The sequence below is a fragment of the Pararhizobium sp. IMCC21322 genome, assembly GCF_030758295.1.
In the GTDB taxonomy this organism is placed as follows: Bacteria; Pseudomonadota; Alphaproteobacteria; order Rhizobiales.
Map to the genome: position 1 here is coordinate 2,593,610 of NZ_CP132335.1, position 922,746 is coordinate 3,516,355.

Annotated in this window: 814 protein-coding genes, 14 tRNA genes, 10 pseudogenes and 2 riboswitches (2 of these 840 only partly in view); of the genes and pseudogenes, 433 read left to right on the forward strand and 405 right to left on the reverse strand. The window is 52.5% G+C overall.

Annotated features, from left to right (window positions below; all coding sequences use genetic code 11):
* The 7 genes from RAL91_RS12310 to RAL91_RS12340 form a co-directional block, all read left to right on the forward strand.
* Positions 1-346, forward strand: partial view of an ATP-binding cassette domain-containing protein gene (locus RAL91_RS12310; RefSeq protein ID WP_371932541.1) — the end only. Its footprint begins 506 nt before the window's first position; only the last 346 of its 852 coding nucleotides appear in the window; its start codon lies off the left edge, out of view; its stop codon occupies positions 344-346.
* A complete protein-coding gene (locus tag RAL91_RS12315) occupies positions 339-1,166 on the forward strand; it encodes a metal ABC transporter permease (protein ID WP_306262672.1) in 828 nt (275 codons plus the stop codon). Before RAL91_RS12310 ends, RAL91_RS12315 begins: the two co-directional genes overlap by 8 nt.
* The gene (locus tag RAL91_RS12320; RefSeq protein ID WP_306262673.1) at positions 1,163-1,588 is read left to right on the forward strand and encodes a Fur family transcriptional regulator; all 426 of its coding nucleotides are present in this window, start codon (positions 1,163-1,165) and stop codon (positions 1,586-1,588) included. The genes RAL91_RS12315 and RAL91_RS12320 overlap by 4 nt, the downstream gene beginning before the upstream one ends.
* 42 nt (positions 1,589-1,630) lie before the next feature.
* Entirely contained in the window at positions 1,631-2,611 is a 981-nt protein-coding gene (denD, locus tag RAL91_RS12325) for a D-erythronate dehydrogenase (RefSeq protein WP_306262674.1), read from the forward strand.
* Between the two features lie 295 nt (positions 2,612-2,906).
* Positions 2,907-4,418 carry a UxaA family hydrolase gene (locus tag RAL91_RS12330; RefSeq protein ID WP_306262675.1) on the forward strand — a complete coding sequence of 504 codons (1,512 nt, stop codon included), beginning with the start codon at positions 2,907-2,909 and terminating at the stop codon, positions 4,416-4,418.
* 122 nt (positions 4,419-4,540) lie between these two features.
* Positions 4,541-5,440: an NAD(P)-dependent oxidoreductase gene (locus RAL91_RS12335; RefSeq protein ID WP_306262676.1), complete on the forward strand. Its 900-nt coding sequence runs from the start codon at positions 4,541-4,543 to the stop codon at positions 5,438-5,440.
* 21 nt (positions 5,441-5,461) lie between these two features.
* The gene (locus tag RAL91_RS12340; RefSeq protein WP_306262677.1) at positions 5,462-6,364 is read left to right on the forward strand and encodes a DMT family transporter; all 903 of its coding nucleotides are present in this window, start codon (positions 5,462-5,464) and stop codon (positions 6,362-6,364) included.
* A 12-nt stretch (positions 6,365-6,376) separates the two neighbouring features.
* Here the strand turns inward: RAL91_RS12340 and RAL91_RS12345 are convergent, their stop codons facing one another.
* From RAL91_RS12345 to nagB, 8 genes are all read right to left on the reverse strand, one after another.
* On the reverse strand, positions 6,377-6,499 hold the full coding sequence (locus RAL91_RS12345; protein WP_306262678.1) for a hypothetical protein: 123 nt from the start codon (positions 6,497-6,499) through the stop codon (positions 6,377-6,379).
* A 143-nt stretch (positions 6,500-6,642) separates the two neighbouring features.
* Positions 6,643-7,083: a type II 3-dehydroquinate dehydratase gene (gene aroQ, locus RAL91_RS12350; RefSeq protein ID WP_306262679.1), complete on the reverse strand. Its 441-nt coding sequence runs from the start codon at positions 7,081-7,083 to the stop codon at positions 6,643-6,645.
* Positions 7,084-7,240: 157 nt separating this feature from the next.
* A complete protein-coding gene (locus RAL91_RS12355; protein ID WP_306262680.1) occupies positions 7,241-8,047 on the reverse strand; it encodes an IclR family transcriptional regulator in 807 nt (268 codons plus the stop codon).
* Positions 8,048-8,193: 146 nt separating this feature from the next.
* A complete protein-coding gene (locus RAL91_RS12360; protein ID WP_306262681.1) occupies positions 8,194-9,162 on the reverse strand; it encodes a substrate-binding domain-containing protein in 969 nt (322 codons plus the stop codon).
* Between the two features lie 83 nt (positions 9,163-9,245).
* A complete protein-coding gene (locus tag RAL91_RS12365) occupies positions 9,246-10,535 on the reverse strand; it encodes an ABC transporter permease (RefSeq protein WP_306262682.1) in 1,290 nt (429 codons plus the stop codon).
* Between the two features lie 37 nt (positions 10,536-10,572).
* On the reverse strand, positions 10,573-12,135 hold the full coding sequence (locus tag RAL91_RS12370) for a sugar ABC transporter ATP-binding protein (protein ID WP_306262683.1): 1,563 nt from the start codon (positions 12,133-12,135) through the stop codon (positions 10,573-10,575).
* 570 nt (positions 12,136-12,705) lie between these two features.
* Positions 12,706-12,918 (reverse strand): hypothetical protein, encoded by a 213-nt coding sequence (locus RAL91_RS12375; RefSeq protein WP_306262685.1) that lies wholly within the window; start codon positions 12,916-12,918, stop codon positions 12,706-12,708.
* Between the two features lie 157 nt (positions 12,919-13,075).
* Positions 13,076-13,855 carry a glucosamine-6-phosphate deaminase gene (gene nagB / locus RAL91_RS12380; protein ID WP_306262687.1) on the reverse strand — a complete coding sequence of 260 codons (780 nt, stop codon included), beginning with the start codon at positions 13,853-13,855 and terminating at the stop codon, positions 13,076-13,078.
* Positions 13,856-14,316: 461 nt separating this feature from the next.
* Here nagB and RAL91_RS12385 point away from each other — a divergent pair, with 461 nt between their 5' ends.
* Both RAL91_RS12385 and RAL91_RS12390 read left to right on the forward strand, forming a co-directional pair.
* The gene (locus RAL91_RS12385) at positions 14,317-16,560 is read left to right on the forward strand and encodes a S8 family serine peptidase (RefSeq protein WP_306262689.1); all 2,244 of its coding nucleotides are present in this window, start codon (positions 14,317-14,319) and stop codon (positions 16,558-16,560) included.
* Between the two features lie 11 nt (positions 16,561-16,571).
* Positions 16,572-17,732, forward strand: coding sequence for an MBL fold metallo-hydrolase (locus tag RAL91_RS12390; protein ID WP_306262690.1), 1,161 nt, complete (start codon positions 16,572-16,574; stop codon positions 17,730-17,732).
* Positions 17,733-17,818: 86 nt separating this feature from the next.
* On the opposite strand, the gene RAL91_RS12395 is transcribed toward RAL91_RS12390, so the two are convergent.
* The 9 genes from RAL91_RS12395 to RAL91_RS12435 all read right to left on the reverse strand — a co-directional run bounded on the left by RAL91_RS12395 (position 17,819) and on the right by RAL91_RS12435 (position 25,957).
* Positions 17,819-18,157: a hypothetical protein gene (locus RAL91_RS12395; protein ID WP_306262692.1), complete on the reverse strand. Its 339-nt coding sequence runs from the start codon at positions 18,155-18,157 to the stop codon at positions 17,819-17,821.
* Between the two features lie 4 nt (positions 18,158-18,161).
* Positions 18,162-18,872 (reverse strand): orotate phosphoribosyltransferase, encoded by a 711-nt coding sequence (locus RAL91_RS12400; protein WP_306262694.1) that lies wholly within the window; start codon positions 18,870-18,872, stop codon positions 18,162-18,164.
* A 29-nt stretch (positions 18,873-18,901) separates the two neighbouring features.
* Positions 18,902-19,900, reverse strand: coding sequence for a dihydroorotase (gene pyrC / locus RAL91_RS12405; RefSeq protein WP_371932542.1), 999 nt, complete (start codon positions 19,898-19,900; stop codon positions 18,902-18,904).
* Between the two features lie 62 nt (positions 19,901-19,962).
* A complete protein-coding gene (locus RAL91_RS12410) occupies positions 19,963-21,243 on the reverse strand; it encodes a Zn-dependent hydrolase (protein WP_306262698.1) in 1,281 nt (426 codons plus the stop codon).
* Positions 21,240-22,184 (reverse strand): dihydroorotate dehydrogenase, encoded by a 945-nt coding sequence (locus tag RAL91_RS12415; RefSeq protein ID WP_306262700.1) that lies wholly within the window; start codon positions 22,182-22,184, stop codon positions 21,240-21,242. Before RAL91_RS12415 ends, RAL91_RS12410 begins: the two co-directional genes overlap by 4 nt.
* Entirely contained in the window at positions 22,178-23,020 is an 843-nt protein-coding gene (locus RAL91_RS12420; RefSeq protein WP_306262702.1) for a dihydroorotate dehydrogenase electron transfer subunit, read from the reverse strand. The genes RAL91_RS12415 and RAL91_RS12420 overlap by 7 nt, the downstream gene beginning before the upstream one ends.
* Positions 23,021-23,031: 11 nt before the next feature.
* Complete coding sequence (locus RAL91_RS12425; protein WP_306262704.1) at positions 23,032-24,315, reverse strand: TRAP transporter large permease; 1,284 nt, start codon at positions 24,313-24,315, stop codon at positions 23,032-23,034.
* Positions 24,315-24,833 carry a TRAP transporter small permease gene (locus tag RAL91_RS12430; protein ID WP_306262705.1) on the reverse strand — a complete coding sequence of 173 codons (519 nt, stop codon included), beginning with the start codon at positions 24,831-24,833 and terminating at the stop codon, positions 24,315-24,317. Before RAL91_RS12430 ends, RAL91_RS12425 begins: the two co-directional genes overlap by 1 nt.
* Before the next feature lie 95 nt (positions 24,834-24,928).
* Positions 24,929-25,957 (reverse strand): TRAP transporter substrate-binding protein, encoded by a 1,029-nt coding sequence (locus RAL91_RS12435; RefSeq protein ID WP_306262706.1) that lies wholly within the window; start codon positions 25,955-25,957, stop codon positions 24,929-24,931.
* Positions 25,958-26,169: 212 nt separating this feature from the next.
* Between RAL91_RS12435 and RAL91_RS12440 the strand changes: the two genes are divergently transcribed.
* Together RAL91_RS12440 and RAL91_RS12445 are read left to right on the forward strand one after the other, a co-directional pair.
* A complete protein-coding gene (locus RAL91_RS12440) occupies positions 26,170-27,051 on the forward strand; it encodes a helix-turn-helix domain-containing protein (RefSeq protein WP_306262707.1) in 882 nt (293 codons plus the stop codon).
* A 110-nt stretch (positions 27,052-27,161) separates the two neighbouring features.
* The gene (locus RAL91_RS12445) at positions 27,162-28,070 is read left to right on the forward strand and encodes a LysR family transcriptional regulator (RefSeq protein ID WP_306262708.1); all 909 of its coding nucleotides are present in this window, start codon (positions 27,162-27,164) and stop codon (positions 28,068-28,070) included.
* 169 nt (positions 28,071-28,239) lie between these two features.
* Here RAL91_RS12445 and RAL91_RS12450 read toward each other — a convergent pair whose 3' ends face one another.
* Together RAL91_RS12450 and RAL91_RS12455 are read right to left on the reverse strand one after the other, a co-directional pair.
* Positions 28,240-28,902, reverse strand: a complete 663-nt coding sequence (locus RAL91_RS12450) for a TetR/AcrR family transcriptional regulator (protein WP_306262710.1) — start codon at positions 28,900-28,902, stop codon at positions 28,240-28,242.
* A gap of 117 nt (positions 28,903-29,019) precedes the next feature.
* Complete coding sequence (locus RAL91_RS12455) at positions 29,020-29,526, reverse strand: Ldh family oxidoreductase (RefSeq protein ID WP_306262712.1); 507 nt, start codon at positions 29,524-29,526, stop codon at positions 29,020-29,022.
* Between the two features lie 378 nt (positions 29,527-29,904).
* On the opposite strand from RAL91_RS12455, the gene RAL91_RS12460 reads away from it, so the two are divergent.
* From RAL91_RS12460 to RAL91_RS12490, 7 genes are all read left to right on the forward strand, one after another.
* On the forward strand, positions 29,905-30,993 hold the full coding sequence (locus RAL91_RS12460; RefSeq protein ID WP_306262714.1) for a LacI family DNA-binding transcriptional regulator: 1,089 nt from the start codon (positions 29,905-29,907) through the stop codon (positions 30,991-30,993).
* A gap of 13 nt (positions 30,994-31,006) precedes the next feature.
* Positions 31,007-32,005, forward strand: coding sequence for an ABC transporter substrate-binding protein (locus tag RAL91_RS12465; protein WP_306262715.1), 999 nt, complete (start codon positions 31,007-31,009; stop codon positions 32,003-32,005).
* Positions 32,006-32,072: 67 nt separating this feature from the next.
* Entirely contained in the window at positions 32,073-32,876 is an 804-nt protein-coding gene (locus RAL91_RS12470; RefSeq protein WP_306262717.1) for an ABC transporter permease, read from the forward strand.
* Positions 32,877-32,879: 3 nt separating this feature from the next.
* Positions 32,880-33,680 carry an ABC transporter permease gene (locus RAL91_RS12475; RefSeq protein WP_306256527.1) on the forward strand — a complete coding sequence of 267 codons (801 nt, stop codon included), beginning with the start codon at positions 32,880-32,882 and terminating at the stop codon, positions 33,678-33,680.
* Positions 33,677-34,708, forward strand: a complete 1,032-nt coding sequence (locus RAL91_RS12480; protein ID WP_306256528.1) for an ABC transporter ATP-binding protein — start codon at positions 33,677-33,679, stop codon at positions 34,706-34,708. The genes RAL91_RS12475 and RAL91_RS12480 overlap by 4 nt, the downstream gene beginning before the upstream one ends.
* An 8-nt stretch (positions 34,709-34,716) precedes the next feature.
* Entirely contained in the window at positions 34,717-35,529 is an 813-nt protein-coding gene (locus tag RAL91_RS12485; RefSeq protein WP_306256529.1) for a phosphodiesterase, read from the forward strand.
* 130 nt (positions 35,530-35,659) lie between these two features.
* On the forward strand, positions 35,660-36,634 hold the full coding sequence (locus RAL91_RS12490; RefSeq protein WP_306256530.1) for a sugar-binding transcriptional regulator: 975 nt from the start codon (positions 35,660-35,662) through the stop codon (positions 36,632-36,634).
* On the opposite strand, the gene mtnA is transcribed toward RAL91_RS12490, so the two are convergent.
* Positions 36,623-37,726, reverse strand: a complete 1,104-nt coding sequence (gene mtnA / locus RAL91_RS12495; protein ID WP_306256531.1) for an S-methyl-5-thioribose-1-phosphate isomerase — start codon at positions 37,724-37,726, stop codon at positions 36,623-36,625. The two genes, RAL91_RS12490 and mtnA, sit on opposite strands and share 12 nt — an antisense overlap.
* Positions 37,723-38,991, reverse strand: coding sequence for an S-methyl-5-thioribose kinase (mtnK, locus tag RAL91_RS12500; protein WP_306256532.1), 1,269 nt, complete (start codon positions 38,989-38,991; stop codon positions 37,723-37,725). The genes mtnA and mtnK overlap by 4 nt, the downstream gene beginning before the upstream one ends.
* Positions 38,992-39,136: 145 nt before the next feature.
* Between mtnK and RAL91_RS12505 the strand changes: the two genes are divergently transcribed.
* Genes RAL91_RS12505 through RAL91_RS12515 form a run of 3 tightly spaced genes read left to right on the forward strand, consistent with a single transcriptional unit; the run spans position 39,137 to position 42,799 of the window.
* Positions 39,137-40,657: a sugar ABC transporter ATP-binding protein gene (locus RAL91_RS12505; RefSeq protein ID WP_306256533.1), complete on the forward strand. Its 1,521-nt coding sequence runs from the start codon at positions 39,137-39,139 to the stop codon at positions 40,655-40,657.
* Positions 40,654-41,721, forward strand: coding sequence for an ABC transporter permease (locus tag RAL91_RS12510; protein WP_306256534.1), 1,068 nt, complete (start codon positions 40,654-40,656; stop codon positions 41,719-41,721). Before RAL91_RS12505 ends, RAL91_RS12510 begins: the two co-directional genes overlap by 4 nt.
* Positions 41,722-41,749: 28 nt before the next feature.
* On the forward strand, positions 41,750-42,799 hold the full coding sequence (locus RAL91_RS12515) for a substrate-binding domain-containing protein (protein WP_306256535.1): 1,050 nt from the start codon (positions 41,750-41,752) through the stop codon (positions 42,797-42,799).
* 338 nt (positions 42,800-43,137) lie between these two features.
* Here the strand turns inward: RAL91_RS12515 and RAL91_RS12520 are convergent, their stop codons facing one another.
* From RAL91_RS12520 to RAL91_RS12530, 3 genes are read right to left on the reverse strand one after another with little or no spacing between them, the layout of a single operon-like run.
* Positions 43,138-44,262 (reverse strand): RuBisCO large subunit C-terminal-like domain-containing protein, encoded by a 1,125-nt coding sequence (locus RAL91_RS12520; RefSeq protein WP_306256536.1) that lies wholly within the window; start codon positions 44,260-44,262, stop codon positions 43,138-43,140.
* A gap of 3 nt (positions 44,263-44,265) precedes the next feature.
* Entirely contained in the window at positions 44,266-45,270 is a 1,005-nt protein-coding gene (locus tag RAL91_RS12525; protein ID WP_306256537.1) for a transketolase family protein, read from the reverse strand.
* A 1-nt stretch (position 45,271) separates the two neighbouring features.
* The gene (locus tag RAL91_RS12530; RefSeq protein WP_306256538.1) at positions 45,272-46,207 is read right to left on the reverse strand and encodes a transketolase; all 936 of its coding nucleotides are present in this window, start codon (positions 46,205-46,207) and stop codon (positions 45,272-45,274) included.
* A 308-nt stretch (positions 46,208-46,515) separates the two neighbouring features.
* On the opposite strand from RAL91_RS12530, the gene RAL91_RS12535 reads away from it, so the two are divergent.
* From RAL91_RS12535 to RAL91_RS12565, 7 genes are all read left to right on the forward strand, one after another.
* The gene (locus RAL91_RS12535) at positions 46,516-47,526 is read left to right on the forward strand and encodes a tripartite tricarboxylate transporter substrate binding protein (protein WP_306256539.1); all 1,011 of its coding nucleotides are present in this window, start codon (positions 46,516-46,518) and stop codon (positions 47,524-47,526) included.
* Between the two features lie 85 nt (positions 47,527-47,611).
* Complete coding sequence (locus tag RAL91_RS12540) at positions 47,612-48,106, forward strand: tripartite tricarboxylate transporter TctB family protein (RefSeq protein WP_306256540.1); 495 nt, start codon at positions 47,612-47,614, stop codon at positions 48,104-48,106.
* Positions 48,106-49,644 (forward strand): tripartite tricarboxylate transporter permease, encoded by a 1,539-nt coding sequence (locus RAL91_RS12545; protein ID WP_306256541.1) that lies wholly within the window; start codon positions 48,106-48,108, stop codon positions 49,642-49,644. The genes RAL91_RS12540 and RAL91_RS12545 overlap by 1 nt, the downstream gene beginning before the upstream one ends.
* Complete coding sequence (locus RAL91_RS12550) at positions 49,641-50,303, forward strand: TetR family transcriptional regulator (RefSeq protein WP_306256542.1); 663 nt, start codon at positions 49,641-49,643, stop codon at positions 50,301-50,303. The genes RAL91_RS12545 and RAL91_RS12550 overlap by 4 nt, the downstream gene beginning before the upstream one ends.
* Before the next feature lie 106 nt (positions 50,304-50,409).
* A complete protein-coding gene (locus RAL91_RS12555; RefSeq protein ID WP_306256543.1) occupies positions 50,410-51,561 on the forward strand; it encodes a Gfo/Idh/MocA family protein in 1,152 nt (383 codons plus the stop codon).
* A 2-nt stretch (positions 51,562-51,563) separates the two neighbouring features.
* On the forward strand, positions 51,564-52,706 hold the full coding sequence (locus tag RAL91_RS12560; protein WP_306256544.1) for a dihydrodipicolinate synthase family protein: 1,143 nt from the start codon (positions 51,564-51,566) through the stop codon (positions 52,704-52,706).
* Between the two features lie 4 nt (positions 52,707-52,710).
* Positions 52,711-53,529, forward strand: a complete 819-nt coding sequence (locus RAL91_RS12565) for a sugar phosphate isomerase/epimerase (protein WP_306262916.1) — start codon at positions 52,711-52,713, stop codon at positions 53,527-53,529.
* Between the two features lie 478 nt (positions 53,530-54,007).
* Here the strand turns inward: RAL91_RS12565 and RAL91_RS12570 are convergent, their stop codons facing one another.
* Complete coding sequence (locus RAL91_RS12570; RefSeq protein WP_306256545.1) at positions 54,008-54,217, reverse strand: cold-shock protein; 210 nt, start codon at positions 54,215-54,217, stop codon at positions 54,008-54,010.
* A 754-nt stretch (positions 54,218-54,971) separates the two neighbouring features.
* Between RAL91_RS12570 and RAL91_RS12575 the strand changes: the two genes are divergently transcribed.
* Together RAL91_RS12575 and RAL91_RS12580 are read left to right on the forward strand one after the other, a co-directional pair.
* Complete coding sequence (locus tag RAL91_RS12575; RefSeq protein WP_306256546.1) at positions 54,972-55,238, forward strand: hypothetical protein; 267 nt, start codon at positions 54,972-54,974, stop codon at positions 55,236-55,238.
* Between the two features lie 474 nt (positions 55,239-55,712).
* Positions 55,713-56,489 carry a metallophosphoesterase family protein gene (locus RAL91_RS12580; protein ID WP_306256547.1) on the forward strand — a complete coding sequence of 259 codons (777 nt, stop codon included), beginning with the start codon at positions 55,713-55,715 and terminating at the stop codon, positions 56,487-56,489.
* 34 nt (positions 56,490-56,523) lie between these two features.
* Here RAL91_RS12580 and RAL91_RS12585 read toward each other — a convergent pair whose 3' ends face one another.
* From RAL91_RS12585 to RAL91_RS12620, 8 genes are all read right to left on the reverse strand, one after another.
* Positions 56,524-58,902 carry a polysaccharide biosynthesis tyrosine autokinase gene (locus RAL91_RS12585; protein WP_306256548.1) on the reverse strand — a complete coding sequence of 793 codons (2,379 nt, stop codon included), beginning with the start codon at positions 58,900-58,902 and terminating at the stop codon, positions 56,524-56,526.
* 30 nt (positions 58,903-58,932) lie between these two features.
* Positions 58,933-59,817: a UTP--glucose-1-phosphate uridylyltransferase GalU gene (gene galU, locus RAL91_RS12590; protein ID WP_306256549.1), complete on the reverse strand. Its 885-nt coding sequence runs from the start codon at positions 59,815-59,817 to the stop codon at positions 58,933-58,935.
* A 44-nt stretch (positions 59,818-59,861) separates the two neighbouring features.
* Complete coding sequence (locus RAL91_RS12595) at positions 59,862-60,794, reverse strand: glycosyltransferase family 2 protein (RefSeq protein WP_306256550.1); 933 nt, start codon at positions 60,792-60,794, stop codon at positions 59,862-59,864.
* Positions 60,781-61,731 (reverse strand): glycosyltransferase family 2 protein, encoded by a 951-nt coding sequence (locus RAL91_RS12600; RefSeq protein WP_306256551.1) that lies wholly within the window; start codon positions 61,729-61,731, stop codon positions 60,781-60,783. Before RAL91_RS12600 ends, RAL91_RS12595 begins: the two co-directional genes overlap by 14 nt.
* Before the next feature lie 4 nt (positions 61,732-61,735).
* A complete protein-coding gene (locus tag RAL91_RS12605; protein ID WP_306256552.1) occupies positions 61,736-62,725 on the reverse strand; it encodes a glycosyltransferase family 2 protein in 990 nt (329 codons plus the stop codon).
* 1 nt (position 62,726) lies between these two features.
* Complete coding sequence (locus RAL91_RS12610) at positions 62,727-63,968, reverse strand: glycosyl transferase family 1 (protein ID WP_306256553.1); 1,242 nt, start codon at positions 63,966-63,968, stop codon at positions 62,727-62,729.
* Position 63,969: 1 nt separating this feature from the next.
* Complete coding sequence (locus RAL91_RS12615; RefSeq protein WP_306256554.1) at positions 63,970-65,025, reverse strand: family 16 glycosylhydrolase; 1,056 nt, start codon at positions 65,023-65,025, stop codon at positions 63,970-63,972.
* Between the two features lie 285 nt (positions 65,026-65,310).
* Positions 65,311-67,542, reverse strand: coding sequence for a glycosyltransferase (locus RAL91_RS12620; protein WP_306256555.1), 2,232 nt, complete (start codon positions 67,540-67,542; stop codon positions 65,311-65,313).
* A gap of 486 nt (positions 67,543-68,028) precedes the next feature.
* On the opposite strand from RAL91_RS12620, the gene RAL91_RS12625 reads away from it, so the two are divergent.
* From RAL91_RS12625 to RAL91_RS12650, 6 genes are all read left to right on the forward strand, one after another.
* Complete coding sequence (locus RAL91_RS12625) at positions 68,029-68,187, forward strand: putative RiPP precursor (RefSeq protein WP_306256556.1); 159 nt, start codon at positions 68,029-68,031, stop codon at positions 68,185-68,187.
* A gap of 68 nt (positions 68,188-68,255) precedes the next feature.
* Entirely contained in the window at positions 68,256-68,645 is a 390-nt protein-coding gene (locus RAL91_RS12630) for a PqqD family protein (protein WP_306256557.1), read from the forward strand.
* Positions 68,646-68,653: 8 nt separating this feature from the next.
* Entirely contained in the window at positions 68,654-69,061 is a 408-nt protein-coding gene (locus tag RAL91_RS12635) for a lasso peptide biosynthesis B2 protein (protein WP_306256558.1), read from the forward strand.
* Between the two features lie 11 nt (positions 69,062-69,072).
* Entirely contained in the window at positions 69,073-70,998 is a 1,926-nt protein-coding gene (locus RAL91_RS12640) for an asparagine synthase-related protein (protein WP_306256559.1), read from the forward strand.
* Positions 70,988-71,944, forward strand: coding sequence for an HPr kinase/phosphorylase (locus RAL91_RS12645; protein WP_306256560.1), 957 nt, complete (start codon positions 70,988-70,990; stop codon positions 71,942-71,944). Before RAL91_RS12640 ends, RAL91_RS12645 begins: the two co-directional genes overlap by 11 nt.
* Positions 71,944-73,785 (forward strand): ABC transporter ATP-binding protein, encoded by a 1,842-nt coding sequence (locus RAL91_RS12650; RefSeq protein ID WP_306256561.1) that lies wholly within the window; start codon positions 71,944-71,946, stop codon positions 73,783-73,785. Before RAL91_RS12645 ends, RAL91_RS12650 begins: the two co-directional genes overlap by 1 nt.
* 25 nt (positions 73,786-73,810) lie before the next feature.
* Here RAL91_RS12650 and RAL91_RS12655 read toward each other — a convergent pair whose 3' ends face one another.
* Positions 73,811-74,065 (reverse strand): hypothetical protein, encoded by a 255-nt coding sequence (locus RAL91_RS12655; protein WP_306256562.1) that lies wholly within the window; start codon positions 74,063-74,065, stop codon positions 73,811-73,813.
* A gap of 287 nt (positions 74,066-74,352) precedes the next feature.
* On the opposite strand from RAL91_RS12655, the gene RAL91_RS12660 reads away from it, so the two are divergent.
* The 9 genes from RAL91_RS12660 to opgC all read left to right on the forward strand — a co-directional run bounded on the left by RAL91_RS12660 (position 74,353) and on the right by opgC (position 84,298).
* Positions 74,353-75,048 carry a sugar transferase gene (locus RAL91_RS12660; RefSeq protein WP_306256563.1) on the forward strand — a complete coding sequence of 232 codons (696 nt, stop codon included), beginning with the start codon at positions 74,353-74,355 and terminating at the stop codon, positions 75,046-75,048.
* A 100-nt stretch (positions 75,049-75,148) separates the two neighbouring features.
* On the forward strand, positions 75,149-76,399 hold the full coding sequence (locus tag RAL91_RS12665) for a polysaccharide biosynthesis/export family protein (protein WP_306256564.1): 1,251 nt from the start codon (positions 75,149-75,151) through the stop codon (positions 76,397-76,399).
* 44 nt (positions 76,400-76,443) lie between these two features.
* Positions 76,444-77,721, forward strand: a complete 1,278-nt coding sequence (locus RAL91_RS12670) for an O-antigen ligase (protein WP_306256565.1) — start codon at positions 76,444-76,446, stop codon at positions 77,719-77,721.
* 10 nt (positions 77,722-77,731) lie between these two features.
* On the forward strand, positions 77,732-79,234 hold the full coding sequence (locus tag RAL91_RS12675) for a lipopolysaccharide biosynthesis protein (RefSeq protein WP_306256566.1): 1,503 nt from the start codon (positions 77,732-77,734) through the stop codon (positions 79,232-79,234).
* Entirely contained in the window at positions 79,234-80,124 is an 891-nt protein-coding gene (locus tag RAL91_RS12680; RefSeq protein ID WP_306256567.1) for a polysaccharide pyruvyl transferase family protein, read from the forward strand. Before RAL91_RS12675 ends, RAL91_RS12680 begins: the two co-directional genes overlap by 1 nt.
* A 27-nt stretch (positions 80,125-80,151) precedes the next feature.
* Positions 80,152-81,174: a glycosyltransferase family A protein gene (locus RAL91_RS12685; protein WP_306256568.1), complete on the forward strand. Its 1,023-nt coding sequence runs from the start codon at positions 80,152-80,154 to the stop codon at positions 81,172-81,174.
* A gap of 43 nt (positions 81,175-81,217) precedes the next feature.
* The gene (locus RAL91_RS12690; protein WP_306256570.1) at positions 81,218-82,045 is read left to right on the forward strand and encodes a galactosyl transferase; all 828 of its coding nucleotides are present in this window, start codon (positions 81,218-81,220) and stop codon (positions 82,043-82,045) included.
* A gap of 110 nt (positions 82,046-82,155) precedes the next feature.
* The gene (locus RAL91_RS12695; RefSeq protein ID WP_306256571.1) at positions 82,156-82,953 is read left to right on the forward strand and encodes a Stf0 family sulfotransferase; all 798 of its coding nucleotides are present in this window, start codon (positions 82,156-82,158) and stop codon (positions 82,951-82,953) included.
* A 124-nt stretch (positions 82,954-83,077) separates the two neighbouring features.
* Positions 83,078-84,298, forward strand: a complete 1,221-nt coding sequence (gene opgC, locus RAL91_RS12700) for an OpgC domain-containing protein (RefSeq protein ID WP_306256572.1) — start codon at positions 83,078-83,080, stop codon at positions 84,296-84,298.
* A 41-nt stretch (positions 84,299-84,339) separates the two neighbouring features.
* Here the strand turns inward: opgC and RAL91_RS12705 are convergent, their stop codons facing one another.
* A complete protein-coding gene (locus RAL91_RS12705; RefSeq protein ID WP_306256573.1) occupies positions 84,340-85,176 on the reverse strand; it encodes a LysR family transcriptional regulator in 837 nt (278 codons plus the stop codon).
* A gap of 91 nt (positions 85,177-85,267) precedes the next feature.
* Here RAL91_RS12705 and RAL91_RS12710 point away from each other — a divergent pair, with 91 nt between their 5' ends.
* The 4 genes from RAL91_RS12710 to RAL91_RS12725 all read left to right on the forward strand — a co-directional run bounded on the left by RAL91_RS12710 (position 85,268) and on the right by RAL91_RS12725 (position 89,771).
* Positions 85,268-86,173, forward strand: a complete 906-nt coding sequence (locus RAL91_RS12710) for an MBL fold metallo-hydrolase (protein ID WP_306256574.1) — start codon at positions 85,268-85,270, stop codon at positions 86,171-86,173.
* A gap of 373 nt (positions 86,174-86,546) precedes the next feature.
* On the forward strand, positions 86,547-87,887 hold the full coding sequence (gene hisD / locus RAL91_RS12715; protein ID WP_306256575.1) for a histidinol dehydrogenase: 1,341 nt from the start codon (positions 86,547-86,549) through the stop codon (positions 87,885-87,887).
* Positions 87,888-87,987: 100 nt separating this feature from the next.
* The gene (locus RAL91_RS12720; RefSeq protein ID WP_306256576.1) at positions 87,988-88,752 is read left to right on the forward strand and encodes an SDR family NAD(P)-dependent oxidoreductase; all 765 of its coding nucleotides are present in this window, start codon (positions 87,988-87,990) and stop codon (positions 88,750-88,752) included.
* Positions 88,752-89,771, forward strand: a complete 1,020-nt coding sequence (locus RAL91_RS12725) for a LacI family DNA-binding transcriptional regulator (protein WP_306256577.1) — start codon at positions 88,752-88,754, stop codon at positions 89,769-89,771. The genes RAL91_RS12720 and RAL91_RS12725 overlap by 1 nt, the downstream gene beginning before the upstream one ends.
* A 96-nt stretch (positions 89,772-89,867) precedes the next feature.
* Here the strand turns inward: RAL91_RS12725 and RAL91_RS12730 are convergent, their stop codons facing one another.
* The 3 genes from RAL91_RS12730 to RAL91_RS12740 all read right to left on the reverse strand — a co-directional run bounded on the left by RAL91_RS12730 (position 89,868) and on the right by RAL91_RS12740 (position 94,092).
* Positions 89,868-91,337, reverse strand: a complete 1,470-nt coding sequence (locus RAL91_RS12730) for a sulfatase (RefSeq protein ID WP_306256579.1) — start codon at positions 91,335-91,337, stop codon at positions 89,868-89,870.
* Positions 91,338-91,667: 330 nt separating this feature from the next.
* Positions 91,668-93,140: a sulfatase gene (locus RAL91_RS12735; protein WP_306256580.1), complete on the reverse strand. Its 1,473-nt coding sequence runs from the start codon at positions 93,138-93,140 to the stop codon at positions 91,668-91,670.
* Between the two features lie 154 nt (positions 93,141-93,294).
* Positions 93,295-94,092: a GntR family transcriptional regulator gene (locus RAL91_RS12740; protein ID WP_306256581.1), complete on the reverse strand. Its 798-nt coding sequence runs from the start codon at positions 94,090-94,092 to the stop codon at positions 93,295-93,297.
* Between the two features lie 199 nt (positions 94,093-94,291).
* Between RAL91_RS12740 and RAL91_RS12745 the strand changes: the two genes are divergently transcribed.
* The 5 genes from RAL91_RS12745 to RAL91_RS12765 all read left to right on the forward strand — a co-directional run bounded on the left by RAL91_RS12745 (position 94,292) and on the right by RAL91_RS12765 (position 99,469).
* On the forward strand, positions 94,292-95,029 hold the full coding sequence (locus RAL91_RS12745; protein ID WP_306256582.1) for an SDR family NAD(P)-dependent oxidoreductase: 738 nt from the start codon (positions 94,292-94,294) through the stop codon (positions 95,027-95,029).
* A 511-nt stretch (positions 95,030-95,540) separates the two neighbouring features.
* Entirely contained in the window at positions 95,541-96,482 is a 942-nt protein-coding gene (locus RAL91_RS12750; protein WP_306256583.1) for a tripartite tricarboxylate transporter substrate binding protein, read from the forward strand.
* A 73-nt stretch (positions 96,483-96,555) separates the two neighbouring features.
* Entirely contained in the window at positions 96,556-97,050 is a 495-nt protein-coding gene (locus RAL91_RS12755) for a hypothetical protein (RefSeq protein ID WP_306256584.1), read from the forward strand.
* Complete coding sequence (locus RAL91_RS12760) at positions 97,050-98,552, forward strand: tripartite tricarboxylate transporter permease (protein WP_306256585.1); 1,503 nt, start codon at positions 97,050-97,052, stop codon at positions 98,550-98,552. Before RAL91_RS12755 ends, RAL91_RS12760 begins: the two co-directional genes overlap by 1 nt.
* A 38-nt stretch (positions 98,553-98,590) precedes the next feature.
* Positions 98,591-99,469: an SMP-30/gluconolactonase/LRE family protein gene (locus RAL91_RS12765; RefSeq protein WP_306256586.1), complete on the forward strand. Its 879-nt coding sequence runs from the start codon at positions 98,591-98,593 to the stop codon at positions 99,467-99,469.
* Between the two features lie 499 nt (positions 99,470-99,968).
* Here the strand turns inward: RAL91_RS12765 and RAL91_RS12770 are convergent, their stop codons facing one another.
* Genes RAL91_RS12770 through RAL91_RS12780 form a run of 3 tightly spaced genes read right to left on the reverse strand, consistent with a single transcriptional unit; the run spans position 99,969 to position 103,727 of the window.
* Entirely contained in the window at positions 99,969-100,961 is a 993-nt protein-coding gene (locus RAL91_RS12770) for an ABC transporter permease (protein WP_306256587.1), read from the reverse strand.
* 31 nt (positions 100,962-100,992) lie between these two features.
* A complete protein-coding gene (locus tag RAL91_RS12775) occupies positions 100,993-102,606 on the reverse strand; it encodes a sugar ABC transporter ATP-binding protein (protein ID WP_306256588.1) in 1,614 nt (537 codons plus the stop codon).
* A 2-nt stretch (positions 102,607-102,608) separates the two neighbouring features.
* Complete coding sequence (locus RAL91_RS12780; protein WP_306256589.1) at positions 102,609-103,727, reverse strand: sugar ABC transporter substrate-binding protein; 1,119 nt, start codon at positions 103,725-103,727, stop codon at positions 102,609-102,611.
* A 148-nt stretch (positions 103,728-103,875) separates the two neighbouring features.
* Here RAL91_RS12780 and RAL91_RS12785 point away from each other — a divergent pair, with 148 nt between their 5' ends.
* Complete coding sequence (locus RAL91_RS12785) at positions 103,876-104,925, forward strand: LacI family DNA-binding transcriptional regulator (protein WP_306256590.1); 1,050 nt, start codon at positions 103,876-103,878, stop codon at positions 104,923-104,925.
* A gap of 34 nt (positions 104,926-104,959) precedes the next feature.
* Here RAL91_RS12785 and RAL91_RS12790 read toward each other — a convergent pair whose 3' ends face one another.
* The gene (locus RAL91_RS12790; RefSeq protein WP_306256591.1) at positions 104,960-106,738 is read right to left on the reverse strand and encodes a hydantoinase B/oxoprolinase family protein; all 1,779 of its coding nucleotides are present in this window, start codon (positions 106,736-106,738) and stop codon (positions 104,960-104,962) included.
* A 2-nt stretch (positions 106,739-106,740) separates the two neighbouring features.
* Entirely contained in the window at positions 106,741-108,798 is a 2,058-nt protein-coding gene (locus RAL91_RS12795) for a hydantoinase/oxoprolinase family protein (RefSeq protein ID WP_306256592.1), read from the reverse strand.
* Between the two features lie 174 nt (positions 108,799-108,972).
* Here RAL91_RS12795 and leuC point away from each other — a divergent pair, with 174 nt between their 5' ends.
* The 5 genes from leuC to RAL91_RS12820 are packed head-to-tail and all read left to right on the forward strand — an operon-like array spanning position 108,973 to position 113,499.
* Complete coding sequence (gene leuC / locus RAL91_RS12800) at positions 108,973-110,376, forward strand: 3-isopropylmalate dehydratase large subunit (RefSeq protein WP_306256593.1); 1,404 nt, start codon at positions 108,973-108,975, stop codon at positions 110,374-110,376.
* A 5-nt stretch (positions 110,377-110,381) separates the two neighbouring features.
* Positions 110,382-111,008: a 3-isopropylmalate dehydratase small subunit gene (gene leuD, locus RAL91_RS12805; RefSeq protein ID WP_306256594.1), complete on the forward strand. Its 627-nt coding sequence runs from the start codon at positions 110,382-110,384 to the stop codon at positions 111,006-111,008.
* 13 nt (positions 111,009-111,021) lie between these two features.
* On the forward strand, positions 111,022-111,663 hold the full coding sequence (locus RAL91_RS12810; protein ID WP_306256595.1) for an isochorismatase family protein: 642 nt from the start codon (positions 111,022-111,024) through the stop codon (positions 111,661-111,663).
* Positions 111,660-112,526, forward strand: a complete 867-nt coding sequence (locus tag RAL91_RS12815; protein ID WP_306256596.1) for an oxaloacetate decarboxylase — start codon at positions 111,660-111,662, stop codon at positions 112,524-112,526. The genes RAL91_RS12810 and RAL91_RS12815 overlap by 4 nt, the downstream gene beginning before the upstream one ends.
* 37 nt (positions 112,527-112,563) lie before the next feature.
* Positions 112,564-113,499: a 3-hydroxyacyl-CoA dehydrogenase NAD-binding domain-containing protein gene (locus RAL91_RS12820; protein ID WP_306256597.1), complete on the forward strand. Its 936-nt coding sequence runs from the start codon at positions 112,564-112,566 to the stop codon at positions 113,497-113,499.
* A gap of 156 nt (positions 113,500-113,655) precedes the next feature.
* On the opposite strand, the gene RAL91_RS12825 is transcribed toward RAL91_RS12820, so the two are convergent.
* Entirely contained in the window at positions 113,656-114,354 is a 699-nt protein-coding gene (locus RAL91_RS12825) for a cyclic nucleotide-binding domain-containing protein (RefSeq protein ID WP_306256598.1), read from the reverse strand.
* Positions 114,355-114,666: 312 nt separating this feature from the next.
* On the opposite strand from RAL91_RS12825, the gene RAL91_RS12830 reads away from it, so the two are divergent.
* The 15 genes from RAL91_RS12830 to dusA all read left to right on the forward strand — a co-directional run bounded on the left by RAL91_RS12830 (position 114,667) and on the right by dusA (position 131,997).
* Complete coding sequence (locus RAL91_RS12830) at positions 114,667-116,073, forward strand: MFS transporter (RefSeq protein ID WP_306256599.1); 1,407 nt, start codon at positions 114,667-114,669, stop codon at positions 116,071-116,073.
* 79 nt (positions 116,074-116,152) lie between these two features.
* Complete coding sequence (locus RAL91_RS12835; RefSeq protein WP_306256600.1) at positions 116,153-117,760, forward strand: antiporter; 1,608 nt, start codon at positions 116,153-116,155, stop codon at positions 117,758-117,760.
* Between the two features lie 79 nt (positions 117,761-117,839).
* Entirely contained in the window at positions 117,840-121,622 is a 3,783-nt protein-coding gene (locus RAL91_RS12840) for a nitrate reductase subunit alpha (protein ID WP_306256601.1), read from the forward strand.
* Entirely contained in the window at positions 121,619-123,157 is a 1,539-nt protein-coding gene (gene narH, locus RAL91_RS12845) for a nitrate reductase subunit beta (RefSeq protein ID WP_306256602.1), read from the forward strand. The genes RAL91_RS12840 and narH overlap by 4 nt, the downstream gene beginning before the upstream one ends.
* Complete coding sequence (narJ, locus tag RAL91_RS12850; RefSeq protein WP_306256603.1) at positions 123,157-123,891, forward strand: nitrate reductase molybdenum cofactor assembly chaperone; 735 nt, start codon at positions 123,157-123,159, stop codon at positions 123,889-123,891. Before narH ends, narJ begins: the two co-directional genes overlap by 1 nt.
* 2 nt (positions 123,892-123,893) lie before the next feature.
* On the forward strand, positions 123,894-124,610 hold the full coding sequence (gene narI, locus RAL91_RS12855) for a respiratory nitrate reductase subunit gamma (protein WP_306256604.1): 717 nt from the start codon (positions 123,894-123,896) through the stop codon (positions 124,608-124,610).
* Positions 124,611-124,614: 4 nt separating this feature from the next.
* Positions 124,615-125,556 carry a peptidylprolyl isomerase gene (locus tag RAL91_RS12860; protein ID WP_306256605.1) on the forward strand — a complete coding sequence of 314 codons (942 nt, stop codon included), beginning with the start codon at positions 124,615-124,617 and terminating at the stop codon, positions 125,554-125,556.
* 29 nt (positions 125,557-125,585) lie between these two features.
* Entirely contained in the window at positions 125,586-126,152 is a 567-nt protein-coding gene (locus RAL91_RS12865) for a hemerythrin domain-containing protein (protein ID WP_306256606.1), read from the forward strand.
* Entirely contained in the window at positions 126,145-126,756 is a 612-nt protein-coding gene (can, locus tag RAL91_RS12870; protein ID WP_306256607.1) for a carbonate dehydratase, read from the forward strand. Before RAL91_RS12865 ends, can begins: the two co-directional genes overlap by 8 nt.
* On the forward strand, positions 126,753-128,030 hold the full coding sequence (gene glp / locus RAL91_RS12875; RefSeq protein WP_306256608.1) for a gephyrin-like molybdotransferase Glp: 1,278 nt from the start codon (positions 126,753-126,755) through the stop codon (positions 128,028-128,030). Before can ends, glp (RAL91_RS12875) begins: the two co-directional genes overlap by 4 nt.
* Positions 128,031-128,040: 10 nt before the next feature.
* The gene (locus RAL91_RS12880) at positions 128,041-128,616 is read left to right on the forward strand and encodes a DUF2478 domain-containing protein (protein WP_306256609.1); all 576 of its coding nucleotides are present in this window, start codon (positions 128,041-128,043) and stop codon (positions 128,614-128,616) included.
* Complete coding sequence (locus RAL91_RS12885) at positions 128,613-128,798, forward strand: hypothetical protein (RefSeq protein WP_306256610.1); 186 nt, start codon at positions 128,613-128,615, stop codon at positions 128,796-128,798. Before RAL91_RS12880 ends, RAL91_RS12885 begins: the two co-directional genes overlap by 4 nt.
* 1 nt (position 128,799) lies before the next feature.
* Positions 128,800-130,008 (forward strand): NnrS family protein, encoded by a 1,209-nt coding sequence (locus RAL91_RS12890; RefSeq protein ID WP_306256611.1) that lies wholly within the window; start codon positions 128,800-128,802, stop codon positions 130,006-130,008.
* Entirely contained in the window at positions 130,005-130,676 is a 672-nt protein-coding gene (locus tag RAL91_RS12895; protein WP_306256612.1) for an NnrU family protein, read from the forward strand. Before RAL91_RS12890 ends, RAL91_RS12895 begins: the two co-directional genes overlap by 4 nt.
* Positions 130,677-130,965: 289 nt before the next feature.
* Positions 130,966-131,997 carry a tRNA dihydrouridine(20/20a) synthase DusA gene (gene dusA / locus RAL91_RS12900; protein ID WP_306256613.1) on the forward strand — a complete coding sequence of 344 codons (1,032 nt, stop codon included), beginning with the start codon at positions 130,966-130,968 and terminating at the stop codon, positions 131,995-131,997.
* Between the two features lie 63 nt (positions 131,998-132,060).
* On the opposite strand, the gene RAL91_RS12905 is transcribed toward dusA, so the two are convergent.
* From RAL91_RS12905 to cobS, 8 genes are all read right to left on the reverse strand, one after another.
* Complete coding sequence (locus RAL91_RS12905; protein ID WP_306256614.1) at positions 132,061-133,257, reverse strand: cytochrome P450; 1,197 nt, start codon at positions 133,255-133,257, stop codon at positions 132,061-132,063.
* A 29-nt stretch (positions 133,258-133,286) separates the two neighbouring features.
* The gene (locus RAL91_RS12910) at positions 133,287-133,682 is read right to left on the reverse strand and encodes an OsmC family protein (protein WP_306256615.1); all 396 of its coding nucleotides are present in this window, start codon (positions 133,680-133,682) and stop codon (positions 133,287-133,289) included.
* A gap of 22 nt (positions 133,683-133,704) precedes the next feature.
* A complete protein-coding gene (locus tag RAL91_RS12915) occupies positions 133,705-134,994 on the reverse strand; it encodes a TRAP transporter large permease (protein WP_306256616.1) in 1,290 nt (429 codons plus the stop codon).
* Positions 134,994-135,545 (reverse strand): TRAP transporter small permease, encoded by a 552-nt coding sequence (locus tag RAL91_RS12920; RefSeq protein WP_306256617.1) that lies wholly within the window; start codon positions 135,543-135,545, stop codon positions 134,994-134,996. Before RAL91_RS12920 ends, RAL91_RS12915 begins: the two co-directional genes overlap by 1 nt.
* Positions 135,546-135,558: 13 nt before the next feature.
* Complete coding sequence (gene dctP, locus RAL91_RS12925) at positions 135,559-136,569, reverse strand: TRAP transporter substrate-binding protein DctP (protein ID WP_306256618.1); 1,011 nt, start codon at positions 136,567-136,569, stop codon at positions 135,559-135,561.
* Positions 136,570-136,681: 112 nt separating this feature from the next.
* Positions 136,682-137,371 (reverse strand): TIGR02281 family clan AA aspartic protease, encoded by a 690-nt coding sequence (locus RAL91_RS12930; RefSeq protein WP_306256619.1) that lies wholly within the window; start codon positions 137,369-137,371, stop codon positions 136,682-136,684.
* Positions 137,368-137,544, reverse strand: coding sequence for a DUF1289 domain-containing protein (locus tag RAL91_RS12935; protein WP_306256620.1), 177 nt, complete (start codon positions 137,542-137,544; stop codon positions 137,368-137,370). Before RAL91_RS12935 ends, RAL91_RS12930 begins: the two co-directional genes overlap by 4 nt.
* Positions 137,541-138,386 carry an adenosylcobinamide-GDP ribazoletransferase gene (gene cobS / locus RAL91_RS12940; RefSeq protein ID WP_306256621.1) on the reverse strand — a complete coding sequence of 282 codons (846 nt, stop codon included), beginning with the start codon at positions 138,384-138,386 and terminating at the stop codon, positions 137,541-137,543. Before cobS ends, RAL91_RS12935 begins: the two co-directional genes overlap by 4 nt.
* Before the next feature lie 131 nt (positions 138,387-138,517).
* Here cobS and cobT point away from each other — a divergent pair, with 131 nt between their 5' ends.
* The 6 genes and pseudogenes from cobT to RAL91_RS12970 all read left to right on the forward strand — a co-directional run.
* A complete protein-coding gene (gene cobT / locus RAL91_RS12945; protein ID WP_306256622.1) occupies positions 138,518-139,549 on the forward strand; it encodes a nicotinate-nucleotide--dimethylbenzimidazole phosphoribosyltransferase in 1,032 nt (343 codons plus the stop codon).
* Between the two features lie 24 nt (positions 139,550-139,573).
* On the forward strand, positions 139,574-140,110 hold the full coding sequence (locus tag RAL91_RS12950; protein ID WP_306256623.1) for a thermonuclease family protein: 537 nt from the start codon (positions 139,574-139,576) through the stop codon (positions 140,108-140,110).
* Between the two features lie 2 nt (positions 140,111-140,112).
* Entirely contained in the window at positions 140,113-140,778 is a 666-nt protein-coding gene (locus RAL91_RS12955) for a uracil-DNA glycosylase family protein (protein ID WP_306256624.1), read from the forward strand.
* Between the two features lie 66 nt (positions 140,779-140,844).
* A complete protein-coding gene (locus tag RAL91_RS12960) occupies positions 140,845-141,324 on the forward strand; it encodes an Lrp/AsnC family transcriptional regulator (RefSeq protein ID WP_306256626.1) in 480 nt (159 codons plus the stop codon).
* 2 nt (positions 141,325-141,326) lie between these two features.
* Positions 141,327-141,524 (forward strand): hypothetical protein, encoded by a 198-nt coding sequence (locus tag RAL91_RS12965; protein WP_306256627.1) that lies wholly within the window; start codon positions 141,327-141,329, stop codon positions 141,522-141,524.
* An 18-nt stretch (positions 141,525-141,542) separates the two neighbouring features.
* Positions 141,543-141,821: pseudogene (locus RAL91_RS12970) on the forward strand (GNAT family N-acetyltransferase); the annotation flags it as partial.
* 58 nt (positions 141,822-141,879) lie between these two features.
* On the opposite strand, the gene lexA reads toward RAL91_RS12970, so the two are convergent.
* From lexA to trpD, 5 genes are all read right to left on the reverse strand, one after another.
* Positions 141,880-142,605 (reverse strand): transcriptional repressor LexA, encoded by a 726-nt coding sequence (lexA, locus tag RAL91_RS12975; protein ID WP_306256628.1) that lies wholly within the window; start codon positions 142,603-142,605, stop codon positions 141,880-141,882.
* A gap of 153 nt (positions 142,606-142,758) precedes the next feature.
* Positions 142,759-143,976, reverse strand: a complete 1,218-nt coding sequence (glp, locus tag RAL91_RS12980) for a gephyrin-like molybdotransferase Glp (protein ID WP_306256629.1) — start codon at positions 143,974-143,976, stop codon at positions 142,759-142,761.
* Positions 143,977-143,990: 14 nt separating this feature from the next.
* Positions 143,991-144,470, reverse strand: coding sequence for a cyclic pyranopterin monophosphate synthase MoaC (gene moaC / locus RAL91_RS12985; RefSeq protein ID WP_306256630.1), 480 nt, complete (start codon positions 144,468-144,470; stop codon positions 143,991-143,993).
* A 1-nt stretch (position 144,471) separates the two neighbouring features.
* Positions 144,472-145,269 carry an indole-3-glycerol phosphate synthase TrpC gene (gene trpC / locus RAL91_RS12990; RefSeq protein WP_306256631.1) on the reverse strand — a complete coding sequence of 266 codons (798 nt, stop codon included), beginning with the start codon at positions 145,267-145,269 and terminating at the stop codon, positions 144,472-144,474.
* On the reverse strand, positions 145,270-146,295 hold the full coding sequence (gene trpD, locus RAL91_RS12995) for an anthranilate phosphoribosyltransferase (RefSeq protein WP_306256632.1): 1,026 nt from the start codon (positions 146,293-146,295) through the stop codon (positions 145,270-145,272).
* A gap of 450 nt (positions 146,296-146,745) precedes the next feature.
* On the opposite strand from trpD, the gene RAL91_RS13000 reads away from it, so the two are divergent.
* Both RAL91_RS13000 and RAL91_RS13005 read left to right on the forward strand, forming a co-directional pair.
* Positions 146,746-147,462, forward strand: a complete 717-nt coding sequence (locus RAL91_RS13000) for a LuxR family transcriptional regulator (protein WP_306262918.1) — start codon at positions 146,746-146,748, stop codon at positions 147,460-147,462.
* A 261-nt stretch (positions 147,463-147,723) separates the two neighbouring features.
* Positions 147,724-148,116, forward strand: coding sequence for a helix-turn-helix domain-containing protein (locus RAL91_RS13005; RefSeq protein WP_306256633.1), 393 nt, complete (start codon positions 147,724-147,726; stop codon positions 148,114-148,116).
* A gap of 117 nt (positions 148,117-148,233) precedes the next feature.
* On the opposite strand, the gene RAL91_RS13010 is transcribed toward RAL91_RS13005, so the two are convergent.
* Genes RAL91_RS13010 through RAL91_RS13020 form a run of 3 tightly spaced genes read right to left on the reverse strand, consistent with a single transcriptional unit; the run spans position 148,234 to position 152,337 of the window.
* Complete coding sequence (locus tag RAL91_RS13010) at positions 148,234-148,839, reverse strand: aminodeoxychorismate/anthranilate synthase component II (RefSeq protein ID WP_306256635.1); 606 nt, start codon at positions 148,837-148,839, stop codon at positions 148,234-148,236.
* Positions 148,840-148,881: 42 nt separating this feature from the next.
* On the reverse strand, positions 148,882-150,396 hold the full coding sequence (gene trpE / locus RAL91_RS13015; RefSeq protein ID WP_306256637.1) for an anthranilate synthase component I: 1,515 nt from the start codon (positions 150,394-150,396) through the stop codon (positions 148,882-148,884).
* A gap of 36 nt (positions 150,397-150,432) precedes the next feature.
* Positions 150,433-152,337, reverse strand: coding sequence for a SurA N-terminal domain-containing protein (locus tag RAL91_RS13020; protein ID WP_306256638.1), 1,905 nt, complete (start codon positions 152,335-152,337; stop codon positions 150,433-150,435).
* 201 nt (positions 152,338-152,538) lie between these two features.
* Here RAL91_RS13020 and tpiA point away from each other — a divergent pair, with 201 nt between their 5' ends.
* On the forward strand, positions 152,539-153,297 hold the full coding sequence (gene tpiA / locus RAL91_RS13025; RefSeq protein ID WP_306256639.1) for a triose-phosphate isomerase: 759 nt from the start codon (positions 152,539-152,541) through the stop codon (positions 153,295-153,297).
* Positions 153,298-153,437: 140 nt separating this feature from the next.
* Here the strand turns inward: tpiA and RAL91_RS13030 are convergent, their stop codons facing one another.
* Positions 153,438-154,724 carry a DEAD/DEAH box helicase gene (locus RAL91_RS13030; RefSeq protein ID WP_306256640.1) on the reverse strand — a complete coding sequence of 429 codons (1,287 nt, stop codon included), beginning with the start codon at positions 154,722-154,724 and terminating at the stop codon, positions 153,438-153,440.
* A 410-nt stretch (positions 154,725-155,134) separates the two neighbouring features.
* On the opposite strand from RAL91_RS13030, the gene secG reads away from it, so the two are divergent.
* The 8 genes from secG (at position 155,135) to RAL91_RS13070 (ending at position 162,116) form a co-directional block, all read left to right on the forward strand.
* Positions 155,135-155,512 carry a preprotein translocase subunit SecG gene (gene secG, locus RAL91_RS13035; protein WP_306256641.1) on the forward strand — a complete coding sequence of 126 codons (378 nt, stop codon included), beginning with the start codon at positions 155,135-155,137 and terminating at the stop codon, positions 155,510-155,512.
* A 97-nt stretch (positions 155,513-155,609) separates the two neighbouring features.
* Positions 155,610-157,238: a CTP synthase gene (locus tag RAL91_RS13040; RefSeq protein ID WP_306256642.1), complete on the forward strand. Its 1,629-nt coding sequence runs from the start codon at positions 155,610-155,612 to the stop codon at positions 157,236-157,238.
* Between the two features lie 38 nt (positions 157,239-157,276).
* On the forward strand, positions 157,277-158,164 hold the full coding sequence (locus RAL91_RS13045; RefSeq protein WP_306256643.1) for a VOC family protein: 888 nt from the start codon (positions 157,277-157,279) through the stop codon (positions 158,162-158,164).
* Positions 158,161-159,003, forward strand: a complete 843-nt coding sequence (gene kdsA, locus RAL91_RS13050) for a 3-deoxy-8-phosphooctulonate synthase (RefSeq protein WP_306256645.1) — start codon at positions 158,161-158,163, stop codon at positions 159,001-159,003. Before RAL91_RS13045 ends, kdsA begins: the two co-directional genes overlap by 4 nt.
* 28 nt (positions 159,004-159,031) lie before the next feature.
* A complete protein-coding gene (gene rpiA / locus RAL91_RS13055; protein ID WP_306256646.1) occupies positions 159,032-159,736 on the forward strand; it encodes a ribose-5-phosphate isomerase RpiA in 705 nt (234 codons plus the stop codon).
* Positions 159,737-159,787: 51 nt separating this feature from the next.
* Positions 159,788-160,330 (forward strand): DUF2059 domain-containing protein, encoded by a 543-nt coding sequence (locus tag RAL91_RS13060; RefSeq protein ID WP_306256647.1) that lies wholly within the window; start codon positions 159,788-159,790, stop codon positions 160,328-160,330.
* A 76-nt stretch (positions 160,331-160,406) separates the two neighbouring features.
* Positions 160,407-161,786 (forward strand): glutathione-disulfide reductase, encoded by a 1,380-nt coding sequence (gor, locus tag RAL91_RS13065; protein ID WP_306256648.1) that lies wholly within the window; start codon positions 160,407-160,409, stop codon positions 161,784-161,786.
* A gap of 96 nt (positions 161,787-161,882) precedes the next feature.
* Entirely contained in the window at positions 161,883-162,116 is a 234-nt protein-coding gene (locus RAL91_RS13070; protein ID WP_306256649.1) for a hypothetical protein, read from the forward strand.
* Positions 162,117-162,130: 14 nt separating this feature from the next.
* Here RAL91_RS13070 and RAL91_RS13075 read toward each other — a convergent pair whose 3' ends face one another.
* Complete coding sequence (locus tag RAL91_RS13075; protein WP_306256650.1) at positions 162,131-163,276, reverse strand: carboxylate-amine ligase; 1,146 nt, start codon at positions 163,274-163,276, stop codon at positions 162,131-162,133.
* Between the two features lie 208 nt (positions 163,277-163,484).
* Between RAL91_RS13075 and RAL91_RS13080 the strand changes: the two genes are divergently transcribed.
* From RAL91_RS13080 to gltX (RAL91_RS13110), 7 genes are all read left to right on the forward strand, one after another.
* On the forward strand, positions 163,485-164,867 hold the full coding sequence (locus tag RAL91_RS13080) for a class II 3-deoxy-7-phosphoheptulonate synthase (protein ID WP_306256651.1): 1,383 nt from the start codon (positions 163,485-163,487) through the stop codon (positions 164,865-164,867).
* 328 nt (positions 164,868-165,195) lie between these two features.
* Positions 165,196-166,068 (forward strand): hypothetical protein, encoded by an 873-nt coding sequence (locus RAL91_RS13085; protein ID WP_306256652.1) that lies wholly within the window; start codon positions 165,196-165,198, stop codon positions 166,066-166,068.
* 210 nt (positions 166,069-166,278) lie between these two features.
* Complete coding sequence (locus tag RAL91_RS13090) at positions 166,279-166,641, forward strand: GFA family protein (RefSeq protein ID WP_306256653.1); 363 nt, start codon at positions 166,279-166,281, stop codon at positions 166,639-166,641.
* 115 nt (positions 166,642-166,756) lie between these two features.
* Entirely contained in the window at positions 166,757-167,590 is an 834-nt protein-coding gene (locus RAL91_RS13095; protein WP_306256654.1) for a class III extradiol ring-cleavage dioxygenase, read from the forward strand.
* 43 nt (positions 167,591-167,633) lie between these two features.
* Positions 167,634-169,322: an NAD+ synthase gene (locus RAL91_RS13100; RefSeq protein WP_306256655.1), complete on the forward strand. Its 1,689-nt coding sequence runs from the start codon at positions 167,634-167,636 to the stop codon at positions 169,320-169,322.
* Positions 169,323-169,384: 62 nt separating this feature from the next.
* Positions 169,385-170,629, forward strand: a complete 1,245-nt coding sequence (locus RAL91_RS13105; RefSeq protein WP_306256656.1) for an MFS transporter — start codon at positions 169,385-169,387, stop codon at positions 170,627-170,629.
* On the forward strand, positions 170,626-171,990 hold the full coding sequence (gene gltX / locus RAL91_RS13110) for a glutamate--tRNA ligase (protein WP_306256657.1): 1,365 nt from the start codon (positions 170,626-170,628) through the stop codon (positions 171,988-171,990). The genes RAL91_RS13105 and gltX (RAL91_RS13110) overlap by 4 nt, the downstream gene beginning before the upstream one ends.
* On the opposite strand, the gene RAL91_RS13115 is transcribed toward gltX (RAL91_RS13110), so the two are convergent.
* Complete coding sequence (locus RAL91_RS13115; RefSeq protein WP_306256658.1) at positions 171,908-172,960, reverse strand: DUF2865 domain-containing protein; 1,053 nt, start codon at positions 172,958-172,960, stop codon at positions 171,908-171,910. The genes gltX (RAL91_RS13110) and RAL91_RS13115 overlap by 83 nt on opposite strands.
* A gap of 670 nt (positions 172,961-173,630) precedes the next feature.
* Here RAL91_RS13115 and cysS point away from each other — a divergent pair.
* Genes cysS through cimA form a run of 3 tightly spaced genes read left to right on the forward strand, consistent with a single transcriptional unit; the run spans position 173,631 to position 177,279 of the window.
* Entirely contained in the window at positions 173,631-175,145 is a 1,515-nt protein-coding gene (gene cysS / locus RAL91_RS13120) for a cysteine--tRNA ligase (RefSeq protein WP_306256659.1), read from the forward strand.
* Positions 175,142-175,621, forward strand: a complete 480-nt coding sequence (locus tag RAL91_RS13125) for a GFA family protein (RefSeq protein ID WP_306256660.1) — start codon at positions 175,142-175,144, stop codon at positions 175,619-175,621. Before cysS ends, RAL91_RS13125 begins: the two co-directional genes overlap by 4 nt.
* A gap of 59 nt (positions 175,622-175,680) precedes the next feature.
* A complete protein-coding gene (gene cimA / locus RAL91_RS13130; protein ID WP_306256661.1) occupies positions 175,681-177,279 on the forward strand; it encodes a citramalate synthase in 1,599 nt (532 codons plus the stop codon).
* Between the two features lie 178 nt (positions 177,280-177,457).
* Here the strand turns inward: cimA and RAL91_RS13135 are convergent, their stop codons facing one another.
* Positions 177,458-178,066: a TIGR00730 family Rossman fold protein gene (locus RAL91_RS13135; RefSeq protein ID WP_306256662.1), complete on the reverse strand. Its 609-nt coding sequence runs from the start codon at positions 178,064-178,066 to the stop codon at positions 177,458-177,460.
* Between the two features lie 192 nt (positions 178,067-178,258).
* On the opposite strand from RAL91_RS13135, the gene RAL91_RS13140 reads away from it, so the two are divergent.
* From RAL91_RS13140 to pssA, 5 genes are all read left to right on the forward strand, one after another.
* A complete protein-coding gene (locus RAL91_RS13140; RefSeq protein ID WP_306256663.1) occupies positions 178,259-179,671 on the forward strand; it encodes a LysM peptidoglycan-binding domain-containing protein in 1,413 nt (470 codons plus the stop codon).
* Positions 179,672-179,813: 142 nt separating this feature from the next.
* Complete coding sequence (locus RAL91_RS13145; RefSeq protein ID WP_306256664.1) at positions 179,814-180,191, forward strand: helix-turn-helix transcriptional regulator; 378 nt, start codon at positions 179,814-179,816, stop codon at positions 180,189-180,191.
* A 67-nt stretch (positions 180,192-180,258) separates the two neighbouring features.
* Complete coding sequence (locus tag RAL91_RS13150; protein ID WP_306256665.1) at positions 180,259-182,190, forward strand: ABC transporter ATP-binding protein/permease; 1,932 nt, start codon at positions 180,259-180,261, stop codon at positions 182,188-182,190.
* Positions 182,191-182,301: 111 nt separating this feature from the next.
* Complete coding sequence (locus tag RAL91_RS13155; protein ID WP_306256666.1) at positions 182,302-183,006, forward strand: phosphatidylserine decarboxylase; 705 nt, start codon at positions 182,302-182,304, stop codon at positions 183,004-183,006.
* A 5-nt stretch (positions 183,007-183,011) separates the two neighbouring features.
* Positions 183,012-183,857, forward strand: a complete 846-nt coding sequence (pssA, locus tag RAL91_RS13160) for a CDP-diacylglycerol--serine O-phosphatidyltransferase (protein ID WP_306256667.1) — start codon at positions 183,012-183,014, stop codon at positions 183,855-183,857.
* Between the two features lie 20 nt (positions 183,858-183,877).
* On the opposite strand, the gene RAL91_RS13165 is transcribed toward pssA, so the two are convergent.
* The 4 genes from RAL91_RS13165 to RAL91_RS13180 all read right to left on the reverse strand — a co-directional run bounded on the left by RAL91_RS13165 (position 183,878) and on the right by RAL91_RS13180 (position 189,253).
* Positions 183,878-187,156 (reverse strand): efflux RND transporter permease subunit, encoded by a 3,279-nt coding sequence (locus tag RAL91_RS13165; protein WP_306256669.1) that lies wholly within the window; start codon positions 187,154-187,156, stop codon positions 183,878-183,880.
* On the reverse strand, positions 187,153-188,256 hold the full coding sequence (locus tag RAL91_RS13170; RefSeq protein WP_306256670.1) for an efflux RND transporter periplasmic adaptor subunit: 1,104 nt from the start codon (positions 188,254-188,256) through the stop codon (positions 187,153-187,155). The genes RAL91_RS13165 and RAL91_RS13170 overlap by 4 nt, the downstream gene beginning before the upstream one ends.
* Complete coding sequence (locus tag RAL91_RS13175; RefSeq protein WP_306256671.1) at positions 188,256-188,894, reverse strand: PadR family transcriptional regulator; 639 nt, start codon at positions 188,892-188,894, stop codon at positions 188,256-188,258. Before RAL91_RS13175 ends, RAL91_RS13170 begins: the two co-directional genes overlap by 1 nt.
* Before the next feature lie 149 nt (positions 188,895-189,043).
* Positions 189,044-189,253: a hypothetical protein gene (locus tag RAL91_RS13180; RefSeq protein ID WP_306256672.1), complete on the reverse strand. Its 210-nt coding sequence runs from the start codon at positions 189,251-189,253 to the stop codon at positions 189,044-189,046.
* Positions 189,254-189,457: 204 nt separating this feature from the next.
* Here RAL91_RS13180 and RAL91_RS13185 point away from each other — a divergent pair, with 204 nt between their 5' ends.
* From RAL91_RS13185 to tgt, 6 genes are all read left to right on the forward strand, one after another.
* Positions 189,458-190,081, forward strand: a complete 624-nt coding sequence (locus RAL91_RS13185; RefSeq protein WP_306256673.1) for a LysE family translocator — start codon at positions 189,458-189,460, stop codon at positions 190,079-190,081.
* Between the two features lie 50 nt (positions 190,082-190,131).
* Positions 190,132-190,632, forward strand: a complete 501-nt coding sequence (gene coaD / locus RAL91_RS13190; protein WP_306256674.1) for a pantetheine-phosphate adenylyltransferase — start codon at positions 190,132-190,134, stop codon at positions 190,630-190,632.
* A gap of 197 nt (positions 190,633-190,829) precedes the next feature.
* Positions 190,830-195,650, forward strand: coding sequence for a peptidylprolyl isomerase (locus RAL91_RS13195; RefSeq protein ID WP_306256675.1), 4,821 nt, complete (start codon positions 190,830-190,832; stop codon positions 195,648-195,650).
* 21 nt (positions 195,651-195,671) lie between these two features.
* The gene (locus RAL91_RS13200; protein ID WP_306256677.1) at positions 195,672-196,142 is read left to right on the forward strand and encodes a peptidylprolyl isomerase; all 471 of its coding nucleotides are present in this window, start codon (positions 195,672-195,674) and stop codon (positions 196,140-196,142) included.
* A 72-nt stretch (positions 196,143-196,214) separates the two neighbouring features.
* Positions 196,215-197,288, forward strand: a complete 1,074-nt coding sequence (gene queA / locus RAL91_RS13205) for a tRNA preQ1(34) S-adenosylmethionine ribosyltransferase-isomerase QueA (protein ID WP_306256678.1) — start codon at positions 196,215-196,217, stop codon at positions 197,286-197,288.
* Positions 197,285-198,433 carry a tRNA guanosine(34) transglycosylase Tgt gene (gene tgt, locus RAL91_RS13210; protein WP_306256679.1) on the forward strand — a complete coding sequence of 383 codons (1,149 nt, stop codon included), beginning with the start codon at positions 197,285-197,287 and terminating at the stop codon, positions 198,431-198,433. Before queA ends, tgt begins: the two co-directional genes overlap by 4 nt.
* Positions 198,434-198,465: 32 nt before the next feature.
* On the opposite strand, the gene RAL91_RS13215 is transcribed toward tgt, so the two are convergent.
* Entirely contained in the window at positions 198,466-199,167 is a 702-nt protein-coding gene (locus tag RAL91_RS13215) for a PleD family two-component system response regulator (RefSeq protein ID WP_306256680.1), read from the reverse strand.
* A 1,096-nt stretch (positions 199,168-200,263) separates the two neighbouring features.
* Here RAL91_RS13215 and RAL91_RS13220 point away from each other — a divergent pair.
* Complete coding sequence (locus RAL91_RS13220; RefSeq protein ID WP_306256681.1) at positions 200,264-203,956, forward strand: vitamin B12-dependent ribonucleotide reductase; 3,693 nt, start codon at positions 200,264-200,266, stop codon at positions 203,954-203,956.
* 761 nt (positions 203,957-204,717) lie between these two features.
* On the opposite strand, the gene RAL91_RS13225 is transcribed toward RAL91_RS13220, so the two are convergent.
* Entirely contained in the window at positions 204,718-205,062 is a 345-nt protein-coding gene (locus RAL91_RS13225; RefSeq protein ID WP_306256682.1) for an SHOCT domain-containing protein, read from the reverse strand.
* 530 nt (positions 205,063-205,592) lie between these two features.
* A complete protein-coding gene (locus tag RAL91_RS13230; protein ID WP_306256683.1) occupies positions 205,593-206,243 on the reverse strand; it encodes a hypothetical protein in 651 nt (216 codons plus the stop codon).
* Between the two features lie 136 nt (positions 206,244-206,379).
* Here RAL91_RS13230 and RAL91_RS13235 point away from each other — a divergent pair, with 136 nt between their 5' ends.
* The gene (locus tag RAL91_RS13235) at positions 206,380-207,195 is read left to right on the forward strand and encodes a phosphodiester glycosidase family protein (RefSeq protein ID WP_306256684.1); all 816 of its coding nucleotides are present in this window, start codon (positions 206,380-206,382) and stop codon (positions 207,193-207,195) included.
* Between the two features lie 3 nt (positions 207,196-207,198).
* Here RAL91_RS13235 and abc-f read toward each other — a convergent pair whose 3' ends face one another.
* Positions 207,199-209,112: a ribosomal protection-like ABC-F family protein gene (abc-f, locus tag RAL91_RS13240; protein WP_306262920.1), complete on the reverse strand. Its 1,914-nt coding sequence runs from the start codon at positions 209,110-209,112 to the stop codon at positions 207,199-207,201.
* A gap of 209 nt (positions 209,113-209,321) precedes the next feature.
* On the opposite strand from abc-f, the gene RAL91_RS13245 reads away from it, so the two are divergent.
* Positions 209,322-209,975, forward strand: a complete 654-nt coding sequence (locus RAL91_RS13245; RefSeq protein ID WP_306256685.1) for a glutathione S-transferase family protein — start codon at positions 209,322-209,324, stop codon at positions 209,973-209,975.
* Positions 209,976-210,111: 136 nt separating this feature from the next.
* A complete protein-coding gene (ndk, locus tag RAL91_RS13250) occupies positions 210,112-210,534 on the forward strand; it encodes a nucleoside-diphosphate kinase (protein ID WP_306256686.1) in 423 nt (140 codons plus the stop codon).
* 81 nt (positions 210,535-210,615) lie between these two features.
* Here the strand turns inward: ndk and RAL91_RS13255 are convergent, their stop codons facing one another.
* On the reverse strand, positions 210,616-211,047 hold the full coding sequence (locus tag RAL91_RS13255) for a VOC family protein (RefSeq protein WP_306256687.1): 432 nt from the start codon (positions 211,045-211,047) through the stop codon (positions 210,616-210,618).
* Between the two features lie 100 nt (positions 211,048-211,147).
* Here RAL91_RS13255 and RAL91_RS13260 point away from each other — a divergent pair, with 100 nt between their 5' ends.
* Entirely contained in the window at positions 211,148-211,870 is a 723-nt protein-coding gene (locus RAL91_RS13260; RefSeq protein WP_306256688.1) for a YafY family protein, read from the forward strand.
* On the opposite strand, the gene purN is transcribed toward RAL91_RS13260, so the two are convergent.
* On the reverse strand, positions 211,849-212,493 hold the full coding sequence (purN, locus tag RAL91_RS13265; protein WP_306256689.1) for a phosphoribosylglycinamide formyltransferase: 645 nt from the start codon (positions 212,491-212,493) through the stop codon (positions 211,849-211,851). The genes RAL91_RS13260 and purN overlap by 22 nt on opposite strands.
* A complete protein-coding gene (gene purM, locus RAL91_RS13270; RefSeq protein ID WP_306256690.1) occupies positions 212,490-213,581 on the reverse strand; it encodes a phosphoribosylformylglycinamidine cyclo-ligase in 1,092 nt (363 codons plus the stop codon). Before purM ends, purN begins: the two co-directional genes overlap by 4 nt.
* Positions 213,582-214,020: 439 nt before the next feature.
* Between purM and RAL91_RS13275 the strand changes: the two genes are divergently transcribed.
* The 5 genes from RAL91_RS13275 (at position 214,021) to RAL91_RS13295 (ending at position 220,432) form a co-directional block, all read left to right on the forward strand.
* Positions 214,021-214,566 carry a CDP-alcohol phosphatidyltransferase family protein gene (locus tag RAL91_RS13275; RefSeq protein WP_306256691.1) on the forward strand — a complete coding sequence of 182 codons (546 nt, stop codon included), beginning with the start codon at positions 214,021-214,023 and terminating at the stop codon, positions 214,564-214,566.
* Between the two features lie 118 nt (positions 214,567-214,684).
* Positions 214,685-215,749: an AI-2E family transporter gene (locus RAL91_RS13280; RefSeq protein ID WP_306256692.1), complete on the forward strand. Its 1,065-nt coding sequence runs from the start codon at positions 214,685-214,687 to the stop codon at positions 215,747-215,749.
* 2 nt (positions 215,750-215,751) lie between these two features.
* Positions 215,752-216,414, forward strand: coding sequence for a hypothetical protein (locus RAL91_RS13285; protein ID WP_306256693.1), 663 nt, complete (start codon positions 215,752-215,754; stop codon positions 216,412-216,414).
* A gap of 178 nt (positions 216,415-216,592) precedes the next feature.
* Complete coding sequence (locus RAL91_RS13290; RefSeq protein WP_371932543.1) at positions 216,593-218,818, forward strand: RNA degradosome polyphosphate kinase; 2,226 nt, start codon at positions 216,593-216,595, stop codon at positions 218,816-218,818.
* Between the two features lie 69 nt (positions 218,819-218,887).
* On the forward strand, positions 218,888-220,432 hold the full coding sequence (locus RAL91_RS13295; protein ID WP_306256694.1) for a Ppx/GppA family phosphatase: 1,545 nt from the start codon (positions 218,888-218,890) through the stop codon (positions 220,430-220,432).
* Between the two features lie 24 nt (positions 220,433-220,456).
* On the opposite strand, the gene RAL91_RS13300 is transcribed toward RAL91_RS13295, so the two are convergent.
* Together RAL91_RS13300 and RAL91_RS13305 are read right to left on the reverse strand one after the other, a co-directional pair.
* Positions 220,457-222,424, reverse strand: coding sequence for a tripartite tricarboxylate transporter permease (locus RAL91_RS13300; protein WP_306256695.1), 1,968 nt, complete (start codon positions 222,422-222,424; stop codon positions 220,457-220,459).
* Between the two features lie 73 nt (positions 222,425-222,497).
* A complete protein-coding gene (locus RAL91_RS13305; RefSeq protein WP_306256696.1) occupies positions 222,498-223,451 on the reverse strand; it encodes a tripartite tricarboxylate transporter substrate binding protein in 954 nt (317 codons plus the stop codon).
* Between the two features lie 245 nt (positions 223,452-223,696).
* Here RAL91_RS13305 and RAL91_RS13310 point away from each other — a divergent pair, with 245 nt between their 5' ends.
* From RAL91_RS13310 to RAL91_RS13325, 4 genes are all read left to right on the forward strand, one after another.
* On the forward strand, positions 223,697-224,407 hold the full coding sequence (locus RAL91_RS13310) for a hypothetical protein (RefSeq protein ID WP_306256697.1): 711 nt from the start codon (positions 223,697-223,699) through the stop codon (positions 224,405-224,407).
* 13 nt (positions 224,408-224,420) lie between these two features.
* On the forward strand, positions 224,421-225,437 hold the full coding sequence (locus RAL91_RS13315) for a hypothetical protein (protein ID WP_306256698.1): 1,017 nt from the start codon (positions 224,421-224,423) through the stop codon (positions 225,435-225,437).
* A 132-nt stretch (positions 225,438-225,569) separates the two neighbouring features.
* The gene (apbC, locus tag RAL91_RS13320; protein ID WP_306256699.1) at positions 225,570-226,778 is read left to right on the forward strand and encodes an iron-sulfur cluster carrier protein ApbC; all 1,209 of its coding nucleotides are present in this window, start codon (positions 225,570-225,572) and stop codon (positions 226,776-226,778) included.
* Positions 226,762-227,697, forward strand: coding sequence for a rhodanese-related sulfurtransferase (locus RAL91_RS13325; RefSeq protein WP_306256700.1), 936 nt, complete (start codon positions 226,762-226,764; stop codon positions 227,695-227,697). Before apbC ends, RAL91_RS13325 begins: the two co-directional genes overlap by 17 nt.
* Before the next feature lie 28 nt (positions 227,698-227,725).
* Here the strand turns inward: RAL91_RS13325 and RAL91_RS13330 are convergent, their stop codons facing one another.
* Together RAL91_RS13330 and moaA are read right to left on the reverse strand one after the other, a co-directional pair.
* Complete coding sequence (locus tag RAL91_RS13330; protein WP_306256701.1) at positions 227,726-228,952, reverse strand: multidrug effflux MFS transporter; 1,227 nt, start codon at positions 228,950-228,952, stop codon at positions 227,726-227,728.
* Between the two features lie 109 nt (positions 228,953-229,061).
* Positions 229,062-230,090 carry a GTP 3',8-cyclase MoaA gene (gene moaA, locus RAL91_RS13335; protein WP_306256702.1) on the reverse strand — a complete coding sequence of 343 codons (1,029 nt, stop codon included), beginning with the start codon at positions 230,088-230,090 and terminating at the stop codon, positions 229,062-229,064.
* 149 nt (positions 230,091-230,239) lie between these two features.
* On the opposite strand from moaA, the gene RAL91_RS13340 reads away from it, so the two are divergent.
* The gene (locus RAL91_RS13340) at positions 230,240-230,605 is read left to right on the forward strand and encodes a DUF971 domain-containing protein (RefSeq protein ID WP_306256703.1); all 366 of its coding nucleotides are present in this window, start codon (positions 230,240-230,242) and stop codon (positions 230,603-230,605) included.
* Between the two features lie 83 nt (positions 230,606-230,688).
* Here the strand turns inward: RAL91_RS13340 and RAL91_RS13345 are convergent, their stop codons facing one another.
* On the reverse strand, positions 230,689-231,285 hold the full coding sequence (locus RAL91_RS13345) for a L,D-transpeptidase (protein WP_306256704.1): 597 nt from the start codon (positions 231,283-231,285) through the stop codon (positions 230,689-230,691).
* A gap of 268 nt (positions 231,286-231,553) precedes the next feature.
* On the opposite strand from RAL91_RS13345, the gene RAL91_RS13350 reads away from it, so the two are divergent.
* Together RAL91_RS13350 and galE are read left to right on the forward strand one after the other, a co-directional pair.
* Entirely contained in the window at positions 231,554-232,732 is a 1,179-nt protein-coding gene (locus RAL91_RS13350) for a glycosyltransferase (protein WP_306256706.1), read from the forward strand.
* Positions 232,733-232,752: 20 nt separating this feature from the next.
* On the forward strand, positions 232,753-233,769 hold the full coding sequence (gene galE, locus RAL91_RS13355; protein WP_306262924.1) for a UDP-glucose 4-epimerase GalE: 1,017 nt from the start codon (positions 232,753-232,755) through the stop codon (positions 233,767-233,769).
* 6 nt (positions 233,770-233,775) lie between these two features.
* Here the strand turns inward: galE and gph are convergent, their stop codons facing one another.
* The gene (gene gph, locus RAL91_RS13360; protein WP_306256707.1) at positions 233,776-234,447 is read right to left on the reverse strand and encodes a phosphoglycolate phosphatase; all 672 of its coding nucleotides are present in this window, start codon (positions 234,445-234,447) and stop codon (positions 233,776-233,778) included.
* 43 nt (positions 234,448-234,490) lie between these two features.
* Positions 234,491-235,663 carry an FAD-dependent monooxygenase gene (locus RAL91_RS13365; RefSeq protein WP_306256708.1) on the reverse strand — a complete coding sequence of 391 codons (1,173 nt, stop codon included), beginning with the start codon at positions 235,661-235,663 and terminating at the stop codon, positions 234,491-234,493.
* Positions 235,664-235,880: 217 nt separating this feature from the next.
* Here RAL91_RS13365 and RAL91_RS13370 point away from each other — a divergent pair, with 217 nt between their 5' ends.
* From RAL91_RS13370 to RAL91_RS13420, 11 genes are all read left to right on the forward strand, one after another.
* Positions 235,881-237,038 (forward strand): MFS transporter, encoded by a 1,158-nt coding sequence (locus RAL91_RS13370; RefSeq protein WP_306256709.1) that lies wholly within the window; start codon positions 235,881-235,883, stop codon positions 237,036-237,038.
* Positions 237,039-237,054: 16 nt separating this feature from the next.
* Entirely contained in the window at positions 237,055-238,032 is a 978-nt protein-coding gene (locus RAL91_RS13375) for a quinone oxidoreductase (RefSeq protein WP_306256711.1), read from the forward strand.
* A 60-nt stretch (positions 238,033-238,092) separates the two neighbouring features.
* On the forward strand, positions 238,093-238,431 hold the full coding sequence (gene uraH / locus RAL91_RS13380; RefSeq protein ID WP_306256712.1) for a hydroxyisourate hydrolase: 339 nt from the start codon (positions 238,093-238,095) through the stop codon (positions 238,429-238,431).
* Position 238,432: 1 nt separating this feature from the next.
* Positions 238,433-239,902 (forward strand): xanthine dehydrogenase small subunit, encoded by a 1,470-nt coding sequence (gene xdhA, locus RAL91_RS13385; protein WP_306256714.1) that lies wholly within the window; start codon positions 238,433-238,435, stop codon positions 239,900-239,902.
* Complete coding sequence (xdhB, locus tag RAL91_RS13390; protein WP_306256715.1) at positions 239,899-242,202, forward strand: xanthine dehydrogenase molybdopterin binding subunit; 2,304 nt, start codon at positions 239,899-239,901, stop codon at positions 242,200-242,202. The genes xdhA and xdhB overlap by 4 nt, the downstream gene beginning before the upstream one ends.
* A 19-nt stretch (positions 242,203-242,221) precedes the next feature.
* Positions 242,222-243,142 (forward strand): xanthine dehydrogenase accessory protein XdhC, encoded by a 921-nt coding sequence (gene xdhC / locus RAL91_RS13395; protein WP_306256716.1) that lies wholly within the window; start codon positions 242,222-242,224, stop codon positions 243,140-243,142.
* Between the two features lie 44 nt (positions 243,143-243,186).
* Positions 243,187-244,791, forward strand: coding sequence for an ABC transporter ATP-binding protein (locus RAL91_RS13400; protein ID WP_306256717.1), 1,605 nt, complete (start codon positions 243,187-243,189; stop codon positions 244,789-244,791).
* A complete protein-coding gene (locus tag RAL91_RS13405) occupies positions 244,781-245,857 on the forward strand; it encodes an ABC transporter permease (protein ID WP_306256718.1) in 1,077 nt (358 codons plus the stop codon). Before RAL91_RS13400 ends, RAL91_RS13405 begins: the two co-directional genes overlap by 11 nt.
* The gene (locus RAL91_RS13410; protein WP_306256719.1) at positions 245,857-246,777 is read left to right on the forward strand and encodes an ABC transporter permease; all 921 of its coding nucleotides are present in this window, start codon (positions 245,857-245,859) and stop codon (positions 246,775-246,777) included. The genes RAL91_RS13405 and RAL91_RS13410 overlap by 1 nt, the downstream gene beginning before the upstream one ends.
* 48 nt (positions 246,778-246,825) lie before the next feature.
* Complete coding sequence (locus RAL91_RS13415) at positions 246,826-247,908, forward strand: BMP family ABC transporter substrate-binding protein (RefSeq protein WP_306256720.1); 1,083 nt, start codon at positions 246,826-246,828, stop codon at positions 247,906-247,908.
* A 146-nt stretch (positions 247,909-248,054) separates the two neighbouring features.
* Positions 248,055-248,837 (forward strand): suppressor of fused domain protein, encoded by a 783-nt coding sequence (locus RAL91_RS13420; protein ID WP_306256721.1) that lies wholly within the window; start codon positions 248,055-248,057, stop codon positions 248,835-248,837.
* 51 nt (positions 248,838-248,888) lie between these two features.
* On the opposite strand, the gene purU is transcribed toward RAL91_RS13420, so the two are convergent.
* The gene (gene purU / locus RAL91_RS13425; protein WP_306256722.1) at positions 248,889-249,761 is read right to left on the reverse strand and encodes a formyltetrahydrofolate deformylase; all 873 of its coding nucleotides are present in this window, start codon (positions 249,759-249,761) and stop codon (positions 248,889-248,891) included.
* 160 nt (positions 249,762-249,921) lie between these two features.
* Positions 249,922-251,430 carry an FGGY-family carbohydrate kinase gene (locus tag RAL91_RS13430; RefSeq protein ID WP_306256723.1) on the reverse strand — a complete coding sequence of 503 codons (1,509 nt, stop codon included), beginning with the start codon at positions 251,428-251,430 and terminating at the stop codon, positions 249,922-249,924.
* Positions 251,431-251,673: 243 nt separating this feature from the next.
* Between RAL91_RS13430 and RAL91_RS13435 the strand changes: the two genes are divergently transcribed.
* From RAL91_RS13435 to RAL91_RS13445, 3 genes are all read left to right on the forward strand, one after another.
* Positions 251,674-252,294, forward strand: a complete 621-nt coding sequence (locus tag RAL91_RS13435) for a glucose-6-phosphate isomerase (protein WP_306256724.1) — start codon at positions 251,674-251,676, stop codon at positions 252,292-252,294.
* A 105-nt stretch (positions 252,295-252,399) separates the two neighbouring features.
* On the forward strand, positions 252,400-253,350 hold the full coding sequence (locus RAL91_RS13440) for a shikimate dehydrogenase (RefSeq protein WP_306256725.1): 951 nt from the start codon (positions 252,400-252,402) through the stop codon (positions 253,348-253,350).
* Between the two features lie 86 nt (positions 253,351-253,436).
* On the forward strand, positions 253,437-254,309 hold the full coding sequence (locus RAL91_RS13445; protein ID WP_306256726.1) for an MBL fold metallo-hydrolase: 873 nt from the start codon (positions 253,437-253,439) through the stop codon (positions 254,307-254,309).
* 20 nt (positions 254,310-254,329) lie between these two features.
* Here the strand turns inward: RAL91_RS13445 and RAL91_RS13450 are convergent, their stop codons facing one another.
* The 8 genes from RAL91_RS13450 to RAL91_RS13485 form a co-directional block, all read right to left on the reverse strand.
* The gene (locus RAL91_RS13450) at positions 254,330-255,193 is read right to left on the reverse strand and encodes an SIS domain-containing protein (protein ID WP_306256727.1); all 864 of its coding nucleotides are present in this window, start codon (positions 255,191-255,193) and stop codon (positions 254,330-254,332) included.
* Between the two features lie 228 nt (positions 255,194-255,421).
* Entirely contained in the window at positions 255,422-256,225 is an 804-nt protein-coding gene (locus RAL91_RS13455) for an inositol monophosphatase family protein (RefSeq protein WP_306256728.1), read from the reverse strand.
* Positions 256,222-257,001, reverse strand: coding sequence for a metallophosphoesterase (locus tag RAL91_RS13460; RefSeq protein WP_306256729.1), 780 nt, complete (start codon positions 256,999-257,001; stop codon positions 256,222-256,224). The genes RAL91_RS13455 and RAL91_RS13460 overlap by 4 nt, the downstream gene beginning before the upstream one ends.
* Positions 257,002-257,053: 52 nt before the next feature.
* A complete protein-coding gene (locus RAL91_RS13465; RefSeq protein WP_306256730.1) occupies positions 257,054-257,866 on the reverse strand; it encodes a carbohydrate ABC transporter permease in 813 nt (270 codons plus the stop codon).
* On the reverse strand, positions 257,863-258,738 hold the full coding sequence (locus RAL91_RS13470; protein WP_306256731.1) for a carbohydrate ABC transporter permease: 876 nt from the start codon (positions 258,736-258,738) through the stop codon (positions 257,863-257,865). Before RAL91_RS13470 ends, RAL91_RS13465 begins: the two co-directional genes overlap by 4 nt.
* 156 nt (positions 258,739-258,894) lie before the next feature.
* Entirely contained in the window at positions 258,895-260,181 is a 1,287-nt protein-coding gene (locus RAL91_RS13475; protein WP_306256732.1) for an ABC transporter substrate-binding protein, read from the reverse strand.
* A gap of 51 nt (positions 260,182-260,232) precedes the next feature.
* Positions 260,233-261,297 (reverse strand): ABC transporter ATP-binding protein, encoded by a 1,065-nt coding sequence (locus RAL91_RS13480; RefSeq protein WP_306256734.1) that lies wholly within the window; start codon positions 261,295-261,297, stop codon positions 260,233-260,235.
* Positions 261,294-262,073: a DeoR/GlpR family DNA-binding transcription regulator gene (locus tag RAL91_RS13485; RefSeq protein WP_306262925.1), complete on the reverse strand. Its 780-nt coding sequence runs from the start codon at positions 262,071-262,073 to the stop codon at positions 261,294-261,296. The genes RAL91_RS13480 and RAL91_RS13485 overlap by 4 nt, the downstream gene beginning before the upstream one ends.
* A gap of 641 nt (positions 262,074-262,714) precedes the next feature.
* On the opposite strand from RAL91_RS13485, the gene RAL91_RS13490 reads away from it, so the two are divergent.
* The 14 genes from RAL91_RS13490 to RAL91_RS13555 all read left to right on the forward strand — a co-directional run bounded on the left by RAL91_RS13490 (position 262,715) and on the right by RAL91_RS13555 (position 277,153).
* Entirely contained in the window at positions 262,715-263,602 is an 888-nt protein-coding gene (locus RAL91_RS13490) for a substrate-binding domain-containing protein (protein ID WP_371932544.1), read from the forward strand.
* Positions 263,603-263,717: 115 nt separating this feature from the next.
* Entirely contained in the window at positions 263,718-264,698 is a 981-nt protein-coding gene (locus tag RAL91_RS13495) for an ABC transporter permease (RefSeq protein ID WP_306256735.1), read from the forward strand.
* 5 nt (positions 264,699-264,703) lie between these two features.
* Positions 264,704-265,453: an ATP-binding cassette domain-containing protein gene (locus tag RAL91_RS13500; RefSeq protein ID WP_306256736.1), complete on the forward strand. Its 750-nt coding sequence runs from the start codon at positions 264,704-264,706 to the stop codon at positions 265,451-265,453.
* A 9-nt stretch (positions 265,454-265,462) separates the two neighbouring features.
* Positions 265,463-266,491 (forward strand): hydroxyacid dehydrogenase, encoded by a 1,029-nt coding sequence (locus RAL91_RS13505; protein WP_306256737.1) that lies wholly within the window; start codon positions 265,463-265,465, stop codon positions 266,489-266,491.
* A 90-nt stretch (positions 266,492-266,581) separates the two neighbouring features.
* Positions 266,582-267,652: a Gfo/Idh/MocA family protein gene (locus tag RAL91_RS13510; protein WP_306256738.1), complete on the forward strand. Its 1,071-nt coding sequence runs from the start codon at positions 266,582-266,584 to the stop codon at positions 267,650-267,652.
* 66 nt (positions 267,653-267,718) lie between these two features.
* Positions 267,719-268,504, forward strand: a complete 786-nt coding sequence (locus RAL91_RS13515) for an SDR family oxidoreductase (RefSeq protein WP_306256739.1) — start codon at positions 267,719-267,721, stop codon at positions 268,502-268,504.
* Positions 268,505-268,605: 101 nt separating this feature from the next.
* Positions 268,606-269,481 (forward strand): MurR/RpiR family transcriptional regulator, encoded by an 876-nt coding sequence (locus tag RAL91_RS13520; protein WP_306256740.1) that lies wholly within the window; start codon positions 268,606-268,608, stop codon positions 269,479-269,481.
* Between the two features lie 120 nt (positions 269,482-269,601).
* Positions 269,602-270,330, forward strand: coding sequence for an SDR family NAD(P)-dependent oxidoreductase (locus tag RAL91_RS13525; protein ID WP_306256741.1), 729 nt, complete (start codon positions 269,602-269,604; stop codon positions 270,328-270,330).
* Between the two features lie 35 nt (positions 270,331-270,365).
* The gene (locus RAL91_RS13530; RefSeq protein ID WP_306256742.1) at positions 270,366-271,532 is read left to right on the forward strand and encodes a Gfo/Idh/MocA family protein; all 1,167 of its coding nucleotides are present in this window, start codon (positions 270,366-270,368) and stop codon (positions 271,530-271,532) included.
* Positions 271,533-271,548: 16 nt separating this feature from the next.
* Complete coding sequence (locus RAL91_RS13535; protein WP_306256743.1) at positions 271,549-272,463, forward strand: sugar phosphate isomerase/epimerase; 915 nt, start codon at positions 271,549-271,551, stop codon at positions 272,461-272,463.
* 110 nt (positions 272,464-272,573) lie between these two features.
* The gene (locus RAL91_RS13540; RefSeq protein ID WP_306256744.1) at positions 272,574-273,602 is read left to right on the forward strand and encodes an ABC transporter substrate-binding protein; all 1,029 of its coding nucleotides are present in this window, start codon (positions 272,574-272,576) and stop codon (positions 273,600-273,602) included.
* Between the two features lie 79 nt (positions 273,603-273,681).
* On the forward strand, positions 273,682-275,202 hold the full coding sequence (locus tag RAL91_RS13545) for a sugar ABC transporter ATP-binding protein (RefSeq protein ID WP_306256745.1): 1,521 nt from the start codon (positions 273,682-273,684) through the stop codon (positions 275,200-275,202).
* Complete coding sequence (locus RAL91_RS13550; protein WP_306256746.1) at positions 275,202-276,176, forward strand: ABC transporter permease; 975 nt, start codon at positions 275,202-275,204, stop codon at positions 276,174-276,176. The genes RAL91_RS13545 and RAL91_RS13550 overlap by 1 nt, the downstream gene beginning before the upstream one ends.
* Positions 276,173-277,153: an ABC transporter permease gene (locus RAL91_RS13555; protein ID WP_306256747.1), complete on the forward strand. Its 981-nt coding sequence runs from the start codon at positions 276,173-276,175 to the stop codon at positions 277,151-277,153. The genes RAL91_RS13550 and RAL91_RS13555 overlap by 4 nt, the downstream gene beginning before the upstream one ends.
* Here the strand turns inward: RAL91_RS13555 and RAL91_RS13560 are convergent, their stop codons facing one another.
* Both RAL91_RS13560 and RAL91_RS13565 read right to left on the reverse strand, forming a co-directional pair.
* Complete coding sequence (locus RAL91_RS13560; RefSeq protein ID WP_306256748.1) at positions 277,154-278,263, reverse strand: hypothetical protein; 1,110 nt, start codon at positions 278,261-278,263, stop codon at positions 277,154-277,156. It abuts the gene before it with no gap.
* The gene (locus RAL91_RS13565; RefSeq protein WP_306256749.1) at positions 278,260-279,288 is read right to left on the reverse strand and encodes a LacI family DNA-binding transcriptional regulator; all 1,029 of its coding nucleotides are present in this window, start codon (positions 279,286-279,288) and stop codon (positions 278,260-278,262) included. The genes RAL91_RS13560 and RAL91_RS13565 overlap by 4 nt, the downstream gene beginning before the upstream one ends.
* A 166-nt stretch (positions 279,289-279,454) precedes the next feature.
* On the opposite strand from RAL91_RS13565, the gene RAL91_RS13570 reads away from it, so the two are divergent.
* From RAL91_RS13570 to RAL91_RS13595, 6 genes are all read left to right on the forward strand, one after another.
* Complete coding sequence (locus tag RAL91_RS13570) at positions 279,455-280,534, forward strand: fatty acid desaturase family protein (RefSeq protein ID WP_306256750.1); 1,080 nt, start codon at positions 279,455-279,457, stop codon at positions 280,532-280,534.
* Positions 280,535-280,552: 18 nt separating this feature from the next.
* Entirely contained in the window at positions 280,553-280,867 is a 315-nt protein-coding gene (locus RAL91_RS13575; protein ID WP_306256751.1) for a MocE family 2Fe-2S type ferredoxin, read from the forward strand.
* A 62-nt stretch (positions 280,868-280,929) separates the two neighbouring features.
* The gene (locus RAL91_RS13580) at positions 280,930-281,730 is read left to right on the forward strand and encodes a 3-methyl-2-oxobutanoate hydroxymethyltransferase (protein WP_306256752.1); all 801 of its coding nucleotides are present in this window, start codon (positions 280,930-280,932) and stop codon (positions 281,728-281,730) included.
* Between the two features lie 36 nt (positions 281,731-281,766).
* A complete protein-coding gene (locus RAL91_RS13585) occupies positions 281,767-282,843 on the forward strand; it encodes a Gfo/Idh/MocA family protein (protein ID WP_306256753.1) in 1,077 nt (358 codons plus the stop codon).
* Positions 282,840-283,952, forward strand: coding sequence for a Gfo/Idh/MocA family protein (locus RAL91_RS13590; RefSeq protein ID WP_306256754.1), 1,113 nt, complete (start codon positions 282,840-282,842; stop codon positions 283,950-283,952). The genes RAL91_RS13585 and RAL91_RS13590 overlap by 4 nt, the downstream gene beginning before the upstream one ends.
* A 350-nt stretch (positions 283,953-284,302) precedes the next feature.
* Positions 284,303-285,058 carry an SDR family NAD(P)-dependent oxidoreductase gene (locus RAL91_RS13595; RefSeq protein ID WP_306256755.1) on the forward strand — a complete coding sequence of 252 codons (756 nt, stop codon included), beginning with the start codon at positions 284,303-284,305 and terminating at the stop codon, positions 285,056-285,058.
* Between the two features lie 162 nt (positions 285,059-285,220).
* Here the strand turns inward: RAL91_RS13595 and RAL91_RS13600 are convergent, their stop codons facing one another.
* From RAL91_RS13600 to RAL91_RS13635, 8 genes are all read right to left on the reverse strand, one after another.
* Positions 285,221-285,550: an L-rhamnose mutarotase gene (locus tag RAL91_RS13600; protein WP_306256756.1), complete on the reverse strand. Its 330-nt coding sequence runs from the start codon at positions 285,548-285,550 to the stop codon at positions 285,221-285,223.
* A 35-nt stretch (positions 285,551-285,585) separates the two neighbouring features.
* Positions 285,586-286,638: an ABC transporter ATP-binding protein gene (locus RAL91_RS13605; protein ID WP_306256757.1), complete on the reverse strand. Its 1,053-nt coding sequence runs from the start codon at positions 286,636-286,638 to the stop codon at positions 285,586-285,588.
* Positions 286,581-287,636, reverse strand: coding sequence for an ABC transporter ATP-binding protein (locus RAL91_RS13610; RefSeq protein WP_306256758.1), 1,056 nt, complete (start codon positions 287,634-287,636; stop codon positions 286,581-286,583). The genes RAL91_RS13605 and RAL91_RS13610 overlap by 58 nt, the downstream gene beginning before the upstream one ends.
* A complete protein-coding gene (locus RAL91_RS13615; RefSeq protein WP_306256759.1) occupies positions 287,633-288,451 on the reverse strand; it encodes an ABC transporter permease in 819 nt (272 codons plus the stop codon). Before RAL91_RS13615 ends, RAL91_RS13610 begins: the two co-directional genes overlap by 4 nt.
* Positions 288,452-288,492: 41 nt before the next feature.
* Positions 288,493-289,440 carry an ABC transporter permease gene (locus RAL91_RS13620; protein ID WP_306256760.1) on the reverse strand — a complete coding sequence of 316 codons (948 nt, stop codon included), beginning with the start codon at positions 289,438-289,440 and terminating at the stop codon, positions 288,493-288,495.
* Positions 289,441-289,548: 108 nt separating this feature from the next.
* Positions 289,549-291,144, reverse strand: a complete 1,596-nt coding sequence (locus RAL91_RS13625; RefSeq protein WP_306256762.1) for an ABC transporter substrate-binding protein — start codon at positions 291,142-291,144, stop codon at positions 289,549-289,551.
* Between the two features lie 129 nt (positions 291,145-291,273).
* Positions 291,274-292,317, reverse strand: a complete 1,044-nt coding sequence (locus RAL91_RS13630; RefSeq protein ID WP_306256763.1) for a mandelate racemase/muconate lactonizing enzyme family protein — start codon at positions 292,315-292,317, stop codon at positions 291,274-291,276.
* Positions 292,314-293,426: a LacI family DNA-binding transcriptional regulator gene (locus RAL91_RS13635; RefSeq protein WP_306256764.1), complete on the reverse strand. Its 1,113-nt coding sequence runs from the start codon at positions 293,424-293,426 to the stop codon at positions 292,314-292,316. Before RAL91_RS13635 ends, RAL91_RS13630 begins: the two co-directional genes overlap by 4 nt.
* A gap of 124 nt (positions 293,427-293,550) precedes the next feature.
* Between RAL91_RS13635 and RAL91_RS13640 the strand changes: the two genes are divergently transcribed.
* Together RAL91_RS13640 and RAL91_RS13645 are read left to right on the forward strand one after the other, a co-directional pair.
* Positions 293,551-294,753 carry a mandelate racemase/muconate lactonizing enzyme family protein gene (locus RAL91_RS13640; RefSeq protein ID WP_306256765.1) on the forward strand — a complete coding sequence of 401 codons (1,203 nt, stop codon included), beginning with the start codon at positions 293,551-293,553 and terminating at the stop codon, positions 294,751-294,753.
* Between the two features lie 287 nt (positions 294,754-295,040).
* Positions 295,041-295,556 carry a cupin domain-containing protein gene (locus RAL91_RS13645; RefSeq protein WP_306256766.1) on the forward strand — a complete coding sequence of 172 codons (516 nt, stop codon included), beginning with the start codon at positions 295,041-295,043 and terminating at the stop codon, positions 295,554-295,556.
* 209 nt (positions 295,557-295,765) lie between these two features.
* On the opposite strand, the gene RAL91_RS13650 is transcribed toward RAL91_RS13645, so the two are convergent.
* The 7 genes from RAL91_RS13650 to RAL91_RS13680 all read right to left on the reverse strand — a co-directional run bounded on the left by RAL91_RS13650 (position 295,766) and on the right by RAL91_RS13680 (position 302,539).
* Positions 295,766-296,881, reverse strand: a complete 1,116-nt coding sequence (locus RAL91_RS13650) for an ABC transporter ATP-binding protein (protein ID WP_306256767.1) — start codon at positions 296,879-296,881, stop codon at positions 295,766-295,768.
* Positions 296,874-297,674: an HAD-IIA family hydrolase gene (locus RAL91_RS13655; protein ID WP_306256769.1), complete on the reverse strand. Its 801-nt coding sequence runs from the start codon at positions 297,672-297,674 to the stop codon at positions 296,874-296,876. Before RAL91_RS13655 ends, RAL91_RS13650 begins: the two co-directional genes overlap by 8 nt.
* Before the next feature lie 7 nt (positions 297,675-297,681).
* Complete coding sequence (locus RAL91_RS13660; protein WP_306256770.1) at positions 297,682-298,440, reverse strand: SDR family NAD(P)-dependent oxidoreductase; 759 nt, start codon at positions 298,438-298,440, stop codon at positions 297,682-297,684.
* A gap of 1 nt (position 298,441) precedes the next feature.
* Positions 298,442-299,365 carry a ribokinase gene (locus tag RAL91_RS13665; RefSeq protein ID WP_306256771.1) on the reverse strand — a complete coding sequence of 308 codons (924 nt, stop codon included), beginning with the start codon at positions 299,363-299,365 and terminating at the stop codon, positions 298,442-298,444.
* Positions 299,362-300,213, reverse strand: coding sequence for a carbohydrate ABC transporter permease (locus RAL91_RS13670; RefSeq protein WP_306256772.1), 852 nt, complete (start codon positions 300,211-300,213; stop codon positions 299,362-299,364). Before RAL91_RS13670 ends, RAL91_RS13665 begins: the two co-directional genes overlap by 4 nt.
* 2 nt (positions 300,214-300,215) lie before the next feature.
* The gene (locus RAL91_RS13675) at positions 300,216-301,109 is read right to left on the reverse strand and encodes a carbohydrate ABC transporter permease (RefSeq protein WP_306256773.1); all 894 of its coding nucleotides are present in this window, start codon (positions 301,107-301,109) and stop codon (positions 300,216-300,218) included.
* An 80-nt stretch (positions 301,110-301,189) separates the two neighbouring features.
* Positions 301,190-302,539 (reverse strand): ABC transporter substrate-binding protein, encoded by a 1,350-nt coding sequence (locus RAL91_RS13680; protein WP_306256774.1) that lies wholly within the window; start codon positions 302,537-302,539, stop codon positions 301,190-301,192.
* A gap of 150 nt (positions 302,540-302,689) precedes the next feature.
* Between RAL91_RS13680 and RAL91_RS13685 the strand changes: the two genes are divergently transcribed.
* Positions 302,690-304,405: a phosphoenolpyruvate hydrolase family protein gene (locus tag RAL91_RS13685; RefSeq protein ID WP_306256775.1), complete on the forward strand. Its 1,716-nt coding sequence runs from the start codon at positions 302,690-302,692 to the stop codon at positions 304,403-304,405.
* A gap of 12 nt (positions 304,406-304,417) precedes the next feature.
* Here RAL91_RS13685 and RAL91_RS13690 read toward each other — a convergent pair whose 3' ends face one another.
* Genes RAL91_RS13690 through RAL91_RS13700 form a run of 3 tightly spaced genes read right to left on the reverse strand, consistent with a single transcriptional unit; the run spans position 304,418 to position 308,144 of the window.
* Complete coding sequence (locus RAL91_RS13690; protein WP_306256776.1) at positions 304,418-306,106, reverse strand: FAD-dependent oxidoreductase; 1,689 nt, start codon at positions 306,104-306,106, stop codon at positions 304,418-304,420.
* Positions 306,103-306,939, reverse strand: coding sequence for a phosphoenolpyruvate hydrolase family protein (locus RAL91_RS13695; RefSeq protein ID WP_306256777.1), 837 nt, complete (start codon positions 306,937-306,939; stop codon positions 306,103-306,105). The genes RAL91_RS13690 and RAL91_RS13695 overlap by 4 nt, the downstream gene beginning before the upstream one ends.
* A complete protein-coding gene (locus tag RAL91_RS13700; RefSeq protein WP_306256778.1) occupies positions 306,936-308,144 on the reverse strand; it encodes a Tm-1-like ATP-binding domain-containing protein in 1,209 nt (402 codons plus the stop codon). The genes RAL91_RS13695 and RAL91_RS13700 overlap by 4 nt, the downstream gene beginning before the upstream one ends.
* 104 nt (positions 308,145-308,248) lie before the next feature.
* On the opposite strand from RAL91_RS13700, the gene RAL91_RS13705 reads away from it, so the two are divergent.
* On the forward strand, positions 308,249-308,764 hold the full coding sequence (locus RAL91_RS13705; RefSeq protein WP_306256779.1) for a phosphoenolpyruvate hydrolase family protein: 516 nt from the start codon (positions 308,249-308,251) through the stop codon (positions 308,762-308,764).
* Between the two features lie 30 nt (positions 308,765-308,794).
* Here RAL91_RS13705 and RAL91_RS13710 read toward each other — a convergent pair whose 3' ends face one another.
* The 12 genes from RAL91_RS13710 to RAL91_RS13765 all read right to left on the reverse strand — a co-directional run bounded on the left by RAL91_RS13710 (position 308,795) and on the right by RAL91_RS13765 (position 319,549).
* Positions 308,795-309,004, reverse strand: a complete 210-nt coding sequence (locus RAL91_RS13710) for a hypothetical protein (RefSeq protein WP_306256780.1) — start codon at positions 309,002-309,004, stop codon at positions 308,795-308,797.
* Positions 309,005-309,045: 41 nt separating this feature from the next.
* Positions 309,046-309,366, reverse strand: coding sequence for a sulfotransferase (locus RAL91_RS25095; protein ID WP_371932545.1), 321 nt, complete (start codon positions 309,364-309,366; stop codon positions 309,046-309,048).
* A gap of 155 nt (positions 309,367-309,521) precedes the next feature.
* Positions 309,522-309,597 (reverse strand) — tRNA-Thr (locus tag RAL91_RS13720).
* An 85-nt stretch (positions 309,598-309,682) separates the two neighbouring features.
* Positions 309,683-311,083, reverse strand: coding sequence for a mandelate racemase (locus tag RAL91_RS13725; protein ID WP_306256783.1), 1,401 nt, complete (start codon positions 311,081-311,083; stop codon positions 309,683-309,685).
* A 68-nt stretch (positions 311,084-311,151) separates the two neighbouring features.
* Complete coding sequence (locus RAL91_RS13730; protein WP_306256785.1) at positions 311,152-312,132, reverse strand: ABC transporter substrate-binding protein; 981 nt, start codon at positions 312,130-312,132, stop codon at positions 311,152-311,154.
* A 38-nt stretch (positions 312,133-312,170) separates the two neighbouring features.
* Positions 312,171-312,947 carry an ABC transporter ATP-binding protein gene (locus tag RAL91_RS13735; protein ID WP_306256786.1) on the reverse strand — a complete coding sequence of 259 codons (777 nt, stop codon included), beginning with the start codon at positions 312,945-312,947 and terminating at the stop codon, positions 312,171-312,173.
* Positions 312,944-313,699, reverse strand: coding sequence for an ABC transporter permease (locus RAL91_RS13740; protein ID WP_306256787.1), 756 nt, complete (start codon positions 313,697-313,699; stop codon positions 312,944-312,946). The genes RAL91_RS13735 and RAL91_RS13740 overlap by 4 nt, the downstream gene beginning before the upstream one ends.
* Positions 313,700-313,702: 3 nt before the next feature.
* Positions 313,703-314,749, reverse strand: coding sequence for an NAD(P)-dependent oxidoreductase (locus RAL91_RS13745; protein WP_306256788.1), 1,047 nt, complete (start codon positions 314,747-314,749; stop codon positions 313,703-313,705).
* A 36-nt stretch (positions 314,750-314,785) separates the two neighbouring features.
* The gene (locus tag RAL91_RS13750) at positions 314,786-315,847 is read right to left on the reverse strand and encodes a dihydrodipicolinate synthase family protein (RefSeq protein WP_306256789.1); all 1,062 of its coding nucleotides are present in this window, start codon (positions 315,845-315,847) and stop codon (positions 314,786-314,788) included.
* The gene (locus tag RAL91_RS13755; protein WP_306256790.1) at positions 315,844-317,460 is read right to left on the reverse strand and encodes an acyl CoA:acetate/3-ketoacid CoA transferase; all 1,617 of its coding nucleotides are present in this window, start codon (positions 317,458-317,460) and stop codon (positions 315,844-315,846) included. Before RAL91_RS13755 ends, RAL91_RS13750 begins: the two co-directional genes overlap by 4 nt.
* Entirely contained in the window at positions 317,457-318,209 is a 753-nt protein-coding gene (locus RAL91_RS13760) for an enoyl-CoA hydratase/isomerase family protein (protein WP_306256791.1), read from the reverse strand. The genes RAL91_RS13755 and RAL91_RS13760 overlap by 4 nt, the downstream gene beginning before the upstream one ends.
* A complete protein-coding gene (locus RAL91_RS13765) occupies positions 318,206-319,549 on the reverse strand; it encodes an FAD-dependent oxidoreductase (protein ID WP_306256792.1) in 1,344 nt (447 codons plus the stop codon). Before RAL91_RS13765 ends, RAL91_RS13760 begins: the two co-directional genes overlap by 4 nt.
* A gap of 107 nt (positions 319,550-319,656) precedes the next feature.
* Here RAL91_RS13765 and RAL91_RS13770 point away from each other — a divergent pair, with 107 nt between their 5' ends.
* Positions 319,657-320,352, forward strand: a complete 696-nt coding sequence (locus tag RAL91_RS13770) for a GntR family transcriptional regulator (protein WP_306256793.1) — start codon at positions 319,657-319,659, stop codon at positions 320,350-320,352.
* A 336-nt stretch (positions 320,353-320,688) separates the two neighbouring features.
* Here the strand turns inward: RAL91_RS13770 and RAL91_RS13775 are convergent.
* A tRNA-Ser gene (locus RAL91_RS13775) sits at positions 320,689-320,778 on the reverse strand.
* A 157-nt stretch (positions 320,779-320,935) separates the two neighbouring features.
* On the opposite strand from RAL91_RS13775, the gene RAL91_RS13780 reads away from it, so the two are divergent.
* The 4 genes from RAL91_RS13780 to tmk all read left to right on the forward strand — a co-directional run bounded on the left by RAL91_RS13780 (position 320,936) and on the right by tmk (position 324,171).
* Entirely contained in the window at positions 320,936-321,346 is a 411-nt protein-coding gene (locus RAL91_RS13780; RefSeq protein WP_306256794.1) for a hypothetical protein, read from the forward strand.
* Positions 321,347-321,509: 163 nt separating this feature from the next.
* The gene (locus RAL91_RS13785) at positions 321,510-322,235 is read left to right on the forward strand and encodes a septal ring lytic transglycosylase RlpA family protein (protein WP_371932412.1); all 726 of its coding nucleotides are present in this window, start codon (positions 321,510-321,512) and stop codon (positions 322,233-322,235) included.
* Between the two features lie 36 nt (positions 322,236-322,271).
* Positions 322,272-323,504, forward strand: coding sequence for a D-alanyl-D-alanine carboxypeptidase family protein (locus RAL91_RS13790; protein ID WP_306256795.1), 1,233 nt, complete (start codon positions 322,272-322,274; stop codon positions 323,502-323,504).
* Positions 323,479-324,171: a dTMP kinase gene (tmk, locus tag RAL91_RS13795; protein WP_306256796.1), complete on the forward strand. Its 693-nt coding sequence runs from the start codon at positions 323,479-323,481 to the stop codon at positions 324,169-324,171. The genes RAL91_RS13790 and tmk overlap by 26 nt, the downstream gene beginning before the upstream one ends.
* Positions 324,172-324,192: 21 nt before the next feature.
* Here tmk and RAL91_RS13800 read toward each other — a convergent pair whose 3' ends face one another.
* Positions 324,193-324,600: a GFA family protein gene (locus tag RAL91_RS13800; protein ID WP_306256797.1), complete on the reverse strand. Its 408-nt coding sequence runs from the start codon at positions 324,598-324,600 to the stop codon at positions 324,193-324,195.
* A gap of 204 nt (positions 324,601-324,804) precedes the next feature.
* Between RAL91_RS13800 and RAL91_RS13805 the strand changes: the two genes are divergently transcribed.
* Positions 324,805-326,739, forward strand: a complete 1,935-nt coding sequence (locus tag RAL91_RS13805; RefSeq protein ID WP_306256799.1) for an acyl CoA:acetate/3-ketoacid CoA transferase — start codon at positions 324,805-324,807, stop codon at positions 326,737-326,739.
* Between the two features lie 11 nt (positions 326,740-326,750).
* Here the strand turns inward: RAL91_RS13805 and RAL91_RS13810 are convergent, their stop codons facing one another.
* A complete protein-coding gene (locus RAL91_RS13810; protein ID WP_306256800.1) occupies positions 326,751-327,545 on the reverse strand; it encodes an SDR family NAD(P)-dependent oxidoreductase in 795 nt (264 codons plus the stop codon).
* Between the two features lie 529 nt (positions 327,546-328,074).
* Here RAL91_RS13810 and RAL91_RS13815 point away from each other — a divergent pair.
* From RAL91_RS13815 to RAL91_RS13850, 8 genes are all read left to right on the forward strand, one after another.
* Positions 328,075-328,725: an ATP-dependent Clp protease proteolytic subunit gene (locus RAL91_RS13815; protein ID WP_306256801.1), complete on the forward strand. Its 651-nt coding sequence runs from the start codon at positions 328,075-328,077 to the stop codon at positions 328,723-328,725.
* 222 nt (positions 328,726-328,947) lie between these two features.
* On the forward strand, positions 328,948-330,243 hold the full coding sequence (gene clpX, locus RAL91_RS13820; protein ID WP_306256802.1) for an ATP-dependent Clp protease ATP-binding subunit ClpX: 1,296 nt from the start codon (positions 328,948-328,950) through the stop codon (positions 330,241-330,243).
* A 314-nt stretch (positions 330,244-330,557) separates the two neighbouring features.
* Positions 330,558-332,987: an endopeptidase La gene (gene lon / locus RAL91_RS13825; protein ID WP_306256803.1), complete on the forward strand. Its 2,430-nt coding sequence runs from the start codon at positions 330,558-330,560 to the stop codon at positions 332,985-332,987.
* A 207-nt stretch (positions 332,988-333,194) separates the two neighbouring features.
* On the forward strand, positions 333,195-333,470 hold the full coding sequence (locus tag RAL91_RS13830; RefSeq protein WP_306256804.1) for an HU family DNA-binding protein: 276 nt from the start codon (positions 333,195-333,197) through the stop codon (positions 333,468-333,470).
* Between the two features lie 214 nt (positions 333,471-333,684).
* Positions 333,685-333,760: transfer RNA gene (locus RAL91_RS13835), tRNA-Val, on the forward strand.
* Positions 333,761-333,880: 120 nt separating this feature from the next.
* Positions 333,881-333,957: transfer RNA gene (locus RAL91_RS13840), tRNA-Asp, on the forward strand.
* Between the two features lie 141 nt (positions 333,958-334,098).
* Positions 334,099-334,644 carry a sigma-70 family RNA polymerase sigma factor gene (locus tag RAL91_RS13845; RefSeq protein WP_306256805.1) on the forward strand — a complete coding sequence of 182 codons (546 nt, stop codon included), beginning with the start codon at positions 334,099-334,101 and terminating at the stop codon, positions 334,642-334,644.
* Positions 334,641-335,402 carry a hypothetical protein gene (locus tag RAL91_RS13850; protein ID WP_306256806.1) on the forward strand — a complete coding sequence of 254 codons (762 nt, stop codon included), beginning with the start codon at positions 334,641-334,643 and terminating at the stop codon, positions 335,400-335,402. Before RAL91_RS13845 ends, RAL91_RS13850 begins: the two co-directional genes overlap by 4 nt.
* Positions 335,403-335,525: 123 nt before the next feature.
* Here RAL91_RS13850 and RAL91_RS13855 read toward each other — a convergent pair whose 3' ends face one another.
* Positions 335,526-335,843 carry a cupredoxin family copper-binding protein gene (locus tag RAL91_RS13855; RefSeq protein ID WP_306256807.1) on the reverse strand — a complete coding sequence of 106 codons (318 nt, stop codon included), beginning with the start codon at positions 335,841-335,843 and terminating at the stop codon, positions 335,526-335,528.
* A 395-nt stretch (positions 335,844-336,238) separates the two neighbouring features.
* Between RAL91_RS13855 and RAL91_RS13860 the strand changes: the two genes are divergently transcribed.
* The 37 genes from RAL91_RS13860 (at position 336,239) to lpxB (ending at position 377,463) form a co-directional block, all read left to right on the forward strand.
* Positions 336,239-336,604, forward strand: coding sequence for an NADH-quinone oxidoreductase subunit A (locus RAL91_RS13860; RefSeq protein WP_306256808.1), 366 nt, complete (start codon positions 336,239-336,241; stop codon positions 336,602-336,604).
* 19 nt (positions 336,605-336,623) lie between these two features.
* Complete coding sequence (locus tag RAL91_RS13865; protein ID WP_306256809.1) at positions 336,624-337,205, forward strand: NADH-quinone oxidoreductase subunit B family protein; 582 nt, start codon at positions 336,624-336,626, stop codon at positions 337,203-337,205.
* A gap of 57 nt (positions 337,206-337,262) precedes the next feature.
* Positions 337,263-337,883 (forward strand): NADH-quinone oxidoreductase subunit C, encoded by a 621-nt coding sequence (locus tag RAL91_RS13870; RefSeq protein WP_306256810.1) that lies wholly within the window; start codon positions 337,263-337,265, stop codon positions 337,881-337,883.
* A gap of 11 nt (positions 337,884-337,894) precedes the next feature.
* Positions 337,895-339,085 (forward strand): NADH-quinone oxidoreductase subunit D, encoded by a 1,191-nt coding sequence (locus RAL91_RS13875; protein ID WP_306256811.1) that lies wholly within the window; start codon positions 337,895-337,897, stop codon positions 339,083-339,085.
* Positions 339,085-340,317: an NADH-quinone oxidoreductase subunit NuoE gene (gene nuoE / locus RAL91_RS13880; RefSeq protein ID WP_306256812.1), complete on the forward strand. Its 1,233-nt coding sequence runs from the start codon at positions 339,085-339,087 to the stop codon at positions 340,315-340,317. The genes RAL91_RS13875 and nuoE overlap by 1 nt, the downstream gene beginning before the upstream one ends.
* 5 nt (positions 340,318-340,322) lie before the next feature.
* Positions 340,323-341,624 (forward strand): NADH-quinone oxidoreductase subunit NuoF, encoded by a 1,302-nt coding sequence (gene nuoF / locus RAL91_RS13885; protein ID WP_306256813.1) that lies wholly within the window; start codon positions 340,323-340,325, stop codon positions 341,622-341,624.
* Positions 341,625-341,628: 4 nt separating this feature from the next.
* Complete coding sequence (locus RAL91_RS13890; protein ID WP_306256814.1) at positions 341,629-341,937, forward strand: pentapeptide repeat-containing protein; 309 nt, start codon at positions 341,629-341,631, stop codon at positions 341,935-341,937.
* A gap of 9 nt (positions 341,938-341,946) precedes the next feature.
* A complete protein-coding gene (gene nuoG, locus RAL91_RS13895; protein WP_306256815.1) occupies positions 341,947-344,043 on the forward strand; it encodes an NADH-quinone oxidoreductase subunit NuoG in 2,097 nt (698 codons plus the stop codon).
* 12 nt (positions 344,044-344,055) lie between these two features.
* A complete protein-coding gene (nuoH, locus tag RAL91_RS13900) occupies positions 344,056-345,105 on the forward strand; it encodes an NADH-quinone oxidoreductase subunit NuoH (protein ID WP_306256816.1) in 1,050 nt (349 codons plus the stop codon).
* Between the two features lie 39 nt (positions 345,106-345,144).
* Complete coding sequence (nuoI, locus tag RAL91_RS13905) at positions 345,145-345,633, forward strand: NADH-quinone oxidoreductase subunit NuoI (RefSeq protein ID WP_306256817.1); 489 nt, start codon at positions 345,145-345,147, stop codon at positions 345,631-345,633.
* A gap of 54 nt (positions 345,634-345,687) precedes the next feature.
* On the forward strand, positions 345,688-346,302 hold the full coding sequence (locus tag RAL91_RS13910; protein ID WP_306256818.1) for an NADH-quinone oxidoreductase subunit J: 615 nt from the start codon (positions 345,688-345,690) through the stop codon (positions 346,300-346,302).
* Between the two features lie 43 nt (positions 346,303-346,345).
* Positions 346,346-346,654, forward strand: coding sequence for an NADH-quinone oxidoreductase subunit NuoK (gene nuoK / locus RAL91_RS13915; RefSeq protein WP_306256819.1), 309 nt, complete (start codon positions 346,346-346,348; stop codon positions 346,652-346,654).
* 6 nt (positions 346,655-346,660) lie between these two features.
* Positions 346,661-348,598: an NADH-quinone oxidoreductase subunit L gene (nuoL, locus tag RAL91_RS13920; protein ID WP_306256820.1), complete on the forward strand. Its 1,938-nt coding sequence runs from the start codon at positions 346,661-346,663 to the stop codon at positions 348,596-348,598.
* The gene (locus RAL91_RS13925; RefSeq protein ID WP_306256821.1) at positions 348,598-350,115 is read left to right on the forward strand and encodes an NADH-quinone oxidoreductase subunit M; all 1,518 of its coding nucleotides are present in this window, start codon (positions 348,598-348,600) and stop codon (positions 350,113-350,115) included. Before nuoL ends, RAL91_RS13925 begins: the two co-directional genes overlap by 1 nt.
* A gap of 24 nt (positions 350,116-350,139) precedes the next feature.
* The gene (gene nuoN, locus RAL91_RS13930) at positions 350,140-351,582 is read left to right on the forward strand and encodes an NADH-quinone oxidoreductase subunit NuoN (protein WP_306256822.1); all 1,443 of its coding nucleotides are present in this window, start codon (positions 350,140-350,142) and stop codon (positions 351,580-351,582) included.
* A 6-nt stretch (positions 351,583-351,588) separates the two neighbouring features.
* Entirely contained in the window at positions 351,589-352,362 is a 774-nt protein-coding gene (locus tag RAL91_RS13935) for a biotin--[acetyl-CoA-carboxylase] ligase (RefSeq protein WP_306256823.1), read from the forward strand.
* Positions 352,363-354,030 carry a ribonuclease J gene (locus tag RAL91_RS13940; protein ID WP_306256824.1) on the forward strand — a complete coding sequence of 556 codons (1,668 nt, stop codon included), beginning with the start codon at positions 352,363-352,365 and terminating at the stop codon, positions 354,028-354,030.
* A 19-nt stretch (positions 354,031-354,049) separates the two neighbouring features.
* A complete protein-coding gene (mce, locus tag RAL91_RS13945; protein WP_306256825.1) occupies positions 354,050-354,454 on the forward strand; it encodes a methylmalonyl-CoA epimerase in 405 nt (134 codons plus the stop codon).
* Positions 354,455-354,457: 3 nt separating this feature from the next.
* Entirely contained in the window at positions 354,458-354,721 is a 264-nt protein-coding gene (locus RAL91_RS13950) for a DUF1467 family protein (RefSeq protein ID WP_306256826.1), read from the forward strand.
* Positions 354,722-355,164: 443 nt separating this feature from the next.
* Positions 355,165-356,493, forward strand: coding sequence for a proline--tRNA ligase (proS, locus tag RAL91_RS13955; RefSeq protein ID WP_306256827.1), 1,329 nt, complete (start codon positions 355,165-355,167; stop codon positions 356,491-356,493).
* Between the two features lie 20 nt (positions 356,494-356,513).
* Positions 356,514-357,806: a lipoprotein-releasing ABC transporter permease subunit gene (locus tag RAL91_RS13960; protein ID WP_306256828.1), complete on the forward strand. Its 1,293-nt coding sequence runs from the start codon at positions 356,514-356,516 to the stop codon at positions 357,804-357,806.
* A complete protein-coding gene (locus RAL91_RS13965; RefSeq protein WP_306256829.1) occupies positions 357,799-358,494 on the forward strand; it encodes an ABC transporter ATP-binding protein in 696 nt (231 codons plus the stop codon). Before RAL91_RS13960 ends, RAL91_RS13965 begins: the two co-directional genes overlap by 8 nt.
* A 343-nt stretch (positions 358,495-358,837) precedes the next feature.
* On the forward strand, positions 358,838-362,365 hold the full coding sequence (dnaE, locus tag RAL91_RS13970) for a DNA polymerase III subunit alpha (protein ID WP_306256830.1): 3,528 nt from the start codon (positions 358,838-358,840) through the stop codon (positions 362,363-362,365).
* 208 nt (positions 362,366-362,573) lie between these two features.
* Entirely contained in the window at positions 362,574-363,701 is a 1,128-nt protein-coding gene (locus tag RAL91_RS13975; RefSeq protein ID WP_306256831.1) for a 30S ribosomal protein S2, read from the forward strand.
* A 140-nt stretch (positions 363,702-363,841) separates the two neighbouring features.
* Positions 363,842-364,765 (forward strand): translation elongation factor Ts, encoded by a 924-nt coding sequence (gene tsf, locus RAL91_RS13980; RefSeq protein WP_306256832.1) that lies wholly within the window; start codon positions 363,842-363,844, stop codon positions 364,763-364,765.
* Positions 364,766-364,879: 114 nt separating this feature from the next.
* The gene (gene pyrH, locus RAL91_RS13985) at positions 364,880-365,590 is read left to right on the forward strand and encodes a UMP kinase (protein WP_306256833.1); all 711 of its coding nucleotides are present in this window, start codon (positions 364,880-364,882) and stop codon (positions 365,588-365,590) included.
* 69 nt (positions 365,591-365,659) lie between these two features.
* Positions 365,660-366,226, forward strand: coding sequence for a ribosome recycling factor (gene frr, locus RAL91_RS13990; RefSeq protein WP_306256834.1), 567 nt, complete (start codon positions 365,660-365,662; stop codon positions 366,224-366,226).
* A 43-nt stretch (positions 366,227-366,269) separates the two neighbouring features.
* A complete protein-coding gene (locus RAL91_RS13995; protein WP_306256836.1) occupies positions 366,270-367,037 on the forward strand; it encodes an isoprenyl transferase in 768 nt (255 codons plus the stop codon).
* Positions 367,037-367,894, forward strand: coding sequence for a phosphatidate cytidylyltransferase (locus RAL91_RS14000; RefSeq protein WP_306256838.1), 858 nt, complete (start codon positions 367,037-367,039; stop codon positions 367,892-367,894). The genes RAL91_RS13995 and RAL91_RS14000 overlap by 1 nt, the downstream gene beginning before the upstream one ends.
* Positions 367,895-369,082: a 1-deoxy-D-xylulose-5-phosphate reductoisomerase gene (gene dxr, locus RAL91_RS14005; protein ID WP_306256839.1), complete on the forward strand. Its 1,188-nt coding sequence runs from the start codon at positions 367,895-367,897 to the stop codon at positions 369,080-369,082. It begins immediately after the preceding gene.
* Positions 369,083-369,156: 74 nt separating this feature from the next.
* Positions 369,157-370,302 (forward strand): RIP metalloprotease RseP, encoded by a 1,146-nt coding sequence (gene rseP, locus RAL91_RS14010; protein WP_306256841.1) that lies wholly within the window; start codon positions 369,157-369,159, stop codon positions 370,300-370,302.
* Between the two features lie 204 nt (positions 370,303-370,506).
* Positions 370,507-372,822, forward strand: a complete 2,316-nt coding sequence (gene bamA, locus RAL91_RS14015) for an outer membrane protein assembly factor BamA (RefSeq protein WP_306256842.1) — start codon at positions 370,507-370,509, stop codon at positions 372,820-372,822.
* Positions 372,823-372,991: 169 nt separating this feature from the next.
* Entirely contained in the window at positions 372,992-374,077 is a 1,086-nt protein-coding gene (lpxD, locus tag RAL91_RS14020) for a UDP-3-O-(3-hydroxymyristoyl)glucosamine N-acyltransferase (RefSeq protein WP_306256844.1), read from the forward strand.
* Positions 374,078-374,143: 66 nt separating this feature from the next.
* Entirely contained in the window at positions 374,144-374,608 is a 465-nt protein-coding gene (fabZ, locus tag RAL91_RS14025) for a 3-hydroxyacyl-ACP dehydratase FabZ (protein WP_306256845.1), read from the forward strand.
* Between the two features lie 8 nt (positions 374,609-374,616).
* Entirely contained in the window at positions 374,617-375,411 is a 795-nt protein-coding gene (gene lpxA / locus RAL91_RS14030; protein ID WP_306256846.1) for an acyl-ACP--UDP-N-acetylglucosamine O-acyltransferase, read from the forward strand.
* Positions 375,412-375,436: 25 nt separating this feature from the next.
* A complete protein-coding gene (locus RAL91_RS14035; RefSeq protein WP_306256847.1) occupies positions 375,437-376,297 on the forward strand; it encodes an LpxI family protein in 861 nt (286 codons plus the stop codon).
* Positions 376,294-377,463 (forward strand): lipid-A-disaccharide synthase, encoded by a 1,170-nt coding sequence (gene lpxB, locus RAL91_RS14040; protein WP_306256848.1) that lies wholly within the window; start codon positions 376,294-376,296, stop codon positions 377,461-377,463. The genes RAL91_RS14035 and lpxB overlap by 4 nt, the downstream gene beginning before the upstream one ends.
* 16 nt (positions 377,464-377,479) lie before the next feature.
* Here the strand turns inward: lpxB and RAL91_RS14045 are convergent, their stop codons facing one another.
* The 3 genes from RAL91_RS14045 to gltX (RAL91_RS14055) all read right to left on the reverse strand — a co-directional run bounded on the left by RAL91_RS14045 (position 377,480) and on the right by gltX (RAL91_RS14055) (position 381,320).
* Positions 377,480-378,094 (reverse strand): glutathione S-transferase family protein, encoded by a 615-nt coding sequence (locus RAL91_RS14045; RefSeq protein WP_306256849.1) that lies wholly within the window; start codon positions 378,092-378,094, stop codon positions 377,480-377,482.
* Between the two features lie 67 nt (positions 378,095-378,161).
* Complete coding sequence (gene gltA / locus RAL91_RS14050) at positions 378,162-379,451, reverse strand: citrate synthase (protein WP_306256850.1); 1,290 nt, start codon at positions 379,449-379,451, stop codon at positions 378,162-378,164.
* A 450-nt stretch (positions 379,452-379,901) separates the two neighbouring features.
* Positions 379,902-381,320 (reverse strand): glutamate--tRNA ligase, encoded by a 1,419-nt coding sequence (gene gltX / locus RAL91_RS14055; RefSeq protein ID WP_306256851.1) that lies wholly within the window; start codon positions 381,318-381,320, stop codon positions 379,902-379,904.
* Between the two features lie 77 nt (positions 381,321-381,397).
* Between gltX (RAL91_RS14055) and RAL91_RS14060 the strand changes: the two genes are divergently transcribed.
* Positions 381,398-383,719: a ComEC/Rec2 family competence protein gene (locus tag RAL91_RS14060; RefSeq protein ID WP_306256852.1), complete on the forward strand. Its 2,322-nt coding sequence runs from the start codon at positions 381,398-381,400 to the stop codon at positions 383,717-383,719.
* Positions 383,720-383,818: 99 nt separating this feature from the next.
* Positions 383,819-384,556, forward strand: coding sequence for a cytochrome c biogenesis CcdA family protein (locus tag RAL91_RS14065; protein ID WP_306256853.1), 738 nt, complete (start codon positions 383,819-383,821; stop codon positions 384,554-384,556).
* Here the strand turns inward: RAL91_RS14065 and RAL91_RS14070 are convergent.
* Together RAL91_RS14070 and RAL91_RS14075 are read right to left on the reverse strand one after the other, a co-directional pair.
* Positions 384,553-385,497: a DMT family transporter gene (locus RAL91_RS14070; RefSeq protein ID WP_306256854.1), complete on the reverse strand. Its 945-nt coding sequence runs from the start codon at positions 385,495-385,497 to the stop codon at positions 384,553-384,555. The two genes, RAL91_RS14065 and RAL91_RS14070, sit on opposite strands and share 4 nt — an antisense overlap.
* A gap of 97 nt (positions 385,498-385,594) precedes the next feature.
* Positions 385,595-386,104 carry a hypothetical protein gene (locus RAL91_RS14075; RefSeq protein WP_306256855.1) on the reverse strand — a complete coding sequence of 170 codons (510 nt, stop codon included), beginning with the start codon at positions 386,102-386,104 and terminating at the stop codon, positions 385,595-385,597.
* A 156-nt stretch (positions 386,105-386,260) separates the two neighbouring features.
* On the opposite strand from RAL91_RS14075, the gene glmU reads away from it, so the two are divergent.
* A complete protein-coding gene (glmU, locus tag RAL91_RS14080) occupies positions 386,261-387,619 on the forward strand; it encodes a bifunctional UDP-N-acetylglucosamine diphosphorylase/glucosamine-1-phosphate N-acetyltransferase GlmU (protein ID WP_306256856.1) in 1,359 nt (452 codons plus the stop codon).
* Positions 387,620-387,626: 7 nt separating this feature from the next.
* Here glmU and RAL91_RS14085 read toward each other — a convergent pair whose 3' ends face one another.
* The 4 genes from RAL91_RS14085 to RAL91_RS14100 are packed head-to-tail and all read right to left on the reverse strand — an operon-like array spanning position 387,627 to position 392,740.
* The gene (locus RAL91_RS14085; protein WP_306256857.1) at positions 387,627-388,232 is read right to left on the reverse strand and encodes a sarcosine oxidase subunit gamma; all 606 of its coding nucleotides are present in this window, start codon (positions 388,230-388,232) and stop codon (positions 387,627-387,629) included.
* Positions 388,225-391,197 (reverse strand): sarcosine oxidase subunit alpha family protein, encoded by a 2,973-nt coding sequence (locus tag RAL91_RS14090; RefSeq protein ID WP_306256858.1) that lies wholly within the window; start codon positions 391,195-391,197, stop codon positions 388,225-388,227. The genes RAL91_RS14085 and RAL91_RS14090 overlap by 8 nt, the downstream gene beginning before the upstream one ends.
* Positions 391,194-391,469, reverse strand: a complete 276-nt coding sequence (locus RAL91_RS14095; RefSeq protein WP_306256859.1) for a sarcosine oxidase subunit delta — start codon at positions 391,467-391,469, stop codon at positions 391,194-391,196. The genes RAL91_RS14090 and RAL91_RS14095 overlap by 4 nt, the downstream gene beginning before the upstream one ends.
* An 11-nt stretch (positions 391,470-391,480) precedes the next feature.
* The gene (locus RAL91_RS14100) at positions 391,481-392,740 is read right to left on the reverse strand and encodes a sarcosine oxidase subunit beta family protein (RefSeq protein WP_306256860.1); all 1,260 of its coding nucleotides are present in this window, start codon (positions 392,738-392,740) and stop codon (positions 391,481-391,483) included.
* Positions 392,741-392,978: 238 nt separating this feature from the next.
* On the opposite strand from RAL91_RS14100, the gene RAL91_RS14105 reads away from it, so the two are divergent.
* Together RAL91_RS14105 and RAL91_RS14110 are read left to right on the forward strand one after the other, a co-directional pair.
* Positions 392,979-395,486, forward strand: coding sequence for an FAD-dependent oxidoreductase (locus RAL91_RS14105; RefSeq protein WP_306256861.1), 2,508 nt, complete (start codon positions 392,979-392,981; stop codon positions 395,484-395,486).
* Between the two features lie 190 nt (positions 395,487-395,676).
* The gene (locus tag RAL91_RS14110) at positions 395,677-396,165 is read left to right on the forward strand and encodes a peptidylprolyl isomerase (RefSeq protein WP_306262929.1); all 489 of its coding nucleotides are present in this window, start codon (positions 395,677-395,679) and stop codon (positions 396,163-396,165) included.
* Between the two features lie 113 nt (positions 396,166-396,278).
* Here RAL91_RS14110 and RAL91_RS14115 read toward each other — a convergent pair whose 3' ends face one another.
* From RAL91_RS14115 to RAL91_RS14135, 5 genes are all read right to left on the reverse strand, one after another.
* Positions 396,279-397,175, reverse strand: coding sequence for a phytanoyl-CoA dioxygenase family protein (locus RAL91_RS14115; protein WP_306256862.1), 897 nt, complete (start codon positions 397,173-397,175; stop codon positions 396,279-396,281).
* Positions 397,165-397,347, reverse strand: a complete 183-nt coding sequence (locus tag RAL91_RS14120) for a hypothetical protein (protein WP_306256863.1) — start codon at positions 397,345-397,347, stop codon at positions 397,165-397,167. The genes RAL91_RS14115 and RAL91_RS14120 overlap by 11 nt, the downstream gene beginning before the upstream one ends.
* Positions 397,348-397,587: 240 nt before the next feature.
* A complete protein-coding gene (locus RAL91_RS14125) occupies positions 397,588-397,791 on the reverse strand; it encodes a dodecin family protein (protein WP_306256864.1) in 204 nt (67 codons plus the stop codon).
* 135 nt (positions 397,792-397,926) lie between these two features.
* A complete protein-coding gene (locus RAL91_RS14130; RefSeq protein ID WP_306256865.1) occupies positions 397,927-398,670 on the reverse strand; it encodes a metallophosphoesterase in 744 nt (247 codons plus the stop codon).
* A 233-nt stretch (positions 398,671-398,903) separates the two neighbouring features.
* Positions 398,904-399,779 (reverse strand): lysophospholipid acyltransferase family protein, encoded by an 876-nt coding sequence (locus RAL91_RS14135; protein ID WP_306256867.1) that lies wholly within the window; start codon positions 399,777-399,779, stop codon positions 398,904-398,906.
* A gap of 118 nt (positions 399,780-399,897) precedes the next feature.
* Between RAL91_RS14135 and RAL91_RS14140 the strand changes: the two genes are divergently transcribed.
* Complete coding sequence (locus RAL91_RS14140) at positions 399,898-400,869, forward strand: AEC family transporter (RefSeq protein ID WP_306256868.1); 972 nt, start codon at positions 399,898-399,900, stop codon at positions 400,867-400,869.
* Between the two features lie 31 nt (positions 400,870-400,900).
* On the opposite strand, the gene RAL91_RS14145 is transcribed toward RAL91_RS14140, so the two are convergent.
* Entirely contained in the window at positions 400,901-401,347 is a 447-nt protein-coding gene (locus RAL91_RS14145) for a DUF4864 domain-containing protein (RefSeq protein ID WP_306256869.1), read from the reverse strand.
* A gap of 82 nt (positions 401,348-401,429) precedes the next feature.
* Positions 401,430-402,248, reverse strand: coding sequence for an alpha/beta hydrolase (locus RAL91_RS14150; RefSeq protein WP_306256870.1), 819 nt, complete (start codon positions 402,246-402,248; stop codon positions 401,430-401,432).
* 58 nt (positions 402,249-402,306) lie between these two features.
* Here RAL91_RS14150 and RAL91_RS14155 point away from each other — a divergent pair, with 58 nt between their 5' ends.
* The 4 genes from RAL91_RS14155 to RAL91_RS14170 all read left to right on the forward strand — a co-directional run bounded on the left by RAL91_RS14155 (position 402,307) and on the right by RAL91_RS14170 (position 404,915).
* A complete protein-coding gene (locus RAL91_RS14155; protein ID WP_306256871.1) occupies positions 402,307-402,543 on the forward strand; it encodes an Lrp/AsnC family transcriptional regulator in 237 nt (78 codons plus the stop codon).
* A 123-nt stretch (positions 402,544-402,666) separates the two neighbouring features.
* Positions 402,667-402,742 (forward strand) — tRNA-Lys (locus RAL91_RS14160).
* A 771-nt stretch (positions 402,743-403,513) separates the two neighbouring features.
* The gene (locus RAL91_RS14165; protein ID WP_306256872.1) at positions 403,514-404,206 is read left to right on the forward strand and encodes a hypothetical protein; all 693 of its coding nucleotides are present in this window, start codon (positions 403,514-403,516) and stop codon (positions 404,204-404,206) included.
* Between the two features lie 633 nt (positions 404,207-404,839).
* Positions 404,840-404,915, forward strand: a tRNA-Lys gene (locus RAL91_RS14170).
* A gap of 109 nt (positions 404,916-405,024) precedes the next feature.
* Here the strand turns inward: RAL91_RS14170 and RAL91_RS14175 are convergent.
* Positions 405,025-405,708: a fumarylacetoacetate hydrolase family protein gene (locus tag RAL91_RS14175; protein WP_306256873.1), complete on the reverse strand. Its 684-nt coding sequence runs from the start codon at positions 405,706-405,708 to the stop codon at positions 405,025-405,027.
* A gap of 167 nt (positions 405,709-405,875) precedes the next feature.
* On the opposite strand from RAL91_RS14175, the gene RAL91_RS14180 reads away from it, so the two are divergent.
* The 5 genes from RAL91_RS14180 (at position 405,876) to RAL91_RS14200 (ending at position 410,027) form a co-directional block, all read left to right on the forward strand.
* Complete coding sequence (locus RAL91_RS14180) at positions 405,876-406,571, forward strand: FadR/GntR family transcriptional regulator (protein WP_306256874.1); 696 nt, start codon at positions 405,876-405,878, stop codon at positions 406,569-406,571.
* Between the two features lie 103 nt (positions 406,572-406,674).
* Positions 406,675-407,652: an ABC transporter substrate-binding protein gene (locus tag RAL91_RS14185; RefSeq protein ID WP_306256875.1), complete on the forward strand. Its 978-nt coding sequence runs from the start codon at positions 406,675-406,677 to the stop codon at positions 407,650-407,652.
* 67 nt (positions 407,653-407,719) lie between these two features.
* Positions 407,720-408,481 (forward strand): ABC transporter permease, encoded by a 762-nt coding sequence (locus RAL91_RS14190; RefSeq protein WP_306256876.1) that lies wholly within the window; start codon positions 407,720-407,722, stop codon positions 408,479-408,481.
* Positions 408,468-409,268, forward strand: coding sequence for an ABC transporter ATP-binding protein (locus tag RAL91_RS14195; RefSeq protein ID WP_306256878.1), 801 nt, complete (start codon positions 408,468-408,470; stop codon positions 409,266-409,268). Before RAL91_RS14190 ends, RAL91_RS14195 begins: the two co-directional genes overlap by 14 nt.
* A 6-nt stretch (positions 409,269-409,274) precedes the next feature.
* On the forward strand, positions 409,275-410,027 hold the full coding sequence (locus RAL91_RS14200; protein ID WP_306256879.1) for an ABC transporter permease: 753 nt from the start codon (positions 409,275-409,277) through the stop codon (positions 410,025-410,027).
* 144 nt (positions 410,028-410,171) lie between these two features.
* On the opposite strand, the gene RAL91_RS14205 is transcribed toward RAL91_RS14200, so the two are convergent.
* The 8 genes from RAL91_RS14205 to RAL91_RS14240 all read right to left on the reverse strand — a co-directional run bounded on the left by RAL91_RS14205 (position 410,172) and on the right by RAL91_RS14240 (position 419,611).
* Positions 410,172-411,425 (reverse strand): hypothetical protein, encoded by a 1,254-nt coding sequence (locus RAL91_RS14205; RefSeq protein ID WP_306256880.1) that lies wholly within the window; start codon positions 411,423-411,425, stop codon positions 410,172-410,174.
* Between the two features lie 113 nt (positions 411,426-411,538).
* Positions 411,539-412,408: an NAD(P)-dependent oxidoreductase gene (locus RAL91_RS14210; RefSeq protein ID WP_306256881.1), complete on the reverse strand. Its 870-nt coding sequence runs from the start codon at positions 412,406-412,408 to the stop codon at positions 411,539-411,541.
* Positions 412,409-412,519: 111 nt separating this feature from the next.
* A complete protein-coding gene (gene glp / locus RAL91_RS14215; protein ID WP_306256882.1) occupies positions 412,520-413,812 on the reverse strand; it encodes a gephyrin-like molybdotransferase Glp in 1,293 nt (430 codons plus the stop codon).
* Positions 413,809-414,351 (reverse strand): molybdopterin-guanine dinucleotide biosynthesis protein B, encoded by a 543-nt coding sequence (gene mobB / locus RAL91_RS14220; protein WP_306256883.1) that lies wholly within the window; start codon positions 414,349-414,351, stop codon positions 413,809-413,811. The genes glp (RAL91_RS14215) and mobB overlap by 4 nt, the downstream gene beginning before the upstream one ends.
* Positions 414,344-414,973, reverse strand: coding sequence for a molybdenum cofactor guanylyltransferase MobA (mobA, locus tag RAL91_RS14225; protein ID WP_306256884.1), 630 nt, complete (start codon positions 414,971-414,973; stop codon positions 414,344-414,346). The genes mobB and mobA overlap by 8 nt, the downstream gene beginning before the upstream one ends.
* Positions 414,963-415,805 carry a formate dehydrogenase accessory sulfurtransferase FdhD gene (fdhD, locus tag RAL91_RS14230; protein WP_306256885.1) on the reverse strand — a complete coding sequence of 281 codons (843 nt, stop codon included), beginning with the start codon at positions 415,803-415,805 and terminating at the stop codon, positions 414,963-414,965. Before fdhD ends, mobA begins: the two co-directional genes overlap by 11 nt.
* A gap of 148 nt (positions 415,806-415,953) precedes the next feature.
* Positions 415,954-417,015: an MBL fold metallo-hydrolase gene (locus RAL91_RS14235; RefSeq protein ID WP_306256886.1), complete on the reverse strand. Its 1,062-nt coding sequence runs from the start codon at positions 417,013-417,015 to the stop codon at positions 415,954-415,956.
* 301 nt (positions 417,016-417,316) lie between these two features.
* A complete protein-coding gene (locus tag RAL91_RS14240) occupies positions 417,317-419,611 on the reverse strand; it encodes an autotransporter outer membrane beta-barrel domain-containing protein (protein ID WP_306256887.1) in 2,295 nt (764 codons plus the stop codon).
* A gap of 265 nt (positions 419,612-419,876) precedes the next feature.
* Here RAL91_RS14240 and RAL91_RS14245 point away from each other — a divergent pair, with 265 nt between their 5' ends.
* Positions 419,877-420,323, forward strand: coding sequence for a MarR family transcriptional regulator (locus tag RAL91_RS14245; protein ID WP_306256888.1), 447 nt, complete (start codon positions 419,877-419,879; stop codon positions 420,321-420,323).
* 3 nt (positions 420,324-420,326) lie between these two features.
* Here RAL91_RS14245 and rnd read toward each other — a convergent pair whose 3' ends face one another.
* Both rnd and RAL91_RS14255 read right to left on the reverse strand, forming a co-directional pair.
* A complete protein-coding gene (gene rnd, locus RAL91_RS14250) occupies positions 420,327-421,487 on the reverse strand; it encodes a ribonuclease D (RefSeq protein ID WP_306262931.1) in 1,161 nt (386 codons plus the stop codon).
* A 12-nt stretch (positions 421,488-421,499) separates the two neighbouring features.
* The gene (locus tag RAL91_RS14255) at positions 421,500-423,323 is read right to left on the reverse strand and encodes an alpha/beta hydrolase (RefSeq protein WP_306256889.1); all 1,824 of its coding nucleotides are present in this window, start codon (positions 423,321-423,323) and stop codon (positions 421,500-421,502) included.
* A 190-nt stretch (positions 423,324-423,513) separates the two neighbouring features.
* On the opposite strand from RAL91_RS14255, the gene RAL91_RS14260 reads away from it, so the two are divergent.
* From RAL91_RS14260 to RAL91_RS14280, 5 genes are all read left to right on the forward strand, one after another.
* Positions 423,514-424,725 (forward strand): LL-diaminopimelate aminotransferase, encoded by a 1,212-nt coding sequence (locus RAL91_RS14260; protein WP_306262933.1) that lies wholly within the window; start codon positions 423,514-423,516, stop codon positions 424,723-424,725.
* Positions 424,726-424,760: 35 nt separating this feature from the next.
* A complete protein-coding gene (locus RAL91_RS14265; protein WP_306256890.1) occupies positions 424,761-426,074 on the forward strand; it encodes a homoserine dehydrogenase in 1,314 nt (437 codons plus the stop codon).
* Positions 426,075-426,134: 60 nt separating this feature from the next.
* Positions 426,135-427,124, forward strand: coding sequence for a class II fructose-bisphosphatase (gene glpX / locus RAL91_RS14270; RefSeq protein WP_306256891.1), 990 nt, complete (start codon positions 426,135-426,137; stop codon positions 427,122-427,124).
* A 36-nt stretch (positions 427,125-427,160) separates the two neighbouring features.
* Positions 427,161-428,954: a single-stranded-DNA-specific exonuclease RecJ gene (recJ, locus tag RAL91_RS14275; protein ID WP_306256892.1), complete on the forward strand. Its 1,794-nt coding sequence runs from the start codon at positions 427,161-427,163 to the stop codon at positions 428,952-428,954.
* A 164-nt stretch (positions 428,955-429,118) separates the two neighbouring features.
* Entirely contained in the window at positions 429,119-429,913 is a 795-nt protein-coding gene (locus tag RAL91_RS14280) for a hypothetical protein (RefSeq protein ID WP_306256893.1), read from the forward strand.
* A gap of 60 nt (positions 429,914-429,973) precedes the next feature.
* Here RAL91_RS14280 and RAL91_RS14285 read toward each other — a convergent pair whose 3' ends face one another.
* A complete protein-coding gene (locus RAL91_RS14285; RefSeq protein WP_306256894.1) occupies positions 429,974-430,309 on the reverse strand; it encodes a hypothetical protein in 336 nt (111 codons plus the stop codon).
* 94 nt (positions 430,310-430,403) lie between these two features.
* Between RAL91_RS14285 and RAL91_RS25100 the strand changes: the two are divergent.
* A pseudogene (locus tag RAL91_RS25100) lies at positions 430,404-430,829 on the forward strand (N-acetyltransferase family protein); the annotation flags it as partial.
* Positions 430,830-430,938: 109 nt separating this feature from the next.
* On the opposite strand, the gene RAL91_RS14290 reads toward RAL91_RS25100, so the two are convergent.
* From RAL91_RS14290 to RAL91_RS14300, 3 genes are all read right to left on the reverse strand, one after another.
* Positions 430,939-431,328 (reverse strand): hypothetical protein, encoded by a 390-nt coding sequence (locus tag RAL91_RS14290; RefSeq protein WP_306256895.1) that lies wholly within the window; start codon positions 431,326-431,328, stop codon positions 430,939-430,941.
* A 249-nt stretch (positions 431,329-431,577) separates the two neighbouring features.
* A tRNA-Glu gene (locus RAL91_RS14295) sits at positions 431,578-431,653 on the reverse strand.
* Positions 431,654-431,844: 191 nt separating this feature from the next.
* Positions 431,845-432,264 (reverse strand): VOC family protein, encoded by a 420-nt coding sequence (locus RAL91_RS14300; protein ID WP_306256896.1) that lies wholly within the window; start codon positions 432,262-432,264, stop codon positions 431,845-431,847.
* 449 nt (positions 432,265-432,713) lie between these two features.
* Between RAL91_RS14300 and RAL91_RS14305 the strand changes: the two genes are divergently transcribed.
* From RAL91_RS14305 to RAL91_RS14325, 5 genes are all read left to right on the forward strand, one after another.
* Complete coding sequence (locus tag RAL91_RS14305) at positions 432,714-433,349, forward strand: cold-shock protein (RefSeq protein ID WP_306256897.1); 636 nt, start codon at positions 432,714-432,716, stop codon at positions 433,347-433,349.
* A 96-nt stretch (positions 433,350-433,445) separates the two neighbouring features.
* A complete protein-coding gene (locus RAL91_RS14310; protein ID WP_306256898.1) occupies positions 433,446-433,964 on the forward strand; it encodes a DUF192 domain-containing protein in 519 nt (172 codons plus the stop codon).
* A gap of 142 nt (positions 433,965-434,106) precedes the next feature.
* Positions 434,107-434,183 (forward strand) — tRNA-Pro (locus tag RAL91_RS14315).
* Positions 434,184-434,208: 25 nt separating this feature from the next.
* A complete protein-coding gene (locus RAL91_RS14320) occupies positions 434,209-434,703 on the forward strand; it encodes an ETC complex I subunit (RefSeq protein WP_306256899.1) in 495 nt (164 codons plus the stop codon).
* Positions 434,704-434,719: 16 nt separating this feature from the next.
* Positions 434,720-434,796, forward strand: a tRNA-Arg gene (locus RAL91_RS14325).
* Positions 434,797-434,967: 171 nt separating this feature from the next.
* Here the strand turns inward: RAL91_RS14325 and RAL91_RS14330 are convergent.
* From RAL91_RS14330 to RAL91_RS14355, 6 genes are all read right to left on the reverse strand, one after another.
* Positions 434,968-436,359, reverse strand: a complete 1,392-nt coding sequence (locus RAL91_RS14330; protein WP_306256900.1) for a hypothetical protein — start codon at positions 436,357-436,359, stop codon at positions 434,968-434,970.
* Positions 436,360-436,418: 59 nt separating this feature from the next.
* On the reverse strand, positions 436,419-437,216 hold the full coding sequence (locus RAL91_RS14335; protein ID WP_306256901.1) for an ATP-binding cassette domain-containing protein: 798 nt from the start codon (positions 437,214-437,216) through the stop codon (positions 436,419-436,421).
* Between the two features lie 78 nt (positions 437,217-437,294).
* On the reverse strand, positions 437,295-438,275 hold the full coding sequence (locus tag RAL91_RS14340) for a substrate-binding domain-containing protein (RefSeq protein ID WP_306256902.1): 981 nt from the start codon (positions 438,273-438,275) through the stop codon (positions 437,295-437,297).
* Between the two features lie 43 nt (positions 438,276-438,318).
* On the reverse strand, positions 438,319-439,314 hold the full coding sequence (locus RAL91_RS14345) for an ABC transporter permease (protein WP_306256903.1): 996 nt from the start codon (positions 439,312-439,314) through the stop codon (positions 438,319-438,321).
* A 40-nt stretch (positions 439,315-439,354) separates the two neighbouring features.
* A complete protein-coding gene (locus tag RAL91_RS14350; RefSeq protein WP_306256904.1) occupies positions 439,355-440,053 on the reverse strand; it encodes an RraA family protein in 699 nt (232 codons plus the stop codon).
* A gap of 1 nt (position 440,054) precedes the next feature.
* Positions 440,055-440,309: a helix-turn-helix domain-containing protein gene (locus tag RAL91_RS14355; protein ID WP_306256905.1), complete on the reverse strand. Its 255-nt coding sequence runs from the start codon at positions 440,307-440,309 to the stop codon at positions 440,055-440,057.
* Between the two features lie 165 nt (positions 440,310-440,474).
* Here RAL91_RS14355 and RAL91_RS14360 point away from each other — a divergent pair, with 165 nt between their 5' ends.
* Entirely contained in the window at positions 440,475-441,089 is a 615-nt protein-coding gene (locus RAL91_RS14360) for a pyridoxamine 5'-phosphate oxidase family protein (RefSeq protein ID WP_306256906.1), read from the forward strand.
* A gap of 65 nt (positions 441,090-441,154) precedes the next feature.
* On the opposite strand, the gene sseA is transcribed toward RAL91_RS14360, so the two are convergent.
* Genes sseA through RAL91_RS14375 form a run of 3 tightly spaced genes read right to left on the reverse strand, consistent with a single transcriptional unit; the run spans position 441,155 to position 443,773 of the window.
* Positions 441,155-442,003, reverse strand: coding sequence for a 3-mercaptopyruvate sulfurtransferase (gene sseA / locus RAL91_RS14365; RefSeq protein ID WP_306256907.1), 849 nt, complete (start codon positions 442,001-442,003; stop codon positions 441,155-441,157).
* Between the two features lie 4 nt (positions 442,004-442,007).
* Complete coding sequence (locus RAL91_RS14370) at positions 442,008-442,739, reverse strand: alanyl-tRNA editing protein (RefSeq protein WP_306256908.1); 732 nt, start codon at positions 442,737-442,739, stop codon at positions 442,008-442,010.
* A complete protein-coding gene (locus RAL91_RS14375) occupies positions 442,736-443,773 on the reverse strand; it encodes a cysteine synthase A (protein WP_306256909.1) in 1,038 nt (345 codons plus the stop codon). The genes RAL91_RS14370 and RAL91_RS14375 overlap by 4 nt, the downstream gene beginning before the upstream one ends.
* A gap of 258 nt (positions 443,774-444,031) precedes the next feature.
* Here RAL91_RS14375 and RAL91_RS14380 point away from each other — a divergent pair, with 258 nt between their 5' ends.
* Both RAL91_RS14380 and RAL91_RS14385 read left to right on the forward strand, forming a co-directional pair.
* Entirely contained in the window at positions 444,032-444,676 is a 645-nt protein-coding gene (locus RAL91_RS14380; protein WP_306262935.1) for a ChrR family anti-sigma-E factor, read from the forward strand.
* A 47-nt stretch (positions 444,677-444,723) separates the two neighbouring features.
* Positions 444,724-445,515 (forward strand): SDR family NAD(P)-dependent oxidoreductase, encoded by a 792-nt coding sequence (locus RAL91_RS14385; protein WP_306256910.1) that lies wholly within the window; start codon positions 444,724-444,726, stop codon positions 445,513-445,515.
* 49 nt (positions 445,516-445,564) lie between these two features.
* On the opposite strand, the gene RAL91_RS14390 is transcribed toward RAL91_RS14385, so the two are convergent.
* The 11 genes from RAL91_RS14390 to RAL91_RS14440 all read right to left on the reverse strand — a co-directional run bounded on the left by RAL91_RS14390 (position 445,565) and on the right by RAL91_RS14440 (position 459,131).
* A complete protein-coding gene (locus tag RAL91_RS14390) occupies positions 445,565-446,866 on the reverse strand; it encodes an MFS transporter (protein ID WP_306256911.1) in 1,302 nt (433 codons plus the stop codon).
* Between the two features lie 21 nt (positions 446,867-446,887).
* Positions 446,888-448,132 (reverse strand): cyclopropane-fatty-acyl-phospholipid synthase family protein, encoded by a 1,245-nt coding sequence (locus RAL91_RS14395; RefSeq protein WP_306256912.1) that lies wholly within the window; start codon positions 448,130-448,132, stop codon positions 446,888-446,890.
* 84 nt (positions 448,133-448,216) lie between these two features.
* A complete protein-coding gene (locus RAL91_RS14400) occupies positions 448,217-449,020 on the reverse strand; it encodes a DUF1365 domain-containing protein (protein WP_306256913.1) in 804 nt (267 codons plus the stop codon).
* Positions 449,020-450,318 carry an NAD(P)/FAD-dependent oxidoreductase gene (locus RAL91_RS14405; protein WP_306256914.1) on the reverse strand — a complete coding sequence of 433 codons (1,299 nt, stop codon included), beginning with the start codon at positions 450,316-450,318 and terminating at the stop codon, positions 449,020-449,022. The genes RAL91_RS14400 and RAL91_RS14405 overlap by 1 nt, the downstream gene beginning before the upstream one ends.
* A gap of 29 nt (positions 450,319-450,347) precedes the next feature.
* Positions 450,348-451,838, reverse strand: coding sequence for a deoxyribodipyrimidine photo-lyase (locus RAL91_RS14410; RefSeq protein WP_306256915.1), 1,491 nt, complete (start codon positions 451,836-451,838; stop codon positions 450,348-450,350).
* 95 nt (positions 451,839-451,933) lie between these two features.
* On the reverse strand, positions 451,934-452,560 hold the full coding sequence (locus RAL91_RS14415; RefSeq protein WP_306256916.1) for a 2-dehydro-3-deoxy-6-phosphogalactonate aldolase: 627 nt from the start codon (positions 452,558-452,560) through the stop codon (positions 451,934-451,936).
* A gap of 17 nt (positions 452,561-452,577) precedes the next feature.
* A complete protein-coding gene (locus RAL91_RS14420; RefSeq protein WP_306256917.1) occupies positions 452,578-453,525 on the reverse strand; it encodes a 2-dehydro-3-deoxygalactonokinase in 948 nt (315 codons plus the stop codon).
* Complete coding sequence (locus RAL91_RS14425) at positions 453,522-455,684, reverse strand: alpha-galactosidase (RefSeq protein ID WP_306256919.1); 2,163 nt, start codon at positions 455,682-455,684, stop codon at positions 453,522-453,524. The genes RAL91_RS14420 and RAL91_RS14425 overlap by 4 nt, the downstream gene beginning before the upstream one ends.
* 16 nt (positions 455,685-455,700) lie before the next feature.
* Positions 455,701-456,552, reverse strand: a complete 852-nt coding sequence (locus tag RAL91_RS14430; protein WP_306256921.1) for a carbohydrate ABC transporter permease — start codon at positions 456,550-456,552, stop codon at positions 455,701-455,703.
* Positions 456,552-457,739 (reverse strand): carbohydrate ABC transporter permease, encoded by a 1,188-nt coding sequence (locus RAL91_RS14435; protein WP_306256922.1) that lies wholly within the window; start codon positions 457,737-457,739, stop codon positions 456,552-456,554. The genes RAL91_RS14430 and RAL91_RS14435 overlap by 1 nt, the downstream gene beginning before the upstream one ends.
* A gap of 153 nt (positions 457,740-457,892) precedes the next feature.
* On the reverse strand, positions 457,893-459,131 hold the full coding sequence (locus RAL91_RS14440) for an ABC transporter substrate-binding protein (protein WP_306256923.1): 1,239 nt from the start codon (positions 459,129-459,131) through the stop codon (positions 457,893-457,895).
* Between the two features lie 434 nt (positions 459,132-459,565).
* On the opposite strand from RAL91_RS14440, the gene RAL91_RS14445 reads away from it, so the two are divergent.
* The 3 genes from RAL91_RS14445 to RAL91_RS14455 all read left to right on the forward strand — a co-directional run bounded on the left by RAL91_RS14445 (position 459,566) and on the right by RAL91_RS14455 (position 463,592).
* Positions 459,566-460,435 (forward strand): IclR family transcriptional regulator, encoded by an 870-nt coding sequence (locus tag RAL91_RS14445; RefSeq protein WP_306256924.1) that lies wholly within the window; start codon positions 459,566-459,568, stop codon positions 460,433-460,435.
* Between the two features lie 20 nt (positions 460,436-460,455).
* On the forward strand, positions 460,456-461,541 hold the full coding sequence (locus tag RAL91_RS14450) for an ABC transporter ATP-binding protein (RefSeq protein ID WP_306256925.1): 1,086 nt from the start codon (positions 460,456-460,458) through the stop codon (positions 461,539-461,541).
* A 68-nt stretch (positions 461,542-461,609) separates the two neighbouring features.
* Entirely contained in the window at positions 461,610-463,592 is a 1,983-nt protein-coding gene (locus RAL91_RS14455) for a beta-galactosidase (protein ID WP_306256926.1), read from the forward strand.
* 40 nt (positions 463,593-463,632) lie between these two features.
* Here the strand turns inward: RAL91_RS14455 and RAL91_RS14460 are convergent.
* Positions 463,633-463,708 (reverse strand) — tRNA-Asn (locus tag RAL91_RS14460).
* A 157-nt stretch (positions 463,709-463,865) separates the two neighbouring features.
* Between RAL91_RS14460 and RAL91_RS14465 the strand changes: the two genes are divergently transcribed.
* The 6 genes from RAL91_RS14465 (at position 463,866) to RAL91_RS14490 (ending at position 471,998) form a co-directional block, all read left to right on the forward strand.
* On the forward strand, positions 463,866-464,111 hold the full coding sequence (locus RAL91_RS14465) for a hypothetical protein (RefSeq protein ID WP_306256927.1): 246 nt from the start codon (positions 463,866-463,868) through the stop codon (positions 464,109-464,111).
* A gap of 40 nt (positions 464,112-464,151) precedes the next feature.
* A riboswitch (cobalamin riboswitch) is annotated at positions 464,152-464,375 on the forward strand.
* A 198-nt stretch (positions 464,376-464,573) separates the two neighbouring features.
* Positions 464,574-465,122 (forward strand): bifunctional adenosylcobinamide kinase/adenosylcobinamide-phosphate guanylyltransferase, encoded by a 549-nt coding sequence (cobU, locus tag RAL91_RS14470; RefSeq protein WP_306256928.1) that lies wholly within the window; start codon positions 464,574-464,576, stop codon positions 465,120-465,122.
* Positions 465,123-465,124: 2 nt separating this feature from the next.
* Entirely contained in the window at positions 465,125-466,168 is a 1,044-nt protein-coding gene (gene cobW / locus RAL91_RS14475; RefSeq protein ID WP_306262937.1) for a cobalamin biosynthesis protein CobW, read from the forward strand.
* Between the two features lie 3 nt (positions 466,169-466,171).
* Complete coding sequence (gene cobN / locus RAL91_RS14480; RefSeq protein WP_306256929.1) at positions 466,172-469,903, forward strand: cobaltochelatase subunit CobN; 3,732 nt, start codon at positions 466,172-466,174, stop codon at positions 469,901-469,903.
* Complete coding sequence (cobO, locus tag RAL91_RS14485; RefSeq protein ID WP_306256930.1) at positions 469,900-470,526, forward strand: cob(I)yrinic acid a,c-diamide adenosyltransferase; 627 nt, start codon at positions 469,900-469,902, stop codon at positions 470,524-470,526. Before cobN ends, cobO begins: the two co-directional genes overlap by 4 nt.
* 5 nt (positions 470,527-470,531) lie before the next feature.
* Entirely contained in the window at positions 470,532-471,998 is a 1,467-nt protein-coding gene (locus RAL91_RS14490) for a cobyric acid synthase (RefSeq protein WP_306256931.1), read from the forward strand.
* On the opposite strand, the gene cbiB is transcribed toward RAL91_RS14490, so the two are convergent.
* The 3 genes from cbiB to RAL91_RS14505 form a co-directional block, all read right to left on the reverse strand.
* The gene (gene cbiB, locus RAL91_RS14495) at positions 471,980-472,966 is read right to left on the reverse strand and encodes an adenosylcobinamide-phosphate synthase CbiB (RefSeq protein WP_306256932.1); all 987 of its coding nucleotides are present in this window, start codon (positions 472,964-472,966) and stop codon (positions 471,980-471,982) included. The genes RAL91_RS14490 and cbiB overlap by 19 nt on opposite strands.
* 3 nt (positions 472,967-472,969) lie before the next feature.
* Positions 472,970-474,058, reverse strand: coding sequence for a threonine-phosphate decarboxylase CobD (gene cobD / locus RAL91_RS14500; RefSeq protein ID WP_306256933.1), 1,089 nt, complete (start codon positions 474,056-474,058; stop codon positions 472,970-472,972).
* Positions 474,025-474,098: transfer RNA gene (locus RAL91_RS14505), tRNA-Cys, on the reverse strand. Before RAL91_RS14505 ends, cobD begins: the two co-directional genes overlap by 34 nt.
* Positions 474,099-474,364: 266 nt before the next feature.
* Between RAL91_RS14505 and RAL91_RS14510 the strand changes: the two genes are divergently transcribed.
* The 3 genes from RAL91_RS14510 (at position 474,365) to RAL91_RS14520 (ending at position 477,653) form a co-directional block, all read left to right on the forward strand.
* A complete protein-coding gene (locus RAL91_RS14510) occupies positions 474,365-475,033 on the forward strand; it encodes a protein-L-isoaspartate O-methyltransferase (RefSeq protein ID WP_306256934.1) in 669 nt (222 codons plus the stop codon).
* Between the two features lie 234 nt (positions 475,034-475,267).
* Positions 475,268-476,668, forward strand: coding sequence for a TolC family outer membrane protein (locus tag RAL91_RS14515; RefSeq protein WP_306256935.1), 1,401 nt, complete (start codon positions 475,268-475,270; stop codon positions 476,666-476,668).
* Between the two features lie 211 nt (positions 476,669-476,879).
* Positions 476,880-477,653 carry a PopZ family protein gene (locus RAL91_RS14520; protein ID WP_306256937.1) on the forward strand — a complete coding sequence of 258 codons (774 nt, stop codon included), beginning with the start codon at positions 476,880-476,882 and terminating at the stop codon, positions 477,651-477,653.
* Between the two features lie 49 nt (positions 477,654-477,702).
* On the opposite strand, the gene RAL91_RS14525 is transcribed toward RAL91_RS14520, so the two are convergent.
* Positions 477,703-480,528, reverse strand: coding sequence for an EAL domain-containing protein (locus RAL91_RS14525; RefSeq protein ID WP_306256938.1), 2,826 nt, complete (start codon positions 480,526-480,528; stop codon positions 477,703-477,705).
* Positions 480,529-480,549: 21 nt separating this feature from the next.
* Positions 480,550-481,395, reverse strand: coding sequence for a FecR family protein (locus RAL91_RS14530; protein ID WP_306256939.1), 846 nt, complete (start codon positions 481,393-481,395; stop codon positions 480,550-480,552).
* A 412-nt stretch (positions 481,396-481,807) separates the two neighbouring features.
* Here RAL91_RS14530 and RAL91_RS14535 point away from each other — a divergent pair, with 412 nt between their 5' ends.
* The 3 genes from RAL91_RS14535 (at position 481,808) to RAL91_RS14545 (ending at position 487,590) form a co-directional block, all read left to right on the forward strand.
* Entirely contained in the window at positions 481,808-484,522 is a 2,715-nt protein-coding gene (locus RAL91_RS14535; RefSeq protein WP_306256940.1) for a valine--tRNA ligase, read from the forward strand.
* Between the two features lie 355 nt (positions 484,523-484,877).
* Positions 484,878-486,602, forward strand: coding sequence for a dihydroxy-acid dehydratase (gene ilvD, locus RAL91_RS14540; RefSeq protein WP_306256941.1), 1,725 nt, complete (start codon positions 484,878-484,880; stop codon positions 486,600-486,602).
* On the forward strand, positions 486,589-487,590 hold the full coding sequence (locus tag RAL91_RS14545) for a tetratricopeptide repeat protein (protein WP_306256942.1): 1,002 nt from the start codon (positions 486,589-486,591) through the stop codon (positions 487,588-487,590). Before ilvD ends, RAL91_RS14545 begins: the two co-directional genes overlap by 14 nt.
* Positions 487,591-487,749: 159 nt before the next feature.
* Here the strand turns inward: RAL91_RS14545 and RAL91_RS14550 are convergent, their stop codons facing one another.
* The 6 genes from RAL91_RS14550 to RAL91_RS14575 all read right to left on the reverse strand — a co-directional run bounded on the left by RAL91_RS14550 (position 487,750) and on the right by RAL91_RS14575 (position 493,485).
* Complete coding sequence (locus tag RAL91_RS14550; RefSeq protein WP_306262939.1) at positions 487,750-489,744, reverse strand: ASKHA domain-containing protein; 1,995 nt, start codon at positions 489,742-489,744, stop codon at positions 487,750-487,752.
* Between the two features lie 84 nt (positions 489,745-489,828).
* Complete coding sequence (locus tag RAL91_RS14555; protein WP_306256943.1) at positions 489,829-490,773, reverse strand: methyltetrahydrofolate cobalamin methyltransferase; 945 nt, start codon at positions 490,771-490,773, stop codon at positions 489,829-489,831.
* Positions 490,774-490,808: 35 nt separating this feature from the next.
* Positions 490,809-491,693 carry a methylenetetrahydrofolate reductase gene (locus tag RAL91_RS14560; RefSeq protein WP_306256944.1) on the reverse strand — a complete coding sequence of 295 codons (885 nt, stop codon included), beginning with the start codon at positions 491,691-491,693 and terminating at the stop codon, positions 490,809-490,811.
* A complete protein-coding gene (locus RAL91_RS14565) occupies positions 491,674-491,988 on the reverse strand; it encodes a virulence factor (protein ID WP_306256945.1) in 315 nt (104 codons plus the stop codon). The genes RAL91_RS14560 and RAL91_RS14565 overlap by 20 nt, the downstream gene beginning before the upstream one ends.
* Positions 491,989-492,080: 92 nt before the next feature.
* Positions 492,081-492,740, reverse strand: a complete 660-nt coding sequence (locus RAL91_RS14570) for a DUF1638 domain-containing protein (protein WP_306256946.1) — start codon at positions 492,738-492,740, stop codon at positions 492,081-492,083.
* A gap of 43 nt (positions 492,741-492,783) precedes the next feature.
* Positions 492,784-493,485, reverse strand: coding sequence for a B12-binding domain-containing protein (locus RAL91_RS14575; RefSeq protein WP_306256947.1), 702 nt, complete (start codon positions 493,483-493,485; stop codon positions 492,784-492,786).
* Between the two features lie 265 nt (positions 493,486-493,750).
* Between RAL91_RS14575 and RAL91_RS14580 the strand changes: the two genes are divergently transcribed.
* Positions 493,751-495,415, forward strand: a complete 1,665-nt coding sequence (locus tag RAL91_RS14580; protein ID WP_306256949.1) for a trimethylamine methyltransferase family protein — start codon at positions 493,751-493,753, stop codon at positions 495,413-495,415.
* A gap of 6 nt (positions 495,416-495,421) precedes the next feature.
* Here RAL91_RS14580 and bmt read toward each other — a convergent pair whose 3' ends face one another.
* Complete coding sequence (bmt, locus tag RAL91_RS14585; protein ID WP_306256950.1) at positions 495,422-496,429, reverse strand: betaine--homocysteine S-methyltransferase; 1,008 nt, start codon at positions 496,427-496,429, stop codon at positions 495,422-495,424.
* A 384-nt stretch (positions 496,430-496,813) separates the two neighbouring features.
* Between bmt and glmS the strand changes: the two genes are divergently transcribed.
* Together glmS and RAL91_RS14595 are read left to right on the forward strand one after the other, a co-directional pair.
* Entirely contained in the window at positions 496,814-498,640 is a 1,827-nt protein-coding gene (gene glmS / locus RAL91_RS14590; RefSeq protein WP_306256951.1) for a glutamine--fructose-6-phosphate transaminase (isomerizing), read from the forward strand.
* A gap of 112 nt (positions 498,641-498,752) precedes the next feature.
* A complete protein-coding gene (locus tag RAL91_RS14595; RefSeq protein ID WP_306256952.1) occupies positions 498,753-499,535 on the forward strand; it encodes a DUF502 domain-containing protein in 783 nt (260 codons plus the stop codon).
* 5 nt (positions 499,536-499,540) lie between these two features.
* On the opposite strand, the gene recG is transcribed toward RAL91_RS14595, so the two are convergent.
* On the reverse strand, positions 499,541-501,646 hold the full coding sequence (gene recG / locus RAL91_RS14600; RefSeq protein WP_371932546.1) for an ATP-dependent DNA helicase RecG: 2,106 nt from the start codon (positions 501,644-501,646) through the stop codon (positions 499,541-499,543).
* A gap of 138 nt (positions 501,647-501,784) precedes the next feature.
* Between recG and RAL91_RS14605 the strand changes: the two genes are divergently transcribed.
* On the forward strand, positions 501,785-502,099 hold the full coding sequence (locus tag RAL91_RS14605) for a succinate dehydrogenase assembly factor 2 (protein ID WP_306256954.1): 315 nt from the start codon (positions 501,785-501,787) through the stop codon (positions 502,097-502,099).
* A gap of 29 nt (positions 502,100-502,128) precedes the next feature.
* Positions 502,129-505,629 (forward strand): transcription-repair coupling factor, encoded by a 3,501-nt coding sequence (gene mfd / locus RAL91_RS14610; protein ID WP_306256955.1) that lies wholly within the window; start codon positions 502,129-502,131, stop codon positions 505,627-505,629.
* Here mfd and RAL91_RS14615 read toward each other — a convergent pair.
* Entirely contained in the window at positions 505,614-506,267 is a 654-nt protein-coding gene (locus RAL91_RS14615) for a DsbA family oxidoreductase (protein WP_306256956.1), read from the reverse strand. The two genes, mfd and RAL91_RS14615, sit on opposite strands and share 16 nt — an antisense overlap.
* Positions 506,268-506,309: 42 nt before the next feature.
* Positions 506,310-508,208 (reverse strand): extracellular solute-binding protein, encoded by a 1,899-nt coding sequence (locus RAL91_RS14620; RefSeq protein ID WP_306256957.1) that lies wholly within the window; start codon positions 508,206-508,208, stop codon positions 506,310-506,312.
* A gap of 340 nt (positions 508,209-508,548) precedes the next feature.
* Here RAL91_RS14620 and RAL91_RS14625 point away from each other — a divergent pair, with 340 nt between their 5' ends.
* Both RAL91_RS14625 and RAL91_RS14630 read left to right on the forward strand, forming a co-directional pair.
* Complete coding sequence (locus RAL91_RS14625; RefSeq protein ID WP_306256958.1) at positions 508,549-509,169, forward strand: invasion associated locus B family protein; 621 nt, start codon at positions 508,549-508,551, stop codon at positions 509,167-509,169.
* Positions 509,170-509,214: 45 nt separating this feature from the next.
* Positions 509,215-509,838 (forward strand): invasion associated locus B family protein, encoded by a 624-nt coding sequence (locus RAL91_RS14630; RefSeq protein WP_306256959.1) that lies wholly within the window; start codon positions 509,215-509,217, stop codon positions 509,836-509,838.
* A gap of 155 nt (positions 509,839-509,993) precedes the next feature.
* Here RAL91_RS14630 and hspQ read toward each other — a convergent pair whose 3' ends face one another.
* Positions 509,994-510,368 carry a heat shock protein HspQ gene (gene hspQ / locus RAL91_RS14635; RefSeq protein ID WP_306256960.1) on the reverse strand — a complete coding sequence of 125 codons (375 nt, stop codon included), beginning with the start codon at positions 510,366-510,368 and terminating at the stop codon, positions 509,994-509,996.
* A 212-nt stretch (positions 510,369-510,580) separates the two neighbouring features.
* Between hspQ and eno the strand changes: the two genes are divergently transcribed.
* From eno to RAL91_RS14680, 9 genes are all read left to right on the forward strand, one after another.
* On the forward strand, positions 510,581-511,855 hold the full coding sequence (eno, locus tag RAL91_RS14640; protein WP_306256961.1) for a phosphopyruvate hydratase: 1,275 nt from the start codon (positions 510,581-510,583) through the stop codon (positions 511,853-511,855).
* A gap of 181 nt (positions 511,856-512,036) precedes the next feature.
* Positions 512,037-512,351 (forward strand): septum formation initiator family protein, encoded by a 315-nt coding sequence (locus tag RAL91_RS14645; RefSeq protein WP_306256962.1) that lies wholly within the window; start codon positions 512,037-512,039, stop codon positions 512,349-512,351.
* Positions 512,352-512,513: 162 nt separating this feature from the next.
* On the forward strand, positions 512,514-513,599 hold the full coding sequence (pdhA, locus tag RAL91_RS14650; RefSeq protein ID WP_306256963.1) for a pyruvate dehydrogenase (acetyl-transferring) E1 component subunit alpha: 1,086 nt from the start codon (positions 512,514-512,516) through the stop codon (positions 513,597-513,599).
* Between the two features lie 53 nt (positions 513,600-513,652).
* A complete protein-coding gene (locus RAL91_RS14655; protein WP_371932547.1) occupies positions 513,653-515,020 on the forward strand; it encodes a pyruvate dehydrogenase complex E1 component subunit beta in 1,368 nt (455 codons plus the stop codon).
* A 13-nt stretch (positions 515,021-515,033) separates the two neighbouring features.
* On the forward strand, positions 515,034-516,377 hold the full coding sequence (locus RAL91_RS14660; protein WP_306256965.1) for a pyruvate dehydrogenase complex dihydrolipoamide acetyltransferase: 1,344 nt from the start codon (positions 515,034-515,036) through the stop codon (positions 516,375-516,377).
* A 106-nt stretch (positions 516,378-516,483) separates the two neighbouring features.
* Positions 516,484-516,720: a YdcH family protein gene (locus RAL91_RS14665; protein ID WP_306256966.1), complete on the forward strand. Its 237-nt coding sequence runs from the start codon at positions 516,484-516,486 to the stop codon at positions 516,718-516,720.
* A 57-nt stretch (positions 516,721-516,777) separates the two neighbouring features.
* Complete coding sequence (gene lpdA, locus RAL91_RS14670; RefSeq protein ID WP_306256967.1) at positions 516,778-518,217, forward strand: dihydrolipoyl dehydrogenase; 1,440 nt, start codon at positions 516,778-516,780, stop codon at positions 518,215-518,217.
* Between the two features lie 36 nt (positions 518,218-518,253).
* Positions 518,254-519,264 (forward strand): lipoyl synthase, encoded by a 1,011-nt coding sequence (gene lipA, locus RAL91_RS14675; protein ID WP_306256968.1) that lies wholly within the window; start codon positions 518,254-518,256, stop codon positions 519,262-519,264.
* Positions 519,265-519,275: 11 nt separating this feature from the next.
* A complete protein-coding gene (locus RAL91_RS14680) occupies positions 519,276-519,758 on the forward strand; it encodes a type II toxin-antitoxin system RatA family toxin (protein WP_306256969.1) in 483 nt (160 codons plus the stop codon).
* Here the strand turns inward: RAL91_RS14680 and RAL91_RS14685 are convergent.
* A complete protein-coding gene (locus RAL91_RS14685; protein WP_306256970.1) occupies positions 519,728-520,231 on the reverse strand; it encodes a CinA family protein in 504 nt (167 codons plus the stop codon). The genes RAL91_RS14680 and RAL91_RS14685 overlap by 31 nt on opposite strands.
* Before the next feature lie 3 nt (positions 520,232-520,234).
* The gene (locus RAL91_RS14690) at positions 520,235-521,479 is read right to left on the reverse strand and encodes a bifunctional 2-C-methyl-D-erythritol 4-phosphate cytidylyltransferase/2-C-methyl-D-erythritol 2,4-cyclodiphosphate synthase (RefSeq protein WP_306256971.1); all 1,245 of its coding nucleotides are present in this window, start codon (positions 521,477-521,479) and stop codon (positions 520,235-520,237) included.
* Positions 521,480-521,608: 129 nt separating this feature from the next.
* Between RAL91_RS14690 and dusB the strand changes: the two genes are divergently transcribed.
* From dusB to RAL91_RS14745, 11 genes are all read left to right on the forward strand, one after another.
* Positions 521,609-522,619, forward strand: coding sequence for a tRNA dihydrouridine synthase DusB (dusB, locus tag RAL91_RS14695; RefSeq protein ID WP_306256972.1), 1,011 nt, complete (start codon positions 521,609-521,611; stop codon positions 522,617-522,619).
* On the forward strand, positions 522,616-523,746 hold the full coding sequence (locus tag RAL91_RS14700; protein WP_306256973.1) for a nitrogen regulation protein NR(II): 1,131 nt from the start codon (positions 522,616-522,618) through the stop codon (positions 523,744-523,746). The genes dusB and RAL91_RS14700 overlap by 4 nt, the downstream gene beginning before the upstream one ends.
* A gap of 17 nt (positions 523,747-523,763) precedes the next feature.
* On the forward strand, positions 523,764-525,203 hold the full coding sequence (gene ntrC / locus RAL91_RS14705) for a nitrogen regulation protein NR(I) (RefSeq protein WP_306256974.1): 1,440 nt from the start codon (positions 523,764-523,766) through the stop codon (positions 525,201-525,203).
* 142 nt (positions 525,204-525,345) lie between these two features.
* Entirely contained in the window at positions 525,346-527,601 is a 2,256-nt protein-coding gene (locus tag RAL91_RS14710; protein ID WP_306256975.1) for a PAS domain-containing sensor histidine kinase, read from the forward strand.
* Positions 527,601-528,971, forward strand: a complete 1,371-nt coding sequence (locus tag RAL91_RS14715) for a sigma-54 dependent transcriptional regulator (RefSeq protein WP_306256976.1) — start codon at positions 527,601-527,603, stop codon at positions 528,969-528,971. Before RAL91_RS14710 ends, RAL91_RS14715 begins: the two co-directional genes overlap by 1 nt.
* A gap of 77 nt (positions 528,972-529,048) precedes the next feature.
* Entirely contained in the window at positions 529,049-530,425 is a 1,377-nt protein-coding gene (trkA, locus tag RAL91_RS14720; protein WP_306256977.1) for a Trk system potassium transporter TrkA, read from the forward strand.
* A gap of 2 nt (positions 530,426-530,427) precedes the next feature.
* Entirely contained in the window at positions 530,428-531,894 is a 1,467-nt protein-coding gene (locus RAL91_RS14725) for a TrkH family potassium uptake protein (RefSeq protein WP_306256979.1), read from the forward strand.
* A 9-nt stretch (positions 531,895-531,903) separates the two neighbouring features.
* The gene (locus RAL91_RS14730) at positions 531,904-532,767 is read left to right on the forward strand and encodes a D-amino-acid transaminase (RefSeq protein WP_306256980.1); all 864 of its coding nucleotides are present in this window, start codon (positions 531,904-531,906) and stop codon (positions 532,765-532,767) included.
* A 24-nt stretch (positions 532,768-532,791) separates the two neighbouring features.
* Positions 532,792-533,043: an RNA chaperone Hfq gene (gene hfq, locus RAL91_RS14735; protein ID WP_306256981.1), complete on the forward strand. Its 252-nt coding sequence runs from the start codon at positions 532,792-532,794 to the stop codon at positions 533,041-533,043.
* Between the two features lie 77 nt (positions 533,044-533,120).
* Positions 533,121-534,443 carry a GTPase HflX gene (gene hflX, locus RAL91_RS14740; protein WP_371932548.1) on the forward strand — a complete coding sequence of 441 codons (1,323 nt, stop codon included), beginning with the start codon at positions 533,121-533,123 and terminating at the stop codon, positions 534,441-534,443.
* An 84-nt stretch (positions 534,444-534,527) separates the two neighbouring features.
* Positions 534,528-535,157, forward strand: coding sequence for a LysE family translocator (locus RAL91_RS14745; protein ID WP_306256982.1), 630 nt, complete (start codon positions 534,528-534,530; stop codon positions 535,155-535,157).
* 93 nt (positions 535,158-535,250) lie between these two features.
* Here the strand turns inward: RAL91_RS14745 and mazG are convergent, their stop codons facing one another.
* From mazG to RAL91_RS14760, 3 genes are all read right to left on the reverse strand, one after another.
* Positions 535,251-536,081, reverse strand: coding sequence for a nucleoside triphosphate pyrophosphohydrolase (mazG, locus tag RAL91_RS14750; protein WP_306256983.1), 831 nt, complete (start codon positions 536,079-536,081; stop codon positions 535,251-535,253).
* 141 nt (positions 536,082-536,222) lie between these two features.
* A complete protein-coding gene (locus RAL91_RS14755) occupies positions 536,223-536,930 on the reverse strand; it encodes a DNA helicase (RefSeq protein ID WP_306256984.1) in 708 nt (235 codons plus the stop codon).
* A 211-nt stretch (positions 536,931-537,141) separates the two neighbouring features.
* Positions 537,142-537,627: a MarR family winged helix-turn-helix transcriptional regulator gene (locus RAL91_RS14760; RefSeq protein WP_306256985.1), complete on the reverse strand. Its 486-nt coding sequence runs from the start codon at positions 537,625-537,627 to the stop codon at positions 537,142-537,144.
* Positions 537,628-537,709: 82 nt separating this feature from the next.
* On the opposite strand from RAL91_RS14760, the gene RAL91_RS14765 reads away from it, so the two are divergent.
* Entirely contained in the window at positions 537,710-538,585 is an 876-nt protein-coding gene (locus tag RAL91_RS14765; protein ID WP_306256986.1) for an EamA family transporter, read from the forward strand.
* Positions 538,586-538,599: 14 nt separating this feature from the next.
* On the opposite strand, the gene RAL91_RS14770 is transcribed toward RAL91_RS14765, so the two are convergent.
* On the reverse strand, positions 538,600-539,031 hold the full coding sequence (locus RAL91_RS14770) for a hypothetical protein (RefSeq protein WP_306256987.1): 432 nt from the start codon (positions 539,029-539,031) through the stop codon (positions 538,600-538,602).
* Between the two features lie 106 nt (positions 539,032-539,137).
* Here RAL91_RS14770 and RAL91_RS14775 point away from each other — a divergent pair, with 106 nt between their 5' ends.
* Positions 539,138-539,887, forward strand: coding sequence for a helix-turn-helix domain-containing protein (locus RAL91_RS14775; protein ID WP_306256988.1), 750 nt, complete (start codon positions 539,138-539,140; stop codon positions 539,885-539,887).
* Positions 539,888-540,114: 227 nt separating this feature from the next.
* Positions 540,115-541,011 carry a hypothetical protein gene (locus RAL91_RS14780; protein ID WP_306256989.1) on the forward strand — a complete coding sequence of 299 codons (897 nt, stop codon included), beginning with the start codon at positions 540,115-540,117 and terminating at the stop codon, positions 541,009-541,011.
* Between the two features lie 148 nt (positions 541,012-541,159).
* Here RAL91_RS14780 and rsgA read toward each other — a convergent pair whose 3' ends face one another.
* From rsgA to RAL91_RS14800, 4 genes are all read right to left on the reverse strand, one after another.
* Entirely contained in the window at positions 541,160-542,236 is a 1,077-nt protein-coding gene (gene rsgA / locus RAL91_RS14785; protein ID WP_306256991.1) for a ribosome small subunit-dependent GTPase A, read from the reverse strand.
* Positions 542,237-542,522: 286 nt separating this feature from the next.
* A complete protein-coding gene (locus tag RAL91_RS14790; RefSeq protein WP_306256992.1) occupies positions 542,523-544,217 on the reverse strand; it encodes a GMC family oxidoreductase in 1,695 nt (564 codons plus the stop codon).
* A gap of 3 nt (positions 544,218-544,220) precedes the next feature.
* On the reverse strand, positions 544,221-544,949 hold the full coding sequence (locus RAL91_RS14795; protein WP_306256993.1) for an SDR family oxidoreductase: 729 nt from the start codon (positions 544,947-544,949) through the stop codon (positions 544,221-544,223).
* A 232-nt stretch (positions 544,950-545,181) separates the two neighbouring features.
* Positions 545,182-545,922 (reverse strand): FadR/GntR family transcriptional regulator, encoded by a 741-nt coding sequence (locus RAL91_RS14800; RefSeq protein WP_306256994.1) that lies wholly within the window; start codon positions 545,920-545,922, stop codon positions 545,182-545,184.
* A 131-nt stretch (positions 545,923-546,053) separates the two neighbouring features.
* Here RAL91_RS14800 and RAL91_RS14805 point away from each other — a divergent pair, with 131 nt between their 5' ends.
* The 5 genes from RAL91_RS14805 to RAL91_RS14825 all read left to right on the forward strand — a co-directional run bounded on the left by RAL91_RS14805 (position 546,054) and on the right by RAL91_RS14825 (position 550,216).
* Positions 546,054-546,962: an NAD(P)-dependent oxidoreductase gene (locus RAL91_RS14805; protein ID WP_306256995.1), complete on the forward strand. Its 909-nt coding sequence runs from the start codon at positions 546,054-546,056 to the stop codon at positions 546,960-546,962.
* Positions 546,963-547,020: 58 nt separating this feature from the next.
* Positions 547,021-547,992 carry a TRAP transporter substrate-binding protein gene (locus RAL91_RS14810; protein ID WP_306256996.1) on the forward strand — a complete coding sequence of 324 codons (972 nt, stop codon included), beginning with the start codon at positions 547,021-547,023 and terminating at the stop codon, positions 547,990-547,992.
* A gap of 121 nt (positions 547,993-548,113) precedes the next feature.
* Positions 548,114-549,400, forward strand: a complete 1,287-nt coding sequence (locus RAL91_RS14815; RefSeq protein ID WP_306256997.1) for a TRAP transporter large permease — start codon at positions 548,114-548,116, stop codon at positions 549,398-549,400.
* On the forward strand, positions 549,397-549,885 hold the full coding sequence (locus tag RAL91_RS14820; protein ID WP_306256998.1) for a TRAP transporter small permease: 489 nt from the start codon (positions 549,397-549,399) through the stop codon (positions 549,883-549,885). Before RAL91_RS14815 ends, RAL91_RS14820 begins: the two co-directional genes overlap by 4 nt.
* Positions 549,886-549,889: 4 nt before the next feature.
* On the forward strand, positions 549,890-550,216 hold the full coding sequence (locus tag RAL91_RS14825; protein WP_306256999.1) for an NIPSNAP family protein: 327 nt from the start codon (positions 549,890-549,892) through the stop codon (positions 550,214-550,216).
* A gap of 508 nt (positions 550,217-550,724) precedes the next feature.
* On the opposite strand, the gene RAL91_RS14830 is transcribed toward RAL91_RS14825, so the two are convergent.
* The 6 genes from RAL91_RS14830 to gyrA form a co-directional block, all read right to left on the reverse strand.
* Entirely contained in the window at positions 550,725-551,234 is a 510-nt protein-coding gene (locus tag RAL91_RS14830) for a GNAT family N-acetyltransferase (RefSeq protein ID WP_306257000.1), read from the reverse strand.
* Between the two features lie 271 nt (positions 551,235-551,505).
* A complete protein-coding gene (locus tag RAL91_RS14835; RefSeq protein WP_306257001.1) occupies positions 551,506-552,300 on the reverse strand; it encodes an MBL fold metallo-hydrolase in 795 nt (264 codons plus the stop codon).
* Entirely contained in the window at positions 552,297-553,079 is a 783-nt protein-coding gene (locus RAL91_RS14840) for a TatD family hydrolase (protein ID WP_306257002.1), read from the reverse strand. The genes RAL91_RS14835 and RAL91_RS14840 overlap by 4 nt, the downstream gene beginning before the upstream one ends.
* 8 nt (positions 553,080-553,087) lie before the next feature.
* The gene (gene metG / locus RAL91_RS14845) at positions 553,088-554,638 is read right to left on the reverse strand and encodes a methionine--tRNA ligase (protein WP_306257003.1); all 1,551 of its coding nucleotides are present in this window, start codon (positions 554,636-554,638) and stop codon (positions 553,088-553,090) included.
* 29 nt (positions 554,639-554,667) lie between these two features.
* The gene (locus RAL91_RS14850; RefSeq protein WP_306257005.1) at positions 554,668-555,714 is read right to left on the reverse strand and encodes a DNA polymerase III subunit delta'; all 1,047 of its coding nucleotides are present in this window, start codon (positions 555,712-555,714) and stop codon (positions 554,668-554,670) included.
* Positions 555,715-555,810: 96 nt separating this feature from the next.
* On the reverse strand, positions 555,811-558,606 hold the full coding sequence (gene gyrA / locus RAL91_RS14855; RefSeq protein ID WP_371932549.1) for a DNA gyrase subunit A: 2,796 nt from the start codon (positions 558,604-558,606) through the stop codon (positions 555,811-555,813).
* A 326-nt stretch (positions 558,607-558,932) separates the two neighbouring features.
* Between gyrA and RAL91_RS14860 the strand changes: the two genes are divergently transcribed.
* Positions 558,933-559,571: a MarC family protein gene (locus tag RAL91_RS14860; protein WP_306257008.1), complete on the forward strand. Its 639-nt coding sequence runs from the start codon at positions 558,933-558,935 to the stop codon at positions 559,569-559,571.
* A 5-nt stretch (positions 559,572-559,576) separates the two neighbouring features.
* Here the strand turns inward: RAL91_RS14860 and RAL91_RS14865 are convergent, their stop codons facing one another.
* Both RAL91_RS14865 and ssb read right to left on the reverse strand, forming a co-directional pair.
* Positions 559,577-559,975: a hypothetical protein gene (locus tag RAL91_RS14865; RefSeq protein WP_306257010.1), complete on the reverse strand. Its 399-nt coding sequence runs from the start codon at positions 559,973-559,975 to the stop codon at positions 559,577-559,579.
* On the reverse strand, positions 559,959-560,492 hold the full coding sequence (gene ssb / locus RAL91_RS14870; protein ID WP_306257012.1) for a single-stranded DNA-binding protein: 534 nt from the start codon (positions 560,490-560,492) through the stop codon (positions 559,959-559,961). The genes RAL91_RS14865 and ssb overlap by 17 nt, the downstream gene beginning before the upstream one ends.
* Positions 560,493-561,076: 584 nt before the next feature.
* On the opposite strand from ssb, the gene uvrA reads away from it, so the two are divergent.
* Positions 561,077-563,950 (forward strand): excinuclease ABC subunit UvrA, encoded by a 2,874-nt coding sequence (gene uvrA, locus RAL91_RS14875; protein WP_306257013.1) that lies wholly within the window; start codon positions 561,077-561,079, stop codon positions 563,948-563,950.
* Between the two features lie 282 nt (positions 563,951-564,232).
* Positions 564,233-564,388: a DUF1127 domain-containing protein gene (locus RAL91_RS14880; protein ID WP_306257014.1), complete on the forward strand. Its 156-nt coding sequence runs from the start codon at positions 564,233-564,235 to the stop codon at positions 564,386-564,388.
* Positions 564,389-564,498: 110 nt separating this feature from the next.
* On the opposite strand, the pseudogene RAL91_RS14885 reads toward RAL91_RS14880, so the two are convergent.
* The 3 genes and pseudogenes from RAL91_RS14885 to RAL91_RS14895 form a co-directional block, all read right to left on the reverse strand.
* Positions 564,499-564,831 (reverse strand): annotated as a pseudogene (locus RAL91_RS14885) (esterase-like activity of phytase family protein); the annotation flags it as partial.
* Entirely contained in the window at positions 564,818-565,024 is a 207-nt protein-coding gene (locus RAL91_RS14890) for a hypothetical protein (RefSeq protein WP_306257016.1), read from the reverse strand. The gene RAL91_RS14890 and the pseudogene RAL91_RS14885, both read right to left, overlap by 14 nt.
* 95 nt (positions 565,025-565,119) lie before the next feature.
* Positions 565,120-565,740: a hypothetical protein gene (locus tag RAL91_RS14895; protein ID WP_306257018.1), complete on the reverse strand. Its 621-nt coding sequence runs from the start codon at positions 565,738-565,740 to the stop codon at positions 565,120-565,122.
* Between the two features lie 108 nt (positions 565,741-565,848).
* Between RAL91_RS14895 and trmFO the strand changes: the two genes are divergently transcribed.
* Entirely contained in the window at positions 565,849-567,258 is a 1,410-nt protein-coding gene (gene trmFO / locus RAL91_RS14900) for a methylenetetrahydrofolate--tRNA-(uracil(54)-C(5))-methyltransferase (FADH(2)-oxidizing) TrmFO (protein WP_306257019.1), read from the forward strand.
* Here trmFO and RAL91_RS14905 read toward each other — a convergent pair.
* From RAL91_RS14905 to yajC, 4 genes and pseudogenes are all read right to left on the reverse strand, one after another.
* Positions 567,255-568,130 carry a squalene/phytoene synthase family protein gene (locus RAL91_RS14905; protein ID WP_306257021.1) on the reverse strand — a complete coding sequence of 292 codons (876 nt, stop codon included), beginning with the start codon at positions 568,128-568,130 and terminating at the stop codon, positions 567,255-567,257. The genes trmFO and RAL91_RS14905 overlap by 4 nt on opposite strands.
* Positions 568,127-568,606, reverse strand: a complete 480-nt coding sequence (locus tag RAL91_RS14910) for an Mth938-like domain-containing protein (RefSeq protein WP_306257022.1) — start codon at positions 568,604-568,606, stop codon at positions 568,127-568,129. Before RAL91_RS14910 ends, RAL91_RS14905 begins: the two co-directional genes overlap by 4 nt.
* Positions 568,603-571,170, reverse strand: a pseudogene (gene secD / locus RAL91_RS25105) (protein translocase subunit SecD). The gene RAL91_RS14910 and the pseudogene secD overlap by 4 nt, the downstream one beginning before the upstream one ends.
* A gap of 69 nt (positions 571,171-571,239) precedes the next feature.
* Positions 571,240-571,572 carry a preprotein translocase subunit YajC gene (gene yajC / locus RAL91_RS14925; protein WP_306257025.1) on the reverse strand — a complete coding sequence of 111 codons (333 nt, stop codon included), beginning with the start codon at positions 571,570-571,572 and terminating at the stop codon, positions 571,240-571,242.
* A gap of 221 nt (positions 571,573-571,793) precedes the next feature.
* Between yajC and RAL91_RS14930 the strand changes: the two genes are divergently transcribed.
* On the forward strand, positions 571,794-572,684 hold the full coding sequence (locus RAL91_RS14930; protein ID WP_306257026.1) for an ATP-binding protein: 891 nt from the start codon (positions 571,794-571,796) through the stop codon (positions 572,682-572,684).
* 40 nt (positions 572,685-572,724) lie between these two features.
* On the opposite strand, the gene RAL91_RS14935 is transcribed toward RAL91_RS14930, so the two are convergent.
* The 14 genes from RAL91_RS14935 to RAL91_RS15000 form a co-directional block, all read right to left on the reverse strand.
* Positions 572,725-574,263, reverse strand: a complete 1,539-nt coding sequence (locus RAL91_RS14935) for a peptidoglycan DD-metalloendopeptidase family protein (protein ID WP_306257027.1) — start codon at positions 574,261-574,263, stop codon at positions 572,725-572,727.
* Between the two features lie 110 nt (positions 574,264-574,373).
* On the reverse strand, positions 574,374-575,030 hold the full coding sequence (locus tag RAL91_RS14940) for a protein-L-isoaspartate(D-aspartate) O-methyltransferase (RefSeq protein ID WP_306257028.1): 657 nt from the start codon (positions 575,028-575,030) through the stop codon (positions 574,374-574,376).
* A 9-nt stretch (positions 575,031-575,039) separates the two neighbouring features.
* Positions 575,040-575,795 (reverse strand): 5'/3'-nucleotidase SurE, encoded by a 756-nt coding sequence (gene surE, locus RAL91_RS14945; protein ID WP_306257029.1) that lies wholly within the window; start codon positions 575,793-575,795, stop codon positions 575,040-575,042.
* 5 nt (positions 575,796-575,800) lie between these two features.
* Positions 575,801-577,087: a serine--tRNA ligase gene (serS, locus tag RAL91_RS14950; protein ID WP_306257030.1), complete on the reverse strand. Its 1,287-nt coding sequence runs from the start codon at positions 577,085-577,087 to the stop codon at positions 575,801-575,803.
* Between the two features lie 59 nt (positions 577,088-577,146).
* Positions 577,147-577,950, reverse strand: coding sequence for a twin-arginine translocase subunit TatC (gene tatC / locus RAL91_RS14955; RefSeq protein ID WP_306257031.1), 804 nt, complete (start codon positions 577,948-577,950; stop codon positions 577,147-577,149).
* Positions 577,947-578,678: a Sec-independent protein translocase protein TatB gene (gene tatB, locus RAL91_RS14960; RefSeq protein WP_306257032.1), complete on the reverse strand. Its 732-nt coding sequence runs from the start codon at positions 578,676-578,678 to the stop codon at positions 577,947-577,949. Before tatB ends, tatC begins: the two co-directional genes overlap by 4 nt.
* A gap of 69 nt (positions 578,679-578,747) precedes the next feature.
* Positions 578,748-578,963, reverse strand: a complete 216-nt coding sequence (locus RAL91_RS14965; protein WP_306257033.1) for a twin-arginine translocase TatA/TatE family subunit — start codon at positions 578,961-578,963, stop codon at positions 578,748-578,750.
* Between the two features lie 288 nt (positions 578,964-579,251).
* Positions 579,252-580,388 carry an ABC transporter ATP-binding protein gene (locus RAL91_RS14970; RefSeq protein WP_306257034.1) on the reverse strand — a complete coding sequence of 379 codons (1,137 nt, stop codon included), beginning with the start codon at positions 580,386-580,388 and terminating at the stop codon, positions 579,252-579,254.
* A gap of 34 nt (positions 580,389-580,422) precedes the next feature.
* Positions 580,423-581,073: an SMC-Scp complex subunit ScpB gene (gene scpB / locus RAL91_RS14975; protein ID WP_306257036.1), complete on the reverse strand. Its 651-nt coding sequence runs from the start codon at positions 581,071-581,073 to the stop codon at positions 580,423-580,425.
* Positions 581,066-581,923, reverse strand: coding sequence for a ScpA family protein (locus RAL91_RS14980; RefSeq protein WP_371932416.1), 858 nt, complete (start codon positions 581,921-581,923; stop codon positions 581,066-581,068). The genes scpB and RAL91_RS14980 overlap by 8 nt, the downstream gene beginning before the upstream one ends.
* Entirely contained in the window at positions 581,920-582,945 is a 1,026-nt protein-coding gene (nagZ, locus tag RAL91_RS14985; protein ID WP_306257037.1) for a beta-N-acetylhexosaminidase, read from the reverse strand. The genes RAL91_RS14980 and nagZ overlap by 4 nt, the downstream gene beginning before the upstream one ends.
* A 106-nt stretch (positions 582,946-583,051) precedes the next feature.
* On the reverse strand, positions 583,052-585,355 hold the full coding sequence (locus RAL91_RS14990) for an SPOR domain-containing protein (RefSeq protein WP_306257038.1): 2,304 nt from the start codon (positions 585,353-585,355) through the stop codon (positions 583,052-583,054).
* Positions 585,356-585,429: 74 nt separating this feature from the next.
* Positions 585,430-587,205, reverse strand: coding sequence for an arginine--tRNA ligase (argS, locus tag RAL91_RS14995; protein WP_306257039.1), 1,776 nt, complete (start codon positions 587,203-587,205; stop codon positions 585,430-585,432).
* A 96-nt stretch (positions 587,206-587,301) separates the two neighbouring features.
* Positions 587,302-588,540, reverse strand: a complete 1,239-nt coding sequence (locus tag RAL91_RS15000; RefSeq protein ID WP_306257040.1) for a deoxyguanosinetriphosphate triphosphohydrolase — start codon at positions 588,538-588,540, stop codon at positions 587,302-587,304.
* A gap of 115 nt (positions 588,541-588,655) precedes the next feature.
* Here RAL91_RS15000 and erpA point away from each other — a divergent pair, with 115 nt between their 5' ends.
* Both erpA and xth read left to right on the forward strand, forming a co-directional pair.
* On the forward strand, positions 588,656-589,036 hold the full coding sequence (gene erpA, locus RAL91_RS15005; RefSeq protein ID WP_306257041.1) for an iron-sulfur cluster insertion protein ErpA: 381 nt from the start codon (positions 588,656-588,658) through the stop codon (positions 589,034-589,036).
* Positions 589,037-589,040: 4 nt separating this feature from the next.
* Positions 589,041-589,814, forward strand: a complete 774-nt coding sequence (gene xth, locus RAL91_RS15010; RefSeq protein WP_306257042.1) for an exodeoxyribonuclease III — start codon at positions 589,041-589,043, stop codon at positions 589,812-589,814.
* 7 nt (positions 589,815-589,821) lie between these two features.
* Here xth and RAL91_RS15015 read toward each other — a convergent pair whose 3' ends face one another.
* The 6 genes from RAL91_RS15015 to RAL91_RS15040 all read right to left on the reverse strand — a co-directional run bounded on the left by RAL91_RS15015 (position 589,822) and on the right by RAL91_RS15040 (position 599,566).
* Positions 589,822-592,233, reverse strand: coding sequence for an EAL domain-containing protein (locus tag RAL91_RS15015; protein ID WP_306257043.1), 2,412 nt, complete (start codon positions 592,231-592,233; stop codon positions 589,822-589,824).
* A 187-nt stretch (positions 592,234-592,420) separates the two neighbouring features.
* The gene (locus RAL91_RS15020; protein ID WP_306257044.1) at positions 592,421-593,086 is read right to left on the reverse strand and encodes a sarcosine oxidase subunit gamma; all 666 of its coding nucleotides are present in this window, start codon (positions 593,084-593,086) and stop codon (positions 592,421-592,423) included.
* Positions 593,073-596,126 carry a sarcosine oxidase subunit alpha family protein gene (locus tag RAL91_RS15025; protein WP_306257045.1) on the reverse strand — a complete coding sequence of 1,018 codons (3,054 nt, stop codon included), beginning with the start codon at positions 596,124-596,126 and terminating at the stop codon, positions 593,073-593,075. The genes RAL91_RS15020 and RAL91_RS15025 overlap by 14 nt, the downstream gene beginning before the upstream one ends.
* A complete protein-coding gene (locus RAL91_RS15030) occupies positions 596,126-596,491 on the reverse strand; it encodes a sarcosine oxidase subunit delta (RefSeq protein WP_306257046.1) in 366 nt (121 codons plus the stop codon). Before RAL91_RS15030 ends, RAL91_RS15025 begins: the two co-directional genes overlap by 1 nt.
* A 9-nt stretch (positions 596,492-596,500) precedes the next feature.
* Positions 596,501-597,754, reverse strand: a complete 1,254-nt coding sequence (locus RAL91_RS15035; RefSeq protein ID WP_306257047.1) for a sarcosine oxidase subunit beta family protein — start codon at positions 597,752-597,754, stop codon at positions 596,501-596,503.
* 132 nt (positions 597,755-597,886) lie between these two features.
* Complete coding sequence (locus RAL91_RS15040; protein ID WP_306257048.1) at positions 597,887-599,566, reverse strand: formate--tetrahydrofolate ligase; 1,680 nt, start codon at positions 599,564-599,566, stop codon at positions 597,887-597,889.
* A gap of 261 nt (positions 599,567-599,827) precedes the next feature.
* On the opposite strand from RAL91_RS15040, the gene RAL91_RS15045 reads away from it, so the two are divergent.
* From RAL91_RS15045 to RAL91_RS15055, 3 genes are all read left to right on the forward strand, one after another.
* Positions 599,828-600,823 (forward strand): GlxA family transcriptional regulator, encoded by a 996-nt coding sequence (locus RAL91_RS15045; protein ID WP_371932550.1) that lies wholly within the window; start codon positions 599,828-599,830, stop codon positions 600,821-600,823.
* Between the two features lie 77 nt (positions 600,824-600,900).
* On the forward strand, positions 600,901-601,281 hold the full coding sequence (locus tag RAL91_RS15050; RefSeq protein WP_306257050.1) for an NADH:ubiquinone oxidoreductase subunit NDUFA12: 381 nt from the start codon (positions 600,901-600,903) through the stop codon (positions 601,279-601,281).
* A gap of 83 nt (positions 601,282-601,364) precedes the next feature.
* On the forward strand, positions 601,365-601,814 hold the full coding sequence (locus tag RAL91_RS15055; protein WP_371932417.1) for a DUF2155 domain-containing protein: 450 nt from the start codon (positions 601,365-601,367) through the stop codon (positions 601,812-601,814).
* Here the strand turns inward: RAL91_RS15055 and aat are convergent.
* The 4 genes from aat to RAL91_RS15075 all read right to left on the reverse strand — a co-directional run bounded on the left by aat (position 601,811) and on the right by RAL91_RS15075 (position 605,628).
* Positions 601,811-602,467, reverse strand: coding sequence for a leucyl/phenylalanyl-tRNA--protein transferase (gene aat, locus RAL91_RS15060; protein ID WP_306257052.1), 657 nt, complete (start codon positions 602,465-602,467; stop codon positions 601,811-601,813). The genes RAL91_RS15055 and aat overlap by 4 nt on opposite strands.
* 21 nt (positions 602,468-602,488) lie before the next feature.
* Positions 602,489-603,826: an acetyl-CoA carboxylase biotin carboxylase subunit gene (gene accC / locus RAL91_RS15065; RefSeq protein ID WP_306257053.1), complete on the reverse strand. Its 1,338-nt coding sequence runs from the start codon at positions 603,824-603,826 to the stop codon at positions 602,489-602,491.
* Between the two features lie 7 nt (positions 603,827-603,833).
* Positions 603,834-604,298 carry an acetyl-CoA carboxylase biotin carboxyl carrier protein gene (accB, locus tag RAL91_RS15070; RefSeq protein ID WP_306257055.1) on the reverse strand — a complete coding sequence of 155 codons (465 nt, stop codon included), beginning with the start codon at positions 604,296-604,298 and terminating at the stop codon, positions 603,834-603,836.
* Between the two features lie 445 nt (positions 604,299-604,743).
* A complete protein-coding gene (locus RAL91_RS15075) occupies positions 604,744-605,628 on the reverse strand; it encodes a LysR family transcriptional regulator (protein WP_306257056.1) in 885 nt (294 codons plus the stop codon).
* 237 nt (positions 605,629-605,865) lie between these two features.
* On the opposite strand from RAL91_RS15075, the gene RAL91_RS15080 reads away from it, so the two are divergent.
* From RAL91_RS15080 to RAL91_RS15095, 4 genes are all read left to right on the forward strand, one after another.
* The gene (locus RAL91_RS15080; protein WP_306257057.1) at positions 605,866-606,660 is read left to right on the forward strand and encodes an alpha/beta fold hydrolase; all 795 of its coding nucleotides are present in this window, start codon (positions 605,866-605,868) and stop codon (positions 606,658-606,660) included.
* Positions 606,661-606,709: 49 nt separating this feature from the next.
* Positions 606,710-607,669 carry a glycine betaine ABC transporter substrate-binding protein gene (locus RAL91_RS15085; RefSeq protein WP_306257058.1) on the forward strand — a complete coding sequence of 320 codons (960 nt, stop codon included), beginning with the start codon at positions 606,710-606,712 and terminating at the stop codon, positions 607,667-607,669.
* Positions 607,670-607,738: 69 nt separating this feature from the next.
* Positions 607,739-608,812: a glycine betaine/L-proline ABC transporter ATP-binding protein gene (locus RAL91_RS15090; protein ID WP_306257059.1), complete on the forward strand. Its 1,074-nt coding sequence runs from the start codon at positions 607,739-607,741 to the stop codon at positions 608,810-608,812.
* Positions 608,809-610,350 (forward strand): proline/glycine betaine ABC transporter permease, encoded by a 1,542-nt coding sequence (locus RAL91_RS15095; RefSeq protein WP_306257060.1) that lies wholly within the window; start codon positions 608,809-608,811, stop codon positions 610,348-610,350. Before RAL91_RS15090 ends, RAL91_RS15095 begins: the two co-directional genes overlap by 4 nt.
* A gap of 125 nt (positions 610,351-610,475) precedes the next feature.
* On the opposite strand, the gene RAL91_RS15100 is transcribed toward RAL91_RS15095, so the two are convergent.
* Complete coding sequence (locus RAL91_RS15100; RefSeq protein WP_306257061.1) at positions 610,476-610,754, reverse strand: hypothetical protein; 279 nt, start codon at positions 610,752-610,754, stop codon at positions 610,476-610,478.
* Between the two features lie 106 nt (positions 610,755-610,860).
* Here RAL91_RS15100 and RAL91_RS15105 point away from each other — a divergent pair, with 106 nt between their 5' ends.
* Together RAL91_RS15105 and RAL91_RS15110 are read left to right on the forward strand one after the other, a co-directional pair.
* On the forward strand, positions 610,861-611,247 hold the full coding sequence (locus RAL91_RS15105; RefSeq protein ID WP_306257062.1) for a CidA/LrgA family protein: 387 nt from the start codon (positions 610,861-610,863) through the stop codon (positions 611,245-611,247).
* Position 611,248: 1 nt separating this feature from the next.
* Positions 611,249-611,977 (forward strand): LrgB family protein, encoded by a 729-nt coding sequence (locus RAL91_RS15110; protein WP_306257063.1) that lies wholly within the window; start codon positions 611,249-611,251, stop codon positions 611,975-611,977.
* 19 nt (positions 611,978-611,996) lie between these two features.
* Here the strand turns inward: RAL91_RS15110 and pdxH are convergent, their stop codons facing one another.
* The gene (gene pdxH / locus RAL91_RS15115) at positions 611,997-612,614 is read right to left on the reverse strand and encodes a pyridoxamine 5'-phosphate oxidase (RefSeq protein ID WP_306257064.1); all 618 of its coding nucleotides are present in this window, start codon (positions 612,612-612,614) and stop codon (positions 611,997-611,999) included.
* 98 nt (positions 612,615-612,712) lie between these two features.
* Between pdxH and RAL91_RS15120 the strand changes: the two genes are divergently transcribed.
* Positions 612,713-613,132 carry an RT0821/Lpp0805 family surface protein gene (locus RAL91_RS15120; protein ID WP_306257065.1) on the forward strand — a complete coding sequence of 140 codons (420 nt, stop codon included), beginning with the start codon at positions 612,713-612,715 and terminating at the stop codon, positions 613,130-613,132.
* A gap of 114 nt (positions 613,133-613,246) precedes the next feature.
* Here the strand turns inward: RAL91_RS15120 and RAL91_RS15125 are convergent, their stop codons facing one another.
* The 4 genes from RAL91_RS15125 to RAL91_RS15140 form a co-directional block, all read right to left on the reverse strand.
* On the reverse strand, positions 613,247-614,521 hold the full coding sequence (locus tag RAL91_RS15125) for a sodium:proton antiporter (protein ID WP_306257067.1): 1,275 nt from the start codon (positions 614,519-614,521) through the stop codon (positions 613,247-613,249).
* Positions 614,522-614,641: 120 nt separating this feature from the next.
* The gene (locus RAL91_RS15130; RefSeq protein WP_306257068.1) at positions 614,642-614,842 is read right to left on the reverse strand and encodes a hypothetical protein; all 201 of its coding nucleotides are present in this window, start codon (positions 614,840-614,842) and stop codon (positions 614,642-614,644) included.
* Between the two features lies 1 nt (position 614,843).
* The gene (locus RAL91_RS15135; protein WP_306257069.1) at positions 614,844-616,139 is read right to left on the reverse strand and encodes a cytochrome P450; all 1,296 of its coding nucleotides are present in this window, start codon (positions 616,137-616,139) and stop codon (positions 614,844-614,846) included.
* Complete coding sequence (locus tag RAL91_RS15140; protein WP_306257071.1) at positions 616,099-616,773, reverse strand: acyl-homoserine-lactone synthase; 675 nt, start codon at positions 616,771-616,773, stop codon at positions 616,099-616,101. Before RAL91_RS15140 ends, RAL91_RS15135 begins: the two co-directional genes overlap by 41 nt.
* Positions 616,774-616,855: 82 nt before the next feature.
* On the opposite strand from RAL91_RS15140, the gene RAL91_RS15145 reads away from it, so the two are divergent.
* From RAL91_RS15145 to rlmD, 11 genes are all read left to right on the forward strand, one after another.
* The gene (locus RAL91_RS15145) at positions 616,856-617,635 is read left to right on the forward strand and encodes a LuxR C-terminal-related transcriptional regulator (RefSeq protein ID WP_306257072.1); all 780 of its coding nucleotides are present in this window, start codon (positions 616,856-616,858) and stop codon (positions 617,633-617,635) included.
* Positions 617,636-617,687: 52 nt separating this feature from the next.
* Positions 617,688-618,704 (forward strand): DnaJ C-terminal domain-containing protein, encoded by a 1,017-nt coding sequence (locus RAL91_RS15150; protein ID WP_306257073.1) that lies wholly within the window; start codon positions 617,688-617,690, stop codon positions 618,702-618,704.
* Between the two features lie 2 nt (positions 618,705-618,706).
* Positions 618,707-619,744, forward strand: a complete 1,038-nt coding sequence (locus RAL91_RS15155) for an L-threonylcarbamoyladenylate synthase (RefSeq protein WP_306262945.1) — start codon at positions 618,707-618,709, stop codon at positions 619,742-619,744.
* Between the two features lie 36 nt (positions 619,745-619,780).
* Positions 619,781-620,716, forward strand: a complete 936-nt coding sequence (locus RAL91_RS15160) for a histone deacetylase family protein (RefSeq protein ID WP_306257074.1) — start codon at positions 619,781-619,783, stop codon at positions 620,714-620,716.
* Between the two features lie 9 nt (positions 620,717-620,725).
* Positions 620,726-620,968 carry an exodeoxyribonuclease VII small subunit gene (locus RAL91_RS15165; RefSeq protein ID WP_306257075.1) on the forward strand — a complete coding sequence of 81 codons (243 nt, stop codon included), beginning with the start codon at positions 620,726-620,728 and terminating at the stop codon, positions 620,966-620,968.
* Between the two features lie 102 nt (positions 620,969-621,070).
* Positions 621,071-621,988: a pirin family protein gene (locus RAL91_RS15170; RefSeq protein WP_306257076.1), complete on the forward strand. Its 918-nt coding sequence runs from the start codon at positions 621,071-621,073 to the stop codon at positions 621,986-621,988.
* Positions 621,989-622,083: 95 nt separating this feature from the next.
* Entirely contained in the window at positions 622,084-624,009 is a 1,926-nt protein-coding gene (dxs, locus tag RAL91_RS15175) for a 1-deoxy-D-xylulose-5-phosphate synthase (RefSeq protein WP_371932418.1), read from the forward strand.
* A gap of 93 nt (positions 624,010-624,102) precedes the next feature.
* Positions 624,103-625,479 (forward strand): MFS transporter, encoded by a 1,377-nt coding sequence (locus RAL91_RS15180; protein ID WP_306257078.1) that lies wholly within the window; start codon positions 624,103-624,105, stop codon positions 625,477-625,479.
* Positions 625,480-625,568: 89 nt separating this feature from the next.
* Positions 625,569-626,165, forward strand: coding sequence for an SCO family protein (locus tag RAL91_RS15185; RefSeq protein WP_306257079.1), 597 nt, complete (start codon positions 625,569-625,571; stop codon positions 626,163-626,165).
* A complete protein-coding gene (locus RAL91_RS15190; RefSeq protein WP_306257080.1) occupies positions 626,162-626,914 on the forward strand; it encodes a TlyA family RNA methyltransferase in 753 nt (250 codons plus the stop codon). Before RAL91_RS15185 ends, RAL91_RS15190 begins: the two co-directional genes overlap by 4 nt.
* Positions 626,911-628,167 (forward strand): 23S rRNA (uracil(1939)-C(5))-methyltransferase RlmD, encoded by a 1,257-nt coding sequence (rlmD, locus tag RAL91_RS15195; protein WP_306257081.1) that lies wholly within the window; start codon positions 626,911-626,913, stop codon positions 628,165-628,167. Before RAL91_RS15190 ends, rlmD begins: the two co-directional genes overlap by 4 nt.
* A 176-nt stretch (positions 628,168-628,343) precedes the next feature.
* Here the strand turns inward: rlmD and RAL91_RS15200 are convergent, their stop codons facing one another.
* From RAL91_RS15200 to mbfA, 6 genes are all read right to left on the reverse strand, one after another.
* A complete protein-coding gene (locus tag RAL91_RS15200; protein ID WP_306257083.1) occupies positions 628,344-629,636 on the reverse strand; it encodes an RsmB/NOP family class I SAM-dependent RNA methyltransferase in 1,293 nt (430 codons plus the stop codon).
* Positions 629,637-629,700: 64 nt separating this feature from the next.
* The gene (gene guaB / locus RAL91_RS15205; RefSeq protein ID WP_306257085.1) at positions 629,701-631,203 is read right to left on the reverse strand and encodes an IMP dehydrogenase; all 1,503 of its coding nucleotides are present in this window, start codon (positions 631,201-631,203) and stop codon (positions 629,701-629,703) included.
* 89 nt (positions 631,204-631,292) lie between these two features.
* Complete coding sequence (locus RAL91_RS15210) at positions 631,293-632,033, reverse strand: RlmE family RNA methyltransferase (protein WP_306257086.1); 741 nt, start codon at positions 632,031-632,033, stop codon at positions 631,293-631,295.
* On the reverse strand, positions 632,026-633,558 hold the full coding sequence (locus tag RAL91_RS15215; protein ID WP_306257088.1) for a Ppx/GppA phosphatase family protein: 1,533 nt from the start codon (positions 633,556-633,558) through the stop codon (positions 632,026-632,028). Before RAL91_RS15215 ends, RAL91_RS15210 begins: the two co-directional genes overlap by 8 nt.
* Positions 633,559-633,699: 141 nt before the next feature.
* Positions 633,700-634,704: an MDR family oxidoreductase gene (locus RAL91_RS15220; protein ID WP_306257089.1), complete on the reverse strand. Its 1,005-nt coding sequence runs from the start codon at positions 634,702-634,704 to the stop codon at positions 633,700-633,702.
* A 78-nt stretch (positions 634,705-634,782) separates the two neighbouring features.
* Entirely contained in the window at positions 634,783-635,760 is a 978-nt protein-coding gene (gene mbfA, locus RAL91_RS15225) for an iron exporter MbfA (protein WP_306257090.1), read from the reverse strand.
* Between the two features lie 137 nt (positions 635,761-635,897).
* Between mbfA and mmsB the strand changes: the two genes are divergently transcribed.
* Positions 635,898-636,854 carry a 3-hydroxyisobutyrate dehydrogenase gene (gene mmsB, locus RAL91_RS15230; protein WP_306262948.1) on the forward strand — a complete coding sequence of 319 codons (957 nt, stop codon included), beginning with the start codon at positions 635,898-635,900 and terminating at the stop codon, positions 636,852-636,854.
* Positions 636,851-637,621, forward strand: coding sequence for an enoyl-CoA hydratase (locus tag RAL91_RS15235; RefSeq protein WP_306257091.1), 771 nt, complete (start codon positions 636,851-636,853; stop codon positions 637,619-637,621). The genes mmsB and RAL91_RS15235 overlap by 4 nt, the downstream gene beginning before the upstream one ends.
* Before the next feature lie 36 nt (positions 637,622-637,657).
* On the opposite strand, the gene RAL91_RS15240 is transcribed toward RAL91_RS15235, so the two are convergent.
* A complete protein-coding gene (locus tag RAL91_RS15240; RefSeq protein WP_306257092.1) occupies positions 637,658-640,105 on the reverse strand; it encodes an FAD-dependent oxidoreductase in 2,448 nt (815 codons plus the stop codon).
* A 132-nt stretch (positions 640,106-640,237) separates the two neighbouring features.
* On the opposite strand from RAL91_RS15240, the gene RAL91_RS15245 reads away from it, so the two are divergent.
* On the forward strand, positions 640,238-641,104 hold the full coding sequence (locus tag RAL91_RS15245; RefSeq protein ID WP_306257093.1) for a LysR family transcriptional regulator: 867 nt from the start codon (positions 640,238-640,240) through the stop codon (positions 641,102-641,104).
* On the opposite strand, the gene RAL91_RS15250 is transcribed toward RAL91_RS15245, so the two are convergent.
* The 4 genes from RAL91_RS15250 to RAL91_RS15265 form a co-directional block, all read right to left on the reverse strand.
* A complete protein-coding gene (locus RAL91_RS15250; protein WP_306257094.1) occupies positions 641,101-641,967 on the reverse strand; it encodes an ABC transporter permease in 867 nt (288 codons plus the stop codon). The genes RAL91_RS15245 and RAL91_RS15250 overlap by 4 nt on opposite strands.
* An 11-nt stretch (positions 641,968-641,978) precedes the next feature.
* Entirely contained in the window at positions 641,979-642,752 is a 774-nt protein-coding gene (locus RAL91_RS15255) for a taurine ABC transporter ATP-binding protein (protein WP_306262950.1), read from the reverse strand.
* Between the two features lie 91 nt (positions 642,753-642,843).
* On the reverse strand, positions 642,844-643,830 hold the full coding sequence (locus RAL91_RS15260) for an ABC transporter substrate-binding protein (RefSeq protein WP_306257095.1): 987 nt from the start codon (positions 643,828-643,830) through the stop codon (positions 642,844-642,846).
* A 321-nt stretch (positions 643,831-644,151) separates the two neighbouring features.
* Positions 644,152-645,624 (reverse strand): PLP-dependent aminotransferase family protein, encoded by a 1,473-nt coding sequence (locus tag RAL91_RS15265; protein WP_306257096.1) that lies wholly within the window; start codon positions 645,622-645,624, stop codon positions 644,152-644,154.
* A 144-nt stretch (positions 645,625-645,768) separates the two neighbouring features.
* Between RAL91_RS15265 and RAL91_RS15270 the strand changes: the two genes are divergently transcribed.
* From RAL91_RS15270 to RAL91_RS15280, 3 genes are all read left to right on the forward strand, one after another.
* Positions 645,769-647,130, forward strand: a complete 1,362-nt coding sequence (locus RAL91_RS15270; protein WP_371932421.1) for an aspartate aminotransferase family protein — start codon at positions 645,769-645,771, stop codon at positions 647,128-647,130.
* Between the two features lie 150 nt (positions 647,131-647,280).
* Positions 647,281-647,934: a helix-turn-helix domain-containing protein gene (locus tag RAL91_RS15275; protein ID WP_306257097.1), complete on the forward strand. Its 654-nt coding sequence runs from the start codon at positions 647,281-647,283 to the stop codon at positions 647,932-647,934.
* Positions 647,935-647,954: 20 nt separating this feature from the next.
* Positions 647,955-650,399: an FAD-dependent oxidoreductase gene (locus RAL91_RS15280; RefSeq protein ID WP_306257098.1), complete on the forward strand. Its 2,445-nt coding sequence runs from the start codon at positions 647,955-647,957 to the stop codon at positions 650,397-650,399.
* A 9-nt stretch (positions 650,400-650,408) separates the two neighbouring features.
* On the opposite strand, the pseudogene RAL91_RS15285 reads toward RAL91_RS15280, so the two are convergent.
* Positions 650,409-651,117: pseudogene (locus RAL91_RS15285) on the reverse strand (IS5 family transposase).
* A 471-nt stretch (positions 651,118-651,588) separates the two neighbouring features.
* Here RAL91_RS15285 and RAL91_RS15290 point away from each other — a divergent pair.
* The gene (locus RAL91_RS15290; RefSeq protein WP_306257099.1) at positions 651,589-652,524 is read left to right on the forward strand and encodes an ankyrin repeat domain-containing protein; all 936 of its coding nucleotides are present in this window, start codon (positions 651,589-651,591) and stop codon (positions 652,522-652,524) included.
* Positions 652,525-652,641: 117 nt separating this feature from the next.
* Here the strand turns inward: RAL91_RS15290 and RAL91_RS15295 are convergent, their stop codons facing one another.
* The 4 genes from RAL91_RS15295 to RAL91_RS15310 form a co-directional block, all read right to left on the reverse strand.
* Positions 652,642-653,412, reverse strand: a complete 771-nt coding sequence (locus RAL91_RS15295) for an IclR family transcriptional regulator (RefSeq protein ID WP_306257100.1) — start codon at positions 653,410-653,412, stop codon at positions 652,642-652,644.
* A gap of 27 nt (positions 653,413-653,439) precedes the next feature.
* Positions 653,440-654,801 (reverse strand): TRAP transporter large permease, encoded by a 1,362-nt coding sequence (locus RAL91_RS15300; RefSeq protein ID WP_306257101.1) that lies wholly within the window; start codon positions 654,799-654,801, stop codon positions 653,440-653,442.
* Positions 654,802-654,811: 10 nt separating this feature from the next.
* Positions 654,812-655,480 (reverse strand): TRAP transporter small permease, encoded by a 669-nt coding sequence (locus RAL91_RS15305; RefSeq protein ID WP_306257102.1) that lies wholly within the window; start codon positions 655,478-655,480, stop codon positions 654,812-654,814.
* Between the two features lie 151 nt (positions 655,481-655,631).
* On the reverse strand, positions 655,632-656,864 hold the full coding sequence (locus RAL91_RS15310; protein ID WP_306257103.1) for a TRAP transporter substrate-binding protein: 1,233 nt from the start codon (positions 656,862-656,864) through the stop codon (positions 655,632-655,634).
* A 136-nt stretch (positions 656,865-657,000) separates the two neighbouring features.
* Between RAL91_RS15310 and RAL91_RS15315 the strand changes: the two genes are divergently transcribed.
* The 3 genes from RAL91_RS15315 (at position 657,001) to pta (ending at position 661,583) form a co-directional block, all read left to right on the forward strand.
* The gene (locus RAL91_RS15315; protein WP_306257104.1) at positions 657,001-658,608 is read left to right on the forward strand and encodes a GMC family oxidoreductase; all 1,608 of its coding nucleotides are present in this window, start codon (positions 657,001-657,003) and stop codon (positions 658,606-658,608) included.
* 71 nt (positions 658,609-658,679) lie between these two features.
* Positions 658,680-660,458, forward strand: coding sequence for a sulfoacetaldehyde acetyltransferase (gene xsc, locus RAL91_RS15320; RefSeq protein WP_306257105.1), 1,779 nt, complete (start codon positions 658,680-658,682; stop codon positions 660,456-660,458).
* A 123-nt stretch (positions 660,459-660,581) separates the two neighbouring features.
* Positions 660,582-661,583, forward strand: a complete 1,002-nt coding sequence (gene pta / locus RAL91_RS15325; protein ID WP_306257106.1) for a phosphate acetyltransferase — start codon at positions 660,582-660,584, stop codon at positions 661,581-661,583.
* A gap of 16 nt (positions 661,584-661,599) precedes the next feature.
* Here the strand turns inward: pta and RAL91_RS15330 are convergent, their stop codons facing one another.
* A complete protein-coding gene (locus RAL91_RS15330) occupies positions 661,600-662,106 on the reverse strand; it encodes a DUF4864 domain-containing protein (protein WP_306257107.1) in 507 nt (168 codons plus the stop codon).
* Between the two features lie 179 nt (positions 662,107-662,285).
* Positions 662,286-662,744, reverse strand: coding sequence for an Lrp/AsnC family transcriptional regulator (locus tag RAL91_RS15335; protein WP_306257108.1), 459 nt, complete (start codon positions 662,742-662,744; stop codon positions 662,286-662,288).
* 146 nt (positions 662,745-662,890) lie between these two features.
* On the opposite strand from RAL91_RS15335, the gene ald reads away from it, so the two are divergent.
* From ald to RAL91_RS15365, 6 genes are all read left to right on the forward strand, one after another.
* Positions 662,891-664,006: an alanine dehydrogenase gene (gene ald, locus RAL91_RS15340; RefSeq protein ID WP_306257109.1), complete on the forward strand. Its 1,116-nt coding sequence runs from the start codon at positions 662,891-662,893 to the stop codon at positions 664,004-664,006.
* 233 nt (positions 664,007-664,239) lie between these two features.
* On the forward strand, positions 664,240-665,070 hold the full coding sequence (gene dapF / locus RAL91_RS15345; RefSeq protein ID WP_306262954.1) for a diaminopimelate epimerase: 831 nt from the start codon (positions 664,240-664,242) through the stop codon (positions 665,068-665,070).
* The gene (locus RAL91_RS15350) at positions 665,067-665,819 is read left to right on the forward strand and encodes an amino acid ABC transporter ATP-binding protein (protein ID WP_306257110.1); all 753 of its coding nucleotides are present in this window, start codon (positions 665,067-665,069) and stop codon (positions 665,817-665,819) included. Before dapF ends, RAL91_RS15350 begins: the two co-directional genes overlap by 4 nt.
* 125 nt (positions 665,820-665,944) lie before the next feature.
* On the forward strand, positions 665,945-666,742 hold the full coding sequence (locus RAL91_RS15355; protein WP_306257111.1) for an ABC transporter substrate-binding protein: 798 nt from the start codon (positions 665,945-665,947) through the stop codon (positions 666,740-666,742).
* 88 nt (positions 666,743-666,830) lie between these two features.
* Positions 666,831-667,529 carry an amino acid ABC transporter permease gene (locus RAL91_RS15360; protein ID WP_306257113.1) on the forward strand — a complete coding sequence of 233 codons (699 nt, stop codon included), beginning with the start codon at positions 666,831-666,833 and terminating at the stop codon, positions 667,527-667,529.
* A gap of 17 nt (positions 667,530-667,546) precedes the next feature.
* Positions 667,547-668,227, forward strand: coding sequence for an amino acid ABC transporter permease (locus RAL91_RS15365; RefSeq protein WP_306257114.1), 681 nt, complete (start codon positions 667,547-667,549; stop codon positions 668,225-668,227).
* A gap of 262 nt (positions 668,228-668,489) precedes the next feature.
* Here the strand turns inward: RAL91_RS15365 and RAL91_RS15370 are convergent, their stop codons facing one another.
* Entirely contained in the window at positions 668,490-668,813 is a 324-nt protein-coding gene (locus tag RAL91_RS15370; RefSeq protein ID WP_306257115.1) for a hypothetical protein, read from the reverse strand.
* A gap of 321 nt (positions 668,814-669,134) precedes the next feature.
* Here RAL91_RS15370 and RAL91_RS15375 point away from each other — a divergent pair, with 321 nt between their 5' ends.
* The 5 genes from RAL91_RS15375 to RAL91_RS15395 all read left to right on the forward strand — a co-directional run bounded on the left by RAL91_RS15375 (position 669,135) and on the right by RAL91_RS15395 (position 674,659).
* Positions 669,135-670,655: a sulfatase gene (locus tag RAL91_RS15375; RefSeq protein WP_306257116.1), complete on the forward strand. Its 1,521-nt coding sequence runs from the start codon at positions 669,135-669,137 to the stop codon at positions 670,653-670,655.
* A 27-nt stretch (positions 670,656-670,682) separates the two neighbouring features.
* A complete protein-coding gene (locus RAL91_RS15380; RefSeq protein WP_306257117.1) occupies positions 670,683-671,630 on the forward strand; it encodes a tripartite tricarboxylate transporter substrate binding protein in 948 nt (315 codons plus the stop codon).
* A gap of 90 nt (positions 671,631-671,720) precedes the next feature.
* Complete coding sequence (locus RAL91_RS15385) at positions 671,721-672,206, forward strand: tripartite tricarboxylate transporter TctB family protein (protein ID WP_306257118.1); 486 nt, start codon at positions 671,721-671,723, stop codon at positions 672,204-672,206.
* Positions 672,207-672,209: 3 nt separating this feature from the next.
* Positions 672,210-673,694 (forward strand): tripartite tricarboxylate transporter permease, encoded by a 1,485-nt coding sequence (locus RAL91_RS15390; RefSeq protein ID WP_306257119.1) that lies wholly within the window; start codon positions 672,210-672,212, stop codon positions 673,692-673,694.
* Between the two features lie 8 nt (positions 673,695-673,702).
* On the forward strand, positions 673,703-674,659 hold the full coding sequence (locus tag RAL91_RS15395; protein WP_306257121.1) for a phosphoglycerate dehydrogenase: 957 nt from the start codon (positions 673,703-673,705) through the stop codon (positions 674,657-674,659).
* A gap of 14 nt (positions 674,660-674,673) precedes the next feature.
* Here RAL91_RS15395 and RAL91_RS15400 read toward each other — a convergent pair whose 3' ends face one another.
* From RAL91_RS15400 to RAL91_RS15535, 28 genes are all read right to left on the reverse strand, one after another.
* Complete coding sequence (locus RAL91_RS15400; protein WP_306257122.1) at positions 674,674-675,531, reverse strand: MurR/RpiR family transcriptional regulator; 858 nt, start codon at positions 675,529-675,531, stop codon at positions 674,674-674,676.
* Positions 675,532-675,812: 281 nt separating this feature from the next.
* On the reverse strand, positions 675,813-677,420 hold the full coding sequence (locus tag RAL91_RS15405; RefSeq protein WP_306257123.1) for an isochorismatase family protein: 1,608 nt from the start codon (positions 677,418-677,420) through the stop codon (positions 675,813-675,815).
* Between the two features lie 20 nt (positions 677,421-677,440).
* Positions 677,441-678,289: an N-acyl homoserine lactonase family protein gene (locus tag RAL91_RS15410; RefSeq protein WP_306257124.1), complete on the reverse strand. Its 849-nt coding sequence runs from the start codon at positions 678,287-678,289 to the stop codon at positions 677,441-677,443.
* Between the two features lie 58 nt (positions 678,290-678,347).
* The gene (locus RAL91_RS15415) at positions 678,348-679,223 is read right to left on the reverse strand and encodes an amidohydrolase (RefSeq protein ID WP_306257125.1); all 876 of its coding nucleotides are present in this window, start codon (positions 679,221-679,223) and stop codon (positions 678,348-678,350) included.
* Entirely contained in the window at positions 679,220-680,320 is a 1,101-nt protein-coding gene (locus tag RAL91_RS15420) for a VWA domain-containing protein (RefSeq protein ID WP_306257126.1), read from the reverse strand. Before RAL91_RS15420 ends, RAL91_RS15415 begins: the two co-directional genes overlap by 4 nt.
* On the reverse strand, positions 680,320-681,201 hold the full coding sequence (locus RAL91_RS15425; RefSeq protein WP_306257127.1) for a MoxR family ATPase: 882 nt from the start codon (positions 681,199-681,201) through the stop codon (positions 680,320-680,322). The genes RAL91_RS15420 and RAL91_RS15425 overlap by 1 nt, the downstream gene beginning before the upstream one ends.
* 3 nt (positions 681,202-681,204) lie before the next feature.
* Positions 681,205-682,227, reverse strand: coding sequence for a xanthine dehydrogenase family protein molybdopterin-binding subunit (locus RAL91_RS15430; protein ID WP_371932422.1), 1,023 nt, complete (start codon positions 682,225-682,227; stop codon positions 681,205-681,207).
* Position 682,228: 1 nt separating this feature from the next.
* Positions 682,229-684,079, reverse strand: coding sequence for a xanthine dehydrogenase family protein molybdopterin-binding subunit (locus RAL91_RS15435; protein ID WP_306257128.1), 1,851 nt, complete (start codon positions 684,077-684,079; stop codon positions 682,229-682,231).
* Entirely contained in the window at positions 684,079-684,561 is a 483-nt protein-coding gene (locus RAL91_RS15440) for a (2Fe-2S)-binding protein (protein ID WP_306257129.1), read from the reverse strand. Before RAL91_RS15440 ends, RAL91_RS15435 begins: the two co-directional genes overlap by 1 nt.
* The gene (locus RAL91_RS15445) at positions 684,561-685,361 is read right to left on the reverse strand and encodes a xanthine dehydrogenase family protein subunit M (protein ID WP_306257130.1); all 801 of its coding nucleotides are present in this window, start codon (positions 685,359-685,361) and stop codon (positions 684,561-684,563) included. Before RAL91_RS15445 ends, RAL91_RS15440 begins: the two co-directional genes overlap by 1 nt.
* Positions 685,362-685,364: 3 nt before the next feature.
* The gene (locus tag RAL91_RS15450; protein ID WP_306257131.1) at positions 685,365-685,808 is read right to left on the reverse strand and encodes an SRPBCC family protein; all 444 of its coding nucleotides are present in this window, start codon (positions 685,806-685,808) and stop codon (positions 685,365-685,367) included.
* Positions 685,809-685,829: 21 nt separating this feature from the next.
* Positions 685,830-686,300 carry a nuclear transport factor 2 family protein gene (locus tag RAL91_RS15455; RefSeq protein ID WP_306257133.1) on the reverse strand — a complete coding sequence of 157 codons (471 nt, stop codon included), beginning with the start codon at positions 686,298-686,300 and terminating at the stop codon, positions 685,830-685,832.
* 46 nt (positions 686,301-686,346) lie between these two features.
* Complete coding sequence (locus RAL91_RS15460) at positions 686,347-686,784, reverse strand: SRPBCC family protein (RefSeq protein WP_306257135.1); 438 nt, start codon at positions 686,782-686,784, stop codon at positions 686,347-686,349.
* Entirely contained in the window at positions 686,784-690,275 is a 3,492-nt protein-coding gene (locus RAL91_RS15465) for a flotillin family protein (RefSeq protein WP_306257136.1), read from the reverse strand. Before RAL91_RS15465 ends, RAL91_RS15460 begins: the two co-directional genes overlap by 1 nt.
* Positions 690,276-690,296: 21 nt before the next feature.
* Positions 690,297-691,124: a phosphoenolpyruvate hydrolase family protein gene (locus tag RAL91_RS15470; protein ID WP_306257138.1), complete on the reverse strand. Its 828-nt coding sequence runs from the start codon at positions 691,122-691,124 to the stop codon at positions 690,297-690,299.
* Between the two features lie 3 nt (positions 691,125-691,127).
* On the reverse strand, positions 691,128-693,299 hold the full coding sequence (locus RAL91_RS15475) for an ABC transporter permease (protein ID WP_306257139.1): 2,172 nt from the start codon (positions 693,297-693,299) through the stop codon (positions 691,128-691,130).
* Positions 693,292-694,083: an ABC transporter ATP-binding protein gene (locus RAL91_RS15480; protein WP_306257140.1), complete on the reverse strand. Its 792-nt coding sequence runs from the start codon at positions 694,081-694,083 to the stop codon at positions 693,292-693,294. Before RAL91_RS15480 ends, RAL91_RS15475 begins: the two co-directional genes overlap by 8 nt.
* Positions 694,080-695,144, reverse strand: coding sequence for a branched-chain amino acid ABC transporter permease (locus tag RAL91_RS15485; RefSeq protein ID WP_306257141.1), 1,065 nt, complete (start codon positions 695,142-695,144; stop codon positions 694,080-694,082). Before RAL91_RS15485 ends, RAL91_RS15480 begins: the two co-directional genes overlap by 4 nt.
* Positions 695,145-695,147: 3 nt before the next feature.
* A complete protein-coding gene (locus RAL91_RS15490) occupies positions 695,148-696,158 on the reverse strand; it encodes a branched-chain amino acid ABC transporter permease (protein WP_306257142.1) in 1,011 nt (336 codons plus the stop codon).
* 421 nt (positions 696,159-696,579) lie between these two features.
* Entirely contained in the window at positions 696,580-697,407 is an 828-nt protein-coding gene (locus RAL91_RS15495; RefSeq protein WP_306257144.1) for an AraC family transcriptional regulator, read from the reverse strand.
* A 196-nt stretch (positions 697,408-697,603) separates the two neighbouring features.
* Positions 697,604-699,034 (reverse strand): aldehyde dehydrogenase family protein, encoded by a 1,431-nt coding sequence (locus tag RAL91_RS15500; RefSeq protein ID WP_306257146.1) that lies wholly within the window; start codon positions 699,032-699,034, stop codon positions 697,604-697,606.
* An 11-nt stretch (positions 699,035-699,045) separates the two neighbouring features.
* The gene (locus RAL91_RS15505) at positions 699,046-700,176 is read right to left on the reverse strand and encodes an iron-containing alcohol dehydrogenase (RefSeq protein WP_306257147.1); all 1,131 of its coding nucleotides are present in this window, start codon (positions 700,174-700,176) and stop codon (positions 699,046-699,048) included.
* Positions 700,177-700,284: 108 nt separating this feature from the next.
* Positions 700,285-701,547, reverse strand: coding sequence for an ABC transporter substrate-binding protein (locus RAL91_RS15510; protein WP_306257148.1), 1,263 nt, complete (start codon positions 701,545-701,547; stop codon positions 700,285-700,287).
* A gap of 213 nt (positions 701,548-701,760) precedes the next feature.
* Positions 701,761-704,211 (reverse strand): FAD-dependent oxidoreductase, encoded by a 2,451-nt coding sequence (locus RAL91_RS15515; protein ID WP_306257149.1) that lies wholly within the window; start codon positions 704,209-704,211, stop codon positions 701,761-701,763.
* 12 nt (positions 704,212-704,223) lie between these two features.
* Positions 704,224-705,102 (reverse strand): phosphotransferase, encoded by an 879-nt coding sequence (locus tag RAL91_RS15520; protein ID WP_306257150.1) that lies wholly within the window; start codon positions 705,100-705,102, stop codon positions 704,224-704,226.
* 19 nt (positions 705,103-705,121) lie between these two features.
* Positions 705,122-707,128: a proline/glycine betaine ABC transporter permease gene (locus RAL91_RS15525; RefSeq protein ID WP_306257151.1), complete on the reverse strand. Its 2,007-nt coding sequence runs from the start codon at positions 707,126-707,128 to the stop codon at positions 705,122-705,124.
* Positions 707,125-708,150 carry a glycine betaine/L-proline ABC transporter ATP-binding protein gene (locus tag RAL91_RS15530; RefSeq protein WP_306257152.1) on the reverse strand — a complete coding sequence of 342 codons (1,026 nt, stop codon included), beginning with the start codon at positions 708,148-708,150 and terminating at the stop codon, positions 707,125-707,127. Before RAL91_RS15530 ends, RAL91_RS15525 begins: the two co-directional genes overlap by 4 nt.
* A 121-nt stretch (positions 708,151-708,271) precedes the next feature.
* Entirely contained in the window at positions 708,272-709,213 is a 942-nt protein-coding gene (locus RAL91_RS15535; RefSeq protein ID WP_306257154.1) for an ABC transporter substrate-binding protein, read from the reverse strand.
* A gap of 211 nt (positions 709,214-709,424) precedes the next feature.
* On the opposite strand from RAL91_RS15535, the gene RAL91_RS15540 reads away from it, so the two are divergent.
* Together RAL91_RS15540 and RAL91_RS15545 are read left to right on the forward strand one after the other, a co-directional pair.
* Positions 709,425-710,249, forward strand: a complete 825-nt coding sequence (locus RAL91_RS15540) for a DeoR/GlpR family DNA-binding transcription regulator (RefSeq protein ID WP_306257155.1) — start codon at positions 709,425-709,427, stop codon at positions 710,247-710,249.
* A 3-nt stretch (positions 710,250-710,252) separates the two neighbouring features.
* Positions 710,253-711,020, forward strand: a complete 768-nt coding sequence (locus RAL91_RS15545) for an inositol monophosphatase family protein (RefSeq protein ID WP_306257157.1) — start codon at positions 710,253-710,255, stop codon at positions 711,018-711,020.
* Positions 711,021-711,167: 147 nt separating this feature from the next.
* Here the strand turns inward: RAL91_RS15545 and RAL91_RS15550 are convergent, their stop codons facing one another.
* Both RAL91_RS15550 and RAL91_RS15555 read right to left on the reverse strand, forming a co-directional pair.
* Positions 711,168-712,097: a choline/ethanolamine kinase family protein gene (locus RAL91_RS15550; RefSeq protein WP_306257158.1), complete on the reverse strand. Its 930-nt coding sequence runs from the start codon at positions 712,095-712,097 to the stop codon at positions 711,168-711,170.
* A gap of 15 nt (positions 712,098-712,112) precedes the next feature.
* Positions 712,113-714,542 carry an FAD-dependent oxidoreductase gene (locus tag RAL91_RS15555; protein ID WP_306257159.1) on the reverse strand — a complete coding sequence of 810 codons (2,430 nt, stop codon included), beginning with the start codon at positions 714,540-714,542 and terminating at the stop codon, positions 712,113-712,115.
* A 113-nt stretch (positions 714,543-714,655) separates the two neighbouring features.
* Between RAL91_RS15555 and RAL91_RS15560 the strand changes: the two genes are divergently transcribed.
* The 7 genes from RAL91_RS15560 to RAL91_RS15590 all read left to right on the forward strand — a co-directional run bounded on the left by RAL91_RS15560 (position 714,656) and on the right by RAL91_RS15590 (position 722,318).
* Positions 714,656-715,429, forward strand: coding sequence for a DeoR/GlpR family DNA-binding transcription regulator (locus tag RAL91_RS15560; protein ID WP_306257160.1), 774 nt, complete (start codon positions 714,656-714,658; stop codon positions 715,427-715,429).
* A gap of 182 nt (positions 715,430-715,611) precedes the next feature.
* On the forward strand, positions 715,612-716,391 hold the full coding sequence (locus RAL91_RS15565; RefSeq protein WP_306257162.1) for a GntR family transcriptional regulator: 780 nt from the start codon (positions 715,612-715,614) through the stop codon (positions 716,389-716,391).
* Between the two features lie 103 nt (positions 716,392-716,494).
* Entirely contained in the window at positions 716,495-717,547 is a 1,053-nt protein-coding gene (locus tag RAL91_RS15570; RefSeq protein WP_306257164.1) for a TRAP transporter substrate-binding protein, read from the forward strand.
* Positions 717,548-717,576: 29 nt separating this feature from the next.
* Positions 717,577-718,077 (forward strand): TRAP transporter small permease, encoded by a 501-nt coding sequence (locus tag RAL91_RS15575; RefSeq protein WP_306257165.1) that lies wholly within the window; start codon positions 717,577-717,579, stop codon positions 718,075-718,077.
* A 21-nt stretch (positions 718,078-718,098) separates the two neighbouring features.
* A complete protein-coding gene (locus RAL91_RS15580; RefSeq protein ID WP_306257166.1) occupies positions 718,099-719,370 on the forward strand; it encodes a TRAP transporter large permease in 1,272 nt (423 codons plus the stop codon).
* Positions 719,371-719,436: 66 nt separating this feature from the next.
* Entirely contained in the window at positions 719,437-721,767 is a 2,331-nt protein-coding gene (locus RAL91_RS15585; protein ID WP_306257168.1) for a DUF3604 domain-containing protein, read from the forward strand.
* 143 nt (positions 721,768-721,910) lie between these two features.
* Positions 721,911-722,318 (forward strand): hypothetical protein, encoded by a 408-nt coding sequence (locus tag RAL91_RS15590; protein WP_306257170.1) that lies wholly within the window; start codon positions 721,911-721,913, stop codon positions 722,316-722,318.
* A 143-nt stretch (positions 722,319-722,461) separates the two neighbouring features.
* Here the strand turns inward: RAL91_RS15590 and RAL91_RS15595 are convergent, their stop codons facing one another.
* Positions 722,462-723,172 carry a response regulator gene (locus RAL91_RS15595; RefSeq protein ID WP_306257171.1) on the reverse strand — a complete coding sequence of 237 codons (711 nt, stop codon included), beginning with the start codon at positions 723,170-723,172 and terminating at the stop codon, positions 722,462-722,464.
* Complete coding sequence (locus RAL91_RS15600; protein WP_306257172.1) at positions 723,172-726,600, reverse strand: PAS-domain containing protein; 3,429 nt, start codon at positions 726,598-726,600, stop codon at positions 723,172-723,174. Before RAL91_RS15600 ends, RAL91_RS15595 begins: the two co-directional genes overlap by 1 nt.
* A gap of 276 nt (positions 726,601-726,876) precedes the next feature.
* Here RAL91_RS15600 and RAL91_RS15605 point away from each other — a divergent pair, with 276 nt between their 5' ends.
* Together RAL91_RS15605 and RAL91_RS15610 are read left to right on the forward strand one after the other, a co-directional pair.
* The gene (locus RAL91_RS15605) at positions 726,877-727,251 is read left to right on the forward strand and encodes a hypothetical protein (RefSeq protein WP_306257173.1); all 375 of its coding nucleotides are present in this window, start codon (positions 726,877-726,879) and stop codon (positions 727,249-727,251) included.
* 757 nt (positions 727,252-728,008) lie between these two features.
* Entirely contained in the window at positions 728,009-728,722 is a 714-nt protein-coding gene (locus tag RAL91_RS15610) for a VIT family protein (protein WP_306257174.1), read from the forward strand.
* A 52-nt stretch (positions 728,723-728,774) separates the two neighbouring features.
* On the opposite strand, the gene RAL91_RS15615 is transcribed toward RAL91_RS15610, so the two are convergent.
* Positions 728,775-729,116, reverse strand: coding sequence for a YnfA family protein (locus tag RAL91_RS15615; protein ID WP_306257175.1), 342 nt, complete (start codon positions 729,114-729,116; stop codon positions 728,775-728,777).
* 351 nt (positions 729,117-729,467) lie between these two features.
* On the opposite strand from RAL91_RS15615, the gene RAL91_RS15620 reads away from it, so the two are divergent.
* Positions 729,468-730,307, forward strand: a complete 840-nt coding sequence (locus tag RAL91_RS15620; RefSeq protein ID WP_306257176.1) for an SDR family NAD(P)-dependent oxidoreductase — start codon at positions 729,468-729,470, stop codon at positions 730,305-730,307.
* A 105-nt stretch (positions 730,308-730,412) separates the two neighbouring features.
* Here RAL91_RS15620 and RAL91_RS15625 read toward each other — a convergent pair whose 3' ends face one another.
* On the reverse strand, positions 730,413-731,081 hold the full coding sequence (locus tag RAL91_RS15625; RefSeq protein WP_306257177.1) for a hypothetical protein: 669 nt from the start codon (positions 731,079-731,081) through the stop codon (positions 730,413-730,415).
* A gap of 52 nt (positions 731,082-731,133) precedes the next feature.
* Positions 731,134-731,916 (reverse strand): SDR family oxidoreductase, encoded by a 783-nt coding sequence (locus RAL91_RS15630; protein WP_306257179.1) that lies wholly within the window; start codon positions 731,914-731,916, stop codon positions 731,134-731,136.
* Between the two features lie 253 nt (positions 731,917-732,169).
* Here RAL91_RS15630 and RAL91_RS15635 point away from each other — a divergent pair, with 253 nt between their 5' ends.
* The 5 genes from RAL91_RS15635 (at position 732,170) to RAL91_RS15655 (ending at position 736,414) form a co-directional block, all read left to right on the forward strand.
* Positions 732,170-733,150, forward strand: a complete 981-nt coding sequence (locus RAL91_RS15635; protein ID WP_306257180.1) for a tripartite tricarboxylate transporter substrate binding protein — start codon at positions 732,170-732,172, stop codon at positions 733,148-733,150.
* Positions 733,151-733,213: 63 nt separating this feature from the next.
* A complete protein-coding gene (locus tag RAL91_RS15640) occupies positions 733,214-733,756 on the forward strand; it encodes a tripartite tricarboxylate transporter TctB family protein (RefSeq protein WP_306257181.1) in 543 nt (180 codons plus the stop codon).
* Between the two features lie 15 nt (positions 733,757-733,771).
* Positions 733,772-735,256 carry a tripartite tricarboxylate transporter permease gene (locus tag RAL91_RS15645; RefSeq protein WP_306257182.1) on the forward strand — a complete coding sequence of 495 codons (1,485 nt, stop codon included), beginning with the start codon at positions 733,772-733,774 and terminating at the stop codon, positions 735,254-735,256.
* 13 nt (positions 735,257-735,269) lie between these two features.
* Positions 735,270-735,941: a GntR family transcriptional regulator gene (locus RAL91_RS15650; protein WP_306257184.1), complete on the forward strand. Its 672-nt coding sequence runs from the start codon at positions 735,270-735,272 to the stop codon at positions 735,939-735,941.
* Between the two features lie 182 nt (positions 735,942-736,123).
* Positions 736,124-736,414, forward strand: coding sequence for a hypothetical protein (locus RAL91_RS15655; RefSeq protein WP_306257186.1), 291 nt, complete (start codon positions 736,124-736,126; stop codon positions 736,412-736,414).
* Between the two features lie 77 nt (positions 736,415-736,491).
* On the opposite strand, the gene RAL91_RS15660 is transcribed toward RAL91_RS15655, so the two are convergent.
* From RAL91_RS15660 to RAL91_RS15700, 9 genes are all read right to left on the reverse strand, one after another.
* Complete coding sequence (locus RAL91_RS15660; protein ID WP_306257188.1) at positions 736,492-737,016, reverse strand: phage tail protein; 525 nt, start codon at positions 737,014-737,016, stop codon at positions 736,492-736,494.
* Between the two features lie 14 nt (positions 737,017-737,030).
* The gene (locus RAL91_RS15665; RefSeq protein ID WP_306262958.1) at positions 737,031-737,969 is read right to left on the reverse strand and encodes a phage tail protein; all 939 of its coding nucleotides are present in this window, start codon (positions 737,967-737,969) and stop codon (positions 737,031-737,033) included.
* Between the two features lie 428 nt (positions 737,970-738,397).
* Positions 738,398-739,444 carry a hypothetical protein gene (locus tag RAL91_RS15670; protein WP_306257190.1) on the reverse strand — a complete coding sequence of 349 codons (1,047 nt, stop codon included), beginning with the start codon at positions 739,442-739,444 and terminating at the stop codon, positions 738,398-738,400.
* 6 nt (positions 739,445-739,450) lie between these two features.
* Positions 739,451-740,113 (reverse strand): RraA family protein, encoded by a 663-nt coding sequence (locus RAL91_RS15675; RefSeq protein ID WP_306257192.1) that lies wholly within the window; start codon positions 740,111-740,113, stop codon positions 739,451-739,453.
* Between the two features lie 12 nt (positions 740,114-740,125).
* Complete coding sequence (locus RAL91_RS15680) at positions 740,126-741,016, reverse strand: SMP-30/gluconolactonase/LRE family protein (protein ID WP_306257194.1); 891 nt, start codon at positions 741,014-741,016, stop codon at positions 740,126-740,128.
* A gap of 27 nt (positions 741,017-741,043) precedes the next feature.
* Positions 741,044-742,003 (reverse strand): ABC transporter permease, encoded by a 960-nt coding sequence (locus tag RAL91_RS15685; RefSeq protein WP_306257195.1) that lies wholly within the window; start codon positions 742,001-742,003, stop codon positions 741,044-741,046.
* The gene (locus tag RAL91_RS15690; protein WP_306257197.1) at positions 742,003-743,505 is read right to left on the reverse strand and encodes a sugar ABC transporter ATP-binding protein; all 1,503 of its coding nucleotides are present in this window, start codon (positions 743,503-743,505) and stop codon (positions 742,003-742,005) included. Before RAL91_RS15690 ends, RAL91_RS15685 begins: the two co-directional genes overlap by 1 nt.
* Positions 743,506-743,593: 88 nt before the next feature.
* Positions 743,594-744,565, reverse strand: a complete 972-nt coding sequence (locus RAL91_RS15695; RefSeq protein WP_306257198.1) for a substrate-binding domain-containing protein — start codon at positions 744,563-744,565, stop codon at positions 743,594-743,596.
* Between the two features lie 94 nt (positions 744,566-744,659).
* A complete protein-coding gene (locus RAL91_RS15700) occupies positions 744,660-745,421 on the reverse strand; it encodes a FadR/GntR family transcriptional regulator (protein WP_306262960.1) in 762 nt (253 codons plus the stop codon).
* A 238-nt stretch (positions 745,422-745,659) separates the two neighbouring features.
* Here RAL91_RS15700 and uxuA point away from each other — a divergent pair, with 238 nt between their 5' ends.
* The 3 genes from uxuA to RAL91_RS15715 all read left to right on the forward strand — a co-directional run bounded on the left by uxuA (position 745,660) and on the right by RAL91_RS15715 (position 748,907).
* Entirely contained in the window at positions 745,660-746,928 is a 1,269-nt protein-coding gene (gene uxuA, locus RAL91_RS15705; RefSeq protein ID WP_306257199.1) for a mannonate dehydratase, read from the forward strand.
* Positions 746,929-747,046: 118 nt separating this feature from the next.
* Entirely contained in the window at positions 747,047-748,117 is a 1,071-nt protein-coding gene (locus RAL91_RS15710) for a mannonate dehydratase (protein WP_306257200.1), read from the forward strand.
* A gap of 10 nt (positions 748,118-748,127) precedes the next feature.
* The gene (locus tag RAL91_RS15715) at positions 748,128-748,907 is read left to right on the forward strand and encodes an SDR family NAD(P)-dependent oxidoreductase (protein ID WP_306257202.1); all 780 of its coding nucleotides are present in this window, start codon (positions 748,128-748,130) and stop codon (positions 748,905-748,907) included.
* A gap of 92 nt (positions 748,908-748,999) precedes the next feature.
* Here the strand turns inward: RAL91_RS15715 and RAL91_RS15720 are convergent, their stop codons facing one another.
* The 7 genes from RAL91_RS15720 to RAL91_RS15750 form a co-directional block, all read right to left on the reverse strand.
* Positions 749,000-749,296, reverse strand: a complete 297-nt coding sequence (locus RAL91_RS15720) for a hypothetical protein (protein WP_306257203.1) — start codon at positions 749,294-749,296, stop codon at positions 749,000-749,002.
* Between the two features lie 511 nt (positions 749,297-749,807).
* Positions 749,808-749,881: transfer RNA gene (locus RAL91_RS15725), tRNA-Gln, on the reverse strand.
* 70 nt (positions 749,882-749,951) lie between these two features.
* Entirely contained in the window at positions 749,952-751,292 is a 1,341-nt protein-coding gene (locus RAL91_RS15730) for an aspartate aminotransferase family protein (protein ID WP_306257204.1), read from the reverse strand.
* A 24-nt stretch (positions 751,293-751,316) separates the two neighbouring features.
* On the reverse strand, positions 751,317-751,745 hold the full coding sequence (locus RAL91_RS15735; RefSeq protein WP_306257205.1) for a universal stress protein: 429 nt from the start codon (positions 751,743-751,745) through the stop codon (positions 751,317-751,319).
* A gap of 14 nt (positions 751,746-751,759) precedes the next feature.
* Positions 751,760-754,447: a TRAP transporter permease gene (locus tag RAL91_RS15740; protein WP_306257207.1), complete on the reverse strand. Its 2,688-nt coding sequence runs from the start codon at positions 754,445-754,447 to the stop codon at positions 751,760-751,762.
* A 101-nt stretch (positions 754,448-754,548) separates the two neighbouring features.
* Complete coding sequence (locus RAL91_RS15745) at positions 754,549-755,523, reverse strand: TAXI family TRAP transporter solute-binding subunit (RefSeq protein ID WP_371932424.1); 975 nt, start codon at positions 755,521-755,523, stop codon at positions 754,549-754,551.
* A 409-nt stretch (positions 755,524-755,932) separates the two neighbouring features.
* Positions 755,933-758,188 (reverse strand): bifunctional diguanylate cyclase/phosphodiesterase, encoded by a 2,256-nt coding sequence (locus RAL91_RS15750; protein ID WP_306257209.1) that lies wholly within the window; start codon positions 758,186-758,188, stop codon positions 755,933-755,935.
* Positions 758,189-758,339: 151 nt separating this feature from the next.
* Between RAL91_RS15750 and RAL91_RS15755 the strand changes: the two genes are divergently transcribed.
* On the forward strand, positions 758,340-758,795 hold the full coding sequence (locus tag RAL91_RS15755; RefSeq protein ID WP_306257211.1) for a YaiI/YqxD family protein: 456 nt from the start codon (positions 758,340-758,342) through the stop codon (positions 758,793-758,795).
* Between the two features lie 36 nt (positions 758,796-758,831).
* Here the strand turns inward: RAL91_RS15755 and RAL91_RS15760 are convergent, their stop codons facing one another.
* Genes RAL91_RS15760 through gcvT form a run of 4 tightly spaced genes read right to left on the reverse strand, consistent with a single transcriptional unit; the run spans position 758,832 to position 763,950 of the window.
* Positions 758,832-759,584: a sulfite exporter TauE/SafE family protein gene (locus RAL91_RS15760; protein ID WP_306257212.1), complete on the reverse strand. Its 753-nt coding sequence runs from the start codon at positions 759,582-759,584 to the stop codon at positions 758,832-758,834.
* 42 nt (positions 759,585-759,626) lie between these two features.
* Positions 759,627-762,425, reverse strand: coding sequence for an aminomethyl-transferring glycine dehydrogenase (gcvP, locus tag RAL91_RS15765; protein ID WP_306257213.1), 2,799 nt, complete (start codon positions 762,423-762,425; stop codon positions 759,627-759,629).
* 37 nt (positions 762,426-762,462) lie between these two features.
* Positions 762,463-762,831 (reverse strand): glycine cleavage system protein GcvH, encoded by a 369-nt coding sequence (gcvH, locus tag RAL91_RS15770; RefSeq protein WP_306257215.1) that lies wholly within the window; start codon positions 762,829-762,831, stop codon positions 762,463-762,465.
* A 27-nt stretch (positions 762,832-762,858) separates the two neighbouring features.
* The gene (gcvT, locus tag RAL91_RS15775; RefSeq protein WP_371932425.1) at positions 762,859-763,950 is read right to left on the reverse strand and encodes a glycine cleavage system aminomethyltransferase GcvT; all 1,092 of its coding nucleotides are present in this window, start codon (positions 763,948-763,950) and stop codon (positions 762,859-762,861) included.
* Between the two features lie 158 nt (positions 763,951-764,108).
* Positions 764,109-764,225: riboswitch (glycine riboswitch) on the reverse strand.
* Positions 764,226-764,351: 126 nt separating this feature from the next.
* On the opposite strand from gcvT, the gene RAL91_RS15780 reads away from it, so the two are divergent.
* Positions 764,352-764,606, forward strand: a complete 255-nt coding sequence (locus RAL91_RS15780; protein WP_306257217.1) for a hypothetical protein — start codon at positions 764,352-764,354, stop codon at positions 764,604-764,606.
* Here the strand turns inward: RAL91_RS15780 and RAL91_RS15785 are convergent.
* The 3 genes from RAL91_RS15785 to RAL91_RS15795 form a co-directional block, all read right to left on the reverse strand.
* Complete coding sequence (locus RAL91_RS15785; protein ID WP_306257218.1) at positions 764,603-764,965, reverse strand: cytochrome c; 363 nt, start codon at positions 764,963-764,965, stop codon at positions 764,603-764,605. The genes RAL91_RS15780 and RAL91_RS15785 overlap by 4 nt on opposite strands.
* A gap of 147 nt (positions 764,966-765,112) precedes the next feature.
* Positions 765,113-766,492, reverse strand: a complete 1,380-nt coding sequence (tig, locus tag RAL91_RS15790) for a trigger factor (RefSeq protein ID WP_306257219.1) — start codon at positions 766,490-766,492, stop codon at positions 765,113-765,115.
* A 140-nt stretch (positions 766,493-766,632) separates the two neighbouring features.
* A tRNA-Leu gene (locus tag RAL91_RS15795) sits at positions 766,633-766,717 on the reverse strand.
* A 456-nt stretch (positions 766,718-767,173) separates the two neighbouring features.
* On the opposite strand from RAL91_RS15795, the gene RAL91_RS15800 reads away from it, so the two are divergent.
* From RAL91_RS15800 to RAL91_RS15825, 6 genes and pseudogenes are all read left to right on the forward strand, one after another.
* Positions 767,174-767,512: a P-II family nitrogen regulator gene (locus RAL91_RS15800; RefSeq protein ID WP_306257220.1), complete on the forward strand. Its 339-nt coding sequence runs from the start codon at positions 767,174-767,176 to the stop codon at positions 767,510-767,512.
* 81 nt (positions 767,513-767,593) lie between these two features.
* Positions 767,594-769,013 (forward strand): annotated as a pseudogene (gene glnA / locus RAL91_RS15805) (type I glutamate--ammonia ligase).
* Between the two features lie 679 nt (positions 769,014-769,692).
* Positions 769,693-771,753 (forward strand): DNA topoisomerase IV subunit B, encoded by a 2,061-nt coding sequence (gene parE, locus RAL91_RS15810; protein WP_306257221.1) that lies wholly within the window; start codon positions 769,693-769,695, stop codon positions 771,751-771,753.
* Between the two features lie 73 nt (positions 771,754-771,826).
* Complete coding sequence (locus tag RAL91_RS15815) at positions 771,827-772,294, forward strand: hypothetical protein (RefSeq protein ID WP_306257222.1); 468 nt, start codon at positions 771,827-771,829, stop codon at positions 772,292-772,294.
* 115 nt (positions 772,295-772,409) lie between these two features.
* A pseudogene (locus RAL91_RS15820) lies at positions 772,410-773,505 on the forward strand (DEAD/DEAH box helicase); the annotation flags it as partial.
* Between the two features lie 460 nt (positions 773,506-773,965).
* The gene (locus RAL91_RS15825; protein WP_306257224.1) at positions 773,966-775,021 is read left to right on the forward strand and encodes a GGDEF domain-containing protein; all 1,056 of its coding nucleotides are present in this window, start codon (positions 773,966-773,968) and stop codon (positions 775,019-775,021) included.
* 23 nt (positions 775,022-775,044) lie between these two features.
* On the opposite strand, the gene RAL91_RS15830 is transcribed toward RAL91_RS15825, so the two are convergent.
* From RAL91_RS15830 to RAL91_RS15865, 8 genes are all read right to left on the reverse strand, one after another.
* A complete protein-coding gene (locus tag RAL91_RS15830) occupies positions 775,045-775,719 on the reverse strand; it encodes a TenA family protein (RefSeq protein ID WP_306257225.1) in 675 nt (224 codons plus the stop codon).
* Between the two features lie 10 nt (positions 775,720-775,729).
* Entirely contained in the window at positions 775,730-776,086 is a 357-nt protein-coding gene (sufA, locus tag RAL91_RS15835) for a Fe-S cluster assembly scaffold SufA (protein WP_306257226.1), read from the reverse strand.
* Between the two features lie 11 nt (positions 776,087-776,097).
* Positions 776,098-776,457: an SUF system Fe-S cluster assembly protein gene (locus RAL91_RS15840; protein WP_306262965.1), complete on the reverse strand. Its 360-nt coding sequence runs from the start codon at positions 776,455-776,457 to the stop codon at positions 776,098-776,100.
* Positions 776,458-776,568: 111 nt separating this feature from the next.
* Positions 776,569-777,816: an aminotransferase class V-fold PLP-dependent enzyme gene (locus tag RAL91_RS15845; RefSeq protein ID WP_306257227.1), complete on the reverse strand. Its 1,248-nt coding sequence runs from the start codon at positions 777,814-777,816 to the stop codon at positions 776,569-776,571.
* A gap of 48 nt (positions 777,817-777,864) precedes the next feature.
* Complete coding sequence (gene sufD, locus RAL91_RS15850) at positions 777,865-779,130, reverse strand: Fe-S cluster assembly protein SufD (protein ID WP_306257228.1); 1,266 nt, start codon at positions 779,128-779,130, stop codon at positions 777,865-777,867.
* Positions 779,131-779,147: 17 nt separating this feature from the next.
* A complete protein-coding gene (sufC, locus tag RAL91_RS15855; RefSeq protein ID WP_306257229.1) occupies positions 779,148-779,894 on the reverse strand; it encodes a Fe-S cluster assembly ATPase SufC in 747 nt (248 codons plus the stop codon).
* Positions 779,895-779,959: 65 nt separating this feature from the next.
* The gene (gene sufB / locus RAL91_RS15860) at positions 779,960-781,429 is read right to left on the reverse strand and encodes a Fe-S cluster assembly protein SufB (RefSeq protein WP_306257230.1); all 1,470 of its coding nucleotides are present in this window, start codon (positions 781,427-781,429) and stop codon (positions 779,960-779,962) included.
* Between the two features lie 57 nt (positions 781,430-781,486).
* Positions 781,487-782,641: a cysteine desulfurase family protein gene (locus RAL91_RS15865; RefSeq protein ID WP_306257231.1), complete on the reverse strand. Its 1,155-nt coding sequence runs from the start codon at positions 782,639-782,641 to the stop codon at positions 781,487-781,489.
* Positions 782,642-782,882: 241 nt separating this feature from the next.
* Here RAL91_RS15865 and RAL91_RS15870 point away from each other — a divergent pair, with 241 nt between their 5' ends.
* Positions 782,883-783,542: an alpha/beta hydrolase gene (locus RAL91_RS15870; RefSeq protein ID WP_306257232.1), complete on the forward strand. Its 660-nt coding sequence runs from the start codon at positions 782,883-782,885 to the stop codon at positions 783,540-783,542.
* 341 nt (positions 783,543-783,883) lie between these two features.
* On the opposite strand, the pseudogene RAL91_RS15875 reads toward RAL91_RS15870, so the two are convergent.
* Positions 783,884-785,875, reverse strand: a pseudogene (locus tag RAL91_RS15875) (DEAD/DEAH box helicase); the annotation flags it as partial.
* A gap of 170 nt (positions 785,876-786,045) precedes the next feature.
* Positions 786,046-787,161: an anhydro-N-acetylmuramic acid kinase gene (locus RAL91_RS15880; protein WP_306257233.1), complete on the reverse strand. Its 1,116-nt coding sequence runs from the start codon at positions 787,159-787,161 to the stop codon at positions 786,046-786,048.
* A 102-nt stretch (positions 787,162-787,263) separates the two neighbouring features.
* On the opposite strand from RAL91_RS15880, the gene tyrS reads away from it, so the two are divergent.
* Positions 787,264-788,526 carry a tyrosine--tRNA ligase gene (gene tyrS, locus RAL91_RS15885; RefSeq protein WP_306257234.1) on the forward strand — a complete coding sequence of 421 codons (1,263 nt, stop codon included), beginning with the start codon at positions 787,264-787,266 and terminating at the stop codon, positions 788,524-788,526.
* A 12-nt stretch (positions 788,527-788,538) separates the two neighbouring features.
* Here the strand turns inward: tyrS and RAL91_RS15890 are convergent, their stop codons facing one another.
* Positions 788,539-792,030 carry an AsmA-like C-terminal domain-containing protein gene (locus RAL91_RS15890; RefSeq protein WP_306257235.1) on the reverse strand — a complete coding sequence of 1,164 codons (3,492 nt, stop codon included), beginning with the start codon at positions 792,028-792,030 and terminating at the stop codon, positions 788,539-788,541.
* 259 nt (positions 792,031-792,289) lie between these two features.
* Between RAL91_RS15890 and RAL91_RS15895 the strand changes: the two genes are divergently transcribed.
* Complete coding sequence (locus RAL91_RS15895; RefSeq protein WP_306257236.1) at positions 792,290-792,754, forward strand: peroxiredoxin; 465 nt, start codon at positions 792,290-792,292, stop codon at positions 792,752-792,754.
* Positions 792,755-793,092: 338 nt separating this feature from the next.
* The gene (locus RAL91_RS15900; protein ID WP_306257237.1) at positions 793,093-794,403 is read left to right on the forward strand and encodes a M23 family metallopeptidase; all 1,311 of its coding nucleotides are present in this window, start codon (positions 793,093-793,095) and stop codon (positions 794,401-794,403) included.
* Positions 794,404-794,432: 29 nt separating this feature from the next.
* On the opposite strand, the gene prfB is transcribed toward RAL91_RS15900, so the two are convergent.
* From prfB to RAL91_RS15915, 3 genes are all read right to left on the reverse strand, one after another.
* Positions 794,433-795,564, reverse strand: a protein-coding gene (gene prfB, locus RAL91_RS15905; RefSeq protein WP_306257238.1) for a peptide chain release factor 2 whose coding sequence is annotated in 2 segments (ribosomal slippage) — positions 794,433-795,494 and positions 795,496-795,564 — 1,131 coding nt in all. Because the reading frame shifts where the segments join, the coding sequence is not laid out codon by codon here.
* Between the two features lie 104 nt (positions 795,565-795,668).
* Complete coding sequence (locus tag RAL91_RS15910) at positions 795,669-798,128, reverse strand: penicillin-binding protein 1A (RefSeq protein ID WP_306257239.1); 2,460 nt, start codon at positions 798,126-798,128, stop codon at positions 795,669-795,671.
* Between the two features lie 290 nt (positions 798,129-798,418).
* Complete coding sequence (locus RAL91_RS15915) at positions 798,419-799,630, reverse strand: N-acetylmuramoyl-L-alanine amidase (RefSeq protein ID WP_306257240.1); 1,212 nt, start codon at positions 799,628-799,630, stop codon at positions 798,419-798,421.
* Positions 799,631-800,291: 661 nt separating this feature from the next.
* Here RAL91_RS15915 and RAL91_RS15920 point away from each other — a divergent pair.
* Positions 800,292-802,952, forward strand: a complete 2,661-nt coding sequence (locus RAL91_RS15920) for a ribonuclease E/G (RefSeq protein WP_306257241.1) — start codon at positions 800,292-800,294, stop codon at positions 802,950-802,952.
* A gap of 66 nt (positions 802,953-803,018) precedes the next feature.
* Here the strand turns inward: RAL91_RS15920 and RAL91_RS15925 are convergent, their stop codons facing one another.
* The 4 genes from RAL91_RS15925 to RAL91_RS15940 all read right to left on the reverse strand — a co-directional run bounded on the left by RAL91_RS15925 (position 803,019) and on the right by RAL91_RS15940 (position 810,509).
* The gene (locus RAL91_RS15925; protein WP_371932426.1) at positions 803,019-804,521 is read right to left on the reverse strand and encodes an AMP nucleosidase; all 1,503 of its coding nucleotides are present in this window, start codon (positions 804,519-804,521) and stop codon (positions 803,019-803,021) included.
* A 43-nt stretch (positions 804,522-804,564) separates the two neighbouring features.
* On the reverse strand, positions 804,565-806,874 hold the full coding sequence (locus RAL91_RS15930; protein ID WP_306257242.1) for an NADP-dependent malic enzyme: 2,310 nt from the start codon (positions 806,872-806,874) through the stop codon (positions 804,565-804,567).
* A gap of 155 nt (positions 806,875-807,029) precedes the next feature.
* On the reverse strand, positions 807,030-808,760 hold the full coding sequence (locus RAL91_RS15935) for an EAL domain-containing protein (protein WP_306257243.1): 1,731 nt from the start codon (positions 808,758-808,760) through the stop codon (positions 807,030-807,032).
* A gap of 153 nt (positions 808,761-808,913) precedes the next feature.
* Entirely contained in the window at positions 808,914-810,509 is a 1,596-nt protein-coding gene (locus RAL91_RS15940; protein WP_306257244.1) for an EAL domain-containing protein, read from the reverse strand.
* A 371-nt stretch (positions 810,510-810,880) separates the two neighbouring features.
* Between RAL91_RS15940 and RAL91_RS15945 the strand changes: the two genes are divergently transcribed.
* From RAL91_RS15945 to RAL91_RS15955, 3 genes are all read left to right on the forward strand, one after another.
* Positions 810,881-812,020 carry a hypothetical protein gene (locus RAL91_RS15945; RefSeq protein WP_306257245.1) on the forward strand — a complete coding sequence of 380 codons (1,140 nt, stop codon included), beginning with the start codon at positions 810,881-810,883 and terminating at the stop codon, positions 812,018-812,020.
* A gap of 246 nt (positions 812,021-812,266) precedes the next feature.
* The gene (locus tag RAL91_RS15950; protein WP_306257246.1) at positions 812,267-813,445 is read left to right on the forward strand and encodes a hypothetical protein; all 1,179 of its coding nucleotides are present in this window, start codon (positions 812,267-812,269) and stop codon (positions 813,443-813,445) included.
* Between the two features lie 29 nt (positions 813,446-813,474).
* Positions 813,475-815,520: a hypothetical protein gene (locus RAL91_RS15955; RefSeq protein WP_306257247.1), complete on the forward strand. Its 2,046-nt coding sequence runs from the start codon at positions 813,475-813,477 to the stop codon at positions 815,518-815,520.
* 52 nt (positions 815,521-815,572) lie between these two features.
* On the opposite strand, the gene aspS is transcribed toward RAL91_RS15955, so the two are convergent.
* Positions 815,573-817,360 (reverse strand): aspartate--tRNA ligase, encoded by a 1,788-nt coding sequence (aspS, locus tag RAL91_RS15960; protein ID WP_306257248.1) that lies wholly within the window; start codon positions 817,358-817,360, stop codon positions 815,573-815,575.
* A 112-nt stretch (positions 817,361-817,472) separates the two neighbouring features.
* On the reverse strand, positions 817,473-818,528 hold the full coding sequence (argC, locus tag RAL91_RS15965; RefSeq protein ID WP_306257249.1) for an N-acetyl-gamma-glutamyl-phosphate reductase: 1,056 nt from the start codon (positions 818,526-818,528) through the stop codon (positions 817,473-817,475).
* Positions 818,529-818,742: 214 nt separating this feature from the next.
* On the opposite strand from argC, the gene RAL91_RS15970 reads away from it, so the two are divergent.
* Positions 818,743-819,471 (forward strand): pirin family protein, encoded by a 729-nt coding sequence (locus RAL91_RS15970; protein WP_306257250.1) that lies wholly within the window; start codon positions 818,743-818,745, stop codon positions 819,469-819,471.
* A gap of 70 nt (positions 819,472-819,541) precedes the next feature.
* Here RAL91_RS15970 and rpsI read toward each other — a convergent pair whose 3' ends face one another.
* Together rpsI and rplM are read right to left on the reverse strand one after the other, a co-directional pair.
* Entirely contained in the window at positions 819,542-820,030 is a 489-nt protein-coding gene (gene rpsI, locus RAL91_RS15975; RefSeq protein ID WP_306257251.1) for a 30S ribosomal protein S9, read from the reverse strand.
* Positions 820,031-820,032: 2 nt separating this feature from the next.
* A complete protein-coding gene (gene rplM, locus RAL91_RS15980; protein WP_306257252.1) occupies positions 820,033-820,497 on the reverse strand; it encodes a 50S ribosomal protein L13 in 465 nt (154 codons plus the stop codon).
* A gap of 282 nt (positions 820,498-820,779) precedes the next feature.
* Between rplM and RAL91_RS15985 the strand changes: the two genes are divergently transcribed.
* Positions 820,780-821,049, forward strand: a complete 270-nt coding sequence (locus tag RAL91_RS15985) for a CRISPR-associated protein Cas2 (protein WP_306257253.1) — start codon at positions 820,780-820,782, stop codon at positions 821,047-821,049.
* A 152-nt stretch (positions 821,050-821,201) separates the two neighbouring features.
* On the opposite strand, the gene RAL91_RS15990 is transcribed toward RAL91_RS15985, so the two are convergent.
* Positions 821,202-821,363 (reverse strand): hypothetical protein, encoded by a 162-nt coding sequence (locus tag RAL91_RS15990; protein ID WP_306257254.1) that lies wholly within the window; start codon positions 821,361-821,363, stop codon positions 821,202-821,204.
* Between RAL91_RS15990 and RAL91_RS15995 the strand changes: the two genes are divergently transcribed.
* Positions 821,363-822,019, forward strand: a complete 657-nt coding sequence (locus tag RAL91_RS15995; protein ID WP_306257255.1) for a DUF3800 domain-containing protein — start codon at positions 821,363-821,365, stop codon at positions 822,017-822,019. The two genes, RAL91_RS15990 and RAL91_RS15995, sit on opposite strands and share 1 nt — an antisense overlap.
* A 145-nt stretch (positions 822,020-822,164) precedes the next feature.
* On the opposite strand, the gene RAL91_RS16000 is transcribed toward RAL91_RS15995, so the two are convergent.
* The 4 genes from RAL91_RS16000 to RAL91_RS16015 form a co-directional block, all read right to left on the reverse strand.
* A complete protein-coding gene (locus tag RAL91_RS16000; protein ID WP_306257256.1) occupies positions 822,165-823,124 on the reverse strand; it encodes an IS1595 family transposase in 960 nt (319 codons plus the stop codon).
* A gap of 69 nt (positions 823,125-823,193) precedes the next feature.
* Positions 823,194-824,606 carry an L-serine ammonia-lyase gene (locus tag RAL91_RS16005; protein WP_306257257.1) on the reverse strand — a complete coding sequence of 471 codons (1,413 nt, stop codon included), beginning with the start codon at positions 824,604-824,606 and terminating at the stop codon, positions 823,194-823,196.
* 119 nt (positions 824,607-824,725) lie between these two features.
* The gene (locus RAL91_RS16010; RefSeq protein ID WP_306257258.1) at positions 824,726-825,175 is read right to left on the reverse strand and encodes a DNA polymerase III subunit chi; all 450 of its coding nucleotides are present in this window, start codon (positions 825,173-825,175) and stop codon (positions 824,726-824,728) included.
* Between the two features lie 61 nt (positions 825,176-825,236).
* Positions 825,237-826,715 carry a leucyl aminopeptidase gene (locus tag RAL91_RS16015; protein WP_306257259.1) on the reverse strand — a complete coding sequence of 493 codons (1,479 nt, stop codon included), beginning with the start codon at positions 826,713-826,715 and terminating at the stop codon, positions 825,237-825,239.
* Between the two features lie 240 nt (positions 826,716-826,955).
* Here RAL91_RS16015 and lptF point away from each other — a divergent pair, with 240 nt between their 5' ends.
* The 6 genes from lptF (at position 826,956) to rsmA (ending at position 834,666) form a co-directional block, all read left to right on the forward strand.
* Positions 826,956-828,161, forward strand: coding sequence for an LPS export ABC transporter permease LptF (lptF, locus tag RAL91_RS16020; RefSeq protein ID WP_306257260.1), 1,206 nt, complete (start codon positions 826,956-826,958; stop codon positions 828,159-828,161).
* Positions 828,158-829,252: an LPS export ABC transporter permease LptG gene (gene lptG, locus RAL91_RS16025; RefSeq protein ID WP_306257261.1), complete on the forward strand. Its 1,095-nt coding sequence runs from the start codon at positions 828,158-828,160 to the stop codon at positions 829,250-829,252. Before lptF ends, lptG begins: the two co-directional genes overlap by 4 nt.
* On the forward strand, positions 829,249-831,741 hold the full coding sequence (locus RAL91_RS16030; RefSeq protein ID WP_306257262.1) for an LPS-assembly protein LptD: 2,493 nt from the start codon (positions 829,249-829,251) through the stop codon (positions 831,739-831,741). Before lptG ends, RAL91_RS16030 begins: the two co-directional genes overlap by 4 nt.
* 120 nt (positions 831,742-831,861) lie before the next feature.
* Positions 831,862-832,785, forward strand: a complete 924-nt coding sequence (locus RAL91_RS16035; RefSeq protein ID WP_306257263.1) for a SurA N-terminal domain-containing protein — start codon at positions 831,862-831,864, stop codon at positions 832,783-832,785.
* Between the two features lie 25 nt (positions 832,786-832,810).
* Positions 832,811-833,818 carry a 4-hydroxythreonine-4-phosphate dehydrogenase PdxA gene (pdxA, locus tag RAL91_RS16040; RefSeq protein WP_306257264.1) on the forward strand — a complete coding sequence of 336 codons (1,008 nt, stop codon included), beginning with the start codon at positions 832,811-832,813 and terminating at the stop codon, positions 833,816-833,818.
* Entirely contained in the window at positions 833,815-834,666 is an 852-nt protein-coding gene (rsmA, locus tag RAL91_RS16045; RefSeq protein WP_306257265.1) for a 16S rRNA (adenine(1518)-N(6)/adenine(1519)-N(6))-dimethyltransferase RsmA, read from the forward strand. The genes pdxA and rsmA overlap by 4 nt, the downstream gene beginning before the upstream one ends.
* Here rsmA and gmk read toward each other — a convergent pair.
* The 7 genes from gmk to fabD all read right to left on the reverse strand — a co-directional run bounded on the left by gmk (position 834,663) and on the right by fabD (position 841,205).
* Positions 834,663-835,310 (reverse strand): guanylate kinase, encoded by a 648-nt coding sequence (gene gmk / locus RAL91_RS16050; protein ID WP_306257266.1) that lies wholly within the window; start codon positions 835,308-835,310, stop codon positions 834,663-834,665. The genes rsmA and gmk overlap by 4 nt on opposite strands.
* An 8-nt stretch (positions 835,311-835,318) precedes the next feature.
* Positions 835,319-836,206, reverse strand: coding sequence for a YicC/YloC family endoribonuclease (locus tag RAL91_RS16055; RefSeq protein WP_306257267.1), 888 nt, complete (start codon positions 836,204-836,206; stop codon positions 835,319-835,321).
* A gap of 56 nt (positions 836,207-836,262) precedes the next feature.
* Positions 836,263-837,438, reverse strand: coding sequence for an endolytic transglycosylase MltG (mltG, locus tag RAL91_RS16060; protein ID WP_306257268.1), 1,176 nt, complete (start codon positions 837,436-837,438; stop codon positions 836,263-836,265).
* Between the two features lie 45 nt (positions 837,439-837,483).
* The gene (gene fabF, locus RAL91_RS16065; RefSeq protein ID WP_306257269.1) at positions 837,484-838,746 is read right to left on the reverse strand and encodes a beta-ketoacyl-ACP synthase II; all 1,263 of its coding nucleotides are present in this window, start codon (positions 838,744-838,746) and stop codon (positions 837,484-837,486) included.
* A 100-nt stretch (positions 838,747-838,846) separates the two neighbouring features.
* Positions 838,847-839,086: an acyl carrier protein gene (locus tag RAL91_RS16070; RefSeq protein ID WP_306257270.1), complete on the reverse strand. Its 240-nt coding sequence runs from the start codon at positions 839,084-839,086 to the stop codon at positions 838,847-838,849.
* A 419-nt stretch (positions 839,087-839,505) separates the two neighbouring features.
* Positions 839,506-840,243, reverse strand: a complete 738-nt coding sequence (gene fabG / locus RAL91_RS16075; RefSeq protein ID WP_306257271.1) for a 3-oxoacyl-[acyl-carrier-protein] reductase — start codon at positions 840,241-840,243, stop codon at positions 839,506-839,508.
* A gap of 32 nt (positions 840,244-840,275) precedes the next feature.
* Entirely contained in the window at positions 840,276-841,205 is a 930-nt protein-coding gene (gene fabD, locus RAL91_RS16080; RefSeq protein ID WP_306257272.1) for an ACP S-malonyltransferase, read from the reverse strand.
* Between the two features lie 386 nt (positions 841,206-841,591).
* Here fabD and rpsF point away from each other — a divergent pair, with 386 nt between their 5' ends.
* From rpsF to rplI, 4 genes are all read left to right on the forward strand, one after another.
* Positions 841,592-841,963, forward strand: coding sequence for a 30S ribosomal protein S6 (gene rpsF, locus RAL91_RS16085; RefSeq protein ID WP_306257273.1), 372 nt, complete (start codon positions 841,592-841,594; stop codon positions 841,961-841,963).
* Positions 841,964-841,980: 17 nt separating this feature from the next.
* Complete coding sequence (gene rpsR, locus RAL91_RS16090) at positions 841,981-842,229, forward strand: 30S ribosomal protein S18 (protein ID WP_306257274.1); 249 nt, start codon at positions 841,981-841,983, stop codon at positions 842,227-842,229.
* 116 nt (positions 842,230-842,345) lie between these two features.
* Positions 842,346-843,290, forward strand: a complete 945-nt coding sequence (locus tag RAL91_RS16095; RefSeq protein ID WP_306257275.1) for a DUF2232 domain-containing protein — start codon at positions 842,346-842,348, stop codon at positions 843,288-843,290.
* A gap of 23 nt (positions 843,291-843,313) precedes the next feature.
* A complete protein-coding gene (gene rplI, locus RAL91_RS16100) occupies positions 843,314-843,949 on the forward strand; it encodes a 50S ribosomal protein L9 (protein WP_306257276.1) in 636 nt (211 codons plus the stop codon).
* 130 nt (positions 843,950-844,079) lie between these two features.
* On the opposite strand, the gene RAL91_RS16105 is transcribed toward rplI, so the two are convergent.
* From RAL91_RS16105 to RAL91_RS16135, 7 genes are all read right to left on the reverse strand, one after another.
* Positions 844,080-845,078 (reverse strand): Gfo/Idh/MocA family protein, encoded by a 999-nt coding sequence (locus RAL91_RS16105; RefSeq protein WP_306257277.1) that lies wholly within the window; start codon positions 845,076-845,078, stop codon positions 844,080-844,082.
* A complete protein-coding gene (locus tag RAL91_RS16110) occupies positions 845,075-845,962 on the reverse strand; it encodes a sugar phosphate isomerase/epimerase (RefSeq protein WP_306257278.1) in 888 nt (295 codons plus the stop codon). The genes RAL91_RS16105 and RAL91_RS16110 overlap by 4 nt, the downstream gene beginning before the upstream one ends.
* A 28-nt stretch (positions 845,963-845,990) precedes the next feature.
* Positions 845,991-846,824 carry a carbohydrate ABC transporter permease gene (locus RAL91_RS16115; RefSeq protein ID WP_306257279.1) on the reverse strand — a complete coding sequence of 278 codons (834 nt, stop codon included), beginning with the start codon at positions 846,822-846,824 and terminating at the stop codon, positions 845,991-845,993.
* Positions 846,824-847,759: a carbohydrate ABC transporter permease gene (locus RAL91_RS16120; RefSeq protein ID WP_306257280.1), complete on the reverse strand. Its 936-nt coding sequence runs from the start codon at positions 847,757-847,759 to the stop codon at positions 846,824-846,826. The genes RAL91_RS16115 and RAL91_RS16120 overlap by 1 nt, the downstream gene beginning before the upstream one ends.
* 90 nt (positions 847,760-847,849) lie before the next feature.
* Positions 847,850-849,010 (reverse strand): sugar ABC transporter substrate-binding protein, encoded by a 1,161-nt coding sequence (locus RAL91_RS16125; protein ID WP_306257281.1) that lies wholly within the window; start codon positions 849,008-849,010, stop codon positions 847,850-847,852.
* Positions 849,011-849,079: 69 nt separating this feature from the next.
* Positions 849,080-850,006 (reverse strand): alpha/beta hydrolase, encoded by a 927-nt coding sequence (locus RAL91_RS16130; protein WP_306257282.1) that lies wholly within the window; start codon positions 850,004-850,006, stop codon positions 849,080-849,082.
* A complete protein-coding gene (locus tag RAL91_RS16135; protein WP_306257283.1) occupies positions 850,003-850,701 on the reverse strand; it encodes a GntR family transcriptional regulator in 699 nt (232 codons plus the stop codon). Before RAL91_RS16135 ends, RAL91_RS16130 begins: the two co-directional genes overlap by 4 nt.
* A 145-nt stretch (positions 850,702-850,846) precedes the next feature.
* On the opposite strand from RAL91_RS16135, the gene RAL91_RS16140 reads away from it, so the two are divergent.
* The 7 genes from RAL91_RS16140 (at position 850,847) to RAL91_RS16170 (ending at position 859,254) form a co-directional block, all read left to right on the forward strand.
* Positions 850,847-851,926, forward strand: a complete 1,080-nt coding sequence (locus RAL91_RS16140) for an ABC transporter ATP-binding protein (RefSeq protein WP_306257284.1) — start codon at positions 850,847-850,849, stop codon at positions 851,924-851,926.
* A 159-nt stretch (positions 851,927-852,085) separates the two neighbouring features.
* Positions 852,086-853,594 carry a replicative DNA helicase gene (locus tag RAL91_RS16145; protein WP_306257285.1) on the forward strand — a complete coding sequence of 503 codons (1,509 nt, stop codon included), beginning with the start codon at positions 852,086-852,088 and terminating at the stop codon, positions 853,592-853,594.
* Entirely contained in the window at positions 853,587-854,744 is a 1,158-nt protein-coding gene (alr, locus tag RAL91_RS16150; protein ID WP_306257286.1) for an alanine racemase, read from the forward strand. The genes RAL91_RS16145 and alr overlap by 8 nt, the downstream gene beginning before the upstream one ends.
* 11 nt (positions 854,745-854,755) lie before the next feature.
* Entirely contained in the window at positions 854,756-856,147 is a 1,392-nt protein-coding gene (gene radA, locus RAL91_RS16155; RefSeq protein ID WP_306257287.1) for a DNA repair protein RadA, read from the forward strand.
* A gap of 97 nt (positions 856,148-856,244) precedes the next feature.
* Positions 856,245-857,024, forward strand: coding sequence for a CvpA family protein (locus tag RAL91_RS16160; RefSeq protein ID WP_306257288.1), 780 nt, complete (start codon positions 856,245-856,247; stop codon positions 857,022-857,024).
* Positions 857,025-857,026: 2 nt separating this feature from the next.
* The gene (purF, locus tag RAL91_RS16165; RefSeq protein ID WP_306257289.1) at positions 857,027-858,469 is read left to right on the forward strand and encodes an amidophosphoribosyltransferase; all 1,443 of its coding nucleotides are present in this window, start codon (positions 857,027-857,029) and stop codon (positions 858,467-858,469) included.
* Positions 858,469-859,254 (forward strand): SDR family NAD(P)-dependent oxidoreductase, encoded by a 786-nt coding sequence (locus RAL91_RS16170; RefSeq protein ID WP_306257290.1) that lies wholly within the window; start codon positions 858,469-858,471, stop codon positions 859,252-859,254. Before purF ends, RAL91_RS16170 begins: the two co-directional genes overlap by 1 nt.
* Before the next feature lie 184 nt (positions 859,255-859,438).
* Here the strand turns inward: RAL91_RS16170 and RAL91_RS16175 are convergent, their stop codons facing one another.
* Positions 859,439-862,168 (reverse strand): LuxR C-terminal-related transcriptional regulator, encoded by a 2,730-nt coding sequence (locus RAL91_RS16175; RefSeq protein ID WP_306257291.1) that lies wholly within the window; start codon positions 862,166-862,168, stop codon positions 859,439-859,441.
* A gap of 173 nt (positions 862,169-862,341) precedes the next feature.
* On the opposite strand from RAL91_RS16175, the gene RAL91_RS16180 reads away from it, so the two are divergent.
* Both RAL91_RS16180 and RAL91_RS16185 read left to right on the forward strand, forming a co-directional pair.
* The gene (locus tag RAL91_RS16180) at positions 862,342-862,755 is read left to right on the forward strand and encodes an ester cyclase (protein WP_306257292.1); all 414 of its coding nucleotides are present in this window, start codon (positions 862,342-862,344) and stop codon (positions 862,753-862,755) included.
* Positions 862,756-862,818: 63 nt separating this feature from the next.
* Positions 862,819-863,214 (forward strand): annotated as a pseudogene (locus tag RAL91_RS16185) (glycerol-3-phosphate acyltransferase); the annotation flags it as partial.
* Between the two features lie 124 nt (positions 863,215-863,338).
* Here RAL91_RS16185 and RAL91_RS16190 read toward each other — a convergent pair.
* Positions 863,339-863,764 (reverse strand): GFA family protein, encoded by a 426-nt coding sequence (locus tag RAL91_RS16190; RefSeq protein WP_306257293.1) that lies wholly within the window; start codon positions 863,762-863,764, stop codon positions 863,339-863,341.
* Between the two features lie 466 nt (positions 863,765-864,230).
* Between RAL91_RS16190 and RAL91_RS25110 the strand changes: the two genes are divergently transcribed.
* A complete protein-coding gene (locus RAL91_RS25110) occupies positions 864,231-864,356 on the forward strand; it encodes an SH3 domain-containing protein (RefSeq protein WP_371932551.1) in 126 nt (41 codons plus the stop codon).
* A gap of 129 nt (positions 864,357-864,485) precedes the next feature.
* Here RAL91_RS25110 and der read toward each other — a convergent pair whose 3' ends face one another.
* The 4 genes from der to RAL91_RS16210 form a co-directional block, all read right to left on the reverse strand.
* Positions 864,486-865,901: a ribosome biogenesis GTPase Der gene (der, locus tag RAL91_RS16195; RefSeq protein ID WP_306257294.1), complete on the reverse strand. Its 1,416-nt coding sequence runs from the start codon at positions 865,899-865,901 to the stop codon at positions 864,486-864,488.
* Positions 865,902-865,947: 46 nt separating this feature from the next.
* Positions 865,948-867,345: a PQQ-binding-like beta-propeller repeat protein gene (locus RAL91_RS16200; RefSeq protein WP_306257295.1), complete on the reverse strand. Its 1,398-nt coding sequence runs from the start codon at positions 867,343-867,345 to the stop codon at positions 865,948-865,950.
* A 33-nt stretch (positions 867,346-867,378) separates the two neighbouring features.
* Complete coding sequence (locus RAL91_RS16205) at positions 867,379-868,035, reverse strand: tetratricopeptide repeat protein (protein ID WP_306257296.1); 657 nt, start codon at positions 868,033-868,035, stop codon at positions 867,379-867,381.
* Between the two features lie 122 nt (positions 868,036-868,157).
* Positions 868,158-868,736, reverse strand: a complete 579-nt coding sequence (locus RAL91_RS16210) for an NnrU family protein (protein ID WP_306257297.1) — start codon at positions 868,734-868,736, stop codon at positions 868,158-868,160.
* A gap of 239 nt (positions 868,737-868,975) precedes the next feature.
* Between RAL91_RS16210 and RAL91_RS16215 the strand changes: the two genes are divergently transcribed.
* Both RAL91_RS16215 and RAL91_RS16220 read left to right on the forward strand, forming a co-directional pair.
* Positions 868,976-869,362 (forward strand): TraR/DksA family transcriptional regulator, encoded by a 387-nt coding sequence (locus tag RAL91_RS16215; protein WP_306257298.1) that lies wholly within the window; start codon positions 868,976-868,978, stop codon positions 869,360-869,362.
* A gap of 125 nt (positions 869,363-869,487) precedes the next feature.
* On the forward strand, positions 869,488-869,907 hold the full coding sequence (locus RAL91_RS16220; RefSeq protein WP_306257299.1) for a L,D-transpeptidase: 420 nt from the start codon (positions 869,488-869,490) through the stop codon (positions 869,905-869,907).
* A 5-nt stretch (positions 869,908-869,912) separates the two neighbouring features.
* On the opposite strand, the gene RAL91_RS16225 is transcribed toward RAL91_RS16220, so the two are convergent.
* On the reverse strand, positions 869,913-870,584 hold the full coding sequence (locus RAL91_RS16225) for a DUF3047 domain-containing protein (RefSeq protein WP_306257300.1): 672 nt from the start codon (positions 870,582-870,584) through the stop codon (positions 869,913-869,915).
* Positions 870,585-870,820: 236 nt separating this feature from the next.
* Here RAL91_RS16225 and RAL91_RS16230 point away from each other — a divergent pair, with 236 nt between their 5' ends.
* The 5 genes from RAL91_RS16230 to RAL91_RS16250 all read left to right on the forward strand — a co-directional run bounded on the left by RAL91_RS16230 (position 870,821) and on the right by RAL91_RS16250 (position 874,434).
* The gene (locus tag RAL91_RS16230; protein WP_306257301.1) at positions 870,821-871,159 is read left to right on the forward strand and encodes a helix-turn-helix transcriptional regulator; all 339 of its coding nucleotides are present in this window, start codon (positions 870,821-870,823) and stop codon (positions 871,157-871,159) included.
* Between the two features lie 167 nt (positions 871,160-871,326).
* On the forward strand, positions 871,327-871,638 hold the full coding sequence (locus RAL91_RS16235; protein ID WP_306257302.1) for a hypothetical protein: 312 nt from the start codon (positions 871,327-871,329) through the stop codon (positions 871,636-871,638).
* Between the two features lie 30 nt (positions 871,639-871,668).
* Entirely contained in the window at positions 871,669-872,982 is a 1,314-nt protein-coding gene (locus RAL91_RS16240) for a hypothetical protein (RefSeq protein WP_306257303.1), read from the forward strand.
* A gap of 58 nt (positions 872,983-873,040) precedes the next feature.
* Positions 873,041-874,108 (forward strand): hypothetical protein, encoded by a 1,068-nt coding sequence (locus RAL91_RS16245; protein ID WP_306257304.1) that lies wholly within the window; start codon positions 873,041-873,043, stop codon positions 874,106-874,108.
* A 59-nt stretch (positions 874,109-874,167) separates the two neighbouring features.
* The gene (locus tag RAL91_RS16250; protein WP_306257305.1) at positions 874,168-874,434 is read left to right on the forward strand and encodes a hypothetical protein; all 267 of its coding nucleotides are present in this window, start codon (positions 874,168-874,170) and stop codon (positions 874,432-874,434) included.
* 52 nt (positions 874,435-874,486) lie between these two features.
* On the opposite strand, the gene RAL91_RS16255 is transcribed toward RAL91_RS16250, so the two are convergent.
* The 5 genes from RAL91_RS16255 to hutI form a co-directional block, all read right to left on the reverse strand.
* Positions 874,487-874,861, reverse strand: a complete 375-nt coding sequence (locus tag RAL91_RS16255; protein ID WP_306257306.1) for a glyoxalase/bleomycin resistance/extradiol dioxygenase family protein — start codon at positions 874,859-874,861, stop codon at positions 874,487-874,489.
* Positions 874,862-874,932: 71 nt separating this feature from the next.
* Positions 874,933-876,603: a urocanate hydratase gene (gene hutU, locus RAL91_RS16260; RefSeq protein WP_306257307.1), complete on the reverse strand. Its 1,671-nt coding sequence runs from the start codon at positions 876,601-876,603 to the stop codon at positions 874,933-874,935.
* Positions 876,600-877,397, reverse strand: coding sequence for an N-formylglutamate deformylase (gene hutG, locus RAL91_RS16265; RefSeq protein ID WP_306257308.1), 798 nt, complete (start codon positions 877,395-877,397; stop codon positions 876,600-876,602). The genes hutU and hutG overlap by 4 nt, the downstream gene beginning before the upstream one ends.
* Positions 877,394-878,932, reverse strand: coding sequence for a histidine ammonia-lyase (hutH, locus tag RAL91_RS16270; RefSeq protein WP_306257309.1), 1,539 nt, complete (start codon positions 878,930-878,932; stop codon positions 877,394-877,396). The genes hutG and hutH overlap by 4 nt, the downstream gene beginning before the upstream one ends.
* Positions 878,925-880,142: an imidazolonepropionase gene (gene hutI / locus RAL91_RS16275; RefSeq protein WP_306257310.1), complete on the reverse strand. Its 1,218-nt coding sequence runs from the start codon at positions 880,140-880,142 to the stop codon at positions 878,925-878,927. The genes hutH and hutI overlap by 8 nt, the downstream gene beginning before the upstream one ends.
* Positions 880,143-880,218: 76 nt before the next feature.
* On the opposite strand from hutI, the gene RAL91_RS16280 reads away from it, so the two are divergent.
* Positions 880,219-881,589 carry a formimidoylglutamate deiminase gene (locus tag RAL91_RS16280; RefSeq protein WP_306257311.1) on the forward strand — a complete coding sequence of 457 codons (1,371 nt, stop codon included), beginning with the start codon at positions 880,219-880,221 and terminating at the stop codon, positions 881,587-881,589.
* Between the two features lie 74 nt (positions 881,590-881,663).
* Positions 881,664-882,425: a histidine utilization repressor gene (hutC, locus tag RAL91_RS16285; protein ID WP_306257312.1), complete on the forward strand. Its 762-nt coding sequence runs from the start codon at positions 881,664-881,666 to the stop codon at positions 882,423-882,425.
* On the opposite strand, the gene RAL91_RS16290 is transcribed toward hutC, so the two are convergent.
* From RAL91_RS16290 to RAL91_RS16330, 9 genes are all read right to left on the reverse strand, one after another.
* Positions 882,409-883,551 carry an alpha-hydroxy acid oxidase gene (locus RAL91_RS16290; protein WP_306262969.1) on the reverse strand — a complete coding sequence of 381 codons (1,143 nt, stop codon included), beginning with the start codon at positions 883,549-883,551 and terminating at the stop codon, positions 882,409-882,411. The two genes, hutC and RAL91_RS16290, sit on opposite strands and share 17 nt — an antisense overlap.
* A 16-nt stretch (positions 883,552-883,567) precedes the next feature.
* The gene (locus RAL91_RS16295; protein WP_306257313.1) at positions 883,568-884,863 is read right to left on the reverse strand and encodes a hypothetical protein; all 1,296 of its coding nucleotides are present in this window, start codon (positions 884,861-884,863) and stop codon (positions 883,568-883,570) included.
* The gene (locus tag RAL91_RS16300; protein ID WP_306257314.1) at positions 884,856-885,869 is read right to left on the reverse strand and encodes a zinc-binding dehydrogenase; all 1,014 of its coding nucleotides are present in this window, start codon (positions 885,867-885,869) and stop codon (positions 884,856-884,858) included. The genes RAL91_RS16295 and RAL91_RS16300 overlap by 8 nt, the downstream gene beginning before the upstream one ends.
* 1 nt (position 885,870) lies before the next feature.
* Positions 885,871-887,199, reverse strand: a complete 1,329-nt coding sequence (hisD, locus tag RAL91_RS16305) for a histidinol dehydrogenase (RefSeq protein WP_306257315.1) — start codon at positions 887,197-887,199, stop codon at positions 885,871-885,873.
* 36 nt (positions 887,200-887,235) lie between these two features.
* Positions 887,236-888,036 (reverse strand): ABC transporter permease, encoded by an 801-nt coding sequence (locus tag RAL91_RS16310; protein ID WP_306257316.1) that lies wholly within the window; start codon positions 888,034-888,036, stop codon positions 887,236-887,238.
* Positions 888,033-888,977 (reverse strand): ABC transporter permease, encoded by a 945-nt coding sequence (locus RAL91_RS16315; protein WP_306257317.1) that lies wholly within the window; start codon positions 888,975-888,977, stop codon positions 888,033-888,035. The genes RAL91_RS16310 and RAL91_RS16315 overlap by 4 nt, the downstream gene beginning before the upstream one ends.
* 73 nt (positions 888,978-889,050) lie before the next feature.
* Entirely contained in the window at positions 889,051-890,154 is a 1,104-nt protein-coding gene (locus RAL91_RS16320; RefSeq protein ID WP_306257318.1) for an extracellular solute-binding protein, read from the reverse strand.
* Between the two features lie 48 nt (positions 890,155-890,202).
* The gene (locus RAL91_RS16325; RefSeq protein WP_306257319.1) at positions 890,203-891,270 is read right to left on the reverse strand and encodes an ABC transporter ATP-binding protein; all 1,068 of its coding nucleotides are present in this window, start codon (positions 891,268-891,270) and stop codon (positions 890,203-890,205) included.
* 206 nt (positions 891,271-891,476) lie between these two features.
* Positions 891,477-892,250, reverse strand: a complete 774-nt coding sequence (locus tag RAL91_RS16330; RefSeq protein WP_306257320.1) for an SDR family NAD(P)-dependent oxidoreductase — start codon at positions 892,248-892,250, stop codon at positions 891,477-891,479.
* A gap of 87 nt (positions 892,251-892,337) precedes the next feature.
* Here RAL91_RS16330 and hisC point away from each other — a divergent pair, with 87 nt between their 5' ends.
* A complete protein-coding gene (gene hisC, locus RAL91_RS16335) occupies positions 892,338-893,471 on the forward strand; it encodes a histidinol-phosphate transaminase (protein WP_306257321.1) in 1,134 nt (377 codons plus the stop codon).
* Here hisC and RAL91_RS16340 read toward each other — a convergent pair.
* Complete coding sequence (locus RAL91_RS16340; protein ID WP_306257322.1) at positions 893,431-893,991, reverse strand: TetR/AcrR family transcriptional regulator; 561 nt, start codon at positions 893,989-893,991, stop codon at positions 893,431-893,433. The genes hisC and RAL91_RS16340 overlap by 41 nt on opposite strands.
* A gap of 123 nt (positions 893,992-894,114) precedes the next feature.
* Here RAL91_RS16340 and RAL91_RS16345 point away from each other — a divergent pair, with 123 nt between their 5' ends.
* Genes RAL91_RS16345 through RAL91_RS16355 form a run of 3 tightly spaced genes read left to right on the forward strand, consistent with a single transcriptional unit; the run spans position 894,115 to position 896,541 of the window.
* The gene (locus RAL91_RS16345) at positions 894,115-894,810 is read left to right on the forward strand and encodes a cupin domain-containing protein (RefSeq protein ID WP_306257323.1); all 696 of its coding nucleotides are present in this window, start codon (positions 894,115-894,117) and stop codon (positions 894,808-894,810) included.
* Position 894,811: 1 nt separating this feature from the next.
* Positions 894,812-895,495, forward strand: a complete 684-nt coding sequence (locus RAL91_RS16350; RefSeq protein WP_306257324.1) for an SDR family NAD(P)-dependent oxidoreductase — start codon at positions 894,812-894,814, stop codon at positions 895,493-895,495.
* On the forward strand, positions 895,495-896,541 hold the full coding sequence (locus tag RAL91_RS16355) for an NAD(P)/FAD-dependent oxidoreductase (RefSeq protein ID WP_306257325.1): 1,047 nt from the start codon (positions 895,495-895,497) through the stop codon (positions 896,539-896,541). The genes RAL91_RS16350 and RAL91_RS16355 overlap by 1 nt, the downstream gene beginning before the upstream one ends.
* 18 nt (positions 896,542-896,559) lie before the next feature.
* Here RAL91_RS16355 and RAL91_RS16360 read toward each other — a convergent pair whose 3' ends face one another.
* Positions 896,560-896,847: a hypothetical protein gene (locus tag RAL91_RS16360; protein ID WP_306257326.1), complete on the reverse strand. Its 288-nt coding sequence runs from the start codon at positions 896,845-896,847 to the stop codon at positions 896,560-896,562.
* 241 nt (positions 896,848-897,088) lie between these two features.
* Here RAL91_RS16360 and RAL91_RS16365 point away from each other — a divergent pair, with 241 nt between their 5' ends.
* The 6 genes from RAL91_RS16365 to RAL91_RS16390 all read left to right on the forward strand — a co-directional run bounded on the left by RAL91_RS16365 (position 897,089) and on the right by RAL91_RS16390 (position 902,640).
* On the forward strand, positions 897,089-897,367 hold the full coding sequence (locus tag RAL91_RS16365) for a hypothetical protein (protein WP_306257327.1): 279 nt from the start codon (positions 897,089-897,091) through the stop codon (positions 897,365-897,367).
* Positions 897,364-897,858: a RimK/LysX family protein gene (locus RAL91_RS16370; protein ID WP_306257328.1), complete on the forward strand. Its 495-nt coding sequence runs from the start codon at positions 897,364-897,366 to the stop codon at positions 897,856-897,858. Before RAL91_RS16365 ends, RAL91_RS16370 begins: the two co-directional genes overlap by 4 nt.
* Positions 897,859-897,912: 54 nt before the next feature.
* Entirely contained in the window at positions 897,913-898,818 is a 906-nt protein-coding gene (gene rimK, locus RAL91_RS16375; protein WP_306257329.1) for a 30S ribosomal protein S6--L-glutamate ligase, read from the forward strand.
* Entirely contained in the window at positions 898,818-899,864 is a 1,047-nt protein-coding gene (locus RAL91_RS16380) for a succinylglutamate desuccinylase/aspartoacylase family protein (RefSeq protein ID WP_306257330.1), read from the forward strand. The genes rimK and RAL91_RS16380 overlap by 1 nt, the downstream gene beginning before the upstream one ends.
* Positions 899,865-900,110: 246 nt before the next feature.
* Complete coding sequence (locus RAL91_RS16385; RefSeq protein ID WP_306257331.1) at positions 900,111-901,118, forward strand: zinc transporter ZntB; 1,008 nt, start codon at positions 900,111-900,113, stop codon at positions 901,116-901,118.
* Positions 901,119-901,155: 37 nt separating this feature from the next.
* Positions 901,156-902,640 (forward strand): mechanosensitive ion channel family protein, encoded by a 1,485-nt coding sequence (locus tag RAL91_RS16390; protein WP_306257332.1) that lies wholly within the window; start codon positions 901,156-901,158, stop codon positions 902,638-902,640.
* A gap of 35 nt (positions 902,641-902,675) precedes the next feature.
* Here RAL91_RS16390 and RAL91_RS16395 read toward each other — a convergent pair whose 3' ends face one another.
* Entirely contained in the window at positions 902,676-903,698 is a 1,023-nt protein-coding gene (locus RAL91_RS16395; protein ID WP_306257333.1) for a LacI family DNA-binding transcriptional regulator, read from the reverse strand.
* Positions 903,699-903,976: 278 nt separating this feature from the next.
* Between RAL91_RS16395 and RAL91_RS16400 the strand changes: the two genes are divergently transcribed.
* The 4 genes and pseudogenes from RAL91_RS16400 (at position 903,977) to RAL91_RS16415 (ending at position 908,143) form a co-directional block, all read left to right on the forward strand.
* Positions 903,977-904,999 (forward strand): TRAP transporter substrate-binding protein, encoded by a 1,023-nt coding sequence (locus RAL91_RS16400; protein ID WP_306257334.1) that lies wholly within the window; start codon positions 903,977-903,979, stop codon positions 904,997-904,999.
* Between the two features lie 75 nt (positions 905,000-905,074).
* Complete coding sequence (locus tag RAL91_RS16405) at positions 905,075-905,626, forward strand: TRAP transporter small permease subunit (protein ID WP_306257335.1); 552 nt, start codon at positions 905,075-905,077, stop codon at positions 905,624-905,626.
* A gap of 53 nt (positions 905,627-905,679) precedes the next feature.
* Entirely contained in the window at positions 905,680-906,945 is a 1,266-nt protein-coding gene (locus tag RAL91_RS16410) for a TRAP transporter large permease subunit (protein WP_371932552.1), read from the forward strand.
* Positions 906,946-906,948: 3 nt separating this feature from the next.
* Positions 906,949-908,143: pseudogene (locus RAL91_RS16415) on the forward strand (mandelate racemase/muconate lactonizing enzyme family protein).
* A 26-nt stretch (positions 908,144-908,169) separates the two neighbouring features.
* Here the strand turns inward: RAL91_RS16415 and guaA are convergent.
* The 7 genes from guaA to RAL91_RS16450 form a co-directional block, all read right to left on the reverse strand.
* Entirely contained in the window at positions 908,170-909,726 is a 1,557-nt protein-coding gene (guaA, locus tag RAL91_RS16420) for a glutamine-hydrolyzing GMP synthase (protein ID WP_306257337.1), read from the reverse strand.
* Between the two features lie 98 nt (positions 909,727-909,824).
* A complete protein-coding gene (locus RAL91_RS16425; RefSeq protein WP_306262971.1) occupies positions 909,825-910,592 on the reverse strand; it encodes an IclR family transcriptional regulator in 768 nt (255 codons plus the stop codon).
* A gap of 81 nt (positions 910,593-910,673) precedes the next feature.
* Positions 910,674-911,738, reverse strand: a complete 1,065-nt coding sequence (locus RAL91_RS16430) for an arylsulfotransferase family protein (protein ID WP_306257338.1) — start codon at positions 911,736-911,738, stop codon at positions 910,674-910,676.
* 13 nt (positions 911,739-911,751) lie between these two features.
* Positions 911,752-913,356, reverse strand: a complete 1,605-nt coding sequence (locus tag RAL91_RS16435; RefSeq protein ID WP_306257339.1) for a sulfatase — start codon at positions 913,354-913,356, stop codon at positions 911,752-911,754.
* Positions 913,357-913,392: 36 nt separating this feature from the next.
* Positions 913,393-914,895 carry a tripartite tricarboxylate transporter permease gene (locus RAL91_RS16440; RefSeq protein WP_306257340.1) on the reverse strand — a complete coding sequence of 501 codons (1,503 nt, stop codon included), beginning with the start codon at positions 914,893-914,895 and terminating at the stop codon, positions 913,393-913,395.
* A gap of 9 nt (positions 914,896-914,904) precedes the next feature.
* On the reverse strand, positions 914,905-915,372 hold the full coding sequence (locus RAL91_RS16445) for a tripartite tricarboxylate transporter TctB family protein (protein ID WP_306257341.1): 468 nt from the start codon (positions 915,370-915,372) through the stop codon (positions 914,905-914,907).
* Positions 915,373-915,560: 188 nt separating this feature from the next.
* Positions 915,561-916,436, reverse strand: coding sequence for a tripartite tricarboxylate transporter substrate binding protein (locus RAL91_RS16450; protein ID WP_306262972.1), 876 nt, complete (start codon positions 916,434-916,436; stop codon positions 915,561-915,563).
* 300 nt (positions 916,437-916,736) lie between these two features.
* Here RAL91_RS16450 and RAL91_RS16455 point away from each other — a divergent pair, with 300 nt between their 5' ends.
* A complete protein-coding gene (locus tag RAL91_RS16455) occupies positions 916,737-917,159 on the forward strand; it encodes an MAPEG family protein (protein WP_306257342.1) in 423 nt (140 codons plus the stop codon).
* 178 nt (positions 917,160-917,337) lie between these two features.
* Positions 917,338-918,615, forward strand: a complete 1,278-nt coding sequence (locus tag RAL91_RS16460; RefSeq protein ID WP_306257343.1) for an O-acetylhomoserine aminocarboxypropyltransferase — start codon at positions 917,338-917,340, stop codon at positions 918,613-918,615.
* Positions 918,616-918,712: 97 nt separating this feature from the next.
* Here RAL91_RS16460 and RAL91_RS16465 read toward each other — a convergent pair whose 3' ends face one another.
* Positions 918,713-919,306 carry a M48 family metallopeptidase gene (locus RAL91_RS16465; RefSeq protein WP_306257344.1) on the reverse strand — a complete coding sequence of 198 codons (594 nt, stop codon included), beginning with the start codon at positions 919,304-919,306 and terminating at the stop codon, positions 918,713-918,715.
* A gap of 239 nt (positions 919,307-919,545) precedes the next feature.
* On the opposite strand from RAL91_RS16465, the gene RAL91_RS16470 reads away from it, so the two are divergent.
* Positions 919,546-919,635 (forward strand) — tRNA-Ser (locus tag RAL91_RS16470).
* A gap of 175 nt (positions 919,636-919,810) precedes the next feature.
* Here RAL91_RS16470 and RAL91_RS16475 read toward each other — a convergent pair.
* The 4 genes from RAL91_RS16475 to RAL91_RS16490 form a co-directional block, all read right to left on the reverse strand.
* Positions 919,811-921,445 (reverse strand): recombinase family protein, encoded by a 1,635-nt coding sequence (locus RAL91_RS16475; RefSeq protein ID WP_306257345.1) that lies wholly within the window; start codon positions 921,443-921,445, stop codon positions 919,811-919,813.
* Complete coding sequence (locus tag RAL91_RS16480) at positions 921,442-921,813, reverse strand: hypothetical protein (protein WP_306257346.1); 372 nt, start codon at positions 921,811-921,813, stop codon at positions 921,442-921,444. The genes RAL91_RS16475 and RAL91_RS16480 overlap by 4 nt, the downstream gene beginning before the upstream one ends.
* Before the next feature lie 160 nt (positions 921,814-921,973).
* Positions 921,974-922,309, reverse strand: coding sequence for a hypothetical protein (locus RAL91_RS16485; RefSeq protein WP_306257347.1), 336 nt, complete (start codon positions 922,307-922,309; stop codon positions 921,974-921,976).
* Positions 922,310-922,321: 12 nt separating this feature from the next.
* On the reverse strand, positions 922,322-922,746 hold the 3' portion of the coding sequence (locus tag RAL91_RS16490) for a hypothetical protein (protein WP_306257348.1). Its footprint extends 193 nt past the window's final position; the window shows 425 of its 618 coding nt (coding positions 194-618); its start codon lies off the right edge, out of view; its stop codon occupies positions 922,322-922,324.

Below are 922,746 nucleotides of genomic sequence, written 5' to 3' on the forward strand. Positions count from 1 at the left end.
GATTTCGAGCATCCGCAACGAACTGGGATGTGGCATCCTGCTGATTTCCCATGATCTTCACGTGGTGATGGCCGCCACCGACCAGGTGATCTGCCTGAACGGCCACGTGTGTTGCAAGGGCACACCAGGCGCAGTTGCGGAAAGCCCTGAATATCTAAAGCTGTTCGGTGCGCGCGCATCATCAGGTCTTGCGGTCTATCAGCATCATCACGACCATACCCATCTGCCCGATGGCACCGTGCGGCATGCAGATGGAACAGTGACGGAGCACTGCCACCCGGATGATGGTCATCACGACCATGAGGCCGACGAACCCAAGACAAGGGATGATTCGTCACATGCTTGATGATTTTTTTGTGCGCGCTTTGATCGCTGGCATTGGGGTGGCTTTGATTGCCGGTCCGCTGGGTTGCTTTATCGTGTGGCGGCGTCTGGCCTATTTTGGCGACACGCTGGCCCATGCGGCTTTGTTAGGGGTCGCATTGGCGTTTTTGCTTGAGGTGAATATCACCGCGACCGTGTTTTTCGTGTCAGCTTCGGTCGCGATATTGCTGTTGCTGCTCCAGAAAAAAGCAAGCCTGTCATCAGATGCGTTGCTGGGGCTGCTGTCGCATTCCTCATTGGCACTTGGCCTGGTTGTACTCGCTTTTATGGGCTCGGTGCGCTTTGATTTGATGGGGTTGTTGTTTGGTGACATTCTCTCGGTTTCCAAGGGAGATATCGCCCTGATTTATGGCGGTGGATTGGCCGTTCTTTTGGTGTTGGCGGCGGTTTGGCGACGTCTGTTTGCCGCAACTGTCAGCCCCGAACTTGCGGAAGCTGAGGGCATGCGCCCTGACATTGCCAATATTGTTTTCATGCTCCTGATGGCCATGGTCATTGCCATCGCGATGAAAATTGTTGGCGTATTGCTGATTACAGCTTTGCTGATTGTACCTGCAGCAACAGCGCGCAGATTTGCAGCAGGCCCTGAACAAATGGCAGTCCTGTCTGCATTGATCGGAGCGGTTGCCGTGATTGGCGGTCTGTCAGGATCTTTGCGGTGGGACACGCCATCGGGGCCCTCTATTGTTGTTGCCGCTTCGCTACTGTTTATTCTCAGCCTGTCATCTGGTATCCGCAGGTTCACAAACCGCTCAGAAACAAGGGAAGGGCCGCTGAAATGAATCAAACCGGATCAACTGAAAAGCCCCTGACCAAGAATCAGGAACTGGTATTCGGAGCTCTGACGCGAACAGAAGAGCCCCAAAGCGCCTATACATTGCTGGACAGGCTGCGCGCCGACGGATTGCGCGCGCCTTTGCAGATTTATCGGGCTCTGGAGAAATTGATCGATCTGGGATTGGTCCATCGTCTGGAATCGCTCAACGCGTTTGTCGCCTGCAGTCATCCCACATGCTCTGACCACACCACAGTTGCGTTTGCGATCTGTGATGATTGTGGGCTGGTTGATGAAGTTGCAGATGAACGGCTTACCTCGAATCTTAAAGAGGTGGCGGATGATTATCGCTTTGCCTTGAAACAGTCCATTGTTGAACTGCGTGGAACATGTAAGGACTGCGCCACAAGACCGGTAAATCCGCAGTAATCTGGCCGGAAGCAATGCAACATCACAGGGAGAATTGGTAGTTTGAGAGTTTTGATATTGGGCGGCGCCGGAATGGTCGGTCAGAAACTTGTCGGCCGGTTGGTCGCGGATGGTTTGGTCGCTGGCACAATCAGCGAGCTGATTCTTCATGATGTTGTCGCGGCAGCAAAACCCGAAGCGTCTTTCCCGGTGACAGCACTGGTTGGCAATCTTGCCGATCCCGATGAAGCCAGGAAACTGGCCGGGTTGAAACCGGACATCATTTTTCACCTGGCGGCCATTGTGTCTGGCGAAGCAGAGCAGAATTTCGTCAAGGGCTGGGACATCAATGCACGTGGCACTTGGTGGTTACTGGAAGCGTTGCGCGAAGAAACCGAGGCCAGTGAACAGGCCTATTGTCCCAAACTTGTTTTCACCTCCTCAATCGCCGTCTTCGGCGCACCTTTTCCAGACAAGATCACTGATGAATTTCTGACGGCACCGCAAACTTCCTATGGTGCTCAAAAGGCTATGACGGAATTGCTGATCAATGATTACAGCCGCAAAGGCTTGATTGACGGTATTTCAATCCGCCTGCCGACCATTTGTGTGCGTCCGGGCAAGCCGAATCTGGCGGCGTCTTCCTTCTTTTCCGGTATCATTCGCGAGCCCTTGAATGGGCAGGAAGCTATTTTACCGGTGCCGGACACTGTGCGTCACTGGCATGCCTCTCCACGCTCTGCAGTTGGTTTTCTGGTTCATGCAGTCAATATGGATACAACATCATTGGGCGCACGACGTGCATTGAACATGCCCGGCGTATCCTGCACCGTGGCGGAACAAATTGACGCACTTCGCGTCATAGCCGGTTCTGATGCAACCAAGCTGATCCGCCGGGAACCCAACGATACCATTATGAACATTGTGAAAACCTGGGCTCAGGACTTCGCGCCGGAGCGCGCCCTGGCGCTTGGTTTCACAGCAGAAACCAGTTTTGATGAAATCATCAAAATCTACATCTCTGAAGAACAGCCGGGGACATAAGTAAGAGACAGTAACTTTGAGCGGATAGCGCCGTTCTCGGAGTTCATAATTTTCTTACCAGGAGATCTCATCTTTACGATGGTCATTTGCCGCCCAGTGCAATAAAACTGGTATGCTAGTCTGTTGGCGGACACATCTTTTCTCGCTGTCAGCCATTATGGCCCGCGGGAAATCGGATCGCTGTCAGCAGATTGGTTAAGTCAGGAAACATGCCTGCGGATCATCAACGCAGCAACTCTAAACACACCTAAACACGGGGCGTCTGAAGCGCTCCGGTGCGCCTAAGGAATTTACTATGTCGGATTTCATCCGCCTTGACGCCGCAGATAATGTGGTCACCGTCACCAAGCCAACAGAGGCTGGTCAACAGATCGAAAACACCGAAACCGGGTCTTTGGTGCCGCGCGGGCACAAGGTTGCTACGGTTCACATAAAGTCAGGTGAAGCGGTTCGCAAATACAATCAGATCATTGGCTATGCGTCAGAGGATATTCCGCCGGGGACGCATGTGCACACCCAGAATATCGAGTTCCGCAATACACAGGCCGATTATGAATTTTCGACGGACCTGCGCCCAGTTGAGCCGGTAGCAGAGAGTGCGCGTGATACCTTTATGGGATATCGCCGCAGCAACGGAAAAGTCGGCACCCGAAACTATATTGCCATTCTGACCTCCGTGAATTGCTCGGCTACTGCAGCACGCAGAATCGCTCAGGCATTTGGCCCCGAAGAATTGGCAGACTATCCGAATGTCGATGGTGTCGTGGCCTTCGTCCACGGAACCGGATGCGGCATGGCGGGCGATGGCGAAGGCTTTGATGCATTGCAGCGGGTCATGTGGGGCTATGCGCGCCACCCGAACCACGCTGGTGTTCTGATGGTCGGCCTTGGCTGCGAGATGAACCAGATCGAGTGGCTCCTGGAAGCCATGGGTATTCAGAGCGGACCATTGTTCCATGCCATGAACATTCAGGATGTCGCCGGCCTGCAGAAAACCGTCGACATTGGCATTGAAAAAGTCCGCGCCATGTTGCCGGAAGCCAACAAATTTCAGCGGGAGCCTTGCCCGGTCTCTGAATTGTGTGTGGCCTTGCAATGTGGCGGATCAGATGCCTGGTCGGGCATTACTGCAAATCCAGCTTTGGGTTATGCCTGTGATCTTCTGGTAGCGCAGGGCGGGACAGGTGTTCTGGCTGAAACGCCGGAAATTTATGGTGCCGAACACCTTTTGACCCGCCGTGCGGTCGACGAGAAAACAGGAAAGAAACTGGTCAATCTCGTGCGCTGGTGGGAAGATTACACGGCGCGCAACAAGGGCTCCATGGACAACAATCCAAGCCCGGGAAACAAAAAGGGCGGTTTGACCACCATCCTGGAAAAATCACTGGGAGCTGCCGCAAAGGGCGGTACGACGCCGCTGATGGGTGTCTATCGCTATGGCGAACCGGTTACGGCCAAGGGGTTCACCTTTATGGATTCACCCGGCTATGATCCGGCTTCCGTAACCGGCCAGATAGCGTCCGGTTGCAATCTGGTTGCGTTCACGACGGGCAGGGGATCTGCCTTTGGTTCCAAACCATCCCCATGCATCAAAATTGCCACCAATTCTCAAATGTACGAACGCATGACCGGGGATATGGACGTCAATGCCGGTGAAATGCTGCTGGATGGGGTTAGCCTGGAACAGAAGGGCCGCGAAATTTACGAACTCCTCATTCGCGTTGCTTCTGGCGAGCAATCGAAATCAGAAGCGCAGGGCCTGGGCGATTACGAATTTGTGCCGTGGCAAATTGGCGCGACCATGTAGCGCAACGACAAAATTTCAATCCGGAACCTGTTGAACGACAGCAGATCGATCACATCAGGCGGATTTCGCACCAGAATCATTCTATCAACGCAATCAAATAAGCATTTGATAAAAGGAAGAAAATGTCAAAACCCTCAATCGGATTTCTCGGCCTCGGACTTATGGGTTCGGCCATGTGCCAACGTTTGCTGGATTTGTCCTATCCGCTGACCGTCATCGCAAATCGATCACGCGAGAATGTGGACAAAGCGGTTGCACGTGGTGCGGTTGAAGTGAAAACGGCACGCGAAGTTGCTGAGCGCAGCGACATTGTCATGCTGTGCATGGACACATCGGCCTCTGTCGAATCTCGTATGTATGGCGATGAAGGGGTCATTGCAGGGCTCAGCCCTCAGGCGGTCGCGATTGACTTTGGAACCTCTTTGCCAAACTCCACACGGGCAATTGGCGAAGCCGTTTCAGTCAAAGATGCGACCTATCTGGATGCACCATTGGGACGGACACCTGCTCATGCCCTGGACGGTGCCCTGAACATCATGTGCTCTGGTGATCGGGCTGCATATGATCGTGTTGAGCCGGTGCTGAAGGATCTGGGCGAGAATGTGTTCCATCTGGGTGTGCTCGGATCGGGCCACACGATCAAGCTGATCAACAACTTTTTTGCAATGACAACGGCGAACGCCATGGCTGAAGCATTTGCCATCGCAGACAAGATGGGCGTTGCACGTGAGCAGGTCTATGCAGTTATGTCCGCTGGACCCAACCATTCCGGCATGATGGATTTCGTCAAGGCCTATGCGGTTGACGGGAACCCGAATGCGCTTGAGTTCGCGATTAAGAACGCGAACAAGGATGTTGGTTATTACGGCCAGATGGCATCTGACGCGCATGTGGATTCCATCATGTCCAAATCTGCTCGTGAGGCGTTGTCCAGTGCCGTGGATGCTGGATTTGGTGACAAGATGGTCAGCGAGATGGTGGATTTTCTGGCGGAGAAATACGCAAAGCCGGGCTCCAGTTAGACAGTCAGGGACAAGAGCCCAATGTCGGGACTGACCGCAAAGGCAAATGAAGACAGGGTCATGAGCGGCATCCTTTTGATGCTGGGCGCATATCTGTTTTTCGCCTTTGTTGATGTCAGTGCCAAATGGCTGGCTATTGCCGGGTTGTCTGCCTTGCAACTGTCATTCATGCGCTATTTGGGACATTTTCTGATCTCCCTGTTCCTCATTGGCAAGGGCGGCTTCAGCTTCAACCGGTTTTCAAGCGAAAGGATGGTGCTCGTCGTTTTACGCGCGGCCTTGTTGATGGCGTCCACCATATTGAATTTCAGTGCGGTGGCCTATCTGCCGCTCACTCTGACATCGACGATCCTGTTTTCCACGCCGATTATCATCTGCGCGCTGTCGTGGCCCCTTTTGGGCGAGCGTGTCGGGTTCTGGCGCTGGAGCGCAATCATGATCGGGTTTGTCGGAATTCTGATTGCTATTCGGCCATTTGATTCCAGCTTTCACTGGGCCGTGACATTGTCTCTGTCCGCTGCATTCTGTTTTGCGCTCTACTCGATCCTAACCCGGAAACTGGCCGGCGTTGTGGCGGTGGACACGCTGCAATTCTATTCAGGATTCGTTGGAACAGTAGCATTGCTGCCATTTGCAATTTTTACCTGGCAGACTCCGACAAATGGACTGGACTGGACCATTATGCTTGTGATTGGCGTGTTTGGATGGCTAGGGCATCAATTGTTGACCAACGCCCACCGTTTTGCACCCGCGAGCACTTTGACGCCCTTCGGTTACACCTTCATTCTGTATCTAGCCGTGGCCAGTTTTCTGATATTCGATCATCTGCCCGACCGCTGGACCTTGATAGGCGGCGCAATCATTATTGTTGCGGGACTGTTGATCTGGTTTCGCGAAAAACAGCTCAGCCCAACTGCCAACTAGTCAGCCAATTATCTAGGGTGCGGACCCTTTATGGGTGATGAAATAGCAGAACAAATGGCAAAGAGATGCAAGGAAATGCGCGCAGAGCGGGCTTTCTGCCCGGTCAAGTGCTTTGACGCCGCAGGTAGCAGCCATTTTTCTGTCCATCAAGGATCGGGCCTGTTTGCCCGCAACCCGCGTCGCAAAGACTTGAAAGTCTTCAGACTTCCTGCTTCTTTGCTCCTAGTCTGCAAACAAACCGATCCCGACTATTTCACCACCCATAAAGGGTCCGCACCCTAGTCAGCCTGCACTTGGGCAACGGCTCGGCGAATTGCCAATTGGTAGCCCTGTGTGCCCATGCCGGCAATGACGCCATCAGCGCGCATGGAAACGTAGGAGTGGTGACGAAACGCTTCGCGTTGGTGCACATTGGAAATGTGCACCTCCATCACCGGTCCCTCAAATGTATTCAGGGCATCCAGAATAGCAACACTGGTATGCGTAAACGCGGCGGGATTGATAACAATCGCTGCGCCGATTTCCCGAGCCTCATGTATCCAGTCAATCAGTTCATACTCACGATTCGACTGGTGAAAACGAATGTCAAAACCCAGTTCCGATGCCAGAGAGCGGCAATCCACTTCAACATCGGCAAGGGTTTCATGCCCATAAATGTCAGGCTGGCGTTTTCCCAGCAAATTGAGGTTTGGTCCATTCAGGACAAAGATAAGTGACAAATTAGAACTCCAAGAATTGCCAGACCGAACCTGCGCGTTTGGACTGAAAGCATCCAACCAGTTTAAAACGGATGTCTGAACAATATCCTATAGCAAGTTTTTGGTCTGAATTCAGTGCAGATTTCGCAGTTCAATGGCTCAGGGCATCCATGAAATGTCAGGATGTCGGAGCAATCGCAGGAAGAACCAGATTTGGCATCGTAATGCTGATTTTGTCGCGCAACAGCTGTGTTGCCGCCAAAAGATCGTCCGCAATTCCCTGACGAATACCTTTCGATTTGCTGGTATCCATATAGGGGATGGTCACGACCGCAACCGTTCCCTTATGCGTGGTGTGCAGAACGGGCGCCGACAATTCACAGATTGAATCAGATTCCAGGCTCGGCATGGACACCAGATGGTCCTGTTCGCATTTTTCAATTTCCTCAGCAAATTCAGTGTGATTGCGATGATCCGGGTCACCAAAGTAGGACATGAATTCAAGGCGTTTCCGGTCTGGCAGGAACGCCAGAAAACAAGCGCCAGCTGACGTGTTCATGACCGGCGATGTGTGGCCTATCTGCACGGACAAGCCATAGCTTTTTGCAAGGGTTGCATGCGCTACAACAATGAAATTTTTGCCATGTAAAACAGACAGGTGGCACGAATATCGTGTCTTGTCTGACAGCTCCAGAAGGATGGGTGTAGCAAGGTCTGCAAGTTTGTTGTTGAGCGGGCGTTCCGCACCCAGAATGCCAAGACGGTCTGTCAGAACAAACTGGTCACCTTGTGCCCGCCTGATATAGCCCCGTTCTTCGAGCACAATCATCATCCGAAAAATCTCGCTCTTGGAGCGGCCAATACCAGCCGCAAGCTGCGAGAGGGAGGGAGCGGAATCCGTGAGGGACAGAAACTCGATAATATCCAGGCCCTTTTCCAGCGCGGGGGCTGAATATTTCTGCAGTTTGGATTGCGGGTCAGACACTGTGACTGTTGCCCTTTGGCTGGAACAGAATTCCTCTTCGAAGAACCCCCGAACAGATTTTGAAAAAGGCGCGGGGGCGGCTGGGCCGCCTCCACGCCATTGGAGAAGATAGGATAGACACTATTCTGTTTTCATCCGGTTACTTCTTACATCAGTCCATTGCGTTTGAGGATTTCCTCGGCATTTTCCGAAGTAATGGCTTCAGTATCCAGAACGACGGATTTTTCAACTTCTTCGCCGGCCAGATGTTTCAGCGCCTGACGCAGGCCTTCGGCACCTGGAGTTGGGTACAGGAAGGTTGCTGACAATTCACCCTTGTGAACCCACATCACGCCTTCATCGGGAAGACCATCAACACCTATAAAGATGATGTCTTTCTCACGTCCGGCATCTTTAGCAGCCAGATATGCGCCATAGGCCATTGGATCATTGTGACCATAGACCATGGTGATATCTTCGAAGTTGCGCAGGGCTGTGGACATGATGTCGTAGGCCTGGTCCTGTTTCCAGTCGCCGGATTGCTGATCCAGCAGGAATTCAACACCTTCTTCACCTTCAAACGCATCATGAAAGCCTTCAGACCGTTCGAATGTCGCAGTGATGCCAAGACCACCCCAGATTTCCACAATCTTGCCTTTTGCGTTGCCTTTGCCGCCCAATGCATCCAGCGCAAACTTGCCAGCAGCTACACCGATCAAAGCGTTGTTGCCGCCAACCCACTGAATGAATTTGTCAGTCTCGACATTACGGTCAAGCACAAACACCGGTATTCCGGCATCTGTTGCCTGCTCAACCACACCGGTGAGGCCAGCAGCTTCTTTTGGTGAAATCAGAAGAGCATCGACTTCCTGACGGATGAAGTTTTCAACATCAGCAACCTGCTTTTCCGTGCGGTCATTGGCATCGGAAATGAGCAGCTCAACATTGTCATGCAAGGCAGCTTCTGCCCGCAAATCCTTGTTGAACTGAACCCGCCATGGCTCAACTGTCGTGACCTGTGAAAAGCCGATGACATATTTGTCCGCAGCCTGCAGCGCACCTGTGCCACCGGCGGTTACCAGAAGCGTGGTCGAGGCAACAGCCATAAACCACTTGCTAAAAGACCTTCTGTTCATAATATTCTCCCTTGTCATGAGGAGGCACACAATGTGCCCCTTTGCGATGTCTCTAACCCTGTGATCCTCCAAGATTTGCGGGGTTAGAGATTTCTTTTTGGCCTAAGCATTTGCCTGATGACCAAAGAGACCTGTTCCAGCCGTCCTTCCTGAATCAGCACCGCAACGATGATGATCATGCCTTTCAGGATGAGCTGTGAATTGCTGTCGATGTTATTGAGTTGCAGAATGTTGCTGAGGAAGCCGAAAATCAGCACGCCGACCAGCGTGCCGATTATCGAGCCTCGTCCGCCCATGAGACTGGTTCCGCCGATAACGACGGCGGCAATGGCATCCAGTTCCAGGCCAAGACCCGCATCCGGCTTGCCCTGACGAAATTGTGCGACATAAAGAATGCCGGCAAAGGCCGACAACGCGCCCGCAATAGCGTAGGTGGTGATCTTGGCGCGATTGACATTGATACCGGCCAGACGCGCAGCCTCTTCATTCCCGCCAATGGCCAGCAAATAGCTGCCATAGGTGGTAAAACGCGCTGCCAGATAGGCAATCACAAACACGCCGAGGAAAAACAGGCCCGGCACCGGAATGACACCCAGAAACAGGCTGCGCAAAACCTCAAATGATTCAGCGGCATTGCTTCCGGTGTAAACCGGATAAACCGCCGTATCCTGACCGGCGATAACGCGGGCCAGCCCAAGGGCACCAACCATCATGGCCAATGTGACGATGAATGGTTGCAAACGGCCATGTACGATCAGCGAACCGTTCAAGGTGCCCATGACTGCCCCGATACAGGGCACTGCCAGAAGAACCGCCAGAACGCCAAACTTGGTCTGGACCTGACTGGCAAGCCAAACCATTGCTGCGGTCGCAATGACAACGGCAATGATCAGTGGCACGATGTTGTTGCGCAATCCCTTGTTCTGACTTGCCGTTTGATCCCGGCTAACCAGATTTTTTCGCAAAAAGGCAGCAGCACCAAAGACAATGACAAACAACACCGCGCCGGTTGCGGGAATGCCAAAATAGCTCGCTGCTGTCCAGCCTTCCTGGGTCAGAAGCATGGCGCAGATCACTGTTCCCAGAGCCAGGATAGATCCAACAGACAGATCAATGCCGGCGATGAAAATCACCAGCGTCATGCCAACTGCAACAATTCCGGTGACCGAGACCTGCCTCAGAACATCGGTCAAATTGCCGACGGACATGAATATGTTGTTGCCTTTTGATGACAGGGGCGATGTGAAGATGCCGAAGACAATCAGCGCTGCCAGACCCCAATAGAGCTTTGTTTTGGCAACGAGCGACAAAAGAATTGCCGTAGCAGGCTTTCCGCTCACACCTTGCGGCTTTGATAGGGACGTCGCTTTCATTTTGGTCTTCCTGTGTGATCTATCAAAGTCGAGGGGTTCATAAGAACTGCATCGCCAGGTGTTTGATGCCGTCATAGGACATCTCATCGCTTTCCAGCGTTCCGGTAACCCTGCCTTCACAAAGCACCATGACCCGATCACAGACGGCGAGAAATTCCGGAATTTCCGAACTGGCCAGTATGATCGAGATACCTTCGTCAGCAAGCTTGCCGATCAGAGTGTAAATTTCATCTTTTGCACCGATATCGATGCCTCTTGTCGGTTCATCCAGCAGCAAGATGCGGGGCGACGTGGCCAGCCATTTGCCAAGAACGATTTTCTGTTGATTGCCGCCGCTCAACTGGCCAACCAGATGGTCCGGCCCGCGTGCCGTAACACTGAGTTTTTCAATGACCGCCAGAGCCTCTTCCCGCTTGTGCTTTTCAGAGCGCAAGCCAAATCGTGTGGTTCGGGGCAGGAGGGGCAGAATAACATTATCGGCTATGCTGTGATTGAGGATGAGGCCGGTTGCCTTGCGATCCTCAGTGATGAGCGCAAGACCGCGGTCAACTGCGTCCACGGGGCTGCGCAGATTCACGGCTTCACCTTCAACAACCAGACGACCTGAATGATTGCCATTTCTGGCACCAAACAATGTTTCCAGAAGTTCTGTCCGTCCCGCGCCCAGCAGGCCACCGACGCCCAGAATTTCTCCCTTGTGAAGTGAGAACGACACATCCTGAAGGACCGGTCGCCCACCAGAAGAAATGCCGGATGAGACAGTCAGATTCTCGACTTCCAACACTTTTTCACTGGAAGGTTTGGTCTTGCGGTCAATACGAACCACTTCAATCCGGCGCCCAACCATGAGTTCAATGACATCCGTGGGCGTTGTGTCACTGGCCAGTACGGTGCCCAGATAGTCCCCGTCTCGCAGAACCGTAATTCTGTCGGATATCTCGAACACCTCATCCATGCGATGCGAGATATAAAGTACCGCAACGCCATTCAGAGCCAGATCACGGATTACCTCCATCAGAATGTCTGCCTCGGTCTGCGAGAGGGCAGACGTTGGCTCATCCATGATCAGCAGACGCGCATCCATCAGCAGGGCGCGTGCAATTTCAATCAACTGCTGCTCGCCCACGCGCAATTGTTTGACCGGTGTATCAATGTCGATTGTAAAGCCAAACCGCGCGAGGGCTTCCTTGGCCTTTTCCCGCATGCGGGTGCGATCCACAAAGAGACCACCAATCAGCGGTTCATGACCCAGCATCACGTTCTCCGCGACGGTCATTTCCGGGATAAGGCTGAGTTCCTGATGCATGATGGCAATGCCCTGATATTCCGCATCACGCGGCGTCTCAAAGCGCACAGGAACACCATCAATTGTCATGGAACCGGCGCTGGGCGTGTTCACACCACTGATGATTTTTACAAGGGTGGACTTTCCGGCGCCGTTCTCTCCCATCAAAGTGTGGATTTCTCCACCATTGATGATCAGGTCAACGTCGCGCAGAACCGATATGTCGGCAAAGGACTTTCCAATGCCTTTCAGTTCCAATGCAATTTTGCTCTCGCCCAACGAAATGCCGCTGAGCCGTTCCTCCTGGATCTGCATAGCTGCAGCCCTTTCCCCAAAGGCTTCATTTAAACCGAAGCTCTGTGTGTTTCATATATGAAACGATTTCACTTGTAAATCCAATATGAGATCAGGGCACCAGTCTCGAATACATGTATTTCATCGATGTTCTCGAAGAGGCGGCCTTCAAACAGGCCATGATGTGAATAATTGTGGCTCAAGGGGCCATCTACTGTTGGGTAATCACAGCTGCCAATTCAATCTCCCAATTGGGTTCAAACCTTAATAAAAGCCATGGCGGAAGGGAACAAATGAGCCGTGCGCATCCGTGCCACGTCATCTCACACGGGCTTGGAAGCTATCTGCGTCCTCTCCTGCAGCCAATGTGACAAGCACAATACTGTTTGAAACCGGAACGTGATCGCCAATCCCTAGGTCATCACCCACATCTTCTGACCGGACGATGGGTGCATTATTCATATTTAATGGAACAAATCGGTGAGATTTGGTTCTTGAATACACCCGATTTTATAGATCATACAGGGTTTCTCAAACCGGTGAGACGTTAGCTTCGTTCAATCCCAAGTTTGGACGGACAAGCAGTAACTATTAGTCAGTAAAAACCAAGAGACGTCCGTCCTCAACATCAACGCCAGAATTTCTCCCACCGTCACCAACTATAACCATTACACATGGCTTATCATAGGATTCACCACAACTTGTATCGGCATTCGCATTTGTGACAAATTGATTGAACGTCAAAGCCACCAGTGTTCCTGCAATGATGGTCAAGATAAATTTTGTGTAAGAGTCGATTAACATCAGAATCTCCAATAGAAATAGATAGTATGAAACTAAAAGTAAGTTAATTTGAAATATCATTCAATTTTAAGTTTATCAATTTTTGGATTGAAAATAAATGATAAATCCAAATATAGAAACGTGCATTAGATCGCGCTCATGTCGAGCTGTCGTCATCTCACAAAGGAGGGGCGTGTCCGCATGGATGGACCGATTTGTAATAATCCAGCAATTCAAGACGGGATGCAGCTTCGGAGTCCAGATAAATTTCGGCGTGCTGATGAAGCTGCAGGGCGCTGGCCGGGCACATGGCGGCCAACGGTCCTTCAATCATATTGCGGACTGCCTCGGACTTGCGTTTGCCAACTGCAAGAAGTGCAATTTCGGCCGCTCTCAGAATAGTCGCTATACCCATTGTGATACACAGGCGCGGAACGTCTTCCGGGGTCTCAAAATACCGACTATTTGCTTCTACTGTACTGGGGGCCAGTGTCTTTACGCGGGTGAGGGAAGCCAGGCTGGACGTAGGTTCGTTGAAACCAATATGGCCGTTTTCACCAATGCCAAGAAACTGACAGTCTATACCGCCACAATTCGTTATGGCATTCTCATATCGCCTTGCTTCCTTTGCCAGATCAGGTGCATTTCCGTTCGGAATATGAGTGTTTTCCGTTTGAAAGTCGCAGGGCTCAAACAAATGTTCAGCCATATAGGTATGGTAGGAAAGTGGATGCGCAATCGGCAGCGCCACATACTCATCAAGGTTGAAGGTGCGGACACCCTTGAAGCTGATGTCTCCGGCCAGATGAGTGCGGACCAGTTTGTCATACACAGGGTTTGCCGTGCCGCCGGTCGCCAAACCAAGTGTGCAGGTCGGATGCGACAAAACCTGTTTGATCAGCTTATCGGCGAGCGCATCAGCAGCCTGTTGTGCGGTGTCAAAAATCAGGACTTTCATAACACTCCTTTGTCGGTCATCCTGGAATGGCTTTCCTGTGTCCAGCCAGACTGACTACATCATAGCAGGGTCGCTATTCTCCCAGCCAGTTTGTATGTCGAGACACCACTCGGCAACCTGTTTCAGATATTTGGATTGCATTGTCGACGAGCCGAATGCAGCAAGTTCGAAGTCAGTGGTGCCGGGCTAAAATAATGGCCAAGATTTTTGTGGTTTCATCTTATGGCGGACGAAAATTGGGATCCCGGGCCATCAATGAAAATCATCATCAAATGATAGATGTCCAGCACACCACATGTATTCTCATGTTCGTTGCTTAGGCAATTTCTGCTTGTCTATTTGGCATGTGCTACCGGGTGAAGTAAATGATGTAGTTTTCTAACCTAGATTGACTTTTTCTGATTTTACAACATTTAATATGGGCGCATTTTCAGATTGTTGCTGAATTCAGTGGAGGGGACATGGAAGAGGGAGCCAGACGCAGATTGGTATTTACCAATAGTCTGCTTTTCGAAACGCCGGGGGGGCTTCGCTTTACCCAGGACAGTCCAATTCTTCCCAATGTCTGGTTGGCCTTTGCGGCCGAACCACATCGTCAGCATGAATTGATCCTGACCAACAATGAAAACGGCGGAACAGGGCGATCTGCCCATTTGATCCGGGAGATGCTGAACAATTACCGGATAAAGAAAGGGGAGGCTGGCAAGGACCTGGGAAAACGACCGCGCATTTCATATATTCCCGGCCAGATTGCCGCGCGTCTCTACTTTGATGAATTGATGCGAGTTGTGCTGCCGCTGACCCGTTGGTGGCATGAAACCTATGATCAACTCCGAGTGCTTCAGCACACAATGCCAGAGGATGTGGACGTTGCCGACTGGTTTCATTTTCCACAACCCGATCCGGAGCAGCGCCGTGAGCAGGACCTGTTTGATGCCTTGATGATGATGCGCCGTGATATCGACCCAAGTCATGCCAATGGGCGAGTTGCTCAAGACAATAAAAAGCGTCAGGAATACATTCGCAACATTCCCTCCGATTTATCCTGGTTCGTCCGCATCGGAGGCCTGATCGCAAATTGTTTTCAAAATGGTCATCTTCTGCTTGACGACCGGGACACACTGGGAAAGCTCTTTGAAAAAGAGTTCTCTTACCGGCGACGGGAGAGAATGGATCCCGATCTGATTGAAAATTCGACCGAGATGCTGGAGCGCGAAAAGCGGTCGGCAGTATCGCTCCAAGAGGCGCAGAATGCGCGTCGGCAGGTCGTTGCTGCGCTTACCAATCTTTATTGGGACTGGAACAAATCAGACGACTACCCAAGCGAAAAACTGATCTGGAGAGTCACCAAAAACCGGCCTATTCGTCTGGCGGTCAACAAATCTGTGCTTACAGTCAAGGCTGATGCAGCAATCCGGCTGTTTGATATCTCTTGCAAGACTATCACCTGGGCGGTGGTCGACAGCGGAATAGACTCCACCCACCAAGCCTTCAAAACAGTCACGCCTGAATATGAGAAAGAAGTTCGTGGCAGACTGGAATTGGAAAGACAAAAGGCTGAGGAAGCGGGCGCGCAACCAGCAAGGGAAGCCGGTGAGTTGCGTTTGGCGGATTTGAAGAAGAGCCGTGTTGTCAAAACACTTGATTTCACACGCCTGCGCGAGTTGCTGGATTGCGATATCGAGATCGATGAAAATGATGCTGTGGCAGATGAGCAGCGCCGCCGGGTGCTGGATGAAATGGTACGCAGAATGCCCGGCAAGGATCATGACGACAAAGTCCGTGCTGGCAAAAATCTGCTTGAAGAACTGAAACGCAGGATCAAGGACGGAAAGGATATCAGTTGGCAGGACCTTGAAGACGCCATTGTGGATCATCAGCCTGAGGTGCCCATGAATGACCATGGCACACATGTTGCCGGAATTCTGGGGGCCGACTGGATTGACGACCTCGAACATGAGCGCAAGGAGCCACTACATTCGCGCACGCGCCGGATGCAGGGTGTGTGCCCTGATATCAACCTGATAGACGTTCGGGTGTTCCGCGATGACGGGTTGACGGATGAGTTTGAACTGCTGGCGGCCATTCAGTATCTGCGCTGGATGAATTCCCGTGCGGGGACAATGCAGGTTCATGGTGCCAATTTAAGCTTGTCCCTGATTCACGAGGTTCGCCGTTTTGCCTGTGGCCGCACCCCCATTTGCGACGAATGCAACGAAGCTGTTGCGGCAGGAATGGTCGTTGTCGCCGCTGCTGGAAACCGGGGTTTCGAAATGTCGGATGTCGAGGAGGTCAGCTCAACGGATAATTATCGCTCGGTCTCAATCACAGACCCGGGCAATGCGACAGGTGTGATTACAGTCGGTGCGACACATCGAAAACGGCCACACGAATACGGCGTGAGTTATTTCTCCAGCCGGGGCCCGACGGGCGATGGGCGGTTGAAGCCCGATATTGTTGCGCCCGGCGAGAAAGTACGCGGTCCCACGCCAAACAATCGGGCCGAGTACAAGGATGGAACAAGCATGGCAGCGCCGCATGTGAGCGGAGCTTCCGCCCTGCTGATGGCGCGCCATACTGAGTTGATCGCCCAGCCCGAGCGGATCAAACGCATCTTGTGTGAAACCGCAACCGACCTGGAGCGGGAGCGGTATTTTCAAGGACACGGCCTGGTTGATATCCTGCGCGCGCTGCAATCGGTTTAGGAGATATTCAAATGACCGCTCTGACATTACGCGTCATAAAAGCAAAACACGGCGACAGTCTTTTGCTTTTTGCAGATGACAATACGATTCTGATCGATGGCGGTCCCTCTGGCGTTTACGATCGGTATTTGCGTCACCAACTGCAGGCTCTTCCCAAAAGCGGAGAGGAGCCGCCGGTCATTGACCTGGTGATGGTCAGCCATATCGATGCAGATCATATTGATGGCATTCTCGACCTGACAGCTGAATTGATAGAGGCACGCGATGAGGAGCGCGACCCGATCGTTCATGTTCGCCGCGCCTGGCATAACAGCTTCGCCGATACCATTGCAAAATCCGTCGGCGTCAGTCCAGCAGCAACCCGTAGCCAGGCCGCATCACTTGCCGGGGCGTTTGACGAGATGTCCCTCGGTGGTTTTGATCCGCACGAATCCAAACTTGTTCTGGCCAGCGTCGGTCAGGGGCGTCAATTGCGGCTTGACCTGAAGGCCCTCAATATTGACGTCAACCAGCGCTTCAAGGATCGGCTCGCATTGCTGGACAATGCGCAAACACCGTGGAAAAGCGGCGCGCTAAGCCTCGATGTGATCGGCCCCGGCCAAGAACAGGTGGACCGCTTGAGGAAGGAATGGGCCAAAAAGCTCAAGAAAATCCTGGAAAAAGAGGCCGACGCAGAGACCGCAGCCCACAGCATGGATACGTCTGTTTCCAATCTTGCCTCAATCGTCGTTGTCGCCGAAGCATATGGCAAGACAGTTTTGCTGACCGGAGATGCGCGCGGAAAGATGATAATGGAATGGCTTGAGAAGACCGGGCGTCTTCAATCAGGCGGAACGGTACATTTTGATATTTTAAAGCTGCCGCATCATGGCAGCGACCGAAACGTTACAAAAGAGTTTTTCCAGCGGGTTACCGCCGATCACTACGTGGTTTGTGGTGATGGCAAACATGGAAATCCGGAGCCAAATACACTCGACATGCTGTTCGAAGCACGGCCGGAGCTAAATTACACGGTTCATATGACTTACAGCCCTGCGGAGATCAAAACCCATAAGGATTTCAAGAAGGATGGTCTTGATGCCAAGTTGGACCAGATCCTCTCAGATCCAGGGCGTGTGGCGGCCCTGAATTTCCCCGGCGATGGTGCCACTCACATTGATATTTCCATTTGAGCTCGCGCTTGGTGGAGAATGAGCACAAAACGCTTGATCAAGACGCGTATAACGCCTGATTTAAACTCACCTCAGTGTTGCAATCACTATTCTGCGGACTTCAAAAATCGGTCATCAGCAATTTCGGTCGCAACGCGATTGAGCGTTTGGAGCTTTTTCGCTGGATCATTTTCCTGCTCTGTTTCGGCCAATCGCTCAACATAGCTCTTGAAGTTCAGATACGCATCCTCGGCACTCTGGCTGAGCAGGGGCTGATCATCATAAGTTTCCACAAACCTGTCTGCAGCAATGCTGAGCAGGTAATAGGCAGTCGCTTGGTCTGAATGGGTTTTGATACACTCGCGTGCCGCCCGGCCACATTCCGAATAGGCTCGGACGCCTTTGCCATTGTCTTCAATAATCTTCAAAAGCTCAGTCATACGCATGAAATCATTCCTTTTTACTCAAACCTGAAATCTCGGTGGCGCCGCCATTTGCACTGGACCATGCCAGGGGATCATCCAGAAAACTTTCAACCTGCTTCAGGGTTTCCGGATCAAAATAGTTTTGTGTTTTGCAGACATCCAGAACGTCGCGCCATGTGGCAAGGTAGTGAAGATTAAGACCAATCTTTTCCAGGTTTTCCCGGGCTTCGGGGAAAATGTCGTAGTAGAACACCACCACAGTGTCGGATATTTCTCCGCCAGCATGTCGGATGGCTTCGCAGAATTTAATCTTGCTGCCGCCATCTGTTGTCAGGTCCTCAACCAGCAGGACACGCTTACCCTCAATCGAGTTGCCTTCGATTTGCGCATCACGGCCAAATCCTTTTGGCTTCTTGCGGACATAGTGCATGGGCAGATTCAGCTTTTCGGCCAACCAGGCGGCAAAGGGAATGCCAGCAGTTTCGCCGCCCGTCACACTGTCGATCTGCTCAAATCCGATATCCCGCATTACCAATCCGGCTGTAAAGTCCATCAGCGTGTTGCGGATGCGGGGATAGGAAATGAGTTTCCGGCAATCGATATAGACAGGACTTGCAAGACCGGATGTGAACATGAACGGTTTGTCTGTCCGGAAATGGACAGCGTCGATCTCCAGCAACATTTTGGCTGTCATTTCGGCCATCAGTTTGCGGTCGGGGAAAGTGCTGGTGCTCATGGTGCTATCCTTTGGAAGATCAAATCAGGTCAAATCTCCCCACCGTTAATAGCTTCGTGGCTCCAAAACAATGGAAAGCCCGGATCAAATACAGTTATGTGGTCGTTTTGAACCGGAATCTGCTTTGGAAAGGCAATTGGCGCGTCCTGTTTTGTGAATTTCAGCTTTTTGTCATTTGGCTTCAGGCGGTAGAAGGCAGGGCCATTCAATGATGTAAAAGCTTCCATCTGGTCCAGCGCACCATCGTCCTCAAACACATGTGCCAGACAGTTCAGCGTGTTGATGGAGGTGTAAATGCCTGCACATCCGCAGGCCGTTTCCTTTGCGCCATCAAAATGTGGTGCCGAATCGGTGCCCAGAAAGAATTTGGGATTGCCGGATGTGGCAGCCGCACGCAGTGCCAGTCGATGGCTTTCGCGTTTCGCAACAGGCAGGCAGTAATAATGTGGCCTGATGCCACCAGCCAGATAGGCATTTCGGTTGATGATCAAATGGTGCGTCGTGATCGTCGCCGCGATGTTATCTCCACCGGCAGACACGTAGTCTATGCCATCGGATGTGGTGACATGCTCCATCACCACACGAAGTTCCGGAATGCGTTTGCGGATTGGATCCAGCACGCGCTCGATGAATACGGCTTCGCGGTCAAAGATGTCGATATCCGCATCGGTTACCTCGCCATGGACAAGCAGCGGCAGATTGATTTTTGCCATATGCTCCAGAATGGGCATGATTTTTTCAAAGCTGCTAACGCCGCTTTCGGAATTGGTGGTCGCACCCGCTGGATAGAGTTTCACTGCCTGAATGAGACCAGAGTCAGCGCCTGCCTGCAGGTCATCAATGTCGGTTTGCTCTGTCAGATAGAGCGTCATCAAAGGTGTGAAATCATCGCCGGAGGGCAGGGCGGCTTCAATCTGGTCTTTATAGGCTTGCGCCTGGCTGGTTGTAACAACTGGCGGAACCAGGTTTGGCATAATGATGGCCCGCGCCGACCAGGCGCTTGAATGGCCGATAACAGCCTTGAGCATTTCGCCATCACGCAGATGCAAATGCCAGTCATCCGGTTGCCGAATGATGAATTGTGAAGATGTCACTGAACGACCTCTGTGAGATAATTGAAGATGATATCCGTTCCGGCAATGAGATCAGGAATTTCCATGGCCTCATCCGGATTGTGGGATCCATTTCTGTTGCGTACAAAAACCATTGCCGAAGGAATGCCGGCATTGGCGAAGACGGCGGCATCATGCCCGCCACCCGACGGCATTGTGAAAGGTTCTTGCCTTATATGCGCCATAGACGCGGACAGGCCCTCCACCATCTGCTTATCGCAAAGAGCCGGTGCAGTGTGAAGCTCTTTATCCAGTTGAAACGTAACGCCGCGCTCCCGCTCGACAGACCTGATTTCCTGCTTCAGCAAAGACCGCACATCATTTAACGCCTCAGCACTTTGACTGCGAAGATCGAGGCTGAAATCCACAAGATCAGGTATGCGTGTCAAAGCGTGTCGCCCCGGGTCGGTTCCCACCATGCCTGCGGTCAGAACCAGATCCTCACCCTTTTGCAAAATGGTCAGCCAACTCTCATCCAGCCGTGTCAGAAGGTCTGCCATGGCCAGCACCGGGTCTTTTCGGTAGGCCCGTGGGACGGCGCCGGAATGCCCGGCCTCGCCGACGCATCTAATCCGTTTATGCCTGATATTACCGCGAATGCCGGAGACGACAGCTGCAGGCATATTCTTCTCGACAAGCAAGGGGCCTTGTTCAATGTGGAGCTCAATATAGGATTCGATACTGTCCGGATCGATGAGAGGTCGATGTTGATGCACCTGATTCATATTAATTCCAATATCCGACATATGGGCGCTCAGGCTGCGCCCATCTCCTTTGTGGACTGACTGCAGCTCGTCTTCATCCAGCTTTCCAAGCAGCGCCTTTGAGGCAATGTAGCAGGGGCCAAACCAGGCGCTTTCCTCCGCCCGCATGGCAATCACCTTAACCGGCTTTGCAAACCGAATTCCTAGATGCTTGGCACGGGCCAAACATAGCAGCCCGGCAATAACGCCAGCCAAGCCATCAAAGTTGCCGCCATTAGGCACGCTGTCAACGTGAGAGCCGACAAGCATATATTTGCTGGCGTCTGCGTCGTCCGGCAACGAAAACACCGCGTTCTGACCCGCATCATACTGGACCGACAAGCCCTGTGCGTGTGCGTAATCTTCCAGATATTTCAGTGTCTTGGTCTCAATGGCTGAAAAAGCAGGACGGCTGATCCCGGCTGTATCCGGAGAAAAGGCTGCGACCTCTTCAAACAGCTGTGCCGCAACGGTTTCGGCATCAAATGATTGCTCTAAATGGCTTGATCTGCTCATGGCGCGGCTTCCATAAACACCAGCCCGTCTGAGGCTTCTTCATCTTCAACCGAGCCCACAAGCTGGCCGACGTTCTGGAACCCTTGTGATGTCAGATAGGTTTCCAGCCCGTCGATCATGCGGACCATGATGTGCGGTTCAATGAAGGTAGCAGTCCCGATTTGAATAGCGACCGCACCGGCAATCAGATATTCAATCACATCGTCAACGGTCGATATACCGCCGCAGCCAATTACCGGAATGTCGACCGATTTGGCACATTGGTATGCCATGCGCAGCGCAATCGGCTTGAAAGCCGGGCCGGACAGGCCACCCATCAGATTGCCCAGTTTCGGACGCCTTGTATGAATATCAATAGCCATGGCAAGCAGGGTATTTGAAACCACCAGCGCATCGGCACCGGCTTCTTCCGCAGCTTTTGCAACTTCTGTGGTTTCGCCCGTATTGGGGGTCAATTTGGCCCATAAGGGCAGATCGGTCGCCTGACGCAATTTGGTCATGACCGCATGGGTCGTGGAAGGCCGCATGGCGAAGGCTTTGCCGTCTTCCTCAATATTCGGGCACGAGATGTTCACTTCAATCGCGGCCACGCCAGGAATGCTTATATCCTCGCACAGCGAGGCAAATTCATCAGCGCTGCCCGCTGAAATGCTGACAATCAGAGGCGCATCATACCGGTCATAGAACGGGATGACGTTGGCCTTGAACGCGTCCAGCCCCTTGCTCGGAATGCCAATGGAGTTGAGCATGGAGCCACGCACTTCGCAGACCCGAGGAGTGGGGTTGCCGCTGCGTTTTTCGCGGGTGATTGTTTTGGTGACATGGGCGCCCAGAACATCCAGATCGAACAATTGAGCAAGTTCTTCCGAGAACGTACCAGAAGCTGGCATAATCGGGTTTTTCAGCGTTAGCGAACCAATTCGGGTGGTCAGATCTAGCATCCGATGGCCTCCTGCAAATCGAAAACGGGGCCTTCGCGACACACACGCTCATTGACTGTTTTGCCATTCCGGTGGAAGGCACGGACACAGCATTGGCACATGCCGATACCGCAGGCCATTTGCTGCTCAAGGGCAATCTGTCCGGGAATATCGTGAGTTTTCCCAAGCGATTGAAGCAACTTCAGAATCCGGTTGGAGCCACACGTATACATGGCATCAATACCCGTATCGGCAATTTTGGCCTCAATGATGCGGCGCATATTGGCAACATCAGACGAACCTGTATCATCGGTGAGCGGAATGACATCGGCGCCCAATTCCCGAAAGTAATCCAACGACATAAGCGTGTCTTCAGAGCGCGCGCTGCAAATTGCGGTAAGGTTCCGGCCAAGCTTGTGGGCCTGCAAGGCGAGGGGGGCAAGCGTCGCCAATCCGACTCCGCGCGCCACCAGCAACAGGTTCTGCCAGTCGGGAAGAATGTCAAATCCGCGCCCAAGCGGACCGAGTACATTCAGCGATTGACCGGTCGTCAGTGTTGCCAGCGCTGAGGTGCCCTCGCCGGTGACCTTGTAGAGAAAATGCAATTCGCCCTGATCCGGGTAGTAGCCATAAATGCTCATGGGGCGGCGAAGATAGGGCTGCAGCTTTTCCGTGACCGGACACAGAATATGGAAAAACTGGCCCGGCGCACATTGAAGAATGGATTGCGGCGCATCCAGCACCAGCAGACGATATTCACCATTGACCGGCTCGTTGCGTTTGACGGAGCAAGAGACTTCAAACACAGGCATCATCTCAGGCGAAGCGGGCGATGTGGGTAATGGTATAATGTTCACAGTCTGCCCTCCTATGGACCAAAAATCAGATTGGGGATGAACAGCGAAATTGATGGCACATAGGTGATGATCATCAGCACGATGATGTTGGCAATCACGAACGGCCAGACCCCTTTGATGATGCTCATGACAGGCTTGTTGAGCGTCGAGGAGGCCACGAAAATATCCAGCCCAAAGGGCGGAGTAATCATACCCATACCGATGTTCAAAGTGACGATCATTCCGAAATGGATCGGGTCGATGCCAAGCGCCATGGCAACCGGGAACAGAGGCGGCACCAGGATCAACAGAGCGGAATTGGGATCAATAAACATTCCCGCGATCAGAAAGCAGACATTGACCGCCAGCAGGAACGTAATCACCCCGGCATCAATCGACGTCAGAAAATCGCTGATATGAGTTGGAACCTGCGCCAATGTTATGAAGAAGGACAGCACGCCGCCCATGGCAAGAAGAATAAAAATCGTGGCGGTGGAAATGGCACTGCGCTCGGTGATTTCCACAAGCTTGGCAAAGCCAAGATTCTTGTAAATGAAGGCTTCAATCAGGATGGCATAGACAACACTGACAGCTGCAGCTTCGGTGGGGGTGAAAATGCCACCATAAATGCCGCCCAGAATGATAACCGGCATACCCAAAGACCATCCGGCATCCTTGAAGGCCTTCAGCTTCTCGCCGGATGTGGTTCTCTGAAACGATTTGACGCCGTTTCGTTTAGCTTCCAGTTTGACAAGAATGGCAAAGGCAAGCCCAAGCACCAGCCCGACGGCAAGGCCACCGGCAAACAAACGGCCTATGGAGGACCCTGTCATCCAGCCATAGATGATTAAGGTGATGGAAGGCGGTATCAGAATGGCGGTCTCGGCGCTGGCCACCAGCAGGCCCAGACTGAATTTCTCTGAAAAGCCGACCGAGCGCATTTCCGGATAAACCATCCGCCCCATGGCAGCGACCGTGGCGGGAGCAGACCCGGATACAGACCCAAATGCCATAGAACCACCAATAACCGTATATCCCATGCCGCCGCGGGCATGGCCCACCAGTGCCCGGACAAGCCCAGTCAGGCGACCGGCTATCTGCCCAGAGCCCATAAGATGTGCTGCAAAAATGAAGAACGGTATGGCCAGCAATGTTGTGTGATTGATGCCGCCCAGAGTTTTCTGGATAAAGGCCAGATCGGGCATTGATCCGTAAAAAATCATCTTGGTTGCCAAGGCAGGTATGCCCAGCACCAGAAGCATTTCAAAGCCTGCAATCAGCAGGATAACGGCTAGAATAATAACAATAAAAAGCATCAGCGTGCCCCCGGCGCTGGCTGGGCATCGCTCAAATCATCGTCATCTTTCGTGAAGCGATCAATAATTGAGAAGAAGCTGAGCGCATAGCGCAATGCCAGAAGGCCGAAGCCGATAATCGGTGCGGTGTAAATCCAGCCGATCTGGATATTGAGCGTCGGGCTTTTCTGGCCCGTACCCAGTACAAAGACCACCAACTGCCAAGCCAGATACGCCATATAGAGTGAGAAGAGACAGCCTGCAGCATCGATAATGCGGCGTATAGTGGCCCGTGCAGCGTGGGGCAGGGCCTCTCTCAACGTATCGATGCCCACATGTTTACCGCGCTCCAGTGCCAGCCCCAGAGCTCCGAACACCAGAAACACATTCATCAGCCGAACAGCTTCTTCCACCCAGGCAAACTGGCTTGCAAAAGTGCCGCCAATCTCGCGCGCAAGAACGTTCAGTGAGAACAGTGCAACCATTGAAAGAAAAAGTGTGACGAGGAAAACCCGCTCCACACGCCGTAAATAATGCATGATCTTCAGTTGCTTCCGGTGTTCTGGTTGAGGCTTTTAAGCGAAGGGAAGGCAGCGCGTTCGGCCGCCTTCCGATTTTATCGAACTGTGTTTGCTCAGTTCAGTTCTGAATATGCTTTTTCATAGGCACCGATCAGCTCGGTAGCAGCATCGCCAGCGCGGTCCATGTAGGCGGCCTTGGCCTTTTCGTACATCGCTTCCCTGAGGGCAGCTTTTTCTTCACTGGACGCAATGCGCACATTGATATCGCTCTCTTTAATCGCTTCAAGAGCAGCTTCAACAGCCTTGGCTTTGTGGGCACGCAGGCCTGGTACAACTTCGTTGAAGGCATCGGTGATGATTGTGCGATACTCTTCTGGAAGGCTGTTCCACCAGGTCGGATTGAACAGAACCACATCTTCCATCGCACCATGTTCAGATACGACGAGATATTTTTGCACTTCATAGAACTTCATGCGCTGAATGGTATCGAGCGGGTTTTCCTGCCCATCCACAACGCCTGTTTGAAGTGAGGTGTACAATTCGCCAAATGGCAGGGCGATGGCAGACGCGCCCAGCGCATCAAATTGCTCAATCAGAATATTGGAATCCATCACCCGGAATTTTTGGCCACCAAAGGACGACAGATCATCCAGTGGTTTGTTGGATGTAAAATTCTTCAGCCCGTTTGGCCACAAGGCCACACCGACAACGCCTTTTGACGAAAAGGATTCAAGCAAGGCCTGGCCAAATTCACCTTCGCGCAGTTTCTGCGCCTTATCAGCATCTTCTGGCAGCAGGAATGGAATGTCCAGAATGGAGATCGCGGGGTTGAAACCGCCAATGAAAGCGGCAGGGGAAACAGTTGCTTCCAGCGTACCCAGTTGAACGCCTTCTGTCATTTCGCGCTGATTGCCAAGCTGCCCGGATGGGAAAATTTGAAATTCGACAGCACCATTTGTCCGCTCTTTGACCAGTTCTCCAACCTTGGCGATATATATGTGCCGAGACTGTTGGTCTGATTCCAGATGGCCAATCTTGGCTGTGAAATCAGCTGCCCACGCCGTTGGCGCTGCAAGCATGGTTATGCCAAGAATGGGAAGTGTTCGGAGTGTGAATTTCGAGAGTTTAGATAACGCTTTCATGTGCGGCTCCTGTTGCGCTGTATCAGAAGTAAGTTAAGGTAAAAGCCTGCCGTCGCAGTGTCAAGAATATTCTCAAAAATGAGAATTTATCGGTATTGCTTTGCTTTTTGCGACGATTGTGCGATAGATTCTTTCTGGTCTCGAATACAAATCTCCAACTAATTCGGATCCTGACTGCCGGAAGAAAATTTTGAACAATTGAAGGCAAACGCGTGAATCACGGGATTTCTGGGGAGGAAATTGGCGAGCGGATGAAAGCCTTTCGTCTTGGGGCAGGCTTGACCCCCGAGCAATTGGCCCAGCGCACGGGCGTTTCAAGAGCCGCAATTTATCGCTACGAATCCGGTCAGCCAGCGAAGATTGATACGCTGGTGAAAATCGCCGATCTGCTGGACGTTTCGTTGCCAACGCTGCTTGGGGCAGGGGTGGAATACATCGCATCTGCCATAAGCTTCTTTGAGCGCATGCGGCAATTGGAGGAAAATGTTGACCAGATCACCGTGTTGTTTGGTCCCATATCCTACCTTTTGACAACAGATACATATGATGATTTTCTGCCGGATGTGTTGAAAGAGAGCATTCCCGGGAATGTAGAGAGTTACAATCAGGCAGTGCGAGAGGTGGACACGCTTCTGGATATATTGCGTGTTCGCAAGGCGACTTACCGAAACCGCACGCCTAACATCATAAGCCTCACATCCGCTGCTGAACTCACACAGTTTCTGAGATTGGGATTCGTCGGGGCGTACAATCCGCAAGGCGTTGACGTAGGAAAACGGCGTGACGTCGCCCGTATTGAAATCGAAAACATCGTTCAGCTTCTGCGGAACCAGCCGATTGGCGTTCAACTGGGCGTGGTGGTCGATTCCATGCCCGGCTCCAGCCTGCAGATATTCAAACAGGCCACACGCAAATCAGTCGCTGTCAGTCCCTATAGGCTGGGTGCGTTTGCAAACATCCGCCTGGGCGTCGCGACCATCAGCTCAGCCCCTGATGCAACGGAACTCTATCAGTCCGTGACAACGCAGCTTTGGACGCGTGCTTTGAAGGGCGAGCAAGCTGCTGACTTCATTGAGAAAAATGTCCTGAGTTGAAGCATTAAGCGATTGATTTGGCATCAAGACACTGAGTCAAACTTGCTCAAAATGCAGTGGTGTTAAATTATGTTTTGCAATGTAATTCACACTTATCATATATTTTTCTGATGAGACCCGATCCGCGAGATATCCGCTTTTTGCTGGCTGTTGCCGAGCATGGAACATTCATGTCTGCCGCAAAGGCAGAGAACATTTCGCAGCCAGCGCTTTCGAGCAGGATCGCCCGGTTGGAGCGGCAATTGGGTGTCAGACTGGTTGATCGTGGCCGTCACGGCGCGGTGCTGAACAAATATGGTGAGCTGGTTTTGCGGCATGCGCGTGCCGTGGATACGATTCTCGACAGGATCGTCGAGGAAGTGGAGCTGGAACAGCACGGCATTGTCGGTCCACTCGTGATCGGATGCACACCCGTTGCCGCCACGCAGCTTGTTCCCAAAGCGATTTCCCAAATGGGTAAATCCGGCGAACAGATAATGATTTCCATTCATGAGGAAGAGGACGAACCACTCCTGGAAAAATTACTGGGAGGCGAAATTGAATTGGCTCTTGGGGGCATTGGCAGCCGTGCCCGGCATGCGAACATCGTGCAGGAAAAACTGACAGATTTTCAAATTGAAGCGGTTGTCGGGAAAAGCAGTCCCATGTGGAATGAGAAATCTGTCACGCTTGCAAAATTGACGGACCAGCAATGGGCGTTACCGGCGACAGGCGGAATTTTCCGTGAACAGATAGAGGCGGCTTTCCTCAATTCAGGCACGCCTTTTCCAAGGACATTCTGGTCCTGTTCCGGCATCATTTCGCTAAAAGGGCTGATTCAGAACACCGATTGCGTCAGTCTGATGCCATCTCATGCTTTTGCGTTGGAAGCCAGCGCTGGTGTAATCCGTGGCATCAAACTTCAGGGATTACACATCGACAGAAGCGTCGCCATAATGCGGCTCCGCCACGCAGACACGTCGCCACTCGCCAAGCGATTTATCGGAGCGCTCCACAATGTCGCTCAGCGCTTGCAATAGGCTGTTTACGAACCGCGTGAGATCAGAAATGTCGGCTTGTCAGCCCGAACATTGTCTGCATCCCGACAGGTCGGATGACGCACTTGCGTAATGCTTTTTTCAGGCAGCCATTTTTGCAGCCTGAGGGCTCCGGAAGGCCAGGGTCGATCTCAAAAATGGAAGATTGGAGCTAAAGCTCTTCGTCGCGGGCAACGACACCTTTAAGGGCGATCTGGAAAAGCGGAACAACCATCGCCAGACCGTTCTGAACGTCTTTTCCATCTTTCATAACCCATCTGCGAAGGGCTGATCGGTAGATGTCAAACAGCAGGATTGTCAGCAGTTTTACATCGGTATCAAGTGCGATACGGCCCGCTTCCTGATTGCGTTTCAGCAAATGCGTCAGCTGATGCTCTGCCGCGTGCCGGGTCCGCCAGTAACGCTCCATCTGCAGACCAGAATCATAAAGGGCGGTTTCGCGCAGAATGTCGCGAGCCAGTTCTGGCTGGGTGGCAAAGAACTCAATCAGATGGCCGAAGAATTGCTCAAGCTGGGCAATCAGGGAGATGTCGCTTGGGATGTCGTCAACGCTTTGAGACCTGAAGTCGGCCCGCATGTCATTGTAAATGAAAAACAGCAAATCGCGCTTGTTGGCGGCGTAGCGAAAAATGGTTCCAATGCCCACATCCGCCCGTTTGGTGATCTGACGTATTGTCGCGTTCTCATACCCTTTTTCGATGAAAAGCGCGCGGGCCGCTTCCTTGATCCGGCGTTCTTTCTCAAGCTTTTTGACCTGCCGCAAACCGATTTTTTTAGCGGGGCGGTTCTTTACTGAGGTATCGTCGTCGATCATCAAGTTGGGCCTCACGCTGTTACGGTTTGTTATTTAGGGTCCGGACCCCTGTTTACCAGTGGTAATGATCGGTAGCCGATGGCGCAACCAATCTCGCGGGTGAGGTTGTAGCACCTGTCAGCACACCGTCTTCAAATTCGGTGTGAAGACGCCCTTGGTGCCGCCAAACGGTGCAACCTGTGTCCCGGACGGGGAAGAGGAGGCGACCGAGACCATCAGGCCCTGATCGGTTGCATCCGGCAAATAAGCCGCCAGGCAGCCGATATGATGACACTCGGCAATGGCAATTGTGCAGGTGCCATGTTGGATGGCGCGTTCTGAGGCGAGCGCCACGGCTTTGGATGTGAGCCACGCGCCTGGAAGACGCCCTCCATTCCAGGCAATTGCTGCGGCACGATCAGATATGATTTCGATCTGACCGGAATTTGCCATGTCGCCCGTCGTCAGCATCTGTAAATACCAGGCGGTTAGGGCCAGCCCATGGGTCGAGCGACCCATTTCATCGGCAAGTACAAGATAATGCGCAACCGCGCTTGCTTTCTTTGTCTCAAGACCGCCTTCCACAAACAGCTCTTTCGCCATGGTGCGAAGGGATTCCGGCACATAGCGGGCCGAGTTGTTCATGGGTATGGCTCCTGCATCAAGATCTGTCTATTCATTGGGAAAATCAGCAAGGCGATATTGCGTTGACGCTCATGAGGTCAACGCTATTGCTGCGTTCAAACGGGAAATCTCACTGTTGGTTCATCGACAATATAATGCGCAAAATTTGGTTTGGCGAAAAGCGCCAGTCAAAGCCCTTGGGTGCAAAGAAGTGTAACAATCATAGTCTGCAATCAAAAATACAAGCACTGATTTTCGCGAGGTCAGTTGGCCCGGCAATTTGGGCAGATTGCAGGGTGTGGTGCGATGCCGGAATTATGAATACACTGGACTGTCACACCGCTGTAATGTAGATATGGTGAAAGTGGAAACGTTTCCACAGGGTGGGTGTCTCAATTGGTGTTACCTAACAAACCAACCATAAAAGACGTTGCGGAACGCGCTGGCTGCGGCATTGCGACTGTCAGCCGTGTCCTGAATAACTCCGGTCCGGCAAGCCTTGCCAGTCGCGTACGTGTGTTAGCCGCCGCCGAGGAATTGGGCTTCAAGTTCAATGAATTTGGGCGCTCTCTGAAAAGCCGGCGCAGCAAGACAATTGGCGTGTTGGTTCCCACTTTGAGCAATCCGGTTTTTGCTGATGCTGTGCAAGGCATTCAGCAGGCCGCGGCGGTCCATGGTTATGACGTGATTCTGACATGCGCCAATTACGACCAGAAGACAGAACAGAAGGCCCTGGCCACATTGCTGGCAAAACAGGTCGATGGTGTCGTGCTCACGGTCTCTTCTTCGGAAAACAGCAATGCTTTGCAGGTGCTGAACGATAACAACATTCCGCATTGCCTGATATTCAACCAGCCAGCAGATTCAGGTGTTTCAGCTGTCGGCGTCGACAATGTGGAAGCCGCGCGGATAGTTGGTCAAAAATTATTTGAGTTTGGGCATTTGAATGCCGCATTCGTTGCGGTTCAATTTGCCAAATCAGATCGGTCAGCTGATCGCTACAAAGGTTTTGCAGAGATCTACGCAAAGCATGGCTTGAATCAGCCTGCACTCCTTGAGGTCGATTATGCGCCAGGTGATCTTGAACTTGCCTTGATTGATCTGTTTGAAAAATCACCGTCCACGACGGCCCTGTTTGCCTCCAACGACATGTTGGCATTGGCTTGTATCCGCGCGTTGAGAAGCCTTGGTAAATCTGTCCCGGAGGATATCAGTGTCGTCGGATTTGACGGCATTGCGGTGGCTGATCTTGTGCACCCAAAACTGGCGACGATTGCCACGCCCTGTCACGATATGGGCTCTAAGGCTGCACAATTGCTGGTCAAGGCTTTGCAGAAAAACGAGAAGCCGCCAGCAGGCGTTATCTCTCTTCCATTCGAATTTCGATGCGGCGAAAGCCTATCCCTTGCCGCAAAGAAAAAATTCGACGGCCAGGCTGCAACCCGGCCGTCGAATTTGTCAGCCACCCAAATGCAACCAAACAAATAAAGTGAGAAGACCTATGAGATATATCCTTGGTGCTGTCGTTTCAGCAACTCTTCTTTCCGCCTTACCGGCCCAGGCAGAAGATGCCATCTGCTACAATTGCCCGCCGCAATGGGCCGATTGGGCTTCCATGCTCAAAGCTATTGAAGCCGAAATTGGCGTGAAAATGCCACATGACAACAAGAATTCCGGCCAAACAATCAGCCAGCTTATTGCTGAAAAGGCATCCCCTGTTGCCGATGTGGCCTATTACGGCGTGACCACCGGCATCAAGGCCGCTAATGAGGGCGTTGCTACTGCATATAAACCAAAAGGCTTTGACGATATTGCGGAAGGTCTCAAAGATCCTGATGGCCGTTGGTTCACAATTCACTACGGCACACTGGGCCTTTTTGTGAACAAGGATGCTCTGGGCGGCGCGCCGGTACCTGCTTGCTGGGCTGATCTGATGAAGCCGGAATATGAAGGCATGGTCGGCTATCTTGACCCATCCAGTGCCTTTGTCGGCTATGCTGGCGCGGTGGCCGTGAACCGGGCGTTTGGTGGTGATCTGGACAATTTCGATCCTGCGATTGCCTTTTTCAATGAACTTGCAGAAAACGATCCAATCGTTCCAAAACAGACCTCATATGCCCGCGTTGTCTCAGGGGAAATTCCCATCCTGTTTGATTACGATTTTAACGCATATCGCGGCAAATACACTGAAGATGGAAACTTTGAATTCGTCCTGCCATGCGAAGGTTCTGTTGTCGTGCCGTATGTCATGAGCCTTGTGGCCAATGGCCCCAAGCCGGAAGTTGGCAAAAAAGTGCTGGATTTCATTCTGTCCGACAAAGGTCAGGCGATCTGGACAAATGCATTCCTGAAACCGGCACGTCCGGTTGAGTTGCCAGCAGATGTGGCTGCCAAATTCCTGCCGGACAGCGACTACGAGCGCGCGACACCGGTTGATTATGCCAAGATGGAACAAGTCCAAAAAGCATTTGGTGATCGCTATCTTGCGGAAGTGAAGTAGCTAAACCGGGCTGCGAGATCTGAAGGTTTCGCAGCCCATTTTCCATAACTGCTTTCGGTACCTTAAATTGTTTGTATTTCTTTGCTTCTTGCCATTGCTGATTTTCAGTCTTGCGTTTTTGGCGCTGCCTCTGGTCCGGTTGTTTTCTGCCTCCATCGAGGGGGAGCAGGGCTGGTTGATCTATGCCGAAATTGTTTCAAATCCCCGCTACATGCAAAGCCTGCTTGATACAGTCCTGGTGTCGCTCGCGGTTACCATTGCAGCCGTCTTGATTGCGACAACTGCGGCTTTGTTTCTGACCCATAATCGCTTCCCGGGCAGAAGCGTGCTGATTGCAAGCCTGACTTTTCCGCTGGCCTTTCCGGGTGTCGTCATCGGCTTCTTGATCATTCTGCTGGGCGGGCGGCAAGGGCTGGTCAACACCATCAGCTCAAACATTTTCGATACGCGAATTGTGTTTGCCTACTCCATGATTGGCCTGTTCTTTGGCTATCTTTATTTCTCGATTCCCCGTGTGTTGTTGACGGTTATGGCCACCGCAGAAAAACTTGATCCGGCGCTGGTGGAAGCCGCCCGGTCTCTTGGGGCGGCCCCGTTACAGGTCCTGCGCGACGTTACGCTGCCAGGCCTTGCGCCAGCACTGATTGCGTCTGGCGCAATTGCCTTTGCAACCGCCATGGGTGCGTTCGGGACTGCCTTCACGCTTGCCACAAACATCGATGTACTTCCGATGGTCATCTACACCGAATTCACTCTGTCCGCGAACATCGCCATGGCATCTGCGCTCTCGGTCCTTCTGGGTCTCGTGACCTGGGTATTGCTCATGTTTGCCCGGTCACTCACCGGCACCAGTGTCGCGGCGTCGGGGTAGATTATGTCACGTAGAACAGCCTTCATGATCCAGTTTGCCGTCACGCTTCTTGCCTGCGCATTCCTGCTTGTCCCTGCCATCCTGTCCATTCTGGCCGGAATCACGGTCAATTATTTCCAGGGCATCGTTGCCAGTGGCGTGACCCTGAAGTGGGTTGGTCAGGTCTGGGAGCTTTATTCGGACACCATTTGGCGCTCCATGGGCATCGCGTTTGGCTGCCTCATCATCACGGTAATCATCGGTATTCCGGCAGCCTATGGTTTGAACCGGTTTCCCGGACGGCTGTCCCGGATTGTGGAAGAATTTGTGTCCTTGCCATTGTCAATTCCCGGCTTGGCTCTGGCGCTGGCCTTGCTGCAACTCTATGGCACCATAAAGGGATTTCGGCTGTCTTTCTGGTTCATTCTGACCGGGCACGTTCTCTATACATTGCCGTTCATGATCCGCTCCGTCCTTGCTGTTTTTTCCACGATTGATTTGCAGTCGCTGGAGGAGGGGGCTGCCTCACTGGGCGCTTCATCCTGGCAACGATTTAAAGACATCGCTCTGCCAAATGCCTGGCCCGGAATCCTCGCTGGCGCATTGACGGTGGTAACGCTGTCGATTGGCGAGTTCAATCTGACATGGATGCTCCATACGCCATTGACCAAGACGTTGCCGGTGGGGCTTGCTGACAGCTACGCCTCAATGCGGCTTGAAATCGCATCGGCTTACACCCTGGTGTTTTTTGTCATGATCGTCCCGCTTCTCGCCGCCATGCTTTGGGCATCAAACAGAGCGCAATCCATTGGAAAAACCTCATGAGTGGAACCGAATTACAGCTTTTGGGATGCGCCAAAACCTTTGCAGGAAACACAAAAGCCCTTCTGCCAACGGATCTGGTGGTGAAACCGGGAGAAATCCTTGGCCTGCTCGGCCCATCCGGCTGCGGCAAGACAACCATGCTGCGCATTATGGCGGGGTTGGAAACACCGGACAGCGGCGGAAAAATCCTGTTTGACGACGAAGATGTCACAAAGGTTCCCATCGAGCACCGTTCGATTGGCATGGTGTTTCAATCCTACGCCCTGTTCCCAAATATGAGTGTACGGCAAAACGTTGGCTATGGCCTGAAGGTGCGCGGCATCAGCGGCAGCGAACGTGATGACCGTGTGAATGAAGTCATGTCTTTTTGCCGACTTGACGGGTTGGCGGACCGTGCCATCAATCAACTTTCAGGTGGCCAGCGTCAAAGGGTTGCACTGGCCCGCGCCGTTGCGCCAAGGCCCCGTGTTCTTTTGCTGGATGAGCCATTATCGGCCCTTGATGCCGCCCTTCGGGATACTTTGAGGGACGAATTGGCCGTTATTCTCCGTGGCCTGTCGATGACAGCGGTGTTTGTGACCCATGATCAGTCCGAAGCCATGGCCATCGCAGATACGATTGCGGTTATGAGGGCAGGGCGAATTGAACAAAGAGCTGAACCGGAAGTTCTTTATCGGGACCCGCAAACGGACTTCGTCGCAAGTTTTGTCGGTGGCGCAAACCGGCTGTCAGGTCGCTTTGAAAACGGCCAATTGCATCTGGAAGGCGGCACGTTGAAAACGGGCATTGAGGGCCGAGAACCAGACCACATTTTCATTCGTCAGGAAGATATTCGCGTCATAAATCCTGATGATGCACCATTGAGGGGAACTGTCATCGGGCGGGTTTACCTTGGTACACATACCAAACTCACAATCTCGGGTGTGTGTGAAGCGCCCCTGATGGTGAGTTTGCAAGGCGTAAATGCTCCAAAAATTGGAGATCTGGTTGGTCTTGATATCCCTGCCAGTTCGCTGATTCACTTTTGAGGACCTGTATGACCCGCATCATTCAATTGTCTGATATTCACATGGTCGAGCAGAGGATGCTGGCCTATAACGTTGTGGATACAGCGGAATATCTGGCTCACGCAGTCTCATACATCGTGGATTTACTGCCCAAAATCGGGCCAGTCGATGGCATCGTAATAACCGGTGATCTGACAGATCATGGCCGACAGGCGCAATATGACCGCCTCAAGGAATTATTGTCGCCACTCAGACTTCCACTATGCGTTTTGCCTGGCAATCATGATGATCGGGATGTCATGCGCGCCGCATTTTCCGAACAACCCTGGCAACCCAAAAACGGTGGATTGAACAGCCATATTCAACTGGGCAATGTCCACGTTCTTGCGCTTGATTGCCTGGTTTCTGGCAAAGCACATGGTTTTCTGACAGCAGAAACACTGGCTTGGCTGGAGAATGAACTGGCGCTGCTAACCGACGAGCCGGTGATTTTTGCCCTGCATCATCCTCCCTTTGAGACCGGGATTGGGCATATGGACGCACAACCGCTTCATAATGCCGAAACACTTTTGAAATTGGTCTCAGGTCACATGGGCCCGAAGATTACAATCTGCGGCCATATCCACCGCTACATGACCAGCCATCAACCCTGTGGCCCAATCATGATCGGCCCATCAGTCGCCCATGCCGTTTGCCCGGATCTGACAGAAGGCGGGGCATCACAATTCTCTTTGGAACCCGGCGGGTTTCTGCTTCATTCCTATGACAGTGCAACCAGGGTTTTCTTATCACACTACCTGCCGGTTGGGCCTCATTCCGGGCCATTCCCGTTCAAACCCTAGCGCTCTTATTTCGCCAATTATCTATAGAAACTCCCTGTCGGAAAACAGGAGGAGGCTGTTGGGCCTTTGCGTTGAAATTTGACAAAAGTCACGTGCTGTTGTCAAATGTTATCGCGATAAGGGGACCTGCATGCCGATACAATCTTTGCGCCGCTCGGCAAGCCAGATTGGCGGGCATGATATCGTCATCGAAGCTGCTTGGTTGTACTATCAGGACGGACTGAACCAGAACGAAATCGCTGCACGGTTCAAGGTCTCAAGGGCGACCGTCGTGAATTATCTGCAAGAAGCCCGCGAACGCGGCTATGTGCAGATCACGCTTTCCCCGGAAGCATTCAAGGGCCATGAGGCCGCACTGCAATTACGCGAAAAATACAGCCTTCGTGAAGCCTATGTCGTTCCGGACGGCAATGGAGAACAGCGCGTGACAGAAATTCGCGTGGCCCGTGGTGCTGCACAATGGCTGCCGCGCCTGGTTTCACCCGGTGACAGGCTTGGCGTTGCCTGGGGCAAAACCATCTACGATGTGGCAGAGTTCCTTGAGACAATTGCAGTGGATGATCTGACGGTTTTGCAACTGGTTGGTTCGATGGCGACACCTTACGGCTTTTCAGCAGATGTCTGTTCGTCTTATGTGGCGCGCAAATTCTCGGCACGATGCGTCAATCTGCATGTGCCGGCCATGCTTTCAAGCCCGGAAGTTGCCAGAGCATTGCGTGCTGAAAATCTGATTGCCAGCCAGCTTGACGAGATAAGCCATTTTAACAAAACTCTTTTTGCAGTGGGCTCATGCACGCCGGACAGTCACGTGGTCTCATCGGGTGTCGCAACGATTGAAGAGTTGAACTGGTATATCGATCATGGTGCCGTTGGTGTGCTGTGCGGACGCTTCATCAATGAACAGGGCGATGGCATTGAAGGACCGCTGGACGAACGCATGATGGGCATTGCCCTTAATCGGATGCGTAATCCGGAGACAGGAATCCTGGTATCTGTCGGCAGTGACCGCGTGCCGGCCGCAATTGCAGCGTTGCGCGGCGGCTACGCCACCCACATTGTGACCAATCAATCCAGCGCCGAAGCAATTTTATCGTTAGGCGGCTGATCGCCGTTCTGGAAACAACGCCAGCAGCCCTTCGGCACTGGCTTCGGCCACGCCGCGTTCGGTAATCAACCCGGTCACCATTCGGGCAGGGGTTACATCAAATGCCGGATTGCCTCCGGGTGTCCCATCTGGCGAGATTTGAGCAAAACCGGTGCTGCCATCTTCAAGGCGGCCATAGATATGGGTTACTTCGCGCCCATCACGTTCTTCAATCGGAATTTCCTTGACGCCGTCATGCACGGTCCAATCAACCGTTGACGAGGGCAGAGCGACATAAAACGGAACGTTGTTGTCCGCCGCTGCAAGTGCTTTCAGATAGGTGCCGATTTTATTGCAGACATCGCCTTGCGCTGTCGTGCGGTCAGTTCCCACAATCACCATATCGACCTGGCCGTGTTGCATGAGATGACCACCGGCATTGTCTACAATCAGATGGTGTGGAATTGAATTGCCCACCATTTCCCATGCGGTCAATTGGGCACCCTGATTACGTGGACGCGTCTCATCAACCCAGACATGGATTGGAATGCCGGCCTCCATGGCGTGATACATGGGAGAGGTTGCTGTGCCCCAATCCACGGTTGCCAGCCAGCCTGCATTGCAATGGGTCAGTATGTTGACGGCTTCTCCAGGTTTCTTGGTTGTCGCAATTTTCTTTATGATTTCAAGTCCGTGGACGCCAATTAACCGATTTGTTTCCACATCATCATCGGCAATTTGTGCCGCTTTTGCTATCGCCGCCGCTTTGCGTTGATCTGCTGGCAAGGCGGTTAATGTGGCCCGCAATTCATCCAGCGCCCAGCGCAGATTAATGGCTGTCGGTCTGGTGGCATGAAGCACATCATAGGCTTCATTCAAGGCCTTATCGGATGGGTCCCGCGCCATTTGCAGCGCAACACCATAGGCAGCCGTCGCGCCGATGAGCGGCGCGCCTCGGACCCACATGTCACGAATGGCGGTTGCGAATTCGTCTAATGTCTCAAGTGTGACAACGCGAAATTCATGCGGCAACCAGCGCTGGTCAATGATGCGGATTTCACCTGTCGCAGTGTCCTGCCATATTGAGCGGTAATGGGTATCGCCAACTTTCATGATGTGCCGGTTCCTGTTTGTGATTGTCTTGCCATTGCAATGACCCGATCGATGCCATGCAGCCGTTTGCGGTTCATGACCAACGCCTGACCGAATTTCAGAGATCGCGTTTCAAGCGGCGCGCGTATGTCTTCGTCTTCAATTGTTTCAAATTCAGCTATGTGAGCAAGGCCAAGTATGCGGCGGTGCATCTCAATGCCGGCAAATCCCAGAAGGTCTTCAAAAATCTCGCCCAGAAGCTGCTCAAGTGCCAATTCGCTGGCCATCAGGTGGCCCTGATCCTCGTACAAACTACGCGGATAAAGAATGCCGGTGCGTTCGGTACGCCACAGTTTTGAGAACTCATCACAAAACGCTGTCCACGTTTCGTCAATCGTCTCCAACACCCATTCCTGATAGGCGGCACAAGCAGTATCGTCGGCAATGTGAGCGCTTATTGCGTGATAGGCCATCAGATAATTGCCGATCAGCATGCCGATGTCGAAGCCCATTGGCCCGTAAAACGCAAATTCCGGATCAATGACCCGGGATTCATCATCTGTAACCATGATGGAGCCGGCATGCAGATCACCGTGGCACAGCGTCTCCGCCTTTGCCGAAAATGCGCGTTTCATGTGCTGAACTTCTACTTTCAGCATTTGGTCATTTCGCAATTCAGCCACGATGCCATCAAGCTGAGGCGTGGTGTAGCGGTTCATCTCGGCGTCGAAATAGGGATCGGTGAACACCAGATTTTCAGTGATGTCGCAGAGCTCTACATTGTCGCTGAACAAGGCCAGATCAGCTTTCTTCTTGGCGGTCTCCATAGACAGATCAGAGCCACGGAAAGCATTGCGGGCACAAAACCGCCCAATGGTTTCTCCAAGGCCTGCAACTTTTCGGCCAGCAATCATTTGCTGGCGCAATATGATGTGCGGCTGCAGACGCTCCATTATGATCAGTGCCTGGGTCTCGTCAAAATGCAGGATCTCCGGCACGCTGCCAGGATCACGCTCCGCCTGACGGATCAGCGCATGATATTCGAAGTAAGCACGTTTGAGTGGAAGCGGCCAGGAATCGCCAACGAGGCGCACATAGGGCAGGGCCTGTTTCACAATGACGGAACCTGCAGTGCCTTCGACGATAAATACCAAATTCAGATTGCCATCGCCAACTTCGCGCACCTGCCAGTCGGTGCTGCTACCGCCGAGCGAATTTGTCATCGCATCCAGAGTGCCCAGACGGGCTGGAAGTGTTTCTGGCGTCAACGCCTTATAATCGCTCAATTCGTCCTCCCCGAACAGAAAATATGGTCGACAACCAGCTACACGAGATGCGCAAGTGAGTACATGGTAGGTGGCGTAAAAAGCATTTGTCAATACCTCTTGACTTTTGTCAGGTTGGCTGTTGAGGTATTTTAGGGAGGAACGAATGACAGACTGTCTATGCCAGATTTCCGGTCTGCAAAAAGCATTTGGTGATAACCTTGTTTTGCGGGGGCTTAGCCTGGATTTGCCTGCGGGAAGCGTGACAGCTTTGATGGGGGCCAATGGTGCTGGCAAGTCGACACTGGTCAAAATCCTGTCCGGTGTACATGCAAGCGATGCAGGCAATGTGAGTCTTGCAGGTCAGAACTTTGTTCCGTCCAGCCCTTCAGATGCGATACGAAAAGGCGTTGTGACCGTCCATCAGGCCATTAATGATGGTGTCATTCCGGATCTGGATGTCGCATCGAACCTCATGATTGACAGACTTGCGGAACCCAATTTCGGTTTTTTCCTGAAACGAAAACAGCTTTTCAAAGATGCGCAGGAAATAGCGGATCGCATGGGCATCGATGTTGATGTGCGTCAGCCTGTTGCGCAGTTGGGCGTGGCTGACAGACAGTTGATCGCCATTGCACGCGCCATGTCACACCAGCCGTCACTTCTGATATTGGATGAGCCGACGTCCTCACTGTCCGCGGTTGAGGCAGAGCGTCTGTTTGAACTCATCGAAACCTTCAAAGAGCGGGGTGTTGCCGTTCTCTATATTTCGCACCGCATGTCGGACATAAGACGCATTGCAGATCGCATTGTCTCCATGCGTGATGGTGAAATTTCTGGCCTCTTTGAAGATACACCACTGGACTATGAGGGCGCAGTCAACGCCATGCTTGGTCATCACATGACCGATGTGAATATTGAAATTCCGCCGCAAGGTGACGCCATTGCCGAATTGACGCAAATGCGGTTGAAGCCGGATAGCAAGCCGTTTGATCTGACACTGCATGACAATGAGATTGTTGCCATCACAGGTCTTTTGGGCAGCGGCAAAACTGATCTTGCGCAGGCGCTGTTTGGGCTCAGGGCACCCAGCTCCGGTTCCATAAAACTGGATGGCAGGGCCTACGCTCCCACCAGCCCCGGAAATGCAATCGCGAGCGGCGTGTTCATGTCAACAAAAGACCGGGCGACAAATGCCGTCGTCGCCGACTTCAACATCACGCGAAACATTTCAGTTCCCTTTCTGCAGCAATTTTCCAGCTTTTCTTTCCTGTCGCGCAATGCGGAACGGGATACAGCGCGTGACATGATTGAAGCGCTCTCAATTGTCTGCCAGTCAGAAACGGACGGTATCAACACTCTGTCTGGTGGCAATCAGCAAAAGGTCATGTTGGCGCGCTGGCTCATCGATAAATGTCGCCTGCTATTGCTGGATGAACCGTTTCAGGGCGTCGACATCCGTTCCCGGCACGATATTGGCGAGAAGGTGCGGCAAACCGCAAAAGGGCGGGCGACACTTGTCTTTGTGTCCGAACTCGACGAAGCGCTGGAAATTGCTGACCGCATCATTGTCATGCATGAACACTCAATCATCGCCGAGTTTGTAAATCGTGATGTCGATCTCAATGAAATACTGACCGCTGTTACGGGAACAGCGCAAAAGCAGCCGGAGCATGAAGCAGCATGAGCACTGATGTGCAGGACAGCGGGATCACCGCTCAGCCAAAGGCATCTGCCAAAAAAGGGCAATCGAGCGCGCTTGATCTGGCAATCCGGTATGGATTTCTGGCACTGCTGGTCGGGCTGGCCATATTCTTTTCCATTTTCGCCAGCGGGTTTGCCGGACCACGTTCAGCCGTGTTCATTTTCCAGTCCGTTGCCATGACCGGCATATTGGCGCTTGGAGTGACCTGCACTTTGGTTGTTGGCGGCTTTGATCTGTCCATCGGCTCGGTTGCAACATCTGCAATGATGCTGGCGGCCTATGTGATGGTGGTGCTGGAGCAACCCGCAGCCGTTGCGATTGTTGCATGCCTTTTCTTGGGTGCCTTTATCGGGCTGGTGAACGGTATTCTGATTGTCCGGTTCAAAGTCCCGGATTTATTGGCAACTCTGGGTATGATGTTCCTGCTGGTAGGGCTGCAGCGCATTCCCACCGCCGGACGATCAATCTCAACCGGAATGGTTTTGCCGGATGGCGAGACAGCCAACGGCACATTCGATCCGCTGTTTCTTGCCATGGGCCGTCACCGCTTTGATTTCTTTCTTGAAAAACTGCTCCCGATCCCCGTGGTCTTCCTTATTGTCATTGCCATATTGATCTGGATTTTTCTGGAAACAACGCGGCACGGCCGCCTGATGTATGCCATCGGCTCTAATGAGCGCGCAGCCGCCCTGACGGGCACAAATGTCAAACGCTACAAGATCACTGCCTATATGATTTCCGGTGTGCTGGCCTCAATCGCTGGCATGTTGCTCGCGGCCCGCTTGGGGCGCGGTGATATCGCATCGGGCACCAATCTGCTGCTGGATGCCGTTGCAGCATCCCTGATCGGTTTCGCAGTACTGGGGGCGGCGAAACCCAATGCCTTTGGCACCGCAATGGGCGCGCTGTTTGTCGGCATCCTTTTGCAGGGTCTGACCATGATGAACGCGCCTTACTACACGCAGGATTTCATCAAGGGTGCGGTTCTTGTCATCGCACTTGTATTCACTTTTTCATTATCGGCCCGCAAAGCGGCCGGTCATTGACGACCAACTCAACAGGGAGAGAAACCAAATGAAAATTCTAAGAAGATCTGTTTTAGGACTGTTTGCCAGCGTGGCCGTGGGGGCTGCAACAATTGGCACCGGATTTGCTCAATCCATGCCGGCACCACTGGATAATCCAGGTGATGTCAAAATTGCGCTGGTTCGTTATTTGTCTACGGGCGATTTCTTCCAGGCCTATTTGTCTGGCGTTGAAAAGCAGGCCGAGGCAATTGGTCTGGACCTGCGTATCTTTGACAGCCGTCAGGACGCTGCCTTGCAGGCCGATATGGTCGATCAGGCTATCGCGCTTGGTGTCGATGGCATCATCATCCAGCATGGCCTGACCGAATCCATGCAGGAAGCGGCGCAACGGGCCGTGGATGCGGGCATCAAGGTTGTTGCCTTTGACGTGAATGTTGAAAATGACGCAATCCCGCAGATCGAACAGTCTGATTATCTCCTAGGCAAATTGGCTCTGGAGCAAGCGATCAAGGACAATGGCACTGAATGGAATGCAGGATACGTCTACGTTCCCGGCATTGCACCGCTCGACCGACGCCATGTTGCATGGGAAGAAGTCAAAGCAGCTAATCCGGGTATTGTTGAAAAAGCCCAGATGGGAACGCTCGACAACCCGATTGCCAACTCTAATGCAAATCAGGCGCGTTCTGTCCTGCAGGCGAACCAGGATATCACTGTGTTCTTTGCCCCTTACGATGAATTTGCCAAGGGCATAAAGATTGCGGTCGACGAAGCTGGCCTCACATCTGATGTCAGCATCTATTCCGCAGACGTATCAACGGCTGATATTTCCGCCATGCGGGAGCCAGACAGTGCCTGGAAGGCAACAGTTGCCACAAACCCGGCAGTGGTTGGTGAAGTGTCCGTGCGTGCGCTTGCAATCATGCTGACCGGCGAAAATCCCGGCGCGCAGGTTATTGTGCCACCAACTTTGATCACTCAGGCATTCCTGAATGAAAACGACATTAAGAACATGGAAGATCTGTCGGCCAATATGCCACAATTCGCACATGCTGATGTTGCGATGACCGAGTGGATGCCTCTGCCAGGCCGCTAAGATACCTGCACTCATACGAAAGCCGCCTGTTCATGACAGGCGGCTTTTTTTGTGGGAATAGAATGTAAAAAACTTCGGTGCTTTAAATTGGCTCACTTCGCCGAAATCGAACCGCTTCTGTCCATCTTCGACGAACCATGGGGACTCGGAATAAATCCGAGTACGACGGCAGCGGTGGTATGAGATGTGAGCGTTTAATAAGCCTCGCTGACACGCTCCTATCGTCATCCTCGGATTTATTCCGTGAATCCAGGCAACAGTCCCGCAAGCTCTATGGCCAAACCAAACGCCGCCGAATTCAAAACTCAGAACACTCTTGTGCACGACTGTGACCGGCTCTAAAAGCTGTCGATAGCGTCCCGCATGGCTTTGACCGTATCTCCGATCTTGTCGCGCTGACGCAGAAGACTGCCGCCAAGCAGAAAGACGACATCTTCTCCATACATGGAAACCATATCCTGAGCGCGATCCACACTCATCCCGCCGCCGGGGGATGGCATCATGGGCGCACCGATCCCGTTAGGCTGACGGCAGGCATCGGCAATTGACAGGCACTCTTCGCGCGTAAAGCCAAATCGTCCGCCGACATTCGGGAAAACCGAAATGTCTGATCCGGCCAGTCTCTGAATTGTGCCATACATAATGGCATGGTCGATGCCTGTTGTCGGCGTCAGCACAAACGGACCGGTAAATGCGGGATGCGTCATGACAGGAAGTCCGAACTCCGCATTGGCTGCCAGGTGCTGCGCGGTGCCAAACCCTATGAGACCGGGCATGATAAGCACGCCGCCCGCACCAGCTTCTTTTGCCCGAAATGCCTCTTCGACAACATTGCCGGTATGGCCGGTAATGTTGACGAAATAGAGCGCTTTAGTGCCGTGTTTGGCATTGGCTTCAGCGACTGCATCGCTTACCGCTTTCAACCTGTCTTCAAAGGGGGCCATTGTCTGATTGGCCAGCCCATGGTCATCTTTGATGATGTCAGCCCCGCCGGCAACGCAACGAGACGCAATCAGCGCCAATTGGGCCGGGGAGGAGCCTTGCGGCTTGATAACAGGAGAAATCAATCCACCGCTTTTTCTGCCCGTGAGGGCGCGCAGGCCCTCAATGCCAAATCGCGCACCGGTAAATCGGCGCTCAATTTCCGGACCTGCATCAAAGCCCACAACACGCACATTTTGCTGAATTGACGTATTGCCGAAGATGACATTGATCAATTGCACCACTTCATGCCCGGCGCTGTCCGGTGCGTAGGAAATGATGGCTTCATACGCGCCGCCATTCTGCGCCTCAACAGCTTCAACATGCCCGACGATTTCATCGCGTATGAAGCCATCCGGAACCACATCGTCCGGAATTTCAACAGTTTGTTCCAGCGCTATGTCTTTGGCACGCGTATTTGCTTCGCTCTCGTCTCCGGCAAAAATGCGGTAGGTGACGCGAAAACGATTATCATCAGCCATCTGTCAAAGCGCCTCTGCTTTCACGGCAGAATGGACGGCATCAATACGTGTGCTGGTGAGCTGTTCTTCGGTAATTCCCGTTTTGCTGCCGAGCAGTTTTTCAATGCCGGCAACAAGGGCCGCAGCATCAAGTCCGTAATGGCTCATCAGATAGGCGCGCGATCCACCGTGAGCAAACGTATCTCGCAGGCCCAGACGGACAAGCTTTTTACCGACACCATGATCCGCCATGATTTCCGCAACCAGCGATCCGACACCGCCCTCTGTCAGATGGTTTTCAAGAACGACAACGCCTTTGCTGACAGACCCGATGTGATCCAGCAGCGCTTCTTCACCAAATGGCTTGATCGTATTGATATGCAGATGGCGAATTGAAACACCGGATTGTTCCAGCGCACCACGTGCCCGCAAGGCTTCTTCGGTCGCTATGCCTGAGGTGATGACGAGAATGTCTTCCCCCAGCGCCAATTCACGCATTTGTCCGACCTTGATTGGCGTGTCGAAAAGACGGGGTATGGAACCACGCAAGACGCGGCAATAGACCGGCCCGTCAATGGAGTCGGCAGCTTCACAGATGCTTTCCACCTCTGTCGCATCGCCCGTTTCCAAAATTGTCATGTTGGGGATCGACCGCATCACGGCGACATCCTCAATGGATTGGTGGGTCATGCCGCCGGGCGTTGTAATGCCGGGCAAAAAGCCCATCAATCGTACTTTGCGCCGTGGATATGCCACAGAAGCTATGAGCTGATCATAGGGGCGACGATACAGAAAAACGCCAAAGGAATGCAGGAAGGGTCGATACCCGGCCAGGCCAAGCCCGCCAGCAAAACTCATCATGTTTTGCTCAGCCATTCCCAGAGATATGAACTGGTCTGGATGCCTGTCACGAAACCCGTCAATTTCACAGGAGGATGTCAGATCCGCTGACAGACACAGCACGTCAGGATTTGCCGTTGCATAGGTTTCAAATGCGCTTGCATAGGGTCGACTGACCATCTCCACCATATCAATGCCCTCCATCGGTCAAATCGACCGGATCAATGCCTAGTTCAGCTGCGATAGAAATATTCATTTCTGCGCGCTCCTCCTGAGATTTAAAACGCACATAATGAAGACGCGGGAAGCGCCGCCGCAAAAATTCCATCCCTTGTGTGGGCGAAGATCGCGCAAGAATGATAAGCGGTTTGCCTTCATGCGGCGTTTTTCTGGCTTCTCGCAATGCGTTGAGGTCGTGCGCATCCACTTCAACGCAGACTGCGCCGAAATTGCGAAATTTGGCGGCGATATCACCGACTTCCATGACACTGTCCATCGCGCCGTCACATTGTTGGTCATTGACGTCCATCAAGGCCCAAAGATTGTCTATCCGATGGTGTGCCGCCGCTTGTACCGCCTCCCAGGTTTGACCTTCCTGCACTTCGCCATCCGACATGAAGACGCAGACATCACCTGTTTCGCCACGGCGTTTGCGACCAAATGCCAGACCGGCTCCCGTTGAAAATCCAATGCCCAATGTACCGTTGTGAACTTCCATCCCGGGGGAATGCTCTGCGCCAATCATTTCGACGGAGGAACCATCCTGGTTGAACATTTCAAGGCCCTTGGGGTCCATGCGGCCAACCTCGATCAACGTTGCATATGCAACCAGCGCATAATGCGCAGGCGCTATGAACAGGCGGTCATATTGGGGCTCAAACGGCCCATTATAACCAGCGCCGGAGTGATATTCGGGGTTGTTTGCTGACGGCACACCACCAAACGGCTTGGGGATTGCGGGCAGGGTGGGGTCCCCAAGGGTCAGGGCTTCATTATAGAGAAAAGCCAATTGCTCGGCAGCCGAACAGGCCTGACTGAGATAGCCGCCATTGTTGCGCATGGCATGCTCAAATACACGTTTCCGTATGCCTGCTGCAACGGCATCTGTTGTCTTGCTATTCTGCACGAAGGTCTCCTCTTTCCAGTGAAAGTGAAGCGCGCCCTTACAAATGTCAAGAACTGTTGTCTTTTGACTAAAGTGTGATTTCAGAGCAGGGATTGAGGTGGCTGGATTGCCACGTTTGTCGCTGGTTTCCGCGCAAAATCAGCTTTGACCATTCGCGGGTCTGGATCGGAATTTTCGACCGTTTCAGGACGTGATGGGCCGTGAGAATGCTGCAACCGCTTTGTGCTTTTTACTCTGATTTGAGCGGTTGACAAACGCGGGGTGCTAATATTACTTACTAGTTGGTAACAAAGAAGGAGGAGTAAAATATGTCAAAGTTAAAAATGATTGGTCTGCTCGGTGCAGCGGCAATGATGGCGCTGAGTGCGCCGGCAAACGCTGAATGGAAACCGGACAAGCCGATCAACATTATTGTGCCATGGTCAGCCGGTGGATCGACCGATCAGGTCACACGGGTCGTGGCACCAATTCTTGCAGAAGCACTGGGCACGCCCGTAGTTGTCGTGAACCAGCCGGGCGCATCAGGGTCTATTGGAACCAAGGCGGCTCTCGATGCGCCGCGTGATGGTTACACATGGACCGCAAACGCAATTGCAAACAACGCCACATATTCAGTGACAGGCCTTGTCGAGAACACCTCGATCAATGATTATCGTGTTTATCTGCATGTTGCGAATGTACCGGTTGTCTCGGTGAATGCGAATTCTCCTTACCAGAATTTTGGTGAGCTGCTTGAAGCGATGAGAGAAGCAGAGACCGTTAAAGTTGGCACTGCCGGTGTTAATTCATCCGGTGGAATGGCTCTTGCAGCCATTGGTGAAGCTGCCGGCGGTGAGTTTGGTGCCCGTATGGTCACATATGATGGCGGCAATCCCGCTGTTCTTGCTGCTGCATCCGGTGAAGTCACTGCAACCACGCAGTTGGCTGTTGAACAGACTGAAATGATCAAAGCTGGCAAATTGCGCGCACTGGCCGTCTTGTCAGACAAGCCATTGATTGTTGAGGGAATTGATCCGGTTCCACCAATTACTGATTTCCTTCCGAACATGCATGTTGCGCCCGATTACTTCGGCGTGTTCATCCCTGTTGGAGCTCCTCAGGAAGTCTATGACACTGTGGACAAAATCTGGCAGGAAAAGGTCATGAATTCTGAAGCGTTGAGCAGCTATGCGACGGAACGCGGTGCGGTTTTCGATCCAAGCTATGGTGACGCAGCCATGGAGCGGGCGATGCCTGTTGTTATTGCGGAAGCATGTGCCCGTGTAACGCGCGGTGAAGCAATTGTTGACCCGTCTGAAATCGGAATTGATTGCCCATAAGGGCATCCAACCGTTTGGCGCGCAGTGTCATACACTGCGCGCCAAATTGGGACACCGTTCCTGCGAATTCTAAACAGGTACACTCATGAATTCTGAATCTCCCATGGCTGACCGGATAACTGCCGCCGTCCTGCTGCTGCTTGGTGGTGCGATGTTCTGGGGCGGTTTCGTAATGGACCGGCTTGAAATCCGTCAAATCCATCCCGCCAGCATACCGGGCCTGCTACCAATTTTTCTCGGCATTATCCTGATGATCTGCGCGGTCTTTCTGGGCCTCAGCACACGCGGTAAAGCAAGCCCTACAGTTTCAGAAACGCCGAAGGATTCTGAAAACTGGAGCGACTTTGGTTTCGCGGCTGTCTGGAGCTGCCTGTTCGCAATCGTCATGGTCAACCGAATTCCCTTCGTTGTCGCATCTGCGATCTACATTGCAGTCTTTACCGGCTGGTATTTGTGGCGGCCGTCGGGAGAGGGCGGAAATCGATTTAAAATGATGCTGCTCGTTGTTCTTTACGCCGTTCTGGTTGCGGTCGGTATATCAGCCTTGTTCCGCTACGGCTTTCTCGTGAGGCTCCCCTGATGGAAGCGCTCACCCAATTTTTCGCGGCGATTGCCCATTTCACAACACCGCTGTTTCTGTTCCACATTGCGTGGGCCACTTTGCTTGGAATTCTGGTCGGAAGTCTACCCGGATTGACGGCCACAATGGGCGTCGCCCTGTTGACCACGCTCACTTACACTTTGGACAAAGATGCAGCCATCCTGGTGTTGATCTGCATGTATGTCGGCGCAATTTATGGCGGTTCCAGATCGGCAATTCTTCTGAATATTCCTGGCACGCCAGCGTCTGCTGCGACTTCGCTGGATGGGTTTCCGTTAGCGCAAAGAGGGCAGGCGGGCTACGCCATGGCACTTGCGACTGCCGGGTCCGCCATGGGCACCATTGTTGGCATCGCGTTGCTGGTTTTGCTGGCACCGGCTTTGGCTGCCATCGCACTTGATTTCGGATCGTTTGAGTTCTTCTGGCTGGCAGTCTTCGGGATTGTCATTTCAGGCCAGCTCACTGGCGGTGTCAGCCCGTTAAAAGGATACATCGCGGGCATCCTCGGCCTGATGGTCGCAATGATCGGCAGCGAAGGCATACATGCCCATATTCGTTTCAATCTCGGCTTTTCGGAATTGAATGGTGGCATTGCGCTTATCCCCGCCATGGTCGGAGCATTTGGTTTTGCCGAAGTGCTGACCGTGATGTTGCGTAAAAAGCCGGTTATGAGCGCAAAGGAGCTGAAGGAAGACCGCATCCTTCCCAGGCTGGCAGATCTTTGGAAATACAAACGAACAATCGGGCGGTCGGGAATTATCGGAACTCTGGTCGGCATTATACCCGGCGTTGGCGAAGATATTGGTGCCTGGGCGTCTTACGCTGCCTCAAAACGAAGCAGCAAAGAGCGCAAAGAATACGGCAATGGCTCCAAGGAAGGTCTGATCGCTGCTGAAACGGGCAACAGTGCGGTGGTTCCCGGCGCACTCATTCCTGCCCTGACCCTTGCTGTTCCAGGCTCTGCGCCTGCGGCCGTTCTTATCGCGGCCCTGTTCATTCATGGTGTTCGGCCAGGTCCAATGATCATGATCGAGCAGCCTGACTTCATCTATTCTGTCGCTGCCATGCTGTTCTTCGCGACCCTTGCGATTACGATCTATGGTTTGTCATTGACGCGGCTGTTCATACTGGTCTTGCGCATTCCAAGAGAGTATCTCATGCCGGTTGTCTTCACGCTGTGCGTGATCGGGCCCTTTGCGTTGACGCAGCGCATATTCGACATTTGGGTCATGGTCGGGTTTGGCCTGGTTGGGTTTGTTTTGCGAAAAATGAACTATCCGATGGCACCACTCGTTCTTGGAATTATTCTGGGAAGTCTGCTCGACAAATCGCTGCGGCGGGGCCTGACGCTGTCCAATGGATCGCTGGAACCGTTTTTCCTGCGCCCGATTTCGGCAATGTTTGTAGCTGTAATTGTTCTGAGTATTATCCTGAGCCTCCCAGCCGTGCAAAAGGCTATGTCACGTTGGATTGACCGTCTGATGCCTTCTGGCAAGCGTGCGGAGGAAGATCAGTGAGCTCCAATCTGAAAGTCGTCAGGAAAGGCCCGAAGAGAGATGCCGCCGCTTCCAAGCGCCGCATTCTTGAGGCCGCGCTTCATGAATTTTCTCGGTATGGGCACGCAGGTGCACGTATGGATTCAATCGCGGAAGCTGCTGATGTATCCAAGCCGATGATCTACACCTATTACGGCGACAAGGAAGAGCTTTACAAGGCAGCCCTGCGAGAGAGCTACGTGCAAATCCGGCGAGGTGAATTGAACCTTCAACTGGGCGATCTTGATCCTGAAGCAGGTATACGCGAGCTGGTAAGCTTCACGATGAACCACTTCGTGTCAAAGCCATGGTTCATATCCATGTTAAACACAGAGAACCTTCTGGGCGGCGATGCTATCCGCCAGATTGGCGACGCCGATGCAATTCAATCTCCCCTGATCGATGGGATCGGCAAACTGCTTCAAAGAGGCGCAAGCACCGGGCTGTTTCGCGATGATATCGACCCGGTGGAACTTTACATCACAATCGCCTCGCTTTGCTATTTTCCAGTTTCGAACCAGCACACTCTGCGCTCGGTTTTTAAAGTCCCCATTGATGCTCCGTGGTTGGCGCAAAGGTCCGAAATGATCTCAGACATGGTTGTGCAATACCTCAGATCCGAGAAAGCGACCGAGCAATGAAATTGGCTCTGTTCCAAACATCTATAGACCTAGGTGCCAGCTACCCACATCAAGGCTGAAACCAATAAACGATTGATCAAAAATACTTCTGAAAGGGATCTCCACCATGCGACAAACACGAATAGGTATCATCATGCACGGCGTTACCGGCCGCATGGGTATGAACCAGCATTTGATCCGCTCTGTTCTTGCGATCAGGGAACAGGGTGGCGTTGCCCTGAAAGATGGCTCATTTCTCGTCCCCGACATCATTATTGTCGGGCGCAATGCTGAAAAGGTTGAAGCACTGGCAAAGCGTCATGGCATCGAGCGCTGGACAGATGATCTGGACACAGCACTGGCCAATCCGGATGACACGCTGTTTTTTGATGCAGCTTCAACCAAATTGCGGCCAGCCTTGCTGCGCAAAGCCATTGACGCAGGCAAGGACGTCTATTGCGAAAAACCGGTTTCTGAAAGTCTGGAAGAGGCGGTAGAGATTGCAAAATACGCCAAAGAGAAGGGCGTCAAGAACGGAATCGTTCACGACAAGCTGGATCTTCCGGGCCTTGCCAAGCTGAAACGTCTGCGTGACAGCGGTTTCTTTGGACGCATCCTCAATGTCAAAGGTGACTTTGGATACTGGGTGTTCGAAGGCGACTGGATGCCGGCCCAGCGACCGTCCTGGAACTACCGTGCTGCGGATGGTGGCGGTATCATTTCCGATATGCTGTGCCATTGGCGCTATGTACTCGACAATATCGTTGCGCCTGTGAAATCAGTGAGTTGCCTTGGCGCAACCCATATTCCCGAACGCTGGGACGAAAATGATCAAGCCTATGAAGCAACGGCGGATGATGCAGCCTATGCCACATTCCAGTTGGAAGGCGGTATCGTCGCTCAAATCAATTCCAGTTGGTGTACCCGTGTGCGGCGCGATGATCTGGTGACATTCCAGATTGACGGCACCCACGGCTCCGCCGTGGCCGGTTTGCATAAATGCTGGAGCCAGCACCGCGTCAACACGCCAAAACCTGTCTGGAACCCGGATCAGCCCCAGACGATGAACTTCTTCGAAGATTGGGAAGAAGTGCCTGACAATCAGGTATTCGACAATGGCTTCAAGGTGCAGTGGGAGCAATTCCTGCGCCATGTCGCGGAAGATGGCCCGTGGAATTACACGCTGGTCGAGGGCGCCAAGGGTGTTCAGCTTGCTGAAGCAGGTTGCCAAAGCTGGGAAGAACGCCGCTGGATCGATCTACCGGAACTGGAGATATAGAAATGCCGAAACTCAATCTCCCAGGAGGCGCGGTGGACTTGACGGCTGGTGCCTTGCCTAAAAAAAGTGATGGTTGGAATCGCATTGCCTATGCTGCGGCTCATGTGGTCGCCGATCCGCTGGTTGAAGCGGATCCATGGCTGGACTGTCCCATTGATTGGGATCGAACGCTCGCCTTTCGCGAACACCTTTGGTCCCTGGGGTTTGGTGTTGCCGAGGCCATGGATACGGCCCAGCGCGGTATGGGGCTGGATTGGCCGACTTCCCTTGAATTGATCGAGCGTAGTGTTGCGCTGGCAAAACCAGGCGGGCATCTGATCGCCTGTGGTGCAGGCACAGATCATCTGCAGCCAGGCCCTGATGTCACGGTTGATGATGTCATCGCCGCATATGAGTTGCAGTGTGAGGCTGTTGAAGCAACCGGTAGCCGCGTAATTTTGATGGCGTCGCGTGCTTTGGCAAAAGCTGCAAAGGGGCCGAATGACTATGCAAGAGTGTATGACCGCATTCTGTCAGGGCTTGCGCAACCGGCCATTCTGCATTGGCTGGGTGAGATGTTTGATCCGGGCCTGGAAGCCTATTGGGGTGATGCCGACCATATGCGCGCCATGGACACCTGTCTCAAGGTGATCGCCAATAATGCCGACAAAGTAGACGGGATCAAAATCTCGCTTTTGTCCGCCGAGAAAGAAATCGCAATGCGCCGCCGTCTGCCTGATGGCGTCAAAATGTATACCGGCGATGATTTTAACTATCCTGAACTGATTGCTGGCGATGAACAGGGCTATTCCCACGCCCTTCTTGGAATATTCGATCCAATTGCCGGCGCTGCTGCAAATGCGTTGTCAGCACTCGGCAATGGAGACGAGGCCACTTACAGGAAAGTCTTTGAACCAACCGTTCCGCTGTCGCGGCATATTTTCAAGACACCAACGAGATTTTACAAAACCGGTGTGGTTTTCCTGGCCTATCTGAATGGTCATCAGGATCATTTTACCATGATTGGCGGTCAGGAAAGCACACGATCAACACTGCACCTGGCCGACATAGTGCGGCTTGCCAATGTGGCTGGCCTGTTCACCGACCCTGACGCGGTGGCAGCTCGTGCGCGCCCGGTCTTTGCTGCACGTGGGGTGGAGATTTGAGATGATCACACCTGATAAATTATCGCTCAACACGGCGACGGTTCGTGAAAAATGGGATCTTGCCAGCTGCATTGAGGGCTGTGCACGCCATGGCATTGGTGGCATTGCTCCTTGGCGTGACAAACTGCAGGAAATGGGGACTGAAAAAGCGGCGCGCGCGATTCAGGATGCCGGATTGCGCGTCAGTGGCCTGTGCCGGGGAGGTTGGTTTACAGCTTCCGGGGCCATTACGCAGGACGTAATTGATGACAATCGCCGGGCCGTTGATGAAGCTGCAACGATCAAGGCGGACTGTCTTGTCATGGTCGTGGGCGGACTTGCAGATGGATCTCGTGATTTGCCCCACGCACATGAATTGGTCGAGGAGGGCCTTGCCCGGACATTGGAATATGCCCGCACTGTTGGCGTCAAAATCGCCATAGAACCGTTACATCCAATGTACGCAGCTGATCGCTGCTGCGTGAACACAACGCGCCAGGCGCTGGATATCTGCGACCGGCTGGGCGATGGAATTGGCTGCGCAATTGATGTCTATCATGTCTGGTGGGACCATGAATTGCGATCCCAGTTAAAACGGGCAGGTCGCGACCGGATCATGGCGTTTCACATCTGCGACTGGCTGATGCCAACGGCCGATATGTTGACCGACCGCGGCATGATGGGCGACGGCGTTATCGACATTCCTCTGCTACGTTCATATGCGGAAGCAGAAGGTTTTGACGGCCTGTATGAAGTGGAAATATTCTCGGCTGAAAACTGGTGGAAGCGCGACCCCGACGAGGTTCTGGAAACCATCATCAAGCGCGGGCGCACAGTCTGCTAGCGGCAAAACACCAATTTTTGCTGGTGCCTGCTGGTTGGCTGATCAACAAATGAGCAGCGATCCGGACACAACACGGTAATCCTTCAACAACTGGGAACGGATGCCAAATCGTTGTTCAAGTTCGGGATTTCGCGACATGTTTACGGGCTCATTCAGGACGACATCCATTCGATGATCATGCCCTGAATGAGCAAGCGGCGTTATGAAGCTGCGGTCTTGGCAGCTCGTTTCCGTGGGCTTGGTTTTTTTGCAGGTTTTTCCGCCAAATCCTCAGCTTCCTTTGCAAGACGCAGGGCTTTCAAACGTGCGGTGTTTTTGCTGATCGCCGAAGCTCTGGCCTCTCGTTCGTTGAGAGTCTCCTTTTGGATTTTGCTAATTGCCGCCAAACGATCTTCTGCGCGGGTTCTGGAAGTGCTCACTATGATTTGGTCCTTCATGTCGGGGTGGGGCCACATAAATGCGTGGTCCGGTTCGCGTGTTAGTCGGCCAACTGCAAATTCGTTGCCGAAACCTTGCCGTCGCGGCCACTTTCCAGGTCATAGGAAACTTTCTGGCCATCGGAGAGACCAGTAAGGCCGGCATTTTCGACAGCAGAAATATGAACGAATGCGTCCTTGCCACCATCATCGGGTGCAATGAAGCCGAAGCCTTTTGAGGCATTGAAGAATTTTACGGTGCCAATTGTCATGGCTGAAACCTTTAAAAATGCCCGAAGCCTGAGGCGAGCGAGCGATGTTCCGATGCGTTATTCACACAAGGGTTGAAACGTTTTCAAAATCAGGGGAAGCAAAGCAATCGGGCAAACCGTTGGTTTAAATAGCCAATGATGGCTTGAAACGCACGCAATACATAGGTGTTTTCGCGCAGAAATCAAGATCAGCCGTAAACCAGGCAGACTATTCGAATGAGAATGCCCGCCGATGATTGCAGCACACGATCCCCATTGCCTGTAACGGCCTCTGGCTTTCTCAATTGGTGGGGGGAGTTTTCGGTCTGAACACGAGGCGGCTGTAAAGGGGCACTGGTTCTTATAGCTTGCAGAAGCGCAGGAAACATCGGAGAATTAACGAAGAAACTATAACAAATTTGGGGCCATTGATTGCAGAACCCCGACAGAATTTATGAAATTGGATTACGCATCCGGTCCGTCCTCGCGACGAAGCCAGAAATCTCTACTTCATGGCAGGGCAAGAAGGGTTGCGGTTCAAATCCGGAAGAGAGTTGACACGTAATTGGGTGAAACCGGGAGAGCAGGTCACTGATTGTAATTGACAATGAGTAATAACACACATTTGCTGCATAAACTGGCGGTTTCTCGTACCTCGACAAGGCAGCGCTCATCCGCGAGCGTGAACTTGAAACCGAGGGCCATAGGGCGCTTGCTAGGCAGAATTCTGATGCATTGCATCACCAAGCCTGCAATCTAACAAAGGAATGATTTCATGAAATATACAACCCTTCTGACGTCCGCTTTAATACTGGTCTGGTCTGCAAGCGCTTCCTATGCGGACCAGTTCACAGGCAGCGTTGTTGCTTTCGACCGCAAGGCCAATGTCATTGTCCTCGACGATAAATCCGTTTTCCTTTTCGAAGGACAAGAAGCCCAGATACCAGATGACCTGAAAGCCGGCGACAAGATTGAAATCGAAGGCGAGGGAGAAGGGGAAGACGGTTACGGAAACCTTACATCCATTAAAATCGTCGAGTAGCGCAAGCAGACCCCGTCAGTGGTGTACGACTGCCTGGCGGGAGATGAACTGAAGAAATTTTGGGTCTGGACTCAATCTCCAAATTGGGTTCAGACCCAGCAATAGGCGGGAAACGTGCCTTTACGATAGGCCTGGTTCACGCCGGAGCGGGAAATGTCGATGGTGTCCATTATCAGCTCTTATGCCTCGTCATGGCAGGTTTGCATCTGGACTGCCAGGCGAATGGCTCTGTGAAGTCCAAAATTTTGCTGAATTCAGCGGCCTGAATGACGCTTTCCAGTGTCAACGGAGGTCAAAAATTGGATGCTCCAGGCCCTATAACTGCTGACATTCAAATCGACCGGTCGAGCTAAGCCCAAATCAATGTCATTCCGGTATATTTTTCTGACAACGACGATCTATGAATTTATGATCACCCGAATAGGACGGGAATCAAAACGTTGACATTAATATGCTCAACCAGAACAGGTTCAAATGCTGCGTATAAACGATTTGTCACGCATTTTGCGAAAGGATCGTGTCTCCGGCAGGGAGAGACTTGATCTGACTCTTGCGTACGAAAATGTCTATGTGATTGGCGACATTCACGGGTGTTTTGATCAGCTCATGTCTCTGGAGCAAAAAATTTACGCTGAAAAAAAATCAAGCGAGCAGGATGATCTGATTATCACCCTGGGTGATTACGTGGACAGGGGCCCCAGATCAGCAGACGTGATCGAGCATTTGCTCGCACCGCCAGAGGCAAATTTCAAACGAATTTGTCTGCTCGGAAATCATGAACTGGCAATGCTTAATTATCTGGAAGGTCAATTACCGCTTCAATCATGGATGAATTTGGGGGGCACGCAAACGCTGCTTTCCTACGGGATAGATATCGACCGTCTGGAGACGATCTATAGCAAAAGCAAGCAGGTTGATGAGAAAATCCGGGAACTTGTACCCAATTCCCACAAACAGTTTTTAAAAAAACTGCCGATTTTGATCCAGACCCAAAGGTTTCTGTTTGTGCATGCCGGCATTCGCCCGAATGTAAAAATTGAAGATCAGAAGGATCATGATCTCATCACTATCCGCGATGAATTTTACAAGAATGCAGATATGTCAGACTACATCGTGATTCACGGCCACACGCCGGTAAAATCTCCCCAGCTCAAAACAAATCGGCTGAACATTGATACCGGTGCTTATCGTAGTGGCGTGCTTAGCGCCGTGAAACTGAATCAGGATGGGATAAAATACCTGTCATCATAGGTGTTAGGCTGCGAGTTGGAACATCACGTCCTTATCAAACAGTTTGCGCTCCGGTGCCGTAATACTGATTATATTCCTTGAGAAATTTTTCAGACGTGCCGTCGGTGCTGTATTTGGGCAGGGATTTGAGGTCGACCTTATTGAGGATCACACCCAACAGCTTGTCCGAAATCGCAGCCTCGGCATTCAGCTGTGACGCAACCAACAGGCGAGGGGTCTTTCCCCACTCGGTAACCATGATGTAAGCGTCGACTATCTGCGACACGGCTTTGGCATCAACCACAGGTCCTATCGGCGGCAGATCGAGAATGATGTAGTCAAACGTCTCTTTGGCTTCAGCAACAAATTGCTGCATCCCCTCCGAGGAGAGCAATTCGCTCGTATGTGAAAATTGTCCGCTTAGATTGTTGCCCACAAAACATAAGTTGGTGCCCTCAATGATCTTTGCGACATCCCGCCAGGTTTTGTTTTCAATCACCGCTTTCAACAATCCATCGGTGGGTTCCGACAACATGGCCCGGCTAAGGCCGGGATTGCGGATATCTCCATCAATGATGAGAACTCTGGAATCATTGGAGGCCAGAAGGGCCGCGAAGTTTGCCGCAATTGTCGACTTTCCCTCACCGGGCAGGATCGACACAAAACCGATCACTTTGTGCTGTTTCGCCTGCAACACCACATCGGCTGCAATGCGGGCATTGCGCAAGGTTTCTGTGAACATGGATGTCGGATTTGCAAGAGCGGCCAGCATCCTGGATTTCTCAAGTCTGGTGGTTGGCGTAACACGAAGGTCCGCGAGTTCCGCTTTCATATTTCTCCGGCCATGATCTTTGGCAAGACTGGCAGTTTTGCCGTCGATTTTTGGTGCATAGCCTAGAAATTTGAGCTTCAGGACATCTCTCACTTCGCTGCCTGTGCGGAAGAAGCGTTCATTGTACTCGCGGAAAATACCAATCATGCCGCCAATCAATCCCCCAAGCACAATCATCAGGCCCAAAGTCGGTATGGTTCTGGGGCTGCTCTTGGCGCGTGGTACCGTAGCCTCGGAAATAATTCTGACCGCTGATACTGGGAAAGACTGTTGCTGCGACACCTCTTCATAACGGGACAAAAACGTTTGATAGAGGCTGTTTACCGCTTCTGATCTTTGCTCCAATCCACGCAGGGCAATTTGCGCCTGAGACGCCTCACTGTTTCGGCCAGTGGCCAAAGATACGCTTTCCTCAAGCGCATCTTCTCTAGCTTTGGAAATTTCAAATTCGCTCCTGAGGCTGGCTGACAGATTGTTGAGTTCAGTTGTTATCTGCCGGACAATCTCTCTCTGCTCAGCTTGCAGCAATACGGCCTGTGGATGGTCCTCACCGAAATTCAACCGGATTTCCTGTTCCCGCTGATCAATGGCATCCAGTCTGGTTTTCAATTCGACCAGAGCGGCATTGCCATATTCCTCTGAAGAAATCAGAGAAAAACTGGAAAGCCCTTGCGTGTCTGTATCAAGCACCTGTCTGAACTGTTGGAACCGTGCTTCGGCTCTGGCAGTCTCGGCTCTGGCCAAAGCTAGTTGTGAGTTCAGTTCAGACAATTGTTGTTCGGTTATCAGCAGTCCGCGTGTGGATGAAAGGCCATTGCGGGACCGAAAATCTTCCGTCTGCTGCGAGGCCAACTGGGAGCTTACCTGAAGTTCCTGGAGTCGGGTTTGCATCCACTCGGTTGCTTGCTGTGTCGCGTCAAAATTGGCCTCAAGTTGATCGGCTATATAGGCCTCAGCGTAAGCATTTGTAATCTCGGCGGCCAATTGGCTGTCATGGGACCTGAAGGCAATTGAAATTACATAACTTCTCCCGGCGCGCTCAACCCTGACATTACTCTGGAGAATGGCTCGGACGTATTCTTTCAGGGCAGCATTCCTTGCCACCGCAAGTTCAGCATCACTTGCGTCGGAACTGTTCTCACCGGACGTTGACGTGCCCGGGAGCAGTGAGCGGATAGAGCCTCTAATTGTGCCAATTATCTGCCCGAGCATTGAAGATGGCGGGCTCAGGAACACCTGATTTTCTTGCAGATTGAGAGCCCGGCCAACAGCGTCAGCAATTCGAGCGGAACGGATTACCTCGATTTCGCTCAGCAGGGCCGCATCATTTCTGACACGTTGAGGTGCTGGAGACGCTTCTTCAACGATTTGACTCAAGCGATCATCAATCAGAACTTTTGCGACTGCGGTATATTGGGGCGGCGTTGTTGCCAAAATCGCCAGCCCCAATACGAACCACACGATCACAAAGCCTGTCACGAGCAAAAACTGCCGTCTGGCCATCGCAATCAAACGATTCAGGTCAATGAACTCGCTTTGTTTTTCGTCGGAAAACGGCTGATGTTCAGCAAGGTTTCTGATCGGGTATTCAAAAGTGTTCATGATGATCGTTTCTGGTTCAGACGGCCGAAATTATCGAAGGCCAGTGTATTCTGACATTTTGCTGATTTTGGATTTTGAAGCGCTGGCGTAGTCGGCGCGCTTCAACGCGAAGGCCACATTGGCCTCAACGAAGCCTTCTCGTCGTCCGCAATCGAACATTCGGCCAGTGAAGGGCTGAGCATAGAAATTGTCTGTCTTCATCAGACTCAGCATCGCATCGGTGAGTTGTATTTCACCGCCAGCACCTTGCTTCTGCGTTTCAAGTATCTCAAATATTTCGGGTTGAAGGATGTAACGGCCATTGATGAAATAGTTGGACAGGGCATCTTCGGGCTTTGGTTTTTCAACCATTCCGTTGATCGAGAACCCTTTGCCAAATGTCGTGCCGGGCGAGACAATACCGTAGCTGCCGGTTTCACTGGGATGACATTCTTCGACAGAAATCACATTCTCACCGGTCTGATTGTACAGCTCGATGGCCTCTGCCATGCAGCCGGTATCACCGAAGGAGACCATATCTGGAAGCATGATTGCGAAAGGTTCGTGACCGATCAGGTTGCGTGCACACCAAATGGCGTGGCCAAGCCCCTTTGGTGATTGCTGGCGTGTGAAACTCACCATACCGGCATCTGGCAGAATGTCATCGAGCATGGCAAGGCTGTCTGCTTTTTGGCCGTTCTGCAGTGAAGAGTAGAGTTCAGGTGCCTGATCAAAGTAGTCCTCAATGGCCGATTTATTTCGCCCGGTAACAAAGACAATATGTTCGATCCCGGCCTCAATGGCCTCGTCAATGCAATACTGAATGACAGGCCTGTCGACGATCGTCAGCATCTCCTTCGGGATGGATTTTGTTGCCGGAAGCATCCGGGTTCCAAGTCCAGCAACTGGAACAACTACTTTTCGTACTTTCTGCATCTTGTCCATATTTCCTCAAAAGTTACGGTTCAGATTCATGTGATTCAGTTTGCCACCCAGCGCTGCCATCGCGCTGCAATTGGCATGCGCAAATGCCGTGCAGCCATAGGGTCGCTCAACACGGCTCTCAACGCCTTGACGGGAGAGCGTGACTTAAGGTGCTCAATCAACTCCAAAAAGCTGATAGCCTCGTCTATGCTTTTGGAGCGCTTCTTGAGGGCGTGCATTTCAGCACCATTCAAGACAGCCTGTTGCTGGAACACTGTGTCGGCTGTTTTCATGTCATGCAGGTGATGAAGTTTCAGAACCCGTGAAATGGACCCGTCTCGAACATGGTAGTTATAACCGGCGATTGGATGAACGCTGCATTTGACACCCATGGAAAGGGCCGTCGCTGCAAACAGATAATCTTCGCCAATGCGCAGCATTTCATCATAAGACAGAGAATGATCGACGATGAAATCGCGTCGGATAACCGGCTTCAGATAACCCAGATTGAATGTGCTGGCGAAGAGAGTGTTGCCCAGAATGTAATCTGCCAAACTGATGCTGCTTAATTGCGCCCAATTTTCCGGAGGAAACATGCGGGAGATGCTGCGATCATCGCCGTGATTGATGTTCAGATTATCCACCACAATCTGCGCGCCATTCGTGCTGGCAAGGCCGATCATGTTGTAAAGGCGGTCGCTTGCCAAAGTGTCATCTGAGTCCAGCATTGCCAGCCATGTGCCAGTCGCGTTTTTAATGGCTGTGTTTCGTGCAGCGCCCGGTCCGCGGTTTTCAGTATGCTGGAAGAGTTTGACGGTGTGATCCGGGAAACTGTTCGCGATGGCTGCTGAATTGTCCTGCGAACAATCATCGACAACAATCACTTCCACGGAAACGCCAGTCTGCCGCGTCGCGCTTTTTATAGCGGCGCCCAGGCTTTCTGCTGAATTGAAGCTGGGAATTATAACCGAGACATCAGGTGGGCTCATTGCTGACCCCTGTGCGCGCGGGCATGCCGTATTGCTCTAACTCATTGAAACCAAGTATGCCGCTGATCGTTCCAATATGCAGACCACCGCGCAAAAGCGCTGTGTTTCGCCGTGTGCGACTGGTGATGTGCAGGCAACTGCAAAAAGCGCTATAGATGACTTTTGAAAGCGCACGGGCGGTTTCGAACATCTTTGCGGCTGCACCAAGGGGTTCTGCAAGGAGTTTGCCGTGGGTTTGACCCGCGCGAAACCGTCTCCTCATCAGCCAGTCGAATGTGGCGCGCTTTTCAGGGACGGTTTCGGTGACGACTGCGTCTTCGCTATAGGAAAACTGGCCACCGCTCTCGAACATTTTTTTGAAGAATTCAGTGTCCTCGCCGCCGGTTTGACCACGCAACAGGTTGAACCGCCTTCCCGAAAGACTGGGTGCGGTCATATTCATCAAAACATTGCAGGTATAGCCTGTCCTGATCTGTCCCTTGACCCAAACAGGGTAGGTGGAATGAAAATCGCCAACTCTGAGCCATTTCGGCGCAGCATCCAGATAGCTGGCAATGACCGGTCCTAAAACCACGTCAGCGCCGGAATTCCGCATTTCCTCTGTCAGACTTTTCAACCAGTTTTCCGTCACGATCTCATCATCATCGACAAAGGCGATAAGCCTGGCTGAGCTGGCTTCCAGACATTTGTTTCTGGCAATGGAAATATTGCCCGCAGGACCGTGCAGATAGGTAATCGGGTGTTTGGATCTAGTTGCGAAATCATCAACCAGCGCTTTTGCGGTAGGCTTCCAATCATTGTCGACAACAATGATCCGAACCTCATGGCCCTCTATCATCTCCAATCTGTTGAGAGATTCCAGAGTGTGAATGAGTTCAGTGCGTTGAAACGTGCACACACAAATATCGATTGAAATTGGTTCGCTCGGATGCCTCATAAGCTCAATCGCCCGGTTTCGTTGCGGCGACAACCATCTGTCGCCAGAATCCGATCGACCAGGCCAGATGCATGGTCATGGCTGAGAGACCGGCCAGTGAGATTGACCAATCGCGGTGTTGATACGCCAGATAAAACCCGTAAGAGAGACAGACAGCCATCCATACCATGAGCGGGATAATGGCGGCCCAATGAAAGACCGCCAAGGTCGACAGCAGGACGATTGGCAGAATGGTAACCGGAAGCATTTGCCTGGCTTTGGGAACCACACAGTGTTTGATCAGGTTCTGGGCCCTGCCGAACCCATAATTCTGATATTGCCGGAACAGGCTGGTTACTGTCTGACGCGGGTAATATGTGCATCTGGTTTTGCTGGTGAGCCAAATCCGGTATCCGGCAGCGGACAAGCGGTAGTCCAGTTCGGCATCTTCATTGGCCTTAAAGGCGACATCGTAGCCGCCAACATCACAAAATGCCGAAATGGTCATCAGGGCATGATGACCATGATCAACCCATTGACCTGACACGATTGATCGGTGTTTGGCACCGCCATTGCCAAGTTTTGAATTTTGCGCCGCAGCGTTGGATTTCTGAAAAGTCCTGAGCCCGACAGTATCCATTGAAACGGCAACGGAATCAGCATTGGTTGCTTTGGCTTCCTGAATCAATTGCGCGCAATAATCATCCGGGTATTCGCAGTGTGCGTCGATCCGAATGAGATAATCCGCCTCGTCACCAAACTCGCTGACACACAGATTCACGGCCCAGCTTTGGATCTTGTAAGGGTTGTCAAACAGGACAATGTTTGGATGTTCGGAACTGAATTTCTCGACAATTTTTCTTGTTCTGTCCTGGCTGCCGCCATCGGCGACAATGATCTTGAATTTTTCAGGGTCGGTTTTGACTGCCAGCTGAGCCAGCAGGGAACCAATGTGAGCCTCTTCATTCAGACAGGGAATGATGATCAGGGCGGTGTATCGATTTGAACTCGCCATACTAGGTTCTCTCCAGGGAAACTGAGGCGGGAATTTCTCGGGCGCTGGACTGGCTGGTTACAACCGAGCCGGCAATTTTTGAAACCAGCGCTTCACAATCTTTCAGGTCGTAGACCCACAGTTTTTTGGGAAGCGCTGTCACCGCGTTTCGGTGCGCGTAATATTGCTCGCTGGTAAGCGTGCTCAAGACCCTCATGAGCTCAGAGACGGACAGATCCTCCATCGCAATGCCGATGAGCCTGGAGGACAGGAATTCTGCGGTTTCGGTGTTCTTTACGGCAATCGGAACTGCTGCGAAACGACATCCCTCATACAGCCGGTTTGGCAAAAGCCACGCGGAGTTTTGGCCTGCCTCAAACAGATCGATCACCCAGGAAAAGTGAACGTCCTCATATATGGCCGATAAGTCTTCGGGGTTTTTGTAACGCCCCTCGAAAGACATGTAGGGCTGGGCTTTGACGAAGCCATGAAAATCCGGGAAGACATCCAGCGAAGGAATGCCGCGCAAGACAATTTGGAAGCGTCCCCGTTGCTCCTGCGTAAATTCCGAAAGCACTTCCAAAGAGCGTTTACATCTGAGCGCTCCAAACCACCCGATTTTCCAGGGGGAGTGCGCGCGCGCGCCTGCATCATCTCCATCTGTTGCAGAACTATTGACCAGTTCAAGGTGCTTGTTTTCAACGATTTCTATTGGCTGAGTGATGTCGGCGAGGGGCCTGAAATAGTTCCGCACAAACGCCGGTGAACTCGTGATGATGATCGAGACATGTCTGAGCAGCCGCTTTTCCAGCCCTCTTAAGGCGCTGCCAGTCCGGTCCTTGCGCAACATCAGACGATGGATATCAAGGCACTCATAGGCAATCTTGATCTCCGGCGAACCAAAAAATGACTTCAGCCGAACAGCGACCACCAGCATCTCAAGGTTTCTAGCAATGATCACCTCAGGTTTCGCCAGATGCCCAAACTTGCTGCGGATGGACAATGTGGATCTCGCAACGGCAACAGCGCGCTGCATGAAATTGCCATTCTCGGTCTGCCCGAGCTCAATGGGGGCAACATCTTCGATAAGTGCCGCAGGTTCCTGTGATCTCCTGAACCCGGCTATTGCAACGTCTGCACCGCCAGCCTGGAACATCATGAGGCGTCTGCGAACAGCCGGGTCAGCAAGGTCGTGCACAAGATACAGAAAGTGGGGCGGCGCCCTACCAGTCCTGTCGGGTTCGCCGAGGTCCTGCGGGCGCATATCAGTTTCCCGCTGGTTCAAAGTTGCAGGCGACGGATCCGTCGAACTGACAAGGTTCATCAAAGCCGGTGAAAGCGACCCGATCAACGAACATCAAAACCGGCTCATCCGGCGCTGAGAAGGGCCCCATCCAATCGACAAATGTGTCTGATCCCCACAGGCTGAAATAAATCTTCTGAAGATTGCTCGGCAGCACATCTGTGTCACTGGTCTGGTGAACCAGATTGCCGTTGACATACCAATGCATCTGCCCTGGTTCCCAGACAAATGCGTAATTATTGAAGCCACTGTCCGACGTGTCTTCAAGGGGGATGAAGGCTTCATTGCCACCACTGCCACCCACATAATAGTTGAGTTGAACTTTGCTTGTGTCCTTCAGGAGGAATTCAAAATCGATCTCATCGTGGGGTTTTTTATGCACTGGTCCGATATAGGTGAAAAATGCAGCATTGAGGCCAGAGCCACTGCCGGTTTTTATCCGAGCTTCATAGACGCCGTATCCAAACCGTGCGTAGGTCTGCACCTCGCCACATGCATAGTTTCGATCAGCGGTCGTCTGCTGTTTGAATTGCAGCACAAGCATGTCATCTGAAATGCCGGTTGCGCCCTTTGACCAGGTGCAGTTTTGGTGGTCGCCATTGGCCCATCCGTCAGAGATGTACCAGCGGATTGAATCCAGAGAGTTGAAGTTATCGACAAATGATACGCCGCTGTCCAAATCGTCCGCGTAGGATGGTTCAGACGAAAGTGTTGTCAGAGCAGTTGCGGTGACTGACGCAATCAAAAAGGCCGCCAGAACCTGCTTGACCTTCTTGTTCTCCGGAATTGGCTTTGGATTTTGGCCTGAAGCATTGGGAGCCGCAGGTGCCGGCTCGCTGACCACAGCAGCCTCACTTGAGGTGACATCAGCGACCATCTTCAGGGCCAGTTTCTCAAGCTCAACAATTCCTTTGTGCTGCTCCGCAAGCGTCAAAATCCTGGATTGACAAGCCAGCAATGTCTCTGTCAGTTCGTCCGATCGTTTGTTGGAATTTTCAGGAGCATCGCCACTATCCATTGTGTCCTGCAGGAAGGCTGCCGATGTTGCTGCGTTCCTGGAACGGGATTGCAACCCAGAAAGCTCTGTTTGAATGGCTTTGCTGCAGTTACGAATATTGTGGACCAAATGCTCAAATCTTTTGGAATCCGTTGCTGCATCCCGCGCGCTGGACCGAACATAAAATTCGTTGTGATCCGGATTGGTTCGATTTTTGATGTAATTGAAAACCATCTTACGCCGCCACCTGCGCTAGCCCGTTGCACAATATCGGCATAGCTACGCCACTGGATTTGAGGGTGAACCTCATTGATTGGCTCCAATTCCATTGACCGGAAACAAAACCTGTTGGTCTCGATAAATATTCGCCGGTGGTTTTTGGCTTTTTGTCAGGCCAATTTTACCAATCTTGTCAAACGCAATACCGCTAAACACAGCGAGAAAAATAGACGGGTTTGAACAGGCAAATTTCAGGGCTTGCCACGCCGTTTTGTCTTTCTTCAAATCGAGAAATTCGCGAAGTGCGAATTTGCTGTGGATATGCCGTTCGTGGCGCATCAACATTGAGCGGTTGGCAGCAGAGAGAGCATGGTCATCCAGCATGGAACGGTCGGCTTTCACCAATGCTTCCAGATCCGAAGTCTGATGTTTTGCGCTGAGTGAATTGGAACGGATTATTGCGGCATATCCCAAAGATGGTGAGATTTTGAAGCGCGCCTGTTTCAGGAGCGCTCTTGAATACAGCTCATAATCCTCACCCAGGCGAAGATTGCGCTGGTATCGGATGCCATGCGCCTGGAGAAATCCCCGTTTCATGACGGGTTTGAGAAATCCCAGTTCGCCGCGCATCAGGCCGCGTTTGGAAATATTCCCGGCAATAAATTCAGCGAAACTCAGCGTCGTTTGTTTGGGGCTGTTGCCCAATAATTCCGTGGTTTCAAACGTGCCAATCGCCTCTTCGTCCAGAAACACGATGTTATCGCCGATAAAATCCCAATCATCGTCTTCAATCAGCGGTTTGAAACGATCCTTCAGGAAAAAATCATCTGCATCCAGGACGGCAATCAGTGGAGCATGTGAATTGTCTATGGCGATGTTTCTGGCTTCGGCAGGACCAACATTTTGCGACAATTCAATCAATTTCAGGCGATTGGTTCCGTCTTCTGCAAGCCGCGCTGTGACGACTGTTTGGTCCGTCGAAGCATCATCAACAACGATGACTTCTGACACCTCCGCCTGATTGAGTGCTGAGGTCACAGCCCGAGCAATTGAATCTTCAGCATTGAAGGCAGCAATTATCACGCAAACAGATTTTGCATTGCGACTATGCTGCTGGCCCTCAGCCAGGGTTTCGACTGGGTTTTCATGCCCATGGGAGTTTGCCATATTCTGAACCTCAGCCGACTGTCGTGGTTTTGCTGTGCGTTTTTCCTGAGTGATGCGACGGCTGACATCTGCCGATATCGCCCATAAAGATTCACTGGCGAATCTGGCCGGAGAGCGTTCGCAGAGTTCCCACAACACCTGTCGGCGCTTGGGCCAGTTTGACGCGTTTTTTTCGGGCAGAAGCAGAAGGTTTTTAAGAGATGCATCACTGACCGAAGCCAGGATTTCTGGTTCGGGCGTTTTTGTCATTGGATGATCAACATTCAGGACAGCTTTTGCAGAACGAAGGCCGAGCGAGAGAATGGCTGACAAACCCTGCTGCTTGCTGAAAGCCTGTATGGCCGTGATATCCTGTGTCCGCAAATTACAAAGGCTCGCATGGACATCAGCAATATGGCCTCCGCACGGCTCACGATTGAACATCGCTTTGGCAATGCTGATCGACGACATAAGCAAAAAGTCATCCGGGTGCATGAACGGCACCTTGATCCCGGCAACATCGACAAACTGTTTCCGCTTTATAAATTCACCGGTATCAGTTGGTTGCGGTGAACCGGGTTGCTGAATCCTGTAGTGAAGATCAATTGCCGGGGACCCTGGCAGGTGGGGCTCAAAATGTTGCTCGCCTAGAAAATTGACCCACCAACTTGAATCCGTTCTGTCGACCACGGCAAACCCGGCCGTTCCCAGCACGTCTCTGGCCCGCTTAAAGTCATTGCCGTGTACGAGCAAATCAACATCACCGGCGGGTTTTACAAAATAGCTGCCATAGAGGATTTTCTGCTGAATTACGCCCTTGAAGACAATGAACTCAACATCAGCCTTCACCAGCGCATTCGAAATTTTCGAGATATGGGCAAGACAGGCCGCATTCAGAAGTGCTGTCCGTTTGCGATAGATATTCAACCATAGATCGAATTTCTGATCGTCCGAACGTCTATGTTCACGCGAAGATCCCAAGAAATTTGCGACCTTGTTGGTGCGCAGAAATTTCTGAAATGCATCATGTCTCGTAATGTCATGCAGCCGATCCTGAGGGTCCGTCATTCCCGCAAATACATATTTGCCGAGGGAATTTGCGACCGTATGGAAAGTGTCTGTAACGTTTGCGAGTGGACCGAATTGGGTAGGGGGTTCGGCAATCTGTATCATAAACAAGCCCTGTTGCTTTCGCTATCAGTCTTGGTAGCCGTTGCCTCCCTCTTAAAGTAAATATCAAAATTCAGCGCTCGTCAAACATCATTTGATGACGTTTTTACTGCGAAAAACGATCAAAATTGTGACTGAATATTGTTCTGAATTGAAATGCGGGATCAGCGGAAAAATATAAATGCCTGTAATCATTCAATAAAAATAATCGGGCAATGAGAACACAATTTAGGCAATATTCAAAAATGCATAAAAAATAGGCATAATATAACAGGAATTTTTCTGCATAAGTAAACATGATGAAAATTTAAGCGGTATAGAGAAAAATCAATGAAATTAGAGGTCTGTGGAATTTTTAATTTAATGTGATAAGTATTCGGTCATTTTTTCTTGACATGCAATATGACGCTGGTCTTACTCAGCGAGTGCGGGATGGTTCTGCACGACCAAAAACCGTAAAGTTCCGACGTGGAGTAAAGGGAGATTTTGATGAAAACAGCTTCGAAAAGTTTGAGCCCGAAATACGAGGCGCCGTGTCTCACGGTTCACGGTTCAATCGAACAGATAACCCAGGGTGCTTCTACCGGATCGGCACTTGATGCTGCGTTTCCGGTTGGAACGACATTTGGCGATCTGACCTTCTCTTAAGAAGGCGGACGTTCAAAGAAAGGCTGCGCGGCACATTGCTGGGCAGCTTTGGGGCAGAGTTGGTTTGTATGACCAGCCTGTTCGTGTTTTGTCAGGCGACAAAATTCGTGGGCAATTGCCGGGTTGGGCGGAAATTGTCAGGTGTGTCAGCAATGAATGGTTCTTCACCCATGACAGAAGATCGTGACCCAATATCCCAACGTCTAAAAGCGTCCTCGGAAGTTGTCGCTTGCGAGTTTGGCGAAGGCATAGCGCTGCTTCATTTGAAAAGTAATGTCTATTATAGCCTCAATTCTGTTGGCGCAGACATCTGGGATTTTATACAAAAGCCTTCATCAAGGGACGATATTTATAAGTATATAGAGGAAAAATTTCAGATTCAGAAAGAAGTATGTCGTGCAGACGTAGAAAAAATTCTGTCAGAATTTAAGAAGTACAATTTGTTGTCTCCATCATGACAAAGGTAATGCGATTTTTTCGCCTAAGTATTTCAGAGAAAATCTTCCTCGCCCATTGCATTATTGTGTTGTGCGTCATTCGTCTTGCTCTGTCACTGAAGTCAGCTTCTTTCATCATGCGGAAGATATCGGCAATTCATGTCACTGAAGACGGCGATCAAAAGTCGTCAAGCATGGTCGCATGGGGGGTCGGTGCGTGCTCCAATTATGTGCCCGGTGCAACGTGCCTGACACAGGCTCTGGCCGGGCAGTATTTGATGGCCAGACACAACTACCGTTCAATCGTGAGAATTGGGATAGAGCGGGATGACCACAAAAACATAAAGGCGCATGCGTGGCTGCTAAGCGGCGGGTTTGTTGTGTTGGGTGGAAAGGCATCTGACATGCCACTTTATGCAACCATGGTAGATTTGTAGGCGATGATACCATGAGCGCTATTGCAGGCATATTCAGCAGAGCAATGAGCGGAGAGCCTACCGAGGCCTGTCTGCACAAAATGCTATCGGCGATGCAAGCCAGATTTTCTGATGGCCAGAAGGTTTTGACGATTGGTCCGGTGACGCTCGGGCTCGGTTGGACGAATACTTCAGGTGAGCGTAAAGGCGGGCCGTTTTCATCTCATGGTAAAGCCCTTTCGATCGTCGGCGATATCAGATTGGACAATCGTGAAGCACTCATGTCCATCTTGGGAAATTGCGCTGGCGGAATAACCGACAGCGAGTTGGTGCTGAAGGCCTATCGAAGATGGGGTGAAGGCATGCCGAGCCATCTGGAGGGCGATTTCGCTTTCGTGATATGGGACGATTCCAGACAAGCGGTCTTCTGCGCACGGGATCGTTTTGGTATCAAGCCGTTCTATTTTCGCCTGACCGAAATACAATTCTCAGTTGCATCCAGTATTTCGGCACTTGTTGAAATGCAGGGCAGTGGATTGGATGTCGACGAGGATCGCATTGCCGACTTTCTGGTTGGCCTTCCCAGCGAGACCGGCAAGACGGCATTTCAACAGATCAGACGTTTGCCGCCCGGGGAATATATGACGGTCACCCGTGACGATGTTCGCACCGCCGGATATTGGGTGATCGAACCAAAGCAGCCCGTTGCACAGGCCGAATTGCCAGACGCATTCGCGGAGCTTTTCACGCGGTCTGTAGCGAACAGGATGCGCGGAACCGATCAAGTGGGAGTTATGCTCTCGGGAGGACTGGACTCATCATCCATTGCCTGTGTTGCTCGTAATCTGAGGTCAATGCAAGGGCAAGGCGCACTTGACACCTACTCACTTGTATTCGAGCGGGGAAGCGGTGCCGACGAAATCCATTCTATCCAGTCTGTGCTGAATACAGGTGGCTTTAAGCCCCATTTTCTGGGCCCGGAACTGCCGGAGCCTTTTGCTCAACATGAGAGTGTGCTTCGGGAACAATCAGAACTGTTTCTGGCGCCCGGGCTGTCAAACATCCGTTCAATTTATGCACAGGCCAAGGCCAACGGGCAACGCGTGCTTCTGGATGGTCACGGCGGTGATGAAGTTGTGTCCCACGGTTATGGACGGCTTCGGGAATTGACTGATCAGGGCAACTGGCTGAGATTGTGGCGGGAGGCCTGTGGTGCAGCAAAAACCCTGAATGTCAGCCCTGCTACGATATGTCTGCAATTGCTGACAAGCCGGTTTGCCGCCTCAGGCAATCTCTTCAACTCGTTCAGCACATTTTCTCAATCCAGACTGCCTTATCGCGTGAGAGCAAAACTCTCCAGAAAACGGACCGAATGGCGTCAACTCGTGAATGAGGATCTGGTACATCGTAGCAATCTGATCGCCAGATATTCAGCAGCGCGAGACACCAAAGCTGGAGATGCCAGTGAGCAGGATGAGCATATGCACATTCTCGCCAATCCTCTCATTCCTCACGCATTTGAGGTGTTGGACCGCGCAGCGGGTGCCAATTGTATCGAACCGCGATATCCCTTCTGGGACAAGGAATTGTTGTTGTTTTGTCTTGGGCTTCCGGCCAGTCAAAAACTGGGCAATGGCTGGACCCGATTAATCCTCCGACAGGCGATGGAAGACATCCTGCCGACTGCAGTGCAATGGCGCCGCGACAAGGCTGATTTCACATCAAACACTGCGGTCAGCATGCTGAGCCATAATCAAGCGCTGATGAGCAGCATTATGGGCGCCGAAGCCGATAGATTAGCGCCCTACGTGAACATGGATTTCCTGCGAAAGGCTTTTCAACGCCTGTCGCAACAAGGTGACCGTGCCCAGCTGGAGGACATCCTGCATGTATGGCGATCTGTATGGCTGTCACTCTGGTTGAAGCAGATGGAACGGGGCACAAGCATTGAGTATTGATAGACACCTCTCCCATGCGACGGCTACGCAGGATCACGCGGCAGGAACCGCCCGGTTTTACACAGCCTATGGTCTGGTTTTTGCCTCCGCCCTTGTTCTGCCTGAGTTGATCGAAGTTGAGCCTTGTGCCGCTGATGTATGGATCAACATAGGGAACCCCGAAGAACAGGAAGCCCCAGGTGGAGACACGACCTGGTATCGGTTTGAAGAGGATAGTGCAGTCCTTCACTGGGATGCTGTCGGCACATTCAAGGTCCGTTACGGAAATGAAATCGTCGTTGAACAGGCAGAGAATGTGGCAGACGATCTTGTCGCCTTTCCGCTGCTAGGGCCGGTTCTGGCTGTGCTGCTGCATCAGCGTGGACTGCTTATCCTGCACGCCAGTTCCATTAGCATCAAAGGCCGTGGCCTGTGCCTTTTGGGAGACAAGGGCGCGGGCAAGTCGACAACTGCGGCGTCATTGGTCGCGGCGGGACATATGTTGTTGACTGATGATATCGTTGCAATCGAGTGCGATGCAGACGGCGATTTTTACGTTCTCGCCGGCTTTCCCCAAATCAAGTTAGCCGCAGATGCCGGTGCCCGAATAGGTCTGGCAGATGCCAGAATTCTTGCGCAAGCACATCCTTCCATTGACAAAAACCGACACCGCCTGATGTCAGGGTTTTCCGACCACCGCGTAAAACTGGAAAAGCTGTTTATTCTGGTCCGCGGCAACGAGATAGGTGTCACGAGCCTATCCGACAAGCAAAGTCTCGATGCGCTGATCCGCTACTCATACATGTCCAGGTTCGGGACTTCCGCAATGGCCGGAGCCTCTGTTGCGGTCCATTTGATGCAATGCGCGAAAATTGCCGGGGCCTTGAAAGTCAATGTCTTGACCGTCCCTGACAATCTGGGCCGGCTCGGTGAGTTGGTGGACGTTCTTGAAAGGCAGGCGGCCTGATGAACATTGCGCCATCAAACCTTCCGGAGTCAGCGGCCTCTCTGGGTATGGGCAGAAAGCAAATAGCGACACAAATTCGGCTTCTGATGGCGCATATAGGGCGCATTTCAGGAGGCCGGTTTTGGATGGCGCTTATTCTGCTGCTTTTTGGCAGCCTGACCGAGGGCATTTCCATATTTCTGTTGATCCCGCTGCTTCATATTATGAATCAGACCGATGGCGCATTCGTGATGCAACTCGGCCAGATAGACGCATTGTCCCGTTGGTTACCCGACATCGCTGTTTCGCTTCCGGTAATACTCGCATTGCTCATCGGGCTGGTGTCCCTTCAAGCCTTCTTTGTCAGGTGGAAGTCGATTTATCTGGCCCGGATGCTCATCGATTTTCTCAATCAGACGCGTATCGAATTGTTCGACGCGATTGCGCGCGCACGCTGGGAGAAAGTGGCGCAGAGCCGAAAATCGGAACTTGAGCATGCTCTGACCGCAGATATTGAAAAAATCCAGGCATGTGGTTTTTTCCTGCTCAATATATGCCAAACCCTTGTTATTATGTCGGTTTACGCCGGTCTATGCTTCCTGATTTCAGTTCCTACCACCTTGATCGTGCTGGCTGTGGGCGCAATCCTCTATGCTGGTTTGTCGCCTTTTCGCGTGAATGCCGCAAAGTTTGGCGTGCTGACCACACGAAACAGAAAGGAACAATATCGCACCATTTCGGATTTCCTGTCCGGCATCAAAATGGCAAAAATGTTGAACGGCGAGCGGTTCTATTTTGACCTTCTGGATCGAAATTTGGCCCGGATAACAAAAGACAACACATCCTATGTAAATCAAAGCACCATTGGCACCGCCGCTTTCCAGGTTGCCAGTGCAATCGGGTTAGCTGCTTTCGCTTATATCTCTCTGGTGGTGTTCAGGGTTTCCATGGTGGAGTTTCTGGTTCTTCTGGTGATTTTCGTCCGTGTCACCCCCAGATTGTTAAGCCTTCACACCCAGGTGCAGCAATTTCTTGTCAGCCTGCCGGCCTATGGTTCGGTTTTGAAATTGACCGGAGAGTTTGCAGCGGAACGCGAACTTGCAAAGGAAACCCGTGTGCCAGTTTCGTTCAAGCTGGAAAAAGGGATCACCCTGAAGCATGTCAGCTATTGCCATGAGATGGCCGGGCGTAATTTTGCCCTGCGTGACATCTCACTGGAAATACCAGCTGGCAAAGTGACGGCGCTTATCGGGCCATCGGGGGCGGGAAAAAGCACCTTGGCGGATATCATTGCCGGTTTGATTGAAGTGACGTCAGGAGCAATGTCCGTAGATGGCATGTTGATTGGCTCGGACAATCAAAGGGCATGGCGCTCTCACGTCGCCATCGTTCATCAGGACGTCTTTCTGCTGCATGACACCATCAGAGCCAATTTACTCTTTTCCAAGCCTGATGCGAATGACGCTGAAATTTCAAAGGCCCTTGATATCGCGCAAGCGCTGGAATTTACAAAACATCTGCCTCTCGGCCTGGACACAATTGTTGGAGAAAGAGGTGGGCTGCTGTCCGGGGGAGAACGCCAAAGGATCGCCATAGCTTGTGCTGTTTTGAGAAAACCCAAACTGCTCGTGCTTGATGAAGCGACCAGCGCACTGGATTGGGTCAATCAGGCGCTGATTGCTGAAACCATCGAAAAATTACGCGGTGAAACCACCATTCTGACAATCGACCACGGGGACGCGATGATTGCTCATGCCGATCAAGTCATTGCGATGGAGGAGGGCAGGCTTGTCGATTCTGGAAAATATTCAAAATTGCGAACAAAGCGTGAGCCTCGTTTATCAAAAGTGATTGCAGGTTAAGGACGATGAGTGTCCCAACAGGAATTCAAGACACTCTTTTTTTCAACGGTTCGGTCTTGCTGTATGTTTTGGCGTCAGTAGGCGCTTTTTCATCCACTTTTTGTTTCTGTTGTGCGCGTACCTTCATAAGGATGAAACAAAAATATCCTATCTGGAGGATGACGAGCACAATGACTGCTCTGATCGCCACGGTCACAAAATCTGCGCCATCATATAATGACCACATTGTCACGATGATGGTGGTGCAAACCAGACCCAATAAGAATTTTGGCAAAGTCATTGCTACCTCAAGTTGCTGATATAAATTACCACAAACCGGCCACAAATGATAGAGGTCAGGGTTTAAGAATTGGCGAATGCTGAACGTGTCTGAATTGGGCATTTAGTTGAGTATAAAAATTGTGCAATCTCGCAAAAATAAGATAAAAAATAGGCAATATTGTCATATTTTGTAAGCGGAAACATAAGTGTTTGATGAATTTTCAAATTTCCTGTAATCGCACTTGTGATTGATAATTTTATATGTATTCTACTTTTGGGAGGCTGTGATAAACCAAGGAGCCAATGATGGCTGTTTTCGAAAAATCCTCCCCTTGGCGCATACAAGCTCGCCAGGTTCGACAAACACAAAACGAAAATCTGCCCCGAATATCCAGAAGTTCCTTGAAGCGTATTTTTGATGTTGTCGGCGCCTCAATCGGGTTGGTCGTCCTGTCTCCATTGATGCTCATGTTAGCCGCGCTCGTTAAGTTCACTGATGGCGGTTCTGTATTTTACGGGCATCGTCGTATCGGGCGAAACGGTTCAACATTCAAATGCCTGAAATTTAGGACAATGGCTGCGAACAGCGAAGAATTGTTGGAAATTTACCTGTCTGAAAACGAATCTGCTCGCGTTGAGTGGGACCGCGACAGAAAACTCAAAAGTGACCCCCGGATCACATCGATTGGCGTGGTTCTCAGAAACCTGAGTCTGGACGAACTTCCGCAACTCTTCAACATCCTACTCGGCGAAATGAGCATGGTGGGTCCAAGGCCGGTGGTCAGCGACGAGCTGGAAAAATATGGGGCTGCAGCACAGTATTATCTCAGCACCCGGCCAGGACTCACAGGACTTTGGCAAATCAGCGGTCGCAACGATGTCAGTTATGGGCGTCGTGTGGAGCTCGATCAGATTTACGTGAAAAATTGGTCATTCCAGTCAGATCTCGTGATCATTATCAAAACGATCCCTGTCGTATGTCTGGCTAAGGGCAGCTACTGACCAAATTCCGTACTGACGACCTGATCTGATCTGCTTTTCTAACTCAGGTCGATGACGTTTGACGTCTTTGCACGGTCGCGTAACCTTCGGGAGTAAGCATGTGAACACCAGATATGACGTAACGAATCTGAATATTTTTTCCATTGCCGCGTTGGTGTTGGTCTGGTTCTCATCACTCAGTTATGCCCAGGCTGAGTACCAGCTGGGTGTTGAAGACAAGCTGATGATCCGGGTCTATGAGTGGCGCAGCGTTGAAGGCGAAGTTCGCGAGTGGCCAGCCCTGACGGGCGAATATGTCGTTGGCGCGTCCGGCAAATTAACATTGCCGTTTGTGGGCTCTGTCCCTGCCATTGGCAAGACCACCGAGGAAGTTGCCGGCACAATTGGCAGCAAGCTGAAAAATGTACTGGGTCTGGTTGATAAGGCGGAGGCTTCGGTTGAAGTCATCGAACACCGACCCTTCTTCATATCGGGCGAGGTGAAAGCATCCGGGCGATATCCCTATTCGCCCGGCCTTACGGTACAGCGTGCAATAGCGATTGCCGGGGGTGGTTCCCAACTGGCCACAACGGGATCCCGCGCTTCCCGCGATGCCATAAGTGCGACCGGAAACATTGGTATCCTGCGCGATCAGCTGGTGCGCCTGCTTGTTCAGCGCGCCCGCGTCAATGCCGAAACCAACAAGACAGATATTGTTGTGCCGGTGATCAGAGGCGCTCCTTCAAATTTCATCTCATCCCTGGTGGAGGATGAAACGGTGATCATGGTCTCGCGCCAACGCAAGATTGATCAGGAACTCTCCGCGCTGGACTCGCTGCAATCCCTGCTCGAACGGGAAATCGATACGCTTCGACAAAAGATGGTGTCGATTGAATCTCAGATGGAGAGCGTCAGCAAGGAACGGAAAGGCATGGAGGAACTTGCCAAAAAGGGGTTGGTAAACAACACCAGATTATTCCAGGCGGAAAGAAACAGTGTTGATGTCGAGGGCAAGGCGCTTGATCTGACCACCGCAATTCTGCGTGCCCAGCAGGAAATTGGCAAAGCCAATCAATCAAGAATTTCATTCCTCTCCGGAAGAGAAGCTGAATTGGCGCTTGAGCGCCAGAAGCTTGATTCTCAGATCGGCGAGATCGAACGCAAGATCGATATGCAGCAAGGTTTGCTGGCGGAAGCCGCGGCGTTTTCATCGACGACCGATGCAGCGCTTGGAGATGAGGGTCTGGTTCTGACCTACAAAATCACAAGAGATATGGAGGGCGGGTTGAAGGAACTGACTGTGGACAAAAACGCGCCAGTCCAACCCGGCGATGTTGTGGTGGTCGAACTGTCAATTCCCGTCGGCAACTAGGGTCTGCCACCTCAAAGTTCTTTAGCGAGAATTGTACGAACACCATGAAAATCAGAAGATCACTGTTTGTCGATCAGGAATGCAATTCGCTTTACGCTGCAACTGCGATTGCCGTGTCGATATTCGTGTTCGCCTATTCATCCCGCTTTGGTCAGGTATCTGTCCTGCTTTATTACGGGCTTTGGCTGCCGCTGATTATGGTCGACCACAGGCGAGTTCTCAGCACAGTTCAGACGTTTCCAATCATCTACCTGTTTGCTGCATTGGCCGTGTTGTCTGTGTTCTGGTCACAGGCCCCCGGGGTCACTTTGCGGGGCGGCATACAAATGCTGTCCCATGTCATATGCGCGACATTTGCCGCCAGCGTGGTGAGCAATCGCTCACTTTCAATTGGTGTGCTTTGGGGCACGACGCTGGTGTTGTTGTACTCGCTCTTTTTTGGCCGCTACAGCTATAATCCCATTGATGGTTCATACACATTTGTCGGGTTGTTCTCGTCAAAAAACCAACTCGGATTTTTCGCTTCTCTGGGCCTGGTTTTCGGGTTTTTCAATCTGTTTTATGTCGTAACAGGCAATGCGCAGAAACTATTGTGTTTGGGTATAATTCTTCTCAGCGCTTATATACTTGCGATTTCTTCATCTGCGACTTCCATTGTCTCTGTATTCATCACTCTTAGTTTCCTGTTCGGGTTGATGAGTCTGTCAGTTTTCACACCAAACACCCAAAAAGTTATATTTTTTTCCAGTCTGGTTTTGGCTGTTTGTGGATTTTATTTGGCTGTTGAACTGAATGTTTTCGAATTTATCCTGGCTTTGTTTGGAAAAGATACAACCTTAACGGGTCGTACCTATCTCTGGTCAGAGGGCTTTGCAGCCGCGACAGAAGCACCCTGGTTTGGGTGGGGTTATCTCGCCTATTGGGTGCAGGGATTTTCTGAAGCGGAGCGTCTATGGGCCGAATTCTACATTGAATCCCGCACAGGCTTTCATTTCCACAACACCTATATCGAAGCGCTGGTCGAGCTTGGTTATGTGGGGGCCGTTCTCTTGATCTGGCTTTTGATTTCCACGCTTGTGATGGCCTTTTCCAAACTGATGAAAGGCCATTTCCAGCCAGAAGCTATGCTCACATGCAGCCTGTTGGTGCTGTTGACCATACGCTCCGTGTCTGAAGTCGACATTCTGACGCCCTACACCGTCGGCTCCTTCATTTTCTATTTTCTGGCAACGAAGTCGCGCGTGGCGCAGCGCCGCAATGCAGGGTCTTATCTGGTAAAGCCGCGCTATGCCGGACCGAAGGTGAGGGCGCTGGGTGGATAATTCGGCAAAAATGTCTTCTGCGGCTCTCAGTGCCGCTACCAAGGGTCCCGCTGTTTCCTTGGCTCACCTCAGGTCTGGCCGGGGGATCGCGGCACTCAAAGGCGTGTTCTGGTCGTCCATAAACACGCTGGTTCCAGCCATTTTGGGATTGGCGGTTTTCATTGTGAGTTCCCGATTTCTCACACCCACTGATTTTGGTCTTGTGGGACTGGCCGCCAGCATTGGCATGTTTGCCAGCGCGATTGCGCCAGGCGCATTCGCAGAAGCCCTGATCCAAAGATCAAAGCTTACAAACGATCATGTCGATACGGTTTTCTGGTTATGCGCGGCCTCTGGCCTTGCCCTGTTTTGCCTGTTGCTCGTATTCGCCTCTCCCATTGCCAGCCTTGTAGGGCAACCATCGATAGCTCTGCTCATTCAGGTCTTCGCATTGCGGTTTCTGTTTGATCTGTTGGCCAGTGTTCCAAATGCCCTGATCGCAAGATCAATGCTGTTCAACCTGATCGCATTGCGAACCACAATTGCCTCGACAATTGCTGCGGTCTGCTGCTTTGCGCTGCTCTATCTGGGGTATGGGCTTTGGGCATTGGTCGTATCCCAGGTCGCGGCATCATTCATAAGCTTCGTCGTTGCTTTCTGGGCCGCAAAACACATTCCAGCGTTTCGTTTCGATTTGCCAAGTCTCAGGGACGTTGCGAGCTACGGCATTTTTGCCTCGGGCACGAGATTTGTCGGAACAATGAAACTGGATCAGATTCTTCTGGGCTCATTGGCAGGCCCAGCGGTTCTGGGTATCTACAATTTTGCCAGGCGATTGCTGACCATTTTGAACAGTGTCATGGCTGGCACGCTGGCCTCGGTTTCCCATTCGCTTTTTTCGTCTCTGCAGGAGAGTCAGGCGAAGGTCAGAGAAGCGTTCCTGTTGGCGACATTTGCGTCTCTTACAGTTTCATTTCCGGTTTTTGCCGGTTTGGCGCTGATTGCAAATGAACTCATTCCCCTGGTGTTTGGCGAAAAATGGCTGAGTGCAATTGTGCCTGTTCAGGCCCTTTGCGCTGTCGGTCTTATCGCCAGCGTTGGCATCGTCCAATCCTCTCTGATTGCCAGTCAGGGCAAAACAAACTGGTGGTTCTATTATCAGGCGATGCAACAAGGGATTACCCTTGGAATAGTCCTGACATTCCACTCTTATGGTGTTGAGGTTTTGACCATTGCAATTGCAATCAAAACCTATCTCCTTTGGCCGATATCATTCCTCATGTCTGCCGCTCTGGTGAAAGTGAGCGTCTGGAAATACCTCCAGCAAATGATACCAGCGGCGGTCTCCGTATTTGCCATGGGTTTCGTCCTGATCGTGACCCGAGACAGCCTGTCAGCTTTCGATCCGTATTTCAGATTGTCACTTCAGGTTCTGATCGGCGGCACTGTCTACGTCTCTCTCGTCTCAATCTTATCTTTTCACCGGATCAAACATCTCGTGAAGGTGTTCCAATCTCGCAGAAAGCAGCATTGATGAAACTTTTCTATTATGACCATGCGCGAAATTTTGGCGATGATCTGAACCTCTATTTGTGGCCCAGATTGCTACCCAAAAACTTTCTGGATGAGGATGAAAGCGAGCTTTTTGTCGGTATCGGCTCAATTCTTTGGGATTTTTTGCCGAAAGAACCCATGAAATATGTCGTTGGATCAGGGTATGGCGCATATACCGCTCCGCCCAATGTGAATGACGGCTCCTGGGACGTGCGCTTTGTCAGGGGGCCGAAAACAGCGTCCGCATTGGGTATCCGTGCTGACAAATCGATCTGTGATGCGGCAGTGTTGCTTCGTGGAGTGGAACTGCCGGAAGTCGCTTCCCAATCGTTCGAGATTTCCTTCATGCCGCATTTTGACAGCATCGATCGCGGAAACTGGAAAGAAGCTTGCCGTTTGGCAGGCGTTCATCTGTTGGATCCCACTTTGCCCTGCGCGCAAATCCTGTCCGAAATACGGGCGACAAAGCTCCTCATCACCGAAGCCATGCATGGTGCAATTGTTGCAGATGCATTGAGAGTGCCGTGGATTGCTGTGGAACCCCTCCATCATCCGCACCGGTTCAAATGGTATGATTGGGCGGCGTCCCTTGATATCGACTATCAGCCACAAAAATTGTGGCCTTCCAGCATGCGCGAGCTTTGGACCAGAACAACCGGCGGGCAGGGGAAAGGCAAAGTCACCAGATTTCTGGCCGGAAAAGCGGCCTATCCGGCAAATATGGTTATGGCAAGAATTGCTGCGCAGGGGCTTCAGAGTCTAAGTCGTCGGCCACCGCAACTGAGTTCAGACGCAGCCATTGAGCGGGCTTCTGATCGGTCATTATCAACGGTTGATTTGTTCGTTCGCCAGAGAAAATCAGCAGCTTAGTTCATAAAATTACCAGGAGTGACAAGCATGTCTGACCGGGTTGTTGCCGTCATTATTCCTTTTTTTCAAAGAGAGAAGGGCATCTTGCTGCGTGCTTTGAACTCCGTTGTTGGCCAAAAACTACCCGCCGGGACAATGGTGAGAATTCTGGTAATTGATGACAGCTCGCCGGTTTCCTCGGCCAGCGAAATCAACGGGCTGGCCCTGCCGGACAATTTCAATCTGGAGCTTGTTGAACAACCCAATTCCGGACCGGGCGGTGCAAGGAATAGGGGTCTGGATATGTTGAATCCGGACGAAACCACATTTGTTGCCTTTCTTGATTCAGACGATGTGTGGACAGATGATCATCTGGCGCTTGCCATCGCAGGGCTTGGCAGCGAGTGCGACTTCTTTTTCAGTGATCATACCAGGTTCAACATCGATATTACCTGGTTCGAGGATCTTGAAACCACTCGGGATTGGAAGCGGAATCCAGACACATATATGACCGTGGTTTCGGGCCAGAACCAGATCTATCGAATTGACACCGATCTTCTGTTTACCGGTTTGCTGAATGAATATTTGAGCCAAACGTCGACAATCGTTTTTCGATTTTCGCGCCATAGTCAACTGAGATTTGACATTGAACAACGTAGTGCAGGGGAGGACCATTTGTTCTGGCTTTGCCTGGCAAAAAACAGCCGTGCCTCGGTGATTTGCATGAAGGAAAATGTGTTCTGTGGCAGGGGCGTCAACATTTATTACGAGGCGCTTGAATGGACCTCCGCAAAGGTGGCTGATCGCTACGGCTATCTGGTTCTGTTTCTGGTCAAAGCCAAAGAGCAGTTTGAGTTAAGCCGGCAACAAAATGCAATCATTGACCGGCGATTGCAACGCTACACACGGGCCTATGGTTATCTCTTCATCCGGTTTTTGACCAAACGCCAGTTCCCATCGCTTCCCCTTGCCCAAAAGATTTTTGCGCGCGATCCACTGCGGATCGTCCTCATTCCCTATTACTTCCTATCGGTCCTGCCCAACCGAGCTGCCGAGGCAAAAACATGGTGAGCAATCTGTTTGTACTTGTGCCCAGCACTCGGGCGGTTTTCCCATGAGTGCCGACGCTGCGCCAAAATTGGTATTTGTCATTCCTGTCCGGCATCCGGGCTCGGTTTCCAATTGGAATCTGGTCCATCGCAATTTAAGCGAAACTGCCCAGTCAATTGCAAATCAGAATGACCCGAATTGGCGGTGTGTTGTTGTAGCAAATGAAGGCGCTGATTTGCCCAGTTTACCGAGCGGTTTTGTGGTTCGCTATGTTGATTTTCCTCTGCCTGACCTACCCGCAAGAGCAGACGATGAAGAGGCATTCTATGATGCGGTGCGATTGGACAAGGGACGACGCATTTTACACGGAATTGCTGATGCAAATGACCACGATTACATTATGGTTGTTGACTATGATGACTGGGTCAGCGCGCGGCTTACATCCTGGGTTCAACGAAACATTGGCGATCCCGGTTGGCATTTTCGCAAGGGCTACGTTCACGATGGCTCTCAGTACATTTTGCTACACAGAGATTTCTCCGAACTCTGCGGGACCTCGCATATTGTGCGCAAGGATTTGCTTTGTATTTCTGAAACCTGGACGGCAACATCTGAAACCGTGATCAAGCGCAATTTGGGCAGTCATATTTTCTTGCGTCATGATCTGGCCGGGACAGAAAATGCGTTGGCAGAATTGCCGTTTCCCGGTGCCATCTACCGTGTTGACTATGGCAGTTCAAACAGCAGCAGCGAAGGTGTTTTGCAAACCTATGTTCCCAAATGGAAGCTGAGAAAGAGGCCGTTTGAGTTCGTGTCCAATGCGATCGGGCTGCGCATTATGACGCGCAAAATTCGCTCGGAATTCAATCTGCAATCTCCAGATAGCCGCTGAAGCGTTATTGCGCAGGAAGATTTTGCACCGAAAAAATCCCGTCAAAACGCATCACAGAAACAGACTTAATCGGCATACGAATTTTCATACGCAGCCTGAAGGTAAAAATTATGGAACTTGCGCAGAAACTCAGAAAGCTCGACGTTTTTAAAATTCTGCCGGAGAAAAAGTCGAATTTTAAAGTCTGGATGGGGCAGTTCAGTCCAGAGCTGGATTTCCCGACAGAGACTGTCCCGACACGAAAATATGTCGTCACGTCGACCCCACGTTCCGGCAGCCACTTTCTGGGCCATCTTCTTTATTCCACCGGCGCTGCGGGGTACCCCATCGAGTATTTCAACAAGCGAAATGTGCCCCATTGGAAGGAAAGGTTTCCCGGACCACATTACTTTCGTGACGTTCAGAAAAAGCGCACGTCTGCAAATGGTGTGTTCGGAATGAAACTGCATTCCGAGCAATTGTCACCTTTCCGGGACTATTGCGCTGATGATCTTCAGGAGTCTCTTTCAGATTACAAATTCATCTTCCTGACCAGGAAAGACAAAGTCGCCCAGGCCGTTTCCTACAGCCGCGCGTTGCAGACCGGCTCCTTTATTTCCGACGTGAGTGAAAAACAGACCTTTGATTATGACGAAACCCAGATTGAGCAATGCCTTGGCGAGATCATGTATGGAGAAATGGCATGGCGAAAGTTTCTGTCGATAGTGCCCGGACGAACCATCGAGATAGGGTTTGAGGATTTACGAAATAATCCTGAAAACACGATGAACCAGATTTTTGAATTCCTGGGCATCTCGCATGGGGCTGCGGATTTGGATATTTCTTTCCTCAAACAAAGACAGAGTGATGCGTTGAATGCGCAATACCGGGATCGATTCATCGAAGCGCAACAAAAAGAACTGTGTTGAGAAGCGCAAGACTGAGGCTGCGTTTCAACGAAGGTGCCTGCTTACGGTATCGGAGTTGCTAATCGTGTTCTGAAGTCAATCCGGGGGGATGTCCGATTAAGCGTTGTAAAATTGGAAAAAACCCTTGCTAAAAACATCACGCCAGAAGCGTATCACCGGAATTGATATCTGCCGCTCAGTGGCCATTTTGCTGGCGATGTTCAGTCATTCCTTGATCGAGTTCAACTTCTACCAGTTTCGTGATTTTGACACTTATGCGCCCTTCCGCTTTGCGATTCAGATGGCCCCTCCCATTTTCATCTGCCTGTTCGGCGCGATGCTGGAAATCATCTACAAGCCGCAATTCGAACGGGGGGATAAAGAAGCCGTTTTTCAAAAACTGTTTAACCGCGCCATTCAGTGCTACGTGCTCTATGTCGTGACGCTGCTCGCTCAGCTTGCACTGGGTCAGATATCTCTTGGGTATATGTTGCGATGCGCACTGATGATCGGTGTTTCGCCTTATGCTGACATTCTGAAATTCTACGCGGTCGCTTTGGCGCTTTCACCCTGGCTGATCAGTCTGAGAGTATCCTATGGGCCGGTGTATCTGCTTGGTGCGGCACTGACTGTTCATCTGCTTTTCCCGGTTCTGCAAATGATCCCAAAACCACCGCTTGTTTTTGGCAAAGACTATCTGGGGATGCCAGCAGGCTTTCTCTACGGTGGCGGGGAGGGCGTCGGCGGACCGTCCATTCTTCATGGCATGACATTTGTGGTGATCGGGATGATCATCGGTCGTGCAGTTCTTCTAAGCTTTGACGAGCAATCCGCCATGCGGCGCAAAGGGGCTGCCATTTTGGGTGCGCTGTTCGTTTGCTCGCTTGCCGTATCTGCCCTGCTTTGGGACTTTCAAACACCCTTTCAGACGGTGCGCAACATTGCCAACATGTCGCTGCGCAACCTGAACCACCCGATTTATTTCTCGCTCGGAATAGGCGCGACTATTTTTTGTGTCGTGATTTGTATCTGGTTGTTCGATGTCCAAAAATACTCATGGGCGCGATGGATCAGCTTTTTGGGAAAGGCCAGCCTGTTTACGTTTTCCTTTGGTAATATTCTGCTCTATGCCGCGCCGGATGTGGGCGTCGACAAAACTTCGTCTCTGGTCTTCTCACTCATCGCATTATTCCTGATATGCCTGCAGACATATGTGTTCATAAAACTCGTGGTGCCGGGAAAAACAGGCCGTATGTCGGTTTTGGGAGGGCTGCAAACCGCGTTCCAGAAATTTGTTCGAGTGCTGCAGTTGCCGCTCCTAAATCTGTCTGAATTGTTGGCTTCAAAATTGGCGAATGAGCGCTGATGAAGTGCAAAACGGAGCAGTCTTAATACTGTCCGAGCAGTTCAGCTGTCGCTTGTGCCATTGGCAAGTTGCTGGATCAGGAAGTCCTTGAACAGCTGAATCCGCTTCGGCAGGTGGTTTTTGTCGTGATACACAAGGTACAGCGGGAGCGGATCGTGCAGACCATCCGGGCCATCAGCTTCTTCCAATTGCTCAGTTGCCAAAGCGTCTTTGCAAATCTGCCTTGGAAGATAGGCACAAGCCTGTCCGGTGATCACAAACGCGAGTGACAATTGTAAAGACCGGGTTGTGAGGCCTTCCAATCTGTCCCGAACGCTGGTGCGTCTTGCCAGGGGCCGCAATACGGGAAGGCTTGTATCCCCAGAACATCCCGGTGGGCCAACAAATATGACTTCAGTATCTGTCAAACGGCGGGCGATCAGACCGTCTCCGCCAGGTGCACCGCCACGCAATGCCAAATCAACCCCGTCTTCTATGAACGACGCTGGTCGGTCATCAACATACACCCTGATCGAGATGTCCGGATAGCTGGAGCGGAACCGACCAACGAGTCCGGCAAATTGATCCATAGGAAACGCAGTAGGAATTGATATGCGGATCTGTCCTGACGACTGATGGGCTGCGCCGACTGCTTCACGGGCTAGCGTCAGTTCATGTAATGCCCTCTGACAATGCACCAAAAAAAGCTCCCCTTCTGCAGTTATCGCAACCGATCGCGTCGATCGGTCCAACAGACGCACGCCCAGTTGAGATTCCAGTGACTTGACTCTTGTCGTCACGGTGGATGCCGGCAAGCCAAGACGTCGTCCTGCATCTGCAAAGCTAAGGCCATCTGCCACTTCCATGAAGGTTTCCAGAGCCCTGAGGTCCGTGATCATTCGATATTTCCGTTTAATGAGTTCAGCACTTCGCTGGTAATTTGAATTTAAAATTCGGGTTACGTCAACGGGGCAACTCATGGAGGTACAAATGTACAGACGAGATCTACTCAAACTTGGCGGCGCTGTTGCGGCAAACGCTGTATTTTCGCCGCTTCAGTCCGCAGCGGGAATTTCTGCATCAGACATCTCGGTCCGCTGGCTTGGTGGTGCCATGCTCGAACTCGCCATCGGCGACATACGCATCCTCACCGATCCATGCCTTGGCGAGGGGAAGCAGGCGTTTGAGATGGGCGATCCAAATGAAATGTTTGATCTGTCAAAGGGACCCAACATCAAGACGCACGAACGGCTTACATCATTTCCGGGCATGGTTATGCCGGAATATGACGTGGTGCTGCTGAGCCACGCACACGAAGATCACTTTGACCAGAAAGCACAAGCATGGCTTCGCGGTAAAGACTCCATTCTTTGTGCCGCTCACGATATGGATTCGCTTGTCAAAAAGGAATTTGCAGCTCAGGCGTTGGATCACGGTAAACAACGCACATTCACAGGTGGCGACACGGAAATTTCCATCATGTCGGTTCCTGCCGTCCACTCTCTCAATCAGGGCATTTCAGACGTCCTTGGCCTAGGCAATGGCTACTGGCTGAAAGCGACAATTCAAGGCAGGACATACAATATCTACTGGGGTGGCGACACTTTCATGGTTGATCCGGTTTGGCAGGCCATTCAACATCTTCCCACACCTGACTTGTTCATTCCGCATATCGGAAATGTGGGCATCACTGGCGCACTCGGTCAATTATCGATGAACGGGAGGCAGGCAGTTGAGTTTGCGGCCCGTATCAAGGCTGGCATAGTCTTGCCCATCCACCACTCGACATACGCGCTTTACCAGGAGCCGGTATCCAAAATGATTGAAGCACATGAAGCTTCAGGCAATCTGTCGGCATTGCGTGTGCTTGGGGAGGGCGCTGCGATCGCGCTCTAACCTATGCCTCTGTTTGCCTTGCTATCTGGATTTGTCATGTCTGCACTGGCCAATCGCGCACCTTGGGATCGAAGGGCCGCTCTGATAAAGAGACATGAATGTTCATGCTTTGCATACGTAATGCTCTTATTTAGCTTGAAAAAATCCAGCAGAAATCTATAATTTTGCAATCGCATGCAAATCGGATTTTCAGGGTTGAATAAAGTGAGCGGAAATTGAATAGCGCAGCCTCTTCAAATTTAGGGCGTGTCCCGTGGGGTGCCAATTTTGGCCGGGCAAATATGTACAGAACGTATCTTGTCGTTTCTCCACCCTTCACCGTCTTGCAAGGCCACATCGGATCACGAAATTCACAGATAAAGAGGATGAACCAATGACGATTGAATATCTCAAGAGAGGCAGGGCGGAAGCCGACAAAGCCGCCGACGACGCCAACACACGCCAGATTGTGGAAACCACTCTTGCCGATATCGAAGCACGTGGTGATGTTGCCGTTCGTGAATTATCGGCAAAATTCGATGGCTATGAGCCCGCTTCGTTCCGCCTGTCATCCGGAGAGATAGAGGCGCTTATGAACCAGGTGTCGGACCGCGACATGGAAGATATCAAGTTCGCCCAGGCTCAGGTGCGGAACTTCGCTCAGGCGCAGCGCGACAGCATGCTGGATATCGAGCTGGAGCCAATTCCCGGCATTATTCTCGGTCACAAGAATATCCCGGTTCAGTCGGTGGGCTGTTACGTTCCTGGTGGCAAGTTCCCGATGGTCGCCAGCGCGCATATGTCTGTGGCCACAGCTTCTGTGGCAAAGGTGCCACGCATCATCGCATGTACGCCGCCGTTCAAAGGCGCTCCCAATCCAGCGGTGATCGCCGCAATGCACCTTGGCGGGGCGCATGATATCTACGTGCTGGGCGGCATCCAGGCGGTTGGAGCTATGGCTTTGGGCACCGAGACCATCGATCCGGTTCACATGTTGGTTGGTCCGGGCAATGCTTTCGTAGCGGAGGCCAAACGCCAATTATTTGGGCGTGTCGGTATCGATCTATTCGCCGGTCCAACAGAAACCATGGTGATTGCAGACGACACGGTGGACGGCGAGTTGTGCGCGACAGACCTGCTGGGGCAGGCGGAACACGGTTACAACTCACCTGCAGTGCTGTTGACGAATTCGCGCAAACTGGCAGAGGACACATTGGCTGAGATTGACCGTATTCTGGAAATTCTCCCGACAAAGGAGACCGCCATGGTGTCTTGGCGTGATTATGGTGAAGTCATCCTTTGCGATACGTATGACGAAATGCTGGAAGTCGCCGATGATATTGCGTCCGAGCACGTGCAGGTGATGACCGATCGGGACGACTGGTTCCTTGAAAAAATGACCTGCTATGGTGCGCTGTTCCTGGGTGCCCGCACCAATGTTGCCAATGGTGACAAGGTTATTGGCACCAACCACACCTTGCCCACCAACAAGGCCGGGCGCTATACTGGCGGCTTGTGGGTTGGCAAGTATCTCAAGACCCATAGCTACCAGAAAGTGATGACGGACGAGGCGGCGACGATGATCGGTGAATATGGGTCACGCTTGTGTATGCTCGAAGGGTTTGTGGGCCATGCGGAACAATGCAACATCCGCGTCCGACGCTATGGCGGCCAGAACATCCCATACGGCGCAGCGGCCCCATTCCGTGAAGCTTCCGAAGAGCCAGTAAAATGACCGATGGTGATGTGAAAACGCTTTGCATGTGCACGGTCGATAGGAAATTCGAAATGGGCCATCCCTCTGGTGACATCATTCCATCGGCAGGCGCTTTCTCATGACGCTTCCGGTGACGCCCAGTTTCCGGCTTGATGGCAAACGGGCGCTTGTTGTTGGTGCGTCTTCCGGCATTGGCGAGGCTTGCGCTGTTGCCATGGCCGAAGCTGGAGCACATGTCACGCTTGCGGCGCGGCGCGCTGATAAGCTTGCTGAGCTTGCCGGAGACATAACCGCTCGTGGTTGGGCCGCGGAGACGATGCCGCTGGATGTTGCAAACGTAGCGGCGACCGAAGACGCGGTTGCGGCACACGGCCCCTTCGACATCCTCGTCAACTCTGCCGGTCTGGCCCGTCATAGCCCGTCATTGGATACACAGGAATCCGATTTCGATGCTGTCTCTGATCTGAACGTCAAAGGCGCATATTTTCTTACCCGGGCGGTTGCCAAAGGCCTTATCGAGGCCGGAAAGCCTGGCAGTCTTATCAATATCTCGTCACAAATGGCGCATGTCGGCGGCGTTGATCGAGCTGTTTATTGCGCTACCAAACACGCAGTGGAAGGTTTTACCAAGTCTTTTGCCATTGAATGGGGCGGTCACAACATTCGGGTCAATACGGTCTGCCCAACCTTCATACGCACGGCGTTGACAGCTGCCACGTTTGACAATCCTGAACGCAGCAAGTGGATCAAAGACAAGATCAAACTGGGGCGGATTGGCGAAGTTGAGGATATCATGGGTCCGGTCATCTTCTTGGCTTCCGACGCTTCGGACATGGTGACCGGCTCATCGCTTCTGGTGGACGGGGGCTGGACAGCGGACTGATGGGCAAAAGCAAAGTTACATCGCTTGAAGTTGCGCGCCGCGCTGGTGTCAGTCAGTCGGCGGTAAGCCGCGTTTTCACGTCGGGTGCCTCTGTCAGCGACAAGATGGACAAAAAGGTCAGGATGGCTGCCGACGATCTCGGCTATCGGCCCAATCCCATCGCACGCGCGATGATTACGGGGAAAAGCCGTATCATCGGCCTCGTTTTTTCGTATCTGGACAATCAATTCTATCCGCTTGCGCTGGAACGCATTATCCGAGCGCTCAAGACTCACGGCTATCACACCCTCGTTTTCATGGCAGAAAACTCGACCAAGGATGTGGATGATGTGGTCAAGGAACTGGTGGCCTATCAGGTCGAGGGGATTGTCGCTGCCTCAGTGGACATGACGAACGACCTTGCCACTCTATGCGAGGCAACCGGAATCCCTGTTGTGTTGTTCAATCGAGGTCAGGATGATTCACGTCTGAGCGAGGTAACTTCGGACAATATCGCTGGTGGCCGAATGGTCGCCAATTTCCTTGTTGGCGGTGGTCACAAGCGCATTGCGCATATCTCGGGCTGGCAAGGATCATCGACCGGACAGGACAGAGCAAACGGATTTCTCGAAGGCCTTTCCAAAAAGGGCGTTGATCCCGTTGCAGTTGAAGACGGCGCTTACGACCAGAAACGCGCAGGCGAGATCACACGAACTTTATTCTGTGGCTCAGACTACCCTGATGCAATCTTCGTGGGAAATGACCATATGGCGTTTGCCGTTATGGACGTATTGCGGTTTGAGTTCGGCCTATCAGTTCCAGACGATGTTTCGGTGGTTGGTTACGACGACGTGCCAATTGCAAGTTGGCCAGCCTATGATCTGACCACAATCCAGCAACCTATAGATCAGATGGTTTCATCAACGGTCGACACGATTATGGCGCGCATCGAGGGTGAACCAAACCCCAAACGCATACTCATTCCAGGTCCGCTTATACTCAGAGGCTCAGCCAGAAAACCCAAGGGTTTTACCGCCTGACCTAAGCAGAATTAAGTGGTTTCAGCATAAGTCAGCCAAAACTGGCCCCGAACGCAGCCCTTGGATCAAGCCACCGCATTTCAAAGGCCGGCATTCTTAATACTTTTCAATTCTCTCCGGACCTGGAGAAATAGACGCCATCATTGCATCGAAGTGCAAATGCATTAACCGATCTCGATTTTCTTTGTTCGCGGGGTTGTCCCAAAGATCGTCAAATTCGTCTGGATCCGACGCCAGATCATACAACTCCCCGATCCCCAGGCCGTGATAGACAATTATCTTGTAGCGACCATCAAAGTACATGCTCCCGTTGGACGCATTCGGCATCGCGACAGAATCTCTATATTCACAGATCACATGGTCACGAATGATCGAGGCATCTGCCTGACCGGTTAGAACTGGCATGAGGCTGTTGCCTTGGAAGCAACTGGGGATATCCAACCCTGCGGCGTCCAAAAGGGTGGGCGCAACATCGACGAGTTCGACCAAGCCTTCACTTTTCAGGTTTTCACTGAATTTCTGAGGCCAGCTGATGATGAGGGGCACATGTACCAACCCTTCGAAAAATCGGCAGCCCTTGTAGATTAATCCATGATCGCCCAACATTTCGCCATGATCACTCATGAACACTATGATGGTATTGTCGAGCTGTCCCGTTTCTTCCAGGCTCCTTACAATCCGCCCGAACTGGTGATCTATCAGTTCGATCATGGCATAGTAAGCGGCCTTGACTTCACGCCCGTTAAATTCGAGCGGAGGCTCGTAAGCGCGTGCTTTGCGATCCGCAAGGGGAATGTCGTCCTGGCTCGAATGGCAATTGATCGGATCTATCGCTATTTTGGATTGCTGATCGACTTTTTCAAACTTGGCGTTCCGCGGAATGTCTTCTGGCCGGAATGCTGGATGAGGTAGGTCTTCTGCCCTGTAACGGTCCAGATAGTTTGCCGGCGGATCAAAAGGCGGATGCGGGTCGAAGCAATTGACGCTTAGTAGCCAGGGCTGGTCCGGGTCTCGCTCTTCGGAAATAAAGTCGATTGCTCGCTCCGCGCACCAGGTTGTCTGGTGATGTTCTTCCGGAACGCCTGCGCCACAGAAATTGGTAATGCCTGAATATACGGATTCCGGGGACACTCCTTTTTCGTCTTCCAGCCAATGAGCATAGTCGTGCCCTGCGGGATAATCGGGCGTTGGGTGATGGCTCCAGTGGAAAACGCGATAGCCGTCGTCGGGCCGAACTTCCAACTTGCTCGCTGCCGATAAATGCAATTTTCCAATGAGCCCACAATCGTAACCTGCATCGGCAAATAATTTGGTAACCAGAGTTTCGCCCGAAGGAAAACGTTTGTTCCCATTTCGGTAAACATGGGTGCTGGACGGGTACTTTCCGGTTAGGAACGACGCGCGGCTGGGTGTGCAGATTGGGCTCTGGCAATAGGCATTTGTGAAGGCAACGCCACGTGCGACCAATGCGTCGATATTGGGCGTGGTGATGTGCTCATTGCCCAGAGCTGCAATTGTATCAAACCGCTGCTGGTCGGTGCAGAACCACAAGATGTTTGGTTTCACTGATATATCCTAACTTGATGCATATATTTTTGAACATGAAAATTCAGGTGTGAGCCAAAGACTTCGATCTGCAATCGATGTCGAGCAAGGGGCGAATTGCTTTCGTAAGGTAACGCGTTGGAGTGCGCGAATTCTCAGTATATATATCGATATATCAGTTATTAAGAGACGTCAAGATCGCCTTTGAGGACCATCTTCCAGTTTCCACAACACAGATGAATCCAGTGCCGCGCTGGTGCTTTCAATGTCTGATTTGAGAGGGGTCGAGGCAGCAACCTTTCACAAGCAGATCGCCTGAACCCAGATCGCCTGAACCCAGAATGCCAGAACTCAGTTCGCCTGGGTTCGGGGAAGTCCGGCATCGCTGGTCGAAAGCCATCGCTGCAAATGCCGCTCCAAAAGGTCCGACTTCAACTCTGGCTCGATACCACTCAGCACCAGATTGTTGAATTCCCCCGGGTCCTCTTTCAGATTGTAGACTTCCAGCAATCCATGGTTCTCATAAACACAGGTCTTGTAAGTTCCGTCAAAGACCATGCTGCCGTGTTCGGGTTCGAAATGTGCAAGGGTGTCGTTGTATTCTGCGGTAACCGAGGGACGAAACTCATGTGGATCGCCATTGCCCTGAATCAGCGGCCAGAAAGATCTTCCCTGCATTCTCGGCGGGGCCTGGACATCAGCGCAATCCAGAATTGTAGCTGCGATATCAATGCTTTCAACCAATGCATCGCTTGTTGTTCCAGCCACGACACTTCCCGGCTTGCGGATGATCAGGGGGACCCGAACCAGCTGATCATAAAACCGGCAACCCTTGTATAGCAGTCCGTGGTCGCCCAGCATCTCGCCATGGTCTGATGTGAAAATAACAAGCGTTTCGCCATCCTGTCCCAAGTGTTCCAGGTGTTTCAGCAGCGAGCCAAAGACATCGTCGATGAGTTCGATCATCGCATAATATGCGGCCTTGACTGCGCGGCCGTCGAAGCTTTGCGGTGGTTTGGCGGCAACTTGGCCCGGACGGCTGGGGTCAGCGCCGGAACCGTTGCGGTCTGGCGTCGGGCCAAATACATCCAGAGGTTTCCGAGTCTGGAAAGGCGTGTTCGAAAGGAATTCCTGATTGGCCTGATCGCTGTCCCGGTAGGCTGGCGGCCTGAGGTTCTGGGGGTTATAACGGTTCAGATATTCCGCTGGCGGGTCAAATGGTGGATGCGGGTCAAACACATTTACCATCAGGAACCAGGGCTTGTCTGAATCCTCCGCGATGAATTCCTTGGCCCTTTCGCCGGCCCAGGTTGTTTGGTGATGTTCAGCGGGCACGCCGGCACCGCAGAATGTCGTACGGTCAGCAAAGAGTTCCGCGTGATCAATACCTTTTTCCTCAAGCCAGTCGGTATACCCGTTCGGACCGCCCTGATAAGCAGGTTGCGGGTTCCAATCAAAATAGCTGAATCCATCATTCTGCGGGCGTTTTTCGCCTTTCGATTGAGCAGAAAGATGTAACTTCCCCACCAATCCACAGCGGTATCCCGCATCGGCAAGAACTCCCGAAACCAACTCCTCGGACGCTGGGAATTCCGAGGCCCCGTTCCGCATGACGTGGTGACTGGCTGGGTAGCGTCCGGTTAACATGCTGGCGCGGGATGGTGTGCAGATGGGCGACTGGACATAAGCAGAGGTAAAGGCCCAACCCTGCGTACAAAATGCATCGAGGTTGGGAGTGTTGATTTCAGAATTGCCGAGTGCAGAAATCGTATCGAACCGCTGCTGATCCGTGCAGAACCATAGGATATTTGGGGGCTTTGGCATCAATCTCTCCTGAGGCGTTTCATGGCAGCGCGCCTGGTCAATGGATGAAGGCCGCATGGCGGGGACAAGGATTGCCGTGCCGCTCGATTTTGTACGTTAATTTGATCAGTCAAATTGATCTTACCATGGAGGCCAGATCCTCAGTCCAATTGCTCTATTCGTTGCGCTCTATACTCAGGTGTTGCGCAAGCAATTCCTCCGCACCATGGGAGAACAGTTCCTTGCGCTCGTTCATCACGAATTGGAGCGAGTTGAAAAAGTTCCCCAAATGACTGTGCATCGCTTCGCGGGCCAAGCCAGGGTCCCGAGATTTCAGCGCGGTCACAATTGCAGCATGTTCTTCCAGAATCTGATCCAGCCTGTTCTCACGGGGATATGCCAGATGCCTGACTCGGTCTACGTGTGCCTTTGCGGACTTTATGATCCGCCAGGTACGGCTGCTTGCTCCGATAGAGGCTATGAGTTCGTGAAATTCCTCGTCCAATCTGAAAGACAAATGCAGGTCGGGAATGGCAGCTGCCTGATGTTGTTGATACATGCTGAGATCCAGGGCCCGCTCGTGTGCCGGTGTCATTCGCATCGCGGCGAGCCTGACCAGCTTAACCTCGAGTGATTGGCGGATGAGTTGACCTTCCAGCATGGTTTCCAGGTCGATCTTCGCGACGGTCGTGCGTTGGTTTGGGACAATCTTCACAAGGGCTTCGTCGTTCAATTTTAACAACGCCTCCCTCAAGGGCGTTCGGGAAATGTGCAGTTCTTCGCATATCTTTTTTTCATTCACAGGACTCCCCGGGGGCAGGACCATTTCGATAATCGCCCGGCGCATCGCTGAATAGGTTTGAGATGTTAGTGGCGTTGCTGGTTTGATTTCGCTGAAAATCCAACTGGGAAAAATTGGAATATCGGCTTCTGACTGTCGTGCTTCCAGTTCCTTCTTTGTCGGCCTTGGCATGATTGTTGTTTCTTTCCAGAAATTTGTCGATCAGGGCGGCGAAACGTTCATTTCCGCATGGCAAATCTAAGACACTGTGTGCAAAAAGTCAGTTGTTGCAAAAATAATATACCGATATATGGATAAATGTCACGCCCCACCAGCCCTTAGTAGCAAGTGGGGCAAACAGAACTCAGTTTTATATTAGGAGAGACCAATTTTGCTATCAAGTAAGAACGCAATGGTAACAGGAGCTGCAGGAGCCATTGGTCGCGCGGCAGTAAAAGCCCTTGTTGATATGGGGGCACATGTCGTGCTGGTCGATATCGACGTCGGCAAGCTGGGTGAGATGGCTTCAGATTTTGGCGATATGGTATCCGCTGAGCCATGTGATGTGGGGGATATGGCCGCAGTACAATCGGTTGCGGATAATGCACTGAAACGGTTGGGGCATGTCGATGTTCTCGTGAACGCTGCGGGTATTCTGTCGAACAACAAACTTGAGACAACCGAGATTGATGAATGGCGACGGGTGTTTCAGATCAATGTGGAATCAGCGTTTTTGCTGTCCAGGGCCTTGGTGCCCAGCATGGCGAATAACGGCTTTGGTCGTGTGATCAATATCTCGTCCTATGCAGCTAAATGCGGTGGCCTGACCGCTGGTACAGCCTATACGGCTTCAAAGAGCGCAATGACCGGCTTGACCTTCTCGATCGCACGCGAGTATGCGGCCAGAGGGGTCACGGCAAACGCAATTTCGCCAGCTTACGTGATGTCGCCGATGGTATCCGAGCAACTAAGCGCTGAACAGCGGGACGATCTGCTTTCAAAGATACCTGTTGAACGGTTTTGCACGCCGGATGAGGTAGCGCATTCGATTGCCTATCTGGCGTCCCCGCTGTCTGGCTTCATCACAGGTGAGGTGATCGACATGAATGGCGGACTGCAGTTTGACTGATCAGATGGCCCGGACATTGTCCTGAATGACGCTTCGAAAGCTGCCGGTCGCCGGCGCCGGTCGGGTGTAGACCTGCGGCTGTGCCCAATCCGCACTGGCATTGGGCATCTGGGAGTTGGAAATTTTCACTGCATATCTAACCGATTGCATCGATGTTACCCTTCAACCGGGAGAACTGGGTTTTGCAATCAGCGGAATGTTGTTCGCAAGCTCTCCCGTTCGGCCTCAGATGCAGGCCGGCAAGCTTGGCTCTAATCCCTCTTTTGCCGCCGACGCGACACAGCCAGAAAATTTCTGGTGAGTCACATAAGTCATATCCAGGAAGACGATTGGAGCGCTGCTCTTCAGGGCGTATTGGAGATTCAGCATAAGAAATCGGTGTAAAACGAGCTCTCGAAAAAAACCGATATATCGATACTTGATTTAATTGGGGCAGGGAAATATAACCGATATATCGGCGCAAGCATGTTCGCGAACCGCTCGGTCAATCCAACAAACTGGGAGGAAGACAATGTCGAAAAAGTTAGTACTGGCCACAGCAATCCTATTTGGTGTCACTGGCGCAGCCCTCGCTGAATTTCCTGAAAAGCCAATCACAATCGTCGTGCCAAATGGCGCGGGCAGCACCCTGAACGCTGTCGCCCGGGTTTATGAACCTTATCTGGAAGCTGAACTTGGCGTTCCGGTGAATGTCGAGGTAATGCCGGGTGCGGGGACGACTTTGGGTTCGCGCCACGTGATTGAATCCGAACCCGATGGCTACACTATTTTGATGTCGAACGAAAATCTTCTGGGTGTATTCGGTCAGAACAAACTGGATCCCTATCAACTGGATTCATTGACTCCAATCGTCAAAGCGGGAGGGATTCCAACTGTTCTTGTGGGGCGTCCCGGAATGGACGGGGACCCGCTTGAATTGCTCAAGGCCAGTTCAAGTGAAGCACCTATGATCGCGGCGGTTCAGATTGGCGCGCTAAGCCATCTTGTGATGCTGGATCTGGCAGCAAAATCAGGCGCAACTTTCCGACTGATCCATCAAGGCGGTGGTGAACAGGTTAAAGCGGCATTGGCTGGCAAAGTTGATGTGACCGTCCTGACAGTCGTCGCTGCAAAGCAGCATCACGAGGCTGGTACGCTGAAAGTCATGGCTATTGGAACCCAGGAACGGCTGGACATCATGCCGGACGTGCCGACCTTTGCTGAACTTGGCCTGGACGTGAACTTCAAGATCAGTTGGCTGTTTTTCGTACCGAAGGGCACTCCGGCTGATCGCGTCGAAAAGCTGGAAGCGGCCTTTACAGGAGCCTTCAACAACCCTGAAGTCGAGGCAAAGTATGCCGAGATGACAATGGTTGATCGTACACTCCTGACGGATGAGGCCCTGACTGAGTATGTTGAAAAGCAGGCAAACCTCATGAAGCATCTTGCCGAGACGTCCGGTCTTCGCAAGTAACTGAAGATACACGAATGGCGCGGGTCATGATGAGTCATGTCGCCGCGCCATCCATCTGCAGGGAGCCAGTCATATGGGACGTCAAAAAAAGGACATCATGGAATTTCTGTTCATGACGTCAGTCGTTTTTGGGGCAATCTATCTATTTGCTGAGTCCAGAAAAATTGCGCCTCCCGAATACGAAATCCTTGGTCCGGCATTCATGCCGAGAATTCTGGTTATTGCAGTAGGCGGGTTCGCTGCGTTTCTGGCCGCGCAAAAACTGATCTCATGGATCAGATCGGAGGCCCCAAATTCCGAACCGATCGACGCAGAAGCCCGTATCGCACTCACTCTGTCGCAGATACGTTTCGGCGCAATCCTGATCTTACTTGCCGTGTTCATTACCACATTCGCGTTGCAGGCCCTGCCATATTGGGCATGTGCCACCCTGTTTCTGATCCTGTCCCATTTGGTGCTGTCGTCCGGTACGCCCAAACAAATCATTCTTTCGGTGGTTGTCGCAGTAGTTTCCGTGTCCGCGATTTATGTGCTGGCCACGAGCTTCTTTGACAAGGTGCTGAACTAATGGACCTTCTGTTACAGTCTTTCGTAGATTTGGTGGCTTTCTGGCCATTGTTTTACGTAACCATTGGCGTGGGTGCGGGAATCATATTTGGTGCAATTCCCGGATTGAATGGCGGCATCCTTCTGGCGTTGGTTTTGCCCCTGACCTTCAATATGGATACCACTCATTCAATCGTACTATTGGTCAGCATTTACACCGGCGGTGTAAGTGGAGGGCTGATCTCAGGTACACTGATTGGTGTTCCTGGATCGCCCGCAGCGTTAATGACGACCTTCGATGCCTTCCCCATGGCTCGCAAAGGCCATCCTGCACGCGCGCTGTCGCTGGGGATTGTTGCATCATTTGTGGGGGGGCTCATTTCCTGGTTGTTTCTTGCCTTTCTATCGCCTCCGCTCACGCGGATTGCATTGAAGTTCTCGGAATTCGAGATTTTCTCGATGGTGATGATGGGAATTGTTCTGATCGGATCCGTTAGCGCGGGGTCCTTGGCGAAAGGATTGTTTTCAGGGGCTTTGGGTATGCTCATTGCAACAGTCGGATGGGACGAGGTCACAGGAGAAAGCCGGATGACCATGGGCTTTCAAGATCTGGCAGTCGGTTTTGAACTGCTTCCAGTGTTCCTTGGTCTGTTCGCCGTTACGCAGATGCTTTCTGACGTGCAAGATGTCGATAAACCCCGTGATCTTATTCACACGACATTCGCCGAAGTCATGAAGTCCATAGGAGGCATGAAGACCCATATCGGCAATTATATTCGCTCTGCAATTATTGGGACCTGGATTGGCATTTTGCCGGGAATTGGAGCGTCAGCGGGCTCGATCATCGCATATACAGCTGCAAAGAAGGCATCGAAGAAGCCTGAGGATTTCGGCCAGGGATCAGAAGAAGGTATCGTGGCTTCGGAAACAGCAAACAACGCCACTATAGGCGGGGCACTGATACCGATGATCACTCTGGGCATTCCAGGAAGCGTGGCCGATGTCATCCTTCTGGCCGCCCTTATTTTGCACAGTGTGGTTCCTGGCCCGCTGTTGATGCTCAATAATCCGGACGTTTTCTACGGAATCATTTCGTCCGCTCTGCTGGCAAACATCATTATGTTCGTCATCATGATTTCAACCGCCGCATATATCGGTCGGATTATAGATATCCATCAAATGTTCCTGATACCGATCGTATTGTTCCTGTGCGTCATGGGGATCTTCCTGGTATCCAGCAACCCGTTTAACCTGTTTGTGCTGTTGGGCTTTGGAGTATTGGGCCTGGTGCTGAAGTTTTTTGGTATCCCGACTGCTCCCTTCGTCATTGGCTATATCCTTGAACCGGTTGCCGAGGAATCCCTGCGAATTGGTCTCATGTTGTCAGATGGAAGCTTTGCACCGCTCTTCACCCGCCCACTATCGGCTGTTTTCCTGGCTATTGCGTTTGGCTTTCTTGTGTGGTCGCCTCTCAAGAACAGCCTTCGTGCTCACAAGTTGAGACGCGAGAGCGTTGGGTCGTAGATGCGCGCACTTTTTTCCTTGACGGTCCGGGAAGCCACATGAGCGACGTATCACTTGCGGTGGAGATCAAGGCCAAGACAGGCGAAAGCCCGGTATGGTCCAAATCAAAAAACGCCTTGTATTTTGTCGATATTGTTGGGGGAACAATTCACTGTTTCTCGCCATCTGAAAATCGATTGTCGCGTTGGGACTTCGGTCAATATGTCGGATGCCTGGCGGAAAAGCGCAGCGGTGGGCTTGTTGTCGCTGCGCAGCATGGCATCTACAGCTTTGATATTGAAACCGGCGGAAAAGACCTGGTTTCGGACATCGAAGCGCACTTGCCGGACAACCGCTTTAATGATGGCGCTGTTGATAGCCACGGCCGCCTGTGGGCCGGCACAATGAAAATCCCCCAGATCGGTTCCGGGCCAGTTGGAAGGATCTATAGTATTGATGGGGCCTATCGCGTTCGCGAACACCTCAGCGGGTTGTCTATAGTCAATGGTATCGCCTTTTCGCCGGACAACAGAACATTCTACGCGGGTGACACATTCGCAGAAAAAGTATGGGCCTTTGATTTCGATGCGGATGCCGGAATCATCGAAAACAGACGACTTTTTGTCGACTTTTCCGCGCTGCCCGGGCGTCCGGATGGCGCAGCCGTCGATGAAGACGGTTTTTACTGGATTGCTACGCCCGGGGGATGGGAAATTTGCCGTTTTGCACCCAACGGAAAGCTGGATCGCCGTGTCCCGATGCCAGTTGAAATGCCAACCAGTCTAGCATTCGGAGGAGAGAAGAACGACAAGCTGTTCATTACCTCGCTAAGCGGTAAAATCTCGACAGGTACCGAAGACCGGCAGCCTCTCGCGGGATCGGTTTTCGTCTACGAGCCTGGCGTCTGCGGGGCACCGGTCTATAATTTCGCCGGCTGAATGATGCTTTTTAAAAGCCGTGTCTGTCGCTACGGATTTTCGGTTTGACCGCCTGCCGATTTGATCCCACGTCGAAGACTTCAAGGAACGGCTAACCTAAGTTCAGAGTGCGCAGAAAACAGCGTGAAATTGGATATGCAGGGAATTATATCGCCGAAGGTCACTGTTATTGATGCGTTCGATATAGAGTTCCATGCGGGCTCTCAAACGACTGCATGAAGTAAGGCCAGGATATTGACGCGCTCGACAGTTCTGAATTCCACTACATGAGCCCATCAAATTTCTCCAAGACCTTGTACAAATGGCGCCATAAGGTGGAAAATATGTTTGGAAGACCCAGGTTTGGCGGCATATCGCAACGCGCTATGTCAGATGCGCTGATATCTTCATGGCAGCGAACCCCAGACGTCGTGGCCAAGGTGACTAAGGCCTAGGCATGCGGAATTGCTAGCGGGTGTAAAGCCCGCTAGCGCCAAATAGGTTTCCGCGATTGTGGTCGTTAGCCAATGTCGGTTGCTTCGCGGCCACGCGTTAGCTGGGAAATGGTTACAGCGATAATCAGCGCACCGCCATTGAAGACGTTAGTAACCCACAACGGAATGCCCAACATTGTAAGGCCGGTAATACCTGTTCCCAAAAAATAGACCGCGGCAACAGCGCCGAGCGGATTGAACCGGCCGGGCAAAATCGTTGTCGAGCCCAGAAATGCAGCGGCGAATGCCGGGAGCAGGAAATTGAGCCCGGAGTAGGGATCAGCCGAGCCAAGAACACCTGCATACATGACGCCGGCAATGGAGGCCAAAACCGCCGAAACGACCAACGCGCCGACACGCATACGGCTGACCGAAATACCATTCAACCGTGCGACTTCGCGCCCCCGTCCAACGAATAGGAGCCTACGGCCCAGCGGAGTGAACTCAAACACATACCACATCACCACCATGGCAGTCAGAGCGTAGTAAAAGACGTAAGGCACACCCAAAAAGCGGCCTCCGACCACAGCCATCACCAACGCATTATCAATGCCACCGATAGTGGATGAGTTTGTCATCAACTGCACGATGCCAGTCATAAGTGAGGTCGATCCCAATGTGACCACAAGTGAGGGTATCCGGAAGTAAACGATAAACAGGGAATGGAACAGGCCGATCAACACGCCAGCCCCGATGGCAATCAAAATGGCGATGCCTATCGGAAAGTCCATCCAAACGTTGAGCACCCCAATTGTGCAGGAGGACAGGGTGAGGGTGGCTCCGACCGACAAATCATAATCCCCAGCCGTTAGCGGGACGATGATTGCCAATGCCAGCAATGCAGCAGGGGCATAGGAGGCGAAGAGAATGGAGAAATTGCCCCAGTTTAAAAAGATGTTGGGCATCGCGAAGTGAAACCCGGCGATCAACAGCACCCAGACCAGCAACAAGGCGACACGCTCAAAAAGGCGCATGAAGTTGATCTGCGTAGTCGCAGTTTCAGGTGCGGCGTCACTCATAGTCCATGCCTCAATCTTTGGAATAGTCTGGTCATTGGTTCGCTCGTTCTGCTGCCGTTATCGATCCGTAACAGGCTTCGGCAATGGCATCTTTTTTAACTGCGTCACCGCGAAGTTCCTGTACTAACCGACCACGTGCGAACACCAGGACGCGGTCACAAATAGCTGCCAGTTGTTCAGCGTCAGAACTTGCGCACACAATGGACATTCCGCCATCAGCTGCAGCAGTCAGCGCTTTAAAAATTGTATCTCGGGTGCCCACATCAACACCCTGGGTCGGTTCATCCAGCAAGAGCAGCTTTGGATTGCGATGCATCCAGCGGGCAATCAGTACCTTTTGGGCGTTTCCACCTGAGAGCGCTGACAAGGGCAGGTCAGGATCGTTGGGTCTAACTTCATATTGTGCGCCCAGCGTTTTTGCTTGTCGCCGCATGGCGCGGGCATTCAAAAACCCGCCCTTGAAATATTCTTCGATATCGGGCAGCAGCATATTTTCAAATATAGACAGTGTGTCGACGCCACTTTGGGTGTGTCTGTCGCCCGGCAATAGCGCAAAATTCTCAGCTATCGCCCTTTTGGGTGACATCTCACTGAGAGGGATTTCTGCCCCATCCGCAATCTTCAGGGAGCCGGTCTCAGCTTTCGTGGCTCCGAACAAAAGATAGGGGACTTTGTCATAACCAGAACCAATAAGCCCGGTCATACCCAGTATTTCTCCCGCACCGATTTCAATGTCGCAGGATTTGAGGCCGTTGCCAGATAGGCCACGCGCATGGGCATAGATCGGTTTTTGAACCTTTTTATGCGAAACTGTTTTTTCTGTCTGGATAAGCTTCCGCCCGATGATCATTTCAACCATCTGATCGTGGGTGGCGTCTGCTGTGTTCACTTTCCCCGAGACCTTGCCGTCCCGCAAAATGGTCACCTTGTCGGTAATCTCCATCACTTCTTCGATGTCGTGAGAGATGAAAATGACGCTTGAGCCATGACCGACAATCTGACGGACCAGGCCAAATAGCTTATCAACGCCTTCCTTGGGCAAAAACGGCGTTGGTTCGTCGAGGAGAACCAATCCCGGCTTGCCGGTGATTTCGCATCCCTCGCGAATTTCTTCAAACGCTCGCACAATGGCCAGCAGGGCATGATTGACGGCACTGATTTCATCGACCCGTCGCCAGGGTTCAATATCAACTCCGTAGCGTTCGAGGGTCTCGCGGGCGGCTTTCTTTTGTGCCGGCCAATTGATCATCGCGCCGCCTGATAATGCGATCTGCGACAATCTTAGATTTTCAAGAACAGTCAACGAGGGGACAAGACCGAGGTTTTGATGCGCAAAACTCATGCCCAGGCGGCGGAAGTCTTGCGGCTTCAGCGGCAGGCTTACCGGTTCGCCATTAAAATGCATAAGCCCGCCGGGTTCCGGTGCATGGAATCCGGCGAGAACTTTGATAAGTGTCGACTTGCCAGATCCGTTGGTTCCGAGCAGGCCGTGGACTTCTCCCGGCATCACATCAAATGAAACGTCGTCAAGGGCACGCGTGGCGTGGAAGAACTTGGAAATGTTTTTAAGACTAAGCGTAGGCGGCGTCGAAGACGCCGCCTCGTTTGAGCCATCTGAAACCAAAGTTTCCGCAGCCATTGTCATTCTTATTCCAGACCCCACAAAGTACGGAAGCCTGTCACGTATGCATCGCCATAGCCAGTATCAAACTGCGCCGGCGTGCCGGCATCAGCAACATTGCCATCATCGAAGATATAGAATGGTACGTTGAGCTTGTCGGGCACCGGCAAGTCACAAAGGTCGCGCATATGACCGTCGATTGTCGCATAGGCAATCCAGTCAAGACTTTCACCGATGTTCATGTCGACATAGCCCTGTTGAATAAAGTCGAGCACGAAAGGTGTACCGTTGAAGGTCGCAACTTTCACATCGCCAAGCTTGCCGGCCAGCCGCAGGGCGGGAATCACGAACTGGGACATGGAGTCATAAATCGGGATCACCAGGTTGATCTCTGGATGAGCCTGCAGAGCAGACTGTACCGATGGCTGGATTTTGGTACCCCATTCGGCAACGCCGACATTGATCTCGCGGACGATTTCGCAATTCGGGCAATTCTCGGCCAATTCGCTCATGATGCCATCAACCAGAGGAATGGTTGGCGGCACATCGCGTGAGACCACAAGCGCTATTTTGGCTTCACCGTCTGTATTGACCGTGGCCCAGTTCGCCAGAATTTTACCGATTTCGTTAAAGCCGATAGGCAGCGCGCTCGAAATCAGCGGATTTGGTTCAAACGATGGATCGTAGAAATGCGATGTCATCGTTTTGAGACCGGCTTCATTTGCGGCACGAATTTGCGGTTCAACTGTATCAGGTGAAATGCCTGAGATCAGGTTGATGACGTGAAATTCATTGCGTACAGCAAAGTCAAAACCTTGAACCCACTGATTGGGCTGGCCCTGATTTTCCCATTCCACAACTTCCAGCCCGATGTCTTCACCGACAGCTTTCATACGGTCGATGATGCCCTTCAGGAAGGGATTAGCGCTGCTGTTGGGAATTGAGAGCATTTTCTTGTCTGCGGCGCAGGCGCGAATATCAAACGGATCACCGGGCGCCGTAAACTCCGGCACGTTTGAATAAGCGGCGAGGCGTTCGGTTGCTCGTGCAATCCCTTCATCTGCGCTTTGCGCGAAGGCGCTGGGTACTGCAAGTGCAACCGCCAACGCTGTGGCGATTCCAGATGCTTTTGAAATTTTATTCATCAAACTCTCCCGTGTTGTGTGGCGCATTCGAGCTAATCGACCATGCCACTTTGAATTTTGAATACGTATTCATATATTTCCGCATTTGTGTGCTAGGTGTCAATCGTTTACTTAAAAACAATTGAAGGCGTCAAAAAGCGGACATGAAATGAAGCGCAAGCCAAATCGGGTCACCTCACATGTAGTCGCTAAGCTGGCGGGTGTTTCTCAGCCCACGGTGTCTCGCGCCTTTACGCCCTCTGCGAGTATCGCAAAAGACAAACGTGATCGCGTTTTGGCCGCAGCAAAACATCTGAATTATCTACCAAACTCCATCGCGAGTAGTCTGTCGAAGGCCCACAGCAATATTGTAGCTGTCATTGTGGGGGACATGAATAATCCCTTTTATGCCGAGAGCTTAGAGGTATTTATTAATCGTCTGCAAGCGACAGGTCGGCAGGTTTTGGTGTTCTCGATCGCAGATGGGCGTGATTGTGATGACGTGTTGATGCGGGCACTGCGATATCACGTCGACGGTGTGGTGGTAACCTCTGCGCATCTATCTTCAGATCTCGTCAGCCTCAGCCAGGGCGTGGGTATTCCCATCACGCTGTTTAACCGCAGCACAGCCGATCACGCGCTGAACTCGGTGCTGTGCAACAGTATAACTGGCAGTGAAATTTTAGCCCAGGCGATGCACGATGCGGGCGCTCGTCGCTATTTGATTGTTCGTGGCGATCCTCAGGGTTCGACGAGTCGTAACCGTGTGAAGGGGTTCAGAGACAAGCTGGAGAGTCTGGCAGTATTGCCCGAAGCCATTGAGGAGATTGATGGTGGTTCCAGTTACAGCGGCGCATTTGACACGATCAGCCAAAAATTTGCGGGCGAGGGGATTCAACGTCCGGATGCAATATTTGCGGTCAATGATATCATGGCAATGGGGTGTGCGGATGCGCTACGCGACGTTTTCAAGCTGCGCATTCCGGAGGATGTCATGTTGGCAGGTTTTGATGGCATTCGCCCGGCCCAGCTGGCTGCCTATCAACTCACCACCATCCGACAACCGATTGAAGAGATGGTCGAAAAGACCCTGGAACTTCTGGATCAAACCAGCACGACGGACGATGACGATGACGAAAAGGATCAGATCACGCAGACTGATCATCTGTTGACCGGGACATTTGTGCCGGGAAAAACTGTTCCCGGCACAAATGTTTGAGTCTTCAGATCGTTCGTAGGGGAGAGAACGGCAATCACTCAGCCGCTTCATGCACTCCAGGAATAAAGCCGAAATCAAAGGGTTCAATTTCACCTCGGTCTGACTTCATTTTTGAACGCAAAGCCTCCGTGGCCGTTTCGTCAACCTCATTATCTGTTGTGATAACAACACCATAGTCGGTTTTAGCCCGTTCAGTTGATACCAGATCCGCCAACACATCCTTGCGAACCTTTTTAGTATCCCGGTCAAGTGGGTCACCCCAACCGCCGGACCCGGCAGTGATGAATATCACCTTGTCGCCAGGTTCTACCGGCAAATTGTCGAGCTTTGACTTGATGCGTTCAGGTGTATCACTGCCTGCTTTTTGCAGCCACTTGCTCGATGTGCCGCCATGTAACCCGCCATTGATACCCCATGGTGGTACGGTTTCACGGTCATCGTGAATTGAGATCGTTCCGGCCTCCAGAAGACGATAGACTTTCTCAATGCCTGCTCCACCGCGGTGCAGACCTGCGCCACCTGCGTCTTTGACCGGACGATAACTTTCGACCAGAACCGGATAATAGTTCTCGATATACTCGATTGGCGTAGCGCTGAACAAAGGCCACCACGCATGTCCATCAAAGCCGTCTCCAAGCGGTCGGCCTGGTACGCCGCCAAACAGCAATTCCATCAACTGGAAATATTTGCCGTTCTTGTCATGCCCGGTGAAGATAAAGTGAGGGCTGGTGCCGTAACCCGCTGCCATCGACAGATGGGGGGCTTTCTGACCCAGTGCACCGGCCTGGCAATCGAAAAACCGCGTATGGGTGTTAAGACGGTTGGACAGCGCGGCCGGAAATCTTGGATTTAACAGGCTGCCTTCGGGCAGAATCACTTCAAACAGGTCATAGAATCCCTCATTGAACATGATCTTTGGATCAAAGGCCATGATCATGTAAACGCCGAAGAACAGTTTGCAGAGGCCTTCATGGATATGGAAATTGATCGGGCCTTCAGCCTGATCGTCGGTTCCCGTCCAGTCAAACACTGCTATGTCACCACGCCGATAGATCGACAGATGCATTTTGAATGGCCCGTTCCCCAAACCATCATCATCAACATAATCTGTGAACGAAACAGGTTCCTTGGAAATATACTTGTCGATCAGAACCTTCATCGCTTCACGCGTCCGGTCAAGCAGCATGTCGCACGCCGCCATATAGGTATCGCGGCCAAAACGGTCGCAAATTTCATTAACGCGCTTCGCGGCCGTCCGGCACCCGGCGATCAAGGCCATCAAATCGGCCCGGTTCATATCCGGCGTGCGGGTGTTGTTGAGCATGATGTCCAGCACACCCTGGTTGACCTCGCCCTTGGCGTAGATTTTTACCGGCGGAATACGCAGGCCTTCCTCCCAGATGGTGCGCGCATCCGCTGGCATGGATCCTGGAACAGTGCCACCAACATCGACCATATGCCCGAAGATCGAGCTGAAACCGACATGGATGTCCTTGTGGAAGATGGGCATCATCACGCACCAGTCATTGTTGTGCGAAATCGAGCCCTTGCAGGCATAAGGATCGTTCCACACGAAGATATCGCCTTCGTGAATGTCGTCCCCATACTGTTCGACGATGCCTGGAATGTAAGATCCGAACTGTCCGACGACCATCTGACCGCGCTCGTTGCAGATCATCGGGAATTCGTCGTGCTGCTCACGGATTACCGGAGAAAGCGCCACGCGGACGACCACGCTGTCCATCTCAAATCGGGCATTCAAGAGCGCGTTTTCAATCAGGTCGAGGGTGATGGGATCAATCTTGATTGTCATTTCTATTCTCCCTTCGCATTTGGCCAGATCAGCATATTGCTTTGATCGTCAACAATTGCGTGGTGATCCGGTAAGAGCACGGTTGTTGTGTCATACTGCCGAATAATGGCAGGGCCTTCGATCCGCGCGCCAGTGGCAAGCTTGTCACGATCAATATGCGGGGTGTCATGCCAACTGCCGCCAAAATAGGCCTTGCCCATTTCCATTGTGGCCGCGCCAATGTCCGTTGTGCCGCCTTCCGGCAGAACTGTGTTCACCGGTGGGGTAGAGCCAGTAGCCACTGCACGCAGCGCGACAAGCTCAATCGGCAGGTCAAAGCGAACGCCATAAAGCTGCTCGTGGGTCTCATGGAAATCATCCAGAACGGATTCCAGACCATCTTTGTTTTCAACAAGTTCCTCTGGCACCTTGATGCTGACTTCAAAGCCCTGTTGTTCATAACGCAGATCGACCGCATAGCTTATTCCGCGATCAGCCTCCTCCACTTCCTGTTCAACCAGCCAGGCAAGGGCGCTGTCACTCAGTGTGCCAAAGCTTTGCCAGATTTGTGCCTCATCAATACCGCTGCCAGAGCGGATGAGGGTCCGGACAAATTCGTTTTTGAACTCTGCTTCCAGGAAGCCAAGAGCTGAAAGCACGCCGGGGTTGGATGGCACAACGACCGGATAGCAACCCAGCAATTGCGCCATGGCATTGGCGTGCAATGGTCCGGCGCCGCCAAATGCGACGATGCCGAAGTCCCGCGGGTCCAGTCCGCGCTGCACGGTTATAACCCGCAAGGCACCCAGCATGACTTCGTTTGCAATTTGCAAAATGCCTTCTGCCGCATCTTCCGGCGAGAGGTCAATTTCTGCACCAATATCAGCGACGGCCTTGCGTGCATCTTCAACGTTCAATTCCATCTCACCGCCAAGAAGTTTTGACGGCAAATAGCCTAGAACCACATTGGCATCACTGACCGTGGGTTCCGTGCCACCGCGATTGTAGGCGACAGGTCCCGGCATGGCGCCAGCACTGCGCGGGCCAACGCGTAAAGACTTGGTGAGTTCGGCCAGTTCCGCAATTGAGCCACCACCAGCGCCGACACTGCGCACATCAAGGGTAGGGACCTTCGCGGGGAATGAGCCAATCTCGGTTGACCGCGAAATCAGGGTTTCCCCGTCAATAATGACAGATACGTCGGTTGAGGTGCCTCCCATATCAAAAGCCAGAAGTTTTTTAAGTCCGGTGCGCCGCGCGGTCACTGCGGTGGCGGTTACGCCGCCTGCCGGGCCGGACAATACAGTGTGTACAGGGCGGTCTGCTGCAGCGGATGCACTCATCAATCCACCGTCTGAACGCACGATATGCAGCTTGCATGTCACGCCTTCTGCCGCCAGTCGCTCTTCAATGCGAGATAGATAGCGGGTCATGATCGGGCGCACATAGTCATTCATTACAGTGGTAATGGCCCGGTCATATTCCCGAAATTCCGGCAAAATCTCTGATGAAAGCGAAACCTGAATATCGGGATTGGATTCATGCACCATATCGCGCAACGCGCGTTCATGCTCATCATTGGCATAGGAATGTATGAGTGAAATCGTCAGGGCCTCGATGCCCGAATTACACAAATCTTTGATCAAAGCTTTTGATTTTTTGACATCCAGTTCGCGGACAATGTTGCCGCGCGCGTCCATGCGCTGAGGAATGCCACGTGTATCCTGAAGACTGGCCAGGGGCTCGGGTTTCTCCATCACAATCCAGCCGAACAAGGGGCCGGGCGTCCATGACTTTGCCAAGTGCAAGGTGTATTCAAATCCCTCGGTTACCAGCAATCCAACCCGTGCGCCCTTGCCCTCAAGCACTGCGTTGGTCGCAACTGTCGTCCCATGCAAGACCAGGGAAATATCAGCGGGGGCAATACCTGCCTTCTCGCAGATCAACTTGATGCCGGTCGCCACGCCGATTGATTGATCCTCGGGTGTCGAGGGCGTCTTAGCGCGATAAGTTTTCCCGGAAATATCATCCTGCAAAAGCAGGTCGGTGAACGTCCCGCCAACATCGACACCTAGCCTCATAATATTTTCTCCCGCCGTTTCATTGCTCTTGGAATATGGAGAGCGTTTAACTCTTGAATACGTATTCATTAAACAGTATCATGTTCGAAAGTTCAATCGAAATTTCCACCCGATATGTATTTGACGCCGCTCCGGGTAGGCAAAGCGGACCGCACAAAGAAAGATGTAGATTCGATGGCAGGGCAGACCTTGTACGATAAAATCTGGGCATCGCACGTGGTGAAAACCTATCCGGGTGGCGATGCGCTTATCTATGTTGATCGTCATCTGGTGCAAGAAGTTTCCAGCCCACAGGCCTTCGCGATTTTGGAGGAAAAGGGCTGGAAAGTGCGACGCCCCGAAGCGCATATTGCGGTTGCTGACCATGCAATTCCCACCAAACACCGCGATAACATGTTGGCGGAGAGCCTGGCAGCCAGGCAGATCGAACGATTGAAAAAAAATACGACCCACCATGACATGCCCTATATTCCGGTGGATGATGATCGACACGGGATTGTGCATGTCATCGGCCCGGAATTGGGTTTCACGCTGCCGGGAACGATCCTGGTTTGTGGTGATAGCCACACCTGCACACATGGCGCTTTCGGATCTATCGCCTTCGGCATAGGAGCCAGTGAATGCGCCATGGTTTTTGCGACCCAGACGCTTCGGCAGCGCAAACAAAAGAGCATGCGCGTAACTCTTGACGGCAAGATGGGCAAAGGCATTGCCGTCAAGGATGTTCTTCTCGCGCTGATTGCGCAGATCGGCGCTGGCGGCGGCATTGGTTACGCGCTGGAGTTCGCGGGGTCAGCGGTTGATGCGATGTCGATGGAAGCTCGGATGACATTGTGCAACATGGCCATCGAAGCGGGGAGTCGCGTTGGACTGGTCGCTGTTGATGACAAGACCGTTGACTATTTAAAGGGTCGTGCGCTTGCACCCAAAGGCGCTGATTGGCAGGCAGCGATTGCTGACTGGGCTAATTTGAAAAGTGATAGCGATGCGGTTTTTGCTCAGGAAGTGAGCCTTAATGTGTCAGAACTGGCACCGCAAATTTCCTGGGGCACGAGCCCGGATCAGACGTTGCCGGTCACTGGCAGAATTCCTGATCCAGAAGACGAGCCGGATCGGTTGCAACGCGAACGACTGACAAAAAGCCTCTCCTATATGGCGCTGACCCCTGGCACAGCGCTGGAAGACGTAAAAATTGAGCGGGTCTTTATCGGCTCGTGTACGAATGGACGGTTAGAAGACCTGCGGTCTGCAGCCTCGGTGGTGAAAGATCGGTCCGTCGCGCAGGGTGTATCAGCCATTGTTGTGCCCGGTTCTGCAACAACCCGGATCGCAGCGGAGGCGGAGGGGTTGGACATTATCTTTCGTGACGCCGGTTTTGAATGGCGCGATGCAGGATGTTCCATGTGCGTCGGCATGAATGATGATCGACTGTCCGAAGGCGAGCGCTGCGCATCAACATCAAACCGCAATTTTGAAGGACGGCAGGGCCTTGGCGGGCGCACGCATTTAATGAGTCCGCAAATGGCTGCGGCAGCGGCCATAACCGGTCGTCTGACAGATGTCAGAGAGCTGATTTAAGCATAATGGAAAAACTGACACCATTCTCCAGCGTTGCGGCACCTCTCTTGTCGAACAATGTCGATACCGACATTATTTTCCCCGCGCGTTTTCTACTAATTCTGGAAAAAAAGGGCCTGGGAAAATACGCCTTCAGTGAAAAGCGCGGCGGGCTGAAATCTGATTTCGTTCTTGATCAAGCGCCTTTCGACACGGCAAAAATTCTTGTGGCGGGGCGGAATTTCGGCATTGGATCAAGTCGGGAACAAGCCGTTTGGGCCTTGGCTGATCTTGGTATCCGATGCGTGATTGCGCGTAGCTTTGGTGAAATATTCTTCTCCAATTGCTTTAAAAACGGTGTGCTTCCCATTCAGTTGGATGGCGACGAGATGTCGGCAGTCGAGGCTGCTTCACTTGCCGAGGAAGAGGTTTTTGTCGACCTCTCCGCCCAGCATCTTCGCCTCCAGTCCGGCGCGGAAATTGATTTTTCCACTGATCCTCATGGAAAGCGCGCGCTGCTTCTGGGACTTGATGAAATAGAAATGGTTCTTGCTGAAGACAGTGATGCAATCGAGGCTTTCGAAGCACAGCGCGAAGCTGAAACACCATGGATCGTCGGCCGTGCCGACCAGTTAGCTAACCTTAAGAAATGAGGCCTTATCTGAGATGAATGACACAGCAGAGCTAGAAGAAAACTATCGGCGCGCCTATGGCAACCGCATTGGGTTTGGCACAAGGCCTGCACTGATCATGATTGACTTTGTGCAGGCCTATTTTGATCCCGAATGTGAACTCTATGCCGGGGTGGAAGACGCACTAAGCTCTGCATTGCGCATTCGAGAGGTCGCCCGTGCCAACAAGGTTCCAGTGATCTATACCAATGTCACTTATCAGCATGATGGTCTTGACGGGGGGCGGTTTTTCCAAAAAGCCAAACCACTCCGTAATTTCGTGAGTGGCAATCCCATGGGCAACTGGCCGGAAGGTCTTGCCGTTGGTGACGATGAGCTTGTTATCTCCAAGCAATATCCCAGCGCTTTTTTCGGAACCTCACTCGCTTCGACCTTGACGACATGGGGCATTGATACCTTGATTCATACGGGTCTGAGCACCAGCGGATGCGTACGCGCCACATGCGTGGACTGCAGCTCTTACGGCTTCATTCCCATTATCGCCCGGGAAGGTGTCGGTGATCGGCACAGCGCCCCGCATGAGGCCAATCTGTTTGATATGGACGCAAAATATGGTGACGTCGAAAGTGAAGGTACTATTATGGACTATTTGAACAAAATTGGAGCGTCGAAATGACCCGGCCCAGTCTGAGAAAGGCGCTCAACGCCGGAACATTTGTTGCAGCACCAGGTATCCATGACATGATTACAGCCGTTGTGGCCAACAAGGTTGGTTTTGACTTTGTCTATTCGTCCGGCTTCTGGGGTACCGCATCCGGGCAGGGCCTGCCTGATGCCGGAATTACAACATACACCGAGATGCGCGAGCGGGTCGCAACACTTTGCCGTACGGTCAATGCAAGTGTTATCGCCGATGCTGACACCGGTTATGGTGGGCTTTTAAACGTGGATCACACAATACGTGGATACGAGCAGGCAGGTGCCATCGCGATCCAGATTGAAGATCAGGAGTTTCCGAAAAAATGTGGTCACACGCCCAATAAGCGCGTTATCCCGCTGCAGGATATGCTTGATAAAATCAAGGTTGCATGCGCTGCGCGTGCCAACCCCGAAGAAACACTGATTATCGCGCGCACCGACGCGCGGCAAGTTGAGGGCTATGAGGGTGCGGTTGCACGCGGGCTGGCTTTTCAGGACGCAGGGGCAGATATCGTTTTTGTCGAAGCGTTGGAGAGCGAGACAGAAATGCGTGATGCTTGTGCCCGTATTGAAAAGCCCATGATGGCCAACATGGCAGATGGCGGCAAAACACCTATCCGCTCTGCCAGCCAACTTGAAGAAATCGGCTATCAGATGGCCATCTTTCCCTCAATTACAGGACTGGCAGCCGCAGCCGCAGCCGAGCACGCTCTGACGGTTCTCAAAACTGAGGGCACCTCGAATTCGCCCAATCTGGAGCTGTTTGACTTTGCTGAGTTTAATCAGTTGATCGGCTTCCAGGAAGTCTGGGACTTCGAGAAAAAATGGGCGCGTGACTAACCGGGCCCGTGACTAACTGGGCGAAGGGAGATTTGTAATGGCCAAAATCGCATGTATTGGGGCTGGAACAGTTGGCCAGGCATGGGCTGCCGTGTTCGCACGGGCAGGGCACGACGTCATGCTTTACGATGCACAGCCTGATGTTGTCAGCAATGTTGCGCTACCCCGTGCGCGTCAGATCATCGCCGATCTGGAAGCCAGCATGCCGACCAGCACCAGCGCCGATGAAGCTGCGGATCGAATCACCGACGCGGCTTCAATTGCTGCAGCCGTTGAAGGCGCGATTTATGTGCAGGAAAGCGTGCGGGAAGATGTCGATATAAAGCGCAAGGTCTTTGCTGAGATCGCTCAAAGTGCGTCTCCCGATGCAATTCTGGCCTCATCCACCTCCGCGCTCCCAGGTTCGACTTTTTTGACCGAAATTGCACACCCTGAACGAGCCTTGGTGGCACATCCGGTCAACCCACCATCACACATCCCGCTTGTTGAGCTGTGCGGTTCAGGTATCACCAGCCAAACGACTATCGATACCGCTCACGAATTGCTCACGGCTGCCGGAATGGCGCCGGTCGTCGTCAAGAAGGAAATCGAGGGTTTCCTGCTTAATCGTTTGCAATACACCCTTGTTGCCGAAGCCATGCACTTGATCGGCGAGGGGTATTGTACCGCTGAGGATATTGACCGTGTCATGACCGATGGGTTGGCACTAAGGTGGGCCTCAATTGGTCCGTTCATGACAGCCCATCTCAATGCAAAAGGTGGCTTTCAGGGTTTCGTTGATCAACTGGGTCCCATGATGCGACGGATGGGTGCAGAGGCGAAGACGGACTATGATTGGGCACCACAGCAAGCAACGGAGATCCATGAATGGTTGTGCACGCATACGCCAGTGCAGGACATTCCCAAAAAACAAGCTCTACGCGACCGCAAGATCCTGGCAACACGGAAAATGCAAGCGGATGATGCCGGCTGAATTTCGATAGTACATGCATGTTTGCGTCTATGACGCTTGTCCGCAGACTGAGAATATTTGTTGATGCGCAGATGTCGCATCGGATGGGCGCGCGACGATGAATTTGTCGACTATCGCCGTCTTACTCGTGGCCCTGCATACAAGTCCCGTTTCCACTCAAGTATGGCGGTCGTCAATCAGCGGGTTCACCTTTGCGAGTTTTTCAAGGCTCTCCATGTCTTCCATATGAATGCGTGATCCTTCCACTTTCACGCCATACGGTTTGAGCGTTTTGAAAGCCCGGGAAAGATTTTCCGGGGTCATTCCCATGAGAGACGCGAGTGTGCGTTTATCATAAGGAAGCTCAATACTGCCAGTGGAGTTCTGATCACTGCGATACCTGATCAGGCGGTTGGCGAGGCGCTCCACACCGCTGCGAAGTTTGAGGCTCTTGTGATCCTTCACAATTGCCCGATAGCAAGAAGCCAGTTCAAGCACGATGGCTCTGGCAAAAGTATCGTCCTGCTTGAATATGGTGCGGATGTTTTCGGAAGGGATCATCAGGACGCGTGATTTTTTTGTTGTCCGTGCCGACATGAGATAAACCGCGTCTTTCAAAACTGCTGCGAGAATGAAGGTTCCCACAGGCTTGACGATGGCCATCGAGGCTTCACGTCCATTCGATTTTGCAAAGAGTTCAACTGCGCCCTCTACAACAATATACAAAAAATCAGCAGGATCGCCTTCATGGATGAGTTCGACCTGCGGAGGGAAATGCTGCAGATAAGCAGCGTTTGTCAGCCCCTCAAAGCTTTCCTGCCCCATGCTTCGAAAGAGTGGCAGTTCACGTATACGCAGCAGATCATCAGGACGCATGAGATTCTTTCCGATCAGTTCGGGATAAATTGAATTGATAATTATCAATTCAACATTTGACAAATCTGGCAAGCGTCAAGCGGATACGCAAATGTCTTACCGGTAAATGACAAGCCACCTTTCCAAGTCTGCACCAAGTGTTCTTGTATTTGACGTGTTCGGTAAGTGGCTTGATCTGGATCAAATGAATTCACGCCCTGATGGCAAATCTCTCCCCAACGAAGCCCGCAATGCACCTCTGAGGTAACACGGAAGACGCGCAGGGTTTCTGGTCAAATTCCCTTTGTGGGAATTCTTGAGAGGGATTTTTCGATGGAACTGCAAAACAAAGCCACCAGTCTTTGGGGAAACTTCTTCAAGATATCCATGGTTCAAATCAGAACCTTCCATATGACCTGGTTTTCATTCTTCCTGTGTTTTTTCGCATGGTTTGGCATCGCCCCATTGATGCTGATTGTACGTGACGAGCTTAATCTGACAAAGGAACAGGTTGGTTGGACAATCATCGCATCTGTCACCGTTACGATTTTCGCGCGCCTGCTGATCGGATGGTTGTGTGACCGGATCGGGCCGCGGCTGACCTACACAGGATTGCTGACCCTTGGTGCGCTGCCCGTTATGGGTATTGGACTGGCGCAGGACTTTCAATCATTCCTGATATTCCGCTTGGCTATCGGCGCTATTGGTGCGTCCTTCGTGATTACGCAATATCATACATCTGTCATGTTCGCGCCGAATGTTGTCGGCCAGGCAAACGCGACATCAGCAGGCTGGGGCAATTTGGGTGGCGGCGTTACCCAATTCGCAATGCCGATGATCTTTTCGATCTTCGTCGTTGGCTTTGGTTTTTCAGAAGCTGCTGGATGGCGTCTGTCTATGGTTGTGGTCGGTATCGCAATTTTCCTGACCGGTATTGCTTACTACAAACTGACCCAGGATGCGCCCGATGGTAATTATGCTGACTTGCGCGCCAAAGGCATGTTGCCGCCTAAAAAGAGCGTAACGGCTGATTATTTTGAAGCGCTTAAAGACAGCCGTGTATGGCTCTTGTTCGTTATCTACGGTGCATGCTTTGGCATCGAACTAACCGTCAACAACGTTGCAGCACTCTATTTCGCAGACTATTTCGACCTCGGTCTTGTCGCCGCTGGCGGTGTTGCAGCCTCTTTCGGACTAATGAACATCTTTGCCAGAACGCTTGGTGGGATATTCGGCGATAATTACGGTGCCTTATGGGGACTGAAAGGCCGCGCATTTTGGCTCTTCATCTGCCTGTTCTGTGAAGGGCTGGCGCTGATGTTGTTCAGCCAGATGCAGGTCCTGTTCCTCGCAATCCCAACGCTTATTTTGTTCTCTTTGTTCACACAGATGGCTGAAGGCGCAACCTACTCAGTTGTTCCTTTCATCAACAAAAAAGCGTTGGGCGCTGTCGCCGGTGTGGTCGGCGCAGGCGGTAACGCTGGGGCAGTCGCCGCAGGCTTTCTCTTCAAGGGTTCAATCGACTGGTCAGAAGCGTTTTTGATCATCGGTATGGTCGTAACAGTCGCATCCTTCCTCGCTTTTTTCGTCCGCTTCTCAACGCGGCAGGAAGATGAGGAACGGGCAAACTTCGCTGCTGCCAACATCGAAACCATCAAATTGAAAGCGGCGAAAGCAAATGCCGATCTGGAACTCGCCCTGGAGGCGATCAAATCCAAACAGGCAGCTCTCCAAAGCTAAAAATATGCAGATGAGCCTGCAGGGGGTGGGCTCATCAAACAGGTTGCCAGGATTGGCGATCAAAACCAGGAGAAAGAATGTGGGAAAAGACCTACGCAATTGGAATCCGGAAGACGAAGCCTTTTGGCAAAGCGAAGGCAAAAAAATTGCCAATCGCAACCTCTGGATTTCCATTCCCAGCCTGCTCTGCGGCTTCGCCGTTTGGCTTTACTGGGGGATTATCACCGTTCAGATGATTAATCTAGATTTCCCGTTCGAGAAATCACAACTCTTCACTCTTGCTGCGATTGCAGGCCTGACCGGGGCAACACTGCGCATACCAAGTACGTTCTTTATCCGTATTGCCGGAGGCAGAAACACGATCGTGTTCACAACGGCACTGCTGATCATTCCCGCAATTGGCGCGGGTATGGCATTGCAAAACCCCGACACACCGCTATGGCAGTTCCAGTTATTGGCGTTCCTGTCCGGTATCGGTGGCGGTAATTTCTCATCGTCAATGTCTAACATCAGCTTCTACTTTCCCAAAAAGATGCAAGGCTACTCGTTGGGTATGAATGCCGGACTTGGCAATTTCGGTGTGACCACAATGCAAATTGTCATACCGCTTGTGATGACCTTTGGTCTGTTTGGTGGCGAAAGCCGTACCCTGGTGAACACATCAGGCACACTGATCGGTAAAATTCCCGCCGGTACTGAAACCTTCATTCAAAATGCTGGTTTGGTGTGGTTGTTGGCGCTGGTTCCGCTCGCTTTTATCGGTTGGTGGGGGATGAACAACATCCGCGACGAACATGTATCACCCGACATTCCAAATCCCATCGGTGCATTTTCAACCATTTCGGGAATGCTGCTGGTCGGGTTTGTCACCGCAGGCTTTGGCCTTTGGCTTCTCTTGCCAGCGGGTGTCGGTGGTTCAGGCTTTATGGTCTCAAAGTGGTTTGTATTGCCAATCGTGATCGCGCTGACGGTTTTCCTGTTGAAGATGATCCCGGGATCTGTTGGCCAGAACCTGACTCGTCAGTACAAGATTTTTGGCAACAAACACACGTGGGCAATGACTGTCATTTATACGATGACATTCGGTTCCTTCATTGGCTATTCAGCTGCCTTGGCGTTGACCATCAAAGTGGTTTTCGGGTTCCAGCACCTGATGGTTGATGGTGTGATGACTCACAGCACTGCCAACCCCGAGGGACCAAGCGCGCTGATGTATGCGTGGATGGGGCCATTTATTGGTGCTCTCATTCGTCCATTCGGCGGCATGATGGCCGACAAATTGGGTGGCGCCCGCGTCACACAATGGATCTCCATTGCAATGGTCGCTTCTGCACTTGGCGTCGCCTATTTCATTCAAGCGGCCTACGCCTCTGCAACGCCTCAGGATTTCTTCTGGCCATTCCTTGGTCTGTTCCTGATCCTGTTCGCAGCGACCGGAATTGGTAATGGCTCGACCTTTCGCACCATCGCGGTTGCCTTCAACAAAGAACAGGCTGGTCCGGTTCTTGGTTGGACAGCTGCTGTGGCTGCTTACGGCGCGTTCATCATACCCAAAGTGTTCGGCGAACAGCTGAGCGCTGGGACACCTGAATACGCGCTTTACGGTTTTGCGATTTTCTACGCGGTCTGCATCGCCATCAACTGGTGGTTCTACCTGCGTCCGAACGCATACATCAAAAATCCGTAACGCACAGAAAACCAAAAGGCGAGGCCGCGCTTGTGCGGCCCGGCCCCGCTAAACAAACAAGATTAGGGAAGTACCGAACATGTCTCATCTCCTTGACCGCCTTACTTTTTTCGCGAAGAAAAATGTCGACACCTATTCAGATGGCCACGGCGTTGTAACGAATGAAAACCGCGATTGGGAGGAGGCCTATCGCAAACGGTGGCAGCACGACAAGATTGTGCGCTCTACGCATGGGGTAAACTGCACCGGGTCCTGCTCATGGAAAATCTATGTGAAGGGCGGCATCGTTACTTGGGAAACCCAACAAACCGATTATCCGCGCACAAGACCTGATCTTCCAAACCATGAACCTCGGGGCTGTTCACGCGGGGCCAGTTATTCTTGGTACATGTATTCGGCAAACCGGGTAAAATACCCGTTGATCCGTGCGCGCTTGCTCAAGCAGTGGCGCAAGGAACGCGTGATGAAAGAGCCCGTAGCTGCGTGGGCTGCCATTCAGGAAGACCCTGAGAAGCGCCAGGATTATATCAAAGTTCGCGGTCATGGCGGTCTCGTTCGTGCCACCTGGGACGAAGTCAACGAAATTATCGCAGCGGCAAATGCCTACACTGCGAAGAAATGGGGGCCGGACAGGGTCATCGGGTTCTCACCGATCCCCGCAATGTCCATGGTGTCGTATGCCGCGGGGTCGCGTTATCTTTCGCTGATGGGCGGCACCTGCATGTCGTTCTATGACTGGTATTGCGATTTGCCGCCGGCTTCTCCGATGACTTGGGGGGAGCAGACAGATGTGCCGGAATCGGCAGATTGGTATAATGCCGGCTTCCTGATGCTGTGGGGCTCCAACGTGCCGCAGACCCGCACACCAGATGCACACTTCTACACAGAGGCCCGCTACAAGGGTGCCAAGTCGGTCGTTGTGTCACCGGATTACTCTGAAGCAGCAAAATTTTCTGATATGTGGCTGCACCCGAAAGCGGGCACCGATGCGGCGCTCGCCATGGCAATGGGCCATGTCATCCTGCGTGAATTCCATCTTGATCGTCAGGCAGAATATTTTGATGATTATTGCCGCCAATACACGGACATGCCGATGCTGGTTCGTCTGGTGAAACAGGATGGAAATTACGTTCCGGAACGCCAGCTACGAGCCTCCGATTTCCCGGGAGATCTTGGCGAAAAAAACAACCCTGATTGGAAAACAGTCGCTGTCGATGCGCAAACCGGAAAAGTCATTGTGCCTCACGGTTCCATCGGCTTCCGTTGGGGCGAACAGGGCAAATGGAACCTTGAAGGCAATGATGACAAAGGCAAGGAAACGGATCTCGAAATGACCCTGATCCTTGATAGCGATCATGATGAAGTTGCCAGCGTTGCCTTTCCCTATTTCGGTAATCGTGAACACGACCATTTTGAGGGGACCGACCATGATAGTGTTTTAGTTCGCTCGGTTCCTGCCAAGAAAGTGAAACTCGCCGACGGTGATGCACTCGTTGCCACAGTCTTTGATTTGTTCATGGCGAATTATGGGCTCGACCGGGGGCTTGATGATGCGAACAGCGCCAAATCCTATGATGAGGATCTACCTTATACTCCGGCCTGGGCCGAAAAAATCACGGGCGTTTCCAAAGAACAGATTATCACGGTCGCCCGTGAATTTGCATCAAATGCCGAAAAAACAAACGGCCGTTCAATGGTTATCCTCGGGGCCGGCCTGAACCACTGGTACCACATGGATATGAACTATCGCGGCATCATCAATTTATTGGTCATGTGCGGTTGTATCGGCCAATCCGGCGGCGGCTGGAGCCACTATGTCGGGCAGGAAAAACTGCGCCCGCAAACCGGTTGGCTGCCGCTTGCATTTGGCCTCGACTGGAGCCGCCCGCCACGCCAGATGAACTCCACGTCATTTTTCTATGCGCACACCGACCAATGGCGCTACGAAACACTCAAGGTCGACGAAATCATTTCCCCGACAGCGCCTGCGGGAGATTGGGATGCGACGTTGATCGACTACAATATTCGATCAGAACGCATGGGCTGGTTGCCATCTGCCCCTCAATTGGAAACCAATTCACTGGAGATCGCCAAGGCTGCGGCCAAAGCCAAGAAAGAACCTAAGGATTATGTTGCCGCGCAGTTGAAATCCGGCAAGCTGAAAATGTCTTGCGAAGATCCCGATAAGGAAGAGAACTGGCCGAGAAACCTGTTCGTCTGGCGCTCTAATCTTCTGGGCTCATCCGGTAAGGGGCATGAGTATTTTCTCAAGCATCTGCTTGGCACCTCCCATGGTGTTTTGGGCAAGGATCTGGGCGAAGAAGGGCGTCAACGCGCGAAAGAAGCAGTCTGGCATGATGAAGCACCTGAGGGGAAACTTGACCTTCTGGTGACACTTGACTTCCGGATGTCTACGACGTGCGTTTATTCCGACATCGTTCTTCCAACTGCGACTTGGTATGAGAAAAACGATCTCAACACCTCAGATATGCATCCATTCATTCATCCGCTCACCAGCGCTGCAGATCCGGCTTGGGAAGCACGCAGCGACTGGGATATTTTCAAGGGCATTGCCAAGAAATTCTCCGAAGTTGCGCCTGAAGTTCTGGGTAAGGAGAAGGATGTGGTGCTCGTTCCAATCCTCCATGACAGCGCTAATGAGCTGGCCCAACCATTTGATGTGAAAGACTGGAAGAAGGGCGAAACGGACATGATACCGGGAAAAACCATGCCGAATGTGGTCGTGGTGGAACGGGATTATCCGAACCTTTACAAACAGTTCACGTCCGTTGGTCCGCTTCTGGAAAAACTGGGCAATGGCGGGAAGGGGATTTCCTGGAATACCGATCATGAAGTTGAGTTGCTTGGCAAGCTCAATGGCATCGTAACCGATGAGGGTATTTCAAAGGGACGACCAAAAATTGAAACCGATATAGATGCATCCGAGATGATCTTATCGCTTGCCCCAGAAACCAACGGTGAAGTTGCGGTCAAAGCGTGGGCCGCACTTGAAAAGCAGACCGGCCTTGAACATCAGCATCTGGCATTGCCGAAAGAGGATGAGAAAATTCGCTTCCGCGATGTTGTGGCTCAGCCGCGCAAGATCATCTCATCTCCCACTTGGTCAGGCCTTGAATCCGAGAAGGTTTGCTACAATGCGGGCTACACCAATGTTCACGAATTTATCCCCTGGCGGACGCTCTCGGGCCGGCAACAGCTCTATCAGGATCACCTGTGGATGCGTGCCTTCGGCGAAGGCTTCTGCGTCTACCGCCCTCCGATTGATACAAAAGCCGTGAACCCCGTCATCGATGCCAAATCGAACGGCGAGCCGCAGCTGGTTCTAAACTTCATCACACCGCACCAAAAATGGGGCATTCACTCCACATATTCAGACAATTTGCTGATGCTCACGCTGAACCGTGGCGGCCCGGTCGTATGGATCTCCGAGGTGGACGCTAAAAAGGCTGGTCTCGTCGATAATGACTGGGTCGAAGTTTATAACATCAACGGTGCCATTGTGGCCCGTGTGGTCGTCTCGCAGCGCATGAAAGAAGGTACGGTCTACATGTACCATGCGCAGGAAAAAATCGTGAATACACCGGGTTCACAGATCACCGGACACCGTGGCGGTATTCATAACTCCGTCACAAGAGCGATAACCAAGCCGACCCATATGATTGGCGGATATGCGCAGCTTTCCTACGGCTTCAACTACTACGGAACCGTCGGATCAAACCGCGATGAGTTCGTGATTGTTCAAAAGATGACAAAGGTCGACTGGATGGAAGGCCCGTATCGCGAGGGACAGCCCAAATCTGTTGATGCCCTTTCCACAGTATCCAAGGAGGCAGCAGAATGAAAATTCGCGCTCAAATCGGCATGGTCTTGAATCTCGATAAATGTATCGGGTGCCACACTTGCTCCGTGACCTGTAAACAGGTCTGGACGAACCGCGAAGGCGTTGAATACGCCTGGTTCAACAATGTCGAGACAAAACCCGGTATTGGCTATCCGAAAGACTGGGAAAACCAAAAAGCCTGGAATGGCGGATGGGTCCGCAAAGCCAGTGGTAAAATCGAACCCAAGATGGGTGCCAAGTGGCGCATTCTTGCCAAGATTTTCGCCAATCCGGATCTGCCTGAAATTGACGATTACTACGAGCCATTCAACTTTGATTATGGCCATTTGCAAACAGCGGGGGAAGTAGAAACGACCCCTACCGCACGGCCACGCTCAGCAATAACCGGTGAGCGAATGGAGAAGATTGAATGGGGTCCGAACTGGGAAGAAATCCTGGGCGGCGAATTCTCCAAACGATCCAAAGACTACAATTTCGAAGGGATCCAAAAAGAGATTTACGGAGAATTCGAAAACACCTTCATGATGTACCTGCCTCGTTTGTGTGAGCATTGCCTCAACCCAACTTGCGTTGCGGCCTGTCCTTCGGGCGCAATCTACAAACGCGAAGATGATGGCATTGTTCTGATTGACCAGGAAAAATGCCGTGGATGGCGCATGTGTGTCTCCGGATGCCCCTACAAAAAAATCTACTACAACTGGCAGTCTGGCAAATCCGAAAAATGTACATTCTGTTACCCACGCATTGAAGCCGGTCAGCCGACGGTCTGCTCCGAAACCTGCGTGGGACGCATCCGTTATCTTGGTGTGCTCCTTTATGATGCTGATAAAATCTCAGAGGCAGCATCTACCGCCAATGAGCAGGATTTATATGAAGAGCAGTTGAAGGTGTTCCTTGATCCACACGATCCTGCGGTCATCGAGCAGGCGCGAAAGGACGGCATTCCTGAAGCATGGCTTGAGTCTGCAAAGATATCGCCCGTCTATAAGATGGCGATGGATTGGAAAGTCGCGTTCCCGCTGCACCCTGAATACCGAACGCTCCCAATGGTTTGGTACATACCGCCATTGTCACCGATCCAGAATGCGGCAGCAGCCGGAAAAATCGGTATTGAAGGCGATATGCCGGATGTCAGAAATCTGCGGATCCCGGTTAGGTATCTTGCCAACCTTCTGACCGCCGGGAAGGAAGCACCAGTGATATCCGCCCTTGAGCGCATGCTCGCGATGCGAAGCTATATGCGGTCGAAAACAGTCGATGGCGTTATCGATGAAGCTATCGCCAAGAAAGTCGGGCTTACCAGCCAGATGATCGAAGACATGTATCACATCATGGCGATCGCGAATTACGAAGATCGTTTCGTCATTCCAACATCCCATCGCGAAATCACCGAAGACGCATACGATCTGAGAGGTTCATGCGGATTTTCGTTTGGCAATGGGTGTTCATCGGGGGGCGATGACAGCGACATGTTCGGTGGCAAAAAACCGCGCACAACTCAAACCCCGACTGACCTGTTCAAGGAGTTATTTTGATGATCACAGTATTGAAAACGGCATCAATCCTGCTGTCCTACCCAACCTTGGAAATTCATGCAGCATTGCCTGAACTTGTGGAGATTCTCGAAGGAGGGAACCAAAACAAAAAGCGCGAAGTAAAGCTGCTTGTTGATTTGGCGCGAAACATTGCCGAAGGCGACTTGTACGATATTCAGGAACGCTACGTGTTCCTGTTTGATCGGACGCGCGCGCTGTCGCTTCATCTGTTTGAACATGTTCATGGCGAAAGCCGTGACCGTGGTCAGGCGATGGTCGACTTGATGGCAGTGTATGAGGAAAACGGACTTTCTATTGATGAGAAAGAACTGCCTGACTTCTTACCGCTGTTTCTGGAGTATCTTGCCACCCGCAACGAGAGCGAAGCGCAGGAAATGCTTACGCAGACTCTGCATATCATATCAGCAATCGGGGAACGCCTGAAGAAGCGCAAATCCATCTACGCCAGTGTGTTCCGTGCTTTGGAACTGTTTGTAAAATCGAAGCCAGATCAAGCGCTTGTCGACACAATTCTTGCCCGGCCTGAAGATGATCCTGACGATCTGGAGGCTTTGGATGCGATCTGGGAAGAGGAAGTCGTCAAATTTGGCGGCAATTCAGGAGAAGGCGACTGTGGTCCTGACCGTTTGCAACGGCAGATGCGAGCTTCGCAGCGCAAAGCAAACCATGAAGTCAGTCCTGCGGCAACATCAGCATCAGGGGAGGCGCGCTAGCCATGGCCAACTATATTCATCATCTTTTATTCGGCGTGTATCCTTACATCGCCTTGGCAGTCATGATTATTGGCAGCGTCTTGCGTTACAATCGAGAACCTTATTCCTGGCGATCCGGGTCCAGCCAATTGCTCCGTCGTAAACAACTGATGTGGGGCTCAGTCCTATTTCATGTCGGCGTGATTTTCCTCTTTTTTGGTCACGCCGTTGGCCTCCTGACACCGCACTTTATATATGAAAATTTCATCTCCGCGCAGCAAAAACAGCTGCTTGCGATCATCGCTGGCTCGATCGCCGGTACTGTTTGTTTCATCGGCATTTCGATGTTGGCACACCGCCGTTTATTTGATGCCCGCATACGGGCAACTTCTACCTTCTCTGACACGGCAATACTGTTGATTTTGTGGGTGCAGTTGATGCTTGGTTTGTTGACCGTCCCATTTTCGCTTCAGCACAGTGACGGTTCCGTTATGCTTCGATTGTCTGAATGGGCTCAGCGCATTTTGACGTTCCGCACCGACGGGACAGCGGATCTCATCTCTGGTTTAGCCTTTTCATATCAGGCGCACATAATCCTTGGATTGACTATTTTCCTGCTCTTCCCGTTTTCGCGATTGGTGCACATGTTGAGTGTTCCCGTCCGCTATCTGTGGCGGCCAGGTTACCAGATTACGCGTCAAAAAAATGTGCGCCCTGCGCCAAAAATTCCTGCGGAGTGATACCATGGTTACCCTAGTTAAAGACCCTTTTGTAAAGCCTGAATCCGGATGTGGGGACGGCTGTTCCTGCAACGATCAACCGGCAACCGACCTTCCAAAAAGCTATGACGGATATGTCGAGCCGGACACAAAAGTTCCGCCTAAGGCAAAACCCGTTCTGGCGGAGGTTTCGGTCAACGGCGTTGCTATTTCGGAAGCAGAGATAATGGCTGAAGCGCAACAGCACCCTGCAAAAAACCCCGGTGAAGCCCTGATTAGCGCGGCTAAGGCGTTGGTCATCCGGGAATTGATGTTGCAGGAAGCGCGCGCGCTCGACATAGATCCTGTTCAAGAGCGCCACAGTGAAGACAGAACTGAAACAGTGGAGGATGCGTTGGTACGACTGCTGATTGAGCAAGAGGTTCAAACACCGGTCACCTCGGAAGACGAGCGTCGGCGTTATTATCAGGTCAATAGCAAAGCCTTCCATTCGGAAACGATCTATGAAGCTCGGCACATTCTGGTTTCGAGCAAAGATGATATGCAAACCGCCGCCAACATGCAGCTTGCGAAAACTCTGATCGAAAAACTGGAAGGTAAAATCTCAGATTTTTCCCGCATGGCCCAAGAATTTTCATCCTGTTCATCTGCCAAAGAAGGCGGAAACCTTGGCCAACTCACAAGGGGGGCAACTGTTCCTGAGTTTGAGGCTGTTCTGGAAAAAATGGAGCCCGGTCAGGTTTGGCCAGAACCGGTTGGGAGCCGCTTTGGATTTCACATAATTTATTTGGTCAACAAGGTTCCGGGCGAACTGTTGCCGTTTGAATATGTCGAAGACAAGATTGGGGCTTGGCTGGAAGCTTCGTCCTGGTCGAAGGCCGCATCTCAATATATCGGCATTCTTGCGGGGAAGGCCAAAATAACCGGAATAAATCTTGAGGGGGCTTCGTCGCCTCTGGTGCAGTGAAACTCGGTTAATTAATCAGGGAGGGCGGAATGGAAAAAAGCAAAGAATCCAGTTTATCAGCACTTGAAACGCTGCGTGCTCCGCTCCCCGATGACCTCTTTAACGAGCCGATTGAATACATTTTTGCAGACCATTTTCGCCAGCGCGCTTTGTGCGCTTTGCTTGATGAAATTGCGAGTGGAAGCAGCCCCGATGTTCAAATGGTGATGGCTGTCTTGGGGTATCTTAAATCGGAATTTCAACCGCACCTTCTGGATGAGGAAAAGGGCTTGTTCCCTATGTTGTGCAGGCGCGCAAAACCCGAGGATGAAATCGATGAGGTGCTTCGGCAATTGACCGAAGAACATGCGAGCGATGGGGAAGATGCCAAAGATATTATATTGGTTCTGGAACAAATTACCAAAGCCGGTGGGAGCAACGCTCTCAGTGAGAAAGCTGCGGACTTACTTAAGCGTTTCGCGGCCAATGAGCGTCAGCATCTCATTGTCGAAAATTCCATAGTGCTGCCGCTGGCACGGGCAAGATTGACTGAAGAGGACTGCAGAGATTTCGGCCAACGAATGGCTGCGCGCAGAGGTGTGGTTTTAAATGATTGACCGTCTCTTAGAGCATAATGCGTCTTGGGCTGCCGAGAGGCGGCGCATAGACCCCGAATACTTTGAACGCCTGGCCGCATTGCAAAAACCCGAATTTCTGTGGATTGGCTGTTCTGACAGCCGCGTTCCTGCAAACGTAATCACCGGACTGGAACCGGGTGAGGTCTTTGTTCATCGTAACGTAGCAAATCTTGTTCATCGGGCAGACCTCAATCTTCTTTCGGTTCTGGAATTCGCCGTTGAGACCCTTGAAGTAAAGCACATCATTGTCTGCGGTCATTATGGATGTGGCGGGGTGAAAGCAGCCATGGATGGTCATCGCCACGGTATTATCGATCACTGGCTGCAGCCTGTTCGAGATGTGGCCGATAAGTTTGAGGATCATTTGGCTGACATCAAGGATGAGCAGGCCATGCTGGATGATCTGTGTGAATTGAGTATTGAATCCCAAGTGCGCAATCTGTCCCGTACACCCATTATCAAGTCAGCTTGGAAGCGAGGGAAGGACCTCAAAATCCACGGTTGGGTTTACGGATTACACGACGGATTGCTGCGCGATCTTGATTGCAATTACCAATTTGGAGCGAAAGGCGACATGAGATGAAAACGCTTGATCTGCAGGATTGCGAATGTGGTTCAATCAGCGCGGACCGGGACATTTTAGATGTTGAAGCCGCGAGAACCGTGGCACTCGACCTGGTAACGCCCCTCGTTGGGACGGAACTCGTTTCACTCGGCGGTGCACTCAACCGGGTTGCCGCCAAGGATCTTCACGCACCTGCGGCAATGCCGTTCTTCAACAATTCGGCGATGGATGGTTATGCGGTTTCAACGTTCAAACTCTCAGGAAATGGTCCCTGGAAACTGTTGTTGACCGAAACGGTTGCTGCCGGCACGCAGCCTTCAGAAACAATCGCTGAATTAATAGTAAACCAGACTGTGCGTATCTTTACAGGTGCACCGGTGCCGCCCGGTTTTGACGCCGTCATAGCGCAGGAAAATTGCCGGTTGGAGAACGGGTCATTATCATTTGATTTCAAACCTGAATCAGGTGCAAACATTCGTCACGCGGGCAGCGAAACAGGACGTGGCGCATTGTTATTGGCAAAAGGTTCGCGGATCAGATCCCATCACATTGGGCTGCTTGCAGCCAATGGATATGGCGCAATCAATGTTCGAAGTTTGCCAAAAGTAGCCGTGTTTTCGACAGGCGATGAATTGATCGAGCCCGGTGAGAAGGCTAAACCCGGTCAGATATATGACTGCAACAAACCGATGCTGTTGGCACTTTTTACAGAATTTGGAATACAGGCTGTCGATCTTGGCGCGTTGCCGGATGATCGCAGGGCAACCCAGGAACTATTGGAACGATGTCGCGACGACTTCGACCTCATTGTTTCAACAGGATCAGCATCCGTCGGTGAGCGTGATTTCCTCAAGGAAGCATTTTTGGCATCAGGCGGCTTTGTGAAAAACTGGAAAGTGGCCATCAAACCTGGAAAACCTGTCATGTTCGGGAAGCTTAATAATGCCGTATTTACGGCGCTTCCCGGCAATCCTTTCGCATCATTTGTCGGATTTCACCTATTCGTGAAACCGCAGGTTTTGAAACTGTGTGGAGAAATGGATCAACGGGTGCGCACGCAGGCAGCCATTGCGAACTTCTCATGGCGTAGAAAGCCCGGTCGAGCCGAGTATTTTCCAGTCAGGGTTTGCCAGGGCAGAGCAAGTGAACTTCCGAAATTGGAACGTCTTGGCAATTCTGTATCTGCAACCCTTTTTCCATTGGCCTTCGCTGATGGACTTGGGCGTGTCGGTCCCGATTGCAATGTTGTTGAGCCAGGTGACCATCTGCTGTGGCAACCATTTTGTAAGTGAGGAGAAGAACGTGGCCGGTTCGATGTTGGCGGCAATCCACTTTGGTGATGATCAGGATATCGACAAGCTTTTGGAGGCATTCGTATCAACCAGGCTGGCTTCCGGTCTTCGGATATGTGGTGTGCTGCAATCACGCAGCGGCGCCAAGGGCGAATGCTATTGCTCGGACATGGACCTGAAAGCCATCGGTACAGGTAAAGTTTTCAGAATTTCCCAGCCCCTTGGTTCAGGTTCAAGCGGTTGTCGCTTGCATCCGGGCGCAATGGCAGAGTGCTCAGCTTATCTCGATCAGCATATACAGGAGGGATGCGATCTGCTGGTGTTGAACCGTTTTGGAAAAGGCGAGTCCCAGGGACAAGGGTTCCGGGATTTGATCAGTACCGCCCTGATGGCCGGTATTCCGGTTTTGACAGCCACGCGTGAGAATTATCGTAAAGACTGGCAGATATTTGCCGGTGATCTGGGCATTGAGTTGCCGTTTGATCAAACATCTGTTTCGTCGTGGTTCGCCGGATTGGAGCACGAAGACGCTGCCAGTACACTCGCCCCGCAAAAAAATCTGTCGATCAATTCGGCAACTCTGTGACCTTCGCTGCACCTGTTGCAAAGATGGGAGAACCGGATGAGATCACGCTCACAACCAATGCGGCTCAATTGGCGCGAAACGTCGGCACACCGCAATTTCTTGGCATGATACGGAAACGTGCTTCTTTAAATGCGCTCGATCCCAAGCGGTGCGGGCAGGATCATGATGAAATGGGGTGCTAAGGTGGCGCAGACTTCCGCAGAGCAGATACGTGAATGGAGCGGACCGGCAATACTGTCTTTCGGGTTTCGCCCCTTCTTTTTATTTGGTGCGCTTTGGGCCGCCTTGGCGATGGTATTGTGGGTATCAATGCTTTCAGGTGGTCTCACCTTGCCGACGCGTTTCGACGTGGTGTCATGGCATGCTCATGAGTTTTTCTTTGGATACTTGAGTGCGATTATTGCCGGATTTTTGTTGACGGCAGTTCCAAACTGGACTGGACGTTTGCCGATAGTGGGCTGGCGTCTTGGTTGGTTGGTTGCGCTTTGGATTGCGGGTCGTCTTGTATTGGCGGTCTCTGATTTGATTCCGGCGGTCTTGGTTGCGTTGATTGATCTGGCTTTTCCAGTTGCCTTGGGTGTCATGATCGCAAGGGAAATAGTCGCAGGCAAAAACTGGCGCAATCTTCTTGTATTGGCAATGCTTGCAATGTTCACCTTGGCCAATTTGCTGTTTCACCTGGAGGCAGGGCAGGGCATGTACGCGGCACAGGGCTTCGGCCTGCGTCTGGGACTGGCATCGGCGCTCATGATGATTTCGGTTATTGGAGGGCGAATTATTCCCTCCTTTACACGTAACTGGCTGGTGAAAGCCGGTCGTCTCTCTCTCCCGGTTCCACCAATGCAACCCTTCGATAAGGTCGCCCTGCTGGTAACCCTGGCGGGGTTGGCGTTGTGGGTCATATGGCCAGAGCGAACCATCACCGGTCTCATGCTGTTGCTGTTGTCAGTGGTCCAGGCCATTCGGCTTTTAAGATGGAAAGGCTTGAGCACCTTGGCAGAACCCTTGGTTTGGGTGTTGCACTTTGGCTATGCCCTTGTTCCGCTTGGGGCCTTGTTTGTTGGAATAAATATTCTGTTCCCTGAAGTTTTGGGTATGGCTTCCTCCCAACATGTCTGGATGGCGGGGGCGACGGGCCTGATGACGCTGGCGGTTATGACGCGCGCAACACTTGGGCATACCGGCCGCGATCTTCGCGCTGGTTTGGCGACACTTGCGATTTACATTGCGCTCATTGCGTCGGTTTCAGTCCGTCTGGTTGCCGGGGCATTCCCTGATATTGCAATGACACTCTACAGCCTCTCAGCACTGTTGTGGATTGGCGCATTTGGCGGTTTTGTGATTGCCTATGGCGGATTGTTGCTGCGGCCAAAGCCGGGAATATCTCAGTGAACTGGCTGCCCTTCGCGGCAGCATTTGGCGTCTTTTTCCTGACCCATTCCCTTCCGGTACGGCCAAAGGTCAAATCCTGGCTTGTAAGCATGCTTGGACCGCGTGGTTTTACTATTGTCTATTCGATATTATCTCTTGGAATGATTATCTGGCTTATTGCGGCAGCAGGAAATGCGCCGTTCGTGCTGCTTTGGGATCAAGCCCCATGGCAAAGATATACGATTTTTGTCGGCATGCTTTTGGTGTGTCTTCTGTTCGCATTGACAATAACTCGCCCCAATCCGTTTTCCTTTGGCGGGTTTCATAATGAGCGGTTCGATCCACATCGTCCGGGGTTGATCCGCTGGATACGCCATCCGATGTTGCTGGCGCTGGCCGGATGGTCCGCATTGCATATTTTGCCAAACGGCGATCTGGCGCACACCATCCTGTTCGGTGTTTTTGCGGTCTTTGCATTGGCAGGCATGGCAATCGTTGATCGCAGGAAACAACGCTTGCTGGGTAAATTGGAATGGGTGTCGTTACTCCAAACCGTTGATTCCGCGCCGTTGATTTCAATGCAGGGTTCGTGGGCGGGATATTGGCTTCGGATTACCGCAGGCGTTTTGGGGTTCACATTGCTCCTTATCCTGCACCCTGTTGTTCTAGGAGTGTTGCCGTTGCCTTAATTGAACAAAACAGTGGTTTTGCTCATTGGTTGCATGCGTGACAACCCAACTCCCATTTGCCAAAACGCGCTAGAATTGGAGGTTTGGAACGCGGAAGTGGATTACCAGCTTCTTGTAAGTCCGCAATGTGTAGGCTAATCAAACCTGTAATTGTGTTTGCTTGTTTGCGGCAGGATTTGAAAGGCTCGATCCCCATGTCGATCATACGCTCGGTTTCCATGCAACATTCACCTGCCAGGAACTTGTTCCTGAAGTCCGATCAAATTTGTTCTCGATTTAGATATCTGTAATGTATCATAAAGTATTGAAAAATAACAAAAAAATACTCTCCGTCGCGCCGATGATGGATTGGACGGACCGCTGGTGCCGGTCATTTCATCGCATCCTGTCGCAGGAAGCTTTGTTGTATACTGAAATGGTTGTGGCCGACGCTATCCTGCATGGTGATCGTGATCGGCATCTGAGCATTCCTGTTGGTCAGCAACCGGTGGCTCTGCAACTTGGTGGATCTGACCCTGTGAAGCTTGCAGAAGCGGCAAAAATCGCGGCTGATTATGGCTATGACGAGATAAACCTGAATGTCGGTTGCCCCTCTGACCGGGTGCAATCCGGAATATTCGGAGCTTGCCTCATGAAGTCTCCAAAACTCGTTGCACAGTGTGTTGACGCCATGAAACAAGTGGTGGACATGCCAGTCACGGTGAAATGTCGTCTTGGGGTCGATGATCAGGACATTGAGATCGCTTTGGATGCGCTGGCTGACGCCTGTCTTGATCAGGGTGTGGATGCGATTTGGGTCCACGCTCGCAAAGCCTGGCTCGACGGTCTGTCTCCGAAAGAAAACCGGGACATCCCGCCTTTGGATTATGATCGTGTCTACCGATTGAAACAGCGGCTGGGCGATGTCTTCATTGGCATCAATGGGGGCATTGGCAATCTGGCTGAGGCGGATACTCATTTAAAGCATGTAGATGGCGTGATGATGGGCCGGGTCGCTTACCATCAACCTGCGGTCCTGTGCCAGGTGGATCACCAAATCTACGGTGCCCCCGCAATGCCGGAAGACCTGCATGGAGCCGTTCGTAAAATGTATCCAATCATTGAGCAGCATCTGGAGGCCGGTGGTCGGTTGCATCAGATCACACGGCATATGATCGGCCTGTTTCATGGAGCGCCGGGCGCCCGCCGCTATCGGCAAATCCTCAGCACCGAAGCTGTCAAACCAAATGCAGGCATAGAAGTGGTTGAGGCCGCTCTGGCCGTCATGATTGCGGAGCAACAGAGAATTCACGATAAAGCTGAGCTGTTTGTCCCTGCTTGATACCGGCTCAACAGTTTGGAAAAGGTTCAACCAGACAATTTTTGGGCCGTTTCGGGAGTGCAATTATCCAAGTTGAACGCTGCAGGATTTCGGACCACGAAAAGCAAAGCCGTGGAAGGTAATGTCTGTCGGCTTTTCCAGCGAAATCTGAGGGAAACGCTCAAACAGTTTGGGCAAAACCACATCCGCAATCAACATTTTGTAAAGATCGGAGCCGAGGCATTTATGGGGCCCGTTTCCAAATGTCTGATTGGGTTTGATGGTGCGGCGTGCATCAAATTGGTCCGGCTTCTCCCAAATATCTTCATCATGGTTCGCCGAAGCCTGCAGCACCATGACTGTCTCACCTTTGGGAATGCAAAATCCGCGTATTACGGTTGATTTCAGCACCACTCGGGCATTGGCCTGAATGGGCGCGATCCATCTCAGCCCTTCCTCGCAGGCAGCACGCCAGGCATTTGTCTCAACACAAAACTGTTTCTGCTTCGGATCGCCCAAAATGCCAATCAACGTAGAGAGAAAGCCATCCCGGCTTTCCACGAGCGAGCCGGCAATACAGACCCGCATATTGGTTCCAATCTGACTGAATGGCAGCGGCTCATCCCCATTCACCATTTCTGAAAGGGCAGATTTGTTGGGTGTTTGCCGGTACCTGTGTGCCATCTCGTTGAAACACGCATCCATGTCATCATTCGCTGTATCGCAGCGCGCGAATACATCAGCGTTAAACTGCGCATTCATTGCGCCCTGGATCAGAGTTGGTGCCCAATCAAGAAGCTGCGCTTCCGTTGCGCTTTCAAGCCCAAGAACCAGCTTTACATAGTGGGCAGCAAGTGGACTGGCGAATGCGGTGAACAAGTCGACTGAACCGCTCTGTGGTAATCCGTCCAGAAGCTCATCAACAATGCTCTCAATCTCTGGTCGCCAGTGGCTTGTGATGGTGTCAGCGGTAAACGCGCCAGCCATTGCGCGGCGTTCCCTCAAATGCTCCGGCCCATCCTTCCGCATTAATGTGTGACCACGGAACGCACGCTGCATAGGCGTGGTCGTATCGTAGCAACCAAAATGTTCGGTATCCGACTTTATCCGATGCGTATCATCGGCTTTGCTGAAGACAATGCGCCCCAGCGCTTCAAGGCGTACAATTGGTGATTCGCGTCGAAGACGGCGATAGACCGAGGCTGGATCACTTTCCAGCATTGCCAGTGTGGTCGCGGTATCCGTCGGGACCTCCCGGCCTGTAAGCTCAATATCTTTCAATGCGTTATCCTAAAGGTGCCGAAGCAAGCTCAATCCGTTTGCGACACGGTCACGTCACAGTTCAGACTGTTGCTGACGGTGCAGATTGCCTTGGCCTGTTTCAAAATGCGCTCACCGAGCCCAGCATCGTCAACAAAAGGCCCAATCACAGCCACGTCAATCTTTTGAAGACGACCGGGTTCATCAAGCGCCTTGGTTCCAAGTACTTCAACTTTAAAGGGCTTCAGATCCACTTTCCGCTGCGCCGCAGCCCATTGCACTGACATGACAATGCAATGCCCCAGTGACGCCAGAAGCGTGTCTACTGGCGAGTTTTTGGCAAATGACATCTCTGGCCCAGACTGTTTGGAATGGCTGAATTTGATCGTGTCGCTTCCATCGTATTCCGCCCAGATGGGCCCAAACAATTTTGGTTTCAATTCCACAAAGCTCACTCCTTCGATGATCTCAGAAAAGCAGTCCGGGTAGATAAAGCGCAATCATCGGAAACAGCGTCAGCAGAAAAATTGCGAACAGATGAATGAGCCAATAGGGAATGGTTGCAACTGCAACCCGGCCAAGACTGATCTCATTGTTGGTCAAAGCTGTCAGTACCGAAAGGTTCAGTCCGACCGGCGGTGTGATCTGTCCGATTTCGATGACAATCGTAATGATGACGCCGATCCAGATAGGATCAAAGCCAAGACCCGTTAATAGCGGAAACACAACCGGCAAGGTCATGATCATCAAGGACAGACCATCGAAGAAACAGCCCAGTATCAGATAGATGATAATGACCGTGAACAGCACGCTATGGGTGCCAAGACCGCTTTCGCCGACGACTTCCAGAATTTGCTGCGGAATACCCAAAACGCTGACGGATTGGGCCAGAATGGTGGCTCCAAGCACCAGAAACCCGATAGCAGAAAACAGCAACACCGAATTGTAGAGGGCTTCGATCAGCTTGCGAAAAGTCAGATCACCCCAGATAGAGGAAATAATCGCGGCAAGAACAACGCCCACGCCTGCAGCTTCCGTTGGTGTGGCCAGGCCAATGACAATCGTGCCAATGACAAGAAAGATCAGCGCCAGCAAAGGCCATATCTGACCGAACCCTTTCACTGTTTGCAGGATTGAAACCGGAACAGGACTGCGCGGCGCCAAATGAGGGGCGTGCAGGCACCGCACTAGAATATACAGCATGAACAGACCGCCAACCATCAGGCCGGGGAGCAGACCTGCGGCAAACAATCGCCCGATGGATGTTTCAGTCAGCGCGCCAAAAATCAGAAAGGACAGGCTGGGAGGTATTAACAGCCCCAAAGTGCCGCCACCGGCCAGACTACCAACGACGGTATCCTTGTCATAGCCACGTTTCGACATTTCGGGATAGGCGACAGACCCGACCGCAGCTGCGGTTGACAGGCTGGAACCGCTCACAGCGCCAAACAGTGTGCACACAGCGATATTGGTATGCAGCAAGCCGCCGGGAATTTTCCGAAACAGTGGTGTAAAAGCAGAATAGGCTTTTTCGCTGATGCCGCTCCGCAACAGGATTTCCCCAAGCAGAATGAACATGGGAACGGCGCTGAGCGTGAACGAATTGAAGACGCTCCAAATGGCATCAATGGCCAGAGACGTCGCGCCATTGGAGAAAAAGTAGAGAATAACCATGCCGGTCAGGCCGAGCGCAGCGCCAAGGGCCATGCCGGTGCCAGCGCTGGCAACCAGCACGCCGATAAGAGTGGTCCAAAACATCAGGGCGCGGTCTCTTCATGACGCACAAACCCGGTTTTGATTTCAGCTTCGGTCTCTTCAACCCGGTCAATGACCCCCAGCAGTCTTGCTAGCAAAATGGCGCAGGTGACAGAGAGCGAGAGCGGCAACATGGCCATCCAAGGATACAGCAAAATGCGGGTGGTTTCGGTCTTCAGATTAAGCCGATGGCCGAATTCAAACCAGGGAATGGCTTTGTAGATCAACCAGGAAAAGAAACCAATTGCGACAATCAAAGCAATGGTTTGAAGGTGAGTTTGCAGTTTTCTGTTCAACATGTTGGCAAGCAGTGCAACGCGTACATGTTTTGCCTTCAGCGTTACCATTGGTAACCCCAGGAACAAAGACACGCTCAACAGCAATCCAACCACTTCTTCAGTGATGTGAAGCGGTGAATTGGCAAACTTACGCATGATGACGCTGGTGATTATGATGGCAACAATGCTGACCATCCCAAGAACAGCAATGGAGGCAAGGGCAAGGGCCAGTTTTTCCAGCCCTTGCCGTATAAGGTTTCTTATAGTGTGGTGCATGATCGCTCTAGGATCAGCGACCCAGTGCGTCCAATACACGTTGGCGATAGGCAGGTGCATTGCCACCTGCATCTTCAGCAAGAATGCCCCAGGTTTCGGACACGGCTTCTAGAAAGACAGCACGGTCTTCTTCCGGGAAATCTTCGCCCCATTCGATGCCTGCTGCGACCATATCTTCACGTGCAGCCAATTCACGTTCGAAATCATCATCATACTGGTTGGTGCGATCCCACAGATCTTTGGCAGAACTTGTAATCGCTTCTTTCACAGCATCATCTGTTTCGGCCCAGCGATCAGTCGATACACCAATCACATAGGGACCGGATGCCATTGGATAAAGGAACGACGCGTATTTTGAGACTTCCTGCAGGGATACAGTGCTTGCGTAAAGTGCAGGATAGAGCGCGCAATCCACCACACCTGTTTTCATTGCCACATACATTTCTTCCTGTGGAATGATCTGTGCTGACACCCCAAGGCGGGTGAATGTCTCGACCTGATCACGTGCCCAGACGCGCAGTTTTTTGGTTTTCAAAGCCTCAATTGTGCGCACAGGCTCATCGCGGCAGAACACTGAAACCGAGAGCATGGGAATGGCCACATAACCAACCGAGGAGACGCCCCAGTTCGAAAACTCCTCTTCGTAAATGTCGCGCACTGTCGGAAGTGCTTTTTCCAACTCGTCCACCGTTCCGATTGATCCCTGAATAAACACCGAGCTGAGAGCCGGGGCGTCGCGGCCGAGATAATTTGCCCATAACAGGCTCATTTCGACAGCTCCAGACGGCAAAAAGCGCAGGGCATCTGTGTTTTTCAGCCCAAGAGAGCCACCGCCAAATATCTTGACTTCGAGTGCATCGCCAAGCTTCGCATTGACCTCGTCGGTGAATTTATTCAGCTCCGCTGATTCAGGACGAGTCTCGGGAAGAAAGTTGTTGAAACGCCACTCTTCCGCCATTGATTGCGAGACCGTTGCACCGGCGCACATCAATCCGATTGCCAGATTACGAACAAGATTTTTCATTTTCAGCTCTCCTTTTTGATAAAAAGTAGCACATAAATATGGAAATAAAACACGGAAATGTATCTGGTGTCAGACATTTCGGGGGTGCGCCAAAATGCGGGCACAGCTCTCTTTATGGGCGCAATACCAATTGTGAGCCCGTAAATTCATATGAGGACAGGCGGTCGAGAAAACTGTTCCCCAAAAGGCTCTGTTTCAAATTTCCCTGTTGGGCAATGGCAGCACGAACCGTGTCCAGTTCGATGTTTTCCACTTTGATGTTGTCCAGCACAATACGCGCAAAAAAGGTCATGCCGTTGGCCGTCTCGACCGGTGACTGAAAACTCAGTGAACTAACGTCAATTCCGACTTTTTGAGCATCCTCATAGGTCAGCACCACTGTGCTTGCACCCGTATCAACCAGCATATCGACGGGCGTTCCTTCAATCTCGACACTCAGGGAGAAATGCCCGTTGCGCCCTCGGCTGACCATAATTGAATTGCCATCGACACTGGTCAAAGCCATGCCGGGAATAAGCTCACCGGTGACGCGGCTCGCAACCATCTGTAGTTCAGTCTTGAAGGAATAGATCGTGACGAGCGCCAGCGCGATCAGAACCCAGATCAGCGCATTTTTGAGAACATCTGATGCACGCAGCCCACGGAATACGCCGACGCTGACAAATGCCAGAAGGGCAAGCAACACACCCATTCGCCCGAAGCTGCCAATGTCGAGGCCCAGAACTGTGCCGGAATCATGCCTGACGACCAGCACAATCAAAAGGGCTGCAAGGCCGATCAAAAGTGCCCAGAAGTAGCTCAACTGGGCACCTGTGACAGATGCACCATGCGTTGCGGCAATGTTTCCATGACGGCATCCCGCTCAGCGTCATTCATCTGGCCCCAGCCACCGATTTCGCGCAGCGTGCGGCCACAGCCAAGGCACTGTCGGGTGGGCTCATCAATCAGGCAGACTTTGACACAGGGTGATTTCATAGCAATTCCTTAGCGATGCCTAGAGAAATAAGAATGCCTGTCATGAAAGCAAGGTCACAAAGTTGCTGGGTGGCACCGATTGTGTCTCCGGTCTGTCCGCCAATCTGACCTCGGCACAGCACGATCATCAAATAGCTGACAAGCCCGCTGAGCGCAGTTGCAAACAGAATGGCGATAATGTTCAGGTTTGGCAGCAACAGGCATAGAAGGGCGACGGAGGTTGTTACCAACGCCATTACAAGCGCTCGGCGTTGAGGTTGTCCCGCCTGTTTGGATAGACCATTGCTACGTGCAGGCGGAAGACCTGCCCAAAGAAACATGCTGTACCCGCGTGAGATCATCTGTGCTGCAAGCAGAACGGTGATTGCAAGGTCGAGGCCCCTTGGCAATAGAGACGCAAGCAAAATCACCCGCATGACTTGAGACAGGAGCAGGGCCAGAACCCCATAGGTGCCAATATGGCTGTCCTTCATGATTTCCAGCTTGCGCTCGCGGTCATGACCACCGCCGAAACCGTCGATCATGTCTGCCAGCCCATCTTCATGCAGGGCACCGGTAGCGATGATCATCGCTGTAATCGTCAGAACAGAGATTAAATAATAAGGCAGTTGCAACATGGTCCCGAAAGACAGAACCAGAGCACCGATTATGCCGATGACCAGGCCAATGGCCGGGAACATTTGGGCGGCTCTGGACATGGGCCGTGTGTGGTCAACTGACAAAAAGGCGGGCAGCCGCGTGAAGAATGTCAGACAGACCAGAAAATCGCCGGGAACCGCGCGCAGCAACGCGAGAATGCCTTTTGCCGGACCCTGTTCATCTTCATTTTGGCGCAGTTTCATGCTGTTTGCCACCTTGCGTCTTCTCATAGGCGCTTTATAGATCGAATGAGATTGTTGGCAATGAGCATGAATCAGATATCAATGTCACCCAAGGCCTGACAGCCCCCATCATTCGATAGGCTTAAAGACACATGAGTGCATCCGTAACAGCGCTTCCATTTGAAGACATAAGGGATTTGATCCGTTCTCTTCCAGGTCCCGTGACCGAGGCCGTTGACGCCGTGCGTGCGCGCGACGCGACATTGACCAAACCTGCGGGCTCTCTGGGTCGACTGGAAGAGATTGTGGAATGGCTGGCTGCCTGGCAGGGCAAGGCACCGCCGGCAGTGAACCGTCCTCTGGTTGCCATCTTTGCTGGAAACCACGGGATTGCGGAGCAGGGAGTTTCAGCCTTTCCTGCCAGTGTGACACAACAAATGGTCGAGAATTTTTCTGCCGGGGGAGCGGCCATAAACCAGCTTTGCACGGCTAATAATCTGGGTCTCAAGGTTTTTGATCTGGCGTTGGATTTGCCAACTCCGGACATAACCTCGAAAGACGCCTTTGATGAAAAGACCTGCGCAGCAACCATGGCGTTCGGCATGGAGGCCATCGCTGGCGGAACAGATTTGTTGTGTATCGGCGAAATGGGTATTGCAAACACGACGGTCGCGGCGGCCATTTTCTACGCGCTCTACGGCGGTCGTCCTGAAGACTGGGTTGGCATTGGCACTGGCGTTGACGCTGCAGGCCTGCAACGCAAGACGGATGCTGTGCGCCGCGCTGTCGGTCGGGCCAGTGTCAGCAAGTCAAACGGGCTGGAAGTTCTGCGACGGCTTGGCGGGCGTGAAATTGCTGCCATGTGTGGCGCCATGCTGGCAGCGCGCGTAGAGCGCATACCAGTCATTGTCGACGGTTTCGTGGCCACCGCGTCAGCCGCCATTTTGCATTCGGTCAGTCCGGCATCGATCGATCATTGTCTGTTTTCCCATATTTCGGACGAACAGGCTCATGCCGCTGTCCTTGAGCGCCTTGGAAAAAAAGCGTTGCTGGATCTCAATATGCGTTTGGGCGAGGGCAGTGGCGCTGCCATTGCAGCAAGTATTGTCAAATCAGCGGCCGCTGTCCATTCGGGAATGGCAACCTTCGATCAGGCGGGTGTGTCCGACAAGAACGACAATTAAGAAGACCGAAACAGGGCTCGTCTTTTGAAAATTTGGGATCTGGTCAAAGCGGCAGGTTTTATCCTGATTATTGCGATGCTGGTCCTCTGGTTTGAGGATGACAGCTATGAGCCTTTTGGCTCATCCCTGAGAGTGGTCGATGGCGATTCTCTGGCAATCGGCGAAACCCGCCTGCGGCTGGTTGGCATCGACGCGCCGGAACTGCAGCAGACATGTCTGCGCGATGGAAGAGCCGTACAATGTGGAGTGCTGGCTAAACAGCATCTGGCTCGATTGGTGGCTGCTGCATCCGTGTCCTGTGCCGATCATGGCACTGACAAGCATGGGCGTCAGCTTGCCGTCTGTCGCGGCAACACCAATAATGATCCGGTCAGGGGTGCCCTGGTAACAGCTGGAGAACAGGCAACGCTTAATGCGCAAATGGTTCATGATGGCTGGGCTGTTTCCTATGGTGACTACAAAGCCCTTGAAGTTCTGGCGGCACTCGCAGGCCGAGGACTCTGGGCGTTGGACTTTGAGCAACCTGAAGACTGGCGGCGGTTTCACGGAACGGACTATTGAGTATGAATGCCCTGGACCAACTCACGAACGACATTCGCGCTTGCCGCATTTGTGTTGAACAACCCTTGCGCAAACCTTTGCCGCATGCGCCAAGGCCGGTTTTACAGGTATCGTCTACGGCTCGTATTTGCATCTGTGGTCAGGCACCGGGCACGCGCGTGCATGAATCCGGGCGACCATTCACAGATCGGTCAGGTGATCGTTTGCGGGAATGGCTCGGACTGGACAACGAAACATTCTATGACCCTGCGCAAATTGCAATCGTTCCCATGGGGTTTTGCTTTCCCGGACAGAATGAAAAAGGATCGGATTTGCCGCCAAGGCCTGAATGCCGGGCCAGATGGCACGATGAGTTGTTTGCCAGCCTGCCACAGGTCGAGCTGCTCTTGACGATCGGTCAATACGCCATTGCCTACCATCTGGGGCCGGACAGGAAAAAAACGCTGACAGAGACGGTCGGTGCCTGGCGGGATTATTGGTATGATCGCGAGCATCCAGCAGGCACGCCCCGCATTATGCCGCTGCCGCACCCATCATGGCGCAACAATGCCTGGCTTAAGAAGAACCTGTGGTTTGAACAGGAACAACTTCCGGTCCTGCGCCAGCAGATCACCCGAATTCTGGATGAGAGCCGCTCTGATCTCCCAATTGAGTCCGGCCCGCAGTAATGCCGCTGGCAGTAGAACCAAGGTTCCTGTAAGAGGGGCTCACTTTGACGTCTCAACGAGGTTGATATGGACAGAATTGATCGCGGTATTCTGGCAATCCTGCAAAAAGACAGCACTGTGCCGGTCGCAGAAATCGGCAAACGCGTTGGCCTTTCCACAACACCTTGTTGGCGGCGTATTCAGAAGATGGAGGAAGACGGTGTCATCAAACAGCGTGTTGCTGTTTTGGATCCAGCTCTTGTCGGGGCAGGGGTTTCCGTTTTTATCTCCATCAGCACCAATCAGCACAGCAAGGAATGGCTGACTCGCTTTGCAGAAGTCATTAGCGAATTTCCGGAAGTCGTCTCTTTTTACCGCATGAGCGGCCAGGTCGATTATCTTCTGAAAGTGGTCGTGCCGGACATTGCCGCCTACGATAAATTCTACAAGAAGCTGATTGCCAAAATTGACATATCTGATGTCAGTTCAAGTTTTGCCATGGAAGAAATCAAGAACACGAGCACACTTCCTCTGGACTACATGGAACTGGCCAAGTCTCAGAGCTGAAGATGGTGCAGAGACTATCAATTCGACAGTTTCAGGACCGGGATGCCCCGGCTGCCGCCAATCTGTTCTTTGAAGCGGTCCAGACAGGCGCAAAGGCTGTTTACACGCAAGAACAAAGAAATGCATGGGCGCCCGCCATTCCTGATGTAGCCAAATGGCGTGACCGAATGGCTGCGCAATACAGCGTTATGGCTTATTAGGAGTGCGAGCTTCTTGGCTTTATGACACTCACGGAAGAGGGCGTCATTGATCTGGCCTTTGTCCATCCCAAGGCAATGGGGTCCGGTGTGGCCGGAAAACTTTACGATGTGATCATGAAAGAAGCCCGGACCAGACAATTAACGGCCCTCCAAACACGCGCCAGCCATATGGCGCGGCGCTTTTTTGAAAAGCGTGACTGGTCTGTCGTTCAACAGCAAACGGTTGTTAGAGGCGATGTTGAACTGATAAATTTCCGGATGGAATTTAATATAAAGTCAGAAGACACCACGGCCTGAATTGGGATTCAAAATCGATGGTTCAACTGAGTTCAAACTCCAAACAAATGCTCTAATTTCAGTAAGTCCGCAAAAGACCGATCAACTTGCCCTGGACGGACACCTGATCCGGGCCAAAAATACGGGTCTCATAGGCCGGATTGGCGGCTTCCAGAGCGATGGATCCACCCTTTCGGCGCAGCCGTTTCAAGGTGGCTTCCTCATCATCAATCAGAGCCACGACAATATCGCCTGTATCAGCTGTTGAGCCCTTTTTGATGACAACCGTATCCCCATCCAGAATGCCGGCTTCGATCATGGAATCTCCACGCACTTCCAGCGCAAAATGCTCTCCCGACGACAGCATATCCGCCGGAACCGGAATGGTATGACTGTGGGTCTGAATTGCGGAGATGGGCGTTCCAGCAGCAATCCTTCCCATTACGGGAATGGTTACAGAATATGCATCTTCCTGTTCTGAACCGGTATCATTCGCCGGGGCGACAGTTTCACGTTTCTTGCCAAGGCTGCCTTCAATGACACTCGGTGAAAACCCTGTGCTACGAGGCGCAGCCAAGCTTGGTGACACAGATTCCGGTAGCTTGATAATTTCCATTGCGCGCGCCCGATTGGGCATGCGGCGCAAAAAGCCACGTTCTTCAAGGGCCACGATAAGCCTGTGAATACCTGATTTCGATTTCAAATCGAGCGCCATCTTCATTTCATCAAAAGAGGGCGGAATGCCTGTTTCTTTCAGGCGCTCGTGAATGAACATCAAAAGCTCGTGTTGTTTGCGCGTTAGCATGTCAATCAATCCTGGGTTCTGAGGGTCCACAGAAGGCCAAAGGCGTCTTCAATATAGGAATCAGATGTGTACAAAGCATGAACACGTTAGCTGTTCTTGTCTTGTTCCACAAGGGCGCAAGCGAAACATATATGGAACATCGGTCTTGTCAGGTCAGTCCGAACGCAGCATTAGAACATCCACTATCGTGCCCTGATCCGCCTCAGTGGCGAATGGCGCACGTCTGATCAGACAGTTCGCTTTTGCAAAGCTGGCCAGCATGGAGCTGTCCTGGCGGCTCAAAGGATGGACCGTTGGAAGCTGTCCTAAGCCTTCAGCTGGTTTCAATATGGCGCGCAGATAGTCTTCGCGTTGGTCATTGGCTGACAGTTTGTCTCCCAGCGCAGCTTGTCTGAGCGGTATATCGGACGGCTGGCCCAGCCATGTTTTGATCAGTGGCGCCATGAACAACTCGCCGCAGACCATGCTGGAAACCGGGTTGCCGGGAAAGCCGAGAAACAACATCCCGCCGACTGTTCCAAACATAAGCGGTTTGCCAGGGCGCATCGCAATTTTCCAGAAGGAGAGCGACAGACCTGCACTGTGAAACGCCTGCTGGACCAGATCATGGGTGCCAACAGAAGCGCCGCCAAGGGTTATGATAGCATCACATTGATTGGCCTCTGCCGTCTTCAATGCCTGCAACAGATCTTCTTCGGTGTCTTTTGCAATGCCCAAATCAACAGGTTGGCCCCCCAATTCGGCGATGCGGGCCGCAACGCCGAAATTATTCGAAGCGACAATCTGATCCACACCGATATGAGCTCCAGGCATTGCCAACTCATCGCCAGTGGCAAGAACGCCAATACGCGGTTTGCGAACAACGGGCACCTCAGCGTAATTCATACTGGCCAGCAGTGCCAGATCCGCCGCCCGTAAAGTGCTGCCAGCTTCGATGAGAACTGCGCCCTGTTTGAAGTCCAGTCCGGCGGGCCGTACAAAAGCAGACTTTTGCGGAATGTCGAGCGGTCGGATTTTGCCGTTTTCCCGAACAGTCGCATCTTCCTGAATGAGGATCGTATCTGCCCCTTCAGGCAATGGCGCACCGGTGAATATGCGCACCGTCTGGCCTGCCAGAAGGGCGTGCTTGAATCTGTGACCAGCCGGTGCTTCTCCAACCAGCTCCAAGTCCTGGTCCAGCGCCAAATCGGCATGGCGGACCGCATACCCGTCCATGGCAGTGGTTGCAAATGGGGGCTGTGTGCGCCGCGCCGAAAGCGGTGCTGCGCTGACACGCAAATGTGCGTCTACCAGCGGAACTATCTCCTCCGGCAGAACTGAAACATTACTCAGAATTGATTGTCTTGCATCAGCGACAGGTAAGAGAGCCATAGTAAAATCAGGTCCTAGGAATCCGCTCGGTATGTGCCGGATTTACCACCGCTTTTTTCAAGCACGCGAATGCCTTCAATCCGCATGCCGCGATCGACGGCCTTTGCCATATCATAGATCGTCAGACAGGTGACCGATACGGCGGTGAGAGCCTCCATTTCAACCCCGGTCTGACCGTTCACTTTAACACTGGCCACAACATGCAACGCCGAGGCATCATGATCGGCCTCGATTGATACCTCGATTTTGCTGATGAGCAATTGATGACACAGCGGAATCAATTCATGTGTACGTTTTGCAGCCATGATGCCAGCAAGACGCGCCGTGCCCAGAACATCACCCTTCTTGGCGTTGCCGGACAGGATCATTTCCAGTGTTTCGGGCAGCATTTCTACACGGCCTTCTGCCTGGGCAAGCCGGCTTGTGACGGCCTTGTTGCCCACATCCACCATATTGGCTTCACCGGTGTCACTGAGATGTGTCAGTTTCGACATCTCACACTCCGGTCAGCAGTTTTTGGGTGGCTGCCGTCACATCGTCCTGACGCATCAGACTTTCGCCAACCAGAAAAGTGTTGATCCCGCATTTTTTGAGACGCTGTAAATCCGCATAGGTGTTGATGCCGCTTTCACCGACTAAAAGCTTGTCGTCAGGAATCAGCCTGACCAGTTTTTCGCTGGTTGTCAGGCTGGTTTCAAACGTATCAAGATTACGGTTGTTGACGCCGATCAGATCGGATGACAAATGGGCCAGGGCCCGTTCTGTCTCAGCTTCATCATGAACCTCGACCAAAACATCCATTCCGAGCAGAAATGCAGTCTCTTCCAATGCCTTCGCCTGATCATCTTCGGTACAGGCCATGATAATCAAGATACAATCCGCATTCCACGCACGTGCTTCGTAAACCTGATAGGGTTCCAGCATAAAATCCTTGCGAAGGGCAGGCAGCTTCGTCGCAGCGCGGGCCGCCATCAGAAAGTCCGGATGACCCTGGAAAGAGGGTGTGTCTGTTAAAACCGACAAACAGGTAGCACCACCATTTTCGTAGGCGGTTGCCAGAGCAGGGGGATCAAAATCTGGCCGGATAAGGCCTTTGGAAGGACTTGCTTTTTTAACCTCGGCAATCAGGCCGAACCGACCATCGTCCACAGCGCCTTGCAACGCAGCTTTGAAGCCTCTGACTGGTTCTGCATCCTGCGCCTTGTGTTTCACATCAGCAAGGCTCAGCTGTGCTTTTGCTGCCGCGACCTCGTCAAGCTTGTAGCGGCAGATTTTTTCAAGAACGCCCTGCATCTAGTTCGCTCCAAAAGAGTTGGAGACGCTCACAAGCGCGTCCATGGCAGCACGCGCCTTACCGTCGTCAATACTGGCGCGAGCCATATCAAGGCCATCGCCGATTGTATCAGCACGTCCAGCGACGACGGCCGTTGCGGCTGAGTTTATCAACACAATGTCCCTATGCGCGGATTGTTCTCCGTCCAAAACACGCTTGAGCGCAGTCGCATTATGGTCTGCGTCGCCGCCCACAAGATCTGCTGGAGCTGCCTGTTTAAGGCCCAAAGCCACCGGTTCAATGACAAACCGCTTCACATCACCATTTTCAAGAGCGGCGCAATAGGACGGTCCGGTCGTCGTAATCTCATCCAGCCCGTCCGAGCCATGTACGATCCAGGCTTTGTCTGATCCAAGGCGCGCCAGGGTGTGTGCTAAAGGCTCAAGCCACTTTTCATCGAAAACGCCAACCATTTGCCGTTTGACTGACGCGGGATTCGACAGGGGCCCCAACAGATTGAAAATTGTCCGTGTGCCCAATTCGACCCGGGCAGGGCCGACATGCTTCATGGCGCTGTGGTGGGCAGGTGCAAACATGAAACCAAGCCCGGCTTTATCTATGCATGTGCTGATTTGGTCTGGCTTTAGGTCCAGATTGACACCAAGTGCCATCAGCGTATCTGCCGCGCCCGATTTGGATGAAAGGGCTCTGTTGCCATGCTTGGCCACAGGAATGCCCATGCCAGCAACAACAAAACTTGCGCATGTGGAGATATTATACGTGCCTGATGCGTCGCCGCCGGTGCCGACCAGATCCACTGCACCGTCGGGCGCAGCGACACGAACCATCTTGGATCGCATAACTTTTACAGCACCTGCAATCTCATCAATTGTTTCTCCGCGGACCCGCAAACCCATAAGGAGTGCGCCGATTTGGACCGGCGTTGCATCGCCTGACATAATAATGTCGAACGTCTGCTCTGCTGTTTTCTGGTCCAGTGCTTCGCCGCTGGCAACCTGAGCAAGCGTGGATTTCATATCAAACATAAGTCACTCGTCTGGATTTTCTGCAAACCCTAAAAGTTGATCCTGCAGCCCCTGCAATCCCCGTGCAGTCGATGTCACAGTGCATCTGGCAGGCCTAGTGCGCTTGCTTTGCATATAATGGCACCAATTTCCACCAAAACAGCAAGCCACTGGGCGCTCATTGTGCAAGATCAAACGTGGCGGCGAACGAAATGCTTTGGTGAAAGATAGAAAATTCTTGAAGCCACAATCAGAGAATGTGATCTTTGACCCTGAAAAATAAGGAGAAATTTCTCAAGAAGAAATAGATTAATTGGATGGTTTTCTAATTAAATTGTATTAATCAGCAAAAATAAATACTATTCATCAATTGGTTGCATAATTTATCCTCGCCAAGACATGAAGAATGCTTTAGTTAAGGCTTAACAGCGCATATCATCATAAAATAAAAAGGATGGTCCTTTGGACGGCGTGGAACTTCGTCAGTATCTGCAACAAAGTGTGCAAAAACTGAAGGCCTGCACAACGCTCGATGAGCTGCGCGGGTCATTTGTGGGTGTTATTTTCCCGCTGGGATTACAACAGTTCGCCTATACAAGATTCTCGGAAAACGACATTTCGTTCGACAAATCCGTACATACCTATGCCGAAGGGTGGATTGAGCTCTATCGCCGCGAAGGTTTTGCGCAGATTGATCCTGTGCTCGCTCTGGCCAAGAGGGAAACGGATCCTTTTTTCTGGTCGGCAGATCAACTCACAGAGAATGGTGATTTCATTGAGTTCTTCCAGCAAGCCGGCAAATATGGTTTGGCCTGGGGCGTAACAACGCGTCTGAAAACATCTGCGAGAACCGGTACATTGGTCACATGCACGGCTGCCTATAGCTCGCAGCCAGCCGCAGGCTTATCCGTCGACCAATTAGTTGCTTGCTGTCGCATGTTATCCGAGGCGTTTCATCAATCAGCATTGGTGATTGGCTCGCAAAAAGGCATCACGCTGCGACCAAGGGAGAAAGAAGTCCTGGAGCTGAGTGCACTGGGCATGTCCGGCACTGAAATTGCCTTGATTATTGGCGTTTCGCCCATATATGTTGCTGAGATATCGCGAAATCTGATCCAGAAATTTGGCGTCAGAAACAAGCTGGCCGCCCTATGGCGAGCCAGTGAGCTTCAACTGATAGATCATTAAGACCCATAAAAATATGAAGATCACGGTTAATTGCGCAGATGTGATGACTCCAAATATAGATATCGTTAATGATGATAATTACATAAGAAATCGGCTGATTTATAAGCATAAAAGCCGGCCTAATAAGCTTCTTAGGCAAATTGGCGCCGCATATTTTTGACCGAAATGACACACCCTTATAATTATGGGTTGATCATTGGTTAAAAAAGAGCTAATGCTGCAACCTCAAGCAGAGTTCGTGGGAAGGTTATGATGTTATCAATGGAAAAGGACGCTTCACAAAAAGCCGTTATGCATAATGCCCGTTCGGCACTGGATGCAGATTTACATGTCGGCCTGAAAGTGCGCAAAGCGCGCAAGGCGATGGACATGAGTCAGACTGAACTCGGAAATCAACTGGGTGTCAGCTTCCAGCAAATTCAAAAGTATGAAAAGGGAAGCAACCGTATTGGTTCTGGCAGGCTCTGGGAGATTTCTCGAGTACTACAGGTTCCGATTGACTATTTCTTCGACGGAATAGACGAGAGCGTTTCCTCAGAAAATGCAGTGCCTTGGTGGCTTCTGGATTTGGCCAAGCAGATTGAGTCCATTAAGGACGAAAAGCTGCAAAAGCAGATTATCAGCCTCATCGAAGCTTGCTCTGAGAAAGAGTAGGTTGACGCACAACCTCAAGAAGCGGTGCTGAATCTGGCGACCAATATGGTTGCAGGATAAAACGCACTGCTTATGCGTTGCGCCTCCAAACTTACATTCATTGTTGTTTGCGTGACGCTATGCCGCGATTTTGAGACGGTTTGCCTTGTTGAAGGTCCGTGCAATTCCAATGAAGTTGCGTAACAGCGTGTCGCCATGTTCGGACGCTATGCTCTCCGGGTGAAACTGGACCCCGTGAACAGGATGGGTCTTGTGCGACAGTCCCATTAGGCTGCCATCATCCGTTTTGGCCGTTGCCACCAGACTATCAGGAAATGACGAATCTTCGACCACAAGCGAGTGATAGCGTGTGGCTTGAAAGGGTGTTGGTATGTCTTCAAACATGCCGGTTGCATCATGCACGATGGCACTCATCTTCCCATGCATGAGCCTGCTGGCACGAATAACAGTTCCGCCATAAGCCTGACCAATGGCTTGCATCCCCAGGCAAACTCCGAAGATCGGCATCTTTCCGCCCGCTTCACGAATAAGTTCCAGACAAATACCAGCCTCATTGGGAGTGCAGGGGCCAGGTGACAGGATGATCCCTTCCGGGTTCATGGCCAAAGCCTTCGAGGCCGCAATCTTGTCGTTGCGCACAACTTCCATATTTACACCCAATTGGCCAATCAGGTGAACCAGATTGTAGGTGAAACTGTCGTAATTATCGATCACCAGAAACATTGCGACCCCCAAAGGCTGCTGCGCTAAATTTCGTGAGTTCCATCATTGGCCACGTGATGTGCTTGAGGCAAATCGCACGGCTTCTTCTGCCGCACGAAACAGCGCTTTCGCCTTGTTGATGCATTCCTGTTGTTCCATTTCGGGAACGGAATCCGCCACAATGCCAGCACCCGCCTGAACGTACATTTTGCCATCTTTCACAACAGATGTGCGCAACACAATGCACGTGTCCATGTTGCCGTCCGCAGTAAAGTACCCAACTGCGCCGCCATAGGGACCGCGCTTGTCACCCTCAAGCTCGTCGATAATCTCCATTGCCCGAACCTTCGGCGCGCCGGATACGGTGCCAGCAGGAAACCCTGCTGACAGCGCATCAATTGCATCGCAATTGTCAGATAAATCGCCAATTACATTGGAGACGATGTGCATCACCTGGCTGTAATATTCCAGGAAGAACTGATCGGTCACCTCAACTGTGCCGATCTTTGACACGCGGCCGACATCATTGCGGCCAAGGTCGAGAAGCATCAGATGCTCGGCCAGTTCCTTTGGATCAGCCAGCAATTCTTTGGCATAGGCTGCATCTTTTTCAGGCGTGTCCCCACGCGGACGTGTGCCGGCGATTGGCCGAATTGTGACTTTACCGTCCCGGGCCCGCACCAGAATTTCCGGGCTTGATCCGATGATCGAGAAATCGCCAAATTTCAGGAAATAGAGAAACGGGGAGGGGTTAACTCTGCGCAATGCTCGATAAAGTGCAAATGGCGGAAGCGTGAATTCGGTCTCAAAGCGTTGCGACAGAACCACCTGAAAAATATCGCCGGCCGAGATATAATCCTTGGCCTTGCGGACCATCGCGTAATATTCGTCCGGCGTGGTGTTGGATTGCATGTTGATGGTGAGATCAACTTCGTCTGCATTCAAACCGTGATCCAGCGGTGCATCCAGCCGGTCAATTACAGTCGTCAAACGATCAATTGCTCGGGCGTAAATTGTCTCGCCGGACATGTTTTCCACTGGGCGTAGTGGCGTAATGAGCGTTATTTCATCTTTGATATTGTCAAAGATCAGGATAATCTGCGGACGAATAAGCAGTGTGTCACAAAGGTCCAGTGGATCAGGGCCAGGTTCGGCCAGCTTTTCCATAAGACGCACATTGTCGTAGCCGAAATAACCGAACATGCCGGCTGCCATAGGTGGCAACTCAGGCGGCAAATCAATTTTTGAACTTTCCAGAATGTCGCGCAGGGCCTGAAGGGACGGCTGTTCCCATTGGGTCAGCCGGTCCTCTGTCAGTTGATCAACCGTTCCTGACCAGGCTGTATCTCCATCTGTCTTGAACACAAGATCAGGGTTCAAGCCAATAATCGAGTAACGACCCCGAACAGCGCCACCTTCGACCGATTCAAGCAGGAAGCAATAGTCTTCGACTGCCGACAGCTTCAACATTGCTGATACAGGGGTTTCCAGATCAGCAACCAAAGTCGTCCACACGACCTGGGCCTTGCCGTCGGCATAAGTTGCAAGAACGGCTTCCTTTTGCGGCTCAATCAACATGCTAAACAATCTGTCCTTTTTGACCGAGCGAAGGCCTTACTGGTACGGTTGATCTGCAGTTCCGGCCAGCATCTGGGTCAGCAATGGCTGGTTCAGCGAAACACCCAGATTGCTCTGCAACTCGGAGACATATTGGGTCAGCAACTCGTTTTCAAGCGCGGGCCTTGCGGCCTGAGCAATTTGCTGAGTGGTCTGCTCTTCACGAAAAAACGCTGGAACCGATGCTTCAGTCAGCTGGAACACGAATCGCTGCGTCGGATCTGCAGGCGTAAAGAAGCCAAAGGCATCCGGCTTGGCTTCAAACACTGTTGCAATGTTTTCTGCTGAAAGACCTTCTTTGCCGCTCAGTCGTGTGATCTTGTCAAGGGTCTGAATAGGTTTGGAGCGCGCCTGAGCAAGTGACGTAAACTCGGTATCGGAAGACAGGTTTTCGACCAGATCGGAAGCCAGCTTATCCAATGCTTTCGCAGTCTCATCACGCACCCAGTCGGCACGCACCCGGGCAGGGACCTCATCAAGCGTTCGATCACGGTCAGGCGTAACGTCAGTCACTTCATACCAGATAAATTCATTGTCGCCTTCAAGCGGCGGATTTTCCACGCCAATCTCAGACTCATAAACGCCCCGCAACAATTCGCTGCTTAGGGGAAGATCAGAAATAATCGTATCACTTTCATCAAGACCATTCTGACTGACGGCAGCAACTTCCCGCAACGTCAGATCATTTGCGGCAGCAACTTCCCTAAGGCTTGCGCCGCCGGCTATGGAGTCTTCAACCCCATCCCGAACGGAGAAAATCTGGTCAATTGCCTGGTCTCGTGCGATCTCCTGTTTGATCTGGGAGGCAACCTCTTCAAATGGCTGTGTGGCAGCGGCCTGAATGTCGGTAACGCGCGCCAGAACAGGTCCAAAGCGACCTTCGATAACATCGCTGATGTCAGCATTAGAGAGTGAAAACACTGCATCGGCAATGGCCGTATCAATCATGTCTTCCCGAGCGACAAGACCTAAATCAATATCTGCAGCTGTTACATTACGTTGTTCCAGAAGCGCTTCCCAAGTGGTGCCCGCGTCCAGCAAAGCCTTGCCTGCATCCGCTTCTTCCTTCGACGGAAAAACCAATTGCTCAACCCGGCGTTTTTCAGGCTCTGAAAAGCTGTCTGCCCGTTCGTCGTAAATACGTCTTGCATCATCGTCAGATACTGCATCGGCATCCATCACGTCTTCCAGAGTGAGGTGTATCAGCGAAATTGAACGATATTCCGGCGCCCGATAGTCCGCTTTGTTTTCTTCAAAGTAGGTGTTGAGATCTTCATCCGACGGACTTGGGATAGCGGGTAGATCTGACGGTTCCAGAGTGATCGCACGAATGGTGCGCACTTCATTGCGGTACGCGTGAACGGCCTTCAAAAGTGTTTCAGGAACACTGATGCCGCCCGCAACACTTTCTGCAAGCTGCCGCCGTTCTGAAAACGCGCGCTGATCTGAAACAAATTCAGACTCGGTCATATTATTCGACTGCAGAATTTGCTGCAGGAAAGTTCGGTCAAATTGCCCGTCCGGACCACGAAATGACGGATTGTTGCCAATATCATCCCGCAACTTGTCATCCGAAACGCCAAGGTTGAGCTTGGTCGATACATCATCGAGGGCAGCTTCGGTTACCAATTGCGAGATAACCTGATTGGGAATGCCAAAGGCGGTTGCCTGTGTCAGGCTCACTGGCTGCTGAATTTGCCGCTGCAAGCGGGAAATCTCGATAGAGAGCGCGCGGTCAAACCGCTCCGCACTGACGGTGGTATCCCCGACAGTTGCAATTGTAGTTCGGTTTATGCCGCCGACAAAGTCGTTGACGCCCCATATTGCAAAGCTGAGTACCAAAAGACCGATCAGAACTTTGGCCACCCATGTGCTGGCCGATTTCCGCAACGCGTTGAGCATGGTTTCCCCTGAATTTCTTGAACAGGCCCCAACACTGTGAGGTCCAGAAAGGATTTGCCGTGTGATAGTCAATTTGTGGAAACAAGGGAAGGCAATTTTGGGGCAAGGTCCCAACTCAGGTCAGAAAGCTGGTCACATGCTTACCGCTGGCCTTTCCTGCTGACCTTTGTTATCCAGCTTTCCAGTGTATTTTGGAGGATCATGATGAGTTCGATTAAGCCGTTGATTGCAGGCAATTGGAAAATGAATGGCTTGCGTTCAGATATGGACGAGTTTGCTGCAATGGCACAAGGTTACTCATCGGAACTAGCCGGAAAGGCGGATGCCATGATCTGCCCGCCTTTCACATTGATTGCGGCTTTGGCAAATCATCCTGATCGCGGAGCGTTGGCTGTGGGTGCGCAAGACTGCCACACAGCATCATCCGGTGCCCACACCGGCGATATATCAGGAGGCATGATCGCTGATTGCGGTGCAAAAGCTGTCATTGTCGGTCATTCTGAACGGCGCCAAGACCACGGCGAGACTGATGCATTGGTTGCTGAAAAGGCAAAAGCTGTTTGGGACGCCGGTTTGACGGCAATCATCTGCGTTGGTGAAACGGAAGCGGAAAGACGCGGTGGCACGACGCTTGCTGCTGTCGAACAACAATTATCTGGTTCCGTACCGCAAGGTGCAACCGCTCAGAATTCAGTCATAGCTTACGAGCCGGTCTGGGCCATTGGCACTGGCCTGACACCGGGAATAGACGATGTTGCAGAAGTTCACGGCTTCATGCGTTCCTTTTTGGCAAATAATCTCGGAGGCGAGGGCACTGCAATGCGGCTTCTCTACGGTGGATCTGTCAAACCCGGAAACGCCGCGGAATTAATGGCGGTACCTCATGTCAACGGTGCGCTCGTGGGTGGCGCCAGCCTGAAAGCAACAGATTTTCTGGGCATCATTCGCGCTGTTTCCTGACAAGCTGACCTGCCGGCGATACCGATATATGGTTGAGCAGGCGGTGGGGCGATTAATACTTCGCTGGCGCGTGATACATCTAATCCGGCACAAAAAGGGCTGCACATGGCAGCCCCTTATTAATTCACATGCAGGTCCGATCAGCCGGTGGCTGATGCCTGTCGCTGTCCGGAACGCGACCGCGATTTTGCCGCAGGGCGGCGACCAAAATTCTGCTTTGGTCGCTTGTTGCGATTTGGCTTGTTAGGCCGTCCGGTCTTGCGTTCGGTCGCAGGCGGCTCATTCATATCAACCGCTGCAACGCCTTCCGGAGCTGCAATCACCTGGATTTCCTGATTGGTCAGACGCTCGACCGCACGCAACAATTTGCGTTCTTCCGGTGCGCAGAGTGCAATCGCCTGTCCAGCAGCACCGGCTCGAGCGGTACGACCGATACGATGAACATAAACTTCAGCCACTTCCGGCAGATCAAAATTCACGATCAGATTGACGCCGGGCACATCAATGCCCCGAGCTGCAATATCTGTTGCAATGAGAACCGGCAGCCTGCCTGTGCGGAAGGCAGCCAGCGCTTTTTCACGCTGGTTCTGGGATTTGTTGCCATGAATGGCAGCAGCATCAATTCCATCTGCAACCAGACGTTTGGCGACTTTGTCGGCACCGCGTTTTGTACGGGTGAAAACGATAGTCTGTTCGCCCACACGTTCTTTAAGCATCTTGCTTGTGACAAACATCTTTGATGGTTGCTGGACATGCATGACGCGTTGATCAATGCGCTCAGCCGTTGTGGCAACAGGCGTAACGGAAATCTCGACTGGATCCTTGAGATGTTGTTTGCTCAACGCCCGAATTTCTTTTGGCATTGTTGCAGAGAACAACAGCATCTGCCGGTCTTTTGGGACCATGGCGATGACTTTGCGGATAGCGGGAAGGAACCCGATATCAAGCATCTGATCCGCTTCGTCCAGAACCAGCGTCTCAACCCGCTTCAGATCAAGCGCTTTTTGATCAATGAGATCCAGCAAGCGACCAGGTGTTGCAACTAGAATGTCCACACCTTGAGCAAGTTTCTGTCGTTGTGGGCGCATGGAAACGCCGCCCATAACTGTCGCACTTTTAAGCGGCAGTTTGGCACCGTAGCTGCGCACAGCTTTTTCAATCTGTGACGCAAGTTCACGCGTTGGCGATAAAACCAGTACGCGGACACTGTTCGGTTGCACCTTGATTTTGTTTTTCATCAAGCGGTGCAGCAAGGGCAGCGTAAACGCCGCTGTTTTGCCGGTGCCGGTCTGAGCAATGCCGACCACGTCGCGGCCTTGCATAATCACAGGGATGGCTTTGGCTTGAATAGGAGTTGGTTGCGTGTAGCCTTCATCGGCAAGCGCATTCAGTATCGGCCGATCAAGGCCGAGGGATTCAAATGTCACGTAATATCTTTCTGTTGGCCCTGTCGTCCGCTGTTTGCGGATAGATGTGGCGCATGGACTAGGTCAAAAATTGTCCCAGTCTGCGCGAGCGATCAAACACTCATACCTCAGGGACTATTGGGGGGTGTCGGGGTGTGCTTTAACAGCAGTTGTCCGGCAAAAAGCCGAAATGGCCCCGTTCCAATGGCGCGCTTATGCGCTTCGAATTGCAGGAAAGTCAAGGTCTTGTTTCAAATGGTTTTGAAAGTGATATCCGTATGCAGGTGCGTATCTTGCCCGTCGCTGGCCTTGGAGCTTGCAATTTCACCGCACAACTCCCAATTAAATGATGCAACACAACACCACTGGCGTCTCACGTCAGGATCGTGTAGAAGCGCGCGCAACAGTCTTCTTTGTGACACAGGTTTCAAATGTCCGCAGTTATAATCGTTATCCATCTGATGGTCGTTCTTTCAATGATCGCCGTAATACTCCTTCAGCGTTCCGAAGGCGGTGCACTTGGCATCGGCGGCGGTGGCGGCGGAGGTGGCGGTAATTTCATGACCGGCCGAGGCGCAGCGAATGCGCTCAGCCGCGCAACCACATTTCTAGCTATCGGTTTCTTTGCCACATCAATTGCGTTGTCGATTATCGCAAATGTGGAAAATACCTCCGGCTCTATTCTCGACACCATTCCAGGTTCCGAGGAATTGGGCGGTACTGGCAACGGTATTCTGGATGCACTTCCCGGTGCATTGCCAGAGACACCTGCTGAGTCAGCGGTTCCATCTGCTCCTATCTCGGAATAGACTGGGCCATAAATTATCTGGAAAACGCCCGTTTTTTCAAACGGGCGTTTTCTTTTGGCTTTCCGAATCATTTTCACAGGCTTAAAGCTTTGATCCCATGGCGCGATATATTTTCATAACCGGCGGCGTGGTGTCCTCCCTTGGTAAAGGTTTAGGTTCCGCAGCTCTTGGTGCCTTGTTGCAGGCCCGTGGCTTTAAAGTGCGGCTGCGCAAGCTCGACCCCTATCTCAATGTAGATCCGGGAACGATGAGTCCTTACCAGCATGGTGAGGTGTTCGTAACCGATGATGGTGCGGAAACCGATCTGGATCTGGGACATTATGAGCGTTTCACACAGCGCCCAGGCAACAAACAAGACAACATCACCACCGGTCGGATTTATCAGGAAATCATAGCCAAGGAACGGCGCGGCGATTATCTGGGCGCAACGGTCCAAGTGATTCCCCATGTCACAGATGCTATCAAAAGCTTCGTGATGGACAGCAATGAAGACTACGATTTCGTTCTGTGTGAAATTGGCGGCACAGTTGGCGATATTGAAGCGCTGCCGTTTTTCGAGGCAATTCGCCAGTTGGGCAATGATCTGCCGCGCGGCGACGCGATCTATATTCACCTGACATTGATGCCTTTCATTCCAACAGCGGGTGAGCTGAAAACCAAGCCGACTCAGCACTCGGTCAAGGAACTGCGATCCATCGGCATTCAACCGGACATTCTATTAGTTCGGGCAGACCGTGAAATTCCATCGGAAGAGCGTCGCAAACTGTCGCTATTCTGTAACGTCCGGCCGTCAGCCGTAATTCAGGCTCTGGATGTAAAATCCATCTACGATGTTCCATTGTCCTATCACGCAGAAGGACTGGACGCAGAAGTGTTGGCAGCCTTCGGCATCGACGATGCGCCGGAACCGGATTTGGCGGCTTGGGAAGATATTTCCAGGACTGTGAAGAACCCTGAGGGTGAAGTGACGATCGCAATCGTCGGCAAATACACCGGTCTCAAGGACGCTTACAAATCACTGATGGAAGCGCTCGCGCATGGCGGCATCGCCAATGCAGCGAAGGTCAATCTGGAATGGATTGAATCCGAAGTCTTTGAAAAGGAAGATCCTGCGCCTTTCCTGGAGCACGTCCACGGCATTCTGGTGCCAGGTGGTTTTGGAGAACGCGGAACAGAAGGCAAGATAGCCGCCGCCACCTTTGCCAGAGAACGCAAAATTCCCTATTTCGGAATCTGTCTTGGTATGCAGATGGCCGTCATTGAGGCGGCACGCAATCTGGCCGGTATTAAAGACGCCGCGTCTTCGGAATTCGGACCAACAGGCGCACCCGTTGTTGGGTTGATGACTGAATGGACCATTGGAAATTCTCTTATTCGCCGCAGTGCGGATGGAGATCTGGGCGGTACAATGCGGCTGGGCGCGTATGATGCAACATTGACCAAAGGGTCGAAGATTGCTGAAATTTACGGAACCACATCCATTTCAGAGCGCCACCGGCATCGCTACGAAGTCAATATTGACTATCGCGAACAACTGGAAGAAGCCGGGCTGGATTTTGCCGGATTATCTCCCGATGGCATATTGCCGGAAACGGTCGAATTGCCGGACCATCCCTGGTTCATCGGTGTGCAGTACCATCCCGAACTGAAGTCCCGTCCGCTTGATCCGCATCCCTTGTTTGCGTCTTTCATAGCCGCTGCTATAGAACAAAGCCGTCTCGTATAAGACCGGGGATAAAACTCCGACAACATCTGGAGCCGCCCATGGACCCCGCGCCAACCTCTATTGACCATCTTGTGTTGCCTGTGCGCGATCTTGATTTGGCACGTGCCAGATATGAGGCACTTGGGTTTCATGTTGCTGCTGACGCCCAACATCCTTTTGGCACCGAAAATGCCTGCATTTTCCTGCAAGACGGCACCTATCTGGAGCCTTTGGGCGTTGCGGACCGGACATTGGCAGAAATCGAGGCCCGAAAGGGCAATCCGTTTTTACGGCGTGATCAGGCCTACCGGTTCCGTGTTGACGATGAAGGACTGTCCATGGTGGCGATGCGGTCCAGGAACGCAGCCGCCGATCTGAAGACTTTTTCAGAGCTTGGTTTCGCGTTTGGTGAACTGTTTCCGTTTTCACGGACCGCTGAAACCCTCGATGGTCCCATCAAAATTGGCGTGGAGCTTGCGTTTGCCGCCGATGATCGCGCGCCGGATGCGACTTTCTTTGCTTGTGAACGTATGAACATGGATGCTCTTTGGTCGCCAGAGCGAACAGCTCACGAAAATGGCGTCATCGGCCTGTCAGCGGTTCTGATGTCCGAAGAAAACCCCACTGATTTCCAGTATCTCCTGCAGGCGGCAACCGGGATGCGCGATTTTGCATCTTCCTCAAACGGCCTGTCTTTCCACATGGAAGGTGCGGACATTTTCTGTTTCACACCAACTGCAATGCAACAACTGTTTGCCATTCCATGCGCAAGATCGGAGCGCGGCGCACGCTTTGAAGGGGCTGTTTTCATATGCAGGTCTGTTCGGGAACTCAAGGCGCACCTGGAAGCTGGCGGCATTGAGTGCTTTGATCATCTGGGTCGCCTCATAGTTCCCGCAGCTCCCGGGCAGGGCGTGCCATTCATTTTTGAAGAGAGTTCGCAATGACTGAAAAAATCACACCTAACGCCACTGTAAGTGTTCGCGGTGTTAACTTTGACAACAACGCTCCCTTTTCGTTGATTGCCGGTCCGTGCCAGATGGAAAGCCGTGACCATGCTTTCGACATGGCGGGTGCATTGAAGGAAATGACCGATAAACTGGGCATTGGCTTTGTTTACAAGAGCTCGTTTGACAAAGCCAACCGCACCAGTCTTGGCGCCAAGCGCGGAGTCGGCCTGGACAGCGCCATGGCCATATTCTCTGATATCGGCAAAGAGCTTGGGCTGCCGGTCATTACCGACATTCACGAGAGCGAACAATGTGCTGAAGTTGCTGAAACGGTGGACATTCTTCAAATTCCCGCTCTTTTGTGCAAGCAGACAGATTTGCTTCTGGCCGCTGCTGCAACCGGTAAAGCCATCAATGTGAAAAAGGGCCAATTTCTAGCGCCTTGGGAAATGGCCAATGTTGTAAACAAGGTCATCAGCGGCGGAAACCGGAATGTCCTGTTGACCGAGCGCGGCACCAGCTTTGGCTACAATACGCTTGTGAGTGACTTCCGGGCATTGCCGCAAATGGCTCAAACCGGCGCACCAGTCATTTTTGACGCGACGCATTCGGTCGCGCAACCAGGTGGTCTGGGCGGCGCTTCGGGCGGGCAAAGGGAATTTGCACCAGTTTTGGCGCGTGCCGCTGTTGCTGTTGGGGTCGCGGGCTTGTTCATCGAAACTCATCAGGATCCGGACAATGCGCCGTCAGATGGGCCCAACATGATTAGACTGGACGATATGCCTGCGGTGCTGGAGCAGTTGAAAGCTCTGGACCAGGTATCCAAGGGATTGTGACTACAATTACGCCAACAGGTGAACCAGGATGACAAGGCAGTTCAAGATTGACGCGGCGAATGCGGCTTTGTCACTTGTGGAAGATGGCATGAAGATTGGGCTGGGATCCGGCTCGACCGCAGAAGAGTTTGTGCGGGTTCTTGCGCCAAAGGTGGCCGAAGGTCTGTCAATCATCGGAGTGCCGACGTCAGAGCGTACGGGCGCATTGGCAAGAGAGCTTGGCATACAGATTTCTACTCTGGACAGCTATCCCCATCTCGATCTGACAATCGACGGCGCAGACGAGATTGACGGGCGTCTACAGCTTATCAAAGGCGGCGGAGCCGCTCATCTGCGTGAGAAAATCGTTGCATTTGCATCGGATAAGGTTGCGGTGGTTGCCGATCATACCAAGAAAGTTGATATGCTCGGTGCTTTTCCTCTGCCGCTTGAGGTCATTTCTTTTGGCCTCGTTGCAACGAAAGCCGCAATTGAGAAATTGTGCAAAAACGAATTTGGGTTGACGGCAAAATTAACGCTGCGTGAAAATGCAGGAGCACCGGTTGTAACCGACAACGGGAACCTTGTTTTGGATGCATCTTTTGGCCGTATTCCCGACACAAAAGGACTTGCAACAGGGCTCTCGCAGATACCGGGTCTTGTAGAGCATGGTTTGTTTATCGATATAGCAGATGTTGCCTTTATTGCGGGGCCAGGTGGTGTGGAAACCATATCACGAGCGGCCTCAGCCTGATCAGAATCGGCAATTGATTTGCCGGGAGACAAAATGAATAGGGAACCAAGAATGACATACTTCTTCAAAATGCGCAGCGCATTGCTCGCACTGGTGCTTATGGGGGCTGGCACAGTGTTGCCACAGACAGCGGTCGCACAAACCCCGACAGACCCTGAAGTCATCAAGATGATGAATGATCCAGCCGCGCTCAAGATTGCCAATGAGATTTTGGAAGTTTCGCGCGTCACGTCCGGTTACAATAATATTCTTCCCGAAATGGCAGAACGCACCAAGCAAACCTTCACACGAACCGCTCCGCAATTGGCAACTCTGATTTCTGAAGTGACTGATACGGTGGCTGTTGGCTTGATTTCCAAACGTGTGGAACTTCAGCAGGAAGCCGCAAAGCTTTGGACCATGCGTTTCAGCAAGGAAGAACTTGAAGAAATTCTGGAATTCTACAATTCACCGGTCGGCGTCAAATTTGCCCTGAACTACCCGCCTATTTTGCGGGATTCAGTTGAATTGACCAATGATTGGGGCAATGAACTGGCTCAGGAACTGGCCGCCAAAGTGCGAGTTGAAATGGGTTTGCGCGGTCACAAGCTCTGATACGCTTTTCACGATACTGACTTTGGCAATTGAAGAGCGTTTGCTGGTTTGAGCGAAACGCGTGGGGAACTGTTTCATGCAGGAATTTGACTACGATCTGTTCGTGATCGGAGCAGGGTCGGGCGGTGTTCGCGCGGCCCGGATCGCGTCACAATATGGCGCGAGAGTGGCCATTGCCGAAGAGTATCGGGTTGGCGGTACCTGTGTGATCAGGGGCTGTGTGCCCAAGAAACTGTTTACCTATGCAGCGCATTATTCAGAAGATTTTGAAGATGCTGCCGGCTATGGCTGGACGGTTGGTGAGACCAGCTTTGACTGGGAGACACTGATCGCCAACAAGGACCGCGAAATCGACCGCCTTAATGGCATCTACATCACCAATCTTGAAAAAGCCGGTGTTGAGGTTTTTAAAACACGTGCAACCATGCGGGATCGCCATTCGGTCTATCTGGTGAAGGAAGAACGCCACGTTACTGCAAAGACGATTTTGATCGCGACCGGCGGAACGCCAAACTTTGATCCAACCATTGATGGTATTGAGCACACCATCAGCTCCAATGAAGCATTCCATTTGGAAGAGCTGCCAAAATCGATCGTGATTGCCGGCGGCGGCTATATCGCCCTGGAGTTTGCCTGTATTTTCAACGGTCTGGGAGTGGACACCACAGTTATTTATCGCGGAGAAAAGGTGCTGCGCGGATTTGACGATGATGTTCGGGATCTGGTTCAGCAATCCATGATCGACAATGGCATTACAATTGATCTCGGCGACATCTTCACCAAAATCGAGAAGACGGAAGTGGGATTGATCGGCCATACCCAAAAAGGGAAAGCGCTGAAAGCGGATCAGATCATGTTCGCGATTGGCCGTTCACCGAACACTGACGGGCTTGGACTTGCCAATATCGGAATTGAGTTGAATGGTAAGGATGCCATCAAGGTTGATGAGTATTCACGCACATCCATCGACAATATTTTCGCGGTTGGCGATGTCACTGACAGGGTCAATTTGACGCCCGTTGCCATTCGCGAAGGACACGCTGTCGCAGATAATGAATTTGGTGGCAAAGACGTGATCGTGGATCATACCGAGATTGCGACAGCAGTATTCACAACACCGGAAATCGGCACCGTTGGGATATCGGAAGAGGAGGCCGTGGCCACCTTCGCGTCTGTGGATGTTTACAAATCCAGCTTCCGCCCGATGAAATCCATCCTTCCGGGACGCAATGACAAGATGCTGATGAAGCTGATTGTGGACGCCGACACGGACCGTGTTGTCGGTTGTCACATTGTTGGTCCGGCTGCAGGCGAAATGTCGCAATTGGTCGGGATCGCCGTCAAAATGAAGGCAACCAAAGCCGATTTTGACGCCACAATGGCGGTCCATCCAACTGCGGCAGAGGAATTGGTGACCATGCGCGAGCCAACGACACGGCATCGGCGGGACGGTTAAATTTTCGCGCAGGCTTGTTTCATAGTGTCAGGCGCACGATATGTTGTGTAGGAAATTGATACGAGCGCAATTGATGCAAGCCCAAGGGAACCGGAAATGAATTTCATCAAACAAATCTTGCAGTTCGCGATCAGAGTGGTGACCTCGATCATCTCGCTGGTGGTGTTGCTCGGTGTTGGAACTCTGGCTCTGGGCGCGTTGGTCGTGGCAACACTCGCCGTGGTTCTTCGTGTTAAATGGTTGCAGCGCAAGTTCTCAAAACAAACTGATCCTCGCATGGTGAATGCTGAAAAAACCGAAGATGGCCATTACACGGTTTCCGGTCTTTAGCAGCAGGCTAAACCCTAACTGCATCCTTCCAGTGTTTCCGTGATCAGATGGTCGACCACGTCTTTGAATGCGCGTTTATCATTATGACCCGCATTTTTTGCCTTTTCATACACTGCTAGCTGTCGTTCAGCACTGGTTCCATGCTGCACTATTTTGCGGCAATGTTGAACTTCATCCACACAATCCAGAGCTTCTGCATCTTCGGCCACCAGCTCAATCAGCTCTTCAATGAGTTCGGAGTAGGCAATGGCTGTTCCTGCACCAAAATCGATCAATTTACCCTCAACACCATGGCGTTGCGCCAACCAGCGGTTTTCATTGATGAGAAAGTGCGAGTAGGTGCGCCAGCGCTGGTTTGCCACACGCAGACGGTACAGCATTCGGGCCAAACAGCGATACATTGAGGCGACGGCAAGCGCATCTTCAACGTGCGTACACATATCAGTTATGCGCATCTCCAGGGTTGGATAACGGTTTGATGGCCTTAGATCCCACCACACCTTGGTGGCATCCTCAATGACGCCGGCCTTCACCAGCGTATCAATTGTCCGGTGATACTCGTCGGCGCTGTCAAAGCCATAGGGCAGGCCAGTCCTTGGCATTTCGTCAAAGACTGACAGACGATAGGACTTCAAACCGGATTTGCGCCCCTGCCAGAATGGAGAGCTTGTCGAGAGTGCCAGCAAATGCGGAAGAAAATACGTCAGCTGATTGAACAGATCGTTGCGCACAGCCCGGTCTTCGATGCCGATATGGACATGCATGCCGCAGATCACCATGCGCCTGGCCACAACCTGTAAATCCTGGGCCAGCTCGTTGTAGCGTTCCTTATCGGTATTCTGCTGACGATCCCATTTCGCAAATGGATGGGTGGAACAGGCAATGGGTGCAAGACCATAAGCATCGGCAGCACTCGCGACCGTTGCGCGGAAATGCTGCAACTGTGTTCGCGCTTCATCTATCGTCGCACAGACCGGGGTGCCGACTTCAACCTGGCAACGCAGGAACTCCGGCATGACATGGTCGCCCAACAGGCGTTTGCAATCCTCCATGAAGTCCGCTGGCGGATCCACAGCAAGGTCGCGCGTGTCCTTGTCGACGAGAAGATATTCCTCCTCGATGCCCATTGTCAGTTCCGGCTCTTGCGGCTTGTCTGTCATAGTTTGGCGTTCCTCCAGTTCTGCTGGTCAGCCTGCCACAAAGCCCTGCAATAAGACAACTTTTCGGGTCGCCAGATAAGCATCATGAAAAATCAAAGGTAAGCCTTTGAATCCTGACGCAATCATGTGTATATACCGCCACCCAAAAAAGGGTGGCGAATGTTCCGATTTATACGGAAACGCCTCAACAAGTTAAGGAGTTGATGACATGACCACCTGGAGCCCACAAAGCTGGCGCGGCTTCCCTGTAAAACAGGTCCCGAATTATCCGGATCAGGCAGCCCTGGAAGCGGCTGAAAAGCGTCTGTCATCGTATCCACCCTTGGTTTTTTCAGGCGAAGCACGTCGTCTTAAATCACAGTTGGCCGATGTATCCCGCGGACAGGGTTTTCTGCTGCAGGGCGGTGATTGCGCCGAATCTTTTGCCGAGCATAATGCGGACAATATCCGCGATTTCTTCCGGGTCTTTCTGCAAATGTCGGTCGTTCTGACATACGCAGCTGCCGTTCCAGTTGTGAAAGTTGGCCGCATTGCCGGTCAGTTTGCCAAGCCGCGTTCCGCAGACACGGAAACCATCGGATCCGAGGAACTGCCAAGCTACCGTGGTGATATCATCAATGATATTGATTTCACGCCGGAGGGTCGCTATCCGGACCCTGCGCGCCTGGAAATGGCCTATCGCCAATCTGCTGCTACGCTCAATCTGCTGCGCGCATTTGCACAAGGTGGCTATGCCAATCTCGAGCATGTCCACAATTGGACACTCGATTTCCTGAAAGACAGCCCGCAATCTGACCGTTACGAAGAACTATCCGGGCAGATTTCAAATGCGCTGGACTTCATGCGTGCCTGTGGCATTGATCCTGAAACCACAGCCCGTATGCGCACCACCGACTTCTTCACCAGCCATGAAGCATTGTTGCTGGGCTATGAAGAGGCTCTGACACGGCTCGACTCAACATCTGGTGACTACTACGCCACCTCAGGCCACATGATCTGGATTGGCGACCGTACGCGTCAGCCGGACCACGCTCATGTAGAGTTCTTCCGTGGCATTGAGAACCCGGTCGGCATCAAATGCGGTCCATCCCTTGATGAAGATGAACTGATCAAACTGCTGGATATCGTAAACCCGGATGATGAAGCAGGTCGGGTTACACTGATCGCCCGTTTTGGCCATGACAAAGTGTTCGAAAACCTGCCAAGGCTTGTTCGCGCTGTGCAGCGGGAAGGACGTTCTGTCGTTTGGTCATGTGATCCAATGCATGGCAACACCATCAAAGCGGCCAGCGGTTACAAAACACGCCCATTCGACCGTATCCTTGGCGAGGTGAACGGCTTCTTCGATGTGCATGAAGCAGAGGGTACATATCCCGGCGGCATTCACATCGAGATGACCGGCAAGAACGTCACTGAATGTACTGGCGGCGCACGGGCCATCACGGATGATGATCTGTCTGATCGCTATCACACCCATTGCGATCCGCGTTTGAACGCGGATCAGGCGTTGGAACTGGCATTCCTGCTGGCAGATCGCCTGAAACGCAAGCGCAACGGCACAGCTGTGGCGACCAGCGACGCTGCTGAATAGCGGCTTCCGGCACATCCACCAAATTCTGCAAAAGCCCCGGTCATTGGCCGGGGCTTTTTGTTGATCCGGATCGATGCCAGTGATGATCCCTGTATTGAACAGGAGTTTTAAGAAACCCACCCATGGCAAAGCGTATCCGCTATCTTTTAGGTTTAAGCCCCCACTTCCCATGCAGGTCACACTTGTCGGCTGTCGGCCGTTTTAATTTATTGGAGTTTAGTTCCGTCAAGCGTGCGATTCCATAATATACAATTTATACGGTACGTTTTAAGCTTGCCGATGTCATGTTGGGATGACTCGCCTTCGAACAACACAGAAGAGAACGATAATGGGCTACAGAATTTTTGTAATTTGCCTGAAGCAACTGTTTGTAAAGTGGAAAATTGCACTGCGACTCAGCTGGTTTTGGACGTTGGTGACAGTCTCCGTTTGGGTGGTGGTTTTTACTGCATTGTTCAACTCGTTAGAAGACGGCGGTGACAACCAAATAAGTGGTTTAAGTGGTTTTCTGTTTACTCTGTCTTGGTTTGGAATTTTTTTCACCACTATGGCTGGCCTTGCGTCAATTGCGATAGGCTGGCACCGTTATGTGTTACAGGGTGAAATGCCGCGGAGCCCTTATGTTTTCCCAGCCCCAAAGACCTTCTGGCCTTATGTCGGGCGTGGGTTCAAGAGTGGTTTGAAAGTGGGTATCGTAATGATCCCCATAATGATGATTATTGGGTCTGTCATGGCGTTTGTTATGGTGTCGCTTTGGCGAGGTGTTGATCCTATGCAGATATCAAGTGCAGTTTCAGGTTCATTGTTCGTTGCTTCGGTGATTACCTCTCTTTTGCTCGTGACACTTTATACTTGGTTTACTATGCGATTGGGGCTTGGTTTGCCGGGAACTGCCATTGGCCAGGACATCAGATCAAGTGCATCTTGGAAAATGACCGGCCCGATTTCTGGCGCACTGTTTACTGCTTCACTTCTGGTTTCGGCGCTGATGATCATACCATCATTACTGGCAGCCTTGATCGCGGTCATTTTTCTAATACAAACCGGCGATTTGGTCGAAAGAATGCTCTCCGGATCTGATCTTTTCTGGAACTTGTTGCCAGTCCCTATATATCTCGGATTCTACATTATCAGCTTTTTCGTTGGCTTTGGTATTCTGACAGTCATCTACGGTCATCTACAGGAGGACAAGCCCATTTAGTGCGCTGGGTTTGGGTTGTAAACGCTGGTTTTCGGATTTGTGGGTCAGCCAAGGACAGGTCCGTTTGTACCAAAAAAATCCTCCGGGATCCTGCTGAAAAGTGTCTGATCAATTTGATGTCTGACTTAAAACTTCGGTCGCTCGGCCTGTGATTTTCAATTGATCCCGGAAAAAACTTGTGATGATCTCCAGTGCTGAACAGGAGTGCTCATGCCCAAATCTCTTTCTGCAAAATGCGCTTGCGGCGCTGTAACTGCGAACCTGATCGGACCTTTCCGTGATGCGATGGGCTGTCATTGTGAGACCTGTCGGCGTCAATCCGGGCATTACGTGGCTGCAACGCAGATAGATGCGGATGGTCTTCAATTATTGACATCTGACCGGCTGAAATGGTGGAACGCCAGCGAAACCGCAAAGCGCGGATTTTGTAATGAATGTGGCTCGCTGATGTTCTGGCGGGAAGACGGTTCCGATAGAGTTTCGGTTTTCATGGGATGCATTGATGCGCCTACAGGCATCAAGTTGACGACACACATTTTCCTTGAGGAAAAGGGTGATTATTATGATGTATAGGAAATCCATTTCGCGTGAATTGTTCGGCATTTTGAAACAGTAGGTTTCTCAAACAAGTGTGGATTAGCCTTGGTGTTGGGCATAAGTGTAAGAACAACATACGAAAGCAGATGCCATGACTATTGTTGATCAACCATCTTTGTTTGTCTCGCACGGCGCCCCTGATCTGGTGCTGCAGGAAACTGAGGCCCACAGGTTTCTCAAACAATGGGGCCAGTCAGCCAATCCGCCCAAAGCCATTTTGATCATCTCAGCTCACTTTGAAACGGAACAGCCAACACTGTCACTCGGTGATGCACCGGATATGATTTATGATTTCGGTGGCTTTGATCCGAAATTGCAAACGCTTGTCTATTCTGCCCCAGGCAGTGATTCCCTAGCATATCGGGCAGGTGAATTGCTCGGGCAGGCCGGTTTTCATCCCGCCTATGAGATGCGGGGTTTCGATCATGGTACCTGGGTTCCACTGATGTTGCTCTACCCGGACGCCAATATTCCTGTTGTGCAATTATCCGTTCAGCCGAATGAAAACCCCGAACATCACTTCCGGATGGGGCAGGCACTGCAACCATTGCGCAAGGAAGGTGTCCTGATCATCGGATCTGGCTCATTCACTCATAATTTGTCTGCAGTTTTTGGCAGGAATGGACTGGCTGATCGCAAAGCCAGTGCGCCCCTCTGGGTAACCGAGTTTGCAGACTGGATGGATAAGCGTCTTACGGGAGGCGAAATCAATGATTTGCTGAGCTACCGGACAATGGCACCCCATGCGAAAGAAAATCATCCGACGGATGAACATCTCTTGCCGCTATACGTCGCAATGGGGGCCGCAGGTGACGATATGGCTGGCGAGAGGGTACACCGGTCTCATGAATTCGGAGCGCTCATGATGGACGCCTATGCCTTTGGAAACAGCAGTGCCGCGCAGGTTCAAGCCAAGAGTACCTGAACTGGGATAGACGCCGTGCAATTCCCACGCTAAATGACTGTTTATGAACAATGATACACCCTCTGAACTTAAAATAGCCGTCGCACAGCTGAACCCGGTCCTGGGCGATATTTCCGGTAATCTGGCGCTGGCCAGGGAGGCGCGGAAACGCGCAGTTGAACAGGGCGCAGATTTGCTGCTGCTGACAGAGCTGTTCATCTGCGGTTATCCGCCGGAAGACCTCGTCAAGAAACCCACCTTCATAAAAGCCTGCAAGCTGGCAATAGAAGAATTTGCTGAAGACACGAAGGATGGCGGGCCGGGCGTGGTTATCGGCACGCCTTGGCAGGAAAATGGCGAGCTTTATAATGCGATTGCGCTGTTGGATGACGGCGAAGTCAAGGGTCTTCGCTACAAGGTAGACCTACCGAATTACGGTACATTTGACGAAAAACGCTTGTTTTCGACCGGCCCGATGCCGGGTCCAATTTCATTCCGGGGTGTCAGGCTTGGCATTCCAATTTGTGAAGATGCCTGGAATGACGAGGTCTGCGAATGCCTGATGGAAACAGGGGCAGAGATGTTGCTGGTTCCAAACGGATCGCCCTATTGGGAAAACAAGGCCGAGCTGCGTCTGCAAGTGCTGGTTCAAAGGATCGTTGAGACGGATCTTCCGGTTATCTATTCCAATCAAATGGGCGGACAGGACGAACTGGTCTTTGATGGTGGATCATTTGTATTGGCAGCGGACCGCACGCTGGCCTTGCAGATGCCTCAGTTTGAAGAAGCCATCACGACAGTCACCATGGACGCGGCGGAAGATGAAACCGGCCAGCGTATCTGGAAACCTCAAAGGGGCGAACTTGCAGCTTTGCCAGATTTGCAGGAAGCCCATTGGCAAGCCTGTGTTCTGGGGCTGAAGGACTATGTCAACAAAAACGGATTCAAAAGCGTGGTTCTGGGCTTGTCGGGCGGCGTTGATTCGGCAGCTTGCGCAGCAATAGCTGTGGATGCCCTTGGAGCGGACCGTGTGCATTGTCTGATGCTGCCTTACCGCTTTACCTCTGAGGAAAGTCTGGCCGATGCCAAAGCCTGCGCAGATGCATTGGGCGTCCGCTACGATATCGTATCAATTTTTGAACCGGTCGAGGGGTTCCACTCGGCTCTAGAAACCTTGTTTGAAGGCACGGAACCAGGTGTTGCCGAGGAAAATATCCAATCGCGTGTGCGTGGTGCGCTGCTAATGGCGGTCTCCAACAAATTTGGTCCCATGCTGGTGACAACCGGCAATAAATCCGAAGTGTCTGTTGGCTATGCCACGCTTTATGGCGATATGAATGGCGGTTTCAACCCGATCAAGGATTTGTACAAAATTCAGGTCTATGATTTGTGCGCCTGGCGTAACGAGCACCAGCCCAAGAATGTTCTCGGCCCCAAGGGCGAAGTTGTCCCCGTCAATATCCTGACAAAAGCACCCACCGCAGAACTGCGCGACAACCAGACGGATCAGGATTCACTGCCGCCATATGAAGTTCTGGATGACATTCTGGAATGTCTCGTTGAGGAAGAAATGAGCATTGCGGAAATTGTTGAACGGGGGCATGATCGCAAGACGGTCGAACGGATCGAACACCTGCTTTACATTGCCGAGTATAAGCGCCGCCAGGCAGCGCCGGGCGTGAAACTCACCAGAAAGAATTTTGGGCGCGATCGCCGTTATCCCATCACAAATCGCTTTAGAGACCGTAGCTAAGCGATTCATCAGACTCACGAATTAGGGCCAGCCCCTGTCAAAGGTCATTCGAGGTAGCCTGCATGCTCGCCTTTTTGCGACAGAATGCGCCCTGGCTTGTGGCCGGTATGCTACTGACGTTTTCATCCAGTTTTGGCCAGACCTTCTTCATCGCACTCTTTGGCGGTCAGATTCGCGAAGAGTTTGGATTGAGCAATGGTGAATTCGGAGGGCTGTATCTGCTTGGAACTCTCGGCAGTGCGGCGGTGATGGTTTTCGTTGGCAAGGTTGTGGATTTTTATTCTCCTCGGCAGGTTGGCGCTGTAGCTCTTCTTGGGCTTGGGGTCGCCAGCGCAGCGATGGCAATTGCAGACTCTCTGACGATGCTGGTCTTCACCATCTTCCTGATTCGGTTTTTCGGACAGGGAATGATGAGCCACACGGCGTTGACGGCCATGGGGCGCTGGTTCGATGCGACTCGCGGAAAGGCCGTCAGCATTACCAACACAGGTCACCAGATTGGCGAAGCGGTGCTGCCTTTGACCGTCGTATTGCTGATTGCGGTTCTGGACTGGCGTCAGACCTGGTTGATTTTCGCCGGTGTCATCATCCTGCTTGCCATTCCGGCCCTCTGGTTGCTGTTGGGGCGCGACCGGGTTCCGCAAAACACAGCTTCCACCAGGGATGTGGCGCCCATCAGGCAATGGACGCGCAGTGAAATGGTCCATGATCCTTTGTTCTGGATCGCGTCTTTCGGCTATCTGTCACCACCCTTTATCGGAACGGCAATTTTCTTCCATCAGGTCTATATGGTTGAACTGAAGGGGTGGGAGCTTTCCTGGTTTGCGAGCGGTTTCTCCATCTACGCCTTGGTCACATTTATTTTTGGTCTGATTACCGGATATTGCGTCGACCGCTTCAGCGCCCGTGCGCTTCTGCCATACTTTCTGTTTCCTCTGGCTGCCGCTTTGTTGGTTCTCAGCCTGTTTGACAGCCCGTGGAGTATTCCGCTGGTGTTTGTGCTTCTTGGCCTCAATGGGGGCGGGTTTTCCACGCTGTTCGGGGCTTTGTGGCCCGAAATATACGGCGTGAAACATCTGGGGGAAATCCGCTCACTCATTGTGGCGTTGATGGTCTTTGCCAGCGCATTAGGTCCTGGCGTCATTGGCTGGCTGATTGACTATGGCGTTGCCCTGGAAACCCAGTTTCTTGCCATGTCTGCCTATTGCATTGTGATCTCGGGAATGCTTTTTGGCGTTTCAAAAGCCTTTATCGCCAGACAGGCAAGAGAAACTGATTTGGCCAAACAGGAAACAAGCACCGTATGACCAGCCCTATTGTTCGTTTTGCGCCGTCCCCGACCGGTCGCATTCATATCGGCAATGCCCGAACCGCGCTCTATAACTGGTTATTTGCCCGGCAACATGGGGGCGAGTTCATTCTGCGCTTTGACGATACGGACAAAGCCCGTTCCAAACAGGAATTCGCTGATGGTATTCTAACCGATCTGGCATGGCTGGGGATTGAACCCGACCGCATTGAACGCCAGTCAGCTCGTTTTGCTGACTATGAAGTGGTCACAGCAGACCTGAAGGCCAAAGGCCTTTTGTATCCTTGCTATGAGAGCGGGGACGAGTTGGAACGCAAGCGGTCGCGCAGCCGCGCACGAGGCTTGCCGCCGGTCTATGATCGTTCGGCGCTCAAACTAAGCCAGGAAGACAAGGATGCGCTTGAGGCAGAGGGGCGCAAACCCCATTGGCGCTTTTTGCTGCCGAATTACAAGGATGATTTGTTTGCCATTGAGCGGACAGAAATCCATTGGGATGATTTGTTTATCGGGCCGCAGACGGTGGATCTGGGGTCCATGTCTGATCCTGTTCTGGTTCGCGAGGACGGGTCGTGGCTTTATACGCTGCCATCCATCATCGATGATGCCGCTTTCGGCGTGACCCATGTCATTCGTGGCGGAGATCACATAACCAACACGGGTGCCCAGATTGCCATCTTCAAGGCACTCGGCTTCAAGTCGCCAGAATTTGGTCACCATAATCTGCTGACAGGTTCGGAAGGCGAGGGGCTGTCAAAACGTCTTGGTTCACTTTCTCTGGAAGGGCTGCGGACGGCCGGTATGGAAGCCATGGCTGTTGCCTCATTGGCCAGCCTCATCGGGACGTCTTATGCCGTTGAACCCATAGCCGAAATGCAGGGTCTTGCGAAAATGTTTGACCCACACAAGGTTTCAAAATCGCCCGCGAGATTTGATGTGGCAGAACTTGAAGGGCTGAATGCAAAACTGCTCCATGCGCTGCCCTATGAAACGGTTTCCGATCGATTGTCAGCGCCGGAAGGCGTGGATGGCGCTCTTTTTTGGGATGCAGTGCAGGGCAACCTTGAGAAACTGACCGACGCAGACCGTTGGGCGCAAATCATTGTGTCTGGTGCAGATCCTCTGATTGATGATGAAGATCGCGAAATGGTAAGCTTGGCCATCACGTTACTGCCACAGGAACCATGGTCTCATGCAACCTGGATGGAATGGGCAAATGCGGTGAAGGCGGAAACCGGGCGGAAAGGCAAGGGGCTGTTCATGCCCTTGCGCAAAGCCGTTACTGGATCCGCGTCAGGCCCGGAGATGTCAAAACTTCTGCCGTTGATGGACCGAGATACTGTTGTGGCCCGACTGTCCTGACACGCTGACCATCGCGAATTTTCGGGTCGATCACCAGCTCTGGGGCCAGTGGCAACCCACTGGGGCGGAAGTTTCCGGCCATGTTCATCTGGGTTTCCGGATCTAGACCAAGCGCAGGTCGGGGCGTCGGAACGGGACCGTTCTGACCAAATCTGACCTCACCCGCTCTTGGATTGCGAGCTGTGAACGCGACGGCAGTTCCGTTGCCAAGGGTGGCTTGCTGTAATGCGCTGCGGTTGAATTTGCATGAAGGATCATACGTTTCGCGATAGCGAAACGCGTATGGCATGCTGGTATAAGTGCGTCCGTCGACACCTCGCGCTCGTTCCATCGCATTATCTGCGCCGCGTGGATGATAAAACAAAGACATGTCGCTACCGGGAAACTGACCTTTGCAGACCGCTTCATCCTTGCCGAAATTGCGCGATGTGGTGGAAGTGCTGATTGGAAAAAAGAAACCATCACAAGTGCGCACACAAACCGTCCGGTAGGTGTTTGAACGTGGCTGTTCAAAGCCATCCAGCACATTTCGTCTCCCGCATCGGTTACGGCGAAGGGCAACGAGGAGTTCCTGCTGCTGGCGGCGTGAATTTCTCGGGCTGCGTCCATAACGTGAGCGCTGGGACTCGACTCTCCGCAATTCCCGCTGGAGCTTCCGGATTTGTCCCGTTGCATTAGCGCATTCACGTTTTTGGAAAAGTCGAATACCGCCAGTCCGACAGCCTGCTCTGCGCGCCTTTTTCTGAGCTGAAGCTATACGGTTCCGCATTTCCTTCGCGGCCTGATTATACCTGCGATATTGACGGCTTTGCGAGCCAGAGCCGCCATTTTGCAGATTGGCCAGCCGACTCTGCAGATCATAGCAGATTGCAGATTGCGCATAGGCGGGTGCGGCAATGCCAGCACCGAGCAACAATACCAGACCAAATAGACCGCTGGATCGGCCACACAAACGCGGAAACTTAAGCATTAGCTCTGTCAATCGAGTAAAAATTTGCATCAAATATATATATGGTTGACGTTGTAAAACCATAAGCTCCCAACACTTTAGCGTAAATGTTCACGCTTTCATAGATTTCCGCAAAAATCGCGTGTCTGCATGCATGTTTCTAGGGATGCGTGCGTATTGTTGGTGCTGGAAGCGCCTGTGATATCGTCAAATTGAGCGACCACAAGGACGCCACTTGCGACAATCAGCATGCACGAAAATAAAAACACGAAACGGGCCATTTGGTTCCCTCCTAAATTGTTAAGGCACAATGGCAGGTGCAAATTGAACGCTGCCTGAGAGCTGTGTTCAGATTCAGTTCAGAAAACTTCGCTTCAATTTCGAAAAATGCAGGACTGTTGCAGGCCTGTCGCCGGACTGTCGCCGGACTGTCGTTGACCCGTCCCGGTGTTTTCATCTTGACGCCCTGCAGGAATCCGCCTTAAGTGCGCACCATAATCACGGTGGACGATAAAATGGCGCATCAGCCAATTTGTATTTGCGGACTTATTATCAGGGGTTAACAACCCGCTGGTTCGCGAACCGTGCCTTCTTTCCGACATTTGAAGCTGCATCGCGAGGCCCGCAGCAACCATTTATTCAGGTCTGTGGACGCATGTGTCTGCAGATCAAATAATTCGGGACGAAGTAAATGAACAAACTGCCGGATCTTTGGCTTTATAACACGCTGACACGGAAGAAAGAGCGGTTTCAACCGCTGGACCCAGCCAATGTGCGGCTCTATGTCTGCGGCCCGACTGTTTATGACTATGCTCATATCGGCAATGCGCGCCCAATCATCGTCTTTGATGTCTTATTTCGGTTGCTGCGCCATCTCTATGGCCCGGAGCACGTCACCTATGCCCGCAATATCACGGATGTCGATGACAAGATAAACGCACGTGCTGCAAAAGAGGGCGTATCGATTGAAGATGTTACGCGGCGCACGACCGTGCAGTTTCACAAGGATATTGCGGCCCTTGGTGTTCTGGAGCCAACGGTCGAGCCGCGCGCCACAGACCATATTGAAGAAATGAAGGCGTTGATTGAACAGCTGATTGAACGCGGCCACGCCTATGTCGCAGATGATCATGTGTTGTTTGATGTCAGCTCAATGGTGGATTACGGCCAATTGTCCAAGCGACCGCTCGACGAAATGATTGCGGGTGCCCGCGTTGAAGTAGCTTCCTACAAGAAAAACCCGACGGATTTTGTGCTTTGGAAACCATCGAAAACCGGTGAGCCATCATGGGTTTCTCCTGCCGATATAAGTGTGCCTGGTCGCCCAGGTTGGCATATTGAATGCTCGGCAATGTCCGCAAAACATCTGGGTGAGGTGTTTGATATCCATGGCGGAGGGATCGATCTGGCATTTCCGCACCATGAAAACGAAGTTGCCCAGTCGCGTTGCGCTTACGGCACCGACACCATGGCCAATTTCTGGATGCACAACGGCTTCGTGCAGGTCGAGGGCGAGAAGATGTCCAAGTCTCTGGGCAATTTCATAACCATCAATGATTTGCTCGAAACCGAGAAATTTGGCGGGCGCAAATGGCATGGGCGAATATTGCGTTTAGCCATGTTGAAGACCCATTATGAGCAGCCCATTGATTGGACAGTGTCCCGTCTGCTGCAAGCAGATAGACAATTAAAAAAGTGGACCGGTATCCTTGCAAAATGGGGCCGTGAAGTTGAAGGCCAATTATCTGACGAATCTCTCGCTGCTCTGGCCGATAACCTTAATATGAATGAGTTTTTTCGGCTGATAGCAAGATACGCAGAACGTGCAAGTTTTGATCGACTTGTCGGGGTTGAAAATATTGCCTTTCTCAAAGGAGGTTTAGAGTTTTTAGGGTTCAATTTACTGGCAGGCCTTGTGGTAATAAAAGTAGATAGTGGCCACGTGAGAGTGCAAGGCCATGAAGTGTCGATCAGTCATCAAATAAACCCGCAATATGCAGGCGACACAGTTACAAAAGCTGATCTCTCGGATGCACCAAGGAACTTGAACAAACGTATTGAAGATCGGCTTCGGTTATTAGGTGAAAAAAACTGGGCGGAGGCAGACCGCATTCGTGATGCTTTGCTTGGCGAAGGCATTCAGCTGAAAGACGGCAAGAACCCAGATACAGGCGCACGCGAGACAAAATGGGAGATCAAGCGATGACAACGAAACCCATTTCTGGTGGCTGTCAGTGCGGTGCTGTCAGGTTTCGCATTGCAAAGCTTGGCGAGCCCTCGATTTGCCATTGCCGCATGTGCCAAAAAGCCTTTGGCAGCTTTTATGCACCACTCGTGACAGCCCATGAGCTGACATGGACACGCGGCGCACCAAAGCTGTTCCAAAGCTCTAACAGGGTGAAACGCGGCTTTTGTGCCGAGTGTGGCACCCCGCTAACCTATGATTATGGTGCAGAGCCGGGCATAGCGATCGGCGCTTTGGATCATCCGGAACTTGCAGCTCCTGCTGTCCAGGTGTGCGTCGCAGATAAACAGCCATTTGTTGATGTGCTTGCTGATCTGCCGGCGCACCCAAATGGTGTAGGGAGCGATGAGGCCCGATTTCTGGCGACGATTAAAACCTACCAACATCCGGATACAGATACAGAGGTCTGGCCACCGGCAAACGCTCAAACCGACTGACAACGTCTCAAATTTTAAAGAGTGCCAAGTCTGAATGGCACTCAATGGCAGAAAGAAACATGACAAAAGAACGCCTATATCTGTTCGACACCACTTTGCGCGACGGCCAGCAAACGCCTGGCATCGATTTTTCGCTGGAAGATAAAATTCAGATTGCGAACATGCTTGATGAACTGGGCGTGGATTTCGTCGAAGGCGGTTATCCGGGTGCAAATCCTACAGATACTGCGTTCTTTAGCGAAAAGCGTACCCGCAAAGCCGCCTTTACTGCATTCGGCATGACTAAACGGGCAGGCCGTTCGGTCGAAAATGATCCGGGTGTTCAGGCGTTGCTGGGCGCAAGCGCGGATGCCATTTGCTACGTTGCCAAGGCTTGGGATTACCATGTGCGCGTCGCGTTGGCATGTACCAATAAGGAAAACCTGGAAGGCATTGACGCGTCGGTGAAAGCTGCCAAAGCTGCCGGAAAACTGCCTCTGGTCGATTGCGAGCATTTTTTCGATGGGTACAAGGCCAATCCGGAATATGCGCTGGCTTGCGCCAAAACTGCCTTTGACGCGGGCGCGCGCTGGGTGGTTTTGTGTGACACCAATGGCGGTACATTACCGATGGAAATCAAATCGATCATTGCCGAGGTCATCAAGCACGTTCCCGGAGATCATCTTGGCATTCATGCCCATGATGACACTGAACAGGCGGTTGCCAATTCGCTGGCCGCTGTTGAAGCCGGCGTGCGACAGATTCAAGGAACACTGAACGGTATCGGAGAGCGCTGCGGCAACGCCAATTTGATTTCCATCATTCCCACTTTGAAGCTGAAGCCAGCTTTTTCTGACCGGTTTGACGTGGGTGTGTCAGACAAAACTCTGGCGAAACTCACATCGTTTTCAAAGGCTTTCGAGGAATTGTTGAATCGATCTGGCAACACGCAAGCCGCTTATGTCGGCAGCAGTGCTTTCGCCACAAAAGCCGGAATTCACGCATCAGCACTGCTTAAAGAGCCCGAAACATATGAGCATGTGCCGCCAGAAAGTGTTGGCAATAAACGGCATGTGATGGTGTCTGATCAGGCCGGAAAATCAAATCTGATTTCAGAATTGAACCGGTTTGGTCTGAATATCAGAAAATCTGACAAAAGGCTTGATGGCCTCCTGGCAGATATCAAGGAACGCGAAGCTCTGGGCTATGCCTATGAAGCAGCTGATGCATCGCTCGAACTGCTGGCACGCCGCCGACTGGACTCGGTCCCCGAGTTTTTCTCGGTCGACAGTTTTCGGGTAATGATTGAACGGCGGATCAATGCGCGAAACGAGTTGGTGACCGTGTCGGAAGCCATCGTCAAGGTCACTGTGGACGGAGAAGAGTTCATGTCGGTCGCAGAAGGCAACGGGCCGGTCAATGCGCTTGATCAGGCACTTCGAAAAGATTTGGGCAGCTATAACGCCCATATCAATGATCTGGAACTCGTGGATTTCAAAGTGCGCATCCTGAACGGCGGAACGGAAGCGATCACGCGTGTTCTCATCGAAAGCAGGGATGGGCAGGGCAACCGATGGTTTACCGTGGGGGTCTCCTCAAACATCATCGATGCTTCATTCGCGGCGCTTCTTGATAGTATCAACTACAAGCTGATGCGGGTACTAGCAGACGAAATCTAACGACGGTTATTTGTCCGTGGATACTCGGAATAAATCCGAGTATGACGGCATTGAATGTGAGTGCATCGCTGGGCATCGATATTGCAACAACTCAATCGCAATATCGGGCGCTGATTCTCGGCTTCGAACCATTGTCATACTCGGAATTATTCCGAGTATCCACACTGTGCCCATGCCTCTATAGCCGCCCGATTGCCTCCAGCGCACTATCAGCCTCAACGGTTTCACGCGCCGTTTTTCGCAGCAGCGGCACTATTTGTTCCACATCATCTGAGTTGAGAAAGTTCACTTCAAAGCCTTCCCGGATATAGGCTTCTTCCTGCATGTGAGAGATCAGTTCAATCAGTGGCTGCCAGAAATTGTTGATATTGGCGAGCAGTACCGGCTTTTTGTGCCTGCCGAGCTGTGCCCAGGTCAGTTGCTCAACCAGTTCTTCCAATGTGCCAATTCCACCGGGCAGGGCAATGAAAGCGTCTGCCTTGTCAAACATGGTGCGTTTGCGCTCATGCATGTCTTCCGTCAGAATCAATTCATCAAGACGTTCCAGCTCTTCATGAGAGGCTTCCATATCCAGAAGAAATCTTGGGATGATCCCTGTCACCTGTCCGCCGTTTTCAAGAACAGCCTTTGACACGGCACCCATCATTCCAATCGTGCCGCCGCCATAAATCAACCGGATTTTCTCTTCCGCAAGAATACGGCCAAGCGCTGTTGCGGCGGCCATATGAGCCGGATCTGTGCCGCTTCCGGCTCCGCAATAAACACAAATGGAAGAAATGGTGCCCATAAAATTGATAACCTTTCAAATGATACTCGCGTTAAGATCTGCGTCGAATCCGAACCTTCAAGCTGTTATGGTGATACAAGCATTTTAGGAACGGTTAACGGGATAACGTTACACGAAACATTGGTATTTGTGCAGACATCTCGCATGATGCGCATGTTGTGAACCCAATAGGTTCAATACCAGACGAAAGCCTTGGAAAATCGGACTGCTCTGACCATGACGCTACATTCCAGAATTACCGATAGTTTGCACGCAATGAGGGCGCTTGGTGCTAACAAAACGGCTTTGACAGTTGCTGCTGTTTGCTGTGCCGCCGGGCTGGTGACAGCCGGTGTTCTGATAATGAGCGGCTCAGTCTCTCTAGAGAATATACGTCAGTCAGCAGCCAATGTTGGCAGGGCCAAGACCGTCGGGACGCAGATCCGGACCGCGTCTGAAATTGGGGAACCAGAGAACGAGCCAGAAATTGCGCAATCAGACGACAAGTCAGAAATTGTACAATCAGACGACAAGACTGAGCCCCAGCAAGCGGTTGCCCCGCCGACATTTGATATTGTCAGGGTCGAGCCTGACGGCAATGCAGTTCTGGCCGGCTTGTCAGCGCCTGGCAGCAAGATTGAAATAATGTCAGGCAATAAAGTGCTTGCCAGAGCGACCGCCAACTCCGCCGGAGAGTGGGCACTTGTGCTGGATGAACCATTGTCAGAGGGCGGACATCAGATTGCAGTTCGCAGTATCTCCAATGATACCGGAGAACCGTTGGTCTCGGTTCAAAATGTGACGGTTGCCGTGCCGGAGCAGGCTTTGGAATCCGCAATTGTCATGCTGGATCAACCGGGCGAACCCAGCGCAATCTGGCAGAGTCCGGCGACAACGATCAGGCCGGAAGCTTCAGAGCAGCCAGCGGACTTACCTGATGCGAGTTCATCGGCGAAGACCGTGCCTTCGGATTCAACCAATGAGGCGGGCGATGGTACGGATGCCTCTGCAACGGCTTCAGTGGAGCCTGTTCCTGAGCCAAAAGTGCCGGAGCAAGTGCAGGACGAGCCATTGGTGACGATTGAGGCGGTCGAAACCGAAGGAGAAGATGATTTACTGGTAGCAGGCGCATCACGGCCAAAAGCAAGCGTAAGGCTTTTTCTGGACAATAAGCTCATTGGAGAAACCGTTGCTGGCCCCGTGGGGCGTTGGCATTTCCACACAACCCAATCTGTGCCCAAGGGGCGATTGGTTCTGCGTGCAGAGCAGGTCGAGCGATCCAGCGGCGCTGTTCTGGCGCGCCGTGAAGTTCCCTTTGAACGAGACCCGAAGATTGTGGGGTCTCTGGCCGCAACCTTCGACCCGGATAACGCGATTGATGATGATATTCGCGGTGACACCGCAACGGGTCGGGACAACGCCAAAATCTCTCGTGAGATGATCAGACTTCAGCGGGTTGTGGTCGGCAGAGGAGATAATTTGTGGACGATTGCGCGGCGAATCTATGGAAGTGGTGTGCGATACACCATCCTTTACAGTGCAAATGAAGATCAGATTCGTGATCCGGCCACCATATTTCCAAATCAGGTGTTGGTTGTGCCGGAAGACAATTCTTTGGCAAACTGATTATTCATAGGGTCAGGCAGTAGGCAGGAATACCGGATTTATTGACGTTTTCTGTGTGATTGACCGGACTTCTGGCTTATGCACTTGATTGCTGCTGTGCGTATGCCATATTCATCGGTAACTAACGATGAAAGGGTGTTACGTGAAGCAGACTGCTCCATCAGCAGAAGTCTCACATGGGGAGAATGCCGCTGGCGGCGTCGCCGGGGATTGCGATATGGCCGTAGTCCTGCGTGCGCTGGGTCATCCTGCACGCCTTGAAATCATTCGCGCTTTGGCCTCCAAAGGCCGTTGTTTCTGTGGTGAGATCGTAGAGATGCTGCCACTGGTCCAATCCACTGTCTCTCAGCATCTGAAGGTGCTGAAAGACGCGGGATTGATTGTTGGTACGATCGACGGACCACGATCCTGTTACTGCCTCAACACGCAGAAACTCAAACATGCCAGTTCCTTGATCGCAGATTTGACTGCATCTGGTGAGGCCGTTGCGCCGAAAGAAGACAACAAAGAATTAGCCTAGGGTAAGGACCCGGTCCTCGCGCCGCATTTTCGGCGCTCATATATTTACAATCAGGAATTCTAACTACATGACTGCAATTGATGCGTCTGGCAAAGCCGACGATGCGGCCAAAAAAAACAAACAATCGGCCACGCAGATATCCACTGAAGACGGTGATCTGGTATCCACAATCCGGAATCTGTGGCCTTATATGTGGCCGTCAGATCGACCAGAGCTGAAGCAACGCGTCTGGTTGGCGTTTGCTGCGCTGGTTGTCGCTAAAATCGTTACCGTATTTGTGCCATTTCTCTACAAATATGCCACCGATGCACTGGCCGGGAATGATGAGGAAATTGCCTTTTTGCCTGCGTTTTTGCTGGTTCCGGTCATGCTGGTCATTGCCTATGGCGTTGGCCGTATTCTGATGATTGGCTTTACCCAGCTCCGTGATGGGCTGTTTGCTAGGGTCAGCCAACATGCCGTCCGCAGTCTTGCGCGCAAGACGTTTGTTCACATGCATGACTTATCCTTAAGGTTCCATCTGCAACGCCGCACAGGCGGCTTGTCGCGGATCATCGAACGCGGCACCAAGGGAATTGAAACGGTCGTCCGCTTTACAATTCTTGCCTCGTTCCCAACCGCACTGGAATTTATTTTCATGGCCGGTGTGGTTGGCTACCATTTCAACATGACTTATCTGGCCGTGATTGTGGTCATGATCGTTGTCTATGTCGTCTTTACCATCTTGGCTTCGAACTGGCGCATCGCAATCCGCCGCGAAATGAACAATGCCGATACGGAGGCCAACAGCAAGTCTGTCGACAGTCTGCTCAATTATGAAACGGTCAAATATTTCAGCAATGAGCAGATGGAAGCCGGACGGTTCGATGAATCCATGGAAGGTTATGAGGGCGCTGCAGTCAAGACAGCCACATCTCTGGCCTGGCTGAATTTCGGCCAGACCCTCATTTTTTCAATCGGAATGGTTGTGTGCATGGCCATGTCGGCGAATGCCGTAGTGGCGGGTACACAGACGCTGGGCGACTTTGTGCTGATCAACGCGCTTTTGATCCAGCTCTACATTCCCCTGAATTTCATCGGTTCGATCTATCGGGAAATCAAACAGGGATTTGTGGATATTGAGGCGATGTTCAATCTTCTTGGGGTCGCGCCCGAAGTGGAAGACAAGCCCGATGCGCCAGATGTGATCATCAATAATGCGACCATCCGATTTGAGGATGTGCGGTTTCACTATGATGAAAACAGGGCAATCCTGAAAGGCGTGGATTTTGAAGTACCCGCTGGTCAGACGGTTGCGATTGTTGGGCCCTCCGGTGCAGGTAAATCCACTATTTCTCGTTTGTTGTTCCGGTTTTATGATGTGACAGGTGGTCGGATTCTTATTGATGGCCAGGATGTGCGCGACGTAAGCCAGACCTCTGTCAGACAGCAAATCGGCATGGTTCCGCAGGATACGGTTCTGTTCAATGAATCGATTGCTTACAACGTACGCTATGGTCGCCCTGATGCCACCGATGATGAAGTCAGGCAGGCAGCTGAAATGGCGCAAATCTCTGATTTCATCAAAAGCCTGCCCGATGGTTTTGATACAGAAGTCGGCGAGCGCGGGTTAAAATTATCCGGTGGCGAAAAGCAACGTGTTGCCATCGCCAGAACCATACTGAAAGCCCCGCCAATCCTGATTTTGGATGAAGCGACATCTGCTCTCGACAGCCACACTGAACAGGAAATTCAAAGTGCACTTGATCAGGTGTCGAAAGGTCGCACGACGCTTGTGATTGCTCACCGCCTGTCGACGGTGGTCAGCGCGCATGAAATCATAGTTCTGGATAGCGGCATGATCGCTGAGCGTGGAACCCATCAGGAATTGCTGTCGCAGGACGGCATTTACGCGTCCATGTGGAACCGTCAACGGGAAGTGAATGAAGCCGCCGAACGTCTGCGTAAGGCTCGCGAATCCGATGACCGTGGTTTTGTCGGATCGCTTGTAGCCGAGTAGTTGGAAATTTACTCTTCTCCCACATCTGATTTGCAACTGGATATTGAATGTGCATGTCTGGTAAAGGGTGACAAGGCCACACCCGGTCGGAACAGGTAACGCAGTATCATCATGAGCACTATCGTAGACAGTATCCGCAACTCATTTGTTCCCATTCACAAAGAGGGATACCTATTTATTGCCATTGCCGCGTTTCTGGCGCTGGTGCTTGGATGGCTTTGGTCGCCCTTGTTCTGGATTTTTGGGATACTGACCGCCTGGGTTGCATATTTCTTTCGGGACCCGTCCCGGGTGACACCCATTGACGAGCGTTTTGTCATTAGCCCGGCCGATGGACGCGTTTCCGCGATTGGCCAGTTCGTGCCGCCGCCGGAACTGGAATTGGGCACACAGGCACTGGACCGTATTTCGATTTTCATGAATGTATTCAATTGCCACGTAAATCGCTTGCCGATGAGTGGCCAGATTACGCGTATTGCCTATACGCCCGGAAAATTCCTGAATGCGGAGTTGGATAAGGCCAGCGAGCACAATGAGCGTAACAGCCTGGTTGTGAATACACGCTACGGCAAAGTTGGTGTTGTGCAGATTGCAGGTCTGATTGCACGCCGTATTGTCTGCTGGTCCAGGGAAGGGCAGGACATGACCGCCGGAGAGCGGTTTGGTCTGATCCGGTTTGGATCACGACTGGACGTTTATTTGCCACGTGGAACCTCAACCCGTGTTGCCATGGGCCAGACTGCAATAGCAGGCGAAACGGTTCTTGCGGTATTTGAGGACGGTGGCGCACATGAATTACAGTCTCGCGTGGATTGATTGACATGAGCGGACCATTTCAGCCTCTGGACCCGGATGACAAGGATGGATTGGGCCGTAATCTGGTCGATCCAGTAAAGAAGCGACCCATTTCCCTGCGTGCCATATTGCCAAATATGGTGACACTACTGGCACTATGCGCCGGATTGACCTCAATCCGTCTGGCGATGGAGGGGCGTTTTGAATTTGCCATTTTCGCCATGGTGCTCGCAGCTGTACTGGATGGACTGGATGGCCGTGTTGCGCGGCTTTTGAAGTCCAGCTCCAAATTGGGGGCCGAGCTGGATTCCCTTACAGATTTTGTGAATTTTGGCGTTGCGCCGGGCATGATCCTGTATCTTTGGCTGCTGCATGATTTGCGGTCGCTTGGGTGGATTGCTGCGCTGGTGTTCGCCATTTGCATGGCGCTGCGTCTGGCGCGATTCAACGTAGCCAATGCCTCAAAAAGCAAGCGCAACAAATCTGATGAGTGGCAGGATAATTATTTTACAGGTGTTCCCGCTCCGGCAGGTGCCATGTGTGCTTTGCTGCCCTTGTCGCTTCAGAAAATCGGTGTGCCCATCGATGCGGACTGGTCCTTTGTCATTCTGATCTACGTTCTGTGCATCGGTTTTCTGGTCGTAAGCACTGTCCCGACATTCTCGGGTAAGAAATTGGGCTCTGGCATTCCCCGTGATTTTGCGCTTCCCCTGATGGTGGGGCTGGTCTTGTGGGCTGCATTGCTGGCAAGCTACCCGTTTACTGTCGTCACCATCATGACCTTCATCTATCTGGGGCTGCTGCCTGTTGGAATTCGCAGTTTCCGTAAAAAAATGGCGGCTGAACAACAGCCGCCATCGTCGCAAGAGTAGGGATTTCAGGAATTGAGCTTTTACTCCGCCGCTTGTGGGAGGGGGCGCTCTTGAGGCGTAGTTTCGTCCCGCATTGGGAAGGGACGAATGTCCGCCGTTTCTCGCCTTCCGGTCTCCCGCGTGTCGCTGTTTTTGTCTCTCAGGCGATGGTACAATTCAACGAAATTGGTTGGCATGGACAGCAGCACCGGCACCAGCAATAGCGTCAGTAGTGTTGAGAATGCCAGACCGGCAATGATTGCCGTGGATAGCTGGACCCACCAGATCGACGTAATTCCGCCAACCGATACGACGCGATTGAAGAAGTCGAAATTCACCTGAGTGGCCATCGGGATCAGGCCGGCAATTGTTGTGATTGTGGTCAGCAAAATAGGTCGCAACCGCTGAGCACTGGTCTTCAGGACAGCTTCCTTCGGTGGCGCGCCCTCCTGGCGCAATCGATTATAAGTATCGATCAGAACAATAGCGTTGTTCACCACAATACCGGCAAGCGCCACCACGCCGGTACCTGTCATGATGATTGAGAACTTCTGGCCCGTTACCATCAGGCCAATCAAAACGCCAACCACAGCCAATATCACAGTCATCAACGTGATGGCCGTCTGATAGAAGGAGTTGTACTGGGTTACCAAAATGATGAACATCAGGAACAGAGAGACAAGCGCCGCTTTTTGCAGAAAGGCACCAGCTTCCTTTTGTTCTTCATCGGCCCCCCGGAAGCGCATCTGAACTGTGTCGGGCCAGCTCTGCTCATCGAGCCATTGCTGTAACTCGGTAACCTTTGCATCAGGTAAGACGCCACTATTGGGCGCAATATTAGCCTTGATATCCATGGCATACAGCCCGTCACGACGGGTGATGGTAGATACTTTCGGCACGGCTTCGCGAGTGACGAAGTTTGAAATTGGGACCTGACCGTTTGTCGTCCGTAGTTTCAACTTGTCCAATTCATCGAAGCTGCGCTGGTTTTCTGGCAAGCGGACGCGGATGTCGATTTCATCTTCGGAATCATCGGGTCGATAAGTCCCGATCATCACGCCATTGGTTACCAACTGAACCATTGCACCCACAGAACCGATCCCCGCATTGAACCGACCAGCCTCTTCCCGATCAATATCAAGCTGCCACTCGATGCCGGGAAGGGGACGACCATCCTCAATCTCAATGAGATCGCTCATCGTCTCCACTTGACTGCGAACCTGTGCAACCGCAGTGACCAGCTGGTCATAATCTGTGGATTTGATTTCCAGACGTAAATCCTTGCCGGTAGGTGGGCCACCCTCGACTTTACGGATTTCGACCGAAATTCCGGCCATGTCAGCTGTTCTGGATCGGATTTCATCAAAGATATCGATCGCCTTGCGGCGGCAGCAATAATCTTCCAACTCAATGTTGATCTCACCGATCACATCAGCAGGTTTATCCTGAACGCCGCCAATGGCATCTCCGCCACCACCGCCGCTGCCGGCGGTTGCAGATGCAACCGCATTACGGACGCCAACAGTCTGGAGAATCTCACCTTCAACTTCACGCACCAGATCATCAATTTCAAGAATTGACATGTTGCCGCGGCCGGTAACCAGAACAATGGCCTGATCCGGCTCTTCCTCGACGAAAAATTCCTCACCGGCATTGTTGGATCCAAATGCAACAAAGACGCCCACAACGATTGCCACTGCCACTGTGAGGGTAATCAGATTACCGGTCACAGAGCCGGAAATCCGGTTCAGGAAACGCAGGTAAATTCCTGTGATACCTTTCATCTCCGCAATGTTCAGATCGGCATTTGCATTCATCTGTGCTGCTTGCTTCGCTTCCTCCTGCGAGGCTTTGTTTCGACCAATCAGACCACCAGTAACAGGCAGGAAGATCATCGCCGTGACAAGCGCCGCTGACAGAACGATCACCACCATAATCGGCAGATAGCTCATGAATTCACCGGATACGCCGGGCCAGAGCAACAGCGGCAGGAATGCCGCCAGTGTCGTCCCGGTGGAGGATACAATCGGCCAAAGCATGAGTTTTGCCGCGCGAATATAGGCTTCACGCCGATGCATGCCTTCCGATATTTTTCGGTCGGCATATTCCACAATCACAATGGCGCCATCCACAAGCATACCAACGGTCAGCACAAGGCCGAACATGACCATCATATTTACAGTCATGCCAAGGCCCCCAAGAATGAGAAAGCCTGTCATGAAGCTGGTTGGAATCGCCAGACCGACCAGGATGGCGGAGCGCACGCCCAAGGCTGCCAAAACAACAATCATCACCAATACGATGGCGGTCATGATTGAGGATTGCAAAGAGCCCTGAACTTCCTTGATGAAGTTGGATTGATCGAGCATGAAATCAATCTGAATGGCATCGGGCCACTCAGATGTAAATTCAACCACCTTTTCTCGTACAGCGACATTGTTTTCGATGATGTTCGTGCCCAGGCGCTTCACAACGCTGATCGCAATGGCTTGTTTGCCATTGATGCGGGTAAAGCCACTGGGGTCTTTGAACGTGCGACGGATTTCCGCCACATCAGACAGCGTTACAACACCTTCACCATTCTGTTTGATTGGGAGCGAGTAGACATCTTGAGCGGTCTCAATGAGGCCTGGCACCTTGACGTTAAACCGTCCTCTGCCGCTATCCAGAAACCCGGCTGCCACCAACTGGTTGTTGTTGGACAGGGACGTCAGTAATTCCTGCTGAGTGATATCATAGGATTCAAGCCGCATCATATCGATGATGACTTCAAGCTGCTCTTCTCTGTGACCGTTCAGATTTGCTTCCAGGACAGTGGGAATGGATTCCAATTCATCCTGCAGCAAGCGGGCATGACGGAACAGGGTCCGCTCCGGAACATTACCGGAAAGCGCGACAAATATGGTTGGTTGTAGCGAGAAATTAGTCTCGAATATCTGCGGTTCATTGGCATCATCCGGCAATTCCGCCTGAGCCTGGTCCACCTTGTCGCGGATATCAGCAAGTGCCTTTTCCTTGTTGAAGTCTATGTTGAATTCAAGAACGATGCCCGCATGGCCCTCAGAGGCCACAGCTGTCAATTCTTTCAACCCATCAAGGCCACGCAACGATGTCTCCATAGGACGGACCAGAAGACGTTCTGAATCTTCAGGGGAAATGCCTTGCTGCCCGATGGAAACATAGAAGACCGGTACATCAATGTCCGGATTGGCTTCCTTGGGGATAGCAATATAGGTGAACGCACCAGCCAGGATCATCACCAGCATCAGTGTGAGAACGGTCCGTGGACGGCGTAAAATGCTATCAAGTGCTGATATCATTGTGCGGCCTCCGCAAATACAGGTTCAACGGGTTGGCCATCGACGACATATTCCTGACCAACGGCAATAACCGTTATGCGCTCCGGCAGGCCGCCAGCCCATACACCGTCCATGCTTTCGCCAAGGATGGCGATTTTTTGAAAGTAGTTCGTTCCCTGATCAAGATCGACCAGTCGAATGCCTACATCGCCGGCATCGCTCAGTGTCAGCATGCTGGGTGCCAGCAAATGGGCAGAGACTGCTTTCAAGGGAATATTTGCGGTTGCGGTCACACCATCGCGGATGGCGTTGTCACTATTCGGCATTGTAATATCGACTCGAAAAGTCCGCGTGGCCGCATCCGCTGCTGCAGAAATGTAGCTGACCGTTCCGGTTCTCGTTTCCCCGGTGATCAAACTGATGTCCGCTTGCTGCCCAATTGATAGATTCCCGATGTCTCTTTCAGAAACCTGCCCGGTTACCAGCATTGGGTCGGTGTCAATCAAAGTTGCACACACGCCGCCAACCGAGAGCAGATCGCCATTTTCTACCAACGGCTCCTGAACGATGCCCGCAACGGTCGCTCTAATTTCAATACGATCCAGTTCCTGTTCCGCCTCTTGCAGGGCGGCTTTGGCCGAATCAAGGGTCGCTTTCAGTGCCGCCACCTGATTGGTTGCGGCAAACCCGCGCTCTTGCAGTTTTGCGTTTGCAGAATAGTCTGCCTGGGTCTGTTCCAACGTCGCTTTCGCCTGAAGAACACGCGCTTCTCTTGCGCCTGTGTTCAGTCGGCACAAAAGATCGCCCGGCATGACGTGATCTCCAAGAATCACCAGGCGCTCGGCAACGATTGCATTGGTTTCCGCGCGCACAGAAATAGTGGCGTCAGCTTCCGTCCGGCCTCGGATCTCCAATTGACGTTGCCGTTCAGCGGCCTCCAATGTGACGACCCGTACCGAAACCTTCTGCAACGCGCTTTCCTGACGTTCGGCAATGCTGACCGCATCAGCACTTGCGGTAGCCTGACCGCCTATATTGAATCTGCCTGTGCCCATCCAAACGCCAATTCCGACGAGCACAAGTGTCGCTGTCAGATATGATTTGTTGATTCGAAAAGCCATCACTGGGCTCCTGTCAGATGCGCCGATTTTGGGAGAGTGTCGGCATCGTGTTTATCATTTGACGGTTCTGATCCGGGGTTTCTTCTGGTGCCTGCACAGGCTTCCAGTTCTGCGCGGGTGTCTTCCAAAAATTTCAGGGATTGAGACATGCAATGCATGCCGTAACGGGCAGCCCAAAGGAAACTTGGATGAACACTGTTGGCCTCGATCTGCTCGATCATGCTCAATTCCTGCTGCAGTTGTTTCTTATGTGTATCTATGGCTCTGGTGACGGCCTCATGCGGCAACATTTCCGCAGAAATAGCGATCATCAAAAATTCGGACCTGAAAACATCGGGTGAGGGTGGTTCCTGAAGGGATTTGATCAACTCTTCCCGGCCAGCGGCGTTGATTGAATAAATCTTGCGTGCTGGCTTGCCTTGCTGCGTTTCTTCACGGCATGACACCATTCCTTCACTCTCCAGCTTGTTAAGCGCTGGATAGATGGAGCCATAGCTCGCGTCGACGAAATGACTGTATTTGCCATCAATCGACATTTTCCGGATTTCATATCCGGTTGCATCTTCAAAGTTGAGAATACCAAGGCAAAGCGTTCTGACGTTCATGACAAGCCGTTCAAAAAGGGGGCTCGCCAGCACGATCATATGCTTGGCGAGTATATATCATTTCGATATACTTTCGACAGACATATTCCTAACAGACATATACGTCAAGTTTTGTCAGCATGAACTTGCCAGCTGACAAAATGCAGACGGGTCAGGCAAAAATTGGAAAACAGTGTGGTCGCTCAGCGTTTGCGGCGTAGCTCGATGACGTTGCTGGAGACCGGAGGGCGCTGATGCGTGTCATCTTCAGAGGTGGGAGATGTCTGAGGTTCTGGAACCTGATATTTTTCAGTGGTCATTCTCAGGAATGCCCGCAAAGTCGCGATACGTTCATCCATCATCCGTTCGAAAAACGGGTCCTTGGTGGAAAGTCCATTTGGCGAACGGTTCATCTGAAATGCCTGTGTAGAAGCCAGTCTGAACGTCATTAGCCGGTTTATGGTTAGTTTTATCTTAAGATCGTGGACCGGTAGATTCTGGATGCGGACACTGACCGTGGAAAAATCGGGTTCAAATGTTGCGCAGGTCATGTCCATTTGGTTCAGTATTTGTTAGAAACTTTGCCGAGGCGATAATTTGGCAGTTTTGGCGGGCGTATGATTGACGGAAATCTTTATCTCACTTTCGTGGTAGCTTGTATTGCCGTTGTGATTGTTCCTGGACCAACCGTAACTGTTGTCATTGCCAACAGTATGAGAAGTGGTGCCGGGGCAGGCCTTGCAAATGTGGCGGGGACGCAATTCGGCCTGGCACTGACAATACTCGTCCTGGCTTTTGGCCTGTCTGCAGTCATAGCGTTTGTTGGTGAGGCGTTTGTCTTTATAAAGCTCATTGGTGCCGCTTACCTCATCTGGCTTGGTATTACCCTCTGGCGTAATAAGAAGAGCTTTGGACAGGTTGAATCAGCACGTGAGAAGACGACATTCAAACGCATGTTCTTGCAGGGTTTTCTGGTTATTCTGACCAACCCCAAAAGCCTCTTTTTCGTCGGTGTTTTCATCCCGCAATTCATCGATCCAACGCGAGATGCGGTTATGCAGACATTGATTTTGGGTGGTACGTTCATGGTTGTCGCAACCCTGCTGGATGGCAGCTACGCAGTTTTGGCTGGCCGCGCTGGACGGTTGTTAACGGCAACTCGCATTCGCCTTCTGGAACGTATAAGTGGAACATTGTTGATTTCAGGTGGCGTCTGGATGGCGCTCCAGAAACGTGCCTGACATCGCAAATTTTGCGTCTCGATTGATGCCAGCCTGATCGGAAAACTGAAATGAGTAGAACAGTTCTTTATCCAGGGTCTTTTGATCCTGTCACAAATGGACATCTGGATGTTTTGAGGCAGGCATTGAATCTGGCCGACCGTGTGGTTGTCGCTATTGGAATTCATGCCGGTAAGAAACCACTCTTTTCTTACGAAGAGCGGCAGTCGCTGATTGCAGGAGCAATTGAGCAGTCCGAGTTCTCGGCCGAACAGTCGCGGGTGTCTGTCGTCGGGTTTTCTGGTCTTAGCGTTGATGCCGCTATAGAGAGCGACGCACAATTCATGGTTCGGGGACTGCGCGACGGCACTGATCTCGACTATGAGATGCAGCTATGTGGCATGAATGGTGCGATGATGCCCCAGATCGGAACTGTTTTCCTGCCTGCCAGTCCTGCTGTTCGCCCAATTACTGCCACGCTTGTCCGCCAGATCGCGGGCATGAAGGGCGATGTATCAAGCTTTGTGCCGAAACATGTCGCCGATGCTCTATCTCGGAAATTTCAGAGTTGATGCCAAAGAATATGAAAAGTCCTTGGTTGAGAATATGTTGCGGGCTGTTGCTCGCGTTTGTGTTGGCGGTTCCCGGTGTCGCGCAGGAGGTGGCGCCCAAGCTTCCGCCTGTGCCGCGGCCACTTCCGCCGCTACCGAAGGTCGGAGCACCTCAGCCAGATTTCATAAATCCGACAAGACCCGCAAACAATCTTGATTTGCCTGAACGAACAGAGCCTGTCGCAACTGTTGCAACTGCCGATCTGAAAAACCGCATTGTTATCGAGCTGGAAGGAAATCTGGTAACCATTGATTTGCGGCCAGACCTTGCACCGGAGCATATTGAGCGCATCAAGCAACTTATTCGTCAGGACTTTTACGATGGGCTGTCCTTTCACCGCGTCATCAGTGGTTTCGTGGCGCAAACAGGAGACCCGACAGGTTCTGGTATGGGGAGCTCGGACTTGCCCGATTTGGACGCTGAGTTCAGTGATGAACGATTCCTCCGCGGTACGGTCGGTATGGCGCGTGGTGAAGACCCGGACAGCGCCAATTCACAGTTTTTCATCCTGCTTGGTGATGCGCCATGGCTCGAGGGCGAGCACACAATTATCGGACGAGTGACCAGCGGTCTGGACCAGATTGACCGTTTGAAAACCGGTACAAAGCCAGACAATGGACTGGTTCGAAACCCCGACAGGATGGTCGCCCTGCGCATTGCGGGGGATGTCGACGATCGACGATTGTTTGCGATTGCAACCAATGCAGCGGCCAACGCTGCGGCAAATTTAGCACAGGACAGGGCAGCAGCTGCCGTTATTGCTGCGCAAAAAGCCGAAACGGCTTCCCACTATTCTGACGAAACCCGTCTGACGGCAGAACTGGCCGATGACGAGGTAGCGATTAAGACTGCAGCAGAAGAAGAAGCCCTATTCGCCGTTCAGGATACTCAAACCACACTGAGCAGGGCACAGGCAGCGCTTGGGCTTACGCGTGATCGGCTGCTGCGTGCGCGAAACAGACTTGTCGTGGCAGAAACCCAATTGGCAGAACTGTCGAACGGCGCGGTGCTGACTGCCGCCGGACAGACAACTGCAGAAGCAAATCTGGAGGCTGCGCGAGCCGTTGCTGAAGCAGCAGAAAACGCTTTCCTGGAGGCAACACAGATATCGGATGCGGCGACTAGCCAATCTGAACAGGCGTCTGCTGCTTTGGAAACGGCGAGGGCAGCCGTCACCTCTGCGCGGCAAGTCCTGGATAATATTAAGCTGAAAGAGGCCCGACAGGCCCTTCAAACAGCAAGCGCTGAACGTGCGGCCATTGCTGTCAGGTTGCAGGAAGCAGAGACAAAGGTAGCGCAAGACGTGCAAATCGTTGCTGATGCTGCGCGGATATTCGCGACAGCGCAGGATGCATTGCAAGCTGATCTTTCCGATGCCAGCGCCGTCAAAGGCCCGGCTGAGCAGGCAACTGCGGTGGCCGGTGACGCCAAGCGTGCTCTGGCGGATGCTGAACAGCAATTGGCCTCTGCTCAATTGGCTCTGGCCGAGGCCATTGCGGCTAAAAACCAGGCCGTTGCCGAACAGAATGAAGCTGATAGTGGGGTTCTGAGCGCACAGGCAGATGTCGTGGCTGCGCGGGAGGCTGAGCAGGTGGCAACCCAGGCGGAAGCTGATGCTTCACAGCGCGCAGCCTCTGCTGCGGAGACGCTCTTATCTGCCCAGGAAACTGCCCGTAATGCACAAGAGCAATTTGATGCGGCTACGGCTCTGTTTGAAGCTGCAGAAAACAAAGTTGAAGAGAAGGAGCAGCAGTTTGAGGTTGCGCAGACGACGCTTGCGCAATCGCAAGCAGGCCTTAGCATCAGCGAAGACCGGGTATCAGATGCACTTGCAGCTGAAGATGCTGCCGCCAGGACATTGTCGGATGCTGAGAACAGTCTGAATGCTGCAAAGGCACAATTGACAAGCGCCTCAGATGAGTTGATGGCGTCTACATCGATCGAAAACATAATCAGTATTCAGGTTGAATCCAAACAGGCATCCCTGGCAGCAGCGCAAAGAACGGCAGATGCGGCGCAGCAAACGCTTGAACAAATCCGTTCTCAGCTATCTGAAAAAGATCGCCAGGCTGCAGATGCTGCCCAACTTGTTACGGTTGCGGAAAGTGCACTTGCCGATGCCGAGATCAATTTGACAAATGCACAGGAAGCTTCACTAGCGGCGACCGGCGAGCGGGAAGCCGCCGTGAATGGTAGTCAGGCGGCTCGTGAGGCATCAGGTCGGGCTGAGGCTGTTTTAGCCGAAGCTGAACAGTTGGTAGCAACCACTTCGAGCGCCGAGCAGGCAGCTATCCTGCGAAGCAGTCGCGATGCTGAAGAGCTGGCACTGATAAAACAGAATGCCGAACAGGCTCAGTCGGCCTATGAAGCTGCCCTTGCGGCGGTTGAGGCCAATCAGGAAGCGATTAAACAAAATACCGAGCGGGTAGAAACCGCAAATGCTGATCTCATCGATGCTGAATCCGCACTGGACGCAACGCGCGCGTTTGCTCGGGAGGCGGAGGCAGAGAATGCGGCGGCTCAGGAAACGGTTCGGCAATTTGAGGCTCAACGAGCCGCAGCACAGGCAGAATTAACCCGAGGCTCTGACGCGTTTGCAACTGCGTCGGCTGCAAAAGCCGAGATACAGCTTCAACTTGAAACTGCCATGACAGCTTCTGAAGAAGCGCGTGCAATTGTCGAACAGACCAGCGCAGCAATGAACGCTGCAACAGCTGCGAACGAGGCAGCTAACGAGGTTGTGGCAGCGGCAGAAGGGACTTTGAATTCCGCCCGGACGAACTTTGACGCCGCCGTTTTGAACCCAGCCAATAATGAAGACCTGTTGGCTCCCTACATCGCAGCGGTCGAGTTTTCAACGGATGCACTGGAAACCGCAAAAACAGCTGCAGAAACCGCCCAGCAGAGCGCCTTGGATGCAATCAGCGCCAATGATCAGGCCGTTGCAAGGCTTGGAGCTGCACAAAGTGTCGCGGAAGCAGCCACGTCTGATATGGAAGCTGTGGACGATTTGTTGGAGGAGGCGTCTGCGGCCCAAAGAACAGAAGAGCTTGCCGTTGCTCAGATTGAGGCCGAGCTATCCAATGCGGTGAAGACGGCAGCAGCGACGCAGGCAGCGCTTGAGGACGCCACAAATCAAGTATCGTCTGACGAGGCTGCCTTGTCTGCAGCGCGTACCGAGGTCAATGAGTCCCAGGGCGCGCTGGATGCCAGTGATGCCGCTCTCATTGCCGGGAACGAAGCTTTGATCAATGCGTCATCCAGAGCTGAGACCGCCATTTTGCGGGTCGCGGAAGCAGAAGCAACATTACAGGCTGCGCGTGATGGAGAGACGGTGGCGACAGCCGCCAAGGAGGAGGCACTGCAGGCAGAAAAAGCAGCGAGACAAGGTTTTGAGGCGGCAAATGACGATTTGCGAGAAGCCCTGGCCTTGGCATCTACTGCAACATCGAATGAAACGCTGGCGTCTGAAGCGCTGAACAAAGCCACGCTGTTGCTTGAAGAAGCTCAGAACGATCTGCAAAACGCCAAAGCCACCCTTGAAGCCTCGCTGGCTGACCCGAACCAGATCAGGAGCACTTCCATTGACGTTGCTGCAAGCACAGATGATGCCAAAAATGTAGTAAATGGTTTGCAGGCAGAACTTGAGGCGCTGCAGTTGGATTTGGCAGATGCTGCCGTCACCAGGGATACGGCGGAGAAATTGCGCGATGCAGCAATTGCCAATGAGGCCGCAAAGCAAGGATCTCTTGCAACAGCAATCGAGCTGTCCGAGCAGGCAAAAGCTGCGAAGGCGGAAGCGCTGCTGCAACGTGACGCTGATCGGGCGCTGGTGTCTGGTTTCACTGCGGACTTGCAAGCCGCAGAAACAGAGTTGAGCCGTGCCAATTCGGAGTTTCTCAACGTTGAAGAAGCTCTTGCTCAACAAACTGACGGGCTTGATGCTGCAAGACTTTCAGTGGTGCGCGCTGAATCTGACCTGCTGTTGGCCACCCAACAGGCAGAGAACGCTATCACGGTTTTAGAGGAAGCAGGAGAAGCTGTGATTGAGGCGCAACAGGCGCTCGACGTTGCGATTTTGAGGGCTGAAACAGCTGCCGAAAATGTAACAGAGGCGCTGTCCCTGGAAGATGCTGTTCTGCAACAAGTAGCACAGGCCACCCAAATTGTTGTCGATGCGAATGATACACTGAGAGTGGCGGAACGCAGCCTTACGCAGGCGCTTGCCGAAACCGATGAAAAGGACCGCGCAGCCGCGTCCGCAGCGGAGGTCGCCGAGAATGCGAATGTTTCGCTGGAACGGGCAGAAGCGGCCTTGAACGCTTCAGAATTGGCTCTGGCAGAAATGCAGCAGGCGGATGCAGATGCTGATAATCGCGAGGAGCAGGCTGAAGCAATTGCTGTGGCGACACAGGAAGCTCATGATCTGGCCTCCTCAAATCTGGCATCAGCGATGCGGGTTGAAGAACAGGCTCGTGAGACCGCAAGTGAGGCTTCCGCAAATGCAGAAGCTGCACTGGCCGCCAAGCAGGTTGCACAACGGGCCCTGAACTCCGCAATGCAGCAAGTGGAAGTACGCCAACAAAGGTTGGTGGCCTCATCGCAGAGCAATCAAAATGCAAGCCAGGCTGCAGACCGCGCGATTGCAGAGTTGGCCCTGGCGCAACAGGAGGTCGCGAATTTGGAAGATCTTGCGGCAGCTGATGAGGTAACCTTGCAAAATGCCTCACAAGCCCTTGCTGCCGCTCAGGAACGCTTGATAATCGCGCAGCTTGATAAGCGGGAAGCCTTGAGTGTACAGACTGTCGCGAGATCGCAAGCGTCTGCCGCAGAACTTGCTCATGCAAACGCATTGGCGGCTCTCAGCGCTGCAAACCTTGCCAGTGCGCGTGCTGCCAATGATTCATCGGAAAAGCGCGCAAAAGCCAATGCTGCAGCGGCAGCCTCCGCCGCTGACATACCTCTCTTTCAACGATAAATTTAACCAAGGAAAGCCTTCATGACTGACATTAACGACCCTGCAAACACAATCATCCTGGACACAACCAAGGGCGAAGTGATTATTGAAATGCGTCCAGACCTTGCGCCGCACCACTGCGCGCGCATCAAGGAGCTTGTGAATGACGGGTTTTATGATGGGACGCCATTCCACCGGGTCATTGACAACTTCATGGCTCAGGGTGGCGACCCCACAGGCACTGGCACAGGTGGCTCGGGCAAACATCTGGATGCTGAATTCAACGATGAGTCTCATGTGCGCGGCGTCTGCTCAATGGCGCGTGCCCAAAATCCAAATTCAGCTGACAGCCAGTTCTTCATCTGTTTTGCAGATGCGACATTCCTGGATGGTCAATATACAGCTTGGGGCAAGGTTATCTCGGGCATGGACAATGTGGATTCGTTTGCACGCGGCGAGCCAGTCCGCAATCCAGACCAGATCACCACTGCCAAAATGGCTGATGCGGCCTAACACACTCAAACGAAATGATTTGGATCACGGCCCGCGCATTGCAAATGCGCGGGCTTTCTGTCGGGATGGACTATGCGTGTAGATGAATTTGATTTTGAACTGCCTCAGGATTGCATAGCCTTGCGGCCTGCAAATCCTCGCGATTCTGCGCGTTTATTGGTTATCAGACCGGACGAACCACTAACCGATGATCGCGTGTCCAGTCTTGCCTCGTGCTTGAAACCCGGCGATGTATTGGTTTTGAATGACACAAAGGTCATCCCCGCCCAATTGGAAGGTTTGCGCCTTCCACGCTCGCCCGAATTTCCGCCAGCGAAAATCTCGGCAACTTTGCATATGCGCATCAGTGGCGGCGTTTGGGATGCCTTTATCCGGCCCGCAAAAAAAATTCAGGTCGGTGACCAATTGGTGTTCGAAAAAGACGGTGTATCACTGCACGCGGAGGTCTCCAGGAAAGGAGACGCCGGAGAAGTTCAACTTGTCTTTCTTCTGAATGCCGCAGAGTTGGATGCAGCGTTGTTTGCTGTCGGGCACATTCCCTTACCGCCTTACATTGCCTCCAAACGTGCTGAAGACAATCATGACAAGGCAGATTACCAGACAATCTATGCCCGAGAAGACGGCGCTGTTGCAGCCCCCACCGCAGGTCTTCACTTTACCGAGGACCTGTTTGCCAGTCTCTCAGCCAAGGGAATCACAACACAATTCGTCACTTTGCATGTAGGGGCCGGAACGTTTCTACCCGTAAAGGCCGACGACACCACTGACCACAAAATGCACTTTGAAACCGGCACGGTGTCGCAGAAGGTGGCCGATAACTTGAATAGGGCCCGCGCCAATGGTGGCCGTGTCGTATCTGTGGGAACAACCAGCCTGCGGCTGCTCGAAAGCGCTGCCGGTGAGGACGGGACCCTGTCTGCCTTTCATGGTGCGACCGATATTTTCATTACGCCCGGCTACAAATTCAGGATTGTTGATATTCTGATGACAAATTTTCATCTGCCACGGTCAACTCTGATGATGCTGGTGTCTGCGTTTTCAGGTCTTGAGACCATGCGCGCTGCTTATCGCCATGCGATTGCAACCGGCTATCGCTTTTATTCCTATGGCGATGCGTCGCTTTTGTTCAGACAGGACCAGACATGACGGCTGATAAGACCGTAACGAATTTCAGTTTTGAACTTCACAACACCGATGGCACGGCCAGACGCGGGACGGTGCGCACACCGCGAGGCGACATTCGCACGCCGGCCTTCATGCCCGTTGGAACGGCGGCGACCGTAAAGACCATGTACCCACAGCAGGTTAGGGACCTTGGCGCTGATATTGTGCTTGGCAACACATATCACCTGATGCTGCGCCCGGGTGCCGAGCGCATTGCGCGGTTGGGCGGGTTGCACGAGTTCATGCGATGGCCATACCCAATTTTGACTGATTCCGGCGGTTTTCAGGTCATGTCTTTGGCCAATTTGCGCAAAATGAGCGAACAGGGGGTGACATTTCAGTCCCATATTGACGGCTCAAAACACGAATTATCCCCGGAACGGTCAATTGAGATTCAGGGTCTTCTGGGCTCGGATATCCAAATGCAACTGGATGAATGTGTCGCGCTTCCCTCAACCGAGCAAGACATTGAGCGGGCTATGGAATTGTCTCTGCGCTGGGCAGAGCGCAGCAACACCGCATTCGGCGATCAACCGGGGAAAGCCATGTTTGGCATCGTTCAGGGCGGCGACATACCACATCTGCGTGAACGTTCTGCCAAAGCGCTGACGGCCATGGACCTGAAGGGCTATTCGATCGGAGGGCTTGCCGTCGGTGAACCGCAGGAAGTCATGCTTGAAATGCTGTCTGTCACCTGTCCGCTGTTGCCGGTTACCAAACCGCGCTATTTGATGGGCGTCGGCACACCAGATGATTTGCTGCAGTCGGTCGGTCGGGGCGTTGATATGTTCGATTGTGTCATGCCGACCCGCGCTGGGCGCCATGGTTTGGCCTATACGCGCCGTGGAAAGGTCAATCTGAAAAATGCACGCCATGCTGACGATTCAAGGCCTTTGGATGAAGAAAGTTCATGCCCGGCAACGCGTGATTACAGCCGCGCCTACCTTCATCATCTCATCAAATGCAATGAAGCGCTGGGCGCCATGCTGCTCAGCTGGAATAATCTGCATTATTATCAAAGTCTGATGCAGGGCATGCGCGATTCTATTGAACAAAATCAGTTCGCTGATTTTACAGATGTTACAAAACACGCCTGGGACGCAGGGGATGTCGCGCCGATATCATAGTTCTGCCTGTATCATAGTCCTGCTTGTCAAATTCAGCTGCGGCCAATACGGGCAAAGGCCCCGGCTTTCTTGCGCTTTTTTGGTGGCATAGGGGTTTCTTGCTTCGACGCTTTCTCGTCCTTTTTGTTGTCCAAAACAGGACGTTCCTCTTTTGCGGTTTCGTCGATTTTGATGTCTTCGGAATGCTTCAACGCTGCGCTGCGTCGCTTTTCGTCATGATAGGCACGGGCACGGCTGAGGCTCTCAGCCTTGTGCTGGTGCATCTCAAGTTTATCTTCAACGCCTTCAATCACATAGCGATCGTTTTCAAGAATCAGATCGCGTTCGTCACTTGCAACCCATTGCAGTCGTTTGATCAAACTGTCAGGCGAGATTGGTTTCAGTAAAAATCCGTTAGCACCCAGACGATAGGCCAATTCCACAATGCTTTTGGTGCCATAGGCGCTGACAACAATCACCGGCAAGAAACAAAGCGGGTCCATCTGTTTAAGCCGCAGCGTACGCAACAGCTTTGCGCCACTGGTGGCTTCCATCCGCCAGTCCAGTAACAACACATTGGGCGGTTCGTTAAGCATGGCATTCATAGCGCGCTCAGGATCACCATATACCCTGGCACGTTTTGTTCTCAACGTGCTGAATATGGACCTGTAAATGCCCTGCATGGCTTTGGAATCATCGATCGCCACAAGGTCAAGCTCCTCAAGGGGCAACCCGTAAGCGGTGTGAAGCGGCATAGTTTCCCATACTTTCTAACGTGAAAGGGAATATATGCTGATATGTTACAGATGAATCGTTTAAGCACTCGTAAAGATAGTATGCGTCTTCCGATGCTTCATATTTTTATGGTTTGGCTCAAGGGAATCAATTTGCACAGCTTCGGCAATGATTCTCGTCCAATGCCTTAAAACTGACAAAAACTTTTCCCCGACATCCACAGTTTTGCCTGCAAGAAAACCGGGAATCGGATTCACGTCAGGTTGCTCGAAATTCAAGTGATTTTTTTATCTTTTTTACATTTGCGGCGCTTCTAAAACGGGCTGTAGGAAATTGTTGTTGTTCCCCAAGCAGATGGATGCACTCTCTCCGACAGGTCTTTCGAGTAAACCTTCATACAATATATCGACGGTGCAATTTCTTCAGACACAAGCAGTTGACGAAAGCCCCTGTCCGGTGCATTTTTTATCACGTCATCGACGCTCAATGTTTTGTCTGTTTGCGTCGGTTCCAAGTTCTGTTGCGTTCAGTGTTTTCAGCCTTGTTGGTTCAGAGTTTCGCAGGTTCAAGGCTGTTGGCTGTCATTTTCGATCATTAGTCTGGCACATCGGTATGTTAGTCCGATCCGCCAGCGCGTAACGGGAATGGGGCATCTCTCACTTGTGGGAGAAAATTCCTGTGGATTCAATGACGTGATCGAAGAACATACGACGGAAAATTTGGCTTGAATTAAAAACGACAATCTTGTGTTGATTTCGAAAAATTGGCATTGTGAACACAAGATGTAGTGGTTAAAGGGTTTGTTAATACAATATCCGGAAACTCAACACCGTCAGTTAATGCGAGTCGGACTGTCCCGATGGGACGGTTTTCAGCAGGTGTAACCGCAAGGTAACGATCTGCTGGTGTGAGAGTTCGACCCTATTGAAAGTGGTTGATGGAGTCGTGCCGGATTAACCGGGGCAGTCAGTGAGTGGCTGCGTCAGAGAAACAAGTGTGGCGACACACAAGTAGTCAATGTGTGGCAACACACGAGCAGTCACAGAATGCCATTGGCATTCTCAATATATATTCGGTGCCGCTGGCATCAGACATGAAAAGAGATTTGAGGGCACAATGAAAATAGAACGTCGTTACACGAAAGAAGGCCAGTCTCCCTACGCCGAGATCGCGTTTCGCAAGGCAACCAGCGAGATTCGCAATCCCGATGGTTCGATCGTCTTTCGTCTTGAAAATATCGACGTTCCTGCTCAGTTCAGCCAGGTCGCCAGCGATATTCTGGCGCAGAAATATTTCCGCAAAGCCGGTGTGCCTTCCCGGCTGAAGAAGGTGGAAGAAAATTCCGTTCCGTCGTTCCTGTGGCGGTCCGAGGGTGATGAAGCCGCTTTGGCCGATCTACCTGTAGATGAACAATTCGGTTCTGAGATGGATGCAAAGCAGGTTTTTGACCGCTTGGCTGGTACCTGGGCCTATTGGGGCTGGAAAGGTGGCTATTTCGACACCGAGAAAGATGCGTCCGCATTTTATGATGAATTGCGGTTCATGCTGGCGACCCAGAAAGTCGCGCCTAACTCTCCGCAGTGGTTCAACACCGGCCTGCATTGGGCCTATGGCATAGATGGCCCGTCACAGGGACATCATTACGTCGACTATCAGACCGGCAAGCTGGTCAAATCCAAAACGGCTTACGAGCATCCTCAGCCCCATGCCTGTTTCATCCAGTCTGTCGAAGATGATCTGGTCAATGAAAATGGCATTATGGATTTGTGGGTCCGTGAAGCGCGCCTGTTTAAATACGGCTCCGGCACCGGCTCCAACTTTTCCCTTCTGCGCGGATCAGGAGAGAATCTCTCCGGCGGTGGCAGATCATCCGGTCTGATGTCATTCCTGAAAATCGGTGACCGCGCAGCTGGCGCCATCAAATCCGGTGGCACAACACGTCGTGCAGCCAAGATGGTTGTGGTTGATATCGATCACCCGGATATTGAGGACTACATCAATTGGAAGGTGAAAGAAGAGCAGAAAGTTGCTGCACTTGTGACCGGTTCCAAAGTGGTTTCCAAACATCTGAAGGCCATCATGAAGGCTTGCGTCAATTGCGAAGGCCCGGAAGGCGATTGCTTTGATGTAAACATGAACCCGGCATTGAAGCGCGAAGTGCGTGCTGCGAAAAAAGCTTTGGTTCCAGAGAATTACGTCCAACGGGTGATTCAGTTTGCAAGGCAGGGCTATACCGATCTGGAATTCCCGATCTACGATACAGACTGGGATTCAGAAGCCTATCTCACCGTATCCGGTCAGAACTCCAATAACTCCGTCAGAGTAACGGATGGCTTTCTCAATGCTGTTGAAGATGATGGTGATTGGGATTTGATTGGCCGTATTCGTGGCGATGTCACCAAAACCCTCAAGGCGCGCGATTTATGGGAAAAGGTCGGCTACGCTGCCTGGGCTTCAGCTGATCCCGGCATCCAATACCATACCACCATCAATGATTGGCACACTTGCCCCGCCGCTGGTGACATCCGCGCTTCCAATCCTTGCTCGGAATACATGTTCCTGGACGATACGGCCTGTAATCTTGCTTCGCTGAACCTCATGCAGTTCCGCAGCGAGGACCGCAGCTTTGATGTGGAAAATTTCGAGCACGCCACACGCTTGTGGACAATTGTTCTGGAAGTCTCTGTTCTCATGGCGCAATTCCCGTCAAAACAGATCGCAAAACTGTCCTATGAATACCGCACCCTTGGTCTGGGTTACGCCAATATTGGTGGCTATCTCATGACCTCCGGCATCCCTTATGACAGTGATGAAGGCCGCGCCATCTGCGGTGCCATTACAGCCATCATGACTGGCGTGTGTTACGCAACTTCGGCTGAAATGGCTCAAGAGCAGGGGCCTTTCCCCAGCTATGCACCAAATGCTGACAGCATGCTGCGCGTCATTCGCAACCATCGCTTGGCTGCCCATGGCGAAGCTGCCGGTTATGAAGGCTTGAGCACATTGCCGGTTCCGCTGGATCATGCATCCTGCGAAGACAAGAACCTGATCAAACATGCCGAGATGGCGTGGGACAAGGCTCTGAAGCTTGGTGAGAAACACGGCTACCGCAATGCGCAGGTCTCGGTGATTGCCCCGACCGGTACCATTGGTCTGGTGATGGATTGTGACACAACCGGTATTGAGCCTGATTTTGCTCTGGTGAAGTTCAAGAAATTGGCCGGTGGTGGTTATTTCAAAATCATCAACTGCGCTGTCCCGGAAGCTCTGCGCCACATCGGCTACGGTGAAGCGGACATTGCTGAAATTGAAGCCTATGCAGTTGGTCACGGTTCGCTGGCACAGGCACCGGGCATCAACCACAGCACGTTGAAAGCCAAAGGCTTCACCGATGAAAAGATCAGCGCAATTGAAGCGGGTCTTGGATCAGCCTTCGACATCAAATTCGTGTTCAATAAATGGTCGCTGGGCGAGGAGTTCTGCACGGGTGTGTTGAACCTGTCCAACGAACAGCTGGATGACATGTCATTCGACCTACTGGCAGCCATCGGGTTTAACAAGGCCGATATTGAAGCTGCCAATATCCACGTCTGTGGTGCCATGACCCTTGAAGGTGCACCACATTTGAAGGACGAGCATCTGCCGATCTTCGATTGTGCCAATCCGTGCGGCAAGATCGGCAAGCGCTATCTCTCCGTGGAAAGTCACATCCGCATGATGGCTTCAGCACAGCCCTTTATTTCCGGGGCCATTTCCAAGACCATCAATATGCCAAATGGCGCAACGGTTGAGGACTGCAAGGAAAGCTACATGCTGTCCTGGCGTCTGGCACTCAAAGCCAATGCGCTGTATCGCGATGGCTCCAAATTGTCTCAGCCGCTGAATGCACAGCTTCTGGAAGATGATGATGAGGATTTTGATGCAGTGGAAGAACTGGTGGCAGCCCCCTTGGCGGCCCGCGCCACACAAGCTGCTGAGAAAATTGTTGAGAAAATCATCGAGCGTGAGATTGAAGTGCGCTCGCGGGAAAAACTCCCACATCGCCGCAAGGGCTACACCCAGAAGGCAATTGTGGGTGGCCACAAGGTCTATCTGCGGACCGGCGAATATGAAGATGGCCGCCTGGGCGAAATGTTCATCGACATGCATAAGGAAGGTGCTGCCTTCCGCGCCATGATGAACAATTTTGCCATTGGTATTTCCCTTGGCCTGCAATATGGCGTGCCGCTGGAAGAATATGTTGAAGCCTTCACCTTCACCCGGTTTGAACCAGCCGGCATGGTGATCGGCAATGACGCCATCAAGAACGCCACATCCATTCTGGATTATATTTTCCGGGAACTGGCTGTGTCCTATCTTGGTCGCAACGATATGGCCCATGTTCAGCCCGAAGATATGACTTCAACGACAGTTGGCCGTGGCGTGGAAGGCGATAAGCAGGTCACCCAAGTGTCTCACGGTCTGGTGCGTGGTCAAACGGAGCGTTTTCATGTGGTTGGCTCAGAACCGGCAGGCTCTGACAAATCCGCACCGGCGCAAGCTGCAAGCATTGCCCGTGTGACACAGGCTTTTGCCGGCAACACAGGTGGCGTGGCCGTCGCGTTCAAGCGCGACATTGAAGTGGCTGTTTCCGAAGAAGTTTCGGTTGGTATAACCAAGCCGAAGGAAAACAAGGCCCAACAAATCGCCGTGGCTCGCATGAAAGGCTATGAGGGTGAAAATTGCTCCGAATGCGGCAATTTCACCATGGTCCGCAACGGGACATGCCTGAAATGCGATACCTGCGGCAGCACGAGTGGCTGTAGCTAGACGACAAAAGAATGTCTGTAATTGTGCAACTGCCCCCGAAGTTGGATACCGACTTTGGGGGCAGTTTTATTTCCGGGCTTTTCCTGACCGGTCGGTAGATCGGACTTTGTACAATAAAGATCAGGCCACGGAACAAGCCTAACAGCGAGGGTGTCCGGGAGAGGGCTGAATCTAATCGCATCTGTTTATTCCGGTCCTTCTCAGACTTGTTCCGGGTTCTCTTATATGCTGGTTTTGGATGTTTGCTGCGTGTCTGTTGCAGAAGGTTCATGCATGCATCAAAACACAAACGGGGAGTAACCTACCGATTGGGTGATTTTTCACTTTCTGTATGGCATGAATTTTCCAAAGCAGTTCCTGCATTGAAGAACCGGAATAACAACGAAAATCAAGTCTTGGTGGGCTTCGGCGTCAGGCGGGCAAAGTCCTGTAAACATCAAAGTCTTGCCAACATGATGAAGGGCAAATTCTTCAGAAAGGGACGTTTGATTGCGACCTGTTCAATCCGGTAATCTGATGGAGAAAATCGCGAAAGCCCGGCGGCCGGCGATTACGTTGTCTTCAACCGGCATCATCTGGCCTATCTCAACGGCCCGGAAAAGCTCAATTGCAGCTATTGCTCTTGTGCAAACGGATTTATTGCCCATAAAGCACGCAACGCGCGTTATATTCGTCCCTCGGCGGTATGCCATCTTTCCAGATTACGGAAATACAAGCGCATGCCGCAGCCGGAAAAATTCGAAACCCGACAAGAAAACGAATTAGCTTTCAAGTAACTTTTTGCGGGCCTCATAATCCTCTGGGTCAATCTCGCCCTTGGCCAGTCTGACTTTCAGGGTTTCCAGGGCTGACGAGGCCTTTTCGGTGCCGACAGCAAACCGGGCATCGTCATTCTTTGTCATCCAGCGCACTGCAAACACCGCCAGAGCAATCAGCCCGCCCCAGAACAGGATCATCAATCCGGAACCGAAAAATCCAAGGCCCATGCCGTAGCCATCTGTCCACATATGGCCATGGGGAACCAGTGAACCGCTCCCCGTATCTGCAAAAGCTGGAACCATGGTTGCAATAGCAAGTATCGGGCCTGCCAAAAATATCTTTTTCATAATGCTGTCCTTTCAAAGGTAATCCAAAATAACCCATGACACAGACAAGGCATTGATCGTGATCAAGCCACGTTTGATATATTGACGAGATTGTCCAATGATCCGACATTCATATGATGTGTTTTAGCCTCAGTGAGGCGGGGTGATCTGTATTTCATGTCCACTGCTCTGAAAATGGAGTTTGTCTCCGTTTTCACGGGCAGTTCCGGCTTCCCAACACTTCGGCCAACGCCCATTTTGCCAGTAGGGAAATCAATCGGCTCAAGATCAGTGTGCTTCCGGATCAGATCGCGGGAAAGAGTTTATGGCCTGCCACCAAGCCTGCGGTGCGCATGCTGAAAGCCAACGATGTTTGGATTGTCTCGAGCACGCGAGTAGAGGCGCAGCTCCGGTCCAGACTAATGCGTTTGCGGATATTGTAGTTCGCAAACCGTATGTCAGCGCTATCTGGCTCGATTTTCGTCATTAACGACAGATAGGTATTCGGTCATATGATTTGATATTCAGAAATAATGCTCATAAAATTAGTGTCACCGCCGGTCATCATGCAGGCGCTTGAATTTGCGGTACAAACGGCGATTGAGTTGAACAAAATCGTCGATGGTGCACGCCAACCCGCCAAATTCCTGTCCTTTCAGATAAAAAAACCCCGCAGCAGACCCGATACTTGCTCCAACACAATCGATGATGAGGTCTTCCATCGTATCAATCAGACCCTCCTGCTGCATGTTCAGCCCGAAAACCCGATCCATTGCGTATTCAAATATCTCCCACAAGACGCCGATGGTCAGTGCGAAATTAAACGCGATGAGGCTGATCACAATGGGTGGTACCGCATGCCGGTCCCCTTCAAAAAGCATAAAGGCAATCAGGAAACCGATAAGTCCAAATCCAACCGCGGAAAGCCCGTGCAACGGAATATCCCACCACCAATACCGATTGTAAAAATCAAAGGCGTCGCCAAGGAAAATTGTCGCATATATAAACAGTGTGATAGCGATCAGAAAGCTTGATGGCAGCTCCAGATCATACCATCTTGCAAATGCAAAGGGCAGGATGGAAAGTGACAGCGATAAGAAACCCAGAAATGCCAGCGTCCATAATTGCGCGACAAGGGCAGATCCGAACGCCAGAGCAAGTGCCAGCCACACGGCGACAACAATGGGAGGTGCAATGCGCATGGGACACTCCTGCAAGTTTTAATGAGGTAACAAACACCTTTTCGGTCCGGCGCACTTTGATCCAGATCAGCCTGCCCGCGTAATCCGGCAACATGGGCTGAATAACACTTCACACACCTGAAGAGCTAAGTCCGTAATGATCCGGTTTCGAAATATTATAATATCTGCCATGCTGGTGCTATGGGGCGCGGCGCGAGCCTCGGCGGCGGAGAGTGCTCTGCAGTCACTGCCGAACGGCAAGTGCGAGACAGTGCGTTTTGAATCGGTGCGACATACGCTCTGCGCCTTCAATCTGGAAACCTCTGATATAAAACTGTTTCACAGCGATCCAGAGGGCACCGTATACCGACACTTCGATGCGCTTGCGGCATCTTTGGAGACAAACGGGCAAGACCTCGTCTTTGCCATGAATGCCGGCATGTATCATATCAACAGAGACGCGGTTGGCCTCTTCATCGAGGATGGCGTTGAGCGTTATAAAATCAACCGGAACAAGGGGCCGGGGAACTTCCATCTGCTGCCGAACGGTATTTTCTATCTTGAGGGAAACAAAGCCGGTGTCGCTGCGACAGAAACCTATGTGGCATCGGCAGTTCAGCCCGACTTTGCCACCCAGTCCGGGCCAATGCTGGTCATAGACGGCAAATTACATCCACGCTTTATCAAGGATGGGACATCGCGAAAAATCAGAAATGGTGTTGGCGTGTCCGATGACGGCAAAACCGTCACGTTTGCGCTCAGCGAGGAGCGGGTCAATTTCTATGATTTTGGGCGGCTGTTCCGTGACCAATTGAACATAGACAATGCTCTGTTTCTGGATGGCTCCATATCAAGAATTTATGTGCGCGATCTTCAGCGGAATGATTCTGGTCGTGCAATGGGGCCGATGGTTGGTGTTGTTGAAACAATACCAATCCCGGATGTGCCGAAAATAGAAGAAGCGACAGAGTAAGGTTTAGGCGTCTTCGCCCATCGCTTCTTCAAACTTCGATGACAGGGACAGCCATTCTTCTTCCGTGCTTGCCAGTAATTTTTCCGCATCAGCTCGAAATTTCGAAAGCGCAGTCACCCGCTCCGGGTCTGTGGTGTAAAGCTCAGGGTCTGCCAGCGCTTTTTCCGCGCGCGCAATCTCCTGAATCAATTTGGCAATTTGCGCATCCAACTCCTTGATTTTCTTACGCATTGGCGCCAGCGTCTCGCGCTTTTGTGCCGCTTCCCGGCGTCGCTCCTGCGCGGAAACTTCTTTCACCGGTGGCGCTGCAACGACTTCTTCTTTCAAATGCTCGCTGGGCGCATTTGCACGTTTGCCGCTTAAAATCAGGCGGCGATATTCGTCCATATTGCCTTCAAAGGGTGCGATTGTGCCATCGCCAACAAGCCATAGCCGGTCAACACTGGCGTCCAGCAGCGATCTGTCATGGCTGACAATGACCACAGCCCCAGGATACTCGTTCAGCGCATGTACAAGTGCCTGACGGCTGTCGATATCCAGATGGTTGGTCGGCTCATCCAAAATCAGCAAATGGGGGCCATGGAATGTCGCCAGCCCAAGCATAAGCCTTGCTTTTTCTCCGCCTGAAAGCTTCGCAACCGTGGTGTCCATTTTGTCAGCGCCAAGGCCCATCTGGGCCACGCGGGCGCGAACTTTGGATTCGTGGGCTTGCGGCATCAAGGGACGCACATGCTCAAACGCAGTCTGTTCCGGCTTCAACTCATCCAATTGGTGTTGCGCGAAATAGGCGACCTTCAGCTTGGAAGGCTTGGTGATTTTGCCGGTCTCAGCGCCAAGGCGTTCGGCCAACAATTTGGCAAAAGTGGATTTGCCATTGCCGTTTTGCCCCAACAGGCCAATGCGATCATCCTCATCAATCCGTAGATTGATGTTCTTCAACACTGGTGATCCAGGCGTATAGCCAACCGATACGGCTTCAAAATGCATGATTGGAGGTGCAAGCACCTTTTCCGGTGGTGGAAACCGGATCGGCAGGCTTGTCTCATCGATCAGCGTGGTCGCAGTCCCCATTTTCTCAAGTGCTTTTATCCGAGACTGGGCCTGTTTTGCCTTTGACGCCTTGTAGCGGAAGCGCTCCACAAAGGCTTCCATGTGCTTGCGGGCGGCGTCATGCTTGACCTTGCCTTTTTCAAGCAGCACCTGTTTCTCACGGCGCGTCTTTTCAAAAGTGTCATAGCCACCGCGATAAGCGGTAATGTTGCGGTGCTCCAGATGGGCAATCATTTCGACCGATTCATTCAGCAATTCCCGATCATGGCTGATAATGATGATCGTATGTGGGTATTTCTTCAGATAGGCCTGAAGCCACAAAGTGCCTTCCAGATCGAGATAGTTGGTCGGCTCATCAAGCAGCAGCAGGTCGGGCTCTGAAAACAGCACGGCAGCAAGTGCCACACGCATACGCCAACCGCCGGAAAAATCCGAGCAGGGCCTTTGTTGTGCTTCGGCATCAAAACCAAGACCGGACAGAATGGTGCCAGCTCTGGATTCTGCGGAATAGGCATCAATATCGCCAAGACGGGTATAAATCTCGGAAATGCGATCCGGATCTATTGCTGTCTCTGCTTCTTCCAGCAAGGCTGTGCGTTCCTTGTCGGCGCGCAGCACGAATTCCAGCAGGCTGTCCGGCCCGCCAGGTGCTTCCTGTGCCACCTGTCCAACGCGAGCATTACGCACCAGACTGATGGTGCCGCTTTCCGGCGCAAGGTCTCGGGTGATGAGCTTGAACAGAGTGGTTTTGCCGGTACCGTTCTTGCCGACAAGACCGATCTTGGTGCCGGACGGAACAGACAGGGACGCATTCTCCAAAAGAAGACGGCCAGCCATGCGATAGGTGAGGGAGTTAATGGTCAACATAGTGGCGAGCTTGTGCAGTGCAACCAACGGAAAATCAAGGGTCTGAATGCCGTTAGACGGCGAAACAGCCATTGTTTATGCATTTATCCCCTCTGCGTGTCAGAGGCGCAACATGTCGAAGCACTTCATTGGCACTGAGCCTAAGGGATAGTTGATCAGACGCTAAGAGACTGGCATCAACACATAATTGAACGCGTGGGAGACAATTGGTGAGCATTAAACTCTATGATTTATGCGGCAAAGACAAAGACCGCAGGTTCAGCCCTTATTGCTGGCGAATAAAAAAAGCGCTGGAACATAAGGGGCTGGCCTATGAAACCATAGCGGTTCCTTTCACCGGTATTGCCCAGATCGAAGGAAATGGCCAAAAAACAGTGCCCATGCTGTGTGACGGCGATACCATCGTAACCGATTCATTCGGCATTGCTGAATATCTGGATGCCACCTATCCGGACCGGCCTGCATTGTTCGGGTGCGAAAGCACGGTGGCCCTTAGCCGGTTTGTAGAGGCCTGGACCTATTCCGCGCTGCACCCGGGCATAATTCGCATGGTCGCAAAGGATATCCACGATATTCTCGATGATAAGGACAAAGCCTATTTTCGTGCCTCTCGCGAAAACAGCCTGAAGACAACTCTTGAAGAGATGCATGCTGACCGGGACGCCTACCGGGCTGACTTTCAAGGCAAGCTTCTGGCTCTGGATATGATGTTGCGGCAGCAAAGTTTCATTGGCGGTGATGTACCAAATTATGCAGATTTCATTGTCTATGGTTCCCTGAAGTGGCCAGCGGAGTGCAGTGACTATGAGGTGTTGCCGCAAAAACCGCGCATTTTGGACTGGTATGCCCGTTTGGACCAATAAGACCGTCAAACGCATTGCCAAAGCCTGCATTTCCGCGAAAGGGCTTGCAGCACGCCTCTGGCAAAGCTAAGAGAGCGCAACTCTGCGCTTCTTGCGCATATCGACCTTCAATCAACACAGCAAACAGAGTTTTCACATGGCTATTGAACGCACATTCTCAATCATCAAACCAGATGCAACAAAGCGCAACCTGACTGGTAAAGTCATTGCCAAATTCGAAGATGCCGGTCTGCGCGTCATCGCTTCCAAACGCATTCACATGAGCAAGGCGCAGGCCGAAGGCTTTTATGCTGTCCATAAAGACCGTCCATTCTTCGGTGAGCTGGTTGAATTCATGATTTCCGAGCCTGTTGTTGTTCAGGTGCTGGAAGGTGAAAATGCCATTGCCAAGAACCGCGAAGTTATGGGCGCAACCAATCCAGCCGATGCTGATGAAGGCACAATCCGCAAGGAATTTGCGCTCTCAATCGGCGAGAATTCAGTACATGGCTCAGATGCGCCGGAAACAGCTGCGGAAGAAATCAAATACTTCTTCAACGATGACGAGATCGTTGGCTGAATTCAGCACCCGGATAAATAAGAAAGGGGCGCAACCGATGAAGGTTGCGCCCCTTTTTTGTTAAGGGGAAAACTTGTTCATTCAGGCTTGTTCTGCCAGCTTTTGCATCAATTCAACATCCCAATATGTTGCCTCAATTTTGTGGCCATCAAGGTCCCGTACAAAACACCCATAATAGGGTTCGCCGTAATGGGGGCGTGGTCCCGGGTCGCCATCCGGTTTGGCACCATTGGCAATAGCTGCGTCCCAAAAGGCGTGGACTTCGTCTTTGGATCGGGCGCCAAAAGCAAAATGGGTTCCGTTACCGACTGCGGCCGGCGCGCCGTTTTCCGGCAGATGAACCCAGAATTCCGGATATTCCCGGCCATAGGCCACGGCACTTTCAAAATCCATAACCTTGCGAACACCCATCGCGCCTAAAACCGCGTCATAAAACGCAATCGCCTTGTCGTAATCGGCAACGCCGATGGAGACATGGGATATGATGCTGGGATTCTCTGGTAACTCGGCCATTGTGTTCTCCTAAGGATCTATTTTCAGATCGTTTGATCAAACCGTCTTACTGACATGCTGCTGACAACATGCTGTCAGGATAGTGTGTTATAGCGCTTCCATGAGACGAGCTGACCGACTGTTGCAAATCATCCAGATACTCCGCCGAGCGCGCAGGCCCTATCCGGCCAGCGCGATTGCAGAGGAGTTGGAGGTGTCCTTGCGAACCATCTATCGCGACATTGCGGACCTGATGGGAAATCGTGTGCCCATCCGCGGCGAAGCGGGGGTCGGATATGTATTGGAGGACGGGTATGACGTTCCCCCGCTTATGTTCACCGCAGCGGAGTTGGAAGCCATTATGCTTGGCATGCGCATGGTGCAGGAGCGCGGCGACGATGAATTGAAGCTGGGCGCCCGTGATGCCATTGCGAAAATCGCTGCCGTGATACCGGAAAACCTGAAGCAGACTTTTATTGACGCGCCACTTTATGCGGCGGATTTCGGTCTGAAGAGTGAGGACAAGGTTGATGTGGCTCAAATTCGCTATGCCATGCGTGAACAGCGTAAGTTGAAACTCAGTTACAGCGATGAAAGCGGCGCCGCCAGTGAACGCATCATCTGGCCGATTTCAATTGGTTATTTTCGGTCCGCACGGGTGGTTGTGGCGTGGTGCGAATTACGCGTCGATTTCCGTCATTTCCGCACAGATAGAATCCACAATATGGATGTGCTCGATGAACGTTACCGCCCAAGACGTGCGACGCTTTATGCTGATTGGTGGAAAATACACATGAAGCCTTACGTCGATCATCCGGCGGCTCACAAATCCAGGCACCCGTGAAGCGAAGTATCGAGCTGTTCTGACACCGTCGCCCGTTCCCCATTATCCCAGGAAACCTGGCCTTTGCAGACTGCAGACAAGGCTGGCCAGTATGTCTGATGCTCAGCCCTCAAAATGCGGCCGCTGATTGTGTCTTCCGTGTCATCTTTCAGGACAGGAACCACCGTCTGGGCGATAATCGGGCCCGCATCCATGATTTCACTGACAAAATGCACAGTGCAACCGGACAGCCGAACTCCGGCATCCAAGGCCCTTTGCTGAGGCGTCAGCCCTGCAAAGCTGGGCAGCAGGGAAGGATGGATGTTCAAAAGCCGTCCGCGCCAGGACTGCACGAACTCAGCAGATAAGAGTCTCATAAACCCTGCAAGACATACATACTCAGCCCCGCACGCAATCAATTCGGCATGAAGCTTTTCTTCAAATGATGCCTTGTTGGGGAACTGTTTGTGATCGACGGCAAGGCTTTCAAACCCATTCGTGTTGGCCCAGTTCAGGCCTTCCGCTTCAGGGCGGTTGGATATAACGCGGCAGACATGATAGGCGGCATCCGGCGCGCGTGATGCGCGGCACAGGGCCTCCATATTGCTGCCGCGCGCGGAAATCAGGATGGCAACCTGTTTCATGACCCGTAGCCTGACAGGTGATTGTGGTAGAGCACCTGTGCGTCCTCGGTCTTTCGCTCCTGAAGCAATCCCATTTCCACAGGTGCTTCTCCCTCTGCCTGCAGGGCGGCCATCACAGCGTCTTTGTCATCCGGTGAAACAATGATCACCATACCGATCCCGCAGTTGAAGGTGCGCAGCATTTCCAGTTCCGCGATGCCGCCGGTTTGCGAAAGCCATTTGAAGACTGGCGCGTGTGGAATTTGGCCAAGATCAATATTTACCGACAGATCCTCAGGCAAGACGCGCGGAATATTCTCTGTGAACCCGCCGCCGGTGATGTGGGCCAGAGCTTTTAAACCATTGGTGTTGCGCAAGGCTGCCAAAATCGGTTTCACATAAATCCGGGTCGGCTCCATCAGAATTTCACCCAGAGACTGTTCGGGCGCAAAGGCAGCTGGTTCGGTCAGCGCAGCACCGCTTAACGCAAGAACTTTGCGCACGAGAGAAAACCCGTTGGAGTGGATTCCGGAAGAGGGCAGGCCAATCAGCACATCGCCTGCTTTCACGTCCTGGCGTGGTAAGGTTTGGCCCCGTTCGACGGCACCAACACAGAAACCCGCCAGATCATAATCGCCTTCGCGGTAAAGTCCGGGCATTTCGGCGGTTTCACCACCGATCAGCGCCGCGCCGGCCATTTTACAGCCTTCTGCAATGCCGGAAACGACATGTGCAGCGACTGTCCGGTCAAGTTTGCCGCAGGCGTAATAATCCAGAAAGAACAAAGGCTCTGCGCCCTGTACAATCAAATCATTCACGCACATTGCAACCAGATCAATTCCGATTGTCTCGTGCCGACCGGATTCAACGGCCAACGCCAGTTTGGTGCCAACTCCATCATTCGCCGCCACCAGAATTGGATCCTGAAATCCTGCGGCCTTCAGGTCGAAGAGGCCACCAAAACCACCCAGCTCAGAATCGGCACCCGGCCGACTGGTCGCTTTGACCATTGGCTTTATGTCGTCGATCAGAGCATTGCCCGCGTCAATGTCGACACCGGCATCACGGTAGGACAGGCCATTGGATTTGGAGTTTTCGGAGTCACCCATTATGCGTATCCCGGCAATTGTGGAGCTTATCAGTTGTATGTAGCCGGTTTGCCCGCTGAAACCCACTAATTCAAGCCCAAAACTGCCATAATGGCCAAGTCTTTCCACGGGTCACAGAAAAAACAAGACGCCTATGATTGAAACTTCAAAGAACGGCATCTATCTCGATTGAGTGATTGAGAAAGGCCGGACTTTGACGATTGCCGAGCTTTGGCTGCCAGCGTCTCATTCATTCGCGATCTTGGCAGTGGCACCGGGGAATTGGCTGATATGGAGATACTTTCTCCACCCGGAAAAAATGGGTTCGCAGTGGATGAAGGATGCAAATTTAGGTTGAAGTTTACTTCATTGCGAGTACCAATTGTTTTCTTGTAGCAGTAGACATGTGGCGCGTTTCAAAATCCTGAAATTATTTTAGAACCCAGACCAGATAATTGTCATGACAATTCCAAACATGATTTCGGTATTCCGGCTGTTCGCGGCACCTTTGGTCGTGTGGCTAATCAGCACTCAGCAGCTTTCACTGGCTTTCTGGTTGTTCCTGCTTGCTGGTGTCTCCGATGGCATTGACGGTTTTATTGCCAAGCGGTTCAACCAGGCTTCCGAACTGGGAGCGCATCTGGATCCCATTGCAGATAAGGTCATGCTGGTTGCGGTGTTCCTGGCCCTTGGCATCCAGGGGATGCTTCCGCTGTGGCTGGTGATTCTTGTAATCAGTCGTGATTTGTTGATTTTAGGCGCCGTGATCCTGTCCTGGGTGTTGCATCAACCGATTCCAATGAAACCGCTACTGGTGAGTAAAGCGAACACTCTGGCCCAAATCGTTCTGGTTTGTCTCGTCATGGCAGCCATGGCGTTCGATCTCCAATTGGACATCTTCATCAATATATCGGTGTTTTTGGTGGCTGTGCTGACCCTCTTGTCAACTTTGGCCTATCTGCTCGACTGGTTTCGTCATATGGCTGGGATTGAACATAAACCGTGATGCTGGCCATCGAATTTAACGTGCTGTTTCCCGATTTTGAGACCCAGCCACATATGCTATGACTCATGTGACTGTTGTGTCATGATTTTAGAAAACCACGAATTCAGGAAATGTCGCTTTGAAACTTCGAACTCACGTTTATTTCTGGCTCACCGCTTTGGCGGTTCTCATCGTATTTCTGTATTTGTTTCGCGGTATCCTGTTACCCTTCGTCGCGGGTATGGGCCTTGCCTTTTGTCTTGACCCGCTGGCTGACTGGTTTGAACGTCGCGGTTTCAGCCGGATGATGGCAACCATCATCATACTTGTCCTGTTTCTCATCGTGTTTGTGCTTTCGCTGGTGATAATCATTCCTTTGCTTGGCGCGCAAACAGCAAGCTTTATCGAGCGGTTGCCCGGGCTTATATCGCAACTGCAGATGAGACTTTCGGAATTCAACGCAGGCTGGCTTGAACGCTTTGTTGGCGAGGATAGAACGTCTGTTCAGCAATCATTCTCCGAACTGCTGACAGAAGGTGCCGGATGGCTCACCGGCTTGCTGCGCTCTGTTTGGAGTGGCGGGCAGGCAGTTCTGGATATTGCAAGCCTGTTTGTCGTGACACCCGTCGTCGCGTTTTATCTGCTGTATGATTGGGATCGCATGGTTGCCAAAGTGAATTCGTGGCTGCCCCGTGACCATGCGGACATCATTCGTAGCCTGGCAAGGGACATTAACGCAGCTCTGGCTGGGTTCGTGCGCGGGCAGGGGCTTGTCTGTGTGTTGCTCGGTGCCTTCTATGCAATTGGGCTGAGTCTTGCCGGGCTGAACTTCGGGTTGTTGATTGGCTTGCTGGCAGGCGTGTTGAGCTTCATTCCCTATGTCGGCTCGATCACAGGCTTCCTGTTGGCCATTGGTGTGGCGCTTGTGCAGTTCTGGCCTGATTACATTAATATTGCGCTGATTGCTGTAATTTTCGGGGCAGGGCAGTTCCTGGAAGGCAACATCCTGCAGCCAAGGCTGGTGGGGCGTTCGGTGGGCCTGCATCCTGTCTGGCTGATGTTTGCTTTGTTTGCATTCGGATCATTGTTTGGCTTCGTCGGACTACTGGTCGCAGTGCCGCTGGCTGCCGCGGTTGGTGTTCTGGTAAGGTTTGCACTCAAGCAGTATCTCCAAAGCAATTTCTACAAAGGGCAGGACGCATAGTGATGTCTCACACGGCAGGCCAAATGTCGTTTGATCTGCCAATCGCTTCAGCAATGACGCGTGAGGATTTTATATTGGATGACGCCAATCAAAAGGCTTTTGACATGATTGTCTCTTGGCCAGATTGGCCATCAGACGTGATTGTTCTGGCTGGACCTGTCGGATCGGGAAAGTCGCATCTGGCTGCAATTCACGGCCAACAATCCGGCGCAACGCATCTGAATAATAACGATTTGCCAAAACCGGAAGATTTGCCCGTCCTTGGCAGCACACCTGTTATTGTCGAGGACGCTTATGCAGTGCAACTGGATGAAACGAGGATGTTTCATCTTCTCAACCATATTCGTGAGCGTGCTTCAACATTGTTGATAACCAGCCGGTCATGGCCGGATTCGTGGCCGCTTACGCTGCCAGATTTGCGTTCCCGGTTACGGGCGGCTCATCCGCTGGAACTGAATGAGCCGGGCGATCAACTGTTGCGCCAGGTCATGGTCAAATTGTTTGCGGATCGCCAATTGACGATCGAACCCCGTGTTCTGGAATACATTCTGGTCCGAATGGAGCGCTCACTTTCGGCCGTCGGTCGCCTTGTGAATGATCTCGATCGACTGTCGCTGGAACAGGGCCGCCCGATCACTCGTCAATTGGCTGCTGCTGTGTTGTGACGCGCCATCTGGCGAAAGAATGGGTTTGCTAACCCTGTTACCCACATTATTCCCATTTGAACCATCTTTGTCATATTATTGAACTATGTTCAGCCTATACACCGGGTTTGGCTACGATTGGCTTCAGCAAAGATTGGTAAAAGCTTCGATGGAAGAAAAGTTTGAGAGCGTTGATGCACTGGATATCCAGACGGCACCTCAGCCACCCGAACCCTCTGCCGGAAGCACGCCACTGAAACTTGATTCCAAGCTGATGAAAGATCCGGCCCGATTCATAAACCGGGAATTGTCATGGCTTGGCTTCAACAGCCGGGTTCTTGAAGAGGCTGAAAACGCGGCACATCCATTGTTGGAACGACTGCGTTTTCTCTCGATTTCGGGCGATAATCTGAGTGAATTTTTCATGGTCCGTGTTGCCGGATTGAAAGGTCAGCAGCGTGAGGGCATCAAAACACTCAGCGCTGATGGTCTGACCCCCACACAGCAACTGGACCAATTGGCAACTGCCGCTGAAAAACTGGTTCTCAACCAACAGACAGCGTTCAACAATCTGCGCAAGGAACTTGAGAAAAACGGCATATTCCTGCTGTCTGGCGATGCTCTGCCGGGTGCAGATCAGAAGTGGTTGGACGACTATTTCACCGAAAACATATTTCCGGTTCTAACGCCGCTTGCAATTGATCCGGCGCATCCGTTTCCCTTTATTCCCAACCTTGGTTTTTCGCTTGTCCTGCAATTGCAGGCGACCGCCAAACAGAACAGCCGAAACAAGGCAATGACAGGGTTGTTGCGTGTTCCCGGGGCCATCAATCGTTTTGTGCAACTGCCTGCGAATGAGAATTCTGTGGCGCGTTTCATAGCGCTTGAAGACGTTATTGCTCTCTTCATATCGCGTCTGTTCCCGGGTTATGAAGTCATTGCAAAAGGGACTTTCCGTGTCATCCGCGACTCTGAAATGGAGATTGAGGAAGAAGCAGAAGATCTTGTCAGACTATTTGAAACGGCCCTCAAGCGGCGCAGGCGCGGCTCTGTCATTCGGCTGGAACTGAGCGGCGCATTTCCGCCGAATCTCAGGAAATTTGTGTCCGATGCATTGCATGTAAGCTCCGATGATGTCGTGGTCACCGAAGGCCTGATGGCACTCAGTGATCTGTCTCAACTGGTCAAATTGGATCTGCCCAAACTGCTGTTCCCAAAACCAGCGGCGCGGTTCCCCGAACGCATCCGAGAACATGGCGGAGATTGTTTTGGTGCCATTCGTGAAAAAGATCTGGTGGTACATCATCCCTATGAAAGCTTTGATGTTGTCCTGCAGTTTTTGAAACAGGCCGCAAACGATCCCGATGTTGTGGCAATCAAGCAAACTCTTTATCGCACCTCAAATAACAGCCCGATTGTAAGTGCACTTGTCGAGGCCGCCGAAGCTGGAAAATCAGTGACAGCGCTGGTGGAATTGCGAGCCCGGTTTGATGAGGAAGCCAACATACGCTGGGCGCGGGATCTGGAGCGGGCCGGTGTTCAGGTCGTTTACGGTTTTCTTGAACTGAAGACCCACGCCAAAATGTCGCTGGTGATCCGACGCGAGAATGGGCAGATGCGCACATATTGTCACTTCGGAACCGGCAATTACCATCCGATTACGGCAAAGATCTATACTGATTTGTCCTATTTCACCGATGATCCGATTTTGGCACGCGATGCTGCACGGGTCTTCAACTTCATTACAGGATACGCACGGCCACAGGATGTGGAACGCCTGGCTATCTCGCCATATACGCTGCGTGATCAGATGTTGTCTCATATTGAGCGGGAAATTGACCACGCGAAGGCTGGAAAGCCAGCCCAGATTTGGGCCAAGATGAATTCACTGGTTGATCCAATGCTGATCGATGCCATGTACAAAGCCAGTCAGGCTGGCGTGAAAATTGATCTGGTAATTCGTGGCATCTGCTGTTTGCGTCCGCAAATGGCCGGTATTTCGGAAAATATTCGCGTAAAATCCATCGTGGGTCGTTTTCTGGAACACAGCCGCATAGTCTGTTTTGGCAATGGCAAGGGGCTGCCCTCGGATGATGCGATTGTCTACATAGGGTCCGCCGATTTCATGCCGCGCAATCTGGATCGCCGGGTGGAAACCATGGTGCCGATTAACAATCCAACTGTGCATGATCAGATTATTGATCAGATTATGGTTGCCAATCTGCGTGATAATCAGCAAAGCTGGGAAATACTGTCCGACGGGTCATCCCGAAGGATGGTGCCGGAAGATGGCGAAGAGCCATTTAACCTGCATAATCATTTCCTGACGAATCCAAGCCTTTCGGGCCGGGGCAAGTCGCTTAAAAAGAACCCGCCGAAATCACTTGCCAAACGTAGTAAATCCAAAGCAAAGTCCAAATCCTAGTTAGCCTTACCGGGCTGAACAATGAAGCGTTGAACCGGCTGAGGGGGCGGGGATATGAAGGCTGACGTCATGCCTGACATTTCTGTGACCAAAGCACAGGGTCTGCTCGCCGGGTTTGGACCGGTTGCGGTCATCGATATTGGATCGAACTCTGTCCGGCTTGTGGTCTATGAGCGGTTGACCCGATCCCCTTCCGTATTCTTCAACGAAAAGGTTCTGTGTGGTCTGGGTCGCAGCGTGGCCGAGACCGGGCTTCTGGACGAAGACAGTGTCAATCTGGCGCTGACAGCGATGCGCCGTTTCCGCATTCTGTGTGACCAGATTGGTGTGAAGCAGCTTGAGATTATTGCGACCGCGGCGGCTCGTGAAGCCAAGAACGGTGCTGAGTTTCTGGAAAAGGTCCGCGAGGCGCTTGGAAGTGATGTGGAAGTCCTGACCGGTCGCCAGGAAGCGCATCGATCAGCACTCGCTGTCATTTCCGGCTTCCACAATGCTGACGGCATCATGGGTGATATGGGTGGTGGCAGCCTGGAATTCGTCGATGTAAAAGGCACCAGTATTGGCTCGGGTATTACATTACCTTTGGGCGGGTTGCGGCTGCAGTCCGATGCCAATGACGATGTGGCTGAGGCGGCAAAGCTGGCCAAACAGCGATTGTCAGAGGCAAGTCTGTTGGCCCAAGGCGTTGATCGTACCTTCTATGCTGTTGGCGGAACATGGCGCGCCATAGGGCGCCTCTATATGCATCACACCAATTATCCATTGCTGGTGATGCATGATTTTCGGGTGGCCTCGGCAGATATGATCGCCTTCTGTGAGGAAATCCTGAAGACTGATACTCAGGATCTGGACGGGATCAGTTTTGTATCGCGGGCACGCCGCCCTCTGCTTCCTTATGGTGCCATACTGCTGGCACAGACCCTGAAACAGACCAAAGCGCGCGAAGTGGCGTTTTCCGCCATCGGGGTCAGAGAAGGCCATCTGTTTCAAATGCTGGACGCTGCCGAGCAGAGCCGCGATCCACTGCTGTGCGCCTCTGAAGAACTTGCCATCTTGCGAGCGCGCTCACCTGAGCACGCCGAAGAACTTTGCACCTGGTCAGAAACCGTTTTTGAAATGCTTGGCCTGGATGAAACCGCTGATGAGGCGCGGCTGCGTGTTGCCGCTTGCCTGCTGGCTGATATTGGCTGGCGCGCCCATCCCGATTACCGCGGAGAGCAAAGCCTCAACATTGTTGCGCATGCAGCGTTTGTTGGCATCGACCATCCGGGCAGGGCCTATCTGGCACTTTCCAACTTTTATCGGCATTCCGGCAGCGGCAATGAAGAACTCAGCCCGAAGCTGAAAAAAATGGCGGGTGAACGTCATGAATTGCGCGCCCGTGCGCTGGCTCTTGCCATCCGTGTCGGCATGCTTGTCTCGGCAGGAATGCCCGGTGTCATAGACCGGGTGAAATTGACAAAAGAAGAAGATGGACTGTTGCTGACACTCCCGACCGATCTCCAGGATCTGATGGGACAGCGCCTGTCGAACCGGGTCCGTCAATTGGCAAAACTGGGAAGCCTCGACTACGCCGTTGAGGTCGAAGGCGATGGCGACTTCGATTTCGACTGAGGGTTCTCAGACAGACCGCTCAATTCAGAACATACCGCTTGGCAATGGCACCCCGAGAATGTCTTTGAAGCCGAAGCTGAACAGAAAAATCACTACCACCACGCTCGCGGCAAGAATGATCATGGGCTTGGCACTCAGGCGCTCATATTGTGCCGCAGCAATGAGGGCCAGGCCCATAAGCGCACCTGCCAGCCCAAATCCCAGAACCGGTATCAGCAGAACTGCACCAAGCATGACCACCGGCACCGAAATGCGGCGCGGGGTTGAACCGGGGCTTGAGACTTCCTTGACACTTCGCGTTACCAGAAGTCGCACAAATGCGATGGCAATAAACACAGCCATGCCTATGGCGATAGTCCGGGGAAACACGGCTGCCTCAGCGTTGAGGGAGCCGGTCTGCACAATGGCAATTGCCGCCAGAACCCCGAAGAATGCAAAGGAAACAACATCTCTGGCAACAGCTCCGCCCGAGGCACGTACTTTTTCAGGATCTGGAACCGTAGCGGATTTTGAAAACAGCTCTTTGAGCTTTGGCATGAATGGATAGACAAACGTCAATAGGGTCATTGCGATAATGATAAGAGACAGGGGACGACCGAAAAACTGGCCCCATAGATCTCCAAGCGCATCGCCAATGGTCCAGCTTTGCACAAATCCCTGTTCCGCAATCCGGCCCAGAATGAGCCCAAGCACGATAGGAGATACGGAGAAACCACGCTTTGAGGCAACCCAGCCAACGATGCCCAGAACAATCATGATGATGACATCGGACAGGTTATTGCGAATGGAGAATGCACCGATCACTGTCATGAAGGCCACAATTGGAACCAAGGCAGATTTTGGTGCTTTTACAATCGCGCCATAGGCGAAACGGCCGATCAGAAGGCCAACCGGCAGCATCAGAATAGTTGCCAGCAGCAACCCGAAAATGAATGTGTAGACAATATTGGCGCCGTCTGAAAACAAGGTCGGTCCAGTGCGCACGCCCTGTACCAACAGCGCGCCAAGGATCACCGCATCCGGCGGCGTTCCGGGAATTCCCAGAACCAGCGTTGGTATGAACCCGCCACCAACGGTCGCATTATTGGCAGATTCAGTTGCGATCACACCGCCCGGTTCACCCTTGCCGTAATTCGCCTGGTTTTTTGAAGACCTGCGCGCTTCCGAATAGGCGACGAGCCCGGCGATTGACCCACCAGCGCCCGGCAATGCTCCGACAAAAGTGCCGATAAGTGAACTTCGCAAGACGTTCCACTTATTCTTCAAAACCGTTGCGACCGCTTCCACCAGACGAAATCCGCGTTGTGTCTCAGCCGGATTCAAATGTCGGTCAGGTGTCGCGACAAGGTCGATAAGGACAGGGATGCAATAAAGCCCGATCAGTGCGGAAACCACTTCAATGCCGCCCAACAAGGTATTTGAGCCAAAGGTAAAACGTACTTCAGCACTCGTCTCGGAAATGCCGATCATGGCCAGCAGCAATCCAAAACAAGCCGCAATGACTCCCTTTAGAAACTCGCCCTCAGACAGGGCCGCAATCAGTGACAGGCCAAAAACGGCAAGCCAGAAATACTCAACAGGTCCAAAGGCCAGGGCAGCATCCGCAAGGGGAGGCGCCAGAAGCAGCAACGCCAAGGCACCAATCAGACCACCAACCACACTGGCAAGACAGGCAATAGTGATCGCCAGATCACCATCGCCGCGCTTTGCCATGGGATAACCATCAAAGGTCGTGGCAATGGCAGAAGGTGTTCCTGGTGTATTCAGCAAAATAGCTGCGTAAGCTCCGCCGTAAATGGCTCCGGTGTAAATTGCGCCCATCAGGATGAGCGCGGAATCCGGTTGCATGGAAAATGTGATGGGTACGAGAACAGCAACGGCCATGGTTGCTGTCAGTCCAGGAATGGACCCGATAATCGTACCGGCAGCCACGCCCAGAAGCGCCAGAAAGATGTTCAGGGGCGAAAACGCCGACATCAAGTGCTCAAGCATTGCATCTCTCTGGAAAAATTTAAGATTGGAATAGCGGCATGCGTGCGGCCTTTATGGCCGCACGCATAGTGTCTTAGTCTATAACGCCGGCGCTTTTGGCGGCAGCAAGATATTCTTCGGATTTTGATGCCATGAACGCATCCATGTCTGCACCATATCCAATTTCAGACAGAGCAAAACCACCATCCAGCATCTGCTTCTGAAACGCGGGATCAGCATTGATATCGCGGATCATGTCTGAAAGCTTCATACGCACATCTTCCGGTGTAGACTTTGGTACAGCTATGCCACGATAGGCACCGGACACCATGTCAAAGCCCAGTTCCCGGAATGTTGGCACGTTCGGAAAGGCCGGGTGGCGTTCTTCCATGGCAACGGCCAGCATGCGCACTTTGTCACCCTGTTTGGCGCCGACAGTCGTATAGCCCCATTCAGCAACAACCTGTTTGCCGAGCAGTGCAGTAACTGCAGCGCCCGTGCCCTTGAACGAAACATAAGTGGTCTCAACGCCTGCCAGGTCGTCAAAAATGACCTGTGCAATATGGTTTGCAGTTCCCTTGCCGGAGCCGGAGAAAGTCGTTTTCTTCGGATTGGCTTTTGCGTAGTCAATCAAATCCTGAAGCGACTGAAAATCACTGTCGGCATGCACCACAATAGCATCAGGTGTGTAATGGAACATGTAGATTGCAGTGATATTGTCCGTCTGGAAACCAACGTCACCCTGCTTTGGCTTTACAATAATATGCGGCAGGTTGATGCCCATAATCGTATGGCCATCGCCTGCCATGCCGTTGAGCTGAGACCAGCCTACAGCACCACCGCCACCAGGTTTGTAGGACACCACGAGGTCCTGACCGAATTTGTCCTTGAAGAAGGGTTGCTGAAAACGTGCGGTCACATCTGACTCACCACCTGGTCCGAACGGAATGATATAGTCGACCGATTTGGAGGGGAAGTCCTGAGCGGTTGCGAGCGTCGTCGCTAGTGCAGTTGCCAAAATGGCACCGATAATTGTCTTATTTGTCATATGTCTCTCCCATGATCTGTTTTTTGATCCCACACAGTCTTGTATAAGACGGGCGGCAATTCAAGTCTTGTATAAGAATAAACTTGCTGGCGGTTATCCGATCGATATGCTGAGCGGCCAAACTGCGGAAAATCGATTGCTTCTCCTGGATTACAATGCGTATAGGCTTTGCCTGCGATTGGTTTGGCCTACAATGCCTGCTCTTTCTGCGCGCAGTTAATAGTAAATATGAATCGGCACCGGGTTTGAATAAAATCGACAATGGCCAAGCGAAACAATCGGAGGAAAAACGGCAGGGCCGCAACTTCTCTCCGGTCCGGCTATTGATTCAATTCCTGTGTATCGGGCTGCTGCTGGTCATCGGTAATCTGGTGTCCGGTTGGGTGACCGGAGCGGTGGAAATCAAGGTTCCCGCTGGCGAGCCGAGTTTGCTGAGGCCTGAAGTGCTTCTCAGCGCATTGCTATATGCGTTTTTGCTTGCCGTGCCATTTGTACCGGGAGCTGAAATCGGCATTGCCATGATGATGATGGCGGGGTCCAAAATTGCTGCCATTGTCTATCTGTCAACCGTTTGCGGGTTGAGCATCAGCTTCCTGATCGGTCGGTTTTTACCGCTCCAAATCCTTACGAACTGCCTGAAATGGCTTGGCTTTACCCGCATGCAGAGAATGCTTGATCTGGTTGAACCGCTCACGCCACCGCAAAGGCTGGAATTCCTGATATCGAAAGCACCAAACCGCTTCGTGCCGTTTTTGCTGAGGAACCGTCACCTGGCGCTGGCCATAGCTCTGAACATTCCCGGCAACTCTTTGATTGGCGGCGGCGGGGGGATTGTGCTGTTGGCGGGCATCAGCAGATTGTACTCCGTACCGGCATTTTTTGTGACAATCCTGGTTGCTGTTGCCCCAATTCCAGTGATTGTTCTGTTTTTTGGAATTGATTTCTTTACTGGCTAAGAACTTATGCTAGATGATGCGCAAGCAGGCAGAGGCTGAAATCGAAACAGTCCAGCGACTGGCTGCTGAGTTGTGTTGGGGAGCCATGAAATTTAGTTTTACCCGGTTCAAAGACCGCACGGCAGATAAATTATACGCAGCCTCAGGCTGGCTTTCACGACAATCCACTCCTGTACAGAATGTAGGATATGGTGTCCTGCGGGCTTTGTTTTGGCTCATCTACTATGTTCCGGCCAGTCACATGCGTAAAACCGCGATCGCACTTCATTCTGCCGTCGGACACAGTTCACCAAGGCAAATCTATCGGGACTTTGTCGGGGGCGTGTTACTATTTGCAAAGCGCATTGAGATGCTGAGCAATGGAGACACCGAGCCGCTCGATAAATTGCTCAAAATTCCCGAACAGGATCGTCTGGACGATATCATCAAAGAGCATGGCGGCGCTTTACTGGCGTTGCCTCATTGCCATGGAGCGCTTTTGATGGTGCGCGGATTGGCCTCACGCTATGACACATTGATGTTGATCCGGGAGCCGAGAAAAGACACCCGCGCAGAGGCGCAAAGGCGATACTTTGTCAATCTGGGATGTGAGGTGCTTGATGTGCGCCGAAACAATGAGGCCGTCGTTGCCCGAACCGTGTTGAAAGCACTGCGGAATGGCAAGCTGGTGATTGGGACGGTGGATCGCATCAAACAACCGCCACCAGAAGCAGAACCTGTCTCGAAAGAACGCGACAATGTTCGGGCCAACGCATTTGGCCAACCTGTTGGTGTCCCGGGCTGGCCGGCGCGGTTTGCCGCAAAATGTAAAGTGCCCATTCTGCCAGTAATGGTTGAGCAGACGGAAGCTGATATTGTGTTGCATTTGGGTGAGCCAATTGTCGCGACTGATGTGCTGTCAACGACCCAAAAATGGCTGAGCGCGCTGGAAAAATTCTTCATTCGCTTTCCCGGCCAATGGATATTTGTTTATGATAAACACTGGTCCCGGTTGCTGAGAAACCGCTTCAACAGCTCGGTTGAAAAATGATCGCTGCTGGCTGTTGGCGGGTTAGCGGGCATCCGGTCTGACAAAAGCAATGTTGACCGTCTTACAACTTCGCCGCATAAGGTCTTAAAGCACGGCATTCTGCCGCTTCATCATCACAGACAAAGCACAACAATGACCGTTACAAAAGAACAGATTTTAGAAAAGCTTAGCCGTGTAAAAGGCCCCGAACTGGAAGGCGATATCGTCACCCTTGGGCTGGTTTCGGATATTTTCATCGGTGAGGAGAAGATCATATTCTCAATCACCGTACCAGCCGAGCGTGCGCAAGAGTTGGAACCACTTCGTCAGGCCGCAGAGCAGGTGGTTAAAAACATTGAAGGCGTTAATGATGTTCTGGTCGCGCTGACAGCTGAGAAAAAGGCCAGTCAAAGCCTTGAAACAGCACCGCCAAAGATGCCGGCATCCAAGACTGAGGCGAAAGCACCGCCGCAAGCAGAGCGCCCAACTGCCTCTGCGCAACCGCCTGCAAAGCCGCCGGGTATTCCAGGCATTAGATTTATTATTGCAGTGGCATCCGGCAAGGGCGGCGTTGGCAAATCAACGACATCTGTCAATCTGGCTTTGGGCCTGCAGGATCTGGGCCTGAAAGTCGGCATTCTGGACGCTGACATTTATGGTCCTTCAATGCCGCGCCTTTTGGGAATCAAAGGTAAGCCAAGTCCCGCAGACGCTGATGGCAAGATTCTTCTGCCAATGGATGGTTATGGTCTGAAAGTCATGTCCATCGGCTTTCTGGTTGAAGAAGAAACGCCGATGATCTGGCGTGGTCCAATGGTGATTTCTGCACTCAATCAGATGATGAAAGAAGTGGCCTGGGGCGAACTGGACGTTCTGGTGGTGGATATGCCACCGGGCACTGGTGACGCCCAATTGACCATGGCGCAACAGGTTCCGCTGGCCGGTGCTGTTATTGTTTCAACACCCCAGGATCTGGCGCTTATTGATGCCCGCAAGGGGCTGAATATGTTCAAGAAAACCAGCGTTCCTATCTTGGGAATTGTGGAAAATATGAGCTATCACATGTGCCCGAAATGTGGTCATCGGACTGACATTTTCGGCCATGGCGGTGCTGAAAAAGAAGCCACAAAATTGGGCGTACGTTTTCTTGGTGCGGTGCCACTGCACATGACGATCCGCGAGAAGTCCGATGCGGGCGAGCCAGTTGTGATGAGCGAACCTGATGGTGTTCATGCCAAGCTGTACAAGCGGATGGCAGAAACTGTTTGGCAGCGTCTCGATGGGGGCCAAGCCAAAAACACCAAACAAGCACCCAAAATCATATTTGAATCCGATGACGAAGAAAATGAATCAAACGACTGATAATAAGGACTTTTTGGTTGCAGCCCTGTATCGCTTTACACCGGTTGAAAATCCGGAGGCGTTGCAGGAGCCAATCAAACAGCTTTGCGACAGATTGCGCGTCAAAGGATCATTGCTGCTTGCGACAGAGGGCATCAACGGGACCATTGCCGGTGTCGAGCAGGATATTCGTGAGTGCCTTCAGGGCCTGAAGCAGTTTCCCGAATTTGCGGAGTTGGAGCACAAGGAAAGCTTTGCAACGGAAATGCCTTTTTACCGCATGAAAGTGCGGTTGAAAAAGGAAATTGTCACCATGGGTGTCGAAGGCATTGATCCATTGGAAAGCGTCGGCACCTATGTGCCGCCTCAGGACTGGAACGACCTGATTTCTGACCCCGATACCATCGTCATTGATACACGCAATGATTACGAGGTTGCTATCGGGACGTTTGATGGCGCCATCGATCCAAAGACAAAATCATTTCGTGACTTTCCAGCCTGGGTGGAAGCAAACAAGCGGTCCATCGACAAGCCGAAGGTAGCTATGTTCTGCACCGGTGGCATACGGTGTGAAAAAGCGACCGCATTCATGAAGCAGCAGGGCTTTGATGAGGTCTACCATCTGCAGGGCGGAATTTTGAAGTATCTGGAGGAGGTGCCCCAGGATCAAAGCCTGTGGCACGGTGATTGCTTTGTATTTGACCAGCGTGTCTCGGTTCAGCATGGTCTTGTCGAGGGCCCTCACGTGCTTTGTTTTGGGTGCCGCATGCCTTTGTCAGAGGCTGATCTGGAGCGTTCGGAATACCGGGCAGGTGTGCATTGCCATCATTGCAGGGACAGCCGCACCGCATCAGAACATAAGCGCGCGGAAGAGCGGCATAAGCAGGTTCTTCTGGCTCAAATGCGCAATGAACAGCACATTGGTGACAACGTCGGATAAGCGCAGCTGGGCTTGATCGAAGTGCTGGTTAAGCTTTTGTGTTTTGAAGCATAATTCCAAAAACCAGAGAGCAACAAAGCGTGAAGAACATGGCTGCAATAAGTGGCCAGACCGTTGGTGTAACGGTCAATGGCAACACCAGTCCCACCAGATAGCTCAAGAACGCTCCCACGAGCATTTGAATGCTGCCCATCAGGCCCGATGCCGACCCGGCCAGCTCCGGTTTAACGCTGACGGCACCAGCCACAGAACTTGGCAGCACAAGCCCGTTAGACAGGCTCATAAACAACATAGGTCCAAATAAAAGCGGTGCGCTCGCATCGAAAGTGAGAAACAGCAAAATCATGACACTGATGGATGCTATTCCAAGCAGATTACCAGCCATGATCATGCGAAAAACGCCGATTCTGCCAGCAAATCGACCGGACAGGAAGTTACCAAGGCTGTATCCCAATGCCACCAGGACGAAGTACAGTCCATACACATCAGGTGTCAGCCCCAGAACCTTCTCGCTGACAAAGGGCGCGCCGCCGAGGAATGAGAAAAACATGCCAGCGGTGCAGCTTGAAAGCCCTGTGTATAGCCAGAAGACCCTGATATTCAGCAATTCACGATAGGAACGATAAAGGCTTTTGAAGTCGATTGAGGGGATTGGATTTTTGTTGGTCTCACTGACCTTCAGATAGGATGCAACCAGGACACCGATGGCAAATACCAACAGCAGCCAAAAACTGCTTTGCCAGCCGAAAAACTTGTCCAGATAGCCGGCAACTGCAGGACCGATCATCGGCGCAACTGCCATGCCCATGGTCACATAACCGATCATGCTGGCTGCCTGATCGCGATCATACAAATCGCGCAGAATGGCTCGACCAAGAATCAATCCGGCGGAGCCGCCAAACCCTTGTATCACGCGCCCCATCAGGAAGACTTCAATTGCAGGGGCAAAGAGGCAGGTCAAAGTGCCGAGCAGAAATAGCCAGGTCCCCACAAGCAGTACGGGTCTTCTGCCAAATCTGTCAGACAAAGTGCCCAACACCAATTGGGCCAGCGCCAGAGAGACGAGAAACAGCGACAGACCAAGCTGGACCGCCGAAAAGCTGGTCGAGAAATGAGCCTGAATGCCCAGCATTGAAGGCAGGAAAATGTTCAATGCCAGGGGGCCCAGCATCGCGATCACCACCAGAATAATCAGTGGAGGTTTTCGGTCGAGTTGGCGGGTGGGGAGCGTCCCGCTTCCTGCTTGGATGTCCATTTTAACTAAACGGCTTCTTTTGTGCGCCAGATCAGCGCAGGTGAGTCAGATGCAGCGTATGGAGCACAGATTGTTGACCGTTGCAAATTCAGCTTCTGGCTGTAATGCCCTATCCGCCGGTTACACTCATATGTCGCGCAACTGACGGTTTGCTGCTTTGTCGTTCAATCACAAAATCATGCCCTTTTGGCTTTCTTGTGATGGCCTCGTCAATCGCTGTGTTCAACAAATCATCACTTTCAGAGGCCCTGAGAGGTGCGCGAAGGTCTGCGGCATCGTCCTGTCCAAGACACATATATAGCGTACCGGTGCAAGTCACACGGACGCGGTTGCAGCTTTCGCAGAAATTATGGGTAAGTGGTGTGATGAAGCCAAGACGTCCACCGGTTTCTGCCACTTCCACATAGCGCGCCGGACCGCCGGTTTTGTAGGGAATGTCGCTCAGCGTGAACCGCTCCTGCAGCCGTTGTCGCACAAGAGAGAGAGGCAGATATTGATCCGTCCGGTCTTCACTGATTTCGCCAAGGGGCATGGTTTCGATGAAGGTAATATCCATGCCTTCGCCATGTGCCCATGTCATCATGGTTTCAATTTCATGCTCATTGACGCCCTTCAGCGCAACCGCATTTATTTTAACCGCAAGCCCGGCCTTTTGTGCCGCGCGCAGGCCTTCCATGACCCGGCCCAGATCGCCCCATCTGGTGATCTTCTTGAATTTGTCATGGTCTAGCGTATCGATTGACACATTGATGCGTTTTACGCCGCAATCAGCCAGTTCGGCCGCGTGGCGCGCCAATTGTGATCCGTTGGTTGTAACGGTTAATTCTTCCAGAGCGCCGCTTTCAAGATGCCGACCCAGCGAACGGAACAATTGCATGATGTTCTTTCGCACCAGAGGCTCGCCACCGGTCAAACGCAGTTTCCGAACACCTTTTGCCACAAAGGCCGAGCACAGCCGGTCCAGTTCCTCCAGTGACAGGACATCCCGCTTTGGCAGAAATGTCATGTCTTCCGCCATGCAGTAGACGCACCGAAAGTCACAGCGATCAGTCACCGAAACCCGCAGATACGACACTGTCCGTCCAAACGGATCGATCATTTGCGCGCACGTTGCGACTGACTGATCTGGCTCGTTCATGATGTTCTCCCGGTATCTGCGCTGTTGCGCTTGTCTTTGACGACTTTACACACATACCTATGTGTAGCGAAAGTGGGTGTATGACAACCACCATGGTGCCATTACACGTTTTTGTTCCCGGCGGACAGATCAGAAAAAGGATGCTCCAAATGACTGAAGAGGTTACCTGGCCTAAGGAAATTCGGGTCAGCCCCGACAAAAAAACTCTGACGCTGGTATTTGACGAGGAAAAACCGGTGTCATTCTCAGCGGAGTTTTTGCGCGTTCATTCGCCAAGTGCAGAGGTGCAAGGCCATTCGCGTGAGCAGAAGCAAACAGTCGCTGGCAAACAGTCGGTGGAGATCATGAAAATTGATCCGGTTGGCAATTATGCAGTGCGTATCAGCTTTGACGACATGCACAATACCGGCCTGTTTTCCTGGGCTTACTTCAACGAGATGGCCGAACAGAAAGATGAGTTGTGGGAGATCTATCTTGCTGAGCTTGAAGATAAGAGCCTGAAACGCGAGCCATAAACCGGTTACAGGCGAAAAAGAGACAGGGGTATAAAAAAACCGGCCACATGGGCCGGTTTTTCAATCAGTCATTTGGCTGAAAATCAGCGAACGACAATCACTTTCGCGCCAACTCTCACACGCTCATAGAGATGCTCAACATCCTTGTTGGTCATTCTGATGCAGCCGGAAGACACAGCCTGACCGATTGACCAAGGCTCATTGGAGCCGTGAATACGGTAGATGGTGCTGCCGATGTAAAGCGCGCGGGCGCCCAGCGGATTGTTAAGACCGCCTGGCATGTAAGCAGGCAGGCCTGGTTGACGCTTGCGCATCGCAGCAGGTGGTGTCCAGCCCGGCCATTCAGCCTTGCGGGATACGCGGTGCGTACCTGACCACTGGAAACCATCACGACCGACACCAATGCCATAGCGCATGGCTTTGCCATTGCCCTGAACATGATAGAGACGACGCTCTTTTGTGTTTACGATGATTGTGCCGGGCTTCTGTTTGGTTTCATAGCGGACCATTTTCCGCTTGATTTTGGACTTGCCATACCGTGCGGTTGGCCCAATTTCACGCCACGTGCGCGAAGAGGGGTCAAATACTTGCCGCGCTTCCGCGCCGCCATCACCAAAGGGGGCAACTGCACTGCCGGTCAGGACAAGTGCAACAGCCAAAAATAGCCGTTTCAACAACATATGTGTGCTCCAAATTTATCCGCCGCAGCCGCTAGTCGACCACGAATCCCTGAAAACATAATGCTGACCTGTAAAAAAACAGGCAATGGTATTTTGGCCACATAGTGTTCAAAAAACAGCAGTAAAACGGCTTTTCTGCGCCAAAACAGGCGAATTTGTTCACAAAGCAAAAAGATGATCAGAATAACCTGTCAATTCCGGGCTGTGGTTTTAAGACATTCTTAGACAGAAATAGCTTATTCGTTCTCCATCAAAATGGGGTTCAGAAATGGGTGAAATCAATTCACGTCCGCGTGTCATGATCAGTATTGCGCGCGCCGATACCGGTGGCGTTCCGGAACATGTTTTTCAACTCGTCAAGGCTTTGGATGGTCAGGTTGAATTTCACATCGCCTGTCCGACGGATCGCCCATACTACCAGCGTTTCATCACGCTCTTGGGTCAGGATCGGATTGTGGAGATCCCGCATCGTCGTCTGACTGTGTCCGCGTTAAAGGCTATGGCCCGCGCGGTCCGTGAGAAGAACATTGATCTTATACACGGACATGGCAAGGGTGGTGGTGTTTATGGGCGGCTTGTGGCCCTGGCGACGGGTCGAAATGTCATCTACACGCAACATGGCATGAGCCCGGACGCCAAATTCAAATACTGGTTTCTGGACTACAATGTCTGGCTGGACCTTATTCTGGGCAAATTCACCGATGCAAGTATCTGTGTGTCCGAAGGGGAAAAGATTGAAACCGTTGCCCAGTATGTTGCCAAGGCGCATGAACTGAATGTCATTCCAAACGGCGTGCCGAACGGTCTGCAGCGACACCACGTCAATACCGCCGGCCAGCCACTCAGCCTTGTGTCGGTTTCCAGATTTGACGCACAAAAAAACCCCGATGAATTACTCGAGATCGTCGACCTTTTGTCGCGCCGCAATATTCCTGGCGGATTCCATATGACGGTCCTGGGTGTCGGCGATGGCAAGGCAAAATTTGAACAGGAACTTGCGAACAGGTCGCTTGAAGGTTTCGTAACCATGGCTGGTGCCGTATCAGATGTGAGACGGGTCTTCCGACGTTCCGACACGCTCGTCTCCACTGCAACCTGGGAAGGCATGCCTCTGGCATTGCTGGAAGCCATGTCGGAAGGATTGCCGATCGTCGCCAGTAAAGTGGTCGGTAACCGGGACGTCGTTGATGATCGCGAAAGCGGATTTCTCTATCCCCTCGGGGACCCTGAAAGCGCGGTAGATGCTATTGTCAAATTGACTGATGCATCCATCCGGCAGAGCTTTGGCGAAGCTGGCCGAAAAATTATCGACACACGCCACAGTATTGGACATATGTCAGACCAGACATTGCAGCTTTATCGGAAGGTCCTGGGAACACAATCAGTCAGCAAACCAAGGACTGAAGAAGCCGAGAACGAACCGGTTGCTCCCAAAGAGGCAGCTTAAAGACTATGGCAGTTGACGCTTTGAAAATTCTGGTCACAGGCGGCGCGGGCTATATTGGGTCCCATACCTGCGTAGCGCTCATTCAGGCTGGCTTTACGCCCGTCATTGCGGATAATTTCAGCAACAGTCATCCGCTCGCAATCAGTAGAATAGAAGCCATTACCGGCACACGGCCTGAGTCTCATAATTGTGATATTGCAGACCCTGATGCCATGCGCGAGATTTTGCAGAGCCATAAATTTGCAGCCGCAATTCATTTTGCCGGGGTCAAAGCCGTTGGCAGATCCGTTTCAGAACCTCTGGAGACTTACCGCGAAAATGTCGCCGGTAGTTTGTCCTTGCTGCAGTCATTGAAGGCAGGCGGGATTACGCGCCTGATTTTCTCCTCGTCAGCAACAGTGTATGGCGGCGCGGAGCAAATGCCGATCCCGGAAAATGCACAGGTACAACCAACCAATCCCTATGGTCATTCAAAAGCAATGGTTGAGCAGATCCTTCAGGATTTAGCGGCCGCAGAACCCGATTGGGGCATTGGTGTATTGCGTTACTTTAACCCTGTAGGGGCGCACAAAAGCGGCGAGATCGGTGAAGACCCCCAAGGGATTCCGGATAATCTGTTTCCATATGTGTCGCAAGTCGCCGTAGGGCGCCGTGAAAAGCTGCAGGTGTTTGGCGATGATTATGAGACGCCCGATGGTACCGGTGTCCGGGATTACATCCATGTGATGGATTTGGCGGAAGGACATGTCGCGGCTTTGAAGACCTGTTTACAGTCAGACGGTCTTTTTGCGGTAAATCTGGGAACCGGGCAGGGCAGTAGTGTTCTGGAAATCATCAAGGCGTTTGAAGCAACCTCCGGGCGGTCCGTGCCTTATGAAATAACTGATCGCCGTCCCGGTGATGTGGGGACAAGCTACGCTGATCCTGCAAAGGCCCGCGAGATGATTGGCTTTGAAGCCAAGCGTGATCTCACCCAGATGTGTCGGGACGCCTGGAACTGGCAACAACGCAACCCAACAGGTTATTCCAATCAATAGGCCTTTCTAACGGCCAGTTATGGTCTTGATGGCATCGTGAATCTGATCGAAATGTGAAATGATCAAATCAGGGCCAAGCTCACTTACAGGCACCGGCGTATAACCAAAATCAACAGCGATGACAGGAATGGATGCAGCTTTCGCCGCATCAATGTCGCTGCGACTGTCACCAACCATAATGGACTGCTCTGCCTTCGCGCCAGCAAGCTCCACCGTTTTCAACAAATGCTCCGGATGTGGTTTTTTATGCTCGAAAGTATCACCACCGGTAATAGCAACAAACCGTTCCGTAAGGTTCAGCTCTCCCAACAGCAACCGCGCCAGCCGCTCATGTTTGTTTGTGCAAACAGCAAGGTCCCATCCTTCCTGATGCAATCGATCCAGTGCATCGACTAGTCCGGGAAATGGATGAGTTTCCCGGGCGATCCTGGCCTCATACTTCTGCAAAAAAGAAACCATAAGACCATCGAGTCTCTCTGCTGAAACGGCTTCATTATTGGCCGCAAATCCGTTTTCAATCATCATCTTTGCGCCCTGACCAATATAGGTCTTGGCAGTGGAGAGCGGAATTGGCGTTAGCCCTTGCTCGGTCAGGATTTCATTGAGCGTACCAACAAGGTCTGGCGCTGTTTCCAAAAGGGTACCGTCGAGATCGAAGACAAGCAGAGGTTTGGTCATGAGGAACTTTCAAGGAGGATGTGACAGGAGGTTGGTATCAGAGTCAGGTGGAATAGGCACCCAGCCCCTGACGCATCAAAGTGCGACGCAACGGGGCAAATGATTTTGCAGCATAAAGACCAAGGCCTCTGGCAAATTGAACCGGCAGGAACCCGGTCAGCAATGAGCGATTCAGCATATCGACACCAAAGGTGCGGCTTTTAACGTCCAATTGCCGTTTCTGATTGTATCTGACCGCAATGTCGGAAATCGACGCGTGGGGCAGGTGTAACATCTGATAAGCCAGTTCCTCCACATCCCGAATGCCAAGGTTCAACCCCTGAGCACCGATAGGCGGAAAGGCATGACCGCTTTCGCCAACAAGAAAGGCCCGGTTATCAGCCATTTTATCAGCGATTTGTGAAGACATTGGGAAGCTTTGTCGCGGACCCAGATCGCTTACCCGGCCAACCAGGTGACGACCACGTTGCTCGATGTAGCGCGACAGCTCTGCATCGCTGACCGCCATCAATCGCTCTGCTTCATCAGGCGTCACGACACAGACCAGACTGGATCTTTTTCCCTGAAGCGGCACCAGCGTAAATGGTCCGGTTTCAGTGTGAAACTCTGTTGAAATGTTCTGATGTGACTTTTCGTGATGAAAGTGAGTCACCAGCGCGGTTTGTGGATAGTCCCATTGCCGCACCGCTATGCCAGCGGCTTGCCGAACTCTCGACTGCCGTCCATCGGCACCGACAACAAAGTCAGCCTGGATGGTTTCGCCACTTTCCAGTGTGACAGTCACCTTATCGTCAAAGGAAATGTCCTGAGCGAGACCCGGTTTATACACAAAGTTAGAGTGGGTTGAGGCAACATCCTGAATCTGTTTGACAAGATTGCCAACTGGAATGTTGAGCGCGAAGAATGAATGCCCGATTTCGCCAGCTTGGAAGCTGACCTCCGGTGCACGTATCAGGCGCGATGTCCCGTCAATCAGCCGCATTGTCTCCAGGGGTGTGGCATCACTGATCAATGACGCATCAACGCCAACTTCGTCCAAAAGTGCCAGTGAGCCCTGCATCAGGGCGATTGTCCGCTGATCTTGCAGCGGGTTATCGCCCGCGACCAGAACCGTGTCCAAACCGGTCCGGGCCAGAGCCAGCGCAGACAACCAGCCGACAGGACCGCCGCCTATGATGATGGCACGTGTTTGATTGTTGATTTCCGGCTGATCCATATTACCCTATTGATCCCGACACACATGCGAAGATACGGTCCCGCGCACTACCTTTGTTTACATATAGGGTAATAGGTGATGTCTGGCGATATGTCTGCGACAGGTGTCTGGAAATTTCACTCTGGCTGTGTTGGTACAGCGTTCTTAACTCTGGATTCTGAACCAAACGGTCAAAAATGGCTTCTTTCAATTTATCTCTTGGTTTAAAGCATTGGGCATGACCACCGTACTTGCACCTTCCGCAAAATCTGCATCAGTTTGGAACATAAGGGCTTTGTTTTTGTGCGAAGCCGTTGTTCTGACATCAATCTTTCCGCGATTCCCCGATCTGAAAGAAATGCTCGCTCTGGACCATGCCCAACTGGGCTTAAGCCTTCTGGGCCTGCCCTTGGGGACACTCCTGTCACTTGTTTTGGCCGGCGGTCTGGTGGATCGGTTGGGAACACGGAAGGCATCGTTGATTGGCATTAGCCTGGTGGCAATATCCATGATTCTGCCTACGTTGGCAGTTTCCATGATGGCTCTGTTCGTCGCATTGTTTGTGGTTGGACTGTCCCTGGCCCTCATCGAGATTGGTATGAATGTAGATGCCGACCGCGTTGAGAAATGGGCGTCGAAACCCATTATGAGTTCCTGTCACGGTTTTTGGAGCGTTGGCGCACTCATTGGAACCGGTCTGGGCGCTTTGTGTGCCGGCATTGGGATTTCGCCGCTGCAGCAAATCCTGATTATTTCTCCGATCTTCGGAATTGCGGGAATTCTGATTATCCAATTGCGCACGCCCATCCCGGTCCCTCCGCCCTCGGCCCAATTGGCACCGACATTTGCCTTGCCAACCAGAGCATTGCTGGGTGTTGCCGTATTTGCAGTCGGTTTGCAGATGTCAGAAGGAGCTGCTTTTGACTGGAGTGGTATCTATATGAAGGAAGTTGTGGGTGCCAACGCCACTTTCATCGGCATGGCCTATTTTTCTTTCACACTCCCTATGGCCATTGGGCGGTTCTTCGGTGACCATTTCCGCACGGTTTTGGGGCCAGTCAGGCTTGCGCGGATCACAACACTGATCGGCTGTTTGGGCTTGCTTATACTGGGGCTTACGGAAACAGCCATTGGTTCGATTGTGGCATGGGGGCTGGTGGGGCTTGGTGCCTCCATGGCTTTTCCTCTGGCTGTAACAGCGGCAGCAGAGCGTGATGATCGACCCGCAGCTGTGAATGTAGCCAGCGTGTTTCTGGTCGCTTTCACGGCATTTGTCATAGGCCCACCGCTTATCGGTTTCGTTTCCAAGTTGGTTGGTCTGCAAAATGGACTGATGGCGCTGCTTCCATTTTGCATTCTTGGGTATTTTTTGGCACCATCCCTAAAACCAAAATGATTTTGAAGGAGACTTGATGACAAAGGCAATTGTGGTCCGCGAAACCGGAGGCCCCGAGGTTCTGAACTATGAGACCATCGAATTGGCAGATCCGAAGGATGGCGAAGCGCTTGTTCGCCATGCCGCAATTGGTGTCAATTTCATTGATGTCTATTTCCGCTCCGGCCTTTATCCCTCGCCAACCGGAATGCCATTCATTCCGGGCAATGAAGGCGCAGGAATTGTGGAAGCGGTCGGGGCCGGCGTCTCGCATGTGAAAGCCGGAGATCGCGTCGCTTATGTAGGCCCCATCGGTTCTTATGCGGAAAGCCGAATTGTTCCGGCAGATCGGCTTGTGGCATTGCCCGACGATATTTCAGACAAGACCGCTGCAGCCATGATGCTGAAAGGCATTACCGCGCAGTTCCTTCTATGCCGCACATTCAAGGTTGCTGAAGGGCACACCATTCTCTTCCATGCCGCGTCCGGAGGGGTTGGTCTGATCGCCTGTCAGTGGGCCAAAGCACTTGGCGCAACAATTATTGGAACTGTTGGGTCGGCTGAAAAAGCTGAACTGGCAAAAGCACATGGTGCGCATCACACAATCAACTATCGAACCGAGGATTTTGTGGCCCGTGTTCAGGAAATCACAGGTGGCAAGGGTGTTGATGTTGTTTATGATTCCATTGGGCAGGATACATATCCCGGATCGCTCGATAGTTTGAAGCCGCTCGGCATGTGGGTCTCATTTGGCCAGGCATCAGGCCCGATCACCAATTTCAACCTGGCCGATCTGGCCTTGAAAGGATCGTTATTCGCAACGCGCCCCACCATATTCAATTACATTGCGGAGCGGTCAGACCTGGAGCAAAGTGCGAATGATCTGTTCAACGTCGTATCATCTGGCCGTGTCAAAATTCCAATTCATCAGGAGTATGCACTGGCAGATGCGAGAGCGGCTCATGAAGCACTCGAAAGTCGTCGGACCACAGGTGCCAGCATTCTGACCGTTTGAAATGACTTAGCGACAAATGGACCTGATGCAGCTTGCACGGGCCAAATCTGAAAGAGAAGCATGGCAGGATTGACAACACATGTGCTTGATACGGCCACAGGTCTTCCTGTGTCTGGTCTCAAGATCGAATTATGGTCAGCAGACGGACAAAACCGTTTGGCCGAGCGGGTCACAAACTCCGATGGCCGCACGGACAAGCCATTGGTTGCAGCAGACGACGCAGAGGATGGATTTTACGAAATTCGGTTCTTCGTCGAGGATTATTTGAAGAGCTTTCCCAAAGAGTCGCCATTCTTTGATCTCATAAGCATCCGCTTCCGCTACAGCGCCGGGCGTCCACACCACCATGTGCCGTTGCTGCTCTCACCTTTCGGCTATTCCACCTATCGCGGGAGTTGATATGCTGCACGAACTTTGCTTTCGGCTGAATGATGAAGCCATCACGCTAAGCAATTTTGGTTCTACCGATACGCTGCTCGACTTTATCCGCGAGCAGAAGAATCTGGCCGGTACAAAAGAAGGCTGCAATGAAGGCGATTGCGGCGCCTGTACAATCGCCATGGGCGAATTGGAAAATGGCGAACTGGTGTATCGCCCGGTCAATGCCTGTATCCAATTGCTCGGCATGGCCCATGGCAAACACGTGATTACCGTGGATCATCTTTCAAAAGAGGGCGAGGCTTTGCATCCGGTGCAGGATGCCATGGCCAGTCATCATGGCTCGCAATGCGGCTTCTGCACGCCAGGCATTGTGATGTCTTTGTACTGTCTGCATGAGGACCGCAAGGACCCGCCAACACGAGAAACTGTCAACACCTGGCTGGCAGGCAATCTGTGTCGGTGTACCGGTTACCGGCCGATTGTTGATGCCGCAATGGAAAGCTGTTTTGGACCTACTGTTCCTTCAAGCCATCCCACTGATGAGATGAGTGCAATTGACCCATCACAATCCCTGTTTGTTGGTAATGATGACGCGTTTTTCGCAGCACCAGCCACATTGAAGGAAGCACTCGACTTATACGCAAAACATCCTGACGCAACGCCCGTTGCTGGCGCAACCGATGTCGGGCTATGGGTCACCAAACGATTGGATGAGCTTCCGAAAATCCTCTTTCTGGGCCGCATTCAGGGCTTTTCAGACATCGCGGTCGACACCGACGGGTTAACAATGGGCGCTGGTGTGACCTATGAGGCGGCTCTGTCTCATCTGGCAGAAATAGATCCGGATATTGCTGAGCTGATTTTACGTATCGGCTCTCGTCAGGTCCGGGCAAGTGGCACCATTGGTGGCAACGTAGCGAACGGATCGCCCATCGGTGATACGCCGCCCTTGTTGATTGTGCTGGAGGCTGAAGTCGAATTGCAGAGTGCGGACAAAAAACGCTCCATGCCCATCGAAGAGTTTTTCATTGAGTATGGCAAGCAGGACCGCAAAGCCAGCGAACTGCTGACCTCAATCCAGGTTCCCGCACTGAAGCCAGGCGAGCATTTGCGGTGCAGTAAAATCACCAAGCGTTTCGATCAGGATATTTCGGCCGTCATGGCTGCATTCAAGATCACATTGAAGGGCGACCGAATTGCTGCTGCACGGATAGCCTATGGTGGCATGGCCGGCACGCCAAAACGTGCAAACAGCGCGGAACAATTGCTGCAAGGCATTTCCATATCAGATGAGGCTGCGTGGTCGCCTGCAATTGCAGCTTTGAGTGATGATTTTGCGCCCATGAGTGATATGCGTGCAAGTGCGTCCTACAGAATGACAGCAGCGCAAAATCTGCTGCGCAAAGCTTTGCTGGAAATTGGTGGAACATCCAGCGATGCAACACGGGTAACGATGACACGACCTGATGATCTGGAGGCTGCCGAATGACCAGCACCACAGCCACAGTTCATAAAGCCAAAAAACATGACAGCGGCATCAAACATGTCAGCGGCCGCGCCCGCTACATTGATGATGTACCGGAACCTGCAGGAACCTTGCATGTGGTTCCCGGTCTTGCCGCCATCGCAAGCGGTCAAATTAAAAGCATTGATTTGGATCCCGTGAAGCAGGCACCTGGCGTCATTGCCGTTTTAACGGTGGACCATATACGCGGTGTCAATGACACCAGCCCGGGAGGAATTGGCGATGACCCTGTTTTTGCCGAAAAAACCGTCACCTTCCACGGTCAGGCTTTGTTTGCAGTTGTCGCAACCAATCGTCTGGCTGCGCGTAAAGCGGCGCGTCTTGCAAAGGTGGTCTATGAGGCTGATGAAGCACCAATTGTCTCGGTTGCTGATGCCCGCAAAGTCGGCTCAGAGATGCTGGAAACCTACCAATTTTTGCGTGGAGAGCCGGTCGAAGCCATCAAGAATGCGCCGCATCGCCTGAAATCAGATATGAAAATCGGGGGTCAGGAACATTTCTATCTGGAAGGCCAGATTGCCATGGCTATTCCCGGAGAGGATGGCGATATGACCGTCTTGTCCTCCACCCAGCACCCGACAGAAGTTCAGCATGTTGTGGCTCATGTACTGCACGTGCCTCAGCACGCGGTGACGGTTGAAACGAGACGGATGGGCGGCGGTTTTGGCGGCAAGGAAAGTCAAGCCTCGCAATGGGCAGCTATTTCTGCACTCGCGGCACAGGTGACGGGTAAAGCCTGCAAGCTCCGGCTTGATCGCGATGATGATATGATCATGACCGGCAAACGCCATGATTTTGAAGTCAGCTTTGAAGCCGGGTTTGAAGAAAACGGTCGGTTGACTGCCGTTGATACGGATCTGGCGAGCCGCTGCGGCCATTCGGCAGATTTGTCGCTAGGCGTCAACGACCGCGCCATGTTCCATTCCGACAACGCCTATTTCTATCCTGATGTGCGCATCAAGTCACACCGGCTGCGCACCAATACCGTGTCTGCCACCGCCTTCCGCGGCTTTGGTGGACCCCAAGGGGTTTTGTTTGCCGAGCGTATGATGGATGAAATTGCCATCGAAACGGGTTTGGACCCGCTGGATGTGCGAAAGGCCAATTTCTATGGTCATGACAGCCGCAACGTCACACCTTTCGGCATGGTCATTGAAGACAATATTATCGATGATCTGGTCACTCAGTTGGAAAAGAGCAGCCACTATCGGCACAGACGTACGGAAATCGACGCTTTCAACCAAACCAGTCGCTTCCTGAAAAAGGGAATAGCGCTGACGCCGGTAAAATTCGGCATTGCCTTTACTTTGAACCATCTCAATCAGGCCGGGGCGCTGGTGCATGTCTATACGGACGGTTCGGTATACCTCACCCATGCCGGGACCGAAATGGGGCAAGGGCTCTACATTAAAGTAGCGCAAGTCGTCGCCGAGGAATTCGGCATTGGTCTCGATCAGGTCAAAATTGGTGCCACAGTCACAGACAAGGTGCCAAATACGGGGCCGACCGCCGCCTCTTCCGGGTCAGATTTGAACGGCATGGCGGCAAAGGTGGCTGCAGATCAGATAAAAGCGCGCATGCGTGCTTTTATGGCCGAACGCTTTCAAGCCCAGCCTGACGACGTGGTCTTTGCCGAAAACATGGTATCCGTCGGCGATGGCAGTATGAAGTTCAGCGACCTTGCACAGGAAATGAATCTCGAGCGGATTTCGCTGTCTGCCTCCGGGTTTTATCGCACCCCAAAAGTCTCCTGGAATCGGGATGAGATCAAAGGCCGTCCGTTTTTCTATTTTGCCTATGGGGCGGCCTGCTCGGAAGTGCAGATCGATACCATGACCGGCGAGATGAAGGTCACGGCAGTTGATATTCTGCATGATGTGGGGAAATCGCTCAATCCTGCTGTTGATATCGGCCAGATTGAGGGCGGTTTCGTGCAGGGGATGGGCTGGCTGACTACAGAAGAACTGGTGTGGGATGAGAAGGGTCGACTGCGTACGCACGCGCCATCAACCTACAAGATCCCTTGCGCGTCTGATGTGCCGGAGCATTTTGTAACCAATCTCTATGACAGTTCCGGCAATCAGGAAGACACAATCTATCGTTCCAAGGCGGTTGGTGAACCACCCCTGATGCTGGGCATATCTGTGTTCAGCGCCGTCTATCATGCGATTGCCAGTATAAAGCCCGGTGCCAAACCGCAATTGGACGCTCCGGCGACGCCTGAGGCCATTTTGTCGGCAATTGCATCTTTGGAACCGTCGTAACGGTCATGGATTGTCACCCATGAAGCTGTGGCAACCTCTCGCAAAATGCCTATCTGAAAATCAGCCAGTTGTTCTTGTGCTGGTTCAGGAGGCCCGAGGTTCGGTGCCCCGTGGTGTTGGCGCGGGGCTGGTCGTGCTTCCCAATGGCGAATTCTATGGAACGATTGGCGGCGGCGCACTTGAATGGAAGGCGCTGAGCCATGCGACAACATTTACCGAATCGGGCAAAATGTTTGAACAACTGAATGTGCCTCTTGGTCCAAATCTGGGCCAGTGTTGCGGAGGGCATGTTTCTCTCACATACGAAGCATGGAATCCGGAACGCCTCGAGGAAGCAGGAGTTCTGGCACAGGCAGAATGCGCCGGACGCTTTGAAACTACACAATCACATACGAACACCGATCTCATTCACCGCACAATTGTGGAATCTGAAGGTACCGAACGCTTCGGCATCAACTCCGTTCCCGTTGCCATATTCGGGGCAGGGCACGTTGGAAAGGCGTTGATGAGGTCGCTGTCACTGCTGCCTGTGCGCATTGTCTGGGTCGACAGCCGTGCCGACATGTTTCCCGGCCTTGCGCCCGACAATGTCAGCATGCATGCGCTTTCTGATCCGCGCACCATTCTCGCTGATCTGAGTTCTGAAACATCCATCATCATCCTGACACACAGCCACGCGCAGGACCTGGCCATATTGGAGGCAGCGTTGAAAGTAGGCTTTTCCTTCGTTGGCGTAATTGGCAGCAAGACCAAACGGGCAAGGTTCGAATCAATGCTGCTCAAAGCCGGGCTCAATGAGAATCTAGCCAGAAGCTTTCATTGCCCAATCGGTATTCCCGGCCTTGAAAACAAGGAACCAAGCGTAATCGCTGCCTCCGTTTCTGCGCAGCTTTTTATGGGAAAACCCGCCAAAACCAAAAACGGAACTTGTTTTTTGTAAGGCAACGCGCCCTAATACATCTCTGGATAGTGGGGTGAACGAACTTGACAGACGAACAATCGCATAGTGCAACACCGTTGTTGCAGGCCAGAGGTATCGTAAAACGCTTCGGATCCCTGACGGCAAATGATTATATCGACCTTTCTCTTTTTCCCGGCGAAATTCATGCCCTTTTGGGGGAAAACGGTGCCGGTAAATCCACATTCGTAAAAATGCTGTACGGCAGTCTGCGACCGGATGAAGGCACTCTGAGCTGGAAGGGGGCTGAGGTTTCCATCAAAAATCCGGCTATGGCCCGGCAATTGGGCATTGGGATGGTGTTCCAGCATTTCTCCCTGTTTGAAGCGCTCACCGTGGAAGAGAACATTCTGTTGGCGCTGCCGCCGCAACAGGCGAAAAATCTGCGACAACGTATTAAAACCGTATCGGCTGATTATGGCCTTCCGCTTGATCCAACAGCAACAATTGCGGACCTTTCGGTTGGTGAAAGGCAGCGGGTCGAGATCGTGAGATGCCTGCTTCAGGAGCCGGATCTCATTATCATGGATGAGCCGACATCAGTTTTGACTCCACAAGAAGCAGACGAGTTGTTTCTGGTTCTGGAAAAGCTGGCGTCCGAGCGTAAAAGCATTCTGTATATCAGCCACAGGCTGGATGAAGTGAAGCGGCTGTGCCACCGCGCCACCATTTTGCGTCATGGCAAACTCATTTCCGAATGCGATCCACAGCACGAGAACGCAAAAACGCTGGCTGCAATGATGGTTGGCAGTGAAGTTGCAGACGTCAAACGTGTCCCGCAGGATTTGCATGACGCTAAAAAGTGCCTGGTGGTCAGAGCGCTGAATTTGGAACCTGAACTGAACACCGGAACCAGCCTGGTTGATGTGTCCTTCGACGTTGCAAAGGGCGAAATCCTCTGCATTGCCGGCATTGCCGGTAACGGCCAAGCCGAATTATTTGGCGCATTGTCGGGCGAAACGCCTGTCTCGGATGTTGGTGCGATTGTCTTTGAAGGATGGCCCTGTGGCGCTGATGGCATTGCGGAACGTCGCAGGCGCGGCGCGGCATTTGTGCCTGAAGAGCGCAATGGTCACGGCGCGCTGGCCAGTCTGAAGCTCAGCAAGAATATTCTTCTGTCGTGGAACAATGCCAATGATGGCACCACCAGAAAGGGCATTATTGACCGTATGGCGCTGGCACGCCTGGAAGGGGCAATCACCGAGGCATTTGATGTGCGTATGGCGCATGCAGATGTGGAGGCCGGGGCTCTGTCCGGTGGCAATCTGCAAAAGTTTGTCATGGGCCGCGAAGTCAAGCGCAGACCGAAATTGCTGATTGTTTCCCAGCCGACATGGGGTGTGGATGCGGGAGCGGCCAGTCTGATCCGGCAAAAACTGGTGGATTTGTCTCGAAGTGGCACGACAATTGTCGTCATCAGCCAGGATCTGGATGAAATTTTTGAAATTGCCGATAACGTCGCCGTTATCTCTGAAGGTCACATGTCGAACATGTATCCGATTGATGAAGTGACACGGGAACAGATCGGACTATTGATGGGCGGCATGGACCCTAATGGTCCACCCGAAGTAACGGCGGAAGCCATGGCGCAGTCGCTGATGCGTGACAGGGAGGCGGAAGATGCCGTTTAAACTACAACGCAGAGACGAGCATTCAGCGTGGATGGCGCTGTTTTCACCTTTGATCGCTGTCGCATTGATGCTGGCGACTGGTGCTGTGCTTTTTGCAAGTCTGGGCATTGATCCAGTCAAAGGACTGAGTGTCTACTTTCTGGAACCGCTGCAAAGCGCCTGGTCGCTTCAGGAACTTGTGGTCAAGGCAACGCCTTTGATCCTGATCGGTATCGGCCTGTCGATCTGTTATCGCGCCAATATCTGGAACATCGGAGCTGAAGGTCAATTTGTTGCCGGTGCTCTGGCTGGCTCCTATTTTCCTATCATGATGGTTGGTTGGGAAGGCCCATTTGTCTTCCCCGCAATGATAGCAGCCGGCATGGCGGGTGGCGCTTTGTTCGCGCTTATTCCGGCAGCTTTAAAAATTCGTTTCGGCGCCAATGAAATCCTGACCAGCCTTTTGCTGGTTTATGTGGCCCAGTTTTTACTGGATTGGCTGGTACGCGGTCCGTGGCGGGATCCGGAAGGGTTCAATTTTCCGGAAAGCCGTCTGTTTCCCAGTGACGCGGTAACGCCGCTGATCGTCGAAGGCGGCCGGATGCATATCGGTTTTCCGATTGCGCTCATAATAGCTCTGTTGGCGGCCTTCTATCTGGCCCGTACCATTCACGGCTTTCAGATACAGGTCATTGGTGAATCGCCTCGTGCCGCTCGATTTGCCGGTTTCAGCCAGAGCAAAATGATCGTTTTTGCCTTTGCTGTTTCCGGTGCTTTGGCTGGTTTAGCCGGTATTCTTGAGGTGGCTGGTCCCATCGGGCAATTGCGACCGGTTATTTCACCGGGCTATGGCTTTACCGCCATCATCGTAGCCTTTCTGGGCCGGTTGAACCCGATCGGAATCGTTATTGCTGGCTTTGTTCTGGCTCTGTCATATCTGGGCGGCGAGGCGGCACAGGTTACGCTTGGAATTTCGGACAAGATCGCGCGGGTTTTCCAGGGGCTGCTGCTGTTTTACGTGCTGGCGTGTGACACATTCATTGTCTACACCTTCCGCCGCATTGGCGTTGCCAGGGAGGCAAGCTGATGGAAATGTATGAAGCCATAATCCTGACCATCATCACCGCTGCAACGCCATTGCTGTTGGCAGCATGCGGGGAATTGGTTGCAGAGCGCGCCGGTATCCTGAATCTGGGTGTTGAAGGTATGATGATCATGGGTGCCGTGGGTGCCTTTGCCGTCGCGTTCACAACCGGGTCTCCCTATTTGGGAATAGCTGCGGGCATTGCAGCAGGTGCTGCTGCATCGCTCCCCTTTGCTTTCCTCACCATATCCATGGTCACCAATCAGGTGGCAACAGGACTTGCGCTTACAATTTTGGGCCTTGGCCTGTCTGGGATGATCGGTGATGCCTATATCGGGCAACCCGGCGTCAAGCTGCCTCCAATCAGCGTTGAGGGGTTATCTGATCTTCCCTATGTTGGGAAAATCCTGTTTTCCCAGGACGTGATTGTCTATGCTTCGATCTTCCTGTTGCTGTTTGTTTGGATTTTTCTCTTTAAAACCCGTGCGGGATTGTCGCTGAGAGCGGTTGGCGACAGCCATTCCTCCGCTCACGCATTAGGTGTCTCCGTGCGCAAAGTGCGCTATCTGGCCGTCATCTTTGGCGGAGCCTGTGCCGGACTGGCCGGGGCCTATCTGTCGCTGGTCTATACGCCGCAATGGACAGAGGGCATGACCGCTGGTCGTGGCTGGATCGCGGTGGTTCTGGTTGTCTTTGCAACATGGATGCCAGGACGGCTTTTGGCCGGTGCCTATCTGTTTGGGGCTGTGGCGATCCTTCAACTGCACGCACAGGCTGCAGGGGTCAATATTCCATCGCAGTTCCTGTCCAGCTTGCCGTATCTTGCCACGATAATTGTGCTTGTTTTGATTTCCAGGAATCGTACTCTTGTGAAAAAGAATTCACCCGCATGCCTTGGCAAACCCTTCGTGCCTGATGTCTAATGTCAGGTGGGCGGAGCCAATTACTCATTTAATCAGGGAAATTTCTCTATGAATCGTATTGCAAAAATACTTGCAGGGGTCATTACGCTCTCTGCGCTTGCACTGGCCGGACCGGTCCTTGCGGCAAGCCACGGAAAAACCAAGATCGGCTTTATCTATGTCGGACCCGTAGGCGATCATGGTTGGTCCTACCAGCACAATCAGGGACGCCTCGCCATTGAAGAAGCCTTTGGCGACAAGGTCGAAACCACATATGTGGAAAATGTATCGGAAGGTCCCGACGCGGAGCGCGCCATTGAACGTCTCGCCCGTGAAGGGTTCAACATGATTTTCACCACGTCATTCGGGTACATGAACCCGACTGTGAAAGTGGCCGCAAAGTTCCCGGACATCTATTTCGAACACGCCACTGGTTATAAGCGTGCCGACAATGTTTCCACCTATTCGTCCCGTTTCTATGAAGGCCGCTACATCATCGGCCAGATTGCTGCGAAGGTCTCTGAAACCGGAACAGCCGGTTACATCGCCTCATTCCCGATTCCCGAAGTTGTGCGTGGCATCAACGCATTCATGCTGGGTGCGCAATCTGTTAATCCGGATTTCAAATTGAAAGTGGTTTGGGTCAACACATGGTTTGATCCGGGCAAGGAAGCTGATGCTGCCAAGGCTCTGATCGATCAGGGCGTTGACGTAATTTCCCAGCACACTGATTCACCAGCGCCCCTGCAAGTAGCTGCAGAGCGTGGCGTCAAGGGATTTGGTCAGGCATCTGACATGATCAGATTTGCACCGGAAGCCCAGTTGACGTCCATCGTGGATGTTTGGGATGCCTATTACGTATCCCGCGTGCAGGCAGCCATGGATGGCACATGGGAATCAACTGACACCTGGGGTGGCCTGGATGCCGATATGGTTGAAATGGCAGCTTACACAAACCTTCCAGACGACGTTGCTGCTGAGGCTGCTGTCACGCAGGAATCCATCCGCAGTGGCCAGTTTCATCCCTTCACCGGGCCGATCTACAAACAGGACGGTTCCTTGCTGGTAGGCGAGGGAGAGATTGTTGATGATGGCACGCTGCTTGGTATGAACTTCTACGTAAAAGGCGTTGATGGGGATCTCCCGCAATAAGCGCCTGACCTATTCGAAACTCTGGAAGCCGGCCACTTGGCCGGCTTCTTGCGATTTAGCGATAAGCTGACACAAAGCGGTGACAATTCTTACGAAACGCTCTAAGAACTCATTGTGACAAAGCATCTTTGGGGGGGGTGAATTTAATGAGTCTTTGGAAGCGAATGATGGGACGGCGGCCTGAAATAGAGCCGGTTGTGCCCGCCAAACGTAGTGGCTCGAGAAGGCGTGTTCGCGAAGCTGATGACATAACCGACATTGCCGCAGAAGAAGCTTTTGACGGTGCTCTCACCGAAAGCATTCGCGCCCGCTGGACCTATTGGAACAAGCTTGGCGATCTCGCTCCTGATTTGATCGCCCCCCAGGTTAATTCCATATACAAAAATGTCCCCGCATGGCCCTCGGATCGGCTTGCATTCCTGACCATCGAACGGGAAGCCTCAACAATAATGGCCACGGATGGGTTGTCCGACCCGTTTGAGGATCAGAACCGCAGTAATCAGGGCTTCCGTGTCGAGTTCTTTATGGACATCACGGAACGACCCTTATCTGAACAGTCGCGCCATATCGCAGTCGAAACACTAATGACCATTGCCTACAACACGGTTGCGCGGGGCGGTATCGAAGACCTCCTGGATGAACATGGTCTGATTTCCATGGAGATTCCTGAAAGTGATTTACCGGCAACGCATCTCACATCCGATGGCAGCGCCGGGATACTGCTTGGAGGCCCAAAGGCTGACTTTGAAACGCTGTATGTTGATGGCCCTTTGGGGGACATTGAACTCGTATCACTCACACTTTTGACGGGCCGCGAGACAGACCTGATCCGCAAAAAAGGTGCCGGTGCAAGGGCTGACATTGCCCAAAACCTGCTGGAATCAGGTATTGGACACCGAACAATCATCGGTCGACCATCGATTATCTAACGCGTCGTTGTAGAATTTCCGTGGCTCCGGATGGCAGCCTGCATCACCAGTCTAGCGTTCGAACACAACGGTGCGATGCTCATTTATGAAGACGCGGCGCTCCGCATGTAACTGAATTGCTGTCGACAGGACGCGTGCTTCAATTGCACGGCCTCTTGCCACCAGATCATCGGCATTCAGGGCGTGTGTTACACGCTCCGCATCCTGTTCGATGATGGGTCCTTCATCCAGATCTGGCGTTACATAATGTGCCGTTGCACCAATCATTTTCACACCTCGGTCATAGGCCCGGTGATAGGGTTTTGCGCCTTTGAAAGCGGGCAAAAACGAGTGGTGAATATTGATTATTTTGCCAAAATGTTTGGAACTGAAACTATCGGACAGGACTTGCATATATCGCGCAAGAACCACCAGTTCGGCCCCGGAGCGGGTCACAATGTCATCCAGCCGCATTTCCTGCTCGGTCTTGGTTTCCGGTGTGACTTTCAGCAAATGAAACGGAATTCCAAGACGTTCGACATCCGCCCGCGTTACGTCATGATTGGAGACAACTGCAACAATCTCGATAGGCAGGACGCCGGTCTTTGTCCGGTAAAAGATATCCTGAAGGCAATGATCGAATTTGGACACCATGACGATACATTTGATTGGCGTCCCGTCCGTAAACAGATGTGTTTCAGCATCAAATTTGTTAGCGAAACCAACGACCGCTTTTTGCAGATCTTCTAAAGAAACAGTGGCCGGTGCAGAAAATTCGACACGCAAAAAGAACTGTCCATTTCCATCTGCCCGTGTGGTTCCGGGGGCTGGTTGAAAGAACTGCGAGCTTTGGAGAATGTTGCATTCCCTGGCCGCCAGAATTTCAGACAAGCCAGCCACGATTCCAGGCCTGTCCGGACATGTCAGCGTCAATACGACGGTCATAAGGTCTCTCTTTTGATCAGGAAATATGTGTTGGTCTTAATGGAAAGCTCAGAAGAGTGCAAAAAATATCAACGGAAGAGTCCGCCCATTCTGTCTTTCTTTTCAAGACGATGCTGCAAAGGCCAAAACTGATTTCAATTGAAATTCAACTGCGATCCGCTCAAGGTTTTCTGGTGAGGGGCAGTGCATCAATTCTGTCATAGAATTGTTGTGAGGATTCATAGAGATCGGCGTAGACAGGCATCATTTCGTTGTAAAGTTCGGCCCATGCCGGTATCGGATTAAATTGCTGTCCGTAACGCACCATTCCACGCGTTGCGTCCTGGATGTCGGACTTGTTCCCGGATGCGACTGCCATCAGTATTGCCGCTCCAACAACGCCACATTCCAGCTCTTCGGGAACCAGATATGGTACGCCATACATACTGGCCTTTATGCTGAGCCAAAGCTCGGATTTTGCGCCGCCTGACGCGGCGACAATGCGATCCGGCCGTCCTGCGCCGCCTTCAACAGCCGGGAGCTTCTGCCGGACCGAAAAGGCAACACCTTCCAGAACAGCTCTATGTAAATCCGGCAGGTCGTGTGCCGCGGTCAATCCAAAAAACTGGGCGCGCGAATTGCTATGATTTCCAAACCGTTCTCCCGACAGGTAAGGCAGAAAGAAGAGGCCGTTAGAGCCTGCTTCTGCATGCGTGGCCAATTCTGCGACCTCTGCATAGTCTCTGCGATTGCCATGAAAGGCGCGTCTGGCCCAGCGCACAGCATCGCCGCCCGCATCAAGAAGCGTGAGGCTGCCCCAATTTCCCTCAACCGTTGCCACGTTTGACACTTCATCATTGAGCACGGGTGCGTCATGGACAAAGGTAATAATCGACGATGTGCCTGTGACATCAGAACCAAGGCCGGGCTTTGAGACACCTGACCCCAGTAAGGCCATCGGATAATCCCCGGCACCCACCAAAACGGGAATTCCAGCCGGTAAACCCAAGAGCAGTGCGGTGTTTTGGTACAGCGTTCCAAGTACGTCTCCCGGGCTTTTGATCTCTGGAAGCAGCCGTTTTGGAATGCCTGTCAATTTGATGAGTTGCTCTGACCAGGTCTTTGTTTTGCTGTCCATGAGATAACTCATGGAGGCTTCGGTAAAATCCTGCGCTCTTTCACCTGTCAATTTGAAATTAATCCAGTCTTTTGGCATTAAAACTGTGCTGGCCGATTCAATGGCCGCTGGGTCATTCTCCTGCAGCCAGAGCAGTTTGAACGCTGGCCAGGAGGTGGCTGGCATATTTGCTGTGATTGGGAGCAGATCAGCGGGGTGGACCCGAGCTGCAAATGCATCGACTTGGGGCTGTGTTCGTTTGTCATTCCAAAGCAGTGCTTCTGCCCGGGCCAGATTGCCATCATCGTCAATCAGAACTGAACCGTGCATTTGCCCACATGTACATATGCATGCAACTCGGTCTGCAGCATTCTCAACTTTTGTCAGGACATCCTGAACACTCGCAATTGTGCCATCCCACCAATCCTGAGGACGTTGTTCGGACCAGCCATGTTGAGGTACGATTTGCTCATGTTCCTTATGGCAAATCGCAACAATCTTGCCGGTCAGATCCACCAATGCTGCACGAATGCTTCCGGTGCCGACATCAATTGCAAGATACAGATCACGCATCACTCAAAGCCTTTTTTGGTACGGCATCAAAGACACGAGTAAAAACTTTCTGATCATCTGTTTGTCCCGGAAACGCGGCCATTGTCATGGCATTCTCCCTCACGTTTGAAGGCGACCATGACTCAAGGTTTCAGACAAATCAATCCGGATATGTAGTTCAACTACTCTCACGTGCCTGAATAGGACACACATTGAATATTTCTGAAAATAAATGTAGTAAAACTACGGATAATTGGAGGCGCTATGTACATTGAACCAACCACTCACACCGTCGACAGCATGACGGGGAGCCTGTCCAATTCAACAGGGCGATATCAAAAGAAAATATCTGATCTCAAAGGGATATATGCGGACAATGTTACGTTCTCACGCATGTGTGCCGATGATCCGGACAGGATTGTTTATGAGGTTTGCGAAGTGCGCCCGCAAGCTGAGTCAGGCGATCTGATTTTCGGAACGACCCACATGGAGCCCGGAATAGTTGGCAATGAGTTCTTCGTCACAAGAGGACACATCCACGCGCGCGCAAATCGGCCAGAAACCTATTACGGTGAAAGTGGGAATGGGCTCATGCTGTTGGAATCGCCACACGGCGACATTCGGATTATGGAAGTCAAACCAAAGACCCTCATTTATGTTCCACCCATGTGGATTCATCGCTCAGTCAATGTTTGCAATACGCCATTGGTCATGAGCTTTTGTTACCCGGTTGATTCTGGGCAGGATTACGAAATTATCGCGCAGTCCGGAGGCATGGCTGTCCGTATCGTCGCGGATGGAAGCGGATGGAAGGCGATTGACAACACAGACTACAAGCCGCGCACTGAAGAACAAATTGAGACAATCCACGCGACCCGGGACTGACAAATGATCGCTTTTGATGCGCTGCCAAACCATGATGTCGTTCCAGTCACTAGAAACCATTACCAAGGCGGCTTCTGATCTGATCGCTAAGCTTCGAGGCACCCTATGAGCTACACACCCGCAGAGATCCCAACTTTCTATTTTATCGGAGTCACAACGCAGTTCTCATCAATCATGAAGGTCTTTCCGAAATGGGCTGCCCATCTGGGTCTGGGTGAAGTGGAAATCAAAGGCATCGATTTCCCACCTCATGACAAACCACAAAACTACAGAGATGCAGTCGCGTTCATTAAATCCGACCCGCTCTCTTTGGGAGCGCTTGTGACAACTCACAAACTTGATCTGTATGCTGCGTGCAAGGACATGTTCGACAATGTCGATAATCATGCTGATCTGATGGCAGAAACAAGCTGTCTTTCAAAATTGAATGACAAGTTGATCTGTCACGCGAAAGATCCCATTTCGTCCGGCCTGTCTCTTGATGGCTTCCTTGCCGAAAATCATTTTTCCAAAACGGGCGCAGAGGTTTTTTCGATGGGGGCAGGCGGCTCTACCATCGCTTTGACATGGCATCTTACGCAGCCTTCCAGAGGAGCTGACCGGCCGTCCCGGATTGTGATTTCAAACAGGTCGCAACCGAGAGTGGATCACGTTCGTAGTATTCATGAACAACTGGGACACGGCATTCCTGTTGAATATGTTTTGGCGACAAGTCCGGACCATAATGATGAAATTCTGCACGGTTTAAAGCCTGGAAGTCTGGTGATCAATGCGACAGGCCTTGGGAAAGACGCCCCCGGCTCACCTTTATCCAATGCTGCTCGGTTTCCCGAAAACTCCATTGTTTGGGATCTCAACTACCGTGGCGAATTGGTGTTTCTGGATCAGGCACGAGCCCAAGCATCCGCAAATCAAATATCAATTGAAGATGGGTGGTCGTATTTCATTCACGGGTGGACACAGGTCATTGGTGAAGTTTTTCATATTTCGATACCGACGTCAGGGCCTGAGTTTGATAAAATCGCTGAAATTGCCTCTGCAGCCAGTGGACGGTAGTCACGATCTTTTACTCCTGAAGTAATCGATGGTGAACATCTGAAACAAACCCTCTGGCCAAAACGCGCTCAAAGGACTGAAAGCCAATGCGGATTGAGGAGAATATCTGCTGGCCAAGTCCCGGCTCTGCCGGGCTTGTCTGGCTTGGCCAGGCAGGATTCTGGATTGAAACAGGTCAGCACAGAATCCTGGTCGATCCCTATTTATCCGACAGCCTGGCACAAAAATACAAAGGGGAGCCAAATGAGCATCAACGGATGATGCCACCCCCGTGCAGAATTGAGGACGTACCGCGCCCGGATATCATCCTGATTACACATGCACATACAGATCACATGGATCCCGACACGCTGGCACCCCTATGCACACGATACCCTGACGTCCCATTTGTTGTGCCGATATCCAGGTTTGAAGAAGCACAAAGTCGGATCGGGAAGAGCGCGAAACTTATTGGCGTTGATGCAGATGAAACGATCACACCCATTGACGGACTGACCCTAACTGTCTTTCCCGCAGCCCACGAAGAACGCACATATGACGATAACGGGCGCGATGTCTTTTTGGGTTTCGGGATTGAATCAGATGGTCTCAAGATACTTCATCCAGGCGATACCATTCCATTTCCGGGACTTTTCGAACGGATCAGCAAGTTTGCGCCAGATATCGCCCTGCTTCCTGTCAATGGCCGGGACAAGACAAGGTTGGCGCAAGGAATTCCCGGCAATATGAGCCTTGCGGAAGCAATTGAGCTTGGTCGGAACATAGCGGTCATCATCCCACACCACTGGGGTATGTTTTCCTTCAACACCATTGATCCGGAATTGATCGTAGTGGCAGCAAATGAATGCACAACGTTACAGATTGTGCTTCCGGTTTGTGGCAAGTTGCTGCGCATACACCCGGCAGATGCAGAGAACCGGCTCAGGGTCTCCATGGAGGTTTCCAGGAGCAAGACGTGAGCAATGGATCCGCTGCGGTTTTACAAAGTGTCGGTTGATCGGACATCAGCGAGAAACCGCTTCATGTCGGCTATGCGCAGCCTGTGATCGGGCGACTTCTTGAGCGCAACAATCGTTGATAGAATATCGACAATGACCAAGGCAGCCACGCGCGAAATTTGCGGTGTGTACTGATCTGTGTTTTCGAGTGTTTCGACAAGTAATCCGACATTACAAAATCGCAGCAATGGGCTGTTCGATCCGGTAATTCCAATTGTCTTTGCACCGTGTGCGCTGGCCGCCCGCATGGTTTGAGCGACCTCTTTGGTTGAGCCAGAGTTTGATATGGCAACCAAAACATCGCCGTCCCTCATCATGGAAGCGGCTATCAGCATCTGATGTGCATCGACTATTGCACTGCACGGAACGCCAAAAAGAGGGAATTTCTGCTGGGCATCCATAGCGACGATGGAGGACGCGCCCAAACCTATAAAGTGTATGTTTTTTGCATTGTGGAGAATGTCCACAGCTGCATCCAACGCCTTCAGATCCAGCCTGCTGCGCACCCAATCCAAACTCGTGAGATTGAAATCAAAGATCTTTCCCACGACCGTTTCAACATCGTCATCATCAGAGATCTCAGCTTGTGACGTGGACAAACCAAAAGCCAGAGATCGCGCCAGCTTGATTTTCATATCCTGAAATCCATCACATCCGATGGCATTGCAGAACCGTATCACGGTGGGCTCGCTGACGTCAGCCAATTTCGCCAGATCAGCGAGTTTCAACTCAGTCGCGCTGTTCGGATCTTCCAGAATTTTTGCCGCAACTTTCCGGTCCGATTTGCGAAGTCTATCCAATGAGCGGGAGATGTGTTCCAGAAGGTTTGGCGAACCACTAATCAAAATCGGCTCCCTTCATGGTTTCGTATATACACCGAAACAATCACCATATTGGTCTGGAACTGTCAAAACAAAACAGGGTGCAATTTATGACGTTTCTTTTCCAATAGTCCAAAGTTCCAACGTACTCAAAACCAGCTTGCCTGATTTTGTATGCGCATTTCTATGGACTGAGGCGTTGAGCCCGATGCCAACAGTTTTATCATGGTAAATGTGGTGCGGTAATCAGGGTTATTCGAGAGTTGTTCCATATGGCACGATAGTGGAAACGGACTGAAGAAATTCGGGCGTGCCACAGGCAAAACGAAGCTTGGATGTCAGATCTGTCTTGGTCCAGTCAACAGTGCTGTGAATGCCAATTTGCTCAAGAATCGGCAAAGCCGCCATCAAATCCCAGGTCGACTCGCCAATGCCGAGATACCCGTCGACCTGCCCAAGCGCCACCTCAATCAACGACACAGTGGCCGAGCCACAGCAACGGAACGACATGCGCGCGTCTTCCAGCACATAACGGAGTGTTTGCAGCCGTTGTTCAACTGCAATCGTCGGATGAAAGCCAACGCCACATGCAGCGCGGTGTTCGTTCAGCCCGGCTCGCTGCTCCATCACGGCACCGTTGAGCGTGCTGGGGTATCCAACGCCGCCAATCAATGTCTGAGACCGAACAGGCACGTGTATGACGCCGAAGGTGGGGCAATAATTCTCATAAAGACCAATAGAAACGGCCCACTGATCGCCTCCGCGAACAAAGTTGAATGTGCCATCAATGGGATCTACCACCCAGACGCGGCCCGTTGTGCCCTGACGCGCGGCTCCCTCTTCGCCGAATATGCCATCGTCGGGGAAAGCCTGCCCAAGACGCTCGGTCAAAAAGCGTTCTACCTCCTGGTCTGCAGCGGTTACCAGGTCGAGATGGCCCTTGGATTCAACGGGTACCGTTGCCAGTGTCTCGAAATGGGACATTGCAATGGCCCCCGCCTCGCGAGCCAGAGTTTCAACGATCGTGGCGTTATCTTGCACAGAAGTTTGGGTCAAAGTTCAACATACCTTGTGTGAATGGAAACGTTTTTTTCATCCGATATCCGATGAATGAAGTAGGCGTAGGGCTCGTTTACTGTTGTGGGCTCGGGCTCGGCAGGATCAAGCGTCAACGCGTGCTGGAAAGCAGGGCCACCACTAACCGCGCAGAAAATGCCATTCCACAGCGTTTGAAACGGTCGATGAATATGCCCTGAAAGGATGCGAATTGGCCCTTGATGGGCCACGACCATGCGTTCAAACGCGTCGCGCCCGTCCTGCAAGGCCATGTGATCAAGCGGAACCATGGTTGAAGGAAATGCGGGGTGGTGCATCAAAATCAGAGTCAGTTCACTAGAGGGTGCAGCCAGTCTTCCCTCAAGCCAGGAAAGCTGTGTCGGACTGAGCGCGCCCTGGACCTGGCCGTCCAACAGCGTATCGAGGGCGAGGATACGAATGTCTTTGAAGCGGGCTTCGTAGTTCAGAAAGGGGCCCGGTTCAAAGGGCAGCTTGTCCTTGAACATGGCGCGAAGGCCAGCGCGTTTGTCGTGGTTGCCAGGAACAACGAACATCGGAACATCGATCGGCGCCAGAATGTCGGCCAAAAGCGCATAATCTTCACTGGACCCGCCATCAGTCAGGTCGCCCGTGAACATGATTGCCTCGATCTTCGGCGTGAACGCAGCAATATCAGCGATGACCTTGCGCGCGGCATCAGCCGCATCCGCGCGAACGACTGTTGTTTCCGCAGCATTCGCGAAGACATGGAAATCCGAGATATGTGCGATGAGCATACCGTGATCCTGATTGTTTGTTTATGCGCGCCACAAGCGGTGCATAGGACGCCTATTTGATGCCTGCACGCATGAAATTAGCCACGAATTGGCGTTGGAAGATTATGAACGCAATGATCAATGGCGCGGTCGTCATAAGCGTGGCCGCATTGACCAGTGACCATTCGACACCACTATCCACGGTCGCGAAAACGCTCAGTCCGACCGTCAGAGGCCGCACTTCGGGCGAATTCGTGACAATCAGCGGCCAGAGAAAATTGTTCCAGTGAAAACTGATCGAAACCAGAGAATAGGCAAGATAAATTGGCCAGGCCAAGGGAACGTAGATATTCCACAGCACTCGCCAGGCTCCAGCGCCTTCGATCTGGGCAGCTTCGTCCAGAGATTTCGGCACGGTGAGAAACGTTTGTCGCAGCAGAAATATGCCGAACGCTGACGTCAAGTAGGGCAGGGCGATACCGATGATTGTGTCGGTCAGTCCGACGCGCGACAATGTCAGATAGTTTTCGACGATCAGGATTTCAGGTGAGATCAGCAGCTGAACCATGATCAGGGCAAACAGAAAGCCAGCCCATCTGAATTTATAGCGCACGAAGGCGTACGCGACGAGCGTACACAGAACCAGATTGGCGATAAGAATGATGGTGATCAGGATCAGCGTATTGAAGAAATATACTGAAAAAGGTGCTGCCTGCCAGGCCTCCAGGAAATTCGCGATGGTCCATGGCGCATCCCACTGAAAATTAGCTGAGTATTTTTCATCATGAAACGCTGTCCAGACAGAATAAATGAAAGGCAGCGCCCAGAGCGCAGCGATGACTGCCGCAAATGTCGACAGCAGGATTTTGTTCAAACCATTGCTCATTGATAATGCGCCTTCCTGTTCAAAACCCAGAATTGGAAGATAGCTAGAATTCCAAGCATGATGACCATCAACACCGTCAAAGTGGCGCCATAAGCAAAGTCTCTTTGGCGGAATGTGACTTCGTAAATGTAGTAGAGCAGCAGCGCGCTTGAGTTGTTGGGGCCGCCCTCTGTCATGACAATGACGTGGTCGACAAGACGGAAGGCATTGATGAGCGCATTGACCGCTACGAAAATCGTTGTAGGGCGGAGCAGAGGCAGGACAACATCTATGAAAATCCGGACGGAACCAGCGCCTTCAAGTTTTGCCGCGTCCTTCAGGTTTGTGGGTACTGACTGCAAAGCTGCCAGATAGAATATCATGAACAGGCCTGCCTCTTTCCAGACAGCCACAAACATCATCGAGGCCAAAGACGTTTCGGTGCTGCCGAGAAAATTGATAGACGGCAATCCGAAGATACCCAGTATCTGGGATGCAAGCCCGATACCCGGCGCGTAGAAGAACAGCCAGATGTTTGCGACAGCAATCATTGGCAACATGGTTGGCATGAAGAATGACAAGCGCATCAGTGTTGTACCGGGGAGCCTTGAATTTACCAGCAACGCCATCCCGATCGCCAAGCCAATTGCCAGCGGTATCGTTCCCAGCGCATAGATCGTGCTGTTCACAAGCACTTGTGCAAGCCTGTCGTCTTCAAAAAGTGCCTGATAGTTCTCAGCCCCGACGAAACGCGACGGACGGCGCGAACTGGCGTTGTTCCAAAATGAATTGATCAGGGCCTGAATGGCGGGATAATGCGTGAACGCCACCAGCAGGGAGCACGGAACGCCCAGCATGATGATTGCCAGCCCTATGGGCAGTCGTTTATTCATGATGCGCCGCCTGGTGCAGATTTCATGATTGTTGAGTCATTCTCAAATGGTTCAATAATCATAAAACATGCCCCGGATTCCTAATAAGTTACATGATGAAAGAAATGCTCCGCGCACGCTTCATATGCGCGGAGCCTGTTTCGTCAGATGTCAGCCTTACTGATATTCGCCAAGCACCTTGTCGGCGCCCTCTTGAGCCTCTGCCAGAGCGGCCGCTGGTTCAGCGTTGCCAGTGACGGCACTCTCGATTGCGTCGACCAGATATTGCGTCACCTTGGCGCGCTGGAAGGTTGCGAACTCACGTTCGGCATATGCAAGTTGGTCCAACGCGACCAGCGCCTGTGGCAAGCGTTCGGTGTATGCCTTCATCGCTGGCGTTTCCCAAGTGTCAGGACGCGGGGCTACATAGCCAGTTGCGATGCTCCAGCGAGCTGCACTTTCGGGCGATGTCATGAAACGGATAAAGTCCATTGCCGCTTCGCGCTCCTCATCTGTTGTTTCCTTGAAGATGTAAAAATTACCGCCGCCGATTGGTGCGCCGGGCCCATCTCCACCTGGAAGAAAGCCAACACCCCAGTCAAACTCAGCGTTTTCCTCAATGAAGGCCAAATTACCGGTCGACGTCCACATGGAGGCCGTCTGCCCTTCGAGGAACGCTTTTGGTGTGTCACCCCAGGTGATGCCGCCCGGTGCCATGACTTCCTGCTTCGCCAACTCCAGCAGGAATTCCAGCGAAGCGACTGTTGCAGGTGTGTTGATGCGGGCTTCTGTTCCTGTCTCTGTCGTCAGAACATCACCTTTGGATACTACCAAACCGCCAAAGAGCCATGCGCCACCAAGACCCAACGTTGGAATGCGTGTGCCCCAGCGGGTCACGTTTCCGTTGTCGTCCTTGACTGTCAGTGCCTTGCCAGCCTCAATCATCTCATCCCATGTGGCAGGCGGTGCCTCGGGGTCCAGACCGGCTTCGCGGAACGCATCTTTATTATAGTAAAACACGGGTGTTGAGCGCTGAAACGGGATTGCGTAGGTCTTGCCCTCGAACTGGGCATCCTTCATGAAACCCGGGTAGAAACCGGCCATCCATTCCTTGTCTGCGTCCGACGTCGCAACATCGGAAATTGGAAGGATCACATCCTCTTCGATCAGCGTGAAAAGATCGATGGAAAGCAATACGGCAACCTGTGGCGGTTGTCCTGCATTTGCGGCGGTCAATGCTTTGGTCGTCGTCTCTTCATAATTGCCCGCGTAAACCGCCTTCACTGTGTGCTGGGGATTCTTCGCTGCCCATTCGTCGGTCAATTCCTGAATGGTTGCAACCGCAGGCGCGTTTACGCCAACTGGAAAGTAGAATTCAAGATCGGCTGCAAAAAGAGCTGTAGAGCTAACCCCCATAAGGCCAGCGATGCCGAACGTTATTGCATGGGAATTCCGGAGTTTCATTGTTGTTTCCTCTTCTTTTTCTGAATCGTCGGCGGTTTGTCCACCGATCTTTTATGTTTCGAACGGGACACGTCTCCCGGTAGATTTTGAAAACAGATGCGTTGCCGATCTGTCCCAACCCACAACGATTTCTGTGCCCTGTGCCGGCACGTCTTCGCCTGTATGTGATAAAATGAACTTTGACCCGGATGGTGAAACCAGATGGACAAGGAACACGCTGCCTTCATATTCAACGCTTGCGACCCGGCAGGTGGCAGAAAAGTCCAGGTCCTGTCCCGGAAAAATCAGGCTCTCCGGCCGCACACCGATAAGAAAGTCGGATGGATTTGCAGAGGTTGTTGTCACAAATTCTGGGGGCATAGTGACGTCTGGCGCCTTTAACAGGTTCATCGGCGGCGTTCCGATGAAACCGGCGGCAAAAACCGAGGCAGGATTGTCATAAAGCTCTTTTGGCGTGCCAATTTGTTCCGCCCGTCCTGAATTCATCAAGACCACGGTATCGGACATCGACAATGCTTCGCTTTGATCGTGGGTCACATAGACAATTGTGATCCCCAGTTCCTTGTTCAGCGCCCTGATCTCGCTACGAATTTCCGTACGCAGCTTTGCATCCAGGTTCGAAAGTGGCTCGTCCATGAGCACCAGGGGGCGTTCTGAAACCAGAACGCGCGCAAGCGCAACTCGCTGCTGTTGGCCTCCAGAGAGCTGTGCCGGCTTGCGGTCCAGAAGCGGGCCAAGCGCCATAAGGTCGGCCACGCGATCAACCGACTTTTCTCGGACCTGCTTCGCGACCTTTCGAACTTTGAGACCGTAGGCGATGTTATCGGCCACGGTCATATGCGGAAATAACGCGTAGTTCTGAAAGACCATTCCGATGTTTCGTTGATCTGCCGGAAGGCGCGATACGTCTTTCCCGTCGATCAGGATTTTGCCATCGCTCATCTCATCAAGACCGGAAATCAATCGCAATGCTGTGCTTTTGCCGCACCCTGACGGGCCGAGGAGAGTCAGGAACCCACCTGGTGCAATCTGAAAATCGATGCCCGTAAGAACTTCGATGTGGCCCCAGTGCTTCCGCAAATTCTGGACATTCAATGAAACGCCGGTGTTTGTCATACTAACAGGAGCTCCAGATTTGCCTGCGTTACCTGGGCAGCCGTAGCCTCATCCAGTTCGACGTTGGTGATGATGCCGGAAATTTCATCGAACCGCGCCGTGCGCATGAAAGCATTGGATTTGAATTTGCTGCTGTCAGCCACCACAAAACGCCTTCGGCTGTTCAGGATGACTTCTTTCTGAACCTGAGAATAGGCTTCGCTGGCGACGCTGATCGAGCTCTTATGTACGTCGACCGCTGAACAGCACAAAAAGGCTATGTCGAATGAAAGGCCTCTCAGTGCAGAGATTGCGAGCGTACCGGTAAAGGAGTCGTTCACCGGCTGGTACGCCCCTCCGATCATGTAAAAATTGGAAATCCCTTGCGCTTGTAACTGATTGGCAACGCCAAGAGAGGTGGTGACATAATTGCATCCTGGCTTCTTGTGGGCATGGGCTGCAACCGCATGAGCAGTCGTTCCGGCATCCAGAAAGACCACCTCGTCGCCAGAAAGCATTTCTATGGCGGCTGCGCCGATACGACGCTTTTCTTCGGCGCCGACCGACTTTCGCTCTTCGTTTGGAAGATCGACCATGACGTTTGAGTTGACCAAAACGCCGCCATGGGTTCGGACAACGACACCTCCGTCGTCGAGCGCCTTAAGATCGCGCCGAATCGTGGCCTCGGAGACTCCAAACTGATCACTGAGATCCCGAATGCCCATTGATCCACGAGCGCGGACAACTACGGCAATTTTCTGCCTCCGGACCGCTGCTAAATCTAGATGTTCAGACATTTTCACCTCACCGGGTACTCCTCTGAGGCGAGGAGAATTTCGTCAATTTTTTGCAAGTTTAAGCAGATATAAACATAAGTGATCATAATAGTGCATCTTCAATCACGCAAGACAAATCTCGCCGAACTGTTGTTGTGGTGCCAGGGCGCGGCATTCAGGGCGGGGTAATCTGGCTCACTCTCACCACACGCCACGCACCAAAAGCCGCACAGGGCTTCGCGTGTCGGAACATTGAAAAAATCATGATGTGTGCTTGCAAAGCGAACTTGAAGAGATTGAGTTCCCGGCGCAGTGCTTTAGTTGTGGTGACATCTTCTGCTCACTAATGGTTGAGCTTAGGCAAGCATTCAGGTGCCGATATACAATCGACATTCCCACATAAAAACGCTGAGGTAGTCTGCTTGGGATTCATCCACCTGAGGTGGTCACAGACGCTGATGGCGATGAATGGTTAGCAATTTCCAAGATTGCATTTTTGATTTTTCTTTTCCATAGTCGGTGAGGCAGTGAGTGTGTTCGCAGATCGAAAGACGTAGGTTTTGAGAAACAGACACTCTGCCATTGCCGCTTTCACATGGGAGAAAACTATGATGTTAAATAAACTGAAAATTCTGGCCGCAACGGCTTTGTTGGCGGTTGCCATGCCCGTTGGTGCAGCCCAGGCCGAGAAAACCTTTTTCTGGGTTTCGCATGGCTCACCGGCTGATCCGGTATGGACTTATTTTCTGGATGGCGCCAAGCAATGGGGCGAGGACACTGGCAACAATGTTAATACGTCGTTCCACAGTGGCGATGTGCCATCTCACCAGGAAGCAATCCGTGCCGCCATCGCAAGTGGCGCAGATGGCATTGTGACCTCAAGTCCTGATCCAGGCAGTCTGGTAGAAGTGGCAAAAGAAGCCAACGATGCCGGTATCCCGATCATCAACATGAATACACCTGACCCATCAGCCAGCTTTGACGCCTATGTAGGCGGCGATCTGGTGGTTTACGGACGCAGCTGGGCTCAATACCTCGTTGACAATGATTTGGTCAAAGAAGGCGACTTTGTCTGGATGCCTGTTGAAGTACCTGGTGCGACATATGGTGTTCAGGAAGAAGAGGGCATTGCCAGCGTCTTTGAGCCAATGAACATCACTTGGGAAGTCACCGATGCGACGCTTGACCAAGGTGAAATCATCACACGCATGACTGACTACATGACAGCCAATGGCGATAAGATTGATGCGATCATCGGTCTTGGCGATTTGGTGACCGGATCAGTGCGCCGGGTCTTTGACCAGGTTGGCGTCAAAGCCGGCGACATTCCAGTTGTGGGTTGGGGCAATTCGCTTGATACCACGCAGTCTGTGCTTGCTGGATATGTGAATGCTGCGCAATGGCAGGATCCTCAGGCAACAAGTTATGTGGCCCTTTCATTGGCAGCCATGGCCGCCAGTGGCATTCCTCCTGGCTTTGATATCATCACAGGTGCGCTGTACGAGAAAGACACAGCACAGGTCTATGATGACGTCCTGAGCGGGAACTAAAACAGAATGCCAGCGCCCAAAAAAATGGGCGCTGGCATTTGCATTTTTGGCGAAGTACCCAGCGCCACCTGTCCTGAATGCCTTAAAGTCTCTTTTTGAAAGTAGTCATGAGCTCATGGGAAAGTTGTCTAAGCTTCTGAGTGTCAGACCAGAGGTGGGGCCAGCCGTATTGCTGGTTTTGCTGGTCGTTATATTTACCTCCATCAATCCAAAATTCCTGTCTATTTTGAATATCAGCAACACACTCGCGTTCACCGTTGAACTTGGTTTGATCGCGTTGGCCATGACCCTCCTGATGACATCAGGCGAGTTTGATTTGTCCGTGGGGTCTGTATTCGGTCTGACGCCCGTTATCATGTGGGCGCTTTTCAACGGCACAGATATTCCGCTGGCGTTTGCCTTTCTGTTCGCGATGGCAATTGCGATTTGCATTGGTCTGATCAATGGATGGTTTGTCACATATCTTAAAATCCCGTCCTTTCTGGTTACGCTCGGTATGTTGCTTGTGGCGCGCGGCACCGCGCTTTACATCACGGATGGTTTTCCTCAACGGACCTGGAATGCAAGCGACGAGTGGTTGTCAGCAGTTTTAGTTGGCGATATCCAGATTGGCGCGCTGCGGCTCTATATGTCGCTTTTCTGGTTCGTTTTGGCCGCTGTCCTGCTGCACTACACGCTGCAAAAGACAAAATTTGGCAACTGGATTCAAGCGTCCGGCGGCAACGCCCATGCGGCCCGCGCACGTGGCGTGAGGGTGGATGCGACAAAGATCAAACTTTTCGTCTTAAGCTCTGCTTTGGCCGGTTTTGCCGGTATCATCAGCTCCATACGTACGTCCGCCGCTAACCCGAACAGCGGTACAGGCTATGAATTGGAAGTGATTGCTATGGTCGTCATCGGCGGCACAGCTCTTATGGGCGGGCGCGGCACGATTGTTGGCACAGTCATAGGTATCTTTATCCTGCGCCTGATGCGCAATGGCATCGTGATGATTGGAGTGCCGGGCCTGGCTTATAACATTTTTATCGGTGCAATTATTCTGGCAATGATGGCCCTTCATTCATGGCTTGATCGCCGCAATCATTCGGGAGGCTAAGTCAGATGTCGGAATTACTTGTGCAGATGGACAATGTGTCCAAAAGCTACGGACCGATAAATGCCCTCGGCGGCGTTAATCTGTCGGTCTATCGCGGCGAAGTGGTTGGCTTGTTGGGTGACAATGGTGCGGGAAAATCCACTTTGATCAAGGTGCTTTCCGGCGCTGTCAGGGCAACAGGTGGAACCATCTCGATCAAGGGCAAACAGGTGGAAATGAACAGCACCACCGATGCGATCGACAATGGCATTGAGACCATTTATCAGGACTCCGCGCTGGTAACCCAGCTTTCGATTGCGCGAAATCTTTTTCTCGGTCGCGAGCCGATCAAAGGCTCAAAACTTTTTGGCCGGATGGATGAGGAGAAGATGGAGGCAGTCGCCTCTGAGCTTCTAAAAGAAGTTGGTATTTCGAAAAATATTCCACCAACAACCCCAATCAGTGCTTTGTCGGGCGGTGAACGACAGGCGGTGGCGATCGCCCGCGCCATGCACTTTGAAAGTGATTTGATTATCCTGGATGAGCCGACCAACAATCTTGGCGTTGCTGAAACGCAGGGTGTTTTGCAATTTGTTCGCAATGCCAAAGCGTCCGGCCATTCCTGCATTTTCATCGCTCACAACATCCATCACGTTTTCCAGGTGGTCGACCGCATTGTTGTCATGCGGCGCGGCGAGATTGTTGCCGATGACATTGATCCCAAAACGACAACGGTGGATGCGGTTGAACGCATCATCACCGGAATGGACAGTTAAGAGGCCTGAATGAACGACCTACGCCCCCTTGTCATCAGTGCGCCGGACCCGCGCGATCTTGATTTGATCTTCACGAAAGACGCACGCCAAGCCTTGTTCGACACCTACCGTATTGTGGAGTGCGAAGCGGATGAGCTGAACCAGCTTGATCCAGCCATTTTGAGCGAAGCAAGTTACGTGTTGGGTCAGCCGCCAATTTCGGACGAACTGCTCGGCAAGCTGACATCCTTGCGCGCGGTGCTCAATGTCGAGGGCAATCTGTTTGACAACATGCCCTATGACACTTTGTTTGCACGCGGCATTCATGTGCTGACCACCATGGCGGTGTTTGCAGAACCCGTCGCGGAACTTGGTCTTGCTATGGCTTTGAATTTGGCGCGCCGCATTATTGATGCAGATCAGGCGTTTAATACTGGGGATGAAAAATGGGGACTGGAAGGCAACCATAATACAAAATTATTGTCGGGCGCCGATGTGGGCTTTGTCGGCTTTGGCGAGTTGGGCAAGGCCATCAATAAACTGCTGACCGGTTTTCAACCCAATGTCATTGCCTATGATCCCTGGCTCCCTGCGTCTGTGTTAAAGCAGCAGGGCGTGAGACCTGCCAGCCTGGAAGCTGTGCTGAAAGACAGTGACTTTGTGTTTGTGGTCGCGTCCGTCACAAGCGAGAATGAAGGTTTTCTGAGCGCGAAAGAGTTTGCGTCAATGCGCGCCGGTGCGGCGCTCATTTTGGTCAGCCGTGCCGCTGTGGTCAATTTCGATGATTTAATTGACGCTGTGGAATCTGGCCATATTGGTGCGGCCAGTGATGTGTTTCCCGAAGAGCCATTGTCGCAAAATCATAGAGTGCGCAAGACCAAAAATTTCATTCGCTCGGCGCACCGGGCGGGCGCCATGGACGTCGCTTTCAAGCGCATGGGTTATATGGTTCTTGAAGATATGGCATTGATGGATCGCGGCTTACCGCCGATGCGGTGCAAGCGCGCTGAACGTGAGACAGTTGGCATGATGCGGTCAAAACCGGTGGACAAAAGCTGACATGTCTATGTAGCGGATGGTTCGCTGCGAAATTTGGCGCATTCCGGCGGCACTGCGTACCAAGTGATAGCAAGCGAAGGAGGGTGCCTTGTGACTGATCAGGCGAGAACAGTGCGGGTATTGGTAGTGGGGCTTGGCACCATGGGGGAAAGCCATGCGCTAGCCTATCACACAAATCCAGGCTTTGAGATTGTCGGCTTGGTCAATCGCAGTGGTCGAGCACCGTCGACAGTGTTAGCAAATTATCCGCTTTTCACTGATTTCGACAAAGCATTGTCTGCCGTAGAGCCTGATCTTGTGGCTATCGCGACCTATCCGGATACCCATGCGTCCTATGCAATATCTGCCATGGAGGCGGGGGCTCATGTCTTCCTGGAAAAACCCATTGCCACCACTGCGCGTGACGCAAACCGAGTTGTCGAGGCTGCTGAGCAACATAATCGGAAATTGGTTGTGGGATATATCCTGCGGCATCATCCCTCATGGATGCGGCTGATTGATGAGGCAAGGGCACTTGGCGGTCCTTATGTGTTTCGTCTGAACCTCAATCAGCAGTCTTTTGCAGAGACATGGGAGGCGCACAAGAATCTCATGCGCTCTTTGTCACCCATCGTTGATTGCGGTGTGCATTATGTGGATGTGATGTGCCAGATTACCGATGCCAAACCCGTTAGCGTGCGCGGTATGGGCGTGCGTTTATCCGAGGAAATCGCGGCGGACATGTATAATTACGGTCATTTTCAGGTGGTCTTCGACGATGGGTCCGTGGGCTGGTACGAGGCGGGCTGGGGGCCAATGATGTCTGAAACCGCACACTTCGTGAAAGACATTGTGTCGCCGAACGGCGCTGTATCCATCGTGCCAGATCCCGCCGCCGATTCTCAATCCATCGATAATCATACCAAGGCAAGCCACATCCAGCTCCACCGCGCCGCTTTGGACAAGGACGGGAATTTCGTTCAAGCGGATCATGTCATGGAGATGGAAAGCGAACCAGGCCACCAGGGATTGTGTGACCGGGAGCAGGCTTTCATGCTCAAGGCAATTAAAGATGATCTGGATTTGTCGCGTCATATGAACGATGCTGTGCAGTCGCTCAAAATATGTCTTGCAGCGGACGAAAGCATCCGCATGGGGCACGAGGTGATTTTAGCGGAATAGAGCGGCTAGGGACAAGAAGTCCGGGCTTGATGCTGATATGAATTGCGCCAATGAAAAGGGACGACAATGGACATAAATGTGAATGGCAAAGTGGTCCTGGTAACAGGGTCAACGCAAGGGATTGGCCAAGCGGTTGCCATGGAATGCGCGCGGAGCGGCGCTGCAGGTATTATCATCACCGGGCGTAGAGCTGATGCTGGTAAAGCGGTCGTTGAAGAGATCGAGAAGCTTGGCGTGAAGGCAAGTATGGTGGCTGCAGACTTGCTGGCTGAGCAGGCAGGCGAACGCATTTTTGATCACGCTTTATCCGCATTCGGACGGGTGGACGCGTTGGTTAACTGTGCAGGTCTGACGACCCGAGCCGGGGCAGAAGATGCGGATCGCGCCACATGGCAGGCCCTGTTCAAAGTAAACACCGAAGAAGCATTTTTTCTGATGCAGCGGATGATTCAGCACTTGAAAGCTGAAAAGCGCAGCGGATCCATCGTCAATATATTATCCATCAACATGCATGGGGGCAGAAAGGACCTGACTGTCTATTCAGCCACCAAAGCGGCGCTGGCCCTGATCACCAAGAATGTCGCGCAGCATCACAGATGGGATCGCATTCGTGCAAATGGGATAAATGTGGGCTGGGCAGATACGCCGGGAGAACGGATCATGCAGGCGCAAACTCTGGGTCATGGCGATGGATGGTTAGAGGAGGCGGAGGCAAAGCAGCCCTTCGGCAAATTGCTTCATGCGGACGATATCGCCCGGTTGGCGGTCTACCTCATCAGCGAAACCTCATCGCCCATGACCGGTGCAATTATCGATCAGGAACAATCGGTCGCAGGGGGGCTTGATGCATAATTTGGAACTTGTTCTGCAATCAGCCCAATATCGTGTTAAAAGTGTGTTGCTGATCGGCGAAACACCTTCCGCATCAAATCACAACAAGGTGCTCAACTGATATGTCTTCCAAAAGGCCCGACATTGAGGCCGCAGAACTTGCCATAGATTTTGCCAAGCTGGTGGATATTCTGGTGGAGCGTCAATCGAGTCTGCCCAAACGGCTTCGTGAGTTCGCTCAATTTTGTCTGAACAATCCTGAAGATATTGCGATGTACAATATTGTGAGCCTGTCACAATTGGCAGGTGTGCCCGCCGCGACCATAACCCGCTTTGCCAAGGAAATGGGGTTTGCCGGCTTTACCGAGTTGCAGGCTGTGTTTCGCCAGCGCCTGATCGGACCACGCATGACCTATGCTGACCGTATCAAAGCCCTGGGTGATGCAAGTGCACAGCGGGACGGGGTCAATGTTGATCTTGAGCATCCACGAGCAATTTTGGATACGTTTTTTCAAACCGGAGTGGACTCGCTTTTGCGGCTGCGCGACGATGTTCAAGAACAGCCTCTGGAAGCTTTTATTGATTGTTTGGCCGGTGCTGCAGCCGTTCATATTGCCGCAGCGCGTGGTGCCTACGGGGTAGGTGCCTATTGCTTTTACGGGTTTTCCAAAACCGGAAAACGCGCGCATATGATTGATAATCTGGGCGCAATGCGCGAGCAGCAGGTTGGTGCCATCCGCAATGATGAAGTGGTATTGGTGCTGACCTTTGATGACTACTCGGCAGAAACTGTCGATGTTGCCACGATGGCGGTCCAGCAAAACAAGACCGTCATCGCCATTACCGACAATGAGCTAAGTCCGGTGGTCAAGCTGGCCAAACATGTCCTTTATGTCAAAGAGGCACGTCTGGGCCATTTCAGATCACAGGTGCCAGCGCTTGTACTTTGCCAGTCGATCATTGTCAGTGTTGGCCAGCGTCAGGATGGGGTTAATTGAGCATTCTGCCGATTACTTCATAACCATTTTGAACAGATATTTCTAAAATTCAAATAATGAAAATCGCCTTGCGTTTTGCCAAACCCCATGGAAGACTGTGTCCGCCGGGGAGCAAATTATATGGAACCATCAGGGTTTTTTGACTTTTCAAATCAAAGAGTTCTTGTCGTTGGCGCAAGTCGTGGCGGCATCGGATCGGCCATCGCCGCTGCGTTCAAGGCTGCCTCTGCCGACGTGACTATAACTGGCGTAGAGCCGGAGCCCGCACCGGCAGACCGAGGCGTCTATTCATACAGGCAATTTGATGTCACCGATGGTGCGTCGATCGATAAGATCGCAGGCGAAATCGATGCCCTGGACATTCTGGTGAATTGTGCCTCCATCACCTCGCGGGGCGAGGAGATGAACCCTGACTTTTTTTCCAAGGTCATAGAGGTTAATCTGGAGGGTACGTTTCGCGTGAGCGCCGCGCTGCTGGATCAGTTGAAAAGATCGAAGGGCAAGGTGATCAATATCTCCTCGATGTATGGTTCGTTTGGCAGTCCGATGAACCCCGCTTATGGCGCTTCCAAAGCCGCCGTCAAACAGCTCACGAAATCGCTGGCAATCGCCTGGGCTGAGCACGATATTCGTGTCAACTGCATTGCACCCGGTTTTATTATCACGGAACAATCAGCCAAAAGTCGAGCAAATCCAGCGCATGTCGAAGCGGTCAATGCGCGCACACCTATGAAGCGTTGGGGACAGCCTCAGGATTTGGCGGGTCCCACCCTGTTTCTTGCTTCACCCGCATCAGCATTCATGACAGGCACATGTTTGAACGTCGATGGAGGTTACTCAGTTGTTTAGAGATCGATATGCCATTGGCAAAATGGAGCATGTGAATGGTTAGCCCTGGGTCAATTGGTGCTGCGGTTATTGGCACAGGTTTCATCGGCACGGTCCACGTTCAGGCGCTTCGGCGGCTGGGCGTCCATGTCCTGGGCGTGTTGGGCTCAAGTGCTGCGCGGGGCGCAGAGGCTGCACAAACGATAGGTGTCCCAAAAGCATATGCTTCTCTGGAAGAATTGCTCGCGGACGCCGACGTGAAAGTTGTACATGTTACTTCGCCCAATCAGTTCCATTTCTCGCAGGTTAAGCAGATTTTGGCTGCTGGACGGCATGTAGTGTGTGAAAAACCGCTGACGATGACCTCGGCTGAGGCTATTGAACTGGTCGCACTTGCGAAAGCCAGCAATCTCATCACGGCCGTGAATTACAACATTCGTTACTATCCGTTGAACCAGCACAGTCGCGCCATGGTGGCGGCTGGCGACTTGGGTGATGTGCGTTTGATTACCGGCCACTACATGCAGGACTGGTTGTTATTCGACACAGACTGGAACTGGCGGCTGGAAGCTGACAAGGGCGGCCTTCTGCGTGCCTTTGGCGACATCGGCACCCATTGGATTGACCTCACCAGTTTTATCAGCGGCCTTAAAATCACATCTGTTATGGCAGAATTATCGACCTTCGTGAAAACCCGCCAACAGCCCGTTGGTCCAGTTGAAACATTCTCGCAAGATCGTTCGGGCGAAACCGTTGCCAGAAACATTACAACCGAAGACAGTGCGCTATTGCTGCTGCGGTATGAAAATGGTGCGCGCGGCTCTGTGGTCGTCAGCCAGGTAAGCCCGGGCAAGAAAAACTCTTTGTGCTGGCAAATCGACGGTTCAAAATCGTCAGCAGCCTGGGATTCTGAAAAACCGGATCACTTGCCCATTGGTCATCGTGACAAGCCAAATCAAACATTGCAACGTGATGCGGCTTTGATGAACGCGGCGGGTGCTGCCGCAGCCGCTTTGCCGGGTGGTCACGTCGAGGGTTTCGCAGATTCCTTTTTCGCGCTGTTTCGTGAGATCTATGGGGCGATTGAGGCAGGTCAGCCGCCAGAAAACCCCGGTTATGCCAGCTTTGCAGATGGTTGTTACGAAATGTATGTATGTGATGCCGTTTTGGAAAGCGCGCGGCTTGGGCGTTGGGTAGACCTCAAATCAGAAGCAAGTTCTTGAAACAAAGAGAGGTGACATGCAGCTTGGAATATTGACCGCACCGTTCCCCGAAACGGATTTGATGGATGTGGCAGATTGGGCCGCTTCATCAGGCTTTACGGCGCTCGAAGTGGCGTGTTGGCCTGTGGCCGATGGGCCTGTCAGGCGTTATGCGGGAACCACGCATATTGATGTGGCCAACATCACTGCGGTGCAGGGCTCTGACATTGTGGCTGAATTATCGGGCAAGGGTGTCTCTATATCGGGGCTTGGCTACTATCCAAATCCCTTGCACCCGGACGCGGCGCATCGTGACGTGGTGTTGGCGCATTTGAAGTCGGTGATTGATGGTGCGTCCAAGATGGGCGTTCAGGTGGTCAACACATTTTGCGGTGGGGATGCATCGGTTAATATTGATGAAAACTGGGCACGCGCACAGACCATTTGGCCAGATATTATCAGTTATGCCCGCGACAAGGGCGTGAAGATTGCATTTGAAAACTGTCCCATGATCTTTAGCCACGATGAATGGCCAGGCGGACACAATATTGCCTATTCACCCTATATCTGGCGGCGCATCCTGGAAGCTTGGGGTGGCGATGTCGGCATGAATTTCGATCCAAGCCATTTGGTTTGGCAAATGATAGACCAACGTCGTTTTGTGCGTGAATTTGGTGCACATATGCTTCATGTTCATGCCAAGGATTTAATGATTGACCATGATGGACTTTATGAACGCGGCATCATGTCTGGTGGAATGGGCTGGCAGGTGCCTCGGATGCCAGGTCTTGGCGATGTGAACTGGGGTCATTTTTTCGCCGATCTGTACCGTGCAGGCTATGATGGCCCTGTCATCATTGAGCATGAGGATCGTGATTTTGAAGGTGACGACGCTGGCATAAAGCGTGGCTTTTTGCTGGCCCGTGATACATTGCAGCCATACATTCATTGATGCGGTGTCTGCAATGCAATGACTGAAATACGATGACTGGAATTTGAATTCGGGGCTAACCGCCCGGAGTGGACTGGAAATGAGGAGAAATCAAAATGGGAGAAATGAATATGAGCAACAGATTATTTAAAGGCGCACTTTTGGGTGCATTCACGCTTGGCTTGATGTCAACCGCGATGGCAGCTGATTATACCATCGGCATATCCAATACAGTGCAAGGCAATGGCTGGCGTGAAGAGATGGTTTGCGCCATGAAAGCGGAAGCTCTGGCTTCCGGTAAAGTTAAATCGCTCAACATCGCGCACCGCAATACCGACGCAGCCGGACAAATTGAGGACATCAACAACCTCATTCAAGCTGGCGTGGACGCGATTGTGGTCAATCCTTCCAACCCTGATGGCATCAAATCTGCCGTGAAAGCTGCGACCGATCGTGGCATCGTGGTGGTGGCCGTTGACCAAGCGGTGAATGAAGATTCCGCGTACGTGCTGTCGAACAACCAGGAGCAATATGCCTATTTGGGCGCAAAATGGTTGTTCGAGCAAATCGACGGAAAGGGAACTGTTGTCTATATGCGCGGCGCTGCTGGCGCATCTGCTGATGATGACCGCGATAAGGGCTTCAAAAAAGCATTGGCGGAATTTCCCGATGTCAGCGTTGCGTTGGAAGTTTTCACCGGTTGGCAACAGGATCAGGGAAAACAGCAAATTCTGGATTACATCGCGACTGGAATTCCGTTTGATGGAGTTTGGACTTCGGGCATCGATAATGTGATTGTCGACGCGTTTGTTGAATCCGATACACCGCTCGTACCAATCGTCGGTGCGGATAATGCCGGTTTTGTTGGCCAGCTTAACTCCGTGGACGGACTGGTCGGTGCTGCCGTCACCAACCCAGGTTCTGTCGGTGGTGCAGGTGTAGCCCTCGCTATCCGGTTGCTGGAAGGTGAAAAACCAGCAGACCGCGTGGTCCTGGTTGATCCTGAATTGTGGGAAAATGCCACCGATGCAGGAAAAGCCAAGTTGCAAGCTGCAGCTGATCCATCGCTGGATCCGGAATGGCCCGTCTCCATCATGATCCCCGAATGGACAAACTACACCAAAGCGCAGATCATCGCTTGTAAAGGTCCTGGCGAGTAACCTTCGCCCGGCTGCGGGTCGCTGGCGTTTGTCGCCAGCGACCCGCACGCTTGTTTATGGTCTGAGGGGACTTTGACATATGGCGCTAAGCCCAATTTTGAGCGCGCGGCACGTGGCCAAAAACTATGGTGCGGTTGCTGCGCTCAAGGATGCGTCACTCGATGTCGCACCCGGTGAAGTCATTGCGCTTATGGGTGCAAATGGTGCGGGAAAATCCACTCTCGTTAAAATTCTGACCGGCGCAATCAGTCCAAGCGCCGGGGAAATCACCATCCGCGGGAACCGTTTCAAAGTCAGCTCTCCAGCGGATGCACGCCGTGCAGGACTGGTACCGGTCTACCAGGAGCCGTCCCTCATTCCTGATTTGAACATTCTGGACAATTTGAAACTTGGCGCTACGCCGGTTGAACCTTTTCGTCATTGGCTTGGCGAATTGGGTGTGCCTGATGTGGATTTGATGGAGCTGGCGCGGCATCAGCCATTGGCGGTGCAGCGCGTGATTGACCTGGCCCGCGCGCTTGCCAGCGAGCCAGCCATTTTATTGCTGGATGAAATGACAGCTGCGCTGCCAGCAAATCTTGTCGACCGCGTGCTTGATGTCGTGAAGCAGCAAAAGCCATTGGAACGCTCGGTTATATATATTTCCCACCGGTTTCCCGAAATTGCAGCGGTTTGCGACCGCGCTATGGTGCTGCGTGATGGTAAGACTGTGGGCGACCTGCCCATCACTGAGGGGGTTGAAGAGGAAATCGTGGAGTTGATGCTGGGCGATGCCATCAAAGCCCAGAAGAGGGCCTATGCAACAGCATCTGTAAGCGAAGCATTGAAACCGCGACTGGAAGTATCGCAATTAGCCGCTGGTTCAAAACTGACCGATGTCTCATTTGATCTACGTGCTGGCGAGGTGCTCGGCGTCGTCGCCCTTGAAGGACAGGGGCAAGATGAGCTGTTTGAAGTTTTAGCAGGTATGGCCCAGCCCGACGGCGGCGGGTTTTCAATCGATGGCACGCCATGCCGATTTAAACATCCGGCCGATGCAATTGCAGCAGGCCATGTCTATGTGCCGGGCGACCGCGCCGAGGCATTGCTGATGCAGCGCTCGGTGCGCGAGAATATAGCCATTCCATTCCACACCAGGCCCTCACAATGGGGCTTGATTGATATGGCAGCGGAAAAGGCAAAAGTGGACGCTGCGATTGAGCGACTGCAGATAGATACCCGGGCGCAGGGCGAAGTGCAGCGGTTGTCTGGTGGTAACCAGCAAAAAGTGACGATTGCCCGCTGGTTAGCCATGGGGTTTCAGACGATCCTGTGTTTTGACCCCACCCGCGGGATTGATGTGCGAACAAAACATCAGATTTACCCGCTGTTGCGCGAACTTGCCGAGCAAGGCTCATCGGTTTTGTTTTACACATCTGAATTGGCCGAAGTGCAGCAGGCCTGTGACCGTGTCGTTGTCATTTTCAATGGCCGGGTGGTGGACCAGATGGACGCCGAGCACGCAGATGAACCAACTTTGATGCGCGCAGCCTACGGATTAACCGCAGATGATACTCTGCCTGAGGCTGCACAGACTGCTGCGCCGGGGCCGGTTATTTGATGTTCCGTTTTTTGCGCAAACACTATTGGACTTTCGGCCTGCTGCTGATTCTGATCGCGCTGCTGATTTTCACCCGCGTGATCCAACCCAATTTTGGCACGTTCGGATTGGAAGCCCTGACACGGGCCGCATTGCCGTTTGCTTTTGCAACGGCAGCACAGGCGATTGTCGTGATTGCAGGCGGTATTGATCTGTCAATTGCATCCATGATGGCCGTTTCCAGCGTCACCGCTGCTGTCCTGATGGATGGCGCGAGCGAGCAATTCGCATTTCTTGTGATCCCCATCGTACTGCTGGTCGGCGCGACCATGGGGGCTATTAACGGGTTTTTGATCGTCATCACCCGTGTCCCGGACATTGTGGTGACGCTTGCCATGTTGTTTGTGTGGGAAGGGGTTGCCTTGATAATTTTGAATTCACCCGGTGGTGGTTCTGCCCAGTGGGTTCAAGGCATGCTGATTGGCCCGATTGTATTGGGGTTTATTCCCGATGTCGTGACGCAATGGGTTCCCAAAGCGTTCATCGTGATGGTGATATGTTTGTGTATTGTGTGGATACCGCTGCGCAGGTCGAATTTCGGCCTGTCGGTTTATGCGATCGGTTCATCTGACATGGCGGCCTTCCGGTCCGGCGTCAATGTCAACCGAACCAAGATTTCTGCCTATGCAATTTGCGGATTGTTTGCAGCGATGGGCGGTTTGGTGCTGACGGCCAGCACAGGCATCGGAGCGCCCATTCCCGGTCCTTATCTGTTGGCCAGCGTTGCAGCTGTCGTGCTGGGCGGTGTAACTTTGGGCGGCGGCGTGGGCGGTCTGCTCGGACCCATTATTGCAGTATTGATATTGCGTTTGATCCGAACGGACCTCACGCTCTTGTCGGTCGATCCCAACATTACAACCATTGTTGAAGGGACCATCATGGTGATTGTGGTGATGGCAGGCGGATTTATGGCATCCAGGCGGCAGATAAAATGACTTCTGTATCCAGCAGTTCAAATAATTGGTTGAAATCCCTGCGTACCTTTGTGCGGGACTATCCCATTATTCCGTTGATCATCCTGTTGCTAGGTCTTGTGGTTGCCCTTGAGGTGATGCGGCCCGGCATCATCAACGAACGCTGGATGGCAAACACAATCAAGTTTGCAATTCCGCTCGCCATGCTTGCCGCCTGCCAAACCTTGACGATGCTCACAGGCGGCATTGATCTGTCCGTCGGAGTGGCAGCGACTGTTAGTGCTTTTGTTGCTGCAAGCCAATTAACGGTTCTTGGGCCAACGGGGGCCATTCTTGTCGCGCTTGTTCCACCGCTGCTCATTGGCCTGGTCAATGGGGTAGGGGTTGCACTGTTTCGGGTGCATCCGTTGATCATGACCTTGGGGACAGGCCTGATAGGTACGGGTTGCTTGCTGGTTTACCAGCGCACAGTTATTGCATCCGGCTCATCAGTTCCCGATATCCTGTCCTGGCTGGGAACCGGGTTGAGTTACGGGGTTCCAAACTCGTTGATCATCTTCGTGCCTCTGGCGGTTATCATCATTGTAGGGCTACGCCGCACCGGGTTTGGACGGTTGCTTTACGCTGTGGGTGAAAACGAAGACGCAGCCCGTTTGGCCGGTGTGCGCACATGGCAAGTGCTTATCACGCTGTATGTCATTTCAGGCTTTATCGCCGGTATCACTGGCCTGCTTTATCTTGGGTTGATCAAAGCGCCATCGCTGTCGCTTGTTGAACCGCGGGTTTTGCCCTCGGTCGCTGCTGCTGTTATCGGCGGGACATCGATTTTCGGTGGCCGTGGCGGCTATTCAGGTACAATTGTCGGCGCGTTGATCCTCACCGTTTTGGCCACCATGCTCACGGTCATGCAGATACCTGAAGGCACACGTCGCATTTTCTTCGGCCTCATCATTTTGGGTGTTACCGCGATCTATGTGCGTCTGACTCAGGACCGATGATCACAGCCCAAAATGGGCGCCATGAAATGTCACAGACCGCGTATCGCCACTGACGTCCAGAAGAACAAGATGATCGGCATTGATCTGGATATCACTGATTTTCGTCCATCCACTTGGCGGCGCAATCGCACCAAATGCATAATTGATGGTGGCCACACGATCCGTTGATAATGCAAGACCCTGTGGCAGCCCATAGGGCGACCGCTCAACTGCGCTGGCGAAGACACCGTTGTTATGGCAACTGGTGGCAACTTCCTCGATGCCAAGCACATGCTTGTGCCTGCTCAGCCAAGGCGCATAGTTGCGCCCGCCATTGCTCATCCATAGCAATGTTTCCGGCAATGCCGTGGCATCCTTGATTGCAAAAAACAGAAAACCGTCCCGCTGGGCCAGGGCCGCTGTCCAGCCAAGTCGCGCAGAGGGGCGTTCTGCCATGATGACCAGATCTTCATGGTTTTCAGCAAATGGGTAATTGCAAAAGTCGACCCGTTCGCCAGATTGCATTTCCAACGGTCCAGGGCCGTCGATCTTCTGCGGGTACTTTAACAGGGACGTGCCCCTCGACGCATCAGGCTCGGGTGCCTGCGCCGGAGTTGCTGCAAACTGCTTTTCCGAAAAACTCAAACTTGCGCCGCCAGGCACACAAATCATGGCATGGTGGCCAACGGGCAAATGGCCTTCTCCGCCGCTAAACTGATGGCGTTGATAGAGCAGTGGATCGCCGGGATGAAGTTCAAATTGCTTTGTAACAACAGCGCCCTTCACCTTTTTACGCAGTTGATAGGCGGCAGATATCGCATTATCGGGCGCGCTATCAGGTGCCGGGGGCAGTGGGCTCCAATGTCCGTTGGCAGTGTTGCCATGGATCGGTTCTGCTCCACCGCCACCAAATGGCGCGCAGAAAAAATCGCCTGAAAGCTTTTGTTCGACCAAAGAGATATCGTCAAAAATCTCAACCGGGTCCAACGCCCATGGCGCCGTATGCAGCGGTTTTATCGCAGCACCTGTTGGGGATGTCATAGTGAAGTTTCTAATCATGCCGCCGTGACGGTCAAATTCAAAAGAAACAGGCGTGTTTGTCATTGCTTCATTGCTGATTGTGTCGGTCATAGCGGTATGTTTTCCGGAAAGATTGCCTGAATGGCAATGGATGGCGGTGCTGGTTGCGTGTGGCCGCGTGCCGCGGCAACCAAATGATCAACGGCGGAGCGCGCCTCCTCTTCGGCATCCTCGTTAATAATCGCATCCATGGCACCATCAATGAGATATTGCCGCGTATCATCGGTAAGGCCATGACCGATGACGGTTATGCTCTGAGCTTTATCAGTGATGTTCAGTGCATCAATGATGCCGGTTTGACCGGCCCCGATGCAATAGATGCCGTTAAGATCCGGATGGATTTTGAGCAGTTCAAGCAAAGTGTCACGCGCACAGATGTTGTCTTCAGCCACCTCATGTTCTGCCACGATTTTTACGTGCGGAAATTGATCGCGCAGAACGCTTCTGAAACCCATCTCACGCTCCTCATGGCCCAAATAGGCGCGAAGCCCCAAAATGATAGCCGTTTTGGCGCGCGGCGCGACGATCAGCTTGCCCATCAAATAGCCGGCAAGGCGGCCAGCCGCATAATTGTCTATGCCGATATAGGCGCGGCGGTTTATCTGGCGGATATCAGAGGCAAGCGTCACGACTGGGATGTTGCGTGCGTCGAGGCCGCGAAGCGCATGGCGCACTTTGGCCGTGTCCACGCCAATAATACCGACACCGTCGGACGCATCGCTTATCTTGTTTATCGCTTGTAGCACGGCCGCTTCGGTGGCGCTGGTCAGGTGGTGAGTTGTCACCGACACACCTTCAATTGAACGGCAGTAGCTCTCAATATGATGCGCCTGATCGGCCAAAAATGGGTTGCGATAATCGGGGAAAACAAAGTCGAGTTCTACAGTTTCATGAAGACCTGTCGGCGTGGTCGGATCATCGCCGTTTAGTTGACGCACAGTAGACAAAACGTGCTGCCTTGTGTGCAGCTGGACGCCGTCCCGGCCGTTGAGCACCCGGTCCACGGTAGCTTTGGACACACCGGCGCGCTTGGCGATCTCTGCGACTGTGGTTTTGGTTTGGCGGGGCCTTGTCAACATTGCTTCCTTCATACAACGTAATAAAACCTCATTTTGAGGTCTTATCAAGAAAAATTGTCAGAAAGCCTGCGATTTGGTCGAAATTTGCGCGAAAAACCCTTGACCAAGTCGTTATCTGCGCTGACGATGAGCGCAAGACACATCAATTTGATGGATTATTGTCATGACACCAACCCCACGCGATTACAGCCTTGTAGGCCGCGATTCCGAACTCGCCGAACAAAACGGCCTTGTGGCTGCCGATTGGTATTCAGTGGATATTGATCGCAAGCAAATCAAACGTCTCATGCGGAGATCGGATGGTCCGGCCATTCGTGACACCCTTATCTGGCTTGGGCTCTTGCTGGCCTCCGGTGCAGGCGGCGTGTACTTTTGGGGTACGTGGTGGTGCGTCCCGTTTTTTCTGGTCTATGGTGTTCTGTACGGCTCTTCATCAGACAGTCGCTGGCATGAATCCGGCCACGGAACCGCGTTTAAAACCCGATGGATGAACAGCGCCCTGTATTATTTTTCCAGCTTTATGATTTTGCGCGAGCCTACCATCTGGCTCTGGAGCCATACGCGCCATCATACCGATACAATCATTGTCGGGCGTGATCCTGAGATTGCAACTCCGCGACCGCCTGATATCAAGGCGCTGCTGCTGAATATCTTTGCTCTCGTCAGCACATGGAAAACCATGAAATCACTCTTCCTGCATGCGGGCGGGAAACTCACGCCCAACGAGGCGACATTTGTGCCGGAGGGCGAGCGGTCCAAAGTCTATTTGTTTGCTCGTATATATATCGCAATTTTGCTTGGTGTTGTCGTGGCGTGCATCGCTACCGGGTCAATTTTACCAGCTATGCTGGTCGGTCTGCCTACCATCTATGGCGGGTTCATGACAATTTATTTTGGTCTGACACAGCATGCTGGTCTGGCAGAGGATGTGCTCGACCACCGATTGAATTCCCGCACGGTTTATATGAACCCGGTCTTCCGCTTTTTATATTGGAACATGAACTATCATATCGAGCATCACATGTTTCCGATGGTGCCGTTTCATGCGCTGCCGCAATTGCATGAGGCCATCAAGCATGATTGTCCTGAACCTTATCCAAGTACGATCGCCGCTTACCATGAGATAATTCCGACGCTCCTGCGGCAGTTAAAAGAACCGGGTTATTTTGTGCGCCGCAGTTTGCCCAGTGGCGTTGAGGCAGTTCCACACAACCCGGGCGCTGTCTTTCAAACTTCTGCCTAACAAACGAGGACGACAGGAATGAGTGATTGGATCGATGCATGCGCGCTGGACGATATCGACGAGGAAGACGCGATTACGTTCAAGCATGATGGTGGGTATTATGCGCTTTACCGAACTGAAGATGACCAATATTTTGTGACGGACGGTCTGTGTACGCATGAGCGGGTGCCGCTTGCCAATGGTCTTGTCATGGGCAAAATTATTGAATGCCCCAAACACAATGGCCGTTTTGATTTTACCACAGGCGAAGCAAAGGGCGCACCGGTGTGCGTCAATTTGAAAACCTATGAGACCGACATTCGGGGCGACCGTTTGTTTTTCAAACTGGGTTGATGCCGACATGCGTCCAAACCAATGTTTGACGTCACTTTATCTTCTAAGCTGAAGGAATTCATATGGCCAATCTGCCCCTGAGTGTTGCAGAAATTCTAGCGTTAAATGGCGTTCGGCAACTGACCAAATTGCGCGTGGAGACAATGGACGATGCAGCGGCGGCCCAAGCCGCAGGCATTGACATGTTGTCGGTACCGCCAGAGCTTTTGCTCCTGCCTGAATTCCGGCAGATTTGCCCCAGCCCATTTGTGGTTGGTGGCCTGGAGCCCGGCCTGTTTGTGACTGAGGAAGACTATCTGCGCATTGCCTTCAAGCTGCTGAATGCGGGGGCAAATGCGGTCTATTGCGGAGCAAGTCTTCCCATTGTTCGGCGGCTGCGCGATGAGGGGATTCCGGTTGTCGGCCATGTTGGTCTCATCCCGTCACGCCGAACATGGACTGGCGGGTTCAAGGCTGTGGGCAAAACTCCTGAAAGCGCCGTTTGGATATTAGAGGAGACAAAAGCGCTGGAAGAAGCAGGCGCTTTTGCGGCCGAGATAGAAGTCGTGCCGCCAGCGGTCGCCAAAGCCATTTCAGCTCAAACCGCGATGTTGATGATTTCAATGGGGGCGGGCAGTGGATGCAATGCGCAATATCTGTTCGCATGTGATGTGCTCGGGGAACATGATGGGCATTATCCACGCCATGCCAGGCGATACGCCGATTTACAATCGGAATATCAGAAGCTTCAAGCCATGCGCATCAAGGCTTTCCAAGACTTCTCCGCTGACGTGTCTTCAGGCGCTTTTCCGGTCGCGGACGAGCTTGTTCCACTGGCCGATGATGCCCAGAAAGCAGTTTTAGAGGCGCTTGAAAAGAAATAAGATCGAAAAAAAACGGCATAAAAGGGGGAGAGTTCTATGACCAGGTTTCGGGTAACTGGTATAAATTTTGATCACATGCATATGGGTGACCTGTTGCGTTTGGTGGATGATCATCCCAACGCTGAAATTGTTGGTATCTACGATAAATCGCCGGATAAAATGGCACAGGCTATCGCCGATTTTGCCATTCCCGAAGATGCCGTATTCACGGATCTTGATGCGTGCTTAGCACAAACGAAACCGGATCTGGCGATCCTGTGTGCGGCCACCGCCGAACATGCAGATCATGTCGAAGCTCTGGCAAAGCATAATGTTCACATCCATGTGGAAAAACCCTTTGCCGCTTCTGCAGCGGAAGCAAAGCGCATGATGGCGGCAATGGCACCGACCGGAAAGCTGATGGCGATCAATTGGCCTTTGGCATGGTACCCAAGTCACAACACATGCAAGCGGTTGATCGATGATGGCGTTATTGGCGATTTGATTGAAGTTCATCACTATGGCGGCAATCGCGGACCGCTCTATCATCTGGCCGACAAGGTGGAAGTATCGGCAGAGCAAGTTGAGCAGCAAAAGTCTGATTCATGGTGGTACAAGAAAGCGTCGGGGGGCGGCAGCCTGTTGGACTACCTTGGTTATGGCGCCACACTTGGCACATGGTTCATGGACGGTCGTGCGCCGCTCGAAGTCACTTGTGTGGTGGACCAGACGGCTGGTATTGAGGTCGACCAACATTCCATCACGATCTGCCGATATGAGCAGGGTCTTTCCAAGATGGAAACACGCTGGGGCACGTTCACCGACCCCTGGGTAACGCAGCCACAGCCGCAATGCGGCTTTGTTGTTGTGGGCACTGGCGGCACAATTTCCAGCTATGATTATGATGACTTTGTAACAGTGCAGACAGAAGCCGAACCGGACCACAAGAAAGTACCGGTTGATGTGCTGAAGCCCGGACGCACAAATCCCATCGAATATATGTTGAATTGTATTGAGAACGGCACGCCCATTGAGGGACCATTGGCGCCGGATCTGTGCCTCACTGCGCAGCGCATTGTGGATACCGCCTACTTGTCTGCCCAGCAGAAAAAAACTCTGGCGCTTGTTTCATGAGTGGCGAAACACCGGATGCAGATACCTATGCGCTACGCGTTGCTGATGCGCCAATTATCGACGCGCCGTCACTAAATTACACGCCGCCCATGCCGCAATCCTATCGGCCGCGCATTGCTCTTGTTGGCGCAGGCGGAATTGCTTCCGCGCATCTTGATGCCTACCGCAAAGCGGGCTTTGATATTGCCGCCATATGCAACCGCACGCTTTCAAAAGCAGAGGCTTTGCGCGCAGAATTTTTCCCCAACGCAGCTGTCACAGACAAATATGACGACCTGCTCACCGACCCGTCCATTGCCGTCTTTGACATCACGCCGCACCCTGAAGTGCGCTTTGGTATGATGGAAAAAGCGTTGGCTGCAGGCAAGCATGTGCTGTCGCAAAAACCCTTTGTGACGGACCTTGATGCAGGAGAGGCGTTGGTGAAATTGGCCCATGACAATGGTGTGCGGCTTGCCGTCAATCAAAATGGGCGCTGGGCACCCCATATGGCCTATATGCGTGAAGCGGTTCGTACGGGACTGATCGGTGAAGTGACAAGCAGCCATGCGCACATGCACTGGGATCACAGTTGGATCGCACACACGCCCTTTAACGATATTCATGATCTGATTTTATACGATTTTGGGGTCCACTGGTTCGATTTCATGTCCAGCCTTCTGGGTGACCGGATGCAAACTGTATTTGCAACGCAGGCCCGCGCCAAAGATCAAAGCGCCAAGCCACCGCTTCTAAGCCAGGCCCTGATTCAGTTTGAAGGTGGGCAGTCGTCTCTGGTCTTTGACGGCAGTGTCAAACATGGCGCGCTGGACAGCTCTTTCATCGGTGGCACAAAAGGCAGCCTTTACAGCGTTGGAAAAGATCTGAACGCGCAGAGTGTGACCCTGACGACCGAGCGTGGCCAAGCGCACCCCGACCTTGTGGGAACATGGTTCAATGATGGGTTTGCCGGCACTATGGGCGAGCTTTTGAGCGCTATCGAACAAGACCGGGAACCAGAAAATGACGCAAAAGGAAATCTGCGAAGCCTCGCGCTCACATTCGCAGCCATGAAATCAGCTCACACTGGAACACCGATTGAGATTGGAACAGTTCGCGCCTTACCGTGATTATCGCAGATCCCAAATTTCAAGCTCCAGACCCGAGGAGTTTTTGCGATAATCAAGGCACAAGAAGCCGGGCAAAAGCGTGGCTTGGAATATAAGGCGGTATTTCTACTCTGGGTCTGGATATGGTCGGCGCGATCAATCGTGGAACGAAACTGCCGCCGCCGAAGCAATCGCGCGGCACTTCGATTAGGCGATCCTGTGGATCTTGAACCATGAGGCTGGCGATGAAATCTGACACTCATTTCTGAGGCTTCTCGCTTAGAGTAGTCAGGTGGTTCAGTCAGTCACCGATACTTGGCAATGGTGGGAACGCGCCGCTAAGGTATCAACTCAATTGGAGAGACATTGAAATGAACGAACTGGGTTGCCTGAGCAAAAAGCACGCTGTTGTCACCGGTGGCGGGACTGGACTTGGGCTTGGTGTTGCGAAAGCGATGGTCGAGGCCGGGGCGCTCGTCACCATCGTCGGCCGCCGCCGTGATGTCCTGGAGAGTGCAATCGAAGAGATCGGCGACGATGCCGGCTTTGAGGTCGCAGACATCGCGGAGCTTGCGGGTATCCAGGATCTGGTTCGACGGCTGGAATCCCGTGCGCCAATTGATATCCTGGTCAACAATGCAGGCACACATCACAAGGCGCCAACGCTGGACACCGACGACGCAGACTTCGCGCGCGTGATCGAGACCAACCTCTTCGGATCCTTTGCCCTGACGCGGGACATCGCGCGCTGTATGGCAGAGCGTGGAGAGGGCAGTATGGTGATGATCACGTCCATGGCGGCCATCCTCGGATTGCCGCAGGTTGCCTCCTACACCGCCTCAAAATCCGCCTTGCAGGGATTGACGCGGCAACTTGCGGTCGAGTTCGGTCCCCTCGGTATCCGCGTCAACGCGGTCGCACCCGGCTTTATCGAAACGGATATGAATCGGGGCATCTTCGAAAAAGACCCGGAGCGACTTCAGCGAATCCTCGCCCGAACTCCGCTCGGCGGCCTTGGCTCGTCTTCCGATGTGGCAGGGGCGGTAGTCTATCTTTCCTCGCCCACAGCACGTTTTGTCACAGGGGTTTGCCTGCCGGTGGATGGCGGACTCTCGATTGGATTCTGAGGGGCAGCATCGGCTCGCCCGTATATGCGGGGCCACCTATGCGCTTCTGTACCTGGTGGACTGATTAAAGTCCGGCCGGGAAGGTCGTTCGAACCAATTTGACGAGAGATCGCCCTGGGATGGGTTCCGGATGTGATTCTACGCGTTGATTGCCAACATCATTCAATCCATATGAAATACGGAAGGCATCATTGCCCACCATTCCCCCGGTTCTCGATGAGCCATGGGTTCCTGGCAGGGGTCGGTGACTGCGAGCCACTCTCTTGTTTTGGGGCATTCCGAAATTCTTTGCGCGGCCTCCGAATAGTTCTGGCCGTGGTACTCAAAATACCCGAACAACAGATTTTCGGGTTCCTTCAGGAAGATCGAGAAGTTTTGAACACCGTTGCGCGACAAAGTCGCCAGAACATCTGGCCAAACCGCAGCGTGCAAACGTTTATACTCGTCAATTTTGTCGGGCTTTACCCCAATGACCATTCCATAGCGTTTCATAGCATCCTCATTTGAAGTCTTGACTGCCCATCGCATCAGCCATTTTGCGAAGGTGCAACCCCCAATTCCTCTGCGCGGTGGCAAGCCACCAGATGACCTTGATCAATTGGCGCCAGGGGTGGTTGGCTTTGCGCGCACACTTCGGCAGCATGCGGACAGCGATTGCGAAACTTACACCCGGTCGTAGGCTCGTCCACGCCCACTTCGCCCTCAATCACGGCCATATCGTCACGGCGGCCAGGTTTCGGTTGCGGGGCCGAAGCGATGAGAGCACGGGAATATGGATGCCGGGGGGAAGCAAAGAATTTTTCAGCGCTGGCCTGCTCGATGATCCGGCCAAGATACATGACGCAAACATGATCGCTGATCCGGTCGACAAGACCCAAATCGTGCGAAATAAAGAAATATGCAAGGCCGAGATCGCGCTGAAGCTGCATCAAAAGGTTGATGATCTGAGCGCGAACGGACACGTCGAGAGCTGAGACTGGCTCGTCGCAAATAATGACCCGCGGACGCGTTGCGATGGCCCGGGCGATGCTAACACGCTGGCGCTGACCACCTGACAATTCATGGGGAAATCTGTCGGCCAGCGCGGATTCGAGTCCGACGCTTTCCAACAGTTCGGCGACTCGCTTCTTGATTTCCTCGCCAGATACAATCCGGTGTATACGCAATGGTTCGGCGACCAGTGTTTCGACACGGAAATGCGGCGTCAAGGACCCGTAGGGATCCTGGAAAACCATCTGGACATTACGCCGATAGACAAGAAGATCTTTGCGCCCGATCTTTTCAATGACTTTTCCATCGAACGAAACCTTGCCCGACTCAAGCGGTTCGAGCTGCATGAGGATCTTGGCGAGGGTGGATTTCCCGCAGCCTGACTCCCCGACGATGGCGATAGTTTCCCCAGCGTTCACATCAAGCGAGACATTGTCGACCGCAGTGATCTTGCGGGTCGCACCGGTGACGGTGCGCAGGCTGTAGCTTTTGACAAGGTTTTGAACCCGAAGAAGAGGAGCTTGAGCAGTATTCATGGAACCAGTACCTGTTGCTTCACCTGTCCGGCAAGCTCGCTCCAGCGATGGCACCTCACGGAGCGCCCTGCAGAGGCTTGTTCCAGCAGGGGCTGGACAGTCTGGCATTGATCGTTGTCGCCAAAGGCGCAGCGGGCAGCGAAAGCGCATCCACGACGCACATCAAAGGGCGATGGCACAGAGCCCTCAATCGACGGAAAATCCGATTTTCGGGGTGCGTTTCCTATCTCGGGCAGGGACGCCAGAAGGCCTTTTGTGTAGGGATGAAGTGGCTCTTCGAACAAATCCACAACCGGGGCCACCTCCACAATCTCTCCGGCATACATGACTGCCACCCGATGGGCCGTCTGCGCAACGACGCCCAGATCATGTGTGATCAGCAGCATCGACATTTTCTGTTTTTTCTGAAGTTTGACGAACAGATCAAGGATCTGCGCCTGAATCGTCACATCAAGGGCGGTGGTAGGTTCGTCAGCGATCAGCAGTTCGACCCTTTGGCAAATCAGGGCCATTGCAATGGCGACACGCTGTCTCAGACCGCCCGAAAGTTGGTGCGGATACTGTGCAAGCCTCTCTCGTGCGTATCGGATGCCGACGAGATCCAGCATCTCGGTTGCAAAGTCGACTTTCTCTTTGCGTCCCAGATCAGGCCTGTGGACATCAAGGACCTCTGTCAGTTGACGTCCAATGCGGATTCCCGGATTGAGGCTGGTCATCGGTTCCTGAGGTACGAAAGCTATCCGGTTACCCCGCAGCCTGCGCAGTTCGCGCGGCGAGAGCGCCTGAAGATCCTGGTTTGCAAATGTGACCCGGCCGCTGATAATGGCAGCCGTTGGCGGCAATATTCCAAGAATTGCGCGGGCCAGTATTGACTTGCCGCTGCCGGATTCCCCGACAAGCCCAACCACTTCGCTCGGCCGAATTGCAAGGTCTGCGCCGCGCACCACCCGCACGTCATCGGTGCCACCCTTGAAGGCCACGGTAAGATCTTCAACGTCTAACAGATTGTCTGCCTTCTGCTGTGAGACTGCAGGGTGTTCAACATTGCTCATCGGTCTGCTGACCTTCGTGTCCGTGGATCGAACATGTCCCGCAACCCGTCGCCAATCAGGTTAAGGCCAAGCACGGTAACTGTAATCAGAACGCCCGGCGCAATCATCAACCAGGGTGCAGATCTGATAAATTCCCGGGCGTTAGAGATCATGTTGCCCCATGTTGGGGCAGGGGGCGGCGCCCCTAATCCCAGGAAGCTGAGGCCCGCCTCGACAAGAATGGCCGAGGAAAAGCCAAGCGAAAGCTGCACCATGATTGGTCCTATTGCCCGTGGAAAAATGTGCAATGCAAGGATACGCGGGGTGCTTGCTCCGATTGAGCGCGCAGCGGCTACGAAATCTGCGTCTCTGTATTCCAACACCGACGCCCGCACAGTGCGGATAACCCTAGGCACATAAAGTACGAAAACGGCGAGAATGACATTCGCCTGGGATGGGCCGAGGGCAGCCAAAATCATGATTGCGAGAACAACTCCGGGGAAAATCAACAGAGCGTCCGAGAATTGACTGATAATGATGTCGAGTTTTGGAAATTGGCCCGCGATCATTCCCAGACCGATGCCAAATATAGCCGTCAGTAATGTTGCGGAGATCGCTATGCTGAGCGAGATATGTGTGCCGACGACCAGTCGAGACAACGCGTCACGGCCAAGAGCATCGGTGCCCATTGGATGCATGAAACTGGGCGGCTGCAATTTCTCGGTAGCGGATATCGAATAGGGATCGAGCGACATGAAGGTCGGCACCAACACTGCGAATGCAGCGACCAAAAACAAGATCACAATTCCAGAACCGAGCATTGGATTCTGGAGCATCCAACGCCAAAATCTGCCAACGACCGTGCCGCGATCCGTTTTCATCGCAGGGTCACTCGGGGATTGAAGTATGCATAAGAGATGTCCACCAAAAGGTTCACCAAAAGCGCCGCCAGCGTGAGATAGAGTATTCCGCCTTCCAGCATTGGATAGTCGCGCCTGATCGCCGCGGTTGTGATGAGTTCGCCCAATCCAGGCAGAGCGAACACCTGCTCAATGATCACAGAACCACCAAGTCCCAGCGCAAATAGCAATCCGATAGCGGTGATGATCTGAACCATGGCATTGCGCAACGCATGGCGTATAATTACGATGTATTCAGGCATGCCCTTGGCGCGCGCCATGCCGACATATTCTGCTTCTAGAACTTCGAGCATGGTCGAGCGAGTCATGCGCACGAGAAGCCCGATCTGCGACAGGCTGAGGGCAATTGTCGGCAGGATCAACCGGCTGAACCACTGCCATAACCCCATTTCAGGCGGCCGATAGCCCGAAGACGGGAGCCACTTCATCTCGACTGCGAAGATGAGGATCAACATGAAACCAAGCCAGAAGGGCGGGACTGCCATTCCAATACTGGACAGGACATTGCCGAGATAATCGAGGAAACTCCCTCGCTTGATCGCGGACAGGACGCCCAGGGGCACACCTATCAAAATTGTCAAAATCAGAGCGAAAAGCGTCAGAGACAATGTCACCGGGAAACGCTGTAGAAGAACTTCGGAAACCGACTTCTTGAAAAACATCGACTGGCCAAGGTCGCCAGTCAGGATGTTGGGCAGCCACTCAATATACTGGACAAGTATCGGCCGATCATAACCCAGTTGCCGACTGATTTCGTCCAGCGTTGCCGAATTGACGGATTGTCCGCCCAGAAGCGTAGAAACCGGGCTACCGGGAAGGGTTCTTGTAATTATGAAAATCAGGGTCAGCGTTATGAACAATGCCGGGATAAAAGCCAGGATCCGGCGCAGCGAGTAATACAGCATAAGGCCCTCTTGGTATTAGGGCCTGAATTCAACTTACGAATTGAGTTCAGACCCCAGGCATCCGCACCGTTGCTCTGACGCGGATGCAGTCGTCGTAAGAGCTCTGGATTATTCGGCCAAACCGACACCGTTGAGCGTCAGATTGCCGAGCGCGAGGTTCCCGTACGGGTCGAGGACATTCTTGCGCTTTGCCACCAGCCGATACGTGTAACCGAGATTAATCATAGCGACCTGTTCAAAGAAAGACCTTTGTAGATCGTCTCCGAGTTTCTTGCGCTCGTCGAATTCGGTTGCACCGGCAAGGCCTGCAAAAATGGTTTCAGTCTCATCGCTGATGAAGCCGACTTCCGGTGATGGAAATGTTCCATTGAACTCAGCATGCCACAACGACGGATCGACCCAGTAACCGCCAGAGGTATAGATATTTAGCGCATCCGGATCACGGCGCCGCGCAACCCAGGTGTTGAGGTCATAGGACGCAATCTCGAGGACCAACCCGGCCCGCGCCGCTTGTTCGACCAGCACGACAGCCACATTCTCTTGCAATCCATTGCCGGAGATAACCTGAATACTGATCGGCTCGCCCGCATAACCCGCTTCTTCCAGATATTTTTTCGCGGCCTCAATATCGCCGGGCGTAAAGAGGTCAGAGCCAGAATCGGTGTTGTAAGCGCTCTCAGGCGCATAAATACTTGTGTTGGCCGCCGCAAAAGCCTGGTCGGCCACTGCGATAGACGCAATTTCGATCGGATCAATGATCGATTGAAGCGCCTTTCGGATCAACTTGTTGGAAGTCGGGCCCTTCTTGTGATTGAACATCATATACATCAGGACGCCCGGACCATTCTTGATGGCGTCAACATCAGGGCTTGCATCCAGCCGCTGAAATTCTGTGTCGGGCACATCCGTAATGATATCGAATTCGCCTGATTCAAGACCAGCAATACGCGTGGTCGCTTCGGTCACGATCCAGAAGTACATTTCATCGACGTTGGCGACTTTTTTGCCGGCCTGATAGTTGGGCGCGTCGTCTCTCGCCACGTAGTCATCGAATTTTTCGAGCTTCACATACTGGTCTTCGTTGTATTCAACGAATTTGTAAGGTCCAGTGCCTACGACCTCGGTCAGTTGCCCTGGCGTGGTTGAGGCCTCAGCAATTTCCTTGGGCATAATCACGGCCTTGTTTTCGTCCGAGCCGATTAACAAAAGCAGAAAACGCCCCATTGGCGCGTTGAAATTCATGACAACGGTGTTGGCGTCTGGTGCCTCGACTGAAGTCAGCGACGAAAGGCCCTGTCCCTTTGGGCCCACCGCGCGCCAGCGTTCGAGCGACGCTTTGACATCGCCGGAATCCATCGTGTCACCATTGTGAAAAAGCACGCCTTCGCGCAGCTTAAATGTCCACTTCATGCCGTCTGGCGTGGCTTCAGCGCTTGACGCCAGTTCCGGTGCTGCGTTGAAATCTGCGCCAAATCCGAAAAGTCCCTCGAACACCGGGCCCATTACATGCGGCAGAGGGTGTGAAACGGTCGATTGCCAGTCCAATGTGCTTAAAGGGACATGCAGTCCGATGTTAAGCACGCCTCCCATTTTCGGTGCATCCTGCGCATGGGCCGCACCCATTGAACCAACATTTCCGATTAAGAGGGAAGACAACGCTGCCGCCCCTGCAAGACCACTTATAATTTGACGACGATTGAACATTCGGACCTCCTAAGTATAACGTTATACCTAAACCATAACTCCAAAATCGGTGGTGCGCAAGCTGCGATAATTGCGCGATCCGGTAAAAGCCGCCAATTTTTCGATGCAGCACGGAAATTCGATATCTGTTTATTTTAAGGGGCGGAAACTCTGGGCAAAATCGTCGTCCAGCGTCAGGCCCAGACCGACTGCTTGCCTAAGCGTGGCGACTCCGGCGGTGATATCAATGCCAGATGCGATCCCCTTTTCTGGATGAATTGGAAATTGATCCAGGCATATGGGAAAGCAATCATGTTGTGCCGAAGCCAGATGAACCACGGCAGCTGCGCCAATCATCGTGCGCGAGAATCCGCCAGCCATAGCTCCGATTGCAGCGGATTCGGCAATCGAGAGGACGCGCATCGCCTCTCGCAGCCCGCCGATACGGTCAATATTTACAATCACGCGATCCGCCGCGCGCGCCCGCACGATCTGCGCCATATGCCGGGCCGACTGCACGGATGCATCCAGGATAATTGGAATTGGCAAGCTTGAGCGCAGCGCTGTATGACCAATGAAATCGAATTCGCTCAGGGGCTGAACAAGTGCGATGTTTGATCGGAATTTTTCGGATAAAAGCCCCTCAATAAATGTCCGCGCGAGCGACGAATTGTCAAATCCACCTGAAACATCGATGTCGATTTGCATGTCAGGTGGAAGCTCATCCAGCACCATATTGAGTTCGTTTGTGCCAGCATTGCGTTCCTGCAGGTGAGTCAGCCTAATTGACGTGAAGGACTTCAGCGAGGCGGCGTCCACATCCTTGCTATCCACAGTCTGGCTCAGGCTGACAGTATCGCGATAATTACCGCCCAAGATCATGTGCACCGGTACGCCGCGCCGCTTACCGATTAAGTCATGCAGCGCAACATCAAAAGCACTTTGGACGGCGGACCCGTAAGTGGGATTGCCATCGGTCACCTGCGACACGGCGTCGAGAGTTGCGTTCAGATTTTGCACGTCCAATTGTTGCAAAATTGCTTCGCAGCCAACGAGCAAATCCAGAATATCCTGCCCGGATGTTGCGGAGGCAATCTCGCCCACTCCATACATCTCCGACTGATCCGCAATCATCAAAATGGTGGCCTGACTGCCATCCACGCCTTCGTCCGCAGTTCTCCAAAGCAGTTTCATGACCCATACCTCGGCGGCACCAAATCTGCAGTTTCTGGTTTTGATGCCGTTGGAACCACATTTCTTATCGTCAAGCCAGAGACGCGCGGCGGCGCGCAAGAGGCCCGAACGACAAGCTGTGTGCGCAGCGCAATCGGGGCAGGTGCGCGCGACATCTGCGTCTGCTCAACCGTGGTCAAAAGTGCATCGCAGGCCAGTTTGCCCATATAGTAGCGCTCTTCACGAAGTGTTGTGATTGCGGGCATATAGAAACTTGCCCAATCAGGATCATCGAATCCGACCAGGCTCATATCATCTGGTATCTTGATTGAATGTTCATGCATGCACTGCAAAACGGCCCCGGTCATTGATTCATTGCAAACCAGAAGTGCTGTCGGAGGGGCATCCCTTTTAATGAGGTCACTGGCTGCGGCATAAGCCTCATCGTGCCGATAGTTGCCATAGGTTATGAGGGACTCGTCAATCGCAAGTCCGTTTTCCCTCAACCCAAGTTTGTAGCTTTCAAGCCGAACCCGACCACTTTCGATTGCTTGATCGCCCGCGACCAGTCCAATGCGCCGATGTCCCAGTGAATGTAGATAAGCGACCGCATCTGCGCCTGCGCGCCGGTCGTCAGAGCGAACAACTGTCCCCTTTGTACTTTGGGTGTTCACGTTCACAGTGACCAGGGGGAAGCCCGAATCTGCGACTTGTTTGAAAGATTTGATGTTCGGGTCGAGCGGAGATGCAATGATGCCATCCATGCCACGCTCGCGCAGATCCTGCAAATAGGTCAGCTCACGTTTCGCGTCATCGCCGGTGTTCGCCAGGATTACACCGTAACCTGCCTGTCGCGCCGATTCCTCCACGCCCTGAACGAAAGTCGTCCAGTGATAGCTGCTTATCTGACTGACAAGCACGCCGATGGTTTTGGTGCGTTGCAACCGCAACGACCGAGCGACCCCGTTCGTGCGATAGTTCAGCTTGGCCGCTGCTGCAACTACAGCGATTTGCGACTTCTCGCTGTACGAGCCGTAATTAGCCAGCACGCGACTCGCAATGGCAACAGAAACACCGGCCTCGTTTGCCACGTGTTTCAATGTAACCCTTTGCCTGCCTTGTTGGTCCATATGGGTCCTCGTAGCCCGTCTTTGCTTTTCTGTTTCTCTAGTCACGGGATAGTCCGAGGCGGGCTCGACAGTCAATGTATATCGTTATATTAAGTTGCGTGAGCAAACAGGATTTGTCGAAAATATGAAAATTGCTGCCGTTGATTTCTTCCCGATGTACCTAGAGGCTCCATCCGATGCGGGCACCGATGGGCCACGACAATCTCAGCTCGACTTCACGCCTGAAAAGCTTGCCGCACGACGGTATAAACCGCCCGAGAGCGTGTTTGTCCGGTTGATTTCTGATGACGGGATTGAAGGCTACGGTGATGGCGCCACGCTGCCTCATTACCTGGGACATGGAATCGGCAGCATGCTTGACTGGCTCGGCCGTTTCCGTGAGGTCCTCATCGGCGAGGAACCTCGCAATATCGCGTCAATACACCAACGGATGGAGTTGGTCGCCAGCATTGGCGTGCCCGGTTGTCGACCAGCGCAGGCGGCAATCGACATGGCTGTTCATGATCTGGCCGCGAAGTCGTTTGGATGCCCTGTCTACGAACTGCTTGGTGGCAGCTATCGAGACACGCTTGAGTTGCAAACCCAGATGCATGGCCACACAGTGGAACAACTGCTTGGTGTTTGCCAACATTATATCGGGCAAGGGTTTACAGGACTTAAGCTGAAGATCGGCGCTGAACTGCGCCAACATGGATTCTCCAAGGGTCGGTTCGATGAGGACGCAGATAAGGTCGCGGGCGTCATTGCTTCCTTACCTGATCATATTCAGGTCGATGTTGATGCAAATCAGGGCATCATGAACCCAAAAATGGCGATCGCGATGTTTGAACGAATTCGACGTGAGGCGTTCCATCCGAACATGGCGATTGAACAACCACTGCACCATCTCGACCTTGAGGGACACGCCCTGATCCGAAAGATGTTGCCGTTTCCAGTGGTTCTCGATGAGGCCGTGACCTCGCCTGTTGCCGTGCTTCAGATTGCGCGCATGGGGGCTGCAGACCGTGTGGTTTTAAAACCAAACCGCGTGGGAGGGCTTTGGCCCGCCAGAAAAATAGTAGATATCTGTGAAGCCAACGGCATAGGTGTAAGCTTGGATACAATGCCGTTTTCTCTGCTAGGAGACACGATGCTCTGTCACTTGGGCGCTTCAATCAAGCGGCACTACCCGCTGGATGCGCAAGGCCACACTTTCTTCGCCGGATCGCCATTCGAAGGCGGGATTACACTTTCAGATGGTCTGGCAAGGTTAAGTGATGCACCTGGATTTGGTGTTTCCGTTAGCTCCAGTTTTATTGCCGAAGGCCTTAAATCTGTCCCCAACTAGAACAAACCGGGTGTCGTAAACAGGCCCATGATATCGGCAGGTCGCAAGAGAACCTGCGGTTCGCGCGCTATCTTGACCGGATCTACTCGAAATTCAGCTGAACGATGGTTCCCAGCGGGCGCATACACGCTACGGCCGTGCGTTGGAACCGGAAGGAAGGCGCCTCGGTTTTGCATCAATTTCAAACAACCATTCTGGACTTCAAAGTCAGCCGCACTTAACGTCTGGAAGATGATTGTTGTTCAAGTTTTACTTCGAACTTTCCAGTATCAGAATCGAGGAGATGTATGATGGAAATTGACCAATTCAAACTTGATGACGATGGCAAAGTGCCCAATCATTCCAAGTTCCCTCTGCTCATCTATCACGGGCCGTTTCTGCAGTCAGGTTCGGTTTTGTCGAGTTCGAAGGTGATCGATACCTTCACCGCGAATGGCTGGCGCGGGACGTGGGAAAACGGTATTTTCCCGTATCATCATTATCACGCGCGGTCACACGAAGTTCTTGCCAATGTCGGCGGGCCTGTCGAGGTGCAGTTTGGCGGTAGCTCCGGCCCGGTCCTGACATTTCATCCAGGTGCAGTTGTCATCATCCCAGCCGGCGTTGGCCACTGCCGCATATCTAACGATGGCGCTCTGGCTATTGTTGGCGCCTATCCAGCAGGACAGGAAAATTGCGATATCAAGAGTGCTGACAATCCTGCGCATTATGAGTTGGCAAAACAGGAAATCTTGCAGGTTGCGCTCCCTGACCAGGATCCAGTGACCGGCAAAAAAGGGCCACTGCTGGACCATTGGATTTGAGGTTTTGGTCGACCGCAACAGAACGTCTTCTTTGCCCAAGCTTTTACCATTTGCGAAAGACTGAGATTTTCCACGATTCCGATCAAATTCTCAGTATTATCATCCTCTACCCAATATCATTTTTTAGCTGCTTCACATTCAATCTATGTCTGGCCAGGCATTTCCGTCACCAAAGCTGAGGCTTTTGATCTGCTTGTCGACGACGGAAATTACCATTGTGGCAGATCAACATTTCGAATGAGTGCTTTTCCGGTAGAATCAAACAAGTGGCACTCGTTCGCCGGTATCCAGATCGGTACAGTGCATTCTTCGTTCAAGGACGCATGGGAGACGCCTGACGCGGTAACTTCCATCTCCTTCTGAGCGCCGACCGCCACACTTCCATACACATTGGTCAATGCGCCCAAATGCTCCACCAAATCCGTTTTCAGGTTTAGTTCCAGTGCATCAAAATCGGGTTTTGAAAAGGACACATTCTCCGGGCGAAATCCCAGATTCAGTTCGCCTTCGGGCGCGTCTCCAATTGGCAATGTCACCTCGAAGCCTTCCCCGACGCTAATCCGAGTGGTTGTCTTTTCGCCCGATAGAGACCGACAGGGCAGAATGTTCATCTGTGGCGCCCCGATGAAGCTGGCCACAAATTGGTTTGCGGGCCGGTAGTACAGTTCGTGAGGTGTGCCGACCTGTTCGATCCGCCCATCGCGTAACACCACGATGCGGTCAGCCATGGTCATGGCTTCGACCTGATCGTGCGTCACATAGATGATAGTATTGAGCAGCTTGCGATGCAGTTTGACGATCTCAACCCGCATCTTGATGCGCAATTCGGCGTCGAGATTTGACAGGGGCTCGTCAAACAGGAAAACTTTGGGTTCCTTCACGATCGCGCGCCCGATTGCAACCCGCTGTCTCTGTCCGCCGGATAATTCGGAAGGTTTGCGGTCAAGCAGTTCTTCGATGTGCAGTAGCTGCCCCGCTTTGGCAACACGCTGGTTGATATCTTCCATTGTCTGGCCCGCAATTTTCAATGGAAATTCAAGGTTCGCGCGACAGGACATGTGCGGAAAGAGCGCGTAATTCTGAAACACCATTGAAAGGTCACGATCCGCCGGATCGATGTTCGTCACATCCTCGCCGCCGATACACACCTTTCCGCCCGCAATCGGTTCTAACCCGGCAATGCTGCGCAGCAAGGTCGATTTGCCCGAACCAGAGGGCCCGACGAATACGATGAACTCTCTGTCCTTGATGTCCAGATTAATGCCGTGCAGGGCCGTCCAGCCACCGTATTTCTTGACCAGATCGGAAACGATGACGTCAGCCATTTAACACTCCTAAAGTCGTTTTTGCTGGCACTGGAATGGCCCCGAGATCATCAATGTCGAAATCTGGTTCAACAGAGAATGGCCCGGATTCCTGAACACCTGTTCTTACAAGTATGGTCGGCAATCCTGCGGCATGACCTGCCGCAATATCGGTCATGACCTGGTCACCGACCATAAATGTTGTTCGTGCCGGGGTTCCCAGCAAGTCCAGCGCCATAGTCACCAGATCGGGCTGTGGTTTGCCAATAATGATCGGTGGCACGCCGGAAGCCGTCTCGATTGCTTTCAGGATCGAGCCCGCACCCGGCTCAAACCCAGTGCCATGGGGAAGCATGTGATCCGGGTTCGTTCCGATGAAGATCGCGCCAGACATCAGCGCGGCCTGTGCCTTGGCAAGCTTTTCGTACGTAAAGTGCCGATCAAGACCGGCCACCACAGCGGACACGTCGCTATCGGCCAGTTCAAACCCTTGAGCGACAACTGCGTCCGACAAGGCACTGGCGCCGATCACCATAACTCGCGCGCCAGCAGGCAGAAGTTCCTTTACGCGCATCGCTGCAACGGCACAGGTCGTCACAATCCGGTCCGGCGTGGTCGGGATGCCAAAACCATTCAGTTTTTCACTGAATTCTCGAGCTGTTTTTGTGGAATTATTAGTGACAAAAGCATAGGGCAGTCCTGCCACATTCCACGCTTGGAAAGCCTTTACCGCACTTGGAATCGGATCGTCACCGCGGTAGGTGACACCATCCAGGTCACTGATGATACCTGATATTTCTGGCCAGTTTTTCATAATGTTCTCAATCGCTCATGACCATGCCGCCATTCACGTGCAAGACCTGACCGGTAATGTACGCTGCGGCATCGGATGCCAGAAAAATCGTGGCGCCAACTATATCGTCAGGTAGGCCAATCCGACCCAGTGGAATGCGGCCAGCATGACGGGCCGCGGTCTCTTCGGCCGGGCGGCCATGCATCGGCGTATGAATGATACCAGGTGCTATGGCGTTCACAGTCACGTTCTGCGGCGCGGCCTCATAGGCCAACAATTGCGTGAGATCGTGCACGATCGCCTTTGAATAACAGTAATCGGCGCCACCGGCTTGATAGTTTAACACCGCACCTCGCGAGGAAATTGATGAGCCAATATTGAGGATGCGGCCACCATGATCTTTCAGGGAGTCGGCATAGACTGCACGTGTCAGGTTCAACACGGCATCAGTGTTGACGGCCAAGGTGCGTGTAATCTTGGACCTGTCACCATCGAACAGTCGTTCCGCGGATTTGATACCAGCATTATTGACCAAAACCTCCACCGGTCCGAACCGCTCCCGGGTGGCTTTGAGCATATCTTCAATGCCCGCCTCATCGGTGACGTCAAGCGCAATACAAAGAACATTGTTTCGCGCCTCCATTGCTGCATCAACCCGCGACGGATCCAGATCTGCGGCGACGACATTTGCGCCGGCATCTGCAAAGCCCTTGACCAATGCCATACCGATGCCACCCGACGCACCCGTAATCACAACTATTTTTCCTTTGATATTAAAGATACTCACTTCAGGCGGCTCCTTCTTTTGCCAGGAATGCCCTGACCTCTTTTTCGGTTGGCATGGATTGTTGTGCGCCCTTTCGGGTTACGCTGACGCTCGCTGTTGCGACGGCAAAACTCAGTGCGTCCTCGATAGGCATGTTCCGTGTGATGGCCACCGCAAGCCCGCTGTTGAAGGCGTCCCCGGCGGCGGTCGTATCAACAACGTCCACCTGATAAGCAGATTGGTGGATGGACTTTTCTGCATCAAGATAGACGACACCCTCTCCACCAAGGGTGATTGCCACAGCCTTGATGCCGCGATCATGGAGAAGTTTCGCAGCCTCAAATGCCGTGGTGGGCGAATCGATGGTGATACCCGTCAGCTCTTCCGCTTCGGTTTCATTCGGTGTCAGGATATCTATGGCTTTGCAATCCGCGTCGGTCAGTTGCGCCCGCACCGGGGCGGGATTGAAGATCAGGAAGCGATCAGCCTTCATTTCAAATGCCGCGCGACAGGCTGCGACCGGCAAGCCCATTTCAACAACCATCACCGCAGTTTGAGGAATTCCATCCAGAGCCTTTTTAACGTCGTCCGGGCCGAAAAATTCGTTCGCCCCCGCGTCTATGCCAATCATGTTGGAGCCCTCGGAGCTAACAAATATGATTGACCGGCCGGAGGCCACACCCGGTTTGCGACCGAATTTGCCGGTTTGCACACCACTTGAAGCCATAAACTTGATAAGGGTTTCGGCGGCGTCATCCTCTCCCAAAAGCGTTGCGAAGTGCGGTGCCGCACCAAGACGGGCAGCTGCAACAGCCTGGTTTGCACCCTTACCGCCACCAAACTCCTCGATGGTGCCCATCAGGCTTTGGCCTACTGTTGGCAACGAATGGGAATAGAACACGATGTCCAGATTGGTCGTGCCGAGAAAGATCAATGGACGGTTCATTTCAACGCTCCAAAGGTGAGGCCACGTTCAAGGTGACGCTGCCCAAGCAGAATGAGAACGATCGGTACGATCATTGAAATCACGAGACCAGCGGACACGACAGGATAGAAGTTAACGCCGGGATTGAGCAGTTTCAGAAGCGCCACTGTGACCGGCGCGTTTTTTGCGCTGAGCATCAGACCAAGCGCGAAATTATGCCAGGCCAGCAGGAAGACCAACAACGACGCGCCCACAAGTCCAGGCTTCAGAAGCGGTATGACCACCTTGAAGATGATCTGCGGTTTTGATGCCCCGCAGATGGCTGCGGCTTCTTCAATCTCGTAAGGGATATCCTCGACATAGGACCGAGACAGCCAGATCATCATCGGCAGTGTAATCAGCTGATAGACCCATATCATGCCGATATAACTGTCGTAGAGACCTATTAACTGGAAGACCTGAAAGAGCGGTATGACCACAAGAAGCACAGGAGCGAACCGGAAGCCCAGGATGAAGAAGGCCAGATCCTCTTTTGCCCGGAATTCAAAGCGGGCCAGCGCATAGCCGGCTGGAACCCCGGCGATCAACGACAGGATAACCGCGCCAAAAGCGATGATGACGCTGTTCAGTACCGGCTTGAAGAATTCGACCTTGAGCGTGCCGTAATTCGTTGCATCCGCATCTGCGAGATCGAACAGAACCTTGTAGTTTTCCATTGTTGGGTCGAACAGAAACACCGGCGGGTATGCATTTACATCGGCAGCGACTTTGAAGGAATTCATCACGATCCAGATGATCGGGAAGGCGAGAACGGCTACGGTGACAAGCACAAGTGCGTTGAGAACCAATTTGACAACCAGCTTGTTCATGGTCAACTCACCCGTTTTCTGGTGTATTGCCACAGGCGCACGACTATGATGGCACTGATCAATACCATCAGCCAATTGACGATCATCATTGCAGCACCGCGCCCGAAATAGAGGTTCTGGAACGCGGTAAAGTAGGCCGAGACCGACAGCACGTCAGTGGCGTTGCCAGGTCCGCCTTGCGTTGTCCCGAAGATGATATCGAACTGATTGAGTGAATCGATCAGCCGAAACAGCGAGGCCAGAATGATGTAGGGCAGCACCATTGGCAGCTCGATACGCCAGAAAATATCCCACGCCTTTGCGCCATTCATACGTGCGCCTTCGATGATTTCCGGTGAGATGCCCCTGAGCCCAGCAAAGATAATGAGCGCAAAAAACGGCGTAAAGGTCCACACATCGATGAAGATGACCGCAAACATTGCTGTCTCGGCCTTTGATGTCCACGGGAAGTTTTCTATCCCGATGAAGCTGAGAAAATAGTTCAGAACGCCCGTCTCGGGGTTCATCATAGTCGACCACATTAACGCAACTGACAAGGGCGGTAGAACAAGCGGTAACAGCATCGCCGGGCGACACCATTTGGCGAGAAAGACGCCAGAATTGAAGAGTTTGGCTATGGCCAGACCGAGCAGGGCCTCGCAAGCAACTGCGGTGAGAGCGAAGGTAGCTGTCGCCTGAATGGAGTCCCAGAAGCGACCACGCTTGAACAAGTAGATGTAGTTTTTGAAGCCCTCGAAATCGACCCTGGCGCGGCCAAAGCGAAAATCCGTCAGGGACTGATAAAAGCCCCAGAAAAATAGCAACATAAATCCGCCAAGAATCAGGATTGCCGGCAATAGAGACACCATCAGAAAGAATTTGGTGTTCCGCGCCTTTTGCTTTGCGTGAGTAGACATGTCGGCACAAAACTCCTGGGAGAAAGACCGACGGCCCTAGAGCCGTCGGTAAGTTGCGGAAATCCGCGTCTGGGAGGATCTCAGTTGAGGTCTTCGCGAATTTCTTCCGCAAGCTCGGCTAGGCGCTCTTCAATATCAGCACCACCGACCATTTCCTGCATAGCGACAGCCCAGGCATTCATTGCCGTGCCAAAACCATAGCGTGGAGTGAACAGGAGTGACGTTTTTTCCTGCACCAGGTTGAAATTGTCATAGAAGTTGTTGAACTCCGGCTGGTTTGCGTAGTCGATCCACTCCTGGGCTTTCCAGGTTGATGAACGCGGTGGGTTGACCAACTTGCCGTCCGTGGCACCACGGATGTTCATCTCCTTGGATGTTGCCCACTGGATGAAGTACCATGCGGCATCTTTTTTCTCGGAGGCATTGTTAATTGCCAACGACCAAATCCAGATGTTGGACGCAAATTCCGAGTTGTCTGGAGCTGTTGGCGGTGGTGCAAAAGCAATTTTGCCCGATGCGTCCGATGCGCCTTTTATGTTGTTCCAGAAGCCGAACATGTTGGCGTCAACGGCCATTGCGGTCTTGCCGGTCGAAAGGCCGTCGACCACTTGATACCAGTTGTCGTTTGCCCAGCTGTCCGGTGCACAATTCTGGATCATGTCCACATAGTCATTGTGGAAACGGATCGATTCGGCAGAATCAAGCGCCGTGTCGAAATCATCGCCTGAACCAGTGAAATCACTGACCCCGTAAGACTGCGCGATCGAAATTGGAGCCGTATGGATCGATGACCAGAAGCGGACACCGCGGACCGCCATCGGGGTGATGTCCGGGTCCGCTGCGCGGATGACCTTACAGGCTTCTGTCAATTCGGGAAGCGTGCCGGGCACTTCAACGCCCAGTCGTTCCAGGATGTCCGTCCGGTACATCATCTGCATGTTTTCGAAAGCATGCGGAATACCCCAAACCTCGCCATTCGGGTCGGCAATTATCTTTTCTTCGCTGACATTCCAAGTCCAGGCCTCACGCAATGCCGGGAAGAAGTCTTCGTAGTCATATTCAGGGTTTGTCATCGTCGGGTCGGCGATCATGCCCTTCAGGGGCGCAAGTTGGCCGCCGGGAGTCACGTCCCAGGCGGGCTGAATGCCGGTGCCGACGACATCCCAATCCGGCGAGCCGGTGGACAACTGGATGTTCAGTTTGCCCCAGTAGGTGTCGTCAGGATAAAGCTCTGCATTCACCTTGATTCCGGTCAACTCTTCGAACTCGGGCAGATACGCCACGACAGCATCGGCATAAGGATGGATATCGTATGCCCATGTGATTTCTGTGCCTTCGAACTTGCGCCAATCAAAGTCTGCGGCGTTTGCCGTCGTACTCATCAGCGCAGCGGTTAGTAGCGCGATTGTGAGTGTTTTTTGATGTTTCACGGTTTTCTCCCTTTTCAAAATCTAATCTATTGGATTCCTCCATGTAAAATCGTGACACAGCTTGCCCTTGAATTGTGAGGCTTGTGCGCTAGAATTGGGTAATTTTGGGAAACTAGGAAGGGCCACCCCCATCCAGATTGCAGAGAAACAATGAAAACATTTCGTTTTCGCGTCGGAGCGGCCGTTGGCTCCGGCATGGCGGCACGCGCTGCCGAGAGCGCGGGTGCGGATTTTATTCTCGCTCTCGGGGCTAGCAAAATGCGATCCATGGGCGTGGCTTCGCCTGCGTCGCTGCTGCCCATCTATGATGCGGTCGACTTCACAATTGATTTTGCAATCTCTGAAATTCTGCCGAGAGTGGATTTGCCAACATATGTAGGGCTGCCACTTTTTGATCCGCGTCTTCAATGCGATGAATTGGTCTTGCGCCTGAAATCGCTGGGGATACAGGGCCTCACAAATTTTCCGGCTGTGTTTCACTTCGGCGAACGTGCGCAGATACTGGAACAGCATGGCCTGGGACGCGACCGCGAAATTGAATTCCTCCTGGCCGCTTCAAATGCGGGGCTGAACACGATTGGCTACGTGCGTAACCGCGCTGAAGCCAATGCTATGGTGGCGGCAGGAATCTCGACGATTTGCATCAATTTCAGCCTCAACCCGCCAAAACCCGAAGACACCGAAGACATTGACAAGGCCAGTCAACTTGTTCTGGCCGCCAAGGACATCGTGGAGAGCGTCCGAAGACCGAACAGAAACCTGACAATCTATCTGGGCGGCGGCCCTATTTTAGGCGGCGCCAGCATGGACAATTTTTGCCGCAATGCGGGCATAGACGGGTTCATCGGGGGGTCGGCGTTGGACCGGGCACCGCTTGAAAAATCGCTTTTAAAAAGCGTGGCATCGTTTCGGGAAATCCAGGTGCTGCGAAATCAGGTCGAACAGCTTGAACGCGAACTGAACCGCGTCAACAAACAATATGGTCTGGTCTGTCAGTCAATAGCCATGGATACGATGCTGGATCAGGTGGAGACTGCTATCGAATTGGGCACCCACATTGCGATTAGAGGTGAAGCGGAAACCGGACGCATGGATGTGGCAGACATGATTGCTCATCGCCTGCGACAAGGATCACGCCGCGAGGTGTGGAAAATTAGCGTCATTGAAGGCGCCGGCACCTTAAAGCAGCTCTATGGCAGCGCCCGCGAAAAGGGCAATCGTCGGTTGGTCGGGGTCCTCGAACTCTCGGGTCCACAAACTCCGATCATCCTGAAGGACGTTGAACAATTATCTCAAAACGAACAGGAAGATCTCGCGCGATTCCTGGTGCACGGTCAATATTGCCCTGTTGGCGACGAAACAGCCAAGCACAGCAACGCGAGATTGATCATTCTGCTTGATCCCGAAATAGGCACAGCGCGCGGCAAGCGACCACTTGCACCCTGTCTTTCCGATGCCTTGGCAGGGCACGAGATTTCGGTTCCGCCACTGCGCGACCGCATCGAGGATATTCCCTTGCTCGCGCAGCAATACGCAGCAAAATTTGGCGTTAAGAACGAGGACTTTCCATCGCTGGTAATCCGGACACTGGTTCGGCACAACTGGCCGGGCAATCTCAAGGAGTTTGAAGCGGCAATTCGCTGGCTTGCCGGAGACAAGGCATTATCTGCATCAGAAGATGAACTGATCGCGCACATTGGTGGCAATCAGACAACCATCGTGAACAACGGAACCATTTCCCGGCGAGACCGGATCATTCAGGCGCTTTTACTGAACAATCTCAGCCGAACCAAGACTGCGGAATATTTGGGCATTTCACGCAAGACGCTCTACAATCAAATCAGGAAGCACGACATTCTAAACTGATTGCGCATTGGCCTATGTGGGAGTTTTTGTGGCGTGTTCCACTGCCAGATAGGCCGCTACAATGGCCGGACCAATTGTAATTCCCGCACCTGGATAGACTCCAGCCATCATGGATGTCGCATCACTGCCGCAGGCATATAGTCCAGGAACTGCTTGTCCATCCTCTTTAAGAACCCGCGCCTGCGCGTCAGTTGAAATACCAACCGAAGTGCCCAGCGTACCCGGGACAATCTGCAACGCAATGAAGGGGCCGTTCTTGATCGGGCCGAGGGTGGGGTTCTTCAGCCCAAGGCTGGCATCGCCCAACGTCCGGTTAAACACCGATTCGCCCCGATTAAATTCAGGATCGCGGCCAATCTTTACGTTCTGATTGTGCTGTGCAACCGTGTCGGTAAGCGCCTGCGAATCGATGTCGATCTCGCGGGCCAGATCACCAAGCGTCTGTCCTTTTCGGATATATCCGCGCCGAATATGGCTGTCGAGGCTGGGCGTCCATGGCCAAGGCAGGATATCGCCCATGCCGCGCTTTTTCACAAAAGCTTCCTCACAGATGAAGAAGAACCGTTTGTCCTCGGGATAACCGTTCTCAAAAAGACCGATACAGATATCATGATAGGGGTTTGATTCATTGACAAATCTTTTACCATCGGGCGCCACGGCGATAACGCCCGGACGTCCCCGATCCAGCCAACCATAAGGAACGATCGCTGTGCTGCCATCCTTGTTTTTAAGGCGCGACACCGGCGTCCAGAATCCAGGGCTCGCGACATCCGCGTCCACCGAAGCACCAATCGATCGCGCTGCATTGATACCATCGCCCTGGACCTCAGGGGCGCAGAGCGTGACATCATGCGAATGCTTGCCACCGATCTCTTTGCGCAGCGCTGCATTTGCGGCAAAGCCGCCTGTTGCAAGAATAACGGCATCCTTTGCCGTGACCCGCAGCTCTTCGCCATTGTGGGACATCAGCGCGCCGGTTACCCGGCCATCTTCGACGACCAGGGCGGCCATTGGACATTCGGTTACAAGCTCTACGCCGAGTTTCCGCAGAGAAATAAGCGCTGCTGCCAAAAACGCGTTCCCGCCGCTGAGTTCAGTCCCGCGTGCATATTTCAACCGGTCCATGGCAAACCGTCCGACGCGCTTGATCACATGTCTGATCGCGGTCATGGACTTAAACGGATTTAGGAAGTGCTTGATCTCGCTTGACGTGATCATCATGCCACCTAGCACGACCCGAATTGGATCGCCGATCAAATCGAAATCTTTGCCAAGAAGCCGCCCGTCATAGGGCAGGGGGCTTAACGAACGGCCCTTCTCGACACCACCTTCGCGACTGGAGTGGTAGTCTGGCGTGCCTGCCAACACGAATTTGATCTCTGAATTCTGCTCGATCTCGCGCACGGCTTCCGGGCCGCGCTCAAGAAAGGTGTCGATTTTCTTCTCGTCATAATAATTGCCAAGCTCGCCACGCAGATATGTACGGGCTTTTTCCAGACTGTCCGCGATTCCAGCCGCTTTCGCCTGGTGCGAACAGGGCACCCAGATCATCGCGTTTGACAACGCTGTCGTGCCGCCAATCTTGGCAGCCTTTTCGCATAGCATCACGGACTTGCCTGCGGATGCTCCATAAATTGCAGCGCTTACCCCGGCAGCCCCGGAGCCGATGACGAGAATATCCACGTTCCTGGTATTGGTCACGTTTCTTTTCCTCTTGGAAATGGGATGGCTTTGAATTCTTCGGCAATCGATTTTACGGCGCGCTCAATCGGAATACGCTCGATTGACGAGGCTCCCACAAAGCCCACGCATCGGGTTTCCTCGTAGACCCGACGTGTGTCTTGGGGTTCGGCTATCTTGCCGCCATGACACAGAAAAAGAGGTGAATAACCTGCGTCTGCCACAGCATCGGTCATATCCGCAATCTTGCGGATCTCTTCATCCAATTTGGTGCTGGTCTCATGTCCGACCAGCCCGCCACCGGTTGCGCCGATATGAGGGACAAGGCAGTCGACGCCTTTTCCCGACATGTCCAGCGCGTCCTGTACGGTGGCGACATAAGCCATGGTAAAGAGGTCGCGTTCACGGGCGCGCTCGATCAGTTCCACTTCGCGGTTCCAGCCAAGTCCCACCTTGCCGCGGCGCTCTCGCCACGTCTCACCCATAGTCGAGATTGTAGGGTAGTTGATAATGCCCGAGAAGCCTGCGGCTTCGAAATCGTCAAGCACTTGTTCAAGGTCCATCCGTGTCGGATCCCAGGCCTCAACTCCGCCGATGACGGGCGTATCTGAGACTACATTGCGGATTTCCGAGGCCATTTCGATCGTGTTGGCATTGGAATCGCCGATCCGGCTGGTTGGCAACCCCATCAGGCGTGACCGGCCCGTGCTATATACAATCAGCACATCAGCACCGCCCAAGGCAGCACATTTGGCGACCAGGCCACAACTCGTGCCAGCACACAGAATGGGACGGCGAGCATCGATTTCGGTCTTCAGACGTTCGAGCACTTCGTGTCGTGAGAAGTTTTTCATGTTGCTACTTTTAATTGGTCGATCATCCAGTCGGCGCAAAGGTCCGCGAATGCCGGATCATTGATGTGGTAGTCGGTTTCTGTGAATGCGATATCGTGGTGGAGCGTTGCTTTCATTTCGTCCCGCCATGCGATGTTGGCAACGGGATCATGGAACGGATTGCCCGGCTTGTCGTAATCAGACACGCCCAGTCCCGGCCAGAACACAGCGACGGGTCCTGAGGCCTTGTTCAAACGCGCGGCAGTCATACGTCCGATCTCCGCAGTGTCTTTTGGGGTGGTGCGCACCAGCGTTGTCATGGGTGTGTGGCGATAGGTAACACGATCCGCAAATCGGTCAGGGACGGTTTCAGGCGCTCCGAAGTTTGCCATGTCGGTTGCACCCGGAGCAATCGCCTGCGGAATGCCCAGCCGCCCCGCTGCCGTGAGCCGTGCCTCGCCAGCGCTGGAGGTGCCACCCAACAGATGATCCGCCAGTTCTGTTGTTGTCAGGTCAATGACACCGTCAAAGGAACCCTTCTCGATCAGCGACTCCATCGTCCGACCACCAGCGCCATTTGCCGGAAAAACGATAGCTGTGATCCCGGCTTTTTCCAGTCGCGTCTTGACCGACTGAACTGCAGATGTAGTGACACCGAAGGCCGTAATTGCAACCATTGGTCCATCTTTTTCTGCAACGGGTGTCCAGTTCAGACCCGAGGCCGCTGCAATAGCGTTGTCCAATACGGCTCGGGTAAATTGATTGAGGCCGAAGAGATCGACCAGCGTCGGCATCAGGATCGTGTCTGACGTGGTCGCAATTTCAGCCAGCAAGGGTGGCCGGCCGCTCGTCACCAGAACTTTTGGAAAACCGAAAGGCAAGTCGCGCGTGATTTGATTGAAAACGCCGGCCCCTTTGCCGCCGGCAACGCCGACAATGGCGCTGATTTCATCGTTTGATACCAGTTCAGTGATAATGCCCCTTGCGCTTTCAGCCATAGCTGAAAGCGCTTCAGCCGGCCCCTGCAGCAGGGCGTCGCTGCACACCCGTGCGGCGATCTGATCGCGGCTTATTTCGCCTGCAAAGTCTGGCTCGCCTGCTGTTCCAACATCAATCACACAAACCTCGCGACCGCGGTCTTGAAGGCCGTCCCTAAGATAGCTCGCCTCGGGTCCTTTGGAATCCAGGGTCGCAACGATTGCAATCTTTCGGGCGTCAGTTTTCATATGGCTGCTTTGATTCCATTGTTTTGACCAATATCTCAGGTTGCTGGTCCACAATCTACGCAGGATCGTTGCGTCAATGTGTAACTTTGGGTAAGGATCAGCCTATGGACGGTTTTTTTGCATGCATAACCAAAGACCCGTTTGCGGAGGTGACGCAGCAGAACGCGATTTCAATTTATGCTCCGGCCTTGCAAGGCTACTCGCGTGAAATTGCACTTGCAGCTGCAATGCTTCCTCTGGGTAATCTGAACGCGGTCACATCAGAACGGATTGCATCGCTTGCCGATCAGGCCCCAAAGTCAGCTTATTGCGGAATCTTTGCACTGGACCCTTTCGTGCAATGGAAGGACTTTTTGGCACGGATAAAATTGGCCGGATTTCGAGGTGTCTGCAATTTCCCAACGCTGCCGGAATTTGGGCCAGAAGAAGAACAGGCGCTGGCAGCTTCCGGATTTTCCTTCGAGCACGAACTGGAAGTGCTTGCCAGATTTGCCGAAGAAGGAATGGATATCGCTGTGGTTTGCCCGACCCAAGAGGCCTTTGGTCTTGCGCGAGTAAAATTTCAAGGACGGGAGGTGCCACTTTGCTTATCAAAGAATGTAAATTTCAATGGCGTCTGAGCATTACGTGCCAGCCTCAGGATGCCGCCACTAGCCGATACGATGTGTTTCGAGATGGGTAATGAATTTGGCCATTCCCTCGGCCCGGAATGAGATGTGCTCTAACCGAAGGCTCTCACTGTCCTCATGCACCATGGGAGCCGGATCTGCCTCAATCAAATGAAGAACACGGACTTCACCCAGGGTAAAGCCAAGCTCCGCGGACCGGAAATTCTGGGCGCGAGCCGGATCGCAGCCCAAGAACCTCTTCGTACCAAGTGACCATATCGTCCAAATGGACCTTACGGATATTGACGTGATCCAAGGCGAAGAGGGGCATTGTTTTGTCTCCTCAGATACATGCATTGCTGCGGTGGAAGCTGGTGGCAGAATCCGCTGTGGCGAAAATCGGCCACCGGAACTGGCGCACCACAAAACCGGCAAAGTGGCTCCCATCCGTCGCTGGGACTGAAGATCAGCAGCTTGTCCGCCGGGATCGTTTTACGGACCTTGGCGTTGTTTGCTCGGTATGCGGCAATCGCGGTTTCTCGATCCAAGCCAGTATCGCCGCCCTGACCAGGGATCCTGTCGAAAAAGATAGAAGAAATTATGCAGACAATCACGAGGATCGTGATCCGCAACGCGCCACCCTCAGCACTTCAAATCATGGCGTTTTCAGCGGGCAGGTCACTATCGACAACCTGTTCGGCACAAGGGTGTAACCTATGTCTTAGGTACAATCCGTTACCTATGTCTCCGGGTCGGACAATGGGAAAAATGGTGCCGATTATGGGATTCGAACCGGCGACCCCATCATTACGAATGAAGTGCCCTACCAACTGAGCTAAAGCGGCTCTTTATAAAAAGTCATTTTTTCCCGTCCTCTGTTGTTAACAAAAAGCCCCGCATTTCAACTCAATTATGCTGGGTCACTTAATGCTAACAACCTGTCGTAGGCAGGTTTGAATACGAGCTGGTTTGCTCCAATGAGTGCAGATCTATAACACCGGCATTGATGGCCAACTGCAATCGTTCCTGCTCTTGTCGGTACAAGCCGGGTTGGTTGTTCTGATAAAAACTGCGGTGGACATCATCAATGCCGGTTTTGCCATCACCATAAAAATGGCCGTTGCGTTCCACGTGGGTGCATCCGATCAGGGAGGCTAGAGCCAGATCCTGCTGCAAAGCCAATCCCGGTTGTGTGGACAGGTCTTCAGCGGACATGAAATAGCGCTCAGCGCCTTCCTCTGCGTTCCATTTGGTCACACGCGCACGGTTCAAAAGAGCGCGGTAGACCCCTTTGCAGGACTTTGAAGAAATACCGCGATAGCCAAGGGCACGCGCTTGTACGAAGGCGTCGATGCTGTTGTCTGACTCATCAATCTCGATGGGTACGCGTGCGCCAAGTTCTCCGAGTGGTCTGGAAAGGGCTTCGCTTCTTGCGATGGGCTGCTCGATCATGTGGGTGGAAGCGACCAGCCGCGAAAGCCGCTTGTCGGCCAGCATGGCCGAGTGAAACGTGGCAAAGGCCTCGCCATCTTGATATTGCTCATTGCCATCAAGGGTGCATAGATAGGGCTCTTCGCCTCGGTCGAGCAAACTGGCAATGCGCACCAATTGCTCAAGATCCTTTGTTTGATCGCCGCCAACCTTGATCTTGAACGCTTTCAGGCCCCAGGCCTTTATGGCCGCTTCCAGGCTTTCCGGAAGGCCATCATCAACCCGTGTTGCAGAATCGATATCGCTTTCAAAGATCGCATCAACCAGACCAACCGTGTGCCTGGCGATGATTGAGGCTTGTGGGGCGAGGCGCGCCAGGAATGCGCCAAAATCAAATGCTGCAAGATCAGGAGCCGTCGCCGAGGTCAAGCCGACAGCATTGGACCGCACAAGCTTGGAGAACGAGGTATCCAGTGCAATACACAATGCGCCGATGATCGCCTTGTCAAGGATCGCATTGCCAAAACCTGCCACCAAGCCGTTGAGGTTTTCCTGAGCACAAGCCTTATGGTGCCCTGGATCGTGCCGGGCGTGCAGACCAAAGGCTGTGAGAGGGGTATCGGTGGACAGGTAAGCCTGCCTGGCAAGTTCAACAGCACGCAAAAGCTGCTCGACATTATCTTCGTTCGAAAGTTCAGGCGACTTGTCGAACCATTTTGGGGCAAGCAGTTCTGCTGCGTGACCGGTTGCCTGCCGTCCATCTTCCAACTGTATGAGCACACTCACACGCGCTTCGCGTGCCTCGCGCAGTGTCACTACGCCGTAGCGAAACGGCAGTCGCAATCCGACAGGGCGGGTGGTCACGCGAACATCCATCACACGCAGCTTGGGAGTCATCATTGCCTCATATAAAAAGTCCCCGGCGCCACAGTGAGCGCCGGGGACGGGTAAGGTTCAGGATTGCTGGCTTACATGCCGGGGTAAGCAATGCTCTCGTCAATGAAGTCATTGGTGAATTTCGTTGTCGCGTCGAATTCACCAAGATCATAGGCTTCACGCACTACGGTATAATCGGCTTTGATGCGGTCCATATTCCAGGATCCAAGCGGCAGATCATTGCCGACGCCGGGCATGACACGGGCTGCATATTCCAGCTGACGGGCCGCATCGCTCTGGCGCATGGAGACTGCTGAAGACAGTGCCTGGGAACAGGGATCGGGGGTTTCCAGGCAGAAAGCGAACGCCCGCTGCGTGGTTTGTACAAAATTGCGCACGGCTTCCTCTTTCCCTTTGATCACGCTGTCAGCCACATAGTATGCCAGCGAATAGGTGTTCATGCCGTGATCGCGTAGCAGTGCAAAACCCAGATCATCTCCGAAAATGTCTTCATAAATGAAGTGTACCGAGTAAAAATGCGTTGTCACATCCACAGCGCCGGACTGAAGAGCTGCCACTTTGCCGGTTGGTTGAAGGTTCACCCAGTTCACACTTTCGGGATCAACACCCAGCGCACGGGCAGCAGGCACCCACATCTGGCGGGTGGCGTCAAAGGCAGGCGCGCCGATGGAACGGCCGGCAATGTCTTTGATGGTTTCGATACCCGAAGAACGGCGCCAGTAAAGGCCCGCAGCGTTGTCATTGTAAGCAACCATGACCCCGGTAAACTTAGAACCGCGTGCAAGGAACTGTAGCGCTGTTGGCGTATCAATGATCGCAATCTCTGTCTGGCCGACATCCAGCGCGGTGGCGGCAGCGCCTGAGCCCGAGCCTTGGCGCACTGTCAGTTCAACACCGGCTTCATCATACCAACCTTCCTGCAAGGCGTAGTAGATTGGGGCATGGTCGCCGCCTGCCGTCCAGTTCAGTTGCAAGTTCAGCTCTTCAGCTGATGCCAGACCGGTGGAGCCAATCAGGGCTGCACCTATCACACTAAGCATAGTCTTTTTCATCGTTTTCTCCCTAGAGAATGGGCGCCGCCCGTCATGCGTTATTGCATGCCAAGCAGTTGGTAGATGCGCCGCGTGTATTCGCCGAATTTTTCGGTCGTTTTGACATCAAGCGTGCGAGGTTCAGGCAGCTCAATGTCCATATGTGCAGCCATTCGGGCCGGACTTGAGGTCATCACAGCCACTTGCGATCCAAGGAAAACCGCTTCCTGGATGCCGTGGGTGACGAAGAGGATGGTCTTGCGGCTTTCTTTCCAGATCCGCAGCAGTTCAAGGTTCATACGTTCGCGCGTCAGGGCGTCAAGCGCACCGAACGGCTCGTCCATCAAGATAAGCTTGGGATCGTGGATAAGAGCGCGGGCAATGGAGGCGCGTTGCTGCATGCCACCGGAGAGGTGTTGCGGATAGGCATTAGCGAAATCACCAATTCCAACCATGTCGAGCAGATATTTAGCCCGCTCTCGGCTTTCCTTACGGGGCAGGCCGAGTATCTCAGCTGGCAGCAACACATTGTCTGTGATCGTGCGCCATTTCAGCAGCAGCGCCTTTTGAAAAACCATGCCGATGTCGCGGCCTGGCGTGAAGGGCGAGTCTGTATTGCCAATCTCAACCGTTCCTCCGCTTGCTTCATGCAGTTCGGCCAGAATGGACAGCACGGTGGACTTGCCGCAACCAGATGGTCCAACGATGGAAACAAGTTCGCCCTCGCGCACGTTCAGCGTCACATCGCTGACTGCCAGAAAGTCCTGCTTGCCAACGGTGTAGGTCTTGCTCACGCCATCAAGACGCACGAATGGGGCTTCAGTTGTGTCGCTCATGTCGTGATCCCCTTGCGGGTGATAAAGAAATATTCCAGCAGCAGGACCATGCCGTAAAGCGCCACGCCGATGAGCGTGATGAAGACGAGGGCCATCATCATGGCAGACGTGTTAAGCGCGTTCTGCTGGGCAAGCAGGAAGTAGCCAAGGCCACGTTCCGAAGCGATGAACTCACCCACAATGGCACCGGCCACAGCCAGAACCGCAGCTACTTTCATGCCGGAAAACAGGTAGGGCAGCGAGCCGGGCAGAAGGATCTTGATGAAGATCTGCCAGCGGTTAGCCTTGATGGATTTCACCAGGTTCAAGAGCTCGGGCTCCACCTCGATGAGGCCGCGATGGGTGGTGAGGACAATGGGGAAGAAACAGATGGTGAATGCGATGATCATATTGGGCACCAGACCGAAGCCGAGCCATACAATGAATAATGGAGCCATCGCCACCTTGGGCACCATGTTGATGGTGACCAGCAGCGGCATCACGCCGGAGTTGAGCGCCGGAACCCAGACAAACAGCACGGCAAGCGTGACGCCAACGATGACAGCGAGAAAGTAGCCGCCAAAAATCTCAAGCGTTGTCGCCCAGATGTGCGTTCCCCAATTGTAGGACGGCTCCCACAATTCACGTATGGTCTCCAGTGGCGAGGGTAGAATATAGCTCGGCAGGTCGGTGACCATGGTGGCAAACTGCCAGAGCGCGATGAACGCGATATGGGCACCGATGGCGTAACCGTAGTTTTTCCAGGAGCTCAATGGTCAGAACTCCCCTGAGCGTACATTGAATTTGGATGGCTTGCCGTGGATCGGATTGTCGTTTTTGACCCAGTCCGCAACCCACTTGATCATGGCATCCATTGGCACGACGGGGTTGCCGAACATGCCATTGGCCTTGTCGCAGTTCACCATCAGACAGGTGTCCTGTTCCTGCTCCTCAAAGACAGGTTCAACGCCGAAAGCCTCGCCAAAACGATGCGCCAGATAGCGGATGGACACTGTCTCCGGCCCACCGACATTGATCGGGCTGGCAGGCGTCTCACAATGATTCAGCATGCGCAGGAACTGTGCATTCGCATCGCCCTGCCACATGATGTCTGCATGGCTGGTGGCCACGGGTACCGGCTGGCCAGCTTTCACCCAGGCCGCCACCTCCTGCATCACGCCGTAACGGGGATCGATGGCATAAACGAAGCGCATGATCCGCCCTGGTGTGTTGTGAAGTCTGGAGAAATATTGAAAGGTGCGCTCGCGCCCGACCACAGAGTTGGCGTATTCACCAGGACGTGCCAGTGGCGGGCTGCTTTCAGTGACACCGCCATGTAGTGGGTTCGACCATGGATAGACGTGGATGGTGGAAAAGGAGACGATACGTGAATCTTTGAACGCCTCTGCAGTGATCTGCGGGGCAAGTGTGTTCATCGCCCACAGAAAGTCTTCCCGACCGCTGGAGTCGAATTTCAGGCCCGCCATGTAGATGACGTTCTTCACCTTTGGCAGCGCGTTGACGGCATCCCGGTCCAGCAGGTCGCAGGCAATCGTCTCAATGCCCCAAGCATTGAGACGCTCCTGCACGCCGGCCTCGGAAAATCTGGAAACACCGATCACACGCTTGTCGGGTGCGGCCTTCTTGGCCATGCGTGCCATGGTTACGCCGATCTTACCGCCCACGCCAAGAATGATAATATCACCATCCAATGCATTCAGATCGTCGATGACGCCTTGGGTCGGGATCGACATAAAGTCTTCCAGATGGTCCACATCACGAAAGGCTTCGGGGAAGATGGCGGGTGTAAGAATTTCAGTCATTACATGTCCTTGAAAAATTGCATCCTTAAGCGTTGCTTAGCTCAGCCAGCGTTCGAGATTGGCGGCGACAAATGCATTGTCGTTCATTTCGGGATAATGTCGGATCACCCGGTCGATTTGCTCGGCTTGGCCGGGGCTCATTATTTCGTTGGAATCAAGACACCAAGTGCCTTCCACCAGCCCCTGACGGCGCAACACTTCAAGGCAGCCAGGGATACAGCCTTTCAGTTCATTGAGTGCATCGTAGATTGCAAGGTTACAGTCGGTAACCATGGAATCCAGCGCTAGCAAATCTTCTGGAATATCGGCTCCGTCGGGCAGGGCATGAATGCGTTCCAGCATTTCAACCGCAGGCTTTACCCACACACTCCAGTGACCAAGCAAACCGCCGCGGATGCGAACACGTTTTTCACGCGAACCGTCTGCATTGCGAACCACGAAGGGTTGCAGCAGGTCGAGCACGATGTGGTCATCATTACCGGTGTAAAGCGTGACCCGATCACCTGCACCTGCATCCTCCACCGCGCGGACGATTTCCAGGGTTCGGTAGCGATCAAACGGCGCCATCTTTATGGCAATGATATTCTCGATTTGTGCGAATGCGAGCCAGAAATCGTAGGAAAGGTGAAAGCCGCCAACTTCTGGAAGGAGGGCGAATCCTATCACTGGCATTTCGCTTGCGATGGTGCGGCAATGCTCCAGAATATCGTCCTCGGACACGCCTTTCAGAAAGGCAAGATTGAGCAGGACTGCGTGGTAGCCAAGAGAGCGGGCTGTACGTGTCTCTTGCAGCGCCTGCGCCGTTTTGCCGGTGACGCCAGCCACCAGTACCCTGTCCTCGCCACCCCAGTTTTTTGTGGTTTCGGCAGCCAGCTCAAGCACGGGCGCATAAAGGCCAACATTGCGAATGGCAAATTGCGTGGTGTGCACGCCAACGGCTATGCCACCGGCGCCTGCGTCCATGTAGTAGCGCGTGACGGCACGCTGGCGCACCCGGTCCAATTGCCGATCAGAGTTCAACACCAACGGGTGAGCAGGCAGACAGGCGCCTTTGCGCAGGGTCGCCATGACAGGTGATGGAATGTCCGTGGCGTTCATGCGTTGGCCTGCTTCCTGGTTTGTGCTTCAAGCGGAATAAAGTGTGCGCCGTCCATTAATGGCAGTGGGTTGGCGATACGCACCGGCGCAAAGTCCATCAGATCGAGCACATCTTTTTGCAGATCGATGCCCGGTGCAATTTCCATCAACTCCAGACCATCCGGGGCAATACGGAAAACCGCCCGTTCTGTTATGATCATGGCGTTCTGGCCGCGCTGCACAACACCCTCCTGCGCCCGATAGGTGATGGAGGTGGCTTTTTGCACAAACTTTTTTACCTTGCCCTCGGCAAGGATAACCAGGCGGCCATCGACCACATCGCAGCGCAAGCCACCGGTGGTAAAAGTACCAGCAAAGATAAGCCGTTCTGCATTTTGGGCTATGTCGATGAAGCCACCTGCGCCGGGATTGGCTGACCCGAACTTTGAAACATTCACAATGCCCTGCGCGTCGAATTCTGCGAAAGACAATGCAGTGAAAGGGCAAAGCCCGCCATCAATGGCATCAAACTGAGTTACGCCATCCAAAATCGCATCAGGGTTCAGATTTGCCGAAAATTGCCAGCCGGGCATGACGATGCCGCCATAAGCACCATGTTCAGTGGTGCCAGGGTAATCCGCCAATTGTCCATTTTCGAAAAGACCCTGTTCAGCCATGACCAGCGGCACATCTGTAGCCGCGCCAAAGCCGAAGATGCCAAGTTCGTGTTTGCGCACTTCAGGGGCAATGCGGTTGGCTATGATCCTGTCCGTGGAAAAGGGGGGTGCTTTCAGCGTGCTAATATCCACACGGTGACCGGAGAAATAGGCCGGCTCGTAAGGCACATCTGTGGTCATCATCATGTCCGGATCGACAACGACCTCATCGACATAAACGCCGGGAAGGCGGACCTGGGTTGCTGTGCGATCAGCGTTGCCTACCACGCGGCGAACCTGTGCGATCACCTTGCCACCCGAAGCTTTGGCTGCGAGCGCAAGCGCGATGTTGGCGGTCAGCAACGGCTCGTCTTCCCAGGAAAGATTGCCATGCTCATCTGCCGAAGAGGCGCGCAGGATCGCCACATCAACCGGCCAAGTGGGGTAGTAGAGCAGTTCTTCCTCATCAATGGAGATGATTCGGATCAAATCATCCTGTGCCCTGGCCGTGAACTTGCCACCGCCATGGCGCGGGTCAGCATAAGTGCCCAGCCCTACGCGGGTAATATAGCCGGGGCTTTTGCGGGCCACCTCACGCAGCCAGTGCATGCTGGCACCGATGGGCCAGGAATAGGCTTCGATCTTGTTTTCCCTGATCAACCGCATCAGTTCCGGGCGCTTGCCTGTCTTCGGATCAACCGGGTTGATGTAAGAGCCGGACACGATGCGTTTCATCAAGCCCTCTTGGGCCACATGATCCATGCCTTTGATACCCATGGCATCGCCCGTGCCGCAGGGGAAATAGAAGGTTAGATCCCGTGGGCTTTGGGTTTGCCGATAACGCTGCCCGAGCGCGCCAAGTACGCTGTCGGGCGTGACCCAGCCGATAACGCCAGCGCTGGCAACCGTGCTGCCGGGCATGATGCTGGATACGGCCTGGCTGGCAGAGACGATCTTGCGAGGGGCGGATCTGGTCATGATGGCACCGCGAATCTGGCAAGCATCGCTTTGGCTTCCTCGCCTTCGCAATCACTGGCAAACAGGCGCGAGGCTTCTGTGTCCAACTGCTCTGACGATCCGGCGATTGCTGCCTCGAAAAAACGTTTGGTTGAGCGAACAGCGACAGTGGGCAGGGCGGCGAACCTCTGGGCCATGGAACAGGCCTTTTCCAGCACCTCGCCATCGGCGGCGATGGCGTCAGCTACGCCAAGGCGCAATGCTTCTGTGCCATCCATATTTTCGGTGCCCCAAGTGATCAGGCGAGCTTTGACCGGGCCTGTACGTGCAATCAATGTCTGCAAACCCCATGGCGGTAACCAGCCATTATTCACCTCTGGCATTGCCCATTTGGTGCCGGTGCCGGTGACCACGACATCGCAGGAGGTGGCCAGAATGAATCCGCCACCCAGCGCATAGCCTTCGACAGCAGCAATAATCGGTACCGGCAGGTAAGCCATCTGACGGGCAATACGCGCGGTCAGGTCTTCATGGGCGCACATATCAGCAATGCTCAAGCCACCAAGCTCTTTCAGGTCGCTGCCGGCACAGAAAGCAGGTGGCGCGCCAGTCAGAACGATAGCGCGACAATCCTCATCTACCGCCAAATCGTGCAGCGCGGCCTGAAGCTCAGTGATGCTTTGTGTACCCAGTGCGTTGCGGCGCTGTGGCTTGTTCATAGTGACAATAGCAAAGCCATCGGGTCGTTCGATCAGGATTTGTTCGCTCATCCGTTCAGCCTCGCGCCGTCGCGGTTGAGTACATCGCGCAAATCTGCCCCGTTGATCTCTCGCGGTGCAAGATTCTCGCGCACGGCAATGCTGGCGGCATGACCGATAGCCTGTCCGTAGCTGAAGCATTGGGCCGTCACGCGGGCCGAGGCCACCGCTTCATGTTCAGCGGACAGGCACCGCCCAGCTGCCAACAATCCTTCTCCTCGCTCGGGCACGAAACAGCCATAAGGAATTTCGTAAACATCATTCAGCAGCCACTCGACCTTGGGACGCTCTCCAGAATGCAGCTCAATCGGCCAAGGCGAGCGGGCAATGCCACCGGAAAATTTTTGTCCTGCCAGAATATCGGCATTGCGAAGGGTTTGCACGCCATCAATCTGACGCGTCTGCCGCACGCCAACCTGCACGGCCATATCATTGAGGAAGGAGTTCTCACAACCAGTGAGGGTGTCGGCGAAGAAACGGGCATACTCGCGTGCCTGCTTTCGGCCCTCGATCTCTGCCTCGGCAAAGTCGCGCCAGTTCAGCGGGTTCAATTCGCGACCATCTGCGCCAATGATGCGGGTGCAGTTGCACAGTAATTCGCCTGGACGTGTTGTCGGGAATAACCAGATTTTGGCACGCGGCAAACAGTAGGTTCCGGCTTTATTGGCCGCCACTATCTTTTCAGAAACCGAAGGCGGCATGATCGTATCATCGCCATAAGTGGCCAGAAACGCTGGAACGTCTACGCCCATCAGGCGGAAGATCATGGTGGGGTTTTGCACCCGGCCATTATCACCAATGGTGTTGGGTAGGCCTGCCATTGCAATCAGATCAGCATCGCCGGATGCGTCTACCGTCAGCTTGGCGCGCACGCGTAAGGGGCCCTGCTTGGTCCAAAGCTCCACACCCTCTATTCGTTCACCGCCCTCGTTGAGAACGCGTGTTGCGACGGCATGATAGATCGTCGTGATATTGGAATCGGCCAGAAACGCATCTGCGGTTTCCCGCCAAACGATCGGATCATGTACGCGGGTAAAGGTTTTTCCATAACGTACCGGATCAGCCAGTCCGCCACGCGCTTCAAGCGCTTTGGTGAACTCGTCGGTGAAACCGAACACTGCCTGAACAGGACCGCTGCTGGGATCGTCAGAAGCTTCGTACAAGCCGCATACGGTGCCGGAGTGCCCTGCAACAGCGCCGCCGCCGCAAAATCCGTGGCGCTCTACCAGTACAACTTTCATGCCGTTGCGCGCCGCAGCCACTGCTGTCGCGACGCCTGCCGCGCCACCACCAACAATGACGATATCACAATACAGATCCGGTTGCGTGCGGGCATCTGTGGCAATGATCATGAAATATTCCTCTGATATGCGCCTGATATATCAGGTCTTGTTCTCATGCATATCTGTTGATTATCTGAGAGTCAATCAGTAAAGCTGCACGCCAAGGAGTGTGCGAAATGACTATGGTGCTGGATACGACAGGTGAGGGTGCTGCTTCATCTTCTGAGGAAGCGTATGCGAAAATTCAAAACCTGATCGTGGTCGGCGAGTTGCAAGCCTACTCGCTGATTTCGGAGTCCGATCTGACTCGGAGGACGGGATGCGGACGCACGCCGGTGCGTGATGCACTGCAGCGCCTGAAGTTTGAAGGCTTTGTGGATGTGTTGCCCCGACGGGGCATTCTGGTCACACCCATCGATATTAATCATCAACTGGAGCTGCTGGAAACGCGCCGTCCGCTCGAAGAACTGATGGTGTCACTAGCTGCGGAGCGGGCCACCGATGATCAGCGCGCGCGAATGTGCCAGTTGGCCGATAAACTTGAGGCGGCGATTTCGCATAAGGACCGTCAAGCCTATTTGGCTATCAACCGGGCGATCCATGTTCTGGAAGCCGAGGCGGCACATAATCGTTATCTGTTGCGACAGATGGAAACCATCCATTCGCTCTCGCGACGCTTCTGGTATTCGTTCATTGCCGACACCGACAGTTTTTCCAACGCCGCTGAACACCACGCCGCGACCCTGCGTTCGATTGCAGATGGTGATCCGGAAGCGGCCAGGAGCGCCTGTCACGCCTTATTGAATTTGCTGGAGACAGTTTCACGGCGTGCGATAGAGGTGCGTGTACACGGGGCCATCGAGAAAATCTAACTTGAGCCTTTCGTGTGGTGTTTAAATGTTCTTTTTTTATCGATGTTAAGAACAATAAATACCGTCTGACGCCATACCCCTAAAGCTCAGTCATTTAAGTTTCGCATCACAGAGTATCGTGTGGGTTTGAAGCCACCCTACTGTCCATGACAATTGGTATGAAACCTGATCATCAATCTTGGCACATTGCTGTTGATTTGGGCAAAAGTACAAATTTGACGTGCTTCAAAGGCCGAATTAGTGCGGCCCAGTGCAATGCTTTATGTGGGGTAATTTGTGGGGTGATCGCTAGATCTGTTGAAAGAACTATATAAAGCAGATGTATAGCGAGAAAAATGGCGGATGGGGTGGGATTCGAACCCACGGTACGCTTTCACGCACGCCGGTTTTCAAGACCGGTGCCTTCAACCGCTCGGCCACCCATCCGGCTCGTTTGCGGTACGAGGACCCCTATCTCGCAATCTGCAATGAAATGCAAGAAGAAGTGTAGGTCTTCGGCAAATGATGTGATGAAAAAACAAATCCGACCGGAAATGTGCTGCGTATTCCGTGCAGTTCAGTTCGACAAAGGGATTTGATAAACATGGTTCGGGAATTCTTCATTCGCTTCTTCATGATGACAGCTCTGGCGGTTACCGCCGTATCATTTCCGGCGCATGAGGCTGAGGCGCGACAGGAATTATCGGGGAGCCAGATCAAATCCATGATCACGGGAAAACGTATTTTTTTGAAAGTTCCTTTTGGCGGTGAATTTCCACTGCGTTATGCGTCGAACGGAACGGTGTTTGGCGATGGTACAGCTCTGGGGCTAGGGAAGCGCATGGCACCCAAAGAGGCAGGGCGCTGGTGGGTGAGGAACGGCCAGCTCTGCCAGCAGTGGAAAACATGGTATAAAGGGCAGGTCGCCTGCTTTCGGCTTTTTCAGCTTGATGGCAACGAGCTTTACTGGCAGCGCAATGATGGTCGCTCGGGCAATGCGCGCATTTCAAACTGATGCCAATTGTCATGTGAGGACAGCGACTTAGTGGGTGGGGATATTCACCCTTCGTTAACCAGGTTGGATTCAATTTAACGAAAATTTTGCTTCAATTTGAATGTTCGCTCGCATTGCGGCAAATTTTCATGCTTAAAGAATGTTACCAATGAGAGGGCATTTTTTGCAAACTTCACGGATCATGATGTGTGTAACGCGCTACAGCAAATTTGCTGCAGCAGGAGCGCTTGCCTTGGCTTTGGCCGCTTGCAGCAGCAGCAACAGCCGCATTGATCCCAAATATGGTGTGGCTGCCAGCCCGCGTGTCTCAAAAGCAGCCTACATCCCTTCCGGCGGCGGACGTTATCAGGTTGGCAAACCCTACAAAATTGCCGGCAAATGGTACAAGCCGAAAGAAGTCAAACGTTACGAGAGAACAGGTGTGGCCTCCTGGTATGGCGATGCATTTCACGGTCGCAAAACCGCGAATGGTGAAATCTACAATATGAACGCCTATAGCGCGGCGCATCCCACGCTGCCATTGCCAAGCTATGTGCGTGTTACGAATCTGGCCAACCGCAACTCAGTTGTGGTGCGTGTAAATGACCGTGGTCCGTTTGCACGTAATCGTCTCATCGACCTGTCCAAACGTGCTGCCGGCGCACTGGATTTCAGGCGGCAGGGCGTTGCCAAGGTTCATGTAAGTTACCTTGGCAGGGCACCTGTAGATGGTGGCGACGCCAAGTTCCTGGAAGCATCTGTCCACATAAAAGGTCGTGGACGTCCCGGTATTCAACGCATCGCGGGTGATTTGCCTGCGGACACAACGCCTTTGGCTTACGGCGCTGCCGCACAAATATATTCTGGCCCGTTCAACGATCTGAAAAACCCAACCGCTTCTGGCGAATAGTTCTGCATTTATCATCTTCGTGTTTTGCACCGAAGATTGCAGATTTTTGACCTGTTGAGCGTCATCGCTCTTGTCATGATTCACCAGCCGATGCATCTTGGCGCCATGCATCAGATTTCAAGCCTTTCCAAATCCATTCTGGCAGCCATTTTCTGGCTCACATTGTTGAGTGTGCCAGCTTCAGCTCAACTATATCAAAGCCGCGCACAGCAGGCCATTTTGATCGACATGGAAACGGGCAGCATTCTGTTTCAACAGGACGCTGAGCGCGCAGCACCGCCCGCCTCACTTACCAAGACAATGACAACCGCCATCGTATTCGATGCCCTGAAGAGGGGCGAAGTTACAATGGAAACAGAATTTGAGGTCAGCGAGCATGCCTGGCGAACCGGCGGCGCACCAGCGCGTGGCTCCACAATGTTTGCAGCTCTTGGGTCCAATATATCCGTGGCAGACCTGCTGCGCGGCCTGATCATTCAGTCGGGAAATGATTCAGCGATCATTCTTGCCGAAGGCCTGTCCGGATCAGAAGACGATTTTGCAAAGCGCATGAATGAGTTTGGCAAGACATTGGGCTTGCAGGATTCCAATTTTGCAAACCCAAGCGGATTGCCACATCCAGACCAGCGTGTTTCGCCGCGCGATTTTGTTCGCATTGCGCGATATATTATCGAGGAACACCCTGAATATTACAAAATCTTTGCCGAACGGGATTTTCTGTGGAACGGCATTCGCCAAAGCAACCGCAACCCGTTGCTCTCGGCCCCCATTGGTGCAGACGGCTTGAAGACCGGCTTCAGTCAGGAAGCGGGTTATGGCCTGATCGGATCGGCAGTTCAGGATGGCCGGCGCCTGATCGCTGTGCTCATGGGCTTGAGAAAAGAATCTGACAGGGCGCTTGATGGCAGGCGATTGCTTGAGTGGGGCTTCACGGCCTTTGACGCTGTGGAAGTGTTTCCAGCTGGCATGGAAGTTGGACGTGTTCGTGTCTATGGCGGCAGCGAGGGGCGTGTGGGCGCACAGACAAAGGAACCGGTTGTTGCCTTGATGCCAAAACAAAGCCGCGACGCACTGGAAGGTCGCATCGTTTATACCGGACCGATCTCTGTCCCGATCACGCAAGGTGACAAGATCGCTGATTTGCATGTCTATAGCGGTAATCGGCTGGTTGTTGTGTCGCCACTATATGCCGCCGAAACGATGGAAGCTGCAGGCGTTGTGGGGCGTGCTATTGGCGGCGTCGGTGAATTCCTCTTCGGATGGCTTTGATATGAAAAACCGTGTGCCCAAGGAACCTGGACATTTCATCACTTTTGAGGGTGGTGAAGGCAGCGGGAAATCGACGCAAATCAAGCTGCTGGCGGATCATCTGCGCAAAGCGGATTTTGATGTGTTGGAGACACGAGAGCCGGGCGGCTCTCCAAATGCCGAGGCCATCCGTCAATATCTGCTCAGCGGAATGGCAGAGGGCAAAGGTCCACGCGCGGAAGCGATGCTGTTCACAGCGGCCCGCATGGACCATGTGGAAAACACCATCAAACCCGCTTTGAACGCCGGGACCTGGGTTCTGTGTGATCGGTTTATGGATTCTACCCGAGTCTATCAGGGCATGGATCTGGATACTGAGACCGTTGATCTTCTGGAAAAGATTGCGGTTGAGAAGACCCGTCCGGATATGACAATCCTTCTGGACCTTCCAGCGAAGCAGGGACTGCAACGCGCGTTGTCTCGTGACCCTGATGGCATAAAGGATCGTTTTGAGAAAGAGGACGAGGCGCTGCATGAAGAGCGCCGTCAGGCTTTTCTGCGACTGGCACAATCTGAGCCGAAACGGATAGCGATCATAGACGCCTCCAAACCAGAGCATATCGTCGATTCACAGGTTTGGAAGGCATGCCGGAGACGGTTCGGCATCAGAACGCCAATGGGCGTTTAGCACCCGTATTTCATATCAAATTCAGCCGGGTAATTTTGCATATAGCGGCAAATCAGGGTCCATCCTTGTTGATGGAATGGCACTGTCATTGAATAAATTGGCGCCTGGCTTCACAACATCAGTCTGATCGACATGTCCTGCACGAACACCAATCCCGCCAGGACGTACAGAGTTCTTTGTGAACATCTGAGATCCGCATGTGCCGCAAAACAGTTTGGTCAGGTCACTGCCGCGATCCGATTTGTGATGATAGCTCTGCAAATCCCCGGTAATTGTCAGTTCATCTTCCATCATGAACAGCAAAGTCCCATAGGCAGCGCCGGTGATCTTGCGGCAGTCGGTGCAATGGCAATTCATCGTCATCTTAACGGTGACGTCACCAGAGTAGGAAACGGATCCGCACAGGCATGAGCCACTGATTTTTGTCATGGAATTTTCCTCGTGAACTTCAATTCTGCTCGGAAATAGTCAGACTCCACCAAACCCTGTCAACCCAATTGGGTAAACATCACGCAATCTTGTCTTCCATCGCCCGTTAATAATTCCGCCGTGCAGGGGTTTTGACCTGTGCCATGATCCCTGCGACATTGCGACAAAGCAAGACTGTCCAACATCTGCATTATGGAGACGCCCTTGGCAAATAAGATTGTGTCTGTTGAGGCGGCTACCAGCCTGATTGCAAACGGCGACACCATAACCACCTCCGGCTTTGTGGGTATTGGCGTACCCGAATATCTTCTGAAGGGCGTTGAAGAGAGATTTCTGCAAAGTGCTGAACCCAAAGATCTGACCCTGTTCTTTGCCGCAGGGCAGGGTGATGGCAAGGAACGTGGGCTGAATCATCTTGGCCATGATGGCCTGTTGCGTCGGGTTGTCGGTGGCCATTGGGGTCTCATTCCCAAAGTAGCCAAGCTGGCGGTTGAAGGTAAAATCGAGGCCTATAATCTGCCTCAGGGTGTCATCAGCCATCTTTTCAGGGACATTGCTGCCGGAAAGCCCGGAACCGTGTCTCGTGTCGGTCTTGAAACCTTTGTTGATCCACGTTCACAGGGCGGCAAAATCAACGCTGAAACAACAGAGGATCTCGTCACGACGATTGAGATCGGCGGAGAGGATTATCTGTTTTACAAGGCGTTCCCGATAAATGTGGCCCTGCTGCGCGGAACAACGGCCGATCCTGCTGGCAATATTACGATGGAACGCGAAGCGCTCGTCATCGACAATCTGGCGCAAGCCATGGCAGTCAAAAACTCCAATGGCATCGTCATTGTGCAGGTGGAACGAACAGTCGCGTACGGCTCGCTCAGTCCCAGAGACGTCGAGATACCGGGTGCACTGGTCGATGCTGTTGTGCTCGCACCTGCAGCCGATCACATGCAGACCTTTGCGACTGCTTACTCACATGCTTATGCAGGCAGGTTTCGTGTCGAGGCGGATGCAATCCCGCCGATGCCCCTTAAAGCGCGCAAGATTATTGCAAGACGTGCGGCTTTCGAATTGCCGGTCAACGGGGTTGTGAACCTTGGGATTGGCATGCCGGAAGGCGTCGCTTCTGTCGCTTCGGAGGAAAAACTGCTCAGCCATGTGACCCTGACTGCGGAGCCGGGAGTGGTCGGTGGCCAGCCGGCATCGGGGCTTGATTTTGGGGCCGCCATCAACACCGATTCCATCATCAATCAGGCCCAGCAATTTGACTTTTATGATGGTGGCGGGCTCGACCTTGCTGTTCTGGGCATGGCAGAAATCGACGCGACCGGTTCTGTCAATGTCTCGCGTTTCGGACCAAGGCTTGCCGGCGCAGGTGGCTTTATCAATATCAGCCAGAATGCGCGGTCCGTTGTTTACACCGGAACCTTCACCTCCGGCGGTGCCCGGATGTCGGTTGAAGATGGAACGCTGACCATCCAGTCAGAAGGCCACATTCGCAAATTTGTAAAGCACGTTGAACAGGTCACATTTGCCGGGCCGCGGGCGGCTCGTATGCAACAACCGGTCCTTTATGTAACCGAACGCTGCGTATTCCAACTGACACGCGATGGACTGGAACTGATGGAAATCGCGCCTGGCATTGATGTGCACCGCGATATTCTTGCGCTGATGGATTTTGAGCCAATTATGACAGAGGTCACGAAAATGGATGAGCGCATTTTCAGGTCCGCGCCAATGGACCTGCGGGTCGATCTGTTGCATCTGGATTTGAAGGATCGCATGGCGCTTGATGCAACCAAGGGGCAGCTATTCATCAATTTGGAAAAAATGCGCATCCGCAATTTGCATGATGTAACGCTGATTCGCGAGCGGGTGGAAGAAATCTGCGCCGGCTTGGGCGCGCGCGTAGACGCAATCGTGAACTATGATGGAACGTTCATAGAACCCGACATTGAAAACGACTATGCTGCAATGGTGAAGGAGTTGGAGGATCGGTTTTACAGCACGGTGACGCGCTATTCAGGATCGGCATTCATGCGCCTTAAACTTGGCACGGTCTTCCAGCGGGATACGGCACCTCACATTTTTGAAACCGCAGATGAAGCAAGGCGATTTCTGGCGCAGATGAAAGACAGCTGAGGCGTCCTTCACTACGCGGGGACAGGCGTGCCGTCCCACGCAAAGACCTGCCCACTGTGCTCTGCAGTCAGTCTGGACAAGGTTTGAACCAGATAGTTCGCTGACTGTTCGGCTGAAAATAATTTGCCATCCGGGACATTGGCTTGAAACGGTTTTGACAGCTTTGTGTCCACGGTACCTGGATGCAGTCCCACACAAATCGCTTCTGGCCGGGTTCTCGAAAGCTCGATTGATGCGGTTTTCAGGATCTGGTTCAAGGCAGATTTGGAAGCGCGGTAGCTGTACCAGCCTCCCAGTTGATTGTCGGAAATGCTCCCGACACGGGCAGATAATGCGGCAAAAATGGTGCGCCCGGATTTTGGCAAGAGCGGCAGAAAATGCTTTGCAGCGAGGGCTGGAGCAACCGTATTTGCAGCGAAAATTTCCTGCATGGAGTGGGCAGTTACGCTGCGCAAGGATTTCTCAGGTCCCGTGCCTTGCGACGTATGCAAGGACCCAACGGCGACGAGAATCAGGCGGATGGGAGCGAACTTATTTTGCTGCAGACTACCTTTGATGGTCGCAACGGTTTCAGCCAACTGTTCTTCATTCAATGCATCTGCAGTTAATGAGGTAACAGCTGGGTATTCGGATGGCTGTTTCTTACGATTGATCGCAAAGACATGCCCTGATGCATCCACTGTGTTCGCGGCGACCGCTTTGATGGCTTCTTCAAGAAGCGCATTGCCGATGCCCCCACTTGTTCCCACAAGAATTGCGCTGAAGGGCGCGTCAAAGCCGAACATTTGCGAATCCATATCAACCATTCTGACGGCTCCGTCTTCAATCTGCGTTTCGTTTTGTCGTTCGCCAAAGAATTAGAGCAGTCAGGCCGGAAAACCAGCGTGCTTGCACGCGAATTCGATACATTCGAAGAGCAGGCCACACATGTGGGGTTCAAAGACATAAAAAAAAGAGGCCACCGAAGTGACCTCTTTTCGTGAGATACAGGCAGGCTACAAGAGCCTTGACTGTGTTCTAGCGCGCTGCCAGAGGTTGCTCCGACACCATTCCGTTCAACACGGGACTCTTGGCCTGCATAAGATCTTCACTCAACATCAGATCACCTCCTTTCAATTGTTAATGATGATGGGAAGCTAGCACAGCTTCCAAAATTCCAAAGGATTTTTTCAATCAACAGCCAAAATTCTTGAAAATTTACCTCATTCGGTAAGGCTCATTGGTAATGCCTCTTTAATTCGCCGGGTGCATACCGTACATACGGCTCAACAACGAACAACAGCGCCTCGCGAATCCCATCTTGAAGGCGGCTCATGAAAAATTATAGGAATTGCAATGTACGATCCGGTTAGCCAGGCGCAGAACATGCTGATCCCCATGGTGGTCGAGCAGACCAATCGTGGAGAGCGCTCTTACGATATTTTCTCTCGCTTGCTGAAAGAGCGCATCATCTTCATCACCGGTCCGGTTGAAGATGGCATGTCGACCTTGGCCTGTGCCCAGCTTCTTTATCTGGAAGCGGACAATCCGAAAAAAGAAATTGCGCTCTACATCAACTCACCTGGTGGTGTGGTGACGTCAGGCCTGGCCATTTATGATACGATCCAGTTCATCAAACCGGCTGTATCTACCCTGTGCATCGGGCAGGCAGCATCCATGGGCTCGTTGCTTCTGGCAGCCGGCGAGAAAGGCATGCGTTTCTCCCTGCCGAACGCTCGCATCATGGTGCATCAGCCCTCTGGCGGATTTCAGGGACAGGCATCCGACATCGCCCGCCATGCAGATGACATCGTCAAACTGAAGCGGCGTTTGAATGACATCTACGTCAAGCATACCGGTCAGGATTATGACATGGTCGAGAAAACACTGGACCGCGATCATTTCATGACTGCTGAAGAAGCCAAAACCTTTGGTCTGATTGACAGTGTGGTAGAAAACCGCTCTGAGCCCGATGACGGCAAGGGTAAAGGTAAAAAATCTGATTAAGATCGAAAATGCAGCAAAAATAAACAGAATCCAACGGCGAAACCGGGATCAATATCAATCCTTTGTATCTTCGTGGTTGGATTCGTTAGTGTTTTTGTGGCAAAAACTTTCGTCAATGGCTCTGATGAGGCATTTGGTGGTTTTCAGCGCTTTACTATCGCTCCGACCATCGTATGCTTGGAAAACTGCGGGGCCAAACCTATGAGTGTGAAGGTAGACTAAATGAGCAAGATTTCCGGCGGAACTGGTAGCAGCAGTGGCAGCGGTTCGGACGCAAAGAATACGCTCTATTGTTCGTTCTGTGGCAAAAGCCAGCACGAAGTCCGCAAACTGATTGCCGGGCCGACCGTGTTCATTTGCGATGAATGCGTAGAATTGTGCATGGACATCATCCGCGAGGAAAGCAAGACATCGCTTGTAAAATCCAGCGATGGCGTGCCGTCACCTCAGGAAATTTGCACAGTCCTTGATGATTATGTGATCGGTCAGTTCCACGCCAAAAAAGTATTGTCGGTTGCTGTCCACAATCACTACAAGCGCCTGCATCACGCAGCCAAGAATGCTGATGTTGAACTGGCGAAGTCGAACATATTGCTGATTGGTCCAACGGGCTGTGGTAAAACACTCCTGGCGCAGACTCTGGCGCGCATTCTGGATGTGCCCTTTACCATGGCTGACGCGACAACCCTGACTGAAGCGGGTTATGTCGGTGAAGATGTGGAAAACATCATCCTGAAACTTCTTCAGTCGGCAGACTATAATGTGGAACGCGCACAGCGCGGCATCGTCTATATCGATGAGGTCGACAAGATTACCCGCAAGTCTGACAATCCTTCTATCACCCGGGACGTATCGGGCGAGGGCGTACAACAGGCGTTGCTGAAGATTATGGAAGGCACGGTTGCAAGTGTGCCGCCCCAGGGTGGCCGCAAGCATCCGCAGCAGGAATTCCTGCAAGTCGATACAACCAATATCCTGTTTATTTGCGGTGGCGCATTTGCTGGCCTGGACAAGATTATTGCGGATCGTGGTGACACCACATCCATCGGTTTCAGTGCAGCTGTCGCTGGCCCGGATGAACGCACCGCGGGTGAACTGTTCCAAAGTGTCGAGCCGGAAGATCTTTTGAAGTTTGGACTTATTCCTGAGTTTGTAGGTCGTTTGCCGGTACTGGCAACATTGACCGATCTCGATGAGGAAGCTCTGGTCCGGATTCTTTCTGAGCCGAAGAACGCGCTTGTGAAGCAATATCAGCGCTTGTTTGATATGGAAGAAGTCAATCTGACCTTCCATGAAGAAGCACTGAAGTCGATTTCACGCAGGGCGATCGATCGCAAGACCGGTGCGCGTGGTTTGCGCTCAATTCTTGAGTCCATTCTGCTTGAGACGATGTTCGATCTGCCGGGGCTGGAAGGCGTCGAGGAAGTCGTGATTTCCGCAGACGTTGTGGATGGTGATGCCCGTCCGCTCTATATTTATGCCGAACGCAAACAGGAAGATGCTGGAGCCTCTGCCTGATCAAAGGCGGCTTTTTCCGGGAAGCTGATGCGACGCAGGCCATCTGCCTGCGCGCAACAGATCATATGTTTGATCCGTTCCACCAGTGAATAACACACATTCACACCTTGAATTGGCTGTGCGAACACGCCATTTCTTTAACTATCCGTGCTATTCTTTTCTCTAATACGATTCTGAAATGGCATAAGGTTGTGGGTGCTTTGCCCAGACCAAAACCATATCTGGTCCGTTGCAGCGAGCGAAAGCCGGCATGATCAGTTCCTATCTGCCTCTTTGAGGGGACTGGAGCTGAGGCTAACAAAAAGGAAAATACTATGAGTGCAGATATAAGCACCACCTCAAATGACGCGGTCTACCCGGTCCTTCCGTTGAGAGATATTGTGGTTTTCCCGCATATGATTGTGCCGCTCTTTGTGGGTCGCGAAAAGTCAATCAGCGCTCTGGAAGAAGTCATGAAGAATGACAAGCAGATCATGCTTGTCACGCAAAAAGACTCCAATGACAGCGATCCCAAGCCCGAAGACATCTATGAAATCGGTACGCTCGCGACTGTGCTGCAGCTGCTGAAACTTCCAGATGGAACTGTGAAGGTTTTGGTGGAAGGTGCCAGCCGCGCCCGCGTGACCCAATTTACAGATCGCGATGATTATTTTGAGGCTCATGCCGAGATGATTCCCGAGGAATTTGGCAATGAGGTTGAAGTTGAAGCGCTCTCACGCTCGGTTGTGTCCGAGTTTGAGAACTATGTGAAGCTGAACAAGAAAATCTCGCCCGAAGTTCTGGCAGCTGTTGCCAATATCGAAGATTTTTCAAAGCTCGCTGATACAATTGCATCCCATCTGGTTATCAAGATACCTGAAAAGCAATCACTGCTTGGTGTCGTATCGGTCGGAGAGCGGATTGAAGCCATTCTGGCTCTGATGGAAAGCGAAGTTTCGGTTCTTCAGGTCGAGAAGCGCATTCGCTCGCGCGTCAAGCGGCAGATGGAAAAGACCCAGCGCGAATATTACCTGAATGAGCAAATGAAGGCGATTCAGAAGGAACTGGGTGATTCTGAAGACGGTAAGGACGAGCTTGCCGAGCTGGAAGCAAAGATTGCCAAGACCAAATTCTCCAAGGAAGCCCGTGAAAAGGCTGAAGCGGAAATGAAAAAACTGCGTCAGATGAGCCCGATGTCTGCCGAGGCGACCGTCGTGCGCAACTATCTCGACTGGCTGCTTGGTATTCCATGGGGCAAGAAATCCAAGGTCAAGATCGACCTGCAGAAAGCGCAGGAGGTTTTGGACAAGGATCATTTCGGCCTTGAGAAAGTCAAAGAGCGGATCATCGAATATCTTGCGGTGCAAAGCCGGTCCAACAAGCTGAAAGGTCCGATCCTTTGCCTTGTGGGTCCTCCCGGCGTTGGCAAGACTTCACTTGGCAAATCCATAGCCAAATCCACCGGCCGTGAGTTTGTTCGCATGTCTCTGGGTGGTGTCCGCGATGAAGCCGAGATTCGCGGCCATCGAAGGACCTATATCGGGTCAATGCCCGGCAAAGTGATTCAGTCGATGAAGAAAGCAAAGAGATCCAACCCGCTGTTCTTGCTCGATGAGATCGACAAGATGGGCATGGATTTCCGTGGCGATCCGTCATCAGCGCTGTTGGAAGTTCTGGATCCGGAGCAAAACAACAGTTTTGCGGATCACTATCTGGAAGTGGATTATGATCTTTCCAACGTGATGTTTGTGACGACATCCAATACTTTGAATATTCCTGGCCCCCTGATGGACAGGATGGAGATCATCCGCCTTGCAGGTTACACGGAAGACGAAAAACTGGAGATCGCCAAACGACATCTTTTGGGTAAGGCGGTCAAGAATCACGGTCTGCGCGACGGTGAATTCGAGATAAAGGACGATGCCCTTCTGGACGTCGTGCGTTTGTACACGAAGGAAGCCGGAGTTCGTAATCTGGAACGTGAATTGTCAAAACTGGCCCGGAAAGCTGTCACGCGACTGCTGACCGATTCCAGTCAGACCAAGATCGTGGTTACGCTGGAAAACCTTGAAGACTTCCTGGGCGTCCAGAAGTACCGCTTTGGCCAGGCAGAAGGTGAAGACCAGGTTGGTGTTGTCACCGGTTTGGCATGGACTGAAGTGGGCGGAGAATTGCTGACCATTGAAGGTGTCATGATGCCGGGTAAAGGCAAAATGACAGTGACAGGAAATCTGCGGGATGTGATGAAAGAATCCATCTCTGCCGCAGCGTCCTATGTTCGGTCACGGTCAGTGGATTTCGGCTTTAAGCCTCCGATGTTTGATAAACGGGATATTCACGTTCACGTACCTGAAGGTGCCACGCCTAAGGATGGTCCTTCTGCCGGTATCGCCATGGCAACAGCGATTGTTTCCATCATCACAGGAATTCCTGTGCGCAAGGACATCGCCATGACGGGTGAGGTGACCCTTCGTGGGCGTGCATTGCCGATTGGCGGACTTAAGGAGAAACTGCTGGCAGCGTTGCGCGGTGGTATCAAGACGGTCTTGATCCCTGAAGAGAATGCCAAAGATCTGGCCGAAATTCCGAGCAATGTGACCGACGGCATGGAGATCATTCCGGTCTCTCACATGGATGAAGTGCTCAAACATGCGCTTGTAGAAGCTCCTGTGGCGATTGAATGGTCGCCGGAAGAGTTCGATAAAGCACCTTCTGCACCCACCTCAAGTGAGTCGGAATCAAGTAGCGTTATGGTTGCACACTGACATAATAGTAACAATTCAGGCGTGTTTTCGCCCCCAACATCAACCCGGTCGGCCTTGCTGACCGGGTTTTTTTCATTTTTGCGCGGAAAAACCCCGTTTCCTGCCGTTTTGCCCTTGCCTTTCAGGTCAAGAATGAAGACTTTCTGCGAACGGAGACCAAGGGAGAATCAATGATCTCTCTGCTCCTGACATCAAAAGGAGTTCATGATGAACAAGAACGAACTTATTGCTGCTGTTGCAGAAAAATCCGGCCAGACAAAAGCAGATGCCGGAACTGCGGTAGAAGCAACATTCGAAGCAATCAGCGATGCTCTGTCCGGTGGTGACGAAGTGCGCCTGATTGGATTTGGTAATTTCTCCGTAGCGCACCGTGCTGCCACAGATGGCCGCAACCCGCGCACCGGTGAGACAATCAAAATTCCAGCATCCAAGTCACCAAAATTCAAGGCCGGCAAGGGCCTTAAGGATGCTGTAAACAAGTAATTGCTTGTTTCAATATCGTAACAAATTGAACCGCCGTGGCATGGTGACATGCCAGGCGGTTTTTTTGTATGTCGTGTGATTTGGCCTCAGGAATCCGGTTTCGGTCTTCCACAAATTCAAGTCTCAGCATGAAGCTTGATAAATTACCCGAAAATTACGCAAATTCATCTTGTCATGCGCGTTGTTTCGGGCTACCACCCGCACGCTAAGCGGCGGGCGATTAGCTCAGTTGGTAGAGCGCTTCGTTTACACCGAAGATGTCGGGAGTTCGAGTCTCTCATCGCCCACCATCGCTTGGCAAACAGACAGGTGGCTACCTGTTGTTGGAAACCGCATTCGGCTCTTGACGAAAATGGTTCACCAGCGTAAGTCAGCCACCACTCATGCAGGAGAGTTGTCCTGCCACCCGCGGGGGTGTAGCTCAGTTGGTTAGAGTGCCGGCCTGTCACGCCGGAGGTCGCGAGTTCGAGTCTCGTCACTCCCGCCATTTTCATTAGTCCAACCAGATTGGATGCTATGAAAATTGGATTTAAGATTTTTCCCTATTGTAGTTATGCGCAACGTGCACGAAGACTTGCACGCAGATACTGTTAAGGTCGGGAGTGAAGTTTCGAGTGTGGAAAATCCTGTGTCCGAATCAACATTGACGCCTGAAGCCTGCCTTAAGCGCATCGCTCAACAAGACCGCGCTGCGTTCGAAACCCTTTATAACCTGATCTCCTCGAAACTTTTGGGCGTTGTATTGCGTATCATACCCCAGAGAAGTTTGGCGGAGGATGTCTTGCACGACACATTTCTGAAAATCTGGCGAGCAGCGCATCAATTCGACCCGGGTCGCGCATCTGCGATGAGTTGGGCAGCTACGATTGCCAGAAACGCAGCCATCGACCATAAGCGACGGCGCAAGGAAGTCGATCTGCCTGATGATGTGTTGAATTTCCAAATGGAAAAAGACGCGCACAGCAATCAACCACGTGGCGATGAGGCCACAAGTCTGACTTTGCAGCACTGCCTGAAAGAATTGGAAGAGACACAGCGCCAATGCGTTGTTCTGGCTTATTGTCAGGGCCTGTCACGTGAAGAGCTTTCAGAACAACTGGATGCTCCGGTTAACACCGTCAAGACATGGATACGTCGGGGCCTTTTGTCATTGCGGGAGTGCATTTCGCAATGACCGACAACACCACAGAAGAGTTTCACGAAGATTTGCGGGCTGTCGCAGGTGAATATGTGCTGGACACACTGTCAGTGCGCGAGAGAACAGCCTTTGAGGCACTGCTGGCAAAAGATGTATCTCTGATGTCACTGGTGGAGGAGTGGAAGCACATCCTGGCACCTGTTCTGGAATCAGCACCGGAGGAACAACCTGATCAGTCGGTCTGGTTGCGGGTCAATGAAAGCCTTGAGCAGACCACATCTCAGCAAAAATCTGATTCAGATCAGACTGTCGTGAGTCTGGATAAGTTTCGCAGATCACGTAATCGCTGGCGCGGCCTGAGTGCGGGACTGGTGTCCCTGGCTGCTGGACTGGCGGCTTTTGTTGTGATTGATGGCTCGCTTTTGCAACCACCATCAGTGGTGCCTGATCGCCTGGCTGTTTTGACCACGGACACTGCTGGAATGCAGTTCATCGCTACTGTCGACCCGGCGCGTCAGGGCATTCATATCCGTCCCCTGAATCAGAGCGGGCAGAGGAATCCTTTTGCTGAAGGTCCACTGGAGCTTTGGGTACAGGCGGGAGATGCGCTTAATTACCTTGGCAATGTTACATCCGCTTCCTGGCAATGGCTCAATTATGCCGATATCCTGAAGACTGAAGATTTTGATCAGGCCGTGCTTTTGCTGACACGCTCACTGGAGCCAGGCACCATAGCTCCATCTGCGCCGGGTGAGATCGTATTTCAGGGACAAATCAGCAGCCGAGCAAAATAAGGTGTGATCTCACATTTCGGCGGTCCTTCGGATGCGGTCCATCGGATTCGATCCTTCGGATTCAGCCACAAAAAAAAGGCTGCCTGTAAACAAGGCAGCCTTTTTCGGACTGTTGGTCAATTGTTACTGGACGACAATCGTCCCCTTCATACCCCGATGAATTTTACAGAAAAAAGCAAATGTACCAGCACTGTCAAACGCAATGGTCTCAGATTTGCCCTTGCGCAAGGTCGCTGTTGTAAAAGACCCGTCTGCGGCCGTTGCTGTGTGCGGCGCACCATCGCGATTGGTGAATGTGATGGTATCTCCGACCGAGACAGTGATGGTAGCAGGGCTGAAGGCCATTCCTTTAATATCGGCTTTGATGTCGGCAGCCTGAGCTATACCGGCAAGACAGATAGCGGCGCCTGCAGTGAGGAATGTTTTGAAGAACTTGGTCATATTGTTTGATCCTGTTTGTATGGGTGAAAGCCAGACGGTAGCCGTTGCGCTTTCTGGGAGGTGATACGCCACCACGCTTTAAAAAGTTTCAGACGCATGAAAACTATTTACGACAAGGCCCATTTTCGTCGTTGTTTTTGCGAATTTGGTGAGATTTAGGCACTCTGATGCGGTTTGGGGCTTGCACGAAAACATGGCCTTGGGTAAGCCTCGGACCTGAAATGGCTGCCAGAGTTTTTTGTGCGTCCTGCACAATGGAAAAGCATGTGAACTGATGCTAGCGTTGAGCGTATTCAATCAACTTGTCGCGGTCGGCAAGCGATTTGCCGCAGTGCAGCGCACTACGGCACATGTAAAGTGTGCTAAGTAATACGAAACTGAACGGATTTTGATCAATGGAACCCTTATTGAGCCAGTATCTTCCGATTGTTATTTTTATCGGAATCGCACTGTTCATAGGCTTGGCTCTGCTCGTTGCGCCGTTCATTGTCGCTTACAAGGCACCTGACAGCGAAAAACTGTCCGCCTATGAATGTGGTTTCAACGCCTTTGATGACGCCCGGATGAAGTTTGATGTCCGGTTCTATCTGGTGGCAATCCTGTTCATCATCTTTGATCTGGAAGTGGCATTCCTGTTTCCATGGGCTGTCGCCTTTGGTGAGATCGGTCTCTATGGCTATGTCTCGATGATGATTTTCCTCGGAATTTTGACCATTGGCTTCATTTATGAGTGGAAAAAAGGGGCGCTGGAATGGGATTAATGAAAGCGGGATCTGACAGATGAGCGTGAATGAGCAACATTCGACACTGATTGCACCTGCTCCCAAGGGTATCATTGACCCCAATACCGGTGAGCCTATTGGCAGCCAGGATGCATTCTTTACCGATATAAACGCGGAACTCGCTGACAAGGGTTTCATTGTCGCGGCCACTGATGATCTGATCACCTGGGCGCGCACCGGCTCGCTGATGTGGATGACATTCGGTTTGGCTTGTTGCGCTGTGGAAATGATGCAGATGTCTATGCCGCGCTATGATGCGGAACGCTTTGGCGTTGCACCGCGCGCGTCTCCGCGTCAGTCGGATGTGATGATTGTGGCTGGCACGCTGACCAACAAAATGGCACCGGCGCTGCGCAAGGTTTACGATCAGATGCCCGAGCCGAGATATGTGATTTCCATGGGCTCCTGTGCCAATGGCGGCGGCTATTACCATTATTCCTATTCAGTTGTGCGGGGATGCGACCGTGTGGTGCCTGTGGATATTTATGTCCCAGGATGTCCACCAACCGCAGAAGCGCTTCTGTACGGAATATTGCTGCTACAAAAGAAAATACGCCGCACTGGCACCATAGAACGTTGATGATTCCATTCAGTCCGGACTATTACGACCGGGTTGGAGCAGATAGAGCTTGAATATATGGGCTTAGACATAGCAGAAAACGAAGCCACCCTTAAAGATTTGGCAGAGCATATTGCTGACAATTTGGGTGCCTCTGTGCTCGAAAGTACGCAGTCGTTTGGCGAATTGACGCTGACAGTTGTCCGCGCTGACATTGAAAGTGTCTTGCGGTTCCTGCGCGATAATACATCAACCAAATTTCTCAGTTTTGTTGATCTGTGCGGTGCTGACTACCCAGCACGTGAAGAGCGTTTTGAAGTCGTCTACCATCTGCTCAGCCCTCAGCATAACACCCGAATCCGCGTGAAGCTCAGCACAACAGAAGACGATCCGGTGCCGAGTGTTGTCAGCATTTTTCCAGCTGCCGACTGGTGCGAGCGCGAAGCTTATGATCTTTACGGTATCCTGTTTTCCGGCCATCCGGATCTGCGCCGCCTGTTGACAGATTATGGCTTTGAAGGACATCCGCTGCGCAAGGATTTCCCACTCACCGGCTTTGTGGAAGTACGTTACGACGATGAGCGCAAACGCGTTGTCTACGAGCCTGTTGAACTACCACAGGAATTCCGCAACTTTGATTTCCTCTCGCCATGGGAAGGCACTGAATATGTGCTGCCCGGCGATGAAAAAGCGAATTAAGGGGCAGACCGATGAGTGAAGCACAAGTTCGCAATTTCAACATCAATTTCGGCCCACAGCATCCGGCGGCTCACGGCGTTTTGCGCCTTGTTCTGGAACTGGATGGCGAAGTCGTGGAGCGGGTAGATCCGCATATCGGACTGCTGCATCGCGGCACTGAAAAGCTGATTGAGCACAAGACATATCTCCAGGCCATTCCGTATTTCGATCGGCTGGATTACGTGGCTCCGATGAATCAGGAGCACGCCTTTGCGCTGGCTATTGAACGGCTGGCTGGAATTGAAGTGCCAAAACGTGGTCAGTTGATTCGCGTTCTGTATTCGGAAATCGGCAGAATTCTGTCTCATTTGCTGAATGTGACGACGCAGGCCATGGATGTTGGTGCGCTGACGCCGCCTCTTTGGGGCTTTGAAGAACGCGAAAAGCTGATGGTCTTTTATGAGCGTGCCTGTGGCGCAAGGCTGCATGCTGCTTACTTCCGGCCCGGCGGTGTTCATCAGGATCTCCCGGAAGATCTGATCGATGATATTGCGGATTTCTGCGACCCGTTCCTGCATGTCTGTGATGACATCGATCAGCTACTGACAAACAACCGTATTTTCAAGCAGCGCAATGTGGATATCGCAGTCGTCGATCTTGACGATGCCTGGCGCTGGGGCTTTTCCGGCGTCATGGTGCGCGGTTCCGGTGCTGCCTGGGATTTGCGCAAATCCCAACCTTATGAATGCTACGACGAGATGGAATTTGATATTCCCATCGGGAAAAATGGTGATTGTTATGATCGCTATCTCATCCGGATGGAAGAAATGCGCCAATCTGTCAGCATCATGAAACAGTGCATTCAGAAGCTGAAATCTGCGGAAGGGCGCGGGCCCATCTCCTCGCTGGATGGTAAAATGGTGCCGCCGAAACGCAGTGAAATGAAACGCTCAATGGAAGCGCTCATTCATCATTTCAAGCTGTACACCGAAGGCTACAAAGTGCCTGCCGGTGAGGTTTATGCCGCTGTGGAAGCTCCGAAAGGCGAGTTTGGCGTCTATCTGGTTTCAGATGGCTCCAACAAACCGTATCGTTGCAAGATTAAAGCACCGGGCTTTGCCCATTTGCAGGCAATGGATGACATCTGCAGAGGCCACATGCTGGCTGATGTGTCTGCCGTCATCGGATCCCTGGATATCGTATTTGGTGAGGTAGACCGGTAATGTCAGTCCGTCGTCTTCATTCAGAACAACCTGATACCTTTGTCTTTACACAAGACAATCAGGATTGGGCTGAAGGTCAGATTTCTAAGTTTCCGGAAGGCCGGGAAGCATCTGCGGTCATTCCATTGTTGTGGCGTGCTCAGGAACAGCATGAAGGCTGGTTGACAGAACCTGCCATTCGTAAGGTCGGCGAAATGCTGGATATGCCTTATATCCGCGTTCTTGAAGTTGCGACATTCTACACAATGTTTCAGCTTCAGCCTGTTGGAAAGAAAGCGCATATTCAGGTTTGCGGGACAACACCCTGCATGTTGCGCGGAGCTGGAGACATCAAGGCGGTGTGTCAGAAACGCATAGCCGCGCACGCTCATGAAATTTCCGAAGACGGTAATTTTTCCTGGGAAGAAGTTGAATGCCTTGGGGCCTGCGTAAATGCGCCCATGGTTCAGATCTGGAAAGATACTTACGAAGACCTGACCGTCGAAACGTTTGAAGCCATGCTGGATGCCATTTCAGATGGTAAGGAAATTACTCCTGGACCGCAAAACGGCAGGCATTTCTCGGTGCCATTCAGCGGTCGCACCAGTCTTGACGAATCCTCTCAGGAATATGGGCCGGAGGGCGGCGTACCGTTCGCCCATCTCGTCGATGGCGCAACAGTGGCCTCTTATACGGACGCCGGCGTCTCGATAAATGGCGGTCCGCAACCGGATGCGGCTTCAACCAAAGCAAAATCCGCTGCTGCCTCAAAGCCGAAATCTACTAAAAAGGCTGCGACAAAAAAAGCATCGGCCAAGAAATCGACCGGGACAGAGGATGAGCCAAAGGCGGAAGCGACAGCCGTTCCCAAGGACACCACCATTCGTCCGACCGACGTCAAAGACGGCGCAGACGCTGAAAAAACAACCGCTAAAAAAACCACAACTGCCAAAAAAGCCACACCCGCCAAGAAGCCAGACGCGCCGGAAACATCTGTCTCCGCAGTCAAGAAGCCTGCCGCTCTGGACAAAGCACGCAGCGGTGGCGCTGATGATCTGAAACGCATCAAGGGTGTTGGTCCAAAGATTGAGGGCATCCTGAACAGTCTGGGCATCTTCCATTTTGACCAGATTGCGGCCTGGGATCAGGCCAACAAGGACTGGGTGGACGATCATCTCAGTTTCAAAGGACGCGTCGACCGTGAAGACTGGATTCCACAGGCCGAAGCTCTTGCCAATGAAAGTAAAGGATAAGCGGTATGCTGCAGGATAAAGACCGCATATTCACCAATATATATGGCTTCCATGATTGGGGCCTGAAGGGCGCTCTCGCGCGCGGCCAATGGGATGGCACCAAGGGTTTCATCGACAAAGGTCGTGACTGGGTTATTGAGCAGGTCAAAGCCTCGGGCCTGCGTGGTCGAGGTGGCGCTGGTTTTCCGACCGGTCTGAAATGGTCTTTCATGCCAAAGGAAAGCGACGGTCGCCCGTCCTATCTGGTCATTAACGCTGACGAATCAGAGCCGGGCACATGCAAAGACCGCGAGATCATGCGGCATGACCCGCATCATTTGATTGAAGGCTGTCTGATTGCCGGTTTCGCCATGAACGCCAATGCCTGTTACATCTATATTCGCGGCGAATATATTCGCGAACGCGAGCGGCTGCAGGCAGCGATTGATCAGGCCTATGACGCCAATCTCATTGGAAAAAACAATGTTCATGGCTGGGATTATGATATTTATCTGTCTCATGGTGCCGGCGCATATATTTGCGGTGAAGAAACAGCATTACTGGAAAGCCTGGAGGGCAAAAAAGGCCAGCCGCGCCTGAAACCGCCATTTCCGGCCAATGTGGGTCTCTATGGATGCCCGACCACTGTGAACAATGTGGAATCAGTGGCCGTTGTTCCTGAAATTCTGCGCCGTGGCGCGGGTTGGTTCTCTGCTCTGGGCAAGCCGAACAACACGGGTACGAAACTGTTTTGCATTTCCGGCCACGTTGAACAGCCTTGTACAGTTGAAGAGGAAATGGGCGTTCCATTCCGTGAACTGATCGAAAAACATTGCGGCGGCGTTCGCGGTGGATGGGACAATCTTTTGGCAGTGATTCCCGGCGGATCATCCGTGCCTTGCCTGACAGCCGAAATGTGTACTGACTTGTCGATGGATTTTGACAGTTTGAAAGAACTTCGGTCCGGTCTGGGAACTGCGGCTGTGATCGTTATGGATAAATCGACCGATATTATCCGAGCCATTGCCCGTATCTCATACTTCTATAAACACGAGAGTTGTGGTCAGTGTACACCTTGCCGCGAAGGCACAGGTTGGATGTGGCGCGTACTGGAACGTATGGCTCGTGGCGAAGCGCAAAAACGCGAAATTGACATGTTGTTTGAAGTCACAAAGCAGGTCGAAGGCCACACAATTTGTGCCTTGGGTGATGCTGCCGCCTGGCCGGTTCAGGGACTGATTCGCAATTTCCGACACGTGATCGAGGAGCGGATCGATCAATATTCGGCCAAACCCAATGACGCGCCAATTATGGAAGCTGCGGAGTAAGATAATGGCTCACAAAATGCATCAGGTGACGGGTAAATTGAGTGTCAGCCAGTCTGTCATTTCAAAGTCGACTTTTGATGATGTGAACATGTCCAAAACAAGCTTCCGAAATGCGAATTTGTCAAAAGCGCTGATCGAAGGCGTGAACATGGCAAATACGGCGTTTAGCGACGTGAACCTGTCCGGGGTTCAATTTAAAAATGTGAATATGAGCAATGTTGCAATCAAAAATGCAAACCTTGCTGGAATGAAGATTAACGGCGTGGCCGTTAGCGATCTTTTTGCGGCTTATACAGCCGCGCAGAATGCTTAGGTGAATCAGATGACGAAGATCATCGTTGACGGAACCGAAATTGAAGTGCCAGCAGGATACACGCTGCTTCAGGCTGCAGAAGAAGCTGGTGCTGAAGTGCCGCGCTTTTGCTACCATGATCGGTTATCGGTAGCAGGCAATTGCCGCATGTGCCTTGTGGAAGTGAAGGGCGGACCGCCCAAACCTGCCGCGTCTTGTGCCATGTCTGTGCGTGATTTGCGCCCGGGTCCCAATGGTGAACCGCCTGAAATATTTACAAAAACGCCAATGGTCAAAAAGGCCCGTGAAGGCGTTATGGAATTTTTGCTGATCAACCATCCGCTCGATTGCCCGATCTGCGATCAGGGCGGCGAATGTGATCTTCAGGATCAGGCTATGGCCTATGGCGTGGACAGTTCACGGTTTTCCGAGAATAAGCGCGCGGTTGAAGACAAATATATCGGGCCTCTGGTCAAAACCATCATGACCCGATGCATTCACTGTACCCGCTGCGTTCGTTTCTCCACGGAGGTTGCTGGTGTCACAGATTTGGGCATGACCGGACGCGGCGAAGATGCCGAGATTACAACATACCTTGAAAGCGCGATGACATCGGAATTGCAGGGCAACGTCATTGATCTGTGTCCTGTTGGTGCGCTGACTTCCAAGCCTTACGCCTTCAAGGCACGTCCCTGGGAATTGACCAAGACCGAAGGCGTGGATGTCATGGATGCCGTGGGCTCGGCCATTCGCATTGACACACGCGGTCGCGAAGTCATGCGCATCATGCCGCGCCTCAATGAAGCGGTGAATGAAGAATGGATTTCCGACAAGACCAGGTTCATCTGGGATGGTCTCGGTTCCCAGCGCCTGGATCGCCCTTATATTCGCGAATCAGGAAAATTACGCGCTTCATCCTGGCAGGAGGCTTTTGATCTGATTGCTGAACGCGTCAAAGCCAATACGCCCGAACATGTCGGGGCAATTGGCGGAGATCTGGCCAGTGTGGAAGATCTTTATGCGTTGAAAACGCTGATGAAATCCATCGGATCGCCCAATTATGACTGCCGACAAGATGGCACAGTGCTGGACCCGAAGGACGGGCGTGCAAGCTATCTGTTCAATACCAGCATAGAGGGCATCGAGGATGCCGATGCGCTGCTGATTATTGGTTCCAATCCACGCCATGAGGCTGCCGTGCTGAACGCACGTATTCGCAAACGCTGGCGCATGAGCGAGTTCCCGATTGCACTCATCGGTGAGCAGAATGATCTGACCTATGATTACGAATATCTGGGGGCCGGTCCGGACAGCCTGAAAAGCCTTTCAGACAGCAAGTCTGGCTTTGGAAAAATATTGCGTGAAGCCGAGCGACCAATGATCCTCATTGGTCAGGGTGCTTTGACACGCAAGGACAGTGCCGGAATTTTGGGCGCCATCGCGAAACTGGCCGTTGATACCGGCGTTGTTACCGAGGGCTGGAACGGCTTTAGCGTCTTGCACACTGCAGCTGCGCGGGTTGGCGGTCTGGATATTGGGTTTGTTCCGGAAGATGGCGGTCTGAAAACGGCTGAAATGCTGTCGGCTGCAGGAAAAGGTGATTTGCTGACCCTGTTCCTTGCAGGCGCGGATGAGATTGATCTGGACGCATTGGGGTCCGCCTTTGTGGTATATGTGGGCACACATGGTGACAAGGCAGCGCATCGCGCCGACGTTATCCTGCCTGCTGCGACCTATACGGAAAAGTCTGGAACCTATGTGAATACCGAGGGACGGGTGCAATATACACCGCGCGCAGCTTTCCCGCCGGGTGATGCCCGCGAGGACTGGGCTATTTATCGCGCTTTGTCTGATGTGCTTGGCTCACCGATTGCCTTCAACTCCCTTGACCAGCTTCGTGCGCAGCTTTACAGCGAATTCAGCCATTTGGCCGCAATTGATCAAGTGGCACTTCAGGAAAGTGGGCAGATAGAAAAGCTCACAAAGAAAACCGGCTCGATCAAATCAGATGCATTTGTCAGTCCGGTTACAGATTTCTACCTGACAAACCCGATTGCGCGTGCATCAAAGGTCATGGCGGAATGTTCACAACTGGCCCTCGGTCAGCATGTTGAAGCGGCAGAATAGGGCAGGCGGCTGATGAATTCCTTCTTCGACACATATGTAGTGCCAACGGCGATCATGGTTGGCCAAAGCCTGCTTTTGCTGGTCTCGCTGCTGCTGGTTATTGCGTATCTGCTCTATGCTGACCGTAAGATCTGGGCAGCGGTTCAGCTTCGTCGCGGGCCCAATGTGGTTGGGCCATGGGGACTTCTGCAATCCTTTGCCGATCTTTTGAAGTTTGTTCTCAAAGAACCGGTTATTCCAGCTAGTGCCAATAAGGCCGTGTTCCTGCTGGCGCCTTTGGTAGCCGTTACCCTGGCGCTGACCTCATGGGCTGTTGTGCCAGTGAATGCCGGATGGGTGATCGCAAACATCAATGTTGGCATCCTGTTTGTATTCGCCATCTCCTCGCTGGAGGTTTATGGCGTGATCATGGGTGGTTGGGCCTCGAACTCCAAATATGCATTTTTGGGCGCTTTGCGATCCGCCGCACAGATGATTTCCTATGAGGTTTCAATCGGCTTCGTCATCATTACCGTATTGCTCTGTGTCGGATCATTGAACCTGACCGATGTGGTTGAAGCGCAGAGAACCGGGCTTGCCACCATGCTGGGGGTCGACTCACTTCTGATCCTGAACTGGTTCTGGTTGCCGCTGTTCCCGATGTTTGTGATCTTCTTCATCTCGGCTTTGGCGGAAACCAACCGACCACCATTTGATCTGCCTGAGGCTGAGTCTGAACTTGTGGCCGGCTTTATGGTGGAATACGGCTCCACCCCATACATGATGTTTATGCTTGGCGAATATGCAGCCATCACATTGATGTGCGCCATGGGCACGATCCTGTTTATGGGCGGATGGCTGCCACCGTTTGACTTTGCTCCGTTTACCTGGGTCCCGGGCATTGTCTGGTTCATGCTGAAGCTGTGCTTCATGTTCTTCATGTTTGCCATGGTCAAAGCCTTTGTGCCGCGCTATCGCTACGATCAGTTGATGCGTCTTGGCTGGAAGGTATTCTTGCCAATCTCGTTAGCGTCTGTGGCCATAGTGGCTGGCGTATTGCAGGTGATGGGATGGGCACCATGATTGTATTGAAATTGCGGATGAAAAAGCGAGGAATTCCTCATGCGGCTTGATCAGGCAGCAAAATCCCTGTTGTTGAAGGAATTCGTCTCGGCGTTTTTCCTGTCGGTGCGCTATATGTTCAAACCGCGCCCGACCATCAACTATCCATTTGAAAAAGGTCCTGTCAGCCCACGTTTTCGCGGGGAGCACGCCTTGCGACGCTATCCCAATGGCGAAGAGCGCTGCATTGCCTGCAAACTGTGCGAAGCCATCTGTCCGGCACAGGCCATTACCATTGAGGCCGGTCCGCGGCGCAATGACGGCACACGCCGAACCACACGCTATGACATCGATATGGTCAAATGTATCTATTGCGGCATGTGCCAGGAGGCCTGTCCCGTGGATGCCATCGTGGAAGGGCCGAATTTCGAATTTGCGACGGAAACGCGTGAAGAACTGTATTACGACAAGAACAAACTTCTGGAAAACGGATCACGCTGGGAACGCGAAATCGCTGACAATATTGCAGCCGATGCCGCCTATCGCTAAACAGCGCATAACGACTATGAACCTTGGTGCCAAAGGCGCCGCTCGGGGCTAAATATGATACTGACGAGCCTTTTCTTTTATCTCTTCGCTGGCGTCACGGTGGCGTCTGCCTTTATGGTGATTTCTTCGCGCAATCCGGTGCATTCCGTATTGTTCCTAATTCTGGCGTTCGTCAATTCTGCGGCCTTGTTTTTGATGCTTGGCGCAGAATTCCTCGCGATGATTTTGATCGTGGTTTATGTGGGCGCGGTCGCGGTCTTGTTCCTCTTCGTTGTGATGATGCTGGATGTGGACTTTGCCGAGTTGCGTCAGGGCTTTCTGCAATATCTTCCGGTCGGCGCAATCATTGGCCTGATCTTGTTGGTTGAACTGATTCTGGTTGTTGGTACCTATGTTATCGCGCCGGAAATGACGGCAAGCCCGATTGTTCCCATTCCAGACCCACTGGTCATTTCGAACACCGAGGCTCTGGGGCTGCTGATCTATACAAAATACATCTATTTCTTCCAGGCCGCAGGCATGCTGCTTCTGGTTGCCATGATTGGCGCCATTGTGCTGACGCTGCGCCACAAGGAAGGCGTTAAGCGACAAAACATTTCGGAACAGGTTGCCCGGCGACCTGAAACGTCAATCGAAGTGCGTAAAGTGGAATCAGGAAAAGGGATCTAGGGCGGCAGCCTTTGGTCTCACACGGAAAGTATTAGGTTCTCTAATGGAAATCGGCCTTTCACATTATCTGACAGTGGCAGCCATACTGTTCACTATCGGCGTATTGGGAATCTTCCTCAACAGGAAGAATGTCATCGTTATTCTAATGTCGGTGGAATTGATCCTGCTGGCCGTCAATCTCAACTTTGTAGCTTTCTCGTCTTTTCTGGGAGACATGGTAGGGCAGGTCTTTGCCTTGTTTGTGCTGACCGTTGCCGCTGCTGAGGCAGCCATCGGTCTGGCCATTCTGGTCGTCTTCTTCCGCAACCGCGGCTCCATCGCCGTGGAAGACGTCAACATGATGAAAGGCTGATCAGACATGTATTCAGCCATCGTATTCCTTCCGCTGATCGGCTTCCTCATCGCGGGGCTGTTTGGTAACAGGCTCGGCGCACGCAATGTGGAATATCTCACATCCGGCCTGGTTGTCATTTCCGCCTTGCTCTCCTGGATTGCTTTTTTCTATGTGGGCATTGGCCAGGGCGAGACGCAGACCGTGCAGATCATGTCATGGATTGAGTCCGGAACGCTCTCGGCAAACTGGGCCCTGCGTATTGATACGCTCACAGTGGTCATGCTGGTCGTTGTCAATTCGGTCTCGGCGCTCGTGCATATTTATTCCATAGGATACATGCATGAAGATCCGCATCGCGCGCGGTTCTTTGGGTATTTGTCGCTGTTTACCTTTGCCATGTTGTCACTGGTGACCGCTGACAATCTTCTGCAGATGTTCTTCGGCTGGGAAGGTGTTGGTCTGGCGTCCTATCTGCTGATTGGCTTCTGGTACCAAAAACCGGCTGCCAATGCGGCTGCTATGAAAGCGTTCATCGTCAACCGCGTTGGTGATTTTGGTTTCCTGCTCGGCATCTTTGCCCTGTTCTGGATGACCGGAACCATCAATCTGGATGCTATCTTCGCCAACGCCGCCTCACTGGAAGGACAAACCATCCAGTTTGCTGGTATGGAACTGGACGCACTGACAACCATTTGTCTGCTGCTGTTCATGGGCGCGATGGGCAAGTCGGCGCAATTCCTGCTGCACACCTGGCTGCCAGATGCGATGGAAGGTCCGACACCTGTGTCAGCCCTCATTCACGCTGCAACCATGGTAACAGCAGGGGTGTTCCTGGTGGCGCGCATGTCACCGGTGTTTGAATACGCGCCAGACGCCTTGTTGGTTGTCACCTATGTTGGTGCGATAACCGCCTTCTTTGCAGCCACTGTCGGGCTGGTTCAGACCGATATCAAACGCGTCATCGCCTATTCAACATGTTCCCAATTGGGCTACATGTTTGTGGCCTTGGGGGTTGGTGCATATTCAGCTGGCATGTTCCATCTGTTTACCCACGCCTTCTTCAAAGCGCTGCTGTTCCTCGGCGCAGGTTCGGTCATCCACGCTGTCCACCACGAGCAGGACATGCGCAAAATGGGTGGGCTGCGGAAACACATTCCGCTGACTTATGGCATGATGATCATTGGCACGATTGCGCTTACAGGGTTCCCGTTCACGGCTGGATATTATTCCAAGGATGCGATTATTGAATCAGCCTACGCCTTTGGCGGACAGGCTGGCGGCTTCGCCTACATCATGACCGTTGTGGCAGCCATCTTCACGAGCTTCTATTCGTGGCGGCTGATCTTCCTGACCTTCCACGGCAAGGCCCGCGCCTCCGCCGATGTCATGGCACATGTCCATGAGTCACCAAAGATCATGACCGTACCGTTGATTTTACTGGCCATCGGTGCCCTGTTTGCCGGCGTCTTCTTCTCGGGATCGTTCATCGGACATAACTTCGATGAGTTCTGGCGTGAATCGCTGTTCTTCGGCGAAGGCAACACCATCATGGAAGACTTCCACAATGTGCCCGGCTGGGTTGTCTGGTCGCCATTCTTTGCAATGGTGCTTGGATTTGTGGTGTCGTTCTACTTCTACATTCTGTCCCCGGATACGCCACGGCGTCTTGCTGAGGAACACGGCATTTTATACCGGTTCCTTTTGAACAAATGGTATTTCGACGAAATCTACAATGTGATTTTTGTCCGTCCTGCCAAATGGATCGGTTACTTCCTTTGGAAAAAAGGCGATGGCTGGTTCATCGATGGGCTGGGTCCAAACGGGATTGCTGCCCGCGTGTCCGACGTAACTCAAAGAGTTGTTAAATTGCAAAGTGGCTATCTGTATCACTACGCGTTCGCAATGATGATTGGCGTGGCCGCGCTCATCACCTGGATGACCTTTAGCGGAGGGGCAAACTGATGAGCAGTTGGCCAATTCTTTCAACCGTCACCTTCCTGCCACTGGTTGGTGCATTGTTGATCCTGCTGGTTCGTGGTGATGATGATATTGCCCGACGCAATATCCGCAATGTTGCCCTTTGGACCACCATTGTAACGTTTGTCGTATCGCTGTTCATCTGGATCGGGTTTGACACACAAGTTGCCGGTTTCCAGATGGTGGAAGATGCAGCACTGGCTGACGGCATCTTCAATTACAAAATGGGCGTTGACGGCATTTCCATGCTGTTTGTCATTTTGACCACATTGCTGATGCCGCTCTGTATTCTGGCAAGCTGGACTTCAATCGACAAGCGGTTGAAGGAATACATGATCGCGTTTCTGGTGTTGGAAACACTGATGATCGGCGTGTTCTGCGCGCTGGATCTGGTGTTGTTCTACATCTTCTTTGAAGCTGGTCTCATCCCGATGTTCCTGATCATCGGCGTATGGGGCGGCGCTCGCAGGGTTTATGCGTCGTTCAAATTCTTCCTCTACACTCTGCTTGGCTCAGTTCTGATGCTGATCGCCATTATGGCCATGTACTGGGAAGCCGGAACAACCGATATTCCCACATTGCTGGCCTTCCAGTTCCCCGCCGGTATGCAAACCTGGCTGTGGCTGGCCTTCTTTGCCAGTTTCGCTGTGAAAATGCCCATGTGGCCCGTTCACACCTGGTTGCCTGATGCGCATGTGGAGGCACCGACGGCAGGGTCTGTCATTTTGGCAGGTATTCTGCTGAAAATGGGTGGTTACGGGTTCTTGCGGTTCTCACTGCCCATGTTCCCATTGGCCTCGGATGATTTTGCGCCGTTGGTTTATGCACTGTCCGTTATTGCCATTATCTACACCTCGCTTGTGGCGCTGATGCAGGAAGACATAAAGAAGCTGATTGCCTATTCATCCGTTGCGCATATGGGCTTTGTAACCATCGGTATTTTCACCATGACCACACAGGGCGTGCAGGGGGGTATCTTCCAGATGCTGTCTCACGGCTTGATATCGGGCGCGCTGTTTCTGTGTGTTGGCGTAATTTATGACCGCATGCACACCCGTGAAATTGCGGCCTATGGTGGGTTGGTCAACCGTATGCCATTTTATGCCGTTGTCTTTTTGATCTTCACTATGGCCAATGTCGGCTTGCCAGGCACCAGCGGCTTCGTCGGCGAATTTCTTGTGCTGATGGGCATCTTCAAGGTGAACACCTGGGTGGCGATCTTCGCTGCAACGGGCGTCATATTGTCGGCTGCCTACGCGCTCTGGCTGTTCCGTCGGGTCGTCTTCGGGCAACTCAACAAGGAAAGCCTGAAGTCTATTCTGGACATGAGCATGCGCGAGAAAATCATTGTGGTGCCATTGTTGCTGCTCACCATCCTGTTTGGTTTCTATCCGATGCCGATACTCGATGTGACGGCAGCATCAGTAGACAACCTCATTGCCAATTATCAGGCCGCATTGGCCGCAGCCGGTGATTTGGCTGAAACCGCAACTGCCCATTAGAATTGTAAGGTTGGACGAACGAGCATGATACAGGACTTGACCTACATTTCAGATCTTGGGCCCGCATTGCCTGAAATCCTTCTGGCCATTTCAGCAATGGTTCTGTTGATGATGGGGGCGTTTGGCGGCAATCGCATGACGCCTATTATCACCGGAATTTCCGTTGCTGTTTTGATTGTTGCGGCAGTCATGCTGGTTTGGGTCGTTCCAATGGGTGAAACGTTTGGTGGCGCATTTGTGCTGGATCCGTTTGCGCGCTTCATGAAGGTGGTGACGCTGTTTGGCTCTGCGGTGGCAATTGCCATGTCCGTTGGTTTTGCCCGAGCCGAGCGCTTCGAGACTTTCGAATATCCCATTTTGATCCTGCTCGCGACGCTGGGCATGCTGATGATGATTTCAGCGACTGATATGTTGGCGCTGTATCTGGGCCTCGAATTGCAGTCTCTGGCGCTTTATGTAATCGCAGCCATCAACAGGGATTCCGTCCGCTCAACGGAAGCAGGGCTCAAATATTTTGTGCTGGGTGCTCTGTCCTCCGGCATGCTGCTATACGGCATCTCGCTGGTTTACGGCTTTACCGGACACACCGATTTTGCAGGCATAGCGGCTGTCATCGGTGAAGGTGAGCGCAACATTGGCTTCATCTTCGGAATGGTGTTCGTGTTGTCGGGCCTCGCGTTCAAGATCTCCGCAGTGCCGTTTCATATGTGGACGCCGGACGTTTACGAGGGCGCACCAACGCCCGTAACCGCCTTCTTCGCTGCAGCGCCCAAAATTGCGGCCATGGCGATGTTTATTCGCGTAACCTATGGCGCGTTCCAAACAGCCACATTCGACTGGCAACAAGTGGTTGTGTTCATTTCCATTGCCTCCATGGCTCTTGGCGCGTTCGCCGCCATTGGACAACGCAACATCAAACGGCTGATGGCCTATTCCTCCATTGGCCATATGGGCTTTGCATTGGTAGGAGTTGCTGCCGGAACTGAGGCAGGCGTCAAAGGCGTGATCATCTATCTCGCTATCTATCTGATCACGACATTGGGCGCCTTTGCCTGCATTTTGGCCATGCGTCGCAAGGACGGCATGGTGGAAGACATTGACGAACTGTCCGGCCTTTCAAAAACTAACCCGATGATGGCGTTCCTTCTGGCAATGATCATGTTCTCGCTGGCCGGTATTCCGCCTCTGGCTGGTTTCTTTGCAAAATATTATGTGTTCGTCGCTGCCGTTGAATCAGGTCTGTATGCCCTGGCAATTTTGGGCGTTCTGGCCAGTGTGGTCGGCGCTTACTATTATCTGCGCATCGTCAAGATCATGTATTTCGACGACGCAGTGGACGCCTTTGAACCAATGCCAACGGAATTGCGTTTGGTTCTGGGTGGGTCTGGTATCTTTGTCCTGGTCTTTATTGTTTTCAACGGTTTGTTGGCGGGGGCCGCTACTACGGCTGCCCAGACATTCTTTTAAAATTCAATGACGCTGTCCGCGGTCATAGAGCGTCAACATTTTTCAAGCGTCGGGTCGACCAATGACCTGGCGCTTGATGCGTTTCGTGACGGTCGCATTGATCCGCTTTGGATAACGGCTGACGAACAATTGGATGGCAAAGGACGACGAGGCCGCAATTGGGTGTCTCCACCCGGTAATTTCTATGGCTCTCTCTTGCTGGTAGATCCAGCACCCTCTGAAGCGTTGCCGCAACTGGCTTTTGTGATATCGCTGGCATTGCACAAGGCGTTGTCTCGCGCGCTTCCACCAGACGTGCAAAGGCAGCTAACGGTCAAGTGGCCGAATGATCTGTTGTATGATCGCAAGAAAATCGCCGGCATATTGATGGAAGCCACCCATTTGGCAGGACGTACCGGCATTGTCATCGGCTGCGGTATCAATTGCACCACCAGCCCCGTAAAGGCACCGTATCCGGTAACCAATTTTATTGCCGAAGGGCAGGTGATCTCTGCTGAGGCAGTTTTTGACCTGTTTAGCGCACAGGTTGCAACCGTGCTGTCTGACTGGCAGGCGGGTCATAATTTTTCCTCCATCCGGGAAGCCTGGCTTCAACGCGCCAGCGGCGTTGGCGAAGATATTACAGTTCGCTTGAACGATCGTGAACTCGAAGGACGTTTTACCGGGCTTGATGCAAAAGGCCGCCTCTTGCTTTCGCACCCCGAAAACGGCACAAGCGTCATCTCTGCGGGGGACGTATTCATGTTGCCGCTGTCAGATCAGGCGCCAGAAGGACACTAAATGAGCGAACAAAACCAATTCGTATTCCTGCCACTGGGTGGGGTTGGCGAAATCGGCATGAATCTGGGCATGTATGGCTTCGGACCGGTTGATAAGAAATCCTGGATTGTTGTCGATTTCGGACTTGGATTTGCAAGGGAAACACAACCTGGCGTCGATCTGATATTTCCGGACATACGTTTTCTGGAGTCCGAGAAAAACAACGTCCTTGGTATAATTCTGACCCATGCCCATGAAGACCATTATGGTGGGCTTGTGGATTTGTGGGAACGTGTTGGCGCGCCCGTATATGCAACGCCCTTCACGGCAGCCATGCTGGAAGCAAAGCTTGATGGAGCGCCGTGGGCCGGAAAAATTCCGATCAACACAATCAGCCAGACCGAACGTTGGAACCTGGGGCCATTTGATCTGGAAATGGTGCCTGTTTCCCATTCCATACCTGAACCAAATGCTCTTGCAATTCGCACTCCGCTCGGACTAGCCCTTCACACAGGTGACTGGAAAATCGATCCGACGCCTGTCGTTGGAGAAGCAATGGACGTGGATCGTCTGAAAGAGATTGGTGAAGAGGGTGTTCTCGCGCTCATCTGCGATTCGACCAACGCCGTGCGTGATGGGATCAGCCCCAGCGAGGCAGACATTGCAGCCGGCCTTTACGACTTCATCAAGGATGCGCCGAACCGGGTTGCTGTAACCTCTTTTGCGTCAAATGTGGCGCGCATGCGGACCGTTGCCGAAGTTGCCGAAAAAGCCGGACGTGATGTCATTCTGGTCGGACGCGCCATGCAACGCGTGTCAATCATCGCCAGAGAGCTGGGTTTTTTTGATGGGATCAAACCGTTTTTATCTGAAGATGATTTTGGTTATCTGCCCCGGAACAAGGTGCTGGTGATGTGCACAGGCAGCCAGGGTGAAGATCGCGCAGCACTTGCGCGCATTGCCAATGGCAGCCACCGCAACATCAAGCTGGTGTCCGGAGACCGTGTCATCTTCTCGTCCCGCACGATTCCAGGAAACGAAGTCCCCGTAAATACGGTCATTAACAGCCTGTGCGATCAGGGTATGGAAGTCATCACCGATCGTGATGGCCTTGTTCATGTTTCCGGCCATCCACGCCGGGGTGAGCTGGTTCAGATGTATGATTGGATGAAGCCCGAGATTGCAGTGCCTGTTCACGGAGAACCGCTTCATCTGTCCGCCCATGCCAAGTTGGCATCAGAGCAGGGCGTCAAGAATGTCGTGCAAATTCGAAATGGCGCATTGGTCAAACTGGCACCGGGCAAACCGGGCATCATTGATAATATGCAGGCTGGCCGACTCCACAAGGATGGCAAGCTCATAACCGAGCCGGAAACCGGCGGTGTGGGTGAACGTCGCAAGCTTTCTTTTGCCGGTGTGGTATCAGTGTCTCTGGTGATGTCTCGTCAGGGTGAAATTCTGGATGAACCAGCAGCCGATTTGTATGGTCTCCCGGATTTCGATAGTAAGGGCGCGGATTTTGAAGATATTATTCTGGATGCCATTGATGGTGTGCTCGACAGCATGCCTGCGAAACGCCGCAAAAACTCTGGTCAACTTGAGGAATCTGTACGCCGGGCCATTCGTGGTGAAGTGCAGCATGTCTGGGGCAAAAAGCCCGTTTGCCAGGTTCGCGTACATATCGTTTGACTCTTGAGGAGCAGACCCGATGCTGGACCGCTTGAACCATGTCGCCATTGCTGTACCCGATCTGCAAAGTGCCTCGCACCAGTACAAAACGACACTGGGAGCGACCATCTCTGAGCCCATCGAAATCCCCGACCAGGGGGTAACGGTGGTTTTCATAGAACTGCCAAACACCAAGATTGAACTGCTCGAACCATTGGGTGAGAAATCCCCAATCGCCGGGTTCCTGGAGAAAAATCCATCGGGTGGCATTCACCACCTCTGCTACGAGGTGGATGATATTCTGAAGGCCCGCGACAAATTGCAGGCAGACGGCGTGCGTGTTCTGGGTGATGGTGAGCCGAAAATTGGAGCTCATGGAAAACCGGTGCTGTTTCTGCACCCGAAGGATTTTCAGGGTACGCTCATTGAATTGGAAGAGGTTTAGAACATGTCTTTTGCAAGTGGTCTTGCAATCTATTTCATCATCTGGTGGCTGGTGCTGTTTGTGACGCTTCCATTTGGTGTTCGCTCCCAACATGAGGGCGAGGATATGGCGCTTGGAACGGATCGGGGAGCCCCGATAAAAGCGAGCATTGGCAAAAAGGCCATCGCCACCACGCTTATTTCTTTGGCCGTGTTTGGCGCGTTTTACTATGCCCGTGTTGTTGTTGGCTTTGGATTGGACGACATTCCTTTTCTGCCAACCTTTTAGCTACCTCCACCACGACAGGCCAAATGTAGAGTGTGTGTTGAAAACACTATCTCACTGTTCTTAATATCAATTTTTGAAAAAAACATAAAAAAAGAGCGGAGGATAAACCTCCGCTCTTTCCAGTTCCGCGTTCCTGTTTCCAATCCGAATTGAATAGACTTCGTTTCGAATATGCGCTGGAAAAACCGCGCAACGGAAACACTCCCTCCCAAGACTAAGACCGCGAAAGAAGGCAGCTATGCGCCGCCTTCTGAGATAAACTAGCGTCGAAAATTCGGTTTGTCACCATATTGTGACCGCTGAAGTGCTTTTTTTTGCCGGAGCAGGTTGAAGAGACCGCGATAAAGATCATGCAGGTTGTTTCCAACAAAAGGCTTGTGTTTTTCCCTGCCATACGGTTTCTCTCTCGTTGATAACAAACGATAGTTACAAACGGATTCTCGATGCGTCTTTCCCGTTACTTCCTGCCGATTCTAAAAGAAACGCCGAAAGAGGCGGAAATCGTCTCACACCGTCTGATGTTGCGCGCCGGAATGATCCGACAGCAATCCGCCGGGATTTATTCATGGCTGCCATTTGGGCATGCCGTTTTGAAAAAAGTCGATCAGATTGTACGTGAAGAACAGAATCGTGCCGGCGCGGTTGAATTGTTGATGCCAACTATTCAGCCCGCAGATTTATGGCGTGAAAGCGGGCGCTATGATGATTACGGCAAGGAAATGCTGCGCATCACAGATCGACATGGCAGGGACATGTTGTTTGGCCCGACCAATGAAGAAATGATCGCCGACATTTTTCGCGGGTCTGTAAAGTCCTACAAGGACCTGCCTTTGAATCTCTACCACATTCAATGGAAATTCCGAGACGAGGTGCGTCCCCGCTTTGGCGTGATGCGCGGTCGGGAATTTCTGATGAAGGACGCCTATTCGTTTGACCTGACCAAGGAAGATGCGCGCAAATCCTACAACCGCATGTTTGTGGCCTATCTGCGAACCTATCAGCGCCTTGGTCTGACTGCGATCCCGATGAAAGCGGACTCTGGGCCAATTGGCGGCGACATGACCCATGAATTCATTGTTTTGGCTGATACTGGCGAAAGCGAAGTGTATTGCCATCGTGATTTCCTGGACTTGCCTGTGCCGGGTGAAGATGTCGATTTCGATGGCGACTTGTCCCCATGGGTGGACAAATACACCGCTCAATATGCCGCCACCGAAGAAATGCACGATGAGGCAGCTTTTGCACAAATTCCGGAACAGGACCGGGTTTCGGCAAGGGGTATTGAAGTTGGTCATATTTTCTATTTCGGCACCAAATATTCAGACCCCATGAATGCCCGTGTTGCCGGACCGGACGGTGTAGATGTACCTGTCCATATGGGATCTTATGGCATTGGCGTGTCTCGCCTTGTGGGCGCGATTATCGAAGCAAGCCATGATGAAAACGGAATTATCTGGCCTGAAGCGGTCGCGCCTTTCCAGATTGGTTTGATCAGTTTGAAAGCTGGACACGAAGCCACAGACGCTGCTTGCGATGAGCTGTATGCGCGCCTTACTAAGGCCGGAATGTCCGTGCTTTACGATGATCGTGATATGCGCGCTGGCGGCAAGTTTGCGTCCATGGATTTGATCGGATTGCCTTGGCAATTGATCATTGGACCCAAGGGTGTCGAAAGTGGAGAAATTGAATTGAAGAATCGTCGTACCGGAGAGCGGGAAAGCCTGACACCGGATGCAGCCTTCAACAAGCTACAGGCCACGTTGGCTTCGTAACAGCCCCATCAAGAGATTCTATGACTGAACTGGCTCCAGATTTTGCAGATGCGCCTAACGGCACAAAACCATTCTCGCGGTTTGAGTGGATGTTGGCGGGTCGTTACTTGCGGGCGCGGCGCAAGGAAGCGTCCATTTCTGCAATCGCAGGCTTTTCATTTGCCGGCATCATGCTGGGGGTGGCGGCGCTTATTATCGTGATGGCCGTGATGAACGGATTTCGCACCGAACTGCTCGGCAAGATTTTGGGCATTAATGGGCACATGATTATTGAACCGATCGACGGCCCGTTAAATGATTTTGATGATGTCACGGCACGCTTGTCGAAGCTGGAATCTGTACGGGCTGCCATTCCAATCGTCGAAGGGCAGGTACTTGCCTCAGCGCGGGAAAACAGCAGGGGCGTCCTTGTACGCGGGATTCAGGAAGCAGACTTTCAAAAATTGCCAGCCGTTCTCAACAATGTGCTTCAGGGGACTTTGACAGGATTTGATGATGGCGGTGGCCTGGCCGTCGGGTCACGACTTGCAGCCAATCTGGGTCTTCAGTTGGGGGACCGGATGACGCTTGTCTCTCCCAGAGGCGCCGTGACGCCAATGGGCGTCGCGCCTCGGGTGAAGGCCTATCCGATCACAGCCATTTTCCAACTTGGCATGTCGGAATATGATTCAACCTATGTGTTCATGCAGCAGGCCGAAGCACAGCTCTATTTCAACAAGAATGACACAGTGTCCTTTATAGAGGTCTATCTGCAGGATCCGGATAATGTGGGCATTATGCGCGGCCCCATAACGGAAGCCGCTGAACGGCCTGTCTTCATCACCGATTGGCAACAACGCAACGCTACGTTCTTTTCGGCTCTTCAGGTGGAACGGAATGTGATGTTCATCATTCTTACTCTGATCGTTTTGGTCGCGGCACTGAACATCATTTCCGGGTTGATTATGCTGGTAAAGGACAAGGGCCGGGACATTGCTGTCCTGCGCACAATGGGCGCCACCCGTGGTGCGATCATGCGAATCTTTTTCATCACCGGCGCTGCCATCGGTATGTTCGGAACATTGGCCGGTTTTGTGCTGGGAACAGTGGTTTGCCTCAACATCGAAAACATCCGGCAGTTCTTGTCACGCCTGACGGAAACCGAATTGTTTTCACCGGAACTGTATTTCCTGAGCCGCTTGCCTGCGGACATGGATCCATCGGAGGTTGCTACAGTGGTCTTAATGGCACTGGTATTGTCATTTCTGGCAACATTGTATCCGGCATGGCGTGCTGCACGCCTCGACCCGGTGGACGCGCTTCGTTATGAATAATGGCGTCGCAGTACAACCAGCCATGAAACTGACTGGTATTGAGAAAACCTACGGGCATGGCGATGCAACCCTCACCGTATTGAAGGATGCAAACCTCGACCTTGCTGCCGGTGAAATGGTTGCATTGGTGGCGCCCTCAGGCACCGGTAAATCAACCTTGCTCCACATCGCAGGGCTTCTTGAAAAGCCAACAAGCGGCGAAGTTTACGTGGGAGGCGCTGCCTGTCACAAGCTTGATGACAAGGCTCTGACGCGTATGAGGCGCACCGAGATTGGGATCGTCTATCAGTTTCATCATCTGCTGCCCGAATTCACGGCAGTTGAGAATATTGCAATGCCGATGATGATTCGTGGCTTGGACAGGGCAGAAGCGCAAAAAAGGGCATTCACGCTGCTTCAGTACCTTCATATTGACCATCGAAGCAAACACCGGCCCGCAGAGTTGTCGGGCGGTGAGCAGCAGCGTGTTGCCATTGCCAGGGCTGTTGCCAACAGCCCACGCATATTGCTTGCAGATGAGCCGACTGGAAATCTCGACCCGAAAACCTCTGACTATGTATTTGACGCTCTGTCGCAGCTTGTTAAAGAGTCCGGGTTATCCGCTTTGGTAGCCACGCACAATCTGGATCTGGCCGCCCGCATGGACAGAAAGATTACCATTCAAGATCAACGGATCGTTGCCCATTAAAGCAATTTTAACTGTAAATATTCCCTGTTTGTTCTTTTTCTTGAAAAGAGAACAAAAGTAGAACAATGTAAGGCTCAAGCCACACAGGAGCCTACAATGTTCTATCAATTTCGTGACATAACCGCATTCGTAACACTGATCATGTTCTCCTTTTTTGTCGCCTTTCTGGGCGACTGGGCTGTGATTTCCGGATTTTAGGATCCTCCATTTGATCCAGACAATCCGGCTAATCCAGACAATAATGGGTGCAGCAGAGATGTGGAAACAACAGCTTCCCGCTGGACCACAATACCTGCATGAGCGACAATAGCAGAAGAACAGGTTTCAAACTGCGAGTCGCTTCATGGCAGATCCGGGCTTTATCCACCTTCGTGTACATTCGGCCTATTCGCTGCTTGAGGGCGCATTGCAAATTGGAAAGTTGCTGGAGCTTACCAAAGCTGATGCTATGCCGGCTGTTGCTATAACGGACACCGGCAATCTGTTCGGCGCGCTAGAGTTTTCCGACAAAGCCCAATCCAAGGGCATCCAGCCAATCATCGGCTGTCAGATGGCAATCGATTTTGCGGACATTGAAATTGATCCGCGATCAAGAGATGGTCGGAACCGGCCGGATGTTGCCTATGGCAATGTCGTGTTGCTTGCAATGAACGAAACCGGTTTCCTCAACCTTTCAAAGCTTGTCAGCCGCAGCTTTCTGGAAACGGATGCGTCGACCCGTTCCCACACCTCACTTGAACTTCTGACTGAATTGAATGACGGACTGATTTGCCTGTCCGGTGGGCTGGAAGGGGCAATTGATCAATTGATCGCGGATCGGGACGACGTCCGCGCCGCATCAAGATTGAACACATTAGCCAAAATGTTCGGTGACCGATTCTATATTGAAATACAGCGTCATGAACATCCTGCTGAAAGGTACACTGAGCGTTTTCTGGTGAACTACGCCTATGAGCATGACATTGCACTGGTTGCCACCAATGAGGTCTTCTTTCCTGATCAGAGCGACTTTGAAGCTCATGATGCGCTGATTTCCATCGCGCAGGGGCGCATGGTTGCAGAAGATGATCGACGGAAGCTGACAGCACACCATTACTTCAAGAGCCGCGCGGAAATGCGGGATCTGTTTGCAGACATTCCCGAGGCTTTGGAAAACACGGTCGAGATTGCCCAAAGATGTCAATTTCGTCCGGACAAGCATGATCCGATCCTGCCGAATTTCACAGGTGAGGGGAGCGAACCAACAGCTGAGAGCGAAGACACGGCGCAACTGCTTGAGCGGGAAGCAGCGGAGTTGCGGCAGCAGGCTCTGGATGGACTGGAGCAACGGCTTGGCCAGTTGGGGCTGGCACCGGGCGTTGATCGGGAAACCTACGATAAGCGTCTGGCCTTCGAGTTGGATGTGATCGTTGGTATGAAGTATCCCGGCTATTTTCTCATCGTTGCCGACTTCATCAAATGGGCCAAGTTGAATGATGTGCCAGTTGGCCCAGGCCGTGGCTCTGGTGCCGGGTCTTTGGTGGCCTGGTCACTGACCATTACGGACATTGATCCGCTTCGCTTTTCCCTTCTGTTCGAACGGTTTCTGAACCCCGATCGCGTATCCATGCCCGATTTCGATATCGATTTCTGTCAGGAGAAGCGCGACAAGGTTATCCGCTATGTCCAGCGCCGCTACGGTGCGGCGCAGGTGGCTCAAATCATCACATTTGGAACTCTGCAGGCCAGAGCCGTTCTGCGGGACGTGGGCCGTGTTCTGCAAATGCCATATGGGCAGGTGGATCGTCTCTGCAAAATGGTGCCCTCGACACCAGCCAATCCTATGACGCTGCAAGAGGCGATTGATACTGAGCCTCGCCTCAAGGAAGCCGGTGAAGAGGAGGAGGTGGTCGCACGTCTGTTTTCCATGGCGACGCGCCTGGAAGGGCTCTACCGCCACGCTTCAACACATGCTGCTGGCATTGTCATTGGTGACCGTCCGCTGGAACAGCTGGTGCCCCTGTATCGCGATCCGCGATCTGACATGCCGGTTACTCAATACAATATGAAGTGGGTGGAGCAGGCGGGCCTGGTCAAATTCGATTTTCTGGGGCTCAAAACGCTGACGATCCTGGAGCGCGCCATCGGTCTTATCGCTCGACGTGGAATTGATGTTGATCTGAGCACTGTTCCATTGGAAGACAAAAAAACATACGAGATGCTGGCACGCGGCGAAACGGCTGGCGTCTTTCAATTGGAAAGTCAGGGCATGCGCCGTGCTTTGGCGGGCATGAAGCCGGATAGATTTGAAGACATCATTGCGCTTGTGGCTCTCTACCGTCCGGGCCCCATGGACAACATTCCAACCTATAACCGGCGCAAACACGGGCTGGAAGAACCCGACTACATGCATCCATGCCTGGAGGAAATCCTGAAAGAAACCCATGGGGTTATCATCTATCAGGAACAGGTAATGCAGATTGCTCAGGAATTGTCTGGCTATTCCCTGGGCGAAGCGGATTTGCTGCGCCGTGCCATGGGTAAGAAAATCAAATCCGAGATGGATGTCCAGCGCGAGCGTTTCGTGGATGGCGCCGTTGAGCGCAAGATTGCGAAAGCCCAGGCCAATACAATTTTCGACCTGGTAGCCCGCTTTGCAGATTATGGATTCAACAAATCCCACGCTGCAGCCTATGCACTGGTCGCCTATCACACGGCCTATTTGAAAGCGAATTATCCAGTTGAGTTTCTGGCCGCTACCATGACACTCGATATGGGCAATACGGACAAATTGTCTGACTTTCGGCAGGAAGCCGTTCGTATGGGAGTTAATGTGCTGCCGCCGAGCGTCGCCAAATCCTGCTACGAGTTTGAAGTTGAGGATGGTCAGATTGTCTATGCTTTGGGGGCACTGAAAGGTGTTGGTCACAATGTCATCGACGAGATTGTAAAGACCCGCAGTGAAAATCCGTTTGACGATCTGTCGGATTTCGCAGAGCGGGTTGATGCCAAAGTGCTCAACAAAAGGACGCTGGATGCGCTGGTCTGCTCAGGCGCTTTTGACGTCTTTGCTGATAATCGTGCTCAATTGGACGCCGGGCTGGACCGCGTCATGGCACACGCACAACGCATTAGTGAAAACGCGCGTAGTGGGCAGGATGAACTGTTTGGCGGTGCGGGAATCCAGAAAGAAAAGATCATTCTGCCGGACGCACAACCCTGGAAGACATCCGTCCGTTTGTCCAAAGAGCACAAGGCCATTGGATTATATCTGACGGCCCATCCATTGGACGAATACAAGACGGTGCTGGAGAAATTGGAAATTCCGCGCTGGGAAGATTTTCAGGCACAGGTGCGAAAAGGCAAAAGCGCTGGCAAGCTGGCTGCAACAATCATCGGCAAGCAGGAACGAAAAACGCGCACCGGGAACCGAATGGGCATTCTGGTGCTTTCTGATCCGTCAGGACAGTACGAAGCAACGCTTTATGCAGAAAGACTGACTGAATACCGCGAGCGCCTGGAAGTGGGGCATTCTTTCATATTCACCGTGGGCGCCGATACAGATGACGACACAGATGAGGTGCGCATTCGCATTCAGTCATTGGCCCCGCTTGAAGAAATAGCAGAACACGGCTTTTCCAAACTTCAGATTTTTGCCGAACAAAGCGAACCTTTTGGCGCGATTGCGCAGCAGATGACCAAATTGATGGTGCAGGATAGCGGCAATTCCCGCGGGCGTGGACGTAAAGGTGGCAAAATCTCTTTGATATTGCTGTTGGAAGACGGGCGCCGCGAAACGGAAATCGAATTGCCGGGCAGCTACAAGCTATCTTCCGACATTGCCGGCTCCATAAAATCCATCAATGGCGTGGTTCACGTCGCTCTGAATTGAGGGAACCGGCACGTCATATACCCTTACCTTGTAAAAGCCGGTTGCATTGCAGCGTGCTTGGCGCTATGTACCGCGCCATCACACACGGAAAGCTGGGTTGGTGTACGCCAAACCGTCCGGTCGCGCTGAATTTGCCTTTATCACATGATTAGACAAACCATCGTGGACTGCTTTCCGGAGGACAAACCGGTAAAGGAGAAACAGAGTCATGGCTCTGCCCGATTTTTCTATGCGTCAATTGCTTGAAGCAGGCGTTCACTTTGGTCACCAAACACACCGCTGGAATCCCAAGATGGATAAACACATCTTCGGTGCCCGCAACAATGTTCACATCCTCGATCTGGCCCAGACTGTGCCGATGCTGTATCAGGCCCTTCAGGCTGTCAGCGACACGGTCGCAAAGGGCGGTCGCGTTCTGATCGTTGGAACAAAGCGTCAGGCTGCTGATTACGTAGCTGATTCCGCACGCCGTTCAGCGCAGTATTATGTGAATGCACGTTGGCTCGGCGGCATGCTCACAAACTGGCAGACAATGTCAAAGTCAATCAAACGCTTGCGTGCGGTTGATGAGACATTGAATGAAGGCGCACAAGGCCTGACCAAGAAAGAGCGCCTGTCCCTGACACGTGAGCGCGACAAGCTTGAACGCGCACTTGGTGGCATCAAGGACATGGGCGGCATTCCAAACCTCCTGTTCGTGATTGATACCAACAAGGAATCAATTGCCCTTCAGGAAGCACGTCGTCTCAACATTCCAATCGCGGCAATTGTTGACAGTAACAGCGATCCAGACGGAATTGATTTCCCGGTGCCTGGCAATGATGATGCTGGCCGGGCTATTAGCCTGTACTGCGATTTGATTGCGCGCGCTGCCATTGATGGGCTGTCCCGCGGACAGACCGATATGGGCATTGATCTGGGCGCGTCTGAGGAAGTTCCAGTGGAACTGGCTCTTGCAGAGCCTGCTGAAGCACCCGTCGCTGAAGCACCAGTCGCTGAAGCAGCAGTTGCCGAAGCAGCACCAGCAGCTGAAGAAGCTGTTGCGGTTGAAGAAGCGCCTGCGGTCGAAGAAGCACCAGCTGCTGAAGCCGATGCGGATGCTGCTCCAGCAGCATTGTTTGATGCGCCGGAAGGTGAGCCGGATGATCTGAAACAGATCTCTGGCGTTGGCCCCGTGCTTGAAACCAAATTGCACACGCTTGGTATCAAGAAGTTTTCTCAAGTAGCAAACTTCACGGCTGACGACATTACACGTGTCGACGATGCGCTGTCTTTCAAAGGTCGCATCGATCGTGATAACTGGGTTGAGCAGGCAACAGCTCTGGCAGCCAAGTAAATCTCACGCCTGCAAAGATTGCACGGGTGCTATGCATTGAAATAGCGCCCGTTACACACAATTTGATGAACTGAAAAGACAAGTCGTGCAGCGCCGTCGGACCCACCGGCGGCGTTTCGACGAACAAAGGGGTATGTAAGATGGCTGTAACAGCTGCAATGGTCAAGGAACTGCGCCAATCCACTGGCGCCGGCATGATGGATTGTAAGAACGCGCTTCAGGAAAATGACGGCAATATAGATGCTGCTATTGACTGGCTGCGTAAAAAGGGTCTTTCGAAGGCCGCCAAGAAATCCTCACGCGTGGCTGCTGAAGGCCTGGTTGCCGTATCGGTCGCTGGAACAGATTCTGCAATCATCGAGATGAACTCTGAAACTGACTTCGTTGGTCGCAACGAACAGTTCCAGGATCTTGTCCGCGATGTGGCGTCAATTGCGCTGAAATCTGATGGCACAGTCGCCGACATACTGGCCGCTAACTCCAGCGTCAGCGGCAAATCCGTCGAAGCAACAATCACAGACGCGGTTGCCACGATCGGTGAGAACATGACATTGCGCCGTGCGGCAAAGCTGTCTGTCTCTCAGGGTGTCGTTGCCAGCTATGTGCACAATTCAGTTGCACCAAATCTCGGCAAGATCGGTGTTCTGGTCGGCATGGAATCTTCTGGTGATGCTGAAAAATTGGCAGCACTTGGAAAACAGATTGCAATGCATATCGCTGCATCAAGCCCATTGGCTCTAGGTCCTGATGACCTTGATCCATCGGTTGTTGAGCGTGAGCGCAATGTGCTGATCGAACAGGCGAAAGCCTCCGGAAAGCCAGACGGTGTTGTGGAAAAAATGGTCGAAGGCCGTATTCGCAAGTTCTACGAAGAAGTGACCTTGTTGAAGCAGACTTTTGTTATTGATCCTGACGTGACTGTTGAAGGTGCTTTGGAGCGTCTCGCCAAGGAAATTGGTGTTGATGTGAAACTCTCATCCTTCGTTTTGTTCAAAGTCGGTGAAGGCGTTGAGAAAGAAGAATCAGATTTCGCAGCCGAAGTTGCGGCTGCCGTTAAAGGCTGATTGCTGAATTCAGCGTCTATACACGTCAAAAATGAAGGGCGTCCGTGACAAGCGGGCGCCCTTCGTGTATCCGACCCTACAGCGTGATTCACTGTGTGTTTAAAGGTCTGTACCATGTCGCTACCGTATCGCAGAATTCTCCTGAAACTTTCTGGTGAAGCTCTGATGGGAGACTTGGCCTTTGGTATAGACAATGCGGTGGTCAAGCGCATCGCCGACGAAATTGCACAAGTTGTTGCTCTGGGAGTTGAAATTGGTGTGGTCGTGGGCGGCGGAAACATTTTCCGCGGCGTCTCTCTTGCGGCCAAGGGTGCCGACCGTGTTACTGGCGATCAGATGGGCATGCTGGCTACAGTCATGAACGCTCTTGCCCTGGAAGGCGCTATCAACAACACGGGCTGCAACGCACGCGTTATGTCAGCAGTTGGCATGCCGACAATCTGCGAAACCTTTACCCACAGAAAAGCCCTGAAGCATCTTGAAAATCATCGCGTTCTGATTTTTGCAGGCGGAACCGGAAATCCATTTTTTACCACCGATAGTGGTGCCGCGCTGCGCGCAGTGGAAATGCAGTGCGATGCGTTGTTGAAGGCAACACAAGTGGATGGTATCTATACGGCTGATCCGAACAAGGACCCGGATGCCGTACGCTTCGACAGAATCAGCCATCAGGAAGTCCTGTCACGCGGATTGCAGGTCATGGACACGGCAGCGGTATCCCTTGCAAAGGACAACAACATACCGGTCGTCGTGTTTTCAATTCATGAGCCGGGCGGACTTGTAGAAGTTGCACAGGGCAGGGGCACAGCGACAATCGTGTCTTGAAGCGACAGAAAATGTTAGACGACAGAACAACAGCGATGTTGGCAGAATTACACACTGGGAGTAGCCAAAATGGATGATGAAGCACCTATCGATTTCGATGATGTGACACGTCGAATGGATAGAGCGATTGCGGCACTGTCATCCGATTTGGGTGGCCTGCGGACCGGAAGGGCTTCAGCCAGCTTGTTGGATCCAATTCATGTTGAAGCATATGGGTCGCGTATGCCGCTCAATCAGGTGGCAACAGTGTCCGTACCGGAAGCGCGGATGATCAGCGTGCAGGTCTGGGACGGAAGCATGTCGCGAGCCGTTGAAAAAGCCATTCGCGAATCTGAACTTGGCCTCAATCCTGTGGTTGAAGGAAATCTGTTCCGCATTCCAATCCCCGAATTGAACGAAGAGCGCCGCCAGGAAATGGTAAAAGTGGCTCATAAATATGCTGAGCGGACGAAAGTTTCTGTGCGCCATGTTCGCCGCGATGTCATGGACCAACTGAAAAAGATCGAAAAATCAGGTGACATCAGTCAGGATGACGCCAGGGTATTTTCAGATCAGGTTCAGAAAATGACCGATGAGGCCATTAAAAACATTGACGAGACGTTGAGTGGAAAAGAAGCGGAGATCATGCAGGTATAAGGGACTTTAAGTCCGTTGACCCTGTTCTCTTGAAGGATCAGCTATGCATGATGCGATGTCCTCTTCGCTGACACAAACGGATGAAGAGCGGCGAATCCTGCCGCGTCATGTCGCATTCATTATGGACGGCAATGGCCGCTGGGCGCAGCAACGGGGTTTGCCCCGCATCGCTGGCCATCGGGCCGGTGTGGAATCCTTGCGTAAGACAATTGGCCACGCCCTGAAACTCAAACTGGAATACCTGACACTGTTCAGCTTCAGCTCGGAGAACTGGTCGCGGCCAGCCAGCGAAGTTGACGCGATCATGGGGCTTCTGCGTCGGTTCGTCAGAAGCGATCTGGCGGAACTGAATGCAAAGAATGTGCGCATCAAAATCATCGGTTCCAGAGACAATTTGCCCGCCGACATTTTGAATTATCTGATTGAGGCTGAAAATACCACAGAAGCAAATACAGGCATGACGCTCATTGTCGCCTTTAATTATGGCGCTCGGGATGAAATCTGCCGCGCGACTCAAACAATTGCGCATAAAGTGGCCAACGGTGAGTTGAGCCCGGACGAAATTGATGAGGCATTGCTGGGCAGTGAACTTGACACAGCGGGCTTGCCGGACCCGGATCTGCTGATACGCACATCAGGTGAAAGTCGGTTGAGCAACTTTCTGTTGTGGCAAAGTGCGTATACTGAATTTGTGTTTCTGGATGTTTTCTGGCCGGATTTTGCGGAAGGTGATTTTGATCAGGCGCTGGAACATTTTGCCAAGCGAGATCGTCGCTATGGCAATGTCTGTTCCACCCAAAGTGTGGTTTAATGACAAGTCAGCAGTCGTCGCAGAAAAGCTTCTTCAACAGCAATCTCTTTACCCGAATTTGTTCCGCACTCGTGTTGGCTCCAATCGTTATCGCGGCTGAGTGGTGGGGCGGGTGGCCGTTTCTGGCTGTGGTTCTGATTATTTCACTGGCTGTCTGCTTTGAGTGGCTTCGAATTATCTCACCTCAGATGCGTTCAGTACCCATAGCGCTGGTTCTGGTCCTCATGCTCGCCAGTCTCTATTTTGTCGCAACCGAATCGATGGTGACGGCGTTCTGGCCAATATTCCTTTTATTTTGTGGCATGATGATCGCGGGTTACGCATTGGGCCAGAAATTCTGGCTGGGAGCAGGTTTCGCATATGCGTTTCTACTTGGCGCAGCGCTGCTGCTTATTCGCAATGACCCCGAACTTGGTATGGAGGCGATTGCCTTGATCGTTGCCGTGGTGTGGGCAACTGATATTTTCGCCTATGTGGTTGGCCGTACATTTGGTGGCCCCAAGCTTTGGCCCGCGATATCACCGGGAAAGACCTGGTCGGGCGCAATTGGCGGCTTGTGCGCGGGCATGCTGGCCAGTGTTGCTTTCATTGGTCTGCTCGACAATGTTTCTTTGATACGCCTCGTTGTAACGGGTCTGCTGCTCTCCATTGCCTCCCAATGCGGGGATTTGTTTGAAAGCTGGATCAAAAGACGTTTCAAGGTGAAGGACTCAAGTCATCTTATCCCGGGGCATGGCGGTGTGATGGATCGTGTGGACGGGCTTGTGTTTGCCGTCATTTTTGCCGTTTTTCTGGCTTGGGTGTTCGACGGCAGTCTGGACAGACCGGCCCAGGCTTTGTTCTTTGGCTCAGCATAAATGACCGGCAGCGAAACACCGAAAACAATCACGCTGTTGGGTGCGACAGGATCTGTGGGCGATAGTGTACTAAGCGTCATCGCTTCCCAGCCCGCCCGATTCAAGCTGCATGCCGTTGTGGCCAGAAATTCTGCCACCAAACTGGCAAGAATTGCGATTTCGGCAGGCGCAAAATCTGCGGTACTGGCGGAAGAGGGCGAATTGTCATCCCTGCGCGATGCTTTGGCCGGTACAGGCATTCAATGCGCCGCAGGACCAGAAGCGGTTGAAGCAGTGGCAACTGAGCCGGTAGATCTGGTGGTGGCAGCAATTGTGGGCGCCGCAGGCATTCGTCCCACATGGGCAGCCCTGAAAGCCGGGAACCAGATTGCGCTGGCAAATAAGGAATGCATGGTGTCTGCCGGAAACCTGTTCATGAGCGAGGCGCGCCGACAGAACAAACCGATATTGCCTGTGGACTCTGAGCACAATGCCATTTGGCAGGTGTTTGACGAAGACAACAAAACCGCAATTGAAGCGGTCACCATAACTGCATCGGGTGGGCCGTTTCGAACCTGGTCACAAAAGCAGATTGCCTCTGCCACGCCACAGCAGGCTCTGAATCACCCCATTTGGGAAATGGGGTCCAAGATCACAATCGACTCAGCCTCCCTTATGAACAAGGGACTGGAACTGATTGAAGCCAAGCATTTATTTGGCCTGGAGGTGGAGCAATTGCGTGTGCTCGTTCATCCACAATCAATCATCCACGGACTGGTTCACTACAGTGATGGCTCCGTTTTGGCCCAATTGGGATGTGCTGATATGCGCGTGCCAGTCAGCTACTGCCTGAACTGGCCGAGCCGGGGAAAGTCTCCAGCGTCAAAACTGGACTTTTCTACAATTGCTACTTTGACATTTGAACCACCGGATCTGGAGCGATTTCCCTGCCTCCAACTGGCCTATGAGGCCATGTCGGCTGGTGGTGCAGCGACATGCGCGCTGAACGCAGCTAACGAAATTGCAGTTGCAGCCTTTCTCGATGAAAAAATTCCGTTTGGCGGGATTGCGCATATTGTTGACACGGTTTTGCAACAAACAGTCAAAGAGACCGGCTCGACGGAATTTGAGAATATAGATCAGGCAATTGAGAGTGATCGCATTGCGCGGGGCCGCGCGAGCAAATATCTTCAGCAGAAGCAGTGGTAGGATTCGCAATCCTGTGACGTCATTTTAGCCCGTGGTTAGTTTGGGGCTTCACGCATTTTTGGAAAATATAATAAATGGATTTTTTGACTAGCCTTCCCAGCATGGGGTCCGGTTTCCTCGGATATGCCTTGCCCGCGTTGTTCGTTTTCACGGTTGTGGTGTTCTTTCACGAACTTGGCCATTATTGGGTCGGGCGTCTGTGTAATGTTGGCATTGAAGCATTTTCTATCGGGTTTGGCGGAGAGATGCTGGGTTATACCGACAAGCGCGGTACACGCTGGAAGCTTTGTTGGATACCACTTGGCGGCTATGTGAAATTTAGCGGCGACGAAAATGCTGCAAGTGTTCCGGATAATGCCGCGCTTGATGCAATGGCAGAAGAAGAGCGACGCCAGACATTGGCTGGTAAGCCGGTTGGGCAACGTGCAGCCGTTGTCGCTGCCGGGCCATTGGCAAGTTTCCTGCTTTCGGTGGTTATTTTTGCCGGCATGTTCGTTTTCCTGGGCAAACCCATCATCCCACCCATCGTCAGTGAAGTGATTGAAGGCAGTGCTGCTGAGGAAGCTGGACTGATGATCGATGATCGCATCCTGTCAGTTGACGGCGCGGAAGTTGAATCCTTTACCGACCTGCAGCGTATCGTGACGGCCAGTGCCGATCGCCAGATTGCTTTGCTGGTGGATCGCGATGGCAATGAGGTTGTGCTGGATGCAGTTCCAAAACGTCAGGAACTTACGGACCGCTTTGGAAACACCCAACGCGTGGGTGTTCTGGGCATACGGCAAAGCGCACAACGTGAAGACATTGTCATCAAAAGCTTCAACCCGGTAACCGGTGTCGTTGAGGGCGTGAAGGAAACAACCTTCATTGTAACTCGTACGCTCGATTATCTCTGGGGCGTCGTGACCGGCCGCGAATCTGCAGATCAGCTCGGTGGTCCGATCCGCGTTGTAAACATGTCCAGTCAGGTTGCTGCGATCAGTTTTGTGGCATTGCTCAATCTGACAGCAGTTCTGTCAGCGAGTATTGGCCTGATTAACCTGTTTCCCATCCCGATGCTGGATGGCGGGCATCTGGCCTTTTACGCTGTTGAGGCCGTCCGGGGGAAGCCATTGAGTGACCGCGCCCAAGAATATGGCTTCAGAGCAGGGCTGGCTTTGATTCTTTTACTATTCCTGTTTGTGAACTGGAATGATATCAACTTCTTAATGGGGTCTTAACTATGACGCCAAATGGTTTGAACAATGTTGCGAATGCGTGACCTGTTTGCAACGGAGTTTACAAAACAGCAAACCAATTCGCTCTATGGCTTGAACACAGACTAAAACCCTGTAAAACAAGTCACCTATGTGAAATTGAGTCCGATGGACGTGCCTCTGTGTTTTCAGGGAACCGAAAATCGGCAAAGTCAGGCAAGTGGCCGTATGTATTTTATGTTTTCGTCTCTCCGTAAAGTCGCAGTTCTTGCGGTCCTTTCGCTTTCTTTAGTCACCATTGGTGCAAGTCTTCCTGTTTTGGGAGGCGGCGGGTCTGCCTATGCGCAAACCGCGAGCCGAGTGTTGGTTGAGGGGAATCAGCGTGTCGATGACGATACAATCCTTGCTTATCTCTCGGTGCAGCCTGGTCAGCGCTACACCGAATTCGATATCAACGAGTCGTTAAAGGCTTTGTTTGCAACTGGCTTGTTTGCTGATGTTGAAATTGAACGCCGCCGTACCGTTCTTGTGGTGATTGTTGAAGAGAACCCGGTTTTGAACCGCGTCGTTTTTGAAGGCAATGATCGGTTGAAGGATGATGCGCTGGAAGCAGTTGTGCGGAGTAAGCCGCGTGGCGTCTTTACTCGCGCCAAGGTCCAGACTGATACGCAGCGTGTTTTGGAAATGTACCGCCGGTCCGGCCGCTTCGATGCGCGTGTGACACCGAAGGTGATTGACCTTCCTCAAAACCGGGTTGATCTGGTTTTCGAAATTGACGAATCTGCCAAAACATCAATCTCCCGTGTAAGCTTTATTGGTAATTACGCTTACAGCGACGGTAAGCTCCGGGAAGTTGTTGACACCAGCCAGAAGAACTTTCTGAGCTTTCTGAGCGGCAACGATATCTACGATCCAGACAAGCTGCGCGGCGATGAAGAGCGCCTGCGCAGTTTCTACTATCGTAAGGGCTATGCTGATTTCAGAATCATTTCCGCAGTGGCTGACCTTGATCGTGAGCGCAACAAATTCTTTGTGACTTTTACAATTGATGAGGGTGAGCGTTACGAATTTGGCGATATCGAAATCGACTCAGGCATTATCGGTCTGGACGGTGAATCACTGCGTCACGTGCTTCGGACCAAAAGCGGTAAAACCTATAACGCTGAATTGATTGAAAAAACTCTCGAAGACTTGACGCTTGAAACCGCGCGGATGGGCTTTCCATTCACGCAGATTCGTCCTCGCGGTGATCGTGACTACGATCAGCAGATCATCCACCTGACTTATGTTATCGACGAAGGTCCTCGTGTTTATGTTGAGCGTATCAACATCCGCGGCAACACCCGGACGCGTGACTACGTCATTCGTCGTGAGTTCGAGCTGGCCGAAGGTGATGCTTATAACAAGGTGCTGGTCGACCGTGCGGAGCGCAGATTGCGCAGGCTCGGTTACTTTAAGACCATTGATATTAGTCGCGTACCCGGCTCGTCTCCGGATCGCATGATCCTGAATGTAACAGTTGAAGATCAGCCAACCGGTGAACTGTCATTTGGTGCAGGTATCTCAACCGGCGATGGCCTGGTTGGTGACGTATCTCTGACAGAATCGAACTTCATGGGGCGCGGCTACAAGGTTAAAGCGTCCATAAGTGCCGGTGCTAGTAAACAGAATTATGATTTTGGATTTACCGACCCGTACTTCCTTGGACGCCGCATGTCGGCTGGCTTCGATGTGTATAGCCGCTTCAAGGAAAACGATGATTATGACGTCGAGAGAATTGGTGGTGGCCTGCGTTTCGGACTGCCGATCAAGGAAAATCTTGGCTTGGTCCTGCGTTACGGACTTGAGCAATCAGAATCGACGTTAACCGGTGCACTTGTAGATGTGCCGACTGGTGTGCAGGCAGATATTGCCGCTGGTGCAACCATCACGTCATCCGTTGGCTATACTTTGACCTACAACACAGTCGACAGCCAGGTGTTGCCTCGAGATGGTAAGTTCATTCGCATTACCCAGGACTTTGCCGGTGTTGGTGGTGACGTTCATTACATCCGGACCTTGGCTGATGCGCGCATCTATCGCCAACTTCATACAGACTGGGATTGGGTCGGCATGGTTGGCGTTAAAGCCGGTAACATTACCGGCCTTGGTGAAGGCGTGCGATCTTCGGATGCTTTCTTTAAAGGCGGAGAATCCATTCGTGGCTTCGAGTCATACGGCCCTTACGACAACACAACGACCGGATCGATTGGTGGTAACAATTTCTGGAACGCGACCGCCGAGGTAAACTTCCCGATCTGGGGACTACCGGAATCATTCGGAATTCGTGGTGCGGTCTTTGCTGACGCTGGCTCCCTCTGGGGTGTTGATATGCGTAAGACAGCTAGCTTCGAAGACGACTCGTCTATCCGCTCTTCTGTTGGTGCCAGTATCTTGTGGCAGAGCCCGTTTGGTCCGCTGCGTGCTGACATTGCGCAGACAGTTACCAAAGAAGACTATGACGAAGAGCAGTTCTTCCGCTTCGGTGGTGGAGCCAAGTTCTAGTCAAAATTTGCTCATCAGGGCCGCCCTGTCGGAAGACAGTGGCGGCCCTTTTTATTAGAGCGCATCTATGCGTAATAAGCGTGCCTGTTGGAACCATGTCTGGTCAGGCGGCACATAGTTCAGCCAGATAATTCAAAAGTTTATGCGTTGCCGTGAAGGGATCAGTGACTTGTCTGATACAAGGTTTTTTGCAGTACCAGCCCCGATATCACTGAAGGAGATTGCAGACCTTTTGGGAGAATCTATTCCTGAAGGCGCGGATGAATCTGTGACTATCCACAACACAAAAGCTTTGGACGATGCTGAACAGGGAGACGCCACATTTCTGGATAACGCCAAGTATGTCGACTTGCTGGCTGAGTGTGGGGCCTCATTGATCTTTTGCAAAAAACGATATGCGGACAAGGTTCCATCTACTGCCGTTGCCTGGGTAACTGCAGCTCCATATCACGCTTATGCCAAGCTCGTTTCTGCCCTCTATCCAAATGCGGCTGGCTCAGCGCCTATGGTCGCAACCGGACCAAATGATACAAAAATCATACGCGGGCGCGTGCATCAGACGGCGAAGTTGGAGTCAGATGTGGTGATTGAGCCAAATGCGACGGTCGGAGAAGAAGCAGAAATTGGAAGCGGTACCATTGTCGCCGCTGGCGCTGTCGTCGGGCGCGGTGTTAAAATTGGTCGGAATTGTTTCATTGGAGCAAATACGGTCGTGCAACATGCTTTGCTTGGCAATCGTGTTGTACTGCACTCTGGAACCTGTGTTGGCCAGGATGGTTTCGGCTATGCAATGGGGCCAACCGGCCACCTGAAGGTTCCACAGATCGGACGCGTGATCATTCAGGATGATGTGGAGATTGGTGCAAATACCTGTGTTGATAGGGGAACCAATCGCGACACAACTATAGGTGAAGGAACCAAAATCGACAATCAGGTCCAGATTGGGCACAACGTGACAATTGGACGTCATTGTGTGCTGGTTGGCCAGGTTGGGATCGCGGGGAGCGCCTCGCTTGGTGATTTTGTTGTAATTGGCGGACAAACCGGTGTCATAGGACATGTAAGAATTGGCGACGGCGCCCAGATTGCCGGTGTCAGTGCTGTTCACGGTGATGTTCCGGCGGGCGCGCGTTGGGGTGGCGTTCCGGCCAAACCGCTGCGCGAATGGTTTAAAGAAATCACGTTATTGAACCAATTGGCGAATAAAGAGATTGTCGTCGTCGAAAAGACGGGTTCAAACTCCGGAAAAGAGTGATCGTGGATATCTGCGATAGTAGGAACTGTGATGCCGGAAACTGTAATAAAGGGGGCAAAATAGCTAATGAGTGAAACCGCTACGACCGAATTGGGGTCGGCAGATATTCTCGATCTGCTGAAAGCCCTTCCGCATCGATATCCTTTCCTTCTTGTTGACAAACTCAAGGACATTGATGGAGACAATGCGTGTATTGGCGTTAAAAATGTTTCGGCAAATGAACCCCAATTCATGGGACATTTCCCCGGACAACCAGTTATGCCTGGAGTTCTTATGCTTGAGGGTATGGCCCAGACAGCCGGCGCGCTGTGCATTCTTGCCCAATCCGTAGATTCGCCACCAAGCCTGGTCTATTTGATGAGCATCGACAGGGCGAAATTTCGCAAGCCTGTGGTGCCCGGTGATCAGATCGAATATCACGTCAAGAAGATACAAAGCCGAGGCAGCGTATGGAAATTCGGCTGCATAGCAATGGTTGATGGCAAGAAGGCCTGTGAGGCCGAAATTTCTGCCATGCTGATCGATAAATAGGAAAAAAAGTGACCATTCATCCAACCGCAATCATCCATCCTGATGCCAAACTGGGAAAGGGTGTATCAATCGGCGCTTATAGCGTTATCGAACAGCACGTTGCATTGGGCGATGGTGTTATCATCCGTCCCCATGTTGTTGTTGAGGGGCGGACGACAATTGGAGACAAGACCGAAATATTTCAGTTCTCCAGTATTGGTGCTCAACCACAGGATCTGAAGTATGGTGGTGAACCCAGTCGCCTTGAAATCGGGGCGAACTGCACCATTCGGGAAAGCGTCACCATCAATACAGGCACTGAAGGTGGCGGTATGCTCACCAAAGTCGGGGATCAATGTTTGATCATGGCCGGTGCTCATATTGCGCATGATTGTATGGTTGGAAACCATGTCATATTCGTCAACAACGCGACTGTGGCAGGGCATGCGAATATCGGAGATCACGCGATCCTTGGAGGCCTCTCCGCTGTTCATCAGTTTGCTCGTATCGGCGAACATGCTTTTGTCGGGGGTATGACAGGCGTCGAGCACGATGTAATTCCTTACGGGTCGGTTATTGGAAATCGAGCGCGACTTGGGGGATTGAACCTGGTTGGGCTGCGGCGCCGCAACATTGATAAGGCCGAAATTCATGTCCTGCGCAATGCCTATGCGCAACTGTTTATTGAAGAAGGGTCTTTTCAGGAACGCGTGGATCAGGTTTCAGAAGCCTATCCGGACAGTTTACTGGTCAAGAATATGATTGATTTCATCCGCGCCGGTAACGGGCGTCGCATTTGCATGCCGCGCGAACAATCGGGCTAAACGGGCCGGTTCCAAAGGTTTGCCAATGAAGATCGTGCTTATTTGTGGTGGTGGTGTTCTGCCAAAGGACGTTGCACAGGCGTTGTTGAAGAAGCAGGCGGATTTTGCGGTTATTCGGCTGGCAGGTGAAGCTGACACTGATCTCCAATTACCCGCCTCCATTCCGCAGCTAACGGTTGCCTGGGGGCAGATCGGTCGCTTCTTCCATTATCTGGAAGAACAGAATTGCACCCATGTTATTGCTGTTGGCGGGGTTACAAAACGCCCTGATTTTTCATCACTGAAACTGGACTTTGGCGGGATAAAAGCGCTTCCAGAGGCCATTGCGACAGTCATTGGCGGTGATGACAAGGTGTTGAGCAATGTGGCAGGCATCTTTGAAAAACGTGGCTACGAGGTCATCGGGGTATTGGAAGCAACTCCTGAAATGTCTTGCCCTCACGGCCAGGTCTCCCGAAATGGGCCAAGCGAACAAGCTTTGCCTGACATTGAGCTGGCAACAAGGGCGGCTCATGCCGCAGGTTCTCTGGATATGGGGCAGGGCGCGGTTGCCGCAGACAACAGAGTGATCGCCATGGAAGGTCCAGAAGGGACCCGCGAGATGCTGCTGCGGGTCGCGACAATTCGCAAACAAAAACGCGCGCGTTGGAAGGCCGGACAGGGTGTACTGGTAAAACGCGCAAAGCCTGCGCAGGACATTCGTTTTGATGTTCCGGTCATTGGTCCGGACACTGTGCATCAGATCAAAGCAGCTGGCCTTGCGGGAATTGCAGTTGAAGCAGGCCGTGTCCTTTTGTTGGATCGCGAAGAGCTTTTGCGCGTTGCGCAGCAGGAAAATATATTCATTCACGGAATTTCACTGGACCAACCAGAGAAGTTCAAATGAGGCCGCTACGCATAGCCATCGTCGCAGGGGAAGAATCAGGCGACCAATTGGGCGCAGAGCTTCTGGCCGCTCTGCGCGCCCAATATGATGGCGAGTTGGAGATTGCCGGTGTGGGCGGCGCGCTGATGCGCAATGAAGGTTTAAACAGCCTGTTTCCACTGTCGGACATCGCAGTGATGGGTTTTAGCGCCGTTCTGGCTCAATTGCCGAAAATTATCCGACTGGCGTATCGGTTGATTGATCATATTGTGGCGTTCAAGCCTGACATTCTGGTCATCATCGACAGTCCGGATTTCACCCATCCCGTGGCCAGGCGTGTGCGCCGCAAACTCCCGAAATTGCCGGTGATTGACTATGTTTCACCTAGTGTATGGGCGTGGCGTTCCGGTCGAGCACGCAAGATGACACGCTATATCGATCATGTTCTTGGCATTCTCCCTTTTGAACCGGACGCCTATAAAAGATTAGCCGGACCGGCATGTACTTATGTGGGGCATCCGCTGGTCGACAAGATTGCCGCGATCAAAGCCCAGATAATACAGGCAGCACCGCAGAAAACGGCCTGCGCCAAGCGTCTGCTTGTCATGCCGGGTAGTCGCACTAGTGAAGTCACGCGTTTGCTGGGCCCGTTTGGGGAGGCTGTTTCTGCTTTGAAAGACACACTGCCCGACTTGCAGGTGGAAATCCCGGCTGTCGCCCATTTGAAGCAACATATTCAGCAGGAAACCTCCAATTGGGTCATTCAGCCGCAAATCGTGTCTGGAGAGGAAGCGAAGTTTGAAGCATTTGCCAAAGCGGATGCCGCACTCGTCGCGTCAGGAACTGCCACGCTGGAACTGGCCCTGTGGGGCATTCCCATGGCTGTTGGCTATAAACTGGACCCGATTGCCAAACGTCTCAAATGGCTGGGTAACGTGTCTTCAATCGTGTTGCCAAATCTCATTCTGGAAGAAAACATAGTGCCGGAATTTATTGACGAAGACTGCAGTGGGCTTGCAATGAGCGACGCCATTTTGCCATTGCTTCAGCAAAACCAGGACTACACTGCCCAGATTGAGGCATTCAAAAAATTGCAGAATCTATGCTCAGTTGCGCCGCACAGTCCTGCAGACCGCGCCGCCCAACTCGTTCTGGAATATGCTCCACCCCAATCTAATGGTGTGTAATGGTTCCTGATGGTGGCTAATGGTGAGCCAGAATTGCTTTCACCGCCGGCCGTGCCTCAACACGTGCCATATGATCCTGAATCTTTGGGAAACTGGCGACATCAACCCGATCAGACTTTAGCCAGCGCGCAATCGTATAAAGATACGGATCGCAAATGGAATAGCTCTCACCCATGACCCAGGGACCTTCAAACATGGTGTCCTCAATCATTTGCATAAGCGCGCTCATGTTTTCCGGGACTTTCTTGTTCATGTCTTCAAGCGATGACGGCTCGTCTGCCCAACGGTGGCCGCGCAGTTTGTGGGCATGAGCCACATGAACGGTTGAAGACAAATAGTTGTTGAACGCCTGAATTCTGGCGAATTCAAAAGGAATATCCAATGTTGCAAGCCCTGCATCTGGGTAGGTTTGCGCAATAAACGCCAAAATAGCCGGGGTCTCGGTTAAAGCGCCGGCATCCGATACCAGAACCGGCACCCGAGCTTTACCATTGATTGCCAGAAACTCCGGTGATTGCTGCTGCTTTTTGGAAAAATCCAGAGCAATGCCTTCATAATCAGCCCCAGCTTCTTCAAGTGCAATATGGGCAGCCATCGCACAGGTTCCAGGCGCATAATAGAGCTTTAGCATGGACAATAATCCTCATAAAAAAGCCGCCCAACATTCAGGGCGGCTCTTTGTTTGATTAAACTACAAATTAGCGTTGCGAGATCGGAACGAAATCCCGATGCGTGGCACCGGTATAGAGCTGACGAGGTCGGCCGATACGTTGACCTGGATCTTCAATCATCTCATTCCACTGACCAATCCAGCCAACCGTACGCGCCAGTGCAAACAGCACTGTGAACATGGAAGGCGGGAAGCCGAGCGCACGCAGGGTAATGCCCGAGTAGAAGTCAATATTCGGATAGAGCTTCTTCTCAATGAAATAATCGTCGGTCAGAGCTATTTGCTCCAGTTCCAGCGCAACTTCCAGCATTGGATCATCAGAGATACCCAATTCATTGAGAACCTCATGGCATGTCTTCTGCATGATTTTGGCTCTCGGATCGTAGTTCTTGTAGACCCGGTGTCCAAAGCCCATCAGACGGAATGGATCGTTCTTGTCTTTGGCCCGGGCAACATATTCTGGAATTTTGTCGACACTTCCAATCTCCGCCAGCATGTTAAGCGCTGCTTCATTGGCACCGCCATGAGCAGGGCCCCACAGGCAGGCAATGCCCGCTGCGATGCAGGCAAATGGATTTGCTCCCGAGGAACCAGCCAAACGTACTGTAGACGTGGATGCATTCTGTTCATGATCTGCATGAAGAATGAAAATCCGGTCCATCGCGCGCGCCAGAACAGGATTGGCTGTATACTCTTCACAAGGCACCGCAAAACACATCTGCAGGAAATTGGATGCATAATCCAGATCATTGCTCGGATACACCAATGGCTGGCCAATATGGTATTTATAGGCCATCGCCGCGATGGTTGGCATTTTGGCAATCATGCGCAGCGAAGCGACCATGCGCTGATGGGGATCAGAAATATCCGTTGAATCATGATAGAAGGCTGACAATGCACCAACAACGCCGCACATGATGGCCATTGGATGTGCGTCACGGCGGAAGCCGGTGAAGAAACGCGACATTTGCTCGTGCAGCATAGTGTGATAGGTGACGCGGCTGTCGAAGTCCTTCTTCTGTGCAGCCGTTGGCAGCTCACCATAAAGCAGCAGATAGCAGGTCTCCAGGAAGTCACCTTGTTCGGCCAATTGGTCGATTGGATATCCCCTGTGAAGCAGAATGCCTTCATCGCCATCAATATAGGTGATTTTGGATTCACAAGACGCTGTGGAGGTGAAACCAGGATCAAATGTGAAACGATCTGTCTGTTTATAAAGCGATGATATGTCGATAACTTCCGGACCAACAGTTCCCGGGTGAATCGGGAATTCGTAGGTCTGGTCTCCAATGGTCAGCTTTGCTGTCTTCTCGCTCATAAAAGTCCCTTTCATATTTGCCCACATCGGAGGGCACATCCGTTAGGGGGCGGCAATAAATCGCCGTCCCTGAAGAAGTTAATCTGCCAATGGGTTGAAAAACCTCAGCCTGATTGCTTCTGAGTTTTTGCCGGGGTCTGAACTCAATTAGGAAGTTGTATTGGCGCTACAGAGAAAGGCCGGATTGCTAAGAATCCAGCGGCAAACCTGCCGGTTGCCGTTCCATCTTTTGTCCAGATAGATGAGCGCTATTTCCGCTTTTCCAGAATGGCAAAAACGATGAGAACCGTTGGTTTTCTGCGCTTTCGGACCAAATTCTGAGCGTGAACACGTTCATCAATACAACCTCCCAATTGAGTTCAGCCCCAAAGTTCAGTTACCAAGTACCCGATTTGCTGCAGCGCCGCAAGAAATTGATAATTGTCTTTTGTCGTAGTCAGGCCGAGGCCGTCAGGAGATAGCCGCTGACATACGTTTCAAAGACTCCTCACGTCCCAGCACAAGCAGGACGTCATATATGCCGGGAGACATATGGCTTCCAGTCAGTGCTGCCCTGAGTGGCTGAGCAACCTTGCCAAGCTTGAGTTCACTTTCTTCAGCAAACGTCTTGACGCTGTTTTCCAGACCGTCCGCATCCCATTCTGCCTTCTCAATCCGCGGAATCAGATCGGCAATGATTTTCCGACCATCTTCGTTAAGCAGTCCAAGCGCCTTCTCGGTATAATTCAGTGGCACACTGGCTGCGATGAACTCTGCGCTTTCAATAAGCTGCACAACCGTCTTGGCGCGCTCTTTGAGGCCCGGCATTGCCAAAAGCAGCTTCTTGCGATGGTCATCTGACAATTTCTCTCCGAAAAGACTTGGTTTGGCCAGTTCGGGCAAGACCACTTCAACAGCCTCAATCAGCTTTTGATCTTCGGCAGCCCGCATGTAGATGCCATTCAGGTTCTCAAGCTTTGCAAAATCAAAACGTGAAGGAGATTTGCCAATGGCGTCCAGCGAGAACCATTCTATCATCTGTTCGATGGAAATCACTTCCTCATCGCCATGGGCCCAGCCCAGACGAACCAGATAATTGCACAAAGCTTCCGGCAGATATCCCATGGCACGATAGGCTTCTGCACCAAGAGCGCCGTGTCTCTTGGAAAGTTTGGCACCATCAGGGCCATGAATCAGGGGCACATGAGCCATGTCAGGCACCGGCCAGTCCAGGGCTTTGTATATCTGTATTTGCCGTGCTGCATTTGTCAGATGATCATCACCACGCACAATATGCGTAATACCCATATCGTGATCATCCACTACGACTGCCAGCATATAGGTGGGTGTGCCATCGCTGCGCATCAGGATGAAATCATCCAGATCGGTATTTGGAAATTCCACCACACCCTGAACATGGTCGGTCACAATTGTCGTGCCTGACTGCTCGGCTTTAATGCGAATAACCGGATCAACACCTTTCGGCGCTTCGCTTGGATCTTTGCTGCGCCAGGTCCCGTCATATTTGGGAGCCTTGTTTTCTGCGCGCGCCTTTTCTCGCATTGCATTCAGCTCTTCTGGAGAGGTGTAGCAGTAATAGGCCTTGCCTTCGCTGACCAATTGTTCAGCTATTTCAGCATGACGCTTTTGCCGGGAGAACTGCGAAATCGGTTCGCCCTGCCAGTCAATTCCCAGCCATTGCAGGCCATCCATCAGCGCTGTTACAGCCTCTGGTGATGAACGCGATCTGTCTGTGTCCTCAATTCTCAGCAACATTTTGCCGCCATTTGCTTTGGCAAACAACCAATTGAACAAAGCAGTGCGGGCTCCGCCAATATGAAGGAAACCGGTTGGTGAGGGGGCAAAACGAGTGACTATGGGAGGGGACATCAGCAGCCTGTCAAAATTTGGAATTTGTGGCGCATCGTGTAGCATGGAGACTGACAAGATCAAAACCCTGATGTGACATGACCCAAAGAGGTTCAAAACAAGATCCCAAGCCGGAACTTGGCCAACAAACGGCAGATCTGGAAGCTGAGAGTAAACTGCTATCTCAGGTGGGTTTTTTGGCGTCTGGCGGCAGCAGGGTCCCAAAAACAGCCAAAGCTCTTCGCCTGCTCGGCACAAAGTCTCGCAATGGCAGGGATGCGTTTGCTCAAATGGTCCAGAATGAGGCACGCAGCCCTGATGTCTTTTGTTGGGTACCTGTCTTCATGTCTCTGGGTATCCTTGGTTATTTCTCAATGGCACGAGAGCCGAGCGGTCTTGCTCTGGTGCTTCTTCTGACTGTTTTGATGGTCACAACCTGGTGTCTGCGCCGCACCGACTATGCACTCAGGATTGCGCTGGCCGCCACTTTACTGATTGCCGGGGTTACCCTTGCTAAATGGCAAACAGAGCGGACGGCCACGCCGCTCCTGAGTGCTGCTGGAACGTTTCAACTGAGTGGGCGGGTCGCTGACATCGTGCCGGGGGAGCAAAGAAGTCGCCTGGTCCTGCGGGACGCGACAGACTTGTCATCAGACCCGATCGCGCTTGCCGGTGTTCAACTCAGTGCATTCAATCAACACATTACCGACCTGCAAATTGGAGACCAGGTGTGGGCCCGTGCCCGACTTGAACCACTCAGCGGGCCCTTAATTCCAAACGGCTATGACTTTCGTCGGATCGGTTACTTTAACGGGCTTTCAGCACGCGGCTTCCTGCTGGGTGAAGCAATTCCCGAACTCAATTTCAACGCAGATCACAGGAAATCTGCGGCTGACTGGCTGACCGGGTTTCGTAAATCCATTTCCGAGCGCCTGAAAGACGCCTTACCCGGAGAGGCCGGCGCGCTTGCCTCGGCGCTTCTGGTCGGAATGCGCAGCGGCATAAGTGACACAACCGAGCAGGCGCTGCGTCATTCGGGTCTGGCGCATATTCTGGCCATCTCGGGATTGCACATGGCGCTTGTAACAGCGCTTTTATTCGGAACCATCAGACTGGCGGCTTCTTTCGCGCGCACGGTCTCGGCAAGATATCAGGTCAAAAAATGGGCCGCCGCTGCAGCTTTATTAGGGGCTCTTGGCTATCTGGCGTTGTCAGGTGCAGGTATTTCAGCGCAAAGAGCATTTCTGATGGCTGCTGTTTTCCTGGTGGCCATCATGTTCAACCGTGCCGCATTGACCATGCGGAACGTCGCTTTGGAGGCAATTTTCATCCTTGTTTTCCAGCCCTCAGCAGTTCTGACACCGGGCTTTCAAATGTCATTCATGGCGGTCATTGCATTGGTTGCGGTCTACCGCCGTGATGGCGTGTTTTCACGGATACAGGACAGGGCAGGAGGCATGGGCATGGTGAAATCCATGGCGACGGGAACCGCAGGTTTAGCTTTGACCTCAATTGTTGCCGGCTTTGCAACAGCACCTTTTGCAGTTCATCATTTCTACCAGTTCGCGGTCTATGGGCTCGCTGGCAATCTGGCAGCCATGCCACTGGTCGGGTTCCTGGTCATGCCGTCCGGTATTCTGGCGTTGCTGCTGTTGCCATTCGGACTGGAATGGATGCCTCTTGGCCTGATGGAACTGGGTCTTGATGGGGTTAGAACTGTCGCGCAGCATGTTTCGAGCTGGGAAGGCGCCGTCAGTATTCCGGGCCAACAACCAGCACTAAGGGCGATTCTGCTGGGCCTGGCATTGATTTGCCTGTGCCTGTTGCGCACCAAGTTGCGTTTCGTGGCTGCAGTAATGCTGGCGTTCTCAGCATTTGCGGTCAATGCAGGGACGCATCAGAGCCCGGTCCTGCTTGTTTCGCAAGATGGAAAGATGATGGCAGAAGTCACACCAGATGGACTCGAATTCCGCGGAACATCCCGCAATTCCTTTGTCGCAGGCATCTGGATGCGGGCGTTAGGAGATGGGCGGGACGTTGAAATGGTCTTGAAACAGGACCATAACGGTCAGGCATGCGACCGGACAGGATGCCTTTTCGAAATTGAAACCCATGCAGAAGAGCGGCTGCAGGTTGCTACCATCAACCGGGTTGAAGCCATGTTTGAGGCTTGCATGGGAAATGCCAGTCTGATCATCAGTTCGCTGTACACGACACCGCCATGTCCGCTTCAGCCAACGACCCAAAAAGTTATTATCGACAAATCTTTCCTGGCAGCGCGCGGTTCGGTGGTTTTGTCAGCTGTTAACCGGGCATCTGCCACCAATTACCCCATCCAGGATAGCGTTTCAAAGGGCCTGTATGAACTGGGTTTGAAAATCGAAACGAGCCTGCCAGTCAGGAAAAGGCACTGGAATTAGACAGCTTTCTGCCCTTGGAACACAACACCTCGCGAAGTCGTGACTGTTTGCAATGAGAATCATTGCTATATGTAGCTTACTCGTATTTCGGAGACTTGCATGGTTGCTGAACTGACACTTTTGACTGTCCTGCTGGCTGGATTTGTATCCTTCATCTCGCCCTGCGTTTTGCCATTGGTTCCGCCCTATCTGTGCTATCTGGCCGGTGTTTCGCTGGACCAATTGACGTCTGAGGAACTAAGTCGCGCACGCAGTCGTCAGGTGGTTTTGTCAGCTTTCAGTTTTGTTATGGGCTTCACCACGGTGTTTGTCTTGCTGGGCGCGGCCGCATCGGTTGCCGGACAATTCATAGCCCGAAATTCAGGCACTCTCAGCATTGTAGCTGGAGTTGTCATTATCATTATGGGGCTCCACTTCCTGGGTGTGTTTCGAATTGGCTTTTTGTACCGGGAGGCGCGCATCCAAATAGAGCGCAAGCAGCCTGGCTATCTGGGCGGCTATGTTATGGGGCTGGCGTTCGCCTTTGGCTGGACGCCCTGTATTGGCCCTGTGCTGGCGGCAATTCTTGCAGTTGCTGGCACCGAAGATACAGTGGCCAAGGGCGCCGGATTGCTGGCAGTCTACTCAATGGGCCTCGGTATTCCTTTCGTCCTGGCAGCTCTGTTTGCCCGACCATTTATGGGATGGATGTCAAGATTCAAGCGCCATTTGCAGACGGTTGAACGTGTTATGGGCGGATTGTTGGTGGTAACGGGCGTGTTGTTTCTGACCAACCAGATGTCTGTGTTTTCGTTTTGGATGCTGGAAATGTTCCCGGCCCTGGGCACAATTGGCTAGGGGCTGAACCTGTCCAGAAGACGCTTGGGCAGGGTTGCCAGAATGACCCCACCCAAAATCAGCGCAAGACCGGCAAAATGAAACGGTCTGAGTGTTTCTCCAAGCAACAGAACCGACAAGCCAACACCATATGGCGGCAGAAGGTAAAGGAACACGCCTGTGATGGATGGACCCACTATTTTCACGCCATACTGGTAGGCGGTGAAGGAAAACAATGAAGAAATAAACACCAGACTGGCAATCCCGATCCAGTTTGCCCCGGTCGTTGGAAAGTGGCCTGTCCAGAACACTTCAAACACTGCAAATGGCAGCAACGTAATGGCACCCGCCATACTAACAACACCAATCAGTGGCAGTGTTGGCAGGCTCGGAAATGGCTTGTTGCGCAGCAAAACTGAATAAATTGCCCAGCAAAACGATGTCAGAACAAACAGGGCATCGCCCGGATTGAACTGCAGCGACAAAAGACCCGCAAGATTTCCCTTGAAGACAATCACTACAACGCCGGCGATGGCAAGTGGCACGCCAAGAATTTCACGCCAGCCTATTTTGCGCCCTCGGAACATCCATTCCAGCAAAATGATCAGAACCGAGGAGGAGGTATAGATGAGCGTGCCATTGGAGGCGGTCGTGTGTTTCAGCGCCAGGTAAACCAGCGCGCCGCAAATCCACATGCCAAGAAAACCAATGACAAAAATCCGGCGCCAATTCTGGCGAAAAACCGGCCAATGCGCTTTCACGGCTGGAAAACTCACAGCCAGCAGAATCAGGGATGTGATAAACCACCGCAAAAACGCCAGAATAAAAGGTTCAGTGCCATCAATAATGGCGCGCCCGATTATGATGTTGGAACCGAAGAACAAAGGCATGAAGACAAGAACCAGATAGGCTTTTTTCCTGTCGTTGCTGTCAGTCTCGATTATCGGGGAATTAGCGGTCATCTAGGCTTGCTAACGGAGATATGCCGCACTGGCAATTGCAAAAAATCTGATTTTACGTTCCAGACCCTAACGACATCGCGTTCACAAACGCTCAGGATTACTGCCCCTTCAGAGCCTCGGAAATTTCAGCATCCGTAGGTGCGCGGCCCGTACCTTGCATCTTCAGCGGATATGGATCAGTCCTTGTGAGGACTCGACTTTCCGATTGAATTTCTTTCTTTTGTATCAATGTGTTACTCAAAGGCGCTGGCATTCGTTGTGAGCTTTGCACGCCAACCATTCGTCTTTGTTGGCCGGGACTGCTTGGTATCGCTGCAGTAAATTCGCCGGATTCATCTTCAACGGATTCAAGCCGAGACATCAAAATCCGGTTTTGCCTGTCGAGGCGTGTCACAGCCTCTCTCAGCACTAACAGCTCTTCCTGAAGCAGAGCGGCCTCTATCGGGTTTTCCAAGGCAGATTGTTGAGCGCGCACTGCATTTGCATCGGCCCTGTACGCCTGAACCCAATCTGCGCGCGCCAGCCAAAACGAGCCGGACAACGCAGCCACAGCGGATACGCCCCATATTGCGAGGAGGGAAATTTGAAACCAGTTGGCTTTCGACACGCGTTCGTCCTTGGGCACTAATCTTCTTCAGACCGATACTGTACTGAAACAATTCTTTAGATTTTGTTAAGTATACGGACTGGCTGATTTCTCGCTTTCTGATGAATTCAATGCTAACCACCGCTGGAAAATCAGGCTGGGGAATCGGAGAAAAGCGTGTCGAACGTAGATATTATTGTACTCGCTGCTGGCGAAGGCACGCGGATGAAATCGGCAACACCAAAAGTGCTGCATTCAGTTGGTGGCTTGCCAATGCTGGAACACGTTTTGAGATCTGCAAAGGCATTTGGTGCTGTACGCACAGCCGTCGTCATCGGTCCGAATGTTCCAGCAGTAGAAGGCTTTCTGAAAGAACATCCAGCACCCATAGATATCTTTGTGCAGACAGAGCGTCTCGGCACAGGACATGCCACCATGTCAGCCGCCAAATTTTTCGAGGACGACAAAAATGCGAACATTGTGCTGTTTGGAGATACGCCACTCATCCGACCGCAGACACTCGACCAGATCAAATCGCTTCTGGACGGCGACGCGGATTTGGTGGTTCAGGGGTTTGAGCCAGACAGCCCAACTGGTTACGGGCGGTTGCTGGTTAAAGGTGGCCAATTAACGGCCATTCGCGAGGAAAAAGACGCCACAGATACAGAGCGCAAGATTGGCTTGTGTAATGCCGGGGCCATGGGATTTGCTCCCGGTATCCTGAACAAGCTGCTGAAATTACTGACAAACGAGAACGCGCAAAGTGAGTATTATCTTACCGATTGTGTTGAACTGGCGCACGCTCAAGGTCTCTCCGTTCAGGTGGTCAAGGGTGATGCAGCGGATGCCGCAGGCATCAACAGCCGCGGGCAACTGGCGGCAGTGGAAGCCATATTTCAACAACGCATGCGCCAGCAGGCCATGGCGAACGGCGTCACCCTGTTAGCGCCGGAAACCGTACATTTTTGCTATGATACGGAGCTGGAAGCCGATGTGACAATCGAGCCAAATGTTGTGTTCGGACCAAAGGTCATTGTCAGAAGCGGAGCGATTATCAAGGCATTCTCGCATCTGGAAGGAGCGGTGATTGGCGAGGGTGCCCTCATTGGGCCTTTTGCCCGGTTGCGCCCCGGTACCGAATTGGGCGAAAAAACCAAAGTTGGCAATTTTGTTGAAATCAAAGGTGCGACCATCGAAAAGGGCAGTAAAATCAATCACCTGAGCTATATTGGTGATGCCCATATTGCACCAGGGGTGAATGTCGGGGCAGGCACAGTGACCTGCAACTACGATGGATTTGGCAAGCACCGAACCACAATTGGCGCGGACAGCTTTATCGGATCTGGCAGCCTGTTGGTGGCGCCGCTGGAGATCGGCTCAAATGCTTATGTGGCAACAGGGTCTGTGATCACTGAGAATGTTCCCTCCGACGCTTTGGCCTTTGGAAGGGCGCGGCAGACCAACAAGGATGGCAGAGGTGCCAAATTGAAAGCCGAACTGCGTGCGGCCAAGGAAAAGGCTTCAAAAGCCAAATAGGCCGAGCCTAAATGCGCTGAAAGCCGTGATTCCGGCAAGCGTTTTCCAGCCAGTGCAGGGTACTTTCCGCATAAGTGCTGAAGGCAAAAAGCCGAAATTGGTTGGTTTCCAACCTGACCAGCATCACAGGCATATGGTGAACATTCGTCTGCGCGACTTTCCCCACCAGAAAGTTTTGCGTATGCAAGTCTACCGCAATCCCTTTTGCCAGCACGGTCGTCACATCAGAGCCACTGACAGTTAGAGCCGTCAGCGCGCTGGATAAATCCGTCACCGAGCCTGTTTCGGCAGGAATTGCGCTTGCCAGACTGCTGTGTAAATCCGTTGCTGCGCTTTCCAGCCAATAGCGGCCCGCGCCAAGTGAATAGATCGACAGTTTGGTCGCCAGGTCAGCATGTCCGGATTCGGGAAACGCTTGAATGCCTTGCTTCTTCAAAGCGGTCAGCGCCTTCTTTTCCTGCCCCGGAAACAGCGAAAGCTGAACCAAAGATGTTGGTGTGGTTCGTTCAAGCGTGATCCCGGATTTCTCTGTCGTAAGCGCAGCACCATAATGTCCCGGCACCCAGACACGGTCCAGAGGGCAGGCCTGCAGGTCTTTCAAGATATCATCCATGCATACGCTCCCCATCCTTGTCGAAGAAGCAGGGGGCGACAATTTCCACAGCAACATGCAGTCCTTTTAACGGGAAAGTCGCATAAAGCTCTTTGCCGATCAGCTCACGGCCATTTTCCAGCAGCGCCAAAGCCACATATTTTTCAAGAGCAGGGCTGTAAGTGGCGGAGGTCACATTCCCCAGACTTAAACATGGTGTTTTCAATTCAGGATTTCGCACCAGATGGCTGCCTGTAAGGACGCTTTCATCTGATTTGGAAACAAGGCCGACAAGCTGGTGTCGACGTTTATCCATGAAGGCGGGCCGATCAATCATGGCGGACCCGACATAAGGTTTTTTCTTCGATGTCATGCCACCCAGACCCACCATTTCGGCTGTCGTGAGACCATTTAATTCGGAACTGACAACGTGACCCTTTTCAATGCGCAACGTACCCAGTGCTTCCATGCCGTAGCTCACAAGATCCATCGCTTTGCCAGCCGACTGCAACTCTTCCCAAACGGCAAGTCCAAAGCGGGCTGGCGTGAAAACCTCATAGGCCAGTTCCCCGGAAAACGACAGACGACACATCATGACGGGAATGCCGCGTGAGGTTTTTCCATGGCGAATGGCCATGAATGGAAAAGCCTCATTGTCGAAATCTGTTTCAGGCATAATAATTTGCAATAGCTCACGAACCTTTGGACCGGCAACGGCTGCAGCTGCCCATTGGTCCGTAACCGATGTCACATGGACTTTCAGATCAGGCCAGTGAACAGACAAATACAGCTCCAGATGTTCCAGCACGGCCGCGGCCTGAGCTGTGGTGGTAGTCATCAGAAAGTCCGTGTCACCCAAACGCCAGGTCGTACCGTCATCATAGACAATGCCGTCTTCACGCAGCATCAAGCCATATCGGGCTTTACCGGTGGGAAGCTTTGCGAAACCATTGCTGTAAACACGGTCAAGAAATTCGGCCGCATCAGGGCCCTGAACGGCGATCTTTCCGAGCGTTGAGACATCGACAATGCCGATGGATTGCCGGGTCATACGGGCTTCACGGATATAGGCCTGTTCCAGATCTTCGGTGCCACGACGATAGACCCTAGGGCGTTTCCAAAGATCGGCATCAATCATCTCCGCGCCGGCATCCAGATGCCAGTAATGCATTGCCGTGCGCCGCGTTGGTTGCAAATGACTTCCACGCGCATCTGCGGCCAATGCGCCGAAGGAGACAGGTGTGTAGGGCGGGCGAAAACGCGTGGTGCCAACAGCCGGTATACCCAAACCCCGCGCCTCAGCCATCAACGCCAGGCCATTGATATTGGATAGTTTTCCCTGATCAGTTCCCATGCCCAAAGTCGTGTAGCGTTTCAGATGCTCGACACTGAGAAACCCTTCCTGATGGGCCAGTGTAATATCGTCTGCTGTCACATCATGCTGAAAATCCACAAAGGCTTTCCCGCTGCTGCCTTTGATGCTCCACACAGGCTCCACATTCAGAACATCCAGTCGTTCGGGCAGGGTCACGGCCTTTCGCGCACGACTGAGTGACAGTTTCCGCAGCACCTGTTCGGCAGTCGTTTCCGCACTGGCTATCGTATCATCCCGGTCGAAATAGCCCGCGACTGAACCGCATACGCTCCAGGTCCCGTTGGATGTGCCGGGAAGTACGGTGTGCAGAGTGTCATCCCATTGCGGTGCGCCGCCCATCTGGCTGGTCAAATGGATGCTCGGCGTCCAGCCACCGGACATGCCGAGGCAATCACACTCAATGGAGCGCTCTTTGCCATTCATCTGGCTGGTGTAAGGGTCAAACGGGGCGATGCTGACGCGTTTGATACCGTGGTAACCGTGAACCCGTGTCACCGTATGGCCGGTAATCAGCTGCATGCCAGTCGCGGCTACTTGCGCCATCGCAATGTCAGATATGGTTGTTCTGGTATCCACGATGGCACTAATCGGCACGCCCATATCCTGCAGGGCACTCAGTTGCCTGTAGGCACCATCATGACTGGTGAAGAGCACGATGTTTTTGCCAGCCGAAACGCCAAATCTCAACGCATAGGCCCGAATTGCATCGGCGAGCATAACACCCGGACTATCGTTTCCGGGAAACACAAGTGGCCGTTCAATCGCACCGGTTGCCAAAATGGCATGGCGTACCCGCAACACGTGATAACGCTCGCAAGGCGCAAACTTTGAATCGGCGGGACTATGGCTCGTTACCCTCTCAACCAGGCCAAAGGTGCCGCCATCATACTGCCCGAAACACGTTGTGCGTGGTAAGATTGTAGCATTATCAAAGGCCTGAATGCGTTCCAGAAGTGAGGTGATAGTCTCCTGTTCTCTGGGGTCACCTCGATGATAGCCGCCGAACCCGGCATGTTCATCGACCAGGATAACCCGCGCACCTTTTTCTGCAGCCTTCAGCGCAGCCGTCAGCCCCGCAAGCCCACCACCAACAACCAGCAAATCCGCATAACTGTTGGTCTTTTCATATCTGTCCGGATCAGGTTTCAGTGCCGCTTTTCCAAGTCCAGCTGCGCGCCGGATGAACCGTTCATAAAAACGCCATGCCTTACGCGTCGGTCCCATGAAGGTTTTGTAGTAAAAGCCGGCTTGCAACATCGGCCCGGCTATCTGATTGGCCGACAACAAATCAACAGCAAGACTGGGCCAGCGGTTCTGACTGCTGGCATTCAATCCTTCAAAAACCTCCACCATTGTGGCTCGTGCATTGGGTTCATGAGTGTCCGCTCCCGTCAGTGTGACAAGTGCGTTTGGCTCTTCGCTGCCAACGCTCATCACACCTCTGGGCCGGTGATATTTGAAACTCCGTCCAAACAGGCTCCGACCATTTGCAAGTAGGGCAGAGGCGAGCGTATCTCCGGCAAAACCAGTAAGTTTCCGTCCATCAAACGTAAAGGTTTGCGTCCGGTTACGATCAATTTGCCCGCCAGAATCGAGACGAAAGCCGCTCATTTGCCAAGCCCGGTCTTATGTGGCCCGGTGGCCTTCATATCAAGGATTTCATGGGACAGAGTATCTCTAGTAATCTCCACAATCAGCCGACAGCCCCCATTGTGCTGCCACAACTCTTTATGGGGACCACGCGGATTTTGCCGGCTGTAGACAAATTTCTCCCAATTGTGAGGTTTGGCTTTCTCGGGATTGGGGCGCTTTACCGTCGCATCGCCCAGATAGGAATATTCCGACACATCACGATCACCACAATGAGGGCAGGGTATCAGCATAATTATCCGCCCTAATGCAGCTTGGCGAAGGGGCCAGCGCCACCTTCGTTAATTGTGTAACCGGAATTGAAGCGTTCCAGTGTGAAGGGCGCGTTGAGCGCGTGGGGCGCGTCATTTGCAATTGTGTGGGCGAAACACCAGCCGGAAGCTGGCGTTGCCTTGAACCCGCCATAGCACCACCCAGCGTTAAGATAGAGCCCCGGAAGCGGCCCTTTGGTAATGATTGGGCTGCCATCCAGCGACATATCCATGATGCCACCCCAATGACGCAGCATCCGCAGTTTTGCAAATTGCGGATACAGTGCCAGCATCAACGTGTGGACATCTTCAATAACTGGCAGATTGCCGCGTTGAGCATAGGAATTGTATTTGTCGATATTGCCACCGTAAACTAGGCCGCCCTTGTCGGATTGTGACATGTAGAAATGCCCGCCGCCGCCGGTGACCACGGTGTTGACCGCAGGTTTCAGGGATTCTGATACAAATGCCTGCAGCACATGGCTTTCTATAGGCAGGTTCTCGACGCCAGCCTTGCGCATCACGTCTGATGTGCTTCCAGCCACCGCCACACCAATCTTTGCAGATTTTATGTCACCGCGTGTGGTCTGCACGCCAATGACTGCATCCCCGTCTTTCAGAAACCCGGTAACTTCGCAATTCTCCAGAATATCTATGCCCAAATGATCTGCCGCACGTGCATAGCCCCATGCAATAGCATCATGACGCGCTGTGCCTGCGCGTGGCTGCAACAGTCCGCCAACAATAGGGAACCGTGTTTCCGCACTCATATCAAGCTGCGGAACAAACCGCGCCACTTCATTTCGGTCCAGAAGTTCAGCATCAATGCCATGAAGACGCAGGGCATTGCCTCTTGTTGCAAAAGCATCCAATTCTCCGGGAGAATGAGCCAGATTGAGAACGCCGCGCTGTGAGAACATCACATTGTAGTTCAGGACCTGCGACAGACCTTCCCACAGTTTCAGGCTGTGTTCGTAAAACAAAGCATTGGGGCGACGCTCATAATTGGAGCGCACGATGGTTGTGTTGCGGCCTACATTTCCGCTGCCAATCCAGCCTTTTTCAACAACAGCCACATTGTGGATGCCGTGTTCCTTCGCCAGATAGAAAGCTGTCGCCAGGCCGTGGCCTCCGCCGCCAACAATGATGACATCATAAGCGGGCTTCGGCTCCGGTTTACGCCACTGACTGTCCCAGTGCTGGTTCCCTTTCAGTGCGTTCTTTGCCAGTGCCCACGCAGAAAATCGAGCCACAGAATTCTCCCCAATAAGGGCGCGAACGAACAAAAAGCGCGCACCCAGAATTTATAGTGCAGTTCTATGCGCGGCCTGCGCAAGTGACAAAACGCCCGGTTCTGGGATATTTAGTCAATCGCGCTCGGCAAGACATATGTCGCAGGGTAAAGGTTGGCTGTCGCATTGAAGCTGGAAGCGTTTGACACCTGCAAATAGGTTGGTGGGAGTGCGTTTTATGTATGCAAAGGATCAGAGCATGGAATCTCGGGCAAAGGTGGTGGTTATTGGCGGCGGTGCGGTTGGTGTCTCGACCCTCTATCATCTGGCAAAAAAGGGCTGGTCCGACGTGGTTCTGCTGGAACGCAAGGAGCTGACATCCGGCTCCACATGGCATGCGGCCGGTCTGCTGCCATTGTTTAATCTCAGCTATTCTGTTGGCCAGATTCACAAATACTCAGTCAAGCTCTACGGCGAACTGGAAGCTGAGACCGGATTGAATGCCGGCCTCTCGCGCGTTTCCAATATCAGGCTGGCACGTAGCAAGGACCGTTGGGACGAGTATTTGTATTATGCCGGTGTTGCCAAAACCATCGGCATTGATGTCAAGCTGCTGACCCCCGAAGAGTTGAAGGAAATCTGGCCGCTCTGTGAAACCGACGGCATTCTGGGTGCCATTCAGCATCCGGAAGATGGCTACATCCAGCCCGCCGATCTGACACAGGCTTTGGCAAAGGGCGCCCGGGACAATGGCGCAAAAATCTATCGAAACACCAATGTCACCGGCGCGACCCGCAGTGAACAGGACACATGGATCGTCGAAACCGACAAAGGCAATATTGAATGCGAGCACATTGTCTGCTGTTCCGGCAATTTTGCGCGCAAGACCGGCGAGATGTTTGGCCTCGATATCCCGGTCATCCCGGTTGAGCATCAATACATCGTCACAGAAGCCCATCCTGCCATTCTGGAGCGCCGAGCCCAGGGGCTCCCCGAAATGGGTGTCCTTCGGGAAAGCGATTCCTCCTGGTATATGCGTGAAGAGGCAGGCGGCTTGCTGCTTGGGCCTTACGAAAAAGGTGCGCCTTGCTGTTATGTCGACGGCCCGGATGCGGAGAGCGAATACGAGTTGTTCCAGGAAGATCTGGACCGGTTGATGCCTCACATAGAAAGTGCCATTGAGCGCGTTCCAGCCTTTGGTGAAGTCGGCATCAAGAAGGTCTATAATGGGGCCATTGCCTACACACCTGATGGCTCGCCAATTATCGGCCCCGCCTGGGATGTTCCAAATGTCTGGCTGAATGAAGGGCATTCCTTCGGTATTACGGCAGCGGGCGGTGCCGGATGGCAGCTTGCTGAATGGATCGTCGACGGAGAACCCACCATTGACATGATGGGCGTCGATCCGCGCCGCTTTGGCCCTTATGCGACCAAGGGTTATTTGAAAGAAAAGAATGAAGAAGCCTACTCAAATGTCTTCACCATGCATTATCCCGATGAGGAGCGTGTCGCAGCGCGCCCTCTGAAGAAAACCCCGATCTATGATCGCCTGAAAGCCCGTGGCGCAGTGTTTGGGTCGGTTTATGGATGGGAGCGCGCCAACTGGTTTGCACCGCTGGATTATTCTGTGCCTGCCGAGGAACTGGAATATCCCGATCTGTTGCTGAACCACAATCACGCGCCGGCAACGGAAGATGGCCGTATTGTCGAAAAATGGTCATTCCGTCGCTCCAACTATTTTGAGTTTGTTGGGCAGGAAGTTAAAAATGTCACCGAAAATGTTGGCGTTCTCGACATGTCTGCCTTTGCCAAATTGGAAGTCACAGGGCCGGGCGCTCGTGACTGGCTGAACAGCCTGTTCGCAAACAGCATTCCAAAGAAGCAGGGCCGCATCGCGCTCTGCCATCTGCTGACGCGCTCTGGCGGTGTCTTGTCGGAATTCACTGTTTATGAATGGCATCCCGGTCGGTTTTATCTTGTGTCGGCTGGTGCTTATGAGCGTCATGATCATGACGTATTGAAAAAAGCACTGCCCAAGGATGGCTCCGTGCATCTGTCACCAATCACTGCGCAGCACGGCGTGCTGGTGCTGGCAGGACCGAAATCACGCGATGTATTGGCAAAGCTCACGGATACAGACTTGTCCAATGCAGGGTTTCCATGGCTCTCTGGCAAACCGATCAGCGTTGGCAAAGCCACCGCCCATGCATTACGGGTAAACTTTGTTGGTGAGTTGGGATGGGAATTTCATCATCCAATTGAAATGCAGTTGGAAATTTTTGATGCGCTGATGGAAGCCGGTGCCGAATTTGGCATTCAACCATTTGGCATTCGCGCCATGGATGCCATGCGGCTGGAAAAATCCTATCGATTGATCCCGCGTGAATTGTCCATTGAATACTCGGCCTATGAATCCGGCCTTGATCGCTTCATCAAGCCAGCCAAGGAATTTGTGGGGAAAGAAGCTCTCCTGAAACGCCATGAAGCGGGTGATAACTGGGCTTTTGTGACGCTGGAAGTCCATGGGATCAAAGATGCTGACGTCAGAGGATCAGAAGCCATTTTTGACGGAGAGAAGCTGATCGGACGCGCAACATCCGGCGGGTATGGTTGGCGTATCCAGAAGTCCTTGGCATTGGCCATGGTTCCACCAGCTTACGCTGAGTTGGGTTCAAAAATGCAAGTTCACATTCTGGGAGAGCCTTATGACGCAACCGTTATTGAGGAAAGCCCGTTTGATACGGAAAACCTGGTTCTACGCGCTTGATAGGGTGAAGCATATGGGATTCATTGACCGCCATTGAGGCTCATTGCTATTACAGCTTCAAAAGCGACCCTAAAAATGCCCAACTGTTCGTGGCTTGGTTGCCACGAACAACAGGGAATCAAACCGGAGTTTTCGAATGAACCTGATTAAATCCATCACCGCTGCAATTGCGATATTCGCCCTTACAGCCATGAGTCACGCCGCAAATGACGCAGATACACTGATCCTGGAGACCAAAACGGGCCAGGTAAAAATTGAGTTGATGCCAGACGCGGCTCCAAACCATGTCGAACGCATGAAATCCCTCGCCAATAGCGGCTTTTATGATGGTTTGAAATTCCATCGCGTGATTGACGGGTTCATGGCACAGACCGGCGATCCATTGGGAAATGGAACCGGTGGATCTGATCTGCCTGATTTGAAAGCTGAATTTTCAGACGTTCCATTTGAACGTGGCACACTTGGCATGGCCCGCTCCCGGAGCCCAAACAGCGCTAATTCCCAGTTTTTCATCATGTTCGATGCAGCAACTCATCTGAATGGCCAGTACACCGTATTCGGTAAGGTCACAGAGGGCATGGATCATGTTGACCAGATCAAAAAGGGCTCAAGTTCCCAAAATGGTTCTGTCAGCGATCCGGATACCATCATCAAAATGCGGACAGCAGATCAGTTCTAGACCAGGTAATTTGATACCGAAGCGTTTTTAACGCTGTTAAAATGGGTTGCACGTAAGCATGGTCAGATTGACAAGACCAGCCTGGCGCTGATCGCTAGGCGCCCGGCAAATTTTCAGCGAAGATGAACCGCAGCTGTCATCGGCTTAGAAGCGGACAGGCAGGCGTATCCCAGCCCCTCATGCGCCGGAGGGTTTGGACCTGAGAAACGTTCATCCATTGCATCAGCAGCAGGCTGAAAACGTGTGTCGCACGAGATCCGCACTTTGCCCGTCGATGTGTTGTTGTCGAATGATGCATGCGCTGTAAACATCCCGAAGACAAGACAATCGCCCGGCGCAAATGCCGTCGTGAGCAGGCGCGTTCCGTGTTCTGCCGCCATGTCGGCCGGATGATCCGACATATGGCCGGGTCTGGACGAATCACGATCCACGTCGAGACCTTCGAACCGGTCTCTCAATTCAGGCCATTTGTGCGATCCTTCAATGATGTACAATGGTCCTTCGTCCTGCGCGACGGCACCAATCGGTGTCCAGCTGGTTACCAGACGGTCGCTGCCTCGGTTCATGTATGGGTGGTCGATGTGCAGCGGACTTGCCCGACCGGCAGGCATCGCGCGTAGCCAGGCAAAAGAAAAATGCGCAGATGGCTCGCCAAACAGCCGCTCCATGACCGACGAAATTCGTGATCCGTTGATCACTTTGCGCAGTGCCTGTCCTTCGCTTACTGAACGCCAGAAAGCACCTAAATCATCATGCTGTTCAGCACGGGTCGACCGACCGCTGGCGATTCCGGCACGGGCTGGCTGTGCGATCTCATCAACCTCGGCGAGGCGGTTCAGCACCTCATTTCTGGCGGCTGATACGGCATCAGGGTCGTGCACTGCGCGCAGCAATAGATAGCCATCCTGCTCAAGTTGCGCGGAAAGATCACCGTTCATGTCGGCATCCTTAAGTGAACCGATCAGGTTTGCTGGTATTATTTTGCCATGTATTGTCATTTTATCGGTCATGAGTGTCCTCAAGTTTCAGGATCTTTTCACCGGTGCTGTAAAGCTGTTGCACCTGCGCTGGATCAAGTGGTGGAATGCAGTCATACGCAACGCCATTGTCGTTGATGCCGATCAATATTGTGGGACAAAAATTGGCCGGATCTGAAATCGATCCCTGGGCACTCAGCTTCATACGGTCTGCCAGCAATCGCTCATCACCGATCAGGATGACAAAGTCCGTACAATCTGCGCCAAAGGCACATCAAAGCGGAGTGAATTCTCAAATTGGTTATCCGGATCCTCATACAAATGTCACTGGATAATTTGCAGCACGTGTCTCCAGGCCTTCATTAGAACAAGGCCTGAATGCCGCACCCAAATTGCGGATTCAAATTATTAGCAACAGGGTCTAAAACCCTGTTGCTAAATGTTTTTAGTCGTTCAGAACGAATGTCACCTTCATGACGACCCGGTATTCGGTGATCTTGCCATTGGAGACAACGACCTTTTGATCTTTAACCCAGGCGCCTTCGACATTCTTGAGTGTCTCTGAGGCACGTTGGATTCCCTTTTCCAAGGCATCTTCAAAGCTTTTGGACGAGGAGGAGATGATTTCCGTAACGCGTGCTACTGACATGTGAACTCCATTAATTCTGTGAATGCCACAATTCATGTGGCGGGACCAAAAGCCTAACCCGCAGGTTAAGCTCAAAGCAAATGAGGGTTTGTCGCATTACAATGGCGATGATGTGTCGTCGCCGGGCGAAGTGGTTCAGGAAATCCAGCCGCCTGCTAAAGCGCTCGCCCAATCCTGCATGCCCTTGGACTGGGCCAATCTGGCCATCGTCATATGGTCATAGGACACGTGACGAAACGTAAAATCCCAACCTTGATTGCGTCTTACAACAATCGCATAGGCTGCACTGGGACTGCCGGTATGCATAACATAAGGGGTCGCTCTGGTGTCTTTGAAGCCCGGACATCCGACACTTCCTGGATTGAGCACACAACGTCCGTCAGACAGGCGCACGAGGCGCGAAACGTGTGAATGTCCACAAAGCATGACTGGAAAGTCAAAACCGAGAGCGTCGCGTTCAATATCCGCTAACGGTCGCAAATTCATCCCAATTTTTTCGTTAGGCGTATCGAGCCAATGCGAATTGTCTGACGTCGGAATGCCATGGCACAGAAACACGTCATCTTCAAAAACTGCTGTGCCGGGAAGGGTCGCGACCCACTGCAAATGGGTTTTGCTGAGTTGGGCAAATGCCGGGCCATCCCACGCACCCAACTCTGCGCGAGGAAGCTCCAGAAGAAACCGGTCGTGATTGCCTTTGATAGACAACATAGTCTTCTGCTTAGTCAGAATATCAGCGGTTTTTCCGGCTTCCAGCGGCCCACCAAAATGGTCTCCAAGATTAAGTATCTGATCGATGCCTTGCCTTGAAATGTCATCCAGAACGGCTTCAAGGGCCAGACAATTACCGTGGATGTCTGAGATGACCGCAAAACGCATAAATACCTCTTTAGATGATCAGGGCCTCGACCTTGGTTGTCTCTCCATGGTTCAGGCCCGAAAAACCGATTCAGTTTGTGCTTCACAATAGATTCGGCGATCAATATGAACTGTAAGACAATGACCTGATAAATAGGGCAAAAATCTGGGATGCTGCCAGCCCGGTCTTGCGGAAAAGCCAATGGATTCGATCTATCATTGATACCAGTGTTCATCAAATGGCCTGAACAAGGCTATCGTCGGCGATGGCCCCACATCCATTGTTCCGGTGTCTCGCGTATCCAGTCTTCAAATTGTTTGTGAAGCCGGGTCGTGGCGTCAGCAATGCGTTCATCGACAGAGGCACCCGTTCCACTGCTGATTTCGACGACCTCAATCGTGAAATGACATCCTGTTGTGCGGCGACAACAGGCAGCAATCAAAGGCACATCCAGTTTTTCGGCAATCATGGCCGGGAAGGGCGTTGACGGGGCCATATGCCCGAAAAAGGGAACCTCAATACCACGTCTTTGTCTCAGATCTCCCATCATACAAACGGTTTCGCCACCACGAACCCATTTGATAAGCGCGTTTACAGATGTATTGCGTTTGGAATGCAGCCCGCCGGGGTACAATGGTTGGCGCACCAGCCTGATATAGCGGTCGACCAAAGGGTTCGAAGCGCGCTGATAGATGCCTGCCATCGACAGGCCATTCTCCAGTGCCGGAACGGCCAATAATTCCCAATTGCCCATATGCAGCGATACAAAAACAGCACCCTTTGTGCTTTGTGCCAATTGGTCGATGAGGTCCTGTGATTCAAGGGTAATTCTATGTCTCTGCTTCAGCAGCTTGCCGATGCAAAGACCTTCGGCCATCGTCCGTCCCAGATTGTTCCAATGACGGGATGTGGTCTGTTGTATCCATGCCTCATTCTTTTCAGGAAACGCTTCCTGAAGATGTTTCTGGACCGTGGCATGGCGATGGTTAAACCGGGCCAACCTCTTCCAGACAAAACCCATAATCGCGGAAGCCGCGCCAAGCGGCAGCGCATTCATGATGCCTGCAACAGCACGAAATCCGACATATTCCAAACGATGTTGAAGCGTTGGGGTGATGGGTTTGGGCAAGGAAGCGTCACTCGATCTGTTTTGCTGCTACGCAATAACTGCATTTTGCTTTACAACGCAATCGGCCTTTGACCAAATCTTGAGCCAACAACCCACGCCTCTGGAACGTACCTAACCCATGCTGCAGGTCGCTACACTCGCTTTCCCGTTTTTCGGGCTTATCTTTCTGGGGTTTTTCGCCGGGAGAATTTTCAAGGTTCCGGCGGAAGGGCTGGCGTGGCTCAATATTTTCATCATCTATTTTGCACTGCCGGCTCTGTTCTTTCAGCTCATTTCCAAAACGCCAATTGAGGAGCTTGCGAACTGGACTTATGTTTTTTCCACAAGCTTTTCCACATATTGTGCATTCGCGCTCGCGTTCTGTATCGGGATTTACATTACCAGGGGCAATGTCGCCGTGGCGACGATTCAAGGCATGGTGGGCGGCTATGCAAATGTCGGCTATATGGGCCCGGGCCTGACACTCGCAGTTCTGGGGCCGGAGGCTGCTGTGCCGGCAGCTCTGATCTTCTGCTTTGACGTGGCTCTGGTCTTTACGTTGGCCCCATTGCTGATGGCCTTTGCCGGCACTGAAAAGCTACCACCATTTAAGCTGGCATTGCAGATATCGAGGAAGGTCTTTTTGCACCCCTTCATTATTGCAACCATTGCTGGCGTTCTGGGTGCTGCATTTCACTTTGAGCCGCCTCAGGCAGTGGATACAATTCTTACATTTCTGAGCTCTGCAGCTGCGCCTTCAGCGTTGTTTGCAATGGGGGTGACAGTGGCACTGCGCCCGTTGAAGCGGTTCCCTGTCGAACTTCCGGGTCTGCTGGCTGTAAAGCTGATTGCCCACCCACTGATCGCTTACCTCATGCTTGGCGTTGTCGGGGATTTCGATCCGGTCTGGGTGGCAACAGGCGTGCTGATGGCCTCACTGCCGCCAGCCGCCACCATCTATGTCATCGCACAGCAATACAATGTGTATATTGAACGCGCATCCACAGCGGTTTTGGTCGGCACAGGCATGTCTGTCGCGACGGTCACATTGGTGTTGTATCTGATCGCCAGCGGAGCTCTGGGATCGGACCTGGTACGTCCAATCCCCTGACAAGCCTCAAATATTTTCGAAAAAAGTCCGTTTAAACCTTTGCGCCATTGTCGGGCACAATATAGCAGCCGCTGATCTTCCAGCTCCCATCCGCCTGTTGCTCAAGCGTGTAAACCGCAAGCCAGTCCTTGCCTGCCGGACCGGTAATATAAGCTTCCTGCACGGGGCCGGTGGGGCTGCTTTTCAGCCTGCCGAATTCGAAGGATTGTGGCCGGAAAACCTGTGGGTATTGCTGGCGCACCATGCTCATAAACCGTTCGTCACTGCCAAACATGTTTTTGATTGAAGGCGCAGCGAATGAGAATGCGGTTGATGAATTGTCAGCCATGAATGCATCGACCTGCATGCGAATAATGGACTGGATTTCACTCTGATCCGCCGGCGCAACCGATTGCGCCGAGGTGACCCCGATAGTTGCACCTGTAAGTGCCATAGCACCGGCCAAAAGTCCGATCATATGTCTGGTGAGTATTGTCATGCTTGCCTCCTTCAGTTTTGATGCCCTTAGTCGATTTACGCAAAGCGGCCTTATTTGGATCGCGGGTGCCTAAATTTGAAGTCTAACTGGCCAATGCCGCGATCCGTTTTACAAGAAGACTGTCGGCATCAGTCAGTGGCTCGATCGCGGTGAAATGATTGGCTCCCGCCATCTCGATATAAGTCGTGAGTGCCGAGTTTTCGCGCCACTTCATGGCAAAACCCTCACTTTGCCTGCGAAACTCTCCCGACTCATCTGACCCAACCCAGGCATCAAAATAAATGCCCGGCTCAGGCGTTGCAAAATGCGGGCTGGATTCCAGCGCCGACTTCAAATCGAGTTTCAAATCGTCATTCATCGACAGATGAAGCATCGGTGTCAGGTCATACACGCCTGAAATGCCAAGTCCGGCGACAACCGGCACGCGAATCTGCTCCACCTTGTCTTTCTGACACATCAACGCCGCCAGATGGCCGCCAGCAGAATGACCGGTGATCATTAAAGGGCGTTTTTCAACCTGGCCAAGATACCGGCAACAGGCTTCCATTTCCGCACCAATCCCGGCAATCGTGATGTTTGGGCACAGGGTATAGCCGGGTATGGCGACATCAAAGCCCTGTGCCAAAAGTCCCTGGGCCATTTGGCTGAACATGTCTTTATCGAGCGCACGCCAATAGCCGCCATGGATAAACAGAATCAGTGGCTTTTCACTCGGTTGCAATTCGTTGCAGCGAAACACATCGACGACATTGCGCTCTGCAAATCCGTATCGCATGGTTTCAAATCTGGAGGCCGCCCGAAAGTCGGCTGCCTCTCGTGCCCAGCGCGGCAGAATTTCAACATGCTCCGGCACCAATGCCCGATTGTCATACTCTGCTTCCAGTTCTAACTCGCTTTCCATATTGCGGCTTTTCCCCTAGGGTCTGAGCACCTTGGATATAAGTGCTTTGAGAGGGATCATGCAGGCCGTTTTCGTACAAATCAAATGCCATTTGGGAAAAGCCTATGAAGTGGCAAATCAGATTGCTGATGCGGAGATTGCGTCTGAAATCTACTCAACCGCGGGCGACTTTGACCTTCTGGTCAAATTTTACGTGGGAGAGGGCGAAGACATAGGGCATTTTGTCACGCAGAAGATCCAGCACTTCACCGGAATCAAGGACACGCGCACCATCCCAACCTTCAAGGCTTTTTAACGTTTTTGCGTTATAAATGGGCCTTCGAAACATCGGTATTAACCGGTATTGGACAAAACGCATTTTAAATAAATGCGCTATTGACCCGACCGATTGCCTTGCCTATGTTCCGCCGGAATTTGGGAGCCCTTAGCTCAGTCGGTAGAGCAACTGACTTTTAATCAGTAGGTCCACGGTTCGAACCCGTGAGGGCTCACCAAATTTCCTTTTTGTTGTACGTAGTTACAAATATTCCCCCAAAAAGCGTTTGCACTCAATTCGGTTCGTTTGCGGCAATCGTTTGCAATGAATTCATGGATTGTTCTCGTTTCTGATGCGCTTTTGGGCCCGCGTAGACACTTCTAATTTGTGAATGCCATACGGTGCCGTTTCGGCAGTCAGCGCGCGTTAGGCATCAATGATTGTTCTATGCTTTTTTCGGTATGACCCGTGATTGAATAGATTTTTCTCCTAGTTGCGCTTGCCTGACCGAGTTTAGCGACCACAGTCCTGTGAAGGACGCGGCTCTGGAGGCGAGCAAAGACACCGATTGAATTGGCAATCCTGTGCCACCTGGAAGAAAAACATCGACCTTTGAGCAGCGCCCTGTTGTTGTCATAAACAATGGTAGTGGTTGGCGATAGCCAACTGTCTGAACGCTATGAAGACGCGACATGCCGGAAGCGAAACAGGACGTCATCAATCGATGTTGTTTGTAGATATCGTAGGGCCGTAAGACAGCAGCGTGGGCTGCAGGGCCATGATTTGCGCAGTCAAAGCCGCACCCTAGTGTATACGCGTCCTTGCAAACCGAAGACTTTCTTGAAAAAGAACGCCCCGAAATAATCTCGATTGGTCGTGTTTCGCACAACGTGTATGCCCCTAAAACACAACAAAGCCAGTTTAAAGTGAATACATCACGAAAACACTTGGAGATTGTATCTGGCTATAATTATCATCGTGCAAATGAAATTGCACGGAGAAGTCGGTAATGATGCCAATCAAACACATATTCTCGATGATGTTGATCTGCTTCACGCAATTTGCATCAGCCTCAGAGGGGGTTGAGATTGCAGAGGGTATATTTGTCAGCGTCAAGACGTACGATGTACCTGAAAATGAAGCACCATTCTTCAATTTTGCAGAAAAAACACCAGAAAGTTCTGCGGCTGATAAATTGTTCTTAAAAAACTTTACGACAAGTGACGAGATTCAATCTGGCTTCGACGGCGCTATAAAAAGAGGGTGGAACTATTTCTTCGAGGGAGACTATTCCACGTCAGCCAGACGATTTAACCAAGCTCACCTATTAAAGCCCGGCCATGCAGCCGTTCTGCATGGCTTTGGTGTGCTCGCGATTGTTCGGTTTAAGGACCCGGACTACGGGGAAGAACTGCTGTCGCTTGCAATTCAACAGCCGGATACGCCGGATATGGCCTATTTCGACATGGGCCTACTGCTGATGAATAATTCCCGTCCGGCCGATGCGATGCCTTTCTTTAGAACCGCAACTGAAAAAATCCCGGACTACCCTGCGGCCTGGTTTAATCTATCAGTTTCTTTGATGGAAAGCTCCGGTGACCGAGATGCCGCTTGTGAAGTCCTTAGACAAGCTCAGGTTTGGATCAAGGATAATACTTCCAAGCGATCCGCAGCTGACCTAAATCGTGCGATAGGCTGTTAAACATCACTGTGAACATGTGCCCTTGCAACTGCAAGAATTACGCCTCTCAGGTCACGTTGCAAAACCCTCCTTTATCAAAACAATCACATTGGGCGAAAACGCTTTTACCAATCTATTGGCGCAAGCTTGAGAATTGGATCACTGCTGATTGAATCGGAGACGCACCAGATCGTTTTTCCTATGTGTCAGCTGGTGTTAAATAATGTCATACGTTCAATTTTTGGTTGCTGGCAGAATACAAAAATATGTTCTTTGTTTGTTCTCATGGCATCAAAGAGAACATTTGCACACATCAAAACCATTCAGGACGTAATTGATTTGCGGCTGTGGTTGCGCGCCAGTTGCATCAATTGCGGTCGATCAACTGAAGTTCCGCATGGCATTTTGCCTGATTTGGTATCAGGTCATCTGTCCCTGTCGGCGGCCGCATCCAAATTCAAATGCGGTGGGTGCGGTGAAACGCAGGCAAAGCTGTCCGCTACTGACCCGATGGACAATTGGTAATCCTCGAAGTCATATAACCGAGCCAAATTTTGGCCCAGTTACACAGATTAACAAGTCCGTCTCTGGAAAATGATAAAAGGAATGCTATTTACAGCGACTGATCGCGTCTATATAGCACGCAATCTTGGAGCGCCCTTAGCTCAGTTGGTAGAGCAGCTGACTCTTAATCAGCGGGTCGTAGGTTCGAACCCTACAGGGCGCACCAAATTTTCTTACATTTCGCACAGAAAATTCTGGCCAACCGTCTAAACTTTGTCTGTTGCTCCAGTCACACCTCGGATCAAATTCACCGAGGTGTGTGGATGAACTGTTGATCAGGTAACTTTGACGGTGAGCGAATTCAGACCGGCAATGTTAACAACCATCACGTCGCCTTTCTGGATCGGGCCGACACCGGACGGTGTTCCGGACATGATGACGTCGCCCGGTTCCAGTTCAAAAAAGTCGGAGAGGTATGAAATCATCTCCGGTACTTTCCAGATCATCTGATTGAGATCGCCTTCCTGCTGGACTTCGTTGTTTACCAGGAGTTCGACACGACCATTATCGGGATGGCCGACCTCGGAGACCGGTTGCAATGGTCCAATTGGTCCAGAGCGCTCAAAAGCCTTGCCAATCTCCCAGGGACGCCCCTTTTTCTTTGCCTCGCTCTGAAGATCGCGACGTGTCATGTCCAGACAAGCCGCATACCCATACACATGATCGAGCGCGTCAGCCGTTGCAATATTGGTTCCACCCGTTTTAAGGGCCACGGCCATTTCGACTTCATAATGCACATCGGATGTTTGGCCCGGATAAGGAAAATCGCCGGAAGCATCTAGATTATTTGGGTTTTTTTGAAAAAAGAATGGCGGATCACGGTCCGGATCATCGCCCATTTCAATGGAATGTGCCGCATAATTGCGTCCAATGCAGTAAACACGCCTCACTGGAAATTCGCCACCTCCCTCGACAGGAATCGTTGGAATTTTTGGAGCCGGTATTACATAATCTGACATTGGAATATCCCATAAATTTCATGTTGTTCTTTTGACATATGGCAAGAACTTCAGAAAATCAATCGTGACCAATACAATATTTTAGTTGCATTTTGTGAACCAATTCATATTCTGGGATACGATTGGTTGTAAAATTTGTATATTGGTCAACCAATTTGGAGGAATGAATGCTCGCATCTGATAATATTGTAGTGACGGGTGATGCCCTGAGTGGATTGCGTCAATACATCCTGTCCAGTGGGTTGAAGCCCGGACAGCGGCTGCCCTCCGAGCGCAAATTAACCACAGAGCTTGGATATAGCCGCAATACGTTGCGCAAAGCACTGGATGCTTTGGAACGCGAGGGCACGATCTGGCGGCATGTCGGCAAGGGTACATTCGTCGCTGCGACTGTTGAAGATCTTGACAGCATGACTGCATCGCCAATTGAACTTGGCAAACAACTTACGCCGTTTCGAATGATGCGCGCCCGTCTTGCTGTGGAACCTGCAATTGCGCGCGAGGCTGCAATCAACGCCTCAGGGGAAGCACTGAGCCGGATGCGTGTTGCCATGGAGCGTGCACGCGCTGCTGAGAATTGGAAAATGTATGAAGTGCAGGATGACCACTTCCATCGCGCCATTGCCGAGGCAAGTGACAATCTTTTGCTGCTGTCAATTTTCGATCAGTTGAATCTTGTACACCGCGCCGTAGCGTGGGGCAGCGTCACACGCCAATCCATAAAGCCGCCGTCACACCACACCAGCTTCAAGGAACATGCAGATATCGCTTCTGCGATCTCCAATCGAGAACCGGCTGCCGCCTATGATGCCATGCGGGTGCATTTGAAATCGGTCTCAGGCCGATTGTTTGGAGATATTTGACACTGAGATTTTAGCTGTTGGAGGGCGGCCAAAGAAATGGGCAATAGAGGTTCAAAAATCTCAATTGTCATAAACAGGAAACAGTATTCTCTGGGAGGAAACAATGAGAAAACTACTGAAGAAAATCGCTACTTTTGCGGTTGCTGTGCCGCTTGCCGCAGGCTTGATGTTGTCCACGTCCTACGCGGAAAAGCTGAAAATTGCTCTGGCTGAGACGCCGTCTGATGAATTGGCTGCGTTCTTTGTTGCGCTTGATCGCGCCAAAGCAGCTGGACTTGACTACGAATGGACAGCTTTTTCTGATGAAGAGCTGGCAATTCAGGCCGTTCTGAGCGGCCAGATGAATATTGGATTTGGCACGCCTTACTCTGCCATGCAGCGTTCAAAAGCGCCGATCCGCATTATATTCCAACTGTCAAAACTCAAGTTTTTCCCAGTCACAAGCAAGAAATATGATGATCTGAAAGATCTTGATGGCGAGCCAATTCTGCTTCACTCCCGTGGGGGTGGTACAGACTCTATCGCCAACGTGATTGAAGATAAGATCGGCATCAAGTTCGGCAAACGGTCCTACGTCCCGGGCTCCTCAAACCGCGTGGTGGCTTTGGTCGGTGGGCAGACCGATGCAACAATCATCGATCTTTCCAATAAGAACAAGGTCGTGAAGCAGTTCCCGGATAAGTTCAACGTTTTGCCGATGTTTGAAGTTGATTCAAGCGATGAAGCACTCTTTGCCAATCTTGACTGGATCAAGGAAAACGAAGAGCAGGTCGACATCTTTGTAAAAGCACTCGCAAGTGTTTGGCAGGATATGCACAAAGATCCAACGATTATCAGCAGAGAGACAGATCCGAACGGCCCTATTGGCCAATTGCCAAAGGAACTTCTCGCCGAGTTGGATGGATTTTATACCGATGCGGTTGCAGGCGGTCTTTACGACCCCAATGGCGGCGGACGCAACGCAGCCCAGGCCGACATGGAATGGTATTCATCTGCTGGTCAGCTGGATGGTGATCCATCAACTCTGAATATCGAGGACTTTTGGTACCTCGCACCGCTTGACGCGGCAATGGCGAAATAACTTCGTCACCTGCCACCCGTTATCAATCTGACGGGTGGCGCTTTTCCAATGCCTCAGGAGAGCTAAGTTGATCCATCGTCCTCTTGCACTAAAGTTGCTCTCTGCATTTATTGTGTTCGGGGCATGGGAAATCGCCGGCCGCGTACCGGTCAGTTTTGCATTTCCCACATTCATTGAATCGATGCAGGCGCTTTTCAGACTAACCATCGAAGGCACAATTTTCACAGCCTATGCTGAAACCCTGAAGCCACTGGTGGTGGGTGTTTCAATTTCTGCGTTTTTTGGAATTGGCATCGGATTGTGGGTTGGATTGAGCCAACGGTTTGAATGGCTGTTTTCTCCCATATTCATTGTCATGCAGGCCGCGCCGCTTGCCGCGCTGATACCAATTCTGGTCATGGCCTATGGTATTGGCCTCACGTCAAAAGTATTTGTGGTCTGCATTATGGCGATGCCGGTTATCGTGCTCAATACGGCCAGCGCCGTGCGCAATACGCCAGCCTCCATCAAGGATATGGGGAAATCGTTCCTGGCAACGGATCGGGATATTGTCCTGAAAATTGTCATTCCGGCGGCTTCACCGGTCATCTTCTCCGGGTTGCGGCTTGGTATCTCTGCCGGGTTCATCGGTGCTATCCTGTCAGAGTTGAAAATTACTCCCACAGGTGTCGGGGATATTATCACCTACAGTCGTTCGATTGCTGACTACCCCTCAATGTATGCAGCCATTTTTTCCATAATCGTTTTGGCAGTGCTCTTCCTGAACCTGCTGGAGCGAATTGAAAACTTCCTATTTGAAGGGAACAATCGTGGTTATGTCTCAGACTAGCGACGCTTTAGAAAAGCCAGCAACTGTCGAAATGGAATCCGCAGTCTCAGTTCGCAATGTCTCGAAGAACTATGGAGCTGTCGAGGCTCTGCGAGATTTGTCGCTGGAGTTCCCGCGTGGCCAACTGACCTCGCTGCTGGGGCCTTCTGGCTGCGGAAAAACTACATTGCTCAAGATCATCGCGGGATTGTTGGAACCAACATCTGGCGAAATTGAAATTGAAGGCAAGAAGATCACCAGCCCCGGTCCCGATCGCGCGTTTGTTTTCCAGGATTTCGCGCTGTTGCCTTGGGCCAGCGTTATCCGCAACGTCGCATTCGGGCTGGAGCTACGCGGTGTAGCGAAGTCCGAACGCGAGGCCATTGCTGAAAAATACATCAATGATGTCGGTCTTTCAGGTTTTGAAAAGGCCTATCCACATGAGCTGTCAGGCGGCATGCGGCAGCGTGTTGGCCTGGCGCGGGCGCTTTCGGTGGATGCGCAGGTACTTTTGCTCGATGAGCCATTTTCGGCGGTGGATGAGCAAAACAGGCGTAAGTTTCAGGAAGATATGCTGGAACTGGTTCGCAATGAAAACAAGACGTTCATTTTTGTAACGCATTCGATCGAAGAAGCGGTCTACGTCTCGGATCAAATTGCAATTCTGTTGCCGCGGCCAAGCCGTGTGTCAGAGATTATTCGTCCAACAAGCTTCCGCGGCGCCGATGTTGAAAACATCCGTCGTTCTCCAGAGTATCTCGATATCGTTGATCAAATTTGGGCGTCCTTGCGCAATTATGTGGAGTAGGGTGACATGATAGTATTCGGACGCAGATTACCGGCCATGTCTTCGCTGCTGTTGTGGGCTCTTGTCTGGGAAATTGTCGGGCAAACAGGCTGGACGTTTTTTATCCCGCCTCTGTCTGAGGTCCTGGTGACATTGTACAATGTGATCGGCACACCGGCATTTTTGAAAGCCATGTATGAAACAGCTTACGCCTTTGTCAGTGGCGTTTTCTTTGCTGTTGTCATCGGCATACCGGTCGGGATTTTGATCGGCAAAAGCAGGCTGCTTGATGAGCTGATTTTGCCGTGGGTCAATATTTTCCTTAGTGCTCCACTGACAGCGCTTGTTCCTGTTCTGATGGTCCTGTTTGGTTTCGGCATGAAATCGATCATCATCACCACAACGCTTTTCGCAATCTGGATTATCATTCTGAACTCGCGGGCTGGCGTCAAGCAGATCAACAGATCACTTGTAGAAATGGCGCGCAGTTTTGGCGCATCGCCCCTTGATGCATTTTTTAAAATCTATTTCTGGGCTGCACTGCCAGAGATTTTGGGGGGAGTGCGCATTGGTGTTATCCGGGCGGTAAAGGGTGTAATTATCGGTCAGTTGTTGATCTCGATTGTCGGGTTTGGAGCGCTTTTTGAGCTGTACTCCAACAACTTCATGATGTCCCATTTCTGGGCTGTACTCATTGTTCTGTTTGCTCTTGCGTTCTCACTGTCGGAATTTTTGGCCTATCTTGAGCGCAGGGTGGCGTACTACGCCTCTTCCAGATAAGCGGATAAACCTGTCACCAGTGGATCCGCACGCTTATCTGGCGCAGCGGAATCTGCTGTTTAGGCGGCCATGAGAGACCACCTGATTTCCGTACATGGACATTTGGATTTCCTGCGCGACGCCGGAGAAAAGTGGGGCGTCAGGTCAGCCGAGCCGTGCAGATAATTGCTGCTGCAGCAGTTCCGCTTCGGCATTGTAGCGCTTTGCCAGAATAAGGTCTGTATCCAAACTATCCGTGTTGAGCGCCAGCAGTTCTGCTGCCGTCAGTTTGGCCATAGCCAGGTCGCGAAGTGACTTCAGCTCCCGCGCCTCCATACCAATATCTGCAAACTGTTTTGCAGCGGCTTCAAAATATCCAAATGATTTACGCAGCGTAACAATCTTGCCATCTATGTCTGCCTGTTTGGCCAGGCACGACCCCAATGCGTATCTAGCCTGCCCACGGGTCTCGGTTGTAACCATCGTGTCAGGCAAATCCACAATATCGCGAAGCCGGTTGGAGATTGATGACAATTCAGACGTGTCGCCCATCAAGCTGGCCAACCCGACCTCAGCGTCCAGTTGCTCCAGGACCATGTCGTAGCTGTTTTGAATTTTTCCGCTCTTCCGCAATATTTGAGCCGCCCGTGTCAACAAGTCCGAGGCCCCGCGCAGCAATTCGGTGCGTTCGTGCCTTTGTCCAAACAGGCGCATCATGTTTGCGTTGGTCCAGATAGCATCAGGTTGATCGTTCACGTCATCCAGGCCTGCCAGGTCACAATGCAGCGTCTCCGCTGCCTGCAAGGCAGTGTTCAGTTTCTCGTCATCACCAAACTCAAGAGCAAGGTCGAAATAGAATGCCATTCTGGCGCGCAAAACCTGCTGCCGGCGCTCATCACTGCCGGAAAGGTCTGCAAGGCCCAACGCGGCCTCAAATATGTCCTCGGCAATGTGATTATCCAAATCATCACCGCGGGCATCCATCAGCTTGTCCAACAGTCCGCTTGCTTCGCCGGGCTGGCCAGACATTCCCAAAAGCACGGCCCGGTCCAGCGCCAGAGTTGTCAATTGACGTTCCCGGCTTTGCACGATGGCAGGAATATTGGGGCCGGTAACCTGGCGACGCTTGAAAAGACGGCTCAGAAAGCGGGCAGGTGGCTCTGCAGGGATTTGCTCATCATCCTGTTCTGTCCCCTCGGCCGCGCCTTCTGCAGCGCTGTGCGCATTGCCAATTTCCAGCAGTAATTGATGATTGATATCAAAAGCCTGCTCAAACTGGCCAGACGAAGCCAATTGATACAATTGGTCGCGCAGCACGTTTTGTTCCTGCGACAGACTCGCATTCTCGCTGAGGCGACGCAAAAGCAGCCCAAACGCTCTTTTCTGGCGCTCTGTCGCGTTTGGTCTCATGTCAGACATATTTTTGCCTCGTCGGCTCGTTCCCCAACGTGCTGAAATCAATGATTCGCAGCACGTCGAAAGGTTAGTAGAGCAGAGCCGTTGCGGCAATACGTGTCAGATCAGTCCAAAACCTAGTTTTTCAGCCGCGCCAGCAAAGCAGATGTGTCCCAACGATTGCCACCCATCGCCTGCACTTGCGCGTAAAACTGGTCAACAAGCGCTGTGACGGGAAGGTTGGAACCATTCTCTCGCGCTTCGGCCAGAACAATGTCCAGATCCTTGCGCATCCAATCGACAGCAAATCCGTGTTCATACTCGCCCGCAATCATGGTTTTGTGACGGTTTTCCATCTGCCACGAACCGGCTGCGCCTTTGGAAATAACACCGATGACGGCCTCCATATCAAGTCCGGCATTCTGCCCAAACTGGATGCCTTCTGACAGGCCTTGCACCAAGCCTGCGATGCAAATCTGATTGACCATTTTTGTCAATTGTCCGGCCCCGGTTGGCCCCATAAGGCCAACCATCCGCGCGTAGGATTTAATCACCGGCTCGGCGCGCTCAAAAATAGCCTCGTCACCACCAACCATAACTGTCAGAACACCATTTTCCGCGCCTGCCTGGCCACCAGAGACCGGTGCATCGAGAAACCCGAAACCCTTGGCGTCAGCAGCGTCCCGTAATTCCCGGGCAACTTCAGCGGAAGCTGTGGTGTTGTCGACGAAAATAGCCCCCGATTTCATATCGGAAAAGGCCCCGTCTGTGCCGGTAGTGACTGAGCGCAAATCATCATCATTACCCACGCAGCAAAATACAAAATCACAATCTGCGGCGGCTTCACGAGGTGTTGCGGCAGACGCTCCACCGAACTCTGCTGCCCATTTCTCAGCTTTGGCAGATGTGCGGTTATAAACAGTGACGTCATGCCCGCCTTTCGTCTTCAGATGTCCGGCCATAGGGTATCCCATGACGCCAAGGCCGATAAACGCAACTTTTGCCATTGTTCAAGTCTCCAGTCTCATGAATTGAAATATCAGTGCTAAATCTAGCCCTTTCGAACCCTTGTCAAGTTCGGGTAAGGAGCTGGTTAGTTCCACAGCCAGAAATTGCACTTAGCGTGGCGTGAGCCCAAATTCTGAAAACGGAATGAAGTTGACCATTTCCCCCGGCTGCAAGCTGGTCGCGGTCTCAGCTATTTCAATGAGGCCATCTGCTTCTCGCAAGCCTGTGATAAGGCCGGAACCATCACGATCAAATTTCTTCACACCGAGCGCACCAGTTTCGGTTTGCCCCAGAATTCCGCGCAAAAACTCCCGCCGATCCGGCTTCTTCTTATCGATCCCGAAATTCGCAGAGACAGCAAAACGCACGGGCAACCGCCACGCGCTGCCCTGAAGCCGCAGAATTATCTGGCGAACATAGAGCAGAAAGCAGACAAACGCCGCAACAGGGTTTCCGGGCAGGCCAACAAAGATACAATCGCCAATTTGCCCCATGGTCATGGGACGCCCCGGCTTGATGGCAAGTTGCCAGAGATGTCGCTGCCCCAATTCATCAAGCGCCGCAATCACATGATCTTCATCGCCGCGGCTCGCACCACCTGATGTCAGGATGATATCAAAGTCAGCTGCTGCTTTTGATAGAGTGTCACGTATCAGCTCAGCGTCGTCCGCAAGCACACCGAAATCGGTTACATCCACGGGCACAGTTGCTAATAATCCTTTCAACATGAAGGAATTGGAATCAAACACCTGGCCCGGTTGAGGCAACGTACCCAGCGCGGGCCGAAGCAATTCGTCACCTGTGGAAATGAGAGCCACTTTGAGTTTTTCAAAAACCACAACCTGAGCAATACCCAAAGATGCAATGGCTGCCATATCCTGAGGGCGCAGTCTTTCTCCAGGCACCAAAACTGTTGTACCTTCCAGAACATCCTCTCCGGATTTGCGACAATTGGCCCCCGGCTTCAAACCTGGCGGAATAGCCACATAGGGGCGGTCATGTTGAATATGGGGTTCACAATCCTCCTGCATGGCAATTGTATCAACGCCTGAAGGCATGGCAGCGCCCGTGAATATGCGGGCAGCGGTTTGATTTGGCATGGGAGTGGTGCGCGCATGGCCTGCTGCAATTCTGTCAGCAACTTCAAACCAGCCGCCAACATCATCAAAATCGGCGTGTCGGAACGCATAACCATCAACAGCGGCGTTGTCTGACAAGGGCACGTTGCGCGGCGCGACAACCGGCTCTGCCAGAATACGGCCATTGGCTGCCGCCAGGGGAACCGTTTCAGAGGCGACAATCGTACCGATGCGCTTTTGAATGAGAGTGAGAACATCATCATGACGCAACCGGTCCTTGTCGTGCAAAAAGCAATCATTCAGGAGCTTGCGGGATTGGCTCATGAAACCGCGCGGTCGCTTGATTTCCGCATCGGTAAGCCGCTCTGCTTCAACGCGAAATCCGCGATACTGGTGATGTTATCGATGTCAAAAACGGGCAGGGCCTCGCCAACCAGGCTTGTATCGCAGGCAATGGCGACAATACTTGGATCATCTGGCGCGAGCGGCCGGTCTGATTTGGAACCCACACGCCGCGCTTCGATCTTGGGATGCGTCTCTCGCTTATAGCCCTCGACTATAACAAGATCGCAAGGCGAGAGCTTTGCAAGGACCTCGTCAAGCGAAGGTTCCTCATCTCCGCGCAATTCATGCATCAAGGCCCATCGACGGCCAGAGACAAGCGCCACTTCCTGTGCACCGGCCTCCCGATGGGCGTAAGAGTCACGGCCCTTTTGATCAATATCGAAATTATGGTGTGCGTGTTTCACAGTTGATACAAAGAAACCACGAGTTGTAATTTCAGCGACAAGCCTGCTGACCAATGTTGTCTTCCCGGAGTTCTTCCAACCGGTTACCCCAAAGACCGGATTCTGTTCAGGCATGTTCGGTCTCACCATTACTCAAATATTGCTCAGCCAGTTTCATATCGTCCGGCGTATTTACGTTGAAGAAGGGGTCTGCCCCATCACTTTCGTTTATGTCAAATTCCACAAGGCTCCATTGGTGCTTTTGAACAAAACGCATGATTTTACGCTCTTCGCCCTGTGTCAGAAACTCACGTAACTGAGCCAACAGCCCGACGGACCAAAGACCGAATGTCGGCTGGCGAAACCCGCCAGATCCCGCCAGCACAATATCCTGTTTCCCGACATCCGTCAGCTTTGTCACAAAGTCGGTTGGAAAGAACGGCGTATCTGCCGCCACACTGCAGACATGCTGAAAACCATTTTGTTCAGCATATTCCATGGCAGTCAGAATGCCAGCCAATGGTCCTGCATAACCCGTAACCGTATCGCTAAGCACTGGAACGCCAAGGTGGCTGAACTGGCTCATTTCCGCATTGGTGTTGACAATGGTGGCATTGACCTGTGGGCGCAATCTGTCGAGAACACGTTTCACCATGGGCACACCACAAAGCGGCATCAGTGTTTTGTCGATCGATCCCATGCGCCGGGACTGCCCGCCAGCAAGCACGACGCCAAGTATCAGCGCTTCATTTGTCATCTGTTGGTTCTTCTGACTGATCATTGTCAAAGATAACCCGGTCCTGGCCCGCCAAAACCATGAACCGCGCGCCGCGCGCCCGTCCAACCAGGGTCAGTCCTGCGCTCTTGGCCAGATCCACGCCCCAGGCAGTGAAGCCGGAGCGTGACACCAGAATGGGTATTCCCATCATCACGCATTTAATAACCATTTCTGAAGTCAGACGTCCGGTTGTGTAGAAAATCTTGTCTGTCGGATCACAGTTGTTCAGCCGCATCCAGCCGGCAATTTTATCCACAGCATTGTGGCGCCCGACATCTTCCATATAAACCAAAGGCTGATCACCCTTGGCCAGAACGCAGCCATGGATCGCGCCTGCGGTCAGATAGAGCGACGGCATTGTGTTTATTCGTTTCAGGAGCTTTTGGAGGGAAGCCGTTGAAAGCATGGCAGTATCAGAAAGCGCAGTTCCATCAAAACTATCCATGACATCACCAAACACAGTTCCCTGAGCACAACCTGATGTGCGAATTTTTTTCTTCAGCTTTTCCTCATAGTTCGTTTCCCGTTCGGTGCGCACCACGACGACGCCCAGATCATCATCATAATCGACTGTTGTAATCGGGTTGTCATCTTCCAGCATGTTCTGGTTTTCCAGATAGCCCACCGCCAATAGGTCCGGATGGTCACCAATAGTCATCATGGTGACGATTTCCTGACGGTTCAGATACAGTGTCAGCGCCCGCTCGGTGACCACACGTGTTTCGACCAAAGCGCCGGTCTGGTCATAACCGGTTACGGCGGCCGATAGTCTGGGGTCATCCGGCTGTGGAGATAGAATAAGATCGTTCATGGTTCTGATAATTGTCCGCATAGCCGGTTTTCAGGTCCCTAACATATAGGGGACAGGACCGGATGCGGGAAGAGATGGAAAAGGCTGAGGCACGCAATCTGCGTGTCCTCAGCCTGATTTTTGCGTCCTGACGGCGTGTATGAAGGGTCTATTTCGTCAATGTGACAGAGGCCAGGTCAGTTCCAACAACCACATTTCCCTCATAACCACTATCCGTGACAGACTGGGTGTATGATGCCTCGGTCAAAGGCCCGCCGGGAATTGGGTAAGGGCCTTGTCTTAGAGCCCCCATAGGCGGGATAAGATGTGTCAGCATTAAATGCGACGCGCCTGTACGCTTTGCCATGGCGCCAAGATCTGTTGCCGTGCTCTGGCGAAAGTAAATGGGCGGCGGGAAGCCGCTGTCCTTGTCTGGACCCATTGCAGGATGAATGGTGGAATGGACCACGATATCGGCGCCCATAGCCAGTTTTTCCACCTGCGCAGACGTGGAGGTGTCGCGCGGTGGCTTTGGCGTGTCATTGCCAGCATCGCCGCCAATCACCACGCTGCCGGCAGGCGTATCCACACGGTAGGATGCATGGCCTGGAACGTGGCGGGAGTTGATGGCTGATACTTTGACATCGCCGGACGACCAAACCTCAACCGGTTCGCCTTTTGCAGAAAAATTGACCACATTGATCAGATCAGCCGGTCCGCCTGGCAGCCGTTTCTTGTTCTCCGCCAATCGCTGTGCCATTTCTCCGGACTGGATAAAGGCGTCACCGATATGAGTCGCAAGTTTTCCGCAACTCAGGATGTGACCTAGTGGTGATTTTGCATCTTCGCTGCAAACCAGATCCACTTTTGGCCCGCCAGAATTGAAATGCCAGCGCAACTGCATCATGTCCGCAAGGCCTTCCGTATGGTCGGAATGGATGTGGGTCAGAAAGATCGCATTCAGCTTGCCGACAGGCAGGGATAATTTGGAGAGCTGCTGAGTGGTGCCACGACCGGTATCAAACTGCAGATTCACCGCCGAACACTTGTTCTCCTCATCGCCGAACTGAACCAGAGTGCCAGCGCCTGCCTGTCCGTTGAAAACGGGAGGGCCACCCTGCGTTCCAGTCAGCGTTACCTTCATGCAGGCTGCGGCCTGCGCCTCTGTTCCGGACATGCCGAACAGTGCACAGCCTGCAAAAAGCGTTGTTACAAATGCAATATGCTTCATCTGATCCTCCCTAAAACCGATTTATTTCGGCTTTTCGTAATAAAATCGAGATTAACGGAACCAGACAAAACGGCAAGTGATACTATCGAGATTGCTGTTATGGATTATTCAAATTGTACAATTCGCTCTCAACGCCCAGATAACGGTCCCGGGCAAACGACAATGCCGTGGGGTCCCACCAGCGCAGTTTCTGTCATCTCCCATGAACCACCAAGGCCACTGATGCCTGTTTCAATGTTTGCATCAGAAGCCGCGTGGCGAGAAATTGAAATCAGCTGCTAAATGGAACAGTGCATGGCCTTTAAAACAAAACACCCAGCGCCGCTGCACCCTGAACATTTGTCATATCATTGCCATGGGTGGTGGCGGTGGACAGATCGAGATTGAGCCTGTCGCCGATGGCGAAGCTGGCATCCAGTCCGGCAAAGATTGCGAAACTGTCTTCATAAAAGTCAGATATGTCCTGCGTTACACCCAGCATGGTAATGGTGGCATCTTCTCCCAATGAAGCACGTCCAAGTGCGCCACCCCTGGCGGTAATGAGGGCACGAGCAGTCTTGCCAAACGTCACATGTCGAGAGGCGGCAAGCTCAAGCCGGGCTTCTCCAATCGCAATCATTCGATCATCAACAGTGGCATTTGCATCGGCAGACGGGCCGGTTTCAGTGTAACCGCCAAACCATTCAGCCGCGTAACGCAGTTTTGCTGATGGCGAGAAGGTCCAGTTGGACATTGTTTTGATTTGAGTGCCGATTGCAAATTCGGGGCTGATCCAGAAACTGGTTCCAGGATCATCCGTGGAATAGCTTTCACCCAGAGCCGCCAGATTGTCATTCACAAAGCGCTTGGTTTCATTGTCCGTGCCAATACCGGCGCTCAGGCCCAGATCGACAAATATCTGGCCAAAGCTTTTGCGCCGGTAACCGGCAGCAAAGAAGCCTGAACTATCACTTTCAAATGATTTGGACCAACGGCTCGCCGCCTCTGAACTGCCATCAATATAGCCTGCCATCACGCCAAAGCGTGTGGCTTTGCCCATATTGGCATCATAGCCGACGGCCAATCCGCCAAGGGCAATATCCCGGTCCAGTGTAGCAGCGCCGCCGCCATTTTTGCTCTGGCTGGCCATGACTTGCACCCAAGCCCCGGATTTGTCGAAGTTGCCAGCCTCCGTTTCAGAGCCAGAGCCATCAGGCTTACCGCTTTGAACACCATTGATCACCAACTCCGCTGCCTCCAGCCGGCGCTGTATGGTCGCTGATACCAACGCAGTTCGGTCAGTCAGCGCTTCTACTGACGCAGTCAGAATGGAGGGATCAAATGTCGCGATCTGTTTGGTGGTGCTGTTGTAAAACCATGGCACCGTCCCATCAATAGTCGGGTCATCACCAAGCAAGTCTCCGGTACTGAAATCCCACAGGATCGAATGTGATGCGCCGGTGGAAATGTTTACAGCAGTATCAGTACCAAAACCGGTACCCAGTTCAATTTCTCCACCAATGAAGGAGGGCGCAAACAGGTTCAGTGTGTTTGCGCCAAGACCAGCACCAGAAACACGAAAATCGAAAGAGAAAGATTTGGCGGAAATGACCCGCCCGGAATTGTTGATGATATTGTTGCTGCGAATGGCTATGGCCTCGGTTCCTGTTCCGAATGCCAGAACAGAACCGCTATTCGTGATGATGTTGTCATCAACAGAATCAATGGCTTCCCCGCCATCACCTGTTAATTGAATCAAACCGGTATTGATGATTGTGTTTTCATCGCTCGTATCGATTGCTCTGCCGGATCCATTGACGATGAGTGACCCATGATTTTCCACCAGATGGCGTGCAATTGCGACGATTCCTCTTCCCTCGCTGAAGAGGTATCCGTTGTTGATGACAGACCCGTCATTGGAACTGTAGATGGCGCTTCCGGAACTATAGCTCCTGATGGACCCGTTATTTATGAAGGTATTGAAATCAGATCCGGATATTCCCTCGCTGTTGTCCCCATCTGTCGTAATCGTACCTTCATTCACGACCGTGCTGTTGTTTTGGACATCAATGCCAAAGCTCCGTATTCCTGCGGTCGATATTGTACCGATGTTGATGATTGTGTTGTTGTCATTGGCTTCAATGCCGGAACTCTGATCATTCGTGGTGGAAATTGAGCCGGTATTGAGAATGTTGTTATTATCACGGACTTCTATGCCACCGCCGTTTTGACCACTGGTGAAAATGGCACCGTGATTGTTAATCGAATTGCCGTCTCGCCCATAGATGCCGTAGCCATATTCACCTGTGGTCGTGATCGTTCCGCTGCGGCTGTTCGTTACAGTGTTGAAATCATTCTGCGCATTGATGCCAATAAAGGTATCGCCGTCGACCTCAATGTTTCCGAAATTGGTAATTCTGTTTTCATCACCGCTGGCGTTCACGCCATCAACACCGTTGACGATGATTTCACCGCTGCTGGTGATGGTCAGACTATCGTTTCCATCCAGAATATGGGCCGCAGAACCGTTCTGCACGATTGTCGGGGTATCGACGACAAAGTCCGCTGCGTGGGTGCGAGAATAGCCTGCGGACAATCCTATTGTTGCTACGCTCAAAATCAGGTGCCGCATTCTGTTTTTTTGGCCTGTAGTCGACCCAGAGGCCTTCACTGACGTGACTGTAATTTCGGGAGATCCTGATTCTATCGTCATAGTTGATCACTCCAATCAGCTCTCTGACCGCCAGGTTGCCCACAGATTGTTTATTGAATTCGGGGGCTTAATCACTATTGTGAACATGCAGGTTCTGTGAAATTGGACTCGCAGATTATATTTAGATTGTCTAGTTAGTTGTAAAACTAGATAACTTGGAGACATCACAGTGTCAATTGGTTCACAGCTGAGTCCGCAAGATTTGGTCAACTCAATTCGGGGTCTTTATGCAGAAGTCGGTCGCTTTGATGAGTATGTTGCTGACAGCATAGGGATTGATCGAACCGCATTGCGTGCCATCGACGCGCTAAAAGAGACGGAACTTCATCCAAAAGACTTTGCAGTGAAGCTGGGTATAACCACGGCTTCAGTCACTGCAATGCTGGACCGACTGGAAAAGGGTGGGCACATAAACCGGACACACTCTCCGACAGACAGACGGAGCTGGGTCATCAGTCTGACAGATGAAACCCGGAAAGAGGCTGGAAAGCGTTACAGCAATCTTGGCCTGGCTCTCAGGGATTTGTTCGCCGAGCGGACGAATGAGGAACTGTCAAACACACTTAAGGCCATTGAAGAATTGACAATGGCCTTTGAGGCGGCACGCAACAAATAGTGCTTATTCAGGCTCGATAGGCACAAGGATGACTTTCTTGCGCTGGGACAGTGCAAAGCCAAGTTTTCCTTCTTTCACCTGCAACGCCGCTTCACCGAACAACTCCCGCCGCCAACCTTTCAGCGCAGCAACGTCGGCTGTGTCACTGTTCGCGATTTTTTCCAGATCATCCACATTGGCGATGATTTTTGATGCGACACCATGTTGCTCACAGACAAGCTTCAGCAACACTTTCAGCAATTCAACCACGGCACTTGCGCCTTCAGGTCGACGAGGCGGGCGCGGCACATTTGGCAATTCGTCTTTCGGAATGGATTTTGCCAGCTTAACCGCGGCAATCACAGCATCGGCAAACTTTGACCGGTCAAAACCTTTTGGCAAAGCGCGCATACGCGCCAGCGCCTGAACATTTTCCGGTTGTTGGGAAGCCAATTCGTAGATTGCGTCATCCTTGATGATGCGGCCACGCGGTTGGTTGCGAGATTTTGCTTCTGCTTCGCGCCAGGCTGCCAGTTCCTTGGTGACAGCCAGCTCGATAGGTTTGCGAGCCCGCATTTTCAACCGCTTCCAGGCGTCTTGTGGTTCCACGATATAGGTTCCGCGACTCTCCAGTATGGCCATTTCCTCAGACAGCCATTCCGTGCGGTTTTGCTGCTCAAGGTTGGCTTCCAGAGATTTGTAGATATCGCGCAGATGGGTCACATCAGCCAGCGCGTAAGTCTGCTGCTTGGCGGTGAGTGGCCGCTGACTCCAGTCAGTAAATCGTGACGATTTGTCGATCTGGACATTGCAGATTTTTTGCACCAGATGATCGTAACTGATGCTGTCACCAAAACCGCAAACCATGGCTGCAATCTGGGTGTCGAACAGGGGCGCGGGTATCAAATCCCCAAGCTTGAGAATAATCTCAAGATCCTGACGCGCAGAGTGAAATACTTTCACCACACTGCGATCAGCCATGAGCTCAAAGAACGGCGCAAGATCCAGGCCGTCGGCCATCGGGTCAATCAGAGCCGCTTCATCATCGCTGGCAACCTGAATCAGGCACAGGATCGGCCAGTATGTGCTCTCACGTAGAAATTCTGTATCAACGGTCACGAAGGAATGTTGAGCCAGACGCGCGCACATATCAGCGAGCGTCTTCGTATCAGTTACAGTAATAATATCAGACAAGTTTCAAGCCTTGGTTTTTACGTAGGAGCCCGGTGCGTCCTCGAGGATTTTAATGCCATTCTCGCCGGGCTGTCGCGCAGAGACCTGGGTTTTGTTCAGTCCTTCAATCCAGGCGTGCCAATGCGGCCACCACGATCCGGGATGTTCTTCAGCTTTTGAGACCCATTCGTCAAAATCACCTTTTGGCTCAGGGCCGGTCCAATGTTGATATTTGTTTCTGTGAGGCGGATTGACCACACCAGCAATGTGACCTGATCCCGACATTACAAATTGCACCGGACCACCAAAACACGACGATCCCGTGAATACGGACAGGGCAGGCGCGATGTGGTCATCCTTGGTTGCCAGATTGTAAATTGGAACCTTGACCTTCGACAAATCAAGGGTCTCATCGCCTATGACCATTTTTCCACGGGACAGATTATTTTCAAGATAACAGTTCCGCATATAGAATGAATGGTTGGCGGCGGGCATGCGCGTGCTGTCGGAATTCCAGTACAAAAGATCAAACGGGAAGGGGTCCTTGCCGCGCATGTAATTGTTCACGAAATACGGCCAGACCAGATCATTGGAGCGCAGCATGTTGAATGCCTTCGACATTTTTGAGCCTTCCAGATAGCCGCGCTTTTCCATGTGTTTTTCAAGCGCGCTGATCTGCGCTTCGTCGACGAATATTTTCAGCTCGCCCGCATGGGTGAAATCCACCTGAGTGGTAAACAGGGTTGCAGAAGCAATGCGGGTATCTTTCTTTGCAGCCATATAGGCCATTGTGACAGAGAGCAACGTGCCGCCAACACAATAGCCAATGGCATTCACCTTCTTTTCGCCGGTCGCATTCTCCACCTGGCTCAAGGCTTCCAGAATGCCTTCCTTCATATAATGTTCAAAACTCTTTCCCGACTGGCGTTCGTCGGGATTGATCCATGAAATCACAAACACCGTGTGACCGCGCTCGACAGCCCAGCGAATAAAGGATTTCTCGGGATTGAGATCCAGCACATAGAATTTGTTGATCCATGGCGGAACAATCAACAATGGCCGCTTCAGAACCTTGTTTGTTATTGGCGTATATTGCAGCAACTGACAGATATCATTTTGAAAAATGACTTTGCCCGGCGTCACGGCCATGTTCTCGCCAACCTTGAATTTCTTGGTGTCAGACTGGCGCATTTTCAACTCGCCATCACCGGCAATCATGTCCTCTGCCAGCATACGCATGCCGCGCACCAGGTTTTCTCCGTCGCTTTGTACCGTCTCCTTCAGCAATTCCGGATTGGTCAGCAAGAAGTTGGAGGGAGACACCGCATTTGACAATTGCTGCACATAAAAGTCCGCTTTACTCTTGGTATGGTCATCCAGATCATCCGCGTCTTCCACCATCTGCTGCGCCCAATTCGACGTAATCAGATAGAATTGCTTCAGAAAATCGAAAAACTGGTTCTGCTCCCAGTCGTCAGCTGAAAACCTTTTGTCACCTTGAGTGGGTTTAATGGCGGGTTGAGCTTCCTGACCCTGCATGCGCTGCAGCGACGAGCTCCACAAATTCATGTAATTTGTCCACAGGGCTGTCTGGGCCTGTATCGCCCGTTCCGGATCCGACATCCAGTACTCGCCAACCTTCGACAGGGTTGTCACGATTTCGGAAATCTCGTCATTTACATCCTCTCCGTCCCGGCGACCTTCCTCTCGCGGTTTCAAGAAAGCAGCCACAGCACGGCCAGCCTCCTCAGCAGCACGCGCCAAATTGTTGGCAAATGCTTCCGGATTCTGCACGATATACTCTAGAAGATGATTGTCCCGACCGGGGTCTTTGGGTGTTTCCGTCATGGTCCCTGAAAGATGTTTTTTGTGTTTCTCCTGACTGTGTATCATCGACGCAACAGGAGCGAAAGCGCGACAATTGCCGAAGCGTTCGAATGTTTGAGCACTTTTTAGCGATTTGGGGCCTTTTCATGGCCGCACTATCGTGAAACAAATCAATTTCCCAAGTCCATGCCATCCCAAAGCGAGAGATACGATGGAAGAGTTCCACAAGGTCAAACGGCTGCCAGTCTATGTTTTTGAACACGTCAACAAAATCAAGGCGAAGGCGCGGGCGGGTGGAGCAGATATCATTGATTTGGGGATGGGCAATCCGGATTTGCCGACACCTCAGCACATTGTCGACAAGCTGGTGGAGACGGTCGCCAATCCACGAACACACCGTTACTCGACATCGCGCGGCATCCCCGGACTGCGCAAGGCCCAGGCAGGCTATTACGAGCGTCGTTTTGGCGTAAAACTCAATCCGGACACACAGATTGTCGCCACACTTGGTTCCAAGGAAGGCTTTGCCAATATGGCACAGGCCATTACCGCACCGGGCGATGTCATTTTGGTTCCAAACCCAACCTATCCAATTCACTCATTCGGCTTCATCATGTCTGGCGGTGTTATTCGCTCGATTCCCGCAGAACCCGGCCCTGAGTTTTTTCGTACGGCAGAACGTGCCATTCGGCATTCGATTCCCAAACCGCTTGCGCTCATCCTCAACTATCCGTCAAATCCGACTGCCTATCTGGCAAATCTGGACTTCTATAAAGATGTTGTCGCTTTTGCGAAAAAGCATGATTTGCTGATCCTTTCGGATCTGGCCTATTCGGAAATCTTTTTTGAGGGCACACCACCGCCATCGATTCTTGAGGTCGAAGGTGCAATGGACATCGCCGTCGAGTTTACCAGCATGTCCAAAACCTTTTCCATGCCGGGCTGGCGCATGGGTTTTGCAGTTGGAAATGAGCGATTGATTGCCGCATTGGCGCGGGTCAAATCCTATCTCGATTATGGTGCTTTTACGCCAATCCAGGTGGCAGCAGCAGCTGCATTGAATGGCAGTGAAGACTGTATTGATGAAGCGCGCAAAATTTACAAAGGTCGACGCGATGTCATGGTCGATTCGTTTGCACGCGCCGGTTGGGCTGTACCATCACCTGGCGCAACCATGTTTGCCTGGGCACCACTGCCTGAGAATTTCAAACATATGGGCTCGTTTGAGTTTTCTCGCCTTTTGATTGAAGAGGCCGATGTTGCTGTTGCTCCCGGAATTGGGTTTGGTGAGCATGGCGATGAGCATGTCCGCATCGCTCTGGTGGAAAATGAACAACGAATTCGTCAGGCTGCGCGAAACTTGCGTCGCTTCCTTGCATCTGCCCAGCAATCCATGCCAAACGTCGTGCCAATCAGCGCATAGACGCTGTGTCCTGAGCAAATTCGGAAAGATCATCGATGACAGATGCGTTGCGACTCGGCGTAGCCGGGCTTGGAACCGTTGGCTGCGCCCTGATTCAGCTTTTGGCGAAACAGAACGAAATTTTGGAGATCCGCTCCGGCAGGACACTTTCCGTAACCGGTGTAAGTGCAAGGACACGAGGGCGCGATCGGGGAATTTCGATTGATCATCTGTACTGGCATGATGATCCCGTCACCCTTGCAACTGCCGATAACATTGATGTCTTTGTCGAATTGATCGGTGGTGACAGCGGTCCAGCCGACCTGGCTGTACGCGCGGCCCTTGAAAGCGGCAAACATGTTGTGACCGCCAACAAGGCCTTGCTTGCAAAACATGGTGGAGATCTTGCCAGGCTTGCTGAAGCAAACGGCGTTTCGCTGAATTTCGAAGCAGCTGTTGCTGGCGGTATTCCCGTCATTAAAGCCATGCGGGAAAGCCTTGCGGGCAATCAGGTCAGCCGTGTCTCTGGTATCCTGAACGGAACCTGCAACTACATCCTCACACGCATGGAAGAGGACAATATATCCTTTTCTGCTTGTCTGGAGCAGGCCCAGAAGCTTGGATACGCCGAAGCTGACCCGACATTCGATGTTGAAGGATATGACACAGCGCACAAACTGTCGCTGTTGACGAGCCTGGCATTTGGAACCGAGGTCAACAGCGACGAAATCTACATTGAAGGAATTTCCTCGATAACGCCGCAGGACATTCAGGCAGCAACTGAATTGGGTTATCGAATCAGGCTTTTGGGCGTCGCCCAGAAGCTGGCAACGGGCATTGAACAACGCGTACATCCCACAATGGTGCCGTTGGAAGGCCCTTTGGCTCAGATAACCGATGTCACAAACGCAGTGTCCATTGATGCTGATGCCGTAGGAAATATCACTATGTCCGGGCCGGGCGCCGGCGGAGATGCAACAGCATCTGCTGTACTGGGTGATATTGTCGACATTGCGCGTGGCGTGATCGTCCCGACACTCGGCATCAAGGTTGCCGATCAAAAGCCCTATGTTAAAGCCAGAATGCGGGCCCATGAAGGTGGCTACTACATCAGATTGACTGTCAGCGACCGCCTGGGGGCATTTGCTTCCATCGCCGGACGTATGGCAGAGGCAGGTATTTCACTTGCCAGCATTGTGCAGAAAAACCGCGATGGTCAGCCGGAATTATCAAATGGACCTGAAACAAAGACAGTTTTGCTGATTACCCACAAGACAACTGAAAGCGCTATTCGTGAGGCGCTGGTACACATACGTTCAGATGGCCATATTGTTGGCGATCCACAACTGATACGGCTTGAAAAAGCCTGAGTTTCAACCTTAGGGTACAGGCCCTGCAATTATTTCCGCAACGCAGCCTTGGAGAGCAAGATGAACACCGAGACACTAGAAGATGTTGTGCTTGACCGTATTCTCACGCTGGAACTGGCAAGGGTAACAGAACGTGCAGCCGTTGCTGCGGCCCGCTTACGTGGACGGGGCGATGAAAAAGCCGCAGATCAGGTGGCCGTCGACGCTATGCGCAAAGAATTGAACGCGTTGCCAATTGAAGGAACAGTTGTCATTGGCGAAGGCGAGCGTGACGAAGCGCCGATGCTTTATATTGGTGAAAAAGTCGGTCGCAAGGGTGGTGGACCCAAGGTCGATATTGCCCTTGATCCCCTGGAAGGCACCACAATTTGCGCCAAGAACCTGCCGAATTCTCTGGCTGTGGTCGCCATTGCAAATGAGGGCAACCTTCTGAATGCGCCGGATGTCTATATGGAAAAAATTGCCATTGGACCTGGCTATGAGGCGGGAACCGTCGATCTGGATTTATCGCCTGCAGAAAACATGGCACGAGTGGCTGCGGCCAAGGGTGTGTCCATTGATCAGGTTACTGCCTGTATTCTCGATCGTCCGCGCCATGCCAAGATTATTGAAGAAGTTCGTCAGACCGGCGCAGCCATCCGGTTGATTGGTGATGGCGATGTGGCCGGTGTTATTCACACAACCGATCCCGAAGAGACCGGAATCGACATCTACATGGGAATTGGCGGAGCGCCTGAGGGTGTACTTGCAGCTGCCGCGTTACGTTGTATCGGCGGTCAGATGCAGGGTCGATTGGTCATCAACACCCAGCAGCAACGCGACCGCGCTATCAAAATGGGCATTGAAGACGTGAACAAGAAGTTCGACATGCTGGAAATGGCCAAAGGTGATGTTCTGTTTGCGGCAACGGGCGTAACCGACGGCAATATGTTGGCCGGCGTTCGCTTCGGGCAGGACAGCATTACAACCCATACGGTTGTTATGCGATCCTCCAGCCACACGGTCAGATGGATCAAGGCCAGACACCGCCAGACCGACCGTTTTTCATAGGCTCTGAAACGCCTTTCAGCATTGGGAGAGTTGCTTTTGCAGCCACGCCACTTTCTTGGAGTTGAAAAGTCCCTGACCGGCAAGGCATGGGTCGAGAGCCTCGATACAAAAACGCAACCCATTGCGACCGCCATCTCGCAACGCCATCAATTGCCTGAGCTACTCGGCCGTGTGCTTGCTGCACGCGGCGTTGACATTGACAGTGCAGCTCAATTCCTGACGCCATCTCTCCGCGATATGATGCCGGATCCCAAAGCTCTCACCGACATGGAGAAAGCGGCAGAACGGCTGACAAAAGCAATCGTCGACAAACAGAAAGTTGCTATATTTGGGGATTATGATGTTGACGGCGCAACCAGTTCAGCCTTGCTGTTTCGGTTCCTGCAGCATTTCGGCATTCCCGCCGAAATCTACATCCCGGATCGAATTTTCGAAGGCTATGGACCAAATGGACCGGCCATTGACGGACTGATTGATGATGGCGCCGAATTGATTGTCACAGTCGATTGCGGGTCCACAAGCTTCGAAGCCTTGGAACACGCTGCCCGCCGGGAATGCGATGTCGTTATTCTGGATCACCATCAGCTTGGAGAACAACTGCCGCATGCTGTGGCACTGGTCAATCCAAACAGACAGGATGATCTGTCAGGGCAGGGGCACCTGGCTGCAGTCGGTGTGGTGTTTCTGACACTGGTTGCCACTTTGGCCGTTCTTAAAGCGGCCAATCACCCGCACGCCAAAAGCTGCGATCTTTTAGCATGGCTGGACCTTGTGGCGCTTGGCACTGTCTGTGATGTGGTGCCGCTAAAAGGGTTGAACCGCGCTTACATCACCAAGGGTCTGGTCGCTATACGTCACGGACGTAATGCCGGTCTGAACGCCCTGATGAAGACCGCCAGACTGACCGGACCTGCAAATGCCTACCATTTGGGGTTTCTGGTTGGCCCACGCATCAATGCGGGAGGGCGCATTGGTGATGCGTCACTCGGGGCAAAGCTGCTGACAATGGATGATCCTATAGCGGCTGAAACCATTGCGGTGCAGCTGGATGATCTGAACAAGCAGCGTCAGGCCATCGAAACAGACATGTTGGCGGAGGCCATTGCCGAGGCTGAAAGAGACATTGGTGATGGACCGGGCCCCTCGGTTCTCATCACCGGCCAGGATGGCTGGCATCCAGGCATTGTCGGTTTGCTTGCCGCCCGGTTAAAAGAGCGGTTTCAAAGACCCGCTTTCGCAATCTCCTATAATCCCAACGGGATTGGCACCGGGTCGGCACGGTCAGTTCCCGGTGTAGATGTCGGGGCGGCAGTCAGGGGCGCAGTCGATGCGGGCATTCTGACCAAGGGAGGCGGCCACGCAATGGCCGCAGGCCTTACAATTGAGCGCGCTCAGCTTGGGCGGTTTCGCGAATATCTTGAAGAACATTTGTCCCGTGCGGTTGATGCCGCGCGCGGGCAAAATCAATTGCGGATTGATGGCGCGATTACCGCCAATGGCGCAACAATTGAGTTCATGGACCTTGTCGAGCGGGCTGGTCCATACGGTGCCGGGCACTCACAGCCTGTGTTTGCATTGCCCGCGCATTTCATTGGTCCTGCAAAAATAGTTGGCTCCGGGCATGTACGCGCAAGTGTTTCCTCCGGTCAGGGCACGCGGATAAATGCCATTGCTTTTCGGGCCGCTGACAATCCCATTGGCCAGACAATGTTGAAAAACCGGGAAGGGACGTTCCATCTTGCAGGCACATTTTCGCTTGATCATTGGGGTGGTCGCCCCAGTGTTCAGTTCAGAATTCTGGACTTGGCTAAGCCATCAATCAGGCGATAAATTTAAATATGAGGCTGGTGGCGGACATTTGATATTCGCTGATACTTAACTATTAGTAGAAAATCAGTCATTCTGACTCCCCAAAATTTTCCGGTGGCTATATATGGGTTGCAAGAAGATACTCTTACTCCATTAAATTTGAAATCGTGCGGATATTGGTTGCAATGAAGTTAATTCGTTTGTCCTGTGCTGGCCTGCTTTTGGCCGGATTATGCCTTGGCATTACCGAGAATGCACTGGCGCTGGAAATTGGTTCACGCCGCGCGCCATTGGTTACAGATTTTACCAGGATGCGCGTGGAGCTGAAGGGCGCTCTGCTTGCCAAGCAGGTCGACAGTCATCTGAAACAGAACGATCTTGCATTGCTCGCTGTTGGCGACTTCCTGAGTGCTAATCCGGGCGTTTCCTCGCCGATAGCCCATTCGCGCATGAAACGCTATCAGCGCGCTGCTGCCGGGTTGCGTTCAATTCTGGCGATATCCGCTGATGGCGTTCTGTTACATGACAGCTACAATTTGCCTGCGCCCGACATAAATCTCGGGGATCGGTTGTATGTCCGGGAGGCAGTTCGTCAGGGCAGTGGTGATTTGCGAATTAATCCGCCCGTTGTTGGTCGACAGAGCGGCCTTCCGTTCATTCCCATAACGCGCGGTTTGTTTAATGTGGAAGGCGTCGCAACAGGAGTTGTCGTGGGCATTATGGGTCCGGAAACACTTTTGCCTGAGGACAGCAACTGCGCGCTTTGTATATCGGTGGTGCTGACAAGCGACATGGATGTCATGGTAAGCCGCCCATCAGGACTGCAACTTTCCAAAGACCTGGTCAGTCACATCAAAGAGTCGGTGTCTTTTACCGGCATTGAATTGATTGACATAAACGGTGGACTTACGCTTTTTACCTGGACGAAAAACAATTATGCAGGCGTCATCACAGTCGTTGGCGAACTACTACCGGATTAGAATTGATCTGACTATTTAGTGCCGCGCATACCAAACACGCCAGGATGCTGCGCGTGAAATTCAGTTTGCAAGTTTTGTATTGCGGACCAGATACTGAAAAGCTTGCAGTGTGTCCTTTTCAGAAAACTCCGAAATAGGTTTCCCGATTTCCGCCTCTACGGCCTTCAGAGTAGCTGCAGAATCAAGATTCTTGCTCTCCGCCGCCAAAACCACCATCAAACTCAACTCGGCTTGGTAACTCTCAACATTGGCCTGATTGAATACATATGCGGCAGTCAGACCCATCACCAGGCCAATCAACATTGAAACCACAATCAGAGTAAACCGTTTGCGGTTATCCTCACTGAGGTCGACCTTATGATGTTTCAGTTTTTCCTGTAGCTCAAAGTCGAGCATATTTCCCGCCAAGATAGAATTTGTTACAATAAAACCACCAAAAAGATAATTTACGAGTCGTTTGCCGATTCCTCAGATGAAGACCGGGAAGCAGATGAAAACCATTCAGGTCATTCCTGCCACCATACATGATGTTACGGAAATTGCCCGCATACATGTGGATTGTTGGCATAATTGTTATGGTTTTTTACCTTCCGAACTTGTCAGCCGGCGAAATAAAGCATTCCGCCTTGCCCAATGGAGCCAATGGATCAAAAATCCCGGTCTGGCTGAACGTCTCTACGTCATTCGTAGTGGACAGTCCGGAATCGGTTTCTGCTTTGCCAGGCCCTGTGGCGACAAAGACGCCCCATATGGGGCAGGTGAACTCCATGCAGGATATGTCCTACCAAAATGGAGAGGAACATCAGCTGGTCCCAAACTTATGCTCACCATGGCTCAATTCCTCGAAAAGCACCATAAGATTCCGCTCATAATTTGGGTGTTTCGCCAAAATCCCATGCGACTTTGGTATGCTCAATTGGGATGGAAGAAATTCATCGAGCGCTCACGCACGATTGATGGGATACAGATTGCCGAATACGGATACATAAGTCCGCCACTTCAGCAACTTTATCATCGCTTGAATGTTATGATTGAGAACTGCGACGGGCGCGGCGTTGTGCCTCGAAGGAAACGATCTTGTCGATTGGCGCATCGTCCTGATCTTGCAGATAGTGGCATAACTCCAGAAACAGATCAGCGAATTCCTTGGGATCGCCTTCCTTAATCTGCTTGTCCTTAATAATGTGAAACGCCACGTTGTAGACGACCCTGGATGAGATCCCGTTTCCGCCACTGCTGCCGCCATAAGGCATTTCCAGATAGTTCCGGATTATCTCTTCATCTTCGACAGCCAGGCGGCGTTTCCCCGACAGAATTTTACTGACAACAGACACATCGCGGCCAAGTGCCTTTGCAAGACCAATGCGAGTCTTGTCCGGTTTGTCCAGACCATCAAAAATCCAAGTCAAATCCATGAGCAGCTACCTTCCGTGAAATCAAGCCAACCGTTAACTGATATACTAATGCTTGGGCTCAAAACCGCAAGCGCGAACGGAAGTATCGAATGACATGGGAATGAAACGTGGGGTATTTGACCGTGGGATAATCAAAATGAGCGAGAACAACCAGCTTGCTGCAAGCAACTGAAGTTCTTCAGTTATGAAGTCAAACAAACGGAAGAAATAATTGCCCTATCACATCGGCATGCGTGCCACACAAGAAGGTGGCACGCCCTACGGGACTCGAACCCGTGTTTCCGCCGTGAAAGGGCGGCGTCCTAGACCGCTAGACGAAGGGCGCTTCGGGAGTGGCTTATAGAGAGGATTCTTAGGGGTAGCAACCCTCATAATCCGTCGCAGACAGTTTTTTTGAAGCCGAGCTATGCATTTCCAGAATTCCCAATTGGGGAGAGCCGGAAATCCCAAACGGAGAGGGGCTGTTTCTCCATTTGGGAACTAGGGAAAGGTGGCCGTAGAACTGGCAGGCCAAGCTTACCAGTGACCGGTATTCGGCATCGATGCCCAAGGCTCCTGAGATGGCAAAGCGTCACCTTCTTGCAACAGTTCGAACGAAATATTATCGGGAGAGCGTACGAAAGCCATATGGCCATCCCGCGGTGGGCGGTTGATGACCACGCCCATATCCATGAGCTTTTGGCACAGCGCATAGATGTCTGCGACCCGGTAGGCCAGATGCCCGAAATTGCGTCCTTCACCATAGGGTTCCGGATCCCAATTGTGGGTCAACTCAACCTGCGCAGATTCGTCGCCTGGTGCAGATAGAAAAATCAGGGTGAAGCGTCCCTTTTCATTGTCAATGCGGCGTGTTTCCTGCAATCCGAGACCATCACAGTAAAATTTTAAAGACGCGTCGACATCGGTCACACGGACCATTGTGTGTAGATATTTCATATAAAGCTCCAAATGATGCAGGCCTAAATCCTTACCCACAATATGTTTCGTTTCGCCGGGCATTCCTCGGTAATTGTCCGCTGATTATACTACCCCGCAGCTTCCACAACTACATAGGCATTGCTCCGGCAATGTGAAGAAATGATCGTCCCATAGGTCAAATCATCTTTTAAATGAGCTCGAAATTTTCATCGGCTGCCAGCAAGCTGCTTGATGAATGGGGCTGTCACAGTGTTTAATCAAGAACAGAATCAGATGATGCGCGTCGGGGCGGATTGGTCCGGGCTTTTTGATCTTATTGCATAAGCAAAAACCGCGTGGCATTTGAAGTTGTGGGGCAGTTGGTGATTCTGACAAATCACTGACGTTTGCTGGTCTTCGTAGCGCTGCATTTTTGTGCGCAAAACAGAGGCATGCAGACAAATGCTTGGTCGTAGAGGGCAGTCTAAATGGGCGCAAAACAGCCAGAAGATGCAAGTTCTGCTCAGACCGGCGCTGATAAGGCATCGGCGACCAAAACTGAGTCCAGGGCCGGTTTGGACAGCCACATCGGCACCGAAATTCCCGTTGATATTGAAGTCGTCGCCGGGTCGATCAAATGGTTCGACGTCTCCAAGGGATACGGATTTATTGTTCCCGATGATGGAACCAACGATATTCTACTCCACGTCACGACGTTGCGCCGGGACGGCTTTCTGACCGCCATGGAAGGCGCACGGATAGTCTGTGAGGTCACTCAGCAGAGCAAGGGCTTGCAGGCCTTCCGCGTCCTGTCCATGGATTACAGCACAGCCGTGCAGCCCTCGGCCTCGGAGCCAACGCGAACGCACACACAGGTTGAGCCTGAAAGCGACATGACGCTGGTTACCGTCAAATGGTTCAACCGCACCAAGGGCTTCGGCTTTGTCACCGAAAGCGAAGAGGCCCCCGATATCTTCATCCATATGGAGACCTTGCGCCAGTTTGGTTTGACCGAGTTGCGGCCCGGCCAAAAGGTGCTGGTTCGGTATGGCAAAGGCCCCAAGGGATTGATGTGCGCTGAAGTTCGCCCGGCCGATGGCCCTGGCCAGCCTGTATCACACTAAATTCTGCCAATATGATGTGACAAAGATTGCCTGCAGCTTTGCGGTGTGGTGATGCTGTCATCTCCCTTTCATAAAAAACCAAGGGCATATCGGTTCATGAGTAAAAATTTCGACCCAGCCAGATTCCGCCGCGGGCTCAGCACGATAGTCGTCGCAGTCGCTCTGCTTTTTGGAAGCGCGCACTTTCCGCTGGCCGCGCAGCAGCCCCAATCCATCGCTCCAAATCCGGTGTTTTTATCAATCGAGACGAGAACGGGCGTTCAGCGTTTCATTGTTGAGATTGCTGATGAACAAAAGGAGCGGGAAGTTGGCCTGATGTTCAGGGAAGAACTACCGCAGGACCAGGGTATGCTGTTTGATTTCGGCATAGACCGGCTGGTCTCAATGTGGATGCGCAACACGCCATTGTCACTGGATATGGTATTTATCAATCGCGCAGGGACGGTTGTTCGGGTCGCAGAAAACACCACACCATTCTCGACAAACATTATCTCATCGGGAGAGCCCATACGCTATGTATTGGAACTCAATGCCGGCGTTGCGTCAGATAATGGAATTCGATCTGGAGATAAGGTGATGCATCCATTGCTCGTCAAGAATCTCAGTTCCGACTGAGTCCGACAGCTTGCCCAAAAAGCGGATTTTCAGCTGGTCGATTCAACCTTTTTGTAATTTCCCCAAAACGGCTCTTGTCGTGGCTCAATAGTCCGTGTAAGAGGCGTGTCTCTGGCGCAGGAAACTGTTTCAGATATTGGTACGGGGTATAGCTCAGCCTGGTAGAGCACTGGTTTTGGGAACCAGGGGTCGAGAGTTCGAATCTTTCTGCCCCGACCATTTTTCACAAAAAAATCGATTGTCTTTGGCGCGTCATTCGGGCGCCCCCAAAGCACTCTGGCTGCCGCCGCGTGGTGCCGCGCAGGCGACCAGAGTGCTTTGGGGGCATTCGATAGTTGTCAGCTCGGTAAAAACCCAATTCGCTTCTTGCCACATCATGGATGGTGGCTGTATCTATGGTCACACCACTCTGCTGCAAACCCAAGAGTTCAAAATGGTCGCACGTATCTACCAGCCAACAAAAAATCCGATGCAATCAGGACGGGGTAAAACCGATAACTGGATTCTCGAATATGTTCGGGAAACGCCACGAAAGATTGAGCCTTTGATGGGATACACCTCCTCATCGGACATGAAGCAGCAGATCAAGTTGAATTTTGACAGCCAGGAAGACGCCGTTGCCTATGCTGAGAGGAATGGCATTGCCTATCAACTTGCCAATCAGAAACAGCGCAAAATCCGGCTGACATCCTACTCCGAAAATTTCAAGTTTGACCGCAAACAATCGTGGACACACTAGCTTTCACCAAAATTCAGGCCCCGTAGCTCAGCTGGATAGAGCAGCGGACTTCTAATCCGCAGGTCGTAGGTTCGAGTCCTACCGGGGTCACCATTTTTCAATAAAATGCATTATATTCCAATACGTTAATCGTCCTTGCGCCATTTTTAGTCCATGTAACGCGCATTCTGGCGGTCCTGCTCGGTCACATTATGAGCGCGTCATATTCCCAAGGTCCTTTTGGGATCGGCTTTTGCCATAGCCAGTATGAAGAAACCGCAGCACCTAGTCGCCTGTCATAGAGGCGATCATCTCGGCGGCCTTATCCCGTGCTCGTTCCATACTTCCGGCGGCAAATAATGAAATGCGAACTGGATAGGAGTTCAATTCAAAATCTTCCTGTCTTGGCAGGTAATTCAAAAATCCATTGCACACATCCAAGACGAGCACTGTGAAGTCTGGAAATTTTTCACGAAGAGAAGTCTGGACGTCACTGTAAAATTCAACTGGCGCACCGACAAGAAATGATTTTCCCAACTTCCAGACATAAATAGGCAGATCGAATTCTGCCACATCTCCAACCTTTTCGCGTAAGGCCAATCTACGCTGCGCTCTTTCTTTTTCGAATCCCTCGGGTGCGCTTTCATATTCTGCGCGGCATTCATCGATTGAAGGTAATTGGCCGACTTCAAGCTTCACGCTGCCCTTTTTAGCTTCCGCAGAATGATCAGGTTTTTGTTTTTCAAATCGCCAAAGCCCCAAAGTCGCGCCAGATTCCAGACGTTTGTCGAACACCATTCTTTCGCCGGGGCGAAAAAGCCCGGCGAGAACGGACAGCGCAGCGTATCCAAGCTCGCGCCCGTTTTGATCTGCAGCTTCAGCGTCGGCTTCAAAGCTGCGGCGCGGAGTCAATTCACCATCAGCACCGTGCAGAAACACGCAAACGGCACCGTCGGTTTCGCGTTCCACCAATTCGCGCATCGCCCCGATGTAATCCGGTGAGGTCAATCGGTTTTCGCCACCCAATGAGGTCGGATGCGCAGCATAGTGAACCAGCGTCGCCTGGATGGTTCCTGACGTATCGGAAATGCGCCCGGCGACAAGCGTGTCCTCGGCCTTGGTCAATGGATTGACACCACAGACAATTTCACCCGTCTCAGGCAAAACCAGATCGCGATTATACGCAAGCCCGCATTTGCCGGTGCCCCAGCTTAGAATTGATGGCTTCATTGAAGCCTTGGCCGAGTTGGCAATTTTTATGCAGGCTTCAACGATTTCAGAACGATATTGCGGAATGAGATCACCACCTGGCGCAGCGATCAGGGCAGGGTCCGTGAAGGGGGCAGCATGACTGTGGGACAGCTGCAATATCAGCCTCCCAGGTGAAATACCCAAGGCGGTTTCGATGGGGTTCCTTATGCTTTCTTCGTCCTCTTTTGACATCCAGACCATAAGGTCGAGAGTCATGAAGAAAAGAGGTTCGTCGTTTTCGGGCGCAGCGAATGCAAGACAAGTTGCGCGCAGGGGACGATGGAGACCCTCTGATAAATCATGTTTGGCGCTGCCCCATGTGCGGGCATACATGCCCTTGGGCGGGTTTATTTCGGTGAATGCCACGCCAATCAGACCGTCAAATTCGTTTTGTGCTAAAGCGGGAATTGAGTTTTGGTCAGGCATTGGCTGATTTCCGGTTTATGGCCAGCTGATGGAATGTCCTGCTGGCGTTGAATGCGACATCAGGATGCAATTTTCGCATCTTGATCATCTCTGAAATGGAGGTCACGCAGGAACTCGGTAAGCTCGGTGTAGGTCATGGATTTGGCTTCGCAATCCAGAACAAGTTGCCCCCGATCCAGGACAATCAGCCGATCGCAAACAGCGTGTACGTGGTGGATATTATGTTCAATATAGATGCAGGACCGGCCGTTTTCCTTGATTGAACGAATAAAATTCAGAACTTTTTCAACTTCTGAAAGCGCCAGTGCCACTGTTGGTTCATCAAGAACGATCAAATCGCTGTCAAAATGCATTGCGCGGCCAATGGCAACGCCTTGTCGTTCACCGCCGGACAATCGCCCCACCGGTGTATCGACATCTATGCCCGCGCTGCGGAAACCAATGGTCTCACGCATTATTTGTTCTGAAATGCGTTTTTGTTCGCGCACTTTTATGAAACCGAAAGCATTCGTCAAAGGGCGTCCGACAAAAAAGTTCCGCCATAACGGCTGTTTGGTGCCTAGAGAAGAGGTTTGATAAACGGTCTCAATGCGAAGCTCGTGCGCGCGCTGGACTGAATAATTTGAAAAATCGACGCGCTCGCCACGAATGAAGACCTCACCGGTGGTTGGTGTTTCGACGCCGGTCATTATCTTGATCAGTGTCGACTTTCCCGCCCCATTGTCGCCAATCAAGCCAACAATTTCGTTGCTTCCAATCTCCAGCGAAACATCCTGAAGGCTGACAACCGGCCCGTAAGCCTTGCCGACATTATTCAGGCGTACGATGGGTTGATCGGCATTGGCTTGATCTGCCATCTGGGAGGTCCAATCTGTCGTCTTGAAAGGCTGTGGATTGGCAGGGGCGATGTTGATTTTCGCCCCTGCATGCAAAGCTTATCGGAGTCCTTGGGCAACCAGGCTCTCGATCATTTCAACATTATCCTTCGTGACAACACCACCGCCGGTGTTCAAAAACAGGCCTCCAAGCCCGTATTTGACTTCCAGCACGGCTGCGACCACAGGCATGAAACCTTGAAGGTAAGGCTGCTGGTCAAGCACGAGTGTCAGATACCCACGCTTTACTTCGTCGATTGCTGCAGGCGAAATGTCGAAGCCAGCGGTAACAATTTCACCGGCTTCTTTTCCGGCATCGCGAACGACTTTTCCAAGGAATGCAGTGATGCCACCATGTCCCGGTACAATGATGCCCCGGGTGTCGGGATTGCTTTCCAGATAGCTGACAAGAACCGGCACAGCGAGTGACGCATCCTGAACAGCTTCATTGGACCACTGCAATTTGTCATAGGCAATGCCTGCTTCATCCAGAGCCGCAAGCGACCCTTCAGCAACATTGGCGCCTGGTGCGCCTTCAATAAAGGCGCCGTAGACGACAACTTTATCACCGGCAGTCAATCCGCCTTCCTGGGCAGCCAGGCGCGCGAGATTGACGCCGGCGTCGTAATTATTGAGACCGAAGTAACTGGCACCAGAACCCGGAAGGTTGTTATTGCCAACAACGACCGTTACGCCGTCGCTCTTTGCACGATTGAGGAATGCCGTCATAGCATCTGTACCCGGATGCCCCATGACGATGATTGCGTCTGGTGCTCCCGCCAGAGCCTCGTTTGCCTGCTGTAGCATCCGCTGCGGGTTCCATTGCGAGTGCTGTTCAATCAGGTTCACGTCAAGAACGCGCGCTGCATCGCGCGCGCCAAGTTCCCGCGCAAGTGTGGCGGGACCGCCAGGATTTCCACCCAGCTGCATATAGATTGTCAGGCCGCCATCAACCGGATCCCGGTCCTGGGCGGGCACTTCGCTTGTGCCTATCGTGAAGGCAGCGAGGCCAATTAGGACTGTACCTATTAAGCTTTTCATTTCTGGTGTTCCTCCTGTTTCAATTTGATTTTTTACAAGTCGTTCAGCGACTTGGCATTTTGGTCCGCAACATGCGCACCAGCGGAACCTTGTCCGGATCTTCAATGATCGCGTTGGCGGTCACTGACAGAATGAAGACAAAGCCAATAAAGAAGCGGGTCCAAAACCCCTGAATTCCTGACGCAACCAATCCAGCTTCGATAACGGTGACAATGAAAGCCGCGAAGACTGTGCCGACAACCTTGCCGGACCCGCCAAAAATGGATGTGCCGCCAATAAAAACAGCAGCAATGACCGTCAACAAATAGCCCATGCCCTGACTGGAGAAATAGGCCGTCGTTTCAAGCGTCAGCAAAACGCCACCGACAGCTGCCAGCGCACCGGACAATGTGAAGAGTTTTATTTTTTCACGCGTTGCGTTGATGCCGACCACCCGGGCGACTTCAAGATTGTCGCCGATGAACAGAAGGCTTTCACCAAACCGGTGCCGATTGAGAAGCATCCAGATAAACGCTGAAATTAACAGCGCCCAAATCATCTGAGCTGGAAAAACACCGCCAATCCGCCCAACAAACAAGCTGTGCATCGCGGTTCCGTAAATGTCGGGAATCGCGAGTTGAATACCGCCGGACAACACGGTTACCAACCCACCCCAAAGGAACAGCATGGCCAGGGTCGCGATAAGGGAAGGGATGCCAAGAAGCGTAACAACAAGGCCGTTAACAAGGCCCATGCCAGCGCCGACTGCAACGGCGCAGGCAAATGCAAACCAGGTAACATCCCATTGTTTGAACATGATGCCAAACACGAAGCTTGCAGCTGCGACCACCGACGGAAATGATAAATCCATTTCGCCAGCGACAGCCACCAGAGTCACACCAAGGGCGATTATCAACGGCGGCGGAACAGTAGCCATGAAGCTCATGTAAACCCGATAACCCAGAAACGCCCTGGGCGCTGTGATCATGAAGATCAAAATCAGAAGCACAAATACGAGCGCAATCGATGCGCCGTCTAGTTGAAAAAATCGGCGGATCAAGCCAGGTTCGGTCTTAGTGGGGGAGGGCTTACCCTGCATATTACAGCACGCCGAATTCGTTGTAGACGTCGATCAGTTTTTTGCCGGCTTTCAGCGCATTTAGCGTGTTTTTCTCAGCCATCAGTTTCTTGCGGCCGGCTTCCAGAACGTCCATTTCCAGAGCTTTTGGGATGACAATGCAGCCATCAGCATCGCCAAAAATGATATCGCCCGAGTGAACCAGCACGCCTGCACACTCGACCGGAACATCGGTTTCAACGACTTTACCTCTGCCATTGCTATCTAACGGCGCAATTCCGCCGGAATAGACCGGCAGCTTCAACTCCCGCACATGCCGGATGTCCCGCACATATCCGTCCATCACGGCACCTGTCGCGCCCCGAATGGTTGCTGCAGTGCTTAGCAGTCCGCCCCAGGGCGCGATGCGCCCGGATTTTCCGCACGCTGCAACAACGACGTCACCTGGTTTAAGGTCGTCGACGAGAGCTATCTCAAGTGCGTAATGGTTCTCGTCCGGGCCAGGTCGCGCATAAACATCCATGTAAAGCATTGTTCTGGCGCGGCCGACCAACACAAGCGTGTCATCAAGTGGCCGGATGCGTGGTTCCATCGCTTGGGACATGTGCCCCAGCTCGTCGAGCGCATCTGAGACCAGGGCACAGAAGAATGTGTCGCGCATTTCGTCGACGACAGGATCAATTGATGGCCCGGAACTGACTTCGGGAAAAATGTTAGTCATCTTATGAGTATCCCTTTATCGTTAAAGTCAGTAGACCCAGAGAGAACACATCTGTCAAGCCCGTGGAAATTTTAACCTGATATTGAACTTTGATGGTCGTTAGGCGGATTGGCCGGTAGCCAAGTTCGTCAACTGCCGCAAGAATCCGTTTTCGGGTCTCCGAGCCGCCTTCGCCTTCATGATCGTTGAGAATATTCAAGACGGTCATGGCCGTAACCCCACAGGCCTTTGCCAAATCTTTCAGCGTGGGTTGCACACTAATATCGCCGTTACAATTTTACCGAACGGTTTTTGAACATTAGCAGAGCATATTCTGTTCTGTCCTTTAATACACGATCAGTCCAACCTGCCAGGGCCTCAGGTCGGGCAGAGCCACCTGAGGCCTTTGCAGTTGAATTGGATGTACCCGGGAGACCGAGAAATGCCGAACGATGACACTGCAGATTACTACAATGATCTGGAGAACACCCTGAGCCATGCGCACGGTCTGCTACGCGGTGCTGTCGACCAGCCGGCTTCACCGCTTCGAACACCCGTTTTTGCATCGATCAAAAGGGATGCACAGGGCACGCTGTCAGCCAGCTCGCGTATGGTCGTCATGCGCGAATTTAACTCAGAGGACCGTCACTTTTCATTCTACACAGATTCGCGATCTTCAAAGGTTCAGGAGATTGAAAACCATCCGGCAGTCAGTGCAGTGTTCTATGATCCGGAAAACCGCATTCAGCTCCGCTTGTCCGGTCATTGCTCCATTCATTGCAATGATAATGAAACAGCAAAAACCTGGAGAACCCTGCCTTCACACAACAAAGCTCTCTATGGCACCAACCCGGGTCCGGGAACGCATTTGGCAGCCGGCGACGATTACGAAACAGGCAGCATCGATGCCTCGCAGCACAGTGAGTTTCACTTCTGCATTCTCAAAGTATTCTATCACCAACTGGAATGGCTCTATCTGGCGTCCCAAGGGCATCGTCGGGCACAGTATGACTGGCAAACAAACGGAACCCTGACCTCACAATGGGTAGCACCATAGGTGAATGAAACAGAGGACCTGTTATCAACTGAAAAAGCAGATATTCATCGGCTTTACGTGAGAACTTATCCTATAATTTTATCAAAGGTTTCAGGATGAGAGCCCCATTCAGCCCATGATCCATCATACAGCTTATTGTCCTCATGCCCGAGTTCTTCAAGACCAAGGGTCAAAATAGCTGCAGTGACGCCAGACCCACATGTCGTGACAATGGGGCGAGAGAGATCAAGGCCGGTGTCTTCAAAGGCCCGCCGCAATTCTGATCCTGATCCAAAAAATCCGCTTTCTCCAATAAGCTTTTGAAAGGGAAGGTTTTTCGCCCGGGGCATATGTCCGCTTTTCAGGCCTTCTCGTGGCTCTGGTGCGCGACCGCTAAACCGGTCGGCACTGCGTGCGTCAACGATTTGCCGATCGCCATTTTGAACAAAAGTTAAAATGTCTTCTCTGCTGGCGATGTATTTTTCATTCAGCCGGGCCTGATAGCTAGTGGTCATGACATCGGTTTGCTGATCTTCGATCGGACCATCGGCGCGTTTCCAGGCTGGCATTCCACCGTTCAGGACAGACACTTTCTCATGGCCGAATGCCTTGAACATCCACCAGATACGTGGCGCAGACATGAAGCCCAGCCCGTCATAAACGACGATGTGGTCCGAATTTGAGATACCCAACCCGCTCACGGCCGCAGCAAACGCATCAGCAGATGGCATCATATGTGGAAGGTCACTGCTCTTGTCGGAATGCCCATCAAGGTCAAAATAGACAGCACCGGGAATATGTCCCGCCTTGTATTCGGCAACAGCATTGCGGCCCTGTTGTGGCAAATACCACGATCCATCAATGACCTTTACGTCAGCGTCATCCAAATGTTGCAGCAGCCATTGGGCTGACACCAGATTGGTCGAATCCGACATGATATCAGTCCTCTAGAAGACGAACACGAACCCGCCGGTTCTGCTTACCCTTGTTTTCCACCTTGTAGATTTCCAGTTTGCCGATCTCTGCAGTGGATTTCACATGAGACCCTCCACAAGGCTGAAGATCCACAGCATCATCAACACCGATGGAAACAAGACGCACCTTACCGCTGCCCATGGGAGGCTTTACCGACATGGTGCGTATCAGGTCCGGCTGTGCTTCCAGAGCGCTGTCCTCAATCCACCGGTCGGAGACCGCGTGATCTTCTTCCACCAGTGCATTCAAATGTACGGTAAGCGCTTCACGATCCGGGTTATCCGGCATATTGAAATCCAGCCGGCTCTCTGTCTCGCCGATTTGCCCACCGGTAACGGGAAAGGGGATGGATGCACACATCAAATGCAGCGCCGTATGCATGCGCATCAATTTATGCCGCCGGTCCCAATCAATCTGCACAGCAACCGTATCGCCAATTTGAGGTAGTTGGTCTGCAGACGCGGGGACAAGGATTAGCTCATCCTTGTCAGTTCCACAGACTGTCGTTGCTATCTGGATGGTTGAGCCATCCTTCAGTATCATTGTTCCGGTGTCGCCCGGTTGCCCGCCACTCGTGCCGTAAAACACAGTTTGATCGAGAATGATGCCTCCGCGATCATTCACATCTACAACTGTGGCAGAACATCCCGTCAGATAGGCATCATCAAGAAACAGTTTTTTGACAGAGTGGCTCATGTTGGAACATCGGCAAACGGAGGAACTATTTCGGATTGTGGTTCAAGCCAGGCTGGAACGGGCAACTCCTTGGAACGGAGAAATTCAGCGTTGAATAATTTGGATTGATAGCGATTGCCGTAGTCACACAGGATCGTAACGATCGTATGGCCCGGTCCCAGTTCTTTGGCCAGCCGAACCGCCCCCTCAACATTGATTCCAGAGGAGCCACCAAGCACCAGCCCTTCATGTTCCAGAAGGTGGAAGACATGGTTCAACGCATCCGTATCAGATATCTGGTAGGCGACATCAATCGGCGCATCCACAAGATTAGCGGTTTCCCGACCCTGGCCAATTCCTTCGGTAATGGAGGAGCCTGTTGCTCCGAATTCACCTTGCGTATAATATTTGAAGAGAGCCGAGCCGTGCGGATCCGCGAGGCCAATTTTCACATTTGGATTTTTTGCCTTCAACGCCATTCCGACACCGGCCAGCGTGCCGCCGGACCCAACAGAGCAAATAAAGCCATCGACTTTTCCATCGGTCTGACGCCAAATTTCCGGACCTGTTGTCTCAATATGGGCCTGGCGATTGGCCACATTGTCAAACTGGTTGGCCCACACAGCCCCGTTTGGGTCAGTCGCTGCGATTTGTTCAGCCAAACGCGCAGACAGTTTTACGTAATTATTCGGGTTTTTATACGGCACTGCTGGGACTTCAACCAATTGCGCTCCCATGAGTCGCAGGGCATCTTTCTTTTCCTGCGACTGGGTTTCAGGAATGACGATTACCGATTTGAAACCCATGGCGTTGGCCACCATGGAAATCCCGATACCGGTGTTACCGGCCGTGCCTTCTACAACAGTTCCACCCGGTTTTAACGCACCGCTTGCAACGGCATCCCTGATGATAAACAGAGCCGCTCTATCTTTCACAGATTGGCCAGGGTTTAGAAACTCAGCCTTTCCAAGGATTTCACACCCTGTTTCGTCTGATACCTTGTTGAGGCGAATAAGGGGCGTATTGCCGATGGCTTCCAGAATATCTTTAAACACGAGCGAATTCTTCTATAATGAGTTGGTCATCTTTATATCGCTCTTTTGCCGTAGCGGGACAATGGCGAGAACAGGAAGCATGTGCTGTTTTTTCGAAAATTATTGGAATACAAATTTCTTCATTCATAATGAGCTTCTGCCAGTGTGATCCACTCTTGCAAAAGCATCGTAACACAATTGAGAAAAGTATATGTGCGTGGTCTAATTGGCAGTAGAATTGATTACCACCACCACAGGTAGATTTGGGATTGACTAGTGATGCTTGAACAAGCCGACGCCATTGACGCATTGATGGCGGAATTCGTTTCCGGAACATTGCCAACGCCGCTTCAGGTGTTGCTTGCGTCGCATTTGGAGATGAGCAGATCAAACAGCGAATGGGTTTCTAACCTCGAAGCTTTGGCGGGCCTCGAGCTGGCTGACATTGAGCCGGTTGCTTTGTCTGATCGAGACGCAATGCTGGCGCGTATTTTGTCCTCAAATAGCGGGTCGGAAAGCACTAGTGAAGTCACGACAGAAGATGAAACACCGGAATCATTGCGTCATTTTATTGGATCAACCGTTTCGGACATCCCCTGGAAGCGAAACCGCTTTGCCAGCATTGATGAGGTAAAGCTGGGCGAGTTTGACGGCTGCAAGGCAACCTTGTTTCGGCTACCGGCCGGGCAGGGCGTTCCGCACCATACACATGAAGGCACTGAAATAACCCTGGTGTTGAAGGGAGCGTTTAGTGATGGCACTGGCCACTACAAAAAAGGTGAGATTTCCATCGCTGATGGAACAGTAGATCACAGGCCAGTTGCCGATCAGGACGAGGATTGCATTTGCTTTGCGGTCACAGACGCGCCGCTTCGACTGACAGGGCCATTGGGACGCTTCATAGCGCCTTTCATACGCATCTAGCCCATTTCAAGCCCAACTCTACTGCACCTCTCGCTACAAAGGGCATCATGCCGCAATATATCGCTAAACCATCTGATGGTATCGCCTGGATTACCGGAGCCAGCAGTGGTCTTGGATACCATGTCGCAAAAAATCTGGCCGCTGCCGGATGGACGGTTGCAGCCACCGCACGGGGTGCTGATGATCTCGAGGCGTTGGCTTCTGAGTGCGCGTCACTGTCGGGGCAGGTGGTTCCAATGCCCGGAGATGTGACTGATCAGGAGGCAATGTCGAAGATTGCTTCTGAGCTCATCTCCAACCATGGCGGCATTGCATTGCTCATTCTCAACGCAGGCATTTATCTGCCATTGAGAGCCAGTGAGTTGAAATTGTCTGACTTCGACAAAACAATCGCCGTAAATCTGAATGGTGTCACCAATTGTCTTGTTCCATGTCTTGATCACATGCGTCAGGCGAAGCGTGGCCAGATTGCCATTGTGTCATCGGTTGCCGGTTATGGCGGATTGCCCACATCAGCGGCCTATGGGGCGACCAAGGCAGGCCTGACAAACATGGCCGAAAGCCTGAAGTTTGACCTTGATCTGTTGAACATCCACATCCAGGTCGTACATCCCGGATTTATCGATACTCCCGCGACGGAAACAAACCCGTTCCCGATGCCATTTTTAATGGAGGTGGAGGACGCGGCAGACCGGCTTGTCGATGGATTGGGGTCGAAAGGGTTTGAAATCACATTTCCCAGACGCTTTACCTGGGGTCTCAAACTGATCAATCTTTTGCCATACCCAGTGTATTTCTGGTTGGTAAACCGGGCCACTGGCTGGGGAAAAAAGGGCTGAAGCCACAATGGCCTAAGCCCAGCAAATGGAGCTGTTCCACCGCAACAATTCATCTGGCCTCGATTTTCCGCCTCAGTTCAAACTGACGCGCTTCATCCAGCGGGAAATTCCACATCAGGCCTATTGCCAGTGCCTTCAGTAGCACAGGCAGGCCGCCATAGAGCAAAGCCAGCGTTAACAATGCAGAAGATGTATTGTCCGACTGCGCATCAAAGCCGACCCATGACAGCAACGGAAAGGCCAACCCGACACCCAGGGCGAGGGAGGCCTTCGTCGCCAGACCCCAGAATGCGAAGTAGAAACCGCTGCGTTGTTCCCCGGTCTCTGCTGTATCTATGTCAATCACGTCGGCCTGTATGGACGCAGGCAAGGTCAGATCTGCCCCAAGGGTCAGCCCGGTGAGAACGCAGATGATCGCGAACCACCATACATCGCCATCCCCCAGCAGCAGCACCAGCAGAAACACCGGGAGGGCCAGAATCATTGCGATACACCAGGTTCGGTGTTTCCCCAATTTTTTCGAAACCTTCAACCAGATCGGCACACCGGCAATACCGCACAGAAAATACAGGATGAGCAGTGGTCCTTGCACAGCTGACGCATTCAGGACGTTTCCGACAAATAGCAAAAAAAGCGTTGCTGGAAGTCCATTCGCCAAGCCATTGACAAAAAAAGATAAAAGCAACCGCATGAAGACTGTATTTGTGCGCAGAAACCGCATCCCCTCGACAAAACCGATGCTCTGGCGCGTGTGCTCCTTTGGCTCAGGAACCCGCCAGACAGTCAAAGCGGCAGCAAGGGGCAGACCCAGGCAAACGAAAACGGCAAGAGAGAACAGGCCGCTTGCGTCTATGTCCTGAGAGCCTGAAGCCAGTATTGGCAGACTGATGGCAATCAGCGTTCCGAAGACAACCAGCCCCTCACGCATACCGCTCAATCGTGAGCGCATCTGATAATCACCGCTCAATTCCGCACCCCAGGCAGCATAGGGCAACTGGACCATACTCCAGCCAATTGAAAGAAGAAGGCCCCACATCGCAAGATAGAAGATTGATGGGCTATCGCCTGGAACAAAAATCATCCAGGTGCCAAGAATGGTCAGTGGCACACCTGCAAGAAACCAGCTTCGCCGTCGTCCGAATGAAGGCCGGATACGGTCACTCATCCAGCCGATCAAGGGGTCATTAACGGCATCGAAAAGTCTGATTGCGGACAGCACAATGCCAACAAGGGCCAGATCAAGCCCCAGAGCCTTGGTGTAATAGGTCGGAACGAAAATGAAAAAGGGAAGCGTCAGGACGGAAATCGGAATCGCCGGAAGCCCGTAGACAAGAATCTGGCTCCAACGCAAGCCCTGCGTGCCTGACACCCGTTACTTGCGTGCAAAAACGAGTTGACGGACATCTATGTTTTCGGACCGAAAACCTGCTTCACAATAATGCAGATAATAACGCCACAATTGCTTGAAACGGTGATCAAAGCCAAGCGGCATGATGGTAGGCCATGCATCGTCAAACCGCTGACGCCAAATCTGCAAAGTCTTCGCATAATCATGACCGAACACGCGCTCGGAAATCATTTGCAAATCTGCCTCATCGCCCAGTGATTTCAAAATGAGAGGAGAGGGAAGCATGCCGCCGGGGAAGATATACCGACGGATAAAATCCATCTCGTTCCGATAGGACTCAAAGAAACGATCCTGAATAGTGATGATCTGTAATCCGGCTGTTCCACCCGGCTTGAGGCACGTTTTCATACGTTCAAAAAACACAGGCCAATATTCCTCACCAACAGCTTCGAACATTTCAATCGAAGCAATACGGTCATATTGGCCTTTTTCGTCCCGATAATCCTGAAATTTGATATTTACCTTATCGTTCAAGCCAGCTTTGAAAACCCGCTCTTTCGCAAACTCAAACTGCTCTTTCGAAATGGTCAACGCGGTGACATTGCAACCGATTTCCCTGGCTGCAAATTCTGCAAAACCACCCCATCCGCAGCCTATTTCAAGGACGTCGTCAGAAGGCTGAAAACCAGCTTCTGTGGCGAGCGCACGGTATTTCTGGGTCTGGGCTGTCGATAAATCTTCCTGCCCATTTTCAAAAACGGCGGATGAATACGTCATCGTAGGATCAAGCCATTGTTGATAAAATGCATTTCCCAGATCGTAATGCGCTGAAATGTTCTTGCGTGATCCGCGGCGGGTGTTGCGGTTCAGCCAACCGCGGAACTTCATAAAGAGCTTCACCCCCCGACGGTTCTCAATCGCTTGTGAAATGAGACCCTGATTAACGCAAAAAAGTTCCAGGAACTTTGTGACGTCCGGGCTGCTCCACTCCTCAGCCATAAACCCCTCTGCAACGCCGATGTCGCCCCGCTTGAAAAGGCGAGAGGCAAAATTGTAATCGTGGATGATCAGTTCTGCAGCGGGGCCGGGCTCACTTCCAACTATCTTGTAAACTTCGCCATTCGGCAATTCAAGGACCAGTGAACCAGCCTCCAATCGGGTGGCGAAACGAACAACTGCGCGCATGATACGCGGCAGCGAGCCGGTTGCTTCTTTGACATTGTCATGCGTGACCAGAATGGCTTGGCGGTCAGGTGCGGATAAGGTCATAGGGTCGTTAGTTCCTGCTGCAAATTCGCACGAAAGCTTAGCATCAAGACTGCTATAATCTCAAGCTTGCCATGATAAATGGCATCAAACATCAATCGGTTCAACATTATCGCCGTAGGAAACTGGTTGCGGACGCTTGGGGCGACGATGGAATTTCGCCCCCTTTTTCCACAATTTCAGCGCTTCCCAATGGATACCGCCGACGATTTTCAACGTTTGAAACGGGACCTGAAAGAAAGCGCGTAAAAGCATTCCACTTGTGAGCGGAAAGCGATCGCCGCTGAAGGTGGCCGACAATAATGGACCCTCATGGTCGCATTCAAGAATACGCAGGGTGAGCCTTTCATCTGGCCGGTTCAACCGAAATCGATAGCGCATTTCCATTTTGATAAAAGGCGAGACATAGAATCGCTTGTCCCGTTCCTGACGAACATGGCCATCGTGCATCTCTCCCGCCCGGATGGGAGCGACATAGGTATGGGTCTCGCCGAACGTATTGCGAACCTCATAGATAATGGCGGTCAAGACATCCACAGCATCATAGCAATAGTAAACCGACAGGGGGTTGAAGACCCAGCCCAGAATACGGGGATAACAAAGCAGCTTTATTCTGTGAGGGCGCGTTTCGCCAGCCTTTAATAGCAAACTGTCAATATGAGCCCGCAGCGACGAGCCATCTCGCGAGCCATGATCCTTGTCGAAAAAGCTCAACAAATTGAAACGGTTATGCGAAAAAACAGGGCTTTTTACCGCAGTGGCAAGATTATCGAGGTCCAACAGCATCGCGTAGACACTATACTGAAATCGGTGACCCATTGGCTTCAACCGCGCATGCATGACGGTCCCTTTGTAAAGGGCGCTGTCAGAAACTGGTGAAGCATTCAACATTATTCTGCAGCTTCAACAAAAGCATGTTCGTCATTTGCAGCAACCGGACGCCATGGGATTATCCCGCCAAGCTTTTCTGCAACACGCAATCCAGAGGACAAGCCGTCCTCATGGAAGCCGTAGCCCGTCCACGCGCCGCAGAACCATGTACGGTTAACGCCTTGAATGCGTTCCAGTTCCTTCTGTGCGGCTAAAGCGGAACTGTCATATTGTGGATGATCATATTGAAATACTTCAAAAACCAGATGCTCGGCAGGTTTTCTGACAGGGTTGAGGCTGACGAAGAGCGGTTTTTCCAAGGCAATGCCCTGCAGCTTGTTCATCCAGTAAGTCACGGAGACATCGGGATCATCAGGCTCGCCATCGCTCAGATAGTTCCAGGCAGCCCAAGCCCCTTTACGACGTGGCATAAGAGACGGGTCACGATGTAAATACACAGAATTGGGCTTGAAACGTACCCGCGACAGGATATCGGTCTCATCTGCTGAGGCGTCACCAAGGCTTTTCAGGGTCTGATCACTGTGCCCGGCCATGATCACCTGATCGTAGGTCTCGGTTGCGCCCTGACTGTCTGTAATGGCCACTCCATCGCTGTTGCGCACCACTGAGACAACTTCACAATCCAGCTTGATGTTGGATTGCAGTGGGGCAAGCAGTTTTTCGACATAGTTTCTGCTGCCACCTGTGACCGTACGCCAATTTGGCCGCTCAAAGTGCAAAAGACGATGATTGTTGAAAAAGTTTGCAAAACTCTCCACTGGAAAGGCCAGCATTTCCGCAGCTGGCGTAGACCAGATCGCAGAGCCCATAGGCACAAGATATTCATTGCGAAATCGTTGTGAGAATTTCCGTTTATCCAGATAGGACCCAAGGGACAGGCCTGATAATTTGTTCGTCGCCAGATCATCAAGGCACTGCCGGTTGAAGCGGAAAATTTCCTTCAGCATCCACAAAAAGCTTGGCGAAAACAGGTTACGCTTTTGGGCAAAGATGCCGCGAGGAATGCTTCCGCTCCATTCGGAGCCACCGCGCCTGCTGAATGAAAAGCTCATATCGCTGGCTTCAGTCGCAACGCCAAGGTGGTCGAACAATGCTGTCAGATTTGGGTAGTTCAGACCGTTGTAAACAATAAAACCGGTATCAACACTAATAGTCTCGCCATCATAGTCCACGTCAACGGTCGCACTATGGCCACCCGGCCGGCTGCGTTTCTCGTAAAGTGTCACCTGATGTTTCCGGTGGAGGGCCCAGGCGGCGGAATTGCCGGAAATCCCAGAGCCAATAACAGCGATTTTCATAGAGTTGTCCCAATCTTTCGGCATGTTGCCTATGCGTCTTCTTTTGTTTTTTTAAATGCCGAGAGGGCTTTCTCACGCGCGACTGAATGATCAACAATCGGTTTTGGATACGTTTCCCCCAACTCAACCCCAGCCCTTTTCAAAACATCTTCCGGCGCGTCCCAAGGCGCGTTCAGATACTTGTCTGGAAGGTCCTTCAACTCATTTACATATTTGCGAATATACGCGCCTTCCTGATCAAATTTGGCACCCTGTGTCATGGGGTTGAATATTCGGAAATAGGGTGCTGCGTCCGCGCCGGATCCTGCAATCCATTGCCAGCTTGCAGCATTATTTGCCGGATCCGCATCCACAAGCGTATCCCAAAACCATTCCTCACCATGCCGCCAGTCCAGAAGCAGGTGCTTCACCAGGAACGAGCCTACAATCATCCGTACCCGATTGTGCATCCAGCCAGTCTGCCATAATTGTCGCATGCCAGCATCCACCATGGGATACCCGGTTTGCCCTTTTTGCCAAGCCGGCAACAGCTCCAGGCGTTCACTCCACGGAAACGCATCAAACCTTGGCTGAAAATTCCGCTTTCGCAGGTCAGGATTGAAGTACAGCAACGTATATGAGAACTCACGCCACAGCACTTCTGACAGGAACTTCTCCTGGTCGTTCGAAGGCACATCCAAATCAGGCGCGGAGGCTGCTGCCCATATCTGATAGGGGCTTATTTCGCCAAAAGCCAGGTGAGGCGAAAGACAAGAAGTCCCGCCTTCTTTGGCGGGCAAATCCCTGTCCTTGTGGTAGTCAATTATACCACCATCGTGAAGAAAAGCGTTCAGACGGTCCCTGGCTCCGTCTTCACCGACATTCCAGGAAGCCGCTATAGGTTCCGACCAGTCAGGAGATGTTGGATGCAAACCCCAGTCCGACAACGCGTCCGAAGGTATTTGAGATTCACTTCCCCGAATGCTTTTTGGCGCGGGGTAGGGTGACCTGTCGACACCCAGAGACAGACAGGCGCGTTTGAACGGAGTATAGACTTTGTAATATCCGCCGGTTTTTTTTTCAATTTCCCAAGGCTCGAACAACACATTTGCCTTGAAGCTCTTGGCATCTAGGCCCTGTTCTTTCAGCTGCTGCTTGACGGCTTTGTCAGCCTCCACGCCCGCCTTGTCGTACCGCCGGTTCCAGAAGACGGCGCGCGCGCCTGTGTGCTCAATGATGTCTCTAAGAACGGAAAGCGGCTCACCTGTGCGCAAAACAAGCGTTCCACCAAGCTCATGTATGGATTTTGAGAGGGTCGTGAGGCTCTGGTTCAACCACCATTTGGAGGCGTCACCAATATCACGCTTGCCAGATTCAAGTATGTATACACAGATCACTGGCCCGCCACGCTCTGCTGCGGCCAGCAGGGCAGGATTGTCGGCAACGCGCAGATCGTTGCGAAACCAGACTAAGCTGGGTGCATCCGACTTTTTTGGTTTTGTTTCCACCGATTCTACGACGGTGTTTTCAGCGTTTTTCATGTGAACTGCTAACCTGGTTCTCTAAACAACTATACGCTGTTCACCATGCAACGGATCATCATCATTTTGCTGAAGTTTTGTATCACCCAATAAGACTATGTTGCTGAATCAAATGCAACTACCAGCCTTCTCGCGATCTGTCCGATTTCATCAACGTTTCGGCCAGGTTTGTAAAGGGTTCCGCCGATACCAAAATTGTGAATACCCTTGGCGCGATAAGCTGCAAATGAGTTTTCATCAACCCCGCCTACCGCAGCAATTTCAGTGTCTGTGGGAAGAACTGCTTTGACGCCGGCAATTCCGGAGGCCCCGAGCATGTCAGCTGGAAAGAACTTGAGCACCTGGGCGCCCGCGTCCAATGCAACAAAAGCTTCAGTTGCCGTAAACACACCCGGCATTGAGAACATGCCTAATGCGCGGGTGCGGCGAATGACTTCGGTGCTTGTATTTGGTGAAATCACGAGTTGTGACCCCAATTCCGAAAGGCGCTCAACAGCTTCAACCGTCAAAACCGTACCCGCTCCCACAAGTGCTCTGCCACCAGCAAGCTTGACCAGGCGGGCAATGCTGTCAAACGGATCAGGTGAATTGAGAGGCACTTCTATCAAGGTGATGCCCGATGCGATGAGTTCTTCTGCAATTGCCTCGACTTCGTCAGGTCGTATGCCGCGCAAGATCGCTACAATACCGCGATGGTTTTTCAGTTCGTTCAGCCAATTCATGAATTATTCCCTCGCGGTCAGTCCGCAGTGATCTTCTGCCTGTGTGCAAGATACCAAAGCCCCTTAGTGCTCGCATCCAGCCCAAACACGGATTTGGATTTAAGGCCGACCAGCTCGCAGGCCTTGGCATAAAGCGGCGTTAGTCCACGACCGCCAATGATGAAGCTGTCTTGTGTAACATCATCCAGCCAGCCGCCAGATATTGCTGCCGCAAACTCTGCCCCAATCATCAAGCCTGACAAGCGGGCTGCGCTATCGTCTTTCTGCGCACCGTTGAGCACATCCTGAGTCCTGATCTGAAACAGACCGGATACCAGCGGAACCCGGCCACTGGTCACATCCAGAAAACCTCCCAGAAATGCAGGGTGATCTGCCGGAATGTCAGCCTCATGGGCAGAAACGGAGTGACGTAAAATCGAAGCAGTCGCCAAAAGTGAATAAAGCTCGCCGGTCAGGAATGTCTGAAACCGCTTCACCATACCGTCTTGAATTTCCACCCATTTGCAATGGGTTCCTGGCAATATGGCAAGACCGGAAAAATCTTCCTGTCTGGCCAGCAATCCGGCAATCTGGGTTTCCTCGCCCCGCATAATATCGCTATTGTTTCTCATATCCCGATATAAAAGCCCGGGGACAATGCGCACCGATCGCCCGGAAGCTGTAGTGATTCTGGTAATCTGGCATCCAAGATCTGACAGTTTGGCCGGGCAGGAGAGATAGGGTGCTTCACGCCAGCCTTGTCTTGAACCGGCCATGCCGCAAATCCAGACCGGCAGATTGGGCCAGCCATCTACCAATCGTTCGAACACAGCTTCAAATTCAGACGATTGCAGGCCACCAGCACCTTCAGGAGCACGCCTGGTATCAAGTTCCTGGCCATCAGCTGCCAAAAGGGACGCCCTGCAATTGGTGGTACCCCAATCAATTGCAATCATGTCAGCTCGTGATTGGTCTGGCTCGCTCACATTGACTCCGACTTGTTGATTGTAAGATAGAGCCCGGTCTGTGCGTACAGAACAGGAAGCTGCAAGCCTACCTGTGTCAACACAGCCCCGGACATAACCAGATTGCCACTTGCCAACTGATTGCTGAACCCTCGATTTGCCCGATCCAGAAGATCATCAGGATCATCCATGACAACATGATACTGAACATCGGGATCAAGGCCGGGTATACGAACCAATGCTGGAACTGTGGAACGTGGTCGGTCGATTTGCACGACACAGGCCCGTGCCTGATTTTTGTCCTTCGATACAGAAGCAAAGCCGATCAATGCTGGATCAATGCTCGGCAAGCGATAGAAATTGCCGCCGTGCCAAATGTGCCGATCCGCCTTGTAGCGCTCGACGGCATGACGCAGATCAGGAAACTCGCGTTCCGTGGTGTCACCTAAATCCAACTCCAGTCCCAGATGACCAACGCCGGCAACAAGCCCACGAAACCCGGGCAGAAATCCGCGTCCTGATGTGTGGCTCCATGCCGGCCCGATATGTGCGCCCATGACTTCCGGCGGGAAGAAAAAGGAAAACCCGGACTGAATGCGCGCACGCTCCACAGGATCATTTGAATCGGACGTCCAGAAGCGATGGGTCCGCTTCAGAATTTCCATATCAATACGGCCGCCACCGGACGCACAGCTCTCTATCTCAACATGAGGAAAGGCTGCTCTGATGCGATCCAGCAGGGCGTAAAGCGCCAAAGTCTGCTTATGAGCTGCAGCACGGCCCTCGCGGTTCCCCGGCATCACAAGATCCCGGTTCATATCCCATTTCAAATAGCCAATTGCATGATCGGTAAGAAGCTTCTCCAGACAATCATACAAATACTGCGTGACATCATCATTTGTGAGGTCCAGCACCAATTGATTGCGGCTTAGTGGATTTGGATAGTCTGCCAGACCAAGCACCCAATCGGGATGTGTTCTGTAAAGATCAGAATCCGGATTGACCATTTCAGGTTCCACCCACAGCCCGAATTCCAGGCCTTTGTTCGTCACATAATCTACGAGCGGGTCCAGACCCTCGGGATATTTTTCCTCATCGGCAAACCAGTCGCCAAGTCCAGCACGATCGCTGTCCCTGTTTTTGAACCAGCCATCATCGAGAACAAATCGCTCGGCGCCAACATCAACAGCACTGTCCACAAGTTGGGTCATCTTGTCCCAATCATGATCAAAATAAAGCGCTTCCCAGGTGTTCACGGTCACCGGTCGTGGTTTTTGCGGATCGGGGAATTTCAGAATTTTGCGTCTGATTTCCTCGTGAAAGGCCTGGCTCATGGCCGACAAACCATCACTGGATGCAGTTACATAAAGCTCAGGCGTTTTAAGACTGTCGCCGGGCCTCAATAACAACTCGCCGGCGAAATGCAGCGCGCCCATTTGCAATTGCATTTCCCCGCTTGGCAGCCGTTCCAGCACCATGCGGTGATTGCCACTCCAGCCAAGGTGAGATGCCAGACACGGCCCGCTATCCTCGCTGGTGTTTTCCCCCAGAAGGACAATGCCCGGAAATCCCTCATGCGAGGTGCGTCCACGCCGGTTTTCCTTCTTTGTCAAACCAACCGGAACTGTCATCCGCTCCAACGCAAACTCGGCGCACCAGCGCCCGTGAAATGACAGATATTCAGTCAGCCGGGACGGAACCGGAACAACGGGCGCCGCAAACCAATCCACCAGCAGCGAGCGATCGCTTGAGTTCACCAATTCGTTCTGGAATGTCAGCACATTCGTTTGGGGATCCAGAGAACAAGTGGTGCATAAATCAAGGCCACGATACGGATCACGGCAATAAAAGAGAATGCCCGTATCCGTTGTGTCATAGCGGGTGAAAGTGAAACGCCCGGCCCAGGCGGACGGCGCATCTTCAGCGCGGTGAGCTATCAGACCCGGATGCCCCATAAATCCGCGCGAGAACTCGGGAAGCAAGCTGATCGGTGCTGTCTCATCAAGCGAGGCCTGCGGTGTCGGACGCATCAGAGCTGAGACCAGAATGTCCAGATCAACATCATCTGGAAGCTTTGCCCCAAGATGAACAATTACGGGAATTCCATCCGTCCAGTGAAACACCACTGTTGTGGTGCCACTGTCCAGACGAGCTGTCCCGGTCGTTCTGCTGATCGACACCGATGCATCCATACAGTCAGCCTTTCGTGGCACCAAGTGTGAGGCCCGCGATGAAGTGCTTCTGCATCAGAAAGAACATCGCAACCGGTGGAACTGCCGCCAGAAGAGACGCGGCTGAAATCAGATGCCATTGCTGCACGAATTCGCCGTTCAGAGACCGGATACCAACGGTGATCGGCAGGCGTGCATCGTCCTGAAGCATGACTGTGGCCCAGAAGAAATCATTCCAGATGAATGTGAAGATCAGGACCGCCAAAGCGGCCACAGCAGGCTTCACCAACGGCAGCACCAAGTGCCAGAAAATGCGGAATTCACCAACACCTTCAATGCGGGCGGATTCAATCAGCTCGCGGGGCAGGGCCTTGATGAAGTTGCGCATGAACAGCGTACAGAACCCGGTCTGGAAAGCTGCATGAAACATGACGAGACCTGGCACCGTGTTGTAGATCTCCATCTTGTTGGACAAATCAATGACCGGCAGCATTAGAATCTGGAATGGTACGAAATTACCGGCCACGAACAGGAAGAACATCGGCAGCGCCCATTTGAACTGATAGACCGCAAGCGCGTAGCCAGTGAGACACGCAAGTGCAATGGAGACAGCAACCGTTGGCAATGTGATCACCATCGTGTTGATGAAGTACTGCCAGGCATCAGTCTGAGCGAAGACTTGCGAATAGTTTTCTACCATTGCGAAATCGCTTGGAATGCCAAATACATTGCCGGTGTTGATGTCCGACAGCGGACGGATTGACGTCATGAAGATTGCCAGAAGCGGCAACAGCCACAGGAGCAATGCGACAGGCAGCGCCAGTTTATAAGCTAGCTGGACGCCAGCGGATGATTTTTCAACAGGAGCGGGAAACATCAGTTGCCCTCCTTCTCGTCTTGGTACATCCGCCACAGGAAGTAGCTGATGTAGATGAGCATGATAGCGAACAGAACCGTGGCGATGGCTGAGCCGTAGCCATAGCGGCCAACGCCTTCGCCAACCGCTTGGTCGAACATGTAGTAAGCCAGCACATTGGTAGAGCCGAATGGCCCGCCCTGGGTCATCGTGGCCACCATATCAAACGAGCGCAGCGCACCGATCACCGTCACCACCACAGCAATGAAGGTCGCAGGCTTCAACTGCGGCAGGATGATGTGCCACAGCATTTTCCAACCCTTGGCATTATCAAGACGGCCGGCTTCGATCTGGTCTGGCGATACATTGTTGAGACCCGTGAGATACAGGATCATGCAATAAGCGATCTGCGGCCAAAGACCGGCAGCGATAATGCCGTAAGTGGCATAATCCGGATCACCCAGAATGGAGGGCGGGTCGATTGTGCATGTCGTGGTCAGATTATCCATAATGTTGGTTGTCTGCTCACAGAAGAAGAAGCCCCAGACTTCGCTCAGCAGGCCAAATTCCGGATTATAAGTCCAGGCGAAAATCAGACCGACAACGACCTGTGAAATCACGAAGGGGAAGAAGAACAGGGATTTATAAATCCGAATGCCACCAACGGTCTGGTTCAAAAACAGCGCGATGCCAAGACCTGCGGGCACTGCCAGCATATAGAGGACCAGCCAAAGAATGTTGTTCCACAGCGATGTGTAGAAGTTTGGATCATCAAGCAACAGGGCATAGTTGCGAAGCCCCACCCACTCACCGGTCCAAATGCCATTGATGTCGTAAAGGCCATCCCACTTTGTGAAGGAGTAGGAGATGGACTGAAAAATGGGAATGATTACGTAGATCAAAAAGAACGCTGTGCCAATGAACAGGAAAATCCAAGGCGCGTAAGTCAATTTGTTACGTTTGTAGAGCGATGTGTTGGTGAAGCCGATGAAGGCTGCTCCAAGTGCGATAATGAGACACGAAAATCTCGCAAAAAAACTTGGTACGCGTGCGTCCACACGCTTTGTAAAGCCAAGATTGTCGACCATCCAACTCACATCAAATGTGAACATGCCGATCAGCGCTGCAATCAGAACAATTGCTGATAACGCGACGGTGGTGCTGGCGGTCTGGTATCTGTTTGCACGCAGGCTAGCGGTGCTCGCCATCGTATCTTCCTCCCCAGAAGCAGTCTCAGATCAAAAGCCCAAAAAAAGCTTTGAGAAACTGGTTTTCAATTCCGCAGCCGCACATGGGCGCGACGGGGCATTTTTTAAATACGCCGGTTGCGAGATCGCAACCGGCGTAATGTGTCAGTCGCCTTAGTAAACTTCAGCTTGGACTTTATCGAGATTTTCCAAAATCTCATCCAATGACTCTGGCTCCAGCATGAATTTCTGGAAGCCTTCCATGCCAGCTTTCGCCATCGCTGCGGGTGCATCCCGGTCAAAGAACTGTGCAAGACCTGACGCAGTGGACACAGTCGCAAAACCTTCAACAATGAATTTGTCATCTTCATTGATGGCAGCCGCGGAGTTAGGTGGCAGCTGGCCAATGGTTTTGTTCCACTGTGACTGGGTGTCAGCCTGTGCAACAAAAGACAGGAAGAGACGTGCGTCTTCCTTGTTCTTCGCTTTCGCAGGGATGAAGAGCGCATCAGCAGGTGCTTCTTCAGCGCGGGCCAGACCAGGTGTGATTTCCGGGAACTGGAAGAAATCGATCTGATCTTCGGTCAAATCGGCATTCTTGAAGCCATCTACTGCGAAGTTGCCCATGACATACATGGCCGCATCACCATTTGCGAATGGTGCAATGGCTTCCTGCCAGGACATAGTGGCGTGGTTCTTCACAAAGGAACAACGTTCCAGCATGGTTCCCCAATTGGCGAAAGTCGCACGGATACGATCGTCAGTGTATTTGATTTCGCCGGCGGTCAGTCCGTTGTGAACATCATAGCCGTTGGTGCGAAGGTTGAGATAATCGAATACGCCAGCAGCTGTCCATAGGAACTTGGTGCCGATGGAGAACGGTGTCACACCGTTTTCTTTCATGACATCGCAGGCACTCAGCAACTCGTCCCAGGTCTTCGGTTCATCAAGGCTCAACTTGTCAAAAATGTCTTTCCGATAGTACACGCCCCACTGGTAATAGGAGTAAGGCACGCCCCACTGCTTACCATCGCGAGTCATGGTTGGCTTGATTGCTTCAAAGTTGGTAGACAGATTTTCATCAGATGCCCACAGATCAGAAATGTCTGTGAAAAGACCTGCATCAACAAATGGTGCCATGCGGTTTCCAGGATACCAGGATGTCACATCAGGTGCATCATTGGTCAGGAAGTTACGGATAGCAGTTTTGTGCGCTTCCCGGTCCGTGTTGTTAACAATGACATTGATGTCTGGATAAGCGGCCTTAAAAGCCTCAACAGCGTCGTCAAAGCCCTTTTTGGGGCCAGGGTTCAAATCATCAAAATTGATGACAAGGTCGCGCGCGGTGGCGACAGATGTAATGAGCGCGAGTGCGCCAGCTAAACTTGCAAGCTTAGCAATAGGTTTCAACATGAAATTCCTCCCAAGAGTTTCATTTTCCGCCGACGTGGCGGGATGGTTTGTGAGGCAAAACTTCGATTCTTCGATGCTTTGCCTTCAAAATAGAATACGAGCATATGCCTGTATCCGATTATTTATGCGTTCGATCTCCTCCCGATAACCCAGTGTTTGCCCCAACAAATTGAAGCTGTGCACCTTAAAAAGGGCGTACCGGAGGAAGTCAAACCTTACTCAGCCCAAGTTCTGTTATTTGGAACAGTGTTTGACTATTTAGAATTAATTCGCTATTCCTGCCATTCTGTCAAGCTTAAAACCAATCACGATATATGGCTTGCACAGTGTTAGAGTGGCGCATTCTCTGGCGTTGGAGTTAATGTGTGCACCGCTTCAGCAGCGGATAGAATCGCCGCGCTGACTTTGAATTCTCGTTGGGAGGCGGGGCGTCTATGTCTGGCACAAATGCCGCACAAAGTACTGAAGCGAAGTTTGACGTTGATGACAACGTCGAAACCAGCGCGTCCAAACGGCCTCCTGAAGTTTCTTCCAGGAGCGGGACAGGTACGCTGGGCAAAGCGATTGATGTGGTTGCTGCAATAGCAGATTCAAAATCACCGCTCAGGTTCACCGACCTTTTGAAGCTGGTCGGCCAACCACGCGGCACCCTGCACAGAAACATTTCAAATCTGCTTGAAGAGGGTTTGATTGCAATGAACCCGGACACTTATATTTACTCTCTTGGCCCAAGACTTTTGCAATTGGCCTCACAAGCCTGGAACGAGAACGAGTTGCGCGGCATTGCAGAACCACATCTGCGCGCACTCAACGATCTCGCTGGCGAAACAGTTCACCTGGCCATATTGCAGGGTGACCAGGTTGTTTATCTCGACAAGTTCGAGGCTCAGAACAGCTTGCGCATGCATTCACAGATTGGACGATCCGCCCCCGTCTACTGCACTGGCGTTGGAAAAGCGATTCTATCAGGACTGCCGGATGAAGAATTTGAAATTCTGGCAAAAAACATTAATTTTCAAAAGTTTACTGAAAATACCATAATCAATTTTGAAGATCTTCAGCGGGACAGGCAGACAAATATCGCCCGCGGCTTCGCTGTAGACGCTGAAGAACATGAAACTGGAATACGCTGTGCAGCCGCTGCCATCAAAGATGGTTCGGGAACACTGCTCGGCGGCGTATCCGTCACGGCGCCAGCCTATCGGATCACAGAAGAAATTTACGAACAATGGACCCATTGGGTTCAAACAACTGCGAGCGATATCGGTTCGGATGCAGATATCAGAATGGGACCCCGCAGATAGGGGCAAACGGGAGGAAAACTATGGCTGGACTTGAATTACGGGGCATCGAAAAATCTTTCGGCGAGGTGAAGGTTATTCATGGTGTCGATCTGGATATCGAAGATGGCGAGTTTGTTGTTTTTGTTGGACCGTCCGGTTGTGGCAAGTCTACGCTTCTACGCCTGGTCTCCGGCCTTGAGGACACCTCTGGCGGCGTTCTGAAAATCGGTGACCGCGATGTCACACGAATGGACCCGGCTGATCGTGGCGTCGCAATGGTGTTCCAGTCATATGCCCTCTACCCACACATGACTGTAGAAGAGAATATGGGTTTCGGCCTGAAAATGACCGGGCACAGCAAGCAGGAAGTTGACGAACGTGTTGCCAAAGCCGCTGCTATCCTGAAGCTGGATCATATGTTGGACCGTAAGCCTAAAGCGATGTCCGGCGGGCAACGTCAACGTGTTGCCATCGGTCGTGCCATTGTTCGCGAGCCGGAAGTGTTCCTGTTTGATGAACCGCTTTCAAACCTTGACGCTGAACTGCGTGTCGAAATGCGTCTGGAAATTGCCAAGCTTCATCAGGATCTTGGCAATACCATGATTTACGTGACGCATGATCAGACGGAAGCAATGACGCTTGCAGACAAGATTGTTGTGCTGCGGGCCGGAATCATTGAACAGGTTGGCTCGCCAATCCACCTGTACACAGATCCGGACAATTTGTTTGTGGCTGGCTTTATTGGCTCGCCTCGCATGAATTTCTTTGAAGTTCAGGTCGATTCTGTCTCTGGCAAAGATGTTGTGGTGACGGGCGGCCCCTTCGGAACACAGAAGCTTACCGTTCAGGCGCGCGACAATGCGCCAAAAGCGGGTGATACAGTCAGCTTTGGTGTGCGTCCTGAGCATTTTGTCCCGCTTGAACAATCCGGTGGCTACATTGAAGGCAAGGTCAGTGTTGTCGAGCAGCTTGGTGGCTCGTCCTTCCTTTATGTCGACATTGGCGGCACCGGACCGCTGACGGTTGAGCAAAAGGGTATTACGAACGAGAAGGCGGGTCATGTGTCCAAAATGGGCGTTGATCCATCGACTTGCATGCTGTTCGACAAAAATGAGCGTCGGCTTTGATTCGTGTGCTGTGCATATGCAGATCGGTGCCGCTTGACTGATGAATTTTTTGTTTTTGGAGTAGGCGAATGTCAAATGGCGCCGCTGAAATTACCACCAGACGCCCGCAATTGGGCGTCTGTTACTATCCTGAACACTGGCCCGAGAGCGAGTGGACGGATCACGCACGGCAAATGGTCGAAATCGGCCTGTCCTATGTCCGCATAGGTGAGTTTGCCTGGTCCAGACTGGAACCAAATCCCGGACAATATGAGTTTGACTGGCTGGCCCGCGCAATTGATGTGCTGGGACAGGCCGGCTTGAAAGTCGTATTGGGAACGCCAACGGCAACGCCGCCCAAATGGCTGGTCGATACCATGCCGGATATGATTGCCATCGGCCCGGACGGTCACAAGCGTGGCTTCGGCTCTCGCCGCCATTATGATTTCAGCCATCATGGATATCGTGTTGAATGCGCCCGCATCATTACAAAACTTGCGGAAAAGTTTGGCGAACATCCTGCCGTTACTGTCTGGCAAACGGACAATGAATATGGCTGTCATGATACAACCTATTCCTATTCAAACGCTGCACTGACAGGCTTCAGAAGCTGGCTGAAAGATAAATACGGCACCATTGGCAATATGAACGAGGCTTGGGGCAATGTGTTCTGGTCGATGGAGTATCGCGACTTTTCAGAAATCGATTTGCCCAATCTCACTGTCACTGAAGCCAATCCATCGCATCACCTTGCGTTTCGTCGATACTCTTCAGATCAGGTTGTTACCTTTAACCGGGAGCAGGTCGAGATCCTGCGAAAACTCAGCCCTGGTCGCGACATCATCCACAATTTCATGGGCATGTTTACAGAATTTGACCATTTTGACGTCGCTGAAGATTTGGATATTTCGTCATGGGATTCCTATCCACTTGGCTTTCTGGAGCGACGAACGGATCTCAGCGACGCGCATAAGGAAAAATACCTGAATCAGGGCGATCCCGATTTCACGGCTTTCCACCATGATCTTTATCGCGGAACCGGCAATGGACGCTGGTGGGTCATGGAGCAACAGCCAGGCACGGTGAACTGGGCGGACTGGAATCCTGCACCGTTGCCCGGCATGGTCCGGCTGTGGACCTGGGAAGCCATTGCGCACGGCGCAGAAGTGGTTTCGTATTTTCGCTGGCGTCAGGCACCTTTTGCGCAGGAGCAGATGCATGCCGGGTTAAACAAACCTGATGGCACGGCAGATATCGCTGCGCATGAAGCCGCGCAAGTTGCAAGCGAACTCGATCAGCTGGACCTGACGGTCGACACGTCACAGGCAGACGTCGCACTGATTTTGGACTATCCAAGCATCTGGATGACGCAAATCCAGCCCCAGGGTAAAGATTACGATCCCATTGCGCTTCATTTCGCTTTTTACTGCGCTGCCCGAAAACTCGGACTGTCTGTGGACATAGTTGCCTCCGGCGCAGACCTGTCCGGCTATGAGCTGGTTATGGTGCCCAACCTTCTTCAGGTAACCGAGCATGCTGCAGCAGCCTTTGAAGCGACAAACGCCCAAATTGTATTTGGTCCAAGAACTGGTTCCAAAACACACGACCTCGCAATCCCGGCAAACCTGGCTCCCGGTCCTCTGGCGCAACTGCTTCAGCTCAGGGTCGATTGTGTTGAAAGTCTGCGTCCAGGAATTGTTCATCAGGCTGGCGGCGGCTCAATATCCAAATGGCGCGAGCATCTCACATTGCTGGCCACGCCGGATGATTGCTACCAAATGCCGGATGGTCACCCGGCCTATGTCCAATTCGGCAGGATTTCCTACTTGGCGGGTTGGCCAGATGAAAACCTGTTGCAGGATGTTTTAGTCAAATCCGCTGAGCGAGCAGGACTACAAGTTCAAATCATGCCGGATGGCGTCAGGGTTCGCACGATGGGTCCGCACAAGGTCTACACAAACTACGGCAGGACACCTGCAAACATCGAGAAGATCATCGGTTCCGAATCTATTGTGCAGGGCGAGGGAGGCTGTATCCAGTCTGCCAGCGTTGTTATCACCCGCATATCCTGAAAGAAAAACCCGCCGAGCGAAACGCTTCGGCGGGTTGAAATGGCTCCCCGAGTCGGACTCGAACCAACGACAAGGTGATTAACAGTCACCTGCTCTACCAACTGAGCTATCGGGGATCAGTGGTGAGCGTCTATACAAAAGGAATGGGGCGTTGCCAAGACCCGATTGCTCGTAAAAACACCTTTTCTGCTCTCTTTGTTTGATTTGGCCTTACTGTGCGCCGGTTTGATCCTTATCTGCGGGCAGGTTGCAACCAAAGCAAGATGGTCCAAAGTGCCTTCGATAAAATTTGCCGGTAAATCATTCAATCTTCCGCAATCGCAACTGGCACGCATCAGCCTGGGCGTCGTGTTTGTGCTGTTCGGCTTCGTCGGATTTTTGCCGATCGTCGGCTTCTGGATGATACCGGTTGGACTGATCATTCTGTCCTACGATGTTCCGTCTATAAGGCGCGGAACAAGACGGATTGCTGTTTGGTGGGGCAGGAAGCGCCAGGAGAGGCAGCAGAAAAGAAAATAGGCGCAATCACAACTGCGCTTGCAATACCGCGCTCGAAAAGCTTATGTGAACTCGTGTTGGTTTTGGTTCATCGTGGATGCGATGCACCGAATGAAAAGGGAACACGGATGCAGATGACCCAATCCGGGGTCTGCAAACCGGGACTGCCCCCGCAACTGTGAGCGGTGAGCCACTGTTTCAAATGCCACTGGATATGTCCGGGAAGGCGAAACAAATGGCTGCGAACCGCGAGTCAGGAGACCTGCCAGCACATTGGAATCAAACTGCCGTCGGGTCGGACGGATAGGAGATAATTATGCCTTACTGTGCTTTGGGCGGCAGAGATTCTGCCGCAACCATTCATTTCCCCCAATTGAATACCTGTCCGGAAACGGGACTATCAGCTGACAAACTGCGTCGCTGACGGCCATTTGAGGACAAATCCATGCTTTCCAATTTTTTACTCAGCACCAGGCCGCTGGCATGAGTGCCACACTCCAACCAGAACAGAACTCCGCTCTCATTTTAGGTGGTGCGCGCTCCGGTAAGAGCGCCTATGCCGAGCAGATGGTACTGGCCTGCGGTAACACCCCTCACTACGTGGCGACGTCACAAATTTTCGACGATGAAATGAAACAGCGTGTGCAACAGCATCAACACCGTCGCGGTACTCATTGGAGTGTCACGGAAGAGCCCCTGAACCTGCGTGAAGCGATAGAAGATGCACCAACCGGTAGTTCGGCCATTCTGGTCGATTGCCTGACCCTGTGGCTCTCTAACCTCATGCATCATGAGCGCAATGTAGACAATGAAACCAGTCAATTGCTTGATCTCATACCCGGCCTAAGTCGGCCAATTGTATTTGTATCCAATGAAGTCGGCATGGGCATCGTGCCGGAAAATGCATTGGCCCGCTCGTTTCGTGACCATCAGGGTCGCTTGAACCAGAAGCTGGCCGTAACCGTTGACCGTGTGGATTTCATTGCCGCCGGTCTTCCTCTTAATCTGAAACCCCAAAGGACAATTCAATGAGCATGGCGACAAAAATACCTGCAACTATTATTACCGGTTTTCTGGGTGCGGGAAAAACCACGCTCATTCGTCATTTGTTGCAAAATGCTGGGGGACGTCGCATCGCGCTCATCATCAATGAATTTGGTGATATGGGATTTGACGCGGACCTTCTGAAAGGCTGCAATTCAGATGCTTGTAGCGCGGACGACATTGTAGAACTGACCAATGGCTGTATCTGCTGCACCGTCGCTGATGATTTCCTGCCCACCATGGAAACACTTCTGTCGCGCAGCGAGCAACCCGACCACATCATCATCGAAACATCCGGCCTGGCACTTCCACAACCTCTGGTCCGCGCATTTTCATGGCCGAGTGTGAAATCCAAAGTCACCGTTGATGGCGTGATCACTGTTGTGGATGCAGCCGCATTGTCTGAAGGCAAAATGGTACATGATGAAGCGGCGCTTCAGGAACAGCGGACCGCTGATGAAGCATTGGACCACGAAAGTCCGATTGAAGAACTGTTTGAAGATCAGTTGAAATGCGCAGATCTCGTCATTCTGTCAAAAGCGGATCTGGTGAGCGCTGAAGGCTTGGCTAAAGCACGCGAAATTGCATCCCGTGACACGCGCGATGCTGTTCAGTTTCTGGAAGCTTCAAACGGCATCGTTTCTCCCTCAGTAGTGCTGGGTCTGACTGCACAGGCCGAAGAAGACATGGAGAACCGCAAAAGTCATCATGACGATCATGACCACGAGCATGATCATGATGATTTTGAGACATTTATTGTGGAGACCAGCAGCCATGAGAGCGTGGATACGGCAAGGGCCGCCGTTCTGGCTGCCATGAACAGTCATGGGGTTCTGCGCATAAAGGGCGCCATTTCCATACACGGGAAAAATGCGCCTTTGGCAGTGCAAGCTGTCGGTCCGCGCGTTGAAACCTGGTTTGCCACGCCAAGCGGCGGAACGCCAAAACTTGTGGTAATCGGTGAAAAGGGACTCGATCAGACTGCAATTCGCGCCACATTATCGGATGTGATTGCCGCTAAAAAGGCCAGTTGACTAGTGCATGTCCTTCAGGCCCAGACACGACGCATAGATGATGGAGAGGAAGCCGTTGACCTCGGTCAGTCGCCCGGCGACATTGTAGTTCTGACGGCAGCTGACACCGAAATTTCTGGCTTCTCCTACGCAGCACAATCATTGGAAACCGAATTCCCAAGCCTGCGCGTTGCAAGCCTGCTCGCATTGTCCCACCCATATTCCGTGGACATGTATCTGGAACAGACGTTGGCCCAGGCAAAGCTTGTTGTTGTGCGCCTGTTGGGAGGCCGTAATTACTGGCCCTATGGCCTGGAGCGTCTGGCGGAATTGGCGCGGGCCAATAATACCAAGATCATAGTCGTCCCGGGAGATGCAAATTGGGATGTCGATCTTGAGACCGCCACAACTCTCGATCCGAACCACGCAAGAACCTTCTGGCGTTACTGCGTTGAAGGCGGCGTTGAAAACCTGAAAAATGCCCTCCGGTTTCTGGCTTCACAGATAGGCTACGAAACCACTTTTGAGCCACCCAAACCGCTGCCAAAGGCGGGGCTGTATTGGCCGGGAACAGCGCAGCCCGATATTAACCTGATGCAGGATAGCCAGCACAAAAACGGTTTGGCCGCCATTGTGTTCTATCGCTCGACAGTACAGGCAAATGCGACCGCACCCATTGATGGTCTGATCAAAGCACTCAATTGCAAAGGCATGAATGTTCTGCCGATTTATGTGTCCAGCCTGAAAGATCCAGAATCGATTGCTGTGCTGGACGCCGTTTTCAAACAGGCCACGCCAGCCATTATCCTGAACGGCACCGCATTTGCGGTGTCCAAACCCGGCGGTGCCCACAAAGTCACGCCACTGGATCAGACCGGATGCATGGTGCTGCAATTTGTCATGTCCGGTACATCTCAAGAAGGATGGCAGGACAGCGACCGGGGCTTGTCAGCCAAAGATCTAACCATGCATGTTGTTCTTCCCGAGATCGATGGTCGTGTCCTGACCCAAATTATCTCGTTTAAGGAAGAGGGGGCCTTTGATCCCAAAACGGAATGCAGCCCAACCCAATTCATACCCATCGAGGATCGGATTGCACGGCTCGCCGTTCAGGCAGCCAGTTGGGCTCAATTGCGGAAGATTTCGGCAGCCGACAAGCGCGTGGCCATAATCCTCTCCAACTATCCGAACAAGGATGGGCGCATGGCAAATGGTGTTGGACTCGACACACCGGCCAGTACGATTGCCCTGCTGCAAGCATTGAAACTTGACGGCTACACAATTGAGAATGCGCCGGAAAACGGCAAAGTTCTGATGGACCGCTTTATGGCGGGCCCGACGAACGCTTTTGACCTGACACGTTTGATGCAAGCTGAGTTCAGCATATCCATCGAGAAATATCTTCAATATTACAGCACCTTATCTCAATTTCTGCAAAATCAAATCGAAGCGCGATGGGGCAACCCGGAAGACGACCCGACCTGCATCGATGGTCTGTTTCGTCTGGCAATCCACAAATTTGGCAATGTCATCATTGGTGTGCAGCCTGCACGGGGATACAACATCGATCCCAAGGACACCTATCATGATCCGGCGCTTGTGCCACCGCACAACTACCTCGCATTTTACGCCTGGCTGCGTCTGGAATTTGGTGCCGATGCGCTTGTCCATATGGGCAAGCATGGCAACACGGAATGGCTGCCCGGCAAGGCATTGGCTCTGTCGGCCAATTGCTGGCCTGACGCAATCATGCAGGGCCTCCCAATTATTTATCCCTTCATCGTCAATGATCCGGGTGAGGGAGCGCAGGCAAAGCGCCGGATGAGTTCGGTGATCATAGATCATCTGATGCCAGCCATGACCCGCGCAGAGACTTATGGACCCTTGTCGGAAATCGAAGCACTGATCGATGAGTATTTCCTCGCCTCCGGTGTGGATCAAAAAAGAGTAAGGCTCCTTGATGACCAGATTTTTGAGGCCATTGATCGCCATTCATTGGGAACAGAGTTGGGCCTGAAGCCAGGTTTCGACAAGCAGGATGCATTGCAGCGCCTTGATGGATACATCTGTGAGCTGAAAGAGTTGCAGATACGAGACGGGCTGCATATTCTGGGGCACTCACCGCAAGGCGAACAGCGGGATGACACGCTGACAGCACTGGCAAGAGTGCCGGGACCGACCGGGATGTCGCTGCACCGGGCGATTGCTGCTGATTTAAACCTGTCCAATTTTGATCCTTTGGCGTGCGATATGTCGGAACACTGGACAGGCCCAAAACCACAGTCACTTGCAGGCGTCTCCAACGATGCGTGGCGCACGAATGCCGACACGGTAGAGCGCTTGGAAGCCCTGGCAAAAGCTTTGATCAATGGCGCGACACAATGCCAAACAGATTGGACACAAACAGCAGATGTCCTGCAGAATCTTGAAACTGAGATTGCCGTCAATCTGGACGAGAGCGGTTCAAAGGAAATACATGCCTGCTTGTCAGCGCTGAATGGCAGCTTTGTGAATCCGGGACCTTCGGGGGCACCAACACGCGGGCGTCTGGACTGCCTGCCAACGGGCCGCAATTTCTACTCAGTCGATGTCCGGTCAGTGCCAACGAAAGCTGCATGGAAACTTGGGCTCCAATCTGCGGATTTGGTGGCCGAGCGGTATTTTCAGGAACAGGGTGAATGGCCACAAGCTATTGCTCTAACCGCATGGGGCACCTCAAACATGCGCACGGGCGGCGATGATATTGCGCAGGCCATGGCGCTCATCGGTGCAGAGCCGGTTTGGGAGGATTTGTCGGGCCGTGTAACCGGTTTTAAAATCATCCCGCTGGCAGAGTTGAAACGCCCCCGCATTGACGTCACGCTTCGCATATCAGGCTTCTTTCGCGATGCATTTCCGTTACAAATTGACCTGTTTGATAGCGCAGTGCGCGGCGTCGCAGCGCTGGATGAGCCAGATGATGCCAACCCGATTGCGGCACGGTTCAAGTCCGAGACCAAAACACTGATCGCGAAAGGTCTGTCAGATCAAGAGGCGGAAAAGCGCGCCGGATATCGGATCTTTGGGTCCATGCCCGGTGCCTACGGTGCAGGTCTGCAGGCCCTGATTGACGAGAACCTGTGGGAAGACCGCGCTGATTTTTCCGAAAGTTTTCTCACCTGGGGTGGTTTCGCCTATGGATCGGGTGCGGAGGGTGAGGGTGCGCGTCAACTGCTGGAGACGCGGTTGGAGCAAACACAGTTGGTGCTGCAAAATCAGGACAACAGAGAACATGATATTCTGGACAGTGATGATTATTACCAGTTTCAGGGCGGATTGACCGCAGCTGTCGCAACCTTGTCGGGCAACGAACCCGCCGTCTATCATGGCGACCATTCTCGCCCGGAAACACCAAAAATAAGGTCCCTGGAAGAAGAGCTGTCGCGCGTTGTGCGTGGCAGGGCTGCCAACCCGAAATGGATCGCCGGTGTCATGCGTCATGGCTACAAAGGCGCTTTTGAAATGGCGGCAACTCTGGATTACCTGTTTGCCTACGCAGCCACAACACGGGCAGTCAAAAGCCATCAGTTCGATCTGCTCTATGACGCCTATTTCGACGATGACACGGTTCGGGAGTTCATTGAGACACATAATCCGGCTGCCTTGGCAGAAATGGCGGACCGTTTTCTACAGGCTATCGATAAGGATTTATGGCAACCCAGACGCAACAGCATCTTTGCCAAGTTGAAAAACCTCAAAGGGGAGACCACCGCATGACCAAAAAAGACGAGATGACAGAAGAAGAGCTGAATGCCCGTCATGCGGAAAAAATGAAGAAGAAAAAGGCCGCACGGGATAAAATTATTGCGACCAAAACCATCGAGAAAGGCCTTGTCATAGTCCATACCGGTAAGGGCAAAGGCAAATCAACGGCCGCCTTCGGCCTTGTTTTCCGGTCTATTGGACATGGCCACAAAATCGGCATCGTCCAATTTGTCAAAGGCAAATGGGAAACCGGTGAGCGCACGGTCTTGGAGCGTTTCCCGGAATTGGTTTCTCACCACACAATGGGCGAGGGCTTTACCTGGGAGACGCAGGACCGCCAGCGTGACATCACCGCCGCCCGTCAGGCCTGGGAGAAAGCAAAAGAGCTGATCATGGATGATGAGCACAAGTTGGTTCTGTTGGATGAGCTGAACATTGTGCTGCGTTATGATTATATCGATGTCGAGGAAGTCGTCGAGTTTCTGAAGCAGAAACCCCATGACAAGCACGTTGTCATTACCGGACGCAATGCCAAGGAACCACTGATTGAGTTCGCCGATCTGGTCACGGAAATGACCATGATCAAGCACCCGTTCAGATCCGGCGTGAAAGCCCAAATCGGCATCGAGTTCTAAAAACTATGGCGCGCAAGCCCGCACTTATGTTGCAGGGAACCGGGTCCAATGTGGGGAAATCCGTATTGGTGGCCGGGCTAGCGCGCGCCATGAAGCACCGGGGGATAAAAGTTGCACCCTTCAAGCCGCAGAACATGTCTAACAATGCGGGCGTGGCCAATGGAGGCGAGATTGGCCGGGCACAAATGCTGCAGGCACGTGCAGCCGGTCTGGCCCCTGACATCCATATGAATCCGGTTCTGTTGAAACCGGAAAGCGAGTTGGGCGCGCAGATTATCGTGCAGGGCCGGTTTGTCGGCACAATGCGTGCCAAAGACTACGGCAAACATAAGACCACCCTCATGCCCAAAGTCATGGAAAGCTTTGAAACCCTTGAAAATCAATATGATTTGATACTGGTGGAAGGGGCTGGAAGCCCTGCGGAGATCAATTTGCGGGCAGGCGATATCGCCAATATGGGATTTGCTGAAGCTGCGGATGTGCCGGTTGTTCTGATTGGCGACATTGATCGCGGCGGTGTGATTGCCAGCCTTGTAGGTACGTATGCGGTTTTGCCAGCGGCGGAGCAAACCCGGATAAAGGGTTTTCTCATCAACAAATTTCGCGGAGATGTATCGCTGTTTGCAGATGGTGTGACAGAGATTGCCACAAGGACAGAGTGGGCACCTTTGGGCATTTTGCCGTTTTTCCAGAAGGCGCAATTGTTACCAGCCGAAGATATTCTGGATTTGAAGAATGAGACGAACCGCACTGAAAACTTTACAATTGTCGTGCCAAAGCTGCCGCGTATCGCGAATTTTGATGATCTCGATCCACTCGCGGCAGAGCCAAATGTCTCGGTAAAAATCATCGAATTGGGTCAGCCATTATCTCAAAATGCAGATTTGATTCTGCTGCCGGGGTCCAAATCCACAATCGCCGATTTGGCTGTCTTGAAATCCGAAGGATGGGATTTGGACATTGCTGCGCATCTGCGCCATGGCAAACCAATTATGGGGCTTTGTGGCGGCTATCAAATGCTGGGCAAGCAGATCTCCGATCCGCATGGCGTTGAGGGGTCCACCGAAACTGTCGACGGTCTGGGTTATCTGGATGTGGAGACGGTTCTGGACCCTTTAAAAACCACCAGACCTGCCAAGGGCACTCATTGTGAAAGCGGACTGACTGTCGAAGGCTACGAAATTCACCTCGGGCAGACCACGGGTTCCGACTGCCAACGTCCATTTGTCGAAATTGACGGCCAGTCCGATGGAGCTCAAAGCGAAGATGGCCTTGTGACAGGAACCTATATGCACGGCATTTTCTCTTCAGATGAATTCCGCAGCTACTTTCTTGAAAATCTGGGCATCACAGCTTCTGGCAACAGCTACAATCAGTCCATTGATCAGGTGTTGGATGATCTGTCCGAGCATCTGGAAGCGCATCTCGACATCAATCAAATGCTGGAAATTGCCTACGCCAGAGAAGCATAAAGGCCGAGATAGATCAGCCAGTGCAAAACCAGAGCCGCAATCATCAACCGTAATGCGCGTCGCACATCTCGCCTATCACAATCATTGCGTCCCGATGCATTGAAGAAGGGCGCATCAACCGTCTCGCTGCCATATTGCCTGGGTCCTGCCAGCGAAACACCCAGCGCATAGGCTGTTGCGGCCTCGGGCCATCCTGCATTCGGAGATTTGTGCCAATTTGCCTCACGAACAGCTCCGATCAATGACTTCAGCGGTGATCCACCAACAATCGGGGCACACAGAGCAAGCAATAATGCTGTCAGGCGCGCCGGAACAAGATTGAGCAGATCATCCAGCCGCGCCGTTGCCCACCCGAAAGCGCCATAGGTCTCATTGTGGTGCCCGATCATGGAATCAGCTGTATTGACGGTTTTGTAGACCAGCAGGCCGGGGAAACCCGCAACGGCAAACCAGAATGCCGGAGCGATTACACCATCGGAGAGATTTTCCGCTGTGGATTCAACAGCGGCGCGTGAGATAGCGTAGCGATCAAGATCATCAGGATTGCGGCCAACGATCATGGCAATCGCACGTCGTGGTGTCTGAATATCGGAATCACCAAGAGCCAGCACTACGCGCGACACATGCACATAGAGGCTTTTCTGGGCCAGCAGAATGGCCGCAAGGACAATCATGATAATTGACCCGCCCAATGATTGTGCAGACACCCAGCGCATCCCCAATCCTGCTATTCCGGCGAGTCCCGCCAGCACCAAGATTGCAAATGTTCCAGACAGGTAATTGACGATACCATTGCCCCTGAAATTCAACAGTTTGTCGGCACCGGATATGAGCGCGCCGATCCAGGAAACAGGGTGGGGCAGACGCCGCCAGATCCAGTCAGGATCGCCAAAGACGGCGTCCAGCAGCAAAGCCACTAGAAGACTTGCCAGCGTGCCAGACAGAAAAAGCGTGTAATCAAGCAACATCTCTCAGGACCCGCCGACCGGTTCATCGAATGCGGACAGGTACTGCGCAAGCCGCACAAGGTTCTCTTCGGTCTTGGGCAGGCCAAAACGCAACCAATCAGGTTCATATGAAAAGCTGCGGGTCCAGATTTTATGATCTGCCAAAAATCGGTGGAGGCCCTGCGCATTCCGATGTCGACATGTCAGAAATAAATCTGTTTTACCGACCAACTGATGCCGGTGAGATAACATATCAGCCAATTTGGCCATGTCTTTGCCAAGCCGCGTGCGCATGGCGGACTGCCACTGACTGTCATTGAATGCCGCCGCCCCGATTTTCAGGGCAGGGCCGCTAATGCACCATTCGCCAAAGCGGTCGGAGAACTTTTTCAGCAAAGCTGGATTGCCGATCACGAAGCCAAGCCGCAACCCGGCAAGGCCAAAAAACTTTCCAAATGATTTCAGCACAATGACCGGCAAGTCTGGCTGCATATGTGGGACAATACTCATCTGGGGGGTGCAATCCATGAAAGCCTCATCCACAATCAAAAACCGGTCAGATGCTAGGCTGCGGGCAGTTGCAAGCAATTCCTCCGGTGCCAGCAAATCTCCTGTCGGATTGTTTGGATTAACAACCACAAGATGGTTCTCGGCAGGCTTGGCAGGCAACGCGCCGAGCGAAGTTGCTGTTCGACCATCCGCCGCCCAGGCGGTGCGATGGCTGGAATAGGTTGGCTCAATGATATCAACCGAGCCTGGACAAAAATCTGGAAACTGGCTGATGGCCGCCTCGGTTCCCGGAACAGCTATAATTCCGATTGCATCCGGCACCTGATAGTAACGCCTTGCGGCAGACAACAGTTCATCTAGGCCGAACTGACTTGGAAGCGTTTGCCAGTCAGAAGCAGATAAGTCTGGAAGGGAATAGGGATGCGGGTTGATACCCGTGGACAGGTCAAGCCAATCCCCACGATCCGCCTTGCTGTTGTAGGGAAGATCACCGCCATGTTTCATGTCAGGCTTCGACTGGTCATATGCTGATGCCCAAATCTTGGCGCGAAAACGGCTTTGTTGGAAACTGGAGGCCTCGCCCGGAATCGAACCGGGGTTCACGGATTTGCAATCCGCTGCGTAACCACTCCGCCACGAGGCCTTCATCTGGTCGGTGTCGCTTTAGCAAACGGGATTCATTCGGACAACACAAAAACGTGAATAGACGCAAAAATCCGTGGATGACTCCGCGCAGTGTTAATCGAACCTGAATTCAACGATCCGTCAGCCGACATAAAAACGCCACATGGAAATATGTAATCAATTGTCTCAGGACCGCATTCCAGTCTTGCGTGTGTCATTCAGCAACGGTAAGGACTTAAGAAAGGAATAACAACCTTGTGGCGACCAGACGAAAGTAGTTGAACGATGATGGATTTTGCGGATTTGAGGAAGAATATGGTGGAGCACCAGATTCGCACCAATGATGTAACCTCACATGAAATTCTTGACCGTTTTGAAGAATTGCCGCGAGAGACATTTGTTCCCGCCGACAAAAAGGCTTTTGCCTACACCGACAGCGACATACGCGTCTGGAATAATGGGGCAGGCGACGAACGTTTCCTGATGGAGGCCTATCCGTTTGCACGGCTTGTGCAAGCCGCACAGATACGCCCCACTGATCTGGTTTTGGATATTGGCTGCGGAACGGGGTATTCCACGTCCATTCTTGCCGGCTTTTGCGAATCTGTGGTGGCAATTGAAAGCGCCGCGGAGCTGGTTGAAACCGCGACTGGTAATCTGCTTGATCTCAAAATCGACAATGCCGTCGTCCTGCAAAGCGATCTGCATGACGGATATGCAAAGGAAGGTCCTTACGATCTGATTGTGATCAACGGCGCGGTCGATGAAGTGCCAGCAGCCCTGTTTGATCAATTGCGTGCAGATGGTCGACTTCTGACATTTGTTGGGCATGGCCTTTCTGGCAATCTGACGATGTTCAGGAAAACCAGCATTGGAACGACCTCAGTTCCAATCATGAATGCCTGCGTACCATCACTTCCAAGCTTTGAACGCGCTGAAAGCTTCGTATTTTAGTAGCGGAACTTGTTTGGAACCGTGGTTCGACGTGACAAAACTGTTGGCGAAAAGGCGCAATCTGAGTTGCGTGCCTGTTTGGTCACACCACTGACCTTTTTTGGTAATTAGCAAATGACCTGTGGGTAAGTGCTGAGTCGGTTGTTGGAGGTCATAGGGCATAAAGGTAAGTGTTTAAGGCCCGGAAGCGTTAACTATACTGTTTGCGATCAGGGTCTGATTGTTTTGAAGGGAATGGTTGTGAGCAGAAAACGACAGGGATTTTTGACAGGAATAACCTCTGCTTTGTTACTGACCGCCATGGTTGTCAGTCCATCTGGGCCTGCATCGGCAGAAACTCTTCTCCAGGCATTGTCTGCTGCGTACAGCAATAATCCGGAACTGAATGCCGAGCGCGCAGCAACCCGTGCTGTCGACGAAGGCGTACCTCAGGCATTGTCAGGATACCGGCCAAACGTCAGCGCGTCCGGCAGCGTTACCCAGACATGGACAGACAATGACATCCGCAACGGCGGCGACACATCTTCTGATAGCGCAAGCGCTACACTGGGCCTGAATGTGACGCAAAATCTGTTTCGCGGATTCCGGACGGCGAACGGCACCAAAAAAGCTGAAGCCGCTGTTCTGGCAAGTCGTGCGGGTTTGATGAACACCGAGCAGAACATATTGTTCGATGCGGCAGAAGCGTTCATGAACGTTCTGCGTGATCAGGCACTGGTTCAACTGCGATCGCAAAATGTCAGTTTTTTGGGCGAGCAGGGACGTGCAACGCGAGATCGGTTTGAAGTTGGTGAAACCACCCGAACAGATGTTGCCCAAGCGGACGCACGTGTCAGTCTTGCATCGTCTGAGCTCAACCTTGCTCAGGCAAATCTGAACTCAAGTCGGGCTGTATATCAGCAGATCATCGGTAATGAACCGTCAAATCTGCAGCAGAATTTTTCTGCCGAACGGCTGATCCCAAACAATATGGATGCGGCTTTGGATGTTGCCCTAAGCTATCATCCAGCCATTCTGGCTGCGACCTACAATGCAGATGCCTCCTCATTCGATACCAAGGTCATAGAAGGCGAATTGTTACCAACAGTAACGATAGAGGGTGATCTGACAAGGACGTATAATTTCGACGGAGCAACCCGTTCAACTGACAGTGCCTCCATTACAGGCCGGGTCAACATTCCAATTTATCAGGGCGGCGGGGTATCTTCACGCGTCCGCCAGGCGAAGCAAAAAGAAGGTGAAGCGTTGCTTCGGCTGGATCTTGCGCGCCATCAGGTGCGCGCAGCTGTCATTTCTGCCTGGGGTCAGTTGACAGCCAGCCGTGCGGTTATCATCGCCGCAGAAGCGCAACGTAATGCAAGTCAGATTGCTCTGAGCGGCGTCATTGAAGAACAGCGTGTGGGTCAGCGTACAACACTTGATGTTCTGAACGCGCAACAGGAATTGCAGGATGCGCGTGTCAATCTCGTATCAGCCAGACGTGACCAGGTGGTGGCTGCATTTGCGCTGGCATCCGCCGTCGGCAAGTTGAACGCAGAACGACTTGGATTGGGCGTTCAAATTTACCAGGCTGAAGAGCATTACGAAAAAGTCCGCGACAAATGGTTTGGGCTGCGCACGCCCGATGGTCGTTAAACTGATCCAAAAAATCAAATTGAAGCGTTGGGTCTGACGGATAATATCTCAGCAAATCATACTTATGCACCTAAAGTTGTTTGGTGCGTTTTCATGCAGGGTTACCTTTCCGGCAACTCGTCGGATATACTGAGGTTTAGCGAATCGGCGCACACTCAACTCTTGGTGACGCCAGGCTGTTGTTCGTTGGCTTAATTTTTGGGGAAAGCACATGTCGAACTCTGCTGCAGCGCAAGAGCCTTCCATGGAGGAAATACTGGCCTCCATTCGTCGGATTATTACTGATGAAGAAGGCAACCCGACTTCCGAGCAGACATCTCAGGAAGACAGCGACTCAGCTAAAGAAATGCTCGGAAACGGCAACGCTGAAACGGAGGATAGTCTTTTGGATTCCAGCCAGCCGATGTCACCGGACGATCTTGATGCCCTGTTTGCCCCCGATGAGGACGACAGTGCAGTTGCTGCGAAAGCCGAGACTGCGAAACCTGATGCTGGTGGATCCTCAACAGAAGAAGCAGAGCCAGACGCATCGTCTGAAGATGATGATGAAGTGATGGAACTCACTGCAGCTGAAATAGAAGAAGATGAAACCGCTACTGACGATGGCGAAATGGAACTCATCGAAGGCATGGATATTATCTTCGATGAGATTGACGATGAGGCGGCGGTCCAGGAACCTGCAGTCCAGGCGGATCCGGCACCTGATCTGATGGCGGAGCCAACAGCTATAATTGAACCGAATCCAGCGCCAGTCAAGCATCCGTCGAGCCTTGAAAATCTGATCAGTCAGCAAGCCGCGACATCGGTGTCGGAATCCTTCTCGAACCTGTCCGGCCTCCTTGTTTCAAGTCAGGCCAAGACGATGGAAGATCTACTCAAGGAAATGTTGCGACCAATGTTGCAATCCTGGCTTGATGAGAACCTGCCGTCCTTGGTGGAAAAGATGGTGGCTGCCGAAATCAGACGGCTGTCCGGCTCTAAATAGCGCTCGCAAGCATCGCGTCTACCGTACGTGTATAATGAGTTTCTGAAGCTCAGGTCCCGGAATTTGACGCGAGTCGTAAGCTCACTTCATCGCTCCCAAGCCCGCCAATCATTTCGCGGATCGCGTTGGCAGGTTGTGCTCGACCGAATAGAAAACCCTGAGCCTGGTCACACCCGACAAGGCGCAGGAAATTCATCTGCTGTTCGGTCTCCACCCCCTCACACAACATTGTCAGGTCCAAGACATCGGACAGGGTTTTGGTAAATTGAACAATGGATTGACTTGCCAAGTCAGTCGTCAATGTTCGAATGAACGATTGATCTACCTTGATCATGTCAATGGAAAAACGGGAGATAAAGCCGAGTGATGCATATCCGGTCCCAAAATCATCCAGTGCAAGTGAGACGCCCAGTGACTGGATATCTCTGAGGGTGTTCATGATTTCTCCATCCCCCTCAAGGAATGACGATTCGGTAATTTCCAGCTGCAAACGACCGGGAGGCAGTCCAGATTCTTCAAGAGCAGCCTGAACGTCCTCAATTATGTCTCCTCTTGCCAGCTGTACCGGCGATACGTTTACGCTTAATTTGATGGGAGAGGACCAGCTGGCCGCTTCATGGCAAGCCGTTTTTAATATCCATTTACCGAGTGGCACAATTGTACCACTGGCTTCCGCGATGGTAATGAACTCTAAAGGTGAAATCGCTCCCAGAACCGGATGAGTCCAACGCGCCAGTGCTTCGACACCAACCAAATGACGACCGTTAACGTCGACTTGGGGCTGGTAGTGAACTTCAAAGTTTTCCCTCTCCAATGCCGGCCTCAGATCACGTTCGATTTCTCGAGCGCGTCTGTGCTTTGCGGTCGATACCGGATCGAAACCTTTAATGGCACGCGTCCCGGAGTTTCTGCATTCATCCAATGCCAGTTCCGCACAATGAAGCATTGCTTCGGCAGACTGAATAGAGTCCTCCGACCAGACATAGCTAATTCGGGCATCAATGGAGACTGAGACACCATCAAGAGAATAGGTCCCTTCGAGAAGCCTGGCGGTTTCCTCGCCTTTGGCTTTGAGCAAATACTTCTGATCTGTCGATTTCAGCAGAATAGCAAACGTGTCGCCCAGCAGCCGTGCAACACATTCAAAATCTAGATCGGAAGCTTCCAAACGGGCCACAATCGCACACAACAATTGATTTCCCACATCCCGACCAAGCGTCGCGTTGATTGTCTTGAAACGGTTTAAGTTCAGAACCAGAATCTGACAGGATTGGTCATCAGACAGCTGGGACAGTTTTTGATCGAGAACATCAGCAAAGGCGTGTCGGCGATACGCTCCAGTCAGTTCATCCCGTTTTGAGAGAAAACTCAGCGCTTCCGCCTGTTTCCTCTTGTCGGAAATGTCCCGAGCCATCACACAAGCCACAAATCTACCATCACCTTTCAAGAGGGCACGATTATCAGTATCTCTCAATTGAGAGGGTGTAATGGAGTATTCGATGACCCTGTAATCATCATCAGTACCCGTCTGCAACTCGCCCTCGCAAACTGGAATAGGTAAACTGGATTTGAGACTGGCAATCGCAATCCTGGCCTTTTTCAGAACTTCCGGGGGCAAATGGTTGGAAGACGTTTCCAAATCTACCCGGCCAAAAATCTGCCGCGATTTTGGACTTGCTTCCAGAATGTCACCATTCTCGCCGAGGATTATAATGGCTTCAGTGCTATCATCGAATACCTGCCGGAGCAGGCTGGCGGCATTGGTAGCACGTGCGTCCGCAACCAGTGTCATATAGCGCCGTATATCCATTTCCCTAATAGCCAAAAGGACGAGCATGGCGGCAGTCATGCCATGAACTGCAGCAGTTGGAAGAACAAGGGCATGTTGGGAAAACAGAACAAACCCTGCTGTTTCCGCACAAATCGAAATTGCGCCCAATGCGATCACTCGTAACGTCATCCGCCGCCGATGTAACGTTTGCAGGAAAACCACTTGCAGCACAGCGGCTAGCAGAAGTGGCCAAATTGGTAGTATCCACACCAGATCCACATCCTGGCGAAGGGTTTCGGTCGCAATAATTTGCAGCATGGATCCAGACAGTGTGCCATGAATTGGAACGGCCAGTGAATCCCGCAATTCCATAGCGTGTGCCCCCACAACTACGGTCTTTTGCGCGAATGCCGATCTGGGAAGTTCGTCATTCAGCAAGTCGATAAGCGAATAGGTCGGAACTGTGGCCGGATCAATTGCAAAATTGATATCAAAATAGGTGTCGGGAGGCCCGGTCTTGCCTGAAAGAACTGCAGGAACGGAAGGGAGCGGTTCACCACCGATGAGATGCCCGTAAGGGAATTTCCGGACAATGCCGTCGGGTTCCGGCATTACATTAACTGTCGCTATCCAGGAGTATTCCTGAAACATTGGTAGCGGGAGACTGTCTGCCATATCGTCAGCGTCAGAGGTGACAGACTCGCTTTGCGAAAATGCGGCAAGGATGACCGTCCCATCGGCCTTCCGCAACACTTCAGAAAGAATTTCATCTTCCTTTGGGATGGAGGGTGCACTGAAATCGATATCAAGAAATATCTCAAGAGCTTCATGCTCAACCAGTTGATCAACGGCTTTTGCAATAATGCTTCTTGGCCAGGGCCAGACACCGACATCGTTAAGTGTCTTTCGATCTATGGCCAAAAATACGATTTCCTGCTCGGCCGGACGATCTGAAAACCTCATTCGATTTTCGACAAACCAGTTATCAGCCGATTGCCACAAACCGGCAGACTGATAGAGCACAGCGCATAGCAACAAGGCGACGGGAACCAGACCAGTCAACAACCAGCTCGGCAGCAATAATTTGAAACGCGGGAGTTTCATAGGAAGTCCTAGTACAGCGCTCTAGGACTTGCCATTACCATTACCATTACCATTACCATTACCATTCCCGTTACCATTGCTATTTCCGTTACCGTTACCGTTACCATTTCCGTTGCTATTGCCATTCCCGTTAGATGAGTTGTTCCCATTTCCCTTGGAGGCATTGTTACCATTCCCGTTGGAGGCACCTTTTCCGTTATTTCCCGTTGCACCGGGCGCATTCCCCTTGGGAATTGCGCCTCGGCCGCGATTGCTCGCAGAAACAACCGGTTTACCGGTGCGGGCGTTTAAGATGGGGGCTTTTTTTCCTCGGCCACGCAATTGCATTTGGCTATTTTTTCTAGGGTCCAATGAAACGTTCTGTCCCTGTGCAACGTCAACCCGCTCCCCGCGTTTTGGGTCAGTGACCTCAACGAGACCACGCCGCACATTCACGCTTGACCTGCCACTTCCGACAAAAACTTCGAAGCGAGTACCTTTAACAACCACAGCAATATATGGCGTCGTGACCTTTGTGTGTTTGTATTTGCGGGTCTCCACATCCAACAGTAGCCGTCCGGATGTCTGCAGCAATTCGGTTTTTCGACCGGACCGGTTGCTCTGGATCAATCTTGCTTGTGTATTGGCACGATAGAGGATGGTTTCCTTGTTCCTGCGAAGCATTGCGCGGCCGCGCATGCCGGTTTTGATCCATGCCTTTTGATCAATGATCATGCCTCTCTTCAAAGGTTCCCAATTACTTCCATTTCCAGAAATTTCGGCAGGCTGTGTAACACGCACCACATGCCACTCCTCTGCAAATGCGGGATAAGAAACGCCAATCAACAGAATTGAAAATACTATCAGTGAATAGATTTTTTTCGCCATGAGTCACCTTTAGACATGTTTAGCGGAAATCTGCATTCGCAACCTTAAGATTTACTGAAAGGTTGCATTTGTAATTTTTTTTATTGGAAACTTGATTATTACAAGGTTTACCGTTGATGAATATTCAATTTTTTCGGGAATATTTTGTTTTTTAATCGCGAAGCCTTCACATGAGTGAGCGTCGCCACCGAATGTAAAATATACACTATAAAAAGAACGCTGAAGAATTTCAGGCGCTACTGAATCAAACGAAAGGCATTTATGAAGGAAAACAGATTTAAAAAGTGGAGGCCGAATATAGGGAGGCACCCGGTTGCCATGACAGAGTGCATTGACCGTCAGATGGTTGACACTCACCCATGCAGGGCATAACCCACCAGACAAATTCGCATACTGGATATCCGAGAGCTCAATGTTAGAAAAAACCTATCAGCCCAACGAAGTTGAACCGCGTATTTATTCCGGTTGGGAATCCGCGAATGCATTTGCCGCCGGGTCCGGCGCGAAACAGGGAGAAGACAGCTTTTGCATTGTCATCCCGCCGCCCAACGTCACCGGCTCACTGCATATGGGACATGCACTGAATAACACGTTGCAGGATATTCTGGTCCGCTGGAACCGCATGCTCGGACAAAACGTCTTGTGGCAACCAGGCATGGACCATGCTGGTATCGCGACACAAATGGTCGTTGAACGCCAGTTGATGGAAAAGAAATTGCCTGGTCGGCGTGACATGGGCCGTGAGAAATTCATTGAACGTGTCTGGGATTGGAAAGCTGAGTCCGGTGGTACAATTCTAGGCCAGCTTAAACGACTGGGTGCCTCCTGTGACTGGTCCCGCGAACGATTTACCATGGATGAGGGCCTCTCAGCGGCTGTTCTTGAAGTGTTTGTCCGCCTCTATGATGAAGGGCTGATCTACAAGGATAAGCGTCTGGTTAATTGGGACCCGAACCTTCTGACCGCAATTTCAGATCTTGAAGTTGAGCAGCGTGAGACCAATGGCAATCTGTGGCACTTCAAGTACCCAGTGGTTGGCGAAAAGGACGTGTTCATCACGGTTGCCACCACACGGCCGGAAACGATGCTTGGCGATACAGCTATCGCGGTTCATCCTGACGATGAACGATATGCGCATCTGATCGGCAAGTCCGTCGAACTCCCGTTGGTTGGACGGCATATTCCTATTGTCGCGGACGAATATGCCGACCCAGAAGCCGGTTCCGGTGCTGTTAAAATCACGCCAGCGCATGATTTCAACGATTTTGAAGTTGGCAAACGCAATGACCTTCCTGCCATCAATATTATGGCGGTCGACGCGTCCATTGCCCTCAAGGACAATGAAGATTTTCCAATTGGCGTTCCTGATGAGAACAGCGCCATGATGAAGGCTGCAATTGACGCCTATCACGGTCTAGACCGTTTCGTGGCGCGCAAGAAAATTGTTGCTGCTTTTGATGAAATGGGCCTGCTCGATAAAATTGAGGAGCACACTCACGTGGTTCCCCATGGTGATCGTGGCGGCGTTCCCATAGAACCATTCCTGACCGACCAATGGTATGTCGACGCGAAAACGCTTGCAGAACCCGCTATCGCATCTGTTCGCGAAGGGCGCACTGAATTCGTCCCCAAAAACTGGGACAAAACCTATTACGACTGGATGGAGAACATTCAGCCCTGGTGTATCTCGCGTCAGCTTTGGTGGGGGCATCAAATTCCCGCATGGTACGGGCCTGATGAAAAGGTCTTTGTCGCAAAGTCAGAAGCCGAGGCAGCTGAGAAAGCCAAAAGCCACTATGGTGAGGTTGTGGAGCTGACGCGGGACGAAGACGTACTCGATACCTGGTTCTCGTCCGCGCTATGGCCATTCTCAACTCTGGGCTGGCCAGAGACGACAGAAGAGCTGAAAACCTATTATCAGACAGACGTTTTGATCACTGGGTTTGATATCATTTTCTTCTGGGTTGCCCGGATGATGATGATGGGTCTTCACTTCATGGATGAAGAGCCGTTTCACACGGTCTACATCCATGCCCTTGTTCGCGATGAGCACGGTGCAAAAATGTCCAAGTCCAAGGGCAATGTCGTCAATCCACTGGATTTGATTGAAGAGTATGGTGCTGATGCTTTGCGCTTTACGCTTTGTGCTATGGCTGCAGCAGGCAGAGACATAAAACTGGCCACCAACCGCGTTGAAGGTTATCGGAATTTTGCCACCAAACTTTGGAATGTCGCGCGTTTCGCCGAAATGAACGAATGTTCAATACCGGCTGATTTCTCGCCTGATTCCGTCAAAAATCCGCTCAATCGGTGGATCATTACAGAATGTGGTCAAACCATTGAAGCTATCAATTCGGCCTTGAAGAGCTATCGGTTTAATGATGCAGCCAGCGTCGCTTATCAGTTTGTCTGGCATAAATTCGCTGACTGGTTCATAGAGCTTTCAAAGCCCGCATTGATGGGTGAGGACGATGCGGATAAAGCAGAAGCTAGGGCTGTTGTTGCCTGGACGCGCGACGAAATCCTGAAAATGCTTCACCCCTTCATGCCTTTCATCACGGAAGAACTCTGGGACGTGACCGGAGATGGTGCGAGAGCCGAGATGTTGGTCACAACAAACTGGCCGTCTCCCGCTTTGGCAGACCAGCAGGCAGCTGGAGATATCAACTGGCTGATTGAGGCGATTTCTTCCATTCGCTCCGTTCGTACCGAGATGAATGTACCGGCGGGTGCCAAGGCCGATATCGTCATGGTTGGTGCCAATGCCGAAACCCAGCGCAGAACCGAGGAAAACCTGTCGGCACTGATGCGCATGGCACGGTTGAACGTCGTAAGCTTTGACAAAGCCACGCCTGAAGGCAGTGCTCAGATTATCATTGGTGAAGCTGTTGCCTGCATGCCTTTGAAAGGCGTCATTGATATTGATGCGGAGAAGCAACGCCTGACCAAAGATATTGGTAAGGTCGAACAGGATATCGCAAAAATCAACGGCAAGCTTGGCAACGAAAAATTCGTTGCCCGTGCGCCAGAAGAAGTTGTGACACAAGAGCGGGCGCGCCTTCAGGAAGCCAATGAGAAACGCGACATGCTCCAGAGCGCAATAGAACGCCTGGAAGCTGCAAACTAAGACACCTCTACTTACCGTTGAATACACCGCAGGGTTGGACCAATTGAAACCGGTCCGACCCCGTACTGCAGAGTTGCATGTGCCATTCTGTGGCGTTTTGGCAACAGCCACGATGTAACATCTAGGCTACAACCAATTCAGAACCTTTTGCCCCGATACTGCCACAAAAGCTGTATCGAACAGCACTCTGCCTATTGCGTCCGACGTTGGGGTCGTAGCATTGGCAAAGACGATCGGGGGGGAAGGGTGCGGTGGAGTTGTCATCAAAAAATCGTGTCAGGTAGACACTCGGTGTGACAGCCAAATCAGCACAATCGACAAAATTGAGGCAAACAGGGAAATTGGGTTCTTAAGCATGAGCACACGCGTAATCGACAAATCAAAACTGCCAAGTCGGCATGTCACCGAAGGCCCGGCGCGAGCGCCGCATCGGTCATATTACTATGCAATGGGTTTGTCGGATACCGAGATTCACCAGCCATTCGTCGGCGTGGCAACATGCTGGAATGAGGCTGCACCCTGCAACATTTCCCTTATGCGGCAGGCGCAGGTCGTTAAGAAAGGCGTTGCCGCCAACCACGGAACGCCACGCGAATTCACAACAATCACCGTGACTGATGGCATTGCCATGGGTCATCAGGGCATGAAGGCTTCTCTGGTGTCGCGAGACGTGATTGCTGATTCCGTCGAACTGACCATGCGCGGCCATTGCTATGATGCGATCGTTGGCCTTGCCGGTTGCGATAAATCTCTTCCAGGCATGATGATGGCTATGGTGCGCCTGAATGTACCATCCGTTTTCATCTATGGCGGATCAATCCTGCCCGGTACCTTCCGTGGCAAGCCCGTTACGGTTCAGGATGTGTTTGAGGCCGTTGGTCAACATTCTGTAGGCAACATGTCCGATGCGGATTTGACTGAGCTGGAGCAGGTGGCCTGTCCGTCTGCGGGCGCTTGTGGTGCTCAGTTCACCGCAAACACAATGGCGACCGTGTCAGAGGCCATTGGCCTTGCGCTGCCATATTCTGCTGGCGCACCTGCACCCTATGAAATGCGTGATCGTTTCTGTTTTGCCGCCGGCGAAAAAGTTATGGAACTCATTCGCGACAATATCCGCCCGCGTGACATCGTCACCAGGAAAGCCTTGGAAAACGCAGCAACCGTGGTTGCAGCTTCTGGCGGGTCAACCAACGCAGCGCTGCATCTGCCTGCTATTGCCCATGAATGCGGCATTAAGTTTGATCTGTTCGACGTCGCCGAAATATTCAAGCGCACACCGTACATTGCCGATCTGAAGCCAGGCGGCAAATATGTAGCCAAAGATATGTTCGAAGCTGGCGGCATTCCACTGCTGATGAAAACCCTTCTGGATCAAGGCTTTCTGCACGGCGAATGTCTGACTGTAAGCGGACGTACAATTGCCGAGAACATGGAAAAAGTATCGTGGAACCCTGATCAGGATGTGGTGCGTCCTGCCAATGATCCGATCACTGTAACCGGTGGTGTGGTTGGCCTGAAAGGCAATCTTGCTCCGGACGGAGCCATTGTAAAAGTGGCTGGCATGGTCAATCAGAAGTTTACAGGCCCAGCCCGTTGTTTTGACTCCGAAGAAGCCTGTTTTGAAGCGGTGAAGAACAAGACCTACAAAGAAGGTGATGTTTTGGTGATCCGTTACGAAGGACCAAAAGGCGGACCCGGCATGCGGGAAATGCTTTCAACCACATCTTTGCTCTATGGGCAGGGCATGGGCGACAAGGTTGCTTTGATCACTGATGGTCGTTTTTCAGGCGCAACCCGCGGCTTTTGCATCGGCCATGTTGGCCCGGAAGCGGCCGTTGGTGGGCCAATCGGACTGCTCCAGGATGGCGACATCATTGAAATTGACGCCGTGGAAGGCTTGCTAGCCGCTCATCTGAGTGACCAGGAACTAGCCGACAGAAAAGCAAAATGGCAGCCCCGTGAAACGGATTCGACAAGTGGTGCCATATGGAAATATGCACAGACCGTCGGATCAGCCCGGTATGGTGCGATTACGCATCCAGGCGGAGAAGCTGAGAAGAACACCTATGCGGATATTTGACGGAAATTTCCAGGTCCGATTTGTTGCATGTGTGTTGCTGGGCGCTGGCCTGACAACAATGCAAACGTTGCCGGTTTCCGCATTTGACGGAGCAAAGCCGCTCATTGAGGAACAGGCATCGCCAATGGAGGCGTTTCGCTTTGGGTTCAAGGCTTACCGCGCTGGAGATAAGGAAACAGCTGTCAACGCACTGCAATTTGCAGCAAGCCAGGGCAGTGCCATGGCCCAATGGAAACTCGCGCGCATGTACGCATCGGGTGACGGCGTTGAAACCAGCCCGCTGCGCGCATTTGAATATTTCCGCGATATAGCCAATGCCCATGCAGAAGACAGTCCAAACAGCCCCGAAGCGCCTTTTGTAGCGAATGCATTTGTCGAGCTGGGCGGATTTTTCATGACCGGCATAAGCGGAACCCATGTCGGCAAAAACCCGTATCAGGCGCGCCAGATATATGGTTACGCAGCCTCATATTTTGGCGATCCGAACGCACAATACCTGCTTGCCAAAATGTATCTGGAAGGCGAGGGCGGCGACAAAAACACACGTCAGGCCGCACGTTGGCTGAAGCTTGCCGCCGAAAAGGGCCATGTGCTTGGGCAGGCAGAACTCGGGCACATGCTGTTTCATGGTGAAGGCGTTCCTCAGCGACGGGTACGTGGACTTAAATGGATCACAATCGCACTTAAGCGCGCCAGCGACTACGATGCAGAGACAGTGCGTAGTGAACATGAAACGGCTTTCATTCTGGCGTCGGAAAAAGAGCGACGCAATGCTGTGCGCCTGGCCGAGAAGTGGCTCAAGAAAAATGCACCGACAGAAATCAGTGTGTCAGCAGCGCCTGTTGTCATCAGCTCCGATACTCCGCCAGCACAGCTGGTCAATGATACGAAAACGGTGATTGTTGCGCCTTTGGAGCCACTTCAACCGATAAGTGCTGCTGCAACTTCAGGCACTGATTCAGGCATCGCCACCGCCAGCGGTAATTAAATCCCAACGCTTCAGTTCTATCTCTGACGTCCACAGCCAAACAACGCGCGGCGATGGCTGCATATATTGTATGTGTGCGGTTCCCGGCAATGGAATGCGTTCCGGAACTCAGTGAACTCCCGAGTAACCTGTTGAACAAATAAAGTTCACGAACTTACGTCAGCTACGAGATCGGCGACGCCGCCGACCACCAGCATTCCCAGCTCCGGATGTACCCTGCTTGCGTTCGGGAAGCTGCACCTTCTCAGACAGATTGGGGAAGGCATCAACTTTGTTGGGAAACGCCATGGCATTGACAAAGTGCTCCTGAAATTTCGGCTCAAGTGCAGTTTCAATCTTCTCAATACGACGAACCAGCGCCTCAATTTCGGTACGGTGCCCTCGATTGAGCAATGCCATGCGGGCGCCGGTTCCGGCGGCATTGCCAACACCTGTAACCTTGCTAAGATCACAATCTGGAATCAGGCCAATGACAATGGCATATTTCGGATCAATATAGCTGCCAAACGCACCCGCCAGTTTAACCTTGCGGATTTCGCTGATACCCAGCTTATCCATCAACAGTTTCACGCCAGCATACAAAGCGGCTTTTGCCAATTGAATGGAGCGAACGTCAGTCTGTGTAATTTTCAATTCCACAGCACCACGCCACAATATGTAGCTGAATGTGCGTCCGTCAGCGATAACGCGATCAGATTTTTCGGCCATAGCCCCCTGAATGACACCGTCTTCATCAATCAGGCCGGCAAGAAACATTTCGCCCAGAACTTCGATAATGCCGGAGCCGCATACGCCCGTAACGCCAACAGCTTCAACTTGCTCAGCAAAGCTGGGATCATCCGACCATTCATCAATACCGACGACCTTGATGCGTGATTCCAGTGTTTCAGGATCAATCCTGACCCGTTCAATCGCTCCTGGCGCTGCGCGCTGGCCACAGGAAATCTCGGCACCTTCAAAGGCAGGTCCTGTTGGAGAGGACGCCGCGACAATGCGGTCTTTGTTACCAAGAACAATCTCCGCATTGGTGCCCACATCCACAAGCAAGGTATATTCTTCTTCCTTGTGCGGAGCTTCTGCAAGTGTTGCAGCGGCTGCATCCGCGCCCACATGTCCCGCAATACAGGGAAGAATATACGTCCGCGCGCCTGGATGCAGATCCAGCTCAAGTTCACGCGCCGGAAAGTCCAACGCGCCCGAGACGGCCAGCGCAAACGGCGCACCACCAAGCTCAGTTGGGTCAATGCCTAGAAACAAATGATGCATGACCGGATTGCCGACGAATACGGAATCAAGGATGGCATGCCTGTCTATTCCAGCTTCTGAACAGACTTTTTGAATCAGACTGCGGACGGCGTCGCGCACTGATTTAGTTAATTGTTCCTCGCCACCGGGATTCATCATTACAAACGATACGCGGGACATCAGGTCCTCGCCAAACCGGATTTGCGGGTTGGAGGTGCCGGAGGAAGCAATCGTGCGTCCGCTCATCATATCAGACAGATGGCAGGCAATGGTGGTTGAGCCAATGTCAAAGGCCACCCCATAGAACTTGTCATGAAAACCGGGCCATAAACCAATCAGGGTTGAAATGCCATCAGCCGTATGTACGGCTGCGGTAACTTCCCATTTTCCCTTGCGCAGGATCGACTGAACCTTTGAATAAAGCCAGGATTCAATCTGGAGATGTTCAAGATGCCACTCCGTCTTCAATGATGTCAGCAAACGATCCAGATCGCCCAATGGCTGTTCCATGTCGGGCTCTTCCACCTGCACAAAATGCAGACGGATCGCAGGATCGCGTTCAATACGTTTATATTCTGCGCGTTTGCGCACGACCTGACGCTGCATCTGCGCATCTTGTGGAATGTCGATGACAATATCGCCGGTAACCTTGGCAGAGCAGGAAAGACGCCGGTCATCTGCCAGACTGCGCTTTGAGCGATAGCGTGCTTCTGTATCTGTAAAAGCCGCCAGATGATCTGCTGAACTGGTAATTCCGTGCTTGGCAAACTGCCCTTCAGCGACGGTTACCTGGCACCGGCCGCATATGCCGCGCCCGCCACAAACAGACTCGATGTAAACACCCAATGAGCGGGCAGCATCAAGCACCGGTGTGCCGACGGGGAAATTTCCACGTCGACCCGACGGCATAAACAATACCAACGCCTCATCTACGGCGCTGAAATCATGATTTGCATCAGTACTGGCTGGATCGCTCAAGGAAGTCGCTCCGATTTAGGCTTTAGCGAGGCGTGCGCCCCGTCCACCACGGCGACGTCCGCCGCTACCAGCTTCGACAGTTGGCGCAACCGCATTGCCGGGAACATGGTCCCGATAGGTAGAAATCCATGTCTGGCAATTCGGGTCTGTGCCCATCAGCACATTTGCAGCATGAACTGCTTCCATCTCCGCAGGGCGGCAAGGGTTCATGATCGCCGATGTCATGCCAGAAGCAATCGCCATCGGCAAAAACGCTGCATTAATGCCATGACGGTGTGGTATTCCAAACGAAACATTCGAAGCGCCGCAACTTGTATTGACCTTCAGTTCTTCACGCAAACGACGCACCAGCGCGAACACCTGCAGTCCAGCCGTACCCATGGCGCCAATGGGCATAACCAGTGGATCAACTACAATATCGTGTGGCTTGATGCCGTAATCCATTGCGTGTTCGACAATTTTCTTGGCAACAGCAAACCGGACATCCGGGTCTTCTGAAATTCCGGTTTCGTCATTCGAGATTGCAATAACCGGCACATCGTATTTTTTGCAAAGCGGCAGCACGATTTCCAGCCGGTCCTCTTCTCCGGTGACCGAATTCACCAAAGGACGGCCCTTGCAGACTGCCAGGCCAGCGGCCAAGGCGGCAGGGACGGATGAATCAATGCAAAGCGGCACATCCACAAGCGATTGAACCAGCTCTATTGTGGCCGCAAGCAGTGGAGGTTCGCTTTGATTCGGATCAATGCTCGTCACGCCAGCATTGACATCCAGCATGGTGGCACCGGCTGCAACCTGAGCCAGGGCATCTGCTTTGACAGTTTCAAAATTACCTTCAAGCATTTCTGCTGCCAGTTTTTTGCGGCCTGTCGGATTAATACGCTCACCAATCACGCAGAAAGGTTGGTCGAAGCCAATAATGGCCGTGCGCGTTTCAGACGCAACAACAGTCTGTGTCATGGGGTAATTCCAATTTGTTAGCGGTTCTGAAGTGCTTAAATCACACTTGCATCAAGATATAAAGATTTCTTTATGTCCCAACTGCCTCTGTCGTCAAGCCAATTCGCAGTTTTTTTAAGCCCGCCAAAGGGAAATACATGCACAGCTTTGATGGGGGTGAACGGATTTGAAGCCATATGATCCTCCATCGCCAACAAAATCGGGTCAGGATCAAAGCCCATTGCAAGCGCGGCAAGGGCAGATCCCCGCTTTTTCAAAAAGCTCATGGATGCACCAACGCCGCATATAGCGGCATATTTGATGAGGGTGGTCATCTTGGCTGGTCCAGCCATGCCAATGTGAACAGGCAGGCTGATACCCTGCTCAGGAAGACTGTCTGCCCAGCTGATGAAGCGCTCGGCGTCAAACCCGAATTGAGTCACAATGCGCATCTCTGCGTCTGTGTTAGCAGCATAGGCTGCTTTTTCGAGCAGACTTGATAGAACAATTCCAGCCGGAATGGTCGTGTTGCCCTCCGGATGGCCAGCCACTCCGATTTTACGGATGCCGTGCTTGCTCAGAACATCGCTGCGCAAAATGTCAATTGAAGCGGAATAGGGGCCTGCTTGCCGGTCCGCTTCACCAGCAATGACCAGCACATTGTCCACGCCCGCTTCGCTTACGAGGCGATTGATCCGTAATTCCAGAGCATCGCGGCTTGCTATGCGGCGGGCAGGAATGTGGGGCACTGGAACATAGCCGCAGGCACTCACTTTAGCCGCAGCAGCAACCATGGTCTCCAGTGGATCAACACCAACATCGGTCAGATAGACCCATGTCCCTACCGGAAACAGTCCGCTCAGCCCATCGGTCGACAACACCTGTTTGGCCGAAGCCTCAATGGACGCAGTCAATCGTCGTTTAGCTATCGCCAGTTCCATGGTCAACGCCTCCAGCATCAATCAAAGCCTTGAGCCGCGTTTTGGGATAAGCTGCAATCATGGCTTCCAATGCCTGATCCGCTTCAGCTTCCAGATCGCCTGATACCTCTTCCGGCGAACCGCGTCGCCATTCTTCCAGATAGGCATCGCTGTCTTTGGCCCCAAGCCGCATGGCACATTGGTCCACCGATTGAATGAAATATTCCGGCAATTCCCGTTTGGCAGCCTTACGTCCGGCCTTAACGATGATCTGCGTTGGGATATCTTTCCAATAGACGATGGTCTTCTGTGCCATTTCCTGCTCCTAGGGTGAGAATGTGGGTCATACCGACTTTGCGCTGCATTCCCAGCGACATGACATGGTGGGAATGCGACTGCGAACGCGATTTAGGGGCTCAAAGGATCAACAGCAAGGCTTTTCATGGAAATTTCCAAATCACCATAGCCTGTTGAACGTCGCTCATAGACAAGCCCAAGCCGCTCTGCGCAAAGGGCTGCCTTTGCATCAAGCTCGGGATTATTCGTTTGAGCCAGATAAATCAGCTTCTCATAATTGCCAAAATACATATCTCTTAATTCGGGATGCCTATCCAGCCCCATTGGCCGCCAGACAAAGGCGTCAAACTGTTTCACCAGAAAGTCGGTCAGGTAAAATGACCGCATTTCGTCATCGGCCCGTTCAGCAAATGCTTCATTTCCGTCAAAGAAGGAATAGCAATGTGGCCCTGCAATGCGTTCCACACCTTCTTCAGCACACAGAGAATCCAGATGGCCCCCGGTGCCGCAATCAGCATACAGGATGTAGATGGTTGCAAACCCATCCTCACGTCCTTTGTGAATCGCTTCGCGAACAGCAGGTGTAATCTTTTCCGGGTAAAGATGCAGCTTTGCAGGCAGACAACGCAGAACCATATGATTCCAGGAGTTTGCCGCTTTGAGTGCCAGAATTTCACGCGCCAAGGCGCCGCAACCGATCAAAAGAACGGATCCGTTCTGGCTTTCACCAAATCCTTGTTCAGTTAGAACATGATCACTTGGAAGAGACATGTTTTGGCTCCCATTGCGGGAGACAAATCACTCCCGGGCAAGTTTAGGCGCTGGCCATCTGATTGTGCTTGCGTGCCATCCACTCTTTCGCAGTCTCAACAGCAACAGCTGCGTCGCGACAATAGGCATCAGCACCGATGGCCAAACCGAATTCCTCATTCAGCGGCGCACCACCAACAAGGACGATGTGCTTATCGCGAATGCCCATTTCTTTCATCGTATCAATCACGACCTTCATATAGGGCATTGTTGTGGTCAGCAGAGCAGACATGCCGAGAATGTCCGGCTTATGCTCTTCGATCGCCGCCAGATAATCCTCTACAGGATTGTTGATGCCCAGATCGAAAACTTCAAAACCGGCACCTTCCATCATCATGCCAACAAGATTCTTGCCAATATCGTGAATGTCGCCCTTTACGGTGCCAATCACCATAGTGCCGACCTTGGGTGCGCCCGTTTCCGTCAGCAGGGGGCGCAATATACCCATGCCTTGCTTCATGGCATTGGCAGCCAGAAGAACTTCGGGAACAAACAGAATTCCATCGCGGAAATCGATACCGACGATGCGCATACCTTCAACCAGGGCTTTGGTGAGAACGTCGTAAGGTGTCCACTTCCGCTCCAGCAGAATGTTCACACCTTCAGCAATTTCTTCTTTCAGCCCGTCATACAAATCGTCATGCATTTGAAGAACGAGTTCGTCGTCATTCAACTCAGATAGAATGATGTCATCATCATCGGACATAACCAGCTCACTCTCGGACGTTGCCGCATTTAATATTCCACTGCGATACCACGCACGGAATTGCAAGAGTATTCCGCAATTGTTTAATGTTTCGTGCAACTGAAAACGACCTCCAGCGAGATAGAAACGACGAAACTTCGCCCGCAGAACAGGGTCGGGACTGGTTGACTGTCGCGAAAACCACTACTGTATGACGCAATAGGAACGCATCATCCCCGTGCCATACGGCATCTTTGCCTATGGGCAATTCTTGAGGGCAATCAACATGGCCGACAGTCATCAAAGCAGCGCAGAACCAACAAAGTCTCCACGCCGCAGGCGCAGCGGAGGTATGGATGGCCGCAGGGCTCTGCGTGCCAATCGTCGCGATCCTCAGATGCCTGCGATTTTGCGTAAAATTTCGACCGTCGAAATTCTGGACGAAGAAGGTCTGGCTTTGATTGAAGCCAATGCAGATACCATTCTGCAGGAAATAGGCATTGAATTCCGCGAAGATCCGGAAGCATTGCAGATGTGGCGCGACGCTGGCGCGGATGTCCAGGGCGAGCGTGTGCGTTTCCCAAAAGGGCTTTGTCGCAAGCTGATTGAAACAGCCCCAAGCGAATTCACACAATTTGCAAGAAATCCGGAACGCTCGGTCCAAATTGGCGGCAAAACAACCGTATTCGCACCTGTCTATGGGCCTCCATTCGTCCGAGATCTGGATGGCGGTCGTCGTTATGCGACGCTGGAGGATTTCCATAATTTTGTGAAGCTGGCCTATATGGCACCCGCGATACATCATTCCGGAGGCACTGTGTGTGAGCCGGTCGATGTACCTGTTAACAAACGCCATCTTGATATGGTGATGGCCCACATCAAATATTCGGACAAACCCTTCATGGGGTCAGTCACCGATCCAGACCGCGCCGAAGATTCAGTTGCCATGGTAAAACTGCTCTTCGGCAATGAGTTTGTTGATGAGAATTGCGTGCTGATCAACCTGATCAATGCAAATTCACCCATGGTGTTTGATTCAACAATGCTGGGCGCACTCAAAGTTTACGCAAAGGCCGGGCAGGCGACGGTCGTGTCGCCTTTCATTCTTGCCGGCGCCATGTCACCGGTCACGGTCGCCGGTACTTTGACCCAGATACTGGCCGAAGTCCTGGCCGGTGCCGCATTCTCTCAACTTTGTCGTCCCGGTGCGCCGGTTGTATTTGGAACCTTTGCAAGTTCCATCTCCATGCAATCGGGAGCGCCTACCTTTGGGACACCCGAGCCTACGTTGGTTCTCTATGGCGCTGGCCAATTGGCCAGAAGACTCGGCATTCCTTTCCGCTCTGGCGGCTCATTGTGCGGCTCCAAGGTCTGCGATGCCCAATCTGCTTATGAAAGCGCGCAAACCTTGATGCCGACCCTCATGGGCGGCGTGAATTTTGCATTACATTCGGCTGGGTGGCTCGAGGGCGGTCTGGCATCTTCCTACGAAAAATTCGTCATGGATTGCGATCAGCTCGCCATGATGCAGCGTTTCGCGGAAGGCATTGACCTGTCAGAAACCGGTCAGGCTATGAGTGCAATCCGCGAGGTTGGACCTGGAAGCCACTATCTTGGCTGCGAGCACACGCAGGAGAATTTTGAATCAGCCTTTTATCGCTCAACCATTGCGGACAATAACTCCTACGAGCAGTGGCTGGCCGATGGCGAACAAACAGCGGAACAACGGGCAAATAAGCTTTGGAAAAAAATGCTGCAGGAATATGAAGCACCTGCGCTTGATCAAGGCATCGAAGACAGCCTGAATGACTTCATTGCACGCAAGAAAGACGGAATGGAAGATGCGTTCGCGCCCAAGGACCCCAAAAAGGATGCCATGGCACGATCAATGAAAATCCGCAGCACCGCCATGCAGCAATCATTCGGTTTGAAAGACGGAAAACCCGACTAGAGTGCCTTAACGGTCGCGGCGGCGTGAGCGGCGCTGCGGTTTGTTGGCACCAGATGAAATCGGATTAACGATTGCGCCGATGGTCTCGACGATCTTGGCTTCATCCGGACGCTCACCTTTTTGATGGGCGTCCAGTGCGGCGCGCATGGCGGCCAAATGAATGGCCGAAGTGCCGCAACACCCGCCAATAATGCGTGCCCCGGCATCAATCGCAAGACGGATGTAGTCCGCCATCAAATCCGGCGTTCCGGTGTATTCCACCTGATCGCCCTTTATCTGCGGAATGCCACAATTGGCTTTGGCAACAATTACCACGTCGCCGGGCTGCTCGGACATTGACAGAACCGACATCAAAAGATCAGAGGCACCAACTCCACAATTGGCGCCAACAGCCATTGGGGGTGTTTCCAACCCATCCAGCAGGTGTGGCATGTCTGACGGCGGGAGCCCCATCATGGTCATTCCGGCTGTGTCGAAGCTGGCCGTCACCACATAGGGGAGGCCGCAAATATTGGCTGCATCAGCTGCAGCCTGCATTTCTTCCTTGGCGGACATGGTTTCAATCCATGCGACATCAGCACCGCCATCTTTCAAGCCCTTCATCTGATCCACAAATGCTTTGACTGCGCCATCATATGTCATTTCGCCAAGGGGCGCGAATAGCTCGCCAGTCGGACCGACAGATCCGGCAACCACAACCGGCCGGTCTGCATTGTCAGCCACAGCTCGGGCCAGCTTTGCCCCGGCGTAATTATACTCAAACACCCGATCCTGGACTTTATGCAGCTTCAGGCGAGGAGCGTTTGAGCCAAACGTATTGGTAAGAATGATGTCAGACCCGGCATCAACAAAAGCCTGATGAAGCTCTGTTACCTTGTCCGGTTCATCCAGATTCCAGAATTCCGGCGGATCACCTGGTCCAAGACCCAGATCGAAAAAGTTTGTTCCCGTGGCCCCATCGGCCAGTAGAACAGGTTTTTGATCCAGCAGGCTGGCAAGCGTTGTGGCGGTCATGATCAAATTCCGATGGATGTTTTCAATGCAATCGCGCCATGGAAGCAAAATGTCAATAAATGAATTGAAGACATAAAGATTTCTTTATACCAGTAATCGCTCTCAGGCCGGACCGGCATGGCCTTCGGATTCATGTAGGATTGGTTTCAGATTTAGACTTTATGAAGCATCTAAAGGAGCGGCAGTCGGACTTTAACGCGTTCTTAGAATGTTTGACTACAAGACAAACACAGATCGCATTGCAGAATTATGCTCTGAATTCAGGCCTCAACAGCAATATTTCGACATATGACTTGATTTGGCTATGGCAGAGCTTTTTGGCACATCACCAGAAATGGCAACAGGTCATTTGTTTACTCGTGTTCGTTGGGGAGCATCAGAATTATGTGTGGTATCGTAGGTATTTTGGGGACCAGGCCGGTCGCCCCGCTTCTGGTTGATGCGCTTAAGAGGCTTGAGTATCGCGGCTACGATTCAGCAGGCATTGCCACAGTTCATGACGGCATACTCGACAGACGTCGCGCCGAAGGCAAATTAGTCAATCTTGAGCAGCACGTGGCTGAAATGCCACTCGATGGCCTGTCAGGAATTGGTCATACACGATGGGCGACACACGGTGTTCCCTCTGTCCGGAATGCTCATCCACATGCCACCAGCGACGTTTCCGTTGTCCATAATGGAATTATCGAAAACTTCAGCGCCTTACGGGAAAAACTGCTGGAAGAGGGCTCTGCCTTTGAATCTGAAACCGATACGGAAGTCATCGCGCATTTGATCTCGCACGAAGTGGCAAATGGACGGTCCCCAAAGGAAGCGGTCTTTAATACGCTTAACAAGCTTCAGGGCGCATTTGCTCTGGCTGTCCTGTTCAAAAGTGATGCAGACCTTCTGATCGCAGCACGTCGCGGCAGCCCCATAGCAATCGGGCATGGCGATGGCGAAATGTATATCGGCTCCGACGCTATTGCCCTGTCTCCATTTACAGATCGCATCACCTATCTCGATGATGGCGATTGGGCCACCATCACCCGTAACAGCCTGGAGATACTCGACAGCGAAGGCAAACCTGTCGAGCGCCCCATGCAGCGCTCAAGCTCCAGCGCTTTGATGGTGGACAAGGGCAACTACAAGCATTTCATGCTGAAAGAGATTTATGAGCAGCCGGAAGTGATCAGCCACACGCTGAGCCACTATCTGGACTTTGCAGCCGGCAAGGCCAGCCAGCAGCCGGAGTTGCCATTTGACTTTGCAAAACTGTCGCGCATCAGCATGACAGCCTGCGGAACCGCATACATCGCTGGTCAGATCGCAAAGTACTGGTTTGAAAAATTGGCCCGCCTGCCAGTCGATATCGATGTTGCATCGGAGTTTCGTTATCGCGAAGCACCGCTCGATAAAAACGGTCTGTCACTGTTTATTTCCCAGTCCGGTGAAACAGCCGACACGCTGGCTTCCCTGCGTTACTGCAAGCAAAACGGCCAAACCATCGCCAGCATTGTCAACGTACCTGAAAGCACAATCGCGCGGGAATCAGATGTTGTGTTTCCTACATTGGCCGGACCGGAAATTGGTGTTGCCTCAACCAAAGCCTTTACCTGTCAATTGTCGGTCTTGGCTTCTCTTGCCGTACGGGCGGGAGTTGCACGCGGTTTCATTGATCCAGCCGCTGAGAAAGAAATCGTTGCAGCGCTTTCTGCTGCCCCCAGATTGACCTCGATGGCGCTGTCTCAGGAAGATGATGTCGAAAGTCTGGCGCGCGATCTGTCGAAAGCCAGCCACGCCCTTTATCTGGGCCGGGGAACGAACTTTCCACTGGCTCAGGAAGGTGCCCTGAAACTCAAGGAAATCTCATATATTCATGCAGAGGGATACGCAGCCGGCGAGTTGAAGCACGGTCCCATCGCGCTGGTTGACGAAGACATGCCGGTGGTGGTTATCGCCCCATATGACAATGTTTTTGAAAAAACCGTCTCCAACATGCAGGAAGTCGCAGCCAGAGGTGGGCAGATCATCCTGTTTACCAATGCAGCAGGCGCAGCAAAGGCAGAAGTTGAAACACTGAAAACCATAGTTTTACCGGATGTACACCCGGATATTGCGCCATTGGTCTACTCTATTCCGATCCAGCTTCTGGCCTATCACACAGCCGTTTTCATGGGGACCGACGTCGATCAACCGCGGAATCTCGCTAAATCTGTCACAGTGGAGTGATATTAATCGTAATTTGTCGATAGAAAGCACGCCGTGCCATTGCGCTTTCACATTTGAGAATTATGTTGTCGGAAAGCCACAGTCGTTTTTCGTGGCCAGTTGATGGAAAAAAATGGCCCCTAAACACCCTAAAACAGGCAGAAACGCACGCAAACGGCTCAGCCCGGGCCTGCGTTTGCGCAACTATTTTCTTACCGGCCTTGTTATTGCCGCGCCCGTCAGCATCACGATTTATCTCACCTGGACATTTATCCAGTGGATTGATGGCTGGGTAAAGCCGCTCATACCGTCGGTCTATAATCCGGACACGTATCTGCCATTCTCGGTGCCAGGTGGCGGCCTGCTGTTTGCATTCCTTGCGATCACACTGCTGGGCTTTTTCACCGCCGGTATCGTCGGCAAAACGATTATCCGATATGGTGAGACGCTTTTAGGCCGCATGCCACTGGTCAGGAATCTGTATCAGGGCTTGAAGCAGATTTTTGAAACCGTCCTGTCTGATAGCTCCAAATCCTTTCAGACAGCAGCACTTCTTGAATATCCTCGCCGCGGCCTCTGGGCAATTGTGTTTATCTCGACCGAAACAAAAGGCGAGGTGAAGGTCAAACTTGGCGAGTTTGTGGACGACAGCATGGTGTCGATATTTTTACCGACCACACCCAATCCAACTTCCGGATTTTTGCTGTTTGTGCCCAGCAAAGACCTGACCCCACTCGACATGTCGGTTGAACAAGCCGCCAAATTGGTCATTTCGGCTGGTCTGGTAAATCCGGATAAGTCTGGCGGTAAGGTCGTTACCAATCCCGACAATGTTGTCAGCGTTAAGGGCGATGATCCGAAAATTGCCAAGGAAATGCTTGAAAAAGCTGCCCGTGAAGTCGAGCCCGTCGAATAACCGATCTATCCCGATTTCAGATAGCGGATAGCTTCATCCAATCCGAACAGATACAACAACACCCGAAGCTTTTGGCCGCGTTCGCTTTGCATGTCCGCATCCCGTTCCAGGATAAGGCGTGATTCCTTTCTGGCCAATTCAAGCAGATCCGCATGCGCCTGCAGATCGGCAATTCGGAAGGTTGGAGCGCCACTTTGGCGAATGCCCAGAACTTCGCCTTCGCCGCGCAGCTTCAGATCTTCCTCGGCAATGCGAAATCCGTCTTCCGTATCCCTGAGAATATTCAACCGCGCTTTTGCAGTCTCGCCCAAGGGCCCTTTATACATCAGAATACAGGATGATTTTTCTGCGCCGCGGCCAACGCGTCCACGCAGCTGATGGAGCTGTGACAGGCCAAAACGCTCTGCATGTTCAATCACCATAATAGTGGCGTCAGGAACATCCACGCCGACCTCAATAACAGTTGTTGCGACCAGAATTCTGGTTTCACCTGATTTGAAGGAAGACATGGCGGCATCTTTTTCGGCAGGTGTCATGCGCCCGTGAACCAGACCGACCTGATTACCGAATACGGATTGCAGTGTCGCAAACCGTTCCTCGGCAGATGTGAGATCAAGCACCTCTGCATCTTCAACCAGAGGACAGACCCAATAGGCTTTCGTGCCAGTGCTCACGGCACGCTGCAGCCCTGAAATCACATCATCCAGCCGATCCTGTGAAACCGACCGTGTGTCAATGGGTTGGCGGCCCGCAGGCTTCTCGGTCAATTTCGAAACATCCATGTCACCAAAATAGGTCAGCACCAATGTGCGCGGAATCGGCGTTGCCGTCATGACCAGAACGTCAACCGCGACACCTTTGGCAGACAAGGCCAACCGCTGATGCACGCCAAATCTGTGCTGCTCATCGACAATGATAAGACCAAGGTCACGAAAGGCGACGCTTTCCTGAAACAAGGCATGCGTACCGACCAGAATATCGATCAATCCGGCTTCCAGATCGGCCAGGACTGCCTTGCGATGGGATTGCCGGTCCTTACCAGTCAAAATGGCAATACGCAGCCCAGCGGCTTCACAAAGCGGTTCCATGGTCTGAAAATGCTGCCGGGCAAGCAATTCCGTGGGCGCCATAAATCCCGCCTGCGACCCTGCTTCCACCCCATCAGCCATGGCAATCAGGCCGACCAGTGTTTTGCCGGACCCGACATCGCCTTGCAGCAAACGCAACATGCGCTCCGGCTTGCGCAAATCAATTTCAATCTGGCTGATGGCGGTCTGCTGCGAACCTGTGAGGGAGAAAGGCAGCGCGGACTTGATCGTTTCGCTTTTGCCTCCCGAAAAGTCTCTTGAGACGCCCTTTTGTTTTCTCATCTTTTGACGCGTAATCGACAGGGCAAGCTGTGTAGCCAGTAATTCATCATAGGCGAGGCGGTTTTGGTGTGGGCTTTCCGGTTCCAGATCGGATGGTGTTTTAGGTGCGTGCAGTTTAAACAGCGCCTGCTGAAAATCCGGCCAGTTTCTTGGTCCCATAATTGTCGGATCATGCCATTCAGGCAGGTCCGGCACCAGTTCAACAGCTGCATTCACAGCGCGCCCAAAAACCTTGCGCGACAGGCCACCAGTCATTGTGTACACCGGTTCAATCAGCGGCATGGTGGCAAAATCTTCAGCGCTCACAATGTGATCCGGGTGCACCATCTGCGGCACATTGCGGAACCATTCTACAGTCCCGCTAACATACCGAATTTCACCCTCTGGAAGTGCTTTTTCCAGATAGGATGCATGAGCGTGAAAGAACACAAGATCCAACTCACCACTGTCATCATGTCCGGTAACCCGGTAGGGCAAACGCTTGTTTCCGCGCGGTGGCGGCACATGTTGATCAATATGCAGCTTTATTGTCGCTATTTCGCCATCTCTTGCATGCGCCGCACCCGGTTGCTGCTGCCGATCAATAAGACTGTAAGGTCTGTGGAACAGCAAATCGATGACACGCGCGTCTTCATTCTCGGCACCACGGGTCAGTTTCCCCAACAAAACAGCCAGTTTTGGCCCGATTTTGGGAAGCACTTGAACAGATTGGTAAAGAGGTGTCAGAATCTCTGGGCGCATGATCATTAAATGCCGTTTTTCCAGCGCCCCCGCAAGCGACCTCTGCTCACGAATTTCAACAAGCTTATTCCAGTTGCATGGGCTGACAAACTCAAGTGGCTTGGGTATAGCAAGCCGGAAACCTTCCAGAGGCGCGTTATGACCAATACCAGTACCAGACCGGATCACAGTGGCCTGGGTTCTCGCAAAAGGCAGGCCATTTTCCGCGCCACCCATCGCGGCACCCGGGAAATGGACATTTTGCTGGGCAGCTTCGTAGAATATGAAGTCCACTCATTCTCTGATGCCGAAATGGATGATCTTGAGCATCTGATGGAAGCTCCGGATTGGGACATCTACAAATGGGTCACTGGAACGTTGTCTGTCCCAGACAATTACAACACACCGCTGTTTCAGCGCTGGGTTGCCTACCAGGCTGAAAAATCAAAAAAACAGTACCAACACATTTTGTAACAGGCGAAAGCTGACACCAGACCATGTCCATGCGACTCAAACTCAAAAATCTGTTTCAAATCACAGAACGCGTTACCTTGAGCAGTGTTGCGGACGGGGCTGAAGGCTATGTTCTGGCTGAAATGCTGGCAAACAATCCCGGCATTAAAGAATGGTGTTACGTGGCTCGCGACAGCCGGCGCGCGGAATTACTGCGGCAGTCGCTAGAGTTTTTTGCGCCATTGTCAGAAATTGTCTTTGTTCCAGCCTGGGATTGCCTGCCATACGATCGCGTTTCGCCAACCGCGCAAACCAGCGCGCAGCGCATGATGGCGCTGGCGCAGTTGCAGACAGCAACGGCCAAGGGAAAACAGCGCATCATTCTGATGACGGCGAATGCGGCCCTGCAAAAATCGCTTCCGCCATCAATTATTCCAAAACGGGTGTGGCAGGCAAAGCCGGGCAGTGTCGTATCCATGTCCGATCTTGTTGCATGGCTGGAAAGCAATGGCTTTTTACGCGTGCCAACTGTACGCGAGACCAGCGAATATGCTGTGCGTGGTGGCATCCTGGATTTATTTGCGCCAGGTGATGAAGAACCGATACGCCTCGATTTTTTTGGCGACACTTTGGAAACACTCCGGCGTTTTGACCCGGAGACGCAACGCACCACCAATGCGCTTCAGGAACTCGATCTGGTGCCCGCCAGTGAAGCCATTCTGGATGAAGACCGCATTCAGCGCTTCCGGCAGAATTATCGCGCATCGAACGGAACCGTTACAAAAGACGATCCGCTATATGAAGCCGTCAGCGAAGGTCGCCGCTATCCCGGTCTGGAGCATTGGCTTGGGTATCTGGAGCCAGAACTGGTGCCGGTCTTAAGCTTTGCGCCTGAAGCGCCGGTCATTCTGGATCATTTGCTTGAAGATGCCTTGGATGATCGCGCCACCCAGATTGAGGATCACTATCAGACCCGACTGGAACACAGCGGCGAGGGGGCGATCTACCGGCCCTCAGAACCCGATCTGCTTTATTTGAACATCGACAGCTGGAACGAATTGTTGCAGCAGCGCCGGACTGTTTCTCTGACACCATTTGATGTCATTCAGGAAACCCACGCAGGCAAGGTCATCCTGATGGGCGGTCGCCAGAGCAAAACATTTGCCGCTGAGCGCGCAGCCAATGACCAGAATGTTTTCGATGCGCTGATTGCCCATGTCGGCAATTTGGTTGCCGAAAAAAATCGGGTGCTGATTGCTGCATGGAGTGAAGGCGCACGGGATCGTTTGGCGCAAGTCCTTCAGGATCATGGGCTGGTCAAGCAAAGGTTGATCAATTCATGGACTGATGCCAAAGGTCTGCAGAATGGAACGGTCGGACTGTCTGTTCTTGAACTGGAAAACGGATTTTCCTTTGAAGGGTTCGCCCTGATCGGCGAACAGGATGTGCTGGGTGACCGCCTGGTACGCAAGGGCAAACGCAAGCGCCGCGATGCAGATGTTCTGACCGAGGCTGCAAGTCTGAACGAGGGAGACTTTGTTGTCCACGTCGAGCACGGCATCGCGCAATTTGCCGGACTGAGCACCATTATGGCGGCCGGTGCCCCCCATGATTGTCTGGAACTCGTCTATGCCGGTGGCGACAAGCTGTTTCTGCCCGTCGAAAACATTGAACTGCTCACCCGTTACGGCTCTGAAGGCAGCGAAACGTCCTTGGACAAGTTGGGTGGTGTTGCCTGGCAGGCCCGCAAATCAAGACTGAAAAAACGCATCCGCGATATGGCGGAAGCGCTTATCAAAGTTGCAGCCGCAAGAGCTTTGAAAACGGCTGCACCGCTGACCCTCGATGAAGGCATCTACGACGAGTTTGCCGCACGTTTCCCTTACGAGGAGACTGAAGATCAATTGGGCGCAATAGATGCTGTCACCGATGATCTGGCGTCAGGACGTCCTATGGACCGGCTGGTTTGCGGTGATGTCGGCTTTGGCAAAACGGAGGTAGCACTGCGCGCAGCCTTTGTGGCGTCAATGTCAGGCAGGCAAGTGGCCGTAGTGGTGCCAACCACATTGTTGGCGCGGCAACATTACAAAACTTTTGCAGACCGGTTTGCAGGACTGCCGATCAAGGTACGCCATGCATCCAGACTGGTGCCCGCAAAGGCACTGTCAGAAACCAAGTCTGGTCTTGAAACCGGCGAAGTCGACATTGTGATCGGCACCCATGCCTTGCTTGGAAAAGCCATAAAATTCCGCGATCTCGGACTACTGGTTATCGATGAAGAACAGCGGTTTGGCGTTCGGCACAAAGAGCGGCTGAAGGAACTGAAATCCGATGTTCATGTTCTGACGCTGACGGCAACGCCCATACCGCGCACACTGCAATTGGCGCTGACTGGCGTGCGCGAATTGTCACTCATCAGCACGCCACCGGTAGACCGTCTGGCCGTGCGTACCTTTGTCTCACCGGTAGATCCGGTGACAATCCGGGAAGCACTGCTGCGCGAGCATTTCCGAGGTGGCCAGAGCTTTTATGTCTGTCCAAGGGTCTCTGATCTGGCGGAAAGAAAAGCTTTTCTTGAGCAGCATGTCCCTGAAATCAAAGCCGTGGTCGCACATGGGCAAATGCCCCCCAGTGAACTCGACGATGTCATGAACGCCTTTTATGACGGGCAGTTTGACGTGCTTCTATCGACTACAATTGTGGAATCCGGTCTGGATATTCCGACAGCCAATACGCTGATCATTCACCGTGCGCACATGTTTGGTCTGGCGCAAATGTACCAGCTGCGTGGCCGTGTCGGGCGCTCCAAAACACGTGCCTACGCGCTGTTCACTGTCCCCACAAACATGAAACTTACAGCCACAGCGGATCGTCGTTTACGTGTCCTTCAATCGTTGAACAGTCTGGGTGCCGGCTTTGAATTGGCCAGCCATGACATGGATATTCGTGGTGCCGGAAACCTGTTGGGTGAAGAACAATCCGGGCAAGTGCGCGAAGTCGGGTTTGAGCTTTATCAGCAAATGCTGGAAGAAGCGGTTGCCAGCATGAAAGCGGGTGATCTGGACGCTGAAATGGAAGACCAATGGTCGCCGCAAATCACGCTTGGCCTGGCTGTGATGATACCGGAAAGCTATGTGCCGGACCTGCAATTGCGTCTGTCCCTTTACAAACGCCTGTCATCGCTGGAGTCAGCGCAGGAAATCGACGATTTTGGCGCAGAACTGATCGACCGGTTCGGGTCGCTTCCAGAAGAGGTCGACCACTTGCTGAAGTTGGTTTTCGTCAAACAATTATGCCGCCAATGCAATATCGAAAAGGTCGATGCCGGCCCCAAAGGCATGGTTTTCTCGCTGCGCAAGGGTGTCTTTCCAAACCCGACAGGCTTGATTGAATACATTTCACAACAAGGGACACTTGCGAAAATCAGACCGGACCAGAAGATCGTGCTGATCCGGGATTGGCCGAAGCCGGTTCAACGCCTCAAAGGGGCCGCGGTTGCATTGGCCCAACTGGCAAAAATCGCCAGCGAGGGCGATCAGGAAGCGTCCTGATCGGCTTCTGCCGCTGTGCGGGTAATCGCTTCGGCAAGTGTTTCAGGCTCCTGAGCCCCCATAATTGCGTATTTCTGCCCCAGAATGAAACAGGGAACGCCTGTCACGCCAATCTTTTGGGCTTCTGCGATCTGTTGCTTCACAACATCTTTCGCCAGATCGGTGTGAAGCTTGTCGAGAATTTCATCGTCATCCATGCCAATATCGCCCGACAGAGCCGCCAACACCTCATCGTCGCCAATGTTCTGGCCTTCCAGAAAATAGGCCTGAAACAAGCGCTCAGCCATCTGGTTCTGAAGGTCTTCCTGCTCCGCCCAATGGATCAAACGATGGGCATCAAGCGTATTGGACGAATATTCAATCAGATCAAACGCAAAGGGAATATCCAGCGCGGCCCCGGTTTCTTCAATCTGGGTATAAGCTGTCTGCGCCCGTTCCTTTCCGCCAAATTTTTCTGACAGATACTCAGCCCTGGGTTTGCCGCTTTTTGGCAGTGTTCCATCAAGCTGGAAGGGGAGCCAATGGACATCCAACTCGATACCATCAAGCAGATTATGCGCCATCTCGAGGCGTTTTTTGCCGATGTAACACCACGGGCACATGACATCGGAAACAATTTCAACGCGGATAGATTGCATGAATTAGTCTTTCGTTATGACTGAAATCTGTAAGCCAATTTCCTACTGGGTAGCCCACCATGTGGCAGGTTGATAGCCGTAAACAGATGTTTTCTCCGGAACAGAAATACGCGTTCTCCGCGCCAGCCATTGCCCCGGTGTATGAAACAGCGGAATAAAATAAATGCCGGACATAATCATGCGATCAAATGCACGTACTGCGGTGACAAAATCCTCACGGTCACGGGCAGCAACCAGCTTGTCTATTATGGCGTCAATTGCTGGATTGCTTGCGCCCGAAAGGTTGAGACTGCCTTCTGTTGTGGCTGCAACCTGTCCCCAGCGACCATATTGCTCCGAGCCGGGAGACAGGGATGCCGTAAAAATATATTGCAGCATATCATAGTCGAACCGTTTCCAGCGCTCCCAATACTGGGCGGAATCAACCGTGCGGATGATCATTTCAACGCCAATCCGTTCCACATTGCGCTGCAACGCCAGTGCAAGTCGTTCCTGTGGCTGTGAATCGGCCATAAACTCAAATGAAAATTGCTCTCCGGTTTCGCCATCCACCATTTTTCCGTCCTTGAGGACGTAACCAGCATCGCGGAACAACTCGACAGCTTTGCGCAGGTTTTTACGATCACGTCCGGTGCCGTCACTTATTGGCGGCGTATACGTGCCATCCAGAACCTCGGGTAAGATCTGATCTATGGAACTGCCCAGCAATGCTTTTTCAGCGTCATCCACCGGACGTTGAAATGCTGACAATTCGGAATTATGGAACAGACTCGCAGTCCGTTGATAAGCACCTGAAAACAGGTTCTCGTTGACCCATTGGAAATCAAACAAATACGTGAATGCTTCCCGTATGCGTTTGTCGGCAAATTTTTCCTGTCGCGTGTTAAAAATCATGCCGCGCATGCCTGTTGGCGTGCCGGTTTCATAAGTATCCAGCACGATCTCCCCATTGCGAACCGCTGGAAAGTCATAATCACTGGCCCAGCGTGTGGGACTGTCTTCCGGGTTTGTGTCAAACAGGCCTTTGCGGAATGCTTCAAATCTGGAGCTTTCCTCGCGATAATAATCAATGTGGATCGCTTCAAAATTGTCAAACCCTGCCCGAACAGGAAGGTCACTACCCCAATAGTCCGGGTTTTTTTTCAACACGACCCGCGTGCCCGCATTAACATCAGCAACAACATAGGGGCCGGAGCCAAGGATGGGCGTTAAGCTGGAGCGGTCAAATGTATCAAAATCAATGGCATGTTTGGGCAGGATCGGAATGATACCCAGCAACAGCGGCAATTCGCGGTTTTTCCCTTCGCCCAGATTCATCCGCACACCGCGCTCACCAATCCGCTCAACGCTTTCAATGGCCTGCATCCAGCGACTATAGGGAGGGCGGCCTTTTTCGCGGAATAAATCAATGGTGAACAAAACGTCGTCGACCTTGATTGGCTCACCATCGGAAAATTTGGCTTCCGGGTGAATGGTGATCTCAAGGAATGTGCGTTCCGGGTCTGTTTTGATGGTATCCGCAATGAGGCCATACATGGTAAAGGCCTCATCCCGATTGCGCTGCATCAGGCCCTCATAGACATTTGCACCCAATACCCCGTCAAACAGGCCACGCGGCGCCACACCCCGAACGATAAACTGGTTCAGACTGTCAAATGACCCATTGAACCCATAGGTGATAAGGCCGCCTTGGGGCGCATCAGGGTTCGCATAGGGAAAGCCGGTAAAGTCAGGGGGCAGGGCCGGTTGTCCATGCATGGCCAATCCGTGAGGCGGGTTGGCGATTTCCCTTGTATATTCCACACCAACCGGTGCGTCCTGAGCCCGCTCAGCAGCAAACGAACCGCCGCCAGAGAGGGAAAACAACAAACAGGCGAGCAGACCAAATGAGGTAGGCAGGCGCTTCTTGATTGAACAAACAACCGTCTTAGGGGAAACCACAACATCCTCCAGAAATACAAAATCGCCGAAACGCGAATCATCCATTGCGTTAGGCGAAGAGTATGGCGCATCCAAGAAGTAGCATGCAATGCGGGTCAAAAATGATCGTTCTCGGCGCTTCCAACTGTGCTCGGGCCTATTTATCGCCTTATTTGTTGCCCAACCACTGTCTAACCCACTTCCGAACTCACTGTTTGTGTAACATGACAAAATTACAATTTGCGACCTTGCCGCAAATTTGCGAAACACAACACAACACTTGTCGGTGTCGACCGTCTGAACTGTTCGAACACTGACACACGGAACAACCAAGAGCCCTGACAAGCGAAGAGCAATCAACATGATCCCTCTGAAACAAAATATCCTAGCCGCCACGACAATCGCGACAGCGATGCTGGTCGGCACAATCGGAAACATCCAAGCACAGCAAGCTGCCCCGGCGCAGGCTGCATGGGTAAAAGTCTGTAATCAGGACCCGACTTCCAAAAAAGATGTCTGCCTGACCACTCAGGAGATCAGGGCAGATTCGGGCCAGTTCCTGGCGTCAGTTGCTGTGCGCGAGATCGGTGGCGAAGAAAAGCAAAGTCTGGTTATCGCCGTTCCAACGGGAATGCTGGTTCAACCCGGCCTCAGGCTTCAGGTCGACAAGAATGCGCAAAAGGAAATCAAATACGGCATTTGTTTCCCAAACGCCTGCTATGCTGAATTGCCGATAGACCCATCTGTTGTTGCCGAGATGAAACGTGGAAACGCATTGGTGCTGACCACGCTTAACCAACAGGCAAAGGCGATCAATTTCAAGCTGACCCTCGTTGGTTTTACAGCCAGCTACGATGGCGAGGCAATTGACCCGGCGCAACTGAAAGTACAACAGGAAACACTGCGCGACGAATTGCAGCAAAAGGCCGAAGCAGCACGCAAACGCCTGATTGAACAACAGCAAAACGCAACCGGCAACTAGGCCGTGGGTGATTTGACGAAACAAAATAGGAAGTCTGAGGTTCTAATGGCTTTTTCGAAGAAGCAGACACTCACTCGTTTGTTACCAGTTCTGGCACCACTTATTCTGGTGACATCACCGGACGTATCAAGCGCACAGGAAGCAGCCGAGGGTCCCAAGCCCTGGACAAAGATCTGCACGCAAAACAAACAAACCAAAAAAGAAATTTGTCTGGTTTCACAGGAAATCAGGTCTGCAAATGGTCAGTTTCTGGCGTCTGTGGCTGTTCGGGAAATTGATGGTGATGAAAATCAATCAATCCTGATTTCGGTTCCACCAGGCATGCTTTTACAGCCCGGCATCCAATTCAAGGTTGACGAGAACGAGCCACGCGCTGTCAAATACGGCATCTGCTTCCAAAAATATTGCTATTCGGAATTACCGATCAAAAAAGACGCGATCGACGAAATGAAGGGGGGCAACAATCTGACTGTCACAACCTTCAGCCAGCAAGGCAAGGCGATTGGCTTTGAGCTGACATTAACAGGTTTCACAGCCACCTATGATGGCGACCCGATTGATCCCGCCATCGTTCAGGCACAGCGCGAAAAAGCGCGGCAGGAAATGGCAGACAAAGCCCAACAGGCCAGAGATAACCTGATTAAAATGCAGCAAGAGGCCACTCAATAACAGGCTTGTACAGCGTAATTTCAGACCAGAGCGTCTGAAATTACGCTGTGTTCCGGCGGCAGTGACTGCCGGAACACAATACCAATGTAAGCGCAACGGCTAGAGCGGCACCTCCTCGGCACCACCCAATTGGGCAGGTCAGAAATGTGGACCGATCAGTGCTTTAAAATATCAAATGGCTGATAGCGCCCGTCTTTGATGTTTTCAAAGACCTCAGCAACTTGCGGATGGCGTACAGGATCGCCGCTGGTGTCGGGCAGCAGATTTTGCTCCGACACATAAGCGACGTACTCGGTTTCGTCATTCTCGGCAAAGAGATGATAGAAAGGTTGATCTTTCTTGGGGCGCACGTCTTCCGGGATTGAATCCCACCATTCATCAGTGTTGGAAAATTCCGGATCCACATCGAAAATTACGCCGCGAAACGCATAGATCCGATGTTTTACAACATCACCAATGCTGAATTTTGCGGCCCGTCCGGTCGGTGCATATCTCTTGGGCGAGTTGTCTTGTGTCTCAGTGTGGGCCATTTTTCCCGACCTTTCTTTTCCGCTACTATATAACCCCTGCGCCTCGCATTGCAATTTTGCAGTTACATTGAAGCGCTATTTTCTGAATGGAATCAGAACATCAACCGCAATTTCAGCAAAACCAGCACCCGCTAGCTTGGCATTCTCACCAGACTTGCCTACAACACCGGCTGATTTGCAGAAAATAAGTTAATCCTGAAGGGACAAACACAATGACAGCCATTGTCGATATAGTTGCGCGTGAAATTTTGGACAGCCGTGGAAATCCAACGGTCGAGGTCGATGTCATGCTGGAAGACGGATCAATGGGTCGTGCAGCTGTTCCTTCCGGCGCTTCCACAGGCGCTCATGAAGCGGTTGAATTGCGTGATGGCGGGTCTCGTTATCTCGGCAAAGGTGTGATGAAGGCAGTTGAGGCAGTCACCACTGAAATTTTCGATGCTATTGGCGGATTTGAAGTTGAGAACCAGATTCACATCGATCGCACCATGATTGCGCTGGATGGCACGCCGAATAAAGCACGACTTGGCGCAAACGCCATTCTCGGCGTATCCCTTGCTTGCGCAAAAGCTGCAGCAGATGCGAGCGGTTTGCCGCTTTACCGGTATGTCGGCGGCGCCAATGCGCGTGACCTTCCGGTGCCAATGATGAATATCATCAACGGCGGTGAACACGCTGACAATCCCATTGATGTTCAGGAATTCATGGTCATGCCAGTCGGCGCTGAGACCTTCAGCGAAGCGTTGCGCATGGGATCTGAGATCTTTCACACCCTGAAAAAGGGCTTGAGCGCTGCTGGCCACAACACCAATGTGGGCGATGAGGGTGGTTTTGCGCCTAATCTGGCATCAACTGAGGATGCACTTGGCTTTATCATGAAGTCGGTCGAAGCAGCCGGATATAAGCCAGGCGAGGATGTCTATCTGGCGCTGGATTGTGCCTCTACCGAATTCTTTGCAGGCGGCACCTACAATCTCAAAGGTGAAGACAAGAAGCTATCCTCTGATGAAATGGCCGCTTATCTGGCAGATCTGGTCGCGCGCTATCCGATTATCTCCATTGAAGACGGAATGGCCGAAGATGACTGGGCCGGTTGGAGCGCTCTGACAAAGGCTGTTGGAGACAAGTGCCAATTAGTGGGCGACGATTTGTTTGTAACCAACACAAAACGGCTGATCCGCGGTATCGAGGAACAATCGGCAAATTCCATTCTGGTGAAAGTCAACCAGATCGGCACACTGACCGAAACGCTTGAAGCCGTTGAGATGGCTCACAAGGCAGGCTTCACTGCCGTTATGTCACACCGCTCAGGAGAAACCGAAGACAGCACCATTGCAGATCTCGCGGTTGCCTTGAATTGCGGTCAGATCAAAACCGGCTCACTTGCACGGTCTGACAGGCTGGCAAAATACAATCAGCTCCTCAGGATTGAGGAAGAACTGGGTACCCAGGGTCGCTTTGCCGGGCGTGGTATTCTGAAGAACTAGTGCGGTAACAGGAATGCAAAGAGGCCCGATGATTATGTCGGGCCTTTTTTTAATCTTTTTTCGCTTGCCAGGCAGCGAAATGGATTCCCGAAAGTTTTTTTTAACCCTCAGCGCATAGTGTCGTTTTCGAGGGCGGCTTCAAGTTCCGCGTACCGCTCGATAGTTTAGGCGCGTATTGCCAATGTCTACTCGTTACAAAAAACAAAGCCTTTACGGTCGATTGTTTCTGCCTGTTTTAACAGTGCTAGTGTTGACCTATTTCACCTTCCATGCAGTCAATGGCCGCTATGGCTATCGCGCTTTGCAAACAGAGCAAATTCGTATTGTAGAGCTTCTGGAGCAACGAACAAAGTTGCTTGACGAGCGTAAAGCGATGCGCGACCGTGCAAATCTGTTGAAGCTCGCGGCAATCGATGCAGACCTGCTTGATGAGCGGGCGCGACAGCTTCTGGGTTATGTTCGTTCAGATGAAATGCTGATCTATTTCGATCGGTGAATTGCTGCTTTGCAGCAATTAACTGAAGTTCAGTTAAGACATTTTTTCCGTAATAAATCAATCGCTTGGCGCGTAGGGTAGTATCAAATTCATCTTTGATTTTCCCGGTATTGTCCTATATGTATGTAACTTACCAATCATTCTAAGGGGAGGTTCATACGTATGGCTGCCGCAAAGCAGTCGACGACGCGCGCGAAGACATCCGCTGCCAAGGCATCGGGGTCACGTGGTGCTGCGACATCTACGTCGCGCAAGACCAGAAGCAAATCCACCAAACCCGCTGTGGCGGAGTTCACCAAAGAGCAAGAACTCAAAGCCTTCCGGGACATGCTTCTTATCCGTCGGTTCGAGGAGAAAGCCGGTCAACTTTACGGAATGGGCCTCATCGGCGGTTTTTGCCATTTGTATATTGGTCAGGAAGCGGTCGTCATCGGCATGCAAATGGCCATCGACGAAGGTGATCAGGTCATCACCGGCTATCGTGACCATGGCCATATGCTGGCCTGCGGGATGGACCCAAAAGGCGTGATGGCAGAGTTGACAGGTCGCATTGGCGGCTACTCTCGCGGCAAGGGTGGTTCAATGCACATGTTCTCCAAGGAGAAGAATTTTTACGGCGGTCACGGCATTGTTGCAGGTCAGGTTTCATTGGGAACCGGGCTGGCCTTTTCAAACCACTACCGCAAAAATGACCGCGTAACGCTGACATATTTTGGCGATGGCGCTGCCAATCAGGGTCAGGTCTATGAAAGTCTGAACATGGCCGAACTCTGGAAGCTGCCGTGCATCTACATCATCGAAAACAATCGCTATGCTATGGGAACATCCGTGGCGCGGTCTTCATCACAGCCTGATTTTTACCGTCGCGGCGAAAGCTTTGGCGTCCCCGGCAAGCAGGTTGACGGCATGGATGTACGCTCCGTTAAGGCTCTGGGCGATGAAGCCGTCACCTGGTGTCGTGGCGGCAAGGGCCCGATGATCCTGGAGATGCTGACTTATCGTTACCGTGGCCATTCCATGTCCGACCCGGCAAAGTATCGGTCCAAGGAAGAAGTACAGAAAATGCGCGACGAGCAGGACCCGATTGAACAGGTCCGGAAGAGATTGCTGGAAAAAGACTGGGCCAAAGAGGACGAATTGAAGGACATCGATAAGGAAGTCCGGTCAATTGTTGCTGAGTCTGCTGAATTTGCTCAAGCCAATCCGGAACCGGATGCATCTGAGCTTTGGACCGACATTTACCGCTAAGGGGAGCGAGACATATGCCTATTGATATTTTAATGCCCGCGCTTTCCCCGACGATGGAAGAAGGCACACTTTCAAAATGGCTCAAGAAGGAAGGCGACGCCGTGTCATCCGGCGATGTCATTGCCGAGATTGAGACCGACAAGGCGACCATGGAAGTTGAATCCATTGATGAAGGTACCATTGGTAAGATCTTCGTCGCAGAAGGCACCGAGAATGTGAAGGTCAATGCGCGGATAGCGGTCATTCTGGAAGACGGCGAAAGCGCTGATTCAATTTCTGAATCGGGATCCTCCAGTTCTGGCGATTCCAGTGATTCAGCCGAGAGTGAAGAAAAGTCCGAGGAACCGGAGCAGCAAATGGAAACGGGCGCGCCCGTTCCCGCTGAGCCCAAAGCATCGAAAGTGCCATCTGATCCGGACATTCCGGACGGAACGCCTATGGTTTCAACCACAGTGCGTGAAGCCCTGCGTGATGCCATGGCCGAAGAAATGCGGCGGGATGAAGATGTCTTTGTGATGGGCGAGGAAGTCGCCGAATATCAGGGCGCTTACAAGATTACGCAGGGTCTGCTGCAGGAATTCGGTGCAGACCGCGTCATTGATACGCCCATTACCGAGCATGGCTTTGCCGGCCTCGGCGTCGGCGCTGCCATGGCTGGCTTGCGTCCGGTTGTTGAGTTCATGACCTTCAACTTTGCCATGCAAGCCATTGATCACATTATCAATTCTGCCGCCAAGACACTTTACATGTCGGGTGGTCAGATGGGTGCACCTATCGTGTTTCGTGGTCCAAATGGCGCGGCTGCGCGTGTTGGTGCTCAACACAGTCATGATTATGCGGCCTGGTATTCCAATGTCCCGGGCCTCAAAGTTGTAATGCCCTATTCAGCGGCAGACGCAAAAGGGTTGTTGAAAGCGGCCATTCGAGATCCAAACCCGATTGTCTTTTTGGAAAACGAAATCCTTTACGGGCAGTCCTTCGATGTCCCGGACATAGAAGACCTGGTGCTGCCAATCGGTAAGGCCCGCATTGCACGTACGGGAACTGACGTCACCATCGTATCCTTTGGGATTGGCATGACTTATGCGCTTAAGGCGGCGGAAGAGCTGTCAGCCATGGGCGTGGAAGCCGAGATCATTGACTTGCGCACAATTCGCCCGATGGATGTCGATACGATTATTGAATCGGTGAAGAAGACGGGTCGTTGCGTGGCGGTGGAAGAGGGCTTCCCACAATCGGGTGTCGGGTCTGAAATCGTCGCTCAATTGATGGAAAAGGCATTTGATTTCCTTGATGCACCGGTTCTGCGGATCTGTGGCAAGGATGTGCCAATGCCCTATGCAGCCAATCTGGAAAAACTCGCTTTGCCCAATGTTGGCGAAGTGATTGATGCAGTCAAAGCTGTCACCTACACCGACTGATTGGAGAAAAAAGATGCCAATTGATATTTTGATGCCGGCGCTGTCTCCAACCATGGAGGAGGGCAATCTGGTAAAATGGCTCGTTAAGGAAGGCGACAGCGTTGCTTCCGGCGATGTCCTTGCGGAAATTGAAACAGACAAAGCCACGATGGAGGTCGAGTCCATTGATGAAGGTGTCATCGGCAAGATATTCGTCGAGGCAGGCACTGAAGGCGTGAAAGTGAATGCCCGCATTGCGGTCATTCTGGAAGAGGGTGAGGACGAATCTGCGATTTCGTCCGAAGCTCCGGAGGCCAAGGCCCCAGCTGAAGCGGAAAAAGAAAAAGAAAAAGAAAAACCGGCACCAGCCAAGTCTGAAGCGGCACCGGCAAGCGCGCCTGCGCAGTCAAAGTCAGGGTCCGAAAGTAGTGGGCGCCGTGTGTTCTCCTCGCCTCTGGCACGTCGACTGGCAAAAGAAGGCGGCATCGACATTGCAGCCATAAAAGGATCAGGCCCCAGAAACCGTGTCATCAAACGTGACGTGGAAGAAGCCATTGCCAATGGCGGAACGACAGCTGCCGCGCAGACAGAACCAGCGGCAAAAACTGCCGCAGCGTCGTCTTCTGCACCATCAGGCATGTCGGATGATGCAATTTTGAAACTGTACGCAGACGATTCCTATGAGTTGGTTCCGCACGATGGCATGCGCAAAACGATTGCGGCGCGTTTGACGGAAGCCAAGCAAACGATTCCGCATTTCTACCTGACAATTGATTGCGATCTGGATGCATTGCTTGCAATGCGCAGTCAGCTGAATGCGGCTGCACCGAAGGATGCTGACGGCAAGCCTGCCTACAAGATTTCGGTCAATGATATGGTCATCAAGGCACATGCTCTGTCTCTGCGTGCCGTTCCCGAAGCGAATGTCTCGTGGAGCGCAGGCGGCATGCTGAAGCACAAGCATTCCGACATTGGAGTCGCCGTCTCTATTCCAGGCGGCCTGATCACACCCATTATTACCCGTGCAGAAGAAAAAACCCTGTCCACCATTTCCAGCGAAATGAAGGATCTGGCGAAACGGGCCAGGGACCGCAAGCTTCAGCCGCAGGAATATCAGGGCGGAACATCGGCGGTGTCAAACCTTGGCATGTTCGGCGTGAAGGACTTTGCCGCGATTGTAAATCCACCGCATGGATCAATCCTTGCTGTCGGCGCGGGCACACAGCGAGCCGTCATAAAAGATGGTGCTGTTGCTGCGGCAACAATCATGTCCGTCACGCTCTCTACCGATCACAGAGCAGTGGATGGCGCATTGGGTGCAGAACTGATGCAGGCGTTCAAGGGCTTCATTGAAAATCCAATGAGCATGCTGGTCTGACCCGGCATGTTTTGCGATATGAGAAGCCACAATTGACGCAGATCAAGGAGAGCTGAATAGGCGGTGAATAGAGTTTAGGGGACGTCATCAGGAGAAGGGACACCCCATGAGCAACACACCGCATGAACTGGCAGAAGAATTTCCGGAACACGTTAAGAAAATTCATGATCTGAAGATGAATGACGGGCATTTCTCACGCCTGTTTGATGAATATCACGATGTAAACAAATCCATTCATCGTGCAGAGACGAATATTGAACCAACCGACGACGTCCATATGGAAGATATGCGCAAAAAACGCATGCGGTTGAAAGATGAAATTTATGGGATGCTGAGCGCCTAAGAAGCCCAGCCATCCCGACGCTGCAAAAATAGCAGCGTTTATGAAGGAGATGGCGAAGTGGCAAATTCCTATGATCTAATCGTGATTGGCGGCGGGCCGGGAGGCTATGTCGCCGCCATTCGCGCAAGCCAACTGGGTTTGAAAACAGCCGTTGTGGAGCGAGAGCATCTGGGCGGCATTTGCCTGAACTGGGGCTGTATTCCAACCAAAGCGCTTCTGCGATCAGCCGAAGTCTACCACTACATGGAGCATGCCAAGGATTATGGTCTGACGGCTGACAAATTCGGTTTCGATATCGCGGCCGTAGTCAAACGATCCCGTGGCGTATCTGGCCAGCTCAATGGCGGCGTTGGGTTTTTGCTGAAGAAAAACAAAGTGGACGTAATCTGGGGCGAAGCTGAAATTACCAAACCCGGTGAAGTGAAAGTTGGAAAGCCCAAGAAGAAGGCTGTCGAGCCACAGCATCCTGCGCCAAAGGGCACCTTGGGCGAGGGCACCTATTCAGCAAAGCACATCATTGTCTCTACAGGGGCTCGCCCGCGTGCGTTGCCAGGCATAGAACCGGATGGCGATCTGATTTGGACGTATTTCGAGGCCATGGTTCCGCCGTCCATGCCCAAATCCCTCGTCGTTATGGGGTCTGGTGCAATCGGCATAGAATTCGCATCCTTCTACCGCACCATGGGTGCAGACGTGACAGTCGTGGAATTGATGCCGCAGGTCATGCCTGTGGAAGACGCGGAAATATCGGCTCTTGCCAGAAAGCGTTTCGAAAAACAGGGTATGAAAATACTCACCGAAGCCAAAGTCACGAAGGTGGCAAAGGGCAAGGGTTCGGTGACGGCCACCGTTGAAACCAAAGATGGCAAGACGCAGGAAATCACAGCTGAAAAGCTGATTTCAGCTGTCGGTGTACAGGGTAATATCGAAGGGCTTGGCCTGGAAAAACTTGGCATCAAGACCGATAGAGGCTGCGTCGTCATTGATGGCTTTGGAAACACCAATGTCCCGGGCATTTACGCCATTGGCGACGTTGCCGGACCACCCATGCTCGCCCACAAGGCCGAGCATGAAGGGGTTATCTGTGTAGAAGCCATTGCCGGCAAGAAGCCACATCCAATGGACAAGGCCATGATTCCCGGCTGTACTTATTGCAACCCGCAGGTCGCATCTGTCGGATTGACCGAAGCCAAAGCCAAAGAAGCTGGTTACAAGGTCAAAGTCGGCCGCTTCCCATTTGTGGGCAACGGCAAGGCGATAGCTCTTGGCGAACCTGATGGGCTGGTAAAAACTGTATTCGATGAGAAAACCGGCCAATTGCTGGGTGCCCATATGGTGGGAGCCGAAGTGACGGAACTCATTCAGGGCTATGTGGTCGCCATGAATCTGGAAACAACTGAAGAAGAGCTGATGCATACCGTCTTCCCGCACCCTACATTGTCAGAAATGATGCATGAAAGTGTGTTGGATGCATACGGGCGTGTGATCCACAGCTAGAGCGATTCAGATCGGAACTCAAAAGGCCGGAACAACATGGTTACTCTCATAGATAATTCCGCAGAGCGGCTTTCTGACAAGCTGGCACCGACGAACCAGGTGACAAAACAACGCCACCCGGAGAAGGCGCATAAACCGGATTCCGACATTCTGAGAAAACCTGACTGGATTCGGGTGAAAGCGCCGGGAACAGGTCGTGGCTCAGAGGTTTACAAGGAAACCAAGGCGATCGTGACTGCCAATAATCTGGTCACAGTCTGTCAGGAGGCAGGCTGTCCGAATATTGGTGAATGCTGGTCCAAAAAACACGCCACCATGATGATCATGGGCGATACCTGCACACGCGCCTGCGCTTTCTGCAATGTGCGCACGGGTATTCCGCTGCCGCTGGATCCTAATGAACCTGCCAATGTTGCCGAAGCCGTTGAAAAGCTTGGGCTGAACCATGTTGTGATCACCTCGGTTGATCGCGACGATCTGGATGATGGCGGCGCTCAGCATTTTGCTGACGTCATTCGTGCAATCCGGCAGCAAAGCCCAGACACCACAATCGAAATTCTGACACCTGACTTTCTGCGCAAAGAGGGCGCATTGGAAATTGTGGTGGAAGCAAAACCTGACGTTTTCAATCATAATCTGGAAACGGTCGCCTCCAACTATCTGACTGTGCGCCCTGGCGCGCGCTATTTCCATTCCATCCGGTTGTTGCAACGGGTCAAGGAATTGGACCCCACGATTTTCACCAAATCCGGCATCATGGTTGGCCTTGGGGAAGAGCGTAATGAGGTGTTGCAACTGATGGACGACTTGCGCTCTGCAGAAGTCGATTTTATCACCATCGGCCAGTATTTGCAGCCAACCCGCAAACACCATCGGATCGTGAAGTTTGTGACGCCAGAGGAATTTGAAGCCTTTGAGACAGTTGCCTATTCAAAAGGCTTTCTGATGGTTTCCTCCAGCCCACTGACGCGCTCGTCACATCATGCAGGCGAGGATTTTGCGCGCCTTAAAACGGCCCGGGCTTCCAAATTGAATAATGCTGCCTAGAGACCTGGTCGTTGCCAAAGTTTGAGACCACACGGATTGTCGGCCACACGGCAGAGCAGATGTTTGCACTCGTTGCTGATATTGAACGCTATCCAGAGTTTGTACCTTTGTGTCAGCGCTTGTCCGTTCGTGGGCGTGAGAAACAATCTGACGGCACGGAAATCATGATTGCGGACATGTCGGTCGCCTATGGGCCCGTCAACGAGACGTTCGTGACGCGTGTCATCCTGGATTTTCCAAACATGTTGATAAATGCCACATATCTGGACGGACCGTTTTCCCATCTGGATAATCTTTGGCAATTTGAAAACCAGCAAACCGGAGAGGCTAATATCGCCTCGGCAGTCAATTTCAAAATCGACTATGAATTCAAATCACGCACATTAGGCATGCTGATGGGTTCCATGTTTGATCGGGCTTTTCGCAAATTTGCTGAAGCATTTGAAGCCAGAGCTGACAAGATTTACGATACGTCTTCGGATAAACACGTCTGAACCAGCATAAGCGCATCGAGAACCGTCTGAATTCTGATCTCGGACCGCCCAGTATCCGGATAGCTTTGCAAAACATGTCGGGTCTTTCCGCCCCGAACGGAACACGCCATATGGACGGTACCAACTGGCTTGTCATCCGACCCGCCAGCAGGACCGGCAACTCCGGTCACAGACACCACAATATCTGCAGCACAATGCCACAAGCCGCCTTCGGCCATCGCAATCGCAACCTCTTTGCTGACCGCACCATGTGCCTGAACCAGGCTTGATGGCACACCGACCAGTTGCGACTTTGCACCGTTGGAATAGGTCACAAACCCAGCTTCTACGACAGCTGAAGACCCAGCGATTTCGGTCAGACTGGCGGCGATCAGCCCCCCGGTGCAGGATTCAACAGTTGCAAGCATTTTTCCGGCAGTTTTGCAGGCTTCCAGTGTAGCGGTTGCAGCTTCATTGAGGCGCTTTTCGGTCATCGGTTAGGACCCCTGAAACACAAGTGTTGCGGTTGCAAAGGCAGAAATACCTTCCTTGCGACCCGTGAAGCCCAGCCTCTCAGAGGTTGTGGCCTTGACGCTGATGCGCTCACGTTCCAATTCCGTAATTTCGGCAATGCGATCACGCATGATTTCCCGATGCGGACCAATTTTGGGCGTCTCACACACAAGTGTCACATCCAGATGGGTTATGGTGGCCTGCCGTTGTCCAGCCAGAGCAATTGCGTAGGCCAGAAATTGATCCGAAGACGCAGCTTTCCATTTTGGATCACTGGGCGGAAAATGCGAACCGATATCGCCATCAGCCAGCGCACCCAAAACGGCATCTGTCAGAGCGTGCAAACCGACGTCAGCGTCTGAATGGCCTTTCAAGGCGCGCTCATGGGGCAGGGTGACGCCGCACAGAATCACCTTGTCCCCGGCTTCAAAAGCGTGAACATCATAGCCATGACCAACCCGAATATCAGGCACAGAAAAGGACTTCTGTCTTGCATCCATCAATAATCTCGCAGTTTCGAAATCATCCGGCTCAGTGACTTTCCAGTTGTTACGGTCACCAGCGGCGATAACCACAGCCCCGCAATAGGTCTCGAAGATCACAGAATCATCTGAACAATCCCGGTGTCCATCATCCAAAGCCCTGCCATGGGCATCAAGGAGTTTTTTGAAGTCGAACCCCTGAGGGGTCTGAGCCTGATAAATGCCGTCGCGACGAATTGAGCCGGAAATACAGACAATGTTCTCATCCCAGTTCGAACCGCTATCGCCTTGCTTCAGGCTGTCGACAACGGGAACTGCGGCAATACACCCGCCATGGCGGGTGGCCAGATTGATAACACTTTTGATAATCCGGGTTGATACGAAAGGCCGCGCCGCATCATGCACAAGCACCACATCCCATTGCTCAGGGTATGCGGCCAGGTGATGCAGCCCGTTCAACACAGACAATTGTCGGGATGGGCCACCGATAACAGTGGAAAAACCTGTGGAATCAGTGTCGGGAGCCAGTTTTGGCAGCCAGGCACTCTCTGTGTGTTCGGGCACAACACAGGCAATATGATCGACTTCTGGCACCGCACCAAACGCATCAACCGTCCACTGAAACAAAGGTTTCCCGGCGATTGGGAAAAATTGTTTTGGGATTCCCTCGGTTTCCTCAGAAGCACGACTTCCCTTGCCCGCCCCAACAATCAAAACAGCAACCCGAACCGGTTGTTCATCACTCATATCTGCACAGTCCTGTTAACCTTGGAGAACGCGAATGAAACCATTTTTCTCCGTTTGGGCAAATTACGTTTGCCTAAATTCCATGCAGTGCTATAAACTGCTTAAAATATAGTCAGGGTCTTTCTGTTCATGATACCGCCCATTTGCATTGGACGCCATAAAATAGAGTGCCCTGTGTATCTCGCCCCCATGTCTGGTGTGTCAGATTTGCCATTTCGCCGTCTTGCGTGGCGGTACGGGGCTGGTCTGGTTGTCTCCGAAATGGTGGCCTGTGAAGCGCTGGCCAATAAAAGTCGCGAAATGGCCACCCGAGCTCGTGGTGAGGGCGTGGGCATTCACGTCGTGCAATTGGCAGGCCGCGAAGAAAAATGGATGGCTGAGGGCGCAAAAATTGCTGCTGACAATGGCGCCGACATATTGGATATCAATATGGGCTGTCCGGCACGCAAAGTAACCCATGGTTACTCAGGCTCAGCGCTCATGCAGGACCCTGATCATGCGCTCCGTCTGATTGAAGCAACTGTCAACGCAACAGAATTGCCGGTCTGTCTTAAAATGCGTTTGGGCTGGGATGAAAACAGCCTGAATGCCGATGAGATCGCACGGCGAGCCGAAAGTGCCGGAATTCAACTGGTGACAATCCACGGACGTACCAGAAATCAATTCTACAAGGGCAAGGCAGACTGGCCTGCGATTCGCCGGGTTTCGGACAGTGTGCGTATTCCTGTCATTGCCAATGGCGATATTGTTGCGTTGGATCAAATTGAAACCGTGCTGAACCTTTCTGGCGCGGACGGGATCATGATTGGTCGCGGAGCATATGGCAGACCATGGTTCCCTGGCTATGTAACGAGCCGCCTGTCCACCAACCCAAAACCGTTGCCGGAACCATCACGGGATGAAAAACACGCGCTGGCCTCCGAGCATTACGAAGCAATTCTGTCTCACTACGGCATCAAGGTTGGCATTCGCGCGGCACGCAAGCACCTTGGCTGGTATCTGGACGATGCCGGCATAGGCAATTCGGGCCTTCGCAAGGACATCCTGACAGGCACAGATCCTCAAACCGTTCTGAAGGCACTTGATGGCGCTTTCTCATCGGCACCCGAAACCGACGAGAAACTGGAAATCGCAGCATGAGCGGACTTGCAAGATCACTGCTGAATGCCGCCATTGGCAGCGATGCTCCGTCAGCAAATGCAATTTTGAACGCATTGCCGCATCCCGTGTTGTTTCTCAACCGGGCGTTGGAAATAAAGTCGATGAATCAGGAAGCTGAGACTTTTTTTCAAAGCAGCTCCACAGTTCTGAAGGGGCGGACACTGTCGTCTCTTCTGCCGTTTGGCAGCCCGATTATAGATGTTGCGCAACAAGCCATCCACAGGAACGTGCCGGTTTTTGAATACCGGGTGGCGATCGCGTTTCAGGGCAGAGCCGATGAAAGGCGAATCGACGTCAATGCCGTTCCGATATCGGAAGACGTGGAAGGTCTGGTGCTGATGTTCCTGGAGCGCACCATGACGGAAAAACTTGATCGCCAACTGACCCATCGGGGCGCAGCCAGAACTGTCACAGGCCTGGCTGCCATGCTGGCCCATGAGATCAAAAACCCACTGTTTGGCATTCGCGGTGCCGCCCAGCTTCTGGAAACCTCTGCCGATGAAAATGATCGGACGCTGACCCGTCTCATCTGCGATGAAACGGACCGCATTGTCCGGTTGGTGGACCGGATGGAGGTCTTTTCCGATGAACGGCCAGTAGAACGCGCCCCGGTGAATATTCACGTTGTTCTGGAGCGGGTTAAGTCCGTTTGCCGAACCAGTTTTGGACGCGATGTCAGGATGATTGAACACTATGATCCCTCATTGCCATTTGTCTATGCCAATCATGATCAGCTGATCCAGATCTTTCTGAACCTTGTCAAGAATGCCGCCGAAGCGCTGAAAGATGAACCTGAACCGGAAATCACTCTACGCACAGCCTTTCGGCCCGGCATTCGCTTGTCGCTGCCGGGAACCAGCGACCGGATGAGCCTTCCGCTTGAATTCAGTGTTGAAGACAATGGCCCTGGCATCCCGGAAGACCTGTTGCCGCATCTGTTTGACCCGTTCATCACAACAAAAACCAATGGCACAGGCCTTGGCCTTGCATTGGTCGCAAAGATCGTGCGTGACCATGGTGGCGTTATTGATTGCGAGAGCCGAAAAGGCAGCACAGTTTTTAAAATTTTGCTTCCCGCTTTCAAGGAAGAGAAAATCAATGAGTAAAGAAAGGGCCCCCGCTGATGGCCGGTGAAACGATCCTTGTTGCCGATGATGATGCCGCAATCCGGACAATTCTGGATCAGGCTCTCACACGTGCAGGATATCAGGTCCGCCTCACAGGAACAGCTGGAACGCTGTGGCGTTGGGCGAGCCAGAATGAGGGCGATCTGATCATCACCGATGTGGTGATGCCTGATGATAACGCCTTTAACCTGTTGCCGCGCATCAAGAATTTGCGGCCCGGATTGCCGATCCTGGTCATGAGTGCCCAGAATACGTTCATGACAGCCATTACGGCGTCTGAACGCGGTGCCTATGACTATCTGCCAAAACCATTTGATCTGCGCGAACTGGTGTCCATCGTTGAACGTGCTTTGTCAGAACGTGACGTTGGCAAGGTGGCCGATGTTTCCCACCGTGACGGCGATGATATTCCGCTGGTTGGTCGATCGTCCGCCATGCAGGAGATTTACCGGGTTCTTGCAAGGTTGATGCAGAATGACCTGACTGTGCTTATTGAAGGAGAGTCAGGCACCGGCAAGGAATTGGTTGCACGGGCACTCCATGACTACGGCAAGCGCAAGAATGGACCTTTTGTTGCCATCAACATGGCTGCGATTCCGCGCGATTTGATTGAAGCTGAGTTGTTTGGCTACGAGAAGGGCGCCTTTACCGGCGCCCATAACCGAGGAAGCGGACGCTTTGAGCAAGCTGAAGGCGGCACTCTGTTCCTCGACGAAATTGGCGATATGCCAATGGACGCCCAGACGCGATTGCTGCGTGTGCTGCAGCAGGGCGAATACATGACCGTCGGTGGCAGGAAATCCATCAAGACAGACGTCCGCATTGTGGCCGCCACAAACAAGGATTTGCATCACCTTATAGGCGAGGGACGTTTCCGTGAGGATCTGTACTACCGCCTGAATGTGATTCCCATCCGACTGCCATCACTCAGGGACCGGCTGGAAGACATTGATGATCTGGTCCGACATTTTTTTAACCAGGCGGCAAAAGAAGGGTTGGGCGCAAAACAGATAGACGGCAACGCTCTGTCGCGCATGCGAAAGCACAGTTGGCCTGGCAATGTGCGGGAGTTGGAAAATGTCGTGAGACGATTGGCAGCATTGTATCCTCAGGATGTAATCACCCATTCGATTGTCGATCATGAGCTTGGCAAGGTGAACACCATTGCCGGAGATGAGCCGGCCAACTCGCAACCTCAGGACATATCGCTGCTGATTGAATCGCTGGTGAAATCGGCTTTCTCGGAAGCGCCATCCGGTGCTCCGGAACATCTGTATCAGACCGTTCTTCATCGGATGGAAAGGCCACTTATCAGCACAACACTTGCGCATACGGGCGGGAATCAAATCAAAGCGGCCGACATTCTGGGTTTGAACCGCAACACATTGCGCAAAAAAATCAAAGAACTAGATATAAAAATTATGAAAGCGGTTTAAAGGGATACTGCAAAGCAGGAAACAGTGCTGATTCACATTCGGCTGTGCAGTCTCCACAATTAAGCCACACTATCCGTGTTTTCCATGGTATGCATTTGTTGTATATTTGCATCACATCATATGCGGACCCAAACAGCTTTCTATGACCCAACTGGATATCACCTCTAGCGGGACGACCGACGTGTCCTCAAAACGCATGTCAGATCGACCGCGTCTAATCCGGCTTATCGGGTTTGTTGCCGCCATCCTTGCGCTGATTTCCGCCAGCATTTCTTTCATGGTTCTGATGGGTTTCACATCCATCGAGCCAGATCAGGACACAGTCCAGGTTGCCGTTATCGTAAACGGCATGCTCGTCAGCGTGCTGGTTGGGGCAATCGTCTGGGAACTGGTCGGCATCTGGCTTGCACGCAAGAATCGCAGAGCAGCTGCTCGACTTCACGTTCGGGTCGTCGCCCTTTTCAGCGTGGTTGCTGCCGCACCTGCCATTCTTGTCGCCATTGTAGCGGGTGTGACGCTAGACCGGGGGCTTGATCGTTGGTTTGACACACGGACCAAGGAAATCGTCAATACATCCCGTTCCGTGGCTCAGGCCTACGTTCAGGAACACACCCGCGTTCTGGCAAATGACGTCATCACTATTGCAACAAGCCTCAATAACGCGGGCGCAAACCTGTCTTCAGATCAGAACCGGCTTCTGGGGTATCTCACCACACAGGCACGCTTGAGACGACTCACGGCCATTCTGATTCTGGACGCGGATGCCAATGTCGTTGCCCGCAGCAGCGGTGGCGCCGAGACGGAAAAACTCCCGATACCAAGCCCCAACGCACTGCGCGGTCTTACGGCAGATGAGGTAGCCCTCCAGAACAGAGGCCTGTCGAATGTAGCTGGCGCAGCAATGAAGCTTTCGTCCTTTGACCAGGACACATATTTGTATCTTGTCCGCGCGCTAAACCCTGAAGTGCTGGAATACGTCCTTTTGGTGAATGAGCGGGCCGCTGAATATCAGGAGCTTGAGAGAACGCAATTCAGCGTCCAGATTGCCTTCGGACTGCTCTATATCGGGATTGCACTCATCGTTCTCCTGTCAGCCATCTGGATGGGCATCAATTTTGCCAATCGCCTGGTATCGCCCATTCGGCGCCTTATGACCGCTGCAACCGAAATTTCATCAGGCAACCTTAGTGTCCGTGTTCCATGGGACAAAAAAGAGGGGGATCTGGGAACACTCTCGCAAACCTTCAACACCATGACAGAGCAGCTCCAAAGCCAAAGAGATGACCTCATTCTTGCCAAAGATCAGGTCGATGAACGACGCCGCTTTAGTGAAGCGGTTCTGGCCGGGGTCACAGCCGGTGTTATCGGGATTGAAGCTAATGGAACGATCAGCCTTGTCAATCGCTCGGCCTTGCGCATTCTGGAAGTCGACAAAAGCAAACTGCTGTCTGAAAACGTTGCTGACGCTATACCCGAACTTGCATCCACCGTTGCAGCTGCAGTCGCAAATCAGCGCCCGTTACATCAGGATCAGATCAGCATTCGCAGAAAGGGTGACGAGCGAACCCTGAATGTACGCATCACCATGGAACAGTCAGACGACGCAGACCACCGCTTCGTCATCACTCTGGATGAAATTACCGATCTGATTGCCGCACAAAGACGGTCCGCCTGGGCCGATGTAGCGCGTCGCATTGCGCACGAAATCAAAAATCCGCTAACGCCAATCCAACTGTCAGCGGAACGGCTCCAACGCCGCTATGGGCGCAAGCTTGAAACGGACCGGGAGGTCTTCGACCAGTGTACCGCCACAATCATCCGTCAGGTTGGCGATATCGGGCGAATGGTGGATGAATTTTCCTCCTTTGCGCGAATGCCTCAGCCTGTGATGGTAGAGCGGAACTTGTCAGACGCCATTAAGGAAGCTGTCTTTCTTCAAGAAGTCGCGCACCCGGAGATCTCATTCACAATGGATCTGCCCGAAGCGGAATTGATCGGGCGGTTCGATCACCGGCTGATCTCACAGGCACTCACCAACATCGTCAAAAACGCGACCGAAGGAATTTCCGCGGTTCCCTCCGAGTTGCAGCGGCGGGGTAAGATTATTGTAACGGCCATTCAGAACGACGACACCTTCACCATCAATGTGACAGATAATGGTGTTGGTTTGCCGAAACAAAACAGAAGTAAATTGCTGGAACCCTACATGACCACAAGGGAAAAGGGCACTGGCCTTGGTCTCGCCATAGTTAGGAAGATTTTTGAAGAGCATGGTGGAGGAATCGAACTTCTGGATGCTCCCGTAACTGCAGATGGGGAACAATTTGGAGCCATGGTCCGGCTGACCTTGCCTGTAACTGCCGTTGACATTGATGCGCAAGAAAAAGAAGTAGGCTAATGGCGTCAGACATACTGATTGTAGACGATGAAGCAGATATTCGGGACCTGGTCGCGGGAATTCTGGAAGATGATGGTTACGATGTGCGCACAGCACAGGACAGTGACAGCGCGCTGGCTGCGATAAATGACCGGCGGCCCAGTCTGGTGTTTCTTGACATATGGTTGCAAGGCAGTCGCCTGGATGGTTTGGCATTGCTGGATGTCATCAAGGAACAGCACCCGGATCTGGCAGTGGTGATCATATCTGGCCATGGCAACATTGAGACAGCTGTTTCCGCCATCAGACGCGGCGCTTATGACTACATTGAAAAGCCCTTCAAGGCTGACCGGCTGGTATTGATCGCCGAGCGTGCCCTTGAAAACGTCAAGTTGAAAAAGGAAGTCACCGAGTTGCGGCAGCGCAGCGTTGATGCTGCCGAACTGATTGGCGATTCTGCTGCAATGACACAATTGCGCAGTTCAATCGAGAAAATCGCTCCCACCAATAGCCGCGTCATGATTTTTGGTCCGTCCGGGTGCGGCAAGGAACTGGTAGCCCGAACACTGCACAAAAACTCCGCGCGGGAGGAAGGGCCCTTCATCTGTTTGAATGCAGCTGCTTTGACGCATGAAATGACCGAAATTGCATTGTTCGGAACAGAATCAGAAAATGGCGGTGGTCGTTCCGTCGGAGCCCTTGAAGAGGCTCATGGCGGCACCCTCTATCTGGACGAAGTTGCGGAAATGCCCCGCGAGACCCAGAACAAAATCCTGCGTGTTCTGGTCGAGCAGGGCTTTCAACGTGTGGGCGGCACGAAAAAAGTGAATGTTGATGTCAGGATATTGTCATCGACAGCACGCAATCTGGAAGAAGAAATTTCAAACGGGAACTTCCGCGAGGATTTGTATCACCGGCTTGCTGTCGTTCCTTTGAAAGTTCCATCTCTTGCAGAGCGCCGTGACGACATTCCCCTGCTGGTCGAACATTTCATTGAACAGATTGCTTCCACGGTGGGAATACCCGTCAGAACGCTGGAATCTGATGCCTTGGCCGTTTTGCAGGCTCATCCATGGCCCGGAAATATTCGGCAGTTGCGCAACAATCTGGAACGTCTTTTGATCCTGACACGCGGAGATCAGGAAGCCGCGTTATCGGCTGATCTGTTGCCAAAGGAAATTGGCGAATTGCTTCCTTCCACATCTGATGGAGGACGTGAATCCGAGCACTTGATGTCCATGCCCCTTCGCGAAGCCCGGGAAGTGTTCGAGCGTGAATACCTGTCAGCCCAGATTGCCCGGTTTGGCGGCAACATCTCCAAAACATCGGAATTTGTGGGCATGGAGCGCTCGGCACTGCATCGCAAGCTGAAATCGCTCAACATAGGCTAACGGGCTTTAAAAGATTTGGATTTGACGGTCTAACACTGTATGCCTGAGAACCGGACAAAAGCTAAGGCCAGTCGAATATGAAAGTTGTCATTTGCGGTGCAGGCCAGGTGGGCTACGGTATCGCAGAACGGTTGTCTTCGGAACAAAATGATGTGTCCGTCATAGACAGTTCGCCAAGGCTTGTTCAAGCCGTTCGAGATCATCTGGATGTACGTGGCATCGTCGGCCACGGAGCACACCCTGATATACTTGCTCAGGCCGGGGTTGATGAGGCGGATATGATCATCGCCGTGACCTTGTATGATGAGGTCAATATGGTGGCCTGTCAGGTGGCGCATTCCCTGTTCAATGTGCCGACCAAAGTGGCGCGCGTGCGGGCACAGAGCTACCTTAAATCCTATTATGCCGATCTGTTTTCGCGCGATCACATGCCAATCGATGTGATCATTTCGCCTGAAATCGAAGTTGGCGAAATGGTGTTACGCCGCCTCGCGCTGCCAGGTGCTTTTGACGCGGCAGAGTTTGCCAATGGTGAAGTCACCACCCTGGGCATTATCTGCGAGGATGATTGTCCAGTCATCGACACACCGTTAAAGCAACTCAGCGAATTGTTTCCAGACCTCAGCGCCGTTGTGGTGGGGATCAACAGAAACGGAACGCTGTTCGTGCCGCGTTCCCATGATTCCATGCTTCAGGGCGATCAGGTCTATGTGATTACCCAGACCAAGCGGGTCAAACGCACGCTCTCCATCTTTGGCCATGAAGAACAGGAAGCAGGCCGCATCGTTCTGGCAGGCGGCGGAAATATTGGCCTTTATGTGGCTCAAAATCTGGAGGCACGTCACTCCAAGTCCAAAGTCAAGATCATCGAAAGGTCTCGGGAACGCGCCATTGATATCGCCGATGATCTGAAGCGAGCCGTCGTTCTGCATGGTGACGCGCTGGATCAGGAAATTCTGCGCGAAGCTGAAATTCAGGATGTTGATACCATGGTCACGCTGACCAATAATGATGAGGTGAATGTACTTGCCTGCGTCATGGCCAAGCGTATGGGGTGCCGCCGCACGCTGAGCCTTTTGAACAACACCAGCTATCCGACATTCACCCAATCCCTTGGAATTGATGCCCATATCAATCCTCGCGTTGTTACCCTGTCCAAGATTCTGCAACATGTCAGGCGCGGTCGGGTGCGTGGCGTATATCCGGTGCAGGACGGGAAGGCTGAGGTCATTGAGGCTGAGGCCCTGGAAACGTCTCCGCTTGTGGGCAAGGCGTTGCGTGATCTGGATCTGCCGGATGGCGTTCGCATTGGCGCAATCATCCATGATGGTGTTTATGCACGGCCGGATGGCGATTTCAAAATTCGCGCTCATGACCGTGTCATCATTTTCGCACTGGCTGAATATGTGCGCAAAGTTGAGCAGATGTTCCGCGTCAGCCTCGACTTCTTTTAAAGATGGCAGCGGGACTGATCGTACTGGCTGCCATTTTAGGCAGTGTGGCAGCGGCTTTGGCTGCTCCCTTTCTGATTGCCCTTTACATGGACGAGTTTCAGGCTGCGCAATTGTTCGGTGCAACCGCGGCTGCCTACGCTTTCTTTGCATCCGCCATTTTTATCACGCTGCGCGGCAAGGAGCGCGGTCTGAAGCGGGTCGAAACATTCGGGCTCCTGTTGCTCGCCTGGGTACTGCTTCTGGCAAGCGGAGCGCTGCCATTGGCGCTCACAACGCAAATGTCCAGTATCGATGTAATTTTTGAAACCATGTCTGCCATCACCACCTCTAACGCGTCAGTCATCACAAGCGTTGAGGATTTGCCGCGCTCCGTGCTGTTCTGGCGCGTTCAGCTCCAATGGATGGGTGGTCTGTTGACTCTTTTGTCGATTGTTATCGTTCTGGCGCCAGCCGGGGTAGGTGGATTGCCCCGACGACAGATTGCATTGTTGGAAAGAGTGGGCATCGGCGGCGGCGGCAGGATTTTGAAAACCTGCATGAATGTCGGCGGGATATATACGCTGTTAACATTGATTTGCACTGCCGGAATTGCCTTGTCCGGCGTGTCCTTGTTTGACAGCCTTTGTCTTGCGGCTGGGACAGTGTCCACCGGTGGTTTTATGCCAACCGAAGGCGACCTGGCTTCTTACGATGCGCCACTGATGTATCCGGTTGTGTTTGTCTTTATGATTATAGGTGCAACCAGCATCCTGTGGCACCGAATGCTGTTTACCCGACGCGGCCAATTGCTGCGAGAACACCGCGAAAGCTATATGATTATAGCTGGCATTGCCGTGCTTGGTGTATTGCTGACCTTGGTGTTCTCCCAGATCCCAAGATTGCCCGAACAGTCAACATCTGCCTTCACGCCCTTCCTGGATGGTTTTTTTCTGGCTGCATCGCTGATCACGACAACCGGGTTTGAATGGAGTGGTGCGCAGCTCAAGTATGTTCAACCAATCGCAATCGGTAGTATTGTGATTGTCGGCGGCGGTGCGTTTTCAACGGCCGGCGGGCTGAAGTTTTACCGCATTGGTGGCATGTTGCTGCAGTCATTTCACGAATTGAACCGACTGGTCTTTCCGCACAGCGTTCAATCAGACAGGTTTGGCGGAAGCCAGGTGGAAATTGGCCTGCTGAAAGCTATTTGGAGCTTTCTTATTGTTGCGGTCCTTCTTGTGTGGGGATGTGCCGCCGTATTGACCCTTGATGGCATCCCGTTCGAGGCTTCCATTATTGCATCTCTGGCGGCTTTTTCGAGTATGGGCAGCGCCTACAGCCCCGAATGGAATGATCTTGGCCTGTGGCCGGAATATGTTGGTATGCCAGTATTGTCCAAATCCGCACTTGGTGTCACGATGCTGCTTGGCCGAATTGAGATTTTAGCTTTCTTCGGAGTGTTTAACCTGACTTACTGGAACTCTCGGTAAAGGCTCTTTATGTCGCGAATTGCCTATGTAAACGGACAATATCTTCCCCATCAGCATGCATCAGTTCACGTTGAAGACCGAGGCTATCAGTTTGCGGATGGTGTCTATGAGGTATGCGAGGTTTTGGGTGGCCGCCTGATAGACGAAAAACGACATATGGAAAGACTGTCCAGGTCACTCCGGGAACTCAGAATTCCGCACCCCATGACGGACAGGGCGCTTGGTGTTGTTCTGCGTGAAGTTGTCGTCCGCAACAAGGTGCGTGACGGCCTGATCTATCTGCAGGTAACCCGGGGTGTAGCACCACGAAATCACTACTTTCCACCAGACCACACCGCACCCGCTATTGTGGTCACGGCGCGCAACGCATCAGTTGCCAAATCCTCAGCTATGGCGGAACAGGGTGTGGCAGTAATCTCCTTACCGGATAATCGTTGGGACCGCGTTGATATCAAAAGCATTTCGCTTTTGCCCAACGTGTTGGCCAAACAAACAGCCAGAGAGCAGGGCGCCTTTGAGGCATGGTTTGTGGATGACGAGGGATATGTTACTGAAGGCTCGTCTACCAATGCATGGATTGTCACGAAAGACGGAACCATAGTCACGCGACCGGCCGAAGAAGGTATCTTGAAAGGCATAACCCGAGCTATTGTTCTGGAGTTAGCAGAACGCGAGGGAATGCAGTTCGAGGAGCGTTCGTTTACGATAGAAGAAGCCCAACAGGCGAGAGAGGCATTTATTACAGCAGCAACAACTCTTGTAATGCCAGTCGTCAGTGTTGATGATGTGACTGTGGCCAATGGAACTCCCGGACACATTGCCACAACACTGCGTTCACTATTTCATTCTCAGGCAGAGATAGCTGACACATAATTGAGCCACCAGACCACAGGATAAATGATGGCCGAACGAACACAAAACCTCCAAGACGCGTTTTTGAACAATGTACGCAAAAACAAAACCACCTTGACTATTTTTCTCGTAAATGGCGTCAAACTCCAGGGCATTGTTACCTGGTTCGACAATTTCTGTCTTCTCTTGAGGCGCGATGGGCATTCCCAGCTTGTCTATAAACATGCCATTTCAACAATTATGCCGGCACAGCCAATCCAGCTGTTTGAACCGGACAGTGAGGATGAATCCGATTGAGTTCTTCTACGGAAACAGACGATCATAAAAAGTCCGACTTCCATACCACGGAACGGCAAAAGACAAAATGTGCAGTCATTGTTCCGATTATATCGGCCTATGGCGCTGCTGCAGGGCAAAGGACTAATCCGCGCACTGCAGAGGCCCGACTTGAAGAAGCGGTAGGTCTTGCCAATGCCATCAGTGATCTGGAAGTCGTCTATTCCAATCACTTCAACCTGCGAAAATATCGCCCGGCAACGCTCATTGGGCAAGGCGCCTTGGATGAAGTGAAGCAGCATATAACCGAGAAGGGTATCAAACTCCTGATCGTTGATCATGCCCTCACACCCATCCAACAGCGTAATCTGGAAAAGGCACTTGAAATCAAAGTGCTGGACCGAACCGGCATCATTCTGGAGATATTTGGCGAGCGCGCCCAGACCAAAGAGGGTCGGTTGCAGGTTGAACTGGCTCATTTGAACTACCAGAAAGGGCGACTGGTCCGCAGCTGGACCCATCTGGAACGTCAACGCGGCGGTGGCGGCTTTATGGGCGGACCTGGTGAAACCCAGATCGAATCTGATCGCCGTATGTTGCAACAACGAATCAAATCTCTCGAAGCGGCGTTAGCGGATGTCAGGAAAACCCGAGATTTGCATCGCAAAAACCGCAAGCGCAAGCCACACCCGATCATCGCACTGGTTGGCTATACAAATGCCGGCAAGTCAACGCTCTTCAATCGCATTACCAATGCAAATGTGATGGCGGAGGATTTGCTGTTCGCGACGCTTGACCCAACACTGCGTGAGGTCCAGTTGCCGCACGGGGATACGGTCATTCTATCGGACACAGTGGGCTTTGTGTCCGAACTGCCTCATGATCTCGTGGCCGCATTTCGCGCCACTCTGGAAGAGGTGATTGATGCTGATCTGATCGTTCATGTGCGTGACATCGCGCATGATGACAGCGACGCACAGGCAGAAGATGTAAAACAAATTCTGTTGGACCTTAAGGTCAATACAGGCGATTCCAGCCGCGTTCTGGAGGTCTGGAACAAGATTGATCTCTTGCCGGCAGGTGACCCACGCAGAGAAAGCGGCCCCAACTTCACCGGCGATGGCGCCGGTTTCCCTGTATCGGCACAGACAGGCAAGGGTATTGCCGAACTGATTGAGCATATCGAGCGGAAAATATCGGAGAAGCGCACAGTCTTGTCAGTTCATCTGCCGATGGAAGAACTCGGCAGACTCTATTGGCTTTATGAACATGCAGAGGTTCTGAACCGAGTTGAAAACGAAACGGATGGCTCAGTTCTTCTGACGGTACGGGTTGATCCAAAAAACGGACCGGAATTCCGCAACAAATTCGGCAGTTTTGTGAAAACCGATTCAGAAGATGTGGCCAGCACAGCTGCCTGACGCGGCTTGACAACTCGGCATCCATTTTAGCCGTGTCAATTCGATGGTTTCGCAACATTGTGCGTCTGAAAACAGGACAGAATTTTGATAGACCAACCAACACTCATCACCTATGTCGCCATCGTGCTTGGTTTCGTATTTATTCCCGGTCCCGCGACTCTCCTGACAGCAGCCCGTGCGACAACATCAGGAACCAGAGTGGGAATTGCAACGGGGGCCGGCATTACCGTTGGAGACATAGTTCACACCCTTCTGGCAATCGTCGGGGTTTCCGCGATTATCGCAACGTCTGCAGTGCTTTTTAGCATCATCAAATATATGGGGGCTGCGTATCTCGTTTACCTTGGAATCAAGGCGATTATAGAAAAATCTCCAACGTCCCTTGGTGGAAAAGGGCAACTTCCCATAACCGCACCACAAGCCTTCAGACAGGCTGTTCTGGCAGAATTGCTGAACCCTAAAACAGCACTTTTCTTTCTGGCCTTCCTGCCGCAGTTTGTGAAACCCGAGAATGGCGCGGTTGTTGTTCAACTGAGTATTCTGGGTGTTCTGTTTGCTTTAATCGGGCTTTTCAGCACGATCGTTTTTGCAGTCAGCGCTGGCAGTCTCGGAAACTTCCTTCGACGCAATCCCAGGATTTTGAAATGGCAGGGCAAGATCGTTGGAAGCATCTATTGCACTTTGGGAATACGGTTAGCTTTACAGGAACGATAAGCGCCATAATTAGACATTTGCCGCTTTACCAAATCTGTTCACAATGATTATGGAATGGCGGATATCCTGATTGGTTTATGCGCGAGCACAAAATCAGCCGACCACACCTTTTGCACTTTGCCAAATCTCTTCCATTTCTTCCAACGAGGCTGTTTCAATGTCGCGCTTTTCCGCGCTCAATGTTTCCTCAATATGTTGGAAACGTCTGACAAATTTAGCGTTTGTTTGCCGCAGGGCATGTTCGGGATTAATTCCAAGATGCCGACCGAGATTCACCACTGAAAACAGGAAGTCACCAAACTCTTCCGCAATTCTTGCTGCATTGCTGGTGTCCTGTTTTTCAATTTCCGCGCCCAGTTCGTCCCATTCTTCCTCGATCTTGTCCATAACCGGCTGCAAATCCGGCCAGTCAAAGCCAACCTTGGCAGCTTTGGTCTGAAGCTTTTCAGCGCGTGTCAGCGCTGGAAGAACCCCCGGTACATTGTCCAGCATGCTCGCTGATCTTACCTCTTGACCCAGAGCCTTTCGTTCCGCAGCTTTCTCGGCCGCTTCCTCGGCTTTGATCCGTTCCCAGACATGTTTGGCTGATTTTGCTTTGCGGGCGTCTTCATCTCCGAAGACATGGGGATGGCGTCGCAACAGTTTTTGCGTAATACCCAAGACCACATCGTCGAAATCAAAAAGCCCGGCTTCTGCGGCCAATTGTGCGTGATAGACAGGTTGAAGCAGCAAATCTCCAAGTTCCTCTTTCAAATCGATCATGTCGTCGCGCTCAATGGCATCCGCCACTTCATAAGCTTCTTCAATCGTGTAGGGCGCAATAGAGGAAAAATCCTGCTCCACGTCCCAGGGACACCCGGTTTCAGGATCCCTGAGGCGTGCCATGATCTCGATCAGCCGCGAGATATCACGTGATGCTTCCATTCTATCAAATCCTTTTCAGGGGGGCTTCAAACCGACTCGTACAAGGCCATGATACTTGAAGAAACACCGGTTTGCAGCCGCCGAAACTGCCAAAGCCAGAATGGCGCGCGATGAGTGACTGAACGGCTAAAACCGGTCGATTCAACTCGCTTTGTCAAATTGAATTTCGCCATCATGCACGAAACAAGTCTTGTCAAACAGATCAAGATCAAGCGGATTTGGCATGCGCACATCTGCCATATCCGGAAGTGCCCTGGCAGACGCCTCGAAGACACGATCTATCTGCGAAATGAAGATGATGATAACGCCCGCCGTACGGGCAAATGCCTGTAACTGCGAGAGTTGCGCAGCAACGTCCGGCTTGGAGCGATCCTGATCCAGAAGCTGCAGATAATCAATGACAAGCAGAGTTCCGGCTGGAACTGCCTTTGCATCCTGCAGAATATAATCAGCACTGATTGCATCGGACGTATCAATAGAGCCTTTGAACAATTCGGGGTCTGCCCCCAGTGCCGCAATGTGGTTCATGATCTGGGTTTCTGTGTAGTCCAGACTGTAGAAAAAGCATTGTCCGCCCCCCTTGACGGTTTCCACCATCATTTCCAGTGCCATCAGCGTCTTGCCGTGTCTTGGACGCGCGCCAAGCAGCAACATCTCGCCCGGCAACAGATCGTCCAATATGCGCTGTGTGGGGCACCTGAATGTTGCGCTGCGGGCCAACAGACTCCAGCTTTCAAAACCTTCGCTTGCGGCCAGTTTGTCCAACGCTGCATGCAGCGGGATCTTGTTCTTTCGTGACAGCAGCCTTGCTTCACGCTTCAGTCGATAAATGGGAGCCGATAATTTCATGTCAAAACCTCCTGATACCGAGCAATCATCACAATCCCTCCTTATGTGAACGCTCGAACAGTCGGTTAAATCATCAGTATGGCAACCCTACATGAAGTATGCTTTCCCAAATGGAGGGGGGAGGCGCGGGCTGAGCCTGTGCCAGAAGATTAGGCGGACATTTGGAGTATTTCAAGCGTCAGGCCCCAATCATGGAGAGGTCAATTGCTGATCAATCCGATATCTGCGCAAGATATTTTCGGAGCAATTGATCCAAATCCTCTCGCTCCTTGTCGGGCAGGGAAGAAACCAGCCGTGTTTGCGTGGCAACATGCGCTGTGACAGCTTCGTCAATCACTGCTCGTCCCTTTTCCGTAAGCGCAATTTGCACACTTCGCCGATCTTCCATGCTTTTGATCCTTCTCACCAGTTGCTGTTTTTCCAGTTGATCAATCCGGTTCGTCATTGTGCCAGATGTAATCATCATCGTGGACAGCAGTTGATTGGGAGACAGCGCGTGGGGTGGCCCGGACCTGAGGAGTGTCGCCAATACGTCAAAGCTGGCGCCTGTCAGATCAAACCTGGCGAAGGTTTCAGCCATTTCCTGAGAGAGATGCTGGGTGAGGCGCATCAACCGACCGATCAACGCCATCGGATCGGTATCCAGGTCAGGCCTTTGCTGTGCCCATTGGGCCTTGATCGTATCGATTTCATCCATGGAATAATGGAAGACTGTTTTTATCTTGACGTCAACATTAATTAATCTATCTTGATATCAAGATACTTTACAGGATTCGATTATGAACCGCCTTTCTGATCTTTTGCTCACGTCTCTCGTGCCCATCATCTGGGGCAGCAGCTACATCGTCACGACCCAGCTGTTACCGAACATGGACCCTCTGTCGATTTCGCTCTTGCGCGCATTGCCAGCAGGGCTCTTGTTGCTGCTATTGGTTCGACGTCTGCCAAAAGGCATCTGGATCCCCAGAATGTTTGTGTTGGGCGCGCTCAATTTCTCAATCTTCTGGGCGTTCCTGTTCTTTTCCGCTTACCGATTGCCCGGAGGAGTTGCCGCCATACTGGGGGCGCTTCAACCGTTGATAGTGATTTTTTCAGCAAGGGCATTTCTTGGCCATCCGATAAGGCCATTGTCTCTGGTCGCAATTCTCACAGGCACCTTTGGCATTGCTCTGTTAATTCTGACGCCAGAGGCAAAACTGGATTTGCTGGGCGTCACCGCAGGGCTCCTGGGCGCAGCGTCAATGGCAATGGGGATCGTCCTCAGCCGAAAATGGCAGCCACCGGTTTCCGCGCTTACATTTACCGCGTGGCAGCTCACGGCAGGAGGCTTGCTCATTCTGCCATTCATGCCATTTGCTTCCACTGATTGGACGACCCTCAACACCACAAATGTAATTGGCCTGGCCTATCTCGGCCTGATCGGTGCAGCGCTGACCTACGTTATCTGGTTGCGCGGCATAGCAAGATTACAGCCATCATCTGTGTCCGTTCTAGGGTTTCTCAGTCCCGTCAGCGCAACCCTTCTGGGCTGGCTGATACTGAACGAAACACTTGATTGGCTGCAATTATTGGGCGCCATGATTGCCCTTGCCAGCGTCTTTGCAGCGCAATATGCACTGCGCCCCAAAACCGCCGCCAAAACCGTGGGCGTATGAGACAGGGCGTCAAGTCAAACAACTTGCTGAGTTCTAGCTGGTCTCCACAAAGGCCCGACTGCCAGCAAAAGCACCAGAGTATTAAAAAATACATTTGATGAATTGCCTGATGTGATGGACCCGAGCCCATCCAGAACAAACCAACACAGGATGCCAGCCAAAACAGTTCTGCGCACAGCTTCCGGGGCCAGATCATAGACCCAACTCGAAAGAAACCAAATCGTCACTCCCCATCCCAATAGAAAGCCGCCAGCCAAGGCGGAAAGAAAACGCGTATCTGGCGACGTGTAGGTTTGAAGCCCATCCAAAGGCCAACTTATAATGTCGAGTGTAAGACGGGCAGGCTCCGCGGTGGGCATCATGGTGCCCAGAAAGAAAACCGGACCAAAGGACCCGATGACAATAGCTGTCACCTTCAGCCAGAATTTGTGAAAAGTGTGGGACATAGTTTGCGCTCCTGTATGTTTGACAGGACATAGAACCGCTTCGGGCACAAAAACAATTACCTTGCAGGTAACAGACAAACTGCAACAAACGCCGTATATTACGGCCATGAATGACTTCTCAAGAACCGTGCAATCCTGGCGCAGAGCCAGACGGTTTAGCCAGTTGTCACTTGCCGTCGAGGCCGATGTCTCCACCCGCCATATCTCTTTTCTGGAGACGGGCAGGGCGCGCCCGAGCGTGGATATGATCAAGCGACTGGGTGACGCGCTTCAACTGCCACTGGCTGCGCGCAATCAAATGCTCACATTTGCCGGCTTTGCAGTGCAACACCACGCTCGCAGTTGGAGCGCAGAGGAAATGGCTCCTATACGCGCAGCCGTCGACTATACGCTCAACCAACACGCGCCTTATCCCGCATTGGCGATTGATCGTCTTTGGACCATTGTACAGATGAACGGTCCTGCCAGAGCGCTTTTCGGCCCAATCAACTTAAACGAGGGAGACAGCCTGCTTGATCTGATGTTGTCAGATACACTACCACCTTTGATCGAAAACTGGCCTGAAGTCGCGCATCATGCGGCCCAACGCCTGCGTACAGAAAGCACGGCTCAAGGCGGTATCATCGTGCTTGACAAGGCTGCGGAAAAGCTGGCCGAGGTGCCCAAAGGTTTCTCGCACAGCAATGGTCCGGTCATACCCACAATCTTCAGGGCAGGGTCGGTTCGCCTGTCTCTCTTCACAACCATTGCCCAATTTGGCACGCCCGAAGATCTAACGCTCGACGATTTGAGGATCGAATTATACTTTCCTGCTGACCTGGAAACAGAAGAAGCGTTGCGCGCTTTGGCTGCCTGACATCTACGCATTTGTATCAGCCACAGCTACGGTTGATACAATTGAAACACCGCACAAGCTTCAACTGAAACGTTCCAGTTCTATTGGCATTCCCACACGGGTATTCGATCACATCAGCTACGATGTTCCGGAACTCCCGTTATCGAATTCAAATGAGCCGACCAGCAATCGTAGCCAAATATGGTTCACGTTAAACGGCTTAGGTGAAAATGGAGAGGAAAAGTCCAATGAAATACCAACTTAAGCACGGCACATTTGCCCTGATCATGTTGTCTTCGCTAACCGCATTCACAGGCAGTTCGCAGGCCAAAAACAATCCGTATCTGAATTTTGATATTCACTCCAACCAGTTTTCCAAGGCCGTCATGCAATTTGACTATACAGGCGGAAAATACAAGTGGAACGGCAAGACCATTACAATGCGTTTCAGTGTCTCCGGGGATGCAGGTCGGCATAATTCCTGGCTACCAGGCCTGACACTTAGACCAATAACCATGTCTCCCAAACAGGACATGAGCGGTAAAATTCCACGTAAAAAGCGCAAATTGTCTCACGCAGACAACATCACATTCAAGACATCATTCCTGAACAGTTTCGCCCCGGGATTTGCAGATTATTGCAAACGCAACGGTGGCTCTCAGAAGCGTGTGAAAGACGGTTTTTTCATAAAATTTGATGCACTTGCAGCGAATAACAAGGGAAAATTTCTGAAAGACACAGTGCAATTGCCAATGCGGATTGTCTGCATGCCAAAGCCAAACAATCCCTCGAGAACACCTGTCGCTCTAAAGGCCACCAAGGTAAAACTCTACACAATTCCAGCAAAGCCGGTTTGCGGAAAACCGGTCAAGTTGATCACTGAAATCTGGACCAATAAACCGGGTAAGGTGGAGTTCTTTCTGACCAGAAACGATGGTGAGAAACAAAAGGCATCCGTCACGACGGGTAAGGTTGCAAATGGCAATGTCAAGCGCTGGGCAAAGACATATGAATTCAATCAATCTGTTCACAGGCGCTATCAGATCGTTCTTGCCAAACAGGCAATGACCAGCAAGTGGGCTGAAATCAAATTGAATTGCGGTGCCGGAAACGACATCAAACGCCCCAAGGCAGTGACAAACTAATCCGTTTGCCTGTCAGGCTTGCCAAGCCTTTACGGCTAGCTGATTGACCACTGCGACAAGGAAAGGGACCCGAATCCGGGTCCTTTTTTGATGATGATGCAGGCGAGGAGTATCAACACCTATCCAACTCATTGCCCACGGTCGGCATTCACTTCTTGTTTTGCTTTTTTATGGTGCGGATCATTTTTCCAAACGCCTTATCCTTCGATCTTCGTTGCACCAGACTGGAGGTGTTAAAGCGTTCTTCTGCCATCAGTTTCCTCCATCGACCCAGCCTCGCTTCATCAATATCTCCAGCTTCGACTGCCGCCAGTACTGCGCATCCCGGTTCGCTCACATGCTGACAGTCTGCAAAGCGGCATTGATTTGTAAGCGCATCAATATCTGAAAAGAGATGTGCAAGCCCGGTTTCAACGTCAGCAAGCTGAAGTTCCCGCATTCCCGGCGTGTCCAGCACTGCGCAAGCATCTGGAAGAATATGAAGCCTGCGGCTTGTCGTGGTATGGCGTCCCTTCGCGTCGTCCTCACGAATAGCCTGAGTCTGGATGGAATGGCTTTGCAACAATGCATTGGTAAGCGTTGATTTCCCCACACCGGAAGACCCCAAAAACGCAATTGTCTGCCCCGGCTTGCACCAATCCGCCAGTTTTTGCCTTGGTTCATCACCTCGTGCATCCAGAACCACAACGGGAACCAGATCAGATATGCCACTGGCCTTTGCAACATAATTATCAGGCGTTTCGCAAAGATCGCTCTTTGTCAGGACAATGACAGGAGATACGCCAGCCTCAAAAGCGACTGCGATGTAGCGTTCAAGCCGCGCAACGTTAAAATCCTGATTACAGGAGGAGACGATGAACGCGGTGTCAATATTGGCAGCGATCAATTGCACATGCCGGTCACTGCCGGGCGCACGCCGTTTGATAAGGCTTTTCCGTTCCAGAACCTCGCTGGAACCGGGGCGGGCTTCATCAAGCAACAGCCAGTCACCCACAGTTGCTTCCGGGTTTGGTGGAACAATGGTATCAATCCCGTCACCCAGGACGCGAAAACCGTTTCGTTGCACCTCAACTATGCGGACCGGCGGTGTCCTGCCCATGTCCTCGGTGCTGATTTGTTGTGCAAAAAACGGCTTCCAGCCGAGTGTTTCAAGTTTTGAAGGTATGCGTTTGGGGCTTCCATCCGTTGCAGGAGGCCGCAGGAATTTTGAATAATCCCGTTTCATTGAGGTGAACTCTCATGTTCAAACCACGAGCAAAGCTCGGGTCGCAGTGTCAGATTTTCTGAAATTACAAAGCTTCGTTCCACCAACCGCTTGTCGGTCAGTGGGTCTGGTCGCTTCTGCTTTGTACCGGGAGGACGCTTTGCCTCCCCACATGATCAGGACATGAAATCTCCGTGTTATTTTCCCATAATAACATGAATTTCCGCTGGTTCAAAGGCCACGCTGTCCAAAGGTGATGCGGAATGGCCCAAGCCTTTGTCCGGACTGAACAGGCCGCGTCCTGAAACTATTCCATCTCGCCGCGGCGGTTTCCCTTGATCAGATCAGCCGCTTTTTCAGCCAGACAATATGTGGCGGCAACCGTGTTGCCGGACACAATTTGGGGCATCACAGAGGCATCAACAACACGCAGACCAGATGTGCCATGCACGCGCATTGAGCCCGGATCAACAACCGCCATCGGGCCGGTTCCCATTGCACAGGTTCCAACCGGATGGAACAACGTCCCGACAGTTTGGCGAATGAAGCTATCAATGGCGTCGTCATCTTCTGCATCTGGCCCCGGAGACAGCTCCACATCCAGATGCGGCGCAAAGGGTGGCTGCCCCATAATTTTACGGACAATGCGCACCCCTTCGCGCAACGCCCGGGTCGTGCTTTTTCCTTGAAAAAAATTGTATTTAATCAGCGGCTTATCCAGAGGATCTGAACTCTTCAGTTTAAGGTTCCCAATGCTGTCGGGCCGCAATTGGCAAACATGCATGATAAAGCCATGTGTGCTGAAACCCTTTGCGTTCTGTGTGTTGGCCATGGCTGTGCAGAAAAACAACTGTATATCCGGGCGTTCAGAGCCCGTCGTGGACAGGAATGCACCGCCATCCGCAGTGGTCGAGGCAAACAACCCACGGCGTCTGAAAATCCAGTTCAGGACATGAAGCACATTCCTTGGAAAAGCCCGCCATGAACCACCATAAGGAACGCTGGTCTTGGCGCGGTATTCAACACTTATATCCAGATGATCCTGAAGGTTTTCACCAACACCTGGAAGGTCGTGCACCAGCGGAATTCCATGCTCTGACAATTGAGTCTTGTCACCAATGCCGGACAGCATCAAAAGGTGAGGGGACACAAAGCTGCCAGCGGACAAGATGATCTCGGAACCGCGTGTTTCTCCGCTCGCACCACTGTCGTCCTGCCAGGCAACACCTTCAGCCCGCTTCCCATCCATGATCACTTTCGTGACCCTGCGACCAGACAGAATGGTCAGGTTCGACCGATCGCGAATTGGATTGATGTAGGCGCTTTCGGCCGTTACCCGTTCGCCATTGGACTGTGTAAATGTGTAAAAACCATACCCATCCTGACGCGGGCCGTTGAAATCAGAGTTGAACCGGTGACCGGCAAGGTCCATCGCTTTCAAAAATGCATGGGTCAACGGATTGACGGTTCGGATATGCGCCAGATTTACGGCACCCGAAACACCGTGATAGTCGGGATCAATTGGCTGCGCATCACGTTCCGCACGAGCTGGTAGATGTGCATCTGAGCCACTGTCCACCAAGGGCTCAAACCGCTCCATTTTCCGGAAATAGGGCAGCAAATCATCAAAACCCCAACCGAATGCGCCAAGGTCACGCCATTCGTCATAATCTTCCCGCTGACCACGAATGAGAATTTGGCCATTTACCAGTGTACTGCCACCGGTTCCACGGCCACGGGGCAGGTCGATCCTGCGATCATCCACGCCTTCTTCGGGTTCGGTCTTGAACCATTGCATGAATTTGGGACCGCCCAAAAAGGCGAGAGCCGGTGCCATAAAGGTCACCATTGCCAAGGGCATGCGAACGATCGTCTTGCGAGAATTTCGGTCCGGTCCGCTTTCAATCAGTGCCACGCGCACATCAGGGTCTTCGGAAAGGCGATTGGCCAGCACACAGCCAGCAGCGCCGGCACCAACGATAACATAGTCAAACTTGGTCACGGATCAGATGTCCTGATTTTGCGGAAGAAGAACCAGATCGCGGACGGTCACATGGGGTGGCCGGGTCAACATGAACATCACAGCCTCCGCAACGTCTTCAGAGCGCATTCCCTCATGCGCCGCGACTTTTTCGTCAATGGCGTCAGCGTCGGCAAAACCCCAAAGCGGATTAAGCACAACGCCAGGTGCAATGGCACCAACCCGCACATTGTGGGGCGCAACCTGGCGGCGCAAACCGTGGGTGAAAGACTGGATCGCGTGTTTGGATGCGGAGTAAATTGGTTCCCAATGGATAGCCTGATGCCCTGAGACAGAGCTTGTGATGATTATTTCCCCGGATCGGCGCGCAGTCATTTGCGGCAATACCCGGTTTACTAGCCGGAAAACACTGTTCACATTGACATTGAGCAACTCATCCCATGCATCCGGATCTCCATCGACCACGTCGCCTGGAACATAAAGCCCGGCATTTGCCAGCAAGATGTCGATTTGCCCGAAATGCGCGATGGCATCAGCAGCAACGCGGTCCACTTCTGCAGGAACGGTAAGATCAGCCGATAAAACCAAAGCGTCACCGCCAAGTTCCTGATTGACCGCATCAAGCCGCTCCTCAGACCGACCAACAATGGCAACTTTTGCGCCAGCCTTGGCAACTGCGATCGCAAGCGCGCGACCAATGCCCGAACTTGCACCTGTCACCAACGCGACTTTTCCCGACACATCCCAATTCATACAATAACTCCCTGGTTTTCTGCATGTTACATGCAACCAACCCGGTGGTACAAACCAGAAATAAGGGACGCAGTGTTGATTTGTTTGGGAAAAGTCGTCCCACTTGGGCATCTTCCCGCAAATCAACCCCGCAAATAAGTCTTCTTTTGCGGTTGAGGATTTGGAGTTTCAGCTCTTCAAAGATCAGTGGGCGAGGGGAGCCACTTTATCACCTCAACCAAACTCTACGCGCCTATGCAAAGTCCTCGCGGGCGACGAGCCTTTGTGCAGCTTGTTCAAATCTGTGGCGTGTGGCGCGGCGCGCAACTTCCACATCCTGGGCTTGAATGCTCTGGAGCACGGCAAAATGCTCCGCCAGAATATCAGGACCAAATTCTGACGCGGCAGCATTTTTCAAAAATGCCGACCGCAGATTTGATTGAATATTGGATTCAATCATTCCCACCACGTCTTCATAATAACTATTGGCAGACGCTTGTGTGATCAGTCGGTAAAACAGAAGCTCTGAATCCACCCGTTTTTCCAAGGCCTGTTCTGCACCCTGTTTGTCAGCCTCGACCATTAATTGGTAAGCTTTTTCAATTGCTTCCAACTGCTCAGCTGTTCGCATTTCTGCCGCCAACGCAGATGCACCTGCCTGCACGCCGGTGCGCAGTTGCAGTAACTGGACAATTTGTTTGCGAATTTCAAAACAGGCGGGGCTGATGCGAAAGGCAGAGCGATTTTCTGTTTTGGCAATAAAAGCACCGATACCACGGCGCGAATCCAACACACCGTCGTATTTCAGCAAGGAGATCGCTTCCCTGATCACAGTTCTGGCGACACCAAACCGCTCGGACAACTCGTTTTCAGACGGTAATTTATCACCTGGCTTCAGCTGTTTGCTGTCTATCGCCTTGGAAATTGTAGCCGCCACTTCATCCGGCAGCCGACGCGGCCGTGCGATACGATCAAATTGAAGTGGACTGTTCACGGGCTTGGAACTCCTAATGTGCTGCCAGATATATAGGCGGTCATAGCACGTATGAAAATATTTGTTATGAATATATGAAAAGCAGTTGTCAGACAACTGACGTTATGTTTAATGACTTACCGAACAGAGGAATGTTTATGTCATCGACTCAAATTGGTTTCATCGGCCTTGGCGGCATGGGAATGGGCGTCGTAAAGAATATGGCGCAAAAGGGTCTATCCGTTACCGTGTCAGATTTGGACAGTGACAAAGTGGATCAAGCGGTCAGCCTTGGCGCCCATAAGGGTGGCGACATTGTTGAAATCGCAGCACAAAGCGATGTGTTTGCAGTCTGTATCACAACAGCCGAGGCCGTACAGAAACTGTCCCTGGGCCCTAATGGTGCATTGGCAAAAATGAAGCCCGGAAGCGTGTTTCTGGATCACACCACCGTATCAGCTGACCACGTCGATGCCATGTATGAAGCATGTCAGGCGCATGGAATTCTCTATGCAGAGGCGCCGATGACACGCACGCCCATTCATGCTGACCGGGGTGAAGTAAATATTCTTTTCGGAGGTGAGGAGGCTTTGCTCGAGCGTCTGCGCCCGATTTTCGACACCTATGCGGAAAACATATTCCATGTGGGCCCGGCCGGTCATGCCATCCGCCTGAAACTCATTCACAACTATATCGCATTTGCCAATGTTGCGGCCTGGTGTGAGGGCTTCGCACTCGCGGCTCATGAAGGGCTGGATATGTCCAAAGTGATCGGCATCATTTCCGCTGCAGGCGGCAAATCAGGCATGATGGATTTGTACGGAGAGGCCACATTGAAGCGTGACTTCACCCCGCTGATGTCACTCGCAAATGCTCAAAAAGACGTGCGTTATTACGCCGAATGGCTTGAGCGCGCAGGGCTGCCCGGTTTCATGGCTCAATCAGTCCACCAGACCTATGCGCTGGCTTCCATCATGGGGCACGCGGATGAAAGCTGCACGGCAGTGATCAAAGCCTACGAAGACCTGACGGGTGTTGAAGCCCGACTGGAAGAGGATTAAGTCCCGCCACCAAATGGCGGCACTCAATTAATGCAACAACATCTTGGGAGGAAAACAGATGTTTCTAAAAGCAATTATCAGCGGTGTAGCTCTGGCTGCGCTCACAACCGGCGCCATGGGAGCAGATGTCACACTACGACTCGCGCATTTTGCGGCGGAAACCCATCCCGGTCACATAGCGGCACTGCAATTTGCAAAGAATGTCGATGAGCGGACAAATGGCAGCGTAACCATAGAGCTGTTTCCCGCGAACCAACTTGGCTCGCCTCCCGAGCAATTGGAACAAACCATTCTGGGGGCGGTGGATATGAACCTGCCAACCCATGGCGGTTTGGATAAATATGAGCGTGCCTTCGGGACGGTCATGACCCCCTTCGCCTTTTCCAGCTACGAAAACGCCCACGAAATACTGGACGGCCCGTTCACAGACTGGACGGCACCATTGCTGGAAGCTCAGGGCCTCGTCATGCTGTCCCATTGGGAATACGGCTTCCGCAACATCACCAATTCACAACGGCCTATCAACTCACCTGATGATGTGAAGGGTCTGAAACTGCGCACACCGCCTGAGCTGCAGATTGTTGCCGCCATGGAAGGGCTAGGGGCATCCACCACGCAGATTGCTTTTCCTGAATTGCCCAATGCGTTGAACCAGAGCGTCGTTGACGGACAGGAAAATCCCATTGGTGTCATCTATCATTACAAACTCAACGAGTTTCAGGAGCATCTTGCTCTGACCCGCCACGTCTACAATTCCATGATCCATGTTGTGAACAAAGACGTCTGGGACGGCCTGACCGAGGAACAACAGACCATCCTGCGCGAAGAAAGCGCCAATGCCGCAAAGACCATGCGCGAGGCCGTTCAAAAGCAGGAAGCAGAAGAACTGGCCGGGTTGAAAGAGCGCGGTATGAAAATCACCGAGCCGGATCTGGCGCCATTTGCAGCATTGATGGAACCTGCCCGCAAACGGGTGGCGGAATATAGCGGTGCTGATAATATGGAGAAGTTTTTAGGCTTCTTGAAGTAACAATTCTCGGTGCCAGCAAAGTGTTTATTCAACAACAGCTGGCACCGCTGTTGACGTCTCAACCACTCCTGCCTCTCTCTGGGCAAGACCCTGTTGTCCAGCATTCAGAGCCCAATCCGCCATGACCACATTTCTTATTCTCGGTGTTTTGATCCTGTTGATCGTCATAGGCGTGCCGGTTTCGGCAGCCCTCGGTCTGACAGCGGTTGGATTTTACATATTTCTGGGTGATTTCAACATTCTGGCGATGTTGCCTCAGCGAATGTATTCAGCAACGACCGGCTTCACCTTGTTAGCCATTCCGTTTTTCATTCTGGCTGGCAATCTCATGAACACCGGCGGTATTACCCACCGCATTTTCAACTTCGCTGACGCAGTGGTGGGCCATATTCGCGGTGGCCTGGGCCAGGTCAACGTCCTTGCTTCACTGTTCTTTTCCGGCATGTCCGGCGCAGCCGTTGCCGACGCTGCAGGGCTGGGGCAGGTGGAGCTGAAAGCCATGAAAGATCGTGGCTATGACCCAGATTTTTCAGCCGCGATCACCGCTGCATCATCGACCATCGGTCCCGTGTTCCCTCCCTCCATTCCGTTTGTGCTGTACTCGTCGATAACGGGCGTTTCGGTTTCAAAACTGTTTCTTGCTGGCGTCGTCCCGGGCCTGCTGATGGCTGTTGCCTTGATGGGCTCTGTTTATGTGGTCGCGCTGAGGCATAAAATGCCGCGACGTGATCATATTGACTGGCCTGCAATCTGGCGCACTTTTCTGGATGCCGGACTGTCCATGGTCACGCCTTTGATCATCATTGCTGGTATTTTTGGCGGAATTTTCACCCCGACCGAAGCAGGGGTTGCGGCATCTGCCTATGCGCTTTTCCTGTCGATGGTCGTCTATCGCGAAGTAAAGCTAGGCGATCTGCCAAAAGTGCTCTGGGATACTTTGCTGCATACCATTCGGGTCATGTTTGTGATCGCCGCCGCCGGTTTCTTCGGCTGGCTTCTGGTGCATCAGCGGGTGCCAAATCAACTCGTTGAAGCCATGCTCACATTTTCGGACAATCCAGCAATCATCATGGCCATCATTGTATTGATTCTGTTGATACTGGGCATGTTTCTGGAGGGGATCGCCGTCATCGTCCTCACCGTCCCATTGTTCCTGCCGGTGGTCACACACATCGGTGTCGATCCGGTTCAGTTTGGCGTTATCATGATCATGTGTTCTATGGTTGGCCTTCTGACACCGCCTGTCGGCATGGTGCTTTTTGCAGTATCCTCAATTGCCAATTTAACAGTCGGACGATTGTCAAAGGCACTCATGCCATACCTTCTGGGAATTGTGCTTGTTCTGCTGGTCGTCATCGTCTTTCCGCCCGTTTCAACCTGGTTGCCGGAATTGGTGATGGGTCGATGAATTTACAGCGCTTTGATGCATTCTTAGGCAAGCTCCTACGCGGTATTTCCATAGCCTGCTTTATTGCACTGTTCTTTCTGCTGTTTATCAATGTCATTGCGCGTACATTTCAGCTGGCTGGCTTTGCTTGGTTCGACGAAATCGTGCAGGGGCTGTTTGCATGGATGGTTTTTTCGGGTGCTGCAGCACTTTGGCGCGAACGGGAACACTTCGCTGTGGACTGGCTGGAAGTCACATTGGGCCAATCTCAATACGCAATAATGCTGCGCGGACTGATCAGCCTGTTGTGCCTTTGCTTTCTGCTTGCCATGACCGTTTACGGCTATGATTTATTCCTAAGGAGCAGGGCGCTGACTCCCATTTTACAACTGCCAACGTCACTGTTTTACAGTGTCATCCCGCTCTCAGGCCTTGTAATGGTCCTCTACACTTTGCGCGATATCAACGTCGCGTTCACTGACCTGCTGTCCCACAAAAGGAAATAAGACCATGATCTATGATATGCGCACCTATGTCTGTCGCCCCGGCACAATCAAAAAGCACATGAAGCTGTATGAAGATCATGGCTGGGAAGCGCAAAGTCGCCATTTGGGATATCCCGCGATCTATGGCGCTGTCGAAACCGGCGACGTCAATTCTTACGTCCATATCTGGGTTTATGAGGATGCCGCAGACCGCACCGCCAAACGCGCTGCAATGGCCACTGATCCGGATTGGCTGAACTATCTGAAACTCAGTGCAGAGGCTGGAAATCTGGTGAGCCAGAGCAACACCATTTTGACACCCGCAGCCTTCTTCGATCCAAGCAAACGCTGATACTGAATTTTGGTGATGGATGTGGGGTCTAAATACGCCCCACATCAAATCTGAAGTCCTGTCAGAACGCACTATACAAAGCATCTGACAGCACAACGTTCCAAACAGATCAAAGAGCAGGCGCTGTTCTATCTGCCGCGGATGCGGAGCTCTTGGTCGTATTTCGACCCTGAAAAACTCACCATTTCCGGCTCTACCGACACATATATGCGGGGTGACAAAAATAATTGAGTTTCATCGGTGCAAGACCTGTGGTGTCCTCACACATTGGAACCACACAGGCGAGGGCCCAAGCGGGGGCACATGCGAAGGCAGAGGGAACATCGGTGTGAACATGCAGAATATGGAGCTATCCCAGCTCGCAGGCATTCCGGAACATGATGGGCATGCAGACGCAACAGATCGTTGAGGAAAGATAGCATCGGACATGTCTCGAATTTCTTCAAACACAGGCCTTTTTTATGATGGCAATACGGACGCTGCTGCCGTCAGCTCCAACCCAAAATGATCACGCAAAGCGGTAGGAATAAACGTTGTTCAAGTAGGCCTGATCTTCGATGCGAAAGTGGGTCTCTCCGACATGTTCAAAACCTTGCGCGAGATAAAACGCAATTGCTGGCGTGTTCTCAGCGTTGGTCGCAAGCCAAACAGACTCATCCCCGTTTGTACGGCAATGCTGGAGCGCTGCATTTAACAATCGCTTTCCAACCCCTTTGCCATGATGACGCGGCTGCACATAGAAGGTAGATATTTCGACGTTTGAACACCCCGGGACGGGCGCCGGGTTCCCGCAAGACAAGCGTATAAAGCCGTCAATACCTTCGTCATTTTCAGACACAAGAATGAACTCATTGGGATCAGATATCAGCGCCTCAGCCTTGGATGCGGTGAATTCCTCCAACACATAGTCCGCAAACAAAGCGTTGATGCCGCGCTTTAGATAGGTGCCTATCCAAACCTCAATCGACAGGGCGGCAATGCTTGAGGCATCTGATTTGTGAGCGGTTCTAAGTGTCATAGCTGTAAGGTTTTCTTTCTCAGATGAGAGTCGCATAGCATGAGTGACGGCAAATTGGATGCGAACCAGTCACATGTCCCAGCGAAGTAGCATCACTCCGAAAATGACCAAGCCGCCGGATCATTCGATGGCTGCTTTCTGGAGGAGGGGAAAGCAGTGCACCAAGCTCCATCCGTTATGAGCAATGCATATGTAGGCGCATGTAGGGGGTGCCACCATAACACAGTGGGACACCACACCCAATTATCGCATAAGATATATTATGGAATAATTATATGTCACAAAACCAGCCATCATAGGCGGGTTCCACGTATTCCGGGGTTTCCTGACGCACTGTCTCATAATCGAGATCGATGTGCATATGGGTCAATACAGCCTGCTTGGGGCCAATCTGTTCGATAGCCTCAAGCGCCTCGCGCAGTGAGAAATGACTGGGATGCGGATCGTAGCGCAGCGCGTCGACAATCCAGTGAGACAGTCCGGATAGCAGCGCGGCGCTCTCTGACGGCAATGCGCTGATGTCAGATGAATAAGCCAAGTCACCAATTCGAAAACCGAATGAGAGAATGTCACCATGTATCTGTTTAAACGGTAGAATGTCGATGATGCCGCCAGGACCATCAATGGACAGCGTCTCGCCATGTGCAATTTCATGCGCCACAAGAATGGGTGGATAAGACGAGCCTGTCGGCGTATTGAAGCAATAGTCAAATCCAGCATGCAGCCGATCCAGCGTCACGCGATCAGCATAGATATGGACGCGCTGGCGTCGGTTGATTACGAATGCGCGCAAATCATCAATGCCGTGGACGTGATCGGCATGCGCGTGCGTGTACAGCACCGCATCAGCCCAATCGATATTTTGCGACAGGCATTGTTCGCGAAAATCCGGACCCGTGTCGATGATGATGCGCGTCACGCCATCTTTGCTGCGTTTCTCCACAAGCAGACTACAGCGCCGCCGGCGGTTCTTTGGATTGTCCGGATCACATGCACCCCATTCATTTCCAATGCGTGGCACGCCGGGCGATGATCCGCTGCCCAGAATGGTAAAGCGCAGGCTCATAAGACCTTCGGCAGTTTTTTGAACAGCCGGAATGCATTGGCTCCAGTCTGCTCAATAAATTCTGACACATCCAGATTAAGCGTCTCCGCCAGTGACGCAGCTGTATCGGCCACATAGGACGGCTCATTCGTGCGGCCACGATGCGGCACCGGCGCCAGATATGGCGCATCTGTCTCAACCAGAATGCGATCAGACGGCACATCGCGTGCAATATCGCGGATATCCTGAGCGTTTTTGAAGGTCGCAATGCCCGAAAACGATACATAAAGACCCAGTTCAACGCCAATCTTGGCCAGGCCTGCGCCTGATGAAAAGCAATGCAGAACAGCCGGAAACGAACCGATTTCCGTCTCTTTCTTCAAAATGTCTATCATGTCGGCATCCGCTGACCGCGCGTGGATAACCAGAGGCAATTCGGTGATACGTGCAGCGGCAATATGCGCGATAAAGCTCTGTTTTTGAGCTTCACGGGCACTCTTGTCGTAATGGTAGTCGAGCCCCGCCTCCCCGATTGCCACCACCTTTGGATGCGCGGACAATTCAACCAGACGATCTGTGGTGATATGCAATTCTTCATCCGCATTATGCGGATGGGTCCCGACGGAACAGAACACATCGTCAAATTTCTCTGCAACAGCAAGCACTTGTTCGAATTTTTCGACACGCGTGCAGATCGTGATAATGCGCTGAACACCACGGTCCCGCGCGCGCGCGACCACATCCTCCAATTGATCTGCGAAATCGGGAAAGTCCAGGTGGCAATGACTGTCAATCAGCATTGGCTCTCTCAGCTCTCGGATGCCGCTTCAACAAATCGTGGAAACACACCTTCCGGCTTGTCGATCTGCGTACCGCTGGCCAGAATTTGATCCGGTGCCAAGGCTGCAAAGTCGCGTCCATCTTCGGGCACACACAAGACATCCAGCAGCTTGGCCGAGGATTCAGGCATAAAGGGCTGCGCCAGAATGGCAACGCGTCGCACAATCTCGGCAGTTACAAACAAAACCGTCGCCATACGTTGCGGATCGGTCTTTTTCAGTGCCCAGGGTTCCTGAGCCGCGAAATATCGGTTGGCCTCACTCACCACAGCCCAAATGGCATTGAGCGCATTGTGCGGCGCCTGCACGTCCATGGCATCCCGACACAGCGGCAGGAGAGCCCTCGCCTGCTCCAGAATGGCCGTGTCTTCGTCAGAGTATTGTGCTGGTGCTTCCAGCAACCCGTCCAAATTCTTGAACACCATGGACAAGGAGCGCTGAGCCAGATTGCCCAGATCATTGGCCAGATCAGCGTTCATCCGCGCAACAATTGCGTCATGGCTATAGCTGCCATCACGCCCGAATGGGACTTCACGCAGCAGAAAATAGCGCAAGGCATCAAGACCATAAGCTTCGACCAGAGAAATGGGATCAACCACATTGCCAACCGATTTCGACATTTTCTCCCCGCGATTAAACAGGAAGCCATGTGCATAAACCCGTTTCGGCAATGGCAGACCGGCAGACATCAGGAATGCTGGCCAGTACACCGCGTGAAAGCGAATGATATCTTTCCCAATCACATGCACATCGGCCGGCCAGAACCTGGCTCTTTCCGCGTTCTCATCCGGAAACCCGGTTGCTGTCAGATAATTGGTCAGCGCATCAACCCAGACATACATGACATGTTCAGGATCATCCGGAACCTTTACACCCCAGTCAAACGTTGTCCGTGAAATCGACAAATCCCGCAGGCCCGATTTAACAAAGCTGATGATTTCGTTGCGGCGCTCATCCGGTCCGATAAAATCCGGATTGGCCTCAAAATAGGCCAGCAGGCGGTCCTGATAGGCGGATAGTTTGAAGAAATAACTGTCTTCCTCCACCCACTCCACCGGCGTGCCCTGCCCGCCCAGCTTGACGCCGTCTTCATTTGTGGTGATTTCATCTTCACCATAATAGGCTTCATCACGAACGGAGTACCAACCGGAATAGGTGTTTTTGTAGATGTCACCAGCTGCGGCCATGCGCTTCCAAATTTCAACACTGGCCGCATGGTGCCGAGGTTCAGACGTGCGCAGATAATCGTCATTGGACGCATTCAACGCCACCGCCATCTCCTGAAAACGGGCTGTATTGCGGTCGGCAAGCTCCTGTGTGGAGATGCCCAGATCTCGCGCCGTTTTCAGCATTTTCAACCCGTGCTCATCAACGCCGGTCAGAAAAAACGTGTCGTAGCCATCAAGGCGCTTGAAGCGCGCCATGGCATCGGTCGCAATCAACTCATAGGCATGCCCGATATGGGGCGCGCCATTGGGATAGGAAATTGCTGTCGTGATGTAGAACGTCTTTTGACTCATAACTGGAACTGACCTGTCTAAGCGGGCCCTTAAGCTGGCAAAAGGGCCGCAGCATGTTTGGCTTTGTTTAGTAGCGCAAACAGGTTCAGGATCAACTGTTTCTTGTCCAGATTATAGGTCTCAGTCTCACGCTGTTGCCGATCCAGCACGTCCCAAACATCAATCCACGGGTTTGCAGCGCCCTGCCCGGCCATGGCTTTGGCACGATTATGCACAAAAAGCCGGGCGCGTTCCAAAAACTCCGCGAACAACGCATCACGCCCCCGCAGGCACAGAGCATCCGCCAGCGCATGCAGATTTTTCAGATCACCCGGAGGCTCATCAAGACGCGCTTGCATGTCGTGCCGCAGATCACCATGGTCTGTTGCCATAAGATCCATCGCATAGCGCACACGTCCATCTGCCAGCCCTTCAACCAGCGCAAATTCAGCCGCGTCGAATTCCTCCATTTGCGCTTTCACGATAGTCGCCATCTCAGTGTCGGTTGGCCGCGAGAGCATGGATTTTCGGCATCTGGACCTAATTGTTGGAAGCAGCCGTTGAATATTATCAGAAATCAATAGAAACAGACAATTAGAGGGTGGTTCCTCAAGTGATTTCAAAAGCGCATTTGCAGCAGCAGGTGCCATGTCATCCACCTTGTCGACAATGACAATGCGCCAGCCACCCTCACCTGCTGTTGACCCCAGAAACTGGGTTAACCGGCGCACATCATTCACCGGTATACCGGCTGTCATACGCTTGTTATCCGCATCCCATCGACGCGACAAAAGGAGCAGATCAGAGTGCGATCCGGCGCTGATTTTAGCCGCAGCCCGACTGTCTGGAGAAACCGATAAATCCTGAACTTTTGGCGCCGCGTCCCAGACGGCAAATTGATGGTCCAGCAAAAACTTGGCAACCTGATAGGCAAAGGTCGCCTTGCCGCAACTGTCCGGGCCGCCAATCAACCAGGCATGGTGCAATCTGCCGTGACCGAGCGCGTCCAGAAACACGCTTTGCAGCTTTTCTGCCCCGACAAGACCCTGCGTCGCGCGTGGCTGCAATATTCGATCATAATCTTCAACAACGGACATGTGCATTCCAGCGGAGAAAATCTGACCCTATTCCAGGATCATCATGGGATCAAAGTCATTCCGGGATTTTAATCGAAAACCCCGGAATGAAGTAGCTTATGTGTCTGAAGTGTCTGTATCTGAAGAACCGGCCTCTGATGTGTCAGAATCCGCAGCCTCAGCGTCAGCGCCATCGGAAGAAGCTTGTGCATCACCTGGCTCTATCACTTCAGAACCATTGCCCTCAGCATCTTCGCCATCGTCCTCATCATCGCCTTCAATCTCGCTAATACGCTCAACAGAAACAACAATTTCGTCCTTTGCGGTGTTGAACACCGTGACACCCTGAGTTGATCGGCCCGCGAGACGGATACCATCAATCGGGCAGCGAATGAGCTGACCGCCATTGGTGACGAGCATGATTTCATCACCCGCATCCACCCGGAAAGACGCAGCGAGTGCCCCGTTTCGGTCAGACATGCTCATCGCAGCAATGCCCTTACCACCGCGACCGGAAACCCGGTATTCAAAGGAAGAACTGCGCTTGCCATAGCCATTTTCAGATATGGCCAGAATAACCTGCTCAGCTTCAAGCATGGCTTCAAACTTGGCGTCGTCCAGAACCGTCTCGTCCGGACCTGTAACCGCTTCGGCCTCATCATCAGGCACTTCTGTCGAAGCCCCTTCCTCTTCAATCCCGCGCAACATACGACTTTTCTTGATAAAGGCCGTGCGTTCTGCTGGTGTTGCCTCGAAATGACGCAGGATCGACATCGCGATCACAGTATCGCCAGACGCCATGTTGATACCGCGCACCCCGACCGAGTTTCGGCCGGTAAAGACGCGCACATCTTGCACTCTAAAGCGAATACACTGCCCTTTCAGGCTGGTCAGCAGCACATCATCATCGGCAGAACAGGTTTCAACGCCGACAATGGCGTCTCCCTCATCCAGCTTCATGGCGATTTTGCCATTTCGGTTGACCTGAACAAAGTCCGACAGCTTGTTGCGACGAATTGTGCCGCGCGACGTGGCAAACATCACATCCAACTGTGCCCAGCTCTCTTCATCTTCCGGCAAAGGCATGATTGTGGTGATGGTTTCATCCTGCTGCAACGGCAGAATATTGATCAGCGCCTTACCGCGAGACTGCGGGCTGCCTATAGGCAAACGCCAGGCTTTCAGCTTGTAGACAATACCGCGTGAGGAGAAGAACAGCAGCGGTGTGTGGGTGTTGGCCACAAACAGCCGTGTCACGAAATCCTCATCTTTGGTCGACATGCCGGAACGACCCTTGCCGCCCCGTCGCTGCGCCCGATAAGTCGCCAATGGCACACGCTTGATATAGCCCGTGTGGGATACGGTGATGACCATATCCTCACGTTGGATCAGGTCTTCATCCTCAAGCTCGGCACCACCGTCCAGAATTTCTGTCCGGCGCGGCGTGGCAAACAGCTCGTGCGATTCCTGCAATTCATCCTTGATGATGGTCATGATGCGCAGGCGCGAACCGAGAATTTCAAGATATTCCTTGATCTCGTCGCCAAGCTTGTTCAGCTCGTCAGAAATCTCTTCCTGACCGATCCCTGTCAGACGCTGCAGACGCAGCTCCAGAATGGCGCGTGCCTGTTCTTCCGACAATGTATAGGTGCCATCTTCCTGAACACGGTGTCGGGGATCATCAATCAGGCGGATCAGCGGCTCAATGTCTCGTGCAGGCCAGCTTTTCTCAAGCAATTGAGCCCGCGCAGTCGCGGGATCCGGGGCAGCACGGATAAGCGCGATGACCATATCGATATTGGCAACAGCAATGGCCAGACCCACCAGAACATGAGCCCGATCGCGCGCCTTGTTCAGCAGAAACTTGGTTCTGCGGCTAACAACGACTTCGCGGAATGCCACAAATGCGCGCAACATATCCAGAAGCGTCATCTGCTCCGGCTTGCCGCCATTCAGCGCCACCATGTTACAGCCAAATGAGCCCTGCAAAGGCGAGAAACGGTAGATCTGGTTCAACACCACATCAGCAACCGCATCACGTTTCAGTTCAACAACAACCCGCATACCGTCACGATCAGATTCATCGCGTATGTCAGAAATGCCCTCGACACGCTTTTCGCGCACCAGATCAGCGATCTTTTCGATCATGGTGGCTTTGTTCACCTGATAAGGAATTTCGGTGATGATCAGCGCTTCACGGTCCTTGCGCACCATTTCGGTGGCCACCTTGCCACGCATGATGACACTGCCGCGACCGGTTTCAAATGCGGAGCGGATGCCAGCACGGCCAAGGATCATGCCGCCGGTTGGAAAATCAGGGCCCGGCATATGCTCCATAATGCCAGACAGCGTGATCTCCGGATCATCGATCAGCGCAATACAGGAATTGATCACCTCACCCAGATTATGCGGAGGGATATTGGTGGCCATGCCAACTGCAATGCCGCCGGCTCCGTTGGCCAGCAGGTTGGGGAAGCGGGACGGCATGACAACCGGTTCTCGCTCACGCCCATCATAGTTTTCCTGGAAATCAACCGTGTCTTTTTCAATGTCCGCAAGCAGATACTGGGCCGCCTTTTCCATTCGGCATTCCGTATAACGCATGGCAGCAGGTGGATCGCCATCGACAGAGCCAAAATTGCCCTGCCCGTCCACAAGTGGCAGACGCATGGAGAATTCCTGGGCCATACGCACCAGCGCGTCATAAATCGCGCTGTCACCATGGGGGTGATACTTACCCATCACCTCACCCACAACACCGGCAGATTTACGATACGGTTTGTTGTGTTCAAGACCCATTCCATGCATGGCATACAGGATGCGCCGATGCACAGGCTTCAAACCGTCACGCACATCTGGCAAGGCGCGGCTGACGATCACGCTCATTGCGTAATCGAGATAGGACCGCTTCATTTCTTCAACAATACCGATGCGTTCAATATCGGACGGCAGATCGCCGGATGGCTCGTTTCCCTGAGGGGTATTCTCGTTATCGGACAAATCTGTACTCACGGGTTAAAGGCGACGAATCGTCGCCCTGAATTGAGGTGATTCAGTATAGACTGCCAGTACCGCAAAGACCAATTTGACCATGTGAAAATGCCTGCATTTTTTTCAAACAAAACAGATAGTTACAGTTATTCTTGCCAAATTCACGATAGGCTCTGTTTTTTCTGGCGTATCAGCGCTTTGAAATTGCGCCTTGACACCCATAGGCCATCGCTGCACGGCTTGTTGTCATGGAATTTGATACGCTCATAAATGCCACTGTCACATTGCTGGTAACCATTGATCCAATTGGGCTTGCACCGTTGTTTCTGGCGCTCACGGCAGGCATGGACCGCGCCACGCGGACCCAGATTGCCCTGAGAGGCATCCTGATCAGCACAGGCCTTCTGGTGATGTTTGCTCTGGCAGGTATGACCATCCTTGATCTATTCGGCATCACCATGCCGGCGTTTCGCATTGCAGGCGGTCTGCTTCTCTTCTGGCTGGCTTTTGAAATGGTTTATGAAAAACGTCAGGAGCGAAAGCAGGAGACCACGGATCGCGCTGTCGTCAGCCATGAAGAGGCAAAGCACATCGCCGTGTTTCCTCTGGCCATACCGCTGATCGCGGGACCGGGTGCCATCTCGGCAACCGTCCTTTTGTCCACTGAAATGTCATCACCAATAGAGCGTAGTGCCCTGATTGGCGTCATTCTGGCGTTGATGGTTTTGTGTATGGTGGTCTTCATGCTTGCCGAAAGGCTGGATCACATCCTCGGCGATACAGGCCGCATGGTGCTCACTCGGCTGCTGGGCGTCATTCTTGCCGCCTTGTCAGTCCAATTCGTAGCAGATGGCATTTTGGCTTTTATGGCCGCACCAACGGCTTGAGCCCGCTATTGCGCGGGCAAGTCAATTCTAAATTCCGCGCCACCATATTCGTGAACCGAATCCTTGGCCCTGATCATTATGAAAGCCGTTTCCGGTGGAATGGCAACACCACCTAGAGAACGCGTGAACGGCTGTTCATTCACATGCGGATGCAGCAATTCCCGAACAGCAAGCACTTTGCCCTGTGGATCAAGCACCTCAAAGGCATTGGCATAATGGTCCCAGCCCTCATCGGCATGGCGGACGGTTGCCTCAACCCGCCATGTATCCCCGCCGGTAGGGGTTGCCGTGGCATTCACCACATCAGCTTCGCCGGCCAACGCCACCGTTGGCAACATCATGAACGACAAGACAAATGCCGATAAAGAAGCGAAAGATTTCAGGTTTCTAGAACGGAATCTCATCATCCATATCGTCGGCGAAATTGCTACCGCCGCCCTTCTGCATCGGGTCTGATTGCCCGAAATTATTACCGCCGCCCTGATTGCCGCCAGCCTGGTTGCCACCGGACTGATTGCTCACAGCACCACGATCATAACCGCCGCCGGCAGAATCCTGCCCGCCCTGACCGCGCGAGTCGAGCATCTGCAATTCACCGCGATAGCGTTGCAGCACGATCTCAGTCGTATAACGCTTTTGACCGGATTGATCTTCCCACTGCCGCGTTTGAAGCTGGCCCTCAAGATAGACTTTCGCGCCCTTCTTCAGATAGTTCTCAGCAACTTTGGCCAGATTATCATTGAAAATGACGACCTGGTGCCATTCGGTTTTTTCACGACGCTCACCGGAGTTTTTATCACGCCAGCTCTCACTGGTGGCAATCCGAAGATTGACGACAGGATCGCCGGAGTTCAAACGACGGATTTCCGGGTCTGCACCCAGATTTCCCACCAAGATTACTTTGTTGACACTGCCAGCCATGGCATACTCCTGACGTAAAGGTCAGCCAGCAAATGCTGGCTCTGTTGGTAAATTGCTGTTTTCGAGCCGCAATTGCAGCTATCGACGAGATAATTGTCGGTTCTTTTAACACACATCGTCGTTTTCCACGGCCTCTTCCACCATTAATGACACACTGCTGACAGTTTTCCACACATGCTGTTGCTATCACGGTCAAAAGCTGAGGTCTGAATTCAATTTAATCTCCCAATTGAGTCCAGACTCTAGGCTCATCAACGGATTCAGAGGTTTTGTTCTTTTTATGTTCCAATTGTGGGGAACATGCATTAGCCTTAAAAAAAATGCAAGATGTCTGTTGATTCCAGTTCAACTACGCCATGAATACCGGTCTGGACCTTGATTAACGACATCAAAGTGCCAAATCGAAATTGTACCGGAATAAGAATCATATTCCGTGCAGCACTATTCAGCAGCTAACACCCGGTTTAATCAGTCTCCATTCAATCTGTTTCCATCCCTATTCAGACGGTCAGTTAAGTTCTATGCCCAGCAAATCCAATTTTGGAACCAGCAGTAAATCCAAGGCTGCAAAGAATCTCACTCCGATGATTTCGGTACGCGGAGCCCGCGAACATAATCTGAAAGGCGTGGACATTGATCTGCCCCGGGACAAGCTGATTGTCATGACCGGCTTGTCCGGATCGGGCAAATCCTCACTGGCGTTTGACACTATTTATGCCGAAGGCCAGCGACGCTATGTCGAATCGCTGTCAGCCTATGCACGGCAGTTTCTGGAAATGATGCAGAAGCCTGATGTCGACCAGATTGATGGCCTGTCGCCCGCAATTTCAATTGAGCAGAAAACCACGTCACGCAACCCGCGCTCCACCGTGGGAACTGTCACCGAAATTTACGACTATATGCGGCTTCTGTTTGCCCGGGTCGGTATCCCCTACTCGCCGGCAACCGGATTACCAATTGAAAGCCAGACAATTTCCCAGATGGTGGATCGCATTCTGGATCTGCCAGAGGGAACACGGCTGTTTCTGCTGGCCCCCATTGTACGCGGCCGCAAGGGAGAATACCGCAAGGAACTGGCTGAGTTGCAGAAGAAGGGGTTTCTGCGCATCAAGATAGACGGCACCTATTACGAAATTGCAGATGCACCTGTCTTGGACAAGAAATTCAAACACGACATTGATGTGGTGGTAGACCGCATCGTCGTACGATCAGACATCGCCTCCCGTCTGGCGGATTCACTGGCAACTGCGTTGGGACTGGCAGATGGCATTGCGGTTGCCGAATATGCTGACACAGCAGAAGGTGCAGACACACCAGAACGTCTGATTTTCTCGGAGAAATTTGCCTGCCCGGTCTCCGGCTTTACCATTGCGGAAATCGAGCCACGCCTGTTTTCGTTCAACAATCCGTTTGGGGCCTGCCCGACGTGTGATGGGCTCGGGTCTGAAAAACGTGTCAGCGAAGACATGGTCATTCCCGATGCCGAACTCTCCATTGCCAAAGGCGCGGTTGCGCCTTGGTCGCGCTCAACCTCGCCCTATTACCAACAGACGCTGGCGGCAGTGGGCAAGATTTATGGCTTCGGTCTGCGAGACAAATGGTCAAAACTGTCTGCCGAGGCCCAGACTGCAGTTCTGTTTGGCACCGGGAAGAAAGAAATCACCTTCACTTATGATGATGGACTGCGCTCCTACAAAACGAAAAAACCATTTGAGGGCGTTATTCCCAATCTGGAGCGCCGCTGGCGGGAAACGGATTCCTCATGGTCCCGTGAGGAAATCGAAAAATACATGTCTTCAGCTCCCTGCCAGACATGCGACGGCTACCGGCTGAAACCCGAAGCACTTGCGGTTAAAATCGCCAGCAAGCACATTGCTCAGATCAGCGAACTCTCAATCCGCAACGCTATGGACTGGTTCCAGACACTGCCGGAAGATCTGAGCGATAAGCAGAATGAGATTGCCGGACGTATCCTGAAGGAAATTTGCGAGCGACTGGCATTTTTGAATGATGTCGGCCTGGAATATCTGACCCTGGCGCGGAATTCGGGAACCCTGTCCGGTGGTGAAAGCCAGCGCATCCGCCTGGCCTCGCAAATCGGTTCTGGCCTGACTGGCGTTCTCTATGTTTTGGATGAGCCCTCCATCGGCCTGCACCAAAGAGACAATGACCGGCTTTTGACGACGCTCAGACATCTGCGCGATCTTGGCAATACAGTGATCGTTGTGGAACATGATGAGGAAGCCATTTTGACCGCTGACCACGTGGTCGATGTCGGCCCGATGGCGGGCATTCATGGCGGTGAAATCGTTGTGGCCGGAACACCGCAGCAAGTCATGAAATGCAAGGAGTCTCTGACCGGGCAATATCTGTCCGGACGGCGATCCATTCCTCTGCCAAAAACGCGGCGCAAACCAACAAAGAACCGGAAAATTACGATCAAAGGCGCAACAGGTAACAATCTGAAAGACGTCACCACATCGATTCCGCTGGGTACATTTTGTTGCATCACCGGCGTGTCAGGTGGCGGCAAGTCGACCTTGCTGCTCGATACGCTGTACCGGGCCGTTGCCAGACATCTGAATGGTGCAAAAGCCCTGCCGTCGCCACACAAAGCCATTACCGGACTGGAGCATCTGGACAAGGTCATTGATATCGATCAATCCCCCATTGGCCGCACACCACGTTCCAACCCCGCGACCTATACCGGTGCCTTTACACCAATTCGAGAATGGTTTTCCGGCCTTCCCGAAGCAAAAATCAGAGGCTACGCACCTGGCAGGTTCTCATTCAACGTCAAAGGCGGACGGTGCGAAGCCTGTCAGGGTGATGGTGTCATCAAAATCGAGATGCACTTCCTGCCGGATGTCTATGTCACCTGCGATGTCTGCAAGGGAAAGCGCTATAATCGAGAGACCCTGGAAGTGCAGTTCAAAGGCAAATCCATTGCTGATGTGTTGAACATGACTGTTGATGAAGGCGCTGTGTTTTTCGCCGCAGTGCCTGCCGTCCGCGACAAGATGCTGACACTGCAACGGGTTGGGCTTGGCTATATCAAGGTTGGACAGCAAGCCACAACACTCTCTGGCGGTGAAGCGCAGCGGGTAAAACTGGCAAAGGAGCTGTCAAAACGCTCCACCGGCCGCACACTTTATATTCTGGATGAGCCCACAACCGGCCTGCATTTTCATGACGTCGCCAAATTATTGGAAGTTCTTCATGAACTTGTGGATCAGGGAAATTCAGTCGCCGTCATTGAACACAATCTGGAGGTCATCAAAACCGCAGATTGGGTGATCGACATCGGCCCGGAAGGCGGCGATGGCGGCGGAGAAATTGTGGCGGAAGGTACCCCTGAGCAAATCATAAAGGAAGAGCGGTCTTACACAGGAAAATTCCTGAAAGATTTGCTGGAGCGACGCCCGGAAAATGGCGACGTTATGATGGCTGCTGAATAGCCCAACAAGAGCCCACTAAAGCAGCGATTCCCGGTTAATCTGGCAGAATTCTGCCAGATTAATGCTGTCGACCTCATTTTCTGAAGACAGCTTTGTGACCAGCTTTTGGAAAATCGGGACAAATCCTTGATTCTTAAGAAAGTTTTGCACGAGACCTGCGTTTTTTGCAGGACAGATATTCCGTTTTGTCACTCCACAAATGTTGCAACGCACCCTAAATAGCAATCATCAGAGAAACGAAACAAACTCTGAATTTAAAACAAACCCAAACCGGAGACTAAAATGCAATTCTCTTCTTTCACAGAATCCTACCGCAACTGGCGCCAGTACCGCAAAACCGTTGGCGAATTGTCCCGCCTGTCCCGTCGTGAACTCGACGATCTCGGAATTGCTCCTTACGACATCCCACACGTTGCACGTCGGTCCACACGTGGCTAATATGTCATATGTTCGACCATCCAAAGAAAAGGCCCACAACATATCAATGTGTGGGCCTTTTTAGTATCAAGCGCCTGTTTGTTGGCAGGCGCTTAAATGGTGCCAGACGCTTACATCGGGTTTGACCCGTTTACATTTTTTCCGGTTGAGAAGAACAATGTCTCACCGTTGCTGTCGTCAACGCCATCATTGTCGGACACAGCATAGCCAACACCATCAACATCAATTGCAAATCCTTCAAGCTTGTCGACAACGTAGCCGCCTGTCGCTTTCAGGTCGGGCAGGAAGTCTCTTACAAGTTCCTTGCTGACAAGCGGCAATGCACTGCCCAGCTTGGCAGGTACCATGTCCGACAGGGCCACACGGTAAAGCCGCTTGACCTTTGCATTTGCACCAATCTCATTGTCACGTTCCGCGATATACGCGTTGTCACCAAAGATAGATCGGCATATTACCACCTTCTGTTGCGGAAATAATTTCGGAAGATGTTTCCGATTTTTGATCCATGTCGGATGGAATATTCTCGTTGACCGGAAAGCTCGCGATCCGGTTAAACATCATGTCTGCCATTGCTCTGGTAGAAGACAGCGCAACCAGCAAGACGGCAAGCGATGCGAATTTAGATGTCTGATTCATGGGAGCCCCCATTTGTGTTAACAACACGGGAAGCTTGGCAGGATCACATTACAGGATAGTGACATCAACGGTCTGGACCGGTGGACCTTACGATTTTAGGACTGCAGGCCTTGTGGACGTTGTTTGAACCAGACACCCAGCGGCATGATTTCAGGTGGCTCCCCATTATCGCGGGTCCAGGAATCAATTGCATAGGATTCGCTGTTGCTGATCTGAACGACAACAGCTGTTGCGTGCGGATAGCGGCCATCCAGAAAGAAGCCTCGCGCCTTTGGTCGTCCAACACGATGGTGTTTCAGGTAATTATTGTCTGCAGCCAATTTCAAAACGCTGGTTGTGTTTGTGGCTTCGTCAATGCAATCGAGTTGTCCGGGCTTGTTGACGGTTGAAAGGTCGAACCCACCGACATCATTGCCTGAGCCAACTTGCGGCGCGACGCGTTTTTCAAACCACTGCACCGCCCGTCCCATGGCACTGCGCTCTTTTTCCGGAGAGCCGGCACCTGACGCCAGAATGGATCGCAGCCGCCCCATATCAGCAGCTGAAAAGTCGACGCGCTCTTTTCTGGCGCAGCCTGTGCCATGGCAAACATAAACCGAGGTGCCTTTTGGCGCACGGCCATCCTGGCTGGCATACCAACTCATAGGGTCGCCCTCGCCGGATTGGATACAGCCGGTTAATGTCACCGCAATCAACAACACCAGAATCTGTCGCATAAACGCCCCCTCGTCAGAACTGTTCGGATAAAGCAAATTGACGGGAAAAGCCACATGCAATCAAGGACGGATGTGCTATATGCCCGACTACAGACAAAGGAGACGTTGATGACGAAGAAGGCGGTTCATATTATTGGCGGCGGGCTGGCAGGCTCTGAAGCTGCATGGCAACTGGCACGGCGCAATGTTCCGGCAGTCATCCATGAAATGCGCCCTGTCCGTGGAACCGATGCCCATAAGACCGATCACCTGGCCGAACTGGTCTGCTCCAACTCCTTCCGGTCAGACGATGCACAGAACAATGCAGTCGGCCTTCTGCACGCGGAGTTGCGGCTGGCAGATTCTCTGATCATGTCCTGTGGCGATGCAAATCAGGTTCCCGCCGGTGGTGCACTGGCAGTGGACCGTGACGGATTTTCAGCCGCCGTAACACAGAAGCTGGAAAACGAACCGCTCATCACAATTTACCGGGATGAAGTCGCAGGCCTTCCGCCGGAAGACTGGGACAATGTCATCATTGCCACCGGCCCCCTCACATCGCCAGCATTGTCTGAAGCAATTGCTACACTGACAGACACTTCCGCTTTGGCATTTTTCGATGCAATTGCACCTATCGCCTATTTTGAAAGCATCGACATGTCAGTGGCGTGGTTCCAGTCCCGCTACGACAAGGTCGGTCCCGGCGGCACGGGTGCGGACTATATCAATTGCCCAATGGACAAAGAACAATACTACAATTTCATCAATGCGTTGAATGAGGGCGAAAAAACCGAATTCAAGCAATGGGAAGGCACACCTTACTTCGAAGGCTGCATGCCGATTGAAGTCATGGCCGAACGCGGACCAGAGACCCCGCGACATGGTCCAATGAAGCCAATGGGCCTCACCAATGCCCATAATCCCGACGTAAAAGCCTATGCAGTTGTGCAACTCCGACAGGATAACGCTTTGGGAACGCTGTATAATATGGTCGGCTTCCAGACAAAGCTGAAATACGGCGCTCAGAAAGACATTTTTCGGCTCATTCCGGGCCTTGAAAACGCTGAATTCGCTCGCCTCGGTGGCCTTCATCGCAATACATTTCTCAACTCGCCTGTCCTTCTGGACGGTACATTGAGATTGAAAGCCGACACACGCCTGCGGTTTGCAGGTCAGATCACCGGCTGCGAAGGCTATGTGGAATCCGCATCAATGGGTCTTTTGGCAGGTCGTTTTGCTGCTGAAGAATGGCATGGGCTGGAGAAGTCCATCCCGCCGGTCACAACCGCATTCGGCGCCTTGTTGTCACATATTACCGGTGGACATCTGGCAACGGAAGAAGTCCCCGGCAAGCGGTCATTTCAGCCAATGAACGTCAATTTCGGCCTGTTTCCGCCTGTCCCGGCAGTCACCGAAATCGACGGTCGCAGATTGCGCGGCAAGGAAAAAACAATCGCCAAGCGTCAGTCGATCTGCAAACGTGCCCTTGTCGACTTTGAACAATGGCTCGAAGATTCCAAACCAAAAATGGCAGCTTAAAAGCAAGGCCAGCGCTTTGAGCTTCGCCAAAGCTGCCAGATAAGACGTTCGGATCCGGCCTTTCTCAATGGCAATTCCAATTGAGAAAGCTGGCAGATCTTCGCTATCTGAGATGCCATTGGGGTCGCATGCAAGAATGCCGGTCGCAATGTTGGCGGCACGGCGTCAGCGGCAGCTCGCGCCTTTTCAAGGTAGCTTTCAGCAACAATGCAAATCTCAGACATGGCGCGCTCGATATCAACCGTTTCGGACTCCAGATAAGGATTTGCCACCAAACCTGATGGGTCCCGAAATTCTGGTGGAAGGTATCGCGAGATTTTGCTGACATATTGCGATGTTAAAGGCTGATCTGAATAAAGAATTGGCTGCAAGACACGGTCCCACAGGCAAAGCACGCAAGCCAGATAGCCGGAAACCTGTGCAGCCGATGTGGACTGTCCACGGTCAAGAATAAGACAGGCAAGCTGAAGAACCGTTCCTTCCGTCTGGCCTGCATAAGCCTCAAACGCGGCGCGATCTTCAACCGCGTCATCATATAAATCGAATATTCGCCCATCGAGGTAATTTTTCCAGATCTGCGGACCTATGGAATGGCGTTGTGTGAGATCCAGCATGAGGTGCGCCAAAGGGCTGGCAGCAGCTTCTGCATCCCGCGCGCCCTGAAAAACCTCCCGCCACCATTGCAGGCGAATCTCACCAGCCACAGGTTCACGAATGGTACGGACGATCTTACGGATTTCCAGATCAAACGCATGCAATGCAAAGACATCATCACGGTGCATCGCTGGAATGAACTGACTGGCAAAGTAGCGCGCCGGGTCGGCAGATCGGACAAGGTTGTAGAGATCTATCTCAGCCGAAAGCGGCTTCATCGAACCGTCTCAACCGGCAGCAGAGCCGCCGCAACCGGCCGCCTTTCCCCCAGAATGACATTGAAGGTTCGAATGGCGGCCCCGGTCGACATGATTTCGAATCGAATGCCAGCATCCCGCAACGCCACACGGGTTTCCTTGGACGGAAAAGTGCCTGTATCGCCCATACCAAGGAACAGGAGTTCAATGGCATCAGCTTCCGCCACAACCCTGTCGAGGCGCTCAAAAGTTACATCTTCAGGAACGGATGCAGACCATCCATAAACACCCGAGGGCAAAGCCAGTAAGCCGCCGCGATGGGACATTTCGGCAAAGCGAAAGCCGCCATTGCCATAGGCATCAATGGGTGCGCGGCCCGGAAAATGTGATTCTGTTATTATAGTTCCGGGCGAACGGAGGAAATCATGCGCGTCATTGGCCGGGCCAGTCTCCGGTGTCCCGGGTGTCTCGGGCTTTGACGTCCGATCCTTCGTCATGCAGCGCTTGAGCTTTCCAGTTCCTCTTTACCCTTGGCAGCATCCGTATTGCGCAACTTCAGGAACATCAGCAAAGGAGCCGCAATGAAAATCGACGAATAGGTACCAATCACCACCCCCCAGATCATCGCAAATGTGAACGAGGCAATCACTTCACCGCCGAAAACGTACAAAGCGCCAAGTGCCAAAAGGGTTGTGATAGACGTCAGTGCAGTTCTGGACAGGGTCTTGTTAATGGCCAGATCAAGAAGTTCGACAATTGGCAGACGCTTAAATTTGCGCAGCTTCTCGCGCACCCTGTCATAAACAACCACCGTATCGTTCAGTGAATACCCCACAATCGTCAGCACAGCCGCAATACTCGCCAGATTGAACTCCAGCTGCAGCAGCGCAAACATCCCGATTGTCAAAAGCACATCGTGTAACGTGGCAACAACAGCACCAACTGCAAATTGCCACTCAAACCGTAGCCAGATGTAAATCAGAACCGCACCGAGGGATGCAACCACGGCCAGTATGCCGGTCTGTGTCAATTCACCGGAAACGGCAGGTCCGACAACTTCAACCCGTTCAAAAGATACCGTTCCAGACAAGATGCCCCGAACAAGTTCCACGACGGCCTGTTGAGCCTGTTCTCCGCCATCCTGCTGCTGAATTCGAATGAGCACATCTTGAGGAGAGCCAAACTCCTGAACCTGCACATCGCCCAAATCCAGATCGGAGAGAACATTTCTGATTTCTCCAATATTGGCCGGGCCTTCAATAGTCTTAATCTGCATCAGCGTTCCACCCCGGAAATCGATGCCGAGATTAAGGCCGTTTACGGCAAACAGAACCATACTGAGGACAATCAGCGCCGCAGACAGCGGAAACGCCCATTTGCGGTGCCGCATGAAGGCAATTTTTGTATCGTCCGGGACAAGTTTCAAAGTGCGCATAACGTTGCTCCAGCCTTAAATCGGCACAGTTGAGGGGCGTGTGCGACGCACCCAGAATGCCACAATCAGGCGGTTTACGGTGAAGGCGGAAAAGACGGTTGTAACGATACCAATCGCCAGAGTAATGGCAAAACCACGGATTGGACCTGACCCAAGCGAGAACAGAATAATCGCTGCAATCAGGGTCGTGATGTTGGCATCCAAAATGGTTCCAAGCGCACGTTTGTAACCCGCATCAATGGCCGCAATGGCATTTCTGCCGGCACGCGCTTCTTCCCGAATTCGCTCGTAAATCAGAACGTTCGCATCAACCGCCATACCAATGGTCAGGATAATTCCGGCGATACCTGGCAAGGTCAATGTCGCCTGTAACATGGACAGAACGCCCATGATCATGATGATGTTTATGGCCAATGCAATATTGGCAAAGACGCCGAACAAACCATAAGACAGCACCATAAAGACAAGCACTGCGATCGCAGCGATAATCCCGGCAATCTCGCCAGCTTCAATCGAATCCTGCCCCAAGCCGGGCCCAACCGTACGTTCTTCAACAATCGTCAGATCGGCAGGTAAGGCTCCAGCGCGCAACAGGATCGCAAGATCATTGGCGCTCTCAACCGTGAAGTTACCGCTGATCTGCCCGCTACCGCCCAAAATCGGCTCCCGAATAACAGGCGCGGAAATCACGACATCATCCAGAATAATCGCAAACGGTCGACCGACATTATCTGTAGAGGCGCGGCCAAAATCACGCGCACCTGAATTATTGAAACGGAACGTCACAAGCGGTTCATTGGTCTGTTGGTCAAAACCGGGTTGAGAATCAACCAGGTCTTCGCCGCTGACAATCTCGCGTCGTTCGATCACGTAAGGGATTGGCGGATCATCGGAGGAAAACATCACTTCAGCGCCAGATGGTGGTCGCCCTTGCAAAGCCTGCTCACCCGACATTTCCTGACTTACCAGATGAAAGCTCAAACGTGCGGTCTGCTTCAAAAGGTCTTTCAGGCGCTGTGGGTCACCCAGACCCGGCACCTGAACCAGCACACGGTCTTCGCCCTGCCGCTGAATGTTGGGCTCGGTGGTTCCCAGTTCATCGACACGACGACGAATAACTTCAATAGACTGATCGACAGCTGAGCTGACCCGGCGGGCAATGCCTTCAGGCGTGAAGGTCAACTGGATAAGACCGTCACCATCAACATCAAGCGTCACTTCCGTAACTGGCAAACCACCAGACAGGAGGCCTCCGGGAATCGGTTCAACGATCGGCTGCAATGCGGCACTGGCCGCATCACTTTGAGAAGCGTCACGCAAACGTGCCTGAACTGTCTCACCAACCGTGGTCAGGCCCGTATAGCCAATGCGTTCATTTCGCAAAGAGGTGCGCAAACTGTCCCGAATATCATCCAGACGGGTTTGAATCAGATCATCGCGCTCCACCTGCAACAGCAAATGCGCTCCGCCCTGCAAATCCAGCCCCAGAACCAACTGGCCGCCAGGAATCCATCCCGGCCACCTGTCTGCAACATCCTTCGGCATCAAATTGGGAAGTGCGGCGATCAGGCCGATCAAAACGGCCAGGACAATTGCAACTGTCTTGATCGGAGAAAAATAAAGCATTCAGGCACCTGTGAGAGATTTGGCCAACCATTTTCTGCTTTGGGCACCGCCCAAAGCCGCATGGGACGTTTAGCTGTCGTCTTTGGCCGGCTCGCCCTTGGCGCGCACATCGGAAACCATTGAGCGAACGATGCGGACACGCACGCCTTCGGCCAGCTCGACTTGTAACTCACCGCCATCTTCAATCACTTTGATGACTTTACCAATCAGACCACCACTGGTGACGATGGTATCCCCACGACGCACGGCGCCAATCATTTCTTCGTGCTTTTTCATCCGCTGGCGCTGTGGCCGGATAATCAAAAAATACATCACCGCGAAGATCAGTACGAATGGAAGAAGGCTGGTTATCATTCCAGCACCGCCACCGGCGGCCTGCGCATATGCGGGCGTTACGAACATCGTTCAATCCTGTCTAGTTACACCGCCGCACGCCATATCGGCATGGGCAGTTTTGCTGGTTTTTCTGTCGAAAAAGTCTCGCGGACTATACTCACGGCGCTTTGCTTTGCAAGCCTCATCCACGGGATCGCTTATAACAGCTTTGCAAATGGGGCATCTGCCCATAAATTGCCAGCGAAAACAAAGGCACATTGCCTCAAAAACATAAACTTGGACGCTTTATGACCCAGATTCCGGCCGAAGAACTCCAACTTGACCTGAAACCCGCCCTGACACGCATCGCGGATGCTTTGGAGCGTATGGCGCCAAATGCTGTGGAACCAGTGGACTTTAATGCGGCGGACGCCTTTGTATGGAATGCACGCAGTGGCGTTTTAAAGCCGGTTCCCAGGGTCAACAGGGTCGAGTTGAACCTGTTGAAGGGAATTGAACAGGTCCGCGATATCCTTCTGCAGAACACGCAACAATTTGCATCAGGCTATCCTGCAAACAACGCCCTGTTGTGGGGCGCAAGGGGCATGGGCAAAAGCTCCGTCGTCAAAGCGATCCATGCTCATGTCAACGAAACGGCCGCATCCGAGACTGAAAAGCTGAAATTTGTTGAGATTCACCGCGAGGATATTGAGTCCCTCCCCGATCTCATGGTCTTATTGGCGCAACAAGAACTTCGCTTTCTGCTGTTTTGTGATGATCTGTCCTTCGACACCGATGATACATCCTACAAAGCGCTGAAAGCTGCGCTTGATGGCGGCATTGAAGGTCGCCCGTCAAATCTGCTGCTCTATGCCACGTCAAACCGCAGGCACCTCATGCCACGCGACATGATCGAAAATGAGCGCTCGACTGCCATCAATCCAAGTGAAGCCGTTGAGGAAAAAGTATCGCTGTCAGACCGATTCGGTCTGTGGTTGGGCTTCCATAAATGCAGCCAGGATGAATATCTGCGCATGGTGTCCGGCTATATGGAGCATTTTGAACTCAATATAGACGAATCGGAGTGGCGACCTGCCGCTCTGGAATGGGCCACAACGAGGGGATACCGATCCGGCAGAACCGCATGGCAGTTCATTCAGGATATGGCGGGCAAAAAGAAAGTGGCGCTGAAGCCTTAAGCTTCAGCGCCACAACTATTGGGCGGTTATTGGTGTCTGGTCAAACGCCGCCCAAATGGTCCAAAGGATTGACCGGGGTCGATCCTTTGCGAAGTTCAAAGCGCAGTTGTGGAGAACTCACAGAGCCTGTGGCACCTGCCTGAGCAATTTCCTGACCGCGACGAACCTGATCGCCTCTGTTAACGCTCAAGGCCCGGTTGTGAGCGTAAGCCGTCACCCAACCACCCGAGTGCCGTACAAGCACAAGATTACCGTAACTTTTCAACTCGTTCCCGGAGTAAATTACAACACCGTCTTCGGCTGCTTTAACGGGTGTTCCGTCGGGTACAGCCAAGTTGATACCATCATTTCTTTCGCCATTGGTTTTGTCACCAAACGTAGAGATGACGCGCCCACGAACCGGCCAGCGAAATGACAGGCTGCCTGCACCGGCCTGTTTGGCTTGCTCCTGCTGCTCGGCCTTAGGCGGTGTGTACACAACCGGCTGAACCTGCTTCACCGGCTGAACGGCAACTGTTTTTGGCGGCTGGATTGAGCCTGTTGTCTGCACATTCCGAGGTGCCAGCTGAGCTGCTCTGTTGGGAGCAACTGTTTGCGTCGCGACCGTTGTTGTTTGGCCACGGCCAGGAATAACAAGGGTTTGGCCAATCTTGATATTGGTCGACTGACCCATATTATTCGCCGCAGAAAGCGTACCAATATTTACGTTATGGCGGCGCGCAATGCTGTAAAGCGTGTCGCCGGAAGCAACCCGATAACGGCCGCCGGCAACTGCCGCTGGTCTGGTCAAGACAGCCTGAGTTGCAGGTTTGGAAGAAGGTTGTGGCGCGCTGCCAACGGATCGAACTGCATTAACCACGGCTGCACGCGCAGCCACCCGGGGCGCAGCTTGCTGCGCAGGCCTTGAAACCTGCTGAGGGAATGCTTGCAATCGCGGTTGAGCGGTTCTGGCAGCGGCTTGTTGCGTCTGAGCCCGCACAAAGGTTGGAATTGTGAGATAACGGCCGGCGACAATATCACGTGGGCCAGACAATCCATTTGCATTGAGAATGGCTTGCTCAGGCACATTGTGACGCCGCGAAATTGCATACAGCGTGTCGCCAGGCTTGATGGTCACGGTTGCGCCACCATTGCGCGTCCAACCGGATTCATCCTGCCCCACAGCAGCGGTCGTTATCGGATCAGCTTGCCTTAGCGCAGCTTGCTGGTACTCGCCCTTTGCCATATTGGACGGCGTGGGCCTGTACGCTGGATCGGCAGCAGGTCTGGTATAGTCAACCGTCGGCTGAACAGAAGCATATGTCTGTTGAGCGGGATAAGGCTGAACAGGCCGCAGATTTTGCCGCGCAACAACATTATTGGAAGAAGATCCAGCAATGGGAACCGCAGGCATTGGTTGCCGTGTCGGCTTACCCAAAAAGTCTCGCTGGGCAGACACAGCTGCCGTATAGTCCTGATCTGAGACTCTGGAAAAATCATTACTGCAGGCCACAAGTGTGCCCGATAGAAATGAAACAAATAGGGCCTTGGAAATTACGCGGCCAGCCCGGCTCCGCGAAAACTCTATACTTTTACACATCCGGCATACTCACGCCTGTACTCAAAACACAGACGAAGTATTAACCGTGACACCCTTTATAAATGCTTAAATTGATTCAGTTTCTGCCGTAGCACACTTTGACAGTAAACTTAGTCGTCACTCACCCGCCCCGGAACGAGTGGCGGAAATTCGCCCCTGCCGATGGATTTAGAGCTGATTTCTGTACCGTTTTTACTGAACAGTGTGATGGCTTCCTCACCATGCCCCTCATCCATCGGCGCAACCAGCCTGCCGCCATCTGCCAATTGATCGAACAAGACAGGCGGCACGGTCTCACAGGCTGCGGTAAGAACGATCGCATTAAATGGGGCCTGCATTGGCCAGCCTATATGACCGTCTCCACTGTAAAGAGTGGCGTTCAGAATACCGTCTTTTTCAAGATTTTTTTCAGCTTGTCGGGTTAAGGGCCGCACCCGTTCCACGCCATAGACCCGGCGAGACAGTCTGGCCAGTAAAGCAGTCTGGTAGCCGCATCCAACACCAATGTCCAAAACCTTGTCCTGTCGCTGCAATTTCAGCGCCCCCACAACAATGGCAACCAGGCTCAGAACCCCGGCGCTTTGGCCGTAACCAATGGAATGGTCACGATCTTCCCACATCTCTTCCTTGGCAAGATCAGGGATGTAAAGTCGCCGGTCTGTCTTCTCCAACGCCTTCAACAATTGAACATCGGTCACGCCCATCTCGCGAAGACGCAACAGGAAGGCTGGTAAATGATGGCTATGCGGATCTGAAAACCCGGCCACGCGACACCTCTATTCCGCTAGATCTGAATAACGCTTCATTGCCTCATCGGCTGTCAGATCCAGCTTCAGCGGTGTAATCGAGATATAGTTCTGCTGCAGAGCATCCATATCTGTTCCGGCAATCACATTTTGCGGTTGCCTGCGATAGGTCAGCCAATAATAGGGGTTCATGCGCCCATCATCGCGCTTGTCGAGAAACAGTCCGTGGGTCAAGGCACCCTGACGCGTAATTTGCACGCCGGCAACATCGTCTGCAGCACAGCTGGGAAAGTTGATATTGATCAAAATGCCCGGCTCAATTCCTTTGTCAATCACTTTACGTACAAGGTCCGGCGCGTGAACACGTGCCACATTCCAGGGAATCTCGGCTCCCGAATCCCAGTCATAGCCCTGGCTGAGCGCAATGCTGGGTACACGCAGCATGGTGCCTTCCATGGCTGCGGCAATGGTACCGGAATACGTCACATCATCTGAAATATTGTGACCCGAATTGACGCCTGACAAAATAAGGTCTGGCGCTTCTTTCATAACTTCGCGCACACCCATGATCACGCAATCGGTTGGCGTGCCGCGCAAGGCAAAAACCCGCTCTTCAACCCGGCGCAGACGCAATGGATCATTGAGTGTCAGAGAATGGGACAATCCACTTTGATCCGTCTCGGGCGCCACGACCCAAACTTCAGAGGACAAAGCCTCTGCAATTTCCCGCAACACCACAAGACCTGGTGCGTTGATCCCGTCATCATTGGTTACCAGTATGCGCATTCGGTTTACTCCGTGGGACCCGCAATGTGACTGATCCCAGCCATATACGGTTTCAATATGTCTGGAATATCAATGCCGCCATCTTCGCGCTGATAATTTTCCATAATTGCAATCAAGGCACGACCTGTGGCCACACCGGATCCATTCAATGTGTGAACGAAGCCAAGCGACTTGTCATCGTCCATGCGGTAGCGCGCTGACATCCGCCGCGCCTGAAATTCACCGCATACCGAACAGCTTGAAATCTCGCGATAGGCATTCTGACCGGGCAACCACACTTCGATATCGTAGGTCTTGCGTGCGCCAAAGCCCATATCGCCGCTGCTCAGGGTCATGACCCGATAGGCCAATCCCAGTTTCTTCAGCACGGCCTCGGCGCATTCAAGCATACGCTCCAGTTCCGCGAGCGATTCTTCTGGCCTGGTTACACTCACCATTTCGACTTTTGAGAACTGGTGTTGGCGCAACATGCCCCTTGTATCACGACCAGCCGACCCGGCTTCCGAGCGGAAACAAGGCGTCAGCGCTGAAAAGCGCAGAGGCAGTTGATCGCCATCAAGTATGCTTTCACGCACCAGATTGGTCAAAGGCACTTCTGCAGTTGGAATAAGCCAGAAACCATCATCTGTGTGGAACAAATCTTCCTTGAATTTCGGCAATTGCGACGTGCCAAAGACAGCGTCATCCTTCACCAGCAAAGGAGGCATGATTTCCTGATAGCCGTGTTCCTGCGTGTGCAAATCCAGCATGAACTGCCCTAAAGCGCGCTCCAGTCTGGCAATCTGCGCCCGTAACACAACAAAGCGCGAGCCTGATATTTTTCCGGCAATGGAAAAATCCATCATGCCCAGTGCTTCACCCAACTCGAAGTGTTCTTTCGGCTCGAAATTGATTCGCGGCTTCTCACCCACCTCACGAAGCAGAACATTTTCCTCTTCGCCAGGCCCGATCGGAACATCTTCAAGTGGGATATTGGGGATTTCAGCAAGCCTGTCGGTCAAGGACGTGGTGAGCTTCCGCTCAACATCCTCGCCACTTTGGATAAAGGCTTTCAACTCCGAAACAGCTGCAATAGCTGCCTGAGCTGCGGCCTCATCACCGGAAGCCTTGGCTTTCCCGATTTCCTTGGATGCTGAGTTTCTGCGTTCCTGGGCTTCTTGAAGTTTCGTCACGTGAGTGCGGCGTTCATCGTCCAGCGCAATCAGATCAGCGGCGCGGTAATCGGCAAACCGCGCTTTCATCGCTGCATCAAAAGCGGCTGAGTTCTCTCTTATCCATCGGATATCATGCATGGGACAGCTCAATTATCAGGTTGTCGTTGAGTGAGATGAGCGTGGCAGTAGCGCTAATGTCAGACAGTATCAACCGCATCATCTGCCTTTTCCTGCTCCGCACGACGACGCTCTATAAACCGCACGGAGAGAATAGAGAGCTCGTAAAGCACAATAGTCGGCAAGGCCAAGCCAATTTGGCTGATGGGATCTGGCGGAGTCAGAATAGCCGCCATCGCAAAGGCGGCAACCACCGCATAACGCCGCTTGGATTTAAGACCAACCGAACTCACAACGCCGATGCGGCCCAGAAGGGTCAGCACAACAGGGAGTTGGAACACAAGACCAAACGCAAAAATCAGCGTCATGATCAGGCCAAGATATTCGCTGACCTTCGCAACCAGTTGAATGGAAGCCTGACCGTCTCCTCCAGCCTGCTCCATGCTCAGGAAGAAGCCCATAGCGAGGGGCATAATCAGGTAGTAGACAAGCGAAGCACCGATCACGAAAAGGATTGGCGTCGCGACAAGGTATGGCACGAAGGCCGATCTCTCGTTCTTGTAAAGGCCCGGAGCCACAAACATATAGATTTGCGAGGCAATAATCGGAAATGCCAAAAACAGTGCGCCAAAGAATGCCAGTTTCAATTGGGTGAAGAAATACTCCTGAGGCGCGGTGTAGATAAATTCGATATCCCGCAGATCCCCCGCCGCTTTTTCATACGGAACGGTCAGAATATTAAATATATCTGTCGCGAAAATAAAACTCACGATGAACATCAGCACCAGTCCGATAACGGCTTTAAACAGCCGTTGCCGTAACTCGATAAGATGCTCGATCAGCGGAGCGCGACTGCTGTCGACTTCGTCTTCGCTCTCGCTCACGCGTCAGTATCCTTTTTGGAAGTACCCGCATTTTTTGCGGTGGTCTTTTTAGCGGCAGGTTTTCTGGCTGCTGTGGTTTTGGCTGCTGTGGTTTTGGCTGCTGTGGTTTTGGCAGTTGTCGCTTTCGTGGCAGCGGCTTCGGCCGGTGCTGCTTTAGTAGCCGTTGCCTTGGCGGCAGATGTTTTTGCGGCAGCGGCCTTGGCTGTTGTCGCCTTTGTAGCGGCAGTTTTTACAGCAGCCGGTTTTTCCGCTGCTTTGGATTTTGCGGCGGCTCCCGGCTTTGCCGCAGTCTTGGGCTTTGCAGCAGTCTTGGGCTTTGCCGCGACCTTTGGTTTCGCAGCAGTTTTGGGTTTTGCAGCAGCAACCGCATCAGATGAGGATGTCGATTGCGTGCCCGCTTTTGACTTGGCGCCCTCGCCCGCGTTCAACAGACCCTTGTTGATATCCCTTTGGACATCCTCAGCGGCTTGCTTCACAGGATTGAGGCTGTTTTTAAGCTGCGAAACCGGATTGATGCTGTTGACGCTTTCAATGCCGGATTTGATGCCATCAAGATCGGCCTCTTTCAGCGCGTCATTCATCTGACGCTGAAAGTCACCCGCCATCCGCCGCATACTTCCAATTGTTTTGCCAATTGTGCGCAGCATTCCGGGCAGTTCCTTAGGACCCACCACAAGAATAGCCACAACAGCCACAACAATGAATTCGGTCCATCCAAGATCGAACATTCAGATCTGCCGGTTTCTCAAAAAAGGGCGCGGCACGATAAGCGTACAGCCACCATTAGAATTTATGGATTAGCTGGCTTGCTTGTCTTCAGTTTTGACAGTGGCCGCAACTTCATCAGATGACTGGTCTATCGTCTTTGTCTTGTCATCATCCTCGGCGAGCCCGGATTTGAAGCTCTTGATCCCTTTGGCGACATCGCCCATGAGATCTGAAATTTTGCCGCGACCGAACAACAGCACGACCAAAACCACAACAATGGCAATTTGCCAGAAACTTATACCCATTATGTACTCCTAAAATCTTCTTGAACCGCAAAGGCAAACCAATTGTTCGCTATCGATACAGCCCGTAAAATCGCTTGCTAATCATAGTATTACACCGCCCAACGGTGAAAAGACACCAATAATTAGTACTAGGGCGCGGACTCTTTGTGGGTGATGAAATGGCGGTTTTTTGACCGCTCGAACAGTTCGGCATCGCGAAAGATCCGCCAAACCGGCTTTTCCCTGCGTCCTTTGCCCGTCAGAACAGTCACTTCGTCACCCTTACTGAGCCACATGTTAGATGTGGGGCTATATGTGTTCTTTTTCAAACACCAAAATGTCGCGCAGATCAAAGCTGACAAAAACTTCTGTCCCGGGTATCAGTTTATCAGCATTTCTGATGCGCGCCTGCAACGGATCGTCCAGTCCCTCCACAGCCACGTCGACCAAATCCACCTCACCCAGAAAGCGCCGCCGCAAAACCCTGCCATGTTTCGCACCGGAGGGGATGCTGGTTTCCGTTTTAGGTGTTATTGCAACACCCTGGAAGCGGATGCAGATATCGGCTGTTCCATTTTGTTTACCGGTCGCGGGAAATGTGCCTACAGGGGTGATGACCAGGCCGTCAACGATCTCACCCTCCATCATATTGACCTCGGAAAAGAATGTTGCAGACGCCAGATCGACCGGTTGGAAATACAGCTCGCGTGCCGTGCCATCCTGAACGATCTGGCCGTGTTTCATCAGCAAAATGCGGTCTGCCACGCGCATTGCTTCCTCAGGATCATGGGTCACCATCAGGCAGGTCGCCCGCATTTCCCGCAAAATGGTTATGGTTTCATCGCGCACACTGTCGCGCAGCCTTTGATCAAGGCCCGAAAACGGCTCATCCATCAACAGGATACCTGGACGTGGTGCAATTGAACGGGCAAGTGCCACACGTTGCTGCTCACCACCAGAAAGATGGTGAGGATACAAATTGGCATGATCTGCAAGCCCGACACGTTCCAAAGCCAGCATAGCCTCGCTGCGCGCATTGGAGCCAGACAAGGCCGTCAGGCCAAACATGACGTTTTTCAGAACTGTCAAATGTGGAAACAGCGCAAAGTCCTGAAACATCAAGCCTATGCCGCGCTTTTCCGGCGGCACCAGACCGTCTGGCCCACCAAATTCCTTGCCATCGACCAAAAAACGCCCGGCCTGAGGTGTTTCAACACCCGCAGCAATACGCAGCAGCGTTGACTTGCCGGACCCGGACTGGCCAAGCAAACACACAATTTCTCCCGAAGCGATTGTCAGATCGATATTCCGAAGGGCCTTTGTGTCACCATAACTATGAAAGACACTCTCAAACCGCATCTCTCTGGCAATCGTGGCGCCCGTCGTGCCACGACGGCCCCAGGTCAAGGCGGTTTTCAAACCGGAAGGGCGTGTTGTTTGGTTCATGAATGTGCCATCAGGAGAATGTCAGGGTCCGCTCTCAATCGTCTTCAAGCACCACATCGGGTGCAAACAGATCATCTTCAAGGGGGTCCTCATCATGACCAAGATCCGGATCATCATTCGGCATCGGCATAGGTGCCCCCGGCGGCAGAGTGCTGTTTAGCAGGCCAGCACCTTTCAGTTCGTCCAATCCTGGCAGATCGACAATGGATTCCAGATTGAAGTGCTCCAGAAACTCTGGTGTGGTTCCGTATGTCACTGGTTGTCCGGGTGTTCTGCGCCGTCCGCGCAACCGTATCCAACCTGTTTCAAGCAAGACATCCAGAGTGCCTCTGCTCGTTGAAACGCCACGTATCTGCTCAATTTCTGCTCGCGTTGCAGGCTGATGGTAAGCCACAATCGACAGAGTTTCCAATGCCGCCCGTGACAGCCGGCGTTGCTCTGCTGTTTCTGCTTGTAGCAAAAAAGCAAGATCATCGGCGGTCCGAAAGGCCCAACCATCCGCCACTTTTTTCAAAACCACACCGCGGCCTTCATAAAGGCCTGCCAAATCCGCCAGTAACTGCTCAAAATTCGCCGTTGCCGGAAGGCGTTCTTTCAGGATTGAATCTTCCAGTGGCCGGTCAGAGGCAAACAGCATGGCTTCCAGCATTCTTAAATGCAGAGTTTCGGTATCCCTCTCACTCATGAGTGCCCCCTCCATCCTGCCTTGCCGCACGGCGAACGAACAGTGGCGTAAATGGTCCGCTCTGACGAACTTCCAGAACACCCTCGCGCACCATCTCAAGACTTGCTGTAAAGGAACTGGCGATGACGGTCGCGCGCTGATCGGGCGTTGAGAAATATTCTACCAGAAAATCATCAATCGGCGTCCAGTCCGAAACATTCCCCAGCATTCGGACCAATAAATCCTTGGCTTCCTGGAGCGACCAAACAGTTCGCTTAAGCACCCGAACCGATGTAACAGAATTGCGCTGCCGTTGACTGGCATACGCCGTCAGCAAATCATAAAGGTTGGCCACATAGCTGCTGTGCTTGATGGTGACCACGGGCTCCGGATCGCCGCGCGCAAAGATATCCTGCCCAAGGCGTGGCCGCGCCATCAACCGCGCTGCCGCATCACGCATGGCCTCCAGACGGCGTAATCGGAACGCAAGTGCTGCGGCCAGTTCTTCGCCAGTCAATTCATCCTCATCGTCCTTGATGTCCGGCAGCAGAAGGCGCGATTTCAGATAGGCAAGCCATGCCGCCATCACAAGATAGTCCGCTGCCAACTCCAGGCGCATGCGCCGGGCTTCCTGAATGAAAGAGAGATATTGCTCTGCCAATGCCAAAATCGAAATTTTCGCCAAATCCACCTTTTGTGACCGGGCCAGAGCCAGCAACAGATCAAGTGGACCTTCAAACCCGTCAACATCCACAACGAGTGATGGTTCCGAGGCATCAGGTTCGCTGGCTCGCTCTTTCTGGTTTTCCCATAAAAGCGCCTGTGTCAGCGGATCATTGGCAATCTGGTCAGATTCATCGGACAATTTCAAGCCTCCCAGTCAACCAATGAAAGCAAGGCAGAGAACTCTTTGCGCAGCTCATCTAGATCAATACCATCAGGCTCGGGTTTAGCATTCAGTGCCTTATTCGCCCGTTCCAATGCCACGCCGTCGAGCTTTGGCACATTCGCAGCAACGCTTTGCATTTCATCCATAAGGCCGTTGCAATGCAAAACCATATCACAGCCAGCGCGAATAGCGCTTGAGGTCCGGTCTGCCATATCTGTCTGTAAAGCGCCCATGGAAATGTCGTCAGACATGAGAAGGCCGTGAAAACCGATTTCGTCCCGAATGATCGTTGAGATGACGGTTGATGACAAGGTTGCCGGATTGTCAGGATCTATCGCTTCAAACACCACATGTGCGGTCATCCCAAGGGGAAAGTCTGCCAACGGTTTGAACGCCGCAAAATCGTGCGCCAATAGATCAACAAGCGAGCTGCTGACCCTTGGTAGCTCAAAATGGCTGTCGACAACCGCTCGACCGTGACCGGGGATGTGCTTGATAACCGGCAGCACGCCGCCAGACAGCATGCTATCTGCTACAGCCCGCCCCAGCGCTGCGACGCCATCAGGCGTGGTACCATAGGCTCTGTCACCAATGGCCTTTGTCGTGTTCTCTACAGGCACGTCCAAGACCGGCAGGCAATCGACTGTAATGCCAAGCGCTAGCAGATCACAGGCCATAAGACGGGCACCAATACGAGCAACCTTACGCCCCTCACCTGCACTTTGCTCTTCAAGTTGTCCGTAATAAGCTGCGGCGGGATAGGACGCCCAATGGGGTGGCCTCAAGCGTTGGACCCGTCCACCTTCCTGATCAATCAGAACCGGAGCATCTTCACGCCCCACGCAATCGCGCATGGCAGACACCAGTGCACGCACCTGATCCGGAGAATCGATATTGCGACCAAACAGAATGAACCCCCAGGGGTCAGAATCCCTGAGGAACTGTCTTTCATTGGCAGACAGAACAAGGCCTTGGCAGCCAGTGATAAAAGCAGATTGTGTCATAGAACGTGGTTAGAGTGACGTTCCGCCTTCGTCAAGCCAACACAACGGCCTCAAAACCAAGGCCAGGTGTGTCGGTGTGTGTGTCAGTGCGTCTAAGTTTAAGAGATCAACGGCGTGCAACGATGCAATCACCGCCTGCATTTTTCAGAGATTGGCAAAAATCAGCCGCCGCTACACGGGTTTCCATCGGGCCAACCCGGACCCGATAAAACACGCCTCTGGAGCCCAAGTCAGCCCGTGCAATATCCGGAGACTGGTTGCCAAGGACCGATGGGAAGCGACGTTGCAGCCCACTAAATGCTGACCGCGCGGCATCTTCGGAGCGCTGTGAAGATACCTGCACTACAAAATCACCCACTGCGGCGGGTGCTGCTGGCTGTGCGGCGGGTTGAGCCGCCGGTGCAGCTAGCGTAACATCGGTCGATGGAACACGTGCCGCCACCGAATTAGTCGATGGCTGTACTGTTGGTGCATTTTGATTGAACGCCGGCGCATTTGTTCCCACGGAAACACGGGGAGGAACGGGCAAGTCTGCCCGGCCACTGGTGCCAGTGTTGTTGGTTGCAGTGTTGTTGTTTGCAACAATACGCGGCTGGATACCGGTGGAACCGCCGGCATTGTTCGATGTTGAGGTGGAGACATCTGGCCGCGCGCGCGGCAGGGGTGTACCACCGTCAGATTCAGCAGGCGCCGCAACAACTTCACCATTTCCGGAAATTTGTTGCGTGGTAACCGTGCGCGGCTGAATGGCGTTTGAATTATTGTCAACCCTGGCCGCTGGCTCAGCAACAATACTGCCATCCGGATTTACCTTGAAAGTGCGAACACTTCTGGGAGCAATTGCGTCCGTTCCGCTGTTATTGCCATTCGCGCCAATCTGCCGGACGGTTCTGTCCGGATCAATATTCGGGTTGATCCGCGCAATCGGTGTTTCAGCTCCCGGTTGAATGACACCATTCGACAAATCGCTCTCGTTCGTCAGGGGTATATCACCTGAAGCCGCAGGATCGGCAGCCTGACCATCTGGCAGCATGCGAACAGCGTTTTTATCAGCCAGAACCAGCGGTGGAGGACTGCCATCATCACTGGAGAAAATGGCTTGATAGGCCAACAACGCCCCGCCACCAAGCAGAACAAACGCCATGACACCGGCAGCGACCATCATTCCACGGCTTGCGAACAGGCCACCGCCTTCGTCCTCATCATACTCATCATAAAGGACATCGGCATCCTCGGCCTGAGGCGCCTCAGATCGTGTGTTATCCGCAAAGGAATCAGTCGGTTCAGCGGATTGTTCGCTCTCTGAAACCCGCGCCGGAACACGCAAATCTTCGACTTCCCGCAAATACGAAAAGTCCGGCTGAGGCGTCGGTGCACTTGCCATTTCAGACGCAGCTTGCACAGCAGCAGACGCGGCCAGAGGTGCTGCGGACGCAGTCTGTGGTGCCACAGGTGCAGGAGCCGCAGGGGGCGCAGTCTGTCGCGGCGCACTTTCGCTCAATTGCCGTGGTGCATGCGTTGGTCGCGCGTCAGCAGCATTTGATCTAACGGGCTCCCGTGCCTCATTTGCGTCTACATAACGCAGAAGTTCAGCAGCGATGGGATCAGGCTGTGGCGCAATCGGTTCACTTGGAGACGTCGCCGGATTCCGGGGCGCGTCCTGCGCCCGCTGTGCTGCCACTGGCTCAGGACGCGATTCGGGTTCCGCTTGATCAGGGCTTGCGCTTCCATGCAGTCCCCCCATCTGCGAGTGATCAACCGACGCGGCTGGTCTAATTGCTCTGGGAATTCTGGATACGTCAAAATCTCTGTCGGGCAAGGGCTGGGAAGAGCCACCTGGCGCAAAGGGATCATATTGCTCATCATCTGCATGCTCGTCGTAAGACGGTGGCCTTGCTGGCGCAGGTGCATCTGCCACGAGAGTCCCGGATGACGCGTAAGGGTCATCTCTTGGCACGGATGGCTCGTCGGCAGGCATATATCCCGGATCCTGTGGCGCATGTTGATAGATTGGCTCTGGAGACTGCGCAGACTCAGCAACACTTGGTTCTGGATGATAGGCTTGGGGCGCCGGATCCTGCGACACAGAAACAGTTTCAGGTGAATAGGTATCCTGAGGGGCCGCTGCAACACTATCATTTGAGCGCTGGGCAGCAGCCTCAAAATTTCGTTCATTCTGCTCCATAAGTCGAGCAAGCTTGATCAACGGATCATCGTCATCGGAACCAGATGACGATCGCATCGACCAGTCATCGTTTTCCCATGCGCTATCAGACCCTGAACTGCGATTTTGCCCCGCAGCAGATCCTCCAGGTGAATTCATTCCGGAACCAGCGTCGCCCGAAACCGGATCGTTTCCAGCGCCGGCTCTCTGACCGGGCTTGTTTTTGTCATACTCATACTCGGACATAACAAGTCGTCTCTTTCGTTAACCAAGTTTGCTAAAGCAACAATCAAAATCGCGCTTGCAAACCATCATCAATGCTAACGCAATTCTTCCCGCGCATCCACTCCCAGCAATCCAAGACCGGAGCGCAGAACAATTTGCACCGCCAAAACAAGAGCTAAGCGCGCTCTAGTCAATTTTTCATTATCATCTTTAATAAATCGTAATTGGGGCAAATCTTTGCCTTTGTTCCAATGGCCGTGAAACGCACTTGCTAAATCATTTAGATAAAATGCAATGCGATGCGGCTCGTAGAAATTTGCCGCCGCTTCGACGATGCGCGGATACTCTGCAAGCTTGCGCATGAGAGCCAGTTCGCTGGCATCGTCCAGGATCGAAATATCCACTTTTTCCAGACCGTCTACGATTTTTTCATCAAATACTTCAATTGCTTGCGCAAATGTCGAATGTGTACGCGCATGCGCATACTGCACGTAAAATACAGGATTGTCCTTCGACTGCTCGAGCACTTTTGTGAAGTCGAAATCCAACGTGGCGTCGTTCTTACGATACAACATAATGAACCGCGTGACGTCCCTGCCAACCTCGTCAACCACATCTGCAAGTGTGACAAGATTACCCGAACGTTTTGACATTTTAACCGGTTGACCATCACGAAACAGGTTCACTAACTGACAAAAACGGATGTCCAGCGATGCATTTTCCGATGATATTGCCGTCACAGCAGCCGTCATTCGCTTCAGATAGCCCTGATGATCCGCTCCAAGAACATCTACCATGCGGTTGAATCCGCGCTTATATTTGTCGAAATGATAGGCGATGTCGGACGCGAAATAGGTATAGCTGCCATCTGATTTCAATAGCGCCCGGTCCACATCGTCACCATAGCGTGTCGATCTGAAAAGTGTCTGTTCGCGGTCTTCCCAATCATCGGGAAGCTTGCCCTTTGGTGGCGGCAATGTTCCCAGATATATCAAGTCCCGTTCGCGCAGATCGGCAATCATTTCTGCAACCCGGTCATCACCATCCGCTGTCAGGGATCGTTCTGAAAAGAAAACGTCATGCACGACACCAAGCTTGTCCAGATCTGACCGGATCAGCTCGAGCATAGCCGAAATAGCAGCTTCTTTTACAATTGGAAGCCATTCGGCTTCATCCATCTCAAGCAGAGATGATCCATGCTGGTCTTTAAGTTGTGCGCCCAGTGCCATCAGGTATTCGCCCGGGTAAAGACCCTCGGGAATAGCACCGATAACCTCACCCAGCGCCTCGCGATATCTCAGATATGCGGATTGAGCTAACACATCCACCTGAGCGCCTGCATCATTGATGTAGTATTCCCGCGTCACATCATAGCCCACATAGGACAGCAATGTTGCCAAAGCGTCTCCGAAAACCGCACCCCGGCAATGTCCTACATGCATTGGGCCGGTCGGATTGGCCGAGACGTATTCAACGTTGATCTTCTCGCCCTGCCCCAGATCGGTCCGACCGAAGTTCATTCCATTCCGCAGAACATCCTGAACAATCGATTGCCACACAACCGGCTGCAACGTGATATTGATAAAGCCCGGCCCGGCAATGCTGACCGATTGCACTTGCAGGGCATCAGAATGCTCCGTGAGCAGTTCGGTAATGGCTTCCGCTATATCGCGTGGTTTACGGCGCAGCCCTTTGGCAAGAAGCAGCGCGGCGTTCGTCGCCAGGTCACCATGGGTGGCATCTCTCGGCGGTTCCACAACGATACGGTCCAACGGGAGTGCTGCTTGTGCGTCAGCATCAAGGTCTGAAAGCAAATCAGAACCCTTGATCAAAGGAAGCATTTTTTCGGCAAAGTCTGCGTAAATGTTCATAGCTATCTGTTTTGAATGAATGCAGTTGCAAGCCGGTTTTTCATCGGCAAAACGGTCGGAAATGTGCGCTGCACCTAACGGTTTTTGGCTTTGTGGTCAAACTCCGCGCGTCGCATGGTCACCGAAAAGACGTTCATGTTCCTGATCTGCGAACAGATCTGTCATTCCGGCAATATAGTCAGCGACCAATCTGGCTGCCTTTGGCTTATTCAGTGTCGCCACCCCTTCGGTGGCTTGTTCCCGCCACCGCAGCGGGATTTCCTCGATATTTTGCAGGTAGGTCACAAACAGGTCCTTCACAACTGCTTCCGCGCTGGTCATTCTCTCCATCAATGAGGGATGGCGGTAAAGATGTTTGAACAAAAACGCTTTGACCTCCCCTTCCTGACGGCTGAACGGCTCTGAAAAACTCAAAACCGAAGCCCCCGCATTCCTGACATCATCTGCTGAGGCAGGCCGCAGCTTTGACAATCTTCGCTGTGTTTCGCCAATGACATCTTCCACCATGATGGTGATCAGCCGACGCGATAACTCATGGCGCGTCCGCTCTTCATCAAGGCCGGGAAATTCATCAGCAATGTCATCCAGCAATCCGAACAGCAAAGGCACGGTTCTCAATTGCGCCAGATTCAGCAGACCGGAGCGCAAACCGTCATCTATATCGTGTGTGTCATATGCAATGTCATCGGACAGTGCGGCAGCCTGCGCCTCAAGACTTGCATAACCATCAAGCCGCAATTGAAGTGTTGGCAACAAAGCCCGAATGCGCCCGGCTAGCGGCTCGGCAACCGGGCCATTATGTTTTGCCAGCCCCTCCAGCGTTTCCCAACTCAGATTAAGTCCATCAAAACGCGGATAACGGCGTTCCATTTTGCTGACGATCCGAAGGCTCTGCAGATTGTGATCGAACCCGCCGAATTCTGACATTGCTGAATCGAGCGCGCGTTCACCTGCATGACCAAACGGCGTGTGCCCGAAATCATGAGCCAGAGCCAATGCTTCCGTCAGATCCTCATCAAGACGGAATGCCCGGGCAATGGACCGGGCAATCTGAGCCACTTCAATGGAATGGGTCAGACGTGTGCGGTAATGATCCCCTTCATCGGAAATAAACACCTGTGTCTTGTGTTTGAGACGCCGAAACGCATTGGAATGGATGATTCTGTCCCGGTCGCGCTGGAAAGCTGTCCGGGTTGGACTTTCAGGCTCGTCGAAGACGCGACCGCGCGTGTTTTGCGGGTCTACGGCATAGGTTGCTCTATTGGTAAATCCAAATCCGATATCGGAAACGTCTAAAGCCTCGGGCAATGGTTCTGGCAAATCAACTGGGTTCATAATTTCTGCCACTGGCTCAAATCCGCTACAAAAGGGACGATGGCGTTTGACTTGCGCTGGTCGCACGCCTACCTCTTGGTTCTATAGCAGATGTGCCGCAAAAGGGTGGATCAACATGGCCAGTGCAACACAACAAACAAATTCTTCAGACGCGACGCCTCCAATCGCACAAAATTCTGTCACTGTTACAGAACGGGCTGCATTGCGAGTTGCAAAGATTCTAGCCGGTGAAGCGGATGGTAAATCACTCCGCATCAGTGTGGATGGCGGCGGATGTTCCGGCTTTTCATACAAATATGATCTGGTCGAGGACATGACCGAAGATGATCTGGTGCTCAAACGAAATGGCGCCACCATATTGATCGATCAGGTATCTTTGCCCTTCCTGGAAGGATCAGAGATCGATTTCGTCGACGATTTGATGGGGCAGTCCTTCCAGATCAACAATCCCAATGCCACAGCATCCTGCGGTTGCGGCACCTCCTTTTCGATCTGATTTCATGAAAATTGCGACCTGGAATATAAATGGCATCAAGGCGCGTCTTGAAACCCTACAGGCTTGGCTGAAAGAAGCTGAGCCTGATCTGGTCGCCTTGCAAGAAGTCAAATCGATCGATGAAAACTTCCCACGCGCTATTTTCGAAGACCTTGGCTACGAGGTTCATACACATGGTCAAAAGGGCTTCAATGGCGTTGCCCTGTTTTCCAAAACACCGATGGAAGATGTGCAACGTGGATTGCCAGGTGATGATGACGATGTGCAGGCCCGATTTATTTCGGCGCTGATATCCGTCGATGGGAAGATGGTCCGGGTGGCATCGCTCTATCTGCCAAATGGCAATCCGGTTGATACCGAGAAATTTCCCTACAAGCTGGGCTGGATGGATCGGCTGCATGCCTGGACCGAAGAACATCTGAAGAGCGAAGAAGATTTTATTCTCGCCGGGGACTACAATGTCATCCCGCAACCGATCGATTGTCACAACCCTGCAGCATGGGAAGGTGATGCGTTGTTTCGCCCGGAAACGCGATCAGCGTTTTTCAAATTGCAGAATTTGGGCATGACAGATGCCTTACGCCAGACAAATCAGGATCAGGCTTATACATTCTGGGATTATCAGGCTGGTGCCTGGCAGAAGAACAACGGTATTCGCATTGACCACTTGATGTTGTCACCGGGTGTTGCCGACAGATTGCGTCAATGCCAGGTGGACAAGCATGTCAGGGCCTGGGAAAAACCTTCAGATCACGTGCCGGTATGGGTGGAAATCTAACCGAAATTCATGCGGCGTGGCTGGTTTGACGATCAAAGGCACCTGCAGCAACAGCCTGACTGTGTTCACGAGACCACGCCAGAAGCTGTGAAACTGACAAACCCTTCGAGAAATAGAAGCCTTGCAGGATATCAATCTTGTGACGCGCAAGAAAATCAACCTCGCTCTGGGTTTCAACCCCTTCGGCAACAGTTTTGCAGCCAAGCGTTTTTGCCATGAGAACAATGCAATCCATCATTGAGGCAACACGCTCATCATCATGAGCCTGAGAGATAACCGAGCGATCAATCTTCAAAAAATCCACCCGCATCTGGCTCAGCCTGGCAATATTTGAGTAACCGGTGCCAAAGTCATCAATGGAAACCCGGAACCCTTCGGCCCGAAGACTTTCAAGCACGTCGTTGGCATGCACAAGAGAGGAGAACAATGTGTCCTCCGTGATTTCAATTTCCATATTGTTGCAGTCAAAGTTTCTCGAACGCGCCATTCGTGTAATGGAGTTCGTAAACCCCGGGCTCGAAAAGTGTCCCGCACTTATGTTCACAGCAACCGATAGATTGAGCCCTGCCCGCGTCCACTCCGCGTGATCGTCAATCGCCCGTGCAATCAACCATTCGCCAAGCTTTTCCATGACGGGAGAATGAGAAATAATCGGTATCCAGTTATCTGGAAGCAGACGTCCCAGAACCGGATGGTTCCATCTTACCAGTGCCTCAACGCCCCGAGGTTCTTTGGTTCTGGCACAGACTTTTGGTTGATATTCCAGGACAAGCTGATTGTCGTCGATTGCCTGGTCGACAGCCACACAAAGTTCCGCTGCTGTCATCATGCCCATCTGGGAGGAATACATTTCAAAGCGGTTCTTACCGGCCTTCTTGGCATGATACATCGCGATGTCAGCGCATTTGAGCAACCCATCGAGATTTGTGCTGTCTTCGGGGTAACGTGCACAGCCAATGCTGGCCGCACAAAACGGAACCTCTGACAGAACAGTCGATGGCGTGGAAAGCACTTTACGAACCTGCACCAGAAACTGTCTGATGTCATCTTCCCGGCTCAACCCGGGAAATACGATAACAAATTCATCTCCGCCAACACGTGCTGCGATGGGCGGATGTTCAACAATCTCATCTCCAAAAAAAGTTTGTTCGGCTGCTTGAACCAATTCTGTCAATTTCGCTGCGCGTTCGCGCAAGAAACGGTCACCATAGCTGTGACCATGAACGTCATTTATCTGTTTGAAATCATCAAGATCGATAAAAGCAACGATGCCCCGCGCCGCCTCCGTTTCGCAGCCCGCAAGCAATCCTCTGGTGACCTCTTCAAATCGCTTCCGATTGGCCAATCCGGTAACATCATCAGAAAATGCCATAGCTGATACTTTTTCATTTGCCTGAGCAACCCGTCCGACCATGGCATTGTAGCCCAGCTTTAACTGCCAGACCTCACGCAATGGAACCAGCCCAAGGCGGACACGCACCGGGTTGAGCTTCTTCTCTCTTGCGTTTTCCTTGATGGATTGCAGAAGCTGTTCCAACGGCCTGATCAGAGAATTGACGAACAGCAGTACAAAAACGGCCGCCATGCTCCAGCCAATTGCCAACGCCAGAACAATTGAGATGCTGTTCTCACGCACCTTCTCGTATATCTCTTCCACGGGTTGGGGAATCATGACCCCCCAGCCGGGGCCCTCCACCGACGTAAGGCCAGCAATCATATCTCCCTTAAATGCAGGAGAATAGAATTGGTCTATGCCCGTCTCTCCACTCATCATTCTGGCGACAGCGGAAATTTGAGACAGATTTCGGCGGGACTCAACCCAGTCCGGAACGGGGTGGGACAAAACGTTACCAGCATTGTCGACAATGGCTGCATGGCCATTTTTGCCAAATGAAATCTGCTCGCCAAGTTGCTTGAAATACTGCGTGGAAACAAATGCAATGGTCAAATTATCCGCATTGCTTCTGACCCCAAGCAGCACGTTTCCGTGTGTTTGTGTGCCAACAACGTGGGAGAATTTCGTCTCGCCGGGTTGAGCAATCCTCTTTGCCAATGCCAAATGCTCTTCCGTAAGCAGTTCAATGTCAGAGCCGTTTCCGGCATCCATTTGCGCGATTACTGTAACTGAGGGTTGGTCAACCAGAAACACATTGACGATATCAAGCTCCGACATCAAAGGCTGCAAGTCCGTCGTCTGGTCAGACAGCAAAGCGGAGGAAACTGTTTTCAAAGTGCCTACCAAATCAGTGTGGTAGCGCGTCAGTGCAGCACTCAAATTCTGTGCAAGCAGCAAATGACGATCTTCAACTTCCGCAAACTCCCGCTTTACAGCGTGGCTGTAGGACCACCAGCCAAAAATGGCCGTAGGGAAAATGGTAACGGTCAAAAATGCAATCAACAGAATCGTGCGAATGCGCATGTAAGAAACCCTTTGAGTTCAGGATTTCTAGCATGACCACACTGGCGTGAACTTAACGCTCGAAATATGTTGCACTAATGGTAAACGCAACCCTTACGAGAGTTATCAATTGCAGCTTATCCTGCCGGAAAAATTCTCGTCGCGGTAAAACAACATCTCTTTAACCGTCACCGGCAAAGTAACAAATCTATGAAATCACCAGCTTTTCGCCTGAACTGGGAGTATCCTCCGGCATCCCGAACAAGCGCGCTGATCGGCTGATCAGACACCATAGATAGTCGGCCATTGATGAACGCACGATCAGCCGAAAAGTCTCACTCGCCCCAGGGTCTGTGTGCAATTGCCAGACATATGCATTGGCATGACCAAATATGGAGCCCTTTATCTGACCCGCAGAAAACGAGCGTTTATGCATGTCGAGCGTGCTCAAATTCATGAGAATCTCGCGATTCTGATCACCTGCAATATCAATGCATGTGTAATAGTCCGTCACATTGGAAAGTTGAAAATGCCGTCCACTCACATCTGATTGCAGTCTGGTCTGTAAAGCCTGCTCTGTGCCCGCCTGGCTGACGATCATCCACTCATCTGGGCCAAGCCACAACACGGAAACTGTACCTGTGTCAGATACGCTGGAGTTGCAGGGCTGTGTTGGCAGAGCGGCACCTTCCAGCGCATCAAATTCCACAGTTTCTGCTTCGGTCGCGGCAAGTCGCAAAACCAGTTTCCCCAGATGGGTGGCTTCCCGCATGATGAGTCCGTCATCACCGGTCAGCGGTGATCGATGCGACAGGGCGCTCTGTCGGTCTGGTCGATCAACCTGCGTTTCCGACTTTGGATCAGATGGTGCCATCTTCACGCTCCTTCAGAAAATCCGTTCCAACCACACGGACGGCCATCGCGCTATCACCGTTGCGCGAGGCATAAAGTGTTTGGCCAACACGGCTGCGCCCGCCCTCCAGCATCGCCATTGCGATTGAACGATCCAAATTCGGGCTTAGGTAACTGGACGTAACATGCCCCAGCATGGGGACTGGAGCGGCCCCTTCCTCCTGCGTTGCGATAATCTGCGTGCCCTCCATAAGCACCCAATCCGGCTGTTCAGTCACAAGGCCAACCAATTGTTTGCGGTCATCTCTGGACGTATCCGATCGGGTAAGTGAACGCCTTCCAACAAAATCTCCGGATTTCTTCACGATCCAGTTCATGCCCAGATCAATCGGCGTGGCCGTGCCGTCAGTTTCCTGCCCGACAATGATGAAACCTTTTTCAGCACGCAGAACATGCATGGCCTCAGTGCCGTAAGGCGTGATGTCGTATCCGCCACCTTCACTTTTGGCCTGCGCAAAAATCTTTTTCCAAAGCCACAAGCCGTATGAAGCATCAATGTTGATTTCGTAAGACAACTCACCGGTAAACGATATCCGAAAAACCCGGACGGGAATGCCCTGAATATGTGCATCCCGCCAATCCATAAACTTGAAGGTCTCAGGATCAGGGTCCAGATCATCCAGCAATTCGGCCATCAGACTGTCACAACCCGGCCCGCAAATTGACGCAACAGCTGTCTGTTCCGTCGTGGTGGTCAGATAGACGTTCAGATCAGGCCATTCTGTCTGCAAATAATCTTCCAGATGCCCCAGGACATTGGCAGCTCCCCCGGTAGTCGTGGTCATATGAAAATGATCGTCAGCCAAGCAGGCTGTCACGCCATCATCCATCACCATGCCGTCTTCTTTCAGCATCAGCCCATAGCGGCATTTGCCCGGTGCCAGCTTGCTCCAGGCATTGGTGTAGATGCGGTTGAGAAATTCCCGGGCATCCGGGCCGCGAACGTCAATCTTGCCAAGGGTCGAGGCATCCAGCACACCAATGCCGGTTCGTGCCGCCTTTGTTTCACGCTGTACCGCTTGATGAAAATCCTCACCCTCTCGCAGGAACGCGCGTGGTCGCAACCAGTCGCCAACCGGTTCGAAAATCACATCCTTTTGCGCTCTGTGCCAGGGATGCATTGCTGTGGTTCGCCGCGGCATGAAATGCGCGCCCACATGCTGTCCCGCCAATGCGCCCATGGTCACGGGTTTATAGGGTTGCCGGAACGTGGTCACACCAACGTCGGGAACAGACTTTCCCAAATGGTCAGCAATGAAAGCAAACGCATTCAGATTGGCGATTTTGCCCTGATCCGTTCCCATGCCGGTCGTGGTGTAGCGCTTGATATGTTCAACCGAGTGCAACCCCTCCTGAATAGCAATCTTGATGTCCTTCGTCGTGACATCATCCTGCAAGTCAATGAAAGCACGTACTTTTTTGGCCGCTTTCGGCGAAGGTATTTGCGGCAAAATCTGCAGATCGGTCTGCAACAGTATGCTGTGAGAGGCTTTCAGCACCTTTGGAATGCGTTTTTTGAACCCTGTATCCGCCGCTGCAGCAGCACCGGCCTTTCGTCCCTCGTCAAGACAGTTCTGCAAATCATAAGATCCGTTGGCAGCCCCCACAGAACGTTCTTTTTGCCAGGAGGTACCGGGACGAAAAGCCTGCAAATCATCATCGTAATACAGTTTGCCACGAGACTGTGAAAACAGCGCCACATTCGGGGCCCAACCACAAGAACTCGCGATCAGATCACAATCAATCCAGTTGGATTTTGACGAGATGGCGCCAGCCTCTTCAATAAGGCGAATATCCGCCGCTGCAACACGGCTGCGCCCCTTCGTGCCAACAATTGCTGAACCGGCAAAAATCGGGATGCCTCGTTCTGCCGCCATTTGCAGCAACTCGCCGGAGATTTTTCGGCGAATATCAACAATGGCTGCAATCTGTGAACCAGCCTTTTGCAGATCGAAGGCGGTCGCCCAGGCCGAATCATTATTGGCAAAGATCAATGCCTTGTGACCACACAAGACGCCGTATCTGTTCAAAAAGGTGCGTACAGCCCCGGCCAGCATGATGCCAGGTCGGTCATTGCCATCAAACACCATGGGCCGCTCAAGGCTGCCAGTTGCCAAAATGACCTGTTTTGCACGCACACGCCAAATCTTCTGCCTTGGCACATGTGTGATCCGGTCCGATGGTGCCAGATGATCCGTTACACGCTCCCAAAGACCAACGAAATTATCGCCATAATACCCAAATCCCGTTGTTCTGGTCAGAACGGTCACATCAGGATTGGCTTCCAGATCAGCCGCCATCTTTTCAATGACAGCATCGCTCGGCTTTCCGCCAAGCGATACACAGCCCTCCGGTTCAGAAAGAAGCGCGCCTCCAAGAGCGTTGGTTTCTTCCGCCAGAATAACCCGTGCACCGGCATCGGCTGCAGCTTTTGCAGCGGCCAGCCCCGCTGGCCCTGCCCCGACAACCAGTACATCGGCATGCCGGTTGGTGCTGTCATACTGATCGGGGTCACGATCAGCTGGCGCAACACCAAGACCGGCAGCCTTTCGAATGATCGGTTCAAACCGCATCCAGGAGAGTGGCGGACCCATAAAGGTCTTGTAGTAGAAGCCCGCCGGAAAGAAATCCGACAAGACATCATTGGCAATACCAATATCAAAGTTCAGGCTCGGCCAGCAGTTCTGAGCCGAGGCCACAAGACCTTCATAAATTTCCTGCTCGGTAACCCGGGTGTTTGGATCAGTCTCCACAGCGTCAGGCCCAATTTGAACGATGGCCGCCGGGTCTTCAGAGCCAGCAGCAACAATCCCTCTTGGGCGATGATATTTGAAACTCCGCGCCACCATGTGCTGGCCATTTGCCAGAAGCGCTGAGGCAAGTGTATCGCCCTCAAAACCCTGATAAGCCTTGCCATCAAAGGTAAAATGGATCGGTTTGTCCCGATTGATGCGGCCACCCTGCTCGGTGCGCAATCCGGTCTTCTGTCGAGATGTCGCCATTATAATGCCTCGCCCGGCTTCATGAGCTTAACGGCATCATTCCCGGAGCCAATCGGTGCTTCGCCACTTGGTGTCACCGGTTCTTCTGTTGAAACATTGGGTGCTGTCTCACCCATCTTATAGACAGCCAAAATCTGATCCGTGGCCGTGTTGCGTAACATGTTAAACCAGCGTCGGCAGCCGGCAGCGTGGTTCCAGCGTTCCGCGTAGCGGCCCTTGGAATTTTTTCGAATGAACACAAACTGTGCCCATTCTTCATCAGTCATCTGTTCCGATCCCTCCGGGCGCGCAATATGCGCTTCACCGCCACAGCTGAATTCGGACATATCCCGTTCACCGCACCAGGGACAATCGATCACAAACATATGGCTCTCCTAATGCGCGACAGCTGCTGCGCCATGCTCGGCAACAAGATTACCGGTGACAAAACGTTCCAGACCAAAGGGTGCCGCAATCGCATTCGGTGTATCATTCGCAACCAGATCGGCAAACACGTGACCGGACCCCGGCGTCGCTTTCCAGCCGCCCGTGCCCCAGCCTGCATTGATGTAAAACCCTTTGACCTTGGTCTTTGATAAAATCGGGCTTGCGTCCGGGCTCACATCAACAATGCCGCCCCATTGCCGCATCATGCGCAATCTGGAAAAGATCGGAAACAATTCCATGAGCGACGCCATCTGATGCTCGATAATGTCAAAGCTGCCTCGCTGCGTGTAGGAGACGTAAGGGTCAATCCCGGCCCCGATTACCAACTCACCCTTGTCAGATTGACTGACATAGACGTGCACTGCATTTGACATCACCACACAAGGAATAAGCGGCTTCAATGGCTCTGACACAAGCGCCTGAAGCGGATGGCTTTCAATTGGCAGGCGCACATCCACCATATCCGCGATGATTGTCGAATGCCCGGCAGCCACTGACCCGATTTTTGGCGTCTTGATGCTGCCCTTTGTGGTCTCAAGCCCGGTAACTTCACCGGCTTTTGTGCGAATACTCGTGACTTCGCATTGCTGAATAATATCGACGCCCAGAGCATCTGCAGCGCGTGCCAGCCCCCAGACGACTGCATCATGGCGGTTGACGCCGCCCGAACGTTGCAGTGTGCCACCAATCACCGGATAACGCATATCCTCATCGATGCTGATCGGAGGACAGAATTCCTTGACTTGCTTGGCATCCAGCCATTCGGAATCCACACCGTTCAGACGGTTGGCTTCAACCCTGCGCTTCAGCGTGCGGGCCTCACCTTCATCATGTGCCAGATTGAGCACACCACGATGGCTCATCATGATGTTGTAGTTGAGATCGCGTCCAAGTGTGGTCCACAGATTCAGCGCGTGATTATAAATCGCAGCACTGGCATCATAAAGATAGTTCGACCGAATAATGGTGGTATTCCGACCCGAATTGCCGCCGCCAATCCAGCCTTTTTCCAACACCGCAATGTTCGTCATGCCGTGGTTTTTGGCAAGATAATAAGCCGTAGCAAGTCCGTGAGCACCACCGCCAATGATGACGGCATCATAGGCAGGTTTCAGCTCTGGTTCACGCCATTGCGCTTCCCAGCCCGTATGCCCTTGCAAGCCCTGACGGATCAGATTGAATACATTGTATTTCGAAGACATCGCGCAGACATCCTCCAGTTAGAGCAGCGCCACAGAAAATTTGGCCAAGCCTATTGGTTTTCATGTCTTATGCCTATCGTCAATACGCAGGCAAATTTATCTCATTGCGACATTGAAATCCGGCTGCCCCTCTTAGAAAAGTCCTTCAATCTCGCCATTGTCATTCAGAAAAATCTTTTCAGATGACGGAATTCTGGGCAGGCCTGGCATGGTCATGACCGCTCCGGTAACAACCACAACGAAACCGGCACCTGCGGATAACCGAACTTCCCGAATTGGCACCACATGTCCTGTCGGCGCACCGCGCAAATTCGGATCCGTCGAAAACGAATATTGCGTCTTGGCCATACAGACCGGAAGATCGCCATAACCCTTTGCTTCCCAGTCCCGCAATTGATCACGAACCGATTTGTCGGCAATGACTTCTTCTGCGCGGTAAATCCGCTTGGCAATGGTTTCGATCTTGTCAAAAAGCGGCATGTCGTCGGCATAAAGAGGCGCAAATTGAGACGCTCCGGATTCAGCCAATTCGACAACAGCATGCGCCAGTTCTTCAATACCTTTGGACCCGTGCGCCCAGTGTTTGCAAAGGATGGCCTTGGCGCCAAGCGAGATCACATAATCCTGAATGGCTGCAACTTCAGCATCTTTGTCAGACACGAAATGGTTGATGGCAACCACGGCTGGTACACCGAACTGCTTCACATTCTCAATATGCCGCCCCAGATTGGCGCAACCTTTTTTGACAGACTTAACATCTTCAATGCCCAGATCATCCTTGCCCACACCACCATTCATTTTCAACGCACGTACTGTGGCAACAATAACCGCCGCTGATGGTTTCAGGCCTGCCTTGCGGCACTTGATGTTGAAAAACTTCTCTGCGCCCAGATCCGCCCCGAATCCGGCTTCGGTGACGACGTAATCGGCAATCTTCAGCGCAGTTGTGGTGGCCACAACCGAATTGCAGCCATGCGCAATATTTGCAAACGGACCACCGTGGACAAAGGCAGGATTGTTCTCAAGCGTCTGCACGATGTTTGGCTGCATTGCATCCTTCAACAGCACAGCCATGGCCCCATCAGCTTTCAGGTCGCGGGCATATACTGCGCTTTTGTCGCGCCGATACCCGACAATGATAGCACCGAGGCGCTTTTCCAAATCCTTCAAATCCGTCGACAGGCACAAAATTGCCATCACTTCAGACGCGACTGTTATGTCAAATCCGGCTTCACGCGGAAAACCATTGGCAACACCGCCCAGCGAACAGACGATCTCCCGCAGCGCCCGGTCATTCATATCCATCACACGGCGCCATGCGACACGGCGCTGATCAATTTCCAGTGCATTGCCCCAGTAAATATGATTGTCGATCATCGCCGACAGCAGATTATGTGCAGATGTGATGGCGTGAAAATCACCCGTGAAGTGAAGGTTCATATCCTCCATGGGAACGACTTGGGCATATCCACCACCGGCCGCACCGCCCTTGATGCCGAAGCACGGGCCCAGTGATGCTTCCCGAATACAAATGGCGGCCTTCTTGCCGATACGATTAAGGCCGTCTCCAAGTCCCACGGTTGTGGTGGTCTTCCCTTCACCTGCTGGCGTCGGGTTGATAGCTGTTACAAGGATCAATTTACCATCTGGATTGCCCTTCACTGATTGAATGAAGTCAGCAGACACCTTTGCCTTATCGTGGCCGTAGGGCAGCAGATGCTCGGTTGGGATACCCAATTTGGCGCCGATTTCCTGAATGGGTTGTTTGGATGCGGCCCGTGCGATTTCGATGTCGGATTTATGAGCACTCATGCTGGATTCCATTCTGCCAGATTGGTGTGAGAAAGACGTTTCGGACCTGGGCCCATACTTAATTAGACTTTGCGGATTGCCTGCCTATCGCAATTCCATTGACTAACCTTAGCTTTCGACTTAACTCGATAATGCAGCAATTGCGACATTGCCTGGTCAGAAATCAGCCAAAATCAATGGTGCCAGTTTGAAAATCAGGCCACAATTGGGAGCAAGTAGTCTTTGAGACGGTTTGTGTTTTTAGCCCTGCCGAATTTTTCCATGATTGCCTTCACGACGGCAATTGAGCCACTTCGTCTTGCCAACCGCTTTCTGCTGGAAGACACATATTCCTGGCAAATCATTTCCACAGATGGCCAGCCGGTGCGTGCCAGCAACGGGCTGCAGATATCGGTTGATGGTTCGCTGGATGACATCACGGCGCAATCCAACATGGATGAACGGCCGGATATGGTTGTGGTCTGTTCCGGCATAGATGTCGATCAGCTTGAAACCAAACACACCAAAGCCATGATCAGGCGCCTGTACAGGACAGGCATCGCCATTGGCGGCCTGTGCACGGCGTCCTGGATATTGGCCGACGCCGGCCTTCTGGAAGACAAGCAATGCGCCATACACTGGGAAAACATGCCCGGCTTTATGGAAAAGTTTCCCAATGCGCATGTTCATGCAGATTTGTTTGAAGTCGATGGTCGGCTTTACACCTGTGCCGGTGGCACCGCAGCACTTGATATGATGCTTTACATCATAGCCCAGGATCATGACGAACCAATCATCAACCGGATTTGCGAGCAGTGTCTGACAGATCGGGTTCGCAGTTCGTCCGACAGGCAACGTCTGCCGCTGCGGGCAAGGCTGGGCGTCCAGAACGCGCGTCTTCTGAGCATTATCGAGATGATGGAAGCCAACATTTCCGAACCATTGCCACTGACGGAAATTGCCGGGATTTCCAATCTTTCACGCCGTCAGATCGAACGCTTGTTCCGGCAAAATCTTGGCCGGTCGCCTGCCCGTTATTATTCTGAACTGCGCCTTGATCGGGCACGTCATCTGTTGTTGCAGTCCAATCTGCCTATTGTCGATGTGGCAATCGCCAGTGGTTTCGTATCAGCGTCTCATTTTTCCAAATGCTATCGAGATCAGTTTGGCCGCTCGCCACAAGTGGAACGCCGCGAAAGGGAACGGGCTCAACGCGCAGCAACTATGGATTTGGCCTCAGAGTTCCACAGTGAAGAAAGTCTGGTTGAACCACTCTGAACGCTGGACAGGCAACCGGCAAATTGTCATAGTCCGGCGCACATCAAACGGTTCGCCGGTCACAGGATAATTGACGCATGAAAAACTTCTTCCTCCGCTTCTTCACCTGGTGGAATGGCCATACGGTTGGAACCAATTTTTATCTTTGGCGCAAAGGTGAGCGGGTCGGTGAAGACGAGTTGGGCAATGTTTACTACAGAGCCGAAAACGACAAGCGCCGCATGGTCATGTATAATGGCGAAGCAGATGCCTCAAAAATTCCTGCTGGCTGGCATGCCTGGATGCACCACCGCACAGACACGGCCCCGGTAGATCAGAATTATGTTGCCAAAGATTGGCAATTGCCGCATCAGGCCAATATGACAGGCAGCGCTCTGGCTTATCGTCCGCCGGGCTCCATCATGACAAAAGAAACCCGTCCGCAGGTCGCAGGCGATTACGAGCCCTGGACGCCCTGAAGACACCCTGAGCTTCCAGACTTTCGCCGCATTTACCCGCAATGGACACTTGGCCCTGTAAAAGGTGATTCCAAGAGCTGATGATGAAAACCGGAATGCTAGATAAACCTAAATTCTGTCGATTGATCGGGATCGCGTTGTGCGGCCTGATTGGCATTGGTGCTTTTTTTGCGTCGGCGCAAAACGCTGTTGCAGAACGCCTGAACAATCCTGTTGCGGTGTTTGCCGGTCTCGACAAGATCACCGGCCGCATCATCGCCTTCGACGTCTATATTGATGAAACCGTCCAATTCGGAGCGCTGCAGGTAACACCGCGCGTATGTTACTCACGCCCTCCTACAGAGCCACCCAACACCACATCCTTTGTGGAAGTTGATGAGGTCACACTTCACAATGAGATTCGCCGTTTGTTTGGTGGCTGGATGTTTGCATCAAGTCCCGGTCTGAAAGGTGTGGAGCACGCCGTTTATGACGTGTGGCTGACCGGCTGCAAGCAGGAGACCGACGTCGCACCGCCTGCAGATGCCGGTTAACCCCCAGAATCTACAGAATTTCCAGTCTCCTGATCATAGCGATAGAAGTCACTGTCGACCTGCAAGGCATCCTGCAAAAGCTCATTATACTCGGCGCGCGGCACTTCATGGGCACCGAATTTCCTCAGATGATCGGTCACGAACTGCGTATCCAGCAGTGTAAAGCCGCCAGAATTGAGGCGGTTTCGCAAATGAACCAGCGCGACTTTTGACGCATCCGGAATACGCGAAAACATGCTCTCGCCAAAAAAAGCGCCGCCGATGTGAATGCCATAAAGCCCCCCCATCAAAGCACCCTCTTTCCAGCATTCGACCGTGTGACAGAACCCCATATGGAACAATTCGCCATACAAATCGCGAATGGGTTGGTTTATCCAGGTTTCACGCCGCTCGGAAGTCAGTTCCGCACAGCCTGAAATGACGCCATCAAAATCCGTGTCGACACGGACCTCGAAAACACCCTTCCGAATAATTTTTGAAAGACTGCGCGGTACATGGAATGTATCAAGGGGAATGACGCCGCGCTGATCCGGTTCGATCCAATAGAGCGTCGGATCATCCGCAGATTCCGCCATCGGAAACAGACCACAGGCATAGGCTTTCAGCAGCACCTGCGGCGTAATCTTCATTTGGTCGGCGTCATACTCACTCATGTGATAAGCGGAATCCCGTTTCTAGAGATCCAGATGCTTCTCCAGCCAATGAATATCATACATGCCATTGGCAATATCCGGATTGTCGACCAGTTCTTCAAACAGCGGAATGGTTGTTTTGATTCCATCCACCACATACTCACCAAGAGCACGGCGCAAGCGCATCATGCATTCAACGCGGCTTCTGCCATGCACAATCAGCTTGCCAATCAGACTGTCATAATGCGGCGGCACCAGATAGCCCTGATAGACAGCAGAATCGACGCGTGTTCCAAGGCCACCCGGCGGGTGATAATGAGTAATGCGACCCGGTGACGGTGCAAACGTGGCCGGGTCTTCCGCGTTGATGCGGCATTCAATGGCATGACCGGAAAATTCCACATCTTCCTGTGTCATCGTCAATTTTCCGCCAGCAGCAATGCGAATTTGTTCATGCACAAGATCAATGCCGGTAATAGCTTCCGTAACCGGGTGCTCCACCTGCAGACGTGTGTTCATTTCAATGAAGTAAAATTCGCCGTCTTCATATAGAAATTCTATTGTTCCGACGCCGGAATATCCAAGATCAGCCATCGCCTTGGCAACAACGTTGCCAATTCGGTTACGTTGCTCGTCATTCAGTGCCGGTGAAGGGGCTTCTTCCCAAACCTTCTGATGCCGACGCTGAAGCGAACAATCGCGCTCTCCCAGATGGATGGCTTTGCCCTGCCCGTCTCCCAGCACCTGAATTTCGATGTGGCGTGGTTTTTCCAGATATTTTTCAAGATAGACAGTATCATCACCAAATGCCGATTTGGCTTCTGAGCGCGCGCCCTGAAGCGCGCCTTTCAGGTCGCTTGCTGTCTTCGCCAGCTTCATGCCGCGACCACCACCACCGGCAGACGCTTTTACAAGAACCGGATACCCAATGTCTTCCGCAATCTTGGCCGCTTCAGCAAAATCAGTGACACCGCCATCAGAGCCGGGAACCACGGGAATTCCGAGTTTCTTGACTGTTTCCTTGGCCGCGATCTTGTCGCCCATAACCCTGATATGCTCGGACTTTGGTCCGATAAAGGTTAGATTGTGCGCTTCCAGAATCTCGGCAAACCGTGCATTTTCGGACAAGAATCCGTAGCCGGGATGAACCGCTTCAGCGCCAGTGATTTCACAGGCAGCCAGAATTTCAGGAATATTGAGATAGCTTTGTGCCGCCGGTGGCGGGCCAATGCAAACACTCTCATCTGCAAGACGCACATGCATGGCATCCTGATCTGCTGTTGAATGAACAGCCACAGTCTGGATGCCCAATTCGCGGGCGGCGCGCAATATGCGCAGTGCAATCTCGCCGCGATTGGCGATCAGAATCTTATTGAACATGTCTTGCCTATTCGAGGGTAAGGAGAGGTTCGCCATATTCAACAGGTTGACCGCTTTCGACGAAAATTTCGGTTACCTTGCCAGCCCTGTCCGCTGAAATCTGATTCATATGTTTCATGGCCTCGACGATCAGGATCGTCTGGCCAGCAGTCACCGTATCGCCCACCTTGACAAATTCGTCTGCCCCGGGCTCTGGAGCCAGATAAGCTGTACCAACCATCGGTGACTTCACGACATGACCCTTTGATTCTGCAGCTTGAGGGGCCTCTGCAACGGCGGTTGGCGCTGCCTGCATTGCTGGCGCAGCCATGGCCGGTTGAGCCACAGGAGCTGCCACTGACATGGTGATGTTGCGGGCAACCCTGATATGCAAATCGCCCTGCTCTACCTCAATTTCAGTCAGATCCGTTTCATTCAGGATGACTGCCAACTGGCGCACGAGTTCCTGATCGATTTTGTTGTCTTTAGACATAACGCCTCATTTCAAACTACCCCGCAGGGAACAATGTGTCCCATATAACATTAATCACGCAAAGTGCGAGCAAATAGCCCTTGATAATTTCCCCGACAAGACACCTCGCGAAACGCGCAAAGGTCACCTCTCCTGCCGACCAGCGCTATAGAGCGGAGAAACCGCTCAACACCAATTGGCATATTGATATAACCTTATAGAAATAACCAATGGATAAGGAAAGATGGCGAGAAACAACGATCCCCAGATAATTGTCGAACCGATGCAGGGGATTTAGTGCAGACCACACAAATGCCATCTGATTGGCAACGCCATTTTTGATCCGCGTTTAAAGTGCCTATGCGGAACAGGAAATCGGCCCTCACCTGTTTCCCATTCGGACACGAATGAACCCGAAAAATTTCTTGCTGCACCGGTCTGATTCAATGACGGCCCTGGGCACACTCTAAAAACGCTCCCAGACTTCAAACCCGGTCTCGTCCAGCTTTGACGGTGAGCAATAGAGGGAAAGTGTCAGAACTGCCTCAAATTTGGGGGGACCTAATTGAATAAGTTCGCCCGATCTCAATTCGCTTTCGATTGAAAACTCTGGCAGCCAGGCAACGCCACCGCCCGCCAAAGCGCGGCGTTTCAATGCTTCCACCAAACCGTCAATGTAACGAATGTCGAGTGAAAGCTTGGTGTAATTGATGGTGTGATCGACGACAGTGCCCAAAAATGTGCTGGGATCATATGATAGATAAGGCACCGGTTGATCTTGAATACCCGTTAAAGCCCAACCGTTCCTGGCAGCCGCATCCCGCTCGGCAACAGGGATCAGGCGTTCTTTTGCAATATCCTTTCGCGCGAAAAGCTTCTCATCGATTTGCGGCTCTACATCCTTGTGCCGGTAAACCAACAGGAACTCGCATGCCCCTTCAGACAGCAATTGGCAGCACGACCCCAGACTGTCAGAAATCGTCCGAGCCCGCAGGTTCGTCATTGTTTTCTCAAATTCGGCAATCCTGTGAACCAGGTAATTGACAGAGATGGTGTGCAAAACTGCAAAGCGTTGAAAAGACGTTCGGCTGCTCTCCTGTTGCCGGATATATTGTCGCATCTCAGTGAGCTGAGCCACATTCTCTTTTGCTGCCTGCAGAAACTGCTCCCCCGCTTCTGAAAGCCTGACTGGATAAGTCGCCCGATCAATAAGCGGAACACCCAGCCAGTTCTCCAGAGATTTTATCCTCCGGCTGAAGGCGGATTGAGTGATGTTGCGTTCCTGCGCAGCCTTTGTGAAATTCAGCGTCCTACCAAGACAAATAAAGTCGCGAAGCCAATTCAGATCCATTCCCAGCCTCCCATTAAACTATGCAAATTCGGAATAGTTTAATGCAATGTTTGCGTTGGGCAACCTGAATTTTCAGCATTACGGTTTGAAAACAGCCATTCGGGAGTTTTCAGAAATGCATCTATCGCGATTTCCAAAACTTGAAGGCCTGATCCAACCTGTAGTGTTCCTGAATACCGTTGGATTGGCAGCGCTTAGCGCTTTTCAACCCCTGTTTTCCAGACCGCCAGGCGCACAATGACCGCATTGCGCTACAAGCAGGAAGGCAAAGGTCCAAAGCTCGTACTCGTCCACGGCTACCTTGGCGGCTCGGATATGTGGCTGGACCAGATAGAATATTTCCAATCGCTTTATGAAGTTATCGCAGTTGATCTGCCTGGGTTTGGGAATAGCAACGATATTCACGCGCGCAAGTCCATCAAAGACATAGCCTCAGACGTCCTTGGTCTTTTGACCACATTGGGAATTGACCAATTCGCTTTGCTTGGTCACTCAATGGGAGGAATGGTCGTTCAACAGATGGTGGCAATGGCCCCGACACGGATCACCAGGCTGGTCTGTTATGGCACCGGCCCTGTTGGCATACTTCCCGGCCGTTTTGAGACAATCGAGCAGTCACGCACGCGAATGCTGACTGACGGCGTGGAAAAAACTGGTCGTCAGATTGCGGCAACCTGGTTTGTCGAAGGTGAACGACATCCAAGGTTTGAGCTCTGCAAAGATCTCATCCGGCGTGTGTCCATGGAAACCGCACTCAGCAGTTTGCAAGCATGGGAAGACTGGGACGGCCGCAAAACTCTCAGCGGCATTGCCTGTGACACTTTGATCATTTGGGGTGACAGGGATCAGTCTTACGATTGGTCGCAGCCAGAAGCGCTCTGGAAATCGATTGAGAACAGCCAATTATCGGTTTTACCTGGATGCGCGCACAATGCGCATCTTGAAAAACCCGACATATTCAATGCAGTGCTCGCTGATTTTCTAAGCGCGAAAACCGGGCAGCAGACCATCCGGCTGAAAGAAAAAGCATGAATTGGAATCGATCACATCATTTTGGTGTGAGCATACAAGGAGAAGTGAAATGAAAAAGATCACAGCGACAACTCTCTTCGCGCTGGCGCTAGGCGTTTCAACGTCGGCGCTCAGTGCAGAAGAAGTTAAAATTGGTGCTCCGGCGTGGACCGGTGCACAAGCCATCGCACATCTTATCCAGGAAGTTGTTGTGTCGCGTATTGGCGGTACAGCGGAATTGGTTCCAGGTGATAATGCAGCGATTTTTGCAGCCATGGATGCCGGCAAGGGTGACATTGATGTCCATCCTGATGTGTGGTTGCCAAACCAGCAGAGTTTTACAAAAAAATACGTAGATGGCACAGGCAATGTGGCCCTGTCTGACAAGCCCTATGAAGGCAAGCAGAGTTTTTGCGTAACCAAGCAGTTTTCAGAAGCCAATGGCGTCACATCCATCTTCGATCTGGCGCGTCCGGAAATTGCATCGCTGATGGACGGCGATGGCAACGGCAAAGGCGAAATCTGGGTTGGTGCACCTGGCTGGGCGTCAGCGAATGTCAATCAGGTGAAAGTCCGAGACTATGGCCTGCTGCCGTTCATGGAACCGATCCGGGCAGATCAATCCGTTATGACAGCGACTGTCGGTGATTCCATCAAGAAGGAAATCGGTTACGCATTCTACTGCTATTCACCGCACGCCATCTGGTTCCAGCATGATATTGTGCGGCTGGAAGAGCCTGAGTTCGATCCTGCGAAATACAAGGCGCTTCAGCCTGATCAGGACCCCAACTGGTATGAAAACTCCAAAGTCATGACGGAAGACGCTCTGAAAAATGTTCAGGTTGCCTACTCCAAATCACTCGGAGAGCGCTCCCCTGCAATTACGGAATTCTTGAAAAACATGCAGCTTACGGGCGAAGATGTGTCAAATTTTGCGTTCCAGATCGAAGGTGGAAAACCGGCTGACCAGGTTGCAAAAGAGTGGGTTGCTGAAAATTCAGACCGCGTTGACGGATGGCTCGGTCTCTAATTGGACTGAACAGAAGAGTGTGGTGCCCAGACTTTCAAGGCACCACACTGATCACCTTGGAGAACCCTGATGGCTGATTCAAATCCAGACCATGAATATGCGGTTGAGATTTCCGACGTATGGAAAATATTTGGCGGGCATGCAGCTGAAGCATTGGCTGATATCAAATCGACTGGATTGGGTAAAAAGGCCGCCCTTGAAAAGTACGGATGTGTTGTTGGTGTCGCAGACGCCTCCATGAAAATTCGGCCCGGCGAGATATTTTGCATAATGGGCCTTTCGGGCAGCGGAAAATCCACGCTGGTGCGCCACATCAACCGGCTGCTGGAACCGACAGCTGGACAAATTATCGTAAACGGCGAAGACATCATGGCGATGCCGTCCGACGTGCTGCGCCGATACCGCAATGAACATATTGCGATGGTGTTTCAAAACTTTGCGCTCATGCCTCACCGCTCTGTCGTCGATAATGTTGCCATGCCGCTTGAAATTCGCGGTGTCAGCAAGAATGAACGCATTGAGACCGCGGAACGCACAATCGATATGGTTGAGCTGACCGGATGGGGTCATAAGTTTGCGCATGAGCTTTCCGGAGGCATGCAGCAACGCGTCGGCCTGGCGCGGGCGCTTGCAGCTGATCCTGAAATTTTGCTTATGGACGAACCGTTCAGCGCATTGGACCCTTTGATCCGAAGACAATTGCAAAACGAGTTCATGAAGCTTGCCTCGCAGATGAACAAGACAACGGTGTTCATCACACATGATCTGGATGAAGCGGTCCGAATTGGCGATCGCATTGCCATCATGCGTGATGGGCGGGTCGTGCAAATAGGCACGCCCGAAGACATCGTAATGAAGCCCGCTGACGACTATGTCGCCGACTTTGTTGCCGGTATTTCACGGTTGAAGGTGGTGCGGGCCCATGCGGTGATGGCATCAATTTCCCAGTTTGAGGAAAAGCATGGCGGGCTGACCGATTTCAGCAACACCGTGAGTGAAGATGCGGATCTGTCCAGCCTTATCGAACATGCCATCGAACACGAAGCGCCGATCGCTGTTGCTGACGCAACGGGTAAGCGCGTTGGTGTGATCACAAGAGCGGATCTTTTGCGGACTGTCATCGAAGGAACGGAAACGTCATGAGCCAGACAGATACAGTCCTGAATGCGGAAAGCATGAGCGATTTGGCCGATACGCGCGCCGAAAGCCGCGCAGAATTGACTGCAGAGTTTGTTGAGACAAATCCAGACTATTATCAGCGGCAATTCGCAAACATCGGTTCGACATCTCAGTTCACCTGGACCTTCAATCTGATGGCCGCGCTGCTCGGTCCTATTTGGTATGGTATGCGCAGCATATGGAAGTGGGGCCTTCCCTTTGTCATCCTGGAGACATTTGCGCTCATACAAATTGCGCGCGGCCTTTTTGGCGATCTTGGTGCTGGTGTCCGCGAACGCATAACTCAGATCGAGGGAACCTTGTCATTCCGACGCGAGCAGCTTGAGGCCGCGATCAGCAAAAACGCAGACAATGTTGATGTGTTCAAGCGGGCAATTGCATCTCTTGAACAAGCCGTAGAAGATTTCAACGCAGAGGCAGTCGCCGCGCAGGAAGGGGCTGTTTGGATCGCGCTATTTGGTTTCATCGCGCTTCTGATCATAAAACTGGCTGAGGGCGTGATAGCCAACTCGGCTCTTGAAAGCCGATTTTCAGAGTGGCTTTCTGACCGCTCCATAAACTCAGGCCTGACGATACAAAGAACCTGTGTAAGCGTCGGATTTGTGCTCATCATATTCGCCGTCAGCATCATGCACTTCACCTTTCCCGGCGCTGTGCAAGGCCTTGCGGAATTCCCCACCGATGGTTCAATTCGCTTGACTGCCATTGGTTGGGTTGAAGCATTATTCGAATTTATCCGCTCTGCGGGACAAGGTATTTTTGACTTCATCAGCTACGGTATTCGCGTGGTACTTGATGGCCTGGAAGTCATATTTGTTGCCACGCCATGGCCGGTGATTGCCAGTTTCATCATATTGCTGACCTTTCTAACCGCAGGCAAAGGTGCTGCTGTGGCGGCCGCCTGTTTCCTGGCCTATATGGGTTTTTTCGGATTTTGGGAAAAAGCAATGACCACGCTTGCACTGCTTGGCACAGCAGCGTGTATCTCAATTCTCCTTGGCATACCGCTTGGATTGTTCTGCGCACGTCGGCCCAGGGTTTATGCGGTCATTCGTCCCATCATGGATTTCATGCAGACAATGCCCTCATTCGTCTTCATGATTCCCGTCATCGCCTTTTTCAGTGTCGGCAAGCCCGCAGCTGTCATCACAACCATGATTTTTGGCGGAACACCGGTCGTGCGGCTTACAGTCCTGGGCATGCGCGGCGTACCGGAAACCATCCGTGAGGCGGCAATCGCGTATGGTGCATCCAAGTGGTATCTGCTCACAAAGGTCGATTTGCCGTTGGCCGCGCCATCAATTCTGGCGGGTGTAAATCAGACCATCATGCTGAGTCTGGCAATGGTCGTTGTGGCATCGTTGATTGGGGCAAAAGGGCTTGGCGAGGATGTTCTGGAGGCGTTGCAATATTCCTCGGTTGGCCAAGGCATTCTGGCGGGTTTCGCCATATTGTTCTGTGCCATGATCCTCAATCAGATTGTCCAGGGCAAACGCGATTAGCGAAATCGGTTCATGCTCATAGTCGCATGCGCAATCGGTGATAAGCGAAATGGCTGTGAGTTTGCCCTCGGCAACCCTGGCAGACCAGGCCACAAAGAAGCGGCCTGGTCTGAGACAGAAGTCGATCAGCAGTAAGCTGGACGACGTTGGAACAGATTGAACTGACATTCGTTTGTAACAGCTCCAGTTACTGCACCGGCAGCAGCACCAATTGCTGCACCACCCGCAATTGAACCACCGGTTGCTGCCGCCAGGCCAGCGCCTGCTGCGGCACCGGCGCCGCCACCGGTCAAGGCACGTTCACCGGGCGTCGAGCCACAGGCTGCCAAAGCCAGAGTGCTTCCGATCATGATCGCCATGCCGAAATGACGGGCGACAGAGTGTTTTCTTATGCGTATGGTCATGAGAAATTTCCTTCCTTGTGCGACACATCACATGCCGTAACCTTTGCCAGATTTTACGCTGGTTGTGAAATATGAACATAAAAACAACCGTTGCCAAGGCTATAGAATGCTTCATGCCCTTACTTTGTTCCTGATTTGTCAATTGTTTGGTGAATTTTTGGTTCGTGTCACTTTTATACAATTGCCCGGACCGCTGGTCGGCATGATCCTGCTCCTGCTGGTTCTTTTCGTCTGGAGCAGATGGAAAAGCACATCTGCCACGCTAAAAAGCAAGGCTATGGATGGAACTGCCGTTGATCGCGCTGCAGATGTGATACTGGGAAATCTGTCGCTACTTTTTGTGCCGGCAGCCGTCGGCATCATCCAGCATCTCCCTTTGATTGCAGATCACACAATCTCTCTGACCCTGACGATTTTGGGGTCAACACTTCTGACACTGCTTGTCTCAGTCGGCATTTTCCGCTTGCTGAGCACAGATCGACAAGATTCCTGATATGGAAGAGATCGACAACAGCAGCCTGTTTGAAGTTTGGGTCTATCTGTCACAAACGCCATTGCTCTGGCTCACAACAACGCTCGTGGCTTACATAGTGGCAGATAGCATCTCCAAAAAGCTGGACCGTCATCCCCTCGCCAATCCGGTGATTATCGCAGCTGGCGTTCTCATCATCATCCTTGAAATCAGCGGCACAACTTTTCAGACTTACTTTGAGGGCGCTCAATTCGTTCACTTTCTGTTGGGTCCGGCCACTGTCGCGCTCGCTGTTCCTCTTTTCAAAAACCTGCCAAAGGTTACATCCCGGCTTGTGCCTGTGCTCGCAGCCCTTATTGGCGGGTCCATAACCGCAATCCTGAGTGCGCTTGCCATTGGCTGGGCTTTGAACCTGCCCTCCGACATTCTGGTATCACTCGCGCCCAAATCAGTCACAACACCAATTGCGATGGGTATTTCAGAGCAACTGGGCGGAATTCCAACACTGACGGCAGTGCTTGTCATAGCGACCGGGATCACAGGGGCTGTCATGGTCACACCGCTGATGAATGTTCTGAAAATTCAGGATTATGCAGCCAGAGGATTTGCGGTGGGCATTGCCTCCCACGGCATCGGAACGGCCAGAGCTTTTCAGATAAACCCCTTGGCCGGAACCTTTGCAGGCATTGCCATGGCACTGAATGGTGCCTTGACGGCTTTGCTGGTCCCCTTGCTTGTCAAATTATTCTGACACGCTTTGCTTCAGGCGATCAGGGATTCAGCCTTTGCTTGGTCCAGGACTGTCCGTCACCGGCCTCGCGGGAAAACACAATCCGGTCGTGTAACCGGTATGGGCGATCATGCCAGAATTCAATCTCAACCGGTTTTACCCGAAAGCCGGACCAATGCTGTGGTCGTGGAATATCCTTGCACGCATAGCGTTTGGTATAGTCTTCAACAGCACGCTCAAGATCGTCGCGGGATTGCAGGGGGCGCGACTGCTGGCTAGCCCAGGCGCCAATACGACTGCCTTCCGATCGGCTGTTATAATAGATATCAGCCTCATCATTCGACACCTGCTCAATCGGCCCACGAATGCGAACCTGTCGCCTCAGGGATTTCCAATGGAAGCAGAGCGCAGCGTGCCGATGCGCCAACAATTCCCGACCCTTGTTACTTTCAAAATTCGTGTAGAAAACAAAACCGCGTTCATCAAACCCTTTCAGAAGCAGAATACGCACATTTGGCACACCTTGCCCGTCAACAGTTGCGACCGACATGGCATTGGGATCATTCGGTTCACTCTGCTCTGCATCACCCATCCATGCTGCGAATAACTCAAACGGCGCAGACGCTGTGGGCTCTATTTCTGTGAAGTCACGGCTCATTAACCTAGATTGTGTAGTTTTATCGTCACTAGTCATGGAATTGATGACCCGCTGTATGAATGATGAAGATACTTCCACCCAGATATAGGCATGTAAGCATGAGCCGCCAATTGCGAAAATGCATTTTTGCCGCCCTATGTCTGGTTCCCATAGCGGGCTGTTCCATATCGCCAGGTCTTTTGGACGACGGTGCAGACGACATCATAACCGGCTCAATCAGCACCTCTCCCAAGCCAAACAATGTGGAAATCTCGGACTGGCTGGAGATGCGAACAGCGCTGAATGAAGCAGCCAATCAAAAAGCCGCAGGATCGCTCATTCCCTGGGAAAACGACCGCACCGGTTCCAGCGGCAGTCTCATGGCGTTTGCAGCGCCCAGTGATGAAATTGGTCGCTGCCGGAATTTTGCTGCCACATTGCAAAATATCGACGGCATCCATCGCTATAAGGGTGAAGCCTGTATTGCCGGGCAGAAAAATTGGCAGATCAACCGCTTCGAATTGGTCGATCGCAGCTGAGCAAGCATTGCTTCAGTACCTGCACAGCTCATAACCAAACTCAAATCACGTTCCCGATTGCGTTGCGGCTTCGTCTCGATAGCGGGAGGCACAACAAGAGTTCCACATTTCAGGTCAGTCAGGGATGCTTTTTTTCGACCATTTCTCTGGTTCTTGTAACTGGTCCATTGCCCAACCAACTGTAAAACCGTGCAAAATAGTCGATAGGAGAATTACCAGGCCAACCAACGACCACAATTGCGCTTCGTTGACAAACTCCATATGACTGCCAGCATAACAAAGATAATAGATTGAGCCGATCCCTCGCACGCCATAAACCGAGACCACAGCTCGGTCTCTGTGAGCCATGTTGGAACCAATCAACGCTATCCAACCCGAGAGTGGCCGGATAACCACCAGGAGCAAAATGGCCACAGCAATATGGCTCCACGACAGATACAGAAACAGAGCGGGCAAAACAGTACCCAGTGCCACCAGCAACAGCGCAGTCAATGCATGTTCTATGGATTCTGAAAAGTCATGAAGACGTCTGTGAAAATGGTGTCGGTTTTCAATACGCCTGAGTTTAAGTCCCATTATCGCCACAGCGATGAAACCATACCCTTCAACCAACTCGGTTGAGCCGTAACACAGGAACACACCTGCAAGAGCGACCACACCCGATCCGGTATTGGCCAAAAGCGCATCCTTTGGGATAACAAACAGAATTTGCCCAAGCGCCCATGCGCCGGCCCACCCCATGGCAACACCAACGACAATGCGGTAAACGACATCGCGCAAAAGCCACTCAAGCCCCCACTCGCCGGGATTGAGACCCTGGACCGCCACGATCAGCCCAAGATAAACGAAGGGAAAGGCCAGACCGTCATTAAGTCCCGCTTCGGTCGTAAGTGTAAAGCGAACCGGATGCTCCGCCCCTTCTTGCGGCGGACCAACCTGAACATCCGCTGCAAGAACCGGATCTGTGGGCGCCAGCACAGCGCCGAGCAGAATGGCACCGGCAGCGGTCAACCCGACTAAACTTGAGCCCACCAATGCCACCGCCAGAATGGTCAAAGGCATTGCAATACACAACATGCGGGCTGTGGGGGTCCATTTTCTCCACGGCCGCAGGCTATCAATACGCATGCCCGCCCCGAACAAGGCAATAATGACAGTCATCTCGCTAACGAGCTCCCAGGGCAAAGGTGACTCCCGGGGGTCGGGCATATCTGGAAAACCCGGAATAAGGAGCGCCGCGCCTGCGCCGAACAGGATCATGAGCGGAGCAGACGCCGGCTCACGCGTCGAAATTAGCCTGGGCAGCCAACGCGCCAGAATGACGACGATACCAATGACCGATAAAAGGACATGATAGGAATTGAATGAGAAGAAAGGTTCGCCGGACAAAACTGCTCCTGCTGCTGCCATAACAATCGTAATGCCTTATACGATTCGCAAACAATGTCAGAACACGCAAGTCGCAGTTTGTCGAGACGTCACAGCACTCCTTCGATAGGCTTCGGTGCTTCAGTGCTTCATTACCAGCTCTGATGTAATTTTAGAGGCAATCATCAGCTTTGCGGTTTCCAGATGTCGCGCCGCATCTGGCTCCAGCTCGGATGCTTCCGAAATCGCATATTCCAGAATAGCCATCAGAGCTTGCCGTTGCTTGTATTCATCGCTGTAACGATCAATGAAATCACGCAGATCATGGTTGGCTTCCCGCATATCAGGCCACCGCCATACGGTCTTTGAATTTGCGTTCATCCCGGACGGTAAAACTAAGTTCATGATCTGGTGCCAACAGCGTAATGGAGGGAATGGGTACCATGTCAGCCGCGGTAAATGTGCCAGACATGTTGAAGGCAGATGCAAATTGCAGCGCCACCAATTGCAGCTCGAATAAAGCAATGGCCATGCCAATGCACGCTCTGCCACCCACGCCAAATGGCATGTAGGATGGATGTGAGTAATCACGATCAAGCCTGAACTCGTCCGGCTGTTCCCAGTTGCGGGGGTCTTTATGCAAGGTCCACGGGCTGATCATCACCATATCGCCCCGACGGAAGCGCTTGCCCTCCACTTCGGCCGGTTGCAAAAACTCTCGTGAGGTCCACCATCCGGCAGGGTAAACCCGCAGGGTTTCCTTGACAAAGGACTCGCTCAAAGGCGCGCGGCGCAAAGCGCTGGAATCGCCTTTTTCCAATGCTGCCATGACACCATCTGCCTCATAGGCCAGAATATCCGCAAGCGCAGGATCACGTGCCAGTTGGTAAAGCATCCAGGCAATTGATGCGCCAGTTGTGTGATGCCCGGCGATCAGCAATCCAAGCAATTCCGCATTCACCTGATCATCACTCAAACCTGCCTCTTCCAACGCGTTCAATAAAGGCGATTTGTTGTTATTGGCACGCGCCCTGTTGATAACGGCGCCAACGATTTCCCGAGCGCCATCAATACGTTTGGACCTTTCTGCAGCTTTTCTGGGTCCGTTTGGCAAGACGCGAAACATATCATCTGCAAGCTCGGCTTCAACTGTCTGAACAGCTTCAATCAGCGCCATGCGATCTGCAGCACTCAGCACATCATGTCCAAACAAGGCAGTCGCCCCCATCTGCAGCGCAAGCGGTGCAGAAATCGAGGCCGGCCGGAAGCTTTTGTCAGATGACAGTCCTGCAATATAGCCATTTACGACAGCAATCATCTTGTCGATGTTGCCAGAAATGGCATTGCGTTGAAGATGCCTGTGAATGGCAGCTTTCGAAGCCTTGTGCGCCTCACCATTATTGGTCAGCAAGCTCTCGCCCATAATGGGACGCAAGCGCTGTACCAGGGACCCCTTATCCAGTTCCGCTGTCGGCCATTTCAAGATTGAGCGGGCCGTCATCGGTCCATTGCACAAATAGATCGGGCGCACACCGAGCGCCAGAGGCACAAAACCCTGTTCCGCTGCCTGAGCCTTGCTGTTTAACAGCGTCAGCGGGTCACGCCGAAATGCTGCGACGTCGCGGTAAGGAATATACATCGGACTCCTCCAAAGGATTGGCGTGAGACAAAAGCTGTAAAAACCGGGACCCGATTTGAGCAGCCATGGGTATTTCCCCCGAGACCACCTTGACCGGTCTGCCCGCAGCATCAATTCCGATCTGAAATGGCGGGCCATAACGTTCGGTCACAATCCCTATGCGTGATAGCAGACGCTCGTGAGACAGGTCTGAAAAGGCCACAAGACGATCAGCATTCACTGCAAAAGCAAAGCGAAACATAGAGGCATAGGTGGTCAGGGCATATGAAAAACGCCGCTCGCCCATGGCGACCACAAAACGGCTGATTTCCCAACTGCTTTCGTCTTCCGGATAGGATTTGAGAGTGGCGAGGTGACGGAATTTTTCTGCTGCAAGATAAGTCCTGTCAGCTCTGATAGCCCGGAAAGATCCAACCAGAATGTCCTTATGCCGAACCGCACAATGCACGGTGTCAGCCCGGTCGAACTCATCCCGTTCCAAACCTTGGGTAACCGTAAGATCCCAGCCAAGTGAATCAACCAGAATGCGCTTGCGAAACGCCATCACATCAAGCACATCCTGGCAGGCGTCTTCAGCAGTTCCGATGACAATTTTTATGTCTGAATCTGAATTTGAAGTACCTGTTAAAAGCAAGGTCGCCTCCCGCCAGCAGCTATGGTGAGACATAACGATTTATGCTAGCAAATAACCATCCCGATAAATGGTGAGTTTTGAAATGAAACTTGAGAAGGCAATATCTGACATCGAAAGATGTTCTTCTCAGGACCAGTTGGTGTCTGTCCTCAACACCATTGTGAATGATTTCGGATTTGCCGCATTCTGCTTTCTTGATGGTGGAATGCCCGGCGAAATTGACCCCTTCTACGTCGGAACAACGGGCAGCGGATGGGAGATCGACTACGCCTCAAACGACTTTATCCTAATTGATGAATGTCTCAAAACCGCTCGCAGAACGAATGTGCCCTTCCTGTGGGCCAGTGTGCCGCTTCCACAAAGAACCGGAAAAAGAAAACCTGGTGCCCACAGGCTCATGGAAGCCGCCATGGATTATGGATTTCAGGAAGGCCTCGTCATACCGTTCCATTTTGTCGATGACATTGGGCGCATGCGCTCCTGCGTCTGCACCTTGTTCTGGCATGAAAAGCCAGCGCGCCTGTATCAGCACATCGAAGATATGCGCCATTTCCTCCATGTCATCCTGATCTACTGGATGCAGGAGCTCATGCGCATTCGGGAGACAGGAAAAAGCAACGGCGACGTAATACCCTTCAGCCGGCGGGAACAGGCATTTCAAACAACGCGCCTTACGGATCGTGAACGCGAAGTGCTGTCATGGGCAAGCAGGGGCAAAACGGCAGCGGAAACCGCACGTATTTTATCTATTTCAACAGAGACAATTGATACCCATATAAAGAATGCTATGGAGAAGCTTCAGGCCGGTAATAAGACGCATGCTGTTGCCAGAAGCATCTTTCTTGGTTTAATCGACGTTTAGGCTGCGAATATACGGCCTGTTAAGAGAAACAACACAAATCTGGAAAATCCCAATGTCAGATCCCTACAAGATTCTGGGGGTGACGAAGGGCGCGAGTGCTGCTGATATAAAGTCTGCATTCCGCAATCTCGCCAAAAAGAACCACCCGGACCAGAACCCGGACGACCCAAAAGCAAAAGAACGCTTTTCGAGGCTCAACAATGCCTATGATGTCATAGGTGACAGTGAAAAACGTGCGCAGTTTGATCGCGGTGAGATCGACGGCGACGGTAATCCCGTTCACCCTGGTTTTGGTGGCGGCGGTGCCGGCGGCGGCGGTTTTGGCGGTTTTGGCCAAGGCGGCGGTCCACGTCCAGGCGGCGCATCGGGGCAGACATTTTCTGGCGGTGGCGCAGAAGAAATCCTCAGCGAGATATTTGGCGGACGCGGCGGCTTCGGACGTCCCGGGTCTGGGCAAAGTGGACCCGGACAAGGCGGGTTTGGACAAGGCGGATTTGGCCAGGCTGGCGCTGGACAACAGGGATTTGGTGGCGCCCGCAGAGCACAAAAAGGCGCTGATGTCGAAGGCAGGCTGGCCATCACTCTGGAAGATTTTGCGTCAGGAAAAAAAGCGTCTGTAACGCTCGGCGACGGCAGAACTGTTGCCGTAGCGGTGCCAATAGGCACAAAGGACGGCCAGACCATAAGACTGAAGGGCCAGGGCGCACCAAGCCCTACGGGTGGCGCGCCTGGAGATGCCAGGATTACAGTAAGATTTGTGCCCCACCCGCTGTTCAAAGTGGATGGTACGAATCTGCGGTACGACGCCCCCATCCATTTGCATGAAGCCTATCTTGGTGGCAAAATTCAGGTCCCGACCCTGGCTGGTCGAATTAACCTGACAGTCCCGCCAAAAAGCAACTCCGGCAGCACAATGCGAATTCCCGGCAAAGGTCTGCCGGGAAAATCAAAGTCTGGCGATCTGTTGGTGAGTCTGCAAATACAATTTCCAGATCAGCCGGAACCTGAACTGGAAGCCCTCATGAAACGCTGGGCGCAAGAAGGCCGTCCTCCACTGAAACAAAAGTGACGATGTCTCAAACAAGCAGTCACGAACACCAAGGCCTGATGCCGCAAGGTCCTGAAGCTGCAGTTGCAGCTTTAGCCCTTCTTGCGGAGGGGCAACTGGTTGGCCTGCCAACAGAAACAGTCTATGGGCTGGCAGCCGATGCCACGAGCGACCGGACCGTTGCACAAATATATGCCGCCAAAGGTCGCCCCAGCTTCAACCCGCTGATCTGCCACGTGGATGGGGTCGATATGGCTCACTCATTCGCCCATATCGATGAACGTGCGCATCAACTCATCAAAAAATTCTGGCCCGGCGGTCTTACGCTGGTATTGCCTCGCAAAGCCGGGGCGTCAGTCAGCGAGCTGGCAATTGCTGGCCTTGAAACTATAGCCCTGCGCTGCCCGGACAGCGCCTTCACCAGATCAATCATCAGCCAACTGCAACGCCCCCTCGCCGCTCCCAGCGCCAATCCCTCTGGCCTCCTGAGCCCCACACGGGCCAGTGATGTCCGGTTGGCCTTCCCGATTGACACAGTTCCGCTGGTGGTTGACGGCGGACCCTGTCCGGTGGGACTGGAATCCACAATTGTTGCCTGCTGTCCCGGAGCTCCATTGACACTCCTGCGACCTGGTGCCGTCACCCGGGAGCAATTAGAGGCTGCGTTGCACGGAGAGGTCCTTGAAGATCACCGGGCAACTGCAGATGATCAACTCTCACCATCTGCGCCAGGCATGCTCACATCCCACTACGCGCCAAGGGCAAAAGTTTGCTTGAGTTCCGGGGCCGCGTCACACGTGGGACACAATGACGCAGTCCTGACATTTGCCGGACACAGCCTTCCCGGCCAAACAGACGCAAACACCTGTCTGGACCTCAGCAGATCCGGAGACTGCGTGGAAGCAGCCGCAAATCTGTTTTCCATGCTGCGCAGATTGGATGCACTCCACCCAGACACAATTCACGTTGTAGCGCCCCCCAGGAAGGGTCTTGGCGTAGCAATTTACGACCGCTTGCAGCGTGCATCCGCGCCGCGTAACAATGACAAACACGATTTGTGATTTTTGTGATTCATTTGTGATTTAGAGGCACGGAATTTGGCTACCCAGCTATATCAGCATGACAGCTTCCTCAATCACGAGACACCGGTGGGGCATCCAGAACGACCCGACCGGATACGTGCACTGAAAGATGTCCTCGCCGATCCGCATTTTGACGCACTGGTCAAGGTGGACGCGCCGATGGGCGATATAGAGACAGTTCTGCTGGCTCACCCGGAGAGCTATCTGAACATGATACGGGATGCCATTCCCGATGCAGGCATTTCACGGATCGACAATGACACAGTGGCGTCTCCCGGTTCATGGGAAGCAGCGCTACGTGGCTTTGGCGCGGCCAATGCAGCTGTCGATGCCGTGATGACCGGCGAGGCACACAATGCCTTCTGCGCCATTCGTCCGCCCGGCCATCACGCCGAGCGAACCACAGCAATGGGATTTTGCCTTTTTAACAATGTGGTTATTGCAACACGTCACGCCCAAAAGGCCCATGGCGCGGAGCGCGTCGCAATTGTGGATTTTGATGTTCACCACGGCAATGGATGCCAGGATATCCTTTGGAATGATCCGACAGCACTATATTGCTCGACCCATCAAATGCCGCTTTACCCCGGCACCGGTTCACTGAATGAGACCGGAGACCATGACAACATTGTCAATGCGCCCTTGACCGCAGGTGATGGCGGCGCCGAGTTTCGTGAAGCCATGGAAACACGTATATTTCCGGCAATCAGCAATTTCCAACCGGACCTTATAATGATTTCAGCAGGTTTTGATGCGCATCATCGCGACCCGCTTGCGCAAATCAACCTGCAGGGTGAGGATTTCAAATGGGTCACGGAGAAACTGCTTGAACTGGCCGATACGCATGCATCCGGCCGGGTGGTTTCACTGCTGGAAGGTGGTTATGATCTGATGGGACTGGCCGAATCAGCTGCCCGTCATATAGATGAACTGATGAATGCGAGCACCTGAGGAGCAATGATGAGCGACGACAAAGCAGATCTGAAATCCATGAGTTTTGAAACTGCGCTCGCAGAATTGGAAACAATTGTCGCCCGCCTGGAAAAAGGCGACGTGCCTTTGGAAGAATCCATTTCCATCTATGAGCGTGGCGAAGCACTAAAAGCCAGATGCGACACTCTGTTGAAATCAGCGGAAGAAAAAGTCGAGAAAATCAGAACCAATGCTGATGGACAAGCAGCATCGACCGAGCCGCTCGACTGATCAATTGTTTCACAGATATTGACGGTTATTCTACAGCGTCAACCATTGGTGTGATTTCTCGACTGTGATCTAAATCTGTAATAACAGATGAGGAGATCAGACATGACCTGGCACCCCGCAGAAGACCCCGTCCCGGGTGATAAAAAAGCCTGCGACGCGATCGAGACAATCATTGTGCCCCGTGCCCGTGATCTTGGCGGGTTTGAGGTTCGCCGCGCTCTGCCATCTGCCCGGAAACAGATGATTGGGCCCTTCATATTCTTTGACCAGATGGGCCCTGCAGAATTCCTCACCGATCAGGGCATTGATGTGCGGCCCCATCCGCATATTGGTCTGTCGACGGTGACCTATCTGTTTTCCGGTGAAATCTACCATCGCGACAGCCTGGGCACTGAACTGCCAATTGCGCCAGGTGCCGTCAACTGGATGACCGCGGGCAAAGGTATCGTCCATTCCGAACGCACTTCAGATGAAACACGCAAGAAAGGTCAGAACCTGTTTGGCATTCAGACCTGGGTGGCCATGCCCAGGCAGTTTGAGGAAATCGATCCTGATTTTGAGCATCAATCAGCCAATGCCCTGCCAGTCCTCAATGATGGCGGCGCGAACACGCGGATCATCATAGGTGACATGTATGGTCAGAAATCGCCGGTAAAAACCTATTCCGACATGTTCTATGCCTCTGCGGAATTACAGGCAGGCGGCGTTTTACCGCTGGATGCGGATTACGAGGAACGCGGCGTTTACATTGTATCGGGCGAAATTGACATTGCCGGGGACCGTTTTGAAGGCGGGCGGCTTCTGGTATTCCGCCCCGGCGACCGGATCACAATCCGCGCCAACAAACCATCGCGGCTGATGTTGCTGGGCGGTGAGCCGATGGATGGACCACGTCACATCTGGTGGAACTTCGTATCATCCAGCAAAGAACGGATTGATCAGGCCAAAGAGGACTGGCGTCAGGCGCGCTTTGATACCGTTCCCGGTGATGAAGAAGAGTTTATTCCCTTGCCCGGATAGGCAACAAGGGACATATATGTGTCACAATCAATGCATAAATCGCACTGTCCAACGGCCAGATGGTCAAAGGGCCCAACCGCGAAAATCAAGAAAGCATGGCCGTGAGCACAAGACCGGAGACCCCGCTGCTGGATCAGGTGAATACTCCTGACGATTTGAAAAAAATCGCGGAGTCCGACCTGCCAAGGCTCGCCGAAGAATTGCGGGCCGAAATGCTGGATGCCGTCTCGGTAACCGGTGGCCATCTTGGAGCCGGTCTTGGTGTGGTAGAGCTGACAATAGCCCTGCATTATCTGTTTAATACGCCTGACGATCGCATTATCTGGGACGTCGGCCACCAATGCTATCCGCACAAGATCCTGACCGGCAGGCGCGACCGCATCCGCACGGTTCGTCAGGGCGGTGGCCTCTCCGGTTTCACCAAACGCAATGAGAGCATCTACGATCCATTTGGGGCCGCGCACTCCTCCACATCAATCTCAGCCGGGCTGGGAATGGCTGCTGCCCGGGATCTGGATGGCAAATCCCATAAGGTCATTTCTGTCATTGGCGATGGATCAATGTCTGCCGGCATGGCCTATGAAGCCATGAACAATGCTGGTGCCGTGGATGCCAGACAGATCGTCATTCTGAACGACAATGACATGTCTATCGCACCGCCTGTTGGGGCCATGAGTGCGTATTTGGCGCGCCTTGTATCAGGACGCACCTATATCGGCATCCGCGAAGCGGCAAAGGCCCTGACCAGTCATCTGCCGAAATTCATTCAGCGTAATGCCCGCAAAACGGAAGAATTTACGCGCAGCTTCTTTACCGGCGGAACGCTGTTCGAGGAACTCGGTTTCTTCTATGTGGGGCCTGTTGACGGGCATAATTTTGACCATTTGCTGCCGGTTCTGAAAAACATCAAAGAGGCCGAAAAAGGCCCGATTTTGCTGCATATCGTCACAAAAAAGGGTAAGGGCTACGCGCCTGCAGAGGCCTCCACTGACAAATATCATGGCGTGTCCAAATTCAACGTCATTACCGGTGAACAGGCCAAATCCATTCCCAATGCGCCATCCTACACCAGGGTCTTTGGCAGCAGCCTGGTCGATGAGGCACAGCGCGATAATAAGATTGTTGGTATCACCGCCGCCATGCCATCGGGCACCGGCATAGACCTGTTTGAAGAATCATTCCCCGAGCGAACGTTCGATGTGGGCATCGCCGAGCAACATGCCGTTACCTTTGCCGCAGGAATGGCATCGGATGGCTACAAACCATTTGTGGCCATCTATTCCACCTTCCTGCAGCGCGCCTATGATCAGGTCGTGCATGATGTGTCTATCCAGCAGCTCCCGGTCCGCTTTCCGATCGACCGTGCAGGACTTGTGGGCGCTGACGGCCCCACACATGCTGGCTCGTTCGACATTGCCTATCTCGCCTGTCTGCCAAAATTTGTTGTCATGGCTGCTGGCGACGAGGCTGAATTGCGCCACATGGTAGCCACCGCTGTAGCCTATGATGAAGGTCCGATTTCCTTCCGCTATCCGCGAGGAGAAGGTTTGGGAGTTGAATTGCCGGAGCGGGGCCAAATTCTGGAAATCGGCAAAGGCCGAATTCTGCAGGAAGGCACCAAAATCGCGCTTCTGTCCTTTGGTGGGCGATTGGGGGAAAGCCTCCAGGCCGCCGAAAGGCTCAATGCTTTGGGCCTGTCGACCACGGTTGCCGATGCTCGTTTCGCCAAACCTCTGGATACAGACATGATCGCTGATCTGGCCCGCAATCATGAAGTGCTGATTACCGTCGAAGAGGGCTCTGTTGGCGGGTTTGGCAGCCATGTGGCAAACTTCCTGACCTTGAACGGATTTTTGGACGGAGTGGTGAAATTCCGCCCCATGACTTTACCTGATATGTACATTGATCAGGATAAGCCAGACGTCATGTATGCAGCCGCTCTGCTGGATGCAGGTGCGATTGTCGACACCGCAACAAAAGCACTCGGATTGCAGAAAAGCGAACTGATACGTCGCGCCTGATACAGTGTCAGGTCAAAACCTTCACTAAGTAGAAATTTCAACGGCCATATTTTTTGTGATTGGCCTGTTTTTTTCGAGTGACTGGCATCCCAAATGTTTAAAACAATAAGCTCTATCGGCATAATTTTAGTCGCGGTAGCCATGATCCTCTTCGGTCACGGGCTACAGAGCGCTTTGGTGCCTTTGCGCGCCCAGATTGAAGGCTTCGGGACGCTTGCAATCGGCATTAGCATCTCTTCCTATTTTGGCGGATTCGTCGTTGGCTGTCTGGTAGGGCCTTTTCTCATCTTGCGGGGCGGACATATACGCGCCTATGCCGCCATGGTCTCACTGGCCTCGGCAGTGGCACTCCTGCATCCTTTGTTGATCAATGAAGTCGCATGGTCTGTCTTCCGCTTCATAACAGGCTTTTGTATCGCCGCCTTTTACGTCGTGATCGAAAGCTGGCTCAATGAACGCGCCACCAACGAAAACCGCGGCTTCATCATGTCCACTTACATCGTGATTGCACTTGCAGCCACTATGGCAGGTCAGCTCGCCACGGCCTTTACAACGGTGGAAGGGTTTACATTGTTCATTGTGGCTTCAATTGTGGTGTCAGTAGCGGTCATTCCAATTACCATGACAACCGCAACACAGCCGGCACCCATTACGCTGGTTCGGTTTCGACCCAAACAACTCTACGACACCTCCCCCGCAGCCTTTGTCTCTGCTCTGTTGATTGGCGTATCAGCAGGAACCACCTGGATGCTGGCACCGGTGTTTGCCACCGGACGCGGCTTTGACACCAGCTTTGCGGCCATTTTTTCTGCCATCATGATTGGCGGTGGCGCAGTGGCCCAATGGCCTATAGGACGGGCTTCCGATAAATTCGACCGACGTTTGGTCATTGTATTCCTTGGTATCGGATCTGCAATTTTCTGCACCCTTTTGGGGCTGATCGAAGGTGACTCCCGTTGGAGCTTTCTGGCACTTGTCTTCATGGTTGGGGTGTTCACCCACTCAACCTATGCGATTGCTGTAGCCCATGCCTTCGATCACAGCGAGCCTGATACCTATGTCGAAACCTCATCAGGCCTGCTTTTGGCATTTGGAATTGGGTCCACAATAGGCCCATTAGTCGCCTCATACCTGATGGCACAAACCGGCCCTGGCGCTTTGTTCCTGTCAGTCGCAGTGGTGCAGGTCGTGATGGTTGGTTATCTGATCTGGCGCGTTTGGGCGAACAAGGCCGCGAAACACAAAAACAGAGAAGACTTCGATCTGGCATCAACGGCGCCTGTTATTGCCATGACCTATGATGAGGCCGTAGACCTCAATACCGACCTTCTCATCCCGGATGGGATTGCCGAAGCTAACGAGTTTGAGGAAGCGCAGACAGCGGTTCAGTACAATGATTTCGGGTATTCCATGGACGAAACCGCTGAGGCAGATCAAAGCGTTGAATTTCAATCGGAAACCCGTATATAGAGGCAACAATTTCAGCTTGGTATCTGCTCTTCACAGGCGGTCGATTTGAGACGCGCCGTTAATTGTTCCATAGACCAATTGGATGTGTAATGAAGACTTTCAGAATTATCACATGGGTGTTGGTTGCCATTGTTCTCGTTGGCGTCGGTTACATGACCTGGCAGGAACAAAAACCCGGTTCAGATTCCATAACATTCGCCCAGATTGGCGGACCGTTTGCGCTTGTTGATCACAATGGTCAGCAGGTTGATCAAACCATGTTTGATAACAAGCCCTACGCCCTGTTTTTCGGCTTCACCCATTGCCCTGAAATCTGTCCGACCAGCCTTTATGAAATGGCCGGCTGGATTGAAGGATTGGGCGCAGAAGCCGACAAAATGAGATTTGCATTTGTAACAGTTGATCCAGAGCGTGACACGCCAGAAATGCTCAAGGATTATATAACGGTATTCTCCGACAAGATCACAGGCCTGACCGGCTCGGAAGAGCAGGTTCAGGCAACAGTTAAATCCTACGGCGTTGTTGCCGAGCGTGTTGCGCTTGAAGACGACGATTATACGATGAACCACACAGCAAGCGTCTTCTTGATGAACGCTGATGGCACCTTCCGGGGCACCATTGCCTATGGTGAAGATGCAGATGTCGCCCAGAAGAAACTCTCAAACCTTATCGCAGTTGGTTCTTGAGCAAAGCACGACTTGATCTTGAACTTGTGAACCGTGGCCTGCTGCCCAGCCGTGCCAGAGCACGGGATGCAATACTGCGTGGCGCGGTCACGCTCAATGGGGCAATAAGCAAAAAAGCCTCGCAAAATGTAACCGCCTCGGACACCATCGAACTCCGTGACCCGGCCAGCCAATACGTATCCCGCGCGGCGCTGAAACTGAAACACGGCCTGGCAAATTTTGAACTGTCACCTGCAGGTGAAAACTGTATTGACGTTGGTGCCAGCACGGGCGGATTCACTCAAATCTTGTTGGAAGAAGGCGCAAACGCAGTCTTTGCCTTTGACGTTGGCCATGGACAACTCCATCCCACAATTGAGGCAAATCATCGTGTCACCAGTGTCGAAGGTTTGAATGCGCGCAATCTGACTTCGGAAGATCTGCCATTCCCAGTGTCGTTTATCGTTAGTGATGTCAGCTTCATTTCTCTGACCCTTGCCCTGCCACCGATCCTGTCCCTGGCTGATCCAGGCTCTGTTGGTCTCTTCCTCATCAAACCCCAGTTTGAAGTCGGCAAAGGTCAATTGGGAAAAGGTGGAATTGTATCAGATCCGGCTGTGGCCCTTGCCAGCGCGGAAAAAATCGCCCATTGGCTGGAAGCAGACCAGCAATGCCAAATCATCGGCCTCACCGAATCCCCAATTTCAGGCGGTGACGGAAATCAGGAGTTCCTGATTGCGATCAGGACACCCGGATACAACGAAACATGATCAAGACCCTTACAATCGACCATCTGGGACGCGAAGGCGACGGCGTTGCGCGTACAGAAGACGGACCGATTTTTATCCCCTACACCCTGCCCGGCGAAACCGTGCGCGCCTATGTCGACAAGGGCCGCGGCGAAATCATAGATATTCTGGAGCCAAGCGCAGACAGGGTTGAGCCAGCCTGCCGTCACTTTGGAACCTGCGGCGGCTGCGCGTTGCAGCACATGAAGCCGGAGAGCTATCTGGAATGGAAACGCCAGCAGGTTGAAAACGTGCTGCGTAAGAATGGAATCGCGTTCACGGTGCCGGGTCCGATACCTGTCGCTCCGGGCACAAGGCGTCGCGCCGCCTTTTCATTCAAAGCTGCAAAAGACGGTGTGCATCTTGGTTTTCATGCCAGAAAATCAAACGAGATCGTGTCACCCCAGGAATGCCCAATCCTGCATCCGCTTCTGGAACAGCAGCTGGTTCCCAAACCCGGCAGCAAGAAGAGCACCGGCAATCTTGGCCGTCTGGCCGCTTTGGCCATACGTGCCAAACACGAAGACCGAATGATTGCAACGCTCGGTCAGAACGGCATTACAATCGAGTCGACAGGCCGTTCACCCGGCAACAATCGGCATCAGCTTGAAGAAATGTGGAACGCAACGTCACCATTCTGGAAAGTCACACTGAATGATGAATTGGCCAGCATGGATCAGGGCGATGATGTCATCGAAAGTGATGGCTTTGAGCTGTCATTTCCACCAGGAGCCTTCCTGCAGGCAACATCCGAGGCTGAGGCGGCACTCATCGATCACGCAGTGTCCTTTTTGAACGGCTGTAAATCCTGCGCAGATTTATTTTGTGGTATTGGAACCTTTACTCTGCCAATGGCCAGATTTGCCACGGTGTTGGCCGTCGAGACAGAACAGAGCGCTCTTGATGCGTTGAATAAAACCGCATCCAGAACAAGAAAAATCAAAAAAATCAAAACCCTGCGGCGTGATCTGTTCAAACACCCGATGTCTCATATAGAATTGAAAAAGATCGATGGCGTGTTGTTTGATCCACCGCGTGCCGGTGCCAGCGCGCAGTGTGAGCAGTTGGTGAAATCAGGCGTGGGCCGCATTGCCGCCATTTCCTGCAATCCTGTGAGTTTTGCACGAGATGCCCGAATTCTGATCGATGGGGGCTTTGAAATGAAGTCCCTGCAGCCGGTCGACCAGTTCCTCTGGTCCCCGCATATCGAATTGGCAGCCACTTTCGAGCGTTAGGAAATCGGCTGGACGGATGACAACGGTGGATACTCGGAACAAGTCCGAGTATGACGAGGCTGGGTTACGCCGACCAAGCCGAATGCCATCTGCAATGCCTAAATGCTAATTTCTGACGTTAATTGCGAAGTGCCGTCATACTCGGACTTGTTCCGAGTATCCATCAGCACCCACCTTCAAGACACCTTCTGCATCACCGCAAAATAGAACCCGTCCGTTGCCGTTGAGGCAGGTGTCAGAGTGATTGACATCATGTCCGCAGACCATGGCTGCGGCTTGTCAAAGCCGAAGACGTCCTGCCAGACCTCACCAGCTGAAACCAGCTCAAAGGCCGGGTTCTCATTCAGAAAACCAGCAACACTGTCTTCGTTCTCAGCAGCCAAAACGCTGCAGGTCATGTAAACGAGAAAGCCTTCATTGCGCACAAAGGGTGCCGCTTCTTCCAGCACAACCTGTTGCTCTTCCTGTCGCGCCAGCAATTGCTTGTCAGTCAACCGCCACTTGGCATCAGGTTTGCGCCGCCATGTACCTGACCCGGTGCATGGCGCGTCCACCACAACACGGTCGCAAGCGCCAAGCAGGCCAGCCAGGCGGCCATCATCCGGTTTCAGAACAATGGTCTGGCTTGCCCCTGCCCGTTCCAGACGCTCAAAGATACCGGCTTGCCGGTTTCGGTCATTGTCATAAGCGTAGAGCTTGCCCGTGTTCTTCATGGCAGCAGCCAATGCCAGGGTTTTGCCGCCCGCTCCGGCACAAAAGTCCAAAATAGTTTCATCAGGTTGGGCAAAGATGAGTTCAGAAGCAATCTGGCTGGCCTCATCCTGTATCTCGATCCTGCCTAATTGATAGGATTCCTCGACCTGAACATTGGGATGCCGGCGCGCCCCATCCGATGGCTGTATGCGTAATCCTGTGGAGGAAATGTCCGTCAACTCGGCACCCAGAGACTGCAAGGCGGTCAATTCCGTCCCGCGATCCGATTTCAGTGTGTTGACCCGCAAATCCAATGGCGGTCTGCCAGAAAGGGCCTGAGCTTCGGCAATCCATTCATCGGAAAAGTTGGATTGAAAATGCGGCACAAGCCATTTGGGAAGGTCGGCCTGTATCCACTCTGGCGCATCGGACAGGCGTCTGGCATCTGCCGCCTCCCGCTTCGATTTTCCAGGAAGTGGCGGTGCAAACTTGTCGCCGTCAAAAGTCGTCTCCAACTCCTGCCAGCTTTGATTCCACCGATAGACCACGGTTCCAAAGATCAGAGAGGATGCTTTATCGCTGTCCATGATCCAGCGTGTCGATGCGCGCCAACGCAGAGCATCATAGGCCAGATTGCCGATGAAGGCTCGATCACCAGATCCGGCAAACCGATGGGCTAATCCCCAATCTTTCAAAGCCTCCGAAATAGGCCGCCGCCGGTTCTGGACATCCTCCATCACCTCAATTGCTGCCTGAATGCGTCCGCCAAGTCTCATTGAAAATACTATCCACAAATTTGCTGATGACAGACGTCGCCAGCTTTAACTATCGTCAGGTGCCCTAGAGGCCGCCTGCGTAATTCGGGCTTTCCCGGGTAATCGTTACATCATGAGGGTGGCTTTCGGCGAGGCCGGCATTGGTGATACGCACAAATTTGGCCTTTTCCTCAAACGCCGGCAGATCCGGAGCGCCCACATAGCCCATGGCAGCACGCAATCCACCAGCCAATTGGTGCAGCACTGCCGATGTCGGCCCTTTATGTGGAACCTGACCTTCAATACCTTCCGGAACCAGCTTCAACTCATCGCGCACTTCGGCCTGAAAATACCGGTCCGCAGATCCGCGCGCCATGGCCCCGACGGAGCCCATTCCGCGATAAGCCTTATAGCTCCGCCCCTTATAGAGATAAACTTCGCCCGGGCTTTCATCGGTGCCCGCCAGAAGCGAGCCAATCATGGCACAGGACGCGCCTGCAGCCAGTGCTTTTGCCAGATCACCGGAATATTTGATGCCACCATCAGCAATAACCGGCACATCATGTTTTTTAGCCTCAGCAACACAATCCATGATCGCTGTCAGTTGCGGCATGCCAACACCTGCGACAATACGGGTGGTACAGATGGAGCCGGGTCCAATACCGACTTTGATGGAATCAGCGCCGGCATCGATCAGCGCTCGTGTGCCTTCGGCAGTGGCCACATTACCGGCGACAATCTGTACCCCGGTGGACAGCTTTTTGACATTGCGAACAGTCTGCAAAACCCGCTCTGAATGGCCATGGGCTGTATCCACCACAATCAGGTCAACACCAGCTGCGGCCAATGCTTCGGCGCGCGCCAGACCGTCATCTCCGGTGCTTGTGGCAGCGGCAACCCTCAAACGACCATGATCATCCTTCGTGGCGTGCGGGTTGAGCTGCGACTTCTCAATATCCTTCACCGTAATCAGACCGATACACATGTTTTCGTCATCGACAACAAGTAGCTTTTCGAGGCGGTGCTGATGCAGCAGGCGTTTGGCGTCTTCCTGCGTCGCGTTATCCTTGACCGTGACCAGATTCTTCTCGGTCATCAATTCAGAGACTTTTTGCGCCGGATCAGATGCGAAGCGCACATCACGGTTTGTCAGAATGCCAACAAGCCGCCCGATTGCGAGCCCGCCAGACCCACCATTTTGAACAACAGGAATCCCGGAAATGCCATTATCGCTCATCAACAGCAGAGCGTCGGCTAGAGTAGCGTCTGGTCCAATCACAACGGGATTGACCACCATGCCGGATTCAAACTTCTTTACCTGACGCACTGCTTCGGCCTGCTCAGTGATCGACAGGTTACGATGAACCACACCAATGCCACCGGCCTGCGCCATCGCGATCGCCATTTTGGCTTCTGTCACAGTATCCATGGCAGAGGAGAGGATGGGTAGATTAATCCAGATATCGCGTGTGATCCGACTGGCAATGTTAACTTCGGCGGGCAGCACCTCGGAATGGCCGGGCTGCAGCAGGACATCATCGAATGTAAGGGCTTCGCGTATGCTAGCGGTTTCCACAATCGTGGCCATGCCAACTCCTATCGGTAAAAATGAATCATGGGTGAGTTGGCAATGCCAGATATCACGCATCGTCTATGTTGCAAATGCGAAAAGCGTCTTTATTCCGCTTCTGTGTCGACTTTCGAGTCACGACCCCGGTAATCTCTGGCAATCAGATAGGTTTCAGCGGAGTCTTTTCGGCTGGCCGGCGGCTTGTAATGCCCCACCTTTTTGAAATCACGCTTCAATTCATTCAGCAAAGTGTGTTCCGTGCCACCCTGAAACACCTTGGCCACAAAGGCACCGCCGGGCTTGAGCACTTCACGCGCAAATTCAACAGCGACTTCGCAGAGTTGAATGATGCGCATATGGTCCGTCTGCTTGTGTCCGGTGGTTGGTGCAGCCATGTCAGACAGAACCAGATCAGCCATATGACCACCCAGCGCCTCGCGCAACTGATCGGGTGCATCATCATCCAGAAAGTCTTTCTCCAGAAGCGTCACGCCCGGCAAAGGTTCCATGGATAGATAATCAATCCCAACCACCCGAATGTCATCAATGTGACTGCCGACCCGCTCCGCTGCCACCTGAGACCAGCCACCGGGGGCCGCTCCCAGATCAACAATGCGATGTCCCTTGCGCAACAAATTATATTTCTCGTCAATTTCCAAAATCTTATAGGCGGCTCTGGAGCGCAGGCCATCAATCTTGGAGCGCTGCACATAAGGATCATTGAGATGGCGCTGCAGCCATTTGGTTGAAGAAATTTTGCGCCCACGTGCGGATTTCACACGCACCGAAAGGCCACGATAGCCGCCTGTGCCACGTTTTCCGCCAGACCCTCTGGAGTTACTATTCATCAGATGTGCCGTCCGTATTTGCGTTTGCATGTGCGTTTTGTTTGGCTTTTGATCTCGGGCGCTTGCGGCGCCATGGCGTGCTGCGATGGCCGCGTCGGGACAGACCATGCCCATCCTTGCTCATGAGTTCAACCAGTATGCCTTCCCGCAACCCGCGATCTGCTACGCGCAACTGGTCGCAGGAGAATTCCCGTCTGATGGCTTCAAAAATCGCGCAGCCCGGCAACACCAGATCAGCCCGATCGTGCCCGATGCAGGGATGCCCGATCCGCTGTTCATAGCTCAATGTCAGCAATTTATCGATCATGGATGCCGCATCATTGTTGCTCATCCACATACCATCAACACGGCGCCTGTCATAGCGACGCAACCCCAGATGCACACCTGCAAGGGTTGTTACCGTGCCTGATGTACCCAGCAGATGGTGGCGCCCACGGGACAGGGCCTGCTGCAATTCGCGGCGTTTTGGAAATGCAACCAGCATGTCCCGCACTTCATTGACCATGACCTCGAAGCTGTCGCGGGTAACATTCTTTCCATCATGACGCTCAGACAGGGTCACAACGCCGACCGGCAGAGAATCCCACGCCCGCAGCGTTCCGCCAAGGCGATTGCGCTTTCTGCGTCCACGCCGATCCAGCCAGACGACTTCTGATGAACCACCGCCAATATCAAACAGCACCACACCATCAGAGCGTGGTTCCACAAGTGAGGAGCAACCGGTTACCGCCAGACGTGCCTCTGTCTCGCGATCAATGATCTCCAGTTCAAGGCCGATTTCCTGAAAGACCCGCTGCAGAAATTCAGCGCCGTTTTCAGCAGATCGGCAGGCCTCGGTCGCAATCAGGCGCACCTTCTCGACCTTGTGGTACTTCAGTTTGTTCCAGCATACCCGCAGCGCTGAAATGGCGCGTGTCGACGCTTCGTCGCTCAGGCGATTATTCATTGATATGCCTTCACCCAAACGCACAATACGCGAAAAGGAATCGATGACGCGAAACCCTTCATCGCGCGGTTCGGCAATCAGCAATCGGCAATTATTGGTTCCAAGATCCAAAGCAGCATATTTGGCAACTTTGCCCTCGGTCGATTTCGCGATCCCGTAATTCTTGTGATGCCTGGCGCTGTTATGCCGTTTTGGCGCAGCATTTTCGAAGGCTATCTTTGCGTCAGGATTGTTATTGGTGGCGCCATCAATGCGCGCCATTCCCTGGCCGGATGCCGCGTTGTTAACGCCATCACCCTTCAGATGCTTCGCATCACGCTCAGCTTTTCCGGCATTTTGTGCCGGTTCATCCAACACGGAAACAGAATCGACCTGCTTCGATGCAACCCCGATGACTGCAAAAGCCGAGACTGACTCGGCGGATTCACGGTCGTCAAACGGTTTCGCGGAGACGTTATGCTGCTGCAAAACAGATATGGGTTCGACACCTGTGGCGTCGTCTGACATATCCCTGCGCGCAAGTTCTACGTCCTGCGAGGATGAGCCCGAATTGCCGGGAACCCCATCCTTGTTCGTCACTATACTTTCCTCGCGCCTTACGCTGGCGGATTGCCAGTGGCGCTTTTACGTTGCAGCCAGTTTAGGCACGGAAAGCACAGTTCGCAAGCATGCGCGTGATTAATGATATCTTTAGGCAAATTGCAACTTGGGGTGCGGACCCTAGCTGGCAGCCGATTTTATGTTGATCAGCGCACGCCCCTTCACCTGTCCTTTGAGGATGGCAGGCCCAAGCGCCGGTAAATCGGATAATGCATGCTCCTCAATCATCGGCTCCAGTCTGTCGAGGGGCATTTCAGTCACAAGGCGCTTCCAAGCAGCGACACGGCGCTCATAAGGGCAAGTCACGGAATCGATCCCAAGCAGGTTCACACCACGCAACAAAAACGGCACGACAGTAAAGGAAGGCACGGCAGCGCCGCCCGCAAGCCCGATTGCCGCGACCGAGCCACTGGTTTTTGTTTGTTTCAGAACGCGGGCAAGCATTTCACCGCCTACTGCATCCACAGTGCCGGCCCAGCGCTCAGACTCCAGCGGACGCTTGTTTTCCTCTGTCAGTTCCTCGCGCGGAATAATTGTGCTTGCGCCGAGACCTTTCAGATAATCTGCCGTTTCCGGGCGACCGGTCACGGCTGCAACCTCGTAACCGAGATGAGACAAAATCGAAACGGCAACAGACCCAACACCACCAGCGGCACCAGTCACCAGAACCTCACCCTTTTCAGGTGTCAAACCGTGATCTTCCAGCGCCATGATCGCGATCATGGATGTCAGACCCGCAGTACCGATTGCCATTGCATGCTGCGCTGTCATGCCATCCGGCATTGGCACTAGCCAATCCGCCTTGACGCAGGCCTTCGTCGCGTAGCCACCCCACCAAGCCTCTCCAACACGCCATCCTGTCAGGATGACTGGATCACCGGCCTTGTAGCGGCTGTCTGAGGATTGCGACACAACACCTGCAAAATCGATGCCCGGTACATGCGGAAACGTTCTCACCAGCCCCCCTTTGCCGGTAATGCAAAGGCCATCCTTGTAGTTGAGCGTGGAATAAGCCACATCGACGACCACGTCTCCATCAGGCAAACGACTGTCATCCATGGTTTGGATGGTTTGCGTGACGGTTCCCGCCTCGTCCTTATCAACAACCAAAGCTGTAAAACTCATTTGCGTCCCCATTTCCCGGAAGTAATTTATGATTTGGCGCCAAATTGACAGGAATTGACGCATACAAAAAGAGATACTTTAGGCGTTGCCAATCAGGATACCGGTTGCGAACACCAGTGCCCCACCCAGAACAACCTGAAAAGCCGCCCGAAAAAAGGGCGTATCCATATATTTTTTCTGAATCCACGCAATGGCCCACAACTCGATGAACACAATGGCAAATGCGATGTTGGTTGCTATCCAGAAATCTGGAATGAGATAGGGCAAAGCATGTCCCAAACCGCCAAGCGTGGTCATGATTCCCGATGCAAACCCGCGTTTGATTGGTGAGCCCCTGCCCGATATCTGGCCATCATCAGAGGCCGCTTCTGTGAACCCCATGGAAATCCCGGCACCAATGGATGCTGCAAGCCCTACGAGAAATGTGGTCCAGGTATCCTGCGTCGCAAAGGCGGTCGCAAAAATTGGCGCCAATGTGGAGACCGAGCCATCCATCAGTCCGGCAAGGCCCGGCTGCACCCATGTCAGCACAAATTTGCGATAGGATTCCTTGTCTTCCTGCTCCAAAGCCTCTGCATCCAGATGCTCATCCTGAAGTTCGCCGGCTTTCACCAAATGACCCGCCTCAGCCTGCGCCAGATCGCCCAGCAGCTTTCTGGTGTTGGCATCGGTTACCCGCTTTGCGGCACGCAGATAAAAATCCCGAGCGGTGTCTTCCATATTGGCAACTTCATTGCGAATCCGGTCAATGCCAAGGTTTTCAATCAGCCAGACGGGTTTGCGTGCGTAATAGCCTGCAACATGTTCCCGTCGTATCAAGGGAATCTGATTGCCAAACCGCTCTTTATGCAAATCGATCAGCTGTTGCCGGTGCAAATTTTCTTCTTCCGCCATACCGTCCAGTAGCGCAGCACTGGCAGGAAAGGTCTCACGGACCGAATGTGCATAAGTCTCATAAATCCGCGCATCATCTTCTTCTGCAGAAATGGCAAGCGCCAGTATTTCCTGTTCCGACAAATCCAGAAAACGCCGCGCATTTGAAAAACGACTGAGCATTACGGTCACCTTTTGCTGTTGGGCCAAAAGCCTGCAGAAAGCAGCGCTTTCCAACTGAAGATACAACATGCATTGCAGAAACGCCCTGACAATTACACGGCAGAATCAAGTGCGCAGCAAAGCCAGAATGTATTGACCTGCTACCAACCTCGACTGAAGATCAATTTCCTGGGCAGAATGCAACACAGAAAGAACACCAAATGGCATCAATCGGCTTTATTGGTCTTGGCAATATGGGACTGCCCATGGCATCAAATCTTCAAAAGGCAGAATACAAGGTCTCCGGTTATGATGTCTTTGACACAGCTCAACAGGCGGCGCGTTCAAGCGGCCTTGCTCTGGCAAACAGCAACACAGATGCAGCCTTGAACGCAGACGCCGTCGTTATAATGCTGCCCAATGGGGCAATAGCCATTCAAGTTGCAAAAGAAATCCTGCCCAAAATGACCCCGAGCAGCCTGCTGATCGACTGCTCGACAATTGATGTCGCTTCGGCGCATGAAGTACACAGGCTGGCGACAGTGGCAGGCATCCTGTGTCTGGACGCACCGGTTTCCGGCGGTGTGGGTGGTGCCACCGCAGGAAGTCTGACCTTCATGGTTGGTGGCACAAACGAAGCCTTTGCAACAGGTGAGCCATTGTTTGCCGTCATGGGTCAGAAAGCCGTTCATTGTGGCGATGGCGGCACCGGACAGGCCGCAAAAATCTGCAACAATATGTTGCTTGGCATCTCTATGATCGGCACCTGCGAAGCTTTTGCACTGGCGGAAAAGCTGGGCCTGTCGCAATCGGCTTTGTTTGATGTTGTATCCACCTCGTCCGGTTCATGCTGGTCCGTCAACACCTATTGCCCGGTGCCCGGCATCGGTCCGAAGAGCCCGGCTGACAACGCTTACAAGTCTGGATTTTCAGCAACCCTGATGCTGAAGGACCTCGGCCTTGCGCAACAGTCCGCCAATGACACGGATGCTGTAACACCACTTGGAAGCCACGCAAAAAACCTCTATCAGCAGATGGTGGATGCCGGATTTGGAGAGACCGATTTTTCCGGCATGATTGAGTTTCTGACAGATGCGAAGGACGGCAAAATATGAGCGATCTTGTTTTAGTGGACATACAGGACCGGATTGCAATCCTGACCCTCAACCGGCCTGAGGCTCTTAACGCGCTCAACACTGATCTGTTGGCTCAACTCAACGCGCATGCCGAAGAATTGTCACGCAATCCGGACATCGGCTGCTTGATCATCACCGGGTCGGAAAAAGCCTTTGCCGCCGGTGCAGACGTCAAGGAAATGGCCGACAAATCACAAATCGACATGCTGATGAGCGACTTTTTCGGGCGCTATAATTCCCTGTCGGGCACACGCCTGCCCGTCATTGCTGCAGTCAATGGATTTTCGCTGGGCGGTGGCTGCGAACTGGCAATGATGTGCGACATGATATTTGCCGCAGATACGGCCAAATTCGGTCAGCCGGAAATCAAGCTGGGCATCATGCCCGGCATGGGCGGTACGCAGCGCATGGCGCATGCGGTCGGCAAGGCCAAGGCGATGGATATGATTCTCACCGGGCGCATGATGGATGCCGAAGAAGCAGAACGTTGCGGCCTCGTGGCGCGGATCATTCCGGCAGCAGATCTGATGAGCGAAACCATCAAAGCTGCCAAAACCATCGCCAGCTATTCCAGGCCATCCGTCGTTACAGCCAAAGAAGCGGTCAACCGCGCCTTCGAAACAACACTGACCGAAGGATTGCACTACGAACAACGCGTGTTTTATGCCCTGTTCGCAACAGAAGACCAGAAAGAAGGCATGGCCGCCTTTGCCGAAAAGCGGAAGCCCAACTTCAAGCACAAATAGGAAAGCCCGCCAGTATCCGAATCGTGGAAAACCGCGTTAGCTGCGCAGTCTTTTGTTTTCCGGGTCCCATAAGGGCTGGTCTTCCTGAACAACGGCCTTGAAGCGCCTGCCGAAAATCTCCGCCTCAATTTCACGGCCCGCCGCGGCAAGGTCCGCGCGCAACATGCCAAGGGCAATGGATTTATCGATCCGGTGTCCCCAGCCACCTGATGTGATCTCGCCAACGACCTCATCTCCCAGCCAAAGCGTTGACATATAGGGCGCATCGCAATCATCGGCTTCAATGATCAAGGTCACAAAGCATTTGGATACGCCCTTTTGCCTTTGTGCCTCCAAAGCCGCCTTGCCAACAAAATCCGGTTTGTCCCATTTGATAAACCGCGCCATGCCGCCTTCCAGCAAGGTGTAATCAGTCGACAGATCGGTCTTCCAGGCGCGGTATCCCTTTTCCAGCCGCAATGAATTGAGCGCAAACATGCCAAATGGTTTGAGACCATGAGAGTGACCTGCGATCATGAGCGCGTCGAAAATCGCAGCTGTATCATCAATCTTGCTGTGAATTTCCCATCCCAGTTCACCAGCAAATGAGACGCGCACCAACTGGCAGTGCCGGTCAGCAATCTGCGTGGTCTGATGAGACAACCAGGAGAGCTGCAGATCCGCATCGCACAAATCCTTCAAGATGGCCCGCGCATTTGGACCCGTCAGCAGCTGACACGAAAACGCGTCGCTCACATCCTGTATCGCAATGTCCGTTCCATCAGGAAGATGGCGCTGAAGCCACTCAAAATCATGGCTCTGGGCAGGTGCCGCAGTCGTCAGGAAGAAGACATCCTGATCCAGCGCCATGATCGACATTTCCGTCAGAATGCGTCCATCCCGGTCGGAGAAATAAGCCAGTCCCATACGCCCCGGCTTCGGTGCACGACTGGTGATGAGACTGTTCAGCCAATCTCGCGCGCCTGCTCCGCTGAGCCGATATCGGGAAAAGCCCGGCAAATCCAGAATGCCCGCATGATCGCGAACCGCCAGACACTCCTCCCGCACACGCGCAAACCATGGGCCGTTACGATCCCAGCGCTGTGTGCCGGCTTCCGACACATCATCGCCATCGTGAGCAAACCAGTCAGCGCGTTCCCAGCCATTATAAGGACCGAACCGGGCCCCCATATCAGCGATTTCCTGATGTACCGGAGACAGTTTCTTGCCGCGTCCCGCAGGCCATTGGTGGTGGGGAAAATGCATTGCATATTCATGGCCGTAGACTTCCATACCTTTGGCAATGCAATAGTCCTGATCAGCAAAAGCGGTGAAGCGGCGTGGATCAACCGCCCACATATCCCATTCTGTCTGCCCTTCGGTAATCCACTCAGCCAGAACCTTGCCCGCACCGCCCGCCTGACAGATGCCAAATGTAAACACACAGGCCTCAAATGCATTGGGAACGCCTGGCATCGGACCAATCAGGGGATTGCCATCAGGGGTGTAAGGAATGGGTCCATTGATGACTTTGGAAAGGCCCGCCGTCTGCAGTATGGGCACTCGTTTTGCCGCGTCTTCCAGATACCATTCCAGCCTATCCAGATCATCCGGGAAAAGTTGAAACGAGAAATCTTCGGGCATTGGATCATCCGAACTGATCCAGTGCGCCTTGCAATTGCGTTCATACGGACCAAGGTTCAGCCCATATTTTTCCTGTCTCAGATAGTAGGAACTGTCTACATCGCGCAGCAGCGGCAGTTTCGCACCGGCTTCGCGGGACCAGGCCTCAATTTCGGGAACATCATCAAACAGCAGATACTGATGGCTCATCACCATCATCGGCACATCACGACCGAAGAATTTTCCAACTTCGCGGGCATAATACCCGGCGGCATTGACCACATAATCACAGCGAATCTCGCCCTGATCCGTCTCGACAATCCACTCATCCTTGTCGCGGCGCGCACCAGTAACTGAACAGAAGCGGATAATTTTGGCACCCATATCGCGTGCGCCCTTTGCCAGCGCCTGGGTCAGTTGCGCCGGATCGATATCACCATCAAATGGGTCGTAAAGACCGCCCTGCAAATCATGGGTTTCAATAAACGGATATTTCGCCTTGATGTCGTCGACACTCATCATGTCGATATCCATGCCCTGATACCGCCCCATACCGGCAACACGCTCAAACTCCTGCATACGTTCTGCAGAATGGCCAAGACGGACAGATCCGGAGACATGGTAATTCATCGGATAGTCCACTTCGGCACCTAAACGCCGATATAACTCCGTGGAATACCTCTGCATATTCATGATTGCCCATGAGGGCGAAAACGTAGGGATATTGCCCGCTGCGTGCCATGTAGACCCTGCTGTCAGCTCGTTTTTTTCCAGCAACACACAATCGGTCCAGCCAAGTTTTGCCAAATGATAGAGTGCAGACGCGCCAACCACGCCGCCGCCAATGATCACGACACGTGCATTTGTAGGCAATTCAGCCATTTCGACCTCCTGGAAAGCTGGGAATTCAGTGTTGTTTCGATAGGATCGGAATGCAATTCCAACGAAACGGGTTTATTAATCGAAAAAATCGATTAGGCTGAAATCTGCCATTCTTGCGCCGGGAACAATCGCTTGGACATTCAGCTACTCGAGACTTTTACCGATCTGATGGAGACCAAAAGCTTCAATCAGACCGCAGAGCGGCTGGGCATCACGCAATCCACAGTCTCGCACCGCGTTCGCACGCTGGAAACAATGTTGGGCAAGCGTCTGTTCAACCGCAGCCGGGCTGGCACACATCCCACCATTGCCGGCAACCGGTTTCTGGAACACGCAAGAGCGCTCAATCTGGAATGGCGCGAGGCTGTGCGTCATGTCTCCACAGCCCGCGCTTTCGACCGCGTTATCCGGCTGGGAATGCATCACGATATTGCCAGCGGCCAGGCTGGAACAACCATACAGCGGTTGCGCACGCAGTTTTCAGAGACATCATTTTTTCTCGGCGTGGATTTTTCCGCCAAAATCGTCGCGGATTTGTTGGATGGCAATCTCGATTTCGGCCTGATTTTGACGCCGCACTACTCCCCTGATCTTCACATCATGCCTTTGGGTGATCTGATCTATCAAATGATCAGCAATGCGGCATTCAATCTGGATCAGGTCTCAGCGGAGCATTACATCTTCCCGGACGTGTCTTCGGTGTTTGCTCAAACTCACAAACAGCTCCTGCCGCAATTCACCGACACACAAGTGTCCTGTGGGCCATCGCCTGCCATTGCCACACTTCTGCAAACCATGTCTGCAACATCATACCTGCCACAAGGCACGATGGACCCCACGGCTTCAAGGAAACGTCTGCATGTGCTGAATGACGCGCCGGACATATCACAGCCGATCTACGCAGCCGTTCATGTGCGCAACCGGCATGTGCATATCCACCTGCAAATGATGGATGTTTTTCACCAGATATTTGGCAAGAGCAACGGGTACGGACCCTAGCCTTTCCCCTTCCAGGGAATGAACACACGCTCCAGAAAACGCATAAACATTTCAATGATATAACCAATGACGCCAATGATGATGATGCCGATAACAACGGTATCTGTTTGCAGGAAATTCTTGGCGATCATGATCATGGAGCCAACGCCCTTATCGGCGGCAACCAGTTCGGCCGCGACAACGGTTCCCCAGCAAACCCCCATGGATGTACGAAGCCCGGTGAAGATTTCCGGAAGCGCATTGGGTAAAATGACATGTCTGAGAATCTGAAGCTTCGATGCGCCCAGAGAATAGGCTGCATGAACCTTCGAGATACGAACACTGGAGACGCCAGACCGCGCTGCAATGGTCATAATAAAAAGAGAGGCCAGAAACAGCAGCGCGATTTTCGCGGTTTCATCAATGCCAAACCAGAGAATAATCAACGGGATCAGCGCAAGTGGCGGGATCGGACGCATGAATTCCACTATCGGATCAAACAAGCCGCGAGCGACTGACGACAGACCCATCGAGAAGCCAAGCGGAATGCCGACCAGAGCGCCCGACAGAACACCGGCAAGTACGCGATACACGCTTATGCCAACATGTTCCCACAAGGGCACATTGCGAAATCCTTCACTCACCAGTTTGACAATCCGGTCGCCGGTTCCGCCGATTGTCGGCCAGTAAAATGGCTTAACCAGTCCGAAGACCGACGAGATAATCCAGGCCAGCAACAGAACAACTACAATGAGGATGGAATAAAACCGGCCTGAATTCACCGCACTTTCATCGCCGAACTTTACCGTCTTTTGTCGCGTGAAAGAATTGTCGGCAAGGCCCAGCCAAATCGCCAGACTGGAAGGGTTTTTCTGTTCACGCATCGCTCAGACCTCTAAATTCCATCGCCGCCACCCATAATTTCTTCTTCCATGTCCCAGATCATGGAAAGCACCTCCTCCCGCTTCGCAACAAATTCAGGAGAGGCCTTCACCTCACGGGCATTTGTCGTCAGTGCCTGTTCGGGAAATGGCAGGCTGCAATCTTCAACAATGCGTCCTGGCCTCGGCGCCATGACAATCAGACGCTCGCCCAGAAACAGCGCCTCTTCCACAGAATGGGTGATTAGAATTATGGTTTTTCCGGTTTCTTTCCAGAGCTTTAGAACCAGCCCCTGCATTTTTTCTCGCGTCAGGGCATCCAAAGCGCCCAGTGGCTCGTCCATCAAAATGACGTCGGGATCATTTGCCAGACACCGCGCAAGCGCGACACGCTGCTGCATCCCGCCGGACAATTGGTAGACCGGCTTTTCGCCAAAACCGGCAAGGCCCACAATGTTCAGGAGTTCGTCGCATTTGGCGGCGGATTCCTCTTTTGGCTTTCCGGCCATCCTGGGGCCAAATTGTATATTGTCGTTTACCGTCAGCCATTCAAACAGTGCGCCTTGCTGAAACACCATGCCACGTTCAGCGCCAGGTCCCGTGACGGTATGATTGTTAAGCCGAACTTCTCCGTCTGTGGGGGAAAGGAAACCGGCAACAATGTTCAAAAGGGTTGTCTTCCCACAGCCCGATGGCCCCAGAATCGAAACAATCTGACCTGGCTCGATATCAAGTGAAACATTGTTAAGCGCATGGACAGCTCCGCCGTCAGGCAGCGTGAACTCCATGGATATTTTGTCGATGCTTATGCCGGTCACAAAACTTTCCCAGATTGGATAACAAAAGGGTGGCAATGCAAGTCTGCCGCCCTGCTTTGACTTATTTCAAGAAGCTGTCATCGATGAATTTGGAGTAGTCATCCAGCGCTTTGTCCATGCCACCGGAAGACACCATGATGTCTGCAACACCCTTGGTCATTTCCTGGACACCACCGCCGAGCCAGTTTTCACTTATTTGATCTGCCGCACTGGGGAAACCGAAATTATTCATGGTTGAAACGGTTGCGTCCATGTCCATACCCGCAGCTTTTGAAACCGCTGCATAGGCACCTTCTGGATTGGCCTTGTAAGCCTCATTGGCTGCTTCGGTCACTTCCAGAAACTTGCGAACGAGATCCGGGTGCTCCGCTGCAAAATCATCCGTAACGGACACAATATCGAATGTATTGATGCCGATCGCCTGTTGCTCAGCCCCAGTCATAAGAGGTTTTCCGACCGTTTTCATCCGCTGCAGCGAACCACCAAATGCACAGCCCATGACCACGTCACCACGCACAAGTGCGACAGCCGCGTCAGCAGGGTTCATCTGAACCAGGTTCACCTTGTTCACATCAACGTCGAGATGCTCAAGTGTTTTCAGAAGTTTGTAATGGGTCACATTGCCGATTGGCGTCGCAACTTTCTTACCTTCCAGCTCTTTCGCATTCTCTTTGGTAATGCCCGCATCATCACGCACAATGCAAAGATCGTTTTCAGCATAGGTCACCGCCACGCCGACCATCTTCAAAGGCGCACCGTTGGAGGTACCAACGACAAACGGCACAAACCCCTGACTGTAGGCAATCTGAACATCACCGGACACCATGGCCTGGGTCATTTCATTGCCATTGCCAAATGCGCGCCATTCAACTTCCACGCCCATGGCTTCATCATAGGTTTTCTCAATCTGAGCCACCTGATTGGCCGTTGGCCATTCCAGAAAGTAAGCCACAGTAACTTTGTCGAGCGCCTGTGCACCGTTCATGCCCAGTGACGCGACCATAGCGACACCGGTAACAAGCGCGAATGCAAATTTTTTGGTAATCATGAGTAGTCCCCTGTATTGACAAAAGTGTGTTCTGAAAACCAGTTCGAACGCGCACGTCTGAAAGAAAGTTGACAGTCTTCCCGACACTGTCATAGGACGTAACGTGACGTTGCGTAAACTTATACAACTCAAGCGGTTAACTGGAATTTAAATCCGCTGCGAACCAGGCAACAGCAGGATTGTCAGCACACAACGGAATGGCCTCTCCGCCTAGTGCCAAATTGTGCGCCATGATGGCACCAGAAGTGATTTTTTAACTGTTTTCGAGACTTGGGGTATTAAAAATGGTTCCTTTTCACAGCTTTTGACCGTCACAACGCACTACATCATGCGCTTGGCGACATCTGCCAATTTGATGATACCAGGCTCAATCTGTTCGTCCGCTATGGACGAAAATCCCAGGCGAAAATAGTTTCGCGGGCCATCTGAACTTGCAAAGTGCACGTGACCGGGTTCGATCACCACGCCCTCTTCCAGAGCCTTCACCGCCAATTCATCAGTGTCCAGACCATCCGGTCCCCTCACCCAAAACGACGTGCCACCGAAACCCGGTGTCTGAAACCAGCCCGGGAAATGGTCTGTCAGTGCCTTGCCAAGAATCTTCCAACGCTCTGCGTAAGTTCTGTGCAACCGGGCTATCAGGGCATCATGCCGACCCAAAGACAGAAAGAGCGCAACAATGCGCTGATTATTGCCTGGCGGATGACGCAGCATCAACCGACGCAGCGCGCGCACCTCGGCAATCAGATCTGCCGGCCCGACAAGGTATCCCATACGCAGCCCGGGCATGATCGATTTTGAAAGACTGCCGATGTAAAGAACCCGGCCCATACCATCCAGCGACTTAAGGGCGGGAGTTGGCTCGCCAATATAATTGGTTTCAAACTCATAATCATCTTCAATGATAAGCCCATCATTCTTGTCGGCCCACTCCAACAGGGCACGACGACGTGGCAGAGACATGGTTACATTCGTCGGGAATTGATGGCTGGGCGTCACAAACACGATTTCTGAATCGGTTAATCCATTGACATCAATGCCCTCCTCATCGACCGCAACAGGCCGCACATCATCGGACATCAGCGTGAATGTGTTGCGCATATCCGGATAGCCAGGATCTTCAATCGCGACCGCTGTGTGTGGTTTTACCAGCAGATTAGCCAGAAGATAGAGCGCGTTTTGTGCGCCCAAAGTGACGAGGATTTCATCAGACTCGGCCAAAATACCCCTGCGCGGCAGAATTCGCTGGCGGATCTGCTCAACCAACCGCGGATCATCCTCAGAATAACGATCATCAGTCCATGCATCCAGCCATTTACGGTTCATCGCCTGCCGCGTGCAGTCGCGCCACGCCGTAATCGGGAAAAGAGCCGGGTCCGATTGACCGTAGATGAAGGGAAATGGATAATCATGCCAGTTGGGCGGCTTGACAATATTTGACTGACCGCTGGGATGAAGCCGAAGCTTTTTGTTCCAGTCAACAGGATTGACCGTTTCCACTTTTTTCGGAAATGAAGACACATTGGTCGCAGCCAGCCCGGCCTGCAATTCCGGTGACACATAAAACCCCGAGCGCTCACGCGCTTCAAGATAGCCATCGGCTGCCAGTGCCTGATAGGCTAACATGACAGTGTTTCTGGAGACTTTTAGGCGCTTGGCCATAGCTCGGGTTGAAGGTATTGGCGAGGACGCAGGCAATTGCCCGGCCAGCATCGCTGTTACCAGCATCTCTCGAATTTGGGCCTGGAGCGTTGTCGCCTCCATCCGCTCAACGTGAAATAGACTATCCCGCATGACTCAGTTCTTTCTTCCGTTCTGAAACGGATGTGGCTCCATATTCAGTTCCATCTGGACCTATTATGAGACCAATTTCATCGGCACTATCAACTGGAAATTTTGAAAACCTGCATTTCAGATAAATTTCCTATGGGAAAACTGATGCGCGCACAGGAGGATGACGGCATGAACATGGTGGCCAAACCGCTTGAGAAATTTGTCACAAACTCGCTTGAACAGCATTGGATGCCCTTTTCCGCAAACCGTGACTTCAAGGAATCGCCTCGCCTGATCACAAAAAGCGAAGGCATGTATCTGTGGAACCAGAACGGCGATCGTCTGATTGATGGTTCGTCGGGCCTGTTTAATGTTGCCTGTGGTCACGGCCGCAAGGAAATTGCCGACGCTGTCTATGCGCAAATGCTGCAAAATGACTACACAGCGCCATTCCAACTGGGACAGCCGACATCTTTTGCCTTTGCTGCCAAGCTCGCCAAAATCATGCCGGAACCGTTCAACCATGTGTTCTTCACCAATTCCGGCTCTGAATCCATTGAGACGGCTCTGAAGATGATCATGGCCTACCACCGGGCACGTGGAGAATCCCAGCGCATTCGCTTTGTCTCCCGCGAACGGGCCTATCATGGCGTCAATATGGGCGGCGTGTCCCTGTCGGGCATGGTGCGCAATCGCGAAACCTTCCCGGTGGTGATGCCGAATATCGTCATGCTGCGCCACACCTGGGAAGAAGATCAGCTTTTTACACGCGGTCAGCCTGAGACGGGCGCACACCTTGCCAATGATCTGCAACGCCATTGTGAGACCTATGGCGGCTCGACCATTGCTGCGGTGTTTGTTGAACCTATTGCTGGCTCCACCGGCTCGCTTGTGCCGCCAAAAGGGTATCTTGAGCGCCTGCGTGAAATCTGTGATCAGCATGGCATTCTGCTGGTCTTCGATGAGGTGATCACAGCCTTTGGTCGTTTGGGAACGCCGTTCGCTGTGGACGCGTTCAATGTCATGCCGGACGTCATTACCATGGCAAAAGCGCTGACCAATGGTGCCATTCCCATGGGAGCTGTATCGGCCACTGACGAAATCTACGAAACCATCATGAACGCAGCGCCTGAAAATGCCATCGAGTTTTTCCACGGCTATACGTATTCCGCACACCCTGCAGCCTGCGCTGCGGGTCTCGCGACCCTTCAAATCTACGAAGATGAAGGCCTGTTTGAGCGTGCGGCAGAAATGTCGGACTACTTCCTCGATGCCGTCTGGTCGCTGAAAGAACTTCCCATTGTGAAGGATCTGCGCGGATACGGCATGATGGCCGGTATTGAGGTTTTCCCGGAAGAAGGAAAACCCGGCATTCGTGGCAATAATCTTCAAAAAGAGCTGTTCTGGAAAGGCTGCCATGCCAAATGGACCGGAGATACAGCCATTCTTGCACCATCTCTGATCGCCGAGAAAAGCCACATTGATGAAATCATCGACGCGTTCCGCAACACCTTGAAGAATATGTGACCTCATCTGCAGCGTCCCTGACGATCCGAAGGCGGGAAGTTTCGACAACCCGCCTTCGCTTTAATAATATGTTTGCATAATTGTCAAAAAAATGAAAAATATACGAATAATTTCATTTTAGACTATGGATGTGAATTGATGAAAGACGGCATGGCAAACAAATCGGCCCATCCCAATCCAAACGACCAAGCCAATAAAAATGACAGGGCGAAACAAAACGAGCAGGCCCGGTTTTTGGCAGCAGAGCGATCCGCTTCTGGCCTGATTGGCGATGACATTCGCGCCCTTCGCAAACAGAAAAACCTGACATTGACGGACCTTGCAGAAGCTCTTGGCCGTTCAATCGGCTGGTTGAGCCAGATTGAACGCAATCAGACAGATCCTTCCATCCAGGACCTCCAGAAAATCGCGAAGAAATTCGAAGTTCCCATCAGTTTCTTTTTTCGCAACAGTCAGGCTCCGGCTGAAGAACTGGGAACCATCGTCCGCAAACAGAACAGAACGGCGCTGGGCTCACGCGAAAGCGGCCTTGTCGAGGAGCTTTTATCGCCTGACATTGCGGGTGATTTTGAGATGTTGAGATCGATATTTGCCCCCGGCGCGAAGAGCGGCGACAAGCCAGCCCGGCCCGTTCAGGAAGGTGGCTTTGTCGTATCCGGACAATTGGAAATCTGGATTGGCGGACGCCACCACACGCTGCATGAAGGCGACAGCTTCCAGTTCCAAAACAAAACCTGCAGCTGGCACAATCCCGGTGATGAACCAGCTGTTGTCATCTGGGTTATTTCACCCCCCATCTATTGAGCTCAATTGGAGGCACAAAATTGGCTAATCTTCCTGAAAAGGCCCGTGTGGTTATTATTGGTGGCGGCGTATCGGGCTGCTCGGTTGCTTACCACCTGGCCAAGCTTGGCTGGACGGACATTGTGCTTCTGGAGCGCAAGCAACTGACAAGCGGAACCACCTGGCACGCGGCCGGGCTGATCGCTCAATTACGGGCAACCCACAATATGACGCGCCTGTCGAAATACAGTCAGGAACTCTACGCGACCCTGGAAGCCGAGACCGGCCTTGCCACCGGGTTTCGCCGCTGTGGGTCAATCAGCGTGGCATTGACAGAAGCGCGCCGTGAAGAATTGCTGCGCGGTGCCTCAATGGCGCGCGCATTTGGTGTTGAAGTCGAAGAAATCGGCCCTGATGACATCAAACAGCGATATCCATTTCTGGAAACAGAAGATGTCGTCAGCGGGATTTTCGTGGAAAAGGATGGTCAGGGAGATCCCTCAAACATCACACATGCGATGGCCAAAGGTGCGCGTCAGAATGGCGCGCAGATTTTTGAACAGACAAAAGTCAAAGCCATCCATTCCAGCAATGGTGCCATAACCGGTGTCACGGCTGAAAAGGACGGTGTCGAGCAACATATTGCCTGCAATCACGTGGTCAATTGCGCTGGCATGTGGGCACGGGAACTGGGTGCCATGGCAGGGGTTCCCATACCTTTGCAGGCTTGTGAGCACTTTTACATTGTCACCGAAACCATTCCCGATTTGCCGCAATTGCCGGTTTTGCGCGTTCCCGATGAATGCGCTTATTACAAGGAAGACGCTGGCAAGATTCTGCTTGGGGCGTTTGAACCTGTCGCAAAGCCTTGGGGCATGGACGGCATTCCGGAAGATTTCTGTTTTGATCAACTGCCCGAAGATTTCGATCATTTCGAACCCATTCTGGAACAGGCCATAAATCGCTTCCCGCTTTTGGCCGAAACCGGAATTCACACCTTCTTCAACGGCCCGGAAAGCTTCACGCCTGATGACCGCTACTATCTGGGCGAAACACCACAATTGAAAAATTTCTGGGTGGCCTGCGGCTACAATTCCGTCGGCATCCAATCTGCCGGTGGTGCTGGAATGGCTCTGGCACAATGGATGAATGATGGTGAGCCTCCCTTCGATTTGTGGGATGTTGACGTGCGCCGCGTACAACCGTTTCAGGCCAACCGCAGCTATCTCTACAACAGGACAAAAGAGACACTGGGTCTGCTCTATGCCGACCACTTCCCATATCGCCAAATGGAAACCGCACGCGGTGTCCGCCGCTCGCCTTTACACAATCATTTGCAGGAGCGTGGTGCTGTCTTTGGCGAATTGGCCGGTTGGGAGCGTGCCAACTGGTTTGCCAAAAAGGACCAGCCAAGGCGCTATGAATACTCGTGGAAACGTCAGAACTGGTTCGACAATCAGCGCGAGGAACACCTCGCGGTGCGTGAAACTGCTGGCCTGTTCGACATGTCTTCCTTCGGCAAAATCAGAATTGAAGGGCGCGACGCCCTGCCCTTCCTCAACCATATTTGCGGCAACCAGATGGATGTTGAACCGGGTAAAATAGTTTACACACAGATGCTCAACCGGCGTGGCGGCATTGAAAGCGACCTCACCATCACACGGCTGTCAGAAACGGCATTTCTGGCCGTAGTCCCCGCAGCCACGCTCCAGCGTGACCTTGCCTGGATGCGCCGTCATGTCGATGACTGGAATGCTGTCATTACAGATATGACCGCCAGCGAAGCTGTGCTCTGTCTGATGGGCCCGAAATCCAGAGACATCCTTCAGGCCTGTTCACCGAATGATTTTTCAAACGAACACCACCCATTTGGCCAGATGCACGAAATTGAAATCGGCATGGGTCTGGCACGTGCGCACCGGGTCACATATGTCGGAGAACTGGGCTGGGAGATTTATGCATCAAGCGATATGGCGGCCCATATATTTGAAAGCATTGAAGCTGCCGGTCACGATGCTGGCCTGAAACTATGCGGCCTTCACACGCTTGATTCCTGCCGTATCGAAAAAGCCTACCGCCATTTTGGCCATGACATTACCGACGAGGACCATGTGCTGGAGGCTGGCCTTGGCTTTGCTGTGAAAACCGCCAAACCGGAATTTGTTGGCCGCGATGCGGTCTTGCGCAGGAAGGAAAACGGCTTGTTGCGACGGTTTGTACAGTTTCAGCTCACCGACAGCACGCCAATGCTCTACCACAATGAGACAATCCTCCGGGACGGCAAAATCGTGTCTCATCTGACGTCTGGAAATTACGGCCATCATCTGGGCGCCTCCATTGGCCTTGGCTATGTGCCATGCGAGGGGGAAACCATTGCCGAGATGCTGGAGAGCAATTATGAAATCGAAGTCGCCGGAGAGCGGTTTCCGGCATTGGCATCCACACGACCGCTTTATGATCCAAAGTCGGAGCGCGTGAAGGCCTAGGGTCAGGTTTCATTGATTGATCCAGAAGATGACGCTTGCTGCGATACAGGTAACCGACAGGAATGTATGGGCACAGCGGTCATATCTGGTTGCGATACGCCGCCAGTCTTTGAGTTTTGCGAACATGTTTTCGACTTTGTAACGTTGCCTGTACAAAGATTTGGAGTAATTCCTTGGTGCAATGCGGTTTGATCGTGGCGGGATGCAGGCCCCGATCTTATGGGCATTCAGCGCATCCCGGAACTCGTCGCTGTCATAGCCTTTGTCGCCAATCAGGACTTTGGCATTCGGCATCGCCGGATAGATCAACTTCGCCCCAATATGATCGGAAAGCTGGCCTTCACTCAGGCACAGAACTAACGGTCTTCCAATACCGTTACACGGAGCATGAAAATTGGAGCTCAGGCCGCCCTTCGTTCGACCAATGCGGCGCGGAACAGCCCTCTTTTTGTCAAACTCAAACTGCAGGCAGTCCGGTGAACTTTCAAGTGTGTGGCATCGATCATGACGATGTCTGACTCTTCTCCACTACCGGCCAAGCCGCTAAAGATACATTCAAACAAGCCCATTCGTGACCAACGGACGGGCGATTGTAGAGGGTCTTGTGCGGCCCATAATCTTCTGGTTCATCCCCCCACCTCAAACCGTTTCGGATGAAGTGGATTATCCCGCTGATCACACGCCGGTCATCGACACGTGGTCTGCCATGGGAGCGCAGGAATTAAGGTTTGATGCGCTCGAGTTGGGGTTCGGTCAGCCAATAGTGATCAGACATGAGCAGGTCCTCCTGCCCACTTGAACCACATCTTAAATTAGATTTGAATCCTTGAAGTTGCAAACGTCAGGTCTGCGGACCTAGTGGCTTGGAATATTACGGAGCAATGTTTTTAACGCGACAAGCATTTGAGCATTGATAGATGCCAAAACCAGTCGTTGAAGAGTTAGAATAGAGCAACGGAAATTGAAACGAAAAATCGACCAGCAAACACTCATCGTGTGCCGAATTTGAGTTCGCCAGAGCATCAAGAGAAACAACGCGCATTTCTATCCTACTTTCGAAAGCACTGTCATGCTGCCAATCTCGGATAATGTTGGCATGCAATCCATAGCCCCAAATTCCCAGATACCTTCCTGGTTTCGTCTAACATTGCTATGATCTAAAATTCAACGAACAGGCATGGAGGCGATTGTGAATAGCATCTTTCGTAAGTTTGCGGTGGCTGTGGCCACGTGCATCACAGCAACCGTCAGCTATGGCGGGCCGCTTCACACGGCTATCCAAAAGGGTGATCTTGATCAGGTAAAGCTAGAGATCGCGAACGGCGCTGATGTTACAGAACAAGATATGTTTTTGGGAGGAGCTTTGCTCCTGGCAATCGTCCAGGGTAACGTTCAAATCATCGAGCTTCTCATAAGTCATGGTGTTTCGATCGAGGCCGCGGACGTTACCACCGGCACGGTACCACTTCATGCCGCCGCGGTTCACGGTAATCTGAGTGTCGTGAAAATCCTGATAAAGAATGGTGCAAATATTGATGCGGTAAGAGCCTCCGATGGAGAGACTGTGTTGCATGCGGCGGCTGAGGGAGGCAACGGCGAAGTCGTTGAGCTACTTATATCCTTGGGTGCTGATGTTAATGCCCGTAGCAAATATGACAATGCGCCCATCCATTCAGCGGCAGCATCGGATCACATGGAAGTAGTGAAACTCCTCCGCGCCAACGGCGCTGTTGCTCGTCCTATTGATCCGATTGCTCCTCAAATGCACTTAGCTGACTCCGATGCTGGAGCCAGCATATTCCCAGTCGTTTGTGGTAGATGCCACACCGTCGACAATGGTGGCCCGAGCGTACATGGCCCCAATCTTTGGAACATTGTTGGTAAAAAAATAGGAAGCCACCCAGGCTACAACTACTCGTCTGCGCTCATACGGCATGAAGGTGTATGGACCAACGAGGCGCTCTTCGCCTTCATTACGCGACCAACGGACTTCATACCAGGAACAAAGATGATCTCAATGGGCCGACATGGTTACAGGGGAGTGAAGGACCGTCGTCAGCGTGCAAATATAATAGCCTACCTACTGCAATTGAGCAACAATCCCACCAACCTGATATCGCCGTAGCTTGTTTGGAGAAGCTAGCAATTTTCCTACTCCACCCGTGACACGATCAAATCGGGTAAAAACGGCTCGAACCGGTCATTGCCGACCATCGGATTAATGGGTCCTGACTCTAAAACTTTACACCAGCAATTGTGCCAAATCGTCAGCGCCTGCTCTCAAGCGATCAAGATGAGCGCCCGCGTCTTTGAGGCTGAGGCGCTGGGTCGGGGCGTGGAACGACAATGTTGAGACCAGGCGTCCATGGACGTCAATAATGGGAACTGCGATGGCAATCATGCCTTCCATGAACTCTTCATTATCTTCCGAATAGCCTTGGCTGCGGGTTTTCTTGATTTCGGCCAGCAACTCATTCTGATCGGTGATCGTTTTGGGCGTCCTTCGCTCAAGATTCACCGAGGCCAGATACCGCTCAAGATGCGCCTTCTTCAATTTGCTGAGGTAGAGTTTGCCACTGGCCGTGCAATAGAACGGCACGCTGGTACCGATGGGCAATTGAATGCGTAACGGCCATTTGGTCTCCACACGATCAATATAAATCATGGAATCCCGGTCCGGCACCGAAATATTGCAGGTCTCGCCAATGTGTTCCGCCAGCGCGTTCAGCACCGACAGACGCGCCGTGCGCACCCGCAGGGAGGACAACACACCCATGGACAGATGTCGCAGACGCCGGCCTGGAGCGTATGACCGCCCGTCAATTTCGCGCTGCAAAAAGCCTTCGCTTTCAAGCGTTGAAAACAGGCGGTGAATCGTCGGCTTGGGCAGGCCAAGCTTCTGATTTATCTCAGTCGGCGTCATCGGCACGCCGGCATTTGACAATTCCTCCAAAACGAACAGCAAACGCAGATTTGTCGGGATCGTGTCGTTGGTGTCGTTCTGGTCTGTCATACCTACCAATCCGTGTGGGATATTCCTCTAACGGCTCGGCAACAGAAAGGTTGAGAGTTCCGGCACCAGGGCCACCACAAACCAGACCGCAATCAGCGCCGCCAGATACGGAACCGTATAGCGCAGCAGTCTGAAATAGGGAACACCCGTCACACCACTGGCCACATAGAGGTTCAATCCATAAGGCGGCGTAATGAAACCAATCGATGCTCCAACCAGGAAGATGACTGCAAACTGGACCGGGTCAACGCCTATGGAAGCTGCAATCGGCGCCAGGATTGGCGCAAGAATAATGGTCACGGGCAGGCTTTCCAAAATCATGCCGAAGACAAAAACAATGGCCATGGATGTGAAGAGCACTGCGTGATACCCGCCCATGCTTGTCACAAAGGCAGTGATGGTCTCTGCCGCGCCAAGACTGGACAGGATCTGTTGCATGACAACCGAGATCCCGATCAGGGGTGCCAGAATGCCGGTAATCTGGGCAGACCGCAGCGTAATCGCCGGAATTTCGGTTAGTTTGAAGCCTTGGACCACCAGCATTTCACCATAACTCTTCTCGGTATGCGGTCGGGCCTCATCCCGCGATCCCATCATTTTGTAAAGCGGCAGGGAAATAAGCCCGACAATAATGCAGAAGCCCACTGTCACACCGGCGGCTTCCGTTGGAGAGAATTTGCCGGTGTAGATGCCATACAGAACAAGCCCGATGGCGAAAAAGCCCAGCCAGGCACCAAAGGCCGTTTTCAGAACCCGGGTCAGTTGCAAGGGAATCAGATAGCCCCAGCCATTAAGACGACAAATAATCCAGCACGCGAATTGCATACCCACAACCATCAGGGTTCCGGGAATGATTCCGGCAATAAACAGGTCCGAAATCGGAAGATTCATCAAGAACCCGTAAATAATGAAAATGATGGATGGCGGAATGATGATGCCAACCGTGCCGCCGGCAGCAGCCGTAGCTGCCGAAAACCGCTCATCATAACCGCCCTTCACCATCTCCGGATGCAGCATGGACCCAATGGTGGCCGTTGTGGCGGAGTTGGAACCGGAGATCGCGGCAAACAGGCCGCAGGCAGCCAATGCAGCCATCGCCAAACCGCCGCGTAACCAGCCAAGGCATGAATAGGCAAAATCCGACAATCGCCTTGCTATCCCGGATTTGTTGATCAAATCACCCGTCAGGATGAAGAGCGGCATCGCTAACAGCGCAAAGCCGTCGGTGAAGACATCGGACAAGGCAGTCCCGATATTTATCAGGGGCAGTCCTATGACGAAGCTGCAACCCAGCACCCAATAGGCGATGACAAGAAATACCGGTACTCCCAGCATAAAAAGCAGGGTCACCCCAATTGAAATTAGCGTAATCCATGTTCCATCAGTCATGATGCTCTCCTCACTCTCCGCCAATGACAGCAGTCGAAATCAGGTCTTCACCAGACCTGAAATTGGCAATGTCTTCACTGAGGTTTTGATAGGCGCGTGCCGCCAACATCACAAAACTGATGGGCACACTAAGCAGGAACCACCACTGCATAACATCATCGGTGCCCAGCATGATCTGAAAATTGGCTGCCGAATTCACAACAACTTGCGTGGAGGTGACAACAACAACCCAGCAAATGCCAATCCATAGAACCGCATCCAACGACAGGCACAGCATCTGTCCGACACGCGGTAGATTTGTCCGAAATTCTGAAAAAGCGAGATGGGTCCGCAGCCGGACGTTATAGGCACATCCGAACCAGGTCATTATCAAAAAGAGATAAGGCGGCAGGGTCGTGGACCAGGGCACCTGTTCATTGAAAACGAACCGCCGCACGACTTCCACAAAGATGATACCGGCGATCAGCAAATAGCTCCACACCATCAACGCACGTTCAAGATGCTTTTCGATGAACGGGCTGAGCTCATAGACTTTCGCGATCAACCCGGCCCCAAGCAAGACAGTAATCAGCCCGATAAGCCAGATACCCGGTCCACCAAAGGCCTCTTTCATCCCCCAGGAATCACCTGCAAGAATTGCGGTAAAAACAGCCGCAACATCTCCAAAAATGGAGCCCATAACTGATTTCCTCCCCAGAAATCATATCGCCCTGATTGTCAGGCCCAAGCTTGCTGCCAGGTTCAAGCCTACCGACATGTCCTGGCTTGGGTGGCAACGAACCATGCTGGCGGTTTGTGTACTTCCGCAAACCGCCAGCATTTTAGTTGGATTAACCGCGCCACCAGCGACGTGGTTCAACATTTTCCGGCAACATGTCAGCAGGAACTTCACGGGCGACCTTGTGGATATCCGCGTAAGTATCGATACCGCCAGACCAGTTGTTCAGACGCTCGCGCCAAGGCGCCCATGGCTCTGGATTAAACTCCGGAGAGCACATTTCTTCCGCCATCTTGATCTGATCAGCTGGAAGGAAGGCTGGACGCACATTGTTTTTGACGAAAATTGTGTCCGGAAGCTGTGGATCGGAGAAGCCGACCGTTTTCACAAGAGCTGCTTCGTTGGCTGCCTGCACGTGGACCTGCGCCAGATAGGATGATTCCATAATGGCATCCTGCAGATGTCCGTCCATGGCATCAAACACTTTTGCCGACATGGAAGTGTGCTCGGTTCCGCAGAAGAACTTCAGATCAACCGACTGGGACACAACAGGTGACATATTGGCATAGGCCACGGCTGACGCCCATGTTTCTGCACCATCAATAAGGCCCTGCTTCAAGCCATCAAGGGTTTCTTCCCAGGCCACAGGCACAGGGTTCAGGTTCAACAACTGCATGGCGATCCGGCCAAGCTGCGTACCTGTCACACGGTTTTTGGTACCAAACAGCTCTTCCAGCTTCGTCACTGTCGGCTTGTCTTCAAATTTCAGACCCAATTGAATGCCGCGCAATTCGCAATGGCTGAACAGGAACTTCAAACCGTGGCGTTTTTCAAGCGGATCACGCAGAATCCGTTGGCTTTCAGGGCTGTAAAGGAAGTGATACTGGGACGCACGCCCCGGGAACATGTAGGCATAATCCAGCACGTTCAGATAGGGCGCACCACCGGCTGAGTTCTGTGTGGATGCAGCATAAATATCCACAATACCCAACTGGGTTTTCTCAACACACGACAATTGACCACAAATCTGGTTGTCACCGATGAACTCAACGCGAATTTCGCCTTCGGTACGCTCTTCAAGATCACGAGCGAACTCAAGCGCGCCAGCACGTTCAATCAGAAGGTTGCGAGCATTGAAGCCGGATGCGCCGAATTTCAGCGTGTGTTTGGCTTCTTTCTTGTAGCGCTTTGTATAAGTCGACTCAGCTGCCTGCGCGAGGGACGCCAGCGTAATACCGCCACCCATTGCACCGGCTGCCAGAAGCGTTGTTGTCAGGCCATATTGCCCGGATAACTTGAAAAGGTCACGACGAGATATGCCACTCAAAGCATTAGAGACTTTCATGAGTTCCTCCCAGAAACATCAATAATTAAGACTTGCAGTCTCAAAAATACATATTATTGTGCGATTAGCAAGTCAGAACTGGAACTGACATTTAATAGATGACGCCAAATGTGGCGTTTGGGGAGGATACCGTGCCATGGAGCAATTGGAGGCCGACTACGTAATCATTGGCGCCGGTTCTGCGGGCTGCGTTATCGCCAACCGGCTCAGCGCCGACCCATCCATAAAAGTAATTCTGCTGGAAGCGGGCGGCCGCGACTGGAATCCGTGGATCCATATCCCGGTCGGTTATTTCAAAACCATGCACAATCCCAGTGTGGATTGGTGCTACACCACCGAAGCCGATCCAGGGCTGAATGGCCGAAAGCTGGATTGGCCACGTGGCAAGGTCCTGGGCGGGTCTTCTTCGCTGAATGGCTTGCTCTATGTCCGCGGACAGGCACGGGATTACGACGGGTGGCGGCAGATGGGCAATGAAGGCTGGGGCTGGGATGACGTTCTTCCCCTCTTCAAACGCGCAGAAAATCAGGAACGCGGCGAAGATGATTTCCACGGCGTCGGTGGCCCGCTGGATGTGTCCAACATGCGCCTCAGCCGTCCGATCTGTGATGCCTGGGTCGCAGCGGCCCAGAACGAGGGCTACGATTATAACGACGATTATAATGGCGCGAAGCAGGAAGGCGTCGGTTACTTTCAGCTGACCACCCGCAACGGCCGCCGCTGCAGCGCAGCCGTCGCCTATCTCAATCCGGTCAGAAATCGCGAGAACCTGCAAATCATCACCCGTGCAAATGTTCAGCGGCTCGCTATTGAAGACCGGCGCGTGACTGGCGTTGTTTTCAAAAACGCGCAAGGCAAGGAACAGACGGTCAAGGCGCGAAACGAAGTTATTTTGTCGTCCGGTTCTATCGGTTCACCACAATTGTTGATGCAGTCGGGAATTGGGGAAGCCGAACAATTGCGAAGTGCCAATATTGAAATTGTCGCCGACCTGCCCGGTGTCGGCAAAAATCTGCAGGACCACCTTCAGGCGCGTCTGGTTTACAAGTGTAATGAACCCACTTTGAACGATGAAGTACGCAGTCTGTTCAATCAGGCACGCATCGGTCTGAAATACGTTTTGTTCAGAGCTGGCCCTATGACCATGGCAGCCAGCCTTGCTACAGGTTTTCTGAAAACAAGAAAAGAACTGGAAACACCCGATATACAGTTTCACATCCAGCCATGGTCTGCTGACAGCCCTGGCGAAGGCGTACATCCATTTTCTGCCTTCACCATGTCTGTCTGCCAACTCAGGCCGGAAAGCCGAGGAGAAATTCGCCTGAACACCAAAGACCCATCCGGATATCCAACAATTCATCCCAATTATCTGGCAACAGAATCCGATTGCAACACAATCATCGAAGGCGTGAAAATCGCCCAGAGGATCGCCAGGCAAAAGCCGTTGGATAGCAAAATCGCCGGTCCTCATGCGCCGAAACAGGCACTGGTTGAAGACTCTGATATTCTGGAATGGGTCCGCAATACGGCCACCACCATCTACCACCCCACAGGCACCTGCAAGATGGGATCAGATGAACAGGCTGTGGTGGATGCACGGTTGCGGGTCCATGGGATAGATGGATTGCGGATAGCGGATTGCTCCATCATGCCGGAAATTGTATCCGGCAACACGAATGCGCCGGCCATTATGATCGGTGAAAAAGCAAGTGATTTGATCTTGGAGGACAGGCGTAGCCTCTAAGACTTTCAATAATTGAATAAACACGCCGCATGTCACCCATGCGGTTCAGGGTTTGGTGAAAGGACACTGCCATGAAAATGACGACCGAAGAGGCATTTGTAAAAGTACTTCAGATGCACGGCATTGAACACGCGTTTGGCATTATCGGTTCTGCGATGATGCCTATCTCCGACTTGTTTCCCAAAGCGGGAATTAAGTTCTGGGATTGCGCCCATGAAACCAATGCTGGCATGACAGCTGACGGTTACACGCGCTCAACAGGCAAAATGAGCATGGCGATTGCTCAAAATGGTCCGGGCATCACCAATTTTGTGACCCCTGTTAAAACCGCTTTCTGGAACCACACACCGCTGCTGCTGGTCACACCTCAGGCTGCAAACAAGACAATCGGTCAGGGTGGCTTTCAGGAAATCGAACAGATGAAACTGTTTGAAGACATGGTTTGCTATCAGGAAGAAGTACGTGATCCTTCCCGCATGGCAGAAGTTCTGAACCGGGTTATCGAAAAGGCCTGGCGCGGATCAGGTCCTGCACAAATCAACGTGCCACGTGATTACTGGACACAGGTGATTGATATAGAGATGCCGCAGATCGTGCGGCTGGAACGTCCTTCTGGCGGAAAAGAAGCCATTTCACAGGCTGCAAAACTCCTGTCGGAAGCCAAATTCCCGGTCATACTCAACGGAGCCGGCGTAATACTGGCTGGCGGCATCCCCGCGTCTGCAGCTTTGGCAGAGCGTCTCAGCTCTCCTGTATGCTGCGGTTATCAGCACAATGACGCATTCCCTGGAAGCCATCCCCTGTCCGTCGGACCACTTGGTTACAACGGTTCAAAAGCAGCTATGGAACTGATTTCCAAAGCCGACGTCGTGCTGGCTCTTGGAACCCGTCTCAACCCATTCTCCACCTTGCCTGGCTACGGCATCGACTATTGGCCCAAAGATGCCAAGGTCATTCAGGTGGATATGAATTCAGACCGTATCGGCCTCACCAAAAAGGTCACTGTTGGAATTCAGGGTGATGCGAAACTGGTTGCAGAACAATTGCTGGAGCAATTGACAGAAGATGCTGGCAATCACGAGCGCAAGCAGCGAGAAGCACAGATCCATCAGATCAAGTCAGCCTGGCTGCAGCAATTGAGTTCGATGGATCACGAAGATGATGATCCAGGCACAAGCTGGAACGAGCGTTCGCGCAATCGCCAGCCAGATCATATGTCGCCACGCATGGCATGGCGGGCAATCCAGTCAGCATTGCCAAAAGACGCCATTATCTCGTCAGACATTGGCAATAACTGCGCCATCGGCAACGCCTATCCGACCTTTGAGCAGGGCCGCAAATATCTGGCACCGGGCCTCTTTGGCCCATGTGGCTATGGCTTCCCGTCCATCTTGGGTGCAAAAATTGGCTGCCCTGATGTGCCTGTTGTCGGATTTGCAGGTGATGGCGCATTCGGCATTTCCATGAATGAAATGACTGCGTGTGGCCGCAATGACTGGCCCCCGATCACCATGATCATTTTCCGCAACTACCAATGGGGCGCTGAGAAGCGCAATACCACCCTTTGGTATGAAGACAATTTTGTCGGAACTGAACTCAATCTGGGTGTGGAATACGCAAAGGTTGCAGAAGGCTGCGGCTTGAAAGGTGTTCAGGTCACCACGATGGAAGACTTGACCAACGCACTGAACACCGCTGTTAAAGAGCAGATGGAAGACGGCATAACAACTTTCATCGAAGTGGTGCTGAATCAGGAACTGGGTGAACCATTCCGCCGCGATGCTATGAAAAAACCAGTCGCTGTGGCAGGTATCGATCCAGCTGACATGCGCCCGCAGGCAGGCGCATAAATCAACGAACTGCTCTATGAAGCGGAAGAGACACAGGCCAGCGCATTCAAAAAGAATGTGCTGGCCTGATTTTTAACCAATGATACCGATTGCCAGATAACGGCCTTAAGGATTTGAATCTTTATGGAAAATCCGATGGAAGCCCTGTTGCGGGCCGCCCGTGCAAACCCGCGGCATATTGTGATGGCCGAAGGTGAAGACGACCGCATCCAGTCTGGCGCACTGCGCGCAGTCAATGACGGCATTGCACGCGTCACACTTGTGGGCGATCAGGGCCGGATTCTGAAAAGCGACAATTTTCAGGATGACTTACCAGACGGTTTGCAGATTGTTGATCCGGCAAAATCTGAGCTGATCAAGCCCTTTGCGCAAGAGTTCTATAAACTGCGCAAACATAAGGGCATTACATCGGAACAGGCTGCGCAAGCGGTGCTGAACCCGCTCGCATTTGCAGCCATGATGGTGCACGAAAACCACGGCGATGGAACAATAGCCGGTGCGATCTCAACCACTGCCGACACAGTGCGCGCCGCTTTGCAGATTATCGGCACTGCGCCAGACACAGATCTGGTCTCTAGTTTTTTCCTGATGATCCTGAACAAACCCCACCACGATAAAAAAGGCGTGTTCGCATTTGCCGACGCTGGCTTGAGCATTGCGCCGAATGTTGAAGAACTGGCGACCATCGCCCTCGCCTCTGCCGCATCTTTTCAAAGACTGATCGGAGTTGAGCCGCGCGTTGCCATGTTGAGTTTTTCAACCTTTGGAAGCGCGAAACACCCCAAAGTCGATGCCGTCTCGGCCGCGACCGCATTGGCACAATCGCGCGCACCTGCATTGAAAATCTCTGGTGAGTTGCAGTTCGACGCGGCCTTTGTTCCCTCAGTTGCTGCCGCCAAGGCTCCGAATGCTGTCATTCAGGGCGACGCGAATATCTTCGTGTTTCCCAACCTTGAAGCGGCCAATATCGGCTATAAGATTGCACAGCGTATTGGCGGCGCGGAGGCTATTGGCCCAATTCTGCAGGGACTTGCAAAACCGGCCAATGATTTGTCCCGCGGCTGCAACGCAGACGATGTCTATAATCTTATTGCAGTCACCTGCACACAGGTGACTGCCCCATAAGCCATCCTGCCGACGATCAGATGTTCTGACCGGGAGCCAGAACAATCAGACATCCAGCAATCTTCCACTGGCCATCAGCCTGTTTTGTCAGAAAATAGGAGGCCAGCCACTGAAGACCACGCTCATCCTTGATGTAAACACTCTGCACCGGAACGCCATCGCTGATGCTTACACCATCAAATCGGACCAGGCTGCCATTCACAACAGGTCGATGGACCTTTTGCATCCGCTGCAAGAATGCGTTCGGCGTGGCGTATTTGCTAATAACTGCCTCAGCAGCTGTCAGATAGAGCAGATCCGCCTGCTTATTGGAAATTGCCCACAAATAGGAATGGACCAAAACACGCATCTCCAGAAGTTCGGATGCCTGAAACTCTTGAGTTGAAGCAGTCAGACCGACATTAACCAGATGGTCGGTCCCGACTTTGCTGGCAGATGATTCCACCTGTTCAGCAATCGCTGGAGCCACAAGCAGTCCAAGCGACACTGCAAGCATTTTGGGAAGTTTTGAAAAATGTCTCATAACGATGTCTCCTGTCTCTAAGTGCCCCGCTATAGGTGAAACGTAGGGAGTTTTGGGTCGGAAATCACCAATCTGGGCGCTCACTTCACATCAACTAATTGTTTTGCAAGGTGACCGGCATGATTCAAAAATGTAAAAATCCATTCTAAAACTCTGTATCAAAACACTTTTAAGACAGGTCAGATGCGCACTGGAAATTCCTGGGTGCCCTTGATGGACCGTAAGATAAAGCTGGTGTGCATACTGGATACGCCCGGCAGTTTTGCCAGACAATTGCGGTGAATGCCGTCGTAATCGGCCACATCGCGTGCCGCAATCCTCAGAAGATAATCCGCCTCCCCGGTGGTCAGGTGGCACTCCAGAATGTCTTCAAAGCGCAGCACCGCCTGTTCAAAGGCATCAAGCACATCCTGGCTTTGGGACGTGAGAGCAATTTCCACAAATACCATGATTTTGAGGCCGAGCTTCGCGCGGTTGATCCGGGCCGCATAGCCCTCAATCACGCCATCTTCCTCCAGTAGCTTAATCCTGCGATGACAGGCAGACGCGGATAGCCCCACGGCATCGGCGAGTTCAGAAACAGGGATTGCGGAGTCCCGCTGGAGACGCCGCAATATCCCACCATCAATGCGATCCATAGTATTTTATCCGGTTTTAAATCTATAATGTCGAATAATTACGCGAAACTCGGAGCGATTTCCATATTTTTTCGCAAAAAATATCACGTAAACCGTGAAACACTGTCAACAGATCTAGGGTCCGCACGTCAGCTTGGGAGGCAACAATGCGCATCGGCACACCAAAAGAAATCAAAAATCACGAATACCGCGTCGGTCTGACACCGGAAAGTGTCACGGAACTGGTCGCAAATCAGCACGAGGTTCTGGTCGAGACAGAAGCTGGCAGCGGCATCGGCGCTACAGATCAGGATTATGTGGATGCCGGCGCACGTATCGTTGATACGGCTGCGGAAATCTTCGCAGAATGCGATATGGTTGTGAAAGTCAAAGAACCACAGCCCGTTGAGCGGGCGCAACTGCGCGAAAGCCAGATCCTCTATACCTATCTGCATCTTGCGCCAGACCCCGACCAGACAAGAGACCTTGTTAAATCCGGCGCTGTTTGCATCGCCTATGAAACCGTCACAGACCGCCTTGGAGGGCTGCCGCTGCTCAAACCAATGAGCCAGGTTGCCGGGCGGATGTCGATTCAGGCAGGCGCCACAGCGCTCGAAAAATCTCATGGTGGTCGCGGCATCCTGCTGGGCGGTGTACCCGGCGTCGCCCCGGCAAATGTTTTGATTATCGGTGGCGGCGTTGTCGGCTACAACGCCGCGCAAATGGCCGTTGGTCTTGGTGCAGATGTCACCATACTGGACCGAAGCCCGGAAGCTCTTGAACGCCTCGATGCGCATTTTGGCTCCCGTGCCAAAACGCTCTATTCAAACCGCGCCAATCTGGCCGCCAGTGTTGCCGAGGCTGATCTTGTGATCGGCGCGGTACTGGTTCCAGGTGCCGCCGCACCAAAGCTGGTTTCCAGAGAGATGCTCAGCACCATGAAGAACGGATCTGTGCTGGTGGATGTTGCCATTGATCAGGGTGGTTGTTTTGAAACCTCAAAGGCAACGACACACGCCGAGCCAACCTATGTGGTTGATGAAATTGTGCATTATTGCGTGGCCAACATGCCAGGCGGTGTTGCAAGAACCTCCACATATGCACTCAACAACACCACACTGCCCCACGCGGTGAGGATTGCAAATCTGGGTTGGAAAGCTGCGCTGTCCAAGGATGCGCATCTGCGCAATGGTCTGAATGTATGCAATGGCAAAGTGACATGCGAACCCGTTGCTCAGTCTCTTGGCTACGATTACGTGCCCGCCGAGACGCTGTTGAACTGATGGTCATCTGAAGCATCTGATTTGATCAAACACGCTTGATGAGCCTTACAGCCCAAATGACAATTGAGCAGGCTGTAAGGCTCAAACACAATCGCTTGCATATCCGTTGCCATGGGTCCAAAGTTTGGGACCCTGCCTATGGTTTACACGGCGCATCGCCAGCGAGTTTCCCCCAAATGCAAAAAATAGACTGGTCCCGCATAATCCCGTCATCAGGACGAGAGTTCGTGAAGATGCAGGGATTGCATAATCACTTTGTAATCGTGGATGGTCGCAAAACCCATTATAATCCAACAGTCAAAGAGACTGTTCAAATCTGCGACGTGAATACCGGCATCGGCGGCGATCAGCTTTTAATCATAGAACCGCCAACCACAGATGGGGCTTCCAGCGGCGCTTATGCCTTCATGCGGATCATCAACATTGATGGGCAGGATGCTGAAGCTTGTGGCAATGCCACAAGGTGCTTTGCATGGCTGATGCTGGAAGAGACAGGACTGGATGAAATTCTGCTCGAAACGTCTGTCGGGCCCTTGCGCTGCTGGCGCCGGGGTAAGCAGCAGGTAAGTGTGGAAATGGGAAAGATTTCAAACCATTGGCAGGCAATTCCATTGGCCCGGGATGTTGACACGCTGAACATTACTTTGAGCAATGGTCCGCTGAAAAACGGCGTTGCACTCAACATTGGCAATCCGCATGTTGTCTTCTTTGTTGAAGATCTGGATGCTCTCGATGTGGCGGCATTGGCGCGGCCAATTCAGAATGATCCGCTTTTCCCGCAAAAGGTAAATGTTGGCGTTGCGCAGAAAATGAGCAATAGTCTTGTCCGGCTTTCTGTTTTTGAGCGTCCAGGCATTCTAACAAAAGCCTGCGGTTCGGGGGCATGCGTTGCTGCACGCGCCGCACAGCTACTGGGGCTGACAAACAAAAAAGAGATCGTCGTGGACATGTTAGCCGGATCGGTTAATGTGATCGTTGAGGAAAGTAGAAACGCGATTTTGACGGGCCCCGTCGAGTTTTGTTTCAGTGGCCGCCTAACCGGTCGGGAGGGACGTGCCGTATGAATGATCCAATGATTGTGATCGACAAGGTCAGCAAGACCTACTATCTGAAATCACGCCCTGAGCCGGTTCACGCATTAAATAATGTAACCAATCACATTGATCGGGGCGAAGTCGTTGTCATCATTGGTCCTTCCGGCTCCGGGAAATCAACACTCCTACGATCTATCAACCGTCTGAACGACGTCGATACCGGGACAATTACCATTGATGGTGTGAACGTTACAGACAAGAAGACCAACATCAATGCTCTGCGCGCCGAAGTCGGCATGGTCTTCCAGCACTTCAATCTGTTTCAGCATAAAACGGCCATGGAAAATATTGTCATGCCGCAGATGATCGTGGCCAAACGCAGCCGTAAGGAAGCAGAAGAAATTGCAAATGATCTGCTGGAGAAAGTTGGCATTCCTGATCGCGGTAACAATTATCCATCCATGTTGTCCGGCGGTCAGCAACAGCGTGTGGCCATTGCCCGTTCGCTGGCCATGAAGCCGAAAGTCATGCTGTTTGACGAGGCCACTTCAGCGCTGGACCCTGAAACGGTTGGCGGCGTTCTGGAACTGATGCGCGGCCTTGCCGCCGATGGCATGACCATGGCCGTTGTCACCCATGAAATGGGCTTTGCGCGCGAAGCCGCACATCGCGTGATCTTTATGGATGAAGGGGCGATCATTGAGGAAAACAATCCGGACGATTTCTTTGATAATCCGCAGACCGACCGCGCGCAGGATTTCCTGAGGCAAATTCTTTAAGAATCAAACAAGTTCGTCAGGAGAGCATGATGAGACAAACCAGCGCAAAAAAACCTGAAAAACAGCGCGTGGATCATGAACTTCAAAATCAACTGTCTAGAAACCAAAGTGGAGAACATTAGAAAATGAAACTGACATCACTCATTACAACCACCGTCAGCGCAGCCGTGCTTGCCCTGGCTTCAACTGCTTCCTGGGCCGAAACCACGATGGAAAAAATCGTGCGTACAGGTGAAATGACCATTGCTGTGCAGACACAGGGTCCCCCCGTAAGCTTCGTCAACAAAGATGGAGTTCGCACAGGCTTTGCCATTGAGCTTGCACAGATGATGGCTGATGACATGGAAGTCACACTGATCATTCAGGATTATGACTGGAAAGGTCTTATCCCTGCCCTGTCATCGGGCAAAGCGGATTTCATCGCCGCTGATATGACACCAACTGCAAAACGTCACATGCAGATTATATTCACCGAGCCTGTCTTCTTTTCGGAGACCATTGCGTTTTCTTTGAAAGACTCTGGCTACACAACATGGCAGGAGCTGAATTCAGCTGATGTGTCCGTTGGTGCTACACAGGCATCTTCCTGGGCCGAAACAGCACGTAAGGTGCTGCCAGATGCTGATTTGAAGGAATTTGCAGGTGGTACCGCTCAAGTGGTTCAGGCTGTTGTGTCTGGTCGCGCAAAAGCCGGTCTCTCTGACAAGGCAACCATTGCCGGCTTCATGAGCTCAATTGAGGAAATCAAGGTCTTGGACGGCCTGCTTGCCCAGGAGCCTCTTGGTTTTGCAACCCGTCCAGATTCCATGCATCTGCTGCTGGCGATCAACAACTACATGCGTCTGATCCGTGCCGATGGCCGTTTGGACCAGAAGCTTGAATACTGGTGGAATTCCACTGCCTGGGAAGCCGACCATAAATAAGAACTGCTTCGGGGCGCCTCAGGGCGCCCCGAACCTCTCACACCGCCCCACCCGCATTGGGCTGCGTATCAACGCCCACGGATAGATTATGGAATGGCTTCAGAACTACTTTAATTTTCGGATTGTCGGACAATATGCCGACGTCTTTGTTGCCGGTGTAGGGCAAACGCTTTGGATTTCTGCGCTTTGCCTCGTTCTGTCACTGATTATCGGGACCTTTCTCGCGCTTGCGCGGATGTCCGAAAATCCGATGATCTGGCGTCCGGTTGCCGGCTACATTCAATTTATCCGATCAACGCCGTTGCTCATTCAGATCTATATTGTTTATTATGGACTTCCAGCCCTTCTGCCCCGCGGCTATGGCGATTTTTTCGACGAGACAGAAACCGGCATTATTGCCCTGACCATCCATACAGCGCCTTATATGGGCGAGATCATTCGGGCGGGCATTGGATCTGTCAATCGCGGCCAGATCGAAGGCGCGCTGTCTGTTGGCATGACGCCACGACAAACGCTGACGAATGTCACCCTGCCGCAAGCAGTTTCAAATGTAATGCCGCCCCTGCTGGGCCAGACCGCCGTGCTGATCAAGGATACGTCCCTGTTGTCCATCATTGCCGTCTTCGAGTTGATGGGAGCCGGGCTCCAGATGTTCTCAGAGACAGTGATTGCAACCGAGAGCTATGTCACCACAGCCGTCTGTTATCTGGGTATCTACGCAATGATGCTGGTCCTGTCAGGTATCGTCCAGAAAAAATTGGGCGGTAGCGCCTGGAAAGCCAATTAAGGTATGTTGATGTGGAAATGATCGCAGAAAAAATCTCCATCGTTCAGAGCCTTTGGCCCTTCCTTTTGAAGGGACTTTGGATAACGTTTCAGATATCCATAATCTCGATCCTGCTCGGATCGCTGATCGGTTTTGCTCTGGGTATCGGAAAGACCCTTGGCATTTACGTGCTGGAAAAATTCATCAACGCCTATTTGCACGTGCTGCGCGGATCGCCCTATCTGGTGCAATTATATATCATATATTTTGTGCTGCCATCTCTGGGCATCGCATGGCTTTCCTTCGACAGCTACACAGCCGCTATCGTATCACTGTCGCTTTATACCTCCAGCTATGTGACGGAAATCGTGGCTTCGGCGATCTTCGCTGTTCCTAACGGCCAAAGCGAAGCTGCGCGCTCTGTCGGCATGTCAAAAACCCAGACCTATCGCAATGTCATTATTCCGCAGGCTCTGAAGCTGACCATACCGCCAATGGCAAGCGTCTATGTGATTGTGATCAAAAGTACAGCGGTGCTGTCAGTCATTGGCATTGCAGAACTGACCCGCCAGGGTGAAGTTGCCATCATGCGTATGCCCGGCGACATCATGTTTATCTACATGCTGATCGCCTTCTTCTATTTCCTGTATTGCTACCCGGTTCTGCGCTTCTCAAGATGGGCAGAAGGCCGCTTTGGTCAATTGGGGGACGGGCATTAGGAACTGCCGCGCAGACCAGCAAAACTGAGTATAAAGTGTCCCGCAAAACCAATCGCGGGACACAGTTTGAGGCTATTTGTTTCGGGCGTAACGGCCAACAAAACTCGTTGCCGCAATGCTGTCCAATAGCATCTGGCCAAATGCCCATAACCAGGACGCATGTTGCTTTGCATCAGAATTCGAATTTGGATTGAATGGATGTGATGGCATTGGAGGGCAGCGCGGTGATATCCTGAATGCAGCCTAATCAGATCCGGATAGATCAGATCCGCACCCAGCTGGATCCCTGCAGATTTGAGCGCACACACGCATCAATGAATTGCAGCCCGGCAAGTCCGTCTGCCGAGTCCGGAGCCATCGCTGCCGGGTCAGAAACACAATCACCATCAGCGGCGCGTATCAGCTCGGCGGCTTTCCGGTAGATGGTTGCAAACCCTTCCAGATAGCCTTCCGGATGGCCAGCGGGAATGCGCGTGACACGGCTTGCCGCCTCGCCCGCTTCAGGCGAACCACGAGTGATTTTTCGCGTGGATGCGTCCAGATCATGCACCCAAAGAATATTTGGCTCTTCCTGAGCCCACTCCAACCCACCCTTGCTGCCAAAGACGCGCAGCAGAATATGCGCGCTGCCATTCAGTTGTCGCCTGGGAACTCAATCAAGTATTTACATCATCACTCGCATATCCGTAATTTTTCTACAAAAACATGACCATTCAGATGATTTTTCCCATGAATTCCACACAACTGGCTGGATTACGCGTCAAGTCCTTAAGGGCATAAATCGCCAAAACATCCGAATTTGGTGCTTTCAAAGCCATTTGAAATTTTTCAGAAAAGCATCATTGCTCCAGTTGACAGAATGTAGAAAAAATACATATTGTTCTCCATACACGCCTTGGGAGGCCTCATGAAAACGCTGTTTATTCTATTTGATTCGCTCAACCGTCATGCATTGCAGACCTATGGTGGTGATGTCATCACACCGAATATGGAGAGGTTTGCCCAACGCTCCGTGACGTTTGACAACCATTATGTGGGTTCAATGCCGTGTATGCCAGCTCGGCGCGACATGCATTCTGGACGGGTCAATTTCCTTCATCGGTCTTGGGGACCGCTGGAACCCTATGACCCTTCCTATTCGGAAATTCTCCGCGCCAATGGCACCTACACCCATATGTTGACCGACCATTATCACTATTTTGAAGATGGCGGGTCGACGTTTCATAACCGCTTCACAACTTGGGATTTTGTGCGCGGACAAGAATGGGATGCCTGGAAAGCAGTGGTTGAGCCGCCGCTGGCCGAGTTCAAAAACAAGTATCACGATATGCAATATGAGGACGTCCGCCAGTTCTCTGGGCGTCTGCAAAACATGCTCAACCGAACCGAGATATCTGAGGAAAAAGATTTCCCGATGGTGCAGTGCTTCGACCGGATGTTCGATTTTCTCGATACTAACCGCGATTCAGACAATTGGTTTTTCCAACTTGAGTGTTTTGACCCACACGAGCCGTTTCAGGCACCACAAAGATTTCGGGATATGTACCCGACCGATTATGAAGGACCCATTCTCGATTGGCCGCGCTACCGTGAAGTGCGTGAAACCGATGAAGAAGTGCGGGAAGTGCGTGCCAACTATGCCGCTCTGCTGACGATGGTGGATGAATATTTTGGTAAATTGATCGATTACATGGACGAGCATGACATGTGGAAAGACACATGTGTGATCCTGACTACAGACCACGGAGTGATGCTGGGTGAGCATGATTGGTGGGCCAAGAACCGCCAGCCATTCTATCAGGAGATCAGCCATATTCCGCTGGTCGTTTACCACCCTGACCACGCCGACATGGCCGGAGAGCGGCGTAGCGGTTTGACACAAACTCAAGACCTGATGCCAACCATTCTGGATGTGCATGGAGTGAATGAGGTGCCAGATACTGTTCTGGGCAAATCAATTCTGCAACTCATGGATAAAGACGAAGCACACCATGACGCAGTGATCTACGGCCTGTTCGGCGCTGCGACCAATGTGACGGACGGACAGTATACCTATTTCCGATATCCAACGAATTTCTTTGATCAGGAACTTTATGAATACACGCTTCTGCCGCTGCATACGAAAAGCTTTTTCGCAGCCAACGAGTTTGAAGGCGTAGAGTTTACCTCGGAGTTTGAATTCACTGGCGACTACCCGGTCATGAAAATCCTCGCCCGAAAGGACGCAAAACGGCCTCCTGGGCAGGGCGGGCCGCCGTCAGATATGTTCAACCAGCTTTACGATGTTAAAGCCGATCCCGGTCAGGTGCAGCCTCTTGATGATCCCGATGTCGAGGCACGCATGATCGAATTGATGATTACCCAAATGCAACGCAATGAAGCCCCGCCTGAGGCCTACACACGCCTTGGCCTTGAAGTGCCAGCATAATTCGAAAACGTGAGGAGGAGACCCACAATGAAACTGAAACTGATTGCAACAGTCACCCTACTAGCGCTGCCAACACTCGCATTGGCGGACGGACATACAAATTACCCTGAAAAACGCGTAAATGTCCTGATCCCATTTAACCCCGGCGGCGGCGTTGACGCGACCGGCCGTCTGATGGCAGCAGAATTCGAAAAGTTTTTTGACGCAAACTTTGTTGTCAAGAATGTAAGCGGAGCTGGCGGCACAATTGGCGCAACACAATTGGCCCAGTCAGATGCAGATGGTTACACCATAGGTGTTCTGCCGATTGGCACTGCAACCACTCAACCGCACCGCAAAGAGCTGCCCTATAATGGCGAAAGCTGGGAGGAAGTGTGCCTGATGGTAAAAAGTCCGCTGGCCGTTCTGGTAAACAAAGAGGGCAAATATCAAAGCATAGAAGCACTGGTTGAAGCCGCCAAATCCGGCGAAACTGTTCTCGTCGGTGGCCCGCCCAAAGGTTCGGTGCCCCATATGGCACAGGCTGCTCTGGGCCAGGCCTTCGACACCGAATTCACCTTTGTTCCATTCGAGGGCGGCGCCGGTGCCTCAAAGGCCGTCCTTGGCAAAGAGGTTGATTTCACGGTGGAACCGTTCGGCTCAGGCAAAAAGCTGGGTCTGAACCCTTTGGTGGTGCTGGCTCCAGAACGTGTGGGCGACCTGCCTGACGTACCATCGATCAAGGAAATCAATGGTTCTGATCTCGATCTTGGCATCTGGTTTGGCCTGTTCGTTCCTGCCGGAACGCCCGACGGTATCGTCAGCAAGCTGGATGAAGCTTGCGCAGCCTCCGTGGCCTCAGACGATTTCAAGGCCGGAATTGCCAATGTTGGCTGGAACATCAACTATCTTGGCAGTTCTGATTTCACATCATTCTTTGCAAAGCAGTATGCGACCAATGGCGAACTGCTAAAGTCCCTTGGATTGGTGAAGTAGGCAACATCAAATTGCCGCCGTGCCTGTCAGGTGCGACGGCAATCTACGAAGGGCATCAAAATGTATAGTGATAGCCAAGGCGCGGAACGGATGAGCGATCGGATCTTTGGGTTCGCATTGCTCGGTCTTGGCGCCATTATTTTTTGGTCAACATTCAATCCCGATTGGTTTTCACTGTCTGACAAGGACGAGGCCCGCACGGTTCTGGTGCCCCGCGTTCTGTTGGTTCTGATCATTTTCATGGCAGCGCTGTTGCTGGTGCGCAGTTTTTTGACCGCTACCAAATCAGCAGGGTTTTCAGAGGCGGTCGCCTGGCAGGACCGCATGGGCTGGGTTCGCTTTGCGATGGCCACAGCTATTGTCCTAGGCGTTGCCTTCGCAATGCCCCGTCTCGGGTTCTACCTTGCGATGGTTCCTGGCATTGCAGCAATGGCCGCAGCAATGGGTCTGCGTCGATGGATCTTGTTGACAGGCGTTGCCCTGATCGCGCCTGTCATCGCCTGGTACATCATCGTTCAAATTGCCGAACTGAGCCTTCCCGAAGGCAAGGTATTTTCTGCTTTCGGGTTGGGTTAGGATATGCAGAATTTACTTGAATCCTTGTCATTGATCTTCACATTTCAGGGAATTCTCGCTCTGATCATCGGCGTCGTGATTGGCACCTTCGTGGGTGCAATGCCCGGTTTGGGTACTGTGGTCGCATTGGCCATGATGCTGCCACTGACCTTTGCGATTGACAGCGGACCGGCCATTATATTGCTCCTGTCTGTCTATGTTTCTTCAGTCTATGGCGGCAGCGTCTCTGCCATTTTGATCAATGTACCCGGCACACCACAATCCGCAGCGACAGTCCTGGATGGATATCCTATGACCAAGGCTGGTCGGGCGGATGAAGCTCTCGGGTGGGCCACAGGCGCATCGGTATTCGGTGGAATCTTCTCTGTTCTAATCCTTGTCACTGCAGCGCCGACACTGAGCAAAGTCGCTATCAATTTTGGCTCTATCGAAATCCTCGCACTCATTATCTTTTCAATGACGACGATTGCATGGGTGAGCCACGGAAATACGATCAAGGGTCTGCTTGCTGCGTTGCTGGGACTGTTCCTGTCCACAGTTGGCCAAGACAATTTTACCGGACTGTCACGCTTCGATTATGGCAATTTTTCCTTGTCGGCAGGGTTCCACGTGATCCCCATTCTGGTGGGAATTTTCGCACTGTCAGAGGTATTCCATCAAGCTTTCGCGGGTCCGGGCGCACAGGGCAAAGTTGAAGGGCGTGTCGGCTTCAAGGTTGCGGGTCTCCGCGCCTGGATGAGTCGAAGCAAACAGTTGCTGCGTGCCTCCGCAATTGGATCCTTCATTGGTGTTTTGCCAGGTGTGGGTGCCGTGACAGCGGCTTTCGTCAGCTATGCCGATGGCAAACAGTCTTCTCCCAATTCAGAGAAATTCGGAACAGGTGAGCCGGACGGCATCATTGCATCAGAAGCGTCCAATAACGCAGTCACAGGCGGCGCACTGGTCCCAACCCTTGCGCTTGGGATACCGGGAGATGGCGGCACGGCAGTATTGATCGGCGCGCTTATCATCCATGGCGTCACACCGGGCGTGCGGCTCTATGTCGACGAACCGGTGCTGGTGAATATGATGTTCCTGGCGCTGTTCTTCGCTAACATACTTTTGTTTTTTGTCGGCGCTTTCAGCGCAGGTATTTTTACTCGTCTGTTGAAACTTCCTGCTTCCGTCCTGATGCCAATTGTCATGATGCTGTCGCTCATTGGAGCTTACACAGTCCGCAGTTCGATGCTGGACGTTTATGTAGCAATCATTGCCGGGTTTTTTGGACTGTTTTTGCGATATGGCGGATTTCAACTCGCCCCCATCGTGATTGGATACGTTCTGGGACAACCCTTTGAGGAAGGTTTGCGACGTGGGTTGCTGCTGACCGGGGACCAACCGTTGCGGTTTTTCGAAAGCCCGATTTTTTGCCTGTTTATTGGTCTCACCGTCTTGGTGTTGACGTCGCCGCTATGGATGAAGCTGCTCAGGCGCAATGCAAAAGCCTAGGAATTCTCATGTCAGACAACACCCCTCTTATCCTGGTTAACCCTCCCCCTTTGGGCACGCTCGACACCCCTGGGCTGAAAAAGCTCGAGGAGGCAGGGTATCGACTGTGGCGGAATGAAACTGGCGTCACACTGACAAGTCATGAGCTTTGCAAGCGATTGCCTGAAGCTGTTGCTGTGCTTGGTGGTTTGGAGACATATTCAGATGATATTATGGCTCTTTCGCCAAATTTGAAGACCATTGCGCGCTTCGGTGTAGGCTTTGACAATGTTGATCTTGAAGCGGCGAAAACACGTGGCATCGAGGTAACGATCTCGCCCGGTGCCAACACACAATCAGTCAGCGATGTGGTCATGGCATTGATGACATCACTGGCCTGTTCAATTCTACCAAACCACGCGGAGGTCATGGCTGGTGGCTGGAAAAAAACCAAATTCCCGGGCCTTTATGGCAGCACATTGGGCATTATAGGGTTTGGACGGATTGGCCAGGCAGTGGCCAAAAGAGCCGAAGCATTCGGGATGAAAATCCTGAGTTATGACCCTTACAACACAAACGTGCCCTCTGCCACACCGATAGATCAGGTCATTGCGCAGGCCGATGTGCTTACATTGCATGTGCCTGCGGTGGACAAACCCATATTGGATGCCGCCGCCATTGCAACGATCAAACGCGGCGCAATTGTGATTAATGCTGCGCGGGGCGGATTGTTGGACGAAACCGCATTGGCGGAAGCTTTGCATGACGGACGGCTCGGTGGGGCTGGACTGGACGTGTTCGCTGAGGAGCCCCTGGGTGACAGCCCGCTGAGATCGGCACCCAATGTGATCCTGACCCCACATATCGCGGGAGTCAGTGCCAGCGCGACAGCAATAATGGCTGATATGTGTGCGGTGTCTCTGCTTGCCTGCCTGTCCGGCAATGAGGTGCCGCAAGAGCGCTTGATCGTGCCGCGCCCGACCTGATCAGCCTTTCATCATCAACTCGCATTGTCCCGAATGCGGGCAAGCGCCAATTTCCCCATTTGGTGACGCTCTGCAGTTCCTTCTGGGCGATGCGGTGCGGCGCACACCACAACGGCATCCAACGCCAGCATAAATGCCAGCGGCGTCGACAGTGGTGTGAAGGCTTCAAAATCTTCCCGGACAGAAACCCCGACAGTCACATCCGCTATTTTGGCCAGGGGTGAACCAGGGCGCGTGAAGGCAATGACCGTTGCCCCTGCGGCTCGCGCCATCTTGACCGCACTCAGATGCATCGCCGCCGTACCACTGAAAGAAATGACAACCATCACATCGCCTGCCCCCAGAATGTTGGCCATCACTGTTTGAGTGAACGAGTCACTGATGATGCTGCAGGGCAAACCCAATCGATACAGTTTGTTGTGACCTTCAACCGCGACAGAATACGCGGCACCGTTCGCGATAAATTCGACACGCCGTGCCTTGGCCATAACTTTACCGGCTCGTCCCACCTGATCAGGATCAAGCCCGTCACGCGCACCGGTGATGGCCTGGATTGCCGACTGTGAGAGTTTGTGGATGATGTCAGATGGTGCGTCCGTTTGGTCAATGTCCTGATGTGCAGCGAGAGGCTCAAGGGCAATGCTTTGAGCAAAGGAAACCTTGAAGTCGGAATAGCCATCAAAGCCGAGCTTGCGGGAAAACCTGATAACGGTTGGCTGACTGACGCCCGCACTTTCTGACAGCTTGGCCAGCCCTACGCCCGCAAATGCATCAGGAGTAGCAAGCAACAATTCGGCCACACGTCTTTCGGAGGCACCAAAAGTTTCCAGACGAGCGCGGATCATTTCCAGAACGCGGCGAACTTTAGTCATTTGAAATCATCCCATTACATAAACTTTGTATATTTTCTACACCAAGAAGGGCAACTTCGGCCAGTCGTTTTTCTACAAACAAGCTCGTAAATGACCATTTTTTGCCGCACTACCATACGATGGGATGCGCCAAGGAAGAGACTTGACCACCACCGATCAGTCCCGGACTCGGAACAAAACCCCAGTCCGTTTGACAATATTTTCCAGTGCGTAAAGCAGCGCTTTATCGCAAGCAAATTGAGGCAGAAAGCTGCACGGAGCTTTCACCGGTTTTCTTTTGCTTACCTCAGCGCTGCAATCACCGCATCAACATTGGTGACAGTTGCCACATTCGTCATGGCGTATTCAATGGAGACCCGGTGCCAGTCTGCGTTCATGGTGGAACAGGCATCTTCCGGCAGAATAATTTTATAGCCCTTGTCAGCGCCGGTCCGAGCCGTGTGTTCGATGCTCATATTGGTCCAGGCACCGGTATTGATGATGACATTGCGGCCAGCACCCTTGATGTAATTTTCCAGACGTCCGCTTTCCCAGGCGCTCATAGTCATTTTTTCCACGACCAGATCACCAGGCTTCTGCTCCAGCCCCGGCGCGGGTTGAACGCCCCACGTACCGCGAACCATCGCATTCCCGTCAATCAGACCTTCCATCAAGGGTGAGTTGCGTGCCATTGCCGGGTGGCCCGGCTCACACACAAGCCACACATGAATGACCAACACACCGGCTGCACGACAGGCCTCGGCCAGACGCGCGGAATTGGCCAACACATTTTGCTGCTTTGCGTGTTCAGGAGACCCGGTTTCCGCAAATGCGCCGCCATCCATCATAACGTCATTTTGCATGTCCTGGATAAGCAGAACCGCTTTGCTCGGATCTATTTTCAAACCGGCCCCGCCAGGCTGTGATTGTGGTTGCGTGCGGGCTTCTGGCTGCGCTGAAGTCACGTTTGTTGCTCCGCCGGTGTGAATATTGGGATTCATGAAAGGTTCATTGCGCGACCGCACTTTTGTCTTCACCGAGTAAAGCGACGTGCTGGAGGTCATGAACAGCGTGTCCCAATTGTCACCGCCCCAATGCAGATTGGCGACCATTTCAGGAACCGATACTTTACCGAGCAGCATGCCATGGAATGAGTAGACCCAGACACCGCCTGGCGCTGTCACCCAGACATTGCCTTCGATATCAGACTTCATGCCATCCGGCAGACCCGGTTTGAGGGAATCTCGTATGCCTGACGCAAAAATCCGCCCATTGGTCAATCGTCCATCATCGCCAACATCAAACATGCGGATGTTGGCCTGATCGGTATCATTGACCCACATCCACCGTTCGCAGGGCGAAAAGCACAAACCATTTGGCTGGTTGAACATATACCGATCGGACACCAGCACAGGCTCATCGCCCGGTTTATGCCCCGGCTCCAGCATGTAAACGCCCTGAAACCCTTGTTGGGTTGGCCGTGGCACGCCATAATGTTCCATCCGCCCATAGGTCGGGTCTGTGAAATAGATCCGGCCATCCGAGCGTACGCAGATATCATTGGGAGAATTCAGCTCCCTGCCTTCAAAATGAGAACACAGAACCTCCCGCGTGCCATCCGGCAGAAAACGCGCAACAGAACTGGTGGCATGTTCGCAGGCCAACAAATTCAAATCCGCATCATAGGTCATGCCGTTGGCTTTGTTGGACGGGCGCATGACTTCTTCAATGCGTCCATCCGGTGTCCATTTGCGCCGGACATCGCCCGGCATATCAGAGAACAGCAGATGGTTCTGCACCGGATGCCAAATCGGCCCCTCTGTGAATACAAATCCCGTTCCCAACTGGGCAACAGGCGCATATTCATCAATGAGCTTGTGGAAATTCCGGTCAATCGCAGTGTGGCTCATAATGCTGTCCTCCAAGCCCCTTACGCGGGGAACCAGTCCCGGTTTGGCACAGTTTCGACCAAGGGGCCGGGAACTGTCATGCCCAAACGGCCAACCACTTTCTGGCGATCAATTTTGGCTGGGCGATCATGCACAGGCAGCAGGAATTTGTAATTGTTCAAAAGGCGTTTGATAGCGCCCTTCTCTTCCCGCTTCGAGCCGGAATGATTGCCTGTTACCCGTGGCTCCATATCCATATTGGTGTGAACATGGTTGACGATCTGGTCGTTGAAATCATAAATCACATCACCGCAGATACAGGCCAGACCTTCAGCCGTTTCAACAATCACATTCATGGAGCCTTCGGTATGTGCACCGGCAGCTTCGCACCAAACGCCGGGAATGATTTCCTCAGCTTGAGTAATTTCGAGATCAAGGAACCGCATAGCTTCCGGCTCATAAATCCGCTCCACAAGGTGCAGAATATCCGGCTTTGGATATTGCGGAAACATGATGCCGGAAACAGAGAATTCCATTTCCTTGCGGTTGATCACCACCGTCGTGTTCATCGGGAACAGATCATCCTTGCCCGCATGGTCAATATGCAGATGGGTGTGCAGCACGTAGCGCACATCGCCCATTTTGACACCGTGTTTGGCCAGTTGATTTTCAATCATATTGTCGTGGAACTGCAGCCCGCGCATTCCCAGCGATTCCATGATGGCATTGTCCCGATACCCGGTATCGACAACAATTGGATATTCGCCGCCAAGGATCAGAAAGCCGTAAACCGGAACCCGCCGCACCCGGCCACATTCATGGCCAAGCACCAGGAATGAAGTCTCCAGTTCGATGTCTCCATAGTCGAGAACATGAATTGTCAGCGCCATATGTGTTTCTCCCTTTTAAGTCCGATGGGCCAACGGCCCGTGATTGCGAATTGATGCGTCAAAGTTGGTAGACCCGCGCTGCGGTGTCGTGAAAAATCGCCTTTTGCTGGGCTTTTGGCAGATCAGAGGTGGCTTTCTGAAAGGCTGCAACCAGCTCCGCATAGGAGGTCCACAATTTCTCAATCGGAAAGTTGGAGCCGAACATGCAGCGTTTGGCCCCGAAAATCGCCACGGTTTCGGAAACCATCTCGGCGATGAATTTGGGATCATTGCGATGAATAAAGGTTCCGAATGCTGAAAGCTTCGTCACCACATTCTTGCATTTGGACAGCCGCTTCATGCCCTTGCGCCATGCAGCCCAGCCATCTTCGCTAGCATCTTCCAGCATGCCAGCATGCTGCAGAATGAAGGTCACATCCGGGCAGGCATGCGCCAGTTCGACGGCAGCTTCCATCTGACCGGAAAACAACTGCAAATCAAAAGTCCAGCCATAGTCACCCAGATGCGCAATATTGCGTTGAAGCACAGAATTGGTCGGCAGATCCGGTGTCGCAGCAAAGCGATAAAGCGGGTTTTCATGCCAGTGCAGTTGCTGGCGTACGCCGCGCATCAAGGGATATTTCTTCAGCCGGTCCAATTGGGGCCGCACATCATCGACCATAAAATCCGCATAACCGACAATGCCATGAGGCCAGCCACTTACGTCGGACACGGATTGCACCCAGGCCACCTCATCTTCAAACCAGTTCGGTGCCCAATTGGCCTGAACATAGACAGATTTGGTAATGCCAAGCCCTTTGACGTCTTTCAGATATTCATCAATCAGATAGTCGCGCTTGATATCCGCGTAAGGCCCAAATATGCGTGGTTGCTCAGGTCCCAGCAACCAGGGCAAATCCTTCTGCAGCCAGATATGGTGATGTGCGTCAATCATGCAGCCCTCGCAAGGTTCAAAACGTGGTTACAAATGGCCTGCGTATCGCTGCCATCAGACAGACTGTCGAGGTATGGGCGAATAGCGGCCAGAGCTTCAGTCTGAGGCACATAGCCCGCATCTCCGGCCAACGGTGACAGCCAGTCCACACGCCAGGCCATGCGTGACAGACGCCAGACCGCGTCAATCAACGCATTCGGCTCCCCGCGTTCCAACCCGTCAGACAGCACAATTACGGCAGACCCGCGCGCAAACCCGGCAAATCTGGGCACTGCCAAATAGGCCTGAAGCGCATCGCCAATACGTGTGCCGCCGTCAAAATCTGCAACCAGTCGGCCAGTACGTTCCAAGGCTTCCTGACTATCTTTCGGCGCAAGCGCTGGCGTGATGCGGGTCAGGCGCGTGCCAAGTGTAAAGGCCTCAAACCGGTCTGCCACCTGTGCCAGTGTATGGGCAAAGCGCAAAGTTGCGTCTGTCTGCTCTTTCATCGAGCCGGAGACATCAATCAGCAGTAACAATCGCCGTTGCCGGGTCTTTCGGCGCAGTTGCGGCAGAGTAAACACTTCCCCATCGCGCTGCACCGCTTCACGCAATGCCTTGCGCATATTCAGTCTGTCTCCGCGACGCGCGGCAGACCGCCTGTAAGACAAACGACGCGGCAAACTGCCGGGCGCACGGCGCGCAAAATCCCGCAAGGCAATTGCTTCGTCCCGCGCCCCGAAACTGCGCTGGCTCAAACTTTCAGCTACCGTCGCTTCAGCGCCGGAATCCTCTATGTCATCGCCTTCAGGCACCTCGGATTCGCCGTCACTGGCCTCAAAGGCCTCAACCTCTTCTTCATCGTCACCGGCACTGGCGGGTGCGGCGATCGTCTGCCCCATGAAAAAAGCCCGAAACAGTGCATCGAACTCCGTTTCCCGCTCTCGAGGAATTGCCAGCATCGACAATGCCGCCCGGTGGATATCATCCATATGCCGAGGACCCAGCAGCCCAATGGCTTCAATAAACCCGCTGGTTTGATCGGGAGCCACCGCAAAACCATGCGCTCGCAATACCCCAGCAAAATTGACAAAAGGTTCTATGGCGCGCGGAAGCATTATGCCGCCTCCGATGGAAGCAGCGCCTCAAGTCGCGGCTGCATATAGGTCAGATCGTCATGATCTTTCAGCGCCACGCCAATCGCCTTGCGAAACGCCTGCGGCCAAGGATTGCCTTGCGAATGCAACAATGTTGCAGCTTCCGCCCATTCAACGGTTTCAGCCACGCCCGGCGGCTTCGCCAATGGCTCTGCGCGCAATTGTGTGACAGCTGCCACGACTGCGTCAGCCGTGGCACGCACCACAGTGCTGGCGCGTGTCATAACGATTTCAGCTTCCAGCGCCGCATCTGGATAATCAATCCAATGATAGACGCAGCGCCTGCGCAGCGCTTCATGCAGATCGCGTGTGCGGTTAGATGTCAGCACGACTACCGGTGCCTGAGTGGCGCGAACCGTCCCGGTTTCCGGGATTGAAATCTGGAAGTCAGACAGGAACTCCAGCAAGAACGCTTCAAATTCATGATCGGACCGATCGATTTCATCAATCAACAGGACCGTATTTTCCGGTGACCGCAGCGCTTCCAGCATGGGACGGGCCAACAGAAATTCATCACCATAGATATTCACATATTCATCGCCAGCCTGGCGAATGGCCAGCATCTGCCGCGTATAATTCCATTCATAAAGCGCTGCCGCCGCATCAATGCCTTCAAAACATTGCAGGCGAATAACAGTGCGTCCCAGCACTGCACCAATTGCTTTGGCAGCTTCGGTTTTACCCACACCGGGCGCACCTTCCAGCAAAAGCGGTTTTCCCAGCGCCAGTGCCAGATAGGCCGACGTCGACAAGCCTTCATCCGCCAGATATTGCGCACCAACAAGCGCAGACCGCAGACCGTCCGGCGAATTTATCCCAGCAATTGAAGGACGGACTGCCACGGCTTAGAAAGTCCCCTTTGGTTGGGCTCCGCCATTGGCCTGAATGCCACGCAAAACTTTCTCCGGGGTAATCGGCAAGACATCGCAACGCACCCCAACAGCATTGTAAATCGCGTTTGCGACAGCGGGGAGCAGTGGATTGGCACACATTTCGCCCGGTCCCTTGCCGCCAAAGGGCGCATCCTCTGCCGGGCGTTCCAGCACAGCAATATTATGAGGCACCACGTCACCCGCGCCCGGCATCAGATAGGTATTGTAATCGTCAGGACCGTGAGAGCGGTCCGGATAATACGGCTCCGTGGTCTCATAAAGCGCATGGGAAATGCCCATCCATGCGCCTCCGATCAATTGCTGCTCCACCATTTTCGGGTTGAGCGCACGACCAACTTCATAAGCGGAATTCACTTGGCTGACGGTGACCTCGCCGGTTTCGTCATCAACCTCAAGATCAACTACAACCGCAGCGTGGGCAAAACAGGACACAGGCGTCATCTCGCCCGTATCAGCATCCACATCAGACGTTGGAATGAGGAAAATGCCGCGCCCCGAGAGCGTTTTTCCCTGTTTGAATTGTGCCGCAATGGCCGTATCAGCCACGGTTATGGAACGGCCTGGCGCGCCTTTGACATGAATATTGCCTTCGCCATCCGTGTCCAGATCAGCAGGATTGACCTCCAACTCATCTGCGGCAGCTTCCATCATTGCCGCACGCGCTTCAGCAGCGGCGCGAATAACCGCATTGCCCACACGGTGGGTTCCGCGTGAGGCAAATGAGCCCATATCATGAGGACCGGTATCACTATCCGCTGTGTCCACATAAACATCAGCAACAGGAACACCCAGTGTTTCAGCCGCTATCTGCCGGGTGACGGACTTCATGCCCTGCCCCAGATCAATGGCGCTCAATGAGACCATGAATTTGCCATCGGGCGTGGAATGCACCAAAGCCTGACTGGGATCACCACCCAGATTCATACCGATGGGATAGTTGATACAGGCAAAGCCGCGCCCTTTGTGAAGTGCCATCTCAACGCCTCCTTGTGCCGGATATGAACCGCGATACGCCGGGGCGTTTGATGCCCTTTTGAAACGGTTCAGTCGGCTTGTAAGGTTCAGCCGCAGCCGGTTGCACTGCTGGCGCTGGTTGTTGTGGCTGAGCGACGGGTGCTGCAGGCGGCGGAGCCGCTGTTGCCGGAGTTGGTGCCGGAGTTGGTGGCGTTGGCGGTGTGTAACGTGGCGGAGCAGTAGGGGCCGCTTGCACAGAAGGAGCCGCAGGCGATTGCTCTGCACCGGTTTTCCGGTGGCCCGTCCTGGCCGGGTCAATAATCATATCATCGCGTTGCGGGGGAACAGCAATTATTGGTGCTACTGAAGTTCCTGCAGCAACTCGGCCTTTGGCCGTTGCACCTTCTCCCGGTGCCGTTGGAATCTTGTTTCGCCGACGCTCACCAATCTTGCCAACCTGATCCGTAACAGTCTCTGGAATAGCAGCCCGCTCGCCACCACCGCCTTGCAGGCTGGTTTGTGCAGCAGCCTCAGCGCTGATTGCCCAATCGGCCTTGCTGGCAGCCACCTGGCAGCATTCAATAAGTGCGGTATTTTTGGCCAGCCGCCGATGTGCCTTCATATCGCCATCGCGATAGGCGTTGAGAATGCGCAGCTCAATCGGGTTCATCGAAACGGCTTCAGCAACCTTGTCCATATGGCATTCGATAGAAAAATCGACACCCGTAATCCCAAAGCCACGCATGGCAGTCGCCGGGGTCCGGTTGGTGTAGACACAATAGACATTAGACGCGACATTCGGAATGGAATACGGCCCTGGCAGATGGCCTGTGCCCTTGATGATGGCGTAGGAACTCAGCCGTGTATAAGCGCCGCAATCAAAGAACCCGGTAAACTGGCGCGCTACAATACGCCCGTCATTCATCACCCCGTCCTTGATGTACCAGCGCTCTGCGCCACGCGGCGCACCGACCTGCATTTCCTCCGCCCGGTCAAATATGTATTTTACGGGCGCGCCGGTCAGCTTGGAACCAAGCACCGCCAATGGCTCGTGCAGACTGTCCACCTTGCCGCCAAAGCCGCCACCAACCGTACCGCCGATGAAGTGCAGCTGGGAGGATGGCATATCCAGCAATTTCGCGGTTGTGCCCAATGAGAAGAACAAAGCCTGTGTGGATGTGTAGCAGACAAACCGGTTATTCGTTTCGGGAGCCGCGATGGCTCCACAAGTCTCAGTGGGAGCCTGCTCAATCGGTGACATCTGATAGCGGCCTTCGACAATGTGGTCGGCTTCAGCAAAGCCCTTGTCCACATCACCAAACCGCAGTTTTTGATGATCATACAGCTCGTGATAATCAAACGTATTGTTGGGATAGGTCTCGCTGACCACCGGTGCATTCGGCTCCAGCGCCTCTTCCACATCCAGCACATGCGGCAGCACTTCATAGTCGACACGCACAACAGCCACAGCATCACGTGCCTGCCGTTCCGTCTCGGCTATGATCGCGACAATCGGCTCGCCAATGTAAGCGACCTTCCTGCCCTGCAGAAGGGCTTCATCATCCTTGCCGAAATTGATCAGCGCCAAAAGTGTATTGAGATTATTCGGCACATCTTCCGGCCGTATAACGCGCCTGACGCCCGGCATGCGATCTGCTGCCGATGTATCAATGGAGCGGATACGCGCATGATGGTGCGGCGAGCGCACGCAACGCATATGCAGCAGCCCGTCAAACAGATGATCATCAAAATAGGGCGAGCGACCGGTCACATGGCCCAGAATATCCTGGCGGATTGTCGGTTTGCCAATTTCCTTCAGCGTGTCGTCACGCTCTTCGGCAAACAGGTCTTTTCTGAATTCAATCGAGGACATCAGGCAACTCTCCCACGCATTTGTCCTGCGGTCGCCAGGATTGCATCAATGATCGGCTCATACCCGGTGCAGCGGCAGATATTGCCCGAAATTGCTTCCACCACCTCTTCACGGCTGGGATTTGGATTTTTAGTGAGCAGCGCCTTGGCCGCCATCAACATGCCAGGTGTGCAATAGCCACATTGTGCTCCAAAGTTTTCCATGAATACGCGTTGCAGCGGATGCAATTCGGCTCCATTAGACAGGCCACCGGTTGTCTCGATGCTGCGCCCTTCCACAGTTTCAGCCAGCGTTAGACAGCTGAGATGGGGTTCTCCATCAATAAGCACCGTGCAGGTGCCGCAGGTTCCCTGGCCACAACCATATTTGGGAGACAGATCACCAACACCACGGCGCAAAGTGTCCAGCAGATTGGCACCGCCATCTACAAACAGTGCGGTCTCGGACCCGTTCAGGGTAAAGCGTACCGGTGTTTTAGCCATTATCGGTTCCCCTCACCTAACAGAACACGGCGCAGATGCACCGGCGCGACTTCGTTGCGATACCAGGCCGAGGCCAGTGAATCATCCATTGGACTGAGACCCGTCGTTGTAGCCGAGAGTGCCCGCTCAATTCCCTGTGCATCAAGGTTCACACCTTCCAGTGCTTGCTCGGCGGCCTTTGCTCGAAGCGGCGTTGGCCCCATCGCTCCAAAGGCAATCCGTGCCTGTGAAATACGCCCACCCTGACGCGGCAACCAGACCGCGATGCTCATGACTGACACACCTTTCGGTTTGACGCGGCTTACCTTGCGAAAGCGAAATTCATCGCCCATTGGCCGGGGAACGGAAACAGAGGCAACCAACCCGCGCATGGAAGAACGCGCAGACAGAAAACTCTCGATCGGCTGCCCTGATCCATCAGACAGGCGCACATTGGCATCAAGCGCCAGCAAGGCCGTTGTAAAATCGCCATAGGGATGCGGCGCAAACAGATTACCGCCAATCGTCGCCATATTGCGCACGGCGGGCCCGCCAACCTGTCTGGCAACGTCGGCCAGAAAGGACGTCTCGGAAGCTGCCATGACATCAGCCATCGTCGCACAAGCGCCAATGACAATTCTGCCGCTTTCGCTGCGAATTTCCCGTAAGCTGCGATCTCTCACCCGGACAATCCGCTGAAAACTCTGATCGCCATAATTGACGCCGCGCATGATCAGCGTTCCGCCGCCAAGAAAGCGACTTTCCGGTGTCATGGCACTGGCCGCCTGCGCCAAAGTGTCAAAGGTCTCAACTGTCAGCATAGTCTAGTCCCCAAGTCCCAAATGCGTGCGAATGGCGTTAAACCCGGTGGTGTAAATGCCGTCTCCGACAAGGGTCGCCATCTTGTCTTCCTCACCGCTTTTGGTGTCGAATTTGCTTTCCCATTCCCAAAATGTCTGGTCACCATCGGTCACCGGAAACAGGCGCACATGCGCCACGTAATTAAACAGCGGAATGGGCGTATCGAGCAGGCAGTAGCTGAACGTCTGTTCGATGTCAGACAGCGACAGCAATTGCTCACGCAGTTCCGAACCGTCCTCCAGCCGGAAACGCCGCACACAGCCAACCTGATCGCTGGCAATATTCCGCTCCACCTTGCTGGTGGCAACCGCCGGGTGCCAGCGATCATGACCATTAAAATCGCGCAGCACATCCCACACCGCTTCAACCGGTGCTGAAAGAACTGTACTGCGGATAACTTTGACCATGATCGCCTAACCCGTCCCGACCTATTTGAATTTCATGTCGGCAGGATCGAAAGTGGTGACCTGCGCATACATTAACCCATCATGGGTGACGTAGGCATCAGCGCCCTTATAGGGCTCTGCCAGCCAGTCCGCTTCCACGCGCCAGGAAACATTCACGGTGTTTTCAACCGTCTTGACCTTTTCCGCGATGAAGGTTGCACCCTTGAAGCCACCGTCTTCACGCGATGTGCAGAATCCAGCAAACACATCACCAATGGCGCGGCGACCTTCCACCCAGACACCATTTGGCAGAATAAACAGCACCTCTTCAGGATATTGCGCCATCAGCCGATCCCAATCGCATTTATTGAGCGCGTCAATATGCTCGAATGTCACCGTCTCAGCATTGGGCTGCATGGCAAGCGGCGGCAATGGTCTGGGTTCCTGCGCAATTGCGAATGACGAAGCACCTGCAAAGACAGCAGTTGTTAGAAGCAGTTTCAAAAGTTTCATGACGTTTCCTCCCGTCGTTTAAAAACCGACCCGTTTCATCAGGTTTCTAATTACCGAAATGTCGTTTCAGCGCGTCAAAACCGCCCTGAAAGACGTTGGTACCTACACCCGTTACCAAATCTGTTTCATTCGCCGGATCGCAGGCGAACTCCGCCGACCATTCACCAAAACAGCGCTCACCATCTGTGATAGGCGTCAGGCGCAATGTTGAAATGTAATCCGTAAGTGGCATCGGACTGTCGAGGATCGTGTAGGTGTAGAACATGTCGTAATCAGACAGACCCAGAAGCTGCTCGCGCAACGCATCGCCATTCTGGAGATGGAAACTGCGAATACAGCCCACCTTGTCCGACGGCAGCGCATCTTCAATACGGCTGTCACGGATACGTGGATGCCACTTCGGCAACCCGTTGAAATCCCGGATGTATTCCCAGACTTTTGCCGCTGGCGCATTGATGACGGAAGAGATGTAAACCCGAGCCATTATTTCTTGTCCCCGGATTTAGGCTCTTTGCCGTCATTGCCATCATCCTTGCCTTTTTGAGTGCGGTTGAGTTCGGCCTGCATCCGCGTCATGTCCGATGCTTCGCGGATCAGACCGCCCTGTTTGGAAATGTTCGCACCATCAATGCCGATATCCGACAACAGACTATCGATCATGGGCGCTTGAACCCGGTAGCGAAGGGCTGAATTGATCACCTCGTCGGTTGGGCTGCCGCCGCCACTGTTTCCACCACCAGACTCGCCGTCGACATTGCCCCAACCCATACCGTTGGTGCCGGAACCACCCAACTGCATGATTTTGATCTCGTTGATCTTCTCAAGCGGTTTGACAGACGCTGCCACGATACCTTCGACATGCTCCAGCATCTTGCGTTTGAAGAGCGAATGACGGGCGGCATCGGTGAGCACATTTTCTGCTTCATTGATAAGTTTCTGTGCTTCCGCCTCAACGGCTGCACGAATGCGCTCAGCTTCAGCAGCAATGCGTTTTTCTTCAGCCTGTTTTTCAGCCAGGACCACATCAACGGTTTTGCGTCTGGAAGCCTCCTCGGTCTCCTTGACTGTTTTGACCTTCTCGGCAGCCTGTGTTGCATGCGCTTTGGCTGCATCAGCTTCAGCTGCAGCTGCACTTTCGTCCAACGACTTTTTGTAAAGGTCAATCGCCTTGTCCATGAGTGCCTGCTCAACGGCATTCTCACGATTGATTTCAAGACGCCTGCGTTCGGTTTGATGACCAATCCGGGCATCATCCAGCCCACGTTCAGAGGCAATGCGCGCACGCTCGACTTCTTCCTGTGAGGCAATTTCGGCTTCCCGCAAGACCTGAACCCGAGCGATTTCGATCTGTTCCAGAACCTTTTTGCGTTCAAGCTTTTTGGTGTCCAGTTCCTGTTGCGCCAGGATTTTCTCGGCATCCACCGTTTTTTCCTTGGCAACACGCGCCGCCTCAATCGACTCATCTGCTGCTATCTGAGCGGCATCAAGAGCCAGGTTCCGGGCGATTTCCAGATTGCGGATATCTTCATCACGAGAAATTTTCTCTGATGTAGTTTCGCGTTCTTTTTCAATGCGAAGCTGATCGACCAGACGCCGGGAAGATATTTCTGCACTTTCGATAGCTTCGTTTTTCTCGATTTCACGAGACCGGATTTCAGCTTCCTTCTCAATCTCCGCAGCACGCGTATTGCGCTCTTCGGAAATACGGCGGCTGCTAATATCCTGCTGGGCCGCAATGCTGGCAGCATCAACGGTGCGGTTCCGGGCAATCTCGCGTTCACGCAGATCCTGCTCATAGGCTATGCGTTCTGCCGCAACCTTCTTCTCTTTGGCAATCCGGGCCGCTTCCAAAGCCTCAGCCTTGGCAAGTTCAGCCGATTCCAGAGCGCGCGCTCTGGCAACTTCACGTTCCTTGGTTTTCTCATCGCTTTCAATGCGTTGCAGCGAAAGTTTCGCTTCCTGCGCAATGCGGGCGGCCTCAACAGCTTCACGCGCAGCGACTTCCGCCTCATCCAGGGCTTGATTGCGCTCAATTTCCAGCTCACGGGTTGCTTTTTCAAAGGCGATGCGCTCGGCAGCAGTCGCCTTTTCCTGCGCTATGCGGCGCGCCTCTGTTGCTTCTTTGGCAGAGATTTCAGCAGCCTCAAGCGCTTTCTTGCGTCCCACTTCCCGTTCATCAGTTTCTTCACGGGCAGCAGTACGGTCGAACGAAAGCTGCTTCTCTTGCGCAATACGCGCTTTTTCAACGGCCTCTCGCGCCGCAATTTCTGCTTCATCCACTGCGCGATTGCGTTCAATCTCCAGTGCCCGGATGCGCTCTTCCTGCGCAATACGTGTTGTATCAGTGCTTTCACGAGAGGCAATTGTTGCCTCTTCAATGATGCGCTGACGTTCGATATCGAGCGAACGCGTTGCCTGTTCAGAGGCAATCCGATCAGCAGACAAAACCTTTTCGCGGGCAATCCGAGCCGCTTCGATGGCTTGTTGCGAAGCGATCTCCGCTTCTTCAAGCACCTTCTGGCGTTCGATCTCCAATTCCCGCGTTGCACGGTCAGACTTGATGCGCTCTGCATTCACGGTCGTTTCTTGCGCGATACGCAGCTTCTCGGATGCTTCACGAGACGCAATTTCCGCCTCTTGAACGGCAAGATTACGAGCAATCTCTTTCTCTTTTGTGCCTTGTTCCAAAGCAATGCGAGCTTCGGTAACACTGCGCTCCTGAGAAATACGTGCCTTTTCGATCATCTCGCGTGCCAGAATTTCTGCTTCGTCGACAGAACGTTGGCGTTCGATTTCCATGGACTGCGTGTCTTTGTCCTTGGCAATGCGCGCCTCGGTGACAGACCGTTCCTGAGAAATACGCGCTTTCTCGATGGCTTCCTTGGCCACAATATCTGCGGAATCCGTTTGTTGCTGGTTTTTGATCCGCTCTTCGCTCAGCACACGTTCCTGAGAAATCCGCGCCTTTTCAATGGCCTCATGGGATACAATTTCCGCTTCATCCACCGATTTCTTATGGGCAATTTCCTTCTGCCTAATCTTCTGTTCGGAATCGATGCGGGATTCAGCAATTTGCTGCTCGTTCTGAATGCGGGATGTTTCAATGGCTTCGCGGGACAGAAGCGATGCCTGTTCTGCCTCCTTCTCACGCTCGGCCCGTTCACGCACCAGATCGGTTCGTTGCTGCGCCCTGCGGAATTCGACTTCGCGTTCCTGATCCAGCCGTGCTTCTTCGCTTTCCTTTTCAATCTGCAAAGCCTGCTTTTCAGCTTCCAGATTGCGGCTGCGGATCTTGATCATCGCATCCTGCTCAATATCATTGCGCAGCTTGCGTCGTTCCTCGATGGATTTGATTACGGTGGTCAGACCCTCGGCATCAAAGCGATTGGACGGATTGAAATACTCGATATCAGACTGATCGATGTCAGTAATGGCCAGACTTTCCAGCTCCAGTCCGTTCTTTTCCAGACCGGCCTGAGCCGCTTCCAGCACGCGCGCAACATAGGTATTACGGTTTTCCAGCAATTCTTCACTGGTCATTTCCGCAGCTGTTGTCCGCAATGCGGAGACAAATTTACCAGCCAGAAGTGAATGCAGCCGTTCCGGTTCCAGAGTGCGACGGCCAAGGGTGGCGGCGGCCACACTCACCGATTTTTTGTCCTGCTGAACACGGACATAAAACTCGGCTTCAACATCCACGCGAATGCGGTCTTTGGTGATCAGCGCCTGCTCGCGGGCACGCGTCACTTCCAGTTGCAGCGTGTTCATATTGACCGGCGTAATGTCATGAACAATCGGCCAGACGAAAGCGCCGCCGTCGATCACGACGCGTTCACCCAGAAAACCCGTTCTGACAAACGCGATTTCCTTGGTGGAACGGCGATAAAGCCAATTCATCACCCAATACAGAATGAAAATGACGATGACTGCTAAAATCAGCCAAAGGATCAATTGTCCAATCAGTTGCCCGGTCATGGCATGCTCCCTCGTTACCGCTTAACTGCGGCCGATCTGTTTAAATTTTCTGGTCTGTTCTGTCAGTGCAATTTCAGTTGGCAGACGTTCCATTGAGGACGCGCCGTAAAATCCGTGACAATTCGATGTATGCTTCAACACGAAGGCAGCGTCTTCCGGCATGGCCACCGGCCCACCGTGAACCAACACAAGCACATCAGGATTCTCTGCCAGCGCTGCGGCCGCCCATTCATCGACAATCGCCGGGCATTGCTCCAGCGTCAGCGACGTCTCAGCGCCAATGGCACCACCTGTTGTCAGTCCAAGATGGCAGACAATGATATCCGCTCCCGCCTTGGCCATGGCCGTCGCATCCTCCGCAGAAAACACATAAGGCGTGGTCAGAAGGCCCTTTTTATGGGCCAGCGCAATCATATCGACTTCCAGACTGTAGGACATTCCGGTTTCTTCCAGATTGGCCCGAAAATTTCCGTCAATCAGACCGACAGTTGGAAAGTTCTGCACACCGGAAAAGCCGGTTGCTTTTACCTCATCAAGGAATTTATCCATGATCCGAAACGGATCGGAGGCGCAAACGCCAGCCAGCACCGGTGTGTGTTTTACCACCGGCAACACTTCACCTGCCATGTCCATGACAACAGCATTAGCATCGCCATAAGGCATCAGGCCAGCAAGGCTACCTCGGCCCGCCATGCGGTAACGCCCTGAATTATAGATCACAATCAGATCAATACCGCCCGCCTCTTCGCATTTCGCTGACAGGCCCGTACCGGCACCACCACCAATGATCGGCTCACCCTTGGCCACCATTTCCCGGTATCGCTTCATCAACTCATTGCGATCAATCATGCATTATTCTCCTGAGACTTTTTTGGTTCGCACCGAATGAAAGGTGCGGAAAGTTTGAACAACCAGATCAGCAAAGGCCTGGTCGTTGATATTGTGTGGAACCCGAATCAATTGACGGTTTGTGGTCTGGCGCACGGTTTCTTCCAAAGCACCAAACAGGGCGGCGTCAGCCTCGGGATCGTGAAACGCCATTCCAGGCGCATCAAGCATAGACACCCCGCCCTCTGGCAGGAAAAAGCGCACTGGCCCGGTCATCAAATTCAACTTCTCACCAATCCAGTGCCCCATTTGCCGGTTTTCATCCGGCGTGGTGCGCATCAGGGTGATCTGAGGATTGTGTTCGTAAAGGTTTCGGCCGCGATACTTCTCTGGCACTGTTTCCGGAGCAGCAAAATTCACCATATCCAGCGCGCCGCAGGACCCGATATAGGGCAGACCGGCACGGATTGAGGCACCGAAGCGATCTTCTGTGGCAGGAAATACACCACCGGCAATCATGTCGCAGATTTCAGTGGTGGTCAGGTCGAGAACAGCCGACAACATGCCGCTGTCCAGAAGCTTTTCCATGGACCGTCCGCCAACGCCGGTGGCATGAAACACCAGACAGTCATAATCATCTTCAAGCTGGGCGGTGACTTGCTGGATACAGGGTGTTGTGACCCCGAACATGGTGAGGCCTATGGCCGGTTTCTCCGAGGCTGCCACGGGAGCCTTTGCGCGACTTTTGACCATGCCGGCCAATGCCTGGGCACCGTTGGACAAAACTTCCCGAGTTATGGAGTTCAAGCCCTGAACATCTGCCACTGAATGCAGCATCATGATGTCTGCAGGGCCAACATACTGGCCCACATTGCCACTGGCGACAGTGGAAACAATGAGTTTCGGCACGCCAATCGGCAAAGCCCGCATAGCTGGCGCAACCAAGGCAGTGCCGCCTGAGCCTCCGGCAGAAATGATACCGGCAACATTGCTCTGATGGGCAATCCAGCGCTCGAATGCCAAGGTCATGCCAGCAACGGCCGTTCCCCGGTCACTGGTGAAGACGCCGGACACGCCCCTTGGATGGAACGCAGCAACCGCATGAGGCGGCACCTCTGCGCCAGACGGCTTGCCGCTGGTGGACAAATCCACCAATTGAACCCGCAATCCGTTTGCTTTCAGCAAATCGCGCATGAAGCGCAGTTCATCGCCCTTGGTATCCAGAGTGCCCGCCACCAATACATTTGTGGCAGCGCCTCGGGACAGCGCGCGCATGGGTTCGCTGGAACTGCTACCGCTCGCACGTTCCTGCGTCTGCGTTCTGGCACTACCTTCGATAACCCGGACTGGTACCGGTTGCGACCAGCGCGTAGGTACTTTCGGATTGGACATATAAATCCGAACCGGCCCCTGCTCGTGATCCTGATCCTTGCTCTCAGGCCTTTCTGCCAAATTGGCATCCGGCGTTTCGTCATGCGCATGCCTGCCAACGCCCAACAAGGCCTGTTGAAGGTCTCGATCACCAGCCAGCAACCCGGCATCCATGACCCGGTTGATCTTGCCATTGACCATGATGGCAACCTGTTCGGAAACCGCGCAGGCCACACCGATGTTCTGTTCGATCACGAGAACATCGACATCATCTTCACTGGCAAGCCGCACCAACATGTCAGCAACCTGATTGACGATGACCGGGGCCAACCCTTCGGTCGGCTCATCCATAACCAGCAATTTGGGGTTCAGCAGAAGCGCTCTGCCAATAGCCAGCATCTGCTGTTCGCCACCAGATAATTGCGCGCCACCATTGGTTTTGCGTTCCGCCAGTCTTGGGAAGGTTGAATAGATACGCTCAGGCGTCCAGGCACCGCCCTTACGCGCAACAAGCAAAAGATGCTCATCCACTGTAAGCGACCGCCACAGCCGACGTCCCTGGGGCACATAGCCAATGCCAAGCCGGGCAATCTGGGCAGGCGTCAATCCTGCAAGCGATTGCCCATTGAAACTGATGGAGCCAGCCGCCATTGGCTCCAGACCCATAATGGTCTTGCAAAGGGTTGTTTTCCCCATGCCATTTCGCCCAACCACGGACAATACGCCACGGCTTAATGTCAAATCCACGCCTTGCAAGGCATGGGATTGACCATAATAGACATTGAGGTCTCGAACCTCGAGAACAGGGCCTGATCGATCAGCCATCATCACCCCCCAGATAAAGCGCCTGAACTTCTGGATCCTCTTCAATTTCAGCAGGTTTGCCTTCTTTGAAGATGCGGCCATTGTGCATCATGGTTACGGATTCTGCGACCCGCAGAGCCACATCCATATCATGCTCAATAATGATGTAGCCCATATGCGATGGCAGCCCGGTGAGGATTTCCACCAATTCTCCGCGCTCAGTCGGCGACAGGCCCGCAGCTGGTTCATCAAACAGAATGAAGCGCGGTGCACCGGACAAGGCCATAGCAATTTCAAGCTGACGTTGCTGACCATAGGACAGGACGGAAACCGGCGTGTCTTTCGCATCTTCCAGATGCACCACCCGCACCAGGTCCTCGGCACTTGCCATCAACGCATCATTGCGACGTGGGCGAATAAACGAAAAGCGACCGCGCGATACGCCGCAGCAGGCCAGATACACATTATCCAGAACCGTCAAACCGGTGAATAGCAATGAGATTTGATACGTCCGACGCAACCCGCGCCGAATACGCTCATGAGCAGGAAACTCGGAAATATCTTCACCGAAAAACCGAATTGATCCGCCGGTCGGCAGGAAGTCACCCGTTATGCAATTGAAAAGCGTGGTCTTGCCAGCACCATTTGATCCCAGCACGGCACGACGCTCCCCCGGGCGCACTGTGATGCTTATGTCAGAAAGAGCCGCAAGAGCACCAAACAGTTTTGAAACACCGCGCAATTCCAATGCATTGGCCGTGCCGGTGGCGTTCAGCCGTTCTGCAACTGTCACGGGAGCATTCATAGTTTGCTCTTTCCGGCATCACGCAAGGGATCTTTGTTGCTTCTCTGGCGCCATTTGTTCCAAAGGCCCAAAATTCCATCTGGTGACCAGAACACGATCACAAGGAAGCTGATGCCGATGAGCAATTGAAAACGCTCACCTCCCAGACCCAGCGCCGTTAGCACATCGATCGAGAATGTTTTAAGAAGCACGTAGATGAATGCCCCGATAAAGGGGCCAATCGGGTGCCGCATACCGCCAATCACCGCAATGATCAGAATATCAATAACGGGTCCGACACCGGCAGTTCCGGGTGAAACCTGCGCAGACTGCCATGTCAGCAAGATGCCACCAATGGCTGCAATCAACGCAGCAAAAGCATAGGCGGCGACCCGATGGGCGTTCACATTGAATCCCAGCGCGGCCATCCGACGCGGATTATCGCGCACGCCCTGAAGCGCCAGACCAAAAGGCGCACGGGAGAGATAGAGGACAATCAGATAGGCAACGACTGCCCAGAACAGAGTCAGGTAGTAGAAGGCCTTGCTGCCGCGCCAGTCCACTCCAAACAGATAGGGCGGCAACACACCATTGAAACCGGAAAAGCCGTTAAAAACCACATAGTTCTGGCGTGTGAAGTAGAAAAAGGCTGACGCAATGGCCAGCGTAATCATGATCGTATAAATGCCTTCGGTGCGCACAGACAGCCAGCCCACTACCGCACCGAACAGCATGGCAACAATAAGCGCGATTGGAATGGACACATACCAGGGCCAACCCTGACTGATGCCGGTAATGGCGCTGTCGCCGAAAATCGCTATCATGTACCCCGCCAGTGCGGCAATGGTCATCTGCACAAGGCTGACCATCCCACCATAGCCCGCCAGAAACATCAGGCTGAGAGCAATCATGCCGAGAATAAAGGACCAGCCAAATATCTGATACAGCGTAAAATCACTGGCAAAGATCGGCATGATCAACAGCAGGATCGCAACGATCCAATATTGAACAGGCACCTGCTCGGCCCAGCCGACTTTGCGGCCTTCCGTATCCGCCGCTCCGCTTTCATCGATCACAGCCATATTCTAGGCTCTCCCCAACAGGCCCTGAGGCCGGAATGCAAGAACCACGACCATGATCAGGAACGTCAGCACCACCGCGTAGGTGGGAAAATAGACCGAGCCAAGCTGTTCAGCCAGACCAATAACAAGCGCGCCAATGGCTGCGCCGGGGATAGATCCCATGCCACCGACGATCACGACAACCAATGATGCCAATAAGAACCGGATATCTTCGCCGGGCGCGACAGATTGGAAGGTTCCACCAACCACCCCTGCAACACCTGCCAGACCTGCGCCAAAGGCAAACACGCCAATAAACACAATCTGAATGCGGGCACCTGTTGCGGACAGCATGTCACGATCATCGACACCAGCACGAATGAGCATCCCGATGCGGGTACGGTTCAGCAGCATCCACATGCCCAGCCCGATCACAACTGACGCGACAAAAATCACGATCCGCACAATCGGATATTTCAGATAGACCAATTCACCAGAGCTTTTCGCGCCCGTGACAAAGAAGGTCGTCAACGGACCGCTCAGCCATTGCGGTGGGGAAATATTGAAGAAATCACCGCCAAATGACCACAACATCAGATCAGCCATAACAATGGAAATACCAATGGTTACAAGCGTCTGGCGCAAATCTTCACCTTCCATCTTCTGGAAAACGAATATCTGCATAAGGATGCCAAGCAGCCCCACGACAACAAAGGCCGCTGGAAACGCCAGCAGCCAGTATCCGGTCATATCGGCCACAAAGAAGCCGATATAGCCGCCCAGAAGATACAGCGAACCATGCGCCAGATTGACGTTGCGCATCAGCCCGAAAATAAGCGTGAAACCACTGGCGACCAGAAAGTAGAGGCCGCCCAGAGTAATGCCGTTAAACAGCGCATTGAGGAAGATTTTCTTGCGGCCAATGGCGTCCACCAGCCAGTCCGGCCAAATCGCAAAAATCATCCACAGCAGGACAGCAGCTGCAATCACGATGATGCCGCTCCAAACTGGATGTCGATTGGCAAATTGTCTCATCGCATGCCCACCAGACAAGCCTGATGGTCAGGACAATTCAATCCGTCTGTCCAGATACCAGTCATGTATGGCGGCTCCTCCAAGCTCGTCCTACCCATCCAGACCATCGACGATTTGCGATACCGGACCTGCCGCCCGTTGAAGGGCCGCTCTATGAGAAACGCTAAAGGGCTTTACCCGATTTAGGCATACCCGAAAGTCTTCCCGGGTGGCATATCATAGGGAAAACGACCGATGCGGCAACGCCGGAGTCTGAACTTCGGTCCGGACTCAATTAGCAGGCTGGATTTGTGCGTGGGTTTTTGGTCAGGATAAGGAGCGAAGGTGCTGGAAACCGTTTGGTTTTCAAGCCTTTGCGTTGACATCCTGCCCAGACCTCACGCATCCCATAGGGATGCTGCCTCCCAATTGAGTTCAGACCCTAAATGATATGCGCAACCCTGCGATAATCGCTGGGTGGAATCCCGACATTGGACGTGAAGAACCGAGTGAAGCTGGCTTGCGAAGAAAAGCCCAGATCATAGCCGATATCTGTCACCGATTTGCTGGTGGTCATCAAATCTTCAATTGCCTGCTCAGAGCGCAGCGTATTGAGATATATGTTCGGCGTTATGCCCATCTGCTTCTTGAACAGCTTGAAAAAATGTGGCCGAGACAGTCCCGCCTGCCTTGCAAGCCATTCAATTTCAACATCATCGGTGAACATTTCCTGCATCAGCCGAAGAGAACGGCGAACCCGATAGTCTGTGAACTTGGTCCGCATGCCCTGCAGTGGAGTGCGGTCATTGACCCCATGCCAGGATTGATCGAAACACTGGCGCGTTGCCTCATAAAGAAACCCGTCGAACAAATCTGAATTCTCTTCTTCAAGCAACAGTGCGGTCAGACGATTGACCCATTTCTTGACAGTCGGCGTCAGTTCAATACAGGGGCTGCCAAAGCTCAACGCAAACTCCGCTGAATGGCTTGTCTCCAGGAACCACATTGGCTTGATGTAAAGCACAAGACACAGGCACGCATCGCCGTTTTCCGTCAGTTCAAAGCTGTGAGGTTCCCAGGGGCCGACGGCCACCGCATAGGATTCATCAGCCGGAAAAGCCGCGTCTCCGACACTCACAGATGCCTTGGACCCGCTGAGATAAAAGATCAAATGCCCCTCACGATGGGCATGTGTAATGATCGGCTTATCCAACTGATAAAGCGCGGCGCGACCAAACGCTCCGTGGTGAACGGATATAGCTTCGCTCATGTATTCCTCCCTGGGGTCAACATCCGGCCTCTGCGTGCCTTTGGATGCAAAAGTATGAGCAGACTGCAAATCAACACAATCACTACCGGAATTTGGCAATACTCATGGGTTAAGCAAGAGACTATGAGTTATGCCAAGAGATCGCAAGTCGATCCGCAGATCAACCGGCATATTTGGCCCGGTGTCGGCTGAGAAATCAGGGGGCGGTATAAGCTGTTTTTACGATTGTGAAGAATTCTCGAGCATAGCTGCCCTGCTCTCTGGCACCATAGCTTGAAGCTTTTCGCCCGCCGAAAGGCACGTGGTAGTCGACCCCCGCCGTCGGCAGATTGACCATAACCATCCCCGCCTCCGCATGACGCTTGAAGTGGCTGGCATATTTCAGGCTCGTGGTGCAAATTCCGGACGACAGACCGAATTCCGTGTCATTGGCAACATGAAGAGCCTCGTCATAATCCTTCACACGAATGACAGAAGCCACAGGACCAAAGACCTCTTCGCGGTTGATCCGCATCGTGTTCTGCGTATCCGTGATCAAAGCCGGTTGAAAGTAGAAGCCTTGTTTCTCCCGTCGCAGCTCCTCTCCACCAACGCGCACATTCCCGCCTTGCGCACGCGCAATGGCAACGTAATCAAGGTCTTGCTGCAATTGGGTCTCGTCGACCACTGGTCCTATTTGTGTGGTTGACTTCAAAGCATCATCAACAACCAGCATCCGCACTCTGTCAATCACCGCTTCCACAAAGCGGTTGTGAATTCCTTCGGTTACAATGATTCTGGACGAAGCTGTGCAGCGTTGTCCTGTTGAGAAAAAGGCGCCATTGACCGTACACTCAACAGCTGTTTCCAGATCGGCGTCATCCAGAATGACAAAGGGATTTTTGCCACCCATTTCAAGCTGGACTTTCTTCATTTGCTTCATGCAGGCATCACCAACCCGCGCACCGGTTGCAACCGATCCGGTAAACGAAATTGCATCAACCCTGGGATTCTCCAGCATTTCCTGTCCGACAACCGACCCCGGTCCCATGACCAGATTTACAACGCCGGCAGGCGCGCCCGAACGATGCAGAATATCAGCAAGAACCCAAGCACATCCCGGAACCAGTTCGGCAGGCTTCATGACCACAGTATTGCCGTAGCAAATGGCAGGAGCCATTTTCCACGCAGGAATGGCAATTGGAAAGTTCCACGGTGCAATAATCCCAACTACGCCAACCGGTTCGCGGGTTACATCCACTTCGACACCCGGCCTTACGGACGCAAGCTTGTCACCGGTCAACCGCAACGCTTCACCGGCAAAGAAATCAAAAATCTGTGCTGCACGTGTGGTCTCCGCAACACCTTCGGCAAGGGTTTTACCCTCTTCCCGGCTTAGCAACCGGCCAATTTCATCCTTGCGCTGCAGAATTTCATTGGCCGTCCGCAACAACACATCATGTCTTTGCTGCGGCGTGCTGTGGCCCCATTTTTCGCCCGCCTGCGCAGCCGCTTGGATGGCAGCCTGAGTTTCGGCAATTCCGGCCTGCGCATAAACGTCAATCACGTCACTGATATCAGAGGGATTGATATTATCCCGTCCGTGAGACGTGGTTATCCATTCGCCATTGATCAGCAAAGGTTTCATAAGTCAGGATCCTAACGGACTGATTCCATGATTGAAAAAAGATCATTACTTTGCACAAGTCTTGGGTTTGTAACGCTGGCCAGATCATGTGCAGCCAAGGGAGCTGCAGCCGTGATCTGATCAATATCCAACCCCATTTCAGACAGGCTTTGCGGCAAAGGAAGATCACCTAAAAAAGCTTGAAGTCCATCTGCCAGCGTCTCTTTGGGCTTGATGGCAAACATCTTGCGCAAGGGTTGATACTTTTCCTTCGCTGCCTCTGCATTGAAGCGAAGAACTGCCGGCAAGATCAGGCGGCTGAGTGCGCCAGGATCAAGGGCTCGTCTGGAAACCGTCTCAAGCGCAGTATTGATCGCATTGGTAGCGCCAAGCCCTTTTTGCAGAGCAAGCGACCCATTCAGACTTGCCGCCATCAACTCCCGTCGGGATTCCAGATTGTCGCTTTTCAGAACCTTGTGCAAATGATGCACGGCGCGCGACAGTCCATCAAGCGCAATGCCATCTGCAGGCGGGTTGTAGCCGCGCGACAGATAGGCCTCAACGCATCTGGCAATGGCGTCGGCGCCAGCACTGGCCGTCATTTTATCGGTCGCCCCCAAGGTCAGGGTGGGGTCACAAATTGTCATTGTCGGGATCAGCTTGCGACACATCAGCAATTGGCGCTCACCTGCATTCATAAGGACAGAGGTATGCGCGCTGACAGCTGCACCAAAGCCGGAAATGCTGGGGACGGCGAACAAATCGGGCAGATTTGTTCCAATTCTGCGGGATCCACCCTCAGCATGTGAAAAAACAGAGAGCGGCTGATCATGCACCATGGCAATACGCGCTGCCTTGGCCAGATCAATGACATTGCTGTGGCCAAGGGCAATCACAACATCACAATTGTTTGCCTGGTAGGTTTTGGCAAGGCGCTGAACCGCGTCTTCTGTTGGAAATGAGGGCACATCGGAGAACATTTCAACCGAGGTGCGAACGGGCAGACCGGCAAAAAAACGCTCGGCAAGTTGCTCGTCAAGCTCATCGGAATTCACAACCAGCAATGGTCGCTTTTTATCATTTGCCTTGATTTCTGACCACAAGGCTTCTTCCAGAACGCCATCGGCGAAATGGATGCGTGTGACATAGGTGATAAGTGTCATATCACTACCCTGGGAATATGGGCATCACTAGCGAGCGCCATATGCGGGTGAGGAAAAAGAGGCCCGGGAGAAACGAACCCTCCCGGGCCGGGAAAGAAACCCTACTGATTAATAGGATGCCTTACATGCCGGAACTTCCCGTGAAGGAAGGCCGATAGCCGCAAACTTATCCTTATCGATACCCAGCGTCTGGTTCACATTCTCTTTCATTGCAACCAGTTGGGTTGCAAGTGTGCCGTCATCCAGCTGAATCACCTCTGATACGAAGTTGGTTCCAACAGCCTGACGGTTTTCGTCCAACGTGATTTTGCCGTTCGGAGCATCCAGTTCAATTGTCGACAGGCACTGACGGAAAGCCGCATGACCGTCTGACAAATCCCCGTTCACATCATCAAGGCAGGTCAGGACAGCTGTTGTAGCGTTGTAGTAACCGGTTCCCAAAAGTGATGGGCTCGGGAAGCGATCTTCAGGCGCGAATGCATCCTGATAGGCCTTCACATAGGTTTGCCATTTTGGATCATCCCATGTATCGGCCTGGGGTCCGGAAGATGGAGTGCCAATCAAGGCATCCTTGGCGGAGCCTTTGGAGTTGAGAACTGTTCCGTCAACCATGATGCTGCCACCAATCAGATTGGCATCACCACCAGCCTGCTGGTATTGGTTGAGGAAGTTGACTGCATCCCCGCCACCCAGGCCGAGATAGATTGCGTCCACATCATCAGGCAGTGCCGCGATGATCGAGCCGAAATCCTTGGTTCCCAAAGGCACCCAGAACCGCTCGGTGATTTCGCCACCGGCAGCACAATACTCAAGCGCGAAGCCAAAGACCTGTGTGTAGATAAAGGAATAATCTTCGCCAACTGTGGCAACAGTTTTATAGCCCTTTTCATTGAACACATAATCGCCAAGACCGGCAGACCATTGAGCTCCATCCGTGTTGAAGCGGAAGAAGTTCTCGGCAGGTGTCACATAGGTGGTTTCCTGAGCGCCAGAAATACCATTGATAAAAGTCGCCTGAGGCTGCGTTTTGGCATAGTCGCGAATGGCAATGCCTTCCGATCCGGAAAGAGGTCCAATCACCACCTCAACACCATCCTGCTCAACCAGCTTGCGTGCGCCGCGTACGGCACTTTCCGGAGATGCATCAGTGGACTGGATGACCAGCTCGATTTCTTTGCCACCGGCCATGCTTTTGAACTGGCCCATAGCGGTTTTCAAACCACGAATGCCGTCCTCCCCAAGAACGGTATATGTGCCTTCCAGCGTAGCCAGCACACCAACTTTCATTTTTTCGGAATGCGAGGCAGCATTTGCCACGCCTGCAGCAACAATAGCTGCCATGGAAATGGTAGATAGCAGTTTCAGTTTCATGAGTTCCTCCCAAGAACCTCGTTACACATTTGATTGCGGAATTGACCGCAATCTCCCGATGGAGGTTGGAGCAGTAACTCCGTTTCTCTGATCCCGGAGCGTCTATCCCGCGTAACACACAGTCTGATTTTACAACAGGAACATGCCTTTAAACCGGCCATACCCCGAAAATATCATCAAAAAAGCTCAGACTGTCAGTAACGGCACTGCTGACTAGATTTTGACACGCTCCATTTTTGGATCGTAAAGGGCGCTGGTGTGAAGCTGCGCTTTCACCCGAACCGTTGCCACTTCCAGCTCATAGTCGCCTGATTCAAGATACGCCTTATCAACGCCTTCGGGATTACGCACATAGCCATAGCCTATCGACTTGCCGACTGTGTAGCCGAAACCACCACTGGTCAGCCAGCCAACCCGCTCTCCATTTCGGTAAATTGTCTCCCGGCCAACCAGAATAATCTCCGGATCATCCACGGTGAATCCAGCCAGCATTTTGCGCACGCCATTACTCTTTTGCTGCTGCATTGCTTCACGGCCTTTGAAGTCAATGTTCTTTCTTAATTTCACGGCCCAACCAAGCCCTGCCTCGATGGGTGTGTGATCAGGGCCAATATCCGATCCCCAGGCACGATAGCCTTTCTCAAGACGCAGGCTTTCAATGGCCCGGTATCCGGCAAGCGCCAGCCCGTATTTTTCACCGATGGTTGTCAGAACAGCATAAACCTTGGTGGCGTATTCCGTTGGCAGATGCAGCTCCCACCCAAGCTCGCCCACATAAGTCACCCGCAATGCGCGCACCGGACAGCCGCCAATGCCGATAATACGAGACGTACCGAAGGCAAATGTCTCGTTGGACACATCGTCACGGGTTGCCTCTTCAAGAATTTTCCTCGCATTTGGCCCCATCAGGGACAAGACAGAATAGGCAGATGTCACATCCACCAATTGTGCGTTTAGCCCGTCAGGAATATTGCGTGAAATCCAATCAAAATCATGGGTCGCAAACCCGGTGCCCGTTACGATGTAATACTCATCTTCGGCAACACGGACCACAGTCAGATCGCATTCAATGCCGCCCTTGTCGTTGAGCATTTGCGTATAAATCAATGATCCAACGGGCTTCGCCACATCATTGGCCGCAATCCAGCTCAGTGCCGCCTCAGCATCCGGTCCCTTCAGCACGAATTTGGCAAAGGAGGTCTGGTCAAACAGAGTTGCAGCCTCACGCGCCGCTTTATGTTCCCGTCCCACCGCGTCAAACCAGTTCTGGCGACCAAAGCTGTAGACGTCTTTAGCAGTCTCACCTCCTTCCAGATCAGCAAACCAGTTTGGCCGTTCCCAGCCCAGCTTTTCGCCAAAGCAGGCCCCGGAGGATTTCAGCAATTCATAAAGCGGTGATTTGCGACAAGGCCGCCCGCTGTCATGTTCTTCATTGGGCCAGGCCATAGTGTAATGTTTGCCATAGGCTTCCATTGTCCGCGTGCGCACCCAGTCTGTATCGAAATGCGGGCGTCCAAAGCGGCGTATATCCACCGGCCACAGATCATAAGGCGGTTCGCCCTTGTCGACCCACTCGGCCAGCGCCATGCCAGCACCGCCGCCAGCGGCGATGCCATAGGCATTGAACCCCGCGCCCACATAGAAATTATCAAGCTCCGGTGCCTCGCCCAAAATGAAATTGCCATCCGGCGTAAAGCTCTCAGGTCCGTTCACCAGATCCTTGACACCGACATGTTCGAATGCCGGAACACGGCCCAGAGACAGTTCCATCAATTGTTCAAAATGATCAAAGTTGGAATCCAGCAGCGTGTAATGAAACCCGGATGGAATGCCGTCATTTGCCCAGGGTATCGGGTTGGGCTCGTAACCACCCATTACCAAACCACCAACTTCTTCCTTGTAGTAAGTCAACCGGTCCGGATCACGTAGAGTTGGCAGATTGGACGTCACGCCTTCAATCGACTCTGTGACCATATATTGATGTTCAACTGAGACCAGCGGCACATTAACACCGACACTGGCTGCCAATGTCCGGCTCCACTGCCCTGCGCAACAAATCACAACTTCGCATTCAATGCGGCCCTGATCGGTAATGACGGCTTTGATTTTGCCCTTTTCAACCTCAATAGAAGTCACTTTCGTGTCTTCGATGATCCGCGCACCGGCCATGCGCGCGCCCTTCGCCAATGATTGCGTGATATCAGACGGATTGGCCTGACCATCAGTTGGCAAAAACGCCGCGCCAACCACATCATCAATGGTCATCAACGGCCACAGCTCCAAAGCTTCTTTTGGGGTCAGCAATTGCATATCAAGACCGAATGAATGAGCTGTCGTCGCCTGACGTTTGACCTCGGTCCAACGCTCCTCATTACAGGCAAGGCGCAAACCGCCATTCATCTTCCAGCCGGTTGCCTGTCCGGTTTCCGCTTCCAGCCGATCATAAAGATCGACCGAATAACCCAGCAATTGCGTGATGTTTGCGCTGGAGCGAAGTTGCCCCACCAGACCAGCGGCATGAAATGTGGTGCCAGAGGTCAGCTTCTTGCGTTCAAGCAAAACAGTATCCGTCCAGCCAAGCTTGGCCAGATGGTAGGCCGTGGAACAGCCAACAATACCACCGCCAATAATCACGGCTTTGGCTGTTTTTGGAAAATCACTCATTCTGCCTGGTCCTCAAGACTGTCGAAATAATTCATAAGAAGCGCGAAACCCTGCCAGGTTTTCTGCGGTGTAGGCGGCGTAATCAAAGGCGAGATCTGAATGGATTTCAGACACCATGCTCCACATGGTTTCGCGCAGCAGCGAGGCGCATTTCATGGCGCTGTACCGATGCAGCAACTCCGCTGTGACGGGTTGTTCAAAATAGGTTTCCAGAAGCCAGCTTTCCTGCGCTTCTGAAAGCTGATTGTTGGAAGCAAGGCCGCCCAGATCAAACAAGGGCGAGTTGAAACCCGCATAGTCCCAATCGATCAGCCAGAGGCGGGTGCCATCATCGAGAAAATTGGCTGGCAACAGATCATTATGGCCAAAGACCAGATCAATTGGTGAGGACGCCTGCTCAAGCCTGTCAGCACATGTCAGAAGCTCGGAGAGCAGGCTGATATGGCTGGAACCGCCGTCTCGCAGGGTTGCCGCGTAATCACGAACAACATGAAACACCCAGAATGTCAGAACCGGGCCACGCAAATGCCGTGGTATGTCGCGATGGCAGGCTTTGACCAGCGGAAGGATGCGTTCCAGTGTCGCCTGATCCTGCACATGTTCAGCAGCAAGGGTGCGACTGTCCACATAGTCGAGGATCAGAACACCGGGTTCAAAGTGCCGCACCGCCGGTGAGATTCCAGCAGCATGGGCAGCTCTGCTGGCTGCCAATTCATTGAAGCGCATCACTTGATGCACAGGAATGTCACTGCCAAGCCGTGCGACATATTTCCCGTTATTATCCTGCACCAGATAATTGACGTTGGTTATGCCGCCGCTCAAATCCGTGGCTTCAATAGGTCCGGACCAGAAATCCAGCTTGCGCAGCAGTTCCAGATGGATTGCGTTCATCGCCCTCGCCTCCAAGCCATCATGCCAACCCGTAACGCTTGCGCATGGATTGTGCGCTGGCGGCAATCATTCGGTCGGCAATAATTGCAATGGCGGCAATGGCCAGTCCGGCAACTATACCGCGTCCGATATCTGCCTTGGTCAGCGCAATATAAACTTCCTGGCCCAGATCGCGTGTGCCCACCAAAGCGGTAATCACCAACATCGACAACGCCAGCATGATGGTCTGATTGATACCCAGCATGATCTCCGGCAGAGCCAGCGGCGCACGGATGCGCCACAGCAATTGCCGTTTTGTGCAGCCAGACACAATTCCGGCTTCAATGAGTTGGGGATCGACCGTCTTGATACCGTGCGCCGCATAGCGGATGGCAGGTGCGAGCGCGTAGAGCACTACAGCAATCATCGCCGAGAAATCTCCGACACGGAACAGCATCACAACCGGGATCAGATAAACGAAGCTCGGTAAGGTCTGCAAAGTATCGATTATGACGCCGACAATCCGGTCTGCCCGTTCGTTCAAGGCCGAAAACAGGCCGATCGGAATGCCGATAATCGTGGCAATAATAACTGACACACCGCACAGATAGATTGTCACCATGGCCTTGGCCCAAAGTCCGTTTGCGATCACAAAAAACGCCAGCGCCGCACACAGCAGTGACAAACGCCAACCGCCAAAATACCAACCGGCAGCCGCAATCAAAAACCAGCCCCAGGCCCATGGAATACCGCCCAAAAACCGCTTTACCGGCAGCATGAAGGTTGACAGCATGAAAGACTTCACCGCTTCCAGATCATCAAAATAATTAATGTTGATGGACTTGACCAATTCGTCCCAGAACGTCCCCGTTGTAACCTGCAGGGCTTCCGGATAGCTTTGGATGAAAGCAAAGAAATATCCGGCAGCCAGACAGGCAATACTGAGCACGACCACAAACAGGGTTCTGGGATAGCGTTTAAGAAAACTCTCGGATCGGTGCCGTTCTTCTCCAGACTGACGGGGTTGCGCAAATGCCTGGCTAAGACGGTCCAGTGCAACGGCCAACACAACAATGGCAATGCCTGCCTCAAGACCGGCTCCAATATCCAGACGGCGCAGCGATGCCAGCACATCAAATCCAAGACCACCTGCCCCGATCATGGATGCGATAATCACCATATTCAGCGACAGCATGATGACCTGATTGACACCGACCATGAGGTCCGGCTTTGCCGTTGGCACAAGCACTTTCCACATCAATTGCCGTTGGGTACAGCCCGACATCACACCGAAATCACCAATTTCGTCCGGCACTGCACGCAAGGCCAGAGTGGTGATGCGCACCATCGGCGGCATGGCATAAATGATGGTTGCCACAAGAGCCGAGACCGGCCCGAACCCGAAGAGAAACAGAATAGGCACCAGATAGGCAAACACAGGAATGGTCTGCATCAGATCAAGGATCGGCTTCAGTGCTTGATCAAACCAGTGCCAGCGATAAGCGGCAATGCCAAGCAAAAGACCGCCCGCCACACCAAAAGGCACAGCAATGATAATGGAGGCCAGCGTGACCATGGCGCTGTCCCATTGGCCAAATACTGCCAGATAGAGAAAGGCCAAACCCATCAGAAGGGCCAATTTCCGGTCTTTGGCAAAATGCCCGGCTGCGATGACAATTGCGGTGACCGCAATCCAGCTTAAGGGCGGGAGAATTTGAACCGCACCAGAACCCTGCCCCTCCATAAATCCGGAAGACAGAACTGACAGAACCAGATTATAGGGCTGCTCAATCAGCCAGGCTAAACCGCGCGTTGCCTCGCGAAATGTGAACAGGCCAAAATCGGCTTCCTCTACCAGCCACTTCATAGCGGCTGAAATGTCGTTCTTGAGCGACAGACGCCAGCCAGCCGGGAACCGCGTGATCCATTTGGCTTCAAGCGCTTTGGACATGTCACGGCTGTAAGTCGACAACAACCACGTGATCAGCAGCAGGGCAAACCAGACAACAGATGTGCGGGAGAAGAGCCGACCGGCTTTTTGGGTCATGAAATGACCTTTCGACCCACAAGCACGTCGATGATGGTTGATGGTCGGATAGACCCGACAGGCTTGCCATCCGCGTCAACAACGCTCATGGGCTTGCCAGCGGATTCCACCTTGTCTGCAATCTCTTCGATACGTGCAGAGACCGAAACAGTGTCGTTGCCCTCAATGATCTCCTTCGACATCACCGATCCGACTGTCAGGACCTTGGCTCTTGGAATATGCTTGGTAAATTCACCGACATAATCGGTCGCCGGGTTCATCACCAGTTCTTCTGGCGTAGCAATTTGAATGATTTCGCCATCTTTCATGATGGCGATGCGATCAGCCAGTCGAATGGCTTCATCAAAATCATGCGTAATGAAAACAATGGTTTTATGGAGCATCGATTGCAGGCGCAAAAATTCGTCCTGCATTTCACGCCGGATCAACGGATCAAGCGCGGAAAAAGGCTCATCCAGAAACCATAATTCAGGCTCAACAGCCAGCGAGCGGGCAATGCCCACACGTTGTTGCTGTCCACCGGACAATTCGCGCGGATAATTCAACTCCCGGCCTGAAAGGCCAACCAGATCAATCACCTGTCGGGCCTTGGCCTCACAGCTGGCCTTATCAAGACCCTGAACATCCAGAGGAAAGGCGACATTATCGAGAACGGTCAGATGGGGCAGAAGCGCGAAGTGCTGAAACACCATGCCAAGCTTATGGCGGCGGATTTCAATCAGTTCGCGTTCGGACATTTTGCGCAGATCAACGCCTTCAAACAGCAATTCACCCGCTGTCGGCTCAACCAGACGCGACAGGCAGCGCACCAATGTTGATTTGCCGGATCCGGACAGCCCCATAATGACGAAGATTTCGCCTTCCAGGACCTCGATATTCGCGTCCCGAACAGCACCAATCAGATTGGCATTCTGCAACTCCTGAAGAGATGGACCATCACCCGATTTTGCAAGAAATTCCTTGGCACCATGTCCAAACAGCTTCCAGACATGTCGGCACGACAATTTCACCGACTTTTCCATATAAACTCCCGGCGGCTCAGCGATGTTAATTTTGAAGTCAGGACTTTGCCACGGCAGATCGGTGCCGGGCAAATCAGGCCCGGCACCCTATATTTAACTGGCAGTCAGTCGAGTTGGATTCTTATTTGATCCACTCTTGCCAGCGGGACTCATTCGTCGTCATCCAGTTGGCAACGACATCGTCCAGCTTTTCGCTTTCAAGATCGACCTTGGCAACCATGTCGCCCATTTCCTGATTGTCGATATTGAATGACTTGATGATGGCATGCGCACCAGGCCATTTGTCTTCAACACCACTCCAGGCAACTTTCCAGATCGGACCACGCGGTTTACCGCAATCATAGGCCATATCAGGATTGGAGCCCCAGGCCGGGTCGCTGTAACATTCTGATGTGTAAGCCGGGAATTCTACAAACTCGCCATCGAACTTGGTTGGTGCCCAATGCGGTGCATAGACCCAAAGAACAATCGGTGCTTTACGCTGATAAGCTGATTCCAACTCGGCGAACAAAGCAGCATCGGTTCCGGCATGAACAACTTCAAAGTCCATTTCAAGCGCTTCAACACGCTCATCATCAAAGCCACCCCAGGTTACGGGTCCACCAAGATAGCGGCCCATCGGAGCTGTTTCCGCAGTCGAAAAGGCTTCTGCACAGGCGTTCAGAGCTTCCCAATCCGGAAGACCGGGGCATGTTTCTTTCATGTAACTTGGATACCACCACTCTTCGATGGCCTGCATGCCGGTTTCGCCCAAATTCTGAACGTTTCCGGTGCCAGTTGCCTCGTCCATAGCCTCGCGGCCCGTGGTTTCCCAGATTTCCATGGCAACGTGCAAATCGCCGGTTTTCAATCCGGCAAACTGAGCAATGTAATCAGCCTGGACATAATCGATATTGTATCCGGCTTTCTTCAGAACTTCGCCCATGAGGTTGGTTGTCAGGAGCTGACCTGTCCAGTCATGCAGGGTCAGTTTGATTGGATCAGTCGATTCCACTTCTGCAAGAGCGGGCATCGCTGCAAGGGAAAGCGCCCCCGCAAGGCCGCATATCAATGAGGTTTTCATTCTATTCTCCAAGCCGATAGGTTCAATTTCAGAACTGCTGGTAAATTCACCATTGAAAGCTTTGGCCAATTTGAAGGCCCCGTCAATGTTAAAGCCACAAAATTTGTTGGTTTTTGCTGTTTTATGTTGTTTTTGATGTGGGATTAATGCTTATCAACAGTCGGGAATGATCTCAGGTTGCGCAACAAATCTGAGTTGTCAGGAGATAATGATGGCCAAGGCAAATGCCACGGAACCGCTCATCAAGCATACTAATCACCGGGAACGGGAGATCCTGGAGACCCTGCAACAGCATGGCGGGTCAGGCCGAATTCACTGGTTGGCAGAAACACTGAATGTGTCGGAAGAAACCATTCGCCGGAATGTGAAAACACTGGCTAATGCTGGTGCCGTCCGCAAAGTCCATGGCGGTGTGCACATAACCGGTGGCCATGTGGAAGAGCCCTTCAACACACGTTTTTCTGAAAACTCCTTTCAGAAACAGGCAATCGCCGCGCATCTTGCGAAAATCATCTGTTCCGGCGACACACTGTTTCTCGATATCGGATCGACTACCGCCCACATAGCGGCCGCATTGCAAAACCATCGTGATCTCTTTGTCGTCACCAACTCCCTGTCAGTGGCTCAATCGCTCGCCTCCAGAAACAACAACCGCGTGTTTTTGGCCGGTGGTGAATTACGTGCCCATGATGGTGGCGCGTTTGGTCGCGAAGCACTGGAATATGTCAGACAGTTCAACGTGCAATATGCGGTTCTGTCGGTTGCCGCCATCAACGCATCTGCTGGCTTTATGCTGCATGACGTTGAAGAGGCTGAATTTTCCCGCGAGATTTCATCGCGCGCGCGAATTCGTATTGTGGCGGCGGACAGTTCCAAATTCAATCAAACCGGACCCATCATTCTGTCTGACCCGTCCGACTTCGATATGCTGATCAGCGATCAAATGCCGCCTGCTGATATCTGCGATATGTTGCATAAAAGTGAGGTAGAGCTGGTTCTGACGGACGACAATAGCCGCAATCGAGAAAGCGCATAGTTTATGAATGAAATGATGATGGCGGCGCTCAGCATTACTGCCGATGCCTGCAAGACACCCCAAAAATACTTTCGTTCCACGCTCTCGATAGACCAGAAGAGCGATGAAAGCCCGGTCACAATTGCTGACAGGGAAACAGAGGATTTTCTGCGCCGCGAATTGCTGAAACGCTTCCCGGATCACAGCATATTCGGGGAAGAATTTGGCCGCAAAGCAGGAAACAGCGACTATGAGTGGGTCATCGACCCGATAGATGGGACACGCTCTTTTATCAGCGGAAATCCCTTATACGGCATGCTTCTGGGATTGCTGAAAAATGAAGAACCTCAATTCGGCATTGTCAGAATGCCGGAACTGGATGAGGTTTATTCAGGAGACGGCAAATCCGCTTTCAAGGACGCAAATGAACCTCTAGCCACGTCCGAGACCAAAGATCTTTCAATGGCTGCCCTTTACATCAACGAGGGTGAAAAAATCGCGGCAACCCACCCGACCCTGTTTCAGCGCCTTTGCACTACCGGCCAGCTAAGGCGCTTTGCCTATGATTGCTATCCCCACATGTTACTGGCGTCCGGCCATATTGATGCGGTGATCGACTTTGATCTTCAGCCCTATGATTATCTGCCACTGGTCTGTGTCGTCAAAGGCGCAGGCGGCATAATGACCGACTGGGACGGCAATGACCTGACACTGCAATCAGATGGACGGGTGATAAGCGCTGCGAACCAGGATATTCACGCAAGTCTTCTGGAGCTGATCAAAAAACCTTAGCCAACACGGGTTTGGTCCTCACCACCCATCGGTCCTCGAAATTTATCCGAGAAAGACGGCGTGAGGTGCTGATTTCAATCAGTTCTGTCGACACGCTTCCATCGTCGCCCTCGGATTTATTCCGCGGGCCCACAAAGGGCCAATACGCTACCCAGCCCTGATTGCATTCAAATGTGCCTCAAATTCAGCGCTTCGCATCAGCGTTTTGCAGCGCTCAAAGCGGTTGACTGAATAAGCCCAGAAATCATCAGCCGGGTTTTTGTCTGCATGCTGGATGAGGCCCCACAAGGTCCACAACAGATCACACATGGCTTTGTAGACCACCATGCGTCCGAACTCTGCATCGCTGGCCTGCCCATCAAAATAGGCATCCATCATGGCTCTGTCCTGTTCTGCAGTAAATCCAGCTTCAACTGACAGATCGCCCAGATCCCACATCGGATCATTCATGCCGGAATACTCCCAGTCGACGATCCACATAAGTGTCCCGTCATCGAGGAAATTTTCACACAGAGGATCACAGTGACAGGGCGCCAAAGCGGATTCATTTTCTGAAAGAACCGTTTTAACAGGTTCGGCTGCCTCGACAATTTCAGAATATCCCTCTGGCAATTCAGCGTCTTTACCGGACAGCACCTTCAGATAATCCTCAATCATGGAAAACAACTCAAATCGAAACTGGAACTCTTCTCCGGACTGATGCAGCTTCCGAAATGCCAAAGCAGCACGTTCAGGCGCACCAGGCCGCTCCTTAAACGTTTCCGGCGTCATCGTGACGATGTTTTCAATACAGCGGCTGACCATGATGCCACTATTCGCATCGCCCCATATCACCTCTGCCGACACACCGGCTAGCGCAGCAGCATGAGCGTTGTTCAACTCAACGGCACGGTCAATATATTCCTCGGTTCCCTTTCCAGGAATTCGAACAATCAGAGTTTCATTGGCCAGGTCCACCCGGTGCACCACATTGGTCAGTCCACCCAGTCGAACCAATTGGCTGTCTACCAGCGTAACGTTGGAAAGGCGTGGCACATTGCGCAGCGCCTGCTGCACGCTTTCGGTAAATTCACTCATAGGGCTCCCTCCCGCTCAGGCCTTTAGACGTTCATTGTCAGGGTCGTAAAGCGGCGCTTTCACTTTTCTGATCATATGCAACTCACCCATCGCCTCAAGCATGAAATCCACCCGCTCGAGCAATTTGGTTGGCAAGTAACCCAGAATGATCGTCTGCTCTAGTGTCGTGCCGTAGCCAACGCTGGAGGCCAAAGACACAACCTCTCCGTCAGCCAAAATGGTTTCGCCGCCGAACAGAGGCAGTTCCGCGTCTGATACAAAGCAGCAGAGTTGCTGCTCCGTGCCTCCCGTTTTCTGTTGTTCAAGAACAGAACGCCCCAGAAACGCACCCTTTGATTTCAAATGCACACGCCCGGCCAGTCCGGCTTCGACAGGCGTGTAGTCGGGCGTAATATCTGCGCTCCAATACAAATAGGCTTTCTCCATACGCAGCGTGTCGATGGCCCGGTAGCCGATATCGCGAATACCAAATGGGTCTCCTGCCTGCCACAACTGATCATAGACATGCTGGGCAAATTCTGTCGGCACATGCAGTTCCCACCCCAACTCCCCGACATAGCCAATACGGATGGCGCGAACCGGCGCTGCACCAATGGTGATGGTCCGCATTTTGGCAAATGGAAACGCTTTGTTGGAAACGTCATCCTCACTGACGGCCTGCAGAACGTCTCTGGACTTTGGCCCGCACAAATTGATAACGGCCCAGCCAGACGTGACTTCCACCAACACCACAGAGCCATCAGCCGGCAGGTTACGCCTGATCCAGTCACTGTCGTGAACACCAAAACCGGCACCAGTGACGATGTAAAAATGATCTCTTCCCAACCGGGTAATCGTCACATCAGCTTCAATGCCACCGCGCTCATTGCAAAGCTGGGTGTAAATGACAGAGCCAAGCGGCTTATCCATATTAGACACAGCCATGTATTGCAGTGCGTCCAGAGCGCCCTGCCCGACCAGCTCAAATTTGGAAAAACTGCTTTGATCAACCAGCGCCACATTGTTGCGCACAGCCTTATGCTCTTCAGCCACATAGCGCTTCCAGCCCGGTTTCAGGAAATCCAGTTGATCCACCGGCTCCACACCTTCGGGCGCAAACCACAAAGGCCTTTCCCAACCATTCTTGGAACCATAGACAGCACCTTTGGCCTTAAGCCGTTCATAAAGCGGGCTTTTACGCAAATCACGCGCAACGCTGCTTTCCTGACCGGGATAGCGCATTTTGTAATGATGCGCATAATGTTCCACCGCGCGTGGATACATGTAGGATCGCGCGCCTTGATGCGGCCCAAAACGCCGCGCATCCAGTGGCCAGAGGTCAAGGCTTGGCCGTCCCTCAACCAGCCATTCAGCAATCATCTCCCCGGCACCCCCGCCTGCAGCAATGCCATAGAGGAAACCGGTTGCCAGCATCAGATTCTTGAAATCAGGCACGGGACCCAACACAAAGTCACCATCAGCCGAATAGGGAATGGGGCCGTTGATAACCTGACGAATACCCACTTCGTTTACAATCGGCGTTACTTCCGCTGCATGAACTGCCAGGGGTTCAAAACGATCCAGATTTTCTGGCAGAAGCTGACGGACAAACTCACCCGGTATCCCTTTGTCACCAAAGGGAATTGTATCATCTTCATAGCCGCCAATGACCAACCGTCCGCCTGCGTCTGGCTTGTAATAGACCAGCCTGTCCGGGTCGCGCAGTGTTGGTAGCCCTTCCGGAAATCCTGGAATTGGCTCTGTCACGATATATTGGTGTTCCACCGCACAGGCAGGAATGGAAAGACCCAGCTTCTGCCCCAGCTCGCGGCTCCACATGCCGCTGGCCAGGGTCACTGTTTCAGCTTCAAAGATGCCGTCGGTTGTTATCACTTCGATTATGCGTCCATCCTGAACCGTAAAGTCCAGAACTTTGACTCCCTGCCGCAATTGCGCGCCATGCATGCGCGCACCGGCAGCTATGGACTGACAAAGGCTCGCCGGATCCACATGGCCGTCTGAGGGAATAAAGGCTGCACCATGCAAACCATCCATGTTGATGTATGGGAACAATTCCTTCGCCTCGCCCGGCGAAATAATCTGCATTTCCAGATTAAAGCTCTTCGCCATTGTGGCAAGACGCTTGGCTTCCAGCATGCGATCCTGCGAGGCTGCCAGCCGAAGGCTTCCGACTTTCTTCCAGTCACAAGCGAGACCGGTTTCCGCTTCCAGCCGGTCGTAAAGTGCCACTGAACGCTGCAGCATCCGCGTGGTGTTGCGGCTGGAACGCAATTGCCCAACCAGCCCGGCGGCATGCCATGTTGCTCCTTCGGTGAGAGCTGCTTTTTCCAACAGCACAACATTTTTCTCGCCGAATTTTGCCAGATGATAGGCGATGGAACATCCGATGATGCCGCCTCCGATGATCAGGTGTTTTGCGGAGTGGCGGGAGGTTGGATCAGACATTGCGAGCGCGCCCTTGTTGATGATTCCTCAAAATTATGAAATCCAAAACAATAATTATCAACTTTTTTGTTGATTTGTATTGATATACCATAGCCAGCGAAAGGTATGTCAGCATGTCAAAATACGAGCAGGATGTTCGAAATGCCTTGAGCCTGCGCGGCTCAGTCGGTGTAAGCGAACTGGCCAAACTGCTGAACGTGTCTGACCAGACCATTCGCCGCGTCGTGAAACCCATGGTGGATCGTGGTGAAGTTAAGAAAATTCACGGAGCCATAGTCAGCACACAAAGCCTTGCAGACCCGCCCTTTTTGGCGCGCATGAATCGCAACAAACAGGCCAAGATCGCAATTGCCAACAAAGTCGCGCAGATGATCAAGCCAGGCGATTCCGTTGCAATCGACACCGGCTCGACCTCAGCCTTTGTGGCTCAGGCCCTGCGTCAACACCATGATCTGACAGTGGTCACCAACTCGACATTCATCGCCAGCACATTGGCCATGGTGCCCGGCAACCGCATTTACATGGCGGGCTCAGAATTGCGCAATCATGATGGCGCGGCATTTGATCGGATGGCCTACGAAACCATTGCCTCCCACCACACAAATTGGGCACTCCTGTCAGCTTCATCCGTGCATCCAAAGCGGGGCTTTCTGGTTCAGGAACAATGTGAAGCTGATATGTGCGCGGCATTGATGAGCATTGCCGACAGGCACGTCTGGGCCGTAGATGCTTCAAAATTCACAGACAAACATATGCAGATCAGCCTGCCAAAACCGATCCCGGACAGCATTCTGACAACAGACCGGCAACCCGACCCGGAATATGCGGAGCTTCTGGCCGGAATGTCGGCAGAACTGCCAACGGGTCTGGCCAACAAAGCGTCCTAACCCATACCCACAGCATATTTTGCAGTCATTTCTGCCAAAATCGCGATGCTTTTTTCAGCGTCATGTTCAAAATCTGTTCAATTTGTCAAAATAACTCTATAGGACTTGACGGGATATTTGCTGGATTATATCGTTTGTGATGAAAGTCCTATATAGGACATGGAACCGATGGTGTGATCCCGATGCAGCCAGCAAATGCCAATCAGCCAAAATCTGCGAAAGCCAAACACAAGCAGATTTCTGAAGACATTCTGAAAGCGATAGAGGACGGCAGATGGGTCCCCGGCGACCAATTGCCATCCGAAGATCAGCTGGCAACTGAGATGAGCGCAAGTCTGGGCACGATCCAGCGGGCATTGCGCAGTCTTGTCCAAATGGGCGTGGTCGAACGCAGCCATGGACGCGGTACATTCGTTTCCGGTGCGCAGGCGCAGGAAGGCCAGCTCATGCATTTCCGTTTTATGGCGGAAGGCGGCAAACAACTGCTCCCGGTCTACTTCAAAATCCTCAGTGTGAAATTGACGAGCGAAAGCGGCCCGTGGAGCACATTTTTCGGCTCCCAGGTAGAACAATATGTCCACATTCACCGCATTGTTTCGATCAATGATGAGTTTGAGGTGTTCAGCGAGATTTACCTGCCAGCCGACCGTTTTTCAGAGCTGGCGCAAATGAGCGAAGCCACGCTGAACGGCGTGTCATTCCGCGACATGCTGGCAGAGCGTTTCAACGCACCCACATTGAACACGAGGCAAATGATGGCTTGCCTGCCATTCCCACCGCGTGTGGCGCGCCAGTTGAATGTGCCCGCCGGGCAATACGGAATTGTCTGGTCCATCGGCGGAATGACTTACCGCGATACACCAATCACCTGGCAACGCATTTTCGTTCCACCCAGCGACCGCATGATTGAAATCGTACCGTTTTCGCAGAACGGCAAACCGGATTTCCGAACAGTCAAATGAAACTGCGTTCAACGAAGCGCAACAGGGAGAATGAGCTCAAAGGCTCATCATCAAGTACTCCACCGCACGTCATGTGGAGACAAACAAAACAGGAGAGCAAGCAATGCAAGTGACTCTATCCAAACAGACCAGCCTACTCGGCGGCCTTCTGCGGCATGCACGCACCGCCACAGCCGTGCTCGCAATCGGCGGAATGGCACTGACAGGAACGCTAACAAGTGCCCTCGCTCAGGATATGCCGGACATGCAACTGAAATTCGGGCATCCCTACAATGAAAGCCATCCGCTTGCCAAAGGCGCGCAAATGTTTGCCGATACAGTGGCGGAAAAGAGTGGCGGAAAAGTCAAAATCGAGGTTTTTCCAAACTCAACCATTGGTTCATCACGTGATCTTGTCGAGAGCATACAAATCGGTGTCGTCGACTTTGCGCTTGTGCCAACCACCAATGTCGCGTCGTTCTACCCACCACTGGATATTTTCTATCTGCCGTTTCTGTTCCGCGACAGCGCCCATGCCTATGCGGTTTCTGACGGACCAGTTGGCCAAGGTCTTTACGCAGACATGTTAGCAAAAACCGGCATTCGCACCATCGGCATGTATGAAAGTGGTTTCCGCACAATCACAACAGCCAAAACCAAGGTGGAAACACCTGATGACATGAAGGGCATCAAGTTTCGTGTGGTGAACAACCCCTTGAATGTCGCGACATTCACGGCACTTGGAGCCAACCCGACACCAATGGCCTTGTCGGAAGTTTTCACCGGCCTGCAACAGGGTACTGTTGATGGACAGGATAATCCTGTTGGCAATGTGAAAGCGTTTGGCTTTGACAAGGTTCAGGATTTCATCACCCTGTCCAACCATCAATGGGCGGGCATCATGTTCCTGGCCGATGATAAAATGTGGCAGCAGCTGCCGGCTGAAGTCCAGACCCTGTTCCAGGAAACAGCAACAATGACACAGGATTGGGAGCGTACTGAACTCAACTCTGTAGAGGCTCAGTATCTGGAAGAAATGGCGGCCAACGGCATGACTGTCACCCGCTTGACACCAGAGCAGACGCAAGCGTTTCAGGCTGCCATGGAGCCGGTCTGGGATGAGTATCGCGAAAAAATCGGTGAAGAGCTGATCAATTCCGCCGTCGACGCCAAGTAATACACAGATACGCCGTCAGGAGACAGACAATGGACAATGTCAAGAAAGTTTTGGACTTGTCAGAAAGCATCCTGACGGCGCTTTGTGCCGCCGCATTTGCGGTCATGCTGGCGCTGGGCGTTGCAACAGTTGTCTTCCGGTTTATCATTCAAAGCTCGCTGGCATTTCCTGATGAGTTGATCCGCTATCTGTTTGTGTGGATGATTTTCCTCGGCTCTGCAGTGGCCTATCGCCGCAAGATGCATGCTGCAATCGGCATCCTGGTGGCGAGCCTTCCAGTTCAGCCGAAACGCATTGCACTGCTGTTTTCAACGCTCGCCTGCGTGATCTTCTTCGTCACAATCTTGTGGAGCGGCTATCATCTGACAGCCCGATCCGCCCCTCAAATCTCACCCGCACTGGAAGTATCCATGGCCTGGGTCTACGCGGCCATTCCGGTCGGGATGGGATTTCTGCTGATCTATGCGCTGGAACTTTTCATCGACCAATTCAGAGCTGCCGACGACCAGCTTGTAGCGGATGATCGCTGAGCCCATCTGGAGACGAAAATAATGACCACCTTTGCCATTTTCGGGTCTCTGGTAGCCTTGATGTTGCTGCGGGTTCCCATCGCGGTTTCTCTCGGACTGGCCAGTGTTATCGGTCTTGTGATCAGCGATATCAGCCTGGAAATCGTCGTCCAGAGAATGTTTTCAACCAATAATTCATTTCCGCTGCTGGCCATTCCGTTTTTCATTCTGGCGGGTGAAATTATGTCGACAGGCGGCATGTCACGCCGGCTCGTCGGGTTTGCAAATTCACTTGTTGGCCATCTCACGGGTGGTCTGGGTGCCGTCGCGGTTCTTGGCTCAAGCTTCTTTGCAGCGCTTTCCGGCTCCAACGCCGCAACCGTTGCCGCCATTGGCGGCGTTTTGAACAAGCCCATGGCCGAAAAAGGCTATCGACCGCAATACACGGCGGCCACCATAGCTGCAGCCGGTGTGACCGGTATGATCATCCCTCCGTCAATTCTGCTGATCCTCTATGGGTTCGTAACCGGTGTTTCAATTGCTGATCTGTTTCTCGCCGGACTTTTCCCGGGCATTCTCATCTGCATTTCCTTGCTGATCATGAATCGGTATTTGAGTGGCCGCGAAGGCATTGAAAAAACAGAATTTCAGGGTCGCAGCGAAATCTGGCGCAGTTTCAAACAGGCCTTCTGGCCGCTTTTGATGCCAGTCATCATCCTGTCCGGTATTTATGGCGGCATCTTCACGCCAACCGAGGCGGCCATCGTTGCCGCTCTTTACGGCCTGATTGTCGGCTTTGCCTATCGGGAACTCACCTTTCAGGGTCTTGTCAAAGCGTTCACCCGCGCTGTTATGTCCTCTGCCGTTGTGATGTTCATCATGAATGCCGCAGGCGTCTTTGCCTGGCTCATTACAATCAATCAGATCCCTCAGAACGTATCCGCATTCCTGGCCGATATCGCGGGCAATCAGATCCTCTATCTTTTGTTCGTGAACATCTTTTTGTTGATTGTCGGCTGCATGATGAACGCCGCTGCGGCAATCGTCATTTTCACAGCAATTCTCTATCCTGCCGCTATGAGCTTTGGCATCGATCCGGTCCTGTTCGGCATCATCGTTTCGGTGAACCTCAGCATTGGGACTGTTACGCCTCCACTTGGCGTTGATCTCTTCATTGCCTCGGCCATCACGGATGTTTCCATAGAGCAGATCGTCGTCGCGATCTGGCCCTACATTCTGGTCCTGATCGTGGATTTGCTGCTAATCACTTATTTCCCGCCAATCTCGCTCTTTCTCGTCGGACTATTCGGATAGAACCAGTACCCGCAGTGGCCCGTCCCGCTCCATGCCAAGAGACCCCAATGAAATGGACCAATTGTTATGACCGATCAGTTGCCAGCCAAGAGCAATGACGACAGAAACTGGGAAGCAATGGACAGCGGTGTTATTCGCCACGCCATCAATCCTGCCCAACTGGGATCGGCAGAGATTTCGCCGTCTGGAAATTTCGAAGCGGGCAGCTATGCATGTTTCACACTGACCTACACCGCCGGAACGTTTGGCATTGATGATTCCGGTAGTCTGCGCATCTGCTTCCGCTTTGCATCAGATCAGGGCAATCCGCAATTTGACCATCCGGAAGCGGCAAATTACTGCACCGTGACCGCCTCAAACGGCGCACTGCTTCAGTTGCGCTGGGACCCGAAAGGCAATGTGCGTCCATGGGACCGGACCTTGTGGATAAAAGTCGTGAAGGGATTTCTTCAGGAAGGCGACCAGATCGTCATCAGATTTGGCGTCACGGACTTTGGCGGCCCAGGAATGCGCCTGCAGACATTTTGCGAAGATACGTTCGAATTTCGTGTGTTGGCCGACCCTGTCGCAACGTTCAACTTCCAGCCCCTGCCCGTCCAGCCAACCATAGCCATTGTGCCGGGCAAGCCGGAACGTTTCGTCGCTGTCCTGCCAACGCTCTGCCGACCCGGCGAACCATTTTCACTTAAAATCAAAGGCGAGGATAAATGGGGTAATCCATCCAATCAGTGCGATGGCACTGTGACACTGGAGCGTGAAACCGATGCGCAGATCAAAGGCCTTCCCGAAACCGCCCGTTTCACAAAAGGCGATTACGCGCTCATCATTCCCCAACTGAGCCTGTCAGAGGCCGGTCACACGTCGATACTTGTCAAAGACGCAGAAGGCACCGCAATTGCGCGGACGAACCCGCTGATCGTGGAACAGCGCGATCTGGTGCATTTCTGGGGCGATATGCATGGACAATCGGAAGAGACGATTGGCACGGGAAGCGCACGAGACTATTTCGCATTTGCCAGAGACCGCGCTTTTGTGGATACCTGCGGTCATCAGGGCAATGACTTCCAGATCAGTGACGGGTTCTGGAGCGAGTTGAACCGGATTACTGCAGAGTTCGATGCTCCCGGTTCATTTGTTGCATTGCCGGGCTACGAATGGTCTGGCAATACATCTTTGGGCGGTGATAGAAACGTCTATTTCCCCAATGAAAACCGCACCATTCGCCGCTCTTCCCATGCATTGATCGAAGATCAGACAACTGCTGACACGGATTGCACAACTGCCAAAGACCTGTTCGAGGCCTTTGCAGACAATCAGGAATTTGATGTCGTATGCTACGCCCATTGCGGCGGACGCTATGCGGATATCGGGTATGCCCATGATGGCCGTTTCGAACGGTCAGTGGAGGTTCATTCATCTTGGGGCAGCTTTGAATGGCTGCTTCAGGATGCCTTCAAACTGGGATACCGGGTTGGTGTCGTCACCAATTCAGATGGCCATAAAGGTCGCCCCGGCGCCAGTTATCCGGGCGCTGGAAAATTCGGCGCAATTGGCGGGCTGACATGTTTCATCACGCCTGAACTCTCCCGCGAGGCCCTGCTGGATTGCATGCGCATGCGCCGCCATTACGGCACCACCGGCGGCGATTCAGGCCGCATGATCATTGACGTAACAGCAACTTTCGACGCACCTGGAATCCTTTATCACGACGACCCGGCCCTCTTTGAAACCAAAGGTGTTTCGACCAATTCCGCTATGATGGGTGACATCGTCCATCTGCCCCGGGGCAATATCAACCTTGCCGTATCAGTTGCAGCCCGTTCGCCAATCACCCGCATCGATATCTTCAATGGTCTGAACCTTGTGGAAAGCTTCAGACCTTATTCCGAAGCTGATCTGGGAACGCGTCTGAGGCTGCACTGGGAGGGCGCTGAATATCGCGGGCGGTTCCGGGAAGTCATCTGGGATGGAACTGCAAAAGTAGCAGGCAACACGATCAAGAGCAGCCAGCCTGTCAACTTCCTCAACCGGGACAAGATATTGGAGCAGCAGGGTGATACGGACCTCAGTTGGCGCGCGCTGACGACCGGAAATTTTGGTGGCGTCGATATCGTGATGTCGGACCGGGACGCCGGATCCCTTTCCATCAAGACGCCATTGGTGGAGCGGGAAATCGCAATTGCTGATATCGGGTATGAAGATACAATTTTCGACGCATCAGGCGAATTACCGCGTTTCATGAAAGTCTATCGACTGCCTGATACAAACCCGCATGTGTCTTGTTCATTCGACCGCACGCTTGCGCTCAAATCGAACGGTGATAATCCATTTTACATCAGGGTTGAGCTGGAAGACGGAACCCGGGCGTGGACAAGCCCGATTTATGTATTTCGCTAAATCCGCAACCCAACGTATCAATTGTATCAATTTGCCCGCCCTCCGATACAATTGAAACGTAGCAAAACGCACTCCTGATATGTCTCCCCGCCATGTTGTCGCTATTGGCAATCCTGCCACCCCAGACATGAACGGAGATAGACATGAAAAAGATAGTCTTTGCAGCTCTTGCTGTTCTGGCAGCGGCGGCGATTTCATCAACTCTTCCAGCTGTATCCGCGGGCATGAACCGAACTGTGGAATGTGATGATGGAACCATATTCAAATTCGGCGATGACGCGATAAGCGGTGAGGTAGCCTGTGCCTATAATGGCGGCGTAAAGCCAGAATCACCAGTCAAAGCCCGGGAGGCAAAAATGGAAAACACCCCTCCTGCCCCCATCAAACCCGCGCGTGCCTCGGTGCAAAACACGACACGTGAGGGCGTACCCGATGAAACATTTGACAGTAAGAACAAAGCTGTTGCCTGGACGGCAGGTTGCTATGCAGAATTTGGGCCCGGCGCAAGCGACCCCGACGCAGCGTTGCTGGAAAAGTGCCTGGGCAATTAACCACCCGCTACTTTCCCGGTAGCAAATTATCTGAATGGGCCAGACAACCCTGTGATTGATCCGTCAATCGCGGGGTTCCCTTTTTGAGCCGGGCTTTTGTTACTCAATTCCGGCTTTTGTCACTCAATCCCGGCTTTTGTCACTCAATCAAAGACATATCCGATGCCCCGCACTGTGCGGATGGTTTCAGGCTTCTCGGGATTGGATTCAATCTTTCGCCGCAGCCTGGAAATGCGCAGATCAATAGATCGGTCAAAGGGTTCCCACCCCCGATCATGCGCTTGTTCCAGAAGCTGATCGCGATTGAGGACACGGCCCCGATTTTCAGCGAACACACGCAACAGACTGAATTCCATAGCCGTCAGCGCAATTTCACTGTCGTCTGCTGCAAAAAGTTTTGCTGCATCCAGATCAAGACGGCAGGTTCCAAAAGGAATTGTGCCTTTCATCCTTGCCCTGGCACTCTGTTCAACTGAATTGGTGTTCTGACGCCGCAGTGACGCTTTTATGCGAGCTTCCAGCTCGCGCAAGTCAACCGGCTTTCCGACATAATCATCAGCGCCCATTTCCAGCCCGACAACCCGGTCGATAACCTCGCTGGCAGCTGTCAGCATGATAACCGGAACATTGGAATCAATCCTCAATTCCCGAAGAACGGTCAGCCCATCGGCGCCCGGCATATTGACATCCAGAATAATCAAATCCGGCGCGCTTGATTGCAAAACTGTCTTCAGTTCGGCACCGTTTCCAGCTTCAGTAACAGCGTAACCTCGTTCGCCGAGATACTCCGCAACCATCTCTCGAAGATGGATTTCATCGTCACAGACGAGAATTTGTTTGCCAGCATCATTCATCAGCTTACCGAACCCTTCCCGGCGATTATTTCGTTGATTTTCCGGATCAATTCTCCTGCGACAATCGGTTTTTCAAGATACGGCTGATTGCTCTCCTCAAAGAACGCCGTGCTTTTGCTGCTCATGGAGTCTCCAGTAATGAAAAGAACGCATTTGGCCAGATGTGGCATCTGATCCGTCAACAGCCCATAAAAGCCCGCACCATCAATGCCGGGCATCTTGAAATCGCTTATGATCAGGTCGAACGGCTCGCTTTGAAGTCGCTTCAGTGCATCTTCAGCGCTAATGGTTTGCGTCGTTTCATATCCAACTTCCGCCAATATATCGTGGATAAGCTCACCAATATCCGGCTCATCGTCAACAACAAGAACACGCAGATTTTTCGACTGGTTCAAAATGGCGGGCGCTTCGATGACGACCTCCGCGTCTGACTTGAAGACGTCAAGACGCACGAAGAAAACAGTGCCGCGGCCCGGCACAGATTTCAGGTCCAGAACACCGCCATGTGTCGCGATGATCCGATGGCAAAATGCCAGGCCAACACCTGTTCCGTCTCCCACGTCTTTTGTTGTGAAAAAGGGTTCGAATATACGCGCCCGTATGTCTTTGGGTATCCCCGCGCCATTGTCGCGAATTTCGACAACCACCTGTTCTTTATCAGGGTCCTGGTAAGAGCGTATGGTCAGGTTTCCACCCTCGCCTAGTGCCGCAACAGCGTGTTCAGCATTCACAATCAGATTTGTGAAGACCTGAACAAGTTGATCTGGATCGCCTGAAACCGCTGGAAGATGCGGGTCAAGATCGATGGAAATTTTGACACCATTGGCACGCAGCCCATAGCCCGCCACTTCCAAAGCAATCGTCGCGAGTTCATTGAGCGGACAGGTCTCGATTTTTGCAGGGCGCTGCCGCGCCATTGCCAGAAATGTTTTCACAATTCTGGCGCTTCTTTCAGCAGCCTGGGCAATCCGGTCAACGCGCTTTTCCAGAACCGGATCCTTGACCTTTCCCTGAAGCATTTGGGCATAACCCACCACGATTGACAGGGGATTGTTCAATTCATGGGCGACACCCGCCAGCAGTTCACCGAGGGCGGACAGTTTTTCATTTTGATGACTGATTTCCCGTTGGCGTTCCAGTTCTTCTTCAGCACGGTGTTGTTCTGTGACATCCGTGCAAGAGACCAGAAATCCGCCAAGGCCCGTCTTGTGCGATGACGTCAGCAGAAAACGACCATCGGCCAGTGCAAGCGGAACACGCTTTGAATAATTGCGCAGCGCATGGATCATCTGCGTTTCAAATTCCTGGGCATTCATGTCATCGGGCAGCATGTAAAACCCGGCATTCATGAGACGCAGCATCAGATCATGTGCGCTTTCGCCCATATCCGGCAGGCGATTATCAGAAAAGAAAATCTCGTACCAGCGCTTGTTGGCCATCACGAATTTCAAATCGTGATCGAACAGCACAAGCGCCTCATCAAGCGATTGAATTGCATCGGTAACAGCATCCAGCGTCTTTGCTTCGGCTTCCTTGAGGCCAGTGATATCAGTCACCACAACCACACGGCCCTTATCCTGGGTATCAGCACGCTCAACCAGATAATGATGCCCATCCAGCATACTGACTTCCATGGGCCGCAACGACATGCGCTGCACTTCCAGAGCCTCCGCAAAGGCCGCCACAGCCCTGCCATTTGTCGGCTTGCCATTTACCGTCGCCATTTTGGGCGCAAGAATGTTCACCCGTTCTTCAGGTGACAGTTCCAAAAGCTCTACCGCAGAGCGCTGAAACGGCCCCGCAAATGCATCATTACAATGAGAAAAACGGCCATCTTCCCGCTCAATGGCAACACCAACCGGCAGACGTGCAACCGCATCTGCAAACAGGCGCTCGGTGCGGCGTTGTTCCGTGACATCATTCAAGGTCAACAACCGGCCACCGAACGAGGTTTCGTAAATGCTACCAACGATTTCGCTGTTGTGATTGTTGGGAACCAAAAAGCCTTTGGCTGAATCCCGGATTTGCGCATCCAGAAAATCAAGTAAATCTGTTTTTGACAGTCCGGGCATCGTTGGAAAAAGCCCGGTATCAACAGCTGCGCTGTGGATGTCCCGCATTTTTTGACCTGCCAGCAAAACGTTGTTGTTGGGGTCACCAATTTCCCGAAACTTCTGATTGGCAAAGACAAGCCGCTCGCTATCGTCAACAAGGGCCACGCCGAAATCAACCGCTTCAATAGCGTCACTCAGCATTTCACGCGCCCACGCCTCGGCAGTACGCTGATGTGTAATATCCAGAACCGTGGCAACAATTCCGCCATCAGCCAGCTTGCCCAGCGTAATTTCCCTTTGCGTCCCGTCAGCAACCTTGATCTCGACCTTCAGCGTCCTTTGTTCATCAAGCGTGGCGAGAAGGCCTTCCATACCGCCCTCGGGAGCACGGACCATGGATATGTATCCTCCGGCGAGTGCCGGCTCGATAATATCCGACATATGTGTGCCAGGTTTCAAATTCCTGCGATGGGGACCAAGCATGTCCGCATAGCGGCTATTCGACAGCACGAAACGATGTTCTTCATCATACAGAACGAACCCCTCTTCCAGCGCCTCAACCGCATCACGCAATCGGGCATTGGCCTTGTCCCGTTCGCCGCGCAATGTGAAAGCGTCAGTCAGATCGGTTGTCGAGGACACGATGACATCTTCATCCTGATAGCGGATCAAACGCGCGGAAACCTGAGACGGAAACATCTCGCCCTTCGCGTTGCGCCCCTCAACGAACATGTCGTCAACCCGCCCGTCCCGCTCCAATGAAGCGAGATAAGTTGTTCTATCAACCGGGTTGGTCCAATGGCTTTTGGCGCTAATCTGCTCGCCAAACAGATCTTTCGACGCGACAGAACGGTAAAGCACCTCTCCTGTTGCTGCCCGGGACATGAGAAAATTTGCCGGGCAGGCTTCAATAACGGTACGCAACAATTCGCCTGATCGACGTTCCGCCTCCTCCACTTTGCGACGCTCGGTTATGTCCATAACGGTGACCAGAAATCCGCCCTGATGGGTTTTTCTGGAAGAGGCAGATATCACCCGACCGTCGGCGCGCTGGAATTCAACGCCACTCTTCAGCATGCGGACGGCATCAAGCGTTGAGCCAACAACATCGTTCAATTCGGTCCCATCAGGAAACACAAATGCCCCGGAAGCGAATTGCCGACGGGCAATGGCATCGGACCCCTCGCCCTTTTTTGGAACCGCGACATCAGGCGCACAAGCAAGATAAAGATATTTTTGATTGCACAGGACGAATTGCAGCCGGGCATCAAACAGAGCAACTCCTTCTTCAAGTGCCCCAATCACCTCCTGCAGGAAGTCGAGGGAGTCCTGTGTGGTTTGTGCGCTCTGGTCCATATGATCCGCATGCGACATGCGTTTTGCCCGATTTCAACAATAACACTTCAGAATTGCTAACACCTCATAGCGATGTTTGACCATGTTCTTTGATCATGATCGGCAGCCCCGCATACAGTAAGCCCTGTTCCTGTATCCGCAGCATGGCTTCCTTTGTATCAATTGTAACAATGTAGCCCTGTATCCCGGGTGGGCTGATACAATTGAAACCATACATCCGCTTGCCTGACCAATTACCGAAACGCTGTACTGTCAAATTGCCCCCGTTTTCAACGGTAAAAAATGGGCGACAAGATGCACCGACACCTCCAGACCAGTTTCTCCAATCTGGGTCAGGAAGCCATCAGCCTGATCGTATTTCTGACGGTTTGTGCGGTGGCGCTGGCTTTTTCCGCTTTCAACAGCTGGACAATGACACCCTTGCGGCTTTTGACAATCATCAGCTCACTGGGGTTGGCGCTGACAATGGGTATGACACTGCTTCAGCAAAATGCATTTCTGAACGAACCCAAAATGCTCGTGTTCATTGCATTGGCGGTTGGTTTTGCTGTTGTCGCAACTTTTACAGGATCAGCATTGATCATATGGCTTTTGTTTGCATTCCAGTGCTTCATGGCATGGCTGTTACTGTGGTTCAGCATCGCATTCGAAAATACCGTGCTGTTCTAAGATGCTGTGCGAAGCATCAAAGTTCAGATTTGTCGAAAGAGCCATTTACGAACAAGGGTTTTCAAACGTTTTCACAACAAAAATCGCGCCGGCTCTGCAAGAGCTGGAACGCGAACGGCAAGCCATCAATAACCGGACCGGAAAATGGATCGAAATCATCCTTGCAGTGACGGTCACCCTTTCAGTTGCCGCCACAATCTATGTCCATGTCGCCTTGGCACTCTTTCCACTGTTCTGGGGCTGCGGCGTCCAGAATCAATTGAATAAAATCGAGTATCTTCAATTTGCTTATCTCGGCATTAGTTTGTTCAGGAAATACGAGAACGCCTATTTTCAGTATCACTCTGCATGATTGATGATGAATTTTGGGATGGGCACAGAGACAAAATTTTGTGGTTCTTTCATCGCCCAGGGACGCAGCGTTGGTGGGAAGAACACAGGCCTGGTTTCAGCAAATCGTTCCGCGAATACCTCGAAAGCACCTCACAAGGTGATATGATCGAACAAAAGGGCCGATACATCTGAAGGCTGCGACTCCAAGAAGAATATTGATGTTGAACAAGTGCGTCACTTAGCGCTCTGTGCCGCCAATCATTGGTGCTGGAATTAATGTGTCATGCACCCATTTTTTAACTGAACCGCCATGTTGCGAAGGCTAAAGCGGTGTTGCAAAAACGATGGTTTTTGCAACGTCATGCTGTATTCAGTGATTGAACTTTTGCTTTAATAGAAAAATAAATCGAAATAACACAGCCTTATGAATATTCATTTCCAATCTGCCCATCCTGAAGACCCTCATTATATTTCCAGAAGCGTTTGGTTGCGAGCGGCTGTTTTAGGTGCAAATGACGGCATTGTGTCCATATCTTCGCTTATAGTTGGCGTTGCGGCAGCAGAGAGCAGTTCGGGTTCAATACTGATTGCAGGGCTTGCTGGGCTTGTTGCAGGTGCGATGTCGATGGCGGCTGGTGAGTATGTCTCGGTATCATCGCAATCTGATATTGAAACCGCTGATATAGAGCGCGAAAAAGAGTTTCTCGAGACGAATAGCAAAGCCGAATTTGCCGAACTTATTGAGATTTATGAATTGCGAGGATTAACACGGACAACTGCTGAATTGGTCGCACACGAACTTACTGGTGATGACCCGTTACGAGCGCATGTTCGGGATGAGCTAGGTCTGTCGGAAATCCACGCCGCCAATCCCATTCAAGCCGCTTTTGCATCAGCTTTGACATTCAGCCTAGCTGGTTCAATTCCATTGTTGGCGGCATATCTTGCTGCCGCAGATACCATTATTGTTTCCGTTCTGATTGCGACTTTGATTGCGCTCGCTGTTTTGGGTGCGACGGGAGCCAAGTTAGGAGGCGCACCCATAATTCCTGCTTCAATTCGTGTTCTTGTTTGGGGAAGCGCTGCAATGGCTGTGACCGCAGGTGTCGGTTGGCTATTTGGAGTTGCAGTCGCATAATTGGATGTATGGAATTTGTTGCAAAAAGAATGCTTTTTGCAACGCGCTGTTATTAAGCAGTTCCGCGTGGCGCGAACAAAATAATGACGGCAGCTGACAAAGCCAGAACGACTCCAATAATATCCCATTTGTCAGGTGTTTGTCCTTCAACCCACCAAAGCCAGAACAACGACGCAGAAATATAGACTCCACCATAGGCCGCATACGCGCGCCCTGCATGGCTGCTGGGAGCAAGCGTCAAGAGCCACGCAAAAGCAATTAAAGCTCCGATGCCAGGAACAATCCACCAAATGGATTTTCCCATTTTCAGCCATGCCCAAAAAGCAAAGCAACCAGCTATTTCGGCGAAAGCTGCCGCTGCATAAATAGCTGATATGGATAAAAATTGGTTCATAAATGAAAATTACCGTAATTTTCGAATGGAAATACTGTATGAGTTTATCTGGATTAATCGCAAAAACCATCCATTTTGTAACGGCCCGATATCTGACCAGCGCTAGATACCGCCACTCGATGCTGCAGCAATTGATAGGTCCTAAACTCACGTCTTGATGCTCGATGGCCGAGTTGCGGACAAAGTTGCCTTTAGTTAAAGCAAAGCCATTTTCACGCGTCCTTTGGCAGAATTAATCCCACGCACCCTTTTTGCACCGGCTGGCGACCAATCTCCGATAGGTCGAAATGCTTCACAAAAGGCCATCAAACTTCTATGAAGAGCCTTCTTCCACCGGGTAGGAAAATGAACATGGGCATGAATGCAATTGGCGCTGGCAAGACAGCGGTCATTACCGGAGGAGCGGCTGGTATCGGTCTTGCTGCGGCGCAGCTTTTCGCCAGGAACGGAATGAATGTTGTTCTGGTTGATGTGCGCGAGCAGCTCTTTCAAGCCGCTGAGGCTTTGCTTCGTGCCGATGGTGCTCCAAACGTGATGACACGGCAAATTGACGTCTCGGATCTGGCGGCGGTCAAGACGCTTGAAGCTGAAGTCGTTGATCTTTTCGGCGGCGTGGATGTGTTGATGTGTAATGCTGGAACCCAACCGGGCAGTGATATCTTTGATAATTCGAAGACTTGGGAGCAGGTTCTATCAGTCAATCTTGGCGGCGTTGTAAATTTTTGCCAAACCATTGTGCCGGGCATGATGTCACGTGGGCAAGACGGCTTGGTTATCAACACAGGGTCGAAGCAAGGCATAACAACGCCCCCCGGCGACCCGGCTTACAATGTCTCAAAAGCAGGCGTGAAAGTCTTCACCGAAGCGCTGCAACATCACCTGAGAGAGAGCAGGTCCAAGGTGACAGCACATCTGTTGGTTCCGGGCTTTGTTTTCACTGATTTGACACGCCATGGCCGAACCGAGAAGCCAGAAAGTGCCTGGACACCGGAACAAACCGCCGATTTCATGATGGAAAGTCTGCGGAATGACGATTTCTATATCATCTGCCCCGACAATGACGTCAGCCGGGCTGCAGACGAAAAGCGGATGGCCTGGGCCATGGGTGACATCATCGAAAACCGGCCGCCGCTCTCTCGGTGGCACAAGGATTGGGCCGGTTCTTTTGACGAATTCTCCAAAAGAAACTAACTCGACTTCTCGTTATTGCGTGATGTCAAATGTCAGAAGTCCATGCCGGTGCTGAGTGTAGCACTGGCAGATTGACGGGCTACGCACACGGCCTGAGAGCGAGCGCTAAACCCGTCCTGCTGCATCCAGAGTCAATTGAACAGAGTCGAGTATCTTTCCAGCAATCTGGGGGAACCTGACCAATTGCGCCGCCTCGAAACCACGAAAATTCGTGCAAAAACAAAGGACCCCGTCGCAGCCTTTCTGGAAACTCATGTCTATACGGTCTGCGATCTGATCCAGAGGGAGTTCCGCCATCTGTCGACTGCTATCAAGCCCGAAACAGCTCCCGTAACCGACTGAAAAACCTTCACTTTCAAAATTTTGAACAATCGCATCGTGAACCTTTGGTGTGAAAGGTGTGACCAACCCCAGCGAGCCAAAATTGAGGGTTTTCAGTTCCGCCAGGGTAAGCAAAGTTGTGCTGGTCACCGCCACGCCCGTCCGTTGCTCAGCCTCTGCACACCAGAGCCGTTCCCGCTCAATACCAAGCCAAGCACCGGCGGTTCCTGCAAATATGATCTGACTGACTTGTGCTTCGAGCAATTGATCGATCGCCTGATCAACCATTTCCGCATCAAACTGTTTTTTGGAACGGTTACCTAGATCGACCGTGGTGACCGGCAGTCTGGCAATATGAATGCCAATATCCTTTCGGAAGGAACCAGCCCTGCCGTGCAGCATATCCTCGATGACCAAATTGGACGAGGGAATGATTAATCCGACACGCTTCACGCAATATCCTTTTCAACCGGGCATTCCGGGATTCAAACCACACAATCCATTGTCAGATTATGGAACTGCGCGACGCGATGCCGCCATCAATGGTGATAATTGTGCCGGATGTGTAACCGGCCCTGTCTGAAGCCAAAAACAGCATCTGATCGGTGATTTCAGCGACATGCGCTGGACGTCCTAACGGGTATTTGTCCTGAAGTTCCTTGTAGCGCCCCTCATCGCCGAGCCATTCCTTGGCGCGATGTTTGAGCAATTTGTAAATGCGGTCGGTGTCGACGGGGCCAGGATTGATCCCCACAACCCGGATATTGTCATCCAGACTTGGTCCGCCCAAAGCCCGCGTAAAGGCCATGAGACAGGCATTGCCCGATGTGCCGGCAATATAGTTCGCGTCATACCGCTCACCGGCATTGCCGATATTGTTGAGAATGACGCCGCCGCCCCTGGCTTTCATTTTGGTATAATACAAGCGGCACATATCGATATAGCCAAGAACCTTCAGCTCCCAGCCCTTGCGCCATGTTTCGCCATCAATGCTGAACAGATCCCCGCCCGGAATAACACCGGCATTGTTCACAAGAATATCAACATCGCCGACATCGGCAGCCAGCCGCTCTGCGGCTTCCGGTTCTGTCAGATCGGTCGCATGAGCAATTGCAGAAACCCCAAACTCCTCGCGAAGCCGCTTGGCCAGGGCTTCCAGCACATCGCCGCGACGCGCTGCCAGATGAAGGTTCACGCCCTCTTGCGCAAACCCAACGGCCAGGCCTTCGCCAATTCCCTGCGAGGCCCCTGTAATCAATGCGGTTCGTCCGGTTAAGTTCAGATCCATAAGATGCCCTTCTCCACAGTCTTCGTTCTGTTTGGGGTCGTCATTCTGTTTGGTTGCCTAATCCGTGAACATTTTACACATATTAAGTGCAAAACTTACGAATATCGATCAAATTCAATACCTAAATTGGTATTTTGGTATTTATCACTTGTCAATTTTAAAATTTAGGTGAACCATAACGGCGCACATAACGCTTTCAAAATATCAAAAATAAATTCAGGTATTGAGAACTCCTTGGAGAAAGAGGTTGAATATGGTCTGGCACATTGGAAGAAAATCAATTCAAACACTTTTTGCAGCGTCCTTTGCATTGGCGCTGACACCGGCTATCGCGGAAGACTTTCCCGCTGAGCCGATTACAATCATCGTAAACTGGCCCGCAGGCGGCGGTCAGGACACATCAGCAAGACTGATTGCCGAATGGGCTTCGAAGAAAGCCGACGTTCCCATTGTTGTTTCAAACGTAACGGGCGCAGGTGGTGCAAATGGCATTCGTCACGCAGCCGAAGCAGACCCCACCGGCTATACAATCGGTATTATGGGATCCAGTTTTGTCGCCCGGGGATATCTGAACGCCAATGCAACCCCTATTGGTGACGTGTCCCCGCTGGTCTTTTTCGGCCCTGACCCCGGAGCGCTTGAAGTGCGTGCCGATGCAGGGATCAGCAGCGTAGAGGAATACATCGCCAAGCTGAAAGCTGAACCCGGCAGCATCATAAACGGCAATGATGCACCTGGTGGCTCATCGCATATTGTCGCTTCGGTTTTTGAAAGCACCTTTGGCGTCGAAATGACAAAAGTTCCGTATCAGGGCTATGCGCCAACCGTCGCGGCCATCATCTCCGGCGAAGTACAGTCGGCAACATTGCCGGTTCATCAATTGGTGGATCAGCACAAAGCCGGAGACGTCAAGATATTGGCAGTGGCAGCCGAAGCCCGGCATTTCCTCGTTCCCGATGTTCCGACATTCAAGGAACTGGGCTTCGACTTCGTGGCTGGTGACTGGCGCGCACTGTTTGCACCCAATGGCGTTCCTGAAGACCGTATGGCCTATCTGGAAACGCTCTTCATGGAAACCATGTCCGATCCGGCCTTTCAGGAAGCGGCTCAAAAAGCAGGTTTCATGGTGACACCCATGCCAGCAGATGCAACCAAAGACTGGATTCTGGCGCATGACGAAGCTGTCTATCCAATTTTGCTCGAGGCCGGTCTGGTAAAAGCAAACATGAAGTAATCTGTATCTATCGGCCCGGGCGGTTTCTTTTCTCCCGGGCCGCTTCACCTGAGCGGAGCATGCATGCAAACAGATTCAGTAACGGATGAGACAACAGACACCGGCCCCCTTTTTGAGACCAGTAATTTTGCGTCCGACATTGCAGTAGCTGCATTTTTCCTCATCTGGGCCATTGTCGGCTGGACGTCGTTGTTGAGCGACGAAAACCTGTTCAGCGATCTGTATGCAGGCGCGGACCCTGGCCCCACATTACTGCCGATTATCGTGCTGTCTGTGCTGTCTCTCGGGGCAGCCGCTCTTGCAGCAGGCGCATTTTTAAGCCGCAGATCTGCGGCGAAATCATCCCATCCAGCCCAACGTCTGCCGAAAGGCTTCAAACTGGCACTGGCCCTGTTTGCCTCCATCGCCAGCTTTCCGTTTTTCATGACGCATATCGGTTATCTGCCCACCACCTTTATCTTTGTATGTGTGTGGGCCTTCGGCCTGACACATGACCCAATGCGCGCACCGTTTCGTAATGGCATGATCGCGGCATTGGCGGCAGGCCTCACAACACTGCTCATCTATGCTTGCTTCGACCTCTTGATCGGCGTGCGGTTTCCGTGATGCTTGGTGATTTCCGTGTTTGATGTCTTTTTCGCTTCGATCGCCCATATCGGCACGTCACCGGCTCTGATCGGCCTGTCGCTGACCAGCGTTCTGATCGGCATCATACTTGGCGCGTTGCCGGGTGTCAGTTCCACAATGGCGCTCGCAATATTGCTGCCCTTCAGCTACGCCATGCCGCCGGAATCTGCCATTATATTTCTCATTGGCATTTTCTCTGCCAGCGTTTTCGGTGGTTCAATTTCAGCAATCCTGATCAATATTCCAGGCACGCCCGGCGCAATTGTGACCCAGTTTGACGGATATCCGATGGCACGGTCGGGACGCGCTGGAGAAGCGCTGAGCTATGCATTGCTGGCCTCGACAATCGGCGGGCTGCTTGGCCTTTTGGTGCTGTCAGTCGTTGCCCCACTGATTGCAGCTGCTGCCATTCAGTTTCGCAGCCCCGAATTTGCCATGGCCGCCGTCTTTGGCTTGACCATGCTGGCCTATGCATCTCCCGGTTCAACATTCAAAGGTGTGCTTGTTGGCTGTATCGGTCTCCTTATTGGCATGGTCGGGTTTGACAAGCTGACAGATGCACCGCGTTTTGATTTTGGAACAAAGGTTCTGCAGAACGGCATTGATATCGTGCCGCTGACCGTTGGAATTTTCGGCTTCTCAGAAGTTCTGATCAATATTTCCGACAGAAGCAAAGGCATCGAACGGCTGCCAAGCTTCGGCCGTATCCTGCCGCCGATCGCGAAAATTCTCAGGCTCGGCACAACCATGTTCAGAGGCTCCATGATTGGTGCTTTCATCGGTGCAATTCCGGCGGCCGGATCCGCCATTGCCGTGGCGCTTGCCTACACGCAGGAGCAGCGGTTTTCCAAGGAACCGGAGACATTTGGCAAAGGCGCGCCTGCCGGTATCGTTGCGCCGGAAGCTGCCAACAATGCCTGCGTTGCCGGAGCATTGATCCCCATGATGACCCTTGGCGTACCGGGCGACACAATGACGGCGGTGTTGATGGGTGCCCTGCTGCTACACGGCATGCGGCCCGGCCCGCTTCTGTTTGCAGAACACCCGGAATTTGTCGGAACCGTTTATGGGTCCCTGTTTTTTGCCATCGGCCTGACGTTGATTTTCGGCTTTGTCGCGATTGCCCTGATTGTCCAACTCATGAAAATGCCGAGGCACATTCTCATGCTGGTGATTGCCGTGCTATGCGTCTGCGGTGCATTTGCTGTGCGCAACACCATGAGCGATGTCTATGTGATGATGTTCTTTGGCGCGGTCGGCTATTGCCTGCACATGCTGAAATTACCCGCTGCCCCCATTGCCTTTGGCCTCATACTTGGCCCATTGCTTGAAGAAAATATCCGCCGCAGTCTGATCATCAGCCGCGGTTCATGGTCAGTCTTTCTGGAGCGACCCATTTCTCTCATTTTGGTGCTGTTGTCAGCAGCAGCCCTGCTCTATCCTGTCTTCGACTGGTGGCGCAAACGCGCCAAACAATGAAGTGCGTTATCTCATGGAAACAATTTCACTTTCTGCAAAAATCGCTCAACAGCTTGAGTCAGAAGTTCTGTCGGGCCACCGCGCCCTCGGAGAACGTCTGGATGAGCGTGAGCTTGCCGAGCAGTTCAACGCTTCACGCACACCCGTGCGCGAAGCATTGCAACGCCTCGCCGCCACAGGTCTTGTTCAGATCAATGGTAGGCACGGCACACATATTGCCAGATTGACATTGACCCAATTGCTGGATGGCTTTCGCGTTATCAGCGAGCTGGAGGCCATTGCTGCCGAACAGGCCGCAGGCCGGATTACGGCAAAACAGCTGGCAACATTGTGGGAATACCAATCAAGTTGCGAATCGGCCCACGCCGACCATGATGTTGACGCCTTCTGCCGGGCCAATGATTTGCTGCATTCAGCTATACTGGATGCATCCGGAAACAGCATGTTGCAGGAACAGATGCGCGTAGGCCGAGTCCTGTCACCCTATCGACGCCACATCACCCATCAGCCTGGCCGAATTGCAACCTCCATTGAGGAGCACAGCGCCTTCCTCACAGCCATAGGCGCAGGTGATGGCACAATAGCGGCCCAACACATGCGCAGCCACGTGAACGCGCTGGCAAATGGCCTGTCAGATTTCCTGTATTTCCTCGATCAGACTGGACGCAGCCAGATCCTTGCCTAAATCAGTCTTCAATTTGGAAGGTCGGCTGGCTCTGAACCGTTAATCGGCTTGAAATGGCGAGCTAATCATTCCCAAACATCTAGTCCACCAGCGTTGAATTACGATGGACATCTTACTTCCCTTTTCAGGCACCTGATTGCAGAATGTAATGTCTCAAAAATCGATTTGGATGGAAATCAAAGATGGCCTTAATCGACAGGATAAACGCCAACGTAGAAAAACACGCGCTGGCCGCACAAGCCAGCCAATATGACCGCACTGTGGCCATCACCGCAATTGCGCGTGCACGTGCCCTCATTGAAGAAGTTGGTGCAAATTCTAACAACGGGAACTTTGGTGCCGAACTTCATTCAGCACTTGTCGAGTTGCATTCAAATTATAATGATCCAGATGGTATTTACACGAATGGCAAAGGCGTTTTAGGCAGCCTCATTGGTGATATTGAAATTGAATTGAACAACACCACGCTATGATTGATGCAATGACCTAAACCTGCCACGAAATTTCTGTGTCTTATCATCTAGTGATGACGCAGATTCCTGAATCGGGACTATTGCCGAGATGGATAAATTCCCTGGAATGCGATGCAATATAGTAGTGTGAGACTGGGCGGACCTGCGTATTTCTCTATATCGCCTTTGGCTGCATTAACGACATCAGAACCTGCGGAACTGCCTATTCTGCGAGGTGACAATCCTGGCCCTTCACCTCTGTGAATCGGAACGCGTCCCCGGAGATCTGGCAGACCGAATGTTGTGCGCCCATCTCCGCCATACATTGTCCCATATAGAGAAAACAACGCATCATTCGTTGATATAGCCACCAATTGTCCGTTTGCTTCGGCCCAACCCCGTGGGCAGAAATTGCTGCCCGTAATCATGACCTGGCCGAGGAAAGGCTCCGCTTTGGCCCCGGTACAAGAAACAAATATGGATGCCGTGATTGCACCAACCATCAATACCTTCTGGCGAAGTTTCAAAATGACCATGCCTGCACCGAATTTCCCAACCTTTGGGCGACTAAAACGCGGTCCACCTGACTTCACAGTACCAGAGTGAGCTCTGCCAATTTTCATAGTACGCTCCAACTTCAACTCCTCGATGGGAAAGTGCCCGACAAGGCAATGCAATAAGTCATTGCAAGATGCGGTGTGCCTATCTGCATTTTGTCTGCACCACGGGCAACCATACTGGTTTCATGACCGTATCTTTGCCCCAAGCTATTACGGTGTCGTAAATGCGATGGAGCCCGGCCGCGTAAATCCGGCAGGGCAAAAGTTGTCCGTCCATCGCCACCATAGTTAGTTCCATAAAGTGAAAACAGCGCAGTATTCTGAGCTATACTTATCACTTGCCCATCCGCTTGCGCCCAGCCTCTTGGACAGAAATCAAATCCCACCAATATGACCTCACCAATCTGTGGATCGAACAAATCACCTGAAAAACTGTCATCTGCTGGCAACGAAATAACAGTTTGAGCTGCAGTCGTTGGCCAGAAACCGGCAATACCAGTCGCGTCGCTAAACAGTTGCAGCTGATTAATTGCAAAAGATGCAACCGGTGCACCAATACTTTTCTGGATATCTCTGACTTGTGGAAACTGGATGCCCAAAGCAAGCAATCCGGCAAATATCATCACCGAAACAGATGCAACCCGTCCACCAATCGCTCGCGATGAAAGAAACCCCAGTTTCGATAGCAACCAAATGGAAACAAGCAAAAACAAGGCAACGCCAAGCGCAACCCCGATGAAGGCATCAGAGAGTTCAATCGCACTCTCGAAAAGACCAAACACAACACCCGGCAGAAACGCAGCAAGTACCAAAGCAAGCAAACAAAACGCAATCGTAATGATGCCCCACCCGGCTTTGCCAGAACGGGATGCACCACCGCCGGATGTATATTTTGGCTCAACAACTGAAGGGGATTCACGCCGCCTTGCCGTATCGTTTTCGCCAAATGAAGAGGTGGACTCCACCGTCATTTGAGCGACACTAAACAACTCGGTTTTGGGCTCAACCTCCTGCATCAAACTGACATGCAGATTGATGTTGCCATCTGCAGGCATCACTACATTGCGCGTGCCTGCTGGTGTCTGAACGGTAAGAACATAATCCCCGCGTTTGGCAAATATACCTTCCACATCAGGACGGATGGCGACGACATGGGCGGGGTGCAGTTTTTCATCTGCCGGCATTCTAACTGTGGTGGTTTTCTGCGGTCGACTCATTAACCAAATATGGCGGCATTTCTGAAAAAGGTCAAAGCATCTGGACCGCGGACTCCATGCTCAGCGGAACCGTCTGCACTCGGTATATGCGCAAAATATTCCGCGACTGCGACACAATCAGAATAATGAGTTGGAATGTCGATACCGTGAAGCAATTGAAGCTCCGGCAGAGTTCAATCCAAAGGCGCAATTTGCCTCGCAACCTTGCCATATCTTATGAGAGCACGTCACCAGGAGCCGGAAGCCAGATCGTCGGCAGCAATCCGATAATGGGTCTGGAAAACCTCACCGGCACACAGTGGAATACTGGTTGGCACGCCCTGTTGCGCGATGGGGTTATCGCCGGTGGCAATGGCTGCCCCGAGGTCAAAGGCTGAACAGACGGGCTCCAGACCCAGCGCAGTATGACGACCCAGCCATGGGGCTTGTTGCCGGCCACAATTGCTGTACCAAATAACAAGGCTGGGGAAATGCTCGGCATTCCAACTCAGCGTGGCGCGATAGCCACCAGCATGATTGTCGAGGGAGACGCGCCCCTCTTCAACACCGATAAGCTGAAGTAAGTCCTCTCCAGCCTCTTCAAAGGGGACGCGGCTTGCATCCATCGCGTCTCCCTTGTGAGATGGCGCATCCGTTAGGTGTGTGAAGACTGCATTGGGCGCAAAGATATCTCCTCCCGGCTCCAATGATCCGGGATAGCTGCGAATCTGCTTGGCATGCGGGGGCATGATGCTTGCTGAGCACACTATGGATGGCAAAGCGAAAGTCGGGTGCAAACCAAGCGGCAATTGACAGTTTGCACGTGGTGTAATGCGCAGGAGGAGATTTACAGCTGTTGCGTCAGGATCGGGTATGACATCACGCTCAACACGGGCGATGGGATGATCATCAGGGTAATCAAGTGAAAGGCAAAGTCGATCATCGCCCGCAGCTTGCCAATTCCATTTGCAATTGGAGCTTTCGCCATGTGGCGGAGGATTGACTGGCAACGGCACGCTCCGCCCCATGGATGCGGCCCATTCGGGCGCTAAATTCTCCGGCTCATCTGCGCCAAAAGGAACGCACGGCCATTCGCCGCGAAGACGGTGCAAAATTGGCGGTAATTCTGCCAGTTCAACATCACTGATCGTGCCATCGTCTGCCCAGGGAGCAATATGCAGTGGTTCAACGTTTCGGCCACTTGGCAGATTAAACCGAATTGGTGCGAGCATGGCACCCAAACGCTGGACCGTTAGCGATCCATGTGCCCAACGCAGTGTACGCGCTTCATCCATGAGGCGTCAGAACTTGCCAAATTCGAGATATGCATCAACTGGATCTGTGCCTGACAGAATAGCTGCACGCACCTTGTCCTCAGCGCTGATCACCTCTTCAACTTCGGTGATCACCTCCTCCACAATACCTTGCGGGATGATCACGACACCGTCAAAATCGGCAATCACAAAATCACCCCGTTCAATCAGCACATCACCGATGGTAATCGGTTGATCAATCCCGTCGGGCACCCATTTTGCAACGATATCGCGTGGGGTCCGAAACCGGCAAAACACCGGAAAGCCAATCGAGCGAATGAAACTGTTATCACGTGATCCGCCATCAACAATATAGCCCAGAACTCCCCGTACTTTCAGCGTTTCCGCTGACAATTCCCCCATCAGCGCCAGGCGCTCCGAGTTCGGTTGACAGAGCACAACATGGCCAGCTGGAGCACTGGACAGAAACTGGACCCATGGCAGCAGATAGTCGACCTTTTCATCCTGCCGATTGGCATCAAACGCAACACCCTTGAGCGTAGAAATCGGACCGGCAACACGGGTCTCGTTATCAAGCCCGACAATGGAATGGGGCAGCACGCAGTTTTCAAGCCCCCGCGCGCGCATGACATCATAGACAGCGCCGCTATAGCAGGCATTCAAACGCTCGGTCAGCTTGGCAATATCCATAATTTTTATTCCTTAAAGCTTGAAACGGTTTTCCGGCAGGCCACGCGTCTGGGTCTCGATTGCAAACAAGCTGCCGGCCAGTCGATCACTCTCGGCCTTGGCAACGCTGGCCGTCGTGACATAGAGCAAGGATAAATCAGCGCCGCCAAAGCAGCAGGTCGTGATGTTTTTCACCGGCATTTCAATCACCCGATCAACCGTACCATCCGGCGCGATCCGGACGATGCATGATCCACCAAAGCGACAGTTCCACAGGAAACCATCCACATCGATCGTCGAGCCATCGGGCAGACCACGCTCAATGCCTGCGCAATGGGGCGTACCTGCACCGATTGTGCTTGTTGCTGTGTCAAAGGGATAAGCCCGTATTTCGTTCTTCAGCGTATCGCCAAAATAAAAAGTGGAATGATCAGGCGACCAGCAAAGCGTGTTGGCAATCCCGATCCCGGCCTCAACCTCTTCCAACTCGCCACCGGCCTGATAGCGAAACAGCTTGCCCAGGCCATCGTCAATGTCCAGACTCTCGCCATTTGGCCCGACATTGTTGCCCATGGAGCCAATCCAGAACACACCGTTCGGGTCTGTGCGACCATCATTGAAACGCACGCCCGGTGCGCCGGACAAGTGCACGTCCAGATCTTCGCGAGCATCAGCCTCGACATCAAGCAGGATCAACTTTGAGCCCAGCGCGACAAGCAGAACCCCGTCACCTGTGGTCAGCGACAGGGCGACAACAGGCTCATCAAACAGATGGCTGGTTACAGCGCTGCTGGCGACATCCATACGGTGTATGAGAAACCGGTTGATATCCACCCAGTAAACGCGGTTCTCATCGGCTGACCATGTAGCCGCCTCCCCGCAGATATCCCCGGTTGGGGCAATACATTGAACCTTGCCTATCATTCATGCCTCCCAAGTTACGTCCAAACTTTAGTGTTTCACAGCCGACCGGTCGAGAGCGTGGTTCAACAGAACCGCACCAATGATCAACCCGCCACGCACCACCAATTGCCAATATTCACTGACATTCAAGAGCGTCATGCCGTTGACGATGATGCCAAGGAACAAAACGCCGATCAGGGTGCCACGCACTGTGCCCTTGCCACCGAACAGGCTGGTGCCGCCGATGATGACTGCGGAGATGACATCCAACTCCCATCCACGCGCGGCGCTGGCGCTGCCCGACAGTATTTGGGATGCAATCAGCACGCCTGCCATGGCGGTGAGCACACCCGTAATACCAAGCGCCAGGGTTTTGGTTTTCCAAACATCAATGCCCGAAAGGCGCGCAGCTTCAAGGTTGCCACCCACAGCGTAGAGTGCCCGGCCGAAGCTGGTGTAATTCATCAGGAAATACACAAAGCCGAAAACAGCTGCAAAAATGTAGACAGGGAAAGGGATGCCAAAAAGGATGCCGGCCCCCAGAAAGTTGAACTGGAACGGGAAACTGGTGATCGGGAACCCATCTGTGATGAGATTGGCCGCGCCGGATAATACGGTCAGCAGACCCAGTGTCGTGATGAAAGTCGGCATGTTAAAGTGCTGACGCACTTTACCGGTCAGAACGCCGACGAGGAACAGGATTACCATTGCTGTAATGGCACCAATGGTAATGGCAGGCCACGGGCCCAGCAAATCGGTCAATGCACGCGCAACCCATGCTGTAACGCAGCCAGAAAAAGCCACCCCTGAGCCGACCGACAGATCAATCTCGCCGGAGACAATGACCATCGTCATGCCAAAAGCAATGATGCCCTGCATGGTAATGTTGCGCAACACGTTCATCTGATTGTCGAGCGTGGCAAAACCGGGCGCTGCGAACATCAAATAGGTGTACATGCAGACCAGAATGATCTCCATCGGGTAGCGGCGGAACAGCGAAAGCGCCATCAAAGGCCCTCCATGCAAGCGGTGTAAAGTTCGGTCAATGTGGTCTTGGAAGGGTCAATCTCGCCCAGAAGACGCCCCTCTTTCATGACCAGGATGCGGTCGCAGACTTCCAGCATCTCTTCCAATTCGGTGGAGACAAAAATGGACGAAAGGCCCGTGGCTGCCTGTTCCCAGATGATCTGGAAAATCTGTTGTTTTGCATGAACGTCGACACCGCGACTGGGCTCATCAAAGAACATGATTTTTGGATCGGTGTTGAGCCAGTTGCCGATGACAACCTTTTGCTGGTTACCGCCTGACAGCGAAGAAACCGGCAGCGCGGGACTATCGACCTTGATTTGCAATTGTTCGATCTGCTTGGCAACGCCAGGTGCTTCGACCGCCTTGGTTATGATGCCGCGCGGGGCGAGCTTCGACAGGCTGGCCATCGACAGATTGTTATGAATTGAATGCGCCTGCACCAGCCCGCCCTCTTTGCGGTTTTCCGGTGTGTAACCAAGGCCAAGATCAACCATGCTGCCCGGTGCGGGCGTGTCGACCACTTGACCATCCAAGATGATCTCGCCCGCATCATGCGGGTCTGCACCAAAGATGGCGCGCAGCACTTCGGTACGCCCTGCCCCCAGCATTCCTGCAAGGCCCAGAACCTCACCGCGACGCAATTCAAACGAGATATCCTCGAAAGCCGGCGCACGTGTGAGGCCCTTCACTTGCAGGATCGGGTTTTCTTTCGAAATGTCGGTATTACGTGCAGGCCGCGTGGCGCGGGCGACGTCACCAAACATCATATCTACGACAGTATCGAGCGACGATGCCGCCATCTCGATAGAGCCAATATGCTTGCCATCGCGCAGCACAGTTACCGTGTCAGCAATTTCTGCAAGCTCGGACATACGGTGAGAAATATACATCATCGTCACGCCCTGATCTTTCAGGTTACGTAACAGGCCAAACAGCATTTCCACCTCTTTGGTGGCAAGCGCGGATGTTGGCTCATCCAGCAACAAAAGTGTGGGGTTGAACGACATCGCCTTGGCAATCTCAACGGTTTGTTGCTGGCCAACGCTCAAGCGTGAAATGGTGGCCTTTGGATCTATATCCAGCCCCATGCGGGTAAACAGCTCTTCAGTCTGGCGGCGCGCCTGCCCCCAGTTAATTCTGTTAATGCCAAGGGTCCTGGTCCGTGGCAGGCGTCCAAGAAAAATATTCTCTGTGACCGAAAGATCCGGCACCAGACTAAGCTCCTGGTGAACAGTCACTATATTGGCTTCAAAAGCATCATGAGGCGATTTGAACTCAACCGGACGGCCGTTCAACATCATGGTGCCGCTGGTGGGCTGGGTAACGCCAGACAGCATTTTCACCAGTGTGGACTTGCCAGAGCCATTCTTGCCCATCAGCGCATGAATACGCGAAGGATCAAACGTATGGCTGAAATCATCAAGCGCGACGACGTTGCCATACACTTTGGTCAGGCCTTGGGTTTCTACAGTAGCGGACATGGCAATTTGTCTGGACACTTCTTGCTGGTCTGAAAAGTCACGGGGCAGCTTGCGCTGCCCCGCTTGGGTCAGGTCTCTGGGAGAAGACCTACTTCAGGGAGCGGAGATACTCCTGAAACTCTTCAACTGCGGGGCGGTCAGTACGCGAAAGGCCCAGCACTGGAACGATGACAGCTGCTTCGACAGCCTCTTTCCTGATTGCAGAAATGGCTGCTTCAACGGCCATCTGCCCCATTACATATGGCTGCTGCGCAGTGACGGCCTGCAGCACATTGTCCCCGTCCAGAAGGAAGCCTACCAGCTGCTCTGTACCGTCCACACCGAAGACAAAAATCTCGCCGGCTTTGCCCGCATTACGCACGGCCTGTACAGCACCAACGGTGCCACCTTCATTCGCCGCGTAGATGACATTGAGCTCCGGGTTGGCGGTGATGATATCGCCAGCAACCTGAATCGCTTTTTCTGCCAGCCAGGCATCCTGCTGGGAGACAATGTTCAACGTGTTGCCGACTTCGGCCTTCTCGATGAAACCATCCACACGGTCAGCGGAAATTTCCGGCAACAATGCTTTAAAGCCGAGCGTTGCAACATTAGCTTTGCCACCAAGCTCATTGGCGATGAAGTCCGCTGCGAGCATACCAGTCGAGTTGCCCAGATCGCGCTGTGCGGAATTGAGGTAGGAAACCGGGATCGACGCATCATCAACATTGGAATTGTAAGTCACAATGTGGATGCCGCGGTCACGGGCGCGCTTCAGCGCAGGAATAGACGCTACGGAGGAAACAGGCGAGATAACAATCGCATCTACGCCGCGCGCAATATATGTGTCGATCAGGCTGATTTCCTGTTGAGGCTCACTTTTGGAATTACCTTCCAGAAGCTCAATGCCGGCAGCATCTGCGGCGGCGTTCATGCCCAACTGAATGGTGCGAAAGAACTGATCCTGCTGGAACACGACTGCAGCAATGGTGATGTCTTCCTGTGCTGTTGCCGGGGCAGTTACGCCTACGGCCATCGTTGCGGCAAGAGCCAGCCCCGATAGGGTTTTCTTGAGTGTCATGAATAATCCTCCTTGTGGTGTTCTGCCCGTTTGTCGGGCGCTGTGTTGGCCTGTGGCTTTGACTGCGTCACAGGCGCGTTTATTTGGCCTTGGATCAGGCATCCGGTGCCGTCTCCTCAGTATTTTGGGCATCCACCGAACGGTCGATGAACCCAAGTCCGTGATCGAGATGATTTGACATCCAGTACTGGAAGCCGAGCCGGTCGCGTTTCTCCAGCGCATCCAAAATGCGTGTGTGCGTGTCGTAAGTGCCTTGCAGACCGTGGGATTCCTTGCCGGTTTCCATTAGCTTCACGATGATAGGTTTCATCGTCGTGTAGACATTGAGCACGGTCTGATTGTCCGCCAGTTCCAGCAATGCAGCATGGAAGCCAAAGTCCCGCTCTGCAGCTTCCACCTTGGTCGGCGCATCCAGGATCGCCTGGTTCAGTTTGCGGAAGCGGGCAATATCAGCATCGGTTACGGCCAAAAAGATCGCATCAGCTGACCCCACTTCAATAAGACGGCGAAACCCCTGAATATCCAGAAAGGTCTCGCGCGAGATCGACAGCTGAAACGAGAAAAGATCAAGCACCGCATCCATATGGCGATTGACGATGACAGCGCCGACTTTAGGGCGCACATCAACCACCCCATAGGCCTTCAGGATACGAACAGCTTCGCGCACAGTATTGCGAGCTGCAGCGAACTTTTCACCAAGCTCGCGCTCCGAGGGAAGCGTATCGCCAACCGTCAAACCGTTTGACTGGATATAGCCTTTGATTTGTTGGACCAGATTATCCACAGCGCTGCCATCGCCCGGCTCTCGATTGGGCTCATTTCCCGCTGCGCCGGGTAAAGGTGGAATCGTCTGCATCACGTCTGAAACGCCTATTTGTTGGTCCAGTTAGTAAATACTCGAAACACGGCTTGATGCAAGCCTCTTCGCAACAAAATATTTTATCGTTTAATATCATATATTTAAGCATAAATTACAACTTGTAGCCCTGAATTCTTCCACAAAAAATGGAAATCTGAAGATAAATTCCTTGATATTGTTGGACCAGATTGAAAAGATGCATCCAAACACGTTGAAAAAACGAGGGAGGCGGCAAATGCCGCGCGCCATGACAGGCATACAAACAACTACAGCCACACAACTAAGTAAGGGCAGCCAAACAAGGCCGGGCCTACATCAGACCTGGCGCTGGTATGGGCCGGATGATCCCGTATCTCTGAGCGATATCCGGCAGGCTGGAGCGCAAGGTGTGGTGACGGCTTTACATGACACCTATGACGGTCAGGCATGGACCTTTGATGCGATTGCCCAGCGCAAACAAATCATTGAAGAGGCCGGCCTCACCTGGTCAGTTGTTGAAAGCATCCCCATCCATCCATCAATCAAATTGGGTGGTGATGAAGCGGCCCATTACACCGATGCCTTCGCAACATCGATGGAACGCCTGGCCGAACAGGGCATGGCAACCATCTGTTATAATTTCATGCCGGTGGTGGACTGGACCCGAACCGACCTGCTCTACCCGCTTGACCATAGCGGGCTGACGCTGCGCTTTGATGCGGTGGAATTTGCTGCTTATGATTGCTTCATACTGGAACGCGATGGTGCCATTTCGGACTATTCATCTGAAATCGTGGAGTTGGCGCGCACGCGCGCTTCAAAGCTGAGCCCACAAGCTATCACAACGCTGGAACAAACCATCATTGCCGGCCTTCCCGGCTCTGAACTCTCGCACACGAGGGAAGGCATTCGCGCAAAAATCGCAGCCTTTGATCAAATTGACGAAGCAGCAATGCTCGAAAATCTTATCAACTTCCTGAAAATTGTTGTTCCCCGGGCAGAAGCCTGTGGTGCAAGGCTTTGCATCCATCCTGATGACCCGCCATTTCCGCTGTTTGGCTTACCGCGTGTGGTGAGCACCGCTGCAAACTATCAGACATTGATGGATGCGGTACCCTCCCCGTCCAATGGCATAACGCTTTGCGCAGGCTCGTTTGGTTCAAGACCAGACAATGATGTTCCAGCTTTGGTCGCGCAGTTTGCGGATCGTATTCATTTCGTGCACTTGCGGAATGTAAAACGTGAGGCCCAGTTTGGCGTACATGGATCGTTTTATGAATCAGACCATCTGGCTGGTGATGTTGATATGGTCGAAGTTCTCAAGAGGCTTATGGCAGAGCAGCGTCGTCGCCAGGCGGAGGGCCGAGAGGACTGGCACATTCCCATGCGACCAGACCACGGGCCATTGCTGCTGGATGATATGCACAAAACAACCAACCCTGGTTATTCTGCCATTGGCCGCCTGAAAGGTCTGGCAGAATTGCGCGGTGTGATGACCACATTAGAGCATCAACGCAGTGGCTGAAAACCGTGTTGATCTGTCAGACAAAACCATTTTTACAAATGCCGTTGCTGCGGGCATTGGCAGGGTTGTCACCCTGCATTTGCTGGCTGGCGGCATCACGATGTAACGGGATATTTCCATGAAGATTGGCCTTGGTCTTTATCGTCAAATGCTCAATGAGCGGCATTACAAATTTGCCCAGCAATTGGGCGTTACCCATATTGTGGCGCATCTGGAAGATTATTTTTCCGCCAATCCTCAGCTTGCTGATGGTGCGCATGATGCCTCACTGACCAGCGGATCATGGGGCATGGGCCAGTCTGGCGACTGGACCGAAACGATGTTTCGCACATTGATTGATGATTTGGCGCGCCACGATCTGAAACTCGCGGCAATCGAGAACTTTGCCGTTCAGCATTGGCATGATGTGCTGCTGGATGGTCCCAAACGCGCAGAGCAAATGGAACACCTCAAAAATATTGTCCGTGCTGCCGGTGCAGCTGGCGTTCCCTGTATCGGCTATAATTTCTCGGTGCCGGGCGTTTGGGGCTGGACACGTGGCCCCTATGCACGCGGAGGCGCAATGTCCGTCGGGTTCGACCTGAAAGATATTGATCCAGACAAGCCAATACCCGAAGGCATGGTGTGGAATATGGCTTATCGCGACAAGATCGGGCCAGGCCTGCAAGCGGTTGTGAGCCATGAACAGATTTGGGATCGGTACCAGCGTTTTCTTGATGAGATTCTTCCCGTCGCGGAAGAGGCAGGCGTCATTCTTGCCGCACATCCTGACGATCCGCCAGTAGAGAATTTGCGCAAGAGTGCCAAGCTGATCAACTCACATCATGCCTATCGGCGTGCCCTCGCCGCCAATACCTCTCCCAACAACCGCGCTGAATTGTGTCTGGGTTGCCTGCAGGAAATGACGGATGGTGATGTTTACGAGACCGTCGCCAAATTCGCACGGGAAAACCGCATCGGCTACATCCATTTTCGCAATGTGCGTGGCAAGGTGCCAAACTATCACGAGGTCTTCATTGATGAAGGCGACATTGATCTGGCGCGCATCATCAAGGTGCTAAAAGAGAATGATTATCAGGGTGTTCTGATCCCCGATCACACACCGGAACTTGAATGCGATGCACCCTGGCACGCTGGCAAAGCCTTTGCCGTTGGGTATATGAAGGCGCTTGTCGCCGCACACGGGTAAGGAAAGCAAGATGGAACAGGAATTTGCAGGCAAAGTAGCGCTCGTCACCGGGTCCAGCGGCATTGGGCTCGGCGCAGCGTTGCGACTGGCCAAGGGCGGCGCAAAAGTATTCGTGTGCGGCATTGATGATGCCCACAATCAGGCCGCTGAAGCGGCCGCATCAGGCCTCGATATGACTGTCTCAAAAGTGGATGTCTCTGATGAGGCTAAGGTCTCAAATTGGATTACCAACATTGGCAAGACTGAGGGCGGGATCGATATTCTCGTAAACGCTGCCGCCATCCAGACCTATGGCGACCTCACCACCACTGACAGCGCACACTGGGACAAGGTGATGTCCATCAATTTGCGCTCCTGCTTCCTCTCCTCCCACCACGCCTACCCGTTTATGAAAGCGCGTGGCGGTGGCTCCATTGTGCACGTATCATCCGTTCAGGGTCACGCCAATCAAAACGGCGTGCTGGCTTACGCCACAACCAAGGGCGCCATACACGCAATGACCCGCGCAATGGCCGTGGATTGTGCAAAGCATAAGGTGCGGGTGAACTCCGTCAGCCCGGGATCTGTCCGCACCCCCCTGCTGGAATTCGCAGCGCAAGAGGTCGTTGGCCCAGGCAATGACATCGAACCCGCAATCGCAGAATTTGGAGCTGCTCACCCCATAGGCCGTGTAGGCACCGTAGAGGAAACCAGCGAGCTGATCGCTTTCCTGGCCAGCGACCGCTCAGGCTTTTGCACTGGCGGCGACTATCTGGTTGATGGCGGATTACTGGCGCATCTGGGCGTTTGAGCGGGCGTTAGCCCGCTAGTAATTAGTTCAGCGCTAAATTCAAGCAGCCGGAATCTTGGTACGTTTAAAGGTTGAATGGGTAAATAAATTGATCATCGATTCAGCTTGTAAATTGAAGCTGTCGCTTCCTCAACATACCAGCAATTAGCCAGCAGTCCGTTCAACCGCTTAATTCGAATGTTGGTAATAGCATCAGCCCCTTTTGCAAATGCAACACGAACCAAATCATCTTCAAACGCCGCTGCATTCGGCGGCTTTTCCAAGAAATTTCTGTGGCATCGGCGAACTGACACATCACCCATCTGAGTATAACCACTCGGAACGGTTTGGAATACGCGCACGTCCTGCGCGGCTTGACGTTGACCAATCAACTGATCTGTCGTTGTCAAAGATCCTTTTTATCCTTCGTACCCACTTGTTACGAAGGCACTGATTGGTGCAATTAACAGCAATAAAAATAGTAGCTTGGCAGCCCTTCTAGATCTGGACATTTAGAGGACCCTTTCGCATTTTACTCTGCGTCCATAATTACAAGACAACACTTTCTAGTGCGGTACATTAAAAATGGAAACCTCTGCCATCTTAATTCTAGCAATGCTTCTAATTTGGTTCAGAAATACAATCGTTCGGCTAGAAAACATCAGCTATGCAAATGAATTAAACCTGTGTCCGACAATAGAAGCAGCTCGCCCTCAATCAGTCATTGGACGTAGTGAGTGTCTCGATCAGGTCAAAACTCGGTCCAACTTTTTTTGCATCTGATATATGGCCTACGGCTATTGTGATCGCAAAATGGAATTTATCGAGTTTGCTATGGCATTAGGCGTCAGCAAAATTCTTAAATTTGATCATGATTACACCCTGGTGGCATCTGAGAGTTTTTCAAATACGAAAAAAACTTGGCTGGGGAACCTGGATTCGAACCAGGACTGACGGAGTCAGAGTCCGTAGGTCTACCGTTAACCTATTCCCCATTAGACCGATGTCTGTGCTTTGCTTGAAAGCTGAGGGGCAATTAGCATCGCTGGCTTGGTATTTCAAGGCCTATCGTATGGCTTCAAGCGTTTCCTCAAGAGCAATGGACAGTTTGTCGGTGATCTCGGCTATATGGCTGTCGTCAATGATGAAGGGCGGTGCCAGCAAAATATGGTCTCCGGCCTGTCCGTCTATGGTGCCGCCCATGGGGTAGCACATCAGTCCGGCTTTCATCGCAGATGATTTGAGCCGGGCATGGACGCGCTTTGACGGGCTGAAGACGGCTTTTGTGTCCCGGTCTTCAACCAGCTCCACCCCCATAAACAGGCCCCTGCCCCTGATATCGCCCACATTGGGGTGCGCGCCGAACTTGTCGGTCAGAGAGGCTCTCAGCGCCTCACCGCGCTGGCGAACCGCTGGCAGCAAGTTTTGCGCCTCGATCTCATGCATGACAGCCAGTGCCCCGGCACAGGCCGTGGGATGGCCGAGATAGGTATGACCGTGCTGGAAGAAGCCCGTACCGGCAGCCAGCGTGTCAAAAATGCCATCAGAGACCAGAAGTGCGCCAATCGGCTGATATCCGGCACCCAGGCCTTTTGCAATGGCAATCATATCCGGTTCAACACCATCATGATTGCAGGCGAACAGATGACCGGTGCGGCCCATACCGCACATCACTTCATCCAGGATCAGCAGAACATCATATTTGTCGCAGATCGCCCGTATGCGTTTGAAATAGCCATCCACGGAAGGAACCGCGCCCATTGTGGCACCGACCACCGGCTCTGCCACGAAAGCGGCCACGGTCTGTGCACCCAATTCCAGAATTTTCTCTTCCAGCTGGTTTGCGACCCGCTGCCCGTAGTCAAACTCTGTTTCATCGTCGCGCTGACCGCGATAGGTGTAGCAGGGGTCGATGTGATGCATGGCATCGCTCAGCAGCGGCGCAAACTGTGCCCGGCGCCAGCGATTGCCGCCTGTGGCCAAAGCGCCCAGCGTATTGCCGTGATAGCTCTGCCAGCGGCCAATGATCTGTGATTTTTCCGGCTTGCCGGCCTCAACGAAATATTGCCGTGCCAGCTTGAGCGCAGATTCCATAGCCTCAGATCCGCCGGAGACGAAATAGACCCGGTTCAGATCTCCCGGCGCGCGTGTTGCCAGAAACTCGGCCAGTTCTTCCGCCGGTTCGGAGGTAAAGAAGCTGGTATGGGCATAGGCCAGGCTTCCAACCTGTTTTTGAATAGCGGCAATAACATTCGGGTTGGAATGGCCAAGGCAGGAGACCGCAGCACCGCCGCAAGCATCCAGAATGCGCGTCCCGTCCTGCGCAATCAGGTAAACACCATCTCCACCAACGGCCACCGGCAGATCAGCTGCGCAGTTACGTGGAAACACATAACGGGATTTCATTGGAGTTCTGCTCTTTTTGAGGGGCTAATTGCGGACCACCATCACACTCTGCTTTGCATGGCGTACAACCCTGGCGGCATTAGGGCCAAGCAGATAATCACTGAGTTCCGGCCGATGCGAGGCCAGCACAATCACGTCAGCGGACAGCTCTTTCGCCGCCCGCAGGATTTCAGCATAAATCGTACCGTGAAGAACATGGGGATGTACTGTTACATCCTCTGGCACGTGTTTACTCACCCACGCCGCAAGCTTGTGTCCAAAATCCGCCAGGGCTTCGTCCTCGTAGCCTTCTTTGAAATAGCTCTCGACAATCGGCATTCCAAAGTCCGGCAGCACAGCGACCACATGCAATTCTGCGTCCTTGTCGCGCATCATTTCAAGCGCGGTCGGCAGCGCCTTTGCCCAACTGGCTTCCGAGGACAGATCAATCGGCAGAAGAATAGATTTGAACATGAGACTTGCCTTTATCAAAAAGCGGGCTTGGTTTGACGGCGACGCTGCAACATCACCACGACAGCAAACAGCAACAGGGCCGGAATATAGAAGATTTCCTTCGGCCAACGATCTGCCGGACGTTGAACACTGGCAATCTGCACAGGGTCGTCTCCATAAAAGTCAAAATCAGCCAGAGACTCGCCTGCAGAGGAACCGAACGCCGGTTCATCCAGATTCACTGCATCCCCGTCTTCGATGAGCAACAGACCCAACGCATCAATGCGTGACTGCGCATCACCCTCTTCTTCAATAGTCATCAGCAGAGTGGTTTCCGCCGTGCCGCCGGTATCGATGTCCGGCCCGGCAATGCGCAGACGTAACCGGTCACCCGGCTGTGCCGCCCCCACAGCTTCTACAAATCTGCTGGCAGGTAATTCGTCAAACGGGCTTTGGAATGTATCCAGCCAGACATTTGGCAGGAAGATTGTGAGGGCCACAACCAGCAATGCGGCTGATTCATAAAGTCTGGATTTAGCCAGGAAGTAGCCTTGCGTTGCCGCCGCAAACAGCAGCATGGCAAAGGTGGCCAGCACAAATATCCAAATGGCCTGCAAAACGCCCGCAGTGGTACCAAGATCGACGCCATACAGAATAAGCGCCGGATTATAGATAAACAGAAATGGTAGCGCCACGGTTCGCATGGAATAGAAGAAGGCCGTGAAGCCTGTCTTGATGGGATCACCGCCAGAGACAGCAGCGGCGGCAAAACTTGCCAGCCCCACCGGCGGCGTCACATCGGCCATGATGCCGAAATAGAACACGAACAGATGAGCAGCAATCAATGGGACAATCAGGCCTTCCTGCGCACCCAGACTGACCACGACACTGGCCATCAATGATGACACAACAATGTAGTTGGCTGTTGTTGGCAAACCCATGCCAAGGATCAGTGAGAAAATGCCCACCAAAATCAGCATGATGATCAGAACGCCGCCGGACAATTGCTCCACAAGACCGGCCAGTTCGGTGCCGATAGGCGTCTTGGTGACCGTCGCCACAATAATACCGGCAGCGGCGGTTGCCACACCAATACCAATCATGTTTCTGGCGCCGGCAATCAGACCTTCTTTCAGATCCACAATGCCTTCAGAAATTTGCCCGCCAAAATCAGAGCCACCTCTGAACAGTGCCTTGAGTGGCTTTTGCGTGATGATGATGAACAGCATCAGCGACGTTGCAAAAAAGGCAGACTTTGCTGGTGACTGTTGTTCAACCATCAGGAACCAGACCAGCACAACGATTGGAAGAATATAATGCAGCCCGGTTGGATAGACGTCCGCCACCGTTGGAACGACAATCTCTTTCGCGTTAGGATCATCAACTTCCAGATCAGGCCGCTTTGACGCGACAAACACCAGCCCGATATAAACCGCCAGCAAACCCACCATCATAATGGTCGAGGCTGCTCCCGCCATATTGGCTTCCAGAAACCGCACCAAATAAATGAGCGCGGTAAACATGGCACCAAATACGGCAAAGCCGACAAGAAACTTTATAATCATGCCAAGGAAGCTTTTGCTTTCTCCCAGAGCCGGCATGTCTTTCTTGAGCGCTTCAAGGTGCACAATGTAAACCAGCGCGATGTAGGAAATGACCGCTGGGATGAAGGCATGTTTGATGACCTCCACATAGGGAATGCCGATAAACTCAACCATCAGAAAGGCAGCAGCGCCCATAACGGGCGGCATGAGCTGGCCATTGACAGACGAGGCGACTTCCACGGAACCGGCTTGTTCTGCCGTAAAACCAACGCGTTTCATAAGCGGAATTGTGAACGTCCCGGTGGTCACCACATTTGCAATCGAAGACCCGGAGATAAGTCCGGTCATCGCAGAGCCAACAACGGCCGCCTTGGCAGGCCCGCCCCGCAGGTGACCCAGACCGGCAAATGCCAGTTTGATGAAGTAATTGCCCGCGCCCGCCTTATCCAGCATCGAGCCGAACAGCACGAACAGAAACACAAAGGCGGTAGACACGCCAAGAGGGATGCCAAACACACCAGCGGTATCAAGCCACTGCGCATTGATTATAGCGGTGAAGGACAGCCCTTCATGGGAAATCAAATCCGGGATCAACCAGCCCTGCCCCATATAGGCATAAAGCAGAAACAGCGAACCAACGATGGTCAATGCTGGCCCAAGTGCCCTGCGGGCCGCTTCCAGCAACACCAGAATACCAATAGAACCAATGACAATCTGTGTGGTGGTTGGCAGGCCAGACCGCGCAGTGAACGCAAGAGTGCTGGAAAAGACAAAGATATACATCGTGCAGCCACCGCCAATAATGGCGAGAACCCAATCATAGATCGGAATGTGATCACGTGGCGATTTTTTAAAAGCCGGATAGGCCAGGAAGGCCAGTACAATGGCAAATGTCAGATGGATTGGACGGGTTTGCGACGCATTCAGAACCGGAAGGTACTGACCAAACCACAATTGCGGCTGGGCAATCCAAAGCTGAAACAGTGACCAGAGAAGAGCCAGTCCGGAAATAAGCCAGGCCACGTTTTGATCGATCGGTGCACGAGCGCCGGCATCAGAACTTGCGACAAGATCCTGCAGCTCTTCATCGGTGAATTGCCTGCCTGATGCTTGTTCGTCTGTTGCCTGGTTAGTTGCATGATTTTTGGAAGATTGATTGCTGTTATTCTGATCGCTCACGATGTCGCCCCGCTAAAACATAGGCAATTCGATCATCATCACCCGCACAGGTCAACAGCGAATTGTTGGTGCAGCGCAAAGTTGCGCTGCACCATCTTGTTTTAGTCGATCAGACCGGCTTCTTTATAGTAGCGCTCTGCTCCGGGATGAAGCGGTGCGGACAAGCCGTCATTTGCCATCTGTTTTGGTTCCAGATTTGCAAATGCAGGATGCAAACCGCGGAATTGGTCGATGTTTTCAAACACCGCCTTTACAACTTCGTAGACCACATCATCTGGTACGTCAGTTGAACTGATAAAGGTTGCACCAACACCAAACGTGGAAACATCGTCATCATTACCGCGATACATGCCACCTGGAATGACCGCAGAACGATAATAAGAATTGTCCGCGATCAGTTTGGCCGTTGCATCATTATCAACAGTTACAAGAACTGAATCGCATGATGTTGTGGCTTCCTGAATGGAGCCGGATGGATGACCAACCGTGTAAACCATGGCGTCAATGTTATTATCGCACAATGCTTGCGACTGCTCGGCAGCCTGAAGCTCGGAGGACAATGAAAAGTCACCCGTTGTCCAGCCCATGGCGTTCATCAGAACTTCCATAGTGCCGCGTTGTCCAGAACCTGGATTACCGATATTAACGCGTTTTCCCTTGAGGTCTTCAAACGTTTTGATGCCAGCATCTGCCCGTGCCACAACTGTGAATGGCTCGGGATGAACCGAAAACACCGCACGCAGTTCCTTATAAGGGCCCTGATCTTCAAACTGCGAAGAACCATTATAGGCGTGGAACTGCCAGTCAGACTGGGCCACACCGAATTCAAGTTCACCGCCGCGAACGGCATTGATGTTGAAGACTGATCCACCGGTGCTTTCCACACCGCAGCGGATACCATGTTCCTTGCGGTTTCTATTGACCAGACGACAAATCGCGCCGCCTGTTGGATAGTAAACGCCGGTGACGCCACCAGTACCGATGGAAACGAATTGTTGTTCCTGCGCAATCGAGGTTCCAACCAGCAGGCTTGTCGATAGCAAGGCAACTGTCATTCCTAAAAGTTTCTTTGTCATTGATATCCCTGTTGCAAATAAGAATTTCATTTCAGAAAACAGTCTGCAGTTGCAACCCTGTTTTCCAGACGACACAAGCACCCGCTTGCTCCGTTTAACAACCTTAACCTGTTGCTGCAAATTAATCCAGCCCTGACCGGAAGTGACACACGTCAAAAACCGATATTTGTTGTTATATAACAATGATCTATTCCAAATCATACAAACCAGATATTCAACTTAGGCGGGAAATTACTTTGCGGAAGTTCAATCATCAATCTACATGTCAAATGACGCAGCTCGCAAAACTGGCTTATTTGAGACCAGCAACCTCCAAATGCTACATCCATGATTGCACACCGAAAAAGGGGCGTTGGGAGGGCCCGGTTTTCCCAAGGCAAACAGACCATGCGCCAAGCGTGTTTCATGCTTATGCGACATCCTCGTGAAAATTCTGTGGTTGAAAATGTCTGAAAGACCGCGCCCTTACGCTTTCAATAACACTCGGCAACTCGCCCGCAGGTACTGGTTTGGCATAATAATATCCTTGAGCCAGGTGAAACCCCAGCTCTTTGATTTTCTCATACTGCTCGTAGGTTTCAACACCTTCTGCAACAACTTTGTAATCGAGCGATCTGCCTAACTCTATCAGGGAACTGACAATCGCCTGATCTTCAGGGTCATCAACGATGTTGCTGATAAATGTTCGTGCAATCTTGAGGAAAGTGTAAGGCAGTTCTTTCAAATGCGTGATTGAGGAATATCCGGTTCCAAAATCATCCAGGACGACCTCACACCCCATTTCACGGAGCTCATGAAGCTTGTCAAAAAGCGCCTTGGAATTTGTTCCGAAGGTGGTTTTCTCTGTCACTTCAATCGCTAACTCTTTTGGTGACAGGCCATACCGTGCAAGAGAACTTACAATATCCAGGATAAAACCGTTGCGCAGCAGATTTGCCGCATTCACGTTAAAGCCAACGCGCTCAAATGGCACATTAGCCTCTTTCCAAACGGCCATGTCTCTGGTGACCTTATTGATCATCTGGCAACCGATCAGCTCACAGATCTCCCGATCTTCAAATACGTCGGAAAAGTCGGACGCGCAGATGAGGCCTTTCTGGGGATGTTGCCACCGCACAAGCGCTTCAACACCCGCGACGCGGCCTGTACGCGTGCAAACCACCGGCTGATAGAATGGCAGAATTTGTGACGATTTGAGGCCGGCGCGAAACTCATTGAACAGCACCTGTCGTTGATAAAAGCTGGTTTTCATGTCGGGGCGGTATTCGCACGCTGTGGATTTGCCTTTATCCTTCGCATCGTAAAGTGCCAGATCTGCATTGCGCATCAATTCAGGAAGTTCATCTCCGTCCTGGGGGAAGCGCGCAATTCCCACACTGAAAGACACATCAAAGGCCTCTTCGCTGCCGTCCATGTCGACCTGAAAGGACGATGAAAAGTCGAGATCATCAAACTTGATTTCATCGTTCCCGGAATTTTGAAACGACACAATCGCAAGCTCATCCCCACCAAGACGAGCGACCATGCTCCCCGGGGAGACCTTCGCTTTCAGCATTTCTGCAATTTGCCGCAATACCTGATCGCCAACATGATGTCCGTAAAAGTCATTAATTTTCTTGAAATCATCAACATCGATGAGGAAAAGCGCACCATTGTAGCCTTCTGAAATTGCCTGCTTCAGCAGCTTCGGAACATTTTCCTGAAACGCGTTTCTGTTTGACAGCCCAGTCAAAATATCATGATGCGCCAGAAAATGTGCCTTCGCATCCGACTTGCGCCGGGCACGAAGGTTTTCAAAATGTCGAACAGCCGGATATCCAAATGAAAGAAACAGCAAAAGCAGAATGGTAGCACTGGCGACATACATTATGGCCTGATTGCGCGTGGCGATCTCATCCATGTCCACGAGCAACCTCAGGGCCAGCTTTGTTTCGTCACCGCGTTGGACGCGATGATAGATCTCCGCAACTGAATGATTGGACAAGGCTGAGCTATCCTGGGGAAGCAGGACCTTTTGCAGCTCTGCGTTCCAGACCAAATCAACAGATCGTTCATCAAGCGGCAGAAAGCTGCCCCATTGGCCCATGCCCGCATAATCATTCTGACTTCCAAACCTGGCATAGGACAGCAGATAGCGGACATCCATCAGGCTGCTGTGAAGTTCTGCTGCAAACCGGCTATCGCCTGCATGTGTGTGGGTATGTTTGCTGCGATTGATGTAAGTTCCAGTATGTCGCTGTTTGGAGGTCTGAGTGGCAGCCCCTTCATCAGTCAACTGTGCGCCGGATCCTGAATCTCCGGACCCTGTGCCTGATGTGTCGCTGTCAAAATAGGAGAGGTTTGAAAATGTGGCAACGCAGGCACAATCGGCGTCGATAAAGTCGATTTGAAAGATTTTACTGACAGCAAATAATTCGGAGACCGCATCAACCACAACACCAAGCTTGGCATTGGAAACAATCACCTCTTCTGCGTCGCCCGACAAGGTCGGCAAGTCATCGCCCAGCCGGTTATCCAGATAGTGCGACCAGTCACGGCCAATCCCGCTGGCCTGTTTCGTCAACATCAAATTGAGCGAATGATCAGCCGCCAGTTTTGCCACCAAAAGGAAGCAAAGGCCTGACGCCGCAATGACCGCAAGAGTTTTTGTTTTTATGTGCTTCATCATCCACCTTAAACGCGTGCGGATTATGATGTTAATTTCTTAAATTCGGACCAATTGATATCGCTAATAAAGCGTTGTTATTATGTGTCAAATTTGAAATAGATATCTGAACCGAAGAAAAACGCACAAATCGGAAAACCCTGGATTTTCTATGACCATAAGTATTTATATTGATGCCGATGCTTGTCCGGTCAAAGATGAAATTTACAAGGTGGCTTTTCGTTACAATGTGCCTGTTTGGGTTGTCAGCAACAGCTTCATGCGCATACCGGATCATCCACTTGTCAGCCGTATGATTGTAAGCGCTGGACCGGATGTGGCAGATGATTATATCGCCGAGCGAGCAGACGAAAATTGTGTGGTCATAACAGCGGATATATTGCTCGCCGAGCGGTGTTTGAACTCAAATGCCATTGTCATCAGCCCCAGCGGGAAACCATTCACGGAAAACTCTATAGGCAGTGCCGTGGCGACACGCGCATTAATGGAAGGCCTGCGTTCAACAGGTGATATCACCGGCGGGCCGCCACCGTTTTCAAAAGCGGACCGCTCCAGATTTTTATCCGCAATGGACCAGGCGCTGGTTCGCTTGAAACGGAAAACCTGATGGGCCGTCGGTTTAACTGCTAAGCTGTTTTACCGGCTAAAATGCCAGACGTAGCAATCCCAGTGACGCAAGGCCAATCAGCAGCCAAAGTGCCAGAGCCTTGAATGATTCCGGACTGGAGCGCACAAATTGACGACTGCCCAAAAACACGCCCATGGCCATGGGAACCAGGAAAATCACGAACCGTATCATCACATCATCGGTAATGATGCCTGATCCGAAGGTAAACGCTGTCGCATAGATATTGCCAAGCAGCAGAAATGCCACAATGGACGCGCGCGTCACGGCTGCAGAAGCCGAGTTCGCGAGCATCAGCAGCACCACCGGCAAACCGCCCACTGCGCTCACCCCGTTGACCGCACCGGATATGATTCCGGTGCCGAAAATCGACACAGCATAATTGGCCGCACGAAACACAAAACCGCGCAGCAGCGCAAAGCTGATGACCAGAATGATGACGGAAATAATGATCCTGACCAGCGCCTGATCCACATGGATCAAGGCGTATAAGCCCAGTGGAGCGCCAATCACGTAGCCCATCAGCAGCCAGACCAGAAGTCTTCGGCTGACCGAACGCCACACCGCAGGCAGCATGCCCACACTGGCAGCAATCTCCAGCATGAACACGAAGGGAATAACTTCAACCGGTGGTAGAACCAAAGTCAGGCTGGCCACCACAAGCGCGGACAATCCAAATCCACAATAGCCCCGGATCAGCCCTGCTATGAACACTGCGGCAAGGCAATAGGCCAGCATTCCCAGGCTCAAATTGCCGATGACTGTGTCCACAATACCCCCTACCCGTCAGAACAATCCAATCGGGTACACTTCTTAAGCACCGACCGCATAATCTTCCATGGGCGGGCAGGAACAAACCAGATTTCTGTCGCCGTGAACATTGTCCACGCGTGACACAGGCATCCAGTATTTTGTGGCCGTATCGACGCCTTTTGGATAGGCCGCTATTTTGCGACTATAGGGGTGGCTCCATGCATCCGCGGTCACTTCTTCTGCCGTATGTGGCGCATTGTGGAGCGGGTTATCGTCCTGCGGCCACTCACCTCCCTCAATGCATGCAGCCTCTTCGCGAATGGCAATCATGGCATCCACAAATCGGTCAATTTCTGACAAAGGTTCAGATTCTGTTGGCTCGACCATCAAGGTTCCGGCAACCGGCCAGGACATGGTCGGGGCATGAAAACCGTAATCAATCAATCGCTTGGCAACATCATCAACGGTCACGCCGGCGCTTTCTTTCAGGGGTCGCACGTCAACAATGCACTCATGGGCGACCCGGTTGTTCTTGCCGGTGAACAGGATCGGATAATGATCTTTAAGCCGCTCGGCGATGTAGTTGGCATTCAAAATTGCAATCTCGCTGGCGGTCTTCAGACCATTGCCGCCCAGCATGCGGATATACATCCACGAAATTGGCAGTATCGATGCAGAGCCCTCCGGCGCGGCTGACACAGCCCCGTTTGAGCCCAATGCTACATGACCTGGCAAATGCGGAACCAGTTGCCTTGCAACGCCGATCGGGCCAACACCTGGCCCGCCACCGCCATGGGGAATACAGAATGTCTTGTGCAAATTCATGTGGCAGACATCGGCACCCAAATCTCCAGGTCTGGCCAGTCCTACCAGGGCGTTCAAATTGGCCCCGTCCAAATAGACCTGACCACCATGTTCGTGCACCTTTGCGCAGATTTCCCGAATTTCGGCTTCGAACACACCATGCGTTGATGGATACGTAATCATCAAAGCCGCAAGATTGTCTGAATGTTGTTCAGCCTTTGCTGTGAGATCAGCAAGATCCACATCACCCTCATCGTTACAGCGCACAACAACCACACTGTAACCAGCCATTTGAGCGGATGCCGGATTGGTGCCATGGGCCGAAGATGGGATCAGGCAAATATTGCGGTGCCCCTGTCCGTTCGCCTCATGATAACCACGAATGGCGAGCAGCCCGGCAAATTCGCCCTGACTGCCGGCGTTGGGTTGCAAACTGACCTTTGCAAATCCAGTGAGCTCTGACAGCCAGCGGTCCAGATCATCAATCATGATTGCATAGCCGCGACGATGAGAGGCAGGAGACAGCGGATGGATATTTCCGGTTTTCGCCCAGGTCACCGGCATCATTTCCGCAGCCGAATTCAGCTTCATTGTGCAGGAACCCAATGGGATCATGGCCCGGTCAAGTGCCAGATCCTTGTCCATCAACTTGCGCAACAGCCGCATCATCTCGGTTTCCGACCGGCAACTGTGGAAAATATCCTGTGACAGAAACCTTTCGCTCTCGCGTTCTGCTGTTAGCGCGCTGCTTGCTGCCATGGCAACTTTGACGCCAAACAAGCCGCAGAGCGCCTCCAGATCAGCTTCTGATGACGTTTCATCAAACGCGATCGATATCGTGTCAGAATTGACTTTTCGCAGCAGATAGCCAAGCTTTTCCGCTTCATCACATAATGCTTGCGCCTTGGTGGTGCTACTGACCGTGACCGCATCAAAATAATGACTGGCACCGGTTGTATAGCCGCCCTGTTGCAAGGAACTCGTAAGCCGGTTGGCCAATGCGTGAACCCGTTTTGCAATGGCAGCCAGGCCAACCGGCCCGTGCCAAATGGCATAGGCAGCAGCCATATTGGCCAGAAGTGCCTGTGCGGTGCAAATGTTGGAAGTCGCTTTTTCACGCCGAATGTGCTGCTCCCGTGTCTGCAGCGCCAACCGATAGGCAGGGCGACCATGTGCATCAATGGACTCACCAATCAAACGGCCCGGAACAAGCCGGGTCAAAGCCGATGACGCTGCCATATAGGCTGCGTGTGGCCCTCCATTGCCCAGTGGTACGCCGAAGCGCTGCATGGCACCGACACAGATATCTGCACCCCACTGCCCCGGCGGCTGCAACAACACAAGAGACAGCGGATCAGCTGATACAATGACAAGAGCACCAACGGCCTTTGCCGCATCCACAATACTTGCCGGATCGCTCAACGCGCCTTCAGTATCGGGGAGCTGCAGAATAACGGCCGCCACATCGCCATCCATCTCACCATCATCTACGGTAAATCCGATCGTGGACGCGCGGGTGTTCAGGACATCAAGGGTCTGTGGGTGCAATTTGCTGGCGATGACAATGCGGTGCCGCTTCTGACGGTGATGGCGATACGCCATACCGGCAGCTTCTGCCACCGCGGTTGCTTCATCCAGAAGCGAAGCATTGGCAATTGGCAAGCCCGTCAATTCAGCCACAAGTGTCTGGAAATGAAACAGCATTTCCAGACGGCCTTGAGATATTTCCGGCTGATACGGCGTGTAGGATGTATACCAGCCCGGGTTTTCAAGCAGATTTCTCTGGATGACCGGTGGCACATGTGTGCCATGATAGCCCTGCCCGATCATGGATTTGGCAACGATGTTCTGCTCCATCTTGCCGAAGAGTTCTGCAAGAGCCGCTTCTTCACCAATGCCATCTGGAATATTCAGAGTGCCCTCCATCCGGATTTTGGACGGGACGGTCTGCCCGATCATCGCCTCCAAAGAAGTCATCCCCAAAGTGTTGAGCATGGAACGCTGATCCTGAATGCCAGGTCCAATATGACGCGCGAGAAACGGGCTGTCTGTCATTGTAAAATTCTCCGGGAGGGGCTGTTTGGCTAAAGGATCAGGAAATCTGGGCGGTATAGGAAGCTAAATCCAGCAATTGCTCCAACTCATCCGGTTTGGAGAGCTTCATCTTATAAAGCCAACCGCCCCCTTCAGCATCTGCATTGACCAGAGCAGCCTCATTGGCGAGTGTTTCGTTGATCTCGACAATTTCGCCCGATGCTGGCGCATAAACATCGGAAGCCGCCTTTACGGATTCCACAACCACCACATCATCACCTTGCTCCACACTTGTGCCGGTGGTCGGCAGATCTACAAACACAAGATCGCCCAACTGCTCCTGTGCGTGGTTGGTAATGCCAACAGTCGCAACGTCACCCTCGACGCGCAGCCATTCGTGCTCTTCGGTGTAGTAAGTTGTGCTCATTTTTGTGTCTTCCTTTGCAAGGTGAAATTATCGTTTGTACTGATGTGGAACAAAAGGCAGTTTTGCCCGCTGCATGGGAATTTTCTTGCCCCGAACTTCCGCAAATATGGGCTTATCGGCAGCGGAAACAGCAATAAGCCCCAAGGCCACACCGCTTTCGATTGAAGGCCCATAGCCGCCGGATGTCACAACACCAATCTCAGACCCGGCATCATCCAGAAGCAGCGCACCTGCCCGCACCGGCATGCGCCCATCCGGCACCAGCCCGACCCGCATACGTTTGCGCCCGGCGCTGATCTTCTCTGCCAGCGCCTTTGCGCCAATAAAAGTCCCCCCAGAGCGCAGTTCCTGGGGAATTGCCCAGATTAACCCGGCTTCATGAGGACTGATCGTATCGGAAAGATCCTGACCGTAAAGAGAGAGCCCCGCTTCCAGTCGCAAACTGTCGCGCGCACCCAAACCAATGGCTCTGACACGCTCATCGCTCAACAACGCACGGGCAAATGCGTCGCAATCCGCCTCTGGCATTGCAATCTCAAAACCGTCTTCGCCGGTATAGCCACTTCTGGACAGGAACCAGCCCGGTTTTGGCTCAATACCTGTCATGAAGTCCATCCGGGATACGGCAAAACCATGATCTGCCAGCACAGCTTCAGCCTGAGGTCCCTGCAACGCCAGAAAACCGCGCGGTATCACATTGACGGACACGTCAAACGCTTCCGCATGCGCTTTGATATGAGCGACATCCTTTTCCGCGCAGCCTGCATTAGCGACCACAAGATATCGCAGTTCATCCAACCGGGTGATAATCAAATCATCAACAATGCCAGCATCATCGTTCAAGAAGAACGTATAGCGGGATGCATTGATGCCCTGCTCACTGGCTACATAAGGGCATAGATGCTCGATCAGTGCGGCGGCCTGACGCCCCGCAATCTCCACATGCACCATATGAGAAATATCGAACAATCCTGCAGAAGCCCGCGTATGCAAATGCTCTTTCATCACCCCCAAGGGGTAGAACAAAGGCATATCATAGCCCGCAAACGCGCCCATTTTGGCGCCTTCGGCAATATGCAGATCATATAGAGGGGTCTGTTTCATATGGGCTCCCGACATCAAACAACAGAAATCGTCCACTGCAAGAATTGCAATGGCCGACCCCTCTGTCTAAAGCCTGAGAGACTTGCGCAACCGCTTGTTGACAATGATAAGCCGACAGACAATTGCACTTACACCTTCGGCGCGAACCAACCAGTTCGACTTTCCAGAGTGCTTTTCCGACAACGGTCCTTTTGCCTGAGAGATTATGGGCATTTTCACCTTCGGCGGCATCGATCCTGACTGGTCAAAACTGACTGGTCAGAGCTGATACCCTCTCCCGTTGTCGGCCCGGACTCGTCCGGACAGCGCAACAAGGCTAGCTCAAAAACAAATCCATGTCATCATAGGCAAAGGTTGAAAGTCAGCATCAGTAGAAATAATTTGATACCTTGGTACCAATGCATTAAAGTACCAAAATGACAAATCCAATTGAACGTGTACAAACTGGCATTCGCATCGAGAAGCGATTGCTGAAAGTCCTCAAGGGCCTTGCCGAGCAACTCGACATGACATTGGCCGATCTGCTGGAAGGGATGGCGCTGCATTGCTTTGAAGGCAAGCAGCCATTTTCACAGCAGACTTTGCTGAAAATTGAACAATTGAAGGCGGTTTACGACCTGGACCTTACCGCCTCCGACAGTCACGCAATGCAGGAGACAGACGTCCCTTAATCTTCCTGAACGGCTTTCAAATAATTCAGCAGATCAGTCAAATCATCCACAGATAACTCAAATGTCGGCATGTCAGGGTGTCCGACATAAATCCCCTCGGCAAAGGCCTCCTCGAGGTTCTCAACCGGATACAGCCGCGCAATATAGCGAAACGGCACAGCTTCGGGATGCGTGCTCGTGCCCTCCGAGCCGACTTCGTGACAGGTTGCACATCTGTCCTGTGCCAATGTCTGACCTCTGAGCACCGATTTCAACTCGTCATTGTTCAAATGAGACGCGGCGACCGCTGGCAATGCCAGACCGCTAGCAAAGAATGCCGCCAGGCAAGTCACACGTGTAGAGCTTTCAATCCATCCCATATTCTGGCCCGTCCTTTTGGTTGACATTCATTTGTTGTGGGCACCGACATCTGAATCAGAAATGCCCATAAACAAAAGACCCCGCCTTGCCGGGCGGGGCCTTGATGCAGATCAAAATGTCAGAAAAGGCCGTGAGGCAATCAGACTTTAATGGTCGTGATCATGGTCATGGTCATGATCGTGACCATCTTCATCTTCGTCAGCGTTCAGCTCTTCCTTCGTCACGGTCTTGTCCGTCACATTGGCAAGCTCAAGCAGATAATCGACAACTTTTTCTTCAAACAGTGGCGCACGCAGACTGGCCATTGCTTCAGGATTGTTCCGATAATAATCGAATGCCTGCTGTTCCTGACCCGGGAACTGGCGGATTTGCTCGATCAAAGCCCGCTGCAGCTCTTCATCCGTAATCTGAACCTTGTTGTTATCGCCAATTTCAGCCAGCACCAGACCGAGACGAACACGGCGCTCGGCAATCTTCTGATAGTCAGCCCGAGCTTCTTCTTCGGTTGTGTCTTCGTCTTCAAAGGATTTGCCATGTTGTTCAATATCATGGGTAACCTGACGCCAGATATTTTCAAATTCCTGCTCAACCAGAGTTGGCGGCAATTCAAAAGCGTGCATTTCGTCAAGTTGATCCAGAAGCTGACGCTTCACTTTCTGGCGGGTGACACCACCATACTGGCCTTCAACCTGCTGACGAACAGCTTCGCGGAGCTTTTCGATGGATTCCAGACCCAAGCGGGTTGCAAACTCATCGTCCAGCACCACGTCCCCGGGTGCTGCGACATCGCGCACAGTCACTTCAAACTCGGCATCCTGACCCTTAAGCATTTCTGCCTGATAGTCATCGGGAAACTTGACCTTGATGGTTTTTTCGTCACCGGCTTTCGCGCCGATCAGTTGTTCTTCAAAGCCGGGGATGAATTGACCTGATCCCAGCACCAGCATCGCGTTATCGTCCTGGCCGCCTTCAAACGGCTCACCATCCAGCTTGCCAAGATAGGCAATTGTCAGGCGGTCCTTGTCTTCAGCAGCACCTGTCTTGGTTTCGTAAGGCCGATTGCTCTCACCGATTTCCTGAAGGCGCTCATCGATTTCTGCTTCGGAAACTTCCACAACAGGACGCTCAATCGTCAGCTTGCCATAGTCCAGTTCTTCAATGGCCGGTACGATTTCGTAGGAAATCTTATAGGCAAGGTCAGCGTCGCCACTCAGAATTTTATCTGCAGCGCCTTCTTCTTCAGGCAGCTCGATCTTCGGCTGCATGGCGGGTTTTTCGGACCGGTCAGAAATGGCCTTTTGAGAAGACTGGTTCAGCTCTTCCTGCAAAATGTCGCTCATGATGGACTTGCCATACATCTGACGCAGATGCGCAACGGGCACCTTACCTTTGCGGAAACCTTTAAGCTGAACCTTATCTTTCAGTTCATCCAGTTTCGCTTCCATGCGATCTTTCATGTGCGACGCCGGAACCACAATGTCCAGTTCGCGCTTCAAGCCTTCGTTCAGGGTTTCACTAACCTGCATCTTTGTCGTCCTGACGTTTAATTGGCCAGCTGCCCAACTCCGGTTCAGCGGCATTATATTATTGTTTCAAACCTGGATGCTCACATGCCTAGATGATCACATGCATTGATGACCGCATAAAGCGCGTGACCACATTGAACTGGTGCGGGCGGAGGGACTTGAACCCCCACAGCTTGCGCCACAAGAACCTAAATCTTGCGTGTCTACCAATTCCACCACGCCCGCAAAAAGCAAATTCAACCGGTCAGCATCTCAAAGCGATACCAATTTGATCGCGCCTCTATATCAAGCTGTCCGATTGGGTCAACCAAAACCCGCCAAAACGGTGCTTAATTCCGGTTAATCTGCAAAGCAAACAAAGTTCACGCGTTTAAACAGGCATCTAATCCAGACGCCCCACCCGGAACATGCATAATAATTAAGCATCCGCGCGGCAATTGCGCATTATTTAATCAGTAGCTTGCACAAATATACAGCAACCAGCTGAAATAAGATCATTTCATGACACCGATCCAGCATCCAATCGACAGGATGCCGCCATTTTTCGTGACTGATTAATGATTTTTCTGCTAACAAGAAATTGGCATGGTTTTTGCTGATATCCCCAGCATCGGCACACAGTGATCCCTTCCGATCTGTGGAACACATGATATGTCATTACGCTGAGTATTGAGGAAGCGCATGAAAAAGATTGAAGCTATCATCAAGCCCTTCAAACTTGATGAGGTCAAAGAAGCTTTGCAGGAAGTCGGCCTTCAGGGGATTACGGTCTTGGAAGCCAAAGGATTTGGCCGTCAAAAAGGACATACCGAGCTTTATCGGGGCGCGGAATATGTCGTTGATTTCCTGCCCAAGGTCAAAATTGAACTGTTTGTGCCAGACGACATGCTCGAACGCGCGGTTGATGCCATTCGTGATGCCGCCCAAACAGGCAGGATCGGCGACGGCAAGATTTTCATCAGTGACGTGCAGAATGCAATCCGTATTCGCACAGGTGAAGTCGGCGACGAAGCGGTTTAAAAAAACAACTAAATTTTCTGGGGCTTTTCTGATAGAGCCCCTCCACGTCAACTATAAAGAAAGACCAAAGGAAAGCGATCTATGGCAACCGAAAATGACATTCTGAAACAGATCAAAGATGACGACATCCAATATGTCGACCTGCGTTTCACCGATCCACGGGGAAAAATGCACCACGTCACAATGGACGCATCTGTCGTTGATGAAGACATGTTCGCCGATGGCGTCATGTTCGATGGATCCTCCATCGCCGGCTGGAAAGCCATCAATGAATCTGACATGACACTGATGCCTGATGCATCAACTTCTGCCAAAGATCCGTTCTTTCAGGCGCCAACCCTGGCGATATTCTGCGATATTCTGCGATATTCTGGACCCGATCAGCGGCGAAGGCTATAATCGCGATCCACGCATGACCGCCAAGAAAGCCGAAGCCTACGTCAAATCATCCGGCACTGGCGACACTGTATATGTTGGCCCTGAGGCTGAATTTTTCGTGTTTGACGATGTGCGGTTTTCCACAGAACCTTATAACACCGGGTTCCTGCTCGACAGCTCTGAACTGCCCGTAAATTCCTACTCGGAATATGAAGGCGGCAATATGGGTCACCGGCCACGGACCAAAGGTGGCTATTTCCCGGTTCCGCCTGTGGATTCCGGACAGGACTGGCGCGGCGACATGCTGCAGAAAATGAAGGAAATGGGCGTGGTTGTTGAAAAACACCACCACGAAGTTGCTTCTGCACAGCACGAACTGGGCCTGGTCTTCCAGACATTGACAAAAATGGCCGACCACCAGCAGATCTACAAATATGTTGTCCATCAGGTAGCTCATGCATGGGGCAAAACAGCCACATTCATGCCAAAGCCCGTCTTTGGCGACAACGGCACCGGGATGCACTGCCACCAGTCCATCTGGAGAGACGGCAATCCGCTGTTTGCTGGCAATCAATATGCTGATCTGTCGGAAGAATGCCTGTTCTATATTGGCGGCATTCTGAAACACGCAAAAGCGATCAACGCATTCACAAACCCATCAACCAACTCTTACAAGCGTTTGGTTCCAGGTTATGAAGCACCGGTTCTGCTGGCCTACTCTGCACGCAACCGCTCCGCTTCCTGCCGCATTCCGTTCAGTGCATCGCCAAAAGGCAAGCGCGTTGAAATCAGGTTCCCTGATCCGACAGCCAATCCTTACCTTGCCTTCACGGCTCTGCTGATGGCTGGTCTTGATGGTATCAAGAACAAGCTGCATCCTGGCGAGGCCATGGATAAGGATCTTTATGATCTGCCACCAGCGGAACTGGCGGAAATCCCGACCGTTGCAGGCTCCCTGCGGGAAGCTCTGGAATGCCTTGACGCTGACCGCGACTTCCTGAAAGCCGGTGGCGTGATGGATGATGATCAGATCGACGCCTATGTTGAGCTGAAAATGGAAGAGAACATGCGTTACGAACAGACACCGCATCCGGTTGAGTTCGACATGTATTATTCTGTGTAAAAGCTACCAGATATCAAAAATCAAAGGCGTCCTTCGGGGCGCCTTTTTTTTTGGAACAAACCGCTCAATGCACGACACTTGTTCAGGACAACTGCAGGTGGCCGGCTCGGACCAACTTCAGTGAGTTGATGAAATCCATCAGCAGTAGAGATCTGTGACAATGGGCGCCCACAATAAAGATACAACCCGTCAAGATTTTAGATCAACGGAAATTGTGGCTGTTATGTATTACAATACATAGAATAGCAGGAAGAAGAATAAGAATGGCATACCAAAGGCAACTGGTATGAATATCCTAAATTCAATCGCTTTAAAAACTGCCTCATGTGCAGATTTATAATTAACAGCAGCTGGCGAAGCTAATACAATACTAGCTTCGCCAGCTGATGTGGACTTGTCGCCCATATGATCCTCGACACAATACCTGACCAGATCTGAAGGTAACATCGCGCATTAAGGTAAACTTTTGGTTGCCAAAACCGGATCATGAGCTTTTTTTGATTTTTTTTCCTATGGCGCGCAATTCCCTCCACTGCCCATCAGCAACACATGGTTGGCCCGGAAGCGTTCATCCGCAGAAATGCAACAAAAATTGCTCCAATTTGAACGCTCCCGCCACTTTTTGTTCTATCTTTGTCTATAGTTGTGCGACCGAATCACCATGGGACCACAACAGGATATGAGCAACGCAGAGGATCTTTTTGGCAGCGGCACGCCCTCGACTGCCCCCTCATCGACCAAGACACCATCTCAGTCCGCTCCCAGAAAGACGGCCCCGAAAGCGCGAGCAACCGGAAACTTCAGTGATCCGGAGGCCTACACTGCAGCCGACATCGAGGTGCTGGAAGGCCTGGAACCGGTCCGCAAGCGTCCCGGCATGTATATCGGCGGCACAGATGAGAAAGCGCTTCATCACCTGTTCTCAGAAGTCATTGATAACTCAATGGATGAGGCCATCGCTGGCCACGCCAATTGGATTGAAGTGAACTGTAACGCCGACGGGTCTCTCAGCGTCACCGACAATGGCCGTGGCATCCCGGTTGATCCACACCCGAAATTTAAAGACCGCTCCGCTTTGGAAGTCATCATGACCACTTTGCATGCTGGTGGTAAATTCGACTCCAAGGTCTATGAAACCTCCGGCGGTCTGCATGGCGTGGGTATATCTGTCGTCAATGCCCTGTCAGACGTATTGGAAGTCGAGGTTGCCCGAAACAGAAAGCTGTACAGGCAGACCTTCTCCCGTGGCCTTGCAACAAGCTCTCTTGAAGATTTGGGCGACATCCAGAACCGGCGTGGCACCAAAATTACATTTCACCCCGATGCCGAAATCTTTGGGCCTTCAGCCAGTTTCAAACCGGCGATCCTTTTCAAGATGGCGCGGGCAAAAGCCTATTTGTTCGGTGGTGTTGAAATCCGTTGGCGTTGCGATCCAAGCCTTCTGGGTGAAAAGGACACGACACCGGAGCAAGGCGTTTATCACTTCCCAGGTGGCCTGAAAGACTATCTGGAAGATCAGATGGATACAAAACACCGTGTAACCGATAAGATGTTTTCCGGTCAGGCCGGCCGTCGTGGTGGTCACGGATCGGTGGAATGGGCCTTGACCTGGTTTGCCGGTGACGGATTTGTACAATCCTACTGCAACACCGTACCAACGGGCGATGGCGGAACCCATGAAAGCGGATTGAGAACCGCCTTGCTGCGCGGCCTGAAGGCCTACGCCGAACTCACCGGTAATAAGCGGGCCTCTGTCATAACGTCAGATGATGTGATGACGTCCTCAGCAGCCATGCTGTCCGTGTTTGTCCGCGAGCCTGAATTTGTCGGCCAGACAAAGGACAAGCTTGCCACAGCGGAAGCGACAAAAATCGTGGAAGGCGCAATACGTGATGCCTTCGATCACTGGCTGACCGGGTCTCCTTCCCAGGCCTCCAAATTGTTGGAATGGGTGGTAGATCGTGCCGAAGAGCGCCTGCGCCGCCGCCAGGAAAAAGAAATCAACCGCAAAAGCGCCACGCGGAAATTACGCCTCCCCGGCAAATTGGCAGATTGTTCCGGCAGTGCCGCTTCGGGCTCTGAGCTCTTTATTGTAGAGGGTGACTCCGCTGGTGGGTCAGCCAAACAGGCACGAAACCGAAAGACCCAGGCGGTCCTGCCGCTGCGTGGCAAAATTCTCAATGTTGCCAATGCAGGGCGCGAAAAGCTGGCCGCCAATCAGCAATTGTCAGACCTCAGCCAGGCGCTTGGCACCGGCCTGCGCAGCAATTACCGTTCCAGCGAACTGCGCTACGATAAAATCGTGATCATGACGGATGCGGATGTCGATGGGGCTCATATCGCCGCCCTGCTGATTACGTTTTTCTATCGTGAAATGCCCGACCTTATTGAAGACGGGCACCTTTATCTCGCCGTGCCACCGCTTTACCGCATCAGCCAGGGTGGAAAGACACTTTATGCGCGTGATGATGCGCATAAGGACGAATTGCTTGATTCAGAATTCAATGCCCGTGGAAAAATCGATATTGGCCGGTTTAAGGGTCTTGGCGAAATGATGCCTGCTCAGCTAAAAGAAACAACAATGAATCCAAAAACGCGGACGATGTTGAAAGTTCGCATCGAAGACAGCGAAGTTCAAATGACAAAGGACTCAGTCGAGCAACTCATGGGCAACAAACCAGAGGCTCGATTTACCTTTATTCAGGAAAATGCTGAATTCGCCAGCGATTTGGATATATAAGCCCTGTGATCACCGATGTGAGCCGCATCCTGTGTGGCTGACTTAGTAAAAATAAATAAATTACGGCGTATTAATGAAGTTTAAAAAGACGTTTTTTGCAGCAGCATGCCTAGCCATATTGCCATTATCCTTAACGACCACACACGACGCGAGAGCGTCAGAAAGTGTCCAGCGTGCTCTGGAAAGCCTGGCACCCTCGGTTCGGTTCGTGCAATCGGCGGGCCAATGGCGCGGGCCAAACGGACAAATTGGAACACATCGCATTGTTTTGCTGGCCAATCCCGACGAAACACAATCTCTTTATATTCAATGGGTTCCACTGAATAAAGGCGGCCAAAGCACGGCACCCTATGCGTTGGAAATCGATGAGATCAGCAAGCTGAATCAGGAAATTATCGGCGTCTCCGCACAGGTCGGTGTGAGAGGGGAACTGAGTGTGTATCTGGAAGCAGAGCCCACGGATGACCCAAATGTCCCTTATGGGTATGAGCTCTTTTTGAAGGATCGCAATACCTATTCATTCGGTGGGGCAAGTAACTGATAGTTCTTAGATTTGTTGACATTTCTAACTGTTACCCTATGTTGCCGGAAACAATTGACTGACGCTATTAGCGTCGCAACAGATTGGTTCGAAACCCATCTCTGAAAAGCCCCAAATGACATTTGACGAACTTGGACTAAGCCCAAAAGTGCTCGCTGCAGTGGAGCGTGTTGGTTATACAGAACCGACACCCATTCAAGCGGGCGCGATCCCCTACGTTTTGCAAAAGCGCGACGTATTGGGAACAGCGCAGACTGGAACCGGTAAAACAGCCAGTTTTACCTTGCCAATGCTGACTCTGCTTGAAAAAGGCCGCGCGCGCGCGCGCATGCCCAGAACCCTCATTTTAGAGCCGACACGCGAATTGGCGGCACAGGTCGAAGAAAACTTCAAGATTTATGGCTCGGGTCATAAATTAAATGTTGCCCTTCTGATCGGTGGCGTTTCCTTTGACGAGCAGGAAAAAAAGCTGATGCGTGGCGCGGATGTGCTGATTGCCACGCCCGGTCGCCTGCTGGACCATTTTGAACGCGGCAAACTGCTTCTGACCGGTGTAGATATTCTGGTTATTGATGAAGCCGATCGCATGCTGGATATGGGTTTCATTCCCGATATTGAGCGTATCTGCAAATTGATTCCGTTCACACGACAGACCCTGTTCTTTTCGGCAACCATGCCGAATGAGATTCAGAAACTGGCTGACCAGTTTCTGCACAACCCGGCTCGGGTGGAAGTTGCCGCACGATCTTCGGCAGCCCTCACAGTGACACAAAACGTTGTTCATTGCGGATCAAAGCCAGCCGAAAAACGTGCAGCGCTTCGGCATTTGATTGATAATGCCGCCGATCTCCAGAACGCCATCATATTCTGCAATCGCAAACGTGACGTGGCCACTGTGGCTCGGTCGCTGGAACGCCATGGTTATAATGCTGGTGCTTTGCACGGCGATATGGATCAGCATGCACGCATGAAAATGCTCGCATCATTCAAGGATTTGAGTACAAAACTGCTCGTTGCAAGTGATGTAGCGGCCCGTGGCCTGGATATTCCAGAAGTCAGCCACGTGTTCAACTTCGATGTGCCGACACATGCGGAAGACTATGTCCATCGGATAGGTCGGACAGGCCGTGCCGGTCGCAATGGAGCGGCCTATACGCTTGTGTCCAAATCCGATCAGAAATACCTTGATGCCGTCGAAAAGCTCATCGGCAAGCCCTTGATTGAAGTGTCCGAAAAATCGGCTGGCGTGCCACACGGTGCACAAAAAGACGAAGCCGAAGCTGACAAAGAGAACCGAACAGAACAGCCGGAAAGTAGGAAGCCACGGCGCTCTGAGAGAAAGCCTCGACGAGCCGCCACAAAGCCACAACCTGAAGCTGAAAACACGAGTAAATCCACACGCGATACTGGAAAAACGACCGGTCCAGACAAATCAGAAGAGTCTCAGAAGACACGCAGTCCCAAGGGCACGAATCGTCGCAAACAGACGGCTAATGATAATGTGCCGTTTGCAGAAGCTGATCACGTACCGGCATTTCTGCTTCGCTCGGTGAGCATCAACTAGAAGGTGTGTATCTTCTTAACAGCTTTGAACAAATAGGCCTGATTAACCCCGTCTTAAGCGTATCGTCATAACAATTGGTCATGATTATTTGGACGACCGGTTAAATTATGGCTGAGCATGAAGATTTTCGTCGAACTTTGGTGCATGGCGAAGCGGCACTGAAGCAGATTAAACGCTGCGAAGTTCCCGCGTTTCCACGCCACTATGAGCTTTGGTACACCTACTCGGCTGGTTTCGACCAGAAGCTCAACACAGCCATCAACGAAATTCTGCGGACGCGCGGCAAAGTCACACTTGAAGAAACCACCTATTTATATGACACGTTTCTGTCTCCATTCCGTCTGGGAGATAAGCTCGATCAGTTCGGCAGCAACTTCAGCGATCAGATAGAAACCATGCTTGGCAGCATTGGTCAAAGCATGGAAGTGAACGACGACTATTCAACAACTCTGTCGGAACTTTCCAGCGAGCTTGGCGCGGCCAAAAATGCCGGTGCGGTCAAGAATGTTATTCATCAACTTGTGAAAGCAACTGCCGTTGTGCGTGCCTCGCACAAAGAGATGGAAGACCAGTTAAAAGAGTCCCAGTCGCAGGTTGCTGAACTGAAAGACAATCTGGAAGCGGCACGGTTTGAAAACCTTACCGATGAATTGACTGGCCTTGGCAATCGTCGCCTGTTTGACCAGACCATGACGCGCAAGGTGCAGGCCAGTTCAGGTATCGGCACAACCTTCTGCCTGATCATGCTCGACATCGACCATTTCAAACAGTTCAACGATACTTGGGGCCACCAAACAGGTGATCAGGTCCTGAGACTTGTCGGCATGACAATAAAGAACTCCATCTCGGCGCTGAACATTGCAGCCCGCTACGGTGGTGAGGAATTCGCTGTCATTATGCCTGACACCACATTGGATGAGGCAATCATGCAGGCGGATCACATCCGTGAAGCGATTAAGGACAGAAAGCTCCTGAAGCGTTCCACAGGGGAAAAGCTTGGCAATGTCACCGTATCAGCCGGCGTTGCGCGCTATGAACAGGCCGACACTGCAATGACACTGATTGAACGGGCCGATGCGGCGCTCTATTCGGCAAAACGTGCCGGGAGAAATTGCGTCATGTCCGAAAAGGGTGACTTCGACGAAGACCGAATGGTTTCCTAGAGCACTTATTCTTCATGCGGCAATCAATCCGCCACAAGTCCCATTTGCCAAAAATCGGCCTCCAGCCGCGTGGCTTGACCAAAAAGCTTTTCCAGTCTTGGGCGACGGGCCTCTGTTAGCAACTCGTTTGCGTGTTTTTCGAGCGTTGCTGCTGTTGCCTGGGCCACATCCTGATAATCCTGTCCGGAATACTCACTGATCCAGGCCGCGTATGGGTGGTCGGGAGCAATTGTTCCGTCCGCCTGGCCAAATTGGCTCAGAAGATAATTGCCAATTTCCGCATAGCCCAACATGCAAGGTGACAGAGCGACCATCAAATCAAGAATATCTCCGGCCTGACCGGCTTCCAGCACAAAACGCGTATATGCAATGGTCTGGGGCGCCTCAATGCTGTGTTCAAGGTCCGAGCGCGAAAGCCCCCAGTCAGCGCACAGTCTCACATGCAGATCCATCTCAACATCCAGGATGGCCGAAACGCCAGCTGCAGCGGCGCGCATGTCTTCCAGACTGGTAGATTTGTAGACCGCCAGAGCATGGGCCCGTGCAAACTGGATGAGAAACAGATAGTCCTGCACCAGATACGTCTGAAACGCGGCCTTTGGCAGCGTTCCAGCGCCCAGTTGCTCTACAAACGCATGACGCGTATAGGCCTGCCAATCATCGGCACGGGCTGTTTTCAACGTGTCGAAAAAAGGCACGCAGGCGCACTCACGCACCAGGCGTAGCGGCCATCAAAGTGACGGATTCGCCACAGCCACAAGCGGATGTCTGGTTTGGATTTTTAAACACAAATCCGGAGCGCAGCTTGGTCACTTCATAGTCCATTTCAGTGCCCAAAAGAAACAGAACGGCACTTGGTTCGATAAAGACCGAAGCGCCGTCAAACTCCACCTTGTCGTCCTTCGGATCCGGTTCATGCGCCAGGTCAATAGTGTACTCCATACCCGCACAGCCACCTTTTTTGATGCCCACACGAATGCCCGCAGCACCATCTGATCCTGCGGCAATCTGCCGCACTCGATCTTCGGCCGCGTCCGTCAAAGTCAAAACCTGAAATGCACCCATTGGATTTCTCTCTAGAACCAGTTCAACGCCACTTTGGCTTCTTCAGACATGCGCTCAGGTGTCCATGGCGGATCAAACACCATATTCACCTTAACCTGCCCAACACCTGGAACCGAACAGAGCGCATTTTCCACCCAGATCGGCATTTCACCAGCAACCGGACATCCAGGTGCAGTCAGTGTCATGTCCACATCCAGATCACGATCATCGGTCAGATCAACCTTGTAGATCAGGCCAAGCTCGTAAATATCTGTCGGAATTTCTGGATCGTAAACCGTCTTGAGCGCCGCAATAATGTCTTCCGTCAGACGCTCCTGCGCTTCAGTTGACAGATTAGTACCCTCTGTCGCAGCTAGTTGCGGTTGGCCCATGCCATCTTCCATCAGCTTCATATCCACTGCTGGCTTGGCTTCCGGCACGTGAAGCGGATGATCTTCCGGCAGTACCTTATCAACATCATCATTTGTCATAACAACAGCACCTTAGCTAAAGAAACTCTGCGCCTTTGTGATCGCAGCTACAAGCTTGTCGACCTCATCACGCGTATTATAGAGGCCAAACGAGGCCCGGCAAGTTGCGGTTACACCATAACGCGCCAGAAGTGGCATCGCACAATGTGTTCCCGCCCTGACAGCCACGCCTTCGCGATCCAGCACGGTTGCAACATCATGCGCATGAGCGCCTTCAACTTCGAATGAGAAAATAGCTCCTTTGTCAGGCGCATTTCCAAACACTCTTACCGAATTCATTTCACTCAACCGCTTTGCGGCGTAATCCCGCAAATCAGCTTCATGAGCCGCGATTGCGTTCAACCCTATAGACTGCATATAGGATAGAGAAGCGCCCAGCCCAATAGCCTGTACGATAGGCGGTGTGCCAGCTTCAAATCGATGTGGCGGCGGAGCGTAGGTAATGGTGTCTTCCATCACATCAAGAATCATCTCACCGCCACCCATATAAGGTGGCATGGATGCTAGCAGTTCCGACTTGCCATACAGAACGCCAATACCTGACGGACCATAGAGTTTGTGGCCAGTCATCACGAAGAAATCGCAATCAAGCGCCTGAACGTCAACAGCCATATGAACAGCAGACTGGCTGCCATCTACCAGCACGGGAATGCCGCGCTCATGAGCAATTCGGCAGATTTCCTTGATCGGGACAATCGTTCCGGTCACATTCGACATCTGCGTAATTGCCACAATTTTGGTGCGTTCGCTCAGCGCCGCCTCAAACGCCTCAAGATCAAAACTGTCATCTTCCCGGTAGGGCACCCATTTCAGCACAGCGCCGTTGTGTTCCCGGTGGAAATGCCAGGGCACGATGTTTGAATGATGCTCAAATATCGAGAGCACAATCTCATCACCCTCACCGATATGCGCGCCACCAAAAGACTGCGCCACAAGATTGATGGCTTCGGTGGTTGATCGTGTGAAAATGACATTGTCTATTGAGGGCGCATTCAAAAAACCCCGAACAGTCTCTCTGGCCGCCTCATAAAGGTCTGTGGAGGCATTGGAGAGGAAATGCAGGCCACGATGCACATTCGAATAGGTGTCAGCGTAGGCACTCTGCACAGCATCAAGCACAGCGGTCGGTTTCTGAGCCGAAGCGCCATTATCCAGATACACCAGTGGTTTGCCGTAGACTTCCCTTGCGAGAATTGGAAAATCCTTGCGGATTTTCGATACGTCATACGCAGTGTTTGCATCCTGTGGAAGCGTGTCCATTTACAAATGCCCTTTCCAGGTCGCTTTTCTCAAGGCTGTTTTCCAGGCTTAACGCCTGGAAAGCCAGTCAGCCAATATGGCCTCAAGCGCCTCAATAATCTCCGGCTGCTCCGTATCCTCAATAGCTTCGGCAACAAATGCCTGCACCATCATGGTCTCGGCAACCGGACGCGGGATCCCTCGTGACAGAAGATAAAACAACATGTCTTCATCAATATCGCCACAAGTCGCACCATGACCGCAAATCACGTCATCGGCAAAAATTTCAAGTTCCGGCTTATTGAGAAACTCTCCGTTTTCGGACAGTAACAGGCCTTGGCTCATCATTTTTGCGTCAGTTTTCTGGGCAATCTGTTTCACCATGATCTTGCCCTGAAAGACAGCTTTCGCTTCATCAGCAATGACCGACTTGAACTGCTCAATGCTGGTACAATTGGGCGATGCGTGATCAACATCCAGCGTCATGTCTGTATGCTGCTTGCCCTTCACAAGGGTTGCGCCACGAATGCCCAAATGGCTCTGTTCACCGTCAAAGGTAATCTGAACATCGGTTCGCACCAGATGCGAGCCTATCGTCATAACGAAGGGCTCGTAAATCGCCTCGCTGCCAATCCGCGCACCAATTGTGGCAAGATGCGAAGATTGAGCCCCTTCTGCAACAACACGGGCCTGCGTCAGTTTTGCACCGTCTTCGACGATCACAGACAGTCCGGCACTGGCAACATAAGCAGTGTCATCAGTGCCAGAAAACCGTTCAACCAGAATGGCTTGCGCGCCATTTTCCACTAAAATACTGTGGCGACTGGCTGCCGTTATTGCATCAGCTTTAGACACAATGTGGTCGATAAAGATGATGGGTGTAACAGTGCTTTTCTTGACTCGAATGACATATCCAGATGATGCCAGTGCGATGTTGAGATCAACATTTGCATTGGGTTTCTCGTGGAAGCCCTTGGTATCACCCAGACCAATCTCAATAGAAACGGCTTCTTTCGCCGCATCCGAGGCAGTTGCACCTGCATTCGAGATCTCCTGTGGAACACCATCCACAACAGCCAAAACGAAGTCAGCAGGAACCAAAGGCTGTCCAGCAGATGTTGAGGCAACACTCTTCCCGCTAGCCAGTTGTGGCACATCTTTCAACAATGCCCGAAGATCTGTGTACTTCCATTCCTCAACACGGCGGTGCGGAAGACCGCTTTCGTTCAGGCGATCAGCAGCTGCCTGACGTGATGGCTCCAAACCAAGAAATGCAAATTGCTGCATCAGCGAGGTTTCAGCCTGAGTTTGAATTTTCTGCGGTTGTGCAGTCATAATCTCTGTCCCTGCCCCTAAGCTGCGTTCACGTAGCCAGCATAGCCTTTTTCTTCCAACTCCAGCGCCAGTTCCTTACCACCGGATTTCACGATTTTTCCGGCTGACATCACATGCACAAAATCAGGAACAATATGGTCGAGAAGCCGCTGATAATGGGTAATGACCAGCATGCCGCGCTCTGAATTGCGCAGTGCATTCACGCCTTCAGACACGACACGCAGCGCATCAATATCAAGTCCGGAATCTGTTTCATCCATCACACAGAGTGTAGGCTCCAGAAGCGCCATCTGCATGATTTCATTGCGCTTCTTCTCGCCACCCGAAAAGCCCACATTCAAGGGGCGTTTCAACATCTCCGGAGATACGTTCAGCTCAGATGCTTTCTGCTTCACGATCTTCATGAAGTCTGGCGTGTTCAGTTCCGCTTCGCCGCGGGCTTTGCGCTGGGCGTTCATGGCCGTGCGCAAAAATGTCATGGTTGCAACACCGGGGATCTCAATCGGGTACTGAAAGGCCAGAAAGACGCCGGCAGCAGCGCGCTCATCTGGTGCCATCTCCAGAAGGTTTTCTCCCTTGAACAGGATTTCGCCTTCTGTGATTTCGTAATCATCCTTACCAGCCAGAACATAGGACAAGGTGGACTTGCCGGAACCATTAGGGCCCATAATGGCATGAACTTCGCCCTTATTGATGGTCAGGTTGATTCCACGAAGGATTTCATTGCCATCAACATTGGCGTGGAGGTTTTTAATTTCTAACATTTTTCTGTCCTGAATATCTGAATCAGCCCGCCAACAAAGTCGATCAAGCTGCTGTATTAAATAACTTAACCGACGGAGCCTTCTAAGCTGATCCCGATCAATTTCTGGGTCTCGGCCATGAATTCCATCGGCAATTGCTGAATGACGTCACGCACAAACCCGTTGACGATCAGCGCAATTGCTTCTTCGTCGGTCATACCGCGCTGCTGGCAGTAGAACATCTGGTCATCGGAAATTTTCGATGTTGTGGCCTCATGTTCAAACACTGCGGTCGAATTTTTCGATTCAATATAAGGCACGGTGTGTGCGCCACACTGATCGCCGATCAGAAGACTGTCACACTGGGTAAAGTTACGTGCACCAGACGCCTTGCGGTGGGCTGACACCAAACCGCGATAGGTGTTTTGGGAGCGCCCCGCCGAAATGCCTTTGGATATGATCCTGCTAGACGAATTCTTGCCCAGATGGATCATCTTGGTTCCGCTGTCCACCTGCTGCTTGCCATTGGAAATGGCAATTGAATAGAACTCGCCGCGTGAATTTTCACCGCGCAAAATACAGCTTGGATATTTCCAGGTAATCGCCGAGCCGGTTTCAACTTGCGTCCAGGAAATCTTGGAATTCTTTCCGCGACAATCACCACGCTTGGTGACGAAGTTATAGATGCCGCCTTTGCCTTCTGAATTACCGGGATACCAGTTCTGAACGGTGGAGTATTTGATCTCCGCATCATCATGCGCAACCAGTTCGACAACGGCAGCATGAAGCTGGTTTTCGTCACGCATAGGCGCAGTGCAGCCCTCCAGATAGGAGACGTAAGAACCTTCATCAGCGATAATAAGCGTCCGCTCAAACTGACCGGTCTTTTCTTCATTGATACGGAAATAGGTCGACAATTCCATCGGGCACCGCACGCCTTTGGGAATGTAGACAAAAGACCCGTCAGAAAATACGGCCGCGTTCAGCGTGGCGTAGAAATTGTCACTGGTTGGAACCACAGATCCCAGATATTTCTTCACCAGTTCCGGATGCTCACGAACAGCCTCGGAGATCGAGCAGAAAATGACACCCGATTTCGCCAATTCGTCCTTGAAGGTGGTGACAACGGACACGGAATCAAACACCGCATCAACAGCTACTCTTGCACCTTCGACACCGGCCAGCACAGCTTGCTCGTTCAGCGGAATACCGAGTTTCTTGTATGTTTCCAGCAACTCGGGATCAACTTCATCAAGGCTTTTCGGCCCTGGTGTCGATTTAGGAGCGGCGTAGTAGTAAAGATCTTCGAAATCTATCTTCGGATAGTCTACCCGTGCCCAGGTGGGCTCTTCCATGGTCTTCCAGCGCCGATAGGCATCCAGTCGCCATTCCAGCATCCACTCCGGCTCATCTTTCTTCGCGGAAATGAAACGAACAATATCCTCACTCAGGCCCTTGGGCGCGAGTTCCATTTCGATATCGGTGACAAATCCATATTTGTACTTGTCGACATCAATCTCTTTGACTTGTTCAATGGTCTCTTGAATTGCTGGCATGTCTTACTCCATCCTTCACAGCTTCAAAGGCTGCAGGTTGTTGCTATTCCGTTGGTATCAGGCGGCTGTTTCCCGTTGATTGGGAGATAGGGTCGCCGCCATTTTATTAAAGGCTTCAGTAAACTGTTTTATGTCTTCTTCGGTGGTATTCCAGCCAAGGCTGATACGCATCGCACCCTGCGCAATGTCAGGTTCAACGCCCATGGCGGTCAGCACATGGCTGATCCCCACTTTGCCGGACGAGCAGGCAGAGCCGGAAGAAACGGCAAATCCCTGTAAATCCAGTGATATGAGCATGGTTTCTGCAGACAGACCCGGCACAGAAATACAGCTCGTATTCGGCAAGCGCACAGCATCCGATCCAAGCACGACTACACCGTTCAGCCCCTGTTCCATCGCATCACGCAATGTCGCCAGACGCTCTGCTGAAGAGGCCTCTTCAGCAATCATTTGCGCAGCCACACCAAAACCGTGAATGGCTGCAATATTCTCGGTACCCGCGCGTCCAAAGCTCTCCTGTCCGCCACCACGGATCAAAGGCTGAAATGCGTAGGATTCCGTTCGCCGCACAATAGCACCCACACCCTGGGGACCACCCAACTTATGAGCAGATAGCGTCAGGAAATGCGCGCCAATTTCATTGATATCCACAGGCAGTTTTCCAGGACCCTGAATTGCGTCACACAAGAAATAGGAATTCGTTTCCGCAACCAATGCGCCGATTGCCTCCACGGGCTGTCTGACGCCGGTTTCATTGTTGGCCAGCATAACCGCCACAAGAACGCATTCATCATCAGACTGCGCTTTGGCAAGGCGTTCCGACAGCCAGGCCAAATCGACAACACCACTCTTGTCGACCGGAATGATTTCAATTTGCTCTAACGCAAAAGCCCCACCCTTCAGAACGGAATCATGCTCTGTGGCCGATACCAGAAGCCGATCAACTGCACGCGGCTTGCCTTTTTCCAAAAGTTTTGGCTGCAGAACGGTGGCATTGGCCTCAGAACCACCACCGGTGAAGGTAACACCGGAAGGCGTTGCTCCAACCATCTCGGCAACAGATTGCCTGGCACGTTCGATCAAACCCTTGGCCTTGCGACCTTCCTGATAGATTGACGAGCCATTTGCGGACAGATCCAGCGCCTCAATGACCGCATGCTTGACCTGCGGACGCAGGGGAGATCCGGCATTGTGGTCGAGATAAATCCGCATGACCGAAAAAAATCGCCTTCTTTGTCAAACAAGCTGTATGTCATTCTTGCCAGTTGGGTGGAAAATAGTGTTTACAAGCGCATCAAAGCCGGTGCGCCACCCAAGCTAGTTTTTAATAGTTCTAAACTACCAAGTAGGACGCACCCGAAACGCTGTCAAGAAGTACGTCGTCTGCGCAACTCGCAAACACGCTTAGGCACAAACCTGTGCACTGCCAAGTGCCCGCAAAGAGGACTGTATTATGCCTGAAGTGATTTTCAACGGACCGGAAGGCCGTCTGGAAGGCCGTTATCAGCCCTCAAAGTCCAAGACTGCTCCTATCGCGCTGATACTACATCCTCATCCCCGCTTTGGCGGCACCATGAACAATCAGATCATTTATGAGCTGTATTACATGTACGTAAAACGCGGCTTTACCGTGTTGCGCTTCAATTTTCGCGGTGTGGGCCGCAGTCAGGGCACATTTGACCACGGAGCCGGTGAATTATCAGATGCCGCAGCTGCACTGGATTGGGTGCAGACTTTCCATCCTGATTCGCGCGGTTGCTGGATCGCCGGATTTTCGTTCGGCGCCTGGATCGGTATGCAGCTATTGATGCGCCGCCCCGAAGTTGAAGGCTTCATTTCCGTTGCCCCACCGGCAAACCTGTATGATTTTTCATTCCTGGCACCCTGTCCTGCGTCCGGCCTGATGGTCCATGGAGATGCTGACAAGGTTGTGCCCATGAAGGACGTTCAGGCACTTGTCGACAAGCTGAAGGCCCAAAAGGGCATCACCATCGATCACGAGACACTGCCGGGAGCCAACCACTTCTTTGCAGATCAAACCGACACCTTGCTCGAGCTGTGCGGCAACTATGTCGACAAGCGTCTGGAAGTCCTTGGCAAGGTAGAAATGTAGACTCAGCGCCCTTTGGGTTTACTGCGCTTCACAGGCGCAGTGCCCGAACGGGTTGCGTCTGAAGACTTTCCGAAACGTGGTTTCGCTGAACCCGCGTCTTTATCTGCACCACTTCTGCCAGCTTTTCCGGCAGCTGGTTTTCCAAACTTCTTGGATTTACCATATCTCGGCTTTCCACCGACGGAATCTGTTCCGCCTCCGCCTGACCGCTCGCCGCGCTCAACAGGATTGCCCTTCTTGTTGAAAATTGGCTTGTCGCTGCGTTCCGCAGGGCCATCTGACGCCGGTGCCGGACGGTCGGATTTTGGAACAGCTGCTGCGTCCATTGGAGAATAAGCGGATTTCTTTGCAAAGCTGCGCTTGGGCTTTTCGCGCTTGTCACCACGATCATCCTTGCTCCAATTGCCGCTTTTGCCGGCTGGCTTGGATGACCGCGGACGATCAGACTCATCGGCGCGAAACCGCTCTGATTTTGCCTTTGGTGCAACTGGCTTGCTAGAAGTTGCATGCTCGTGTTGGCGTTGCCCTTCCGCTGGCGCGTCACGTTTACCTTCGAACTTTGGCTTTGAATTATCTTTAAAACCTTCAGATCGATTGGCGAAACCTTCAGACCGGTTGGGCCGGTCGCGCTTTGCGCCGCCATACGGTTTTTTCTTGTCACCAAAACTCTTCTTTTTATCGCCAAAAGACTTGCCCGCATTCGATCTGCCGCGCGGCGAGCTGGTTAGATCAGGCACGCCATCCAGCCGTCTGGCTTTAACCTTGCGGTCTTTTGGGTCCAGAATATTGTCGGGCCCGATGGCTTCCAGAAATTTATCCGCATGGCCTGCATCAAGCTGAACAAACGTTTCGTCATCCTTGATTTTGATGGCACCAATCTGCTTGTTGGTTATGTTACCGGCCTCGCACAGAACCGGTATCAGCCAGCGCGGTTCTGCATTTTGTCGATAACCGACATCAAGCGAAATCCAGACACTGGCGCCAAATTCATCGCGCTGTTTTTTCGGCGGCTCAGAGGCTGAAATTTCCTGCAACTCTTCAGGCGCTGACTGGCCAGCTCTGTAAAGGCGGACAAAGGCGGCAGCAATCTGCTCCGGCCCGTGCTTTGCCAGCAACTCATTTGCGAATGTCTGTTCATCTTCCTGTACCGGCTCACTGAGAGCTGGGTCAGCCAGAAGCCGCTCATCATCCCGCCGCATCACATCATCGGCAGATGGCGGCGATGCCCAGTTCGCAGTCAGCTTGGCACCACCCAGAAGGCGTTCAGCGCGCTTGCGGCCGTTCTTTGGAACAATAAGCGCACTGACACCCTTGCGGCCTGCCCTGCCGGTTCGGCCGCTTCTGTGCAGCAGCGTTTCCGGGTTTGTCGGCAGATCGGCATGGATGACCAGTTCCAGATTAGGAAGATCAATGCCGCGCGCAGCAACATCAGTGGCCACACAGACCCGTGCACGACCATTGCGCATGGCCTGCAAGGCGTGCGTCCGCTCATTCTGGCTCAACTCTCCAGACAAGGCGACAACCGAAAAGCCGCGATTGTTCAGCCGTGCAGTCATATGATTGACGGTGGCGCGTGTATTGCAGAACACCAACGCATTCTTTGCTTCGTAAAAACGAAGAATATTGATGATGGCATTTTCTTTTTCATTATGCGCAACTGGCAGCGCGCGATATTCAATATCCACATGCTGCTTTTGTTCTTCAGATGTGGATACTCGGATGGCATTGCGCTGATACTTCTTCGCCAAATTCGCGATCGTGCGCGGAACCGTCGCCGAAAACATCAATGTGCGGCGATCGTCGGGCGTTGAATCAAGAATGAATTCCAGATCATCGCGAAATCCCAGATCGAGCATCTCGTCTGCCTCATCCAGAACCACCGCTTTCATCTGCGATGTATCCAGAGAGTTTCGGGTGATATGGTCACGCAGACGCCCCGGCGTCCCCACAACGATATGAGCACCACGTGCTAAAGTGCGGCGTTCAGTCCGCATATCCATGCCGCCGACACAGGACGCAATAATGGCGCCAGTCGGAGCATACAGCCATTCCAGCTCGCGCTTGACCTGCAGAGCCAACTCACGCGTGGGGGCAACAGCGAGCGCCAATGGCGCTTCAGATGGCCCGAACCGTTCTTTGTTTTCCAAGAGAGTTGGCGCAATCGCAATTCCAAATGCAACAGTCTTACCAGAGCCTGTCTGGGCTGAAACAAGTGCATCTGCACCGTCCATCTGCGGTTCAAGCACCGCCTTTTGAACAGGTGTCAATTCATTATAGCCGCGCTTGTTCAGCGCCTCAGCAAGCGCCGGAACGATGCCTTCGAACTCAGTCATGATGTAACTTTCGGAACATTGGTTTCCTGCGTTTCCCGATGATTATTCCATCTTTGGAACCGCATGCCAGCATCGATTATTCGCGCTGGAAGAGAAATAAGTGCTGCTGTCTACTTTGCGGATAGGCACTTGTCCAGAGAAACCGGCTGGTTGCAGCCACTTAAATCTGTTCAGGAGCCTTGCGGATACGCGATCTCACCACCGAGCATCGGTTCCGGCACAGATGTCGTGCCGGGAAATGAAATCGGCAATCTCCGTAAATGACGCGCGGCAAGATATGCAAAGGCATTGGCTTCGATAAAAACATCATCCCAGCCCAAATCGGATGCGATCTGCAGTTTGACAGGTGTCAAAGCCTGCAAAAGCTTCATCATGACCGGATTTTTGACCCCGCCACCGGAAACGATGATTGTCTGAGGCGTATCTGGATACCAGCGCTGTGCTCTGTGAATGGCATCTGCTGTAAACGCAGTGAGCGTTGCCATGCTGTCTTCAGCCGCGCTGTCACCCAATGCGGTCAATGCGAATTCATGAAACTCCCGTCGATCCAACGATTTCGGCGGCTTGCGATCAAAGAATGGATGCGACATCAGACGATCCACAATGTCTGACGTGACACGACCGCGTCCGGCCACGGACCCGTCCAGATCCATCCGCATGCCGAAATGGGCCTGCATGAAATCATCCAGCAAGGCGTTGCCCGGCCCGGTATCGAAGGCCAGGATTTCCTGCGCCTCACCAACAAAGGTGACATTCGCAACACCGCCAATATTAAGGAAAATAGCGGGTTTCACCGAACCCAATGCCTCTATCAGCGCAGCGTGAAACACAGGAGCCAATGGCGCGCCCTCTCCGCCCTGCATAACGTCATTTTGGCGTAAATCATGCACGATCGGCAGCCCAAGTTCATTGGCAATCCTCTGTGCATCACCAATTTGAACGGTCAGCTTGCGACCAGGATCATGGAAAATCGTCTGGCCATGAAGGCCGACATGATCAACCGGATTTTCGGATTTTTGAATTTGCTCTTTGAGCGCCCTGATATGCACATCGGTGACAATCTGCTCGGCCTCTCCAATAATTCCGCTCCGGTCCCGGCGGTCTGTCATGAAAGCACCAGCGTCAAAAGCGGATTGCAAGATGGCCCGCTCAGCATCGCTATAGGGTGTGAACCCTGCATTACCCGGCGTTAGTTGCGTTTCCCCGTCAGTCGTCAGCACTGCAACATCAACGCCATCCAGCGAAGTGCCGCTCATCGTGCCGGCAATGGTATATGTGTTGTTCATGCGCAAAACCTGTTTGGGGGTGCAATTTCCGAAAATCGCTGATAGGACAGCGCCGCACCCAAAAGAACAATTTTGAAATACATTTAATCACGAGCTTGTCCCATGTCCGTCAACCTATCTCAAGTCAAGTCTGACTTCCTGCGCGTCATGATTGAACGCGGTTTTGTCCATCAGATTTCAGATCTGGAAGGACTGGATGCGCTGTTCAATGAGCAAATTGTGACGGCCTATATCGGCTTTGATCCAACGGCCAGCAGCCTGCATGCAGGCAGCCTCATTCAGATCATGATGCTGCATTGGCTGCAGAAGACCGGGCATCGCCCCATCACATTGATGGGCGGTGGTACAGGAATGGTCGGCGATCCGTCTTTCAAGGATGAAGCGCGCAAATTGATGACGCCCGACCAGATTAACGCCAATGTCGAAGCCATCAAGAAAAGTTTTTCTGCGTATATTTCCTATGACGACAGCCCCAATGGCGCAGTCATGGCCAACAATGCGGAATGGCTGCTGAAATTGAATTATCTGGAATTTCTGCGCGATGTCGGCGCGCATTTCTCAGTCAACCGGATGCTCGCCTTTGACAGCGTCAAACAGCGGCTGGAACGCGAGCAATCGCTCTCATTCCTGGAATTCAACTACATGATCCTCCAGGCCTATGATTTCGTTGAACTCAACAAACGCTTTGATTGTCGCCTGCAGATGGGCGGCTCGGATCAATGGGGCAACATTATCAACGGCATAGACCTCGGTCACAGGCTGGATGCCCCTCAACTCTACGCGCTCACCACGCCGCTGCTGACAACATCTTCGGGCGCAAAAATGGGCAAATCTGCAAGCGGCGCGGTCTGGCTCAACCCGGACTTGCTCAGCCCTTATGATTTCTGGCAATATTGGCGCAATACAGAAGACGCTGACGTAGAACGCTTTTTGAAGCTTTACACCACAATGCCTTTGGATGAAGTGGCAAAATTGGCAGCGCTGGAAGGTGCAGAGCAGAATGAGGCGAAGAAAATTCTGGCAACAGAAATCACCGCTTTGTTGCACAGACGGGACGAAGCCGAAAAAGCTCAGGAAACCGCTCGAAAGACGTTTGAAGAAGGCGCCATCTCGGCTGACCTGCCGACCGTACAACTGTCTGCAGCTGATCTGAATGACCTTGGCATTCTGTCTGCGCTGGTAACAGCGGGACTTGCAACATCGAACAGCGAAGCAAGACGGCACATCAAAGGTGGTGCAGTGAAGGTGAATGATGTTGCATTTTCAAATGAGCGCGGAACCATTGGGCCTGATGATCTGACCGGCGAAGGCGTCGTCAAAATCTCTCTCGGCAAAAAGAAGCACGTGCTTTTGAAAGTCAGCTAGAGCTGTGGGATATCAGCGGAATTCAAATATCCGTCTGAAAATCCCCGGCGCAATGGCGGAGATCGGATTGACGGTCAGCAAGGGGCTGTTCAGATTTCCTGAAACGCGAAAGGTCACGCCCAAAAGGCCCTGATTGCGGCGCCCACCGACAATGGTTCCAAAAATCGGGATGCGCGAAAACGCATTGTTCAATCCGTAAGCGGGCACATAAACTCCGTTCAGACGTAATTGGGATTCCTTCAAATTCATACTGCCATTCAGCGTAACGCCCATTGCCGGGCCACGCACCTGCGCGTCATCAATCACCAGACGTCCATTGCGCAAAGTGAAGTCCATCCGCGCCTGTTCAAAGGCTCGAACCCCCGGCGTGACGCTTGTGCGCCCGTTTTCACCCGGCACGCTTCGGGCAAGCTGATCAAGGTTTTCACTGCCACCGACACGAAACTTGCTGAGGAAAACCTGTCCAACGGTCGCTGAATCGCCCCTGCCGAGCGAGGCCGAAAGGCTGAGCGTCCCGCCCTGAACACTTTCGGTAATATCAAGGAAGGATACCAAACCACCGCCATTTTGCGCATTCATGCTGAGCCAGGAGGTTCCGTTGCCCCCTTCAATGGTGGCGTTGATGGCTGCATTCCTGCCTTGCGACCCCGAGAATCGGAGTTCTGACGGAACTCCGCCGTCTGTCTGCAACGAGAATTTCGCGTTTGTTATCTTCTGTCCACCAAATCCGGCCAGGGTTTGTACCGTTCCATCAATGGCATAGCGTATTGTGTCGCCTTCGTTATTGTCATTGGCGCTGTTCTTGACCGCTCTGACAAGGCCACGGGCGTCAAGCTGCTGACCATTGATCGTGATGTGATAGGCATTTGCCGATGTGCGCCGAACATCCACAGAGACACGGTCCCCACGACGTAGGGAGAGGTTACTGAGTCGAAGGCGCTCAAGCCCCCGGGCGGAACTGACCGTGGCCGCACCTGCCGCAGAAAACCCGTTGCCAGTCAGCCTGATATTATCAAGCTGTTGTCCGTTAGCCGTATCTTCTATCAGGAAATCCAGCCTGCCAGGCACGCCAACGCCCTTGCTCCATCCCAAAGAGGTCAAAGATATCTGAGCATCCTTCAGATCCACGGAAACGGGTCGGCGTCCCTGAGCGTCAACCTTGCCCACCGCAACCGGCGTTGGTCCGGTCAGCATGTCGCCCAGATCAATTCCCATTTTCTTGCGCTGGCTGTCATTCAACACCAGCCTGATGTCGGTCCGTGTGCCAAGCCCATCACCATTTGGCAGAAACAGATCCACATCCGCAGCAATGCCATCAAGCTTTGCCCTGCCCTGAACAACGGTTCCACTCGCATCAATGACAACCACCACATCCCCATCAGAAATGAGCCGCCCCTGAATCGATGCCTTGCTTGAAAAGTCGGACAGTCGGACAGTGGCAACTGTCTCAACATCCGTCGCATCAATCTTACGGCTCAGGTTAAATTTCGAGGTGACTTCTGCAACCGCACTCCCGGTGATTGCCTCTGGTGGCACTCCGCGCTTTGTCATGAACCCAAGTGGCTGAACATCCGATATTGCGGCCAGATCGCGCGCCGAACCAATCATCGAAACCGTCGCTTCCGCAGCAGGATTGCGAGGCCCAAGAACCGGCAATCTGAAAATGGCGGAAGGCACATCCACTGTTTCCCCATTGGGGCTGACAGCACTTCCGTTTTCAACCGATACGGTCATGCCGGATCTGTCAAAAGTCACACGCCCTGTCTGCGCGCTTAGATCAGGTACATCACCAAACGTGCGAACCTCTGCCAGAGAGAAGTCGATATTACCGGTGATCGAGCCTTCAGGAAATATCTTGTCCGGATCACGATTGCCGACCAGCCCATCGGGAATAGCCAACGCAATATCAGCGCTATCAATGACGCCGCCCTTTACATTGCGGATGAACCAACGGCGGGCACCACCAGCCAGCGTTGGCGGCCAGATCTGCTTAAGATCTTTGGCCGGAATCGCATTGGAGGAAAAGGCCCCTGCAATAGACGGAAAGCGCGGCTGGAAATCGACATTTGCAGACCCGATGATCGTGCTGAGTTCAGTACGAAACTCGACTGTATCAAGGGTCAGGTACCGGCTGGAAATATCAAACCGCGCCTTGATGCCGATCAGTTCCACCGGCAGGGGTTGAGAGTCAGTCACATCGCGGGGTGCCAGTACGGCGCTGCGTGAGACAAGCCGAATATCCAGCTCATTCTCCGGGTTGCTCTCTGATGGCCGAGCAAATCCGGCAAATGGTAATTTTGTATTCCCGAATTGAAGGCTCGCCTCCTCAATGCTGACCGCATTTAACTCAGGCGACCAGATCAGCGAAATGATGCCCTTATCCAGAATGGCCACATCGTCACGCCCGATGCGAACGTAAGAGCTTCCAATTTCGGCGTCAAAAGAAGCGGTGGGAACCGTGTTCTCATCCACAAATTTTGAGCGCATCGAGATGGCCAATGGCGCATCGCTTCGGATTGCAAAATTCTGACGGCCAAATGCCGGCAGGATTTCGGGCAGCACAATGTCCTTCAATGCCAGCGTAACCTCGTGGCCACGGCCGTCGATCACGGGCGTCGCATCGCCCTCAAAGCGCCAGGCACCGCCACGCCCGATCCCCGAAGCGCGCACTGACAATCGGTTTCTTTCGGGACGCACCCGGACTGTCGAACCAATATTCCAGTAATCTCTTTTTTCACTGCCCTGCATTGTCAGAGCGACAGAGCCATCAATAATTGTGACCTCTTCCAACCCACGGACCCTTGCCAGCTGAATGACCCTTTCAACGGCAGTGTGCAAATCTGCAAGGCCATTACCGACGCGGGCCAATGGCGTGGCCACTGGTGCGCGGCCCTGCGTTTGCACAGACAGGTTCAATTGGCTCAGGGACCGTTGCGTTTCACTGGTCAGATGCACGGCAAATGACGGCGTATCGAATTCTACGTCGCGCACGCGCACGTGCCCAAGCAGCAAGTTGAGGGGCTCCAGTCCAAAAGACATGCTTTTCCCGGTAGCCGACAGTCTGGAATCACGGTCTTTCAATTGAGGCAGGGAGATGCGGGTCACGAGACCGCGCAAAGGATCTATGGCAATGGAAAGTGAATGAAATTCGAAGGACAAATCTTCCGGTAGCGAACCCTGAATATTTTGCGCCAACCGTTCAGACAGGAAGTCCAGGGAAACCGGACTTTCCGATAGCCGGATATAAGCGGCGAAAACCGCAATCGACATAACAATTAGAATTGCAACCGGAATGATAACACGCTTGCGCCGCCAGAATCTCCTGACAGGAGCCACTTCCGGTTCACCATTGTTCCCGGATTCCGCCAGATCCTGTTCGGATGTCTCAAACATGTGATCTTCGGACGCTAAGTCACTATGCGTGTCATCCCCCGCTCCTGATGAAGCGACGTCAGACCCACTTTTGGCTTCTTCACTTTCGACTTTTTCATGGTCCATGGTCATGAATACGTACTAAACCTGCAACCTGAGCATGGTGATTCGAAAACGCATTCTTGACCTGACCTCAAAGAGTTCCATTTGCTGTTTGAAAGCAAAGGCCTGACGAAGTTTGAGAGTGGCAGGCCCGAAACCTGGAAAAGGAAACTCTTCCTGCAAAGCAAATCGCGCAAACGATCTGTTACCTCCCGTTTATAGCTGTGTCTTAGCCCCAACACACAGCAATTTCAATTTGCATTTAAACAAGACCAAAGAAAGGCAATTTATGACCGTACAAGAAGGTGAAAAGGCTCCTGATTTTTCTTTGCCGACCAACGGCGAGGGTTCGTTCTCTCTGTCTGAGCAAAAAGGCAAGGCACTGGTGTTGTTCTTTTATCCCAAAGACGACACATCGGGCTGCACGAAAGAGGCAACTGAATTCTCCATCAGAAAACCCGATTTTGATGCGCTTAACGTCTCAATCATCGGCATGTCGCCGGACCCAGTCAAGAAACACGACAAATTCATCGACAAATACAATCTCGATGTGGCCCTTGCTTCCGATGAGGAAAAAACCACCCTGTCCGCCTATGGCGTCTGGGTGGAAAAAAGCATGTATGGACGCAAATATATGGGCGTCGAGCGGTCTACATTTCTGATCGACAAGGACGGAACCATTGTCAAGGCATGGCGCAAGGTGAAAGTTCCGGGCCATGTTGACGCGGTACTGGAAGCTGCAAGAGAACTTTGATCAAATGCGCACTCGATCCAATTTCAAAAGTGCCATTTGTCCGAGATACCAATGTTTCGGCGCGACCGACGCAAACCGCGCCGAAACATTTGGATCAAGAAAATCAGCCTTCCGTGTGAAAGCTAGGGAAGGAAAAAGCGCTTGGCAAAAATGCCAAAGGGGCAGTTATTGCCCCAAAAAGCCTAACCAAGTAGTGCAGCAATGCAATTTGCAAATGCTGCACTGTGCTTAAAACCAGCTTTTCCTTCTGAATTAACCCCTTGTTTCCATTTTGGAAAGCCGACGTTAACCTTAACCGTGTGTAATACATTCAGTTAGTGTTGCGTATGAGTGGTGTAATGTCGAAAGTAGTCAATAAGCGTAAGTCACGGCCTGCAGATCAGCGACAGGCCAAACGTGTCATCTTCAGCTTTGGCAGGAAAACGATTGTCATGGCGATTCAACCCTGGGTGCTCAGCAGTGCTGTGACGGGGCTGTTGATATTGGCATTGTTCAATGTTGCAGCTGCATTTTATCTGTTTCAACGCGATGATCTGCTGACGCGCAATGCGATTCAGGAAATCGAATTGCGTCAGTCTTATGAAGCAAAGTTTCGACGCTTCCAGACAGCCATGGAAACAATTCAGGATCAATCTGCCGAAGAGCGCATCCGCCTCGCCAATGAAATGGCACAATTGGAAGAGCGCCAGAATAAATATGCCACGCGGCATGCACGCGTTGCAGCCGTTATCGACAATGCCCGGAAAATGGGAATTCGTGTTGCGGCCGTTGCAGCCCCACTACCTGTCATAAAGCCGGGCAGCGAGCCGCTTCTTGCGGCCAGCGGTGTATCGCTTGTCGGCGACGAGACAGCCTCCGGCGGGTCTGAACAACCATTGGACAACGGGCTGAATGGCACTTTGGATGCTTTTCCGGATCGTTTTGAAGATTTCGAGCGGGAATCAAATTTGAACGATCCCTTCAGCCGCATTGATCGGTTTCAGGCCGACCTTGATGCAATGGAGGAAATAAATGCGGTGTCGGTTCAAGCTGTTGCCGCAGCCATAACAAACGAACATGCGGCCTATCGCAGCGCGCTGTCAGAACTGCCAATCAAGCTGAAACTGCCCGCCGAAGCACAAGCCATTGGCGGTCCCTTCCTGCCGGCAGATTTTGATGAAACAGCCCTCAACAATGCTTCCAAACGCATTGAAGCCCAGTTGCAGGACATTTCACGATTGCGCAAACTCTCTGTGGCTCTGCCGATTGCTGTTCCAGTAAAAAACGCCAGCAAATCCAGTAGTTTTGGACGCCGGATTGATCCTTTCCGCAAGCGTGCAGCTTTTCATTCCGGCGTCGACTTTCGCGCCTCGACCGGCACACCTGTCATAGCAACGGCTGATGGCCAGGTTCTGCGCGCAGGCCGCGCAGGCGGCTACGGAAAACTGGTCGAACTTCGTCACGCACATGGACTGACCACGCGCTACGGTCATCTGAGCAAGATCTCGGTCAAAGCCGGGCAGTCGGTAAAACGTGGCGATGTGATTGGTAAGGTCGGTAGTACAGGGCGTAGCACAGGGCCCCATCTGCATTACGAAGTGCGGAACAAAGGCAATGCCCGCAATCCACAACCTTTTATGGATGCCGGAAAACAGGTTCCGAGCCTTTAGAGCCATTCTTGTTCATACGGAATCGCAGACTATTCGATATCTTCGATATCAGCACTGGCACTGCCCTTGATGCGCTGTGCCAGTGACGCTTCCAGAAATCCGTCAATGCCGCCATCCAGAACTTTTTGCGGGTCCGTGCTTTCGTGACCAGTCCGCAAATCCTTGACCAACTGATAGGGCTGCAGCACGTAAGATCGGATCTGGTGCCCCCACCCTACGGTGGATTTGGAAGATGCTTCTTCCATGGCAGCTTCCTCCCGCTTCTTCATTTCTTCTTCATAGAGCCGCGAGCGAAGCATGCCCCAGGCTGTCGCCCGGTTCTTGTGCTGTGACCTGTCATTCTGGCACTGCACAACAACGCCGCTGGGCAGATGGGTAATGCGAACAGCAGAATCCGTTGTATTGACGTGCTGACCACCGGCACCTGAAGCGCGGTAAGTGTCGATACGTACATCTGAGTCTGGAATATCAATCTCGATGGAATCATCGATAACCGGATAGACCCAGACACTGGCAAAGCTGGTATGGCGTCTTGCGTTGCTGTCATAGGGCGAAATACGCACAAGACGATGAACGCCCGATTCGGTTTTCAACCAGCCGTAGGAATCTGCACCCTTCACAAGGATAGTTGCTGCCTTTATGCCAGCCTCTTCCCCGTCCTGAATCTCGATGACCTCAACCTTGCGCCCGTCCCGGCCACCCCAGCGCGTATACAAACGCAGCAGCATGGAGGCCCAGTCCTGGCTTTCGGTGCCACCAGCGCCCGAGTGAATTTCCACATAGCTGTCATTGCCATCGACTTCGCCAGACAGCATGGCCCGTATCTGTTGCTCGCGAACTTTTTCATTGAGCTCGGCAATGGCATTGTCAGCCTCGGCAACAATGTCATCATCGCCTTCAGCTTCGCCCATTTCAATCAGTTCAAGATTATCAGCCACTGCGCTCTGCAATCCCAGAATACCATTGATCTGGTCATCCAGGTTTTGGCGCTCACGCATGATCTTCTGCGCCTGTGTTGAATCATCCCAAAGGTTGGGATCTTCAACAAGGGCATTCAGTTCGGCAAGACGAATACGGGCATTATCCCAGTCAAAGATGCCTCCTTAGCAGGGTGAGTGCCTGCTCGATGTCATCAACCAGTTGCTGCGTTTCAGCACGCATGGGAAAAACTCCAAATTTGAAAGACAGCAAAACGAAAAATGCCAGCGCGTGGGCTTATGCATGACCCGCGCGCTGAGTTCAAGATGACAATTTCTGTGAAGCGACTAATACAGCCCGCCCGTACCGGAAATAACAGCCCGATCAGACTCAGGAGCCACCGTCAGAGGCCGCCCCTGATCATCGCTATAACCGATGATCGAATAATCATCCGGCGGCGCTGTGCCCGGCTTGAAAGCCTCCATAATGACACCTTCACTGCCGCCATTGGCACGCAGGCCGGTCTTGCGATCAATCGGAATAAGCGTCAGACCACGAGGCAACCGGAATGGCACCGCAGGCGTCTCTGCAAGCGCTTCTTTCATGAAGTCTCTGAAAATCGGAGCCGCTAATTGTCCGCCGGTTGAGCCTCGTCCCATTGAGCGTGGATTGTCATATCCAATATAAACCGCAGCAACCAGATCGGGAGAGAAGCCAACAAACCATGCATCTTTCTCGTCATTTGTGGTTCCGGTCTTGCCAGCAATCGGCTTACCAACCTCACGCACAACAGTCGCAGTGCCGCGCTGAACCACACCTTCCATCATGGATGTAACCTGATAGGCCGTCATCGGATCCAGCACCTGCAGGCGCTCATCGATCAGAATGGGCTCTTCCTGCCCGGCCCAGGAAGCTGCATCACAGCCTTCGCAAATTCGTTGGTCATGCCGGAAAATAGTCTTGCCAAAGCGGTCCTGGATTCTGTCAATCAACGTTGCTTCAATTTTGCGACCGCCATTTGCAAATACGCTGAAAGCAGCCGCCATGCGCATTGCTGTTGTTTCCCCGGCACCCAGTGACATGGACAGCACCGGCTGCAGATCATCATACACACCAAAACGCCGTGCATATTCGGAAATGAGCGGCATGCCCATATCCTGTGCCAAACGCACTGTCATGACATTGCGGGATCTCTCGATGCCGGTTCGCAAGGTCGATGGGCCCAAAAAGTTGCGGCCATAATTCTGCGGTTTCCAGAGCTGGCCACCTGATCTGATCTCAATAGGCGCATCCATCACAACCGAAGAAGGTGTGTAGCCATTGTCCAACGCCGTCGCATAGACAATCGGCTTGAAGGAAGAGCCGGGTTGGCGATTGGCCTGTGTGGCGCGGTTGAACTCGCTTGCATCATAGGAGAAACCACCCACCAAAGCGGTCACACGCCCGGTATGGGGGTCCATGACAACCATCGCACCATTGATTTCAGGAACCTGACGCAGTCGATAGGTGGCATCCGTGTCTGCCAATTGCTCGACGAAAATAACATCACCAATTGAGACAACGTCACTGACGCCCTTGATGGCGCGGCCCTTGCGGTCACCCTTGGACCATTTGGCCCACTTGACATATTGTAGTGGCAGAACGCCCGTCTTCCGATCATCGGACAAACCACGCGACCGTATTGAATCCGGCCGAATTCCGAGCGTTGCCTGCTCTGCGTTGACATCCAGCACCACCGCCAGAGACCATTCGGGAACATCCGACAGCGGATCTATTTCCCCAATCAACTTGCCCCAGTCGTCGGCAGCCGTCAGATCAAGTGTGGTCTTGGGACCACGCCAGCCACGCGCCTCATCAAATTTGATCAGCCCATTATGCAGAGCTGCACGCGCCTGCACCTGTGTTTTGGGGTTCAGGGTCGTCCTTACGGACAGACCGCCGCCATACAGCTTCTCTTCGCCATAAATATCAAAGAGTTCGCGACGGACCTCTTCGGCAAAAAAGTCTGCGGCAAATATCTGGGAGCCATACTCCCGAAGTCGCACTTGCAAGGGAAGTGCTTTGCCAGCCTCTGCCTGCTCCGGTGTGATGTATCCATTGATGTGCATCCGATCCAGAACATAGTTGCGGCGTTCAATCGCGGCTTCCGTCTGACGGAAAGGATGATAATTATTCGGTCCCTTGGGAAGCGCTGCCAGATAGGCCGCTTCTTCCAGAGTCAATTCGTGTACCGACTTGTCAAAATAGTTCAGCGAGGCGGCCGCGACACCATAAGAGCCAAGACCGAGATAAATTTCATTGAGATACAGTTCCAGAATCTTGTCTTTGGTGTAGGCCTGCTCGATACGCAGAGCGAGCATGGCCTCTTTCAACTTTCTGGTCATTGTCCGTTCGCTGGACAACAGAAAGACTTTTGCAACCTGCTGGGTAATGGTCGAGGCACCCGCAAAGCGCCGACCACTGGCCAGGGACTGCACGTTGCGCGCCATCGCAGTGGCAATGCCCACATAGTCTACGCCTTTGTGGCGATAGAAATTCTTGTCCTCTGCGCTCAAAAACGCTGCTTTGATCAGATCGGGGATGGCCGCGGCGGGCAGATAGAGCCTCCGCTCTCTTGCATATTCAGCAATCAGTACGCCATCAGATGCATGCACCCGGGTCATCACCGGTGGCTCATAGGCGCTCAGCACCTCATAATCCGGTAATTCTTCAGAATACTGCGTCAGGAAATAGGCTGCCACGCCGCCAACACCGAGCGCCGCCACTATTCCGAATGTGAACAGAAAGCCAAAAACTTTTGCAAACATTGATCGTTTCGCCCTTTTTCGACGGCGGTTGCCTGCGCCATTCATTGCACGAACATTCCTTATATCCAGGCCATCTGAAAGTCTGGTGGCCAACAAGACGCTTCCTCAAACTAAGCGTTTTGCCATGATTCCTTGAATTGCTTTAACTATACGTCTTTTCAAGTAAATTGGGCAAAAATGGGCTGTTCTAGGCTGTGAAGCCCATTTTTCGGTCAGTGTGACAGATATATTACAAATTTGTCTGTCTCGGGGGAACAGCAACGCACTTGGCGCGCCGGCAACAAAGCGCTTCATCCGGCGTTTTTGGGCATCCGACTAAAAAATATTTCAATCGAAAGTGCAAATCTGGCTGCCACTTTCTTCCGCCATGCCGGTGATTCCAGCAGCTTCTCATCACCTGAATTGGACAGATATCCCAACTCCACCAGAACGGAAGGAACATCGGGTGCCTTCAAAACCCTGAAATCTGCCGATCTGCGTGGGTTTTTGTTCAGTTTCATCTCCGGTTTTATGTCGCCCAACAATCGACGGGCAAATGCGATGGACAGGTTTTTGGTTTCGCGTCTGGCCAGATCTATCAAAATATCCGCAACGTCATCAGGCTTGTCTGTCAGCTCGACGCCGGCAATCGTATCGGATCGGTTTTCCTTGTCCGCCAACGCTTTCGACACCCCATCGGATGCCGTTTCATCCAATGTGTAGACCGTCGCCCCACGGACATAGGCTTGCGTTACCGTATCAGCGTGAAAAGACACCATCAATTGCGCACCATTTGTGCGGGCAAATTCAACGCGCTCGTCAAGAGCCACAAAAGTGTCATCATCGCGGGTCATCAGAATTTCAAAATGACCAAATGCCTTAAGCGCGTCCCGAACATCCTTGGCAAAGTTGAGGACAAGCTCCTTCTCCTTGGCACCGCCCGGGCCGATGGCACCATCATCGATGCCCCCATGCCCGGGATCCAGCACAATGACCATCTTGCCCGGACCCTTCGGGGTCGGAACGGAAGCCAGCGGCGATCTGGTTGGCAAAGTACCAACAGATTTGAGTTTGCCAACGCCTTCAAGGAATTCTTCCCGACTGGCTGGAACAAGATCAAACACGAGGCGTGCCGGTTGCCCTTCAAGCGGCTCCAGCACGAAAGATTCGTCAATATTTACAGGCTCGGTGAGATCAAGCACCATTCGGGATTTGCCTTTGGCGATCAGACCGTATCGAAACGTCCCGACCAGCCCGCGACCATCTCGGCTATTTTCATTGAGATCGGAAAAATCAAGCTCGGGAACATCGATCACAACGCGATAGGGATCGGCAAGAGTAAAGGCTGCAAACTCAACCGCCTTCTCCAAATCAATGACGAATCGCGTGCGGTCAGAATTACCAGCGGCGCGCGCATCGATTGTACGGACAGGTTCAGCACCATCCTCGGCAGCCGCACCATTGGCAAAACAACCCGTCAAAGCCGTGACCACCAGAAGCACAGCGCAAAGTTGCCGCCCCAAAAGCGGTCTCCACGATAGATCTCTGCAGTTCTGTATCATTCAGCCGTCTCAATCCCGCAATTGGTTTGCAATGAGGTCACAAGTCATGGAGTTGTATGTGAAACACCATAAATATGAACGAATTGGGTTAAATTAGTATTTGGATATCAAAAAACCAAGTCATGTCAAAAGACACTGTTTTCTAAAACAGGCGCTTGCTAAAATGCGCCGTCAAACCTATTAAGGTATCAGGGCGCACACATTCAGATGGTGGATGCATACCGGCAAGGCAATCGACCTCAGGTCGAATTTTTGTCGAAACGCAACGCCAATAGGGCGAAACGATTTTCCGGGAAGCGGACATCGTCATCTGCGAAGAGTGAGCCCACTCCTCGCACGGCCAGGTCTGGCTGTGCAAAAACATTTTAAAGGTTTCGTTTCGGGTGAGACTAAATACCGCAGATACGGCTTGCGAAGCAGGATTTAGCAGAATGCATAGCATTTTGCTTGCCATTGCTCAGGTCTTTACCTGGTCGCGCTTCGCGTTGATCGCCGGTCTGCCCTCTCCGAAACGTATTTCACGCATTTCAAGCACAACACCAGGCTTTGCCTCGCCAGCAGTTGGATCGCTTCATTGCGCCCTGCATAGCGTTTGGCATTTGGCCTGCGGAGAAAAACATCAATGGCAAATAAAATGCTTATCGATGCCTCCCAACCGGAAGAAACCCGGGTGGCAGTCGTCAAGGGCAACAAAGTTGAAGAGTTCGACTTTGAAGCTGCAAACCGGGTTCAACTAAGGGGAAATATCTATCTCGCAAAAGTAACAAGGGTAGAGCCGTCACTTCAGGCCGCCTTTGTGGACTATGGCGGCAACCGCCATGGTTTCCTTGCGTTCAGCGAGATACATCCCGACTATTATCAAATTCCGATAGCGGATCGTCAGGCACTCCTGGATGAGGAAGCTGCCGATGAGATTGAGGCCAAGGAAATTGGCGACTCAGATCTTGATGGCGTTTCCGAAGCGCAGGCGGAAGATGGTTCTGATGAAGCTGACGACAACTCAGACGAGCCAACTGGCAAAACTATCGCCGAGGCTGCAGACACGGACGACAGCGTAAGTCAGAAAGTGTCCGCCAATGACGAATTGGACACCGATGCTGGTGAAGCTTCCAGTGATGGCGATGCTGAGGATACGCCGGGAGTTGAAATAGTTGGCGCAGAGGATGCGCTGGAGGAAGTTCCCGAACGCCGCCGTCCTCGCCGCCGCCAATACAAAATTCAGGAAGTCATCAAAAGACGCCAGGTTTTGCTGGTTCAGGTCGTTAAAGAGGAACGTGGCAACAAGGGCGCCGCAATGACAACTTATTTGTCATTGGCCGGTCGCTATTCTGTTTTGATGCCGAACACAGCCCGTGGCGGCGGAATCTCCCGCAAAATCACCAATCCTGCAGATCGTAAACGTCTGAAAACAGTGGCAAATTCTCTGGAAGTCGCCAAGGGAATGGGTGTGATCCTGCGCACGGCTGGTGCAAACCGGACAAAACCGGAAATCAAGCGCGATTTTGAGTATCTTCTGCGCTTGTGGGAAAACGTCCGAACGTTGACGTTGCAATCCAGCGCGCCCTGTCTGGTCTATGAAGAAGGTAGCCTTGTCAAACGCTCTATCCGTGATCTTTACAGCAAGGATATAGACGAAATTCAGGTTGCTGGTGATGCGGGCTATCGTGAAGCCAAAGACTTCATGAAAATGTTGATGCCGAGCCACGCCAAGAACGTCAAACTCTACAAAGCCGAGAAATCCCTGTTTTCAGCTTTCGGAATTGAACCGCAACTGGATGCCATGTTCTCGCCTCAGGTAACCCTGAAATCCGGTGGGTACCTGGTTATCAATCCAACTGAAGCACTTGTGTCCGTTGACGTGAACTCGGGAAAATCCACCCGAGAGCACAACATTGAGGACACCGCAGTCCAGACCAATCTGGAAGCTGCGGAAGAAGTTGCACGTCAATTGCGGCTTCGTGATCTGGCTGGCTTGATTGTGATTGATTTCATCGACATGGATGAACGTCGCAACAACAATGCTGTTGAACGCAAGTTGAAAGACTGCCTCAAATCTGATCGAGCCCGCATTCAGGTAGGGCGCATATCGCCGTTTGGTTTGATGGAAATGTCACGCCAGCGTATTCGGACCGGCGTTCTGGAAAGTACAACCGTTGTCTGTGACCATTGTGAGGGAACTGGTTATGTCCGTTCCCCCGCCTCTATTTCTTTGCAGGTGTTACGCGGTCTGGAAGACCATTTGGCGAAGCACTCCAACAACAATGTTGCGGTAAAAGTGCGCACAGAGGTCGCGCTTTATATTCTCAACCAGAAACGCAGCAACCTTGCAGAACTTGAAATACGGTTTGGTGTGCAGGTGACTGTAGAAGCCGATAACTCCGTCACCATGCAAGGCTTTACCCTTGAAAAAGGCGAGCGTGCAGAAGCACGTGCACGGCCAGTGGACAGAGCGGCGCTTGTGAGCGTGGACAGTATCGAGCCCGTTGAAGAAGACGATGAGCTGGAAGCGGAAATAGTCGCAGAAGAACCCGATCAGGAAGAAGAACCAAAGCGCAAACGACGTCGGCGTCGGCGCAAGCGCGGCGGTAACTCTGATCAGAACGGCCAGCAGGATACATCTGCAAACGCCGATGACGCAGAATCCTCTGACGACACATCCGAAGCAAGTGATGTCAACGAAGACAGCGCTGATGATAGTGAAGACGGTGAAGATGGCGATGGCCAGCCGAGAAAACGTCGGCGTGGCAAACGCGGAGGCCGCCGCAACCGCCGCAAACGTGGTGATACGGAAGAGAACGCAGAAGCTGAGGTGCAATCAGAAGCCGGCGAAGCCAATGGTGCTGAAAAATCCGCAGAGGCTGAAGAATCTGGCGAACCTGCAGATGACGTAGCACAAGAGACGCCAGACGAAGAGGCAGTCAAAGCCGACGAAGTGGTCGAAAAACCAAAGCGCCGGAGAACCCGCAAGCCAAGGGCCAAGAAAGCTGACACAGTTGTCGATGCAGTGCCTGACGCAGCGGTTCCTGCTAACGCTGATTTTGATACCGGTGTTCCTGCTGAAGCCTCACAGGATGAAGCGACACCTGCTGCCGCAGAAGTGGCAAATGGTGCAGCTGAGCCGATTGATGAAAGCCCGGTTGAACCGGAACCAGTCGCTGCATTGGAAATGCCGACAGAGCTGGTCGCGGAAAGCAGTGCTGTACCAGCGGTCGAATTGGCACCTGAGCCACCAGCGCCTGAACCTGCTGCACCGAAACGCAGCGGATGGTGGCGTCGCAAATAATAAAAAACCCCGGCGAATTCGCCGGGGTTTTTGTATCTGCTTCAGCAATTGCAGATCAGGTTCAAATCACTGAAATGCTGTTTCAGCAAAGCTCCTTAGCTTGCGGCTATGAAGTCTTTCTGCCGGCATCTCACGCATTTTCTCAACCGCCCGAATGCCAATTTTTAAATGCTGGGCAACCTGCCGTTTATAAAAATCGCTGGCCATCCCAGGAAGCTTCAACTCACCGTGCAACGGCTTGTCTGAGACGCAAAGCAGCGTTCCATAGGGCACCCGGAATCGGAAGCCATTGGCCGCAATGGTTGCGCTTTCCATATCCAGGGCAATTGCGCGCGACTGGGAAAACCGCTGTACGGGCTCCCTGTGATCCCGCAGTTCCCAATTACGATTGTCAATGGTCGCCACTGTCCCGGTACGCATAACGCTCTTCAGCTCGTAACCGGTCAGACCAGTAACCTCTGCCACAGCCTGCTCCAGTGCCACCTGCACCTCAGCAAGCGGCGGAATTGGAACCCAGGTCGGCAGGTCCGCATCCAGAACGTGATCTTCCCGAACATAGCCATGGGCCAGAACATAATCGCCCAGACGCTGTGAGTTGCGCAATCCCGCGCAGTGTCCCAGCATCAGCCACACTGCAGGTCTCAGCACTGCAATGTGATCAGTAATGGTTTTGGCGTTGGACGGACCGACACCAATATTGACCAGGGTAACGCCACTGTGCCCCTTGCGACACAAATGATATGCTGGCATTTGCGGCAGACGCGAAGGGGCGGTCCCCTCACACGGCGCATCATCGCCCATTTTGGTGATGACGTTACCGGGTTCTACAAAACACTCGTATTCCCCCTCACCGCTTCTCATGATCTCATGGGCAAGGGCGCAAAACTCGTCAATATAGAATTGGTAGTTTGTAAACAGAACAAAGTTCTGGAAATGATTTGAACTGGTGGCCGTGTAATGCGCCAGACGATGCAGTGAATAATCGACCCGTTGCGCTGGAAAAGCCGCAAGCGGCATCGGCTCACCGGGCAGTGTTTCATACTCTCCATTCGCAATAGCATCATCGGTAACTGCCAGATCAGGCACGTCAAAAACTTCACGAAGCTGAACATCAAGCCGCTGAGACAATCCGCCTTCCACATGCATCCCTTCAGGAAAGGCAAAATGCAGAGGGATCGGTGAATCACTTTCGCCGATTTCAATTCCAACGCCATGGCTGCCAATCAGCTTGCCGAATTGCTCAATCAGGTAGCCGCGAAAAAGATCCGGCCGGCTCAGCGTGGTTTGATAGGTGCCAGGGCCGGCAACAAATCCATATGAAGAGCGAGAATCTGGCCGCGTGTAACGCGTTGTAGTCAGCCTGGCAAAAGGGTAGCAGGCCCTCACCCGACCTTGCGGCGTACCTTCCTCCAGCAACTGCCGAAAATGGGTCTGGATGAAGCTGGAATTGCGCTCATAGATTTCCACCAATCGGTCAACTGCCTCGTCAACATCCATCGTTACCATGGTGCTCATCGGCTCTGGCATCAGCAGAACGTCACTCCAGTCCATGTCCGGTCTTTCAATCATATATGCTCCAGATATTGAGGGCGCTCGGCTTCTGGCCCAGGCACTATGCCAGATCGGAATTCGCTTCAACGGCTGCCAGGGCAGATATGTTGACGATACCGCGTGATGTTACCGAAGGTGTGACGATATGGGCTGACTTCGCACAGCCCAGAAGAATGGGGCCGACATGAAGTGCATCTGTCATTGTTTTCAGCAGGTTAAGTGAAATATTTGCAGCATCAAGTGTCGGGAAAACAAGCAGATTGGCGTCCCCCTTCAACGGGCTTCCCGGCATTGCCTTCTCGCGCATTGCAGTAGACAGGGCTGCATCGCCATGCATCTCGCCATCAACCTCAAAATCAACATTCAGGTCCCGTAGAACAGTCAGCGCGTCCCGCATCTTCTTGGCGGTTGCTGTATCCCGTGATCCAAAATTGGAATGGGACAAAAGCGCTGCCTTGGGATCGATACCGAACTGCCGGATATGATGAGCAGCCAAAATAGTCATCTGGGCAATTTCTTCGGGTGATGGATCTTCGGTCACATAGGTGTCTGTCAGAAAGTATCCACCGCTGCCATTGATGAGAAGGCTGAGACTTGAGTAGTCGTGAGCCCCCTTCTTCAAGCCAATGATATTGCGAATATCTCGAACATGTTTGTCATAACGGCCTTCCAGACCACAAATCATTGCATCCACGTCACCACGTTCAAGAGCAAGCGCGGCAATAACGGTGTTATTGGTACGGACAATCGTGCGCGCCGCGTCATTGTTGACACCCTTACGGCCAACCTTGGAGAAAAACAGATCAACATAATCGCGATAGCGCGGATCATCTTCCGGGTTGATGATCTCGCAGTCCTGCCCCGGACGGAACCTCAGACCGAAGCGCTCGGCACGGCTATCCATAACGCTGGGGCGTCCGATCAGGATAGGAATTGCAATCGCATCTTCCACAAGCACCTGTGCCGCCCGAAGAATGCGCTCATCTTCGCCATCAGCAAAGATAATCCGACTCAGATTCTTTTGCGCCTCGGCAAAAATTGGCTTCATCAACAAACCCGATTTGAAAACAAACTGGCTCAGACGATCCTTATACGCCCGCATGTCATCAATCGGCCGCGTTGAAACCCCCGACTCCATGGCCGCTTTTGCGACCGCTGGCGCAATGCGAATAATCAGACGCTGATCAAATGGAGACGGAATCAGATATTGCGGGCCAAATGTGTGTGAGGTGCCGCCATAGGCCTGAGCCACAACTTCGGTTGGCTCTTCGCGTGCCAATGCGGCGATCGCGCGCACGGCCGCGTGTTTCATATCCTCATTTATGGTCGTCGCACCGACATCCAGCGCGCCCCTGAAAATATATGGGAAACACAGAACATTATTGACCTGATTGGAATAGTCGGATCGACCGGTACAGATCATTGCATCGGGGCGTGCTTCCAGAGCATCTTCCGGCATGATTTCCGGATTGGGGTTGGCAAGCGCCATAATCAGCGGTTTGGCCGCCATAAGCTTTACCATTGGCTGCTTCAGAACACGGCCTGCAGACAGCCCAAGAAAGACATCCGCTCCCTCAATCACGTCGTGTAATGTGCGAAGGTCAGTCTTCTGCGCAAAGACGCCTTTCCATTCATCCATCAGGGTCTCACGACCCTCATAGACAACACCTTCAATATCGGTGACCCAAATATTCTGTCTTTGAACGCCAAGCGAAACCAGCATATTGAGGCAAGCCAGAGCCGCCGCTCCTGCACCGGATGCAACCACCTTGATTTCATCGAGTTTCTTGCCCGCAAGCTCCATTCCATTCAGCACAGCGGCGCCGACAATAATGGCCGTGCCATGTTGATCATCGTGAAATACCGGAATGTTCATTTTCTCGCGCAAGGCACGTTCAATCTGAAAACACTCCGGCGCCTTGATATCTTCAAGGTTTATTCCGCCAAAAGTTGGCTCCAGCGCGCGCACCACATTAACGAATTGGTCAACCCCGGTTTCGTCAACTTCAATATCAAACACGTCAATTCCGGCGAACTTCTTGAACAGAACTGCCTTGCCTTCCATCACCGGTTTGGAGGCAAGTGGACCGATGGCTCCAAGGCCCAAAACAGCCGTTCCATTGGAAATGACACCAACGAGATTGCCTCTTGCGGTGTAGTTGTAAGCCAGTGCCGGATCCTGCTCGATAGCCAGACAGGGCGCTGCCACACCGGGCGAATAGGCCAGCGCTAAATCTCTTTGATTGCCGAGTGGTTTAGTAGCCCTTATTTCAAGCTTACCGGGCTTTGGAAATTCATGATAAAACAGAGCATTCTGATCAAAATCATCATTTGCGGATCGCGTATCCTTGGAGGTGTCCCCATCAGCCATTGTGTGTTCCCTATTATGCTCGTGCAATCAGGCAGAAAGTCGTGAACCTGTTATGCACCGAATTGAGGGATCGACAAAACAAATAGGCGCTGAAGCTTCCAAAACCAATGGAAAACCATATCCGCCGGCAGCGCTGTCCGCTAACGCGAACCTGCCTAGGAAACTTTAGCCAGTTGGAGCACTCCCGGCTCCTGTTCAGCCGTCGAATTGCTGGCAGGCCGCAGATCCATCGTCGGTGAAATCCGGGTCGTTTCGAACAAGGCGAATTTGTCTTCCGCAGCTTCGCTTTCCCTGACCAGTTGAATATATTTCTCAGGTGGCAGCGGCGGCGAGAAGAAATAGCCCTGTGCCGCTGAAATGCCGAGTTTGCGCAAGGAGTTCACCTGTTCCTGATTCTCGACACCTTCGGCGATAATTCCCATATCCAAACTCTTGGCCAATTCAACGATGATATCGATGATTGTCATGGTCGTGACGTCTTCACCAAAACTATCGACAAACATTTTGTCGATCTTGATCACATCAAGCCCGAGTTTCTGCAGATAGGAGAACCCGCCATGGCCAGTGCCGGCGTCATCCAACGCCACACTTGCACCCAATTCCTGAATTCCCGAAATCACCATTCTGGCCATCTCAAAATCCTGAACCGGATGACGTTCTGTCAGTTCGAAGACCAATTGCTGGAAAGACGTATGGCTTTTGCCAAACGCGTCCTGAATTTCATCGACAACCACCATGTCCTCAAAATGTTTGCCAGTCAGGTTGATGCCAATTTTCAGATGTCCAAAATCTTTTGAAAGCTGATCCAGCTCAGAAGCAACCCGTGAAAGCAGATTACGCGTAACTTCCATGATCACGCCCGTCGTTTCTGCATAAGCAATGAAGGACGCAGGTTGAATCAGTCGGCCATCCCTGGTCCTGAAACGCAGTAAAACTTCACACCCCAAAATGCTGCCATTACCCATATCGACAACAGGTTGGTAATAGGCAAGAAACTCACCGTCATCGAAAACTGTGGCTTGATCGGAGACTGATCGTCCCGAACGCCAGCCAATGATCAACAACAGTGCGAGAATGACGGCTCCAGCTGACATGCCCACAGACAGCACACCATTTCCAAGTCGATCATAAAGCACCAACAGTGCTTCCGCATCAGCTGACACGGACATCACAATGGGAAATTTTTCAGATTGCGCTGAATGGCTGAGGCGTTCTGGCAAATCACGCAGGTCGAACGCCTGTCGCGTGATCGACCCCACGCGGGTTTTGCGCATATTGGCAAATTGGACAAAAATCCATCGATCGCCACTCGCCAACATTGCATCGTAGGAAAGATATGGCCTGATGGGAGCTGAACTGATGGAGGCAGGTAAGATTGTGGGGGCAAATCGGACGACAAACCGTTGATTCAATCCCTTGTTGATGATCAGCACCAGGGGCCTGCGCTCAAGTTGAACATCTTCCAGAACAGCAAGCGTGAAAGCGGGGGTATCAAGGTCCCATGCGTGCAGAAAGCCTTCGACTGGGCGACTTGGCCGCAACGCTGAGCACTGCATGGTGCCATCAGATGAAATGAAACCGATGTCCTGAACATGATCCAGAGAGCCAACAAGAAAGCGACTGACACCAAAGAAACCAGGGGTACAGCCATCCATTTTTTCAAGGCCTGATTGCTCGACCTTGGTTATGACTTCGGTGATTTTCTGGTCAAATGTAGAGACAAGCATTTCGCTGATCGCCACCAGTTCGCGGTTCAGGTTTACTTGAGCTTTTTCCTGCAGACTTGCACTCGTTCGAGCATAGATAAACAGCGCGATTGCAGCAAAAATAGCCACAGCCGCGAGACTGATAAACAGCCGCTGTCTAATGCGCTTAAAGAATCTCAATTCGCCCAATCCGATGCTTGTTCCGAGCAATCTAACAGAATGCTCGTAAACGGATGCTTACTGGAAAGTGAGAATTACCTTTCGGACCTCAGCAAAGCGGCCTGCGCCATCAGACAATAGTAGCACAAGGGTCTGGTCACTGGGGTCTGGGCCCTAGCTAGTGGCAGGATGGTGTTTACTGACAAGTTTCAGGTACTGGGGAACCTGACGGCGCTGATTACCGTCCTTGCCGTTTGACCCAGACTTCGACAGTGCATCTTCCATAAACGCCACAAAAGCTTTAGGTGGCAACGGTTTTGAGTAGAAATAGCCTTGTGCCATATGAACACCGAGTTCTTTCAAATTGGCGACCTGATCCAGACGTTCAATGCCTTCGGCAACGACCAGAATATTCATTTCCTTGGCAAGCTTTATAAGCGCGTCCACGATGGTTCTGGAAAATCCTGAATCTGACACGCCATCAATAAACAGCTTATCGATCTTGATGATATCCACACCCAGTTCCATCAGATATTTCAATCCATTATGGCCAGTACCGACATCATCCAACGCAACCTGGGAGCCAAGCGATTGAATCTTTGCAATAACTTTCTTGGCCATTTTAGATGATTCCACCGGCAGACGCTCCGTTAACTCGAAGGTCAGTTGCTCGAACCTAATTTGGGACGGCCCAAAGACCCGTTCAATTTCTGCAACAGTTTCAGGCCGGTTCAGATGATCACTGAACAGATTGATGCCGACTTTCAGTGATGGATTGCGACCATAAAGCTCTTCCAAATCTGCGCGAATGCGTTTCATCAGAAGCACTGTCATTTCAATGGCAAGGCCCGATCCCTCGGCATCCTGGATAAAGGCATTTGGCTCAATCAAAGTTCCATCAGGCTTTCGCAGCCTGATCAAGGCCTCGCAGCCGATAAATTCTCCGGTGCTGATGTTTACTATTGGCTGATAACTGGCCACAAATTGTCGGTTTCTGAGAGCTAACTCGACCGAATTGAGTGAGGCTGGCCGCGCAAAGCTCATGTAACAAAGCCCGGTACATAGCGCAGTGCCAAATACCACAGCGCCAAAAACGGAAACCCAGAAAGGGCTGTCAGTCAATGGTTCTGACAATCGGTCATTGGACACAAAGACCTTCAATTCGAACGGATAACTGGTAAGCGGCCCCTCCAGAACCGTGAAATCATCGAGTTGCCGCGCGGTCGGTTCGGAAAGAGCCGAATGTGGGTAGCGCCCAACATCGGTGCCATCCACCAGCGACAAAAACACAAACCCATCCTGCAAAAGGGTTTTATGGCTGCGCGCGGCAACCAGAGAATTGGAAAGTACGAGCGCAGACAAGATTCGGTTCTCACTCAATGCGCGTGAAATCAGGATAGCTTCGATCTGTTCCGATTCGATTTGCACGGCTTCGACCTTGTGAATGCCGTCTGCAAGATCTTGCGATTGGGCTCGCCTGCGAATGGATTGCTGACTGCCGGACGTATTGCAGATGACTTCATTATCCCCGTCTGCAACCATCAGGTCTTTGACATAGACACTTGTATAGGCGAGCCGACGCATGATCTCTCTGGACAGGCCATCGCACGTACCAAATGCCGGGAATGCATAGGTGTCCAAAGCAGTGAAGGCGTCATCCATTACAATTTCGACCTGGGCATTCAAATCGAACCGCAGGCGTTCCATGATCTGATTGATTTCACGATCACGGGCGGTTTGGTGCAGCAAAAAAACAAGAAAAACGGGCACTGCAACACACATCGCAGCGAAGCCAACGAACAGAACTAATCGCTTTCCTTGAAGCAACAACGTCAATCCTTCGGAAATAATTTCCCGATTTTATCACGGGAAAGTTGAGTCTTGTAGGTTTATAGTTGCTAAAACTTTAGGTGAAATTGTGGTGCTTGGGCCACGCTGCCACACTTCGGCCACCGCAGTTGCTTGTTATTCTCCAAAAGACGCATTATTGGAAACCAACCGTTTGCGGGCCTGGCCCCAAACAGCGGTCACAGAAATGTGAGCATTAAACACGAACGAAACAGAGCCCAATCAACACGCTTGCGCTAAGTTGCTTTCGGTTTCGCATTACCGTTTTCGTAGCTCTATTGGTGAGGAATTTTATGAACTCTTTCAGACATGCCGTGCTCAGCGCGGCTTTAACTGCGGGCGTATTTCACGCTGGATCAGCCTTTGCTGCACCAGATCCCGTTGCTGTGGCAGACCGTTTGGTTGAGATGATCGCCGTCTCCGGATCGCAGGCATCTTATGAAAGCGCGGTTTACAACCCCGCTAATGACGTGGTCACGGTGCTGAATTTCAAAATCAGTGACGGTGACGGCACCGGTACTTTCGCCACTGTGTCCGTCAAGGGATATGACGAAGATAATACAGACGGCTTCGGTGCGGATGACATTACCGCAACTGGATTTGAGTTGGTCGATGATGATGCGCAGGTTTTCATTAGCAGCATGACAGTCACAGGCCTGTCGATCCCGTCCCTGGACGTCGACCCTGAAGATCCCAAATCATGGGAAAACGTGAAATATTCCTCCGCGGAATTCGCCAATATCAATGCCATCCCAAAAGGGTCAGTTCCCATCACCGTGGCATCGGTGAAAAGCACTGCGATTTACACCGGCGACGATGGAATCAGCGGCAAAGGCACACTGACAATTGATGATCTGTCGGTACCGGCGAGCTTCATGGAAAATGAAGCCAAAACCTTTATGGATGCCTCCGGATATGAAAGCCTCATTCTCGATGTTTCAATCGATGCGGCTTACGATGCCGCTGGCCAGACGCTTGATCTGAATAAAATGACATTTGACGCACAGGATATGGGCGTCATCAATTTTTCTGCCAATCTGGGCGGCATGGTCGATGAATTGCTGCGGGACCCCGAACAGATACAGGGACTGATGGCAACGGCCACATTGCGAAGCGCTAGTCTGAGTTTTGCAAACAACTCAATTTTTGAAAAAGGTCTGGACTTCGCAGCAAAGATGACCGGCCAGGACGCAAGCCAGCTCAAAGCTCAGGCACCCTTTGTGCTTGGATTTGCTTTGGCCCAAATCAATAATGAAGCCTTCACAAAAATGGTGACAGAGGCAGTGACCAAATTTCTGGACAGTCCAAATTCCCTGTCTGTAACAATTGCTCCGGAAAATCCGGTTCCAGTGGCTCAGATTGCCGGGGCTGCCATGAGTTCCCCTCAGGTCGTTCCGGATTTGCTGAGCGTTACGGTCGAGGCTAATCAATAAGAATACGCCAAACTGATGCTGAAAGGCCGCAATTTGTATTGCGGCCTTTTTTTCGCCAAAGCCTGAGTGCGGTCTGTTGAGTTGAACCATTTGATGATTCCACATACAAAAATAGTCCTAAGGCACTTTGCCAAAAGCAGTTAATACGACATATCGAGTCTGTTTGGACTCAGAGCATGCAACAATCCAATATCGCCAGATGACCGGAGAATCGGCCATTGGCAGAGGCAGTTAGAAAGAAGCTTCATGATCAATTTGTTCCGCACGGCATTTGCCCCCCTCTCTGTTCTGGCAATAGGGGTTCTGGCAACCGGTTTGATGCTGCCAGCAGGTCCACTCTTCGCACAATCCGATATTGCGGAAACTGTTGGGCAGACACTGGTTAAAACCATGTCAAAAGTCAGCGGGGACACGTTTGCCTACGAAACAGCACGCTTTGAAGAAGCCGACAATGTTGTTGTTTTGGAAAAAGTCACGCTGATCCGTGACAAGGCAAAACGCCCCAGTATCATCATTGATGAAACACGCATTGTTGCACCTGAAATGCTGGATGACGGCGGTTTCAAGGCTGACGAGGTCACGACAAAGGGTGTTTTGTTGCAATCCCGTACTGTCGAAGGAACGGTCGAATCCGCAAGCGCATTCAATGTAACAGTTCAGCCTGCAGAGCAAATTGTTGAAGGCGCAGTCAGCCAGTGGTTTCGCTATGAGACATCATCCATGAATGATATCCGGCTGGGCGGCGATGCCGACAACCGGCTTGTGACAATCGCGTCAATCGACACTGTTGCCGACATTAACGGGGACAACATCCCCGTTAATGGTGAAGTCGAGCTGGAAGACATTTCAATTCAGATCGCAAAATTTCCAGATTCGCGGATCAAGCAGGACATCGTTGGACTTGGCTATCAGGAGCTGAATCTGTCGCTTTCGGCAAAAGGCTCCTATCTCCCTGAAAGCGAAATTCTGACGGTGGAACGTTTTCAGCTTACCGGAGATGATACAGCTGCCTTGTCGCTCACGGCTGCCATCGGCGGCATTCCGCAAAGCTTTATGGCCTCCCCGCTGGATCCAAGAGCCATTATCGCGACCGCCAGCATCGGTCGTCTCGATCTGAATATAGACGACAATTCGCTGGCCAATCGTGTGCTGTCAGCCCAGGCTGAGAAAATGGGCGTTGAGCCAGATGCGCTTGCAGCTCAATTGTCAGGAGCCCTGCCGTTCTTTCTGGCAGTATTGGACAATGAAGCGTTTCAAAAACAGGTCGCAGATGCAGTGTCCACGTTTTTGAATGATCCGCAGACGTTCAGCATCCTCATGGCTCCTGAAAAACCAACGCCATTTATTCAGGTTTTTGCCGCGCTGACATCGGCACCCGGCACGGTTGTTGATCTGCTTGGCCTGTCAATCAGTGCCAATGAATAGCGCGCACACCAGATAAGGAAACGGGTCGGATGATCGTTTTGAGAATCGTCCTTGTTGTTGTCGCTGCTACACTTGCAGCGGGCACTTTGCCGCTTCGTGCGCAAAATCTGGATGATCTGACCTCACAGTCACTCGACAGTATATTCTCGCGGACAATCAATAACTCCCTGCAAAGCTGGGTTCGGGAGATTACCCGCTTTGGCGGCGCGAATGGCAGTGTTGGCAGCATTTCAACACGACCCGGCGATAGTGCTTTATTGGTGAATGGCCTGTTGCTGGAAGTACCCGGCCTCGATCTGAGGGTTAAAATAGGTAAAGTCATTCTGGAAAGTCCACGTCTGCGCGGTGGTGAGTTTGTCGCGCAAGCGGACAAGATCACCCTCTACGACGTCTCCTTCAGGCAAGGCCAGCTTGAATTTGCCACTGACTTGATGGTGCTTGATCAAACAGCACTGCCCCGTCTGGACATTGCACGCCTTGGTGCAGCGGACGGAGGAACTGATAAATTCGAACGTCAGCGCCAATTTTTGACACAACTGCTTGGCGTTCAGGCAGACTTGATCAGCATCCCTCGGCTGGCGGTCCGCACCTACTCTTCAAAGAAAGAGACAGAGTTGCTTGGCGAGAGCATTTATCGGCAAAATGTAATTTCTGATGTCAAAGAGCGCCAGATCGGGACTTGGGAAATTGCCGATACATTGTCATTGAGCCCGCCTTTGGAACCGATCGTCCGGGAAAGCTTCAAGGACGCCGTTTTTACCGGCTTGAACATCAACGCATTCACATCACTGCTCGATCCCAGGCTCGATTGGACGTCCAAAAGTGTGATCCTGGGAGGGCTCACTGTACGCGACTACGTGGTTTCAATTGGCGGTCTGACCTTAACCATCGATGCCATGCGCCTAGCCGGTCTGACGCTGGAAGCATTGGATGAGAGCACCAGGGAAAACCTGATCACCGTTGCAAAAAGCCCAAACGGTATTGATGCAGTGCCGAATGCCGATGTCCCGCAATTCCTGCTGAGTTTGGCGTCTGCATTTGATGTGGAGGAACTGGAGTTGGAACGGCTCAGCACCGAAGCACTGGGTATTGACTACTTCACAATTGGATCAATGGGGATGTCACAGGCATCTCTGGGTGGGTTTGCCGAGATTGATCTTCAGGAACTGCGCACCAGCCTGACTGATCTTGGAGCGCTGCAAATCAATCGCGCAACGGTTAAAAACGCAGACTTCCCTGACAAAGATATTTTGCGGGCAAAACTGGATGGTGAGGCCGTTTCTACGGCCGCATTGATACCGACATTCACATCGGTTTTTCTGGATGGATTTGAAGCAAATGTTCCTGAAATGGCATTGAACGCTGGAATTCAGTCACTGGATCTAAAAACAAAAAACAATGCCGACGGCACCCCCAACGGCCTGGCAATGACCCTGGAAAAACTGCGGATTCCAACAGCGCTCATCCCGGAAGGCAAAGGTCTGATCACGCGATTGACCAGCATCCTGCGCACAATGGACACTGAGACACTGGAACTTAATCAGTCTTTGTCACTGCAGTATGATTCTTCACAGCAAGCGTTGACGCTGGAAGAGCTGGACATCGACATTCAGGACCTTGGCCGGCTTCAAATTGTCGCCCGGATTGAAGATGTCGCGACATCGCCCTTCACAAGCCCGACACAGGCCAGCACCAGCATTCGCGGCGGCAAACTCATCGGTTCGCAGATTACATTCAGCAATTCTGGCGTCGTTGAAGCGGGATTTGATGCCCAGGCGGCAAAGCTGAACACCAAAGGTGACGTGCTCCGTGGCCAAGTGGGTGCGACCCTGCCGTTCCTGGTCGCAGTTTTGCAAAATCAGAGATTCCAGAAGGAACTTGTTACAGCGTTGCAGGCTTTCCTGCCAAATCCTGATAGCTTGATTGTCGAGCTGAAACCTGAAGCAGGCGTTGCCATAGCAGACATTGAGCGCCAGCTACGCGGTGATCCGCGCAAACTGCTGTCGCTGCTGGGTATCACCATTCAAAACATGCCCGACAGCCCACAAGAAGGCTCTGAGCCACTTCCGAACTAGAGCATTTGCCAACGGTAGCGAACCGTTGGAAAATTCAATAAACTTGGAAAAATCAGGACTTTGCAGACGGGATAACCCGCAGATGCAAATCCTGTAACTGGCTGGCAGTCGCAGGGGCCGGAGCGCCCATCAACAAGTCCTGTGCCTGTTGGTTCATCGGGAACAAAGTGACTTCCCGCAGGTTTTTAGCCCCTACCAGCAGCATCACAATACGGTCGACACCAGCCGCCATGCCGCCATGGGGAGGTGCGCCAAATTTAAAGGCGCGATAGAGACCGCCAAACTGCTCCTCAAGCACGTCTTCCGCATAGCCGGCCATGGCAAATGCCTTTGTCATGACTTCAATATCATGGTTCCGGATCGCACCGGAGGCAATTTCAAACCCGTTGCACACCATGTCATATTGATAGGCATTGATTGTGAGCGGATCCTGATTTTCCAAAGCCTCGACACCACCAATAGGCATTGAGAATGGATTGTGAGAAAAATCGACCTTCTTGTTTTCTTCATCCCACTCATACATGGGGAAATCGACAATCCAGCAAAGTGCAAACCGGTCTTCATCGATCAGGCCAAGTTCGCTACCGACGCGGGTACGAGCAGCGCCAGCGAAGGGCGCAAATTTTGATGGAACACCAGCCACAAAGAACACAGAATCGCCATCACCAAGGCCAAGCTGGTTGCGCAAAGCTGTCGTGCGCTCAGGACCAATATTCTTGGCCAAAGGTCCGGCACCAACAATCTCTTCGCCTTCCATACGGAAGAAGATATAGCCAAGTCCGGGCTGGCCTTCACCCTGCGCCCAGCTGTTCATGCGATCGCAGAACGCGCGGCTGCCGCCGGTTTTCGCTGGAATAGCCCAGACCTCAACCTTCGGATCGCGCTCAATCATGCCGGCAAAAATCTTGAAGCCGGACCCTGCAAAATGCTCGGTAACGGCTTCCATTTCAATCGGGTTGCGCAGATCAGGCTTGTCACTGCCATATTTGCGCAGAGATTCAGCATATGGAATGCGGGAAAATTCCTGGGTCACAGGCTTTCCTTCCGCGAAAGCTTCGAAAACGCCGCGGATAATCGGTTCCATGGTTGTGAGCACGTCTTCCTGTGTCACAAAACTCATTTCCAGATCGAGCTGATAAAACTCACCGGGCAAACGGTCCGCACGCGGGTCTTCGTCGCGGAAACATGGCGCAATCTGAAAATAGCGGTCAAAGCCGGAGATCATCAACAATTGCTTGAATTGCTGTGGTGCCTGAGGAAGCGCATAAAACGTTCCGTCATGCAGACGCGAGGGCACCAGAAAGTCCCGTGCTCCTTCAGGAGATGAAGCTGTGAGAATAGGCGTCTGAAATTCATTGAAGCCTTCTTCTGTCATCCGCGAGCGCATATCGGCGATAATTTTCGTTCGCGTCATGATGTTCTTATGCAGTGTCTCCCGGCGCAGATCGAGGAACCTGTTACGCAGACGCGTGTCTTCGGGATAATCCAGTTCACCAAACACAGGTACCGGCAGATCTTCAGCAGAACCCAGGATTTCCATATCCGCGCAAAACACTTCAATCTCGCCAGTATCAAGATTTGTGTTGATGGTGTCCCCATCACGTGCCTTCACCGCGCCGTCGATACGAATGCAATATTCAGAGCGCAGACTTTCAGCCATTGAAAACGCGGAAGAATCCGGATCAACAACGATTTGGGTCAATCCATAATGATCCCGCAAATCTATGAACAGCAAGCCACCATGGTCCCGCACACGGTGAACCCAGCCAGACAGCCGAACAGTCTGGTCAGCGTCAGACAAACGAAGAGCGCCACAAGTGTGGGTGCGATAACGGTGCATTTTATGTCCTGAAATTCTGTGCGGCCCTAAGGCCGGTGATAATGGGTCAAACTCTGCCGGAAAAACACATGAGACACGGCTAAAGTCAAGTGATTGTGCTGCTCAAAATACGCTATGGGAAAAGGGCAACCTGCTCCAGCCCTGTTGCTTCCGGCAGGCCAAACATCAAATTGAAGTTCTGCAGCGCCTGGCCCGCAGAGCCTTTAATCAGATTATCCAGCGCCGAAATGACGATGGCACGGCCTTGTATCCGGTCAGGAAACACAGCAATCAGAACATTGTTCGAGCCGCGCACATGCTGCGTTGCAGGCATTTCACCCTGTTTCAGCACATGCACAAAACTCTGATTGGCGTAGAACGCGGCCAGCGCCTCGCGTAAATCATCAGCCGTCTTGCCCTCGGCGCACCGCACATAATGCGTACACAGCTCGCCCCGCGACATGGGGATGAGATGTGGTGTGAAATTGACGATGACATCAGAGCCAAAAACCTTGCTGACCTCTTGCTCAATTTCCGGCGCATGCCGATGCGTACCAACAGCGTAGGGTGACATCCCCTCACCTGCTTCGCAGAACAATGTGTTTTGCTTCAAACCACGCCCGGCACCGGAGACACCGGATTTTGCATCAATGATGATCTCATTGGCATCAATCAGGCCTGCACCGGCCAAAGGTAACATGGCCGTCAAAACAGCAGTTGGATAACAACCGGGGCACGCCACAAGACGGGCTTTGGCAATATCATCCCGATAATGTTCTGTCAGGCCGTAAACAGCTTCACTCTGCAATTCAGGCGCCTGGTGCTTGATGCCATACCATTGCTGATACGTGTCCGCATCGCGCAACCGGAAATCGGCAGACATATCAATGAATTTCACATGCGGATGCGTCTTCAAGACCGTATTGGTGATCTGCTGGGTCGTGCCATGTGGCAGCCCGCAAAACACCGCGTCAACCTTTGCCCAATTTGCCTCTTCAACAGTCACCAATGCAGGCAGATTAAGCCCACGCAAATGCGGAAACACCTCTTCAATTGGCTTTCCCGCATGAGAGTTCGCTGTCAGGACGGTTACATCAACATTGGGATGTCGGACAGCAAGGCGCACCAAATCCGCACCGGTATAACCGGAGGCACCCAACACACCCACTCTGATTTTTCTGTCCGACATGGTTTTCTTCCAGGTTTTTGTAATCAATTTTCGCTGCAGATACGCTCTATAGCCACAAAACGCAAATCAGCGTTCTCACCATCAGCGCGCTTATGATCTGAACAACTCCTTTGTTCACCAATTAGAAACAGTCTTATTTCATTGGAAACCATTATAACCAAATCTCCACTCCCCAAATAAGGTGCAACACCAATTCCAAAAACGGAGTGAAATAATGCTGACAGCAACCAACAAACCAATCACCATTCGCCGCGCCGCCAACAGAGGCATCGCCGATCACGGCTGGCTTAAAAGCGCGCACAGTTTTTCGTTTGCAGGCTACAATGATCCCGACAATGTCCATTATGAGTCACTGCGCGTCATCAATGATGATCGTGTAGCGGCCGATGGTGGCTTTCCAACTCATCCCCATAAGAACTTTGAAATCTTTTCTTATGTTCTGGAAGGCGCTCTGGAGCACAAGGACACGCTCGGCAATGGCTCAGTGGTGCATGCCGGTGGCGTACAATATATGAGCACCGGAAGTGGTGTGTCGCACAGCGAGTTCAATCCATCAGCAGATGATGCGGTTCATTTCCTGCAGGTTTGGCTGATACCGGACACGCAAAATGTCACACCGCGCTACGAGGCATTGGATGCTGCGGATTTGGACAAGCGTGGCAAACTCGCGCTCATTCTGTCACCAGATGGTGCTGATGGCTCAATCCGCGTGCAGCAGGATGCGCTGGTCTATGCTGCCAATCTGGATGGCGATGAGCAGATTGAATATGCTGCACAAACGGGACGCAAATTGTGGCTGCAAATGGCTGCGGGGTCGCTGACCCTGAATGGCGAAGTGTTGCACGAAGGCGATGGAGCCGCCCTTGATGGCGGTTCGATTAGTCTGGAAGCGGGCCAAAATGCAAACTTCCTGCTGTTCGATCTGGCCCCGCTGCAGCCATAAGGCACATGGGAATACGACAAACAAAAAGGGCGGCCCAAGGCCGCCCTTTTCAAATTCAGAAAATCCGAACTTAACGTTTGGAGAACTGGAAAGACTTACGGGCTTTCGCCTTACCGTATTTCTTACGCTCAACCACACGACTATCGCGGGTCAGGAAGCCGCCCTGTTTCAGATTACCGCGCAAGGCAGGCTCGAAATAGGTCAGAGCCTTGGAAATACCGTGACGTACGGCACCAGCCTGACCGGACAGACCACCACCAGCAACTGTCGCGTTAATATCATACTGTGTGTCACGATCAGCAGCGACAAGCGGCTGACGCACAACAAGTTGCAGCACAGCGCGGGCAAAATAGCCGTCAAAAGGCTTGCCATTCACAGTGATGCGACCGGCACCAGGGCTGAGCCAGACACGAGCAACCGCATCCTTCCGTTTACCGGTGGCGTAAGCACGGCCATGTTCATCGAGTTTCTGCACATGTACAGGAGCGGCTTCAACAGCTTCGCTCTCCGCGTCCATAACATTGCCCAGATCTTCAAGAGTTTGCAATTCTTCAGCCATGATCAGGAGGCCTTCTTGTTCTTGGAGTTCATTGCCGCAACATCCAGTGTCGCAGGCTGCTGTGCTTCATGGGGATGCTCAGATCCGCCATAAACTTTCAAATTGCGCAATTGCTGACGGCCAAGTGGGCCGCGTGGCAACATGCGCTGAACAGCTTTCATGACGACACGTTCAGGAAAACGGCTTTCGATCAGCTCACGTGCTGTGCGCTGTTTGATACCGCCGGGATAACCTGTGTGCCAGTAATAAACTTTGTCTTCGTACTTCTTGCCGGTCAGTGCCACTTTGGCAGCATTCACGACAATAACATGGTCACCACAATCCATATGCGGAGTGTAAGTGACTTTATGTTTGCCGCGCAGACGCGTTGCTACAATTGCAGCAAGGCGACCAACAACAAGGTCTTCAGCGTCGATCAAAATCCAATTCTTTTCGATCTCGCTGGCTTTTGCAGAATATGTTTTCATGTGTTCAGCTCAAATCCGATGGAGACGTAACCCGGCATCAAAGCCTCAGGCTACAAAATCATAAAGCGGCCCAAACCGTGAGCCGCCATTCAATGAGCGGGATTTAGCCGAGCTGACCGCACGGGTCAAGATCACATGTTGAGATTTCGCGCTAAAAAGATGTTATTTCGCAGATATTTGCATAACCGGTATTATTCTACCACATCAACAAGGGGGTTATTATACTTGACAAACCACACTCAATAAGTGTGTTATCTCTCCCTACTATCGGGAGGACTGATCATGACGACATACGTATTCACATATGACCTCATAAAACAAAAAGACTACCCTAAGCTTTGGGATGAATTGAAACGCCTTGAAGCACATAGAGCGCTGAACTCTTTTTGGCTGATCGACGTCGACAGTACCGCGAAAGAGCTTGGCGAGCACTTGAGGGGGTTTGTAGACGATGATGATAGGACTTGGGTTTCAGAGTTAACAAATAAACGCTCATATCTTGCGAAAAATGGTACCAATGACTGGCTTAGCAGCAATCCATCCGATCGCTAGGCGGTGGAGGCGCGCCCTTTCGAACCCCATCCACTTGGAATGTCACCCTAAAAACTTTGGCTATGAAGTCGAGAATTTCTAGTCTCATCTATTTCTCCATGAAAAAGCCCGCTCAAATGGCGGGCTTGGTGTCTAGTCTCTGACGGCGGAAACTACTCGGGTTCGTCGTCTTTCGGTTTTTGCTTCGCCAGCTTTTTCAACGTTTCGTCGAACCGCTTTTCGTCGTTGTCGGTTTCGAGTTCGCGGGCAGCTTCACGGAACTTGTCGGCTTGTGATAGACTGTCATGGTTTGAGTCGTTAGAGTTTTCATCCATTGACAAATACCTTTCTATACGCCGACGAAGCTGGCTGTTTTACCTTCAAAAAGAAATCAGGGGCAAGCACCTATTTCATCCTTTGTTCAATCGTGACAGAAGATACCGACCAGTTCGCTCCCATACTGAATATTCGGCGCAATTTGCAAATTAATGGAGACCCAGGCAGAACAAAACTTCACGCTACGTCTGACGCGCAAATAATCAGGGATGAAGTCTTCGACCTGCTCAAACGCTGCACCTTCCAAGCCGATTTCACCATCTTAGAAAAATCCAAGGCGCAACCTCAAACTAGAGATTCTGACGCCACCTTTTATCGATATGCTTGGTACTACCACTTCAAGCACGTCGGTCCAAAAAGGTGCGCTAAATCCGACAAAACCCTGATAACAGCAGCGTCACTTGGCACCAAAAAAACCAAAGCATCCTTTAAGTCCGCCGTTAACAATGCCGTACAGCAGTCCCTTCCAAGAAACAAATGGGAAGTTGCCTTTCCTCAGTCATCTGAAGAACCCCTGTTATGGGTCGCCGACTATGCTGCATGGGCCGTTCAAAGAAAATGGGAACGCGGCGATGATCGTTCTTATTTACTGATAAAAGACAAGATCGCCACCGAGTATGAACTCTGGAAAAATGGCACAACCGCTTATTATTAAAATGGAAGGCCCGCACGATCCGCTATCCCGTCAAGGAGGCGCTCAGGAGCGTTTTTGCGGAGAAAGGGCCTTCCATTAAAGTTTGGCATATTCGCTCTCGACTATCAACAAAAAATACCGAAGCCGATTTTAGCGATGCTTTTCGTCAGCTCTGGTACGCAGGCCCTTCATAGGTCAGCCGCCTGCCAACAATAGACAACAATGCCCGCTTTGCGCGCTCTTTATCATCACAACCCAACTTTTCACGGTTGGAATAACGGAAGTCATACTCAGCCATGTAGCGATGCAAATGCTTCTCGCTGCAATGCTGATATACGCCTTTCATGCCACGTTTAAAGATGCTGAAAAAGCCCTCAACCGTGTTTGTCGTGATCTCGCCGCGACCGTATTCGCCTCTGGAATGGACCACAAAGGCGTGCATATATTCGCGGTCCAGCTCGCGGTAAATGCTGCTATCGTCCGTTATGACACGGGCTTCCTTATCAAGATTTTCGCGCAGGATCGGAAGCACGTTTGCCTTCGTCGCTCTATCAATAACAAAACTGCGCGCAGTGCCCTTGCGGTCTATCAGTGTCAAAACAGGAACCTTCCACCAGACGCCGCCACGCTTGTCGAGTTTTGCTCCACGGTGGGCGTCACGTTTACCAGTGAAAGTTTCGTCAATTTCAACAATGCCACCAGCACCGCCCAAGGGAGTGAAATCATCGTTGCGCATGGCCTCACGAATACGATGGGACAGGAACCAAGCGGATTTAAGCGTGATTTCCAGTGTGCGGTGAAGCTGGTTAGAAAATATGCCTTTCTTGCTGCTGCACATCAGGTGAATGGCCTGCAACCACTTGTGAAGCGGAATCGCGCTTTCTTCAAAGATCGTGCCCTTGCGGACGGTGAACTGCTTGCGACAGTCGCCACACTTTTTCAGGCCGAAGCGCTCAATGCCGTCTGGGTTTTTCTTGCTTGGCTTTGTGCGAACGCCTTCAAGCTTGTAGATCCGCTCTACACATCCACAGTGAGGGCATACAGGGCCATCAGGCCATAGAATGCTTTCCACATGTTCAAATGCGGCTTTTTCATCGTAGAAATGTGCTTTTGCGAGAACGGACATTAGATTCAACCTTATCGTGTTGAAACTTATATACGAATCTCAGTTGGGTTTGTCAAGTATAATAACCCCTCAACAAGCGACCAGATTGACTGCCAGCCCGCCTTTTGATGTTTCCTTATATTCATCCATCATATCGCGCCCGGTCTGGCGCATGGTTTCTATGCATGTATCCAGCGGTACAAAATGGTCACCACTGCCCCGCAGTGCAAGACTGGCTGCAGTCACGGCTTTCACAGCACCAAGGGCATTGCGTTCAATGCACGGCACCTGAACAAGGCCAGCAACAGGATCGCAAGTCATACCCAAATGATGTTCCAGAGCGATCTCGGCGGCATTTTCCACCTGCTTGTTGCTGCCGCCCAAAACCGCACAAAGTCCAGCGGCTGCCATGGCCGATGCGGACCCGACTTCGCCCTGGCATCCCACTTCCGCTCCAGAGATTGACGCGTTATATTTGATGATGCCGCCAATGGCCCCGGCAACCAGCAAGAAGGTCTTGACCCCTTCTTCCGTGGCTCCGATGCAATGGTCCAGATAATAGCGAATGACGGCTGGAACAACGCCGGCAGCGCCATTGGTTGGCGCAGTCACAACTTTACCACCAGCAGCATTTTCCTCATTCACGGCCATGGCGTAAACGCCTAGCCAATCCATAACCTTGTGGGGATGAAAGGAATTGCTGCCGGTTTCGGCTATCAGCTGGTCATGAATTTCCCGCGCTCTGCGCTTGACCTTCAGGCCACCAGGCAATTGCCCCTCTCCCGCAAGCCCACGATCCATACAGTCCGACATGGCCGTCCAGACCTCGATAAGCCCGCGATCCAGAACCTGCGGACTGGTGTGTGCGACCTCGTTTTCGCGCTTCATGTCCGCAATCGACAAACCGCTTGCCACGCCCATGGAAAGCATTTCATTGGCCGAACGAAATGGGTATGGCACCGGCTCAACATCATCTGCTGATGTGTTGCCATCCTTTTCGCGCGCATCTGCTTCCAATTCCGCTTCGCTCATAACGAACCCGCCGCCGACCGAAAAATAGGTGCGCTTCAGTAATTGCAGCCCATTGGCGTCAAAACCGTTGAAAATCATGCCATTGGCATGCTGCGGCAGCGCGGGCCCATAATCAAAAACCAAATCGGATTCTGGATCAAAAGAAAAGGTGCCAAACCCTTGTGGTGACACCTTTTTTGTGGACTCAATATCCGAAAGCGCAGCTTTCGCCTGCTCAGGATCCAGTGTCTTTGGCTCAAAGCCTGCCAGCCCTAATAAAATAGCGCGGTCACTGGCGTGTCCCTTACCCGTAAAACTGAGAGATCCATGCAAGCTTACGCTGATATGGCTGACCTGGGCATTGGCCGGTCGTGGCCAATCACCGTCCCGGATTTCGGTCAAAAACCGACGTGCCGCAACCATTGGCCCCATCGTATGAGATGAGGATGGCCCGACGCCAATTTTAAACAGATCAAAAACGCTCAAAAACATGTGTCAGAACCGCACCCTTGAACAACACCTTGAAAACGATACCACGTCAATTTTGTAACGTCGCGCCAAATCAGTCCAGCCGGAAACCGGATGGCCCCTGATAGTAAACGCATCGCGTCTTAAGCCTTTTTCTGCCAGCGGCCAGCTTCATTCTGCTGCCAGTAAGTCAACTCATGCTCGGTGTCCTTGAGCGCCTTCCAGTGCTGTCTAGCGCTTTGGACTGATAATTCATCCAACCCGTCGAACAACAAAACCAGCCGCTCATAATTCAGGTCTTCCGGCAAAGCAGCATCATGAATCAGAAACCGGATATGCGCTCCATTCGGATTGGTATCACCACCCGTGAGAAGGATCGGCTGTTCGCCCGCAAACTCGTTCCCGTCAAGGCCATGTGGCAGAAAACTCTCTTCCCGATATGTCCAAAGCAAAGTGTCAAGCTCTTCAAGCTGCTCGGGAGCACCGCTTTCAATGACAACCCGCCAGTTGCGCGCCAAAGAGCGCTCCAGCAACCCGGGCAGAACCTCCTCCAATGGCTGGGCCTGCAAATGATAGAACAGAACCTCCGCCACTAGCGCGCACCTCGTTTGTATTCAATCATTTGCACGACATTGAACGCACAGGCTCCAACGATCAGCTCTCATACTGATCCAACACAAGCTGGTTGAGCAAAGCCACACCAAACCCCGAACCCCATGAACGGCTGATATCTGTGCTTGGAGACCCCATTGCCGTGCCGGCAATATCCAGATGCGCCCAGTCAACATCTCGCACAAAGCGTTGCAGGAACTGCGCCGCCGTGACCGATCCAGCCCAGCGGCCACCGGTGTTCTTCATATCCGCAAACCTGCTGTTGATCAGCTTGTCATAGGGTTTGCCCAGCGGCATGCGCCAAACCAACTCTTCCGAAGCTTCTCCGGCTTTCGAAAGCTTCTCAGACAAGTCATCAGAGTTGGAGAACATCCCTGCATGGTGATGACCCAGCGCCACAATAATAGCGCCGGTCAGGGTTGCCAGATTGATCATGAATTTGGGTTTGAATTTATCTTCCGTGTACCACAGCAGGTCGCCCAGAACGAGCCGCCCTTCAGCATCTGTATTGATGATTTCGATGGTCTGTCCGGAAAGCGATGTCACAATGTCACCGGGACGTTGCGCCAAACCATCCGGCATGTTTTCCACAAGCCCGACAATGCCGACAACATTCGCTTTCGCTTTCCGTCCTGCCAGTGCTTTCATCAGGCCTGAGACTGCAGCAGCTCCGCCCATATCACCCTTCATGTCTTCCATGCCGCCAGCCGGTTTGATGGAAATGCCACCGGTATCAAACACCACGCCTTTTCCGACGAACGCCAAGGGTTGTTCCTTCGCCTTGCCGCCATTCCATCGCATAACAACAACCTTTGACGGCATGGCAGAGCCCTGCCCGACGCCCAAAAGCGCATGCATGCCGATTTTGGCCAATGCCTTCTCATCCAGAACCTGGACATCAACGCCAAGGTCCTTGAGTTCTTTCAAGCGGTCAGCAAATTCGGTCGTGGTCAAAATATTGGCAGGCTCATTTACCAGATTGCGGGCGAACAGCGTGCCTTCGGCAACCGCACGGTCATCGTTCCAAAGCTTCTTCGCAGCCAGGGCAGCATCGCCAACAAGGCCGATTTTCTGAGGTTTCGCATTGCTTTTGCTGTCGTCTTTTTTGGTTTTGTACTTGTCGAACTTATAGCTCCGCAGATAAAGCCCCTGAGCACATAGGGACATGTCTGCCGCCGCAAGGTCACCCAGAACGATGGAAGCACTGTCATCAGACAAATGCCCCATGATCTGCCCACCGAGATTGCGCCAATTCAACGCTTCTTTGTCGTCTTTGGAGCTACTGCCCAAAACAATAAGACGGTCAAACTCCGTCCCGCCTGGCGTGACGATGTTTATGGTCTTGCCAACAGTGCCATCAAACTTGGCAGCGGCAGCCGCCTTTTCAAAAAAAGCCTGCAGGTCCGCCCGACCATCGACCAGCGCTTCTGGTAATGTGAGGTCATCAGAACACACCGTCACTACAATTTTCGGCGAACCGGTTATTTTCTTGTGAAAAGTGACGTCTGACAGGTGGGACATAAAGTGGACTTCCTTGATAGATTAATGACTTACTGACCAAGACTTCAGATTCGGTGCTACCATTGCAGGTACCAAACTGAACTGTGATAAGCGGTTAACTGGAAAGTGGTACAATTGTTCAATTACGACAAGCCCTAACGGCTAAACTTTCTGGCTAAATCTTTTGGCTGATCATTGATGGTGATGGCACGGTCTGCAACACATGCTTGACCCTTTAATTCGAAGAGCACAGACGCAAATATGAATTTCGGACTTGGTGCAAAAATTGAACGTTATGTTATGTGGAAAGGCCTGTCTGCCTTTCTGCTCACAACCGTAACGTTGACCGCCATTGTCTGGATGACGCAGGCACTTCGTCAGATTGACCTGGTGACTGCCAAAGGCCAGACGCTTCAGTTATTTCTCGTCATTTCGTCACTGGCCATTCCCAGTCTGGTTGTGGTTCTGGCCCCGATCGCCCTTCTTATCGCAATTCTTTACACCATGAATACGCTTCATCAGGAAAGCGAGCTTGTCATCATTGCCGCTGCCGGCGGCTCTCCAAAGCGCGTGACACGACCCTTGTTGTGGCTCAGCCTGTTTGTGGCTCTGCTGACGGCGTTTCTCAGCATCTATGTCGCGCCTGCAGGCCTCAAACAATTGCGTGGTCATGTAACCCAGGTGCGCGCCGATCTGATCAGCAGCATCATGATCCCCGGAGCCTTCACAGACGTAGACAGCGGGCTGATGGTCCATATCAAGGAACGCAGTGTCGACGGTTTCCTGGGTGGCATCCTGATCAGCGATACGCGCAACCCTGAAATATCATTTCGATATCTGGCCGACCGGGGCGCTTTGGTAGAAACCGGCCCCAGCACATATCTGGTCATGCAAAACGGAAACATTGTGCGCCGTGAAAAAGCTGAGAACTCGTCGTCAATCATCGAGTTCGAAAGTTATGCTTTTGATTTGTCCCAATTTCGTGAACGCACAACAAATGCCGGATACCGGACCAAGGAACGCGGCACAATGGAATTGCTGGGTGATCTTTTGAGCCCCGATGCAGAGGAAAATTCGAAACGCAGCGAATTGGGCGCAGAATTGCACAGCCGCTTTGTTGCGCCGCTCTATGCGTTCTCCTTTGCCATGGTCGCCATGTTGTTCATGGCCAGCCCCCAGACCACACGATCAGGCCAGGGTATCGCCATCCTGTCTGCAACCGCCGTTGCAGTGGCCATAAGAGGGGTTGGTTTTGCCGCCGAAAGCCTGGCTGAGAGCAGCGCTGTTGGTGTTGTGCCACTTTATGCAATACCCATCGGCGCAACAATCATATGTCTGATTCTGCTTTGGCAAAATGTCAGACTTGATTTTGCGCAACGCGTAGCCGACCGTCTGGCTGACGTGTTCGAAAAACTGGTGGCAAGCCGCCGTGCTGCCAAAGCCGATCGCGAGGCATTCAACGGATGATCCTTCGTAAAACCCTGAATCTTTACTTCATGAAAGTGTTTCTGAAGTCCATTCTCAGCGTCTTCCTGATCTGTTTTGCCATCATTTTTCTGGTCGATTTGATTGAGCGCATTCGTGAATTATCAGATCATGATGGCTGGACATTCCTGTTCGGCGTTCAAATGGCGCTTTACCGGACACCCACCATCGCCGAGCAGGTTCTTCCCTTCGCCATTCTTATCGGCTCAACCGTTGCGTTCCTGACCCTGACACGCAAGCTGGAACTTGCCGTAACACGAGCATCTGGCGTGTCGGTTTGGCAGTTCATACGGCCCGCATTGTTTCTGGCAATCTTCATCGGCATTCTCACCAGCATTGCTTATAATCCACTATCTGTCTGGCTACAGGAGCAGTCGGAGCAAATCGAGATACAACAATTCAGCAACGGCCAAAACTTCCGAAAATCCGATACCGCCAGCATCTGGTTTCGGCAGGAGGGCTCCGACGGTGAGTCCATACTGTCAGCGGACCGCTCCCTCGACCGTGGCTTGACGCTCGTCAGCGTCACGGCGCTGGTGTTCAATGAAGACAGAACATTCAAGGAACAGGTGGATGCGGTATCCGCAAATTGGAAAGATGGTTACTGGCAGCTTAATGACGCGCGCGTCACGACTGCCGATTCTCCACCGGAGCTGAGAGCTGAATATCGACTCAGTACATTTTTTACCCGGGAACAAGCGCGTCAACAGGCAGAAAGCACCGGAAACCTGAGCTTTTGGCGTTTTTCCGACGCTATCGAAGCTGCTGAACGCGCCGGTTTAAACACAAATCGTATGCGCTTGGAATTCCAGACACATTTGGCCCGACCGATGCTTTTCGCAGCCATGGTTATCATTGCGGCAACCGTTTCATTAAAATTGACAAGACTTGGCGGTGCCGGTCATATGGTTTTAGGTGGAATTGGCGCAGGCTTCGTGCTTTATGTGCTTTCTGAACTGGTTGGGGATTTCGGAAGCAACGGACTTTTGGAACCGGCCCTTGCCGCTTGGCTTCCTGCGCTCATCGCTTCGGTGTTGGGCGTAACTGTTTTATTGTATCAGGAGGACGGATGAGGCAGCGTGACAACGCCCGATCCGAAGACATTTTCGGCACCCCTTACGCGTCACCCCGACGCCAAGGGAGAATTGCACCTATACGCAAATCGAGAACCGGCATCAGTTTGAAGCTGGCACTGTGTCTGTCTGTATCTGCTTTGGCCCTTCCGCTTGCTGCAGGATTTGCGCCAGACCTTCTGTCAGCCCATGCTCAATCCGCCTCTGGCCAAGTGACCGGGCCGCAGTCAGGCAGCCCAAATGCTTCTGATATACTACGCGGCAGAGCGCAAGCGAACCCCGATGCGCAAATGCTGGTCGAAGCCGACGAGCTGATCTACAATTACGATAAGGAAACCGTTACCGCCGACGGCAATGTCGAGATTGTCTATGATGGCTATACGTTGAATGCAAACCGCGTGATCTATGATCAGGGCAGCGGCCGCATGATGGCATTCGGCAATGTTCGCATCACCGAGCCAACCGGCAACGTTCTGACAGCTGATCAGGTGGATATAACCGAAGACTTCCGAGATGGTTTTGTCCAGTCTCTGCAAATTCGCACACCTGAGAACGCGACTTTTGGCGCTGTATCCGCAGAGCGCTCAGAGGGTAACAGAACCATCTTCAATCAAGGCAGTTATACAGCTTGCGAAGCGTGTGCGGATCGGCCTCATCGACCTTATTTATGGCAGATCAAAGCGGCAAAGGTCGTTCATGATCAGCAGGAGCAGATGATCTACTACGAGAACGCCTGGATGGAATTCATGGGCGTTCCGGTGGCTTATATGCCGTTCTTTTCACATGCCGACCCATCTGTGAAGCGCAAGAGCGGCTTCCTGATGCCAACCCTGAATTACAGCAGTTCAATCGGACTTGGGCTGACCACACCTTACTTCTTTAATCTGGCCCCGAATTACGATCTGACAGTTGCCCCGACTTTCTACACCGGACAAGGCGTATTGCTGGATGCAGAATGGCGTCACAAATTAATCACCGGCTCCTACCGCATTCGTGGCGCCGGCATCGCTCAATTTGACCCCGACGAGTTTGCAGGGTTGCAGGGCGATGAGACATTCCGTGGCTATGTAGAGTCCGACGGTGAATTCAATATCAACCAGCAATGGAAATGGGGTTGGGACGTCACCGCAATCAGTGACCGTACTTTTACCCGCGACTATGATCTGGAAGACTCTGATACCCAGGAAGCCATTTCGACACTCTATCTGACAGGCCAGAGCGAGCGGAACTATTTTGATCTGCGTGGATACCATTTCCGGATTTTGCGCGAGGATCTGGAAGACAGTATCGGAACCAACTTCCAGGAAGAGCAGGCAATTGTTCATCCTGTACTGGATTACAATCTGGTCTTCGGTGATCCGGTTCTGGATGGCGAATTGTCGTTCGATGTCAATTTCACCAGCCTGTCCCGCGAAAACACCGATTTCGGCAGCAGTAACGGCAGTACAACGGGCCGGGTTGTCGGTCCGAAAGGAACCTACACGCGTCTGTCTCTCGAAGCGACCTGGCAGAAAACACTGGTCGGTCCAATGGGTCAACTGTTTACACCATTTGCATCGCTGCGTGGCGACGCATTCTGGTTGGAAAACGGAGAGCCGCTGGCAAGCTTTATTGAGGAAGATGAGGCGTTTCGTGGTTTGGCTTTAGCTGGCGTTGAATGGCGCTGGCCACTCATCAGTCAGCACACCTGGGGTACACAGCGTTTCGAGCCGGTTGCTCAGATTATTTTGCGCAGCAATGAAAACCAGTTGGGCTCTCTGCCGAATGAAGACGCTCAAAGTCTGGTGTTCGACGATACCAATTTGTTCAGCGTCAATAAGTTCTCCGGTTATGACCGCATCGAAGGTGGTTCACGGGCAAATATCGGTATCATACACCGCGCGAATTTTAACAATGGCGTGTCGATCAGAACCGTACTGGGTCAGTCATTCCATCTGTTTGGAACAAACTCTTTTGCCAATCCGGATGTTGCGGCGACAGGCCTGGACAGTGGTCTGGAATCTGATCGCTCGGATTTCATCGGACGGTTCACGATTGATACGCCCAATGATCTTCGTCTCGACGCCTTTTTGCGGCTGGATTCAGACGATTTGGCTGTCAATCGCACAGAAATCACTGCCAGCGGCAAACGCGGATTTATTGCTGGCTCTGTTGGCTATGCCTATTTCAATTCGCAACCGAATTTGGGCATCGTCGATGACCGTGAGGAAATTCGAGCTTCTGCATCGCTTCAGATCAACGAAAACTGGCGCGTTTTTGGTGATATCCGATACGACATCGAGAACAATGGTGCAGTCAGTGATAGCCTTGGCATTGCGTATGACGACGAATGTTTTGCAATTTCGCTTACCTATTCAGAAACCCATGACCGCTACACCGATCTTGAGACCGATCAACAAATCTATCTGCGGGTCAATCTGAAAACTATTGGCGGTGGGCAGCTCAGTCAGGATTTGGGCGGAGACGATAGCGAAAGCTCAAGCTATTAGGACGTTTGTCCGTTAGACGGGTTGCCTCAATTTACCCTAATCTGCGTGGCAAATGTTTACGTCTGAAATCAGTTTTGGTTAATATACCCAAACGCACATGTTACTCATAAGGGCATTTTCATGTTGTCTTTCCCCTATTCCTTTCGCAGTTTTGCTTTTGCAGTGTTCGCTTGCCTGTTTGTATCTGCCGGTTTTTCAGCCCATGCACAAAGCAAGATTGTAGCACTCGTAAATGATGATCCAATCACCAGCTACGAGCTTGATCAGCGAACAAAGCTGTTAAAATTGACGACCCGCACCGGCTCGCGCTCAAAAGCTCTCAAAGAGCTGATTGAAGAAAAGCTGAAGCTGGGAGAAGCCAAGCGACGCGGCATCAATCCAACACCTCAGGAAGTCGACAGCGCTTTTGCAAGTATTGCCAGCCGAACAAAAATGAGCCCGTCTCAGTTGGGCCAGGCGCTCAGCAAGTCAGGTGTCAACGCCAATGCCCTGAAAAGCCGGCTCAGAGCCGAGTTGGCCTGGGCAAGAACTGTGCGTGCAAGGTTCCGCGGCACCGTAAATGTTGAAGAAGCGGAAGTCGTAGCTTCAGCGCGTGCCCGGGGCGACACAGAGCAGCAGGTTCGGGAATTCACTTTGAAACAGGTTATCTTCATTGTGCCCAAAGGCTCCACCGATTCCGATAGAAATGCGATTAAGAAACGTGCTGAGCGATTCAGGCCGACCATTGCGGGATGCGATGCCGTACTTGACCAGATCGCGGGTATGCGCGACGTGGTGGTCAAAACCGTTGGTCGACGGGACGAATCTCAATTGTCCGGGCCTCTGCTTGAAAGACTCAATCCCTTGCAAATTGGCCAATCCACAGAACCAGCCGCCATTAAGGAAGGTTTTGAGATGCTTGTTATCTGTAACATTCGCGAAATTGCCAGCGATACTGCCGCTCTCGATGAAATTCGCACGGAAATGATGGACAAAGAGGGTCAATTGCTGGCGCGCCGTTATATTCGCGATCTGCGACAGGACGCTGTCATTGATATCCGCTAGCACGCAAGCTGTCAGGCTGTAATCTGTGACCAAACCGTTGGCGTTGACCATGGGGGAGCCATCAGGCATCGGGCCTGATTTGGTGCTTTCCCTATGGCAGCAGGGCGCACATTTGAACTTGCCGCCGTTCACGGTGTTTGGTTGTGCCGAAACACTTGCACTACGCGCGGCGATGTTGGGCATTGATGTGCCCATAACCCCTGTCGACAAGCATGCGATTTCGCACGCAGATTCAACCGGTATACCGGTGATCAACCTTCCAGTTGCCAAACCCGATTGCTGCGGCTCATTACAGGCCGAAAATGGAGCGGCGGTCATTGAATTCATTGATCAGGCTGTTGCCGGTGTCATAAATGGGGATTTCTCAGGATTGGTGACCTGCCCCATCCACAAGAAGAACCTCTATGAGGCTGGTTTCACTCACCCGGGTCATACCGAATATCTTGCCACATTGGCCACCCGGTATACCGGTCAATCCCACATGCCGATCATGATGATTGCATCCGACAGTCTGCGTACCGTCCCCATTACAATTCACATCCCAATTAACGAGGTGCCTGGCCAACTCAATGGTGATTTGATCAAGGCCACAATACGGATCTGTCATTCACAGATGACCGCACGGTTTGGAATCGCAAAGCCGCGCATCGCGGTTGCCGGCCTCAATCCCCATGCCGGGGAAGACGGCGCCATGGGGCATGAGGAGCAGACCATAATTTCACCGGCGCTGGACGAATTGCGCAATGAGGGCCTGGACATTCAAGGTCCGCTGCCAGCAGATACGTTGTTTCATGCCCGCGCGCGCGCCACCTATGATGTGGCAGTCTGCATGTATCATGATCAAGCGCTGATCCCGGCAAAAACACTGGCCTTTGATGAAGGCGTCAATGTCACGCTTGGCCTGCCATTCGTGCGCACATCACCCGATCACGGCACAGCGCTCGATATAGCTGGCAAAAACACGGCCCGCCCTGACAGTCTCATTAACGCCATCCGCATGGCGCATGCGATGACAGCAAAGGCCAAGCCATGAGCCATTCATTTGACGCCCTACCCCCATTGCGGGATGTCTTGACGCAACTTGATCTCAATCCCAAAAGGTCACTGGGTCAGAACTTTCTTCTGGATCTGAATTTGACAAGCCGGATTGCGCGCAGCGCAGGTCGTTTGAAAGATGCACATATATTGGAAGTCGGCCCCGGCCCCGGTGGTTTGACCAGGGCTATCCTGAAAGAGGACCCGGCAAGCGTCACCGTGATTGAAAGGGACGATCGCTGTATCCGGGCACTTGAACAGATATCTGCCCACTATCCGGGCAAATTGCGCATAATTGCTGGCGATGCCCTTCAGGATCAACCAGAGCTGCCGCCGCAGCTTCAAACGCGGATCATCGCCAATCTGCCCTACAATATTGCAACACCTTTGCTGGTCGGCTGGCTGGAAGCCGAGCCCTGGCCGCCTTTCTTCGCGTCAATGACATTGATGTTCCAGAAAGAGGTTGCAGAGCGCATTGTTGCAGCGCCCGGCAGTCGCACATATGGGCGTTTGGCAGTTCTGGCGCAGTGGCGCTGCACAACTGAGCTTCTGTTCGACATCCCGGCAAAAGCCTTCACACCACCGCCCAAGGTCACGTCCAGTGTTATCCACCTTGAACCACGCGCAGAGCCATTGCCGTGCCTTCTGAAGAGCCTCTCAAAAGTAACAGCAGCAGCTTTCGGACAACGACGGAAAATGCTGCGCCAGAGCCTGAAATCGGTCGGTGTGACAAGTGAGATATTCGAACAGACGGGAATTTCACCAATGGAACGCGCGGAGCAGATTCCGGTCACTGGATTCGTCGCTTTGGCAAATGCACTTGATGCCGCCAAAACCGCCACTTAAAGCTGGTTGATAAGCCCTTCGACAAACATGTTTATGCCCACAACCCGATCACGGCGCATTCGCTCAGCGTCCAAAATGGACTGAACCCTCGCGACCGACAGCTCCAGTTTCTCGTTGATGATGACATAGTCATATTCCGACCATTGCTCCATCTCCAAAGCAGAGTTTGCCAGCCTTTTGGCAATCACGTCTGCGCTGTCTTCTGCACGGCGTTCCAGGCGCGATTTCAATTCGTCAATCGACGGTGGCAATACAAAAATCCGAACCAGATCTTCCGGCATCCGTTCGTGCAACTGTCTTGTACCCTGCCAGTCAATATCAAACAGAACATCACGGCCTGCCGAAAGCGCTTCTTCGACCGGGTCTCTGGGCGTGCCGTAGAAATTGCCGTGGACTTCCGCCCATTCAAGCAATTCATTGCGGTCACGCATGGCCGAAAACCTCTTCTGGTCGATAAAGTGGTAATGCGTTCCTTCGATCTCGCTGGGACGCTGTGCGCGTGTCGTCACTGACACAGACAATTCAATCTCGGAATTTTTACTGAGAATTTCTCTTGCGATACTGGATTTCCCGGCACCTGACGGGGATGACAGAACAAGCATGACACCGCGCCGGTCTATTGTGCTGGCTGAACTGTTTCGCATCTGAATTCCTACTCGATGTTTTGTATCTGCTCGCGCATTTGATCGACAACCGCTTTCAGCGCAAGGCCAATCTTTGTCAAATTTGCATCATTTGATTTGGAGCAAAGCGTATTGGCTTCCCGATTGAACTCCTGCGTCAGGAAATCAAATTTTCGTCCAACGGGCTGCTCCTGATTCAACAAATCAATTGCAGCGGCAATGTGAGCTTTCAGCCGATCCAACTCTTCTTGGATGTCAGCTTTGGTCGCAATCAGCATCGCTTCCTGATGAAGCCGTTCCTCATCCAACTTGACCTGTCCACCGGACAACAGCGCAATCTGCTTCCTGATCCGCACCTGAATGGCCTCAGGCGTTCGCGCCGGATTATCGACGGCCTGTTGGGTCAGGTTAGCAATCTGCTCCACAAGACCGGAAATGACGTTATGAAGATGAGCGCCTTCTGCGCGACGTGCCTCAAGAAGAGACTGCAAAGCCTCGCGGAAGCTTTCAATGAGCGCAAGCGACAATTCCTCAATGCCAGCGGCATCGCGTTCATCAGCTGTCCGCTCCAGAACGCCAGGCATCGCCAACACCTCTGCAGCGGTCGGAGGGGTTACCTCAACGCGGTTGCCGATTGCAGAAATATGGGCAAGGGCCTGTGTCAAAGCCGCTTCATTTATGGAGAATGCTGGCCGTCCTTCACTAAATCCCATGGAGAGATTGCACTGAAGGTTCCCGCGTCCAAACACCGATTGTGCCTGTTTCCGGCAGGCCTGCTCAACGACATCATTGCCATTGGGCAATCTGAATTTCAGATCAAGGCCACGACCATTTACAGACCGCAATTCCCAATACCAGCTTCGGTCTTCAAACGTTCCTTCAGACCGGCCATAACCAGTCATGCTGCTTATCGCCATTCAGAAAGCCCCACTTCAACACGACCGAAAGACGCCGTCGCTACCAACACCGGAAACTAATTTTCTACGCTGTCCTCGTCTGTCGACTCCGCCTGAGCAGATTTATCGCGTTCGATCTCTCGCCACTTGCGCACATTGGCCTGATGCTCTGCAAATGTCTTTGCAAACGCGTGCCCACCGGATCCATCAGCAACAAAGAACAGATCATCCGTACGCGCAGGGTTGATAACGGCCTCAAGTGCTGCACGTCCCGGATTGGCAATAGGTCCGGGCGGCAGCCCATCGATAACGTAGGTATTGTAGGGGTTTTCAGCGCGCAGATCAGCGCGGGAGATAGGCCGCCCAAGGGAGCCCTCCCCGCCAACAATCCCATAGATAACAGTCGGATCGGTCTGCAAGCGCATGCCCTGCTTCAGCCTGTTGATAAACACCGATGCCACGCGTGGACGCTCATCTGCCAGAGCCGTTTCCTTTTCAACAATGCTCGCCAGAATCACCATTTCCTCCGGCGTTGAAATCGGCAAATCGGGCGAACGCCGTGACCAAACGTCAGAAACAGCACGGTCGCGGGCGGTCCGCATGCGCTCCAGTATCTGGGCGCGGTTGTCGCCACGGGTAAATTTATATGTCTCTGGCAAAAGCGTGCCCTCAGCCGGGACATCAACAATTTCACCTGTGAGCACAGAATCCCTGTTGAGAATATCGACAATCTGTTTGGACGTACGCCCTTCAGGGACGGTAACCGTATGAAGAATCGATTTGCCCTCAACCAGACGCGCAACCACGTCCTCCATGGAGACACCGTCCTCAAACAAATACTCACCGGCTTTCAACCGACCGCGTGCTTCAGTTACACGCACACTGGCAAGGAAAAGGACCTTGTTGTTGATGACATTCGTTTCATCCAGCAGATTGGCAATGGTCTGTGTATTCATCCCGCGCTCGATAAGCACGGTCTTATCGACTGTCAGAGGACCATCTGCTTCGTAAACCGACTTTCCGTAATACAAAAGCGCACCCAGTCCAACCACCAGGAATACGGCTGACATCAGCAGGAAATTTAGAAGAAAGACAATGGGATGCCGTCCGTGCTTGTGACCTGATGGCGGTGGAGCAGCAATCTCGGACTGCAAGGATTGACGCGCACTACGTGGTGTATAGCGGCGATCATTGCTGTCAAAATCAAGCCGGTCGTGCCCTGAATCCCTGGAACCACGCCTGGATCGTGTCATCAATTGGTCTCCAAATTGGGGTTGAGTTCAACCGGCTAAAACCGGTTAGTCAACATCCCGAAAAATAAGCGATGCGTTGGTGCCGCCGAATCCGAACGAGTTTGATAGTGCAACAGAAATAGGCTTTTTCTTAGCCGTTTTTGGTACAAGGTCAATTTTTGTTTCGATCGATGGATTATCAAGATTCAATGTCGGTGGAACGATATCATCCCGAATCGCCAAAAGCGAGAAAATGGCCTCAATCGCGCCTGCTGCTCCAAGCAGATGTCCGGTTGCCGATTTGGTTGCAGACATTGTTAAATTCTCTGCATTGTCCTCAACCAGACGCTCGACTGCGCGCAACTCAATCTCGTCACCAAGCGGCGTCGATGTGCCATGCGCGTTGACATAGTCCAGATCAGATGCAGTCAGATTGGCGCGTTTCAGCGCAGCCTTCATACAGCGATAAGCACCATCCCCATCACCGGCCGGTGCCGTAATGTGGTGGGCATCACCGGATAGGCCATAGCCAATCAGTTCGCCGTAAATTTTTGCACCGCGTGCCTTGGCATGCTCGTACTCTTCAAGAACCACGACGCCTGCACCTTCACCCATGACAAACCCGTCCCGGTCTTTGTCATAAGGCCGTGACGCACGGGTTGGGTCATCATTAAAGCCGGTAGAAAGAGCGCGACAAGCGGCAAATCCGGCAAGTGACAACCGGCAGACCGGCGACTCTGATCCGCCGGCAACCATCACATCAGCATCGCCAAGAGCGATAAACCGTCCGGCGTCTCCAATGGCATGAGCCCCTGTTGAACAGGCTGTAACGACAGAATGATTTGGGCCTTTCAAGCCGTGCTTGATCGACACATAGCCGGATGCAAGATTGATCAACCGACCGGGAATAAAGAACGGGCTGATACGGCGCGGGCCGCTGTCCCTCAAAATATTTGAGGCTGTTTCAATGCCTTCAAGGCCGCCGATGCCGGAACCGATCAGAACTCCCGAGGCGGTTTGATCCTCATAAGAACTTGGATGCCAGTCCGCATCGTCCAGCGCCTGCTGTGCAGCAGCCATGGCATAAACAATGAAATTATCGACCTTGCGCTGCTCCTTTGGAGCCATCCAGTCGTCGGCATTATAGGTGCCGTTAGACCCGTCACCATGGGGAATGTGACAGGCAATTTTACAAGCCAGATCATCAACCTGGAAGCGCTCCACGCGTGAAGCACCGCTTTTCCCGGCAATAAGATTTGACCATGATACGTCAACTCCGCAGCCAAGCGGATTGACCGTGCCCAGGCCAGTTACAACCACACGTCTCATAATCCACCCAACCGCTGAGCTGATAAATTCATCGGCATATGCCGGTCAACCCACAGCAAGCCCAGGAGAGCATGCTGTGGTTGCATCATTGAAACCCAAATTATGCGTCTGCCTGAGACTCAATGAATTTGACTGCATCGCCAACGGTCACAATGGATTCCGCAGCTTCATCAGGAATGGTAATTTCGAAGGCTTCTTCGAACTTCATGACCAATTCAACAGTATCGAGGCTGTCTGCGCCCAGATCTTCGATGAAGCTGGCTTCAGTTGTCACCTTGTCAGGATCGGCATCGAGATGGCCAACCACAATTTCTTTTACCTTGTCGGCAACATTGCTCATAAGTTACTTTCCTCATTCCTTCACCGCGATTCACGGTTGCTCAAATAATACTACACACCGGCAATTCCGTTACATTTGCTACGAGTGCATTCTCACGCAACTGTCCCAGAACACCGTTTGAGCGCTCTCAATGCGCCGGTGATTCTATGTTTTCCCAGCTTAATGTTTGATACACCAAAACCCAAGCAGGATTATTCAACTGTTCTTTGCTCCGGCATAACCCATACAGGAAAGAAGCAGCGTCGCCCCTTCCTGCATGACAATTCATACCATTGCCCAGTTCCCGGCAGCACGTAATACCGCATCAACGCCACGTCAACCTCAGAATGACGGGCTTGCTAACACAGTTCAATTTGAATTGCCAGAATCCCGTCAGCGAACACGCAGTGCTCAGGCCAGTCAAACCGGCGCTTAAAGCGCTATACCATTGCCATGCCACCGTTGATCTGAATGGTCTCGCCAGTGATGTAGGCAGCCTCATCGCTCGAAAGATATACGACGGCGGCTGCAATTTCGTCTGCGGTTCCAAGCCTGCCCACTGGAACATTCGCCAAAATGGTATCCCGCTGCTTGTCATTCAGCTTGTCGTTCATGGCTGAATCGATCAGTCCCGGCGCCACGCAATTTACCGTGATACCCCGGCTGCCAACCTCCTGCGCCAATGCCTTGGACATGCCAATGAGACCCGCTTTTGTGGCCGCATAATTCGTCTGCCCTGCATTCCCGACAACGCCTGCAACCGACGTAATGCCAATAATACGCCCTTGCCGCGCCTTCATCATTCCGCGCAGGCAGGCGCGGGCCAATTCAAAAGGCGCGTTGAGATTGATATCGACAACACTGTCCCAATCTTCATCTTTCATGCGCATCGCCAAGCCATCACGGGTGATGCCCGCATTGTTGACCAGAATGTCAATCTGTCCCAGCGCTTCAATAACGCCTGGCACCAGGGTCGCGCGCGCTTCACGATCAGACAAATTGCAAGGGAACACATGGGCTCTGTCTCCCAGTTCTGTTCGCAATGCCTCAAGAGCCTCTACCCGCGTTCCATGCAACGCAACAGTGGCACCATGCGCATGCAGCGCTTTGGCTATGGCTGAGCCGAGGCTCCCACTTGCACCGGTTACGAGGGCGACTTTTCCAGTCAGGTCAAACATACAAGGCTCCGCTTACTGCTAAGGGTCTGAAATTAATTAAGGGTCTGAATATCATCTGGCGTCGAAATTGACGAGGCGGCAATTCCCGGAGCAATCCGCTTGGCCAGTCCGGTCAAGACCTTGCCTGCACCAATCTCGAACGCTGCATCAACACCGTTATCTGCCATCCAAAGAACTGATTCCCGCCAACGCACCCGTCCGGTGACCTGCGCCACAAGATGCCCGCGAATCTCATCTGGATCACTGATGGGAGCAGCCAGAACATTGGCAATCAAGGGAACACTTGGCGCATTAAGAGTAACCTGCGCAAGCGCCTCGGCCATGCGATCTGCTGCCGGTTGCATGAGCGAACAATGGAAAGGTGCGCTGACCGGCAACATCAATGCCCGGCGCGCGCCGAGTGCTTTGGCCAGCTCTGCAGCTTTTTCAACGGCAGCCTTTGAGCCCGAAACAACCACTTGTCCGGGGCCATTATCATTCGCAACATCACACACACCTGCCTGTGAAGCCTCCACAGCCAGACCTTCCACCTGTGCAAGTTCCAGTCCCAGTATGGCAGCCATCGCACCCGCGCCCACCGGCACGGCATGTTGCATGGCGTCGCCACGTATCCGTAACAAACGTGCCGCATCAGCCACACTCAGACTGCCTGCAGCGGCAAGTGCGGAGTATTCACCCAGCGAATGTCCGGCAACAAAGGCAGCTGAATTGGCAACCGTGACGCCGGCTTCTTTCATCGCGGCAATCGCAGCCAGGCTGACGGCCATCAACGCAGGCTGAGCATTGGCGGTCAGCGTTAACGCATCTGCAGGACCCTCCCAGATCACCTGACTGAGAGGCTGCCCCAAAGCATCATCAACTTCAGCAAAAACCTCTCTTGCAGCAGCGGACGCATCTGCCAGTGCCTTGCCCATGCCAACGGCCTGGCTGCCCTGTCCGGGAAAGGTAAAAACTCGTGTCATGAAACTGAAGCCCTGCATTACATGTGACAATTATGTGAAATGAACGCTGAAACACCCTATTCTGCGCCCCTGTGTCAAGGAACTTTAGCTCAAATGCCCCAAAAGCGGGGCTGAGCGCCAGTTTCACCTTGCATTTACCGATTCCACGCGTATAACGCCGCAATCGCAACCAGCTCGGCTGGGGGCTGAACGAAAGGCTGTGCCTTCTCGCAGGAATTATTCTCACGGCATGTGAGAAATAACAATCGTGAGGACAACAGTAGGGCTTAGTCCCGGCTTTCGGTGTCCCCGCTCTCGATGCGTCTTCGATCAGCCTTTCCTACGGTCATCCGACCAGAGGGCTTCGATGGGGCTTTGCGCCGAGCTACTATATAAGGAAAGGCAATATGCCACTTTACGAGCACGTCGTGCTTGCACGTCAGGACTTGTCCGGCCAACAGGTCGAGACTCTGGTCGACTCCCTGAAAGAAATCGTCACCGAAAATGGTGGAACGATTCCATTTGTGGAAAGCTGGGGACTGAAGTCCCTCACCTATCGTATTCAGCGTAACCGCAAAGCACATTTTACATTTCTGAACATCGATGCCCCCCATGCGGCCGTTGCCGAAATGGAGCGTCAGATGCGCCTCAATGAAGATGTGCTGCGTTACATGACCATTCGTGTCAAAGAACACGAAGAAGGCCCAACAGCAATGATGCAAAAACGTGACCGTGATGATCGACGCCCTGGTGGCGGCGGTCGTGGTCGTGACCGGTAAGAAGGAGGATATTTTCAATGGTTGATATTGCACAACTTCCGCAACGCCGCCCGTTTCACCGTCGTCGCAAAACATGCCCATTCTCCGGAGCTAACTCCCCGAAGATTGATTATAAAGATGTAAAATTGCTGCAGCGCTACGTCTCTGAGCGCGGCAAAATCGTGCCGTCACGTATTACAGCAGTTTCCGCCAAGAAGCAGCGCGAATTGGCTCAGGCCATCAAACGCTCCCGTTTCCTTGGTCTTTTGCCTTACGTTATCAAGTAAGCAAAACTCGAACGAATAGATAATCCGGATGGCGGATGAGCCGCCTTCCGGACTTTCAGTTGAAGCCCGGCCCTAAGGCTTTCGGGTTTCTAACCGCCAGATGCGGGACAGCAACGATGACACAGATTCTTCTGATCAGTATTGGTGCCGGACTGCTGTCTGCCTTGCTATTTGCAAGCATACTGACAGGGTCTCTGATCGCCATTGTGATGCAGATATTCGCGCAACTCCCCCTGCAAACGGCAAGCCTGACCTTTGGTCCCCGCGCCAGTTACCTGGCGGCATTCGCCGCAATTGTTGCACTTCTGTTTGTCTCCGGCTTACCCAGCCAGACCATATCATTTGCTCTTAATTTTGCAGCACCAGCTCTCATTGCCAGTTATCTTGCAGGCCTGAAAAATACGGACATTCCGGAAGACGATCTGGCAGCGTGGTTTCCGCTTGGACGCATCTTGGCGGTCATCGCCGGCACCTCATTCGTCGTCTTCGTTCTTTTGAGTTTCTATTCCGGCTTTACGCCAGACGAAGCGGTTACAGCCATTGAAACCCAGGCGTTGATCCTGTTGGAACCAACCATTGAAAGTGGCCAGATCACACTGGAAACGATCAATCAGCTGGCTGTTTTCTTTGTAGCCCTTTTTCCATTTGTTGCCGCTGCCGGGTTTGTTGTGGTCACAACATTGAATCTTGTGCTCGCCATTCGCATCGCGCGGCGTTACGGCACATTCAAACGCCCGCCAAGCAACATCCAGTCTCTGGAAATTCCACGCATCGTGCATTTCATCGCCCTGGCGTCTTTGGCCATGATATGGGTCAGTGAGGCGTCGCATCCATTCCTAACCGCCATAGCAGGCGCATCTTCTACGCTGGTGATTTTTGCTGGCTTTGCAGCTCTGCATGCCCTGACCAGTCGATTGTCGGCCCAGCGCATCATTCTGTTCGCCACTTATGGCAGCATCGTTCTTTTCACATTCCCGCTTTTGCTCATCCTGATCCTTGGCTGGATCGATGGGTTTCTAAACCTGCGCGGTCGTTCATCTGATCGCGCCTCAAATCAATAAGTTTCAAACGTAAGGAAAAACCAATGAATATCATTCTTCTGGAACGTATCGCCCGCCTCGGACAGGTCGGTGATGTTGTAAAAGTAAAAGACGGCTATGCCCGCAACTACTTGCTGCCAAATGGCAAAGCATTGCGCGCCACAGTTGCAAATAAGAAAGAATTTGAAAGCCGCCGTGTTGAAATTGAAGCACGCAATCTGGAAATGCAGTCTGACGCTCAGCAGGTTGCAGAGCGCCTGGATGGTCAGTCCGTTACCATGATCCGCCGCGCTGGTCAGACTGGCCAGCTTTACGGATCAGTTAACACCCGCGACATTGCAGCTGAACTCAAAGAGGCTGGCTTTAGCGTCCTGCGTTCACAAATTCAGTTGAATGATCCAATCAAGAAAATCGGCGTTCACGAAATCACTGTTGCTCTCTTTGCGGACGTAAATGCGTCTGTCTCTGTCAACGTTGCTCGGTCAGAAGATGAAGCCGAACGTCAGGCACAGGGCGAAGATGTATCTGTCGCTGGGGATGATTTTGAAGAAGAAGAAGAAGTTGTCATCGACGAAGATGCTCCAGACCTGGAAGAAGTCTTTGAAGAAGGCGCAGGCGAGATTGCTGATGACGCTGACGCCGATGCGGAAGAAGCTTCCGAAGAAGAAAAGAGCGACTGATCCATTCAGTCGTTCGCTCTATGCAAACACCCGGTCAGTGACCGGGTGTTTTCGTTTGTGCAATTGTCTTTGAACATGTTTGTTTATACGGAACACACGGGATCAAATTTCATCTCCCGGCAGGAATGATTCAAGCTTCAATAAGCGCAATCATGCGCTCAAGGCGCTCCATGGCCAGCAGGCCGTCTTCAATGGTCGGAACATTGCGGTTCTCGCCACGAACGGTCGCTGCAACATCCGCAATCAGCGCCTTGTATCCCTTGTGGTCCTCATTGGCAGCAGCTGTGAAATTTGGCGTCCAGCTCAACGTATCAGCTGCCGGATCAAGCGTGGCTGCCGGGTCATCGGCTTTGAAAGCCGGATCACGGTACAAGGCTACATTTATGATGTTGTCGATCTCCAGCCGCACATGGTCACCCATGATGCGCAGTTCCTCCATGGGAGTACCCCGCGACTGAACAGTCCCCATAACCACATTGCCGATCACACCATTGCGAGCGCTAAACCCGACATGGAACAGGATTTTGCCGGGCGACGGGCTGATCTTGCGTACGGTCATGTCATCAAAATCCTCCCCCATCAGCCAGGGGATGAGGTCCATATAGTGAACGCAATGATGCAGATAGAATCCGGAATAATCCGGTTCACCTACAAAATAGGTCGGCGCTGTCATATAGGCGCCGGTCATGCCCAGGATCTGGCCGAAATCACCTTTTTCCAGAATATTTTTGGCAATCCGGTTTCCGGTGGAATAGCGTTTCATGAAGCCCACAATGACCGGTTGCCCTGCCGAACGTGACGCTTCTGCGACAGCGCGCGCACCAGCAGCACTTGTTGCTGGTGGCTTTTCCATGAACACAGGCAAGTCGCGCTGCACGGCTGCGATTGATGCTTTTTCATGCAAATCCGGCCCCACAGCCATACCGATAAAATCCAGCCCGGGATGGGCGACAAGATCGCGATAGTCGGAATACAGAGCCGTGACCCCATATTCCCGGCCCACAGCGGACATGGCCGCGTCATCCTTGTCACAAAGCGCGGCAATCCGAATGTCGTTGATACCAAGCTGGGGCAATAACATTTGCCGGGCATGGCGTCCGCAGCCGATCCAGCCGATATTCAAAGTCATTGATTTACCTCCGCAAGGGCAAGCGCGGAGCGGATCACTCCGAGACCAGCCTTCAGTTTGGCACTTTCATCTTCATGCGGCGCACGCCAATGTGCAATCGGCAGCGCAACACGATCGTCATCGCGGCGAAACGGTTCCAGAGACACCGGACCGCGATAGCCAATTTGCGCCAAGGCGCGCATGATTGCTGTCCAGTCAAGATGCCCGGTGCCTGGATGCCCACGGTGGTTTTCATTGGCCTGGAAATGCACAAGGCGGCTGCCTGAGGCACGAATTGCATCGGGTATGGAGCGCTCTTCCATATTCATATGAAATGTGTCCAACATGATCCCGAGCCCCGCATCATCAACCTTATCGACAACTTCAATGGCCTGACGCGTGGTTGAAATAATGTCCGTCTCAAATCTGTTAAGCGGCTCAAGCCCGAACACCACGCCTGCGCTGCGGGCAAGTGGTGCAACCTTCGCCAGCCCGTCCACCGTCCGCGCAGCACGCGCCGCGATTTCATCATCTGTGCGCGGTACGGGTGGCCTGCCGGCAAAAACCATAGGTTCACCATAAAGCGGGCCGCCAACGATAGTGGTGCCAAGCTGGTCAGCGACTTGCACACAGTGTTTGAGATAGTCCAGTCCACCCTGTCGCGCATCCGGTTCATCCGAGGCGATGGAACGTTGCGCATTTACTCTTGCCGCCAGAACAAGGCTGATCCCGCAATCATGGGCTTTTTTGCGGGCCACACTCAGATCAATTTCATCTTCTGGTTCGGGAACCAAAAGCTCCATGAAGTCAAAACCGAGCTTTGCTGCATAGTCAAAATAATGCAGGTCAGCACCGGTAAACGGGCGTATGAACTGCATTGAGATGATGCCGATTGGATTGTCCAAAAGCGTTTTCCTTTGTGGCATGGCAGGTTCAGCCTTTGACAGCACCCTGGGTCAGACCCGATATCAGGCGTTTTTGCACCAACAGAAACAGAACCGTGGCCGGCATTGCGCCCACAATGCCGCCTGCTGTCAAAAGGCCCCATTGAATTTCATACTCACCGATAAGGGTCTGAACCGCGACCGTGATCGGGCGAACATTTCTGCCACCCAGTGTCAGTGCGTAGAGATATTCATTCCAGGATGTGATGAAAATATAGATGGCAGTCGCAATTATGCCGGGGACACACAACGGAAGCACAACACGGCGCAAAGCTCCCATTCGGGTGCAGCCATCTGTCATGGCGGCTTCGTCGAGGGATCTGGGTATTCCGTTCATGTAACTGATCATCATCCATACTGAAAACGGTATTGCGATTGTTGAATTGGCAATGATCAGCGCAAGATGCGTGTCCAACAGGCCCAAAACCCGCATAAGCACAAACAGCGGCAGGATGAGCAGAACCAGCGGGAACATATTGATGAGCAGGAATTGCAGCATCAGGACACGTTTGCCCTTGAAAGAAAACCGCGAAAACGAATAGGCAGCAGTCACACTCAGAGACAGGCCCACCACCACGGTTCCGCTGGCAACAATAAAACTGTCGAGCAAATTATCGCCAAAACCCACAGTTTTGAAAAGCCGTGTGTAATTGTCGATGGTCGCACCGATGATGGATGGGCCTTCTGTAAAGAGACGGCTCTCATCGGTCACCGATGTAATGAACATCCAGATATAAGGACCAAGCGCAAACGCGAGGATCAGGAGCATGGGCAGCTCCACAATCAGCAGTCGGCGTGAAGTGGGCATTTTACCGAGCGCCATTATTGAACAGCCTTTCCGGTCCGCCTGAGATAGATCAGAACAAGGCCCATGAGAAGGAAGGTGAACAGAACGGCAAGCGCTGAGCCGTAGCCGAAATCAAGATTGGTGCGCGCCTTGATGAAAGCATAAAGCGGCAAAGTGTAAGTGGAATATCCGGGGCCGCCGCCGGTCATGACAAAAATCACGTCAAACGAATTCGCGACCCAGATAGTGCGCAACAGGACGGCTGTCACCAGAACACCGGAAATGCCCGGCAAGGTAATGTGCCAGAATTGCCGCCAGGCACTCGCACCATCCAGCGAGGCTGCCTCATAGTAGCTTTTGGGAATGGATTGCAGTCCTGCCAAAATCATGACTGCAAAGAAGGGAAAGCCCTGCCATGTCAGTGTCAGAATGATGGCTCCAAGGGCCAGGTCCGGATCAGCAAGCCAGGGAACGGCCTGCTCGACCAAGCCAAGGCGGAGCATGAAATCGTTGAGCACGCCGTAATTACTGTCGTAAATCCAGACCCACATCAGAGCGATGACAACAGAGGGCAGCGCCCAGGGAATGATGATCAATGCACGTGCCAGCGCCCGCCAGCGAAACTCCTGATTCAAAAGCAGCGCTGTGCCGAGGCCAAGAAGCATCTGCCCCGGTATTGTGACCCCAATCCAGATGATTGTGTGCTTCAGGGATATCCAGAAAACCTCGTCTTGCAGTGCTGCAACGAAATTGTCGAAACCAATAAATTTAAATTCCTTGGGCCGAAACAGAACATATTCGTGCAGGCTCATCCAAGCGGTCTGCAGCATCGGCAGAAATACGATTGTCAACGTTACCAGAACGGCAGGCGACAGCATCGCATAAGGCAGGATGCGCTTGCCCAGCCTGCGGCGCGATGGCCCGCCGGCATCGTCAGCAGATTCCGGACCGTTGTGAGTTTGCATTGCCATCAGAAAACTTGTTTTGGAGGCTTCCGGTAGTGGGAGAGATGGAACGGGAATTGAGGCGGCAAATACGCCGCCCCAATCAATGCGTAACGCTTAGTTGCCGTAAAGCTTGGCAATTTCGGCGTTCATTTCAGCGGCAGTTATTTCGCCAGTCAGCGCGCGCTGCATTGCAACCGGCCAGACCGTATTCACAAAGTCTGACGTTTCGGTACGGTTTGGCAACAAATTGGCAAATGGGAGGGAGTCAATTGTTGCCTCGACAAACCGCTGAGGATGCAATGTCCAGCTTGCGCTGTCTGTTTTGGTAACAGGAAGCTGGCCTGTTGCCTCGTTGAACTTGGCATTGTTTCCAGCGGTCGACAGGAACGAAATCCATTTCCATGCGGCATCCTTGTCTTCAGCAGAGGACAGAACAGCCGTGCTTTCATCACCAAAAGCAGTCCAGCGCCCGCCGCCACATTCAGGAACCGTCGTGGCGGAAACCTTGTCGCCAAGAGCTTCAACCATTCCGTTTGCTGAACCGATATGGTGAATGGTCATGGCCGTTTTGCCAGCTTTGAAACCGCCGATGATTTCCTGAAAACCATCATTGGGTGCAGATGGCGGGAAGGAACCGTCTTCACGGAACATATCAACCACGAACTGGCTGCCGGCAATGGCCGCTTCAGATTCGATCCCGTCCGTCAGGCTGACACCATCCCGGCCCAGCGTCAGACTGGCCCAATGGTCGTGGCCACCCTTGCTTCCGCGAAGGCCAAATCCATATACATCAGTACGGCCATCTCCGTCTGTGTCACGCGTGAGCGCTTTGGCAGCCGCACGAAACTCATCGCAGGACTTGGGAACGTCCAGCCCAAGCTCGTTGAACATGTCCGGACGATAATAAAGATAGAGCACCACATACTGCACTGGCAGGTAATATGAGCTTCCATCCTGGGCACGGGTCAACTCAAACAGGTTTTCCTGCACATCAGACTTGTCCGCCCATGCCTCAATCCGGTCACCGATAGGTTCCAAAGCACCCATTTCGATCAGCCGGGGCTGAGCAAACATTTTCACCATCGCCGCATCGGGCGCATTGCCTCCGATGATGGATGTGTAGAGCGTATCGTAATAGCTGTTCCATGGAATGTTTTCAGCTTCGATGGTAATGCCCGGATTTTGAGATTCAAAGCTTTCAACAAGCTCGTTCATCGGATTGTCGGCATTGTCGAAATGATACCAGAAGCGGACGGTGCTTTCAGCTGTCGCCATGCTGGAGCTCATAGCTAGAACGCTCGCTGCCAGGCCAAGTTTTGCAATAATATTCAATGTCTTACCTCCCTATTTTGAATGCTCGTATTGAGCGGTTTGTTGTTTGAAAAATTCACCTGCCAAATTGAACGCACTCTGCGCCTCCGGCAATTCGGAACCCATTTGCATGAAGCCGTGCACGACCCCCTGGAACAGATCAAAACGATCATCACGTCCCAGCGTGCGCAACCGGTGGATCAATGCGTCGGTGTCACTGCGCAGCGGATCCAGTTCTGCAGCATTGAGATACAGTGGTGGCAGAGCACGCAGTTGCACATCGTCGGCGCAAAGTGGCGTTACACTGGGTAAATGCCGAACGTCCTCGGGCGCGTACCAATCCCAAAACCGCTGCATTTTGCCTCGGGTCAGACCCGGACCATTGGCAAACTCCCGGTAGGATGATGTTGTGAAATCAGCGCCATACACACCATAAAAGAGCAAGGCACATGAAGGCAGGTCACCACCCTCGTCCAGCAGTCGCAACATGCCTGCAAGAGCAAGGTTTGCCCCTGCACTATCGCCAGCTATGCCCCATCGGCGCTTGCGATCTCTGGCTTGCCAGATGTCCAGCAGATCCTCCAATGCACATGGATATGGGTGCTCCGGCGCAAGGCGGTATTCGAAAGTCAGAACGGGCGCGCGGGATTGTATGGCAAGTCTGCGTGCAGCCCCCTCATGGGTTGCGACCGAACAAAAAGCCCAGCCACCACCATGAACATGCAAAATGGCGTCGGTCCCGCAATCATCATGTGGAACAATGTAGCGCGCCAGCATATCGTCAATTATCACGGTCCGGGCTTCAGCCACATCTGGCAGGGCTTCATTCCAGCGCAGATTGGTAAGATTGGCCAGGGCACGTCCCGCATCAGATGGCAGCGTGGTCGGGTCAACCAGACCTTCATCTTCAACAATCAGCCGATCCAATATGGCCTTCATGGACGCGCTCGGCTCACTCATCCTGTAGCACCGTCGGTGAGATCAGGTCCGAAATCGACAATCGTCGATATGTGATGGCTCAAAACCTTCTGCAATGACGCCAGGTCCTGCGCTTCAAGCGCTGCCAGAATCGGAGCATGACGTTCTGCCGTTTCCTCCAACTCCCGACTGGTTTGTGAATTGAGAATTTTATAACGGTGATTATGGATCAGGCAGCGCAGCAGAATGGGTGTGACCACCGGTAAGTCCGCAACTGCAAAAAGGCGTGTGTGAAAAGCACGATCATGAACGGAGAGCAGATATTCATCACCGTCACGCGCCGCATTGCGCATTGCGTTCAGGTAATTATGCAAATCTGCGTGTAATTCCGGCCCGGCCCGCTCAAGAACACGTTCAAGATACTCGCATTCTATATCACGGCGAATGGCAATCAGCGCGCGGGCGTCGGCAGATCGACAGGCAGCGACATGGGTCCCCCGATGCGGCAACCGCTTCACAAGACCTTCTTCACTCAGTTGCATCAAAGCTTCGCGAATGGTGCCCTGGCTGCATTGAAACCGCTCGGCGATCTCAAGCTCCAGCAAAACCGCTTCCGGCTTCAACTCACCCAGCACAATCTCTTTTTGCAGGGCCACATAGACATTGTGGCTGCGGCGGCTTGACTGCCGAGGCAACAGATTGGTGATGGATGGCGCCGAAAAGCTCTCTACCGCCATTGGTGGCTATACTCCCAAATACTGCTTTTTAGCAGAAAACGCTTATCATTATTGATAATATCCCTATTATCGATATTAATAACATCGCGATTATCGATATTGCAAGATATAATTTGGTCGGCAGAAACCAAGCCAGGAGGACAATTTGGCGGACATCCAACTCGAAAAAATCGTCAAGAAATATGGTTCGATCTCGGCCGTGCATGGCGTAGACCTGCAGGTGAAGGACGGCGATTTTGTTGCTTTTGTCGGCCCATCGGGCTGTGGAAAGTCGACAATTCTAAGGATGATCGCAGGACTGGAAGATATAACCGGCGGAACGTTGCGGATTGGCGGACGCATTGTAAATGAGGTTGAACCGCGCGATCGCGATGTTGCGATGGTGTTTCAGGATTATGCTCTCTACCCTCACATGACGAATGCGGAAAATATCGGTTTCGGCCTAAAAATGCGGGGCTGGAAAAAGGCTGATATTGGACCGCGTGTGAAAAGCACTGCGAAAATGCTTCAAATCGAACAGCTTCTGGAGCGTAAGCCCGGCCAGTTATCGGGTGGACAGCGGCAACGTGTTGCCATGGGCCGCGCCATCATACGTGAACCATCAGTGTTCCTGTTTGACGAGCCCCTATCAAACCTTGATGCCAAGCTGCGCGTGGAGATGCGCACGCAAATCAAGCGACTGCATGCCATGTTGGGCACCACGACAATCTATGTGACACATGATCAGACCGAAGCCATGACGCTGGCAGACAGAGTTGTCGTCATGCGTGAGGGCTACATCGTGCAGGCTGGTCCCCCAATCGAGCTTTATGAAAAACCCAATTGCAGATTCGTCGGTGAATTTATCGGCTCGCCTCAAATGAATATTTTTGAAGGCACAGTGGACCGGTCAGGCAACACGCCGCAATTGCTGCTTGGCGAGGATGCAATTGAAATCGGAGACATAGCTGTCGCAGATGGAACACGGGTAGATGTGGGCATCCGCCCGGAACATTTGCTCTGGGCAACGCAGGAAACCGCTAAACTTAGTCCTGTCGTCGAAGTGTTTGAGCCGCTGGGTTCCGACACAATGGCAATTTGTCGCTTTTGTGGGCAGGACATGACAGCCCGGCTTGAACCGTCGATCCAGTTGCGGACCAATGAAATGATCCATCTCAGTTTCGACACCGAAAACCTTCATTTCTTTGATAGTGAGACTGGTCAAAGACTTGTAACAGACCCGTAAATTCATCCACACGCTTGCGACCGGCACCGGCTGAGACAACAAAGATCAGCTCAGTCAAATGTGCTTCGAAAAATGCGCATGTGTGTAACGGGGAAAAGCACACACTCCCTTCCGCTCTGGTTACGAAAAAGTTAAAACCCGTTGGAAGCGGAGAGCAGAATGAACACAACGGCACTTACAAGCATCGACACAACAGCCAATCAGCCCAAAGCGGCGGATGAAAACTATCGGCTGGCCCCGCATAATATCGAGGCTGAGCAAGCGTTGCTGGGTGCCATTTTGGTGAATAATGAGGCTTTCTATCGGGTGTCCGATTTTCTGGAGCCGGAGCATTTTTACGAGGGTCTGCACAGTCAGATTTACGAGACCGCCGCGCAACTGATTCGTGTGGGCAAGGTCGCAACGCCGATCACTTTGAAAACTTTTTTGCCCGCTGATGAGCAGGTCGGCGAAATTACGGTCAGTCAGTATCTGGTCCGCCTGGCCACACAAGCCACAACAATCATCAATGCGGTCGATTACGGGCGTTCAATCTATGATCTTGCCATTCGTCGATCCTTGATCGGTATCGGAGAAGATCTCGTCAATGTCGCGTTTGATTCCGCGGTTGACCACGCCCCCCGTGATCAGATTGAAGATGCTGAAAAGCGGCTCTACGAACTGGCAGAACAAGGCCGCTATGATGGCGGGTTTCACAGCTTTACCGATGCGCTGAAAGACGCCATCGACATGGCCAGCGCAGCCTATCAGCGTGATGGCCATCTGTCCGGCGTGGCGACGGGATTGAGGGATCTCGACAAGCAGATGGGCGGTCTGCAATCATCAGATCTGATTGTTTTGGCGGGACGTCCGGCCATGGGTAAGACTGCGCTGGCAACCAACATCGCGTTCAACATTGCCAAGGCCTATATGGGCGAAACCCAACCCGATGGCACCACAAAGGCGTTGAATGGCGGAATTGTTGGTTTCTTCTCGCTGGAAATGTCCTCCGAGCAATTGGCAACACGTATCATTGCGGAGCAATCCGGCGTGTCGTCCTCGGAAATTCGGCGCGGGTCAATCGACGAGCGGCAATTCAATGACATCGTGATTGCCAGTCAAGAAATGCAGAGCATTCCTTTCTACATCGATCACACCGGCGGCATTTCGATATCCCAGCTTACGGCGCGCGCACGGCGGCTGAAGCGCCAGCGCGGGCTGGATATGCTCATCATTGATTACCTGCAATTGCTGCAGGGGTCTGGCAAAAAATCTGACAACAGGGTGCAGGAACTGACCGAGATTACAACTGGGCTGAAAGCGCTGGCGAAGGAGTTGAATGTGCCCATCCTTGCGCTCTCGCAATTGTCGCGTCAGGTGGAAAACCGGGATGACAAGCGGCCAAAATTGTCTGATCTGCGTGAATCCGGCTCGATTGAGCAGGACGCTGATGTGGTGATGTTTGTGTATCGTGAGGAATATTATCTGCAACGCCAAATGCCCAAGGAAGGCACTGAAGAGTTTTTTAAATGGCAGGCAGAAATGGAAGATGTAGCTGGCGTTGCCGAGGTCATCATCGGCAAGCAGCGTCACGGCCCAACGGGATCGGTCAGACTGTTGTTTGAAGGCGAATTCACAAGGTTCAGCGATCTGGCGCAGGAAGACCGACTGCCGGATCAATATGAATAGCCTGTCAGAAAATGTCGATCTGGCCGGAGGACGATTGACCATCGACCTTGGCGCACTTGCTGATAATTGGCGGCTGCTGAACCAGCTGTCCGGCGCAAGCGAATGCAGCGCAGTCGTGAAAGCAGACGCTTACGGCATTGGCATCGAACAGGCTGTCCCAACGCTTTGGAAAGCTGGCTGCCGCACCTTCTTTGTTGCTTTGCCGGGCGAAGGGGTTCGGGTGCGCAAAGCAGCACCCGACGCAATCATCTATGTCTTGGCGGGTTATCTGCCACGGACGTTCGAAATTTACAGAGACCATGCCCTGCGTCCTGTCATAAATGATGAAATCAACGCTTGGATAGAAGCATCAGGCGAGAACAATTTTCCCTATGCCATTCAATTGGAAACAGGCATGAACCGGCTCGGAATGCCGATTTCAGATTTTGAAGCCTTGCGGAAATCAGGGTTGATTGCCTCTCATCAGCCAGACCTTGTCATCAGCCATCTGGCTTGTGCCGATACGCCGGACCATCCCCTGAATGAACAGCAGAGGGCTGAGTTTCAAAAGATCGTTGATCGTTACGCTTGCAAATACACCTCTCTGGCAAATTCCGCCGGAATTTTTCTCGGACCAGATTATCACAATGATCTGGTGCGCCCTGGCATCGCACTTTATGGCGGGGCGGCGGCTGATGAGCATTTGCAGAACAATCCGATGCGTCCGGTGATTTGTGTTGAAGCCCGCATCCTGCAGGTAAAATCAGTGTTGCCCGGTGCAAGCGTTGGCTATGGCGGTGTGGAAACAATACGCCCTTCTGATCGACCGGATGGAAGAGAACGGATTCTGGCAACACTCTCGGCAGGTTACTCAGACGGATATCTGCGCTCTGCAGGCAGCAGCGATAAACAGCCAGGTGCCTGTGCCGCCTGGCGCGGCGTTCGGGTGCCTTTGATCGGTCGTGTGTCCATGGATCTTGTAACCGTAGATATGACAGACCATCCTGACATTGATCAACTGATGGGCGACAAGTGGCAGGATGAATGGATTGAGCTGATTGGCCCAACGGTCCCGCTGGATGAAGTGGCTTGCAGTGCAGGAACAATCGGATATGAATTGCTGACCAGCCTTGGCACACGCTACCACCGCACCTACATCAACGATCTTTGACAGGAGCCTCCTTGGCCAAACAGAAACTACAATATGTCTGCCAGAATTGTGGTGCGGTAACGCCCCGTTGGGGCGGTAAATGCGAGGCATGTAATGCCTGGAACACCATTATTGAGGAGAACCCCGGAGCCGGGATTGGTGGGGCGTCCAAGCGGATGGTGGGAAAAGGCCGGGTCATGGAACTGGTCCCGCTTGAAGGAGAGACGCCGGAAGCTCCCCGCATCCTATGCGGCATTGCTGAACTCGACAGAGTTACCGGTGGCGGGTTTGTGCCCGGCTCCGCCCTTCTGGTTGGTGGTGATCCCGGCATTGGAAAATCAACAATTCTGCTGCAGGCGGCTGCGCTCATGGCAAAATTGGGCCGTCGGGTTGTCTATATTTCCGGCGAGGAAGCCATTGCCCAGGTCCGCATGCGCGCCCAGCGCCTTGGGCTGGCAGATGCGCCTGTCAGCCTGGCTGCTGAAACCAGTGTCGAAGATATTCTGACCACATTGGAGGCAGATGAGCCTCCGCATTTGGTTATTCTGGATTCCATCCAGACGCTCTGGACCTCGCAGGTTGATTCGGCACCTGGCACCGTCACTCAGGTCCGCACGGCAGCACAGGCGATGATTCGCTACGCGAAAAAAACCGGCACGACCATTATTCTTGTCGGCCACGTTACCAAGGACGGCCAGATTGCCGGTCCCCGTGTTGTTGAGCATATGGTGGACGCCGTGTTTTACTTCGAAGGTGAAGGCGGCCATCAATTTCGCATTATGCGTGCTGTCAAAAACCGCTTTGGGCCAACCGATGAAATCGGTGTGTTTGAAATGACCGGCGGTGGCTTGCGCGAAGTCTCCAATCCATCTGAGCTGTTTCTGGGAGAGCGCAAAGCCAACAATCCGGGCACAGCTGTTTTCGCTGGCATGGAAGGCACGCGACCGGTCCTTGTTGAAATACAGGCTCTGGTCGCCCCCTCCTCTCTTGGCACGCCAAGACGCGCGGTCGTTGGCTGGGATAACAGCCGCCTCGCTATGGTTATTGCGGTGTTGGAGACCCATTGCGGAGTAAAAATCGGCGCAAATGATGTTTATCTGAACATTGCGGGCGGCCTGCGAATAGCCGAACCGGCAGCAGATTTGGCAGTCGCCGCAGCGCTGGTCTCGTCACTCACCGGCGCACCTTTGCCTCAAAACAGTGTCTATTTTGGCGAAGTCAGCCTGTCAGGAGCCATCCGGTCAGTCACCCATACGCAGGCACGTTTGAAAGAAGCCGAGAAGCTGGGATTCACTCTGGCAACCGCGCCTGAGGCAACACAGGACAACTCGTCTGGGTTGAAGGAAATTACAATAAACTCAACCGCCGATCTGACTGGCATGGTGGCAAGAATAGCAGCCTCGGCACCGCAAAGAGAGGCTTGATGCATACATTGCTGGAAAACCCATGGAAACATTTGGCAATGCAGCATAATCAGGTTAAGAAGCAAATCGTCACTTAAGAAAGCCAGGAGCCTGCCCTATGTCCATTACAATTCTGGACGGAGTACTGCTGGGCGTAATGCTGATTTCCGCCTTTCTGGCGATGATGCGCGGATTTATCCGCGAGGTCTTCTCCATCGGAACGTGGATTGCCGCAGCAGCCGCAGCCCTGTTTTTCCATTCACTGCTCGTGCCCTATGTCGAACCTTATGTAGGCAATGATTTATTGTCGCAGGCCCTGTCGGCTGCAGCCGTGTTTTTCGTAACGCTGATCCTTGTTTCCTTCGTCACAATTCGGATTTCCGACTTCATTCTGGACAGCGGTGTTGGACCAATAGACAGAACTTTGGGCTTTATGTTTGGCGCGTTGCGCGGCCTGCTGATTGTGGTTGTGGCCATGATGCTTTTCAACGGCCTGGTGCAGCGCGAAAAACGCCCCGCCTGGGTTACCAATGCGCTGTCGCTTCCAATTCTTATGGAAATTGGTGGGCGTATTACCGCCGCGTTGCCCGAGGACCTGCAGTCAACAATTACCGAATTCTTTGGCAGTAGTTCTGAACCGGATAATACGGTCCTGCCAAATGATGATCCGGACTCATCTGTCCCGGCACCGAACTTGTCAGGCTCCGGTGCAAGCGTGCCACGCTCATCCTCACCTGATAATTCGACATCCGGAACGTCCGGTTCAACAACACCAGCAAACCCGACCATTCAGGACAGTGAAGAACTGCCTGCACTTCAGGACGACGATACGACAAGCATTCCTCAGGACGATACCAGAAACGTAGAACGTATCATCAACGCCAGCCCGGAAACCTGACCATGCTCCCGAACGACGACAAACTTCATGAAGAATGTGGCGTCTTCGGTGTCTTTGGCCATTCAGATGCGGGTGCTATCACAACACTGGGCCTTCACGCGCTGCAACATCGCGGTCAGGAAGCTGCAGGCATTGTATCGTTTGACGGGCATCAGTTTTACACCGAACGTCATATCGGTCTGGTCGGCGATAATTTTACCAAGCCAGCTGTTATCAAACGGCTTTCCGGTGACCGGGCAATCGGCCACAACCGCTATGCAACAACCGGCGGTGCTGGCCTTCGCAATGTTCAGCCCCTGTTCGCGGAATTTGCCGGGGGCGGTTTTGCCGTTGCCCATAATGGCAATCTGACAAACGCCCACACGCTGAAACGCGAGTTGCAGATGCGCGGCTCCATCTTTCAATCGACATCCGATACCGAAGTTATCATTCATCTGATTGCCACCAGCGAAAAAGGACCGCTGGTAGACCGCATTGTGGATTCCCTCAATCAGATTGAAGGCGCATATTCACTGGTTGCCCTTTCCCGCAAAAAGATGATCGGCTGCCGCGATCCGCTTGGCGTTCGCCCGTTGGTTTTGGGCGACCTTGATGGTGCGTATATTCTGGCCTCGGAAACCTGCGCACTGGATATTATCGGCGCGCGTTTCGTGCGCGAGATTGACCCTGGTGAGATGGTTGTCATTACCCATGACGGCATTGAAAGCCTGCGTCCATTTGACCCCCAGAAGTCCCGCTCCTGCATCTTTGAACATGTCTATTTTGCACGGCCCGACTCCATTATTCAGGGCACCAGCGTTTATGACGTGCGCAAATTGATCGGCAAGGAACTGGCCACAGAGTTTCCGGCCGACGCAGACATTGTGGTTCCGGTTCCTGATTCCGGCACCCCGGCCGCCATCGGCTATGCTGAACAAAGCGGACTGCCATTCGATCTTGGCATTATTCGCAATCACTATGTGGGACGGACCTTCATTCAGCCATCCGACTCCATTCGGCATATGGGTGTTAAACTGAAACACAACGCCAACAGTTCAGTGCTCAAAGGCCGCCGTGTTGTGCTGGTCGATGATTCCATTGTCAGAGGCACTACCTCCAGCAAGATCGTCCAGATGGTGCGCGATGCAGGTGCCTCGGAGGTGCATATGCGCATTGCAAGCCCGCCGACAAAAAGCCCCTGCTACTATGGGGTTGATACTCCGGAAAAATCAAAGCTGCTCGCATCCCGCATGTCCATCGCCGAAATGGCGGACTACATAAAAGTGGATTCACTGGCATTTCTCAGCCTTGACGGCCTCTATCGCGCCGTTGGCGAAGATGCCCGTAACAACAATCAGCCGCAATATTGTGATGCCTGCTTTACCAGCGACTATCCAACGCGCCTGACCGATAAGGAAAACGAGCGCGCCAGCAGTCAGATCGCGACACTGGTTGAGGCCAGCTGATGACATCTGGGAACGGGTCTGATCAAAGTTCAAACGTCGAGCGCACGCTTGAAGGACAAGTCATCGTCGTTACCGGCGCGTCCCGTGGCATCGGCTACTTCACGGCCCTGAAACTGGCCGAACGTGGCGCGCATATCGTTGCCGTCGCCCGTACCGTAGGTGGCCTTGAGGATTTGGATGACGCCATCAATGCCAAGGGCGGTTCAGCAACGCTGGTGCCGATGGACCTGAAGGATTTTGAGGCGATCGACCGCCTTGGCGGTGCCATTTACGAACGCTGGGGGAAACTGGACGGCCTTGTCGCTAATGGCGGCATTTTGGGCATTCTGTCCCCGCTGGGTCATATCAAACCCAGTGAATGGGAAAATGTGATGGCCATCAACGTAACGGCCAATTTCCGCCTCATAAGATCACTTGATCCACTGCTGCGTCACGCCGACGCCGCCCGTGTATTGTTCCTGTCATCAGGCGCTGCCTGGAAATGCAAACCCTATTGGGGCGTCTATTCCGTTTCAAAAGCTGCGGTTGAAGCCTTGGCCAAAACCTATGCTGGCGAAACACGCCAGACTTCCATGTCCGTCAACGCCATCAATCCAGGTGCCACGCGAACTGCCATGCGCGCCAAAGCCATGCCCGGCGAAGATCCAGACACATTGCCAACGCCGGCAGAAATTGCGGAAAAAATCGTAGCGACAATGCTTCCCGGATACAGCGAAACCGGGAAACTGATCGACATACAAGAAGACGCGGTTTTTGACCTCATTCCAGGCTACGGCCAGAGCTGATACAAACTTGTTAGAATATTGCACTGATGACTCAGGTCAACAATCTGGTTCAGGTCGGCATTATCAGCACAATCGATTTTCAAAGCAGTCCATTCTGTTTCACTGTTCCAAACGTGAACTTAACTCAGTTTGGGTTCAGGACTGCGATGATTTGCATAAGTTTTTCATTTCACAATGACGCTTCTCAATGACCCAATTCATCAAATTCTTCGGCTACCGCTTTTGTGGCCAGTTGAGTTCGCGAACTGACGTCCAATTTCTCGAAGATATGGGATAGATGGATTTTGACCGTCCCTCGGGCGATGAACATGCGTTCGGCAATTTTGGGATTAGTCAGCCCTTCGGTTGCAAGAGAAACCACGCGTCGCTCAGTTGGGGTCAGACTTGCCCAGCCTGTCAGCGGTCGGGCACGTTTGCCACGCATACGCGACATCAGTTCAATAGCCTCGTCCAGGCTGGCATTTACCATTGAGGCCCTGATGTTCTCATATTCATTTTTGCCCGTGGCTTGCCGCAGTTTTTCAACCAGCACCTTGTAATCCGCCATTTCCGCAGCACCGCGCACCAAACGCATTTTGGTGTGTTCATGATCAACAACGGCCAGCACCCGTGCGGCATCATCAAACTTTTCCTTTTCAAACTGGACTTCCGCGATAGATTCCAACGTGCGCAACTGACCCGGCTTCAACCCGGCTGCGATTTGTATTGCCAGCGCTTCATGCAGGTGCATCTCGGCTTCACCGATGTCGTTTCTGGCTAAAGCGAGCCGGCCACGGATAAAGTGCGACAGACCGTTGATCAGCGGGTTATTCAAGGACGCAGCTTGTTTTTCTGATGCATCCAGATGCTCTCCTGCTTCAGTGAATTGCTTCAAAGCGACATGAGCTGCCGCTGAGACCAGGGCCAACTGTTCAGACCAAACCGGGATCCCGGCATTACGCAAATCACCCACCTGAGTGCCGATCAAATTCAAGGCTGCTTCGGGATTTCCTGCAGCAATCTCAATTGAGCCAAGCAGGAACATCGCCTCGGGCACCGCCAGGAATGTCCCGGAAATCGTCGCCGAGGCCATCAGGTTCCGCAATTCCTCACGCGCAACGTCCACCTGTCCCAGATCTGCTTTCAAAGCGGAATTCCAGGCCATCGCGAAACCACCGGTCCCCGGGTCCCCAACGAAATCGCTGTTTTCTATTGAAAGCTGCAGCGCTTGTTCAGCTTCGTCAAAATCTCCGCTGTCACGAGCGAAATACCCGGTCAGTGCTTTTGCCCAGGCAAGCAGGTAACGACTTTCGAAGTACTCGCTGCAGGTAACAAGATCGGAAATAGCAGGTTTGGCACCATCCCGATCGTGTGAGAACATGAAAGCAGCCGTCATCATTTTCTTGCCATGGGATTCTGCCCAGTCATCGCCGATTTGTTGACCAATCGCGATGCACTTCAGCAGTGACTCGCGTGCCAGAACCGGCTGCGACACAGATTGCGCAAAGCCAATGATTTCCAACGCCCGGGCTTCGGTCCACTTATCGCCCAATTCTTGCGCAAGTTCCAAGGCCCGTTGCACTTTTGGAAACGCTAAATCCATGCGCCCTCCATAGGCGCAAACATGAGAAGCCCCCCATAAAGCACGAGCCAGCAGAACGTCAGGTGCTGGATCCTTTGCTATCGCGCGGTCAAACCATCTGATCCCATGTCGAAACTGACCCCGCAATTCATAAAAGGCACTGAGCGCCGTCAACAACCGTAGTAGATTTCCGGGGTCGGCCAAGCTGTCCGCATAGGTCAATGCACTTTCCAGATTATCGAATTCCGCCTGTATTTGCGACAGAAGTTCCGGCCCCTTACCAGAGACAAGTCGCGGAGCGTGCGATTCTGCGAAGTCAACAAAATGGCAAAGGTGCCGCGCATGTGCCGCGTCAAGCGCGCTGGCATCCTCCAGCTTTTGCAGCAGGAAGTGGCGAATTGACTCAAGAAACCGGTAACGTGGCTCTTCGCCCGACCGGTCGATCTGCAACATCGACATGTTAACCAATCGCTGAAGCAGGTCTAAAATAGTGCCCCCGCTTAAACTCTTATCAGTGCCAATTGACCGGGCAGCGGCAAGCGTGAAGCCCTGAAGCACGCATAACTGCTCTGCGAGCCTCTGTTCGTCCGGCTCCATAAGGTCGTAGCTCCATGCAATTGAAGCTCTCATCGATTTGTGATGGGTCATAGCGTCCCGTGGACCACCTGTAAGAAGCGCAAAACGTTCATCAAGACCGGATAAAATCTGGGACGGGTTCATAATGGAAAGTCGTGCCGACGCCAATTCGATGGCAAGCGGGATTCCGTCAAGCCGCTTTACAATTTCCTCAATCGTGCCTTCCATCGTCCTGTCCAACGAGAGACTTGAAGAAACCTGCCTGGCGCGTTCATGAAACAGCGTGATGCCATCTTCGATGCTCAGTGGTGAAACCTGGCAGACATATTCTCCACTGACGTGAAGCGGTTCACGACTGGTTGCCAGAATCTTCGTTTTCGGAGCTGATGTTAAAAGGACTTCGACAAAATCGGCGCAACCGTCAAGAACCTGCTCGCAATTGTCCAAAACAAGCAAAATTTCCTGGTTTACCAGATGACGAGCCAGGGTTTCCGCCAACGGCACTTGGGTTTCTTCCAGCACATTCAGCAATCGTGATACGGCTCCTGCAACCCCGGCGGGGTGAGATACACCCGCAAGATCGATGAACCAAACGCCGCGTTTGAAATTTTCAAGAACAGATCTCGCCACCTCTTTTGCAAGGCGGGTTTTGCCGGCGCCACCAGTTCCGGTCAAAGTTACAAGCCGGTGTTCCCCAAGCGTGGCGCGAAATTTGGATAACTCTTTGTCCCGCCCCAGAAGCGACGACAAGTCTAGCGGAAGATTTGTCTTTGGCATTTGTTGCTCCGTCCCCAATACTTCTGGCAGTGTATCCCCGAGTTAGGCTGGCAGGGATTTATTTTACCCGTATAGGCCACTTGGCAGATGTTCTGCTTTTCAGCGCTCGGTATCCTCACAATCACACGCAACGAATTGGGCTAGATCCCAACCTTACTGATGGAGACCTGCATATGACTATGGAAGCGACAGCAATGGAATTTTTTGATGCCTGCGAGAGTGGAAAAGGCTGGGACATTTGCCGACAGTGGTGCCATGAGGATGCAACTTTCGCCTGTCAGGCCGATGCACTGGCCGACACCACGACGATTGAGGACTACACCAATTGGATGACAGGATTGCTGACGCCGATCCCTGATGGGCGTTACGAACTCAAAGGGTTTGCTGCCGATGAAGGCCGCAACACTGTGCTGGCCTTTGCCGTATTTCATGGCACCCAGACGGGTGAAGGCGGACCTGTCCCACCAACCGGCAAGGCGCTGGCGGCTGACTACGTTTACTCGATGGAATTCGACGGCGGCAAACTCCGACACGTGACCAAGATCTGGAATGACGCGCAATCAATGCGGCAACTCGGCTGGGCATAAAAAGGCCCTGCCATTCGCGAACCGGCACAGCTTGGTTCTATCTCCAGGAACGAAAATGAACAGCTCTCCAGTTGGGTGCCTTGGGCTGTCTCCCTCGCAGGGCTTGCCGTTTTGTTAGGACATAGCCGCTCAATTTGGTTGGGTTTTGCAGGCGGTAAATCTGCAGCGACTGGTTTGGGAGTTTTGTTGGCGTTGTCCTGGCCTGTGGGTCTGGGTGCTGCGATTGTCTTTGGCATTGTGCTCGCAATCATTCGAATTGTGTCCCTGAGTTCAATGTTGGCAGCGCTCGCTGCTGTCGCCTTCATCTTTACCGTGGAGCAGCCGTTACCCTTCAGGCTGCTTGTGCTCGCAGGCAGCCTGTACGTGATCATACGCCATCATGCCAACATCCAGCGGCTGCGGGCGGGCACAGAGCCACGCCTGGGGCAAAGTAGCGCGTCATCGAATCCTGGAAAATAGTACGGTAACTTTCGGCTTTCAGCAGCCCTTTGCACAATTGGTAATAGTGTCGAACGGGTTTGGCTTAAATGGCGGCAGATCGGATTTTTTTGCTGTGGGTGGACTACCCATTTATTCAGAATGGTTACTCATGTGGCTTCCAATCCGGTTGTGTCCTAAACGAAGTGACATCCTCGTCAAGCTGGTCCCAATGCGGTCGGTCACGTTCAAAGATTACCACTTCAACCTTCAACCCGGTGGCGTCGTCCATCGTACCCAACGTTAGCGTCAGATGGTCGGGCGTTCGCGTATTTGTGCCATAAATCGGACTGCCACAGCTTGCACAAAATGCCTTTGTAACTTCGGATGCCTTTTCGGACATATATTTGAATTCATTCAGCTTTCCGCTCAAAACAACCGAGTCTGAAAGGAACATGGCACCGACCGTGTGACCTGTGCCACTTAATCGGCGGCATTCTTCACAATGACATTGTGCAACGATGATTGGTGGTCCGCTGGCCACGTAGGTAACTGCGCCACAAAGGCATTTTCCGGTGTATTTATTGTTCATGAGCAAATCTCTGCAGATTTGGTCGAAGTGCACAAATTTGAAACAAAGTGCGGTTTCCGACCCCTGAATTATGTTGATTTTCTAGCATGGACCGCCAGTTATTTCGGGCCTTTAGCTACACGTTACGCTGTTATCAATTGTGTAAAAGGCAGTTTCGACCGGACTTTGCAACCATTGGCTATACCAGATATTTATCGTATTCTAAAAATCACGCAGAAGGCTCAACTTGTTGGCGGAACAATGGATGCTTGGACGTTACCGCGTGAAAACTGATTGGAAAGCAACCTACCAGGATCCGATCATCTTGAAACAAGGCGAGGAAGTCTGGTTGACCGGAAAATCCGATCATTGGGACGGCCACCTGTGAGTTTGGGCCATAAACCAATTCGGAAAAGAAGGTTGGATACCAAACACATTGGTAAAAGCCGTCGCTGACAGACATTATGCGACCGCTGCGTTTTCGGCAATGGAACTGACATGCGCCATTGGCGATGAATTACTCGCCATAAACAAGACGCATGGCTGGATATGGTGTGCTGCTAAAAACGGTTCCGAAGGCTGGGTGCCTGCAAGAAATCTGGAACCGATATAGCCACAGCTATCCGTTTCGATCACGACACATTGGGCGCCAGGCAGGGTTTTTGACCTATGAAACCGGCGTGGATCGCGCCAACCGGTTTCAAAACCTCAAACGAATGAACAACCTTGTTGAAAAGCACACCTAGGATTTGCGCTTGGCACGACCTTCGTAAGGGTTTTCGCCCTTGCGGAACATAAGCCGAATTGGAATGCCCATCAGTTTGAAATCATCGCGCAACGCATTGATCAAATATCGCTCATAAGCTGCAGGCAGAGCCTCTGGCCGTGAACAGGACACGAAGAAGGTTGGTGGCCGCGTTTTGGACTGGGTCATATAACGCAGTTTGATCCGACGGCCACTGACTGCGGGGGGCGGATGATGGTTCAAAATGCCATCGAGCCAACGATTGAGTTTGGCCGTGGAGATGCGTGCATTCCAGGTTTTGTAAACGTGAAACACGGCTTTCATCAATTGATCGATGCCATTGCCCGCAAGGCCCGAAATCGGCACAACCGGAACACCGCGCATCTGCGGCAGAAGGCGTGTTGCCTCAAGCCGCAGCTCTTTGAGAGCTGCATCGGGGTCTTCAATCAAATCCCATTTATTCAGCGCAATCACACAGCCGCGCCCTTCCCGGGCAATCAACGCTGCAATCTGCAGATCCTGTTTTTCAAACGGCATTGTTGCATCCAGCATGACAACAACAATCTGGGCAAACTGGATGGCTCGCAAACTGTCTGAGACAGACAATCTTTCAAGCTTTTCCTGAACTTTTGCCTTACGGCGCATGCCGGCTGTATCGAACAAGCGGATGGGATTGTCATCCCAGATCCAATCAACAGAAATTGTGTCTCTGGTGATGCCAGCTTCCGGGCCGGTCAACATACGTTCTTCACCAAGCAGATGATTGATGAAGGTTGATTTTCCAACATTCGGCCGACCCACCACAGCGAGCTGCATTGGCCCTCTGGGTTTTTCTTCAGCAGGTGCATCGGGATCGAATGGTTCCTGTTCCTCAGGCTCGATAGCGTCCGGGGCAAATGCTTTGTCACCTTCCGGCCTATCAGCTTCGGAGATGATCCGGATCGCCTGATAAAGATCAGCCATCCCTTCGCCATGTTCTGCAGAAATCGGCACAGGCTCGCCAAAGCCAAGTCTGTAAGCCTCGTAATAGCCCGCCTCGCCCTTTTTGCCTTCTGCCTTGTTGGCAACCGGGATAATCGGTTTGGCGCTTAGGCGCAGAAAATCTGCAAAATGCTCATCGACCGGCGTGACGCCCGCACGCGCATCAATCATGAACAGGCAGATGTCAGCTTCCAGAATAGCTGCTTCAGTCTGGGCCCGCATGCGGCCTTCCAGACTTTCTATGTTTGCTTCTTCCAGGCCGGCAGTATCAATGACATTGAAGGATATGTCCCCGATTTTGCCGTCTCCGGAGCGTCGGTCACGGGTTACGCCGGGCGTATCGTCAACCAGGGCCAGCCGTTTGCCAACCAAACGATTGAACAGAGTGGACTTGCCCACATTTGGGCGTCCTATGATAGCAACAGTAAACATTTAAAGGGGTCCCGGAGATGACCGACGCACAGCGCCGAACATCCTCTTAATTGTAGGCTATCATCGTTCCATCACCAGCCAGCAAAAGAAGTCTGCCACTGGCTGCAATTGGTCTGAGATAGATATCTTTATTCACGTCTCGCGTGCCCAGCAATTTGCCGGTCTGAGCGTCAACAGAAGCAATCTGGCCGTCGCTTGAAGCAGACCACAAAGCGCCGCCGGCCAGAACAGGTCCAGCCCATGCAGTGCGTGAACGCTTTTTGCGAACAACCGGCAATTCAGTGATCCAAAGGGCTTCTCCGGTTGCGCGATCAAGCGCCACCATCCGGTCCTGAAGGTCCTGAATGAATACAGTATTCCCGGAAACGACAGGTGTGAAACTGGAACCAACGCTCCGCTCCCACAAGCGCTCACCGCTGCTCAGATTAACCGCGATTGTACGGCCCGAAACGCCTGTGGCGTAAACCGTTCCATTGGCAATGACCGGCGAGCCAGATACATCGGTCAGACCGGATACGGCAAGATTACGTCCTGACCGCACCACGGCGTCACTCCATTTGGGATCACCGCTTTCAACGTCAAAAGCAATAATTTCACCAGAAGAGTAAGGCACAACGACCGTTGAGCCGGATATTGCGGGGCTGGATGCCGCCAGAATACCGGCTGTTTCGGGAATACCGGTATAGGTCCAAAGCAAAGAGCCATCTGCGGCAGACAAAGCAATAACTTCATTGCTGGCGGTCACCACAAACACCCGTCCGCCTGAATAGGATGGCGCACCACGTGCAGGCTCTTCCAACGGATAGCGCCAGACTTCCTGGCCCGAGCGGCCAATCAAACCAACAACTTCTCTGAAACCGGTCGCTGCATACACAAAGCCACCACCGGAAGCGATGCCGCCACCTGGTGCTGGCTGTTTTTCGCCTTCAGGCCTCAGGGCCACACGCCACAAGCGCGCACCCCCAGACAGTGACGAGGCCGTTACATTGCCTTCCGGATCGTAGACATAGACCCGCCCCTCTTCCACAACCGGGCCGGATGAGGCGCGAACATTGCGGCGGCCCGGACGTTCCGCAACTTGTGCCGACCATGCGCGGTTGCCACCACCACCGGACAGAGACACGTTTCCTGGATTGTTGGCGTCATTCCCGGCAGGATTGTTCCAGTTAGACAAGGCGGCAGCAGGCGCGATGGAGGCCGTTCTGGTACCAGAAACCAACAATGGGTCGGAAGACGGCAAAGCCTCACGACGGGCGCCGGGCAGCAATTGCTCTTCTTCCGCGAACGGATTGATACTCTTTACGCTATCAGCAAGAACATCGATGCCGGCACACCCGGTCAGGGACGCCAGAACAGTTCCAAGCACTCCGAATTTGAACAAAGTGCGGCGGACTCCAGTTGGTTTCGATACTGAGTTGCACGGCTTCGCGTAAGTATTGTTCATAAATCAGCTCTTTGTCTGGCAGTGAACCCGGACTTACCCTGCGTCCGCGCCTTCAATCAACGTTTTCAGAATCTGCGCCCGCGACCGAACGCTTTGGAGCGATTCAACATCTTCCAAAATCAAATCCAATGTAGTTGTGGCGGTTTCATGGTCACCAGCCCGATAAGCTGCCAGCGCAATGTACTCTCGCGCGCTGTGTCGCCAGGAGCTGTTGGGGTTTGCAAGCACCGCAAGACGGGTTTGAACATCTTCCAAAGTACCTGTGTCCACCAACAGAAGCCCTGCCCTTAACTGGGCAAGTGATTTCAATTCGTCGCTCTTGGTCGTCTCGGCAATTCGATCGAACTCGGCAACCGCCGCATCCACATTGCCCTCATCGGCCAATTCCGCAGCAATGCGGAACCGCGCTAAAGAAGCATAGCCTTCGTGACCCCCATCAGCGATTGACTGAAATCCCTTCAGCGCCTCGGCATCCTCGCCATCTTCGGCCAGTTGCAAAGCTTCCATGAACGCATCGCCAGCACTTTGGGCCGCCTGCTCCTGATAGTAGCTCCAGCCGCGATAGCCAGCGGTCGCTGCTACAACAATGACAGCCGTAGCAATAATGAAAACGCCAAAACGGTCCCATATGTTTTTAAGAAATTCACTGCGGAGATCTTCATCGACCTCTCTTGCAAATTGATCAGACATTACTGGCCTTACTGCTAAAACGAAGGACAGCCGGTGTCGCAGAAATTTGCGCCCGGCTTGAGATTTGGTTGGACAATATCTGTTGCGTCTGTCTTAGGCAATCACGAAACGAATTAATTCCATTAAACGAGTGGTGCGACCCCAAACAACCATTCATGAGCATACAGAGCAAAAACGGCCCAAACCCCTGCCCCGATGACGATGGCGAGCAGATCATTGCGCACAGGCCCTGCCAAAAAAGCCAGGCTCATCTGCCGGTCGCGCCGCAGCGCTGCAAAAAGGACCAGCACTGACCAGACCAGAATTGAACCGAACAAGAGCACTTCGTGCGACATACCATTGATCAGCAAATGTGCGCTGGCCCAGACCAGAACACCGACAGTCATGGGGTGTCTCAGGTTTGCTTTGATGCGCCCGGGGGGCAGATAAGCCGCTGCCACGAACACAAATGCCAGCAGCGTCAGCAGCGCAGACACATGCAGCAATGCAAATGGTGGCACCCAGACAACACTCGCATTTTCTGCAGCCGGGTTGAAGCCCAAGACAATCAGGATCAGGCCTGCAACGCTGAGGATCGTGTAGATTGCCCGCCAACTGCCAGCGCCGAAAGTGTTGATGGCCCAGACCCGAACAGGTTCAAAGAAGATCCGTGTTGAATGGATTCCCAGGAACAGGATGAGCCCGATGATCAGTAGCGTCATGAATGAATGCTCCATGCTGCAAAAGGTAGAATCACCTTTTGATATAATTTAGCGCGCTCTTTTTCAATGATTTGCCGGTTAAGGCTAGCCGTCAGCGTCACAATTTTTCGTGTTTGGGCAATTGAGCCCCGCCCGATTTCTTTCTCGATTAGCAGAAGTGATCTGCTAAATGACCCTCCAGAGTGACAGGTTGGAATGTTGCGTTCGTGATACAAGAGCCTATCCTGTGATAAATTCGCTTGATTTCACTGTTGAAAGCAACTGGTGCCATGCCGCTATCCGCTCAACAAATCGCCACGTTCAAAAAGGAGTTGCTGCAGCAACGCGCGCTGCTTGAGACAGCAGCAGAGCAAACCGAAGCAGACCGGGCACCCGTCGCCCTGGATCAGCAATCTGTCGGGCGGCTGTCACGGATGGATGCCATGCAGGTTCAGGCCATGTCGCAGGCGCAACAGCGCAAGCGTGACACAGATCTGCGAAACATCATTGGCGCACTGAGCCGAATTGAAGACGGCGAATTTGGCTATTGCACAAATTGTGGTGAACAAATCGCCCTTAAGAGACTGGCGGTCGATCCGTCAGTCAGACAATGCATTGCTTGCGCCTCCACCAATGAATCATCCTGAATTTTCTATTAATCACAAAGTGTTACAGAATTTACCGAACATAAAGAAGCCGATCCTAGAGTGTGTCCAGCCGAAGTTTTCGATAAGGCTACACTATGCCGTTCTCCAGTTTTAAAAAGACCGCCATGTTACTGGCTTGCAGCCTGTTGCTCGCGTTGCCGTTAAGTATGGGCAACGCAGACGCTGCAAAAGTTGTCGCCAGAGTGGATCTTTCTGATCAAAAGATGCGCGTTTACATTAATGGTGTACCCAGACATTCCTGGAAAGTATCAACAGGCCGGAGCGGCTATCGCACACCGGTTGGCAGCTACCGCCCGACCCGCACGCACAAGATGTGGCATTCGCGCAGTTATAACATGGCGCCAATGCCCTATTCGGTGTTCTTCCATCGTGGCTATGCGGTGCACGGCACCAACCATGTCAGCCGTCTTGGCCGCCCGGCCAGCCATGGCTGTGTGCGCCTGCACACGAGCAATGCAAAGCGCCTCTACAAGCTTGTCAAAAAATATGGCCGTTCAAACGTCCAGATCAAAATCCAGCGCTAATTGCACTAATTCAAGGTAATCGAACTAAGCGAAGACCGCGAATTACTGCCAGTATCGTCGGAATCAGACGATATCGCCAGACCGACCAGCACCTCTGGTTCGGTTCCAAATGCGCGGCGATAATCTGCCGCAAGATCAACATTCTCCGAAAATGAACCAGTCCCCGCAGCGCGCTTGACGATGGTTGTTCCCCGTCCAGAGAAGTAAGGGCTCGGCACATAGCTGCCCGCGCCGTGCTGGCCGCCATGCACATAAATCAGCATGCGGCTGCTGCGTTTCGTCAAAAGGCTTTTGATGTTCGGATTGTTACCGGCACGTTTTGCGGTCTTCTGATCGGTAAAGACGAAATACAAAGCGATATTCCGGTCATCCCCACCCTTTTTCGCCAGATTTGTGGCGGGTACAGACGATTGAACCGACCAGTTCCAACTGGCTTTGGTCGCATCACGCGCGGATTCCGGGACAGGCTTGTAGATCACAGATGAACTCTTTGAGGCTTCGATCGAGAGAGTTGTGCCGCCAAATCCATATTTCGTTTTTGGTATTGACCTGAAATTGATAGATTTCCAACCGCCATCAAATTCAACCGTTTCCGCGTTCACAAACGAAACCGGCGCCACGACGAGTGAAGCGGACATGACGATGAGCGCGGCAAGACCTGAAATCCTGAAAGTCATAGAGTAAATCCTTTTTGTGACACAACGTCTTAAAGGAGTTACGGATCACGTGCGCTCATGGATGAGTCACACTATTGTGATTGACCGCATCCAGACAGAATTTGCTGCCTGACTGCAGATTTCAGGTTCCCAGCCACCTCAAAATAATTTCTATTTAAAACCGTATAAATTTCTTATGTACACGCCAGAGATTATCCCTGCCCATCATTGAAACGAAAAATGGGGGGCGGAGAAACATGGCGCATTGGGGAAATCGACTGTGCACGATCCTGAAAATCCGTGGGTTCCAGAAGTCCTATGCAATCGCCCACGCGCTGGGGGTGAATGAAAGCACGGTCAGTCGCTGGAAACAGGGAGAGCCCATTTCCATGCAGCATGGCATTGCGCTATGCCGTTTCCTCGGCGTTTCCATGGATTGGCTGTTTCTGGGCGAAAACCTGGAAGCAACATCATTTCCAACGAACAAAGTTCTCTTGACCATGGAATTGGCGCGGCTTCTGCAGAAGCATCCGCCAGCCGTAACTTCCGCGATGATCCAGCTCGTCGAGGTGATATCGACCCCTTCCGACGATTGACAATGCATCCGACGCATCATTTTGCCGCTTATCTTGCGCCCTGCGCAACACCTAGCGGGGTGATCTGCCCTCTCTTTATGCAATCCTGAATTGCGCATTTACGGAAAATATCTACCCAAAGATGCGCTTCATTTTAACAAATGTATCGCAAGAGAAGGGAGATAATCATGCCGCAAATTCATAGTGTTGTCGTCCAAAACCTCAACAACGGAATGCAGTGGGTGACACAGCATCAGGCAAGTTTTGCTGGCCCCAACTGGGTTGCCTGCAACGCCATTCCGCAAAATCCTCCGCCAGGTGGGTTTTTGAACAATCTGCATAGTTACCAGGTGAATGGCATCCGGTTGGATGGCATGGGGGGATTCATTTCCAACGCCCTCGTTGAGAGCAATTTGAGCGATCCACCTCTGGTGTTCGTCTTCACCGCCCCACCACCACCGGCTCCAATTAACAATGGCGGACCCGCAGCGGCTGCCTGAACACTTTGAGTTCAACAATGGAGAACGACCATGGATAATCAAAATCTATTCAGCCAAAGCTATGATCAAATTACCAAGCAGATCCTCGGCAGCGGCAATAACTACTTCCAGATGCTCGGCAACCCTCAGTCATTCAACTGGCCTGTGGTGGCTTCCGGTCAATTAGCGCCACAGGCGTACCAGCTTATGAGTGCCGCGCCTGTTTACAGCCCCGTCGGCACGTTTGGCGGCGTAGGGACATCCACCCTGTTTGACAATTACCGTCAGGTTTTCGGGCATGTTGGCTTTAATAACAGCCCGGAAATTGAGCAGCAAATCAATGATTTATCCGATAATGTGACGACCGCTCAGAACGAGATCACAAAAACCTGGACAAATGCAAACACTGCCTATCTCACCGCGAAACAGAATGGCGGTGTTATCTTTGAAGCGCAATATCCATCACTTGCTGATTGGATGGCCGGTCCTGGCTCCAGCTATGCAACGGAGGCCGAAACCTGGACCAAAAAGGCAGACGCAATCCTGAAGCAGATTCAGTCTCTGAATGCTGCAAACCAGCCAACGGAACTGTCGGATGCGCTGGCACTCATGGCCCGTCCAACCACTTCGCCAAGCTCCGGCGATGCACCACGTGGATGGACCAAAGTTGCCAACGGGGCTGGCGTGCTGGAATGGCAACCGAGTTTTACCATTTCAACATCAAGCCAAAGCTGGCGTCAGGAGCTGACCAAAGGCACTATCGGTGAAAAATCGGTCACACTGGATGCCTCCAAAAGCGACAGCTCCATCACCAAATCATGGGCCGGGGCAAATGTATCTTACGGCACACCGTTCTGGGGTGTTTACGCAAGCGGAAAATGGTCTGAAACAAACATCACAAAGTCAGACAATTCCGTCACCGCAACGGTGAAGATGCAATCCGCAACCAATGTGCTGATCACACCGGGTGCATGGTACATTGGTGGTTTCCTCAAACAAATGGCGAATGCCGGTACCCAGGGCACAGGCTACAGCATCCTGCAGCCCTATTCGTCGACCGGCGGCGATCACCCGCTGTTTGGTGCAAATGGCATTTGCTCCACCATGGTGACCGGGCTCGTTGTTGCTTACAAACCTTCATTCTCGATCACAATGAAAAGCAGCACCTACAAAAGCTTTGAACAATCCATCAGCGCTTCCGCAGGTTTGCGGATCGGACCGTTCAGCTTTGGCGGCTCCGGCGGCCATTACCAACATGATGTCTCAACCACAGGCAACTCCACCACTGTCACCGGCGGTTCAACGTCCGATGATCCAGTGATCCTTGGTGTGACGGTGGGCTTTCCCGGAACTGAAAAACCCTGACTTGATAAACCAATACAGGTTCGGCGCACGCGCCGAACCTGTTTGAGGAGTTGATAGGATGGATGGAATTTTTTCGACATTTCTGGACGAACTGGCACAATTTGCGAGCGCAGATGATGATGTCGAATCCGCGCCAGTCGCCAGGAAGATGAGAGTGCCAGGCGCTCCGATAATTACAATGGCGCGCCGTGCTCCACCTCCTCCTCTTTCACGGTCTGCCACACCGCTAACTGGCCGAAACCAGGTGCTGGTGCCCTCACAGAACTGGGATTGGTCAACGTCGGCCAACGGGTCAATTCCGACGAACCAGTTTTATCTGGCTGACAATCTGCCCCAATCCACCCAGAATGGTAGCGAATTTGCCAGTTCGTCCGACAGTTTCAGCAAAAACTATCGGTTGTTTCTCGATATGATCGATGTGGCGACCTTTCCTGCTTCTGTTGGCCTGCAACAGGCCAAGCAACGCATCACCGCGCCAACATCCAGTCCTGCCAGCGGAACCGCACCTCCCGGATGGACCAAAATCATGCCGGCAGGTGTGCTCAGATGGGCCCCTAACTGGGTTGCCAGTCAAACCAGTAAAAACTGGACCAATGAAGCAATTACCAAACCGCCCGGAAAGCCTCAAACGATACGGATATCGTTTAAAGCTGGAGGACAGCCAAGCGCAGTTGCCCGTGATTTGATAACAAACCACCCGACCACCCAGCCAGAACGCCTGCTGAGAACGTTCAGTGGTGTTTCCATAACCGCAAAAAATTGGGGCAAGATCACGCTTTCCCCCGGCGACTGGTTTGAATCGGGACTGCTGCAGGTCGGCCAGAGCTATATGAAGAACCCGGAGATGTTTTTCGGGTCCAGTGGCCTGCTGCGCGGACGGGTGTCAGCATTTTACGTGGGCTTTGATGTCTCGCTTAAGTTTTCAAGCGATCAGAACCTCACGCAGGCCCAACAATCCAGCATCACGCAGAACCGAGATTTGGAATTATTGGGCATTCCGCTGGCGCTGGATCAGACAAGCTCCGACTTGACCGGCAGCATGCCGACAATCGCCTACACCCAAACCCGGAAATCGCCCGAAATCATAGCAGTGGAAATTGAAACCTACCCACTCATAGGCACCTGACCCAACGTCAGTGCCCAGCCAACCAAACCCGCAATAATGCAAAAAAGAAAGGAAATCCCATGCCCACCATTACACTCGCAACGACAGGAACCAACAAAGAGAATATTCTGACAGTCACCTTGCAAGGCATTGGCCATGGCGGAGGCGCACGCTGGGGCGGCGTAAATGGCTTTCAGTTCAACGAGACTGCCAATGTGCCCGCCGGCAAGTACAAGGCCACATTCACAGTGCCGGGATACACAAATGATGAAGATATTGAGATCCGCGGAAGCGGCACGCTGACCGTGGAAGACAATGAGGATAACTACGATATTTCTTTTGCATGATGAGATCAGGGAACCCGGCAAATAAATGGTTTCAGACACTATTTACAGCGCTTCAACCTTCACTTTCCTGCCGGGAAACCCACCAAACTGTGCCGTTCTTGTCGCGGACACCGCCTCTGCGGTCGCCGTCATCTTTCACTTCCAGCTTTTGAACAAGCGTGCCACCGGCATTGATGGCCCTGACAAACACGGCTTCAACGTCAGAGACATAAAGATGGATATGCGCGTTGGACCCTCCCGGCATCTGGCCGATCATGACAACACTGTCACCTATACGAGCCTCCGCATGCATGATCTCACCATTGTCTCTCAGATGCACCCGCAGCTGCTCACCAGAAAACGCATCGCGAATAAAGTTCAGAGTTGCCTGCGCATCATCGACAATCAGATAGGGTGAAATGTCCGTATAGCCAGTTGGTTTATACATGTCTGCACCTCCTAAGCCCAGACTCTAGCAAGCAAGGCTTTTGATGTGAAGACGCCTGACTGAAAACCCGATCAATTGCCCAGGATTCCTGGCAGGCGAAGATTGTTTTCCTGTGCGCATTCAATAGCGTCTTCGTAGCCAGCATCCGCATGGCGCATCACGCCGGTGGCGGGATCGTTCCATAACACACGTTCAATCCGCCGGTCTGCATCTTCTGTACCGTCACAGCAGATCACCATGCCTGAATGCTGGGAAAAGCCCATACCAACACCGCCACCATGGTGCAAAGACACCCAAGTCGCTCCGCTGGCCGTATTCAACAAAGCATTCAAAAGTGGCCAGTCTGATACAGCATCAGACCCGTCCTTCATGGCCTCGGTCTCGCGGTTCGGAGACGCCACGGAGCCAGAATCCAGATGATCGCGTCCAATGACAATTGGTGCGGATAATTCGCCATTCCGGACCATTTCATTGAAAGCCAGGCCCAGCTTGTCCCGCACCCCAAGACCGACCCAGCAAATTCGGGCTGGCAGCCCCTGAAATGCAATGCGCTCGCGTGCCATATCCAGCCAGTTATGCAGATGTTCGTCCTGAATAAGTTCCTTCACCTTGGCATCGGTCTTGTAAATGTCTTCCGGATCGCCTGACAGCGCGCACCAGCGGAACGGGCCGATGCCCCGGCAGAACAACGGGCGAATATACGCCGGTACAAACCCCGGAAACGCAAAGGCATTTTCCAGCCCCTCATCCTTGGCCACCTGACGGATATTATTGCCATAATCCAGCGTAGGGACGCCTTTGTTCCAGAAATCCACCATCGCAGCTACCTGCACTTTCATGGAAGCACGGGCGGCTTTCTCAACTGCCTTTGGATCGCTTTCCTGTTTTTCTCGCCATTCCGCCACGGTCCAACCCTGAGGCAAATAGCCATGAACAGGATCATGCGCACTTGTCTGATCGGTCACAATATCGGGATGAACTCCGCGTTTCACCAGTTCCGGAAATACATCAGCCGCATTGCCAATCAGGGCGACAGATTTTGCTTCACCGGCTTTGGTCCAGCGCTCGATCATGGCCAGCGCTTCATCCAGTGAATTGGTCTTTTCATCGACATAGCGTGTACGAAGACGAAAATCCGCACGGGTTTCATCGCATTCCACGGCAAGGCAGCAAGCCCCGGCCATCACGGCTGCAAGCGGCTGCGCACCGCCCATGCCGCCAAGACCGCCGGTCAGTATCCATTTACCGGTGAGAGAACCACCATAATGCTGACGACCCGCCTCAACAAAGGTTTCATAAGTGCCCTGAACAATGCCCTGCGTTCCAATGTAAATCCACGATCCGGCCGTCATCTGGCCATACATCGCCAGACCTTTTTTATCCAATTCGTTGAAATGATCCCAGTTTGCCCAGTGCGGAACCAGATTGGAATTGGCAATCAGGACACGCGGCGCGTCCTTGTGAGTTTTGAATACACCAACCGGCTTACCGGACTGAACCAACAGGGTTTCATCATCTTCAAGGTCTTTCAGACTGGCAACAATCTGATCGAAATCATGCCATGTCCGTGCAGCACGACCAATGCCGCCATAGACCACCAATTCGTGCGGGTTCTCCGCGACATCCGGATGCAGGTTGTTCATCAGCATCCGCAACGGCGCTTCGGTCAGCCAGCTTTTGGCATTCAACTCAGTGCCAGTGGGCGGATAGACGTCACGAGAATTTTTACGAGGGTCATTCATCTTGTTGATTCCTGTATTCCTTGCCCGAGGGCCGTCAGAATTTCGGTCAGATAGGGACGCAATTGCGCTGCAAGATCAGGCCGGTAGGTCCAAGGCACCGCCTCATCCATGTAGGCGCGCTGCGCCAATTCCATCTGGATGGCATGCACGCCGGTTTTCGGCTGGCCATAGTGACGGGTCGTCCACCCACCCTTGAAGCGCCCATTGATCACATGGTCGTAACCCACTGCGTTCCTGCAGATATCAAGAGTGGCAGCTTCAAGCGAATTTGCACAGGTCACACCATTATTTGTGCCAATGCTGAACACCGGCAGCGTGCCTTCAAACAGAAAAGGAATATGCGAGCGAATGGAATGACAATCATAAAGAATGGCGTAGCCGTGGATGGCTTTGACACGCGCAATCTCAGCAAGAAGCGCATCATGATAGGGTTTATGAAAGGCCACCCGACGCTGCTCACATTCACTGTCGGTCGGCTCTTCACCGTCCAGCCAGATAGGATTTCCATCAAAGTCCGTGGTCGGACAAAGGCCAGTGGTATTCTGTCCGGGATAAAGCGAGTGCCCCTCAGGATCACGATTGGCATCAATGACATAGCGATGAAACGACGCCCTCACGACTGTCTGTCCAGGCAGCAAGCCTTCATATAAGCGCGTGATATGCCAATCTGTATCAGCAAGGCCTTTGCCGCGCTCGTTCAACCGTGCGTGTAGTTCCTCCGGCACATATGTGCCACCATGGGGTTGGCCGAGAACAACAGGGTTGTTGCCTTGCTCTACATCAACCGGGTTCATGCCGCCAACTCCGGCAAGTCAGTCCCGGAAGCCTGCAAAATTTCCAGCGAAGAGACCAACTGACAGGCGGCCTCCAGATCAGGTGCCATGTAACGATCTTCACCGATTGTCTCTACATCTGCACGCAGTCGCGCCAGAACGTTTTGCAAAGGTTTGCTGGTCGCCAGCGGCGCACGAAACTCAATCCCCTGTGCCGCACACAGCAATTCCACGCCCAAAATGTTGTTCAGATTGGCCGTCATCCGCAACAGACGACGCGCACCATGGGCAGCCATGGACACATGGTCTTCCTGATTGGCACTGGTCGGCGTGCTGTCTGTCACGCACGGATTGGCCAGATGTTTGTTCTCACTCATCAAAGCCGCAGTCGTAACTTCGGCGATCATCAAGCCCGAATTCAAACCCGGATTGGGTGTCAGAAAGGGTGGCAAATCATGGTTCAGCGCAGGATCGACCATCAGCGCAATACGGCGCTGCGCAATGGCCCCGATTTCGGCAATGGCCAACGCAATCATGTCAGCTGCAAAGCCAACCGGCTCGGCATGAAAATTACCGCCAGACACGATGATTTCCGGGTCCGTCAGAACCAGTGGATTATCGGTCGCCGCATTCGCTTCAATCTCAAGCGTCATGGCAGCCTGGCGCAACACATCCATCGCAGCGCCTGTCACCTGCGGCTGACAGCGAATGCAATATGGGTCCTGCACCCTTGTATCGTCCTCAATATGGCTTTCGCGGATGATGGAGCCGTCCAACAGCGCACGGATAGAGGCCGCAGCTTCGATCTGGCCGCGATGGCCCCGCAAAGCATGTATTTCGGGCTGAGTGGGAGCCGTAGAGCCCATAATGGCATCCGTAGACATGGCGGAGGTCACAAGCGCGTTCTGGGCAGCCCGCCATGCTTCAAACAGACCAGCCAGTGCAAACGCGGTTGAAAACTGGGTTCCGTTGATAAAGGCCAGACCTTCCTTGGGGCCAAGAATAACCGGTGTCAGACCGGCTTTCTCCAGAGCCTCAGCTCCGGACATCACTGTGCCCTGATACTCTGCCCGGCCTTCACCAATCACAACAGCGGTCATATGCGCCAGCGGCGCCAGATCGCCCGAAGCGCCAACGGAACCCTGTGCCGGGATGACAGGCGTTACGCCCCGCGCCAGCATCTGCTCCAGCAACTCCACGCAATCCCACCTGACGCCAGAGGCACCACGCCCGAAGGACAGCAGCTTCAAAGACATCATCAGCCGAACCATATGGCGCGGGATTGACTCACCAACACCGCAGCAATGGCTCAAAATGAGATTACGCTGCAGTGTTGCTGCATCTTCCGAAGCAATTTTGATACTGGCAAGTTTTCCAAAGCCGGTGTTCACGCCATAAATCGGCACATCACCTTGCGCGGCAATCCGTATGCGCTGGGCCGCGTTCTCAACCGCGTCCTTGCAAACCCGATCCAGCTTTACGCACGCACCATGCCAATAAACATCGCCCAATTCACTTAGTGATACCTGGCCGGGGGTCAGAACCAACTCAGTCAAACGCGCCTCCATAAATGCGCTTTTCCAGCGCGTTGAAACCGATGCGATAGGACAGCTCGGCAGGGTGCTCGACGTTCCAGATGGCCAAATCGGCACGTTGGCCAATTGCAATTGTTCCCGTGTCTGAAAGACCCAAAGCTGACGCGGCATTGCGCGTCGCGCCCGCCAAGGCTTCTTCCGGCGTCATTCGAAACAACGTGCAGGCCATATTCATGGATAGGAGCAGCGATGAAGTCGGCGACGAACCCGGATTGCAGTCAGTCGCCACAGCCATAGTCACACCGTGTTTGCGCATCAGCGAAACAGGCGGCTTTTGGGTTTCGCGAAGTGTGTAGAATGCGCCGGGCAATAACACGGCGACCGTGCCACAGCGTGCCATCGCAGCCACCCCATCTTCATCCAGATATTCCAGATGATCAGCCGAGAGAGCTTGATAGTAAGCAGCAAGCTTTGCCCCGCCCAAATTGGATAATTGCTCAGCATGAAGCTTAATCGGCAATCCAAGTTCTCGCGCCACATCAAAGACGCGTGAAATCTGATCGGGTGTAAAACCAATACCCTCGCAAAACCCGTCCACCGCATCCACCAGACCTTCGGCGTGAGCAAGACGCAGTGTCGGAATGCACACATCATCAATATAGGCATCAGGCTTGCCGCTATACTCCGGCGGAACTGCATGAGCTCCCAAAAACGTGGTTTGAATACGGACCGGGCGCAGCGTGGCAATGCGCCGTGCGACCCTCAGCATTTTTAACTCGGTTGCTTGATCAAGCCCGTAACCCGACTTGATTTCAATCAGACTGACGCCTTCTGCGATCATGGCGTCAATGCGTGGCAGCGCATCGGCCAGCAGATCGACTTCGCTGGCGGCCCGGGTAGAGCGAACGGTTGAGACAATGCCCCCACCGGCCCTGGCAACTTCCTCATAAGAGGCACCGTTCAGGCGCATCTCGAATTCCTGCGCGCGGTTGCCACCATGCACTGCATGGGTGTGGCAATCAATCAGAGAAGGCGTTACCAGGTTCTGACCAAATTCATGTCTGGAATATGCTGAAAAGCTGTCGGGCAAGTCAGCCTCTGGGCCAACCCAAACGATCATTCCATCAGCAACCGCAATGGCAGCGTTTTCCAGCAAGCCATACGCTTCGCCGCTATCAGGGCTCATCGTTGCGGCTGATCGACAGGTCAGGACATAAGGATCGTGGGTCATCGCTCTTCAATTTTGTGATTGTCAGACCCCACCATAATCCGGTAAGAATAATATGTCTATACATAAGGAATGTCAGATGAGAATCTTTTCAAATCGTGCCTGGCTCTCAACCAACTGGACTGAAAATGTGCGCGTCACCATTGATGACGGCACAATCACCGAAATTGAGAGAGTGGTAAGCGCTGATCCAGCCGACATTCAGGTAGATACGCTTTTGCCAGCACAGGCGAATTTGCACAGCCACAGCTTTCAACGCGCCATGGCCGGCATGACTGAGTACCGTGCCGCCGGACGAGACAGTTTCTGGACATGGCGGACCCTGATGTACAAGTTTCTGGACCACCTCACGCCAGAGCAGATGGAAGCCATTGCAGCCCTGGTTTTCATGGAAATGCAGGAAGCTGGATATGCATCCGTTGGAGAGTTTCACTATGTCCACCACCAGCCTGGCGGGCAATTCTATGACAATCGCTCAGAACTATCAGCGCGCATTCTTGCGGCAGCATTGAAAACCGGCATCGGGCTTACGCATCTGCCGGTGCTGTACACTTATGGCGGCGTTGAGAAAGCACCGCTGGCAGGAGGCCAGAAGCGTTTTGGCAATTCTGTCGACGAGTTCTTCCTGTTACTGGAAGAAATTGAACTGGCAATGATCGATACACCGGCAGATTACCAGCTTGGCATTGCGCCCCATTCACTACGCGCGACCTCCCCTGAAGAATTGAGCGAACTCATATCGCGCCATGACACAGGGCCAATCCACATGCACATTGCCGAACAGCCGAAGGAAGTTCTTGAAGTCTCTCAATGGCTGGGACAAAGGCCTGTAGAATGGTTGCTGGAGCATCATGATGTAACACCAAACTGGTGCCTCATTCACGCAACGCACATGACCGATGCAGAAACCAAAGCCCTTGCCCGCTCTGGCGCCGTGGTAGGCCTGTGCCCCATAACAGAAGCCAATCTGGGTGATGGGCCGTTCAATGGAGCCACATTCCTTGAGGCGGGTGGAAAATTCGGCATTGGGTCGGATTCAAATATCCGAATTTCGGTGGCGGAAGAACTGCGCACATTGGAATACAGCCAACGCATGCGCGATTTGAACCGCAACATATTGGTAAAAAAATCAGGGTCTGTCGGGCAAAACCTTTATCTCAGTGCCGCTCATGGTAGCGCTCAAGCCATCAACCGAAACGCAGGCAAGATTGAAACAGGATTTTTGGCAGATCTTGTGGCGATAGATAGCACAAGCCAATATCTGTGCGCCCTTACTCCAGAGCAATTGTTTGACGGATTTTGCTTCCCCGCAGATGACCATGTCATAACCGATCTTTGGTCCGCCGGGCGGCATATGGTTCAGGACGGCAGACACGTTAAACGCGATAAAATCCTGACGGATTACCGCAAGGCAATTCGTGATCTGACCGGAGCACTGAACACTGGGTAAATCCGAAGGATTGTGGAAAGCGGAAATCACACAAGCCGGTTTCCTCTCACCTTTAACATGTATATACTTGGGGAATGAGAGCTGCCCCGAAAGCCCCTGAAGAGTCCGGTAAAGAATCTGGCAAAGACGAGCCCAGATCGCTGCATTTGCGGATTCTGGAAGAAGTTCAGGACAACATCGTCTCTGGCAGATGGCCGCCAGGATTTCGCATTCCCTTCGAAACCGAGATGGCACGCGAATATGGCTGCTCGCGCATGACCGTGAACAAGGTTTTGACGCAACTAACCCAATCCGGGCTTTTGGTCAGAAACCGCAAATCCGGCACCTTTGTTAAAGCCCCGCAATCCTTGTCAGCAGCATTGCAGATTACAAGCATCCGCACGGAAGTGGAGCAATCCGGCAAAACCTATTCCTACACGCTTCTGGGCGATGAGGTCCGGGCTTTGAAGGCAGAGGAACAAACCCGTTTTGGATTCCAGGAATTGGATCAAGTGCGTGAAATCACGTGCCTTCATTCCGCAAATGGAGCACCATTTTGTCTGGAAGAACGCATCATCAACATGGAAGCGGTTCCTGAAATACGGCAGGTGGATTTTACAGAAGAAGCCCCCGGAAACTGGTTGCTTAAAAAGGTTCCGTGGAATTCAGCGGAACATCAGATCATGGCGGTCTCTGCCTCTGATCACGTCGCCAAAGCATTACAGATTGCAATGAGTGATGCCTGCCTTGTTGTCGAGCGGACGACGCAAAATGAAAAGGGGTATGTCACCTGGGCAAAATTGTCGTATCCAGGTGATCAGCATCGCATGTTTGCCAGTTTCACCCCAACCGGCTGACGCACTCTGCGCCATTGGACTGCAATTCCTTCACGCCTGACAGCCCCATCAATTTAAGTGTAATGGACAGTTCGACGGACAGAATATCGATTGCCTTTTCAACACCTTCACGCCCGCCAGCGGCCAGTCCAAAAGCGTAGGCACGTCCCAGCAGCACACCGCTTGCGCCCAAAGCAAGCGCAATGGCAATTTCACTGCCACGGCGAAAGCCACCATCGATCAAAACACAAAAATCCGGCCCCACCGCTTCCCGAACGGATGGCAGAACCGAAATTGTGGAACTGGCGAAATCCAGCTGACGACCACCATGATTTGAAATCACAACCGCATCTGCACCGCAGTCTTTGGCGATTTTGGCATCTTCAGCGGAAAGAATGCCTTTTACCACCAATCGTTTCTTCCATTTGCTACGCAGCCATTTGACATCATCCCAGGTCAGCGAAGCATCCAGCCGACCAGACAGGTTGGACGCCTGTTCCAGCGCGCCTTTGCCAAACTCCGGATAATCCGCCACCGCTTCCACATTGGGTGATCCGGCGCGCAGAATATCCAGACACCAGGCCGGACGCTGCATCATGGAAAATGCGAGTGCAGGCGTAATTTTGGTAAGCGCCCGAAACCCATTCCGGACATCCTTCTCCCGCACAGAGGTAACCGAGGTATCTACGGTCAGGTAAAGCACATCAATGTCGGCATCGACAGCAGATTGCAGCAGATCTTCGACGAATGATTTATCGCGATCCATGTAAAGCTGGAACTGCAGATCACCGCCAACTTTCTTGCGAAGTGTCCCGATACTGCCGATTGAGAAGGTCGACAGGCACATAGGAATGCCCTTTGCCTTTGCCGCCTGTGCCGCAAGAACTTCACCTCGGCCCCGATACAGGCCCAAAAAACCAACCGGGCCCAGCATAAAGGGAAGCGCATGCTGCGAGCCAAGATAGTCACAGCTCAGATCAGGCATTTCCTTTTGCTTCAGAACACGTTGGGTCAGGCACCAATTGGAAAAATCAGTCCGGTTGCGCCCGGCCGTGGTCTCTGAAAACGCGCCGCCATCAATATAGTCAAAGAAGATTTTTGGCAGCCGTCGCTGCGCCAAAGTCCTCAAATCGTCAATGTTGACCACTTGCTTCAAGGCGCACCTATATCTGTTTGTCAGGATCAATTGCGTTGAAGAAGTCGGTCACCACATTGTCTCCACTCACCGGTCGCGACCCCACCATGGCGGTGACGTAAAAGCCGATAGCCGATGATGTGGGATTGTGCCGCTCTACATTGCCGCGCAAATTCATCACAAGGGCCGGTGACATCGCCAATGCAGATCGCAGCGTTGCCTCCCAGTTTTCAGGCAACAGGTCCCTGCTCTTCAAATGCATCAGGAAAGGTTGCCAGAATGCTTCCGCCTTTGCGCGCAGCAAACGCTCGCGTACCGGCGTCAGCGCCCAGTCTGTATCTATGGCAAGAGCGCCCTTTTCATAGCTGACACGCGCCTTGAACCGATCTGCCGCAACCTGCGGGTCATACAGCCAGAATGGATGCGCAAAAACATTATGAAACGTTGCTTTGGCCTCGGCCAGAAGCGATGGGAAATGCTCCCCTGCAAAAGCCGGATCGAAATAGGACAGTTGTGCTTCGCCATCGCCATTTTCAAACCAGACATTGGCGTTGTGAGCATCACCATGGGCCACCACACCACCCGCATTTGCAAGATGAGCTGGATGAAGGTTTTCGAGTGCGTTATCGAAAATGTTGCCAATCGTCGAAATCATGTCCTGCCCGTTCAGCACAAGCGTGGCATCCGCCAACTCGGCCCAGGACAATGTGGCACCCGGAAACGCAAATGTTTGATCTATATAGAACTTTTTAAAGCGACCACCCGGAGCTTCCCGTGTCTTGATATCGATGAGACGTTCGTAAAACAGGCGATGGATTGGCTCATTGGCAACTTGCTCCTTGGTGACAGGGTGCAGGCTTTTCTTCGCAACAGTTAAAATTTTTTCGTTCAGCTGACGCTCAGCCAAATCTGCAATGGCAGCGCTCTTTTCATCATGTTCATCGTCCAGTTCACGCAGAACATCAGAAAATCGCCTGTCGTCCCTGCGCCGGTAAACCAATATCTGTTCACCTGGTTGGACGGATGTCAGAACAGGAAGATCAATCGGCAGATTGGCTTTGGCGATCAGATCAGCGCGGTAATATTCCCCGCTCATTTCCTCTTCGCCTTCTTCCTGATGAAACTTGAAGAAAAATCGATCCTTGCTGCCGCGAAAAAATCCGTTGAGCGAGTTGAGCGAATACTGATCATGATTGATCTGTAAATCGTGAACTTCAATGTCGAATGTCTCGACAAGAAACAGCCGGAGTTCCTTCAGCGCCGCAGCCTCATCCGATTTAGCAAGGTCGCGAATACGGGCCGTTCGGGATTGTGGTTCACGCACCGGACACCTCAATCAATGTTTTGATTGCCGGTGATGTACCGGACGAAATCACCCCATAGGCTGCAACGGTCTGGTCCAGCGTAATCCGCTCACCAATTATACCATCAAATTGGTCAGCCCTTTCATGCAGCAATGCAACCGCTTCGGGCAATTCATCTGCGAATGCATGACAGCCGACAATTGAAATTTCACGCTCCACCAGATGAACCGGATCGATGGTCAATTCACCCGATCCAATTCCGACAAGACCGATGGTGCAGCCTGACATTTTTTGCAGCAACATTTCGATGACACCAACATTGCCGGAAGTATCCAGAACATACCTGACAGGCTTTTCAGCGCTGCTGTCAGATTGCGAGAAATCCGCCAGATCAACCACGGCTGCACTAGATAATTCTGCACAACGCTCAGCTCTGATAGCATTCACGTCGCAAACGAACAGCGCGCGACTGGACTTGCAGGTCGAGGCAAGAGCGCTCAATGCGCCTATTGGGCCACACCCAATAATCAGCAATGGCTCATCATTGGGGATGTTCAACAGGTTCAAGGCATGAAGTGCGACAGCCAAAGGCTCTGCCAAAGCGGCGATATCCATCGCAGCATCTGGTTTGCATTTGAGACACAGCTTTGCAGGGACTGTTATAAAATCGGCAAACCCGCCATCAATCGCCTCACCGACAAAGCCCAGGCTTTCGCATAAATGGACCTTGCCTGATCGGCAATTTGCACACTCACTGCAATAATAGCGTGAATCTGCCGCAATCTTGTCACCGACTTCAAGGCCGCTGACATTCGATCCGACAGCTTCGATAATCCCGGAGAATTCATGCCCCGCAATGGATGGTTTTCGGCTGATCCATTGCCCGGTGTTGAAGTTATGGATGTCAGAACCACAAATGCCCGCATAAGCCACCTGAACACGCACCTCATCTGGAGCAGGATCAGGGGCCTTCGCGACGTCTTCACAGCGCAAATCCAGCTTGTCATGCAGTCGAACAGCTTTCATATCAGCGATTGCCCAGATACTTCTGACGCATGTCCGAAACCGCGTTTTCATGGGACGAAAAGCCTTCATAACGCGCCAGAACCCGCGCATGTTTGGCCATCTCCGCATAAGCAGGACGGGTGACGTAGCCAATGGATGAGCATTTGACGAAATCATGCACAGAAAGCGGGCCATAGGTCCGCGCACCTTGGCTTGTAGGCAGAACAGCGTTCGGCCCCAGCGCGAAATTGCCAATGGAAACCGGAGTATGCGGCCCCATCAAAATCTCGGAAGCCTCGGTGATGTGTCCCAGATGTTCGAACGGTTCTGTGGACAGCAGTTCAAGGTGTTCCGGTGCGTAGTCATTGATGAATTTATAGCTCTCTTCCAGCGATGATGTGAGGACGATGCCGCCATTTTCGCCGCACAGCACAGCTTTGGAAAATTCCACGCGCTGCTCTGTCATCTCGGCCCAATGATCAGGAAGCGCCGCCAAGGCTTCTTCTGCAACCCGCCGTGAGTGTGTAACGAGAAATGCGGAACTGTCGGGCCCATGCTCAGCTTCCACCAGCAGGTCAAGCGCCGCCAACCCGCCATGCACGCTTTCATCAGCAAAGATTATCGCTTCCGATGGGCCTGCCGGAAGACCTGGGTCAATCATATCAGACAGGCGCCGTTTTGCGGCCACAACCCACGGGCTGCCCGGCCCGACAATCTTGAGCGCCGGCTTGATCGTTTTCGTTCCAAACGCGGCTGCAGCTACCGCTTGGGCGCCACCACATTTATAGATGGTTTCAACCCCGGCAATACGTGCTGCGACCAGTGTTGCAGCATCGACAGACCCATCGGGCGTCGGCGGTGTGAAAATAGCCAACTCCGGCACCTCTGCCACAACGGCTGGCACCGATGTCATCATGGTCACAGACGGAAATGCACCTTTGCCACGCGGCACATAGAGCGCGACAGATTGAATGGGCGTATAGCGATCTCCGGCAAATGCGCCGGGGCGAATTTCCTTGAACCACATAGGATCAGGCTTCTGCTCTTCATGGAATGATCTGATATTGGTGATACCATATTCAATGGCCTCAATGACCTCGGCATCAACAGTGTCAAATGCCGCATCAAACTCCGCTTCGCTGACTTTCAGCGTGGCTTCCGTTAACGGCTTGGCCCCATCAAACTCACGCCCATAACGGACAAGCGCAGCATCACCTTCTGTTCTCACCGCTTCAATAATCGGCTCCACCTTCTCCATGAAAACAGACAGGTCGGATTCTGATCGCCTCAGCAGATTTTTATAGGCTTCAGAGTTCAGATTTGCGGTTTCGTAAAAAGATACAGATGACATTCTCTAACTAGCCTTCATCGAGCCCTGTCGGGCGGGTTATTTGGACTTCAGGAAAATTTCCAGGCCCACAAGCTTGTCGAGCGCGGCAATGGCAAGCATCGCGACGACAATGAACACCACGGATACGGCAGCCAGATCCGGAGTGATGATGGAGCGGATGGAATTGTAAATCTGAACCGGCAGCGTCACGATGCGTGCGTCAACCAGCAGCAGGCTCACCAAAAACTCATTCAACGACAGAATGAACATCAACAGCGATCCGGTAATGACACCCGGAGCCACAGCAGGCAGCGTTACCGAGAAAAAGGTCTGCACCGGCCCTGCCCCGCAACTCTGAGCCGCCAGCTCCAGATCCGGATCAAGACCGACAGCACTGGACGACACGGCCCAGATCATAAAGGGCAGATTAATGACGGCAGTCGCAATTCCAACGGGCCACAAACTGCCCAGAATTCCCGCATCCCCAAAGGCCAGCATCAAACCAATGCCCGACCCGATCAGCGGAATGGTGAAGGGCAGCAGCAGATAGACCTGAATGGCATTCGCACCCCTGATACGGAACTTGGACAGAGCGATACCGGCCAGCGTGCCGGTGGGCAATGACACGAGCACACAAATGGTGGCGACAATCAAAGACCGTCCAAACGCGTCCCGAAGGTTCTGCTCTCCAATGATAGCGGCGTACCATTTGAGAGAAAATCCATCCGGTGGAAACTGAATGATGTTTCCAGATGTGAATGAGGCACCCAGGACGACAAAGGTCGGTGCCGACAGGGTCAGCAATGTCAAAATGACCAGCGACCAATAAACGATTTGCTGAGAACGGGACCGTGTCATTTTCGCGATCCATCCAGTGCCAGCGTACCGGCACCAAAGACAGCGAATATGACGCCGACCAGGATAGACCCAAGCGCAATCAGCAGCAGAGCCAGTGTCGAGCCGAACCCTTGATCAGACGTGCGGAAAAACTGGTCATAAATGGCATTGGCAATGAAATCCTGCGTGCCACCTCCAAGAATGGCCGGCATGGCAAAGTCGGTCAGAGACAGCGTCAAAACCACGAGACCCGCGCCAATCAGACCGGGCTTTGCCATAGGCAAAACGATATGGGTCATCGTCTCGACCCAGCTTGCACCCAGCGAACCGGAGGCCGCTTCAATCTCTTCAGGAATGGCAGTCAGCGCTGGTGCCAGCATCAGCACTGCAAAGGGCAGCATGTACTGCACAAGGCCAAACAGAACAGCTGGATAGTTGAACAGAAGCCGCAAAGGCTCGACGCCAACAAGCCCCAACACATCATTCACGATGCCCTGATTGCCAAGGATGATCAGCCATCCATAGGCCCGGACAACCTGCCCAATGAAAAACGGCAGAAACAGTGCAATGAGAAGGAATTTGCGCACGAACGAACTGGGTGTACGGACCATGATGTAAGCATAGGGAAACGCCAGCATAAGCGTCACGATAGTGACAATCACCGCGCCCATCAAACTGCGCCAGACCACAGTGAAAATAAACGGTTCGGACAACGCACGTATATAATTATCAAGGGTCCAGTAGTCCGAAAACAGGAACGTGGATCTGTCCAGCGTCCGTAGCGAAGAATCCCCGATATAGAGCAGTCCCACAACCAGCGTCCCCACAAGGACAATGGCAGGTGTCAGCATCAGATAAGGCGTGAACTTGCCGCCGCCTTTTGGCCATACGGCCGCAAAGGCTGCCTCTAGGACATCCATGACACGCCATATAATCGGATATGAGGAAGGACTGCGTTGCATTTGGGTGCATGCTCTTTTTGGATAAAACCGGGCGGTCAAAACAACCGCCCGGAAACTCATTATTGCGGGGCTATCAGCCCTGCATGATGGTTTTGAATTTGGAGAACCATTCGCTCTCGTTTTCGACCTGTACCTGGCCGGAAACACGAATGAGACGCTCAAAGTCTTCGGGCTTTGTCGGATAGGCCGGATCGCCAGCCATGCCTGGAGGCGGTGTCAGGCCTGGTACAACACCTGGAAGACCAAGACCATCCAGCCAGATCTGCTGGGATTCTTTCGTAAGAGCGCTGTTGATATAGGCTTTTGACCAGTAGAGATCGCCTTCAGAGTGACCCTTTGGAATCCAAAGACCATCCGTGTCGAACTTCGCGCCCTCTTCCGGGACGGTCCAAGCGATATCAACGCCATTCTTTTTGGCACCCAGAGCATTGGTGGAAATGGTGCAAGCGGCATCAATTTCACCATTCTGGAACCAGGTTACAAAATCCGGATCTTCGCCAAGAAGCGGGTTCTGAGCTTTCATCTTGGTGATGAATTCCCAAGCCGGATCCATAGCATCAGGAATACCATCCAGACTTCCGCCACCAGCAACTTGTGCCGGGAAGTGGAAACCAATGCCATCATTGTAGAAAGCCAGACGACCCTTGAATTTTGGATCAAGCAAATCATGATAGGATTTTGGCGGGCCATCCGGGAACGCAGATGGACGATAGGCCAACACATAAACATAACCATATGTGTTCACGATCGGGTAGCCATCAACGCCAACAGGCTTGGCCAGATCAGTGGTTCCGGCAATGTTGGACAAATCCGACAAATCTTCACACACACCGCGCAAAGCGGATTTTGTTGCGTTTGTTGTTGTATCCCAATTGATGTGGATCGGTGGTGTCCGACCTTGAGCAACTGCCGCCCAGACTTTCGGCTGAATTTCATTGTCTTCGGTCAGATCGTGGATCACCCGAATGCCAGTTTCTGCGGTGAAGCGGTCTGAAACGCCGTTCTTCAGGGCTTCGACCCATGGGCCGCCCCATGCACGTACGATGATTTCAGACGGCTTATCCGGCTCTGCGGCACGAAGAATAGATGGTGCGGAGGCCACAAAAACACCGGCAGCACCAACGGTGGCTGTGGTCTTCAGCAGCTGCCTGCGATTGAATGTCTTGTCTATGGGCATATAAATACTCCCTGTTTCTGGTTCAGGCCCGACAGGTGTCAGAGGCCTTTAGGATGCGACAAAAATATGTAAGTCGCGGTTCATCCACCCGATGTGGACAGTCTCTCCAACATCGTGAGTAGCGAAGTCATTTTGATCATGATGAAAAATGCGCACGGGTTCATCTCCCAATTCCGGAACTGACAGCTCATAGAGCAGCCGTTCGCCTTCAAAGATTACGTCTTTTACGGTGCCCTGGAATGTAACGTCCAGCTTGCCAAGCGCATCCGGCGCTGCAGCAATTCGAATTTGCTCAGCGCGCACAGCGCAACGTATTTGTGTACCAGATACAGCAATATCAGAACTGCTGCGCAAAATGCCGGACAGGGTCAAATCACCAACACGAACCTCAGCGCCATCAGCGCTGGCCGACATCAGTTTCCCGTCAAAAAGATTGGTCACACCAATGAAATTGGCAACAAAGGGATTATGCGGGGTGCGGTACATCTGCGTTGGTGATGCATCCTGCTGGATTTCACCATTGTCCATCACAATGATCTGGTCTGAAACGACAAGGGCTTCGCGCTGATCATGGGTGACATTTATCGTTGTGACACCAAGTTCTTTCTGGATACGGCGGAATTCCAGTTGCATTTCCTCGCGCAGCTTGCGATCCAGCGCAGCCAAAGGCTCATCGAGCAACAAAAGGTCTGGTTCGAAAACCAAAGCACGCGCAATTGCCACCCGCTGTTGCTGCCCACCGGACAGCTCGTTCATACGCCGGTTTTCCAGGCCATCCAAACGTACAAGATTCAGGAATTCCAAAACCCGTGAGGGAATTTTTTTGGCATCAAATCGACGCATTTTCAGCGGAAATGCCACATTTTGCGCTGCCGTCATATGCGGAAACAGGGCAAGCTTTTGAAACACCATGCCAACCGAGCGTTTGTTGGGCGCAACGGCGTTGACTTCCTTGCCGTTTATGAAGATGTGACCTTTTGTCGGTTTCAAAAAGCCGGCGATCATGCGCAACAGCGTGGTTTTGCCAGAGCCTGAAGGCCCCAATATCGTTAGAAAACGACCATTTTCCAACTCAAAGTTCGCATCCTTGACGGCCATCAAGTCAGAAAACTGCATTGCGACACTGGATGCTGAAACTGCAGGAATTGGGGCCGGAACTGGATGTGTATTCACGTGAGAAAGGCCTTATGAACTGGTTCGTTTCTTTGGCATGACGACACCCGGTAATCTATATGTATATACATGAAAAGCGGGCCTTGCAGAAATGTCAAGTAAGGAGTGGTTATTTCCATATTTTTGCTATCCCCAATCGCGTCCAATTCCTAGATAGAGGCCAGATAGCCGCCGTCAATTCCAATGCATTGGCCCGTAACATAACCCGATGCATCGCTTGCCAGAAAAACCACGGCACCTTTCAGATCATTTGAATCACCAAAAGTTCCCAGCGGAATTTTCTCCAGCATGGCATTTTGCCAATCTTCATTCTGATAAAACTGATCCGTCAGTTCCGTGCGAAAATAACCGGGCGCAATGGCGTTGACCCGAATCCGATGTGCCGCCCATTCAGTTGAAAGCGCTCGCGTCATTCCCAGCAAACCGGATTTTGAAGACCCGTAGGGCACGGCTGTTGGCACGCCCACATAGGATGTCAAAGAGCAGACATTGATAATAGCGCCGCCGCGCCCTGTATCGACCATCATCCGGGCAGCGTTTCTGGCGCAGAAGAATGCCCCCTTCAAATTGGTATCAACCACCCTGTCCCAAACATCTTCCGAGACATCCAGAGACGGACAGACTTCTTCGTAGCCTGCATTGTTGACGAGGATATCCAGGCCACCGCTCAACTGCGCTGCCAGGTTGGACATTTGATCTGTCATACCCGACACATCACTGACATCCAGTACCAGAGGCACAGACGTGCCGCCTACCCGCTCAATTTCAGCGCTTGTGTCTTCCAAAGACGTCAGGTTTCTGGACGTAATAACAATTTTTGCTCCCGCCTCAGCCAGACCGACCGCGATTGACCGTCCAAGGCCCCGGCTTGCACCTGTAACCAGCGCCACCTTGCCTGAAAGATCAAAAATCGATTGTGCCATTTCAAGAAACCTTGTTGCGCATCATTTTATATGTCTATACATAATAATTCCAACATTCGCAACAAAATTGCAGATATTGAGGCCAGAATGAACCAGCTGGAAAAAATCCTTCGCCCGACACTCGCTCATATTCACCCCTATAATTCAGGGTTGGGCCTTGATGAAGTCAAGTCGAAATATGGTGTGACGGAAATCGCGAAACTGGCATCGAACGAGAACCCAGCCGGGCCTGCCCCTCAGGTCCTGTCTGGGCTGAAACTGGCTAGCTCTGATCTGTTTCTCTATCCTGATGCAAACTCGGTAAAATTGGCCACCACTCTGGCCGACTATCTGGATGTTGCGTCCGACAATCTGATCTTTGGAAACGGATCGGAAGAACTGATTTCCATCATTTGCCGCAGTGTCGTTCAGCCCGGTGATCGTGTCATCACACTCTATCCGTCATTCCCCCTCCATGAAGACTACGCAACACTGATGGGCGCGAAAGTGGAACGAATTAGCCTCACGGATGCGCTGGAAACCGATCTGAAGGCGCTTTTGGAAGCCGTAGCCAAGCCGGCAAAAATGCTCATTTTCGCAAATCCCATGAATCCGGTCGGGACATGGCTCAATCCACAACAGCTCAAAAAGGTCATAGCAACAAAGCATCCAGACACGTTGCTCGTGCTGGATGAGGCTTACTACGAGTATGCCATTGAAGGCGATTATGTCTCCGGACAGGCCTGCCTGATGCCGGGTGATCAAAACTGGATCATTCTCAGGACGTTTTCCAAAGCATGGGGACTGGCTGGCCTGCGGGTCGGTTTCGGGATTTGCGGATCAAAACAACTGCGTCAGGCCCTCGACCTGACCCGTACGCCCTTCAACATCAATGCAATTGCACAAATGGCCGCAACACTGGCGCTGCAGAATGATGGCCACATGAAAAGCTGCACAGCCGAAACGATCCGGCAGCGAAACCTCATGGCGCAGGAGTTGAGCTCGCGGGGTTACAGGATCGCCCCATCATTGGGGAATTTTGTTTTCTTTGACGTCAAGCGTCCATCCATGCCGGTGGCGGAAGATCTCATGAAACGCGGAACGATCATAAAGCCATGGAAACAGGAAGGATATGACACCTTCATCCGGGTTTCCATCGGATCAGAACAGGAAAACACCAAATTCCTGACCGATCTGGATGCTATTCTGCCGCCAGATCATAAGCCGCCTGTATCCGTGTGATTGTCGTTATCAGAGCGGCACGATCCGCCATCGCATTGGCCACAATCATCGCGCCCTCAAGCGCACCGACTATTTCGAGCGGATAAGGCACCTTGTCTGCCAATCCGTGGCGCACATTCAAGGCCGACAACCAGCGCACATTCATCTCAAAGAACCCACGGAGTCTGGCGTTTAATGTGTCCGGCAGACTGTTGGCTTCTGCGCTCAGAATTGCGCACAGACAGACAGATTTCCCCACCGAAAACGCGTTATCATAAAGGGCCAGAAACCTGGTCATTGCAGCACTTGGAACTGACATATCAATGGCATCAAGTTCAGCTTGAAACCGCACTGAATAGCGCTCTACCAACTGATTTCCCAGATCGGATTTCTGCGGAAAATGATAGTGAACGCTCGCGCTTTTCACGCCAACATCATTCGCAAGGTCGCGAAAACTGACGCTGTGAAACCCTCTTCCCCGCATGCGAGTTTCTGCGGCGTCCAGAATTCGGTCGCGCATGGGCAAAACATCACTATTCATATCAATTCCAATTTACCTATCTACTGATAGATAGAGGTTGACAGGCACACCAGTCAAGTCGTATCCGATCAAACGCCTGTGATTAGGCAGAGAACTTCATAGCCAACACCACGTGGAGAGAAAATGGACAAGAATTCAGATTTCAAAATCCGCGCTGTCGTTCATGCAGCAAATGAACCCTGGGTTCCCTCTCCAATGCCCGGCGTAGACCGGCGCATGCTCGACCGCATTGGCGATGAAGTGGCGCGGGCAACCTCAATCGTCCGCTATGCACCCGGCAGTGCATTTTCAGCCCACACACATACGGGCGGCGAAGAATATCTGGTTCTATCCGGCGTGTTTCAGGACGAGCATGGCGACTTTCCAGTTGGCAGTTATGTCCGCAACCCGCCCCAATCATCACACACGCCAAGTGCTGCGGAAGGCGCAACCATACTGGTGAAACTGTGGCAGTTTGATCTTGATGACCGAACCGCAGTAACACACCACACGGCGGATATGAGCCCTGAACCGGTATCAGGGCGGCCCGGTGTCAGCATCATTCCCCTGCACAAGGATGTCCGTGAAGCTGTTCGAATTGAAGTATGGGCCCCTGGCGCTGAAATCCAGATCCAGGCTCACACAGGGCTTGAAGTCTTTGTTCTGGAAGGCAGTTTCACCGAAGCAAATGAGTTGTTTGAAGTCGACTCATGGTTGCGGCTGCCGGCAGGTGAAGATTTTGCAGCTACAGCCGGGCCTGTCGGAACACGTGTCTGGATCAAATCCGACCACTTGGCCGGGCCCATAACCACTCCGATAGCTTCAAAGGAAAAAATCTGACATGGCGAGCAATGGTAAACTCGTACTGGTTGCTGGTGCTGGCAGCGGATTGGGAGACGCCTTGCTCCAGCGTTTTGCAGCCGGTGGCTATCACGCGGTGGGTCTGGCTCGCACAGAACGCATTGCACCTTCGGGGCATGTGATACAGAGCGTGGACCTGGCAGATCCCGAAGCTGTGCAGGCCATAGTCTCCCGATTGATTGCAGAGCATGGCGCACCGGCGACCGTCATTCACAACACGGCACATCTTGTGCGTGGGCCATTTCAGGAAACCGCACCAGACAGTTTCAAAGCGACCTGGAGCAATATGGTCCTCTCCGCAGTCGCACAGGCTCAGGCCGTTCTGCCAGCCATGCAGAAAGATGGCGGCGCTTTCCTTGTATCTGGCGCGACAGCCAGTCTGCGCGGCGGTTCGGGCTTCTCTGCTTTTGCTTCCGCCAAGTTTGCACTGCGCGGACTGACCCAGTCTTTGGCGCGCGAGTATCAGGCGGATGGCATACACATTGCCCACATCATTCTGGATGGCATCATAGACAGCGCCAGAAGTCGGGACCTGCACGATCTCGACCCTGCAAGAATGATGAAACCGGATCAATTGGCCGAAGCCTACTGGACCTTGGCACATCAACCAAAATCCGCTTGGACTCATGAACTGGATTTGCGCCCCATGAGTGAAAATTTCTGATGCAGACGAAAACACTGATTATCGGCGGTGGCCTTTCCGGCCTCGCTCTGGCGGATCGCCTTCACCGTGAAAATTCGGATTTTCGGCTGGTTGAAGCCTCAGACAGATTCGGTGGACGCATCAAATCCGCAATGATTGAAGGCGCCGCCTTTGATCTTGGCCCGGCGTGGTTCTGGCCCGGACAGCCACGCCTTCAATCTTTGATCGACAGGTTTGAGCTGAAGGTCTTTGAGCAACACGCTGAAGGCGAAAGCGTTGTCGAAACGGCAGACGGCAGAGTTCTGCGCGGCAAAGGTTACGCATCCATGCAGGGATCGCTGCGTCTGGCAGGCGGCCTTGGTTCGCTCATCACCGCACTTGTCAACGAACTCCCGGAAGATAAATGCCATCTGTCGGCACCTGTGACAGCCCTTACACACGCGAATGGCAAAGTGCGTGCCGACACGGGCATTGGTTCCATTTCCGCAGAGCATGTCGTGATCACGGCACCACCCCGGGTCGCAGAAGCGAGCATGATGTTCAGCCCTGCCCTTCCTGCAGGCGCCAAGAAGGCCCTACGGACCATTCCCACATGGATGGCCGGTCACGCCAAAATTCTTGCAATCTATGACACGCCGTTCTGGAGGCAAAACGGCCTCTCGGGCGATGCCATGAGCCAGCGCGGACCTCTTGTGGAAATCCACGACGCCTCAGCCACAGAAAACGGCGGATTTGCTTTATTCGGCTTTGTCGGGGTCCCGGCGGATAACCGCAGCAAGCTGGGCCAGTCACTGAAGCAGATGGCCGTGGCTCAACTGATTCGTCTGTTCAGCCCGGAGGCAGAACATCCATCTCAACTGATTTTGGAAGATTGGGCACAGAACAGCCTGATTTCCACGTCAGCAGATCATACAAATCTTGGTGCCCATCCGGTCTATGGCCGACCACCAGCCCTCACCGGCCTCTGGCAAGGAACGCTGTCCTTTGCCTCCACAGAAATGGCGGAAGGCTTTGGTGGATTTATGGAAGGAGCATTGGAAGCAGGCGAGAATTTGTCCCTACCCTGATCCTGATCCTGATCCTCATCAAAGTCCGCTTCCTGCAGAAAATTGTGGCACCTGTTGTCTCAATACATCGCTCACCGCATCATAAAATGCATCCTGCAACCACCACAGATAGCCATATTCGCCATTGCCTTTCGATGGAGCGGTAGCGTCTGCCATCCATCCTGAAGGCAGAACTGGCGTTCCATCCGCCAGTCGCCCATCATTCAGTGCAAACAGCCCGATGCGTCCATAATAACGTCCCGTTTGGTCACAGCAGGCGCATCCACCGTCTTGATCCGAACCTCGCAAGCCCAGCCTTGAATCCATCAAAGTCAGTCATCGCAGCGCAACAGCGCAGGCAAAGATGGCAATACTCTCACTATTCCACCCAAATAACCGACACAGAGGTTCCGTCAGAGCAAGTGCACGTCCATAATCCACTCTCCCTGTTGCGCTTTTAGTCGCGAGTCGAGCAACAAAGTGACTTCACGCTGACACGTTCAAACAGGGATAAAAAATATTATTTTATCTATAGACAAATAATATTTACCCTAATATGGTACGCCTTATGAAATACGAAGATGAATGGATATCAAAAACGGCTGATCGACTCTGCGCTCTCTACGACGAGGCGTTCGGTGGCAAAGTTTCTGGGAGATACAGAATCCCGGCAAAACTTCTGCGGGAATTGGCTGGAAAGCGGCGTCTTTATGAAGACGACATACTGATAATCAGCCGCGCGATGGTTGAACGCAGTTTCATACTCATCGATATGGATAGTTTTTTTGTCGTCATGAGCGCCAACACATTCGTGAACTATCGCCGCGCAAATGAGGATTTACTTTGACCAAAACTGGGACGCGGCAGGATCCGGATCCATCTGGAAAAACTGTCGGATGGCGCGAACTCGTTGGTCTGCCCGATTTGAACATCGAACGGCTGCGCGCAAAAATAGATAGTGGCGCCAGAACCTCTGCTATCCATGCTGAAAACCAGGAACGGTTTGATCGTGACGGCGTAAACTGGGTCCGCTTCAAATTGCCATCTCCAGATGGAAAGCACGTCCAGATACTTGAGGCACCTGTTTTTGATGAGCGGGAAATCAAGAACACCGGCGGCATGCCTGAATTGCGAATAATCATTCGAACAAACCTGTTGATTGGCACTCATCGCACGCGCATCGATGTGTCACTTGCGGACCGTAAAAACATGGGGTTTGATCTGATCCTCGGTCGTACGGCAATACGGCAACTGCGCCTGCTGATCCACCCGGGTCGGTCATTCCTCCTGGGCCCGCCAGTACCCAAATCAATAAAGAAATTCGCTGCAATCCAGTAGCAATTGGATGGCTTTAAGCCTGCCAATTTCAAGACTTCAACAAAGGAGAAGACTATGAAAATTGTGATGATGGCTAGAAACCCAAATCTCTATTCGCACAAACGATTGAAGGAAGCCGCTGAAACCCGTGGCCACACCCTCGATATCATCAACACGCTCCGATGCACCATGAACATCGCATCGCGCCGTCCTGACATCTACTATGAAGGACAAAAGCTCAGTGGCTACGATGCCGTTATTCCCCGCATCGGTGCTTCCGTGACATTCTACGGGCTTGCTGTCTTGCGTCAGTTCGAAATGGCCGGCGTGTACCCACTAAACGAGTCAGTCGCTATTGGACGCTCGCGTGACAAACTGCGCTCAACACAAATCCTGGCGCGTGAGGGTATCGGTCTTCCTGTTACGACCTTTGCACATGATCCGAAGCAAACCGAAGAAGTTCTGAAAATGGCTGGCGGCGCGCCTCTCGTCATCAAGCTGCTTGAAGGAACCCAGGGCCTTGGTGTTGTTTTGGCAGATACAGACCGCTCCGCGAAGTCGGTGATTGAGGCTTTCCGCAGCGCCAATGTGAACATTCTGGTTCAGGAGTTCATCAAGGAAGCCGGCGGAACAGATATTCGCGCCCTTGTGGTTGGTGGCAAAGTTGTCGCCGCAATGCAGCGCACAGGTGGAGAAGGAGAATTCCGATCAAACCTGCACCGTGGTGGCAGCGCAAAACAGATTAAGCTCTCTCCGGAAGAGCGATCTACCGCAATTCGTTCTGCAAAAGCCATGGGGCTCAATGTATGTGGCGTGGATATGCTTCGTGCAAACCATGGTCCGGTGGTTATGGAAGTAAACTCATCGCCAGGCCTGGAAGGTGTCGAAAATGCTACCGGCATCGACATTGCGGGTAAAATCATAGAGCTCCTGGAAAAACAGGCAAAGCCTGGAAAAACAAAAACCAAAGGTGAAGGTTGATGCCAGGTCGCGCGCCATTCGAAATTGGAAATTCCAAAATACCGGCTGGTGCGCGACAGACTGTTGATCTGCCTGTCAGTGTTCTATCCGATCACACACCGGTAACAATGTCCGTTCATGTTGTGCATGGAAGCCGACCCGGCCCCACACTGTTTGTGAGCGCTGCGGTGCATGGCGATGAAGTCATGGGCGTTGAGGTGGCCAGACGATTGTTGCGGCTCCCGCAGCTGGATAGAATTCGCGGCACACTGCTGGTCGTCCCGATTGTAAATGCCTTCGGATTCCTGAACCATTCGCGTTACCTGCCCGACCGTCGTGACCTGAACCGGTGCTTTCCAGGAAGCGAAAAAGGCTCACTTGCAAGCCGCCTCGCCCATCTGTTCATGCATGAAATTGTGAAACGCTCAGATGTCGGAATCGATTTGCATTCAGCTGCGATTCACCGCACCAACATGCCGCAAATACGTGTGTCCCCCTCCGCAAAAAATACAATGGAGCTGGCCGAAACCTTTGGCGCACCAGTGATCGTCACCTCTAGCCTGCGGGAAGGTTCCTTGCGCCAGAGTGCATCTGAAAGTGGCGTGGATGTCCTGCTTTATGAAGCGGGCGAAGGGCTGCGTTTCGATGAACTTTCTGCTCGGGTCGGCGTATCGGGTATTCTTCGTGTCATGCATGTACTTGGCATGGTTGGAGCCAAAGGTGTCCCCAAAGCATCTGGCACCCCTATTAAAGTCTCTTCAAGTTCGTGGGTTCGCGCACCAATTGGCGGTCTTCTGAGAGCATTCATACCGACCGGAGAGACAGTCGAAGTCGGTGATGTGCTTGGCGTTGTCGCTGATCCCTTTGGTGAAACAGAAACTGAAATTCAATCCCTTGTCAGTGGCATTGTGATTGGCCGCGCCAACCTGCCAATTGTGAATGAGGGAGATGCGCTGTTTCACATTGCGCGACCCGCAACAGTAAGCACAGACTCAGAGACGGCTGCCGCACATATCGATGCCGAACTCAATACGGATCCACTCTATGACGAGGATGAAATCATCTAGGTTTTCAAACTGCCGGGGACTGAGTAACACGACAGCAAAACGGTCTGCGTCTCATAAGATCTGACCATTCATGATGCGGCTGGCGGTGCGCTGTTTGCCATTGGTGTCGAGGCGACCAGCCTGAGGTCTGATGGCGAAATCAGCAATGTCCCTCATAAGCGCCCAGCATTCATCCTGGCTCAGCGGGCAAGTGCGGGCGCTAGAGGATTTGAAACCAAAAAATTGCAGCAGTGATTGGAGACGTGAATGAACACCCCAATTCAAGACACGACCGGGCCTGATGAGGATGATGGCCTTCTGTTTGCCTGCTGTTTGGGCGGTGACGGCACAGCACATCTCATTGGCTGGAAAGAAATTGACAGCTGGAAAGATGGTGACCCGACAATCTGGATGCATCTCGATCGAAATTCAGAGCGCGTACAAAACTGGCTGAATCACGAAAGCGGGCTTACGCCCCCAACCACTGACGCGCTGCTGGCGGAGGAAACCCGGCCACGCGTTTTCCATGGCAAGCGGGGCTTTATAACCATCTTGCGCGGGGTAAATACAAATCCGAATGCGGATGCCGAAGACATGGTAGCCATGCGGATGTGGTCAGATGGAAACCGCGTGATCACCATCCGCCAGGAGCGACTGATGACGCCCCGCGATGTGTTGTCTGAATTGCTTGAATTTGGGACCGGTCCCAAATCTGCAGGAGAGCTGTATGAACGGCTTATTCATCGCATAACGGAGCGTATGGCAGATGCGATCGAATCCTTTCAGGGAAAGCTGGATGAGATCGAGGACAATCTGGACTTCTCCCATGCCAATGTGCAGCGAAATCGACTGTCAGAATTGCGGCGCAAGACCGCAATATTAAGGCGCTATATTTCACCGCAAAAAGAGGCTTTGAGCACGCTTCTCGTTGAACCTCCGAGTTGGTTTTTGGAAGAAAGCCGAATGCGGCTCCGGGAAACGATTGATCGCCTGTTTCGCTACCTTGAAGAAATCGAAGCGGCCCGTGAAAGAGCGTCGGTGATAAGAGACGACATTGCCAATCAGATCGCAGAAGCCAGCAATAAAACGCTTTACGTTCTGGCGATAATTTCGGCGATTTTTCTGCCTCTTGCGTTCCTGACCGGGCTTCTGGGCATCAATATTGGCGGAATGCCGGGGGTCGAAAACGACAGTGCCTTCTGGATATTCTGCGGCGCTATGGTGATCCTTCTCGCAATTGAGTTGGTTATTTTCAAACGCCTGAAATGGCTTTGAGCCGTACAGTACCGACGACTAAGATTGGAAACCTGCCATGAACGACACAATACGTCTTGCTCAGACTGTGGAAACCCCTGCCGAAGCGCCAGTTGATACCGCCGCTGAGGGAGCTGTAGTTGAGGCCCCTGCTGCAGCTAACCCTGAAGCTCCGGAAACGGTTGAAGAAATGATTGAGGGCGTGTCAACAGGCGTTGAGCCAATGATGGAGTTCTTCCTCACCGGACTTCAAAGCCTTGCGAAGCAATTCTCATCAGACGAAGGATTGTTTCAACTCGGAGCCATAATTGGGCTGGGTTTGCTGACGTGGCTCATCACCCGACAGATTCGACCCGCCATTGCCAGGCAGTGGTCGATGACCGGTGATGAAGCGAGATTGGTCACAAACGCCAGAAATGTTGTTTTGAGGCTCCTGTTTGCAGCTCTTTGGGTTTTGACACTTTGGATATCAACATCCGTCTTCCAGTCATTGGGCATTGCATCCGACCTTATTCGAATAACTGCCAGCCTGGCGCAGACCTGGGTCTTAATCCGGCTGTTTTCGACTTTCGTGCACGATCCATTCTTGTCAAAAACCTTTACAATTGTGGCCTGGTTTATCGCTGCTTTGAACATCCTCCGGCTGCTCGATCCCACAATCGCACTTTTGGACAGCATGGCGCTGAACGTCGGCGACAGTCGCCTGTCCCTCTACATGATAATCAAGGGGTTATTGGCTCTCACGCTTCTGCTTTGGCTTGCGTCATTTGTATCCAAGCTTATTCAAACACGCATAAATCGTCAGGAAAATCTGACGCCATCGGCGCGAAGCCTGATCAGCCAGGCGGTTCGGATCACCTTCCTGTTTGCAGCCATTATGCTGGCCATGAACTCGATAGGCATCGACCTCACAGCATTTGCTGTGTTCTCGGGTGCCATTGGTATCGGTATTGGTTTCGGACTTCAGGCAATTTTCAGCAATCTGGTCGCCGGCATCATTTTGTTGCTCGAACGGAGCATCAAAGTCGGGGATTTTGTAGAACTTGAATCCGGAGTAACTGGTGAGGTTCGACAGATAAACACGCGCGCCACACGCATTACCACGAATGATAACGTGGATATCCTGGTTCCAAACTCTGAATTCATAAATAACCGGGTTACGAATTGGACCATGCATGACAATTTCAAACGCAGCCGCATTCCCTTTGGCGTTGCTTACGGCACAGACACAGATCTTGTCAGGAAAGCCGCCCTGGAAGCCGCAGAAACTGTTCCACATATGCTTCGGGTTGAGGGCGCCAAACCGCCGGAAGTCTGGCTGGTTTCCTTTGGGGAAAGCAGCCTCGATTTTGAGTTGGTGGTGTGGCTGCGTCCAGAGTCAGTGAAGCGGCCGGGCGCCGTCAATGCTGACTATAATTGGGCCCTGGAAAGAGCATTGAGTAAATATGGAATTGAAATCCCCTTCCCTCAACGGGATCTTCACATTCGGGGTGGACAGCTACCAGTGCAGCTTACGGACAATTCAACCTCCAAAACTCCATAAATTCAATCCGGGTCCAAGCCCTGAACCCACTTGGACTATTGAGAATCCATTGTCCGGGTTGTGCTCTCGCGGGTGATAATATCAAAACCCAAATCAACGACGGGCGTGGCTGGTTCGTCATCGTTCAGGGTCTGTAACAGCATGGTGCTGGCTTGGCGGCCCATTTCTTCGCGATAGGTTTTCACGCTTGTCACTGTTGGGTAAGCAGCCGCCATCATTTCAAGATCATTAAAGCCGCAAATGCCAATATGATTGGGCACTGCGATACCCCGCCGCTGACATTCAAACAAAGCGCCCAATGCAAGGTCATCATTATTGCACAGCACTGCGTCCGTATCAGGCGATTGCTCAAGCATCTGTGCCATTAACCGGCCACCAAGTGTCACGGTTGAAGGTTCCAGCGTGGTGACAACGCGGCTTGGATCATAAACGCCTGATTGGACCGCAATGTCCTCAAACCCAAGGCGCCGTCTTTGTGTGCGCGGGTCAATCCGCGCTGCCATAAAGCCCGGCCGCTTGTAGCCAGTGTCTAACAGGTGCTGTGTCGCCGCCTGCGCCGCTTCTCTGTGCGAAAACCCCACCATCATATCAATGGGCGTGTCGCCAAGTTCCATAATCTGCACCAACCTGCAAGGCGCATCCGCGAGCAATTGCCGCGTTACAGCCGTTTGATCAATGCCCGTGACAATCATTCCGGCCGGCCGCTGGCGCAGGAAAGTCCGGGTCACTGCCTCTTCCAATTCGGCCGAGTAGCGCGAATTGCCCAATTGCACCTGCCAGCGCGTACCTTCAATGATCGCATAGATGCCGCGCATGACATCTGCAAAAACATTGTTGGTCACAGATGGGATGATCACCGCTATGACATTGGTGCGACCGGCGGCCAGAGCCTGTGCATAGGGATCCGGCTGATAGCCTAACCGGTCCACGACTGCGGCGATCTGCTTGAGCGCTTTGGCCGATACCCGCTCAGGCTCGCGCAGCGCCCGCGACACGGTCATCGGGCTCACGCCAGCTTCGCGCGCCACATCGGCAATCGTGACCCCGGTTGATTTCATCTTTCCCCCAAACCAACCGGCTTATCCAACAACAATAAGCACAAAGTCAAATTTGCCTCTTGACAAATGATAGCGCTATCATTCTGTTGTGGGTGGGAGAAAAAATCAAGTCCATATCAGGGCGCTACTACGTTTTCGCGCATTCGCTGAAGACCGATGATGGTGCGCAAACTTTCCGCCAGACCGTGCATCGCGCGAGGTCTGGCAGGCCTGTGCAGCCCCAACTCAACGACGGGACTGCGAAACTGAAGTAACTACATGTAATGGAGGAAAACCGCATGTTAAAATCAATCTCAAAACTCGCCTTTGCCGGTCTTGTCGGCGCCGCGATGTCAGGATCTGTCAGCGCTCAGGAAATGACGCTCAAATTCCAGTCGTCTGATCCGGCAGGCAATCCCAACTTTATTCTGCAGCAGGGCTGGGCTGAAAGCGTGTCTGAAAAGACAGGCGGCAAAGTGGCCATTGAGTTGCTACCGGTTGAATCAATTGTGGCTCACAACGAAACGCAAGACGCTATCGCGGCAGGCATTTTGGACGGCCACATCACCGACACGTCCTATTTTGCCGGCAAGGACCCGGCCTTTGGCCTGATCGCCAATCCGGTGGGCGCATGGTCATCCCCGGATGAAATGTTCGCCTTTATGAATGACGGTGGCGGCAAGGAACTGATGAACGAATTGGTAGAGCCTTATGGCCTTCATTTCATCGGCGCAACAACACCGGGTCTGGAAGCTTTTGTTTCCAAAAAGCCACTTAACGGCGTTGACGATCTTAAAGGCCTTAAGATGCGTGCGCCGGAAGGTCTGGTTCAGCAGGTATTTGCAGCTGCTGGCGCAGCGCCGGTCAACCTGCCCGGCTCCGAAGTGTTCACATCACTCGATAAGGGCGTGATTGATGCGGCTGATTATTCCGTGTTCTCCACCAACCAGGCGCAAGGCATGCACGATGTAGCGCCAAATCCTGTCTATCCCGGTTTCCACTCCATGCCATTGGTCGAAATTTCAATGAACAAAGGCAAGTGGGATGGCCTGTCTGATGATGTGAAAGCCGCGCTGGAAGAAAGCGTACGCGAATTCTCACTAAGCCAGGTAGCAGCGCTTGCTGCCAGGGACCTGGAAGCTGTAGCTGCCGCCAAAGCGGGTGGCAAAGTTACCGTTTCCGATTGGCCTGCTGAAGAGCGTGCAAAATTCCGCACCATCGCCACCGGCGAATGGGCGAAAGTTGCCGAGCGCTCGGACAATGCACAAAAGGTCTATGACGTTCTGACCACATACCTCAAAGAAAACGGCCTGATGCAATAAGCATATACCAAACAGGAACCGGGCATATTGCCCGGTTCTTTGTGTTTAGGGGCCCGATTTTTTTGGGAGATTATCTTGTCAAAAACTGAAGAACCAGCGCACGTCACCGCCGACCCCGGCGCGATTGAACAAGCGGGCTGGCTGGGCCGCTGGATTGACCGTTTAGGCATTGTGTTTGCAATTGGCATTGTGCTGTCGATGCTCATTTTGATCAACGAGGTCATACTGCGTTACGTGTTCAACGCCCCTACAATCTGGGCGCATGAAACAACCATTTTCTTGTGCGGTGTGGCGTTCGTCTATGGCGGCCTGTATTGCACCGCGCGCAATCGCCACATCCGTGTCGTTCTTATTTATGACGCCATCCCGCCGCGCATCCGGCGCATCTTTGACATTGCCATTTCTATCATCTGTGCCGCGGCAAGTGCCATGTTTGCATGGGCCGCCTACACGATGGTTTTACGCGCGGCCTTCCGGCCCGACGGCAGTTTCAGGCTGGAGCGCACAGGCAGCGCCTGGGATCCTGTCTACCCCGGAGCCATCAAGATCTTTCTGCTGGTCGTTCTAACCGTGATGGCGGTCCAATTCATCATCCTTGCCTATAATTACGCAAAAGGTCGCACCTAGTGGAATTCTTCGGCTCGTTTCAGTCGCTCGGCATTGAGGGCGGCACATTTTTGATGTTCGCCATGCTGTTGTGTCTCTTGGTGACCGGCATTCCGCTGGCCTATGTCACGCTTCTTGTCGCGCTCATTTTCGCGCTTGGCTGGTTTGGCCCAATGGTGGTGCCGTTGATCACCAGCCGTGTTTACTCGTTTGTCTCCTCCTTCGTATTTGTCTCGGTGCCAATGTTCGTGTTGATGGCAGCGATCCTGGACCGATCCGGCATCGCGCGTGACTTGTTTGATGCCATGCGCCTTGTCGGCGGTCGGCTGCGCGGCGGCGTTGCCATTCAAACCATTGTCGTTGCAGTTATCCTGGCAGCGATGAGCGGCATCATCGGCGGAGAAGTTGTGCTGCTGGGCCTCGTTGCCTTGCCGCAAATGCTGCGCCTTGGATATGACAAGCATCTGGCCATTGGCGTTGTCTGCGCCGGTGGCGCGCTTGGCACCATGGTGCCGCCATCGATTGTTTTGATCATCTATGGCCTGACTGCAAATGTCTCCATTGGCGACTTGTTCACCGCTTCGTTTTTACCTGGTCTTATGCTGGCCGGATTTTATGTCGCTTACGTCCTCATCCGCGCCCATTTGAACCCGTCGCTTGCACCGGTTCCCGAGCAAGATGACGAAGTGCCCATGAGCGAAAAACTGCGCCTGCTCAAAGGTCTGTTCCTGCCACTATTGGTGGTCGCCTGTGTTCTGGGCTCAATTTATGGCGGTATCGCCAGCATCACCGAAGCATCCGCAGTCGGGGTTGCCGGTGTATTGCTATCGACTGTGATACGCGGCGAGTTTTCCATCGCCTTGCTGAAAGGCGCAGCCCTTCAAACACTGCAAACCGTTGGCATGATTGTCTGGATCGGTATTGGCGCGAGCGCACTCGTTGGCGTCTTCAACCTCATGGGCGGGATCAATTTTGTCTCAGAATTGATCACCGGTATATCCGAAGACCGGCTGTTAATCCTGCTGTTCATGATGCTCATTCTATTTGTGCTGGGCATGTTCCTGGATTGGGTGGGTATCGCGCTTTTGACCATGCCGATCTTCGTCCCCATCATCACGGACCTTGGCTATGATCCGGTCTGGTTCGGCGTGGTATTCTGCATGAATATGCAGGTCTCGTTCCTGTCGCCGCCCTTTGGGCCCGCTGCGTTTTATCTAAAAAGCGTGGCGCCGCCTGACATCTCTTTGGCCACAATCTTCAGATCGCTTCTGCCCTTCATCGGCTTGCAGATTTTGGCGCTGGCGATGCTGATCACATTCCCTGGCATCACAGGGCGCTAAGATATGAAAATCACAGCAATAAAGACGCTCCGGCTTGATGAGTTTGCCAATATCATCTGGGTGGTGGTCGAGACAGATGAAGGCCTGATCGGGCTTGGCGAGACCTTTTTTTGGGGCGTCCGCTGTGGAAGCTTACATCCACGATTGGTGCGCCCCGCGACTGCTCGGCAAAAATCCAATGCACCTTCAGGACTGTATCAATCAGCTGGGCGATTATATTGGCTGGCGCGGTGCGGGTGTTGAGACACGTGCCTATTCTGCCCTAGACATTGCGCTGTGGGATTTGTTTGCCAAAGCAATAAATCTGCCGCTGGCCGACGCGCTGGGCGGGAGGTCTCGCGATGCAATCCGCACCTACAACACCTGCGCTGGCTATAAATATGTCCGCAACCACCAAGGCCAAACGGTTGAAAATTGGAACGCCGGTGAGAGCGACGGACCATATGAGGACCTTGAGGCCTTTCTGACAGATGCTGGCACCCTAGCAAAATCACTGCTTGATGACGGCATAAAAGCCATGAAAATTTGGCCCTTCGATATCGCCGCAGAACGCTCAGGTGGCTTTGATATTACACCGCAGGAATTACGTACCGCTCTCAAACCGTTTGAACAGATACGAGACGCAGTCGGCGATGAAATGGATATCATGGTTGAATTCCACTCATTGTGGTCACTGCCCATGGCAAAGCGGCTGGCGCAAGAGTTGGTCCCTTTCAAGACCTATTGGCATGAAGATCCGTTTCGGCTGGATACGCCGGGCGACCTGGCCGAGTATGCGACAGCGTGTAAAACCTGGATTTGTGCATCTGAAACCTTGAATGGCACTGCCGCCTTTCGCGCCTTTCTGGAAACCGGTGTTGCGGGCGTTGTCATGCTGGATTTATCATGGTGTGGCGGTGTCACCGAAGCGCGCAAGATTGCCGGGATGGCCGAGGCCTACAAAGTACCTGTCGCGCCGCATGACTGCACTGGGCCTGTGGTTTACGCCGCGTCCTCCCATCTGTCGATGCACCTGAAAAACGCACTGATTCAGGAAAGCGTCCGCGCTTTTTATACTGGGTGGTATCCAGAATTGGCACAGGGCGTGCCGACCGTCGAACGAGGTATGATCAAACTGAGTGAAGCCCACGGTCACGGCATCGTATTGAAAGACGCTCTCTGGTCACGCAAAGACGCGAGCATACGCAGGACAGCATGATTGCGGTGCTCACAACATGCCTGAGCTCATTCCCACTCAATCGTGCCGGGCGGTTTTGAGGTAATATCATAAACCACACGATTGATGCCCCTCACCTCATTGATGATCCGGGTCGCGGCACGGCCCAGAAAATTCATATCATAGTGGTAAAAATCGGCGGTCATTCCGTCCACTGATGTAACCGCACGCAAGGCACAAACGGATTCATAAGTTCGGCTATCGCCCATAACGCCAACGGTCTGCACCGGAAGCAAAACGGCAAATGCCTGCCAGATCGTATCGTACAGGCCTGCTTTGCGGATTTCATCCAGATAGATCGCATCCGCCTGACGCAATATGGCCAGTTTTTCCCGTGTCACACCACCAGGGCAGCGAATGGCAAGGCCCGGACCGGGAAACGGATGGCGCCCGACAAAACTGTCCGGCAGGCCTAATTCGCGACCAAGCGCCCTCACCTCATCCTTGAACAATTCACGCAGCGGTTCGACGAGCTGCATATTCATGCGCTCTGGCAAACCGCCGACATTGTGATGCGATTTGATGGTGACCGACGGTCCGCCGCTAAACGAAACACTTTCAATCACATCGGGATAGAGCGTGCCCTGCGCCAGAAAGTCTGCCCCGCCAATAGCCTCGGCCTCTTCCTCAAATACTTCAATGAACAGGCGTCCAATGGTTTTGCGCTTCGTCTCCGGGTCTCCTTCCCCTTCCAGCGCATCAATAAAGCGGTCTGACGCATCAACAAGCTTCAAATTCAGATCATAATGCTCACCAAACATGGCCACCACATCAGCCGCCTCGTCCTTACGCATCAGACCATGGTCAACCAGAATACAATTCAGCTGATCGCCAATGGCTTCATGAATCAGCAACGCAGCAACCGATGAATCCACACCGCCTGACAACGCGCAGATCACACGCTTATCGCCCACCTGATCCCGAATGGTCTGCACCGCACGTTCGCGATAGCCGGCCATGCTCCAATTGGTTTCAAGACCAACGATCTTGTGCACAAAATTCGACAGAAGCTTGCCGCCATCCGGCGTATGCACCACTTCGGGGTGGAACATCACGCCATAATATTTCCTGGCTTCATTGGCATAAGCTGCATAGGGTGCCCCTTCGGACACGGCCAGAACCTCAAAACCTTCCGGCAATGAAATGACCCGGTCTCCATGGCTCATCCAGACCTGATGGCTGCTGCCGGTTTCCCAGACGCCATCAAACAACGGAGAAGCCTTTTTGACATCGACAAAGGCGCGACCAAACTCGCGATGATCCGACCCTTCCGCCTGACCACCAATCTGCACACACATGGTCATCTGACCATAGCAAATGCCAAGTATTGGCACGCCACTATCGAAGACAATATCAGGTGCACGGGGAGAATCGATTTCCGATGTCGATGCTGGGCCTCCTGACAAAATCACGCCTTTCGGCTGCATCCGTTCAAAGGCATCTTCTGCCGCCTGAAATGGAGCAATTTCACAATAAATACCGGCCTCGCGTACCCGCCTTGCAATAAGCTGGGTTACCTGAGAGCCGAAATCGACGATCAATATGGAATCTGGATGTGTTGTCATGACAAGCGATTACCGGATCACGCTAAACCGCGCAAGTTGCTGCGCTGCAAAAGGCTTGGTGAAAAGCGAAAAGACCGCTTTGAATGCCTTCCGAATAACTAGTCGCAAATACTGAGATTGGTTTCGATCTTTGATCGGCACTCCAGAAGAGGTTCTTTGAACCTGGAGATAAAAGTCTGATCAGGATCTGCCGAAGACGGCCACCAGATGTTAATTGCACCGATAATGACACTGCCGGCCCTGATTGCGACCGCAAAGGAGGTCTCGCCGCTACGTTCCAGAACCGGACCGGCAAAGCTGCGTTCGCGTTCAGCATATCCGCGCTCCGAGGCCTCATCAATAATGTGATCCAATGGACGCTTCAGCCAACCAATCTGGCTCTTCCATTCGCCTTCGGCTTTCAGTTCGTCATATATCGTCTGGCGTTCTTCCGGCGGCATTGCCGCAAGCAACGCCCGACCCACCGACGACAGCAGCATGGGCGCATTTCGACCAATACGGCTCCACCGCAAGTGAAACGGAGAGGATGGTCGGCTTGATTCAATCATCACCATCTGCCGTCCTTCATGGATAAACAGATCTGACGGCCAGGAAATTTTCTTCACCAGCCAATCCATCGGTTGGGACGCGGCACTGAGGAGAACTGTGGCGTAGGAGCCACTGGGTGACGCGGCGATCAACGGTGCCCCGAAAAATTTCTTGTTGGATCGGTTACGGAATACAAACCCGCTGCGTAACAACTCCGCAACGATCCTGTGGACGACAGCTTTCGACAGGCCCGTGGCCTCTACAATCGCACTGAAGGTCACACCTTCACTACGTGCGATAAAATCAAGAACACTCAGACCACGAGCGAGACTTCGCATCACCGACAATTCCCTGGCGTAATTCTAATAACTATTAAATCATAGAAAAGAGACCACCGCCCCGCCAGCAGTTTGAAACACTCAGTTAGATCCAAGTCGCCCTCTGATTTGCGCAGAATCTGCTGCATAACGATAGGCCCGGAAGACCGAATTGGACTCCCCTCCCATGAAAGAACCAAACCATGGCGCCACGAACTCCCACACAATATTGCCACTGGGAGTAACCTCGAATATGCGCCCGTTCAAACCTTCGCATATCAAAGTGTTTCCGCTCCAAAGCCTCTGAGCGCCGCTAATGTTAGGACTGAAAAAAGTGTGTGGCGGCGCGCCCTTATATGTCCAGACTTCCCGCCCGGATTCCGGATCAAATTCAACAACCCGGGAAAATGGTACGCCGCCCGGCACGTGCAATCCATTTGCAAACAGAAGAATGTTTCCGTTCTGAAGCATCGTGCAATCATGCTGCTGCCCCCAACTGTCATCCTGATGATGCCAAACCAGTTGCGAGGTCGCTTTTTCAATAATTGCAATGCAACTGTTTTTGCGAAAGCTCACCATAAAATCGCCGTCTGGCAATTCCGTCACCGCATTGGTGTGGAGGAACTCTTTTCTCGTGCTCATGGCGTGCAACGGAAACTTTTCAATTTGCATGCCGGAATGCGTGTGCCATTCCCAAACGGTCTCTCCGCCAGGCGTAACCTCGCGCAGGAAGTCTCCCCAGATAACACCCTGATCATCTTCTGTACCCGGTTCGGCACCTCGAACACGAAGCGCAGCCTCTTCAGGCATTTGTTCCCATCCCAGATAAACCGTGTTTCCGTTCGAAAGCCGTCTGAAATCATGGTGCTGGCGATCATCGGCATGTTCCCAGATAATGTCGCCTTCCCAACTGTATTCGCGCAACAGGCCACCTTTGCCGCCAACTGGCCGAGGGCCATCGGGTGTTTCGCCCGACCACAGCAAATTGCCGTTTTCCAGTAGATAGGCATAGTTTCCGGGAACGAACGGGTGTGACCAGGAATGAACTACTTCGCCCCTCATATCGACAAGATAGGTCTGTTGGGTATGAAGCGGGCTGATCAGGGTAAAGCCATCAGTCGCCCGGCTCCTGTCGTGTTCCCAAAGACCCGTCGTTCTCTGACGCATGGCTCCACTCTTTCTAGGCTACATGTGTGGGTCGGGGCGCGGTATCACCGAGGCGGATCATCTCTCGAAGCATTAACTCCATCAGTTCGGCACGGGGCTGCGCATGGGTAGGCGAATTCCAAAGGTTTTCGGTCTCATCTGGATCAAGTTCACGATCGAAAAGCTCCCCGTAATCCATGCCATCGAACAGGCTTAATCTCCATCTTCCGGTCACGAAGGTGCGCGTCCGCATGCCCTCGTTTCTGCCAAGATGGATGCCCAATTCGTCCTCTTCCACCAGCATGCCCTGACGGGATGCCAATTCGTTGGAGCCGGTTGCAGATATGATATCCATACCCTGGGATCCGTTTTGAGGTGCCAATCCTGCACGCGCCAGTATCGTTGTGCCAATATCAATGGTGCCGCCCAGTTGTTGGCTGACGCTGGCGCCCGGTTCGTCAGGCTCAGACCAGATAAAGGGGACACGCAAAACCCCATCGTAGTGAAGCCCGTGCTTCAACATCAATCCATGATCTCCCATGAAATCACCATGGTCACTGGTAAAAATTACAATTGTATTTTCATCAAGGCCGCGCGCCCGCAATCCTTCCAGAACACGCCCAATAGCATCATCAACCATGGTTATCATTCCGTAGGTCAAGGCTATGATCTGCCGGGTCGCTTCAGCGTCGGTCGTCACAAAGGGTCTGGGTCCTGCATCGTCAGCTTTGTCATTGATTGTGTCAGACCGCAACGCCGTGAGAAACGGATGCTCATCCTTTCCAACAGTCTTGAAAGTGTCAGGAAGCGGCATGTCATCGGGATCGTATAAATCAAAGTAACGTCCCGGAGGCGTGAACGGATGATGCGGATCGGGAAAGGAGCACTGAATGAAAAAAGGCTGGCTCCCATCCCCTTTTGCCAACTCATCAAGAAACGAGAGTGTTTCATCCGCCACGTAGCTGGTTGGATAAAGCTCTTCAGGTATTGCGGTGCGCCAGGCCTGCGGCGCTCGCAAACCCGGCGATTTCAGGGCTGCATCCGGGCCGCGCAAGGCTTCCGGATTGGTGTGCCTGTCCTGAAGCCAGCGGTCATAATGGCCATGCACCTGATCTCCATGCCCATTTGCAAAGCGCACATGATCAAATCCGTAATAGGGAAGACTGATCTCCCGATCCGGATTTTCAGCCCACTGCTTCATCATCTCAGCCTCATATGCCGGCCCAGTCCTCCGCTCGCGAACGGCATCACAAAGATATTCTGGTGGCTCGGCCAGATTGAACTTTTGCCGGCTGGCATCATGGCTTACGGCACGGCCCGTCATGTTCTGAAGGTGACTCTTGCCGATCAGGCCGGTCTTGTAACCTGCAGATCGCAGCAAATCGACAAATGTCACGGCTTCAAGATCAAGTGGAATACCATTATGCCGCGACCCGTTCGTACCGGGCATTCGGCCCGTCATCATGTCAATGCGGTTTGGCATACAGATTGGACATGCCACATAAAACTTGTCAAAGCGCCGCCCACGCTCTGCAATCCCGTCAATGTTGGGGGTTTGAACAATCGGATTACCATAACAACCCAAATGGTCGGCCCGATGCTGATCGGTCATGAACAGAAGAAAATTCGGTTGGCGCATGAGCTGACTTTCAGATCTGATGATATTTGAATTTCGTTATGGTTTTTTGGGCTGCCTGCCCACCTCGGTCCGGAAGTGTTTTCGGCCAATCAAGTATGTCAGGCCAATGGCAATCAGAATTGCAATGGCTGCCAGGGGGACAGGCGTCATCAATAATTCAAGCCAGTTGCCACGCGCGGTCCCTGCCGCAGTTCGCAACCGTTCTTCTGCCAACGGCGCAAGAATGAAACCGATAACAAACGGTGCGAGTGGAAACCGGAACCACGACATGAAAAGACCAAGCACACCAAAGGCAAACATAATTGCGGTGTCTTCAACCCGGTTATTTGTCGAGATAACACCTACGGTGCACATCATGAGTACAAGAGGAACCAACAGATATTTGGGCACTGAGAGAACCGAGCGAAGGTAGCGCACAGACAAAACCATCACGAACAAGGTGACAATATTAGCGACCAGATAGGTTGAAATAATCCCGTAAAACACTTCCGGATGCTCTGAAACAAGAAGCGGCCCGGGCTGGATCTGGTGCAAAATGAGTGCTGCCATCAGCAACACATCCTGACCCGATCCCGGAATACCCAATGCGATCATTGGTACAAGCGCGCCACCAACTGTTGCGTTGTTTCCGCTTTCCGAGGCCACGAGAGCCTCTTCACTGCCGTGACCAAACTCTTCACGGTTTTTGGACAGTCCTTTTGCCGCTGAATAAGCGACAATTGCACCAATATTTGCACCTATGCCTGGCATGAGCCCAATGACTGTGCCGATGAGAGACGATCTGATCAAATTGCCGAAATGGCGGAATGGTCGCCCAAGCTCGTGTAGAATTTCCGGGAGCCGCGCTGAAGCCTGCTGCACAACAGGCCGCTCATCACTTGAATCAACCAGCATCTGCCGCACTGCAAACGCGCCAATCAGAACCGCCAAAAGGTCAAAACCGTTCGACAGCGAGGGAACTCCGAACGTAAACCGGTTTGTCGCTGAAATACTGTCGAAACCAACCAGAGCCAGACTGATACCAAGAGCACCGGAAATAAGAGACTTGAGCACAGATTCCTGCCCTGCAAATGCAATCAGGATCAGGCCGAGCGCGATGAAAACGAAGTAATCAAAGCTTTGAAGTTGTGATGCCAGGCGTGCCAATGGCGCTGACAGTCCCGCCAAAACCAGCCAGGACACAATGCCCCCAAACAAAGAGGCCATAATCCCAATAGAAAGCGCTCGTGCGGCAAACCCTTTTCTTGCCATTGCGTTGCCGTCAATCGCCGTCATGACAGCTGCTGGCGTCCCCGGCACACCAATCAAAACAGCCGATGACAGGCCACCTGTAACACCACCCACATAAATGCCGATCAGCAAGACTTGGGCGAGCAGATTATCCATTGCAAAAGTTGCGGGTAGGACCAGCGCCATCAACATGCCGCCACCCAGCCCTGGAATAGCGCCGACAATAACCCCGGCAACAACGCCGATGATGCAGTAAAGCATCGGCATCGGCTCAACCATGTAGGCAAGAGAATTAAGAAGGTCGTTCATACCCACTCACTAAGGAAGGTTGACGAAAAGGATGCTGCGGAATGTGTAAGAGATCGCAGAAACTGCCAGCACGGCCGTCACGCCCAAAATGATGAGCGATTTGGCGCGTAAAGGAGCCAAAACGGCACCCGCGGACAGTACAAAAAAGAGCGAAGCCACCTCAAAATTTGCCAATCCTGAGATAAGAACGAACACATAGATACCCAGAAACAGGACAATGAGACTTTGACGAAAAAATTCCGGTGCCAGCAACCTATTCAGCTGATGAACGTCACCCGCAGCCTCGGTGTTCTGAAAATGCCTAAACACTGCCACACACAACAGCATGGCTGACAAAACCCCCATCATCATAACAGCAAGCTTTGGAAAAAAACCTGGCCCCAGCAAATCGTAGCCGGGATTTTCAATCAAGGTAGCGCACCAGTACATCAATGCGGAGAAGACCGTCAGCAACGCGCCTGAAACAATATCACGCATCTTTAGTTCCCCTCCTCAGCCAACCAACGCCACTCGGCCACTCGCAAGAACACATTTGTGAATGACGCTTCAAATGACCCGACATCAAAAAAATGGACCCGCCGAAAACCAGGATAGCAAGTCAGCAGGTTTAAGGCAGCAACACAGGAGGAGCCGACCGAATAGCCCCGGTCGGCTCCTCCAAGATTTTATTTTTTGACCAAGCCAAAGCGCTCAAACGCAGATCGGCGCTCATCGTTCATTTCTTTTGAGAACTTTGCGAGCTCTGCGCCTGTCAAAAGCGCTGATGGCATATTGGTTTGCTTCATCAACTCATCACGTTTTGCCGGATCGGAAAAAGCCTCGGTAAATATGCCGCTCCAATAGTCCTTGATCTCCTGAGGCATATCCTTGCGACCCCACAAATAACCGTAGGCACAGCTTGTCCGGGGGGTCTGGAACCCCTGTTCACCCATTGTGCTGAGTTCAGACAAAGACGGATGCCGTTCACTTCCGTACCAGGCCAAAGCAGTAACATCACCTGCGCGCACCTGAGAGCCGATTTCCGTTGGCGAGTTATCAATCAGATCAATTTCACCGGATATCAACGCCTGACGACTGGCCGCACCACCACCGCCAACCGATACAAGATTAAGATCAATTCCAAGTTCCTCCTCCAGTCGCAGCATATTTATGTGCGACAGCGACCCGATATTGATGGCAGCATTGATCTCATTTGGATGCTCAGTTGCGTAAGCCTGCAACTCTGTAAGGTTTGTATAAGGCGCGTCCCCGCCAGCAAACAGACCAAGACAGAACTGGGCAACGCGCGCAACTGGCTCCATCTGATCGAGAAGCTCAAATCCAAGCAACCCCATTGCGCTGGTTTGAAAAGGTGCGTCGTGAATAAAGAGAAATGTGTATCCATCTGCTGGTTGTTCGGCCACGAACCGTGTCCCCGCAACCGTTCCCGCGCCCGGCATCGTTGTTACATTGATAGGTTGTGGAATATCGCCCTGAATGATGTTCAGCGTTGACAAGGCGAGATTGTGAATGCCTCCACCAGCCTTATTCGGCGCTCGCACTTGTTGCAAACAAAACCAATGCCCCGACTAGGATGGCCATTTTCTTACGCATTTGAGTTCCTCCCATTATGGATTTCGAATTGATATTCGACTTGAGGCAACTAATGCTTATCCCCTCTTGAAACACCATCGAAATACCCGACAGTTCCGCTGGGCGGAACTTTCACCACTCGGTGCGCGCGTAACTTGGTCGTGTCCCCTGTTCCTGTTCTGCTCATGAGTTAAACAGGAAGGAGCTATCCGAAGACATAATTCAACCGTATATAGAAATCAGTAGAATCAAGGCAGATAGGAAACACAGTGAACACCCCCTTTGACCCGGCCGCCATTGCTGCCATTGGTATTTATACAGCCCTGTGTGCTTTTATCCTGATCTGGCTGGGAAACAGCACGGGGTCTTTGCGCCGAAAACATCGTATTTCGCTTGGGGATGGCGGCAACAAGCATCTGATACGCACAATGCGCGGTCATGCAAATGCCGCAGAAAACATTCCGATCACGCTGATCATGCTGGCAATTGCCGCGATGATTGGCACACCGGTGTTTGTTTTGCACATTCTTGGCATTCTATTCGTCCTAGGCCGTATCCTTCATGCGTGGCACTTCATTCAGGATGATGCACCGGGCTGGCAACGCTTTATTGGCTTTGGCCTGTCGGCACTGGTCACGCTTGTCTTGGCGTTGGGCCTGGCCGGGCACGGTGTCTGGCTTATTTTCCGTTAACCCCACATTCCAGCTTCAATTCCTGCTTTACGGTGTGGATTAAAACTGATTTTTCCTGCTTGGCGGTTTTCGCGGCAACGCTTTGTTTGCCAGCCATGGCAAAAATCCGCTATGACAGCCGCCCAGAGGATTAAACTGAGCACTAAATAAACACTGATCAACGAACCGAGGAACGTCCATGTCTGAAAACGGCCCATCATTTGACACGCTTGCAGTTCATGCAGGTGCCAAGCCCGACCCGACCACCGGTGCACGCGCAACCCCAATCTACCAGACCACAGCTTTTGTGTTTGAAGATGTCGACCATGCTGCCAGCCTGTTTGGCTTGCAGGCATTCGGAAACATCTACACACGCATCACAAACCCCACGACAGCTGTTCTGGAAGAGCGCGTTGCGGCCCTTGAAGGCGGCACTGCAGGACTTGCCGTGGCATCTGGACACTCCGCTCAATTGCTGGTGTTCCACACATTGATGCAGCCCGGCGATGAAATTGTTGCAGCCAATAAACTCTATGGTGGCTCCATCAACCAGATGAACCACTCGTTCAAGAATTTCGGCTGGAACGTCGTGTGGGCAGATTCAGATGATCTGTCGTCTTTTGAAAATGCAATTACACCAAAAACCAAAGCCATTTTCATCGAGAGCCTTGCCAATCCCGGCGGCGTGGTGACCGATATTGAAGCCATCAGCAAGATTGCGAAACGTGCAGGCGTTCCGCTGATTGTCGATAACACCATGGCAACCCCCTACCTGTGCCGCCCTTTTGAGCATGGCGCAGACATTGTTGTGCACTCGCTGACAAAATTCCTCGGTGGTCACGGCAATTCCATGGGCGGTGCCATCGTGGATGGCGGTACATTCGACTGGATGCGTGAAGGCCGCTACCCGATGCTCAGCGAGCCACGTCCTGAATACAACAACATGGTTATTGGTGAAGTTTTTGGCAATTTCGCCTTTGCAATTGCCTGCCGCGTACTTGGCCTGCGAGATTTGGGTCCCGCAATTTCGCCAACCAATTCCTTCAACATCCTGACCGGCATTGAAACCTTGAGCCTGCGCATGCAGCGCCATTGTGAAAATGCCCTGAAAGTGGCTGAATTCCTGTCGAACCACCCGAAAATTGCATGGGTCTCCTATGCAGGCCTGCCGGGTGATCGCTATCACCAGCTCCAGCAGAAATACATGCCAAAGGGCGCAGGCGCAGTGTTCACCTTCGGTGTAACCGGTGGCTATGATGCCGGCGTAGCCATGGTCGGAAAAGTCGAGCTTCTGTCTCACCTTGCCAATATTGGCGATACCAGAAGCCTGATCATTCACCCGGCTTCCACAACCCATCGCCAATTGTCCGACGAGCAGAAAAAAGCTGCGGGTGCTGGTCCCGACGTGGTGCGCGTGTCTATCGGCATCGAAGATCCGGCAGACATCATTGCAGATCTGGAACAGGCCCTCGCCTGATCTGATCTCAAGCAGTCACAAGAAGGCCGTGGCGCTGTATCCCAGCGCCACGGCCTTTTTTTAGGTAATCAAGTCTGACTGTGAATGCCGACAGGCATTAATAAGTGCTGGCGTTCTTCATAGCCATGACCAGAGCCGTATGCGCCCAGGTGCCCTTGCCGCCTCGTGCTTCAATTTCCAGAAGCTGATCACGAGCCGCATTGCGCTGGTTCTGCTGCAAATAGGCCTGACCCATATAGGAGCGCGCCAGAATGTAATCCGGGTCGCGCTTCAGCGCTTCCTTGTAATATCCCATACCGACATCCATCCGGCCCGCCTTGCGGTTTGAAAAACCAAGATAGTTCAAGATACGCGGATCATCGGAGTTGCCGGCCAGCTGCAAAAGGTCAATCGCGTTCTCATACTGGCCGTCATAAGCCAATTCCCGCGCGGCATCATAGAGTGTGTCATCATCAAACATGCCTTGCTGGGCGGATACGCAGGTTTTGGTGTCCTTGTCCCACAGCTGCCCGTTCTTGCACTTTTGCGTTGTCTCAGTCGGCTTGGGTGGCTCGGAACTATCAGATCCGACTGCATTGGCCTGACCCAGCAGCAGGCCAAGTGCCAGAAGAGGAGCGCAAGACCAGGCAAGAAAGGTCTTGCCGGCAACATTCGGGAGGCGGGATGATGAGGAAGAAAGGAACTGCGTCATAATAAGCTCTCTGTTGGTTGTTGACGTTGGAACTACAAGGTCTACGGCGGGGCTTCAAAATAAGTTTCAAAAAAAGTTTCAGCGCTTCGGCAACTAGCAACTTGCCATGGCAATTGTTGGACGAACCAACGCGCCCGGCGCTCGGAAATCCGGCTGTGACCGCAACCGGACAACAAATTTGTGAATGGCACTGAGAAAACTCTTGCACTACCGCAACGCATCGCGCTATCCCCCGCGGTGGAGAGGTGGCCGAGTGGTTGAAGGCGCGCCCCTGCTAAGGGTGTAAGCGTGAAAGCGTTTCGAGGGTTCGAATCCCTTCCTCTCCGCCATTCACCCTTTTAAATCGTTGTTATATAAACGCGTTATTAGGTGGCCCGGAATTTAGCCCACATTTGAAGTCGCACTGTGCCGCACCAACCTGGGCCCGACTGCACGTCAAATTTGCCCTTTAGCCCAAATCAGCAACAATATGCCAAGATAGATGAGCGTCTGTCTCAGCCATTGTCATAGATGGAGTTGATACGAAAGGCCGCTTGCCTCGCTATTCGACACTGTCATTGGTAATGACGAGGTCGGGAGTTCAATCCTCCCCTGCGGCACCATCATATTTTTACCGCCCTGAGTTTGGCTTAACAGCTTGAAAGGTAAGGATGTTTTTGGTGTTCTATAACCTTCAATCCGGCGATACTCCAAACGGTCTGTAAATGCCAATCTTAGGACTGTTTTCTGCAGCATCAAATTGCCGGAATTCCATAGTTTCCAAGGGTTTGACAGGAATTTCAGGGAGAGTTCTAGAATTTGCTTTTTGCTCTTCTCCGGATGCTTGCTTTTGGCGAGTTTTTCAGCGGCTAAGAGCTTCTGGCGTTCCAGAGTCGCAATCTTATTTTCGTATGCGGCAACAACGGAACTGTTTTGCGTATTTACAATCCGGTCAAGAAAACTGTTGATTTCTTTGTCGATCTTTTTGGCTTCGCTGCGCAGACTCTCAACCAACTCATTGGCCTGCGTTCTGCGGTGTTCCCATAGTTTTTCGATTATGGCCTTCACCAAACGGAACAGGTTCTCCGTCGGGGTCATGGCTTTTAGGATATCTTCAAATAGACCTTCAACTTCAGCGCGCGGCAATGATTTGCCATACTCCGCACAGGTTTTGGTTTGGCAGAGGTAATAAGGGTATTCCTTATATTTCCCTTTCGACCAACCAGCCGTCAGAGGCTTTGAGCAAGAGCCGCATGCTACAAATCCGCGTAGTGGAAAATCTTCATTGATGTCTTTTCGCGCAGGTGCGTAAGTACCCGCTTGTAGCCGATGTAAGATTTTCTCGTGCGTCTCAAAAGAGATTATTCCTTCGTGCCGCCCCGGCCGTAAAGAAACATTCCAAGCTTTGGACTCAACATAACCCGCGTAAATCGACTTTTTCAAAAGACGCGTGACGGTCATCGGGCGGAGTTTTCCATTCGCCTTGTCCTTTGGATATTTGGGCTGGCTTTCAAGGAAGCGTTGTACTTCCGCTTGCATCGCAAACCGCCCCGATGCAAACCCCTCAAGCGCTTCCCGCAAAATTGACGCCTGAGGTTCGTCAAAAACAAGTTCTTTCCCTCCGTTTGGGGATTTCACATATTTGTAACCGACAGCCGCACGATTAACCCAAAAACCTTGCTCCATCCGCGCCTTCATTTTTTGCGATACTTGGCGGGCATTTTGTTCCCGTTCAAGCGTTCCCGTCGCGGCCAATATGGTCTCTAGAAACTTTCCTTCCGGCGTGTCTTCAAATTTGAAGTTCAGGCAGATGCGAATGGCATTGCGCTTTAGCATTTCACGTCGCAAGGCCAAGTGAAATTCGGTATCACGTGCATAGCGCTTGAGGTCATCAAAGATCACCAGATAACGTTTGTGTGGGTTCGCATCCAGATGCGCCAACAAATTGACCATGCCTGAGCGCTTCATGAAGTTACCGCCACCTGTCATCGTATCAGGAAAAACGGCTTCAACAGGGCACCCCAATTGCTGTGCCTCTTGGCGGCAACGATGCTCTTGAGTGTCTAGACCTGACCCGTCGTTTTCCTGTTTTTTGCCAGAAACCCGACAATATAGGAGGGCGGCGTCGGGTATGATTATTTTTTCGCTTGTTTGACTCATGGATGACCTCCTTCGCTTTCAGGCAACCCGTCTTTGTGCGCTCTACCTTCAAATTGTTGTCTTATTGAATTTTCCGATTCTATCAGACCAGCCAAATCCAGGGCAGAAATATGCCCCAATGTGCCTTTTTGCTCACAGGCTTGCTGCACTGGATGGGTGCCAAAGCCGAGATCAACAAAGGCAGTGACAATGTTGCATAAAATCTCGATGAATTCGCGTTTTTGATCGTCTGTCAGATCGCTAACTTCAAGCAAATGAGCGAATTCCTGCCAGTCCATTATCAGGGGGGAAAACTGTACCGCGTCATTCCCCGGTGCAGAGTGTGCCTCCGGTGATTTGTCCGAGTTTGGGGGGGTGTTCTGTTTCATGTCAACATGCCTCTCGATAAGTTAGTTTACTTGTTTGATCTCCTTTTCAATTCAAACAAAAGAGAACATAATAGGAACATTGTCCTATTAAATCAAGTAAAAACGGCGTAATATTGTTGCGTTTTCAGTTAGTTATGAAAATAAACCGTGCCGGGCGCGCTCACTCAGGCTTATCAATAAGCCCTTCGCCAAATTGCTCTTTGATACTGTGAAGTTCACCGATGGCGTGCAAAAGCAGCTCCCAGCGTAGGCACTGATTCATTGGCAAGTTCCCGGCAGGAAAACGATAATTAAGACACATTGCTTCGGCGCGTCCGATGTGACCCAGATCGTGCGTTTGCTCGTGTTCTATTCGGCGTACTGTATCGTGCGCCTCATTGAGATAGTGAACGGCGCTTTGACGTATCCCGAATAACTCCAGGTGAGATTGCGTCACTGGCAGGGTCATGTTTTTTCCGTGTGGCAAATCAACCTTGGCGAAGAAAATATCTCTCATGATGGTGTCTCCCTATTGCGACTGAGTGCGCGTTCGCCTTTGGGCTTGCCCGTCTTCTTTTCTTTCTCTTCGGCTGAAGGACCGTGCTTCAGGAGTATAATGCTGCTTCTCAGTCTCCTTGGCCCACTGGTAGAAGTCTTTTCCCTCTTTGGCTTTGAATGATTCTGCGATGACGCGTTTAGCGCCCGCTTCGCTAATCCCGAGATCTTGTGCGTAATCCACAGCCGCTTTATCCAGGGCGCGGTAGAGAGGGATGTCACCGTCTTCTATCCGTATGCCGATATTAATCGCGTAAGCATGCCCTTTGCTTTTTTCGAGGTCAGTGAGCGTTGCCTCTCTGTCCTGCAGGACCTTCAACGTCGCTTTCATGGTTAGGTCGTAACGCGAGGCATAGACATCCCTGATGATAATCTCGGCTTTCATGGCGTCGAAAGGTT

What these genes read in the sequence shown, in the direction of transcription:
- RAL91_RS15690 (WP_306257197.1), bottom strand. Translation starts at nt 743,505, where the DNA reads ATGTCCGCTACTGTAGAAACCCAAGGCCTGACCAAAGTGTATGGCAAC.
- mobB (WP_306256883.1), bottom strand. Translation starts at nt 414,351, where the DNA reads ATGCCTGAACAGAATCCGGTCTTTGGGGTAACCGGTTGGAAGAACTCC.
- trkA (WP_306256977.1), top strand. Translation starts at nt 529,049, where the DNA reads ATGAAAGTTGTCATTTGCGGTGCAGGCCAGGTGGGCTACGGTATCGCA.
- trpE (WP_306256637.1), bottom strand. Translation starts at nt 150,396, where the DNA reads ATGTTGATTGAGCCGCAAAAGGAAGCCGTTCTTGCAACTTATGCCGAC.
- RAL91_RS15970 (WP_306257250.1), top strand. Translation starts at nt 818,743, where the DNA reads ATGCTGACAGCAACCAACAAACCAATCACCATTCGCCGCGCCGCCAAC.
- RAL91_RS15475 (WP_306257139.1), bottom strand. Translation starts at nt 693,299, where the DNA reads ATGGCTGATCGATCAGGCCCTGTTCTCGAGGTTCGAGACCTCAATGTC.
- RAL91_RS16380 (WP_306257330.1), top strand. Translation starts at nt 898,818, where the DNA reads ATGCCAGGTCGCGCGCCATTCGAAATTGGAAATTCCAAAATACCGGCT.
- RAL91_RS16425 (WP_306262971.1), bottom strand. Translation starts at nt 910,592, where the DNA reads ATGCGAAGTCTCGCTCGTGGTCTGAGTGTTCTTGATTTTATCGCACGT.
- rimK (WP_306257329.1), top strand. Translation starts at nt 897,913, where the DNA reads ATGAAAATTGTGATGATGGCTAGAAACCCAAATCTCTATTCGCACAAA.
- scpB (WP_306257036.1), bottom strand. Translation starts at nt 581,073, where the DNA reads ATGAGTGAGAGGGATACCGAAACTCTGCATTTAAGAATGCTGGAAGCC.
- RAL91_RS12650 (WP_306256561.1), top strand. Translation starts at nt 71,944, where the DNA reads ATGAACATTGCGCCATCAAACCTTCCGGAGTCAGCGGCCTCTCTGGGT.
- mce (WP_306256825.1), top strand. Translation starts at nt 354,050, where the DNA reads ATGCTGGACCGCTTGAACCATGTCGCCATTGCTGTACCCGATCTGCAA.
- RAL91_RS15615 (WP_306257175.1), bottom strand. Translation starts at nt 729,116, where the DNA reads ATGAACCAATTTTTATCCATATCAGCTATTTATGCAGCGGCAGCTTTC.
- glp (WP_306256608.1), top strand. Translation starts at nt 126,753, where the DNA reads ATGAAAACGCTTGATCTGCAGGATTGCGAATGTGGTTCAATCAGCGCG.
- RAL91_RS13750 (WP_306256789.1), bottom strand. Translation starts at nt 315,847, where the DNA reads ATGAACGCCACGGACATTCCATCACCTGTCATGGCGACCCTGCGCAAA.
- RAL91_RS15840 (WP_306262965.1), bottom strand. Translation starts at nt 776,457, where the DNA reads ATGGGCCAACCGCAACTAGCTGCGACAGAGGGTACTAATCTGTCAACT.
- RAL91_RS13150 (WP_306256665.1), top strand. Translation starts at nt 180,259, where the DNA reads ATGACTGCAATTGATGCGTCTGGCAAAGCCGACGATGCGGCCAAAAAA.
- RAL91_RS16170 (WP_306257290.1), top strand. Translation starts at nt 858,469, where the DNA reads ATGACATCTGGGAACGGGTCTGATCAAAGTTCAAACGTCGAGCGCACG.
- RAL91_RS15040 (WP_306257048.1), bottom strand. Translation starts at nt 599,566, where the DNA reads ATGAGTGCTCATAAATCCGACATCGAAATCGCACGGGCCGCATCCAAA.
- RAL91_RS15745 (WP_371932424.1), bottom strand. Translation starts at nt 755,523, where the DNA reads ATGACAAAGAAACTTTTAGGAATGACAGTTGCCTTGCTATCGACAAGC.
- hfq (WP_306256981.1), top strand. Translation starts at nt 532,792, where the DNA reads ATGATGGCCGAACGAACACAAAACCTCCAAGACGCGTTTTTGAACAAT.
- RAL91_RS14175 (WP_306256873.1), bottom strand. Translation starts at nt 405,708, where the DNA reads ATGTCAGATTATGTAATACCGGCTCCAAAAATTCCAACGATTCCTGTC.
- RAL91_RS13670 (WP_306256772.1), bottom strand. Translation starts at nt 300,213, where the DNA reads ATGAACAAGCTGGTTGTCAAATTGGTTCTCAACGCACTTGTGCTTGTC.
- mbfA (WP_306257090.1), bottom strand. Translation starts at nt 635,760, where the DNA reads ATGCTCAGTCGTTTTTCAAATGCGCGGCGTTTTCTGGATTTGTCGGAA.
- RAL91_RS14780 (WP_306256989.1), top strand. Translation starts at nt 540,115, where the DNA reads ATGAAATACCAACTTAAGCACGGCACATTTGCCCTGATCATGTTGTCT.
- RAL91_RS15560 (WP_306257160.1), top strand. Translation starts at nt 714,656, where the DNA reads ATGTCAAAATACGAGCAGGATGTTCGAAATGCCTTGAGCCTGCGCGGC.
- RAL91_RS12720 (WP_306256576.1), top strand. Translation starts at nt 87,988, where the DNA reads ATGACGCTTCCGGTGACGCCCAGTTTCCGGCTTGATGGCAAACGGGCG.
- RAL91_RS12395 (WP_306262692.1), bottom strand. Translation starts at nt 18,157, where the DNA reads ATGCGTATGACTGAGCTTTTGAAGATTATTGAAGACAATGGCAAAGGC.
- RAL91_RS12640 (WP_306256559.1), top strand. Translation starts at nt 69,073, where the DNA reads ATGAGCGCTATTGCAGGCATATTCAGCAGAGCAATGAGCGGAGAGCCT.
- RAL91_RS15455 (WP_306257133.1), bottom strand. Translation starts at nt 686,300, where the DNA reads ATGAAACTTTTGAAACTGCTTCTAACAACTGCTGTCTTTGCAGGTGCT.
- secG (WP_306256641.1), top strand. Translation starts at nt 155,135, where the DNA reads ATGTCCGCAGTTATAATCGTTATCCATCTGATGGTCGTTCTTTCAATG.
- RAL91_RS14045 (WP_306256849.1), bottom strand. Translation starts at nt 378,094, where the DNA reads ATGCTAAAGCTCTATTATGCGCCTGGAACCTGTGCGATGGCTGCCCAT.
- RAL91_RS14810 (WP_306256996.1), top strand. Translation starts at nt 547,021, where the DNA reads ATGTTTCTAAAAGCAATTATCAGCGGTGTAGCTCTGGCTGCGCTCACA.
- RAL91_RS15815 (WP_306257222.1), top strand. Translation starts at nt 771,827, where the DNA reads ATGAAGTTTAAAAAGACGTTTTTTGCAGCAGCATGCCTAGCCATATTG.
- RAL91_RS13125 (WP_306256660.1), top strand. Translation starts at nt 175,142, where the DNA reads ATGACAACGAAACCCATTTCTGGTGGCTGTCAGTGCGGTGCTGTCAGG.
- RAL91_RS12830 (WP_306256599.1), top strand. Translation starts at nt 114,667, where the DNA reads ATGGAACTGCAAAACAAAGCCACCAGTCTTTGGGGAAACTTCTTCAAG.
- RAL91_RS13530 (WP_306256742.1), top strand. Translation starts at nt 270,366, where the DNA reads ATGGTTAGCCCTGGGTCAATTGGTGCTGCGGTTATTGGCACAGGTTTC.
- RAL91_RS12525 (WP_306256537.1), bottom strand. Translation starts at nt 45,270, where the DNA reads ATGGTGGAGATGGTCAGTCGACCCTATGCAAGCGCATTTGAAACCTAT.
- lptF (WP_306257260.1), top strand. Translation starts at nt 826,956, where the DNA reads ATGAATTTCGGACTTGGTGCAAAAATTGAACGTTATGTTATGTGGAAA.
- rpiA (WP_306256646.1), top strand. Translation starts at nt 159,032, where the DNA reads ATGACAAGGCAGTTCAAGATTGACGCGGCGAATGCGGCTTTGTCACTT.
- guaB (WP_306257085.1), bottom strand. Translation starts at nt 631,203, where the DNA reads ATGGCCACGATTGTGGAAACCGCTAGCATACGCGAAGCCCTTACATTC.
- RAL91_RS14285 (WP_306256894.1), bottom strand. Translation starts at nt 430,309, where the DNA reads ATGCTCGACTTTGAGCTACAGGAAAAACTGAAACATCATAAGGTCGAC.
- RAL91_RS13435 (WP_306256724.1), top strand. Translation starts at nt 251,674, where the DNA reads ATGTACATTGAACCAACCACTCACACCGTCGACAGCATGACGGGGAGC.
- RAL91_RS14815 (WP_306256997.1), top strand. Translation starts at nt 548,114, where the DNA reads ATGACCACATTTCTTATTCTCGGTGTTTTGATCCTGTTGATCGTCATA.
- RAL91_RS13520 (WP_306256740.1), top strand. Translation starts at nt 268,606, where the DNA reads ATGTCTTCCAAAAGGCCCGACATTGAGGCCGCAGAACTTGCCATAGAT.
- RAL91_RS15330 (WP_306257107.1), bottom strand. Translation starts at nt 662,106, where the DNA reads ATGAGACATTTTTCAAAACTTCCCAAAATGCTTGCAGTGTCGCTTGGA.
- RAL91_RS14235 (WP_306256886.1), bottom strand. Translation starts at nt 417,015, where the DNA reads ATGAAGCATATTGCATTTGTAACAACGCTTTTTGCAGGCTGTGCACTG.
- RAL91_RS16400 (WP_306257334.1), top strand. Translation starts at nt 903,977, where the DNA reads ATGTTAAAATCAATCTCAAAACTCGCCTTTGCCGGTCTTGTCGGCGCC.
- RAL91_RS15400 (WP_306257122.1), bottom strand. Translation starts at nt 675,531, where the DNA reads ATGACTAAAGTTCGCCGCGTTCTGGAAATGATCCGCGCTCGTCTGGAA.
- nuoK (WP_306256819.1), top strand. Translation starts at nt 346,346, where the DNA reads ATGGAAATCGGCCTTTCACATTATCTGACAGTGGCAGCCATACTGTTC.
- RAL91_RS12400 (WP_306262694.1), bottom strand. Translation starts at nt 18,872, where the DNA reads ATGAGCACCAGCACTTTCCCCGACCGCAAACTGATGGCCGAAATGACA.
- RAL91_RS13060 (WP_306256647.1), top strand. Translation starts at nt 159,788, where the DNA reads ATGACATACTTCTTCAAAATGCGCAGCGCATTGCTCGCACTGGTGCTT.
- RAL91_RS13770 (WP_306256793.1), top strand. Translation starts at nt 319,657, where the DNA reads ATGACTATGGTGCTGGATACGACAGGTGAGGGTGCTGCTTCATCTTCT.
- RAL91_RS15570 (WP_306257164.1), top strand. Translation starts at nt 716,495, where the DNA reads ATGCAAGTGACTCTATCCAAACAGACCAGCCTACTCGGCGGCCTTCTG.
- RAL91_RS14860 (WP_306257008.1), top strand. Translation starts at nt 558,933, where the DNA reads ATGGAATTTGATACGCTCATAAATGCCACTGTCACATTGCTGGTAACC.
- RAL91_RS16035 (WP_306257263.1), top strand. Translation starts at nt 831,862, where the DNA reads ATGTTGTCTTTCCCCTATTCCTTTCGCAGTTTTGCTTTTGCAGTGTTC.
- RAL91_RS13830 (WP_306256804.1), top strand. Translation starts at nt 333,195, where the DNA reads ATGAACAAGAACGAACTTATTGCTGCTGTTGCAGAAAAATCCGGCCAG.
- mazG (WP_306256983.1), bottom strand. Translation starts at nt 536,081, where the DNA reads ATGGAAGCATCACGTGATATCTCGCGGCTGATCGAGATCATGGCACGC.
- RAL91_RS15210 (WP_306257086.1), bottom strand. Translation starts at nt 632,033, where the DNA reads ATGAATAGTAACTCCAGAGGGTCTGGCGGAAAACGTGGCACAGGCGGC.
- RAL91_RS12435 (WP_306262706.1), bottom strand. Translation starts at nt 25,957, where the DNA reads ATGAAAGCGTTATCTAAACTCTCGAAATTCACACTCCGAACACTTCCC.
- RAL91_RS14625 (WP_306256958.1), top strand. Translation starts at nt 508,549, where the DNA reads ATGATCCCTCTGAAACAAAATATCCTAGCCGCCACGACAATCGCGACA.
- RAL91_RS12780 (WP_306256589.1), bottom strand. Translation starts at nt 103,727, where the DNA reads ATGAATAAAATTTCAAAAGCATCTGGAATCGCCACAGCGTTGGCGGTT.
- narJ (WP_306256603.1), top strand. Translation starts at nt 123,157, where the DNA reads ATGATCACAGTATTGAAAACGGCATCAATCCTGCTGTCCTACCCAACC.
- RAL91_RS14910 (WP_306257022.1), bottom strand. Translation starts at nt 568,606, where the DNA reads ATGACGAAGGATCGGACGTCAAAGCCCGAGACACCCGGGACACCGGAG.
- RAL91_RS12485 (WP_306256529.1), top strand. Translation starts at nt 34,717, where the DNA reads ATGACCCGCATCATTCAATTGTCTGATATTCACATGGTCGAGCAGAGG.
- gcvH (WP_306257215.1), bottom strand. Translation starts at nt 762,831, where the DNA reads ATGAGCACAACTTACTACACCGAAGAGCACGAATGGCTGCGCGTCGAG.
- RAL91_RS14120 (WP_306256863.1), bottom strand. Translation starts at nt 397,347, where the DNA reads ATGAAGCTGAGTGCCCAGGGATCGATTTCAGATCCGGCCAATTTTTGT.
- RAL91_RS13700 (WP_306256778.1), bottom strand. Translation starts at nt 308,144, where the DNA reads ATGAAAACTGACGCCCGAAAGATTGCAATCGTTGCGACCCTGGATTCC.
- RAL91_RS14115 (WP_306256862.1), bottom strand. Translation starts at nt 397,175, where the DNA reads ATGACCGATAAAATGACAATACATGGCAAAATAATACCAGCAAACCTG.
- RAL91_RS12600 (WP_306256551.1), bottom strand. Translation starts at nt 61,731, where the DNA reads ATGAGGCATCCGAGCGAACCAATTTCAATCGATATTTGTGTGTGCACG.
- RAL91_RS13165 (WP_306256669.1), bottom strand. Translation starts at nt 187,156, where the DNA reads ATGATATCAGCACTTGATAGCATTTTACGCCGTCCACGGACCGTTCTC.
- RAL91_RS14150 (WP_306256870.1), bottom strand. Translation starts at nt 402,248, where the DNA reads ATGGAAAGCGAGTTAGAACTGGAAGCAGAGTATGACAATCGGGCATTG.
- purU (WP_306256722.1), bottom strand. Translation starts at nt 249,761, where the DNA reads ATGACCGTCGTATTGACGCTGACATGTCCGGACAGGCCTGGAATCGTG.
- RAL91_RS15270 (WP_371932421.1), top strand. Translation starts at nt 645,769, where the DNA reads ATGCGCGCACAGGAGGATGACGGCATGAACATGGTGGCCAAACCGCTT.
- RAL91_RS16350 (WP_306257324.1), top strand. Translation starts at nt 894,812, where the DNA reads ATGGCGAGCAATGGTAAACTCGTACTGGTTGCTGGTGCTGGCAGCGGA.
- RAL91_RS14310 (WP_306256898.1), top strand. Translation starts at nt 433,446, where the DNA reads ATGAGTAAAAATTTCGACCCAGCCAGATTCCGCCGCGGGCTCAGCACG.
- RAL91_RS13545 (WP_306256745.1), top strand. Translation starts at nt 273,682, where the DNA reads ATGGCGCTAAGCCCAATTTTGAGCGCGCGGCACGTGGCCAAAAACTAT.
- RAL91_RS15220 (WP_306257089.1), bottom strand. Translation starts at nt 634,704, where the DNA reads ATGAGTTTTACAGCTTTGGTTGTTGATAAGGACGAGGCGGGAACCGTC.
- RAL91_RS15565 (WP_306257162.1), top strand. Translation starts at nt 715,612, where the DNA reads ATGCAGCCAGCAAATGCCAATCAGCCAAAATCTGCGAAAGCCAAACAC.
- RAL91_RS15355 (WP_306257111.1), top strand. Translation starts at nt 665,945, where the DNA reads ATGAAACTGACATCACTCATTACAACCACCGTCAGCGCAGCCGTGCTT.
- RAL91_RS13765 (WP_306256792.1), bottom strand. Translation starts at nt 319,549, where the DNA reads ATGATCATTGCCACAGATGCCCGCACGCAACCGGATCTGTATTGTGAT.
- RAL91_RS16360 (WP_306257326.1), bottom strand. Translation starts at nt 896,847, where the DNA reads ATGGATTCAAGGCTGGGCTTGCGAGGTTCGGATCAAGACGGTGGATGC.
- RAL91_RS14290 (WP_306256895.1), bottom strand. Translation starts at nt 431,328, where the DNA reads ATGGATTTGACTTGGATTTTTGATGGTCTGGACAAACCGGACAAGACT.
- RAL91_RS16340 (WP_306257322.1), bottom strand. Translation starts at nt 893,991, where the DNA reads ATGAATAGTGATGTTTTGCCCATGCGCGACCGAATTCTGGACGCCGCA.
- RAL91_RS13300 (WP_306256695.1), bottom strand. Translation starts at nt 222,424, where the DNA reads ATGCTTGAGCACTTGATGTCGGCGTTTTCGCCCCTGAACATCTTTCTG.
- RAL91_RS12330 (WP_306262675.1), top strand. Translation starts at nt 2,907, where the DNA reads ATGTCGGATTTCATCCGCCTTGACGCCGCAGATAATGTGGTCACCGTC.
- hisD (WP_306256575.1), top strand. Translation starts at nt 86,547, where the DNA reads ATGACGATTGAATATCTCAAGAGAGGCAGGGCGGAAGCCGACAAAGCC.
- RAL91_RS13950 (WP_306256826.1), top strand. Translation starts at nt 354,458, where the DNA reads ATGTCTTTTGCAAGTGGTCTTGCAATCTATTTCATCATCTGGTGGCTG.
- RAL91_RS13285 (WP_306256693.1), top strand. Translation starts at nt 215,752, where the DNA reads ATGTCTCACACGGCAGGCCAAATGTCGTTTGATCTGCCAATCGCTTCA.
- RAL91_RS14690 (WP_306256971.1), bottom strand. Translation starts at nt 521,479, where the DNA reads ATGAGTGATGAACAACCGGTTCGGGTTGCTGTTTTGATTGTTGGGGCG.
- sufD (WP_306257228.1), bottom strand. Translation starts at nt 779,130, where the DNA reads ATGACTGCACAACCGCAGAAAATTCAAACTCAGGCTGAAACCTCGCTG.
- RAL91_RS13625 (WP_306256762.1), bottom strand. Translation starts at nt 291,144, where the DNA reads ATGTTCAATCGTCGTCAAATTATAAGTGGTCTTGCAGGGGCGGCAGCG.
- RAL91_RS15590 (WP_306257170.1), top strand. Translation starts at nt 721,911, where the DNA reads ATGAAAAAGATAGTCTTTGCAGCTCTTGCTGTTCTGGCAGCGGCGGCG.
- RAL91_RS13275 (WP_306256691.1), top strand. Translation starts at nt 214,021, where the DNA reads ATGACAATTCCAAACATGATTTCGGTATTCCGGCTGTTCGCGGCACCT.
- bamA (WP_306256842.1), top strand. Translation starts at nt 370,507, where the DNA reads ATGTATTTTATGTTTTCGTCTCTCCGTAAAGTCGCAGTTCTTGCGGTC.
- RAL91_RS15630 (WP_306257179.1), bottom strand. Translation starts at nt 731,916, where the DNA reads ATGGATCTGAACTTAACCGGACGAACCGCATTGATTACAGGGGCCTCG.
- nagB (WP_306262687.1), bottom strand. Translation starts at nt 13,855, where the DNA reads ATGAAAGTCCTGATTTTTGACACCGCACAACAGGCTGCTGATGCGCTC.
- RAL91_RS14370 (WP_306256908.1), bottom strand. Translation starts at nt 442,739, where the DNA reads ATGAGCCACTCTGTCAAAAAACTGTTTCTTGATGATGCCTATCTGACG.
- narH (WP_306256602.1), top strand. Translation starts at nt 121,619, where the DNA reads ATGAAAATTCGCGCTCAAATCGGCATGGTCTTGAATCTCGATAAATGT.
- ald (WP_306257109.1), top strand. Translation starts at nt 662,891, where the DNA reads ATGCGCATCGGCACACCAAAAGAAATCAAAAATCACGAATACCGCGTC.
- RAL91_RS12770 (WP_306256587.1), bottom strand. Translation starts at nt 100,961, where the DNA reads ATGAGTGACGCCGCACCTGAAACTGCGACTACGCAGATCAACTTCATG.
- RAL91_RS14760 (WP_306256985.1), bottom strand. Translation starts at nt 537,627, where the DNA reads ATGGATGAAATCGATACGATCAAGGCCCAATGGGCACAGCAAAGGCCT.
- cobT (WP_306256622.1), top strand. Translation starts at nt 138,518, where the DNA reads ATGAGTGCATCCGTAACAGCGCTTCCATTTGAAGACATAAGGGATTTG.
- RAL91_RS13445 (WP_306256726.1), top strand. Translation starts at nt 253,437, where the DNA reads ATGCGGATTGAGGAGAATATCTGCTGGCCAAGTCCCGGCTCTGCCGGG.
- RAL91_RS13135 (WP_306256662.1), bottom strand. Translation starts at nt 178,066, where the DNA reads ATGGGCACCATTTCTTCCATTTGTGTTTATTGCGGAGCCGGAAGCGGC.
- RAL91_RS12390 (WP_306262690.1), top strand. Translation starts at nt 16,572, where the DNA reads ATGACCGCTCTGACATTACGCGTCATAAAAGCAAAACACGGCGACAGT.
- tig (WP_306257219.1), bottom strand. Translation starts at nt 766,492, where the DNA reads ATGCAGGTTAGTGAAACCCTGAACGAAGGCTTGAAGCGCGAACTGGAC.
- leuC (WP_306256593.1), top strand. Translation starts at nt 108,973, where the DNA reads ATGGCAGGGCAGACCTTGTACGATAAAATCTGGGCATCGCACGTGGTG.
- cobS (WP_306256621.1), bottom strand. Translation starts at nt 138,386, where the DNA reads ATGAAACTGCGCCAAAATGAAGATGAACAGGGTCCGGCAAAAGGCATT.
- RAL91_RS15050 (WP_306257050.1), top strand. Translation starts at nt 600,901, where the DNA reads ATGAAAAACTTCTTCCTCCGCTTCTTCACCTGGTGGAATGGCCATACG.
- RAL91_RS13305 (WP_306256696.1), bottom strand. Translation starts at nt 223,451, where the DNA reads ATGACAAATAAGACAATTATCGGTGCCATTTTGGCAACTGCACTAGCG.
- RAL91_RS12680 (WP_306256567.1), top strand. Translation starts at nt 79,234, where the DNA reads ATGAAACTTTTCTATTATGACCATGCGCGAAATTTTGGCGATGATCTG.
- RAL91_RS14450 (WP_306256925.1), top strand. Translation starts at nt 460,456, where the DNA reads ATGGCTGGACTTGAATTACGGGGCATCGAAAAATCTTTCGGCGAGGTG.
- lexA (WP_306256628.1), bottom strand. Translation starts at nt 142,605, where the DNA reads ATGCTAACGCGCAAACAACACGAGCTTTTGATGTTCATTCACGAGCGC.
- RAL91_RS14185 (WP_306256875.1), top strand. Translation starts at nt 406,675, where the DNA reads ATGAGAAAACTACTGAAGAAAATCGCTACTTTTGCGGTTGCTGTGCCG.
- tpiA (WP_306256639.1), top strand. Translation starts at nt 152,539, where the DNA reads ATGATGAGTTCGATTAAGCCGTTGATTGCAGGCAATTGGAAAATGAAT.
- RAL91_RS12760 (WP_306256585.1), top strand. Translation starts at nt 97,050, where the DNA reads ATGGACCTTCTGTTACAGTCTTTCGTAGATTTGGTGGCTTTCTGGCCA.
- RAL91_RS15945 (WP_306257245.1), top strand. Translation starts at nt 810,881, where the DNA reads ATGAACTCTTTCAGACATGCCGTGCTCAGCGCGGCTTTAACTGCGGGC.
- RAL91_RS14545 (WP_306256942.1), top strand. Translation starts at nt 486,589, where the DNA reads ATGCGGATATTTGACGGAAATTTCCAGGTCCGATTTGTTGCATGTGTG.
- RAL91_RS13405 (WP_306256718.1), top strand. Translation starts at nt 244,781, where the DNA reads ATGCCGTTTAAACTACAACGCAGAGACGAGCATTCAGCGTGGATGGCG.
- RAL91_RS15165 (WP_306257075.1), top strand. Translation starts at nt 620,726, where the DNA reads ATGAGCGACGACAAAGCAGATCTGAAATCCATGAGTTTTGAAACTGCG.
- RAL91_RS13755 (WP_306256790.1), bottom strand. Translation starts at nt 317,460, where the DNA reads ATGACCAGATCCGCCCCTCGCAAGATCGTCTCTGCCAGCCAGGCCGTA.
- RAL91_RS14630 (WP_306256959.1), top strand. Translation starts at nt 509,215, where the DNA reads ATGGCTTTTTCGAAGAAGCAGACACTCACTCGTTTGTTACCAGTTCTG.
- RAL91_RS13590 (WP_306256754.1), top strand. Translation starts at nt 282,840, where the DNA reads ATGAGTGGCGAAACACCGGATGCAGATACCTATGCGCTACGCGTTGCT.
- RAL91_RS15585 (WP_306257168.1), top strand. Translation starts at nt 719,437, where the DNA reads ATGACCGATCAGTTGCCAGCCAAGAGCAATGACGACAGAAACTGGGAA.
- RAL91_RS12825 (WP_306256598.1), bottom strand. Translation starts at nt 114,354, where the DNA reads ATGCGTCCTGATGATCTGCTGCGTATACGTGAACTGCCACTCTTTCGA.
- frr (WP_306256834.1), top strand. Translation starts at nt 365,660, where the DNA reads ATGGATGATGAAGCACCTATCGATTTCGATGATGTGACACGTCGAATG.
- RAL91_RS15420 (WP_306257126.1), bottom strand. Translation starts at nt 680,320, where the DNA reads ATGCTTCCGCGCGCCATAGAACCTTTTGTCAATTTTGCTGGGGTATTG.
- RAL91_RS16300 (WP_306257314.1), bottom strand. Translation starts at nt 885,869, where the DNA reads ATGAAAGCTGTTCGACTGCATGACAAGCTGGATTTGCGCTGTGAAGAC.
- RAL91_RS14435 (WP_306256922.1), bottom strand. Translation starts at nt 457,739, where the DNA reads ATGGCGAGCACCGCTAGCCTGCGTGCAAACAGATACCAGACCGCCAGC.
- RAL91_RS14060 (WP_306256852.1), top strand. Translation starts at nt 381,398, where the DNA reads ATGACCCAAAGAGGTTCAAAACAAGATCCCAAGCCGGAACTTGGCCAA.
- RAL91_RS15920 (WP_306257241.1), top strand. Translation starts at nt 800,292, where the DNA reads ATGGCAAATAAAATGCTTATCGATGCCTCCCAACCGGAAGAAACCCGG.
- RAL91_RS15090 (WP_306257059.1), top strand. Translation starts at nt 607,739, where the DNA reads ATGGCTGATTCAAATCCAGACCATGAATATGCGGTTGAGATTTCCGAC.
- pyrC (WP_371932542.1), bottom strand. Translation starts at nt 19,900, where the DNA reads ATGCTCAAGGCTGTTATCGGCCATTCAAGCGCCTGGTCGGCGCGGGCC.
- RAL91_RS15025 (WP_306257045.1), bottom strand. Translation starts at nt 596,126, where the DNA reads ATGGCGACATCTCGACAGAAGACCGGATTGCGCACCGAGCAGGGTGGC.
- RAL91_RS14905 (WP_306257021.1), bottom strand. Translation starts at nt 568,130, where the DNA reads ATGAAGCCGCTTTCGGCTGAGATAGATCTCTACAACCTTGTCCGATCT.
- RAL91_RS15360 (WP_306257113.1), top strand. Translation starts at nt 666,831, where the DNA reads ATGGAATGGCTTCAGAACTACTTTAATTTTCGGATTGTCGGACAATAT.
- pyrH (WP_306256833.1), top strand. Translation starts at nt 364,880, where the DNA reads ATGTCGCTACCGTATCGCAGAATTCTCCTGAAACTTTCTGGTGAAGCT.
- dctP (WP_306256618.1), bottom strand. Translation starts at nt 136,569, where the DNA reads ATGAAAAATCTTGTTCGTAATCTGGCAATCGGATTGATGTGCGCCGGT.
- RAL91_RS15145 (WP_306257072.1), top strand. Translation starts at nt 616,856, where the DNA reads ATGAAACTTGAGAAGGCAATATCTGACATCGAAAGATGTTCTTCTCAG.
- RAL91_RS15465 (WP_306257136.1), bottom strand. Translation starts at nt 690,275, where the DNA reads ATGACCGGGCAACTGATTGGACAATTGATCCTTTGGCTGATTTTAGCA.
- RAL91_RS14440 (WP_306256923.1), bottom strand. Translation starts at nt 459,131, where the DNA reads ATGTTGAAACCTATTGCTAAGCTTGCAAGTTTAGCTGGCGCACTCGCG.
- lon (WP_306256803.1), top strand. Translation starts at nt 330,558, where the DNA reads ATGAGTGCAGATATAAGCACCACCTCAAATGACGCGGTCTACCCGGTC.
- RAL91_RS14850 (WP_306257005.1), bottom strand. Translation starts at nt 555,714, where the DNA reads ATGTCCGTTGTTGAAGATTATGATCGAATATTGCAGCCACGCGCGACG.
- RAL91_RS13045 (WP_306256643.1), top strand. Translation starts at nt 157,277, where the DNA reads ATGGACCCCGCGCCAACCTCTATTGACCATCTTGTGTTGCCTGTGCGC.
- RAL91_RS15515 (WP_306257149.1), bottom strand. Translation starts at nt 704,211, where the DNA reads ATGAGTGATTTTCCAAAAACAGCCAAAGCCGTGATTATTGGCGGTGGT.
- alr (WP_306257286.1), top strand. Translation starts at nt 853,587, where the DNA reads ATGAATAGCCTGTCAGAAAATGTCGATCTGGCCGGAGGACGATTGACC.
- surE (WP_306257029.1), bottom strand. Translation starts at nt 575,795, where the DNA reads ATGCGCATACTGGTAACCAATGATGACGGGATCAACGCACCAGGTCTT.
- RAL91_RS16180 (WP_306257292.1), top strand. Translation starts at nt 862,342, where the DNA reads ATGACTATGGAAGCGACAGCAATGGAATTTTTTGATGCCTGCGAGAGT.
- rplI (WP_306257276.1), top strand. Translation starts at nt 843,314, where the DNA reads ATGAATATCATTCTTCTGGAACGTATCGCCCGCCTCGGACAGGTCGGT.
- RAL91_RS13780 (WP_306256794.1), top strand. Translation starts at nt 320,936, where the DNA reads ATGGTTCGGGAATTCTTCATTCGCTTCTTCATGATGACAGCTCTGGCG.
- RAL91_RS16200 (WP_306257295.1), bottom strand. Translation starts at nt 867,345, where the DNA reads ATGAACAATACTTACGCGAAGCCGTGCAACTCAGTATCGAAACCAACT.
- cysS (WP_306256659.1), top strand. Translation starts at nt 173,631, where the DNA reads ATGAACAAACTGCCGGATCTTTGGCTTTATAACACGCTGACACGGAAG.
- argC (WP_306257249.1), bottom strand. Translation starts at nt 818,528, where the DNA reads ATGTCGGACAGAAAAATCAGAGTGGGTGTGTTGGGTGCCTCCGGTTAT.
- RAL91_RS14770 (WP_306256987.1), bottom strand. Translation starts at nt 539,031, where the DNA reads ATGTCCCACACTTTTCACAAATTCTGGCTGAAGGTGACAGCTATTGTC.
- RAL91_RS12750 (WP_306256583.1), top strand. Translation starts at nt 95,541, where the DNA reads ATGTCGAAAAAGTTAGTACTGGCCACAGCAATCCTATTTGGTGTCACT.
- RAL91_RS16245 (WP_306257304.1), top strand. Translation starts at nt 873,041, where the DNA reads ATGGATGGAATTTTTTCGACATTTCTGGACGAACTGGCACAATTTGCG.
- RAL91_RS14700 (WP_306256973.1), top strand. Translation starts at nt 522,616, where the DNA reads ATGAGCGGACTTGCAAGATCACTGCTGAATGCCGCCATTGGCAGCGAT.
- moaC (WP_306256630.1), bottom strand. Translation starts at nt 144,470, where the DNA reads ATGTCGAAACTGACACATCTCAGTGACACCGGTGAAGCCAATATGGTG.
- fabD (WP_306257272.1), bottom strand. Translation starts at nt 841,205, where the DNA reads ATGACACGAGTTTTTACCTTTCCCGGACAGGGCAGCCAGGCCGTTGGC.
- RAL91_RS14970 (WP_306257034.1), bottom strand. Translation starts at nt 580,388, where the DNA reads ATGAACCAAACAACACGCCCTTCCGGTTTGAAAACCGCCTTGACCTGG.
- mobA (WP_306256884.1), bottom strand. Translation starts at nt 414,973, where the DNA reads ATGACAAATGAAGCGCTGATACTTGGCGTCGTGCTTGCTGGCGGGCAG.
- RAL91_RS14575 (WP_306256947.1), bottom strand. Translation starts at nt 493,485, where the DNA reads ATGTCCGATGATGATGACATCATTCTATCTGAGTTGAATGACGACGAA.
- RAL91_RS14255 (WP_306256889.1), bottom strand. Translation starts at nt 423,323, where the DNA reads ATGACGGAAACACCCAAAGACCCCGGTCGGGACAATCATCTTCTAGAG.
- nuoF (WP_306256813.1), top strand. Translation starts at nt 340,323, where the DNA reads ATGCTGCAGGATAAAGACCGCATATTCACCAATATATATGGCTTCCAT.
- RAL91_RS15880 (WP_306257233.1), bottom strand. Translation starts at nt 787,161, where the DNA reads ATGAACAACACATATACCATTGCCGGCACGATGAGCGGCACTTCGCTG.
- RAL91_RS12360 (WP_306262681.1), bottom strand. Translation starts at nt 9,162, where the DNA reads ATGAACAGAAGGTCTTTTAGCAAGTGGTTTATGGCTGTTGCCTCGACC.
- RAL91_RS16440 (WP_306257340.1), bottom strand. Translation starts at nt 914,895, where the DNA reads ATGAACGACCTTCTTAATTCTCTTGCCTACATGGTTGAGCCGATGCCG.
- RAL91_RS16395 (WP_306257333.1), bottom strand. Translation starts at nt 903,698, where the DNA reads ATGAAATCAACCGGGGTCACGATTGCCGATGTGGCGCGCGAAGCTGGC.
- RAL91_RS12860 (WP_306256605.1), top strand. Translation starts at nt 124,615, where the DNA reads ATGGTTACCCTAGTTAAAGACCCTTTTGTAAAGCCTGAATCCGGATGT.
- RAL91_RS15305 (WP_306257102.1), bottom strand. Translation starts at nt 655,480, where the DNA reads ATGGGCTCCATTTTTGGAGATGTTGCGGCTGTTTTTACCGCAATTCTT.
- RAL91_RS16015 (WP_306257259.1), bottom strand. Translation starts at nt 826,715, where the DNA reads ATGTCCCACCTGTCAGACGTCACTTTTCACAAGAAAATAACCGGTTCG.
- ndk (WP_306256686.1), top strand. Translation starts at nt 210,112, where the DNA reads ATGGCTATTGAACGCACATTCTCAATCATCAAACCAGATGCAACAAAG.
- RAL91_RS14560 (WP_306256944.1), bottom strand. Translation starts at nt 491,693, where the DNA reads ATGGAACTGGCGATAGCTAAACGACGATTGACTGCGTCCATTGAGGCT.
- RAL91_RS15685 (WP_306257195.1), bottom strand. Translation starts at nt 742,003, where the DNA reads ATGGCGCTTTCGCTGTTCCGCCGCTACCCGATGGAGATCATTCTGGTC.
- RAL91_RS12865 (WP_306256606.1), top strand. Translation starts at nt 125,586, where the DNA reads ATGGAAAAAAGCAAAGAATCCAGTTTATCAGCACTTGAAACGCTGCGT.
- RAL91_RS13080 (WP_306256651.1), top strand. Translation starts at nt 163,485, where the DNA reads ATGACCACCTGGAGCCCACAAAGCTGGCGCGGCTTCCCTGTAAAACAG.
- RAL91_RS15785 (WP_306257218.1), bottom strand. Translation starts at nt 764,965, where the DNA reads ATGGGATGGATTGAAAGCTCTACACGTGTGACTTGCCTGGCGGCATTC.
- RAL91_RS13730 (WP_306256785.1), bottom strand. Translation starts at nt 312,132, where the DNA reads ATGAAAAAGACTATGCTTAGTGTGATAGGTGCAGCCCTGATTGGCTCC.
- RAL91_RS14990 (WP_306257038.1), bottom strand. Translation starts at nt 585,355, where the DNA reads ATGTCCGAGTATGAGTATGACAAAAACAAGCCCGGTCAGAGAGCCGGC.
- tgt (WP_306256679.1), top strand. Translation starts at nt 197,285, where the DNA reads ATGACGGCTGATAAGACCGTAACGAATTTCAGTTTTGAACTTCACAAC.
- RAL91_RS12695 (WP_306256571.1), top strand. Translation starts at nt 82,156, where the DNA reads ATGGAACTTGCGCAGAAACTCAGAAAGCTCGACGTTTTTAAAATTCTG.
- RAL91_RS13340 (WP_306256703.1), top strand. Translation starts at nt 230,240, where the DNA reads ATGACTGAAGAGGTTACCTGGCCTAAGGAAATTCGGGTCAGCCCCGAC.
- RAL91_RS13170 (WP_306256670.1), bottom strand. Translation starts at nt 188,256, where the DNA reads ATGGCTTTTCGAATCAACAAATCATATCTGACAGCGACACTTGTGCTC.
- RAL91_RS15385 (WP_306257118.1), top strand. Translation starts at nt 671,721, where the DNA reads ATGAGCGATCGGATCTTTGGGTTCGCATTGCTCGGTCTTGGCGCCATT.
- RAL91_RS13995 (WP_306256836.1), top strand. Translation starts at nt 366,270, where the DNA reads ATGCATGATGCGATGTCCTCTTCGCTGACACAAACGGATGAAGAGCGG.
- dxr (WP_306256839.1), top strand. Translation starts at nt 367,895, where the DNA reads ATGACCGGCAGCGAAACACCGAAAACAATCACGCTGTTGGGTGCGACA.
- RAL91_RS12820 (WP_306256597.1), top strand. Translation starts at nt 112,564, where the DNA reads ATGGCCAAAATCGCATGTATTGGGGCTGGAACAGTTGGCCAGGCATGG.
- RAL91_RS14535 (WP_306256940.1), top strand. Translation starts at nt 481,808, where the DNA reads ATGTTAGAAAAAACCTATCAGCCCAACGAAGTTGAACCGCGTATTTAT.
- RAL91_RS15675 (WP_306257192.1), bottom strand. Translation starts at nt 740,113, where the DNA reads ATGGATATTGCCAAGCTGACCGAGCGTTTGAATGCCTGCTATAGCGGC.
- RAL91_RS12370 (WP_306262683.1), bottom strand. Translation starts at nt 12,135, where the DNA reads ATGCAGATCCAGGAGGAACGGCTCAGCGGCATTTCGTTGGGCGAGAGC.
- RAL91_RS16210 (WP_306257297.1), bottom strand. Translation starts at nt 868,736, where the DNA reads ATGACGCTACTGATCATCGGGCTCATCCTGTTCCTGGGAATCCATTCA.
- RAL91_RS13925 (WP_306256821.1), top strand. Translation starts at nt 348,598, where the DNA reads ATGAGCAGTTGGCCAATTCTTTCAACCGTCACCTTCCTGCCACTGGTT.
- recG (WP_371932546.1), bottom strand. Translation starts at nt 501,646, where the DNA reads ATGCGCCCAGAGATTCTGACACCTCTTTACCAATCTGTTCAAGTGCTT.
- RAL91_RS15600 (WP_306257172.1), bottom strand. Translation starts at nt 726,600, where the DNA reads ATGTCGCATGCGGATCATATGGACCAGAGCGCACAAACCACACAGGAC.
- RAL91_RS16160 (WP_306257288.1), top strand. Translation starts at nt 856,245, where the DNA reads ATGTCCATTACAATTCTGGACGGAGTACTGCTGGGCGTAATGCTGATT.
- RAL91_RS16460 (WP_306257343.1), top strand. Translation starts at nt 917,338, where the DNA reads ATGTCTGAAAACGGCCCATCATTTGACACGCTTGCAGTTCATGCAGGT.
- RAL91_RS14830 (WP_306257000.1), bottom strand. Translation starts at nt 551,234, where the DNA reads ATGACACTTAGAACCGCTCACAAATCAGATGCCTCAAGCATTGCCGCC.
- RAL91_RS16105 (WP_306257277.1), bottom strand. Translation starts at nt 845,078, where the DNA reads ATGACTTTGAATATCGGCTGGATCGGCTGCGGACGCCATGCCCGGCAA.
- hutG (WP_306257308.1), bottom strand. Translation starts at nt 877,397, where the DNA reads ATGAACCCGGTTGATGTAGAGCAAGGCAACAACCCTGTTGTTCTCGGC.
- RAL91_RS14865 (WP_306257010.1), bottom strand. Translation starts at nt 559,975, where the DNA reads ATGAGATTCCGTTCTAGAAACCTGAAATCTTTCGCTTCTTTATCGGCA.
- RAL91_RS15055 (WP_371932417.1), top strand. Translation starts at nt 601,365, where the DNA reads ATGAAAACCGGAATGCTAGATAAACCTAAATTCTGTCGATTGATCGGG.
- RAL91_RS14445 (WP_306256924.1), top strand. Translation starts at nt 459,566, where the DNA reads ATGTCTGGCACAAATGCCGCACAAAGTACTGAAGCGAAGTTTGACGTT.
- RAL91_RS13420 (WP_306256721.1), top strand. Translation starts at nt 248,055, where the DNA reads ATGAGTCTTTGGAAGCGAATGATGGGACGGCGGCCTGAAATAGAGCCG.
- RAL91_RS14595 (WP_306256952.1), top strand. Translation starts at nt 498,753, where the DNA reads ATGGCCCCTAAACACCCTAAAACAGGCAGAAACGCACGCAAACGGCTC.
- RAL91_RS14065 (WP_306256853.1), top strand. Translation starts at nt 383,819, where the DNA reads ATGGTTGCTGAACTGACACTTTTGACTGTCCTGCTGGCTGGATTTGTA.
- RAL91_RS12545 (WP_306256541.1), top strand. Translation starts at nt 48,106, where the DNA reads ATGGAAGCGCTCACCCAATTTTTCGCGGCGATTGCCCATTTCACAACA.
- RAL91_RS15480 (WP_306257140.1), bottom strand. Translation starts at nt 694,083, where the DNA reads ATGAATGCTCCCGTGACAGTTGCAGAACGGCTGAACGCCACCGGCACG.
- RAL91_RS12655 (WP_306256562.1), bottom strand. Translation starts at nt 74,065, where the DNA reads ATGACTTTGCCAAAATTCTTATTGGGTCTGGTTTGCACCACCATCATC.
- RAL91_RS15030 (WP_306257046.1), bottom strand. Translation starts at nt 596,491, where the DNA reads ATGTTTGTGATCGATTGTCCCTGGTGCGGTGAACGGGATATGTCCGAA.
- mtnA (WP_306256531.1), bottom strand. Translation starts at nt 37,726, where the DNA reads ATGAAAGTTGGCGATACCCATTACCGCTCAATATGGCAGGACACTGCG.
- RAL91_RS16445 (WP_306257341.1), bottom strand. Translation starts at nt 915,372, where the DNA reads ATGCGTGATATTGTTTCAGGCGCGTTGCTGACGGTCTTCTCCGCATTG.
- RAL91_RS12490 (WP_306256530.1), top strand. Translation starts at nt 35,660, where the DNA reads ATGCCGATACAATCTTTGCGCCGCTCGGCAAGCCAGATTGGCGGGCAT.
- aat (WP_306257052.1), bottom strand. Translation starts at nt 602,467, where the DNA reads ATGAGTGAGTATGACGCCGACCAAATGAAGATTACGCCGCAGGTGCTG.
- gltA (WP_306256850.1), bottom strand. Translation starts at nt 379,451, where the DNA reads ATGAGCGAGAAGACAGCAAAGCTGACCATTGGAGACCAGACCTACGAA.
- RAL91_RS15450 (WP_306257131.1), bottom strand. Translation starts at nt 685,808, where the DNA reads ATGGTCAAAGTTATCCGCAGTACAGTTCTTTCAGCACCGGTTGAAGCG.
- RAL91_RS13685 (WP_306256775.1), top strand. Translation starts at nt 302,690, where the DNA reads ATGAAAACATTTCGTTTTCGCGTCGGAGCGGCCGTTGGCTCCGGCATG.
- erpA (WP_306257041.1), top strand. Translation starts at nt 588,656, where the DNA reads ATGGCCAGTGCAACACAACAAACAAATTCTTCAGACGCGACGCCTCCA.
- RAL91_RS15435 (WP_306257128.1), bottom strand. Translation starts at nt 684,079, where the DNA reads ATGTCCTCGATTGAATTCAGAAAAGACCTGTTTGCCGAAGAGCGTGAC.
- RAL91_RS15335 (WP_306257108.1), bottom strand. Translation starts at nt 662,744, where the DNA reads ATGGATCGCATTGATGGTGGGATATTGCGGCGTCTCCAGCGGGACTCC.
- RAL91_RS13675 (WP_306256773.1), bottom strand. Translation starts at nt 301,109, where the DNA reads ATGTCTACTCACGCAAAGCAAAAGGCGCGGAACACCAAATTCTTTCTG.
- RAL91_RS16355 (WP_306257325.1), top strand. Translation starts at nt 895,495, where the DNA reads ATGCAGACGAAAACACTGATTATCGGCGGTGGCCTTTCCGGCCTCGCT.
- RAL91_RS16205 (WP_306257296.1), bottom strand. Translation starts at nt 868,035, where the DNA reads ATGTCTGATCAATTTGCAAGAGAGGTCGATGAAGATCTCCGCAGTGAA.
- RAL91_RS14200 (WP_306256879.1), top strand. Translation starts at nt 409,275, where the DNA reads ATGATAGTATTCGGACGCAGATTACCGGCCATGTCTTCGCTGCTGTTG.
- RAL91_RS12815 (WP_306256596.1), top strand. Translation starts at nt 111,660, where the DNA reads ATGACCCGGCCCAGTCTGAGAAAGGCGCTCAACGCCGGAACATTTGTT.
- RAL91_RS12620 (WP_306256555.1), bottom strand. Translation starts at nt 67,542, where the DNA reads ATGATACAGATTGCCGAACCCCCTACCCAATTCGGTCCACTCGCAAAC.
- RAL91_RS14805 (WP_306256995.1), top strand. Translation starts at nt 546,054, where the DNA reads ATGTTTATGTCATCGACTCAAATTGGTTTCATCGGCCTTGGCGGCATG.
- RAL91_RS16070 (WP_306257270.1), bottom strand. Translation starts at nt 839,086, where the DNA reads ATGAGCAATGTTGCCGACAAGGTAAAAGAAATTGTGGTTGGCCATCTC.
- RAL91_RS14565 (WP_306256945.1), bottom strand. Translation starts at nt 491,988, where the DNA reads ATGGCACAGAAGACCATCGTCTATTGGAAAGATATCCCAACGCAGATC.
- RAL91_RS14145 (WP_306256869.1), bottom strand. Translation starts at nt 401,347, where the DNA reads ATGACAATACTCACCAGACATATGATCGGACTTTTGGCCGGTGCTATG.
- RAL91_RS15275 (WP_306257097.1), top strand. Translation starts at nt 647,281, where the DNA reads ATGGCAAACAAATCGGCCCATCCCAATCCAAACGACCAAGCCAATAAA.
- moaA (WP_306256702.1), bottom strand. Translation starts at nt 230,090, where the DNA reads ATGAACGAGCCAGATCAGTCAGTCGCAACGTGCGCGCAAATGATCGAT.
- hspQ (WP_306256960.1), bottom strand. Translation starts at nt 510,368, where the DNA reads ATGGCCCACACTGAGACACAAGACAACTCGCCCAAGAGATATGCACCG.
- hutC (WP_306257312.1), top strand. Translation starts at nt 881,664, where the DNA reads ATGAGAGCTGCCCCGAAAGCCCCTGAAGAGTCCGGTAAAGAATCTGGC.
- RAL91_RS13365 (WP_306256708.1), bottom strand. Translation starts at nt 235,663, where the DNA reads ATGGATCAGCCGGAAATCAACAATCAAACACGTGCCATCATCATAGGC.
- RAL91_RS14820 (WP_306256998.1), top strand. Translation starts at nt 549,397, where the DNA reads ATGAATTTACAGCGCTTTGATGCATTCTTAGGCAAGCTCCTACGCGGT.
- RAL91_RS15020 (WP_306257044.1), bottom strand. Translation starts at nt 593,086, where the DNA reads ATGGCACCATCTGATCCAAAGTCGGAAACGCAGGTTGATCGACCAGAC.
- RAL91_RS12615 (WP_306256554.1), bottom strand. Translation starts at nt 65,025, where the DNA reads ATGGATAGTGGCGATGCTCCTGAAAATTCCAACAAACGATCGGACGAA.
- RAL91_RS13850 (WP_306256806.1), top strand. Translation starts at nt 334,641, where the DNA reads ATGACCGACAACACCACAGAAGAGTTTCACGAAGATTTGCGGGCTGTC.
- RAL91_RS12965 (WP_306256627.1), top strand. Translation starts at nt 141,327, where the DNA reads ATGGTGCAGAGACTATCAATTCGACAGTTTCAGGACCGGGATGCCCCG.
- lipA (WP_306256968.1), top strand. Translation starts at nt 518,254, where the DNA reads ATGGTTACTCTCATAGATAATTCCGCAGAGCGGCTTTCTGACAAGCTG.
- RAL91_RS15505 (WP_306257147.1), bottom strand. Translation starts at nt 700,176, where the DNA reads ATGACACTTATCACCTATGTCACACGCATCCATTTCGCCGATGGCGTT.
- RAL91_RS14880 (WP_306257014.1), top strand. Translation starts at nt 564,233, where the DNA reads ATGCAATTCTCTTCTTTCACAGAATCCTACCGCAACTGGCGCCAGTAC.
- RAL91_RS13495 (WP_306256735.1), top strand. Translation starts at nt 263,718, where the DNA reads ATGGGAAAGTTGTCTAAGCTTCTGAGTGTCAGACCAGAGGTGGGGCCA.
- RAL91_RS12555 (WP_306256543.1), top strand. Translation starts at nt 50,410, where the DNA reads ATGCGACAAACACGAATAGGTATCATCATGCACGGCGTTACCGGCCGC.
- can (WP_306256607.1), top strand. Translation starts at nt 126,145, where the DNA reads ATGATTGACCGTCTCTTAGAGCATAATGCGTCTTGGGCTGCCGAGAGG.
- nuoH (WP_306256816.1), top strand. Translation starts at nt 344,056, where the DNA reads ATGAATTCCTTCTTCGACACATATGTAGTGCCAACGGCGATCATGGTT.
- RAL91_RS13185 (WP_306256673.1), top strand. Translation starts at nt 189,458, where the DNA reads ATGATTGACGGAAATCTTTATCTCACTTTCGTGGTAGCTTGTATTGCC.
- fabG (WP_306257271.1), bottom strand. Translation starts at nt 840,243, where the DNA reads ATGTTTGACCTGACTGGAAAAGTCGCCCTCGTAACCGGTGCAAGTGGG.
- RAL91_RS16410 (WP_371932552.1), top strand. Translation starts at nt 905,680, where the DNA reads ATGTTCGCCATGCTGTTGTGTCTCTTGGTGACCGGCATTCCGCTGGCC.
- RAL91_RS15695 (WP_306257198.1), bottom strand. Translation starts at nt 744,565, where the DNA reads ATGACACTCAAGAAAACCCTATCGGGGCTGGCTCTTGCCGCAACGATG.
- RAL91_RS15730 (WP_306257204.1), bottom strand. Translation starts at nt 751,292, where the DNA reads ATGAAATCCCGTTATGTGTTTCCACGTAACTGCGCAGCTGATCTGCCG.
- RAL91_RS16030 (WP_306257262.1), top strand. Translation starts at nt 829,249, where the DNA reads ATGAGGCAGCGTGACAACGCCCGATCCGAAGACATTTTCGGCACCCCT.
- RAL91_RS14395 (WP_306256912.1), bottom strand. Translation starts at nt 448,132, where the DNA reads ATGACCTTATCCGCACCTGACCGCCAAGCCATTCTGGTCACGCATGAC.
- RAL91_RS14265 (WP_306256890.1), top strand. Translation starts at nt 424,761, where the DNA reads ATGACAGATGCGTTGCGACTCGGCGTAGCCGGGCTTGGAACCGTTGGC.
- RAL91_RS16480 (WP_306257346.1), bottom strand. Translation starts at nt 921,813, where the DNA reads ATGAAACAGAACACCCCCCCAAACTCGGACAAATCACCGGAGGCACAC.
- purM (WP_306256690.1), bottom strand. Translation starts at nt 213,581, where the DNA reads ATGGGTGACTCCGAAAACTCCAAATCCAATGGCCTGTCCTACCGTGAT.
- xdhB (WP_306256715.1), top strand. Translation starts at nt 239,899, where the DNA reads ATGACCAGCACCACAGCCACAGTTCATAAAGCCAAAAAACATGACAGC.
- RAL91_RS13410 (WP_306256719.1), top strand. Translation starts at nt 245,857, where the DNA reads ATGGAAATGTATGAAGCCATAATCCTGACCATCATCACCGCTGCAACG.
- dusB (WP_306256972.1), top strand. Translation starts at nt 521,609, where the DNA reads ATGATACCGCCCATTTGCATTGGACGCCATAAAATAGAGTGCCCTGTG.
- cobU (WP_306256928.1), top strand. Translation starts at nt 464,574, where the DNA reads ATGAGTGCCACACTCCAACCAGAACAGAACTCCGCTCTCATTTTAGGT.
- accB (WP_306257055.1), bottom strand. Translation starts at nt 604,298, where the DNA reads ATGTCTAAAGACAACAAAATCGATCAGGAACTCGTGCGCCAGTTGGCA.
- tatB (WP_306257032.1), bottom strand. Translation starts at nt 578,678, where the DNA reads ATGTTCGATCTTGGATGGACCGAATTCATTGTTGTGGCTGTTGTGGCT.
- RAL91_RS13085 (WP_306256652.1), top strand. Translation starts at nt 165,196, where the DNA reads ATGGGCTACAGAATTTTTGTAATTTGCCTGAAGCAACTGTTTGTAAAG.
- RAL91_RS13705 (WP_306256779.1), top strand. Translation starts at nt 308,249, where the DNA reads ATGGACGGTTTTTTTGCATGCATAACCAAAGACCCGTTTGCGGAGGTG.
- RAL91_RS13200 (WP_306256677.1), top strand. Translation starts at nt 195,672, where the DNA reads ATGACTGACATTAACGACCCTGCAAACACAATCATCCTGGACACAACC.
- RAL91_RS15105 (WP_306257062.1), top strand. Translation starts at nt 610,861, where the DNA reads ATGCTTCATGCCCTTACTTTGTTCCTGATTTGTCAATTGTTTGGTGAA.
- RAL91_RS13975 (WP_306256831.1), top strand. Translation starts at nt 362,574, where the DNA reads ATGGCTCTGCCCGATTTTTCTATGCGTCAATTGCTTGAAGCAGGCGTT.
- RAL91_RS12410 (WP_306262698.1), bottom strand. Translation starts at nt 21,243, where the DNA reads ATGAGCAGATCAAGCCATTTAGAGCAATCATTTGATGCCGAAACCGTT.
- xdhA (WP_306256714.1), top strand. Translation starts at nt 238,433, where the DNA reads ATGCTGCACGAACTTTGCTTTCGGCTGAATGATGAAGCCATCACGCTA.
- RAL91_RS15260 (WP_306257095.1), bottom strand. Translation starts at nt 643,830, where the DNA reads ATGATTACCAAAAAATTTGCATTCGCGCTTGTTACCGGTGTCGCTATG.
- RAL91_RS13070 (WP_306256649.1), top strand. Translation starts at nt 161,883, where the DNA reads ATGAATTTCATCAAACAAATCTTGCAGTTCGCGATCAGAGTGGTGACC.
- RAL91_RS15180 (WP_306257078.1), top strand. Translation starts at nt 624,103, where the DNA reads ATGTTTAAAACAATAAGCTCTATCGGCATAATTTTAGTCGCGGTAGCC.
- RAL91_RS12445 (WP_306262708.1), top strand. Translation starts at nt 27,162, where the DNA reads ATGAGACCCGATCCGCGAGATATCCGCTTTTTGCTGGCTGTTGCCGAG.
- RAL91_RS14415 (WP_306256916.1), bottom strand. Translation starts at nt 452,560, where the DNA reads ATGAATTGGCTGAACGAACTGAAAAACCATCGCGGTATTGTAGCGATC.
- RAL91_RS14165 (WP_306256872.1), top strand. Translation starts at nt 403,514, where the DNA reads ATGATGCCAATCAAACACATATTCTCGATGATGTTGATCTGCTTCACG.
- RAL91_RS14530 (WP_306256939.1), bottom strand. Translation starts at nt 481,395, where the DNA reads ATGGCGAAAAAAATCTATTCACTGATAGTATTTTCAATTCTGTTGATT.
- RAL91_RS13630 (WP_306256763.1), bottom strand. Translation starts at nt 292,317, where the DNA reads ATGAAACTGCTTTGGAGAACTGCGGACGAAGGCGTGGATGGCAGTCAG.
- RAL91_RS14430 (WP_306256921.1), bottom strand. Translation starts at nt 456,552, where the DNA reads ATGTTTCCCGCTCCTGTTGAAAAATCATCCGCTGGCGTCCAGCTAGCT.
- nuoL (WP_306256820.1), top strand. Translation starts at nt 346,661, where the DNA reads ATGTATTCAGCCATCGTATTCCTTCCGCTGATCGGCTTCCTCATCGCG.
- RAL91_RS16430 (WP_306257338.1), bottom strand. Translation starts at nt 911,738, where the DNA reads ATGCGTCAGAGAACGACGGGTCTTTGGGAACACGACAGGAGCCGGGCG.
- RAL91_RS15640 (WP_306257181.1), top strand. Translation starts at nt 733,214, where the DNA reads ATGCAAACAGATTCAGTAACGGATGAGACAACAGACACCGGCCCCCTT.
- RAL91_RS14795 (WP_306256993.1), bottom strand. Translation starts at nt 544,949, where the DNA reads ATGAATTGGGATGTGTCGGGAAAAGTCGCGTTGGTGACAGGTGCAAGT.
- rpsI (WP_306257251.1), bottom strand. Translation starts at nt 820,030, where the DNA reads ATGGCTGAAGAATTGCAAACTCTTGAAGATCTGGGCAATGTTATGGAC.
- RAL91_RS15110 (WP_306257063.1), top strand. Translation starts at nt 611,249, where the DNA reads ATGGAAGAGATCGACAACAGCAGCCTGTTTGAAGTTTGGGTCTATCTG.
- RAL91_RS14710 (WP_306256975.1), top strand. Translation starts at nt 525,346, where the DNA reads ATGACCCAACTGGATATCACCTCTAGCGGGACGACCGACGTGTCCTCA.
- RAL91_RS13460 (WP_306256729.1), bottom strand. Translation starts at nt 257,001, where the DNA reads ATGCTCATCGCACATATCTCGGATTTCCATGTCTTCGCGAATGCTGCG.
- RAL91_RS15825 (WP_306257224.1), top strand. Translation starts at nt 773,966, where the DNA reads ATGGCTGAGCATGAAGATTTTCGTCGAACTTTGGTGCATGGCGAAGCG.
- RAL91_RS12365 (WP_306262682.1), bottom strand. Translation starts at nt 10,535, where the DNA reads ATGAAAGCGACGTCCCTATCAAAGCCGCAAGGTGTGAGCGGAAAGCCT.
- RAL91_RS15415 (WP_306257125.1), bottom strand. Translation starts at nt 679,223, where the DNA reads ATGATTGACGCACATCACCATATCTGGCTGCAGAAGGATTTGCCCTGG.
- RAL91_RS15650 (WP_306257184.1), top strand. Translation starts at nt 735,270, where the DNA reads ATGGAAACAATTTCACTTTCTGCAAAAATCGCTCAACAGCTTGAGTCA.
- RAL91_RS15610 (WP_306257174.1), top strand. Translation starts at nt 728,009, where the DNA reads ATGAATATTCATTTCCAATCTGCCCATCCTGAAGACCCTCATTATATT.
- RAL91_RS15660 (WP_306257188.1), bottom strand. Translation starts at nt 737,016, where the DNA reads ATGAAAATTGGCAGAGCTCACTCTGGTACTGTGAAGTCAGGTGGACCG.
- RAL91_RS13540 (WP_306256744.1), top strand. Translation starts at nt 272,574, where the DNA reads ATGAGCAACAGATTATTTAAAGGCGCACTTTTGGGTGCATTCACGCTT.
- RAL91_RS12455 (WP_306262712.1), bottom strand. Translation starts at nt 29,526, where the DNA reads ATGAACAACTCGGCCCGCTATGTGCCGGAATCCCTTCGCACCATGGCG.
- RAL91_RS16145 (WP_306257285.1), top strand. Translation starts at nt 852,086, where the DNA reads ATGAACACAACGGCACTTACAAGCATCGACACAACAGCCAATCAGCCC.
- RAL91_RS12755 (WP_306256584.1), top strand. Translation starts at nt 96,556, where the DNA reads ATGGGACGTCAAAAAAAGGACATCATGGAATTTCTGTTCATGACGTCA.
- sufB (WP_306257230.1), bottom strand. Translation starts at nt 781,429, where the DNA reads ATGCCAGCAATTCAAGAGACCATTGAACAAGTCAAAGAGATTGATGTC.
- RAL91_RS13595 (WP_306256755.1), top strand. Translation starts at nt 284,303, where the DNA reads ATGAACGAACTGGGTTGCCTGAGCAAAAAGCACGCTGTTGTCACCGGT.
- RAL91_RS15080 (WP_306257057.1), top strand. Translation starts at nt 605,866, where the DNA reads ATGACCGCATTGCGCTACAAGCAGGAAGGCAAAGGTCCAAAGCTCGTA.
- RAL91_RS16005 (WP_306257257.1), bottom strand. Translation starts at nt 824,606, where the DNA reads ATGTTTTTGAGCGTTTTTGATCTGTTTAAAATTGGCGTCGGGCCATCC.
- RAL91_RS12710 (WP_306256574.1), top strand. Translation starts at nt 85,268, where the DNA reads ATGTACAGACGAGATCTACTCAAACTTGGCGGCGCTGTTGCGGCAAAC.
- hisD (WP_306257315.1), bottom strand. Translation starts at nt 887,199, where the DNA reads ATGTCATCTGTATCTTTTTACGAAACCGCAAATCTGAACTCTGAAGCC.
- RAL91_RS15235 (WP_306257091.1), top strand. Translation starts at nt 636,851, where the DNA reads ATGAGCGATCTTGTTTTAGTGGACATACAGGACCGGATTGCAATCCTG.
- RAL91_RS12585 (WP_306256548.1), bottom strand. Translation starts at nt 58,902, where the DNA reads ATGAACACTTTTGAATACCCGATCAGAAACCTTGCTGAACATCAGCCG.
- cobO (WP_306256930.1), top strand. Translation starts at nt 469,900, where the DNA reads ATGACCAAAAAAGACGAGATGACAGAAGAAGAGCTGAATGCCCGTCAT.
- der (WP_306257294.1), bottom strand. Translation starts at nt 865,901, where the DNA reads ATGTTTACTGTTGCTATCATAGGACGCCCAAATGTGGGCAAGTCCACT.
- apbC (WP_306256699.1), top strand. Translation starts at nt 225,570, where the DNA reads ATGACCGTTACAAAAGAACAGATTTTAGAAAAGCTTAGCCGTGTAAAA.
- RAL91_RS12580 (WP_306256547.1), top strand. Translation starts at nt 55,713, where the DNA reads ATGCTGCGTATAAACGATTTGTCACGCATTTTGCGAAAGGATCGTGTC.
- fabZ (WP_306256845.1), top strand. Translation starts at nt 374,144, where the DNA reads ATGAGTGAAACCGCTACGACCGAATTGGGGTCGGCAGATATTCTCGAT.
- RAL91_RS13485 (WP_306262925.1), bottom strand. Translation starts at nt 262,073, where the DNA reads ATGTCTGAACATCTAGATTTAGCAGCGGTCCGGAGGCAGAAAATTGCC.
- RAL91_RS13940 (WP_306256824.1), top strand. Translation starts at nt 352,363, where the DNA reads ATGAGCGAACAAAACCAATTCGTATTCCTGCCACTGGGTGGGGTTGGC.
- RAL91_RS13965 (WP_306256829.1), top strand. Translation starts at nt 357,799, where the DNA reads ATGAATAATGGCGTCGCAGTACAACCAGCCATGAAACTGACTGGTATT.
- RAL91_RS13810 (WP_306256800.1), bottom strand. Translation starts at nt 327,545, where the DNA reads ATGGTTGATATGGATTCGCAAATGTTCGGCTTTGACGCGCCCTTCAGC.
- RAL91_RS15990 (WP_306257254.1), bottom strand. Translation starts at nt 821,363, where the DNA reads ATGGATGAAAACTCTAACGACTCAAACCATGACAGTCTATCACAAGCC.
- RAL91_RS13230 (WP_306256683.1), bottom strand. Translation starts at nt 206,243, where the DNA reads ATGCGCATTGCACCTCCCATTGTTGTCGCCGTGTGGCTGGCACTTGCT.
- proS (WP_306256827.1), top strand. Translation starts at nt 355,165, where the DNA reads ATGCGTCTTTCCCGTTACTTCCTGCCGATTCTAAAAGAAACGCCGAAA.
- RAL91_RS14825 (WP_306256999.1), top strand. Translation starts at nt 549,890, where the DNA reads ATGATCTATGATATGCGCACCTATGTCTGTCGCCCCGGCACAATCAAA.
- RAL91_RS14180 (WP_306256874.1), top strand. Translation starts at nt 405,876, where the DNA reads ATGCTCGCATCTGATAATATTGTAGTGACGGGTGATGCCCTGAGTGGA.
- abc-f (WP_306262920.1), bottom strand. Translation starts at nt 209,112, where the DNA reads ATGTTGACCATTAACTCCCTCACCTATCGCATGGCTGGCCGTCTTCTT.
- RAL91_RS15395 (WP_306257121.1), top strand. Translation starts at nt 673,703, where the DNA reads ATGTCAGACAACACCCCTCTTATCCTGGTTAACCCTCCCCCTTTGGGC.
- RAL91_RS14725 (WP_306256979.1), top strand. Translation starts at nt 530,428, where the DNA reads ATGGCAGCGGGACTGATCGTACTGGCTGCCATTTTAGGCAGTGTGGCA.
- RAL91_RS14340 (WP_306256902.1), bottom strand. Translation starts at nt 438,275, where the DNA reads ATGAAAAGCTTAATAGGTACAGTCCTAATTGGCCTCGCTGCCTTCACG.
- RAL91_RS15265 (WP_306257096.1), bottom strand. Translation starts at nt 645,624, where the DNA reads ATGCGGGATAGTCTATTTCACGTTGAGCGGATGGAGGCGACAACGCTC.
- RAL91_RS13580 (WP_306256752.1), top strand. Translation starts at nt 280,930, where the DNA reads ATGGCCAATCTGCCCCTGAGTGTTGCAGAAATTCTAGCGTTAAATGGC.
- RAL91_RS13515 (WP_306256739.1), top strand. Translation starts at nt 267,719, where the DNA reads ATGGACATAAATGTGAATGGCAAAGTGGTCCTGGTAACAGGGTCAACG.
- kdsA (WP_306256645.1), top strand. Translation starts at nt 158,161, where the DNA reads ATGACTGAAAAAATCACACCTAACGCCACTGTAAGTGTTCGCGGTGTT.
- RAL91_RS14645 (WP_306256962.1), top strand. Translation starts at nt 512,037, where the DNA reads ATGTCTACTCGTTACAAAAAACAAAGCCTTTACGGTCGATTGTTTCTG.
- RAL91_RS15500 (WP_306257146.1), bottom strand. Translation starts at nt 699,034, where the DNA reads ATGAAACCTTTGCTGATCAATGGCGAATGGATAACCACGTCTCACGGA.
- RAL91_RS13935 (WP_306256823.1), top strand. Translation starts at nt 351,589, where the DNA reads ATGACGCTGTCCGCGGTCATAGAGCGTCAACATTTTTCAAGCGTCGGG.
- RAL91_RS13215 (WP_306256680.1), bottom strand. Translation starts at nt 199,167, where the DNA reads ATGCCGCTTCACACCGCTTACGGGTTGCCCCTTGAGGAGCTTGACCTT.
- RAL91_RS12670 (WP_306256565.1), top strand. Translation starts at nt 76,444, where the DNA reads ATGAAAATCAGAAGATCACTGTTTGTCGATCAGGAATGCAATTCGCTT.
- pdxH (WP_306257064.1), bottom strand. Translation starts at nt 612,614, where the DNA reads ATGAGCCGTGACTTCACAGAAATAGAGCCCACAGCGTCTGCGCCGTTT.
- RAL91_RS13860 (WP_306256808.1), top strand. Translation starts at nt 336,239, where the DNA reads ATGGAACCCTTATTGAGCCAGTATCTTCCGATTGTTATTTTTATCGGA.
- RAL91_RS16240 (WP_306257303.1), top strand. Translation starts at nt 871,669, where the DNA reads ATGGATAATCAAAATCTATTCAGCCAAAGCTATGATCAAATTACCAAG.
- RAL91_RS13610 (WP_306256758.1), bottom strand. Translation starts at nt 287,636, where the DNA reads ATGAGCAATGTTGAACACCCTGCAGTCTCACAGCAGAAGGCAGACAAT.
- RAL91_RS16220 (WP_306257299.1), top strand. Translation starts at nt 869,488, where the DNA reads ATGTTACTGGCTTGCAGCCTGTTGCTCGCGTTGCCGTTAAGTATGGGC.
- RAL91_RS12775 (WP_306256588.1), bottom strand. Translation starts at nt 102,606, where the DNA reads ATGACAATGGCTGCGGAAACTTTGGTTTCAGATGGCTCAAACGAGGCG.
- hisC (WP_306257321.1), top strand. Translation starts at nt 892,338, where the DNA reads ATGAACCAGCTGGAAAAAATCCTTCGCCCGACACTCGCTCATATTCAC.
- lptG (WP_306257261.1), top strand. Translation starts at nt 828,158, where the DNA reads ATGATCCTTCGTAAAACCCTGAATCTTTACTTCATGAAAGTGTTTCTG.
- RAL91_RS14210 (WP_306256881.1), bottom strand. Translation starts at nt 412,408, where the DNA reads ATGGCAAAAGTTGCGTTTATCGGCCTTGGCGTCATGGGATACCCTATG.
- RAL91_RS15085 (WP_306257058.1), top strand. Translation starts at nt 606,710, where the DNA reads ATGAAAAAGATCACAGCGACAACTCTCTTCGCGCTGGCGCTAGGCGTT.
- RAL91_RS16225 (WP_306257300.1), bottom strand. Translation starts at nt 870,584, where the DNA reads ATGACTTTCAGGATTTCAGGTCTTGCCGCGCTCATCGTCATGTCCGCT.
- RAL91_RS15440 (WP_306257129.1), bottom strand. Translation starts at nt 684,561, where the DNA reads ATGGCTAAAACACCGGTACGCTTTACCCTGAACGGGTCCGAGACCGCA.
- RAL91_RS13745 (WP_306256788.1), bottom strand. Translation starts at nt 314,749, where the DNA reads ATGACTGAAATTCTTACACCCGCCATCTTCCCCGAAGCCTTTCGTGAT.
- RAL91_RS15255 (WP_306262950.1), bottom strand. Translation starts at nt 642,752, where the DNA reads ATGGAGTTCACGCTGCCTGACGGCGGAGCTGTCCATGCGCTTAACAAT.
- RAL91_RS14765 (WP_306256986.1), top strand. Translation starts at nt 537,710, where the DNA reads ATGAACCGCCTTTCTGATCTTTTGCTCACGTCTCTCGTGCCCATCATC.
- RAL91_RS13555 (WP_306256747.1), top strand. Translation starts at nt 276,173, where the DNA reads ATGACTTCTGTATCCAGCAGTTCAAATAATTGGTTGAAATCCCTGCGT.
- RAL91_RS14840 (WP_306257002.1), bottom strand. Translation starts at nt 553,079, where the DNA reads ATGCTGATTGACAGTCATTGCCACCTGGACTTTCCCGATTTCGCAGAT.
- RAL91_RS14455 (WP_306256926.1), top strand. Translation starts at nt 461,610, where the DNA reads ATGTCAAATGGCGCCGCTGAAATTACCACCAGACGCCCGCAATTGGGC.
- RAL91_RS13020 (WP_306256638.1), bottom strand. Translation starts at nt 152,337, where the DNA reads ATGCTCAACGCGTTGCGGAAATCGGCCAGCACATGGGTGGCCAAAGTT.
- gcvT (WP_371932425.1), bottom strand. Translation starts at nt 763,950, where the DNA reads ATGTCGGGAGCCCATATGAAACAGACCCCTCTATATGATCTGCATATT.
- gcvP (WP_306257213.1), bottom strand. Translation starts at nt 762,425, where the DNA reads ATGACAGACAGCCCGTTTCTCGCGCGTCATATTGGACCTGGCATTCAG.
- RAL91_RS12610 (WP_306256553.1), bottom strand. Translation starts at nt 63,968, where the DNA reads ATGCGCCCGCAGGACCTCGGCGAACCCGACAGGACTGGTAGGGCGCCG.
- RAL91_RS14095 (WP_306256859.1), bottom strand. Translation starts at nt 391,469, where the DNA reads ATGCTGATACCCTGCCCTCATTGTGGTGATCGTGATGTGTCGGAATAT.
- RAL91_RS15535 (WP_306257154.1), bottom strand. Translation starts at nt 709,213, where the DNA reads ATGAAAACCTCATTGATATGCGGCCTTGCGGGGGCGCTTTCCCTTGCA.
- pdhA (WP_306256963.1), top strand. Translation starts at nt 512,514, where the DNA reads ATGGCTGCCGCAAAGCAGTCGACGACGCGCGCGAAGACATCCGCTGCC.
- RAL91_RS14895 (WP_306257018.1), bottom strand. Translation starts at nt 565,740, where the DNA reads ATGCGACAGATTCTGGTGTTGTTGATTGCGGTGACATTAACCGGCTGT.
- RAL91_RS14655 (WP_371932547.1), top strand. Translation starts at nt 513,653, where the DNA reads ATGGAAGAAGGCACACTTTCAAAATGGCTCAAGAAGGAAGGCGACGCC.
- coaD (WP_306256674.1), top strand. Translation starts at nt 190,132, where the DNA reads ATGAGTAGAACAGTTCTTTATCCAGGGTCTTTTGATCCTGTCACAAAT.
- argS (WP_306257039.1), bottom strand. Translation starts at nt 587,205, where the DNA reads ATGAACATTTACGCAGACTTTGCCGAAAAAATGCTTCCTTTGATCAAG.
- RAL91_RS15045 (WP_371932550.1), top strand. Translation starts at nt 599,828, where the DNA reads ATGATTGCCTTCACGACGGCAATTGAGCCACTTCGTCTTGCCAACCGC.
- RAL91_RS12415 (WP_306262700.1), bottom strand. Translation starts at nt 22,184, where the DNA reads ATGCTAGATCTGACCACCCGAATTGGTTCGCTAACGCTGAAAAACCCG.
- RAL91_RS14490 (WP_306256931.1), top strand. Translation starts at nt 470,532, where the DNA reads ATGGCGCGCAAGCCCGCACTTATGTTGCAGGGAACCGGGTCCAATGTG.
- RAL91_RS15485 (WP_306257141.1), bottom strand. Translation starts at nt 695,144, where the DNA reads ATGGCTGTGATCGATGAAAGCGGAGCGGCGGATACGGAAGGCCGCAAA.
- RAL91_RS15490 (WP_306257142.1), bottom strand. Translation starts at nt 696,158, where the DNA reads ATGAGACAATTTGCCAATCGACATCCAGTTTGGAGCGGCATCATCGTG.
- RAL91_RS15925 (WP_371932426.1), bottom strand. Translation starts at nt 804,521, where the DNA reads ATGATTGAAAGACCGGACATGGACTGGAGTGACGTTCTGCTGATGCCA.
- RAL91_RS15240 (WP_306257092.1), bottom strand. Translation starts at nt 640,105, where the DNA reads ATGGCTGAATTGCCTACAAATGCACGTGTCGTGATCATTGGCGGCGGC.
- RAL91_RS15470 (WP_306257138.1), bottom strand. Translation starts at nt 691,124, where the DNA reads ATGATTGATCGCAATGAGTTGATGAAGCGATACCGGGAAATGGTGGCC.
- RAL91_RS16435 (WP_306257339.1), bottom strand. Translation starts at nt 913,356, where the DNA reads ATGCGCCAACCGAATTTTCTTCTGTTCATGACCGATCAGCATCGGGCC.
- RAL91_RS16230 (WP_306257301.1), top strand. Translation starts at nt 870,821, where the DNA reads ATGGCGCATTGGGGAAATCGACTGTGCACGATCCTGAAAATCCGTGGG.
- sufA (WP_306257226.1), bottom strand. Translation starts at nt 776,086, where the DNA reads ATGGGTGCATTTCAGGTTTTGACTTTGACGGACGCGGCCGAAGATCGA.
- RAL91_RS14155 (WP_306256871.1), top strand. Translation starts at nt 402,307, where the DNA reads ATGCAGGCCGTTTTCGTACAAATCAAATGCCATTTGGGAAAAGCCTAT.
- RAL91_RS14755 (WP_306256984.1), bottom strand. Translation starts at nt 536,930, where the DNA reads ATGAAATTATCGGCTCCCATTTATCGACTGAAGCGTGAAGCAAGGCTG.
- RAL91_RS16280 (WP_306257311.1), top strand. Translation starts at nt 880,219, where the DNA reads ATGAGAATCTTTTCAAATCGTGCCTGGCTCTCAACCAACTGGACTGAA.
- trpC (WP_306256631.1), bottom strand. Translation starts at nt 145,269, where the DNA reads ATGCAGGGCGTTCTTGAAAAAATCTGCCGCTACAAGCTTGACGAGGTC.
- RAL91_RS15405 (WP_306257123.1), bottom strand. Translation starts at nt 677,420, where the DNA reads ATGAGCCACACTGCGATTGACCGGAATTTCCACAAGCTCATTGATGAA.
- cbiB (WP_306256932.1), bottom strand. Translation starts at nt 472,966, where the DNA reads ATGTTGCTTGATTACACGCTTTTTCTGTCTGGCACGCTGGCAAGTCTT.
- RAL91_RS14410 (WP_306256915.1), bottom strand. Translation starts at nt 451,838, where the DNA reads ATGAAAAACGCTGAAAACACCGTCGTAGAATCGGTGGAAACAAAACCA.
- RAL91_RS13570 (WP_306256750.1), top strand. Translation starts at nt 279,455, where the DNA reads ATGACACCAACCCCACGCGATTACAGCCTTGTAGGCCGCGATTCCGAA.
- RAL91_RS15250 (WP_306257094.1), bottom strand. Translation starts at nt 641,967, where the DNA reads ATGCGTGAACAGAAAAACCCTTCCAGTCTGGCGATTTGGCTGGGCCTT.
- cimA (WP_306256661.1), top strand. Translation starts at nt 175,681, where the DNA reads ATGACAAAAGAACGCCTATATCTGTTCGACACCACTTTGCGCGACGGC.
- RAL91_RS14195 (WP_306256878.1), top strand. Translation starts at nt 408,468, where the DNA reads ATGTCTCAGACTAGCGACGCTTTAGAAAAGCCAGCAACTGTCGAAATG.
- RAL91_RS15750 (WP_306257209.1), bottom strand. Translation starts at nt 758,188, where the DNA reads ATGAAGCACATAAAAACAAAAACTCTTGCGGTCATTGCGGCGTCAGGC.
- lpxB (WP_306256848.1), top strand. Translation starts at nt 376,294, where the DNA reads ATGAGGCCGCTACGCATAGCCATCGTCGCAGGGGAAGAATCAGGCGAC.
- gltX (WP_306256851.1), bottom strand. Translation starts at nt 381,320, where the DNA reads ATGTCCCCTCCCATAGTCACTCGTTTTGCCCCCTCACCAACCGGTTTC.
- RAL91_RS15605 (WP_306257173.1), top strand. Translation starts at nt 726,877, where the DNA reads ATGCACCGACACCTCCAGACCAGTTTCTCCAATCTGGGTCAGGAAGCC.
- RAL91_RS13375 (WP_306256711.1), top strand. Translation starts at nt 237,055, where the DNA reads ATGACAAAGGCAATTGTGGTCCGCGAAACCGGAGGCCCCGAGGTTCTG.
- RAL91_RS12425 (WP_306262704.1), bottom strand. Translation starts at nt 24,315, where the DNA reads ATGCTTTTTATTGTTATTATTCTAGCCGTTATCCTGCTGATTGCAGGC.
- RAL91_RS15735 (WP_306257205.1), bottom strand. Translation starts at nt 751,745, where the DNA reads ATGTTCAAATCTATTCTTCTGCCGATTGATCTGTCCTCGGAAGCCAGT.
- RAL91_RS13105 (WP_306256656.1), top strand. Translation starts at nt 169,385, where the DNA reads ATGCTCGCCTTTTTGCGACAGAATGCGCCCTGGCTTGTGGCCGGTATG.
- RAL91_RS15580 (WP_306257166.1), top strand. Translation starts at nt 718,099, where the DNA reads ATGACCACCTTTGCCATTTTCGGGTCTCTGGTAGCCTTGATGTTGCTG.
- RAL91_RS15670 (WP_306257190.1), bottom strand. Translation starts at nt 739,444, where the DNA reads ATGGATGAAGCGCGTACACTGCGTTGGGCACATGGATCGCTAACGGTC.
- RAL91_RS15865 (WP_306257231.1), bottom strand. Translation starts at nt 782,641, where the DNA reads ATGCGGATTTATCTCGACCACAATGCCGGATCTCCCCTGCGTCCGCAG.
- RAL91_RS14890 (WP_306257016.1), bottom strand. Translation starts at nt 565,024, where the DNA reads ATGAATCAGACATCTAAATTCGCATCGCTTGCCGTCTTGCTGGTTGCG.
- RAL91_RS14035 (WP_306256847.1), top strand. Translation starts at nt 375,437, where the DNA reads ATGAAGATCGTGCTTATTTGTGGTGGTGGTGTTCTGCCAAAGGACGTT.
- RAL91_RS12315 (WP_306262672.1), top strand. Translation starts at nt 339, where the DNA reads ATGCTTGATGATTTTTTTGTGCGCGCTTTGATCGCTGGCATTGGGGTG.
- RAL91_RS15295 (WP_306257100.1), bottom strand. Translation starts at nt 653,412, where the DNA reads ATGACAGACCAGAACGACACCAACGACACGATCCCGACAAATCTGCGT.
- RAL91_RS13910 (WP_306256818.1), top strand. Translation starts at nt 345,688, where the DNA reads ATGATACTGACGAGCCTTTTCTTTTATCTCTTCGCTGGCGTCACGGTG.
- parE (WP_306257221.1), top strand. Translation starts at nt 769,693, where the DNA reads ATGAGCAACGCAGAGGATCTTTTTGGCAGCGGCACGCCCTCGACTGCC.
- sseA (WP_306256907.1), bottom strand. Translation starts at nt 442,003, where the DNA reads ATGTCGGATTCGACCAATCTGGTGTCAGCCCAATGGCTGCTGCAACAT.
- RAL91_RS25110 (WP_371932551.1), top strand. Translation starts at nt 864,231, where the DNA reads ATGGAACTGACATGCGCCATTGGCGATGAATTACTCGCCATAAACAAG.
- RAL91_RS12385 (WP_306262689.1), top strand. Translation starts at nt 14,317, where the DNA reads ATGGAAGAGGGAGCCAGACGCAGATTGGTATTTACCAATAGTCTGCTT.
- RAL91_RS15380 (WP_306257117.1), top strand. Translation starts at nt 670,683, where the DNA reads ATGAAACTGAAACTGATTGCAACAGTCACCCTACTAGCGCTGCCAACA.
- RAL91_RS12560 (WP_306256544.1), top strand. Translation starts at nt 51,564, where the DNA reads ATGCCGAAACTCAATCTCCCAGGAGGCGCGGTGGACTTGACGGCTGGT.
- RAL91_RS13350 (WP_306256706.1), top strand. Translation starts at nt 231,554, where the DNA reads ATGGGTGAAATCAATTCACGTCCGCGTGTCATGATCAGTATTGCGCGC.
- RAL91_RS13620 (WP_306256760.1), bottom strand. Translation starts at nt 289,440, where the DNA reads ATGCTGTATTACTCGCTGCGCCGGATCCTGGCTTTTATCCCGGCATTG.
- gmk (WP_306257266.1), bottom strand. Translation starts at nt 835,310, where the DNA reads ATGCGAAACAGTTCAGCCAGCACAATAGACCGGCGCGGTGTCATGCTT.
- RAL91_RS16120 (WP_306257280.1), bottom strand. Translation starts at nt 847,759, where the DNA reads ATGGCAATGCAAACTCACAACGGTCCGGAATCTGCTGACGATGCCGGC.
- RAL91_RS13345 (WP_306256704.1), bottom strand. Translation starts at nt 231,285, where the DNA reads ATGTTGTTGAAACGGCTATTTTTGGCTGTTGCACTTGTCCTGACCGGC.
- RAL91_RS12335 (WP_306262676.1), top strand. Translation starts at nt 4,541, where the DNA reads ATGTCAAAACCCTCAATCGGATTTCTCGGCCTCGGACTTATGGGTTCG.
- RAL91_RS15310 (WP_306257103.1), bottom strand. Translation starts at nt 656,864, where the DNA reads ATGAAAGTCTCTAATGCTTTGAGTGGCATATCTCGTCGTGACCTTTTC.
- RAL91_RS12920 (WP_306256617.1), bottom strand. Translation starts at nt 135,545, where the DNA reads ATGCACCACACTATAAGAAACCTTATACGGCAAGGGCTGGAAAAACTG.
- RAL91_RS14935 (WP_306257027.1), bottom strand. Translation starts at nt 574,263, where the DNA reads ATGTGTAAAAGTATAGAGTTTTCGCGGAGCCGGGCTGGCCGCGTAATT.
- RAL91_RS14085 (WP_306256857.1), bottom strand. Translation starts at nt 388,232, where the DNA reads ATGGATGATATCTTGAAAGACCTGCAGGCCTGCCCTCTGGACCGTGTC.
- RAL91_RS16255 (WP_306257306.1), bottom strand. Translation starts at nt 874,861, where the DNA reads ATGTATAAACCAACTGGCTATACGGACATTTCACCCTATCTGATTGTC.
- RAL91_RS13665 (WP_306256771.1), bottom strand. Translation starts at nt 299,365, where the DNA reads ATGAACCGTCCATTGATCTTTCTCGGCACGACCAATCTGGACATCGTG.
- RAL91_RS13635 (WP_306256764.1), bottom strand. Translation starts at nt 293,426, where the DNA reads ATGGACCAACAAGGCAGGCAAAGGGTTACATTGAAACACGTGGCAAAC.
- RAL91_RS16190 (WP_306257293.1), bottom strand. Translation starts at nt 863,764, where the DNA reads ATGAACAATAAATACACCGGAAAATGCCTTTGTGGCGCAGTTACCTAC.
- gltX (WP_306256657.1), top strand. Translation starts at nt 170,626, where the DNA reads ATGACCAGCCCTATTGTTCGTTTTGCGCCGTCCCCGACCGGTCGCATT.
- RAL91_RS12630 (WP_306256557.1), top strand. Translation starts at nt 68,256, where the DNA reads ATGACCAGCCTGTTCGTGTTTTGTCAGGCGACAAAATTCGTGGGCAAT.
- RAL91_RS15200 (WP_306257083.1), bottom strand. Translation starts at nt 629,636, where the DNA reads ATGAGACTTGGCGGACGCATTCAGGCAGCAATTGAGGTGATGGAGGAT.
- hutU (WP_306257307.1), bottom strand. Translation starts at nt 876,603, where the DNA reads ATGAATGACCCTCGTAAAAATTCTCGTGACGTCTATCCGCCCACTGGC.
- RAL91_RS15315 (WP_306257104.1), top strand. Translation starts at nt 657,001, where the DNA reads ATGGAGCAATTGGAGGCCGACTACGTAATCATTGGCGCCGGTTCTGCG.
- dxs (WP_371932418.1), top strand. Translation starts at nt 622,084, where the DNA reads ATGGCCGTGAGCACAAGACCGGAGACCCCGCTGCTGGATCAGGTGAAT.
- RAL91_RS14520 (WP_306256937.1), top strand. Translation starts at nt 476,880, where the DNA reads ATGTCGAACTCTGCTGCAGCGCAAGAGCCTTCCATGGAGGAAATACTG.
- RAL91_RS12955 (WP_306256624.1), top strand. Translation starts at nt 140,113, where the DNA reads ATGAATGCCCTGGACCAACTCACGAACGACATTCGCGCTTGCCGCATT.
- RAL91_RS13370 (WP_306256709.1), top strand. Translation starts at nt 235,881, where the DNA reads ATGACCACCGTACTTGCACCTTCCGCAAAATCTGCATCAGTTTGGAAC.
- RAL91_RS15715 (WP_306257202.1), top strand. Translation starts at nt 748,128, where the DNA reads ATGGAACAGGAATTTGCAGGCAAAGTAGCGCTCGTCACCGGGTCCAGC.
- xsc (WP_306257105.1), top strand. Translation starts at nt 658,680, where the DNA reads ATGAAAATGACGACCGAAGAGGCATTTGTAAAAGTACTTCAGATGCAC.
- RAL91_RS14305 (WP_306256897.1), top strand. Translation starts at nt 432,714, where the DNA reads ATGGGCGCAAAACAGCCAGAAGATGCAAGTTCTGCTCAGACCGGCGCT.
- RAL91_RS14660 (WP_306256965.1), top strand. Translation starts at nt 515,034, where the DNA reads ATGCCAATTGATATTTTGATGCCGGCGCTGTCTCCAACCATGGAGGAG.
- RAL91_RS14405 (WP_306256914.1), bottom strand. Translation starts at nt 450,318, where the DNA reads ATGAAAATCGCTGTTATTGGCTCTGGGATTTCCGGCAATTCCGCCGCC.
- uvrA (WP_306257013.1), top strand. Translation starts at nt 561,077, where the DNA reads ATGATTTCGGTACGCGGAGCCCGCGAACATAATCTGAAAGGCGTGGAC.
- RAL91_RS13465 (WP_306256730.1), bottom strand. Translation starts at nt 257,866, where the DNA reads ATGAGCAATGGTTTGAACAAAATCCTGCTGTCGACATTTGCGGCAGTC.
- RAL91_RS13255 (WP_306256687.1), bottom strand. Translation starts at nt 211,047, where the DNA reads ATGGCCGAGTTACCAGAGAATCCCAGCATCATATCCCATGTCTCCATC.
- RAL91_RS13090 (WP_306256653.1), top strand. Translation starts at nt 166,279, where the DNA reads ATGCCCAAATCTCTTTCTGCAAAATGCGCTTGCGGCGCTGTAACTGCG.
- RAL91_RS13295 (WP_306256694.1), top strand. Translation starts at nt 218,888, where the DNA reads ATGCCTGACATTTCTGTGACCAAAGCACAGGGTCTGCTCGCCGGGTTT.
- RAL91_RS13655 (WP_306256769.1), bottom strand. Translation starts at nt 297,674, where the DNA reads ATGAAAAACTGGCCAGAAATATCAGGTATCATCAGTGACCTGGATGGT.
- RAL91_RS13505 (WP_306256737.1), top strand. Translation starts at nt 265,463, where the DNA reads ATGAACGACCTACGCCCCCTTGTCATCAGTGCGCCGGACCCGCGCGAT.
- RAL91_RS15520 (WP_306257150.1), bottom strand. Translation starts at nt 705,102, where the DNA reads ATGAACGCAATCCATCTGGAACTGCTGCGCAAGCTGGATTTCTGGTCC.
- RAL91_RS12345 (WP_306262678.1), bottom strand. Translation starts at nt 6,499, where the DNA reads ATGGCTGCTACCTGCGGCGTCAAAGCACTTGACCGGGCAGAAAGCCCG.
- RAL91_RS15350 (WP_306257110.1), top strand. Translation starts at nt 665,067, where the DNA reads ATGAATGATCCAATGATTGTGATCGACAAGGTCAGCAAGACCTACTAT.
- RAL91_RS14775 (WP_306256988.1), top strand. Translation starts at nt 539,138, where the DNA reads ATGAATGACTTCTCAAGAACCGTGCAATCCTGGCGCAGAGCCAGACGG.
- aspS (WP_306257248.1), bottom strand. Translation starts at nt 817,360, where the DNA reads ATGCACCGTTATCGCACCCACACTTGTGGCGCTCTTCGTTTGTCTGAC.
- RAL91_RS12505 (WP_306256533.1), top strand. Translation starts at nt 39,137, where the DNA reads ATGACAGACTGTCTATGCCAGATTTCCGGTCTGCAAAAAGCATTTGGT.
- RAL91_RS13100 (WP_306256655.1), top strand. Translation starts at nt 167,634, where the DNA reads ATGAACAATGATACACCCTCTGAACTTAAAATAGCCGTCGCACAGCTG.
- accC (WP_306257053.1), bottom strand. Translation starts at nt 603,826, where the DNA reads ATGTTCAATAAGATTCTGATCGCCAATCGCGGCGAGATTGCACTGCGC.
- RAL91_RS13735 (WP_306256786.1), bottom strand. Translation starts at nt 312,947, where the DNA reads ATGAGCGACACAACTGAAGCCCCATTCGTGCGTCTTGATGGCGTGAGC.
- RAL91_RS15900 (WP_306257237.1), top strand. Translation starts at nt 793,093, where the DNA reads ATGTCGAAAGTAGTCAATAAGCGTAAGTCACGGCCTGCAGATCAGCGA.
- RAL91_RS13560 (WP_306256748.1), bottom strand. Translation starts at nt 278,263, where the DNA reads ATGACCGACACAATCAGCAATGAAGCAATGACAAACACGCCTGTTTCT.
- gyrA (WP_371932549.1), bottom strand. Translation starts at nt 558,606, where the DNA reads ATGAAGCGGTCCTATCTCGATTACGCAATGAGCGTGATCGTCAGCCGC.
- RAL91_RS15495 (WP_306257144.1), bottom strand. Translation starts at nt 697,407, where the DNA reads ATGAGCGAAGCTATATCCGTTCACCACGGAGCGTTTGGTCGCGCCGCG.
- RAL91_RS15955 (WP_306257247.1), top strand. Translation starts at nt 813,475, where the DNA reads ATGATCGTTTTGAGAATCGTCCTTGTTGTTGTCGCTGCTACACTTGCA.
- RAL91_RS15530 (WP_306257152.1), bottom strand. Translation starts at nt 708,150, where the DNA reads ATGGAAAAGTCGGTGAAATTGTCGTGCCGACATGTCTGGAAGCTGTTT.
- RAL91_RS16325 (WP_306257319.1), bottom strand. Translation starts at nt 891,270, where the DNA reads ATGCAGTTTTCTGACTTGATGGCCGTCAAGGATGCGAACTTTGAGTTG.
- leuD (WP_306256594.1), top strand. Translation starts at nt 110,382, where the DNA reads ATGGAAAAACTGACACCATTCTCCAGCGTTGCGGCACCTCTCTTGTCG.
- RAL91_RS16250 (WP_306257305.1), top strand. Translation starts at nt 874,168, where the DNA reads ATGCCCACCATTACACTCGCAACGACAGGAACCAACAAAGAGAATATT.
- rpsF (WP_306257273.1), top strand. Translation starts at nt 841,592, where the DNA reads ATGCCACTTTACGAGCACGTCGTGCTTGCACGTCAGGACTTGTCCGGC.
- narI (WP_306256604.1), top strand. Translation starts at nt 123,894, where the DNA reads ATGGCCAACTATATTCATCATCTTTTATTCGGCGTGTATCCTTACATC.
- RAL91_RS12575 (WP_306256546.1), top strand. Translation starts at nt 54,972, where the DNA reads ATGAAATATACAACCCTTCTGACGTCCGCTTTAATACTGGTCTGGTCT.
- rsgA (WP_306256991.1), bottom strand. Translation starts at nt 542,236, where the DNA reads ATGAAACGGGATTATTCAAAATTCCTGCGGCCTCCTGCAACGGATGGA.
- RAL91_RS15635 (WP_306257180.1), top strand. Translation starts at nt 732,170, where the DNA reads ATGGTCTGGCACATTGGAAGAAAATCAATTCAAACACTTTTTGCAGCG.
- RAL91_RS15595 (WP_306257171.1), bottom strand. Translation starts at nt 723,172, where the DNA reads ATGAATGATGCTGGCAAACAAATTCTCGTCTGTGACGATGAAATCCAT.
- RAL91_RS12510 (WP_306256534.1), top strand. Translation starts at nt 40,654, where the DNA reads ATGAGCACTGATGTGCAGGACAGCGGGATCACCGCTCAGCCAAAGGCA.
- RAL91_RS16115 (WP_306257279.1), bottom strand. Translation starts at nt 846,824, where the DNA reads ATGGCGCTCGGTAAAATGCCCACTTCACGCCGACTGCTGATTGTGGAG.
- RAL91_RS15170 (WP_306257076.1), top strand. Translation starts at nt 621,071, where the DNA reads ATGACCTGGCACCCCGCAGAAGACCCCGTCCCGGGTGATAAAAAAGCC.
- trpD (WP_306256632.1), bottom strand. Translation starts at nt 146,295, where the DNA reads ATGTTTGATATGAAATCCACGCTTGCTCAGGTTGCCAGCGGCGAAGCA.
- RAL91_RS15375 (WP_306257116.1), top strand. Translation starts at nt 669,135, where the DNA reads ATGAAAACGCTGTTTATTCTATTTGATTCGCTCAACCGTCATGCATTG.
- nuoN (WP_306256822.1), top strand. Translation starts at nt 350,140, where the DNA reads ATGATACAGGACTTGACCTACATTTCAGATCTTGGGCCCGCATTGCCT.
- RAL91_RS15550 (WP_306257158.1), bottom strand. Translation starts at nt 712,097, where the DNA reads ATGAGTGAATTTACCGAAAGCGTGCAGCAGGCGCTGCGCAATGTGCCA.
- mfd (WP_306256955.1), top strand. Translation starts at nt 502,129, where the DNA reads ATGCGACTCAAACTCAAAAATCTGTTTCAAATCACAGAACGCGTTACC.
- nuoE (WP_306256812.1), top strand. Translation starts at nt 339,085, where the DNA reads ATGTCAGTCCGTCGTCTTCATTCAGAACAACCTGATACCTTTGTCTTT.
- RAL91_RS16365 (WP_306257327.1), top strand. Translation starts at nt 897,089, where the DNA reads ATGAAATACGAAGATGAATGGATATCAAAAACGGCTGATCGACTCTGC.
- RAL91_RS13800 (WP_306256797.1), bottom strand. Translation starts at nt 324,600, where the DNA reads ATGACAAAAATCAGTGGCTCATGCCTGTGCGGATCCGTTTCCTACTCT.
- ssb (WP_306257012.1), bottom strand. Translation starts at nt 560,492, where the DNA reads ATGGCTGGCAGTGTCAACAAAGTAATCTTGGTGGGAAATCTGGGTGCA.
- purN (WP_306256689.1), bottom strand. Translation starts at nt 212,493, where the DNA reads ATGAAACAGGTTGCCATCCTGATTTCCGCGCGCGGCAGCAATATGGAG.
- RAL91_RS13325 (WP_306256700.1), top strand. Translation starts at nt 226,762, where the DNA reads ATGAATCAAACGACTGATAATAAGGACTTTTTGGTTGCAGCCCTGTAT.
- RAL91_RS12765 (WP_306256586.1), top strand. Translation starts at nt 98,591, where the DNA reads ATGAGCGACGTATCACTTGCGGTGGAGATCAAGGCCAAGACAGGCGAA.
- RAL91_RS16320 (WP_306257318.1), bottom strand. Translation starts at nt 890,154, where the DNA reads ATGCCCATAGACAAGACATTCAATCGCAGGCAGCTGCTGAAGACCACA.
- RAL91_RS13585 (WP_306256753.1), top strand. Translation starts at nt 281,767, where the DNA reads ATGACCAGGTTTCGGGTAACTGGTATAAATTTTGATCACATGCATATG.
- sufC (WP_306257229.1), bottom strand. Translation starts at nt 779,894, where the DNA reads ATGTTAGAAATTAAAAACCTCCACGCCAATGTTGATGGCAATGAAATC.
- RAL91_RS13220 (WP_306256681.1), top strand. Translation starts at nt 200,264, where the DNA reads ATGAAAATAGAACGTCGTTACACGAAAGAAGGCCAGTCTCCCTACGCC.
- RAL91_RS13155 (WP_306256666.1), top strand. Translation starts at nt 182,302, where the DNA reads ATGAGCACTATCGTAGACAGTATCCGCAACTCATTTGTTCCCATTCAC.
- RAL91_RS15035 (WP_306257047.1), bottom strand. Translation starts at nt 597,754, where the DNA reads ATGTCTTCGAAATACAATGTATTCAATCTGATCCGTCAGGGCTTGCAA.
- RAL91_RS15185 (WP_306257079.1), top strand. Translation starts at nt 625,569, where the DNA reads ATGAAGACTTTCAGAATTATCACATGGGTGTTGGTTGCCATTGTTCTC.
- RAL91_RS12935 (WP_306256620.1), bottom strand. Translation starts at nt 137,544, where the DNA reads ATGAAATCACCCTGTGTCAAAGTCTGCCTGATTGATGAGCCCACCCGA.
- RAL91_RS12660 (WP_306256563.1), top strand. Translation starts at nt 74,353, where the DNA reads ATGGCTGTTTTCGAAAAATCCTCCCCTTGGCGCATACAAGCTCGCCAG.
- RAL91_RS15870 (WP_306257232.1), top strand. Translation starts at nt 782,883, where the DNA reads ATGCCTGAAGTGATTTTCAACGGACCGGAAGGCCGTCTGGAAGGCCGT.
- RAL91_RS13855 (WP_306256807.1), bottom strand. Translation starts at nt 335,843, where the DNA reads ATGACCAAGTTCTTCAAAACATTCCTCACTGCAGGCGCCGCTATCTGT.
- RAL91_RS12520 (WP_306256536.1), bottom strand. Translation starts at nt 44,262, where the DNA reads ATGGCTGATGATAATCGTTTTCGCGTCACCTACCGCATTTTTGCCGGA.
- RAL91_RS16485 (WP_306257347.1), bottom strand. Translation starts at nt 922,309, where the DNA reads ATGAGAGATATTTTCTTCGCCAAGGTTGATTTGCCACACGGAAAAAAC.
- bmt (WP_306256950.1), bottom strand. Translation starts at nt 496,429, where the DNA reads ATGACCGCCACAACGCTTGCCAGCCTGCTGGATCAAAAACCTGTTCTA.
- RAL91_RS13600 (WP_306256756.1), bottom strand. Translation starts at nt 285,550, where the DNA reads ATGAAACGCTATGGAATGGTCATTGGGGTAAAGCCCGACAAAATTGAC.
- RAL91_RS14140 (WP_306256868.1), top strand. Translation starts at nt 399,898, where the DNA reads ATGCTGCAGGTCGCTACACTCGCTTTCCCGTTTTTCGGGCTTATCTTT.
- galU (WP_306256549.1), bottom strand. Translation starts at nt 59,817, where the DNA reads ATGCAGAAAGTACGAAAAGTAGTTGTTCCAGTTGCTGGACTTGGAACC.
- dnaE (WP_306256830.1), top strand. Translation starts at nt 358,838, where the DNA reads ATGGCAGATCCGGGCTTTATCCACCTTCGTGTACATTCGGCCTATTCG.
- RAL91_RS12465 (WP_306262715.1), top strand. Translation starts at nt 31,007, where the DNA reads ATGAGATATATCCTTGGTGCTGTCGTTTCAGCAACTCTTCTTTCCGCC.
- RAL91_RS16315 (WP_306257317.1), bottom strand. Translation starts at nt 888,977, where the DNA reads ATGCAACGCAGTCCTTCCTCATATCCGATTATATGGCGTGTCATGGAT.
- RAL91_RS14510 (WP_306256934.1), top strand. Translation starts at nt 474,365, where the DNA reads ATGATGGATTTTGCGGATTTGAGGAAGAATATGGTGGAGCACCAGATT.
- glmS (WP_306256951.1), top strand. Translation starts at nt 496,814, where the DNA reads ATGTGTGGTATCGTAGGTATTTTGGGGACCAGGCCGGTCGCCCCGCTT.
- RAL91_RS12960 (WP_306256626.1), top strand. Translation starts at nt 140,845, where the DNA reads ATGGACAGAATTGATCGCGGTATTCTGGCAATCCTGCAAAAAGACAGC.
- RAL91_RS15890 (WP_306257235.1), bottom strand. Translation starts at nt 792,030, where the DNA reads ATGACCATGGACCATGAAAAAGTCGAAAGTGAAGAAGCCAAAAGTGGG.
- RAL91_RS13575 (WP_306256751.1), top strand. Translation starts at nt 280,553, where the DNA reads ATGAGTGATTGGATCGATGCATGCGCGCTGGACGATATCGACGAGGAA.
- RAL91_RS13645 (WP_306256766.1), top strand. Translation starts at nt 295,041, where the DNA reads ATGATGGAAATTGACCAATTCAAACTTGATGACGATGGCAAAGTGCCC.
- gor (WP_306256648.1), top strand. Translation starts at nt 160,407, where the DNA reads ATGCAGGAATTTGACTACGATCTGTTCGTGATCGGAGCAGGGTCGGGC.
- glp (WP_306256629.1), bottom strand. Translation starts at nt 143,976, where the DNA reads ATGGCTCTCTTACCTGTCGCTGATGCAAGACAATCAATTCTGAGTAAT.
- RAL91_RS15155 (WP_306262945.1), top strand. Translation starts at nt 618,707, where the DNA reads ATGTCTCAAACAAGCAGTCACGAACACCAAGGCCTGATGCCGCAAGGT.
- RAL91_RS14615 (WP_306256956.1), bottom strand. Translation starts at nt 506,267, where the DNA reads ATGCAATCTATCCGCGTTGAAATTGTTTCCGATGTCATGTGCCCGTGG.
- RAL91_RS16055 (WP_306257267.1), bottom strand. Translation starts at nt 836,206, where the DNA reads ATGGCGATAAGCAGCATGACTGGTTATGGCCGGTCTGAAGGAACGTTT.
- RAL91_RS12535 (WP_306256539.1), top strand. Translation starts at nt 46,516, where the DNA reads ATGTCAAAGTTAAAAATGATTGGTCTGCTCGGTGCAGCGGCAATGATG.
- RAL91_RS14665 (WP_306256966.1), top strand. Translation starts at nt 516,484, where the DNA reads ATGAGCAACACACCGCATGAACTGGCAGAAGAATTTCCGGAACACGTT.
- RAL91_RS13615 (WP_306256759.1), bottom strand. Translation starts at nt 288,451, where the DNA reads ATGCTCCAGAATCCAATGCTCGGTTCTGGAATTGTGATCTTGTTTTTG.
- cobW (WP_306262937.1), top strand. Translation starts at nt 465,125, where the DNA reads ATGGCGACAAAAATACCTGCAACTATTATTACCGGTTTTCTGGGTGCG.
- RAL91_RS14730 (WP_306256980.1), top strand. Translation starts at nt 531,904, where the DNA reads ATGTCGCGAATTGCCTATGTAAACGGACAATATCTTCCCCATCAGCAT.
- RAL91_RS14515 (WP_306256935.1), top strand. Translation starts at nt 475,268, where the DNA reads ATGGTTGTGAGCAGAAAACGACAGGGATTTTTGACAGGAATAACCTCT.
- RAL91_RS12635 (WP_306256558.1), top strand. Translation starts at nt 68,654, where the DNA reads ATGCGATTTTTTCGCCTAAGTATTTCAGAGAAAATCTTCCTCGCCCAT.
- RAL91_RS15120 (WP_306257065.1), top strand. Translation starts at nt 612,713, where the DNA reads ATGAGCCGCCAATTGCGAAAATGCATTTTTGCCGCCCTATGTCTGGTT.
- RAL91_RS13260 (WP_306256688.1), top strand. Translation starts at nt 211,148, where the DNA reads ATGAGACGAGCTGACCGACTGTTGCAAATCATCCAGATACTCCGCCGA.
- RAL91_RS15000 (WP_306257040.1), bottom strand. Translation starts at nt 588,540, where the DNA reads ATGAACCCAGTTGATTTGCCAGAACCATTGCCCGAGGCTTTAGACGTT.
- RAL91_RS12740 (WP_306256581.1), bottom strand. Translation starts at nt 94,092, where the DNA reads ATGCCAAGGCCGACAAAGAAGGAACTGGAAGCACGACAGTCAGAAGCC.
- RAL91_RS13115 (WP_306256658.1), bottom strand. Translation starts at nt 172,960, where the DNA reads ATGCTTAAGTTTCCGCGTTTGTGTGGCCGATCCAGCGGTCTATTTGGT.
- RAL91_RS15525 (WP_306257151.1), bottom strand. Translation starts at nt 707,128, where the DNA reads ATGACCCAAAAAGCCGGTCGGCTCTTCTCCCGCACATCTGTTGTCTGG.
- RAL91_RS14090 (WP_306256858.1), bottom strand. Translation starts at nt 391,197, where the DNA reads ATGAGCGGCTTTCGTCTCGATTCTGGCGGGCAAATTGATCGTAACCGG.
- RAL91_RS15555 (WP_306257159.1), bottom strand. Translation starts at nt 714,542, where the DNA reads ATGTCTGATCCAACCTCCCGCCACTCCGCAAAACACCTGATCATCGGA.
- RAL91_RS15100 (WP_306257061.1), bottom strand. Translation starts at nt 610,754, where the DNA reads ATGACCATACGCATAAGAAAACACTCTGTCGCCCGTCATTTCGGCATG.
- RAL91_RS15985 (WP_306257253.1), top strand. Translation starts at nt 820,780, where the DNA reads ATGACGACATACGTATTCACATATGACCTCATAAAACAAAAAGACTAC.
- rplM (WP_306257252.1), bottom strand. Translation starts at nt 820,497, where the DNA reads ATGAAAACATATTCTGCAAAAGCCAGCGAGATCGAAAAGAATTGGATT.
- mltG (WP_306257268.1), bottom strand. Translation starts at nt 837,438, where the DNA reads ATGACACGATCCAGGCGTGGTTCCAGGGATTCAGGGCACGACCGGCTT.
- rpsR (WP_306257274.1), top strand. Translation starts at nt 841,981, where the DNA reads ATGGTTGATATTGCACAACTTCCGCAACGCCGCCCGTTTCACCGTCGT.
- RAL91_RS16465 (WP_306257344.1), bottom strand. Translation starts at nt 919,306, where the DNA reads ATGACGCAGTTCCTTTCTTCCTCATCATCCCGCCTCCCGAATGTTGCC.
- RAL91_RS14260 (WP_306262933.1), top strand. Translation starts at nt 423,514, where the DNA reads ATGGAAGAGTTCCACAAGGTCAAACGGCTGCCAGTCTATGTTTTTGAA.
- RAL91_RS15410 (WP_306257124.1), bottom strand. Translation starts at nt 678,289, where the DNA reads ATGGCGCTGACAATTCATGTTCTCGACTATGGAGACATCGAACTGGAG.
- RAL91_RS15930 (WP_306257242.1), bottom strand. Translation starts at nt 806,874, where the DNA reads ATGGCTGATGGGGACACCTCCAAGGATACGCGATCCGCAAATGATGAT.
- glp (WP_306256882.1), bottom strand. Translation starts at nt 413,812, where the DNA reads ATGAGCCAATCCCGCAAGCTCCTGAATGATTGCTTTTTGCACGACAAG.
- RAL91_RS12570 (WP_306256545.1), bottom strand. Translation starts at nt 54,217, where the DNA reads ATGACAATTGGCACCGTAAAATTCTTCAATGCCTCAAAAGGCTTCGGC.
- RAL91_RS15620 (WP_306257176.1), top strand. Translation starts at nt 729,468, where the DNA reads ATGGGCATGAATGCAATTGGCGCTGGCAAGACAGCGGTCATTACCGGA.
- RAL91_RS13650 (WP_306256767.1), bottom strand. Translation starts at nt 296,881, where the DNA reads ATGGCTGACGTCATCGTTTCCGATCTGGTCAAGAAATACGGTGGCTGG.
- RAL91_RS14280 (WP_306256893.1), top strand. Translation starts at nt 429,119, where the DNA reads ATGAAGTTAATTCGTTTGTCCTGTGCTGGCCTGCTTTTGGCCGGATTA.
- RAL91_RS14385 (WP_306256910.1), top strand. Translation starts at nt 444,724, where the DNA reads ATGCCGCAATATATCGCTAAACCATCTGATGGTATCGCCTGGATTACC.
- RAL91_RS13725 (WP_306256783.1), bottom strand. Translation starts at nt 311,083, where the DNA reads ATGATGACTCCCAAGCTGCGTGTGATGGATGTTCGCGTGACCACCCGC.
- dapF (WP_306262954.1), top strand. Translation starts at nt 664,240, where the DNA reads ATGCAGGGATTGCATAATCACTTTGTAATCGTGGATGGTCGCAAAACC.
- RAL91_RS15950 (WP_306257246.1), top strand. Translation starts at nt 812,267, where the DNA reads ATGATCAATTTGTTCCGCACGGCATTTGCCCCCCTCTCTGTTCTGGCA.
- RAL91_RS12840 (WP_306256601.1), top strand. Translation starts at nt 117,840, where the DNA reads ATGTCTCATCTCCTTGACCGCCTTACTTTTTTCGCGAAGAAAAATGTC.
- RAL91_RS16475 (WP_306257345.1), bottom strand. Translation starts at nt 921,445, where the DNA reads ATGAGTCAAACAAGCGAAAAAATAATCATACCCGACGCCGCCCTCCTA.
- trmFO (WP_306257019.1), top strand. Translation starts at nt 565,849, where the DNA reads ATGACGAAGAAGGCGGTTCATATTATTGGCGGCGGGCTGGCAGGCTCT.
- RAL91_RS15665 (WP_306262958.1), bottom strand. Translation starts at nt 737,969, where the DNA reads ATGCAGGAGGTTGAGCCCAAAACCGAGTTGTTTAGTGTCGCTCAAATG.
- RAL91_RS13760 (WP_306256791.1), bottom strand. Translation starts at nt 318,209, where the DNA reads ATGAGCGAACAAATCCTGATCGAACGACCCGATGGCTTTGCTATTGTC.
- RAL91_RS15545 (WP_306257157.1), top strand. Translation starts at nt 710,253, where the DNA reads ATGAATGAAATGATGATGGCGGCGCTCAGCATTACTGCCGATGCCTGC.
- RAL91_RS16125 (WP_306257281.1), bottom strand. Translation starts at nt 849,010, where the DNA reads ATGGCGACAGCTGAAAGCACCGTCCGCTTCTGGTATCATTTCGACAAT.
- RAL91_RS15755 (WP_306257211.1), top strand. Translation starts at nt 758,340, where the DNA reads ATGACCATAAGTATTTATATTGATGCCGATGCTTGTCCGGTCAAAGAT.
- fdhD (WP_306256885.1), bottom strand. Translation starts at nt 415,805, where the DNA reads ATGAACGATCTTATTCTATCTCCACAGCCGGATGACCCCAGACTATCG.
- RAL91_RS15575 (WP_306257165.1), top strand. Translation starts at nt 717,577, where the DNA reads ATGGACAATGTCAAGAAAGTTTTGGACTTGTCAGAAAGCATCCTGACG.
- RAL91_RS15655 (WP_306257186.1), top strand. Translation starts at nt 736,124, where the DNA reads ATGGCCTTAATCGACAGGATAAACGCCAACGTAGAAAAACACGCGCTG.
- RAL91_RS14715 (WP_306256976.1), top strand. Translation starts at nt 527,601, where the DNA reads ATGGCGTCAGACATACTGATTGTAGACGATGAAGCAGATATTCGGGAC.
- uxuA (WP_306257199.1), top strand. Translation starts at nt 745,660, where the DNA reads ATGCCGCGCGCCATGACAGGCATACAAACAACTACAGCCACACAACTA.
- rseP (WP_306256841.1), top strand. Translation starts at nt 369,157, where the DNA reads ATGGATTTTTTGACTAGCCTTCCCAGCATGGGGTCCGGTTTCCTCGGA.
- RAL91_RS14130 (WP_306256865.1), bottom strand. Translation starts at nt 398,670, where the DNA reads ATGCGTTTTGCGGTCATCTCAGACATCCACGGTAATTGTCTGGCCCTT.
- RAL91_RS12625 (WP_306256556.1), top strand. Translation starts at nt 68,029, where the DNA reads ATGAAAACAGCTTCGAAAAGTTTGAGCCCGAAATACGAGGCGCCGTGT.
- RAL91_RS13875 (WP_306256811.1), top strand. Translation starts at nt 337,895, where the DNA reads ATGAGTGAAGCACAAGTTCGCAATTTCAACATCAATTTCGGCCCACAG.
- RAL91_RS14570 (WP_306256946.1), bottom strand. Translation starts at nt 492,740, where the DNA reads ATGTCTCTTCCAAGTGATCATGTTCTAACTGAACAAGGATTTGGTGAA.
- RAL91_RS14205 (WP_306256880.1), bottom strand. Translation starts at nt 411,425, where the DNA reads ATGTCTGACATGAGACCAAACGCGACAGAGCGCCAGAAAAGAGCGTTT.
- RAL91_RS15895 (WP_306257236.1), top strand. Translation starts at nt 792,290, where the DNA reads ATGACCGTACAAGAAGGTGAAAAGGCTCCTGATTTTTCTTTGCCGACC.
- RAL91_RS15460 (WP_306257135.1), bottom strand. Translation starts at nt 686,784, where the DNA reads ATGGCTCGGGTTTACATCTCTTCCGTCATCAATGCGCCAGCGGCAAAA.
- RAL91_RS13550 (WP_306256746.1), top strand. Translation starts at nt 275,202, where the DNA reads ATGTTCCGTTTTTTGCGCAAACACTATTGGACTTTCGGCCTGCTGCTG.
- RAL91_RS14330 (WP_306256900.1), bottom strand. Translation starts at nt 436,359, where the DNA reads ATGCCTGACCAAAACTCAATTCCCGCTTTAGCACAAAACGAATTTGAC.
- RAL91_RS13440 (WP_306256725.1), top strand. Translation starts at nt 252,400, where the DNA reads ATGAGCTACACACCCGCAGAGATCCCAACTTTCTATTTTATCGGAGTC.
- metG (WP_306257003.1), bottom strand. Translation starts at nt 554,638, where the DNA reads ATGAGTCAAAAGACGTTCTACATCACGACAGCAATTTCCTATCCCAAT.
- RAL91_RS13005 (WP_306256633.1), top strand. Translation starts at nt 147,724, where the DNA reads ATGGAAAAGGACGCTTCACAAAAAGCCGTTATGCATAATGCCCGTTCG.
- RAL91_RS12475 (WP_306256527.1), top strand. Translation starts at nt 32,880, where the DNA reads ATGTCACGTAGAACAGCCTTCATGATCCAGTTTGCCGTCACGCTTCTT.
- RAL91_RS15130 (WP_306257068.1), bottom strand. Translation starts at nt 614,842, where the DNA reads ATGCGGGAAGCCAACCATGATCTGCGTGATTTCATTGATCGTTACAGC.
- RAL91_RS12915 (WP_306256616.1), bottom strand. Translation starts at nt 134,994, where the DNA reads ATGTTTTGGACCACTCTTATCGGCGTGCTGGTTGCCAGCGCTGGCACC.
- RAL91_RS15015 (WP_306257043.1), bottom strand. Translation starts at nt 592,233, where the DNA reads ATGCGCATTCGCACGATTCTGTTGATTGCATTTTTGACCGTTACCATT.
- RAL91_RS15135 (WP_306257069.1), bottom strand. Translation starts at nt 616,139, where the DNA reads ATGTATATTCCTTACCGCGACGTCGCAGCATTTCGGCGTGACCCGCTG.
- RAL91_RS13430 (WP_306256723.1), bottom strand. Translation starts at nt 251,430, where the DNA reads ATGCGTGATCTGTATCTTGCAATTGATGTCGGCACCGGAAGCATTCGT.
- RAL91_RS14400 (WP_306256913.1), bottom strand. Translation starts at nt 449,020, where the DNA reads ATGTTGAATGCTTCACCAGTTTCTGACAGCGCCCTTTACAAAGGGACC.
- RAL91_RS15540 (WP_306257155.1), top strand. Translation starts at nt 709,425, where the DNA reads ATGGCCAAGGCAAATGCCACGGAACCGCTCATCAAGCATACTAATCAC.
- RAL91_RS12685 (WP_306256568.1), top strand. Translation starts at nt 80,152, where the DNA reads ATGTCTGACCGGGTTGTTGCCGTCATTATTCCTTTTTTTCAAAGAGAG.
- gph (WP_306256707.1), bottom strand. Translation starts at nt 234,447, where the DNA reads ATGACCAAACCTCTGCTTGTCTTCGATCTCGACGGTACCCTTTTGGAA.
- RAL91_RS14105 (WP_306256861.1), top strand. Translation starts at nt 392,979, where the DNA reads ATGGAATCTCGGGCAAAGGTGGTGGTTATTGGCGGCGGTGCGGTTGGT.
- RAL91_RS14965 (WP_306257033.1), bottom strand. Translation starts at nt 578,963, where the DNA reads ATGGGTATAAGTTTCTGGCAAATTGCCATTGTTGTGGTTTTGGTCGTG.
- RAL91_RS13235 (WP_306256684.1), top strand. Translation starts at nt 206,380, where the DNA reads ATGATCCGGTTTCGAAATATTATAATATCTGCCATGCTGGTGCTATGG.
- RAL91_RS13475 (WP_306256732.1), bottom strand. Translation starts at nt 260,181, where the DNA reads ATGAAACTCCGGAATTCCCATGCAATAACGTTCGGCATCGCTGGCCTT.
- RAL91_RS14380 (WP_306262935.1), top strand. Translation starts at nt 444,032, where the DNA reads ATGCTTGAACAAGCCGACGCCATTGACGCATTGATGGCGGAATTCGTT.
- RAL91_RS13180 (WP_306256672.1), bottom strand. Translation starts at nt 189,253, where the DNA reads ATGAACCGTTCGCCAAATGGACTTTCCACCAAGGACCCGTTTTTCGAA.
- RAL91_RS16095 (WP_306257275.1), top strand. Translation starts at nt 842,346, where the DNA reads ATGACACAGATTCTTCTGATCAGTATTGGTGCCGGACTGCTGTCTGCC.
- RAL91_RS15700 (WP_306262960.1), bottom strand. Translation starts at nt 745,421, where the DNA reads ATGCAGACGATTCCACCTTTACCCGGCGCAGCGGGAAATGAGCCCAAT.
- RAL91_RS13040 (WP_306256642.1), top strand. Translation starts at nt 155,610, where the DNA reads ATGGCGCGATATATTTTCATAACCGGCGGCGTGGTGTCCTCCCTTGGT.
- eno (WP_306256961.1), top strand. Translation starts at nt 510,581, where the DNA reads ATGACAGCCATTGTCGATATAGTTGCGCGTGAAATTTTGGACAGCCGT.
- RAL91_RS12340 (WP_306262677.1), top strand. Translation starts at nt 5,462, where the DNA reads ATGTCGGGACTGACCGCAAAGGCAAATGAAGACAGGGTCATGAGCGGC.
- RAL91_RS15710 (WP_306257200.1), top strand. Translation starts at nt 747,047, where the DNA reads ATGAAGATTGGCCTTGGTCTTTATCGTCAAATGCTCAATGAGCGGCAT.
- RAL91_RS13225 (WP_306256682.1), bottom strand. Translation starts at nt 205,062, where the DNA reads ATGAAAAAGATATTTTTGGCAGGCCCGATACTTGCTATTGCAACCATG.
- RAL91_RS14525 (WP_306256938.1), bottom strand. Translation starts at nt 480,528, where the DNA reads ATGAAACTCCCGCGTTTCAAATTATTGCTGCCGAGCTGGTTGTTGACT.
- RAL91_RS15430 (WP_371932422.1), bottom strand. Translation starts at nt 682,227, where the DNA reads ATGGCACTTCACAAAGGGCGCGGCTTTGCCTGTATCAACTATCCCATC.
- RAL91_RS13470 (WP_306256731.1), bottom strand. Translation starts at nt 258,738, where the DNA reads ATGAATAAACGACTGCCCATAGGGCTGGCAATCATCATGCTGGGCGTT.
- RAL91_RS13330 (WP_306256701.1), bottom strand. Translation starts at nt 228,952, where the DNA reads ATGGACATCCAAGCAGGAAGCGGGACGCTCCCCACCCGCCAACTCGAC.
- RAL91_RS12480 (WP_306256528.1), top strand. Translation starts at nt 33,677, where the DNA reads ATGAGTGGAACCGAATTACAGCTTTTGGGATGCGCCAAAACCTTTGCA.
- RAL91_RS12605 (WP_306256552.1), bottom strand. Translation starts at nt 62,725, where the DNA reads ATGGCGAGTTCAAATCGATACACCGCCCTGATCATCATTCCCTGTCTG.
- RAL91_RS16135 (WP_306257283.1), bottom strand. Translation starts at nt 850,701, where the DNA reads ATGGCGGTAGAGAGCTTTTCGGCGCCATCCATCACCAATCTGTTGCCT.
- purF (WP_306257289.1), top strand. Translation starts at nt 857,027, where the DNA reads ATGCTCCCGAACGACGACAAACTTCATGAAGAATGTGGCGTCTTCGGT.
- RAL91_RS12375 (WP_306262685.1), bottom strand. Translation starts at nt 12,918, where the DNA reads ATGTTAATCGACTCTTACACAAAATTTATCTTGACCATCATTGCAGGA.
- tsf (WP_306256832.1), top strand. Translation starts at nt 363,842, where the DNA reads ATGGCTGTAACAGCTGCAATGGTCAAGGAACTGCGCCAATCCACTGGC.
- nuoG (WP_306256815.1), top strand. Translation starts at nt 341,947, where the DNA reads ATGACGAAGATCATCGTTGACGGAACCGAAATTGAAGTGCCAGCAGGA.
- RAL91_RS13315 (WP_306256698.1), top strand. Translation starts at nt 224,421, where the DNA reads ATGATGCGCAAGCAGGCAGAGGCTGAAATCGAAACAGTCCAGCGACTG.
- RAL91_RS12790 (WP_306256591.1), bottom strand. Translation starts at nt 106,738, where the DNA reads ATGACAATCAAGATTGATCCCATCACCCTCGACCTGATTGAAAACGCG.
- xth (WP_306257042.1), top strand. Translation starts at nt 589,041, where the DNA reads ATGAAAATTGCGACCTGGAATATAAATGGCATCAAGGCGCGTCTTGAA.
- RAL91_RS15445 (WP_306257130.1), bottom strand. Translation starts at nt 685,361, where the DNA reads ATGCTGACAGTTGAGACCTTTGACACTTTGGCGCAGGCGGCCAGTGCC.
- RAL91_RS14360 (WP_306256906.1), top strand. Translation starts at nt 440,475, where the DNA reads ATGCCGAACGATGACACTGCAGATTACTACAATGATCTGGAGAACACC.
- hutI (WP_306257310.1), bottom strand. Translation starts at nt 880,142, where the DNA reads ATGACCCACGATCCTTATGTCCTGACCTGTCGATCAGCCGCAACGATG.
- RAL91_RS15800 (WP_306257220.1), top strand. Translation starts at nt 767,174, where the DNA reads ATGAAAAAGATTGAAGCTATCATCAAGCCCTTCAAACTTGATGAGGTC.
- pssA (WP_306256667.1), top strand. Translation starts at nt 183,012, where the DNA reads ATGAGCGGACCATTTCAGCCTCTGGACCCGGATGACAAGGATGGATTG.
- RAL91_RS16345 (WP_306257323.1), top strand. Translation starts at nt 894,115, where the DNA reads ATGGACAAGAATTCAGATTTCAAAATCCGCGCTGTCGTTCATGCAGCA.
- RAL91_RS14930 (WP_306257026.1), top strand. Translation starts at nt 571,794, where the DNA reads ATGACCCAGATTCCGGCCGAAGAACTCCAACTTGACCTGAAACCCGCC.
- RAL91_RS15365 (WP_306257114.1), top strand. Translation starts at nt 667,547, where the DNA reads ATGATCGCAGAAAAAATCTCCATCGTTCAGAGCCTTTGGCCCTTCCTT.
- RAL91_RS14685 (WP_306256970.1), bottom strand. Translation starts at nt 520,231, where the DNA reads ATGACCGAAAAGCGCCTCAATGAAGCTGCAACCGCTACACTGGAAGCC.
- RAL91_RS12515 (WP_306256535.1), top strand. Translation starts at nt 41,750, where the DNA reads ATGAAAATTCTAAGAAGATCTGTTTTAGGACTGTTTGCCAGCGTGGCC.
- RAL91_RS13525 (WP_306256741.1), top strand. Translation starts at nt 269,602, where the DNA reads ATGGAACCATCAGGGTTTTTTGACTTTTCAAATCAAAGAGTTCTTGTC.
- uraH (WP_306256712.1), top strand. Translation starts at nt 238,093, where the DNA reads ATGGCAGGATTGACAACACATGTGCTTGATACGGCCACAGGTCTTCCT.
- RAL91_RS14550 (WP_306262939.1), bottom strand. Translation starts at nt 489,744, where the DNA reads ATGCCGTCGGGTCGACGTGGAAATTTCCCCGTCGGCACACCGGTGCTT.
- RAL91_RS14580 (WP_306256949.1), top strand. Translation starts at nt 493,751, where the DNA reads ATGGCCGACAGTCATCAAAGCAGCGCAGAACCAACAAAGTCTCCACGC.
- RAL91_RS14110 (WP_306262929.1), top strand. Translation starts at nt 395,677, where the DNA reads ATGAGTCACGCCGCAAATGACGCAGATACACTGATCCTGGAGACCAAA.
- RAL91_RS16310 (WP_306257316.1), bottom strand. Translation starts at nt 888,036, where the DNA reads ATGACACGGTCCCGTTCTCAGCAAATCGTTTATTGGTCGCTGGTCATT.
- guaA (WP_306257337.1), bottom strand. Translation starts at nt 909,726, where the DNA reads ATGACAACACATCCAGATTCCATATTGATCGTCGATTTCGGCTCTCAG.
- RAL91_RS13010 (WP_306256635.1), bottom strand. Translation starts at nt 148,839, where the DNA reads ATGTTTCTGGTGATCGATAATTACGACAGTTTCACCTACAATCTGGTT.
- rlmD (WP_306257081.1), top strand. Translation starts at nt 626,911, where the DNA reads ATGATCAAGACCCTTACAATCGACCATCTGGGACGCGAAGGCGACGGC.
- clpX (WP_306256802.1), top strand. Translation starts at nt 328,948, where the DNA reads ATGAGCAAGATTTCCGGCGGAACTGGTAGCAGCAGTGGCAGCGGTTCG.
- RAL91_RS13890 (WP_306256814.1), top strand. Translation starts at nt 341,629, where the DNA reads ATGGCTCACAAAATGCATCAGGTGACGGGTAAATTGAGTGTCAGCCAG.
- RAL91_RS14835 (WP_306257001.1), bottom strand. Translation starts at nt 552,300, where the DNA reads ATGAGCCTGCGCTTTACCATTCTGGGCAGCGGATCATCGCCCGGCGTG.
- RAL91_RS12430 (WP_306262705.1), bottom strand. Translation starts at nt 24,833, where the DNA reads ATGCATTATTTACGGCGTGTGGAGCGGGTTTTCCTCGTCACACTTTTT.
- rsmA (WP_306257265.1), top strand. Translation starts at nt 833,815, where the DNA reads ATGAGCCATTCATTTGACGCCCTACCCCCATTGCGGGATGTCTTGACG.
- RAL91_RS16385 (WP_306257331.1), top strand. Translation starts at nt 900,111, where the DNA reads ATGAACACCCCAATTCAAGACACGACCGGGCCTGATGAGGATGATGGC.
- RAL91_RS12785 (WP_306256590.1), top strand. Translation starts at nt 103,876, where the DNA reads ATGAAGCGCAAGCCAAATCGGGTCACCTCACATGTAGTCGCTAAGCTG.
- RAL91_RS16000 (WP_306257256.1), bottom strand. Translation starts at nt 823,124, where the DNA reads ATGTCCGTTCTCGCAAAAGCACATTTCTACGATGAAAAAGCCGCATTT.
- RAL91_RS13480 (WP_306256734.1), bottom strand. Translation starts at nt 261,297, where the DNA reads ATGACAAACACCGGCGTTTCATTGAATGTCCAGAATTTGCGGAAGCAC.
- pta (WP_306257106.1), top strand. Translation starts at nt 660,582, where the DNA reads ATGGAAAATCCGATGGAAGCCCTGTTGCGGGCCGCCCGTGCAAACCCG.
- RAL91_RS14125 (WP_306256864.1), bottom strand. Translation starts at nt 397,791, where the DNA reads ATGTCAGTAGCACGCGTTACGGAAATCATCTCCTCCTCGTCCAAAAGC.
- RAL91_RS13870 (WP_306256810.1), top strand. Translation starts at nt 337,263, where the DNA reads ATGGGCTTAGACATAGCAGAAAACGAAGCCACCCTTAAAGATTTGGCA.
- RAL91_RS15095 (WP_306257060.1), top strand. Translation starts at nt 608,809, where the DNA reads ATGAGCCAGACAGATACAGTCCTGAATGCGGAAAGCATGAGCGATTTG.
- RAL91_RS15780 (WP_306257217.1), top strand. Translation starts at nt 764,352, where the DNA reads ATGACAAATCCAATTGAACGTGTACAAACTGGCATTCGCATCGAGAAG.
- RAL91_RS14350 (WP_306256904.1), bottom strand. Translation starts at nt 440,053, where the DNA reads ATGACTAACATTTTTCCCGAAGTCAGTTCCGGGCCATCAATTGATCCT.
- RAL91_RS12540 (WP_306256540.1), top strand. Translation starts at nt 47,612, where the DNA reads ATGAATTCTGAATCTCCCATGGCTGACCGGATAACTGCCGCCGTCCTG.
- RAL91_RS12450 (WP_306262710.1), bottom strand. Translation starts at nt 28,902, where the DNA reads ATGATCGACGACGATACCTCAGTAAAGAACCGCCCCGCTAAAAAAATC.
- RAL91_RS14000 (WP_306256838.1), top strand. Translation starts at nt 367,037, where the DNA reads ATGACAAGTCAGCAGTCGTCGCAGAAAAGCTTCTTCAACAGCAATCTC.
- queA (WP_306256678.1), top strand. Translation starts at nt 196,215, where the DNA reads ATGCGTGTAGATGAATTTGATTTTGAACTGCCTCAGGATTGCATAGCC.
- RAL91_RS14300 (WP_306256896.1), bottom strand. Translation starts at nt 432,264, where the DNA reads ATGAAATATCTACACACAATGGTCCGTGTGACCGATGTCGACGCGTCT.
- RAL91_RS15075 (WP_306257056.1), bottom strand. Translation starts at nt 605,628, where the DNA reads ATGGATCTGAATTGGCTTCGCGACTTTATTTGTCTTGGTAGGACGCTG.
- ilvD (WP_306256941.1), top strand. Translation starts at nt 484,878, where the DNA reads ATGAGCACACGCGTAATCGACAAATCAAAACTGCCAAGTCGGCATGTC.
- yajC (WP_306257025.1), bottom strand. Translation starts at nt 571,572, where the DNA reads ATGTTCGTAACGCCCGCATATGCGCAGGCCGCCGGTGGCGGTGCTGGA.
- glpX (WP_306256891.1), top strand. Translation starts at nt 426,135, where the DNA reads ATGAACACCGAGACACTAGAAGATGTTGTGCTTGACCGTATTCTCACG.
- RAL91_RS12675 (WP_306256566.1), top strand. Translation starts at nt 77,732, where the DNA reads ATGTCTTCTGCGGCTCTCAGTGCCGCTACCAAGGGTCCCGCTGTTTCC.
- RAL91_RS13075 (WP_306256650.1), bottom strand. Translation starts at nt 163,276, where the DNA reads ATGACAGACAAGCCGCAAGAGCCGGAACTGACAATGGGCATCGAGGAG.
- RAL91_RS14335 (WP_306256901.1), bottom strand. Translation starts at nt 437,216, where the DNA reads ATGGCAGATCAAGCCAATGCCGATCAACCCATCGTACGCCTGAATAAT.
- RAL91_RS12795 (WP_306256592.1), bottom strand. Translation starts at nt 108,798, where the DNA reads ATGAGGCTAGGTGTCGATGTTGGCGGGACGTTCACCGACCTGCTTTTG.
- fabF (WP_306257269.1), bottom strand. Translation starts at nt 838,746, where the DNA reads ATGAGACGTGTGGTTGTAACTGGCCTGGGCACGGTCAATCCGCTTGGC.
- RAL91_RS14070 (WP_306256854.1), bottom strand. Translation starts at nt 385,497, where the DNA reads ATGACCGCTAATTCCCCGATAATCGAGACTGACAGCAACGACAGGAAA.
- ntrC (WP_306256974.1), top strand. Translation starts at nt 523,764, where the DNA reads ATGGCCGGTGAAACGATCCTTGTTGCCGATGATGATGCCGCAATCCGG.
- RAL91_RS14605 (WP_306256954.1), top strand. Translation starts at nt 501,785, where the DNA reads ATGACCAATACCAGTACCAGACCGGATCACAGTGGCCTGGGTTCTCGC.
- RAL91_RS16175 (WP_306257291.1), bottom strand. Translation starts at nt 862,168, where the DNA reads ATGCCAAAGACAAATCTTCCGCTAGACTTGTCGTCGCTTCTGGGGCGG.
- serS (WP_306257030.1), bottom strand. Translation starts at nt 577,087, where the DNA reads ATGCATGATATCCGATGGATAAGAGAGAACTCAGCCGCTTTTGATGCA.
- RAL91_RS12735 (WP_306256580.1), bottom strand. Translation starts at nt 93,140, where the DNA reads ATGCCAAAGCCCCCAAATATCCTATGGTTCTGCACGGATCAGCAGCGG.
- RAL91_RS15680 (WP_306257194.1), bottom strand. Translation starts at nt 741,016, where the DNA reads ATGATAGGCAAGGTTCAATGTATTGCCCCAACCGGGGATATCTGCGGG.
- RAL91_RS12810 (WP_306256595.1), top strand. Translation starts at nt 111,022, where the DNA reads ATGAATGACACAGCAGAGCTAGAAGAAAACTATCGGCGCGCCTATGGC.
- RAL91_RS12595 (WP_306256550.1), bottom strand. Translation starts at nt 60,794, where the DNA reads ATGAGCCCACCTGATGTCTCGGTTATAATTCCCAGCTTCAATTCAGCA.
- dusA (WP_306256613.1), top strand. Translation starts at nt 130,966, where the DNA reads ATGTATCATAAAGTATTGAAAAATAACAAAAAAATACTCTCCGTCGCG.
- RAL91_RS15300 (WP_306257101.1), bottom strand. Translation starts at nt 654,801, where the DNA reads ATGACTGATGGAACATGGATTACGCTAATTTCAATTGGGGTGACCCTG.
- RAL91_RS15390 (WP_306257119.1), top strand. Translation starts at nt 672,210, where the DNA reads ATGCAGAATTTACTTGAATCCTTGTCATTGATCTTCACATTTCAGGGA.
- RAL91_RS13490 (WP_371932544.1), top strand. Translation starts at nt 262,715, where the DNA reads ATGCCCGTTGGTGCAGCCCAGGCCGAGAAAACCTTTTTCTGGGTTTCG.
- RAL91_RS12705 (WP_306256573.1), bottom strand. Translation starts at nt 85,176, where the DNA reads ATGATCACGGACCTCAGGGCTCTGGAAACCTTCATGGAAGTGGCAGAT.
- RAL91_RS16390 (WP_306257332.1), top strand. Translation starts at nt 901,156, where the DNA reads ATGAACGACACAATACGTCTTGCTCAGACTGTGGAAACCCCTGCCGAA.
- RAL91_RS13500 (WP_306256736.1), top strand. Translation starts at nt 264,704, where the DNA reads ATGTCGGAATTACTTGTGCAGATGGACAATGTGTCCAAAAGCTACGGA.
- RAL91_RS13095 (WP_306256654.1), top strand. Translation starts at nt 166,757, where the DNA reads ATGACTATTGTTGATCAACCATCTTTGTTTGTCTCGCACGGCGCCCCT.
- RAL91_RS16130 (WP_306257282.1), bottom strand. Translation starts at nt 850,006, where the DNA reads ATGAGTGAGCCGAGCGCGTCCATGAAGGCCATATTGGATCGGCTGATT.
- RAL91_RS13695 (WP_306256777.1), bottom strand. Translation starts at nt 306,939, where the DNA reads ATGAAAAACTTCTCACGACACGAAGTGCTCGAACGTCTGAAGACCGAA.
- RAL91_RS13815 (WP_306256801.1), top strand. Translation starts at nt 328,075, where the DNA reads ATGTACGATCCGGTTAGCCAGGCGCAGAACATGCTGATCCCCATGGTG.
- RAL91_RS15910 (WP_306257239.1), bottom strand. Translation starts at nt 798,128, where the DNA reads ATGTTTGCAAAAGTTTTTGGCTTTCTGTTCACATTCGGAATAGTGGCG.
- RAL91_RS13415 (WP_306256720.1), top strand. Translation starts at nt 246,826, where the DNA reads ATGAATCGTATTGCAAAAATACTTGCAGGGGTCATTACGCTCTCTGCG.
- RAL91_RS12690 (WP_306256570.1), top strand. Translation starts at nt 81,218, where the DNA reads ATGAGTGCCGACGCTGCGCCAAAATTGGTATTTGTCATTCCTGTCCGG.
- RAL91_RS12320 (WP_306262673.1), top strand. Translation starts at nt 1,163, where the DNA reads ATGAATCAAACCGGATCAACTGAAAAGCCCCTGACCAAGAATCAGGAA.
- RAL91_RS13535 (WP_306256743.1), top strand. Translation starts at nt 271,549, where the DNA reads ATGCAGCTTGGAATATTGACCGCACCGTTCCCCGAAACGGATTTGATG.
- RAL91_RS14555 (WP_306256943.1), bottom strand. Translation starts at nt 490,773, where the DNA reads ATGACACAGACTGTTGTTGCGTCTGAAACGCGCACGGCCATTATTGGC.
- RAL91_RS13960 (WP_306256828.1), top strand. Translation starts at nt 356,514, where the DNA reads ATGACTGAACTGGCTCCAGATTTTGCAGATGCGCCTAACGGCACAAAA.
- xdhC (WP_306256716.1), top strand. Translation starts at nt 242,222, where the DNA reads ATGAAGCTGTGGCAACCTCTCGCAAAATGCCTATCTGAAAATCAGCCA.
- RAL91_RS13865 (WP_306256809.1), top strand. Translation starts at nt 336,624, where the DNA reads ATGAGCGTGAATGAGCAACATTCGACACTGATTGCACCTGCTCCCAAG.
- RAL91_RS16235 (WP_306257302.1), top strand. Translation starts at nt 871,327, where the DNA reads ATGCCGCAAATTCATAGTGTTGTCGTCCAAAACCTCAACAACGGAATG.
- tyrS (WP_306257234.1), top strand. Translation starts at nt 787,264, where the DNA reads ATGTCCGTCAACCTATCTCAAGTCAAGTCTGACTTCCTGCGCGTCATG.
- RAL91_RS15510 (WP_306257148.1), bottom strand. Translation starts at nt 701,547, where the DNA reads ATGAAACTGAAACTGCTATCTACCATTTCCATGGCAGCTATTGTTGCT.
- nagZ (WP_306257037.1), bottom strand. Translation starts at nt 582,945, where the DNA reads ATGACACAATCTGCTTTTATCACTGGCTGCCAAGGCCTTGTTCTGTCT.
- RAL91_RS15150 (WP_306257073.1), top strand. Translation starts at nt 617,688, where the DNA reads ATGTCAGATCCCTACAAGATTCTGGGGGTGACGAAGGGCGCGAGTGCT.
- RAL91_RS13640 (WP_306256765.1), top strand. Translation starts at nt 293,551, where the DNA reads ATGAAAATTGCTGCCGTTGATTTCTTCCCGATGTACCTAGAGGCTCCA.
- RAL91_RS15845 (WP_306257227.1), bottom strand. Translation starts at nt 777,816, where the DNA reads ATGGACACGCTTCCACAGGATGCAAACACTGCGTATGACGTATCGAAA.
- nuoI (WP_306256817.1), top strand. Translation starts at nt 345,145, where the DNA reads ATGCGGCTTGATCAGGCAGCAAAATCCCTGTTGTTGAAGGAATTCGTC.
- RAL91_RS12725 (WP_306256577.1), top strand. Translation starts at nt 88,752, where the DNA reads ATGGGCAAAAGCAAAGTTACATCGCTTGAAGTTGCGCGCCGCGCTGGT.
- RAL91_RS16330 (WP_306257320.1), bottom strand. Translation starts at nt 892,250, where the DNA reads ATGGCACAATCGATTTTTGATCTTTCAGGCAAGGTGGCGCTGGTTACA.